Here is a 682,892-nt window from a genome sequence, read left to right as displayed (position 1 = left end):
TTTTTTTTTTTCAAGCGGAAGAGGGCATACGAGTGCCTGAGGTGTCTGGGGGGGTCGGAGATGGGTATAAGAGACGGGGGGTAAGGGGTGGGGGTGTCACAGGCGATGCGTTGCGGCCCGTCTCCGGCCAGACCAGCGACACGGTTTCGGCGAGGTCGCCGACATAGTCGTAGGAATAGCCGAACAGCACCGGGTCCATGCGCTCGGAAACGAGCTGGCGCAGCATCGCCGGCTTGACCGAGGCGATGTCGAGTTCGCCGGTGAGGGCGGCGAGTGCAAGGCCACGATCGGGGTCTTCGACCGCGCGGAAGTAGTCGGTGATGAGTTTCAGCTTGCCATTGCGCGATGGCGTCAGCACCAGGCGGTCGAGGAGTTCGGCGAAGCGGTTCATGGGGCGATGGCTCCCCGCGAAGGGCGAGTTTCGTCCCACCCCCCTCTGGCCTGCCGGCCATCTCCCCCGCAAGGGGGGAGATTGGCAGCTCCGCTGTTGGCGCTCGTCTTGCGCCGGTGGTGATTGGCGAAGGCGGTGATGAAGGCCGATCTCCCCCCTTGCGGGGGAGATGTCCGGCAGGACAGAGGGGGGTGCTGTCCCGCAATGTTTCCTATCTTGCCATGGGCAGGCCAGAGGGGGAGTGAAAGGATCGCGAGGCTGCTCATCCTCAATCCCCCTCATCCTCATAGCCGACGAGATGCAGCGGCCGCGCGGAAATCCCGTTGAGCTCGCACCAGCGCACCAGAGCTTCCTCGCGGCCATGGGTGACCCAGACCTCGCCGGCGCCGGTGTCCCTGATCGTGGCGGTCAGCTCGTCCCAGTCGGAATGGTCGGAGATGATGAGCGGCAGCTCGACGCCGCCCTGCCTGGCGCGCTGGCGGATGCGCATCCAGCCAGAGGCGAAGGAGGTGAGCGGATCGGGGAAGCGGCGCGCCCAACGGTCGGCGAAGCTCGATGAGGGCGCAACGATGATGGCGCCGGCGAAGTCGCGCTTGTCGCCATCCTCGACGGTCGCCGGCTGGAGGTTGCCAAGCTTGATGCCCTGGCTCTCGTAATATTCGCTCAGCCGCGCGATGGCGCCATGGATGTAGATCGGCCGGTCGTAACCCTGGTCGCGCAGCAGCCGCATGACGCGCTGGGCCTTGCCGAGCGCATAGGCGCCGACGAGATGGGCGCGCTCGGGAAACTGCTGCGCCGACTTCAGCAGCTTGCCGATCTCGTCCGCGGCATCGGGGTGGCGGAAGACCGGCAGGGCGAAGGTGGCCTCTGATATGAACACGTCGCAGGGCACGACTTCGAAGGCGGCGCAGGTCGGGTCGGTTGCGCGCTTGTAGTCGCCCGAGGCGACGATGCGCATGCCGTTGTGCTCGACCAAAATCTGGGCCGAGCCGAGCACATGGCCGGCGGGGTGGAAGGAGACGGTGACGTCGCCGAGCCTGATCCTGTCGCCCAGGGCCATCGCCTGGGTGGCGCCGGCGAAATCCGGCCCGCAGCGGATCGCCATGATGTCGAGCGTCTCGCGCGTCGCCAGCACCTTGGCGTGGCCGGGCCGGGCATGGTCGGAATGGCCGTGCGTGATCAGCGCGCGCTCGACCGGCCGCACCGGGTCGATGTAGAAATCGCCGGGAGGGCAATAAAGCCCCTCGGGGCGGGGGTGAAGCAGGTCGCTGGCGCGCATCTTTGCAAGATAGGCATTTGTCGCTTGCGTGGAAGGCCGCTTTGGCAGTAATGCGCGCCACTCTCCTCATTGTGGACACCGCGCTTGACGCCGCTGCAGCTCTCTTCCAACGACCTGCTTGCCGACCGGCGGGCGGACTATGCCGAAATGCTGTTTGCTTCGGGCGAGCATGCGGCCGCGGCCGAACTGATGCTCGGCGCGCTCGAGCTGGCGCCGAACTGGGCCATGGGCTGGTTCCGCGCCGGCGAAATGCACGAGGCCGCGGGCCAGGCGCAAGCCGCCGCCGCAGCCTGGCGCATGTCGCTGAAACTCGAGCCGGCCGATCGGCCAGGGGCGGCGCTCAAGCTGCAGCTGATCGGTGCGGCGCCCGCCGCCGACAGCCCGCCCAGCGCCTTTGTCGAGATGCTGTTCGACCAGTATGCGGAAAAGTTCGATCATGCGCTGGTCGAGACGCTGCACTACCGCGTGCCGGAGTTGCTGACGGCAGCCATCGCTGCGACCGGGCGCAACGCGTTTGCGCATGCGGTCGATCTCGGCTGCGGCACCGGGCTGATGGGCGTCAAGCTCAGGCCGGTGGCCAGGCTGCTCGACGGCTACGACATCTCGGCCGAGATGCTGAGCAAGGCGCGCGACAAGGGCGTTTACGACAGCCTGGTGAAGGCTGACTTGCAGGAGCTGGAATTTGCCGGCGAAGCGGCGGACCTCGTCACCGCCGCCGACGTGTTCATGTATCTCGGTGCGCTCGACAGGGTGTTTGCAAGCGTCATGAAGATCTTGGCGCCGGGCGGATTGTTTGCCTTTTCGGTCGAGCGTCTTGCCGGCGAGGGTGTCTTCGAGCTGCAGGACTCGCGCCGCTATGCCCATTCCGAAGCCTATGTGCATGGGCTGATCGCCGCTGCCGGCCTGAGGCTCGTTTCGCTGGAGCGCGCCGTCATCCGCCAGGACCGCCGCGAGCCGGTCGAGGGCCTGATCGTGGTGACGGAGCGCAGAGCCTAACGCTGCCGGCTGCTGCTTGGGCTGCCGAGCATGCCGCGCGAGCGCAACGGCTTTTCCGCTGGCTTGGCGGTGGGGGTTACTTGCTGCTGCAACGCTTCCAGCTGGGCCTGGAGGTCGCGGACGAGCCTTTCCAGCTCGGCGATGCGGGATTCGTGGGAAGAGGTGTCGGGCATGGGCGGCTCTCAGTTTGGGCTGCCCATCTGATACGGCGGTCCTTGGGATGCAAGTCTGTTAACTCGCGCTCCGTCGCGCCCCCCTCTGGCCTGCCGGCCATCTCCCCCACTAGGGGGGAGATCACGCCTTCATTGGCGCCGCAGCCAATCGCCGACATAGCTGCTTGCGCCTTGCAACCCTTCAGGGTGGGCGCTGCCGGCGACGTGACTAATCTCCCTCCTTGTGGGGGAGATGGCCGGCAGGCCAGAGGGGGGTGCGAAGGATCGCGACCTCGACATTCTGCCAAGGGCGCTGCCAACGGCACGTCTTGATCCCTTTTTGTTCCAGAATTCACTTGGCGTAACCTGATCCCCGCGCTAGGCATGGGGCGTGACGAGCCAAGCGCGACTGGAGCCGAATTCGACTGCCGCGATGCTGCCGGAGCCATTCGTGCGATGGTTCGCCGAGCGCGGCTGGTCGCCGCGTGCCCACCAGCTCGATCTGCTGGCGACAGCCCAGCAGGGAAACTCGGTGCTGCTGATTGCGCCGACGGGTGCCGGCAAGACGCTGGCCGGGTTCCTGCCGGCGCTGACCGATCTCGCCATGCGGCCGAAGAAGCGTCCAGGCGAGGCGCAGCGCGGCGTGCACACGCTCTACATCTCGCCGCTCAAGGCGCTGGCGGTCGACATCGAGCGCAACCTTGGCAAGCCGGTCGCCGAGATCGGCCTGCCGATCACGATGGAAACGCGCACCGGCGACACGCCGCAGCACAAGCGCGCGCGCCAGAAGCTGTCGCCGCCCGAAATCCTTTTGACGACGCCCGAGCAGCTTGCGCTGCTGATCGCATCGCCCGACGCCGAGCGCTTCTTCTCCGACCTGCGCTACATCGTGCTCGACGAGCTGCATTCGCTGGTGACCTCCAAGCGCGGGCACCTCCTGTCGCTTGGACTGGCGCGCCTCAGGAAGTTCGTGCCCGGCCTCCAGGCGATCGGCCTGTCGGCGACGGTGGCCGAGCCGGATGAGCTCAGGCGCTGGCTGGTGAGGCAGGGCACTTCACCCTCCCCCTTGTGGAGAGGGTCGACGCACAGCGTCGGGGTGGGAGCAGAGGTGGAGAGCAGTTCACTCCCACCCCGCCCTTCGGGCGACCCTCCCCACAAGGGGGAGGGTAATGCCAGCATGGCCGAACTGATCACCGTGTCGGGCGGGGCCAAGCCGGAGATCACGATCCTCGATTCCGAGGAGCGCGTGCCGTGGTCGGGTCATTCGGCGCGCTACGCCATTCCGGACGTCTACGAAGCGATCCGCAAGCACCGTACGACGCTGTTGTTCGTCAACACGCGCAGCCAAGCGGAGCTTTTGTTCCAGGAGCTGTGGCGCGTCAACGACGACAACCTGCCGATAGCGTTGCACCATGGCTCGCTCGATGTCGGCCAGCGCCGCAAGGTCGAAAAGGCGATGGCCGACAACGTGCTGCGCGCCGTCGTCGCCACCTCGACGCTCGACCTCGGCATCGACTGGGGCGACGTCGACCTCGTCGTCCATGTCGGGGCGCCGAAGGGCGCGAGCCGGCTGGCCCAGCGCATCGGCCGCGCCAACCACCGCATGGACGAGCCGAGCAAGGCGATCCTGGTGCCGGCCAACCGCTTCGAGGTGCTGGAGTGCCGGGCGGCACTGGAGGCCAACTATCTCGGCGCTCAGGACACCCCGCCGCTGCTCGAAGGCGCGCTCGACGTTTTGGCCCAGCATGTGCTGGGCTGCGCGTGCGGCGCGCCTTTCCGTGCCGACGAGCTGTTCGACGAGGTGAGGGGGGCGGCACCCTATGCCGGGCTCGACCGTGACACCTTCGACCGCGTCGTCGATTTCGTCGCCACCGGTGGTTATGCGCTGCGCAGCTACGAGCGCTACGCCCGCATTCGCCTGACCAAGGACGGCACCTGGCGGGTGTCGAATCCGCGCATCGCCCAGCAGTATCGGCTCAATGTCGGCACCATCATCGAGTCGCCGATGCTGAATGTCCGCTACACCCGCGCCAAGGGCAAGTCGGGCGCCGGCAGCGCGCAGTCGCTCGCCCTGCGCGGCGGGCCGGTGCTCGGCAAGATCGAGGAGTATTTCGTCGAGACGCTGTCGATCGGCGACATGTTCATCTTCGCCGGCAAGGTGCTGCGCTTCGAGGGCATCCGCGAAAACGAGTGCTACGTCTCGACGGGCGGCGGCGGCAATGTGTTGGTGCCGTCCTATGCCGGCGGCAAGTTTCCGCTGTCGACCTATCTCGCCGACCAGGTGCGCGGCATGCTGGCCGATCCCGCGCGCTGGAAGGCGTTGCCCGAGCAGGTCTCGGACTGGCTGCGCATGCAGCAGATGAAGTCGATCCTGCCCAAGCGCGAGGATTTGCTGATCGAGACCTTTCCGCGCGGCGAGCGCCACTACATGGTGGCCTATCCGTTCGAGGGCCGGCTGGCGCACCAGACGCTCGGCATGCTTTTGACCAGGCGGCTGGAGCGGGCCGGCGCGCGACCGCTCGGCTTCGTCGCCACCGATTATTCGCTGGCCATCTGGGCGCTCGGCGATCTTGGCCAAATGTTCAAGGCGAAAAAACCCTCGCTCGCCGAGCTGTTCGACGAGGACATGCTGGGCGACGACCTCGAGGCCTGGCTCGCCGACAGCTGGCTGCTCAAGCGCACCTTCCGCAACTGCGCCGTCATATCGGGCCTGATCGAGAAACGCTTTCCCGGCCAGGAAAAGAACGGGCGCCAGGTGACGGTTTCGGCCGACCTCATTTACGACGTCTTGCGCAGCCATGAGCCCGACCACATCCTGCTCAAGGCGACACGCGCGGATGCGGCATCCGGCCTGCTCGATGTCAGGAGGCTGGCCGAGATGCTCTCGCGCATCCACGGGCGAATCGTTCATAAGATGCTCGACCAGATTTCGCCGCTGGCCGTGCCGGTCATGCTTGAAATCGGCCGGGAGCCGGTCAATGGCGAGGCCAACGACACGCTGCTGCTCGAAGCGGCGGACCTGATCGAAGAAGCGATGGGAAGCGCATGAACATAGCCGCGCGCGAACTGACCAGGGCCGGTTGCGAGACGATTGTCCTATCGGGCATGCGCGCCGTCTGCGACTGGCGCGGCGTGGTGCATTTCCCCGACCTCGACCTGCTTGTCGTTTCCGACCTGCATCTGGAGAAGGGCTCGTCGCATGCCCGCCGCGGCCGGCTGATCCCGCCCTACGATACGGCGGCGACGCTTTTGCGGCTGGCCTCGGTCGTGGATGATTATGCGCCGAAGACCATCATCAGCCTCGGTGACAGCTTCCATGACGGCGAGGGTGCGGCGCGCCTGCCGGAGCCGTTCCGCGACAGCCTGATCGGGATGATGAAGGGGCGTGACTGGTTCTGGGTCGCAGGCAACCACGATCCGGACGCGCCCGACGACCTGCCCGGCGAAACCGTGCAGGAACTCGCCGTCGGCGGGCTGGTGTTCCGCCACGAGCCGTCGAAGGGCCATGCCGAGGGCGAGGTCGCCGGCCACCTGCATCCATGCGCGCGCATCGTCCAGCGCAGCCGCTCGGTGCGCCGGCGCTGCTTCGCCAGCGATGGCCTGCGGCTGGTGATGCCCGCCTTCGGCGCCTTCACCGGTTCGCTCAACGTGCTCGACCGCGCCTACAAGGGCATGTTCCGCAACGGTGCGCCGACGGCGTATATGATCGGGACTGGCCGCGTTTATCCGATTGCGGGGTCGCTGCTGCGGCCGGGCTGATCTCAGGTGCCTGCACCGCCTTCGTGTCGTCTATGTCACGGCATGGATTCCCGACACTCTCCGCTCGTTTCACTCGCTCACGAGGTCGGGAATGACGGATGATAAAAGCGCGCCGGCCAACCTTCGACGTTTCCTCAGCATATCGCTTCTGCCAATCGCCAGCGTTGGAGATTTGCCAGGCGACCCCGGCAGTCCGTCATTCTCGACCTCGTGAGCGAGTGAAACGAGCGGAGAGTGTCGGGAATCCATGCCGTGACAGAGACAACATCGTGGAAGCCGGTCGAAGTAGTGGCCGCCGCAACGGCGAGCCACCAAACGCGGCTGAGGACGTCGCCCGGCGCCTCAGTCCCTCCTGAACACGATCCTTCCGAGCCATCCTGTGAGCATGGCAAGGCCGATGGCGAAGAGGCCGTAGCCGAAGCCGTGGTCAGTAGCGAAGCGGTAGATTGTCTGCTCGAAGCCGGACTTGACGATGGCGAGCTGGGCCGAGGTTTCCTTGATGAAGATGCCGTTGCGAAACAGGAAGGCGCGCGCCTTGTGGGTGCCGACCGGCACGTTGGGGGCGAGGTGCAGCGTTGCGCGAAACAGGCTCTGCGACAAGAACTGCACGCCGCCGATGTTGTCGGAGTAGAGCCCGGTCGCCTGCTTGCGGTCACGCAGCGCGTCGGTGAACTCCTGGATGGTCAGCGGGCTGTCGCGCTTGTCTTCGGGCTCCATGTAGATGTTGTTGGCGCCAAGCGACAGCTGGCGGTAGTTGTTGGGATCGGTGATGTCCTGGGGCTGGCGCGTCGTCGCCACCGAATAGGACACCGGCACGTTGACGAAGGTTTCGGACTGGGTGTTGATCCACATGCCGAGCACGCGGCTCTTGCGGCGCACCACCACCGGCCGGGCCGGGCCCTCGAGCACGACATAGACGTCGTAGCGGCCCTGGCGGTTGATCAGCGGGTCGGCGTTTTCGAGCGCACCGAAGATGGTGAGGTCGGCGCCGGCGAAGTCGGCCGTGATGGCGACGCGGTCGGTGGACAGCCCGATCTGGATGCTTTCGGGATGCGCAGCCTCCTGGGCATGCGCCGGCAGTGCGGCCGTCAACACCAGTGCTGCCAGCAGTGCCGCCGCCCGCATCACAACAGCCCGCTCGCAACTGTCAGCGAATAGAGGTTCTGCGGCTTGACGAACAGGTCGAAGCCTAGGCGCAGCGCGACGGCGAGAACCAGCAGCGCCAGCAGCGCGCGCAGCTGTTCGCCGCGCAGCTTCTGGCCGGCCTTGGCGCCGTATTGCGCGCCGGCGACGCCGCCGACCATCAGCACCAGCGCCAGGATGATGTCGACCGTCTGGTTGGTCGAGGAGTGCACCAGTGTGGTGAAGGCCGAGACGACGACGATCTGGAACAGCGAGGTGCCGACGACGACGTTGGTCGGCACCTTGAGCAGGTAGATCAGTGCCGGCACCATGATGAAGCCGCCGCCGACGCCCATGATGGCGGACAAGAAGCCGATGCCGGCGCCGATGCCGAGCACCGGAATGACCGAGACGAACAGCTTAGAGGTGCGGAAGCGCATCTTGAACGGCAGGCGGTGGATCCAGTTGTGCTGGCCCGACTTCTTCAACGCCGGCGGCACCCCGCCCTTGGTCAGGCGCAGCGCATTGACGCTTTCGATCAGCATCAGCCCGCCGACGGTGCCCAAAAACACGACGTAGAGCAGCGAGATGAACAGGTCGAGCTGGCCGAGCGCGCGCAGCAGCGCAAAGACGAAGCCGCCGGCGGCGGAACCGGCGATACCGCCGATCAGCAGCACCGTGCCGAGCTTGAAGTCGAGCGTGCCGCGCTTGAGATGGGCGAGCGCGCCGGAGAAGGACGAGGCGATGACCTGGTTGGCGCCGGTGGCGACAGCGATGGCAGGGGGGATGTTGTAGAAGATCAGAAGCGGCGTGATCAGGAAGCCGCCGCCGACCCCGAACATGCCCGACAGGAAGCCGACCGCCGCGCCCATCGCAAGGAGCACGAACACATTGACCGACATCTCAGCAATCGGGAGATAAATGCCCACCCGTCAGACTCTGCAAATCGAATTGTTGCCGACGCCCATCCCTGGGAGCTTGTTGGCTACCGGGTACTTGCGCCGACATTGCGGCGAAGTCAAACTTCGCCGGACACAAAACGAAAAATAACTCAATCAGTTAACCCGCCGGTAAAGGCGGGCCACTGAATACCAGCGATGGCCGATTATTTGCGTGCCAGCAGGGCCTCGACGAGCGGCTCGTCGACAGTGCCAGTGGGCGCCAGCGCATTGTCCTTCTGGAACGCCATGATCGCGTCCTTGGTCTTCTGGCCCATCATGCCGTCGGGCTTGCCGGCCTCGTAGCCGTTCTTGTTGAGGATCGCCTGGATGTTCTGCACCGCCCGCTTCATGTCGATGTTGGCGGCGGGCGCATCCGCCCAGGCCGCAGGCACGTCGACCGAATTGGCGGCCGGGTCGAGCGGCTTGGGCTGCCAGAGTGCGGTCGTCTCCTCGGCGCGCTTGAGCTGGTCGGGCTTGAGCGCCTTGGCGATCTCGTCGCGCTTGGCGGCGGCATCCTTGTCGCCCTGCTTGGCGACGATGGCGAACCACTTGTAGGATTCTTCGAGGTTCTGCTTCATCCCGACGCCCTTGGCGGCGAGGATGCCGAGATTGAACTGGCTGTCCTTGACGCCGAGTTCGGCGGCGGAAGTGAACCAGCGGTTGGCGGAGTCGTTGTCGACGGTGCCGTCCGCACCCATGGCGAGCAGCACCGCCAGATTGTGCATCGCGCTGGCGTTGCCCTGCGCGGCGGCGAGCTGGTACCAGGTCTTGGCCTTGATCGCATCGCGTTCGACGCCGGTGCCCTTCTCGTACATGTTGCCGATGCGGTACTGCGCCGGCGCGAAGCCGAGCTCGGCAGCCTTTTCGTACCACTGGGACGCGGCCTTCATGTCGGCATTGGCGCCGCGGGCCTCGGCATAACGCGAACCCATCTCATACAGCGCCTTGGCGTCGCCGGCATTGGCTGCCTGGCGCAGCGCTTCCGGACCGACAGCTTCGGGCATGAAGGCGGCCGGGGTGACGGACGGCTTGATGGTCTCGGTCGTGACTGGCTGGGCCGGGATCGACTGGGTGCTGGTCTGGTCGAGGACTGCGCCGGCGGGTATCTGGTCCATCGACGTGTCGGCCATCTGCTCCGGCTCGGCGAGCGGGACGCTGGCAACCTCCGGCTTGTCGACATTGCGAACCGGAAGTGCGGCGAGTTCGGCGGGCTTTGCTGGCGCTGTCGCGGCTGCCTTGACCGGCTGCGACACGGCAGGCGCTGCGGTGACGCTCGCCGTTTGGACAGGGTCGTTGAGGAATGCCTTGCCGAGCTGCATGCCGGCAAGCGCCAGCATGACAGCGCCGACCGCCATCAGCACCGACTTGCGGCGCGACTTGATGAGGTCGCCGATGCGCAGCGCGCGCACCGGGCCCTTGAGGTCGGAACTGCGCTTGGCCGCATCGGCCTCGGCGGCGGCGGCTTGGGCGGCGCGCCGGGCAGCGGCGATGAAGTCGGACTTCGAGGCGTCAGGCTCGTTGGCGCGCACCGTCTCGCCGCGCTCGTCGCGGACGCGGCGCATGATGGCGTTGAGGTCGGGTGCGCCCGAACCGGGTTCCAGCGGACGGTTGGCGATCTTGGGGTCGAGCGGCGCATCGAGCATCACGCCCTGCGCCGGCGTCTCGACGACAGGCTCGGCAGTTTCCGCGGCAACGGGCTGCGGCTTGGCCTTCTTGCTGGTGAAGGCGCGGGCGAGGCCGCTGAACATCGAGGTCCTGGCCGGCTTCGGCTCTTTCTTTTCGGCACGGACACCGTCGAGGGCGGCAACTGCCGCGGCGGCTTCGGCGGCGGCCTGGGCCGGGCTGCGGGTCGGGCGCTCATCGTCGCCCGGGCGATCGCTGGCGCGGCGGCCGAAGGTCTGCGGGGCCTCGGGCAGCGGCGCCGGTGCTTCCGAATCCAGCGCCGGCGTTTCGCTGAGCGAAAGCTTCGGTGGCGGCGACAGCATGGTCGTCGACAACAGCTCGGCAACCGAAGCAGGCGGTGCTTCCACAGGCGCAGGCCCTTCGTTGGTTTCGATCGAGCCAAGCCGGTCAACGATCTTCAGCAGCGTGTCGTGGATCGCCTCGAAGGTCTTGCCGTTGCGTTCGTCGGAGCGGCGGGTCAGCGCTTCCAGCGCCTTCAGGTCCTGCGCAAGGCCGGTGACGGCTGCGGTCTCGGTGGTCGAGCCCGAGAAGGAACGCACAGCATTCTCGGCGGCCTGGCGGGCGGCCTCGACAAGCGCGTGATGGTTGCCGGCAATCGAGCGCTCGACCTCTTCGAGGCGCGGGCGGATGTCTTCGAATTCGGGCAGTGGCGAGCCGGGGCGTGCCAGGTGGTTGGTCAGTTCGCTGACCTGGGCTTCAAGGCCGCGGATCAGCTCGGGGTCGATGCTCGACACCTGCGCCGCCGACATTTCGAGGCGGCCGGAGATGTCTTCGAGGCGGGCTTCGAGACCCCGCATCGCGAGTTCGGTCGATGGGTCGGGGCGATTGGTTTCGAGACGCTGGGCGAAGGCGGTGAAGCGCGCGTCGATGGCTTCCATGATGCCCGAATGGTCGGCCGCGGGCTGCACCGACTGGCGGTCGAGGCGCTCGCCCAGGTCTTCGAGGCGGCGTTCGAGATCGCGGAACAGCACATTGCCATGTTCGAAGGCATCGCCCTGGCGGCGCTCGAACACGTCGGCCAGCGCGTCGAAGCGCTGTTCGATGCCCTGGAATATGAGGCCGGCATCCGGTGCTTGTGGCGTGCGTTCGATCTTGTCGGCGATCAGCGAGATCTGGCGCGTCAGGCGCTCGACGGCCTGCTCGGGGATGTCGCTGCGCTGTGCGATGTCGTCGACGCGCTCGGACAGCACATTGAGGCGGTCGATGATCTCGGCGGTCGGCTGCTCTGAGGTGATCTCTTCGATCTGGTGGGCGAGGGCTGCGATGCGCACCTCGATCCGCTCGAACGGCTCGGGATTGAAGTGCGGCGTTTGCGCCGCGACAGTCGAGGCCACGATGGCGCGCGAGATTTCGTCCAGGCGCTCGTCGATGAGGCTGAACATCTCGTCGCCATGGCTGTCGCGCTGGCGCACGAACTGGTCGACGGCGCCGGCAAGGGTGCGGACCTTGTCTTCGATGGAGCGCAGCGACAGCGATTCGGGCAGGTTGTTGACGGCGTCGTTGATCTGTTCGAGGCGGCCGGCAAGGGCGGCAAGCGCCGGATCTTCGGGGCGCTGGCGGACGTCGGCCGACATGCGGTCGGCAAACTCGACCCAGCGGCGGTCGAAATCGTCCCAGCGGCGATCGACCGACAGCACGGTCTCTTCGCGCGCCAGCTCGCCAAGAGAGCGGCGGACCTGTTCGAGTTCGAGGCGCAGCGTGTTGACGCTTCTGTCGTCGCTGCGTTCGGCGAGTGAGTGGATCGCTCCCGACAGGCGCTCCAGCTCAAGTCCGAGCTCGACGGCCTGGGAGCCTGCGGCGCCCGACTGGCTGGCGCGGTCGATGTCCTTGCGCAGCAGGTCGAATTCGCGCTGCAGCCCGGTGCTCATCTGGTGGCGCATCTCCTCGCGCAGCGCGCGCAGTTCGCCGGCGATCTTGCCGACGGCGGCGACGCCGTCCTCCTGGCCGCGGGCGCGGTCGATATCGCGGGCGATCGTCTGGTAGGGGCGTTCGTATGGGGCGGTGCGGCCATATTCGCCGCGCGGCGTGTAGCCGGCCGGCGGCGCCTGGCGCGGCGGCGGCGTGCGATAGGATTCAGCACTTTCCTCGCGGGCGCGTTCGAGCCGCGCCTCGAGATTTTCCAGGGAACGGTTGAGCTGGTCGAGCGACGCGTGCGGGCGGCGCTGCCTGCCATCGTTAAGGCTGTCGAGATAGGACCGCTTGCTGTTCATCGAAACGCCCGTTGGCCAGAGTGCTGGTGTCGGAACCAGAAGTCTAAATCCTTGCCGGAAACGGAGACTGCGAGAGGACCACGGAACTGGGCTTCCGGGGCTTTTCGCCGCCCTCCGAAACCGTGAACAATTCGATACATGATGACCACGGGGGAACCGACACGCGTACATTTCCCTCAACGTGGTAAACAAGCTCTTAACCAAACTTAAGAAAGTGCGACGTTGTGTAACCGGATGTGCGGTCAAATCCGGCAGATTTCCCTTGCGTAGGGTAGGCGGTATCGTTATAGCATTTACGTAAACGTAAGACGTGTACAGATCGCCGTCTTTGGAAGCATTTACATAGAAACCACGATCGGAAGCCCCGCCCCCTGCGGCTTCCATCAGAGCACCTGGCCGGCCCCGCCGCCTTTGCTCGCAATTGGGGATAGCAGAGTAGATGATGAAGCTTGTATCGGTCGCCGATGTTGCGGCCAATGAAAACAATCTCTCCGGCGAGGACTATGTCCGCATCGGTGAAATGGCAAAGAAGTATGGCGTCACCTTGCGGACGCTGCGTTTCTACGAAGACAAGGGGTTGCTCAACCCCAAGCGTGAGGGTGCGACGCGCCTTTACACCCGCCGCGACCGCGCGCGGCTGAAGCTGATCCTGCTCGGCAGGAAGGTCGGTTTCTCGCTGCGCGACGTCAAGCAGATGATCGACCTCTACGATCCGACCGGCACCAACGCCAAGCAGCTGCGCCTGACGCTCGACAAGTCGGACAAGCAGCTCGGCCGCCTGCAGAAGCAGCGCCAGCTGCTCGACGAGGCGATCGGCGAGCTGAACAACCACATGACCGTCGTTCGCCAGCTGCTGGCCGAGCGCACCGCCGTGCAGGCAAGCGCCGCCAGCTGATATCAAGCACCGTTGCTTCCCAAAACGACCCGGCGCGGGAGACTGCGTCGGGTCGTTTTGCGTTTGGGCCTGCCGTGGAGGCCTGATTTCAAGCCGACGACCGGCTGGCCCAGCAACAATTTCATCGAAAAATCGGCTTCCGCAAAAATTGACGTTTACGCAAACGTCAATTTTTGCTAATCGCGGTTCGACAAGCGGTTCCCCGTCGCATACCGTCTGGCCGGAACCGGCTCACATTTGCTGGAGGAAGAGCAATGCCGACATTTCGCGCGCCGGTCCAAGATACCCTTTTTGTGCTGAATGACGTGCTCGGCTACGAGCGCTACAGCAACCTTGCTGGTTTCTCCGACGCCAGCCCCGACGTGCTGGAAGCGATCCTCGCCGAGGGCGCCAAGCTCGCCGAAAACGTCATGCATCCGCTCAACCGCGTCGGCGACATGGAAGGCTGCGTCCGCAACGACGACGGCTCCGTCACCACGCCCAAGGGCTTCAAGGAAGCCTTCGACCAGTATCGCGAGGGCGGCTGGATGGGTCTTGCCGTGCCGGTCGAGCATGGTGGCCAGGGCCTGCCCTACACCGTGCACTCCGCGGTCGGTGAGTATATGTCTGCGGCCAATATGGCGCTGATGATGTATCCCGGCCTGACCCAGGGCGCGATGGCCGCGATTCTCGTTCACGGCTCGGATGAGCAGAAGGCGACCTGGCTGCCGAAGATGGTCGAGGGCGCCTGGACCGGCACCATGAACCTGACCGAGCCGCATTGCGGCACCGACCTCGGCCTGCTGCGCTCCAAGGCCGTGCCGAATGGCGACGGTTCCTACAGGATTTCTGGCCAGAAGATCTTCATCTCGGCCGGCGAACACGACATGTCTGATAACATCATCCACCTGGTGCTGGCCCGCATCGAGGGCGCGCCGGAAGGTGTCAAGGGCATCTCGCTGTTCATCGTGCCGAAGTTCAAGCTCGACGCATCGGGCAACCCCGGCGCGCGCAACGCGGTGTCGTGCGGCTCGATCGAAGAGAAGATGGGCATCCACGGCAACTCGACCTGCGTCATGAACTATGACGAGGCCGAGGGTTTCCTGATCGGTGAGGCCAATGGCGGCCTGAAGGCGATGTTCACGATGATGAACGAAGCACGCCTCGGCGTCGGCCTGCAGGGTCTCGCCGTTTCCGAGATCGCCTACCAGAACGCCGTCGCCTACGCCAAGGACCGCATCCAGGGCCGCTCGCTGACCGGCCCGAAGGCGCCCGACAAGAAGGCCGACCCGATCATCGTCCACCCCGACATCCGCCGCAAGCTGATGACCATGAAGGCGTTTAACGAGGCCGGCCGCGCGCTGGTTTTGTGGACCGCGATCAACTCCGACGTCGCACACCGCTCCGAGGACGGCGCCGAGCGCCAGGCGGCCGACGACCACATGGGCCTGATGACGCCCGTCGTGAAGGGCGTGCTCACCGACAAGGGCTTCGAGCATGCTGTGATGGCGCAGCAGGTGTTCGGCGGTCATGGCTACATTGAAGAGCATGGCATGAGCCAGTTCGTGCGCGATGCCCGCATCGCCATGATCTATGAAGGCGCCAATGGCGTGCAGGCGCTCGACCTCGTTGGCCGCAAGCTCGGCCTCAATGGCGGCCGTGCCGTGCAGGCCTTCTTCAAGGAAGTCGGCGAGTTCTGCGAGGCCAATCGCGGCGACGAGCAGATGGCGCCCTACACCAAGGCGCTGAAGAAGGGCCTCAACGACCTGCAGGCCGCGACCATGTGGCTGGTGCAGAACGGCATGGCCAATCCGGACAATGCCGGAGCGGCTTCGACCGACTACATGCATCTCTTCGGCCTCGTGGCCCTCGGCTACATGTGGGGCCGGATGGCCAAGACGGCGCAGGACAAGCTGGCCACCGGCGCCAACGGTTCGGCCGATTTCTACGAGACCAAGCTGGTGACAGGCCGCTACTTCATGGAGCGCGTCATGCCCGAGACCTCGGCGCATCTGGCGCGGCTCTCGACCGGTTCGGCGACGATGATGGCGCTGGCCGCGGAGGCGTTCTGATCGAAGACTGAGGTAACCCTCCCCCTTGAGGGGAGGGTGGCCCGTAGGGCCGGGTGGGGTCATCGCGGCCGTGCGCTAACGCCGGGCCGGGCGACATAAGGTGGGAGGATTGGTGCAGTGCCCAGAACCCGCGTCAGCTTCGAAATGCGCCAGAAGGCGCGGTCGTTGCGCAACCATGCGACCAAGGCGGAAAATCTGCTCTGGTACGAATTGCGTGACTTGAAGGCTGGTGGGTTCAAGTTCCGACGGCAGGCCCCCATCGGTCCCTATATCGTCGATTTCGTCTGCCCGCTGGTGCAGCTTGTTGTGGAAGTTGATGGAGATACCCATGAGACCGACAGCGGCAAGCGGCACGATGCAAATCGAGACGCGTACCTGAAGTCTCTCGGATATGTCGTGCTGAGGATCGACGAGCCGGATGTGATGCACAGCGCCTGGCACGTCGCGCAATTTGTAAGGGAGAGGGCAGAGAGCATGTTAGGGGACCCCACCCGGCCGCTGCGCGGCCACCCTCCCCTCAAGGGGGAGGGAGGAACCGCGCCATGACGACAATTCCTGCTGAAATTCTCGGACTGCCCAAGCCCGCCTGGGCGGCGGACGACGTGGCGATGCTCTACGACATGGCGCATCGCTTCATGTCGGAGGAAATCCTGCCGCACTACGACGCGTTCGAAAAGAACGAGATGGTCGACCGAGCGAGCTGGGAGAAGGCGGGCGCCGCCGGCCTGCTCTGCGCGTCGATGCCTGAGGAATATGGCGGCTCGGACGGCACCTTCGCCCATGAGAGCGCGATCATCGAGGCGATCGGCCATGTCGGCGTCGACGGCTTCGGCATTGCCCTGCACAACTCGATCGTCGCGCCCTACATCCTTCATTACGGCTCGGAAGAGCAGAAGAAGAAGTGGCTGCCCAAGATGGCGACCGGCGAGCTGATCGGCGCCATCGCCATGACCGAACCGGGTGCCGGCTCCGACCTGCAAGGCGTCAAGACGCGCGCCGAAAAGGATGGCAACCATTACCGTATCAACGGTTCGAAGACCTTCATCACCAATGGCCAGCACGCCAACCTGATCATCGTCGTGACCAAGACCGACCCGTCCAAGGGCGCCAAGGGCACGTCGCTGATCGTTGTCGAGACCGACGAGGTCGATGGCTTCGAGCGCGGCCGCAACCTCGACAAGATCGGGCTGAAGGCCAACGACACGTCCGAGCTGTTTTTCAACGATGTGCGCGTGCCGACTTCCAACCTGCTCGGGCAGGAGGAGGGGCAGGGTTTCGTCCAGCTGATGCAGCAGCTGCCGCAGGAGCGGCTGCAGATCGGCACCGGCGCGATCGCCATGATCGAGCGCGCGCTCGCCGAGACCATCGACTACGTCAAGGACCGCAAGGCCTTCGGCAAGGCGATCCTCGATTTCCAGAACACCCAGTTCAAGCTGGCCGAGCTCAAGACCGAGGCGACGATCGGGCGCGTCTTCTACAACGACTGCGTCGCCCGTCACATTTCCGGTGGGCTCGATCCGGTAACTGCTTCGATGGCCAAGTATTGGCTGTCGGACCTGCAGTGCAAGATCGTCGACGAATGCCTGCAATTGTTCGGCGGCTATGGTTATATGAATGAATACCCGATCGCCCGCATGTATCGCGACGCTCGCGTGCAGCGCATCTATGGCGGCACCAACGAGATCATGAAATTGCTGATCGCCCGCTCGCTCTGAGCCGCCGATCCGAAAACGAGGAGCAGAAAAATGGCTGACGCTTTTGTCTATGACGCCGTGCGCACGCCGCGCGGCAAGGGCAAGAAGGACGGATCGCTGCACGAAGTGCCGGCGGTGCGCCTTGGCGCCAAGGTGCTGGAAGCGCTGCGCGACCGCAACGGTCTCGACACCGCCCAGGTCGACGACATCATCTTCGGCTGTGTCGACCCGGTCGGCGAAGCGGGCTCGGTGATCCCGCGCTCGGCCGCCTTCGAGGCCGGCTACGACAACAAGGCGCCGGGCATGCAGATCTCGCGCTTCTGCGCGTCCGGTCTCGACGCCATCAATTTCGGCGCCGCCAAGATCGCCCAGGGTGCCGACGAGATCGTCATCGCCGGCGGCGTGGAATCGATGTCGCGCGTCGGCATGGGCATGTCGGGCGGCGCCTGGTTCATGGATCCTTCGGTCGGCATCCCGGCCTGGTTCATGCCGCAGGGTGTTTCCGCCGACCTGATCGCCACCAAGTATGGCTTCTCGCGCGACGACGTCGACGGCTACGCGGTCGAGAGCCAGAAGCGCGCCGCCAAGGCGTGGGAGAAGGGCTACTTCAAGAAGTCGGTGGTGCCGGTCAAGGACCAGAACGGCCTGACCATCCTCGACCATGACGAGCACATGCGCCCGACAACCGACATGCAGTCGCTCGGCCAGCTCAACCCGTCCTTCGTCATGCCCGGCGAGATGGGCGGCTTCGACGCGATCGCGGTGCAGCGCTATCCCGAACTCGAAGAGATCAACCACGTCCACCATGCCGGCAACTCGTCGGGCATCGTCGACGGTGCCGCCGCCGTGCTGCTCGGCTCCAAGAAGGCCGGCAAGACGATGGGACTCAAGCCGCGCGCCCGCATCCGCGCCTTCTCCAACATCGGCTCCGAGCCGGCGATGATGCTGACCGGCCCGGTCGACGTCACCGAGAAGCTGCTCAAGCGCGCCAAGATGAAGATCTCCGACATCGACCTGTTCGAGCTCAACGAGGCCTTCGCCTCGGTGGTGCTGCGCTACATGCAGGCCTTCGAGATCCCGCACGACAAGATCAACGTCAATGGCGGCGCGATTGCCATGGGCCACCCGCTGGGTGCCACCGGCGCGATGATCCTCGGCACCGTGCTCGACGAGCTCGAGCGCCGCGACCTGAACACCGCGCTCGTGACGCTGTGCATCGGCGCCGGCATGGGCACCGCAACGATCATCGAACGCGTTTGATTTCGGCCGGAAGGAGACAGACATGACCTACACAAACTTCACGGTCGAAACCGATGCCGATGGCATCGCGCTCGTCACCTGGAACATGCCCGACCGCTCGATGAACGTCTTCACCGAAGAGGTGATGAACGAACTCGACAAGATCATCGACCAGGTTGTGGCGGATGCCGGCATCAAGGGCGCTGTCATCACCTCGGGCAAGGAGACATTCTCCGGCGGCGCCGACCTGACGATGCTGCAGAAGATGCTCAAGGTCTTCGCCAAGGAGAAGGCGAAGGATCCCGAGAAGGCGGCCAAGCTTTTGTTCGACAATGCCGGCCGCATGGGCGGCCTGTGGCGCAAGCTCGAGACCTCTGGCAAGCCATGGGTCTCGGCGATCAACGGCACCTGCATGGGTGGCGCATTTGAATTGTCGCTTGCCTGCCACGGCCGCGTCGCGGCTGACTCCGACAAGGTCAAGATGGCCCTGCCGGAAGTCAAGGTCGGCATCTTCCCGGGCGCCGGCGGCACCCAGCGCGTGCCCAGGCTGACCGACACGCAGCAGGCGCTGCAGATGCTGACGTCGGGCCAGACGCTGTCGCCGCAGAAGGCCAAGAGCATGGGCCTGATCCACGAGATCGCCGAGCCCAAGAAGCTGGTCGAAGCCGCCAAGGCGATGATCAAGAACGGCCTGAAGCCGGTCCAGCCCTGGGACGAGAAGGGCTTCAAGCTGCCCGGCGGTCCGGTCTATTCGGCAGCGGGCGCAAATCTCTGGCCGCCGGCAATCGCCATCCTGCGCCGCGAGACCTATGGCAATTATCCGGCCGCGACCGCGATCCTGAAGTCGGTCTACGAGGGCCTGCTGGTGCCGTTCGACACCGGCCTGCGTATCGAGCAGCGCTACTTCACCGAGATCATGCAGACCAGGGAAGCGGCGGCGATGATCCGCTCGCTGTTCGTGTCGCTGCAAGAGCTGAACAAGGGCGCGCGCCGTCCCGAGGGCATCGCCGATACCAAGTTCAAGAAGATCGGCATCATCGGTGCCGGCTTCATGGGCGCGGGCATTGCCTATGTCACGGCCAAGGCCGGCATCCCGGTGGTGCTGGTCGACCGCGACCAGGAATCTGCCGACAAGGGCAAGGCGCATTCCGACAGCCTGATCTCGGAGCAGGTCAAGAAGGGCCGCGCCAAGGCCGAGGATCGCGACAGGCTGTTGTCGCTGATCACGCCGAGCGCCGACTATGCCGACCTCGCCGGCTGCGACCTCGTGGTCGAGGCGGTGTTCGAGGATTCGGAAGTCAAGAAGGTCACGACCGAGAAGGCGGAGGCCGTGATCAAGTCGTCGGCGGTGTTTGCCTCGAACACCTCGACGATCCCGATCACCTCGCTCGCCAAGAACTCGGCCCGCCCGAAGAACTTCATCGGCATCCACTTCTTCTCGCCGGTCGACAAGATGATGCTGGTCGAGATCATCATGGGCAAGAAGACGGGCGACAAGGCGCTGGCGGTGGCGATGGACTTCGTCCGCACCATCAAGAAGACGCCGATCGTCGTCAACGACACGCGCGGCTTCTACGTCAACCGCTGCGTGCTGCGCTACATGTCGGAAGCCTTCAAGATGTTGATCGAAGGCGTGCCGGCGGCAATGATCGAGAACGCCGCCAAGGCTGCCGGCATGCCGGTCGGCCCGCTGGCGCTGACCGACGAGACGGCTGTCGACCTCGCCCAGAAGATCATGAAGCAGACCATCAGGGATCTCGGCGACAAGGCCGTCGACCCGCGCCAGATGGCGCTGATCAACACCATGGTCGACACCCATGGTCGCCTCGGCCGCAAGAACACCAAGGGCTTCTATGACTACCCGGCCAAGCCGGCGAAGAAGAAGCTGTGGCCGGGCCTGAAGGACCTCTATCCGCAGCTTGCTCCGGAAAAGGTCGACGTCGAGGAGCTCAAGCAGCGCCTGCTGTCGGTCATTGCACTTGAAGCGGCGCGGGTGATGGAAGAGGGCATCGTCACCGACCCGCGCGAGGCGGATGTCGGCTCGATCCTGGCCTTCGGCTTCGCGCCCTATACCGGCGGTGCGCTGTCCTACATCGACGGCATCGGCGCCAAGAAGTTCGTCAAGATCGCCAAGGAGCTGCAGAAGAAATACGGCGCGGAGTTCAAGGCACCCAAGCTGCTGCTCGACATGGCCGAGAAGGGCGAGACCTTCTACCAGCGCTTCGATCCTTACGCGAAGGCAGAGGAAAAGAAGGCGGCCTGACGCAGCATGTACGTCTGGGCAAGACTGGCACGCATGGCCGCGACGAAATCTCGTCGCGGCCCTTACCGTTTTGGCGATGAAGGCCGGCTGTCGTTCCGCTGCCTGCCGACCGACATCGACTTCAACATGCACCTCAACAATGCGCGCTACATGATGCTGGCCGATGTCGGCCGCATCGACATCTTCATGCGCTCGGGCCTGATCGAGCTTGCCCGCAAACGTGGCTGGGCGCCGATGCTGGGCGGGTTGCAGACTGTGTTCGTGCGCGAGATCAGGCTGTGGAAGCGCTTCGAGGTGGTTTCCTCTATCGAGACCTGGAGCGGCTCCGAAGTGATCGGCAAGCATCGCTTCGTGCTCGAAAATGGCGAGACGGCGGCCCTGATCATGACCAGCGCCGGCGTCTACGACCGGGCCAACCGCCGCTTCGTGCAGATCGACGATCTGGTGCGCGAACTCGGCGCCGACATCACCCCGCGTGGTGCCAGCGAGGAGGAGAACATCTTCATCGCCTCGCACAAGGGCCTGCGCATGCTGGCGAAGTCGAAGGACTGATGCCGCTTCTGGCGAGAATTAGGAAGTGCTAAAATAAAGAGACCTGAACGACTGTGCATTGGGAGGAGTGTTCGCCATGCGCATGATGCTGAAGGTTTCAATCCCCACCGAAGATGGCAACCGGGCGATAAAGGACGGTTCGCTGCCCAGGGCTATCGAACGCGCGATGGCCGACCTCAAGCCGGAGGCGGCCTATTTCACCGCCGAAGGTGGGCGGCGCACCGCATTCATCTTCGTCGACGTGGCCCATTCGTCCGACATGCCGATGGTCGCCGAACGCTTCTTCTTTGGCTTCAACGCCAATGTCGACATGATCCCCGTCATGAATGCCGAGGATTTGAGGAAGGGCCTGCCGGCGGCGATGGCCGCGCTGGCGGGCTGATTTTTTCATCAGCTTGCACGTTCATTACTGCGTGGCGCACCGGCGTCGGCGTGATGTCCGTCCGCATTGGCGGTGGACAATGGCGACAGTCGTGGTTAAATGCCGAAAGGTATTTTTTCCTGTCCGAAGGGGAGCGCCATGCTCTCGCATGACCGTGTCTGGGCCGCGATCGACGCTCTCGCCGAGCGCTATTCGCTTTCGGCATCGGGCCTCGCCAAGAAGGCCGGGCTCGACTCGACGGCGTTCAACAAATCCAAGCGCCAGTCTGTCGACGGGCGGCCGCGCTGGCCCTCGACGGAATCGCTTGCCAAGATCATCGAGGCCACCAACTCTTCGCTCGAGGAGTTCCTGGGGTTTGTCGAACCGGTAAGGACACCCAGCAAAGCCAAGGTGCGGGAACGGGCAGCCGGGGTGCCGTTGCTCGGTTTCGCGCAGGCAGGCGCGGGCGGCTTCTTTGACGATGCCGGCTTTCCTGCCGGGCAGGGCTGGGACCTGATCGAGCTTCCGGCGCGGGCCACCGAGAGCTCCTATGCGCTCGAGGTGCAGGGCGACTCGATGCTGCCGCTCTACCGCAACGGCGACGTTCTGATCGTCGAGCCCGGCGCCATAGTACGCAAGGGCGACCGCGTGGTCGTCAAGACGATCTCGGGCGAGGTGATGGCCAAGGTGCTGGAGCGCCAGACGCAAGCCATCATCGAGCTGGTGTCACTCAACCCCGAGCATCCGATCAGGCGTTTCCAGCCCCATGAAGTCGAATGGGTGGCGCGCATCGTCTGGGCGAGCCAGTAAGGTGCGTCCGGCAGCCATAGCCGTCGCCGCCGCCGGGTTCGGCATCGCGGCCTTGCTCGTCACCATGGGCGGGCAGAGGCTCGCTGCGATCGAAGCGCCAGCCATCGATGTCATCGATGAGAACGACATCCCGGAAGTGCCGCCGCCCGAGGAAGGCAGCACGTCGTCGGTCGAGCCGGAGACGCCAGATGCCGAGGCGGCTTCGCGTCCGGTCGCGCCCGAGGAAATCGTGCCGCTGCCGCTCGAGCAAGGCGATCTCGTGCGCGAGGCGCCGCGACCGCCGTTGAGCGAACTCAGCCTCGCGCTGCCGCCCAAGCCCAAGATGCCCGACGACTGGGACGGCACCACGCTGTTCCAGCCCGTGGCATCGGCCGCCGGGCTGATCGAGGCCAAGGGTTTCAGCGTCGCGATATCGGGCGTGACCCCGGTGGATGCGGGTGAAAGCTGCACTTACGAGGGCAAGGAATGGAACTGCGGCACGCGCGCCCGGACGGCGTTCCGCGCCTTCCTGCGTTCCCGGGCCGTGGTCTGCGACGTGCCGCCAGATGCCGAGCGCGGCGTCATCGCCGCCCGCTGCCGCATCGGCAAGCAGGATATCGGCGAATGGCTGGCCGCCAATGGCTGGGCAAAGGCCGAAGCCGGCGGCCCCTATGCCGAGGCGGGCCGGAAGGCCGAGGCCGACAAGAAAGGCATCTATGGGCCGGTGCCCACGCGCATCGAAATGACGCTTACGCCGAGCAGCACCAGCCTGCCCGCGGTCGAGCCGCCGCCATCCGAGCCGGCGGTTGAAGCGCCGGCGCAATAGCTCAGGCGCACTCGGGCAGCCGCTCCAAATAAATGTCGAATTCGTCGCGATGGGTTTCGACAAAGCCATGGCGTTCGTAGAAGCGCTTGGCGTCGCTGTCGCGCAGCACGTCGACGCGGACCGCTTTGGCTGACGCATCGGCCTCGCTCATCAGGCACAGCAACACGGCGCTGCCGACACCTTGGCCCTGCACTTCCGGCACGAGATAGAAATGCTCGAGCAGGAGCGAGCCGTCATGCGGGCCCAAGGCAACGCAGCCGATCAGCTGTCCGGCCGGGTTGAGGACCAAGCGCGTATGTTGAGGGCGGAACGTGTTGCGAAAGCGGGTGCGCGCCCGCTCGGGATCGAAGCGGCCAATGCGCTCCAGGCCTGGCCGCATCGCAAGCAGCCTGATCTCGAACAGGCGCTCGAAATCAGCTTCCTGGGCCGGCGCGAAGCAGAAAGCCGCGGTCGCGCCGGCAAATGTCACCTCAGGCCGCAAGCTTGCCTTCGAGCGCCTTGGTGATCAGCGCCCGGGTTTCGGCGATGCCGTAGAGTGCGGCGAACGAACCGAAGCGCGGACCGCGTTCCTGGCCGATCAGTACCTGGTAGATCATCTGGAAGAAGGCGCCCGAGACGCCGGGGCCGCCTTCGGGGCTCTTCTTGGTATGATCCTGGTAGCGCTCGATCTGGCGCGCGACGTTGAGCGAGGCGTTCTGGATCGCTTCGCCATCGGCGCCTGCCGGCAGGGCGCCGAGCGTCTTTTCGAGTGTCGCCAGCGCTTCGCGTTCGACCTCGTCGGCAGCGCGAAACGTCTTGGTCGGCTTCACGAAGTCGTCGAAGTAGCGGACGGCATAGCCGGTCAGCTTGTCGAGCTCGGGATGCGTCTCGGGCGTCACGCCCGGCGCGTGGCGCGAGATGAAGCCCCACAGCACCGCCTTGTCATGCGCGTTGGAGGCGCTGACGAGGTTGAGCAGCATCGAGAACGGCACCGGCATGTCGACGACGGGCGGGTTGCCGTCATGCATGTGCCAGACCGGGTTGCCCAGCCGCTCTTTCCATTCCTGGCGCGGATAGGCGGAGAGGAAGGTGTAGTACTCGTCCACGGCGCGCGGGATGACGTCGAAATAGAGCTTCTTGGCCTGACGCGGGCGCTGGAACATGTAGAGGCCAAGGCTCTCTGTCGGCGCATAGGTCAGCCATTCGTCGATGGTGAGGCCGTTGCCTTTCGACTTGGAGATCTTCTGGCCGTTCTCGTCGAGGAACAGTTCGTAGACGAAATGCTCCGGCGCATGGCCGCCCAGGATGTTGCAGATGCGGTCGTAGATGACCGCATTGGTCTGGTGGTCCTTGCCGAACATTTCGAAATCGACGCCGAGCGCTGCCCAGCGCATGCCGAAATCCGGCTTCCACTGCAGCTTGACCCTGCCGCCGGTGACCTCAAGCGTGGTTTCGGTGCCCTCGTCGTCGAAGGTGATGGTGCCGGCCTTGGCGTCGACATGCTTCATCGGCACGTAGAGCACGCGGCCGCTCTTCGGCGAGATCGGCAGGAACGGGCTGTAGGTCGCCTGGCGCTCCTCGCCCAGCGTCGGCAGCATCACCGCCATGATCTGGTCGTAGCGCTCGGCGGCGCGCAGCAGCATCGCGTCGAACTTGCCTGCCTTGTAGTACTCGGTGGCGCTGGCGAAATCGTAGTCGAAGCCGAAGGTATCGAGGAAGCGGCAGAGCATCGCGTTGTTGTGGTCGCCGAAGCTGGCATAGTCGCCGCCGAAGGGATTGGGCACTGCCGTCAGCGGCTTGTGCAAGTGCGGCTCGAGGAAGGCGCGATCCGGCACGTTGTCGGGGATCTTGCGCATGCCGTCCATGTCGTCGGAGAAGCACAGCAGCCTCGTCTTGACCTTGTCTTCGGTCAGCACGCGGAAGGCGTGGCGCACCATGGTGGTGCGCGCCACTTCGCCGAAGGTGCCGATATGCGGCAGGCCGGACGGGCCGTAGCCGGTCTCGAACAGGACGGTGTCGGGATATTCCTTGCCTTTGTAGCGCTCGACAATCTTTTTGGCCTCCTCGAACGGCCAGGCTTTGCTTTCAGCCGCTGCCGCGAGGAGTTCGGGGTTGAGATCGATGATGTTTGATCTCGTCATGTCGAGAGCCCTTTTCGTTGGACGGAACTTCCGCCGAAGAGGGCATGCTCTATGCGCGCAGGTCGCGGGCGTCAACGATTCCGGCCATTTTTCGTTGCAGTGGCGGGGCAGCGTTCCTAAGTTCGGGCGGCATTCAACGCTTTGGAGAACTCCATGCCCTTGCCGACCGCCCACGAGGCGCTGATCTACCTGATGGTCATCACATCAGCTTCCGACCGCGACATGACCGATGTCGAGCTGGCGCGGATCGGCGAGGTGGTCAAGACGTGGCCGATCTTCATGGATTTCGATGACAAGCGTCTGATCGCGGTCGCGCAGGACTGCCAGTTGCTGCTACATGCCGACAACGGCCTTGACGATATCCTCGATACGGCAAGACGGGTGATCCCCGAGCGCCTGCACGAGACGGCCTATGCGGCCGCCTTCGAGGTGGCGTCCGTCGATCTGGAGATGCGGATGGAGGAGGTGCGCGTGCTGCAGCTTCTGCGCAAGCATCTGAGCGTCGATGCGCTGACCATTGCGGCGATCGAACGCGCAACCAAGGCGCGGCACCGCACGCTGACGTGAGGGTGGTCGGCTTCGATCAGAAGAAGCTGACCGGGAAGTAGCGGAGATAGAGCTCGGCGAAGGTACCCTTGGCCGAGATTTCGTGCAGCGCGTAGTCGAAGGCAGCGGCAAGGGCAGCATTGTCCGGCTTGGTCGCGATCGCAAGCCCGGTGCCAAGATATTCAGGTGCAAGGTAGGGTCCACCGGCGAAGCGGCAGCAGCCGGCGGCGTCGGTGCCGCTCAGCCAGAACGACAAGCGCATGCCGTCGCCGAAGACGGCATCGAGCTTGCCGTCCTTGAGGTCGGCGTTGAGCCAGTCCGGCTTGGCGTAGGTCACGACCTTCAGATCGCCGAAATAGTCGCGCAGCACCCGCTCATGCGCCGAGCCGGCAAGGACGCCGACGCGCTTGTCGCGGAGCTTGTCGACGAGCGGTTCGGTGACGGCTTGCGCCTTCTTCATGATGAAGCGCGCCGGGAACTGGAGATAGGGCCGCGAGAAGGCGTACTTTTCGCGTGTTTCGGCCGTCGCCGGCACGCCCGCGATGAGCGCCTCGCCTTCGCCCGCGTTCAGCGCGCCGCCGAGTTCGTCCCATGGCAGGGCCTGGATCTGGCACTGCTCGGCGATGCCCAGTTCGGCGCAGATGGCGCGGGCGAGGTCGACATGGAAGCCCGACAGCCGGCCGGACTTGTCGATGAAATTGAACGGCGGGAAATCGGTCGTCGTCAGGAAGCGCAGGCGCGGCAGCGTCGACAGGTCCGGCTTGGGCAGCCGTTCCTTGCTGTCCCACAGCACCGGCACCTGCGGTTCGGCCGATCGGGCCGGGCCGGGCAGTGCTGCGAGCGACATGACGATCGCAAGCATCAGCGGTGCGGGGTTCATGGCTGCTCCGGGCCTCGGTTGCCGCGCAGCCGGCATGGACGCGCGTTATGGTGATGTCAGGCAGAAGCTTTAACGTCGTCATTGCGCTTAGGCAAAGCGATTGTGCAGCAACACACGACAAGGGACGCAACCCCCACAGCAGAAACAACAATTTACATTAATTAGTCGGCGTCTCACCCATTCGGGGCATGGCCTCAAAGGGGCTAATATGCATAATCGCGCTCGGGGAATTGCAGCATGGGGGTGTTGCAATGGAACTGGACCGGTCGCCTTGGGGAGGACGCGCCTATGCGTGCGGGCTGCTTGATGCAGCTGGCGTGGCTTGGTTCGATTACTGTCGTAGTATCCAAATTTACGGCTCGCAGGCCGTGGGTGCGTGATGGTTGCGGTTGACTCCAGTCACGCGACCATCCGCCCCATTTTTTCTGCGCCGGAGCTGCGCCCTGCACAGCCCTTCCTCGAAGAAGCCAGTGAGAATGGGCTGGCCGCAACTGATCTGTTGACGGACTTCCCGGCAATTCACCGGGTGCTGGATGAACTCGGAGTGTCGAACCCTGATCGCGCCGTGTTAGCTGCGGAGGCGTTTTTCCAGGGAACCACCTTCCAGACGGAACTCTTGGCATCAGGAAAGGTGGCGGAAACCGCCTATTTTGCCGCGATGGCGCGAGGGGTTGGTCTCGATTACATCGCCGTGATCGAGCCGGAGCATTTGCTGATCGATGACGAGGCCTGTCTGGAGCAGCTTGACGCCAACCATCGTGTCATGTTTGCGGAAATCAGGGACGGATGGTGCCGCCTTGCCAAGGTCGTGGCGCCGCACGAGGGCGGCTGGAAGGCGCTGGCGCATAGCTTGCGAAGCAGGCCGGAGATGCGCGCCGGCGTCAAGGTGACGGCTCCGTCGGTGTTGCGCTCAGCTCTGCTGGCACGCTCGCGTCAGATCCTGACGCGGCGAGCGCGAGATCATCTCGCCGATACCAGATCGGATTGTTCGGCTCGGGATATCATTTGGCCATGGCAGGCATTTTCTCTGGGTGTTCTGAGTGGATTTCTGCCGGTCGCGCTGATCACCATACCGCTGCTCATCCTGACTGCTATGCATCTGTTGCTCGTCAGCTTCTTCATCGCCTGTTCTGCCTTGCGCGCGATTGCAGCGGCAGCATTGCCCAAGGCAAGGCGGGTGAAGATCTCGCTGCCGATGTCATCGGAATTGCCGGTTTATACGGTCCTCGTCGCGCTCTACGACGAAGCCGAAGTCGTGCCGCAGTTGCTCGTCGCATTGGGCCGGCTGCAGTGGCCGCGTAGCAAGCTTGAAATCAAGCTTGTCTGTGAACAGGACGATGCCAGCACGATCGCTGCCATCGCCGCCCACAACTTGCGCCCCTATGTCGAGCTCATTTTGGTGCCGCCGTCATTGCCAAGGACCAAACCCAAGGCGCTCGCCTATGCCTTGCCGCTGACTCGCGGTGAACTGGTCGTGCTTTACGACGCCGAAGACCGACCCGACCCCATGCAACTGGCTGAAGCATGGCAGCGCTTCCATCGGTCCGGCAACGACCTTGCCTGCCTCCAGGCGCCGCTGGAGATTGCCAACCGCCGCACGAGCCTGATCGCCAATATGTTCGGTTTCGAATACGCGGCCCTCTTCCGTGGCCTTTTGCCATGGCTCGCCAACAACCGAATCTTGCTGCCTCTGGGTGGCACATCCAATCATTTCCGCCGCGATGTGCTGGAGGCGACGGGAGGATGGGATCCGTTCAACGTTACCGAGGATGCAGACATCGGATTGCGGCTGGCACGCAGCGGCTACCGTTGCGAGACGCTGACCTTGCCAACGCGGGAAGACGCACCGGAGACCATGCGGGAATGGCACAACCAGCGTGTCCGCTGGCTCAAGGGCTGGATGGTGACATGGCTGGTGCACATGCGCCATCCGCGCGCGCTGGCTCGGCAGCTGGGGCCGGTTTCGTTTATCGTAACGCAGATATTGTTTGTGGGGATGGTGTTTTCCTCATTGATGCATCTGGTTCTGGCGATGACATTGATCGCCCTGTCGGTGCAGATCGCCCTAGATCAGCCATGGGGCATCTGGCAGACGCGGCTTGTCGCGCTCGACATTGCAAGCGTGATCCTTGGGTATTTCTGCTTCCTGTTTCTGGGCTGGCTGGTGCTTGAACCCAAGGAGCGACGTGGCTTCTGGAAGCTGTGCCTGTTCACGCCAGTGTATTGGACAATGCTGTCCTTTGCGGCATGGCGCGCTGTGATTGAGCTGGTGCGGCGTCCGCACCACTGGGCGAAGACGCCGCATCGCAAGGCGCGGAGCGCTTAGCGCATCGGCCCGAAAATCGGAATCGATTTTCGGAAACGACGATGCACAGATATAAAGAGTTAGAGTCCATACGGACGCACGCCGCCCTAGTCCTTCAGGAATTTCAGGCCCTCGGCGATGATCTTGCCATCGGGCCTGCCGACAGCGTCAAGATCGCGCCCGTCATAGGCTAGCGCCCGCAGGATATGGCGGATGACCGCGATGCGGCTGCGTCGCTTGTCGTTGGCCTGGACGACGATCCACGGCGCGTGCGGGGTGTGGGTCTTTTCGACCATCAGGTTGAGCGCCTTGGTGTAGTCGTCCCATTTGCTGATGCCGGCGATGTCCATCGGCGAGAACTTCCAGCTTTTGAGCAGGCTGTGGCGCCGGTCATGGAAGCGCTTTAGCTGCATCTCCTGGCTGATGTCGAGCCAGAACTTGAAGAAGTGGATGCCCTCGTTGACGACCATCTTCTCGAAGTTCGGGGTTTCGTCGAGGAACTGGCGGTGCTGCTCGGGCGTGCAAAAGCCCATGACAGGCTCGACGCCGGCGCGGTTGTACCAGGAGCGGTCGAAGGTGACGAACTCGCCCGAGGTCGGGAACTGCGCGACATAGCGCTGGAAATACCATTGGCCGCGCTCGGTTTCGGTCGGCTTGGTCAGCGCAACGTTGCGCGCCGTACGCGGGTTCATGTATTCGCGCACCGCAGCGATGGTGCCGCCCTTGCCGGCGGCGTCGCGGCCCTCGAACAGGACAAGCACGCGCTTGCCGGCGGCCTGCAACCAGGCCTGCAGCTTGACCAGCTCGATCTGCAGCTGTTCGATCGTCTGTCCGTATTCCTTCTGCGGCAGCTTGTCGTCATAGGGATAGTTGCCCGACGTCAGCGCCTTCTTGTCGACCCAGTCAGGCAGGATGGGGTCGTTGATGTCGAAGCTGCGCTCGTCCTTGCCGATCTTGATCTCGACCGGGCCGGCGACGGGCGGCGCATCGACCTTAACCGCGGCGCTGGCGGCGTTGTCCTTCTTGCTTTCCTTGTCTTTTTTCATGACCTCGGCACCTTTCCAGCTCGGCAAGTCATGCTATTGGGTGGCATGGGAGCGGTCCAGAGGCTTCTTGCAGGCGCATCGGAAACGTTCGTATGGCAGAGACCACCACGCAGACGAAGGCCAGGCGCACGGCGCGGATCGGGGTCGGCCGGCTTTACCAGAACCGATGGATGCTGGCTGCGGCTATCCTTGCTGTCCTTGCCGTTCGCTTCTTCGGCGGCGTCTCCATGCCCTTCACGGTTGCGACGATCGCAGCACTGGTGCTCTTTGCGCTTGTTGCGCCGCGCACGCCGGCAGCCCGACGATTGGCCGAGGCCAGCGCGGTCGACCGCTTGCCGCTCGACCGGCTGTCGGGCGAAAAGCTGGCGGCGGCCGTTGCCGATCCGCTCATCATCTTCGACCGCGACGGCACGGTGGTGCATGCCAACGCCGCAGCGGAAACCGCCTTCGGCGCGATCAGGCCCGAATTGCCGCTGCTGCTGAAGTTCCGTGCCCCCGAGATGCAGGCGCTGATCGAGGCTGTACTGGCGGGCGAGGGCAACGGGCAGGCGACCGACTATGTCGAGCGCGTTCCGTTCGAGCGTGTCTACCGTGTCACCGCATCAGCGGTCGGGCGTGGCACCGGGCTGTTCGTGCTGGCGTTCAAGGACCAGAGCGAGGCGCGCCGCATCGACCGCATGCGTGCCGACTTCATCGCCAATGCCAGCCATGAATTGCGCACGCCGCTGGCCTCCATCGCCGGTTTTGTCGAGACGCTGCGTGGTCCCGCACGCAACGACCCAAATGCGCGCGACCAGTTCCTGCAGATCATGCAGAACCAGACCGGACGCATGGCCCGCCTGATTGACGATCTCCTGTCGCTGTCGCGGCTGGAGATGAAGCCCTATCTCAAGCCCGGCGTCCGCGTCGACCTGCGCCAGACCGTGGAAGCCGTCATTGCCTCGCTTGGCCCGCTGGCCGGCGAGACCGGCGTGGTTGTCGAGCGTGACTTCGGCGACGGGCCGTTCGAAGTTCACGGCGACCGCGACGAGCTGTTCCAGGTGTTCCAGAACCTGCTCGAAAATGCCTGCAAGTACGGCCAGTCAGGTGGACGCGTGCAGGTGACGATGCGGCGGACGAGCGAAGGTGGCGAGCCGGAGATTGAAGTGACGGTCCGCGATTTCGGCCCGGGCATTCCGGAAGAGCATATCCCGCGCGTCACCGAGCGGTTCTATCGCGTCGATGTCGAAACCAGCCGCGCCCAGAAGGGTACGGGCCTTGGCCTGTCGATCGTCAAGCATATACTGACGCGGCACGGCGCAAGGCTGTCGATCCGCTCGAAGCTGGGCGAGGGCGCCGCCTTCACCGTGCATTTCCCTGTCCCCTAACGGCAAGCAAGCTCGCCTGGTGCAGGCCGCATCGACCGCTTGATACGAGCGGGCGGTTGCCGCAATGCGCCTTGATAATTCGTGTTGACTCTAATTAGAAGAATTTCTAATTAATGTTGTTGACACAATCAGCGGCAGCCAGATGGGCATCAACGCGGTCTTCGAGGCACTTTCACATCCGGTCCGGCGCAAGATCCTGGCGCTGCTCAAGAATGGGCCGCTGAGTGCCGGCGAGCTCGCCGGGCATTTCGACCTGACCAAGCCAACGCTGTCGGTGCATTTCAACAAGCTCAGGGAAGCCGAGCTGGTCGCTGTCGAACGGCGCGGCACGAGCCTGATCTACCACCTCAACACATCGATCCTCGAAGAGGCCCTCGCCGGGCTTCTCAGCCTGAAGGACCCGGAAACATGAACCAGGCCTTGTTTTCGCGCATCAACCTTGCGCTTGCGGCGGCACTCGTTGTGGTCACTCTTGCCGGCTACCTGCTGGTGCCGGCTGGGATGCCGTTGCCGATCCATTGGGGGCCGAGCGGCGAGGCCGACGCATTCTGGCCGCGCAACACAGCATTACTGCTGGCGCCGGTGGCGGTTGTCGTGCTGTCGGCGCTGCTCGCCGTCATCGGCAACCGCGCCGGGCCGGAGCAGATGGCGTCGAGCAAGCATGCCTTTGCGACGGTCATACCCGTCATGACCGGGCTGATGCTGGCGATCCAGAGCTCGATCGTGCTGATCGGCCTCGGCTACCCCGACCAGATGGTGCGCGTCATCACGCTTTGCCTCGGCGTCATGCTGATACTGCTGGGCAATGTCATGCCAAAGACGCAGCCCAATGCCATCGCCGGGGTGCGCCTGCCATGGATCATGAACGATCCCGCCCTGTGGCGGGCGACGCAGCGGCTGACCGGCTTGCTGTTCGTTGCCGGCGGCATGATGCTGGTTATCTGCGCCATGCTGGTGCGGCAACCGACCTGGCTGATCGTCGCACTGCTGGCAGCGTTCCTGGTGCCATTGGTTGTCGGCAGCGTCTACAGCTACCGACTGGCCCATCGCATGCGGTGATCGCGCCGAAGCCGGCAAAATTGTATCATCGCGGCCCTGCAGACGCGGATTTCGCTAAATGCCCCCACGGTTTCTTTTTTCCGTCATGCGGCTAGCGTAAAGCGCTAGATTCAGGATCACGATTCCCGGACGGGAAGCGACGAAAGAAAATTCGGCCATGCAGTCACAACACATAGTCAGTGCCTACGACGACGAGCTGAAGTTCCTGGCGCGGAAGATCGCCGCGATGGGCGGCCAGGCCGAGCGCATGGTCGACCAGGCGATCGCCGCCCTGGTCAATGCCGATCCGGCACTTGGCCAGAGAGTGATCCAGGACGACGTCGTGCTCGACGAGGCCCAGCGCGAGATCGACGACAAGGCGATCCTGATCATCGCCCGGCGCCAGCCGATGGCGACCGACCTGCGCGAGATCATCGGCGCGATCCGCATTTCGGCCGATCTCGAACGTGTCGGCGACCTCGGCAAGAACATTGCCAAGCGCGTCTCGGCGGTGGCCGAGGGCCGGCAGCCCAACAGCCTGTTCCGCGGCCTGGAGGCGCTGGCGGAGCTTGCGCTGACGCAGCTCAAGGAAGTTCTCGATGTCTATGCCTCGCGCTCGGTCGAGCGCATCGGCTTCGTGCGCGATCGCGACGAGCAGATCGACGCCATGTACACCTCGCTCTTCCGCGAGCTGTTGACCTACATGATGGAAGATCCGCGCAACATCACGCCGTGCACGCACCTGCTGTTCGTGGCCAAGAACATCGAGCGCATCGGCGACCACGCCACCAACATCGCCGAGACGATCTACTACATCGTGACCGGCGAGCAGATGCCACCCGAGCGTCCCAAGGAAGACAAGAGCCACCGCGTCACGCTGGAAAGCGGGGGAAAGCCCGGCTGAGTCGCGCGCCAGCAGGCTCTTCTGTGACGGGTGGTGAAGGTTTAGAATAGTCTCCGATTGGCGGGCCTCGCAGGGGTGCAGCATGACCGAACTTGCCAGGAAGTTCGACAAGGACCCCGAGCTGGAAGGCGGCGTCGTCGCGTCTAGCGTCTATTTCGGCGGACGCCGCATTGCCGATATCCCCATCGAGGAAGCCGGAATCTGGGCGACCAAGGAAGGCCACGTCGTGTGGATCGGCCTGTTGGAGCCGGATCGAGAGCTGCTGCTCAGGGTGCAGCGGCAGTTCAATCTGCATGACCTCGCCATTGAAGACGCCGAGCATCCCCATCAGCGCCCCAAGATCGAGCAATATGGCGATGCCCTGTTCATCGTCGCGCGCACGGCGCAACTGGTGCAGGGCCGGGTCAATTTCGGCGAGACGCATATGTTCGTCGGCAAGGGCTACATCGTCAGCGTCCGCCATGGTGTCTCGACGTCCTACGCGGCCGTCCGCCAGCATTGGGAATCCTGTCCCTCGGCGCTGGCCAAGGGCGAGGACTTCATCCTCTACGCGATCCTGGATTTCATCGTCGATAACTACATGCCGGTGCTCGAGCAGATCGAAGAAGAGGTCGACCTCATCGAGGACGGCGTGCTGGCGCGGCCGATGACGGCAAAGGATATCGAGCGGCTCTACATGCTGCGCCGTGATCTGCTGCGCCTGCGCAATGCCGCCGGCCCGCTTGTCGAGGTCTGCCGCCGCCTGACCAGTGCCGACCTGCCGCAACTGCGCCCGGCGATGCACCCGCTGTTTCGCGATGTCACCGACCACATCCGCACGGTGCTGGAAAAGGTCGACAATCTGCGCGAGGTGCTGGCCTTCGCCTTCGAGGCAAGCCTTCTGGTCGGGCAGAGCCAGGAAACCGCGATCGCCAAGAAGCTGGCCTCATGGGCGGCGATCCTGGCGGTGCCGACCGCACTTGCCGGCATTTACGGCATGAACTTCAACGACATGCCGGAGCTGCATTTCGAATACGGCTATCCCACAGTCCTTGTCGCCATCGTGACGATCTGCTCGATCTTGTACTGGCGCTTCAGGAAGAACGGGTGGCTGTGAAAAGAGCGAATAGCGAATAGCGAGTAGCGAAAGAAAAAGCCCCGGAACGCTTGACGATCCGAGGCTCTTCAAAATTGTACTATTCGCTATTCGCTATTCGCTATTCGCTATTCGCTATTCGCTATTCGCTCAGCGCGAGCGGCGACGCTCCGAGGCCGGCTGGAAGGCGATCTTCGAGTGGTAGCCGCAGTAAGGGCCGCTCTCGCCGGCTTCGTTGCCGCAGAAGCTGAACTCTTCGCTCAGCGGATCGCCGTTCGGCCACTTGCAGGTACGCTCGCTGAGCTGGACAAGCTGCAGGCGGCGCGAGATCGGCACCACGACATTTTCGACCGGGCGAATGTAATGGCGGGCAACCGGCTCGACCTCGAACTGCGCCTGCAGCGCCGTGGCGCCGATGCTGGCGGTCACGGTACGCGTCGCGGTCACGGTGCGCTGCACCGATTTGGTCGCGGTCGTTGCTTGCGTCGTCTTCTTTTGGCGTGCCGGAGCAGCCGTTGCGCGGCCGCGGCTCGACAGCTTCAGGCGGTGAACCTTGCCGATGACGGCATTGCGGCTCACACCGCCCAATTGCGCCGCGATCTGGCTCGCGCTCAGACCTTCCGACCACAATTTCCTGAGAAGTTCGACCCGCTCGTCAGTCCAGTTCATGAGACAGTGCTCCTGATTTAACGCGCAGAATTCGGAATCCTTTTCCGTCCCGGCAAGCCGGGTGGACACCACATCTATTCGGTGAATATGTCCGCCGCACGAAATCTAGTTATTTCTCAATTACAATTACCGATGCGCCGAGTCCGTGACAAGAGTCGCGGAGGCTTTGCGATTCGGTTTTTGCGGTTTTCCCCAACTTGCCGATGTAACGTGGCTACATGGCAACGGGTGGCTTGGATTGCATCGCCCTAAGCGACGTTTTCGTTGACTTCATGGCAGAAAAACCTGATATAGCCGCAGGCCGCCCCTCTGAGGCGGCTTTTTGATTTTTTCCGGTTTCGGAGAGACATATAATGAGCGGATCGGCGCTTTTCGAGACGTTTGCTCGTGCACCTCTGGCTTTCGAGCGAGGCGAGGGCTCCTGGCTGATCACCGAGGGCGGTGAGCGATATCTCGATTTCGCTGGTGGCATCGCGGTGAATTCGTTGGGCCACAGCCATCCGCATCTGGTCGAGGCGCTGACCGAGCAGGCCGCAAAGCTGTGGCATGTCTCCAACCTGTACCAGATCCCCGGCCAGAGCCGGCTGGGCGAGCGCCTGGCCGAAAACTCCTTCGCCGATCGCGTCTTCTTCACCAATTCGGGTGCCGAGGCGCTTGAGTGCGCGATCAAGACCGCGCGCCGCTACCAGTATGTCAACGGCCACCCCGAGCGCTACCGCGTCGTTACCTTCGAGGGCGCCTTCCACGGCCGCACGCTGGCGACAATCGCCGCCGGCGGCCAGGCCAAGTACCTCGAGGGCTTCGGCCCGAAGGTCGAAGGCTTCGACCAGGTTGCCTTCGACGACATCGATGCGGCAGAAAAGCTGATCGGCCCCGAGACCGCGGCGATCCTGCTCGAGCCGGTGCAGGGCGAGGGCGGCATCCGTCCGTTCCCGACGCAGTCGCTGAAGCGCCTGCGCCAGCTGTGCGACAAGCACGGCCTGCTGCTGATTTTCGACGAGGTCCAGTGCGGCATCGGCCGGACCGGCAAGCTGTTTGCCCATGAATGGGCCGGCGTCAATCCCGACCTGATGGCGATCGCCAAGGGTATCGGCGGCGGTTTCCCGATGGGTGCCTGCCTTGCCACCGAAGAGGCTGCGAGTGCGATGACCGCCGGCGTCCACGGCACGACCTTTGGCGGCAATCCGCTCGCCATGGCAGTCGGCAATGCCGTGCTCGACGTCGTGCTCGAGGAGGGCTTCCTCGACGAGGTCAGCCGCAAGGCGCTGCTGATCAAGCAGGGCCTCGCCGCCATCGCCGACGAATTCCCCGATGTGATCGAGGACATCCGCGGCTCCGGCCTGATGCTCGGTCTCAAATGCACCATGCCCAACACCAAGGTGAACATGGCGCTGCGTGACCACAAGCTGCTTGCGGTGCCGGCTGGTGATAATGTGATCCGCCTGCTGCCGCCGCTGACGACCAGCGACGCGGACATCCAAGAGGCGCTAGCGCGCATTCGCGCCGGAGCTGCCAGCCTCTCCAAGGCCGCCGCCAGCGGCGGCTGAACCCAAGGAAGTTACATGACCAGCGGGATTCGCCATTTCACCGACCTCTCGGCACTTTCCGGGAGTGACCTTCGCGGGATTCTCGACGACGCCGCGGTGCGCAAGGCGCGCCTGAAGGCCGGCGAGCGATCGAAGCCGCTGGAAGGCAAGGTGCTGGCGATGATCTTCGACAAGCCGTCGACGCGCACGCGCATCTCGTTCGACGTTGGCATGCGCCAGCTCGGCGGCGAGACCATCATGCTGACCGGCACCGAGATGCAGCTTGGCCGCTCCGAGTCGATCGCCGACACCGCCAAGGTGCTGTCGCGCTACGTCGATGCGATCATGATCCGCACCACAGCCCATGACCGGCTGATCGAGCTGACCGAAAACGCGACAATCCCCGTCATCAACGGCCTGACCGACGACACCCACCCGTGCCAGCTGATGGCCGATATCCTGACGTTCGAGGAACATCGCGGGCCGGTGCGCGGCAAGACCTTTGCCTGGACCGGCGACGGCAACAACGTGCTGCACTCGCTGCTCGAGGCCTCGGCCCGCTTCAGCTTCAACGTCAACATCGCCGTGCCCGAAGGCAGCGAGCCGGAAGAGAAGTACATCGACTGGTCGCGCGCCAATGGCGGCAAGGTGATGATCACCCGTTCGGCCGAGGATGCGGTGCGCAATGTCGACGCCATCGTCACCGACTGCTGGGTGTCGATGGGCCAGGAGCATCGTGCCCGCGGCCACAATGTGTTCCTGCCCTATCAGGTCAATGCCGACCTGATGAAGCACGCCAAGCCCGACGCGCTGTTCATGCACTGCCTGCCGGCCCATCGCGGCGAGGAAGTGACCGACGACGTCATCGACGGCCCGAACTCGGTGGTCTTCGACGAGGCGGAAAACCGGCTGCATGCGCAGAAGGCCGTGCTCGCCTGGTGCCTGGGCGCTTGAATGCCTGATCTGCCGCCCCTATCTGGTGCGGGATCAAGTCAATCTATTGGCGTTAGCGCCTCGTTCTGCGACCATCGGCAGGCCCGAGGGTCGCGGAACCAATCATACAGGATGAGTTCCAGTGGCTGAGACCGAACGCAAGCTCGGCGAATTTGGGTTCGCCGGCGACGACCATGTTGTTCCATTCGCGGTGGAGCCGCTCGACGTGCGCGGGCGCACAGTCCAGCTCGGCCCGCTGCTCGACCAGATTCTTGAACGGCACGACTATCCGGAACCGGTGGCCAGGCTTCTGGCCGAGGCCTGCGTGGTCACCGTGCTGCTCGGAACATCGTTGAAATTCGAAGGCAAGTTCATTTTCCAGACCCGCACCGACGGGCCCGTGGACATGCTGGTCGCCGACTTCACCACGCCGCATTCGCTGCGTGCCTACGCACGATACGATGCCGACCGGGTCGATGCGGCGATCGCGGCAGGCATGACTTCACCCGAAGATCTGCTGGGCAGCGGTGTTCTTGCGCTGACCATCGACCAGGGCGAGCACACCCAGCGCTACCAGGGCATCGTCGAGCTGAACGGCATCACGCTGGAAGAGGCGGCGCGCGCCTATTTCCGTCAGTCGGAGCAGATCCCGACCGATGTGCGCCTTTCGGTGGCAAAGCTGGTCCTGCCGGCCGAAGGCGGCCCGCGCGAGCATTGGCGCGCCGGTGGCCTTCTGGCGCAGTTCCTGCCTGACTCGCCCGAACGCCGGCGCGTGGCCGACATCCATGGCGGCGACGGCGACGAGCGCGACGTGGCGGTCCACCCGGACGACAATTCCTGGCAGGAGCTTCTGGCGCTGGTTGGAACCATCGAGCCGACCGAACTGATCGACCCGACCGTCGGCACCGAGAGGCTGCTCTACCGCCTGTTCCACGAGCATGGCGCGGTCGTCTATGAAGGCGTGCGCGTCGTCGATGAATGCTCGTGCTCGAGCCAGAAGATCAAGGGCATCCTGCAAGGTTTCACGGCTGAAGAGATCACCAACAGCGTCGAGGACGGCGTCATCCGGGTCGCTTGCGAGTTCTGCTCGAAGTCCTACGAGTTTGATCCCGCCGAGTTCGCGCCGGTCCAGTAGCTCGACCCTGCGGTTGAAGCTGGCCGAAAGCCGGTGCCGACTTTTCGTGACCCTGCTCTAGTTCAGCCTGTGCCAGGCGTCGGGCAGGTCGAGCGAGAAGGCGGGAATGGCGATGTCGAACATCTCGCCCGCCTCGTTGCGCATGGTATAGCGCCCGACCATGATGCCTGACGGCGTCGAGAGCGGGCAACCGGACGCATATTGATAGCTGTCACCGGGATTGAGTTCGGGCTGGTCGCCGACCACGCCCGGGCCGCGGACTTCCTCGACCCGGCCCGAGGCATCGGTGATGTGCCAGTAGCGCGACAACAGCTGGACGAATTCATCCGAGTTGTTTTCGATGGTGACGCGGTAGCCCCAGACATAGCGGTTTTCCGACGGCTCCGACTGGTCCACCAGGTAGAAGGGCTCGACCTCGACCGCGATGTTGCGGGTGATTGCGCGATACATATGCTGCGCTCCTTGGCCTGCACATTGACAGAGTCCGCCGCACGAGGCGGCGGGTCAACTGCTCTTAGACAAAATCACGCCGATTGTGATGACTGTGCGGTGGATTTCACCTTGCCGACGCATCGGAGGGCGGCGCTCCGGCTTGTGGAGCGCCGTCCTCTTTCGGTGCGTTTAGCGAGCCGCCTTCAGCGCATCGCCGATGTCGTTGAGCAGGTCGTCGGCGTCTTCGAGGCCGACCGACAGGCGCAGCGTGCCGTCGTCGATGCCGAGTTCGGCACGGGCCTCGTCGCTGAGGTTCTTGTGCGTCGTCGTCGCCGGATGGGTGATCAGGCTCTTCGAGTCGCCGAGATTGTTCGAGATCAGGATGATGTTGAGCGCATTTTCGAAGGCGAAAGCCGCCTTCTTGCCGCCCTTGACGTCGAAGCAGATCAGCGTCGAGCCGCCCGACATCTGCTTCTTGACGATGTCGGCCTGAGGATGGTCGGCCCGGCCCGGATAGATCAGGCGCGACACCTCGGGACTTTCGGCCAGGAAGTCGGCGATCTTGCCGGCGGTCTCGGTCTGCTGGCGCACGCGCAACGGCAGGGTTTCGAGGCCCTTGAGCAGCGTCCAGGCGTTGAACGGCGACAGGCTCGGGCCGGTGTGGCGGAAATAGTCGTGCAGGTTCTCGTCGATCCACTTCTTGTCCGACAGGATCACGCCGCCAAGGCAGCGGCCCTGGCCGTCAATGTGCTTGGTGGCCGAGTAGACGACGATATGGGCGCCGAGTTCGAGCGGCTTCTGCTGCATCGGCGTGGCAAAGACGTTGTCGACGACCAGACGCGCGCCGATCGAATTGGCAAGCGCCGCGACGGCAGCGATGTCGACGACTTCGAGCGTCGGGTTGGTCGGGCTTTCCAGGAAAAACAGCTTGGTGTTGGGCTGGACCGCCTTTTCCCAGTTCTCGATCAGCGTGCCGTCGACCAGCGTCGCCTCGATGCCGTATTTCGGCGCCAGCGTCTCGACGACCCAGCGGCAGGAGCCGAACAAAGCGCGGGCGGCAACGATATGGTCGCCGGCCTTGAGACCGCACAGGATCGCGGCCGTGACCGCAGCCATGCCGGAAGCAGTGGCACGCGCGTCTTCAGCGCCTTCGAGCGCGCACATGCGCTTTTCGAACATGTCGACGGTAGGATTGGCGTAGCGCGAATAGATGAAACCCGGGCTCTCGCCCTTGAAGCGGGCCTCGGCACTTTCGGCGCTGTCATAGACATAGCCCTGGGTGAGGAAAATCGATTCCGAGGTTTCGCCGAAGCCGGAGCGGAGGGTGCCGCCATGGACGAGGGTGGTCTGGGGTTTCCAGTTACGCTGCTTTTCAGAGCTCATAGCCAAATCCAAATACAAAAAAACCGGCCGCGAAAAGTCGCAACCGGTCCACAACGCGGCCCTTTAGCGACTTGTTTAACGTGGCTGCAAGCCGACCGGCCAAATCACCACGGGATAAATGTCCTTTAGACCCGCAGCCTGCTTGCGTCAATTGCGCGGACGACTAAACGTTTTGGGCCACGCACAAGACCCCGAAAACGGTCGGGATCCAGCCGCCTCGGCTCGCCATTCGGGCTCTTGGCGCTGTAGAGGAGTGAGGCAATTGCGGCAGTCGGGCATTCTTCCGGATCAGGATATCGCGGCCCTGTTCGCATCTGGCGCGCTCAAGGCGCCGCCGCTCGATGTCGACCAGATCCAGCCGGCGAGCCTGGATCTCAGGCTGGGCGCGACCGCATTCCGCACCCGCGCCAGCTTCCTGCCGGGACCCAATTCGCTGGTGTCGGAAAAGCTCGACCGGCTCAAGCTGCACGAGATCGACCTGACAAACGGCGCGGTGCTGGAAACGGGCTGTGTCTACATCGTGCCGCTGTTGGAGAGCCTTGCGCTGCCGGCCGAGATTTCGGCCTCGGCCAACCCGAAGAGCTCGACCGGCCGCCTCGATATCTTCACCCGCGTGATGACCGACCGCGGCCAGGAGTTCGACAAGATCCCGGCCGGCTACAACGGCCCGCTCTATCTCGAAGTCAGCCCGCGCACCTTTCCGATCGTCGCGCGCAAGGGGTCGCGCCTGTCGCAGATCCGCTTCCGCAAGGGCAATGCGCTGCTGTCGGAGACGGAGCTCAACGCGCTGCATGTGTCCGACCGTCTGGTCGCCATTGATCCGCCCAATATCTCGGGCGGCGGCATCGCGTTGTCCATCGACCTGGCTGGCGAAGTGGGCAGCATCGTCGGCTATCGCGGCAAGCACCACACGGGCCTCGTCGACGTCGACAAGCGCGCGGCCCAGAAGGTCGTCGATTTCTGGGAGCCGATCTACAATCACGGCGCCGAGGAACTGGTGCTCGACCCGGACGAATTCTACATCCTTGTGTCGCGCGAGGCTGTGCACGTGCCGCCGCTCTACGCCGCCGAGATGACGCCGTTCGACCCGCTGGTCGGCGAATTCCGTGTCCACTATGCCGGCTTCTTCGATCCCGGCTTCGGCCACTCCAGTGCTGGTGGCACCGGCAGCCGCGCCGTACTCGAAGTGCGCAGCCACGAAGTGCCCTTCATCCTGGAGCACGGCCAGGTCGTCGGCCGCCTTGTCTACGAGCGCATGCTGGCGCGCCCGAAGGCGCTCTACGGCACCGATCTCGGCTCCAACTACCAGGCCCAGGGGCTAAAGCTCTCCAAGCATTTCCGCATGGACTGACCCTACGTCACGGTGCGCCAACCTTAGTCTGCTTGTCCATTTCAAGCCGCTGTGCTTGGCTGGAGCCAGGACGCTCGGATAAGGGCGCCTGGCAAATGGAGAGGATCATGCAGATTTCGTGGAAGTTCGCTTGCGCTGCGTCGCTCGCAGCGCTGTTGTCGGCTGCCGGCGGCGCCTGGGCGCAGGACGCGGCAAAGCTCAAGATCGCCACCGAAGGCGCCTACCCGCCCTTCAACAGCCTGACCGCCGACGGCAAGCTCATCGGCTTCGACGTCGATATCGCCAACGCGCTGTGCACGCAGATGAAGGTCGAGTGCGAGATCGCCGCCCAGGATTGGGACGGCATCATTCCGGCCCTGCAGGGCAAGAAATTCGACGCCGTCGTTGCCTCGATGACCATCACCGAGGAGCGCAAGAAGCAGGTGCTGTTCACCGACAAATACTACACCACGCCGCTGGCGCTGATCGCGGCAAAGACCTCCGAGTTGACCTCGCCGGAGCCCGACGCGCTGAAGGGCAAGACGGTGGGCGCCCAGGCATCGACCACGCAGAGCATCTATGCCGAGGACCACTACGCCAAGGCCGGCGCCGAGGTGAAGCTCTACCCGACGCAGGACGAGGCCGTGGCTGACCTCACCAACGGCCGGCTCGATGCGGTCGTCGCCGACAAGTTCGTGCTCGTCGACTGGATGAAGACCACCGGGCAGGATTGCTGCAAGATGATCGGCGATCTCAAAGGCACCGAGTCCGAGACCGGCATCGCCGTGAACCTGGAAAACGCAGCCTTGCGCGACAAGCTCAACGCGGCCATCGACGCCATCGTCAAGGACGGCACCTACGCCAAGATCAACGCCAAGTATTTCGACTTCGATATCTACGGCGCTGATTGAGGATTAAGACTGACAACCGGGCCGGGCGCGTCTTGCGGCCGGCCTTTCGTTTCAGGGGCAGTCGTTCGCTGCCGGGCTGACGTCGTGGCCCCCGAACAAAGAAGCGTCGCCTCAGGTGATCTCAGTTGTGCAAGGTCGTTTGAGGGGGGATTGGAGCGGGTAGCGGGAATCGAACCCGCGCGTTCAGCTTGGGAAGCTGACAGGCTACCATTACATCATACCCGCGCGGGCACTTGGTTAGCATCAGCGTTGCTGAACGGCAATCGGGAAACATGGTGTCTTGCTCTGCTATCCGCTGCACCTCCGGGATGGGCGCACTGAAACTGACATGAACATTGCATGCGGACCGGGGGAGAAGACGTGGGTTGGAAACTGAAATCGCTGTTGTTGCGATCGTTGCGGTATCGATTGGAGAAAGTGCGGAGCAGTCAACTGGCCGCCGTTGCCGATTTTCTTAAGCTGGTTCATCCTGTCTCGACGGATCGGCCACTCATTCGCATTGGCGGCAACGGTGATGGAGGTTATTTGATTCCGGATGACCTTGAGGGCGTGAAGTATTGTTTTTCACCCGGTGTTTCAACGACTGCCTCCTTCGAGGAACATTTGATTACCAAGGGCATCAAATGCTTCTTGGCTGACTATTCGGTTGTCGATGCGCCAATCGAGAGCGAAGCGATTGCCTTCACCAAGAAGTTTATTGGCCCAGAAAGCAACGACGTCTTCATGACGCTGAAGGAGTGGGTAGAGTCCAGCGTTGGTTCCGACGATGGTGATCTGGTCTTGCAGATGGACATCGAAGGTGCGGAATATGAGAGCCTTATTGTAGCCGATGAATCATTGCTTGCGAGGTTCAGAATAATTGTTGTCGAATTTCATCGGCTTGATGCGTTGTTTAATACGATGGGGTTCAAGGCAATCAATGGCGTGTTTCAAAAAATACTTAAGAATTTTGATGTCGTCCATATTCATCCGAACAATGGATCGAAAGTACTGACATGTGGCGGAATCGATGTCCCTCCCGCAATGGAGTTTACCTTTCTGCGAAAGGACAGGATTGGCGTGAGGCGTCCAGCTACAACATTTCCCAACCAGCTGGACCGGACGAATGTGCCCGATATGCCCGATTTCCCCCTTCCCAGATGCTGGTATGAAAGAGGAGATGGCGGCCGACGGGCTGCTGGCTATTGCGTTTCCGCATCATCGAGCGTGCTCGCCGTAGCCAGGACAGCGCCATCTCGCCATAGGCACGCGGTTTGAGCTTGCCGCCGAAGCCGGCACGCAGGATCTTGCGGGCCTGGCTGCCGGAATAGCGGGCGAGGATTTCGCGGCAGAAGACGCGCGAGCGAAACTCGGCCGCGAGTTTTGGCGCGTTGGCCAGGAAGATCTCGAACACTCTTGGGTCGCAATAGAACCGGCGCAGCCGCTTGGGCGTTTCGCGGGTGATGAGGTCCAGCACCGACCAGAAGCCGCCATCGAGAATCCAGACATATCTGCCTGCGTTGGCCAGGAGAAAATCGATGTCGGTCAGCGTCGCTTCCTGGGCGAGCCGATAGTATTCCGGTGTTCCGGACCGCAGCGAGGGCGAGCTTTCATGGTTCGAGAAGGCGTTTTCGCCATGCAGCCTGTAGCCAGACAGGACGATGTCGATGAGCGCGCTGCCGCCAAATCCATGGCACATGAAGTTGAAGTAGCCGTCCGCCGAGCGCATGTACCTGGCTTCGCCACCGCGCCGGACAAGCCGCAGGTGAGATGCTCGGTACATGTTTGCCGTGCCGGGGTTCCAATGCCAGCCGCTTGCCGACTTCGGGACGAGTGCGGTTCGCGCGGAGAGCTGCTGGAAGTCCTCATGCGAGACGGTCGGCAGGCGCAGGACGGAGTCTTGGGCGTGCAGATTTCGCGTCTGGCCCTGGCTGCCGGCGACGCTGCCGCTGGCCAGGATGTTTCCGCGCGCGTCCGTCTCCGCGACGCTCGAGGACGTGAAGGCAACGCTCTGCGGCAGCGCCAGATGAGCCTGGACATGCATCGAGGCGTAATTATCGAACAGGACGTCGTCGGCGTCGACGAAGGTGACGAACCCGCCCTTGATCCTGTCCAGTGACCAGAAGGCAGCGCCGAGCTGGCCCAGGTTTTCCGGCAGGTTTGCGACCGTGAACCGGCTGTCGCCAGCGACATGCCTGGCGATCACCTCGGCGCTGTCGTCGGTCGAGCCGTTGTTGATGACCAGGCATTCGAAATGCGGATAGTCCTGCCTTTTGATGGAGTCGATCGTGACGCCGACGTAGCGGGCATAATTCCAGTTGATGACGACGAAGCTGACCAGCGGCGGCTTGATCGAGCCGCCCGAAAACTCGGCGATGCTGCGCCCGCCGATGGTGAGATCGGACGCCGCCGCGTGTTGGGATGGCCTCCACGACTTCCGGATGATGACCTGATAGTCTTGGTGCAGGATCTCGTACTCTCCTGATCTGGCCTGGAGAAAGGCGTCGATGCCGGCCTTGGGCCGCTCGGGGGCGGGTTTGGTGGGCTGCCACAGGTAGTCGTCGAGGATCATGACCCCGCCTGTTGCGAGCAGATCCCAGCTTTGCTGGGCGTCGGTGAAGGCCGAGGCGGCGTGATGGTCGCCGTCGACATAGACGATGTCGAAGCGGCGCGATGCGCGCTGCAGTTCCGACAGCGCCTCGATCGAGAAGGCCTTCAGCTTTTCGAGCCGATGGGCGAAGGGCAGCGTGTTGGCGTCGAAACGCGCCTCCACTTCGGCCATTTTGGTGTGGTGGCGCGAGCCGGCCGTCCTGTGTTCGACGCTGCCTTCGAAAGTGTCGATGCAGGTGAGATGGCAGTTCGGCAGGAACTGCAGGAAAAACAGGGCCGAGCGGCCTTCGAACGAGCCGACTTCCAGAACCCGCAAAGGCTCGTGCGCGCGCTCGCGCAGCAGCTGTTCCCAGACGGGAATGTGATGGGATGTCCAGTCCCGGCTGAAAGCCTTGCCGTCGAAATAGTTCATTCAAACGCGCCTATTGGCCTGGAAATGGTGAGCTTGTAGAAGCATGCGGGACATTGCATGAACCTGCCGACCAGACAACGTCTATAGCGAAAGCAGAGGCCGACGTGCATCCACATAAGCGGGTACTGGTAACAGGCGGCGCCGGTTTTCTTGGCTCGCATCTCTGCGAGCGGCTTCTGGAGGCAGGAGCGCACGTCTTGTGCGTCGACAATTTCTATACGGGCGCGCGCGCCAACGTCGCTCACCTTGCCGAACATCCTCGCTTCGAGCTGATCGATCACGACGTCTGCCAGCCGTTGCATGTCGAGGTTGACGAAATCTACAACCTCGCCTGTCCGGCATCGCCGGTCCACTACCAGCGCGATCCGGTCCAGACCACCAAGACGAGCGTGCTCGGCGCCATCAACATGCTTGGCCTCGCCAAGCGCCTTGGTGCCAGGATACTTCAGGCGTCGACGTCGGAAGTCTATGGCGACCCTGCCATCCACCCCCAGGACGAGACCTACTGGGGCAATGTCAATCCGATCGGCCCGCGCTCGTGTTACGACGAAGGCAAGCGCTGCGCCGAAACGCTGTTCTTCGACTACCGGCGCCAGCACGATCTCGAGATCAAGGTCGCCAGGATCTTCAACACTTACGGGCCGAGGATGCAGCCCGACGACGGGCGTGTCGTCTCCAACTTCATCATGCAGGCGCTGCGCGGAGACAGCATCTCGATCTTTGGCGATGGCACGCAGACGCGGTCGTTTTGTTACGTCGACGATCTTGTCGACGGCCTGATCAGGCTGATGGCCTCGCCCAAGGAATTCACCGGGCCGGTCAACCTCGGCAATCCCGAGGAATTCTCGATGATCGAGCTGGCGAGCGCGGTGGTGAAGGAAACGGGCAGCAGTTCGCGACTGGAGTTTTTTCCCCTGCCCGAGGACGACCCGAGGCAGCGACGGCCCGACATCGCCTTGGCCGGCACCTTGGGCTGGCGGCCGCGAACTGCGTTGACCGAAGGCTTGCAACGCACGGTGGTCTATTTCCGGGATCAACTGCGACATGAAAGCCTGCGTGCCCGGCAGGCGCCAGCTCCTGTTTCGTGACCGGAAAGGCGTCTTCCAACGCGTGAGCGCCTGTATGGTGCGGCTCCACACCTTGATGCTGGCGCGGTTATCACGATATCCCTGTCAGGCTAGAATCGCAGGAGATCGAATTTGTCCGGATTGGCGCGTTTTCTCGGAGACACCCCGCTCAGGGTGTTCATCAAGCTCCTGGTCATCTCCTTCCTCGTCGGCATCGTGATGAGCGCCTTCGGCTGGTCGCCCTTCGACGTGCTCTATGGCATTCGCGATTTCTTCGTCGACATCTGGCGCATGGGCTTCCGCGCCATCGACCGCTTCCTCGGCTATTTCCTGCTTGGAGCCGCGATCGTCGTGCCCGCCTTCATCATCCTCAGGCTGTTCAGCTACCGCAAATAGCTATCGTCTCAGGCGAAGGTTGAAGCTGTTTCGAACAGAACCGCGTGGCGCGCGGCAAGCGCTATGACGTCGGTCGAATAGCCGCCGCCGATCACGCCGCACAGCGGCACCCTGGCGTTGCGGAAATGCTCGATGACAAGGTGTTCGCGCCGGCGCAAACCGGCGTCGCTGAGCGCGAGACGGCCGAGCCGATCCTCGCGATGAGGGTCGACGCCGGCGTTGTAGAACGCGATGTCCCAGCCTCCACGGTGTGACAGCCGCGCCAGAGCGTCGGCCAGCACGTCCAGATAGGCCTCGTCACCGGTGCCGTCGGGCAGGCCGATGTCGAGACTGGATGCGACCTTGCGCACCGGATAGTTCTTGTCGGCGTGCATCGAAAAGGTGAAGACCGACGGATTGCCGGCAAGGATTTCGGCGGTGCCGTCGCCTTGATGCACGTCGAGATCGACGACCAGGATCTTCCCGACCTGCCTGTCTGCGAGCAGCGCCAGGGCTGCCACCGCAACATCGTTGAAGGTACAGAATCCGGCACCTTGCGCGCGCCTGGCATGGTGGCTGCCGCCGGCGGCATTGCAGGCGATGCCATGTTCGAGAGCCAGATGCGCGGCGAGCAGGGTGCCGCCGGCCGCCAACTGGGCGCGGCGCGACACGCGTTCGCCGACCGGAAAGCCGATCTCGCGCTCGATGCGGGGCGGCACGGTGCAGGTCAGCACCTGATCGACATAGGTCGCGTCATGGGCCAGACGCAGGTGCTGGGGCGCGATGACTTCGGGCCGGTTGAGCCCGGCGGTGAGGTCAAGCGCCTCCAGCCGCTCCATCAGGTGGCTGTACTTGCTCATCGGGAAGCGATGATCCGCGGCAAAGCCGGCGTCGTAGTCGGGATGGCTGACGATCTGAAGCGGCATGGAGGAGTGCTGAACCAGGAGAACGAAATCGATTGGAGCCGCAACTTAAATGGTTGCGGGCGTTGGGGAAACCGGGGCATGTGCCCAAACGGGATTCGGCAACAGGGAGGACTTTCGTTGGAATACGCATCGCCAAAGGGCCGCGTGACGCCTTTTTCCGTCACCAACCGCTCGGTGCTGGCGATTGCCGTGCCAATGACCCTGGCCTACCTGACCACACCTTTCATCGGCCTTGTAGGCACCGGCGTCGTCGGACAGTTCGGCGATGCTGCCCTGCTTGGCGGCCTTGCGGCGGGCGCGGTTGCCTTCGACGTCGTCTTCACCAGTTTCAATTTCCTGCGCGCCGGCACGACCGCGCTGGTGGCACAGGCCTTCGGCCGCGGCGATTCGGCGGAAGAGCAGGCGATCTTCTGGCGCGCCGTGGTGATCGCGCTGATCGCCGGCATCGTGCTGGCGCTGACGGCACCGCTGACTTCTCTCGCCGGGCAATGGTTCATGTCGGCCGAGCCCCGCGTCAGCGAGACGCTCGACCACTATGTGCGCATCCGCATGCTGGGCGCACCCTTCGCGCTGATCAACTACGCGATCCTGGGCTACATATTGGGGCGGGGCGAGGGCGGCTTCGCGCTGTTTCTGCAAGCGACGCTGAACGGCGTCAACATCGTGCTTTCGGTCATGCTTGGCCTGCATTTCGGCTGGGGTGTCGAAGGTGTCGCCTGGGCGGCGGTTGCCGGTGAGGCGGCTGGCATGGTCATCGGATTTGCCGTGCTGTTGCGGCGTTTTGGCCGCGAGCCGAAGCTGGCGCGCGGACGTGTCTTCGATGGGGCGGCGTTCAAACGCCTGTTCGTGCTCAACCGCGACATCATGATCAGGTCGCTGTCGTTGCTCGTCGCCTTCGCCCTGTTCACGCGACAGGGCGCACAGTTCGGCACGGTGACGCTGGCTGCCAATGCGGTACTGATGAACTTCTTCATCGCCGCAGGCTTCTTCCTCGACGGCTTCGCGGCCGCCGCCGAGCAGCTTGCCGGCCGTGCCGTGGGCGCGCGCTATGAGCCGGCCTTCCGCAAGGCTGTCTACCTCTGCTCGATCTGGGGCTTTGCGCTGGCCGGCAGCATGACGGCGGCACTTCTGATCTTCGGGGCCGACCTGATCGCGCTGATCTCGACCGCCGAAGACGTGCGTGCGGCGGCAATCGCTTTCCTGCCCTGGGCGGCGTTCACGGCGCTGAGCGGCGTGCTCGCCTTCCAGATGGACGGCATCTTCATCGGTGCCGCATGGTCGCGCGACATGCGCAACATGATGGTGGTTTCGCTGCTGGCGTTCATCGCGGCACTGCTGGTGCTGCCTTCGCATTTCGGCAATGCCGGGCTATGGGCCGCACTTCACCTGCTGCTGATCGTACGCGGCGTGTGCCTGCTGGCGATCCTCAAGCCACGGGTCCGGGCGACGTTTCAGAGCGGTGCCGCCGCCCACTGATCGAGCTTGCTGTCGCGCAGTTCGGAGATGCTCTTGAGCCCCTCGCGTGCCGCGAACTCGGACATGCCGCGCACGATGCGTGCCGGCAGCGACGGGCCGGCATAGACCATTCCGGTATAGAGCTGGACGAGGTCGGCGCCGGCGCGGATCTTTTCGAGCGCGGTCTCGGTCGAATCGACGCCGCCGACGCCGATGATGGCGCGTTGCGGGCCGAGCAGCTTGCGCATGCGCGCGAGCACGGCGGTCGAACGTGCAAACAGCGGCTTGCCCGACAGGCCGCCGGTTTCGCCGGTATGGGCCGGACTGCGCAGCGTTGGACGGGCGATGGTGGTGTTGGAGACGATGACGCCGTCAATGCCCTTTTCGGTGACCTCGGCGGCGATGTCTTCCAACTCGGCCTCGTGCAGGTCGGGCGCGATCTTGAGGAAGATCGGAACCTGATGACCGGCTTCGGCACGGGCGATCATGACGCTGGCCAGCAACTCGGCGAGCTGCTCGCGGGCCTGCATGTTGCGCAGGCCCGGCGTGTTGGGCGAGGAGATGTTGACGGTCAGATACGAGGCATGGCGGGCGAAGCGCTTCACGCCTTTGACGTAGTCGCCGATGCGGTTGGTGCTGTCTTTGTTGGCGCCGATGTTGACACCGACGATGCCGGGCCGTCCGGCACGGGCAATGAGCCGCTTCTCGCAGGCATCGTGGCCTTCATTGTTGAAGCCGAGCCGGTTGATGACGGCGTCGTCCTCGACGAGGCGGAAGATGCGCGGCCTGGGATTGCCGGCCTGCGCCAGCGGCGTCACCGTGCCGACCTCGGCGAAGCCGAAGCCGAGGCCGAGCAATGCGTCGGGCACCTCGCCATTCTTGTCGTAGCCGGCGGCCATGCCAAGCGGATTGGGAACGTCGAGCCCGGCGATCTTCAGCCGCAGGCGGGCATCGCGCGGGGCGCGGCCGCCGACCGGCAGGCCGCAGCGCAGCGCCTTGATCGACATGCCATGCGCGGTCTCGGCATCGAAGCTGAACAGCAGATGCCGGCCAAGACGGTCGAATGCGCTCATGCTTCAAGCTCCGGAAAATCGTGCGCGCCATCGGCCTTGAGCGGCAGGGGGCGAACCCATTTGGCGGCGCTCGGCTCAAGTGGCGCATAAAGATGCGGAAACAGTGCGCCGCCGCGCGAGACTTCGTACTTCAGCGCCGGACCGAGGCGCCCAGCGTCGATGGCGACGAGCAAGAGGTCGCGCTGTCCGGCGAAGTGCTTGGCTGCGGTTTCGACGACTTGTTCGGCGGTCGAGAAATGGATGAAGCCGTCGGCGAGATCGATGGGGGCACCAGTAAAGGTACCGCTGCGTTCGGCGTCGCGCCACATCGCCTCGGGGCAGATCTTGTAGATGGTCTTCGTCATATGCGCGCTATAGGCTGAAAGCATGATGCGGGGAAGGGTGGCATTCATTGCCCCACCGCAATTTGGGCCTATTGCGGCGCGACAATGTCCACCGTCCGCCAATGGAGACAGCCATGCGCCGTGCCTTTCTGATGTTCGTTCCGCTGCTTGCCGGCTTGAGCGCCGGACCGACTCTGGCCGCCGAAACCCAACGCTACCAGATGGAAAAGACCGACAAGGGTTATGTCCGCATGGACACGCAGACAGGCGAGATGTCGATCTGCGAGGAGCGCGACAGCCAGCTGGTGTGCAAGCTCGCTGCGGACGAGCGTTCGGCACTGCAGGACGAGATCGGACGTCTTCAGGGCGAGGTCAAGGCGATCGAGGACCGGGTCGTGAAGCTCGAGAACTCGTTGACCCAGAAGCTGGAATCGACATTGCCGACCGAGGAAGAGTTCCAGAAGAGCATGGGCTACATGGAGCGCTTCTTCCGCAGCTTCATGGGCATCGTCAAGGACATGGAAAAGGAAGAGCAGGCACCGCAGACTGCACCCGCTCCGAACAAGACCTGAGTGCAATTTGTGTCCAGGCAGCCCGAAAGTTGAGCATGAATGGCCAACTCACGGGCCGATTTGACTTTAGCTGCTTGAAAACCCGGCGCCGCGCCGCATAATCGCGCCCGACGGTCCAAGGCGCACAGAACGGTCGGGACCTCGGGAGGGATATTTGCCAGCAGGCCACAAGTTCGTCATCGCGGACGATCATCCGCTTTTCCGCGGTGCGCTCAAGCAAGCCATCGCCGGGCTCGCCGATGTGTCGAGCGTGCTGGAAGCCGGCGATTTCGAGAGCGTCAAGGCGATCGTTGCCGCCAACGAGGACATCGACATCGTCCTGCTCGACCTTGCCATGCCCGGCGCATCAGGGCTTTCCGGCTTGATCTCGCTGCGTGGCATCCATGCGACGGTGCCGGTCGTCATCGTCTCAGCCCATGACGACCCCGAAACGATCCGCCGCGCGCTCGAGCTCGGCGCCTCGGGCTTCATCTCGAAATCGGCCAGCATGGACAACATCCGCAGCGCCATCGAAGCGGTGCTGTCGGGCGAGATCTCGGCCCCCGGCGACATCGATCTCGGCGTCGAACGCGACCCTGAGATCTCGGACCTGATCAAGCGGCTGCAGTCGCTGACGCCGCAGCAGACGCGCGTGCTCGGCATGCTGGCGGAAGGCCTGCTCAACAAGCAGATCGCCTACGAACTCGGCGTGTCGGAAGCGACGATCAAGGCGCATGTCTCGGCCATCCTGCAGAAGCTCGGCGTCGACAGCCGCACCCAAGCAGTCATCCTGCTATCGAAGATCGGCGGCGAGCCGCGTCCGGCAGCGTAACGTCACTCGGCAGCGTGCGCCATGCGCCGCATCCGGTTCATCATCGAACGCAGCACGGCCGGCTTGAGCGGCTTGTTGAGCACGGCGACCTCGATCTGGTCGGCGGCCGCGCGGACCTCGTTGGAACGGTCGGCGGTGATCAGCACCGCCGGTATCGCTACGCCATAGGCGCGGCGCATGGTTCGGATGACGTCGAGGCCGTTTTCGCCGTCGAGGTGATAGTCGGCCAGGATGATTTCGGGCGCTGATCCCACGGCGTTGTCGGCCTCGAAGGCTTCCGTACCGGAATAGGTCGTGACCACGCAACCCCAGCCTTCGAGCAGAAGCCGCATGCCCTCGAGGATGCGCGGATCGTTATCGATGCAGATAACGGTCAAACCGCTGAGCGCGGCCGCGGCCTGGATGCGTGGCCGGGTGGTGGTTGCGGCGGGCAGTTCCTCGGCGGTGGTGACGGGCAGGATCACCGAAAAGCGCGTGCCCTGGCCCTTGTGCGACTCGATCTGGATTTCAAGCTTCAAAACCCGCGCGATGCGGTCGACGATCGACAGGCCGAGACCGAGGCCTTGTGCCTCGCGCATGCCGTCGTCCAGGCGGGTGAATTCGTGGAACACGGTGCCTAGTTTGTCGGCGGCGATGCCGATGCCACTGTCGATCACCTGGATCTCGACAAGTTCGCCGCGGCGCCTGACGCCAACCAGAATACGGCCGGTGCGGGTGTATTTGATCGCGTTGGAAACCAGGTTCTGGATCAGGCGTCGCAGCAGGTTGCGATCGGTGTTGACGGCAAGCGTCGACGGCACGATCACCAGCTCGAGGTCCTTGGCACGCGCCATGGGCAGGAAGTCGGTGCCGATCTGGCGCAGCAGCCCGTCGAGGCGGAACACGGTTTCGGCCGGCTTCATCGCACCCGCATCGAGCCGGGAAATGTCGAGCACGGCGCCCAGGATGGTTTCGACCGATTCCAGCGAGGATTCGATGTTGCGCGCCGCCTGTCCGGCATTGCCCTTGCCTGCCTTTTCGATCAGCGACGAGCAGTAGAGCCGGGCGGCATTGAGCGGCTGCAGGATGTCGTGGCCGGCTGCGGCGAGGAAGCGCGTCTTGCCGAGATTTGCTTCCTCGGCGAGCATCTGTGCCTGGGCCAGTTCCTCGTTGACGCGGGTCAACTCTGCAGTGCGGCTCTTGACGCGCTGTTCCAGTGACTCGTTGGCCCGCTTGAGCGCCAGATCGGCGGCGACGCGCGCCGAAATGTCGGTATAGGTCGCAACGATGCCGCCGTCGGGCATCGGGTTCGATTGCATTTCGATGATCCGACCACTGGTCTTGAGCTCGATCTGCCAGGGGCCGCCGAAACTTGTCAGCCGGTTGAGCGTGCTCAGCCGTGAAGTCTGCTGGATGTCGCCGCGCGCCACGAGATAAGCGAGGATGCGGTCGATCGAGACGCCGACCTGACCCATGTCGTCGGGCAGGTCGAACAACGAGCGATACTGGCGGTTCCAGCAGATCAGCCGGAAATCCTGGTCGAAGACGGTGATGCCCTGTTCCATCTGGTCGAGCGCGATCTGCAAGAGGTCGCGGTTGTGCTGCAGCGCTTCGGTGGCGTCGTCGAGCAGGCGGAACGTGTCTTTCGAGGAGTTGTCGCCGCGCTTGAACAGCAAGGAGAGGATCAGCCGCGCCGACGATGAGCCGACGGCACTCGCCATCAGCTGTTCGGAGAAGCGGATGACGTCCATACCGGCGGGGTCGTTGCCGTTGAGCTTGCTGCCGCTCTCGTTTTGGAAGGTCTCGAACGAACGCTCGGTGCGCTCAACGCCGAGATAGCGGGCGATGGTGTCCTTGAGGTCGTTCACGGTGATGGTGGTGCGGAAGCGGCGCAGCGATGGCATCGGGCTCGAGTCGCGCGGCACGAAGATCGAGGCCTGGATGCGTTCGAGCGGCACCGATGCGCGCGACAGCGAGCCGAAGACGAAGAACAGCGTGTTGATGGCGAGGCTCCACAACACGCCGTGATTGAGCGGCTCGGCTGATGTGCCGAACAGCGCCTGCGGCCTGAGTGCTTCAATACCGAATAGCCCGTCGGTCAGGATCGCCGTATCGGGTGCGGCAAGCGTTGGCAGCATCAGCGTGTAGCTCCACACGGCGATGCCGGCGGCCATGCCAAGCGCTGCACCCCTGGCATTGGCGCGGCGCCAGATCAGCCCGCCGATGAAGGACGGCGCGAACTGCGCGATCGCGGCAAACGACATCAGGCCGATCGAGGCCAGCCGCGTGTTCGTGGTGCTCTCGCGATAATAGAGAAAGGCAACGAACAGGATGATGAAGATCGAGGCGCGGCGGATGTTGAGGATGATCGCCGACCAGTCCTCGGTGTCGCCGGATTTGAACGTGATCAGGCGGCGCACGAAGATCGGGATGACGAGGTCGTTGGAGATCATGATCGACAGCGCGACGCTGGCAACGATGACCATGGCTGTCGCCGCCGACAGGCCGCCGATGAAGGCGATCATGGCGAGCAGGTCCTGGCCCTTGAACAGCGGCAGCGACAGCACGTAGAGATCGCTGGTGGTCGCGGTGCCGACGGTGGAGAGCCCGGCGAAGGCTATCGGCAGCACGAACAGGTTGATCGCCACAAGATAGGCCGGGAAGACCCAGGTCGCGGTGCGCAATTCGCTCTCGCTGCGGTTCTCGACGATCATGACGTAGAACTGGCGCGGCAGCATGATGATGGCGAAGCCGCTGATGATGGTCACCACCAGCCAGGTGCCGAGCGAGGTGCTGTAACCCATGGCGTCGCCGACCTGCTCGGTGGCGGCGAAGCTCCGCAGCATGTCGCCGGGGCCGTCGAACAGGGCGAAGGTGACGAACAGGCCGACGGCGAGGAAAGCGACGAGCTTGACGATCGACTCGACCGCGACCGCCAGAACCAAGCCGTTCTGATGCTCGGTGGCGTCGGCATGGCGGGTACCGAACAAGGTCGCAAACAGCGCCAGCAGCAGTGCCACGATCAGCGAGATGTCGCTGACGAAAGGATCGAAGGACGGCGGCGAGCCGGTGTAGTGCTCGACCATCAGGCTGACCGAGCCGGAGATCGCCTTGAGCTGCAGCGCGATGTAGGGGATGGCGCCGACGGTGGCGATCAGCGTTGCGATCGAGGCGACGGCGAAGCTCTTGCCATAACGCGCGCCGAGGAAGTCGGCGATCGAGGTGATCTTCTCGGCCTTTGCCAGCTTGATGATGCGGCTGAGCAGGGGAAAGCCGAACATGAACACCAGCACCGGGCCGATATAGATGGCGAGGTACTCGAGGCCGCGCTCGGAGGCGAGCCCGACCGAGCCGAAGAAGGTCCACGACGTACAATAGATGGCGAGGCTGAGCGCATAGATGAACGGGCGAGGCCGGCCAGGCCCCTGGTTCGCGGCCCTGCGGTCGCCGATGCTCGCGATGGCGAACAGCAGCGTGACATAGGCAATGGCGATGAGGACGACGGCCAGCCCCTGCACTCTAAACTCTCACTCCCGCGAAAACGTTTGCCTGTGCACTGAGGCAATCACAGCTGCGACGGCAAGTCTATTATCCTTGTCGCCTATGCGCCTATGCGCCTGTGTGAGGCGCAGGCGCTTGCCTGGCGCATGCCAACATTGACGGGTTTTGCAACCGGCGGTTTTTGCTATGGTGCCAACGCTCGGCGACGGATGGTGGGGAACGATTCGCCTTTCTGCAAATCGTACAAGGAGGGTTTATGCTCAGGGAATTCCAGGAATTCATTGCCAAGGGCAATGTGATGGACCTCGCGGTCGGTGTCATCATCGGCGGTGCCTTCGGCCTGATCGTCTCGTCGCTGGTCGGCGACATCATCATGCCAGTCGTTGGCGCGATCTTTGGCGGCTTCGATTTCTCGAATTACTTCCTGCCGCTGTCATCTTCGGTCACGGCGGTTTCGCTTGAAGAAGCCAAGAAACAAGGTGCTGTGTTCGCCTATGGCAACTTCTTTACCGTGGTCATCAACTTCTTGATCCTCGCCTGGATCATCTTCCTGATGGTCAAGGGTGTGAACACCATGCGCAGGCGTCTGGAGAAGCAGAAGGCCGCCGAGCCGGCTGGTCCTCCGCCCGCCGACGTTGCGCTGCTGACCGAAATTCGCGACCTGCTCGCCAAGAAATAACCGGCAAGCGCTGGCATCGCGAAAACCCCCGGCTGGCTGGACCGCCGGGGGTTTTTTCGTTGGCGCCGGCGAGCTAGGACTAGGCTCAAGCAACTCTCAGCCTGGGATGACCATGAGCCTTATCGACGCCGTTCGCATTGAGGCCCGCAGCGCTCCGATGAGCGGCATCGAGGCGGTGGCCAATTACGGGCGCGACCGCGCAGGCCTCATCCCGCTGTGGTCGGGCGAGGGCGACATGCCGACGCCGGCCTTCATCAGCGACGCGGCGGCGCGCGGACTTGCCAATGGCGAGACCTTCTACACCTGGCAGGCCGGCATTCCCGAATTGCGCCAGGCGATCGCGCGCTATCACCAGCGCCATTTCGGCAAGAGCTTCGGCGCCAACGAATTCATCGTCACCGTTGGTGGCATGCAAGCGATCACCATGGCCTTGCAGGTGACGGCAGGGGCCGGCGACGAAGCCGTCTATCTGACGCCCGCCTGGCCGAATTTCGCCGGTGCGGCAGGCATAGCCGGCGTCAAGCCGGTGCCGGTCCTGCTCGACATGACCGACAATGGCTGGATCTGCGACGTCGAAAAGATCGCTGCCGCGATCACGCCGCGCACCAGGGCGATCTTCGTCAACACGCCGTCCAACCCGACTGGCTGGACCGCCGATCGCGAGACGCTGCAGGCGATCCTCGACCTCGCGCGCAGGAACGATCTCTGGATCATCGCCGACGAGATCTATGCGCTGTTCCACTATGGCGGCAGCCGGGCCGCGTCGTTCATGGACATCATGGTTGCAGAGGACAAGATCCTGTTCGTCAACACCTTCTCCAAGAACTGGGCGATGACCGGCTGGCGCATCGGCTGGCTGAAGACGCACCCGTCGCTGAGCCGCACTTTCGAGAACCTGGTCCAGTATTCGAGCTCCGGCGTGGCGCAGTTCATGCAGCGTGGCGGCATTGCCGCGCTCGACGAGGGCGACGCTTTCATCGCCGAGCAGGTCGAGCGTGCCCACAAGGCACGTGACATCGTCTGCAAAATCCTCGGCGAGACCGGCAAGGTGCGTTTCAGCGTGCCGCCTGGAGCCTTTTACCTGTTCTTCGCCGTCGATGGGATGAAGAACTCCGAAGCGGCGGCCTTCGACATCATCGACAAGGTTGCCGTCGGCGTCGCACCCGGCACAGCTTTTTCAGCCGGTGGCGAAGGCTTCCTGCGCCTGTGCTTCCACCGCCGCCTCGACCAGATCGAGGAGGCGTCGCATCGGCTGGCGAAGTGGATCAACGCGCGGTAGGCGGATAGGTCGCTGACGAAGCGGCGGTGAAGGATTGCCAAGAAGTGCGTCCTTCGAGGCTCGCCCGCCGACTTTTACTCTAGCTTTACAATCTTTTACTCTAGCTTTGCAATGCTGTAGCGGGCCCGCACCTCAGGATGAGGAGCGTTGGCGCCACCGCTCCTCATCCTGAGGTGCGAGCCCGTAAAACAGCTAGAAGATTAGCGCTAATGCCCGCGGGCGAGCCTCGAAGGACGCACCAAAGGGCCTGCCGCTCAGCCGCCCGACTGCGGCACCAGCAGCGAAACGATGCGTTCGCTCTTGGGAACTTCCGTGTGGCCCTCGGTGCGATAGGGAATGCCCAGCGCATTCCAGGTCTCGACCAGCGCTTCCTTGAGTTCGGCCACCAGGGCATTGCTGTGGAACGGCGTCGGCGTGATGCGCAGGCGTTCGGTGCCGCGCGGCACGGTCGGGTAGTTGATCGGCTGGATGTAGATCCCGTGCACGCCGAGCAGGCGGTCGCTGGCCATCTTGCACAACTCGGGGTCACCAACCAGGATCGGCACGATATGCGTTGCCGACTCCATCACCGGCAGACCGGCATCCGCCAGCACCTGTTTGGTGTGCGTCACCTGGCACTGCTGGGCGTCGCGCTCGGCCTGCGAATTCTTCAGGTGCCGGATCGACGCGGTGGTCGCGGCGGCGATCGCCGGCGGCAGAGCCGTGGTGAAGATGAAGCCCGGCGCATAGGAACGGACGGCGTCGACCACCGAACGGGTGCCGGTGATGTAGCCACCGAGCGTGCCGAATGCCTTGGCGAGCGTGCCTTCGATGATGTCGATGCGATGGGCGAGGCCCTCGCGTTCAGTGATGCCGCCGCCACGCGGGCCGTACATGCCGACGGCATGGACCTCGTCGATATAGGTCATGGCGTTGTATTTTTCGGCGAGGTCGGCGATCTCGGCGATCGGTGCGATGTCGCCGTCCATCGAGTAGACGCTTTCGAATACGATCAGCTTGGCGCGCTCGCGGCCGGCTGCCTGCAGCAGGCTTTCGAGGTGGCCGACGTCGTTGTGGCGGAACACCTTCTTTTCGGCGCCGGAGCGGCGCACGCCCTCGATCATCGAAGCGTGGTTGAGTTCGTCGGAGAGGATCAGGCAGTTCGGCAGAAGCTTGGCGATGGTCGAGATCGCAGCCTCGTTGGAGACGAAGCCGGAGGTGAAGACCAGGCCGGCTTCCTTGCCGTGCAGGTCGGCGAGTTCATGCTCGAGCTCGACCAGCGGATGGTTGTTGCCGGAAATGTTGCGCGTGCCGCCTGCGCCGGTGCCCATGTTGCCGGCGGCCTTCTGCATCGCCGCCACCACGTCGGGGTGCTGGCCCATGCCGAGATAGTCGTTCGAGCACCAGACGGTGATTTCTTCGGCCTTGCCGTTGGAGCGCCAGATAGCGCGCGGGAACTTGCCGACGATGCGCTCGAGATCGGCAAAAACGCGATAACGGCGCTCGGCGTGAATCTGGTCGATCGCTTCTTCGAAAAACCGCTGGTAGTTCATCTGGACGTCCCAATTTTTCAACCGTGAGCATAATCAACGGCCGGTTCGGCGTCCATCGACCGTTTTTGGTCATAATGCCACGCCCTCGACGTCCCAAACGACCACGGATCGCCGAAAAGTCCCTTGATGTGGATCAAATCACGCTGCGACCGAAAGGCCAACGTGATCATCCCGCGAAAGTCCTGTCTCGCATTCGCCGGTATTGTCAGGCTACACAGGGCCCGACGAAATTCGATGCGGAGTGTAGTTATGGCGGTATTGGTGACGGGCGGTGCCGGTTACATCGGCAGCCACATGGTCTGGGAACTGCTCGACGCGGGCGAGAAGGTCGTCGTGCTCGACCGGCTGTCGACCGGCTTCGACTGGGCTGTTGCGCCCGAGGCCGTGCTGGTCAGGGGCGACGTCGCCGACAAGGAGCTCGTCGGAAAACTGATCCGCGAGCACGGCATCGACGCGATCATCCACTTCGCCGGCTCCATCGTGGTGCCGGAATCTGTTTCCGATCCGCTTGGCTATTACGAAAACAATACCTGCAAGACCCGCAGCCTGATCGAGACGGCGGTTGGCTGTGGCGTCAAGCATTTCATCTTCTCCTCGACCGCGGCCGTCTATGGCGCGGCTGGCATGGAGCCGGTGGTCGAGGACGCGCGGCTTGCGCCGGAATCGCCCTACGGCCTGTCCAAGCTGATGAGCGAATGGATGTTGCGCGATGCCGCCGCAGCGCACCCGCTGACCTACACCGCGCTGCGCTATTTCAATGTCGCCGGTGCCGATCCCAAGGGCCGCACCGGCCAGTCGACCAAGGGTGCTACGCACCTGATCAAGGTCGCCTGCGAAACCGCGCTCGGCAAGCGTGGCTCGATGCAGGTCTTCGGCGAGGACTATGCGACGCCTGACGGCACCTGCGTGCGCGACTACATCCACGTTTCCGATCTTGTCGCCGCGCATCGCCTGGCGCTCGCCCGCCTGCGCGCCGGTGGTGGCAACCTTGTCGCCAATTGCGGTTACGGACACGGCTATTCGGTGCTCGAAGTCATCGACAGCGTGCGCCGCGTCCATGGCGCCGATTTCACCGTCCAGATGACCACTCGCCGGCCGGGCGACGCGGCGTCCGTCGTTGCCAATTCGGACCTGGCACGCGGCGAACTCGGCTGGGCGCCGAGGCATGACGATCTCGACGGGATCGTCGGTGACGCGCTCAACTGGGAACGGCTGCTCAGCCGGAAGAACTCTTCCGTTATATAAGCTACAGGTGGTGGATATCCGTCACCCTGTCTCGATAATTGCAACGCCAGGCGTTATGGGTGGCAAAGGGGCCTGACCCCGCACGGTGAAAGGTTCCCGCCAGAGCCTGGTGCATCGGCCGATCTTCGGCATCGCCCGATGCGCAAGAAAGAGTTGGAGCGTCCTTTCCGCGTGCCGGGGCACTGCGCGACGCTCCATGGGGTGGCAGCATGAAGATACTGGTTCTGGGCGCGGGTGTGGTCGGAACGGCGGCAGCCTATTACCTGGCGCGCGACGGCCATGAGGTCACCGTGGTCGAACGCCATCCGGCCGCCGCACGCGGCACGAGCTATTCCAATGCCGGACTGGTTTCGCCGGGCGATGCCACCGCATGGGCCTCGCCGGCGGCGCTGAAGACCTTCATCCGCTCGCTCTACACGTCAGATCTCGGCATCAAGGTCAGGCTCCGGTTAGACCCCTATTTCTACGCCTGGAGCCTGCGCTTCCTGCGCCAGTGCACGACAGCGCGGCTTCGCGCCAACAGCGAGGTCAAGCTCAGGCTCGCGCTCTATTCGCGCCAGTGCATCAACGAGATCTCTGACGAGACCGGCATCGGCTATGACGACCGGCGCAAGGGTATCCTCTACTTCTTCCGCACGCAGAAAAGCCTCGACGAAGGCAGCGAGAACTATCGCTTCCTCGCCAGGCATGGCCTGCCGATCGAAATCGTCGACCGCAATCGCATGGTCGAGCTGGAGCCCGGCCTGGCAGCCGCCAAGGATGGCATTGCCGGCGGCGTCTATTCGCCTCTCGACCAGACCGGCGATTCCCGCATGTTCGTCGAAAAGCTCGCCGCCCACGCCAGCGAGCGCCTGGGCGTGAAATTCATGTTCGACACAACCGTCGAGGGGCTGGTCGTCGAGGGCGACCGCGTCAGCGGGGCGAAGACACAGGCCGGCGTGCTAAGCGCCGATGCCGTGGTCATCGCCATGGGGCCGGAAAGCGGACTGCTCGGCCGTCGCCACGGCATCGACCTGCCGGTCTACCCGGTCAAGGGCTATACCGCGACGGTGCAGCTTGACGATCCCGACAAGGGGCCGACGATGGGTGGCGCCGACGAAGACAATCTGATCGCCTATTCCAGGCTTGGCGATCGCTTGCGCCTGGCCGCGACCGCCGAGTTCGCCGGTTTCGACCGCAGCTACAAGCCCAGCGATTTCGTCCGCCTGTTCAAGGCAGGCCAGGAGCTGTTCCCCGGCGCCTTCAATCCGCGCAAGGCCGAAGTCTGGGCCGGCCTGAGGCCAATGATGCCAGGCTCGGTGCCGGTCATCGGCCCGGCCCGCTACAAGGGGCTTTATCTCGACACCGGCCATGGCCATGTCGGCTGGACCATGGCCTGCGGCTCCGGCAAGTTCCTTGCCGACCTGGTCGCTGGGCGCAAACCCGACATCGATCCACAGGGGCTGGTCTACGGGGGCTGAGGCATGTCTGGACCGCAAGTCGCCATCGATCTCGGGCGCATCGAGCGCAATGCGCGGGCCGTCGTCGACCGCGCAGCACTTTCCGGCATCAAGGTGTTCGGCGTCACCAAGGGCAGCTGCGGCCTGCCGCAGGTGGCGCGCGCCATGCTGCGCGGTGGCGTTGCGGGGCTTGCCGAGTCGCGTTTCGAAAACATCCGCCGGCTGCGCGAAAGCGGCATCGGCTGTCCGATCATGCTGCTGCGCAGCCCGCCGCTCTCGCGTGTCGAGGAGGTGGTACGCACGGTCGACATCAGCCTGCAGTCCGAACTTGAAATCATCCGTGAGCTATCGCGCATCGCCCAGCGCGTCGGCCGCGTCCACGACATCATGCTGATGGTCGACCTCGGCGACCTGCGCGAAGGCATCTGGCCGAACGACCTGTTGCCGACGGTCGAGCGCGTGCTCGAGTTGCCTGGCGTGCGCATTGCCGGGCTCGGCACCAATTTGACCTGCTTCGGCGCCATCATGCCGACGGAAGAGAATCTCAACCAGCTCGTCGCTTACGCCTACAAGGTCGAGCGCCTTGCCGGCATCAGCCTCGACTGGGTGTCGGGCGGCAATTCATCGTCGCTGCCGCTGCTTTTGGAAAACAAGCTGCCCGCCGGCATCAACAATCTGCGCATCGGCGAGGCGATCCTGCAGGGCGGTTACGAGACGTTCAGGGAGGAGCCCTGGAAGGAGCTGGAGTTCAACGCCTTCAGGCTGACCGGCGACCTGATCGAGGTCAAGGTCAAGCCGTCGCTGCCGATCGGCGAATCCGGCTACGACGCCTTCGGCAACCAGCCGGTGTTCATCGACGAGGGCGACCGGCTGCGCGGCATTGCCAATATCGGCCGCGAGGACACGATGATCGAGGGGCTGGTGCCGATCAATCCCGGCGTGCGCGTGCTGGGCGCGTCGAGCGACCATCTCGTGCTCGACATCACCGATGCCGAACCGCCGCTCGTCGTCGGCGACCGCGTCAGCTTCCACATGAACTATGGCGCGCTGCTGACGGCGATGACCTCGGAGTATGTCGAAAAGGCGCCGATGCACGACATCGCCGATTTCACCGGCCGGCGCATGGTCTCGATCGTCGCCGACGGGACTGCCGGCCCGCTGCTGGCAAAACAATCGGTCGGCACGCGGCTCGAACAGATGCAGTTCGATGTCGTCGAGATTGCCGATGCCGAGCATCCGCCCGCCGGCCTTCTCAGGCTGCATGCAGGCGCCGGCAGGCACACGGCGTCGACAGCGCTGGCTGCAGCTGCCGAGGCAACGCACTCCTTCGGCGTCATCTGGATAGATTCCATCGCGGCGCTGATGCCCGAAAGCGAGGATGGAGTTGAAGCGCCGGAACGCTCGGTCCTGGCGCGCGCTCTTGGCCTCGATCACAAGCCCGGCGCGCTGCAGCCGCAGCTTTCGCCCGAAAACGTCGTGCTCGTCGGCCTGCGCGAAGCCGATCCGGCCGAGGTTCGCATCCTCAAGGATTCCCGCGTCACCGCCTTCACCATGGCCGAGATCGACGGTTCGGGCACGCGTGAGGTGATGCGCGAGGCGATCCGCATCGCCTCCGCCGGCACTGTCGGTTTCCATGTCAGCTACTCGCCCTCGGCCACCGAGATGCCCGGCTGGGCTGGCGGTTCCGGTGGCATGACGGTGCGCGAGACACACCAGGCGATGGAGGCGATAGCCCTGTCGGGTGGCATGCTGTCGATGGATATCTCGGGGTTGCGCGCGGACACCGAGCCGCGCATTGCCGCCGAAACCGTCAACTTCGTCATGTCCGCCTTCGGCAAGCGGATCCTTTAACCGGTTTCGAAATCGCCCGGCTGCGGCGGGGCGATGGGGGTGAACAGCGTCCGATCCGGCTTGATGTCGATCAGCGGCGTGCCGTCGAGGCAATCCATGCCTCGAACTGTGAGGAAGCTGCCCTCGACGCCGACCAGTTCGACGATCTGGGTGCCGATCGGGTTGGGGCGCACCGGCGAACGCAGCGAAAATGTGCCGCGGGCAGTGACGTCATTGGCCGGGCTCTGGCGCACCAGGTCGCGCCGGGACAGATGCAGCCAGTAGAGCACTTCAAGGCGCGCGAACTGCCCGATGCCTTCGAGTGCTGCTACCCATGGCTCGAAGATCTCGATGTGGCAGATAGGGCCGTCGGCGCGGCCCTGGCGCGGGGTCAGCAGGCGCGAGTCCCAGGGCGTCCGGATGCGGCCGATGAAATAGACTTCGGCGTCGTACCGGGGTGGCAGCGCGACGGCGCTTTCGCCGTCGCGGATTTCGTTCTCGCGGACCACGCTCAGTCGACCGCGACCATGACGTCCGAGGCCTTGATGACCGCGTAGGCGTCCTTGCCAACGGCGAGCTTGAGGTCGTCGACAGCTTCGTTGGTGATGGCAGCGGTGACAATGGCGCCGCCAATGTCGATGCGGACATGCGAGGTGGTCGCACCCTTGGTCACTTCGACGATCCTGCCTTTGATCTGGTTGCGGGCGCTGATCTTCACGGTGCGTTCCTTGCGTTGAGGGTTGGGGTGCAGACGTGGCGTCCGGCCTGTTCGAGATAGGCCACTACAACTCCGACGCCATAGAGAGCTTGCAGCGATTGCGGTGTCAGCACGTCGGCGGGCTTTCCGATGGCGACGAGCGTGCCCGCCCGCATCAACGCGACGCGGGTTGCGCAGGCAAACGCATGGCTGGGATCGTGGGTGGAAATGACCACCGCCATGCCTGAGGCGGCGAAGCTCGAGATGCGGCTCAGCACGTGGGCCTGGTTGCCGAAGTCAAGGCTGGCAGTCGGCTCGTCCATGACGATCAACTCGGGCTCCTGGGCGAGCGCGCGGGCGATCAGCGTCATCTGCTTTTCGCCGCCGCTGATGTCGGTGAAGGGGCGGGCGGCGAGATGGCCGATGCCGAGCGCCGCCAGCGCCTCCTGCGTTATCGCCCTGTCGGCCATGGTTGGCGAGGCGAAGGTATCGATGCGGCTGGCGCGGCCCATCAAGACGACGTCGAACACCGAGAACGGGAAGTAGGCGCCGGTCGCCTGCGGCACATAGGCTATGTGCCGTGCGAACTGCGCGCGAGAGAAGGTCGAAATGTCCTTGCCGTTGAGTTCCAGATGCCCGCCCTGACGCGGCAAAAGGCCAAGCAGGGTCTTGAACAGCGTGGTCTTGCCGCAGCCATTGGGACCGAGCAGGCACAGCACCTCGCCGCGATCGACAGAGAGCGTGACGCTCTGGCCGACTTTGACGCGGCCATAGCCGAATGCGAGTTCGGTTGCCTGAAGCATCATTGCCAGCCTCGCCGGGTCGTCAGAAGCAGATAGAGGAAGAACGGCGCGCCGATGGCGGCCGTGAGAATGCCCAAGGGAACCTCGATCGCAGCGATGCTGCGCGCCAGCGTGTCGACGCCGACCATGTAGGCGGCACCGATGAGCATCGAAGCCGGCAGCAGGCGCGAGAAATCCGGCCCGACGAACATGCGCGCGACATGCGGCACCAAAAGGCCGATCCAGCCGACGACGCCCGAGATCGAGACAGCAGCGGCGGTCATCAGGGTTGCGGCAGCGACGATGACGATGCGGATCCAGCGGGTTTCTACGCCGAGAGCGCGTGCCTCCTCGTCGTCCAGCGTCATGAGGTTCATGCGCCAGCGCAGCAGCGCCATCGGCAACAGAGCGATAATGACGGCAGGCAGGATGGACAGGAGGTCGGTGCGGTTGATGCTCGCGAGGCTGCCGAGCAGCCAGAAGGTGATGGCCGGCAGCTGGTTGTAGGGATCGGCGAGCACCTTGAGCAGCGACACGCACGCGCCGAGCAGCGCGCCGATGGCGACGCCCGCCAGCACCAATACGAGGATAGGGTCGCGCTCGCGCACGATCGAGCCGATGGCATAGACAAGCGCCACCGCCGCCAGTCCGCCGGCGAAGGCGAGGCCCTGGATGGCGAGCACCGATAGCGACAGGAAGATGCCGATCACCGCGCCGAAGCTGGCCCCGGCGGAAACGCCTAGGATGTCGGGTGAAACCAGCGGATTGCGGAACAGGCCCTGGTAGACCGCGCCCGCCGCCGCAAGCGAGGCGCCGACGAGGATGCCGGCGCCGACGCGCGGCAGGCGCACGTTCCAGATCACTGTCTCGATCGTCGGCGCAACGCCGCTGGCGGAGCCTGTGATCTTGGCCAAAACGACGGCGAGGATGTCGCCCGGCGTCACCGGATACTTGCCGGTCAGGATCGCCATGAGGATGATGGCGACGAGCAGCGCCGCCAGCGCGCCGATTGCGATCGGCCCGGCGCGCTGGGCTTTCTGGTGCTGCTGCAAGTGCTCGGCTTCCGCTCGAAGCTCAGGGCTTCGAGCCGGTATCGGCAAGCAGCTTGCCGAGTTGCTCGTCGGTGAGATCGACATGATAAAACAGCTTGTAGAAGTCGCGGGTCTCGGCCTTCAGGTCGATTTGGGCCTTGCCCGGGTAGAGTGCCGAAGTGAGCCAGGAAATGCCGATGGCGCGGTTGACGCCGGGAGGCGCGTCGAACCAGCCGAAGGGCAGGGCCGGCGCGCGGAACACGCGGCCGTCCTTGACCGCCTTGATGCCGGCCCATGACGGATCCGACAGCACCGATTTCTGGAATTTCGGGCTGAGCGTCAGGATGACGTCGGGGTTCCACGACAGGATCTGTTCCAGCGAGACATTGGCGAGCGAGCCCTTGCCGGCCGCTTCCGCGACATTGGTTGCGCCGACGGCGCCGAGCACTTCCATGTTGATCGAGTCGGCGAGGCCGGTTTCGAGCCCCTCGGGGCCGCGGCCGTAATAGACGCGCGGGCGCTGGTCGGCCGGCACCTCGGCCACGACCTTGTCGAGCCGCTGCATCGCCGCCTCGGTGTAGGCAGCAAGCTTCTCGGCCTGCTCCTTTTCGCCGAGCAGTTCGCCGATCTCGCGCAGCGACTTCGGCGTGTTGGCGAAGGTGCCGTCGATGAGCACGTAGGGGATGCCGGTCTGTTCCTGCACCTTGTCGGCGAGCGAGGCGTAGGTCGGGTTGACTGTGCCGACATCGAGGATGATGTCGGGCTTCATCGCCAGCACGGCTTCCATGTTGGCGGTGTCGCCCTTGCCGGTGAGGCGGCCATGGACGGGCAGGTCGCGATAAGTTGCCGCGATGAAGGCCTTTTCGTCGTCCTTGAACTCGCGCACCCAGCCGACCATGCGCTCGGGCGCGACGGAATAGAGGAGCACCGAGGCGGGCGGGCCCGCGGCCATGACGCGGGTGATTTTTTCGGGCAGCGCCACCTTGCGGCCAGCAGCGTCGGTGAAGATGCGCTCCTCGGCCGATGCGAGCGAAGCGCAGCCAATGAGGGCTGTCGCGGCAGCCAGGAATGAAATCAGCAGGTTACGGCGTCTCATGCGATCGATCTCGGGTTGAACAATGGGTTTGGATATATACATGCCAATATAGCGAGCGGCGCATTGTTATGTTTGACTGAATATAACGGTCAAGCGCTTTGTGCGGCTGTGCCAGTCAATATCCAGGCCTTTGCCTTGACCCATTGGCGCCGGTCGGAAAGGCTGGGGCCAAGATTCAGTCGAGCCCAAAAGTTCAGCGAGCCAAGGAGAGAGTTCCATGTACACCCATATCCTCGTCGCCACGGATGGTTCGGAACTGGCGCAGAAGGGGCTCGACCATGGCTTGAGCCTGGCCAAGGGCCTGGGCGCCAAGGTGACGGTGCTGAACGTCTCGGAGCCGGCGCCGATCTTCGCATCGGCCGGCATGTATGGCCCGGTCGCGACCGCCGAGGACATCGTGTCCTACCAGAAGGCCGGCGAGGAGTACGGCGCCAAGGTGCTGAACGCCGCCAAGGCCCAGGCCGATAAGCTGGGCGTCAATGCCGATGCTGTCCATGTCGAGGAAATGTGGGCGGCCGAGGCGATCAACCAGGTCGCCAATGACCGCGGTTGCGACCTGATTGTCATGGCCTCGCATGGCCGCCGCGGGCTTGGGCGACTGATCCTCGGCAGCCAGACCGTCGAGGTTTTGACCAACAGCAAGGTGCCGGTGCTGGTCGTGCGCTGAACATCCCGACCGGAAATGAAAGGCCTCCCGGGCAACGTCCGGGAGGCTTTTTCTTTTGGATGGCGCGGCTCAGATGATCTTACCGCGTGCCGGCACCGGCCACAGCTCCGGCGCCTTGTCCTCGCCGTAGACATGGACGCCATCGACCATGTTGGTGACGACGCAGGCATGGTTGGGCACGATGCGGATGCGTTGGCCGACCTTGAGGTTGATGTCGCCGTCGCAACGCAGGCGGCCATGCTCTTCCGACAACTGGTCGATGGTGATGTCGGGTCGACCGAGCACATGGCCATGGCCGACAAGGCCGAGCAGGTCGGAAGTCAGCGTCTTCGAGCCGGCGTCGATGATGGCGCGGTTGGGCGCGGACACGGAAACGACGGTGGCGAGCACTGTCAGCGCGCAGTCTTCCCACGCAGCTACGCCGCGGGTGACCAGCGAACGGTCGTTGTAGACATAGGTTCCGGGTCGGAACTCGGTTGCGATTGGCGCCAGATGCGCCTTCATCATGTCAGGTGAGCCGCCCGAGGTGATAGCAGGCACCGCGATGCCCCTGGCTTCGATCAGCGCCTTGGCCTCGGTCATGAATGCCTGAACGCTGTCAGCGCCTCCAACTGGCGGATAGGTCATCAGCCCGGCGAAATGCAGGCCAGGTGCGGCGGCGATGCGGGCGGCGAGTTCGGCTGCCTCCTGCGGCGTGCCAACACCGCAGCGGTCGGCGCCGGTGTTGCATTCGACGAAGACATCGAGCGTGACGCCGGCCGAGGCGAAGGCGGCCGCAAGACCGTCGATCACTGTCGGACTGTCGGCAACGACGGCGAGCTTGACCTTGCGGGCAAGGGCCACGAGTGCGGCGAGCTTGTCGTCGCCCAGGATGTTGTAGGTGATCAGCACATCATTCAGCCGGCCGCTGCCGGCGACCATGGCTTCCGCTTCCGAGACCTTCTGGCAGGTGATGCCGACCGCGCCAGCGTCGAGCTGCAGCTCGGCGATTGCCGGCAGTTTGTGCGTCTTGATGTGCGGACGGACCTTCAGCCCGTGGCTGTCGGCATAGGCCTGGAAGCGCGCGATGTTCCGCTTCGCCACATCGATGTCCACCAGCACGGCGGGTGTCTGGATCTCGTCGAACATGCCTATGCCTCCAAGTTGAAGCGTCGGCCCTTGCCTCCGAAGCGCTTGACAAATAATGCCGCGTGCACTTTGATACGTCAATCCGTTATTCAGGACATATGTCTGCAATAATGGACATTCGAAAAGATGTCTTTCCAGGGAGGAACGGTGAGATGAAGGCGTATCTGTCAGCGGCCGTGGCCGCACTCGCGCTGATGAGCGTTATGCCTGCCAGCGCGCAGGAAAAACAAAGCAGGCTCGATGAGGTTCTGGCTCGTGGGCATCTTGTGCTCGGCACCGGCAGCACCAATGCGCCGTGGCACTTCAAGAGCGCGGACGACAAGCTGCAGGGCTTCGACGTCGACATGGGCCGCATCGTCGCCAAGGCGCTGTTCGGCGATCCGGACAAGATCGAATACGTCAACCAGTCGTCGGATGCCCGCATACCGAACATCACCACCGACAAGGTCGACCTGACCTGCCAGTTCATGACGGTGACAGGCGAGCGCGCCCAGCAGATCGCCTTCACGATTCCCTACTATCGCGAGGGTGTCGGCCTGATGCTCAAGGGCGACAGCAAACATGCCGACTACGCGGCGCTCAAGGCTGCCGGCTCGGGCGTCACCATCTCTGTACTGCAGAACGTCTATGCCGAGGCGATGGTGCATGCCGCCCTGCCAGAGGCCAAGGTCGACCAGTATGAATCCGTCGACCTGATCTACCAGGCGCTTGAGTCGGGTCGCGCCGATGCGGTCGCCACCGACCAGTCGTCGCTGGCCTGGTACATGAAGCAGAACCCCGACCGCTACAGGGACGCCGGCTATGGCTGGAACCCGCAGACCTATGCCTGCGGCGTCAAGCGCGGCGACCAGGACTGGCTGAACTTCGTCAACACCGCGCTGCATGAGGCGATGACCGGCGTTGAGTTCGACTTCTACGCCAATTCCTACAAGACCTGGTTCGGCAAGGAGCTCGCTCCGCCGCAGATCGGCTTCCCGGTCGAGTACAAGTAAGCTCGCCAACGATGGCGCGGCCCCTGGCACATGCGGCCGCGCCAATTCTTTTGACCGGAACCTGACGGCACCATGGGTTACACGCTCAATTTCTCGGCGGTCTGGCGCAGCTTCGACCAGCTGCTCTGGGGCCTGGCACTCAGCCTGGGCCTTGCCTTCGTGGCGATCGCCATCGGCTGCGTGCTCGGGCTGGTCACAGCCTTCGGCCTGCTGTCGAAGCAAGGCGCGCTGCGCCATCCCGCGCGCATCTACGTCACCATCATCCGCAACACGCCGATATTGGTGCTGGTGCTGTTCACCTTCTTTGCACTGCCTCAGCTCGGCATCAGGCTTGGCAAGATCGAAAGCTTCGTTTCGACCCTGGCGATCTATTCCGGTGCCTATCTCGCCGAGGTGTTTCGTGGTGGCCTGCTTGCCGTGCCGAACGGCCTGAAGGAAGCTGGTCTCGCCATCGGCCTGACGCAGTCGCAGATCCGCAATTCGATCGTCATGCCGCTGATGCTGCGCAACGTGCTGCCGTCGCTGTCGAGCACGCTGATTTCGCTGTTCAAGGACACCTCGCTGGCGGCAGCCATCGCCGTGCCCGAACTGACCTTCGAGGCGCGCAAGATCAATGTCGAGAGCTTCCGTGTCATCGAGACATGGATTGTCGCCAGCTGTCTTTATGTCGCCACCTGCTCGGTGCTCGCAGCCCTGCTGCGCCAGCTCGAGCGGCGCATGTCCATCCCGAGGTGATCGACATGGAACTCGTGACATTCTTCGAAACGTTGTGGCTCGCCCGCATCCCGATCATCAAGGGCATCGGCGTCACCGTCTCCATCTCGGTCCTGGCGATCCTCGTCGGCACCATTTTGGGCATCGGCGTCGGGCTCGCTCTCACCTATGGCAACAGGCCGCTGCGCTGGCTGGTGCGCGGCTACACCGACTTCATCCGCGGCACCCCCGTGCTGGTGCTGGTTCTGGCGAGCTATTACGTGCTCGGCACCGTCGGCATCGACCTCGGCCCGTTCCAGGCCGGCGTTCTGGCGCTTGCGGTGTTCTGCTCGTCGCATGTCGGCGAGATCGTGCGCGGCGCGCTGCAGTCGATCCCCAAGGGCCAGACCGAGGCGGCCAAGGCGATCGGCCTGACCTTCCCGCAGACCTTTGCCTATGTGCTCGGACCGCAGGCGCTGCGCCAGGTGCTGCCTGCATGGGTCAACACGGCTGCCGAGATGGTCAAGGCTTCGACGCTGCTGTCGATCATCGGCGTCGCCGAGCTGCTGCTGAGGACGCAGGAGCTGATCTCGCGCACCTTCATGAGCCTCGAATTCTATTTCTTCGCGGGCTTCCTTTATTTCGTCATCAACTACGGCATCGAGCGTTTCGGCCGCTACGTTGAGCGCAAAACCTCGATCCCGTCGTGAGGCCGCAACAATGACCGGCAACCTTCTCGAAATCCGCGACCTGCACAAGCGCTACGGCGAAGTCGAAGTGCTCAAGGGCGTCGACTGCACGATGGCCCAGGGCGATGTCATCTCGATCATCGGCTCGTCGGGCTCCGGCAAGACGACGATGCTTCGCTGCATCAACATGCTGGAGGAATTCCAGGGCGGCTCGATCCGCATCGACGGCGAAGAGATCGGCTATGACACCGCAGGCGGCACGCGTCGCCGCAAGAAGGAAAAGGAAATCGCCCGCCAGCGCGCGATGACCGGCATGGCCTTCCAGCAGTTCAACCTGTTTCCGCACATGAGCGCGGCCGAAAACGTCATGCTCGGCCTGGTCAAGGTCAAGAAGATGGCCCGCGACGAAGCGCGCATCGTCGCCGAGAAATGGCTCGACCGCGTTGGCCTTGCCGAGCGCCGGGACCGCTTCCCGAGCCAGCTCTCCGGCGGCCAGCAGCAGCGCGTGGCGATTGCGCGCGCCATCGCCATGAACCCCAAGCTGATGTTGTTCGACGAGGTGACGTCGGCGCTTGACCCCGAATTGGTCAACGAGGTGCTGCAGGTCATCAAGGACCTCGCCCGCGACGGCATGAGCATGCTTCTGGTCACCCACGAGATGCGCTTTGCCTACGAAGTGTCGTCGCGCGTCATCTTCATGAACCAGGGCCGCATCGGTGAAGAGGGCAACCCGCGCGAGATGTTCCTGAAGCCGCAGACCGAGCGGCTCGCCGAGTTTCTCAAGACCTCAACCTTCAACTAGCATTCGGAGAATAGACATGACGATCAAGCGCTACGGCACCGGCCAGACCGGAGCGGGCAAGCAGGCATTGCCTTTCGCTCGTGCCGTCGAGGCCAATGGCTGGCTCTACGTTTCCGGCCAGGTCGCCATGGAGAACGGCGAGATCGTCGGCGGCGGCATCATCGCCGAGACGCGCAAGACGATGCAAAACGTCATCGCCATTCTCGAGGAGGCCGGCTATGGGCTGGAGCACATCGTGCGCGTCGGCGTCTGGCTCGACGACCCCAGGGATTTCTGGTCGTTCAATGGCGTCTATGCCGAGTATTTCGGGGATCACCCACCGGCCCGCGCTTGCGTGCAGTCGAGTATGATGGTCGATTGCAAAGTCGAAATCGACTGCGTCGCCTACAAGGCGCCGTGACGGCATAGGATCTTACTTCGGCATTTCGCCGAGGAGGCGGCGCATGGACGACGTAGCTGACGACATGATCAACAAGCGGGCGCGCGGTCTCGATCGCGCCTTCGAGATCTTGAACTTCCTGCGCCTCAAGCGTCAGCCGCTGCGCCCCAACGAGATCGCGCAAGGCATCGGCGCGCCACGTTCCTCGGTCTATGAACTGGTCAACCTGCTGATGCGGCAGGGCATCCTTGAGTATCGCGGCGATGATGGCCGCGTTTTCCTCGGCCGCAAGCTCTATTTCCTCGGCGTCGCCTATTCCGAGCAGTTCGACCTGATGCGCGAGTGCGACAAGCTTTTGACGCATATTGCCGAAGAGACGCGCGAGACGGCACAGATGTGCCTGCTCGAAGGCAACAAATACACCGTTGCCCAGATGAAGGAGGGGCTGCGCCCATTCCGCATTTCGTCGAATGTCGGCGATCCCGTCTCCATCGCCTGGACGGCTTCGGGCCGCCTGCTGGTCGCCCATATGAGCGACCAGGAAATCCTCGACTTCATCCCGAAGGAGGATTTCCAGCTGCCCAATGGCCAGTGGCTCGATCCGGCACAATTCATCGCTGAAGTGCGCGAGGCATCACGGGTGGGCTACTACACTTTCAACAGCGCCGTCGAGACCTTCACCCACTGCTTCGCCGTGCCTGTCTACCAGGCCGACAACATCTGCATCGCAACGCTCTGCCTTGTGGCGCCGCGCGAGGACGGCCTCAAGAACCACGCCAGCTATCTCAAGACGCTGCTCGCCGCTGCCGCCGACCTGTCGAGCCGACTCGGCCACACGGCAGAGGACGAGCGCGCCGGCATCCGGGCCGCCGGCCAGCGCTGACGGTCAAGCTCGCGGACAACCACAAAAATCAGGATTGGCCGTACGGGCATGGCGGGACGCGTTCTTTCAATCGGCGAGTGCATGGTAGAACTCAGGCAGGCCGAGGGCGGGTTGCTCAGGCAGGGCTTCGCCGGCGACAGCTTCAATACGGCCTACTACGTCAGGGCCTTCCTGCCCGCGGCACGACCGGTCGACTATTTCACCGCCGTCGGCACCGACACGATCTCAGATGAAATGCTGGCCTTCATCGAAGGCACTGAAGTTGGCACCGGCTTCATACGCCGCGTGCCGGGCCGCAGCCCCGGCCTCTATATGATCCACCTCAAGGACGGCGAGCGCAGCTTCTCCTACTGGCGCTCGGCCTCCGCCGCGCGGCTTTTGGCCGACGATCCCTCAGCATTGCGCGCCGCCATCGACGCCTCGGAGGTGATCTTCTTCTCCGGCATCACGCTGGCGATCCTCGCACCCGAGGCGGTCGCAACGCTTTTGGGCGAACTCGGCCGTGCCAAGGCGGCCGGCAAGCTCGTGGCCTTCGATCCCAACATCCGGCCGCGATTGTGGGACGATGCCGAAACCATGCGGCGCACGATCACGTCAGGTGCTGCCGCCTCATCCCTCGTCATGCCGAGCTTCGAGGATGAGGCGACGCATTTCGGCGATGTCTCGGTCGACGCGACGATCGCGCGCTATCGCGCTGCGGGCGCAAACAGGCTGGTCGTCAAGAACGGCGCGGAAGGCATCACGCTGAGCTTCGATGGCGAGCAGTCCTTCGCTGCCGCGGCGGCGGCGACAAGGATTGTGGACACGACGGGCGCGGGCGACAGTTTCAACGGCGCCTTCCTCGCGAATTACCTCCAGACTGGCGACCACCGCGCGGCGGCAGGCTTCGCCGCCAACGTGGCGGCCGCCGTCATCGGCCATCACGGTGCGCTTGTCGGCCGGGCAGAGATCGGGGCACCGGGCGCGACCGCGCAGCCCGGCTGAATGCGCTTGTGCGTCAGGTCGCCTTGAGGGCGCCAGTCCTCAATGTGGATGCACCATCTTGGTCGGCTCCTCCAGCAGGGTGAATGGGTAACCGTCGCATTTCACATCGGGGTTTGTCGGGCTGAACATGCCGTTTGGATTGTCCTTGAACAGCCAGGCGTGCAGGTCGTAGTGGACGAATTCCTTGGGGATCAAGGGTTCGTGGCCTTCCATAGGGCCCTGGAAAGGCTGGCCGAGCACTGTTGGCCGTTCTTTCACGGCGTCCATTGGAACCAGCCACTCGACCGCGACGAGGGTGAGCTTGCCGTCCGGTCCAGGTTCATAGACAAGCACGTTTGGCTTGCTGGGGTCGGGCGGCCCCTTCACTGTCAGATTGACGAAGTGCACGCCCATCGCGCCCTTCGGATACTCCATCCGTCCTTCGATCTTTTCGCCGCTGTAGTGGACGCAGCCGACCGTCGAAAGATAGAGGTCGCGGATAGCTACATACGGATCCTTGTATTTTTCCAGGGCCTGACGCGCGGCGTCGAGTTCGGCTTTGCTGGGTTCTTCAGCGCGGGCGGGATTGATGGTTGGGCACGCGTTGCAGACGAGAGCCAGGGCGACGATGGCGCCACTGGCGAAACTGGCAGACCTCATGGCCGTTCCTCCGCTGATGCATCGTGCGATTGCACGAGCCTGGAGTCTCGCGCGCTCCGGTGCCGCTGTAAATCAATCGAATGGGGGGAGGGGGCTAATCAAATCAGCGCGCCGCTTCTGTCCAGCTGATCGTGCCTCGGAGTGGTGATAAGGCTTTGCTGCGGAATGGTTTTCCGTGGCAACCTGCCTTTTCGGTATGCATTTTGCCTACAGTTTGACCGGCAGGCCCTTGAATCTTTTGTAAAGAAATTTTACCATGGGTGAACTGATGGATTGTGAGTTTTTGCAACGAAGGATAGCTGCGTGAAAGAAGACCGTTTGTCAGCCGTTTTGACTGCCGACGGCAAGAGGGCTTCAGCCGCCATAGCGGCGAAAGCGCAGCCATCGCCGCTCCACCAGGACCCGCATGCCGTCCGCGACACGCCTGAAAAGGTGCTGGAGGTGGCGCTCGGCCACGAGGTCCGCGCCTTCCGCAAGAAGCTCGGCATCACCGTCGCCGATCTCGCCGCGATGACAAACATTTCGCTCGGCATGTTGTCCAAGATAGAAAACGGTATCACCTCGCCGTCGCTGACCACGCTGCAGGCGCTGTCGCGGGCGCTGGGCGTACCTCTGACGGCATTCTTCCGGCGCTTCGAGGAAGAGCGCAACGCCGTCTTCGTCAAGTCGGGCGAAGGCGTCGACGTCGAGCGCCGCGGCACCCGCGCCGGCCACCAATACAACCTGCTCGGCCATATCGGCTCGAATACCGCGGGCGTCGTTGTCGAACCCTATCTGATCACGCTGTCGGAAGATTCGGACGTGTTTCCGATGTTCCAGCACGAGGGCATGGAGTTCCTCTACATGCTGGAAGGCGAGGTCGTTTACCGCCACGGCAGCAATCTCTATCGCATGACGCCAGGCGACAGCCTGTTCTTCGATGCCGATGCGCCGCACGGCCCGGAAGAGCTGACCACCTTGCCGATCAAATACCTGTCGATCATCTCCTATCCGCAAGGATCGAGCGGCGACTAGCTGCCGGCACAATGAACCGTACAATGAAAAAAGGAGGCGAAATTCGCCTCCTTTTTTGTGGACGGGGCCTTGGAGTTCTTCCGAAAACCAAGGCCGTCATTTGAGGTGCTAGTCCGGGCTGAAACCGGGGGAGGTCGGTGCGCCGTCATCGTACTTCGACAGCCACTCGACGGTGGTCTGGCGATAGCGGGTCAGGCCCTTGTATTCGGCGAGTTCGACCGGCAGGTCGCGCAGCACGCGATGGAAGCGGCGGGCCCATTTCGGCACCGTCACCAATTCGTCCATCTTGAGCAGGTAGCAGCGGATCGGGAAGACCAGCGCATTGGAGCGCGGCAGGCGCCAGAAGCTCTGCAGCTCGACGCGCAGATGCACCTTCTCGCCGACATTCTCGGGCGTCACCGTCAGCCGGTCGCTACCCCATTTGTGGAAGTTTTCCGGGCTGGTATCGAGCCGCGGATTGATCGTCATGGTCCAGTTCAGGCGCCGCGCCGGCTTGCCCTGCTGGATGTTGGTCAGGAACTTCAGGGCGCGGGTGAAGACGCCCATTTCATGGGCCAGCGGCACCGGAGCATGCCATTCGAAGAAGTTCATGCCGATGTCGAAATCGAGCGACCAGTCGGCCTGGGTGGTGATCATGCCGGCATCCATCCACAGGTTGTTGTCGCGCTGGTCGAGGATGGCGAAGTCGCCCTGGCTCTGGCGGGTGATGTACTCCATCGGCCCGTAGGGCAGGGTGGAGACGTCGCCAAAGGTGAAGGTGTCGTCGATGCCGAGCGGCCGGTTGATCCAGTGCCAGCGGTCGCCCTCGCGTGTCAGGCTGAAATGCTCGGGATAGCTCGCGGCCTTCTCGGTCATCAGGAGTTCGAGCAGGTCCCAGCCGGCCAGCGTCATATGCGGCAGCGACTGGCAGCGCAGCGGATCCTCCGCCAGCACCATGGCGCGGTCCTGCATTTCGGAAACATAGTGCTCGTCGACGTCGACCAGATGCTCGAAAACGCTGTTCTTCGGTCCGGGCACATGCGGCTCGATGTTGACCGAGTACATGTAGGCGTCTTCGTGATAGGGGAAGGGAAACCGCCTGATGTTCTCAGGACTGTTCCTGAAGGTAAAATCGTCGCGGAACGTTTCTTTCCTGAAATTAATTCCCATCAATTCCTCCCTCTTCCAGAGCGTCGAACGCGCTCCGGGATGTTCTACCGTTCCAGGACCAGCGAGCGGCCCTCGAAGCGCGAAACGCATGGCATGATCTTCTTGCCCGAGCAGTGCTCCTCATCGCTCAGCCAGTGGTCGTTGTGCTTGAACGTGCCGTCATAGGAAATGACGTTGGTCTCGCACTGGCCGCAGACGCCGCCGCGGCAGAGATAGGGCGGATCGACGCCGGCAGCCTCGATCGCCTCGAGCAGGCTCTGCTGTTCGCCGACCCGGATCTCCAGGCCGCTGACTGCCAGCTTGACGTCGAACGGCGTGCCCGGCTGCGGCGCTGCGAAATGTTCGTAGTGTACCGAGTCGTCCGGCCAGCCATGGGCGCCAGCGGTGTCGCGCACCCATTTGATCATGCCGGCGGGGCCGCAGACATAGATGTGCGTGCCCAGCGGCTGCGTGGCGAGCAGGCGCTCGAGCGGGATGCGCTCGTTGTGCTCGTCGTAATAGAGGTTGACCCTGTTGCCGTAGCGTTCGCGCAGCACCTCTGTGTAGCTGCCGAGAGCCTCGGAGCGGCAGGTGTAGTGCAGCTCGAAATTGCCGCCATACGAAGCCAGCTGCGCCGTCTGGGCGAGAAACGGCGTGATGCCGATGCCGCCGGCGATCATCAGGTGCTTCCTGGCGCGCAGGTCGAGCGAAAACAGGTTCACCGGATAGCTGATGACCATTTCCATGCCGCGCTTGACGCGATTGTGCATGAACAGCGAACCACCGCGGCCGACATCGTCGCGGCGCACCGAGATGGTGTAATCACGCGTGCTGAGCGGCGAACTCATCAGCGAATAGGGGTTGAGCCTGGTGATATCTCCATCGCGCATTTCGACCACGACATGAGCACCGCCGGAAAAGGTCGGCAGGTTGCCGCCGTCGGTGCGCTCGAAATGGAACCGCTTGACCAGTTCATTGACCGCGACCACCTCGGTCACGGTGACGTTCAGCTTGTTTGTTCCCGCGCTCACCGGAAAATCTCCTCTGTCTGAGGGATCTCGGTCGGATCCTCGGCATTGATGCAGACGCCCTGGAAGGCGGCATGGCGCTTGGAATAGTGGTCGCGCACCAAAAGAAGCAGGCCGCAATGCGAGCAGGTCGCGGGCTGGGTGGTGACGTTTTCGGTAATGCCCTTGCAGTGCACGCACTGGATGCGGCGCGCCCACGAGCCGCGATGCTCGGTCTGGATCGAAGCAGGGTCGATGCCGGCTTCGATCGCCGCCTGCATCATCTGGCCGATCAGGCCTTCGGTGCCGGCAAGATACATGCGCAGGCCCATATGGGCGTTGGCCAGTGTCCAATTCAGCCGCGGCAAGGCCGCCGCGACCGACGGGCCCTCATAATACTGGGCCGGCTTCAACGCCTTCAGCGATGCCTGAAAGCTGTCTCCGGTCCGGCCCGGGATGAACATGATATGTGCATGGGCGAAGAAGTCCTCGGGAGCCTTCTTCGCCAGGTCCAGGATTGCGGACGCCCCTTCGGCGTCCGCAATCAGAAGGTGGCTCTTGCCGGCCTGCGGTGACAATGTTCCGTAGACCGGGCGACTGAGGATCGTCTTCACCGGTGCACTGTCCAAGGTCTCAGCCCTTTGCCGTCCGCTTCAGCTTCTTCGGGTCGTCGAACGGCAGCGACTGCGCCGTTGCCTTGACCGTACCGCTGGCGTTGCGGATTTCCAGCGGCGTTCCGACGATGGCGCAATCGACGTCGAGACGGGCGATGCCCATCGATTTCTTGACCAGCGGCGAATACATCGCACAGGTCACGACACCGACCTTCTTGCCGTCGCGCCAGATCTCGGCACCTTCGTCAGCTGCCTTGTCGCTGTCGAGCAGCACGCCGAAGATCTTGAAGCGTTCCTTGCCCTTGAGGCGATAGTGCTCTTCGGCGCCGCGGAATCCGGTCTTGCCGGGGCTGACGGTGAAGTCGAGACCGAGTTCCCACAACGTATCGCCAGGGCCTTCGTTCGCAAACGGGTACTTCTGCGAGTTGTCGTACGGGTAAAACAGAAGGTAGCTCTCGACGCGCAGCATGTCGAGCGTGGTGAAGCGCGTCGGGATGATGCCCATCGACTTGCCTTCGGCAACGATGGTGTCCCAGATCGTGCCGGCGTCCTGGCCGCGGCAGAAGATTTCGTAGCCGCGTTCGCCGGTATAGCCGGTGCGCGAGATCATCACCGGGAAGCCGAACAGCTGCGTCTGCATGTGGTGGAAGTAGTTGAGGTCGCGGATGCCGGGCACATGCTTGGCGAGATAGTCGACGGCGAGCGGACCCTGCAGCGACAGGTCGTGCAGATTGTCGTCGAAACGGACCGAGACGTCACGGCCGATCGAGGCGCGGGTCAGTTCCTCATGGCCCGAGCCGGCACCGTGAACGACCATCCAGGAGTTCGGACCCATGCGGTAGATGACGCAGTCGTCGGTGAACTTGCCGGCGTCGTTGAGCATGCAGGCATAGACCGACTTGCCGGGGTAGATCTTCTCGACGTTGCGGGTGGTGCACAGATCAATGACATGCGAGGCATGCGCGCCGGTGATATGGACCTTCTTGAGGCCCGAAACGTCCATCAGGCCGGCCTTGGTGCGGATCGCCAGATACTCCTCGTCGGCGTCCTTATCGTAAGACCAGGCCGTGCCCATGCCGCTCCAGTCTTCCAGTTTGGAACCAAGCGCGCGGTGGCGGTCGGCCAACGTCGAAAAACGCCATGAAGCTGTCATTTCCGGTACTCCTCCATATTGTTTCCCGCCCTTGGCCTTGCCGTGAGGCGGATATTGTTGGGATCATTTGAACCCAAAATTGCCTCTAGGGCAATATCCAAGTGCAAGAATTTTTACTGATAGGCAACTTTCTCTCGATTGCCGGCGCGGTGAAACTGGCTGGCCATGCCTTGGGCGATAGCCTGGCGACCGGCAAAAAAAAGCCTGGCACGTGAAGTGCCAGGCCTTGAAAGGGCGCTCCGGGCCTGGGGGACAGGAGGGGTGGATTGGAGCGCCTTGGGAGAGAGGTTTATCCTCAGAACAGGCCTTCGATCTGGCCCTGTTCGTTGAGGAAGATCTTTTCCGACGAGGGTGCCCTTGGCAGGCCGGGCATGGTCATGATCTCACCGCAGATGGCGACGATGAAGCCGGCACCGGCCGACAGTCTGACCTCGCGCACCGACACGACATGGTCAGTGGGCGCGCCGCGCAGGTTGGGGTCGGTCGAGAACGAATATTGCGTCTTGGCCATGCACACCGGCAGGTGGCCGTAGCCGGCGGCTTCCCAGGCATGCAACTGGTCGCGCACCGACTTGTCGGCGATCGCCTCCGAGCCGCGGTAGATGCGCTTGACGATGGTGTCGATCTTGTCGAACAGCTTCATCTCGTCGGGATAGAGCGGCGAGAACTGCGAGGCGCCGCTCTCGGCGAGCTGCACCACCTTGTGGGCGAGCTCCTCGATGCCGGCCGAACCCTTGGCCCAGTGCTTGCACAGGATCGCTTCGGCGCCCATGCCGGCGACATAGTCCTTCATCGCCGCGATCTCGGCGTCGGTGTCGGAGACGAAGTGGTTCATCGCCACAACCACCGGCACGCCGAACTGCTTGACGTTTTCGATGTGGCGGCCAAGGTTGGCGCAGCCCTTCTTCACCGCATCGACGTTTTCCTTGCCGAGCTCTTCCTTCTTGACGCCGCCATTCATCTTCATGGCGCGGACGGTGGCGACGAGGACCGCGGCGGCAGGCTTCAAGCCAGCCTTGCGGCACTTGATGTCGAAGAACTTCTCCGCACCCAGGTCAGCGCCGAAGCCGGCTTCGGTGACGACATAGTCGGCGAGCTTGAGGGCGGTGGTGGTGGCGATCACCGAGTTGCAGCCATGCGCGATGTTGGCGAACGGGCCGCCATGGACAAAGGCCGGGTTGTTTTCCAGCGTCTGCACCAAATTGGGCTGGACCGCATCCTTGAGCAGCACGGCCATGGCGCCGTCGGCCTTGAGGTCGCGGGCATAGACGGCTGATTTGTCGCGGCGATAGGCAACGATGATGTCGCCGAGGCGCTTTTCGAGGTCCTTGAGGTCGGTCGCCAGGCACAGGATCGCCATGACTTCCGAGGCCACCGTGATGTCGAAGCCGGCTTCACGCGGAAAACCGTTGGCGACGCCGCCGAGCGAGCAGTTGATCTCGCGCAGGGCGCGGTCGTTCATGTCCATCACCCGGCGCCAGACGACGCGGCGGGTGTCGATGCCGAGCTCGTTGCCCCAGTAGATGTGGTTGTCGATCAGCGCCGACAACAGGTTGTGCGCGGTGGTGATGGCGTGGAAGTCGCCGGTGAAGTGGAGGTTCATGTCCTCCATAGGCACGACCTGGGCATATCCGCCGCCGGCCGCACCGCCCTTGACGCCGAAATTGGGTCCAAGCGAGGCTTCGCGGATGCACACGATCGCCTTCTTGCCGATGCGGTTCAAACCGTCACCGAGGCCGACGGTGGTCGTGGTCTTGCCTTCGCCGGCGGGCGTCGGGTTGATCGCGGTGACCAGGATCAGCTTGCCGTCCTTGTTCTTGCGCGCATTGGCGATGAACTCGGCCGAGATCTTCGCCTTGTCGTGGCCATAAGGCAAAAGATGCTCGCTCGGAATGCCGATCTTGGCACCGACCTCCTGGATCGGCTTCTTCTTCGCAGCGCGCGCTATCTCGATGTCGGTCTTGAATTCGGCCATGACTCTCTTCCCTTGAGTTTGGTTCGATTTCCCGGAGCCCTAGGCTGCCAGATTAAAAACGAGGTGCTGATTGACCTGCCGCACGGCAGGCCGAGACGACCGTATTGGCCATCAGAAGTGCAATCGTCATCGGTCCGACGCCACCCGGCACGGGCGTGATGGCGCCAGCCTGTTCAACAGCGCTGTCGTAGTCGACGTCGCCGACGAGCTTCGACTTGCCGTTGGCGCCGGCGTCGAGACGGTTGATGCCGACGTCGATGACGGTGGCGCCCGGCTTGACCCAGTCGCCCTTGATCATTTCCGGGCGGCCGACGGCAGCGACAAGAATGTCGGCGCTGCGGCAGAGCGCCGGCAGGTCCTTGGTGCGGCTGTGGGCGATGGTGACGGTTGCGTTGGCATTGAGCAGCAGATTGGCCATCGGCTTGCCGACGATATTGGATCGCCCGACGACAACCGCGTTGAGGCCCGACAGGTCTCGGCCAAGCGTGCGCTCGATCAAAAGCATCGAGCCGGCCGGGGTGCAGGGTACGAAGGCGGTGTCGAGTTCGCCGGTGCCGAGCTTGCCGACATTGGTGAAATGGAAGCCATCGACGTCCTTGTCGGCCGAGATCGTCTGAATGATCTTGCCGGCGTCGATATGGCCGGGCAGGGGCAACTGGACGAGGATGCCGTGGATCTTGGGGTCGGCGTTGAGCTTCTGCACCAGCGCGACCAGATCGGCTTCCGAGGTATCGGCTGACAGCGCGTGCTCGACCGAATGGAAGCCGCACTCCTTGGCCTTCTTGCCCTTGGAAGCGACATAGACCTGGCTTGCCGGGTCGTGGCCAACGATGACCACCGCGATGCCGGGAACGACGCCGGTCTCGGCGATCAGCTTTTCGGCCGCGATCCGGACCTTTGTCACCACATCGGCGGCAACTGCCTTGCCATCGATTACCATCGTCATGCTATGCCATTCCTCCCAGGCGTGCGCGTGCGAGCCTATGGCATGAGCCATCGGTTCCAGCCCCGGATACACCATCCGGACAGCTTTTTGCGCTGAATTTTCCCGTCTGAATCTATAGCAGCGGACGGGGTGGAAAGTCAACCTAAATGCAAGAATCTTTCATGGAAAGAAATATTGGCCCAGCACATTTTCCTCAGTGAATTTGTGCGGCCGCTTGTTCCGGCGCGAAAGGAAAAAGGCCGGCTCGCGCCGGCCTCGACCATGGAGGCGATCATTGTCGGTCAGATGACGAAGAACCAGTTGGCGAGGATCACCACAGTTGGAAACCGACAGCACGAAGAAGAAGCTGGTGGCATCCGCCGCGGCGATTGCGAGCAGGAACACGTTGAAGATCAGGTCAGTCCACATGGCGCGCGTCGGCGCGCCGTGGCCGTTGACGTGGCACTCATTTGGTCCCTCCCGGAATATGTCGAAAAAAATCCCGCGCCGTCACTGGACGGCGCGGGATTGGTTGTCGTGTTCAGCGTGTCAGAGCACGAAGAACCAGTTGGAAATCAGCACGACCGCGAGACCGGCGATGAGGGTCAGGTAGGGCAGGATGCCTGCCTTCTTCACGCGCAGATCGCTCTGCTGCATGCCGAGATCCTCGAGCATGTGCTCGGGGAACTTGCCGCCGTCCTGGACGTAATGGCGGTAGCAGAACACCGGAATGATCAGGGCCGCAGTGAACAGTCCGGCCCACAGGGCCATCGGGTTCCACACCTTGGCGCCGGCGCCCATGAAGATGGCGTTGACGTAGGCAAACAGGGCGCCGACCGTGATCAGCCAGGTCGGAGCGCGCCACGGCCGCTTGATGTGGCCGTTGTCCATGCGATGGATCCAGCCGGAGTTCAGGTTGAGGAAGTTGAAGATGATGTAGCCGCAGTTCGACACGGCGAGGATGAAGAAGAAGCTCGTCGCATCCGTCGAGGCGATGGCCAGGACGAACAGGTTGGCGATGAGGTCCGTCCACATGGCGCGGGTCGGTGCGCCGTGGTCGTTGACGTGGCTGAGGTACTTGGGCAGCCAGCCGTCGACCGAACCCTGGTAGAGCGTGCGCGAGGAACCGGCCATTGCCGTCATGATGGCGAGCAACAAGGCGAGGATCATCAGCATGACAAGCAGGCTCTTCACCAGCCCGCCACCGCCGACCATGCCGGCGAGCGCATCGGCAACACCGGAACCGTCGACGATCGGGGTTGCCAGCATGCCGTTGAGGCCCAGAACACCCTGGAAGGTGAAGGGAACGATCATGAACAGCAGCATGCACAGCAGGCCGGAGTAGAAGATGGCCTTGAAGGTGTCGGTAGCCGGGTTCTTGAACTCGCGGGTGTAGCAGACGGCGGTTTCAAAGCCGTAGGTCGACCACGCCGCGATGAACATGCCGCCCAGGATCAGCGTCCAGCCGGCGACGTTCCAGGCGCCTGGTTCCGGCGCATAGGCGGCTGCCAGTGGCACGAAGGGCGAGTAATTGTCCCAGTTGATCTGGCCGGTGATGATCGGAACGATGCCGACGATCAAGAGCGGCACGATGACCAGCAGGCCGACGACCTTTTGAACGCTTGCCGTGCCAAGGATGCCGCGATGCTGGATGGCGAAGGTGATCAGCATCAAGACGGCGCCGATCCAGAAGGTGGCGTTGAGCGAGAAGCCGACCGGACCCAGCGAGTGGCTGTACAGCGTCCAGGTACGGATGCCAGGGGTGGCGGCTGCAGTCACCGCGGCGACAGCGTCGGCAGCAGTCGTGCCGACATTGGCTGCCAGATACTGCAACACCTCAGGCGAGGTTTCGGTGAAGCCCGGGATCGGTGCCAGCGCGTTGAGGATGTACGCGGCGGCAATCGAACAGCCGAGCGACAGCACCGGCGACCAGGCGAACCAGTTGCACCACACCGACAGCGGCGCGACGAACTTGGAATAGCGCAGCCATGCGGTGGCGCCATAGACCGAGGCGCCGCCCGACTTGTTCGGGAACAGGCCGGCGATCTCGGCATAGGTGAAGGACTGGATGAAGCCCATCAGCATGGAGGCGATCCAGATCGCGAAGGCGATGTTGCCGGCAGTGCCGGCGATGCCGCCGATGGAGAACAAGACAAGAGGCGGCACACCGCTGGCAACCCAGAAGGCGCCTCGCCAGTCGATTGTCCTGTGAAGTTGGCCGGCGGTATCCGCCGGACTGATGTCCGTAACAGCGCTCATTGGTTCAGTTCCCCATTGATTGAGAATGCCCGTCGTCCAGACCCGGCTTTTCCGGTTTTCATGGTACGGCGGCAGTTTCCGCTTAGGCTTCTTTTTTTCCTCAAAGTGAAGTTTGTCCGAATTCGATGCGCCGTCAAGTTATTTTGTCGCAGCACTAGACCAATTTTCACCACTGGTACCCTCGGTCGGAAAATTGGGCACGCGAAGATCCCTCTCTGGACAGAGGCGACCTACCCGAATGGGTGGGAAGGCAGGCTTTTCTGCTGTTTGCCGGCTGGGCGGTCAGTTCGACAGCAAAAATGCCGCATCCACTGGAATGAAAAAATCATTCATGATATGAATTGCGTTCAAGAGGTCGATCTCGGTCTATACCGGAGGAGGATCGGCCTGGCGCAGGAGACGTCGGCAAGAGGTGCGTGAACGAACATAGGCGGGAGGAATATGAACGCCGAGTGGAAGGGTCAGCGCCATGGCATCGGGATTGAGGTGATGCCGGTGGCGAAGGATAACAGGTTCAGGGTTCTGATCGCCGAGCGCAACCCGCTGGTGATCGCAGCCCTTGGCGATATGCTCTCACGCGACAGCCGTTTCGAATTGGCCGAAAGCGTGCCGACCGGCAAAGCCTTTATCGAGGCGGCTTCAGCGGTGGATCCCCAGTTTGACATCGCGGTGCTGGGCTGGCGGCTGTCCGACATGGACTCCGGCGAGGTACTGGCCGAGATGCAGCGGCGCGGCCTGCATGCCCGTGTGGTGATCTTCTCCAACGACCACGACATCTCGATCCTCAAGCAGTGCGTGCGCCTTGGCGTGCAAGGCTTCTGCTACCAGTTCGACGATCCGGCAATCCTGTTCGACACGCTTGTCGCAGTCGGCCACGGCCGGATCTGCATTCCCTACATGGATGTGTCCAAGATCAACGACACGCCGCTGTCGCGGCTGACCGCGCGCGAGCGCGAGCTCCTGTCGGTGCTGGCCGATGGCTGGACCAATCTGCAGATCGCCGCGCGCACCGGAATCTCGGAGAACACGGTCAAGTACCACCTCAAGAATCTCTACGACAAGCTGGACGTACGCAACCGGGCGATGGCGGTGGCGCTCTATGCCAGCGAGAAGAACCGCGGGCCAAGCCTGAACTGGCAATAGCGGCTTTTGGGCCGGCCACTTCATGACTGGCATCGCGCCGTCGCTCGCTGGCGGCTTGCCCGTCTTGCGGGCTTACCGGCACGAACCGAGCGCATAGCTCTGCCATGCCTGGCTGGACCCGGCCATCGCCGTCTCGCTACGCCCTTTCGACAAGTCCAGGACTTACCTTTCCCCACTTCGCGGAGGCGAAGAACCAAGTCCTGTGAGGTCCTGATACTTGGTCAGGTGGTGACCTCCGAAGGTGCAGCCTGGGAGATTCCTGGACCTCAGTAGCTATGCGGTGCGGGGGCAATCAAAGCTTGAGCTTGCCCTCGACGGGTTCGCATCGAAAGGTGAGGAGCACGCTCGTTGCAGCCTTGCTGTTCGTCGCCTTGCAGCCGAATTCCCACGGCAGAAAATGCCGTCCCGGTCGGGGCGGCATTTTCACACCAGGAAAGTCGGACGGTCCGCGCGGACCGCGGTTTACTCCGCCGCTTCGGCCGTGCTGAGGTAGGAATCAAGGGAGTCGTCGAGCGCATCCTTCCACGGCGTATGATGCGCCGGCGCCATCGTGCCTGTGATGACCGAGCGGTAGGAGTGGTTGCGGAACTCCATGATGCCCTTCTTCTTGTGTTCCTTCCACTCGAAGAAGGCCGCGTTGGCGCCATCGACGTCAAAGCTAGGATAGTCGGTCTCGGCGATCAGTTCCTTGACGTATTCGCCCTGGTACTCGATCGCGTCGTGGGAGTCCTTGCCGGCATCCTCGCGGGCAACCCGGTCCTGGACGTCGGCGAGCATCGCCTGCTTGGTATCGGGCAGCTTGATGCGGTCGAGGATGACGTCGCGCGTCCACCATGCCTGCGCGTCGAACATGTTGAAGGTGAACCACTGGTCCTGCATGCCGAGATAAAACAGCGCCGGATTGTGGACATAGGCGACGCCCTTGTAGAGGTCGGCGGTGGCCAGCCGGTTGGCCGTCCTGAGCCGCAGGTCGTCGGGCAGGAACGGGAAGTGGTGCTTGTAGCCGGTGCACAGGATGATCGCGTCGATGCGCTTAGTCGAACCGTCCTTGAAGGTCGCGGTGTTGATCTCGACCTTCTCCAGCAGCGGCCGCTCTTCCCAGTTGTCGGGCCATTTGAAGCCCATCGGTGCGGTGCGGTAGCAGTTGGTGATCGACTTGGCGCCGTACTTCCAGCATTGCGAGCCGATGTCCTCGGCTGAGTAGCTGGTGCCGACGATCAAAATGTCCTTGCCAGCGAACTCGCGAGCATCGCGGAAGTCGTGGGCGTGCAGGATGCGGCCGTTGAAGCGGTCGAAGCCGGGGAACTCAGGCACGTTTGGGGTCGAGAAGTGACCCGAGGCGACGATGACGTTGTCGAATTCCTCGGAATAGCAGTGATCCTTGGGCAGGTCCTGGACGGTGACGGTGAACTTCCTGGTGTCCTTGTTCCAGGTCACCATGCGCACTGCGGTCTCGAAGCGGATCCACTTGCGCACGCCGGCCTTGTTCACGCGGCCTTCGATATAGTCGAACAGCACCGCGCGCGGCGGATAGGAGGCGATCTGCTTGCCGAAATGCTCCTCGAAGGAATAGTCGGCGAACTCCAGGCCCTCCTTGGGGCCGTTGGACCAGAGATAGCGGTACATCGAACCATGTACCGGCTCGCCATACTGGTCGAGGCCGGTGCGCCAGGTGTAGTTCCAAAGGCCGCCCCAGTTGGCCTGCTTTTCGAAGCAGACAATCTCCGGGATGTCCGCGCCCTTTTCCGCGGCCGACTGGAATGCCCTCAACTGCGCCAGACCCGACGGTCCGGCACCGATCACGGCGACACGCTTGGCTGTCATGGTTTCCTCCTTTTGGTATAGACCAAATTTCGTTATTGGTTCCTCTGGTTCAGTTATGTTGCCTGCCATTATACCAATTTGTCAACGGCGTGTTTCCTGTGAGGAAGGAAAATTTCGCACCACGAGGATGAAGCGTTCTGTTTTTGGTGGTATTCACGGACATGACGAACTCCAGCTTTGCCCATCGACTCGCGGTTTCCAGTGTCCTGCCCCGGCTGTCCGTTGGCATGCCGGACGCCGTCAATATTGGATTCCTGGCCCCCCTCAGTGGTCAAGTGGAATCCTGGGGCCTGCCCGGATTGCATGGCTGCCGGATCTGGGAGGACTGGCTGAACAGGACCGGCGGCTTGCTGATCAACGGGCGCCGCTATCCGATCAGGATCGTGGAGTTCGATTGCGGCTACGATGCCGGGCGGGCCGCGGAGGGCGCGCGCCTTCTGATAGAACGGCATGACGTCAAGCTGCTGATGACGCTGGGCGGCGATACGCTGGCTGAGATCAGGGACTATCTGAGCCAGCGCAAGGTCCTGACCTCGACGCTGCTGCCGAGCGACCTGTCGCCGGATACGCCATACCTGATCGCGCCCAGTGAACTGCATCCGATCTTCAATGTGACGGGGGTTGAGTGGCTGGCGCAAGCACGGCCGGAACTGCGGACCGTGGCCATCTGCAGCCAGACCGATGCGCTTGGTCTTCCCTCGCTTGCGACCTATCGCGCGGCCTTCAAGGCGGCCAAGCTGAGCGTCGCCAAGGAGATCCAGTACGATCCCGACACGACCGATGCTGCCGCAATCGTAGAGGCGATGCTGGATTCGAACCCTGACATCCTGTGCTGGTGCACCAGCTACACGCCGATGGTCCATGCGATGACCGAGTATGCCCATGCGCAGGGCTTCAAGGGGCAGATCATTTCCTGCACGCTGGATTACTACGACCAGCTTGTCGCCCGGACGTCAGTCGAATTCATGGAAGGCTTCGTCTTCCAGTTTCCCGATTTCGACGATGAGAAGCTGAACGACAAGACCTTCTTCTTCAACCAGCCGAAGGGCTTCTTCGACGAGTACAATTCCCGCTTCCCTGGCACCTGGACCGCGGTGAGCTGGGAATATGTCGCCATCCTCGATATCTGGCATGCGGCCGTCGAGAAATCGAACAGCGTCAACCCCGCATCCGTGCTGGCGGCAATGAAGCAGCTTGGTCATGTCACCCACGCCTTCGGCCCGGCCCATTGGTGGGGCGAGAGCATGTTCGGGATCGACAACGCGCTGGTCGGAGACTGGCCGGTGGTGACGCTGAAAAACGGCAAGGCGAAGATTGCCGCCTTCGGCTCGATTCCGCGCTGGCTCAAACGCCATGGCGGTCTGCTCAAGCAGGAGATGTCGGACCTCGGGCAGCTTTGGGATCAGCGCTTGCGGGCGAGCGGCAATGGTACCGCCCTGCAGGCACGAACGCCGGAATCAATCCTGCAGAAGTAGCTTCTGCTCCTCGACAAGGTGCAGCTTGATGAACTCGACGGCCCGCTCGACGTCGCGAGAGGCAATCGCGTTGAACAGCGCGTTGTAGCGCTGCTGGTATTCGAGGATTCGCTTCGGCGACAGATGCCGGCGCAGCTGCGTAGTGCGGAAGCTCACCCGGCAGGCCTCGATCGCCAGATTGTAGCAGGATGCCAAAAGCGGGTTGTGCGTGCCCTCGGCGATCTTGCGGTAGATGTCCTCTTCGCATTTGACGAAGGCGGCAACGTCGGTATGCACGCTTTCGATCTTCGACATCAGCTGTTCCAGGTCCCAGACCTCGCGCGGGGTCATGTTGATGACCGCGAGGCGAACCATTTCGGGTTCGAGGATGCCGCGCACGACAAGGTGGTCCAGCGGGCTGGTTTCCAGTGCAACCGAGCTCTCCGCCCTTTCAGTCACTTCTTCCGAGCGGTAGGTGACGAAACTGCCGCTGCCGGGACGCCGCTTGATGACCTTGCGGTCTTCCAGCACATCCAGCGCCTCGCGCACGGTGTTGCGGGCGACTCCCATCTCCGAGGCCAGCGCCCGTTCCGAAGGAAGGCGTGTGTCGAGCGGATATTCCTCGGACTGTATCTTGGCAAACAGCCGGTCGAGCACGGTCTGCACCGTCGCTCCTACCGAATAGGATGCGATGATTTGCGATGTGAGTTGGCCGGTTTCAACCTTCATTGCGCGACCTTGCATGTCAGTCCTGCCTCGTGGCCACGGCACCGGACGAATCCTAGCGCAGTGCGGTCCAAGTTTGAAATATTTATCGAATCTGGTCCAGTACACGGTCGAACGGGCCGGGACAATCGCGCGGCGGGCAGCGGACAGATGGTCCCTGACAGCGTCGGGAGGCTGTCTGCCGGGCGATCACCTCGCCTCATTTTCCGGCAACGAGACGAAACGATGTCTTGCAGCGGCGGCAAAAGTGAGTATTCTTGAGACTGAAATAACTTTACACACAGGCAAATTTTAGACGAGGTGGCGATGACGATTTCAGTCTATCCCGAAATTGCGGCCGGCCCCCCGCGTCCGAGCCTGATCCTGCAGCCTGGGCTGCTTGTGCCTGGGATGGAGCGTTACCACGTGCCGGGCCGCGGTGCGGTGCTTGTTGACGTCGAGGCTGGTGACACGGTGAGCGTGCGCAATCTGGAGGGCGGCCAGCCATGCGAGCTGGTGGCCTTCGACGCGCAGGGACGGGCCGATCCGGGTATTCTGGGCACGCGTTCGAACAGCGATGCGTCGGGGCTGAAGGCGCTGCTGGTCGACTGTGACGACAGCTTGCAGGCGTTCCGCCGTGGGCTCGAGCGGCGCAAGCTCATGCTCGGCCGGGTCGAGGCGGTGCGCTTCTTCGATGGTTCGACGCCCGCCGGCACCGAGGAGAGTTTTGTCGTTGCCCGGGCCGGTTCTTTGGTCATTGCCGCGCCCGGTGCGCCGATGGCGATCGACAGCCATGACACGGCGACACCCCTGGTGGTGATGGTCAAGCGGGCGACGGTGCGTACTGCCCCTGTCGGTTTCGACCTGCCAGATCCGCTCGCCGATCCGGTGCTCGATCTCAGGGTCAGGTCGAAGACGGCGGAGAGCTATTTCGTCAAGGCCGGCGACTACATCCAGATCATCGACGTCGACGGCCGCCAGTGCACCGACTTCCAGTGCTTTTCGGCGCGCAAGCTCGACAAGGGCCGCGACCTCGCCCTCGACGTTACCGCCACTCGCTCGCTGATGGGCCATGCCTATCCGATGCCCGGCCTGCATGCGAAGTATTTCGACCAGGATTTCGAACCACTTGTCGAGGTCGTGCAGGACACCTGCGGCCGCCACGATGCCTTTGCGCTCGCCTGCTACGCCAAATATTACGACGACATCGGTTATCCCGGCCACATCAACTGCTCGGAGAATTTCAACGGCGCGCTCACCCCTCATGGCGTCAATGCCCGTGCCGGCTGGATGGCGGTCAACTTCTTCTTCAACACCGGCATCGATGCCCATGGCGTGATGTTCTCCGACGAACCCTGGTCGCGGCCGGGCGACTATGTGCTGCTGCGCGCCCTGACCGACATCGTCTGTGTGTCCTCGGCCTGTCCTGACGACACCACGCCAGCCAATGGCTGGAACCTCACCGACATCCACGTCCGGACCTATTCCGGCAACAACACATTCCAGCGCGCGATCGCCCGACGCACGACCCCGGAGGCTGAAGCCAAGATGACCCGCGAGACCGCCTTCCACCAAAGCTTTGCCAAGCACACCCGCAACTTCATCGAATACAAGGGCTTCTGGCTGCCGCAGGAATTCGCGAGGGAAGGCGCCATCGAGGAATATTGGGCCTGCCGCACAAAGGCGGTGGTGATGGACCTGTCCGCGCTGCGCAAGTTCGAGGTCACCGGCCCGGATTCGGAAGCCCTGCTGCAGTACACGCTGACCCGCGACGTCAAGAAGCTCGGCATCGGCCAGGTCGTCTATACCGCCATGTGCTACGAGCATGGCGGCATGATCGACGACGGCACCTTGCTCAGGCTGGGCAAGGACAATTTCCGCTGGATCTGCGGCGACGACTATTCCGGCGTCTGGCTGCGCGAGCAGGCGGAGAAACTCGGCCTCAAGGTGCTGGTGCGCTCCTCGACCGACCAGATGCACAACATCGCCGTCCAGGGCCCCAACAGCCGCGATATCCTCAAAGAGATCGTCTGGACACCGCCGCACCAGCCGGCGCTGTCGGAGCTCGAATGGTTCCGCTTCACCATCGGCCGCATCGGCGATGCGACGGGTGTGCCGATCGTCGTGTCACGCACCGGCTACACCGGCGAACTCGGCTACGAGGTCTGGTGCCATCCGCGCGATGCCGAAAAGGTCTTCAACGCGGTGTGGGAGGCCGGCCAGCCGCATGGGCTCAAGCCGATGGGCTTTGCCGCACTCGACATGGTGCGCATCGAGGCCGGGCTGATCTTTGCCAATTACGAGTTCTCCGACCAGACCGACCCGTTCGAGGCCGGCATCGGCTTCACCGTGCCGCTGAAGACCAAGACCGACGACTTCATCGGCCGCGAGGCGCTGATCCGGCGCAAGGACAACCCGATCCACAAGCTTGTCGGCCTCGACATCGACTCAAACGTCGCCGTCGGCCATGGCGACTGCGTCCATATCGGCCGCGCCCAGATCGGCATCATAACCTCGTCGATGCGTTCGCCGGTGCTGGGCAAAAACATCGCGCTCGCCCGTGTCGACGCACACCACGCCAATGTCGGCACCGAAGTCGAGATCGGCAAGCTCGACGGCCAGCAAAAGCGCCTGCCGGCCAGGATCGTGCCTTTCGCCCACTATGATCCGAAGAAGGAAAAGCCCAGGTCGTAAGCCCCGCCGTCGCCGCAACAACACCCGACAACGCAAAAGCCCCGCAACAGCGGGGCTTTTTGTTGGAGGACCAAGCGAATTAGCCTATTCACATACATAGAGTGAGTGGAGGGGGGAGCGGCGCCGTGGACATATTTGCGTGGTCGCCTGTTCTGATGACGCTCCCGTTCATCGTTGTGGGGCTCATCGCCTTCTTCCTTGGTACGGCGTTCCTGGCGATCTTCGCCAAGCAGGCGGCTGATAACCCGCTGACAATGCCTGTCGCAGCCTTCGTCGGCACCATCACCACGGCCTGGGCCCTGTCGCTCGGCTTCACCGCCGCCGACGTCTGGTCGGTCAATTCCCGCGCCAGCCAGGTGGCGAGCGAGGAGCGATCCTCGATGATGCGGCTTGCCGGCATGGCAAAGCCCGAGGCTCTCGCCTCCGCCGAGCTGATGGCGGGCCTCAAGGCCTACAAGGATGCGGTCGTCTCAGCAGAATGGCGCAACGCCAACCGGTCGCCCGAACAGTCGGTCGAGCAGGCGCTGCAGAGCATCCGCCTTGCCCTGATCGACCTGGCGAAGGCGGGGCATCCCGATCCGGTCATCGGCCAGATGGTGCAGGATTTCGACGAATTGCAGGATGCCCGCAACTCGCGCCTGGCCATCGGCACGAGCTCGGTCAACCAGCTCAAATGGTATCTGGTGCTGTTCCTGACGATGCTGTCGGCGATCGTCGTTGGCGCGGTCCACGCCGACAGGCCGCATGCGGGCAGGAAGGCGATCCTGATCTTTGCCGTTACCGCGGGCGTCAGCCTGTGGATCCTGGCCCTGCATGCCAACCCTTATGTCGGCGTCGCACAGGTGACTTTGGGCGAGGTCCGTCTCTAGCCGGGCCGCCTTAGGCCATCACCGCTTGCCGCGCACCGGCTCCGACGTCAGGCTGGCATAGGCAAGGGCGGCGGCGAAAAAGCCGAAGGCGGAAAGCACGGCGGCAACGACAATGATGGTTTCGGTCGGCATGTCATTTCTCCAATCTGGACATGCCCTGATATGATCCCTCTTGCTTGGACGGCGCCTTGATCTGGATCAACGGCGCGGACCGGCGGCCTGCGGCTAAGCGACGTGGCTCGTGTCCGTCCGTTGCGGCCCGGCGCTGTGGGTCGCCAGCCACGCCTCGGCCTGGCTGCCTGGCATCGGAAAGGCGATGCCATAGCCCTGCACGGCGGGGCAGCCGAGTTCATGCAGCCACGATAGCTCCACGTCGGTTTCGGCGCCTTCGGCGACGATCGAGATGCCCAGGCCGCGCGCCAGCTCGATGATCGCCTTGACGATCTTGGAGTTGGCCGGGTTCTTGTCGATGTCGCGGACGAAGCGGCGGTCGATCTTCAGCCTGTCGACCTCGTTGGCGCTGATATGCGCCAGCGATGCGTAGCCGGTGCCGAAATCGTCCAGCTCGAGGCGGATGCCGGCCTTGCGCAGGCGCTTCAAAGTCAGCCCGATGCCGGAGTTCTCGTCGTCGAGCATCACCGACTCGACGATTTCGAGCGCCACCAGCCGCGTCGGCAGTCCTTCCGCCTTGAGCAGGTCGAGCAGGCGGCCGGCGAAATCCGCCTCGCGCAGCTCCTGCGCCGAGACGTTGAGCGAGAGCCGGCCGAAATCGATGCCGGCGCGATGCCATTCGGCACCTGTCCGGATCGCCTTGGCAAAGACGATGCGGCCGATTGCCGGCATCAGCCCGGCCTTTTCCGCCACCGGCAGGAACTCGCCCGGAGCCACGTTCCGGCCCGAGATTTCCCATCGCACCAGCGCCTCGACGCCGATGACCTTGCCCCCCTGCAGTGAAACCTGGGGCTGGTAGTGCACGGCGAAGGCCTCGCTCGCGACGGCGTTGCGCAGCTCGCGCTCGAGATTGGCCTTCTCCTCGAACTTGTCGCGCAGCGTCGTTGCGAACAGCTGGTAGCCGCCACGGCCTTCGGCCTTGGCGAGGTAGAGCGCCAGGTCGGCGTTGACGATCAGGTCGGCGACAGTGCCATTGCCGTCGCGAAACAGCGCTATGCCGGCGCTGGCGCTCGGTTTCAGCGAGGTTCCGGCAAATTCCAGCGGCTGCTTGAGCCCGTTGACGATGCGCTCCGTCACTTCGATGGCGTCGGCTTCGGAACCGACATCGTTGAGGATGATGGTGAACTCGTCGCCGCCGAGGCGCACGCAGACGTCCGAATCGCGGACATTGGTCACCAGCCGCATCGCCGTCTCGATCAGCACGGCGTCGCCCGCGGCATGGCCGAGCGTGTCGTTGATCGTCTTGAAGTGGTCGAGGTCGAGATGGATGACAGCCATCATCTCGCCCTTGCGCTTGGCGGTGGCAAGGGCGGTTTCCATGTAATCGTTGAGGAAGGCCCTGTTGTAGAGGCCGGTCAGCGCGTCGTGGTTGGCGGCGAAATTCATCTGGTCGCGCGCCTTGAGCAACTCGCTGGTGCAGGACACCACCCGGCGCACCAGCGGCCTGAAGATCAGGATGGCCTCGGCCAAGAGCAAAAGCAGAGTGAGCACGAAGACGGTCAGGTGGATCTTTTCGACCGCAGCGCCTTTCTCGGCTGCTTCCGACGAGAACAGCCGGGTCAGCGTCTCGTATTCGCGCCGGACCTTTTCGGCGACATAGAGCCTGAGTGCGCTGAAATGGGCCGCCGCGTCGTCGGGCATCGGCGCCGACACCGAGTCTGGAAGCATGTCGAGGAACGAGTTGACCGTGTGCGCGAGAATCCGCGTCGAGGCGTCGATCTGGCCCGGTGCCTCGTCGAACAGCTTCTGCGCGTCCTCGGACAAGGCCATCTGGTGCAGCGGCGACCGCGCGTCGGGCGACCCCTCGCGCAGCAGCTTCTCGTTGGCGAGGAAGGTCGTCAGTGCCGCCGTCAGATTCTGGCGCGCCTGCGTGCGCAGCCACTGGGCGTCGGCGGTATAGGCCTCGGTCGCGGTCAGCAGGATCCGTTGCGACAGCAATTGCTGGCGGGAGCCGAGTTCGATCAGCGCCGTCTTCTGGATATTGGCCGAAATGACCGAACTGAGCAGGAAGAAGCTGGCGGTGGCCAAAGAGCCGATCAGGATCAGCGCCGCGACGTAGGACGCCTTGGTGTTGCGCATCAGTCCGTGCGCGAGTTTCCGGTGCTCCGAACCGGGCTCGGCCCAGCCGCGCTGCGACGTCTCCATCCCGCTTCCTCCTCAAGAAGTTCCCCCGGGACGTGAAATTGCCGTCGAATGATGAATTCGATGTAAATCTGCAAAGCTCGAAGATGTAATTCCACAAGATATCGGTAGATTTTCGCTCAAATACAGAAGTAGACGGAGGAAATGTACAAAGCGAAACAATTGTTCTTGGGAAGAGCTGCTCGGCCCTGGCGTGGCGCCCGGCGGCCGAAGGTCAATGCGGATCGCCTGACTGCCGCGTCTCGCCGAGTTCTTGCGGCAAGGCTTGGTGGGCTTCTTACGATAAGGATTGGACGACACGAGTTCGTGTGTCGCTGGCAAACTGACGATCAAATCGTGGAGGAAGGGAAGTGGTGCCCAGACGCGGATTCGAACCACGGACACGCGGATTTTCAATCCGACCGTATATGTTGATATCATTAATAAAAATAGCGATATGTCACGGACATGTCGCGCGCGGCCCTGTCAGCCTGCTAAAAAAGGCAATTCTTTTACGAACTCTATGGCTGCCGTAACTGCCAATGAGAAGCCGCCAAAGAAGAGCGGTCCCGAGTACATTGTCCGGGCAATCTCCATAGTTATACGGTCCCTCGTAAGCTCAATATTGAAGAGCAGGAAACCGAGGAGCGACATTGACATGCCGAAAAGAAAAAAGGCGAGACTGTACATCATGACGTCCTCCTTCAGCTGAGCAGCGCGCGTTCCGCAGCGGCCATTTCGTCGGCATCATCGCCCCTCGGGAACAGGTGTCCGTAGACGTCCATCGTCATGACGATCGATGAGTGACCGAGCCGTTCCTGGACGACCTTGGCCGGAAGGCCCAGGCCTCCGTCCTGTGGCCGGTTGATGCACCATGACGCATAGAAATGCCGCAGCGCATGCATGCCGGTGTACTTCGCGGCGAGAACAGGCTTGCCGTTCTCGTCAACTTCATCGGTTTCCGCGGTTACGCCGGCGACTATCTGGACCGGGATCAGTCCCCGGTTGATGATGTTCCCCAAGCTTTCGACATTGCCCGAGCCATTGGCAAAGATCAGATGTGATGGCCTGGCATCTTCCCTGATCACATTGCCATCGTCGTCGCGGCCAGTGATCGGCCTGCTGTAGGCGAGCTTCCATTCCTTCAGAGCGTTGACCACCATCGGGGGGATAGGAACTGTTCGCTCCCCGGCTTCCGACTTCGGCCTGCCGATATCGTTGAACCTGTCCGCCCGCTGTCGGACGTGGATCTCGCGTTTTTCCAGATCGACATCGAGCCAGCGCAGTCCCCGCAGCTCCGATGCTCTGAGACCGGCAAAGATTGCTGTCAGCAGCAACGGACGCCAGCGGCCCTCCAGCGCGCCCACGATGGCCTTGACCTCGCCTCTGGTCGGAATGTGCGTCCCAACCTTTAGGCGACCCTTCTGGCGCCTTTCCTGGCGTCTGTCTTTGCCTTTCTGTCGAGCGCGGCTCTTCTCCCTGACCGCGTTGCGAACTACCAGCCCTCGCTCCTGCGCGTCGGCTAGGAGCGAGCCGAGGCTGACCAGCACCTTGCGCACCATTGCCGGCGAGCGTCCCGTTTCACGGAGCTTGTCCTCAAAGTCCCGCACGGTGGGCACTGAGAGCTTCGACAGAAGCGTGTCGCCAATCAGTGGCGCGATATGCAGATCAAGGTGCTGCCGGTACTGGTTGGTGGTCGTGCGCTCCAACCCAGCGCCCTCGGCGCTGGCTATCCAAAACTCACCGGCCTGCTTCACTGTGGCGCTGGCGCTGTCGGCGACGTGGGTTCCTTCGCGCACCTCGACCTTTGCCGTGGCCGCGAACGTGTCGGCTTCCTTTTTCTTGGCGAAGGTCTTCAGCCGACGAGTGCCCTTGGTGTCGACGTAATCGACCACCCACGCGGTCTTCTCGTCGCCCTTAGCATTCGTCCAGGTGCGCTTGCGGATGGACATCAGAAGGGAATCTCGTCGTCTAAGTCGCGCGATTTGTTGGGCTTTGGTGGCTCGGGTTTCTCAACGATAGGCCACTCGGGGGCCTTAAGCTTCGCGTCGCTCAGCGCCTTTTGCATCGCGTGACCGGCTGCAAAATAGTCTTTTGATTTCTGGTCCTCATGCATTTGGATGAACTCGTCTATCCGAGGCCATAGTACGTCGACGTAGTGGTTCAGGAATGCTCTCCGCTTTGAGTTTGCGAAGAAAAAAGGCCAGTGTTCTTTGCAAAAAGAGAGTTTCCGATCCTCTTCGTAGGTCGGGAAGAACTCGGTGCGAGAGGAAAGGGAGAGCGCGCGCACCCCTTCGCTCACATCCCAAAAATCGTGCCACGTGAGGGCGTCGTTTGGACCAAACGACGAGAGATCTGGCACCGTTTCCTGGCTAGCCGCAGTTAGAATTGCGCGTTCGACGACGGTGGTGATGGACTGGCCTTTGAGCCGAGACACGTATTCGAGAACGAACCGCGTCTTCAGGTCGAGGCGGATTGTCAGCGTCTCTGACTTGGTGGTTTTCGTTTGGCTGCGCGCCATTGAGATGCTTTCCAAAGTTTTCCCCAGTCCATACACGCACTGCAATCAAAGTGCAAATAGGGCTTGAATAGGGACTTTGAATGTGTAATCTGGCTGCACTACATTTGCAGTGCGAAAGGGTGCCATGCAATGACGGTGACTACAGAACGCAACAGCAACATAGAGCTTGTCTGGGGCGCGACAGCAATAGCCGAGCTGATCGGCCGATCAGCTCGGGCAACGTTCCACATGCTTGAGAAGGGCGAATTGCCGGCGAAGAAAGTGGGCGGCCGCTGGGTTGCAGAGCGCGGGGCCCTGCTGCGCTTCTTCCTGGAAGCGGCCGCATGAAAAAAGGAGTTAGCAAATACAGAAGTGAGGGGATGAGCGGCCAGTCGCCAAACAGAACCGCCCATCTCCCTTCGATCCCAGAAAATTTGTTTTCCCCAAATTCTAAAAGGACCGCGATGGATTCCATAGCAAGGGATGCCGCCGCCCGCCAAATCAATTCTGGCAAGGGCAAGTTTCAACTCACGGTCTTGGTTCACCCTGGTGATCCTGCGCATGAGCGCCGCGCGGTCGTGCCAGGCCGCGTCGGCTGGGCGCTCAATGAGTTGGTAAAGGCTGGACAAAGGGGCTGCAGCGCCTCTGACTTCTCGGCTGGTCTGAGGCTCGCCCATTTTGTTTATTTGCTTCGTCACGAGCATCAGCTTTTGATTGAGACCGAGCACGAAGCCCATGGCGGGCAATTCCCAGGCTCGCATGCCGTCTATCGTTTGCGGACGCCGGTTCACATTCTCGACGACGCGAGGCAAGCCGCCGCATGAGCAAATCATCGATGCCGATTGCGTCGATGAGGAAGAACCTACGAGGCGATGAAATACGCGTCTCGTTGGATTTCTTTGCTGGCGCCTATGTGTTCAACACGCGTGTCTTCTTCGAAACCACTGACGGGGCGATGCGACCCGGCAAGGATGGTTTCGCTATCAAACTCGATAAGCTCGAAGAATATGCTGCAGCCGTCACCACCGCGCTTATGACGGCCAAGTCAAAGGGGCTGCTTAAATGACAGCTCCTTCGATACCGCTGCACCAAGTGACGTCACATGACGTAACGCGTGACGTTACGGTGGCGGCCAATTGGCTGGCCACCGAAAAGTTTCCGCCGCACCCGATAATTCCAGATCTCCGACAGCGGTTCGGCCTGACATTACTAGAGGCTGTCGCTGCTGTCCGTGAGGCGACCTTGATCAAGGGGAGGGCAATCTGATGGCCCGTCCCCTCGATGCCTGTATTAGCCCCGCCGCCGCTGCGCGGCATAAGAAGCACCGCACCGGCAAGGTCAAGCTAGGCAAGTGCATCCTATCCTCGCGAGCCGACGCCGAGACGAAGCAGCCGTTCAGTGTCAACGTGCTACGCCTTCGCGAGATCGAGCAACTGATTGTGGCGCGGCACGGCCAGTTCGTCCCTGAGACGGACGATGCCGACCTTTTCATCAAAGCCGCTGCATATGCGCTAAACGCGCATTGCCGGCGCCGTGGCCTGGACTTCGAAGTTGCCCTTCGCGGTTGGTGTAACCGCTGGTGTCCGTGGGTGTTGTCGCAGGCGGCAACTTTGCTCCGGCCGATCCTCCATGCGCTTCGCAGCCGGCGACTAGACTTGGGAGCCGACGAGGTTGCCGGCCTGCTGAATGTCACCCTCTGGGAGCGCAACGCGCAGGAGTTCCGCTCAATTGGTGCCTGCGATGTGCCGACGGAAATTCGCAAAGGCATCGCCCGAAACGTTAAGCGCGACAGGGATCGCGAACGTCAGGTGAATAAGCGCCGCGCTGCTGGGGTCCAGCCGCGAAAACAATGGGAGGCGGCCAATTCGCTCTCTAAAACTCGCCCATGGGAGGCAGAGGGGATTTCTCGCGCCCAATGGTATCGGCGGCACAATGCGACAGGTCCGTCGCGACTAGGTATTATTAAATCTAGCGGCGACACACTTGTCTCATCCCCGCTTGGCGCACCGTTTCAGATCAAGGCCCCTTCGGGGGTGGTCGCCTCTTTCAAAAGCCCCAGCGCAAACGATGACGAGCCGTTGCACGCCGTTGAGGAAGTATCTCGCCGCATGGGAGTTGCTAGCTAATGGAACAGAACACGAGCAAAAACGGAACAGTCGTGCCGTTCCCGCTGTGTCGGCAGGAACTTCTGGTGCGCGAAACGGTCTACGTACTGATGCGCCGCCACGGCGCCGCCGCTGACCGGTTCTGGAACACCACAATCCGGCGCCTCACAGGGCAGTTGCAGGTGTGCGGGGTGCGCGACAGCGACGAGATTAGTGACCAGATCGAGGCGTTTTCTCTCACCGTTTTCGACAGGGTGAGAAAGGAGGCTGCAGCCGCAGCCGATCAGCACGTAGGAGGTGCAGCATGACCGACTTGGCTCACTATCCGGTATTCGAGACGCAGCCGAGTGATGAGTATCTTGAGCGGTGGCGCCAGCACATCGCCACGACGGGTTGCCCCGAAACATTTGAAAACGTGTCGACCAGCCGGCCGACGCAGCACGACAACATCGTCCTGTTGTCCGAGGAAATCACTGTGCCGGTCATGCTCCGGCCCGGAGGCGAACGGGTGCCCTGTTCGTTCTGCGCGCCAGGGTCGCCAAAATTCATTCGCGGGCGCATGGCCTATTTCCCGGATGAGGGAACGGCTCGCTTCGTAGGGCATCAATGCGCGGCCACGCATTACGGTGAGAATTTTCGCCATGCCGAAAGGTTGTTCCGCCGGCAGCAGGCATGCCGTGATTACTTCGATACTTGGCTAGAAATCGGCGCACGGCGCGATGCGCTGACTCAGTTTGTCGCCCGTATGTCAAAAATAGCCGCGGACTTGCAGTTCGCTCGTGATCAGCTTGACGAGCAGGCAAAAGGGTACAGCCAGTTTCTGCATAGGGAACTTGCACAGACAAATGGGGAGCTTTTCGTTGATGCTGACTTGGGCATGAAGGATCGGCTCGGAAATGCCGTCATCCAACGGAAAGCAATCGGACGGGCGCACGGGCTGAAATTCCTGGCCGAGGGGTACGATGTGAAGCGCGACGTTTGCCAACTGCAATCGGCGTTGGCTGATGCTGCGCACCCCCTGCCGGGTTGGTCACCGACCACGCCTGAACACCCCGCAACAGAGGAGATCCTTAAACGCGGTCGAATGGTCGAGAGAGCGATGCGCAGCATGCTGGCGACGTTGGCTAGCATTGAGGACGGGCAGAAGTTCTTTGCCCGGAAAAATCTCCAGACGCTGCACCGCTGGGGGAATAGGCCCAATACGCCATTCGCTAGGTTCGAAATCAGCGTCGACGGTCGCCAAGTCCTCTTTCGTAGCGAGTCCTTTGCCGGCCCACATTACGCAAATGTGGTCGTACCTGAGGGCGCGCATACGCCACTGCCGCCGGCAAACGACCCCGATGTGGTTTTCATCGAAAGGAAGGTTGCTTGACGAAGAGCAAGAAAGTCCTCCCATCGGTGCGGGTAGATGGCGGCAAGCGCATCAACCTTGCTGAGGCTCGCCGACGCCGGAAGAGACGTTCCGAAACAGCCGTCGGCGGCCCTGTGGAAGACACTAGGGTTAGCGAGGCTTGGGAGCGGGCCGAACAACGCGAGCGCGTTGCGCATGAGACAGCGCCACACCGAAGACGGGTCGCCAAGCTCAAGGATGCGGACGGCGGCAAGGACGGCGCCAGGCTGACGAAAGTCAAAGTCAAGATTTCGGCGGATCGTACTGAGCGCCAGTTTTTTCGCTGCCGGCCAGGATCATTCGAATGGCGATATGGGCGGAACAAGCAAGACGCCCTTTTCCATGCCGGTTCCCACCTCGCAAGTCTGTGGGAGCGGGCCGGGATGACAATCGCCAGCTCGGCGAACTTCCTGCGCGGGACTAGGTCGGGCTACGCCAACGGCATCGGGGACGGGCGGGTTGCTGCGCTCGACAAGCTCACCGGGTTTCGAGACGAACTTGGTTCCGCCGCCTCGGCGCAACTCATCGACTATTGTGTCTCGGGGCAGACTGCGGCCGATATTGCGCAAAAGTATAGCGTCCAAGAGCGCGAAATGGCGATTATCTTGCAGCATCACCTGCGATTGTGCGCAAGATACTTCGATTTTATGTGATTTCATGCGGCAGTGTTGCGTTGACACATGTAACGAAACCCCCTATGGTGTCCCTAGTTTGCAGAGATGCATCCAGAACCCGCCCCACCAGGCGGGTTTTCTGTTTTCAAGGCAGGGGCTAGCATTGCTACAGCAATGGCATCGCAATGCATTGGCAATGCCAGAGCATAGGTAAACGTCTGAATTCAGACGGTTTTAGTCGTCACGCCGTTCCTTGGTCGACAAGAAGATGGGGCGGCGCGCCTAGGATGCGGCTCGCGTCATCATCCAGAAATGGACCTGCGGAACCATGAGGCCTGTGCTGGCGAGGTATGAGCCAATTTCGAACCGGCGGTGCCCTTCGACGAGAACATAGGTGGATGGCAGCCGATAGCGCTTGTGAACGTGCCCATCTCGGTTGTCGAGGATGACAGGCGGGACCGGCCAAGTGCCGTTTTCGATCATGTATTCCGCCAGGTCGTTGCCGTACACGGCCCGGTGCCTTTCCGCCAAATAGCCACCTTGGTCGATCACGTCTTCTGGCCTGTCAGCGAAGTTGTTCCAACTGGTCCTGATGGACCGCAGATCGTTCGTAGCCCATTCAACTCGGGTGAACCGATAATCAGCCGACGCTAGCCAATCGTAATTCGAGTGTCGCCAATGCCTGTGCAGCCAGTCCCGAGCGACTTCGGCAGGCACGTGCGGAAATGCATCCCGAACGCGAGGCCACCACTCTTCAAAAGGCGTGACAACCCCGCCCGTCTCATCGAACTCGGGTGACAGATGATCGGGGTAGTTGTCCACTCGTTACCTCAGGCGGCATGAAGCGTCGGTATGTTGCTCACGTCGACCTCGCGCTCGACATGCCAAGCGTCATAGGCCGCCTGCATCCTGAGCCAAACAGCCGCCCCATCGCCAAACATCTTGCCCAGTCGGGCAGCGACAGCAGGGGAAACCGGCTTCTTCTCGCGAATAATGTCATACAGCTGCTGGCGCGAGATTCCGAGCAGTTCCGCGATTTCCACCTTGGTCTTTCCAGTTGCCGGGATGATGTCGTCAAGCAGCGCGCCTGGGTGGGTCGGGCAGCGCTCAATCGGACGCTTCGGCTCGTGCACGATCATAAGATAACCTTCTCCAGTCTTCCGCGCGCTCAGTGGTATTGCTCGAAATCGACGCGAGCGGCGTCTGTGCCGTCGAATTCGAATGTGATGCACCATGGCCCGTTCACATGAACGGTGTAGCGCGTCGGGTTGAGGCCTTTCAGTGAATGGAAGTCAAAACCCGGCAGGTTCATGTCTTCCGGCTTTTCGGCAACGTCCAGACGGTCAAGCCGGACAATGATGCGCTTCTGCATCTTGGCGTCAATCTTGGCCGACTTCCCGGTTTGGAAGAGCTCCGCCAGCGCCTTGTTTTTGAACGACTTGATCATGGGTGTATGTAAGCCAATTGCTTACACTGAGTCAAGGGGACGTAAGCAAAAAACTTACACTAAGCGCATTCCGCCCTTGGGGGGAGGCCATCACGGGGCCTCAGCCGGCAGTAGGAGACGTCGGCGGGGAGTGACATAAGCCCAAACAGCGCTGTCATCGTCTCCCGGTATCGCTCCGGTGTCTTTTGTTCGCCCCCATCGAGCAGGCGTGTCATTTCGTGTGTTCGCCGTTTGAAACCGTGGAGCAATCGATCACCCCACTTCTGGATGCTCTCGGCAGAAAGTTTCGTCTTGGGTCCGCTATGTCTCCTGGCGCAGTGATGCCTAAGAAACTCTAAGCCCCACCATGTCCACGCCTCCCACGCTCGTTCAGGGTCCAATTGCCCGCCCAGATACTTCTTGGCTTCTGATCCATAGCCGGTCTGTCTGGGCTCCTCGGATAGGAACCGATCAGCAGCCAATCCCAACTGTAGGAACTCTTCCAAAAAGACAGTGTGTTGGACGACATTCACTGCTTTGCGAATGGCTTCGTCGATCATAGGAAATCTGGGCGCATGTCTGTCGTCGATAGACAGAGCATAAATCAAAGGGAAACCGCGAGCCCCCAACGCCAGATGTAGCAACTCGTGCACCGCCGCCTCCTTAATGCGAGGCCCGTTACACAAATCAATCACGGCAGATTTGAACTGCAGCGTAGGGCCGTCGATGTTGACGGCAAACCGACTTTGACCGTCTCCAGTTTCTCGAATGGTCACTGTCAGACCTGAACCGTAGAAGTCCACCACCTCAGCCAGTAAAGCCTCGTGCGATTCAGTGCCGGCTAGCACGCGTTCCAATAATGCAAGACTCAAAGCCTTCTCCCCTTCAGAAATAGCAATCATCCCATTGCTCTAGCGACATGTCGAGAAATCTGCACTCGCGACCGCTCAAACCGGCGAGAGGATCAACATATGCCAGCACCATCAGGTAACCAGTTTTGGAAGGTACGCAGCTCCCATGGCCGCGATCCAATCTTCGCCACCCCGAACCAGCTTTGGGAGGCGTGCGCCGAGTATTTCGAATGGGTAGAGTTGAACCCGCTCTATGAGGCGCGTCCCTTCGCCTATCAGGGCGACGTCAAGGTCGAGAAGATTGCCAAGATGCGGGCCATGACCATTTCGGGGCTTTGCATCTTCCTCGATATCGCTCGGGTGACATGGGCTGAGTACGCAAAGCGAGAAGGCTTTTCTTACATCGCATCGCAGGTGGAAGAGATCATTCGGACCCAGAAGTTCGAAGGGGCGGCGGCCGACCTGCTGAACCCGAACATCATCGCGCGTGAACTCGGCCTGGCCGACAAATCGGAACTGACCGGCAAAGACGGTGCGCCTTTGGTGCCCATCCTGAATGTCACAGTCAGCGGCGCTTGACCTTGTCCTGCATGCCAAGCAGGGCGTTGCATTCAATACCGAGGCAACTGAAACCTTCTTCGGTGGCGCGGCGGGGGGCGGCAAGAGCCACCTGATACGCTCGGCGGCAATCACCTGGTGCTCGGAGATCCCCGGCCTTCAGGTCTATCTGTTCCGCCGCATTCGTGACGATCTGGTCAAGAACCACGTTGAGGGACCGCAGGGCTTTCGCGCCATGCTCGCCGGCTGGGTCGCCTGTGGCTTCGTCACCATCGTTGAGGACGAAATCAGGTTCTGGAACGGCAGCAAGATCTACCTCTGCCACTGCAAGGACGAGAAGGACCGTTTCAAGTACCAGGGCGCCGAAATCCACGTCCTGCTGATCGACGAGCTGACGCACTTCACGGACAAGATCTACCGCTTCCTGCGCAATCGCGTTCGCATGGTCGGCATCCAGGTGCCGGAGAAGTACAAGGGCCGGTTCCCGCGCATCCTGTGCAGCGGCAATCCGGGCGGCATTGGCCACCAGTTCGTCAAGAGCACCTTCATCGACGGCGCGGTCGAATACAGGATCTACAAGACGCCGCCGTCTGAGGGCGGCATGCTTCGCCAGTACATCCCGGCCAAGCTCGAAGACAACCCGGCCATGAACGACAACGATCCCGGCTATGAGGATCGACTTCACGGCCTCGGGTCCGAAAGCCTTGTCCGCGCGATGCGCTATGGCGACTGGGACATTGTGGAAGGAGCCTATTTCGACAATTTCCGGCGCGACCGGCATGTCATCAAGCCCTTCGCGATACCGGCGCACTGGATTCGGTTCAGGGCTGGCGACTGGGGCAGTGCAAAGCCTTTCGCCTTCGGCTGGTTCGCTGTTGCATCGGACGACACCATCGTCGGCCCCGGCGTGGTGATCCCGCGCGGCGCGCTGGTGATGTACCGCGAATGGTATGGGGTGAAGACAAACGCTCAGGGCAAGTTCATTCCTGACGTAGGCCTGAAGCTCCATGCCGAAGCTGTCGGTGCCGGTGTCAGGCTTCGCGACTTCAACGACGTCATCTCCTACGGCGTGCTCGACCCGGCAGCCTTTAGCCAGGATGGCGGCCCGTCACTCGCCGAGCGCATCGCCAAGGGTGAGAATGGCGAAGGGGCGACATTCAAGCGGGCGGACAACAAGCGAACGCCTGGCCGTGGCGCCATGGGTGGCTGGGACCAGCTCCGCAGCCGCCTGACAGGGGATGAGGATAGCAGGCCGCTGCTGTTCTTCTTCAGCACCTGCACCCACACCATACGAACGCTGCCGGCATTGCAGCACGACGAGACCAACCCGGAAGACCTCGACACCTCACAGGAAGACCACGCGGCCGACATGGTCCGCTACGCCTGCATGTCCCGCCCATGGGTCAGCAAGATAGTAACGCAGAGCGCACCGCCGAAGCCGGGCCAGGTGCAATTGCCGATGCCGCCTGAGACCTCGTCCGGTGGAAGGATCAAGATATGACTGACGACGAGATCGACGACACTGCCGGCGAGGAAGTCGAGCTTGCCCGCAAGCCGAAGTCGTCCAAGGCCTGGCTTGCGCTCATCACCAGCCACGACAAGGCCGGTTTCTCCGACTATCAGGAACGCTGCACCAACATCGAAAAGCAGTATGCAAACCTCGCGCGCCTCGCCAGCATCTCGCGCGACCGCCAGTTCCAGATATTCTGGGCCAACATCGAGGTTCTGAAGCCCTCGATGTATGCCCGCCCGCCCGTTCCGGTGGTGGCGCCCAGGTTCAACGACAATCGGCCTATCCCGCGCGCTGCTTCCGAATTGCTTGAGCGATCGACAGCGGTGGGTTTCGACCGTGAAGACATCGACAGCGTCATGCGCCAGGTGCGCGATGACCTTGCTGTCAATGCGCGCGGCAGCATCTGGGTCAGGTATGAGGCCAAGAGCAAGGAAAACGGCCTCACCGAGCGTACCTGCATCGAGCACAAGAACCGCCGCGACTTTGCCCATGATCCCGCTCGGGAATGGAAGGAAGTCGGCTGGGTGGCTGGCCGTGCCTGGATGACCAAGAAGGAGATGCGCCAGCGTTTCCTCAAGACGTCGGGCAATGCCTATGCGAATGCCGAGTTCGCCAAGCGCAAGGACGACGACAAGAACAGCGGCGGCAAGTTCAAGGCCGGTGTCTGGGAGATTTGGTCCAAGACCGAAAACAAGGTTGTGTGGGTCGCGCCGGGCGTCGACGTCGTGCTCGACGAGGGGGAGCCGCACCTATCGCTCGAAAACTTCTTCCCGTGCCCGCGTCCCGCCTTTGGCACGTTGGAGCCCAACAGCCTCATTCCGGTGCCGGACTTCCTTTTCTACAAGGACCAGATCGAGGAGGTGAACGAACTCACCAACCGCGTGTCTGCACTGACGCAGGCGCTGAAGGTGCGTGGCTTCTACCCATCCGGTGCCGGCGAGCTGAGTGATGCGATCGAGGCCGCCGTAAAGTCCACCGACGACCGTAAGGTCCTGATCCCGGTCAGCAACTGGGCGGTAATTGGAAATGGCTCGGCGAAGGACACGATTGTCTGGCTGCCGCTCGATATGGTGGTCGCCACCATCACCCAGCTCATCGGCCTGCGAAAGCAGCTGATCGACGACATCTATCAGATCAGCGGTTTATCCGATGTCATGCGCGGCGCGACCAACCCCAACGAGACATTGGGCGCCCAGACACTGAAGTCGCAATACGGTTCGGTTCGTATTCGCGACCGGCAGAGTGAACTGGTGCGGATTGCTCGCGACACGGCGCGGATCGTGGCCGAGATCCAGGCCGAGAATTTCCAGAGCAAGACGCTGCTGGAAATGTCGCAGATGGAATTCGAGACCGACGCGAACATCATGAAGTCGGTCAAGGCGCTTGAGAGCCAGGCTCAGGAGATTGTCAGGACCGTTCAGGCCGCAAAGCAGGATCCTCGTCTTCAGGAGATGGCGCAGGCCAATCCCGAGCAGGCACAGGCGGCATTTCAGCAGGCGCAGCAGCAGGTCGAGCAGATCGCTCAGCAGGTGCAGGAGCTGGAAGATACCATCACCATCGACAAGGTGATGAAGTTCCTTCGCGATGAGCGCATTCGGCCGTTCTCGCTCGATATCGAGACCGACAGTACCATTCAGCCGGACGAGGATGCAGCTAAGCAGCGAACCTCTGAGTTCCTGACCGCTCTTGGCGGAGCACTCGCCCAGCTGTCGCCTATGGTGCAGTCAAAGCCGGAAACGGCGCCCTTCGCGGGTGAAATCCTGAAGTTCGCCATCGCGCCGTTCCGCCCTGGTCGCCAGATGCAATCGGCCATCGACGAGTTCGTCGAGAAGATGAAGGCGTCAGCGGGGCAGCCAAAGCCTGACCCGATGGCGGCCCAGGCAGAAGCCGATGCAAAGGCCAATTCCGATCGCGCAGCAGTTGAGCAGGCCAAGGCTCAGGCCGCTGTGGCCAAGTCCGAAGCCGATATAGCCCGCATCAATGCCGATGCGGCGCTGAAGCAGCGAGAGGCCGACATTCGTATCCGCGAGATTGAGGCTCGCGCGGCTGCCGATGCTCAGAAACACGAGCAGGAAATGCAGAAGGGCGTGCTCGAAATCGAGCGCCTGCGCCTCCAGGTCGCCCAGCAGGCTCAGAAGAACATGGCCAGCGCGCCACTGACGATGGAAGGTCAAGCCGCATGACGTCCTATCAATGGATCGACCTTGAAGACGGTCGCTCGGTCTACCGTAAGGTGGAGACATACCAGCCGAAACGCTCGCATCTGGCTTGCCCGATGGTTGCAACCGACAGCATGGAGCCGGTGCAGAGCATGCTCGACGGCAAGACATACGACAGCAAGTCGGCGCTGCGCAGCACCTACCGTGCGGCCGGAATGGTCGAGGTTGGCAACGACCCGGCACGCCTTCGCCCGCGCAAGCGTCCAAGGCCCGACCGCAAGGCGATCAAGGACACCGTCCAGAAGGCCAAAGCCCGGTTTGACCGCGGCGAGCGCGTCCGTCCGAACTAACCCCTTTCCTCCGCAACCTCTCAGACAGGTGAAATGATGACCGACGTATTGAACGGAGGCGCTTCGGCGCCCGCCGAGACGACCGCTATTGCCACCGAACCGCAGACCCAGCCGAACACGCCCCAGGCTGAACAGCAACTGCCGGAACCCAGTGCGTCAAGCTCGGGGAAGGATGGCAAAGAGGGCCAGGAGCCGAAAAAGGCACCGACCGCTCGCGAAGCACTGAAGCGCGCCGCCGAAAAGGTCGCCAAGGCCGAGGCCAACCGCCCTCAGGAAGGGGCGCACAAGGAAGATGCTGCCCGCGCAACGCCCGATAAGCCGGCACCGGACGCGAAGCCTGCAAAGGCTGATCCTGCCGCGCAAAAGCCTGCCGATGCGCAGCAGCAGTCGAAATCGGACGCGCCGGCCCGCTTCTCCGCCGATGCAAAGGCCGCGTGGGAAACCGCGCCAGAGCCGATCAAGGCCGAAGTGCATCGCGCCATTCGCGAGCTTGAGCAGGGTCACGAGAAGTATCGTGCCGATGCTGAGGCATTCGGCCAGATCAAGGACTTCGACGACCTCGCCAAGAAGAACGGGACGACCATTCGCGATGCGATGACGCGTTACACCGGTCTTGAGAAGACCCTGCTGACCAATCCCATGGAAGGCATCGCGGCAGTTTGCGAGTATGCCGGCGTGTCCCTTCGCGAGCTTGCCGCGGCCGTCATGGGACAGGCACCCGATCAGGTCCAGACGCAGAACGACGCGATCATCAGGGCGCTCAAGCAGGAAATCGCCGGCCTGAAAGACCAGATCGGCGGCGTCACCTCGTCGCTGCAGAAACAGCACCGCACTGGCATCGAGACGGCGGTCGACCAGTTCGCCAGCAAGAACCCACGCTTTGAAGAGCTTGCCGACGACATCGCGTTCTTCATTGAAAGCGGAAAAACCAAAGATTTGGCCGAGGCATACAAGATGGCGGAACGGCTCAACCCCGCCCCATCTGCCCCGGCTCCAGCCGCTCCAGCGGCACTTGCAGCAGACCTTGAGGCTCAGACCCGGAAAGGTTCGAAATCCGTCTCTGGCGCACCCACGCTCGGCTCAGACCCGACCACGCGGAAGCGCTCCACCTCAATCAGGGAATCTCTCGCCCGCGCTGTTGCGCAGGCCGGATAACCCGCGTCCATAGGAGGGCTGAATGCCCCTCACTTCCGTTGAAAAGAACCAGGAGATTCTGTCTCTGGCGCTGGAGGATCGTTCCGAAGGCTACCAGGACCTGGTCTCCAACTCCTCCGCGACCCTCTACCTGATCAAGGATCGGGGGCACATGAAGGAGTATTCCGGCCCGAAGATCCGCGAACGCCTGCTCTACAACAAGACGGGCTCGGCGGTCTGGTATAACGGCTTCGACTTCCTGAACCCGGTTCCAACCGAGCTGTTCAGCGATGCCGAGTACACGCCCAAGATGGTCGCCGTGGCCGTCACCCTTCCGAATGAGGACATCCTCAACAACGAAGGCGAAAACCAGCTGATGGACATCCTGGAGTCCCACATCGAAGCGGCTGAAACTGAGCTGGTCGATGAGGCTGACATCTCGCTCCATGGCAACGGTACGCGCTTCGGCGGCAAGGAACTGGGCGGCCTTCAGCTGGCGGTCCCGACAGTCGTCAACTCCGGCGTCTATGCCGGCATCGACCGTGGCACCCAGCCAGCCTGGCGCACGTCGGTGTTCGATGCGCACACTGCATTCCCGGCTATCGGAACGCAGGTCACATCGACCACCATCCGCCCGATGCTCAACTCGATCATGACCCAGCGGTCGCGCGGCAAGAAGGCTGCCAACCTGCTGCTCATGTCGCCTGAGCATTATGCGGCCTACGACGCGGCGACTGTCGCCATTCAGCGCATCAACGACGAAACCAAGCTCGGCAAGCTCGGTTTCTCGGCCCTGAAATACTACGGCGCCGGCCGCGTTGCCGACATCGTGCAGGAAGGTGGCATCGGCTCCAACATGCCGGCGAACACGACCTATGGTCTGGACCTCGACAGCCTTTGGCTCCGCTACCACCCGGAACGAAACTTCAACAAGATCGGCAAGGCGCTCACGCCGATCAACCAGGACGCCATTGTCCAGTACATTGGCTTCATGGGCGAGCTGACGATGACCAATCCGCTGTTCCAGTGGAAGCTCATCGATTCCAACCCGGCCGCGTAAGGAGAAACGGCGATGGCTACTCGTTTCACCACTCCCTCGCTTCCCGGCCTCGGCCTCAACCGTATCGCACTGTCGACCGATCCCGCCGTCAAGCAGACGCTGGGCACGGTTTTCACTGCGGACGACGGGCACGATTACATTCTTGCCAAGGCATCGGCAGGAATTGCATCGGCGGCCGTTTGCATCCTCACCGAACCAGCCATGACCATGGCCACCGGTGCAGGTGCCTGGACTGCTCCAACCATCGTAGGCGGCGTGCCCTCCGGCGCGACTGCCTGGTTCAAGAAGACAGCGATCTAACCCAGATCGCAGAGCGAACAGCGGGGCCTTCGGGCCCCGTTTTTCGTTGCACCCTCTCAGACAGGAATCCGAAAATGAACCCCACCAGCAATCAGACCACTGTTGTGTTCCGCATCCATACGATGCCGGACACCACCGCCAGCCAGAAGGCAGGCCGACCGATCTTCTCCGACATGGAAGTTTGCGACATCGCGTTCGCAGGCAACACCAAGACGAGGGCAACGTTCCCAGCCCACGAGGCCGAGCCCAACGCCACCCGCGAAAGCGTCAAGGACGGCGGCGGCGTGGTGACGTACGCCATGCTCTACAATGACCAATACCGGGCGTTCAAAGCAGGTGTTGCCCAGCCGACGAGCGGAACGCCGCTGGCGGAAGCCCCATTCCTTGCCGAGGCCAAGCGCCGCGAACTCAAGGCGCTCAACATCCACACGGTCGAAGCGCTGGCTGGGCTAGACGGCAATCCGCTCAAACAGCTCGGCATGGGCGGACGCGAACTGAAGAACCAGGCGCAGGCTTATCTGGACGCAGCTGCCGGCTCGGCAGACGTTACGTCGCTTGCTGCTGAAAACACCGCGCTTCGCCAGCAGATGGACGACATGCGGGCGCAGATGGCCGACCTCATCGCCTACAACAAGGGCGCGTCGGGTGGTGTTGCTGGCCATACGCCGGTCGAACCGAAGGTTCCAGATCCGGAACTCGAGCCGGAGATAGAGGAAGCGTCGACCGACTTTGAGCAGTGGGACGACGACAGGCTCAAGGACTACATCGCCCAACACACCGGCTCACGTCCGCGCGGCAATCCCAGCCACAACACGCTGGTCGCCGCAGCTGCCGAACTCGCGAACGGCTAAGCAGCCATGAGCATCTTGAGCGTCATAAAGCAGGTCTGCCCGGTAATCGGGCTGACCGTGCCGGATGCGGTGTTCGCGTCGACCGAACGCGAGCACATCGAATTGCAGGCGCTCGCCAATGAGATGGCGCAGCGCATTGCCTTCGACACACGCGACTGGACCCGCCTCAAGGTGCTCGCAACGATTACCGGTGACGGCACCGCCACCGGCTTCGACTTGCCGTCCGACTACAAGCGGATGTTGAAGAAGGCGCGTGTGTGGCCGTCGGCCACCCCTTACGCCCCTTTCTCGCACGTGCCCGACTCGGACGACTGGCTCGCGATGACGGTCCAGAACTATCAGAGCATCACAGGTGCCTGGACGCTGATCGGCGATCAGATCCACATCAAGCCGGTGATGGCCAATCTGGCGACGGCATCGTTTTTCTACCTGTCCAACAAGGTTGTGAAGGACAAGGACGGCGTTCCGAAGGTCGAGTTTTCCGCCGACGATGACGTCTTCCGCCTCGATGAGCGTGTACTGAAGCTCGGCATGATCTGGCAGTGGAAGGCCAACAAGGGCCAGGCCTATGCCGAGGACATGGTCAACTACGAGGACGCGCTTGCCGTTTCCAGTGGCGGAGACAAGGGTTCGAATATCCTCGCCGTGGGCCAGTCCCGCCGTTCGGTCAACGCCGATTGCGCCTTTCCCGGGACGATAACGCCATGAGGCGCGCATTCCGACGCGTGCCTGTCGCCGCCCCGGCGCAACAGCATCACCGCACCAACACCTTCCCCGCGCCGATCCGCGGCAAGATATCGAATGAAAACCTTGCGGCGTCTCAGCCCCAGGGCGCCAAGGTGCTTGAAAACTGGTTTCCGACCAGCACGGGCATCAGGCTGCGCGGCGGTGCCAGGAAAAAGGCGACCATCGGGACTGGCCCGGTCGTCAGCATGATCACCTATGACAGCTCAAGTGGTCGCTTCATGTTTGCGGCCGATGCCACGAGCATTTACAACGTCACGAGCCCGGCTGACCCGAATGTGGCTCCGGCTCCAGTCGTGTCTGGCCAGACCAGCGGCTATTACAGCTATATCCAGTTCGCGACAGCTGCAGGGGACTTCCTCTCGGCAGTCAACGGCACGGACTCGATGCGCCAGTTCAATGGCAGTGTCTGGTCGACAGTGGCCAGCCTTGGGCCGATTGCCACCAACAAGCTGTCGCAGGTGTGGGCCTATCGCAATCGCCAGATGTTCGTTCAGAAGGACAGTCTGGTCGCGTGGTTCCTGCCCGTAAATCAGATCACTGGCACGGCTCAGGATTTTTCGCTTGCTGGCGTGTTCCAGAAAGGCGGATCGCTCAAGTTCGGCGCGACATGGTCTCTGGATGCGGGCGACGGCGTCGACGACAAGTGCGTTCTCGTGTCCGATCAGGGTGAGGTCGCAGTCTATGAGGGTTCGGATCCCGGCAACGCCAATGATTGGCGCCTGGTGGGCCGGTATGACATCTCGCGCCCCATGGGCAGGCGCGCCTTTATGCAAGCCGGCGGTGATCTGCTGATTGCCATGGAAGACGGCATTGTCCCGATCAGCCAGGCGATTGCCAAAGACCGCGTCGCGCTTTCCCTGAGCAGCGTCAGCCGCAACATCGAGCCGGATTGGCGACGCGAAGTTGCCCGCCGCGCGATCCTGCCGTGGGAAATCGTCAAATGGCCCCTGATGAACATGGGCATCGTCTCGCTGCCGACCGACGTTGGCCAGGACAGGCTCAGCTTCGTCGTAAATCTCGAAACCGGGGCCTGGGCCGATTACACCGGATGGGATACGCGCTGCCTGGCCATTCATGACGACTGGGCCTATTTCGGCACGTCTGACGGCAAGGTCATGCAGTGCGAGGTCGGCGGCAATGACGACGGCGAGCCGTACGTCTGCACCTATGTCGGCCTTTTCGACCATCTGAGGGTGCCGGCGGCTTCGAAGATAGTCCACATGGGCAGGACGGTGTTTCTCGCGGCCCGGGCCTTCATCGCCAAGCTGTCGATGTCGACCGACTATCAGGTTTCGCTACCGTCGGCGCCGTCTTCCATCCCTGACGATACTCTGTTCGACGAGTGGGACAGCGGCCTCTGGGACGTCATGAAATGGGATGCGGGATCCGACAAGCGCATCGCGACCCGTTGGGGCTCTGTCGGCCGTTCCGGCTTTGTGGTTGCGCCTCAGGTGCAGGTGACATGCGGCATTACCCCGACACCCGATGCGGAGTTGGTCGCAATCGACATCACCTATGAAGTCGGTGCCGTCGTCGTCTGACATGCGCTTGCTATTCGGCTGCAACGAGCAGGTGGCGCGGTTCGTCGCTAGCCTCATACCTGGCTGTGAAAGTGGCTTCGGCAACTGCAAGGCAATCGGCGTCGTCGACGAGGAAACGGACGAACTGGTCGCCGGCATGGTGTTCCATGATTGGCAACCGCGCCCCGGCCTCATCCAGATATCGAGTGCATCGGTCACGTCGCGTTGGCTCACCGCCGAGGTGCGCCACAAGATGTTTTCGTACCCGTTCGACGAGATCGGTTGCCAGATGGTCGTGCTTCAGGTCTCGGCGGCCAACGAGCGCATGGTGCGCATAGCGAAAGCCTTCGGCTTCACCCCGCATTTCATCGCGCGCATGCGCGGCCGCAACGAGGACGGCTACGTCTTCACGCTCACCGACGACGCCTGGCGGAACAGCAAGTTCACGAGGAAATACCATGGGTAAACCCAAAGCGCCGACGCCTCCTGATCCGAAGGAAACTTCGGCGGCTTCGACCGGCACCAACATCTCGACCGCCATTGCGAATTCGTGGCTGAACAATGCCAATCAGGTCACCCCTGATGGCACCATCACCTATTCGAAGACCGGCGAAGAAAAGATCACCGATCCCTATACGGGCAAGACGTACACGATCCCGAAAACGACTGTCACAACGCAGCTTTCAGCCGCGCAGCAGGCAATCAAGGACCAGACAGACAAAGCCCAATTGAACCTTGGCACGCTCGCCAATAATCAGTCGTCGTTCCTCAACGACTATATGGCCAAGCCCTTTGATGGGTCCAATGAAGCCGTTGAATCCCGCCTGTTGGATCTCGGGCGCAAGCGGCTCGATCCGCTCATTGCCCAGCAGCAGGACCAGCTTGCAACGCGGCTTGCCAATCAAGGGATCATGCCCGGATCGGCGGCCTATGACCGGGCAATGGCGCAGCAGGGGCAGACGGCCAATGACGCCTACAATCAGCTGCTGCTGACCGGTCGCGGCCAGGCCTTTTCCGAAGCTCAGGCGGTCCGCAATCAGCCGATCAACGAGATTACGGCTCTTCTTTCGGGATCGCAGGTCTCTGCACCGAAGGCTCAGGGCTACACCGGCAGCACGATCCCGACGACCGACAATGCCGGGCTGATCAACGAGAACTACAATCAGAAAATGAACGCCTATAACCAGCAGGCAGCCCAGAGCGGCAGCCTGCTAGGCGGGTTGTTTGGCGGCATCGGCAAGCTTCTCACGCTGTCGGATAAACGCGCCAAGACCGACATTGAGAAGGTCGGTAAGACCGACGACGGCCAGCCCATCTATGCCTATCGCTACAAGGCCGGCGGTCCCATGCAGCTTGGCCTGATGGCGCAGGACGTCGAGGAGAAACACCCCGACGCGGTGTTCGACATGCCGAGCGGCTTCAAGGCCGTGGATTACCGCAAAGCGCTGTCGCTGGGAGCATAACGAATGGCTCTGTCCTTCATCTTCGACGCCTCCAAAGAGACGCCGGCCAGTCTCGCAAAGAAGCGGGCCGTGGCGGATGCGCTCGCCAGCCGCAATCAGGTTCCGCGCAATGTCGGCGAAGGCATCAGCGCCTTGGCCGATGGCGTCGTTGCCGCGGTACTCGGAAGCCGTGCCGATGCCGGTGAAAAGGCTGGCCGTGACCATGCTGCCACGACTATGGCGCAGACGCTGGGCGCCGGCGCCTTTCCCGATGCTCCGCCTTCCAAGCCCAGCGCGTCCACGTCGTCTGCGCCGATTGATTACAAGGGTGATGAACTCGCCTGGGCGGATGCCCAGCCGTATCAGAAGGCGCTGCTGAACACGATTGCAGGCCCGGAAAGCGGCGGCCGCTACGACATCATCTATGGCGGGGGGAGGTTCGACGACTTCTCCAAGCATCCGGGTCAGGCAGTTCGGATCCAGACCGGGCCGAATGCCGGCCGCACCTCGTCGGCTGCCGGCAAATACCAGTTTCTCGGTTCGACGTGGGAAGATCAGGCCGGCAAGCTTGGGCTTACAGATTTCTCGCCTGCCAATCAGGACAAGGCGGCGTGGAACCTCGCTGCCGAGACCTACAAAGCCAAGACTGGCCAGGACTTGGACGGCGTTCTGCAGTCTGGTGATCCGACAGCACTGGCAAAGGTGGGCCAGGTGCTCAACCCGATCTGGACGAGTTTGCCAGGCGGTATCGAGCAGGGCACGAACACCGACAGGTTTGTCGCTACCTATCAGCGCGCGCTCAATGCAGGCGCTTCGCCGACCCAGGCGAAGCAGGTGGCTCAGGTAGAGCAAGCGCAGCCCGTTCAGGTCGCATCGCTCGATCCGTCGGCAGGGGTCACACGGGCCACCGCACGGCCGATGCCTGAGGAATATGCGAACATTGGCCTTTCGCAGGACGCCTGGTCCCGTATGAACGAGCCGACGGGCAGCGCGCCCTCAGCTGCCACGGCATCTCCTGCGCAGCCGCCGGGAGAGGTTCGCAAAGGGCCTGACGGCCAGACCTACCAGTATGCGGAAACCACAGGAATGGCCGGCGCGTCCGGCTCGCAAGGCTGGATCAGGGTGAATGCGCCTCAAACGGCTCAGCCCGTTGCAGCGGCAACCACGCCGGCCGCTCAGCGTGTGCTCAGCGCCATGATGAGCCAGGAACCAATGGGCGGCGCGCCTGCTGCTATTTCTGGCGCTGCATCGCGGGTGACAGGGGCACTGGAAAAGGTCGCGCCCGGCAACCAGCAGGCCGCAGGCAGCCCGGGCACGCAGCGCGTGGCCCAAGCTCTCGGTGGCGGTGCTGAAGCCTATCGCGGCACTGCGATCGATAGCGACATGCCCGGCCATGAACCGCTTCAGCCCGGCGAGGCTGGTCCGTCCATTCAGCAGCTGATGCAGGCCGCGTCCGATCCGTGGTTGAACGAACAGCAGCGTGCGCTGGTGAACACCATGCTTGAGCAGAAAATGCAGTCTGCCGATCCGATCCGCCGGCTTCAGATCCAGAAGCTGCAGAAGGAATTGGGCACGCCGCAAAAGCAGTGGCAGAAGCTCGACGACAACACCTTGTTCGATCCGGCGACGGGCGAAACCAAAAGCATCGGCAAGACCGGCACAGATGCATTCCGGTTTCAGGGCAATTCTGTTGAGGCTCAGTCCCTCAATGGCCTGATGGACAGTGGCGCGCTGACGCCCGAGCAGGCTCAGCAACTCGGCGCTGGCAAAACAGTGACCGGCCCGAACGGCGAAACCATCTTCATGACGCCTCAGGGTGTCTTCGGACAGGCTACGCCCGGCGGCCCTGCCATGCCGATTACGCCGCAAGCTGCCCCAGCCCCGTCGAGCCCGGCAGTGCCAACCCCGGGCCCGGCACCTGCACCGTCGATTCCACCCGCACCTGCTCAGTCGCAGCGTCCGGGGATGATCCCGATCACCGACCCGAAACCTGTTCGGGCGACCGAGGCCCAGCGCAATCGCTCGTCTAACGTCGACCAGGCGTTCAGTACGATCACCAACGAACTCGACCGTTACGAAAAGCTGGTCGGGGAGACCGGCATCGAGGCGAAGCCGGGACAGAGCAAGGACAACCTCAACACCGTGCGCCAAGGCATCATGCTCCAGATGAAGGAGCTGTTTAATCTCGGCGTGCTGAACGGGCCCGATCTCTCGCTCATGGAGCGCATGATCTATGACCCAGTGGTCGACCCCTTGAAGGAAGGCGGGATTGCCAACCTGCCGGATCAGATCTGGACAGGCATCACGGGCGGGGCAGGCGAGCGAGCGAAGAACAGCGTCGCCGAGTTGAAGCGCATGCTCACCAACATCAAGGAGTCGGTTGGCAAGTCCGTTGATCAGCCCGGAGCGCCAGCGCCAACCGATACCGGCGGCTGGAAAGACATGGGCAACGGCGTCAAAATCAGGGTGAAACAGTAATGCCCGTTTTCGAGATCCAAGGGCCTGACGGCACGACCTATGAGATTGACGCACCTGATGAGCAGTCGGCATTGGGCGCAATCGGTCAGATGGTGCAGCAGCCTGCCGCTCGGCCAGGTGGCCAACCACTTCACCCGGAATTCGACCCGGCCAACGTGCCGGGTGGCGTTCCCGGCTACAACTCGAGCACTGGCCTCGTCGAAGGCGATGATGCTCTGAGCATGGTCAGGACGGCGTCGGGCGGCGTGCTTGAGGGCATTCCGGTCGCTGGCCCTTTGATCCGAGGTGGCATGGATCGCGCGGCTGCGGCGACGTTGGCGCCATTCTCCGAAAAGGATTACGGCGAAATCCTCCAGATCATCCAGGCCGGGACAGAGGCTGAAAAGTCGATGAACCCCAAGCTGGACACGGCTGCACAGGTCACAGGCGCGGTCGCGGGCACTATCCCGATGATTGCTGCCGCACCAAGCGCTTTCGGTATCGGGCAGGCAACGCGCCTGGGCCAAATCTCTGGAGCGGCACGAGGGGGCGCAGTTCTTGGCGGGTCTGACAGTTTCGTGCGTTCTGGAGGCGATCCAGCCGAAACGACGAGTGGAGCGCTCTGGGGCGCAGGAACGGCAGGGGTTGGCACATATGTCGCCCCTTGGGTCGGCAAGGGCGTCAAGAAGGTCGCCGATGCCCTCCTGATCGGTCGCCTCGCCAAGGCAACTGGCGTCGACAAACAGGCGTTTAATCTCCTGGCCAAAGGCATGGAGCGTGACGGGCTCGACGCGGCGACTGTAAATGCCCGTCTTCAGGAACTGGGCCCCGACGGCATGGTTCTGGATCTGGGGCCGAACCTCAAATACCAGGCCGCCGCACTCGCTGCCATGCCGGGCGAAGGCCAGCAGGTCGTTCGTGGCGCAATCGGCGCCCGCGATGCCGCTGCAAATCGCCGGATCATCGACGAGGTCAATTCCCAGCTTGGGCCGGCTCCGGTCCCGCGCAGGGTGTCGGCTGACATCGAGGTCAATCAGGGGCACTTGTCGCCGCGGTACCGTGAGGTGTTCCAGAACGCTTCGCCGGTCGATACGCGGCCAATCGCGCAATATCTGGATCGGGAAATTCAGACCCTACGGGGCGAGGCGCAGCGTGGTCTGTCGACCGTTCGACGGATGCTCAATCGCGTCGGCACGGAAGAACTTGAAACCAACCCCGTGACACTGCTGGAGACGCGTAAAGCCATCGACGGCATGCTTGAGACGGTCCAGGAGACGAACGCCCGCAACGCCCTGACCACTGCCCGCCAGGCGGTTGACGATCAGCTTCGCGCATCGGTGCCGGGCATCAAGGAAGTCGATGCTCAGTATGCCGAACTGGCCCGTCAGAATACGGCAGTTCAGCGCGGGCAGACGGTTCTTGCCAATGGCCGCGAAGCACCTCGGCCCGTTGAGTTGGCTGACGAATTCAGGCAAGGCGCGCTGCCCCAGGGCGAGCAGATCGGTCCCTCGGCGGTTCCGGTGCGGCTTCGTGAGGGCGCTCGCGCCGAGATCGAGCGCATCATCGGCACCAACGCCAACGACCGCGTAGCGCTTCAGCGGCTTATCAAGGGTGAAGGCGACTGGAACCGCGACCGTCTCGCCACACTGTTCGGCGACGACCGGGCAGAAAGGATCATTCGGCTGCTCGACAATGAACGGGCCTTCGCTGACACCTCCAGCATTGTCACTCGTAACAGCGAGAGCCTGGCACGACGTGAGGCGATCAACGACCTAACGGGCCAAACTGGCGGCGACTTTGGCGTGGTCGACAGCTTCAAGGCTGGCGGCGTCGGTGGTGCAACGCGGGCAACCGCCATCAAGGGTGTTGAGAAGGTCGTCGAGGCCTTGCAGGGCGTGAAGACCGAAGCAGCGCGCAAGCAGATGGCCGAAGCGTTGACGAGCAACAATGCTGAGGTGGTCGATGCTCTGCTGAAGGCGGCGAAAGGCTCGAACCTTGATCCGTCACAGATCGATCGAGTTTCGCGGGCCTTGCTGCTCACGTCGGTTGGCGGCGTTGGCCGTTGATCGGTCTTCACGGACGGCGAGATAGACAAGCAAGGCCGTAAAACCCGCGCCAAAGGCGGCCCCGTAGATAAAGTCGTCGCTCATCGCGTCGAGAAACTTATCGAACCCAATGCCGAACGCCACCATCACCGCAATGGTGACTGCAGCTGCGATCAACTGAACTGTGGTCCGGTAGCTCATGCGCCGGAAAGTAAACCCAGCCTGCCGTTTCGACAATAGGCCGCCCCCGAGGCGGCATTTCCCAGATGGAGACTGCCGATGCCCCGTAACGGCTCAGGTGTGATGTCGTGGCCGCCAAATACGAATGGCGTGCCGAACACGACAGTATCGAGCACCCGCTACAATGCATTCCTGGCCGACCTTCTGGCCGACCTGAATGCAGCGCGTCCGGTCACCGCTGGCGGCACCGGCGGCAGTACTGCCGTTTCTGGCAATGACAACCTCAACACGACGGGCGCCGACATGGCGTCGGCCGCGACGCTCAACCTGGCCAACGCTACTGGTGTCGTCGTCAACGTCACGGGCACGACGCCAATCACCGCGCTCGGCACGGTCAGTTCGGGCGCTTTGCGTACCCTGATCTTCGCCGGTGCGCTGACGCTCACCCACAACGCCACCAGCCTCATTCTGCCGGGCGCGGCCAACATCACTACGGCGGCAAACGACACAGCCACCTTCCGTTCAAAGGGAGCCGGGAATTGGATATGCGTCGACTACAAAAAGGCGAACGGACAGTCGGTCGTCTATCCGGCGGCAGCTTCGACCACAGTTGCCGGGTTGGTCGAACTTGCCACCGACGCTGAAGCGCAAGCCAAGGCTGATGCTACCCGCGGCCTCACGCCTTCAAATCTCGCTGCCCTTGGGGCCTCGGAAACCTTCGCCGGTCTTGTTGAGCTAGCCACAGCAGCCGAGGTGGCAGCAGGAACAGACACCGCCCGCGCGCCGTCCGTGTCGACGATGAAGAGCCATCAGGGGGTGGCAAAGGCTTGGGCGAACTTTAACGCTGCAGGTACGCTAGCCGTCCGCGACAGTTACAATATCACCTCGATTACTGATAATGGGACGGGGGATTTCACGCTCAACTTTACTGCGGCCCTAGGCAATGCAACCTACTCTGTCGTTGGTTCCGGTCGCCAGGACGCCGGCGGTGGCGCCTATAACCTTGGATTGCTGGCGCCGATCACGCTCACGACTACGACGGCGAACATTCGGACCCGTGCCGTCAACAATACCGCGCTCGATTGCGACGTATTCTGCGTCGCTGTGTTTGGAGACTAAAATGAAAAGGATCATTCACCCGCTAGGCAACGGTGTGGCCGTGATAATTCCATTCGAGCAGAGTGGGATTCCAGTCGAAGAGATAGCACGCAAGGACGTCCCTGCTGGTGTGCCCTATCGTATCGTCACGACAGCCGACATCCCGGAGGACCGAACGCAACGTGATCTCTGGACCGCCGATTTCAGCCAGCCTGATGGACATGGCATCGGCGCGGCAGCCTGGCGTGCAGAGCAGGAGGCAATTCTGGCTGCTGCTCACGCCGAAGAGATCGAGGAAGGTACATGACTGTCATCACTATTCGACCCGCTCCGCCAACACCTGTTCCGGAAGTCGTCTCTTCTCGGCAGTTCAAGATGCAATTGGAGATCGACGGACTAACTGCACGCGTTGAAGCATGGGTTTCCAGCCAGCCCAAGCTTGTTCAGATCGCCTATGTTGAGAGCAAGGCATTCAATCGAGATGACCCGATGTTGCGATCGGGCTTTGCTGCGCTCGGCTACTCGTCGACACGCGTGGATGCATTCTTCACCGCCGCATCTAAGCTTTGACGCCGAAAATAGGACCAGATATGGCGTAGCAAATGAAGCGCCACGACTTGGTCATCCTTACCGGAAAACAGCGCCCGCTATTGAACGACCTGTGGTTACAGGTTCGAGAGCGCCTGCGCGGCCAAGAGCGGCAGTATGGCGGACACCCTGGCGTAACTCGCAGTCTTGTCGAAGGATTGAAACAGTTGGCCGGCATCGACTGGCTGTACGCACGACGCTTTGGCAAGTTGCGGGCAAAGACTGTTCATGCCGTCGCAGACGCCCGGGCTGTTCGGACGGGCATTGCGGCGAAGCGCGGCGGCCTGTGCGATCGGTTGATCGTCGGCCCGAATATTGTTGTCCGAGCCTTCGAAGAAGACGCTGTCTTGGCCTCTCCTGAGATCGACATGGTGTTGGTTCCAAGCAGATGGGTCCAAGATGCCTACGAAGCTGACGAGCCCCGCCTGATCGGCAAAATTGCGATCTGGCCGGCTGGCGTGGACGCAAACCGGTGGGCACCATCGGGAGGCAAACGCAGCAAGATCCTGATCTATGAGAAGCGACAGCCCGAAGCAGCTGCCGAGGCGGTCGAAGTGATCCGATCGGCAGGATTAGAGCCCGTCACGATGCGCTACGGAAATTACCAGCCCGAGGAGTTCAAGCGGGCTTTGGACGAGGCGGTTGCCTGTGTCGTTGTTGGCCAGAGCGAGAGCCAGGGCCTAGCACTGGCCGAAGCTTGGTCGATGGATGTTCCGACATTCGTTCGGCGATATGACTTCATCCCGGAAATGGCCGTCGCTTGCAGCGCGGCTCCATATCTAACCTCGTCTACCGGCGCCTTCTGGTCGAGCGACGATGAACTTCGGCAATTGTTGGCATCCGATATGGACGGCTACGCCCCGCGTGAGTGGGTTTTGGCGAACAACACGGATCGTCATGCGGCCGAAGCGTTGCTGCGCATAGCACTCCCAGCCTAATCGTCCATTTTCAACCGTCTTCGAATTTCGTCTGGTTATTGGGCCACTGAACGCCGCTGCCGTTCACAGGCCGCCTCAAGCTTGCGGAGATCATCGAGGGCGTTGAGGCGATTGAAGGCTGGGCCGTCGCCCAGCTCGGCGAGGACGATGGCTAGAATATCGAGAGTGAAGTTCAACCGGTCGATCAGTTGGGAAATCTCGTCGGTGGCATCAAACTTGGCGGTGGCGCGCAGAACCAGGCGTCGGATACGCGAAGTCGGGAACGGAGAGCCGGCACTCTCTATGAGATGAGCGATATCCGCGAATTGATCGTTCCACATAACCCCAGCCAAGCCCACGCCGCCGGATACGCCGGATACTAGCGCCGGACGCTTTGTAACGCACTCCCAAGCGAATTGATCCATTTCCGATCTGCGCTCCTGGCGGCTTTCGCTCGCCTTCTGAAACTCCACACATCTGAGGAATCCCAATGGACCGTAGCAAGTTCTACGCGGCCTTGCGCGCGCGCTCATCTGGCGTGTTCGGAACGTCGCTTTCACAAAGCCAGGTCGACGGCACCGAACGCGTGCTCGACGAGGCACAGCGCCGCGGAACGCCCCTTCGCCATCTCGCTTACATCCTTGCCACCGACTATCACGAGACGGCGCACACCATGCAGCCCGTCCGCGAAATGGGCGGCGAGAAGTACCTCCGCTCCAAGCGCTACTACCCTTGGGTGGGCGAGGGGCTGGTGCAAGTCACCTGGGAAGAGAACCACCGGAAGTTCGGCGCAACGACCCCGGGCCAAATGATGACATGGCCGATTGCCTTGCGGGCGATCTTCGATGGCATGACCAAGGGCATGTTCACCGGCAAGAAGTTGGACGACTACATCAAGGGCGACCGCTGCGACTACGTCGGCGCCCGCCGCATCGTCAACGGCACTGACCGAGACGACGATCTGGCCAGGTATGCCGAGACCTTCGAAGCCGCTCTCCGTGCCGCCAACTACCTCGGTGTAGCGCCGCAGCCTCGTCCGACGATCCCCGAACCGAAGCCGGCTCCCTCAATACCTGCGCCAGCGCCTACCAAACCCGCGCCACCGCCGCATCCCACCGAACCCGCCAAGGGCTTGGCCTTCTTCCTGCAACTCATCCCTAAGGCGATTGCCGCCTGGTTCTCGAAAGGACACTGACCATGGGACCGTTCATTCGCATCGCTCTCCGCTATGGCGTGGGCGGCATCATTGGCTATCAGCTGGCGGATCAGCTTGCCGGCGATCCTGATGTTGTTGCCGTCGCTACAGTCGTGGCAACGGCGGCGGTCGGCTTTGTGACCGAGGGCTTCTACATGCTGGCCCGCAATCTGGGATGGCGGACATGACCGCGCTGCTCCTCTCCTTCCTCACCAACCCGACCATGTTGGCGATCATGGGGGGCGTGGTCGCGGCGCTCGTCGCCTACATCAAGGGCGGCATCGATGCAGCGAGCAAGGAACGCGCCAAGCGTGAGGCTGAGGAAGCCAAGGCCAGGGACATCGCCGACGACGTGCAATCCGATGTCGGCGCCATGTCGGCCGATCAGGTGCGCGCCGAACTCGCCAAGAGGACACGGCCATGAAGCGCCGGCTGCTCGACCTCGTTACGCGGATCCTGCTGCTGATCGTCGTCCTGACCGGTGCAGCCGCCTGCACGACACCGCGCGGGAGCATCTGCCTTGGTCCTGATGCCCGCTATCGGCAAGAGGTCTATGACGCCATGAATGCCGAGGAAGCAGCCCGGCACCTCACCATTCTGAAGACACGCGAGGAACTGTGCGGGAGGAAGCCATGAGCGACCAAAAGCACTTCGGTATGGATATCGACATGAAGATGAGCCTGGGCAACATGATCGTCATCGGCACGTTGCTGGCGTCAATCATCTTCGGCTGGGCGAACTTTCGATCTGATATCGAGGCCAACAGATTGGCCACTGCGGCGAATACGACCCGCATCGAGCGCTTGGAGATCCAGAGTGGCGAGATGAAGGACCGCCTGACACGGATGGAGGTCACGCTGCAGAACGTGTCCATGCAGATCGATCGTGCGGTGAGGCTGCTGGAAAAGAGCGGCAACCCAACTGCCCCATAGGAACGGGTAGAATCATGATACCGTAACGGACGTTTAAACACTCCCATCCCTCGCCCCGTTGCCGAAAGGTGGCGGGGCTTTTTTACTTTTGGAAGCGCCTGTGACAATGAGCGGTGAGCTAATCGTCACGCCGGTTAGCCGATCCATTCGGCCCATGGCGACCACTTCTCCAGCCATATGAGAAGCAGGACTATGGCCATAGCCATGGGCCAACCCATGTAGGCTAAATAGATCGCTGCGTGATCGGTCGACGCTTCACTTCCCTCCCGCACGGCACGCACGGCAATTTCATAGGCGCGAACACTCGCGTCTGGGCCATCGCCGATACGCAAGCCGGCAATGAACTTCTTGCCGTGCGTCTCTTCGTCGACAAGCATGGCGCGCAGTGCAAGTTGATGGATTTGATCCTTGGTCAACAGTGTAGGCATAGCATCAATCCAAAGCGCTGCTCGTTCGAGCGCGCCGCCAATGATGCTCAAACGGATGCTTCTGGTTTGCAAGCACCGGATTGCGCTGTTTGTAACGGCTGCGTTAGAACGCGGCTATCGAGCCATTCTCAGCCTGCCCGATTGCGGTGGCTGGGCTATAGGTCGAGGATTCTTTCGAAAAAGCCGACATACTTGAGCTTCAGTGCGCTGAGCTGCTTGGCTGCTTCATCTGCGGAGATTTCACCACTGGCATGGCTTCGGCGAATTTTCTCCGCGTCAAGTCTCAGTGCATTGAGGCGCTGGGATGTCCTCATGGCTCGTGTTTCCCGGCCTTTTGTCAATTGGGCAGTAGCACTCATTGCATGGCCCTCTAAATCAGCTCGTTGATATGACTGAACACAGGCTCACAAGTAACCATTATCACATTCGATCTGTTCCCGTAAAATGCATACGGTCGAGCACAATCGATGGAAACGAAGCCCCTAATGGCCCCCGCTGTGCCGCTGCTTTGTACTGGCACGATCAAGATGGAACGATAGCCGACCTTCTGTTGTGTGGGGCTTACCAAGGCAGGCTTACCAAACCATTTTAGATCCTGGACGACACGAGGTGCAGGTCCGCTCCCACAGGCGTGAAAACCTAGGAGTGAGCGCCCATCAAATTCCCGGTTTGTTGGGCGGTTATTCCCTGGGTTGCGATGGCGCACCTTCATTCTGGTGGTGCTGTTGCCCGAGAAAAGCACCAAGGATACGGACAAGTCTCCTTTTTTGGACTTTGTGACTGTCCTTGCGTAGTTTTCGATAATTCCCAGGCAAGCTCGAATTGCATCATCCTTGTCACTCGATTTTGCAATTCGGCTTTTCAGGCTCGACAGGAGATCACCGACGCGGATGATCATTTCACTTTGGACGTCGTTATCGTCCGATGATTTTGCTTTGGATAGCTTGTCTAAAACGCCCACTAATGAATGGGCTAAAAAAAACCCGCCGCCGGCGACAATTGCTGTCCATCCCGGGATTGAGCCATAAAAATAGGCTAGCCCCGGAGCCGAAGAAGCAAGTGCGGTTCTGGACAACCAATGTGTCAGGCCGACTAGACGAAACTCGCGTGGCAGTTTGTTATGGTAAAGGCCGAGCGCATTCCGGCCGAAGCGCTGCCAAACGTTGAAGTCTTCGGAAAGCCAAAGGTCGACGCGATGCTCAAACGGTGATTTCGACAAGTCGCTCTCTTCCCCCGAAGAGCACAGCCAAGGACTCAGAAGTGTCGGATCAATGTGATTCGATGAATCAGCCCCCGCCGACAGAACCAGAAAGCGAAACTTCTGTCGAATCCTGAATGACGAAGGGAAGCTGAGCCCGATGTCATCGATAGCCGAACCCGCATCTAAGCGTTCCCATCCACTTCATCGTCTTCGTCGAGCATCGGCACCGGCAGATAGCCGCCGTGCTCCAGCCATTTTCGGATCATGATCCGCAACAGGTTCCGATTGGCTGCGTCTTCGAGCTCGTCGGCGAAGTCGATGCGGTTGGTCATTTGCGCTAACCTAGCATACAAATGGCGTCCAATATCTTCGACATGAGCTTGTCGCGTGCCTGTCGTTGCAGCGTGTCCCTCGGCTCGGACGCCAGCAATTCGTCGATCGACAATCGCTTGTAGGGTGGACGTCCAGTTCCGACGTAGACATGCCGTTTGTCCATATTGAAGACCAGCTTCCACCTTGTCGTCTCATCTTCGGCCAGGATGCTCGAGATAGGCTTCATGTTCGACACTCCTTTCGCAAACAAAGACTGCCGAATGCCGATGGGCTTCGCTATCACAAGATTTGACTATTGACGTTCCTTCGCAACCCTGCCGCATCTCCCGCAGGCCTTTCGTGGAACGACATTCAGTCCCGAGGCGTTCTTGTGATGGAGCGCAGGGCAACGACCCGAACCGTCAGGCGTTCTAGCAGCGAGGCCTGTCGAGGTCGCCCTCCGGCAGGCCTTTGCTTTCAATCCATAAGCAGCACTAAGTCCGGATACAATTTCTTGAGATTTGGCAGCGCCCTTTCCTGCCAGGCGATATTGCTATTGCCCCGAACCACCAATCGAACCTCAGGGTGATTCCGGGCCTCAATCACCAACTTTGCCAGAATATTCCTGCCCTGTGAGTTGAGGAATTCAAGGTCGAACAAACGCACCGTGATAGCTGGTGGCCTGGAATTCAGGAGGTCCCGTACGAGTGCGGTAATCTCCGGAGCCGCCTTGTTTTCCAGACGCATGACCCCACTGAAATATAAATCGGTTCCCTCGACCCAAACACTGTATTCGTCGGCCTTGATATCCATAGAAGCTACCTTCAATGTATCAGATCACCTTAAACCTGCGCCCCACCATATTGGTTGCCGACCCCACAATAGATTGCTCAATTCTACGGAATTTAACTTAATTCGTCCGTTCCGTTTGCTCGGCGCGATACCTTGAGGTTTGTCGCCTCGGATCCGGGGAACTTACTTTATGGTAGGGGATTGTCTTGGCGGAGCGCGTGCCCCATCAGCCGCGCTCCAAGCAGCGGACCTGTCGTTTCCAGCCGGTAGCGGCAGGTCTCCACCCACTGTTCAAAGCCTTTGCGAACCGAAGAACGGCGAGTACGTTCATGTGGCGGAGCGACTCACACCCCTCCATCGCTCCGAGACTGAGGCCTGTCGGACCCCCCTCCGGCAGGCCTTTGGATTAAGTGTGGATAAAGTGCGGAACCAAACCGCCTGTTTTGAGTTCTGAGAATGCACAGCACGTAGCCGTTCGTCCTTACGGCTATGATCCCGCATTTCGAAGGCCTGCCTGCGCATATGCGCGGCGGGCCTTTTTTTATTGCGGCGACAGCACCTCTGTCACAGTCGAGTGCCAAGGATGCGGAGGTTTTCGCGACGCATTTTGAGGGCGCGCACTTCGACCCGATTAAGGATCGCGAAAAGGGGAAGGTCTGCGGCGCCTGGCTACGAACCGACGAGTGGAAGCCGACTGAGCGATGCGGGCCGTTGGAGTTGCCGCGGTTCTTCCGAGAATACGAGCGGTAGCTAGCCGCACCGTTCACCCCGTGTCGGGCGGTTAAACAAACCTCGGAAAACGGCGCCCACTCGTACCGATCAATTACGTGAGATATTCCAAGTGAATGAGCGGATAAGGCTTGCCTTGCCCGTCCAGTGGCGAACGGCCTGTGCGCCTGAATCCCATTTTTTCATAGAAGCCAACTGCTTGAGCGTTCTGTTCATTGACGTCGGTTGTCATTTTGGGATGAAGCGCAAGGCCGTGGCGCACGAGCGCGGCACCAACACCAGTTCCGCGACAAGCTGGATCGACGAACAATGCCTCCATGTGTCCGTTGTCAATGAGCATGAAGGCCAGCGGGTAATCATTAGCATCTACGGCAAGCCAGAGCGGTGCTTGGGGCAGAAAGCCGCACACCGTCTCGTCAATGGCAAGGCGATCCTGTGGCGACAGAAAATCATGCGTAGCGTCAACCGCGCCGCGCCAAATTTCGACTGCGCGCTCACCATCGCTGGGGCGGGAAGATCTAATCGTAATCATTGTCGTCTCGTGTTTCATTTCAATCTAGTCAAGCGGGGCGCGTCCTATTTGGTATCTATCAAGATAGCAAAGCGGGCCTTTGTCGGAAGGCTTCTCGCCTGGCTGCGTGTTTATGGAGTCTATTGGTCGAGGGTATCACCCACACCAAGGACGCTTGACCTTCGGCCGCCAGATGATTGCGTGTCCCTCTGCGAGCAAGACGTTTTCTGCCAGGCGCACGTCGGCGACACTTATGCGTACCAACGGGCGCCGATCTGAGGTCTTGTCACGATTGCCTGTGTCCTCGATCCGTAAGCTCGGGTCTCGCTTGTGCTCGACAATCCACCGGTCGTTGTGACGGTGGACCGGCCGACCGCAGAGGCAGCACGGCGCGGCGTTGTGGCCGGTGCAGTTCTACGAGAAGATGTGCTGCCGGCGCTTGTCGGTCATTCGTTGACGCGGTGTGTTCGCGGTCATGCCTTTAGGCGCACTCCAGGCCCACCATGGATTGTTTCGCCTGCTGCCTCAAACAAGACACCCGCCGTCTCCAGAGCTGTCTTGATGGCGTCTAGATTGTTAAGGACCGGGGTAGACCGCCCTGCCTCGAAGTTTCGAACAGTTGAGAGGCCAACGCGCGCCCGCGTTGCCAGCTCATCCTGTGAGAGGTTCACCAGAGCACGCCCTGCTCGACACTGATCTGAAGTTATCATAGATACCCCTGCAATGATTTTCATCGTGTATAACGAAAAGCGTTTGACATGACTAGGGGCAACGTATTACGTTCTGGTTAACGAAAAACGTTAAACAGGAGAAAGCCCAATGTCCAAAGCTGTATGTGTCACATCGCTGCCGGAAGTCGTTCCGCAGGTCGACCAGACGCCATCGTCAATTATCGAACTGATCGAAGCGCACCGCGCCGCTGTTACCGCCGATGAAGCAATGTTTGATGGTGATGGGGAGTGCCTTGACGACGCAGGGGCCGAAGCCACGCAGCGCGCAGAGCAGAAAGCCTTCCTTGCCTTGGCCCTGGCTCATTGCCGTACTACGTCCGACGTGACAGCCAAGGTGGCCTATTTCGTGAATGGCACCGTCGGTAACCGTTCTAGCCTGATCGACTACCTTGCTGTCTACGGCGAAGGGAATGACGACCTGTTTGCAGGGCTTCTGGCTTCGCTTGTGGCCGAAGAAGCATTGGCGCCCACTCACCTATAATTTCGGAAACTGCTTTGGCCGCTCGCGATTAGCGGCGGCCATGACCCACAACAATCTGGAGATTTATCATGCCGAACAATTGTGTTCCGGCCGCTGCCGAAGGCTTGCCCGAAATTAACCGCCGCCGCCTTTTGCTCGGGCTTGCCTCTGCTTCCACTGCTGCCGCAGTCGGAGCGATGCCAGCGCCGGCCAAGGCTGCTGGGATGGCGGAGAACCCGCGATTGCTCGAACTGGCATCCGAACTTCCTGCGCTGATTGCCGCATACAACGATGCGCGGCAGGCTCAGGATGCTGTCGAGGCGAAGTGGAACGCCGTCTGGCCGTGGGCTCCTGATGAACTGACTGTTCCGGGGACCGGATTGCCGTGGAGCGATACTCGCCAGCCCGGCGAGGCCGAAGGTCGGATAATGGGGGGATATCTCTGGCGCAAAGGCGACGAGTTCCCCCGGCGCATCGTCGTGACGACACGGAACCTGGACTGGGACATCGGCCACGCTAAGCGGCATCTACGCGCACTCACCAACGGTAAGCAGAAGAAGAGCGGCGGCAAAGCCCTGGCGGCATGGCGTGATGAACTCGTACGGCTGCAGCAACTGCACTGCACTGCCGAAACATACGAAAAAGAGTGCGAGCGGCTCAAGGAGCCAGCCCGAGCCGAACACAAGACGAAATGGACGGTTACCCATAAACTACGCGACGAGTTGGAAGATCACATCGCGGCCATCATGAACGAGCCGGATGCGACCATGGAAGGCCTGCTTATCAAGGCTGAGGCGCTGGCGGCGTGGGACAAAAGCGGCAAGGACATGGACAAGCTTGCCATCCGTCACGGCAGGGAATGGCATGGGCAGATTGCCGCGTCTATCCTGCGCCACGCCCAGGGAGGCGCCGCATGACCCGGTTCATCCCGCACGGCGACATGACCGCCGACCAGATCATGCGGTGCAGCTACGAGGCGTCAGCGATCCTGCGCCTTTGTGAAGCTGCTGCTTGGGCGATCCAGAACGGCGAGACCCCGGTCGACCTAGCTGACGCAATCGGTGCTGGAACGAGGGTTGCACGTGATCTGCTTGGCGTTTTGCACGACGCCCTCGAAAGCCATGAAGGCCTGAAAGGCGGTGGAGCATGAGGGCGCGGCACAACCAAGACCTACGCATCCGTCGGAGGATTGAGGCGGCGATTGAACAGTTGATTGCCCTGCTGGACTCCTTCGACCCTGACCCGGATCTCGAACCGTACCTGGCCGGCACGGGTGGCAGCCACAAGCCGCTCGACGACAGAGAGGCCGACGATAGTGATCTGGAGCCCTATCCAGCATGGACGGTAGGAGAGGCCGCACACGGCGACTATTCGACCGAAGGCATGGCCGACTTGGAGGAGCAGCACGACCGCGAGCATGACGAGTGTGACGGCGAAACGGATCAATGGTCAATTGACTGCGATGTGCCGCAATTCGGGCAGCAATGGCACGGCCACGTCATGCCAGGGGAGCATTCGACATGCTGCTAACGCGCCTCCATCTAGCCAGCATCATTTTGCGGGTTGCCGGCCGAATAGCTGAATGGCTCATGCCAGAGATTCGCGTTGTCGCGAGACGTTGCCAGAGGCCAACTGGACCCATTTGCGGTAGAGTTCGCTTGGGACATCCACCAGAGACGGGGGCAGTTACATGAGCAACGAACAAGAGCTTCATCAGTTGCTAGCTCACTGGCAGGCGGCGAATCAAATAGCGCTTCGGACGCTTGTTAAGCTCCTCGTCAAAAATGGCGCTCTTAACCCTGGCCAGTTCGAAGGCACCCTGGAAGAGACAATACGCCTAGCAGGAGAGGGCGCTGGCCGCGCTGATTATCAGATGTTGGCATCGCTCGTGAAAATGATCGACCTAGAATAGCTAGCTTGTTGCGTTCATGTCGCGTGGACCCGCCGTCGCCTCTCGGAAACCCTTGGAAATCAAGGGAACCTGCTTGCAACATGCCGCAACATGGTGAGGCCTAAAAGGGAAGAACCAGTTGGCCTCAAGTATCTGATCTTATTTAGGAAAGTGATGGTGCCCAGACGCGGATTCGAACCACGGACACGCGGATTTTCAATCCGCTGCTCTACCAACTGAGCTATCTGGGCCTAGTTCCAGGATCGGGCCAAAGCCTTGATCCGGACGCTTCGAGCGGTGCGCTGCACCCTTGAAAGCGGGTGGGTTATAACACGAGATTTGCCGCTGTCCAGCGCCTGCGACGTCTTTTTCCAGAAAGAAATCACAGGCCGTTGCGTAAGCTGAAACAGCGCCTCAGCTTCGTTCGCCGGGTTCGCTGCTGCTGGTTGGATCCTCGTCTTCGTCGTCGCGGACGGGAATGGCATAGGAGCCCGAAAGCCAGCGGTTGAGATCGACTGCCTTGCAACGCGGCGAGCAGAACGGGTAGCTGTCGCGGGCCGAGGGCTTGCCGCATTCGGGGCAGGCGATCTTGGCGCGCAAGGGGGTAACGACGGCTTCGGGCTTGTCGGTCATATGCGTGCACCGGCCTGCCAGTTGAGCTGGACCTGATAACCTTCGCCCGAAAGCAGCGATGTCGTCTCGTAGAGCGGCAGCCCCACCACATTGGTGTAGGAGCCGACGAGCTTGACGACGAAGGTGCCGGCGAGGCCCTGGATGCCATAGCCGCCGGCCTTGCCGCGCCATTCGCCCGAGCCGAGGTAGTTTTCCATGTCCTGCTTCGACAGGCGCTTGAAGCGGACGCGTGTTTCAACCAGCCGCTGCCGCAGCTTGCCTGCGGGCGTCATCAGCGCGAGGCCGGTATAGACGCGGTGCGAGCGGCCCGAAAGCAGCTGCAGGCAATGCAGCGCCTCGTCGGAGGTCTCCGCCTTGGGCAGGATGCGGCGTCCGACGGCCACCACCGTATCGGCGGCGAGGATGAAGCCGGAAGCAGGTTCTGCCTCCTTGGAAAGCACGTCGTGCGCCTTCTGGGCCTTGGTCACCGACAGGCGCTTGGCCAGCGAGCGCGGATGTTCGGCGCGCATCGGGCGTTCGTCGACATCCGCCGGGAACAGCCGGTCCGGCTCGATGCCGGCCTGCTGCAACAGCTCGACACGGCGGGGCGACCCCGAGGCAAGCACAAGCTTTTGCAGATCGCTCAATCCATGATCCTGTAGGCTGAGACCGGCCGACGTGCTGACAGCTGGCGGCTTACTTGAAGCGGTAGGTGATACGGCCCTTGGTCAGGTCGTAGGGCGTCATTTCGACGAGTACCTTGTCGCCGGTGAGGACGCGGATGCGATTCTTGCGCATGCGGCCGGCGGTGTGGGCGATGATTTCGTGTTCGTTTTCGAGCTTGACCCGGAACATCGCATTCGGCAACAATTCCGTAACAACGCCCGGGAACTCGAGGACTTCTTCCTTCGGCATTCGGTACCTTTGGTTTGGATGACTTTCCGGCGACCCGGCCGGAATTTTCGCGGAACCTATATGATATTCCACGCTTTGTGAACACGCTTAATCGGCGTCGTTTCCTTGTGCCTCGACGGCAAATCGTTTGGCCATTCTGTGCTTCAGCCGTTCGCGTACGTCGCGGTAGGCATGCATGATCTGATCGCGCGTTCCGGTGATCGCGGTCGGATCGGGCGTCGGCCAATATTCGACGTCGACGGCCATCGAGCGGGTGAATTCGAGCGCCGCGTGATGCGCTTCGGGCGCAAGCGTGACGATCAGGTCGAAATAGTCGTCCTCGAGATCATCGATGGTGCGGGGCTGGTGCTCGTTGAGCCCCATGCCTTCCTCGGCAAGCACGGCGTCGACGAACGGGTCGCGGTCGCCGGCGCGCACGCCCGCCGAAGTCACGAACACCGAAGCCGGCAGTTGATGGCGGGCAATCGCCTCGGCCATTGGCGAGCGGACGGAGTTCATTCGGCACATGAACAAGATGGAGCGCGGAGAGGTGCCGTTTGCCGCCATACGTCATCCGCGCCAGTGAAGCACGCAGATCAGCGTGAAAAGGCGCCGCGCGGTGTCGAAGTCGATCTCGATCTTGCCCGAGAGGCGGTCGAGCAGGGTCTGCGAACCTTCATTGTGCAGGCCGCGCCTGCCCATGTCGATCGCCTCGATCTGGCTTGGCGTCGAAGAGCGGATCGCCTCGTAGTAGCTTTCGCAGATCATGAAGTAGTCCTTCACGATGCGGCGGAACGGCGTCAGCGACAGGATGTGGGTGACGACCGCCTCGCCATGCTCGCGCGAGATGGCGAAGACCAGCCTGGCGTCGACCAGCGACAGCTTGAGCCGGTAGGGCCCATGGCCGTCGTCATTGATCGGATGAAAGCTGTTTTCCTCGATTAGGTCGAAGATCGCCACCGCCCGTTCATGCTCGACGTCGGGCGTCGAACGGCCGATCGATTCGTCGAGTTCGACGTCGACCAGGCGGGAGCGTGCGTGGCCTTTGTCGGACATCGCCGCCTACATGTTCAATCTGATGGCGACCGAGCGCGCATGCGCATCGAGACCTTCGGCCTTGGCCAGTGCGATGGCCGCGGGCGCCAGCGCCCTGAGCTGATCGGGGCCGAGCTTGAGGATCGAACTGCGCTTGACGAAGTCGAGCACCGTCAGGCCTGAGGAAAAGCGCGCCGAACGTGCCGTCGGCAGCACGTGGTTGGAGCCGCCGACATAGTCGCCGATGACTTCGGGCGTATGCTTGCCGACGAAGATCGCTCCGGCGTTGCGTACCTTCGACAGCATGGCTTCCGGATCGGCGACGGCGAGCTCGAGATGCTCTGCGGCGATGCGGTTGACCAACGGCATGGCCGCATCGAAGTCGTCGACCAGGATGACGGCGCCAAAGTCGCGCCAGCTGGCTGCGGCTGTCTCGGCGCGCGGCAGCAGCTTGATCTGGCGTTCGACGGCCTCTTCCACCGATTTGCCGAAAGCGGCGTCGTTGGTGAGCAGGATCGATTGCGCCGACACGTCATGCTCGGCCTGGGCAAGCAGGTCGGCGGCGAGCCAGTCGGGGTCGTTGTCGGCGTCGGCGACAACGAGCACTTCCGAAGGGCCAGCAATCATGTCGATGCCGACGGTGCCGAACACCTGGCGCTTGGCGGCCGCGACATAGGCGTTGCCGGGGCCGACGATTTTTGCGACGGGGCGGATGGTTTCGGTGCCATAGGCAAGGGCAGCGACAGCCTGGGCGCCGCCGACGCGGTAGATTTCAGACACGCCGGCAAGATCGGCCGCGACCAGCACCAAAGGATTGATGATGCCGCCGGTCGCGGGCACGACGATGACGATGCGCTCGACGCCGGCAACCTGGGCCGGCACGGCATTCATCAGCACCGAGCTTGGGTAGCTCGCCGTGCCGCCGGGGACGTAAAGACCGACGGCTTCGACAGCGGTCCAGCGCGAGCCGAGCTCGACGCCGATCGGGTCGATGTAGCGGTCGTCCTTGGGCATCTGGCGGGCATGGTGCGAGCGGATACGGTCACGCGCGAAACGCAGCGCCTCGATCGTCTCCGGATCGGCGTCCTTGTAGGCCTGGTCGATGTCGGCGCGGCTCACCGCGATGCCGAGCTTGCTGAGGTCGGCACGGTCGAATTTCTGGGTGTAGTCGACAAGTGCTGCGTCGCCGCGGCTGCGAACGTCGTCGATGATGGCGCGCACCGTCGCGTCGACGTCGGGCGAAATCTCGCGCTTGGTGGTCAGGAAGGCGGCGAAGCGCTTCTCGAAGTCTGCGTCTGATTGGCGAAGCGTGATGGCCATTGTCTAGAAATGCTCAGGTATTGTGGATGGGGCGGGAAGAGGCCTGCCAGGCAGCGCCGGTGTCGGTCAGCCGGGCCTCGATGACCTCGACATCGAGGCGGATGGCGGCGTCGCCGGAAAACAACAGCTCGATCGTGCCGGTCGGGCCTTCTTCCTGCGCGAAGCCGATCGCCAGAAGCTCCAGCACGTCGTCGGTCTTGGCGCGCGAAATGCCATGCAACTGGGCCGACAGCACACGATCAAAATGCAGGATCGACCTGCGCCGCTCGTATTTCGGCCGGAAGAAACCCTTCTTGGTTTCCCAGGCGAAGCGGTTCATCGCCAGCGCAAAACGCTTCGCCGGCGCATCAAAAGCGAGGTCGCCGACCTTGACCACCGCATCCTGCACATGCGCCGAAACGATCTCCAGGTCTTCTTCGTCGAGGGCGACTAGTTTGAGCAGGTTCATGTCCGGTCGGCTGCCTGTGCGGAAAGGTGATGCTTCCGGCTTTGTTAGGCGGTCTTGGTGCTAAAGGGAAGGCAGTAAGGGAGTAGGGCACTGGGGCAGTAGCGAAACCGACATACTGCCTTACTGCCCTATCCCCTTATTCTCCTAACTCAGCCGCTGATGCGCTCGATCACCGCGCCGCAGCGCGACAGCTTCTCTTCCAGGCGCTCGAAGCCGCGGTCGAGATGGTAGACGCGGTTGACCACCGTCTCGCCTTCGGCGGCGAGGCCGGCGATGACCAGCGACACCGAGGCGCGCAGGTCGGTCGCCATCACGGGCGCGCCCTTGAGCTTGGAAACGCCCTCGACGATCGCCGTCTGGCCCGACAGCGTGATGTGGGCGCCCAGCCGCGCGAGCTCCTGCACATGCATGAAGCGGTTTTCGAAGATCGTCTCGGTGATCTTCGACTTGCCCTTCGACATCGTCATCAGGCCCATGAACTGCGCCTGCAGGTCGGTGGGGAAGCCGGGGAAGGGCTCGGTGACGACATCGACCGGGGTGATGCCCGAGCCATTGCGCAGCACGCGGATGCCGGAATTGGTCTGGATGATCTCGGCGCCGGTCTGCGACAGCACGTCGAGCGCGCCCTGCAGCAGGTCGGCGCGCGCGCCTTCGAGCAGCACGTCGCCGCCGGTCATGGCGACAGCCATGGCGTAGGTGCCGGTCTCGATACGGTCGGGGATGACGCGGTGGCGCGCGCCCGACAGCGAATCGACGCCTTCGATGGTGATTGTCGAGGTGCCCTGGCCGGTAATCCTTGCGCCCATGGCGTTGAGGCATTCGGCGAGGTTGACGACCTCGGGTTCGCGGGCGGCGTTTTCCAGCACCGTCTCGCCGCGGGCAAGCGTTGCCGCCATCATCAGCACATGGGTGGCGCCGACCGAGATCTTGGGGAAGGTGTAGCGGTTGCCGGTGAGGCGGTTCTTGGCGGAGGCCAGGATGTAGCCGTTCTCGACCTCGATCTTGGCGCCCAGCGCCTGCAGGCCATCGATGAACAGGTCGACCGGCCGCGTGCCGATGGCGCAGCCGCCGGGCAGCGACACCTTGGCCTCGCCCATGCGGGCAAGCAGCGGGCCGATGACCCAGAAGCTGGCGCGCATCTTGGAGACGAGCTCGTAAGGAGCCGTGGTGTCGACGATGTTGCGCGCGGTAAACGAGATGGTGCGCGAATAGCCTTCGCCCTGGCGCTCGCGGCGGCCGGAGACGGAATAGTCGACGCCGTGATTGCCGAGAATGCGGATCAGCTGCTCGACGTCGGCCAGGTGCGGCACGTTTTCGAGCGTCAGCGTATCGTCGGTGAGCAGCGAGGCGATCATCAGGGGAAGGGCAGCGTTCTTCGCGCCCGAGATCGGGATGGTTCCGGTCAGCTCGTTGCCGCCGACAATTCTGATGCGATCCATTGGCCGTCGTTTCTCCGGGCGATCCCGGTTCTGGCGAGAAATTTTCTTGCCGCCCGTCTAGACCATCGCGCTTTCCGGTTCAAGAAAGGGCGGTTTTTGGGTCATTGGCGCCAAGCGCCCGCCGTTGCCGGTCAGGCTTTCTCGGGTTTCTCCGTCTCACCCTCTGATGCCGCCAGGCCTTCCGGCCTGGTATCTGCCTCGCCGGTGCGCCGCGAGCGCGCCTGCGCCTTGCGTTTCATCAGGTTGGCGCGCAGCTCGGCCGCGAGCCGCGCCTGACGCTGATCGGCACCGCTTGAGGGCGTTTTCTTAGTCGACGACATGTGGTGGTCCCCGCTTGTCGATCGTTCATAGCGGCTTGGCAACTGATATGGCCAGTATTGTGGCGTAAGCGGGCCTGTGGAAAATGATACACGATTTGAGGCAACTGATAACTTGCGCTCCCGGGAATCATGTGGCACAAGCCGCCCCGTTCACGGTTGCTGCCGTAGCTCAGTGGTAGAGCACTCCCTTGGTAAGGGAGAGGTCGAGAGTTCAATCCTCTCTGGCAGCACCATTCCATCTTATTGATGGGAAACAACATTCTGGTTTTGTTGGCTTTTTCGCCGCCCTGTTGGTACACAGAGGTGGTACACATGAGCTTGCGCATGCCCGGTCCTTGGAAACATCCCGATACGGGCATCTACTACCTTCGGCAGCGTCGACCGAAGGAATTTGCATCCACCCAGATTGAAGAACCTGTTGCGATTCCTGTCGCGGAGACGATTCGGTTCGTCAAAGTTGGTGCGATGGTGAAGGTGAGTCTTGCGACCAAGAATCGCGAGGAGGCGAAAGCCCGATACCGAGAGGCTGACGCTGCGTTGCAAGAGTTTTGGCAGCGATATAGGGCGTCGCCTCAACCTCTGACACAAAAGCAAATTCAGGCTTTGGCGGGTCTCCTTTATTACCAGCTCGTCGGCATGATGGACAGTGAGCCCGGGGAGGAGGGTATCTGGACCGCCGCCCTCAGGCTCAATCAAGGCAAGATGGAGCGAGGCGAGTTGGACGGGTGGTTCGGGCCATCAGTTGATGAGCTGTTCGCTAGGGAGGGCGTTCGCACCGACCCGCTTAGCCGCACCCGTGTTGTTCACGCGGCCTTCGGTGCTATCCAGCGGGCAGCTGAGGTGAATCAGAGGAAGGCTCAGGGGGACTATACACCGGACGAAGGTGCCAAGCGTTTCCCCGTTTGGGAGTCTTCAGGCGAGGTAGCCGCTCGGACAACAGCGTCGGCCTCTGCCGGTAAATTCGACCTGTTCGTTCTGCTGGATCATAAGTTCGATACTCAGTCCCTCGATGAGACTACACGGAAGGCCTATCGCGGTCGTCTCAAGAAGTTCGTCGAGTTGATCGGTCACAGTGATGCCCGTCGGGTGACCAAGGACGATGTCCGTCGATGGCGCGATAAGCTGATTGCGGAGGGACGTCCCCCTAAGACAATCAACGACAATTATCAGGCTGCGCTAAGCTCTGTTCTAAGCCACGCTGTGGATGAGTTCAGCTTGGCGGACAACGTAGCCAAAGGTGTTCGCGACAAGCGTAGCGGCCCTGAGCCGAGAGGGCCCAAGGGCTACGATGCCGACCAAGCGAAGACAATCCTTGCTGCGACCTTCAAGGGGACTGCCAAGGCAATCTCCGCGCCGCACCGACGCGCCATCTTCTGGGTGCCGTGGATGCTCGCTTATACCGGATTGAGGGTCACCGAAGTCACGCAGCTTCGCGGCGTTGATGTGAGGGCTGAAGGTGATACGCCCTTCCTGTTCATCACGCCCGCAGCTGGATCGACCAAGAGCAAGAAGGCGTGGACTATGGCAGTTCATCCCCATCTGGTCGAACTGGGTCTCATCGACATGTTCAAGGCGATTGGTGACGGCCCGGCCTTCTATGTGCCCTATCCGGCGGAAGCCGACTTGTCGGCGAATGCCGCATCAATGCGGGCTCGGGCTCAGGAGGCCGGGAACCGCGTAGCCGAGTGGATAACGGACGAATTGGGAATACCTGCGCCGCTCGACCGCCCTAACCGCGCGTGGCGTCATCTCTTCACGTCCCTGTCGCGCGTACACGGCCTGGACACGCAGGCTCGCAACTACATGATGGGTAGCAACCCTAAGGACGCGCGTGAAGGCTATGGTGAATGGCCAGCAGCCACCCTGCTGCGTGAGATTAAGAAGCTGCCCCGGTTTGAGGTTGAGGAGGGCATCTACCGCCCCTCGACGGAACGGGTCGAGCCCCAGCCAATTCGGGGAAGGTCAGCCAAGAGGAAGGTCCCGAAGCGTCACCGGGGGCGTTAAACGGCTTGTCCTAGACTCAACGTTACCGGAGAATTCGAAGGGACTTGCGCTTAATCTGGTCCAGTTGGGGGAGTGCCTATCTTACTCTTTCCTGCCGAAAGGCTTTACCTCCTGCTCTTTGTCGGCTTCGATCACTGTGTACGTAACGCCGCTTTTGGATACAGGGGCAGCACCGGCAAGTTCCTCATAGAGATAAGTCGCGAACATCGAACCGGCTCCCAGTACTGCCCACAGAGGCACTCCGACGCCCATGCCGAGCGCTGCGATCCCGGCGCTCTGTCCGCCAAATATCGCTGCTCCCATTGCGGCCCCGCCGAGTCCGAGGCGCTGAGCTGTGGTCCTGTTGTCCCATCCGAGGCTCTTTGCTCGGTGCAGGGCACTATTGAGCAGGGGGCCCACTACCTTTCCTTGCATTGTCGCGGCAACGGCTTGCGCGGCCTTCGTACGCGACGGCAAGCCCGACTTCCGGATTTCAAGTAGTTTCAACGCCCAATCCCGGAGCGCGTCGGTTTGCTCGGGAGTTGCACACTTCACAATCTGGATGGCGATCCGCCGCTCTCGGTCTGTCTTCTCGTTCATAAGCGCTCTGTTCCAAATTGGGCGTGAAAGGAGCCCTCGGCGACGAATGCCTGAAGGCCGGCGATTTCAAATGTGCTGGAAAACTTGATTAGGCTGGTGACCATCCAAGGGATGAGCCGTGGTAACATTTATCCCTATAATTTCACCGCGATTTCCCTGCGCTGCGTAGCCTTGAAACCGATAGAGGTCTCTGTGTGCTAAGATAACTCCGCCGAGATTGAAAATCGGAACAAGCACGCCACGACCGTTTTCTAGCCGTGCATACCATTCGCCGTCTACCTGCAGAGCAGTTCCGATAAGCCCGTCCGCCATAAGCCGGTGGTGTTGTTGCTCGTCCAACATCATCAGTTGCGTGGCCTGGGCCGCTTGTTCAAAAGCTTCTCTGGGCGGGGGCGATAGACGTTCGACTAGTTGCGCCGCAATTTCTGAAGTAATATTGAAAGTAGGATTGCCATGGATCACAAGGTTAATCTGTTGAGCGCGACCCTTTGCAACGGGGTTTGCTATGCTGGCAACTAGTTTTTGATCGGCTTTGGTGCCGATTGGCATTCCAAAGATGCCGAGGGCGGATTGAGCAACGTCGACGATGTGGCTCGCAAATGGTGCAAGATATATCCCCGCTTCCAATAGCTTGTGGGCGCTGCCGATTGCATCAAGGACAATCTCAATACTGCCATGCCTCACGTCCCGGACACCGAGTACACCGTGAAGTTGCCCCCCCGCTCTCGCGGCGCACAAATCGGGCAAATGCTTTGTCTAGGCCCTGCAGCATCGCAGCGATATCAGCGGCAGGAACTGCGCCTGAATGCTCAATAACAATCTTGAAGTCTTCTGGTTTATCTATCCAATTTGCCATATCGCCCCGTCCCCAAATCTTCCTGAGGTTTGATCTATCAGAAACATCCTGACGTAGCACCTGGACAGGTATGCCTTTTGCAAAATCGGATCAGACGCGGGTTCAAGTGTCCTTGAGGGAGGCTGTTCCTATCCCTTGACCCGCCATAAGGTCCGCATGATCGGAGCCCTGCCGCCCTTGCGAGCGGGCGATAGGCCATGATGCATGGAGCCTGTCCCAGTCCACTTCGAAGGGTAGCCCCTTGGCGGGCCGAAAGTCTCATCCCGGCCCGGCCATAGGCTTCCGCACCGCACTTGCATTCGACACGTAACAGCATGCCGTGGCGAGCGGCTTGCCCTATGGTCCGCATGATCTGGGTTACAAAATAGGAACATATGCCTTGCGGGGTCAACTCGGATCGTGGCATTCTGAGGTGATGGAGGGCCTTCGGATGACCGACCCAAAGACGCCTGAAGACGAGCTTGAGGCCAGCGTTGATGCAGCCATAGTGGCCTGTGACGATGATTTGCGGGCGACCATAAGGGTGCTCATGGTGGCCAATGCCTACTTGGAAGACGAGCTTGCTCTAGCGATCCCTGCGGTAAGCTATGGTTACAGCAAGGGGTGGCATGCGAGGAGGCGGGTGTTGTAGCTTGGTGTGGGGTCATCTGAGGGGGCGGCGTTGTTTGCAAGTATCGACTTTAGATTTGGCTCGCACCCGGCTGGAGAAGCACTTAGTGTTCCGCTCCGTCCTTCGGTGACGATCTTTGTAGGCCCAAACAATTCCGGCAAAAGCCAAACGCTCCGCGAAATCAGCCGGTACTGTGTCGAGGGGCAGTTAAACGGCTCTCGAATTGTTGAAGCCCTGCCGTTCAACCCTTTGAGTGTGGACGACGCAGCGGCATATATTGAGCAGGTCCGTTCACCTTTGCGGATGAACGAGACAGTGCCTGCCGAGCATTTTCCTGCCAATCTGCCCAATGGTCGCACTCATCTAAACGAGGCAAGCCTATCGCACGTCTTGCGGACGCCTCACGATAACTCCGGGGCCTTTGCTCGATGGTACGCAGGCCAACATTTGCTCAATCTAGACGGGCAGGCGAGGACTTCGCTGGTCAATTCTCAGTCGCGCGGCGACCTGAAGGACCCCACGACACCGTTTGCTCGCCTTTTTACCAACGATGACAAACGAGGAAGGCTGCGAACGCTAATTCATGAGGCCACGGGCCTGTATCTTGTAATTGACCCAACTGTCGGGGCTGAGTTGCAGATTAGATATGCGCAGTCTCAGCCCACAAATGAGCGCTCGCTCGATCAAGAGAATGTCGAGTTCATGAGCAATGCGTTGGGCGTCGATGAAGTCAGTGACGGGGTCAAGGCGTATTCGGGGATACTTCTCCAGCTTCATGTTGGAAATCCGAAAGCAATTATCATTGACGAACCTGAGGCATTTCTACACCCAACTCTCGCGCAAACGCTTGGTGTAGAAATATCAAGAGGAGCCGTTACGGAGGGCAAATATATATTTGTGTCAACGCACAGTGCGAAATTCTTGATGGGAGCAATCTCATCGGGATCCGATGTAAATATTGTTAGATTGACATACTACGCAGGTGTTGGAACGGCAAGATTGCTAGATAGCGGAAGTATGAGGTCATTAATGAATGATCCGATGCTGCGATCTGCAGGCGTCATGGAGGGGCTGTTTTACGACTATGTTATAGTGGGCGAGGCTGATGCTGACCGCGCTTTCTACAGTGAGATCAATCAGCGGCTGGTAGATGAGCGGGACCCCCGGGGGATAAGAGGAGCCCTATTTTTAAATGCTAATGGCAAAGACACTGTCCCCCGAATTGTAGAGCCGCTTCGCAAGCTGGGTATTCCAGCCATTGGTGTCGTGGATTTGGATGTCCTGAAGGAGGGCGGCGCTTCCTGGACCCGCCAATTGGCTGCAGTCGGTATTCCGGCAGGAGAACGGGACGCATACGGAACACGTCGCGCTGCAGTGCTACGCTCATTGAATGCAGCAGCGAAAACGAACTTCAAAATCGAGGGTGGCCTAAATCTACTAGACGGCGAGGAAAGAGAGACTGCGCTCAATCTTTTGCGAGACCTTGCTGGCTACGGGCTGCTTATCGTCCCGTCTGGCGAGATTGAGAGTTGGCTGGCCGCGCTAGATGTCGCTCGTTCAAAGAACGGGTGGCTTAAGAGCATATTCGTGCGGATGGGCAGTGATCCCTCTTTGGCCGATTATGTGCGGCCTTCTGCCGGTGATGTCTGGGACTTTGTAGGGGAAATGAAGCGATGGTTGGCGAATGCCGGGCGGCGCGGCATCCCTTTGTGAAACAGAGAGTTCACGGGCATTTCGCTGGCCGCTGGCCGAAGGTGGCCTGATGGGCCCTCTTAGCGGTGCTTAAGGGTGCCCCTACGCTTTGCATCTTGGTAGTTCAGTAGATCGACCAGTTCGTCCGCGTCCTGAGCGTCAAGCCGGATGGCGTGCCCCCCGTTGACCTCAGCCGCCCACCCAGTGAACACGTCGAACACTGTCCAGGTCCCGTCGAGTTCCTTCCGAAGGTCGTACCTCTGGTTGGCCATCAGGTCAGCTTAAGGCGACGGGGAATGTTTTGGTACAAATTTCCGAGCGCCCGGATCAGATAAGCGGCAGCGCGTGAGGCCCCCGTACCCCCTCGGTTTCCCCACAATCATCCCTCGGACTTTGTAGAAGGCATCGCTTCACCCGGCGACAGCGTCACCAGCAGCGTTGAGCGAGTGGCTGCTGGTTGCCTCCATGATTGCAAGCACGGTGCCGGGCGGTCGATTCGCCGGGTGTGCGTCTCTGCCAATAGGGCAAGGGCCTGTGTCGGGGTGATGAGGCGGGCCGGAAGCTGCCATAAAACATGACACTAGGGTTGACTTATATATTTTGGCAGGATAGCCCTTTGGCATAGACCCTAATGGCAGGACGGACCGACCCATGAAGTACGGATACGCTCGCACCTCGACATCGGACCAGACGGCTGGATTGGCTGCTCAAGTCGCCACGTTGGAAGCGGCGGGGTGCGAGGAGATCGTTCAGGAACATGCCTCAGCTGTCGGGGAGCGGGAAGCGTTCGACATCCTCATGCTGCACAAGCTGCGCCGGGGTGACACGCTCGTCGTGACTAAGATGGACCGTCTGGCCCGTAGCATCGGCAAACTGCTAACCATCGTCGAGACACTTGAGGCGAAAGGTGTGGCGCTCACGATCCTCGACTTCAACAAGGGCGAGAGCGTCAACACCGGGACCCCATCCGGCAAGCTGATGCTGACCATGTTCGGGGCCTTCGCTGAATTCGAGCGGTCCAACATGCTGGAGCGGCAACGGGTCGGCATCGACAAGGCGAAGGGCGAGGGGAAGTACACCGGCAGGAAACCGACAGCGATGAACCAGCGGGAGAGGATCGTGGCCATGGATGCTGAGGGGATGACCCGCACCGCGATTGCTGAGAAGCTCGGGATCAGCGAGCGCAGCGTCTACCGAGCCTTGGGGAGCACCTGACGGGCTCTGTGGAGCCGAATAGGATGCACAGTGGCACTACGAAGCCGAACTGGGACAACAGTGGAACTACGAAGGCGAATAGGGTCCACACTGGCACTGTGAAGGCGAGACTGTAGCTTCGACCAATAGGGACACCACTGGCACTACGAAGCGCAAATCAACGACCCTCGGCAGGAATAGGTACTGCACTAGCATCTATCCTTCCGAATTGGGGCCCCACTAGCTCTCTCCTTCCGTTGCCCCCTTATCCCAGCCCCTGAATGGGACCATAAATGTGCGAGCCGCTTGTCTGCTCGTCGGCCTCTTTCGCGGCGACACCCAAGACCCCCGAAACACGCTCCCCACCACCACTATCACCGACCCCAAAGGCGAACCGCAAGGTCTGCCTGCGGGGCCATTTTGTCGAAGCGACAGGCGCACATTGCGGCCCTCTCACAGCCAATGGAGAAGAATGGAATACACGACAGAAGTTCTCGACCGCGCCGCCGGCGACCTCATGACCGCTTCGCTTGGAAACTATGTGACTGTGACCGAGTACGGAGCGACCAAGGGCGTCGGACCACGCCAGACCAGAGCAATCTTGTCTCACCTCGGGCTCCTCCACGAGGAACTTGAAGCGTCCAAATCAGGTCGATCTAGGGTTGCCCGTCGACGGATCACGTTGGATGCCGTCAAGGCCGGACTTGGGAAGCGGCTCTATCCAGGGAAGCCCGGTAGCTATCCGTTTGATGTCCTATCCCCTGAGGGGCAGGCTTGGGTCGACCAGCGTTGGGATGAGGCGGCCAAATCGATCAAGGCCAAGATCGTCGCCAACCCGATGTCGATGCAGGCGAAGGCCGACCTGGACAGGTTTAAGGCCTCACGTGGGTCTGAGGTGTCCACCCAGATGGAAGTTTGCTTTCTGTGCGACCATTTCCCCGACCTTCCTCAGGTCGACATCTGCCGGATCACCGGAGCGTCTCCCCGAATGGTTTCGCTCTACGTCAACACCCGAGCCGACCAGATCAGGGCATGGAAGGCTTGGAGGGCAAAGCCATTGCCTATGACGAATGCATCGGCTTTCGGCCAGACCTCATCAACACCCTAGAGTGCCCCTGACAGGAGAAGCCCGTCGACGGTCTTCCTTCGTGGTCTTCAACCCTAAGAGGCCCCCTCGGGCCAACAACAGGTTCGCCTTTCGGCTTTCACCATGATCGTCATCCGACTGGATACTTACATAACACAAGGAGTTACATCGCTGAAAATGACACTTGATGAGAAGGCCCTCGCCACAATCCGAGCGCACGGCTACGAGCCACATGATGCCCTTGCCGAGGATGTCGTGAGGGCGGTCCTAGCGCCATACCTTGACCAGAACCCGGACGGTAGCTCCATCATCGAACACCGGCATACATACAAATGGGAGGGGATGGTGAGCGAGACGGGCCTCTGCGTCCTCCGCCCGACCGCCTACCAGATCATGCAGAACGCCACCGACCCGAAGACCTTAACCGACCGCGACGTCGTGTTCCTTGTCATGACCTGCGACTACGGCGAGATGTACACCAAAGCCGATTGGGATGGCATGGTCGCCCAGCAGATTGAACGATCCCAGAAGGGACGCCGCAGGGCATGACTGACGACCGACTAACTGACTGGGCGCTCATCCTTCACGAGCGGCAATCCCCCCAGGACGACCCAAACCACCACGACGATGAAAGCGACAGTGTTGTCGACTGTGATGGCAGCAAGGCCAAGCAGCGTCAGCACAAGACGGCGCTTAGGTCGGGGCAGGGCGACCGCACCGACTGGAAGCAGCACCTCTATGGCTTGCCGGGGCAGCGCCTGATCCCAGACGCCCTACTCTCCATTCGAACGAAACAGGCCCGCACTGCATCCCTCAAGGCGGCAGCGCTGCGACGAACCAAACGTCGCGATGACAGCGGCATACCTATCCACTACAGCCGGTTAGCATGGAGGCGTTTGCCACAAGCTAAGCGGGATCAGTTCAACCAAAGCCGGAAGGCCTTGGCGTGGATCGGTCCGCGCTGGGACGTAGACCGCGACTTCAGCTGGTATCACACGGGCGATGATGGCGGTGAACATCTCGACCAACTATTCCGCTTCGGGGCGGCTCAGGCCCAGCCCAAGCAGTCGTTTCAGGACCACTGCAAGCAGGCCCACGGACAGCGGCCCGCCGGCTGGTACGTCACGAAATGAAGTCGACCTGAGCGTCCGTTAAGAACCACCACAACACCCGGCGTGGAGGGCGTGGGGCGCATGTAGGCCCACCGTGGGTATCAATCCTGCGGAAATCCTCGGCGCGTCTCCTGCATCAGAATACCGGGTGCCCCATCACCATCACCTCGAAAGGGCCAATGATACGATCATACACTGCCGTCTCCACTATCGGAGGCGAGGAAGTCAGCATGACCACAAAGCGGATTGACCCCGTGCCGCCGCTTTGCCGTACCCTCATCACCCGGGGAGCCAATCCTCAGGCGCTGGCAACGGTCACGCGCGATGGAATGCCCATCTGGCGAAAGGATCGCCCTCTAGCTTCGTGGGCCGGGATCGACATCACCGAGGAAGATCGGGCCGGGCTACGGACACGGCTGCACCGGCAAGGATTATGCCTTTCTGATTGAAAATCGAGCCGGAGGAGGCAAATGATGCAGGCATTTGACGGGGAGGAGGACGCCGTGGAATTGAACAATGCCCAGACAGGCCCTATTGGCGAAGGTGAGTTTGTAAGCCTCAACATCCGTGCAGTTATTCCGTGGGAGATGCGATTGGCTTGTAGCAGCCACGACGTCAGGAAGACCCTGCAGCTCAAGACAATCCAAAATTACGGAAGTATTTATGGTGGCAAGCGAGATCTTCGTCTCGGTCTTAATACGCAGGTGCGCGTATTCCTAAATCGCATTTACCCAAGATCAGACTACCGACGAGAGCACGAGCTATCAAGCGGATGGAATAAAGATGGTTTCTCTTTTGAGATAATCCTGAACGAGTACGATGACGCGGTATTTGGTGAGCTTCGGTCAGCACCGGGAAAAGTCGTTGAGATCGACATTTCCACACAAGGCTGGAAAGCAAATGTGCTGGGCACCAAATCTCTGTACGTCGAGGGGTACGTCATGAACTTTGCTGATCCTGAACCGGAGCCCAAACCGGAGCCCAAGCCGAAGCGTAGGTGGCCCTTTAGTTAGACACTTATGGGACTGCGAACCCTTAATGTCTCAATTCAGGCCCCCGGCTAGTAACCGGGGGTCTGTTCTTTTGGCCAGACGCAATCGTCTCCGAAATGGGGCTGCGACACCTGAAGTGGTTGCACGTTGACATCGGGCACAAGCGCTACACGATCCGAACTGGAGAGGTTGAGCGTATCACAGAGGAGGATCGGCAAGCGTGGTATCGCGCCCGCTAGCAGGGCGAAGTTGCTTGGCGGCAGGCCCTTGAACGGAAGACACTTGGCTGGTACACCGGCATAAATGGGCTTTGGGAAAAAGCCAATGAAAACAGAATGTTGAGAAGTCGCCAGCCGAGTTCAATCCTCTCTGGCAGCACCATTCTCCTCCAAGAAAAACTTCGGACTTACGTGTGCGCAAGCGTTTGCGCGCCGCAGCCCTTACGACCGCAGCGCACTTAAGATCGCAGGTTTGAGTCGGGCTACGCCTTGGTCAGCGGCGATCTTGCCAGTGCTCTCAGGCTCGACAGCCGGCAAAACCTGCTGCCGATATCCCAGAACGCGCGCTTGCTCTGTTCGCGCCGGTTGGTGCTGTCGACCTGCGGCGCCAGCGGCGCTGGCAGCCGAAAGCCGAACGGTTCGGCCGCCACCCCGCCACGTTCGGTCCAGTAGCCGTCGAGGTCGGCCTGCATCAGCTTCCTTCGCTTGCGGCGGCGCTGGTTGATGACATGGGTGGCGTTGGACACCGCCAAAATATCAGGGGCGGACACCAGCCCGTGCAGGGCGAGCAGCATGGCGTCCTTGGGGCGCAGGCCACCGAGGCAGCGCGTGGCTGATATGACAGAGCGCTTCGCCTCCGGCCCTTTCGGCCCTTGCATGCCGCCGACCGCCAGGCTTGGCGTGCCGTCTTCGAGACGGACAAAGACGAAGCTGGCCGTCCACAATGTGTAGTCGTCGCTCGCCCGCGACAGCTTGATGGCGAAGACGCCTTCGTGGCGGCAGCCGCAGTCGTCGGCCAGCAGCATCTGCATGTTGTAGGTTTCGTGGCGGCCACTGACGGTGCCCATGTCGAGGCGTTCGCCGCGCCAAAGGGTTGCGAGATCGTCTTGCCGCAGCAGTTCCGCCGCGATCCGGAAGTGCTCGGTCATCAGTTCGAGGCGAGCGGGGCTCGGGATTCCCGTGATGAAAAAGACGTCCAGCGACTTGCGCAGCAGGTCGTCATGCGGCCGCCCGAGCGCTTGGCTTCGGCCAAAATCTTCAATGAAACTGATCCAGCCGAATGTGCTGACCGGGCGGCAGGCGAATCGCAGGCAGAACACCGCCGAGCGCTTGAGCGAGATGCGAGCGCCGAGGCTGAGCATCTGGAGGAAAACCGATTGACGCCTTGCTGCGCGCACCGGCGATGACTGGATGGGCAGCGCGCCGCGCTGGTCCAGTTCCGGTTTCCATTCATGTCGCACGGGGGCGCTCCTTCAGACTGATTCTGCCGGTTCCGTGAAATCCCGGAGCCGGCGGAGCGATCTAAAGAGCGCGTCGCATTGCGCCTGCATTGCATGATCGGTACGCAGCGGCGCGGAGTCGAATTACTTTCGCCGCGCCGCTGAAAACTGGCGATTTGTGGATGATCCGGCGGATTTGCGGGAGAAACCGCTACGAATTGCTGTCCGCATACGGCTCCGCGCGTCGAGGCTACAGCTGTGATTCGATCGGCAGGTAGCTGATGATCTTGGCCAATAGCCTCCGCCGCAGGCTGGCCTGCGGTTCGTGCTTGAGCTCGCGCGGACCATTGGCGGCGCTGTCGGTCCAGGTCAGTCTGCCGCCATGCAACGAAAGCCTGAAGGCGCTGCGCGGCGAGGTCTGCGCCGAGATCACTGCCTCGACCTCGCTCGCCAGTTCCGCCTGCCTGAACAGGACGCCCATCTCGGTGTTGAGCGCGGCCGAGCGCGGGTCGAAGTTGAACGAGCCGACGAAGCCGGCCTCACCGTCGGCGATGAACGCCTTGGTGTGCAGGCTCGCACCCTTCGAGCCGAACAGCGACATGTCGGTGCGATCCTCGTCCGGCTTCAATTCGTAGATGTCGATGCCATTTTCGAGCAGCGGCTTGCGGTAGCGGACATAGGCGCCGTGGACCGCGGCGACGTCGGTGGCGGCCAGCGAGTTGGTCAGCACCGTCACCTCTACCCCGCTCCTGGCCAGCGCCGTCAGCTCGCGGGTGCCGTTCTCGCCGGGAATGAAGTAGGGCGAGACAATGCGCAGTTCCCGCTTGGCCGAAGTGAGGATCGGCCTGATCGCTTTCATCAGCCAGGTGTCCTGGCCGGCACCCGATGCCTTTTCCGGCGGGTCGGAGGCGACGGTCGCCTCGCTGGTCCAGCGCAGCTTGCCCATGCCGGAAGACGACCATTCCCGGCTCTCCTCGGCGACGCGGTGAATATAGGGTTCCGCCAGGCCTGTCGTTGCCGTGCGTTCGAGGCGCGTGCGCAGCGCCGGCAGGTCGCCCCTGGCCATGCCGGTGACATGGCGGATCGGCAGCACCGCCTCGCTGTTCCAGAAGCGGTCGAAGATGGCTTCGGTCTGGCCGACCACGGGGCCGACGAGCAAAAGGTCCATGTCGCGGAAGTTGGCGTCCTCCGAGGCGTCGAAATAGGCGTCGCCGACGTTGCGCCCGCCGACGATGGCCAGGCGGCCATCGGCGACCCACGCCTTGTTGTGCATGCGCCGTGTGGTGCGCACCGCGCGCAGCACCAGCTCCAGGCCGCGTTGCAGGCCGAAGGCGCGCGCCCAGCTCGGATTGAACAGGCGCACTTCGATGTTGGGATGACTGTCGAGGGCGAGGTAGTTGGGGTCGTAGCCCTTGGCGTTGATGTCGTCGAGGATCAGCCGCACGCGCACGCCACGGTCGGCGGCGGCAAGGATCTCGCGGGCGAGCAGGCTGCCGGTCAGGTCGTCCTTCCAGTAGTAGTATTGCAGGTCGAGGCTGCGCTGTGCGTGGCGCGCGGTGTAGGCGCGGATGGCGAAGGCGTGCAGGTTGGATGAAAGCAGCGCCAGCCCGCTGTGGTCGAGATGATTGGCCAGGAGCGGGGCCACCAGCCGGTCGAACTGGGTTTCGCCTTCCGCGGTCGGCAACGCGCTGGAGGGCATCCCCTGCGCCCGCTTGGCGAAGCGGCCATAGGCATAGACCGCCAGCAGCGAGGCGATGACCAGAATCCCGACGATCGCGACGGCGATTGCGATGAGTTTCATGCGGCGGGCGGCCAGTCGACTTTGGAGGGAACCATATCCCCACGGTAGCATTTCGGTGGAAGGCTATCGTGACGCATGTGGTAAACCTCGAATAGCTCGACCATATAGGTTACTGTTGGCGAAACGCCTGTCGCAACTGAACACGAATTTCCCAGAGATTCCAGACGAGTGATGGCTAGCAGACCAGGCTTTGAGATTCCCGCGGAAGCAGGTGCCGCACACCGGTCGTCGACGTTGGAGCAGCGCGACATGTCGTCGATCGCAGCAGCCGGCGCACACAGCGAAATCGTCGTCGCCTCCTACAACGTCCACAAATGCGTTGGCCTCGACCGCCGTTTCGATCCGCAGCGCACGATGCAGGTCATCTCCGAGATCGGCGCGGACGTCATCGCGCTGCAGGAAGCCGACCAGCGCTTTGGCGATCGGGCAGGGCTGCTCGACCTCGAAGCGGTCGAGCGCGAGACCGGGCTCGTTCCGGTGCCGCTTGCCGGCCGGCGCAAGAGCCATGGCTGGCACGGCAATGTCGTGCTGTTTCGTAAAGGTTCGGTCACCTCGGCACGGCAGATCGTGCTGCCGGGGGCGGAGCCACGCGGCGCCGTGGTTGTCGATCTCGAGCTCGAAGCCGGGCCGCTCCGGATCATCGCCGCGCATTTCGGCCTGCTGCGCCATTCCCGCAAGCTGCAGGCCGGCACACTTTTGACCGCCGCCGAGCTGCACAGCGACAAGCCGACGGTTCTTGTCGGCGACCTCAACGAGTGGCGGCTGGGCAAGCGCTCGTCGCTGCGCAGCCTGGAACCGGCCTTCGGGCCGATGCATGCCATCGTTCCGAGTTTCCCCTCGCGGTTTCCGGTGCTGGCGCTAGACCGCGTCATGGCGAGGCCGCACAGCCTGCTCACCGAACTCGAGGCACATGACACGGCCCTGGCACGCATCGCTTCCGATCACCTGCCGATCAGGGCGGTCATTCGGTTGAACGCCAAGAGCAACGGTCTCGCCGAAGCCGCCTGATCATTGCGCCACGAAGAAATCGCTGATCCGTGCTGCCGGTCTCCGCGTGCGCCGAGCGATCGTTGCGTGGCAGCGAAAAGCCTCGCAGTCGGCCGTCCCTGATAACAGCGCAGGTACAGGCGGGCAAGACCTGCCATCGACGCCGATAATGCGTGGTCCGGACCCGCGCTGCATAATGTAAAACAGATACCCGCAACGCGAAGTTTCGACTTTACGGACGAAAAGCCATGGCCAAATTCCTCCCACTGTCGCAAGCGGTCGCCGACAATCTCAACGATGGCGACACCGTGGCCTTCGAAGGGTTCACGCATCTCATTCCCACTGCCGCCGCGCATGAGGCGATCCGCCAGGGCTTCAAGGACCTGACGCTGGTGCGCATGACGCCGGACCTGATCTACGACCAGATGATCGGCATGGGCATGGCGAAGAAGGCGATCTTCTCCTACGCCGGCAATCCGGGCGTCGGCCTGCTGCGCCGCCTGCGCGATGCGGTCGAGAACGGCTTTCCGCACGCGCTGGAGATCGAGGAACACAGCCACGCCGCCATGGCCAATGCCTATGAGGCGGGCGCGGCGGGACTGCCTTGCGCTATCTTTCGCGGTTATCGCGGCGCAGAACTCGCCAGGGTCAACCCGAACATCAGGTCGGTGACCTGCCCGTTCACCGGCGAGGTGCTGGCTGCCGTTCCCTCAGTTCGTCCCGATGTCACCTTCATCCATGCCCAGAAGGCCAACAGGAAGGGCGACGTGCTGGTCGAAGGCATCATCGGCATCCAGAAGGAAGCAGCCCTTGCCGCCAGGCGCGCCGTGGTCACGGTCGAGGAGGTGGTCGACAATTTCGACGACCTGCACCCCAACCTGACCGTGCTGCCGAACTGGTCGGTGACCGCGATTTCCGTGGTGCCGGGCGGAGCGCACCCGTCCTACGCGCATGGCTATTACGCCAGGGACAATGCGTCTTATCTCGAATGGGACGAGATCGCTGCCGACCGCGACCGCTTCCGCGAATGGATGCAGGAAAATGTCATCGAAAAGAGCGCCGACGATTTTGCGGCCCGCGTCGAACACCTGAGGAACGTCGCATGAGCGAGCTTGGCTTCACCCCCGATGAGATGATGACGATTGCCGCCTCGCGCGCCTTGAAGGGCGACGATGTCTGCTTCGTCGGCATCGGCGCGCCTTCGGCCGCCTGCAACGTGGCGCGGCTGACGCATGCGCCCGAGATCACGCTGATCTATGAATCGGGCACCATCGGCACGGCGCCCGACGTGCTGCCGCTTTCGATTGGCGACGGCGAACTGTGCGACACCGCCGTCACCACCGTCTCGGTGCCGGAGATGTTCCGCTACTGGCTGCAGGGCGGGCGCATCTCGATCGGCTTTCTCGGTGCTGCCCAGCTCGACAAGTTCGGCAACATCAACACCACAGTCATCGGCGACTATGCTCACCCCAAGACCCGCCTGCCGGGTGGCGGCGGCGCTCCGGAGATCGCGACGTCGTCCAGGGAAATCTACATCACCATGGCGCAGTCCAAGCGCGGCATGGTCGACAAGATCGACTTCTACACCTCTTTCGGCCATGGCGACGGCGGTGACCATCGCCAGCGCCTCGGCATCGATACCAAGGGCCCGACGCTGTTGGTCACCGACCTGGCGATCTGGAAGCCGGATCCTGACACCAAGGAATTCACCGTCGTTTCGCTGCATCCGGGTGTCACCCGCGACGTGGTCCAGGAGAGCTGCGGCTGGACCGTCAAGTTCGCCGACACGCTCGAGGAAACACCCGAGCCGACCGAACTGGAACTGAAGACGCTGCGTGACCTCAAGGCGCGCACCGATGCCGCCCACAAGGGCGAGGCCGTTGGCGCAAAGAGAGGATCGAAGGATGGCTGAGGCCTGTATCTGCGACTACATCCGCACGCCGATCGGCCGCTTCGGCGGTTCGTTGTCATCGGTCCGCGCCGACCTTTTGGCTTTGCTCAGCCAATCAGGCTGTACAGGAAGCGCAGGCTGATCAGCAGCAGGAAGATGCCGAAGGCGACCTCCAGCTTCCGCTTCGACAGGGCATGGGCGAGCCTTGCTCCGAGCGGCGCGGTCATCACGCTGGTCGGCACGAACAGGATCAGCCCGACGAGCGAGACATAGCCCAGCGACAGCGGAAACTGCAGCGCTGCGACATCCGGGTACTCGGCGGCGCGCGGCCAGCCGGCATAGATGTAGCCCAGCGCGCCCGGGATCGAGATCAGCACGCCGAGGCCGGAGGAGGTGGCCACCGCCTGGTGGATCGGCCGGCCATAGAAGGTCATGAACAGGTTGGAGAGCTGGCCGCCGCCAATGCCCATCAGGCTCGACAGCACGCCGATGATCCAGCCATAGACGTTCATGACGAGCTTGCCCGGCATGTCGAGGCCGAGCCGCCACGAATCCTTGCCGAACAGAAGCCGGATCGCCGAAATGCCGGCTACGACCACGAACACCGCCTTGAACAGGTCGGCGGGCGCATAACGGGCAATCACGCTGCCCATGGCGACGCCTATGATGACCGGGATCGCCCACTGCTTCAGGATCGCCATGTCGACCGCGCCCTTTGCGCGGTGCGCATTGAACGAGCGGATCGAGGTCGGGATGATGATGGCAAGCGAGGTGCCGACGCATAAAGGCATGCGTACTTCTTCCGGCACGCCGACGGCCTGGAACAACTCGTACAGCACCGGAACGATGACGGTGCCGCCGCCGACGCCGAAGACACCGGCGAGCAGGCCGGTGATGGCGCCGGCGCCGAGAAGGGCTACGGCGAGCCAGATGATTTCAAACGTCGATATGTCGGCCATGTCGGGAAAACTCTTGGCGATAAGGATGCGGGGCTAGTTGCAGGCACGCAACGCGCCTATCGAACCTCCCCCAAGGTTAGCGGCGCCACATATGGCACGAAGCGTTGGATCAGTCTCCCTCCGAATGCCATGCCAGATTGAGGCGGGATTGGCCCTCAAAACTTCGCAAACAGTTTTGCTGAAAACCACCTGGATGGGTAGTTGCCTGCCCAGTGTTGTATCCGTATGAATATAACGAATCCGCGGCCCGCGATGGGCTGGACTAGATGGTGGAGGGAATTTTGATGTTCACGCGTAGGAGTTTTGGGGTGCGGCTTGCCGCGATGGCTGGTGGTCTTGCGGCGGTTCTCGCGCTCGGCCTGCCGGCTGCACGCGCCGATGGCGACGTCGTGGTGTTTGCCGCCGCCAGCCTCAAGAACGCGCTCGATGCCGTCGACACGGCCTGGAAGGCCGAGGGCGGCAAGTCCGCTACCGCCTCCTACGCCGCGAGTTCGGCACTGGCCAAGCAGATCGAAGGGGGTGCGCCTGCTGACGTGTTTATCTCCGCCGACCTCGACTGGATGAAGTATCTCGCCGACAAGAAGCTCATCAAGGATGGCTCCGAGGTGAAGCTGCTGGGCAACCGCATCGTGCTGGTGGCGCCGAAGGATTCGGCGGCCAAGGCCGATATCGCGGCGAATTTCGACCTTGCCGGACTGCTCGGCGAAGGCCGCCTCGCCATGGGCGATGTCAAGGCCGTGCCCGCCGGCAAGTATGGCAAGGCAGCGCTCGAGAAGCTCGGCGTCTGGGGTTCGGTCGAAGGCAAGATCGCGCAGGCTGAAAACGTGCGCGCCGCGCTCAAGCTGGTCTCGACCGGCGAGGCCCCGCTCGGCATCGTCTACCAGACCGACGCCACCGCCGAGCCGGGCGTCAAGATCGTCGGCCTTTTCCCGGAAGACTCGCATCCTCCCATCGTCTATCCGGTTGGCGTGACGGCGGGCTCGAAGAACGCAGACGCAGAAGCGTATGTGAAATATCTTCAGTCCGCCAAGGCCAAGGAGCTTTTCGAGGCCCAGGGTTTCACCGTGCTGGCGCCGGTCCAATAGCGACTGGTTTACCCCTGTCGGCTAGGCTCTGTTTTTGGGAATCATCGTCCCATCCCGTATCGCGGGGTGGGACGGACTTTTGAGGGAATACGAGCGGGGAATGCTGGACCTCACTCCTGACGAATGGAATGCGGTCCGCCTGTCGATCAAGGTCGGGCTGTGGGCAATGGCCGCCAGCCTGCCATTCGGCATTGCCATCGCCCTGCTGCTGGCGCGCGGAAAATTCTGGGGCAAGTCACTGCTCAATGGCGTCGTCCATTTGCCGCTCGTCCTCCCTCCTGTCGTCACCGGCTATCTGCTGTTGCTGAGCTTCGGCCGGCGCGGGCCGATCGGCTCGTTTCTCGACGAATATTTCGGCATCGTCTTTTCCTTCCGCTGGACCGGTGCCGCCCTTGCCTGCGCGATCATGGGTTTTCCCTTGATGGTGCGGGCCATCCGCCTGTCCATCGAAGCCGTCGACCGGCGCCTCGAATCGGCAGCCGGCACGCTCGGCGCCAGCCCGCTCTGGGTGTTTCTGACGGTGACGCTGCCGCTGATCCTGCCCGGCGTCGTTGCCGGCATGATCCTGTCGTTTGCCAAGGCGATGGGCGAGTTCGGTGCCACCATCACCTTCGTTTCCAATATTCCGGGCGAGACGCAGACCCTGCCGTCGGCGATCTACACCTTCACGCAAGTCCCCGGCGGCGATGCGGGGGCCATGCGGCTGACCTTGATCTCGATCGCCATTTCGATGATCGCGCTCGTCGTCTCTGAAATCTTCGCCCGCCGCATCGGCCAACGCCTGGATGCCGGATAATGCTGCTCGTCGATATCCATCATCGCCTTGGCGCTTTGAACCTCGAAGCCAGCTTCGAGAGCGCCGGCCGCCTGACCGCTTTGTTCGGGCCGTCGGGGTCGGGCAAGACCTCGCTCATCAACATCATCGCCGGGCTGATACGCCCGGACAACGGACGCATCGCCGTCGACGGGCGGACGCTGGTCGACACCGCATCGCGCAGCTTCGTGCCCGCCCACAAACGCCGCGTCGGCTTTGTCTTCCAGGATGCGAGGCTGTTTCCGCATCTCAGCGTGCGTTCGAACCTGCTCTACGGCCGCTGGTTCACGCCGCAGGCGGAGCGTTATGCCGAGTTCGAGCGGGTCGTCGAGATGCTCGGCATCGGCCATCTGCTGGCGCGGCGACCGAACCTGCTTTCGGGCGGCGAAAAACAACGTGTCGCCATCGGCCGGGCGCTGCTTGCCAGTCCGAGACTGCTTTTGATGGATGAGCCGCTGGCCTCGCTCGACGACGCGCGCAAGTCTGAAATCATGCCCTATCTCGAGCGCCTGCGCGACGAGACGAAGATTCCGATCGTTTATGTCAGCCATTCCATCGCGGAGGTGGCGCGGCTTGCCACCGACATCGTGGTGATGGCCGAAGGCAAGGTCGCCGCGTCGGGGCCGACGATCGAGATCATGCAGCGCCTCGACCTGTTGCCTCCGGAAGAGGTGGGCGAGGGTGGCGCAGTGCTCGACATGACGGTCCTGCACCATGACGAAAACTTCGGCATGACGGTGCTCGGTACTGCGGCAGGCGAAATGCGCGTGCCCCGCATCGCAAGGCCCGAGGGTGCCGCGGTGCGCGTCCGCATCCGCGCCCGCGACGTGATGATCGCGACCGAACGGCCGAAGGGGCTCAGCGCGCTCAACATCCTGCCGGGGCGTATCGCCGAGATCAGCCAGGTCGACGGCACCCAGGTCGACCTCAAGCTCGACTGCCATGGCGACCTGCTGGTGTCGCGCATCACCCGCCAGTCCTTCGAGACGTTGCATCTTGCCGTCGGGCGCGAGGTGTTCGCCGTCATCAAGACCGTTGCTTTCGACCGCGCCAATCTTTCTCCGGGGGGCGCCGCTTGTGCTAACCAGCGACTGACTGGAGCGAGCCGATGCCATCTCTGACGTTGCGATTGTATCTCGACCCCAAGGGCCGTCTCGGTCCGGGCAAGGTCGAACTGCTCGAGCAGATCGCCGCCACCGGCTCGATCTCGGCGGCGGCGCGCGCCATGGAGATGTCCTACAAGCGCGCCTGGGATCTGGTCGAAGAGATGAAGGACATGTTCGGCAAGCCGTTGGTGACAGCCAAGACGGGTGGCAAGCACGGCGGCGGTGCTGAGCTTACGCCAGTTGGTGAAGATGTCGTGCGCCGGTTCCGCGACATGGAGCGCGCGGTCCACGAGGCGGCAGCGCCTTACGTCAAGGCGCTGCAGGCTGAAGCCGACGCCAAATAGCTATTTGCCGAGTTCGATCGAGCGCAGCCGGGCCGCTTCGACGGCTTCGGTGAGCAGGATCTTCAGGCGGTCGTCACCCATCAGCACACCGAGCGCTGCCGCAGTCGTGCCGTTCGGGCTTGTCACCTGGCGGCGTAGGACGGCTGGGTCTTCGCGGCTTTCGGCGGCCAGGCTCGCTGCGCCATAGACCGTCTGCATGGCAAGAAGGGCCGCCGTCTTCGGCGGCAAGCCGGCGTTCTCGGCCGCTGCCGTCAGGCACTCGATGAAATGGAAGATGTAGGCCGGTCCTGAACCGGAGACCGCCGTCACCGCATCCATCAATCCTTCGTCGGCGATGGTGGCGACTTCGCCGCTTGCCGACAGGAGATCGCCGACCGTCTCCTTGGCCGCCTCCGTGACATACTCGTTGGAATAGAGCACCATCATGCCCTTGCCGATGGCCGCCGGCGTATTGGGCATGCAGCGCGCGATGGGCGTGTGGCTGCCGAGGATGTCGGCAAAGGTCGCGACGGGCGTGCCCGCCGCGACGGAGACGAAGGTCGCCTTGCCGTTTCCGAAGCGGCGATAGCCTGATGTGACCTCACGGATGACCTGCGGCTTGACCGCGATGACCACGATCCCGGGATCCGCATCGGCGGGAATGCCACCGACTTCCGAAGCGACACGGCTGCCGAGATCGGCCGCGCGGGCGCGAAGCTCCGCATTGGGTTCGACCACGAACGTTTCCTCAGGCGCGAGCTTGCCCGAGTTGAGCCAGCCCGTGAGCATAGCGTAGCCCATGTTGCCGCAGCCGGCGAGGATCAGTCTGATGGTCATGCAAAGCCCTCCGAATACAACTGACATAGACCGTCTTGGAGCCATGCGGAAGGGTGCAACGCCACTTCAGCGTGTGTGGTCCAGCACCTTGCTGAAGGCATTGGTGAAGGTGACGCCGCCATGCGGGCCGGCCTCGGCGAGGACCACGTCCATGAAGGCATCGGTGACGCGGACAAGCGCGAAGCCACCCATGAAGGCCGCCTTTGGCTTGAACAGGTCGAGCCCGTCGCGCTTGTAGACCATCGCGGTTTCGTGCTGGTGGCCATGGAAGACGCCAATCACGTTGTGGCCGGCGATGGCCTCGAGCAGCGCACGCCGGTCGTCATCGCTCCACCAATGCGGGTTGCCGCTGCCGGTATCGTCGAAGGTGTGGGCATCCGCATCCCACCGCTCGGTCGAAAACGGGTCCCATCCATAGTGCTGGAACAAGATCACCGGTCGACCGTCGCCTGCGTTGTCATCCAGGTCTCGCTTCAGCCAGTCGAGCGCGCTGACAGCCCCCTTGGATATGTCGCCGGCGAAGCGATGCGTCTGCACCAGGTGCAGCCCGCCCCAATGCCAGGAGTAGCAGTCGGACAGCGCGTCGTAGTTGGTCGCCGGCACCGGCGGCTTGAAGAACACGCTCGGGCGGTGGTTGATCTCGACATAGTCGCGCATCTCGCGCCGGTACAAGTCGACATGCGGCACAGGGCCGTCCTGGTCGAGATCGTGGTTGCCGAGCCCGACATAGACAGGCACATGCACACGGTCCGGCCCGGTGCCCTCCTGGTAGCGCTGGCTGAACTGCAGGAGTTGCGTGCCTTCATGCGGCTGCGTCACCTGGCCGCCACCATCGTCGGTCATGTCGCCGCCGACGACCAGACCAAGCGGACGGTCGATCCTTTGGCCAGCGCTTGCCAGTCCACTCGTCACGCCGCCGATCTCGCGCGGCCATGCGAATTCACCGACCTCGTTCAGCGCCGCGATATGCCGGCGCAGGTTCTGGTCGGTCTTGCCCTCGGCCTGGCAATTCGGGCTCAGACCGCTCGCCATGCGGCAGGTGTGGATGTCGGCGGCAAACAGGAACGTGGCGTCGGTTCTCGGACGATGGGCGCTGCGAGCAGCGGGAGCCGCAAGCAACGAGGCGATGCCGAGGCCCAGCGTCTGGGCGAGCATCCGGCGTCGTGTAACCAAGGTGGCCATGGCGTGAGCATGGCTTGGCCGCCAGGGCGGATCAAGCGTGTTTTGTCAGCCGGTGCTCTTGTGGATGACCATCCGCGAAACCATCCTCAGCCCAAGAATGCCGAAGACGAAGAACATCCAGACCGGATCGATGCGGCGAAAGAAGAAGCTTTCGAGGAACGCGTTGAGCGCGGTGAAAAGCACCACCATCATGAAGAAATCGCCGAGGAAGACGTTCTCCTTGTAGAGCGGGATGCGCATGTAGTCGCGCAGCGGTGCGATCAGGAAAACATAGACGGCGACGGCAAGCGCGGGCAGGCCCATGGTCACCGCTATGTCGATGTAGCCGTTGTGGCCGTGCACGATGAAGCGGATATCCCAGCCCTGGTCGAAGGCATGGCCGATGCCGGTCACCAGCGGTGTGCCCCAGAAGCTTTCATAGCCATATCCGAACCACGGTTTCCGGGCGATCATCTCGCCGGCGAAAGCCCAGACGGTCGTGCGACCTGTGTAGGTGAGTTCGGGGAAATGGTATGCGGCCAGTTGTTTCAGCGGCTCGATGAAGACGATGCCCAGCGTGGCCAATGCCGTGCCGATGACAGCCAGCGCAAACAGTGTCGGTGTGCCGAGCCGCATGCCGACCAAACCGGGCAGCAGCACGAGCATGATTGACAGCGGCACCAGCCCGGCCGTCGTCTTCGAGCCGGTGTGGATCATGAAGAACATGGACATCGCCAAGAGGATGTAGCCAGACCAGCGCCAGTGCCGGCGGATCAGATAGATGCCGGCGAAGCTGAAGCAGGCCATGACGGGGGCAGCGATGTTCTTGTGGCTGAACGCGCCGCGCCACAGGCCGGAATGCTCGGGCTCGAAGCCATCGGCGCCGTGGATCGCCACGCTGGGATACAGGATGACGCCGGCGTAACTCAGCCCGACGACGAAGAAGCCGGCAACCACCAGCACCGTCGAGAAGGAATCGCCATCACGCGGCAATGCGAGCACGGTTGCCATGGCGATGATGCCGATGAGCGTGAAACTTGCAGCCCGGAACGCTGCGCCAGGATCGGCCGCTTCACCGACGGAGATCAGGAAGAAGCACAACAGCACGGCCCAGGGCAGCCCGGCAATGGCGCGAAGCCGGCCCGGATTGGCCATGGTCGCCAGCGAAAAGATGGCGAACGCGCCAAGCGAGCCGAAGCCCAGTTGGTTGACGATGTCGCCGCCCTCTATGGCGCCGGCGCCGGCCGGCTGGAACGGCCTGAACGACACGATGACGATGGTCAACACCATCGCTGCCATCGCGGTGGCGATGCCCGATGCGGTGAACGCCGCGGTCAGCGGCGCCGTGTCAGTTCTTCTCAGGCTGGCGATATTGCTCATTGGCATAACCAAACTCGGCCATCACACGGCCAAGTGCCACATGGATCGGGTACACGGCGACCGACGGCGAGCCTGTCTCGACAAGACGCTTCAGCGCGCGCAACGGCGAGGCGCCAAGCAGCGCCAGGCTTTTCAGGAAGACGCGTGTGTTGGCAAACGGCGTGCCGGCATATTTCTTCTTGGCGACCAGCGTCGAGATGACGCCGTTGCGCAGGCCGCGCGCGCGGATCCAGTCGGTCTCGGTGCGCCGCGCCGGAACAGTCTCGAACAGTTTTGCTTCCGCGCACCAGCCGAGCTTGAAGCCCTTCTGTGCCGAGCGGCTGAGGAAATCCGAATCGCCGCCGCCCATGAAATTGAAGCGCAGGTCGAGGAAAGGCGGGCCCATCGCCAGAAGAACGTCGCGGCTGACCAGCAGGTTTCCCGAGGAGTACAGCGCGCCAACCGGACCGGTTACGGAGTAGGGTGGGGCAAAGACCGGATGAGTCGCCCAGACCTGGTGAGCGGGGTCGGCGAAAACAGGCACCTGGGGCCCGCCGACGATATCGACGCCGAGGCGTTCGGCAGCCAGGCACATGGTTTCCAGCCACAAGGGATCGGCCAGTTCGTCGTCGTCGATGACCAGGAGCCGGGTGAAGTTCGGGAAGCGCAGCAGGGCGGTGTGCCAGCCGGCATTGTAGGCGCTGCAGTTGCCGCGTTCATGCGCGACGATGACCAGCCCCGTCATCTCCCCACTTTCAAACAGCGGCAAGGCGGCGCGTTTGCCCTCGTTGCCCTCGTCGTCATTCTCCATGACGATGACGGCGAACTTGCGCGCGGTCTTTTGCCTGGCGAGCGAATCGAGCGTTGCCAGCAATTGCTTGGGCCGGCGAAAGGTTGGCAGGGTGACCACCACCTCGACGTCGTCCACCGTCAGTGCGGGCGAGGTGCCGGCAACGGTCACGGACTTGAGCGGAGGTAGAGCATTCATGAAAAGCCGCCGGTTATCGATGCCTCTCGCTATCATGGGCGCGATAACGGTCAGTTAAACAACCGATGAGCGAACTGCGGTTTGTCGGGCAGGTTCCACAAGCGGCTGAAATTGCTTAATGAAGACTTCACCGCGCTTTGTTAGGGCATAGGCAGGAACTTGTTGTGATGCATCTGCTGTTTGCCACATCCATCGTGCCTGACGGAGCACTGTCTTCGGGCTACGAGATCGCCAACCAGGCGATCATCGATGCGCTGCGCCGGGCCGGCGTTCGCGTGACCGTGCTTGGCTTCGGTTGGCCCGGCAAGCCGCCGTCCGATCCCGAAAACACCATCCTGCTCGGCTCGCTCGACGTGCGCACCGATGCGGCACCCTTGCCGCGCAAGCTTGCCTGGCTGGCGAGCGCGGTCGCGTCCGGGCTGACATTCGCCTCGGCCAAACTGCGTATCGTGTCGGATGAAACGGTGCGCCAGGCAATCGCGGCGGCGGGTCCGTTCGACGGCTACATCCTCAATTCGGTACAGATGGCCGCTGCGTTCGAAGGCATCTTTCAGGACCGCCCCTCGATCTTCGTCGCGCATAACGTCGAGTTCCGCTCGGCAGCCGAGAACTCGCGCGCCGCAAATGGCGCCTTTCAGCGCCTGCTGTTTCGCCGCGAGGCAAGACTGCTCGAAGGCATCGAAAAGCGCTTGTGCCGCAATGCACGTTTCGTCTTCACGCTCGCAGAAGAGGATCGCGCCGAGTTGGGCGTTGCCTCCGATAAGCGTTCTGTGGCGCTGCCGCTCGTCACCCGCTCGCAGCCCCCAAATGTACAGGGAAAGCGCGTTATCGACTGCGACGCGGCGCTGATCGGTACCTGGACCTGGGAGCCGAATCGCATCGGCCTCGACTGGTTCCTTGGCAAGGTCGTGCCGCATCTGCGCCGTGACTTCCGCATCCATATTGCGGGTAGCGTGCCGGCTGGCGTGTCCTCGCCCCATCCCGGCGTCAAATTTGTCGGCCGCGTGCCCGATGCCCAGGCCTTCGTGCGAAGTGCCGCCGTCATCCCGCTCGTCAGCACATCGGGTAGCGGTGTCCAGCTCAAGACCATCGAGACGTTCGAACTGGGCCTGCCGTCGGTGGCAACCGCGCATTCGCTGCGCGGCATTGCCTACAAGCCAGCCAATTGCACCATGACCGACGATCCCGTAGCCTTTGCCGAGGCGCTTGAACGAACCGTCGATCAGAAGATCGCTGACGTCGACGGTTCGGATTTTCATCGCCGGCAGATCGGCGCTCTCGACGTGGCGGTGGCGCTCGGCCTCGCCAAGCTTGGTGCAGGCGCACACGAGGTGGCGGCGTGAGCATGACGATTCCAAAAGTGGCCGCACCCTACCGCAGCATTCTCGGCATCCGGGTTGCCAGCTTGCGGCGCGACGAGGCGATCTCGCTGCTGTCGCAGATGATCAGGAAAAGGACCTTCACCAAGGTCAGCTTCCTCAATGCCCACAACGCCAACGTCGCTTGTTCCGACAAGGATTTTGCCGCGGTACTGAACGATTTCCTGGTCCTGGCCGACGGCATCGGCGTCGATATCGCCGCGCGCTGGCTTTATGGCGCGCCCTTTCCAGACAACCTCAACGGCACCGATTTCGTGCCCGACCTGCTGAAAGCGAGCGACAAGCCGCTGACCGTTGCGCTGCTCGGCGCCAAGCGCGCCAATGCCGAGCGGGCAGCCGCGCGCCTGAGCCAGATTGCTCCGCAGCACAAGATCGTCGTGGTTCACGACGGGTTCTTCACGGCCCAGGAAGAGCCCGGGATCGTCGCCGCCATCGGCAGCCTGCGCCCCGACATCCTGCTCGTCGCCATGGGCGTGCCGCGCCAGGAAATGTGGATCGCGCGGCACATGCGCCCGGAGCATTGCACGTTGCCGATCGCCGTCGGCGCGCTGCTTGATTTTCTCAGCGGCTCGCTGCCGCGCGCGCCAGCGTGGATGCGCCGGCTTCGCCTCGAATGGCTGTTCCGCCTGCTTATCGAGCCGGGCCGGCTGTGGCGGCGCTATGTCGTCGGCAACCCGCTGTTTCTGTTTCGCGTGCTGCGCCAGAAGCTCGGTGGGCCAGGCGGGGGAGAGCGCACTTGAACGCCAAGGCCATGTCTTCGGCCCCCGATGCGGCACTGATCACGGCGAGCTACGCCGCCGATTTCGAGCGCTGCCGCCTGCTGTGCGAGACCGTCGACCGCCATGTCACCGGCGCCTCGCATCACTATCTGCTGGTCGAGCACCGCGACGTGGCACTGTTTCGGCAGCTCGAAGGCAAGCGCCGCACGGTCATCGACGAGCGCGACCTGTTGCCGTCCTGGCTGCGCGACATCCCCGACCCGACGAGCCTGTTCAAGCGCCGCATCTGGCTGAGCTTCAAGGCCCCGCCACTGCGCGGCTGGCACGTGCAGCAATTGCGGCGCATGGCCATCGCCGAGCGCGTCGAGCAGGAAACGCTGGTCTATGTCGATTCCGACGTGGCTTTCCTCAGGCCTTTCGATTGCGCGCGGTTCTGGCGGGACGGCGAGCTGCGCCTGTTCCGGCGTGATGGCGCCTTGCTGAAAACAGGCCACGACAAGCATCGCATCTGGTCCGCCAACGCCGCCGCCGTGCTCGGCATTGCGGCTCCCGAAATTTCGCCGCACGACTATATCTCGACGCTGATTGCCTGGCGCCGGTCGTCGGTGCGCGACATGCTCGCCCGCATCGAACAGGTGAGCGGACGGCATTGGGTCGAGGCGGTGTGCGCGCGGCGCAAGTTTTCCGAATGCATGATCTATGGCCGCTTCGTCGACGAGGTCGCCGGTGGTGCCGGACACTATATCGGTTCGGAAGAGTTCTGCCGCGTCCACTGGACCGGCACGCCGCTCACCGACGCGCAGTTCGAGGCCTTCGTCGCTGCCATGTCGCCCGAGCAGGTGGCGATCGGCATGCAGTCGTTCATCGGCACCGATCTTGGCCGTATCCGCAGGCTTGTCGTCGCCTGAGGCCTAGATTGCCCTGGCCGGTCGCCGCAGCGCCGTATAGGTCACGGCTGCCGAGGCCAGGTAGAGCAACGCGAACAGGCCGTTCAGCAACCACACCAGCGTCTCGGTGTCGGCCACCCGCAGCAGCAGCATCGACAGCAGTGCCGCCTTCAGTGCCGCAAGCATGGCCAGGTTGCCGGCGCGGATCAGCGTCTGGCCGCGCGCGAACAGCAGCTCTGCATGATATTCGACGAGATTTCGCAAGGCCGGCACGAACAAGGCGAGCCCGACCAGGGGAGCGGCCTCGGAAACGTTGCGGCCGAGGAAGTTGGGATAGAAATACAGCACCACGGCGAGGAACAGCAATGCCGAGGTGGAGACGATCAGAATCCCGGCCTCGATGCCGACCTTGACCTTCAGCCTGGCCAGCATCTGCGGCGTGCGCATCATGCGCTGGACCAGCATCATCGAGAAGGTGCGGATCGGGATGGCTGTGAGGTCGACCAACCGCATGACGATGGCATAGATGCCGGCGAGATGCGGCCCGCCGATGGCCAGAACCAGCAGCTTGTCGAACTCCATCTGCAGGTAGAACAGCACCTCCGCGCCGGCGACGTAGATCGAGTCCGACAGCCGCCGCCAGTACAGTTCAGGCGTCAGCCTGAGCCGTTGGCGCGGGTAGAAGACGCCGAAGGCCAGGGTCAGGGAAACGAGGTTCAAGGCAATGTAGAACCCGGCCCAGGCTTCCACCGTATGGCTTGGCCAGAAGATGAACAGCGCGGCGGCGGCGGCCTTGATCGCAGAGGTCAGGATCGCCAGAACCGCCGCGCGGCCGAAGCGGCCGAGGCCATTGTTGACGATCATCGCCACTTCGACCGGCCGCCACAACAGCGCCTCGGCGAAGATGACCGTGGCGAAGACCGCGGCGGGCATCGCAGTCGAAAAGAACAGGAACCAGGTCAGCGCGGAGGCGGCGACGAGCACCGGAAGCGACAGCGCGGCAAGCATCAGGAAGCCTGCGGTGTAGCTGCCGATCAGCCGTGGCCGGATCGTCGCCGTGCGGTAAAGCGCAGAGATGAAACCGAAGGCCAGCGTTCGCGACAGCATGACGCCCGCGGCGGAAGCGGTGGCGAACAGGCCGAAGTCGGCAATCGAGAGCGTATTTGCCAGCGCGATGAAATAGATCAGCGAAAAGACCAGCCGCCCCATCGAGCCGCTGATCGCCGAGAAGTAGTCGCGCAGGATCGCCTGCCGCTGCACGACGAAACTGCCGATCCGGTGGCGCAACGGCGTGCGCGGTATGTCGTTCGCCTTGGTCATGATCCAGTTGAACGATAAAACTCAAAGCTTAATGTGCCGTTCTGCGACGGACCTCTATATACTGCCGCAAGGCAGGAATTAACGTTTTGTTACCCATGTCTGTTTAGCGTGGATTAACGACCGGACAGGTGATCCGGCCTAGACTTTTGGAAGTTGCCCGAACCATGGCCGAATCTGGAAACAGCGAGGACTGGAGGCGCAAGCGTTCGTTGCTTGCGCTGGACCGGGACGATGCCCTTCCGAAACCGCGAGGCTCGTCGCTGCTGTCGATGTCAACGGAAGACGACGACCAGACGGATCTCCAGGACCCCGCGACGCGCCATCGCATGGCGCGCTTCAGGCGCGAGGCCGAACGCGCCGCGCGCGAGCAACTGGCCGAAAAACCATCCGGGCCAGAGGCGCAACCGGTTGACGAAATGCCGGCAGACGCTGCGCCAGATGTCCACGCGGCGCGGGCTTCGTCTTCGCTGATCGGCAACTGGCGCGACAGAACGCGCGGCTCATCCGCCCCGGCGGAGCCGGTTGCAGCCATGGCCCAGCCCGTGGCCGCGGCTACGCCGCCGGCTCGGTACGCGGCGCCTGCTGCGGCGTCCGACGAACCTGATGATCACGATGATGTCCGCTGGCGGCCGCTGATCGACCCGATGGCGGTCATTGGCGGTATCACCCGTTCGAAACTCCTGATCACCTCGACGACGCTCGCCGGCGCGCTTCTTGGCGTCGCTCTCGCCCTGTCGACACCCAAGAAGTACGAAGCGTGGACCGAGATGATCGTCGATCCGCGCAATCTCAGGCTTTCCGACAAGGAGCTGACTGTTGGCGATCTGCCTTCGGACGCGACGCTGGCGGTGGTCGAAACCCAGGTGCGTGTGCTGACCTCCGGCTCGGTTCTGGTCAAGGTCGTCGACAAGCTCAACTTGGCCGAAGATCCGGAATTCAACGGCAAGGCCGGTGGCGGATTCAGCATCGGCGGGTTCGTTCGCTCGCTGATCTCCGCCAACAACAACGCCACGAGCGATGACCCCGGGCGGCGCCACTCGCTGGCAGCGGAACACCTTTATGAGGCGTTGACCATCCAAAGGGACGTCAACACCTTTGTCATCTCGATCGGGGCGAAAACGCAAGATCCTGAAAAATCTGCGCTCATTGCCAACACGATGACCCAGGTCTTCATGCAGACCTTCGGCGAGTTGCAGGCCGGCACGGCCGGACGCGCAACCGATGAACTCACTGGCCGCCTCGATGAATTGCGCAAGTCGGTTGAAACCGCTGAACGCAAGGTCGAGACCTTCAAGGCCGAGAACGAGCTTATCAACCCGCAAGGGCGGCTGATCACCGACGATGAAATCCAGCGCGTCAACGACCAGTTGACGGCCGCGCGCGCCCGCACGCTCGAGCTCAATGCACGCGCAGCATCGACCCGCGATCTCGGCGTCGATTCGGTGCTGGCCGGCGCCTTGCCTGAAGCGATCGGCTCGTCGGCGATCACCGAACTCCGCGCTCAGTATGCGGCCCTCACCCAGGAAGCGGACAAGGCCGCCATCAGGCTTGGCCCGCGCCATCCGGAGCGTCTCGCCGTCGAGGCCCAGCTCAGCGGGGCACGCGAACGGATCGCAAACGAACTGCGCCGGGTTGCGGGTTCCATCCAGGTCGAACTCAAGCGCGCCGTGCAGACAGAGCAGGAGCTTGCAGCTCGCCTTGCCCAGCTCAAGGTTCGCCAGGCCGATGTGGGCGGTGAAATGGTGACGCTGCGCGAACTCGAGCGCGACGTCACCGCCAAGCGCGCCGTCTACGAAGGCTTCCTGCTCAGGGCTCGCGAGACTGGCGAGCAGAAGGACATCAATTCGGGTAATGTGACCATCATATCGCCGGCATCGCCACCGCTGCAGTCGACGGGCCCGTCGCGGGCGATGATTGCGCTGGGCGGCATGCTGCTCGGTTTTGCCTCGGGCGTCGGCATCGGCGCCTTGCGCGGGGCGCTGCAGAGCCTGCGCAACACTGCCAGGCGCCGCAGTCGCGCGAAGCCCGATGCGCGCCGCGGACAGGCAACCGCTAACAACCAGCCGGACAATCGCGGTGAGTCGCCTGCTCCAAGGGGCGACACGGTCCCGGTGATGCCGTCGGCGGCAAGCCCTGCCGCCGCGAATCCAGTCATGGATGCCCAGCAGCCGCCGCAGTCGTGGCAGCCGCAGCCCATGCAGCAGCAACCACGATACCAGGTGCCGCAAGGCGGTTTCGCACCATCCTATGCGCCGCAGCCGCAACCCGGCTATTCCGAGCCGCCGCAGCAACCGGACCATGCCGCGCCTTACCCGAATCGCCCGGCCTATCGGCAGCGACCGCCGGACTATTATTCGCCGCCGGCACAGGCGCCTAAGGCCGACTCGCCCGTGCCGCAGAGCCAGATCGACGAGATCAGCGAAAGCCTGCGCGAGGTTCGCAAGGAGTTGAACCAGCTCAGGGAGCGGCGCTCACGCCGCTACTTCTGAAATTCTTCCAGGCGGTTTCGAGTTTACGGCACCGGACGCCGCAATGGCGAGGTTGCGGGTCGAAAATTTGATGACAATGCCGCCCGAAGCATGCCGCAGACGGAGTAAGCCATGGCTGAGATCATTGACGGAAAGAGTGTAGCAGCCGAGGTCGTCGAGGGCGTCAAGAAATCGGCGGCCAAGCTTGCCGAGCATGGCGTGACGCCGGGACTGGCCGTGGTCATCGTTGGCGAAGATCCTGCGAGCCAGGTCTATGTTGCCAGCAAGTCGCGCACCGCCAAGGAATGCGGCTTCCATTCGGTCCAGCACACGCTTGCCGCTGATACCCCCGAGGCCGATCTCGTCGCGCTGGTCGAAGCGCTCAATGCCGACCGCGCGATCCACGGCATTCTCGTCCAGCTGCCGCTGCCCGGCCATATCGATGCGGGCAAGATCATCCAGACGATCGCGCCCGACAAGGATGTCGACGGCTTCCACTTCATCAATGTCGGCAAGCTCGCCACCGGCGAACTCGACACGGCGCTGGTACCATGCACGCCGTTTGGCTCGATGCTCCTGATCGAGCGCAAGCACGGCAAGGACCTTTCCGGTCTCAACGCCGTCGTGGTTGGCCGTTCCAACATCGTCGGCAAGCCGATGGCCAATCTGCTGCTCGCCGCCAACGCCACCGTCACCATTGCCCACAGCCGCACCAAGGATCTGCCGGCGCTGTGCCGGACCGCCGACATTCTTGTGGCAGCGGTCGGGCGGCCGGAAATGGTGAAGGGCGACTGGGTCAAGCCAGGTGCGACCGTCATCGACGTCGGTATCAATCGCATTTCGGCACCCGAAAAAGGCGAGGGCAAGTCCAGGCTGGTCGGCGATGTCGAGTTCGCCTCGGCCGCGCAAAACGCCGGTGCCATCACGCCAGTTCCCGGCGGCGTCGGGCCAATGACCATCGCCATGCTGATGGCCAACACGCTGGTGTCGGCCTATCGCCACGCCGGCCTCGAACAGCCAGGCTTTTGAATGACCGCGGCGTTGTTGAAACCGGCGCCGCTTCCTTGCTCAAATCGGCCCGTTCTGTAGATTTGGTCGCGATGTCAGAGCCCCACCCCGAAGGCCGCCAGTTCGCTTTCCTGCTGGTCGACAAGTTCTCGATGTTCTCGCTGGTTGCCGCTATCGACACCTGTCGGTCGGCCAACCGCCTGCTCGGTCGCGACGTCTATGGCTGGACGACGGTATCGGCAGACGGCGAGGCGGTGATCGCCTCCAATGGGCTGCCGCTCAAGGTTGACTATTCGGTCGCCGACGTGCCTGCGGTCGACATCATGTTCGTCTGCGTCGGCGTCGCCACCGAATTTCCCGGCAAGAGCAAGGTGCTCGGCGCGCTCCGCTCCTGGGGGCGGCGCGGCGCTGCCTTGGGCGCGCTTTCGGTCGGCTCCCAGCTGTTGGCCGAAGCCGGTCAGCTCGACGGCTATCGCTGCACCATCCACTGGGAAAACCGCGCCGGCTTCATGGAGAAGTTTCCGGATATCGAGTGCACGAACAACGTCTTTGAGATCGACCGCAAGCGCTACACCTGTGCCGGCGTCACCACCTCGATCGACCTGATGCTCGAAATCATCAAGCGCGACTTCGGCGCGAACCTCGCCAACGAGGTCGCCAACCAGTTCCAGCACGAGCGCATTCGGTCGGCCGGCGACCGTCAGCGCGTCGGTCCCGAACGTGATCTCACCGGCAAGTCCGACAAGCTGAAGCGCATCGTCGAGCTGATGGCCGACCATCTCGACGAGCCGCTGTCGGCGGTACAGCTCGCCAAGACCGCCGGGCTGTCCGTCCGGCAGGTCGAGCGTCTGTTCCTGCGCCATCTCACAGTCACGCCCGGCCGCTACTACATGCGGCTGAGGCTTGAGCGGGCGCGGGAATTGTTGCGCCAGACCAACATGCCGATCCTCGACGTGGCGATTGCCACCGGCTTCACTTCGCATTCCTATTTCGCGCAGAGCTACCGGCTGCAATTCGGCCGGCCGCCGAGCGAGGAACGCCGCACCACCTATTGATCGGTCCCAGGGTTGTCAGCCCAATGGCCCTTGTTTAGCTTCGCTGCACTCAAACTGAATCGGCGAGGGGCAGCATGAAGGCGTTTACACGAGGTATCCTGGCGTCTGTCCTCATGCTGTCGGGACTGGCAACCGCAAATGCCGCCGACCGAACCATCATCGTGCTTGATGCCTCCGGATCGATGTGGGGCCAGATCGACGGCAAGCCCAAGCTTGAGATCGCCCGCGAGGCGCTGCGCTCGGTGCTGACCACCATCCCCGCCGATACCGAGCTTGGGCTGATGGCCTATGGCCACCGCGAAAAGGGCAGCTGCTCCGACATCGAGCTGATCGTGCCGCCTGCGTCCGGCTCGGCCAGCGCCATTACAGCTGCCGCCGACAGCATGAAGTTCCTTGGCAAGACGCCGTTGTCCGCCGCCGTCAAGCAGGCCGCCGAGGACCTCAAATACACCGAGGAAAAGGCAACCGTCATTCTCATCACCGACGGGCTCGAGACCTGCAATGCCGATCCTTGCGCGCTCGGCAAGGAGCTCGATCAGTCGGGCGTCGATTTCACTGCCCATGTCGTTGGCTTCGGGCTTACCGCGGAAGAGGGCAGGCAGGTCGCGTGCCTGGCCGAAAACACCGGCGGCAAATACACCCAGGCGACCGACGCCAAGGGCCTGGAAGATGCCCTGGTGCAGACGGTTGCCGCGCCAGCGCCAGCGCCGGCCCCCGAACCGGCGCGTGCGCCGGAACCGGCCAAGCCGGAGTTCAACTTCATCCCCGAGCTGACGCTGGCCGAAGGCGGAGCGCCGCTGAAGGACGCCGGCAATGCCTGGGAAATCTACAAGGCCAATGCCGACGGCGCCAAGGGCGAACGCCTCACCACCGAATACAACAACTACAAGGGATCGCTTGAAGCTGGCACCTACGTCATCCGCGCGACGCTCGGCGAAGCTGCTGTCGAACAGCCGCTGAACGTCGAGCCAGGCCAGGCCTACAAGCCGCTTTTCGTCCTTAATGCCGGCACGCTGATCGTCAGGCCGCGACCGAGCGAAGGCGCGGACATCGTCGATGGTGCCGCTGTCGTCCTCGACTTCCCCGGTGGCGACCATCGTGCGACCTACTACGGCCAGGCCAAGGTGGTGTTGCCCGCCGGCGAAACCAAGCTGAAGGTTACCATCGGCCAAGGCGAGGCCAATGAGACAATCCAGCTTGCTGCTGGCCAGACCATCGAAAAGGACGTCATCGTCGGTGTCGGTCATGCGGTGGTCAACGCGCTATACGCGGCAGGCGGCGAAAAGGTCGATGCGTCCGGGCTCGACGTGAGGGTCTTCAAGGCCAAGAAGAAGATCGACGGCAGCCGCGAACAGATGACCCACGCCTTCGGACCCGATTCCAAATTCGACCTTCCAGCCGGCGACTACGTCGCTGTCGTCAAGATGGACCAGGCCGAGGCCGAGCAACCCTTCAATGTCAGGGTCGGCGAGCGTGGCAACGTGACTGCGATCCTCGACGCCGGCGTTTTGGCCATTAGCGCACCGGGCGCAAAGACGATCAGGGTGTTTGCCGCCAAGAAGGATATCCAGGGCAACCGCAAGGAATTCGGTTACGAATACAAGGATACCCACCAGACGACCTTGCCGGCTGGCGATTATGTCGTGGAGGCCGATCGTGAGGCCAATGGCGGCAAGAAGGAAGGCACTGCGACCGTCCACGCCGGCGAGCGCAGTGAATTGACAATCCAGTAGGGTTGCAACCTGCGGAAGGCGCGGCTATTTAAGGCACGCAACTCGAACAACGAAGGAGGGCTGCGTGTACACGTTTTTTCGTCACCACCGTCAGCGCGGCCCTGTCCACGCCCTGCAAATGCGTTTGCAGGGCTGACCTCGGACGACGCGCCTGCCGCATTGATCCGGAAATCGTTCTGATTTCTGGAAAGTAAGATGCGAGACCAATTCCCGCGTATCTCTCCCGGTCTGCCCTTGGTGGTGATGCGGCGTCGAGCCTTGTGCTCGTCCGCATCTGGATAACTCACCGGACCTGGTTCCCCAAAAGCATCGCGTTAGATCGGATGCGGGCGACGGTCCGGCCAGACCAGAGAACTGATATGGCTTTGATCAATCTGAGGTCGCTCGGCGTAACGCTCGGTGCTCCGCTCTTTTCCAATCTCAACCTTTCCATCGAACCGGGCGACCGGCTCGGCATCGTCGCCGCCAATGGCCGCGGCAAGTCCACGCTGCTGCGCTCGATAACAGGCGCCTTCGAGCCGACGGCGGGCGACATCACGCGGGCACGCGGCCTGCGGGTCGGTCATGTCGAGCAGGACGTGCCGGCAAGCCTTGTCGACATGGCCTTCCATGATGCGGTGCTCGGCGCGCTTCCGGCGGACCAGGCCGAAAGCGAGAGCTGGCGTGTCGACATCGTGCTCGACGAGCTCGATGTGCCTGAGGAGATGCGCCAGCGTCCATTGTCGAAGCTGAGCGGTGGTTGGCAGCGGCTGGCGATGCTCGCCCGTGTCTGGGTGACCGAACCCGACATGCTTTTGCTGGACGAGCCGACCAATCACCTCGACCTCGCGCGCATAGCCCAGCTCGAAAACTGGCTGAACGCGCTGCCGCGCGACGTGCCCGTGGTGATCTGCAGCCACGACCGCGCCTTCCTCGATGCGGTCACCAATCGCACGCTTTTCCTCAGGCCGGAGAACTCGCAGGTGTTTTCGCTGCCCTATTCCAGGGCACGGGAAGCGCTCGACGAGATCGACGCCTCGGAGGCGCGCCGCTTCGAAAAGGACATGAAGACGGCGCAGCAATTGCGCCGTCAGGCGGCCAAGCTCAACAATATCGGCATCAACTCCGGCAGCGACCTGCTAGTGGTGAAGACCAAGCAGCTGAAGGAGCGGGCCGAGCGGCTGGAGGATGCGGCGCGGCCGGCCCATCAGGAACGTTCCGCCGGGGCCATCAGGCTTGCCAATCGCGGCACCCACGCCAAGGTGCTGGTCACCTTCGACGACGCGCCTGTCACCACGCCCGACGGCACGCTGTTGTTCAAGACTGGCAAGCTGTGGCTTCGCCAGGGCGATCGCGTCGTCCTGCTGGGTCGCAACGGCACCGGCAAGACGCGGCTGGTCAATATGGTCAGGCAGGCCATCGGCGCGCCGGAAAATGCGAAGGACGTGGTCAAGGCGACGCCGTCGCTGGTGTTGGGCTATGGCGACCAGGGCCTGTCCGATCTCAAGGACAGTGACGCGCCGCTGTCGATGCTGGCGCGCAGATTCGAGCTTGGCGAGCAGCGCGCGCGTACCTTGCTTGCCGGCGCAGGCCTGACTGTCGAGATGCAGGCCAACCCGATCGGCCGCTTGTCCGGCGGCCAGAAGGCGCGGCTCGGCATGCTGGTGCTGCGGCTGACCAACCCGAACTTCTACCTGCTCGACGAGCCGACCAACCACCTCGACATCGACGGGCAGGAGGCGCTGGAGGACGAATTGCTGAAGCACGAGGCGAGCTGCCTGCTCGTCTCGCACGACCGCAGCTTCGTCCGCGCCACAGCCAACCGCTTCTGGCTGATCGACAAGAAACGGCTGGTCGAAGTGGAGAGCCCGGAGGGCTTCTTTGCCGACGTGGCGAAGAACGGCGCTTAGCCTCGCGATAAAAGACCTGCCGGGGCTTCGGCTTCGGCAGGCCTGTTCGCCGTGCTATCGTCTGCATGACGAGCAATCCAGGAGATCATCATGCGCTTGAGTCTCACCGCGATCATCCTTGCTGCCGCGACCAGTGCCGCAATGGCCTCGACCGTGACGCTGGAGCTGCCGGGCGACGCAAAGGTCGAGCGCAACGCGGTCGACTACAAGTGCGGCGACCAGGCTGTGAAGGCCGAGTACGTCAACACCGGCGACAATTCGCTCGTCGTGCTCACGCTCGGCGATCAGACGGTCGTGGCCGTCACTGTTCTGAGCGCCAGCGGCGCCAAATATGCCGGCCAGAACTATGTCTGGTGGACCAAGGGCGACAACGCCGATCTCTACGACCTGACCAAGGGCGAGGACGCGCCGGCAGTGTTGTCATGCGAGGCGGGGAAGTAGCGAGGGTCAGGCCAGAAGTTCTGCCTCGAGGCCGATCCTCTTGACCAGGCTTGCCGCCTTCTTGTCGAAAGTCAGGAACGTCGATCCGCCTGACTGCGCGCCCTCGAAGGCGATGACGCCATCTGCAAAATCGCCGCCGGCGAGCAACACCACGATGCCGGCATCCGCGGCTGGCCGGTTGGTTTCGACGATGCTGGAGGCAAGGAGCTGTCGAAGCGAGGCGGCCACATTTGCGGCCGGGCGTTTGTAGCTCTGCCTCAGAACCCAAACCAGCTCGCAAAGCGTGGTCAGTGGAACGACGATGCTGTCGGCGTTCTCCAGAGCCCGCAGGGCGGTCGCGGTCTGGATTTCATCATCCATGACAGCTATTCGCACAAGCACATTGGTATCGGGCGTGATTTTCACCTCTTGCCGGCCCAGCCGTCACGGATGGCCTGGTTGATCTCCTCTAGTGAGCGAGCTCGCTCCCCCGGCTGGTGCAGGCTGCCGATGAAGCCCTTGAGTGCGTCCTTTGGCCTGACTGCGCTCAGGCTTGCCTTGCCGTCGGGCAAGACATCGACGGCAATCTTGTCTCCGGGCTTGACCCCCAGATGCTGCAACACTTCCTTGCGGAGCGTGACTTGGCCCTTGGCTGTAACGGTCAGGATGGTCATGGCGCACCTCTGCCCGAAAAGTAAGGCAGAACTGCCTTACTTTCAAGTCGAAGTCACGCCGTGCCGAACGCGCTCGCGCCGTGGTCGGCGCGGCCGGCCATCTGGCGGAAGCCGGCGAACAGCTCGCGGCCCATGCCATACTCGTTGCCAGACAGGTCGCAGACCGGTTCCGGGCGCAGCGCCAGATCGCCAGCAGGAACCAGAACCTCGAGCGTGCCGGCCTCGGCGTCGAGCCTGACGATGTCGCCGTCATGGACGCGGCCGATCGGCCCGCCTTCGAGCGCTTCCGGCGTGACGTGGATCGCCGCCGGCACCTTGCCCGAGGCGCCCGACATGCGGCCGTCGGTGACCAGCGCCACCTTGTGGCCGCGGTCCTGCAGGATGCCGAGTACGGTGGTCAGCTTGTGCAGTTCCGGCATGCCGTTGGCTTTCGGACCCTGGAAGCGGATTACGGCGACGAAGTCGCGATCGAGCAAGCCCGCCTTGAAGGCCTCGTTGAGGCCTTGCTGGCTGTCGAAAACCAGCGCCGGTGCCTCGATGATGCGCCGCTCGGGCTTCACCGCCGAGGTCTTGATGATGGCGTGGCCGAGATTGCCGCCGAGCACCTTGAGGCCGCCGCTTGGCTGGAACGCCTTGGTAGCAGGTGCCAGCACCTTTTCGTCACCGCTTAGCTTGGGCGCTGCCTCGCGCACCACCGAGCCGTCGGCACCAAGCTTGGCTTCGACGGCGTAGGGGCGCAGGCCTTCGCCCCACACAGTCTGCACATCTTCGTGCAGCAGGCCGACGTCGAGCAGTTCCCGGATCAGGAAGCCCATGCCGCCCGCCGCCTGGAAATGGTTCACGTCCGAAAGCCCGTTCGGGTAAACCCGCGCGAGAAGCGGAACTGCATCCGAAAGGTCCGAAATATCCTGCCAGGTCAGGCGGATGCCTGCGGCCGCCGCCATGGCGATCAGGTGGATGGTGTGGTTGGTCGAGCCGCCGGTGGCATGCAGGCCGACAACGCCGTTGACCACCGAGCGCTCGTCGATCATGCGCCCGGCGGGGATGTATTCGTTGCCGAGTGCCGTGATCGCCAATGCGCGCTTGGCGGCCTCGCGGGTCAGCGCATCGCGCAGCGGCGTGCCTGGATTGACGAAGGATGCGCCCGGCGTGTGCAGGCCCATGATCTCCATCAGCATCTGGTTGGAGTTGGCGGTGCCATAGAAGGTGCAGGTGCCCGGGCCGTGATAGGATTTGGACTCGGCTTCCAGCAACTCGGCGCGGCCGACCTTGCCCTCGGCATAGAGCTGGCGGATCTTGGCCTTCTCGTCGTTGGGCAGGCCCGACGTCATGGGGCCGGCGGGCACAAAGATCGCCGGCAGGTGGCCAAAGGACAGCGCCGCGATAACCAGCCCCGGCACGATCTTGTCACAGACGCCGAGATAGACCGCCGCGTCGAACATGTTGTGGCTGAGGCCGATCGCGGCCGACATGGCGATGACGTCGCGCGAAAACAGCGACAGTTCCATGCCCGGCTGGCCCTGGGTGACGCCATCGCACATCGCGGGCACACCACCCGCGACTTGGGCGATGCCGCCGGCCTCGCGCGCCGCATCCTTGATCAGCTGCGGATAAGTCTCGAACGGCTGATGCGCCGAGAGCATGTCGTTGTAGGAGGTGATGATGCCGATGTTGGCGACCTTGTCGCCGCCGAGCGCCACCTTCTCCGAAGGACTGCACACGGCGAAGCCATGCGCGAGGTTGCCGCAGGAGAGTACGCCTCGGTTCGCGGTCTTGCCGGCAGCGTCGGCAACGCGGCCGAGATAGATTTCGCGACTGACCTTCGAGCGCTCGCGGATGCGCTCGGTAATGGCTTGGATATCGTTCCTGCCTGTCATGGCCTTGGTCCTTTCAACTCGGTGCCCGAACCGGGAGGAGTTTCGGGCTGGGCATGATCCTTGGCGGGGTCATGCCCTCTTCAACGCGCCAGGCGCCTGGCATGAGCCGGGCGCGGCGCAAGCACCCACCTCAGGGCGCCCAGTAAATCTCGGCGGCGCGTGGCGCCTTCTCCAGCACCGTGCGGACCGGCAACGCCTTGTCCGCGGCCAATGCTGCCTCGATGACGTTGCGCTTCTCTGCACCCTCGATGTGGACGACGAGAAGGCCGGCGCTGACAAGCGCGGGCAGCGTTAGTGTCAGCCGCGGCTCGCCGGCGGTTTCCGCATGCACTGGCATGACGATCCGTGTCGAAGTCAGGTCAAGCAGGGCGTCTAGGTCCTGCGCGTCGGGGAAGAACGAAGCCGTGTGGCCGTCACCGCCCATGCCGAGGATCGTCGCATCAAGCGGCCAGGGCAGGGCACGGGTTTCCGCATCCGCAAGATCGGCACCCTTTTCGACCGTCGCTGCCTCATGGAACAGCGGTGCGAAACGGGCGGCTGCGGCGTTGTTCTGCAGCAGGTTGGCCTTGGCCAGCGAAGCGTTGGAGCGCGGCGAGTTCTCTGGCACGAAACGCTCGTCGACGAGCGTTACCGTGACCTTGCTCCAGTCGAGCTCTGCGCGCGACAGCGCTACGAAGAACCGGCCGGGAGTCGAGCCACCCGAAACGGCCAGGAACGCTTCGCTGCGCCGCGAGATCGCGGCCCGCAGCGTATCGGCCACAGCGTTTGCCAGCGAAGCCGCCAGCTCGTCCCGCGTCGCAAACTCGTTCCAGTGGGGCACAATGCCAGCCATGGCGCTCAATTGCTCTCGTGCCAGGTGCGGCCGTCGCGTTCGATCAGGGCGATCGAGGCGGAGGGGCCCCAGGTGCCGGCGGTGTAGCCCTGGGCTTCCTGGCGGCTGCCTTCCCAGGCGTGCTGGATCGGGTCGATCCACTTCCATGCCGCCTCGACCTCGTCGCGGCGCATGAACAGCGTCTGGTTGCCGCGCACGACATCCATGATCAGACGTTCATAGGCATCGGGCGCGCGTCCGTCGAAGGACTGGGCAAAGCTCATGTCGAGCGGGATCTGGCGCAGGCGCATGCCGCCCGGACCCGGATCCTTGATCATGATGAACTGCTTGACGCCTTCGTCGGGCTGCAGGCGGATCACCAGCTGGTTGTTGAAGATCGGCCCGGCGCTCTCGCCGAAGATCGAATGCGGGATCGGCTTGAATTCGATGACGATTTCGGAGACGCGCGAAGCGAGCCGCTTGCCGGTGCGCAGGTAGAACGGCACGCCGGCCCAGCGCCAGTTGGCGATCTCGGCCTTGATGGCGACGAAGGTCTCGGTGGTGCTTTCGGTGCCGAGTTCTTCAATGTAGCCTTTGACCGGCCCGCCAGCGGAGGCTCCCGCGCGATACTGGCCGCGCACGGTATGCTTTGGCGCCTCGTTGCCGTTGACGCGCTTCAGTGCATTCAGGACCTTCAGCTTTTCGTCGCGCACGGCGTTCGCCTCCATCGAGGCGGGCGCCTCCATGGCAACGAGGCAAAGCAGCTGCAGCATGTGGTTCTGCACCATGTCGCGCAGCGCACCCGCCTTGTCGTAATAGGTGACGCGATCCTCGAGGCCGACGGTCTCGGCGACGGTGATCTGCACGTGGTCGATATTGGCCGAGTTCCACAACGGCTCGTAGAGCGCGTTGGCGAAGCGCAGCGCCATCAGGTTCTGCACTGTCTCCTTGCCGAGATAGTGGTCGATGCGGAAGATCTGGTGCTCGCCGAAATCGTCGCCGATGATGTCGTTCAGCGCCCTGGCCGACTCCAGATCGCGGCCGATCGGTTTCTCGACGACGATGCGCGAATCCGGGGTGACAAGCTTGTGGGCCTTGAGATGGTCCGAGATGTCGCCGAACAGGCTGGGTGCGACCGCGAGATAGAAGACGCGGATGCGCTTGCTGTCGCCAACCGACTTCTTGAGCTCGGCAAAGCCGTCGCCTGACTTGGCGTCGACGGTGATGTAGCTCAGCCGGTCGAGGAAGGTCGTGAGCTCCTTTTCCTCGATGTACTCTGGCTTGACGTGGTCCGAGATCGCCTTCTTGGCGAAGGCGCGGAATTCCTTGTCGTCCATCTTGGTGCGCGACGCCCCGATGATGCGCGTCGGTTCGGAAAACTGGTGGTCGCGCTGGCGGTGATAGAGCGCCGGCAGCAGCTTGCGCTCCGACAGGTCGCCGGTGCCCCCGAAAATGATGAAGTCGAATGGATCGACGGGGATGATCTGGCTGGTCATGTTCTATCCGTTTTTCAAGACGGTCGCGATGTCGCCGACCGATATATGCTAATCGATTTAAAAGCACTAGCCCCAAAGCCAGCGCCACGGTGTCACACGCGAAGATTTGATAGTGGTCCAGACGAAGCCGTGGCGCCAGCGGCTTGTCGGTGGTTTTCATGCAGGCAAGGCGCTGGCCCGGCCTAGAGATGCCGACGCGCATCCCTTGGCCGTCCCTGGCCACGAGATCAGGCTCGGTTCGGGCTCTACCTGATCGGCTCCAGCAAGGCGTCGATGGTGTCCTCGCGGTCAGCAAGTGCTGGGCCAGCCGACAAGCTCTCCGGGCCACCAGCCACGACGGCCGGAGGTGCGGGGCAAACCGGCGGGATGGGGACCGTGCCGTCGTTGAACGGCGCTTCGCGCGCGGTGACCGTCGCACACATGCGCTCGATGCCGGCCTGCAGTTGCAGGGAGTAGTCGAGTGGCCGCGCAAGCACCGCCGTTTGCGTGCCGAAATAGCGCGACTCGCCGTCGAATACGCCGCCGGCGAACACGTCGCGGAAATACTCCAGCAGTCGGCGTTGATAGTCGATCGGAGTTGCCGGTTGCCGCGGCAGGTTGCCGAAATCGTCGCTGCGCGGGTACTGCGCCGAGCCGTGGCATGACATGCACGAACTGATCTGGTTGTCGGCCGGACCGTTGAGACGGCCGCCCCAGCCGAGTTCCTTGCGCGCGTTCCAGCCGTAGATCTTGCCCTCGAGTGTTTCGTTGAGCACGTTCTGGCGCAATTGGCCCGGCGGCGGCACGAAGCGGTCGTTGCCCCAGCTTAGCCCGACCGGCACCAGCTTTTTCCACGGATCGGTGCCGGGTTCGCTACCCTGGTAGACGAAGGTGCCAAACACCCATCCGGTTTGCAGCGAGCGCGGATCGCGCACCGCGATGTCGATCTGGTAGAGACGCAGCTTGCCGATGCGGTTGGGCGCCCTGCCGATATCGCCTTCCCATTCGGGTGCGCCTGCGACGTAGGGGATGTCGGCCGCGGTGGCGGTGGTGAACAGCAGCTTGAACGATGTGGTGCCGACAGGAAAATAGATATCGTCGATCTTGGGGCTGCACGGATCGCTCCACACCTTGGCGAAGGTCGTGGCGCCGAGCGCATTGTAGAAACCGACCGCCCAGGTGTCGAAGGACTTGGTCACACCCTCCGCAAGCTGCTCCGGATCGGTTGCCCGTTCCTTGGTCAGGCCGTGCAGGAACTCGCGTCCCGAATTGCCCGGATGCATCCACAGTGCATGATACCAGTTGCGCGTGTTGTTGTTGGCGACATTGAAGTCGACGGCGATATTGCCTTCGAGCGAATAGTCGAGCACTGCCTGGATGTAGGCGCGCCAGTCCTGGGTGAAGTCGATCGACAGGAAGGCTGGAAGCGGTTCGCTGGTGCTGGCGGGAAAGTCGAAGCGGCCCTTGAAGCCTTGTGCCTCGGAGAAACCCGGCGGTATCCCGCGCTTCTGGTTGTAGCTCGGCACGACGCAGGCGGCATGCGCTGCTTGCTGGAAGCTGACGATCAGACCTGCGCTTATTGAAAGCAATGCAAATAAGAAACGAAGTTTCATGTTTGCGTCCCCCACCCAGAGGCAGGCATTTACTTTAGAATTATTTCAAGAGTGCCGCAAGCCGGGCGCCAGCCAGCCAGCGCTTGTCTGTTGCTGACCGATGCGTTTTCCGTTTCGATAAGGGGCTGGTGACGGGGTTCGATTCGAAGGGACGTAACGTGGCGGACAGGCTGAAGGACAAGGTCGCGATCATCACCGGCGGTGCCGCCGGTTTCGGCGAGGGCATGGCCAGGCGTTTTGCCGAGGAGGGCGCCAAGATCGTCGTTGCCGACCTGAATGCCAGGGAAGCCGATCGGGTCGCGGCCGAGATCGGCAACGGTGCGATCGCTGTTACCACCGACGTCTCGCAACGCTCCGAATTCGACGAGCTTGTCTATGCCGCCAAGAGCGCCTTCGGCCGCATCGACATCATGGTCAACAATGCCGGCTACACCCACCGCAACGGCGATCTTGTCGATGTCGAGGAAGACGTCTTCGACCTGATCACCGCCGTCAACATGAAGGCGATCTACCATGCCGCCCGCTGCGTCGTGCCGATCATGGAGCGCCAGGGCGGCGGTTCGATCCTGACCACCGCCTCGACAGCCGGCCTCAGGCCGCGCCCGGGGCTGACCTGGTACAACGCCTCCAAGGGCTGGGCGATCACCGCCACCAAGTCGATGGCGGTCGAGCTCGCGCCCAAGAACATCCGCGTCAATTGCCTCTGCCCGGTAGCCGGCGAAACCGGCATGCTGGAAAAGTTCATGGGCAAGGACACGCCCGAAATCCGCGAGAAGTTCAAAGCCTCGATCCCGCTCGGCCGTTTCTCGACGCCGCTCGACATCGCCAATGCGGCCCTGTTCCTCGTCTCCGACGAGGCCTCGCTGATCACCGGCGTGGCCATGGAAGTCGACGGCGGGCGCTGCATTTGAGCGTTTCTGCCGCGAGGTAACCGCGCTTTCGACCTGAAATTGTGGTCGCAAAGCTTGACCGCTGCTGCCTGAACCCTATTCCAATGGCTCAAAACCAATGGGAAACGCCATGCACAGGGTTGCGATCAGCGGTACCGGCATCTTCACGCCGGAGGAAGTCATCACCAACGCCGAACTGGTGGCCTCCTACAACGAATATGCCCACCGCCAGAACAAGCTGCACGCCGACGCCATCGAGGCCGGCGAGCGCGAGCCGATGGCGATGTCGTCGGAAGAGTTCATCGTCAAGGCGTCCGGCATCGAGCGCCGCCACGTCGTCTCCAAGTTCGGCATCCTTGATCCTGGCATCATGCATCCTGTGCTGCCCGAGCGCACTGAGGACGAGCTGTCGCTGATGGCCGAGATTTCGGTCAAGGCAGCCGATAAGGCGATGAAGGAGGCTGGGCTGACCGCTGCCGACATCGATGCCGTCATCTGCGCCGCCTCCAACCACGAGCGCGCTTATCCGGCCATTGCCATCGAGGTGCAGCAGGCGCTCGGCATCAAGGGCTTCGCCTTCGACATGAACGTTGCCTGTTCCTCGGCGACCTTCGGCATCCAGCTTGCGTCGGACATGATCCGCACCGGCTCGGCCCGGGCGATCCTCATGGTCAATCCGGAGATCACCTCCGGCCACCAGGAATGGCGCGACCGCGATTGCCACTTCATCTTCGGCGATGTCTGCACGGCGGTCGTTTTGCAACGCGCCGACGAAGTACAGTCGGACAATGCCTACGAGGTGCTGGCCACCCGCTGCCTGACCGAGTTCTCCAACAACATCCGCAACAACAACGGTTTCCTGCGCCGTACCCGCGAAGGCCATATGGCCGACCGCCGCGACATGCAGTTCCACCAGGAGGGCCGCAAGGTCTTCAAGCAGGTGGTGCCGATGGTGGCCGAGCTGATGCTCGGCCACCTCGCCGAACAGGGCATCGAGCCTGCTGATCTGTCGCGACTGTGGCTGCACCAGGCCAACAAGGGCATGAACGACCTGATCGGCTCGAGAGTGCTGGGCCGCGAGCCGAGCCGCGAAGAGCAGCCCAATGTGCTGCAGGACTACGCCAACACCTCGTCGGCCGGTTCGATCATCGCGTTTTCGAAATTCTCCGACGACCTGCCAGCGGGCAGCCTCGGCGTCATCTGCTCCTTCGGCGCCGGCTATTCCGCCGGCTCCGTGATCGTCAGGAAGCTCTAGGCCTCGCTGCGAAGCCGCTCGACCACCCGGTCGGCCATGCGTTCGCAACGCCAGCCGTTGAACGGGAAAAACTCGGCAAAGCCGCTCGACAGGCGTTTTTCGATGGCTGTTCGCATCAGCCGGCGCCCCTGAACGGCCACGTCTTGCCTGTCTCGGGCTTCGTGCTGCGCAACGCGCCGCGTCTCGCCTTTGAGCCCTGCAATGTAGATGCAATCTTGGCGGCGTAGCTGCCCGGGTACATCATTCACAACCTGGGATCAGACATGTCTCTCAGCACTGCACGCCGCGCTGTCGGCACACTCGCTGTCGCCGCCGCCATCTTCCTGGCCGGCTGCCAGTCGGACGTCATGAAGGGCTACATCGGCCAGCCGCTCGAGTCGGTCATCATCGACTACGGCCCGCCGACGTCGGTGATCGAACTCGGCCGCGGTCAGCGCGCCTATCAGTGGAGCAAGATATCGACGAATGCCGTCGCCGGCTCGACCAGCGGCGAGTATCGCGACACCAGGCGCGGCACGCGTTATGAGGAGTACACGACACCCGGCTATGTCGAGGAGCAGGAGTGCTTCTATACATTCTACGCCACCAGGTCCGAGGGTCGCTGGTACATCACCAACTTCCGCAAGCCTAAGCTCGAATGCGAGTAACCGCTTGAGGCCGTGCCGGTGGAGGCCAGGCCGCCGCCGTTTCGGCCACGACGGCCAGGACTGACTGAGGGAATACGTGCATGCGCATTTTGCTGCTCGAGGACGAGCCGGAGATGGCCTCGGTGCTGAAGTCGGCGCTGGCACGTCGAAACGTCATCGTCGATCACGTCGCCACGCTCGCTGATGCCGAGGCGGCGGCCGAGTTCGGGCCTTACGATGCCATTGTGCTCGATCGCCGCGTGCCGGATGGCGAAGGTCTCGACCTGATCCCGAAGCTGCGGGCGCTGCGTGTCGACGCGCCGGTCCTGATGCTCACCGCGCTCAGCGGCCTCAATGATCGTGTCGCCGGCCTCGATGCCGGCGCCGACGACTATCTGGTCAAGCCGTTTGCCGTTGAAGAACTGATGGCGCGTCTGCGCGCGCTGCACCGCCGCCCTGTCGCGCTACGCTCCGAGCAGACGGTGATCGGCCGTCTCACCTATGATTTCCACCATCGCGAGGCGAGCGTCGGCGACAAGCCGTTGGAGCTTTTGCGGCGCGAGCAACTGGCACTGGAAGCACTGCTCCGCCGGCCCGGCCGCACGGTCCTGCGCGCCACGCTTGAAGAGTCGGTCTACGCCATGGATGACGAGATCGGCTCCAACGCGCTCGATTCACATGTCTCGCGCCTGCGCCGCAAGCTCGACGATGTCGCTGCCGGTGTCGAGATCAGGGCGATCCGCAATCTCGGCTATCTGCTGCGCGCCGTGGCATGAAGAAGCTGCGTCCGACTTCGCTGCAATGGCAGCTCGTGCGCAGGCTCATGCTGCTTCAGGGCGCGACCCTGTTCGCCTTCGTCGGCCTTATCTGGCTGGTGCTGTTCCTGCTCGAACCGCGGTTGCTCAGCGACAACGAAACCGCCGTGGAGGCTGTGGCCGGGGCTGTAAGCCGGGACGCCAACGGTACGCTCGTCTTGCGCGACACGAAGGAGATGCTTGAGGCGCGGCAGAACTATCCCAATCTTTGGCTGGTCGTTCGCGACGAGGCGGGCAAGACCTTGCGGTTGGGAAACATACCGGACGCCTATGCCGCGGAAGAGCTCAAGATCCCGTGGCGGGTCGAGTATGCATTCCTGCGTTTCCCGGTCTATGACGTTCGGCCGGATTCAATCCTGGCCAATAGGCAAACCGCCGCCGGCGCGGTCCAGATCCTCACCTCGACAATCCTGTCGCGCACCGAAACAAACGGCGTCGACGTTACGTTCCAGCTGAGTCTCGACGGAACCCGCAGCGCCGACGGACAGATCGAGTGGATGAAGGTCGGTCCGACCGTCGCGCTGATCATCGTGGCGTTTCTGGCTCCTTTCTTTATCGTCATGGGCGTGACGACCCTCGTCGTCACGCCAACAGTGGTCCGCCGCGCGCTTGCCGGCCTTGTCGCGACCGCCAGGCATGCCGGCCGCATCGACATCGACAATCGTGGCGTCCAGTTGCCGACTGCCAACGTGCCGACCGAGATCGAGCCAATGGTGCAGGCGTTCAACAATGCCTTGTCGAGGCTCGGCCAGGGCTACGACCAGCGCAACCGGTTCCTGACCGACGCGGCGCACGAGCTGCGTACGCCGATCGCCATCCTGCGCACCCGCGCCGAACTTTTGCGCGAGGACCCCGAAAGCGCGCGCCTGCTGAAGGACATCGAGCGCCTGTCGCACCTGGCGCAACAACTTCTCGATCGCCAGGTACTCGACCAGTCGGCTGGCGCCCGTGAGGTTGTCGATCTCGTCGAGTTTGCGCGGCATCTCGCTGCCGATTTCGCACCACTGGTGCTGTCTGCCGGTTACGACTTTTCCTTCGAGCCGGCGGCTTCGAGCGTGCTGGTCAACATCCAGCCGTCGCAGATCCAGCAGGCAGTCACCAATCTTCTGCGCAACGCCATCGACCATGGCGGCGGTGAGGGCATCATTTCGGTGGTGGTCGATGCCAAAGGCGGGCTGGAAATACACGACGAAGGTCCGGGCATTCCCGACGACGAACACGAACGCGTCTTCCAGCCGTTTTATCGCTTGCGCCCGCGCAACAGCGGCGCCGGCCTCGGGCTCAACCTTGCCCGCGAGATCGCAAGGCTGCATGGCGGCGGCGTTGAAATCCTGGTTGGCCCCTGGCACGGCGCCCGCATCAGGCTGCAACTGCCGCTGTGGCAAGGGCAGGCGGCGTTGGTCGGCGGGAAATCCGATCTCGCCAGGCGGGGCAGCTGAGCACGCCCAAGAGCTGCCCATGGCGGCGACAAGGGGCTCACGTTTTGGGCTTCGCCTTGACCTCGGCGGTCGGCGCGTCGGGCGTACCGGCCGGGGAGGCGGCGGCCGGTTTGTCTTGCGCCTCCGGCGCCTGTAGGCCGCCCCTGCTGAGATTGACCGAAATGCCGAACAGCCGCCATTGCCGCTCGACAGGCGCAAACAGCAGTTCGAAATCGACCTGCAGCGGCAGCGACGGGAAGTAACCTGCCATGTGCAACATGCCGTTGGGCTCGATCTGCGGCATCAGCGTCAGCTGCGGCTCGAGAACGGCAACCGCGCCGAGGTCGAATTCCTGTTGGCGATGGCTGGCGAAAATCTCGCTGAGCCTCGCTGCATTGTTGGCCTGGAAGCCGGGCGAGCCGAGATCGCGCAGCACGGTGTAGTTGCCGGTCTTGTTGGCCTGGTCGAGCGCGAGGATCGCGCCGCGCGTCAGGATCAGCACGCCGTTCCTGTCGATGTCGGCGGGCTTTGCCGCCTGCGGCTTGTCGGCTTTCGACTTCGCGGTTTGCGCCAGAGCTGTGGTCGTAGCGACCCCCGGCACGCCGGCTGCCAAGAGTGCCAGCGCGACGAAAACCACTTTTGATATTGTCGCTCGGGATTTCCACTGATCACGCATGTCCGGTCATGTCTGCGAGGAAAGGCGGGTGCCCCGCCGCAATTGCCTTGGGGCACCCGAAGATGGCGCTCATCGCAAGGGCACGCCTGGCCTTGCTTTGAGGCGCCGGGCCAGAACCGAATGCTCTAGAACTCCCCCATCATGCCGAACCGCGCCGCATGGCTGTCGCCGCCGCCATAGGAATAGCCAAGGCTGATTGCGACCGGGTTGTCGAAGTCGAGCCGATGACTGAGCGAACCGCCGAACGCCGTCTCGCCCTTGAAATGGCCGACATTCGCCGCCCAGCTGGTGCGGCCCGGCGCCGACGGCATCGCCGCACTCGACATGGCAATCGCCGCCGCAATGCCCTGCCGCGCCTCGGTGCGTGTGGCGCCGATATCGCTGCGCAGGCCCTCGACGCTTGCCGTCGTCGCCAGCGTCGAGACGTCGAAGGCCGACACGGCGAGATTGCCGCCGGTGTCGGAGGTGACGAAATGGATCGGACCGGTCTGAGCGGCGAGGCTGGCGGAGGAGGCGAGGCCGGTTAGCGTGTAGGTACTCTGGCTTGTCCCGAGCGTCATCTGGTAGGCGCGCGACGTCGACGCGCCTACACCGATAGCCACCGAAGAATCGTGGTTCGCCGTAGTGGACTGACCGAGAGCGAGCGCTCCGTTGGCATTGGCCGTTGAGCCGTCTCCAATGGCAACCGCTGAGTTTGCCGGGTTCGTGCCGCCGCCCGCGACTGCACCTACGCCCATGGCGATGTTATAGGTCCCTCCCGATTCTCCAGCTTTCGACCCCTCGCCGATGGCGATTGAGGAGTTACTATCTGCTTCCGCCGAAGCTCCAATCGCCACAGAATATTCGCCATTGGCTTTACTGAAATTACCAATGGCGCTGGCAAATGCAGCTGCGCTAGACAACGACCCAACGGCGACGCTTCCGAGTCCTAAGCCAGAGCTTGAGACTCCAATTGCCGTTCCCTGATGTCCCGCTTCAGCGCCCGCGCCGACTGCTGTTCCGTTGCCGCCGGCGGAGGCGGATGCTCCTAAGGCAGCCGCATAGCCCCCACTTGTGTTGGCACCCGGTCCGCACGCAAAGCTCTCGACTCCCACGGCCGTCGCTGTCCCACTACTCATCGTGCACGTTGCCTGCGCGGCGGCTTCTCCCGCCAGCGCAAGCAACGTGGCAACGATGGCTCCCCCCGCCATTCCCTTGTCTGTCCGCATGCCGCACCCTCTTTTCGCGGGCGCCGGTTTCCTCGTGCGGGCGTCCGTCATGCCATGAGGATTCCGGTCGAGGCGATGCAAGTCCATCCGGCAGATGCCGGATGCCTGCGCATTTTTTCTGGATGGATCGGCGGGGTTAGTGGTCGCGCTTCAGGGAAGCTGCGCTCTGCAGCAGGGCGACGAGCTGGCTCTGCTTGTGCGTGCCGGTCTTGCGGAAGATCGCTTCGAGCTGCGAGCGCGCGGTGCTGAACTGGTTGCCGTGGCTGATGGCTGCTTCGCGCAGCGAGTGTCCTGCGGCAAGTGCCGCTGCAAGCCGCGACTCTGCCGGTGTCAGGTCGAACAGTCCGTGCAGGATCTGCGGCGCCGGCACCATTGTACTTGCGCTTGGCATTGTCGCGGTAATCAGCAACTCGGCCTGGGAAAAGATGTCCAGCGCTGCTCGGCGCAGCCGCAGCACGTGTACGATACAGGCGGGGTGTCGCTCGCTGGCGGCGACGGGCAGCGACATCACGGCCGGCGCGCCGGTCATGGACAATTTCAGTGCGTCGGCAAACAGAGGCTGGGCGGCGGCGTCAGCGAGCGCCAGCCCGCCATGCGCCAGCGGCGCGAACAGGTCCGGCATGGCTTCCAGCAGGCTGTTCACGGCCAAGGTCCTGCCACCATGGTTCAACACCGCCGCCGGCAGGCCCATGGCTTGCAGCGTCGCCGCCGTGCCCTGGGCGCGCTCCAGCCGCAGCCTGGCGGCGATCAGCCCGGAGCGCGCGAGATGTGGACGCAGGGCCTCCCATCGCGCCATGGTCTCGTTGCTGTGCGGACCATCTTCCAGGTACCTCTCGAAAGTGAAGACAACGAGTTCGCTGGTCGGCAGCGGAATGATCGTGCCTGCCTGCCAGCCGACCCCGAGCGACAGCATCCGGCGGGTCGCTACATCAGCAGCCTGCATCGCTTGCGGAAAGTAGTTGTCGGCATGGACGAAGCCGGAGATCGGGTTGGCATGGAAATGGCGGATGCGTTCGCTTTTCCGCCACAGGTCGGTCGTGGCGAACTCCTCGAACATGTCGCGGGTCAAATCGGTTGCAAGCGCGCCTATCGGCCGCTCGCCGTCGAACACCAGTATACCTGCCGAGGCCGATCCGGCGCCGGCCGCCAGAGTTTCGAGCAATGCAAGCCACTTTTCCGGGACGAAGGCCGCTTCGTAGATGCGATCGACCAGTTCGTCCGCCATGGCGCTATATCCTGTCCCTCAGCGCGAACCAGTTGAGGGCGAGGAACAGAAGCGGGGTGCGGAAGCGCCGTCCGCCGGGGAAGGGCGGGATCTTCAGCTCCTCGATCAGCTTGAGGCGGTCGCGGTTGCCGGCCACCGTCTCGGCATAAAGCTTGCCGAAGAAGTTCGACAGCATCACGCCATGGCCGGAATAGCCGCCCATCGAGATGACGTTAGGCATCACTTCGCGCACGAACGGCTTGCGCGGCACGGTGATGCCGACATAGCCACCCCAACCATGGGTGATATCGACATCCTTGAGCGCCGGGTAGATCTCGGTGATCTGCCTGCGGATGTGGATATGGATGTCCTTGGGGTCGTTGACGCCGTAGATCTCGCGCCCGCCGAACAGCAGCCGTCCATCCCGCGACTTGCGGAAGTAGCGCACGACGAAGCGGGAATCGTCGACCGACTCTCCACCGGGGATGACGGGCGAATCCGCGCCCAGAGGCACCGTGGCACCGATGAACGAGCCGATCGGCATGATGTGGGCGGCGCTCACCGGCTCCAGCGTGCCGCCATAGGCATTGACGGCGATCAGGCATTTCTGTGCGGTGATGGTGCCGCGCGGCGTCGTCACCCGCACCTTGCCACCCTGGGACGTGATGCCGGTCGATTGCGTGTTCTCGAAGATGTGGGCGCCAGCGGCCGCCGCCACGCGCGCGGTGCCGATCACCAGCTTGAGCGGATGGATGTGGCCGGTGCCGATATCGCGCGTGCCGCCATGGTAGTGCGTCGAGCCCAGCCGCTCGGCGGTCTCCTGCGCGTCCATGAAGCTGACATGCGGATAGTTGAAGCGGCTCGCCATGATCTCGGCATGCGCCTTGTAGTCGTCGACATAGCGCGGCTTGTGCGCCACCGACATCTGGCCGGGCATGTAGTCGATGTCGATGCCGTTGGCGGCCGAGAACTCGAGCAGATGCGCCTTGGCTTCCTCGGCCAGGTCAAACAGCGCCTTGGCCCGAGTGAAGCCAAGCTCGCCCTCGAGTTCCTCGGCCCAGGCACGCTGGCCGGTGCCGAGCTGGCCGCCATTGCGCCCCGAGGCGCCGTCGCCGAAGCGATGCGCCTCGATCAAAACGACATTGGTACCGGCCTTGGCGAGATGCGTCGCCGCCGACAGCCCGGTGAAGCCGCCACCGATGATCACGACGTCGGCCTGCCTGTCGCCGTCGAGGGCAGGGTACTCAGGCCTTGGGCCGGCGGTATCTTCGTACCAGGAAAGGCCGGGAGAGATGGGAGAGTGGTAGGGCATGATACGGAGAGGGCTCCGGCAATTTTCGAGCGGATGGAGGCGAATGGTGAGTAGTGAGTAGTGAGTAGTGAGTAGTGAGTAGTGAAAAGCGCGAGGCCTTCTCTATTCGCTACTCACTATTCCCTATTCGCCCGTTCAAACGTTGAGCAACAAATACTCCCGCTCCCAGGGGCTGATGACCTCCATGAAAGTCTCGAACTCCGCCCGCTTGATCGCTGCATAGGTCGTCGCAAACGACTTTCCCAAAAGCGTCGTCAGCTCTTCGTCGCCCTCAAACAGGTCGACAGCTTCGAGCAGGCCGCGCGGCAGGTCGATTTCGTCCTCGTTGGCTGTGGTGAGGACGGGCGCTTCCGCCGGCAACTTGTTCCTAAGGCCGATCAGTCCGCAGGCAAGCGATGCCGCAAGCGCCAGATAGGGGTTGGCATCCGACGAAGGGATGCGGTTTTCGACGCGGCGACCGCCGGGATCGGAACGCGGCACACGGAAGGCGGTGGTGCGGTTGTCGTAGCCCCACTTGTTGTTGACCGGCGCCGAGGCCGCCTGCGTCAGCCGGCGGTACGAATTCACATAAGGCGCAAACATCACCAGCGCGTTCGGCACATGCTTTTGCATGCCGCCGATGAAGTGGAAGAAGGCGTCGGTCTCCGAGCCGTCGTCGGCCGCAAAAATGTTGTGGCCGGTCTTCTTGTCGATGATCGACTGGTGGATGTGCATTGCCGAACCTGGCTGGCCCTGGATCGGTTTGGCCATGAAGGTGGCATAGATGTCGTGCTTCAGCGCCGCCTCGCGAATGGTGCGCTTGAACAAGAACACCTGGTCGGCGAGTTCGATCGGGTCGCCATGGCGCAGATTGATCTCAAGCTGACCGGCACCTTCCTCGTGGATAAGCGTGTCGATCTCCAGGCCCTGCGCCTCGGAGAAGTGGTAAATGTCGTCGATGAGTTCGTCGAACTCATTGACGCCTGCGATGGAATAGCCGGCGCCGCCGCCGATGGGGCGGCCCGAGCGGCCGACCGGCGGAGTCAGCGGATAATCCGGGTCGGGGTTCTTGCGCACCAGGTAGAATTCGATCTCCGGTGCCACGACCGGCTTCAGGCCGAGCTTGTCATAGGCGGCAACCACGCGCTTCAGCACGTTGCGCGGCGTGAACTCGACGGCACGGCCGTCCTGGTGGACGAGGTCGCAGATCACCTGAGCGGTCGGATCGTCCTCCCATGGCACGACAGTCAGCGTCGAGAGATCGGGCAGCAGCTTGAGGTCGCCGTCATCCTCCGGATAGGAGAAGCCGTTGCCGTCTTCGGGGTAGCCGCCGGAGATCGTCATCATGAACGGTGCGGACGGCAGCGCCAGCGCGGTGTTGGAGGTGAACTTGCTCGACGGCATCATCTTGCCGCGGGCGACGCCAGCCTGGTCGGGCGTGATGCACTCTATGTCTTCGATGCCCCGCCATTCCAGCCAGTCGGCGGTTTCCTTCCAGTTCTTCACCCCACGCTTGTTCTTCACGAATGCAGGCGTGCGGGCGCGAGCCCCCCGAATGGTCGGACGGACTTCCTTCTTGGCAGGCGGCATCATTCACCAGATTGTCGTTGCAGATTGTCGAGTATAGCCGTGCCCCTTGAAGGAAGAAAAGGGGGGCTGACGAGCGATTCTGATTGCTTGCGGCCTTTAAATGGCTGGTTTTGGGCCAATTTCTGAACTAGACGAGCGCAATGACCTCCATTTCGACCCGCCTTTCCACCATCGGATTCGATGCCGACGACACGCTTTGGCAGAACGAACAGTTTTTCCGCATCACCGAAAAACACTTCGCCGAACTGCTTGCCGAACATGGCGAGCAGGAGCAGCTGATGGCGCGCCTGCTCGAGGCCGAAAAGCGCAACCTCGGCACCTATGGGTTCGGCATCAAGGGCTTCACCCTGTCGATGATCGAGACTGCGATCGAGGTGACGGAAGGCCGGGTTCCCGCTTCGGTGATCGAAAAGATCCTCGCCGCTGGTCGCGAAATGCTGAGCCATCCGATCGAGACCCTGCCGCATGTTCACGACACGCTCGAAGCGCTGGCCGGGCGCTATCGCCTGGTGCTGATCACCAAGGGCGACCTGTTCGACCAGGAGCGCAAGCTGGCGCAATCGGGCCTCGGCGATTTCTTCAACGCCGTCGAGATCGTCAGCGACAAGTCGCGGCCGACCTACGAGCGCATCTTCGCCCGCCATGGCGACGGGCCGGACCGTGCGATGATGATCGGCAATTCGCTCAAGTCCGATGTCGTGCCGGCGATCGAGGCTGGCAGCTGGGGCGTCTACATTCCCCACGACCTGACCTGGGCCTACGAGCATGTCGACGAACCAACCGCGGCCGAGCGTTTCCGCAAGCTCCATCATCTCGGCGAACTGCCGGAGCTGCTGAAAAGCCTCGGCTGAGAGTCAGCAGCGGCCTAGCAGCTTTTCGACGACGGGTTGCAGCCGCTCCGGCGTGATCGGCTTGGCGACAACGATGTCGACGGCACTCGACAGCGACAGGCTTTCTGGCGTGCCAGGGCGGTTGGACAGCAGGATCACCGACGGCAGGTTGCTGCCTGAGGCAAGCCTGAGCGACAGGATCGACTGCATCAGCCCGTCGCAATCCTTGTTGTCGCTGCCGCCGTCGAGGATGATCGTGCCTGGCGCCATGGTGCGCAGCATCACCATCGCGGTATCGGGCGCCTCCGAGATCGTCTTCAGCCCGGAGCGTTCGACGATCTTGGCAACGACGACCCGGTTGATCGGAGAACGGCCAACGACAAGCACCTTGGTGAGGTCCGCGACACGGCGATCGGGAGTGCGCGCACTCCCGTCCGGGCTGCCGCCCGAATCTGGGTCATTCCATTTCATTGGCTTAGCCGACAGCTGAGGGGCGTCTGTTCAATACGTGGTTGCGTTCGGTCCCTTACGTTCGCGTCAACTTCGGGAAGTGTCAAGTAATACGCTGGAAACGGCATTCGACTTTAGTCGTAGGCGATAGAAATTCGACAGATTGACTGTAGTCCAGTGAGAAATACCGCCAAAAAACAAACCCCGCCCGCAGCAGGAGCTGCGGACGGGGTCCGTGGGGGCAGAGGGAATGCTTGTCAGCCGTGCGGCTGCTGGGTCACGATGACAGGGATGAGCAGATCGCCCCAGTTGCCATCTCCGCCGTGGTGACGGGCCGAGCGGACCAGTTCCACCGACACGCCGGCCTCGACTGCCTTCATGACCGACTGGTTGAGACGGTGCAGGTCGTTGGCGACGATACGGATCACGGCCTGCTGGTCGGCGCTCATGGTCGTCGCCTGTTCTTCGGCTCGTTCCTTGACGCGGGTGCGCGGTGCCATTGTGGTTCTCCTCGGGTGTTGCCTTGCCCTTGCGGGGCGTTTCCTCTGGCGGTGTCCGGAGGCTCATGCCTCCGGATTTGTCGTTTGCGCCGGGCCTATTCGGCGGCCGGGCGGAACTGCTCGTGCTCGGTCGATTCGTGCATCGCGGTCGTCGACGACTTGCCGCCGGTGATCGCCATCGACACGGCGTCGAAGTAGCCGGTGCCGACCTCGCGCTGGTGCTTGGTCGCGGTGTAGCCGTTGACCTCGGCGGCGAATTCCGCCTCCTGCAGCTCCGAATAGGCCGCCATCTGGCGATCCTTGTAGCCGCGGGCCAGCTCGAACATGCCGAAGTTGAGCTGGTGGAAACCAGCCAGCGTGATGAACTGGAACTTGTAGCCCATCGCGCCCAGCTCGCGCTGGAACTTGGCGATCGTCGCGTCGTCGAGGTTCTTCTTCCAGTTGAACGACGGCGAGCAGTTGTAGGCCAGCTTCTTGCCCGGATGCGCCTTGTGCACGGCCTCGGCGAACTTCTTCGCCTGCGCGAGGTCCGGCTTGCCGGTTTCCATCCAGATCAGGTCGCAGAACGGTGCGTAGGCGATGGCGCGGGCAATGCAGGGGTCGATGCCGTTGCGCACCTGGTAGAAGCCTTCCACGGTCCGGCCGGCGTCGTAGTCGACGAAGGGCTGGTCACGCTCGTCGATGTCGGACGTCAAGAGCTTGGCGGCTTCCGCGTCGGTACGGGCGACGATCAGCGTCGAGGTGCCCATCACGTCGGCGGCGAGACGCGCCGCGTTCAGGTTGCGGATGTGCGCCGCGGTCGGGATCAGCACCTTGCCGCCGAGATGGCCGCACTTCTTTTCCGAAGCGAGCTGGTCTTCGAAGTGGACGCCGGCAGCACCCGCCTCGATGAAAGCCTTCATGATCTCGAAGGCGTTGAGCGGGCCACCGAAGCCGGCTTCGGCGTCAGCCACGATCGGCGCGAACCAGGTGTCGACCGACAGGCCCTTGCCTTCCGAGGTTTCGATCTGGTCGGCGCGCTGCAGCGTGCGGTTGATGCGCTTGACCAGCTCGGGCGCGGCGTTCGCCGGGTAGAGCGACTGGTCGGGATACATAGCCGATGCGGTGTTGGCGTCAGCCGCGACCTGCCAGCCCGAGAGATAGATCGCCTTGAGGCCGGCGCGGACCTGCTGCATCGCCTGGTTGCCGGACATGGCGCCGAGCGCGTTGACGAAGTTCTCCTCGTGGATGAGCTTCCACAAGCGGTTGGCGCCCATTTCGGCCAAAGTCTGCTTGATCTGGACGGAGCCGCGCAGCCGCTTCACGTCCTCCGGCGAGTAGGGGCGCTCGATGCCGTCGAAACGGCCTTCCGGGGCTGAAGGGACGAGGTTGTAAAAATCAGTCATTGTCGACTCCGTCTGGTCACTTGGGGCTGGGGGCGGCCACCGCGTCTTGGGTTGTTGCGGCGATTTCGATGTGACTTGTTTGACATTGCGGCGCCGAAGCAGCCAGAAAAATCAACAATTTGCAGCTGATATTGGGGAAAACCTGTATTGTGTTTGACAAGGGGTCGCTGTAAATTTGTAAAGAATGTAAAAGGCTGGGTAGGGGGAAACTCCTACTTTCGTTGTAAAAATGGTGTAAAAACCAATGGCCGAGCAGAAAATCTTCGCCGGACCGCGCATCAGGCGCATCCGCAACCAGAAGGGCCTCACCCAGACGGCGATGGCCGAGGGGCTGGGCATTTCGCCGTCCTATCTCAACCTGATCGAGCGCAACCAGCGCCCGCTCACGGTGCAGCTCATCCTCAAGCTGGCCTCGGTCTACAAGGTTGATCCGGACGAGTTGCAGGGCGAGGCGAGGGGCTCGATCGCGGCATTGCGCGAGGTCTTCGCCGATCCGCTGCTGTCGGGCGAACTGCCCGGCGACCAGGAACTTGTCGAGATCGCCGAGGCGGCACCCAATGCGGCGGCTGCGGTGATCAAGCTGTTCCGCGCCTATCGCGAGCAGGCCGAGCGCCTGTCCGACCTGACCGAGCTGCTGGCCCGCGAGGGGCACACCACCGCCTTGTCGGGCGCGCGGCTGCCGATCGACGAGGTGCATGAGGTGTTCGAGCGCCGGCCCAACCATTTCACCTCGCTGGAAGAAGAAGCCGAGGCGTTCACCACATTGCTCGATCCCGGTGATGACCTGTTTGGCGCGCTGAAGGCGTGGCTCAGGCGTGAGCATGGCATCGTCGTCAAGGTGCTGCCGGTCGCCACCATGCCCAACTGGCGCCGCCGCTATGACAGGCATTCGCAACGACTGTTCCTGTCCGAACGCCTGTCGCCGTTCGACCAGCTGCGCGAGGTGGCGATGGAAGCGAGCCTGATTCGCATGCAGGTCGCAGTCGCCGCCGAGCTCCAGGCGCTGAAGCTTGCATCAGACGAGGCAAGGCGGCTCGCCCGTTTCGAGCTTGGCCGTTACGCCGCGCACGCGCTGATGATGCCTTATCAGGTGTTCCACTCGGCCGCCCAGCGTGCCCGCTACGATGTCGACGTGCTGCGCTCGCGCTTCGGCGTATCCTTCGAGCAGGCGGCCAACCGGCTGACGATGCTGCAGCGCTCCGGCGCTTCGGCGGTGCCGTTCTTCATGCTCGAGGTTGACAATGCCGGCAACCGCTTCCGTAAAGCGGGTGCGCAAGGTTTTCCTCAAAGCCGCTTTGGCGGCGGCTGCCCGAAACTTCCGGTGCATGCGGCCTTCACTCAGCCCGGCCAGATCTTTGTCGAGGCGGTCGAGATGCCCGATGGCGCCGAGTTCCTGTGCGTTGCCCGCACGCTCGAAGGACCGCAAGGCGCATTCAGCGAGCGGCCCCGGCGCACCGCGATCCTGCTCGGCTGCGACATCGCCTTCCGCGACGAGATCGTCTATGGCGCGGCCCTTCCGGCACTTGCCATCGGTGCCAAGCCAGGCACCGTGACGGCGACGCCGGTCGGCCCTGCTTGCCGTCTATGCGAGCGGTCTGGTTGCCTGTCGCGCGCCGAGCCGCCGATCACCCGCCCGCTTGGGCTCGACGAGATGGTGACGGGCCTGTCGGCATTCGATTTCCAGTAGCGGCTGGTCAGGCGCTCAGCTTTGCGTCGCCGTCGTCTTGCCAGGTGCCGGAAAGCGCGAGCGCATGCGCCGTGGAAGAGTCCACCGGCCGGCCGTAGAGGAAGCCCTGTGCTTCGTCGCAGCGCCGGTCCTTGAGGAAAGCCGCCTGGAAATCGGTCTCGACGCCTTCGGCCAGCACCGGGATCGACAGCTTGTGGCCGAGTTCGATGACGGTTTCGATGACACTTGTTGCCTGAGCCTGCCGGCCGAGCGCGTTGAGGAAGCTGCGGTCGACCTTGATCTTGTCGAAGGGGAAGGAAAACAGCGTCGACAACGACGAGTAGCCGGTGCCGAAATCGTCCATGGCGACGCGAACCCCGAGCGCCTTGATCTTGCGCAGCACGAGCAGTGCCTGGCCCGGATTGTCGATCAGCATCGTTTCGGTGATCTCGATCTCGAGCCGCGTCGGGGCCAGTCCCGTCTCATCCAGGATTTCGGTCAGCCGCTCGGCAAAGTTCGGCCGCATAAGCTGCACCGGCGAGACGTTGACCGCAACGCCGGTGGGCGCCGGCCACTGCGTCGCCTCGTGGCAGGCCTGCATCAACACCCAGTCGCCGATCTCGACGATGATACCGGTCTGTTCGGCAACGGGAATGAATTCGGCCGGCGAGACGTCGCCAAGCTGCGGACTGGACCAGCGCAGCAACGCCTCGAAGCCGAGCAACTCGCGCTTCTTCATCGATATCTGCGGCTGGTAAACCAGCCGCAGCGCGCCGTCGGCGATGGCGCTGCGCAGGCCGATGGCGATCTGGCCGCGGCGTCGGCCGTCCTCGTCGGCGTCGGCGTCATACCAGCACCAGCTGCCGTCCTGCAGTTTCTTGGAGCGGTACATGGCAAGGTCTGCGCGTGTCGTCAGCTCATCGACACTGTCGCCATCCTTTGGGTAGACCGAAATGCCGATGCTGGCACTGGTCGAAAAGCGCCCCTTGCCGAGCTCGTTGGGGCGCGAGAAGGCATCGCTGATGCGGGCTGCGAATTCCTCGACCTCGTTTTCGCGGGTGAACGGCTTCACCGCTATGAATTCGTCACCACCGATGCGGGCAAAGAACTCGCCCTCGATCAACGCTGTTCGCACGCGTGCGGTCGTCTGGCTGAGCACGGCATCGCCGGCCGCATGGCCGTAGACGTCGTTGATCTCCTTGAAGCGGTTGAGGTCGATGGCAATGAGCGCCAGCGAGGTGCCGCCGGCCTGCTTCAGCCGCATCGGCAATTCATCGCGAACGGCGGCGCGATTGGGCAGGCCGGTCAGCGGGTCGTGCATGGCGAGATGCCGGTAATGCGCGACGGCGTCCTGCTGGCCTTGCTCCTCGGCAAGATGGGTAACGGCGCCGAGCACCACCACAAGCACAGTCACCGCGATAACCAGCATCGCCAGAACGCTGTCGGACATGAGCTGGCCGGGAACAATCACGCGCGGATCGGGCGTGATCTGTATCGCGCCCATGGCGGTGAAGTGCATCATGCCGATGCCCAGGATAAGGGCGGCCATGCCGGCATATTGGCTGTAGCGGGTGGTCCCGCGCGCCACGCGGTTGGTGGCAAGCATTCCAAGGGCCGTACCGGCCATGATGGAAAGGCAACGAAGGCCGGATCGTAGGAAACCGTGCCGGCGACGACGAAACCGCGCATGCCGGTGAAATGCATTAGCGCGATGCCGGCGCCGATGATGGCTCCGCCTGTCTCGATCATCCAGCCGCGTTCGCGGCTGGCGGCGATGAAGAAACCGGCCATCGACGTGGCGATCGCAAAGGCCAGCGACAGCACGGTGAAGTTAGGCTCGAAACCGTGTTCGACATTGGGAATGAAGCCCAGCATCGCCAGGAAATGCGTCGTCCAGATCGTCATGCCGCCGGCGACGCCAGCCATGAAAATGAACGCCGCGTGTTTGGCGCGCCGGACATTGCGGGCGCGGGCGAACAATCGCATCGAAACGACGCAGCCGAGGGCGCAGATGGTCAACGCTGCGGCGACAAAGCGGTAATCATGTTCGGTGACGAGGCAGTTGAGTACGGTCAGCATGATCGGTTCCTTGCGCGTCGGCCGAAAATTGGGACCGTTTTCGGAATGTCGACGCGCAGTTTCAAGAATTTGACCGCCCTTATCGGGAGCAAACCTTGCCGATCCGTTTCTCACCTCGGGGCAGAGCGCGGGGGTTGATGTGCCAGGTAATTGAACGCCGTGCGCGCCGCCCCCATGTGCTGCTCTGCTTTGGGCAATGGCCAAGTATTTGGAGAGGCGGAATGAGTAGTTCTAATGTAGGGCGCAAGTGGGGGCGGTGGTGGAAGCGCGTAGCGTATGTCATGGCGGCGTTTCTGATTGTCGTCGTGATGCCGCTTGCCTTCATTATGTATCCGGTTTTCAAGCCATATCCGGATGCAAGCCCAGCAACCGGAGATTCATTGGCTGAAAAGAACGCGCAGGATTTGGCCCATCTTCGCAACATGCAGCTGATCGAACGAAGCTTTAAGCCTCAAACAAGCTTAGCATTTGGTCAATCACTGGACGAACTTACCGCCAAGGCCTCGGAACTCGATCGGCCCGCACTGGCGATGGCGGCGGCGAAGGCGGTCGCCCTTGCCCAAAACGGTCACACCAATGTTCTCGGCCTTGCCGGCGGACAAGGCTTCAATTCCGTCCCATTGCGCCTCGGCTGGTTTGCCGACGGCCTTTTCGTTGTCCGCGCCACCACAGAACATCGCGATCTTCTGGGCGCCCAGGTTTTGACGGCCAATGACCTGACGCCCGATGAGCTGGTCGCAGCGTTGCGCCCATATGTCGGTGGCACTGACCAGTACGCGCGCGAGCTCTCGCCGAATTTCATGATTTCGCCCGAACTGCTCCACGCGGCCAGGCTGGCGGCCAAGCCGGATGAAAGCGAGTTTCGCTTTCGCAAGGCCGACGGCTCCGAGATCGAGCGCACGCTTGCCGTATTGCCAGGCAAAGGCGAGCCTGTGACGCGGACCGTCTGGCCAAAGCGGGATCTAAGCCCGATTGCGCCAGACAAGAGCGGCGCCGGATGGGTCCATGTCCTGGATGGTGTCGATACGCCGCGCTACCTCGCGCGCCCCGGTCAGAATTCCTGGCACGCCTATCTGGAAGCCGACGAGATCCTCTACGTGCAACTCAACCGGTTGCGCGATCAGGAGCCGGTTCTGATCTCCGACTATCTCACGGGCCTGCTTGCCGAGGCCGGCAAGCGAAAGGTCAAGCATGCCGTCGTGGATCTCAGGTTCAGTCCGGGCGGCAACTATATGCTTGCCACCGATTTTTCGCGCCTGTTGCCGAAGGTTGTGCCGGACGGCCGGATATTCATTCTGACCAGCGGCAATACGTTTTCGGCGGCGATCAGCATCGCGTCGCGGCTGAAATATTACGCCGGCGAGCGTGCCGTGCTGGTCGGCGAGGAAATGGGGGACGCCGGCCAGATGTGGGGCGAGGGCGGCACGACGATCATGCCCAACTCCAGGATCGCGTTCCGCTACACCACCGCCTACCACGACTGGGAAAACGGCTGCCGGCTGTCGCAGCTGACCACCTGTTTTCTGCCTAACTACTTCTACGGCACCGCCGCGGGCTCCCTGCAGCCCACGGTTCCAGTCGCCCAGACTTTCGCCAGCTACGCCGCCGGCGAAGATGCCGTCATGTCGGAAGTGCTGAGATTGGCGAAACAGGGCGAGTAGGGGCGAGGAGCCCTGCATGCTTCAAAGCCCCGTCTCATTTTCCCGGCGGGTGCTTGCGCGGAGGACTGCCACTACGCCGCCAACGACCGCGATGCTGCCGACGACAAGCCCGGTGTAGAGGTAGGTGTTGGCAAAGCCGAATGCCGCGATCATCGGCTGGCTGACGAAGGGCGAGATGAAGTGGCCAGCGAAAATGCTGGCCGTCATGCCGCCGGCAACGCGTCCGCGCATGTCGGGCGCGGCGGCCGCCATCGCAGCTGCTGCGATGTTGGGCATGATCATGCCGAGGCCCAGGCCGACCACGGCACCGGCCAGCAGGACCGTGGCCAGCGAGCTCGCCAACCCCAGCAGGATGTAGCCTGTCGCCATCAGGCCGAAGGCGAGCCCGAACACGCCGATCACGCCAAGCCTGGCGCGCAGGGGCGCGTACGCCAAGGCGGCGGCCGCTCCGATTAGGTTGCCCAGCCCGATGGCGAGGCCCGCCAGTGTCGGCGAACCGATGCCCATGGCGTTGAGATGGAACGGCAGCTGGGTGGGCAGCAGGTAGAATGCGACGCTGTTGAACACGGCCGCGATGTAAACGGCAAAGACTGCGAGCCACGCTGTGCGGGCTGAGACCTGCGAGGCCACGCTCAATGTCGACATGCGACCACGCACCGGCTCGTCGATGAACGCAACGACCGCCGGGATCAAAAGCAGTGATAGACCGTAGACGGCAAAGGGCGCGCGCCAGTGCAATTCGGCGAGCATGCCGCCGCCGGTCAGGAAGATCAGTCCACCGAAGCCGACGAATGCCGACTGATAACCCATGAAGCGGTCGCGCGCGGGACCGCTGAAATAGTCGCCGACAAGCGCTGTCGCCGTCGTCATGACGCCGGCAACGGCAATGCCGAGCAGCGCGCGTCCGATGAGAAGCCCGGGCAGGCTGTCTGCCAGAAGTCCCGACATGCCGCCCAGCCCATAGAGCAGGGCTGCGGCGATCAACAGCGGCCGGCGGCCTAAGCGGTCGGCAAGCTCGCCGGCGAACGGCGCGCAAATGACGATGGACAGCGCCGGCAACGTCAGTACGAGCCTCGTCAGGATCTCGACATTGGGACTGCCGGCGAAATGGCTTTCGATCGCCGGCAGCGACGGCGAGATGGTCGCGCCCGCCATGATCGTCAGTGTGCTGATCAGGAGCAGTGTCGTGTTGCGGCCGGCATGCCGGCCGGGCGCGGCCAACACCTCTGCGGCCTGAACCTGTTGCAGCGCGCTCATGCCGCCGCCTCAAGGTAAGGCGTGTTGGCGCGTGCCTCACGCAAGTTGATCGCCCACCATTGCAGCCGGGCGAGCAGCGCCGACATTGCCTTGCGCGAGTCTCGCGGGTCCATCAGCGTGCCATTGCGGTCGAACTTGCTCCAGGCGCTGGCAAAACTGACAGTGTCGCGGATCGCCACGACGTGCAGTTCTGCAAAGACCAGGCGCAACTGCTCGATGGCCCGCAGCCCACCCGAAATGCCGCCATATGAGACGAATGCCAGGGGCTTGGCCTGCCACTGGATGCTGTGGGCGTCGATCAGCGCCTTGAGGTCGGCGGTGTAGCCGTGATTGTACTCGGGCGTCACCACAAGGAAGGCATCGGCGTCGCCAAGGCGGCGGGCGACGTCGGCGCGGTTCCTGCCGAGGTCGCGCGGATCGACAAGCTCGATGGCGAACTGCTGGTGTCCCGTAACCTCGGCAGCGACCCAGTTGACGACGGTATCGCAGAAACGGCCTTCGCGGGCGCTGCCATAGATGATGGCGAGTTTGATTTTCTGGGGCATTTTCGGATGGCTCCACTTGGTTTTCACGTTGGAGCTGTGTCTGTAAAACCTCAACTAACATTGAGGTCAAGCGAAAATCGCGCCGCTGTCGGATCGTCTTCGTCGCTGACCGAACGCTGCAGACAAGATTGCCACAACCATCGCCATGGGCTGGACCACGCCGCGCTTGGCCCGATGCGGTAGCGAATTGGACCGCTGCAAGTCGTTTTGAGCATATCCAGTCGGCAAAAGGTCATCGATACTGAGACCATGACAGACCCAGCAGTCTCGCTATCCAACGTCGTTGCCCCGCAGGTTTCGCGGCGCGACGAGCGTTTGGGCATAGCGCTGGTGTTCCTGTCGGCGCTGATGTGGAGCCTTGGTGGCGCCATCGGGCGCTTCATCGAGATCGACGACATCTGGACGGTGGTGTTCTGGCGCTCGTTCTGGGCCGCCGCCTTCCTTCTGGGCTTCATGGTCTGGCGCGATGGCTTGCGCGGAACGCTGCGGCTGTTCCGCGGCATGGGGCTGCCAGGGCTGCTGGTGGCGATCTGCTTTGCCACGGCCTCGACGTCGTTCGTCATTGCGCTTGCCTACACCACCGTCGCCAATGTGCTGCTGATGCAGGCCGGCGTGCCTCTGCTTGCGGCGCTGTTTGCCTGGGTGCTGTTTCGCGAGCGGGTGGCGCTGTCGACATGGGTGGCGATCGTGGCGGTGATCCTGGGCGTGGCGATCATGGTTTCCGAGTCGCTGACCGGCCAGGTTTCGCCGATCGGCGACGGTCTCGCCTTGCTGATCGCGGTGGTCTTTTCGATCGCCACCGTCATCACCCGCCGGTTTTCCCATGTACGCATGACGCCAGCCACCTGCCTTGGCACCATGATTGCCGCGGCTTTCGCCGCCTCCCAGGCCTCGGCCTTTGCCGTTTCGCCGCGCGAAATGGGGTTCCTGTTTGCATTCGGCGTCGTCAACCTCGGGCTTGGCCTTGCCTTCTTTGCCACCGGGGCACGGTTGATCCCGGCTGCCGTTGCTGCCCTGATCGGCACGTTCGAGCCTATGCTGGGGCCGATCTGGGTGTGGCTGGTGCATTCCGAAGTGCCGTCGGTCCGCACCATCGCCGGAGGTGCTGTCATTTTCGCAGCTTTGCTTGTGCATTTGGCACTCGAATTCAGGCGCCAGGCACAACCGCAAAGACCGGGCGTCACCGGCATGCCGATGCCGGATTGAGCAATTGATTGTTTACCATTGACAATACTACCGTCCGGCGGGCAGGCTGAACCTGAGGGTAACAACAATACAGGCGTATCTTGCCAGGTTCCACTGCCGGGGCTTCGGTGTCCGCAGATGTAAATCGCCGTACCGTTTGCGCCGAGCCGCGAGCCGGCGGGAGCGCGCCACCTTCATCACTCGATTTTTGTACAGGACCAGGATGTGCCGGGACGGGCGCGTCCGCAAAAGGAGACTGCCATGAACCGTAGAGCGCTTTGGCTGACCGCCGCGTCAGCCCTAATCGCCGTCATTACGATCCCCGCCGGCGCCCAGGAGCGGGTCGTCAACGTCTACAACTGGTCCGACTACATCGATTCGACCATCATCGAGGACTTCACCAAGGAGACCGGCATCAAGGTCGTCTATGACGTCTATGATTCCAACGAGATCCTCGAAACCAAGCTGCTCGCCGGCGGCAGCGGCTACGACGTCGTCGTGCCGACGGCCAGCCCCTTCCTGGCGCGCCAGATCCAGGCCGGCGTCTACCAGAAGCTCGACAAGTCCAAGCTGCCCAACCTGGCAAACGTCTGGGACGTGGTGAGCTCGCGTACCGCCGCCTACGATCCGGGCAATGAATACTCGGTCAATTACATGTGGGGCACCGTCGGCATCGGCTACAATCAAAAGAAGATCAAGGAAGCCCTTGGCATCGACAAGATCGACAGCTGGGACGTGGTCTTCAAGCCGGAACAGCTGGCCAAGCTTGCCGACTGCGGCGTCTATCTGCTGGATTCGCCGACCGACATCTTCCCGACCACGATGAACTATCTCGGGCTCAAGCCGCAGTCGACCGAGCTGGGCGACCTGTCCAAGGCTGAAGAGACATTGCTCGCGGTGCGGCCGTCGATCCGCAAATTCCACTCGTCGGAATACATCAACGCGCTCGCCAATGGCGACATCTGCCTGGCCGTCGGCTGGTCGGGCGACATCTTCCAGGCGCGCGACCGTGCCGCCGAGGCGGACCAGGGCGTCGTCGTCGACTACGTCATCCCCAAGGAAGGTGCCGAGATGTGGTTCGACCAGATGGCGATCCCGGCCGATGCCCAGCACGTCGCCGAGGCGCACGAGTTCATCAACTACATGATGAAGCCGGAAGTGACGGCCAAGGCCTCCAACTACATCTTCTACGCCAACGGCAACAAGGCGTCGCAGCAGTTCATCGACAAGGAGATTTCGGGCGATCCGGCGATCTACCCGGATGAAGCAACGCTCGCCAAGCTCTTCACCGTGCCGCCCTATGATCCCAAGACCCAGCGCGTCGTCACCCGCAGTTGGACCAAGATCGTCACGGGACAGTAACTTCAGGCATACGGACCCGGCGCCATCGGCGCCGGGTTTTGCATAAGGGCAGGTGGGAGTGGGACATGAAATCGCTCGGCAATATCCGCAGGGAGTTTGCGCCCTGGAACAAGCCAGACGCCAAGCCCTACATTCAATTCAAGAATGTCACCAAGAGATTCGGTGACTTCACCGCCGTCAACAATCTGTCGCTGTCGATCTACGAGCGCGAATTCTTCGCGCTGCTCGGCGCCTCGGGTTGCGGAAAGTCGACGCTGCTGCGCATGCTCGCCGGCTTCGAGGAGCCGACCTCCGGCCAGATCCTGCTCGACGGCCAGGACCTGCGCGGCATCCCTCCCTACCGGCGGCCGGTCAACATGATGTTCCAGTCCTATGCGCTGTTCCCGCATATGACGGTCGAGCAGAACATCGCGTTCGGCCTCAAGCAGGACGGCATGCCGAAGGCCGAGATCGAACAGCGCGTCACTGACATGCTCAAGCTGGTCAAGCTTGGCCAGTTCGCCAAGCGCAAGCCGCACCAGCTGTCGGGTGGCCAGCGCCAGCGCGTCGCGCTCGCCCGCGCGGTCGCCAAGCGGCCCAAGGTGCTGCTGCTCGACGAGCCGCTCGGCGCGCTCGACAAGAAGCTGCGTGAGGAAACCCAGTTCGAACTGATGGACCTGCAGCAGACGCTGGGCCTGACCTTTGTCGTCGTCACCCACGACCAGGAAGAGGCCATGACCATGGCTGACCGCATCGCCATTCTCGACAAGGGCGAGGTGATGCAGGTGGCGACGCCGGCCGAGGTCTATGAGGCGCCAGGCTCGCGCTTCGTCGCCGACTTCGTCGGCAACATCAACATGTTCGAAGGCAAGGTCGCCGACCGTGACAGTTCGGGGGCCACCATCACCAGCGCCAATGGCGTGACCATCCGCACCGCCAACGCGGGCGACGCCGCAGCCGGCAGCGAGGTCGCCTTCGCCATCCGGCCCGAGAAGATCAAGGTCTCGTCGAAAAAGCCGGAAAACGGCGACAATGTCATGGAAGGTGAAATCTACGACATCGCCTATCTCGGCGACATGACCATCTTCCACGTCCAGCTCGGCAACGGCCAGGTGGTCAAGGCGAGCTCGCTCAACGCGACCCGCGCCACCGAAGATCCGCTGAGCTGGGACGACAAGGCATGGATCTCCTTCCGGAACGACGCTGGCGTCGTTCTGACGCGATAGGTGGGGAGATGAAACACCCGCTCTCAGCCATCACCAACCGCCTCGTCATCCTCGTTCCCTACCTCTGGCTGCTGTTCTTCTTCCTCATTCCGTTCTTCATCGTCTTCAAGATCTCGCTGTCGACGACGGCGATCGCCATGCCGCCCTACACGCCGACACTTGGCCTTGCCGACGGCTTTTCCGGGCTGCTGTCGCAGATCGGCGAGTTCAGCTTCGACAACTACCTCTGGCTGACGCAGGACGCGCTCTACTTCAACGCCTATGTCTCGAGCGTGATCATTGCGGGGATCTCGACGTTTCTCGCGCTGCTTGTCGGCTACCCCATCGCCTACGGCATGGCGCGAGCGCCGGCGACGATCCGGCCGACGCTGTTGATGCTGGTGATCCTGCCGTTCTGGACCAGCTTCCTGATCCGCGTCTACGCCTGGATCGGCATCCTCAAGCCCGAGGGCCTGCTCAACCAGCTGCTGCTTGCCACCGGCGTCATCGACCAACCGCTGGTGATCCTCAACACGCACTCGGCGATCTTCATCGGTATCGTCTACTCCTACCTGCCATTCATGATCCTGCCGTTGTACTCGGCCCTGGAGAAGATGGACTATTCGCTGATCGAGGCGGCGCAGGATCTCGGCTGCCCGCCAGCCTCCGCGTTCTGGAAGATCACCTTCCCGCTGTCGCTGCCCGGCGTCATCGCCGGCTGCCTTCTGGTGTTCATCCCCGCTGTCGGCGAATTCGTCATTCCCGACCTGCTCGGCGGCTCGCAGACGCTGATGATCGGCAAGACGCTGTGGAACGAGTTCTTCGCCAACCGCGACTGGCCGGTCTCTTCGGCGGTGGCCGTCATCCTGCTTCTGCTGCTCGTCGTGCCGATCATGTTCTTCCAACAGGCGCAGGCACGCGCCCAGGAACAGGGGCGCTGAGATGAATTCGAGCTGGAGCCGCTTCAACATCACGGCCATCGTCCTGGGCTTTGCGTTCCTCTACCTGCCCATCGTGCTGCTGGTCATCTTCTCGTTCAACGAATCGAAGCTCGTCACCGTCTGGGGCGGCTTCTCGACCAAATGGTACGTTTCGCTGTTCCACAACCAGGGCCTGATGGACGCCGCCTGGGTGACGATCCGCGTCGGCCTGATCTCGGCGACGATGGCGACCGTGCTCGGCACGCTCGCGGCGCTGGCGCTCACCCGCTACACCCGGTTCCGGGGCAGGGTGCTGTTTTCAGGCATGGTGTTCGCACCGCTGGTCATGCCGGAGGTCATCACCGGCCTGTCGTTGCTTTTGCTGTTCGTCGCCGTCGGGCTCGACCGCGGCTTCTTCACGTTGACGCTCGCCCACATCACCTTCTCGATGTGCTTCGTCGCCGTCGTGGTGCAGTCCCGTCTGGTCACCTTCGATCGTTCGCTCGAGGAAGCGGCCATGGATCTCGGTGCTCCACCGGTGAAGACCTTCTTCCAGATCACGCTGCCGGTCATCCTGCCGGCGATCATTTCCGGCTGGATGCTGGCCTTCACGCTGTCCATCGACGACCTGGTGATTTCGAGCTTCACCTCGGGGCCGGGTGCAACCACCCTGCCAATGAAGATCTACAGCCAGGTACGCCTCGGCGTCACACCCGAGATCAACGCCGCCTGTACGATCCTGATCGCCATCGTCGCTTGCGGTGTCATCGCCGCGTCGCTGGTCAACAAACGCCGCGAGGTCCAGCGTCTGCGCGACGAACAGGCGGCGCAGCGGGGGTGAGTTCGCGTCGCCAGCAACGGCGGCGATCAGTCGTGCCGAGCGCAAGGAAAGGGTCCTGGAGCGGCCGAAAAGGCCAGAGTTTCCAAGGATATGCCACTGGATAAGCAAAAGTCGCCATGATAGCGTCGTGGCGATAGTTTCAAGGAGTAGGGTTGATGACGCGTTTTCTAGCTACAGCTGCAGCTTTGTCTTTCGTCGCATTGGCCGCTACGGCCTGTAACACCCCGCAGGAACGCGCCGTTGGCGGCGGTGCTGTTGGTGCCGTGGGTGGTGCCCTAGTCGGCCAGGCCATCGGCGGCAACACCGGCGCCACGGTCGCGGGCGCTGTCATCGGCGGCCTTGCCGGCGCGATGATCGGCGCAGGCACCGCACCTGGCGAATGCCGCTACCACCAGTATGACAACCGTGGCCGGCCGATGTACGACCGCTATGGCAAGCCGGTGACCTACCTGGCGCCTTGCCAGTAAGCATCTTCGCCTTCGCGGACAAGTTTGGTCCCTTTGGGATAGCAAAACGGCGCGCTTCAGATGAAGCGCGCCGTTTTTCGTTTCGACGCATTGCCGACCCTGGCCACCGTTCCGTTAGCCCAGGTAGTCCAATGGCTTTAGCTTCGCCGCCGGCCTGTAAGCCTCCGCCGGCTCATGTGATCGCCTGCCAGAGGAAATCCGCGACCTTCCAGCGACCGAGATGTCAGCCGCAGAACGCGCGGACGATTTTGCCGGTGGTGGGGTCGGTTTCGACAGTGACGCGTTCCTGGCGGAAATCCATCGTCGCGGGGTCGCCCGGCTTGTGCTGGCGAACGATGGTCGCACCGGTGAGGCGCTTCACCTCGTCGTCGGCGATCCGGTCCTTGCCAGCTAATGATTCTGCCGCGGCACGATCGCAGGTCCCTGATGCCGGCTGTCCCACCGCAGGCTCGTTCTGGCATCCGGCGAGGACGATCATCGTCGCGGCAACGCCGGTAGCAACGCGCAGGTCGATCATGGGCAGGGTCCTTTGATTCGCAATTTCAGCAGACGATCAGGCCGGAATGCGGCTGCACTATGCGCAAGGCTGCGCTGCCTGTCATCGATGCTGGAAGCTGTCATTGGGAGAGTAAATGGTACGGTTGGGTGGGCTCGAACCACCGACCTCCGGATCCACAATCCGGCGCTCTAACCAACTGAGCTACAACCGCGTACCTGTTGGTGCGGCGTCAATACGGACTCTTCGGACGCATTTCAAGAGCTTTGCGCATATTCCACTGCGGCGATTTGCACTGCCTGTGGGAAGTCCTTGATATCCGGCGTTTCGGCGCCGCAAAAAAAGAAAAAGGCCGGCGGGAGGAGCCGGCCTTTTCCTTATTGTAGCCAGCGGGAGGAGGTGCTGGCCGCTTCGCCCGACAGGCAGAGGGAGGAGGAACCGCCCGCCGGGTATCCATGAGGTCGCCTTAGGCGGCCTTGAGGTCTTTCAGCGCCTTTTCGAAAGCGGTCTTGACCGGCTTCGAAACGTCTTCGGCGGCCTTCGAGGCAACGGCCTGGAATTCCTTGGCCTGCTCGACGGTCTGCTCGACGCGGCCGCGCAGATAAGAGGTCTGCAGCTCGACGATTTCCGACAGCGTCTTGGCGCCGGCGAGGGCTTCGAGATGCGAGAAACCGGCCTCGGCATTGGTGCGGAGCGCGGCAATCGCCTTGAGCGACAGCTCGTTGGTCACGCTGCGGGCGGTCTCGTAGCTGGTCTCGATGGTCTTCTGGGCTTCTTCGGCACCGGTCTTGAGCTTGGTGTAAGCTTCCTTGGACTGCTCGACGCCCTTTTCGGCGAAGACGCGGAACTGGTCGGTGGCCTTGGAAACGTCGAAGCTCGGCATTTCAATGTTGTCTGCGAATTCTGCGGTCTTGGTCTTGGACATTGTCTCACCCTGTGGACTGGACGGGGTGTTGTCACCCGTCTCGTTTATTCGCATGTCTCATATAGGGTATTCCATTGTGCATTGCAATATCTATGTTGCAGTGCACCATTTTCAGGCTGGCGCGGGTTAACCACGTGACGAGAATAATCTCGCTGTATGACACCTGTTTGCTAGACCTTGGCGATGACGGCTTTTATTAACAAAGCGTTAATTGTGAGAATGCGCGCCTTGCGGGACATGTGAATGCCGTCAGCAGCCTATTCCTTTATCGACGTCGCGGTCGTCGATCGTGTCAGGCAGCGTTTCGCTGCCGGCGACGCTATCGTTGTCCTGTCGGTCGATCTCGAGGACGTGCTTTGGGCCAATGGCCCAGGCGCTGCCGTGCTCGGTTATGACGACATCGATGCGGTGATCGGCGCGCCATCGCGCCTGGGGCCGATTGCCCGCCGCCAGATATCAGCGACGTCAGGGTTTCCCGAAATCGGCCGCGACCGCTCGATCATGGTGCGCGTGGCATCGGGCCTGACGAGCAGCGCTGTTGCGTTTGTCGCCAGCTCGGTCCGGCTGCCCGACGGCGCGGCCGCCATCATGCTGGCCGTGCCTGCCAGCTCACGCGGGGCGAAAGACATCGCCGCGAACGCCATCAGCGGTTTCACCGAGCAGGGGCATTTCCTCGCTTTCCTCGACGCCCATGGCGAGGTCGAGGCCGCAACCAATGGCTTTGCCAAGCTCGGCATCGCGCCCTCGACGCTGGCCGGGCTGGTCTCCGCGGTCGGCCGCGAGCGTGACCGCATCATCAAGCGGGCGATCCCCGCGACCGGCGGTTATCTGCCGGCCGGGGTGGCGCGTCTGACCGACGAACCGGCGCGGCACCTGCTTGTCGTCGTCGATGAACGCCTCGATGCGATGGAAGACGCCGCAGCCGGCGAGGACCTGCCTGCGGCCAGCGCCTTGCGCGCCGATGCTTTGCCTGGCGAGCCGAAAGGCAGCCAGGTGCCGGCGCCAACAACAGCGCTGCCGCAGGACCATGCCGACCACGACCACTGGTATTTCAGCCCCGAGGAACGCGAAAGCCAGGCCGGTGCCACCGTTCGGGCCATGGCCGAAAAGGCGACTGCGGCGCAGGTCGAAGCCGAAATCATCGAAACGGACGTCATCGAAGCGGCTGTCGTCGACGAGCCGGTTTCCCGGCCGGAGCCGGCCGATGAATCGGCTGACGTTTCGCAGCCCCTGGACGAGCCTGTCGTCGCGGTTGAGTCGCCGGTGGCCGCTCATCCCGCGCCGTCGCAGCCGGCGCCACCCAGGTCCGCACCGGACCGTTCGGCGGCACCGGTCCGCTTTGTCTGGCGCACCGACGCCGAAGGCCGCTTCAGCGCCATATCGCCGGAGTTCGCAGCCGTTGTCGGCGACCATGCGGCGGATGTCGTCGGCCGCCGCTTCCAGGATGTCTCGACCACGTTCGAACTCGACCCCTCGGGCGAGATCGCAGGCCTTCTGCAGCGCCGCGACACCTGGTCCGGCCGTTCGGTGCTCTGGCCGGTTGCTGGCACCGACAGGCGCATCCCGGTCGACCTCGCCGCATTGCCGGTCTATGGCCGCGACCGCAGTTTCGAGGGGTTTCGCGGCTTTGGCGTTGCACGTCCGGGCGAGGCGGTCATCGACCACGAGCGCATCGGACTGGCGCTGGTTCCCAATGGCAAGCATCCGGAATACGGTGAGCCGCAAGCCAACACGGACGAAGAGCCGTCCACTGCTGAACCCGTAGTCGTTGAACCGGCCGCAGCTGCGATTGCAGCAGTCGAGCCTGCCGCCACGGCGCCCGAAGCCGGCAAGGCGGAAGTGAGCCAGGTGGAGGCCGAGGTCGCGGAGCCTCGTCCTGTCGAGCCCAGCCGTGCTTCCGATCCAAAGATTGCTCACGATCCTTTCGCGGGCGAAGTGCCGGCGCTGGAGATCGATCGCACGCATGATCGGCGCTTCTCCGACAAGGTGATCCGCCTGGCCGAGCATCGGCCGACAGCGCCGGAGGAACCTGCCAACGGCAAAGGCCTTTCCAGCACCGAGCGCAGCGCTTTCCGCGAGATCGGCGAAAAGCTCAAGCGGGCACACGAGATCGTCGCTGCAAGGCAGCAAGCCGCGGCTGTCGAGGCCGGCGAGACCCTGGAAGCGGCGAAGTCCGCAGCGCCCGCACCGGAAAACAACGGCGAGGTGGCTTCGGCCGAGATCGCAGCTTATGCGGAAGCCGCAGCGGCGGAAACAGCCGAGCCGGTTGCCGCCGAAGTCCCTGAGCATGCCGTCGCGGAGCCGGAGACGCATGGGGCGGCGGCTGCCACGGAACCGGCTGCCATTGACGTGGCCCTGCCGACGCCCGTCGAGCAGCCTGCCGTCGAGAGCGCCGAGATCGTATCGTTTTCGTCAGTGCGGCCGGTCGAGCCCATCGTCGAGCAAGTCGAGATCGAACGCGACCAGCCCGAAAAGCCGCCGCTGCGTGCCGAAGACGTCATTCCGTCCTTCGCCGGCGGACGCGACACGCCTGTCGATGCACCTATTCTCGAGCAGCTGCCGGTGCCGGTGCTGATCCATGCCGGCGACGTGCTGCATTACGCCAATGCCGAGTTCCTCGACCTGACCGGCTACGGCTCGGTCGATGAGCTGGCGCAGGCCGGCGGTCTCGATGCGCTGTTTGCCGAAAGCTACGGCGACGAGCCGGGCTCGGACCACGATCTCAGGCTGAAGACGCGCGACGGCGAGGAATTTCCGATCGAAGCCGTGCTTCGGTCGGTGCCGTGGCAGGAGGGCAAGGCGCTCATGCTGGTCGTCCGCCGCATCAGCGCCGATGACGAGGTGGAAGTCGCCGTCGAGCAGGTGGCCGAACTCGAAGAGCGTCTCGCCGAGATGCGCACGATCATCGACACCGCCACCGACGGCGTGGTGCTTATCGATCGAGACGGCGCCATCCGTTCCATCAGCCGTCCAGCCGAGGCCCTGTTCGGCTTCGACAGCGACGATGTCACTGGCAAGCCGTTCTATTCGCTGTTCGCCATCGAGAGCCAGCGCGCCGCGCGCGATTATCTCGTCGGGCTTTCCGAACATGGCGTGGCAAGCGTGCTCAATGATGGCCGCGAGGTCATCGGCCGCGAGTCGCAGGGTCGCTTCATTCCGCTGTTCATGACCATCGGCCGCCTGCCCAACGACAGCGGCTTCTGCGCCGTGGTCCGCGACATCACCCAGTGGAAGCGCGCCGAGGAAGAACTGACCCAGGCGCGCGCCGTAGCCGAGCGGTCGTCGTCTCAAAAGAGCGATTTCCTCGCCCGCATCAGCCACGAGATCCGCACGCCGCTCAACGCCATCATCGGTTTTTCCGAGCTGATGGTCGACGAGAAGTTCGGCCCGGTCGCCAATGACCGCTACCGCGACTATCTCCGCGACATCAACCGCTCCGGCAATCACGTGCTGTCGCTGGTCAACGACCTGCTCGATATCTCCAAGATCGAGGCCGGACAGCAGGAGATGGATTACGAGGCGGTGTCGCTCAACGACACGCTGGCCGAGACTGTCGCGATGATGCAGCCTCAGGCCAATCGTGAACGGGTGATCATCCGCTCGAGCTTCGCTTCGCGCCTGCCCGAGATCGTCGCCGACCGGCGCAGCATCCGCCAGATCGCGCTCAACGTCCTGTCAAATGCCGTGCGTTACACCCAGGCCGGCGGTCAGGTCATCGTCTCAACCGCCTACGAGGCGTCGGGAGATATCGTCATGCGGGTGCGCGATACCGGCATCGGCATGAGCCAGGCCGAGATCGAGCAGGCGCTGAAGCCGTTCAAGCAGATCAATTCGTTGAAGCGCGCGCGCGGCGACGGCACTGGCCTTGGGCTGCCACTGACGAAGGCCATGGTCGAGGCCAATCGGGCCCGTTTTGCCATCGCATCGACGCCCGGCGAGGGCACGCTCGTCGAGGTGACTTTCCCCTCGACGCGGGTTCTTGCCGAGTAGTCGCTTGTTAGCGAGGTGCGACATTTTCGCACATTTTCGTGAACGAGCCATGCGATTGTTAGAATTTGTCGAACAAGCCATTGAATCCGGTACGAAATGCTCCAGTTTAGAATTTTTCTAAACTATTGATATGACTGGCCTTTAAACTTGACCGCAAGAGTCACGATGACCATAGGGGAGACGGTCTCGAAATCGAGGCTGCCATTTGTTCCTCAAGGGACTTTGCCCCCTTTGGCCAGGAGAGAAAAATGAAGATGAAAAACGCCAGGTCGGCCATTGCAGGCGGTGCGCTTGCGATTGCGGCTCTCTTCACCACGTCGGCGCTCGCCGATGGCGTCGTGAACATCTACACCTATCGCCAGCCCGATCTGATCAAGCCTGTCCTCGATGCCTTTACGGCCGAGACCGGCATCAAGACCGAGGTGCTGTTCCTCGACAAGGGTCTTGAGGAACGCGTTCTTGCCGAGGGCCAGAATTCGCCCGCAGACGTCATCATGACGGTCGACATCGCTCGCCTGACCTCCGCCCAGTCCAAGGGCGTCACCCAGCCGCTGGTCGACGAGGAAGTCAACAAGCTGCTGCCGGCCGAGTACCGCGACCCGGAAGGCAACTGGTTCGGCGTCACCAAGCGCGCCCGCGTGATCTATGCCTCGAAGGATCGGGTCAAGGACACCGCCATCACCTATGCCGACCTCGCCGATCCCAAGTGGAAGGGCAAGATCTGCATGCGTTCGGGCCAGCACGACTACAATCTCGCGCTGTTCTCGGCTGCGATCGCCCATTGGGGCCCGGAAAAGACCGAAGAGTGGATGAAGGGCCTCAAGGCCAATCTCGCCAAGAAGCCTGACGGCGGCGACCGTCCGCAGGCTGGCGCGATTGCTGCCGGCGAGTGCGACATCGCCATCGGCAACACCTACTATGTCGGCCTGATGCGGAACAATGAGAAGGATCCGAAGGAAAAGGAATGGGGCAACGCCATCAACGTGCTCTTCCCGACCTTCGAGAACGGCCTGACCCACGTCAACATTTCGGGTGCCGCGCTCGCCAAGAACGCGCCAAACCGTGACAACGCCGTCAAGCTGATCCGCTTCCTGGCCAGCCACAAGGCCCAGCAGGTCTACGCCGAGAAGAACTATGAATACCCGGTCGAGCCGGGCCTCGAGCCGTCCGAGACGGTCAAGGCATTCGGCGAGCTGAAGGCAGACACGCTGCCGCTGGTCGACATCGCCAAGGGCCGCAAGGCCGCGTCCGAGATGGTCGACCGCGTCGGTCTCGACGACGGCCCGAGCAGCTGATAGTCGGGTACATGAACTGAGGAAGAGCCGGGCCGGGCGATCGGTCCGGCTTTTCTGCATTGGCGCATAGGCCCGAACATCGGGCTCTATTTTCGGTAAGCACGATGCGCAGGCACAAACTAAGGGGAAGCGCCTTGCCGACGACAGGCGGAGCAGGTTCGGGGATTGCAGACGTGGCGTCAGCCGCGAACGCCAGAACCTTGCCGGTCAAGCGCCTGCGCCACCCGCTTATCGGCACGCTGGCGCTTGCCGTCGGCGTCATCGTCATCCTGCCGGTGCTGTCGCTTGCATTCGTCGCCCTTTCCGGCACCGGCGAGGACTGGCCGCATCTGATCGCCAATGTGCTGCCGGGCGCCGTCAGCACGACACTGGCACTGCTGGCCATGGTCGCGGCACTGACCTCGATTGCTGGCGTCGCCTGCGCCTGGGCGGTCGTTGCCTATGATTTCCCGCTCCGCCGCATCCTGTCCTGGGCGCTGGTGCTGCCGCTGGCGGTGCCGCCCTATCTCGCGGCCTACGCTTTCGGCGAATTCTTCCATTACCAGGGACCGGTCCAGAGCCTGGTGCGGGAGATTTTCGGCTTCCAGACGATTCGCGACTACTGGTTTCCCGACATTCGCTCGACCTGGGGGACGGCCTTCGTGCTCGCCTCCGTGCTCTACCCCTACGTCTATCTCACCACCCGCATCGTCTTCCTGATGCAGGGCCGCAACATCGCCGACGTCGCTCGCACGCTCGGCGCATCGCCGGCGCGCGTGTTCTGGCGGGTACTCCTGCCCGTGGCGCGGCCTGCCATCGTCGCTGGTGTCGCCCTGGTGCTGATGGAGACGATCAACGACATCGGTGCCGCCGAGTATTTCGGCGTCCGCACGCTGACCGTCGCCGTCTACACCACCTGGCTCAATCGCGGCAGCCTCGAAGGTGGTGCGCAGATCGCGCTGTTGATGCTCGTGCTTGTGCTTGTGCTGCTCCTCGCCGAACAGTGGGCGCGCCGGCGCCAGCGCTTCCATGCCGGCCGTGGCACCCATCTCAAGGTTCACCCGCCACGCGTCGCACTCAAGGGCTGGAGGCGCATCGCCCTGCCGGCCGCCGTGTCGCTGCCGATCCTCAGCGGCTTCGGCGTGCCGATCACCATCTTCGGTCAATATGCCTCGCGCCGGCTCGAGCAGTTCGTTTCACCCGATGTAGCGAGGGCATTCCTCAACAGCCTGATGACGGCGTCGCTGACGGCTACCTTCACCGTCGTCATCGCGCTGTTCCTGCTCAATGCCCAGCGCCTGTCGAAAGGCCGCGCCATGGCCGCCACCGTGCGGCTTGCCTCGGTCGGCTACGCGCTTCCTGGCGGTATCCTCGGGCTGGGCCTGCTGTTCGTTTTGGCACGCTTCGACAATTCGCTCGATGCCTTCGCGCGCGCCTGGCTCGGCTTTTCGACGGGGCTTCTGCTCACCGGCTCTGCCGCGGCGGTCATCATCGCCTGCACCATTCGCTTCGTCGCCCTGGCCGAGGGTGCCGTCCGCTCCGGCATGGAGAAGCTGCCGGGCAGCCTCGACGAAGCCGCGCGCAGTCTCGGCAAGACGCCGGCGCAAAGCGCGACCAGTGTGCTGCTGCCATTGCTCAAGCCGGCGATCCTGACGGCCGCGGTCCTCGTCTTCGTCGATACCGTCAAGGAACTGTCGGCGACCATCCTGCTCAGGCCGTTCGGCTTCAGCACGCTCGCCACCCATGTCTACGAAAACGCCTCGCGCGGCGTGCCGGAGGAGGGCGCCGTTGCGGCAATCGTCATCATCATCACCGCCATGGTGCCGGTGGTGCTGCTTTCCGGCGCGCTGGTGCGCGACGCCGAGGCGTCGCTCTAAGTTCTCTTTAGATGAAGCTAAAGAAAAAGGCGCCGCTGTGGCGCCTTTGAGGTAGATGCTGTTTCAACGGGGACTTGAGCTGAACTGGCTATCCTCGAAAGTGAGGAACGGGATTTCTCCCTCAAGTTAGGCATGACTATCAGGGTCGAACCTTAACAGCTCCTTACCCAGGTGATGAAAAGTTTACGAAAGTGTACCACTCCTGAAGTCTAGGTAAATTTGGTGGTCACCTTTCGTTAAGCATGCCGCCGTGTCTCAGCTCCTGAGCTGCGCGATGTCGCTGAAGAGCTCGAGTGCTTCGGGGTTGGCGAGGGCTTCCTTGTTCTTGACCGCGCGGCCATGGACGATATCGCGCACGGCAAGCTCGGTGATCTTGCCGGACTTGGTGCGCGGGATATCCGTCACGGCAACGATCTTGGCCGGCACGTGACGCGGGCTGGCGCCGATGCGGATCTTGGTGCGGATGCGCTTTTCGAGCTCTTCGTCGAGGGCAATGCCCGGCGCGAGGCGGACGAACAGCACGACACGCACGTCGTCGTCCCAGTCCTGGCCGATGCAGATCGCTTCGGCGATCTCCGGCATCTGCTCGACCTGGTTGTAGATCTCGGCGGTGCCGATGCGCACGCCACCGGGATTCAGCGTCGCATCCGAGCGGCCATGGATGATCATGCCGCCATGGCCGGTCCATTCGGCGAAGTCGCCGTGGCACCAGATATTGTCGAAGCGCTCGAAATAGGCGGCGTGGTACTTTTTCCCGTCGGCATCGTTCCAGAAGCCGAGCGGCATCGCCGGGAACGCCTTGGTACAGACGAGCTCGCCCTTCTCTTCGCGCACCGGCTTGCCGTCATCGTTCCAGACATCGACGGCGAGGCCGAGGCCGGCACCCTGGATCTCGCCGGTCCACACAGGCTCGGTCGGCACCCCGAGCACGAAGCATGACACGATATCGGTGCCGCCCGAGATCGAGGCGAGGTGGACGTTGGCCTTGATGCCGTCATAGACGAAGGCAAAACCTTCCGGTGACAGCGGCGAGCCGGTCGACGAGATGGTGCGCACCGACGACAAATCGTGGCTGTCGATGGGCCTGAGGCCCGCCTTGCGGACGGAATCGATGAATTTCGCCGAGGTGCCGAAATAGGTCATCTTCTCGGCATCGGCGAAATCGAACAGCACGTTGCCGTCGGGATGGAACGGCGAGCCGTCATAAAGCAGCAGCGTCGCCTCCGAGGCCAGGCCAGAGACCAGCCAGTTCCACATCATCCAGCCGCAGGTGGTGAAGTAGAAGAAACGGTCGCCCGGCACCAGGGAGCCATGCAGGCGCTGCTCCTTGAGATGCTGGATCAGCGTGCCACCGGCGGAATGGACGATGCATTTGGGAATGCCGGTCGTACCCGACGAGAACAGGATGTAGAGCGGATGGTCGAAGGGCAGGGCCTCGAACGTCACTGGCCTTGCCGCGAATGGCGCAAGCGCATCGTCGAGCGCCTCGGCCTTGGCAATGCCAGAGGCCACATCCTTCGCCGTGCCGAGATAGTCGACGACAAGCACCTTGGCGGCACTCGTCAGCTTCTCCGCCACCGTTGCGATCTTGGCCGCGACGTCGATGCGCTTGCCGGCATACCAGTAGCCGTCGGGAGCGATGAACAGTTTCGGCTCGATCTGGCCGAAGCGGTCGAGCACGCCCTGTTCGCCGAAGTCGGGCGAGCATGACGACCACACAGCCCCGATCGAGGCCGTCGCCAGCATCGCCGCCACCGTCTCGGGCATGTTCGGCATCATCGCAGCGATCCGGTCGCCTTTGCGTACGCCCAGCGACACGAACAGCTGCTGCAGCCGTGATACCAGCGCCGAAAGTTCGTCCCAGCTGAGCCGGCGCTCGACCTTGTCTTCGCCACGGAAGACGATCGCCTCGGCACTGCCTGAACCGCGCAAGAGGTTCTGGGCGAAGTTCAGCCTGGCATCGGGGAAGAACTTCGCCCCCGGCATCTTGTCACCGTCGGCAAGCCCGCGGCCGCCCTTTTGGCCGATCACGCCGCAGAAGTCCCACACAAGGTCCCAGAACGCCTCGCGCTCGCCAATCGACCAGCCGTGCAGTTCGGCATAGCTTGCGAACGACCGCCCGGCACGCTCGCCTGCCGCAGCCATGAACGCCGTGAGGGGCGCTTGCGCCACCTGCGTTGGCGAAGGTGTCCACAGCGGCTTTTCGACAGTCATTTGCATCTCTCCCAGAACGCGCATGGTTATGCATGTCGCACTGCAGCAGATCAAGGAAATGTCGATTAGCGCCATTGCGCTGTGCGCAAACGTCATCGCATGGCCACAAAGACTTGAAATGCCGCGTTACTCGGTTACACCCGTTAGCCACAACGGCGCAGCACGGGCGGCACAAGGGCAACATGCCATCACCACTGTTCAGGCGCAGCATCTGGGCGATCATAGGGCTCATCGTCCTGGTCGCCGCTACGGTTGCCGCGGTGCCGTTCATTGCTTCTACCCAGATCGTCAAGGATCGCATCGCCTTCGAGATGAGCGCGTGGAGCGGCTTCCGCGTATCGATCGAGGGCACACCCGATATCGAGATCTGGCCGGTTTTCCGCGCCACCCTCACCGACGTGACGCTGACCGATTGGGATGACGAGCAGGGCTCGCCTGTTATCGAGGCCGAACGTGTCGAGATCGAGCTGTCCGCGCTTTCAGCACTCAGCGGCAACGTCGATTTCTCCGATGCGCATTTCATCCGGCCGACACTGCGCTTGAAGCGCCTTGCCGATGGCGGGGTGGAGCTGCCGCATTCGAGCGGCGGGCGCCTCAGCCGGGCCATCGAGCGCGCCCGTGCCACCGTGGCGTCGAACCCTGTGGAGCCCGACCTCAGCGCGCTGCCCGCCGACGAGTTCGGCGCAGTCGAATTCATCGACGGTCGGGTCGTCGCGGTTTCCGACGAAGGTGAGGACGAGCTTCTGAGCGATCTCACCGGCAAGGCCAGCCTGCCGGCACTGAACAAGGCCGGAAAGCTGACCGCCACCGGTGTCTGGCACGGCGAGCAGGTGGCGCTTGAATTGTCGTCGCCAAGCCCGCTGATGCTGTTTGCCGGCGGCACGGCGCCGATCGTCGCTTCGTTGAAATCGGCGCCGCTCGAAGCCTCGTTCGACGGCACCATCGACATGGGTCCCGATGCGCATGTCGACGGCCAAGCCAAGGTCGTGTCGCCTTCCTTCCGTCGAATGCTGGAATGGTCCAGGCCGGGCATCCTGCCGGGCAGCCCCGTCGGCTCGATTTCGCTCGCCTCCAAGGTCACCGGCAACCTGTCGCGCCTGAAGATCGAAAACGCGCAGGTCACGCTCGACGGCAATCCCGGCATGGGCATTCTCGACCTGTCGCTGGATGGCGCCGTGCCGTCGATTTCGGGCACGCTCGCCTTCGATACGCTCGACCTGATGACGTTTGCGTCGTCCTTCGCCTCGATAGCACCGACGACCAACGCCGGGGCTGCCGATATCGACACCAGCTTTTCCGACCGTATCAACCTCGATCTCAGGCTGTCTGCGACGAAGGCGACGGCCGGTTCCATCGCGCTCGCCGAGGTCGCCGCCACGGCGCAGGTCAAGGGCGGTCTGGCGGCATTTGATATTTCCGACGCCGAGGCCTTCGGCGGCAACGTCCAGGCCAGCATCCGCTTTGACCGCAAGCCGGGCGGCAACCAGGCGGAGATGCGGCTCCTGGCGTCTGATATCGACGGCGGCGCTTTCGGCACGGCGGCAGGCATGAGCCACATCGTGCCGATCGGCCGTGGTACGGTATCGGTGATCCTCCAGGGCCCGGGCTCGAACTGGAACACGCTGCTTGAGAATGCCAACGGTTCCGTGGCCGCCACATTTGGCGTCGGCGCCATTGCCGGGCTCGACCTGCAGGCATTCATGAAGCGCGCCGCTGAGCGCGGCTTTTTCTCCCTCGACGAGGTTTCGGGCGGCACGCTGCCGGTCGACGGCGTCGAACTCAAGGCGACGATCTCCAACGGCGTCGCCAAGATCGACAAGGCCGAGGCGCGTACGCCGACAAGCCGCATCTGGCTGACCGGCATCGTGCCTTATGTCGGGCGCGGGCTTGCCCTGTCGGGAGCGATCGAAGCCAGGGAGGTCACGGCATCCACGTCGACGACGACATCCCCTGTTACACCGGCAGTGCCGCCGACGGCGTTCTTCGTCGGAGGCTCGTGGAGCGCACCGTTCATTTCACCACTGGTGGCACCCGTGATCTCGTCGCCCACGGGCGACTGAACCTCAACTGATTTAGAACAGGCTGCCCTGATTGCCAGGTTCCTTGGCCTTGGCTGCGGGCCTGGCCACCGGCTTCGGCTTTGCCTCGCCACTTGCGGCGATTGCATTTGTCGTGCCGTCGGCGAATTCGATCGACAGCGCAGCACCCATGGCCACTTCAGCGGCTCGCTTGAGCACCGCTCCGTCGGCATCGCGCACAAGCGCAAAACCGCGCGCCAGAACGGCCTTGTGCGACAGCGTCGCCATCAGCCGGTCAGCTTGCGACAGGCGCGTCCTTGCACGCTCGAGCCTGCGGCCGACGGCCAGTGTGCCGCGACGCTCCAGTCCGGCAAGCTGCTGGCCATAGGCTTCCTGTCGCCGGACCAGCGGCTCCGGCGACAACCGGCCTTTGGTTCGATCGAAGCGGATCCGTTTCTCGCGCACCATGGCCCGCAGGGCGGCGTCGGCGCGCAACATGTCGCGGTCGAGGTGCCGCCGCGTCTCGCCGATCCGCCGCGCCAGCGTCGCCGGCGACAGCCGCACGGCGGACAGCCTGGCGCGCTTGCGCTCGGTGGCGACGGTCAGTGCCCGCCCGAGCCGGCTCGTTGCTTCGTCAAAGCGCCGGCGCGGCAGCGCCAGCAACTGGTCGGGCGTGGGCAGGGCGCGCGCTGCTGCCCGCACCGCCTGGCTGCGCCGGTCGATCATGCGTGAAACGGCACCACGCAGCCGCGCGCCAAGATTGGCGAGCACGGCTTCGAGCTCGGCTTTGACAGGCACGGCGAGCTCGGCAGCGCCCGTTGGCGTCGGCGCGCGCCTGTCGGCGGCAAGGTCGATCAGCGTCCAGTCGGTTTCGTGGCCGACAGCCGAGATGACAGGGATGTGGGATGCCGCGACGGCGCGGATCAGCACTTCGTCGTTGAAGCCCCAGAGGTCCTCGAGGCTGCCGCCGCCGCGCGCCACGATAAGAAGGTCGGGGCGGCGAATGGGGCCGAGTTCCGGCAATTCGTTGAAACCATTGACGGCCGCGGCCACCTCCGCGCCAGACGTCTCGCCCTGAACGCGAACCGGCCAGACCAGCACATGCAGCGGGAAACGGTCCTTGATGCGGTGGATGATGTCGCGGATGACGGCACCCGTCGGCGAGGTCACCACGCCAATCACCAGCGGCATGAACGGCAGCAGCTGCTTGCGGCTGTCGTCGAAAAGGCCTTCGGCGGCCAGCTTGCGCTTGCGCTCCTCGAGCAATGCCATCAACGCACCGGCGCCCGCGGGCTCCAGGCTGTCGATGACGATCTGGTACTTCGACGACCCGGGATACGTGGTCAGCTTGCCGGTGGCGATGACCTCCATCCCTTCTTCGGGACGGAATTTCAGCCGGCTCATCGTGCCTTTCCACACCACGGCTTCGATGCGGGCGCGGTCATCCTTGAGCGAGAAATAGGCATGGCCGGACGAATGCGGACCGCGATAGCCCGAGATTTCGCCGCGCACCCGCACATTGCCGAATACGTCCTCGACGGTACGCTTTAGCGCGCCGGAGATTTCGCTGACGGTGTATTCGGCAGCGTTGGTGCGTGATTCGGTGGCAAGTTCGTTCATGGCGCGATTGAGGGCCGCGCGACCCTCCTCGTCAAGCTTTGCCGGTCAGTCGCGGCCTACCATCCCGGCATGATGTGGTTCGGCTTGAGCCGCCGTCCGCGTGCGGTGGCAAGGGCTGCGAAATCGAACGTCCCGGTCTCGTCGGTCAGCGGCACCGAGATGTTGTCCAGGCTCTCTGAGATATGCCGCGCCAGCGCGTCGACGATCTCCGGCCGGCTGGAATGGCCGCGCAATATGCCGATCTTGCAATCGGGCAAGGCGCCGAAGCCGTCGGCTTCGCCAAGCACGCGCATGCCCGGCCGAAGCGCGCATTCGGGCAGCACCGAAACGGCGAGCCCGGCCAGAACGGCGGCGGTGATGACGTTGGCCGACCAACTGGTGAACAGCACGCGGTATTCGCGGCCGCTGGCGTCGAGCAGTTCGGTCGCCATCTGCCGCCACTGGCAGGTCGGGCGGCCGAAGGCCATCGGCAAGATGGATTCCTCATGTACCATGTGGCTCGCCGACGACACCCACAGCAGCGGTTCGTTACGCACGATCTCGCTCGGCCGGGTGTCCTCGCACTGGGTCACCAGCGCAATGTCGAGATTGCCGCGACGGATCTGGTCGGCGAGATTGACGGTGGGCTCGCACAACACCGACAGCTCGACGCGCGGGTTGGAGCGCGAGAACCGCGCCATGATTTCGGGCAGGAAGCGGTCGGCGTAGTCGTCCGGCACGCCGATGCGGACGGTGCCCTCCAACGCTTTGTCGTCGAAGGCGGCCAGTGTCTCGCGGTTGAGGTGCAGCAGGCGCCTTGCGTAGGTCAGAAGACGCTCGCCTTCCTCGGTCAGCTTGTTCATGCGACCCTCCTTTTCGAAGAGAGCCTTGCCGATGCGGTCCTCGAGACGGCGCATCTGCATCGACACCGCTGACTGCGTGCGGTGCACCTCGTCGGCGGCGCGGGTGAAGCTGCCGGTGTCGACGATGGAGATGAAGGTGTGGAGCTGGTCAAGATCGAGCGGAGCGGCCATCGACGTTTCCATCATGAACATTGATGGTAAAGATTAGAAACATTCGTTGGATTAATCAATACGCCGATGGCAATCTCGCATTGTCCACATGAAGCATGTGAATCGGAACCGGTGCGGCGGCAAGGAGCGTCGACCGGACGGGACCCGTTTGTCCCGAATGGAGGTAGATATGACCACGCTCGACCATTGCACTGAGACGACGCGTTCCGCGGCTCGGCCGGTGAATGCGATGCGTATTGTCAATTATACCACCGATCTCTTCCGCGCCTGGAAAAACCGTCGCGCCTTTTACCGCCTCGGCGAGATGACGGACACCGAACTCGCCGATGTCGGGCTGACGCGCGGCGATCTGCATGTCGCTGTCGATCTGCCGTTTGCCAGCGATCCGACAGCGCGTTTGCGTTCGATCAGGCAGTCGCGCAGCGACAACATCGAGGTTTTGGCCCGACGCGTCGCGTAACCGAATCTGCTTTTGCAGGCTCCCCACTCCCAGCCGGTCCCCGCCGGCCTCGCCTGCACGTTGCCCGGTCCTCCCAAGGACCGGGCTTTTTCGTATCCGGGAGATGCTCATTCGGATCCTATGCTGTCGCGGCGAGGATGAGCCCGCCAACGACTGCAAAGTTGATGATGAATGCCGACCGCAACCCTTGTCTCTCCGCACCTGAGTAACGCCAGAAGTTGAGCGCCATCAGTGTTGCTGCGATGGTGAACAGGATCAGGGCGATTGCCGCGTAAGGGCGCATGACGCCGATCGCCAGGCACAAGCCGGCGACGATTTCGATGATCGAGCCTGCGCCGAGCAGAAGTGCCGCTGCGGGCAACCCCTTTTCGGTCAAAAGGCCAGAAACCGAGCGGAAATTCCAAAAGTGTTCGGCACCTGCCCAGACGAACACGCCGCCCAGCAAGATGAACCCGAGGCTTTCGGCCATCGTTGCCATCTCAATTCGCCGACCACACCGCCAGTTCGTAGCCGTCGGGATCTTCGAAGTGGAAACGCCGACCGCCTGGAAATTCGAACACCGGCTTGACGATCTTGGCGCCAGCGGCCTCAAGGCGGCTTTGTGTTGCTGCGAGATCGTCGGCATAGAGGATCACCAGCGGTCCACCGGTCTTGATCGGGCCGCCCGTCGTAAGTCCCCCTGTCAGGCGGCCGTCGGTGAATTCGCAATAGGTCGGACCATAGTCGGTGAAGCTCCAGCCGAAGGCCTTGCCGTAGAATTCACGCGACCGCGCGATATCGCTGACGTTGAATTCGATGTTGTCGATCCGGCGATCGTTTCCGCTCGTACCCATGGCAAATCTCCTGCGTTTCGTGGGATTGCCGCCAATACCGAGTGCGGCGGCGGAAATCTTGAACGAAACGGCCATTCAGCCATTGATCTGGCGCACGAAGCTTCCGGCGGTCATGCCGCACAATGTCTGGATCTCGCGGCCGAGATGCGCTTGGTCGGCATATCCGGCCGCGTAAGCCAGGCCGGCCAAGCGCTGCTCGCCCTGCGAGCGCAACAGGGAAACAAAATTCTGGAAACGCAGGATCCGGTCCAGCGTCTTCGGTCCATATCCGAAATAGTCATGGCTGCGCCGCCTCAGCGTGCGCTCGCTGATTTCAAGGCGACCCACCAGTGACGAAATCCTGCCCCCTACGTCATCCGCCCCTGATGCCATCGCCGCAAAGATCTCGCTGGCGTCTCGCGCCGGGCGCTCCAGTTCCGGAAGCCGCTTGAGGAGCTGTTGCTGCAGCACGGCCGCCTGTCGTTCGATGGTTTTCGCCTCGCCGATCCGTTCACACAGTTCGCCGGCAACGGTCGGATCCCAGAGGTCGGCGAGATCAATCGACTGGCCGACGATCGCGCTCATTGGCGCGCGGAGCCAGCGGAGTGCTGCACCCGGCAGGAAGCGCATGCCCAGCACAGTCGTTCCGCCACGCAACACGGGACTGGCGGCAACGATGTCAGGCCCGACGACCACCAGCCGCTCGTCCTTCCACAACAGGTCGACGCAGCCGTCCGGCACCACCGCGACCGGCCCAACGTGATCCCCGGGGATGGCGTTGGTCCACACGCATTGGAAGTGCGCATCGAGGCCGCGTATCGGTGCGCACTCGTCGTAGCGCCCGAGGCGGTTGGCGAGGACAGGCACCGTCGATTTGTTCACGCTGCCGCTTCCTGAAGCCTCAGGCGAGGTTCGCATCGGCGATCAATCCTGGTCGCAGGTCAGCGATACCTGTCCATGCCCTTGCTGAACTGGTCGAAGATCGACTCGACGCCCTTCTGGTAGTCATCACGCTGCTGGCGGCCGGTCTCGAACATCTTGCCGAAAAGGTCGTCATAGGGGTTCTTCGGGCGGCCGCTCGGGTTGGCCTGTTCCTGCGGCCGCTGCCGAGCCTGCGGCTCAGGCGCGGCGGTCTGGCCACCGCCAAGCATCTCTTCGAAGATCTTGCCGAGCGGGTTGTCGCCATAAGGGCTCTGCTGCGGCGCCTGCTGGCGCGGCGATGGTTGCGGCTGTGCCTGGCCGCCGCCAAACATGTCCTTCAGCACCTTGCCGAATGGGTTGTCGAAGGGATCGGGCGCCTGGGTTTGCTGCGGCGCCTGCCGGGGCTGCTGCCCGCCGCCCATCATGCCGCCACCCTGCCGCATCATCTGCTCGATGATCTCGCCGAGCGGGTTGTTGCCGCCGCCCATGCCGCTCGCTGCCTGCATCTGCCCCGTCGACTGCTTGAACAGCCCGCCCATGATCATCGAGGCGATCACCGGCAGCATCTGCTTGAGCACGTCCTGGCCGATGCCGGTGGCCTGCGCCGCCTGGCCAGCCACTGCCCGAGACAGGTCCTTCGAGCCGAACAGGTGGCCGAGGATGCCGTTGCCCTCGTCGACGCCCTGGGGCGAGAAGGCGCGGCTGGCATCCTCGAAATATTTGGCGTGCTGGCCGCTCGCCATGGCCTGGAGGAACGAACCGACGCCATAGGGATCGGAGGCGTTGCGCTTCAGCCCCTGGCTGAACGCCGGCATCAGCGCTTCGATCGCCGATTGCGTCTGCTGCTGGCTCAGCCCGAACTGGCGCGACAGCGCTTCCATGCCGTTGCCGTTCTGGGCATTGGCCAGCATCTCGAACAGTGGCAGCATTTCTTCCTCCTCAGGATATTCAGCTGAGGAGGAGCGTAGTGCCTTTTCGCAGGTGGTTGAAGGGGCTTTCGGAGCCCCTAGTATGCGTATTCCAGGAACGCCGGTTCGATCGAACCGCCCCAGCGCGTGTTGTAGGCGTTGAGCATTTCCTCGGCACTTGTCGTGCCGCGCGCAATGACCTCGTCGAGCGTGTTGAGGAAGCCGGCCTCGTCGAACCCTTCGCGGTTCTTGCGGCCGCGGTTGACAAGTCCCTGGCGCGACAAGGTCAGCACTTCGCGGCCGATGTCACGCAGCGTGGTGTTGCGGAACGGTGCGGCAATGCCTTGCTCGGGCACCGCGTCGCGCATCGCCAGAACTTCCGCGTAGGTCCAGTTCCGGGTGAATTCTTCGGCGGCGTCGAGTGTTGCCGGATCGTAGAGCAGGCCGACCCAGAAGGCTGGCAGCGCGCAGATGCGCCGCCACGGCCCACCGTCGGCGCCGCGCATTTCGAGGAAGCGCTTGAGCCGCACATCGGGGAACAGCGTCGACAGGTGGTTGGCCCAGTCGCCCATCGTCGGCATGCCGTCGGTGATCTCGTTGCGCGCCGCACCCGCCATGAACTGGCGGAAGGTCATGTGCGTCATGTCGTGGTAGCGGTCGTCGCGAATGACGAAATACATCGGCACGTCGAGTGCCCATTCGGCGTAGTCGGCAAAGCCGAATTCCGGCGAGAAGCAGAATTCGAGCAGGCCCGAGCGCTGGTTGTCGGTGTCGCGCCAGATGTCGCCGCGCCAGCTCTGCATGCCGTTCGGCTTGCCGTCGGTGAAGGGCGAGTTGGCGAAGAGTGCTGTCGAAAGCGGCTGCAGCTTGAGCGACACCTGCATCTTGCGGCGCATGTCGGCTTCGCTCTCGAAGTCGAGATTCACCTGGATGGTGCAGGTCCGGTACATCATGTCGAGGCCCTTGGTGCCGACCTTGGGCATGTAGGCGGTCATGATGTCGTAGCGCGATTTCGGCATGCGCGGTGTTTCGGCCAGCGTCCATTTCGGGCTGCCGCCGAGGCCGAGGAAACGGATGCCGAGCGGCTCGGCGATTTCGCGCACTTGCGCCAGATGGGCGTTGCCCTCGCGGCAGGTCTGGTGGATGGATTCCACCGGCGCGCCGGAAAGCTCGAACTGGCCGCCCGGTTCCAGCGAAATCGCGCCCTGGCCGGTCGGCTCGACGAGGCCGATGATGCGCCCGGCATCGATGATCGGGTCCCAGCCAAGCGTCTTCTGCATGCCTTCGAGCAGTGCGCGGATGCCGCGATCACCGCCATAAGGAACCGGCGCGTTGCCATCGACATAGAATGGGAATTTTTCGTGCTCGGTGCCTATTCGCCATTTGTCGCGCGGTTTGTTGCCGGCGGCGAGATAACCGACGAGTTCGTCCATCCCTTCGATAGGCCGGAAATCAGTGGTGTCGCGCGCCATATATGCTTCTCCTGAAGGCGGAAGGACCGCGGGCGCTTGATGGACGATTGAGCGCTCGCCGATCAAGCGAAAAATCCTGAGCCTTCGTCAACAGGAATTGATCGATTCGGATGCCGATATTGAAATGTTGATGCTTGGAATTGTCCCGTTGTGGACTGCGCATTTCATTTAGGGCGCGGTTTCGGGTTTGGAAAACGCCATCGCCGCCTCGACCAGAACTGCCGCCGCCTCGCCTGCGGTTTCCATGTAGGAGGCATCGCGGTTGAGCAGGACGACGGCAAACGAACCGTCGAGCAGCAGGATCACCTGCCGCGCCAGTACCTTGGAGGAGTGGATTCCCTCCGCCTCGAAACTCGCCGCCAGCCACGCCTCGACGCGCTTCTTGTGGGCGATGCCAAGCTTGACCGCCGGATGGCCGGGCATGTTGGCAAGCTCCGCGGCGGTGCGCAGGAAGCCACAACCTTTCCATCTGGGATGGCGCGCGGATCTTGCCAGGTTGTGGAAGATGCTCCGAACCTTGTCGGCCAAAGTTCCCTCTGCGTCGGCGAACCAGCGCTGGAACAGCTTAAGGTTGGGCTGGTCGCGGGCTTCGAGATAAGCGGCGACCAGATCGTCCTTGCTGGCAAAGTGATAATACAGCGTCCGCTTGGTAAGCCCCGCCTGCTCGGCCACCGCATCGACGCTGACGGCGCGAATGCCTTCGCTGTAAAACAGCTTGGACGCAGCCACAACAATCCGCTCACGCGTTGGAATCTCTGTCGATTTCATCACTCATGTATACTGACTAGTGAGTGTAATGGAAAGGCAATGTTCGCTACAGCGACAGGCATCCGCAACAATGCGAGGACGTGCCGATGTCCATTGCCGTTTCAGTTGTCGAACTCAGGCCGATCGAACTGGCCTGCCACGATGGCGTGACACTGCGCGGCCATATCTGGCCCCATGTGCGTGGCGACAAGTCCGGCACTGTCATCGTCAACCCTGCCACCGGCGTGCTCGCACGCTTTTACCACCGCTATGCCACCTTCCTTGCCGGGCGCGGCTTCGACGTCATCACCTATGATTATCGCGGCATCGGCGCTTCGCGTCTGGCGAGCTTGCGCCACTGCGGCCATCGCTGGCGCGACTGGGGCGAGCGCGATTTCGAAGCAGTGTTGCGTCTCGCGAAGCGCCTTGATCCGGCCGCGCCACTGATGGTCGTCGGCCACAGCATTGGCGGTTTCCTGCCCGGCCTGGCCGAATCCGCCCCCGCCATCGCCCGTATGCTCACCGTCGGCGCCCAATACGCCTTCTGGCGCGACTATGCCGCCGACCGGCGCCTGCGGCTGTTCCTGAAATGGCATGTCGCCATGCCGGTACTTACCGCTTTGCTCGGCTATTTCCCCGGCAAGCGGCTCGGCTGGCTCGAGGATCTGCCCGCCGGCGTCGCCAACGAGTGGAGTTTCAGAAGCGCGCGCATGGAGCTGAGCCACCCCGAGGCCGAACGCGAAAACGTCCTTCGCCGCCTTGCCTCCGTTTCGGCGCCCATCCTCGCAGTCGGTGTCGGCGACGACGAGATTGGCACGCCGCAGGCCATTACACGGGCACTGGGCTATTACTCCGGCGCCACTACCACCCAGGTGCTGCTGTCGCCTTCTGATTTCGACAAGCGGGAGATCGGCCATTTCGGCCTGTTCCATGACCGCCACACGTCGGACTTCTGGCTCGACACGCTGCTGTGGCTGCGTGACGGCATCAATCCGTGGCCGGGCAAGGTGCTTGGCTGACTACCAGTCGCCGATGGTCGCCTGGATGACGGCGAGTGCCGCCACTGCTGCTGTATCGGCACGCAGGATGCGCGATCCAAGCGGAATGGCGGTGACGAAGGGCAGGGCGCGCAGCATGCGGCGTTCCTCGTCCGAGAAGCCGCCTTCCGGCCCGACCAAGAGCGCGAGCTTGCGCTCCTTGATGCCCTGCAGTGCTGCCATCGGGTTGTTGGTCGAGGCGTCCTCGTCGCAGAAGATCAGCCGCCGCTCCTTGTCCCAGCCGGCGAGCAGCTGCTCCAGTTTCACTGCGTCGCGCACCTCGGGAATGGCCAGGATGCCGCATTGCTCGGCGGCTTCCACGGCATTTGCGCGCAGCCGGTCGATGCCGGGCTTCATCTGCGTGTGCTGGGTGATGACGGGCACCAGCGTGCCCGCGCCCATCTCGACGGCTTTTTGCACGAGGTAGTCGAGCCGGCCCACCTTGAGCGGCGCAAAGCAATAGACGAGGTCGGGATGTACGGGCTGCGGCCGCTGCAATTCCAAAACCTCGAGCCGAACCGCCTTTTTGGTCCTGCCCGAGATGCGAGCGGACCATTCGCCGTCGCGGCCATTGAACAGCAGCACTTCCGCGCCTTCGCCGAGGCGAAGCACATGGGCGAGGTAGTGGCTCTGCTGCGGATCGGCGTCGAAAGCCGCACCGGAGGAGAGGTCATCGGGCACGAACAGCCGTTGCATCTTGTAGTTTGCGCGCATGGCCGAGCAATGCGGCAGCCCGCGGCGGCGGTCAAGGGGCACTCTTGCGGTCTCTTTTCAGCCATGAATGTTCATGTTATGTTCATTCTTTGCCGGGGGGCGGATATGGCGATATTGCGCGTCATCATTGCGTGCTTCTTGTTGGCAGGCTGCGGTGCGCAGCTCGCTGCCGCCTACGGCATTCCCATCGTGCGGGCAGGGCAGAAGGAGCAGGTTTCCAGGAACATTTCGGTTGAACACGATCCGCATACGGGCTTGATCAAGGTCTCGGGGCCGCCGATTTTTCACGACCGACACTTGTTTGGAAACACCTACCTGATCCGCAGCTGGATCGATCCGAAAGGGCGGCCCGTAAACGACGACTTCCAGATCCTTGTCACTGGCCGATACCCGAAGCGCGTGTATCTCAAGCAGGCCTATGCTGATGGCGAAGAGGTCAGCACAACGGCAATCGATCGCGAGCGCGTCAGCTGTGCTGACTTCTGCATCATCAAGGAGGTCGTCGGCATCAACCTCTCCGAGCAGGAGATGGCGCACCGCGCCGAAACAGGCATGTCGTTCAAGGTCGTCGGACGGCGCGCGTCGCTGGTCATGACCATCCCGCCGGCCTATTTCGCGGCAGTCCTTGATGCGCACCGAAAGGTCCGGATGGGAAATTGACCCGGCGAGCCATGCGTGCGGCTCACGTCAAATTCAGGAGAGATATTCGAAAATGGATATCCAATTGAGATTGTCACTTGTATTTTTAAATTGGATATGAAAATCATGCTCTATGATGAATAAGGTAAGGAGGATGCTGTGAAGTCAAAGACGTTGGAGGCACTGCTCGCAACAGAGAGCGGGTTTCATTCAGATATGGTCACGCGCTTTCAGAAACTCAGAGAATCGAGTCTGCTATCGCGCGCGCGCGGTCGAAATGCCGAATTTCTAAATGTTGACGAAGTCGTTTCCGGCATTTTTTCAATGGTTTCTGGCAAGCCGGGTTTTGCCGCCATGACTGCCATCGGATTGCGCAAGTTAAAGCCTGTGGGTTTGCCTGAGGATGCGTTCGCGCAAGCGCCGACCCTTGCTGCTGCGATCGGCGCAGCGCTCCAGGAGCCAATCTTGTTGGCAACTGTGAAAGAGATTCGTCTTGGGGACCGTGATCCCACGAAAGGCATGATGACAGCGGCGGTGGTCTATTCAGACGGGAAAAACGAGTGCGTCTCGCTATATGTTCCCGAGACTGCGCTATCCCTCTTCGCAAAGGGCAAAGAGAAGGAATTCGACCGACTTTCTTTAGGTCTATCTGTCACGCAAGAAACAATCCTTGCGCCGCGATTGTTGGAAAAGATCGCGCGGGGGATGACGAGAGCACGTGAATTGGCAGCTTTGGAAGGCAAGTTGCAGTTGAGCGTTAGCTAGCTTTAAATGGTTCGCTCGGATGCCATTCCGGCGCATAACCCTGGCGCAGCACCGCAAGGGTCGTCGCCGGAGTGACGATGCACATGTCGGTGTCGGCAAGCTCGTTGAACTCGATCGCCGCATCGTAGCCGCCAAAGCTCCAGCGCAGCGCCTTGCCGCCGCGCACGGCGTAGTCTGACGCCCCGTCCGAAAACATCGCCCCGTCGGGCAACAGGTGCAGCCCGTGCCGGTCCAGTTCGACTGGCTCACCACCTGAAGCCAACCGCTCCCGGTGCAGGCGGCCGTCCATCTTGCCGACCTTTGGATCCTCCGACCCGAAGGCATTGGCATAAGCAGCGCTGAAGGCCTTTGCCCGCTGGCGCCTGCAGTAGAAACAGGGCCGGTGCCCGGCGGCGAGCGCCGTCACCTCGTCGAGAAAGAACAGCTCGGTCCAGCCAGTCAGGCCACCCGGGCGGTTGCGCCCCATCGGCACCCGACGGACCTCCTTGAAACGCAGCGCGCAGGTGATCCAGGCCTTGGTCGCCCAGCGCTTCTTCAACAATGATTTCGTCTCGGGATCGTGGATGATGCCGCGATTGCCGGTGAACATGCCGCGCTCGGGTGTCGCATGGATTTCGCCGAAAGGGTCGACCCGGTTCTGCAGTGGCATAGCCGATCCTTCTTGGCTGCGTGGCGAGCCGCATGATAGGGCTCGCCGCAACTTTGTCACCGTCCGCCGGAAAGGCCGAGATGCGCGTCCTCGTTGTCCAGAACTATGAAGGCACCGGCCTCGGCCAGGTCGGCGAGGCCCTTGCCGAGGTCGAGGCGGCGATCGACCAGTGCAACGCCCATCTCGGCGACGCCTTGCCTGCAAATGCCGACGGGCATGACGCGATGATCATGCTTGGCGGTGGCCAGAATGCCCGCGACGATGCCCATTCGCCCTACTTTCCCGCACTGCTCGAACTGGCGCGCGACTTTGTCGAAAAAGACAAGGCGGTGCTCGGCATCTGCCTTGGCGGCCAGCTCCTGGCACGCGCCTTCGGCGGCCACAACCGCATCGGCGGATCGACGGAGTTCGGCTGGCACGGCATCACCTTGACCGACGAGGCCCAGGACGATCTTGTCTTCAGCGATCTGCCCCAGCGCTTCCCGATCTTCCAGTGGCACGACGACACGTTCACCTTGCCCGAGGATGCGGTGCGGCTTGCCGGCAGTTCGGTCACCGGCAACCAGGCTTTCCGTATCGGCCGCGCCGGTTACGGCATCCAGTTCCATTTCGAGGCCGACCGGCCGCTGGTGCGCCAATGGAGCGAGACTTTTGCCGAGACCATCGCCAGGCGCCATCCTGATTGGCCCGAGCGGCACGAAGTCGAAGCCGCCCGTGACGGCCCCGATGCCGATGCGGCTGGCCTGGCGCTGGCACGCGCCTGGGTCGCCGCCATCTGACGGTGGCAGCGCCCATTCAGTGACATTTTTGGCACGTCGAAAATAATCCGCTGTGCATAGTCATCTGCCGGCTGGATTGTGCCGGAAAGCCTTTCTAAAGACAGCCTTGCGCTAGCTGGCGATGGTATCGCGAATGAACCATCTCTGAGTGCAGTGCGACACAAGCCCGATACAGAACCACCCTAGAAGCACGGCCGTGATGCCGCGCGACCGCGGTGCGGCTTAAACTTTTCGGAAACTTATTCGTAACTCCGTTCGTGCAGGATGCAGGAAGCTCAACCTGAGATGACTCCCTTGAAAGCAGCGCTTCTGTCCTTCGCCATGCTGTCGGCAATCGTGCTCGGCGGCTTCGGGATTTATGCCGCGGATGCCGCGGCCGACCATCATGCGGTCGACGGCTACGGCGTCACCGCAGCCGCCCGCTAATTCCAGGCATTCTTACCGACATCAGCCGTTTTTCCGCGCCGTCGACGGCGAGCGCGGTCAATACACCTGAATGGAAGACGCCGGTGTCGACATTGACACGGTTGGCCAGCACCTCGGGCTCCGCCTGCGGTGTGTGGCCGTGCACGACGACCTTCGGGTGCAGCCTGGGGTAGCGCAGGAATTCGTTGCGGATCCAGATCAGATCCTCCGGATCCTGCCGCTCAAGCGCAATGCCCGGGCGGATGCCGGCGTGGCAGAAGAAGAAATCGCCGAACGACGCCGAGCGGGGCAGGGCGCGCAGGAAGCGCAGGTGGCTGTCCGGCGCGGCCGCCGCCAGCTCGCGATGGCTGCGTCTCAGGCTGTCGGCATCGCCCATCCTCAGATCGACACCGTAGGAAAGTGCAGTCTCGCGCCCGCCATGCCGCGCAAACAGGCCGTCGGGGTCGGGGGACGCCAGGAAATCGAGAAAGCCGATGTCGTGGTTGCCGGCGAGCACGATGTTGCGTGGATCGCGCGCCACGGCAGCCATCAGGAACGTGATCACCCCCGCACTGTCCGGGCCTCTGTCGACGAGGTCGCCGAGGTGGACGATGCGCCAGTCCGCCGGCTTGTCGCGGGCAATTTCTTCGGCAATGCGCGCATGCATGTCGCGCAGAAGGTCGAGATGGCCGTGAATGTCGCCGATGGCATAGATACGGACGCCGTCGGGACCCCGGGCGTCGAGATAGTGCATTCCAGTCACGGCTTCCGGCCCGTTTCAGTGCTGTCCGTGCGCTGCCTGAGCCTGAGGCGCGAGATGCGCTGCCAATCGCCGCTGCGTTCCGCCTCGGCCATGGCACGCTCCAGATAGGTGATGTGGTCCATCGCCGCCTTGCGCGCGGCGGCTGGGTCCCCCGCCACGACCGCGCGATGGATGGCCTTGTGCTGCTCGAGCAGCACGTCGCGCGTGCCGCTGACGGTGAACACCACGAGCCGGTTGGTAAACACCCCGTCCGACAGCAGCCTGTAGCAGGAGCGCAACGTGTGCAGCAGGATGATGTTGTGGGCGCATTCGCCGACCGCATGATGGAACTCGACGTCGATCGCGGCTTCTTCCACGGGGTCGGCGCGGGCATGCGCCGCCTCCATCCGCGCCACGATGCCGTCGAGCAAGGAGAGGTCTTCCGCCGTCGCCCGCTGCGCTGCATATTCCGCGGCCAGCCCCTCGATCTCGCGGCGGTATTCGAGATAGTCGGCCGCCGCCTTGCGGTGGTTGACGATCAGCTCCATCACCGGCTTGGAAAACACCTCGCCGATCACGTCGGCGACATGGGTGCCGCCGCCATGGCGCGTCACCATCAGCCCGCGCGCTTCCAACGTCTTCAGCGCATTGCGCAGGATCGGTCGCGACACGTCGAACTGCTTGGCCATCTCGCGCTCGCCGGGCAGCCTGTCGCCGGCGCGCAGCACGCCTTCGAGGATCAGGCTCTCGATCTGCTGCACCACCTCATCCGCGGTGCGCGAATGCTCGATCCTGGAAAAAATGTCGCTCAAGGGTGCTGTCCGGAACCTCTGTCCTGGCCACAAGGATAGGTGCGCGGCCCCCGACTGGTCAAATTATTTATCCAGTCCGGCAGTATCCGCGACTGCCGTTTGTGAGGCACACTATCAGCCCCCGCTAAAGTTGGCGTTTGCCTGTTGCGGCAAACTTACCTAGAGGCAGGAAGGTCTGGCATCGAGGGACCCTTACGTGACAGCCGAGCCGTCCTCATTGGAATTCCTGCCGCGTTCGACCGGCAGCGTCATGGGCTTTCCGGCCCATGAGGGGCGTCCCGGCGCGCTTGGCGAGGTGCATTCGCGGCCGCATCCGCTTGTCGACAGCCCGCGCGTGCTGGTCCAGCTTTCCTTCATGACCGAGGGCGGATCGGCCGTCGACCAGGCCGTGCTCTCCGAACTTTCACGCCGCCTCGGCATCGCCGCGCCTGATCGCCAGGCCCGCCATCACGCCATGAAGTGGGGGCAAGGCTCGCTGAGCTGGGAGCGCCACACCGAGTTTTCGACCTATCTGTGGGAAGGTCCGCTCAGCGAAAGCAGCCGTTCGCAGGAGGCTTCGCCCTTTGGCAACGGCTTCAGCCCGCCCGGCACTGTCATTTCGGGGATCCGGCTCGAAATCCGCAAGTGGACGCCGGCAAACGAGAAGCTGATCGCCGGCTTCGACCCGACCAGCCTGTGCTATTCGATCGTCGAAAATGGCGCTGCCGCCATCGTCACCGACTTCCGCCAGGATGGCGATGGGCTGACGCGTATCCTCGTGCTTGACCGTGGCCTGACGCCGGCACGGACCGGGGCGCTGTCGCAGCGGCTGATCGACATCGAGACCTATCGCACGCTGGCGATGCTAGGCCTGCCGATGGCGCTGTCGCTATCCAGCCGCGTCCGTCGCATCGAGGACCGGCTCGCCCAGGCGACGCGCGAGATGAAGGCGACGGAGACCCGCGACAGCCAGGCGCTGCTTGCCGATCTCACCGAGCTTGCAGCCGAACTTGAGGCCGACGCGGCCTCCAGCCTCTACCGCTTCGGCGCCAGCAAGGCTTATGACGGCATCGTCCGCGAACGCCTCGAAGCGCTCGAAGAGGAGGTTGTCGCCGGCTACGACACCTGGGCCGGTTTCCTCAAGCGCCGCGTCGCGCCCGCCATGCGCACCTGTCGTTCGGTCGAGGAGCGCCAGGCCAACCTGTCGCGTAAACTTACCCGCGCCACCACGCTGCTCCGCACCTGGGTCGACGTCGAGGTCGAAAAGCAGAACCGCGACCTGCTGGCCTCGATGAACAACCGGGCCCGGCTGCAGCTGCGCCTGCAGCAGACTGTCGAGGGCCTGTCGGTTGCTGCCGTGTCCTACTATGTCGTCGGCCTGATCGGCTATGTCGCCAAGGGCGCCTCGACGGTGGACCATTTCTTCGCGCCCGAAGTCGTCACCGCCGCCTCGGTGCCGCTGGCGATCCTGCTTGTCTGGTGGGGCGTGCGCCGTGTACGGCGTGCCCACGAAGAGCCGAAGGCCATGGCGGGCGAATAGCCGGCGCACCTTCCAGCTTCTGGAAAGCAGCGGCAGATTGACGCTGCCGAAGCCGTGCGCCCGGCCGCGGCGGACATCGACCTTCGTTCGGTTTGCATGCGTTGGCACCAACTGGTAAAAGCTTTTTACCAGTTGTCGACCGAAGGTGACCGATGTCCGGCATATCGATGCCCAAGCCCGATGCGGCAACGCTTGCCCGCCGCGCCGAGATCGTCGCCGACATGCGCATCATCGTGCCAGGCGAGGGCGTGGTCGACGCGGTCAACGAGATGCGTGCCTTCGAAAGCGACGGCCTCACCGCCTACCGGCAATTGCCGCTTGTCGTGGTGCTGCCCGAAACGGTCGCCCAGGTTTCGCGCCTGCTCAAATACTGCAACGACCGCAACATCCGCGTCGTGCCGCGCGGTTCTGGCACCTCGCTCTCCGGCGGCGCGCTGCCGCTTGAGGACGCCGTGCTGGTCGTCATGAGCCGCTTCAACCGCATCATCGAGATCGACTACCCCAACCGCACCGTCACCGCCCAGCCTGGCGTCACCAATCTCGGCATCACCCATGCGGTCGAGCAGGACGGCTTCTATTACGCGCCCGATCCCTCGTCGCAGATCGCCTGTTCGATCGGCGGCAATGTCGCCGAGAACTCCGGCGGCGTGCACTGCCTGAAATACGGGCTGACGGCCAACAACGTGCTCGGCATCGAAATGGTGCTGATGAATGGTGAGGTCGTCCGCCTCGGCGGCAAGCATCTCGACGCCGAGGGCTACGACCTGCTCGGCGCCATGACCGGCTCGGAAGGGCTGCTTGGCGTCGTCACCGAGGTTACCGTGCGCATCCTCAAGAAGCCGGAGACGGCGCGCGCGCTGCTGATCGGCTTTCCCACAAGCGAGCAGGGCGGCCAGTGCGTTGCCGACATCATCGGCGCCGGCATCATTCCCGGCGGCATGGAGATGATGGACCGCCCGGCGATCCATGCCGCCGAGGACTTCGTCCATGCCGGCTACCCCCTGGAGTGCGAGGCGCTGCTGATCGTCGAGCTCGATGGTCCCGCCGTCGAGGTCGACCACCTGATCGGCTTGGTCGAGGCGATCGCCAACCGCAACGGCGCCACCACCTGCCGCACCTCGCAGTCCGAGCAGGAGCGGCTGACCTTCTGGGCCGGGCGCAAGGCCGCATTCCCCGCCGTCGGCCGCATCTCGCCCGACTATTACTGCATGGACGGCACCATCCCGCGCAAGGAACTGCCGCGCGTGCTCGCCGGCATGCGCGAACTGTCGGAGCAGTACGGTCTCGGCGTGGCCAACGTCTTCCACGCCGGCGACGGCAATCTGCACCCACTGATTCTCTACGATGCCAACAAGCCGGGCGAGCTCGAAAAGGCCGAGGCCTTCGGCGCCGACATCCTGCGCCTTTGCGTCAAGGTCGGGGGCGTCTTGACCGGCGAGCACGGCGTCGGCGTCGAAAAGCGCGACCTGATGCCCGAGATGTTCAACGAGATCGATCTCGACCAGCAGATGCGGGTAAAATGTGCCTTCGATCCAAACCACCTGCTCAACCCCGGCAAGGTGTTCCCGCAGCTGCGCCGCTGCGCCGAACTCGGCCGCATGCACGTCCACCGCGGCCAGATGGCCTTCCCCGACATCCCGAGGTTCTGATGCTTTTGAAGCAGGCGACCCTCGACGGTATCAAACGTGGCGACATCACGCTCGCCTTCCGCCGTTGGCAGCGGCCGACGGTCAAGGCGGGCACCGGGCTGCGCACGGCCATCGGTGTCGTCCGCATCGGCGCGGTGGAGGTGGCCGATGAAGCCGCGCTCTCCGACGCAGATGCCCGCGCCGCCGGTTACGATAGCCTTGGCGCGCTGACCGCCGACCTGCGCGACGGCGACGGTCGCACCCTCTATCGCATTTCGTTCGATGGCATCGAGGCCGATAACAGGCTGGCGCTGCGCGAGGCGGCCAATCTCAGCGATGCCGATTGGCACGCGCTCGCCGCCCGCTTCGCCAAATGGGACAGCACAGTGCCCGGCTACTTTCCCTCGATCCTGCGCCTGATCGGCCAGAACCCCGAGCTATCGGCCGCAACCCTCGCTGACCGCCTCGGAGTCGAAAAGCTCAAGTTCAAGCAAGACGTGCGCAAGCTCAAGGAACTCGGCCTGACCGAAAGCCTCGACGTCGGCTACCGCCTGTCGCCCCGCGGCGCTGCTGCCCTCGAAAAGCTCAGGGAGCACAGGTTGTGATGGGGGCGGTCCCTTCTCCAGCATGGCTTCCTCGCCCCTTTGGGGAGAGGTGCCCAGCGCAGCGAGGCGGAGAGGGGCGATGACGCACGCAACCCGTCGTCGTCCTGACGAGACCAACCGCCGGGCCCGTGCCCTCAGGCATGGCGACAACATGGCCGAAGCGTTGCTCTGGGACGAACTCAAGGCCAAGCGTCTGGGCGGCCACAAATTTGTTCGCCAGATGCCACTGGGCCCGTATTTCGCCGATTTTGCCTGTAGACAGACCAAGCTGGTCGTCGAGCTGGACGGCTCGCAGCACGTGGGTAGCGACCACGATCGCCAGCGCGACGAGTTCATGCGAGGGCAGGGCTATTCGGTCTTGCGCTTCTCCAGCGCAGATGCGGTGAAGGCTAGGGTGAGCGTCTGTTCAACGATCCTTGCAGCCCTTGCCGGACAGCTGAACGAGGACGTTGCGGTTGCGGACCTCAGGTTTGTCCTTGCGCGACCGGAAGAGGGAGAAGTTCTATGATCGGACCCCTCTCCGCCTCGCTGCGCTCAGCACCTCTCCCCAAAGGGGCGAGGAAGTCCGGTCCTGTGATGCTGCGCCGGCCTTCAAGGCCTGAAATCATCTCAAACTCGCCGTTCTTGCAAAGCTCGGGCACCTCGCCCCTTTGGGGAGAGGTGCCGAGTGCAGCGAAGCGGAGAGGGGCGACAGCAAAATCATGACCACCTTCACCCCCACCACCTCCGCCGATGTCCTTGCCGCTGTCCAGTGGGCGCTGGCCGAGGAGGCGCCGCTTGAGATCGTCGGCCACGGCTCCAAGCGTGGCATCGGTCGGCCACAGCAGGCCGAGCACACGCTCGACCTGTCGAAACTCACGGGCGTTACGCTCTACGAACCGGCCGAGCTCGTGCTGTCGGCCAAGTCAGGCACGTCGCTGGCAGAGCTTGAAAACCTGCTCGCCGAGAACGGCCAGCGCTTCGATTTCGAGCCGATGGACTATGGTCCGCTGCTCGGCGAAGCGCCCGGGCGTGGCACCATCGGTGGCGCACTCGCCGCCAATCTCGCCGGTCCGCGCCGGCTCAAGGCCGGTGCCGCGCGAGACCACATCCTCGGCATCCAGGCCGTGTCGGGGCGTGGCGAGGCCTTCAAGTCGGGCGGGCGCGTCGTCAAGAATGTCACCGGCTACGACCTGTCCAAGGTCATGGCCGGCTCCTGGGGCACGCTGGCGGTAACGACCGACGTCACCTTCAAGGTGCTGCCGGCGGCTGAAACCGAAACCACGCTCATCATTCGCGGCCTGCTCGACGACAACGCAACTGCCGCCATGTCGATCGCCATGGGCTCCAGCGCCGAGGTGTCTTCCGCCGCCCATCTGCCCGAGCGCATGGCCGGCCGCGTGCTCGACGGCAAGCTCGGCGGCGATCCGGCCACCCTGCTGCGTGTCGAAGGCTTCGGCCCATCGGTCGCCTACCGTCTCGGCCATATCAGGCAATTGCTCGGCAATGCCGGCCCCATCGAGGAGGTCACCGAGGAAGCGTCGCGCACGCTGTGGCGCGATGTCCGCGATGTCAGGCCTTTTGCCGACAGCAGTGACAAGCCGGTCTGGCGCATTTCGATGCCACCGGCCAACGCCCACCACATGGTGTTGGCGCTGCGCATGCAGGCGGCCGCCGATGCATTCTACGACTGGCAGGGCGGCCTGGTCTGGCTGCGCATGGAAGGCGAGCCGGAAGCCGAGTTGCTGCGTGCCTTGATCCGCAAGTTCGGCGGCGGCCATGCCACGCTGGTCCGCGCCGCGCCCGCCTGGCGGGCCTCCGTGCCTGTCTTCGAGCCGCAGCCGGCAGCACTGGCAGCCCTTTCGGCGCGCCTCAAGGCGGAATTCGACCCGAGGAACATCCTCAATCCCGGCCGGATGGTGCATTCCCCCGACTCTGTTACCTTGGCGGGTGCAGCAGAGGGAGCCACGTCATGAGCGAAACACCGCCGAATTTCACGCCGCGCCAGACCGACCGCTGGCTCGATCCGGGCCCAACCAACGCCCAGGTGATCTATATCCTGTATCTCGCCGGCCTGGTCATCGGCATCAGCGGCATCGTCGGCATCATCCTGGCCTACATCAACCGCGGCAAGGCGGGCGGTTTCGTCGAGAGCCACTACACCTGGCTCATCCGCACCTTCTGGATCGGCCTGCTCTACGCGCTGGTGTCCTTGGTGCTGATGATGGTGTTCATCGGCTTCATCCTGATGTTTGCCGTCGCCGTCTGGTTCATCGTCCGCTGCATCTTGGGCCTGCAGGCGCTGGGACGCGGCGAGCCGATCAAGAACCCCGAGAGCTGGCTGATCTAGCTGCCAAAGAGAGTGCCATAACGCCGTGCAGACCAATTTCACCACCGCCCAGCTCGCCGATCCGCATGTCGCGGAATCGGAGAAGATCCTGCGCAAATGCGTGCATTGCGGCTTCTGCACGGCGACATGCCCGACCTACGTGACGCTCGGCAACGAGCTGGATTCGCCGCGCGGACGGATCTACCTGATCAAGGACATGCTGGAAAAAGGCCGCCCGGCGGACAAGGAGATCGTCACCCACATCGATCGCTGCCTGTCCTGCCTCGCCTGCATGACCACATGCCCGTCGGGCGTGAACTACATGCACCTTGTCGACCATGCCCGCGCCCATATCGAAAAGACCTACAAGCGTCCGCTGATGAACAGGCTGACGCGCGGCGTGCTGGCAGCGGTGCTGCCATATCCCGCCCGGTTCCGCGCGGCGCTGAAGCTGGCCCGCCTTAGCCGGCCTTTCACCAATGCCTTTGATGCCGTGCCTGCGCTGAAGCCGTTTGCAGCGATGCTCAGGCTGGCGCCCGCAACTGTCCCTGCTGCATCGGCAATGGCTTCGCCTGGCACCCATGCGGCGAAGGGCAAGAAAAATGGCCGCGTCGCCATCGTCACTGGCTGCGCCCAGCCGGTGCTCGAACCCGGCATCAACGAAGCGACGGTGTCGCTGCTCAACCGGCTCGGCATCGAGGTCGTGGTACCCAAGGGCGAGGGCTGCTGCGGCGCGCTGGTCCATCACATGGGGCGCGAGGAAGCAGCCCTTGATCAGGCCAGGCAGAATGTCGACGCCTGGACGCGCGAGATCGAGCAGGGCGGGCTCGACGCCATCGTCATCACGGCGTCGGGCTGCGGCACCACGATCAAGAATTACGGCTTCATGCTGCGGCTCGATCCGGCCTACGCCGAAAAGGCGGCGCGCGTTTCGGCGCTGGCCAAGGACGTCACCGAGTATCTTGTTACGCTTGACCTGCCCGAACCCCAGCACAAGCCCGGCCTGACGGTCGCCTATCACTCGGCGTGCTCGATGCAGCATGGCCAGAAGATCACCCGCCAGCCCAAGGAACTGCTCGCCCGCGCCGGCTTTGTCGTCAAGGAACCGCGCGAAGGGCACCTGTGCTGCGGCTCGGCGGGCACCTACAACATCATGCAGCCGCAGATTTCGGCCCGCCTGCGCGACCGCAAGGTCAAGAACATCGAGGCCACAGGTGCCGCGCTCGTCGCCACCGGCAATATCGGCTGCATCACCCAGATCGCCTCGGCGGCGAACATTCCGGTGGTCCATACGGTCAAGCTGCTCGACTGGGCCTATGGCGGCGAAAAGCCGGCCGGGCTGCCTGCGGCGTTGTTGGCAGCCGAGTGAGCGCCGTCCCGCCCACCGCATAGTAAATCGAAGCTATTACCTCCGAGGTCATTGAAGCTGCGCGCGGCTCTGGCATTTTCCACCTCATGCGGTCGGCGCCTTGCCGGACGAATGCAGAGGAAACTGGAAATGAGCGTCACCTACGTCATCGGCTTCACCGTCCGCCCGGAACAGCGCACGCGCTTTCTCAAGCTGCTCGACGGCGTGCTCGACGCGATGCGTCATGAGCCGATGTTCGTCAGCGCGACGCTGAACAGCGATCCCAGCGATGCCAACCACTTTCTCCTGCCGGAGACATGGGCCGATCACCAGGACGTGCTCGACGTGCAGCTCAAGCGGCCCTATCGCGAGGAATGGCACGCCGCGCTCGAAGAGCTGCTGGCCGCCCCGCGCGACATCTCGATGTGGCAGCCGATACGCAGCGACTACAACCAGAGTTGACCGCCGCCTGTACCGTTCGGGATTGAACAAGGCGGGCGGAACATGCGAAGGCTTCGTGCGTTGCAGCAAATCGAAGAACGCAGTGGAAGCCCTCTATGTCGACATTCACCCGCCGCAGGTTGCTGGCCCTGGCCGCAACTGGCGCAGCATCGGCCGTCCTGTCCGCATGCTCGACGACGCGCAGCGAACGGGTGGCCTATGAACCGGCTTTCCCCGTCGCACCGCCGCCGCCGACAATGCGCAACGACCCGTCATTCGCCGACCCGCAGATGATGTACGCGCCGGTCAACGACAATGGCTATGACATTCCGGGCGTGCCGTTCAAGAAGATCGATCCGCAATATTACCGCCAGGTCGTGACCGATCCGACCGGCGAGGCGCCGGGCACGGTGGTCATCGATACGGCAGGCCATTTTCTCTACGTCGTCGCCGACAATGGCGAGGCGATCCGTTACGGCGTCGGCCTCGGCCGGGCTGGCTTCGAATGGGCCGGCCGCGGCGTCATCGAATGGAAGCAGACCTGGCCGCGCTGGTTCCCGCCGAACGAGATGATCGACCGCCAGCCCGAGCTGGAAAAGTACCGCGCCCGCCAGATCCCCGGCAAGAACGAGTGGGAAGGCGGCATGCAGCCCGGCGTGCAGAACCCGCTCGGCGCGCGTGCGCTCTACATCTTTCAGGACGGCAAGGACACGCTCTACCGGCTGCACGGTTCGCCCGAATGGGCCTCGATCGGCAAGTCGGTCTCGTCAGGTTGCGTCCGCCTGATCAACCAGGACGTCATCGACCTCTACGAGCGCGTGCCTGACGGTTCGCCGATTGTCGTTACCAACGGCCTGCAGATGGTCGCCACTCCGGCGATGCCGCAGGTTCAGGACGGCACCTGGAGGCTCTAGCCTGGATCCGCCGGCGCGAGCCGGCGCAAAGCCCTATTCCGCCGCCAGCGTTGCTTCGGCTGTTCCGAATGTCGCGCGATAGACCGCGCGCTGGCGGTTGAGCGCCACCATCGTGTTGCGCAGCAGGATCGCCACCGTCACAGGGCCAACGCCGCCCGGCACCGGCGTGATCCATGACGCCACTTCCTTGACGCTTTCGGTGTCGACATCGCCAACGATGCGGCTCGAACCGTCCGGCAACGTTTCCGCATTGATGCCGATGTCGATGACCGCGGCACCTGGCTTGACCATGTCGGCCTTGATCAGCCGCGGCTTGCCGACGGCGACGAACAGCGCGTCCGCGCGGCGCGCATGCGCCGCCAGCGAGCGCGTCATGTGGTGGCACACAGTCACCGTTGCGCCTTCGCTCATCAAAAGGAATGCGATCGGCTTGCCGACGATCTCGGAGTGCCCGACAACGACGACCTCAAGGCCCTTGAGTTCGAGCCCGGTGGCCTTGAGCAATTCAACCGAGGCCGCCGCAGTACAGGGCGCGAGGTCGAGCTCGTTGTAGACGATGTTGCCGATCGAGGCCGGGTGCATGCCCTCGACATCCTTCAGCGGATGCACCGCCGCCTGGATCGCCTTGATCGGGATATGCGCCGGCACCGGCCGCTGGATGATGATGCCGGTGATGCGCGGGTCGGCATTCATGCCGTGGATGGCGGCTTCCAGTTCGCCAGCCGTCAGCTCAGCCGGAAAACGCCGCTCTTCGAAGTCGATGCCGGCAAGCTCGGCCTTGGCGCGCTGGTTGCGGACGTAGACGTCCACCGCGGCGACGTCGCCGACGGTGATCGAAACGAGCTTGGGGCGAAATCCTTCATCGGTCGCCTGCTGGGCGGCGGCGCGGACTTCGGCGATGATGCGGGCGGCCACGGGGCCGCCTTTGAGATAGCGGTTGTCGTCGAGCGGCGGCATTTGTCTTCCTTCGGCGGTCATCGGCTTGGGATAACCCCGGGATACTTCGGCCCGTCTGGGATGAAAAGGGTCGATCCGATCAAATTTCATCCATGTTAAACAAATTTTCCTGAAAAGCCAATCCGAGGCAGGTTTCTGGACCTCTCTTTCGGAATGCGAAAAGGGCAGCACGGTCTTCCGCCGTGCTGCCCTTTTGCTTGGGAGCCTGGTCTTGCGACCGGCTCCGCCCCCGTATCAGGTGTTATCTGACCACGACGTTGGTTCCGACGGCGACCCGTTCGTAAAGGTCCATGACATCTTCGTTGCGCATGCGAATGCAGCCCGAGGACACAGCCCCGCCAATGGTCCAGGGCTGGTTGGTGCCGTGGATGCGGTACAGCGTCGAGCCGAGATAAAGGGCGCGCGCGCCGAGCGGATTTTCCGGGCCACCGGTCATCATCGCCGGTAGCACGCGGCCCTTGGCGCGTTCGCGCGCGATCATCTCCGCCGGCGGGCGCCATTCCGGCCATTCGCGCTTCGATGTCACCTTGTGCGTTCCCGACCATTCGAAGCCCGGCTTGCCGGTGCCGACGCCGTAGCGCCGCGCCTGGCCGTCAGCCTGCACGAGGTAGAGGAAGTTCTCGCTGGTATCGATGATGATCGTGCCTGCCTTTTCGCCACCGTCATAGGCAACCGTCTGCGGCAGGTAGATCGGGTTGATCTGTGGCTTGACCGAGCGCTTCTCCGGCGCGCGCAGGGCCGCTGTCTGCACCCCGTCGGGCCGCGTCTTCTGGCGCTGGGCGGTGCGAGGCGCGCTACGTGGCGCCGTTGGTCTGACTTGTGCCTGGGCTGGTTGCTGGCGTCGCTGCTGCCTGGGCATCACTTGGCCGGGGTTGCGGCCAAGCTGCAGCACCCACGGAGCGGAAAGGTCAGGGCTCACAACGACAGGCGGCCGCTCGGCATAGCGGTCATAGGCGAAAGCCGGTGCGGCCAGCTCGGCCAGCATGGCAATGGATGCCAGAAGGATCAGAGGTTTTCTCATGGACGCACTCTCAACTCGATCGTCACCGCGGGTCAGGCAACTGCCATTCCCCGGTTCGGGGTCATGTTGTCCGCGCGTTCCCACCGAAACGTGAATCGGGTTGCTTAAAATGCGAGATTGTCAGGAAAGCTTTTGGTGTGGTTACCGCCCGGTTCAGGAGTCTGGTAAAGCACGGGTAAATCAGCGCCTTCAGGCGGTTAACGGACGGATTTGTGATGGAAGAGAAAAAGACGGGCCTGATGCTGGGGGCGGATGGGGCGACGCGCTGCTTCTGGCCGGGCGCGCTGCCGGACTATCTGCACTACCACGACAACGAGTGGGGCAGGCCGGTCGCCAATGACATCAGGCTGTTCGAAAAGATCTGCCTCGAAGGTTTTCAATCCGGCCTGTCGTGGCTGACGATCCTGCGCAAGCGCGACAACTTCCGCGAGGCATTTTCAGGCTTCGATTTCGACAAGGTTGCCGAGTATGGCGATGCCGACATCGAACGCCTGCTCGGCAATCCCGGCATCGTCCGCCATCGCGGCAAGATCGTCTCGACCATCAACAACGCCAAGCGCGCCCGCGAACTGGCAAACGAGGCCGGTTCGCTCGCGGCGTGGTTCTGGAAGTTCGAGCCCGGCGCCGACGAGCGGCCTGAGGTAGTCGATTATCCGACATTGATCGCCAACCCGACGACACCAACCTCGACACGCATCTCCAAGGAGCTGAAGAAGCGTGGCTGGAGCTTCGTCGGCCCGACCACCGTCTATGCCTTCATGCAGGCGATGGGCATGGTCAACGATCATATCGAAGGCTGCATGTGCCGCGGCAAGATCGAAGCGGAGAGGAAGGCATTCAAGCGGCCGGGGTGAGGGCGATACCTCCACCCCTAACCCCCTCCCCACAAGGGGAGGGGAATCTGGCAGGAGCCGCCACCTGCCCCGGGGCAACAGTCTCAAATTATGGGTGCACGGGGCGCAGAAATGTCCCCTTCCCCCTTGTGGGGAGGGGTTAGGGGTGGGGGTATCCTGAGGCGTGGCGACGCAAGGACCTACCGCTCATACCTTCCCTTGTACCCGCTACCAGCGATGTTCCACACCAGGCTCCGGCCCGAGACCGTCAGCACCAGTCCGCCGAAGCTGCGGTCGTCGGGCGTATGGCGCCGCGAGGCAGCACTTCGCCCGGCAGGGATGACCTCGACGGTCGAGCCGCGCTTGACCCAGCAGCCCTTGCCGTACTGGTCGTTGGCGCCATAGGCGAGCATGAACTCGAAGCTGCCGTTCGGCCTGAGCAGCAACTCGGAGCCGACTTCCATGACGCCATTGAGATAGTAGTGTCCTGCGAGCTTGGGATCGCCGGGCGAGCAGGCCTGCGCCGTGGCAAGTCCGGCCGCGAGCGACAGCGCGCCGAGGGCTGCGGTTGAAGCGATCCGTGGCATGGCAGTGCCTTTCGGGACCGGGTGAGGGTCCTATGCGGAAAACATCAGGCCGGCTGCGATGGCACCGACGGCGGCGAGCGCCGGATAGAGCACCAGCGCCACCGTCAGCAGCGTATCCCCGAACGACGCCGTCCGCCTCGGGGCGGCATCTTCCCGCCGCGCCTGAGGTGCCTGGGCTGCGGTCTCGTCGAGTTCTGCTGCGATGGTCTGCATGGTGTTCGTCCTGGCATTCAATGCTGCGCCTTGTCGTTGCCAGCTGTATCGGCACGATGTCGGTCAAATTGTGGAAATGTTTCGGCTTCCTCGCAGTGAGCCAAACGCTTGCCGCTCCATCCCATTTCGGTTACGACACGCCGCGCCGTGATCGCGGCCAAAATTTCTGGAAAACAGCGGAATTCTCGCCATGGCCGACAAATCGGAAAAGATGAAAGCGCGGCTGCCGCGCGGCTTCGTCGACCGCAGCGCGGACGACATCCGGATCGTCGAGAAGATGATGGCGAAGATCCGCGAGGTCTACGAACTCTACGGCTTCGAGCCGGTCGAGCAGCCGCTGATCGAATACACCGACGCGCTTGGCAAATTCCTGCCCGACCAGGACCGGCCCAATGAAGGCGTCTTCTCCTTCCAGGATGATGACGAGCAGTGGCTGTCGCTGCGCTACGACCTGACCGCGCCGATGGCGCGCTTCGTTGCCGAAAACTACGAGAAGCTGCCCAAGCCTTATCGCAGCTACCGCTCCGGCTGGGTGTTCCGCAACGAAAAGCCCGGCCCCGGCCGCTTCCGCCAGTTCATGCAGTTCGATGCCGACACCGTCGGCACGCCCGGCGTCGCGGCCGATGCCGAAATGACCATGATGATGGCCGACGTGATGGAAGCGCTCGGCATCAAGCGCGGCGACTATGTCATTCGCGTCAACAACCGCAAGGTCCTCGACGGCGTGCTCGAGGCCATCGGCCTCGGCGATGACGAGAACGTCAACCGCCGGCTCACCGTGCTGCGCGCCATCGACAAACTCGACAAATTTGGCCCAGAAGGCGTGCGCCTTTTGCTCGGCAAGGGCCGCTGGGATGGGGGCAAGGAAGGCGAGGGCGACTTCACCAAGGGGGCCGGGCTTGACGCCGCGGCCATCGACACGGTGATTGCGTTTACCGAAGCCGGCGCGGCCAATTCAGACAAGACAGCCGAGAACCTCAAGGTGATCGTTGCGGGCAACGTCAGGGGCACCGAAGGTGTCGAGGAACTGGCCCAGATCGGCTCGCTCGTTGCGGCGGCTGGTTACGATGACGGTCGCATCAAGATCGACCCGTCGGTCGTCCGCGGCCTCGAATACTACACCGGCCCGGTCTACGAGGCCGAACTGCTCGCGGAAATTCCAAATGACGACGGCCAGGTTGTGCGTTTCGGCTCGGTCGGCGGTGGCGGACGCTACGACGGCCTCGTCTCGCGCTTCCGTGGCGAGCCGGTGCCGGCCACCGGCTTCTCCATCGGCGTGTCGCGCCTGATGACGGCGCTCAAGAACCTCGGCAAGCTCGACACCTCTGACGTGGTTGCCCCCGTGGTCGTGCTGGTCATGGACAAGGACACCGAAAGCCTCGGCCGTTACCAGAAGATGGTTGCCGATCTGCGGGCGGCAAAAATCCGCGCCGAAATGTATCTCGGCGGAGCAGGCATGAAGGCGCAGATCAAATATGCCGACCGCCGCGGCTCTGGCGTCGTCATCATCCAGGGTGGCGACGAACGTGCCAAGGGCGAAATCCAGATCAAGGACCTGATCGAAGGCGCGCGCATGTCGGCTGGCATCACCGACAACGCCGAGTGGCGCGCCGCGCGTCCGGCCCAGATCACCGTGCCGGAAGCCGACCTTGTTGCCGAGGTGAAGAAGATCCTTGCCGCCCAAAAGGAAGAACGCAGCCGTGGCTAGCGGATGCATGCAGCTGTTTGCGCTGCCCCTCATCCCCCTGCCGGGACCTTCTCCCCGTAGAACGGGGAGAAGGGGATTGGCCGCAACATTGGCGCCCCCCTCGCCCCGTTTACGGGGAGAGGGTAAGGGTGAGGGGCAGCGCCTCGCTTGCGTTGAGGACTGTAGGCCATGAACGCGCGTTATCCGGCGATTGCATCCGACATCCTGAAGCTCTTCGCCGCGCGCGGTGCCGACGCTGTCGATGTGCCGGTGCTGCAGCCGGCCGACCCGTTCCTCGACATGGCCGGCGAGGATTTGCGCCGCCGCATCTTCCTGACTGAAAGCGAGACCGGCGCTTCGCTTTGCCTGCGCCCGGAATTCACCATTCCGGTCTGCCTCGACCACATCCACACCCAGTCCGGCACGCCGCGCCGCTATTCCTATCTCGGCGAGGTCTTCCGCCAGCGCCGCGAGGGTGGCAACGAGTTCTTCCAGGCCGGCGTTGAGGATCTCGGCGATACCAACACGGCCGCCGCCGACGCGCGCTCGGTGGCCGATGCCCATGCGCTCCTGTCGCTGTGCTTGCCTGGCCAGGACCTCACCGTCACGCTCGGCGACCAGGCGATCTTCGAAGCGGTGCTGGCAGCGCTTGGGCTGCCGCGCGGCTGGCGCATGCGCCTTGCCCGCGCTTTCGGCTCGGCCGAGCTTCTGGCCGCCGCGCTCGGCGATCTCGCAGCCCCCACCCGCACTTCTGCGTTGACCGAACCAGTTGCGTCATTGGTTGCGGATGGTGATCGCGATGCCCTGGCAGCGCACATTGCCATTGGCATGGAGCAGGCGGGCCTGTCGCCATCAGCCGGCCGCACGCCCAATGACATCGCCCGCCGACTGATCGAAAAGGCAGAATTGCGCAGTGTGCGCCTGTCGAGCGACGCCTTTGAGGCGCTCGAGCGTTTCCTTGCCATCGACGTCGTGCTCGACAAGGCACCGGCTGCGCTGAAGGAGTTCGCCACCGGCGCCGGGCTCACGCTCGGTGCTGCCCTCGACAATTTCGCCGCCCGCGCCAAGGCCATATCGGGTCATGGGCTTACAGCCGGTTCCGTCCGCTACGATGCCGCTTTCGGCCGCCCGCTCGACTATTACACCGGCCTGGTCTTCGAGATATTCGGTCCCGATGCCGAGCGCCCGTTGGCCGGTGGCGGCCGCTACGACCGCCTGCTGACCTTGCTCGGCGCCGGCAAGCCTATTCCAGGTGTCGGCTTCTCCGTCTGGCTCGACCGCATCGAAGCCCTGAGGGAGGTCGACTGATGGCGATATCGATCGCGCTCCCTTCCAAGGGACGGCTCAAGGAGCAGGCGCTCGACGTGCTGGCCAGGGCCGGCTTTGCCGTCACGCTGCCCGATGACGACCGCCGCTACCGCGCCAGCATCGAGGGCAGGGCGGATATCGAGATCGCTTTCCTGTCGGCCTCGGAGATTTCAGGCGAGATCGGCCAGGGCAATGTCGACCTCGGCATCACCGGCGAAGACCTGATCCGCGAAAACCTCGCCGACTGGGAGCGCAAGGCCGCGATCACAGCCCGCCTCGGCTTCGGCCATGCCGATGTCGTCGTGGCCGTGCCCGACATCTGGCTCGACGTCGACACCATGGCCGATCTCGACGACGTCGCCGCCGATTTCCGCCAGCGCCATGGCCGCCGCTTGCGCATCGCCACCAAATACTGGCGCCTGACGCAGCAGTTCTTCTCCCAGATGCATGGCATCCAGGTCTACCGCATCGTCGAAAGCCTCGGCGCTACCGAAGGCGCGCCTGCTGCAGGGTCCGCTGATGTCATCGTCGACATCACCTCGACCGGCTCGACACTGCGCGCCAACCACCTGAAGATCCTGTCCGACGGCGTCATCCTGCGCTCGCAGGCTTGCCTCGTGCAGTCGCTGAAAGTTCGCGATGCGGCCGACGAGGCGACGCTCGCCGAGTTCAATGCCGCAATAGCGGCTGCAGTCCACGGATAATCCGCGCAAGCTCCAGGCATTCATTGTGCCGGGGGCTGTTGCGGCGCCAGGCCAGGCAGATGCGCCGCTCCGGCACCGGTTCGGCGAACGGCACGACCTTCAGGTCGCGCTGGTCATGGGTTGGACCCGCGGCCATCTCCGGTATCAGCGTCACCCCCAGCCCATGCGCCACCATCTGCAACAGCGTGGTCAGGCTGGTTGCGCCATAATTGGCCATCGCCACCGGCTTGACGCTGCCGCATACGGCCAGCGCCTGTTCGCGCAGGCAATGGCCTTCCTCCAGCAGCATCAGCCGTTCCAGTGCCGGGCTTTCGGGCGGCACCGGCGGCGAGATGAAATCGGGATCGTTGGCCGGCACCGCCAGATAGAAGCGGTCGGCGAACAACTCCTCTGACGTCAGGCCGGGGTAGTCGAGCGGCAGGGCGGCGACGAAGGCATCGATGCGTCCGTTGATCGCGTCTTCGACAAGCACACCGGTGATCGCCTCGCGCAGCTCCAGCCTGAGCATGGGATATTCGCGCTTCAGCGCCGGCAGGACGTGCGGCAAAAGGTAAGGCGCCACCGTCGGGATGATGCCGAGCCGCAGGCGTCCCTCCATCGCCAGCCTGCCACGGCGGGCCATCGTCTCGACCTCGTGGATTTCAGCCAGGATGCTTTCGATGCGCGGCAGTATTGCCTGTGCATCCTCGGTCAGCCGCACGGCTTTGCCGCCACGCTCGAACAGCGCGCAGCCCAGCCTTTGCTCCATCTCCGCGATCTGGGCCGAAAGCGCTGGCTGGCTCACGCCGGCGAACTCGGCGGCGCGGCCGAAATGCAGCGTCTGGGCCAGTGCCGCGAAATATTCCATCTGTCGGATTGTAAGGCGTATCATAACCGTAGGCTATCAAAGTTCTTAGAAAAGGCAATTTGGCTTTATCGTAACTGCGTCCTACACTGGAATTATTCCAATCAATTTGGTATACAGTATTCTATCTTTTGCCTAAAACGGTCTAGCCAGTTCTGTCCACGAGGGAGGCGCAAGCCATGACAAAGCCGACGATCATCACGAGCCTTGGTGCGCTGGTGCCAGACCCCAACAACACGATTGCGGCCACCGCGCGCGGCATGGCCCTGGCATAGCGGCGCCGTCAAAAGCTGGCCGACAGGCCGCAAGCACAACCACAGAAAGACGTTCGGAGAGATCACGATGGATACCAAGACCGAGACGAGCGCCGGCAAATGCCCGGTCGCGCACAAGCCCACCGGTACCGGCAATCGCGACTGGTGGCCAAACCAGCTGGACCTCAGCGTCCTGCACCAGCATTCCAGCCTGTCCGACCCGATGGGCGAGGCGTTTGACTACGCCAAGGAATTCGACAGCCTCGATCTCGATGCGGTGATCGCCGACCTCAAGGCGCTGATGACGGATTCGCAGGACTGGTGGCCGGCCGACTTCGGCCACTACGGCCCGCTCTTCATCCGCATGGCCTGGCACAGCGCCGGCACCTACCGCATCGGCGACGGCCGTGGCGGCGCAGGTGCGGGCCAGCAGCGTTTCGCCCCGCTCAACAGCTGGCCTGACAACGTCAACCTCGACAAGGCTCGCCGCCTGCTGTGGCCGATCAAGCAGAAATATGGCCGCAGGATCTCCTGGGCCGACCTGATGATCCTGACCGGCAACGTCGCGCTTGAAACGATGGGCTTCAAGACCTTCGGCTTCGCCGGCGGCCGCGCCGACGTGTGGGAGCCCGAGCAGGACATCTACTGGGGCAAGGAAGGCAAGTGGCTGGCCGACGAGCGCTACAGCGGCGACCGCGAGCTCGAAGGTCCGCTGGCCGCCGTCCAGATGGGCCTGATCTACGTCAATCCAGAGGGCCCGAATGGCAATCCGGATCCGCTCGCCGCGGCACGCGACATCCGCGACACCTTCGCCCGCATGGCGATGGATGACGAGGAAACCGTGGCGCTGATCGCCGGCGGCCACACTTTCGGCAAGACCCATGGGGCCGGCGACGCGGCGAATGTCGGCGCAGAGCCTGAAGCTGCCGACATCGAGCAGCAGGGCCTCGGCTGGCACAACAGCTTCGGCACCGGCAAGGGCGGCGACACAATCGGTTCCGGCCTTGAAGTGACCTGGACCACGACGCCGACCAAGTGGGGCAACAACTTCTTCTGGAACCTGTTCGGCTATGAATGGGAGCTGACCAAGAGCCCGGCTGGCGCGCACCAGTGGGCGCCGAAGCACAACATGGGTGCCGGCACGGTGCCGGATGCGCATGACGCTTCCAAGCGCCACGCACCCGCGATGCTGACCACCGATCTCGCGCTGCGTTTCGACCCGGCCTACGAGAAGATCTCGCGCCGCTTCTTCGAGAACCCGGACCAGTTTGCCGACGCCTTCGCCCGCGCCTGGTTCAAGCTGACCCACCGCGACATGGGCCCGCTTGCCCGCTATCGCGGCCCGCTGGTGCCGAAGGAGGAACTGATCTGGCAGGACCCGATCCCCGCGGTCGATCATGTCTTGATCGAGGAGCAGGACGTTGCTGCCTTGAAGGCCAAGATCCTCGGCTCGGGCCTGACCGTGTCGCAGCTGGTCTCGACCGCCTGGGCTTCGGCCTCGACGTTCCGCGGTTCCGACATGCGCGGTGGCGCTAATGGCGCGCGCATCCGTCTTGCCCCGCAGAAGGACTGGGCCGTCAACCAGCCGGCACAATTGGCCTCGGTGCTGGAGAAGCTCGAAGCGATCCAGAACGAGTTCAACGCTTCGCAGTCCGGCAACAAGAAAGTCTCGCTCGCCGACCTGATCGTTCTCGGCGGCGCTGCCGCGATCGAGAAGGCTGCCAGGGATGCCGGCAATGACGTGAAGGTGCCTTTCGTTCCAGGCCGCATGGATGCCTCGCAGGAGCAGACCGATGTCGACTCCTTCGCCCCGCTCGAGCCGACTGCCGACGGCTTCCGCAACTATGTCGGCGGCAGGCAGCGTCTGAGCGCCGAGGAAAACCTCGTCGACCGTGCGCAGCTTTTGAAGCTGACGGCACCGGAACTGACGGTGCTGGTCGGCGGCTTGCGCGTGCTCGGCGCCAATGCTGGTGACTCCAGCCATGGCGTCTTCACCACGCGCCCCGAAACCCTGACCAACGACTTCTTCGTCAACCTGCTCGACATGGGCACCGAGTGGAAGGCAACGTCAGAGGCCAAGGACGTGTTCGAAGGCCGTGATCGCAAGGGCGGCGAGGTCAAGTGGTATGCCACCCGCGTCGACCTTCTGTTCGGCTCGCATTCGCAGCTGCGCGCGCTGGCCGAAGTCTACGGCTCCTCGGACGCTGGTGCGAAGTTCGCCAGGGACTTCGTAGCGGCGTGGAACAAGGTGATGAACGGCGACCGCTTCGACATTGTCGAGACGTTGCAGGCGGCCGAATAATCCTCGGCGGCAATGAACCTCGGACAGGCGCGGAGCGATCCGCGCCTGTTTCGTTTTGTACGGCACCCGTTTGGAGGAAGTTTTTGCCTCGCCAGCATGGCGAGCGGCTTGTGCATTTCGTCATCGCTGTTTAGCTAGGCCTGATACGGGTCAACCGAAGACGGATCACCGAACATGCGACTAGGCGGAAGATTGGCTGCGGCCATTGAAGTTCTCGACGATATCGAGAGGCGGCATCGGCCCGCCGCGGATGCACTGAAGGATTGGGGCCTGTCCCACCGTTTTGCCGGCGCCGGCGATCGCGCCGCGATCGGCAACATCGTTTATGACGCGCTGCGCCGGAAGCGTTCCGCCGGCTGGCTGCTCGGCGACGAAACCTCTCGCGCGCTCGGCTTCGGCGCGCTGCTGCTCGAATGGGATCAGTCGGCCGAGGCGCTGAACCAGACGCTCGATGGCGACAAGTTCGCGCCCGAGCCGCTCAGCCCGGCCGAACTCAAGGCCATCGCCGAACGCAAGCTTGCCGATGCGCCGGACGCCGTTCGCGCCGACAGCCCCGACTGGTGCGCGCCACTGCTCGAACGCGCCTTTGGCGCCGATTGGGTGGCAGAGGGCGCTGCCCTTGCCGCCCGCCCGCCGCTCGACATCCGCGTCAACACGTTGAAGGCCGACCGCGCCCGCGTCATCGGCGAGCTCGAAGGCACCCAGGCAGCGCCAATGGCACTTGCCCCGCATGGCGTGCGCATCCCACCGATCGACGGCAGCGGCCGCCACCCTAATGTCCAGGCCGAGCCGGCTTTCCAGAAGGGCTGGTTCGAGATCCAGGATGAGGGCTCGCAGCTCGCCGCCGAACTCGCTGGCGCGACCCCGGGCATGCAGGTGCTGGACTTCTGCGCCGGCGCTGGCGGCAAGACCCTGGCGCTGTCGGCGATGATGGAAAATCGCGGCCAGATATTCGCCCATGATTCGGAAAAGTCGCGGCTCGCGCCGATGTTCGATCGCTTGCGCCGCTCTGATAATCGCAATGTCCAGGTCGTCACCAAACCATCGGAGCTGTCCGGCCTCACCGGCCATATGGATCTGGTGCTGATCGATGCGCCCTGCACCGGCAGTGGTACCTGGCGGCGCCGGCCTGACGCAAAATGGCGTCTCACCCAGCGCCAGCTCGATGTCCGCAAGGCCGAGCAATCGGCAATCCTCGACGCGGCCAGCACCTATGTGAAACCGGGCGGCCTTGTCGTCTACATCACCTGTTCGGTCTTCGACGAAGAAAACGCCGACCAGGTCAATGCCTTCCTCGACCGCGACAAGCGTTTCTCGGCAGTCGATCATGCCGCGCGCTGGGCACAGCATTTCCCCGGCCGCGGCGACGCGGTTCGCTTTGGCGCCCAGGGCCTGTCGCTGACACCCGCGAGAAGCGGTACCGACGGCTTTTATTTCGCCGCCATGCGCCGCGCCTGATCAGTTCTTGGCACATTTCGTTTTGCCTTATGGCGAAGCGAAATGTGCAACCAGTTCGATGCTCTAGCGTTCTGCGCCTCGGGTGCGCAGTGCTGGAGGTCGAATGAACAGATACATTGCCTTGCTTGGTTTCATCGTCGTCGTGCTCGGCGGCGGCTTGCTCATCGGCTATCTCACGCTGCCGGGCGAATGGTATGCCGGGCTCGCCAAACCATTCTTCAATCCGCCCAACTGGATTTTTGGTCCTGTCTGGTCGGTGCTTTATCTTCTGATTGCGGTCGCAGGCTGGCGCGTCTGGCTGCGCGATCCCCATGGCGTTGCCATGCGGATATGGATTGCCCAGCTTGTGCTCAATTTCCTGTGGTCGCCGACCTTCTTCGGGCTGCAACAGATGGGCCTTGGCCTGCTGGTCATCCTGGCATTGCTTGTCGCCATCCTCGGCTTCATGGCGACGGCCGCGAAAGTGGACCGTCTCGCTGGCTGGCTGTTTGCGCCTTATGCCGCCTGGGTCGCCTTCGCCACCTTGCTCAACGCTTCGCTGTGGTGGCTCAACTGAATTCGCTTTTGCACTGCAGCATTTCCGATTGCCAGCTTTTGCCGGCTTTGCGATAAGCGGAGCCAAGAGGACATCTGATATGGCAGCCAAGATCGTACCCGCGGCCGACTATGACGAGCGCGTCAGGTCGTCCTTCGCACGGCAGAGCGCGATGCGCACCATCGGCGCCGAGCTGACGCTGGTCACGCCCGGCATCGTCGAGATCGAGATGCCTTATTCCGGTGAGCTGACCCAGCAGCATGGCTTCCTGCATGCCGGCGTCATTTCGACGGCGCTCGATTCGGCCTGCGGTTATGCCGCCTTTTCGCTCATGCCCGAAAATTCCAGCGTGCTGACCATCGAGTTCAAGGTCAATCTGCTGGCGCCCGGCAAGGGCGAGCGCTTCCTGTTCCGCGGCTCGGTCACCAAGCCAGGTCGCACCATCGTCGTTGCCGACGGCCAGGCCTATGCCATCGCTGCCGACGGCGAGGCCAAGCTGATCGCCACCATGACCGGCACGATGATGGCGATTGCCGGCCGCGACGGCATCGAGGGCTGAGATCATGCCGGTCACCCAGTTCGCCGGCCGCAACGTGCTGTTCGTCATGGCGGTCGATGCCGAATACGGCCCGCATTTGCAAAAGCTGTTCGTGCCGCTGATGACCGGCGTCGGCCCTGTCGAGGCCGGCATCAGGGTCGGCGCCGAACTGGCGCAGCTTGCCGCCGCAAACGCCTTGCCCGACCTCGTCGTCTGTCTCGGCTCGGCCGGCAGCCGTCGGCTCGAACAGACGGAGGTCTACCAGGCCATCTCGGTCTGCTATCGCGACATGGATGCCTCCGCGCTCGGCTTCGAGAAGGGCACAACGCCATTCCTCGACCTGCCGGCGACCGTGCCGCTGCCCCTGCGCATTGCCGGGGTGAGGGAAGCCAGCCTGTCGACCGGCGGCACCATCATTTCAGGTGTTGCCTACGATGCCATCCCGGAAGGCATGGTCGACATGGAGACCTTTGCCGTGCTGCGCGCCTGCCAGATGTTTTCCGTTCCGCTCATCGGCCTGCGCGGCATCTCCGACGGTGCCGCCGACATTCATCACGTCGACGACTGGACCGAATACCTCCATGTCGTCGACGAGAAGCTGGCCCATGCAGTGAACCTTCTGGGTCGCGCGATCCAGGGCGGCGAAATCAAGCTCTAGTTCGCCGCGCGCGGCAGACCCTTGGCATTGCCGAACAGGATGCCGAGCAGCTTCACCTTCACATCGCGATCCAAGTTGATATAGGTCACGGCTCCCGCTTCGTGGTCGAGCGCCCAGCGGCCGGTCACGCCATTGTCCCAGTCGACGACATAACCGCCATCGGCGAGCTTCCACACACCTTTCCTGCTTTCGCCGTCTTCGAGCAGCATGTGCGCCACCTCGCCGGTCTCGAAATAGACGTAGGCTTCCTTGCCATTGCGATCGAGCACATGCGTCGTACCGGGGACCAGCACCGACAGGGCCGATTGGTCGAGATTTGCCATTGTCGTCTCCATTGGGTATCAAGATAGTCAAGTCACTTGACGTTATGCGTGAATGGAAAAATGGTCAAGCAGCTTGACGAAAAAACTGAAGCCGCGCTGCCCGACCATGTCGGCTGGCGCCTGTGGCAGGCAAGCCGCGCCTGGCAGGCCGAATTCGCCGAGGCAATGCGTGCCGCCGGTCACGGCTGGTTCAGCGAAAGCCGTGCCGGCCTGCTCGGCCACGTCCCACGCCGCGGCATCCGCCAGGCGGCATTGATCGAGCGTGCCGGCATCTCCAAGCAGGCGGTGCAACAGCTGCTCGATGGGCTCGAGGCCGAAGGCGTCATCGCGCGCTTGCCCGACCCTGAGGACAAGCGCGGCAAGCTTGTGCACTACACGGCGCGCGGCGTCGCGGCACTTGGTGACGGCGACCGCATCAAGCTCGATATCGAGCGAGGCTACCGCGAACGGCTGGGGCAGGGACCGTTCGAGGCCCTGATGGCGGCCTTGCGCCGCCTTGCCGAGCCGCAGGCCAAGTGACTGGGCAGCGCGGCTGGCACCGCATTGCATCCCGCACTTGTCACCCATGCAATCGAGCCCATTGCACAGAACTGATTCTTTCATTAAACGCCCGCCATGAAGAACGCTGAACATCCCGACACCGTCCTCATCATCGACTTCGGCAGCCAGGTGACGCAGTTGATTGCGCGTCGCGTCCGCGAAGCCGGCGTCTATTCCGAGATCGTGCCCTTCCAGTTGGCGGCAGACGCCTTCAAGCGGATCAACCCGAAAGCGGTAATCCTCTCCGGCAGCCCGCATTCGACAGTCGACATCGGCAGCCCGCGCGCCCCTGACGCTGTCTTCGAAGCCGGCATCCCGGTGCTCGGCATCTGCTATGGCGAGCAGACGATGTGCGCCCAGCTCGGCGGCAAGGTCGAGGCCGGCCACCACCGCGAATTCGGCCGCGCCTATCTTGAGATCGAAGACGACAGCGCGCTGTTCGACGGCGTCTGGGCCAAGGGCACCCGCCATCAGGTGTGGATGAGCCATGGCGACCGCGTCACCGCCATTCCCGCAGGCTTCCGCGTCATCGGCACCTCCAACGGCGCGCCTTTCGCTGCCATTGCCGACGAGGCCCGCAAGTTCTACGCGGTGCAGTTCCACCCTGAGGTGGTGCACACGCCTGACGGCGCCAAGCTTTTGCGCAACTTCGTCCACAAGATCGCCGGCATCGACAGTGACTGGACCATGCGCGCCTATCGCGAGCACGCGGTCGAGGCGATCCGCAAGCAGGTCGGCGACAAGAAGGTCATCTGCGCGCTTTCGGGCGGTGTCGATTCTTCGGTCGCGGCCCTGCTCATCCACGAGGCCGTCGGCGACCAGCTCACCTGCATCCTCGTCGACCATGGCCTGATGCGCAAGAACGAGGCGGCCGACGTCGTCGCCATGTTCCGCGAGCACTACAATTTGCCGCTGATCCTCGTCGACGCCGCCGATCGCTTCATCGACGCGCTCGAGGGCGAGGCCGATCCGGAAACCAAGCGCAAGACCATCGGCCGCCTGTTCATCGAGGTGTTCGAGGAAGAGGCCAAGAAGCTCGGTGGCGCCGATTTCCTCGCCCAGGGCACGCTTTATCCCGACGTCATCGAAAGCGTGTCCTTCACCGGCGGTCCCTCGGTCACGATCAAGTCGCACCACAATGTCGGCGGCCTGCCCGACCGCATGAACATGAAGCTTGTCGAGCCGCTGCGCGAGCTGTTCAAGGACGAGGTCCGCGTGCTTGGCAAGGAACTCGGCCTGCCCGACAGCTTCATCGGCCGCCATCCGTTCCCCGGACCGGGTCTTGCGATCCGCTGCCCCGGCGGCATCACCCGCGAAAAGCTCGATATCCTGCGCCAGGCCGACGCCATTTATCTCGACGAGATCCGCAAGGCCGGCCTCTACGATGCCATCTGGCAGGCCTTCGCCGTACTGCTGCCGGTGCAGACCGTTGGCGTCATGGGCGACGGCCGTACCTACGAATTCGTCTGCGCCCTGCGTGCCGTAACCTCGGTCGACGGCATGACCGCCGACTTCTACCACTACGACATGAACTTCCTCGGCCAGGCCGCCACCCGCATCATCAACGAAGTCCGCGGCATCAACCGCGTCGTCTACGACGTGACGAGCAAGCCGCCCGGCACGATCGAGTGGGAGTGACGGATACAAACGGCGGCAATCGCGTAATTTCGGCGGCGAACTCCGCTGTGGCACAATGTCATTGCGTAGCTCTTTCCACTGAGCTGGCGTTCTCCATCTATGCCTTGCCAGTCCGATCTGCGCCCATTTTCGAGATGATGTAAAGTCGCTTAAGGGGCGGGAGTGCCCTGGCGTAGAGTAGCTTGCACAAAGGCGGGTCTGCTTTGCGCCTTGAAAGAGACATTGCCGGTGAGCACGACGAAGATCGCGGTGCGATATTTCAGGACATTGGCCTAGCTCCTCCCAAGCAGACTTTGCCTTCAACGGCCGGATTCAAAGTACCATCAGTGCATTCTACCCGCCATTTGGGTACATTACTTCCAACCCTACCTCAGTGAGTGCCCGGCTCATTTCGGGCTTGGCGGCGCAACCGTCACGACTCAAACTTATGCTGGATCCCTTGAGCGTCCGCTCTTGTATGCAATTTCGAGGCCGCAATGAGCCTTCCGGTTGGGAGTCTGCCAGAGAATGACTTCAAAGCCTTCTACGCGTCCGGCGCAATCACCGGCTGTGTAGGGTCGCGACTTGCGCCGTAGGATAGGCACTGCAATTCTCGCCGGGCTGCGCCAGTCGCGCGGCGACAAGCCGATGCACAACATTGCCGAAGTCATGCGCCATTGAGCGTTCCCAAGTGCTCTGCAACCATGGCCGGGATTTGCTCAACTGCAAAGGCGCGAAAGGCGGCAGCGACGGGGGAGGGGGGAATGTCGCGCCGTTCGACCAGTCCGACCTGTCTGCTCGCCGCGGCGTCGGCAAGTTCAAGCACCGCCACCCCGTCGTGGGCTCCATGCATGGTCAGCGACGGCAGGATGGTGAGGCCGAGCCCGGCTTTCACCAATGCCACCAGCGAGGTGACGTTGTAGACGGTGATGAGCGACTGTGCGGAGAGCCGCTTGTGCTCCTCCGCCTCGATCCTGTCTGACGCGCCGTTGCGGATCAACGTCGCGCCGCTCAGGTCACTCCATTCGACAGGACGTTCGAGGCGGCAGAGTTCGTGGTCATCCCTGCAAAGCAGCTTGAACCGGTCACTGAAGAGCGGCGTGAACTCCACCCCACCGCCGGCGCGGCTCTCGCCAGCAATGCCGATGTCGGCGACGCCGCTTTCCACCATGCGCCGCACCTGTGCGCTGTCGATGTCGAACAGCTCGACCTGGACTTGCGGCCGGGTTTCGAGGAACCGCTGCAGGATCGGCGGCAGCACGTTCGTCGCAACCGAGGGCACCGAGGCGATCGACAGGCTGCCGATGCGGCTGTGCGCGAAGGCCCGCATGATGCTGACCGACTTGTCGAAGCTCCGGATCTGCTCGCGACCGAGGTCGAGCATCAAATTGCCTAGGGCGGTCAGGCTGTTTTTGCGGTCTGTCTGGAAAAGCGGCCCGCCGATCTCGTCTTCCAGTTGCTTCAAAGTCATCGAAACGGCCGAAGCCGTGCGACCTACCGCATCGGCCGCGTCCTTGATGTTGCCGCTCTCGGCTACCGTGACGAAGACGCGCAATGCTTCAAGTTTGATCATGTCACCAACTTCAATTCTTCTGAAATTGATAACAGAAATATCTGCTTGATTGAAGTGGCTTGGTGGCGGATTTTCCATGTGAGCAATGGAGACCGACATGGCAGAACACTACGCCAACCTGATCGGCGGCCGGTGGAGGCTGGGCGAACGCTTGCACGAAAACCGCAACCCGTCCGATGTCACCGATCTGATCGGTCTTTATGCGCAGGCCGGCGCGGGCGATGTCGACGAGGCAGTCGCAGCTGGCCGCGCGGCGATGCCGGCCTGGCGGGCGACAGGGCTCGAACAACGCCAGGGGTTCCTCAACAGGATCGGCATGGAGCTGATGGAGCGCTCGGCCGAGCTCGGCGAACTGCTGTCGCGTGAGGAGGGTAAGCCGCTCGCCGAAGGGCGCGGCGAGGTGTTCCGCGCCGGACAGTTCTTCACCTATTACGCGGCCGAAGTGCTGCGCCAACTCGGCGAGAATGCCGATTCGGTGCGGCCCGGCATCGAGATCGACATGCGCCGCGAGCCGATGGGGCTGGTGGCCGTCGTCTCGCCCTGGAACTTCCCGATTGCCACCGCCAGTTGGAAGATCGCCCCAGCTCTCGCCTATGGCAACGCTGTCATCTGGAAGCCGGCCAACGAGACTCCGGCCTCGGCTTGGGCGCTTGCGGACATCATTCATCGCGCCGGGCTGCCGGACGGCACGTTCCAGCTGTTGATGGGGCCGGGCGCGGTCGTGGGCAATGGACTTGCCGGCCACCGCGGCGTCGATGCCATTACCTTCACGGGGTCATACGATGTCGGGCGCCAGGTAGCGGTCGCTGCGGCCGCGAACCTGACAAAGTTCCAGTTGGAACTCGGCTCCAAGAACGCCCTGCTGGTGATGGATGACGCCGACTTCGATTTGGCCGTGGCGGCTGCCATTGGCGGTGGCTACTCCGGCACCGGTCAGAAATGCACCTCCTCTTCGCGCCTTGTCATGCACGAGAAGATCCACGACGCCTTCGTGGAGAAGCTTACCGCAGCGGTTGGCGGATTGAAGGTTGGCCATGCGCTGGCGGACGGCACGCAGATCGGCCCTGTTGTCAGCGAGCGCCAGCTCGCCGCAAACCTCGCTTGGATGGATCGCGCCCGTGCCGCTGGCGCCGAGGTGGCGGTCGGCGGCGAGCGATTGCAGCTTGCTCATGACGGCTTCTACATGGCGCCGGCGCTTTTGACCCGCACCACCAATGCGATGGACTTCAACCGCGAAGAAATGTTCGCACCTATCGCCGCTGTGCTGAAGGTTGGGTCCTATGAAGAGGGGCTCGCCGTCGTCAATCACACACGCTTCGGATTGGTCGCAGGCATCTTCACCAGCTCGCTCGCCCGTGCCACCCATTTTAGGCGACATGCCGAAACGGGCTGCGTCACCGTAAATCTGCCGACAGCGGGAACCGACTATCACGTGCCGTTTGGTGGGCGGAAGGATTCGAGTTTCGGCTCACGCGAGCAGGGCCAGGCGGCGGCCGAATTCTACACCCAGATCAAGACAGCCTATATTCGAGCGGGGGAGCCGGAGTAAGGTCATGGACGCGAAAATCGCCAGCCCTGTCGTCGACTGCCTGCAATATGCAAATTGGAGCCCGAGCGTCTTCGCCGAGATGCGGGCCGGCGGCGTACATGCCGTACATGCCACCATCGCCTATCATGAGAATTTCCGCGAAACGGTGGCGAACATCATCGCCTGGAACCGCCATTTCGAGCGCAATTCCAATCTCATCTTCCCCGGCCGCTCCGGCAGCGACATTGAGCGGGCGATGCGCGAGGGACGCACGGCCATCTTCTTTGGTCTGCAGAACCCGTCGCCGATCGAGGATGACATTGGCTTGATCGAGGTCTGCCACGCCCTCGGCGTGCGTTTCATGCAGCTCAGCTACAACAACCAGTCATTGCTCGCCACCGGCTGCTACGAGGATGAAGATCCCGGCATCACCCGCTTCGGCCGCCAGGCGATCGCCGAGATGAACCGTGTCGGCATGGTCGTAGACATGAGCCATTCCGCTGAGCGCTCCACGCTGCAGGCAATAGAACTCTCGGCGCGGCCGATCGCCATCACCCATGCCAATCCGCACTGGTGGCATCCGGCGCTGCGCAACAAGTCCGACACCGTGCTGAAGGCGCTGACGCGTTCGGGTGGCATGCTTGGCTTGTCGCTTTACCCTCACCATGTGAAGGACGGATCGAACTGCACGCTGGAGAGCTTCTGCACCATGGTCGCGGAAACCGCCTCGCGCTACGGCGTCAAGCATGTCGGCATCGGCAGCGATCTCTGCCAGGATCAGCCGGATTCGGTGGTTACCTGGATGCGCAACGGCCGCTGGTCGAAGGTGATAGACTACGGTGAAGGCACGGCGTCGGCTGCGGGCTTTCCCCGGCAGCCAGACTGGTTCGCCAGCAACGCGGACCTCGGCAACCTGCGCGGCGGCCTGCAGAAGGCCGGCTTCTCCGAGGAGGAGGTGGGCGACATCATGGGGGGCAACTGGCTGCGATTCTACAACGCATCCTTCGGGCCGATGTCATGACGGACACGCCACTCGACCTCGAGGCAGGACCGGCGCTGGCGCTTCGTTCGCCTGAAGTCGTCATGCGCCTGCGACGGATGGGGGCCTCGTTTCCGACGCGGCTCAGCTTCCTGCGCAGCCTGATCCGGCGTCTCGCCGCTGGCGGTGCGACAGTGCACCGCCAGGTCTGGCGTATGGACGACCAAGGCTTCGGCGACGCGGTCTACACGCTCAAGCTGGGTGGGTACGACTACAGTCTCGTTGCCTTCTCCTGCCCGCTTCCCGATGAGCAGCGCTCCGACCGCGTCATCGCGGAGGCCTGGGACACGAGCTATGTGCTTTATGACGGCATTCCTGACAACGCCGAGATAGAACGGCTGCGGGAAAATGCACCGCGGCAAGAGGCGGGGCGTTTTGGCCCACGTGACCTGGTCCTGAGCCGTGCCAACAAGTCCATGCGCTTCTTTGAACATGTTGCCTACAATCTGGCGCATGGGCGACAGCCCGAACGAGATCGCCTCGGCGAGGTCGGCTACCTGCTGCGCACTACCGCCGTCTACGGCAACGGCAAGTTTGGCATTGCTGATCGTTTCGTTCTGGCGGAACGCGAGGGGCTGGGCGGTCCCTTCCAGGCCGAGATGCTGACGGTCTGGCTGATCCGCGAGTTCTCCCACGATCTCGTCGAGCACGTCGCCCGATGCCGCGCGCCAGAAACCTTCGTGCCGCTTGCGCCGGAGTTGCGTCGCCACATTGGGGTCGGCAATTCCACGGGTCTCGGCATGGCGCCGTTTCTGGCAAATCATCCTCAGCTGCTGAACAACTGGGTTCTCGCACGAGAGATCGCGCTGGCGCGGGTGCGGTCCAAACAACATCTCAATGCAGCGTCGCTGGACCGGCTGGCCGAGCTCTGGCGGCAGGCCGGCATGCATCTCGACCAGTGGTCGGTCGAAGACGATGCCTTGATGGCACGCATCCTGGGCCTGCGTGGCGAATGGGCTGAAGCCCAAGCCTGGATCGCCCCTGCAAGGCTGCGGGCCATATCGTGTCCCGTCGAGTCACTGCTCGATCGTTCGCGATTCATGTCCGTGGACTTTCAGGAGTTGCTTGCAGCACTTGTCATAGAAATGGCGGGAGCTGAAAACGACGATCTTGTGGACACCATGGCGGCGGTGCGGGAAGCGACATTCCAGCCAGGCATGAGGCTTGCCGCACTTCGCGGGCTCCTGCGTGACCACTATGGCTGGGCCCTGGCCGTCGCGTTCGACAGGCCGGCGGAGACTGCTCAGTTCTGGTATGTTTCGCAAGAAAAGCTGGAGCCACGACTTGGCCGTCGTGCCTCCGAGCCCGGCGCGGATCTCGAACTCCCGCTCGATATCGCCCGACAGATGCAACGCCTTGCCGCCGACCTTGCGGACGAGCCGGAAACGAAGACCGTCGCTACGTTTCTCGCCCGTTTCCCCCAGCATCGTCATGCGGTCCGCCGCATGCAGATAGCTGCCAACGCTCCCTATTCGGAGATCCACGACAACCTGCTCTCGGACCGCTGCCTGCCTATCAACCTGCTGCGCTGCAAGCTTGCCTTCTTTGGCGCATCGAAGTTCGACCCGCGGTCGGACCGATGGACGCGCATCACGCTCTTCCAGGGCGCACCGACCGCGGGCGAAATCGCTGCCGGCGAAACCAACGATTGCTGGCTCCCGGTGCTGCGATGATGACGATCCTGCTTTCCTACAACGAAGTGCAGACGCTCGCCCGCAAGGCTGCCAGCGGAGCGGGACTGCCTCACGGCATCGCGGAAGACATAGGCCATGCTGCCGTCTGGCTGTCGGCGCGTGATGTCGATGCGATCGGGGTCGTTGTCGCAGCCCTTGCCGACCACTGGCCGGCAATTCTCGCCGGCCAAGCGGCCATAGATAGGCTGTGTTGTGGCGAGACGAAGGAGGTCGCCCTCGAGGAGCGGGATTGCCGCCTGCTGCTAATAGGCCTGGCGGGTGCGGCGGCGATGAACGCGGGATTGGGCCTCGCGGTGCGGCATGAAAATGGCGATGTGGTGCCGCTCACGCGCGCGAGCGAAGTCGCTGATCGGGTACCGTCAATCGTGGCCCTACGCCTAATGCCTAATGCTAGTGGTGACGTGTCCGCGTGCTTCGGCGCGCGGCGGCCGGCGGCAACCGATGCGGAGGCCTACGCAGCAGTACTTTGCCTGGCGGCGAAGACTTATGTGCCCGCCTCCGAATTGTCGCGCGCCCAGGGCGCCGGCGCCGGTACCACCGACAACGATTGAGGATTGTTCATGACCGAGGGGACAATGACGCTCGCCGCGGTCGAGCAGCTGTGCCTGCGCGCCCTTATCTCGGCAGGTGCCTGCGAGGACAATGCAGCCGCGGTAGCCCGCTCGACGATGCTGGCGGAGCGGGACGGCATCCGCAGCCATGGCCTACTCTACGTGCCGATCTATGCGGAGCATGTCCGTTGCGGCAAAGTCGATGGCAAGGCGCGCCCCATGGTGTCGCAGCCGCGCCCTGGTGCCGTGGTCGTCGATGCGGCGACTGGTTTCGCCCATCCTGCGATCGATGCCGGATGGGATCGATTCATTGCCGCCGCACGGCTCAACGGCATCGCTGCGATGACGGTGTTCAATTCCTATAATTGCGGCGTGCTCGGTCATCACGCCGAGCGCATCGCCGAGGCTGGACTGCTCGGGCTCTGCACCACTCATGCACCGGCTTCCATAGCGCCACCGGGCGGCCGCTCACCGGTCATTGGCACCAATCCGTTCGCGCTCGGCGTTCCAGATGGTGCAGGCGGTGTTGCGCTTGTGCTCGACCAGTCGGCGAGCGTGGTCGCGAAATCGGAGGTCCTGCTGCGCTCGCGGGAGGGAAGGCCAATCGAGCCCGGCTGGGCGATTGACGAGCAAGGCGCGGACACGCTCGATCCCGCCGCGGCGCTGAAAGGCTCGATGCTTCCGGCCGGCGGCCACAAGGGCTTCGGCGTAGGGTTCCTGGTGGAAATTCTCGCATCGTGTCTTGCGGGCGCCGTCCTCAGCAAGGATGCGAGCCCGTTTTCCGGAACGTCGGGCGGGCCGCCGAGAACCGGACAGTGTTTCGTCGCCTTCGACCCTTCAGCCTTTTCGACAGGCTTTTCGCATCAGGTCGCAAGTCTCGTGGACGCCATCGTCCGGCAAGGCGACGTGCGCCTTCCTGGTAGTGGCCGGCAGGCCGCGCGCCGCCGCACGGAACGGGAGGGCGTGCGGGTCGATGCCGATCTTGTGGGTCGCATCGAGGCACTCTGTCGCTAAAGTTTTTCTGAAATCCAGATCAGTTATTTCGGTTTGATAAAAGTGGCTGCTTTCTACATCGTATCCCTCGAGGCCATTACAACGACAACAAAGGGAACTGCGATGAAGCTCAAGACATCCATTCTTGCGGGAGTTTGCCTTGCCTGCATGGTTCTCGGCAGCAATGCCGCTAAGGCCACCGAATGCGGGACGAAGGATCCGATCACGATCGCCGAAATGACCTGGCTGTCCGCCGGCACGCTCGCCTATGTCACCAAGGAAATTCTTGCCGAAGGCTATGGCTGCAACGTCGAGATCGTGCCCGGCGACACGGTGCCAACCGCTTCGTCCATGCTGGCTAAGGGAGAGCCTGACATCGCACCCGAGCTCTGGGTCTCGACCGTCAAGTCGACCTGGGACCAGATGCTGGCGAAAGGAACGGTCTACAAGGCCGGCGACATCTTCGCCAGCGGCGGCCAGGAGGGCTGGTGGATCCCTGATTACATTGCCGAGGCTCATCCGGAAATCCGTTCCGTAAGTGATCTCAAGGACAACTGGCAGGTGTTTGAGGATGCGTCGAACCCCGGCAAGGGCCGGTTCTATGCTTGCCCGCCCGGCTGGGGCTGCGAGATCATCACCAACAACCTGGTCAAGGCGCTTGGCCTGGAAGCGACCTATGAGGTCTATCCGACCGGCTCGGGCGCCAACCTCAAGGCGATGATAGCCAGGCAGGTCTCGCGCAAGAAGCCGTTCATCGGCTGGTACTGGGGTCCGACCGAGGTGATCGGTAAATACAAGCTCAAGGTGCTCGAAATGCCGGCCTATGACCAGGCGAAGTTCACCTGCCTCACCGACGCCAAGTGCGAGAAGCCGGAACTGACGGGCTGGGCCGTCGGCGAAGTTGCGGTCGCGGCCACCACCAGCCTCAAGGACAAGGCACCTGCCGTCGCCGAGTTCCTGTCGAAGATGCAGGTGCCCAACATCGAGATCAGCGAGGTGCTGGCCTGGGGCGACGACAACAAGGCCTCGCCCGAAGAGGTCGCCACCTATTTCTTCAAGAACTACGAACCGATCTGGACGAAATGGGTCCCGGCCGATGTCGCCAGCAAGGTGAAAGCTGCGCTCTGATCGCAGCCTGGCGGTCGCGCATCTTCCCCCAGACGCGGCCGCCTTTTCGCATACGAATGCCTGACGCGCTTTTGCGCGGAACGTCGGCAACCGGCCGCCACTGCGAGAGCGGCGAGTAGCAGGTCGCCAACCTTGAAAGGGTCATGCCGTGGCAGACAATTTTCCCGAGCTCATCGACACGCGCGGGCTCCGCTTCGCGATCGACGACGGCTTCAGCTGGGTCGTGGCCAACTATGGCGACACACTCGAACGGTTGCTGGGGCCGCTGCTCAAGCTTCTCGGCGCCATGGAGGCGTTCCTGCAATGGCTGCCCTGGTATGTCACGATCGCCGGCATCGCCCTGTTGACCTACTCGGCCTCACGAAACCTGAGGATGACCGGCAGCGCGGTCGTCATGCTGTTCTTCATCGGCGCCGTGGGCTTGTGGAACGATGCCATGGCCACGGTCGCGCTGATGCTCGCAGCGACCGTAGTAGCTGTTGTGGTTGGCATACCGCTCGGCATCCTGATGGCGCGTTCCGACCGGTTGCGATCGATTGCTTTGCCGTTGCTCAACATCATGCAGACGCTGCCAATCTTCGTCTATCTCATTCCCTTCGTCATGCTGTTCGGACCCGGCAAGATCCCGGCCATCCTCGCCACCGTGTTCTTTGCCATCCCGCCAGTCATCCGACTGACCGATCTCGGCATACGCCAGGTCGACGGCGAGGTGGTCGAGGCGATTGTCGCCTTTGGCGCGACACCAAGCCAGAAACTGGTGAAGGTCCAGATCCCGCTCGCCCTGCCGACCATCATGGCCGGCATCAACCAGACGACGATGATGGCGCTGTCGATGGTGGTCATCGCTTCGATGATCGGCGCGGGCGGGCTCGGCTACCAGGTGTTGCAGGGCATCCAGCGGCTGGAGGTGAGCCGGGGCCTTGTTGCCGGCATCGCCATCGTCTTCCTTGCCGTCATCTTCGACCGCATCGCCCAGTCCTATGGCCGGCGTGCCCAGAAACACCTTGAGCACGGGGAGTAGGACCGTGACGGTTTCGGATGTGAAAATTCAGGTCGACAAGGTCTACAAGATCTTCGGCAGCAGGCCGGACGATGCAATGGCTGCACTCCACGCCGGCGCCGGAAAGGCGGAGGTCCTGCAGAAGACCGGCTGCATCGTCGGGCTCAAGGGTATCGATTTCTCGATTCGGCGCGGCGAGACCTTCGTCATCATGGGGCTTTCGGGCTCGGGAAAATCGACGCTGATCCGCCATTTCAACCGGCTGATCGAGCCGACCGCAGGCCGCATCCTCGTCGACGGCCGCAACATAATGGACATGAATGCCAAGGAGTTGCTGGCATTTCGCCGTAGCGGCATTTCCATGGTGTTCCAGCGTTTCGGTCTGCTGCCGCATCAAACGGTGCTGGAGAACACGATCTGCGGGCCGATCCTGCAGGGTGTGGATCGGTGCGAGGCGATGAAACGTGGCATGGAGCAGCTCGAACTCGTCGGGCTCAAGGGGTTCGAGAACCGCTTTCCCCGCCAGCTCTCTGGCGGCATGCAGCAGCGTGTCGGCCTGGCCCGGGCGCTTGCGACGCAGGCGGACGTGCTCTTGATGGACGAGGCCTTCAGCGCGCTCGACCCGCTGATTAAGAGCGACATGCAGGAACAGCTGAAGGAGATTCAGGCACGACTGAAGAAGACCATCATCTTCATTACGCACGATCTCGACGAGGCGCTGCATCTCGGTGATCGCATCGCCATCCTGAAGGACGGCGAGTTGCGTCAGGTCGGTACTGGCGAGGAAATCCTGTTCCGCCCATCGGACGACTATGTCGAGCGTTTTGTCCGCAAGGTCGATCTGTCGCGCGCGCTCTGTGCCAACGACGCCTTTGCCAAGGTTCCTGTCCTGACGCAAGCTGAAGCCGCGGGGGGGCAGACAGCGGCACTCTTGCTCCAACATCCGGCGGTGATCGTCGCGCATGGCACGGAGATGCGCGTGCTTACCTCTTGCGAGCCGCACAGCACAAAGCGGGTTGCGTATATCGATGCAGCCGCCACTCTTGGCCAAAGCTTCCCGCTCCTGGCGGGCGAGAAGACCGTGGTCGTGATGGACAACGGGGCTCCCGCCGGGATCCTCACGCGCGAAATGGCGTTCAAGGCGCTTTCCCGGTCGACGCACGCAGCCTGACGCACAAGTCGCTGCTGCGTGAACCGGGGAGCTGGTCTCCGTTGACCGCTCAACGCCTCTCAATTACCGCAGGTACGCGTCGCATTCAGGGCGGATTGTCGGCATGCATCTCCTTGATTAAGTCGATGGTGCGCGTCGTCATCGATGATGGGGAGTGACAAATTGTGACGCCGAAGCAGGCCATTGCATGCAGGGTCGTGTATGTCGGCTTTGCGCCTATCTCGGATCGTTTACTTCCGTTCCCTGGAGCAGACGTCAATGTTGATGCGAGGTGACCAAGCGGTCGATTGGCGGCTCCCGGATACCGCTGCTGCCAATATTACCTCATGAAATCGTCGACGATCATGTCTGCAACCTTCACGAAGCGCGTTGCGGCTCCGCCGGGCCCGGCGCTGCGCCAGTTCGTCCGCGCGCCCTCGACCAATAGTGTCAACGCATCAACCAGAAGTTCGGCATCGGCGGCGCCGGCGGCACGGCAGAGCTCGACCAGTCGCTCCCGGTAAAGGCCGCGAAGGTCCTCGATGAACTGCCGCGCGGGATGGTCGCTCTCCATCAATTGCGCGGCGGCATCGAGAAGCTCGCAATTGCAATGTTCGACGGTGACGAATTCACCGGCGCGGCGGACCCAGTCGCTCAGTTGCGCCCTGGGATCACCGGGATTGGCGGCCTTGATACCCTCCCAGAAGGCTTCAGCTTCGCTTGCTGCCTCCTGCAGGCAGACAAACACCAGGTCGTCCTTCGAGCCGAAGTGGCGGTAGAGCGTCATCTTGTTGCTGCTTGCGGCCTCGGCGATCGCATCGACACCAATGCCCTTGATGCCATGCTTTCTGAACAGGTCGCGCGCAGCGTCGATGATCCGTTCTCGTGGTGGACATCTGACAGCAGCTGTCATCAACGTTTCCTCGCTTCCAATCTTGTCGCTGGAACGCCCTTGACAATGTTACCGATCCGTAACATTTATCCTGTTACTAGATAGTAACATCCACCATCGCAAGTCAATATCGGGTTGTTCAAGAGCAGCGCACGGTTCCGTGCGCCGCAACGGTTTTTCGTTGCCGTCTCCAAGGCAGCCATCGACCATCACGAGCCGCCTCGGAGAGAACCATCATGGTCAACTTCTTCATCCTGCGGCCGATCTTCGCTTCGGCGATCGCAATCATCATGGTGCTGGCCGGCGCCATCTCCTACTTCCTTCTGCCCGTCGCGCAGTTTCCCGACATCACCCCGCCGCAGATCGTCGTCGCCGCCAACTATCCCGGCGCCAGCGCGCAGGTCGTGGCCGATACGGTGACGACGCCGCTGGAGCAACAGCTGAACGGCGTGCCGGGCATGCTCTACATGTCCTCGACCAGCTCGAATGACGGGTCGGCGCGCATCATCATCTCGTTCCAGGTCGGCTACGACGTCGACATCGCCGCCATGGACGTCCAGAACCGCGTCTCGCAGGCGGCGCCTTCCCTGCCCGCCCTGGTCAACCAGACCGGCGTCACCGTCATCAAGCAGAACCCCAACTTCAACGTGCTGGTCAATCTCAGCTCGCCTGACAAGTCGGTCGATTTCACCACGCTGTCGAACTACGCCTATCTGCAGATCCTCGACCCGATCAAGCGACTGCCCGGCGTCGGCGACGTCCAGTTCTTCGGCGAGCGCCGCTATTCCATGCGCGTCTGGCTCGACCCCGACAAGATGGCGAGCCTCGGCGTCACCGCCGTCGATGTCCAAAACGTCATCCAGGAGCAGAACATCCAGGTCGCCGCCGGCAAGATCGGCCAGTCGCCGGCTCCATCAGGAACGCCGTTCGAGATGCAGGTGAGTGCCGTCGGTCGGCTGAGCGACCCGCAGCAGTTCGGCGAGATCATCCTGCGCGTCGATCCTGAAACCCACGCCGCAATCCATCTGCGCGACGTGGCGCGCATCGAACTCGGCGCTTTGTCCTATTCGTCGTCCTTCAGCCTTGACGGCGAAGACAGCGTCGTGCTCGCCGTTCTTCAGGCCCCGGGCTCCAACGCCCTAGACCTGCAGAGCAGCGTCAAGGCCAAGATGGACGAGCTGTCGAGCCGCTTCCCGTCGGGCATGTCCTACAACATGTTCTACGATACGACACGCTTCGTCTCCGCCGCGATGGACGACGTGGTCAAGACGCTCATCGAAGCGCTCCTGCTCGTCGTCTTTGTCGTCTTCATCTTCCTTCAGAGCTGGCGCGCCACCATCATCCCGATCATCGCCATTCCGGTGTCGTTGATCGCCACTTTGACGGTGATGTATCTGCTCGGCTTCTCGCTCAACATGCTGTCGCTGCTTGGCATGGTGCTGGCCATCGGCCTGGTCGTCGACGACGCGATCGTCGTCGTCGAAAACGTCGAACGCCAGCTCGAAGACGGCCATCCGCCGCTCGAGGCGACGAAAATCGCCATGAAGGAAGTCACCGGCCCGATCATCGCAACGACTGGCGTGTTGCTCGCCGTCTTCGTGCCTGTGGCTTTCATACCTGGCGTCGCCGGCCAGCTTTACAACCAGTTCGCGCTGACGGTTGCGATCTCGTTTGCCATCTCGGCCTTCAACTCGCTGACGCTCAGCCCGGCGCTGAGTGCTGTGTTCCTGCGCCATCGCGGCGCGCCGAAATTCATCCTGTTCCGCTGGTTCAATGCCGGCTTCAACTGGATGTCGAACGCCTATGCCGGCAGCATCCGCAGCTTCGTGCGCTGGCGCTGGGCGTTCATCGGCCTGTTCGGGCTCGCGCTTGCCGCAACCTACGCCTTGTCCCAGCGCATTCCCTCCACCTTCCTGCCTGTCGAAGACCAGGGCTACTTCTTCGTCGTGCTGCAATTGCCCGACGGTGCCTCGGTGGAACGCACGGCAGCAGTGGCGAAGACGTCGGAGGAAATTCTCCGCGAGCTGCCCGGCGTCGAATCCGTCGGCTCCGTCGTCGGCTTTTCCTTCCTCACCTTCGCCAACCAGTCCAATGCCGGCGTCCAGTTCGCGGTGCTCAAGCCCTGGGACGAGCGCGGCCCCGGCGAAAGTGCGACCGAGCTCAAGAACATCGCCCAGGGCAAGCTGATCCAGATTCCCGAAGCGCTGGTTCTCGCCTTTGACCCGCCCTCCATCCAGGGTCTGGGTGCTACCGGCGGCTTCGAGTTTCAGGTCGAGGACCTGACCGGCCGTGGTGCCGCAGCACTCGATGAGGCGACGCAGGCCCTGCTCGCTGAAGCCCGTAAGCAGCCGGAGTTGAACCCGTTCACGCTGTTCACTACCTTCAGCACCTCGACCCCGCAATATTCCTACGACCTCGATCGCAACAAGGCGAAGCTGCTCGGCCTGAACCTGCCTGACATCTTCTCGACGCTGCAGATCTATCTGGGCTCGCTCTATGTCAACGACTTCAACCTGTTCGGCCGCACCTTCCGCGTCACCCTTCAGGCCGAACAGCAGGCGCGCGCCGCGGCCACCGACATTTCACGGCTCTATGTCCGCAGCAATACAGGCGACATGGTGCCGCTCAGCACGCTGGGCGCGCTGAAGGCGGTTTCGGGACCGGAAACGGTCACCCACTACAACAATTATCCCTCGGCCCTCATCAATGGTGCGGCAGCCGAAGGCTTCAGTTCGAGCCAGGCGGTCGCCGCCATGGAGCGTGTCGCGGCAACCGCCTTGCCCAGGGACTTCTCCTTCGAATGGACTGGCATAACCTATCAGGAGATCCGCGCCGGCTCGATCGCCAACCTCGTCTTCGGCCTCGCCATCGTCTTCTGCTTCCTGGTCCTGGCCATGCAGTATGAAAGCTGGTCGATGCCCTTCGTCGTGCTGCTCGCCGTGCCGCTCGCTTTGCTCGGCGCTCTACTTGCGATCTGGGTGCGGGGCCTGCAGATCGACGTCTATTCGCAGATCGGTTTTGTCATGCTGATCGGCCTCGCCGCCAAGAATGCGATCCTGATCGTCGAGTTTGCAAAGCGCCGGCGCGAAGAAGGCGTCGAGATCGTCGCTGCCGCCGTCGAAGCCGCGCGCCTCAGACTGCGCCCGATCCTGATGACGGCCTTCGCCTTCATCCTGGGTGTCGTGCCGCTGATGCTGGCGTCAGGTGCCGGCGCCGCAAGCAGGCAGTCGATCGGCACCACCGTCTTTGGCGGCATGTTGATCGCAACCGTGCTGACGCTTGCTTTCGTTCCGATCTTCTACGTCGTGCTTGAAACCTGGCGTGAACGTTTCGCGCGCCGCCCGTTGCCCACCCAGCTGGTCGAGCCGGCCGAATAATCAGGAGTATTACGATGCGCATTTTTAAACTCGGTCTGAACGGCAGCCTTCTCGCTTTGGCTGTGGCGGGCGGCTACCTGCTTGCTGGCTGGGACGTCGGCAGCACGACTGCGGGTGCCGCACCATCGGCTGCGGCGCCCCAGGCCATGCCGGTGCCGGTGGTCGGCGTGGTCAAGAAGACGATTCCCATCTATCTCGAATATGCCGCGCGCACCGAAGCCATCCGCAATGTGACGCTGCGCGCCAAGGCGTCGGGCTATCTGCAGGAACAGCCGGTATCAGACGGCGCCGACGTCAAGACAGGCGACCTGCTCTACAGGATCGAGGCCTCGGACTATCAGGCCGCACTCGATCAGGCCAAGGCGCAGATTACGCGTGACCAGGCGTCGCTCGAATACCTCAACTCCAGTCTCAACCGCGGCAACAAGCTCGCCGACAACGGCTATCTCGCCAAGGACGGGTTCGACCAGCGCCGGAGTGCGGTGCGACAGGCGGAAGCGGCGCTCGCCATATCACGTGCGGCCTTGCGGACGGCCGAGATCAATCTGAAAAACACCGAGATTCGTGCCCCCTTCGACGGTCGCCTCGGACGCAACCAGGCGCCGGAAGGCACGCTGGTCACCAGCGCCGCCGGCACGCCGCTCAACAATCTCGTGCAGCTCTCGCCGGTCTACATCACCTTCAACCCCGGTGAGACCGAACTGGCCGAGATCCAGAAGGCCTTTGCCAGCGGCACGGTGGAGACCGAGGTCATCATCCCCGGCAGCGACAGCAAGCCGCGTCAGGGCAAGCTGACTTTCATCGACAATGCCGTGGAGCGCAACACCGGCACCATCGCCGCCCGCGCGACGATCGAGAACAGCGACTTCTCGCTGCTGCCAGGCCAATATGTCCGCATCCGCCTGCATATCAGGGAATTGCCCAACGCGCTGATGGTGCCGCAGACGGCACTCGGCTCCAGCCAGTTCGGCAAGTATGTCTATGTCGTCGGCAAGGATAATCTGGTCGAACAGCGCGTGGTCGCCCTGGGCCCCACCGATGGCGATCTGGTGACGCTGACAAACGGCATCAAGGAAGGCGACAAGATCATCTCCGGCAACCTCCAGAAGATATTCCCGGGGGCAGCAGTTCAACCGCTCGATGCTGGCGGCGGTTGATCATCCCGCATTTTGCTCGACCAATGCGGAGGAGATGCGGCAACAACACGGACGGACGGCTTCGCGCCCTCTGCTAGAGGCGATGGGCCGTTGGGCGGTATAGGATCTCGTTGACGGCCATCTCGTCCGGCTGGCTGATGGAGAACGGCATACTACTGGCGAAGTTCGATGTGGGAATGGCCGCTGCTGCTGGTTTGAATGCGGCTCGCGCTTCGCCGTTACGCGCATCACATGAAGAGAAACGTTGGAGTGAATGCCGGTGATTAGAGCGCGCTACACATTTAACCGACGCAAGCGTTCAAATCAGCACGAAGTCGTTGTAGCTAACATTGGAAGGGCCATTGGCGAGCGTTCCGAAGTGGATTTGGGCTTGGGGGCCGGAACCTGCCGTCATGCCGTTAGCGCTGTTGTAGAGGATGTGGTCATCTGTATCGTGCGCCTCGCTCCTTTGTAGAAGTATGCGGGTTTCAGGAGCTCGGAGCCACTCATGCCCCTTGAAGATTGAGTTCTCCAACCAGATCGTGTCACTGGCATGGTTGAAATCGGCGATCCTGTCTCTGTTTGCCACAAGCGCGCTGTCGAGAATGAAATAATCGTTGCCGGATCCGCCCGTCAGCAAGTCACTCCCCGTGCCGCCATAAAGCCGGTCGTTGCCGGCTTCGCCTGTAAGACTGTCGTTTCCGGCGCCACGATAGAGCCTATCATAACCCGCCCGGCCGGTGAGCTGGTCGTTGCCAGCCCCCCATCCACAATATTGGCGCCTGTGCTACCGATGAACCTGTCGCACCCTCCATCGCCGCGAAGGTTCTCGATACTGATCAAATCGTCTTCGACGAAGGCCGAACTTGGAGACCATGTCACACGGCTTCGAGCTGTTCCTGCAGGTATGCCGATACGAAGGCTGAGTCTTGGCCCCGTCGCCGACCAAAGCATCACTCATTCAACCTTTTCCTCACCGGCATGACCACATCCAGCGAGGAAGAAGTCGACAGCTTCGGAGACGTAGCGGTCGGCTTTCGCTTTCACCAGCGTAGCGCCGGGACCTGCCAGCGCGCGCAGCCGCGACGGTGACGAGACGAGCTCGATGAACATCACCGCCGCCATGCGCGGCGACGGCATGAGCGGAAAGCGCCCAGTGGCGCGCAGCGCTGCCATCACGTCGACGACCGATCCGGCCAGGCGGTCGTAAAGCTCGGTGGACATACGCGCGAGCTCGGGCATCTGCTGGCCCTCGGCGAAGATCAGCCGGTAGACGCGCACCATGTGCGGCGTCTCGTGCAAGGCGATGAGCCCTTTCGCGAGGTTGAGCAACAGCTCGCGCGGTCCCTTGCCGCGCGGTTCGACCGGCGCATACGGCACGCCGGCATCGAGCATGCGGCGCACGGCGGCCTCGAAAATCTCGTCCTTGTTGGCGTAGCGCGCATAGAGCGTCTTGCGCGTGATACCGGCCGCCCTGGCGATCGAGTCGATGGTCGCGCGCTGATAACCATGCTCCAGAAAAGTCGCCTCCGCTGCGTCGAGGAGCCGCTCCTCCAGCGCCGCCGTGCCCTCCGCCGACAGTCGGCCCGGTCCTCTTGTCTTTGATTTCGCAGGCATTCTCGCGTTTCGCCTTCCACGCATCCAGTCCGCTCGAACATAGCCATTCGAAAAAAAGATACAAGATTGGATATTTTCTTCTTGAATAAAGATACACGTGTGGATATTTGGTCGCTCATCGAACGGGAGAACCCGACGTTCGAACATCGGCCGAACCTGACGCGCGAAAAAGCACGGCCGGACATTGCGCAGAATTTCAACCGAGAACAGCGCCGCCAATCGGAACGATTTGGCGTGAGAGGAGAGAGTCATGCCTAAGGGCCAGTATCGTTTCGACGAAGACGACATCGTCCAGGGCTGCGTCGACGTCACGTTCAGCAACCTGATCGAGAACACGATTGGCGGATTCGTGAAGCCCGGCTTCGAGCCGGTGCGCGCGGCTTTCGCTGCCAATTTGAACAGCGGTTCCGATATCGGCGCCTCGACCGCGGTATTCGTCGACGGCGAATGCGTCGTCGATCTGTGGGGCGGTCATTTCGACCTCACCTACACGCGTCCCTTTGGGCGGGACACGCTGGTGAACGGCTTCTCGTCCACCAAGACGATGTCGGCGCTCTGCGCGCTTCTGCTCGCCGATCGCAGCGAGATCGATCTCGATGATCGCGTCACCAAGTACTGGCCGTCGTTCGGCGAGAGCGGCAAGGGCGAGGTGAAGGTCCGCGAGATCGTCGGGCACACCTCCGGCATGGCCGGCTGGACGGCGCCGATGACGTTGAAGGACATCTACGACATCGAGAAGTCCACCGCGATGCTGGCCGAACAGGCGCCGTGGTGGAAGCCTGGAACGGGCGCCGGCTACCACGGCTTCACCATGAGCCATTTGATCGGCGAGGTGGTGCGCAGCGTGACCGGTCTGGGGCTCGGCGAATTCTTCGCGAAGGAAATTGCCGGACCGACGGGTGCCGATTATTTCATCGGCACGCCGGAGGAATGCGACTCCAGAGTCTCGACGCTCATTCAGGGATACCCAATCGCGCCGGACGGCAACGCCTTCTACAAGCGCTGTCTCTTGAACCCGGTCGCGCGCCCGCAGGACAGCGCGTCGATCGCCTGGCGCAGGCCCGCGATGGGCGCTCTGAACGGTCACGGCTCCGCACACGGCATCGCCGCCGCGCAGTCCATGCTGGCCAGCGGCGGCATCGCCGGCAAGCGGCTGATGTCGGACGCTGGCCGCATGCGGGTGCTCGAGCAGCAGGTGAAGGGCACCGACCTTGTCCTCGGCCTGCCGATCGACTGGGGCGTGGGCTATGCGCTCAACTCGCCGGTGACGCCCGGCTGGACCGGCGGTCCGTCGACTATCGGCCGCAGCGTGGGGCACTGGGGCGGCGGCGGCGGGTCGCTGTCCTATGTCGACCTCGACGCGCGCATGTCGTTCGGCTTCGCACCCAACCGTTGGACCTCCGGACCGCACGAGCAGGACCGCTCGATGACGATCCTCAAGGCGGTCTACCAGTCGCTCACCCAGGCCGGGAAGCGCTAACGCGCTTCCCGGGTCCTCAAAGAGGAAGGCCGAGAAATGCCCGTCGCCCATGAAAGACGGAACCGGCTGATGCTGGCGATCATCGCAATCGGTGTCGTGCACATCGGCGAGCAGCTGATGTTCGGCATCGACGAGTTTCACAAACTGCGCGCGGCCTTCGACGGCTGGTACGCGCTGTTTCCGGACGAGCGGGTTGACGAGGCGCACATGCTGCTGATCACGCTGATTGGCACGATCGTGTCGCTTGGCTTCTACGCGATGATGCGCGGCGGCACGCCGGCGCTGGTCGTGATCAGCGCCTTCGGCGGCATCGGACTGAAGGAAGTCTATCACTGGATCGAGGCGATCCAGGCCGGAGCCTACACATCCGGCCTGGCCACCAGCTTCGCCTATGTCTGGGCGGGCTGGCAGATCAAGCAGGAGGTCAGCCACGAGTTGAAGCTTCGGCGCAAGCAGCGAAAGCTCGCCGCAAAGGCAGTGGCGGCCTGACCGGGAAAATCCACGCGACATCAACACACGCAACACTGGAGAACTACAATGACACACATGCACATCGTCCAGCCGGCATCGAGCAGACCCCTCACACCTGCCATCTTCAAGGCGAGCGCCGCGTTCGTCTTCGCACTCGGCTTCCTGATCCATGTCGGCCGCATGCTCTACGGTCTGGAAGACTGGACGCGCGACATCTTCACGCCGCCGGTCGACATCGCCTTCGGCCTGATCATCATCGTGCCGGCAGTGTCGGGCGTGCTCGCTTGGCGGCATTATTCGGGCGAGCTGGCCGGCCGGATCGTCTACGGCTTCGCGCTGCTGCTCTGCCTCGTCAGCGTGCCGCTGCATTTGAGCACATTCTTCACCTGGAGCACGGAATACCTGAACACATTTCCGTTCTGGTACAGTGCGGTGGAGGTGCCAATGTTCGCGGCGCTTGCTTATGCAATGATGCGATTGCGCTTCGGATAGAGCCTGCTTTCGCTGCACCGCCGTTCTACCGGCAGCCGATAGTCGGAGTCGCCCAAGGCGCCTCCGACATTTCACGCCTATCTGGTTCGCGGGAAGAGGGCGAAACTCAAATACATTGACGACAAAACGACAGCCATATGCGGCAGGATGACCAGGTGCGCGGTTTCAGGCGCCACGAAGATCATGATCGGAGCATTTGAGCTCGTGTGCATGATCGCCGGTGGTAGAATTGAATTGCCGCCGCGTTCGAACAGGAAAGCCAGCGGCCAAACAAGCAAGATGGCCAGAACGACCGACGCCGTCCCTGCAATCGGGCCAATAGTTGCCAACAGATAGGAATGTTGAAGGCCGAAGATGATCGCGCCGATTGTCGCTGCTGCTGCGAATGAGTGAATTCGACGCAGATGTCCAAATACGAAGGCTCGGTGGATCACTTCCTCCGCAATTCCGTTGACCAGAATGATCCCTGCTAGAACTGCGAACCACCCGTTGTTCACGGCGATTGATGCACTCGTAGCCAAACTGTAAGCCGGAAGAAAAAGCCACATGGGAAGACTGCACAAAAGCGCGACCACTGAGGCGTTGCGCTGCGGTATTGTCAGTCCCATGGCGGAGATGACGCGCGGCAGGTCTGGTCCGAAGAGAAGCCGCTCAACAAAAGCAATACCTCCAACAGCAATCATCCCGAGGAGGATCTGCCGCTCCAGCAACGAAAGTTCGGTTGGCGTGAAGAATGCCGCGGCGACAAGCACTGCGATGATCGGGACTGACCCGATAAGCACCTTGCTCAAGGTTGAAACGCTGCGCTGCATCGATCAAGATTGGCTCATCGCTGCAGTTCCGAACGCGGCCGCTATCAGCACGATTCCTACCACCCGATTGGTCCAGTGCCCACCAGATGCCAGGAGGCCGCGAGCTCGTGCGGCAGCAAGTGCCCACATTGAGTCGATCGCGATTTCGATTGCGAGGAATGTCGCCGAGAGGATCACAAGCTGGGTCGCCGCAGGATAGCCTGGTGACATGAAGACGGGAAAGAAGGCAGCATAGAACATGAGAACCTTGGGATTTGTGAACTGGACCGCGAACGCTTCAAAATACAACCTGCGACTCGATTTGCTTGCCACCGCGCTGCTCACTGAAAAGGGTGTCCTCGCAGCCAGCGCAGCCAATCCAAGATAAAGAAGGTATGAAGCGCCAAGCCATTTCAACCAAAATGCTGCTTCTCCTAAGCCAGCCAGTGCGACACCCAAGCCAAGGCAGACTGCGGTCAAATGCAGCAGCATGCCCGACGCCGCACCAGCCACCGTGGTCAGCCCAGCGCGTGGCCCGAATGCGGTGCTGTTGCTGACAATCAGCGCCACCATTGGCCCAGGCATGAGGATAAGCAGAGCTGAGGCAAGCGCGAACGACAGAAAAAGGTCGATTGGCATAAGTGGACTCCAGCGGCTACATTCAGGCAGGATTGACTGCAGGCTTCGCCGGCCTCCAGAGTGCCCTGCTTTCGCGCACGACTTCGATCAGCATCAATATGCCGGTCGCGGAATATGGGATGCAGGTAATCAGCCCAGAATCGTAACCGCCGTCTAGGATGGCCTGGATCACATGGTGGCCCTCATTGGCGCCGAGCAGGCCGAACAATCCCAGCGCGATCAGCCTCTGCCAGCCGCCAGCCAGCATGGCATAGCTCATCCATGTGAAGAGCGTCACCACGATCGTGATCAGGATTACCGTCGCGCGGTCGGGTCCGATCCCGGCCAGCGCGGCGTAATAGTCGGCGATCGGCCCCTTGAAGAGGTCGAGCTCCTCAACCCCGAAGATGAGCTGCTCGCCCATGTGCACCAGGCCGATCACCATCAGCAAGAACAGTAGTCGTGTCGTATTCATCGTAGTTCTCCATTCGCAGAGGAGCGCGCCAGCCCGCACAGCCATGCCAGGCGGATGAACGCTGCTCGTTGAGTGAACGCGTTGCGTTTCAGTGTGCGGTGTGTGCGATCAGCGCCCTTGCAAAGACGTCCCAGTAGCGGGAGTCCAGCGAGAGAACGTGACCCATGCCTTCCACGACGACCAGTTTCGCGCCGGGGATTTCAGCCGCCATTGCCTTGGCGTGATCCAACGGCAGGATGTAATCGTGAGTGCCATGCATGATCAGCGTGGGCACGCGAATGTCCTTCAGCCGATCGCGCCAATACGACATCGCCACTGCGATCCCGTGGTTCGTGCGGTGAGACAGGATGTTGCGCGCCTCTCGCACGAGCACGTGTGCGTTGTCGCGGCTGAGATCGGCAGCGAATGTATCGCCGGGGCCGGTCAACACCATGTCTTCGTGCACCCAGGCCTCGACCGCCTGCGCCTCGTCGGTCCAATCGACGCCGGCATTATAGGTCAACAGCTGCACGATCCGCGGTGACGGCGCCGCGAATGCTCCGCTGTCCTTGCCGCTGCCGCTGGCAGCCGATCCGATGGAACTGCCATCGGGCGTGGTGCCAAACAGGAACGCCGAACGGATACGCTTGGGGTGATGGATCGCAACGTTCTGCGTGATCATCCCGCCCATCGACCAGCCGGCGATGTGCGCGCGATCGATGCCATAGGCATCTAGCACGCCGACTGCGTCATCGGCCATATCGCGGACCGTGTAGCCCGGCGCGCCGGGTGGGAAGGTCGTGGAAGGCCCGGTATCGCGATTGTCAAAGCGGATGACGAAACGTCCGGCGTCTGCCAGGCGAGTACAGAATTCCTCCGGCCACCGCTTCATCGATGCCGTGGCGCCTGTGATCAAGAGCAATGCTGGATCGCTTGGATTGCCGAAGGCCTGCGCACGTAGCTCCACGCCGTTGGTGCGCACCATGCGCTCTTCATGCACTGGAACTGTCTCGATCTTTGCTGCGGCAAGCATGGATAGCCATCCTCTTGTTGACGCGCTGAGGCGTCGCGGTCTGTACGGAGGTTTAATATCCGCGCTGTATCTTTTCGTCAAGAGCAATTATACACCTTGTATATTTAAATCTGCGTCGCTAGGTTTCACCAAACGCAAGCGAGGAAAAATGACGAAAAAATCGACGACGAAGCCACGCGGCCCGGGACGCATGTCCGCTGAACAGACATCCGAGCTGGACTCGCGCTTCCTTGACGTGGCCGAGACGTTGTTCGTCGAGCAGGGTTATGCGCGCATCACAATGGACGAGATCGCGCGCAGCGCCGGCGCGACCCGTCGCACGCTCTACGCGCGTTACGCCAACAAGGCCGAGGTGCTGACCGCGGTCGTCAATCGCCTGCTCGATACGGCCATGGCGCCGCACCACGAGGAAACGCCAACCAAACCGAGAAGCCGGGAACCACGTTCGCAGCTGTTGCAGATCGCTCGGGAACTGGCTTTTATCTCCGCCGATGCGCGCGCCGCGGGCATCAACCGCCTGATCTTCGCCGAGGCCATGCAGACGCCGGACCTCGCGCGGCAGTTTCTCGATTTGCATGCGCGCGCGACCGACGACGTGAAGGCAAATCTGGAATCGCTGTATGATGAAGGCGCCCTGCCGCGACTGCCCAACAGCCGGCTGGCGGCGGTCATCTTCATCGAGATGGCTGCCTCGATGCCCCGCTTGCGGGCGCTCTTGGGCGCCCCTCTCACCCGCAAGGAAACCAACGATCTCACCGCGACCGCCGTGGACATCTTTCTCCACGGCTGCGGCAAGTCTTAGCTCACAGGAGGATTATCATGGTTCAGTCTGCAAACATGCCCTACGCGACGCGGCTGTCGCGACGCAATCTCCTGACTATGTCCGCAAGCGCCGCGCGGCCTTCGCGGCGACCCGGCGCGTTCATGCGGAAGCGAACCGCCCAGTCGTGTCGACACGACAAGGCGATGTGAGCGGCGTCAACGCGAATGGCTTCGCCGCCATTCGCGGCATCCCCTATGCCGAGCCGCCCGTCGGAAAGCTGCGCTTCAAACCGCCCGTACCGCGAGCCCGCTGGGACGGCCCTGCGCGACGCCAGCCGGTATGGCCTCAGCCATCTGCAGATGCCGATCGGGCTGACGCTGGACGTCGGTCCCAAAGGCGATGACTGCCTCAACCTGAACGTCTGGACGCCGGAGCTCGGCGACGCCCGTCTTCCGGTTCTCGTGTGGATCCACGGCGGCGCACTCATGTTCGGCTCGGGGTCCGAGGCTGGATATGACGGCGCCACGTTCGCGCGTGACGGCGTCCTCACTGTCACGATCAACTATCGCCTCGCCAGCGCGGGCTTCATGCATGTGGGAGAACGTGCTGGGACCGGCGCGTTCGGCCTTCTCGACCAGATTGCGGCCTTGCGGTGGGTGCAGGAGAACATCACGGCGTTCGGAGGCGATCCGGACAAGATTACAATCGCCGGCCAGTCAGCCGGGAGCAATAGCGTTGCGGCGCTGCTTGCCGCCCCGGCAGCGCGAGGACTGTTCCGGCGCGCCATTCTGCAGAGCGGCATCGCTCCTTGCCAGGTTCGCGCCGAGACTGCGGCCGTGATCGGCGCGGAGATCCTTCAGCGTCTCGGTGTCCGTCGCGAAGAAGATTTCGAGAACATCGGCACCGCTGAGTTGTTCGCAGCGCAGAGAGCCGTTGATTCCGAGACGCTTCCTCTTCTTGCATCAAAGGGCGTCACACCGGACTTTGTGACGACGGTCTTCGCCCACACCCTGCATCTCGTTCACGGCACCGATACGCTGCCCGCTCCCACGATTCCGGCGATAGCCGGCGGAAGCGCACGCGATATCGACCTTTTGTTTGGAACCAATGCGGATGAGTACGGCTTTTTCGTCAGCCTGCTGCCCTCCATGGGCGATCAGGCGACTGCTGCACGCTCTGCGCTGGCCGCGCTAGCGCTTGGCGAGGGCGGCGCGCCGGCCGTTGAGTTGTATCGCCAGAACCGTCCGCAAGCTGCGGAACTCGACGTCACGAACGCATTCATGACGGACATGCTGTTCCGCGTGCCGATGATCGGCGTTGCGGAGGCTGCGCTGAAGCACAATACCAACGTCTACATGTACCGCTATGATTACGGCCCGCCCTCGGCGCCCGCAACCCATTGCAGCGAGCTGCCGTTCATGTGGGACACACTTGAAAACCGATCCTTCTGGGACGGCGTCGTGCGGCTCGACAACCCGCCACAGGCATTGGCAGACACCATGCACGGCGCTTGGGCCAGCTTCATCAAGGGCGGCATCCCGACAAATTCAGGTCTGCCGGACTGGCCCCGGTACGATACGCAGCGCCGAGCTACGATGATCTTCGATACCGCTACGCAACTCATCGGGGATCCGGCCGGTGACGAGCGTCGCGCTTGGCCGAGCGCGGACTACATGTGGTGAGACCAGCGCATCACCAACGAAACGCTGCCGCGATTCCCCCCGGGACATATGCTAGGCGCAAGACGCTACGTGCATGTTCAACGCCGTTCACCCGCTTCAATTGGAGCCAACGCTTTTGCGATGCGTGACAGCTGATGCGTGAGCGATGCCGTCCACCCAAAGTGATCGACCGTGGACGTTGGCCTAAGAAACGGAAAACATTGCGTAGATTCCGCTAACCACGAGCACTGCCCCTAGCCGTGTCTCCTACGGAGGACGTCGCGAGATCCGCCAGATTTTGGAAGCATTTCAGCGTTCAGCTGCCGCTTTAGCGTCATAACCGCGCCAGCAAACTTTACCCGACGAGCCAAAGCCAGGACGGCAGCTTATGTCGGAGCGTTTCCCAAGACCGGACGGTCAGGTGTCGGCCCCGAAGCGGCGAGTGCCCTGCACCGTTTCTCCTTCGGCCAATCGCGGCCGAGGAGAACTCACATGGGCCATTCTCAATTCGATGATGCCAGCCGTGAGCGAGCAGCTTGGAATGCAGGAAAGAAGGTAGGAACTAAGCGTCCGCTTACACAGAAACAGATCTGGGCTGTTCGCTTCTTCCTCGATCGCGAGAGACGCATTCGGGACCGCGCGCTGTTCGATCTGGCAATCGACAGCAAGCTGCGCGGCTGCGACTTGGTCAAGATCAGGATCCGCGATCTGGTTGCGGGGGCAGAAATCCGGACCCGTGCGATTGTCGTTCAGCAAAAGACGGGCCGGCCGGTCCAGTTCGAGATCACCAGCGACGTAAGAGCCAGCCTTCTGGCTTGGCTTGAAAGGCGCGGAGGATCGGTCGACGACTATGGATTCCCGAGCCGGATCAATCGCGCCCGCGACATGAGCACGAGGCAGTCCGCCCGCCTGGTTGACGAATGGGTCGCAGCGATTGGGCTGCGACCAGAGGAGTATGGCACCCACTCGCTTCGTCGCACGAAGGCGTCGCTGATCTACAAGGCGACAGGAAATCTCCGCGCCATACAGATCCTGCTTGGCCACTCCAAGATCGAGAACACTGTCCGATATCTCGGCGTCGATGTGGATGCGCTGCTCTTGGCCGAGCGAACTGAAATCTGACATCGAAGCGGTCATCCGCGATGCAATTAGGGGCCGAAATCGGACCGGCGGTTTCTGGAGATTGTATTCAAGAAAGCAGAACAAGCGCAAGTTTCTGGCCGAACAAGCAGCTAAAGCGCCTTCATTCGCACCTGACGCGGACTCTTCCCATATTTACGGGTAAAGCGATGACTGAAGTAGCCGGGATCGTTGAAACCGTTCGCGAATGCTATGTCCTGTATCGTCTGGCTGCGCTGATTTAGGTGTTGGAGCGCGCGGTAGCAGCGATCGAGACGCTCGTTTTCGATCCATTTATGAAGTGACGTTCCTGTGGCGCTGAAAAGCTTGTGCAGGTAGCGAACAGAAATACCCGCCTTTGCCGCAACGACAGAAACCGAAAGCTCCGGATCCGAGAGGTTGACTAGCACGATGCTGCGAATGCGGCGGATGAGATGATCGTGGGATTGCGTGAGGTAATTGCCGCGCGATGAACCGTCATTGGGCTCGGAATCGGCTATGAGGTCGAGAATGGCGGCGGCCAGCGAGTATCCGGCCTGCGGGCCGACACCTGCGGGATCGGCAGCGAGCGAGCCAAGTATCTGGGAGGCTAGGCCGCTGGCACCGCTTTCCCCACGGAATACATGTCCGCACAGCCTGTCGGTACTCAGCCCCCGGTGGACGAACTCGTTGCGCGGAAACCGGACGACGATCCGCCGAACTGGACCATCGAACTCGACAGAATAGGGCAGAGTGGCGTCAACGATGGTGAAGTCCCCGGGCGTCAGCCGGACATCGCGGCCTATGTGGCGGGTTACACCGCTCCCGTCTATCTGCAATGCCAGCAGATAATCCTTGCCATTGTCCCGCCCGATATTGGCAAGGCTTCGTTCGATCACGACGGATTCGCAGTCGACGAACGAACAGTCGAGGAAACCAACCCGGCTCTTTCGAATCTTGGCGTGGTAGGCGTCGGTTTCGGACCGATGCGCCGACAAATCAGCGATCTGGCAGATTGCCTGCTGGAAACTCGTAAATCGGGCGGTCGGATCGACCGCATCGGTGGATAAGACAGTAATCATCGGCACCAACAACCCTGGATACGTTACCGCAGCGATTGGTCTCTCACAAGCCCGCAACGCTACCCATGGGAGTGCACAAACGCAGCATTTGTCGTGCACGATTGCACCACGACATTTGTCCGCGCCGACGCTTTACTAAGGCCAAGCAGTGGTGATCACAACCACGCATTGGGGAATAACGGGATGAACGGTACTTCACGGAAAATGACAGGAGTCGCGCTGATTGCGTTCGCATTGGCCGCGACCACCGCCTTGCCGGCCTCGGCCGTAGATCAGGGCGCCATCGATTTCGCCAGGAAGGTGGTCGATCAGGCCACCAACACGGTGATGTCGCGTGACCCGCTCGGTGCGGGCTCGTCGCGCTGGACCGGCGCCGAGACATCACCGAAACCCGTGAAGGACGCGACGATCGCGGTTGTTCCATGTCCTCTCGCACTCTCGGTCTGCCAGACCGCTCTTGCCGACGCCACAGCCGCCGCCGAAGCCATAGGGTGGAAAGTCATCCCAATAGATTCGAAAGGCGATCCCGCCGTCACTCAAAAAGCCGTCGAGGCGGCAATCAACCGCGATGTGAGTTGCGTGCTTACCATCGGCTCACCTTCGCGAGATATCCGCGCCCAGATCCAGCGCGGGAAGGAAAAGGGGATTGCCTTCGTGACGGGCTTCGCCGACGACCCGAGGGAGTTTGGCGGCGACATCGGCTTCGGCATTGATCAGACCGCAGCGGGCAAGCTTCTTGCGGCTTATGTGGTTGCCAATGGTGGCGGCAATGTCGTCATGTTTACCGCCTCCGCCTTTCCGCAACTGGGGGAGCGTCTCCAGGGGTTCAAGGATTATCTCGCAGAACATGGCGGCGACGTCGCCAAGGTCGTGGAAGACGTGGAGTTCAATGTAGGCGCGGGCGCTTCCGACCTGATCACCAAGACACAGGCGCTGCTGACCAAGCATCCAAAGGATAGCATCCGGTGGGTGCTGGGGCCGTATGACGAAGCGCTCGTTCCGGTGCTCGCAACCGCGCGGCAACGTGACCGGACCGAGATCAAGGCGTTGGGCTTCGACGGCGAACCTGTCGCGCTGGACTCCATCGTTTCCGGCGGCGGTCAGGTCGCGACGATCAGCTGGGGCCTGGAATGGGTGGCCTGGGCCGGCATCGACGAATGCAATCGCGCCATCAACAAGGCCGAGGTCGGCGTGAACAAGGACTTCCCGCTTCAACTGACCATCCAGTCGAATGCCACGCCGGGCAAGCGGTACGATCCGGGCTTCGATTTCAAGGCGAAGTTCCGTGAGATCTGGGCGGCGGCGGAGTAGCCTGCGGAACAGACGCGTCAGGGCCGTCGCGGCGGACATGCAGTCCGCCGCCGGCTTCATTCGCTCGCGGAGCAAGCATCGATATGTCCCTTCTCCAGTTCTCCAACATCTCGAAGACCTTCGGTGAGACCCGTGCACTGAAGGGAGTGGATTTCGATGTGCGCGAGGGCGAAATCCACGCGCTGGTCGGTGAGAATGGCGCGGGGAAATCGACTCTCATCCGGATACTCGCGGGAGATTTCCCACCTGATACGGGTTCTATGATGCTGGCCGGAACTCCGCTGCGGCTCCTGCATCCCAGCGATGCGCTGGCTGCAGGGATCGGCTTTGTCCATCAGCGACCGCCCTTCATTGCCGATCTTTCAATTACCGAGAACTTTCTCCTCGGCCTTCCATATCAACATCGTCGGGCCGGCCTGATCGACTGGAAAGCCCAGCATCGCGAGTGTGAGGCAAGCCTGGCGTCGCTGGGACTGTCCGTCGATCCGCGGACGCCTCTCGCCTCGCTGAGCGCGCATCAACGCCAGATGGTGGCATTGGGAAGGGCGTTGCTCCGCAAGCCCAGACTCCTGGTGCTCGACGAGATCACGGCGTCCCTGTCCGAACCGGAGGTCCGCACCCTCCTTGACACCATCCGCAAGCTGAGGAAGCGGGGCGTCAGCGTCATCTATGTCAGCCATCGCCTTGAAGAGGTCTTCCGGATCGCCGATCGCGTGACCGTGTTGCGCGACGGTCGGCGCATATCGACCACGCGGCTTGACGAGATGACCGAGGCCGGACTGGTGCGCGACATCGTCGGCTCCGACATGCAGGACCTGTTTGCGCGCGAAGACGGACCGGTCGGCCAGAAACGGGAAACGCTGGTTTCAGTTCAGGGGCTCAGCGACAACAGACTTACCGACATAAGCTTTGACATTGCCAAGGGCGAGATCGTCGGGATAGCCGGCCTTGGAGGCTCGGGCCGGTCGCGCATACTGCGGATGATTGCGGGCGCATCGCCGCGAACTGCCGGCGATGTCCTTGTTGAAGGCAGGCCTGCCGCAATCGGCTCGGTGCGGGAGGCGTTGCAGGAGGGCATCGCCCTCGTGACGGAAGAGCGCAGCCATGACGGTTTCGTCGAAACGCTGCCTATCTGGCAGAACGTATCGCTGCCTTGGGGAAGCCGTTTTAAAACAAAGGGCTTTTTGAACCTTCGCGTCGAGCAGCGCAAAACCGAGGAAGCGACGCGACGGTTCTCTGTACGGATGCCCTCGATAAACGCCTCGATGCTGGCCCTATCCGGCGGAAACCAACAAAAGGTGATCTTCGCGCGCTGGGTGCTGGGTCCGGTTCGCCTGCTCCTGCTCGACGAGCCGACGCATGGCGTCGATATCGGCTCGAAGACCCAGATCTATGGCGCCATTCGCGAGCTTGCCCATGAAGGGCGCGGCATTCTGGTGGTGTCTTCCGAACTGGAGGAACTGCAAGCCCTGTGCGATCGAGTCCTTCTGCTGAAGGGCGGGACGATCATCGACGAACTAAGGGGCGCCGATATTTCCAAGGATGCGATGCTGCATCGCCTCCTGTCTTCCTCTGACAGCACAAAGGTCGCCGTATGACGATTCAAGAAATCACCGACACACCGCCCAACACATCGGCGCGCTCGTCATGGATTGGCAGTTTTGACACCGCATCCGCGGCACCCGTAATTTTCCTCGTGCTGCTGATCGTCGGCTTTTCGATCGCCGAACCTGCCTATTTTCCCACGCGCGAAAATTTCGTGACGATCCTCAACGACGGAGCGCTGCTCGCCCTCCTCGCGTGCGGCCTGACGTTGGTCCTGGTCGTCGGCGAATTCGATCTTTCCATCGCTGCGACCGCATCCTTGGCGGGCGCGCTTGCAACTGTCCTGATCACGCAGCTCGGATGGCCGGTCCCGACAGCGTTCCTTGTGGTTCTCGCCAGCGCGCTGATCATTGGAGCCTTCAACGGCGTCCTCGTAACGGTGCTCGAAATCCCGGCCCTGGTTGCGACAATCGGCACGGCAAGCCTGCTTGACGGCGCGACCCTCTGGGTGACCGGTAATTCGGTTATTTTCATGGGCTTCACCGACGCTTTCATATGGTACGGTTCCTGGCGCATCGCCGGGTTGCAGGCGCCCTTCTTCTATCTCCTGGCTTTGGCGATACTGATCGCCATAGCGCTGCGCTATACGGTGACAGGGCGTCATCTGTACGCGACAGGCGGCAATCGGGCGGCCAGCCGTATGGCCGGAATTCGGGTCAACCGAAACGTACTTCTCGCCTTCGTTGCCTGCGCCGTCCTGGCGAGCATCACCGGCTTCATGTACACCGCCAGGCAGGGTTCGCTTACCCCTTTGTTCGGCACGTCGATGATGCTCCCGGCCTATGCCGCGGCATTCCTTGGGTACGTGACCCTTGCCAACCGGCGCTTCCACATCCTCGGCACGGTAATCGGCGTTTACATCATCGGGACCGGAACGCTCGGCCTGCTTCTGATCGGCGCTCCGGCCTATTCGCAGCAACTGTTCGCGGGAGCCGTGCTTATCGCTGCGACCGGTGGCTCACGCGTCCGCCACCTGCTGCGCAAGTGAAGTCTGTCATGCCTGGTCTCGCTACAATCGAAACGAGTTTCGTCGGGTCATCGCCCCGGATAGCGGTGGAGAGCGTCGGCAAGGGAGAGCTCGTCGTCTTCATGCACGGCATCGGCGGCAACCGGCGGAACTGGCGTGACAATCTGCCGGTTTTCGGAGAGCATTTCCGCGCCGTCGCCTGGGACGCCAGGGGTTATGGCGACAGCGACGACTACGAAGCGGCGTTGCGGTTCAGGGATTTCGCCGACGACCTGGCCAGAGTCCTCGATCATTTTGGCGAGGAGCGCGCGCATATCATCGGGCTGTCGATGGGGGGGCGCATCGCTATGGATTTCGCTCATTCCTACCCTCACAGGCTTAGTACGATTACCTTGTGCGCGACCAACACTGGTTTTTCCCGCTTCACGCCGGAGGCCCGAGCGGAATTCATCCGGTCCCGCAAAGAACCGCTGATGAGTGGCAAGGAACCAGCCGACATCGCCGAACCCGTAGCGCGATCGCTGATGGGCCCGAAGGCGTCCGAGGCGGCGTTGGCGCAACTCGTAGACAGCATGTCGAGACTGCACAAGCACAGCTACATAAAGAGCATCGAGGCGCTGGTGAATCTCGACACTCATGCGGGCCTCGACCACATTACCGTGCCCGTCCATGTGATGTGCGGGGCGGACGATCCGCTCACCCCGCTCTCCATGTCCAAGGAGATCGCGCAGCTCATTGCGCATGCGACGCTGACCGTGGTGCCGGATGCCGGCCATCTTCTCAACATCGAGAATCCGGTAGAATTCAACAATGCCGCGCTGAACTTCCTGCTTCGCCACAAGCAGACATAAAGGTCGGCCAGATCCACGCCAGAGAGCCAGGGGAAAAACGATGCCAGAACAAACAGCGAAATTCGGTGGGGAGACCGGAATCGACCCGAAGATCGCCGCCCGGATATCCGACGGAAAAGCCTGGGAACCGCTTCCCGACGACATCTTCGTCATAGATGGGGTAGCGCATACCTACAATCATACGCCCGACAACCTAATACCCGGCTCATATGCCCCCATGATGACGCAGATGTTGTGGGGGATCCACGAGTTCTACACGCCGCGCGACACGCCCAAATGGCTTGTCCCGCAACAGCATCGGATCATGCAGGACGCCGATCTGATCGGCCATTCGCTCTTCGGCGAGAGCCAGGTCGATGCCTGCGTCTATCACCACCTGCCGATCTTCAACCTGTTCAAGGATGGCGGCGGTCCGCTCTACGTCGGCAAGGAGATGCGCGAGCGGTGGCCCGGACGCGTCCTCATCTATGGCGGTATCAGCCCCTATCACGACAACGTGCTGGATGAGATCGACCGCTTCCTGGACGAGGAGAAAGTGTCGGCCTTCAAATTCTACCCGCTTGATCTCGTGGGCGGCACGGTGCGCGGCACCAGGATGGACGACGAGAAACTGATGTTTCCGCTTTACGAGCGGATGCTCAAGCGCGGCATCAAGACCGTTGCCATGCACAAGGCAATCCCGTTCGGTAACGTCGGCCACGAGTATTTCATGGTCGATGATGTCAACGATGCCGCGACCAGTTTCCCGGAGATGAACTTCGAAATCTTCCACGGTGGCTTTGCCTTCCTCGAGGATACCGTGCTGAAGGCGACCTACAATTCCAACGTGACGATCAACCTTGAGGGCACAAGCGCCCTGATCTTCTACGCCCCGGAACGGCTAGCCCACATACTGGGTTCTCTGGTTCAGGCGGGCGCTGCGGATCGCATCGTTTGGGGAACCGGCGTGCCGGTCATCCATCCCCAGCCGTTCTTGGAGGCTTTCTGGAATTTCCAGATTCCGCTCAGCATGCAGGAAGGTTATGCCTATCCAGCGCTGACTCCCGAGATCAAGCGCATGATGCTTGGAGGGACACAGGCGCGTATCCTCAACCTCGACGTGGAAAACCTAAAGCGGGTTGCCGCAACCGACGAGTTTGCGAAACGCGACCGGCTCGCCGAACCGTGGACAAGCGGCAGGGGGACGGAATGATGGATATGCGTAGCGCGGTCGAGGACGCCCTGGATCAGATCATCGATCCCTGCAGCGCCGGGATCGGCAAGCCGGTCGGGCTTGTCAGGATGGGGCTGATCAAGGAACTCGATCTTGCGATGGAGGGCGACGCTGTAGCAGTAAGATTGCAGCTGCGCGTGACGTCGCCCTGCTGCATGATGGGCCCCAGCTTCACGGCGCAAGCCAAGGAGAAGCTCATGAGCCTGCCCGGCATCTGTTCGGTCGAGGTGACCATCTCCCCGGAGATCGACTGGACGCCGGGCCACATGGCCCCGTCCTATCGCGCCACCCTCAGCGGTCCGCGGATTGGCTACCCGGAGGCATAGCAAGGTCTTGCCCGATCGGATCGTCCTGGGCCAGCGCGCATGGCTGCGACGATGAGCCCTCGTAACCCATGTCCTGCTCCGCTGGCTGACGCGGACGACATTTGCAGGCTCGACGCACGGCAACTGGCCTCGGCTTACGGGTCGGGATCGTTGTCGCCCGTCGAAGTGATCCATGCCGTGTTGAAGCGGGCAGACGTGGTGGATGCGCGCTTCAATGCTTTCACCAGGATCGATGTCGAAGGGGCATTGCAGGCAGCCCGACTCTCCGAGCAACGCTAGAGAAGGAAGGCTCCGCTGTCCGCAGTGGACGGCGTGCCGCACGACGGTCAAAGATATCCTCTGGGTCGAAGGCTGGCCGGTCAGCTATGAAAGCTACGCCGTAGAAGATCGTGAATGCATCGCAGACGCGCCGGCCGTTGGACAGCTTCGAAGGAGCGGCGTAATCTTCGTTGGCCAGACCACTTACCCGGAATTCGGGTGGGAAGCCGTCACCGACAGCCCACGCCGGGGCATAACGCGCAATCCCTGGGACGCCACGAAAACGCCCGGCGGTTCCTCGGGCGGGGCGGCGGTAGCCGCCGGTCGCTGAAGGCCCCAGCGCTCAATGGCAGCTATCTCAACCTCGACGCCGGAAACCAGACTGGCTGGAAACGGCCCCATGGCAGTCGTTCCATGATCCATGTCTGAAGCGCTCCCGGCTTGATGTCATGGATAAGCGCACAAACGATTTCGCATTCGACATCATGCGTCGTCAGCGCCTTCGTGAACTCCGCGAGCATCCGATCGGTTCGACATGAGGATCCTCCTGTTAGGGGTATACCCAACGTAGCGAGGAACGTCGGGGGTAGCCTCTCGATCCTTCCTTCAGGTGAAATGCGCGAACACTTGGCTTTGAAGGAACGGAGGCGGTTCGAGCTAGGTGGTTTGTCGTCGTGATGCGTGGACCATCGCGCCCGTGCCGACGCGATGGTCCTCCGTTTCAGATTGACCGGTCGTCGGTCCGTCTAACCGGGCGGCTCTTGCGCCGATGGACGTCGGGCCCCGGCGCGATCTTCGCGCGACCCTCGATATAAGCCTGGCGGCGCTGCTCCAGCCATGCTTCGACCTCTTCTAGGTCCCACACGACGCATCGCGGCGTGAGATTGAAGCGGCGAGGGAATTCGCCTCGCTTCTCCATCTCGTAAATGGTGCTGTCGGCGAGCGGCACGATGAGCCGCAATTCGTGCCGCCTGATCGTTCGCGGCAGGCCCGTTAGGACGGTTGCGGGACCCGAATATCCAACTGGATCTTTGTCACCGTCATCATGATAGGGCATCATCAGGACGCGTACGCGGCTTGGCTTCTTACTCATGTCTTCCTCCTGTGGTTGGAGGGTGTTTGATAAACCTCGAATTCGCCTGTTCGCGAGGGCGTGGAGATGCTGATGAAGGGGCGCTGGCGGTACTTTTGAAAGCATTCGCGCTCCCTCTGTCAGATATGGACGTGCACCTAGACGGCCGATAGTAGTCGATAGATGGGCTGCAGGGGCGAGGGGAAACTCTCCAACGAAATCAAGAGCGTAGCTATTTGACGGCCCGTAGGTCGATAGTATCTGGGCTCAAAAAAAATTTCCTGAGTAAATTCAACGTGTTAGCAGAGTCACGAACAATCGAGTGGGAGTGAGGGTGCAAACGGCGGCGACAGCGGAGTTTCGGTGGTGAATTCCGCCGTCGTGCAAGGTCATTGCATAGCTCATTCCGCTGCGTTGGTGTTCTCCATCTCTGCCTGGCGAGTTCGATCTGCCCCCATAGCAAACATCATCGCAAGATCGTAGAACATCTCTCCAAGGGAGATGCCGATGCAGCTATCCAGACGCTCGTCACAACCTTGAAAGAGGTCCAGCGCAGCCTCGACTTTGAATACGGCTCCGAGAAAAATGGCGAACTACGATTGTCTTCCAGATGATGGAGCGAAACTCGTAAGGGCGTGGTTGCAGAGGCAAAGTTTGCCTGAGGCTGAGCGCGCCGGCAGGTCAGGGACTTTGCCGGCGCGGTGTCGGTGCGAATTGCCTTGGAGTTTCACGCTGTGGACAATGAAGCGAAGTTGTCGCGTATGTAGCCTGCGGTGCGTAGCGCCAGCGCTGAGATGGTCGGTGTCGGGTTCACTGTTCCGCCAGTCGTCAGGACACTTCCGTCTACGATGAAGAGATTAGGGACCTCCCAACTTTGGGCCCAACCATTGACCACTGAGTTTTCCGGGTTCTTGCCCATCCGGCACGTGCCCAACATGTGCCAGGCGGGCGTTCGATATACGCCAGCCTGGTCACGGTAGTCCTGGAGGCGGTACTCGACGGCGCCGCATGCTTGCGCAAGATCCTTCAGCCGATCAAGCATGTAGTTCATCATGCGCTTGTCGTTCTCGCCCGGCACATACTGTACCTTTGCCCCAGGCATTCCGTCTGAATCTGTTCGGGTGGTGTCAAGCGTCACGCGGTTTTCCGGGTTGGGAAGGTCATCCCCGATGGCAAAGACGCCGATCGAATGGCCGAAGTGTTTCTCGAACCACTGATGGTGGTGGGTACCCCAGGGTGCGCGGGCCGAGGAGAACCATCCCGCCGCCAACTCGCCTGCTGATGGGGTCGAGGTGACACAGTTGAGATTGAAGCCATTTACGAAACCGCGTGATATGTCGGTTTCCGCAAACTCGCGGGAGATGAGCGAGGCGGCAAAGCCAACATGGCCGTCGATGGGGCCGTTGACCCACATTTCGGAAGCAACAAGCGTGTGGTGCAGCAGGTTGCGGCCGACCTGGTCATTGCCGTTGGCCAGGTTTTCCGAGGCGAGCAGAAGCCGCGGCGTTCCCACGCCGTTTGCTGCGACGACGACGATTCGTGCCTTCTGAAACAGGACCTGGCCGGTCTTGCGATCGACATAATGTACGCCGGTGGCGCGGCCATCGGCTCCTTTCTCAATCTTGAGAACGCGGGCCTGGGTTCGCAAGTCGCACCCGGCGCGGATAGCCTTGGGCCAGATCGATGTCGCAAACTCATTCATCGAGCCGCGAGGACAGCCGTTGCATACGCCGCAGTTGTTGCAGCCAGGGCGGCCGTCATAGTCTTCAGAGATGACGGATGCCTCCACGGGCCACCAGTGCCAGTCGAGCTCGTCAAAACCTGCCGAGAGCCGCCGCGCGACGGCAGACACAGGCAATGGCCGCGTCGGGCAGCGCTCGCGTGGCGGCATCGCCCGGTCTCCTGACAGTCCCGAGACGCCTATGATCTTGTCGGCAAGTTCATAGAAGGGGGATATGTCTTCATAGGTGATGGGCCAGTCGGGCTGCAGTCCGTGCTCGGTCCCCTTTCGGAAGTCCGACGGACGATACCGGGGCCATAGACCACCATAAACATTGGTGGATCCTCCCACGGCATTCCACATCAGGATCTGTGACGAGTCGGAATTGACGGGATAATCATCGGCATGTTCGCGCTTGTTGACATCAGGGTTCCAGCCGGTACGCCTTTGCCAGGACCAGTCCGCGAGGCGATGCGGCCGGTCGGCAGCATTCACCCACGATCCTTGCTCGAGGCACACCACATCCAGTCCTGCCTGTGCGAGCACCAGCGCTGCCAGAGACCCGGTAGCCCCGGCACCGACAATCAAGATGTCACAAACTTGCTGTCTGCTCATCGCTCCAGCCCCCATTTGGTTGTCTTCACTGCGTCGAGATCAAGCGACGACAGGTCGAGCGGTGCTACCTCTTCGGTTCGCAAGTAGGATCCACGACCGTGACGCGGCGTATCGCGTTCAAGGTCAAAGACAGGCATGGCATAACCGACTTCATGGGAGGATGCGTGGTAGGGGCGTCCGCTGGCCCGGATCGCCTCGATAACGGCTGGCATCTCGTAGTATGCGAGCACTGCCGCGGTGTAGATCTGTTCGAACAAAGCCGGCTGCGTATCGGAAAATCTTTGCACAATCGCCGCACGATTGGCTGTTCCGGGCAAACCGTCCGAACTGCGATCGAGAGACGTGGATAGCTGCTCAAGGATGCGCGATGGCTGCCCGCTAAACAAGCGCAGCATGACCACGCCGTGCACCCCGACATCCGAGGCTGCCGGCCATCGCGTGTCGCCCGGAATAAGTTCATCAACCAAGTGCTTGAGCATGTTTTCCTCGGCATAGGGGTGAAGTAGATACGGTCGCTTCAAGATGGAGGATGCGTTGCCGTCCCGAGGTGCAAGAGGCACCCGCGACCGGCAGGCGAAGGCGCTTACATGATCAGTTGCGCCGCCTTTTCGGCGATCATGACCGCTGCTGCATGCGTGTTGCCGGAGATGATTGTCGGCATGATCGAGCAATCGGCGATGCGCAGCCCCTCAATGCCGTGTACGCGCAATTGCGGGTCGACCACTGCCATGTCGTCATTGCCCATTCGAGCCGTACCGACAGGATGAAAGATCGTCGTGGCAATGTCGCCTGCGGCATGCGCGAGCTCCTCGGGCGCCTGTATGTGCACGCCCGGCTTGAATTCCTGGGGGAGGAATTGCGCCATGCGTTTGGTTTCCATCAGTCTGCGGGCGATGGTTATTGATGCGACGGCGACTTCACGGTCGCCTTCGGTGGACAGGTAGTTGGGCGCGATTTGCGGATGATCGCCGGGCCGGGCGGAGACGATGCGCACGTGACCGCGCGATTCCGGCCTGAGATTGCACACCGATACGGTGACTGCCGGGAAGCTGTGCAGCGGCTGGCCGAAGGATTCCAAGGAGAGCGGCTGGACATGGAATTCGATGTTGGGCGTGTCGAAGCGCGCATCGGATTTCATGAAGATGCCGAGCTGGCTCGGCGCCATCGACATCGGCCCCGAGCGCTTCAGGGCATATTCGAGCGCGATCAGGGCTTTGCCCGTGAGGCTGGCCTGGCGCTCGTTCAGCGTGTCCGCTCCCGAAACCTTGAATGCGGTCCTGATCTGCAGATGGTCCTGCAGGTTTTCACCTACGCCGGGCAGGTTGTGTATGACCTCGATGCCGTGATGCCGCAGAAGCTCCTGCGGTCCGACGCCCGACAATTGCAGCAGCTGTGGCGTGCCGATCGCTCCCGCGGAGAGGATGAGTTCGCCCTCCACCTTCACATGCGCGGGCTTGCCGCCGAGACTGAGGTCCAGTCCCGTAACCCTGCGGCCGGAAAACATCATGCGTTCGGCTTGCGCATGGGTGAGTATCGTAAGGTTCCTGCGATGCCGCACCGGCTTGATGAAGGCGCGAACGGCATTGAAACGGAAACCGGATTTCTGGTTCACCTCGAAATAGGAAGAGCCGAAATTACTGCCGTTGTTGAAATCGTTGACCTTCGGCACGCCGAGTTCTTCGGCAGCCTCGCGCACCGCGTCGAGGATCGGCCAGCTCAGGCGCTGGCGCTCCACCCTGAGTTCGCCGCCCCGTCCGTGGAACTGGTCGGAAAGGCTATGATGGTCCTCCGACTTCCTGAACAGCGGCAGCACGTCGTCCCAGCCCCAGCCCGGATTGCCGAGCTGGCGCCAGTGGTCGTAGTCGGCGGCCTGGCCGCGCATGTAGATCATGCCGTTGATGGACGAGCAGCCGCCCATCACCCTGCCGCGTGGATAGGCGAGGGAGCGGCCGTTCAGGCCTGGCTCCTTCGCTGTCCGGTAGCCCCAGTCCGTACGTGGATTGCCCATGCAGTAGAGATAGCCGACCGGGATGTGGATCCAGTGATAGTTGTCCGAACCGCCTGCTTCCAGAAGCAGCACGCGCTTGCCCGGGTCCGCGCTCAGCCGGTTTGCAAGCGTGCAACCGGCCGAACCAGCCCCGACGATGACATAGTCATAGCTGCCGATGTCAGTACGCATGGTCATCCGATGAACGCTCTTAGACGACATGTTCCGCGGCAACGCCCCGGAGATCCATCTCGTATTCGAGATCCACGACGGGCGGATTGTTGTAGTGCCAGGTCAGGCCGGCACGCGCCGCACCGCGCTTGACGATTTCGTCGGCCAGGAACGGGTAGAGGTTGTGCACGGTGTAGACTTGGACCGCCGTCGCGTTCTCCCAGCCGAAGCCCAGCGTCGCGGCACGACGCTCCATTTCCTCCAGCACGAACTTGGCCTTGGTGCGCAGGCCGTGGGCTGAGAGATCGCCACGGCTGACGATGTGGTCGCGATAGGCGGCATGGCCTTCGGGCACCTCGGCGGATCCGGAAATGACAAAGGAAGGCGCGGTCTCTGCGGTCGGCAAGGTAAACGAGAACGCATAGATCGACGGCACTGGCGGTGGTGCGATCTGCGGACAGACATTGCTGCGCGCCACGGGATTGTGGCCCGTCTCAAGCAGGCCCCACGCCTTCAGCGTCTTGGTGTAGCTGCTGTTGAAGGCAACGAAACCCTCTTCGGTAAAGGGTGCCGGGGAGCGCAGTTCGCATGCGGCAAATGCCGTGAGAGGACGGTCCGCGGCCGTGATGATCTTCTCGATCTCGGCAAAACCTTCTGCAAATGGCAATGGCTGGGCAAACCGCACGCGTTCCAGGCGAAAGCCCGGCAAGGCCGCCACGCCGCCCGAATATTGCGACACACCCTTGATGAACCGGTAGCCGCCAGACGTAAAATCAATCACTTCGCCCATAGTGTCTCTCCTGAAAAATGAAAATGCCAGATGGGCCTGTCGCCATCGGGATAAACAAACGCGCCCCTCGCCAAGTGCCGGCTGAGCCGACAAGGCAGGCACAGCCGTGTTGCACGCATTGCCGCTAGGCGCTTGGCATGGTTTCCCGCGCAATATGGTTGCGCAGCAGGCCGACACCTTCGATGTCGACTTCGACAAGATCGCCCTCCTTCATGAAGAGGGGCGGTACGCGCGCGAACCCCACACCGCCGGGCGTGCCCGTTACGATGACGTCGCCGGGGGAGAGCGGGGTGATGCGCGAGACGTAGGCAATCAGTTCAGCCACGGAGTGGATCATCTGGCTGGTGCGCGCCATCTGGACGGCTTCGCCGTTCAGCCGGCAACTGATAGCAAGGTCCTGCGGGTCCGGAATCTCGTCTGATGTGACCAGGAACGGCCCGAATGCGCCGGTGGCCGGGAAATTCTTGCCCGGCAAGAACTGCGACGTGTGGACCTGCCAGTCACGAACCGAGCCGTCATTGTAGCAAGAGTAGCCGGCGACATGATCCAATGCGGCATCCGCAAGGATGTTGCGGCCGCTTCTGCCGATGATGACGGCGAGCTCCGCCTCGAAGTCGAACTGGGTGGACACCGATGGCATCAACATCGGCTCGCCATGCGCGCATTGGGAGTCGGCGAAGCGGGCAAACAAGGTCGGATGCTGTGTCGGCGCATGGCGGGTCTCGACCATGTGGTCGTGGTAGTTCAGCCCGACGCAGATGATCTTTCCCGGGTTGGGAATCGGCGCCTGCAACACGATGTCGGCAAGCGGCAGCTCGGGGCTGCGGCCCATGGCCTGCGTGCAGCGCTCAAGGAAGTCATCAGTGGCCAACAGACTGGCCAGCGTTGGAAAGCTGTCGCCAAGGACGCTGCTGATGGCGATGACGCGGTCGTCCGCCACCACGCCATATCCGGCTCGGCCGTTATGGAGATAACTACAAAGTCGCATCGTTCCTCACTGCGATTGGCTGGAGTTCGGTCCGGGGACCGGGCGGCCGGCGTGATGCCGGCGCGCGTTTGATTGTCGGTGTGGCGGGCCGGGTGGACGCTCCAGCCCGGCCTGTTCCTCAGCTGATGTCGAACGTGATCGTCTTGACGTCGGTGACTTCGCGCAGCGTGTGCTTGCCGCCGAGGCGGCCCAGGCCACTGGCCTTGCCGGAGGCGCCGCCAAACGGCAGGTGAAGTTCCCAGTAGCAGCTCGCACTGTTGATGTTGACGAGGCCGGCTCGCAGCTTTTCACCGAATGAAAAGGCGCGGCTCAAGTCGCGCGTGAACACACTGGCGGCGAGTCCGTGCGATGAAGCATTAGCGGTATCGAGCAGGTCGGCGTCATCGGCACAAATCACCAGGGGCGCCACGGGACCGAAGGTCTCGGAAGTGTTGAGCAGCGCCTTGCGGTCGACGCGTCCCATGACCGTGGGGTGGTACAACAGACCCGCCCCCTTCTTTCCGCCGGTGAGAAGGTTTGCCCCGCGGGCCAAGCCGTCCGCCACATGTTGTTCGACCTTGGCGACCACCTGGGGGTTGTTCAGCGGCCCCATCGTCGTCTCCGCGAGCAGCGGATCGCCAAGGCGGATCGTCTCTGCGATGCCTGCGATGCGGGCGGCGAGGGCGTCGTGGTTCTTTTCGGTGACGAGGATTCGGCCGGTGGCGGCGCAGACCTGTCCGGCATTGAAGAAGCAGCCAAAGGCGGCAGCCTGCGCCGCACGATCGAGATCCGCGTCATCGAGCACGATGACTGGTCCGTTGCCGCCGAGTTCCAGCAGCATCGGCTTGCCGGCTCCACGCTTTGCGATGGCGCTTCCGGTCTGCGGACTGCCGGTGAAACCGATCCCATGCGTGCCGGGGTTGGAGACGATCTCGTCGCCGACAACCGCGCCCGGGCCGAGGACAAGGTTTACCGCTCCATCGGGAAGGCCAGCTTCGGCGATGCATTCCATCAGCTTGACGGCACAAAGCGATGTCGTCGGCGCAGGCACCCAAACCACCGCATTGCCTGCGGCTAGACAGGGCGCGAGGTACTCGACCGGAATGTTGATCGGGAAATTCCAAGGCGTCACGATCGCGTAGACGCCGCGTGCCTGGCGGAAGCTTATGGCCCTTTTGCCTGGCGTCTCGACCGGGATGAACTCGCCTTCGAGCCATTTGATCAGTTCACCGGCTTCCCGGAATCCGGTGGCGGCTGCATCGATCTCGCCATAGGCTTCCGACGCCAGTGGCTTGCCTTGTTCGCGGGCAAGGGTAAGGGCGAGCTCGCCTCGGCGCTTCTCGATGACATCGGCGACGCGATTGCAGAGACGTGCTCGATCCCATGCCGACATCTTCGACAATGCATTGTGACCGGCTTCAGCCGCCTTGATCGCATCCTGCGCGTCGGGGCGGTCGCCCTCGGCAAGCACTGCCAGGAGTTTGCCGTCATAGGGCGACCGCGCTTCAAACGTCTGACCGCTGTGCGAGGGCGTCCACTTGCCCGCTATGAAATGCTGCGCCTGAACTACGCTGTGTTCCATCGTCGTTGTTCCGCTTGGATTCTTACTGGGATTGCATGGGATGGCTGCCGCCCGCGGGGTCGATCTGGCGACCCTTCACGATGAGGCGATCGCACGCCAGCCTTGTCGAAACGTCGAGGCCTTCGCCGGCCGCGTCCCTGAAGGTCCAGGGTTCGACCCGCCATTTCAGTACGGCAACATTGGCTTCGTCGCCGACGGCGATGCGGCCTAGGTCGGGACGGCCGATCACCTTCGCCGGATTGGCGCTGCCGGCGGCAAGGGCCGTCGTCTGGTCCACGCCGAGCGCAATCATCTTGTTGATCGTCGTCAGAAGGTCGTAGGCAGGACCGTTGACCGAAAGAGAATGGATGTCCGAACTGATCAGGTCGGGCACGAAGCCTTCGGCCAGCATCTCGCGGCAGACACGGAAGGAAAATCCGCCCATGCCATGGCCGATGTCGAAGTGTACGCCGCTCTCGCGAGCCCGCCATACCGCCTCGCGGACGCGGCCATTTTCGGTCGCGGCATTCGGATCCGGCCGGCAGCAATGGGTGATGATGTCGCCTGGACGCAGGCGTTGCAGGACTTCCTCGATCGAGGGAGGGTCAAGGTCGACGTGGCACATCACTGGCAGCTTGAGCCGCTCGGCCACCTCAAGTGCCACCTCGAGAGCGGCGCCGCCGTTTTCGCCGGAAGCCTTGCGGCCGGCACGCACCTTGATGCCGACGATTTGCTCCGGATAGGCCTGCGCGGCCTCGATGCAGCTTTCGGCGTCGACGAGGCGCATGTCGCAGCATTCACCGACCATCACGCGCTTGGAGAAGCCGAAGATTCCCGGAAACGAGATGTTGAGGAAGGCAAAGGCGTGGAAGGGCAGGGGTTCGAAGATGAAGGTTTTCAGGCCTTCGAAGTTTCCTGCTCCGGCCGAACCGGCGTCAACGAAGGTTCCGGTCGCGGATCGATGCGCAACCAGTTCGGGCCGCACGCCCAGCGAGGTGGCGCCCCAGTAGATATGCGTGTGGATGTCGGTCAGCGCCGGCAGGACGATTGCGCCTCGCGCATCGACGACGATATCGTCCGGGCGCGACAGGCCAGTGCCGATGGCGGCAATGCGACCGTCAACAATGGCGACGTCGGCAATTGCGCCCGTTGTGTCGCCGAAGGCCAAGACGTGGCCGCCCTGTAGAATTGTCCGTCGTGCCATTGGCGAGTTCGTCTCCGGTAGGGCCCCTTGCGGCACCTTTAGGTGGCCTCGGGCCGTTCAAATGGGTCAGTGATCTGTCATCAAAAAAGCACATACTGACTGGTCAGTCAATATTGACAACGACACCATTTTCATTCCAGATGGCTGCGTCATTCGACATCTGCAGCACCATTTGGGAGGTACTCATGGGCAAGAAGTTTTTGGCCGCGTTGATTGTTGGTACGGCCACCGCAGCAGCGTTGCTGCACTCCGGTAGCGCTTGGGCCAAGGAAACAGTTCGGGTCAGAGTCGCGGAATACAGCACGAAAACGGGCCCGTTTTTCCAGGGGCTGGCGGAAAAGTTCAATGCAGCCAATCCTGACATCGAGGTCAAGATCGAGCATCTGCCCTGGCCGGAGATGCAGCAGCAGCTGGTGAGCGACATTTCAGCCGGTACTGCGCCCGATATCTCGCATATGGCGACGCGCTGGATGGCGGGATTTGCCAAGGATGGCGCGCTTGCCCCGATCGAAGGCCTGATGTCGCCCGGCTTTGCCGACACCTTCGTGCCGACCTATCTCGACCTTCAGAAGCAGGGCGACCATACCTGGGGACTGCCGATTGCGGCATCGGTACGGGGGCTGTTCTACAACAAGAAGCTGCTCGAGCAGGCGGGGATCGCAAAGCCGCCGGCAACCTGGGACGAAGCGTTCGAGGCGGCGAAGAAGATCGATGCGCTGGGCGATGGAGTCTATGGCATTGGCGTTCAGGGCCGGGATCTGGATACCGAAGGTTATTGGTTCTACAGCCTCTGGACCCATGGCGGCGCCATCCTGGGGCCGGACGGCAAGAGCGGCTTCGCCTCGCCTGAGGCCGTGACGGCGACCAACAACTATCTGCGCATGATCAAGGCGAATGTCACTCAGCCGGGCGTCACCGGTTCGAGCCGCGAGGACCTGCAGAATCTCTTCGCCGCCGGAAAGATGGGCATGGTCCTGTCGGGTCCCTGGTTCAATGCGCAGCTCGCCGAACAGGGCAAGGATGTCGAGTACGGCATCAGCCGCATTCCGGTCGCCACGACCGAGGCGACCTATGGCGTCACCGACACCATCGCGGTCCTTGAATCCTCGAAGGTGAAGCCACAGGCGATGAAGTTCCTGGAGTTCATCTTCAACAAGGAAAACAGGCTTGAATTCGGCAAGCTCGAAGGCTTCGTGCCCGTCCTGAAGGCGGAATCGACCGAGCCCTTCTTCACCGAGAACCCGAAGATGTCGGTGTTTCTGGAAATGGGATCGATGGCAAAGTTCGCGCCGCTGTTCCCGCGTTGGGAAGAGATGGCGGATGGCCTCAAGACCGAACTGTCCAGGATTTACTCGGGTGAGGTTTCGGCCGAGGAGGGCCTGAAGCAGGCCGCCGCGAAGATGGACGCGATTCTTGCCGAAGAAGAATAAGTCCTGAAATCGTCGCCTGCGAGCGATCCCATTCTACTCAGGTGGCGTGACGACCACGCCACCGCTCTTCCTCAAAGGTAAAGCGCGTATGCCGGGAATTGAGAAGACCGCTCCCAGACGGGCCGCAAGCGCTGGCCGGTCGAGCAAACTCGGGCTGCCGGGGCCGGCCTTCGCGCTGATCCTGATTGCGCCTTGTCTGCTGCTTTCGGTCGCCGTGATCGGCTATCCGATATTCGACGTGATCCGCATGTCGCTCTTTGACGTGAGCCGTACTGGTGTTGTCCGCGAGTTTGCTGGCCTTGCCAACTTTGCCAAGGCGTTCGCCGACCCGGTTTTTCTCCAGGCCGCGCGCCAGACGGTGATCTGGACCGTCTGCGTGGTCGGCGGAACCCTGCTGGTTTCGGTGCCGATTGCCTTGATCCTCAATGAGGATTTCTACGGCCGGACAATCGCCCGGACGATCGTGCTGCTGCCGTGGGCCATCTCGCTGGCGATGACGGCGGTGGTCTGGCGCTATGTGGTGAATGGTGACTTCGGCACGCTCAACATGACGCTGGCCGCACTTGGCCTGCCGTTCGAGAATTATCCGTGGCTGGCGGACGCCAGGATGGCGTTCCTCATCGAGATACTGATCGGAATTCTGGTGTCGGTGCCGTTTACGGTGACCATTCTTCTCGGTGGGCTGACGTCCATCCCGGAGTCCCTGTACGAGGCCTCCGCCATCGACGGAGCCGCGTCGACCAAGAGCTTCTACTACATCACGCTGCCGTTGCTGTGGCCGTTCATGCAGATCGCGCTCGTCCTCAATGTCATCTATGTTTTCAATTCTTTCCCGATCATCTGGATCATGACCAATGGCGGTCCCGCCAACCGGACCGACATTCTGATCACCTACGTCTACAAACAGGCTTTTGCGTTCGGCAAGCTGGGCAACGCAGCAGCTGGCTCGATGGTCATGTTTGCAATCCTTCTGGTCTTTGCCCTCGTCTATCTGTTTCTGACCAAGTCGCAGGGAGCGCGCAACGATGACTAAGGCGAAGAAAAGTCTCGTGTGCTGGGCGCTTCTGTCGCCCTTCCTCCTGGTCGTTCTGTTTCCCTATGCAACGATGCTGTCGACGTCGTTGAAGCAGAAGGATGAGATATTCACCTTCAATCGGACCTGGTTGCCGCGCGAACTCTATCTCGGCAATTTTGCCGAACTCCTGTTCGAAAAGGGTTTTGGACGGGCATTGGCAAATTCGCTTGCGATCAGCATCGGGGCGACAGTTCTGTCACTTGCCGTTGCCATACCTGCCGCCTATGCGCTCACCCGGATGAGGGTGCCTGCCAAAGGCGCGCTGACCAACTACCTGCTTATCACCCAGATGATCTCGCCGATCGTCCTGATCGTCGGCCTGTTTCGAATGTTTGCCTATTTCGGCCTGGTCAACAGCCTGCTGTCGGTCATCATCGCGCACAGCGCCTTCTTCATGGCCTTTGCCGTTTGGATGCTGCAGAGCTATTTCGCGACCATTCCAAAGGATCTCGAGGAGGCGGCATGGATCGACGGCGCCGGCCGGTTCAGCGCCTTCGTCCGGGTCTTCCTGCCGTTGTGCCTTCCCGGCATCGTCGTCACGGCAATCTTCACCTTCGTCAATTCCTGGAACGAGTACGCAATGTCGCTGACGCTGCTGCGTCAAGTCAGCCAGCAGACCGCGCCGGTTCAGATCGCATTCCTGACAGGCACTCTCTACCAAATTGAATGGCATCTCATCATGGCCGCGACGTTGCTTGCGTCGGTGCCTGTCGCAATCGTCTTTGCATCCATCCAGCGCTACCTCATCGGGGGAATGGCGCTTGGTGGGGTCAAGTAGGAGGAGCTGAATGGCTTCGATCAATCTCAGCAATATTCGCAAGCAATATGGTTCGGTCACGATCATAGACGACGTCAGTATCGCAATCGAGGATCGCGAATTCGTCGTTCTGGTCGGCCCGTCGGGATGCGGCAAGTCCACGCTCTTGCGGATGATCGCTGGACTGGAGTCCATCTCGGCAGGCACCATAGCCATCGACGGTGAGGTCGTTAACGACATCGGACCGCAGAGGCGTGATCTCGCGATGGTGTTTCAGACCTATGCGCTTTACCCGCATATGACGACCGCGCAGAATATCGGCTTTCCCCTGAAGCTACGCGGCGCCAGCCAGGACGAAATTGGACGTTCTGTCGCCGAAGTTGCCAACACGCTGCATCTCGATGCGCTTCTTGATCGGCAGCCGCGTGCCCTTTCGGGAGGACAGCGCCAGCGCGTCGCGATGGGCAGGGCGATGGTGCGAGAGCCCAGGGCTTTCCTTTTCGACGAACCGCTGAGCAATCTCGACGCGAAACTCAGGCACCACATGCGCATCGAGCTCCGCCAGTTGCACAAGTCGTTGGGCGCCACGTCGATCTATGTCACGCACGACCAGATCGAGGCGATGACCATGGCCGATCGCATTGTGGTGATGAACCGGGGCAAGGTCGAGCAGGTGGGCACGCCACTCGAGCTTTTCGACAAGCCGGCAAATGTTTTCGTCGCCGGGTTTCTTGGCTCTCCGACGATCAATCTGGGCAACGCAACATTGGGGGCCGGAGACGGATCAGCCACGCTAGAATTCCATGCCGGTTCAGGTCCGATCGACCTTGCCAACGTACCACCGTCGGCCCACAAGGAGGTTGTGGCAGGGGTGCGGCCGCAACACCTGGAAGTTGTTTCGCCAGAGGGCGCCAAACTCACCGGTACGGTAGACCTCGTCGAGCATACCGGGTGCGAAACGAATGTTATCCTTTCAGTAGGTTCCGAAAAATGGACGGTCCAGTCCCGGGCCCGCCAGCATCTCACACAAGGAGAGAACGTCGGGCTCGTCTTCGACCCGACCAACCTCCATCTCTTCGCAGCTGACACGAAGGAGCGTATCCGGTGGTAGCAAAAGGCAAGCGCGACTCCGAAAGCGAAGCACAGCCGGCTGGCAAAAAGCGCGACCCCGAGCGCACAAGGCTCGTGATCATCGAGGCAGCTCGCGAGGAATTCGCCGAGAACGGCTACGATGGTGCCCGCACGGATCGGATCGCCACCCGCACGGGCATGAGCAAGGGTGTTCTCTACCACTACTTCAGTTCGAAGGATGATCTGTTCGTAGCCGTCCTGGAGGATATCTACCAGGAGCTTCGCTCGCAGAACGAGGCCCTGGTTCTGGCTGAGTTCGAGCCGGAAGCTGGCATCCGCGAGCTCATCGCGCACACCTACCAGTACTTCGTCGATCATCCGGAATTCATCGTGCTGGTGAACTCCGAAAATCTGATGAAGGCCCAGCACCTTGAGCGATCGGAGAGCATCCGCAGCATGTTCACGCCGCTATCGCGGCGCCTGAGCGAGCTGATTAGCCGCGGTCAGGAGCAGGGCATTTTCCGGTCGAATGTCGATGTCGTCGAACTTTATGTCTCGATCGTCGGCCTGGGCTATTTCTTCCTGGCCAATCGCTGGACGCTCGGCGTGGTCTTCAATCGCGATCTGCTCGGGAAGGGTGCGGAAGAGGTGCGTCTCCAGCATATGACCGAAATGGTTCTCGACTATCTGCGCAACGTCAAATCCCTGGACGGAAAAGAATGAACGCTACGCCGCTGATGCTGCCACAAGCCGGGCCCCTGCGCTGGCGCAACGTCGTCGACACGCCCGCGGTGCTGATCGACCTTGATGTCGTCGAACGAAACATCAGGCGCTGCCAGGAGCAGTGTGACAAGCTCGGCGTTACAGTCCGGCCCCACATCAAGACGCACAAATTGCCGCTACTGGCCCACGCCCAACTGGCGGCGGGGGCGGTTGGCATAACGGCGCAGAAGATCGGCGAAGCCGAGGTGATGGCCGATGCCGGAATCGATGACATCCTGATTACCTACAACATTGTCGGCGAGCGCAAGCTTGGGCGGCTCAGGCGTCTTGCGGACAGGTGCCGCCTGTCGGTGGTTGCCGACAGCGCTTCGGTTATCGAGGGGTTGGCCCGCGCATTCGCCAATGCCAGGAGCGAAATCGGCGTCCTGGTGGAATGCGACACCGGCATGCAGCGGTGCGGTGTGTTGACACCGGAAGAGGCGCTCAAGCTCGCCCGCTTGATCTCGGACACTCCGGGGCTGCGCTTCGCCGGCGTGATGACCTATCCCGCGCCCGGACAGGGCAACGCGGCCTCCGAATGGCTAGACGATGCCGCGCGCCTCATTCGCGAGGCCGGCATCGAGACCCAGACCGTATCCGGCGGCGGGACCCCCGATCTCTACGCAATGAAACGACACGCAAGCCTGACCGAATACAGGCCGGGCAGCTACATCTACAATGATCGCTCGCTCGTCGCCGCCGGCGCATGCGGCGTCGAGGATTGCGCGCTGACGGTGCTGACCACCGTCATCAGTTCGCCCGCGCGCGGCCGCACGATCGTCGATGCCGGCACAAAGGTGCTGACGTCCGACCTTTTCGGCATGAGCGGCTACGGCATGGTACTGGAGCGTGCCGATTGCTCGGTCATTTCTCTCAACGAGGAGCATGGAAGGATCGAGTACGCCAGCGAACAGGCGCCTGTGGTCGGCGAACTTCTGCGCATTGTTCCCAACCACGCCTGCGTGGTCAGCAACATGGTCGATTCCGTGCATCTCGTCAGGGGCGAGTATTATGTCCGGGCGGAGCCGGTGGCAGCGCGCGGCCAGATCACTTGAATTCCTTGAACGTGATGTCGGTCTGGGTTCTGGCTGAGCCGGCCATTGCGCCAACTAGACTAGAGAGCAGCTTGGCGCGTCCGGCATGAGGTCTCCACCCCACTTCAGAAATTCCTACAGACGTGCAGCTCCTGTGTGGAAGGCAGTTGTCCAACTGTTCGGTCCAGGCTGAGTACAGCATTCAGCAGTGTCTGCGCTCCTGCCTGGCACTGCTCCTTGGTCGACGACTCCGCCTCATTGTGGCTGAGGCCGTTGAGGCAGGGGATGAAGATCATCGATGTCGGTGCGACACGGGCGATGTAGGCGGAGTCGTGGCCGGCGCCCGAATGCAGCCTCAGGCTGCTGTAGCCCGCAGCGGCCGCGCCCGCGGCAACGGCGTCGATACACCTGCTGTCGAACTTGACGGCCGGGCTTCGCCAGATCTCGGTCAGGCTGCAGGTGAGACGTCCGTCGAAACGGGCGCGGATCTCCTGCCGGAACGTTGCTTCCATGGCATCAAGCTTGTCGTACTCGGGGTGGCGCAGGTCGACGGTCATGCTGATCTGGCCGGGAACGACGTTGCGGGAATTCGGATGGACCGCGAGGCAGCCGACGGTGCCGACCGCTGATGCATGCGACTTGGCGATGCGCTCGACAAGAAGCACGAGGTTGATCGAGTCCATTTCACGCTCCTGACCATCTAGTTGGCGGCGGCTTTGGATGGCCGACGACACTTGGTGGCCAGTCGTTCCAGGCGTTCGCCCTGGCCCGTTGCGCCTCTCGCCACGGTTGCTTATCTCTGCTCGGCCATGTCCGACCAAGATACCGAACGCTTGCCATCCGAACCGTCGCCCGCGAAGGGCGACGTCCGCACGGCCTACAAGACCGACATCGTCGTCATCGGTGCTGGCCAGGCGGGGCTTTCCACTGCCTACAATCTTAGTAAGCTCGGCCTCCAGCCCGGCCGCAACTTCGTCATCCTCGACAAGTCGCCCGAGGCCGGCGGCGCCTGGCAATATCGCTGGCCGTCGCTGACGCTGTCGACCGTCAACCGCATCCACGACCTGCCCGGCATGCAGTTCGCCGACGTCGTCGAGGAGGGCGCGACCGAGGTCCGGGCGTCGGTTGCCGTGCCGAAATACTTCGCCGCCTATGAGCGCAAATTCGACTTGCCGGTCTACCGTCCAGTGACGGTCAAGGTCGTCTGTGACCGTGGCGCGCGGCTGCGCGTCGAAACCGACCGCGAGACCTTTTCGGCGCGTGGCATCGTCAATGCCACCGGCACCTGGGAAACGCCGGTCATCCCAACCTATCCTGGCGCCGAGCGGTTCGAGGGGCGGCAGCTCCACACCCGCGACTACCGCAACGCCGAGGAATTCGCCGGCCAGCATGTCGTCATCGTCGGCGGCGGCATTTCGGCGCTGCAGCTGCTCGATGAGATCTCGCGCGTCGCTTCCACGACCTGGGTCACGCGCCGCGAGCCGCAGTTCCGCGACGGTCCGTTCACGCAGGAGGACGGGCGCGCCGGTGTCGCGATCGTCGAGGACAGGGTGCGGCGAGGGCTGGTACCGGGCTCGGTCGTGTCGGTCACCGGCATCCCGTGGACGCCGGCGCTCAAGGCCGCCCGTGAACGGGGCGTGCTCAACCGCCTGCCGATGTTCAGCGAGATCACCGAGCACGGCGTCCGCTGGCCCAATGGCACCGAGCAGCGCGCCGACGTCATCTTGTGGAACACCGGCTTCCGCAGTTCGCTCGACCACCTGGCGCCGCTGCAGATCCGCGAGGAGGGCGGCGGCATCACCATGTCCGGCCGCCTGGCGACACAGGTTTCAAGGGATCCGCGCATCCATCTTGTCGGCTACGGCCCGTCGGCCTCGACCATCGGCGCCAACAGGGCCGGCGGGGCCGCCGCGCGCGAACTGGCGGCATATCTCGGGCTCGCCTGAGCAGCGAAGACAGCCAGCCTGGCCCGCGCAACCACCCCGCCGATGTCTTGACGGGCCGCGCCGGCGCACCGGACGAAATCATCCCGCGCTGGCGAAGACATGGCCAACCGCAAAGGCATCGAAGCAACGACGTGCGCATAGAAATCCGTAGATCCATGTACCGAGCGGGACCATCGAAATTCCGAACGCCAGTGCCCGAATGGAAAGATCGGTCCCTGTCGCAGGGGCATCCGCAATCGCCGCCGCGCTGAACAGCGTGCGCGTCGGCGTCATGAACCAATAGAAGAACATTGCCGCGGTGAGCAGCCCGGATGTGACGAGGCAACCCGTCGCCATCAGTCAACTGAGACGTCGAATCCGCAATTCGAGGCCCCTCGTGGCGGTCATGTCGATCATCGTTTGTGATTGGGCCATGTCTGGACGACTTCTCTCTTTCCTTTGCCTGAATCAAACTATGGTCCCAAAAAATTATCGTTTGACAATAATTTTTTATTATCGATCAATGTGACGGCCAACATAGGAGTTCCTGCATGTCTCGTCGCCTCGCCAAACTGGCTATCAGTCTTGTCACCTGCGTCGTCGCCATTCCCGCTGCATCGCCATCAACGGCCACGCCATCCACCTCCCGTGGCCTCATCTCAGTCGCTCAGGTGATGCAGATGCTGGAGAAGGCTCCGACCGATCGGACGGCGCAGCAAGTTCTTGCCGCCTACCTTGCCGGCGTAGGCGAGGCCGCCGGTGCGGTTGTCAGCATGGGCAACGCGACCTGTCGGACATCGTTACGCGTGAACGCAGGGAGTGTCCGTCAGGCCCTCAAGGCCGCTGCTGCGGGTCAAGACACAGCGGAAACGCCGGCAACACCCTTGATCGTCAAGGACATGCTCGATCGCGCCGGATGCAAACGTCAATGAGCCCCGTCTATCTACCCTCGCTCTCCGAACGTCATTTCCGTCGGATCGAAACCACGCGCAGACCTTGCAAATTCATCCTTGCCGTTTTTGGGGTGGCGAGCCTCGCAGCGTTTGGCATCCCCGCTCATGCGGCGGACTATCAGCCAGTTCACTGCGCTGTTCACGCTGCCTATGTGGGGTCGCCGCTGCATGCCCCCGTTGACATCACGGCGACCCCGCCCGTTCCGAATAAAGAGCTGCCGGCGGAAACCACGCGTCGCCTCGACGTCACCTACGAGCGTATCCAAGCCTTTACAGCCGCGTCAGCGATTACGGCCGCGGTCGCCATACCTGGGAAGGGTCTATGGCAACAGACCAGCGCTCCAACAGATGCACCACGGCTGTTTTGGGCCAGCGCTGGAAAGACCTTCACTGCGGTCGTCATCCTGCAACTCGCTGAGGAGGGGAAACTATCCCTTGATGACCCGGTTTCACTTTGGGTGCCGGACGTACCGAATGGCGATGTTGCGACAGTCCGTGATTTGCTCGCCCACACCAGCGGGCTATTCAGTGCCAATGAGGATCTGAAAGCGCATGCTGATCCGCGCTATCGCGATCCGGCGGCGAACCTTGCGATTGCGCGCAGGCATGGGGCTATGTTCTGCCCAGGGGGACGCTGGCGCTATTCGAACACGGGCTACGACCTTCTTGGCGAAATTGTCCGGAAGGTCGATCACCGATCGATCGATGCAGCGATCACCACGCGGATCATTGCGCCGCTTGGGCTCACCTCGATGCGGGCGCTTGTTCCAGGTGGCGGAGCCGTTGGTGTCGCGCCACTGACGGCGGTACATGAAAAGCCTATTGACCCAAGCTGGGCTGGCGCGGCTGGTCCTATCGTGAGTGACGCGGCCGACATGACCCGCTTCTGGGCCGCTTTGCTCGGCGGACGCCTGTTGTCAGACGGCACGGTCCGGGCGATGGCCAGGAAGCTCTACCCTATGTTCGATCCAGGCACCTATTATGGCTTGGGGATCATGGTCTTCGACGTGACCGATGATTCCCGGTCGATACGCTGGATCGGGCACGCCGGCGGCACCCCTGGCGCCAGCGCAGTTGTTGCCTATTCGCCTTCAGACAACGCCATCGTCGCGGTCGCTCTTACCGGAGATGGTGCGTCCGTCCCTGCCGCCAACCTGCTCCTGAAAGCGCTTGGGCCGCCAAAGTGAGTCAGCTATCGACTGAACGACGCACGTGCCATTTCCGCAATCCCCTCTGTCGTCTCAACTGCCACGACACCGCGCTGCCGAGGCCAAGCAGCGACAAGGCGGCGAGCACGACGGCCATGCTGCCGTGGCGATCGTCGAGGACAGGGTGAGGCGGGGCCTCGTCCGGGCTCGGTCGTCTCTGTCACCGGCATCCGTGGACGCCGGCGCTCAAGGCGGCCCGTGACCGCGGCGTGCTGAACCGCCTGCCGATGTTCAGCGAGATCACCGAGGAGGGCGTGCGCTGGGCTCCGGCCAGCTGTCGTCCTTGCCGCTGGCCGAATATGGCTGGATCGTCGTCGCCGCAGCCGTTGAAGAACTGGTTTTCAGGGGCGTCATCCAGACCCGGCTGGCCGAGCGTTGGGGCCCCGCTTTGGCCATCGGCGTCACCTCAGTTGCATTCCTGGTCATCCATTTCCCCGGGTGGGTGCTGTTGGCCGCCATGCCCGACGCAACGACGATGGCCTCGGTCTTTCTCATCGGCCTGGTCTGCGGCTGGCTACGCCATCGGACCGGAAGCCTGTGGCCAGCCATAGCAGCCCACGCCGCGAACAATTTCGGCGCGTTGCTCTAACCCGCGGACAGTCTCGTCGCTGCCCACAGGCCACATCCATTTGTCTTTTGTCTGTTGACCTCAATAGCGCTTGAGGTTCTACAGACCGTGTCGGCACGAAAAATGGAAAGGCCGACATGGACTTCGATCTTGAACAGCCGGCGCCCCTGGCCGGCAACGCGGCGGCTGCCGTCGCGCCGAAACCCGCCGGCTGGGGCGACCTCTTCAGCGGCAGGCACGGCATCTACACCTTTGCGCTCGCCGGCGGCGTCACCCTGCACGCCGTCAACATGTACATCGCAACGACGGCCATGCCGTCGGTCATCGCCGACATTGGCGGGCTCGATTTCTACGCCTGGGCAACGACCCTGTTCGTCGTCGCCTCGATCCTCGGCTCGGCGCTGACGGCAAAGCTGCTAAACGGCAGCGGGCCACGCGGCGCCTATGTACTCGCCACGTCGATCTTCGCCCTGGGCACGCTGACCTGCGCGCTCGCCCCCAGCATACCGGTCATGCTCGTCGGCCGCGCCATCCAGGGGCTCGGTGGCGGCTTCCTGTTCGCGCTCGCCTACGCCCTGATCCGCATCGTCCTGCCGGAGCATCTGTGGGCACGGGCCATCGGCCTCACCTCGGCCATGTTCGGTATCGCCACGCTGATCGGCCCCGCCATCGGCGGCATCTTTGCCGAATATGGTGCATGGCGGCTCGGCTTCTCCTCGCTGCTGCCGTTCTGCCTTGCCTTCGCCATCGTCGCCTACGTCACCCTACCCAGGAAGAGCCGGGACACCAATGAACGCGTCGCCGTGCCGTTCCTGCAGCTCGTCATGCTCACCGTTGCCGTGCTCGCCGTGTCCGCCGGCAGCCTGTCGGCGCAGTTGGCATGGAACCTCGCCGGGCTCGGCGCCGGCCTTGCCCTCATCGTGCTGATCTCCGGCGTCGATGCACGGGCCAGCGCACGCCTGCTGCCGCGCGGCGCGTTCAATGTCTCGACGCCGCTGGGCGCGCTCTACCTCACCGTCGCGCTGTTGATGCTGGCGATACAGCCGGAGATCTTCGTGCCCTACCTGCTGCAGAACCTTCATGGCCAGTCGCCGCTCTGGTCCGGCTACATCGCGGCCGTCATGTCGCTCGGCTGGAGCATTGCGTCGTTCATGAGTTCACGCTGGCAGGCGCATGCCGACCGCCTGATGGTGCTTGGTCCACTGCTCGTGCTGGCCGGCCTCGTGCTGTTTGCGCTGTTCATGCCTGTCAACGGCGCCGGCGACTGGTCGCTGCTCCTGCCGATCGGCTTTGGCCTGCTGCTCGTCGGCTTCGGCGTCGGCGTTACCTGGCCGGGGCTCGTCACCCGCATCTTCCAGTGTGCCCCGCCCACCGAGCAGGATCTCGCCGCCGGCGGCATGACGACGGTGCAGCTGTTCTTCATGGCCCTCGGCACCGCCTGCGCCGGCATGGTGGCCAACTTCGCGGGCATCGTGGAGCCCGGCGGCGTTGAGGGCGCCGCCAACGCCGCCGTCTGGCTCGGCACCATCTTTGCGCTGGCGCCCGCGCTCTGCGTGCTCGTCGCACTGCGCGTAGTACGCCTCACCGGACAGCGGGGCTGACACGCCGAAATCCAGCGGAGCGGTTCTCGACGGTGCCGCCTTCGATATCTTGCGTCGGTCAGGCCTGGTCGATCAGCACCTGTTCCAGCCCGGATTCGGGTGCCGAGCAGATGCACAGGATCGTCGCCTCGCCGGTGCCGACCGAGACGTAGGCGTGGCCCATGGTCGAATCGATATAGACGCCTTCGCCGGCCGCGAGCCGCGTCGGCGCGTAATGATCGGTGTGGATTTCGATCTCGCCGTCGACCACATAGGCGAACTCCTCGCCGACATGGCGGACGAGCGGGCCGAATTCCTCAAGTGTGCGTGCATGGATCTTGGCGATGATCGGCACCATGCGCTTGTTGATCAGATCGGTGCACAGGTAGCTGTAGTCGTAGTTCCGCGTCGCCAACTGCAGCGTGTTGGCGCCTGAAACGACCGAGCGCCGCGTCCGCTCGACACCCTTTGCCGGCTCGAAGTTGAGCAGCTCCGTGACGGGGATATCCAGCCCGGTGCAGATCTGCAGGATCTTGTCATAGGTCAGCGACATCAGGTCGTTCTCGACCTTGGACAGCGTCGACAGCGCGAGCCCCGTACGCTCGCTGACCTCCTGCAACTTCAGCCCATGGCGCTGGCGCACGGCGCGCAAGCATTCACTCAGTCGCGGTTTTTGGGTCACGATCTCTCCGGTCTTGGCGCGCTGAGCTTATTTTTGTTTTCTAAAATGGCAAGGATTTAGCGTTTACGCAAACGACTTGACGTATGCAAAAAGAAATCTTACCGATTGCATCACAAAAAAGCGGGAACGGCAAAAACTTTGATTTTCGCAGGGTCATTCCTGCGTTGCAGGACGCTGCGAGCGGACTGCCAGGACTGCGGGAGGGCAGGACCATGCGTTGCGAAAACCACCTCGACGGCACGGCATCGGCGCCAGGCGAGATGCGTTGCGGCAACGTTTTTCCACGCACATCCGGCGTAGCGCCGCGCGCTGCCGGCAATCCGACAACTGGAAGGGAGTGACCGGCATGACCAAGGCACCGGCCGATTTTGCCGCGCGCATCGATGCGCTGTTTCAGGATTTCACCGGCCCCGACAGCCCGGGCGCCGTCGTCGCGGTCACCGAGAACGGGCGCGAGATCTTCGCCAACACCTACGGTCTCGCCAACATCAACAATTCAGTGCCGATGGGCCGCAAGACCATCATCCGCATCGGCTCGCAGACCAAGCAGTTCACCGTCCTGCTGATCCTGATGCTGGAAGCCGAAGGCAAGCTCAACCTGTCGGACGAGGTGCAGAAGCACCTGCCATATGTGCCCCGTCTCGAACAGCCGGTCACGCTCGAGCACCTGGCGTCCAACACCTCGGGCTTCCGCGACCATCTTGAAGCCATGATCTTCGCTGGCCTGTCGATCTTCACGCCGTCCGACCGGCAGACCGGCCGCGATGTCATCGCCCGCCAGGATGCGCTGAACTTCAAGCCCGGCAGCGCCATGACCTACTGCAACGCCGGCTTCTTCATGCTGTCGGAGATCATCGAGCAGATCGAGGGCGCGACCTTCAACGAGGTGCTGCGCAAGCGCATCACCGGCCCGCTCGGCATGGACGACACCTCGCTGCTGATCCGCGACGGATCGGCGATGAAGCGGCTCGCCGCGCACTACACCAAGCGCGAGGAAGGCTGGGCCAATCTCAACTGGGGCCTCGATCTCGGCGGCGAGGGCGGCATGATCTCGACCCTCGACGACATGATCGTCTGGCAGCAGAACCTATTCGCCCCCAAGGTCGGCACGGCGGAAATGTATGAGCGCATGGGCACGCCTTGCGTCTTCGACAACGGCGCCACCGGCTTCTACGGCCTAGGCCTCGTGACAGACGTCTATCGCGGCCGCCGCGCTGTCGGCCACGGCGGCACGGTCGCCGGCGGCAAGTCGGAATCCACTCGCTTCGTCGATGACGGCTTCGGTGTCGTCATCATCGCCAACAACGACCAGGTCGCCTCCTTCGCACTCGGCCGACGCATCGCCGACATCTATTTCGGCGACAAGGCCCCTGCACCGATCGCGCTCGCTCCCGGCCGTTACCGCCAGGAGGGCGGTCCCGACGTCTTCGAGATCGTCGCCAGGGACGGCGTTGCGACCTTCCTCAACGCAGGCGGGGTCGGCGGCTTCGACTTCGGCCATGCCGGCGGTGCCAAGCCCGAGCGCGCCATCACCGACCTGGTGCTGAGCCCACGTGCCGACGGCAAGGTCGAGGGTGTCTTCTGCGGCACGCCGCGCATCTACGCGCCGCTTCAGGCCGATGCCGCTGCCGCGCGCCCGCTGGCGGGGCGCTACGTCAACAAGGCACAGGACCTCGAGGTCGAGGTCACGGGCGACGCGTCGAAAGGCGAGTTCCGCCTGCGCTCCGGGCTTGGTGCGATGAGCGCCCCCATCGTCGCGGCCGATGCCGACCTGTGGTTCCTGCTCCAGCCCGGCACCGACATGCGCCCCGGCCTGCCGTGGAACGCCACGCTGGCGGTGACCGCCGACGGCTTCGAGATGAACTCCGACCGCATCAAGAAACTGGCCTTCAAGCGAGCCTGATCAACCAACTTACGGCGAGGTCCAAAATGTCTCTTCGAAATCTCTCCCCCAAGGAATTCGACGCGCTGACACGCGATTATTTCAAGCAGGCGACGCTATCGCGGCGCGGCTTTTTGGGCGGTGCGGCAGCTCTTGCTGCGGCCGCCAGCCTGGGCACGCCCGGCAAGGCACTTGCCCAACAGACCGCCGGCACGCTGCGTGTCGGCCGTTCGGAAGAACCCGATACGCTCGACCCGCACAAGACCACCTTGTCGGTGTCCTCGACCACGATGGACATGATCTACGAGCCGCTGGCGCGCGCCGGCTACGACGGCGAGGTCCTGCCGGGTTTCGCCGAGAGCTGGGCTTTCAGCAACGAAAACAAGACCCTGACCTTCAAGCTCAAGCCGGGCGTCAAGTTCCATGACGGCACGCCCTGCGATGCCGAGGCTGTCGCCTGGACTGTCGCGCGTCATCTTGCACCCGAAGCCGCATCGCCCAGCGCCTTTTTCCTCGGCCCGTTGGAGCGCGCCGAAGCCGTCGACCCGCTGACCGTCGCCTATCACTTCAAGGAGCCTTTCGTCGCCGTCTGGGTCGGCCTGACGCTTGGCTATTCCGCGCCGATCTCGCGCGCCGCCGTCGAAGCCGCGGGCGACCAGTTCGGCCGCAAGCCGGTCGGTGCCGGTCCGTTCAAGTTCGTCTCATGGTCCACCGACCGCGGCATGCGGCTGGAGCGCAACGATGACTACGCACCCATTGCCGCGCTGGCACGCATCGATGCGGTCGAACTGTTCCATTACCCCGAGGATTCGACCCGCATCGCCGCCTTCGAAACCGGTGAGATCAATGCCATGTACGGGGGTGCTTCGGTGCCGCTGGACAGCGTGCGCCGGCTGCGCGGCAACCCCGATGCCATCATGATCGAGCGCCCGGCCCAGATGATGCGCGCGCTGGTGTTCAACCAGAAGCGCCCACCTTTCGACAATCCGAAGGTGCGCCAGGCCTTCGCGCACGCCATCGACCAGAAGCGGCTGATCGCCTTTGCACTCGACGGTTTCGCCGTGGCCGCGACGTCGCCGATCGCAAGTTCGATCTCAGGCTATTCGCCCAAGACGGTCGAGCTATCCTACGGCTACGATCCGGAGAAGGCCAAGGCGCTGCTCGCCGAGGCTGGCGTCGCTCAGGGCCTCAAGGTCAAGCTCGTCGCCAACGACACGCCGGTCATCCGCCGCACCGCCGAGGTGGTCCAGGCGCAGCTGCGCGAGATCGGCGTCGAAATCACCATCGAAACCCTGCCCATCGCGCAATGGGCCGCGATCACCGCCCAGGGCGGGCAGGACATGGTCATCTCGACCTATTCCTATACCGACGCCGACATCGTCTATCCTGTACTGCACACCAAAGGCGCGCTGAACCGGGCCTTCCACGAGAACACCGAACTCGACGGCATGATCGCCGAGCAGCGCGTGACCTCCGACCCGGCGGCACGGCAGGTGATCCTCGACAAGATCCAGGCCAAGGTCGTCACCGAGGCCTACTGGAAGCCGCTGTTCGAGCCGCTCAACTTCGCCGTCGTCGCCAAGGATGTCGTTGACGCCCGCATGAATCCCGGCGGCGAGTTGCGCGTCGACAAGCTCGGCATGGCCTCGTGACCCGCGCCGATTGATGCTGAGGTTGTTGGTATCGAGGCTGCTCTATGCGGCCGTCATTCTCCTCGGGGTCATCCTTGTGGTGGCCTCGCTGGTCAAGCTCGTGCCGGGCGATCCGGTCGACGTGATTGCCGCCGGCAATCCCGGCATGAGCGTCCAGGACATGGACACGCTGCGCGAAAAGATGGGGCTGACGCGCTCCGTGCCCGAGCAGTTCGTCGCCTATCTCGGCCAGGCCGTGCAGGGCGACCTCGGCACCTCGATCCGCCAGGGCGTTCCGGTCACCAGCCTGATCGCCGATCGTCTGCCGGCGACCGGCGAGCTCGCCTTCTGGACGCTGCTGCTGGCCTTCGTCATTGCCATCCCGCTTGGCATCGTCACCGCGCTCAAGCGTGACAGCTGGATCGACTATGCCGGCACCTTCGTCGCCGTGCTTGGCGTGTCGATGCCGGGCTTCCTGCTTGCCGTGCTGATGATCCTGTGGTTTTCGATCGAACTGCGCTGGCTGCCCGCCTCCGGCTATCGTGGCTCGGCTCTGGCGAGCATTGGGCGCGCCGTGGTCGAACGCGACGTCTCCATCTTCTGGAATGCCTTCCGCTACTTCATCCTGCCGTCGATCTCGCTTGCCTTCGTGCTGGTGGCGGTCAATGCGCGGCTGATCCGCTCCGCCATGCTCGAAGTGCTGCAGCAGGACTACATCACCTTCGCCACCGCCAAGGGCGTGCCGCGCCTCACCATCATCCTGCGCCATGCCTTGCGCAACGCGCTGCTGCCGATCGTCACCCTGGCTGGCCTGCAGATGGGCGCGCTGCTCTCGGGCACCGTCGTCATCGAAACGGTGTTCGCCTGGCCCGGCATCGGCCGGCTCGCCGTCGATTCGATCCAGGTCCGCGATTATCCGATCATCCAGGCGGTGGTGCTGGTGTCGGCGGCGCTGTTCATCTCGCTCAACCTGGTCGTCGACATCCTGTACCGCTTCATCGACCCGAGGGTGCGCAATGACTGACGCCGTGATCGTCCCCGCCGCTGCAAAGGCCGGCACGGAACGCCGCTTCCTCGGTGCGCTGAGCCGCAGCGCCAAGGGCATCTCAGGCCTGTTTCTGATCGCCATCGTCGTGCTCTGCGCCATCTTCGCGACAAGCCTTGCCCCGCATGATCATGCCCAGCAGGTCATCGAGTGGCGCTATGCCCCCACTGTCTGGCAGGATGGCGGCACCACCACCAACCTGCTCGGCGGCGACAACATGGGTCGCGATATCCTCAGCCGGACCATCATGGGCGCGCAGGTCTCGATCCAGGTGGCGTTGATCGTGGTGTCGATCGCACTCGTCGTCGGCTCGACGCTCGGTGCGCTCGCCGGCTATTTCGGCGGCTTTGTCGACACCATCATCATGCGCATCGTCGACTTCCAGCTCGCCTTTCCGTTCCTGTTGCTGGCGCTGATCTTCATGGCGGTCCTGGGTGCCGGCTTCGCCACGCTGGTCATGGCGCTGGCCTTTGCGCTGTGGATCAATTTCGCCCGCATCGTGCGCAGCGAAACCATGCGCATCCGCACCCTTGATTATGTCGACGCAGCGATCACCATGGGCGTGTCGCAGATGCGCATCATCTTCACGCACGTGCTGCCCAACGTACTGCCGGCGGTGCTGGTTGTCGCCACCCTCGACATCGCCCTGGTCATCATCTCCGAGGCCGCTTTGTCTTTCCTCGGCCTCGGCGTGCAGCCGCCGACGGCATCGTGGGGCGTGATGATCTCGGAAGGCCGGGACTTCCTCCACGACCAGCCATGGATCGTCATCGCGCCCGGCATCGCCGTCCTGATCTCTTCGGTCGGCATCAATTTGTTCGGCGATTTCCTGCGCGACTATTTCGATCCACGGCTGGAGAGGATGTGATCATGACAGCCTCTGCCTTGTTGTCGGTTCGCGACCTGACCGTCGACTACCCCAGCCGCCACGGCCCGGTCCGCGCCGTCAACGGCGTCAGCTTTTCCGTCGCACCGGGTTCGGTGCTTGGCGTTGTCGGTGAAAGCGGCTCGGGCAAGTCTTCGATCGGCTATGCGCTGATGCGGCTGACCGATGCCTCGCACGCCACCCTGGGTGGCGCGGTCACTTTCGAAGGCCGCGACCTGCTTGCCTTGTCTGGCCGCGACTGGCGCAAGCTGCGCGGCAACCGGATCGCCATGGTGTTCCAGGATGCAATGGCGACGCTGAACCCGGTCATGCGTGTTGGCGACCAGATCGGCGAGGTGTTCCGTTTCCATCGCCCCGACATGTCGCGCCGCGCGATCCGCTCAGCCAGCCTCGACCTGCTCGAACGCGTCGGCATCCAGGAAGCTTCGCGCCGCATCGATGCCTACCCGCATCAATTGTCGGGTGGCATGCGCCAGCGCGTGGTTATCGCCGCCGCGATCGCGCTCAAGCCGGCTCTGCTGATCGCCGACGAGCCGACCACGGCACTAGATGTCACCGTGCAGGCGCAGATCCTGCGGCTGATGCAGGAACTGAGCCGCGAGCAGGGCACGGCGATGATCCTGATCAGCCACGATCTCGATGTCGTCAGCGATGTCTGCGAGGATGTCGTGGTGATGAAGGACGGCGTCATCGTCGAGGCCGGTCATGTCGATGATGTGCTGAGCCGTCCCAGGCATGCCTACACGCTTCAATTGCTCAACGCGCGGCCGAGCTTCGGCGCCGGTCACATGCAAAGTGAGGTGAGCCATGGCTGATGAGGCGCTGCTCGAGGTGCGCGGGCTGGTCCGCCATTTCACCCTGTCGGGCCGGCTGTTTGAGAAGTCGCGCCAGCTGACGGCGGTCAACGATGTCAGCTTCTCCATCAAGCGCGGGGAGGCTTTCGGGCTTGTCGGTGAAAGCGGTTCGGGCAAGTCGACAATCGGCCGCATCATCGCCCGGCTGACCGAGCCGAGCGCCGGATCGGTCAGCTTCGACGGCGAGGATTGGCTCGCTTTGCGCGGCAGGGCGCTGCGCGACAAGCGCCGCGACGTCCAGATGGTGTTCCAGAGCCCTTATGCCTCCCTCGATCCGCGCTGGCGGGTGCGCGACATCCTGGCCGAGCCGCTCAAATCCTACACCGACCTCAAGGGTTCGAACCTGACGGCGCGCGCGGCCGAGCTGATGGAGCAGGTCGGCCTCAATCCGGACTGGCTCGACCGTTTCCCGCATCAGTTCTCCGGCGGCCAGCGCCAGCGCATCGCTATCGCCCGCGCATTGGCCTCCGGGCCGAAGCTTTTGATCGCCGACGAGCCGGTCTCGGCACTCGACGTTTCCAGCCAGGCGCAGGTGCTGCAACTGCTGCGCAAGATCTGCACCGAGCAGGGCCTGGCGATGCTGTTCATCTCGCACGACCTGTCGGTTGTCGATCACCTTTGCCAGCGCGTTGGCGTGTTGAACCGTGGCGTGCTGGAGGAGGTTGGCCCGACGTCAGAGATTTTCCGCACCCCAAAGTCCGACTACACCCGCCGGCTGATCGATGCCGTTCCTGGCAAGAAGCGCCGCGCTGCCGAAAGGGTCGTCCATGCATGACATCTTGATCAAAGGTGGGCGCGTCGTCGACCCCGAGACCGGCCGCGACGAGATTACCGACATCGCCATATCGGGCGACAAGATTGCTGCCATCGGTGCCGGTCTTGGCCCGGCACACAAGGTGGTCGACGCCGAGGGGCTGATCGTGGCACCCGGTTTCATCGACTTGCACGCCCATGGTCAGTCCGTGCCTGCTGATCGCATGCAGGCCTTCGATGGCGTGACCACCGCGCTCGAACTGGAAGTCGGCGCCTTGCCGGTCGGCGGCTGGTATGGGGCGCAGGCCAACACCGCGCGCCTGCTCAACTACGGCACAGCTTCCGCCTGGGTCTTCGCCCGCAAGGCGGTGATGATCGGGCTGGAACTTAAGTCAGGCGAAGCGCCGATCACGGTCATGGGGCGCGGCTTCGACGACCCGCGCTGGTCGACCGATGCCGCCACCGAAGCACAGGCAAACGAGATCGTTGCGCTCACCCGCAAGGGCATCGAGGAAGGGGCGCTTGGCATCGGTATCCCCGCCGGCTACGCGCCCGGCGCCGGCGCCAAGGAAATGAGCCTGATCTGCGATCTGGCCGCCGAGACCGACACGCCGACCTATACCCACATCGCGCAGATGTCGAACATCGACCCCAAGAGCTCGATCGAGGCTTATGTCACGCTGATCGGCCTCGCCGGCGCCACCGGCGCGCATATGCACATCTGCCATCTCAACTCGACAAGCCTGCAGGACGTCGAGCGCGCGGCGGCGATCATCGCCAGGGCGCAGGCGCAAGGGCTCAGGATAACCACCGAGGCCTATCCCTATGGCACCGGCTCGACGGTCGTCAGCGCCGGCTTCTTCGTCGATCCGGCATTTTCCGCCCGCACCGGCACCGGCTACGACGCGATCGAGCTTGTCACCACGCACCGCCGCCTCGACGGTATCGACGACCTCAAGCAGGTCCGCCAGGCCGATCCCTCGGCTCTTGTGCTCTGGCACTTCCTCGACACCGAGGACAATCCGCGCCACCGCGCGCTGCTCGATGTCTCGGTGATGTATCCGGGAGGCGCCATCGCCTCCGATGCGATGCCGTGGAGCCAGCCGGACGGCACGCCGTATGAGGGCAACGAATGGCCGCTCGGACCCGACAAGACCGCGCACCCCCGATCCTCTGGTACCTTCACCCGCTTCCTGCGCCAGTGGGTGCGCGAGCGCGATGCGATCCCGCTCGTCGAGGCGATCGCCAAGTGCACGCTCATTCCAGCCCGGATCGTCGAGAGCTGCGCGCCGCTGTTTCAGCGCAAGGGCCGGCTGCAGCCAGGCTGCGATGCCGACATCGTGGCCTTCGATCTCGCAACGATCGCCGACCGCGCTACCTTCGCCGAGATGAACCTGCCGGCCGAAGGCATGCGCCACGTGCTGGTCAACGGCCAGGTGGTGATTTCGGACGGCGTCCTCGACCGCGCCGCAGCCCCCGGGCGCCCCATCAGGCGAGGTGACGCGTGAGCGTTCCTGTCCTCGTCGTCACCGGCTTTCTGGGCGCCGGCAAGACGACGTTCATCAACCAGCTTCTGCAACGGTCCGAAGGCCGGCGCATCAGCGCCATCGTCAACGACTTTGGCGCCATCAATATCGATGCGGAGCTGATCGCCGACGCGGCCGACACTGTCGTCGGACTGAAGAACGGCTGCATCTGCTGCTCGCTGCAGGGCGACCTGCTGCGGACGCTCAAGCTCGTGCTCTCCCAGCCCGCCAAGCCCGACCACATCGTCATCGAAGCATCAGGGGTCGCCGACCCGCGCGGCATCACCGAAACGCTGATGGACCCGATCCTGTGGCACGACATCCGCCTCGATGCGGTTGTCGCCGTCGTCGATGCCGACGAGGTCGCGGCCAATCCCGGTCGCCTGCGCGACGAGTTGTGGCGCGCCCAGGTCGAGGCGGCCGACTTCATAGCGCTGTCCAAGACCGGACTGAGCGAAAGCTCGGGCGAGGCCCTGCGAGCCGAGCTTGTCTGGCTCAACAAGACGCTTGTCTTCGAGACCGACGGCGATGCCATGCCGATCGAGGCACTGCTTGTCGCAGATCGGCCGCCGGCCCAGACCGGCCAGGCGAAGGTCGGCGCTTCGCGCTTCACCTCGATCGAATGGCAATCGGCGGCCCCGGTTTCGCTCGACCGCTTCCAGGCCGCCATCGACCGGCTCGCGCCCAAGCTCATCCGCGCCAAGGGCATCGTCAATTTCATCGAGCGGCCCGGACAGAGCTTCCTGCTGCAGATGGTCGGTCGGCGTGCCACCTTGCAGCCGTTTCCGAAGTTCGAGCCCGATTGCCGCCTGGTCCTGATCGGCGAGGCGGCTGTCATCGACACCGAGACGGCGCATGCCCGGCTCTCCGAAATCTTCACCTCATAACCCGCAAGCGGAGTCGTCCCATCATGCGTGTGTTCAGTGCCGTCCTTGCGACCGAGACCAATACATTCTCGCCCATCCCCACCGGCCTGACCGCCTTCGTCAGTGGCGGCGACTATTATCCCGCCGGCGAGCATCCCGATCACATGACGCTTTATGGCGGTCAGCTGTGGGCGGCGCGCGAGCGTGGCCGCCGCGAGGGCTGGACCCTGTTCGAAGGCCTCAGCGCCTCGGCCGAACCGGGCGGAACCACCACCCGCCATGCCTATGAGACGCTGCGCGACCAGCTGCTCGGCGACCTGCGCGCCGTCCTGCCCGTCGACATGGTGCTGATGTCGCTGCACGGCGCCATGGTCGCCGACGGCTATGACGATTGCGAAGGCGATATCCTCGCCCGCATCCGCGAGATCGTTGGCCCCGACACTGTCGTTGGCTGCGAGCTCGACCCGCATTGCCACATGACTTCAGAGATGATCGACAATGTCGACATCCTTTTGACCTACAAGGAATACCCCCACACCGACGTCTATGAATGCGGCGTGCAGCTCGTCGATCTCTGCCACCGCATCGCCACGGGCGAGATCAAGCCGAAGGCAGCGCTTGTCGACACCGGCATGGTCACCTTCATCCGCACCACCACCGAACCCGGCCTGTCGATCATCGCCGGCATCCGTGCCATGGAGCAGAAGGACAAGGTGCTGTCGGTATCGATCGCGCAAGGTTTTCCCTGGGCCGACGTGCCCGAAATGGGAACGCGCGTGGTGGTCTACACCGACGACAACCAGGATCTGGCACAGTCGCTGGCGCAGCGGCTGGCCAATGATCTCTACGCCATGCGCGCCGAGATCGTGCCGCCCATGCCCGGCGTCGACGAGGCGCTTGACCAGGCACTTGCCGTGCCGGCAGGTACGGTTGTCATCGCCGACACGGCTGACAATGCCGGCGGCGGTGCCGCCAGCGACTCGACCTTCTTCCTCGCCCGCATGATCGAGCGCGGCATCAGCGACGCCGTCATCGGTCCGCTGTGGGACCCGATCGCCGTGCGCCTTGTCTTCGAGGCCGGCGAGGGCGCCGTGCTGCCGCTGCGCGTCGGCGGCAAGGTCGGCCCGCGCTCCGGCAATCCGGTCGACGTCACCTGCCGGGTCGTGGCACTCAAGCGCGGCCTGGTGATGACCGGCCTCGGCGGTGTTCCCTCGCCGATGGGCGATTGCGCCTTGGTCGACTGCGGCGGCGTCCAGGTGCTGCTGGCCTCTGAGAGGTCGCAGGCGATCGACACCGACCTCTTCACCGGCATCGGCTGCGACCTCGGCGAGAAAAGAATCGTGGTGGTGAAGTCGACCCAGCACTTCCGCGCGTCCTATGAGAAGGTCGCCACGGAGGTCATCTATGCCGCGACGGAGGGCACAGTCACCTCCAACCTCGCCAGCCTCCCCTACACCAGGATCAAGCTGCCGAAATGGCCGGTGACCGCTTAGGCCCGGCACGCTGGCGAGAACATCGGATAGGCCCGGCGCCCCGGCCGGGACCTAGGATATGCGCGACGCATCGGCTCGGACATAGGCACCGACCTTACTATGCCGCCGACCTTGTCGGGCCGTCTTAGGTCGTGCGCTTCTAGGCCCGCAGCAGCTTCTCGTAGCGCTTGACCAGCCGGTCCCGTTTCAGCTTTGACAGCCGCTGGATCCAGAACATGCCGTCGAGCTGGTCGATCTCGTGCTGATGGCAGACGGCGAGCAGGCCCTCCGCCTCCTCGGTGCGTTCAGTGCCGTCGATATCCTGATAGGTGATACGCACCCGCGCGTGCCGCCTGATCTCGTCGGTGACGCCCGGCATCGACACGCTGCCTTCGGTATGCAGGATCGTCTCCTCAGATGCCCAGAGTATCCGCGGATTGACGTAGGTTCGCGCACTGCCCGGGCCTTCGAGCTGAAGCACCACCACCCGCCTGCCGATGCCGATATGCGGCGCAGTGATGCCGATGCCGGGCGCCGCGCGCATCGTGTCGAGCAGGTCCGCCGCGAGGTCGCGCAGGCCTTGGTCAAAGACGGTGACAGGCTCGGCGACGATACGCAGGCGAGGGTCTGGAAATCTCACGAGTGCTCGGATCGCCATGTCTGCCCTCTGCCTCGGCCTGTCGTTGATGTCGCATATAGCGAAAGTGGTCACCCTTCCAGCGCGGAGCGGTGGCCACCCGTGCTGGCGCCCGCCGCTTACTCCCGCCGCTCGATGTCCCGGCGCAGCACGATCAGCGTCGTCAGGTCCTGCACGCTCGGGTGCGTGGCGATGATGTCGCGCAGCGTGTTGAGGCGGTCGATCGACGGCACTTCGACCTCGACCATCAGGTCGAGCTGGCCGGTCACCGATGACACCCGCCGCACCTCCGAGTAACGCGCCAGCTGGTCGAGCACCCCCATCGACGGCGTCGACACCAGCGTCACCATCAGGAAGGCCGAAACCAGGTTCGAATCCATCTGGCCGATATCGGCGCGATAGCCGCGGATGACGCCGCTCTTTTCCAGCGCAGCGACCCGTTCGCTGGTGGCGCTTCGCGACAGCCCGATGCGGCCGGCCAGCGTCTTCAGCGGGATGCGGGCCTCCTTCGAAAGAATGCCCAGAATGTCCCTGTCCTTGGCGTCGAGTTCCTTCATCGCCGGGTTCCGATCGGTGCCGTTAAAGTGCCGGTCCATGCAGTCATAGTGCCGGTGCAACCGACGCTTTGCCGGATGCCCGATTTTTCGGCCCGTGCCAAGCTCCAATCACAGCAATTCCGGATAGCACATGACCGACGTGACCCACCCCGCGCCCGCATTCTCCTTTGGCGAAGCCGCCGACCTGGCTTCGGGCCGGTTCGGCGTCGGCGGCCGCGTCACAGCCCTCGACAGCGAACGCGACCAGAACTTCAAGCTTTCGGCCGACGATGGCGCGCAGTGGATCCTCAAGATCGTCAATGCCAGCGAGCCTGCCAGCGAAAGCGAATTCCAGGTCGCCTTGCTCGATCACCTCGCGCGCTCAGGCGTCGCCGCACCCCGCCTGAAGCTGTCCGCCGACGGCGCGGCGCTGGCGGAAGCCACCGGTGCCACAGGCGAGCGCCACGCGCTGCGGCTTGTGTCATGGCTGCCCGGCCTGCCTCTGGCCGAGGCGGCGCGGACCGCGGCACTTCTCGAAAACCTTGGCCGCGCCCTTGGCCGGCTCGACGGCGCGCTGCAGGGCTTCATCCATCCCGGCGCCTTGCGTTCGTTCGACTGGGACATCCGCCAGGCCGGTGCCGCGCGCCAGCGCCTGCACCATGTCCCCGATGTCGCGGATCGCGCCCTTCTGCGCGGCCTGCTCGATCATTTCGATGCGGAGGTCGCCCCTCGTCTGGCCGGCTTGCGCGCCCAGGTCATCCACAACGACGCCAATGACTGGAACGTCCTTGTCGACGAGGACAACCACGAGCGCATCGCCGGCATCATCGATTTCGGCGACGCGCTCTATTCGCCCCTGATCGCCGAAGTGGCTGTCGCCTGCGCCTATTCGATACTCGACGTCGAGGACCCGATCGGTGCCGCCGCCACCTTGGCCGCTGGCTTCCACGCCGAGTACCCGCTGCGCGAAGAAGAACTCGACGTCCTGTTTGACCTCATCGCCATGCGCCTGGTTATCTCGGTCACGCTTTCGGCGCAGCGCAAGGAAAAGACCGGCGACAATCCCTATCTCGCCATATCGGAGGCGCCGGCCTGGCGGCTGCTGCGCCGGCTCAGTGCGATGAACCGCCGTTTCGCCACCGCCATCCTGCGCCACGCCTGCGGTTTCGACGCCGTATCAGGAGCCAGCGCCATCGCCAGTTGGATTGGCGCCAACCGCAAGAGCCTCGCGCCGATCCTCGATCGCCATCCGGCGACGCTGGTCAAGGCGCTGGTGCCCTATGGCGACCCGGCCCATCCGATGACCGTCACTTCGGCTGGCCAGCAGCCCGACAAGGCCACCGCCTGGTGGGATGCCTGGTGCACCGAGCACGGCATCGAGCTCGGCATTGGCCCATGGGGCGAGGCACGCACGGTATACACCTCCGATATCTTCTGGTCGCGTTTCGTCGAAGGCGCTCGCCGGGTGCATCACCTCGGTCTCGACCTGTTCATGCCTGCAGGCACAAGGGTTTTCACCCCGCTCGCCGCCACCGTCAAAAGCGTCGAGATCGAGGAGGACCCGCTGGGCTATGGCTGCCTGATCGCGCTTGAACACACGCCCAAGGGCTGCCCGCCCTTCGTCACGCTCTGGGGCCACATGGCACACGAGGCGATGGCGCGCCTGCAGCCGGGACAGAAGCTCGAAGCCGGTGCGCTCGTCGGTGAAATGGGCGTACCCGCCGAAAACGGCGGCTGGGCGCCGCACCTGCATTTCCAGATCTCGGCGGACCCCGAACTTGCCGCCCGCGACATCCTCGGCGTCGGCGAGGCGCGTTATCTCGATGTCTGGCGCGAGCTGTTCCAGGATGCGGCCACACTTGCCGGCATCCCGCCCGAAACCTTCGTCCAGACCGGCCGCACGCGTCCCGAAATCGTTGCCGCGCGGAAAAACTCGCTGCTGCCCAACCTGTCGATCTCCTATTCCGAGCCGATCAAGTTCGTCCGCGGCGAGGGCGCCTGGCTGATCGACGATCGTGGCCGCGCCTATCTCGACTGCTTCAACAATGTCTGCCACCTCGGCCACGCCCACCCCGACGTCGTCGAGGCCATCGCTCGCCAGGCGGCGAAACTCAACACCAACACGCGCTACCTGCACGACGCCATCGTCACCTATGCCGAGCGGCTGACGGCAACCTTGCCCGATGGGCTGTCGGTCGCCTCCTTCGCCTGTTCGGGCAGCGAGGCCAATTCGCTCGCGCTGCGCATGTCGCGCACCTTGACCGGCAGCAACGACGCGCTGGTGCTCGACTGGGCCTATCACGGCACCACACAGGAGCTGATCGACCTCAGCCCCTACAAATACAAGCGCAAGGGCGGCAAGGGCCGTCCGGCCCATGTCTTCGAGGCGACCATCCCGGACAGCTATCGCGCGCCGGCTGAATGGCCGGTCGAGGAGCATGCCAGGCGCTTCGCCGAAAGCATCGCCGAGCAGATCGAGACGATGCGCAAACAGGGCCGCGCGCCGGCCTTCTTCATCGCCGAATCCATCCCCAGCGTCGCCGGCCAGGTCTTCCTGCCTGAGGGTTACCTGAAAGAAGTCTACGCCATAGTCCGCGCCGCCGGCGGCTTCTGCATCGCCGACGAGGTCCAGGTCGGCTTCGGCCGTGTCGGCAGCCACTGGTGGGCCTTCGAGACGCAAGGCGTTACCCCCGACATCGTCACCATGGGCAAGCCCATCGGCAATGGCCACCCCATGTCGGCACTGGTCACCACGCGCGAGATCGCCGACCGCTTCAACAACGGCATGGAGTATTTCAACACCTTCGCTGGCAACCCGGTGTCGTGCGCGGCCGGCCTCGCCGTGCTCGACGTCATCGAGCGCGACCGGCTGCGCGACAACGCCGCCAAGATCGGCGCCTACCTCGTCGCCCGCTTCAGGGAGATGCAGGCGCGCTACGATGTCATCGGTGACGTCAGGGGGCAGGGCCTGTTTCTCGGCATCGAACTGGTCACCGACCGTAAGACCAAGCAGCCGGCCACGGCATTCGCCCGCAAGGTCAATGACGGAGCCAGGGCGCGCGGCGTTTTGATCGGCACCGAGGGCCCACACGACAACGTGCTCAAGATGCGTCCGCCGATGATCTTCAGCCGTGCCGATGCCGACCATCTGGTTGGCGTGCTTGAGGAGACCTTCGCCGCGGTATCAGCCGAAGGCGCGTAGCAGCAGAACCGCGCGGGCACATCGCGCGGAGGGAATTAACGACAGGGGAATTCACCAACTTCCGGCGTTCATGCGCCGGCGGCAGAAAGAGGCTTTGCCTCGAAACACCAGGGAGGAAGACATGAGGAAAATCTGTGCCACCGCACTTCTGCTCGGATCGGCAGCCATCGCCATGCCTGCGGCAGCCGACACGCTCGACATCGTCAAGCAGCGCGACAAGGTCACTTGCGGCGTCAGCCAGGGTGTCGCTGGCTTCTCGGCGCCCGACGACGCCGGCAAATGGTCCGGCTTCGACATCGACTTCTGCCGCGCGGTCGCGGCCGCCGTGCTCGGTGATCCGGACAAGGTCAGCTACGTGCCCTTGTCCACCAAGGAGCGCTTCACCGCGCTGCAGTCCGGCGGCGTCGACGTGCTGTCGCGCCAGACCACCTGGACGCTGTCGCGCGATTCCAGCCTCGGCATCCGCTTCGTCGGCACCGCCTATTATGACGGCCAGGGCTTCATGGTGCGCAAGGAACTCGGCGTCGACAGCGCCCTCAAGCTCGACGGCGCCACCGTCTGCACCGAACAGGGCACCACCACCGAGCAGAACGTCGCGGACTACTTCTCCGCCCACAAGATGAAGTACGAGCCGGTGGTCATCGATTCCGCCGACGGCATCATCAAGGCCTTCGACGGCGGCCGCTGCGACGTCTACACCACCGATGCCTCGGCACTTTACGCGCAGCGCCTCAAGCTCACCGATCCGGCCGCCTATGTCGTCCTGCCCGAGATCATCTCCAAGGAGCCTCTCGGGCCCGCCGTCCGCCAGGGCGAGGACAAGTGGTTCAACATCGTCCGCTGGACGCTGTTCGCGCTGCTCGAGGCCGAGGAGCTCGGCATCACCAAGGACAACGCCGAAGCCGGCCTGACCTCGGAAAATCCGGCGATCAAGCGCTTCCTGGGTGCTGAGGGCGATAGCGGCCAGCAGCTCGGCCTCGACCCGCGCTGGAGCTACAACATCATCTCCAAGGTCGGCAATTTCGGCGAGATGTTCGAGCGCAACCTCGGCCAGTCGAGCGACCTCAAGATCGACCGTGGCATCAACGCGCTGTGGAACGCCGGCGGCCTGATGTACGCCCCGCCGGTGCGCTGACCTCTAATGTCGGGGCCGCGCGTTAGCGTGGCCCCACTTCCCCAAGGGGCTTTCTAGTCGCGCTTCGGCGCGGCCCCGGCTATGCTGCACCGCAAGATTCCCGACTTGTCCTGTCGGGCAGCATAAGGTGGGTTGATGAGCATTGCCGATCGCGTCCGCGTCAAGGATGTCAAAGTCCTCTCCGATGACTGGTACCTGCTGAAGAAGACGGTGTTCGAATACCGCCGCAACGATGGCGAGTGGCAGGTCCAGAGCCGCGAGACCTACGATCGCGGCAACGGCGCCACCATCCTGCTCTACGATCCTACGCGCCGAACTGTTGTTCTCGTGAAGCAGTTTCGCTACCCGGCTTTCGTCAGCGGCTACGACGATTTTCTCATCGAAACGCCGGCCGGCCTGCTCGACAATGCCAGCCCCGAAGAACGCATCCGGGCCGAGACCGAGGAGGAAACCGGCTTTCGCGTTCGCGACGTGCGCCGCGTCTTTGAGGCGTTCATGAGCCCCGGTGCCGTCACCGAGCGGATCTATTTCTTCGTCGGCCGCTACGAACCTTCCGACCGCATCTCCGATGGCGGTGGCCATGAAGGCGAGGGCGAGGACATCGAGGTGCTCGAAGTCGGCATCGACGAGGCTCTGGCCATGGTCGCCGACGGCCGCATCTGCGACGCCAAGACCATCATGCTGCTGCAATACGCGGCTCTGCACCTGTTCCGCTGAGCGGAGAGGTCGGGCGTCGGGGCTGGGGGCGCTCGTCTTGGCGGCGGCTCCTGTACACATGCCGGTGCGACTCAGGCCTCCCAGTTCGCCCCGAGAATTATCGAGGCTCGCTTTGGAAGCCGTACGCTCATCCGCACCGATGGCCCGTCCCAGACAGCTGTCGAGAAGGAAAGTTCAAGCCATTCCCGCCTTAAGCGCGCGGGCGCTGCCCCCGCGATAGCGAATTCGCTCGGCCTGTACTGTCGGTGTTGCACGAACAGGATCGCAAGCTTATTGTGTTCTTGTTCTGTTCTATATCCGAGAGAAGTGCATGTCGGAACAGCTGCGGTTCAACTTTGGAACGACTTCGCTTGGCACGCGGCCGCCCGTACGAAAGCGATCGCCGCCAGGAAAGCCTGACATGCTGATGTTTCGCTTGTATCCGGGACAGGACGTACCAATCGCGGCGGTAGTGGATCGTACCCGCCGCGCCTACGGTCTGACGGCAAAGCCTTGTGATGCGGACCAGCGGCATGTCTCGCTGCTGTCGATCGGCAGCGATGAGGGAGTGACCCGCCAACTGATCGAGGATGCGGCCGCGGCGGCGGCGCAGGTCAGGTCGCCGGCCTTCGACCTCGCATTCGACCGTATCGTCAGTTTCCGCAACGGCCGGCCGAAACCGTTGGTGCTGCTATGCGGCGAAGGTGCCAACAGGGTGGTAGAACTGGTGAGCGGGATCGCCGAGGCCTTGAATGGTTTCGGCTTCGGAATTCACCTTCGTGCTGGCTTCGTGCCTCATTGCACCGTTCTCCGTGACGATAGGCTTGTCCCCGAAGTCAGCCTCAACCGGCCGATCCTTTCCCGCATGCGGGAATTCCATCTGGAGCACAGCACAAACGGCGGTCGTCTGCGCTTGCGGATCGGCCGCTGGCCGCTGCTTGCCTAGCTTGCCGGCAGCGGCTGGCGGGCGTTGCGCCAGAAATCCTGCGGTTCCTCCAGCAGGTGCGTCAGCCCGACGCGCTCGAAGGCCAGCGCTGCCTGTTCGGCGGCATCTGCGAGGATGTTGTCGGCGTCAAGATGGTCGGTCTTGCGGCCGCGCATCAGCACCTTGCCGTTGACGATGACGGTGTCGACATCGGCGGCGTTGGCGAAATGGGCGATGCGCGTCACCGGCATGACCGGCGGGTAGAGATGTGGCTTGCGCATGTCGACGAGCACGATGTCGGCCTTCTTGCCAACTTCCAGCGAGCCGAGCTCGCGTTCCAGGCCCATTGCTCGCGCGGCGTCGATGGTCGCCATCTCCAGCGTCTTGCCGGGCGGCAGATAGGCCGGGTCGCGGAAATGGCGGCGGTGGTAGTGCATGCACTGCGCCATGTGGCGGAACATGTCGTAGCCGCGGTCGGGCGCCGCCGCGTCCGAGCCAAGGCAGACATTGATGCCGGCCTCGATCAGCTCCGGCACCGGGCATCGGCCATAGACCGACATGATGGCGCTCGGATTGTGGATGATCGACGCGCCCGTCTCCTTGAGCGCTGCGAAATCATCCTCGGTGAGGTCGACGCTGTGACCCAGCAGGGCGAACTCACCGAGGACACCAAGATCGCGCGCCAGCGCGATCGAACCGTCGCGATGGCCGTCCTGGGTGAACAGCACATCCTTGCGACGGCGCAGATCCATCACCGCTTCGCCCATTTCGACGACCTGCCGGCGGGCATCGGGATCGGCCACCTGGGCGGCGTAGTAGACGGGCATGACGAGGCACACGCCGGTACCGCGGCCAAGCACGTCGTTCCACCGATCGATCAGGATTTCGCTGACCTCGAGCTGGCGCTCGAACGTGACCGTCACATCATTGGACTGTCCGGTCTCCGAAAAATGGCGATAGCTGCGCGGGAAGGGCGGCCGGCCCGGACCCACCGTCATGAAGGTGCGCAGGCCGGCTTCGGCCGTCGCCCCGCTATGCGCGTCGCCAAAGGCCGGATCGTCGGTGCGGTAGATGTCGGCGCCGCCGCCAAGCAGCGTCATGCCAGTGGTGATGCCGCCGCGCAGCCGCTCGAGCTGGGTCATGCGCGCTTCGGCGCGCCAGAATGCCGGCGTCGAGCCGCGCGCATAGATCTCCTCGCAGGCGTCGAACCAGGTGTCGAGGCCGGCACCGGCATTGCGCACCAGCCCGTGGCCTGCATGCGAATGGCTGTCGATCAGCCCGGGCATCGCCACCATGCCGTTACAGTCGATGATTTCCCTGGCATCGGCCGGCTCGGCGTCGCCTTCGCTGCCGATGGCGCTGATGCGGTCGCCGGTGACGGCAATCCAGGCGCGCTCGATCACCCGGCGTTCCGCATCGACGGTCACCGCGGTCACGTTGCGCACGAGGATGTCTGGCGGCGTCATGGCTTATGCTTTCCCGTCGGTGGGCTTCAGGTCATGTTCCTGCAAGGAACTAGAGCCCGAGAATGTCTTCCAGGTCGCGCGCGACCACGCGGTCGCTTTCGAGGTCGAGCTGGTTTTCGATATGGGCGAGGTGATGGTGCATGACGGCGAGCGCCTTCTTGGCGTCGCGCGCGGTGATGCTCTGCATGATCGCCGCATGTTCGTCGGGGCCGCAGCTCTGGATTTCCTTCTGCTGGTACATCGCCATGATCAGCGATGTCCGCGAGACCAGGTCGCGCAGCAGCGAGGCGAGGATCTGCGACCGCGCCAGTTCGGCGATCAGCATGTGGAATGCGCCTGACAGGCGGATGGCGCCGGCGTCGTCGCCGCTCTGGTGCGCCTTGCGCTCCTGGTCGACATGCTCACCCAGCTTGGCGATGCCGTCGGCGTCGATCGTCGCGCACAGCCGCTCGACAAGCCGTTCCTCGATGGTGCGGCGGGCGAAGAACACGTCGCGCGCTTCCTCGATCGACGGCTTGGATACGAAGGCACCGCGGTTTGGAACCAGTGTGATCAGCCCGTCGCGAGCCAAATTCTGCAGAACCTGGCGAATGCGCGCCCGGCTGGCGGAAAATATCTCGGAGAGCTGCTCTTCCTTGAGCCGCGTGCCCGGGCCAACCTGGCGCTCCGCGATGGCATTCCAGATCTTTTCGTAGATCTCCTGATCGGTGGCGTGCCGCTTCCCGGCCTCAGCGTCCATCCAACCCTCCTCCCAAGTGGGCCCAAACTGCTGCCCGCACCCTATTGAATCTCAAATCGGGCACAAGTCAACAAATTTGTCGACAAAGATTGTAGACAATAATTGGACGCGATGTCAGCAATGAACGCATCGAGCCTAGGAGGCCCTGCCGATGGAAGGCGCAGGCCCAAGGTTCTCAGGCGGGAGGCGTTGCAGGAAGCGCCTTCAACCACCCGTCCGCTGAGTTCGCGGCCGTCTCGGCCGATGGCTCCGCATTGGTGTCGATGCTGACCACCACCGTACGAATGGAGCCGGTGCGGCTGGCGCCTGCCCGGTACCGCGGCGTCGGCCTGCTCCGGCTTTGCGTCTCGTCGCGCGGCGCGTCTGGATCTGCTGGTTGCTGCATCGCGGCCACTTAGTCCTCGGCGGCCTCGCCGATGTTTCGGCTCAGAATGGCGAGCACGCGCGTCGCGCTCTCGATGTCGGCGTCGTCGACGCCGGCCAGCACCTGGCCGCGCAGTTCGGCGACATAGGCGATCATGCTGTCGGCCTCGCGCCTGGCAATCGGCGTCAGGAAAATCCGCTTGGCGCGGCGATCGTCGTCGGTGGTGCAGCGAACCACCAACCCCTTCTTCTCCAGCCCGTCGATAAGGCCGACAAGCGACGGCTGCTCGATATGCATCTGCTCGGCCAGTTCGGCCTGCGTCTTGCCCTCGCATTCGGCGATCTGCATCATCAGCCGGGCGCGTGCCAGCGTCAGCCCGCGCTTCTTCACCCGGGCGTCGAACATCGTCCTGAGCTTGCGGTTGACCTTCAAGAGCTCGTCGAAAAATGCGCTCTTCAGTTCATCGGCGCTCATTTTGCTCCCCTATCTGTTAGTATAGATATCATTAGGTACCTATGTAATTTATGCCAAGGCCTTCCGCAAGGGCCGGCGTCTAGTCCCTTCGGACGAGGCCGATGCTGACCTGACGAGACGTAATGGCCGTTTCGCCGAGGAGCTGCCGGGGCAGAGGAGGAGTGACGCGATGGTCTTGCGCAATCTGGCCAAGCTCGACCTCAACCTCCTCCACGTCTTCGAGGCAGTCTACGCCGAGGCAAGCATCACACGCGCCGCCGAAACGCTCAACGTCACCCAGCCAGCGGTTTCGAACAGCCTTGCGCGCTTGCGCGACATCTTCGGCGACCAATTGTTTGTCCGGGCCCGGCAAGGGGTGGCGCCGACGCCGCTGGCCGAAACCCTGATCGGCCCGGTCAGGGAGGCGCTGACGGCGCTTGATCGCACCCTTGCGCGGCACGAGCGCTTCGACCCGGTCGTCTCTGAGCGCGTCGTCTGCTTCAGCATGAGCGACTACGCCGAAGCCGTCGTGCTGGCGCCGTTCGTCGGCGTGCTCAACCGTCTCGGCTCGACGCTGAGCGTCCGCAATCACTTCATGTCGGAGCGCAGCCTGTTTTCCGGGCTGGCGTCGGGCGAGATCGATTTCGCCGTCGAGTCGCATCCGCTCGCCGAGCCGGGTTTCGGGCAGCGCCTGTTGTTCAGCGACGAATTCGTCTGCGTCATGCGCAAGGACCATCCGGCCTTGACCGGGCCGCTGACCATCGAGCGCTATCTGGCGCTGAAGCACCTCCACATCTCCAACCGTCCACGGGTCGCAAACCTCGTCGACGGTGCCTTGGCGCGTCTCAGGCACAAGCGCCAGGTGACGGTTCATGTCGAACACTGCCTCGCCGCCGGGGCGATCCTGTCAAGCAGCGACCTGTGTCTCACCATCCCCACGTCCTTTGTCCGCCATTTCCTGGGTGCTGGCGCGTTCATCGCCGTGCCACGCCCGTTCCGCATGCCGCCGCTGCAGACCTGGCTTTACTGGCACCCCTCGTCGGAGGGCAGCCCTGCTCATGACTGGGTCCGTAACGTGCTTGACGATTGCTTCCCGCTGCCCGTGGCCGGTCAGGATCATTTCGGCTGATGTCGCTCATTCGCAATGGCAATTTGCCCAGCCTGACATCGCCGGCCTACAACAATGTCCAACACCACAGATCGAACAAATGTCGCTGGGGCGCGGTCGCGAGGCCGCCGCCGGGAGGATAGCGCATGCGTGTTGCCGAGCGGGTAGAGGATGTCGTCGAGCGTGGCCTGTGCACCGGCTGCGGCGCCTGCGCGAGCCTGCTGGGCAACGATGTGCTCGGCATGGACCTTTCCCCGCAAGGCTTCATGCGGCCCCGCCGGCTGCGCCCGCTCAACAATGCCGAACAAAGTGCTGTCATGCAGGTCTGCACCGGAAGGCGGCAACCTGGCCCCGTGCCCGATGCGGCCGCTCCGCACCGCATCTTCGGGCCCATCCTGCATCTGGCCAAGGGCCACGCGACGGACCGGGAGATCCGTTTCAAGAGCGCCACCGGCGGCGTGCTGACGGCGCTCGCGGTCTATCTCGTCGAAAGCGGCGAGGTCGACGGCATCCTTCAGGTCGGTGTCTCCGCCAACAATCCGCTGGAGAACGAAGTCCGCTTCAACACTACCCGTGACGAGATCGTGGCTTGTGCCGGCTCACGCTACGGGCCGACAGCGCCGCTCAGGGACATAAGTGCCGCGCTCGACAGCGGCAGACGCTTCGCCTTCATCGGCAAGCCCTGCGATGTCGCGACGCTGCGCAACCTCGCGCGTGTCGATCCGCGCGTCGAATTGCAGATCCCCTACATGCTGGCGATGTTCTGCGGCGGCAATCCGAGCATCGCCGCCACCTACAACATCGTGCGCCGTTTCGGCGAAGATCACCGCGATGTCGCGGAGTTCCGCTATCGCGGCCATGGCTGGCCCGGTCCCACCTATCTCCGCACCCGGCAGGGCAAGGAGCACAGCCAGACCTACGACGAGACCTGGTTCTCCAACCTCACCTACGAGCTGATGTTCCGCTGCAAGATCTGCGCCGACGGTACAGGCGAGCATGCCGATGTCGTCGCCGGCGACTGCTGGGTCATGGACAGTGGCAAGCCGAGCCATCGCGAGGCCGGCGACGGCTGGAACATGCACATCGCCCGCACCGATCGCGGCAGGCAGTTGGTCGAGGACGCGGTCGTGGCCGGCTATCTCCACGAGGAGCCGTTCACGGTCGCCGAGCTTGAGGCCATGCACGACGACCACGGCACCAAGAAGCGGTCCGTCCTGTGGCGGCTTGCTGGCCTGGTACTGACGGCCCAGCCGTTTCCCGACCATGGCGCGCTGCGGGTCGTGCAGGCCGGCCTTGCCGCCAGCTGGCGCGAACGCTGGACGGCCCTCCGCGGCACGCTCGCCCGCTCGCTCAAGCGCCGCAACCGCGAGAGCCCTGTTACCTCGGGCACCTTCGCCCCGGACACCACGACAAGCTGAAAACAACAATCCAAGGAGGAAACCATGTCTGTCGATCATCTCCGCGCCACGCTCTCCGGCTCAGGACCCGCCCTGTTTTTCCCCGATCCCGAGGTTCCGGCGATCTTCAACTTCGACCAGGGCCTTGCCGCGCCCGAGACCTTCCCGACCGAGGATCTGGTCCGTCTCGCCCGCAAGGCGCTCGACGAGCACGGCGCCAAGGTGCTCGACTATTTCGATCCTGCAACCGGCTATGAGGAGCTGGTGTTCGGCTTCAAGGGCCTGCGCAAGGAGATCGCCGACCGCATCGAGCGCACCCAGGGCAAGCAGCTCGGCACCTCAGGTGTCATCCTGACCTCCGGCTCGGTGCAGGGCATCGCGCTCGCCGCCAACGGCTACGTCAACCCGGGCGACGTCGTCGTTGCCGAGGCCGCGTCCTTCCCCTATGCGCTGCGCTTCATGCAGATGGCCGGCGGCGACCTGCGCACGGTGCCGGTCGACGATCACGGCATGGACATCGACGCGCTCGAAACCCTGCTCAACAAGGTCAAGGCCGAGGGCAAGAAGGTCAAGGTCGTCTACACAATCCCGACCTTCCAGACGCCGACCTGCACCGAAATGTCGGTGCCGCGCCGCCACCAGCTCTTGAAGCTTGCCAGGGAACACGACTTCCTCATCATCGAGGACAATGTCTATGGCGACCTGCGCTTCGCCGGCGAGGAACTGCCGACGCTGCTCAGCCTCGACACCGGCGACCGCGTCATCCAGTGCGGCAGCTTCTCCAAGATCGTCGCACCCGCGCTTCGTCTCGGCTGGATCGCCGGCCCGGCTGCCGCCATCGAACCCATCGCCGCCGTGCGCCAGGACCTCGGTGTCGGTCAGTGGCATGCGCGCGTCATGACCTCGTTCATCGCCGACGGCCTGCTCGAGGATCACATCGCCGAGGTCAACAAGGTCTACAAGAGCAAGGCCGAGACGGCGGCGCGCGCCGTGCGCGACTATTGCGGCAACTACGTCACCTTCCGCATGCCGCAGGGCTCGTTCTATCTCTGGCTCGAGATCGACGAACGCGTCGACTGGCAGCGCGCGGCCGAAATGTCTGCCAAGGAGGGCATCTTCTTCCGCCCCGGTGAGCGCTTCATGGGCGAGACCGACGGCCGCCAGTTCCTGCGCCTCGCCTACAGCCACGTCAGCGAAGACATCATCGAACGCGGCATCAAGAAGCTCGGCGAAATCCTCAGCGCCTGCGCCCGGGTTCCTGCATGACCCAGGCTTCCGGCATGACGCATTCGGTTCGCACGATCGCGGGGGGATTTGTCTATCCCGAATGCCCCCGCTGGCGCGACGGGCAACTGTGGTTCGCCGACCAGCACGACGGCCTCGTCCATGTGCTGGGTGGCGCCGGCACGCGCCGCGACAGCTTCGCCGTTCCGGGCGGCCCATCCGGCATGGGCTGGTTGCCCGATGGCGACCTGCTGGTCGTGTCGATGAACGACCGCAAGCTGTTTAGGCGGAGCCGCGACGGCAAGCTCGTGCTCCACGCCGATCTCGCCGGCGTCCACCCGTTCCACTCCAACGACATGGTCGTGGACGGCGAGGGCCGCGCCTATGTCGGCAATATCGGCTTCGACTTCTACGCCGGCCAGCCGCCGGCGCCGACGGTGCTGGCGATGGTCACGCCGGATGGCGAGGTCAGCATCGCCGCAGACGGCCTGATGTGCCCCAATGGCACTGTCATCTCGCCCGATGGCCGCACGTTGATCATTGCCGAATCGATGGCGGCGCGTCTTACGGCCTTCGACATCGGCGCGGATGGCCACCTCTCCAACCGCCGGCTGTTCGCGGCCGTCGACGGCCATGTGCCCGACGGCATCTGCCTCGATGCCGAAGGTCATGTTTGGGCGGCCTCGCCCTACGAGAAGACGGTGCTGCGCATCGGCCCGGCGGGTGAGATCGTCGATCGGGTCGTCATCCCTGATGCCAGCCCCTATGCCTGCATGCTCGGCGGAGCCGACGGCCGCGACCTGTTCATCTGTGTTGCCCCGCACCACGATCCTGAAGTCACCACCAAACTGAGGGGAGGGCGGATCGACGTGATCATAGCCCCCGCACCGGGAGCCGGACAGCCATGAGCGAAGCCTGCAACGTCGAACGCTTCAACCCGCCAGGCATGGCCTTTCCCGGCATGAGCCAGGCCGTCGGCTGCGGCGACTTCGTGCTCGTCTCGGGGCAGGTGGCGCTCAAGGACCGGCAGATCGTCTGCCCGGGCGATCCCGCCGGGCAGGCCGAGCAGGTGTTCCGCAACATCGAGGCGGTGCTGGCCGAGGCAGGTCTGACGCTCGGCCATGTCGTGTCGCTGCGCTGCTTCCTGACCAGCCCGGATGCCTACCAGGCCTATGCCTCGGTCAAGACCCGCATCTTCGCCGCCAACCCGCCGGCCGCCAGCGCCATGGTCGTGACAGCCCTCGTCATGCCCGAGATCCTGGTCGAGGTCGAGGCGGTCGCCTGGCGCCACGCGCTTGCCAAAACGGGCGCGGTGTAGAACCTAGCCGCTACCTGAAACTGGCCGAGTCGGGTCCGCCCGGCCGGCCGCGCTTGCGGAGGCCCGGTCTTGTCCATCACCATGTACGGCATCAAGAACTGCGACACGATCAAGAAGGCCCGGACTTGGCTTGAAGGCCACGGCGTTGACTACGACTTCCACGACTACAAGGCCGCTGGCATCGACCGCAAAAGCCTGGAGAGCTGGGTCAAGGAATTCGGCTGGGAAACCGTGCTCAACCGCGCCGGCACCACCTTCAAGAAGCTGCCCGACGCGGACAAGCAAGACCTCGACGCCGACAAGGCCATCGCTTTGATGCTCGCCCAGCCCTCGATGATCAAGCGTCCGATGCTCGACCTTGGCAGCCGCCGCGTCGTCGGCTTCAAGCCGGAGGCCTACGAGGCGGCATTTCCGGGCTGACAATGCCCGGGCTGACAATGCCCGGGCCGACCAACTGACAGACTAGCTGGCGCGCGTGCCGAACCGCGCCATTGTCGTCGCTACCTCCTCGCGCAGCCATGTCGAAAAATCGCGCACCTTGCGGCCCGGTCGCTCCAGCTTCGAACTGACCATGTAGTAGCCGAGCCCGCTGGCCACCGTGATGCCGAACGGCGCCACCAGCCGCCCGTCGGCCAGCGCGTCCGCAGACAACAGCTGCCACGCCAGCGCCACGCCCTGTCCGGCCACCGCCGCGTCGATGCCGAGGATCGGGTCGGTGAAGGAAGGCCCCGCCGGCTGCACCGGAAACGGCTTTTGCAAGCCGGCCGCTTCGAACCAGCGCTCCCAGCTGATCATCGTGCTCTCGTCGGCGATGACGGGCAGACGCGCCAAATCGGCCGGCTGCTTCAGCTGCGCGGCAAGTGCTGGCGCGCAGACCGGAAACACCTCCTGCGCCAGCAGCAGCTCGGCGCGCACGCCTGGCCATGTGCCGTCGCCCATGCGGATCGCCAGGTCGACGTCGGAGTGGTCGAGATCGACGAGCCCGGTCGAGGCGTCGATCCTCAGCTTGATCTCGGGATGGCGCTGGTTGAAGCGACTGAGCCGTTGCACCAAAAAGCGCGAGGCGAAGGCGGGCGCCACCGACACCACCAGAACGTTCGAGTTTGTCTCGTCGGCCAGCGCCATCGCGCGCGCCAGTTCCTGGAAGCCGGTCGTCAGCCGCGCGCAGAACTCCGCCCCGAAGGCGGTCAGCGCCAGCCCCGCGCCGGTGCGCTGGAAGATGGCGCGGCCCAGCTGCGCTTCTGTCCGGCTGATCTGCTGGCTCACCGCGCTGGCCGAGACGCCCAGCTCCTCTGCCGCCTTGACCAGCGAGCCGCAGCGCGCCACGCTCTCCACCGCGCGGAAGCCGTTGAGATGCACGCGATTGAGCGCATCACTTGAGATTTTCTAAACTCCGTCCGCGACATTCTTGATTGTAGAGTGAGTGTTTGTAGCGAAAATAGTGCGAAAGGATCAATGCTTCAGGAGAAGTCAGATGAAGATTTTCTCAAGCCTTTCCAATCTGCTTCAGGGCCAGCGCGACAGCCGCGGCATCGACACCGAGCGTTTTCTCACCTGGCTGCGCGATCCGCTCTCCCACCCTGATATCGAGCGCATGGATGCACGCGAGCTCGGCGACCTGCCGCTAGGCAGTGGCTTTGCACGAGCCCTGCCGGTGCCCGGCGAGTGCCGTGCCTAGAGCAGCAACACGGCCTGGCCGAGCACGCCAATAGCCGCCGCCGCCAGCGTCACCACGCTGAGCCCGAAGCCCGTCGCGCGCTGCCATTGCGCCGCCTGCTCATGGGTGAAGTGCCAGGCGTGAACCGCGCGGCCGAAGGTGAAAGCCGCGCCCAGCACGTGGATCGCGATCGCAGGCGCCCCAAGCGCCGCGCCAAACCCCAGCAGCACTAGCATCACTGGAATGTTTTCGATCGCGTTGGCATGGCCGCGCATCGTCCGGCCGAGACGCGCTACGCCGCCGTCGCCGATCAGCACCATGTGCTTGCGCCTGACCCGCGCTGTCGCCAGCGTCAGCCACACAAGGATCAGGGCGTTGAGCGCGGCATAAAGTGATGCTGCCGCATATGCTGGCTGGTCCATGTCGTCCCCGAACTGCGCAAATGACCAAACTGTAATATTCCGGTGCGGAAAATCGCCACGATCCGGCACGCATTGCCATAACCGGCCGCCGCAGGGGATTCCCTTGTGCCACGAAGTGTGACTTCATGCGGCCAACTGGCAATGCCCCGTCTCCGAAAGGAACCCGGAACCGTGTTCATATCCTTCTTCCCGCAGCCGAAGCTGTTCTTCACCTCGGCGGTTCTCTGGACCCTTGCTGCCGTACTGTTCTGGTTCTTCGGGGGCGAACAATTGGGGGCCGTCTTCGGCATGCCTCCGGCGCCAGCCGGTATTCCGCCGATACTCGGAATCCGGATATTCTTGTCAGCCCCGTTCCTTTGGTTCTACATCTATTTTGGGTTTTTGGTTGCGGTCTTCTACGCGTTTTGGGCTTGGTATTCGCCGCATCCCTGGCAGCGTTGGTCGATCCTGGGATCGTCGGCAATCCTTTTTTCCACTTACACCTCTGTTCAGCTCTATGTTGCGCTCAACACATGGCGTGGACCTTTTTACGATCTTTTCCAGAAGGCGATATCGACCGCCGGGTCAGTAACGCCAGGCGAGCTTTACGACCTCTTCTGGGTCTTTGCCGGAATCGCCTTCTTCTCGGTTTCCCTGTTCGTGGTTACTCGCTTCTTCGTCAGTCACTACATCTTCCGGTGGCGTACCGCGATGAACGACTACTACATGGCCAATTGGCCGAAGCTGCGCCATATCGAGGGAGCTTCCCAGCGTGTTCAGGAAGACACGATGCGCTTCTCGACGACGCTTGAGGGCTTAGGTGTTGCCTTCGTCGATTCTGCAATGACGCTGATTGCCTTCTTGCCACTGCTGGCCCAGCTATCCACGCATGTCACTGCGCTGCCTATCGTTGGCCAGATACCTTACTCGCTTGTCTTCGCCGCGATCTTCTGGTCGCTCTTTGGCACCATCTTGCTGATGGTCTTCGGCATCAAGCTACCGGGTCTCGAATTCAAGAACCAGCGCGTTGAGGCTGCCTATCGAAAGGAACTGGTCTATGGCGAAGATCATGAAGACCGCGCCCAGCCGCCTACCGTGGCTGAACTGTTTGCGAACGTCCGGCGTAACTATTTCAACCTCTATTTTCATTACGCTTATTTCAATGTCATTCGCTCTGGTTACCTTCAGGCGGATGCTGTCTTTTCAAGTCTCATTCTCATTCCTACCATCGCTGCGGGTAAGATAACGCTTGGAATCTGGCAGCAGATATCGACGGCCTTTAGCCAGGTCAGCTCTTCATTCCAGTACCTTGTCAGCGCCTGGCCGACGATTGTTGAGCTAATCTCGATCTACAAGCGCCTGCGCGCCTTCGAAGCTACACTATCGGGCGAGGCGCTACCCGATATCGACCGGCGTTATCTCGAACGCGAAAAGGGCGGCCTGAAGCCGGAAGATCAGCCGGTAGCGTGATTGCGAGATGCAACGCTGACGACGCCCTCCCCCTTGTGGGGAGGGGTATGGGGGGTACTGCAGGCGGATATGCCGCCGCATCTTGCATAAGGTCCTCGCCAACCGAAAGCTGGCAAGTACCCCCACCCTCTATCCCTCCCCACAAGGGGGAGGGGGCGTCAGCGTCCCGCCTTGGAAGGTTCAATCGCAGCTCACCCGCCGGTCTGCACCGGTGCCGCCTCGTTGCGCAGCCCCACATAGTCGGCATAGCTGATGCATTCGACATCCGCCTTCACGCACACCTCGCCGGCAAAGCGCTCCAGCGCCCGCCAGTAGGCGCCGTCGTTCATCAGCGTGAAGTGGAAGCCGATCTGCAGCGGAACGCGTCCGCCCGCATACTGCGTGTCGAAGGCCTTCCGGAACGCGCCATAGGCGCGGTTTTCGTATTTCGCCGCCTCTTCGGGCTTGTCGACGCCGCCGGAGTGGCGGACGAACAGATTGTAGTCCATCGCGATGATCTGCCGCTCGGAGGGCCCTTCGGGGATCAGCGGCAGGGCAAAATCCATCATCGTGCCGTCGAGCCTGGGTTCTTCCGGCCCGCGCGACACGCCGCTGGCATTGTACGCAAAACCCTTGTCGCGCAGCGCGGCCGTCAGCCCCTTGCTGTCCGAGAGATAGGGCGCGCGAAAACCCTTCACCGACGCCGCTATCCTCGCCCAGCCATCCGGCTCCGGCGAAATGCCGTTGATCTTGTAGGCGTCGCGCATGATCGTCGAAAACGCGTCGAACTCCTTGGTCCACTCGGCCTTGCTCCACTTGCCGCCATCGAAATGGCCGCAGGCGTGGCTGGCGATGTCGTGGCCGTCGGCCGCGGCTAGGTTGATCTGCCCGAGCCGGTCGACAACCTCCTTTTTTGTCATGGCAAAGCCGACATTCGACTTGCCGGCCGATTTTCCGGGCGCGTGATATGCACCGCGCGTTTCGCGCGAAAGCAGGAACACACAAGAGAGAAAGTAGGTGAACCGCGCGCCCGTACGCGCCGCAAGCTCGCGGCTGCGCTGCCACTGCGCGAGGTCATGCGCGCCGTCGAACGAGATCAGCACGATCTGCGGCTTCTTGACGTCCTCGACCTTGGGGGCAGGGCCGGCCATCGCCGGCACGGCAGCCAGCGACGCGGATACAAGGATACTCAGCAACGCTTTGGACATGTAGAACTTCGATGCAATTTCGTGGGCTTGGCGACACCTGCCGGTTAAGGCCGAAATGTGGCACGGATGCGTTCCGCCGCCTATGCGTCCATTTGGGCTAGTAAGAAAAGCGTTTCCACGGTCGTGGGGGCTTTTGCGTCTTTTTTGCTGTCGGGCCTTCACACGCTCACGTCATCGCCTCATTCGCACCCCCTCTGCCCTGCCGGGCATCTCCCCCACAAGAGGGGAGATCAGGCCGGCATCGGCGCCTCGCCCAATAGCCAACGTCGCAGGATTCACAGGATTTATCCAACGCTGCAGGATGGGCGCCGCCGGCGAAGAGACTAATCTCCCTCCTTGTGGGGGAGATGCCCGGCAGGGCAGAGGGGGGTGCGAAGGATCACGACAGTGAAGGTTGGCTTCGTAGGGCACTTCCAAAGCCCGCCACATCCTTGCCACCATCTGTCACCAACCCACGTGGATAGCCGCTCCTGCTTTTCCACGCCCTGAAAACCTGCCGTACACTTCCCGCATCGCCCTTACGGGACCTGGTGCGCACCGGGGATCAGGGAGGGCGGCGGTGACCTCCCGCCACTGCTACGGTAGCCGTGGCTCCGAGGGCCCGACGACGGGTCGGCGTGGTGAGGTGCGGGCGCAGCCCGCCTCGAACCATGCGGAGAAGCCGCGGCGATTGTCCATGGAATGTACATGGAGCGGCGCTGTGACCGGCCAACCTCGGGACAGACACCGAGCGGGGCGCGAGTTCGCGCCACATAAATTACTATCGGAAGGCTAGGCCTCGCGCCCCGCTTCCCGAACTTCTTCTAACAATGGCCAGACCGGCAACGGGGCGTGGCGGTGAACAAGTGCGTTCCTTCTCCCCGTCACTATACGGGGAGAAGGTGCCGGCAGGCGGATGAGGGGCAGCGCGAACCGATGCGAGTATGGCTCTGCCCCTCACCCGGTCCTCCGGACCACCCTCTCCCCGCAAACGGGGCGGGGAGCACCTCTCCCACCGAATTTCCGCCTCGCCCCCTTCCATGACGGCAAAATTCCGCTAAAACGCAGGCTCAAACGGCCCCCGAGGGGCAGAGGTGATTGGATAGTATGTCGGACGACAGTTTCTTTCGTGAGGTGAACGAGGAAATTCGCCATGAACGGGCGAAGGCCCTGTGGGACAGCTATGGCCCCGTAGCCATCGTCATCGCCGTGCTGATCGTCATCGGTACCGGCCTGTTCGTCGCCTGGGAATACTGGGTCGAAAACAAGGCCAACAGTTCCGGCGACCAGTTCTCGCAGGCGCTGACGCTTGCCAACTCCGGCAAGGCCGACGAAGCTCTTGCCGCGTTCGATGCGCTGGAGAAGGACGGCTACGGCGCCTATCCGCTGCTCGCCCGCATGCGCGCCGCCACCGTCCAGGCCGACAAGGGTGACTTCAAGGCCGCCATCGCCGGCTTCGACGAAGTGGCCGCCGACAGCTCGATCCCCAATGTCATTCGCGACGTCGCCCGCCTGCGCGCGGCACTGCTTCTTGTCGACAATGGCACTTACGCCGATGTGTCGGGTCGGGTCGAAGCGCTGACCAACGACACCAACCCGCTGCGCCATTCGGCTCGCGAGGCGCTCGGCCTTGCCGCCTGGAAGGACGGCAAGCTCGCGGACGCGCTCAAGCTGTTCGAGCAGATTTCCTCCGACGAAGGCGCTCCGCGCAATGCGCGTCAGCGCTCCAACCTCCTGGCCGAACTGATCCGCGGTTCCGGCAACGCGACGTGATGCGGGCCCGATGGCTTTCAAGATCGCGATAATCGGCCGGCCCAACGTCGGCAAATCCACCCTTTTCAACCGCCTGGTTGGAAAGAAGATCGCCCTTGTCGACGACACGCCCGGCGTGACGCGCGACCGCCGTGTTCACGCGGCGAAACTCTACGATCTCGTCTTCGACGTCATCGACACGGCTGGCTTCGAGGACGCGGCTGCTGCGACCTTGCAGGGCCGCATGCGGGCGCAGACCGAGATCGCCATCAAGGAAGCTGATCTCATCTTCTTCATGGTCGACGCCAAGGCCGGCCTGACTCCCGACGACCGTACCTTCGTCGAGATCGTTCGCCGCTCCGGCAAGCCGGTGGTGCTCGTCGCCAACAAGTCCGAGGCACGCGGTGCCTCGAGCGGCGCGCTCGAGGCCTGGGAACTCGGTATCGGCGAGCCGGTGCAGATCTCGGCCGAACACGGCCAGGGCATGCCCGACCTGCGCGACGCCGTTGTCGAAGCGCTCGGCAAGGAAGTCGTCTTCGCCGACGACGAGGACGAGGACGACGACATTGCCGAAAGCGACGTGCTGATTGGCGAGGACATCGCCGATCCCGACGCCGAGGATGTCCATGCCTATGACGAGACCAAGCCGCTCAGGATCGCCGTGGTTGGCCGCCCCAATGCCGGCAAGTCGACGCTGATCAATGCGCTGATCGGCGAAGAGCGTCTGCTCACCGGGCCTGAGGCCGGTATTACCCGCGATTCGATTTCGGTCGACTGGGACTGGCATGGCCGCAGCATCAAGATGTTCGACACCGCCGGCATGCGCCGCAAGGCTCGCGTCCAGGAGAAGCTTGAAAAGCTGTCGGTGCAGGACGGCCTGCGTGCCATCCGTTTCGCCGAGATCGTCGTCATCGTGCTCGACGCGACGATCCCGTTTGAAAAGCAGGATTTGCAGATCGCCGATCTGATCATCCGCGAGGGCAGGGCGCCGGTCATCGCCTTCAATAAGTGGGACCTCATCGACAACCCGCAGGAAGCGCTTGCCGAACTGCGCGAGAAGACCGAGCGGCTGTTGCCGCAGGCGCGCGGCATGCAGGCGGTGCCGATGTCGGCCGAGACCGGTCGCGGGCTCGACAAGCTGATGGACGCGGTGATGAAGACCCACCGGGTCTGGAACAGCCGAGTGTCGACCGGCAAGCTCAACCGCTGGCTTGAGGGCATCCTTGCCCATCATCCGCCGCCCGCCGTCGCTGGTCGCCGGCTCAAGATCAAGTACATCACCCAGGCCAAGACACGGCCTCCGGGTTTCGTCTTGTCGTGCTCGCGTCCCGATGCGATGCCGCAGTCCTATGTGCGCTATCTCGTCAACAACCTGCGCGAGTCCTTCGACATGCCTGGTGTGCCGATCCGCATGGCGCTGCGCACCTCCGACAATCCTTTCGCCGGACGCGCCAAGAAGAAACGCTGAGAAGTTCAGAGGGCTCGCATTCATGCGGGCCCTTTTTCACATTGCCGCAACATTGCGACCGTTAACGCTCCATCAAGGTTAATGCATCATTTTCCTCTCCAGTAGGGTGTGTTGCGTCCTGGAGAGTTTCCGTGCATCGACGAGTTGTGAAGCGGCGGTTTGCTGCTGCCCGCGCGGGCAGACGTTCGTTCCTGGCGCCGGCCGTCATTGGGCTCGGAATCTGGCTCGGCTTTCCCACCGTCGCCGCCTACCAGGACATGTCCAGCCTCGTCTCCGGCCTTGAAGCGCCAAGCGCGCGCTGGAGCTCTTACGTCGAAAAGTCGGCCGCGGGCTCGGTCCATGCCGCCGAAATGCCCTTCGTCGATGGCATCATCACCGGCCCGATCTCCGGCTCGGGCGTCAAGATAGCAGGCGTCGGCACGGTCTCGTTCCGCGGCAAGAAGTTCGGCTCGTCCGACCTGCCGGATGAGGACCGCATCGTCCGCGTCGACAAGAAGGGCCGCATCGTCAACGTCTCGCGGGTCAATCCGCCGAAGAACTTCACTGCCGGCTCGGTATTCGAACGCACCAGTTCACTGCTGCGTCCCGCACTCGACAGCGGCCTCAAGCTGACTTTCGCCAAGCCCGACATCAAGGGCAAGGAAGTCGAGATCGCTGCCGCGTTCCACGTCAAAGAGCCGAAGCGTCCGGCAGCCGGCGTGCCGGCGATGCTGGCGTCCCTGGTCAACAACGACAAGGCCGACATCCTGGCCACCGCCTATGCGCCGGCCGAGCCGGACTACGCCAAGGCATCGCCCTTCGAAGCGCTGTTGCGCAGCGACGACCAGGCCGACGGGCGCTTTGTCCCGCCGATGGGCATGGGCGACCACTGGTGGCTGGCCAACCCGCTGCCGGCGAGCGTATTCTCGAAGGCCGAGCAAACCTGCCTCGCCAACGGCGTCTATTTCGAAGCGCGTGGCGAATCGCTGCGCGGCCAGGCAGCCGTCGCCCAGGTCATCCTCAACCGCGTGCGCAACCCGGCCTATCCCGGCTCCATCTGCGGCGTCGTCTACCAGAACGACGGCTGGTTCAACCGCTGCCAGTTCTCGTTCGCCTGCGACGGCATCAAGGATCGCGTTGCCAGCGCCTCGCATTACAAGACCGCGCAGGACGTCGCCATGGCGGTTACCGCCGGCAAGATCTTCATCCCCGAAGTCGGGTCGTCGACCCACTATTACGCCAACTACGTCAATCCGGGCTGGGCGCGCGGCATGAAGAAGATGACCAAGATCGGCCTGCACATCTTCTACCGCACCTATGGCGGCGGCTGGAGCTGATCGCATCCGGGCAGGGCTCGTGGAGTCGGCCAGCCGCCAGATTGCGCGCGGATTCGGCAGGCGATCACGGACCGGAGCCACGGGCAGGATGTCGCACTTCGGCAACTAGCTGATTTTCTTACATAAAATACTTGGCTAGATGGGCCTCCCCGTGGCTTGACGGGCAGGGGCCCTCTAACTATGTTGCCGGCGACTTTGAAGCGGACGAACGGATACGCTCGGACCGGGTGGGAGTTTGCAATGGCCAAGCCTTCGGGCCCAGGCGGAACTGGAAACACCCGGCCTGAAAATCGAGCCGAAAACGAACACCGCGACGACGAACTCGAGCGCCGTCGGCAACAGCTTGAAGCAACGCTTGCGACAAGACGCCAGACTGCCCGCGAGGGGGAAAAGAGTGCAGGGTCGAATGGCGTGGCCGGCTACGGTCAGGCACTCAAGCTGTCCAGCGAGTTCATCGCCGGGATCGCGGTTGGTGTCGGACTGGGTTGGATCATCGATCGGATGGCAGGCACGTCGCCTTGGGGCTTGATCGTGTTTCTGCTGCTCGGCTTCGGTGCCGGCGTGCTCAATGTCCTGCGCTCGGCAGGAATGGTTACTGATGCCGGCATCCGGCCGCCCGATAAGCGGCCTGACGAACCGGAAAAGAAATAGCAGCGTCGCAAGGCGCAATTTAGGCGAAGGGGGGCCAGCGTGGCCAACGATCCAATTCATCAGTTTCAGATCTCGAAATTGATTCCGATCGAGATCGGCGGCCTCGACTTCTCCTTCACCAATTCGTCCGCCTTCATGGTTGCGACCGTGATCGTCGCCAGCGCCTTCCTGTTCCTGACGACGTCGAGCCGCGGCCTTGTGCCGAGCCGCCTGCAGTCGGTTTCGGAGATGTCTTACGAGTTCGTCGCCTCGATGCTACGAGACGCGGCGGGCTCCCAGGGAATGCGCTTCTTCCCGCTGGTGTTTTCGCTGTTCATGTTCGTGCTCGTCGCCAACCTGATCGGCCTGTTCCCTTACTTCTTCACCGTCACCAGCCATCTGATCGTCACCTTCGCGCTGGCGCTGCTGGTCATCGGCACGGTCATCGTCTACGGCTTCATGAAGCATGGCTTCGGGTTCCTGAAGCTCTTCGTTCCGCATGGCGTGCCTGGCATCCTGGTGCCGCTGGTCGTGCTGATCGAAGTGATTTCGTTCCTGTCGCGTCCGATCAGCCTGTCGGTTCGTCTGTTCGCCAACATGCTGGCCGGCCACATCACGCTCAAGGTTTTTGCTGGTTTCGTCACCTCGCTCAGCGCATTCGGCGCCGTCGGCGTGGTTGGCTCGATCCTGCCGCTGTTCATGACGGTAGCGATCACCGGCCTGGAAGTCCTGGTCGCGTTCCTGCAGGCCTACGTGTTTGCGGTGCTGACCTGCATGTACCTCAACGACGCCCTGCACCCGGGCCACTAAGAATTCGTCGGCGGCTTGCCGCCGTCCTGGATACCGTAACTAAATTTCGATCCACAAGGAGTTGGACAATGGAAGTTGAAGCAGCAAAGGCAATCGGCGCAGGCATCGCTTGTCTCGGCATGGGCGGCGCAGGCATCGGCCTGGGCACCATTTTCGGTAACTACCTGTCGGGCGCCCTGCGCAACCCGTCGGCAGCTGACGGCCAGTTCGGCCGCCTGATTTTCGGCTTCGCCGTTACCGAAGCTCTGGGCATCTTCTCGCTCCTCGTCGCTCTGCTGCTGCTCTTCGCATAAGAGCCGCGCAAGCGAATTGACCGGCCGCGTGTCGCGGCCGGTGGGATGACAGGGGATAGAGATGTTTGTCACGCCGGGTTACGCCGAGGAAGTCGCACCTGCGGCCGGGGAAGCTCACACTACCGACGCTACGACTGCGCACACGGAAACGGGTGCGGAGCATGGCGGTGGTGGCCTGTTTCCACCTTTCGATACGTCGAACTATCCGTCGCAGCTGTTGTGGCTCGCGATCACTTTCGGCCTGTTTTATCTCTTCCTGAAAAACGTCGTGCTGCCGCGTGTCGGCGGCATCCTTGAGGTGCGCCGCGATCGTATCGCCGGGGACCTCGACCAGGCTGCCCGGATGAAGTCCGAGGCGGATGCGGCGGTTGCCGCATACGAGCAGGAGCTTGCCGAGGCGAAAGCCAGGGCAAACGCCATCGGCCAGAAAGCAAGCGACGAGGCCAAGGCGGAAGCCGCAGCCAAGCGCAAGGAAGTCGAAGCCGGACTCGACCAGAAGCTCACCGCGGCAGAAGCCCGCATCGCTACCATCAAGGCCAACGCCATGAAGGAAGTGGGAACCATCGCCGAGGACACCGCTGCGGCGATCGTCCAGGCACTGGGTACCGGCAAGGTCGACAAGGCTGACATCGCCGCCGCCGTCAAGGCAGCAGGCAAGTAGGAGAGGGGCCATGGACGCAACATTCTGGGCCACAATCGCTCTCGTCATTTTCGTAGGCGTCGTCCTGTACCTGAAGGTGCCGGGCATGCTCTCGAAGTCGCTTGACGAACGCGCCGAACGCATCCGCGCCGAACTCGAAGACGCACGCAAGCTTCGTGAAGAAGCCCAGCAGCTGCTCGCCGAGTATCAGCGCAAGCGTAAGGAAGCGGAGAAGGAAGCCGCCGACATTGTCGAGGTGGCCAAGCGTGAAGCTGGACTTCTCGCCGAAGAAGCTCACAAGAAGACCGAAGAGTACGTTGCTCGCCGGACTGCTCTTGCCGAGCTGAAGATCGGCCAGGCGGAACGCGACGCAGTCAACGAAGTTCGCGCCAACGCCGTCGACCTCGCGGTCGAAGCGGCTCGCCAGATCTTCGCTGGCCAGGCTGACGCCAAGACCAACGCCGACCTGTTCAAGGGCTCGGTCCAGGAACTGAAGGCCAAGCTCAACTAAGTCGGGCAGCCAAGCAGATCTGAAAAAGCCGCTGGAACTTCCGGCGGCTTTTTTGTTTTCAGGACGGCCAACGTCGATTGTCTTTCGTCTGGCAGGAGCCGCTCCGGCACGGCTTGCACCTTGCTGCAGCCGCTGCTAGCAGGCTCATATGACCCAGATCGTCGAAATCGGTAAATCCCGCGTGCTCAGCTTCAGCCAGAGTGGTTCGGTGCTACGCACGCCTGCCGACGCCAATGACTTCATCAGCGAGGCATGGTCGAACGAAGCGGATTTTCTCGCCATCCCTGTGGAGAGGCTCGGTCCGGATTTTCTCAAGTTGAGCACCGGCGTCGCCGGCGAGGTGTTTCAGAAGTTCGTGAATTATGGCCTCGGCTGCGCCATCGTCGGCGACGTCACGCAGGCGCTTGACGGCAGCGGTGCGCTTCGCGATTTCGTGCGCGAAACGAACAAGGGCAAGTCGATCTGGTTCGTACCGGACTTCGACGAACTTCAGCACCGGTTCGAAAAGCAGGCGACGCTGCAGAGTTAGCCCCGCCGTTTCTGTCGCGGCTAGTCCCGGAACGGTGCGAAGGAAATGCGGTGCAGGCGAAGCGATGCGCCATGCTCGACGATCGCCGCCCGGTGGCGGGCGGTCGCATAGCCCATATGGACTTCGAAGCCGTAGCGATTGTCGTTCGAGCCGCAGGCCGACATCATGCGGTCGCGCGTCACCTTGGCAACGATCGAGGCGGCGGCGATGGACTGCGAGCGCTGGTCGCCCTTGACCAGGGCGCGGCAGGTGCAGCTAAGACCAGGCGGCACGTCGCGGCCGTCGGCAAGGGCCGATTTGGCGGTCATCGGCAGGCCCGCCAGCGCGCGGCGCATCGCTTCCAGGCTCGCCTTGCGGATATCGCTGCGATCGATGCTGTCGGCCGAGACGGATGCTACGGCAACGCCCAGAGCCTTGGACAGCACCTCATCGAACAGCGCCTCGCGCTGGGCGGCGGTGAGTCGCTTGGAATCGTCGAGACCCGCGGGAATGTTGCCGGGGTCCAGCACGACGGCGGCAGCGACGACCGGGCCGGCGAGCGGCCCGCGCCCGGCTTCGTCGAGCCCCGCGCAGGGCCACAAGCCACCTGATATCGCCTTCGTTTCGAAGGCGAAGTCGGGCTTGTCGATGAATTCGAAGAGGGGCGGAGAATCGGAACGCGGGCGAGCCATAGTGCGGCGATGCTCGCATCGGCCCCGATTCTCCGCAAGTCCTTCCCGACCGATTAGGGCGGCGGTTCGGGAAGGCACCGTCAGCTGGCCACGGGGAGAGGCCGGACGGGATCTCTTGCAACGGGCGGACAAGGTTGTCCGCCCAAAATGTTCAAAGCAGCGTCAGCTGCAACTGGTCCTTGGGGCCGGCTTCGAACAGGTCGGTCCTGAGCGGCGTGCGCACCGAATTGAGGCCGAGGCGCTGGGCTGCGATCTCGAAGCGACGGCCGATCTGCCAGGCATAGGGACCCTTGCCCTTCATGCGCTTGCCCCACTCCGAATCGTAGTCCTTGCCGTCGCGCATCGAGCGGATCAGCGACAGCACGTGGCGGTAGCTGTCGGGATAATGGCGCAGCAGCCAGTCCTTGAAGATCGGGCTGACCTCCAGCGGCAGGCGCAGGATGACGTAGCCGGCGCTGGTTGCACCTGCGGCCTTCGCCGAGTCGAGGATGCGCTCGATCTCCTGGTCAGTGAGGCCGGGGATGATCGGCGCCACCATCACCGAGACAGGAATGCCGGCATCGGAGAGCTGCCTGATCGCCTCGAGGCGCTTGGTGGGCGTAGCTGCCCGTGGCTCCATCGTCCGCGCCAGCATGCGGTCGAGCGTCGTCACCGACAGCGCCACCTTGGCCAGGCCCTTCTCGGCCATGCGGCTGAGGATATCGATGTCGCGCGTGACCATCGCCGACTTGGTGACGATGCCGACGGGATGATTGCGTGCTTCGAGCACCTCAAGCACCTCGCGCATGATGCGCCAGTGCTTTTCGATCGGCTGGTAGGGGTCGGTGTTGGTGCCGATGGCGATCGTGCGCGGCTGGTAGCCATCCTTAGACAACTCGCGGTCGAGCAGGCGGGCGGCGTCGGGCTTGGCGAACAGCTTGGATTCGAAGTCGAGCCCGGCCGACAGGCCCATATAGCTGTGGGTGGGGCGGGCGAAACAGTAGACGCAGCCATGCTCGCAGCCGCGATAGGGATTGATCGAACGGTCGAAGGAAATGTCGGGCGACTCGTTGCGGGTGATGATGGTGCGCGGCTTTTCGACCTGAACCTCGGTCTTGAACGGCGGCAGCTCCTCTATGGTGCTCCAGCCGTCGTCGAAGACGTGGCGGCTGACCGGCTCGTAGCGCCCTGACGGGTTGACGCCGGCGCCACGGCCGCGCCGGCGCTCATGATTGATGCGCAGGCCGCTTTCCTCGATCATGGCGTTGGCCATTCCGGCCCCGCCACCCTTGAAAGCGGCAATATCGGCCCGTGCGATGGGTTCCATTTCGCTATCTCCCGAAGGGAAAAAGGCCGCCCGTCGATTCGTTCGGCATGAAACTATTCCTATTTTGGAAATGAGAACAAAGCAAGAACTTTGTTGTTCCGGCGGCGAGGCTGGCGCTTCGGCCGGCTTTCCGATATGCGGCTAGATATGCTGAGCGTTCTGATCGAGACCAGGGACGACGAGGAGGGGCTGGCGCGCACGCTGGCCTCGCTGGTCGGCGGCGCCGTCGAGGGCGTGGTGCGCGAGGTGATCGTCTGCGACCTCGGTTCGGCCGACCAGACCCACTATGTCGCCGAACATGCCGGCTGCGCCTATCTCGCCAAGGGTGGCATCCAGGCGGGCATCGCGCAGGCGAAGAGCGACTGGCTGCTGCTGCTCGAACCGGGAGCGCGGCTGGCCGAGGGCTGGACCGAGGATGCGGTGCGTCACATGAGCCGGCTGGCGATGGCGGCGCGCTTCACCCGTTCGCGGGCGAGCAACCGGCCGTTCTGGGAGCGCGTGACATCAAGGCCGCGCGCGCTGGAGCAGGGGCTGGTCATCACCAGGAAGCAGGCAGCGGTTCTGGGCCGCAACGGTGCGAACGCCGAAGGCATTGCGCGCGGGCTCGCCATGAAGACGCTCGACGCCGAAATCGTCGTCGCGCAGCGATAAAGCTAGACTGGCTTCGGCCCGCCGCGCCTCAGATGCTCGTCGAGGCGAGGCATGATCTCCACGAAATTGCACGGCATGTGGCGGTAGTCGAGCTGCGCCTTGAGGATGCCGTCCCAGGCGTCGCGGCAGGCACCGGGCGAGCCCGGCAGCACGAAGACGAAGGTGGCGTTGAGCACGCCGCCGGTGGCGCGCGACTGGATCGTCGACGTGCCGATCTTGTCATAGGAGATGCGGTGGAACACCGCCGAGAAGCCGTCCATGCGCTTTTCGAAGATCGGCTCCAGCGCATCCGGCGTGACGTCGCGGCCGGTGAAGCCGGTGCCGCCGGTGGTGATGATCACGTCGATTTCGGCGTCGAGCGACCAGGCGGTGACGCGGTCGCGGATATTGTCCTTGTCGTCGGTGACGATGTCGCGCGCCTTCAGTACGTGGCCGGCTTCGGTGATGCGGTCGGCCAGCGTCTGGCCGGACTTGTCGTCGGCCAGCGTGCGGCTGTCGGAGACGGTGAGCACCGCGATGCGGACAGGGACGAAGGGGCGGGGCTCGCTTGCCATTGTCTTGGGCTCCTAGGTCCGCGTCATGGTGGCGGCACTGAACCAGCCGGGGTGCTCGGCCGAGATTGCCGCGGCAGCGCGCGCAGCCGCAGCAGCGCTGCCGAAGATGCCGAAGCAGGTGGCGCCCGAACCGGACATGCGGGCAAAGGATGCACCCGAGCGGCGAAGGGCGGCCTGCACGGCGGCGATCGACGGCTCAAGCGACATCGCCGCAGGCTCGAGGTCGTTGCGGCTCGTCGCCAGCCAGTCGAGCACGGTGTCCGCGCTGTCGAGCGGCGCAAGCACGGGATTGTCACGCGAGGCCAGTGCCCGGAATACCCTTGGCGTCTCGACGGCAACGCCAGGGTTGACCAGCACCATCGGCAAGGCAGGGAAATGCCTGACCGGATCGAGCTCCTCGCCGATGCCGCGGGCAATGAGCGGGTGGCCGGCCAGGCACATCGGCAGGTCGGCGCCGAGCGGCAGGGCCAGTCTTGCCAGCGCCGTCTTGTCGCAAGCGATGCGCCACAGGCGCGCCAGGGCCCGCAGCGTGGCCGCGGCATCGCTCGAGCCGCCGCCGATGCCCGAGGCGATCGGCAGGTTCTTTTCGAGCGCGATCGCAACAGGCTGGACCGCGTTTTCGGGGAAGGCGGCGCGCAGCGCGTCGCGGGCCTTGAGCACCAGATTGGCGCCGTCGCGCGGCACGTCTCCGGCGAACGGACCGTCGACGACGAAGCTGTCCTGCGCCGCCGCCGCAACGGTGATGCGGTCGCCGAGCTCGGCGAAGACGACGAGGCTTTCAAGCAGGTGATAGCCGTCGGCGCGACGCCCGGTGACGTGCAGCGCCAGGTTGATCTTGGCCGGGGCGAGTTCGGCGAGCGGAACGCTGTTGAAGGTCACGGGCTGGATGTCAGTCTTTCTCAAGCCGGTATTCGCCGGTCTCCGGGTCCTTGACCAGCGTTCCATTGGCACCGGTCTGGCGCTGCTTTTCGTTGCGGCGCACCTTGGCCGTCACCCGCTCGGCTTCCTTGATGAAGGAGCGGTAGCCGATATAGCCGACCACGCCGACAAGCGCGAAAAAGATGAGCTGCGGCATTTCATTCTCCTCCCTTCGGTGCCGTTTCCGGCCAGCCGAGGCTATCCCCGATGATAATCCGCCGTTTCGGCTTTTTCAAAGGCCGAACCGGCTCCACAATGCGCGTTCTTCCGCCGCATCCACCAGGCCCGAGGCGGCTGCGCCGACGATCTCGGGCGTGAAGCCCAGCGCCGACGAACCGAGGCCGAGGCGGCGGCCGAACAGGCCGCGAGGTGCCGTGATCAGCTTGAGTTCGGCCTTCGCGCCGTAGCGGTCCTTGAGCACGGTGCGCATGTCGCCGAGTGAATCGATGAGCCCGAGTTCGAGGCCCTTCTTGCCCGACCAGAACAGGCCGGTGAACAGGTCGGGGTCGTCCTTGAGCTTGCCGCGGCGGCGCTCCTTGACCATGTCGATGAAGGTCTCGTGCACTTCGAGCTGCAGCTTCTTCAGCCGCTCGATGTCTTCCGGCTTCTCCGGCTGGAACGGGTCGAGCGTCGCCTTGTTTTCGCCGGCGGTGTAGACGCGGCGCTCGACGCCGATCTTCTTGATCAGGTCGGTGAAGCCGAACGATGCCGACACCACGCCGATCGAACCGACGATCGAGGACGGGTCGGCGATGATCTCGTCGCCGGCGATCGCGATCATGTAGCCGCCGGAGGCAGCGACGTCCTCGACGAAGACCAGCACCTTCTTGTTCTTCTCGGCGGCAAGGTCGCGAATGCGCTTGTAGATCAGCCGCGACTGCACTGGCGAGCCGCCAGGCGAATTGATCGAGATGGCAACGACCGGCGCGCTGGAGATCGAGAACGCCTTTTCGATCACCCCGGCGGTGGTTGCCAGCGAAAGGGTCGGCCGAAACTGGCCGCCGCCCGACATGATCGCGCCTTGCAGCCTGATGACGGGGATGACGACTTCGCCACCACGCATGGATTTCGGCAGCAAGCGGCGGAACGGGTTCTTCACTTGGTCTCTCCGGTCTCTGGTCATGCGGGATGTATGCATTCCTGCGACAACCGCAATGCTCAAGCGTTGTTCAATCGCCGAAAAGCGATGCGCGGCCGTTGCTTATGTCGTCTGCGCGTTGCGAGAAGCTGTCGCCGGCATCGCGCAGCACCAGCGGCGGGCAGAGCGTCAACGGTGCCCGCGAGGCGCGTACGGCCCGCACGATGACGCGGATCGCGGCGGCGCCGGCGCGCGGGTGCACCGGCACGATCTCGGCCTTGCCGAAGCGGCCGTCGAGCGCCGAGAGGATCGCGGCGAGCTGCTCCGGCCGGGCGATGATGGCCAGGCCACCACGCGGCTTGACCACGGCAGCGGCACTCCTGAGCCAGCTTTCGAACAGCCCGTCCTCCATGACATGCGCCTGCCGCTTCAGCGCGTCCGGTGTCGGCCGGTGATGCGCCGGATTGAAGGGCGGGTTCATGATGACGAAGTCGAGCGAGGCGTCTGTGAGGCCGGCCTCGGTGCGCGCCTTGCCCGAAAGGCCGACATCGGCGACGAGCACGGCGGCGCGATCACGCAGCGATGTATTGCCGGGATGGGCAAGCGTGGCCTCGGCGAAGCGGGCCATCTCCGTGGTGAGCTCGACCAGTTGCACCTTGGCCTGCCTGCAGCGCGCAGCGACGGCAAGGCCCGCGGCACCGGCACCGGCGCCGAAATCGGCGAGCCGGCCGGCAAACGAGCCCGGCACGGCGGCGGCGAGCATCAGCGCGTCCATGCCGGCACGGTGACCTGTGTCCCTGGGCTGGACCAGCCAGAACTCGCCGCGATGGAACGCATCGACCGTATGCGGTGGTAGCTCCGTATCTGCGGCTGATGTGGGCTCGTCTGTCACTTCTGGCGGATTTCGTGCTCGATGCCGGCATCGGTCAGCAACTGCCGCGCTTCGTCGGCGTCGTCCTCGTCGATCATGATGCGGCGCGGCAGGATGCCGATCGAACCGTCGAGCACGCTCATGTTCTGGTCGGCGATGAAGCAGCCGATGCCGGAGTCGCGCAGCAGCGATTCCACGAAGGAGATGATGACGGCGTCATTGGTGCGGATGAGTTCGATCATCCGGGGAAATTCGCAGTTTGGCGCCGCGAAGTAAACGCCACGTGTTGCACCGCGCCAATTCGCCACTTGCGGGCACGGTGCATGGCGCCTTAGAATCGCCTAAGAGCTACGCGCGCGACCACGCGCCTGTGTAATTTGGGAGTGTTGGCCTTGGGTGTCGTTCTCAACATCGAGAAGGGAAAGCGGGACGCCGCGTCGATCAAGGACATGATCGACCTGACCGCAGCCGACATGGCAAGGGTCAACGAGCTGATCCTGTCGAAGGCCGGCTCCGATGTCGAGATGATCCCGGAGGTCGCCAACCACCTCATCTCTTCCGGCGGCAAGCGCCTGCGGCCGATGCTGACTTTGGCTGCCGCCCAGATGTTCGGCTACTCCGGCGAACATCACGTCAGGCTCGCCACGTCGGTCGAGTTCATGCACACGGCAACGTTGCTGCATGACGATGTCGTCGACGAAAGCGACCTGCGCCGTGGCAAGAAGACGGCGCGCACCATCTGGGGCAACCAGGCGAGCGTGCTCGTCGGCGATTTCCTGCTTGGCCAGGCGTTCCGCATGATGGTCGAGGTCGGTTCGCTGGAAGCGCTCGACATCCTATCGTCGGCTGCCTCGATCATCGCCGAGGGCGAGGTGATGCAGCTTGCCGCCGCCAAGAACCTCGAAACCACCGAGGACGAGCATTTCGCCGTCATCAAGGCAAAGACGGCGGCACTTTTTTCGGCTGCTGCCGAAGTCGGCCCGGTCATTGCAGGTGCCTCGAAGAACGACAAGGCCGCCCTGCGCTCCTACGGCATGAATCTCGGCCTTGCCTTCCAGCTCATCGACGATGCGCTCGACTATGGCGGCTCGAGCAAGGACCTCGGCAAGAATGTCGGCGACGACTTCCGCGAGGGCAAGGTCACCCTGCCGGTGATCCTGAGCTATCGTCGTGGCACGTCAGCCGAACGCGCCTTCTGGAAGAGCGCGATCGAGGACGGCGCGACGGATGATGCGGCACTCGAAAAGGCCGTCGGCCTGATGGTGCGCCATGGCGCCATCGCCGACACGATCGGCCGTGCCAGCCATTTCGGCGAGATCGCCCGCGACGCACTGGCACCGCTCGAACAGACGCCACAGAAGGCGGCACTGCTCGACGTCATCGATTTCTGCATCAGCCGCGTCGTTTGAGGGCTGAATTCGCCACGCGGCCGGGCCTGTCTTGTGAATTCCGTGAGCCGGTTGTCGGATTGTGAAGCCGGTGCGGATTGAAGCGCGACCCCAAAAAGGCCATGCTTGGCATCGACAAGCGGTTGCGACCCGGCACACGGTGTCATGATGACCGTACGACCTTGGTAGGAAGGATTTTCATGCGGCAGCGACGCGCGATCTGGCTGATGGGCCTGGCGGCTCTGGCGGGCTTCACCGCCCTGACCCAGCCCGGATATGCCAAACAGATCACCGAACCGGTCGAGATCAGTTCGTTTTCCGGCGCCTATCTGGCGGCACGCACCGCCGAAGCCGACGATGACCTGGATAGCGCCATCGCCTACTACAAGCGCGCCTTGGCCTTCGATCCCGAAGACGCAGCCCTGCAGCAGAGCCTGATGCTGGCGCTCATCGCGCAAGGCCGTTTCGACGAGTCGCTGCCGTATGCCCAGATGCTGAAGACGGTTCCCGACGTCGAGCGCTTCTCGCGGCTGGCGCTGGCCGTCGATACCTTCCGCAAGAAGGATTATGAAGGCGCGGAGAAATGGCTCAAGCTTGCTCTTGAGTCCGACCTCGACCGCCTGATCACCGGCGTCATGACTGCCTGGGCCCAACAGGGCGAAGGCCGTGGCAATGATGGGTTGCAGTTCCTCGACAAGCTCGAAGGACCCGAATGGTACGAACTGTTCAAGACCTATCACAGCGCTATGATCGCCGAGACCGCCGGCCTGAAGGACAAGGCCGGCGAAATCTATCGCGCCACCATCGATAACCTCGGCGCCGGCAGCGCGGCACCCGAGACCTGGATGCGCGCAGCCGAAGCCTATGCCGGCTTCCTGGCACGTTCGGGCAAGAAGACCGAGGCGCTGGCCATTCTCGACCGGGCCGACGAGTTCGCTCCCGGCAAATTGCCGATCGCATCCCTACGCGACAAGATCACCAAGGGCGAGAAGGTTCCGCCGCTGGTGGCCAACCCGCAGGACGGCGCGGCTGAAGTCCTGCTCAACCTGTCGACCGCGCTCAACCGGGGCGGCGGCGAGCCGTTCGTCAGGCTCTACCTGCAATATGCCCTGGCGCTGAAGCCGGAGAGCGACGAGCTTCTGGTGCAGCTTGCCGCGATTGCCGAGCAGCAGCAGAACGGCGAAGAGGCGATCGAGCTTTACCGCCGCGTGCCTGCTGCCTCGCCGCTCAAGCGCCTGTCGGAACTGCAGCTCGGCCTCAACCTTGCCGACCTCAAGCGCCACGACGAGGCGATCAAGCATCTCAAGGCGCTTGTCGACGCCAATCCAGACGACATGCGTGGTTATCTCGCGCTCGGCGGGGTCTATGCCGCGACCGACAATTACCGTGCCGCTGCCGATATCTACGACAAGGCTGTCGGCGTGCTGAAGACGCCAACCAACGCCAACTGGAACGTCTTTTACCAGCGCGGCATCGCCTATGAGCGGCTGAAGGAATGGCCCAAGGCCGAGCCGAACTTCCGCGAGGCGCTGAAGCTGTTCCCCAACCAGCCTCAGGTGCTGAACTATCTCGGCTACTCCTGGGTCGACATGGACATGAATCTCGAGGAAGGCCTCGGGATGATCAAGCAGGCTGCCGACCTGCGCCCGAGCGACGGCTACATCATCGATTCGCTCGGCTGGGCCTACTATCGCCTTGGCAAGTTCGACGATGCGGTCCGCGAGCTTGAGCGCGCGGTGTCGCTGAAGCCGGATGATGCGGTGCTGAACGACCATCTCGGCGACGCCTACTGGCGTGTCGGGCGCAAGCTCGAGGCGACCTTCCAGTGGAGCCATGCGCGCGACATGAAGCCGGAGCCGAAGATCCTGGCCGATGTCGAGCAGAAGCTCGCCAAGGGCCTGCCGGAACTGCCGGAAAAGCCGACCGCGCTCGAAGCGCCTGCCAAGCCGATCTCGGTCCAGCCGGCGGCTCCCGCGCCGGACAGCCAGAAGAAGAGTGAACTGGAGACGCCGGCGGTGGAACCCGCCGCTGAGGTGATCCCCGCCGCCTACAAGGTGCAGCGTGGACAGTCGCTTTGGTCGATCGCCAATGACGTGCTCGGCAATGGCGACCGCTACCGCGAGATCCTCGATCTCAATCCGCAGCTGCGTGGCGATCCCGCGCGGCTGGCGCCGGGCCAGGAACTTCAGCTGCCGGGCAAGTGAGCTTGTTGCGCGGCGGTCGTCTTTGCACCGCAGCTTGACCCTAACAATCGGGCGGAATAGGACGGGGCCTTCTCTGGCCCCGTTTTCTTGCGGGGCGCGCCAATGATCGAGCTTCGCCCGTGACCGACCAGATGCCCGCCCACATGCACCCCAGCCGCTCATTCCAGGGGCTGATCCTGACGCTGCACAATTACTGGGCCGCGCATGGTTGCGTCATCCTGCAGCCCTACGACATGGAAGTGGGTGCGGGTACCTTTCACCCGGCAACGACATTGCGTGCCCTTGGCCCCAAGCGCTGGAACGCTGCCTATGTGCAGCCTTCGCGTCGCCCCAAGGATGGCCGCTACGGCGAAAACCCGAACCGGCTGCAGCATTATTACCAGTATCAGGTGATCCTGAAGCCGAACCCGTCGAATCTCCAGGAGCTCTATCTCGGCTCGCTCAAGGCGATCGGCATCGATCCGCTGGTCCATGACATCCGCTTCGTCGAGGACGATTGGGAGAGCCCGACGCTGGGCGCATGGGGCCTTGGCTGGGAGTGCTGGTGCGACGGCATGGAAGTGTCGCAGTTCACCTATTTCCAGCAGGTCTGCGGCATCGAATGCGCGCCTGTTGCCGGCGAGCTGACCTACGGTCTCGAACGCCTGGCGATGTATGTGCAGGGCGTCGACAACGTCTACGACCTCAACTTCAACGGCCTCGAAGGCGACGACAAGGTCACCTATGGCGATGTCTTCCTGCAGGCCGAGCAGGAATATTCGCGGCACAATTTCGAGCACGCCAACACGGCTATGCTGCTGAAGCATTTCGAGGATGCCGAAGCCGAGTGCAAGGCGCTGCTCGACGCCGGCGCGCCGGCCGAGGGTGGCAATCTTACCCAGCACAAGATGGTGTTCCCGGCCTACGACCAGTGCATCAAGGCGAGCCACGTCTTCAATCTGCTCGATGCACGCGGCGTGATCTCCGTCACCGAACGCCAGAGCTACATCCTGCGCGTCCGCAACCTGTCCAAGGCCTGCGGCGAGGCGTTTCTGCTGACGGAAGCTGGTGGCTTGGCAGCTTGAGCTATTTACCTACCCCTCGATGGGGGAGGTCGCCGCGAAGCGGCAATCATGCGGCAGCGAGTTCCAACCCTTCCGGCAGGCGGGGTTGTAGCGTTTCGCCGTTGATCGTCTGCAGCGCCTTGCGTACGCCCGGCATCCTGAATTCGGCCGGTGCCGCCACATGCATGGCGAGCAGGGCGCTGAGGCTGAGGATCTGGAGCAGGGCGGAGGCGGTTTTCATCTTCGTGGAGCCAATAGGTGTCTGTCTGAGCGTGGGTCGCTCCAGCGCGGCATCCGGTTCATGGAAATCGTCATCCCAAGGACGATTGCGCAGGCCGCGGCCCGACAGGCGGATGGATTTTTGCCGATCGCGTTCGGGAAGGTGACAGCGGGCAGCTGAGTTGCTATGCCGCGCGGACCATTTCCGCGTGAGCCCGTCCGATGCCCGATCTGCTTTTAGAGTTGCGTTCCGAAGAAATCCCCGCGCGCATGCAGCGCAAGGCGGCGGGCGACCTCAAGAAGATGCTGACCGACGGTCTTGTCGAGGCGGGTCTCACCTATGAGGCGGCGCGCGAATACTGGACGCCGCGCCGGCTGACACTCGACATCAGGGGGCTGACGGCCCGCTCCAAGGACATCCACGAGGACCGCAAGGGCCCGAGCACCAAGGCGCCGGAAGCGGCGATCCAGGGCTTCCTGCGCAGCGCCGGCCTGAACTCGATTTCCGAGGCGCATGTCCATAGCGATCCCAAAAAGGGCGATTTCTACGTTGCCCATATCTCCAAGCCCGGCCGTTCGGCGGAAGAAATCATCGCCGAGCTGGTGCCGGCCATCGTCAAGAGCTTCCCCTGGCCCAAGTCGATGCGCTGGGGCCCGGCCTCGGCCAAGCCGGGCAGTCTGCGTTGGGTGCGGCCGCTGCAGTCGATCGTCTGCACCTTCGGCCCCGAGACCGAGGAGCCCGTGGTCGTCGACTTCGAGGTCGATGGCATCCGCTCCGGCAACGTCACCTACGGCCACCGCTTCCATGCGCCCGACGCGATCAAGGTCAGGCGCTTCGAAGATTATGCCGCAAAGCTCGAGACGGCGAAGGTTGTCATCGATGCCGAGCGCCGCAAGGAGATGATCTCCGCCGACGCGCGCAATCTCGCCTTCGCCAACGGGCTCGACCTTGTCGAGGACGAGGGGCTGCTGGAAGAGGTTTCGGGCCTCGTCGAATGGCCGGTCGTCCTGATGGGCACGTTTGAAGATGCCTTCCTGCAGATCCCCGCCGAAGTCATTCGGCTGACGATCCGTGCCAACCAGAAGTGTTTCGTCACGCGGCCGCAGGGCAGCGAGGATGCGTTGTCCAACCACTTCATCCTGACCTCGAACATCGAGGCCAAGGACGGCGGCAAGGAGATCGCGCATGGCAACGGCAAGGTCGTGCGCGCGCGCCTGTCGGACGCGCTCTACTTCTGGAACACCGACCAGGGCGACCTGCCAGACCTCGACACGCTGAAGCGGTCGGCTGAAGCCTTCGGCCTCGACCTCAACAAGCCGCTCGACCAGCGCATGGCCCGCCTCGACCATCTCGGCGTGACCTTCCACGCCAAGCTCGGAACGCAAGGGCAGCGCGTCCAGCGCATCCGCGGGCTGGCCCGCGAGATCGCGCCGCTGGTCGGCGCCGAGCCGAAGCTGGCCGACCGCGCGGCGGTGCTGGCCAAGGCCGACCTGCAGACCGAAGTCGTCGGCGAGTTCCCCGAACTGCAAGGCGCGATGGGCCGCAAATATGCGCTGCTGCAGGGCGAGAGCCCGTCGGTCGCAGCCGCAATCGAAGAACACTACAAGCCGCAGGGGCCGTCCGACCGCGTGCCGGCCGATCCGGTTTCGGTGTCGGTGGCGCTCGCCGACAAGCTCGACACGCTTGTCGGCTTCTGGACCATCGACGAAAAGCCGACGGGTTCGAAGGATCCGTATGCGCTGCGTCGCGCCGCACTCGGCATCGTCAGGATCATCCTGTCGGCGCGCGGCCGGCTGCCGCTGCAGACGCTGTTCGACGCGGCGCTGCGGCAGCTTGAGGAAGCCTCTGTCCAGCGCAAGCTTGCTGCTTTCGAGGCGTCGCAGGCAGCGATCGACAGCGGCGATGTCGACGGCGAACAGGATGTCGACAATGCGCTCGCTGCCTACGAGGCGGAGCTACGCAAGGAAACGATCGACCGTGCCGCCCCGCTCAAGGCCGATCTGATCGCCTTCTTCCATGACCGCCTCAAGGTCTATCTGCGCGAACTTGGCGCCCGCCACGACCTGATCGACGCTGTCATCACGCCCGAGGCCGATGACCTGCTGACCATCACCCGCCGGGTCGAAGCGCTCGGCAAGTTCCTCGACACCGAGGACGGCAAGAACCTGCTCGCCGGCACCAAGCGCGCGGCGAACATTCTGGCCGCCGAGGAGAAGAAGGGGACTGCGGTTGCGGCAGCCGTCGACCCGGCCCTGTTCCGCGAGGAAGCCGAAAAAGCGCTGTTCGCGTCGGTGAATCAGGCTGTCAGCGAAGCCGGCCAAGCGATTCGCAATGAAGACTTTTCGGCCGCCATGCGCGCGCTTAGCGTGTTGCGTGAACCGGTTGATTCATTCTTTGAGAAAGTTCTCGTCAATGATGAGGACGTCGCCGTGCGCGCCAATCGGCTGGCGCTGCTCGCCCGCATCCGCGCGGCGACCGATCAGGTCGCCGACTTCTCCAAGATTGCGGGATAATGCAGGGGCGGCGCAAAGCCGCCCGACGCTTTCGTCAGTCGAGCAGGCGAACCTTGACGCTCTGGCGGTAGACCTGGACCTCGATCAGCGGCTCGCCGTGTAGGATCGCGCTGCGGGTCGAATTGCTCATCGCGCCTGGCTTGTTCAGCAACTGCTCGAAGCGGGCGCGCTTGGCGTTGGTGGTGAACCAGTCGTCGATGTCGTCTTCCTCGTCGGTCTGGATGTGCTTGTGCACATTGGCGCGATCCTGCCGCACGACCTGGGCCGCGCTGTCGAGCACATAGCCGTCGCTGGCCTGGTGGTCCTTTTCCGAGATACGCGCCACATAGGTGCCGAGGAGCTGATCGGCTTGTGCAGGGCCCATGCCCATGGCGAGCGCGGCGACAAGCGCTGCCGCGATAGTGCGAATTGTTTTCATGGATCAAGCCCTTGCCCAGATTTGCCGATGTGTTGCCGTGACGGTGCACAACGGCGGCGTGACGGTCAAGCCAGGCTATTCGGTTTCGACAGGTGCGCTTGCCGGGTCGACCGCGGCCCCGTCGGGCGTGACAGGCAAGGGCGCCTGATCGCCGGCCGCAGCTTGCTGGGCGGGGGCAGCTTCCGCCGGGGTGGGGGCGATGGCTGCTGGCTCCGGCGACACGCTTCCGACCTCGCCACCGCGGATGACCATCAATTCGGGTCCCATCTCGTGGTTGGTGCTTGCGGGCTTGGTTTCGATCGCCGCCACTTTGCCGGTGTCGACCGAGGGCGCTCCGAGCGCGATGATCGACCTGGTGACCGATTTCGGGGCGTCGACACTGACCGATGACGGGCTGCCCGCAGTGCCTTCGACAATGACGATCGAGGACGCGTGCACCGAACCGGACACGGCGATGCCGGCAACTAGAAACGCAGCAAACAGGCGCATTTGACCCTCGGAGTTGAATCAACCTTGAAGCGCAATGTATCTGAAGGGCGGTTGCAACCGGCTTGCGAAGATGCAGCGCATTTTAGGCAATGCTGGATTCTTGCGGGCAGCACACTTGTCGCGTCGTGCCGAGCGGGTTAGGGACCGGGCATGCAAAAGGAAGCTTAGACGTGGCGGAACTGATCGCAGCCGACAAGGCGATGGACGCGGCACTGGCGCTGCTCGGCGCCGGCGAGGTCGTGGCCATTCCGACGGAGACCGTCTATGGCTTGGCCGGCGACGCCACCAATGGCGAGGCCGTCGCTCGCATCTTCGAGGCCAAGGGCCGCCCGCGCTTCAACCCGCTGATCGCCCATGTCGCCGACATGGCCATGGCCGAGCGCATCGGCGTATTCGATCCGCTGTCGCGAACGCTTGCCGAAAAATTCTGGCCCGGCCCTTTGACGCTGGTTGTACCGCTGCGTGCCGGTTCGGGCATTCATCCACTGGTGACGGCCGGGCTCGACACGATTGCATTGCGCATGCCCAAGGGTTTTGGCGGCACCTTGATCGCCAGGCTTGGGCGGCCGCTGGCAGCACCAAGCGCCAACAGCTCGGGCAAGATCAGCTCGACAAGTGGTGAGGCGGTGGCCAGCGATCTTGGCGCGCGTATTCCGCTCGTCGTCGACGGCGGCGCAACGCCGGTCGGGCTAGAATCGACGATCGTCAAGGTCGAGGATGGCCGTGTAAGGCTGCTACGCCCAGGCGGTGTTCCGGCAGGCGAAATCGAAGCCGTGACTGGCGCGCCGCTGCTGCGCGGCATGACTGCCGGCATTGAAGCGCCTGGCATGCTCGCCTCGCATTATGCCCCCGGTGCCCAGATGCGCCTGAATGCGGAAAGCGTCGGGACGGGAGAGGCACTGCTCGGTTTCGGTCCGAGCCGCACCGAAGGCTGGCAGCAGGCGCACGCCTTTCTCAATCTGTCCGAGGCAGGCGACCTGCGCGAGGCCGCGACAAATCTCTTCGCTCATCTCCAGGCGCTCGACCGCAGTGGCGCCAAGCTGATCGCCGTCGAGCCGATACCGTTCGACGAGCTCGGCGAAGCCATCAACGACAGGCTGGCGCGCGCCGCTGCCCCTCGTGACAATCCTCACGTCTGAATTTAGCTTCCGTCACATGACCCAGAATCTCCCCGGTCTCGATCCCGCGCTTGCCGAGCGCTTTGCTGCCATTGTCGGCGAGCGTTACGCGGTTCGCTCGGAAGCCGACATCGAACCTTACGTGCACGAACCGCGCGGCCTGTTCACCGGTGCAACCTCGCTGGTGCTGCGCCCGGGGAGCGTCGAGGAGGTGAGCGCGATCATGAAGCTCGCCACCGAGACCCGTACGCCGATTGTGCCGCAAGGCGGCAACACCGGCCTCGTTGGCGGCCAGGTGCCTGACCGCTCGGGTGGCCAGATCGTGCTGTCGCTGTCGCGGCTCAACCGTATCCGCGAGATCGATCCGGTTTCCAACACGGTCATCGCCGAAGCTGGCGTCGTGCTCGACGTGTTGCACAAGGCAGCCGACGAGGTCGACCGGCTCTATCCCTTGTCGCTGGCGTCGCAAGGTTCCTGCCAGGTCGGCGGCAACCTGTCGTCCAATGCCGGTGGCACCGGCGTGGTTGCCTATGGCAATGCGCGCGAACTGTGCCTTGGCGTCGAGGTGGTGCTGCCGACCGGCGAGGTGCTCGACGACCTGCGCAAGCTGAAGAAGGACAACACCGGCTACGACCTGAAGAACCTGTTCGTCGGCGCCGAAGGTACGCTGGGCGTCATCACGGCGGCGGTGCTGAAGCTCTATCCAAGGCCCAAGGGCCGTGAAGTCGCCTGGGTCGGGCTGTCTTCGCCCGAGGCAGCACTGGCGCTGTTTGATCGCGCCCAGGATCTTGCCGGCAGCGCGCTGACGGCGTTCGAGCTGATCGGCCACCTGCCGATGGAATTTGCCATGCGTCACATTCCCGATGCCCGGCCGCCGCTGGAAGGCGACTGGCCCTGGCAGGTGCTGATGGAAATCTCGTCGGGCCGCTCGGCCGAGGACGCGCGCACGCTGATCGAGGATGTTCTTTCGGCTGGCTTGGAGGCGGGGCAGGTTGGCGATGCGGCGATTGCCGCAAGCGTCGCCCATGCCAACGAGTTCTGGCGCCTGCGCGAGATGCTGCCGGAAACGCAGAAGGTGGAAGGCGCGTCGATCAAGCACGACATCTCTGTGCCGATCGCCAGCATCCCTGCATTCATCGCCCAAGGCGCTGCCGCCGTGGCGAGCGTCTGCCCGGAGGCGCGCGTGGTCTGCTTCGGCCACATGGGCGACGGCAATCTGCACTACAATGTCTCGCAGCCTGTCGGCGTGGCGAGCGACGCTTTCCTCGCGCTCTACCGCGACATGAACAAGGCGGTGCATGACGTCGTGCGCAGCATGAACGGCTCGATCTCGGCCGAGCATGGCATCGGCCAGCTCAAGCGCGATGAACTTATCGCCACTGCCCCGCCCATCGCCATCGATCTGATGCGCCGGGTGAAGAGCGCTTTCGATCCTGCCGGTATCATGAACCCCGGCAAGACGATTTGAACGTCTCTGGTTGTATTCCGATAACCATCGCCGAGATCAGCAAAATTTAACCCAATTTCTTAAGCGGGGCGGTAAGGTCACCCCGCTAGTGTCCTTCCTAACGAGACCGGAAAAACTGGTCCGGAGAGACCGGAAACCGGCTCTCAGGAGATAACAGGAAGGCACAACATGAACACCGGACTGAAGCCAGTCTGGGCGGGACGCAACATGCGCCTCGACCCGTTCCGCTTGCCGCAGATGGTCAGCTACGCGACGCGTGACGACCTTGGCGACGTCACCTTCACCATAGATCACCGCGGCGCGGTGATCCGCCGCCTGCTGGCGCTCAGCGGGCTGCCGGCGACGATTGCGCTGCCGGCGCGCGCTTTCCGCGGCGTTGCCGCTCGCGCGATGGAAGACGAGGATCTCAACGTCACCGTGACGCTGGAATTGCTGCACAACGATCCGATGCTGTCGGTGCCGCTGCTGGTTGCCGACGATCTCGACGACGTTGCCGCCGACTGGCGCGCCTGGGCCGACTATTACAGCCTGCCGATGTTGCTGATCGAGGCGGACGGCGTTGCCCGCACGCTAGATGAGTCGCTGGGTGCGGCGATCAAGACCCTGCCGGCGCAGGACCGGCGCAAGGGCCGGGTGTCACGGATGCGCAGGCCGCGTTTCCTGGCCCGCCGCAAGTCGGGCACGCTCGGTGTCCGCCTCGTCATCGACGGCGAGGAGATCATCGCCCGGGCGTGACTAGATCAGCGGCTTCAGCGCCACCCAGGCGCCGCCGCAGATCAGGCCGATGAAGATGATCCAGCCGACCTGGCCGTTCGACCTGAACAGCCTGAGGCACTGGTCGGGGTTGTCGATGTCCAGCGTGGCGATCTGGCGCGCCATGTGCGCGCCGGCGGCGACAAGGCCGGCGAGTGCCGGCATCGGCACCTGAGCCATGGCAAAGGCCGTCGCAAACAGCATCAGCGCCCCGGCATAAAGCCCGACAAGCCATGACTTGGTGTTTTCGCCGAAGAAACGGGCTGTCGACTTCACGCCGACAAGTGCGTCGTCTTCCTTGTCCTGATGCGCGTAGATCGTGTCGTAGCCGATCACCCACATGATCGAACCGAAATAGAGCAGCACGGCCGGGCCGTCGATGTCGCCGAACTCGGCCGCCCAGCCCATCAGCGCGCCCCAGGAAAAGGCCAGGCCAAGCACGAATTGCGGCCAGTTGGTGATGCGCTTCATGAACGGGTAGATCGCAACGATCGCCAGCGACGAGATGCCGAGCAGAACGGCGAAGCTGTTGAACTGCAACAGCACCACCAGCCCGACAAGCGCCTGAAGCACGAGGAACACCCACGCCTGGCGGCGGCTGACCTGGCCGGAGGGCAGGGGGCGCGAGCGCGTGCGCTCGACCTGGGCGTCGATGCCCTCGTCGACGATGTCGTTGTAGGTGCAGCCGGCCCCACGCATGGCGACGGCGCCGATCAGGAAAAGTGCCAGGAACCAGGGCGAGGGCAGCAGCGACAAGAGGCTGTCGCCGGGTCGGGAATAGGCGCTTGCCGCCATCGCCGCCGACCACCAGCACGGCCAGAGCAGGAGTATCCAGCCGATCGGCCGGTCCCAGCGCGCGAGCTGTGCATATGGCCAAAGGCTGCGCGGCAAGGCGCGATAGACCCAGTGACCGGATGGCGCGTCGGCGACCCGGCCCTGGCCGGCTTTCGATTGGATGGTTTCCATGTCATGGGAGTGCCAGCGGCGTGGGCAGGCGTCAAGCGGACGATTTGTCCGTGATTGGCTGTGCTGCAGCTTGACCTCAACCGCCTCGGCCACTAGCGGGTGCATCACGTCCAGCATCAGCAAGAGGTCAAGCGCATGAACATCCTGCTCATCGGCTCCGGCGGCCGCGAACATGCGCTGGCCTGGAAGCTTGCGGCGTCACCGATGTTGACCAGGCTTTATGCCGCGCCAGGCAATCCAGGCATCGCCAAGGAAGCCGAACTGGTGGCGCTCGACATTGCCGACCATGCCGCGGTCGCAGCCTTCTGCAAGGACAAGGGCATCGATCTTGTCGTTGTCGGGCCCGAGGGGCCGCTGGTTGTCGGTATCGGCGACGACCTCCGCGCGGCTGGTATTCGGGTCTTCGGCCCTTCCGGCAAGGCTGCCCAGCTCGAGGGTTCGAAAGGCTTCACCAAGGATCTCTGCGCCCGCTACGACATTCCGACCGCTGCCTATGGCCGTTTCGACGATGCGGCTTCTGCCCGATCCTATATCGAGAAGATGGGCGCGCCGATCGTCATCAAGGCTGATGGCCTCGCCGCCGGCAAGGGCGTGACGGTGGCGATGACGCTTGATGAGGCGCTGGAAGCAGTAGACGGCTGCTTCGATGTCGCATTCGGCGGTGCCGGTGCTTCGGTCGTGGTGGAAGAATTCATGACCGGCGAGGAGGCGAGCTTCTTTTGCCTCTGCGATGGCAAGACGGCATTGCCCTTCGGCACGGCGCAGGATCACAAGCGCGTCGGCGATGGCGATGTCGGGCCGAACACCGGCGGCATGGGCGCCTATTCGCCAGCACCGGTGATGACGCCCGAACTGATCGAACAGACGATGCGCGAGATCATAGAGCCGACGATGCGCGGCATGGCCGAGATGGGCGCGCCGTTCTCGGGCGTGCTGTTTGCCGGCCTGATGCTGACCGACCAGGGCCCGAAGCTGATCGAATACAACACCCGCTTCGGCGACCCCGAATGCCAGGTGCTGATGATGCGGCTCAAGGAAGACCTTCTCGTGCTCCTCAATGCCGCCGCCGATGGCCAGTTGGCGCATGTCTCGGCGCGCTGGCGCGACGAGGCGGCGCTGACGGTGGTGATGGCGGCCAAGGGCTATCCGGGCACGCCGGAAAAGGGCTCGGTCATCTCGGGCATCGACGAGGCGGAAGCTGCCGGCGCCCAGGTCTTCCACGCCGGCACAGCCGTCAAGGACGGCAAGATCGTCGCCAATGGCGGCCGCGTGCTGAACGTCACCGCGACAGGACGCACTGTCAGCGAAGCGCAGCAGAAAGCCTATGCGGCTGTCGACAAGCTCGATTGGCCGGAAGGCTTTTGCCGCCGCGACATCGGCTGGCGCGCTGTCGAGCGCGAAAAGGCCTAGCGCTCGGCGCGGTCGCTCTCGGTCGAGGCGGTGGCGACCGGATCGAGCCTTGCCGCGTTCTGGCTGGCCACGCGCATCAGTTCGTCGTGCCTGAGTGCCACGAATTCCGCCATGCCGTTGAAATAGCGGCTGGGTGCCGGCCTGATCGCAGGCAGCGCGCCGAGCACGGCCTTGCTCCAGCTTGAGCGCAGCGTCTCGGCAAGAAGGTCGAGCCGCACCGGATAGGCGACCGAGGCATAGGTGATGCGGCTTTCACCCTTCAGGCCGTCATCCCTGGCGATCGGCACCGGCACGTTGAGCATGAAGTCGTCGGTTGTTTCGATCAGCTGGCCGAATGGCCAGACCTTGCGCAACCCGTCCGCGTCCATCGGCGCGACATTGACGTCGATGTCGTTGGGGGTACCGGCGACGCGGTAGGGGCAGCGGCGTTCGCCGCAATTGGCCTGGGCGGAGAACTGCCACAGCGAATAGCCTTGCCAGTTGCCCTTCGGGAAGTGGATGCCGATCTCGGGCTTGTAGCGCGCATACCACAATGGCAGCCGCGACAGCAGCCGGTAGCGGTAGCGGTTGTCGGCGATGTACCTGGAGGTCGTGCCGTTGGTGTAGAGGATCGGGTAGCGGCCGGTGCGCAGGAAGATATGGCGCACGAACAGTTCGGCGTCCTCCAGCGACATCCATTTCGTCGGATCGTTCTCCTCGATGTCGATCGCCATCAGGTCGTCAGGGCCGGGCTCGGCGAAATCAAGGAAGTTCTCGGCCTGCTCGATCGGATTGCCGGGTCGCGCGAGGTGGTAGGCGCCCCATTTCAGGCCGAGTGCCTTGGCGACGACCTTGCGGGTGTGAAACAGCTCGCGGGCGACCGCATGGCGTTTCCAAAGTGCCTTGCACAGCCTGTAGGCCGTTTCTTCGCCGGAACAGGAGTAGGGCGGTGGCAGCCCGTCGGAGGCCTTGTTGATGAAGCCGACGATACGCTTGTCGCCTGACAGCTTCTGCCAATCGATGGAGTTGTATTCGTAGGCGTCGATGACGAGCGCTCGGTCGGCCTTCTTCCATGGCTCGGAGAAGTCGGAGGCCAAGGCCGGCGCGGGCAGGTGAAATGCCCAAGCGGCGGTCAGCGCTGCGAGCGCGAGGTGGTGAAATCTAGACGCCAGTCCCCTCAAAAGGCGATCCTCGGTGATCGATATTCGATCGTGGACCGCCATGGTTAAGGAAATGCTGATGCGTCTCCACCGCCCTCAGGTTGAAAGCGAGCGCTTTTGCCGCCGATGGAGGCATTAATCGAACGGATCGGGCGCGGGTTCGGTCGGAAGCGTGCCGTCGGCCTCGCGCTTGCGGTAGTGGGCAAGCGAACATTTCGGCGAACACAGGATGCCGCGATCGGTCCAGTAGGCGGCGCCATCCTCGATCTTGCCGCCGTGATACCAGAAGCCTTCGGAACGGTAGGGCAGGCCGCATACGATGCAGCTGAAGGCGTCGGGACGGGCAAGCATCTTGTCCTCGTTGATTTCGTTGTTCTACCAAGCCGGGGCTTGGGTGCAAAGGGTCGCCAAAAAGTTGACGTTTACGTAAAAAGTCACTTCCCCTTGGCTCGGGAAGGCGGCTAGTGTGCGTGCCAGGCGGTGGTGAGGCCGCAACAGCAGATCGTCTGGTCAGCAGGAGGAAGCGTCATGTACCGCGCCCCGGTGGAAGAAATTGCCTTTGCGTTGAAGCATGTCGCGGGCCTCAGGGCGGCACTCGACGCCGGCACCTTCGGCGACCTCGGCGAGGATCTCGTCGACGCCATTCTGGGCGAAGCCGGCCGCTTCGCCAGTGAAGAGGTGGCGCCGCTCTACAAGGTCGGCGACCAGACCGGCGCCACGCTCCGCGATGCGGCCGTCACCATGCCGCCCGGCTGGAAGGAACTTTACAAGCATTGGGCCGAAGGCGGCTGGAACAGCCTGAACGGCCCCGAGGAATATGGCGGGCAGGGCCTGCCGACGATGATGGGCGTGGCGACGCTGGAAATGTGGAACTCGGCCTCGATGGCCTTCGGCATCGGCCCGACGCTGTCGATGGGCGCTGTCGAGGCGCTGGAAAAGCACGCTTCGGAAGATCTGAAGTCGGCCTATCTCGCCAAGCTCGTCTCCGGCGAGTGGATGGGCACCATGAACCTGACCGAACCGCAGGCCGGCTCGGATCTGGCGGCGTTGCGCAGCCGCGCCGAGAGGTCAGGCGACGGCACCTACCGCATCTTCGGCCAGAAGATATTCATCACCTATGGCGAGCACGACCTTACTGACAACATCGTGCATCTGGTGCTGGCGCGCTTGCCCGATGCGCCCGCCGGCACGCGCGGCATATCGCTGTTTTTGGTGCCGAAGTTCCTGCTCAATGAGGACGGCACGCCGGGCGCGCGCAACGACGTGTTCTGCTCGGGTATCGAGGAAAAGCTAGGCATCCACGCCTCGCCGACCTGCACGATGATCTATGGCGATGGCTTCACCAAGGGCCGTGAGCCCGGCGCCATTGGCTGGCTGATCGGCGAGGAGAACCGCGGGCTCGCCTGCATGTTCACGATGATGAACAATGCGCGCCTGCTGGTCGGCATCCAGGGCGTTGCGGTTGCCGAAACCGCGTTCCAGAAGGCACTCGCCTATGCCAATGATCGCCGCCAGGGCAAGGCGGCTTCTTACAAGGGCGAGGGCATGGCGCCGATCGTCCATCACCCCGACGTCCAGCGCAACCTGCTGACGATGAAGGCGCTGACCCAGGCGGCACGGGCCATCGCCTATTCTTGCGCCCACGCCATCGACATGGCGCGCGTGTCGACCGGTGCGGACAAGACCCATTGGCAGGACCGTGCCAATCTGCTGACACCTCTGGCCAAGGCATTCTCCACCGATGTCGGCGTCGATGTCGCCTCGCTTGGCGTGCAGATCCATGGCGGCATGGGGTTCATCGAAGAGACGGGTGCGGCAGCCCTTCTGCGCGATGCCCGTATCGCCCCGATCTATGAGGGCACCAACGGCATCCAGGCCATCGACCTCGTCACCCGCAAGCTGCCGCTCGGCAATGGCGAGCATGTCTTCGGCTACATCGGCGAGCTCGCTGGCGTAGCCATCGCTGTCGCTGCGATGAACAGCGAGGCGTATGGGCGCACGGCGCTCATTCTCGAACAGGCGCTCGACGATCTTCAAGACGTCACGCGACATCTCCAGATGCAGCTTAGCGACGGCCGAACGGACGATGCACTGGCTGGGGCCACGCCGTATCTCAGGCTGTTCTCGCTGGTCGCTGGTGGCGCCTACCTGGCGCGCGCGGCTCTTGCCGATGGCGACGCAGGACGCATCGCGCTTTGCCGGTTCTTCGCCGAGAACCTGCTCGGCGAGACGGCGGCACTAAAGGACCGCATCACCGGTGGCGCTGCGAGCCTCGCCGCTGCCGCCACGGCGCTGATTTTGGCGTGACATCTGGGACGAGGAACTGACGTGACCGACCACATTCTCATCGAGCGGCAGGGCGCCGTGCAGATCATCCGGATGAACCGTCCGGACAAGAAGAACGCCATCACCCGTGCCATGTACGCCGAAATGGCGGCAGCACTGGTCGCCGGCGACAAGGACACAGCAGTGCGATGCCATGTCTTTCTTGGCGTGCCCGGCGCTTTTTCGTCCGGCAACGACCTCGCCGACTTCATGGCGATCGCCACGGGCGGCGAGGGTGGCGGTGAGGTATGGGATTTCCTGCTCGCGTTGGCCAGGACCGAAAAGCCCGTGGTCTCGGGCGTCGACGGCATCGCGGTGGGTATTGGAACGACGATCAACCTGCATTGCGACCTGACCTTCGCCACGCCGCGCACGGTCTTCCGCACGCCCTTCGTCGATCTCGGGCTGGTGCCCGAGGCAGGCTCCAGCCTGATTGCGCCGCAGGTGCTCGGCCTGCAGGGCGCCTTTGCCTTGCTCGGCCTGGGCGAGAGTTTTCCGGCGGAGCGGGCGCTGGCTGCAGGGCTGATCTACAAGGTCGTCGCGGAAGACGAGCTGGAGGCGGCAGCACTCGCTGCCGCCAGCGAGATCGCGGCCAAGCCGCCGGAAGCGCTGAAGATCGCGCGCGACCTGATGCGCGGCGACCGAACCGCGCTCGTCGAACGCATCAAGGAAGAGGGCGCGCATTTCCGTGCCCGGCTCAAGTCGGATGAAGCGCGAGCGGCACTCGTTGCCTTCATGTCGCGCAAGAAGGGCTAAGGCTTACCCTCCCCTTGTGGGGAGGGTCGGCGAACGAGCATTGCGAAGCAAGGCGAGCGAGACGGGGCGGGGGTGTCCTCATCGTCACCCCCACCCCGCTCCGCTTCGCGGCGCGACCCTCTCCACAAGGGGGAGGGTAAGAACTCACGGATAAAGCCGATCCTTGTCCCAGCCGCCATCGGCAGCGCGGGTGAAGACGACGCGGTCGTGCAGGCGGAAGGGGCGGTCGTGCCAGAACTCGATCTGGCTCGGCACGATGCGGAAGCCCGACCAGTGTGGCGGGCGCGGGATTTCGCCGATGACATGGCGGGCGGTATATTCGGCAACGGCCTTTTCCAGCGCGAAGCGGCTTTCCAGCGGGCGCGACTGCTTGGATGCCCAGGCGCCAATTCGACTGCCACGCGGGCGCGAGGCGAAATATTCGTCGGCTTCGGCATCGGTGACGATCTCGACCGGGCCGCGCACGCGGACCTGGCGGCGCAGCGATTTCCAGTGGAAACACATCGCCGCTTTCATCGTTGCGAGGATTTCGCGGCCCTTGGCGCTTTCGAAATTGGTGTAGAAGACGAAGCCATGTTCGTCGAATCCCTTGAGCAGCACCATGCGTACGTCAGGCAGTCCGTCGGTATCGACGGTCGCCAGCGCCAGTGCGGTCGGATCGTTCGGCTCGCTGGCCGTGGCGTCCTTCAGCCACGAGGCAAAGAGCTGGAAAGGCTCAGCAGCCTCCGTGAAGTCACTGCTTGTTAACTCTGTGTCCGTCATAGCTTTTACTCGACCTGCCATTTACGACCGGGAGAATGCCTATTGTCGCGCTTCGCGCAAGCCTTTGAGGGCCATTGCCTCCCACAAATCGGGTCCCGATCCCTCAAGCTGGTGCTGCTGCTTAGCCTGACGACGATCAGCGCCTGCGGTGCCGGCGGCTTCAGCCTCGAGAAGGCCGAGGTCGACCGAAGCCTGGTGACCAGCAAGGTTCCTGACGATGTCAACAGGACCAGCGATGCGAATCGCCTGTCGGACGAGACGACGATCCGCAATGCTGTTTCGTCCGCCGATGTTGCCGAGTTGAAAGGCCAGGCGATTCCCTGGGCCAATGCCGAGACCGGTTCGCGCGGCGCGATCACCGCCCTTGTCGAGAGCAATGAACGTGGCGTGTTATGCCGCGAATTTGCCGTTTCACGCGAAAGCTTCGACGGGGTAAGCCTGTTCAAGGGCGAGGTCTGCGCGGCTGGTTCCGGAGCCTGGCAGATGCTGTCGTTCCAGCCGGCCTGACGGGTTGCGGCTTTCCGCCTCTGGAATTTCTTCCTAGCCAGGCGCATATAGGGATGGACCAACCCTTTTCTCTGTTGTGGAATGAAGCATGCGCGACCCCTATGAGGTGCTGGGCGTTGCCAAGAACGCCTCGGCCAAGGACATCAAGGCGGCTTACCGCAAGCTCGCCAAGAAGCACCATCCGGACCAGAACCCGGACGATCCGAAGGCGAAGGAACGCTTTGCCGCCGCCAACCAGGCCTACGAGATTCTTGGCGACGAGAAGAAGAAGGTGGCTTTCGACCACGGCGAAATCGACGCCGAGGGCAAGGCGCGTTTCCAAGGCTTCGAAGGTGCCGCCGGGGGCGACCCATTTGGCGGCTTCCGCCGCCAGCAGACTGGTCCTGGCAACTCACGCTTCGAATTCCGCTCCGGCGGCCCGGGCGGCGGGTCCTTCGATGCCGGCGATATCTTCAGCCAGATTTTTGGTGATTCCTTTGGCCAGCGTGGCCCCGGTGCTGCTGCCGGCGCAGGCATGGGCGGTGGCCCGGGCGCACAGCGCGCTCAACCGGGCGCCGACGTCAATGTCACGCTCGACGTGACCATCGAGGAAGCGGCGACCGCGCCAAAGGTGACAGCGATGTTCCCCGATGGCCGCAAGATGGCGGTGAAACTGCCTGAGTATGTCGAGGACGGCCAGACGATAAGGCTCAAGGGCCAGGGCGAGGCGGGTCTTGGCGGGGCGGGCGACGCGCTGGTCAAGATCAGGTTCCGCCGCCATCCGCGCTACCGGCTGGAGGGCAGGGACCTGCATGTCGACCTGCCTGTGAGCCTCAAGGAGGCAGTGCTCGGCGCCAAGGCGGCAGTGGAGACTCCTACCGGCCGGCTGGCGGTGAAGGTTCCCGAGTGGTCGAGTTCGGACAAGGTCCTGCGCCTCAAGGGACGCGGCCTGCCCGAAAAGGCAGGCGGTCATGGCGACCTGTACGTCCATGTCCGCGTCATGCTGCCCGAAGGCGGCGATGCGGCGCTTGAGGAGTTGCTGCGCAAGTCCGAGAGCTGAAAGCGGGCCGGCGCGATGTGCCGGCCTTGATGTGTCGGCGTATCAACGCTTGAAGGCGCAGATTGCCTATGCGATAGGCTCTCCGAAACAATTCATGCATTGGAGTGCGCTCTTATGGCGGGTGGACAGGGCCTGATGGCCGGCAAGCGCGGCCTTATTCTCGGCGTCGCCAACAACAGATCGATTGCCTGGGGCATTGCCAAGGCATGTGCCGACCAGGGCGCGGAGCTCGCCTTCACCTATCAGGGCGATGCGCTGAAGAAGCGTGTCGAGCCGCTGGCCGCCGAAATCGGTGCTTTCGTCTGCGGGCACTGCGACGTCACCGACATGACGACAATCGATGCATGCTTCGCCAAGCTGGAAGAGAAGTGGGGCAAGCTCGACTTCGTCGTCCACGCCATCGGCTTCTCCGACAAGGACGAGCTGACCGGCCGCTACGTCGACACCAGCCATGGCAACTTCCTGCGCACCATGGACATTTCGGTCTATTCGTTCACGGCGGTCGCCCAGCGCGCCGAGAAGCTGATGACCGACGGCGGCTCGATGCTGACCATGACCTACTACGGGGCTGAAAAGGTCATGCCGAACTACAACGTCATGGGCGTTGCCAAGGCGGCACTGGAAGCCAGCGTGAAGTACCTCGCCGTCGACCTCGGCCCGAAGAACATCCGCGTCAACGCGATCTCGGCTGGTCCGATCAAGACGCTCGCCGCATCCGGCATCGACGACTTCCGCTACATCCTGAAGTGGAACGAATACAACGCGCCGCTGCGCCGCACCGTTTCGATCGAGGAGGTCGGCGATTCCGCGCTCTACTTCCTGTCGCATCTGTCGCGCGGCGTCACCGGCGAAGTGCATCACGTCGATTCCGGCTACCATGTCGTCGGCATGAAGGCCGTCGATGCGCCGGACATCGCCGCCGTCAAGGACTGACCCCTCCCGCGCAGCTTGGCCATGACCCCGCTCATCTATTTCGTGCGCCATGGCCAGACGCCATGGAACGCCGAGCAGCGCCTGCAGGGGCAGGCCGACATCGACATCGATGCGGTGGGGCGCGAACAGGCCGACCGCAACGGTCGCCGGCTAGCTGGGCTCGTTGTTGATCCGGATGTTTTCGACTTCGTGGCGAGCCCGATGCGGCGCACCCGCGAGACGATGGAACGCTTGCGCGTGGCGATGGGGCTCGATCCCATGGCCTATCGGACCGATCCGCGCCTTGTCGAAGTGAACTTCGGCGACTGGCAGGGTTTTACCTACGCCGAGCTCGAGATGCACGAACCCGGTGCTGGCGACACGCGGCTGAAGGACAAGTGGGAGTTCGTGCCGCCGGGCGAAGGCGCGGAGAGCTACGAGATGCTCACCTGCCGCATCCGGCCCTGGCTCGTCGAGGTGACCCGGCCGACGGTCTGCGTTACCCATGGTGGCGTCTTGCGCGCCATCTCGAGGCTTGTCGAAGACCTGCCCAAAAACAAAGCCGCGGCCCTGGAGATACCCCAAGACCGCGTGCTGAGAGTGGAAAACGGCCGCCTCGACTGGCTCTAGTGGCCGGGGATTTTCGTTTTACTGCGGCAGTTCCATGTCGGTGATCAGGTTCTCGCCTTCGACCACGTCGTAGGCCAGCAGGATTTCCATGCCCGGCTTGATGTTGTCGACATCGAATTCGCCCGGCAGCTTGTATGACTTGCCGTTGGAGAGCGTGATGGTTGCCTTGTCCTTGTCGACGGACTTGACCTGACCTTCGGCCTCGGCGGCCAGCGCAGCGCCTGACATCATGAGCACGGCGGCAACGGCGCCAATAAGGGTACGCATTGTCGTCCTCTTTTTTCTGCGCCCCGCAAGGGCGAGGCAAAAATGTTTAACGAGCGGTTGGAAGGAAGCAGAAACCAACCGAATGTGTCAAAACTAAATCGGCTCCGATCACGGTTTGACCACTGCTAAAACGGCAAATTGAGCGCACGGCGTCCGATTGAAAGCTGCAAAGGCCCCGATGATCCTGGATCGGCGAACGATCCTGTCCGAAAAGGAATTTTACTTTTCGAGGTCATGCGCTAGAACGCGCCCATACCCCGGAAAGGGCTCTTCGCATGTCGCACAACACCTTCGGCCATCTGTTTCGCGTCACCACCTGGGGTGAGAGCCATGGGCCGGCGCTTGGCTGCGTTGTCGACGGTTGCCCGCCCGGTATCCGCTTCACGCTGAAAGACATCCAGGACGAGCTCGACAAGCGCAAGCCGGGCCAGTCGCGCTTCGTCACCCAGCGCCGCGAGCCCGACGAGGTCAAGGTGCTTTCGGGCGTCATCACGGACGAGGACGGTGAGACCCTGATTTCGACTGGTACACCGATCTCGATGATGATTGAGAATGTCGACCAGCGCTCCAAGGATTATGGCGAGATCGCGCGGCAATATCGCCCGGGCCATGCTGACTACGCCTATGACGTCAAATACGGGCTGCGCGACCATCGCGGCGGCGGCCGTTCGTCGGCGCGCGAGACGGCGTCGCGTGTCGCTGCCGGCGCCATTGCCCGCAAGATCGTCCCGGGACTGGTGGTGCGTGGCGCGCTGGTGTCGATGGGCGTGAAGTCGATCGACCGCGCCAACTGGGACTGGGACTTCATCGGCAGCGCCGAAAATCCGTTCTTCACGCCTGATGCCGGTTCGGTCCAGGTCTTTGCCGATTATCTCGACGGCATCCGCAAGTCGGGCTCGTCGGTCGGCGCCGTGATCGAGATCGTAGCCGAGGGCGTGCCGGCAGGCCTTGGCGCGCCGATCTATGCCAAGCTCGACCAGGACATCGCCTCCAACCTGATGTCGATCAACGCCGTCAAGGGCGTCGAGATCGGCAACGGCTTCGAGGCCGCGCGCATATCGGGCGAAGAGAATGCCGACGAGATGCGCATGGGCAATGACGGTCAGCCAATATTCCTGTCCAACAATGCCGGCGGCATATTGGGCGGCATCTCGACCGGACAGGACGTGATTGCCCGTTTTGCCGTCAAGCCGACTTCCTCCATCCTGACGCCGCGCAAGTCGATCGACAAGGACGGCAAGGACGTCGATGTGATGACCAAGGGCCGCCACGATCCGTGCGTCGGCATCCGTGCGGTTCCTATCGGCGAGGCGATGGTTGCCTGCGCGATCGCCGACCATTATCTCCGCCATCGCGGACAGACGGGAAGATGAGCGAATAGCGAGTAGCGAATAGTGCCGTTTCCCTCTATTCGCTAGTCTCTATTCCCTATTCGCCAAAACGAGCCAAGCGAGTACGCCATGCCCTACGATCAGAAGAAAGTTGTCGAAGCGCTGCGCGCCTTCGAGCGCGGCGAGATCGTGGTCGTCATGGACGATGACGGGCGCGAGAACGAGGGCGACCTGATCGTTGCCGCGGTCCACTGCACGGCCGAGAAGATGGCCTTCATCGTGCGGCATACTTCGGGCATCGTCTGCACGCCGATGCTGAAGGAAGACGCCAGGCGGCTCAACCTTGCGCCAATGGTCGCCGACAATGATTCCGCCCACACCACCGCCTTTACCGTCAGCGTCGACTTCAAGCACGGCACCTCGACCGGCATCTCGGCCGACGACCGCACGCTGACAGTGCGCAATCTCGCCAATCCCAATGTCGGCGGCTCGGATTTCGTTCGCCCCGGCCACATTTTCCCGCTGATCGCCCGCGAGGGCGGCGTTCTGATGCGCTCGGGCCATACCGAAGCCGCTGTCGACCTGTGCAAGCTTGCCGGCCTGCCGCCGGTCGGCGTGATTTCGGAGCTGGTGAACGACGACGGCACCGTCATGCGCGGCCCGCAGGTTGCGGCCTTCGCCGAGAAGAATAGCCTTCTGCAGGTTTCGGTCGCCGATCTCATCGCCTATCGCCAGCGCCAGGAAACGCTGATCCAGCGCATCGATAGCTTCGACATCGAAACCCCGGCCGGCAAGGCGAAGGCCATCACCTACACGTTGCCCTGGGATGTCATGCATCACCTCGCCATCGTCTTCGGCGACATCCGCGACGGTGAGGAAGTGCCAGTACGTCTGCACACCGAGGACGTTGTGACCGACGTGTTTGGTACCAGCAACCGCCTCGACGACATCATGAAGACCTTCGGCGAGGGCAAGCGCGGCGTCATCGTCTATCTCCGCGAGGGCTCGGTCGGCGTGTCCAATCTCGGCCGCAACCGCCCGATAGCGGAGCGCGAGGATCACGAAGAAGCGCGCCGCCGCGAGGACGAATGGCGCCAGATCGGCCTCGGCGCGCAGATACTCAAGGATCTTGGCATCTCGTCGATCAACCTGATTGCCTCGCGCGAGCGCCACTATGTCGGCCTAGAGGGCTTCGGCATCCGCATCGCCAAGACCGAAATCCGCTGATTTCGGCTCCGAACAACGGGGGTGATTGACCCGCCTCCGGGGTGATTGACATACGCTGGCTGCGGCGCATCCTCCTGTCCATCTCTTAGGGGGGAGTCGGGTATGTGGGATTTCAGCATAGGCCAGAGCCTGGCGATCATGGCACGCACCTGGCCGTTCATCGTGCTGCGCATGGTCGTCTATTTCGGCATCACGCTCGCCTACATCGTGGCGATGGGCGCGGGCGCCGGCGTCGGCTACGGCGTCGGTCATATCGCAACGGACCCTGACGGCCCGGTTTCGTTCGCGCTATGGGGCGGCATCGCCGGCTTCGGCGTGGTGTCGGTCGCGGTCTACTGGATCCGCGAATACATTCTCTACATCGTCAAGGCCGGGCACATTGCCGTCATGGTCCACCTGATCGACGGGCGCGAGATTCCAGGCGGCCAGAACCAGATTTCCTACGCGCGCGAAATCGTCACCGAACGCTTCACCGAGGCGAGCTTGCTCTTCATCCTCGATCAGCTGGTGAAGGGCGTGATCCGGACGATCACTGGGCTGATCGGCGGCATTGCCGCCTTCCTGCCGATCCCCGGCCTCGACGGCCTGGTGCGGTTCCTCAACACCATCGTCCGCATGTCGCTGACCTATGTCGACGAGATCATCCTCGGCTACAACATCCGCATCGGCAGCACCTCGCCATGGCAGAGCGCGCGGCAGGGCGTCGTGCTCTACGCCCAGAACGGCAAGACCATGGTCAAGAACGCGGTCTGGCTGTCCTTGGTTGTCTGGGTCGTGTCGCTGTTCATCTTCCTGTTCATGCTCGCGCCGGCCGGGGCCATTCTCTACTTCATGCCGGGTGAGCTGGGCGGCTGGGCTTTCGTTCTGGCGATCGTCTTTGCCTGGGCGTTCAAATCGGCACTGATCGAACCCTTTGCCGTCGCCTCGCTGATGCAGGTCTATTTCAAGGTCATCGAAGGCCAGGTGCCCAATCCGGAATGGGATCGGAAGCTGGAAGAGGCGTCGTCGAAGTTTCGCGAGCTCAAGGAAAAGGCCTTCGGTTCGGGCGAGGCGTCGCGCTGGGACGGGTCTGCCAGGAACGTCTGAACGCAATCGGCACGGCCCGCTTTCGCGTGCCGTGCCTTGATCGCTCTATTCGGATCGTTCTACTCGGCAGGAGCCGGAACGAGGCTCGATGTCGAACGCCGGAAGGTGCCTTGTCCGACAAGGGTGACCAACAAGGCGAGGAAGCCGGCGAGCATCGAGACGAAGAAGCCGCTGGTCGGGCCGAAGTTGTCGATGAACCAGCCCGATGCCGAAGACCCCACAGCCATGCCGATGCCGATGCCGGTGATCGCCCAGGTCATGCCCTCGGTGAGCTTGGACGACGGAACGATCTTTTCCACCAGCGCCATCGAGATGATGATTGTCGGCGAGACGGCGACGCCGGCGACGAACAGCACCACCGCCAGCGTCGGGATGCTGCCTACGATCATCAGCGGGAAGGTGGTGAGTGCCGCCAAGGCGATCGCCAGGAGCAACTGGCGCGGCAAGGCAAGCTTGAGCTTCAGTGCGCCGAAGGCAAGGCCGGCGATGAGCGAGCCGGCGGCATAGGCCGACAGTGCAAAGCCTGCCGAGGCCTTGTTGCCCTGGGCTTCGGCGAAGGCAACCGCGGTTACCTCCGCGGTGCCGAAGATGGCGCCGATGGCGATCAGCGTCAGCACCAGGATCTGCATCGAGCCGAGCCAGATGACCGACTTGCCGCCTGATTTGTCCTGGGCGTGGACCGGCGGCTCCGTCGACTTCTGCGCCGCGAAGAGGAAATTGCCGACGGCAAGAAGCGTCGTGGCGACAAGCGGGCCTGCTTCTGGAAACAGGCCGACGCTGAGGCCGATGGCAACGATCGGACCGGTCATGAAGATGACCTCGTCGACGACGGATTCGAAGGCAAAGGCGGTGTGCAGCTTCGGCGAGCCGCGATAGATCTCGGTCCAGCGTGCGCGCACGAAAGCGCTCATGCTCGGCATGGTGCCGCCGAGGACGGCAAACATGAACAGGGCCCAGTTTGGCGCGCCGTAGCGGGTTGCGAGCATCAGGCTGCTCAGCGCCGCAACGGCGACGATGGTGCCGGGAATGAGGATGCGGCGCTGGCCGTAGCGGTCGACTAGGCGCGACACCTGAGGGGCGATCAGCGCGTTGGAAAACGCAAATGTCGCCGCTACCGCGCCCGCAAGCCAATACTCGCCGTGGGTTTCCGACAGCATCGTGACGATGCCGAGCGTGATCATCGCGAGCGGCAGCCGCGCGATGAAGCCGGTGGCGGAGAACGCCTTGGCGCCGGGCGCCTTGAAGATTTCGTTGTACGGATTACGCATTGGATTCACCGGGAGGGGAGATATCTGAAATTTCATATATAGTCGAGCCGCCTGAAGAGGCGGCTCGTTGGCACAGACGGGAGAGGTTTTGACTGGTGTGTGTTGCCTCACTCCGCCGCTTGTGGTGCTGCTTGCGGCAACTCGACTTCGTCCTCGCCGGCAAGTGCTTTCTGACCGAGAAGGACGACCAGGAAGGAGATCGCGCCTGCGGCCACCGACACCCAGAAACCGTTCTGTGCGCCGAAATTGTCGACCACCCAGCCTGCCACGAAGGCACCTAGCGCCATGCCGATGCCGATACCGGTCATCACCCAGGTGATGCCTTCGGTCAGCATCGCTTCCGGCACCCGCCGCTCGATCAGGCCGAAGGCCATGATGAAGGTGGGAGAGATCGCAACGCCGCTGACGAAAATGGCGAGCGCAAGAAGCGGCACCGTGTCGGCGACCAGCAAGGGCAACGTGGTCAGCGCAACGATGGCGATCGAGATGGCGAGCAGGCGCTGCTTCGGTGCCTTGAGGTTCAACGCTCCGACGATCAGGCCGACGACAAGCGAACCGGCGGCATAGACGCCGATGACGAGGCTGGCGGCGGTCGGCTGGCCGAGCTCCTTGGTGATCGCGACGGCGCTTATCTCGGCGGTGGCGAAGATCGCACCGACGAAGATGAGCGCCAACGTTATGATCTGAACGGGTCGCAACATGATCGCCGAGCCACCGCTTGCAAGTTCCGGCGTCCTGACCTTGGGTTCGCTGGACCGCTGCAGGATGAAGGCAATCATGCCAAGGGCAAGGAACAGCGTGCTGGCCAGCATTCCCGCTTCCGGAAAAAAGGCTACACTCAGGCCGACGGAAATCGAGGCGCCGGCAACATAGACCAATTCGTCGGCGACCGATTCAAAGGCGAAGGCAGTGTTGAGTTCTGGTCGGTCGCGGAAGATTTCGGTCCAGCGCGCCCGGACCATGGCTGGCACGCTTGGCATGGCCGCCGCCAGGAAAGCCGAGACGAACAGCGTCCAGGCCGGCCAGTCGTAGCGGGTTGCGATGAGCAATATGACAAAGGCGATGACGGAGATGATCGTGGCGGGGACAGCCACGGCAGCCTGGCCGAACCGATCGATCCTGCGAGATATCTGCGGGGCGGCAAAGGCATTGGTCAAGGCGAAGGTGGCCGAGACTGCGCCGGCCAGCCAATATTCACCGTGCGTCTGCGACAGCATCGCAACGATACCGATAGGGGCCATGGCGATTGGCAAGCGGGCGATGAAGGCTGCTGCTGCGAAGCCCTTGGCTCCGGGGACTCTGAAGATTTCACCATACGGATTGTGCATCGAAGCACTCCTGGAAACTTGAGGATGCGCCACTTACATACGTGGCGTATGTCATTGAGGTAATTGCATACGAGGCGTATGTCAATTACCATGGACGCCATGGTGAGAAAAATATACGCGCCGTATGTGAGTTGCGGTGTGGCAAGGAAAAGCGATGAAGCCGGCACACAAACCCCGGAGTGAGATGATTGCCGAAACGCGCGCCAAGCTCATCGCGGCCGCGCGCCGGGCATTTGCGACGACGGGGTACGCGAACGCGTCGATGGACGATTTCACCGCCGAGGCCGGGTTGACGCGCGGCGCGCTGTATCACCATTTTGGCGACAAGAAGGGGCTGTTCGAGGCTGTGCTCGCCCAGATCGACCAGGAGATGTTGGCGCGCCTCAATGAGATCTCGGCCAAGGCAGAGACGCGTTGGCAAGGCTTTCTCGACGAGAACATCGCTTACATTGAAATGGCGCTCGAGTCGGAAATCCAGCGCATCGTCCTGCGCGATGGTCCGGCGGTGCTCGGCGATCCGGCGCAATGGCCCAACGCCAACGCCTGTATTTCAGCCATCACCGCGAACCTCGTCGCGTTGAAGGTCGAGGGCGTTGTCCGCGACATCGATCCGGAAGCCATGGCGCGGCTGATCAGCGGCGCCTCGCTCTATGCTGCCCAATGGATCGCCAATTCCGACGACCCCGGCGCAACGTCTATAAAGGCGGTGAAGGCGTTTCGCGCGCTGATGGAAGGCCTGCTTGTGGCACGCAAGCCCGCCAGCTGACCTTTACCGGGTGCTGCGGTCCTCGGCTCTATGCCGAACCAGTCATTGGCTTCGTTCATGACCAGGCTGCCGTTTTCCCCAGGGCTTTGACAGCTATGCGTGGTCTGGCCGGCCATTGCTGATAAGGTGCGGCGATGACCACGCGGCTCTACACGCATCCGATCTACCTCGAACACCTGACGACGCCTGGGCATCCAGAGCGGCCCGACAGGCTGCGCGCCATCGAACGCGCGCTCGACGACGAGGCCTTCGAAATGCTCGATCGCGCCGAAGCGCCGATGGGTGACGAGCGCACGATTCTCTATGCGCACCCCGAGAGTTTTGTTGAAAGCGTTCGCCGGCAGGTGCCAGAGGCAGGGCTGGCCAGGATTGATGGCGACACCACGCTGAGCCCGAAAAGCTGGCAGGCGGCACTCACTGCCATCGGTGCCGCCAATGCCGCCGTCGACGATGTCTTCGCCGGCAAGGCCGATAATGTCTTCGTCGCCTCGCGCCCGCCCGGGCATCATGCCGAAAAGACGACGGCGATGGGCTTTTGCCTGTTCAACAATGCGGCGATCGCAGCACGTCACGCCCAGCGAACGCACGGCGCCGAGCGGGTGGCGATCGTCGACTGGGACGTCCACCACGGCAATGGCACCCAGGACATCTTCTGGGACGACCCGTCGGTGCTCTACTGCTCGACGCACCAGATGCCGCTGTTTCCCGGCACGGGTGCGAAAAGCGAAACGGGTGTCGGCAACATCGTCAACGCGCCGCTTGCGCCGGATACCGGCAGCGACCATTTCCGCGAGGCGTTCCGCTCGCGCGTGCTGCCGGCGCTCGACAGCTTCGCTCCTGACCTGATCATCATTTCGGCCGGCTTCGACGCGCATCACCGCGACCCGTTGGCCGAGATCAACCTGACCGAAGCCGATTTCGACTGGGCGACCGGGCAATTGATGGACAGTGCCGCGCGGCATTCGTCAAACCGCCTCGTCAGCCTGCTCGAAGGCGGCTATGACCTCCACGGGCTGGCCTTTTCCGTGGCCGCCCACGTTTCTCGCCTGATGAAAGGATGAACCATGGCCGCTGAGCCCAATGACGAAATCAAGGCGATGAGCTTCGAGCAGGCGCTGGCCGCACTGGAGAAGATCGTCGACGATCTCGAACGCGGCGACGTGCCGCTCGACCAGTCGATCAAGATCTATGAGCGTGGCGAGGCGCTGAAGGCGCATTGCGACCGCCTGTTGAAGGCGGCCGAAGACAAGGTCGAAAAGATCCGGCTGTCGCGTGACGGCAAGCCGATGGGTACGGAACCGCTCGACGGCGAGTGATCGATGTGGGAGTCAGTCCGCGGCGGGATAGCTGTCGCGGGCTGCAAAATCGCTGGGCCGCGCCGCGTAGAAACGTTCCGGCGGCGTCCAGCGATCCGGTATCTGGGTTTCGCCCCAGCGGGCGAGTTCCTGCACGACAGGGATGAGCGCTGCACCCTTGGTGGTCAGCGCGTAGGCGCCACGGATCGAGCCCTGGCGTGGCTGGGACTGCCGGATGAGGCCGGCATCCTCAAGCCGGCGCAGCCTTTCGGCCAAAATGTTGGTCGAGATTTTCTCCGGCGTCGACAGCAAATCCGAATAGCTCGTCGCCCCCACCACCATCGAACGAATGATGACGAGCGACCACTTGTCGCCGATGATGTCGAGTGCCGAGGCGATGGGGCAGCCGGAGCGGAACTGGGTCATGGCGGCAATGTGGATTTTTAACTTGCAAAATGCAAGTAAGAAATGATTAGCTGACTGGGCAAGGTTCAGTTGGGAGAACAAAGCCATGCTGCCGATCACATCGACGATTGCCGCGCTCGCGGCTGTGGCCCTGGTCGCCTTGAGTATTGCTGTGAGCCTGCGACGCAAGAAGGTCGGGGTTAAGATGGGTTACAGCGAGGATGTCGTCCTGATGCGGCGGATACGCGCCCAGGGCAACTTCATCGAATATGTGCCGCTCGTCCTCATTCTTCTCGGACTGGCGGAATACCGCCAGGCACCGGTGGCGATGCTGTGGACAATCGCCGGTCTGCTCATTGCCGGTCGGAGCCTTCATTTCGCCGGGATCATGACGGGCAGGACGCCGTTGAGCGCCCCTGGCATGGTCGGCACCTACGGCGCCTTGCTCGTCGGCGCCGGCACCTTGGTCTTTGGATGATGCCCAGGCATCCTGGCGGCCGAACGGCTTGACCTCGCCGCACGTTGCGCCCAGTTATGGGATGGTGAAAACCCGTGGAGCAGGCGATGTGCCGCAACATCAAGACATTGTTCAACTTCGATCCGCCGGCGACGCATGACGAGATCCGCGACGCAGCACTTCAGTTCGTCCGCAAGCTGAGCGGATCGACAAAACCCTCCAAGAAAAACGAAGAAGCGTTCAACCGCGCGGTGGACAGTATCGCCGAAGCGGCGCACGAATTGCTGCATTCGATGGAAACGCACCAGCACCCGCGCAACCGCGAGGAAGAGGCCGTCAAGGCGAAGGCACGCTCGGCGCTGAGATTTGCCTGAGCGCGGACGACTGCGTTCCAATCACTCCAGGATGCAACCATGAGCTTCTTTCCAGCCGAAGATCCGACGCCAGGCGATGCCTTTTCCTGCGACCAGCTGGAGTTGATGGTCATCCCCAACGCCAAGGACATCGACGGCTTCCAGGTGCGCCGGGCATTGCCGACGGCGAAACGCCGGCTTGTCGGGCCGTTCATCTTCTTCGACCGGATGGGCCCGGCGATCCTGCGTGCCGGCCATGCGCTCGACGTGCGTCCGCACCCGCATATAGGCCTTGCGACGGTCACCTACCTGTTCGACGGCAAGATACGACACCGGGATTCGCTCGGCACCGAGATGGTCATCGCGCCCGGCGACGTGAACCTGATGACGGCGGGCCGGGGCATCGTGCATTCCGAGCGCACGCCTGAAGAGCTGCGCGGCGCGCCGATGTCGGTGTCCGGGCTGCAGACCTGGCTGGCGCTGCCCGATGGCAAGGAAGAGGTGGCGCCGCTGTTTGAGAATACGGCCAGCGCCGATCTGCCCGAATTTGCCGCCGACGGTGTCAGCGGTCGCCTCATCATCGGCGATTTCAAGGGCTTGCGTTCGCCGGTGCGAGCGGCTTCGGATACGCTCTACGCCGACATTTCGCTCGCGCCCGGCGCCAGGATCAAGATTCCGGCCGATGCCGAAGAGCGCGCCATCTACACGCTTGGCGGCGAAATCGACATCCTTGGCGATCGCTTCCCGATAGAGCGGCTTCTGGTGTTCAAGCCCGGCGACGAGATCGTCGTGTCGTCTGAAGCCGGCGCGCATTTCATGCTGTTTGGTGGCGCCTCGCTTGGATCGAAGCGCTACATCTGGTGGAACTTCGTTTCGTCTTCCAAGGAGCGCATCGAGCAGGCCAAAAACGAATGGAAGACCGGCCGCTTCGAGATCGTTCCTGGCGACGAGGAGGAGTTCATCCCGCTGCCCGAGGGCTGAGGCGCGGCACCTCCACGCATTTACTTTCAAAGCCCGTGGCCGTATCTGCCGAAGTTCAACTGGTGCGGATTGATGAACGCGAAACCCCAAACGCCATTGCTCGACAAGGTCAGCCTGCCGGCCGACCTCCGCGCGCTGGACGAAGCCCAGCTGCCGCAGCTCGCCAGCGAATTGCGCGCCGAACTGATCGACGTGGTGTCGCAGACCGGCGGCCATCTTGGCGCGGGCCTCGGCGTCGTCGAGCTGACGGTGGCGTTGCATTACGTCTTCGACACGCCAGACGACCGCATTATCTGGGATGTCGGCCACCAGGCCTACCCGCACAAGATCCTGACCGGCCGCCGCGACCGCATGCGCACGCTGCGCCAGGAGGGTGGTCTCTCGGGCTTCACCAAGCGCGGCGAGAGCGAATACGACCCGTTCGGCACCGCGCATTCGTCGACGTCGATCTCCGCCGGTCTCGGCATGGCGGTTGCACGCGATCTCCAGGGCGGCAAGAACCATGTCATCTCGGTCATCGGTGACGGCGCGATGTCGGCCGGCATGGCCTACGAGGCGATGAACAATGCCGGCGCTCTCGATGCGCGGCTGATCGTCATCCTCAACGACAACGACATGTCGATCGCCCCGCCGGCGGGCGCGATGAGCGCCTATCTGGCGCGCCTCGCCTCGGGCCGCACCTATGCCGGCGTGCGCGAACTCGGCAAGAAGCTGACCTCCTATCTCGGCCGCCGCGTCGACCGGGCGATCACCCGCGCCGTCGAGCATGCGCGCGGCTTTGTGACAGGTGGCACGCTGTTCGAGGAGATGGGCTTCTTCCACATCGGCCCAATCGACGGACACAATCTCGAGCATTTGATTCCGGTGCTGAAGAATGTCCGCGATAACGGCACCGGGCCGGTGCTGATCCATGTGGTCACCCAGAAGGGCAAGGGTTACGCGCCCGCCGAAGCCGCCGCCGACAAGTATCACGGCGTCAACAAGTTCGACGTTATCACCGGCGCGCAGGCCAAGGCTCCGGCCAATGCGCCGGCCTACACCAGGGTCTTCGCCGAGAGCCTGATCCAGGAAGCGCGCGAGGACGACAGGATCATCGCCGTTACCGCCGCGATGCCTTCGGGCACCGGCCTCGACCTGTTCGGCCAGGCATTTCCGTCGCGAACCTTCGATGTGGCGATTGCCGAGCAGCATGCTGTGACTTTCGCGGCGGGCCTCGCGACCGAGGGCTTCAAGCCGTTCGTGGCGATCTACTCGACCTTTCTGCAGCGCGCCTACGACCAGGTCGTGCACGACGTGGCGATCCAGAAGCTGCCAGTGCGCTTCCCCATCGACCGCGCCGGCTTCGTCGGCGCCGACGGGCCGACCCATTGCGGCGCCTTCGACACCGCCTATCTCGCCTCGCTGCCGGACTTCGTCGTCATGGCCGCCGCCGACGAGGCCGAATTGCGCCACATGGTGCGTACGGCCGCCGAGTTCGACGAGGGCCCGATCTCCTTCCGCTATCCCCGGGGCAATGGCGTTGGTGTCGACATGCCCGAGCGCGGGCAGGTGCTGGAGATCGGCAAGGGCCGGATCGTCAAGGAAGGCACCAAGGTGGCGCTGTTGTCGTTCGGCACCCGCCTCAAGGATTGCCTGCTCGCCGCCGAGGAACTCGGTGCTGCGGGCCTGTCGACCACTGTCGCCGACGCGCGCTTCGCCAAGCCGCTCGACGCGGACCTGATCCGCCGCCTGGCCCGCTCGCACGAGGTGCTGGTCATGGTCGAGGAAGGTTCGGTCGGTGGCTTCTCCAGCCAGGTGCTCGACTTCCTCGCCCGCAACGGCCTGCTCGACAACGGCCTCAAGGTGCGCCCGCTGACGTTGCCCGACAGCTTCGTCGACCATGCCAATCCCGACAAGATGTACATCGACGCCGGCCTCGATTCGAGCGGCATCGTGCGCACCGTCTTCGCAGCGCTCGGCAAGCCGGCCCAAGCCGCCCGCGCCTGAGCCTTTGAGTGAGCGCTTGCCTTGCAGGCGCGCATTCGCCATTGAAAGCCATGGAAATATCAAGGCAAGCCCGCGCATCGGCCCGAAAATCAAAATCGATTTTCGGAAAGCACGATGCGCAGATTCAAGAAGCTGGAGCGCCTTTGCGCGTCCAACCGGACGCGCAGCGCTCTGGGACCAGCCTGCGGCTCGACGAATTGCTCGTCAGCCGCGGTTTCTTTGCCAGCCGCTCGCGGGCTCGCGACGCTGTGGCGCGTGGTGCCGTGACCGTTGACGGCCAACCGGCGAAGAAGCCCGGGCAAACCGTTGCGGCCAGCGTCGCGATCGCTGTCGACGATCCGGCGCAGGCTTACGTATCGCGCGCAGCCCTCAAGCTGATTGCGGGCCTCGACCATTTCGGCTTCGATCCTGCTGGCAGCCACGCGCTCGACATCGGCGCGTCGACTGGCGGCTTCACGCAGGTTCTGCTTGAACGTGGCGCGGCGCATGTCGTGGCGATCGATGTCGGCCACGGCCAGCTGGTCGGCAGGTTGCGGGCCGACCCGCGCGTGACTTGCCTGGAAGGGCTCAACGCCCGCAACCTGACATCAGACGATCTTGGCGGACGGACGCCAGATTTCCTGGTCTCGGATGTCAGCTTCATCTCGCTGCGCCTGGCCTTGCCCAATGCACTCGATCTGGCAGCGCCGGGCACCAAGGGCGTCTTTCTGGTCAAGCCGCAGTTCGAAGCCGGCCGCGAGGCGATCGGCAAGGGCGGCCTGCTCAAGAATTCTGAAGACGGCCCGCGCATGGCTGAAGAACTGCGCCTTTGGCTCGACTCCGTTCCGGGCTGGCGCGCGCTCGGCATCTGTCCGTCGCCGCTCGAAGGCGGCGACGGCAACCTAGAATATCTGCTCGGTGGAGTGAAAGACCAATGACGACTCGTTTCGAGATTGCGCGGCTGGGCGCGCATGGCGACGGCGTCGTCGATGCCAATGGCGGGCATATCTTCATTCCGTTCGCGCTGCCCGGCGAAACGGTGACCGCCGCGCGCGAAAAGGACCGCGCCCAGCTGATTTCGGTGATCGAGTCTTCGCCGCAGCGTGTCGAGCCGACCTGCCGCCACTTCACCGAATGCGGCGGCTGCGCCATCCAGCATCTTGAGGACCTGGCCTATCGCGACTGGAAGCGCGGGCTGGTGGCCCTTGCGCTGAAGGCAAGGGGCATCGATTTCCCGGTTGGCGAACTGATTGCTTGCCCGCCGCACAGCCGGCGCCGGGCGGCTTTTACCGCGCGCAACACCGAGACCGGGCTGCATCTCGGTTACAACAAGGCGTTTTCACACACACTCGTCGACATCGAGGAATGCCCGGTGCTGCTGCCATCGATCGTCGAGGCGGCCGGCACCTTGAGGCATCTCGCCGGTATCATCGCGAACACCTCGAAGCCGTTCAGGTTCCTGGTCACGGCGACCGAGTCTGGCTTTGATATCGCCGCCGCCGATTGCGGCAAGCCTACCGAGGCGATCCGCCGCGCGGCGACCGATTTCGTCATCAAGTCGAAGATTGCCAGGCTTTCCATCGACGGCGAGATCATCGTCGAACCGGTCAAGCCGATGCTGACCTTTGGCGCAGCGACGGTGACGCCACCGCCGGGCGCTTTCGTCCAGGCCGTGGCCGAGGCCGAACTGGCGATGGCAACGCTTGTTGCCGGTCACCTGCGCAAGGCCAAGAAGGTGGCGGACCTCTATTCGGGCAGCGGTACCTTCTCGCTGCGGCTGGCTGGCAATTCAGAGGTCCACGCGGTGGAGGGCGATGGCCAGGCACTTGCCGCGCTTGACCGTGGCTTCCGTTTCGCCAATGGCCTGAAGCGCGTCACCGTCGAGCGCCGCGACCTCGACCGGCGCCCGCTGACCTTCAAGGAACTGAACGCTTTCGACGGCATCGCCTTCGACCCGCCGCGTGCCGGCGCCGAGGACCAGTGCAAGCAGATCGCCCGCTCTGACGTACCCTACGTTGCGGCCGTGTCGTGCAATCCCGCGACGCTGGCGCGTGACCTGCGCATCCTCATCGACGGCGGCTACACGTTGAAGGCCGTGACGCCGATCGACCAGTTTCTCTGGTCGCATCATGTCGAGGCGGTAGCCCTGCTGGAGAAACCAAAGAAGCGGCGGTGAAGGCGCTGCTATCTGGCGGACCGAGACAGTCAGGCGTCTATCGGCCAGCCAGAAGATGCTCGACGAACTCGGGAACGATTTCTGTCGCGCGGCCGTGGATGGCCTGCTCGAAGAGATCGTAGCCTTCCGACGGTTCCAGATTGAGTTCGATCGTGCGGGCGCCGGCATGGCGCGCCTGCTCGACGAAGCCGGCAGCGGGATAGACATTGCCGCTGGTGCCGATGGAGACGAAGAGGTCGCAATGTGCCAGCGCCTCGTCGATCTCCTCCATCAGGTAGGGCATCTCGCCGAACCAGACCACGTCAGGCCGTAGCTGGCCGATCTCCTGGCACGACGGGCAGCGCGAGGTCCGCGACATAGCACTGTGCCAGGGACGCCTTGCGCCGCAATGGGCGCACAGGGCCTTGGTCAGTTCGCCATGCATGTGGATCAGCCGCTGCGAGCCGGCTCGCTCGTGCAGGTCGTCGATATTCTGGGTGACGAGCAGGAACTTGCCTTGGAAGGTGCGTTCGAGCCTGGCCAGTGCCACATGCGCGGCATTCGGCACGACCTCGGCAAGTCCGCTCCGGCGCTGGTTGTAGAATTCATGAACCAGCTCCGGGTTACTGGCGAAGCCTTCTGGCGTCGCCACGTCGCGGTAGTCGACCTTCGACCAGATGCCGTCCTTGTCGCGAAAGGTATCGACGCCTGATTCGGCCGAGATGCCGGCGCCGGTGAGCACGACGATCGAGGTGGGGCGGTAAATCGACATTCGATCGTCGGTGCCTGCGAAACCTAGACTCTGGTGCCACCGACCGTCATCTGGTTCATCCTGAGATGCGGCTGGCCGACGCCCACTGGTACACCCTGGCCAGCCTTGCCGCACATGCCGATGCCATTGTCGAGCTTCATGTCGTTGCCGACCATGGTGACGCGATGCATGGCGTCCGGGCCGTTGCCGATCAGCATCGCGCCCTTGATCGGCTGGGTCACCTTGCCGTCCTCGATCATGTAGGCCTCGGTGCAGCCGAAGACGAACTTGCCCGAGGTAATGTCGACCTGTCCGCCGCCAAAGGAGACGGCATAGATGCCGTTCTTGACCGAGGCGATGATCTCGGCCGGATCCATGTCGCCTGCCGTCATGTAGGTGTTGGTCATGCGCGGCATTGGCTGGTGTGCGTAGGATTCGCGGCGACCGTTGCCGGTGGCCTTCATGCCCATCAGGCGCGCGTTCTGGCGGTCCTGCATGTAGCCGACAAGCTTGCCGTCCTCGATCAGCACGTTGCGGGCACTGGGCGTGCCTTCGTCGTCGACGGTGAGCGAGCCGCGGCGCTCGGCGATGGTGCCGTCGTCAACGACGGTGACGCCCTTGGCTGCGACCTGCTGGCCCAGCAAGCCAGCGAAGGCCGACGTCTTCTTGCGGTTGAAGTCGCCTTCGAGGCCGTGGCCGACGGCTTCATGCAACATCACACCCGGCCAGCCGGACGACAGCACGATGTCGAAGGTGCCGGCAGGGGCGGGGATGGCTTCGAGATTGACCAGCGCCTGGCGCAATGCCTCGCTGGCGGCATTCTTCCAGCTGTCGTCGGTCAGGAATTCGTCAAAGCTCTTGCGTCCGCCGGCACCGTAGGAGCCGCTTTCCTGGCGGTCGCCGTCACCGACGATCACCGAAACGTTCATGCGCACCAGCGGGCGGATGTCGCGCACGACCTGACCGTCGCCGCGCAGGATCTCGACATGCTGCCACGACGCGGAGAGCGATGCCGTTACCTGACGGACGCGCGGGTCCTTGTCGCGCAGCCACGAGTCGATTTCCTGCAGAAGCTTGGCCTTCGCCTCGAACGAGGGCGAGGAAATCGGGTTTTCCTCGCCATAGAGGTGAGTGTTGGTGCGAGCGGGTGCGGCGGCGAGTGTACCGGAATAGCCGCCCTTCACCGCGGAGACGGCATCTGAGGCGCGCAGCAGCGCCTGTTCGGACAGGTCGCTCGAATGCGCATAGCCGGTTGCCTCACCGGCAACGGAGCGCAGGCCAAAGCCCTGGTCGGTGTTGAAACTGGCCGTCTTCAGCCGGCCATTGTCGAACATCAGCGCTTCGCCCTCGCTATATTCGAGGAACAATTCACCATCATCGGCGCCTTCGATCGTCTCGGCGACAATCTTGCGCACGCGCTCTTCTGATATGTCGAACTGGCTGAGAAGGCTGGTCATGGCGCGTCGCCTCATGTGCAAGGTGAGTGTGTTCACCCCGATGTAGGCGACGCGGAGGCTCCGGACAATGTCTCCGGCGCCAAAGGATTACGGTAGCGCGGCGAAACCTTCGCCGAAGCCGTTGAGGTCGACCGGGATGCCGATGCCTTCCTCAGGCGTCTGGAAGACGATGAAGGTCGCCGACTTGCCAGTCTTCAGCGTGTCGAGCAGCGTCTTGTCTAGGATCACCTCGGCATAGCAGCCGTCCTGGAAGCAGCGCACGAAATAGGCGCGGCCGATGTCCTTCTGGTCGACGTTCAGGCCAAGGCCGTTGGGCAACAGCACGCCGAGCGGCGCCAGCACGCGCAGGATCTCGGCCTTGTTGTCGGCGGTGCGCAGGATGACCACCGAAAGGCCCATCTCCGGGCGGTCCTCGGCGATGACGTTCTGCATCATCACGCATTGTTCGTTGGTGGCGCCTGCCGGCGTGTCGCAGATGATCGACCACGCGCCATGAGTGGACTTGACCGTGCCGCTCTGCTGCGCGCCGGCTTGCATGGGTACCACGCAGGCAGCGGCGACCAGCATCTTCGCCACGGTTTTGAAAAGCCCAGACTTCATAACGGCTCCATTGCGAATCACGACTATCAGGTCGTGCAGGCAGCAAGTAAATAACAAGACAGCGCTCTCGCCATCCTGCAATCTCAGGTTTTCCAGACATTCGAGGCCAATTTGGCCCGAATTGCGACGCCTTTTCGAGGCATGGCAGCACAAAGCGGGTGAATGCCCCGCACGCCTGCGCGTTCTTCAACTAACGCCAAACGCGTCTCGGCGCCAGCCTCCGTGCCTGCGCGCAAAAATGCCGCACGGGTTAGGCCTCTGCTTCCTTGCGGTTATAAAGAGAGTATGGTTTGAACCTCCGAACGTCTCTGGGATTCCCGTCCCGGAGCGGCACGATGTCCTTGCGGCCAAGCCCGCACGGAAATGGGAGATACAGAGGGCGATGAGAAAGATCTTTGCTAGCGCCGTCGCGGCGACTGCTTCCCTTGCCAGCGTCGCGGCCTATGCGGCACAGCCGACGCCTTGGCAAACCACTTTCCAGCCGGCCGCGACCGGCATCATGGAACAGATCACCTGGTTCGAGCACTACACGCTGTGGTTCATCGTCCCGATCACGCTCTTCGTGCTGTTCCTGCTGGCCTATTGCATCTGGCGGTTCCGCGCGAGCGCCAATCCGGTGCCTTCGCGCACCAGCCACAACACGCTCATCGAGGTCGTCTGGACAGTTGGTCCGGTCGTCATCCTGCTGTTCCTGGCCATTCCGTCCTTCCAGCTCCTCACCGCGCAGTACTCGCCGCCGGAAGAGGCCAAGCTGACGATCAAGGCGACCGCCAACCAGTGGAACTGGGACTACGAGTACCAGAATGCCGAGCCGCTTTCGTTCAACTCGGCCATGCTGGCCGAAGGCGATCGTGCCGCCGCCGGCAAGGAAGACAAGGGAGCCTATCCGCGTCTTCTCGCCGTCGACAACGAGGTTGTCGTTTCGGTCGGCACGCTGGTTCGCGTGCTCGTCACCGCCAGCGACGTCATCCATGCCTTCGCCATGCCGGCCTTCGGCGTAAAGACCGATGCCGTGCCAGGCCGTATCAACGAGATCTGGTTCAAGGCGGACAAGGAAGGCCTCTACTATGGCCAGTGCTCCGAGCTTTGCGGCAAGGACCACGCCTACATGCCGATCGCAATCCGCGTCGTTACTGACGCACAGTACAATACGTGGCTGGCTGCCGCGAAGTCCGACCTGCCGGGTGCCAACAAGGCACTGATGGCCGAGACGGATGGTGCGGCCAAGGTCGCGGCCGCTGGCAACTGAGCCACGGTAGAATAGGGATCAGGGAACGGAGCGGAACATGGCAGGCGCTGCAGCTCACGACCATCACGACCACAAGCCGAAGGGCTGGGTTCGGTGGGTGTACTCGACCAACCACAAAGACATTGGAACGCTCTACCTGATCTTCGCGATCATGGCAGGCTGCGTCGGCGGCTTCCTGTCCGTCATGATGCGCTGGGAACTCGCTGAGCCGGGTATCCAGATTTTCCACGGCCTGGCCTCGATGGTCTATGGCGTTGAAGGCGATGCCGCGGTCGACGCCGGCAAGAGCATGTTCAACGCGTTCACCACGGCGCACGGCCTGGTCATGATCTTCTTCATGGTCATGCCCGCGCTGATCGGCGGCTTCGCCAACTGGATGGTGCCGATCATGATCGGTGCGCCTGACATGGCGTTTCCGCGCATGAACAACATCTCGTTCTGGCTGCTTCCGCCGGCCTTCATCCTGCTCGTCATCTCGGCCTTCATGCCGAGCGCGCCCGGTGCGCATGGTGTGGGTGGCGGCTGGACGATCTATCCGCCGCTGTCGACCTCGGGTCAGCCCGGGCCTGCGATGGATCTTGCGATCCTGTCGCTGCACATCGCCGGCGCCTCGTCGATCCTCGGTGCGATCAACTTCATCACCACCATCTTCAACATGCGCGCTCCGGGCATGACGCTGCACAAGATGCCGCTGTTTGCCTGGTCGGTGCTGATCACCGCCTTCCTGCTGCTGCTTTCGCTGCCGGTTCTGGCAGGCGGCATCACCATGCTCCTGACCGACCGTAACTTCGGCACGACCTTCTTTGCGCCTGAAGGCGGCGGTGACCCGATCCTGTTCCAGCACCTGTTCTGGTTCTTCGGTCACCCGGAAGTGTACATCCTGATCCTGCCGGGCTTCGGCATCGTCAGCCACATCGTGTCGACCTTCTCGCGCAAGCCGATCTTCGGCTACCTCGGCATGGCCTACGCCATGGTCGCCATCGGTGCCGTCGGTTTCGTCGTGTGGGCTCACCACATGTACACCACCGGCCTGTCGCTCGACACGCAGCGCTACTTCGTGTTCGCGACGATGGTCATCGCGGTTCCGACGGGTGTGAAGATCTTTTCGTGGATCGCCACCATGTGGGGCGGTTCGATTACCATGAAGACGCCGATGCTGTGGGCGATCGGCTTCATCTTCCTGTTCACCGTCGGTGGCGTCACCGGCGTGCAGCTGGCCAACGCCGGTCTCGACCGTTCGCTGCACGACACCTACTATGTCGTCGCGCACTTCCACTACGTGCTGTCGCTGGGTGCCGTGTTCGCGATCTTCGCGGCCTGGTACTACTGGTTCCCGAAGATGACCGGCTACATGTACTCGGCGGCGATCGCCAACACCCACTTCTGGGTGACGTTCGTCGGCGTGAACCTGGTCTTCTTCCCGCAGCACTTCCTCGGCCTCGCCGGCATGCCGCGCCGCTACATCGATTATCCCGATGCATTCGCCGGCTGGAACATGGTCTCGTCCTACGGCTCCTACATCTCCGCCGTTGGCGTGCTGATCTTCCTGTTCGGTGTCTTCGAAGCCTTCTCCAAGAAGCGCGTCGCCGGTGCCAACCCCTGGGGCGATGGTGCGACCACGCTCGAGTGGCAGCTGCCTTCGCCGCCGCCCTTCCACCAGTGGGAACAGCTGCCGAAGATCAAGTAAGGCACTGACTGAACAACGAAGCCGCCGGTACGACCGGCGGTTTCGGCCAAACGGAACGACTGGACGTAAGTACGCATGGCCCTTGTCCACAACCGGTTTGAAGAACAAACCATCCGCATGTCGGAAGCGACGGCGGGCGATTTCTTCGCCCTGCTGAAGCCGCGCGTCATGTCGCTGGTCGTCTTCACGGCCTTTGTCGGCATGGTTGCCGCGCCTGTCAGCATCAACCCGTTCCTCGCCGTCGTTGCGATCCTTGCGATCGCCATCGGCGCCGGCGCTTCGGGCGCGCTCAACATGTGGTACGACGCCGATATCGACGCGGTCATGACGCGCACGGTCAACCGGCCTGTGCCATCGGGCAAGGTGACCCCGCATGAGGCGCTGACCTTCGGCCTGGTGCTGTCGGTTCTTTCGGTGATGACGCTCGGCGTCCTCGTCAACTGGCTGTCCGCGGCGCTGCTCGCCTTCACCATCTTCTTTTATGCTGTCATCTATACGATGTGGCTCAAGCGCTGGACGCCGCAGAACATCGTCATCGGTGGCGCGGCAGGTGCGCTGCCGCCGATGATCGGCTGGGCTGCCGTCACCGGCTCCGTCAGCTTGGAGAGCGTCGTGCTCTTCCTCATCACCTTCCTGTGGACGCCGCCGCACTTCTGGGCACTCGCGCTGTTCAAGTCGGAGGACTATGCCCGTGCCGGTATCCCGATGATGCCGAACGTCGCGGGTGAAGCGTCCACCCGTCGCCAGATTTTTGCCTATTCGCTGTTACTCGCGCCGGTTGGCGTGGCACCCTGGCTGCTCGGCTACACGACCATCGGCTACGGCGTGGTTTCGCTCGCGCTCGGCATTGGCTTCGTCTGGTACGCCTGGAAGGTGTTGCGCATGCCCGACAGCGACCGGGTCATGAAGCCGGCCAAGGCGCTCTTCGGCTATTCGCTGCTTTATCTGTTCGTGATCTTCGCGGCTTATCTGGCCGACAGCGTCATCGAGCGTGTGTTTGCGCTTGGAGGTGCATGATGTCGAACGATGATCTGGTGACGCTCACCGACAAGCAGAAGAAGGCTCGCCGCAGCCGCAACGTGGCCATTGGCCTGGCACTGGCAGCGCTCGTCATCATCTTCTACCTCGCCACGATCGCGAAGTTCGGCCCGGCCATACTGGATCGGTCGCTATGAGCAACCAAACGCAGACCGTCGATCCGAAGAAGCAGAGCTCCAACCGGATGGTTGCGGGCATGTGCGTGGCCTTCGTTGGCGGCATGGTCGGCATGGCCTACGCTGCGGTGCCGCTCTATGCCATGTTCTGCCAGATCACCGGCTATGGCGGCACGACGCAGCGCGTCGAGCAGTATTCCGACAAGATCCTCGATCGCGAGATCACGGTCCGCTTCGACGCCAATGTGTCTGGCGGCCTGCCATGGGACTTCCAGCCCGTGGCGCGCGACGTTCAGATCAAGATCGGCGAGACGAAGCAAATCCACTACACGGCGACGAATACCTTCGATACGCCTACCCAGGGTCGTGCAACTTTCAACGTCACACCTGAGATAGCCGGCGCATACTTCAACAAGGTCGAATGCTTCTGCTTCACCGATACCACGCTGAAGCCGGGCGAAACGCTCGACATGCCGGTGGTGTTCTTCGTTGATCCGGAAATCGTCAACTTGCCTGAAATGAAGGACGTCAAGACGATCACCTTGTCCTATACCTTCTTCCCCATTGCGGGGGAAAAGCCTGTAGCTGTCGCGCCCAAGGTTGACGGCGAAGCGAATAATGTTAATTCCGACGAAAAAGCCGGGGGCTGATATGGCAGACGCGCACGCGAAACCACAACACGACTATCACATCATCGATCCCAGCCCGTGGCCGTTCCTCGCCTCGCTGGGCGCGCTCATCATGGCATTCGGCGGCGTCGCCTGGATGCAGCATCTCAAGGGCGGCAGCTTCCCGATCTTCGGCTACAACATGGCCGGCGCCAATTACTGGATATTCCTGATCGGCCTGCTGATCGTGCTCTACACGATGTACGGCTGGTGGTCGGACACGATCAAGGAAGGCAACGAGGGCCATCATACCCGCGTCGTCTCGCTGCACTTGCGCTACGGCATGATCATGTTCATCGCCTCCGAAGTGATGTTCTTCGTTGCCTGGTTCTGGGCGTTCTTCGACGCTGCCCTGTTCCCGAACGAAGTGCACCAGGTGATGCGCGCCGAGTACACCGGCGGCGTCTGGCCTCCGAAGGGCATTGAGATCCTCGATCCTTTCCACCTGCCGCTCTACAACACCATCATCCTGCTGCTTTCGGGCACCGCGGTGACCTGGGCGCACCATGCGCTGCTGCACAACGACCGCAAGGGCCTGGTCAACGGCCTCGCGCTGACTGTCGGCCTCGGCATCCTGTTCTCGTTCGTACAGGCCTACGAGTACATCCACGCTCCGTTCGCCTTCAAGGACTCGATCTACGGCGCGACGTTCTTCATGGCGACCGGCTTCCACGGCTTCCATGTCATCGTCGGCACGATCTTCCTGCTGGTGTGCCTGTTCCGCGCCATGGCCGGCAGCTTCACCCCCAAGCAGCATTTCGGCTTCGAGGCGGCCGCTTGGTACTGGCACTTCGTCGACGTGGTGTGGCTGTTCCTGTTCGCCGCGATCTACATCTGGGGTTCGGTTGGCGGCACCATCGCCCACGGCCACTGATCTCTCCGGTTTCTGATGCAAGGCGGTCGCGGCAACGCGGCCGCCTTCTCTTTTTTGGCGCTTTCTTGCGGCAAGCCTCCGCCATGCAGACCAGTCGCTTCGTTGTTCCCGCTATCGCGATTCTCGCTTCCGTCGGCGGTGCATGCGCTGACCCCGTCGACCTCGTGCGGGTAGACAAATCGGAGCGGCGCATGGAACTGCTGTCTGGCGACAAGGTGGTTCGCAGCTACGCCATGGCGCTTGGCGCCAACCCTGTCGGCCACAAGGGCAGGGAAGGCGACGAGCGCACGCCCGAAGGGCGCTATGTGCTCGATTGGCGCAATCCAGGCAGTGGCTACTATCGGTCGATCCACATCTCCTATCCCAACGCCGACGATGTCGCTGCGGCAAAGAGGGCAGGTGTCGTGGCAGGCGGAATGATTATGATCCACGGCCAACCGAACGGGTATGGTTGGTGGTCCTGGCTGATGCAGATGTTCGACTGGACGAATGGCTGCATCGCCGTTACCGACGAAGACATGGCGGAGATCTGGCATATGGTCGAAGACGGCACTCCCATCGAGATAAATCCATGAGAGAAGACCAGGCGATCTGGCCGCCGGTCGAACCGATCGCGGCCGGGCTCAAGGGGCGCTGTCCGCGTTGCGGCGAAGGCAAGCTGTTTTCCGGCCTTCTGTCCGTAGGCAAAGAGTGCGGCGTCTGCAGGCTCGACTACTCGTTTGCGGACGCTGGCGACGGGCCGGCGGTGTTCGTCATCCTGATCATCGGCTTCGTGGTGGTCGGGCTTGCGCTGTGGCTCGAGGTCAACTTTGGACCACCGCTGTGGCTGCATCTGCTGTTGTGGATTCCGCTGACCGTGGTTCTCAGCCTCGGCTCCCTACGCCTCATCAAGGGCGTTCTGATAACGCTGCAGTACCGCAACAAGGCAGCCGAAGGCCGTTTGGACAAGGGCGAATGATCCAGGAAAAGACCATGACGGCCCCGGCGCGCCGTTCCGGGCAGGTGCTGATGCTCGTGCTTGGCACGATTGCATTCGCGCTTTTGATTGCGCTCGGCAGCTGGCAGGTCCAGCGCCTCTATTGGAAAGAGGAGCTGATCGCACAGATCGCCGAACGTACGCAGTCCCAGCCGCTGCCGTTGTCCGAAATGGAAGTGAAGTACCGCGCCACCGGCGACGTCGATTATTGGCCGGTGAAGCTTTCGGGCACCTTCGCGCATGAAGGCGAGCGGCATTTCTTCGCCACATGGGAAGGCCAGTCGGGCTTCTATGTCTACACGCCGCTGAAGCTGGACGACGGCCGTTTCGCGCTGGTGAACCGCGGCTTTGTTCCCTACGATTTCAAGGATGCGGCCAAGCGGCCGGTCGGGCAGGTGACGGGGCCGGTGAGCATAACCGGGTTGGCGCGCAATCCGCTCGCCGGCAAGCCCGGCTCGCTGGTGCCCGACAACGACCCGGTCAAGAACGTCTTTTACTGGAAGGACCGCGATGTGATGGCTGCGACAGCAGGCCTGGCGTCCGGCGCCGTCGTGCTTCCATTCTTCGTCGACGCCGACAAGACGGCAAACCCGGGTGGCTTGCCCGTCGGCGGCGTCACCATGGTCGATATGCCCAATAACCACCTGCAATATGCTGTCACATGGTATGGCCTTGCGGCTGCACTTTTGGGTGTCATGGGCTTCTGGCTGTTGCGCCGTCCCGAAGGCAAATGAGGCCTGTGCATGATCTCGAAAATCGGAATCAATTTTCGAGATCATGTACAACTTCAAAGTGCTACAGCGTCTTTTGCGCGCCCAAGAGCGCGCGCTGCGCTGTAGTCTCCCTTGACAGCAAGGGGGCGCAGACATCATTTCGGCACTGAATGAAGAACCGGATTAAATGCTCCAGACGCTGACCAAACCGCCCCTGACGATCAGGCTCTGCCAGCCGCGCGGCTTTTGCGCAGGTGTCGACCGCGCGATCCAGATCGTCGTTCTGGCGCTAAAGAAATACGGCGCGCCGGTCTACGTCCGCCACGAGATCGTGCACAATCGCTACGTCGTAGAAGGGCTGCAGAACCTTGGTGCGGTCTTCATCGAAGAGCTGAGCGAGATCCCGCTCGAACACCAGGATGCGCCGGTGGTGTTTTCCGCCCATGGCGTGCCGAAGTCGGTGCCGGCGGATGCCGTGGCACGCAATCTCTTTTACCTCGACGCGACCTGCCCGCTGGTCTCCAAGGTGCACAAACAGGCCATGCGCCACCAGCGCAAGGGCCGTCACGTGCTGCTGATCGGTCATGCCGGCCACCCCGAGGTGATCGGGACCATGGGCCAGTTGGACGACGGTGCCGTCACGCTGATCGAGACCGAGGCCGACGTAAGGAATTTCACGCCAGCCGATCCGGAGGCGCTCGGCTTCGTCACCCAGACGACGCTCTCGGTGGAGGACACTGCGGGCATCCTGAAGGCTCTGCAGGAGAAGTTCCCGGCATTGCAGGCGCCAGCCGCCGAATCGATCTGTTATGCCACCACAAACCGCCAGGACGCGGTGAAGGAGACGGCCCCAGGTTCCGACCTCTACCTGGTCGTCGGTGCGCCCAACTCGTCCAATTCGCGACGCCTCGTGGAAGTTGCCGAACGGGCAGGGGCCAAGATGTCGCTGCTGGTTCAGCGCGCGTCGGAGATCCCGTGGAACGACATCGGCGGCATCGCTACGTTGGGATTGTCGGCGGGTGCCTCGGCACCGGAGATCATCGTCGACGAGATCATCAACGCCTTCCGCGAGCGCTTCGAGGTGAACGTGGAACTCGCCATCACGGCGACCGAGACGGAGGACTTTCCGGTGATGCGGGTATTGCGCGACGTCGAGCTGACGCCAGCCGACATGGCCTTCGTCAACGGAAACGCCTGATGGCTGTCTATACCGATGTCGGCGAGGGCGAGCTCGAAGCGTTCCTGCGCAATTATCCGGTCGGCGAGCTTCTGTCCTACAAGGGCATTGCCGAGGGCACCGAGAACACCAACTTCCTGCTGCACACCACGACAGGGTCGTACATCCTGACGCTGTATGAGAAGCGGGTCGAGAAGTCGGACCTGCCGTTCTTCCTCGGCCTGATGCAGCATCTCGCCCACAAGGGCCTGTCCTGCCCGCTGCCGGTCGACGGCAAGGACGGCAATGTCATCGGCACGCTTGCCGGCCGACCCGCCGTCATCATCACCTTCCTCGAAGGCATGTGGCTGCGCCGACCCCAGGTGGTGCATTGCCGCGAGGTCGGCAGGGCGCTTGCGGAACTGCACATCGCCGGCCAGGATTTCGCGATGACGCGGCCCAATTCGCTTGCCATCGACGGCTGGCGCAAGCTGTGGGACGCCGCGCACCCGCGCGCCGACGAGGTCGAGCCCGGCCTCGCACGGGAGGTCGACGCCGATTTTGCCGAGTTCGAGAAGAGCTGGCCGAAGGGCCTGCCATCCGGCGTCATCCACGCCGACCTGTTCCCCGACAATGTGTTTTTCCTCGGCGACAAGCTGTCGGGCCTGATCGACTTCTACTTCGCCTGCAATGACGCCTATGCCTACGACCTCGCCACCTGCCTCAACGCCTGGTGTTTCGAGAAGGACTTTTCCTTCAACCTGACCAAGGGCACGGCACTGCTCGACGGCTATCAGAGCGTCCGCCCGCTGAGCGAGGACGAGAAGGCAGCGTTGCCGATCTTGGCGCGTGGTTCGGCGCTGCGCTTCATGCTGACGCGGCTCTATGACTGGCTGACGGTGCCGGATGGCGGGCTGGTCATGAAGCGCGATCCGTCCGAATACATCCGCCGCATGCGCTTCCACCGGACGATCAAGTCCGCCCAGGAATACGGACTGAAATGAAGCAAGTTGAAATTTTCACCGATGGCGCCTGCTCGGGCAATCCGGGTCCGGGTGGCTGGGGCGCGCTCATGCGCTACAAGGCCAAGGTCAAGGAGCTGTCGGGCGGCGAGGCGGAGACCACCAACAACCGTATGGAGTTGCTGGCTGCCATATCTGCCCTGAACTCCCTCAAGGAGCCGTGCGAGATCGACCTGCACACCGACAGCAAATACGTCATGGACGGGATCTCGAAATGGATCCACGGCTGGAAGAAGAACGGCTGGAAGACCGCCGACAAGAAGCCTGTCAAGAACGGTGAGCTGTGGCAGGCGCTTGACGAGGCCAACAAGCGTCACAAGGTGACGTGGCACTGGGTCAAGGGCCATGCCGGCCATGCCGAGAACGAGCGCGCCGACGAGCTGGCGCGCGAGGGCATGGCGCCCTTCAAGGGCGGGCGCAAGGCATCAGCCTAGGCCATTGCCCGTCGAAAGAGTGGCGCGCCGCCGGAAGGCCGCGCGCCCTTGTAAGTCTCAGAGCTGTTCGAGAATGCGGGCCGCGCCCGAATCGACGGCCTGGCCCGGCGCGCCTTCAAGGTTGAGCTGGGCGACCTTGCCGTCTTCGACGATCATCGAATAACGCTTCGAGCGCAGGCCCATGCCGGCGGCCGACAGGTCGGTGTCGAGGCCGATGGCGCGGGCGAAATCGCCGCTACCGTCGGCGAGGAACTGTACCTTGCCTTCACCGCCGCTGAACCGGGCCCAGGCGCCCATGACGTGGACGTCGTTGACCGAGACAACCGCGATGGTGTCGACGCCGCGCGCGATGATGGCGTCATGGTTCTCGACATAGCCAGGCAGGTGGTTGTTGCTGCAGGTCGGCGTGAAGGCGCCTGGTACGGCAAACAGCACGACCTTCTTGCCAGCAAAGATCTCATCGGAGCTGACGCTCTTGGCGCCATCGGCGGTCATCGTCTTGAACGTGGCCGCGGGCAGCTTGTCGCCGATCGAAATGGTCATGAATTTCCTCGTAAGCATAGTGTTCGAGTTGAAACCGGAAGAACGCGCAATCACCTAGCGCAGATGTCGTCCGCGTCCAATGGCCAGCTGGATATAGGAAGCTGGATAGCTCTTGCTCAGGGATAGGGCAAATATCCTTCGACCGCTCCAGCCGCGCTGATCAGCGTGTAGGGCAGGCCTTTGCCGGAGGGCTTTGTGTCAGGGCGTTCGAGCATCTTGACGGTGAACACTGCCTTGCCGCCCTCGATGTGCCGCTCAGGCGTGCCGAGGACGTAGCCGTCCACTCCGGCGACGAAGACGTCCAAAGCGTCAGCGGGGCCGGGTGCCGTCGCCACGATCGAAACGTGCTCGCCTTCGGCCGGCCCCAGCGTGGCGCCGAAATCCTGTTGCGCTGCGCCGGGAAGTGCGGCCAGGGCCGTCTTCACCAGGATGGCATCGCCGGAATTGTCGGGATCGGCGGCAGGGTCGACCTCCAGCTTGGCCTGCACTGGCACGCAGATCGTCTCGCAGACGCCGAGGAACACGTCAGCGGTGATCGTCGCCGGCTCGCCTGGGGCTGCGACTGTGAAGCTGACAGGCAGGCGCACGGAATGGTCGTAGCCGGCCCATTTGGCATAACCGTCGTCATGACGGCGGGGGGCAGGGTAGGAGAAATCGGCGCCGGACACGTTGCGGCTTGCCGAGACGTCGATCTGCGGGGGCACGCCGGAATTGCCAGGATCGCGCCAGTAGGTCTTCCAGCCGCGCTTGAGCTCGATGTCGAGCACGCCCTGCAGCTTGCCGGAAGCATCAGGCGCCCCTGACGTCACGAGGCGGAAACGGCCGCCTTCGGCCTCGAACCAGGCTGACGAGGAAGCGCGGGCAGGGGCAACGGCGAGGAGCGCAGCGCCGAGGCAGATCGCGGAAGGGAACGCAATTTTCATGGCGGTGATTTGATAGCCTCCCGCAGCGTCCGCAACAGGGGGCGCCAACACATCGCATCATTTTTGCGTGACGTTGCCTGTCAAAAGATGAACGCGCCGCGCTGTGCGCCATCTTTCAAGACGGCAGGAAACGCGATACCTTCAAGCCATGGACCTCTTACGCCAGAAAAAAGGCGCATCGCAGCGCGGTTTTCTCGACGATCAGTTCCTCATCGCCATGCCGGGGATGAAGGACGACAGGTTCTCGCGCGCCGTCATCTACATCTGCGCCCATAGCGACGAAGGCGCCATGGGCCTGATCATCAATCAGGTCCAGCCGCTGCTGTTTCCCGATCTGTTGGTGCAACTCGGCATCCTGGACGAGCAGGAGGCGATCCGGCTGCCGATGAAGGCCAAGGACTTCATCGTCCGCAATGGCGGACCGGTCGATCGCAGCCGCGGCTTCGTGCTGCACAGCGACGACTACAAGGTCGAATCCTCGCTGCCTGTCTCCGAGGAGATCTGCCTGACCGCGACCGTTGACATCCTGCGCGCCATTTCCGCCGGGCGCGGGCCGCGCCATGCGCTGATGGCACTGGGCTATTCCGGCTGGGGTGCGGGTCAGCTCGAAAGCGAGATCGCGGAGAATGGCTGGCTGACCTGTCCGGCGACGTCGGAGCTTTTGTTCGACACCGATATCGAACGCAAATACGACCGTATCCTGGCCACGCTCGGCATCGACCTTGCACGGCTCAGCAGCGCTGCCGGTCACGCCTGAGCAAGCGGATACTGCTCTTTCAGCATCTTGAGCGCCTGATCGCCGGGAACCGGCGCGCCGAACATGAAGCTCTGGACATACTCGCAGCCCATCTGCCGCAGTTCGAGCGCGTCGCTCTCATCGGAGATGCCTTCGGCGACCACCGATAGCCCGAGCTCATGCGCCATGTTGACCATCGACTTGAGCAAAACCGCGCGCTTGGGCGAGGTGTCGTCGACGAAGCTCTTGTCGATCTTGATGGTGTCGAAAGGGAAGCGGGTCAGATAGGCGAGCGACGAGTAGCCGGTGCCGAAATCATCGAGCGACAGGCCGATGCCGAGCTGCTTGAGCTTGGTCAGCACGTGGTTGGTCTGCTCGGGATTGTCCATGACCAGAGACTCGGTCAGCTCCAGGCGGAAGCAGCGTGGCTTGAGATTGGCACGGGCGATGACCGAGCGGACGTCGCTGACGAGATCGCGGCGAATGAGCTGGCGGCTCGACAGGTTGACCGACACCGACAGCGGCGCATCGCTGATCTGCTTTTGCCATTCGGCGAGGTCTTCGGCGGCGCGCTGCATGGCGAAAAGGCCGAGCTGGACGATCAGGCCGCAGCCTTCGGCAACCGGTATGAAGTCGCCCGGCGGGATCATGCCGCGGCGCGGGTGATCCCATCTGAGCAGCGCCTCGAAGCCGGCGACGCTGCCGTCTTCCAGCCGCACGATCGGCTGGTAGGCCAGGGTGAATTCCTTGCGCTCGATGGCGCGGCGCAGGTCGGATTCGAGCTGCAGGCGGTCGGTGCCGACGGTCCTGAAGGCAGGACGGAAGGGTTCGATGCGGTCGCCGCCAAAACGCTTTGCCTGATGCATGGCCAGTTCGGCGTCCTTGACCATGTCTTCTGCCGTGGCCTGGGCGGTCGTCCAGGTGATCAGGCCCACCGAGGCGGTCAGCACGATCTCGCGCTTGGCAAAGGTGATCGGCGCCTTGATCGCCTGCTTGATGGCATCGGCCACCGCTGCGATACGAGATGGATCCTGTTCCGACAGCAGCATCAGGGCGAACTGGTCGCCGGCAAAGCGCGACAGCGAATCCTTGGGCTTGAGCAGGCGGTGCAGGCGGCGCGCGATGGTCAAAAGGATGGTGTCGCCGGCCGAAATGCCGAGGCCGTCATTGACCAGCTTGAAGCGGTCGATATCGATGACGAACACCGACGGACGCACCTTCTCTTCGGTGCGGGCAATCGAAATGATCGCCTCCAGCCGGTTCATGAACAGCTCGCGGTTGGGCAAGCCGGTCAGATTGTCGTGCACGGCATCGTGCAGCAGCCGCTCTTCCGATTTCTTCTGCTCGGTGACGTCGACCATCGTGCCAACGCAGCGGATCACTTCGCCATCCGAGCCGATCACCGGCCGCGCCTTGAGCGAGAACCAGTGATAATGGCCGTCGGCGCCGCGCAGGCGGAAGCTCTGCGAGACACGGCCACGGCGGTGCTCCAGCACCACGTCGAGCGTGGTGCGGAAGGTGTCGCGATCGTCGGAATGCAGCACCGGCAGCCAGTTGCGGGCGGCACCGCCAAGGCTGTTGGGCGCGAGGCCGAGCTGGATCGAGACGTCGGGGCGGGTGACGACGCGGTCGCGCAGCACGTCCCAGTCCCAGACGATGTCGCCAGAACCTGAGATCGCCAGCGCCTGCCGCTCCATGTCGCTGAACAGGCCCTGATGGGCACCGCCGCCAGCAAAGGCGTGCTGCATGACGGTAAAGCCGATCAGCAGGATGATCAGGATCAGGCCGCCACCGAGTGCCGGCTGGACGATGTCGTTGTCGAGGATGCCTGTGATCGCCATCCACGAGCCGCTGAGCCAGATCAGCACCATCGCCCAACTGGGCACCAGCATGATGGCGCGGTCGTAGCCGCGGATGCTGAGATAGACGATCAGCCCGAGGCCGGTGAGCGCAGTTGCGGCGAACGAGATGCGCGCGATGCCCGCGGCAACAGCCGGGTCGATGATGGCGACGCCGGCGATGAGCAGCAGGCCGATGACCCAGACGAAGGCGCCGTAGCTGAAATGGCCATGCCATCGGTTGAGATTGAGATAGGCAAACAGGAACACCACGAAGGTGCCGGCGAGCGCCACCTCCGTGCCCGCTCGCCATATCTGCTCGTTGCCGGGTGAGACCTCGATGACCTTGTTGAGGAAGCCGAAGTCGACGCAGATATAGGCAAGCACCGCCCAGGCAAGCGCTGCCGTCGCCGGGAACATCGACGTTCCCTTGACCACGAACAGGATGGTCAAAAATAGCGCCAAGAGGCCGGCGATACCGATGACGATGCCGCGGAACAGCGTGTAGGAGTTGACCGTGTCCTTGTAGGCTTCGGGTTCCCACAGATAGACCTGCGGCAGCTTGGGCGAGGCGAGCTCGGCGATGAAGGTCACCACCGAGTTCGGGTTGAGGGTGATCAGGAACACGTCGGCGTCGGGGCTGGCCTGGCGGTCGAGCGCGAAGCCCTCGCTCGGCGTGATGGCGGCGATGCGGCTCGAGCCGAGGTCGGGCCAGAACAGGCCGGAACCGACGAGCCGGAAATGCGGCGCGACGATCAGTCGGTCGATGACCTGGTCGGTGGTGTTGGCAAGCGCGAAGACGGCCCAGTCGCCGGTGGAGCGGCGCTTGTCATTGGCCTCGACCTCGATGCGGCGAACGATGCCGTCGAGGCCCGGCGCCGTCGAAACCTGGAAGTTCTCGCCCTGATTCCGGTAGATCTCGACGGCGCCGGTGAGGTTGAGCGCGACGTCATCACGGGAAATCTTGATCGGTTCCACGGCCAGGGCCTGCGACACCGCGCAGACGCTCGCGACAATGGAAACGATGAGCGCAAACAACGGCGCCAGCAGGAAATGCTTCGACAAGTTCAGGCCTTCATGGTGACAGCTTGCGGGTCGTCCGCAATCAGTGCGTAGAGGTAGTGGTCATGCCATTCGCCGTTGATCCTGAGGTAGGATCGCAAAAGTCCTTCGCGCCGGAATCCGGCTTTTTCAAGCACGCGTACGGAGCGTGCATTGTCGGGGATACAGGCAGCCTCGATCCGGTGCAACCGAAGCGTATCGAAGGCATGCCGCACGACCAGCTTGAGGGCATCGACCATCAGGCCCTGGCCGGCGTAGCGTTCGCCAATCCAGTAGCCGATATGCCCGGTCTGGGCGACACCATAACGTATGTTGCCGAGCGTGATGCCGCCGACGAGCTTGCCGGTCGAGTTCTGGTAGATGAAGAAGGCGAGCGCCGTGCCCTGGATGAATTCATCCTGGTAGCGCGCGAGGCGAATACGCCAAGCCGAGCGGTCCAGCTCGTCGGGCGCCCAACGCGGCTCCCAGGGCTCGAGGAACGAGCGGCTTTCCGCGCGCAGGGCAACCCATTCGTGGTAGTCGCGCCAGTTCGGCAGGCGCAGGTTCACGCGTTCGCCTTTTAGTGCCGGGGTATCGCGGCGAAAAAGCGAGAGCGAAAACATGCGTGCAAATGCTGCTTATACGGCGAGCTTGCGGGCGGTGGCCTGTGCGCCCGGCAGCGAGTCCAGGATTGATTCGTAAGGCGCGAGCGTGCCGACGGGGCCGACCGCGGTAATGGTCGGGCGGGTCGAGAACAGGCGCGACGACAAGTCGGTCAGTCGATCGACAGTGAGCGCGCCGAGCCGTTCCATCAGCTCTTCCTTGGCAATCGGGCGGCCGAACAGCAGGAGCTGGCGGGCGATCTGCGAGGCGCGGCTGGAGCAGCTCTCTGCCGACATGATCAGGCCGGCGCGATATTGCGCACGGGCACGGTCCAGCTCTTCGAGCAAGATGCTTTCGCCGGTTCGCTGCAGTTCGTTGATGATCACAGGGATCAGCTCGGCGATGTCGCTCTGGCCGGTGGCGGCATGGATGCCGAAGATGCCGGTATCGGAAAAGCCCCAATGGAAGGCATAGACCGAGTAGCAGAGGCCGCGCTTCTCGCGCACTTCCTGGAACAGGCGCGACGACATTCCGCCGCCGAGGATCATTGACAGGACCTGCGAGGCGTAGAAGTCGCGCACATGATAGGCGCGGCCTTCGAAGCCGAGCACGATCTGCGCGTCCATCAGGTCGCGGTCCTCGCGGAAGTCGCCGCCGACATACTGGGCGTATTGCGGAATTGCGCTCTCGGCCTTCGGGCGGAAATTGCCAAGACGCTTTTCGACCTGGCGCACGAACTCGTCGTGCTTCACGTCGCCGGCAGCCACCACCACCATCCGCTCGGCGCCATACTGGCGCGTCATGAAGTCGTGCAGCTGTGCCGAGGTGAAGGATTGCACCGTCTCGGGCGTGCCGAGAATCGAGCGGCCGATGGTCTGGTGGCGGAACGCCGTTTCAGTGAAGCGGTCGAAAACGATGTCGTCGGGTGTGTCGTGCGCGGCGCCGATTTCCTGCAGGATGACGTGCTGCTCGCGCTCGAGCTCGTTCGGATCGAATTCTGAATCCTGAAGAATGTCGGACAGAATGTCGACGGCAAGCGGAATGTCGTCGGACAGCACGCGGGCGTAGAAGGACGTCGTCTCGACCGATGTCGCGGCGTTGATCTCGCCCCCGACATTTTCGATCTGCGAGGCGATCTGGAAGGCAGTCCGGTTCTTGGTGCCCTTGAAGGCCATGTGCTCAAGCAGGTGGGCCATGCCATGCTCGTCGTCGCGCTCGTTGCGCGCGCCTGACTTGACCCATGTGCCGAGAGCGACTGTCTCTACGCTTGGAAGTGTTTCAGTGGCCACTGTCAGGCCGTTCGACAGACGGCTTACCTCAACACCCATATTACGCGTACTCCCTAATCCGCCACTCGTGTGCGGCGGCTAATGTAATCTTCCACCATTTTTATCTCTGATGGAAGTACCGTGAACTTTTCCTTACGTTCCATCAGCCCCGACAGCCATTTTGGCAAAGCGGGCTCGATACCGCTGGCGGCAAGCACCGCGGCGGGGAACTTTGCCGGATGAGCTGTGGCAAGCACCACCATTGGCACGTCGCTTTTGGGCAGGCTGGACGCGACATGCACGGCAGTCGCGGTGTGGGGATCGAGCAGATAGCCGCTTTTCTCGAGCGTTGAGCGAATGGTCGCCGCGGTTTCAGCCATGTCGGCACGACCGGCACCGAATTCGCCGCGGATGCTGGCCAGCGACTGCGCTTCGATGGTGAAGGCGCCGGACTGCTTCAAACTGGCCATATAGCGGCGCACCACCGCCGAATCGCGGTTGGAGGCCTCAAACAGCAGGCGCTCGAAGTTGGACGACACCTGGATGTCCATCGATGGCGAGGTGGTGGCGACCACGCCGGTCTGGCGGTGTTCGCCACTCTTCAGCGTGCGGTCGAGGATGTCGTTGTCGTTGGTGGCGATGACAAGCTGGTCGATCGGCAGCCCCATCTTCTTGGCGGCATAGCCAGCGAAGATGTCGCCGAAATTGCCGGTGGGCACGGTGAAGGAAACCGGCCGGTCAGGTGCGCCGAGCGAGATGGCGGAGGAGAAGTAGTAGACGATCTGGGCCATGATGCGGGCCCAGTTGATCGAGTTCACGCCTGACAGCTGGACGCGATCGCGGAAGCCATGGTCGTTGAACATGTCCTTGACCAGGCCCTGGCAGTCGTCGAAATTTCCTTCGATCGACAGCGCATGCACATTGGCTGCATCAGACGTCGTCATCTGGCGTTGCTGCACCGGCGAGACGCGGCCATGCGGGAACAGGATGAAGATGTCGGTGCGCTCGCGTCCGGCAAAGGCGTCGATGGCTGCACCACCCGTGTCGCCCGAGGTGGCCCCGACGATGGTCGCGCGCTGGCCGCGTTCGGCAAGCACATGGTCCATCAGCCGCGCCAGCAACTGCATGGCGACGTCCTTGAAGGCGAGCGTCGGGCCATGGAAAAGTTCGAGCACGAACGTGTTGGCGCCGGTCTGGACCAGCGGGCACACTGCCTCGTGGCGGAAGGTGCCGTAGGCTTCGCGCACCAGACGTTCGAAAACGTCCTGCTTGATTTCATCACCGAGGAACGGGGTCAGCAATTTGATCGCAAGGTCCGGATAGCTCAGTCCGCGCATGGCGCGGATTTCGGCGGGGCTGAAGGTCGGCCACTGCGCCGGGAGGTAGAGGCCACCGTCGCGTGCCAGGCCGGCAAGCACAGCGTCAGAAAATCCGAGCGTGGGCGCTTCCCCACGGGTGCTCACATAGTGCATATCTATCCAATCCAAGGCTATGCGACCTGCTGCCTATCGGCAGGACGGGAAAACTGCGCTCCGTCAGTCGCATTTTTGCCGCGCGGTTGATATAGAACGACTGCTTTGCGAGAGGGAAGTGCAGTTCATGGTGTTTCGTTTGATCGACGGCCGTTTTCTGACGGCTTTGGCGACCGCCGGCTTTATGCTCGCCGTCACAGGCTGCCAATCTGGCGGCAGCAGCAGCTTTTTGAGCCCCACGCCGAAGGATCCCAAGGTGATCGCGGCTGAAGAGGGCAAGATTCTGGCCAGCGAACTGCTTGCCTATTGCCCGAATGTCACGCTGCGCGACGGCACGGCCTTCTTCAACAGCTATGCCAAGGGCGGCCAGGATGATCCGGCCAAGCTCGTTCATCAGTCGGCGATCACCGACGTCACCCGCAGCTGCACGCGCGCTGACGGCACCATGACCATCAAGGTCGGCGTCGCTGGCAAGGTTGTGGTTGGTCCCGCCGGCGGTGCCGGTGCGATCACCATGCCGATCCGGGTCGCGGTGACCCGCGGCGAAGAGGTGCTTTACTCCGAGTTGCACAAGAACGCCGTCCAGGTGACTGACCCGTCGACGGCAACCCAGTGGGTGTTCACCGTACCGAACATCAACATCCCCAACCCGACGGCGCGCGACATCGTGATCTATGTCGGCTACGACGAAGGTCCGGCCAAGAAGCCTGCGAAGCAGTAACGCTAGAGCTTCGACGGTTAGCTGTCCTTGTGGCGCTGGTAGTAGCGCGCGACGCGCATGCGGTTGCCGCAGCGCGCCGCCGCGCACCAGCGCCGGCGGCTGCTCGCCGGCAAAAACAGCATGGTGCAGTCTTCGGCTTCGCACTTGCGGATGGTCCTGACGCCTGGGTCGGTGAGCACTTGTGCCACCGCTTCGGCCAGTTGCGCGGCGAGATCGGCGATGACCGAGCCCGTACGCCTGGGCTCGGCCGCCATTGACGATCCGGTCCATCGAAGCTCGAGATGAACCGGCGCTGCCGAAAGCGTCTGGTTGAGCTCACGCAGGCTGGCGCCTGACGGCGCCTTGCCATGCCTGACATGATCGACAAGCAGGCTCGCGCATTCGCGTACCGAGCGAATGACCGCGAGGTCGGCTTGCGACAGCCTTGCCAGAGTGTCGCCGCCAAATTCTCCCAGCCGTTCGCCCTGCAGCACCACCCATGCCCGCAACCCGTCAGGCGTCGCCAGATGGTCGATGCTCTCGGCCCCGCTGCGCGCCCGCGTATTGATCAGGTCCAGCCCCAGCAGCTCGCCGGAGAGTGGGGTGATATCGGCGTTCATTCTAACTCCTAAAATGGCAATTGACACGTTAGTCATTCTGATGAACGTTGCTAATGCATAATTCTACTTCAAAGGCATGTGAAATGACAATCCTGGCTTTTCCTCGCGTCGCTCATCGTTATCTCGACGTCGATGGCGTGCGAATCTTCTACCGAGAGTCGATCCCGGCCGAGGCTGGCCCGGAGGCGCCCGTCCTGCTGTTGCTGCACGGTTTTCCCTCGGCTTCGCATCAGTTCCGCCGCCTGATCGACGCCATTGGTAACCACTACCGGGTCGTCGCACCGGACTATCCGGGATTTGGCCATAGCGAGGTGCCGTTGCCGGCAAGCGCGGGCGGAACCTTTGCCTACACGTTCGACCAACTCGCCGACACGATGGAAGGGTTTGTCAAAGGGTTGGGGCTGGACCGCTTCGTCGCCTATCTCTTCGATTTCGGCGCGCCTGTCGGTTTTCGCCTGGCGACTCGGCATCCCGAGTGGTTCGCTGGCCTGATCGTCCAGAACGGCAATGCCTATGAAGAGGGCCTGTCGGAAGGTGCGCGCGACTTCATTGCGCTTAGGCCCGAGCAGCCGGATGCAGAGCAGACGATACGCGACCTGCTGACGCTTTCGGGCACGCGCTTCCAGTATGAAACCGGTATCGGAAAGCCGGAGCTATTGGCACCGGACGGCTGGACGCTCGACCAGCATTTCCTCGACCAGCCCGGCCGCAAGCAGCCGCAGGTCGACCTGGCATTCGACTATCACAGCAACGTCACGCGGTACGGTGAATGGCAGGCCTGGCTGCAGCAGCATCGGCCACGGACGCTGATCATATGGGGCAAGGACGATCCGTTCTTTCCGGAACCGGGTGCCCACGCCTATCTCCGCGATGTGCCCGAAGCAGAGCTGCATCTGTTTGAGACCGGGCACTTCGCGCTTGAGGAGAAATTGCCCGAAATGGTGCCGCTGATCGCCGATTTTGTCGATCGGACGTGGCCTATGCCCGGCTAACCCGGGACGTTGCAGGAATGCGCGTCAGGCGTGCTCCGACCACATGCTGAGTGCCTGGAGCACGCCGCCAAGGTCGACCCAGCGGCGAATCACCGTCTCGGCGCCAGCCTCGGTCAGCATGTCGGCATGGCCAGGATAGCTGTGGGCGCCGCCGGTGAAGCCGATGACACGCATGCCGGCTGAGACGGCACCTGCGATGCCGTGAACCGAATCCTCGATGACGAAGGTCCTGGCCGGGTCGGCACCGTAGGTGCTTGCGGCGTGCAAGAAGACGTCGGGCGATGGCTTCGGCTTCTTGCTCGGCGTTTCCAGCGCCGAAAAGATCCGGCCCTTGAACAGCGGCAGGATGCGGGTGCGATCGAGCATCATCTCGATGCGCTCACTGGTCGAATTGGAGCAGATGCAGCGCGGCGCGGTGACGGCTGCGACGGCCTCATGCACGCCGTCGATGGCGCGCACGTCCGTCTTCAGCTTGCGGTCGACAAGTTCCTCGGCATGGCTGATCAGCGAGGCCTGGAAGGGGATGGCCGCCTTCTCCTCGATCTTCAGCATGATGTCCTTGAAGGTCAGCCCGGCATAGCTCTCGGCGATTTCTTCAGCTGATATCTCGAAGCCGGCTGATGTCAGCAGCTCCGCTTCGACGCGGGCGGCGATGATTTCTGAATCGACGAGCACGCCGTCGCAATCGAATATCACTAGGTCTGGCTGGGTCATGACGGTCCGGGAAACTGGTGCGGCGCCGGGGCGCGGACGGAAAAGTTCAAGGCGCGGCGATTACACCATTCCGGCCCGATCCGCAAATTAGAACGCCCGCTTCATCAATTGTTTACGCTGATCGGTAACCATAACGGCGAGTAAACAGTAACGCGTCATCCCGGGTATCAGAATGTCAGCAGTGCGTCCTCTCGACCAGCTTTCCCGCACGCCCAAGCCGTCCGAATGGCTCGACACCATCATCAAGGGCGACTGCGTCGCGGCACTCGATAGGCTGCCGGCCAATTCGGTCGACATCATTTTCGCCGACCCACCCTACAACCTGCAGCTCGACGGCGACCTGCACCGTCCGGACCAGTCGAAGGTCGACGCGGTCGACGATCACTGGGACCAGTTCGAAAGCTTCGCCGCCTACGACGCCTTTACCCGCGCCTGGCTGCTTGCCGCCCGCCGAGTGTTGAAGCCCAACGGCACGATCTGGGTCATCGGCTCCTATCACAACATCTTCCGCGTCGGCGCGACGATGCAGGACCTCGGCTTCTGGATCCTCAACGATGTTGTCTGGCGCAAGACCAACCCGATGCCGAACTTCCGCGGCCGCCGTTTCCAGAACGCCCATGAGACGATGATCTGGGCTTCGCGCGACCAGAAGGGCAAGAACTACACCTTCAACTACGATGCGCTGAAGGCCTCCAACGACGATGTCCAGATGCGCTCGGACTGGCTGTTCCCGATCTGCACCGGCGGCGAACGCCTGAAGGACGATGACGGCAACAAGCTGCATCCGACGCAGAAGCCGGAAGCGCTGCTGGCGCGCATCATGATGGCCTCGACCAAGCCCGGTGACGTGGTCCTCGATCCGTTCTTCGGCTCGGGCACGACGGGTGCGGTTGCCAAGCGTCTCGGCCGCCACTTCGTCGGCATCGAGCGCGAGCAGGCATATATCGACGCCGCCAATGAGCGGATCGCTTCTGTGCGTCCGCTGGACGGCCCGTCGCTCACCGTCTTGACCGGAAAGCGCGCCGAGCCGCGTGTCGCTTTCGGAAGCCTGCTCGACATGGGCCTGCTGGCGCCCGGCGCGACGCTTTACGACGCCAAGAAGCGTTGGGCGGCAAAGGTTCGCGCCGACGGCACGCTGGCGATCGGCGACACCGCCGGTTCGATCCACCGCGTCGGCGCCTCGGTCCAGGGGTTAGACGCCTGCAACGGCTGGACTTTCTGGCACTACGAGCGCGCCGGCGGCCTGACCCAGATCGACGAACTGCGCCGCATCGTGCGTGTCGGCATGGAAAAGGCGGGAGCCTGAAGATTCACGCGCGCCGGTCTGTCCGGCGCGCGGGCGCAGGCATCATTGGTAGTCGGTTCTGGACCTTCAGAGGCCGCGCCGCCCCTGCCATAGAAATCGAATTCCGGCAGCCAACCTAGCCAGCCCGGATTCGTCGATCGGCCGGTTTCCAGTCACCGTCCGATCCCGAGACGCTCGAGGTCCGCCTCGAGCGTTTTCGCATTTGTGAACAGCACCGCCTGCCAGCCGGCGTCGATGGCGGCATTCACGTTCTTCTGGCTGTCGTCGATGAACAGCGAAGCCTTCGGGTCGAGCCCGAAGGTCTCGACATGCAGTTCGTAGATGCGCCGGTCGGGCTTGATCAGCCCGACATCGCCCGAAACCGTCACGCCACGCGGCTTTTCGAGGAACGGGAAGCGCCCGCGCGCCTCGCGGAACGTGTCGGAGGCCCAGTTGGTCAGCATGGTCACGTCGTGGCCGGCGGCGACCAGACCTTCCATGAGCGCGACGCTGTCTTCGTAGTGGTGCGGCACCATGTCGTGCCAGTGCTGGCGGAAGGCGCGGATGCTCTTTTCGTGCTCGGGGAAGTCGGCGATCAGCAGTGCTTCGGCCTCTTCCCAGCTGCGGCCGCGATCCTGCTCGATGTTCCACTCGCTGGTGCAGACATTGTCGAAGAACCAGCGGCGCTCGACCGGGTCGGGGATGATGCGGCTGAACGGGATATCCGGGTCGTAATGGATCAGCACCTTGCCGATGTCGTAGACGATGTGGCGGATTTCGCTCATGGTTTCGCTATTGTCCTCGTTTCGTTGCGCCCGGTATGGCAGCTTCGATGACTTTTTTCATGACGCTTGGCAAGGCTTCGCCGGCGAGGTCCGCGGGGAGCGACCAGAAGTGGCCGTCGGGCGCCTGATCCGAGGTCGCTTCGGCTCGGAAGACGTCGAGATCGAGGGCAAAATGGGTGAAGACGTGAGCGATCGAACCCGCGCGTTGCCAGTTCGCGGCAAAGGGCGCGCTGTCGGCGCCGGTGGCGCCATCGACGCGTGACGTCCAATCTGTTGTCGGCACCTCGGTCATGCCGCCAAGCAAGCCTTTGCCCGGGCGCTTGCGCAAAAGCACGGCGCCATCGCTCCTGACAGCCACGAACGCAGCACCCCGCCGCTGGGGCCGCTCGGCCTTGGCCGGCTTGACCGGGTAAAATTCGGGATCGCCAGAGACGACAGCGCTGCAGTCCGAACGCAACGGGCACAGCATGCAGCGCGGGCGCCGCGGCGTGCAGATGGTGGCGCCGAGGTCCATCATCGCCTGGGCGAAATCGCCTGGCCGCGCGGCAGCCAGCATGCGCTCGACATGGGCGCGGATTTCCACCTTGGCCTGCGGCAGGGGAGTCGCGATGGAAAACAGCCGCGTGACCACGCGTTCGACATTGCCGTCGACGACCGCAGCTGGACGGTTGAAGGCGATAGAGGCGATTGCCGCGGCGGTGTAGGGTCCAACGCCGGGCAAGGTGCGCAGGCCGTCTTCGCTGTCGGGAAAGCGTCCGCCGGGCAGGGCGGCCACCGTCTCGGCACAGACCTTGAGGTTGCGGGCGCGGGAATAGTAGCCGAGCCCGGCCCAGGCCTTCATGACGTCTTCGGTCTCGGCGGCGGCCAAGGCGCCGACATCAGGCCACTTCTCGAGAAACGCGCGGAAATAGGGCTTCACCGCCTCGACGGTGGTCTGTTGAAGCATGATTTCGGACAACCAGACACGGTAAGGGTCGGGGCGAATGCCGCGTTTCAGGTCGCCTGGCGGTGTGCGCCACGGCAATTCGCGATGGTGAGCATCGTACCATTCGAGCAGCAGTGTCGCGATCCTGCCGTCCACATCGGTGGCGCGCTTGCGGCTGTCGGTTGGGGATGTCATTGATGAACTGGACTGCCTTCGGCGTTGCGTGTCGACAGGGGTATTTCTGGAGAACGACATGGCAGGGAAAAGATGGACGGGCAATCCCGTTGCGGTCAGCGATCTGGCAAACGCCATTCTCGATCCCGTCCTGCGCAAGCGCACCGGCATCTCCGTCGGGCTTGTCCAGTCATGGGAAGAAATCGTCGGTCCCCGCCTTGCCCACAATACCCGCCCGGAGAAGATCCAGTGGCCGCGCCGCATGCATGAGGACGACCCGTTCGAGCCGGCGGTGCTGATCGTCGCCTGCTCGGGACCGGCAGCGCTCCATCTCCAGCACGAGACCGGCGAGATCATCGGCCGGGTCAATTCCTATCTCGGCTTCAACGCCGTCGGCCGCATTCGCATCGTGCAGAAGCCGGTGTCTTCGGCTGCCGCCAAGGCTCGTCCGCGCCTGCGCAAGCTCACCGAAGCCGAGCAGGGCAAGCTTACGGGAGCAGTAAGGTTCATCGAGGATGAGGGACTGAAAGCATCGCTCGAAAAGCTGGGCGCGAGCATTCTGGGCAGCCGAAAGTAGAAAATGCCGGCTTTCTCGCGCTTTCGTGATTGAAAGTGCGGCAAATTGCGATTGGTTTGGGGACAGCCATGCCTTAATTCGCGCCAACTATCGCTTTCACGTAACCGCACATTGCAAAATCCAACCATCGTCAGGTGATTCGTATGCTTCGTTCGATTTCTCGCAGGACCGCACTTACCGGGCTGGCCGCCGTTTCGGCAGCCGCGCTGCTTTCTGCCTGCAGCGACTCCGGCGAGCAGGCCAACGCTGCGACGCCCAAGCCTGCCGAGCCGGCAACGCCTGCCGCAACTCCGGCTGCTCCGGCAACGCCTGCCCAGGCGGTGAAGGTGCCCGAGGCACAAGGCACTGTGGACATGGCGAAGCTGCTCGAAGCCGGTAGCCTGCCTGACATGATCATCGGCAAGGCCGATGCGCCCGTCACCATCGTCGAATACGCCTCGATGACCTGCCCGCACTGCGCGCATTTCCATGAGACGACGCTGCCGGCGCTGAAGACCAAGTACATCGACACCGGCAAGGCTCGCCTGATCTACCGCGAGTTCCCCTTCGACCCGCTGGCCGAGGCAGGCTTCATGCTTGCGCGCTGCTCGAAGGATAACTACTTCCCGATGGTCGACGTGCTGTTCAAGCAGCAGCAGAACTGGGCCGGTTCGCAGAACCCCAAGGACGCGCTGCTGCAGATATCCAAGCTCGCCGGCTTCACACAGGAGTCTTTCGAGGCCTGCTTGACTGACCAGAAGCTTCTGGACGATATCAGGGCTGTGCGCGCCCGCGGCGAGAACGATTTCAAGGTCGACTCGACGCCGACCTTCTTCATCAACGGGAAAGTCTACAAGGGGGCAATGACGATTGAAGAAATGTCGGCGGTTATCGACGGCATGCTCTGATAGGTTCATGGCGCCGAGGCAACACGGCTTCGGTGCACCCTTCCGTGCGGATTGGCGCGAATGAAGTTTTCGCGCCTCCGCCTTCTCGGTTTCAAATCCTTTGTCGAACCCGGCGAGTTCGTGATCGAACGCGGCCTCACCGGAATCGTCGGGCCGAACGGCTGCGGCAAATCCAATCTGGTCGAAGCGTTGCGCTGGGTGATGGGCGAAAGCTCATACAAGAACATGCGCGCTTCGGGCATGGACGACGTCATCTTCTCCGGTTCCGGCACGCGCCCGGCGCGCAACACCGCCGAAGTGACACTGTTCCTCGACAACACCGACCGCACGGCGCCCGCCTCCTTCAACGACGCCGACGAATTGCAGGTGTCGCGCCGCATCGAGCGCGAGGCGGGCTCCGTCTATCGCATCAATGGCAAGGAAGCCCGCGCCAAGGACGTGCAGCTGCTGTTCGCTGACCAGTCGACAGGCGCGCGCTCGCCGTCGATGGTGGGGCAGGGCCGCATCGGCGAACTGATCCAGGCAAAACCGCAGGCACGCCGTGCACTGCTCGAAGAAGCCGCCGGCATATCAGGCCTGCATACTCGTCGGCACGAAGCCGAGCTGCGCCTGCGCGCCGCGGAACAGAATCTCGAACGCCTCGACGACGTCGTCGGCGAACTCGAAAGCCAGATCGAAAGCCTGAAGCGCCAGGCGCGCCAGGCGTCGCGCTTCAAGAACCTGTCGGCCGATATCCGCAAGGCGGAAGCCACGCTGCTGCATCTGCGCTGGACGCTGGCCAAAGTGCAGGAAGGCGAGGCGCAGTCGGCGCTGGCAACGGCAACAGCACTCGTCGGCGACCGCGCAGCTGCCCAGATGGCGGCCGCCAGGGATCAGGCCATCGGCGCCCACAAATTGCCCGAGATGCGCGATGCCGCAGCTGCCGCGGCCGCGACCTTCCAGCGCCTGTCCATCGCCCGCTCGCAGCTCGAGGAAGAAGCCGGCCGCATCAATTCGCGCCAGAGCGAACTCGACCGGCGCTTGCAGCAGCTCGATGCCGACATCGCGCGCGAACAGCGCATGATCGGCGACAACGCCGCGATCCTGTCGCGTCTCGATGCCGAGGAAAAGGCGCTCAACGACGAAAACGCCGGCGCGACCGATCGCGAGACGCATACGCGAGCGGCCTTCGAGGAGGCGATGGCGACGCTGGCGCTGACCGAGGCAGAGCTTGGCCGGGTGACGGCTGAGCGCGCCGAAGCTGCGGCCGGCCGCACCCAGGCAGAGCGTGCAATGCGTGACGCCGCCGAGCGCCGCGACCGTTTTGCCCGCCAGCTAAGCGAGCTCGACCGCGAGGCGGGCGAGATTGCGGCGCGCATTTCGGCACTCGCCGACCCGGCCGAAAAGCAGATGCTTGCCGAAGCGGCACAGGAAGCGCTGGAAGAAGCCGAATTCGCGGCAACCGAGGCCGAGCGCGCCGTCACCGAAGCCCGGCAAGCCGAGGCTTCGTCGCGAACGCCGTTGCAGGAAGCCAAGGCCGAGCTGGCGCGGATCGAGACAGAGGCGCGAACACTGGCCAAGATCATCAATGCGGCGTCAGGTGACCTTTTCCCTGCCGTGCTGGAGCAGATCGGCGTCGAACGTGGGTTCGAGACAGCACTCGGTGCTGCCCTTGGCGACGATCTCGAAGCAGCGCTCGATCGCGCCGCACCGGTGCATTGGGGTGATGCCAAGGTGGCGCCGAGCGATCCGAAGCTGCCGGAAGGTGCACGCAGCCTTGCCGAAGTCGTCCGCGCGCCACATCAGCTGGCACGCCGCCTCGCACAGATCGGCGTCATCGATTCCGCCGACGCGACAAGGCTGCAGCCGCTGCTGGCGCCCGGCCAAAGGCTGGTCAGCAAGCAAGGTGGGCTGTGGCGCTGGGACGGGCTGACGGCAAGCGCCGATGCACCGACCGCCGCCGCGCAACGCCTTGCCCAGAAGAACCGGCTTGCCGAACTCGATGCCGAGGCAGTCCAGGCCACGCTTGTGGTGCGCTCTGCCGAGGAAGCTTTGGCGCGCGCCGAAAATGCCCTGCGCGAAAGCACCGAGGCTGAGCGCCAGGCGCGGCAGGCATGGCGCGACGCCCAGCATCAGGTCGGCGCCGCCCGCGATGCCCTGGCTCAGGCCGAAAAGGCTGCCGGCGAGCTGACCAGCCGCCGCGCTGCCTTGGACGAGGCACGTGCTCGCGTTGCCGACACGCATGAGGAGGCGCAGGCCGGTTTCGTAGAAGCCGAGGACATGCTTGGCTCGGCGCCCGATCTCGCCGATCTCCAGGCACGACTGGAACAGCTTTCCGGCGCGGTCGCGCGCGATCGTTCGGCGGTCGCTGATGCCCGTGCCGTGCATGACGGCCTCAACCGCGAAGCCGAGGCGAGGGTGCGTCGCCTGACGGCAATTGCCGCCGAACGCCAGAGCTGGGTACTGCGTGCTGAAAGTGCCGCCGAGCAGGTCGAAGCGCTGGCCGAGCGGCGCGAGGAAGCCGCTGCCGAGCGCGAGGTGCTGGCCGAAGCGCCCGACGAACTCGACGCCCGCCGCCGGGCGCTGATGTCGCAGTTGGCCCAGGCCGAGGCGCTGCGCAAGGAAGCGTCCGACCGGCTTCAGGACGCCGAGAACAAGCAGGCCGTGCTCGACAAGGCCGCAACCGCCGCCATCCAGGGATTGGCCGAAGCGCGCGAGGCCCGCGCGCGCGCAGAGGAGCGGCTGACTGCCGCCGACGAGCGCCGTCGCGAGGTCGAGGCGCGCATCCAGGAAGTGCTGGCGACGCCGCCGCATCTGGTCATTCGCCATACCGGCCTCGAGGTTGATAGCCCGATGCCGGATCCTGTCGAGATCGAACGAACGCTGGAGCGCCTCAAGATCGAGCGTGAGCGGCTGGGCGCCGTCAACCTGCGCGCCGAAGAAGAGCAGAAGGAATTGTCGGACCGCCTGGAAGCAATCGTCTCCGAGCGCGAGGACATCATCGAAGCGATCCGCAAGCTGCGCCAGGGCATTCAGGGGCTGAACCGTGAGGGTCGCGAGCGCCTGCTGGCAGCCTTTGACCTGGTCAATGGTCACTTCAAGCGGCTGTTCACCCATCTGTTTGGTGGCGGCACCGCCGAGCTTCAACTGATCGAGTCGGAAGACCCGCTCGAAGCCGGTCTCGAAATCCTGGCCCGTCCGCCTGGCAAGAAGCCGCAGACAATGACGCTGCTGTCCGGCGGCGAGCAAGCTTTGACGGCGATGGCGCTGATCTTTGCAGTGTTCCTAACCAATCCAGCGCCGATCTGCGTGCTCGACGAGGTCGATGCGCCGCTCGACGACCACAATGTCGAGCGCTTCTGCAACCTGATGGACGAGATGGCCGCGTCGACCGAGACGCGTTTCGTCGTCATCACCCACAACCCGATCACCATGGCGCGGATGAATCGGCTGTTCGGCGTGACCATGGCCGAGCAGGGCGTGAGCCAGCTGGTATCAGTCGATCTCCAGGTCGCTGAATCCCTGCGCGAAGCGAGCTGATCTTGGACGGCGCTATTTGAGCTTGAGGCTGTAGTGCTTGCGGTGGCGCCGGTAGTTGATCTGGCGCAGCGCGGTCTGACCGAGCGCCTTGACCGATACGGTCCAATGCCGCTTCATTTTGACCTCGTTGCGGTCGGCTTCGATCAGGCTGCCGCCGAGTTCGGCGCTGACGTCGGTCACGAGGTTGGGCTTGACCGACAGCACCCGCAATTTGAGCTCCCAGAAAAACTTTATGTCTTCGTCGATTTGACGGTAGACGGTGGCTCGGCTCAGGAAGCTCTCCGCGCCACGCCGGGTGATGAGATAACCGACCATGCCGGCGGTGGGGCTGCCATGCGAAACGATGGCGATGTCGGCCACCCCAACCGATTCCACGACCGGTCGATCCTGGAAGTCGAACAGCTTGAGAATGTCCCATTCGACAGGCGCTTGCTGCAGCGCCGCGACGCGCGCGGCGAAGGCTGCCGGCTCCAGCAGGCGGAAATCGTCCTCGAGGATGAGAGCCACTGGCTCGTCAGTATCCAGGAACGCGCGCATTGCCTTGCGATGGCTGGCATAGGCAGCCACTTCCGCCGGTGCCAACGGTCGCTTCGACCGCTTGCGGTTCTGCCTGGGGTCGTAAAGGCCAATAGTTTCAGCGCATTGTGGAGTAAGGCCCTCGACGAATACGAAGGGCCACGAAAGCGCGGAAAGCTGTGCGTGCGCCGATTTGCGACGGGGCCCAGCTTCGGCATCGACTGTCACGATGAACGTGACCGGTAACGACGAAGTCATGTAGTGGCTCGCTTATATGCGTGTACCGCTAAACTACGCGCAACCATTGGGCAACATGGCCACGCGTTCGAACGCACTGATATTTTGTGCGGTGGTTGAATCTCATAAACTCGGCGCAACGTACAGTAGGAAAATGGGGCATATCGCAAAAGCCGCGCCCGACGGACAGGCCCGGGCCTAAGAGGTGGCAGCCTCGGCGAGCAGGTAGGTAAGCGCCATGTTGCGCTCGTCATCATGCAATATGTCCATGTCGAAGAGCTTCATGCTGCGCAGGCCCTCTATCACCAGGAACGCCACCATCAGCTTGGCGGTATCTGTTGTTTCCGACTTCAGCCGGTCGAGCAGCTGACGCTTGAAGTCCCTGACAGGATTGAGAAAATCGGGGTCTTCAGCAAGCGCGGCAAGAACGCCGGCCGCTGACGGCTGCTTCTGTTCGCACTCCCGCGCCGACAGTTCAATGTAGGCGGTCAGACTATTTTTGGTAGTGTCGCCGCGCTTTGCCGCCTCCGCCTCGAGCGCATCCTCGAAGCTCTTGAGATAGTCCTGCACCAGCGCCTGCAACAGCTTGGCCTTGGTCGGGAAATTGTACAGCAGACCGCCTTTCGATACGCCGGCACGCTGGGCCACCGCGTCAAGCGACAGGTTGCCCGGGCCGACAATGTCTGCCAGCTCGCTGGCTGCGGTGAGGATTTTTTCGCGAGAGCTTGGTCTGTGGCCCGACATTGTGGTGCCTCCTTGGGATCACATTATCGTGGATTGACAATACCGTCCAGACGGTACAGTAAGCCCGCCGCTCTTGGGTTTTTCAAGAAACAGGTTCACTGTGCATCGCGGCCTCCCGGATGCCGATTCCTTACCGATTGGGGATCTCCTTTGATTAAGCGTCTCATCATCGCTCTCGTATTGCTTGTGCTTGTTTGCGGCGGCATCGTCGGATTCAACATGTTCCGCGACAATGCGATCCAGCAATTTTTTGCTAACATGCCGGTCGCGTCGGTGACCGTGGCGACCGCCAAGGTCGACCCGGCTCCGTGGACGCCGGGCATCGAAACGATTGGCACGGTCAACGCCTCGAAGGGCGTCGACCTGACCGTCGAGCAGGCCGGTATCATCAAGGATATCAATTTCGCGGCAAACCAGCGCGTCAAGCAAGGCGACGTGCTGATCCAGCTCGACGATACGGTCCAGCAGGCGGATCTGGCTGCATCCAAGACCCAGGCGGCACTCGACCAGCAGTCGCTCGACCGCGCCATCGAGCTGCAGCGCCGCGGCGTCGGTTCTGAGGTCGCCCTCGACGCGGCCCGCGCAACGGCATCGACGTCGGCTTCGCAGGTGCAGAAGCTCCAGGCGGTTCTCGACCAGAAGCAACTGCGCGCGCCTTTCTCCGGCACCATCGGCATTCCCAAGGTCGATGACGGGCAGTATCTCGCCCCAGGCACCATCGTTGCCACGCTGCAGGATCTCGACACCATGCGGGCCGATTTTTCGGTTCCTGAGCAGCAGCTTGGCCTGCTGAAGATGGGTCAGCCGGTGACCTTTGGCGTGACCGCCGAAGAGATGCCGTTCAAGGGCGCAGTTGTCGGCATCGATCCGAAGGTCGACCCGCAGAGCCGCCTGGTTTCGGTTCGCGCCGAGATCACCAATCCGGAAGGCAAGCTGAGCCCCGGCCAGTTCGTGCGCGTGCGCGTCGAATTGCCCAGGGAAGACGGCGTGCTGGCAGTGCCGCAGACGGCGCTGACCACCAGCCTCTATGGCGATTATGTCTATGTGGTGCGCCCGGCCGAGGCCAAGCCAGAAGCTGCAGGTGCAACTGCAGCCGCTCCGGCCGAGGCATCGGCCGCACCTGCGCAGCCGAAGGCCGAACCGGCACTTGTCGTCAACCAGGTCTTCGTCAAGGTCGGCCGCCGGTCGGAAGGCCGTGTCGAGATCATCGAAGGAGTCAAGGCCGGAGACGAACTGGTGATCGCTGGCCAGAACAGGCTGACCAACGGCGCCTCCGTCAAGGTCGACAACACGGTCTCGCCAATTACCTCCGCTGACGCCAAGGCGGCCACAAAATGAATTTCTCGGACATCTTCATCCGCCGCCCCGTCCTTTCGACGGTGGTCGCCTTCATGATCCTGCTTCTGGGCTTCCAGGGGCTGTTCAACCTGTCGGTCCGGCAATACCCCGAAGTCGAGGAGACGGTCATCACCATCTCCACCGTCTATCCCGGTGCCAGCGCCGACCTGATCCAGGGCTTCATCACCGCGCCGATCGCCGCTGCGGTGGCGACAACTGAAAACATCGACTACGTGACGTCGCAGAGCCGGCCGTCGTCGAGCACCGTGACCGTGCAGATGGAACTCGGGTCGAACCCCGATACCGCGCTGACCGAGGTCATGTCCAAGGTCCAGCAGGTGCGCGGCCAGTTGCCGAGCGATGCCAAGGATCCGACGATCGTCAAGGGCACGGGCATGCAGTTCGCCATCATGTATCTGGCGATGCAGAACCCGAACATGAGCTCGGAAGAGCTGACCGAATATATCGAGCGCGTCATCCGTCCACGCATGTCGACGATCGAGGGCGTTGCCGAGGTCCAGGTGCTGGGCGCGGCCAACTATTCGATGCGTGTCTGGGTCGACCCGGTGAAGCTTGCCGCACGCGGCCTCACCGCCGCCGAAGTGCTGCAGGCGATCAATGCGTCCAACTTCCTGTCGGCGCCGGGCAAGACCAAGAACGAGTATGTCGCTTACTCGATCACCATGAAGTCGACGCTGCAGACGCCGGAAGCCTTTGGTGAACTGCCGCTCAAGTCTGAAAACGGCAACGTTGTCAGGCTGCGCGATATCGCGCATGTCGAGCTGGCTGCCGAAAGCACCGACACCGTCGTCAACTTCAACGGCGAGCCGGGGACCTTCATCGGCATCTTCCCGACGCCATCGGCGAACCCCCTCAACACGGCGGCGGCAGTCATCGAGGAATTGCCGGCGATCAGCGCCAGCCTGCCCCAAGGCATGACCATCACGATGGTCTACGACTCGACCGAAACCATCAGCGCGTCGATCGACGAGGTGTTCAAGACTATCGCCGAAGCGGTGGCGATCGTCGTCGTCGTCATCCTGCTGTTCCTGGGCTCGTTCCGGTCGGTGCTGATGCCGGTCGTGACAATCCCGCTGTCGCTCATTGGCGTCTGTTTCATCCTGTTGATGATGGGCTATTCGATCAACCTGCTGTCGCTGCTGGCCATGGTGCTGGCGATCGGCCTGGTCGTCGACGATGCCATCGTGGTGGTGGAGAACATCCATCGCCACATGGAGGACGGCATGTCGCCGATGCAGGCGGCATTCAAGGGCATGCGTGAGATCTTCGGGCCGGTGGTCGCCATGACCATCACGCTCGCGGCCGTGTTCGCCCCGCTGATGTTCACCGGCGGCCTTACCGGGTCGTTGTTCCGCGAGTTCGCGGTTACGCTTGCAGGTGCGGTCATCCTCTCCGGCTTCATCGCCGTGACGATCACGCCGATGATGTCGGCGCGCATGCTCAAGGCCGGCAACCACAGCCGCTTCGCGCAGGCCGTCGACCGTACCTTCGAGCGCATCGCCAACCGCTATGAGCGGCTGGTGGCAGGCTCGCTGAAGTATCGGCCGGTGACGTTGCTGATCGTCATCGCCCTTGTCTCCGTGACAGGCTTCATGTTCCTCAAGACGTCGAACGAACTGGCGCCCGAAGAGGATTCCGGTGCGTTGTTCGCGCTGGTGACGGCGCCGCGCTACGCGACGACTGAATACACCAGCATGTATACCGACCAGATCCGCGACCTGACCAAGGATCTGCCGGAGCTCAAGACCAGCTTCTCGATCGTCGGCATGGGCGGCGGCACCAATTCGGGCTTCTCCGTCTGGGTGCTCAAGGACTGGGCCGATCGCACGCGGTCGCAAAAGGAGATCCAGGCCGACATCCAGGCGCGCCTGTCCAAGGTCAGCGGCGTGGAGGCTCTTGTCTTTGCACCGCCGTCCCTGCCGGGTGCCGGTGGTGGCCTGCCGATCTCGATGGTGATCCAGTCGACTGGCGATCCGAGCCAGGTCTTCGAGGTGGCCGAGCAGATCAAGCAAAAGGCGCAAGCCTCCGGACGCTTCATCGTCGTGCAGAACTCGCTGTCCTTCGATGCGCCGCAGGTAACGGTGACCATCGACCGCGATCGCGCCGCAGCCCTCAACCTGTCGGTGCGCGATATCGGCACGACACTGAGCCTGCTTGTCGGCGGGGGTTCGATTGCCGAGTTCGATCGCGATTCGAACAGCTACGACATCATCATGCAGGTGCCGGAAGAGTACCGGAACAACCCGGAGAAGCTCGGCGAGTTCTTCGTCCGCAGCGTCAACGGCCAGATGGTGCCATTGTCGGCTGTGGTGACGATCAAGACCAACTCGTCGCCGGCCTCGATCGATCAGTTCAACCAGCTCAATTCGGCGACGATCGCGGCACTGCCCGTGCCAGGCGTCACCACCGGCGACGGCCTGAAAGTGATCGAGGACATTGCCCGGCCATTGCTGCCGGCCGGCTTCTTCGTCGACTATTCCGGCCAGTCGCGCCTGGAGGCCGAGCAGGGCAGTACCATCCTGATCGCCTTTGGCCTGGCTGTCGTGGTGATCTATCTGGTGCTGGCGGCACAGTTCGAAAGCTTCCGCGACCCGTTCATCATCATGATGTCGGTGCCGCTGTCGATCTTCGGTGCCATCGTGCCGCTCAATCTCGGCCTGGGTACGCTCAACATCTACACCCAGGTCGGGCTGATCACACTGATAGGACTGATCACCAAGCACGGCATTCTGCTGGTCGAGTTCGCCAACCAGCAGCGCGAGGAGCATGGGCTGTCACGCAGCGAGGCGATCATCGCTTCGGCCAAGGTTCGCCTGCGGCCGATCCTGATGACGACCGCGGCGATGGCGCTGGGCGTGGTGCCGCTGATCATCGCCTCGGGCGCGGGCGCTGCGGCACGCTACTCGATGGGCCTCGTCATCTTCTGCGGCGTGCTCGTCGGCACGGTGTTCACGCTGTTCGTGGTGCCGATGTTCTACACCTTCATCTCGCGCAAGGATCTGGCCGCTCACGTCGAAGAGCCTGACGCCGCGCAGATGGCGGAGCCAGCCCATCACTGAGGTGATGATGTGAAATGAAAAGGTCCCGGAGAAATCCGGGGCCTTTTGCTTTCGGCAGGCCCTCCACGGCAAGGCGCCGCATTTTTGCGTTGCACAAAGACAGCCGTCGCGCAAAGAAGAAGAGCATGAAGACCGCCGCGCTCCGGGTACTCGTCATCGACGAAAACCGCATCCGCGCCTCGATCATCGAGGCGGGGCTGCGCGAGGCCGGGCATGAGGACGTCACGCTGGTCCACGACGTGGCGGGCATCGGACAGCGCATCGCCGAGACCAATCCCGACGTCATCGTCATCGATCTCGAAAACCCCAACCGCGACATGCTGGAAAACATGTTCCAGCTTTCACGTGCGGTGAAGCGGCCGATCGCCATGTTCGTCGACCGCTCCGACAGCGCCTCGATCGAGGCGGCGGTCGATGCCGGTGTCTCGGCCTATGTCGTCGACGGGCTGAAGCGCGAGCGGGTCAAGCCGATCCTCGACATGGCCGTCAGCCGATTCAACGCATTTTCGCGGCTGGCGCGCGAACTGGAGGAGGCGCGCAGCGAGCTTGAGGACCGCAAGGTGATCGACCGCGCCAAGGGCATCCTGATGAAGTCGCGCGGCATCTCCGAGGCCGAGGCCTATGCGCTGATGCGCAAGGCGGCGATGAACCAGAACCGCAAGCTGTCGGAGATCGCGCAGAGCCTCGTGACGGCCGCCGGGCTTTTGGGAGACGATGCATGAGCGATGCCCGCTTTGAGATTTCAGCCGGTTTCCTGCCGCTGCTCGACAGCGCGCTTCTGGTTGCGGCCAGGGAGAAGGGGTTTGCTGCGGCCGAAGGCATCGATCTCACCCTGGTCCGCGAGACCTCTTGGGCCAACATCCGTGACCGGCTCGCCGTCGGGCATTTCCAAGTGGCGCATATGCTTGCGCCGATGCCCATCGCCTGCAATCTCGGCCTGACCCCGCTGGCGGCGACCACCGTCGTGCCGATGGCGCTCGGCCTCGGCGGCAATGCGGTCACGGTGTCGAATGCGCTGTGGCATGACATGGCCGCCCATGGCGCGAGCGGCGATCTTTCGCCGCGCGCCGCCGGCGACGCGCTCAGGGCCGTGGTGGCCGAACGCACCCGCTCTGGTGCCGCGCCTCTGCGCCTCGGCGTCGTTCATCCCCATTCGGGGCACAACTACGAGCTTCGCTACTGGCTTGCCGCCTGTGGTATCGACCCGGATGGCGACGTCGAGATCGTGATCCTGCCGCCGCCGCTGATGGCGGATGCGCTGGGCTCGCGCGCGCTCGACGGCTTCTGTGCCGGCGAGCCCTGGAACACCGCCGCCGTTTTGCTCGGCCATGGCCGCGTCGCCACGGTGAAGGCCAAGATCTGGCGTTCCAGCCCGGAGAAGGTGCTGGGCGCCGACGCGCGCTGGTGCGACGCCAATGCCGAAGCGCTCTCGGCGTTGCTTCGTGCCATCCACCATGCGGCGCAGTGGTGCGCGGAGCCAGCCAACCGTGCCGAGCTCGCCGGCATCATGGCAGCACCTGCCTATGTCGGGCGCCCGGCGGAATGGATGCTGCCGGCATTGTCAGGTCATCTAGTTACAGCGGCGGACAGTGTCGTCGATGTCGAGGACTTCTTCGTGCCGCAGGCAAAGGCGGCGACATTCCCGTGGAAGAGCCATGCTTTGTGGTTCTACAGCCAGATGGTGCGCTGGGGCCAGGTGGAGCACTCCGCCGCCAATGCGGCGATCGCCCGCGAGACCTACCGGCCCGACCTCTACCGTACCGCGCTCAAGCCGCTGGGGGCGGCATTGCCCGGTGCCAACGCCAAGGTCGAAGGCGCATTGCCGGCGCCGACGCCGGTTGGATCGGCCGGTGCCAGCCTGGTGCTCGGGCCGGACGGATTCTTTGATGGTGGCCTGTTCGATCCCGACGATCTCGACGGCTACATCGCCGCCCAGCGGAATCTGGCGGGCTGATCAGTCGTCAATTTTGTGCACTGCACATAAAATAGGCATCGCTGTCGCCAGATGATCATCTGTTGATCGCTGGCAGATCGCGATCGAAAACAGCCCATCTTGCATAAGCATCTGAAAATAAAAGCAAACGCCGCGACCGGCCAAACTGGCATGGTTTGTGCGTTGCAATAGGCGAGGCCGAAAGGCCAGACATATCGGCGTCCAATGACGGGCGCCCTAGGCGAAGCTGCCGACCAGACGACCGCGATCCCGGATGTACGGACGCGCGACCCTGGCCGGCAGCTTTTTTGTTTTCGCGATCCAGAAAAGCGCGGCGCCTCCCAAGCCGCACAACGGAGCCGACAATGACTGCAACCCTCCAAGCCGCGCCCAGCCAGGACAATGCTCCGGTCAGGGCGCTTGCCATCTCCACCCTCGCTTTCACCGTCTGCTTTGCCGTGTGGACGATCTTTTCCATCATCGGCGTACGCATCAAGCAGGAGCTCGGCCTGTCAGAAACCCAGTTCGGGCTGCTGATCGGCACCCCGATCCTGACCGGCTCGCTGGTGCGCATCGTTCTCGGCGTCTGGACCGACCGTTTCGGCGGGCGCCTCGTCTACACCGCAACCATGCTGGCGGCGGCCATCGCCACCTTCCTGCTCGCCTTTGCCCAGACCTACGCGCAGATGCTGATCGCCGCCCTCGGCGTCGGCCTCGCCGGCGGCTCCTTCGCCGTCGGTGTCGCCTATGTCTCGCGCTTCTTCCCGGCGGGAAAGCAGGGCACAGCCCTTGGCATCTTCGGCGTCGGCAATGTCGGTGCTGCCGTCACCAAGTTCCTGGCACCCTTCGTCATGCTTGCCGGAGGCTGGCAGGACGTGGCGCTGATCTGGGCCGCTTGCCTCGGCTTCATGGCCTTGGTCTTCTGGTTCGGCAGCGAAGACGATCCCGTCATCCGCCAGCGCCGCATCCACGGCGGTCAGCCAAAGAGCTTCTGGGCCGAGTTTGCACCGCTCAGGAATGTCCAGGTGTGGCGCTTCGGCCTCTATTACTTCTTCTCGTTCGGCGCGTTCGTGGCCCTTGCGCTGTGGCTGCCGCGCTACTTGATCGGCGTCTACGGCTTCGACATCGTCACCGCGGGCATGATCGGCGCAGCCTATTCGATCCCGGCCAGCATCTTCCGCGCCTATGGCGGCATCCTGTCCGACCGGGTCGGCGCGCGCACGGTGATGTACTGGACCTTCGGTGTCTCGGCGATCGCCACGCTGATCCTGTCGCTCCCCACCGCCGACTATGTCGTGCACGGCATCAGCGGTCCGATGTCCTTCCACTTCGAGGTTGGGCCGATCGCCTTCATGGTCGTTGCTTTCGTGCTCGGCTTCTTCATGAGCCTGGGCAAGGCCGCCGTCTACAAGCACATCCCGGCCTACTATCCCGAGAATGTCGGCGCTGTCGGCGGCCTCGTCGGCATGATCGGCGGCCTTGGCGGCTTCATCCTGCCCATCGCCTTTGGCGCGCTCAACGACCTGACGGGCCTTTGGTCGAGCTGCTTCATGCTGCTGTTCGCCCTCGTCGTCGCTTCGCTGGTCTGGATGCACCTGTCGATCCGCAAGATGTCGCGCGAAAGCGCAGGCGAGCCGCTGACTTTCGCCACCCAGTGAAACGGACGGGGACCGATCCTATGACCGAGAGACTTGTCATCATCGGCAACGGCATGGCCCCGGGGCGCATGCTGGAGCACCTGCTGGAGGCCGCACCCGACCGCTACCAGGTCACCATCTTCAACGCCGAACCGCGCGTGAACTACGACCGCATCATGCTGTCGCCGGTCCTCTCGGGCGAGAAGGCCTTCGAGGAGATCGTGATCCACGGCGACGGCTGGTACATCAAGCACGGCATTACGCTGTACAAGGGCCACAAGATCGTCGCCATCGACCGCGCGGCGAAGACCATCACCTCTGATCGGGGCGTGACCGAGCCTTACGACAAGCTGGTCATTGCCACCGGCTCGGTGCCCTTCATCATTCCGGTGCCGGGCAAGGATTTGCCCGGCGTGCTGACCTACCGCGACCTCGATGATGTCAACGCCATGCTGCTCGCGGCGCAGTCACGCGCCAAGGCGGTGGTGATCGGCGGCGGCCTGCTCGGCCTGGAGGCCGCGGCGGGCCTGAAGGAGCAGGGCATGGATGTGACGGTGCTGCACGTCATGCCGACGCTGATGGAGCGCCAGCTCGACCCCGCCGCCGGCTATCTGCTCCAGCGGGCGGTCGAAGCCCGTGGCATCAAGGTCATGACCAAGGCCAACACCAAGGCCATCGTCGGCAACGGAAGGGTCGAGGGCTTGGAACTCGCCGACGGCACCATCATCCCGGCGACGCTCGTGGTGATGGCGGTCGGCATTCGGCCCAATACGGCGATCGCCAAGGATGCCGGCATCGACACCAATCGCGGCATCGTCGTCGATCACGGCATGCGCACCTCCGATCCTGACATCTTGGCGCTCGGCGAATGTGCCGAAGTCGGCGGCCAAGTCTATGGCCTCGTCGCGCCGCTCTACGAGATGGCGCGCGTTGCAGCCAGCCGTCTCGCCGGCGACGAGGGGGCCGGCTTCGTCCACTCCGACACGCCGACCAAACTCAAGGTCACCGGCATCGACCTCTATTCGCTCGGCGACTTCGCCGATGGCGAAGATCGCGAGGAGATCGTGCTGCGCGATGCCGCAGCCGGCATCTACAAGCGCCTGGTGCTCAAGGACAACCGCGTCATCGGCACGGTGCTCTACGGCGAGACGGGTGACGGCGCCTGGTTCAACGACCTCAAGAAGAAGCAGACCGACATCTCGGAGATGCGCGACACGCTGATCTTCGGCCAGGCCTACCAGGGAGGATCGCCGCTGGACCCTATGGCGGCCGTTGCGGCACTTGCGGATGATGCGGAAATCTGCGGCTGCAACGGCGTCTGCAAGGGTAAGATCACCGGCGCCATCACTCAGAAGGGGCTGACCTCGCTCGACGACGTGCGGGCGCATACCAAGGCGTCCGCCTCCTGCGGCTCCTGCACAGGGCTTGTCGAGCAGCTGATGTCGCTGACCCTCGGCGACAGCTACAACCCCACCGCCGTGCAGCCGATGTGCAAGTGCACCGACCTCGGCCACGACGACGTGCGCCGGCTGATCAAGGCCAAGGGGCTGAAGACCATCCCCGAGGTGATGCAGGAGCTTCAGTGGAAGACCTCCTGCGGTTGCGCCAAGTGCCGGCCCGCGCTTAACTATTACCTCGTCTGCGACTGGCCCGACGAATACGCCGACGACTACCAGTCGCGCTTCATCAACGAGCGTGTCCACGCCAACATCCAGAAGGACGGCACCTATTCGGTGGTGCCGCGGATGTGGGGCGGGGTGACCAATGCGAACGAACTGCGCGCCATCGCCGATGTCGTCGACAAGTTCGAGATCCCCTTGGTCAAGGTCACAGGCGGCCAGCGCATCGACATGCTGGGCATCAGGAAGGAAGACCTGCCGGCTGTCTGGTCCGATCTCGGCAAGGCGGGTTTCGTCTCGGGCCATGCCTATGCCAAGGGGCTGCGAACGGTGAAGACCTGTGTCGGTTCGGACTGGTGTCGGTTCGGCACGCAGGACTCAACCGGGCTCGGCATCCGCATCGAGAAGTTCATGTGGGGCTCGTGGACGCCGGCCAAACTCAAGATGGCGGTGTCGGGCTGCCCGCGCAATTGCGCCGAGGCGACATGCAAGGATGTCGGCGTGATCTGCGTCGACAGCGGCTTCGAGATCCACTTTGCCGGTGCTGCCGGCCTCGACATCAAGGGCACCGAGGTGCTCGGACTGGTGAAGCGCGAGGACGAGGCGCTCGAGGTCATCGTCGCGCTGACGCAGATGTATCGCGAGCAGGGCCGCTATCTCGAACGCATTTACAAATGGGCCAAGCGCGTCGGCGTGGCCGAGATCAGGCGCCAGATCCTCGACGATGTTCCCCGCCGTGGGGAATTCTACGAGCGTTTCGTCTTCTCCCAGAAGTTTGCCCAGGTCGATCCGTGGTCGGAGCGCGTCTCCGGCAAGGACAAGCATGAGTTCCGTCCGCTTGCGACGGTCACTATCGCTGCGGAGTGAACGGCATGAACTGGTTTCACATTGGCACTCTCGACGAAATTCCCCTGCGCGGCGCGCGCTGCGTCAACACCCCGCAAGGCAAGATCGGCGTGTTCCGCACGGCCGACGACAAGGTGTTCGCCATTGAAGATCATTGCCCGCATCGCGGCGGCCCGTTGAGTCAGGGCATCGTTCACGGCGCAGCCGTGACGTGCCCGCTGCACAACTGGGTGTTTTCGCTGGAAACGGGCAAGGCGCAGGGTGCCGACGAAGGCGCGGTCAGGACGATAGCTGTAAGGGTCGAGGGCGGCCGGATTTCGCTTGCGTTGGAAATGATCGCAGTGGCCGCCGAATGAATGCGATGGACACGATGCCGGCAGCCGAAGTGAGGACGACCTGCCCCTATTGCGGCGTGGGTTGCGGCGTGCTGGCACGCGTTGCCACGGACGGATCGGTCACCGTCCGTGGCAACCCGGACCATCCCGCCAATCGTGGCAGGCTTTGCTCGAAGGGAACCGCGCTAGGCGAGACGACAGGCCTCGACGGGCGGGTACTGGCTCCCGAGATCGGCGGCCGCGAGGCGGGTTGGGACGAGGCGCTCGGGCTGGTGGCGCAGCGCTTTTCCGAGACGATCGCCCGACATGGTCCGGATTCGGTTGCCTTCTACGTCTCGGGGCAACTGCTCACCGAGGACTATTACGTCGCCAACAAGCTGATGAAGGGCTTTATCGGTTCGGCCAACATCGACACCAATTCGCGGCTCTGCATGGCCTCATCGGTAGCCGGTCACAAGCGGGCCTTTGGCGAAGACATCGTGCCGGGCGTCTACGAGGATTTCGAGCTGGCCGAGCTCGTTGTGCTCGTGGGCTCCAACACCGCCTGGTGCCACCCTATCCTCTATCAGAGGCTGCTTTCCGCGCGGCAGGAACGCGGCACGCGCATCGTCGTCATTGATCCGCGGCGCACGGCGACCGCCGATGAGTGCGACCTGCATCTGGCGATCGATCCCGGCACCGATGTTCTGCTATTCAACGGGCTTCTGGCGCATCTTGGGCGCAGCGGCTTGCTCGATCGGGACTACATCGCCGAGGCGACCTCAGGTTTCCCCGAGGCACTTTCAGTCGCCATGGCCGATGCGCCTTCACCTGAGGCCGTGGCCGCCGGCTGCGGGCTGGCGCCAGCGGAGGTACGGCTGTTTTTCGAGCTCTTCGCGGCCAAGGAACGGTCCATCACCGTCTACAGCCAGGGCGTCAACCAGTCGACACACGGCACCGACAAGGTCAACGCCATCATCAACTGCCATCTCGCCACCGGGCGTATCGGCCGGCCCGGCATGGGGCCGTTCTCGGTGACGGGCCAGCCCAATGCCATGGGCGGCCGTGAGGTCGGTGGACTTGCAAACCAGCTGGCGGCCCACATGAATTTCGATGACCAGGCCGCAATCGACCGCGTCGGCCGGTTCTGGAGAGCTCCTGACATCGCCCGCGCGCCCGGCTTGCAGGCCGTCGACATGTTCCGCGCCGCGGGCGACGGCCGCATCAAGGCGCTCTGGGTCATGGGAACGAACCCTGCCGTCAGCATGCCCGACGCGACGCGCGTGCGCGCAGCACTCAAGGCCTGCGACTTCGTTGTCGTCTCAGATGTCGTCAGAACCGACACGACGCGATTTGCCCACGTGTTCCTGCCGGCTGCCACCTGGGGCGAGAAGGACGGCACGGTCACCAACTCGGAACGGCTGATCTCGCGCCAGCGGTCGTTCCTGCCAATTCCGGGCGAAGCAAGGCCTGACTGGCGCATCGTTTGCGATGTGGCCCGGCTAATGGGCTTCGGCGCGGCCTTCGACTATGCCGGGCCGGATGTGATCTTCCGCGAGCATGCCGCGCTCTCTGGTTTCGAGAACTATGGCGAGCGGCTGTTCGACATTCGCGGCCTCGCCGGTTTGGAGAAGTCGGAATACGAAAGTTTCGCGCCGAGTCACTGGCCTGCGGCGGGCAAGGGAAGCGATGCAACCCGCCTACTCGGCGGGCGGAGATTTCCGACACCGGACGGCCGCGCGCGCTTCGTTGCCGTGCGCCAGGAAGGCGTCGCCCATCCCACCGATGCGCAGCGCCCTATCGGGCTCAACTCAGGACGCCTGCGCGACCAGTGGCACACGATGACCCGCACCGGGCGGGTGCCACGCCTGATGGCCAATGCGCCGGAGCCGGCGGTCGAGATCAATGCGCTGGATGCAGCCCGCAGCGGTTGCGCCGATGGCGATCTTGTCCGGCTGGACAGCCCCCATGGCTTCGCTCGCGCCAGGGTGAAGATCAGCGATGCCCAGAAGCCGGGCCAGGCCTTCCTGCCGATGCACTGGAGCGGCCATTACGCCGCGAACGCCGGAGCGGGGCCGCTTGCCAGCCCGCTATGCGATGCCTTTTCGGGGCAGCCGGAACTCAAGCACGTGCCCATCCGGATCCACAGGGAAGAGATTGCCTGGGCCGGCGTACTGGTGACCAAGCGCGACCTGCGACCGACGGGCTTTGTGCATTGGAGCAGGCGAGCCGTCGATGGCGGCTGGGTCTACGATCTCTGCGGCACCGAAACCCCTGACCAGGGCATCCTGCTCACGCGCCGGTTCCTGGACGCCTTTCGCCGCGAAACGCTTGTCGAATACACCGACAGGCGCGGCCTCAACTACCGCTCGGCAGCCCTAGGCGACGACGGTACGCTGGCCGAGGCGTTGCTCGTAGCGCCGCCCGGCCAATTGCCGCCGCGCGACTGGCTGGTGCAACTCTTGGGATCGCGCCAGCCGCTGTCTCCCGCTGACCGGATGGCGCTGTTGTCAGGGCGCTCGCCGGTTCCGCTACCGTCGATCGGCCGTGTGGTCTGCGCCTGCTTCAATGTCGGCGTCAACCAGATTGCCGATGCAATCTCGAGTGGCAGTTCAAGCGTCGACGAGATCGGCAAGGTGCTGAAAGCCGGAACCAACTGCGGCTCCTGCCGCGCCGAGATCAGGACGATGATCGAAACATCGCGTCTGGTGGCGGCAGGGTGAAGCATGGGTCGCAAGCTGTTGTTGCTGACCAAAGTCCGGTTGCAACTCCCTACCTTCTCAAAACCTAAGAGTGACGCGGCCCGGACATGCCGGCTCCGTGCGGCTCGCCGAGCCTATCTTACCTTGAGCGCTGCGACCGCCGCTTCGCTTCGGTGGATGTGGTCGTTGGCGTCGGTCTGGCGCTGCACGAGCAGGATGAACAGCAGGTCGGTGAGTGCCAGCTGCGCATCGCGGGCGGTGATCGACGACGAGCGGACGTTGTCTTCGTCGCTGACAGAGTGAAGCACGACATCGGCGATGGCGCTCAAGGGATTGTCCCTGAGCGAAGAGACGACCACGACCGATGCGCCACGCTGCTTGGCGAGTTCGGCAATGCGAACCGTTTCTATGCTCGTGCCGGAAAGCGACAGTGCCAGCATCACGTCCCGGGAGCCGAGCGAGGCTGCACTCGCCAGCTGAACATGGCTGTCGCTGTCGTGCAGAACGTTGCGGCCAAGTTTCATCAGCTTGATGGCGAAGTCTCGCGCCACCAGCGAAGAGGCGCTGACGCCGGCAAGGTGGATGCGTTCGGCCCGGTCGAGCAGGTCCAGGACCTGCGTCACTGTCTGCTCGCTGTTTACAGACATTGTCTGCTGCATCGCTGCGAGCTTGCCTGCCACCAGCTTCTGCTGCACGGCGACATAACCGTCGGCGCGGTCGATGCTGCCGTGGACCATGCCAGGCGGGGCTTGCCATTGCTGGGCCTTGGCTTCGCTGACCGCGAGTTTCAGCTGCTGGTAGCTCGGATAGCCCAGTTTCTGCGCGAACTTCACCACGCTGGACTGGCTGCGGCCCGTTTGTTCGCCAAGGGCCACCGACGACAGTCTCAGCATCTCTTCAGGATTATCGACGATGAACTGGCCGATCTGCCGGTCGGCGGGTGCCATGGTGTCGAGCGTCGCGAGGATTTTCGTTAGAACCGACATCACGCTCCTCGAGCTTTCTCATCCAGAAATGAGCGGAATAGAATATTCCACAATAGGTTGACAGAGAAGAATAATCCGATCAACTCTCTTGTCAGTTCGGCCGTTTCGACCGGCTGCTGGACGGATTCTTTGATATGGACAAGTTGCGAATTGTCGGCGGGCAGAGGCTGCAAGGGGCAGTCGCCATCTCCGGAGCCAAGAACGCTGCATTGCCGCAAATCGCAGCGTCGCTGCTGAGCCCAGAACCGCTCCAGTTGACCAACCTGCCAGCGGTGAGCGATGTCGAAAACATGCTCGGCGTCATCGCCCAGCACGGCGCACGGGTCAGCCGGCAGGGCAGCGTCGTCATCATCGATGCCAGCGCCGCCTCTTCCCGCGAAACCAGCTACGACACCGTTCGCAAGATGCGCGCCACGGTGCTGGTGCTTGGGCCGCTGCTCGCCCGTTTCGGCAAGGCCCGGGTGTCGCTGCCCGGCGGCTGCGCGATCGGCGCGCGGCCTGTCGACATGCACATCAAGGCGCTGGGACAGTTGGGCGCCGACATTGGCATCCAGGGTGGTTCGATCGTTGCTTCCGCACCTAACGGATTGACGGGCACGCGCATCGTGCTCGGCTCGCCCTCGGTGGGCGCGACCGAGACGGCGATGATGGCGGCCACCACGGCAAAGGGCGAGACCGAGATCGTCAACGCCGCGCGCGAGCCCGAGGTGATGGATCTCGCCGCCTGCCTCAGCGCCATGGGTGTAAGCATCGAAGGCGCGGGCACGCACCGCATTCTCGTCCAGGGTGGAACCTCCTGGCGCGCGGCCGCCCACCACACGATTCCCGACCGCATCGAGGCGGGAACCTATGCCATTGCCGCGGCGATAACTGGCGGCCAGCTCGAACTCACCAATGCGCGGCTCGAACACATGGCGTCCGTCGTCCAGGTGCTGGAAGCGGCGGGAGTCAGCGTGTGGCCCGGCGATCGCGGCCTGATCGTCTCACGCGATGGCCCGTTGACGCCTGTCGACCTCACGACGGAACCTTACCCGGGTTTTCCGACCGATCTGCAGGCGCAGTTCATGGCGCTGATGTGCTGCGCGCAAGGCGCATCGCTGTTGCGCGAGACGGTGTTCGAGAACCGCTTCATGCATGTGCCGGAACTTGTCCGCCTCGGCGCCAACATCACCTTGCAGGGCACCACCGCGCTGGTGCGTGGCGGCATGCCGCTGCGCGGGGCACAGGTGATGGCCACTGACCTGCGCGCCTCGGTGTCGCTGGTGCTCGCAGCACTGGTCGCCGAGGGCGAGAGCATCGTCAACCGCGTCTACCATCTCGACCGGGGCTATGAGAGCCTCGACCGCAAGCTGCGCATGTGCGGCGCGACCATCGAGCGGCTGCCGGGATGACCGACGCAGTTCGACCTCATTTCTATCTCGGCGTCGATGGCGGCGGCACCGGCTGCCGTGCCCGGATTGTCGACGAGGCCGGCAACGTGCTCGGCCAGGGGCTTTCAGGGCCGGCGACGACAAGGCTCGGCATCGACGTTGCCTGGGCGTCGATGGCCCGCGCCTTTGGTGCGGCCGTCGAGGAGGCCGGCTTTGGCACTGCCGAACTGGCGCGGACCTTCGCCGGGATCGGCCTTGCCGGTATCGGCCGCAAGGGTGCCCTGGAAGCACTGAAGGCGCTCGAGCATCCTTTTGCCGCGATCGATTTCACCAGCGACGGCATGGGGGCCTGCCTTGGCGCCCATTCGGGCAGGGACGGCGCGATCGTCATCGCCGGCACCGGGTCGATTGGCTTGGGTTTCGTCGACGGGCGAGACCTCAGGGTCGGTGGCTACGGCTTTCCGATTTCGGATGAAGGCAGCGGCGCCGACCTGGGGTTGAAGGCGGTGCAACTCGCACTCCGCGCCCATGACGGCCGGCAGGACCGCTCCGCACTTCTGACTGAAGTCATGCAGCGTTTCCACGACGATCCGATGGAGGCGGTGGCCTGGATGGACCGGGCGACTGCGACCGACTACGCGGCATTGGCGCCAACCGTCATGCGCCACGCCGACCAGGGCGACGCGGCCGGCCGGCGCATCGTGCAGGCTGCTGCCGAGCAGATCGATACCATTGTGCGCACGCTGTTCGACAAGGGCGTGCCCCGCGTAACCCTTCTCGGTGGCCTGGCGAGCCCGCTGGAACCCTGGCTTGCGCCCGATGTTCGCCGCCGTCTCAAGCCGGCCGACGGCGATGCTGTTTCCGGCGCGATCATCCTTGCCAGGCGGCTCGACCGGGCTATCTCGATGGAATAATCCATTCCAAATATTGTTGACATGAGGAATATTACATTCTAAAAAGTTAATGAAAGCCTCGAGGGATCCGGCTCGATGAGGCTCATGCAATGACGAGAACCGGGCAGGTGGCGAGCGTGTCAGAACAAGCCTTGATTTCGGAACTGGAGCGGTTGGTTTCCGAGGAGCGGAACCCGCGCACCATGGATATCGACCTGCTGCCGACGGTCGAGGTCCTGAGAAAAATCAACGACGAAGACAAGCTTGTCGCGCATGCGGTCGAGAAGGTCATCCCCGAGATCGCCGCTGCCGTCGACCGTATTACCTGGGCCTTCCGGGAAGGCGGGCGGCTGATCTACATGGGCGCCGGAACCAGCGGCCGGATTGGCGTGCTCGATGCTTCCGAATGCCCGCCGACATTCCGCGTGCCGCCGACAATGGTGGTCGGTCTCATCGCCGGCGGCTACAGCGCCCTGTTGAAGGCTACGGAAGGCGCGGAAGACAGCCAGGCCAAGGGCGCCGAGGCACTGGCCGAAATCAACCTGACTTCGAAAGATGTCGTGGTCGGCATCGCCGCGAGCGGCCGCACGCCCTATGTCATCGGCGGCCTCAACCACGCCAGGAATGTCGGAGCGACCGCGGTCGCCCTGTCATGCAATCCCCAGTCGGCTATCGCCGCTATCGCCGACATCGCGATTTCGCCTGTCGTCGGCCCCGAGGCACTGACGGGGTCGACACGCATGAAGTCGGGCACGGCCGAGAAGCTCGTGCTCAACATGCTGACCACTGCCAGCATGATCGGCATCGGCAAGACCTACGAAAACCTGATGGTCGACCTGAAGGCCTCGAACAAGAAGCTCGTGGCAAGGGCTGCGCGCATCGTCATGCAGGCGACCGAGTGCACGCTGGAAGATGCGCAGGCAGCACTGGTCCAGACCGAAAATGACGTGAAGCTGGCGATCCTCATCGTAATGACGGGGATGAGCCTCGCTGAGGCGCAATTTGCGCTGGAAGGGGCGAGCGGCTTCTTGCGAAAAGCAATCCAGGACGCGAGGCCCGCGTCGATGTGATGCCGGGCGGCCACGATGCCGTGCTGGGAGATGAGATAACGGGAGGATGATATGACAAGCAGATTCAAATATTTCCTTGGGTTGACGACAGCCGCGATGATTGGTCTGTCCGCCATTAGCCAGGCAGGCGCGGCAACGCTGCGCATGGCCTGGGCACAGGATGCGACCGGTCTCGACCCGCACAAGCAGACGGCGTTCTCGTCGCTGCGCCTGCTCGAACTGATCTATGAGCCATTGGTGCGCCTCGACGCTGACCTGAAGATCATTCCCGGCGTTGCGACCAGTTGGGAATTCTCCGACGACGGCAAGCAGCTCACCTTCAAGCTCGACCCGAAGGCCAAGTTCCAGAACGGCGCCGCCGTCACCTCCGCCGACGTGAAGGCATCGTTCGAGCGCATCCTCGACGAGAAGACGGGTGCGGCCAACCGCGCCAACTACCTGTCCATCGAGAGCATCGAAGCGCCCGATGCAGGCACCGTCGTGTTCAAGCTGAAGCAGCCCGACGCTCCGATCCTGACCGCCATGACCGACACCAATTCGTCGATCGTGCCGGCAACTGAAATTGCCGCCGGTACCATCGGCACCAAGGCGATCGGTTCGGGTCCTTTCAAGCTGGAAAAGTGGGACCCGAATTCCAAGGAAGTGCTTGTCGCCAACAAGGAATGGGCCGGCGGCCCGACCGGCGTGGACGGCATTGAAATCAGTGTTCTTCCAGACGAGACCGCGATCCTCGCCGCTATGCGCACCGGGCAGGTCGACTTCGCGCTGCTCAACGATCCATTGATCGCGACGCTCGTGCCCAACGAGCCCAAGCTCCAGCTCAACCGCGCGCCACTGTTGGCCTACCATGTGCTGCAGCTCAACCCGGCGCGCAAGCCGATGAACGAACTCGCCGTGCGCCAGGCGATTTCCTGCGCCGTCGACCGGCAGGCCGTGCTCGACACCGCCTCGCTCGGCGAAGGACGGGTGACCGGGCCGCTGACGATGCCGTTCTTCGCCTCCGATCCGAACTCGCTGTTCTGCTACAAGCAGGATGTCGAGAAGGCAAAGAAACTGATGGCCGATGCCGGCTTTGCCGACGGCTTCACCGCAACGGTGATCGCTGCCACCGGCGAGCCCCCGACAGCGGCGGCCGAAGCTCAGGTGCTGCAGTCGCAGCTGGCCGAGATCGGCGTCAAGCTCGACATCAAGATGATGGAGCTCAATGTCTATGTCGACACCTGGCTCAAGGGCGACTTCGACATGGCGGTGGCGCTGAATGGCGGACGCCCCGATCCCTACACCATGTACAACCGCTACTGGACCAAGAACGGCAACCTGCAGAAGGTTTCCAACTTCGCGGATGACAGCCTCGATGCGCTGCTGCTGCAGGGCCGCGCCGAGACCGATCCGGAGAAGCGCAAGGCGATCTTCGCCGACTTCGACAAGCAGCTTGCCGAAAAGGCGCCGTGGATCTGGCTCTACACCGGCTTTGGTTACACCGCCCAGCAGAAGAACGTGCAGGGCTTCGTTCCGATGCCGACGGGCTCCCTGGTCAGCCTTGGCAAGGTGACTATCCAGTAGCAATGAGAGTTTGGGCGGCGGGCACTCTCCCTGCCGCCGCTCGAAGGCGGTCGCCGTTGAGCCGATGGCGACCGCCAGCGCTGCGAAAGCAGCGCTTTGGCCCACCATTTCAGAACCGATGCACCCGACCTGAGGCGCATGCCATGAATTATGTGATACGTCGCCTCAAGGCCTTCCCGTTAGTCCTGATCGGGGTTTCGGTTGTCGTCTTCGTCGCCATACGGCTGGTGCCGGGCGATTCCATCACCGCGATGCTGGGGACCGAAGCCGGCCTGCTGACGCCGCAGCAGCGCGACTCCCTGGCCATCTATTTCGGCATCGACCAGCCATGGCCCATCCAGTACTGGCGCTGGTTCACCGGTCTGTTCAGCGGCGATCTCGGCATATCGGTAACTTATGGCAAGCCGGTGTTGACTGTCATTCTGGAGCGCTTCCCGCTGACGCTGGAACTGGCCCTGCTGTCGATGCTTATCGCGCTGTCGATCGGCGTGCCCGCTGGGGTTTTTGCCGCCACGCGCAATGAGCGTCCAGCCGACCTCGGCGTGCGCATTGCTGCGATGATCGGCCAGTCGACGCCAAGCTTCGTCGTCGGCCTGATCCTGATCTACATTCTCTCCGCCGGCTTCGGAGTGCTGCCGACGATGGGCATCTTTACGCCGTTCTGGCAGGACCCGCTGGAGAACCTCAGCCAGATGATCCTGCCCGCGGTCACGCTCGGCTGCGCCTTCGCCGCTTCGGTCACGCGCGTCTCGCGCTCGGCAATGCTCGACGTGCTGAGCGACGACTATGTGCGCACCGCGCGCAGCAAGGGCGCGTCCGAGCGCAGCGTGATCTGGCGCCATGCCTTGCCCAATGCGCTCGTGCCAGTCGTAACCTTGAGCGGCATCGAGTTCGGCTACCTGCTTGGCGGCGCGGTCATCGTCGAGCAGATCTATGCCTTGCCCGGGCTTGGCCGCATGGTGCTGGAGGCGATCCTCCAGCGAGACTATGCCCTGGTGCAGGGCGCGGTGCTGTTCATCGCCCTCAACTTCATGATCGTCAATCTGCTCGTCGACCTCGCCTACGCCGCGCTCGACCCCCGTATTCGCCTGGAGGGCCGTTGATGCGTGTCGTGAAGGCCATCTTTTCGCATCCGAGCGGTCGCATCGGCGGCGCCATCGTGCTGCTTTATCTGGTTGTCGCCTTGCTTGGTGCGGTTGGGCTGACGCCGCATGATCCGTTGATGCAGTATCGCATCGACCGCCTGCAGGCGCCGTCGTCGTCTTATCTGATGGGCACGGACCTGTTTGGCCGCGACGTCATGAGCCGTCTGATGAAAGGCGTCGGCCAGTCGTTCACGGTCGCCTTCTTTTCCGTGGCATTCGCGACGCTTGCCGGGACAGTGCTTGGCCTCACTGCCGCCTGGTATGGCAAGCGCTGGGACACGGTGATGATGCGGTTGATGGACGTGCTGCTCGCATTCCCGGCAATTCTTCTGGCGCTGCTGATCGTGACGATCGTCGGCCCAGGCACATGGACCAGCGTCGCTGCGATCAGCATCGTCTACACGCCGATCTTCACCCGGGTCGTGCGTGGTCCGGCCCTGTCGCTCAAGGAGCGCGAGTTCGTCGACGCTGCCCGTACCTTCGGCTCCAGCCGCTCCTATATCCTGACCCGCCACCTTCTGCTCAATCTGGTGGCGCCGCTCACCGTGCAGGTGACATTGGCGCTCGCCTGGGCGCTGCTGACCGAGGCAGGGTTGAGCTTCCTTGGCCTCGGCACCCAGCCGCCGGCCTCATCGCTTGGGCTGATGCTGAGCGACGCCCGCAACCTGATGGAGCAGGCGCCGTGGCTGCTGGCATTCCCGGCTGTCGCCATCATGCTCTCGATCCTGGGCTTCAATCTGCTCGGTGATGCGCTGCGCGACATCCTCGACCCCAAGACGAGAAGGGCGTGAGATGAAGCCGATCCTTTCCATTCGCGATTTGCACGTCAGTTTCGGCCAGGCTGCCGCCGAAAAGGAGGTGGTGCACGGTGTGAGCTTCGACCTCGGCGTCGGCGAGGTGCTTGCGATCGTCGGCGAGAGCGGCTCGGGCAAGTCCGTGACCGCGCTCTCCAGCAATCGCCTGATCGACTATGCCGGCGGGCGCATCACCAGCGGCAAGATCGAACTGCTGCGCGCCGACGGCAGCGTCCTTGACGTCACCAGCGCCGGCAAGCAGGAGCTGACAGGCATTCGCGGCGCCGAGATCGGCGTGATCTTCCAGGAACCGATGACGTCGCTCAATCCGGTGCTGACCATCGGCGCGCAGATCGAGGAATCGTTCCGCCTGCATCGCGGCCTGACCGGCAAGCAGGCGCAGGCCGCAGCCAGGGATGCACTCGAGCGGGTGCGCATTCCAGATGCCGAACGCCGGCTCAAGGCAACCCCCAACCAGCTTTCCGGCGGCATGCTGCAGCGCGTGATGATCGCCATGGCGCTGGCCTGCAATCCGCGCCTGCTTATCGCCGACGAGCCGACAACCGCGCTCGACGTCACCGTGCAGGCGCAGATCATGGCGCTGCTGGCGGAGCTCAAGCGCGAGACCGGCATGTCGATGATCTTCATCAGCCATGACATCGGCCTCGTTGCGGGCATCGCCGACCGGGTGATGGTGATGCAGGATGGCAGGGTGGTCGAGCAGGGCGAACTGAGCCAGATCCTCGACAAGCCGCAACACCCCTACACACAGCATCTGCTGCACGCGGTGCCGCATTTCTCCAGCGGTACAGCCGCGAGAACGGACGGAGCACGGACAACCGCGCCGCTGCCCAAGCCGACGCTCGAGGTCGACGACCTCGTCGTGCGCTATCCGCTGAAGGGCGGCTGGTTCAGCAAGCCGGTTGGCGCGGTGCACGCCGTCGACGGCGTCGCCTTCGACCTGATGCCGGGCGAAACGCTGGCGATCGTCGGCGAAAGCGGTTCGGGCAAGTCGACCACCGCGCGCGCCGTGCTCGGGCTGGTGTCGCCGACGCGTGGCGCATTCTCCGTCGAAGCGCAGGCTGCACGCCCCGGCCAGAGCCGGCTGCCGGTGCAGATGGTGTTCCAGAACCCCTATGCCTCGCTCAACCCGCGCCTCAACGTCGAACAGCTCCTTGCCGAGCCGGTGATCGCCACCGGGCAGCCGATTGACGCCGCCGTTCGCGCCCGGATGGCCGCGCTGCTCAAGCGCGTTGGCCTGCCCGAGGACAGCCTGGCGCGCTATCCGCACCAGTTCTCCGGCGGCCAGAGGCAGCGCCTGTGCATTGCGCGCGCGCTGATGCTCAACCCGTCGGTCGTGGTGCTCGACGAGGCGGTCTCGGCGCTCGACGTTTCGGTCCAGGCGCGGGTGCTCGAACTGCTGGTCGACCTGCAGCACGAATACGGTCTCGCCTACCTGTTCATCTCGCACGACATGGCCGTCGTCGAGCGTATCGCGCACCGCGTCGCGGTGATGTATGCCGGACAGATCGTCGAGATCGGCGATGCGAAATCGGTGCTGTCGGACCCGCAGCATCCCTATACCAGGAAACTGATCGCCGCCGTGCCTACCATCGACCGTCGCAACCAGCATTTCGAACTCGACACCCGCCAGGTGCCGTCGCTGGTACGCTCGGTCGGGTTCGAACCGCCGGCCGCGAAATGGCTTCAACATGGGGCTGACCATAAGGTGCGGGCCGAAGCCTGAGGACAGGACCGAAGATGGCCACCAGCGATTTAGCCCGGCTTCACGAACGTGCCTTCGCACCGCTAACGCAGGCCGTGGAGGCCGGTCGCATTCCGGGAGGCGTATTTGCTATCGTCGACAGGAGCGGCAACAGGATCAGCCGGTCTATCGGCCACGCGCAGCGCGTGCCGTCCGAGCGCCCCATGCGCGAAGATACCTGGTTCGACCTGGCGTCGCTGACCAAGGTGATCTTTACCACTCCGCGCATCCTGGCCATGGCCGAGGCCGGCACCATCGACCTCGACGCACCTTTGACGACAGCGCTGCCGGACCTGCGCCAGTACGACGCCAATGCCTGGGAACGGCAGGTCACCTTCCGACAGTGCCTTGGTCACCAGACGCCGTTTCCGGCGGTCGAGCCGATCTATACCTATGGCCGCGATCCAGACCTGCTGCGGACGTTCATCCTGCAGCGCGAATGGCGAAAGCTGAGCGAGCCAGTATATTCCGACATCAATTTCATTCTGCTTGGTCTCGCCATGGAGCGCTTGTCGGGCAAGACGATCCGCGACATGGATGCCGGGCCGGGCTTTGCCTTTGCGGCCGATCCCCAGCAGTCGGCAGCGACGGAAGATTGCACTTGGCGCCACCGCGTCCTGTCGGGTGAGGTGCATGACGACAATTGCTCGGCGCTAGAGGGCGCCGGCCATGCCGGGCTGTTCGGCACCGCGGCTTCAGTGCTGGACTTCGCGCAGGGCATGCTCGACGGCAGCGCTGCATCGGCTGAAGCGATCGCGTTGATGCGCGTGCCGCTGTCGGACAAGCGCACCCATGGCTGGGAGCATCCTTATGCCGGCTGGTCCGGTGGCGATCGCTGCAGCCCCGGAACGATCGGCCACACCGGTTTCACCGGCACCGGCCTGTGGATCGATTTCGATGCCGGCCGTGCCTGGACTCTGCTTACCAACCGCATTCACCCGACCCGCCATTTCGACAGCGGGATCGTCGATCTTCGCCGACAGGTCGGCGACATCATCAACGGAGCTTGAAACATGAAACCCATCTGGTCGGTCGGGTTGATGACCGGAACCGTTCTCGACGGCAACATCGATGTCGCGCTGCTCAAGACTGACGGCGAACGCATCGAGGCGTTCGGGCCCTATGCGCTGGTGCCGTATGACGCGCCAATCCGCCCGATGCTGGAACAGGCGCAGGCGGAAGCCAGGGTCTGGAATTTCGAGGGGCCGGAGCCTGCGATCTTCGCCAAGGCGGAAGAGGCGCTGACGCGGGCGCAATCGGCCGCCGTCAGGCAGGTCGTCGAGGGTGCCGGCATGACGATGGCCGACATCGGCGTCGTCGGTTTCCATGGCCAGACGGTGCTGCATCGTGGCCCGCAAAAGGGCGGCTTGCGTGGCGAGACCCGACAGCTCGGCGACGGCGCGTTGATGCACGCCATTCTAGGCACCAAGGTTGTCTATGACTTCCGTACCTCCGACATCCGCGCCGGCGGGCAGGGCGCGCCGCTGGCGGCTGCCTATCACGCCGCCTTGCTCGGCACGGCCGGGGCGAGCGGCGACAGCGCCATCCTCAATCTCGGCGGCGTCGGCAACGTGACCTGGTGGGACGGAAAGTCCGATGTCGTCGCGTTCGACACCGGACCGGCCAATGCGCCGCTCAATGATTTCGTCAGGGCGAGGGGATTGGGCGAGATGGACAGGGGCGGCGCGCTGGCTGCCGCCGGAACTGTCGACGAGGCGCGGCTCGTGCGCCTGCTCGAACATCCCTATCTCTCTGCGGCCTATCCCAAGTCGCTCGACCGTTTCGACTTTACGGCATCGATGGCCGACGGGATGACCAACGAGGATGGCGCAGCAACGCTGACTGCCTTCAGCGCGTCCTGCGTCGGCAAGGCGCTCGATCTTCTGCCGCAGCGGCCGAAGAAGCTGTTTGTTTCAGGCGGCGGCCGCCACAACCCGACCTTCATGGCGATGTTGCGCCAGCGGGCAGCCGTCGACGCGGTTTCGGCGGACACGATTGGCTGGCGCGGCGATGCCGTGGAAGCCGAGTGCTTCGCTTTCCTCGCCGCGCGTGTCCTGCGTGGCATGCCGATCAGCTTCCCGAGCACGACAGGCGTGCCACAGCCGATGAGCGGGGGCCGCATCGCCGGTTGACCACCGCATAGGCCGGCACGTTCGGTAGTCCTCGCGCCAGGTCGCGAGGACTACAAGGCCTTCGACAGGAATGTCCGCGTGCGGCCCTTGGGAAAATCGGGCAGTTTGCCGAATGCTTCGTAGCCCTGGCGCTGGTAGACTTTCAGCGCGATGGGGCTGAAGGTGTCGATATAGGCGCCATGGCAGCCGCGCTTGACGGCTTCGTCCTCGGCCGCCTGCAACATACGCGCCGCCATGTTCTGGCCGCGCAGGCTCTCGTCCACCCAAAGCCATTGTATGTAGAGCCATCCCCAGGCGGTGTAGCCGGAAATGCCAGCAAGGAGGTCGTTGCTCTCATTACGCACGGCAACGATCAGCGCCTGCTTTCCGGCCGGTCCGACATCATCGGTATTGAAGGCGCTCAGGCGCTCGCCGATGACCGCGAGCTCATCGGAGGACGGTTCATCGAGGATGGTGATTGAGTGATTCATCGCGGGGATCCAGTGTCGGATCCTTCTAGCAGGAATATGCTGCGGCGAAGCGCGCATTGGCCCGCGATAAAGACAAAAAATCCTGTGCGCCAGGCAGCGAGACGCCCGACCCGTGGGCCGGGCGTCGGCCGATCACATCTTACTGTTTTTGGGCATAGGTCGGCTGTCCGTCGTCGCCCTTCTTCCATTCGTAGATGACATAGTCCGGACGCGTGATGTCGCCCTTGGCGTCGTAGCCGATGTCGCCGATCGCCGTCGGCCATGGGCCGCTTGCCTTCATCGTGTCGGCGACCTTCTGGGCGTCGTCCGCCGAACCCGCTTTCGCAATGGCGGCGGCAACGATCTGAACAGCGGCATAGGAGTACAATGTGTAGGCTTCCGGCTCGAAGCCCTTGGCCCGGAAGTTCTCGACCAGATCCTTCGCCGCCGGGTTCTTGCGCGGGTCGGGCGAGAATGTGTTCAAGGTGCCAATCACGGCGTCGCCGGCGATCGAAGCGAGTTCATTTGACACCATGCCGTCGCTCGAGAAGAGAATGGCCTTCAGGCCCTGGTCGGCTGACTGCCGCATGATCAAGCCGGCCTCGGTGTGCAGGCCGCCGAAGTAGATAAGCGTAATGCCGGCCTCCTTCAGCTTGCCGATGAGGGCAGAGAAATCCTTGTCACCGATGTTGATGCCTTCGTACAGCACCTCGTTGATGCCATTGCCGTTCAGCACCTTTTTCGCAACGTCGACCAGCCCCTGGCCATAGGGGCTCTTGTCGTGGATGATGGCGATCTTGGTATCCTTGAAGTTCGCGGCAATGTAGTCGCCGGCGACCTGGCCTTGCTGGTCGTCCCGGCCGCAGGTGCGGAAGGTGTTCCACAGGCCGCGCTCGGTATATTGCGGATTGGTCGATGCAGGCGAGATCTCAAGGACGCCATTCTCGGCATAGACCTCGGATGCCGGGATCGATACGCCCGAGTTGAAGTGGCCGACGACATATTTGACGCCGTCAGCCACGAACTTGTTGGCGACCGAAATGCCTTGCTTCGGATCGGAAACGTCGTCCCCGACCTGGATCCTGATCTTCTGGCCAAGCACGCCGCCGGCCGCATTGATATCCGCGGCCGCCTGCTCGGCGCCTTTCTGGAACTGCGCGCCGAAGGCGGCGTTCGGGCCAGTGATCGGCCCGGCGACGCCGATCAGTATGTCGGCCCAGGCACTACCGCTGAACAAGCCCAGAGCGGCCAAGGCTATCGAATGCAAGAGCAGCTTCTTCATGAATTGGACTCCCATTAGCATGTGGGCTTTGGTTGTTGCTTCGTGCGTGCCCACCGGTCGCACCAAGTTTGGAGTTCCGCCTCTGCCGATGTCGGCGACACCGCATGTTCAGACTGCCTGGATGGCCCGGTATGCTCCGATCATCTCGGCCCCCGGTCGAAGGTGGCATCGCTCACGCCGCGCTGCCGCAGGCTGCTGCGGGCGACCTTCTCCGTAGGTGTTCTGGGAAGCGGCGCGTCGGTGATCTCGATGTAGCGCGGCACCATGTGGCGGGGCGCGAGAGCCACAAAGTGATCGATCAAATCGGTGGGCTCCAGCGCCGAACCGGGCCTGCGTTGCGCTACGACCATGATGTCTTCTTCCGTCAGCTCCGAGGGAACCCCGAAGGCTGCGCTTTCCAAGATGTCGGGGTGCTTCTCGGCGACAGTCTCCACCTCATAGGCGGAGATGTTCTCGCCGCGCCGCCGGATTGCCTCGTTGAGGCGATGCTTGAAATAGAGCCAGCCGTCTTCGTCGATGAAGCCGGCATCGCCGGAATGGTACCAGAGGTTTCTCAGCGTCTGGATGGTCTTTGCGTCGGCGCGGTAGTAGCCGGAGAACATGCTCCAGCTCTTTTTCGGCCGCGACACGATCTCGCCGACGCTTCCGGGCGGCAGAGGCCTGTCGGATTCGTTGACGATCGCCACTTCCCAGTCCGGATGCGGCCGGCCGCAGGAACCCGGTCGGGTTTCGCCGATAGTGTCCAGCGCCACGAAGCTGGTTTCAGTCTGTCCGTATCCCGTCACCAGCCGCATGCCGAAGCGGCGTTCGAATGCCTCCCTGTCGGGTACCATCGGAATGCACTGGCATATCCTGACGGAGTTGCTGTGGTCGTTCTCCGAGGGCGCAGCGCGCATGAGGATGACCGCCATGGCGCCGAGCAGATTTGTCGCGGTTGCGCCGCTGGCGCGCATCTGGTCCCAGAACCTTGACGCGCTGAAGCTCTCGACCAGCGTCGTTTTCGTGCCGTAGATCAAGGGCAGAAGAACACCGAACATCTGGGCGTCGGTGTGAAACAGCGGCAAGGCCGAGAAATAGCTGTCGTTGGCGGTGTAGCCCAGGTTGGAGGCCATCGCTGCCGCCCAGGAATAGCAGTGATGGTGGGACATCAGGGCGCCCTTGGCGGGACCTGTGGTGCCCGAGGTGTACAGGATCGCCATCGGATCGGAGTAGTGGACGTCGACAAGGTCGAAGCCCAGCTGCGGCGCCACGCATTCGTCGAAGCTGACGATGCGGCCGATCCTGATGCCCGCCGCCCGGGCTTCGGCCGGGTCCGTTCCGACTAGGATCAGGGTCCGCAGGCTGGGCAAATCGTCCTGAACTCTAGCGATTTCGGCCAGCGCATTGGCGTCGGCGACGAGCACTTCCGCCCCGCAATTGTTCAGGTTGTGGCAGAGCAGGTCGCCCTTCAGGCCGGGGTTGGTGGGTACCTCGATCGCCCCCAGACCGGATGTCGCGAACCAGAGCGCGACGAGCTCGAAGCAGTTGGGCAGCAGCATTGCAACGCGATCCGACCGGTTCACGCCCAACTGGCGCAGGCCGCGAGCCAGCTGGTTCGATACGAGCAGCATGTCCTCGAAGCTCGCGCTGCGCCCGCAGACGTCGATGAACGGCTTGCCGCCGAAGCGCTCGGCCTGCCGCAGCAGGATCCGCGGCAGCACCCGGTTCTCCAGATCGTCGTCGTTTTTGCCCGGAATGTAGGCGGGAGATGAGACGCGAAGTGTCATGGCGCGTTCAGAACCTTTTTGCCCGGGCCTGTGCCTCGGCGGACAGGAAGCCGCTGACGGTGGCTCTGGTCTCGAGCGCCATGGCGGCAGCGAGCGAGGAGTGGAAGCCTTCGTTGATGGCGTGCTTGATGTCGGCCACAGCGCCTTCGGGGCGTGCGGCAATCGCGAGTGCCAGCTTCCTTGCTTCGTCGAGCAGGGAGGCCTCGGGGAAGAGCTTCCATGCGATGCCGAACTCGACCGCCTTGGCAGCGTCGTGGCGTTCGCCGAGGATCATCAGTTCCTTGGCGACCTGCGGCCCGACCTGCTTGGTCAAAAGCGCGGTCACGCCGCCCGTGACGAAGAGGCCATAGCCGACCTCGGGGAAGAACCATCTGGTGTTGTCGGCAAACAGCCTGAAATCGCAGTTGACGACCCATTCGAGCGCGCCGCCGACGCACCAGCCATGCACGGCGGCAATGACGATCTTGCGCGACTGCATGATCTGCAGGGTGATCTCCTGGATGGACTCGACCCAGGCCTGCGTCGCCGCTTCCGAGGCGGTCTGTGCGTCGAGATCCCTAAGGTCGTCGCCGGAGCAGAAGGCGCGGCCTTCGCCATGCAGGATGATGACGCGGGTGGCCGCCCTCGCTTCGGCCGCCGCCAGCGCCTTTGAGAGTTCGTTGACGAGGTCGCCATTCATGGCGTTGAGCCGTTCCGGCCTGTTCAGCCTGATCCAGCTGATGGCGCCGTCGTCTGTCGAAATGACTGCTGATGTCATGATGGCTTCCTTATACGATCATCGGTTCGGCGTAGGAGCCCCAGACTTCTCTCAGCGCGCTGCAGATCTCGCCGAGCGTCGCTCGTGCCTTGACCAGCTCTATCGTCTTTGGCAGCAGGTTGATGTCGTCGGAGCGGGCCTGCGCGGCGAGCTCGGCCAGCAACTGCGTCACCAGCCCGTTATCCCTGCTAGCCCGCACCGCGTTCAGGCGGTCGATCTGCAACTGGGTGCACTGGTCGTCATAGGGATGGATGTGGACTTCGGCCGAGCCGCTGGTCTCGTCGACATAGCGGTTGACGCCGACCGAGACCTTCTCGCCGCTATCGATCTTCTTGAAGGTGGCGTATGCGGAGTCGGCCAGCTTCTGCTGGAACCAGCCTTCCTCGACGAGCTTGATGGCGCCGCCGCGCTCCTTCACCTCGTCCAGTACCTTCCATATCTCGTTTTCCATGTCCCGGGTCAGGCGCTCGACGAAGTAGGAACCGCCAAGAGGATCGATCACCGACGTCACGTTGATTTCGTCGCGGATGATCTGCTGGGTGCGGATCGCCAGCTTCATCGCCTCTTCGGTCGGAATGGCGAAGGCCTCGTCGAGGCCGTTGGTGTGCATGCTCTGGCAGCCGCCGAGTACAGCCCCGAGCGCCTGGATGGCCGTGCGCATCAGGTTGTTGTGATGTTCCACCTTGGTCAGGCTCATCGCTGCCGTCTGCACATGCACGCGCAGGCGCATCGATTCCGGCTTCCTGGCGTGGAACTGCTCGGACATGATCTTGGCGTAGACGCGCCGGGCTGCCCTGAACTTGCAGATTTGTTCGAAGAAATCCTGGTGGCTGATGAAGAAGAACGACAGCCTTGGCGCGAAATCGTCGATGTCCATGCCGGCGGCGATGACCTCCTCGCAATAGGCGATGGTGAAGGCCATGATGAACGCGATCTCCTGAAGCGCGTTGCCGCCGACGTCGGAGAGGTGGTAGCCGCTGAGACTGATCGGATTGAGCTTCGGCGTCGTCTTGGCGCTGTGCATGATCAGGTCGCGCAGCAGCCTGACGGCGGGCCGCACCGGGTAGATCCACTCCTTCTGGGCGACATATTCCTTCAGCGGATCGGCCTGCAGCGTGCCGGTCAGCTTGTGCAGGTCGTAGCCGCGCTTTTCGGCGACCGCGACGAACATCGCATAGATCACCCAGGCCGACGGGTTGATGGTCAGGGAGACCGAGATATTCTCAAGGTCTATGCCGTCGAACAGGCGGTCGACGTCGTCGACGGTATCGATCGCCACGCCGACGCGACCGACTTCGCCGAAAGCCATCGGATCGTCGGAATCCAGGCCGAGCAACGTCGGCAGGTCGAAGTCCGTCGACAGCCCGGTCTGGCCGGTCTGAATCATGTATTTGTAGCGCTGGTTGGTGGCTTCGGGATTGCCGAAACCGGCGACCTGCCGGATGGTCCAAGGACGCCCGCGGTACATCGTCGGATAGGCACCCCGGGTGAAAGGGAACGCGCCCGGAAATCCCAGATCGCTGGCCGGGATGCCCGCGACGTCGGCTGCCGTGTAGATGCGCTTCAACGGAATGCCGCATTCCGTTTCGTAGACCGGCTTCTCCTCGGGCCTGCTTTGCAACGCGGACGCGAGTTCGTTTTCTTCCCACTCGGCCTGCTTTTCCCTGATGTCCTCGATCGCCTCGGTTGAGAACAGGTTCATGCCAGCACCTCATTGTCCCAGCCCAGCAGCAGGCAGGCGGCCACGGACGGATCCATGGTCCGGCTCACAACGGCCTGAACATGGGTGTCGAGTTCCGCGACGTCGCGTTTGAACTTGTCCTGAAGCAGCTGCCTGGCGGTGCCGAATATCCTTGTCCGGCCAATGCTGCGCTCACGGTCGTGCAACTCGCCACTGTCCCTGAGATGGTCCCAATGCCGGCAGATGGCGTCCTTCAGCTCGCTGACCCGTTCGCCCGAAACCGAACTGACCGGGAGAACCGGCGTTTGCCAGTCCGAGCCTGGCCTGCCTGGTCCGAGGGTCATCATGCCGCGAAGCGCTGCGACCGTTGCCGGTGCGTCGGACCTGTCGCACTTGCTGACGGCGTGGATGTCGGCGATTTCGAGGATGCCGGCCTTGATCGCCTGGATGTCATCGCCAAGCCCGGGCGCGGACAGCACCACGATGGTGTGGGCGGCGGTCACGACTTCCACTTCGTCCTGCCCGACGCCAACCGTCTCGATGATGATCGGCGAGTATCCCGCCGCATCGAGAACATCGACCGCCTGCAGCGTAGCACGGGCCAGGCCGCCGAGATGTCCGCGTGTCGCCATGCTGCGGACGAAGGCCTGGCAGGACTGGGCTGCGTCGCTCATTCGCACCCGGTCGCCGAGGATCGCGCCTCCGGAAAACGGGCTGCTCGGATCGACGGCAACCACACCGACCTTGTGGCCGTCGGAGGCGAAGGCCTTGATGAGGGCGGCGACGAGCGTCGACTTGCCTGCACCGGGCACGCCGGTGATGCCGACGACATGCGCCTTTCCGGTGTGCCTGTAGATTTCCGCCAAGGCTTCCGATGCTTCGGCATAGCCGGATTCGGCCCGGGAGATCATCCGGGCAACGGCCAGGACGCTGCCTGAAAGCACGTCGGGAACCAACTCGGCCGAGGGCACATAGGCTGCTCGCCTGGCCGGCCTGGAGGGAGCGAACGCAGTCATATGCGGCCACGTTCCGCAATCAGGTTCCTGATCGTCGTGACGATCAGGTCGCTCCTTGCTTCCTGTGGGACGATGGCGTCGACGCCGCTGTCCGACAGGGCGGCATAGTCGTGCTCGGGAATGACGCCGCCGGCGACGACGAAAATGTGCTCGGCCTTCTTTTCCCGAAGACAACGTCCCAGTTCCTGGAACAACGGCAGGTGCGAGCCCGACAGCAGGCTGACCCCGATGACGTCGACGTCTTCCTGGACCGCTGCACTGACGACGTCGTTCGGAGACTTGTAGAGCCCGGTGTAGACGACTTCCATGCCGGCATCGCGCAGGATGCGGGCCACGACCTTGGCTCCCCTGTCATGGCCGTCGAGGCCGAGCTTGGCGACAAGCACCCGGATAGGCGAATTCACGTCAATCCTGGCCCTGGCGCCGTCGCCCTGGCTGTTGCTGCTGCTATCGGTCATTTGGTTGAGTGCCTTTCACTCTGCAGCAATGCTGGAACCGCCCGCGTTCCCGGTCAGCCCGGCTGCGATCGAGTCCGAGATGATGCTCAGGCCGAGATCGAGTTCGGCCTCTGAAATCGTCAGAGGCGGGGCGATACGGAACACGCCGCCCATGCCGGGAAGCTTGACGATGTTCATGCTCAGGCCGCGACGGAACGCCTCCGCAGCGATCCTGGCGCCAAGCTCATGGTCGGGATCCTTGTCCTTGCCGTTCTTGACGATCTCGACCCCGAGCATGAGGCCGCGGCCGCGCACATCGCCGACGCACCCGTATCGTTGCTTGAGCAGCGACAGGCCCTCGAAAAGCCTGGTGCCCAGATCCCTGGCACGTTCGACGAGCTGTTCGTCCTCCACCACGTCGAGCACCGCCAGGCCCACTGCCGCTGGCAACGGGTCCGACACATGGGTGGTGTAGAACAGGAAACCCTTGGCGTGAGCCGCCTCTTCGATTTTCGCGGTCGTCATGACCGCCGAGAGCGGCAGGCCGGCGCCGATGGTCTTGGACAGTGTCAGGATGTCAGGGGTGACGCCGTCGCGCTGGAAAGCAAACATGGTCCCGGTCCGGCCGATGCCGGTCTGCGCCTCGTCGACGATGAGCAGCATGCCGCGTTCGTGGCATTTCTGCTTGAGCGCGGCGAGATAGCCTTGAGGCAGTTCCAGCATGCCGCCGCTGGACAGGATCGGTTCCGCGATGAAGGCCGCCAGGCTTCCCGTCGACTGGCTGTCCACGAGGTTGAACGCGTCGTCCAGCTCGGTACGCCAGTCCAAGGTGCCATCGGCATGCTTGAAGCGCGGACGGAAGCTGTTCGGTGCGGGTATGGCAAGCGATCCCACGGATGCGGGCCCATATCCCTTGCGGCCGGCGCTGTAGGTCGCCGAAGCTGCGGCACCTGTCATGCCATGCCAGCTCTTGGAGAAGGCGACGATTTCGTGCTTGCCGGTGACCAGCTTGGCCATGCGGATCGCTGCTTCATTTGATTCAGCGCCGGTTGACAGCAGCAGGGACCGGTCGAGGCCGGGTGCCAGTGCCGCAAGGCGCTCAGCAAGCTGGACGACCGGGCGGGACAGCATGCCGCTGAAGAGATGCGCGACCTGTTCGACCTGGCGGCTGACGGTCGACACGATCCTGGGATGGGCATGGCCGAGCAGGGCGCTCATCTGGCCGGAGGTGAAGTCGAGGATCGGCCTGTCGTCGGCGTCATAGACGAAAGAGCCGGCGGCGCGCTCGATGATCGCCGGCTCGAAGGTGCCGCCATATCGAATGAGATGGCTGTTCGCCGCAGCCCAAAAATCACGATCCAGGTTTTTCGACATTTCGCAGCCCTCAATGGTCAGCAAAACGATAGGGGCTGGCCGGGATGCAGTAAAATTGATAATGCTTTGATCCAGATATCAGGAAAATTGATATGCAGACGTCGCTGGATCTAAGGCTGATGGCCACGTTCGTTCGGGCCGCCCAACTGGGGACGCTGAGCGCGACCGCCGTGCAGGTGGGCCGGACGCAATCGGCTGTGACCATGCAGATACAGCGGCTCGAGGACGTGCTCGGCCAGAGCCTGTTTCATCGCAGCGGCAGCGGGGTCAGCCTGACCGCGAGCGGGGCGCGATTCCTGGCTTATGCCGAGCGCATCCTCAAGCTGCACGACGAGGCTGTGTCGGCGCTCTCGGACAAGGGCTTGCACGGTTCGATCATATTCGGCAGCCCCGAAGACTATCTGATCGCCTTCTTTCCCACGATCCTGAAAACCTTCGGCAGCCTTTATCCCGATGTCGAGATCAAGGTCGTCTCGGCGCCGACCGTCGAGCTTCGCGGCCTGCTGAATTCGCGGCAAGTCGACCTGGCGCTGGTCTCGACTCCCAATGCGACCGATTCCGCCGATGTCGTGCGGCCGGAACCGCTGGTCTGGGTAGGCAGCAAGCCGACGCTTGAACTGCACGATTTCGGCGAGACAATTCCGATGGCATTGCCGGCCTCAAATGCGATGGACCACAGGGCCGCCTGCGACGCCATGGCTCGTGCGGGGCTGCGCTACAAGATTTCATATGCGAGCAACAGCCTTGCTGGACTGATCGCCGTCGCGCGGTCCGGGATGGCGATCAGCGTCATGACCAAGGAAGCGGTCCCGTCCGACCTCTACATCCTCAATGCGCCACTGCCGCAGCTGTCGACCCTTGGCATCCTGATCGCATACGCCGATGCCGAACGGTCGCCCGCGGTCGAGGCATTTGCCGAGCATGTCCGACGGGTTCTGCCGACTCTTTGAAAGATCGTTCTGTATGTGTCTCGGCGGGGGCGACCGTGATAGCCCATGGCGCCGGCCAGCAAGAACTTGAGTTGAGATGGCTACGAGCGACCTGCGGGTATTTGGCTGGGGCGCCAGGATTCGAACCTGGGAATGTCGGTACCAAAAACCGATGCCTTACCACTTGGCGACGCCCCAACAAGCCGCAGGCTGCAATTATCAAGCCGCAGGCGAGTCAATCGACAGCCTTATATGCAGCGCGCGGCAAAAGCACAATCGCGCCGTTGCCGCTTTCCTCATCATCTTGGGGCATGTCGCATCGGATCCGAGTTACCAAACGCGCGGGCTGATAGCGCTGAACCTCTGCAACTCGGCGCCGATTTGAAGGCGGAGGCTTGAGACGATCATTCGCCCCAGACGGCGAGTTCGTTTCCAGCCGGATCGACGAAGTGGAAGCGTCGCCCGCCCGGGAAAGAGAAGATCGGCTTGACGATGGTGCCGCCGGCTTCCTGGACCGCGGCAAGGCTGTCTTCCAATGCTTCGGAGTAGAGAATCGGCAGCGGCTTGGCCGGCACTTCTGCCTGGAAACCGCCGTCGAGCCCTTCCGCGAAGGCGGAATAATCAGGACCATAGTCGGTGAAGGTCCAGCCGAAGGCCGCACTGTAGAAGGACTTCACTTGGTCGAGCGTGCCGCCGACAGCGGCCAATTCGATATAGTCGAGCTTGCCAGTCTTGCGCATGGTCGTCTCCAAAATTTGTTCTTGGTATGTTCTATACGACGCGACTGGTGGCTGCAAGGGTGTCGGGGCACCACTTCATTAATCGATTGTAGGGCATGCCGTGGCGGAACTGTGCCTTGCCTTTCGCAGCGCAGCATCCTATCGCTCGGCCCAGAAGCGGGCGGAGGCCACCGTCTCGTTCCACACTCAGTCGGCGAGGAGAAGGCATGACCAAGTGGGTCTACAGGTTTGGCGACGGTGCAGCTGAGGGGCGCGCGAGCGACCGCGACCTGCTCGGTGGCAAGGGGGCGAATCTCGCCGAGATGTGCAGCCTCGGCCTGCCGGTACCGCCCGGTTTCACCATCACAACCGCGGCCTGCAACTGGTTTTATGCCAATGGCCGGAGCTATCCCGAGACACTTGAAGCCGATGTCCGCTCGGCCCTCGACCATATCGGTGCGATCACCGGCCGCCGCTTCGGCGATCCCGAAAACCTGCTGTTGGTCTCGGTGCGCTCGGGCGCCCGGGCCTCGATGCCGGGCATGATGGACACCGTGCTCAATCTCGGCCTCAACGACGTCACCGTCGAGGCGCTGGCGGTGGATGCGGGCGATGCGCGCTTTGCCTATGACAGCTATCGCCGCTTCATCACCATGTATTCCGACGTGGTGCTCGGCCTCGACCACGAAGTCTTCGAGGAACTGCTCGAGGAGGAAAAGGCGCGCCTCGGCTACGAACTCGACACCGAGTTCACCGCGCCGCAGTGGCAGGATGTCATCAAGCTCTACAAGGCCAAGGTCGAGGAAGAGCTTGGCCGCGCCTTCCCGCAGGATCCGCACGAGCAGCTGTGGGGCGCCATCGGTGCCGTGTTCCAGAGCTGGATGAACCATCGCGCCATCACCTATCGCCGCCTCCACGACATTCCTGAAAGCTGGGGCACTGCGGTCAATATCCAGGCCATGGTGTTCGGTAACATGGGCGAGACCTCGGCGACGGGCGTCGCCTTCACGCGCAACCCGTCGACCGGCGAAAAGATGCTCTATGGCGAGTTCCTGGTGAACGCGCAGGGTGAAGACGTGGTGGCCGGCATTCGCACGCCGCAGAATATCACCGAAGGCGCGCGCATCGCCGCCGGCTCCGACAAGCCCTCGCTGCAGAAGCTGATGCCTGAGGCGTTCAACACGTTCGTTGCGATCTCCAATCGCCTCGAAAAGCACTACCGCGACATGCAGGATCTTGAATTCACCATCGAGCGCGGCAAGCTGTGGATGCTGCAGACCCGTTCGGGCAAGCGGACCGCCAAGGCAGCCCTCAAGATCGCCGCCGAGATGGCGGGCGAAGGACTGATCACCACTGACGAGGCGATCTGCCGGATCGACCCTTCGGCGCTCGACCAGTTGCTACACCCGACCATCGATCCGAAGGCGCAGCGCGAGGTCATCGCTGTTGGCCTGCCGGCGTCGCCGGGTGCCGCCACCGGCGAGATCGTGTTCTCCTCCGACGAGGCCGAGGAGCTGAAGTCGGCCGGGCGCAAGGTCATCCTGGTGCGCATCGAGACCAGTCCCGAAGACATCCACGGCATGCATGCCTCCGAAGGCATCCTGACGACGCGCGGCGGCATGACCAGCCACGCGGCGGTGGTTGCCCGCGGCATGGGCAAGCCATGCGTTTCGGGCGCGGGCTCGCTGCGCGTCGACTATCGCGCAGGCACGCTGATCACCATGGGCCACACCTTCCGCAAGGGCGACATCATCACCATCGACGGCTCCAACGGCCAGGTGCTGAAGGGCTCGGTGCCGATGCTGCAGCCGGAACTATCAGGCGATTTTGCCGCGATCATGGAATGGGCCGATGTGGCGCGCCGCATGAAGGTGCGCACCAATGCCGAGACGCCGGCGGATGCGCGCATGGCGCGTTCCTTCGGTGCTGAAGGCATCGGCCTGTGCCGCACTGAACATATGTTCTTCGACGGTGATCGCATCGTTGCCATGCGCGAGATGATCATCGCGGATACCGAAAAGGACAGGCGCGTAGCCCTTGCCAAGCTGTTGCCGATGCAGCGTTCGGACTTCATCGAGCTGTTCGAGATCATGGCCGGCCTGCCGGTGACGATCCGTCTGCTCGATCCGCCACTGCACGAGTTCCTGCCCAAGACCGAGGAAGAGATTGCCGAAGTCGCGGCTGCGATGAATGTGTCGGCCGACAAGCTCCGGCAGCGCACGGAAGCGTTGCACGAGTTCAACCCGATGCTCGGCCATCGTGGCTGCCGTCTCGCCGTTTCTTATCCAGAGATCGCCGAGATGCAGGCGCGCGCCATCTTCGAGGCTGCGGTCGAGGCTGGCAAGAAGACCGGCAGTCCTGTCGTACCCGAGATCATGGTGCCGCTGGTTGGCTTGATGAAGGAACTCGACTTCGTCAAGGCGCGCATCGATGCCGTCGCCCAGAGCGTGATGCAGGAGCAAGACACCAAGATCGACTATCTGACCGGTACGATGATTGAGCTGCCACGCGCCGCGATCCGGGCTCATGTCATCGCCGAGGCGGCCGAATTCTTCTCGTTCGGCACCAACGACCTGACCCAGACGACCTTCGGCATCTCGCGCGACGATGCGGCGTCGTTCCTGGAAACCTACCGCCAGAAGGGCATCATCGAGCAGGACCCGTTCGTTTCGCTCGACATCGACGGTGTCGGCGAACTGGTACGCATGGCGGCCGAAAAGGGCCGGGCGACGCGGCCCGAGATCAAGCTCGGCATCTGCGGCGAACATGGCGGCGACCCGGCATCGATCCACTTCTGCGAAAGCGTCGGGCTCGACTATGTGTCCTGCTCGCCATTCCGTGTGCCGATCGCACGGCTGGCGGCAGCGCAGGCCGCGGTGAAGGCGAAGCAGTAGGACGAAGGGTTACAAGTAGCTGGATCGGTTATGCCCATTTCGCAGTTTGGGTATAACCGACCGTATCAGATGATTTCGCCAAACAGGCGGCCGATTCCCGGCCGCTGCTTTAACGATGCGTTGATGGCTTCGCGCCACTTCGTGCCGTTAGCCAGTGCGGTTTCATAAGCGATTGCCAGTTCCTGAGGGCGGTCTTCAACCAGGACCTGGATCAGCGTCTCGGCTTGAGCCAGGTCTTTTGCAACTTTGGCCAAGCCCGGTCCGGTTCTCCTTTGGGCGACAATCAGCTTGTGCACGGCATAGCGTTCAGGTTTCGGTATCTGAACCAGCACTCCACTCCGATATAGCGCCACAGCAGGTATCGGCTCTGCGATCAGGAAATTCAGGAACGGAAGCGTCTGTGCGTATACGTTCAGCGGCTCAAGCCTGACGATTTCGCTTTTGCTCTGCATGCGAGGAGCAAGGAAGTCGACTATCGCTCCGCCGCCTTTCATCCGCCATCGCGTGGACCTCCCTTTCGGGTCAAGTCCTGGTGCTGGTTCCAATGATAGGGATTTGAACGTTTCGGCCAGCGATGGATCGACCTGATCATCGATGGCCAATTTGAGGTTCTCGAACGCGGCAACATCGACATCCTGCGTCACAGCGAGTGTGCCAGAAAAGGCAAATCCCAGTTCGGCGCTATAAAGCCGGAATGCGTGTGTTCCAACCAGCGTTCCACCCAGCCGAAACACGCCAACTCTCGCCATGGCATTTAGGATGCTCCCTGTCTGGCGATCGACAGTGGGTAAGCCAGCTGCACGAAGTTGCGCTACCAGGAGCGCGCAATTCCGTTCGAAGCTCTTGTTGTCGTCAATGTCTTCCCTGATCAACGCTATGCGCTGGCGAAGGTCTTCACTATCTGGGCCAATGTAACGGTCGACGGGTTTTTCGCCAATTTTTTGCCGAGCGTACCAGTATTTGCCTTGCGGAAGCTCCTTGAGGAAGGGCGTGCCGCCGACTGCCGTCACATCGTGCATGCGATGCGCTTCCAGAAGGTCTTGATAGGAGGTGTGAGTCGAAAGTGGGAAACGCATGGTGATACCCTACGGTAATATTTCGCGTAGGGTACAAAAAATACCCTACGCAGGCAACTTGCGTAGGGTATTGCCTGGCAGCCGCCTCAGCCAAATAGGCGCCACGGCCATCATCGCGCCAAGATTCGGGCGCCAGTGGCCGCGGTCTCAGACTGCAATTCCCGGAAATTCGCATGCGCATACTCGGCAGGTTTTTGATTGGCGTCGGTCTCGCGGCGCTGGTGAGTTCTTCAGCATCGGCTGCACTTCTCGAACCCCAATTGCACCTCAGACCCTCCACCGAAGCGACCCCACGCGTGGCCGTGACGCTCGACGCATGCGGCGGCAAGACCGACGCACGCATCCTCTCGGCACTCGTCGACAACAAGATACCGGCGACCATCTTCGTTACCGGCAAATGGCTGAAGCGCAACGCAGAGGCGCTCGCGGTCATGAGAGCGCATCCGGACCTGTTCGAACTGGAAAATCACGGTGCCGAGCATGTCCCCGCGGTCGACACGCCGCGCAGAATCTACGGGCTGAAAAGCGCGGGCAGTACCGAGGCGGTGCAGGCCGAGGTCGTGGCCGGAGCGTTGGCGTTGACCGATCGCGGCGAGCCGGCGCCGAAATGGTTTCGCGGCGCCACCGCGCAATACAGTAAGTCGTCGATAGCGTTGATCCGCAGCCTTGGCTTCAGGATTGCCGGCTATTCGATCAATGGCGACGGCGGCTCGCTGCTCGGTGCGCGTGAGACCGAACGCCGCGTCTCCGCGGCCAAGGATGGTGACGTCATCATCGCCCACATCAACCAGCCCACCCACGCCGCAGGCGGCGGGCTCGTCAAAGGCTTGCTGGCGCTCAAGGCAAAGGGCTACGCCTTCGTGCGGCTGGACGATGTCGAGGATGACGGCACCGACGACACGACGAACTGACGCCGTCGCGTCGTGAATTCAGGCCGCGGCGCGGAAGGCCTCGACCACGCCGACATAGGCTTCGGCGAGTTTGGCCAAGGGGCTGTTGCTGCGGCTGGCCGATTCGACCTTCAGCTTGCCACCGGTCACGGGCAGTGAGAGCAGCAGGAACTGGCGCCTGGCGCCGTCACCAATAGATGCCGCGGCAACGTGCCTGTCCTCGCCGGCTTCATCGAGACGCATCTTGAAAAGCAGGATGCCTCCGACAGCCTCGAGCGCATCATCGACCATGTGGGCGAACTCGGACTCCGAGACGCTACCCGGAGCTATGGAGGGCGCCGCAATGGTCGCGGCCCCTGCGTCCTCGGTGGCCAGGTCTTCGGGGGCAAGCCCCAGGGGGGTGGCAACGTCCGCCGATGGTGTTTCCGTTTCGGCTGGAGTCTCGGTCGCGACCACGACCGCAGCAGCTTCCGTTTCCGGAAGCACGGCAGTTTCGTCGGACAGCTCTTGGGCGGAAAGCTCAATATCGGCGGTTGCTTGCAAAACCGGCTCGGATGCAGCCTCGACAACGGCTTCACCGACGTCAGAAACCTCAAGAGCGCCGTCGCCAGCCTTTTCGACTGTGATCGGATCTTGCTCAAGCGTTTCAGCGACGCTGTCCAACTGAGCCTCTGGCTCTTGCGACGACGCTTCATGCTGCGGCAGGGCTTCGTCCTCCGCGCGGGGATGCGTATCCATGTGATCCCTCACAATATCTTACCAATCCCGCCAGCCGGTAACAAAGGTTAACCGGGACCGTGGCCGCAATATGGCCGCTGGCGTTTTGCCGGCTTGGCTTACCTTTGGTCAGGCTGGACAATCCTCGTATTGCGCCCAAAATGGCTGGATACGATCTGGGAGGATCCACATGCTCGGACTGATGCAGGAGTGGCCGCTGCTATGCCACAAGATCATTGACCATGCAGCCCGGCAGCACCCGCATCGGGAGATCGTGTCGCGGTCGATCGAGGGGCCCATTGTCCGCACCAACTATGTCGAGCTGCGCACGCGGTCGCTGCAGGTAGCGCAGCGACTAGAGCGCGACGGCTACAAGTTCGGCGACCGGATCGCCACGCTGGCATGGAACTCGGCGCGGCACATGGAGGCCTGGTACGGCATCATGGGCATCGGCGCTGTCTACCATACGCTCAACCCGCGCCTGTTCCCTGAACAACTCGTCTGGATCATGAACCACGCGCAGGACCAGGCCCTGTTCGTAGACCTGACATTTTTGCCGCTGGTCGAGAAGATCGCGCCGCAAGTGCCCACGCTCAAACGCATCATCGTTTTGGCCGATGCCGCGCATTTGCCGCCGACAGCACTGCCGAATGTCGTCGCCTATGAGGAGTGGCTGGCGGAGGCCGACGGCGACTTTGCCTGGAAGTCGCTCGACGAACATGCGGCGGCCGGTATGTGCTACACCTCGGGCACGACGGGCGACCCCAAGGGCGTCGTCTACAGCCACCGCTCCAACGTGCTGCATGCGATGATCGCGGTAATGCCCGACGCCATGGGCATCTCAGTGCGCGATGTCGTCCTGCCTGTCGTGCCGATGTTCCACGCCAATGCCTGGGGGCTTGCGCAAAGCGTGCCGATGGTGGGCGCCAAGCTCGTCATGCCAGGCGGCAAGATGGACGGGGCTTCGATCTACGAGTTGCTTGATAGCGAACGCGTCACCTTCACCGCCGCCGTTCCGACCGTCTGGCTGATGCTGCTGCAGCACCTGGAGGAAACCGGCAAGAAGCTGCCGTATCTTAACAAGGTCGTGATCGGTGGATCAGCTTGTCCGCGGATGGTAACGGAGAAGTTCGAGCGCAACTATGGTGTCGAGGTCATTCACGCCTGGGGCATGACGGAGATGTCGCCTCTCGGCACCTTGTGCACGATCAAGCCGGAATACGATGACCTCGAAGGCAACGACCGGCTGAACATCCAGCAGAAGCAGGGTTATACGCCGTTCGGCGTCGAGATGAAGATCACCGATGACGACAACAAGGAACTGCCCTGGGATGGCAAGACCTTTGGCCGCCTCAAGGTGCGCGGCCCGGCGGTCTCGGGTTCGTATTTCGGCGGCGCCAGCGCCGAGCAGTTCGATACCGATGAGTGGTTCGACACCGGCGATGTCGCCCATATCGACGAACATGGCTACATGCAGATCACCGACCGTTCCAAGGACGTGATCAAGTCGGGCGGCGAGTGGATTTCCTCGATCGAGCTCGAAAACCTGGCGGTCGGACATCCCGATGTCCAGGAGGCTGCGGTGATCGGGGTCAAGCACTCGCGCTGGGAAGAGCGTCCGCTGATGGTGATCGTGCGCAAGCAGGGCAGGGAGCCGGAAAAATCCGAAATTCTGGCCTTCCTCAACGGCAAGGTCGCCAAGTGGTGGATGCCCGACGATGTCGCTTTCGTCGACGAAATCCCCCACACCGCGACCGGGAAAATCCTGAAGACGGCGCTGCGCGAGAAATTCAGGGATTACCGGCTGCCGACGGACACTGCCGCGTAAGCAAGTTCATGTGCGGGAAGGGGGCACAAGGCGCCTTTCCGCTTCAACCGGCGCAGGAAACCCTCTAGTTTGGCCTGGCAGCGACTTCCGCCGTGGGGACGGCGTGCTGCCATGTCTGCTGGGTGGGTAACGGGGTTTCATGGCTGAGTTCCAAACGAGATATCATGAACTGCGCACCACGCGTTCGGCAGGGCTGTCGCGAGGCATGGCATCGTTTTCGGCGGTTCTGCTGATCACCGCGGTTCTCGGCCATCGCCGTGGCCTGGTCGACACCACGGCCTTTTTCTGGGTGCTCGGCATTGTCGCGCTGCTCGCCGCTTTCGCGTTGCTGCTGTCCGGCTTTGCCTTTTCGCGGCTGTGGAAATTCGGCGATCGGGGCGGGCACGACCTGGCCTTCGGTGCCCTGCTGGGGTTGGCGGTGCTCGCGCCGTTCGGCTTCGTCGCCTATCAGATCGCCACCTTGCCCATGCTCCGCGACATCTCGACCGATGCCGACGATCCGCCGGCGCTGACGGCGGCGGTGTCGCTGCGAACGCCAGCGATGAACAGTCTTGAGTTGCCATCGGCAGGCGAACGCACCTTGCAGGCCCAGGCCTATCCGCTGGTTGCAAGCAGGCGCTATGACCTGTCGCTTGACCAGGTGCTGCAAAGTGTTTCGACCGTGCTCGGCCGTCAGGGTTGGGAGATTGTGGTGCCGCCGCCGGCCGCCGACAAGGCTGCGGGCGAAGTCGACATCGAAGCGGTGGCGCGGACCTTCATCCTCGCTTTGCCTTCAGATGTGGCCATCCGACTAGTGGATGACGGCGATTCGACGTTCGTCGACATGCGCTCGGCCTCGCGCTACGGCCGGCACGACCTTGGCGAAAACGCGGAACGCATCACAGGCTTCTTGGCCGAACTCGACCAGGAAATCGCTAACCAAGCCGGAACCGCCACGACGGCGACGCCGGAGCAGTAGCTTTATTTCACCAGCGAATAGACGCTGTCGATCGCCGGGGCCTCGTTGCTGACAGCCTGACCGCGTCCGACAAGATCCTCGAGGTGAGCGAGCACTGAAAGCCCGGCGGCGCCGTAGAGGCTGGGATCGGTGTTGCGATAGATCGCGCGCACGATATCGGGAATCGAACTGTCGCCTGCAGCAAGGCGTTCAAGGATCGCGGCTTCGCGCATCTTGCGGTGCTCTTTCAGCCCGCGCACGAATGTCTGTGGCGCCGCGACCGGGCCGCCATGGCCGGGCAGATAGGTGCTGTCGTCGCGCTCGATGAGCTTGTCGAGCGATGCCATGTAATCCGACATCGCGCCATCTGGCGGCGCGACGATCGAGGTCGACCAGGCCATGACGTGGTCGGCGGAAAACAGGATGCCGCTGCCTTCAAGCGCGAAAGCGGCGTGATTCGCCGCATGACCAGGGGTCAGCACCGTGCGCATGCGCCAGTCATCGCCATCGACGATCTGACCGTCGGCGACAGTGAGGTCAGGAGCGAAGTCGGTGTCGCTGCTGGCATCGAGTGGCGCGACTTCGCCGATGCGCAGCGGCCGTGCCGAGCGGTGCGGCCCTTCGGCGACCGTTACGGCGCCGGTCAGCTCTTTCAGCCGTGCCGCCAGCGGCGAGTGGTCCCGATGGGTGTGGCTGACGAAAATATGGCTGACGGGCCGGCCGGCAATGGCGCGAACCAGCGCTTCGAGATGCGCGTCGTCGTTTGGTCCTGGGTCAAGAACCGCCAGTGTGTCCGTGCCGATGATGTAGCTGTTGGTGCCGTGGAAGGTGAAGGCGCTTGGATTGTTGGCGGTGATCCGCACAACGCCATCGGCGACGGGAACAGCTTGGCCGTAGGCGGGATCGAAGCGTGTGTCGAAATCGAGAGACATGGCCAGCCGATATCTGTGAGTTCGAGGTGCCGTTGGCAAATTCGTTTGCCGCTTAGCATGGAAGACAATATAGGGAAAACCATGTTTGGCGTGCCTTGGCGCGCATACCACAAGGGGATTTACATGGCCGCTGCCTCCAGTTCCACCGCGCTCATCTCTGCGGCATTGCCTGAAAAGGGCGCCATGCGTCTGGCGACCCAGCTTCTGCTAGCAGTTGCAGGCTCGCTGCTCCTTATCGCCTCGGCCAAGACCAAGGTCGTGCTCGGACCGGTCGACCTGTCGCTGCAGACGCTGGCCGTGCTCGGCATCGGCGCGGCCTATGGCCTGCGCCTCGGCGTGGCGACGCTGCTGCTCTACATGGCGCAGGGCGCCATGGGCTATCCGGTGTTCCAGAGCACGCCTGAAAAGGGCCTCGGCATTGCCTACATGCTCGGCTCGACCGGCGGCTATCTGCTGGGCTTCGTTGCCATGGCGGCTATTGTCGGCTGGGCCGTTGACCGCGGCTGGGGCCGCAGCATCGTCAAGATGCTTGGCGCGATGCTCGTCGCGGAATTCTTCATGATGGCGCTCGGTTTCTCTTGGCTCTCGCTGCTGATCGGCGCGGAGAAGTCGTGGCAGTTCGGCGTCGTGCCGTTCATCGTGCCGGACCTGATCAAGGTGGCGCTGGCGGCCGCGGCTGTTCCGGCCATCTGGGCGCTGCTGCCCAAGAAGGGCTGATCCGCTCGCAACCGACCTCTGGTTTTAGCAACGCCCCGGCCTTAGAAAGGCCGGGGCGTTTTGCATTTGAAGAGCATTGAATTCATGACCGTTCTCGTCACCGGCACGGCCGGCTTCATCGGTTTCCATGTCGCCCGGCGCCTGCTGGCCGATGGTTATGAGGTCGTCGGCTTCGACAGCGTGACCGACTACTATGACACGTCGTTGAAGCGGGCGCGGCTGGAGATACTCGCCGAACATGGCGATTTCCGCTTCATCCAGGCCGATCTGGCCGATGCGGGGGCGGTGAAATCCGCGTTCGAATGCCGGCCGGAGATCGTGATCAACCTCGCGGCACAGGCCGGCGTGCGTTATTCGCTCGACAATCCGCAAGCCTACATCGATGCCAACGTCACCGGCTTCCTCAATATCCTCGAGAACTGCCGCGCAACGAACCCAAAGCACCTGATCTATGCCTCGTCGAGTTCGGTCTATGGCGGCAACAAGAAGCAGCCCTATTCGCCGCGCGATGGCGTCGACCATCCCGTCAGCCTGTATGCCGCGACCAAGAAGGCCAATGAGCTGATGGCGCATACCTACAGCCATCTGTTTGGCGTGCCGGCAACGGGCCTGCGCTTCTTCACTGTCTACGGGCCATGGGGCCGGCCTGACATGGCCTATTACAAATTCACCCGCGCGATCTTCGCCGGTGAGACCATCGACGTTTACAATAAAGGCGATATGTACCGCGACTTCACCTATGTCGACGACATCGTCGAAGGCATCGTGCGCCTGATCGATCTGCCGCCCAACGCCGACCCGGACTATGACATCGCTGCCGGCGGTGCGTCGGGCAGCTGGGCGCCGCATCGAGTCATGAACATCGGCAACCGCCGCAAGGAGCATCTGATGGAGATGATCCGCATTCTCGAGCGCGCGACGGGCCGCGAGGCGGTGAAGAACTTCATGCCGCTGCAGCCGGGCGACGTGCTCAGCACCTGGGCCGATGTCAGCGACCTCGAAGCATTGATCGGCGAGCTTCCGCACACGCCGATCGAGGAGGGGCTCGTCCGCTTCGTTGACTGGTACGGCAGGTACTACCGCGTCCAGTAGAGGGCGGGCCGCCAGTCAGACGTACTGGCCTCCGGTGGCGGCAGAACCGCTGGTTCCGCCAGGCAGGTAGCTCGCTCCGCCACCATTCGTGTCGATGACTGAGTTGGTCGTGACGCTGTAGCGGGTGCCAGTTGCGGTACCCGAGAAGGTGTTGCCGTTTATCTGCAGCAGTGATCCGGAGAAGATCCCCGCGAACCAGTTTGAGAAGGCCGGTGTGCCGGTGATGGTGATCGTCCGCCCGATGTTCGAGATGACCGCGCCGAGCGTCGCGTAGATATGCGCCACCGCTCCACCTGAAATGCTGTAGTTGCCGTAAGACTTCAGGATTCCACCAAACCCGACCTGCAGGTGCACGGACGAGGTTCCGCTGAATGCACCAAACTCGATGTTCGACCATTCGACGGCCGAGTTTTCACAATAGACCCCGGCGATGAAGTTACCTGTATTGGTGAGTTTCATGCCGGCGACTCGCCAGCGTCCGGTGACGTTGATTGCGGAGAAGTTGAATCCGGTCGTCAGAGACGAAGTCACATTGGACGGGGTGATCAAATCCCCCTGGATGGTGATTGGTCCTGTCCCAACGTAACTTTTGAACAAGACGGCGTCAGCATATGTACCGGCGCCAACCTGTATTGTCGCGTGGTAGATCGAGAGGTCGAGGGCAGCGACGGTGTCGACAGCCTTTTGGATGGTCAGGAAGGCCCCGCCAGCATTGTTGACAAGGCCGGTGTTGCTGTTGGAGCCATCGGTGCGAACGTAGTACGTCCGGTTGGCAGTGAGCAGTTCGCGGACATGCCGCCTGGCCACTGCCTGGTTCTGGTCGGTCAGCGTCAGGCCTGCCGGCAGCAACACGCGCCCATCGGTGCGACTGATTTTCAGCGCCTCAGTCCAGGCAGAGCCATCTGGTGAAACCTTGACGTGCCAGTCGTCATCACCGGCGAGGCCGAATTCGGCGCGGCCCGAATAACCTGTCTGATACAGCAGCGAGGCATTGTCGCCGGCGGCCGCCTTGTTGATCTTGACCTGCTGGCCGGCACCCTGATTGTCGAACAGCACAGCCTGGCTTTTCACGGCAAGCCTGTTGGTCGCATCCGCGGTCGTGTTCACGCCGACCATGCTGGCCGGATTGATGCCGAGTGCGACCGCATCGAGCCAGCTTGTGCCATCAAAGGCGAAGATGCGCTGTTCGTCGGCGACCCAGGCGAGCCAACCCTTGACCGGTATGTGGAAGGCCCAGACGCCGTCCTGCCAGGCAGCGACCTGGCCACTCTTTCCAGTCCAGCCGCCCGTGGCCGCGGCAGCTACAATGTAGCGGTCCCCCTCAACTGGGAGTGGCGGCGGGGCTGCCAGATGCCGGTCGAGCACCGAAAGCTGCACGACGACGTCGAGCGCCAGCAGCGCCTCGTTGTGGGTGACGTGCTTTTGCGCTTGCGAAGGCATGATGAAGGGCATTTTCAGGTTGGTCGTTTGTTCCAAGGCGGGCTCCTGTCGTTGGCATCCCGCAATGATACGGCCCTTCGAAAGGGCGTGGAAAAACAGCTCTGTCTATCCACGCTTCGAGCCGACAGGAATCATTGTCTTGCGAGGTCGCGACATAACTATCTGTCCGTGGACAAATTTGGCGCCAGGAGCCGCCGCCTGACTGCGCCATGGAATTGCATTCCAGAAGATGCGGAACGCGGGCAAAAACTGACTGTGCAGACAGTGCATTTTGGTCGTGGGCTGCTTGCGACGCAGCTAATTTGTGCGACACTGCAACCAATCGGTCGTTTCGGCACAAAAACCGCGGCCAAGGAACGATTTCCGAAGGCTTTTCAATGCTTGCCAGACTGACTCACCTGGACCGTCTCGAGGCGGAGGCGATCCACATTTTCCGTGAGGTCGCTGCCACTTTCACCAAGCCTGTGATGCTCTATTCCGTGGGAAAGGATTCCTCGGTCCTGCTGCATCTGGCGATGAAGGCCTTCTATCCCGCCAAGCCACCATTCCCGTTCCTTCATGTCGACACCACGTGGAAGTTCCGTGAAATGATCGAGTTCCGCGATGCGATGGCGCGCGAACTCGGCTTCGACCTGCTGGTCCATGTCAATCCGGATGGTGTCCGCGACAATATCAATCCGTTCGATCACGGCTCGAACACGCATACCCACGTGATGAAGACTGTTGGGCTGCGTCAGGCGCTCGACAAATACGGCTTCGATGCGGCCTTTGGCGGCGCCCGCCGCGATGAGGAGAAGTCGCGCGCCAAGGAGCGCATCTTCTCCTTCCGCAACGCCCAGCATGCCTGGGATCCGAAGAACCAGCGCCCGGAAATGTGGAAGATATTCAACACCCGCGTCGCTGCAGGTGAATCGATCCGCGTCTTTCCGCTGTCCAATTGGACTGAGCTCGATATCTGGCAGTACATCCTGCAGGAAAATATCCCGATCGTGCCGCTGTATTTCGCCAAGCTTCGCCCGGTGGTCGAGCGCGACGGCATGCTGATCCTTCGCGACGACGACCGCATGAAGCTGCAACCGGGCGAGGTGGTGGAAAACAAGCTGGTGCGCTTCCGCACGCTGGGTTGCTACCCGTTGACCGGCGCGATCGAATCCGACGCCGACAGTCTCGAAGGCATCGTCAGCGAGATGCTGACGGCACGCACGTCGGAGCGGCAGGGACGCCTCATCGACCGCGACGAAGCCGGTTCGATGGAAAAGAAGAAGCGCGAAGGATATTTCTGAGAATGCGCCACGCCATGGCCACCAAGGTCGAGACTGCTGAAAGCGTCCGCGAGTATCTCGCTGGCCAGGAGCAGAAATCGCTCCTGCGCTTCCTGACCTGCGGTTCGGTAGATGACGGCAAGTCGACGCTGATCGGCCGGCTTTTGTCCGACACCAAGCAGATATTCGAGGACCAGCTCGCAGCACTGGAGCGCGACTCGCGCAAGCACGGCACAACTGGCGAGGACGTCGATTTCGCGCTTCTGGTCGACGGTCTGGAGGCCGAGCGCGAGCAGGGCATCACCATCGACGTCGCCTACCGCTTCTTTGCCACGCCGAAGCGCAAGTTCATCGTCGCCGATACGCCCGGCCATGAGCAATACACGCGTAACATGGCAACCGGCGCCTCGACTGCCGATCTTGCCATTGTTCTGGTCGACGCGCGCCAGGGCGTGCTGCGCCAGACGCGCCGGCATTCGATCATCGCCTCGCTGCTCGGCATCAGGAACATCGTCGTTGCGATCAACAAGATTGACTTGGTCGGCTTCGATGAGGGCGTTTTTGAACGCATCACGGCTGAATATGCGGCCTTTGCCGAGAGCCTCGGTTTCAAGTCGATAGTGCCGATTCCGATGTCCGCGCGCTTCGGCGACAATGTAACGCGGCGCTCGGACAAGATGGGCTGGTACTCCGGCCCCACGCTCATCGAGCATCTTGAAACGGTCGTGGTCGAAGAAGAGGCGGTCGAGCGCCCGTTCCGCTTCCCGGTGCAATATGTGAACCGTCCCAATCTGGACTTCCGTGGCTTTGCCGGCACCATCGCTTCGGGTTCGATTTCGCAGGGCGACGAGATCGTCGTCGCAAAATCGGGCAAACCTTCCACGGTCAAGCGCATCGTCGCTCATGGCGGTGACCTGCGCACGGCAGTCGCGGGCCAGGCGGTTACGCTTGTTCTCGACGACGAAGTCGAGATTTCGCGCGGCAACATACTGGTGGCGCCGAATGCCCGTCCGCATGTCGCCGACCAGTTCGCCGCCAACGTCGTCTGGTTCGACGAAGCGGCGCTGCTGCCCGGCCGCTCCTATATCCTGCGCACTGAGACGGACCAGGCGAGCGCGACGGTCACGGAGCTCCAGTACCGTGTCAACGTCAACGATTTCGCCCGCGAAGCGGCGAAGGCGCTGGAGATGAACGAAGTCGGTGTTTGCAACATCTCGACCCAGTCGCCCGTGGCTTTCGACAATTTCGCCGACAATCGCACAACCGGCGCCTTCATTCTGATCGACCGCATCACCAACGCCACTGTCGGCGCCGGCATGATCCTGAATCCGCTGCGCCGGGCCGGGAACATCCACTGGCAGTCGCTCGACGTGACCCGAAAGGCGCGCGCTGAACACAAGAACCAGCGTCCCTCGGTGCTGTGGTTTACCGGCCTGTCCGGTTCGGGCAAGTCGACGGTTGCCAATCTGCTCGAGAAGAAGCTGCACGCTGCCGGCCGCCACACCTATGTCCTCGATGGTGACAACGTCCGCCACGGCCTCAACCGCGATCTCGGCTTTACCGACGAAGACCGCGTCGAGAACATCCGCCGCGTTGCTGAAGTAGCCAAGCTGATGGCCGATGCCGGCCTGATCGTCATCGTTTCCTTCATCTCGCCTTTCCGTGCGGAGCGTCGTATGGCGCGCGAACTGATGGGGCAGGGCGAATTCGTCGAGGTGTTTGTCGACACGCCGTTCGAAGAGTGCGCTAGGCGAGATACCAAGGGGCTTTATGCTCGTGCGCTGGCTGGCGCGATCAAGAATTTCACTGGCGTCGATTCACCCTATGAAACGCCCGAGAATCCTGAGATTCATCTCCAGACCCTCGGCAAGACCCCTGAAGAGATGGTCGAGACGGTCGAGCACTGGCTGAATGAGCGAGACATTGCAGAGCATCAAAACGACGACGGTGGCGGCATCTGACGAAGCCATACTCGCGCTGTTCGAGCGCCTGGCGGTCGAAGCCGGGCAGGCGATCATGGAAGTCTACAATTCCGAGATCACGGTGACGGACAAGGCAGACGCCTCGCCCGTCACGCAAGCCGACAGGGCTGCCGAGAAGATCATCCTCGAAGGATTGCGGGCAGCCTTTCCAGCAGTGCCTTGCGTTGCCGAGGAAGAGACATCGGAGGGTGTCGTTGCTCCTGACCTCGGTCGGGCGTTCTTCGTGATCGACCCGCTCGATGGTACTAAGGAATTCGTCAAGCGGCGCACCGACTTCACCGTCAATATCGCGCTGGTCCGTGACGGAGCCCCTGAAATTGGCGTCGTCTACGCGCCGTGCACTGGCCGCTTCTTTGCAGGCAGGCCGGGAAAGGCGGAAGCGTATGAGATCACCGAAGGCAAGGCTTCCGTGCGCCGCCAGATCCATGTGCGCGAAGGGCGCGAGCCGCTGACTATCGTCGCCAGCCGCTCGCACCTGACGCCGGAGACGGAAGCCTTCATCAAGCGGGTTCATGCCGCCGAGATCGTCTCGGTCGGATCGTCGCTGAAGTTCTGCTTGCTGGCCGCGGGCGAGGCCGACATCTATCCGCGCTTCGGCAGGACGATGGAGTGGGATACGGCTGCGGGCGATGCAGTGTTGCGCGCCGCGGGTGGCAGCACGCATACGCTTGACGGTGCGTCGCTGGTCTATGGCAAGCGCAACCAAGCCAGCGATGCGGATTTCGCCAATCCGCATTTCGTGTCGAGCGGCCGGATCATCGACCCGGCCTTCATGTTCTGACCTGAGAGCCGCGCTTACTCGGCCGCTATCTTGGCTGAGTTGGAGCCGACATAGTTGCGGATCGTCGAAATGATCCGGTCCTGGTCGGCTTCACTAAGATAGGGATGCATCGGCAGGCACAGGATGGTGCCCGGCACCGCATCCGACACCGGCAGGCCGCCCGTCACGCGCGGATAGTCGCGATAAGCGACCTGCACATGCAGCGGCTTCACGTAGTAGATGACCGACGGAATGCCCTCTGCCTGCAGATGTGCCTTCAGCCCGTCGCGGTCGACGGTCTCGATGGCATATTGCGCCCAGGCCGAACGGCCGCCGGAGGGAGCGCGAGAGGCTTTGACCACATCGCCGAGGCCATCGGCATAACGCTTGGCCACCGCCGCGCGCGCCTCCATCTCGTCTTCCAGGATGGCGAGCTTCTCGATCAGGATCGCCGCCTGCAGCGTGTCGAGGCGCGAATTCAGGCCGACATGGATGTTGTCGTACTGGGTCTCGCCCTTGCCGTGGAAGGCAAAGGAGCGCAGCTTCGCGGCGAACTCGTCGTCGTTGGTGAACATCGCACCGCCGTCGCCATAGCAGCCGAGCGGTTTGGCCGGGTAGAAGCTGGTGGCGGCGACATGGCCGTAGGCGCCGCACATCTTGCCATCCTGCGAGCCGCCGATCGACTGGGCGGCGTCCTCGATGACGAGCAGGTTCTCGCGCTTGGCGATGGCGTCGATGGCCGCGTAGTCTGCCGCGATGCCGAACAGGTCGACCGGGATGATCGCCTTCGGCTTCAGACGGCCTTCGGCCTTGATCATGGCGATCGCGGCTTCGAGGCTCTCGATGGAGATGTTGTAGGTGTCCGGCTCGATATCGACGAACACCGGCTCGGCCTTGGCAAGCGCCACCACCTCGGCGGTCGCAGCGAAAGTGAAGCTCGGCACGAACACGGCATCGCCCGGGCCGATGCCCGAGGCCAGCAGCGGCAGCAGAAGCGCGTCGGTGCCGTTGGCGCAGGCGATGACATGCTTGACGCCGACATACTTGGCGAGCTGGTTCTCGAATTCGGTGACTTCCGGACCGAGGATGTAGCGTCCCTCGTCGACAACCTTGTCGATAGCCGCCTTCAGACGGTCGCGGATTCGTTCGCGCTGCGCGCCGAGATCGATGAACTGCATTCTGGCCCCAAAACCCAATCGTTTCTTCGCGCCGCTGATAGCAGAGTTGCCGAGGGCGAAAAAGCCGAGCACCCTGCGGCATGCAAGGCGCGCCTGCGGTTCTTGTTACTTTCGGTTGCAGTGTTTTTGCGCCGAAAACGGCGGAAAACAGGGTTTTCTCGGCCGGCGCGGCTAAGCCGGCTTGGCGATGCGAAACATAAAGTGATCGATGAAACCGCCGGAAAACGTCCGTTTCAAGCCAGTTCGCGCCGCCAGGGCGGGTTTGCGCCGGCTCGCGACACGGTCACGGCCGCAGCGCGTGCACCGAGCGAAAGCGCGGTTTCGATGGCTGATTCCGAGAGCTGGGAGATCGCACCCTTGGTCAGGGCATTCTGTTCGTGCAGCGAGGCAAGGACACCGGCGTTGAAAGTATCGCCGGCGCCGACTGTGTCGACCACGGCCACCCGTTCTGGCGCTACCGACACGGAGTGCTTGGTGCTGTAGGCGGTGGCGCCCTTGCTGCCCTTGGTGACGATGACCAGCTTCGGGCCCTTCCGCAGCCAGGTGGCTGCAATCTCTTCATGGCTGCCGGTCTCGCCGAACCAGGCGAGGTCCTCGTCCGAAAGCTTGACGATGTCGGCCATGGCAAGCATTCGGCGCATCCGTTCGAGATGCGCCTGCTTGTCCTGGATGAAGCCCGGACGGATGTTGGGATCGAGCATCGTTACCCGGTTCTCGTGCTCACGCCGCATCAGTGCTTCGTAAGCCGAGCCGCACGGCTCCGGGATCAGGCTGATAGCACCGAAAAGCATCGCGTCGATGTCGTCGCCGAGCACCGGAAGATCGGCCTCGACCAGCATGCGTCCGGCGGTGTTCTCGTCGTAAAATGTGTATGTCGCATGGCCATCGTCGAGGCGCACGAACGCGAGCGTTGTGGGCCGCGCGGAGACATCGGCGTAACGCGAGCCGACATTGCTCGCGGCCAGAACCTCACGGATCTGCTGCCCGAAAAGGTCGGACGACAGCCCGGAGAAAAACTCGACCGGCACGCCGAGGCGGCCCAATGCGATGGCAGAGTTGAAGATCGCCCCGCCGGCGTAGGGTGCGAAGGCCGGCTCGCCGGCCTGGCTTTGCCGTGGCAGCATGTCGATGAGCGCTTCGCCGCAGCACAGGATCATGGCTTGCCGGTTCCCTTTGGATAGATGACGCCCTTGCGGACGATGACGTTGGCGTAAAGCCTTGGCTCGCTGGTGGCAATGATGGTGTGGGCCGCCTTGACGCGGCTGTAGAAGTCGTCGCCGGCGAGCGGAACGACCGCGAAGCCGGGCGCGCGATGCACGCAGACCGCTTCAATCTCCCCATGCACCGGATCGGTCAAGGCGGGGTCGCCCTTGACCGAGGATCGGAAAATCGCCTGCGGCACAAAATCGTCGACCGGCAGCACCTGAAGCACGGCGTCGAGAACAGGTATGAGGTCGAGACCGTCAGCACGGACGACACGGCGGCCATGTTCAAGGGCAGGGTAGTTGCCGTCGACGATTGCCAGTTCGTCGCCATGGCCCATCGCGCGCAGCGTGAACAGGAGCTCCGGTCCGAGCAGGGGAGGGATGCCGATGAGCATGTTCACGCCCCTCGCGACGGTGCGATCGAGCCGATAAGGAAACGTTCGGACAGTGGCAGGCTGGCGCCTCCGAGGGCACGGGCATGAATTCCCACTGTTCCTTCGCGCACGGAAGGGATGCGCAGGCCTTCAATGTCGATCGTGCCGATCGATGTCTGTACCGTGCGGACAATTCGCGCGCGGATCGCCGGCGGCATCCAGCCGTCGATGACAGCGCATTCGAAATCGATGACGGATGCGGATGCTACGATGGCGTAGGCCAGGGCGTCGGATGCACTTGCGATCCAGGCGTCGAGATCCGAGCCGAGGTCGCCCCATTCTTCCGGCGAGGTCCAGAGATAGCCAGCTTCGATGCCTTTGGCGTTCAGCGATTTTTCGAGCACCGCAATCGATGCGACATCGATCAGCTGGGTTGGCCTTCCGCCAGGGCCGGGCACCGGCATCGAGCCGAGCGCGCCGGCATTTCCGGTAGGGCCGCTGTAAAGCCTGCCGTTCAGCACGACGCCGCCGCCGGCAAAGGCGCCGATGTAGAAATAGACGAAGTCGCGCAAGCCGCCGATGTCGCCGAACACCAGCTCGGCACCGCAGGCCGAAGTGGCGTCGTTCTGCACGTAGACAGGGAAGGGAAACAGCGCTTGTAAGTCGCTGCGGATGTCGTGGTTGCGCCACTCCTCCATCACCTCGAGCGGCGCGCCTGCGGTATCGACCCAGTTCCACAGTTCGAATGGCATGGCGACGCCGAGCCCGGCGATGCGCTTGTCCTGCTCTCGCGTCAGGCTGGCGCGCATCTGGGCAATGCCTGATTTGACGAACTCGATGGTGTCGCGCGGGGTGGGGTAGCCATATGAATTCTGCAGCATTGCGCGGGTCTTGCCGAGAAAGTCGATGAGCACCAGTTCGGCACTGCGCCGGCCGATCTTGAGGCCGATGAAGAACGCGCCCTCGGGATTGAGCGCCATCGGGATGGAAGGCTGACCGATCTTGCCGCGTATGGGCTCTTGTCGCAGCAGCAGGCCTTCGACCTCCAGCTCCCGCATGATGACGGAGACGGTCTGCGCTGAAAGGCCGGTCATGCGTGCGATGTCGGATTTCGCCAGCGCACCGCTCTGCCGCACCAGCGACAGCACCAGCCGTTCGTTGTGATCGCGCATGCCGCTCTGGTTGGTGCCGCGCAGTTGCGGGCTTTCCCCAATCTCTGGCGTGCCGTGCCTCGAACTCCCGGCCTCCACCGGCTTCCTCCCGTCGTCTCAGCGGTTTTCTCTGAATCCGCAATTTTCTTTTGGGACAGAATGCGGGTCGACCGCAATTCTGTCAATAATAAATAAGAGTGATTTAATTATTGACTCGCGTTGCCGATTGGTGTTTCGTCAGGGCCGGATACTCGACTGGGAAGAGTGCACGAGCATCCGGAGCGGCACCGCTGGTGCGGGTCGCATGGTTTGGTTTTGGGAGGAGTACCCGATGAAATTTTCAGTTCTGAAGACGACTGTCTTTGGTGCGGCTGTTGCCGCGCTTGCAAGCATTGCTGCACCTGCATCTGCCGCTGATGTCGGCGCGTGCCTGATCACGAAGACCGACACCAATCCCTTCTTCGTCAAGATGAAGGAAGGTGCGACCGCCAAGGCGACCGAACTCGGCGTCACTCTGAAGAGCTACGCCGGCAAGATCGACGGCGACAGCGAAAGCCAGGTCGCGGCGATCGAGACCTGCATCGCCGACGGCGCCAAGGGCATCCTGATCACCGCTTCCGACACCAAGGGCATCGTGCCTGCGATCAAGAAGGCGCGCGACGCGGGTATCCTTGTCATTGCGCTCGACACCCCGCTCGAGCCCGCCGATGCGGCTGATGCCACCTTCGCCACCGACAACCTGCTTGCCGGCAAGCTGATCGGCCAGTGGGCCGCAGCCACCCTTGGCGACAAGGCCAAGGACGCCAAGGTTGCCTTCCTCGACCTGACCCCGTCGCAGCCGACGGTCGACGTGCTGCGCGACCAGGGCTTCATGATGGGCTTCGGCATCGACGTGAAGGACGCCAACAAGATCGGCGACGAGGACGATGCGCGCATCGTCGGCCATGACGTCACCAACGGCAATGAAGAGGGTGGCCGCAAGGCGATGGAAAACCTTCTCCAGAAGGATCCCGGCATCACCGTCGTGCATACCATCAACGAGCCTGCCGCTGCCGGTGCCTATGAGGCGCTCAAGGCCGTCGGCATGGAGAAGAACGTGCTGATCGTCTCCGTCGACGGCGGCTGCCCGGGCGTCAAGAACGTCCAGGACGGTGTCATCGGAGCGACCTCGCAGCAATATCCGCTGATGATGGCGGCGCTCGGCATCGAGGCGATCAAGAAGTTCGCCGACTCCGGCGAGAAGCCCAAGCCGACCGAAGGAAAGGACTTCTTCGACACCGGCGTTTCGCTGGTGACCGACAAGCCGGCCGCCGGCGTTGAATCGATCGACGTCAAGACCGGCCTTGAGAAGTGCTGGGGTTGATCTGACCGCCTGACGGCGTGACACTCTCTTGCAGACGAAGGGCGGCCCCTTGGTCGCCCTTCCTACAAGGGGGATGTGAAATCCCTGATGGGAGGAAACCGACATGACTGACGCTTCGGCAGATGCCAGGCGGCCGCAGGAGTTCGAGAAGGTTCTCTCGGCCAGCGACACGTCCGTGGCAAGCTTCGACACGCATACGCGGTCGCCGATCGAAAAGATCCAGCATTTCCTGCATTCCAATCCGGCAGCGGTGCCGCTGATCGTGCTGGTTGCCTCGATCGCGCTTTTCGGCGTGATCATCGGCGGCAAGTTCTTCTCCGCCTTCTCGATGACGCTGATCCTGCAGCAGGTGGCGATCACCGGCATCATCGGCGCCGCGCAGACGCTGGTCATCCTGACCGCCGGCATCGACCTGTCCGTCGGCGCAATCATGGTGCTGTCGTCGGTAGTGATGGGGCAGTTCACCTTCCGCTACGGCCTGCCGCCGTCGCTGGCGATCCTGTGCGGGTTCGCCGTCGGCGCTCTCTGCGGTTGGCTGAATGGTGTGCTCGTCTCCTACATGAAGCTGCCGCCGTTCATCGTCACGCTCGGCACCTGGCAGATCGTGCTGGCGACGAACTTCCTCTATTCGGCAAACGAGACGATCCGTTCCCAGGACATCGAGGCGCAGGCACCGATCCTCAAGTTCTTCGGCGAGAACTTCCGGCTCGGCAATGCCGTGTTTACCTATGGCGTCGTCGCCATGGTGCTGCTGGTGGCGGTCCTCTGGTACATCTTGAACCACACCGCCTGGGGCCGGCACGTCTATGCCATCGGCGATGATCCCGAGGCTGCCCAGCTTTCCGGCGTGCGCGTCAACAGGGTTCTTATCTCTGTCTACGTGATCTCCGGGCTGATCTGCGCCCTCGGTGGCTGGATGCTCATTGGCCGCATCGGCTCGGTTTCGCCGACTGCGGGCCAGTTCGCCAACATCGAATCCATCACCGCGGTGGTGATCGGCGGCATCTCGCTGTTCGGCGGGCGTGGCTCGATCCTCGGCATGCTGTTCGGCGCGCTGATCGTCGGCGTCTTCCAACTCGGCCTTCGGCTCATCGGCACCGACCCGCAGTGGACCTATCTGCTGATCGGCACCCTCATCATCATCGCGGTCGCAATCGACCAGTGGATCAGAAAGGTTGCAGGCTGATGGCTATCGAACCTCTTCTCACCGCACGCGGGCTGGTCAAGCGCTATGGCCGCGTCACCGCCCTGGATCAGGCCGATTTCGATCTCTACCCCGGCGAAATCCTTGCCGTGATCGGCGACAACGGCGCCGGCAAATCGTCGCTCATCAAGGCGATCTCGGGAGCCATCACTCCCGACGAAGGCGAGATCCGTCTCGAAGGCAAGGTGGTCAACTTCAAGGCGCCGATGGAGGCCCGCGATGCTGGCATTGAAACGGTCTACCAAAACCTCGCGCTGTCGCCAGCGCTGTCGATCGCCGACAACATGTTCCTCGGCCGGGAGATCCGGAAGCCCGGCATCATGGGCAACTGGTTCCGCATGCTCGACCGGGGCGCTATGGAAAAGCGGGCCCGCGAAAAGCTGACCGAACTCGGCCTGATGACCATCCAGAACATCAGCCAGGCCGTCGAAACACTTTCCGGCGGCCAGCGCCAGGGCGTGGCGGTGGCGCGTGCCGCGGCCTTCGGCTCCAAGGTCGTGATCATGGACGAGCCGACGGCGGCACTTGGCGTCAAGGAATCGCGGCGCGTGCTCGAACTGATCCTCGACGTGAAGCGCCGTGGCCTGCCGATCGTGCTCATTTCGCACAACATGCCGCATGTCTTCGAGGTCGCCGACCGCATCCATATCCATCGTCTCGGCCGCAGGCTGACGGTCATCGATCCGAAGGAATACACGATGTCGGATGCGGTGGCGTTCATGACCGGAGCCAAGGTGCCACCAGAGGCGGCGCTTGCCGCTGCCTGACCGGCCGGCCACAACCTCAGGTCTCCGCGTCGCGAGATATTGACGCGGAGATTTAAATCGATTGAGATCGCATTCGGAATGGCTAACATGAGTGTGGGAGGACAGGTGTCGGCTAGGGAGGCAAGTCAACAGTGGCCGAACAACATGCGAGAGGCGACATGACCCGCGCAGTGACCCCGAAAGTCCCCCAACCGCACCTTGGCGACACGAGCCCCGAGGCATTGGCTGCCGAAATCCTGAGCGCGCTGAAGTACCGGCTCGGCAAGGACGCGACAGTTGCCACTGACTACGACTGGCTGACTGCGTCGATCAAGGTCGTGCGCGACCGCATCGTCGACGAGTGGATTTCCTCGACCAAGGAGGCCTACGACCAGAGCGCCAAGCGGGTTTATTACCTCTCGCTGGAGTTCTTGATCGGCCGCCTGATGCGCGACGCCTTCTCCAACCTCGGCCTGATGGACGCAATGCGCGAGGCACTTGCCTCGCTCGGCGTCGAGTTCGATGTCATCGCCAAGCTCGAGCCCGATGCTGCGCTCGGCAATGGCGGCCTTGGTCGGCTCGCTGCCTGCTTCATGGAAAGCATGGCGACCGTCGACATTCCGGCCCATGGTTATGGCATTCGTTACGCCAACGGCATGTTCCGCCAGGAAATCCATGACGGCTGGCAGGTCGAACTGCCCGAGACATGGCTCGAACATGGCAACCCTTGGGAGTTCGAGCGCCGCGAGCGGGCTTTCGAGGTCGGCTTCGGCGGTTCGGTCGAATCCATAACGGCGCCGGATGGCCGGCTCGAACGGCATGTCTGGAAACCCACCGATCGCGTCCTGGCGGTCGCTTACGACACCCCGGTGGTTGGCTGGCGCGGTGCGCGTGTCAACACGCTGCGCCTGTGGTCGGGCATGCCGCTCGACCCGATCCTGCTCGACAAGTTCAACGCCGGCGACCACATCGGTGCGCTTGCCGAGAGCAACAAGGCCGACGCGCTGTCACGCGTGCTTTATCCCGCGGACTCGCACAAGGCCGGCCAGGAACTGCGGCTGCGTCAGGAATACTTCTTCTCGACCGCTTCGCTGCAGGACATTCTGCAGCGGCACATCAGCAAGTATGGTGACCTGCTGTCCTTGCCCGACAAGGCGGCGATCCATCTCAACGACACCCATCCCGCCGTCGCCGTACCTGAATTGATGCGCCTGCTGATGGACGTCCATGGCATGGACTTCGACACGTCCTGGGACATCACCAAGCGGACCTTTGCCTACACCAACCACACGCTTTTGCCCGAAGCGCTCGAAAGCTGGCCGGTGCCGCTGTTCGAGCGTCTGTTACCGCGCCACATGCAGATCGTCTACGCAATCAACGCCGAGGTTCTGCTTGAAGCGCGTGCGACGGGGCGCTTCAGCGGCGAGCAGATCAGCCGCATCTCGCTGATCCAGGAAAACGGCGAGCGCCGTGTCCGCATGGGCAATCTTGCCTTCGCCGGTTCGCATAGCGTCAACGGCGTGTCGGCGCTGCATACCGAGCTGATGAAGGAAACGGTGTTCGCCGACCTGCACAGCCTCTATCCCGAACGCATCAACAACAAGACCAACGGCATCACGCCGCGGCGCTGGCTGATCCAGTGCAATCCTGGCTTGACCGGCCTGGCGCGCGAAGCGATCGGCGACCGGTTCCTCGACGACATCGAGGCGATCCGCGAGCTCGACGGCTTTGCAGGCGATGCCGCGTTTCGCGACAAGTTTGCTGCCGTCAAGCGCGCCAACAAGGTGCGGCTGTCGAACCTCGTGGCGGAGCGGCTGGGCATCAAGGTCGATCCGTCGGCGCTGTTCGATATCCAGATCAAGCGCATCCACGAATACAAGCGTCAGCTTCTGAACATCATCGAGGCCGTTGCGCTGTACGACCAGATCCGCTCGCATCCGGAACGCGAATGGATGCCACGGGTGAAGTTCTTCGGCGGTAAGGCGGCACCGAGCTACCACAACGCCAAGCTGATCATCAAACTGGCCAACGACGTTGCCCGGGTGATCAACAGCGACCCCTCCGTGCGCGGGCTGCTGAAGGTCGTGTTCGTTCCCAACTATAATGTCAGCGCCGCCGAAATCCTGATGCCGGCAGCCGACCTGTCGGAGCAAATCTCGACGGCGGGCATGGAAGCTTCGGGCACCGGCAACATGAAGTTCGCGCTTAACGGTGCGCTCACCATCGGCACGCTCGACGGCGCAAATGTCGAGCTCAAGGAACATGTCGGCGACGACAACATCTTCATCTTCGGCCTGACCACCAAGGAGGTCGCCGAGCGCCGCAACAGTGGCTACCAGCCGGCGGCGGTGATCGACGGTTCGCCCGAACTCAAGCAGGCGGTCGCTGCGATTTCATCCGGCGTCTTTTCGCCCTGCGATCCGGCGCGTTATCGCGAGCTGATGGACGGGCTCTACCAGCACGACTGGTTCATGGTCGCAGCCGATTTCGATTCTTATGCCGCTGCCCAGCGCCAGGTCGACAATGTCTGGCGCGACAGCCCGGACTGGTACGCGCGTGCCATTCGCAATGTCGCGCGCGTCGGCTGGTTCTCTTCCGACCGCACCATTCGACAATACGCCAAAGAAATCTGGAACGTGCCGGCCTGATGTGATTGCATGAACTGACCTCGCCGAAGAAACCCTGGGAGGGGACACCGAAACATGCTGAAGCCCGGCGCGGCCGTCGAAACGAAACCGGAGCTCGACAGAGCCACGGATGGCGATATCGAGGCGATCGTGAACGGCACCCATGGCGATCCGTTCGCGGTGCTGGGGCTCCAGCAGTCTGGCAGGGGTTTTCTTGCGCGTTGCTTCGTGCCGCATGCCGAAACGGTGACTGCTCACACGCTCGAGGGCAAGGTCTGCGGCGAGCTTGTGCGCCGCAACGATACCAGTTTCTTCGAAGGCAAGCTCACCATCCGCAAGCGCCAGCCGCTGCGCTACCATGCCCGCAATTCAGGCGGCGACTGGTGGCTCACCGACCCTTACAGCTTCGGCCCGGTGCTTGGGCCGATGGATGACTATTTCATCTCGGAGGGCTCGCATCTCCGGCTGTTCGACAAGATGGGCGCGCATCTGATTTCGCACGAAGGCGTCGATGGCGTTCACTTCGCGGTCTGGGCTCCCAACGCGCATCGCGTCTCGGTGGTTGGCGATTTCAACGACTGGGACGGCCGCCGCCATCCGATGCGGTTACGCCAGGATACCGGCATCTGGGAAATCTTTATCCCCGACATCGGACCGGGCCGCCCCTACAAGTTTGAACTGATCGGTGCCCGGGGCGTGCGGCTGCCGCTCAAGGCGGACCCCTATGCCATCCGCTCGGAGTTCAGGCCGGCGACCGCGTCGGTGACGGACATGCCGCCTGCGCATGAATGGGGCGATGACAAGCATCGCGCTCACTGGCGAGCGGCCGACCATCGGCGTGAGCCGATCAGCATCTATGAGGTGCATGCCGGCTCGTGGCAGCGCCGCGACGACGGCACGTTCCTGTCGTGGGACGAAATGGCCGATCGGCTGATCCCTTATGCTGTCGAGACAGGCTTTACCCATATCGAGTTCATGCCGATCTCCGAGCACCCCTATGACCCGTCCTGGGGTTACCAGACGACGGGGCTCTATGCGCCGTCCGCCCGGTTCGGCGAACCCGAGGGCTTTGCCCGTTTCGTCGACGGCGCCCATCGCGCCGGTATCAGCGTGATCCTCGACTGGGTGCCGGCGCATTTTCCTGTCGACGAGCATGGGCTGGCGCATTTCGACGGAACGGCGCTCTACGAGCATGCCGACCCGCGCCAGGGCTTCCATCCCGACTGGAATACCGCGATCTACAATTTTGGTAGGCGCGAGGTGGTATCGTTCCTCGTCAACAACGCGCTGTTCTGGGCAGAGAAGTACCATGTCGACGGGTTACGCGTGGATGCCGTGGCGTCGATGCTCTACCTCGACTACTCGCGCAAGGAAGGCGAGTGGATCCCCAACGAGTTCGGTGGCCGCGAAAACCTGGAATCGGTTCGCTTCCTGCAGAAGATGAATGCCGCCGTCTATGGCGCCCATCCCGGCGTCATGACGATCGCGGAAGAGTCGACTTCATGGCCCAAAGTGTCGCAGCCGGTGCATGAGGGCGGGCTTGGTTTCGGCTTCAAATGGAACATGGGCTTCATGCACGACACGCTGGAGTACTTGTCCAAGGAGCCGGTGCACCGCAAGCATCACCACAACGAAATCACCTTCGGGCTGCTTTACGCCTTCAGCGAGAATTTCGTCCTGCCGCTGTCCCATGACGAGGTCGTGCATGGCAAAGGCACGCTGCTGACCAAGATGGCGGGCGACGACTGGCAGAAGTTCGCGACGCTGCGCGCCTACTACGCCTTCATGTGGGGCTATCCCGGCAAGAAGCTCCTGTTCATGGGCCAGGAATTTGCCCAGCGCGCGGAATGGAGCGAGGCAAGAGCGCTCGACTGGAACCTGCTCGACTTCGCCCCGCATCGCGGTGTCTGGCAGCTGGTGCGCGATCTCAACTATCTCTATCGCTCTCGCCCGGCGCTGCACGCCCGCGACTGCGAACCGGAAGGCTTTGAGTGGCTGATCGCCGATGATGCTGCGAATTCGGTCTTTGCCTGGCTACGCAAGGCGCCTGGCGGCGCGCCGATCGCCGTCATCTCCAGCTTCACGCCGGTGCCGCGCGACAATTATCGCGTGCCGCTGCCAAAGGCCGGCACATGGCGGGAAATCTTCAACTCCGACGCGCTCGAATATGGCGGGTCGGGCAAGGGTAACAGCGGCGTGGTCACCGCACGGCCGACGGATGGAGGAGGAGCAGCAGCGACGCTGCTTCTGCCGCCGCTGGCGACGATCATGCTGGAATTTGTGGCGGACTGAGCAGGGAGGGTGCCATGGAAATCAAGAGAAACCAGCCGCTGGCGCGCGATGCAATGGCCTATGTGCTGGCGGGCGGGCGCGGCAGCCGGCTCAAGGAACTGACCGACCGGCGCGCCAAGCCGGCGGTCTATTTCGGCGGCAAGACGCGCATCATCGATTTTGCGCTATCCAACGCGCTGAACTCGGGCATCCGCCGCCTCGGCGTCGCCACCCAGTACAAGGCGCACTCGCTGATCCGCCATCTGCAGCGCGGCTGGAACTTCCTCAGGCCGGAGCGAAACGAGAGTTTCGACATCCTGCCGGCGAGCCAGCGCGTCTCGGAGACGCAGTGGTATGAAGGCACCGCCGACGCTGTCTACCAGAACATCGACATCATCGAGGCCTACGGCCCCGAATACATGGTCATCCTGGCTGGCGACCACATCTACAAGATGGACTACGAGCTGATGCTGCGCCAGCACGTCGACGCCGGTGCCGACGTCACCGTCGGCTGCCTCGAGGTGCCGCGCATGGAAGCGGTCGGTTTCGGCGTGATGCATGTCGACAAGAAGGACAACATCATTTCCTTCATCGAAAAGCCGGCAGATCCGCCAGGCATTCCCGACAAGCCCGATTTTGCGCTCGCCTCGATGGGTATCTATGTCTTCAAGACCAAGTTCTTGATGGAACAGCTGCGCCGTGACGCCGCCGAGCCGGATTCGAGCCGCGACTTCGGCAAGGACATCATTCCCTACATCGTCCAGCACGGCAAAGCCGTTGCCCACCGCTTCGCCAAATCCTGCGTTCGCGCCAGCACGGAAGGCGAAGCCTACTGGCGCGACGTTGGTACCGTCGACGCCTATTGGGAAGCTAACATCGACCTGACCGATATCACGCCCGAACTCGACCTCTATGACCGCGACTGGCCGATCTGGACCTATTCCGAGCTGACGCCGCCGGCGAAATTTGTCCACGACGAGGACGGCCGTCGCGGTTCGGCTGTTTCCTCCCTCGTTTCAGGCGACTGCATCGTCTCGGGTGCCTCGCTCAAGCGCAGCCTGATCTTCACCGGCGCACGCATCAATTCCTACTCGACGCTCGAGGATGTGGTGATGCTGCCGGCATGCCACGTCGGTCGCAACGCGCAGCTCAAGAGAGTTGTCATCGACCATGGTGTGCAGATACCCGAGGGACTGGTCGTCGGTGAGGATCCGGTGCTGGACGCCAAGCGTTTCCGCGTCTCGGAGAAAGGCATCTGCCTGATCACCCAGGACATGATCAACAGGCTGGAGTTGTAACTGGTGCAGGTGCTTTCGGTCACGCCCGAGATTTTCCCGCTGATCAAGACCGGCGGGCTTGCCGACGTGACCGGCGCTCTGCCGGAGGCACTGAACGGGCTCGGCGTCAGGACGCGCAGCCTGGTGCCGGGTTATCCTGTCGTGATGGGCGCGCTGAAGAAAAAGAAAGCGCTTCATCAATACGCGGTCCTGCAGGGCGGCAAGGCTGCGCTCCATGCCGCCGAGATCGGCGGCCTCGACATGCTGGTGCTCGACGCGCCGCATCTGTTCGACCGGCCGGGCGGTCCCTATGGCGACGCCACGGGTGCTGACTGGCAGGACAACTGGCGGCGCTTTGCGGCGTTGGGTAGAGTCGGTGCCGATATCGCCGCCGGGGCGCTCAAGGACTACAAGCCCGACATAGTCCATGCGCATGATTGGCAATCGGCAATGACGCTCGCCTACATGCGCTACGGCGAGGCGGCGAATGTCCCGTCGGTGATGACCGTCCACAATCTGGCATTCCAGGGCCAGTTTGCTTCCAGCATCTTTGCCGGGCTGGGACTGCCGCAGCAGGCGATGGCGCTTGATGGCATCGAGTATTACGGCGGCGTCGGTTTTCTCAAGGCCGGGCTGCAAGCCGCATGGGCGATCACCACGGTGAGCCCGACCTATGCCCAGGAGATCAGGTCGCCGGCCTTCGGCATGGGACTCGACGGGCTGATCAACCTGCGCGCAGGCGAACTGCACGGCATCGTCAACGGCATCGACGACGATATCTGGAACCCCGAGACCGACAAGCATCTCGCCGCGACCTACACGGCAAAGAACCTGAAGGGCCGCAAAGCCAACAAGCGGGCTATCGAAGAGCGCATGACGCTCGATCGCGACGACGGCCCGATCTATTGCGTGGTCAGCCGCCTGACCTGGCAAAAGGGCATCGACATCCTGGCGTCGATCATCGATCCGGTTGTCGCCTCCGGCGCACGTCTGGCGATCCTGGGATCGGGCGATGCCGGACTGGAAGGTGCGCTGCTGGCCGCGGCGAACCGCCATCGCGGCCGCGTTGGCGTCGTCATCGGTTATGACGAGGGGCTGTCGCACCTGCTGCAGGGCGGCGCCGACGGCATTTTGATCCCGTCGCGGTTTGAGCCCTGCGGACTGACCCAGCTCTATGGGCTGCGTTATGGCTGCGTGCCAATCGTTGCCCGCACCGGCGGACTTGCTGATACGGTCATCGACGCCAACGAGGCAGCGGTCGCGGCCGGTGTCGCTACCGGCTTCCAGTTCACGCCGGAAGATGCCGGCGCGTTCCACCATGCCATCCTTCGCGCCAACGCGCTCTATGCCGATCCGGCCGGCTGGACCTCGCTGCAGCGGCAGGGCATGAAATCGGATGTCTCCTGGGATCGAAGCGCCCAGAAATATGCCGCACTTTACCGCATGCTTCTCTCAAAAAGGGATGCCTGAATGATTCGTACCGTCTCCACCACGCCTTATGACGACCAGAAGCCGGGCACTTCAGGCCTGCGCAAGAAGGTGCCGGTCTTCCAGCAGCCGAACTATGCCGAGAACTTCATCCAGTCGGTGTTCGATTCGCTTGAAGGCTTCGCCGGCAAGACGCTGGTGGTCGGCGGCGATGGCCGCTTCTACAATCGCGAGGTGATCCAGAAGGTCATCGCCATGGCGGTGGCAAACGGTTTCGGCCGCGTCGTGGTCGGGCAGGGTGGCATCCTGTCGACCCCGGCGGCATCAAACCTGATTCGCAAGCGCAAGGCCTTCGGCGGGCTTATCCTGTCGGCCAGCCACAATCCCGGTGGTCCGCATGAGGATTTCGGCATCAAGTACAATGCCGAAAACGGCGGTCCCGCTCCGGAGAAGATGACCGACGCGATCTACGCCCGCAGCAAGACGATCTCAAGCTACAAGATCGCCGATGTCGGTCAGGTCGATCTCGACCGCACCGGCACGTTCGAAGTCGGCGGGATCAAGGTGGAGATCGTCGATCCCGTGGCCGATTACGCCGCCTTAATGGAAACGCTGTTCGATTTTGATGCGCTACGCGCGCTGTTCAAGTCGGGCTTCCGCATGCGCTTCGACGCCATGCACGCGGTGACCGGGCCTTATGCCAAGGAAATCCTGGAGCGCCGGCTCGGTGCTGCAGAAGGAACGGCGCGCAATTTCGTGCCGCTCGAGGATTTCGGCGGCCACCATCCGGACCCGAACCTGGTCCATGCCAAGCATCTCTATGACGAGATGATGGGACCGAACGCCCCGGACTTTGGTGCTGCTTCCGACGGTGACGGCGACCGCAACCTGGTCATCGGCCGCGGCATCTTCATCACGCCGTCGGATTCGCTGGCGATGCTGGCGGCCAACGCCCATCTCGCGCCGGGCTACAAGTCAGGGCTCAAGGGCATTGCGCGTTCGATGCCGACGAGCGGTGCGGCCGATCGTGTCGCCGAGAAACTGGGCATCAGCATCTACGAGACGCCGACCGGCTGGAAGTTCTTCGGCAACCTGCTCGACGCGGGCATGGCGACGATCTGCGGCGAGGAAAGCGCCGGCACCGGTTCCGACCATGTCCGTGAGAAGGATGGGTTGTGGGCCGTGCTGCTGTGGCTCAACATTCTTGCCGTGCGCGGCGAGAGCGCCAAGGACATCGTTGCCAAGCATTGGGCGACCTACGGCCAGAACTACTATTCGCGCCACGATTACGAAGAGGTCGAAACCGACAAGGCCAATGCGCTGGTCGATGAGCTGCGCGGCAAGCTGGCGTCCCTGCCGGGAACCAGCGTGCAGGGTATGAAGATCGTGAGTGCCGACGACTTCGCCTACAACGACCCGGTCGATGGCTCGGTGAGCAAGAACCAGGGCATCCGCGTGCTGTTCGAGGGTGGCTCGCGCGTTGTCTTCCGCCTTTCGGGCACTGGGACCTCAGGCGCGACGCTGCGCGTCTATATCGAACGCTACGAACCCGATCCGTCACGGCACGGACAGGACACGCAGGCAGCGCTTGCCGATCTGATCCTGGCCGCCGACGACATTGCCGGCATCCGGAGCCATACCGGCCGCGACAGGCCGAGCGTCATCACCTGATGCCAATGGGCGCAGCGGCTGAATATCGGCCGCGGTTCGGCGCGACCGTTACCGAGAGCGGCATCCGCTTTGCCGCCTGGTCCGGTGCCGCTGAACGCATGTGGGTGTCGATCTTCGGCGCGGACAGCAGGGCCGAAACAGATCGGCTGGAGCTTCAGCGCGAGAGCGAGGGGGTTTTCGCGCTGTCGGTTCCGGGGCTTGGCGAGGGTACCCGCTACGGCTTCCGCGCCGATGGGCGATGGGCGCCGAACGAGGGCCTCTGGTTTGATCCAGACAAGCTGCTGGTAGATCCATATGCCGCCAGCATCGACCGTGCCTATCGGTACGATGGCCGGTTGGCTGCGCCACGCGGGCAGGGCCGCGATACGGCCCAACTGATGCCGAAAGCGGTGGCGACCACGCTTCAGGTCGTGCCACCCGCGGCGCCGATTTTCCGACCAAGCGGGCTGATCTACGAAGTTCCGGTGCGGGCCTTTTCGATGGCGCATCCGGGCGTTCCAAAGAAGCTTCGCGGCACGCTCAGGGCTCTGGCCGAACCCGCTGTCATCGAACATCTGTTGAAGCTCGGGGTGTCGGCGGTCGAGTTGATGCCGGTGACGGCGACCATGGATGAGCGCCATTTGCCGCGCCTGGGTCTCACCAATGCCTGGGGCTACAATCCGGTGACCTTCATGGCGCTCGACCCGCGCCTGGCGCCTGGTGGCATGGCCGACCTGCGCGAAACGACGGCTGCGCTGCATGCCGCCGGCATTGGCGTCATCCTCGATCTGGTTTTCAATCACACCGCCGAAAGTGATGAACTCGGACCGACCCTGTCGCTGCGCGGTCTCGACAATCGAGCCTATTATCGCGAGGCCATCGCGGACCCCGGTCGATATGCCAACGACACCGGAACCGGCAACACGCTCGCCTGTGATCACCCCGTGGCGGGAAAACTGATCCTCGATAGCCTCAGGCACTTCGTCGTTCACGGCGGCGTTGATGGTTTCCGCTTTGATTTAGCTCCGGTGCTGGGACGGGTTGGAGGGGAGTTCACCGCCGATGCGCCGCTGCTTCAGGCGATGAGGGCCGATGCGATCATAAGCGACCGGATACTCATCGCAGAGCCATGGGACATCGGCCACAATGGCTATCGGCTGGGTGGCTTTCCCCAGAAATTCCTGGAGTGGAACGACCGCTATCGCGACGACGTCAGGCGGTTTTGGCGCGGCGATCGCGGCATGGTTGGTGCCCTGGCGACACGCCTTGCTGGGTCGTCGGACACCTTTGGTAGCGGCACGCAAACGCGAACCGTGAACTTCGTTGCCGCGCATGACGGCATGACGCTGGCCGACATCGTCCGCTACGAGCGCAAGCACAACGAGGCCAATGGCGAGCACAACCACGACGGCCACAACGAGAATTTTTCCTGGAACAACGGCGTCGAGGGCGAGAGCGGCGATCGTGAAATCGCCGCCGAGCGCGATCGCGACATACGTGCCTTGCTGGCAACGCTGTTTGCTTCGCGCGGCGCCATCATGCTGACAGCGGGCGACGAGTTTGGCCGGACCCAGCGCGGCAACAACAATGCCTACGCCCAGGACAACGAACTGACCTGGCTCGACTGGGCCCACCGCGACGTCGCGCTGGAGGACTTTGTGGCAGCCCTTGGCAGGCTGAGGCGAGAGGTGCCTGCGCTGGCGCAACTGGATTTCCTTCGAGGCGCGACCGTGGATGGCTCGCAGGTGCTCGACGTCGAATGGCTGACCGAGGCTGGTCGCCCGATGGGCGACGCCAACTGGCATGAACCCGACCGCCACCGGCTGGCGATGCTGCTTGGAAACGGCGACGTCGCCGGTGGCCGGCTCGCTGTCATGATCAATGGCACTCGGCGCGAAACGAATTTCGCCCTGCCGGCGCGCAAGGCCTTCGATTGGCTTTCGGCGATGAGCGAACCTAAGCCGAGCGGCGGGCGCTTCGTCGTGCCGGCGCGCAGTGTTGCATTTGCGATCGAACGGCCTGCGGCCGACAGCCAGGGAGATCAGCCATGACCCAGCAAGCCAGGCCTGGCGCCGACTGGTGGCGCGGGTGCGTCATCTATCAGGTCTATCCCCGCTCGTTCCAGGACAGCACCGGCGACGGCAGCGGTGACCTTGCCGGCATTACCAGGCGTTTACCGCACATCGCTTCGCTGGGTGTCGATGCCGTCTGGCTGTCGCCCTTCTTCAAGTCGCCAATGGCCGACATGGGCTACGACGTGTCAGATTATTGCGCTGTCGATCCGATGTTTGGCACGATGGGAGACTTTGACAGCATGATATCAGAGGCCCATCGGCTCGGGCTGAAGATCATCATCGACCAGGTGCTGTCGCATTCCTCCGACAAACATCCATGGTTTGTCGAAAGCCGGGCCAGCCGCGATAATCCCAAGGCCGACTGGTATGTCTGGGCGCAGCCAAAGCCTGACGGCACGGCTCCGAACAACTGGCTGTCGATCTTCGGCGGTCCGGGCTGGGAATGGGATTCGACGCGCAAGCAGTATTACCAGCACAACTTCCTCGCCTCGCAGCCTGACCTCAATTTCCACAATCCGGAAGTGCAGGACGCACTGCTGGAAACGGTGCGTTTCTGGCTCGATCGCGGCGTCGACGGCTTCAGGCTCGATACGGTGAATTTCTACGTCCACGACAAGTGGCTGCGCGACAACCCGCCTCTGCCGAAGAGCATTGCGGGCAAGAACGAGGAACCTAACCCTTACGAGTACCAGGACCACCTGTTCGACAAGACGCGGCCGGAAAACATCGCCTTCCTCGAGCGTTTTCGCGCGCTGCTCGACGAATATGGCAATCGCAGTTCCGTGGGCGAGGTCGGAGACGGCGAGCGATCGCTGCAGACAGTGGCGGCATACACGTCGGGCGGCGACAAGCTGCACATGTGCTACACGTTCGACCTGCTCGGCCCGAAATTCTCTGCCGCTCATGTCCACAAGTGCATTGCCGATTTCGAAGCGGCGGTGACGGACGGATGGGTCTGCTGGGCTTTTTCCAACCACGACGTGATCCGCCACGTCACACGCTGGACGAGGCTTGGCGGCGATCCGGAGGCCGTGGCGAAGTTCTCGGTTGCATTGCTTGCTTGCCTGCGCGGCTCGATCTGCATCTACCAGGGTGAGGAGCTTGGCTTGGAAGAGGCCGAACTCGCTTTCGAAGACCTGCGCGATCCCTATGGCATCCGCTTCTGGCCAGGCTTCAAGGGTCGCGACGGGTGTCGCACGCCAATGGTCTGGGAGGCGCAGGCCGAACAGGGCGGCTTTTCGGACGGCAAGCCGTGGTTGCCGATTCCGGCCGCCCATCGTGCCCTGGCCGTCGACCGCCAGCAGCACGATGCGGAATCAGTTCTGTGTCGTTACAGGGCAGTGCTTGAGGCCCGCAGGATGCTTCCGGTACTTATCCACGGCTCGATTTCCCTGCTGGATACAGAGGGCGACGTGCTCGCTTTCGTGCGTGAGGTGGGGGACGAACGGCTGCTGTGCGTCTTCAACTTTTCCGAGAAAAATGCCTCATGGCCGGTTCCGGCAAGGCTTGGCGGCGTGAGCCCGCTACAGTTTCCCGGAGCGTTAGGTGAAGTCGAAAAAGACCGTATCACCTTGGCCCCGCTCGATTACTTTATCGGGCGCTTTGTTTGAACTCGCTCAAGTTGACTTTAGGTGAGCACGAGTCGTGTTGAAAATAAAAATTGTCGTGTCTAGTGTCAGCCACCGCTGGCGGTAGGGAGCCGCCGGCTCGCTCAACGAAACCGGAAAAATCCGGCATTCGGGCGCTAACCAGGCGAGGCCGTGTTTACGGGGAACACGCCTATTTGGGAGAAGGAAAACATGCTGAAGAACATGCTGAAAGCGACAGTGTTCGCTACGACGCTTGCGCTGTCTACTGGAGCGTTGTCCGTTCCGGCTTTTGCGGAGGTCGTCTTTAATCGCGGCAATTCGGCCGATCCGGAATCGCTTGATCCGCACAAGACATCGACCGTCTACGAAGCTCACATCCTGCGTGACCTGTTCGAGGGTCTTGTGATGCAGGACAAGGATGCCGAAATCATTCCCGGTGCAGCCGAGAGCTGGACCGTTTCGGATGACGGCACTGTCTACACCTTCAAGCTTCGCCAGGGCGCTACCTGGTCGGACGGCAGCCCGGTTACCGCCGAAGACTTCGTCTACTCCTTCCGTCGCCTTGAGGATCCGGCCACCGGCGCCGAATATGCCTCGATGCTTTATGTCGTGAAGAACGGCGAAGAAGTGAACACCGGCAAGGCCAAGCCCGAGGAACTCGGCGTCAAGGCCATCGATGCCAACACCTTCGAAGTGACCCTCAAGGCACCGACCCCGTACTTCCTTGAAATGCTGACGCACCAGTCGACCTACCCGGTGAACAAGGCAGCGATCGACAAGCTCGGCGCTGACTGGATCAAGGCGGGCAACCTGGTTTCAAACGGCGCGTTCACGCTCGCAGAATTCGTCCCGAACGATCACATCAAGCTCGTCAAGAACCCCAAGTTCCATGACGCCGCCAATGTGAAGCTCGACGCCGTCAACTACTTCCCCACGGAAGACCGCTCGACCGCCATCAAGCGCTTCGAGGCCGGCGAACTCGACTCCAACGACGATATCCCGACCGAGCAGATGGCTGACCTGAAAGCCAAGTTCGGCGATCAGCTGCGTATCGGCGCCTATCTGGGCACCTACTACTACGCGATCAAGACGGACAAGGCCCCGTGGGACAATGTCGAGCTGCGCAATGCAGTGTCGATGGCAATCGATCGCGACTTCCTGGCCGAGAAGGTCTGGCAGAACTCGATGATCCCCGGTTACTCGATGGTCCCGCCCGGTATCGAGGGCTACACTTCGGCACTGGCGACCTTCGCCGACAAGTCGCAGATCGACCGCGAGGATGAAGCCAAGAAGGTCCTTGAGAAGCTCGGCTACGGTCCTGACAAGCCGCTGAAGATGGAGATCCGCTACAACACGTCGGAGAACCACAAGAATACGGCGGTCGCGATCCAGGAACAGCTCAAGCCGCTCGGCATTGAGGTGACCCTGCTCAACACCGACACCAAGACCCACTACGGTCATCTAGAGCAGAAGGGTGACTTTGACGTCGCTCGTGCTGGCTGGATCGCGGACTACAAGGATCCGGAAAGCTTCCTCGGCATCTCACGCAAGGCCTCGGGCAACAACTACTCGAACTACGATAGCCCGAAGTTTGAAGAGGCGATGAACAAGGCAGCTGCCGCTGGTGGCAAGCCGGAAGAACGCCTGAAGGAAATGGCTGCCGCGGAACGCATCCTGATCGATGACGTCGGCCAGATCCCGCTGCTCTACTACAGCTACAAGAACCTCGTTTCGCCCAAGATCAAGGGCTTCGACGAGAACGTCATGGACGTTCATCCTTCGCGCTTCGTCAGCAAGGACTAGTCCCGGCTCTTCCGTCGCCCCCTGAAAACGGGGGCGACGGTCCCGGCTAACCTGCGAAGGCGTGGTAGCTATGTTTCTTTATGTATTCCGGCGGCTTCTGACCGCCATACCGACGATGTTCGTCATCGTCACGCTGGCCTTTTTCCTGATCCGCGTCGCCCCAGGCGGCCCATTCAATCAGGAGCGTGGTCTCAGTCCCGAGATCAAGGCCAACCTCGAAGCGCAATTCGGTCTTAACGATCCGATCTGGCTTCAATACGTCAACTATCTCAATAACCTGCTGCACGGTAACTTCGGGCCCAGCTACAACCTGCCCGACTTCACCGTCACCGAGCTGTTCGCCAACGGCCTGCCGATCTCTGTTCAGCTTGGCCTGTCGGCGCTTGTTCTGGCGCTTGCCGTCGGAACGGTACTTGGCATCGTTGCGGCCCTCAACCAGAACAAGCTTGGCGATTATTCGGTGATCGCGCTTGCCACCGCGGGCAGCACGATCCCGACCTTCGTCATCGCCCCTGTCATCCAGCTGCTTTTTGGCCTGACCTGGAAGCTGCTGCCGATAGGTGGCTGGGGAGACGGCGCATGGATCAACAAGATCGGTCCGATCCTGACGCTTTCATTGCCGCAGATCGCCATCGTGGCGCGGCTGATGCGCGGGTCGATGATCGAGTCGCTGCGCTCCAACCATATCCGCACGGCGCGGGCCCTGGGCCTGTCCGACTGGTCGGTGGTGGTCAAGCATGCGCTGAGAGGCGCTGTCCTGCCCATCGTGTCGTACTCGGGTCCTGCTGCCGCCGCTCTGCTCACCGGTTCGATCATCGTCGAGACCATTTTCGCCATTCCCGGCATCGGTCGGTACTTCGTCGATGCGGCTTTGAACCGTGACTACACGCTGGTGATGGGCACTGTGGTGGTGATCGCGATGTTTACGATCGCCTTCAACCTGATCGTCGATATTCTCTATGCCTTCTTCGATCCGAGGGTGCGCTATGACTGACACAGCCATTACCGCGCCTGTCGTCGGGCGATCGCTTTGGGGCGATGCCTGGGCACGCCTCAAGGCCAACAAGGCTGCCATGTTCAGCCTGTTTTACCTGATTGCGATGGCGACCGTCTGTATCATCGGGCCGTTCTTCGTGCCGCATCAATACACGACGATCTATGCCGACTACGTCAGGACACCGCCAAGTCTCTCGGCCTATCCAAAGCCGGAGATGATCGAAACCGCCATGACCGACGCTGTCAAACGGATGCGTGTCGACGTCAAGGAATGGCGCCAGGAAGGCGAACGGGTGTTCATCACCGTGACGTCGGCCAAACCGCTGGACGAACGCAACATCCGCTATCTCGACCGTTCCGATACGTTTGACAACGGCAAGCTTGAGAGCACATCCGCCGACGGGCTGACGGCTGTCATGAGTGCCACGATCAAGCAGAAGTACTTCCTCTTTGGTACGGACAATACCGGCCGCGACCTGCTGTCCCGAACGCTGATGGCTGGCCGCATCTCGCTGGCGATCGGCCTTCTGGCCGGCATTGTCGCCGTGGTCATTGGTGTCGTCTACGGCGCCACTGCTGGCTTCATGGGGGGCAAGACCGACGAGGTGATGATGCGCATCGTCGACGTGCTCTATTCACTTCCCTTCATCTTCTTCGTCATCATGCTGGTCGTGTTCTTCGGGCGAAACTTCGTGCTGATGTTCTTAGCTGTGGGAGCGGTGCTGTGGCTCGACATGGCGCGCATCGTGCGTGGCCAGGCATTGTCGATCCGTCGGCAGGAGTATGTGCAGGCGGCGGAAGCACTCGGCGTCAGGTCGCGTGGCATCGTGCAGCGCCACGTCATCCCTAACCTGCTGGGGCCGGTGGTCATCTATATGACCTTGCTGGTGCCGCAGGTCATCATCCTGGAGAGCTTCCTTTCTTTCCTGGGGCTCGGCGTGCAGGAGCCGATGACGAGCTGGGGTGTGCTCATTTCCGTCGGAGCCAAGAACATCGGCACGGCCAACTGGCTGCTGTTGTTCCCGGCCTTCTTCCTGGTCTCGACGCTGTTCGCGCTGAATTTCATCGGCGACGGCCTGCGTGACGCTCTCGATCCGAAGGACAGGTGAGATGGCTGGAGAAACAATCCTTTCGGTCAAGGACCTGCGCGTTCGCTTCCGCACGCTCGACGGCGTTGTGGAAGCCGTGAAGGGCATCAACCTTCACGTCGACGCCGGCGAGACGGTAGCCGTGGTTGGCGAGTCCGGCTCCGGCAAGAGCCAGACGATGATGGCGGCGATGAGCCTGCTGGCCTCCAACGGCGAGGCAACAGGCGTTGTCGACTATCGTGGCAAGAACCTGCTGACACTCGGCAAATCGGAGCTCAACAAGGTCCGCGGCCGCAAGATCAGCATGATCTTCCAGGAGCCGATGACGTCGCTCGACCCGCTCTACACCATCGGCAACCAGCTGATGGAACCGATCCGCAAGCATCGTGGGTTGAGTGGTGCGGAGGCGCGCGCCGAAGCGCTCAGGCTGCTCGAACTGGTCAAGATTCCCGACCCCGAGCGCCGCCTGAAGTCATATCCGCACGAAATGTCGGGTGGCCAGCGTCAGCGCGTGATGATCGCCATGGCCCTTGCCAACGATCCCGACATCCTGATTGCCGATGAGCCCACGACAGCGCTCGATGTGACGATCCAGGCGCAGATCCTGATGCTGCTTGCCGAACTGCAGCGCAAGCTCGGCATGGCGATTGTCTTCATCACCCATGACCTCGGCATCGTGCGGCGCTTTGCCGACCGTGTCTATGTCATGCGCTACGGCGAGGTCGTCGAGGAGGGCAAGGCCGACGAACTGTTCGCCAATCCACAGCACGACTACACCAAGATGCTGTTGGCAGCCGAGCCGACCGGTCGCAAGTCAGCACCTGCCGACACCGCGCCGATCCTGCTGGAAGGGCGCAATGTCGAGGTCGAGTTCAAGATCGGTGGCGGCTTCCTTTCTGGTCCGCCAATGCTGCTGCGTGCGGTCGACCGCATTTCGGTGACGCTCAAGCAATGCCAGACGATCGGCATCGTTGGCGAGTCCGGATCGGGCAAGTCGACGCTGGGCCGTGCCTTGCTCAGGCTTCTGCCTAGCCAGGGCATGATCCGCTTCGGCGACAAGGATCTGTCAAAGGCCGACCGCGCCGAAATGCGTCCGCTGCGCCGGGAGCTTCAGCTGGTCTTCCAGGATCCGTTCGGTTCGCTGTCGCCGCGCATGACGGTGGGCCAGATCATCACGGAGGGCCTGCTCGTGCACGAGCCTTCGCTGTCGTCCAAGGAACGCGACAAGCGTGCGGTGGAAGCACTGCTCGAAGTTGGCCTCTCGCCTGATACGCGCAACCGCTATCCGCACGAGTTCTCCGGCGGCCAGCGCCAGCGTATCGCGATCGCGCGTGCGATGATCCTCAAGCCCAAGGTCGTCGTGCTTGATGAGCCGACCTCGGCGCTCGACCGGTCGGTGCAAAAGCAGATCGTCGAGCTGTTGCGCAAGCTGCAGGCTGACCACGATCTTTCCTACCTGTTCATCAGCCACGATCTGGCAGTAGTGCGCGCCATGTCGGACTACATCATCGTGATGAAGCAGGGAAAGATCGTCGAGGAGGGGCCGACCGAAGAGATTTTCGGTGCCCCGCGCGAAGCCTATACCAAGACCTTGATGGCGGCAGCTATCGACGAGACGAAGTTCCGCCTGTCTGCATGACGGTGTCTACCTCGGCTACAGCTTGCTGAAATAATGAACTCGCCCGGAGATCGACTTCTCCGGGCGAGTTCGCTTTCAGAGGACGAGAACCGAACGGCCGCAGTTTACGCCGTGGACCCGGACATCGGCTTCGCCGACCTTCACGCCCACAAGCGAAAGAACGTTGTACAGCAGGTCGTCGATGGGCGCCGTGACCCCAGACAGCAGCCCAACGATGGCGGATTTGACCGCTGCGTCGGTTGGCACGAACAGCCCCAGGCCGAGGCCCAACACCTTGAGCTCGATGTCGAGCGTCAGTCCACTCAGCAATGAGGCGGTCAGGGACTGCGTCAGGTTGCGGGTCGACACCGACTTGATTTTGCGGGTGTCAATGTCGCTCTTGTTGAAAGTGAGGGTCGTCGGCGTCATGTTGCCGATCCGGACATTGGCGGCACCCTTCACGTCAACAGTGAGGACGTTAAGGCCGACCGGGTTGAGCTTCACGAGCTGTGCGGGCTGTACCACCGGTCGCTTGGTGAAGACCTTGAGTTCAGCCGGGTTGATATCGCCAAGCCAGATTTCCGCGACCCCAGGCTGGGCAGCAACCGTCACGATCGCGCTTGCCGGCTTGCCTGTGGGGCAGGAGACGCTTTTGAGCTGGGCTTCGGCATATGCCAGTTCGACATAGAGCGGCACGCGGACCGATCCACCCAGCACGCTGTCGACCAGCCCGCCGGAGCCGCCGACAGTGACGACGAGTTGTAGCCTGGTCTGCGCTGTGCGCACGATCTTGCCCGGCTCACCTACCGCAAACCAGCTATACCCCTGTGGCGGTTCGCCGATGGCGACGTTCAGCTTGACGCTAACGAGCCCAGGCACACCGGCGCCAAGGTCGACAGCGACCTGGTTCTTGCCGTTGGCGATCGCGGCCGCGGCTCCCAACAGCTCCATGATGCCGACATTGGCGTCCAGTCCCGCGGCCCCACGGCCAGTCGAGAGTTTGCCGATTGCTCCGAGATCAATGTAGTTCGCCAGTGGCACCTTGAGTGAGCCTGGAATATGGGCTCCCAAAAGCTTGGCGAGGGCGATGTCGGCATCCCTGTCTTTCGTCACCGTGGCGAGGGCCGACAATATCTGCCCGACAGTTGCCTCAGCCTGCAGAACCTCGCTGTAAGTGCCAGCCGTCAGGTTCAGTTCGGTCTTCAGGGCGTCGATGAACTGTAGCGCGTTGACGTCGACGCCGAGCAGCGCATTGTAGTCCATCACGTTGAGCGAAAGGGTCGTGCCCAACAAACCGCCGAGCACACTGTTGAGCAGGCCACCATTGAGGCTGGCAAGCCTGGAGCCGACGGAGAATGCAGCTTCGGCAGGTGCCGTGGCGACTGCGGTCGTGACGATCTTCCGATCGCCCATCAGCGCGTTGGCAAAATAGGTCGTGCCGTCCTTCGAATAGGTGACACGCACGGCGTTGGGCGGCGTCGCGCCGACGACAAAGCGCGTGGAGGCTGCGACTGTTGGGTCGGCCGCATAGCGCCCCTTTTCGACAAGTACCCGCTGGTAGCCGGCAGTCATCGATTGGGCGTTGGCATCGCCCACCAGGACAACATTCTTCTGTCGATTGTTGGTGAACACCTTCAATACGGCGGCATCGGCCTTGGCGATGTTGGCGGCGGCATAGATCGCGGCGAGGTCCGTGACCGATTGCGCCTCGCGGCGCTCGACATAAAGCGAACCTTCGTCGACCGCCAGGGCCGCCGCGGCCAGGCCGATCGGCAATGACAGGGCAAACATGGTTGCCATGTTGCCTTTTCGCGAGCCGCGGAACTCAGCCAGTCTGCGGAGAATTGTTGTTAACATTCAGATGCCCCCCACCCGAATTGTCGAACTGCGTTTAATCGTCTGTTCCGGCATCGGCAGCATCGGAAGCAGATTCCAGATTGGAAGCTGGCGAGCGTCGTAGCTCAACGAAACAACGAACTGTTCGCTGTCATTGACATTGTCTTTGACGTCGACTGTCAGTTTTGACTTGTCGATGAGAACGTAGCCGTCAGCGTTGAGATCGATGTATCTCTGAGCGAGCGTCTTGCGCTCAGTCTCGTTGAGCCCGCCGATGGCGGTTCGGGCTGCGTCGGCTGCCATCTGCTGGACGGAATGCAGGGCGCCAAAGTAAATGCCGTAAGCAATCATCCCAAAGACGAGAAGGATGAAGACCGGTGCGACAATTGCAAATTCTATTGCCGACGTGCCGGATTTTGAGTGAAGGAAGCGGCCGGTATCAGGTGGGCGCACACGGAGCAGTAGGCTTCTAACCCATCTGCCTAGGAAGCCGATCCGTTCTGTAAATGACTCGGACCCGTCTGCAGCCAGTTTGTGGCGGTGGCGCGATGCGCGCCAAACTCCTGGGTTCTTGCTCGCCGCAAGGGCCGAAAGTCCGTGGAAATATTGTTTGCATGCAAAGTATTTATGCTCAATCATATGCCACCTGTTTGGCGTCTGCCAAGATCTTTTGTCCCTCTGGTCAGAGATGAACAAGATCAACGTCAGAGTGACCTCAGAAGATTATCGATTTGCTAATATGCTGCTTCGATGTGGCGAATGACCAAGAAAGGCTCAATTCGCGTGCTAAAATCAGCTTAAAATGTTCAGCGATATGTATGAGATTTGTCGTTTATTGTTAGAATTCGACTGTAGTGAAAAGTTGTATGTTTAGGGAGACAAGAACAACGCAACTCTCGATTGTCGCCAGGCGTGCTTGTAACGCTCATGGCAAGACGTTGCTTGAGATGAACGCCGACGTCTGACTGGCTGCCGCGCAGCTCGCGCAAAGGTCGGCACCTATCGCTAAGCCTAAAGAATTGAGATTTCGGGATTTTTCTGGTCGGAGTGGCAGGATTCGAACCTGCGACCCCATCGTCCCGAACGATGTGCGCTACCAGGCTGCGCTACACTCCGTGACCAGTGGGCGGGCTTATAGCCGCCGCTTCTGGTTCCTGCAAGCGCCAAAGGTTCGACTGGCGCAATTTTTCGCAAGTGAGTAATCTTATTGCGCTTTTAAGCCTTTATGCTGCCGTGGCGGGAGGGGACAGTGCCCCGATCTTGCGGTATTCGATGCCGAAATAGAATCTATGCGCAGCCATGGCGCAGGAGTGCAGTCGTGAATTTCAAGCCGGTCGCCCAAGCATCTCCCAATACGTTCGAATTCGAGACGCGCGCACTGGTCAAGCCGACCGGTTTTCGCGAATACGATGCGCGCTGGTGGTTTGGTCATCCAAGCTCGACCAAGGAGCCGGAACTCAATCTGATCGGTGTCCAGGCGCTCGGCATGGGCATCGGTACGTTGATCCGGCGTCTAGGCGCTGGACCCGACATCGTTGTCGGCCACGATTTCCGTTCCTACTCGATGTCGATCAAGCTGGCGCTGGTGTCGGGTCTTCTGGCGGCTGGCGCGCGCGTCAAGGATATCGGGCTTGCGCTGTCGCCGATGGCCTACTTTGCCCAGTTCGCGCTCGACACACCGTCGGTCGCCATGGTGACGGCCTCGCATAATGAAAATGGCTGGACCGGCGTGAAGATGGGCGCACAGCGGCCGCTGACCTTCGGGCCTGACGAGATGTCGGCGCTCAAGGAGATCGTGCTCGATGGCGACTTCGAGCTGATCGGCGGCGGCACCTACGAATTCGTGCCGGATTTCCGCAAGACCTATATCGATGACCTTGTTGCCGGCAAGCGTATCACCCGCAAGCTGAAGGTGGTCGCCGCCTGTGGCAACGGCACAGCGGGTGCCTTTGCTCCCGAAGCGCTTGAGCGCATCGGCTGTGAGGTCATCCCGCTCGATGTCGAGCTCGACCATACCTTCCCACGCTACAATCCGAACCCGGAGGACATGAAGATGCTGCATGCCATCCGCGACAAGGTGCTGGAAACCGGCGCGGATGTTGGCCTTGGCTTCGACGGCGACGGCGACCGCTGCGGGGTGGTCGACAATGAGGGTAACGAGATCTTTGCCGACAAGGTCGGCGTCATGCTCGCGCGCGACATCTCGGCGCTCTATCCCAACTCAACCTTCGTCGTAGACGTGAAGTCCACCGGCCTGTTCAACACCGACAAGGTGTTGGCCGACAATGGCGCCAAGACGGATTACTGGAAGACCGGGCACTCCTATCTCAAGCGCCGCGTCGCCGAACTCGGCGCCATCGCCGGATTCGAAAAGTCAGGGCATTTTTTCTTCAACCCGCCGATCGGTCGCGGTTACGACGATGGCATCGTCACGGCAATCGCCGTGTGCCAGATGCTCGACCGCAGCCCTAGCAAGTCGATGGCCGACCTCTACCGCGATCTGCCGCTGACCTATGGCACGCCGACCATGTCGCCGCATTGCGACGACGAGCTGAAATATGGCGTCGTCGACAAGGTCGTCGCCGATTTCGAGACGATGAAGCGCAACGGCGAGACTTTCGCCGGCCAGAAGATCGTCGACCTGGTGACCGTCAATGGCGTACGCGTCGTTGCCGAGGATGGAACCTGGGGGTTGGTACGGGCATCGTCCAACAAGCCGGAACTGGTCGTGGTGGTCGAAAGCCCGGTATCTTCGGAGCGCCGCCGAGAGATGTTCGAAGGCGTCGATGCGGTTTTGCGGCGCAATCCGTCTGTCGGCGCCTACAACCAGACCTTTTGAGGGAGCGGGCATGGCCGGCAGGATCGTCAGTTTTGTCATGAGCGGCGGCGTGGGGTCGCGGCTGTGGCCGCTGTCGCGCGAAGACAACCCCAAGCAGTTCCATGACCTGTCGGGCGACGGCTCGATGCTGGTCAAGACGCTGAAGCGGCTTGCCGCGCGCGACGACGGCGAGACCCCGATCTATCTGATCGCCTCTGAGCGCCATGCGGCGCGCGTTCGCGCCGATCTGGCGGCGATCGATCTTGCCGGCGGCGGCGCGATTTTCGAGCCGACGGGCCGCAATACGGCCGCAGCCGTGGCAATCGCCGCGTTGCAGACGATCAAGACCTATGGCGACGGTGTCGTGCTGGTGGTGCCTTCGGACCACGAGATTTCAACGCAACGACAGTTCTGGGATACTGTCGAGCGCGGCGTGCCTGCGGCCAATGCCGGACGCCTTGTCGTGTTCGGCATCAAGCCGGCGACGCCTGAGACCGGCTACGGCTACATCGAAGTTGGTGGCGAAAGCGGCGACGTGGCCGACGTCACCCGTTTTGTCGAAAAGCCGGACCTGGCGACCGCCGAAGCGTACCTCGCGGCAGGCAATTTCTTCTGGAACGCCGGCATCTTTCTGTTCAAGGCGAGCGCAATGCGCGATGCCTTCCTCAAGCATCAGCCTGAGATCTGGCAGAAAGCGGAAACGGCATTCAAGGCCGCGACCAGCGATCTCTCGGGCGTCTACATGCCACTGGAGGCATATCAGGATATTCCGTCCAACTCGATCGATTACGCCATCATGGAACGCACCAGCGGCATTGCCATGGTACCGGCGAGCTTCCGCTGGAACGACCTTGGTTCCTGGCAGTCGCTGCTCGACGTCAGCCCCTCCGACAAGAACGGCAATGTCATTGTCGGCGACGTTGTCGCCATCGACTGCGAGAACTCCTATCTGCGCGGCGAGGGGCGGCTGCTTTCGGCCATCGGTCTCAAGGATGTAGCCATCGTCTCGACCTCCGACGCGACTTTTGTTGCGCCGGTCAGCCACAGCCAGAACGTCAAGAGGATCGTCGAGCAGCTCGAAAAAAGCGGTCGCCTCGAGACCAAATTCACGCCGGCGCATGGTCGCGTGATCGCCAACGGCGCCTGGCGCCGACGCGTGCAGCATTGGCTGATGGAAGAGACGCTGCCGCTGTGGTCAACTGTCGGCGTCGACGAGCAGTTTGGCGGCTTCTACGAGGCACTGGGCTTCGATGCAAGGCCGCTGGCCAAGCCGAAACGCATGCGCACCATGGCGCGCCAAGTCTATGCTTTCGCGGTGGCCAAGCAACGTGGCTGGGACGGCAATGCCGACCAACTGATCGACCACGGTATTCGTTTCATGGCCGACAAGGGGCGTACCGACCGCGGCGGCTGGGTGCGTACGCTCAACCCGGACGGCAGTGTCCTGGATCCGATCGAGGACGCCTACGACCACGCTTGCGTGCTGCTGGCACTGGCCCATGCCCATCGTTCGGGCAACGCCGAGGCGCTGGGGCTGGCCACCGAAACTTTTGCCTTCCTCGACAAGCACCTCGAGGACGAGCGCATGACCGGCTTCATGGAAAGCCCGGATGGCGAAGGCGTGCGCCGCTCGAACCCGCATATGCACCTGCTCGAGGCGTTCCTCGCCTGGCATGCTGTGACAGGCGACCGCGCCTATCTGCGCCGGGCCGCCCGCATCATCGATCTGTTCCGCAGCCACTTCTTCGAGGTCGACAGCTGGACGCTGGGCGAATTCTTCGATCGCGACTGGCATCCCGCCGCCGGCGAAAAAGGCCAGTGGACCGAGCCCGGCCATCACTTCGAGTGGGCTTCCTTGCTGGTCGACTTCGCCGACAAGAGCGGCCAGAAGGATCTGGTTGCCTTCGGGCGCAAGCTCTATGCCTCGGCGGTGGCGAACGGCCTCAACCGTGCGACGGGGCTCGCCTACGGGGCGGTGTCGAGGCAGGGCCTGCCGCTCGACAATATTTCACGCAGCTGGCCGCAGACAGAAGCAATCAAGGCGGCCGTGGCGCTCGACGGCACCGGTGGTCCTGACCTCAAGCCGGAGATCGAAGCGCGTGTCGGCCGCCTGTTCCGCTGGCACATCGACCCGGCGCCGCAGGGCCTGTGGATCGACCAGATCGACGAGCGCGGCCGCTCGCTGGCCAAGGAAGTGCCGGCCAGCATCTTCTACCACCTGGTGACGGCACTGACGCAGTATCTCGACAAGACCGAGGACGTCGCGCACTAACTTCGAACCAACAAAAAAGCCGGCCAATTGGCCGGCTTTTGCTTTCCAGACGATGCCGATCAGTACGGGCTCGCGACGTCGCCGGTCTCGACATAGACCGTCTTGAGCTGCGAGTAGTGCGAAAGGGCGGCAAGCGAGTTCTCGCGGCCAATGCCCGACTGCCCGGCGCCGCCGAAAGGGATTTCGACAGGCGTCAGATTGTAGGCGTTGATCCAGCAGGTTCCAGCCTTGAGTTCACCGATGACGCGGTGGCCGCGCATGATGTCCTTGGTGAAGACGCCGGCGGCGAGGCCGAACTCGGTGTCGTTGGCGCGCGCGATCACCTCGTCCTCGCTGTCGAAGGACAGCACGCTCATGACGGGGCCGAAGATCTCCTCGCGGGCGATGCGCATGTTGTCAGTGACGCCAGTGAACACGGTCGGCTCGACGAAGTTGCCACCCTCGAAACCTTGCAGCGACGGCGTGCCGCCACCGCAGCGGAGCTCGGCGCCCTCGCGTTGGCCGACGGCGATATAGTCAAGAACCTTGTCGTGCTGGGCCTTGCTGACCAGCGGGCCCATTTGCGTTTCAGGGTCGAGCGGGTCGCCGATGCGGATCGACTTGGTACGTTCGACCAGACGCTCTACGAAGCGGTCGTGCAGGCCCTTCTGGACAAACACGCGGGTGCCGTTGGAGCAGACCTGCCCGGTCGAGTAGAAATTGCCGAGCATGGCACCACCGACTGCGTTTTCGAGGTCGGCGTCGTCGAAGACGATGATCGGCGACTTGCCGCCGAGTTCCATCGTCGCGTGCTTCATGTGCGAGCCGGCGAGCGCCAGCACCTTCTTGCCAGTCGGCACCGAGCCGGTGAGCGAGATCTTGTCGACGACCGGATGCGAGGCAAGGGCAGCGCCGACGTCGCCATAACCCTGGACGACGTTGAACAGCCCGTCGGGCAGGCCGGCTTCGGTATACACTTCGGCCAGCGCCAGCGCCGATAGCGGCGTATTTTCGGAGGGTTTGAACACCATGGCGTTGCCCATGGCGAGCGCGGGGGCCGACTTCCAGCCGGCGATCTGGATGGGATAGTTCCAGGCGCCGATGCCGACGCAGACGCCGAGCGCCTCACGCCTGGTGTAAGCGAAGGGGCCGCCGAGATCGACATAGTCGCCGTTGAAGGCAGCGATCGCGCCGGCGAAGAATTCGAGGCAGTCGGCGGCGGAGGCCGCGTCGGCGACCAGCGTTTCCTGGATCGCCTTGCCGGTGTCCAGCGTCTCCAGTCGCGACAGTTCCTCATTGCGGGCGCGCAGGATGTCTGAGGCGCGGCGGAGAATGCGGCCGCGCTCGACCGGCTTCAGCCGCGCCCAGGCCGGCTGGGCTTCGCGTGCGGCCTCGACGGCCAGCTCGACGATGTTGGCCGTGGCCGAGTGCAGTGAGGCGATCGCTTCGCCGGTTGCCGGATAGATGACCGGGATCGATGCCCCACGCTCGTCGTCGATGTAGCGGCCGTTGACATAATGCGAGGCTTTGGGCTGGGCGCGCATGCGTTTGCTCCAGTTGTATTTTCGATGATCCGGGCGATTTGGCCGGATGATGCTCTATCTGTCGGAGACCTGCCAGCGCGGATTGATCCACGGCTCCTGGTTCGACGGTGCAAGCGGCGTCCGGCCGAGGATGTGGTCGGCGGCCTTTTCGCCGGTCATGATCGATGGACCGTTGAGGTTGCCGTTGGTCACGCGCGGGAAGATCGAGGAGTCGGCGACGCGCAGGCCTTCGACACCGATCACTCGGCACTCCGGATCGACAACACTTGTCGGGTCGTCGGCGCGGCCCATGCGGCAGGTCCCGCAGGGATGGTAGGCGCTCTCCGAATGTTCGCGGATGAAGGCGTCGAGTTGGTCGTCAGTCTGAACCTGGGAGCCAGGAGAAATCTCTTGGCCGCGGAACGGATCGAAGGCCTGTTGCGCGAAAATCTCGCGGGTGAGGCGGATGCAGTGGCGGAAGTCCTCCCAGTCGTCGGGATGGGACATGTAGTTGAAGCGGATCTCAGGCTTGGCCCAGGGATCGCTCGACCGCAGGGTGATCGCACCGCGCGATTTCGACCGCATCGGTCCGACATGGGCCTGGAAACCGTGCGACTTGGCGGCTGCCTTGCCGTCGTAGCGTACGGCTGCCGGCAGGAAATGGAACTGGATGTCGGGATAGTCGACGCCGGCTTTGGAGCGCACGAATGCCGCCGCTTCGAAATGGTTGGTGGCGCCGAGGCCGGTCTTGAAGAACAGCCACTCGGCGCCTATCAGCGCCTTGGAGAACGGGTTGAAGACCGAGTGCAGGGTGATCGGCTGGGTCGCCTCCTGCTGGATGTAGAGTTCCATGTGGTCCTGGAGATTCTGGCCGACGCCGCGCCGGTCGGCCACGACTGATATGCCATGCTTCTTCAGGTGCTCGGCGGGTCCGATGCCCGAGAGCATCAGCAGTTTCGGCGAATTGATCGAGGACGCAGCGATGATCACCTCACGTCGTGCCTTAACGACCTGAATCTTCTTGCGAGCTTCGATCTCGACACCGATCGCGCGTTGATTCTCGATCACCACGCGCCGCGCGAAGCCATTGACGACACGGACATTTCCGCGCTTGAGAGCTGGGCGCAGATAGGCGTTGGCTACCGACCAGCGCCGGCCGCCATGGATAGTCTGCTCCATGGCGCCAAAACCTTCCTGCTTGGAGCCATTGTAGTCGTCGGTCAGTTCGAACCCAGCTTGCCGGCCGGCGTCGACGAAGGCCTGGTAGAGCGGATTCTTGCGCGGGCCGCGCTGGACGTTGAGCGGACCCGAAGTGCCGCGCCAGCCATCCTCACCGCCGTTCGAATGCTCCATGCGCTTGAAGTAGGGCAGCACGTCGGCATAGCCCCAGCCGTTGGCGCCCTGTTCGGCCCAGTGGTCGAAGTCGTGGGCGTGGCCCCTGACATAGACCATGCCGTTGATCGAGGACGAGCCGCCGAGCACTTTTCCGCGCGGGGTGGCCAGCACGCGGCCACCGAGATGCGGCTCGGGCTCGCTGGCATAGCCCCAGTCGTAGCGGCTCATGTTGAGCGGGATCGACAGCGCCGACGGCATCTGGATCAGCGGGCCGAAATCGGTGCCGCCATACTCGATGACGATGACGGAGTGCTTGCCGTCCTCCGAAAGGCGGTAGGCCATGGCCGAGCCGGCGGAGCCGGAGCCAACGATTACAAAATCTGCTTCAAGCATTGTTCACGTGAACCATGAAATCGGCGAGCGAGACGTTGCCGCCGGTTGCGACGACGAGCACGGTCTTGCCTGCCACGTCGACCTTTCCTCCCAGAAGGGCTGCTAGTGACGATGCGCCGGATGGTTCGAGCACCAGCTTCAGGCGCTCGAAGGCGACGGTCATCGCGCGGCGGACGGCTGCGTCGTCGACGGTCAGCGCGCGAACATTGGTTGTCGTGACGGCAGCGAAAGGGGCCTCGCCTGGGCGGCGCGCCATGAGACCGTCGCAGATCGACTTCTCCGCCAGCGGCACGGCAGAGACCGCGCCCTTGGCAAGCGAGGCGCCCAGGCCGTTGAAACCTTCAGGCTCCACGGCGAAGACCTGCGTCGACGGCGAGAGATGATGGAAAGCCAGCGATACGCCGCCGATGAGCCCTCCGCCACCGACGGGGCAGAGCACGATGTCGGCTACCACACCCTTGGCCGCCAGCTGGTCGAGCGCTTCTAGACCGGCGCCGGCCTGGCCAGCGACGATCTCGGGATCGTCGAATGGGTGCAGCAGGACGAGCCCTTCGGTCTCGGAGATTTCGCGTGCCTTGGCGGCGGCGACCTCTTCGCGGGCGCGGTCGCCATGGTCGGTCAGGACCACGCGCGCGCCATAGGCCTTGGTCGCCTCGCGCTTGGCTGCGGGCGTATCCATGGGCATGACGATGGTGACGGGAACGCCGAGCGATTGGCCGGCCGCGGCAAGCCCTTGCGCGAAGTTGCCGGAGGAGAAGGCGACCACGCCGCGCTTCGCTTCGTCAGGCGTGAGCTGCTTCAGCCGCCAGTAGGCGCCACGCGCCTTGAATGAGCCCGACCACTGCAGCGACTCGGCCTTGACGAAGACGCGTGCCGCGCCGGTCTCGCTGGCGAGTACCGCGGATTCGAGCAGCGGCGTGAGCTGTGTCGCTTGCGACGTCTCTGCATAGGCCTGGCGCAGTCTGTCCAGGCTCGGAACGGTCGTGCTCATTATTCGCCTCTCGGGAAACGTTTGCTCTCTTCGAGCACATTGAGGTCCATGTGGTTGCGCATGTAGCGCTCGGACGCCTTTTGCAGCGGCTGGAAATCCCACGGGTAATAGGCGCCGTTGCGCAGGGCAGGGTAGATTACCCAACGGCGCGCCTGGCTCTCGCGCACTGCGGCGTCGAAGGCTGCCATGTCCCAGCGGGCATGGACCCTGGCCATGAAGCCGGCCACGAGGTCGGCGTTAGCAGGGTCCGCGGCGAGGTTGCGGAGCTCCTGAGGATCCGATTCCAGGTCAAACAGTTGCGGCGGGTCGATCTCGCAGTGGGCGAACTTGAAACGGCCGTCGCGGATGGCGACCAGCGGTGCGTAGGAGCCTTCGGCGGCGTATTCCATGAGCACCGGGGCAGTGCGCTGTTCGCCGTTGATCAGCGGGACGAGCGACTGCCCGTCGGTCCACGGCATGATGGCCGCAAGGTCGATGCCGGCGAGATCGCACAGCGTCGGAAGGACATCGAGATTGGAGGTCGGGGCTTCGATCAAACCGGCGGGCAATCCCTTGCCGGCGACCATCAGCGGGACGCGCGCCGAACCCTCGTAGAAGCACATCTTGAACCACAGGCCGCGCTCGCCGAGCATGTCGCCGTGGTCTGAGCAGAACAGTATCACGGTGTCGTCGAGCATGCGCGTGCGCTCGAGTACCGAGAGCAGTTCGCCGACCTTGTCGTCGATGTAGGAGATGTTGGCGAAGTAGCCGCGACGCGAGCGGCGCACTTGTTCCGGCGTGATGTCGAAGCTCGCGTAGTCGCTGGCGAGGTAGAGACGCTGCGAGTGCGGGTCCTGCTTGTCCTCAGAGATGAAGCCGACCTCGGGATCAAGCGCTGGGCAGTCCTCGTAGAGGTCCCAATACTGGCGTCGCGCGACATAGGGGTCGTGCGGATGGGTGAAGGAGACGGTGAGGCACCAGGGACGACGTTCGGCCTGATCGGAAACGCGGGCAAAGTCGTAGAGCTTCTGGGTCGCGAGGAAGGCGACCTCGTCGTCATACTCCATCTGGTTGCTGATCTCGGCAGTGCCCGCGCCGGTGACCGAGCCGAGATTGTGGTACCACCAGTCGATGCGTTCGCCGGGCTTGCGATAGTCCGGTGTCCAGCCGAAATCGGCCGGGTAGATGTCAGTCGTCAGCCTCTCCTCGAAGCCATGCATCTGGTCGGGGCCGACGAAGTGCATCTTGCCCGACAGTACGGTGTGGTAGCCGGCGGCGCGCAGGTGATGCGCAAAGGTCGGAACCGACGACGTGAACTCGGCGGCGTTGTCGTAGACCCCGGTGCGCGACGGCAATTGCCCGCTCATGAAAGCGGCGCGGCCCGGAGCGCAGAGAGGTGAGGCGGTGTAATTGTTCTTGAAGCGCGCCGAGCGCGTTGCCAGTGCCTTGAGATGCGGGGCGTGCAGGAAGTCGGCGGGACCGTCCGGGAAGAACGTTCCGGCCAGCTGGTCGACCATGACGATGAGGATGTTGGGTCTAAATGACGTCATGCGGCCTTCGCCTGCGTGAGTTTGATTTCAAGATAATCTTCGATGAGCGCTGCAGCCGTGGCCGCATCCGGTATGCCGTCCTTGAGTGCCCGGCGAATGTAGAGACCATCGATCAGTGCGGCTGTGGTTTCCGCTACGCGTTCCGCCTCCGGGCGCGATAGCAGTGCCGAGAGTCCGCTCATCAGATTGGAATGCAGGCGACTGGCGTAGACCCGCAACAGGCGGCGCAGGGTCGGGGACTTCTGGGCTTCGACGTAGAAAGCAAGCCATGCCGCGATCGTCTCGGCGCGAAACTGCTTGTCGGAGAAGTTGACGGCGATTACGGCCGAAACGCGAGCGCGTGGGGTGGTGCTGGCGGTCAGTGCTGCACGGCAGTCGGCGTTCAGTTCGGTCAGCAGATACCGCATGGTTGCCTGGAGCAGGTCGTCTTTGGCGCCGAAGTAATGATGGGCAAGCGCCGACGACACGCCGGCACGGCCCGCGATCTCCGACATGGTCACATCAAGGCTGCCGCGCTCGCCGATCGCCGAGATCGTCGCGTCAATCAGTGCCTTGCGGCGCAGTGGCTCCATTCCGACCTTGGGCATTCAAACAACCTCCAGGGCTCAGCCTATTTTTAATTGACGCATCAATCAATAAAAACTCCGCCGCGTAATACTCCATTTCCGACGTTGAACGACATTGAAACTGTCCGAGATTTGTTCAATATTGAACTGAATAGAGCCGTTGGATTCACCCCTGAAATGGCGCAACATGCGCCCTGCGATTGGAGGCAGTGATGACCGCATGCATCGTTGGCTGGGCGCATTCGCGCTTCGGCAAGCTTGAAGGCGAAACGCTGGAAAGCCTGATCACCAAGGTTGCCAGCGAGGCGCTCGAGCATGCCGGCATAGGAGCCGACGAGGTCGATGAGATCGTGCTCGGCCATTTCAATGCCGGCTTCTCCGCCCAGGATTTCACCGCGAGCCTGGTCTTGCAGGCCGACGACCGCCTGCGCTTCAAGCCGGCGACGCGCGTCGAAAACGCCTGCGCCACGGGTTCGGCTGCGGTGCGGCAGGGCATCCGGGCGGTGAATGCCGGATCTCGGATCGTGCTGGTGGTCGGCGCCGAACAGATGACGACGACACCTGGGCCCGAAATCGGCAAGAACCTGCTCAAGGCATCGTATTTGCCGGAGGACGGCGACACCCCGGCAGGATTCGCTGGCGTCTTCGGCAAGATCGCCCAGGCTTACTTCCAGCGCTATGGCGACCAGTCGGACGCGCTGGCGATGATCGCAGCGAAGAACCACAAGAACGGCGTCGACAACCCTTATGCCCAGATGCGCAAGGATTTCGGCTTCGACTTCTGCCGCAAGGAGAGCGAGAAGAACCCGTTTGTCGCCGGGCCATTGAAGCGCACCGACTGTTCGCTGGTTTCGGATGGCGCTGCAGCGCTTGTGCTGACCGACAGCACGACGGCATTGCGCATGCGCCGCGCCGTTGCCTTCCGTGCCAACGAGCACGTGCAGGATTTCCTGCCGATGTCGAAGCGCGACATCCTGCAGTTCGAAGGCTGCGAGATAGCCTGGAACCAGGCTCTGAAATCGGCAGGCGTTTCCCTCGACGATCTGTCTTTCGTAGAAACGCATGACTGTTTCACCATTGCCGAGCTGATCGAATATGAGGCGATGGGGCTCGCGCCGCGCGGCGAGGGTGCCCGGATCGCCATGGAAGGCATCACCGCCAAGGACGGCCGCCTGCCGGTCAATCCCTCCGGCGGTCTCAAGTCGAAGGGACACCCCATCGGCGCTACAGGCGTTTCGATGCACGTGCTGACCGCAATGCAGCTGACCGGCGAGGCTGGCGGCATCCAGGTCAAGGACGCCAAGCTCGGTGGCATCTTCAACATGGGTGGTGCGGCGGTCGCCAACTACGTGTCGATCCTGGATCGCATCAGATGAGGCATTCGGCCGTCGTCATCGGCGGTGCGTCGGGCATCGGCCTTGCCGTGGCCGAGCGCCTGATATCAGATGGCTGGCCGGTGGCGATGATCGACGGCGATGCGGCGGCACTTGCCGCCGCTGCAGACGCCATCGACAATGACGATGTCGTTTTCATCGAAGCTGATCCAACCGACGAGGACAATGTCGCCGAAGCTTTCGACCAGGTGGTGGACAGCCTCGGCCTCGTTGGCGGATTGGTGGCCGTGGCTGGTTTTGACCGCCATGCAAGTGCCGAAGACACCAGCGCTGAAATGTTGCGCGAAGCACTGGACGTAAATCTCGTCGGCCCCTTCATTGCCGCCAAGGCCGCGCTTGAGCGGATGGGTGCCTCCTTATCCATCGTCAATGTTGGTTCGGTCGCAGGCCTGCGCGCTCATCGTGGCAAGCTCGCCGTTGCCGCCTCACAGGCCGGACTGAAGTTGATGGCCGAGGTACTGGCTCTGGAGGCCGGAAATCGCGGCGTTCGTGTCAACGCCATTGCTGCCGGGCCGACAGAGACCGAGGCAGCTGGCAATGGTGGCGGGGTCGCAGCTCGCCTGATGCCGCAAGGACGTTATGCCGAGCCCGAGGAGATAGCTGCCGCCGTTGCCTTCCTGCTTTCCCCGGAGGCAAGCTATGTCAACGGTCATACACTTGCAGTGGATGGCGGATTCCTTGCCGCCGCGCTATCGGGTGACAGGGCATGATGCTGCACTGCTAGCGTGGCAGGTGGCATGCCCGTGAAAGTCGTCCGCAAGCGCATGAAGGCTCGTTAAACAATGACAAATCCGGTTCTTGTCGAGGTGCTGCGTGGCGACCTCGTTGAAAGCGTGCATCGTGGCGCGGTGGCCGTCGTTGATGGCGATGGCAAGCAGGTCTGGGCTACAGGTGACACACAGCAGCCGGTGTTCCCGCGCTCGGCAGTCAAGGCAATCCAGGCGCTGCCCTTTGTCGAAAGCGGTACGGCCGACGCGTATGGCTTCGGTGAACGCGAATTGGCGCTGGCCTGCTCCTCGCATTCCGGCGAGGTCGCTCATGCCGAACTCGCCAATGCCATGCTCGCCAGGGCTGGACTTGAGGTTGACGCCCTCGAATGTGGCGCGCACTGGCCGTCTAACCACGCTGCCACCATTGCGCTGGCACGCGGCGGGGCGTCGCCAAGCGCGCTGCACAACAATTGCTCGGGCAAGCATTCCGCTTTCGTGTGCACCTGCCGCCATCTCGACATTGCGCATCAGGGCTATGTCAGGCCTGGGCATCGCTTCCAGGAGATGGTTCGGGAAACTATGGAAGCCGTCACCGGGGCCGCGCACAACGAGGCCAATCGCGGCACGGACGGCTGTTCGATCCCGACTTTTGCCGTGCCGCTGCAAAACCTTGCCCTTGGGTTCGCGCGAATGGTCACCGGCAACGGTCTCGGCACGGAAAGGGCAAGGGCAGCGCGCCGGCTGATGTCAGCCTGCATGGCCGAACCTTTTCTGGTCGCGGGAACCGACAGGGCCGATACGGAGTTGATGCAGACTGCACCCGGACGGATCTTCGTCAAGGTTGGCGCCGAAGGCGTGTTTTGCGCGGCCGTACCCGAACTCGGGGTCGGAATCGCGTTGAAATGCGACGACGGCGCGGGCAGGGCGGCCGAGGTTATGATCGCGGCGGTCCTCGCCAGGCTTTTGGCACGTGATGAAGCGCTGGCGGGTAGCATGATCAAGGCTGCCAATCCGGTGCTTAAAAACTGGAACGGCATCGAAGTTGCGTCGCTTCGGCCCACCGCTGCATTCGGCTGAGGGCGCAATGAGCGGGTCAGCCTGGCTGGCTTGTTATCCATGCAGCGAACACCTAGGTTCGATTGATGAGCAGAGCTTTTACCCGCGAAGACGATAGCGAGAACGTAATCGCCGACATTGGCGAGCGACCTGTAAGCGCGTCGCGAAACCTGGTGACAGAGCAGGGGCTGGTTCATATCGAGACCCAGCTTGCAAGCCTGCGCGAAGATTTGGCGAAGGCCGAGGCCGACGCAGATCGCGAGCGCATTGCGACTGTGTCGCGCGATCTGCGCTATTGGCAGTCCCGCCGCGAAACCGCCGAGGTTTCCATTCCCGAGCCCGACAGCACGGTTGTCCGCTTTGGCATGAAGGTCGTCGTCGAGGACGACAATGGCAAGCACAACGTCTGGCAGATTGTCGGCGAGGACGAAGCTGACGCCGCCAAGGGCCGCATCTCCCACTCCTCGCCGATGGCGATAGCGCTGTTTGGCAAGTCCGTTGGCGACCTGGCCTCGGTCAACGGCCATGAATGGGAGATCATTGAACTCGGCAGCTAGCTTTCGACCGCAATCGTGTGATCGCGGAAGAAGGCGGTCGCACCGGCTTCATCGATTTCGCCGGCTGCAACGCCCATGACGAACAAATAGAGCGCTCCATCGTCAGCAGTCAGCTCATAGCCATTCACCGCCAGGAACGTGCCTGCGGCGACGATGGCGGTTCGCTTGTTGCCGTCAACGAACGCATGATTGCGCGCGATTCCGAACAGGTAGGCGGCCGCCAATTCTATGATGGTCGGATGGCCATAGGCGGCCTTGTTCTCTGCGCGGGCAAGCGCCGATTCCAGGGCGTTTTCGTCGCGAAGCCCTTGCGCACCACCATGCCGCCGGAGCTGTTCCGCATGCATAGCCTCAACGACGCGCCGGTTCAGAAACTGCGGGCTCATTCGGCAAGCTTCTGAAGCGCCACCTTGTACTTGTCCATGAACTTGTTTGCAGCTTCCATCTGCCGCTCGAATGCGTCGTCCGTAGGCTTAAGAGTGAGGCCATCATTGGATTCGACAATCTCAAGCGTGTCTCCGGCTTTGAGATTGTGCCGTTCCAACACTTCCTTCGGCAGGATCACGCCTTCCGAGTTTCCGATCTTGCGAACCGTTACGTTCATGGCAATGTCTCCATGTTATAACTCATGTATAACATGCGTGCTCGCCGGAACCAAGCCATTGTCGCTTGCGTGGACGGCCACTATACCTTGCAGGTGGCCGCAGCTGCGGTCGGAAAATAGCATTGCCGGAGACAACGCCCATGGCGCAGGACGACAGCATTTTCATTGGTGCCAGCCGCAAGCCGGACGATAGCTATCAACGACCCGAAGAGTTGCTGTTGAAATACGGCAATCGCCACGGCCTGGTTACTGGCGCGACCGGCACCGGCAAGACGGTGACGCTGCAAATCCTTGCCGAAGGCTTCTCGAATGCCGGCGTTCCGGTGTTCTGCGCCGACATCAAGGGTGACCTGTCGGGCATCGCCATGATGGGCGAGGCCAAGGATTTTCTCACCGCGCGCGCCCAGGCGATCAAGCTCGATCCATATGAGTTCCAGGAGTTTCCTGTGATCTTCTGGGACCTGTTCGGCGAACAGGGGCATCCGATCCGCGCGACGGTCTCGGAGATGGGGCCGCTGCTGCTTTCGCGGCTGATGAACCTCACCGACGCGCAGGAAGGCGTGCTCAATATCGCCTTCCGCATTGCCGACGAAGAGGGGCTTCTGCTTCTCGACATGAAGGATTTGCAGTCATTGCTGGCCAACATCGCCGATCGTGCCGAGGAAATCGGCGCGCGCTACGGTAATGTCACGAGGCCGTCGGTCGGCGCGATCCAGCGTTCGCTGCTGGTGCTCGAACAGCAGGGCGGCAATCATTTCTTCGGCGAGCCGGCACTGAAGATCGCCGACATCATGCGCACGACGCGCGACGGCCGCGGCGCGATCAACGTGCTCGCCGCCGACAAACTGATGATGAACCCGCGGCTCTACGCGACCTTCCTGCTGTGGTTGCTGTCGGAGCTGTTCGAGGTGCTGCCGGAAATCGGCGACCCCGACAAGCCGAAGCTGGTGTTCTTCTTCGACGAGGCCCACTTGCTGTTCGACGAGGCGCCGAAGATCGTCGTCGACCGTGTCGAGCAGGTCGTGCGCCTGATCCGTTCGAAGGGCGTCGGCGTCTACTTCGTCACCCAGAACCCGCTCGACGTCCCCGAAACCGTGTTGGCCCAGCTTGGCAACCGCGTACAGCATGCGTTGCGTGCCTACACGCCGCGTGAGCAAAAGGCGGTGAAGACGGCGGCGGATACCTTCCGTCCGAATCCGGATTTCGATTGCGCCAAGGCGATCACCCAGCTCGGCACCGGCGAGGCACTGGTGTCGACGCTCGAGGCTAAGGGTGTGCCATCGATGGTTCAGCGGACATTGATCCGGCCGCCGGCATCGCGGCTTGGACCGATCACGCCGCAGGAGCGACAGAAGCTAATCAATGAGAGCCCGGTCGCCGGTCAGTACGACGAGACTGTCGACCGCGAATCGGCCTTTGAAATGCTGCAGAAGAAGGCGCTCGACGCGCAAAAGGCCCAGCAGGAAGCTCAGCAGGCGAACACGGGCGGCGGCGGTGGCTGGACCATTCCGGGCTTTGGCAATGACGCGCCGCCGGCTTCGGGCGGCCGCAACACCGGCAATGCGCCGAGGCCGAGGACATCCAACCGGCAGACGGTGACCGAAGCGGCACTGAAGTCGGTCGTGCGCTCCGTTGGCTCGTCGGTCGGCCGTGCGCTGGTGCGTGGAATTCTCGGAAGCTTGAAGAAGGGCTTCTGACCCGACAGTCTTCCGGCCAAAGCAAAACGGCGCGTCGATGACGCGCCGTTTTTTGTTGGCGATTAAGCCTGAGGTCAGGCCATGCCGAGGCCGCTTGTAACCAGGATCGGCGTCTTGGAAGGCACGCGGTCGTAAAGATCCATGATGTCCTGGTTCATCAGGCGCACGCAGCCCGACGACACCGACTTGCCGATCGTCCACCATTCCGGTGAACCGTGGACGCGGTAGAGCGTGTCTTCGTTATTCTGGAAGATGTAGAGCGCACGCGCACCGAGCGGGTTGTTCAGGCCAGGCGCCATGCCGCCGTTGCGGACGCTGTACTTCTCGAGCTTCGGGTCGCGGCCGATCATGTCGTCCGGCGGCGTCCACTTCGGCCACTTGCGCTTCCATTGGATGACGGCGCGGCCAGACCAGGCAAATCCGGCGCGGCCCAAGCCGACGCCATAGCGGATCGCCTCGCCGTTCTCGCGGACCAGGTAGAGGAAGTGTGTCGAGGTGTCGACGACGAGCGTGCCTGGACGTTCGCCGGTTGGATCGGCAACGACCTGGCGAAGGAACTGGGGCTTCACCTTCTTGATCGGAATGCCGGGAACCTCATAGCCTTCGTCGCTGACGGGGCCATACATGCTGACATAGTCGCCGAAAGCCGGGTCGATGGTTGGCGTCGGCGGGACGATCTGTGGTGCTTCAACGAACTGGCCGCCTCCGCTGACGGTCGAGCAGGCTGAAAGAGCTGCTGTGGCAGCGCTTGCGGCCGCCAGGTTGAGAAAGCCGCGCCTGCTGAGGGGGCGGGATGAATCAATGAATGTGGGCATGGCTGCGATCTAGGATTCCAGTTCGAAAGAAATGGTGAATTCAAGGGAAGCGGTCGGCGTCCCCTTAACGCTCACGGAGATAGGCGGGTCAAAATCTGACCTGAGGGTGGACAAAGCATGGCAACGATGTGACGCGCCAATCACTGTTGCGTTATGGCAACATAGCTGACCTATGGTGAGCTAACCAATTGTAACTAAACCTTCCAGCGACGGCAGGATCAGGGATGGCGGGAAGTCGCGATATTCGTCCGGCTGGTCGGCGCGGTTGATCCAGACGGTGCGGCAGCCGAACTTGGCGGCCCCTGCTATGTCCCATCGATTGGACGACTGGAACGATATTGCCTCAGGATAGAGGCGCCAGCTGCTGGCCACCAGATCATACACCGACTGGTCCGTCTTGAAGCGGCGGACGCTGTCGACGGAGAAAACTTCATCCAAAATGAGGTCGAGCCCGGCCGAACGCACCGCAGCTTCCAGCATCGCCGGCGAGCCGTTGGACAGGATGGCAAGGCGCGCGCCGCTGTCTTTCAGATTGCGCAAGACAGCGGGAACCTCAGGATAGCAGTCGAGTTGCCAATAAGCGTCGAGCAGCTTGCTGCGCATCGTCGGGTCGACAGAGGGCACTTTGCTGAAGGCGAAGTCGAGCGCCTGCTCGGTGAGTTGCCAGAAATCGAGATAGGCGCCCATCAAAGTGCGGACCCAGGAATATTCGAGCTGCTTGGCCCGCCAGATCTCGGACAGGAGCTGGCCATCCGGGCCGATGTCGACGGCGTGGCGGCGAACGGCGGCGTGCACGTCGAACAACGTGCCATAGGCATCGAATATGTAGGCGGCGTGGCGCATGCTTGTGGTTTTCCAACGGCTTGGCAGCGAGCGCAAGCACAACTATCCGCTGGCTCCAATATTTCAGCTTGCTGCTGGTTGACGGGACCTGCCAAAGGCTTTTCGATGCCAGCGATCAACAGGATGCGACGGGAAACGAAATCATGATGCTCGCGGCGGCTGCACAATCCACGACCTGGACCTTTGTCGACGGCGACTGGCATGAGGGAAACGTCGCAATCATCGGCCCGCGCAGCCACGCCATGTGGCTTGGTTCCAGCGTGTTCGACGGCGGCCGCTGGTTCGAGGGCGTGGCGCCGGACCTTGAAGCCCATTCGCGGAGGGTCAATTCCTCGGCCATCGCATTGGGCCTGAAACCGACGATGAGCCCCGAACAGATCGTCGGGCTGACCTGGGACGGGCTGAAGAAGTTCGACGGCAAGACGGCGGTCTATATCAGGCCGATGTATTGGGCCGAGCATGGCGGCTATATGGGGGTTCCGGCCGACCCTGCATCGACGCGGTTCTGCCTGTGCCTCTACGAATCACCAATGCTGCCACCGACAGGATTTTCGATCGGCCTGTCGCCATTTCGCCGCCCGAGCATGGAAACCATGCCGACCAACGCCAAGGCAGGCTGCCTCTATCCAAATAATGGCCGGGCTATTCTCGACGCCAAGATGCGCGGGTTCGACAATGCGCTGGTGCTCGACATGCTGGGCAATGTCGCCGAGACCGGTTCTTCCAACATCTTCCTCGTCAAGAACGGCCAGGTGTTCACGCCGGCACCGAATGGAACTTTCCTTTCCGGAATCACCCGCAGCCGCACGATGTCGTTGCTTGCCGACCGTGGCTATACCGTCATCGAGAAGACGCTATCGGTGCGCGAATTCCTCGAAGCGGACGAAATCTTCTCCACCGGCAACTACTCCAAGGTCGTTCCGGTGACACGCATCGAAGATCGAAATCTGCAGCCGGGACCGGTAGCAAAAAAATCGCGCGAGCTATATTGGGAGTGGGCTCACTCTACCGGCAAGGCCTGAGTGCAGCGAAGAAAAAACACTGCCTCTCATCTGTTTCCACGATGATGACGACCTATCTGTAGACGGCATAGTCATGCCGCGAAATTGCCAGCAAGGGAGTATGATCCATGGCTTTTGAATTGCCCGAATTGCCCTACGACTACGAGGCGCTGCAGCCCTTCATGTCGAAGGAAACGCTCGAGTATCACCACGACAAGCATCACAAGGCCTATGTCGACAACGGCAACAAGCTGGCTGCGGAAGCAGGCATGGACAAGCTGTCGCTTGAAGAGGTGGTGAAGCAGTCGTTCGGCAAGAATGCCGGCCTGTTCAACAATGCCGCGCAGCACTACAACCACGTCCACTTCTGGAAATGGATGAAGAAGGGCGGCGGCGGCAACAAGCTGCCTGGCGCACTGCAGAAGGCGATCGATGCCGATCTCGGCGGCTACGACAAGTTCAAGGCGGACCTGATTGCTGCCGGCACGACCCAGTTCGGTTCGGGCTGGGCCTGGCTGTCGGTCAAGGACGGCAAGCTCGCCATCTCCAAGACCCCGAACGGCGAGAACCCGCTTGTTCACGGCGCGACCCCGATCCTCGGCGTCGACGTCTGGGAGCATTCCTATTACATCGACTATCGCAACGCCCGCCCGAAATACCTCGAGGCGTTCGTCGACAGCCTGATCAACTGGGACTACGTGCTCGAGCTTTACGAAAAGGCCTGAACCTAATCTCGGTCCATATGTTGCGAACGAAAACCCCGGCTCTGCCGGGGTTTTTTGCATTTGGGTGGCAATGTTTGAAAAAGACTAACAGTCACGCAAGCGTGAAGAGAATTTCCGGACGAATTCGGCCAGTTTCGCCGTTGGCCCTAGGCAGCATTTGCAACCCAGAGAGGACCTGATGAAGAAAATTGTGTTTGCCATTGCAGCGCTAGCGCTCGCTACCACCGCGGCATTCGCCGATGTGATCGCTGACCGACAGGCGGTGATGAAGGAGAATGCAAAGCAAGTCGGCACACTTGTGAAGATGGTGAAGGGCGAAGCTCCGTTTGATGCGGCGGCTGTGGTCGCGGCCCTGACTGCTCTCAATGACAACGTCCAGAAGATCGATGTGGCAGCCTCGTTCCCCGCCGGGAGCGACCAGGGCGACACCACCGCTTCGCCCAAGATCTGGGAAGACCTGGCCGGGTTCCAGGCTGAAGTCGACAAGTTCAAGGCCGTCACGGCAGCCGCGGTCGCAAGTCCCGCCGCGGACGTCGATGCACTGAAGGCGCAGGTGGGCACGATCGGCCAGACCTGCGGCACCTGCCACGAGGCTTTCCGCGTGAAGAAGGGCTGACCGCTAGCGGATGGCTGTTTTCAGCAAAATCGCAGTTGCGGCTCTGGCGCTTGGCGGCGCCGGGGCCGCAATTCTCTGGTGGCTGACGGTACCAGAAAAGCTGGGGCCAGAGGCGCTCGCGGCATTGGGAACCGGTGACGCAACCCGCGGGCAGCGCATCTTCGATGCCGGCGGCTGCGCCTCGTGCCATGCCAAACCGAAATCCGAAGGCGACGTGCGCTTGCAGTTGGTGGGCGGCGTCGAGCTCAAGACGCCATTTGGCACCTTTGTGGCACCGAACATTTCTTCCGACCCCGATGACGGCATCGGCGACTGGTCGCTCGAAGACTTCGCCAATGCAATGCTGAAAGGCGTTTCGCGCGACGGGCAGCACCTGTACCCGGCATTTCCCTATGCCTCCTACGCCCGCATGAAGCCTGCTGATGTTGCCGACCTCTACGCATTCATGAAAACGCTTCCAGCCGTGCAGGGCAGGGCGCCCAACCACGACCTTGCGTTCCCCTTCAACATCCGGCGCGGGCTGGGGCTGTGGAAGCAGCTATATCTCGGCAATGAGCCCGTGGTGGCGTTTGCCGAGGGCACGCCAGAGACCGTGCTCCACGGCCGCGATCTTGTTGAAGGTGCGGGCCATTGCGGCGAATGCCATACGCCGCGGAGCCTTGCCGGCGGCACCGAGAAGGGCCAGTGGCTGGCCGGCGCCAAGGCTGCGGAAGGCGATGGCGTCGTGCCAAACATCACGCCAGAAGGCAAAGACATCAGCGGCTGGTCCGAAGGCGACATCGCCGGCTATCTCGAAACCGGCTTTACGCCGGAATTCGATTCGGTGGGCGGGACAATGGTCGAGGTTCAGAAGAACATGGCCAGGCTGACCGCAGCGGACCGGGAGGCGATCGCCGCTTATCTTAAGGCGATCCCGCCGCATCCCAACGGCTACCCGGCGCAACAGCCGAAGCCGGCTGGTTAAGCGTACCGGCGGCCACAGGCCCGCCGGTCTCCCATCTCAATGACTAGGCACGCCCGGCGACCTTCAATGCGAAAGCATAGTTGAAGGCAACTTCCTCGAGTCGCGAGAAACGGCCGGAGGCGCCGGCATGGCCCGAATCCATGTTGATCTTGAACAGCACAGGACTGTTGCCCGACTTGCGCTCGCGCAGCCGCGCCGCCCATTTGGCCGGCTCCCAATAGGTGACGCGCGGATCGGTGAGGCCGGCGACCGCCAGGATCGGCGGATAGTCGACAGCGGCGACATTGTCGTAGGGTGAGTAGGCGGCGATGGTCTTGTAGTCCGCTTCCGAGTCGATCGGATTGCCCCATTCAGGCCATTCCGGCGGCGTCAGCGGCAAGGTGTCGTCGAGCATGGTGGTCAGCACGTCAACGAAGGGCACCTCGGCGATGATGCCGGCGAAGGCCTCGGGCGCCATGTTAGCCACTGCCCCCATCAGCATGCCGCCGGCCGAACCGCCTTGCGCGACGATGCGCTCGTGCGACGTATAGCGCTCGGCAACGAGATGGTGCGCGCAGGCGATGAAGTCGGTGAAGGTGTTGACCTTGGTCGCGCGCTTGCCGTCGTCGTACCAGGCGTAGCCCTTGTCCTTGCCGCCACGGATGTGGGCAACGGCATAAACGAAGCCGCGATCGACGAGCGACAGGCAGTTGGTGTTGAACGAGGCGGGAATGGTCATGCCATAGGAACCGTAGCCATAGAGCAGGCAAGGTGCCGTACCATCTAGTGGGGTGTCGCGATGATGGATGAGCGAGATCGGCACCAGTTCGCCGTCCGGCGCCGGAGCCATCAGCCGGCGGGTCACATAGTCCTCGATGTTGTGGCCGGAGGGCACTTCCTGAGTCTTGAGCAAGGTCCGCTCGCGTGTCCGCATGTTGTAGTCGAACAGCTGCGACGGGGTGGTCATCGACGAATAGGAAAAGCGCATGGTGTCGGTGTCGTATTCGTAAGAACCCGACAGCCCAAGCGAGAACGCCTCCTCGGGGAACGAGATGAGGTGCTCGGCGCCCGTCGCGCGCTCATGGACGACGATCCGGGGCAGGCCTTCCTTGCGTTCGAGGCGGACCATGAAGTCCTTGAAGCCGACTACCGACAGGATGAGGCGGCCCGGTTCATGAGCGACGAGCTCCTTCCAGTTCGCGCGCACCGGATCGCTGACGGGTGCCGTCATGATCTTGAAATCCTTGGCGCCGTCGACGTTGGTCAGCACGAAGAAGATGTCGCCGCCTTCTTCGAGATCGTATTGCAGGCCGATCTCGCGTGCCGCCACCAGCTTGGGGGCTGCCAGTGGATCGGTGGCGGGGAACAGGCGGTACTCGGAGGTCTCATGATCGCTGATCGAGATCATGATCCATTCGTTGGAGCGCGTGCCACCGACATTCATGAAGAAGCCGGGGTCGGTTTCCTCGTAGATCAGCCGGTCGGACGCGGCGTCGCTGCCGAGCGCATGGTAGAGGACCTTTGACGGCCGGTGATTGGGGTCAAGGCGGGTGTAGAAGAAGCCGGCATTGGCCGCGTCCCATGTGCCCGAACCGCCAGTGTCGCCGACGACGTCGGTCAGGTCGGTGCCATCAGACAACTGGCGGACGCGCAGCGTATAGAACTCCGAACCCTTGTCGTCGAAGCCCCAGATCAGGCTGCTATGGTCGGAAGAGTGGTCGAGCCCGCCAAGCCTGAAATAGGCATGGCCTTCGGCTTCCTTGTCGCCGTCAAGGATGATCTCCTCCGCGCCGCCTTCGCTGGGGATACGGAAGTAACGCGGCTGCTCGCCACCCTTCTTGAACGACGAGCCATAGGCGAAGGGACCATCCTTCATCGGCACCGAGGAATCGTCCTCCTTGATGCGGCCCTTCATTTCAGCAAACAACGCCTTCCTGAGATCGGCGGTGTCGGCCATCAGTTCGGCCTGGTAGGCGTTTTCCGCCTCGAGATGGCTGCGGATCGCAGGATCAAGCACGCTTGGGTCGCGGAACACCTCCTGCCAGTTGTCGGCGCGCAGCCATGCGTATTCGTCGACACGAGTAATGCCGTGGCGTGTGTCGGAGACGGGGCGGCGCTCGGTCGAGGGCGCGGCGACATCGGCGAAAATGGCAGGTCTGGTCATCAGGTCTCGCATGGGATGAATCTTGAATGGCGAATGAACACGCCGATCAGGGCGGGTTCAAGGGGTGAGTTGCATTGTTTCGTCAACGTTCCAATTGACCGGTCCTGCCGGAAGGAGATGAACATGCTAACGAAAGTAACCGCGGCACTTGTCGTCGCCTCGACTGTTGGGCTGCTGGCCGGCCAATCCCATGCGGCGGCGTTCGCCGCCTGGCAGGTGAACGATGTTCCGTTTGGCGATACGCTGAACATCCGCAAATATCCTTCCAACGGTTCGCAGAAACAGGCTGCCTATCCCAATGGCATGGTGCTGCAGATGACCGGCAAGTGCACCGGCGGTATCGATCTGCTGAACATTTCGCATCTGCCCGATTGGAAGCAGGAGCAGCAGGTTCGCTATCGCTGGTGCCAAGTCTGGCATGACCCTGCCCAGAACGGACATTTTGTGACCGGCTGGGTCTACGGCAAGTACATCACGCCGTATTGACAGCATATTGACCACACTCAGCTCCCCGAGGACGACCCAGTCCGACACTTGTCGTTGACAAGGTCCGTTCAGGGTTGCCCCCACGTGGCAGGGAGTCTATGCCCTAGCTGTAATAACGTGAGACGTTAAGAGGGCCTGCACGCTGACCTTCCTTATCCTCATGCTGCCATTTGTCGGCGCGCTTTTCGCTCCGCTCCTGACCCGCGTGATGAAACACAATGCCGGCTGGGTGCTTGCTGCGGTTCCATTGCTTGTGTTCGTGCATTTCGCCGGAATGCTCGGGATTGTGGGCTCCGGTGCTACTGTTTCAGCTGGCTTTGACTGGGCGCCAAGCCTTGGTCTGCGCTTTTCCTGGTATCTCGACGGCCTGTCCCTGACCTTTGCGCTGCTGATCTCGGGTATCGGTATTCTGATCGTCATCTATTCCGGCGGCTATCTCAAAGGGCACCCGCATCAGGGACGGTTTTTCTCGTTCATCCTGCTGTTCATGGGCGCGATGCTGGGGCTGGTGGTCTCGGATTCCTTCCTGATGCTGTTCGTCTATTGGGAACTGACGTCGATAACGTCGTTCCTGCTGATCGGTTTCGATCATGGCCGGGAGGCCTCGCGGCGTGCGGCGTTGCAGGCGCTGCTGGTGACCGGCCTGGGGGGGCTTTCGCTGCTCGGCGGCCTGCTGGTGATATCGCAGGCAACCGGTGTGAACGAGCTTTCATCCCTGCTCGCCGCCGGCGATGCCTTGCGTAACAGCCCGCTTTATCTCGTTGCCCTCATACTGGTCCTGGGTGGCGCTTTCACCAAATCGGCGCAGTTTCCCTTCCATTTCTGGCTGCCTAACGCCATGGAGGCGCCGACACCGGTTTCGGCCTACCTGCACTCGGCGACCATGGTGAAGGCAGGCGTCTATCTGGTGATGCGGCTCAATCCTGCCATGGGGGACACAGCAGCCTGGGAAACGATCCTGCCGATGTTCGGCGGCGTCACGCTGGCCGTCGGCACGCTGCTGGCTGTCAGGCAGACCGATCTCAAGCTGATGCTTGCCTACACCACCGTCGCCTCGCTTGGGCTCCTGGTGATGCTGACCGGCTTCGGTTCCGACAAGGCGATCGAAGCGGCGGCGCTCTATCTGATTGCGCACTCGATGTTCAAGGGCGCGCTGTTCATGGTCGCCGGCCTGATTGACCATGAGACGGGCACGCGCGACATCACCGGGTTGCGCGGCCTGCGCAAAGCCATGCCGGTCACCTTCGTCGCAGCAATGCTTGCGGCACTTTCTATGGGCGGGTTGCCGTTGTTCTTCGGCTTCCTTGCCAAGGAAGAGATTTACGCCGCGCTTGGTGCGCCCGAAGGCTGGCAGGCCGCGTTGCTGGTCGTTGCCATCTGTGGCAATGCGCTGATGTTTGCCATCGGCTTTGCCGTTGCGCTTCGACCTTTCGTGGGCGCTGCCGCAAAGGCGCCAAAGGCGGCACATGAAGGGCCGATGTCGCTGTGGCTGGGGCCGGTCGTGCTCGGGGCCTCGGGGCTTGCCGCTGCACTCGTCTCGCCTATCATTCACCGTTTCTTCTCGTCGCCTACGGCCAGTGCCGTCGCTGGAAGCCCGGTCGATGTCACCATCTCGACAATTCCCCACCTAGGCGTGCCGCTGCTGCTTTCCGGCCTTACGGTTGCGCTGGGTGTCGCCGCCTATCTCGGGCTGGACAGGCTGCGCGGGGCGATGGTGGGTGTCCTTAAGACGATAGGCTGGGGGCCGGACCAGGGCTTTGACCAGGCGCTGCGCGGACTGTTGCGCCTTGCGACTGGCTTGACCCGTGTCATCCACAATGGCCGTCTCGACATCTATATGACCGTCACCTTCATCGCGGTGGCGGCGGCCCTGTTGTTGCCGATGATGCTGTTTGACGAACTGCCTTCCATTCCAAGCATCCCGGAGTTCCGCTTCTATGAATGGGGTGTGTTGGCCATAGCGGTGATCGGTGTCGCGGCGGTGGTCCACGCGCGCAGCCGTCTCACGGCTATCGTTTCGCTCGGCATCCAGGGCTTTGCGGTCGCCTTGCTCTACATGCTGTTTGGCGCGCCTGACCTGTCGTTCACCCAGTTCATGGTCGAGACGCTGTCGGTGGTGATCCTGGCTTTGGTGATGACGCGGCTCAGACTTGCGCCGACCGATCACCGGCCGTTCGGGCAGAAGCTGGTGGACATGGCGATTGCCGGAGCATGCGGCGCTGGCTTTGCCTTGCTGCTGCTGAAAGTGACGCAACTGCCGTTCGACGACCGGCTGTCGCAGTTCTTCAACACCTACTCCAAGACGATCGCCCATGGCCGTAACGTCGTGAACGTCATTATCGTCGACTTTCGCGGCCTCGACACGCTAGGCGAGATCGCCGTGGTGATGGTCACGGGGCTGGCGATACTGGCATTGGTACGCATCCGATCGAAGAAGGTGGAAGTGCGCGCGACAGTGGCAGAGGAGGCGTAGCATGCAGACGCTGATCTTCAGGACCGCGACCCCCTTTCTTACCTGCCTGATGCTGATGTTTTCGGTCTTCGTGCTGTTGCGCGGCCACAACGAGCCAGGCGGTGGGTTCACCGGCGGGTTGATCGCGGCTTCGGCCTTCGCAATCCATGGCATTGCGTTTGGCGTGCCGGCCGTCAGGCGCGCGCTCTATTTCCATCCCATGGCGATTGCCGGGTTTGGACTGTTTGCATCCGCTGTTGCCGGGTTACCGTCACTGCTGTTTGGAATGCCATTCCTGACCGGTTTGTGGAGCGCGCCAAGCCTCTTTGGCATGAGCGTCGACCTGTCAACGGTCATGGTCTTCGACATTGGCGTCTATCTCGTTGTGGTCGGGTCGTTCACCTCGATCGCGCTCGCCCTAGAAGACCGGGAGCACGATTGATGGAAGCCGTCTTCGCAATCCTTGTCGGCCTGTTCTTCGCTGCCAGCATTTACCTGATGCTGTCGCGGCACATCATCCGCATCCTGCTCGGCGTCGTTTTGTTCGGCAACGCCGTCAATCTGCTGATCTTCACCAATGGCCGGATCATGCGCGAGGTGCCGCCGATCATCGCCGAAGGTCTCGACGTGCCGGCAGGTGCCGTGGCCAACCCATTGCCACAGGCGCTGATCCTGACAGCCATCGTCATCTCGTTTTCGTTCTTCGCTTTCCTGCTGGTGCTTGCCTATCGCGCCTACCAGGAGATCGGCACCGACGACACCGACGGCATGCGAGTTGCCGAACCGGCCGACGACGGCCTGCCGCCGATGGGGTACTGAGCGAATGGCTGTGCAAGGCGAGGTCGTCGACAGGACCGCAGCGATGATTGCCGGGCCGATTGCGGCGGCCGACTGGCTTGTCATAGCCCCGGTGTTGCTGCCGATCGTTGCGGGTGCTGTGCTGCTGATGATCCGGCACAACGTTCGCTGGCATGCGTTGCTGGCGCTTGTTGTACTGGCGGCCATGGCTGGCACGAATGGCCTGTTGCTGCGGATGGTGCTGGACAAGGGCCCGGTCTCGATGACCATGGGCAGTTGGCTGCCGCCGTTCGGCATCTCCTTCACCGTCGATGCGCTGGGCGCCGCTTTCTCGCTGACGGCATCCATAGTGGCGCTCGTCTGCTGCGCCTATTCGGTGCGCGACGTCGATGCGACCGGCCGACGCTACGGCTTTTATCCATTCCTGATGTTGATGATGGCAGGCGTCAGCGGCGCCTTCCTGACCGGCGACATGTTCAACCTCTATGTCTGGTTCGAAGTGTTCCTGATCTCGTCCTTCGGCTTGCTCATCCTGGGATCGGAAAAGGCGCAGATTGACGGCGCCACCAAGTATGCAATCCTCAACCTGGTCGGCACGACGCTGTTCCTGATCGCCACCGGCTATCTCTACGGAACCTTCGGCACGCTGAACATGGCGGACCTTGCCACCAAGGCAGGGCAGATCGGCGAGGCCGCCCCGCTGATGACGCTGGCCACGCTCTATCTGCTCGCCTTCAGCATGAAGGCGGCGGCCTTTCCGCTCAATTTTTGGCTACCGGCCTCGTACCACACGCCGCCTGTCATCACCGGCGCGCTGTTTGGCGGCCTTTTGACCAAGGTTGGCATCTACGCGCTGCTGCGTACGCTGGTGATGATCTTCGCCGCCGAGCGGCTGGTACTGGCTGGCGTCATTGGCTGGGTGGCGGTTGCAACGATGCTGATCGGCGCGCTTGGCGCCTTGGCACAATCCGACATCCGCAGGATCGCCGGGTTCCTCGTCATTTCGGGCGTCGGCATCATGCTTGCCGGCATCGCGCTCGGCAGCAGCGGTGGGCTGTCAGGGGCAATATTCTACGCGCTGCATTCGATGCTTGCATTGTCCGCGCTCTACTTGCTCGGCGGTCTGATGCGCCAGCGTGGCGGAAGCTTTTCACTGCACAGGCTGTCTGGGCTTTATGGCGCAAGCCCAATTCTTGCCGGCCTGGCCTTCATCGTCTCGCTGGCAGTGGCCGGCCTGCCGCCCGGCTCGGGGCTTTGGCCCAAGGTGATGCTGGTGCGGGCTGCGCTCGATGTCGGCGCATGGCAGATCGCGGCAGCCATCCTGCTGAGTGGCTTCCTGGCGACCATCGCGCTCGGCCGTGTGTTCATCCTGGCTTTCTGGCGCGTCGAGGTATCAGGTGACCAGACGACGACCGCAGGCGCGCTGTCGGCGCTGGGTTGTACAGCCCTTGTGGTTCTTGTCTTGGCGATGCTTGCGATGGGGATTGCACCAGAGCCATTCATTCGAATCGCGACGACCGCCGCCAGCGGGTTGCTCGACGCATCGGCCTATGTACATGCAGTCTTTCCGGCGGGAATTGGATCATGATCCCGTTTCGCAACGAACTGATACTGGCCCTGGTCTGGGTCGCCATCTCGGGAAGCTACTCGGTCCCCAATCTGGCCTTTGGATTTGCGATCGGCTGGGTCGTCTTGTTCCTGGTGCGCGAGCAGCTTCAAGCCACCAAGGCTGTCATTCGCCCCGTAGCGTTGCTTTTGCTCATAGCATTGTTCATCAAGGAACTTGTTCTCTCAGCCTTCAAGGTCGCGAAGCTGGTGCTATCGCCACGCATGGACATCAAGCCGGGTATCTTTGCCTATCCTTTGAAGGTTGATCGGGATTTCGAGATCACATTGCTCGCCAATCTGATCACTCTGACGCCTGGTACATTGTCGGTCGACGTCTCCGATGACCGTCGCACCCTGTTCGTCCACGGAATGGATTGCTCAGATATTGAACAGGCGCGCCGCGACATCAGCCAAGGGTTCGAGCGCAGAATACTGGAGGCATTCAGATGATGTCTGGAACTGCTTTCCTCAACATCTGCACGATCTTCGCGCTCGGTGTGCTCACCATCTCGTTTCTGCTGGTGGTGGTGCGCGTACTGAAGGGGCCGTCATTGCCGGACCGGATACTGGCGCTCGACATGCTTGTTGCCGTTGCTATCGGCTTTATTGCCGTGCTCGGGGTGCGTTCCGGCTTCACATTATATGTCGATGTCGCCATTGCGCTCGGTCTTGTTGGCTTCCTGGCTACCGTTGCATTTGCACGTTTTGTGATGAGCGGCGGTGTCGATGGCAACAAAGAAGAGGCCGAGAAGGAGAGGCCATGATCGACGGTATCGGCGACTATCTGGCCGGAGTTCTCATTGTGATCGGCGCGTTGTTTGCACTGACCGCGTCTATTGGGTTGTTGCGCCTTCCTGACGTCTATACGCGCATGCACGCTGCCTCGAAGGCTGGCACTTTGGGATCTTGTCTGATGTTGATTGCGCTTGCTGTGCATATCGGCGAATTCGCCACAACATTACGCGCGCTGGCGGGAGTCGTCTTCTTTCTGTTGACCGCGCCAATCTCTGCTCATTTGCTTGCCAAAGCGGCTTATTCGGCGGGTTATCGCATGTGGCAAGGCTCTGTGAGCGACGATTTGGCTGAAACGGCGACAGCATCAAAGAAGAACGGCCCGTTTGCTGCTGATCGTTGACAATGACCCCATGGGACAACTTTCAGCGTTGTCCAACTTGATCTCACTCGATAACGATAGCGTATCAAAAAGGTTCATTTGTTAGAGGTGTGTTGAAATCATTGTTATTGTAGTTCACAAAGAATAGTGAATTGACTTGTTCTGTCGACAGGCTCATTAAAGTGATGGAGTGCGAGTCGCAAAGGCAATTTGCGATACAAGAACGCACCGCATCCCGGTCGCAACATCGGGCAAAAAAACATCCAGTCACATTGGGGCCTAAGCATATGGATACTTCCGAAACGCCTGCAACCAACAACGACACGCTGATCGAGTTGACCGCCGATGTGGTGGCCGCCTATGTCAGCAACAATCCAGTTCCGGTGGGAGAACTTCCGGGCCTGATCGCAGATGTCCACGCAGCCCTAGGCCGCGTTGGCAACGTTGCCGAGACGCCGCCTGCCGACAAGCAGAAGCCGGCAGTCAATCCCAAGCGCTCGGTGCATGACGACTACATCATCTGCCTTGAAGATGGTAAGAAGTTCAAATCTCTGAAGCGTCACTTGATGACGCACTACAACATGACGCCGGACCAGTATCGCGAGAAGTGGGGCCTGGACGCCAGCTATCCGATGGTGGCGCCCAACTACGCGGCTGCGCGCTCGCAGCTCGCCAAGAAGATGGGCCTGGGCCGCAAGCGCAAGGCCAAGTAACGCCCGTCGATAGATATTCAGCGAGCGGCGCCTTCGGGCGCCGCATTGCGTTTTGGCCTGATACGGCGCGGCCGCAGCGACAGCCTTCCCGGCTGGCCGGGAAACACGCCCTTCAGCCGGTCGCGCACCTGCTTGAGCGCGATGTGGCGATTGAGGTCGTAGCTCCAGTGGCGATTGACGCCTCTGAGCCGCTCTCGTTCAATTGCCCGCTCGAGGCGCTTCAGCAGGGCCAATGTCGGTGCCGGCCCTCCCGACAATGCACTCGAAAGCTCGATCCCGCAGCAGAGCTGCAACGCTGCTCTTTGCCTGGCATCGGTGAACTCGGTCAGCTTTTCTCTTCTGAACGCTGCAATTTCCCCTGAAAAATCCCGCATCGCGATCCTGCCTGCTGTGTCTCTGATCGGGCAATGATGCGGGCGGTTTTCAGGGTGGGGAAAAACCGCACCGAGATTTCCGTGCGGAAAAATAAAAGATCAAATGATTTCAGTGTGTTGAAATTACTGTCGTTGCCGGAGCGTTCATTTTTTGTTCACACCCAGCGGCGCCATGGGTATAAGAACTTATTCCTATTTTTGAAAAGGAACGAGTTTGGTGGGATCCACGTCGGCAATACTGGTGAAACGGCAAAACGAGGCGCGCGAAGCTGCTGCCAAGGATGAACGTTCGTCATTTGAGCTGCTTGCCGAAATGCGGCGCGACGAGGTTGTGGAGCGCTGCGACGCGATGATCGATTTGATGGCGGCACTGTTTGGCGTGCCAAGCAAGGAGCTTCGCCGGCTTGGCCGAACCAGCAACGACATCAGCCGCCTCAGGCAGATTGCCATGTATGTTGCCCATGTCGTTCTTCGCTTTTCCATGAGCGACGTCGGCCGCGGTTTCGGGCGCGACCGCACGACGGTGCTTTATGCCTGCCATACGGTGGAGGACCTGCGCGATGACGCCGACTTCGACCGGATCGTCGCCCTTGCCGAGCGCGTGGCGATTGCGGCGTTTCGCGACAGGCTGGAGCGTTGAGATGAGCAACGATGTGGTCGACGAAAAGCTACGCAAGCGCGTGTTCAGGCTGTTGGCAAAGGGGCCCGCCCAATGCGAACCGGCTGCCGACGGTGGCAAGATCTTGCTCGAAAACGACAAGGGCGAGCGGATTGGCGTCGATGCGGCTTCTCTAGCGGCTCTTGCCCGCGAAGGTCTGGTCAGCCGCGATTTGCGGACTGTGCGGCTGTCACCGGAAGGGCAGGCGGCCGCGCGGCGTGAGGCGAGCACGACCGAAGCATTCCAGCGGCAGCACCGCGAACTGGACACTGTCATCATCGACACTGCGTCAGGGCAGCATGCCGCGCTGATCAATCTGGCGGAATCGCCGCTCAGCCAACTCGTGCGACGCAAGACCAAGGCAGGTGACCCGTTTCTGAGCCATGATGAGTTCGTCGCCGGTGAACGGCTACGCTCCGACTACACGCGTGGCCAGATCATGCCACGCATGGGCGCAAACTGGGTGGCGAGCGTGTCGTCGGGAAAGCGTGGCGCCGGCGGCGGGCTGGTCGACCTGACCGATGCTGCGATCGCCGCACGGCAACGCGTGGACATGGCGATCGATGCGGTCGGGCCGGAGCTGTCGGGCGTGCTGATCGACGTCTGCTGTTTCCTCAAGGGGCTGGAACTGGTCGAGGCCGAGCGCGGCTGGCCGGTCCGGTCGGCGAAGGTCATGCTCAAGTCGGCACTTGGCGTGCTGGCACGCCACTACAATCCTGGCGTTGGCGTTCGCCGTGACCGCAAGGTGCTGCATTGGGGGGCTGAGGACTATCGTCCCAGATTGGGCTGACCTGAAGTTAGGCGATCTGGTGGAGCGCCGCCTCGGCGTCGCGCTTGATGCGCTTGACCATCGAACGCAGGCCGTTTGCGCGTTGCGGCGACAGATGCTCGTTGAGGCCAAGCTCCTTCAGGGTAGCTTCGGCGTCGATCGCCATGATCTCGCTGGCACGATGGCCTGAGAACAGCGCAAGCATGATGGCAACGAGCCCGCGCACGATATGGGCGTCGGAATAGCCCTCGAATCGGATGGCCGGGTCGGCGCCTTCGCCAAGATGGGTCACCAGCCAGACCTGGCTGACGCAGCCTTGCACCTTGTTGGTGTCACTCTGGGCACTTTCAGGAAAGGTTGGAAGCGCTTCACCGAGCTCGATGACATAGCGATAGCGGTCCTCCCATTCTTCGAGGAATGAGAAGTCGTCGCGGATTGTGTCTATCGAGGCCGTCATGATGCCTTCGATATAGTCGCAGCGCTGCTGCCCGTCACGAAAAAAGAAAGGCACCGCAGGCGCCAGAGGCGGGCGACCTGCGGTGGGGCCTGGCGCATTGGGCTTGGAGCCGTCGTGGCTGACCCGATGCGCTGAACCAAAAGGGGGGGCGACCTGTCGCGCCTAGGCGCGGACTTCAGGATTGCCCGGTATCGGGAATCAGCTGGCCGGAGCCACGGGCCTTGGGGTCGGCACTGCCGCAGTTGAGGGCACGGTCGGCACGGCTGCAGCTTCGGGTACGGTCGGCACGACGGCAGCCTCCGGCACGCTGCCGGTCTGCGTCGCCGTATCGGGCTCGCCGAACTGCTGGTCTAGCGCCTGATAGGCGATGCGGGCGCTTTCGCGAGCCCTGACACCGATGGTCTGCATCGCGGCCTTGCCTGTTTCGCAAACGTCCGGCTTGCGCTCGCAGATGCCTGCGAGGTCGCCAACGGCTTCGCGTGCGGCAAAAATGGCCTGCAACGGGCTCACGCTGTTCTCGCCATTGGGGCCGGTGCCGAGCGGCAGAAGGAGAAGGACGAGCGAGAACCAGAATGCGATCCTGACGAGAAAGCCCATGGTGTGCCTCTTGTGGTCTGGCGGGCCGTCTTTGCGGCCTCACCTCGTGTTGAGCCGACAATGACATGAAGGAACAAAGGAGCGATTGCTGCAAATGGTGGCATTTTGCGAAGGCTTTTCACCAAAGTTTAACGGACTGGCCCGGCCTGTAGGCTTGTTCGTATAAGCAATGTCTCATGAGACTCGTAAGCAATTGATTTAAATTGCAAAACTGCAGGAAACGGGCTTCAGGCAGATTCGGAAGCGCCAAGTCCGCAAATAACCCCCTGTTTACCATGGCGATAACTGTTCTCGATTGTCGGCGCCGTGATCCCGATATTCGCCGTGTAGACGGGTTTGGGTCGACCAGCTTTATCCCTTCATTAAAGGCTCGATGCGAGTTTGGGACAACTACAGAAGAGCCGCAAAGCGGGCCACGGAAGAGTGCGTAGCATTGAGTTTTGTCATGACCAGATACGGTGAGTTTTCCGGCGCGATGGCCGGCGGCTGCGACCGGCTGGTCCATCCGTCGGCCGATGGCACCGAGCGCGCGCGCCAGAGGCGCCTGGTCGGCTTGCTACTGGCGGCGCCCTTTCTGGTTGCTGGCGCGGGTGTGTTCCTGGTGTCGGCCAATCTCGGCGCGGCCTCGACCTTTGCCGTCATTTTCGCTGCCTTCAGTCTGAGCTGGCTCGCCGCTTTGCTGATTGCTGCCACCGGTAAGACCGGACAGATCGGCGCGACGTCACTTGTCGTGACAACGGCGGCGATCGCTGCGATCGTTGCCGCCGCGGGCGGACTGACGTCGCCGGCGACATTGCTGGTCGCGGCACTTCCACTGGAGGCGCTGTGGGTCTGGCGGACACGCAAGGCGGTTAAGCTTGGAGCAATCGCGGCCGTCGTCGCTTTGCTGTCGCAAGGTCTTCTCGGATCTATGCCTTTTGTCGAAGGTGCAGCGGTATCGGCATGGCATTGGCTTCTGCCGGTTGCCTGGCTTGCCACTTTCGCTGCACGTGCCATCGCATTCCTTGATCGCCGTGTCGAACGGCAAGAGGCGCCGGCCGACATGCTGGAAAAGGTCCTCAAGGCGGTTGTGCTGCGCGTTGCTCACAATGGCGACGTGACCGACGTGTCCGATCAGGCCCGCACCATGCTGCGGCTGCAGCCGGAACTCCTGCTGGGGACAGCTCTTTTCGACCGCATCCACGTTGCGGATCGTGTTGGTTATCTCTGCGCACTCGCAGATATGCGCGACGGTGCTCAACTGCGCGAGGTTGAACTGCGCTTGCGCCTGCCCAAGCAGAATGAAAGCGATGCCGGCGACAACTTCCGACCATTTGTACTCGAGCTGATGAAGGCGGAAGGTCAGGCGCTCGTTGCGGTCGTCCGCGCCAACGATACGGTCGCCGATCTGCGTGACCAATTGGCCACGGCAGCCGACGCGGTCAAAAGTGCCGAGCTTGCCAAGAGCAATTTCCTGGCCGCCGTCAGCCACGAGCTGCGGACGCCGTTGAATGCGATCATCGGCTTCTCCGACATGCTGATGCACGAGATGTTCGGGGGCTTCAAGGAGCCGCGCCAGAAGGAATATGTCGGCATTGTCCGCGATTCCGGCCAGCACCTGCTCGATGTGGTGAACTCGATCCTCGACGTGACCAAGATCGAGTCCGGCTGCTATGCGATCACCCCGGAGCCGTTCAAGTTCCGCGATGCGGTCGACATGTGCGCCTCGATGCTGGCGCTGCAGGTGCAGGCAAAGGCTCTTGACCTCGTGGTCGAAGTGGCGGCCGGCACGGGTGAGGTCAAGGCCGACAGGCGCGCCGTGCAGCAGATATTGATCAACCTCGTCTCCAATGCGGTGAAGTTCACACCCGATGGCGGCAGGGTCGAGATTGGCGCCAAGCGTCTGGGGTCGCGCCTGCACTTCTGGGTATCCGACACGGGAATCGGCATTGCCCAGGATGATCTCTCGCGGCTGGGCACGCCGTTCACGCAGATCCAGAACGACTATACCCGCCGCTTCGAAGGCACGGGCCTCGGGCTTTCGCTGGTCAAGGGACTGGTTGCCTTGCACGACGGCGCGATGTCGATCGAGAGCGCTCCGGGCGAAGGAACGACTGTCACCATCAGCCTGCCTATCGAGGGACCGGCCTTCCGGCCCGAGCCTGCGAAGGGCGAGCTGATGAGGCTTCCGGCCGGCAGGAACAAGGAGATGCGCAGTGGCCCGCTCCGCAAAGCAAGCTAAACGGCAGGTCATTGAGGAGCGTAGCCCGCTACAGGACGGTGTCCTGGCTCTGGGTGGGCTGATTGCACGCAATCCGGTGCTGGTTGGCGGGTCTACGGCGTTCATGGTGGCGCTGTTTTATGTCTCGGCGAATGCGCTGTGGTATCAGCCCTACGCGCACAAAGGCGCATTCTTCTCGACCCGCGAGGCGGTCGAGTTTCCCGACATGAACCAAAATGCGCCCGAGACGACGATCAAGATCGTCCGTCCGCAGGAGGCCGCAGAGGTCATCAGGCCGCAAGGCGATCCCCGGATCGAACGGGTGCAAGGCATACTGAAGGACCTTGCCTTTTACGACGGCACGGTTGACGGACTGAACGGGCCGGCAACGCGTGGTGCCATCCAGGCCTACCAGAAGAAAGTCGGCATGGCTGCGACTGGCGAAGTTGACACGCAGCTGCTTGAGCAGCTGGGCGCGGCCGACACCACTGCCGGAATAGCGCCACGACCGACGCCACGCGAACAGGCGATACCTGCGGCGGCGCCGAAGGCGACACCGGCTCCAACGCCGGCACGTGCCGAACCTGCATCCGACGCGAACATCAGCGCGCGGATCATGAAGATCCAGGCCGGGCTGAAAGCCTTCGGTAATGATGGCATCGACATCGACGGCGTTCCCGGCGCAAGGACCAGGGCGGCAATTCGCGAGTTCCAGGCCCTGTTCGGCCTGCCGGAAACAGGCGAGCCGGATCCGGGTGTCTACGTCAAGATGCGTGAGATAGGCCTGACCAACTGATAAGGGCAGCCTCGGGCCGGATTGGCCTGTGCGCATACACGCCAAGCCGCTATAGAAGCCTCGTCGAAACTGCGATCGGGCCCGGTCTTATGCGTCTAACCACTGATTTTTGGGTGTCGGCCCTGCTGCGTCGCGTCTTTGGCGAGGGCGGCTTTGGAGCGATCCTCAACCGTGGGGCCCTGGAGGCCGGCGCGGTTTTCATCCTCACCCGCGATCGTTTCGGCCGCTCGAACCTCTACGGGCCAGCACCGCAGACCAGCTATGACATGGCTCGACCGGGAGAACGCCAGTTCAGCCTGCTTGAAAGCGACGATGACGGCACCGCCATCGACAAGCGGCTCGAACGGGAACGGCGTTTTGATCCTGATATCTGGGTGGTCGAGATCGAGCCCGGCAAGACCGAGATCAAGGATCTGGTTTCGCTTACGACGCCTTGAGCTGGTCGCCTTTCGGCGCGGAAGACCTGACTCTCGGCTGCAGTCGCTCGGCATTGCTGCGGATACGCGCGCCTACCGACGCGGCCTTCCAGTCGCGAACGCGATCAAGTGCCACGTCGCGATGCAGAGCGCGGTAGCGCTCCAGGAAAAGCCTGACGGATTCCGCATGGGCGAATTGACCAGGCAGGATGGTGGCGGCGAGCAGGAACGCCTGCTCTTCGGCGAGGTCGAGAGCCTTGAGCGCATCGATAAGCGAGGAATAACCTGACTTTTCGGTGATCGAACGAGCGGCAAGAAGATCGATTTCCAGCGCGTCGGCAAGTGCGGTCTGGAAGAATGTGTCATTGCCCGTCAGCGCTGTCGCCTTGAGCCTGTCATAGGCTGGCGCGCGGGCCTCGTCCGGCACGGCCTCGCGGGGTGCGCCCGGCGTCATCATCGAGCGCAGCTTGCGGCGGACATTTTCGGCGAGCTGGCCGGGAACGGGATCATTGGACACTTCGGATGCCGCGACCGCTCCGGTCGCTCGCAATGCACCTGCCACTGGCTCGTCCTGCTTGGCGCCTTCGGGATAAACCAGGCGCGGGCGCTCAAGCACCCGGATCAGGTCTGCAATAGTCTGGTGGAGGTTTGGGCGGCGGGCGATGGCACGGGCATGCGGCAGGCCGTGGCGGCCGATCAACGCGATGAGCGTGACGTCGGACAGGATCGGCGAACGGACAAGCAGTGGCGCTGCAATGTCGACGGGTTCGTCGCAGAGTTTGCGAACCAGACCGAACGGAGCGTATTCGCTTTCGGAAAGTGCCGCGGCGACGAACCTGCGGGCTTCGACCGACACTTTGTCGAACAGCGGCAGGGTGAGGTCTTCGAGCTGGGCGATTTCGCGGCGCGAAGGCCGGGGCAGGGCGCAGAAGGCTGAGACCGCTGCCCGGAACAGCCGTTCTGGCTTTCCGGTTTCGCGTCCGATGGCAATTTGCCTGAAGTCCGATGCTGACACGAACGGGTACGCCTGACAAAAACTCGACACTGCCCTGGATCGTCCGACGCCGACGCGTCGTGACTTCCTAAGGTGAATATAAACTTAGCGAGGATTTGTTAGCGCACTGTTAACTCTCGCGTTAAGGAATCCATTTGTTACCAATCAGTTACGAGGATTTTTTATCAAACCTCAGCAGATCGGGCTCGTCGTGGTCGCAGGCATTGGCAATGCTGCTGCTTTCACGTGCCTCTAACGGCGGTCGGATATCAAGAGGGTGCCAAAGACGCAGTTGGGAAGCCAAGAGTTGAATCAAATCTTTGGCAGTAACGGACTGTTAACCTCTCTGCTGGCCTTATCGAGGCGGAGGCGTTGCGTGCTTACTCCGGTCGAACCGAGAGGGAAATCGCGAACCATGGGCAGCGTTGTGTCTTTCATGCCGCGTCGTGCGGCCATCCGCCGGTCTCCCCGGACAGCGGAAACTTCGGCATCCATCATCATCTTCCCGGGCGTGCGCTACGAGCGAACCAAAGGCTCGGCGTCGAGTGCTGGCGAATTGCGAAACGATGCGCCCCGCCGCAACGATCCGCTGCCGCGTCACTAACGGCGACAGACCGGGTTGATTGCCAATCTGGGCGTTGCACGCCTGATTTGATGTGAGCTTTACTGGATGTCGCAGTTGATGCCGCCGAGGAAGCGGGCGACGGTCGGCTTCCAGCTGTCGTCGGGAACGAAGACGCGAACGACGACGATGCCTTCATCGATGGGCGTTTCAACGAAAATCGATTTCTCGAATTCGGCCGGCAGTTCCTTGCGCAGGTCGATCATCTGCGCCGGCGTGAGCACGACGAAATCAAGGTTGCCGTCGGTCGCGGTGCGGTCGTTGAAGCTGTAGATGTTCTGCCCGCTACGGTCATAGACCGAGGCCGACCAGTAGGGAACCTTGCCGGCATTGTCGATGCGCACGACGCCCTCGTTGAGATCGAAGCGGCAGGCGGCTTCATAGAAGGAAGGATCGAGTGCCTTCACCACCGGAGCGCCGCCGATCTCCTGGTCGAGGCGGACAACCTTGTTGGGACCGGCGACCATGGCCAGACGCGACCAGGCATCGCGCTCGGAGAAACTGGGTACCAGAAGCAGGATGACGATGTGGGCGATGCCTGCGCCGATCAGGCCGATCGCCAGGGCATGAAAAAGCCTACGCATTGCACTGGACCCTGACGATGCGCGGCATTTCGATGCCGGACAGGCCGGTGCTGCTGGCAATGGGCGTGTCGTAGAAGGTCAACACCAGGTTCATCGCGCCAACGCCGCCGACGGCGAGCCAGTTGCCGGGTTCTGGCCGTGTGCCCACCGACACGCTGATCGAGTTGTCGGGCTGGCGCAGCACCTCAAGCGAATGCAGCGTCGCATCGCGGCGGATGCCAGACTTGAGCGCTATGTGTCCCCTGTCGGTCGCATAAAGCGTCCAGAACCTGGCAACCGGCAGCGAACCCTCGATGCGGTAGCTGCACTCGCTTTTCAAGGTGACGCCAGTGGAGTCGCGATCGGCGACAAAGCTGAGGCCCTCGGCGCGGCCGAGCGCCAGGACGCCGTCGCGCGCGACACGCGCCTTCGAGTAGGGATCGGCTTCCGGGGTGCCGATATCGGGAAAGGCGGTCCATGGGCCGACTGACACGGCACCAATGCCCTCCTGCGAATTCAGCACCATGCCGACGCTGGCAGCACCGCCGCCGACAGCGACAGCGAGGGCGAGAACGATCAGGATCGATTGTTTCAGCATGAGCCGCCGTAGAATGGAGTTGGCGGAGGAATATCCTGCCCTTTGACAGGAAGGCAAGCCGGCAGAGGCTGCAACCGGTGGGTGAATACGTGCTGGCCTGATTTTTGCGATATCACAGCGCAGACAGCGTCTCGGGTTCCGGCGGTGCTGCGATCGCAGGCGCCTTGTGGAAGACGTCGGCGATTTCGCGCAGTGCACGCGTGGTCGTGCTGGAAAGGACCGGCGGACGATCGGATGTGTCCACCGCCTGCTGCGGCCCGTTCTTGGCTGCTTCCTCGGCCTTGGCGATGGCGGCCGGATCGACGTAGGGATCCCTGATGCCGGGGATCGGCTTCAGGTCGATGTTTTGGTGCGCGTAGGCCATGAAGCGTTGCCACACCATGGCCGGAAGCGAGCCGCCAGTCATGTTGTTGGTAGTCGAGAAGTCGTCGTTACCGAGCCATACAGCGGCAGTGTAGTTGCCCGTATAACCGATGTACCACGCGTCGCGGTAGGACTGCGTGGTTCCTGTCTTGCCAGCAGAGCGGATGCTGGGAAGAGCGGCCTTGCGCGCCGTTCCGACCTCGGGGATCTGCACCATGATCGAGTTCATCGAAGCGACAGCCTGCTCGGACAGCACGCGGTGCGGCGGCGGTGCATCCTTGCTGTAGTCGTAGATGAGCTGGCCGGAATGGGTGACGAGCTGGGTGATGCCGTGGCGGGTGCCAACGATGCCGTCCTGCGCCAGCACGCTGTAGCCGGTCGCCTGATCCATGACCGTCAGGCCTGAAGTGCCGAGCACCATCGTCTTGTGCGAGCTGACGGGAGATTCGACGCCCATCGCTTCGGCCATCGCCTTGATCGGCGGGATCGACAGGTGGTCCTTGGCAAGGCGCACGGGTACGGTGTTGATCGACTTGATCAGCGCCGTCGAAAGCGTCATTCGGCCCGAATAGCCGCGGGTATAGTTCTTTGGCGACCAGGCACCCCAACTGATCGGCCCATCCGAGATGACCGATTCAGGCTTGAAGCCGTTTTCCATAGCCGTTGCATAGACATACGGCTTGAACGACGAGCCGGTCTGGCGCTGGGCTCTCGTGGCGCGGTTGAATTGGCTGGCACCATAGTCGCGGCCGCCGACAATGGCGCGAACCGCTCCATTCGTCTCGATGACGACCACCGCGCCTTCGGTGACGTGATATTCCTTTCCGAACTGGCGCAGGTGGAATTCGACCGACTCTTCAGCGGCCTTCTGGATGTTCATGTCGATTGTGGTGCGGGCGACAAGCGAGTGGATGCCGGACTTCGCCGCGATCTTCTTGACCTCGTCAAAGGCCCAGTCGAGGAAGTAGTCGGGGCTCTTGCGGTCGCCGCGGTCAACGATGTCGGCGGGATGCAGCCGCGCCGACAGCACCTGACCTTCGGTCATGAAACCCGCCTGCACAAGATTGCTGAGCACGATGTTGGCGCGGGCGCGCGCGGCGGGAAGGTTGATGTGGGGCGCATATTTGGTCGGAGCCTTGAACAGGCCGGCGAGCATCGCCGCTTCGGCTAGGTTGAGGTCCTTGACCTGCTTGCCGAAGTAGAAGTCGGCTGCCGCGGCGATGCCGAACGTGCCACCGCCCATGTAGGCGCGGTCGAGGTAGAGCTGCAGGATCTCTTTCTTCGACAGGTTCGATTCGAGCCAGATGGACAGGAACGCTTCCTTGACCTTGCGCTCGACCGTGCGTTCGTTGGTGAGAAACAGGTTCTTGGCCAGCTGCTGGGTGAGGCTCGAACCGCCCTGGACAACGGAGTTGGCGCGGACGTTTTCCGACATGGCGCGTATCAGGCCAAGAAAATCGATGCCGTAGTGTTCGAAGAAGCGCCGGTCTTCGGTCGCCAGCACGGCCTTGATGACGTGGTCCGGCATCTCGTCCACCGGAACCGAGTCGCGCTGGATGATGCCGCGCTGGCCGATCTCGTTGCCGTAGCGGTCAAGGAAGGTGACGGCGAAGTCGTCCTGGTTGCGCCAGTTGCCGGTGGTTTCCTGGAATGCCGGCATGGCGAGCGCCAGCATCACCACCGAGCCGCCGGCAGCCATGGTGAAGGATTCGCTCAGGACCTCGATGACGCCGCGACGCCAGCCTTTGACGCGGAAGCGGCGGAAGAAGATTGTCGCGCTTTCCCAGAACTGCTGCGCCCTGAAGCGGAGTTCATACAAAGAGGAGTCGAGCCAGGCATCAAGCGCCAGCAGGCCGGCCGCGATGCGGCCTCTCTTCTTGCGTGGTGCGATGGGATTTTCCATTCGAGACGAGCCCGGCGCGTGACTGCAGCTTATACCAAAACACTTTTGCAGGCGAATTCAGGGCACGCGTCCCTCGGCCCATGTCCGACTTGTCACCGATTTTTGTTGCCGCGACAAGAGCAAGTTGGACACACCGTTGGATTAGAAAAAAGACGCTGACATAGGAATATATTCTTGACGGCGTGACGGTGCTTTGATAGTATCTGGCTATCGTCGAAGAAGTGTAGCCAACGGCGCGGCACTGACAGGCAAATCCCTGAAATCATGAATATGGAGGTTTCGTTGGTCGCGAAAGCGAACGAGCGAAGGCAGGCAGTGCGCGCGCTTTTTGAAGGCGGCGCTGTCGATGTCGGGCTTTTGTCGGTGGCGAGCGGCTATGCCGTGGCTTCGATTGAAAGACGCATCCTGCGGGAAGGGTGGGTTTCTTCGGTAGGCGAGGACATCGACGACCGGTTGGCACGGCTGGCAGATTCCCTGGTCGGGCAGGTCGAAACGCTGCGCCTCGAAAACGAAGGCGGTTTCGACAAGGGCCAGGTCGACATGGTCGGCTCGATCGTCAGGACGGTCGAAAAGATCAGCGAACTGATGCGAGGGGGCGACCGCGCGAAAGTGAGCCAGACGAACCGAGATGCAGAAATGGCAGACGTGCTTGCAAGGATCGACCGACGCATCATCGAGCTTGCTCAAGACTATGCTCGGGTGCTGGGCGCAGGAGAAGCTGACAGAGCGTGAACGGCGCCTTGTCGCGCTGGAGTGGTTTCAATTCGCGCGCATCGCGCAATACCCGCTTGGACAGAAGCCAGCGACGTGGCTCGTGGTCGGCGGACGTGGCGCTGGCAAGACCAGGCTCGGGGCTGAATGGGTCAACAGCATGGTGCGCGGGTTTTCTCCCTTCGCGACCAGGCGACATTCACCCATAGCCCTGGTCGGCGAGACTTTGGCCGATGTCCGCGAGGTGATGATCGAGGGACCGTCCGGAATCGCTACGATTTCGCGCCACGACCGGCCACGTTTCGAACCCAGTCGCAAGAGGCTGGTCTGGGACAGCGGCGCCGTGGCGCAGATTTTTTCCTCCGAAGATCCAGACAGCCTGCGCGGGCCGCAGTTTCAGCCGGCTTGGTGCGATGAGCTTGGCTGCCCGGCCGTCGACAAGGGGCCGAACCAGCCCAACATGTTTCCGGATGCCAAATCGACCGAGGATGCGACACCTTGTTTCTCGAACGGGGGGCGGTCGGACATTGCCCCGCGGCGTCTGCTGGAGGCGCATGCCTTGCACTGGGATCCTGCCGCCGCCGGCTTCCAGGAGACGGGCAATCCGATCTCGCCGATCTATGGCGGGCGTATGGTGGACGTCGCGCGCAGCTATGTCTGGGCATGGGACGCACGGCCTTATCCTGCCTTTCCGCTGCAGTCGAAAGTCTGGTCGGATAGCGCAGGCTGGCATAGAGGCCATTGGCTGAACGGTCGTCTCAATGCACCGTCCCTGTCTGATCTCATCAATGAGATACTTGCGGATCACGGTTTGCCGGCAGCGGATGTGGCAGGCGTCGAAGACACCGTGAGCGGCTACGTAATCGCCGACCCCAGCTCGGCGCGGGCCGCACTCGAACCGCTGATCGACCTGTTTGGCCTCTCTGCATGCCAGGTGCCGGGTGGGCTCGTTTTCCAGCAGGCGGCGGCATCGCAAGAGGCGGCTGTCGAACTGATCGAGCTGGCATTCGACGGCGAAAGCGCCGTCGTCGAAACCGTTCGCACGCCCGATCATGACTTGCCGGCAGAGGCGCTGGTCAGCTTTGGCGATCCTGCCAATGACTATCAGTCAGCGTCGGCCAGGAGCACGCGAGTTGCTGCCAGCAACAGCCGACAGCATACGATTTCGTTTCCGGGCATGCTGGAGCCGGGGCAGGCAAGCGCGCTCGCCGAAGACTGGATCAGGCGAACCTGGCAGGAGCGGGAGCAACTGAGCTTTGCCCTCGCCGAGCCGCGGGCTGACATCGTGCCGGGCAGTTTGGTCAAGGTACCGGCCTCGGGCAGCAGTGCCGAATTCCTGGTCACCGGAATTGAACAAGGCCTGGTGCGCAAAGTCACCGCGAGGCAGATCGCGCGGGCCGCGCCAGCGCCCTGGCGTTCTTCAAATCCCGGTGTAGAGCCGTCGACATCGATTGTCGTTGGCCAGCCACATGCGGTGTTCCTCGATCTGCCGATGATGGGAGCAGGTTCATCTCAGGACCAGTTCCGCATTGCGGTCAGACATGTGCCCTGGCGAAGCCAGGCGCTGTTTGCTTCACCTGAGGATACCGGATTCATGCTGCGAGGGTCTGTCGGCCGCCGCGCGGACATGGGCAGGCTGACCGCTGCGCTCCTACCCGGCGTACAAGGCAGGCTCGACCAGACAACTGCCTTGATTGCCGAGCTCTATGAGGGTGATCTGGCAAACGTCAGCCGCTTGCAGCTTCTCAATGGCGCCAATTATGTCGCTGTTCGTTCTGCAGCCGGCGCGTGGGAGGTACTGCAGTTCGAGGTGGCGGAGGAAACGGCACCTGGCGTTTGGCGTCTGCGCAATTTGCTGCGCGGCCAATTTGGAACCGGAGACGCGACTGCTGCGGGCGCCGCCATTGGTGCTGATGTGGTCGTGCTCGACTCAGCGGTCGTTCCCGCCGGATTGTTGGCTGGCGAAGCGGGGCTTGTGCTTAACTGGCGTGTCGGCCCGCTGGGCGGCGATTTCTCAAGTGCGAGCTTTTCGGCGCATCAGGAGACTGGCGGCAAACGAGCATTGACGCCGCTCGCTCCCGTGCATCTCAGGGGCAAGCGCACCGCAGGTGGCGATCTTTCGCTGTCATGGATCCGGCGTGGGCGCGTCGACGCCGACAGTTGGCAATCGAGCGACATCCCGCTTGGCGAGGAGCGCGAAGAATATCGCGTAGACGTGGCAGTCGTCGGCGGCGCCGTCGTACGGTCGACAACGGTTTCGATGCCGGCCTGGACCTATGCGGCTTCCGACATCGCAGCCGACTTCGGCACCCCGCCGGCGGAAGTCGGGATCACCGTTCGCCAGCTCAGTGTTGCCTCGGGCTGGGGGCTGCCGGCGGCGCAGCGTCTCGCACTGATTTGAGGGCAGGCAACTCTTTCGCGCAAAAAGGATCTGAACATGTTGAACCTGAAACCCTGGTATCTCTCGCGCACGATCTGGGCTTCCGTGGTGACCACGCTGCTGGGGGTGGCCGGACTTGCCGGCTTGCCTGTGGACGGCGTCGACAATTCGGCGTTGACCGATACCTTCCTGCAGGCGATCACTGCGCTTTCAGGGCTGATTGCGATCTTCGGTCGGGTATCGGCCAGGCAGCGGATCGGCAAGAATTAGCGCTTGGCATCAAGGGCGTTTGCATGAATTCATCGTTCATTCCACGTTCAGCACTGCTGTATTAGAAATCAGGGTATGAAAACGCTTCGCTCCATATTCCGGCCTGCCGTGACCGCGCTTTGCGCGGCTGGCCTGTTTGCCACTTCGGCGGCAGCGGCGCCCACGCGCTCTGCGGAAGGTGGCGAGATCCTCGTGGCTGCTGCGGATTGCTACTCGATTGGCCAACAGGTGGCCGATCAGCACGGCGGCACATTGGCGCGGGCGTCCGAATCCAATCAGGGTGGACAGTCGGTCTGCGTGATCGTGGTGCTGGTGCCTGCAAAGGATGGCGAGCGTCCGCGTCGCGTCGAGGTTGTCGTGCCGGCCAACTAACCTGGATTTCCCGCAGAGCCGAAATCACCTATATCTCCGTCATCTTTCCATTGGTCGCAAACCGCATGCGCATACTCGTCGTCGAAGATGACAAGGATCTGAACCGCCAGATTTCCGAGGCGTTGACCGACGCCGGCTATGTCGTCGACAAGGCTTTTGATGGCGAGGAAGGCCATTTTCTCGGCGATACAGAGCCTTATGACGCCATAGTGCTCGACATCGGCCTGCCGCAGATGGACGGCATCAGCGTCGTCGAGCGCTGGCGTCGCGAAGGCCGCAAGATGCCGGTTCTCATGTTGACGGCGCGCGACCGCTGGAGCGACAAGGTTGCCGGCATTGATGCCGGCGCCGACGATTACGTGACCAAGCCGTTCCATATCGAGGAAGTGCTGGCGCGTGTGAGAGCGCTGATCCGCCGCGCTGCCGGTCACGCATCGTCTGAACTGTCTTGCGGCCCACTCAGGCTCGACACCAAGGCCTCCAAGGCAGACGTCAACGGCGTTCCGCTGAAACTCACCTCGCATGAATTCCGCCTGCTGGCCTATCTCATGCATCACATGGGCGAGGTAGTCTCCCGCACCGAGCTGGTCGAGCATCTTTACGACCAGGATTTCGACAGGGATTCCAACACTATTGAGGTGTTTGTCGGTCGTCTTCGCAAGAAGATGGGAATCGACATGATCGAAACCGTCCGCGGTATGGGTTACCGCATGCGCGAGCCGGAGGCGTAAGGCGGAAAAGCTGGACAAACGACTGGGGCGCTGGAAGCGTTACGCCCTTGGGCTCGGGCCGCGTTCGCTCGCGTTTCGCGTCATCACGTTTTCGACCCTGTGGGCGATCCTTGCCTTTGCCTTGATCTTCACCGTCATCAGCTCGCTCTACCGCCAGACCAGCGAGCGCGGCTTCGACAGCCTGTTGTCGGCGCATCTGTTCAACCTGATTGGCTCTGTCGGTGTCTCGGATGGCGGTACACTGACCGGTGGCCCTGATCTTGGCGACCTGCGCTTCTCCGAGCCTGAATCCGGCTGGTATTGGTCTGTCGAACCGGTTTCGAAGGGTCTTGTCGGGCAACTCAGATCGTCGTCGATGACCGAGCCGGTCGCATCGCCTGATGTCACCGATGTGCCGTTCAACGACGAGTTCCAGCGCCACTACCGGATTGGTGGCATCGTTGGCGAGGAACTCGAAGTGTTCGAAACCGAGTTCGTGCTCGATTCGCAAAACCGCATTGCGCGTTTCCGGGTCATGGGTAACCGCACGGAACTCGAAGACGAGATCCGCGGCTTCGAATGGCGCCTGTTTACCTACCTCTCACTGTTTGGCCTGGGCATGATCGCGATCAACGCGATAGCGATCCTGCTCGGCCTGCAGCCGCTGGCGCGGGTGCGCAACGCGCTGGCCATGGTGCGCGAAGGCACAGCGCAACGCCTGACCGGGCGCTTCCCTGCCGAGATCCAGCCGCTCGCCAACGAAACCAATGCGCTGATCGAAAACAACCGCCGTATCGTCGAGCGGTCGCGAACCCAGGTCGGCAATCTGGCGCATTCGCTGAAAACGCCATTGGCGGTGATGTTGAACGAAGGAAGAGCGCTGGGTGGGCCCAAGGGGCAGCTCATTGCCGATCATGCGGCGGCGATGCAGAAGCAGATAGACCATTATCTGCAGCGCGCGCGTGTGGCGGCCCAACGCGAGAGCGTCGTCTATCGCACGCCGGTCGCGCCGCTTCTGCAGCGCATGGTGCGGGTGATGGAAAAGCTGTCTCGCGGCGCAACGTTCTCGCTAAGCCTGCCGGCAAACGAGGTGGTATTTGCCGGCGAGCGCGAAGATCTCGAAGAGGTTGTCGGCAACTTGCTCGAAAACGCGATGAAATGGGCGCACAGTGCCGTGAAGGTTTCTGTCGAAACGGCGCCGCCAGTGGCCGAGGAGCCACCACGGTTTTCGATCCTGATCGAAGATGACGGGCCGGGAATTCCGGAGGACAAGGCACGCGAGGCACTGCAGCGCGGCAAGCGCCTCGACGAAACCAAGCCGGGTACTGGCCTGGGACTAGCTATCGTCGCCGATCTGGTAAAGGAGTATGGCGGCACGCTTCGACTGGAACGCTCGACGATGGGTGGATTGAAGGCCGTCGTCGAGTTGCGGGGCGTGCAATAGCAACGGCTGGAGAAATGGCTGGCCGAATCGGCCCCATTTCGGCCAAAGATGCAATCTAACGCGGCGCCAAGCCCTTGTAAGCGGACGCAAATTCGGGACCGGTGATGAGCAAGAGACTTCAGGTGGCACTGGTTGCGGGACTGCTAGCCGGCTCAGGCTGCACGACCACCGGTCTGGGCAGCGGCGGCGGCGTTGTGCCATCGCTTGGTGGCGGCGGCGACGGCGCCTCGAGCGGCAAGGTTGCGACGCGCATCATCAATGCAATGGATGGCGGTCTGATCGGCGGTTCGATCGGGGGCGGCTTGAACGATGGCGACCGGCGCAAGGCGCTGGAAGCCGAATATCATGCGCTCGAATACGGTCAAGGCGGACAGGCCGTCGCGTGGAAGGGCGAAAGCCGTTCCGGCGAAGTCGTTGCGGCGCAGCCGTATCGGGTCGGTTCGCAGGACTGCCGCCAGTATTCGCAGACCGTCTTCACCACGGGAACACCGCTGGTCGCGCGCGGCACGGCCTGCCGCAATGCAGATGGAAGCTGGACGCCGCTGACGTAGATACTCACGCGTTGTTGCTTTGGCAAAGACGCCTGAACCGTCAATAAGCCGCAGCACGGAGATGTTGGCAGCTAGGTGGCTGCTGGCTATTTAGGTGACATGCTGTTCTGGGTCATAGCCGCCGTTCTGACGCTTGGTGCGAGCCTTGCGGTCCTGTTGCCGCTCACGCGACGAGCCGAGGGCGAAGCTGACGCCAGTCACGACCTCGAAGTCTATCGCGATCAGCTTGGCGAAGTCGACAGGGACGCGGCACGCGGACTGATTGCGCCATCCGACGCCGAACAGGCGCGCGCCGAGATCGCGCGCCGCATTATCAAGCTAGATGCCGAGAGTGCGCGGGCGCCCAAGAGCACATCCCAGCTTGCGCCGCGCCAAGTCGGCGTCATTGCCGTGCTTGCGGTTCCGCTGCTGAGCTGGAGCATCTACACCGCGATTGGCTCGCCCGAGGTTCCTTCACAACCGTTGAGTGCGCGGCTGTCGCAAAAGCCGGCGGATAGCTCTGTCGACGAACTGATTGCCCGTGCCGAGGCGCATCTCGTCGCCAACCCTTCGGATGGTCGCGGCTGGGACGTGCTCGCGCCCGTCTATCTCAGGATGGGCCGCTCCGACGACGCGGTCACGGCCTATCGCAATGCAGTTCGCATCCTGGGCTCGACCGCCACGCGTCAGGCCGGTCTCGGCGAGGCCATCGCCGGTTCGTCGGGCGGCATTGTTACATCGGATGCGCGCTTGGCCTTCGAGGCCGCGCTGAAGCTTGAGCCCGCTGATCCCAAGGCCCGCTACTTCCTGGCGCTGGCGCTCGCTCAAGAAGGCAAGGTTGCCGATGCAGCCACTGCCTGGCGCCAGCTGTCCGAGAGCCTGCCGGCCGACTCGCCGTGGCGTGCGGCAACGGACCAGGCAATAGCCCAGGCCGAGGTTCGAACCGCCCCGGCCAATGAGGCCGCCGGCGTGGCTGGACCGGAGCAGGCCGATATCGATGCCGCCGCTTCCATGTCTTCAGGCGACCGCACGGCGATGATCGAGGGCATGGTGGCGACGCTCGACGAGAAGTTGCGGCAGAACCCGCGCGATCCGGAAGGCTGGCTGCGGCTGGTGCGTTCGTATCAGGTGCTCGGCAAGACCGATCTGGCGCAGGACGCGCTTGGCCGTGCCTATGCCGCATTGGGCCGCGACAGCGAGGACGGGCGCAAGCTGACGGAACTGGCCAGCACGCTTGGCCTGAAGGTCACGGAGTAGACGATGACGCGCAAGCAAAAACGGCTTTCGGTAATAGCTGGCGCGCTGGTGTTCCTCGGTGCCGCAACAGCGCTGACCTTCTATGCGCTCGGCCAGAAGGCGTCATATTTCTACATGCCTGGCGACCTGCAGGCGGCAACCTTGCAGCCGGGCCAGCGCATCCGCCTCGGTGGCCTTGTCGAGAATGGCAGCATCGTGCGCGGGCAGGGCACCCAGGTCGAGTTCGGCGTGACCGATTCCGAGAAGACGGTGAAAGTGCGCTACACCGGCATCCTGCCCGACCTGTTTCGCGAAGGCCAAGGCGTGATAACAGAGGGCAGCTTCGGCACGGACGGTGAGTTCGTCGCTGACAGCGTGCTGGCAAAGCACGACGAGAACTACATGCCCAAGGAAGTCGCCGACAGCCTGAAGGCAAAGGGCGTATGGCAGGAAACCACCCAATGAATGGCGGGCAGCGCTGATGGTTGAGACCGGTCACTTCGCGCTCGTCCTGGCGCTAGTCCTGTCGCTGGTCCAGTCGCTCGTGCCGCTCTACGGTGCGCACAAGGGCGACGCCAGGCTGATGGCAGTTGGCGGGCCGGTGACCGTGACCGGCTTTGCCATGATCGCGCTGTCCTTCGCCGCGCTGACCGTTGCCTATGTCCAGTCGGACTTCTCGGTCACCAATGTCTGGGAAAATTCCCACTCGCTGCAGCCGCTGATCTACAAATTCACCGGGACATGGGGAAACCACGAGGGCTCGATGCTCTTGTGGGTATTGATCCTCAGCTTCTTCGGCGCCCTGGTCGCGGCCTTCGGCGGCAATCTGCCTGCCACGCTGCGTGCCAATGTGCTTGCCGTCCAGGGCTGGATCGGCACGGCCTTTCTGCTTTTCATCCTGATTACCTCGAACCCGTTTGCCCGCCTGGTGCCGGCACCGATCGAAGGCAAGGATCTTAATCCGATCCTCCAGGACATCGGCCTCGCCGTTCATCCGCCGCTGCTCTATCTCGGCTATGTCGGCTTTTCGGTCTGCTTCTCCTTTGCGGTGGCGGCCCTGATCGAGGGGCGCATCGATGCGGCCTGGGCGCGCTGGGTGCGGCCATGGACGCTGGCCGCCTGGGTGTTCCTCACCGGTGGCATCGCCATGGGCTCCTATTGGGCCTACTACGAGCTTGGCTGGGGCGGGTTCTGGTTCTGGGACCCCGTCGAAAACGCTTCGTTCATGCCCTGGCTTTCAGGCACCGCGCTGCTCCATTCGGCGATCGTCATGGAAAAGCGTTCGGCGCTGAAGATCTGGACGCTGCTGCTCGCCATCCTGACGTTCTCATTGTCCTTGCTCGGCACATTCCTTGTGCGTTCGGGCGTGCTGACTTCGGTCCACTCCTTCGCCAGCGACCCGAGTCGCGGCGTGTTCATCCTGTGCATCCTGACGCTTTTCATCGGCGGTTCGCTGGCGCTGTTTGCGCTGCGGGCATCGTCGCTGACCGCAGGCGGTATCTTCCACCCGATTTCGCGCGAAGGCGCGCTGGTGCTCAACAACCTGTTTCTGACCACCGCGACGGCGACAGTGCTCATCGGCACGCTCTATCCGCTGGTGGTCGAAGCCATGTTCGGTGACAAGATTTCCGTCGGCGAGCCCTTCTTCAACCTGACCTTCGGCCCGTTGATGATACCGCTGCTCGTGGTCGTGCCGTTCGGGCCGCTGCTAGCCTGGAAGCGGGGCGACGTGTTTGCAGTTGCCCAGCGGCTGATGTTCGCCTTTGGCGCAGCCCTTCTGGCCGTTCTGGTGACCTTCCTGTTCATCGATGGCGCCTCGGTGTTCGCGGCCCTCGGGGCAGGCCTCTCGGCCTGGCTCGTGCTTGGCGCGCTCACCGACCTCGCGTTGAAGGCCGGCATTGGCAACGTCGCGCTTGACATGGCGCTGCGCCGCTTCCTTGGCTTGCCGCGCTCGGTGTTTGGCACGGCAATCGCCCATTTGGGGCTGGGACTGACCTTACTCGGCATCGTCGGGACCTTGTCATTCGAAAAGGAAGCGATCCTGGTCATGAAGCCAGGGCAAGTGCTGGAAATCTCCGGCCACAGCCTTCGCTTCGACGGGCTCACGCCCGTGCGCGGGCCGAATTTCACCGAGGACCGGGGACACTTCTCTTTGCTGGGCGCCAACGGGCAACCGAGCGACGTGATCATGTCGTCCAAGCGTTTCTATCCGGTGCGCCAGATGCCGACGACGGAAGCCGGCATCAAGACGATGTGGTTGAGCCAGCTCTATATCTCGCTCGGCGATGAAACCGGTGATGGCTCGGTGGTCGTGCGTGTCTGGTGGAAGCCGCTGGTCACCCTGATCTGGGGCGGCGCGTTGGTGATGATGGTCGGCGGCTTCGTCTCGCTGATGGACCGCCGCCTGCGGGTTGGCGCGCCGGCGCGGCGCAAATCGGCGCAAGCAAAGACAAGTCCGGTCGCGTCATGAACACGAAACTGTTGGCAATTGCGGGCTTTGTCGCTGCGTCTCTATTCGCGGGAGCCGCCCTGGCGGTGAAGCCGAGTGAAATGCTCGCGGATCCGAAACTTGAAGCCCGTGCGCGCCTTCTATCGGAAGAGCTGCGCTGCATGGTCTGCCAGAACCAGTCCATCGATGAGTCCGATGCCGAACTGGCTGGCGATCTGCGCGTGCTGTTGCGCGAACGGCTGGTCGCTGGCGATAGCGACGAGCAGGTGATGGATTACATCGTTTCGCGCTACGGCGAGTTCGTGCTGCTCAAGCCGCAGTTCAACCTGCGCAACGCCCTTTTGTGGGGCACGCCGGTGTTGCTGCTGCTCGGTGGTGGTGCCTTCGTTTTCCTGTCGGCCCGCTCGCGCCGCAGGCAGGAGCCTGCCGCCTTGAGCAAGGACGAGCAGGAGGCGCTTGAGGCGATCCTGCGAAAGGACGCCTGAACAGTACCAACATTACGAAAGTTTCATGCACCGGAAATGGTGGCGTAATGTGAGCCTCTCTATCTCTTGATCCAACGGATGCGAATCCAAGGCATCCTGTTCAAGAGGATCAGAGACAATGAGCACCAACCCCCTTTCGCGTTCGCGCAAGCGTCTCCTGACTGCCGCCGCATCTGTCGCCCTTGCGGGTGCAATCGGTCTCGGTGCCATCACCAGCGGAACCGCCCCCGTCTATGCCGAGGCTGTGCGCGTTGAGGCGCCTCAGGCCACCGGTTTTGCCGATGTCGTCGCCCAGGTCTCGCCGGCGGTCGTCAGCGTGCAGGTCAAGGCCTCCATCGCGCCGGCCTCCGACCGTGGCGACTCGCCGTTCTCGGACCAGCAGGGTTTCGACAATCTCCCCGACAATCATCCGCTGAAGCGTTTCTTCCGTCAGTTTGGCGAAGACGGCAACCGCGACCAGAATCGTGGTCCGCGCTACAACCGTCGCGACGGCAACCAGAAGCCGCGTCCGGTTGCCCAGGGCTCGGGCTTCTTCATCTCTGAAGACGGCTATCTCGTCACCAACAACCATGTCGTTGCCGACGGCAGTGCCTATACGGTCGTCACCGGCGATGGCAAGGAATATGACGCTAAGCTGATCGGTACCGACCCGCGCACCGATCTCGCCGTGCTGAAGGTCGATACCGACACCAAGTTCACCTATGTCGGCTTTGCCGACGACGCCAAGGTTCGTGTCGGCGACTGGGTCGTTGCCGTCGGCAACCCGTTCGGCCTCGGCGGCACCGTTACCGCAGGCATCGTCTCGGCGCGCGGCCGCGACATCGGCGCTGGCCCTTACGACGACTTCCTGCAGATCGACGCGGCGGTGAACCGCGGCAATTCGGGCGGTCCTGCCTTCAACCTCAACGGCGAAGTGGTCGGCATCAACACCGCTATCTTCTCGCCGTCTGGCGGCAATGTCGGCATCGCCTTTGCCATCCCCGCCTCGACCGCCAAGCAGGTGGTTCAGGATCTGATGAAGAGCGGCAGTGTCCAACGTGGTTGGCTCGGTGTGGAAATCCAGCCGGTCACCACGGACATAGCTGAGTCTCTCGGCCTGAAGAGCGAGAAGGGAGCTCTCGTTGCGAGCGCCCAGGACACCGGCCCGGCCAAGAAGGCGGGCATCGCTGCCGGCGACATCATCACCCAGGTCAACGGCCAGGACGTCGCCTCGCCGAAGGAGCTTTCGCGCCTCATCGCCGGTATCACTCCCGGAAAGTCGGTCGACATCACCGTCTGGCGCAATGGCAAGGCCGAAACCATCAAGGTTGGCCTCGGCGAAATCCCCGGTGCGGACAAGCAGGCTTCGGCAGCTCAACCCGCATCGCCCAGCGAGCCGAGTTCGCTGGCTGACCTTGGCCTTACGGTCACCCAGTCCGAGGACGGCAAGGGTCTCGTCGTCACCGACGTCGATCCTTCTAGCGACGCCGCCGATCGTGGCGTCCAGGCAGGCGACGTCATCACCACGGTGAACGCGGTCGAGGTCAAGTCCGCGGCCGACGTCACCAAGGCGCTCGACCAGGCGGAGAAGGCAGGCCGCAAGGCTGTTCTCTTCCAGATCAGCCGCGATGACGCCAACCGGTTCGTCGCCCTGCCGCTCAATCAGGGCTGACCGTTTACTCCCGCCGGGCGGCTTCATCACCCCCAGCCGCACGGTGGGAGCTTACGGCGCCGGATAGTTTGTCAGTATTCGATTCCGGCACCGGTGGCAGCGGGCTCCCATCGCCCGCTGCCACTTCCACGTTGGGAGGAAACGACATGTCGCCTCTGACATCCCACAAAATCGCGTATAACGACGGCATGAAGATTCTTGTCATCGAAGATGACCGCGAGGCCGCCGACTACATGCAGAAGGCATTCGCGGAAGCCGGTCATACCGCCCATGTCGCGGGTGACGGCGATTCAGGTTTCGCGCTTGCCGATGCTGCCGAATACGATGTCCTCGTCGTCGATCGCATGCTGCCGAGGCGCGATGGTCTCTCGGTGATCGCCGGCCTGCGTTCGCGTGGCAATACAACACCCGTCCTGATCTTGTCGGCACTCGGCGAGGTCGATGACCGTGTGACCGGCCTGCGCGCCGGCGGCGACGACTATCTCACCAAGCCTTATGCTTTCTCCGAATTGCTCGCGCGTGTCGAAGTTCTCAACCGGCGCGCACCGGCCCGCGAATCCGAGACGCTTTACCGGGTTGGCGATCTCGAGATCGACCGGCTGTCGCACACGGTGCGCCGCGCCTCCCAGGAGATCATCCTGCAGCCGCGTGAATATCGCCTGCTCGAATATCTGATGCGCCACGCCGGCCAGGTGGTGACGCGTACCATGCTGCTCGAGAATGTCTGGGATTATCATTTCGATCCCCAGACCAATGTCATCGACGTCCATATCTCGCGTTTGCGCGGCAAGATCGAGAAGGGCTTCGAAAAGCCGATCCTGCACACCATTCGTGGCGCCGGCTACATGCTCAAGGCGGGCTGATGGCATTCAGGCTGCCGGCCATCATGAAGACCACCGCGGCGCGCCTGTCGGCGCTCTATTTGCTGCTTTTTGCGCTCTGTGCCGTCCTGCTTGTCTTTTACATGACGTCGCTGTCGGCGCGCATGCTGCTGGCGCAGACACAGGAAACCATCAACGAGGAAGTACAGGGCCTTGCCCGCGCCTATCAGCGCGGCGGCATACCCGTTCTGGTGCGCGTTGTCGAACAACGCTCGCGCCAGCCCGGCGCCAATCTCTATCTGCTCGCCGATCCCAATGGCCAGATCCTGTCTGGCAACGTCGAAAGCATCCAGCCCGGCGTGCTGCAGCGCGAAGGCTGGACGGAGCTGCCGTTTTCCTACGAGCGTTACGGTGAAGCCGCGGGCAGGCGTCAACCGTCGGCCGCCGCTGCGGCACCCGAAACCGAAACGCTTACCGAGGTTGGGCACAACGCAATAGCTGTTGTCCTGCGCCTGCCCAACCAGATGATCCTCATGGTCGGCCGCGACCTTGGCGAGCCGGAGCGGTTCCGCAGTGTCATCCAGCGGTCGTTGATGCTGGCGCTTGGCATGATGGGCTTTGGCGGCCTGCTGATCTGGTACTTCGTCGGCCGCCGCGCCTTGAAGCACATCGACAGCGTTTCGGTTGCCAGCCGGCGCATCATGGCCGGCGACTTGAGCGGCCGCCTGCCGGTAACTGGCGCGGGCGACGAGTTCGACAGGCTTTCGGAAAACCTCAACACCATGCTCGCCCGCATCGCTCATCTCAATGATGGGCTGAAGCAGGTGTCCGACAACATCGCCCATGATCTCAAGACGCCGCTGACGCGTCTGCGCAACAGGGCCGAGGCCGCGCTCTCCGGCAAGAAGACCGGCGCCGACTACCGCGAGGCGCTGGAAGGCACCATTGCCGAGTCCGATCAGCTCATCCGCACCTTCAATGCGATCCTGATGATCTCGCGGCTCGAGGCGGGTTATTCCGCCGAGTCGCTCGACAAGGTCGATCTCGCTGCCGTCGTTCACGACGTCGTCGAGCTTTACGAACCCGTTGCCGAGGAGCTTGGCGTAGGCTTCGAGGCGACCGTCGCCGGTCCGGTCGTCGTCAACGGCAATCGCGAACTGATTGCCCAGGCGCTTTCGAACGTCATCGACAACGCCATCAAATATTCCGCCGGTTCGGTCGAAAAGCCTCATGTCGGCGTCACCTTGAACCGCGACGGCGACGAGATTCGGCTGCAGGTCGCCGACAATGGCCTCGGCATTCCCGACGAGGGCGATCGGGCGCGCGCCACCGAGCGTTTTGTCCGGCTCGAAAAGAGCCGTTCGCAGCCGGGTTCCGGCCTCGGCCTCAGCCTCGCCAAGGCCGTGATGACGTATCACAATGGCCGACTTGATCTTTTGCCTGGCAATCCCGGATTATCGGTCCTGATGGGGTTCCCCGGATCGAAGGACGATTAGATGAAAACTGTGGCTGCCAGGAAGAACGCGACCGAGTGGCAGCTGGAGCCTACGGCCAATGTCTCGCCGCTCGATCCGGAGCGTGCGCGGCGCGAACTTGACGAGCTTGCCGTCGTTGCCAGGGAGGAGGGGCTCGATCGCCTCGCCGCATTCCTCAAGGCCAAGGGGCCGGCGCAGGATTTCCTTGCCGCGGTTTTCGATCTCTCGGAATTCATGCGCCACAGCGCCCGGCGCCAGCCGGAAATGCTCGACAAGCTGTTCGACCAGACCATCGAGGAGCGGCTTCAGGCGATTGGCGAAGCCATTGCCGGCGCCCCGCGCGAGGATGGCGTCGTCGAAAACACCCTGATGATGCGGTTGCGACGGCTGAAGGCCGAGGCACACTTTCTCATCGCGCTTGCCGATCTCTCCGGCGAGGCCAGCGCATCTGACAGCGTGCGCCGGCTGAGCGACCTGGCCGACTTGTGCACCAGTGCTGCGGTGAATTTCCTGCTCAGGGACGCACACGACCAGGGCAAGCTCAAGCTGCCCGATCCCGAAAACCCGACAGTCGGTTCCGGCTGGATTTTGCTCGGCATGGGCAAGCTCGGCGCGCATGAGCTGAATTTTTCTTCCGACATCGACCTCGTGGTGTTCTTCGATCCGGAAGCGCCGGCAATCATCGATCCGTTGGAATCCACCGAACTGTTCGCTCGGCTCACCCGGCGCCTTGTCCGCATCATGCAGGACCGCACCGAACACGGATATGTCTTCCGCACTGACCTGCGCCTGCGTCCCGATCCCGGCTCGACGCCGCTGGCCATTCCGATCCTTGCAGCGCTCCACTACTATGAAAGCCGCGGCCAGAACTGGGAACGCGCGGCGATGATCAAGGCGCGCCCGGTGGCGGGCGACATCGCCGCCGGCGAGGCCTTCCTGAAAGAGCTCCAGCCCTATGTCTGGCGCAAGTACATGGACTACGCGGCGATCGCCGACGTCCACTCGATCAAGCGCCAGATCCACGCCCACAAGGGCCACGGCGAAGTCGCGGTTAAGGGCCACAACGTCAAGCTCGGCCGCGGCGGCATCCGCGAGATCGAGTTCTTCGTCCAGACCCAGCAGCTGATCGCCGGCGGCAGGTTTCCCGAATTGCGTGGCCGGGCAACCGTGCCGATGCTGACCCAGCTCGCCCTGCGTGGCTGGATCACCGGCGAGGCACGCGACGCACTTGAGCGGCAATACTGGTTCCTGCGCAGCGTCGAGCATGCCATCCAGATGGTTGCCGACGAGCAGACCCATACCTTGCCGGAGGACGACGAGGGTGTCGCGCGCATCGCCCACATGCTCGGCTTTGCCGACGCGGACGCGTTCGCCAAGGTATTCCGCGCCTCGTTGCAGGAGGTCGAGCGCCACTATGCGGCGCTCTTCGAGGCCGCGCCCGAGCTGTCCTCCGGCGTCGGAAACCTGGTCTTCACCGGCGACGTCGATGATCCCGACACACTGCACACGCTGCGCCAGCTCGGTTTCCAGCGCCCCTCCGACATATGCCGGGTCATCCGCAGCTGGCACTTCGGCCGCTACCGCGCCACACAGTCGGCCGAGGCACGCGAACGCCTGACCGAATTGACGCCGGCGCTGCTTGAGGCGTTCGGCAAGACTCGCCGTGCCGACGAGGCGCTTATGCGCTTCGACGAGTTCCTCGCCGGCTTGCCTGCGGGGATACAGCTGTTTTCGCTGCTCCAGTCCAATCCGGCGCTGCTCAAGCTTTTGGCGACGATCATGGGGGCGGCGCCACGCCTTGCCGGCATCATCACCCGCAGGCCACATGTCTTCGACGGGCTGCTCGACCCCGCCTTGCTGTCCGAACTGCCGGACCGCGCCTACCTTGCCGCCCGTCTTGCGGCCTTCCTTGAAAGCACCCGGCTCTACGAGGAGGTGCTCGACCGGCTGCGCATCTTCGCCGCCGAACAGAAATTCCTCATCGGCGTACGCCTGCTGGCTGGCGCGATCGATCCGGCGCGCGCCGGCAAGGCCTTTTCCGACCTGGCCGACCTGACGGTGGCCGCGGCACTCGAAGCCGTCGAAACTGAATTCGCGCGGCGTCATGGCAGGATCGCCGGCGGTCGCGTCGCGATCCTCGGCATGGGCAAGCTCGGCAGCCGCGAACTGACCGCCGGCTCCGATGTCGACCTGATCCTACTCTACGACCACGATGAAAACGCCGAGGAGTCCGACGGCGACAAGCCGATGGCGCCGTCGCATTATTTCTCGCGCATGACCCAGCGCCTGATCGCCGCGGTCTCGGCACCCACAGCCGAAGGCGTGCTTTACGAACTCGATCTCAGGCTGCGCCCGTCGGGCAACAAGGGGCCGGTTGCGACCCATATCGATTCGTTCCGCAAGTATCAGCGCGGAGAAGCGTGGACATGGGAGCACATGGCGCTGACCCGTGCCCGCCCGATCGCTGGCGATGCCTCGCTCTGCACCGAGGTCGAGGCCGAGGTCGCAGCGATCATTAACTTGCCGCGTGAGGCCGCCAAGGTTGCCACAGAGGCGCGCGACATGCGCCAGATGATCGAGGACGAAAAGCCGCCGCACGATCTGTGGGACATCAAGCTGGTTCCAGGCGGGCTCATCGACCTTGAGTTCATCGCCCAGGTGGCGGTGCTGACCGGCAGGATCGAAGGGCAGGGGCATGCGACAGGCACCGCCGACACGCTGCACCGTCTGGCGCCTGAACTCGCCGATGCGCAGGTGCGCCAGGATCTGGTCGACGCCTACATGCTCTATTCGGCCATCACACAAATGACGAGGCTGTGTCTCACCGGTGCGTTCGAGCGGAACGATGTTCCGCCGGGTCTGTCGGATTTGCTGCTCGCGGCAACCGATCTTCCCGATTTCGCCGTTCTTGAGGCCCATCTCAAGGAGACGTCGCAAAAGGTCAGGGTCCACTTTGACCATTTGCTTCGTGCGAAGCGCAAGTGAGGCGGTGGGACGCCGCATCTGAGCTTCGATCAGCATCGGGGGTGTCGATGCAACAGGAGAAACCCCATGAGCAAGTCAACCAGGATCGCCATCGCCTTTCTCGCCCTCGCCGGCACGGCCGGCACCTCCGCCTTCGCGGCGAACCAGCAGGGACCGCGCGGCCAGAACATGAAGCCGCAGATGCGCTTCGAGCGGGCCGACGCCGACAAGAGCGGTGACGTCACTTTCGAGGAGTTCGCCGCCGCCATGAACACGCGGCTGGTCGATGCCGACGAAAACTCCGACGGCAAGATCACCGTCGCCGAGGTGGCGGACCAGATCCAGCGCATGCGTGCCGAGCGCATGGCCGAACGTCTGATCAAGCGTTTCGACACCAATGGCGATGGTGAACTGACCAAGGCCGAGATCGAGTCGCGGCAGAAGAAGCTCTTCGCGCTGCTCGACCGCAACGACGACGGCAAGATCGTCCAGGACGAGATGCCTGCTCGCCACTGGCGCGGCGGCAACGGCAAGCGCTAGCGCCGACACGACGCCTACAAACCTCCCGGAGATTGCCTCTCCGGGAGGTTTTGTTTTGTCCGGACACTGCTTCGCGCAACCTTGCCGCAATCAAGCCGGCCTTTGCTCGCCTCCGACAAAGGAGTGCTGCCATGGGTTGGATCGTTGCCATTCTCTCGCTGTTCATTTCCACTGCCGCTTTGGCCCAAGCGGCGTTGCCGCCCACGCCGCCGGGCAGGGTGCTCGCCGAATTGCTGGAAGCGCTCAACACGGGCGACCCGGCCAAGGCCGAGGCATTCGACCGCACTTACCGGCCCAGGGATCCGATCGCCGGAATGGGGCCCCTGCGCGAGCAGACCGGCGGCTTTGAGCTGGTCAAGGTGGAGCAGAGCGATGCCACCACCCTTGTCGCCATCCTCAGGGAAAAAGCCGGCGATCGTTTCGCGCGGCTGGAGCTCGGCTTGAGTGCCGATGCCGAACCTAAGCTTAGCCGCTTCAAGCTCGATCCGGTCATGCCCCCCGCCGGCCTTGGCGCCAAGCGGCTGCCCCTGGCTGATGCGGTCGCAGCCTTGGTGAAGCATCAGGATGAGGCAGCGGCAGCCGACAGCTTCTCCGGTGCGTTGCTGATCGCCAAGGACGGCAAGGTCGTACTGGAGAAGGCATGGGGACTAGCCGACCGGGAGCGCAAGCTGCCCGTGACTGTCGACACCAAATTCCGCATAGGCTCGATGAACAAGATGTTCACGGCGGTGGCGGTGCTGCAGCTTGTCGAAGCCGGAAAGCTTGGGCTGGATGAGCCCATCGGTACATATCTGTCCAGCTACCCCAGCAAGGACATCGCCAAAAAGGTGACAGTGCGCAACTTGCTCACCCACACCGGCGGCACCGGCGACATCTTCGGTTCCGAGTTCGACAAGAACCGGCTCAACCTGCGCACGATCGACGACTACATCGCGCTCTATGGCAAGCGCGCGCCGCTGTTCGCGCCGGGCGCCGGGCAGCGTTACTCGAACTACGGCTTCATCCTACTCGGTGCGCTGATCGAGAAGGCCAGCGGGATGAGCTACGAGGATTATGTCAGGAAGAACGTGTTCGCGCCGGCCGGCATGATGTCGACAGGCTCGCTGCCTGAAACCGAGCCGGTACCGGGGCGTTCCATCGGCTACCTCAACCAGGGCGGCAAGCTTGTGCCCAACACCGACACCCTGCCGTGGCGTGGCACCTCCGCCGGCGGTGGCTACTCGACTGTTGGTGATCTCTGGCGTTTCGCTGAGGCGCTCCAAGCCGGCAAGCTCGTTTCCAAGGCGATGCTCGATCTGGCGACCAGCACGCAGTTCCCGATGTTCGGCTTTGGTTTTGCCGTTGTCGGCGAGGGCAACTGGAAAGGCTTTGGCCACAATGGCGGCGCGCCCGGCATGAGCGGCGACCTGCATATCTTCCCCAGGCTGGGCTACGTGCTGGTTTCGCTTTCCAACCTCGATCCGCCGGCGAGCACGCGGCCGCTGGAGTTCATCGAGGCCCGGCTGCCGGAAGCGCCTTGATGCTCAGGCGGCCTTGGCCAGCCGCTCGACCTTCTTCACCGGGATGCGCACCGACACGATCGTGCCGACGCCTTCGGTCGACCTGATCTTCAGCGCGCCGCCGTGCAGTTCGGCCAGCGAGCGCGAGATGGCGAGGCCGAGGCCCGAGCCCGCGTGGTTCTTGGAGAACTGGTTCTGCACCTGCTCGAACGGCCGGCCGAGCTTGCCCAGCGCATGTTTGGGAATGCCGCAGCCATTGTCTTCGATGCTGAGCGTGAGCGCGCCCGAGGCATTGCGCGCCCGCACCGAAATGCGCCCGCCTTCGCCGGTGAATTTCACCGCGTTGGACAGAAGGTTGATGACGATCTGCTTGACCGCGCGCCGGTCGGCGAACAGCGTCATGGAATCGGCGATCTGCGTCTCGACGGTGATCGACTTCTGCGCTGCCTGCAGCGAAACCACCCTGACGGTTTCGCGGATCAGTGGGCAGAGGTCGATCTCCTCGCGGTCCATGGAGAACTGGCCGGCCTCGATCTTCGACATGTCGAGGATGTCGTTGATGACACCCAGCAGGTACTTGCCGCTGGAGTTGATGTCGCGGGCATATTCCTCGTAGCGCGGCGAGCCCATCGGGCCGAACAGGCGCCCTTCCATCAGCTCCGAAAAGCCGATGACCGCGTTGAGCGGAGTGCGGAGCTCGTGCGACATGTTGGCGAGGAATTCCGACTTGGCGCGGTTGGCGGCCTCTGCGCGCTCGGTTTCCCGCATGTATTTACGGTTGAGTTCGACAAGCTCGTCCGAGCGTTCCTCTTCCGAGCGGCGGGCCAGGCTGAGGTCGTGGATCGTCGCCATCAGCCGGCGCTCGCTCTCCATCAGCTTGTCCTGGTGCTGCTTGATCTGGGTGATATCGGAACCGACCGACACCATGCCGCCATCGCGCGTGGTGAGTTCGTTGACCTGCAGCCAGCGTCCGTCGGCGAGCTGGCGTTCGTAGGTTGCGCCGGCACGCGGGCCGTTTGCGCTGGCAAGCCGACGCTCGGAAGCGAAGGCGACCATGCGCTCCTCGATGTCCTCGCGTGCGGTCCCCGGCAGCACGTCGCGGTCGTTCAGCCCGTTGTCGTGCTGGTACTTCGAATTGCACATCACCAGGCGCCCGTTGGCATCCCACAGCACGAAGGATTCGGTGATGTTTTCGATCGCCGCCCTGAGCCGCTGGTCGGCCGCCTCCGAGCGTAAGGCGAGGTGGCGCTGCTCGGTGATGTCGACGGCAATGCCGGTCATCTGGATTTCGGGAGCCTCCCGATCGACAACCTGGGCGCGGGCCCGCATCCAGACCCAGCGGCCGTCGGCATGGCGCATGCGGAACACGCGGTCGATATGATCGACCTCGCGCATGATCACCTGGTTGGCCAGGTCGAACAGGTCGCCGTCTTCGGGGTGGATGATGCGCGCGACCTCGCCAAACGACAGCATCGCCTCGCAGGCCTCGTAGCCGAGCAACTCGTACATCGAGCGCGACCAGTACATCTTGCCGCGCACCATGTCCCAGTCCCAGAGCCCGCATTTGCCGCGCACGAGCGCCAGGTCGATGCGTTCATGCGCCTGCAAGTAAATGCTGTCGGCGGCCTGGGCGCGCGCCGCCTGGCTGAAATAGGCGTAGAGGATGATGATCAGCATGCCGGCGGTCAGGACGAACAGCGCGACGTTGAGCGATACGGTCTTGCGCCATTCGGCGAACACGGCGTCCTGTGGCACCATGGCCGCGGCCGCGGCGCGCTTGTCGTCGGCGATGCTGACGGCTGCCAGCCAGTCCTGACCGCCGATGCGAACGTCCATCACACCGGCACGGTCGCCGAACATGAACAGCGGCTGCCCGCCCGAGACCAGGGCGTCGAGCGACTGGCCCTGCCAGCCTGTCGATTGCGGGCTGACTGCGACGATGCGGAAATTCTGGTCGGTCAGCGCGATGACGTGGCTGCGGCTGAGCGTGCCTTGCTGGCTGGTGCGTTCGAGCAGGTCCTGGCTCGCGGCGGCCAGCGGCCTCTCGGTGGTCGCGCCTACCATCAGCGAGTTGACCAGTTCGCTGGCGGAGAGCGCCAGGATCGCCTTGGCGTTGCGCTCGACGTCGTCGCGCATTGCCAGCAAGTTCAGCACGCGCGTGCCGGCCACGATGATCAGGAAGACGACGATCAGCGTGGGGATCGAACGGCGGAGCAGGGGTTCAGCCGCCAGCAGCCGACGATATGCGGGTTCGGCGATGAGACGTGCATTGCCTGAAAGGCCAGCGCTCCGCGCCTGCCTGCGACGGCCAAATGCAATCTCATCGGGCGCGCCCCACGCGTCCGCCTTGGCCATAAATGGCTCCCCAAATCCCGTTTCCTGGTAGGTCGATCCGGCATACGCCGAACATCCGAATCGTCACTAAAGAATCAAAGCTGATTCGCCTTGTCCAGTGGGGCGGGCGAAAAAGATTAAAGTTCGGCTAAAAAGCAGCTGAATCGGGTGTGGCGTTTTGCGCGGGCCAGACAGCGGCCTCCAGATTTTGAAAGCCGCCGCACTATCCCGGGAAAGCGGAATCTCAGCTCGGGCCGGCCTGACTGAAATTCCCCGCGCTCCGGATCAGGCCAGCGTGCGCTCGATGATGTCGCGCAGGTCGGCCGAAAGGCCCTCCTTGGCTTGCATCGACAGCAATGCATCGCGTGCCTTGGCCTGGCGCTTTGGTTCGAGGGACCGCCATGACCTGAGCGCGGTGGCCAGGCGCGCGGCAACCTGCGGGTTCCGCTTTTCCACCGTCAGCACCATCTCGGTGAACAAGGCATAACCGGCACCGTCGGCGCGGTGGAAGCCGGTCTGGTTGGCGCTCGCGAAGCCGCCGATCAGCGAACGCACCCTGTTGGGATTGGCGATCGAGAAGGCTGGATGCTCGGTCAGCGCGCGCACCGCATCGACAGTCGCCGCGCCTGGGGCTGTCGCCTGGATCATGAACCACTTGTCCATGACCAGCGGGTCGCCGCGGTAGCGCTTGTCGAATTCGGCCAGCGCGTCCTTGGCTTCCGCTGTGCCGGCATGGCGATGCGCAAGCACGGCAAGGGCTGCTGCACGGTCGGTCATGTTGGTCGCGGAGCCGAAATGGGCGGCCGCGCGCTTGTTACCGTCCGGAAGGATTGCCAGATAGTCCAGCAGCGTGTTGCGCAAGGCGCGGCGACCCGCACTGGCGGCATCGGGCGAGAAGGAGCCCGACATGCGCAAATCCTCGTAAAGCTGCGAAAAGACTCCGCTATTGCCATTGGCGATTTCCCGCGCCAGCGCCTCGCGCCCGGCAAAGACCGCGTCCGGGTCGATGTTCTTGCCGATCTCGCGGGCAATGTCGGCTTCGCCGGGCAGGGCGAGCGCCAGCGCCCGGAACGCATGCTCAAGCGAACCGTCGCCGGCAATGCGCCCGGCAAGTCCGGTCAGGTCGGCGCTGAATGCCGGCTGCTTGCCGCCGAGGATGCTCTTGAACGCCGCGATGGTCGCATCGGTCAGGAGCGTATTGAACGCCTGCCAGCGCGAGAATGCGTCGCCCTCATGCGAGGCGAGGAAAATCTGGTCTTCCGGCCGCTGCTCGATGCTGAGCGTGATCGGCGCCGAGAAACCACGGTTGAGCGACAAGACTGGCCGCTCGGTCACACCCTCGAAGGTCACGACATGCTTGCGCTTGCGGACGTGGATGACGCCATCCTCGACGGTCGCGCCTTCGACGCTTGAGAACGCCATGTCCTTGCCGTCGGCGCCGACAAGGCCGAAGGCGAGCGGAATGTGCATCAGGCGCTTGCGGCTTTCCGACGGTGTCGGCGGTACCGATTGCTCAAGCTCGATGGTGAATTTGGCCGTCGCGGTGTTGTGCGTGGTCGTCACGCTCAGATTGGGCGTGCCGGCCTGATGATACCAGAGCGCGAACTGCGACAGGTCGCGGTCCGAAACCTCCTCGAACACCTTGAGGAAATCCTCGATCGTGGCCGCATCGCCGTCATGGCGCTCGAAATAGAGATCCATGCCCCGGCGGAATGTCTCGGCGCCCAGTATGGTGCGGATCATCCGCACCACTTCCGAGCCCTTCTCGTAGACCGTCGGCGTGTAGAAATTGTTGATCTCGCGGTAGCGCCGGGGGCGGACGGGATGAGCCAGCGGCCCCTGGTCCTCGGGGAACTGGTGCGCGCGCAACGTGCGCACCTCGGCGATGCGCTTGACCGGCCGCGAACGCTGGTCGGCGGAGAATTCGTGATCGCGGAAAACCGTCAGCCCTTCCTTCAGGCAGAGCTGGAACCAGTCGCGGCAAGTGATTCTGTTGCCAGTCCAATTGTGGAAGTACTCATGCGCGATGATCGCCTCGATATTGGCGAAATCGGCATCGGTCGCGGTCTCCTCGTCGGCAAGCACGTACTTGTCGTTGAAGATGTTGAGGCCCTTGTTCTCCATCGCGCCCATGTTGAAATCGGAAACGGCGACGATGTTGAAGACGTCGAGGTCGTATTCGCAGCCGAACACCTCTTCGTCCCATTTCATCGAGCGGCGCAGCGAATCCATGGCGTAGCCGGCCTGGTTCTCCTTGCCGTGCTCGACATAGATGCCGAGCTCGACCGATTTGCCCGAGGCGGTGACGAAACGGTCCTTGATGCAGCCGAGGTCGCCGGCGACGAGCGCAAACAGATAGGACGGCTTGGGGAAGGGGTCGTGCCAAACGGCGAAATGCCAGCCCTCTTCGAGGTCGCCGGCCTCGACTGGATTGCCGTTCGAGAGAAGCAAAGGCGCTTCCGAACGCAGTGCCTCGATGCGGACCGTGTAAACCGACAGGATGTCGGGCCGGTCGAGGAAATAGGTGATGCGGCGGAAGCCCTCCGCCTCGCATTGCGTGCAATAGACCTTGCTCGAGCGATAAAGTCCCATCAGCGCAGCGTTTGCCGATGGCGCGAGCTCGGTTTCGATCAGAAGCTTGAAGCGGCCGGACGCGGGTGGATTGTAGATGACCAGCCGGTCGGGCGTTGCGTCGAAGTCGGCCGCGTCGAGCGCTTCGCCATCGATCTCGATGCGGCGCAGTGTCAAGCCGTCGCCGTCGAGTTCGAGCTGCACCGGTTTTTCGACGCCGGGGCGCCGCTCGATCGTCAGCCGCGCCACCACCAATGTGCTCTCATCGCCAAGCCGGAAATCGAGTTCGGTCTCAGGGATCAGGTAGTCGCTGGGCCGGTAGTCTTCGAGACGAAACACCTGTCCAGTGTCAGTGCGCATGTGGTGGCCTTCCTGTCGACTGCAAACGCTTGGTGCGCGCTGGTAGAATAAATATGCGGCCGCTGCTCTTTACACGAAACGCCCCCTCGGCAAAACTGTTCGCGACCGCACATTCGCTGCGCTCCCCACCAATCCTCACGAGGCAGATATGACAATCGTCACGCCGAAATTCGGAATGGGCGCGTCCGTGTTGCGCGTCGAGGACGGTGCTTTCATCACCGGCATGGGCCGCTATACCGATGACATCGCACCGGCGTCCCAGCTCCACGGCTATGTCTTGCGCTCGCCTGTCGCCAAGGCCAGCTTCACCGTCGGCTCCCTTGATGACGCCCGCGCGGCACCTGGCGTGCGGCTGGTGCTGACCGGCGCTGATGTTGCCCATCTCGGCGCACTCAAATCGACAGTCATGCAAAAGCAGCCCGACGGCACCCGTGCGCCGACCCGCGATATCCCGATCCTATGCCGGGACCGGGTCCATTATGTCGGCGATGCGGTTGCATTCGTTGTCGCCGACAGCCGCGCGCTCGCCCAGGACGCCGCCGAACTGATCGAGGTCGACTATGACGGCGAGGACGCCGCCGCCAACACCGCGACCGCGCTTGACGACGAGGCGCCGCTGGTCTGGCCCGAACTCGGCACCAATCGCGCCTTCACCTACCATCTCGGCGACAAGGCCAGGACCGACAGCGCCTTTGCCAGGGCCGATCACGTCACCAGCGTCGAGTTCATCAACAACCGCCTGATCTGCAACTACATGGAGCCGCGCTCGGCGATCGGCGAATGGCGTGACGACGAAGACCGCTTCGTACTCACCACCGGCTCGCAAGGCGTTCATTCGATGCGCACCGTGCTGACCGGCCAGGTCTTCGGCATCGGCGCCGACAAGCTGCGTGTCGTCACCCCGGATGTCGGTGGCGGGTTCGGCACCAAGGCCTTTGTCTATCGCGAGCATGCGCTGGTGCTGGAAGCCGCCAAGCGGCTTGGCCGGCCGGTCAAATGGGCCAGCGACCGCACCGAGCATTTCCTTACCGATGCGCAAGGACGCGACAATGTCGTCAAGGCCGAGATGGCCATGGACAAGGACGGCCGCTTCCTCGGCCTGCGCGTCGAACTGCTCTCCAATCTCGGCGCCTATATCTCGCAATATGGTCCTGTTATCGCCCATATCGGCGCCAGCATGTCGACCGGCGTCTACGATATCCAGGCGCTCGACGTGACGATCCTGGGTGTCTACACCAACACCTGTCCTGTCGATGCCTACCGTGGGGCAGGGCGTCCGGAAGCAGCCCTCCTGGTCGAGAAGCTCGCCGATGCCTGCGCCCGCGATCTGGGCCTGTCGGTCGACGAAATCCGCCGCCGCAACTTCATCCGGCCCGAGCAGTTCCCGTACCGCACGCAGACCGGCAGGCTCTACGACGTCGGCGAGTTCCAGGCGCACATGGATCTGTCGATGGCGCGTGCCGGCTGGGCCAGCTTCGCTAATCGGCTTGCGGATGCGAAGGAACAGGGCAAGATTCGCGGCATCGGCATGGCAACCTACATCGAGGCCTGCGCCTTTGCCGGCTCCGAGCCGGCGCGGGTCGAGCTCAATGCCGACGGCACCGTTTCGGTGTTCATCGGCACCCAGTCCAACGGCCAGGGCCATGCCACTGCTTACGCCCAGTTCGTCTCGGAAAAACTCAATCTCGACGTCGAAAAGATCAGCGTTCACCAGGGCGATACCGACCAGCTTGCCAAGGGCGGCGGCACCGGCGGTTCGCGCTCCATTCCGCTCGGAGGCGTCTCTGCCTCCCGCGCCGGCGCGGCACTCGCCGACAAGCTGAAGAAGATCGCGGCCGACGAACTGGAGGCCGCTGCCGCCGATATCGAACTCGGCAATGGCGAGGCGCGCATCGTCGGCACCGACCGCGCCATGGCTTTCGCCGATCTCCATGCAGCGGCGAAAAATCCCGATGATCTCAAGGCGATGGGTGAATTTGTTCAGGACGAAGCGACCTATCCCAACGGCACCCATATCTGCGAAGTCGAGATCGATCCTGAGACCGGCACGACAGAGGTGATCGCCTACACCATCGTCGACGATTTCGGCGTCACGGTGAATCCAATCCTGCTCGCCGGCCAGGTTCATGGCGGCGTCGTCCAGGGCATCGGCCAGGCATTACAGGAGGCGGCGGTCTACAGCGAGGACGGCCAACTCCTGACGGCCAGCTTCATGGACTACGCCATGCCGCGCGCCGACAGCGTACCGTCCTTTCATTTCGAGACGCGCAACGTGCCTTCGACCACCAATGCCATGGGCATGAAGGGCGCGGGCGAGGCCGGCACCATCGGCGCCACGCCGGCGGCACTCAACGCGGTGACCGATGCGCTTTATCGCGCCTACGGCATCACCCACATTGAAATGCCCGCGACGCCGTTGCGCATCTGGGCAGCGATAGAGGCGGCACGGCAGCAGTGAAGCAAAACGTGGTTCAGGCGGCTTCGTCGCCGCTTACAGGTATCGCGCTCAAGGTCATATCAGTTGCGATCTTCGTCGGCATGTCGACCAGTATCAAGCTGGCCGGCCAGGTGCCAGCCGGCCAGATCGTGTTCTACCGGTCCTTCTTTGCCATCTTTCCGATCCTCGTCTTCCTTGCTTTCCGCGGCGAGTTGCGCACGGCGGTCGTTACCACGCGACCGTTCGGGCACATCATGCGCGGGCTTGCCGGGGTGACGGCCATGGGCTTCGGCTTCTTCGCGCTGACGCAGCTGCCGCTGCCGGAGGCGATCACGCTGAACTATGCCCAGCCGCTGCTTGTCGTAGTCTTCAGCGCCATCTTCCTCGGCGAGAATGTCCGCTCCTACAGGTGGACGGCGGTTGCCGTAGGTCTCCTGGGCGTGCTCATCGTTTCGTGGCCAAACCTCACTTTGTTCACTTCGGGCGCGGGCATGAGCGACAAGGCGGCGATGGGCGTGGTGGCGGCCCTTGCCGGTGCCGCACTTTCGGCCGTCGCCATGCTCCTGGTGCGCAAACTCGTCCATACGGAACGCACCGCGACGATCGTGCTGTGGTTCTCGCTGACCGCCAGCGTCATGTCCTTGCTGAGCATCCCGTTCGGCTGGCAGTCGCTGACCTGGGAGCAAACGGCGCTGCTCGTCACCGGCGGCTTCTGCGGCGGCATTGCCCAGCTGTTCATGACCGAGGCCTATCGCCACGCCGAGGCCTCGACCGTCGCGCCCTTCGAATATACCTCCTTGCTTCTCGGCATCGCCGTCGGCTATCTCGTCTTCGGTGATCTGCCGACGATCCATACGCTCGTTGGTGGCGCCATTGTCATCGGCGCCGGCATCTTCATCATCTGGCGCGAACAGCGCCTTGGCCTGGAAATCCAGGCCGCCAAGAAGGCCTCGTCGCCGCAATAGGCGGTGATGTCTGTAAATCTGGAGCCTGCCCGCTCCTCGGAATGATCTGAGGCGACCGGTTTTCGGTCGAAGGGCGACGCATGGCTGACAATGAATTTTCCGACCCGATCGATGTCGTGATGCCGTGGGTTGACGGCAACGACCCTGCCCATCGCGCCAGTCTGCTGCGCCACTGGCCGAAGCTGCCCTGGAACAGGCCCGCGCCTTACCGCTTTCGCGAGAACGGCGAGCTGCGTTATGCGCTGCGGTCGATCCACCTCCACCTGCCATGGGTCAGGACCATCCATCTCGTCACCAACGGCCAGGTGCCGTCATGGCTCGATCTCGACCACCCGGGGATCCGTCTCGTCACACACGCGGATTTCTTCGCCGATCCGTCCAGCCTGCCGGTTTTCAGTTCCAGCGCCATCGAAGCCAACCTCCACCGCATAGGCATGGCAGGTGTTGCCGACCGCTTCCTGCTTTTCAACGACGATTTCTTCGTCGGCCAGCTGATACCGCGCGAAGAATTCATATCGCCCGATGGCAGGCCCCGGCTTCACGTCATGTCGGCAAGGCTGCCCCGGTTTCGGCTGCAAGCCGACCGCTACAGGCATACGCTGGCCTTCAACAATCTGCTGCTTTGCCTGGCGTTCCGCCGTAGGCGATGGTCCTACCCGCCGCATATCCCGCTGTTGCTGGAGCTGGACAAGCTGGCCTGGCTGAACGCCCGGTTCGGTTTCTGGCTGCGCCGCACCTCGCGGCATCGTTTTCGCCAGCGAACGGATGCGCTGGCACGGGTGCTTTACCTCAATGCCGTTCCCGAGCGCGACCGCGGCCTACCTGAAGGCGCTCTTCAGGTGAAACTGGCCGGCGAGCATGTCATCGCCGTCAGGGACGACGACGCATTCAGCCGGTCGCTGGCAAGCCTGGTCGGGCAGCCGCCTGCTTTCTTCTGCCTCAACGACGAGATCGACGATGAGGCGCGCGCCGCGGTCAGGGCCTTGGAGATGCAGGCGGCCCTTGCGGCGATCTTTCCAGACCCGTCGCCTTTCGAAAAGGATCGTCGCAGCATCCCGCGGCCTCCGGGTCTATTGAACGGCTAGGCACCTGAGCCGTGCTGCCGTCTCTTCATCGGCGGGGAAGAGATCGTGCTGATGAACGACAGCACCGCATCGCCGACGCGCAGCCGCAGCGGATGCGCGATCGCCAGCGGGTCGGCCTGCATCGGGCGTCCGGCGCGCGGCCCGTCGGGATAGCTCAGCAACTCCTGCTCCAATGTCTTGAGGAATGGGTCGCCGGCGGTGTCGTTCTGGTGCTTCAGCCGCTCGATCAGATGCGAGCGCCATTCGTGCAGATTGACGATGCGCGGCGCCACGCCCTTCGGGTGCAGGCTGAGCCTGAGCACATTGACCGGTGGCTCCAGCAGCGAGGCATCCACACCGGCAAGCATGGGCCCGAGCGCCGCATTGCCCTCGATCAGGTTCCAGTGCCGGTCGACGGCGATCGCGGGGTAGGGCTCGTGCCCCTTGAGCACCATGCGCACGGCGTCCATGGCTGGTGCGAGCGAAGGGTGATCGAGCGGCTTTTCGCTGAAGCTCGGTGCATATCCGGCGGCCAGCAGAAGCTGGTTGCGCTGGCGCAGCGGAATCTCGAGCTGTTCGGCGAGATGAAGCACCATGTCGCGCGAGGGCGCCGAGCGCCCGCTCTCCATGAAGCTCAGGTGCCGCTGCGAGATTTCGGCTTCCATGGCGAGGTCGAGCTGGCTCATGCGCCGCCTGGTGCGCCATTCGCGGATGAGTTCGCCTACGGTGTTTTGTGTCGTTGTCATGCCGTTAGACTAGCAGGCAAAATTCTGATTGCTATTACCTCAAGCGTAATCGCTTTGGCCCTGGGCTGGTGAGATGTTCGATTTCAGGAAGGCGTTCGCAGACAGCCTCCAGCAACCGAACCAGGAGCTTCAGTCATGTCCATTGCCGTCACGCCCTTCCTCCGCAATGTCCTTCACGCCGATGCGCTCATCAGCGGTGCTGCCGGCCTGCTGATGATGCTTGGCGCGCCTCTGCTTTCGCCGCTCCTCGAATTGCCTGCCGAACTGCTGTTCTGGGCTGGTCTGGCGCTGGTGCCCTTCGTCGCCATGCTGGTCGTCATCGCCCGGCGGCCTACCGTGTCGAAGCTTGTGATGGTCGACATCATCGCCATCAACGCTTTGTGGGTAATCGGCAGCTTCGCCTTGCTCTTTTCGGGTACCATCCAGCCGAACCTGCTCGGCATCGCCTTCGTCGCGGCTCAGGCGCTGACGGTGGCGGTGTTCGCGGAGTTGCAGTTCGTCGGTATCCGCCGCGCTGCGCCGGCTGCGGCCTGAGGACCGCCGCCTTCAGTGGCTGCCCAGTTCCCGCAGCTTCGCCTTGACCTCCAGGAAATCCCGCCACGCAAGTTTCTTGTGGGCGGGATTTCTCAACAGATAAGCCGGGTGCAGCGTCGGCATGACAGGGATGACCGTGCCGTCCGCCGTGACATGGCTCTTCCAGCTGCCGCGTAGCCTGAGAATTCCCTCCTGCGAACCGACGAGCAGCTTGGCCGACGGGCCGCCGAGCGTTACCAGCACCTTGGGCTTGGCAAGCGCGATCTGGCGCTCGACGAACGGCCGGCAGATTTCCGTTTCATGCGGTGTCGGCGTGCGGTTGCCAGGTGGGCGCCACGGAATGACATTGGCAATGTAGGCCGACTTCCGGTCGAGCCCGATGGCCGCAAGGATGAGGTCGAGCAACTGTCCCGAGCGGCCGACAAACGGCAGACCCTCCAGGTCCTCGTCACGGCCGGGCGCTTCGCCCACCAGCATCAGGTCGGCTTCGGGATTACCGTCGGCAAACACCATGCTCTTGGCCGTGGCCTTGAGGTTGCAGCCGTCGAAATCCGCCATGATCTGCTTGAGTTCGTCGAGCGACGCGGCCTTGGAAGCAAGCTCGCGCGCTGCCGCTGCCTGCGCCTCGTCGGGCACGGCGGCAATGGCCGCGGGACGTGGAGGCGGTGGAGCAGGTCTGTCCGCACCGAGACGCGGTGCCTCGCGCTCTCCAGCCTGTACCGGCTGCTGCGCTGGTGCTGCCTGGCGTTGGGCGCTTTCGGCAAACCGGTCGATCGGATCGTCGACAAGCGCATCGTCGACGCCCGCCGCAGCATAGAAGGCGAGCAGATCGCGCAGATCCGGACGTTCGTTTCCCGAAATTGAGGCCATGCCCCAGTTTCGGCGTTACGCCGGCGATTTGCAAGTTCAGGAGGAGGGAATGCGCGGGTCCTGCACCAGATAAAAGCGCCAGCGGGGCGTGTAGTCGGTGACCAGGAAGCTGAAGCCGGCGACGGCAAGCGGGTCGACCTTGCCATCTATGAAGCGCAGCCGGTCATAGGGCTCGAAGTCGCGACTGTACTGCTCGAAGCTGTCGGAGGAGATGTTGACGTTGTCGGTGCGGCGCTGGTCGAAGGACAGCCCATCGCCGAATACGCTGGCCTGGCCCTCTTGCTCCTGCAGTTCGAATTCGAACTCGACCCAGGCCTGGCCGCTGTTGTTCAGCGCCTCGATGCGCATGAACATGACGCCGTTGGCATAAAATCCCGAGCTGTCGAAGGGGCGGATCGGCCGGATCGTGCGAATGGTCAGCGTCACCGGCGTCGCCGATTCCAGCTCTTCCTTGACCACGAACGGGTCTTCCCTCGTGCCTGTTCCCGAAACGCTTATGATCTTGAAGCCGCCGAGTTCGTCGGAAAACGAGTACGCCCCGGCATTCCAGACCTTTTGATCGGGCCCGGTCTCCTGCGAGCGACCTTCGCTGACAAGACATGTCGCAATAAGAAGGGCAGCCCCAGCCAGGATGTGGCGTTTGGGGTGAAAGCGCTCCAGTCCGGTCCTGCAGGGCACGTGTTGGCGCATATAGAATCAATGGACGAAAAGGCTGTTGAACAACACCTGTTTTGTGACAGTACGGGCCGTAACGCACAGCCGAAAGGTGAAATCTTTTGACCTTTACGTTAACGTAAGATAATTCATCGTCTGGAGAAGCATCATTAGACCAAACAGCCGATGTGCGGATTGGTCGGTTTGACGTTTGCCAACGATGCGCTATGCAGCGCCTAGCTACAGATTGCCCTTGGGACAGGGCCAGCCAACGCGGAGGGATTGATGAGCGATATCGAACGCGAGAGCATGGAATTCGACGTTGTCATCGTCGGCGCCGGCCCGGCGGGCCTGGCAGCGGCGATCCGGCTCAAGCAGGTCAATCCTGAACTCTCGGTCGTCGTGCTCGAAAAGGGCGGCGAGGTCGGCGCCCACATCCTTTCGGGCGCGGTCGTCGATCCGATCGGCATCGACCGCCTGCTGCCTGACTGGCGCGATGATGCCGAGCATCCGTTCAAGACCCCCGTCACCGACGATCACTTCCTGATCCTCGGCCCGGCGGGCTCCGTCAAGCTGCCCAATTTCGCCATGCCGCCGCTGATGAGCAACCACGGCAACTACATCGTCTCGCTCGGCAATGTCTGCCGCTGGCTGGCTGGCAAGGCCGAAGCGCTCGGCGTCGAGATCTATCCCGGCTTTGCCGCCTCGGGCCTGCTCTACAATGACCAGGGTGCCGTCGCCGGCGTGGTCACCGGCGACATGGGCGTCGAGCGCGACGGCAGCCACGGCGCAGGCTTTGCGCCCGGCATGGCGCTGATGGGCAAATATGTGCTGATCGGCGAGGGCGCGCGCGGTTCGCTCGCCAAGCAGCTGATCGCCAAATACGATCTCGGCGCCGGCAAGGAGCCGCAGAAATTCGGCATCGGCCTCAAGGAACTGTGGCAGGTCGCCCCCGAGCATCACAAGCCGGGCCTGGTCCAGCATTCGTTCGGCTGGCCGCTCGATTTCAAGACCGGCGGCGGTTCGTTCCTCTACCACCTCGAAGACAACATGGTGGCCGTCGGCTTCGTCGTCCACCTCAACTACAAGAACCCCTATCTCGCGCCGTTCGAGGAGTTCCAGCGCTTCAAGACGCATCCGGCGATCCGCCACACCTTCGACGGTGCCAAGCGCCTGTCTTACGGCGCGCGTGCGATCACCGAGGGCGGTTACCAGTCGGTGCCGAAGCTCAGCTTCCCCGGTGGCGTTTTGATGGGCTGCTCGGCCGGCCTGGTCAACGTGCCGCGCATCAAGGGTTCGCACAACGCCGTGCTGTCGGGCATGCTCGCCGCCGAGCACGTGGCCGAAGCCATCGCTGCCGGCCGCGCCAATGACGAACTCGCCTCCTACGAAGCCGCCTGGCGCTCGACTGATATCGGCAAGGACCTCAAGAAGGTCCGCAACGTCAAGCCGCTGTGGTCGCGCTTCGGCACCATTCTGGGCGTCGGCCTCGGCGGGCTCGACATGTGGCTCAATACGCTGTTTGGCGTCTCGCCTTTCGGCACGCTCAAGCACGGCAAGACCGACGCGCAGTCGCTCGAGCCTGCATCGAAGCACAAGAGGATCGACTATCCCAAGCCCGACGGCGTCTTGACCTTCGATCGCCTGTCGTCGGTGTTCCTGTCCAACACCAACCACGAGGAGGACCAGCCGGTCCACCTCCAGGTCAAGGACATGGACCTGCAGAAGCGTTCGGAATACGAAATCTTCGCCGGCCCCTCGAGCCGCTACTGCCCGGCCGGCGTCTATGAGTGGGTCGACGCCGACGGCAATTCGATCGCCAACGATCCTGGCCACGCCGACGCGAAGTTCGTGATCAACGCGCAGAACTGCGTCCACTGCAAGACCTGCGACATCAAGGATCCCAACCAGAACATCAACTGGGTGCCGCCGCAGGGTGGCGAAGGTCCGGTCTATCCCAATATGTGATCGGGCCGATTGGCCCCTACGCCAACAATCGATACGGCCCGAAATCTCCCGATTTTCGGGCCGTTTCTTTAGCTGCGCGGTGCGGAGGCGCTTTCGGTCGACACCGTTTCGGTCGCGCTGTCTTCAGGATGCGTTGCTGAATCCCGGAATGAGAACTCGACCAGTAGCGGCCGATGGTCCGAGCCGGCGTCCTCGCCCATCGTCACCGAGTGTACCAGGACGTCGCCCTTGGCCATGACGTGGTCGATGGTGAGCCCCGCGAAGCGCATGAAGTCGGGCAGCATGAAGGTCAGCCAGGTGCGGCCGGCGGCCGGCATCGGTGTCAGCCCGCCGATGCTGGCGACGCGGGCCACGGCCGCGCTCCACGGTGTGGCGTTGAAGTCGCCGCCGAGAATGGCGTTCTGGCCAAGGGCCGCGAGATTGCCGCTCAGCTCGCCAATCTGCCGCGATTGCTCGAACGGCCAGGGCCAGCCCAGATGGATGGAAACGATGTCGCTTGCGCGGCCGCCGAAGTCGACCTTGGCGACGGCAAGCGCGCCTTCGCCGAAGCATTGCGGCTCGCTGCCTTCGGCAAATGGCCGCCGCGACAGGATCGCCACGCCGAATATGCCGTTCGGATAGGGGCACATCATGCGGTAGGGGTAGCGCGCGAACAGCGGTTTGAGCTTGCCTTCCCACATCGCCGACACCTCCTGGAAGGTGATGACGTCGGGCTGCCAGCGCCCGACCAGCGACAGCACCTTCTCAGGCTCGGTATTCTTGAAGCGCAGGTTCATCTGCAGCATCTTGTAGACCGGCCGGCCTTCGGCGCGCGGCTGGAACGCGGCATGCACCGGGCCGAGCCCGGGCAAGGGCAGCGAACTGGAGGTGGTGGACAGAGCCGCCGCACCAAATGCCAGCGCGGCAGCGGCCTGCCAGCGCAGTGACGTCAGCAGCAGCGGCAACGCCGCCAGCATCATCAGCACCGCCAGATGCACCCTGAAATGCGCTAACGAGTCGAGCGCGGGATGCCAGGCGCCGAAGAACCCGGCAACCAGCGGCACCGACAAAAGCATCATCGCCAGGAAGCAGGCGATCCTGCCAAATCTGTAAAACGTCGTCATTCGAGCTTCATGTAGCAACAAATGCGGCCCATTGATGATCGATTATGGGCCGCTTGCGCCTTGCTGGAAAGCTCTGTTGGCGCAGCCGTGCAACATGGCTTCGTCCCTGACCGGCGGTTGAAATGCCGGGCGACTCGTGAGACCGATGGCTCGGAACCGGCATGCTGCGCGCTCGTGATGCGCAGCCGCATTGGCCTCGCGGAGAACTAAATGAAATCAATCGCCCATCGCTGGCTGCGGGCATGTGCGGCGCTGATCGCCATGACCCCGGTTGCCGCGCACGCCGACGGACAGGTCGTCGAGCAGGTCAAGACCTACGCTGTTTCCGGAACCTCGGCCCCCGAGCTCTACGCGTCGATCGGCGAACGCGGTCCAAAGGCCGGGATCGGCCGCGCCATCGCGCTCACGAACTTCAAGCTCACCTGGCAGCGTAATTACGTGCCGCAGGGCGATGCCTGCACACTGGTCTCGGCCAAGCCCAAGCTCATCATCACCTACACCTTGCCCAAGCCGGCCGCACGCTTGCCGGACGGACTCAAGCAGCGCTGGGATGTCTTTTACGAGGGCGTCCGCCGCCACGAGCTGGTGCATGGCCAGATGATCAAGGACATGGTCGCAACCATCGAGCGAACCACGATCGGCCTCTCGGTTGCAGGCGATCCGAACTGCAAGAAGATCAGGCAGGAGATGATCAAGCCGCTTTCGGAAGCGTCCCTGGCGCAACGTCAGCAAAGCAGCGACTTCGACCGCGTCGAGCTCAACGACGGCGGCAACGTCCATCGGCTGATCCTGGCCTTCGTCAACGGGCAATAGCTGGCGCCCGCAAGCGCTGGGGTCCAACCTGACGCAAGGGGATTTTAACCACAGGTTGTGGTTGTGCTGGAAGTTAACCTCGCTTTTGCGGCCAAATGGCACCGTTGCCATGACGCGAGGTGCAACCATGACCGGCAGGTACACCAACAACATCCAGGCAGCGATCCTTTATGAGGGCGGCGACGAGATCCATCCGTCGATGCATCTCAATGCGTTTCGCATGGCGATGCTCAACAATCAGCTGCCACTCAACGTCGTCCAGGAGGACCGCAACTTCGTCCTGATGGCGGGCCCCGGCGAATTCCGGATCCTGGTTACCTATTTTGCGCGCCCGGCCGATGTGGCGGTGTTCGCTCCGACCCTTGGATCCGCCGTGACGACGCTTTTGATGCCGGACGCCAGGGAGCGCGTGCGCCGGCACACCGCCCATGTCCTTGTCGAGGTTCACCATGGGGTCATGGGAGGCGTAACCGACAAGCCCGAGATTGCAGGGTTCTTCAACCAGATCGGCATGCAACGCCCCGGTGCGACGCTTCGCGAATTCAACATGCGGGTCGAAATCCTAGGTGAGGTCTGCCGCCATCTGCTCAAGGTGCAACCCGCCAGCGTCATCCACTGGACCCAGAGCAATATGCTCATCGCCGGCGAGCAGTTCACGGCGTTCTTGAACCAGCCGCAGCCAAGCATGCTGACCGTTCATCCCAAGCTTTTCGCCGGCGAGCCGGTGCCGGGTTTCAGCGAGACGCCGGCCGGCGTGCTGACCCTGGGCGGTGCCGACTACATCGGCCGCGAAATCTATGTCGCTCCCGCGCCCATTCCGTGGGTCGATCTCTACGAGGCAGCGCTGGCTTTCATGCGTGTTGCGCTTGTGCCCAACGGCTACATCGTCCCCGACGATGAGACGTTCGGGCCCGAAAACGGCGACTATTCCTATCGCGTCAGGCATCTGGCCGCCGAGCAGCATCCAATCGGGATGCGCGAGCCCAGCTACGCGCTGAACCTGCGCTTCTCCCGGCAGCACAGCTACACCACGATGGAACACGAGACCCGCACCCTTGTTCCTGGCGGTATGCGAAGCGTCGCCGCCTCGGTCGAACCAGACAGGGACAAGCGGCGCGAACTGATCGCCGATTGGGAGCAGAAGGAGCGTACGGCAAAGGCCGTGGGCAACAGCCTTCAACTCTACCGCAAGGGCGAGGGCGGGCCGGACGATCCTTCGCCGGGATCGCCGCCGCGCTTTGGCGGCGGCTTTGTCAGGCGCACCGTCGTTTTCGGCCGCAAGCACTAGCCTGAGGCCGGCCGGTTCGTCCGCAGCTTACTGGAACGCGGTCTCGGCGAAGCTGCGCAGCTTGCGCGAATGCAGCCGTTCATTGGGCATTTCGGCCAGCTTCTCCATGGCGCGGATGCCGATGGTCAGATGCTGCGCCACCTGCCGCTTGTAGAACTCGGTCGCCATTCCGGGCAGCTTGAGTTCGCCATGTAGCGGCTTGTCGGAAACGCACAGCAGCGTGCCGTAGGGCACGCGGAAGCGGAAGCCGTTGGCGGCGATCGTCGCCGATTCCATGTCGAGTGCGATGGCGCGTGACTGCGACAGCCGCTGCACCGGGCCGCGCTGGTCGCGCAGTTCCCAGTTGCGGTTGTCGATGGTCGCAACGGTGCCTGTCCGCATGATGCGCTTGAGGTCGTAGCCGGACAGCCCCGTCACCTCGGCGACCGCCTCCTGGAGTGCCACCTGGACCTCGGCCAGCGGCGGGATCGGGATCCACACCGGCAAGTCGTCGTCGAGCACGTGGTCCTCGCGGACATAGGCATGTGCCAGCACATAGTCGCCCAGCGCCTGGGTGTTGCGTAGGCCGGCGCAGTGGCCAAGCATCAGCCAGGCATGCGGCCTGAGCACGGCGACGTGGTCGGTGATGGTCTTGGCGTTGGAAGGGCCGACACCTATGTTGATCATGGTGATGCCGGCATGGCCAGGTTTCTTCAGGTGGTAGGCCGGCATCTGTGGCAGCCGCGCCGCGGCTGTGCCTTCGGAAGGTGCCGTGTCGCCTGCCTTGGTCACCAAGCCGCCCGGCTCGACGAATTCCGTATAGCCGCCGCCACCCTTGGCCATCAGGTCGCGGGCCAGCACGACGAACTCGTCGATGTAGAACTGGTAGTTGGTGAACAGCACGAAGTTCTGGAAGTGTTGCGGCGTCGTCGCCGTGTAATGCGACAGCCGGTGCAGCGAATAGTCGATACGCTGGGCGGTGAATGGCGCCAGCGGCCTGGACTCGCCCGGCATGATCTCAAACGTGCCGTTTGCGATATGGTCGTCGGTGCCGTCGAGATCGGGCACGTCGAACAGGTCGCGGATCGGCCGCTGAATGCGGTCGGCGGCAGCACCGTCGACATGGGTGCCCTCGAGGAAGGCGAAATGCAGCGGGATCGGCGTCGTCGATTCCGACACAGTCACCGGGCCGCCGTGATTGCGCATGATCAGGCGCAATTGTTCGGTGAGGTAGCTCTGGAACAGGTCCGGCCGGGTGATCGTCGTCGAGAAATGTCCCGGCGTCGGCATATGGCCGTAGGCCTGGCGGGAGTCGACCTGTGAATAGGACGTCGTGGTGACCCCGATTTCGGGATAGAAGGCGCGGAACCGCACATTGGTGTCGGCCCCGGCTGCGAGCGAAGCGAAGGCCTCGCGCAGGAAGGCAGTGTTGCGCTCGTAAAGCGCCTGCAAGGCAGCAACCGCCTCGGCAGCATCAGTAAAGCTCTGCCGTGGAAACGGCAGCGGTGAAGAGATCGATTCGATAGGTTGAGGATAGATTCGCTTTTCCATGACCTATTATAGAGATCAATCATGACGGCTGCGAGGGGGGCTCGCTGCGCGATCAGCAAATCCCTCAGCTGCGCTGCAGGCTGACCAGGAGCACGAAGCCGACGCCGCTCTTGCGGGCGGCAGGAGCTTCGATCGTCGAGCCGTTGTCGGCGCGCAGCTGCGGAACGGCCAGCACCGGGGCGGCGAGAACCATCAGGATCAGCGCGGCGCGCGGCAGGAGCCGGAGCGTCTTGATGATCTGGGTTGCGGTGCGGGTCATTGGCGTTGCTTCTCTTGGGTTTGCGTTGTTTCGTTACTTCGTCAGTGGCGGTTTGCAGGTCATTCCGTTTTCGATGGTGCAAGGCACGAGGCTGTCGATCTCCCAGGACCGCGCCGGGCGGCTGGTTTCTGCCACCAGCGTCGCGAACATGATCCCGAACAAGGCACTCAGCAGACAGACGATGGTGAACCGGCGAGCGAGCATTGGTGTCTTCCCCTTCAATGGAGCGGACTATGCCAGGCTGCGACTGAACGGGTTCTGAGACCTCCGTTCATCTTCGGTTCAAATTTATTGACGGGCCTTAATGTGTCTTCAGGGTTGTGTTTCGCCCCGCTACGCATATCTCCAGAGCATCGTTCACCAACGGAGACTGCGGAATGATCAGCCAGACATTGCCGATCGAACTCTATTACTGGCCCACGCCCAACGGCTGGAAGATCTCGATCATGCTGGAGGAACTTGGTGTTCCCTACACGGTCAAATACATCAACATCGGCAAGGGTGAGCAGTTCGAGCCGTCATTCCTCAAGATTGCGCCCAACAACCGCATGCCAGCCATTGTCGACCCTGAAGGGCCGACCGCCGACGGCAAGTGGGGTGGCGAGCCGATCTCGATCTTTGAATCCGGCGCCATCCTGCAGTATCTCGGCCGCAAGTTCGGCAAGCTTTATCCGGCCGACGAGCGCGGCCGCGCCGAGGTCGATCAGTGGCTGTTCTGGCAGGTTGGTGGCCTCGGCCCGATGGCCGGCCAGGCCCATCACTTCCGGCAGTACGCGCCGGAAAAGATCGCCTATGGCATCGACCGCTACACCAACGAGGTCAATCGCCTCTATGGCGTGATGAACAAGCGCCTCGCCGATCGTGAGTTCCTGGCCGGCGACTATTCGATCGCCGACATCGCCTCGCTCGGCTGGGTCAAGCCCTACAAGAACCAAGGCCAGGAAATCGACGACTTCCCGCATCTCAAGCGCTGGTTCGATACGCTTCTGGCCCGTCCGGCTGTCGTTCGCGGCCTGACGATCGGCGAAGACCATCGCCGCAATCTCGCCGACGACAAGGAAGCCCAGAAGGTGCTGTTCGGGCAGCGTGCGAGGGCGTGAAGGAGTGAATAGCGAGTAGCGAATGGGGGAGGCCGCGCTCAGCGTGCCTTCTCCCAATCCCTACTCACTCTTCGCTATTCCCTATTCGCTCGCTTTTACAGCTTCTTCCAGTTCTGCGTCTTGCAGATCAGGCCGCCGAGCACGCAGCCGCTCATCTTGAGCGTCGAACCGGCCACCGAAGCCTTGCCGGTATAGGTCTTGTCGTTGGCCGGGTCGGTGATCTTGCCGGCATAGGTGCCGCCATTGGCGTTGAACGTGCCGATCTTCTTGCCGGCGTGCTTGCCGTCCTTCAGCGTGATGCAGAAGCTGCCGCCGCAGGGCGCGATGGCAGCGGTCGACCCGGCTTCCGTCTTCCAGTTGCCTTCGATCGGATCGGCATAGGCCGCACCGGCCATCATCATGGTGGCCGCGATGGCCAGGCTCATCTTGCGAAGCATTGAAGTCCTCCCGGTTGAAATGTTGCTCACAGGCACTCTCCCTGCCTGACGTTTACGCAAACGTAAGCGTAATGCAGCTCTCGGCAAAACGAAAGTGGTGCCGCAGCGGAAGTTGCAAGCCTTTTTGAGAGCCCCAAAAGGCGCCACCGGCGCGGCAAAGTTCATCGATGGCGGCGGATCAATGCTTCGCGTGGTTATCAAAGACTTATCCGCGCAGCGGCAAATTTTCATCGCATTTTCTTCAAATTCCAGCCGGCGCAAGGACTCCTATCCTTAATGAATTCCGAGGTTTACCCTTTGTTTTAGGTTTGTTTTCTTCGAGTTAAGCACGCCATTTAACGGCGGATTCAAAGCTCCACGGCATCCTCAAAAGCATCGAAAGGGCAGCTCCGGGACACCAGCGAGCCGGCTCTCAGGAGACAGGCAGGGGATAAGAAAATGGCACGTTTCGAAATCTTTGAGGCTGGCTTCGGCGCGATGGGAACCACCGCTCAGGCCGACATTCTTCTCGAATTGGGCATGATGTATGCGACCGGCCGCGATTGCGAAGTCGACGTCGTTGCCGCCCACAAGTGGTTCAACATCGCCGCGATCAAGGGTTCGGCCCGCGCCGCGGCACTACGCTCCGAGCTCTCCGGCTCGATGTCCAAGCTCGACATCGTCAAGGCGCTGCGCGAAGCGCGCGAATGGATGACGATGCACTAACATCGCGTCGGCGCGAAAATCGCGTTCGATTTTCGGAAAGCACGATGCGCAGCAAACAAGTCTGCTTCCGGGGGGAAGATTGAGGTCGCCGGCATGGCGGCTTCCAACAAAAGCAACGCGACGGTTTGAAGGACAGGCCAGGCGCGCCAGGGACATGACCTCCAGCATGTTCCCATGAACTGGACAGACCGAGTTAGACAGGGCAGGCGAATGTCCGACGGGCCGAAGATGCTCGCGGCGCTCTCCACGACAAAAGCCGTGACCGATCACCATAAGATCGGCGCGGCTTTTTCGTTGTTGCTAAAATATGCTAGATTCCGTTGGCAAATTCAGCAAATGGGGGGTGGCATGCGCAGGTCTTTGCTTCGCAGTTCAACTACGCTGATACTCTTGCTTGCAGCCGATATGTCCTGGGCCCAGGATTACTATGGCAAGTTCATCGATCTTCCTATCGCATTGGAAAATCGGACCGATGCGTCGCCCAAGCCGTTCAGGATCACCAAGGCGCTCAATTTCAACGATCCGAATGGTCTAGTCTGGAGCGTGCCGGCAGGAAGCTACACCGATGGCGCCACCATTCCCTGGCTGTTCGAGCTGATCGTCGGCGACAACTATGATGGACCCTACTTCCCGGCGTCGATCGTCCATGACTACTTTTGTTGCGTGCAGACGCGGACCGCACACGATACGCACCGCAATTTCTACTATGCGATGCTGGCCAATGACACGCCATCCTGGCAGGCGTGGCTCATGTATTCGGCCGTAAGGCTCGGCGGTCCCGATTGGACGCTGACACAGCAGTCCCTAGCAAACGACGGCACCAACTGCTTCGATGAAATAGGCCCCATCATCTCACCGCTGGGCAGTTCGGGAGCAAGTCCGGCCGCGGCGCCGACGTCGGAGATGTCTTCCCGGCCGCGCAAGTTCGACATCTTCATCAAGTCCGCGGCACTGGCACAGGATCAGCGCGACAACTTCCTGGTCAGCAAGCTGATGGCGATCGCCAAGACCCTGCAGGATACGGATGGCAAGGTTCTTGATCTGACGGCGACCGGCGAAATCCCTGCGACGTTCGAAGGTGTCGAGCAGCTCAAGGCCGTGGTCGACGGGGCGACGACTTTCGCTGGCTACAGCCCCACGGAAGGTCGCACCAATTTCACCGATTTCGGTTTGCTGGTGCCGATCGAGGGTAACTCGCAGCAGGTCGTGGCCAGCGTCAAGGCACACGGTGGTCTGGTCAAGATGGGGGGTGGATGGAGCGCTGTCGAACTCAGCAATCTCGGCATTACCCAGGAGAAACTACCAACGATGTTGCCGGATACCTACCTGGTAGAGGCGGCGCAGACCAACGGCCTCAAGGGCACGGGCATCGAGTGGGCAGCGACCAGGTCGGTCGCCGAGCGGAGTCAGTGGAACAAGATCATTGAAGCGGACCGAAGCTATCAGAATTGGCTGACCTCGCCGAACGTGCTCAGGCCGCAGGGTGGCTGACACTCGCCATACTCGGCGTCAGGTGATTGGTCCGCCACCAACAGGCACAACATCCTGGCGCTGATGCGCCTAGACAATTCGCAGCGCCGGTGAAAGGTTTCCGGCGCGTTGCACGTAGGACGCGAATCCGGCATGCCAAGCGTGCTCAAGGGGAGGAATTACATGCACTTGAAAAGTTCTATCGGCGCATTGCTTGCGCTGTCGCTCAGCGCCAGCGCTGCCTACGCGCAGGACATCGGCATTGCCGTAGCCGGCCCGATGACCGGTCAGCTCGCCAATATCGGCGACCAGTTCAAGCAAGGTGCCGAGGCCGCCGTCAAGGCGATCAATGAAAAGGGTGGCGTCTTGGGCCGCCAGCTCAAGCTGTCGGTCGAAGACGATGTCTGCGATCCCAAGCAGGCGGTTTCGGTCGCCAACCGCATCGTTGCAAACGGCATCAAGTTCATCGACGGCCATGCCTGCTCGGGCTCGAGCATTCCGGCATCAGCCGTCTATGCCGAGAGCGGCGTTTTGATGATGTCGCCGGCCTCCTCGAACCCGATCCTGACCGACGATGCCGCCAAGAAGGGCTGGCCGACGATCATGCGTCTTTACACGCGTGATGACGCCCAGGGTGCCTTCATCGGCCCGTGGATCGCCGAGAAGTACAAGGGCAAGAACGTTGTCGTGCTGCACGACAAGAGCGCCTACGGCCAGGGCGTGGCCGACGCCGTCAAGGCGACGATGAATGCCGGCGGGTTGACCGAAATTCTCTACGAAGGCATCAATGCCGGTGAAAAGGATTATTCAGCACTTGTCACCAAGCTCAAGGAACTGAAGGCGGACGTCGTCTATTTCGGCGGCTACCACCCTGAAGCCGGCCTCATCCTGCGCCAGTCGGCGGAACAGAACTTCAAGTACCAGCTCATCATGCCAGACTCGATCGCCTCGCCTGAATTCTGGCAGATCGCCGGTCCGGCCGGCGAAGGAACGATGTTCGTGTTCCCTTCCGATCCGCAGGCCAAGCCCGAGGCCAAGGAAGCGGTCGAGAAGATCAAGGCCGGCGGTTTCGTGCCGGAAGGCTTCACGCTGTTCTCCTACGCCACCATCCAGGCTTTCGCGCAAGGCATTGAGCGCGCCGGCACGGATGACCCAATGAAGGTCGCCGAGGCGCTCAAGGACGGCAAGCCGATCAGCACGGTCGTCGGCGACGTCGTCTTCGACGAGAAGGGCGATCTCAAGAACGCCAGCTACGACATCAACCAGTGGCATGACGGCAAGTACGCGCCGATCAAGCAGTAAGCATCAAAGACGCTTTCAATGGCCGGGCATGTCCCGGCCATTGTCGTTTTCACGAGCTTGGCGCAAAATGACATTTTCGCACGCGGACGCCAAAATCAGGCCGTTCTGGCCGGCGCAAGCCGTGTGCGTCGCATTCAGGAGGAACCGACCATGAGCCTTCGCATCAACGACACCGCCCCGGATTTCAAAGCCGACACGACGGAAGGCCCGATCAACTTCCATGACTGGATCGGCGACGGTTATGCGGTCCTGTTTTCGCACCCCAAGGATTTCACCCCGGTCTGCACCACGGAACTCGGCTACATGGCCGGAATGAAAGCCGATTTTGCCAAGCGCAACGCCAAGATGATCGGAATTTCGGTCGATCCGGTCGAAAACCACCACAAATGGAAGGCCGACATCGAGAAGCTGTCCGGCAACAAGGTCGATTATCCGATGATCGGCGACCCGACGCTTGCGGTCGCCAAGCTCTACGACATGCTGCCGGCCAGCGCCGGCGATAGCTCGGAAGGCCGCACGCCCGCCGACAATGCAACAGTGCGTTCGGTGTTCGTCATCGGCCCCGACAAGAAGGTCAAGCTGACGCTGACCTACCCGATGTCGACTGGCCGTAACTTCGACGAGATCCTGCGCGCGCTGGATTCGATCCAGCTGACCGCCAAGTATCAGGTGGCAACGCCGGTGCAGTGGAAGCAGGGCGACGACGTCATCGTCACCGCCGCCGTGTCGGACGAAGACGCGATCAAGCGCTTCGGTTCCTTCGAGCGCGTGCTGCCTTATCTCCGCAAGACCAAGCAGCCGACCGCGAACTGATCGGTCGAAAACACATTCAGAAAAGCCGTGCCATTGGCGCGGCTTTTTTGTTTCAGCTCATGCCGACATAGCGGCCAGGGCGATGGTTGATGGCGATGATCAGGTTGAGGACCACAGCGCCGAGCACCGACAGCGCGACCTTGTCGAGTTCGATGTAAAACAGCGACACGACCAAGATGGTGAGATCGACAGCCAGCTGGAAATAGCCGGCGCGGATGCCGTAATTGTCCTGCAGGTACAGCGCCAGGATGTTGAAACCGCCAAGGCCGGCGCGATGGCGAAACAGCACCAGCAGCCCCATGCCCATCAGTCCGCCCCCGGCAATCGCCGCGTAAAACGGGTTCAGATGCTCGATGCCGATCCAGTCGGGCATTAGTTGCGACAGGACCGAAATCAGTGCCACCGCGGCGAAAGTTCGGAGCGCGAACGGCCAGCCCAGACGCTTCACGGCGAGGTAGTAGAAGGGCAGGTTGATGACGAAGAAGATGACGCCGAAGCCGTAGCCGGTGGCATATTGGACAAGCAGCGCCAGTCCCGCCGAACTGCCGGTGATCAGCCCGGCACTGGTGTAGAGGACCAGTCCGAGCGCCACCAGCATCGTCCCGGTGAGCAGGGCCAGTATGTCCTCATACTGGCGATGCGGTAGGGCATCACTGTTGCTGATGTTGGTCACTGCGCTCGCCTATGATGTTTGCTGCATTGCAGCAATACGACGCCAGCCCGAAAATCGATACAGATTTTCGGGCTGGTCTGTCATGCGCAAATCGCAATGGTCGTGCGTCAGTCCTCGAAGCGTACGAGCACCGTTCCGTCGGTGACCTGCGAACCCTCGGTCGCGATCTCGCTGATCACGCCGTCATGGGTGGCGGTGATGGTGTGCTCCATCTTCATTGCCTCGAGCACCAGCAGCGGCTGGCCTTTGGTCACCTTGTCGCCCTTGGCGGCGCGCACCAGCTTGACCAGCCCCGGCATCGGCGCGCGCATGCTCGACGTGCCTTCGCCTATCTCGGCAGCCCGTGCGAATGGATCGCTGATGGTGAAGTCGAAGGAGCGGCCGTTCTCGAACACCGTGACATGCCCCGGCCACGCCGCGACGGTTGCGCCAGCGTTCGCAGCCCCGGCAGCAAGCACGAAGGCCTCTCCGCCGTCCGGCCGAACGTCGAAGCGGCCGTCCGGCCGTGCGGTGATGTGGGCAACGATATCGACGCCGCCAAACGACAAAGTCGCCCGCCGCGCCAGAGGGTTGAAATGCGCGTAGCCGGTGAGACCGGACCACGGATCGTCTGACGCTTCCGATGCGGTCGCTCCCGTGGCCGCCAGCGCCGCGAGCGCAATGGCCCGGCTGCCTGGCGCAGCCATCGTCGTCAGCTCGTCCTGCTTGCGCCCGATCAGGCCGGTGTCGACATCGCCCGAAGCGAAGTCAGCGTCGCGGGCAAGGGCCGCAAGGAAGGCTGCATTGGTCGTCGATCCCGCCACTTCGGTGCGTGAGACGGCATCAGCCAGCGCCTCGAGCGCTGAAGCGCGGTCCGGGCCGTGCGTCACCACCTTTGCAATCATCGGATCGTAGAAAGGTGAAATCGCATCGCCCTGGCGCACGCCGGTTTCGATGCGGATCTCAGTTCCCGGAGCGGCTTCGGCCGGGAAGCTGAGATGGTGCAGCGTGCCGATCGCCGGCAGGAAGCCCTTGGCCGGATCTTCGGCGTAGAGCCGCGCTTCGAAAGCGTGGCCGTCGAGGCCGATGCCGTCCTGCGCCAGCGGCAATTCCTCGCCGGCGGCCACCCGCAACTGCCACTCGACCAGGTCGATGCCGGTCACCATCTCGGTCACCGGGTGCTCGACCTGAAGCCGCGTGTTCATCTCCATGAACCAGAAGCGGTCGGGCTTCAGCCCATCCGAGGCGTCGACGATGAATTCGATCGTGCCTGCGCCCGAATAGCCGATCGCCTTGGCGGCCTTCACCGCTGCCTCGGTCATCGCCGCGCGCAGCTCGGCCGTCATGCCGGGGGCAGGGGCTTCCTCGATCACCTTCTGGTGGCGGCGCTGGGCCGAGCAGTCACGCTCGAACAGATGCACGGCGTTGCCGAAATTGTCGCCGAACACCTGGACCTCGATGTGGCGCGGCTTGTCGACATACTTCTCGACCAGCACGCGGTCGTCGCCGAAGGCCGCCTTGGCCTCGCGCCGCGCGCCAGACAGCGCATCGGCGAAATCGTCGGGATGGTCGACGCGGCGCATGCCCTTGCCGCCGCCGCCGGCCCGCGCCTTGATCAGCACGGGGTAGCCGATCTCGCGCGCCTTGGTGGCGAGTATGACGATTTCCTGCGCTTCGCCGTGATAGCCGGGAACAACCGGCACGCCGGCCTTTTCCATCAGCCTCTTGGCCGCGTCCTTGAGGCCCATGGCGCGGATCGAATCCGCCGACGGCCCGATGAAGACGAGGCCCGCCTGCGTCACCTGGTCGACGAAGCCGGGGTTCTCGGAGAGGAAGCCGTATCCGGGATGGATGGCTTGAGCGCCCGTCGCCTTGGCCGCCGCGATGATGACGTCGCCGCGCAGGTAGCTCTCGGCCACCGGCGAGCCACCGATATGCACGGCTTCGTCGGCCATGGATACATGCAGCGCACGCGCGTCTGCGTCCGAGTAAACCGCAACCGTCTTCACGCCCATCTTGCGGGCGGTGTGGATGACGCGGCATGCGATCTCGCCGCGATTGGCGATGAGGATTTTCGAAAACATGGCTTGATCCCCCATCACATCCTGAACACGCCGAACTTCGTGTCGGCGACCGGCGCGTTGAGCGCGGCAGACAGGCTGAGCGCCAGCACCTCGCGCGTCTTCGCCGGGTCGATGATGCCGTCGTCCCAGAGGCGCGCCGACGAATAGAGCGGGTGTCCCTCGCGTTCGTATTTTTCGAGGATGGGCGCGCGGAATTCGGCTTCCTCCTCCTTCGACCAGCTGCCGCCCTTGCGCTCGATGCCCTCGCGCTTGACCATGGCGAGCACGGTCGCGGCCTGCTCGCCGCCCATCACCGAGATGCGGGCGTTCGGCCACATCCACAGGAAACGCGGCGAGTAGGCGCGGCCGCACATGCCGTAATTGCCGGCGCCGAACGATCCGCCGATGATGATTGTCACTTTCGGCACCTGCGCGGTTGCCACCGCCGTCACCAGCTTGGCGCCGTCCTTGGCGATGCCGCCGGCTTCGTATTTCGCTCCCACCATGAAGCCGGTGATATTCTGCAAAAACACCAGCGGGATCTTCCTCTGGCAGCACAGCTCGATGAAATGCGCGCCCTTCAACGCGCTCTCGGAAAACAGCACGCCATTGTTGGCGATGATGCCGACCGGCATGCCGTGGATATGGGCGAAGCCGGTCACCAGCGTCGTGCCATAGTTCTGCTTGAACTCGTCGAACTCGGAGCCATCGACGGTGCGAGCGATCACCTCGCGCACGTCATAGGGCTGGCGCAGGTCGGCGGGGATGACGCCATAGACCTCTTCCGGCGCATGAACAGGCGGAATCGATTTCTTCAGGACCAACCCGATGTCCTTCTTCCGATTCAGGTTTTTGACGATGCGCCTGACGATCGCCAGCGCATGTTCGTCGTCCACCGCATAGTGGTCGGCCACACCCGAGACGCGCGTATGCAGGTCGGCACCGCCGAGTTCTTCGGCACTCACATCCTCGCCAGTTGCGGCCTTCACCAGTGGCGGGCCGGCGAGGAAGATGGTCGCCTGGTTGCGCACCATGACGGTCTCGTCCGACATCGCCGGCACATAGGCACCGCCCGCCGTGCACGAACCCATGACGCAGGCGATCTGCGGAATGCCCGCCGCCGACATGTTGGCCTGGTTGAAGAAGATGCGGCCGAAATGGTCGCGGTCGGGAAACACCTCGTCCTGGTTGGGCAGGTTCGCGCCGCCGGAATCGACGAGGTAGATGCAAGGCAGATTGTTCTGCAGCGCGATCTCCTGCGCCCGCAGGTGCTTCTTCACCGTCAGCGGATAATAGGTCCCGCCCTTCACGGTGGCGTCGTTGACCACGACCATCACCTCGGTGCCCTCGACCCGGCCGACGCCGGCGATCACGCCGGCCGATGCGATGTCGCCGCCATAGAGCCCCCAGGCGGCGAACTGGCCGACCTCGAGGAAGGGCGAGCCTGCGTCGAGCAGCTGCGCCAGCCTCTCCCTTGGCAGGAGCTTGCCGCGCGAGGCATGCCGCTTGCGCGCCTCCTCCGAACCTCCGCGCTCCACCGTTGTCGCCTTTTCGCTGATGTCAGCCACCAGCGTTCGCAGGCGCGCGGCATTGGCCTTGAAGCTTTCGGAAGAGGGGGAGAGCTGGGAATGAAGCGTCGGCATTTTTCCTCTTGGAGTGATGCCCATGCGCAGTCGCGCCCAAGGCGCGAAGCAGTCATGGTGGGTGGCGAATCTAACGCACTAGCCTCGTAATTTCCGCGAAGTCCAGACGTCGGTGTCTTGCTGTCGAGCCATCTCCGCTCTGCATCGCTTCTCAGCGTATGACCTCAATCTTGCAGCCGACATCGAGGTCGGCCCATTTCCTGTCGGCGGTTACAGCCGTTCGTTCCGTCAGTATCGCCAGCGCCAGGCAGGCCCGATCGCCCAGCGACAGGCCCTTGTGGCGCGTCGATGCGCGCAGGTGCCCCGCGACCAGCGCCAGGTGTTGGTCGAACGACACCACGTCAAGACGAAGGTTTTCGTATTGCTCCCGCACGTCACCTTCGTCGTAGCCCTTGTCGATCAACTTCGAAATGACCTCGGTGACGTTGACCGCGCAGATCACGCTCTTGTCGACCAGCTCATGCACGCGGTCGGCTCCGGGCTCGTGCAGCATGGCGGCCAGCACAGCCGAAGCGTCGAGCACGATCACTCTTCACCCCACATCGCGCGGCGCTCGGCGAGGAACTCGTCGACGACGCTCTCGCCCGGCTTCTTGTACTTGGCCATCTCCTCCTGGACCCGGGTGAGGGCCATCCGGTGCGAGATCAGCCTGAGTTCTCCGTTCTCGACGTGGGCGACGAGGTCGTCGCCGGGCTTGATGCCCATTTCCTCGCGCATGGCAGCGGGGATGACGACACGGCCGCCATCGCCCACGTGCAGGCGCTCGAACTTCGGCGGCTTGCGCAGCAACTCGTCCCTGATCCTGGAGCTGTATGGCTTCTGTGGCTCCTCGGCGAAGCCCTTCGGTGTCTCTGGCTCAGTCATGGCATGAACCTCGATCTGTGGCAGAAAGAGCGATTGTGCCATGAATGGCAATTTGCGGCAAATTGCAGCCAGAGGCGCTGCGAAAACCTCTGATTGTCTTGGCTTGCTAACGTTGCGGAATGCGTGTATTTGCCCGCTCCCGATTGGCCGAGCCGCTGGCTCGTTCGCGGGTTCCGCAACCTGTCCTCTAGGAGACGACCGATGAGACGCATCGATATGCGCCTGGCATTCCGTCTCCCTTCGGCAAAAGGCTGAGGCCGCCGAAGGGCGGCACTTTCACACCTTGAATTCACCGAAGTTGCAGGGGAGCGCGCCGCCGTCGAGGCCGCGCGGTTGTCATCATGTATGTGCGTTTCGTTACGCCACTCATCCACCCGAACAGCGGGGTGGAGGCCGGCTTCTTCCGGGCGTCCTGGTATCTCTACAGGACCGGCTGTCCGGACTGGATCCATGCCGAACTGGGCGAGCAGTTCGACTGGTTCAATGAGCATTTGCCGATACCCGGCAGGATCGGTCGCCACTTCAAGCGGCGTAACTCGATCTGGGGCATCTGCTGGTTCGACCCGGACACTGCCGAGGCCATCAGCCGTGCGCGCTACTGCGCCTGGCTGATTAGCGAGGGCGGCCTGCCGGTGCGGACAATCAAGACCGCCGGTCAGCGCGAGGTCATCTGGCGCGACGCCCATCAGATCGTGTCGAAGCCGACCGCCGATCTGCCAAGGGCATTCCAGTGACCGGGCGGGAGGCGTCATGCGCCTTCCGCCATGATCTCGCGGCCGATCAGCCAGCGCCTGATCTCGCTGGTGCCGGCGCCGATCTCGTAGAGCTTGGCGTCGCGCAGCAGCCGGCCGGTGGGATAGTCGTTGATGTAGCCGTTGCCGCCGAGCAATTGCAGCGCATCGAGCGCCATCTGCGTTGCCTTCTCCGCCGCAAACAGAACGCAGCCGGCGGCGTCCTTGCGCGTCGTCTGGCCGCGGTCGCAGGCAGCCGCCACGGCATAGACATAGGCGCGCGCGGCGTTCATCGTCGAATACATGTCGGCGAGCTTGCCCTGCACCAGTTGGAATTCGCCGATCGGCTGGCCAAACTGCTTGCGGTCGTGCACGTAAGGCACCGCCACGTCCATGCACGCCGCCATGATGCCGATCGGCCCGCCGGCCAGCACCACGCGCTCGTAGTCGAGGCCCGACATCAGCACTTCGACGCCGCGGCCTTCCTCATGCAGCACGTTCTCGAACGGCACCTCGACATTCTCGAACACCAACTCGCCGGTGTTGGAGCCGCGCATGCCGAGCTTGTCGAGCTTCTGCGCCACCGAAAAACCCTTCATCGTCTTTTCGATGATGAAGGCGGTGATGCCGCGCGATTTGCGGTCTGGATCGGTCTTGCCATAGACCACCAGCGTGTCAGCGTCGGGGCCGTTGGTGATCCACATCTTGGAGCCGTTGAGCACATAGACGTCGTTGCGCTTTTCGGCCCTGAGGCGCAGCGACACGACGTCGGAGCCCGAGCCGCTTTCCGACATGGCGAGTGCGCCGACATTTTCGCCCGAGCACAGCCTAGGCAGGTATTTCGCCTTCTGCTCAGCCGTGCCCCAGCGCTTGATCTGGTTGACGCACAGGTTCGAATGCGCGCCATAGGACAGGCCGACAGAGGCCGAGGCGCGGGAGATTTCCTCGACGGCGACGACATGGGCGACATAGCCCATTTCCGAGCCGCCATACTCGCCTTCGGCGGTGATGCCGAGCAGACCGAGCGCCCCGAGTTCCTGCCACAGATGCGCGGGGAACTCGTTTGAGCGGTCGATGTCGGCCGCGATCGGCGCGATACGCTCCTGGGCGAAGCGCCGGACCATCTCGCGCAGGCTGTCTATGTCCTCACCGAGCCCGAAGTTCAGCGTCTTGTCGTACATGGCGGTCCTCCGCATTGGTCTTGGCGCCGGTCAGGCGCATCGTCATGGCAAGGTAGGTCGCGGTCACTTCGTCGACCGACAGTCTCTCATCGGGACGAAACCAGACGATGACGCCCGTGATCATCTGGATGATCGCCATCGCCGTCAGCCCGGTGTCGTCGACTTCCAGCAGGCCGGCGTCCGCGCCGTCACGCAGGATGGTCCTGAGCTCCTTTTCGTAGGCCGTGCGGAGCTTGAGGATGCTGGTCAGATTATCGCGCGAAAGGCTGCGCAACTCCATGTTGGAGACATGGGTGGCGTGGCGGCGTTCGACGTGGAAACGGATGTGGTTGGCGACAAAGCTGGTCAGCCGCGCCACCGGATCGTCATTGGCGGGGCGGGCGTTTTCCCAGGTGGTGGCCAGCTCTTCCATGTGCTCGCGCATCAGCGAGTGGAGCAGGTCTTCCTTGTTCGGAAAATAGCGGTACAGCGCAGCAGCCTGGACACCGACTTCCGCCGCCAACTGGCGCATCGTCACGGCCTCATAGCCATGACGCGCGATCAGCTGCACGGCCGCGTCGCGTATCGCCGCTTCCGTCCTGCCTCCGTCCGAACCAGCAGTTCGCGCCATTCAGCCATTCCTCCTGAATGGCCAAATTAATAAAACGAACGTTTAATTAATTCAAGTGGCGTCCGTGAACTCGTTGTGGACTGGGCCTGATGCGGCTCAGTCGCTGCGGAAGGCGCGGCTGGCCTGGTCGGTCAGCGGCTTGAACAGATAGGAAAGCACCGTACGGTCCGTGGTCTTGAGAAACACTTCCGCCGGCATGCCGGGCTTGAGCTCCGGCTTGCCCGCCTGTTCCAGGCTCTTGGCCGATAGCACGATGCGCACGCCATAGTAGGCGACGCCGGCCTTCGGATCCTCGATCATGTCGGGTGAAATGCGGTCGACAGTGCCTTCCACTTCGGGCGTGGTCTGCTGGTTGAACGCCGAGAGCCTCAGCGTCGCCGGCTGGCCGATGCTGACTTGGTCGATGTCCTGGGGCGCAATTCTGGCCTCCACCACCAGCGCGTCCGCTGTCGGCACGATCTGCATGATCGCTTCGCCAGGGGTGACGACGCCGCCGACGGTATGAATGGCAAGCTGGTGGACGCGGCCGGCTTGCGGCGCTCGGATGTCGATCTGCTTCAGCGACTGATCCGCGGCGACCTGTCGTTCCCTGAGCTCGCCTGCCTTGGCGTCGATCTCGCGCAGTTCGCTCGCCACCTGGCTGCGCATGTCCTGGTCGATCTGGATGATCGCCAGTTCAGTCTCGCTGATCCGGCCACGTGTTTGGGCCGCTGCTGCAGTCAGCTGTCCGACCTCGCCGTCGAGCTGCGCCTGCGCGCGCTGGCGGTCCGCCAGTCGGGAGAGGGGCACCAGCTTCTTCTTCCATAGCTCCTGCATGCCCTCGAGCTCGACCTTGATGAGGGCGATCTCCTGGTGCTTGCTCTTCTGCTGGGCCTCGATGCCGGAGATTTCCTCGCTGAACTGGGCGATGCGCTCGCGCAGCTGCGATACCTGTCCATCGCGTGCCTGCCGCCTGAGCGAAAACACCTTGTTTTCGCCTTCGATCAGCTGGCCGATTTCTGGATCGGACGCGCGTGCCGTCAATTCCGCGGGGTAGACGACCGTGTCGGCACCGTCGCGTTCGGCCGTCAGGCGTGCCTGTCGCGCAAAAAGCTCGTCCAGGCCATTGTCGACGATGGCGAGATTGGCCTTGGCGACGGTGTCGTCCAGCCTGACCAGCACTTCTCCCGCCGAAACGACGCTGCCATTGTGCACGTTCAATGCGCCGACCACGCCGCCCTGAGGGTGCTGGACTGCCTTGACGTTCGAATCGACAACCAGATGCCCTGCCGCGACCACGGCACCCGACAGGCTGCTTGTCCCAGCCCACAGGCCGAGCCCGCCGACCAATGCCAGCGCGGCAATGCCGCCCAGCCGTATGTTTCGCCTGATGGCATGGCGCAGCTTCAGCTGTTGCGGCGATGCGCCTTCGATCGGCGCGGCGCCCTTGTCGAGCAGCGCAAGCGCCTGTCTCTTCACGGAAGTCGCAAGATCCCGCGCTGTCTTCAGCCGGTCTGCCGCGGAATGGGTCGTCACTAGTGTCATCGTCAGCCCGCCGTTCCCACCGCATGCAGCGGCACTGGCACTGGTTGCAGCGCCTGCCGCGCAATGTCGCTCTTCAGGCCAAAGGCCTGCTGCCTGCCGCCGCCGAGGACCAGCAGATGGTCCAGTGCCGCGAGCGCGCTTGGCCGGTGCGCCACCACGATGACGATGCCGCCACGCGCCTTGATGCGTTCGATGGCCTGGGTCAGCGCCTGGTCGCCGGCTGCGTCGAGGTTGGAATTGGGTTCGTCGAGAACGACGAGGAACGGGTCGCGGTAGAGCGCACGCGCCAGCGCCACGCGCTGACGCTGCCCGGCCGAAAGGGCAGCGCCGCTTTCGCCGATCTCGGTCTGGTAGCCTTCGGGCAGGCGCAGGATCATGTCATGCACGCCGGCTGCTTTCGCCGCTGCGATGATCGTCTCGGATGGCGCTTCGTCCTCGAAGCGCGAGATGTTCTGGCCGACGGTTCCGGCGAACAGCTCGACATCCTGCGGCAGGTAGCCGATGTGGCGACCGAGCGACTGCGCCGGCCATTGCTCGAGCGCTGCGCCGTCAAGCCTGATCTTGCCCCGTGTCAGCGGCCACACCCCTACGAGTGCGCGCGCCAGCGAGGATTTGCCCGAGCCGCTCGGCCCGATCACGCCCATTCCGGATCCGGCCTTGAGCGACAGTTCGACGTCCTGCACCACCAGCCGCCGGCCACCAGGCGCGACGACACTGACACCTTGCACCGCCAGCTCGGCGGTAGGCGCCGGAAGCTCCATGCCGCCGTTCTCAGCGGGCATGGCGGCGAACAGATCGTCCAGGCGGCGCCAGCTCTGGCGGGCATTGAGGAAGCCCTTCCAATGGGCAATGGCAAGTTCGATCGGCGCCAGCGCGCGTGAAGTCAGGATCGAGCTGGCAATGATGATTCCAGGCGTCGCCTGCTGGTAGATGACAAGGTAGGCGCCGAGCGCCAGTACCATCGACTGCAGCATCATGCGCAGGATGCGCGACAAGGCGCCAAAACCACTGGTCAGGTCGCTGGCGCGCTCCTGCGCCTCGCGAAAATCGCTGTTGGCCTTGTTCCAGCGCGTCGCTAGCCGGTCGCTCATGCCCATCGCGGCCAGCACCTCGGCATTGCGCGCGCTCGACTGCGCGATGGCGCTTCTTCTCGTGCTGAAGCCCGACATCGCCTTGGTCGGCCCGCGCACCAGGCGGTCGGTCAGAACCGTCAGCGCAACAAGCAATACCGCGCCGATGAGGGCCGCGAAGCCGATCCAGGGGTGAAAGAGAAAACAGATGCCGACATAAAGCGGCATCCATGGCAGGTCGAACAGCGCGGCCGGTCCTGCGCCCGAGAGGAAGCCGCTGACCTGGTCGAGGTCGCGCAGCGCCTGCAGTCCTTCGCCGCGGTCGCGTGTGCGCAGCGGCAGGCGGGTTATGCAATTGAAAACGCGATTGCTGATGGTTTCGTCGATGCCGGCGCCGATCCGCGTCAGCACGCGGGCCCGTACCGTTTCGAGCACGCCCTGGAAGGCGTAGAGCACCGCCACCAGGATGATCAGCGCCACAAGCGTTGGCACGCTGCGGCTCGGCAGCACGCGGTCATAGACCTGCAGCATGAACAGCGAGCCGGACAGCATCAGCACGTTGATCAGGCCGCTGAAGCCGGCAACGGCGACGAAGGCGCCCTTGAACGAATGCAGCGCCTTGAAAAGCTCTGACGTGCGGTTCAGGTCAGTGGACGGTTGAGTCAGGGTCATTCCCCTCGATGGCGGTCAATTGATTGACTGCAATGCGGCGGGCCTCGTCGAAACGGGCCCGCCTTTTTTGGTGTCGCAAGAAATCAGGCGACGACGTCGGCGTTCTGATGGCCCGAATGTGCTGCCATCTGTGACAGTATCTTGGCGACCGCTAGCTGGGCAGCGTCGCCCGCATCGGCAACGACGTGGCCATCCGTGGGCAGGTGCGCCTGCAATGCCGCGACAACGTGGTCGATGGCCTGCTGTACGTGGCCGCCGTCGACGATGTCGTTGACATGGTCGGCATTCACATGAGCCGCCACCTTCGAGCTGAAGTTGAAGTGGTCGCCGTCGAGCGTCACCGACTTCTTGGCAGCGCTGTCGGCGGAGCCGGCAACTTCATGGGCGCCGCGTGTGCCCTGGTCCTGGCCGACATGGTCCATCTTCTTGAAGAAGTCGGCGAGCCAGCCATTCGCGGTGCGGCCGCCAGCGCTATCGCCGCCAGTGGTGTTGCCGGTATCGCTGTTGTCGGCGACGTCGACAGTTTTTGTCGGTGTCGTCGGTGCGGCCGCGCCTGTGTCTTCGGCAGAGGCCGTGGCCGCAAGCGTGCCAGACTTCATCACCGGGTCGACCAGATCCTTCTTGACGTTCTTCGTGCCGATCGTCGCGGTCTGCGTCGATGTCGCGATGTTGGCGCCCGAGAAGGTGACCGTGTAGGTGCCTGGCTTCAGCACTAGGTCGTAGCCGCCGGCGGCGGACGTCGTGGTCTTGAATGTCTGGCCTGCCGAGTTCTTGGCGGTCACCGTGACAGCGCCTAGTCCTTCGCCCGGATCGTAGAAACGGTCGCCATCCTTGTCGTCGAAGGCGACGCCGGTCAGGAACAGGTCGGAACCCGTCTTGGCGAAATCTTCGGTGACGAAGGCGGATGAACGGCCCTTGTAGTCGCCAACTTCGAAGCCAAGCCCGACTTCGCGGAAGTTCGGGTTGAGGATGTTGGCCCGGTGACCCGAGGAATTCATCAGGTTGGTGTGAAGCAGCTTCACTTCGTCGACATAGCCTGTCGGCGCGCGGGTGGTCGCCCAGGCGATGTTCTCGCCAGTCGCCCAGGAGCCGCTGAGCGTGTAGCCAGCCGCCTTCATGCGCGTCGTCGGCGAGGTACCGCCGGAACCTGTGTGTGAAAAGACATCCGCCGAAAGCATCCACTTGTCGTGGTTTTCGGCGGCTTCGCTCAGGTCATTGTCGAATGCGAGAGGCTGGGCGCCTGCTTTGGCGCGCTCCGCATTGATGAGCTCAAGCAGATACTGCTCGTTGGCACTATGTTGCGGCATAGGGTATCCCCGATTTGGTTCTTGATTGGTGTTGAACCCCCTGTGTCCCCGTCCGCCCGACATCCGGCCTAGGCAGGAACTGTGTTGATGATGCGGCGTCGAAATGAATAAATTAGGATATACGCATATATCCTCGCGCAGGCATACGCTGCGGCGATTCCACTGCCTACCGACGGTTGAAAATGCCTGTTGCGCTCAGGCGCCGCGGGCGGCAGAGATCGCCTTCGGCAACTCTTCGGTGAAGATGTCGAGCTCGTGGTCGAGACCGACGCTCACCCGGATGCAGCGGTCGAGCACCGGCGCCATCGGCTTGCGGATGAAGACATCACGCTCGAGCATGTTGCGCATCACCGCAAGCGCAAACGCCGCGTCGCCACCGCAGTCGATGGTGACGAAGTTTGTCGCCGACGGCAGCGGCTTCAGCCCGTTGTCACTGGCGATCTTGGCGATTCGCCTGCGTCCGGCATCCACCTTGGCAACGACCTCGGCGAGATAAGCCTGATCGGCAAGCGCTTCCTCGCCCGCGATCTGCGCCATCCGGCTGACGCCGTAGTGGTTGCGCACCTTCTCGAAACTCGCGATCACCTCGGCGTCGCCAAATGTATAGCCGCAACGGATGCCGGCAAGCCCATAGGCCTTGGAGAAGGTGCGCATGCGCACGACATTGGGCCTGGAAATGTCGACCGGCGGCAGTGCCGAAGCCGGTGCGGTCTCACCATAGGCTTCGTCGAGCACCAGCATCGTCGTTTCCGGCAGCGCTTCGACGAAGCGCAGGATCTCGTCTGCTTCCCACCAGCTGCCCATCGGATTGTCGGGGTTGGACAGATAGACGATCGGCGCGTTCTCGCGCTTCACCGCGTCGAGCAGGCCCTGAAGGTCTTCCTTGTCGTTGCGGAACGGCACCGGCACCAGCCGGGCACCGACACTGGCGACATGGAAATTGAAGGTCGGATAGGCGCCGAGTGAGGTCACGACAGGCGTGCCTTCAGTCGCATACATGCGAACGACAAGGTTCAGCAGGCCATCGATGCCTTCGCCGACCACCACATTGCCGACGTCGAGCCCGAGGTGACGCGCCAATGCGACCTTGAGATCGTAGTTGTCCGGATCGCAGTACTTCCACATCTCGGCAGCTGCCTCGGCCATCCGTGCGATCACCCGTGGCGAAGGTCCGAAACCGCTCTCATTGGCGCCGATGCGGGCGCGAAACGGCGCGCCGCGATCGCGCTCCTGTGCCTCCGGGCCGACAAACGGCACGGTGACCGGCAGGGCGTTGATGACGGGGGTGAGGGCAGGGCGGTTGGTCATGGCAGCATACTCAATGGCGTCATCCGTCCCGAACCGGACACGGAAATCTCTAGTGCATGACCCCGAATCGAAATCGATTTTCGGAAAGGATCATGCACCGTTTCAAAGTGCTACAGCGTCCTTTGCGCGTCCAATTGGACGCGCGGCGCTGTAGGAATTCGCCTATACGACAAAAGAGGGCACGCTTGCATGCGGTTTGTCGCAGCAGGCTGGTGCTACCAACGCCACCGGGACGAAGCCCCGACGGCTTTCAGTTGATTCCGGCCTGGGTGCTTGCGGCCCGCGTTCAATGGTTCACGTCGCCTGATGTCAGTGCCGTTCCAGCACCACCACGCAGCGGTCGAGATCGTTGGTGGCGAGATGCGCATAGCGCATCGTCATCGACAGCGTCTGGTGTCCGAGCCACATCTGCACGCGCCGGATGTCGATGCCACCCTGGACCAGGCGTGAAGCGCAGGTGTGGCGCAGAATGTGCGGCACGACCTGATCATCGGCGCCGAGGCCGACTTCCGCCTTGGCTTCGTTCCAGATCGCCCGGAATTGCGGCTGCGTCAGCATGGCGAACGGTCCTTTCGGACGCGGGGCGCGATCAGCCGGCCACTTGACCGTTTCTCTGGCCCGTCCTGTCAGCGGAATCGTTCGGCTGCGTCCGGATTTGGTGATCCAGAAGCTGACACGGGTGTCTTGGATGTCGTTCCAGATCAGCCCGATCGCCTCGCCGAGGCGGCATCCGGTGTCGACCAGGAATACCGACAAGCGATAGGAATCTTCACTCTTGGCCTTGATGGCAGCAAAAAGCCGGTCCTCTTCCTCGAGTTCGAGAAAACGGATTCGCCCCGCCCGCTCCTTCTGGCGGCGGAACTCGGGCAGGCTGTGAACATCTCCCATCTTATAGGCCTTGCGCAGCAGTTTGCTCAAAGCGGCCATCTTTCGATTGATGGTCGCGTTGCTGTTACCGCGTTGGCGCAGGGAGCCTATCAGGCCGTCGAGTGTCTCCTGGGAGAATGCGCTGAAGCGTTCGCCTAGTAGAATCTCGTCGATCTCACCAATAAAGGAGCTGACATTGTATTTGTGCTTACCGTCGTCCCATAAAATGTCTTTGTAAGATATAAAAAGGTCTATGACCCTAAATGACTTTACTTCTTTAATGGTATTGAAGCTGTAAGTTACCTTGCAATCAGTCATCAGGGCGGCTGAGTGGTGGCCGCTCAAAATATCGTCCTTTGAAGTTGCTTTCTTCATAACACCTCAGCAACCCCCGGCGCGGAAGATACAGCCGTGGTTTGCGGAGGCAAGGGATAACGTAAACAGGATAGCGAGATCGCGCCTTGATGCGGACGGCAATGTTGTCCTCGGCTCGCTTTCGCTCGTTTTTACAGCGCCGTGCTCTCCCTTGCTGGTTCAATTCCCAGCGTCTTGCGCTGGTAGAAAAACGGCCCGGACCTCTTGCGAAGCCCGGGCCACCTTATTGCTTACGACGTCAGTCGATTAGAACGATGCGTCGAGGCGGAGGAAGCCGTTGAACGAGCCATCAGCGCCTGCAGCTTCGAAGGTCTCGCCATCGTCGTAGTTGAGAGCGAGCTTGGCCGTGAGGTTCTCGACGATCGTGTAGTCGATAACCGCACCAACCGTCCAATCGTTGAAGCCGATTTCGGTTGTGGTGTTGGCCAGGAAGTTACCAGCGTGGCTGTCAGCGAAGTACTGGCCGCCGAAGCCGACAGTCAGCTTGTCGTTAACGGCGTACTTCAGGTAGCCGCCTACCGACCACTCGTAGCCGGCATAGAAGTTAGACAGGCCGAACCAGGTAGCGCCCGACTCGTAAGCTGCGAGCAGCTCGAGCGTCAGAGCGTCGGTCGCCTTGACCTTGGCGATAGCCTTGAGGGCGAACTCCGAGAAGCGATCATCGTAGCCGGCGAACAGGTCAACCGAACCCCAGCCCTGAGCGATCGAGACCTTGCCGGTGATGAGCGGCACGTAGTCGAAGTTGTTGTCTTCTTCTTCCAGGCCGACCGAAACCGCGATGCCGTTGCCGGCGTCGAAGGTGTAGCGGATCTGCTGAATGAAGTCGCCGCCGCCGGCATCGAACTCACCCGACAGGTCGCCGTCGAACAGGGTGTCGTTACGACCGACCATCAGGCCGCCGAGTTCGAAGTAAGCATAGCGAACCGAGAAGGTGCTTGAGTCAGCCGCGTAGCCAATGGGCTGCAGAGCGGTGTTGTAGAGGGTCTCGCCGCCGTTGTTCGAGCCCTGGAACTCGATATAGCGCTTGAACGTGCCGTATTCGGTTTCCGAACGGGCATCGAACTTCAGGCGGAACAGGGCGGTTTTGCGCCAGCCATCATCGGCTTCGCTATCCCAGTCGATCTGGTAACGAACGAGGCCGCCGATCTTGAGGCAGGTCTCGGTGCCGGGGATGTAGTAGAAGCCCGCGCCGTAAACGTCGCAGATGCGGACGTATTCCATTGGTTCCGGCTCAGCGACGACGACAGCGTCGGCCGCACGAGCGCCGGAGACTGCGAGCAGAGCCGCAGCGGAGCCGAGAAGAAGGCTCTTAATGTTCATTTTCTGACCTCCAGTCAGAATCGCGACTGAAGAACGAGAAATGGGTCCGCAAAGCCGCAATGAACGGCACGTACAGCCCGTCGGCGATGCCTCAAGCGATTGAAATGGTTGGAGGTTCAGCGGTTTTTGAAAGGAGGTGGCGTTGGGCTGGCGGAGAGGATGGGATTCGAACCCACGAGAAGCTTTTGACCTCTACTCCCTTAGCAGGGGAGCGCCTTCGACCACTCGGCCACCTCTCCGTTGCGCCGCTGGATAAAGAAAAGGAGCGGCACAATCAACAAGTCATTCCACATATGGGCGGGAAAAAGCATCGCCTGGTGATCTCGATGAACGAATCGTCCGCCCAACTGGGCTCCCGGGGAATCGGATCACCCACGATTCTGCGGCACGAGAACTCAAGCGCGGGCCGCACCAGGCGCAAAAGCTGCGCTCGAACGGCGCCATTTCTTAATGACTTCTTTATGGGGGGTATCAAATCGTGTCATTTGTGCAACATGGCCCGGCGATAGAGCGTCTGGACGGCCTCGCCGATTGTGTTGGTTGTTGAACCGCAGCGGCGCATGGGTAATGTCGGGGTCGAAGAGGGAGCGCGGTGCGCATCTTTTTCAAACGGGGATGGGGCAGGGAACGCTGTCCTTCAGCAAAAAATACCCAGACCCTCTTTTGAAACTTTTGACTGGAGGTCAGAAAATGAACATTAAGAGCCTTCTTCTCGGCTCCGCTGCGGCTCTGCTCGCAGTCTCCGGCGCTCGTGCGGCCGACGCTGTCGTCGTCGCTGAGCCGGAACCAATGGAATACGTCCGCATCTGCGACGTTTACGGCGCGGGCTTCTACTACATCCCCGGCACCGAGACCTGCCTGCAGATCGGCGGCCTCGTTCGTTACCAGATCAACTTCGATGAAGATGATGAAGGCTTCCGCAAGCAGTCGCTCGCTCGCGTTCATCTCGATGCGCGCTCGGAGACCGAATACGGCACGTTCCGCCGCTATATCCAGCTTCAGGCCGATATCAACAACGCCGAAGCTGGTTATGGTGAAGGCTACGACGAAGCTGGACGTGGCAATGCATTCCTGCGTCAGGCCTATTTCGAACTCGGCGGTCTGCTGGTCGGCTTCACCGACACTCTCTGGGATGGCGACATCTCCGGTGAGTTCGATGCCGCTGGTGGCACTCGCGTGAACCAGATCCGTTACACCTTCGACGCCGGCAACGGCATCTCGGTGTCGGTTGGCCTGGAAGAAGAGTCGAACGATTTCGACTACGTTCCGCTCCTGGTCGGTAAGGTTTCGATCGCCCAGGGTTGGGGCTCGGTCGATATCTTCGCAGGCTATGACGACTTCTACAGCGAGTTTGCTCTGAAGGGTATTGCCAAGATCAAGGCTACCGATGCGCTCACCGTCGAGCTCATCGCAACATACGAGTCTGGCTCGACCTACTTCAGCAACGGCGACCCGTATCTTGGTTCCGAATGGTCGCTCGGCGGTTACCTGAAGTACCAGGTCAACGACAAGCTGACGGTTGGTGCTGGTGGTCAGTACTTTGCTGACCTGACGGCCAACAACGTCAAGAGCAGCATCGATGCTTACGCAATCGGCGCCGTCATTGACTACAAGGTCGTCGAGAACCTGAGCGCTAAGCTGGCTCTGAATTACGAGGACAGCAACCTCCCGGCGGATGACGGCAATTTCTCCGGCTTCCTGCGTCTCGACGCTTCGTTCTAATCGGCTCACCAGCTGATTTAGGAAAACCCGGCGGGCAACCGCCGGGTTTTTTGTTTGATGAAATGTTAGCAGCATTGGTCTGAGCGCCAGGTGACGTGGCGCAGCGCAGCTCATGTTGCCGAGTGTCGGCAATTTTGACCTGCGTTTTGTTGCCGGTCTGCTGCCGATAGTTGGGCTGCGACGGTTCTAATCAGTCCGGCGTGCCGATCAGGCCGACACAGGAAAACCCGTTGCAGTGCCTGCTTCGCGCAGAAAATCGGCGATTCTGTCGGGCAGATCCCCCGTCTCCAGAAACGGCGCGTGGCCTTGTCCTTCGACGGTGATCGCTTCGAAGCGCGGGTGGTGCCGGCGCATTTCTTCGAGAGTCGCAGCCGAAAGCAGGCGCGAGTTGGCGCCGCGGATGGCGAGCATGGGCGCTGAGGCGAGGGCCTCGAACTGCGGCCACAGGTCAGGCAGGGGCTTGGTCAAGTCCATCGCCAGCACAGTGCTGAGCAAGGCCGGGTCGTAGTCGGCGACGGGCGTGCCGGCCTCGTCGCGATAGATGGCGTGGACGAAACGCTGCCAGTCGGCATCCGAAAGTGCCGGAAACGCCTCGCCATGGACGGTCTTTTGAATCCGCACAGCCTCGGTGAAGCCCGCCGGGCGAGGGGCGTTTTCCAGATATGAGCGAATGTGCGCAAGGCCTGTAGGCTCGATCACCGGGCCGATGTCGTTGAGCACGGCTGCCCTGATCAGGGCAGGGCGCATCATGGCCAGCACATGGATGATCAGCCCGCCACGCGACGTGCCGATGAAGGTGGCCTGGGCGATGCCGAGCGCGTCCAATCCTGCGATGATGTCGGCCGCTTCCGTGCCGACATTATAGTTCTGCCAGTTCGGGTCGTAGGCCGACCGCCCGCGGCCGCGGTAGTCGAAGCATATGATCCGGCGGGGCTTTTCGGCATCTTTGGCGAGGTGGAGCGCCAGCTCGTGAAAGTCCCTGGCATTGCGCGTCAGTCCAGGCAGGCAAACTACCGGGCAGCTGCCGGGATTTGCGGTCGCGTCTTGGCTCGACTCGGCGCCATAGATTCGCGCATGCAGCTTCAGGCCGTCCTGCGACGTATAGAAGAAGTCCAAAAAGCTGCCGTCTTTGACCATCGCCCAGCTTCTCCCGCACCCACAACGCGCCTGCCATATCGGCCCGACTAGCTATCCGAGGTGGTTGCGGAAGGTCAATCGAAGCGGGTCGTGCGCGGCTACGGATGGCGCTCCGCCGATAGCGATTACCGGCCGTTCACCAGGTCGCCGTTGATGTCGTAGCTGCCCGACAGGCGCATCTTGTAGACTTGATAGTTCTCCATCACGCGCTGGACGTAGCTGCGCGTTTCCGCATAGGGGATGCGCTCGATCCAGTCGACGACCGTGTCGACGTCCTTGCCGCGCGGGTCGCCGTATCTGGCGATCCACTGGTCGGCGCGTCGGGGGCCGGCATTATAGCCGGCGAAGGTCAGAACGTAGGAGCCGTTGAATCGGCCGAGCTGCTCGCCGAGGAAACTCGCGCCCAAGGTGGCGTTGTAGCCGGCATCCGAGGTCAGGCGCTCCTGCGAAAAGGCCATGCCTGCCTTTTTCGCGAGATCCTTGGCCGTTCCGGGCATCAGCTGCAGCAGGCCGCGCGCGCCGGCGCTCGAAACCGCCGAGACCTTGAACTCGCTTTCCTGCCGCGCGATCGCGTAGGCCAGCGCCTTGCCCGAGCCTGAAATATTGGCCGAGCCGGGAATCACCCCGATCGGATGCGACAGGGCGCCGACGTCGAGCCCGCGCTGGGCGGCAATCTTGCCGACGCGCAATGCCAGATAGTGGTTGTCCTGCTTCTCGGCCATGACGGCGAGAAGCGCGAGTTCGCCCGGGCTGTTCAGCTGCGAGGCAAGGTCGCGGTAAAGCATCTCGGCGTAGCCGGCGTAACCAGCACCCTCGAGCCGGGTGATCGCGCTGACGGCTTCGCGCTGGGCAAATGCCTGGCGGTCGGCCGCCGTCGGCGCGGGATAGACGACATTGAGCGTCTTGCGGCCGATTCGTTCGGCGGCAAGTTGGCCGTAGAAGCTCGTGCCGTAAGTGGCGGCGCGGGCGAAATAGTCCTTCGCATTGCCGGGACCGCCTGATTCGGCTGTGCGGCCGAGCCAGTAATAGGCGCGCGACAACGAGATCGGGCTGCCGGCAATCTTGGCGATACGCTCGAAATGGCCTGATGCAAGCTTGGCGTCGTTGAGGCCGCGCAGCGCATACCAGCCGGCGTGGAATTCGGCATCGGCGGCGTTGGTCGCGTTTTCGGCCGAATGCGCGGCGGCAATCCGGTAGGCGGTCTTGGCGTCGCCCTTGTCGAGCAACTCGCGCGACAGGACACGGCGTTCCACCCACCAGGTATCGGGGTCGATCAGGCTGGCGCGGTCCTTCGGCGCCTTGAGCATGACGGCGGCAGCGTCGGTGAACTTCTCCTGTTTGCGCAACAGCCGTGCCTTGGCAAAGACGTAACCGGCCGAGCGCTGGCCTGCGGGCACCGCATCCAGCAGCGCTGCGGCCTTCTTGTCGCCCTTGATGACGGCAGTCCAGGCGTCGGCAAGCGGCTTTGCCCCAGCGAGTTCGGCGACGCGGGCGGCGGAATTCACCCGGTCGGCATAGAGCATTCGTTCCATGCGGATGCGATGGTCGACGGCGGGGATCAGGCTGCCGAAATCCTTGAGGATCGCTATCTCGTACTTGGCGTCGAGCTTCTCGTTGCGCCAGTAGGGCAGCAGCACGGCAAGTGCTGCCTTGGCGTTGCCGAGCTCGTTCTGGGCGCGGGCGAGCAGCAGAGCACCTTCGATGGTTTGCGGCTCGCTGCCGGCGAAGGCCGCAACCACGATATGCGGACCTGGCGCTTCGCGCGCCATGGCGCGCTCGCTGTTGCGGCGAAGCGTGGCAAGGCCCGGCCAGCCGGGCAGGGCTTGTGCTGCTGCCGCGATGTCGGCGCTCGGCACCTTGTCGCCGCCATTGATGGCGATCGCCCACATCAGGATGTGACGGTCGAGTGCTGTCGCGGGCAGGGCGTCGCGCACCGCGCGTGCCTGTGCCAGATCGCCGCTCGACAGGGCGTCGAGCCCGCTCTTGAGCTGGTCGATAGTGCCGAAGGCCGCGCGGGCCGCATCCGCCTTGCCGATCGAGGCAAACGGGATGGCCGACGTCGCCTGCGGGTCGAGCGCGGAACTGCCGGCGGGGACGGGCGCCAGGGCAATGAAGGCGCTCAAAAGCGAGATATGATGCGGCCTGGCAGCCGGAATGATCTTGGTCATTCCCTATCCTTGCAGCTTACAATCAGGAGCGGTCTTTCGAGCCTAGGTTCATCTGGTGAAGAGCGGGTTAATGAAAGGTTAGCGCGGTCGTTCGATTCGGCCCGATATAGGGTGCAGTCGCACTTGCCGCAAATTGGTGTCGAGACTATGGTGCGCGGCCCCGCTTTCGGCTAGAAAGCCGGCGACATCAAAAAGACCGCGAAACCGTAGGGTTCCTGGAGTTGGACGACATGCTGAGAGGCTCACTTACCGCGCTCGTGACACCATTCGAAAAGAATGGCCGTCTCGACGAGAAAGCCTTTCGCGAACTCGTCGAATGGCAGATCGCCGAGGGCACCACGGGCCTCGTTCCGGTCGGAACCACGGGCGAGTCGCCGACGCTTTCCCATGACGAGCATCGTCATGTCGTGAAGATGTGCGTCGAGGTGGCGCGCGGCCGCGTGCCCGTCATTGCGGGTGCCGGGTCGAACAACACCGAAGAGGCCGTCGGCCTGGTCAAGTTTGCCGAGAGCGTCGGCGCCGATGCCGTGCTCGTCGTCACGCCCTATTACAACAAGCCGACCCAGCGCGGCCTCTATGCGCATTTCGCCGCTGTTGCCCAGGCAACGACGCTGCCGGTCATCATCTACAACATCCCGCCGCGCTCGATCATCGACATGATGCCGGAGACGATGGGCCGGCTGGCCCACGACTTCAAGAACATCGCCGGCGTCAAGGATGCGACCGGCAAGGTCGAGCGCGTCTCCGAGCAGCGCATCACCTGCGGCACGGATTTCATCCAGCTGTCGGGCGAGGACGCTTCGGCGCTCGGTTTCAACGCCCATGGCGGCGTCGGTGCCATCTCGGTGACGTCGAATGTCGCGCCCCGTCTGTGCGCCGAATTCCAGATCGCCAGCCTGTCGGGCGACAAGGTCAAGGCGCTCGAACTGCAGGACCGCCTGATGCCGCTGCACAAGGCGATCTTCATCGAACCGGGTGCCTCGGGCGCGAAATACGCGCTGTCGCGCCTCGGCCGGATCGAGAACGTGCTGCGTTCGCCGCTGGTCACGATCGAGCAGTCGACCGCCGAGAAGATCGATGCGGCGATGAAGTTTGCCGGCCTTATCAACTGAGTGCCCAAGGGTTGCGGAATTGCCGCTTCGCAGCCATGTAAGCGCTCTAGGAATTGTGCCTCCTTCGAGGCTCGCCCGCCGGGCTCGCACCTTGCGATTCGGGAAATCAGCGACCGCAGCTGAAATCTGATGCGCCTCTTGCGCAAGGTTTTGGATGTGCGGCGCTTCCCGTTGAGGTGCGGCCTGATCGGCAAGCCGTAAAGGACGCACCAAACAAGTAGCGACGTCATGAGCCAGGGCAAGAAATCCGACCCCAACAACAAGATCGCCGCGGAAAACCGCAAGGCGCGCTTCAACTATGAGGTGCTCGACACGCTCGAGGCCGGCATGGTGCTGAGCGGCACCGAGGTCAAGTCGCTGCGCCTTGGCCAGGCCAACATCCAGGATTCCTATGCCTCTTTCGAGGGCGGGGAGTTGTGGCTGATCAACTCCTACGTGCCGGAATACCTGCAGGCCAACCGCTTCAACCACGAGACGCGCCGCCGTCGTAAATTGCTGGTCAACAAGCGCGAGATGGCCAAGCTCGCCCAGAGCATCGAGCGCGAGGGCATGACGCTGGTGCCGCTCAAGATCTATTTCAACGATCGCGGCATGGCCAAGATGCTGCTCGCCGTCGGCCGCGGCAAGAAGCTGCACGACAAGCGCGAGACCGAAAAGCAGCGCGACTGGAACCGCGAAAAGGGCCGCTTGCTCAAGGAGCGCGGGTAGGGGACGAAATTTCCCTCGCCCCGTTTACGAGGAGAGGGTGGCCGAAGGGCCGGGTGAGGGGCAGCGCCACCTCTTCGTCAGTTTGCGCCGCCCCTCATCCGGCTGCCGCCACCTTCTCCCCGTAAACGGGGCGAAGGGACCAAGCTTATTCACCGCCACGCTCGCTTTCGCGCCTGGCCATTGTCAAAGAGCACTCCCGGTTTGGGGGAGCAGTCGGGAAGCGGGGCGCGAGGCCGAGCCTTCCGATTGATAGTATGTGGCGCGAACTCGCGCCCCGCCCGGTGTCTGTCCCGAGGTTGGCCGGTCACAGCGCCGCTCCATGTACATTCCATGGACAATCGCCGCGGCTTCTCCGCATCTTCCCGCCGCGCTTGCCTTGTGAGGCTTGCACCTCACCACGCCGACCTGTCGTCGGGCCCTCGGAGCCACGGCTACCGTAGCAGTGGCGGGAGGTCACCGCCGCCCTCCCTGATACCCGGTGCGCACCAGGTCCCGTAAGGGCGATGTGGGAATTGTACGGCAGGTTTTCTGGGCGTGGAGAAATGGGGGCGGCTATCCACGGCGGTTGGTGACAGAGTTGCTGACAATGGAGCTTCGAGGGCGGGTGCCCCACGAAGCAAATCTCCGGTGTCGTGATCCTTCGCACCCCCCCCTCTGGCCTGCCGGCCATCTCCCCCACAAGGAGGGGAGATTAGTCACGTCCAAGGCGCCGCCCATTTTGTGAGCTAGCAAGCTTAAAGCCTTGCTAGCTGGCGATTGGCCGGGGTGTTGATGACAGCCTGATCTCCCCCTTGCGGGGGGTGAGATGCGGTCCGCGAAGCACACGAAAAGCCAATTGCTTGGCTTTTCGAGCTTCGAACGCCGGCAGGGCAGAGGGGGGCGGGAAGGAGTGAGACCGGTGAAAGTTAGGAGCCCGCAGGCATCAACAAAATCACCGATCCGTGGAAATATTGTCCCGCACTCCGGGCAGCGACGACAGTCACGAGGTGATCCCCAAACCAGCGAAGCGAAGCCCAGCGCCGTCTTGTGTTCTCGCTGGTCCGCAAGCAAATTTCGGTTAACCAACGGGCCGAACCCGGCCAATCCGCCGTCGAAATACGCCATATGCCGTATGCCCAAATCAGCGGTTTGCGTCCATTTCTCTGGACAGATCACGACGTGGCGCAGCGTGGTTCGGCGCCGCGGGCGGTGCCTGAGCGCCGCGAGGCCGGATGGCCGGAAGGAACAGGTTGATGAAGACGATCATGATCGCGGCGGCGGTGTCGCTGATGCTGGCGCCGGCGGCGTTCGCCGCAGCGCCTACGGCTACGCCGGCTGGCTCGAAGGCGGTTGCCACCAGCCAGGCTACAAAGGACGGAGCCGTTCTGCTGGCTGCCGGCCCCAGCCGTACCGGGACCATATCCATTCCACGCGGCAAGGGCTTCATGCCGGGCAAGGGCTTTGCCGGTTGAGGCTGTCCCAGAGGGAGCATCAAGTCATATTGATTGGCCGGCTCGTGCTTTAGCCACGTCGCGCTTACCTCCGGCCGGATGATGGCCTGACCAAAATCTTGCGGCTGGCGCCGTAGCCAGCCGTTCCATTTGCTAGTGCCCCTTGCCTGGTTGTCGCCCCACAGCGCAACCGGGCTTTTTCACTGGCGGCAAGCCGGGGCAAGGCACGTTTTCCGTAAACCATCGGCTAACCAAGTCGTCGCAATCCAGGCCTGGCCGGCGTCGAAATACGGCATCTGCCGTATGCCAAAGTCCCGAGTTTGCTTCCATTTCTCCGTGCAGACCGCGTTTTGGCGCAGGCGTGGTCCGGCACCAAGCGGGGGCGGTGCCATTTGCGTCACGCGACGGCCGGATGGCCAATGAAGGAGGTGAACCAATGAAGACGATCATGATAGCGGCAATGGCAGGGCTGATGCTGTCGCCGGCGGCATTCGCCGCAGCACCAATGGCGCCAAAGACCGTGTCCAAGCCTGCGCTGAGCAGCCAGACGACACAGGGCGGGGCGATCCTGCTGGTCAAGGGAAACAACAAGCCCACCAGCGGTGGTGCTGCTCCAAGTAGCAAAACGGGAAAGAGTTCGTTTTTCGACGCCCGCTGAGATTTGGGTGGGGTTCTAATCCTGAGTTGAGCATGATCCTTGCCCAAGGCCGCTTTCGATCGGCCGCAGGCAGAATTGCGGTTCGGGATGGTGCTCAGCGACCTCGCGGCTGATGCTTCGCCGCGATAAGCCAGCCGTTCCATTTGCTAGTGCCCCTTGCCTGGTTGTCGCCCCACAGCGCAACCGGGCCTTTTTATGGGAAACGTAACGGCGACGAGGCGGGCTGTGCGGCCGGGAACTATTTCTGCAGGAAATCCGCTACGTCACGGAAAACATTGACGAACATTTCTTCCGTCAGCACGCCGGTATTGGTGTTGTAGCGCGAGCAGTGGTAGCTTGAAAACACCGCGATGTTGCCGACGTCGCAACGCGCGCCGTGCTTGAAGGGCACCGCCGCGACACGCGCGCCGAGCGCCCGCACCGTCGACTGATGGCCGATAGAACCAAGCGTCAGGATGGCTTTCAGATTGGGAAAGCGCGCGATGGTCGGCACCAGGAAGGTGCGGCAGGTGTTGATCTCCGCACCCACCGGCTTGTTGTCGGGTGGCACGCAGCGCACGGCGTTGGTGATCGCCGTGCCGATCAGTTCGAGGCTGTCGTCGGGCCGCGCCTCGAACTCGCCGCGCGCCATGCCGAAGCGCTTGAGCGTCGAATACAGCAGTTCGCCGGCATAGTCGCCGGTGAACGGACGCCCGGTGCGGTTGGCTCCACGCACCCCGGGCGCCAGTCCGACGATAAGGAAACGCACGGCGTCTTCGCCTTCGGGAGGAAGGAAGGAGCGGACGGGCGCGTTGTACCAGCCCGGCTCGCGGGCGCGCCAGCTGGCGATGAAATCGTGCAGGCGCGGGCAAAGCGGGCAATCCCGGTCGGGATCGACCGCCGGGGCGGGCTGGAGACCGGGCATCAAATGTCGTCGGCTGGAGGTTCGACCGGGTCGACCTTGCGGACCGGGCGTTCGGAGGGCTCGCGGCCAATCTCGGCCTTCAACGTCATCAGGTCGATGAAATGATCGGCCTGGCGGCGCAGGTCGTCCGAGATCATCGGCGGCTGCGAGGCCATCGTCGAAATCACCGAAACCTTGCGGCCGCGGCGCTGCAGCGCTTCGACCAGGGTGCGGAAATCGCCGTCGCCGGAGAAGATGACGTAATGGTCGACGACGTCGGCGAGCTCGAGCGCATCGACTGTCAGCTCGATGTCCATGTTGCCCTTGATCTTGCGCCGGCCGGTGGCGTCGGTGAATTCCTTGGCCGGCTTGGTGACGACCTTGAAGCCGTTATAGTCGAGCCAGTCGATCAGCGGGCGGATCGAGGAGTATTCCTGGTCCTCGACAAGTGCGGTGTAATAATAGGCGCGCAGCAGATAGCCACGCTTCTGGAAGCTGGAAAGCAGTTTGCGGTAGTCGATGTCGAAGCCCAGCGCGCGGGAGGTCGCGTAGAGATTAGCTCCGTCGATAAAAAGTGCGATTTTCTCGCGAGGATCAAACATAGGAAAATTTCCTTGTTGAAATAGGCTGACGCCAAATACGCTGAACCGAGCGCTCGTTCCCCAAATCAATGACTTACCCCAGTGCGGCAAATATCGCTCGCAATGAGTCATTCCAAGGGGGGACAGGGGCGGAGCGGTAAAATAATCGTTTGTGGACGGCTGTCCGGATTCCGACGCTTCGGTGGCAAAGCAGGCTTGATGCTTGAATTGCGTGGCCGTTCAGGTTATGGCACGCGTCAGCTTTCCGTCAAATCCATGCATGAAAGGGGCACTTCATGGCCCGCGTAACCGTTGAAGACTGCATTGACAAGGTCGACAACCGCTTTGAGCTGGTGCTCCTTGCCGGCCACCGTGCCCGCCAGATCTCGCAGGGCGCCCAGATCACCCTGCCGCGCGACAACGACAAGAACCCGGTCGTTGCGCTGCGCGAGATCGCCGACGAGATGCTTTCGCCGGACGATCTCAAGGAAGACCTGATCCACTCGCTGCAGAAGCATGTCGAAGTCGACGAGCCGGAGCCGGAAGCTCCCGAGCCCGCGGACCAGACCACCGCTTCCGCCGTCGACAGCGACGAAGCCGAAGAAAACATCAACTTCGACCGCATGTCGGAAGAAGACCTGCTCGCCGGCATCGAGAGCCTGGTGGCGCCCGAAAAGAGCGACGACTACTGAGGCCTGTTGAGAATTCTACCCTGCCGGCCACCTGACGCGGCTTTCTCCGCTTCCGGTGCTGACGGACCGAAAGTCCGCTCCGCGCCGGTTCTCGAAAGCCACGCCATCTGACTCGGCAGGGCGAATTCTCAAAAAGGTCTCGCGTCGCGTCAAAACGCGCGCCAAACCGGCTTATCGGCACTTCCGCGCCGCCACATCAGTGTTTATCTATGACATGCGTCGCAAGCCCTTGCGGCGCATGATTCATTTCGAGTTCCGGGAAGCCGCCCATGATGCGTCAGTATGAGCTTGTCGAGCGCGTCCAGCGCTACAAGCCTGACGTCAACGAGGCGCTGCTCAACAAAGCCTATGTCTATGCCATGCAGAAACATGGCCACCAGAAGCGCGCCTCGGGCGATCCGTATTTTTCGCATCCGCTCGAAGTGGCGGCGATCCTCACCGACATGCATCTCGACGAGGCGACGATCGCAGTCGCGCTGCTGCACGACACCATCGAGGACACCAGTGCAACGCGCGCCGAGATCGACGAGCTGTTTGGCCCCGACATCGGCCGCCTCGTCGAAGGCCTGACGAAGCTCAAGAAGCTGGACCTCGTCTCCAAGAAGGCCGAGCAGGCGGAGAATCTGCGCAAGCTTCTGCTGGCGATCTCCGAGGACGTGCGGGTGCTTCTGGTCAAGCTCGCCGACCGTTTGCACAACATGCGCACGCTGCACCATGTGCCCGAGGGCAAGCGCCTGCGCATCGCCGAGGAGACGATGGACATCTATGCGCCGCTGGCCGGCCGCATGGGCATGCAGGGCATGCGCGAGGAGCTCGAAGAGCTCGCGTTCCGCTACATCAATCCCGAGGCCTACCGAACCGTCACCGAGCGGCTGGCCGAGATGTCGGAGCGCTCGAAGGGCGTGCTTGCCGACATCGAAAAGGCGCTGTCGGCTCAGTTCGAGAAATATGCGATCAAGGCCGACGTGAAGAGCCGGCAGAAGAAGCCGTGGTCGGTGTTCCGCAAGATGGAGACCAAGGCGCTGTCGTTCGAACAGCTGTCCGACATCTTTGGTTTTCGCGTCGTCGTCGATAGCGTCGAGGATTGCTATCGCGCGCTCGGTTCGATCCACACGACATGGTCGATGGTGCCGGGGCGCTTCAAGGACTACATCTCGACGCCGAAGCAGAACGACTACCGCTCGATCCACACCACGATCGTCGGTCCGTCGCGCCAGCGCATCGAGCTGCAGATACGCACCCGCGAGATGAACAAGATCGCCGAATACGGCGTCGCCGCGCATTCGATCTACAAGGACAACGCCGGCAAGACCAATGGTGCCGGCCACACCATTTCAAAGGAAACCAATGCCTATGGCTGGCTGAGGCGGACGATCGAGCAGCTCGCTGACGGCGACAATCCCGAGGATTTCCTCGAAAACACCAAGCTCGAGCTGTTCCAGGACCAGGTCTTCTGCTTCACGCCCAAGGGCATGCTGATCGCGCTGCCCAGGGGCGCGACGCCAATCGATTTCGCCTATGCGGTGCACACCGATGTCGGCGACACCTGCGTCGGCGCCAAGGTCAATGGCCGGGTGATGCCGCTGATGACCGAGCTCAAGAACGGCGACGAGGTCGAGATCATCCGCTCCAAGGCGCAAGTGCCGCCGGCGGCGTGGGAATCGATCGTCGTCACCGGCAAGGCGCGCTCGGCGATCCGTCGGGCGACCAAGAACGCCATCCGCAAGCAGTATTCGGGACTCGGTGCCCGCATCCTCGAACGCGCCTTCGAGCGCGCCGGCAAGAAATACTCCAAGGACAGCCTGAAGCCGGTGCTGCACCGGCTGGCGCGCAAGGACATCGAGGACGTGCTGGCCTCGGTCGGGCGCGGCGAGCTGTCGTCCAACGACGTCGTCCGCGCCGTTTTCCCCGACTACAAGGAAGAGCGCGTCACGCCCGCCGCGGCCAAGCCGCGCGAAGAAGGCTGGTCGAAGATCCGCAACGCCGCCGGCATGCTGTTCCAGATTCCGGGACGCTCCTCGACCCCGCCGCGCAAGGAACAGCGGGCACAAGGCAATGCCGTGCCGATTCGCGGCGTCAGCGGCGACCTGCCGGTGCGTTTCGCACCCGAAGGCGCGGTGCCGGGCGACCGCATCGTCGGCATCATGCAGCCGGGCTCGGGCATCACCATCTATCCGATCCAGTCGCCATCGCTGATGGCTTTCGACGACCAGCCGGAGCGCTGGATCGACGTGCGCTGGGATCTCGACGAGGGCTCGAAGGAGCGCTTTCCGGCACGGCTTTCGGTGACCGCGATCAACGCGCCGGGCTCGCTCGCCGACATCGCCCAGGTGGTGGCGGCCAACGACGCCAACATCCACACGCTGTCGATGATCCGCACCGCGCCCGACTTCACCGAAATGCTGCTCGATCTCGAAGTCTGGGATCTGAAGCACCTGAACCGGCTGATCTCCCAGCTCAAGGACAACACCAGCGTCAGCGATGCCCGCCGCGTCAACGGGTGAGGCGAGGGCGCTGGAACGACGACAGGAAAGACGATGATGCATACAAGCGAAGTTCTGGACATTTTCCGCTCGGCGGGTGCGGTGCTCGAAGGCCATTTCATCCTGACGTCGGGCTTGCGCAGCCCGGTGTTCCTGCAGAAGGCGCGCGTGTTCATGCATGCCGACAAGACCGAGGCGCTGTGCAAGGCGCTGGCCGACAAGATCCGCGCCGAGGTGAAGGGTGACATCGACTATGTCGTCGGGCCCGCGATCGGCGGGTTGATCCCGGCTTATGAGACGTCGAGGCACTTGAAGGTGCCGGCGATCTGGGTCGAGCGCGAGCAGGGCACGTTCCGGCTTCGGCGCTTCGAGATCGAAAAGGGTGCCCGCGTCGTCATCGTCGAGGATATCGTCACCACCGGCCTGTCGATCCGCGAGACCATCGAATGCCTGCGCGCGCTCGGCGCCGAGGTCGTGGCCGCTGCCTGCATCATCGATCGTTCGGCCGGCAAGACCGACGTTGGCGTGCCTTTGATCGCGCTCGCGGAATATGAAGTGCCGGCCTATCCGGCCGACCAGCTGCCGCCGGAACTGGCGGCGATCCCGGCGGTCAAGCCGGGCAGCCGGAACATCTGAGGCCCGAATGATCCTCGGCATCGGCAGCGACCTGATCGACATAAGGCGGATCGAAAAATCGATCGCCCGCCACGGCGAGCGCTTCATCCAGCGCATCTTCACCGAGGTCGAGCAGCAGCGCGCCGAAGGCCGTCGTGGCCGCATCGCGTCTTATGCCAAACGCTTCGCTGCCAAGGAGGCCTGTTCCAAGGCGCTCGGCTGCGGCATTGCCGAAGGCGTGTTCTGGCGCGACATGGGCGTGGTCAACCTGCCGGGCGGCAGGCCGACGATGGAACTGACGGGTGGTGCTGCGCGCCGCATCGCAGAGATGCTGCCCGCCGGCCATCGCGCGGTCGTTCATCTCACCATCACCGACGATTTTCCGCTCGCACAAGCCTTTGTGATCATCGAGGCGGTGCCCGTCGAACAACCGCCACTATCTTAGGGTTTTGGCGGCGGCTGAGACATTGCCCCGGCGGCGGCGAGCCCTTATACCCATCGCGACCTACAATCGAGGACGACATGAGCGTGGCTGAAAAACAGAAGAAGTCCGGCGGGCTCGGCGAGACCGTGAGCGTCATCGTCCAGGCGCTGCTGCTCGCTTTGGTGATCCGGACGCTGCTGTTCCAGCCGTTCTCGATTCCGTCGGGCTCGATGCGGCCGACGCTGCTCGAGGGCGACTACCTGTTCGTCACCAAATGGGCCTATGGCTATTCGCGCTATTCGCTGCCACTGTCGCCCAACCTGTTTTCTGGCCGCGTCTTCGGCTCGGATCCCGAGCGCGGCGACGTCGTCGTCTTCAAGTTCCCGCCCAATCCGTCGCTCGACTACATCAAGCGCGTAGTTGGCCTGCCCGGCGACCGCATCCAGATGAAGGACGGCCAGCTCTACATCAACGGCACCGCCGTGGCGCGCGAGAAGGTCGGCCAGATCGACAACCCCGACATCACCGAGGTCAATCGCCCGGTCGACGTCTATCGCGAGACCCTGCCGAACGGCGTTTCCTACGACACGCTGGACCTGACGCCGGATTCGATCGGCGACAACACGCGTGAGTTCGTCGTGCCCGAAGGCCACTTCTTCATGATGGGCGACAACCGCGACAACTCGACCGACAGCCGCTTCAACGTCGGCTTCGTGCCGGGCGAAAACCTCGTTGGCCGCGCCAACATCATCTTCTTCTCGATCGCCAACGGCGCAAGCCCGCTGGAAATCTGGAAGTGGCCGACCGAGATGCGCGGCTCGCGCCTGTTCAACTTCGTCCGATAGGCATGGCAGGCAAACGGCTCACCGCCACGGAACTCGCCGACGCGCTGCAACTCCGCACCGGCCACATTTTCCGCGACCATCAGCGCCTGCAACGGGCGCTGACGCACGGCAGCGCGCGCAGCGCGAATGCCGGCGTCGACTATGAGCGTTTCGAGTTCCTGGGCGACCGGGTGCTCGGGCTTGCCGTCGCCGACATGCTGTTGGCCGATTTTCCGGAGGCGCCCGAGGGCGAGCTTTCTGTCCGTCTCAACGCGCTGGTCAATGCCGAGGCTTTGGCCCAGATCGCCGACGAGATCGGTCTTGCCGAGCTGATCCGCGCCGGCTCTGAAGTGCGCAATCTCGCCGACCGCAAGCGCGTCAACCTGCGCGCCGATGCGCTCGAATCGCTGATCGCCGTGATTTATCTCGACGGCGGGCTGGATGCGGCGAAGCGCTTCATCCATAAATACTGGAAGCCGCGCGCTGAGGCCGCGGGAGCGGCGCGCCGCGACCCCAAGACCGAATTGCAGGAATGGGCGCACCAGGCGACCACAACAGTGCCTGCCTACCAGATCGAAAGCCGTACCGGCCCGGATCACGACCCCGTCTTTTCGGTGAGCGTGCGGGTCGGCAAATTTTTGCCTGCTACCGGCACCGGTCGCTCCAAGCGAGAGGCCGAGCAGAACGCAGCCTCCGCCCTTTTGGTGCGTGAGGGCGTATGGAAGAATGAGGAGACCGCATCGTGACCGATGCCCCTGAGACCGCAACGCCTGCGACGGGTGCCACCCGTTCGGGCTTCGTCGCGCTGATCGGCGCGCCGAATGCCGGCAAGTCGACGCTGGTCAACAAGCTTGTCGGCGCCAAGGTGTCGATCGTTACCCACAAGGTGCAGACGACGCGCGCCATCGTGCGCGGCATCGCCACCCACGACAACGCCCAGATCGTTTTCATCGACACGCCCGGCATCTTCAAGCCCAAGCGCCGTCTCGACACGGCGATGGTGACCACCGCATGGGGCGGCGCCAAGGATGCCGACCTGATCCTGGTGCTGATCGATGCCGAGCGCGGCATCAAGGGCGATGCGGCAGCCATCCTCGAACGGCTCAAGGACGTGCGCCAGCCCAAGGTGCTGATCCTCAACAAGGTCGACCGCGTCAATCCCGAAAAGCTGCTGAATCTGACCTCGACCGCAAACGAGGCTGTCGATTTCGAAAGCACCTTCATGGTTTCGGCGCTGACCGGCTCGGGCTGCAAGGACCTGCTCGACTTCCTCGCCAAGCGCCTGCCCGAAGGTCCGTGGTATTATCCCGAAGACCAGATCTCCGACCTGCCGATGCGCCAGCTGGCAGCCGAGATCACCCGCGAAAAGCTGTATCTCAGGCTGCACCAGGAGCTGCCTTACTCGTCGCATATCGAGACCGAGAAGTGGGAAGAGCTGCCCAACGGTTCGGTGCGCATCCAGCAGGTCATCTATGTCGAGCGCGACAGCCAGAAGAAGATCGTGCTCGGCCACAAGGGCGAGACCATCCGCGCCATCGGCCAGGCTTCGCGCATGGAAATAGCAGGTATTTTGGAACAGAAAGTGCATTTGTTCCTGTTCGTGAAGGTGCGCGAGAACTGGGGCGACGACCCCGAACGCTACCGCGAAATGGGGCTGGATTTCCCGCATTAGGGGGCGTGGTCGCGGCGCGCGGGGACGCGATCAGTCCAGTCTTGCGATCTTGTGGGATACATAGCCAGCCAGGGCACTTAACGGAATGGCGGCCCCGGATACTACGGCCATGAGCATCACCCCAAGAGCCAAAAGCGGATGTTCTCCGGCTATCAGGAGACCTAAGGCCAAAATGGCGGCAAAGGCTAACGCCATGCCTGTCCATATCGCGGCCGAAACGGCGCCGATGGTCGAACCGCGGGATCCAAGGGCTTGGATTTTCCGATGCCTCCCAATGGAATAGGCGCAAAAATTGATCGGTGCGAACAGCAGTGGCCAAGCCATGATGCCCCACATTCCAAGCCCATCGAACGCGCGTAGGGCCAAGTAAAAACCTATCGTCAATAGAGTAAATGTCGCGCAAGAGACCAGAACTGGCCTCAAGGAGCGAGCTTGCTCTGTTGTTTGCATGGACAGGCTCATTCGGATCAAAACCTCGCAGGCTTTTCCGCGCAAGACAGTCTAACGATCAAATTCGTATTGGAGCAAGGAGCGCGGGTTGGACTGGTTACCGATCTGGAACTATTTCCCGTCGATCTTGCAATCCTTTTTTCGAACCGGAGCGCGGTGGTGCGATCACACGCATGTCCGCCCAGTCACTCCGCCCGATCGCCGCGCGCATACCGGCCCGGCGATTGCCCGACATGGCGGCTGAAGGCGGTGCTGAAGGTGCTTGCCGAGCCGTAGCCGACCCGCCGCGCAACCTCGTCGAGCGCGATCTCCTTGCCGCCGAGCAGGTTTTTCGCCAGCGCCATGCGCCAGGCGAGCAGATATTCCATCGGCCTGAGCCCGACGGTGCGGGTGAAGCGGTCGAAGAAGGCTGACCGGGACAAGCCGGCCTTGCCGGCGAGCTCGGCCACCGTCCACGACCGCTGCGGGTCGCCGTGCATCTGCCGTATCGCCCCTGATACCCGGGCATCGGCCAGCCCGCGCAGGAAACCCGGCGGCGAGCCTTTTGTCCGGCTTGCCCGGAGCGCCTCGATCAGCAGGATCTCGACGAGGCGGGCGAGCACCAGATCGCGGCCGGCATTGTGCTGGCTCGCTTCCTCGCCGACGAGGCGCACAAGCGTCGAAAGCCGCTCGACGCCGCTGATATGGACCATGGCGGGCAGCAGCGACACGAGCAGTGCTGCATCGGGCGAGCCGAAGACGAAGTAGCCGCCGAGCAGGCGGACATCGGCCGGGCCATCCTGCCGGCCGTGGCGCACCTCCTCCGTGGGCGCCGGCGTCGTCCTGGGGTCGACGCGCCTCGGCGTCACCGGCTCGAAGCCGGACATGGTGAAGGCAGGCGTCGCCGGCAACAGGACGAAGTCGCCCTGTTCGAGCGTGACCGGCGCCTCGCCGTCGACGGCGAGGCGGCAGCTGCCTTCGAGCACGGCGCAGAAACCGGGCTGGCCGAACTCGGAGTAGCGGACACCCCATGCGCCAGCGCCGCTGATCCCCTTCGCGAATACGGTTCGCGGCTGGAGCAGTTCGATGACCTGGGCGAGGGGGTCGGTCATATCAGGACTATTGCCAACAAATAGCGGACTGGAGGTTGATGATAGTCCGGATTTTGGACGGTATTTTCGTGGCGTCAACATCAATCAGGAAAAAGTCCATGAAAACCGTACTGATCACCGGCTGCTCGTCAGGTTATGGCCTGGAGACCGCCCGCCACTTCCATTCCCGGGGCTGGAACGTCGTCGCCACCATGCGCAATCCGCGCCAGGACATCCTGCCGCGCTCGGAGCGGATGCGTATTTTGCCGCTCGACGTGACCGACGAGGAGAGCATTGCCGCGGCACTCGACGCCAGCGGCCAGATCGACGTGCTGGTCAACAATGCCGGCATCGGCCTTGTCGGCGCTTTCGAGGCCATGCCGATGGCCCATGTGCGCAAGCTGTTTGAGACCAACACCTTCGGGGTGATGGCGATGACCCAGGCGGTGATCCCGCAGTTCCGTGCGCGGCGCTCGGGCGTGGTGGTCAACGTCACCTCCAGCGTGACACTCGCCCCGATGCCGCTTGCCGCCGCCTACACCGCAAGCAAGATGGCGATCGAAGGTTTCACCGGGTCGCTGGCGCATGAACTCGGCGCGTTCGATGTCAGGGTGAAGCTTGTCGAGCCCGGCTATGCGCCAAGCACGCGTTTTGCCCACAACACCGAACTGCGCGTCGAAGATCTCATTCCCGAGGCCTATGCCGCGTTCGCGGGGCCGATCTTTGCCGGGTTCGCGACACCTGCGATGGTGACGACAGAAACCGACGTTGCCGAAGCCGTGTGGCAAGCGGCGAATGATGGTTCAGGGCAGCTCCGTTTTCCCGCAGGGCCGGATGCGGTGGCCCTGGCGCGCGCAAGCTGAACGCGGCCGTCTAGACCAGATCGTAGCGCAGCACGTGGTTGGGGTAGGACTGGTCGCCGATCTGGAACCGGGTTTCGCCAGTCTTGGAAAAACCCTTCCTCAGGTAGAATTCGGTCGCGCGCTCATTTTCGGCATTGACCGCGAGCCAGACGTCGGGCCGTCCGGTGGACGCGCAAAATTGCAAACCTGCTTCCAATAGCCTGCCACCGGCACCGCCGCCCTGATGCCGAGGCTGGACATACAAAGTCGAAATTTCGAGGTCGGAGCATGCCGGAACGGGTGCCGGCGAGCCCAATGAGAGATGGATAAATCCGTCGATGCCAGCGGCGTTCTGTGAAACCAAGATTGTCTGGTTTGTGAGCGACAAGATTTCTTCGAAACGAGCGGCGGTGAACTGCTTCAAGGCATAGTCGGCGAAGAACGCGTTGACGCCATTGCGAATGTAAGTGTTCAGCCACACTTCCAAGCCTACCGCAGCCAAGCTGGAAGCATCCGTCAAGTTTGCGGGTCTGATCACATCTCGATCCATTCTGTCCAGTGAGCCAAGATGCGAATAGAGGATGGCCTGCTGTTTGGGAAGGCACGGCCGGTAGTTGCAGCGATGCCGGGAAAGAGCTGAAGACCTTCAAGCATATGGAATCGCGCAATCGGAACATTTCGAAGGAACAAGAAAGCATGTGAAACGTTGTTTAGGGTCGGAGTGCAATGAACAGGCAATCCACCGTTCGGTGATACAAACGGCGGATGTCCAAGAGCACTCGCTGGAGACTCACATGGACACCACCACTCTTCTCATTATACTTATTATCCTCGTCCTGGTTGGCGGCGGATGGTTCGGTCGCGGTCGCTGGTATTGAGTAACGTCTCAAAACCGAGCTTGGCGGCAATATTTCTGTTTTAGCGCGATCATTCGGCATGTCCGCTATGGGAAGTCATAGCCTCTTGCCCGCATCTGTAAGAACTTTGCACGGCTTGTAAACGTCGCTTGCTGCGGCCTGCCGCCAACTGAACAAGGCTGAGGCATGGCTGAACCAGTGATCAAATCCGAGGGCCAAAAGGTCGCCGAAGCTGAAGTCGAGAGCTTTCGGAGGGATCTTGGGCCGTTTGTCGTTGCGGCTGAAACGACGCGCATGGCGATGGTGTTCACCGACGCGAAAGAGCTCGGCAACCCGATCATTTTCGCCAATGACGCCTTTCTCGAGCTAAGCGGATATGCCCGGGAGGAGTTGCTCGGCCAAAGCTTCAACTTCCTGATGGCGCGCGGCACTGATCTCGATTCTTTGGCGCGTATCGAAGCCGCTTTTGCGGGCGACGTCACTGGCGGCTCGGAAATCTGCTACCGCCGCAAGAATGGCAGCGAGTTCTGGTCGGCAATCCTCATCAGCCCGGTCAGGGACGAGCGCGGCGATGTCGTGCAGCATTTTGCCTCCCTCGTCGACCTCACCGATCACAAGCAGGAGCAGGCCCAGTCGCGGATGCTCATCGACGAGCTGAACCACCGGGTAAAGAATACGCTTGCCACGGTGCAGTCGATTGTCTGGCAGGCACTGCGAAATACCTCCGATCCCGAAGTGATCAGGGACTCCATCGAGTCGCGCCTGTTCGCGCTGTCCCGGTCGCATGACCTTTTGACCCGCGAAAATTGGGAAGGTGCGGGGCTGCTCGATCTGATCAAGGCGGCATTGGAGCCGTTCGGGATTGCAAACGGACGCTCGGAACATTTTGTCATCACGGGCAGCAACATCCGCGTCTCGCCCAAAGTCACCCTCGCACTTGGCATCGCCTTCCACGAACTTGCGACCAATGCAGTGAAATACGGCGCGTTCTCCAACAACATTGGGTCAGTGCTGATTTCATGGACGATCGAGCCGTCGCCCGAGGGCGATCGGCTTGTACTGCGCTGGCAGGAGAAGGACGGCCCGCCTGCGATTGCGCCGTCCCGGAAAGGGTTTGGCTCGCGGGTCCTGGAGCGCGGCCTGGCACATGAGCTGGAGGGGGCGGTTGATCTCGACTATCGGACGGACGGCGTCGTCTGCACGATCAGTTTTCCCGCACCGATCGGCGCCGGCGATGGATAAACCGCTTTTTGGCAGGCGCATCCTCGTCGTCGAGGATGAAATGCTCGTTCTCATCATGGTCGATGACATGCTGGCCGACCTCGGATGCGAGTCGGTGACTGCTGCCGCCACGGTCAAGCAGGCGCTCGCACTCATTGAAGCGCACGATTTCGATGCTGCCATGCTGGATATGAACCTGAACGGCGACAAGACCTATTTCGTGGCCGACGCGCTCGCTGCGCGTGGCGTGCCTTTCGTTTTCTCGACGGGCTACAGCGGCCACGACATGAGGGATGGCTACCGCGATCGCCCGTTTCTGAAGAAGCCGTTCATGGACAAGCAACTGGCCGAGATATTTGCCCGCCTGCTGTCCGGCTGACTGGCAGGAAATGCCAAGCCTAATTGCCCGCTCTCAAAACGAGCCGGCGCCTAGCTGCGCACTGGACAGCCAGCATGCCCAGCCCTTGGCCACTCCCTATCAAAAACAGACTACCGTTGCCGTGTGGACTTTGTTCGTCCGATCGTCGGTCTCGGAGAGCGGCTTGCGCTCGCGTTCGTCGCTGACTTCAACAGCTTGCGAAAGCTCGGGCACTCCAGATGCGACGGCGCGGGGCAGTCGGCGACGTGGCGGATGACGTCGCGCAGCATCCTGAGCTCGATGATCTGCCGTTCCAGCTCCTTGGCCCTGTCATGCAACTGGTCACGCGGGATGTCGGGCCGGTCGTCGCGGCCGAACATGCCCGCGATTTCGGGCAGGGAGAAGCCGGCTGCCTTGCCCATGCCGATGAGCGACAGTTTCAACAGCACGTCGTGGTCGAACTGCCGCCGCAGGCCGTGGCGCGCAACCGAGCAGATCAGGCCGATCTCCTCGTAATAGCGCAGCGTCGATGGCGGCACACCCGTGCGTTCGACGACCTCGCCAATATCCAGAAAATGCATGCTTGACCTCAAGTTGGCTTGAAGTCGTACGCTCTGCCGAAACGTCGATTTCAGCAAGAGGAAAATTCATGCAGAGCATTCAAAATACGATAGAAAGGCCGGTCTGGCTGGACGGGCGCGCGGTCGCCTTGCTGCTGGCCGCGTCGCTGACCACCATGGCCAACGCGACGATCAGCCCGGCGCTGCCCGGGCTCGAGCGGCTGTTCGCAAGTGATCCGAACGCCGCGATGTTGACCCGCATGCTGGTGCCGGCTCCTTCGCTCAGCGTCGCCTTGTTCGCACCTTTCGCCGGGATCGCGGCCGACCGGTTCGGACGCCGCCTGCTGCTGCTCGTCGGCGTCATCCTGTTTGCAGTCGCCGGATGCGCCGGGCTCGTCCTTCCCGATCTTCCCACGATCTTCGCAAGCCGCCTCGTCCTCGGTGTCGCGGTGGCGCTCATCATGACGGCGCAGACCGCCCTTGTCGGCGACTATTTCACCGGCGACCGGCGCAGCGCGCTGACCGGGCTGCAGATATCGGCGCGGAATTTTGGCGGCCTGGTGTTCATCTCGCTCGCCGGATGGGTGGCGGCGATCTCGCCGCGCTGGCCATTCGCCATCTACGGGCTCGCCCTAGTCTTCCTGCCGCTGATGTGGATGGTCATCGTCGATCCGCCCAAGCGTTCGCAGGCCCCGGGCGCCAAGGCGGCGGACGAGGCCGAAGAGCATCCGTCCTGGGTGCTGCTGCTGTCGTTGCTGGTGCTGCTGCAGGGGGGCACCAACATGATCTTCTTCGTCATGCCGACGCAGATGTCGTTCTTCCTCGAAGCCAAGGGCTATGACGCCGCCATGATGACCGGCGCGATCCTCGGCACTTTGATGCTCGCGGGAGGCAGCTTCGCGCTGCTCTATCCCAAGGTGCAACGCGCCACGGGCTATGCCGGCATCTTCCTGCTCGGCTATGCCGCGATGGCACTCGGCTTCCTGCTGCTGGTCTTCGCCGGGACGACACCCATCCTGTTTGCGGCAGCCGCGGCGATCGGCACGGGTTATGCGCTGGTTTCGCCGAGCTTCGTTGCCCTGACGCTCAACCTTGCGCCGCTGCGGCACCGGGGTGTGAGCGGCGGCATCCTGACCGCGTCCATCTTCATCGGCCAATTCGTCTCGCCGCTGCTCGTCACGCCGTTGATTGCCGGCCATGGCTATGAAGCGCTGTTCAGCGGCATCGCGCTGCTTCTCGCAGCGATGGCAATCGCGGCTGGAGCAGCAGGCGGCGCAGCAAGGGCGCGCATGCGATCCGGTGGGCGCTGAGGGCTGTCCTTGAACCAGCCGGGCAAAAGCGGCGAGCGGCGGGGCCGCCGCCGCGCCATCATCGCGGGGTTCTGGCAACCATGGCGAGGATGGTTTCGAACAGCTCGTCCTTGGCCTGCTCGGGCGTGAGGTCGCCGTTCGCGGCGGCGAAGGACAGCGCTTCTGCCGCCCCGAGCATCGCCCATAGTCCCGACGACGCGACGGTGCCGGCCGGTGTGAACGGGGCAAGCAGGGTCCGGCACTTCTCCATGAAGATCGCTTCGTAGTCGCGCTTGACCTTGGCCAGTTCGGGCGAGCCGGCAAGGGCCGCGATGACGCCTGGTATCTCGCGACCCTGTTCGAGCACGCAGTCGACATAGGACGAGGCGATGACCATGGCCCTGCTCGGCAGGGTCGGTTCGCTCGCCTGGAAGGCGGCGTCCATCAGCGCGGTCTGATGCGTATCGAACTCCTGGTACAGCGCCGCGAGCAAGGCAGGCCGTGTGGCGAAATGGTCGTAGACGACCGGCTTTGCCACCTTCGCCTGCTCGGCAAGCCGGGGCAGCGTCAGCGCCTCGGTGCCTTCGTCGCGGATAATGCGCCAGGCGACGTCGACGAGCTGCCGGCGCCGGTCTTCGCGCAGCAGGCGGCGGCGCGGCGACGGCACGGGCTGTTCCAGCGTTTCAGTGCTTGACGGCATAATATACCAAAAGTATATACTGTTAGTAGGTTACAAAAAGTATATAAGCTGTGACCGTTGCCCGCAACCACGAAACAGGAGTTTTCGACATGCACGCGCTTATCGTCGTCGCCCATCCAGATCCGAAGTCGCTCAGCCACGGCGTCGCCGCGCAACTCGCCGAAGGGGTAACGCTGGCCGGCCACACATTCGAGATCGCTGACATCGCTAGGGAAGGCTTCGATCCGCGCTACACCGCAACCGATCTCGCCGTCCATCGCCGGGAAGTGGCACCGGCTGCCGACGTTGCCGCCGAGCAGGCGCGGATCGACGGCGCCGACACGCTCGTGCTGGTCTATCCCGTCTACTGGTGGTCGATGCCGGCCCTGCTCAAGGGGTGGATCGACCGCGTCTTCGCCAATGGCTGGGCTTATGACGAAGGTGCTGGCATCAAGCCGGTGAAGCGGCTGCGCCACCTCAAGGTGCATCTCGTCGCCATTGGCGGTGCCACCACGCGCACCTATGCGCGGCATGGCTATTTCGGCGCGATGAAGACGCAGATCGACCACGGCATCTTCGACTATGTCGGCGCACCCGTCGCGACCTCGGAGCTGCTGCTCGATACGGAAACGCAGGGGCCGGCCGAGCATCTCGAAGCGGCGCATGCCATTGGCCGCAATCTGTTCGAAGCAACCAGGCACAGCCAGAACGAGGCGGCGTGAAAGGGTAGCTACATCACCTGCAGGCCGAGATTGCGCAACAGGTCGGTTGCCTGGCTTTTCGAGATCACCGCGCCCTTGAGGATCGAGGCCTCGTTGAGCTTCAGCGGGCCGAGGTCGCAGCCGCGCAGGTCGGCACCCTCGAAGCGGCAGGAACGCAGGCTGGCGCCGCGCAGGCTGCAGCCGTCGAAGATCGCCTCGCGGAAATCGCAGCCTCTCAATTCGGCATCGCTGAAATCGAGATGGCTCAGCGGTTTGCGCCGGAACGAGATGGCGGGCAGGAAGGCGCTGACCAGCCGGCATTGCTGGAAGTCGGCGCCGATCAGCGTGCAATCGGCAAAATTCGCGCCCGTCAGCTTGCTTTGGCTGAATTTCGAAGCATTGAGCCGCGACCGGGTCCAGTCGGTGTTGGAGAGATCGCAATTGTGAAACCTGATATCGACGCCGTCGATCGACCCAAGCCTGGCGCTCGCCATGCGGCAACTGACCCAGCTTGTGTCGGTCAGGGTCGAAGCCGAAAGATCGGCGCCCGCCAGGTTGCAGTCGGTGAATTCGCAGGCGCTGAGGTCGAGCCGCGCCAGGTCGCTTCCGGCCAGTTGCAGGCCTTTGAATGAGCGCTGCCCCTCGGCGAACCGGTCGGCGAGGGAGGTGGTGTGCTGGTCGGCTGGCATGGTTTTCGAAGGCGTTGTCGAGGGGATTGGCAGGGATGGCGGGCTGGTCAGCTTCTTTGCAGGGCGACGTGGACGCCAAGGCCGACGAGAACCGCGCCGCCGGCACGCTGCATCAGCCGCTGGGCGCGGCGCGAGCGCCTGAGCCGGCCGATCATCGCGCCCGCCAGCATGACGCCGACGACGTCGGCCGTGGTGAACATCGCATTGACCACCGTGCCCAGGATGAAGAACTGCAGCCAGACCGGGAATGCAGCCGAAGCGTCGATGAACTGCGGCAGGAAAGCCATGAAGAAGATCGCCGTCTTGGGGTTGAGGACCTCGACGGCGATGCTTTCGACAAAGGCGCGCCGGGCGGATTTGGGCTCGATTGCAGGCAGGTCGCCGTCGCCCTGCGCCTTGGAGCGAAACAGCGAGATGCCGAGCCAGACGAGATAGGCGGCACCCGCAAGCTTGACGACCGTGTAGGCAATCGGCACCGCGTGGAACAGGACCGACAGGCCGGCGGCCGCGGCAACGACATGGACGTAGCCGCCAAGATGGATGCCGAGTGCCGCCATCAGTCCCGACCAGCGCCCGCGCGCCAGTGTCTGGGCTGCGGCGTAAAGCATGGCCGGGCCCGGCATGAAGGCGAAGATCGCGGTGGTGGCGACAAAGGCGATCAACAGTTCGGCTGACGGCATGGCAGGCTCCCGCCGCGTCGGGGAGAGCGCGGCCACTGCCGGCAAGATCGCACAGGCTTTGGCCTCTCTGGTAGCCGAAACCGCCGGGCAAGTCCGGGCGATGCTTGGTCCAGCAATCACGAAGCGCTGTTATGCCGCACATTCGCCGACTTTTGCTGCGTATCGGCTTGCTTCACGAAGTCGTGAGATTTGCGGGCCTACATTTACCGCGCTCACGCTCGTCCAGACGAGACCGAGTATTCATCATGTCAATTTTTTCGCTGACGATCACCGATTTTTGGCGGGCGCAGTTTTTGAACGGCGACATCCTCCATAGTGACGACATTTTTACTTTGGCCGCCGACCCTGACCTCGGTGAGGACTGCCGGGTCATGCTGCTGGAGACGGTCGATGGCCGGACCATGGCGGTGCTGACGCCAGAACTGGCACTCAAGGCCGGCCTGCGCAAACGGCAGGGCCTGTCCGTCGCGGCCTTTCGCTATGCCCTTGATGAGACGGGTGTTGTGCTGCACGGCGCCGATCGCGTGTTTCATTTTGCCGAAGCCGAAAAGAAGCGGCTTGCGCTGGAAGAACCGGACGCGGGCCCGAGACGGTTGAGCCGCGAGGACGAGGCGCTGTTCTCAGGCTTCCAGGCACAGGCGTCGGAGCAGGACCTGGACGGTGCGTCCGTCGAACTCGACCACTGGCTGGTGTTCGGTTCGTTCGAGCAGGACCGCCTTGTCTGTGCCGGGAGCATGTATCCCTGGATGGACGGGCGGGTCGCCGATCTCGGTGTTCTGACGCTTGCGCCTTTCAGGGGCAAGGGGCACGCCCGCAAGGTTGTGCGGTCGATCTGCAAGCATGCCTGGGATCTCGGATACGAGCCGCAATACCGGTGCCAGCTCGACAACGAGGCGTCGATTTCGCTCGCCAAGGCAGCGGGCCTGGAGCTGTTCGGCACGTGGGAAGTGGTTTCGCCCGACTCAGCCGTCTGAGGCGCGATCATCCGGGCGGCGACCGACCGTCGCCCGGACCGGGCTATCGCAGGCGGACGAGCCCGGCCTGCATTGGCTCGAAGCCGCAGGCATTTAGATGGAAGCTGCGCAGATGCGATCCGACAGCGCCAGCCGAAAAAGCCTTGCGGCGGCAGCGGACATTTCGCGATACCTCGCCGCAGAAAGCGGATGGACGGTCAAGGCGATCTATGCCGGATCGGTGCTGCACCAGCCAGCGCTGGTCTGCGACCGGCTTTGATGCAGCGTGGAGCAAATCAGTCGGCAAACGCCAGCCGGTATTCGTCAGCCTGTTCCCCCGGCGTGGTTCAACCATGCCAGCCCTCGGCGGCGAGCACCTGCTGGATGACTGACACGAGCGTGTCGCGCGCCTCGCGCCTGGTGGCGAAGCCGGCGACGGCGATGCCCCGGGCGGGCGCGTAATAGGCAGCGGTGCCCCAGAAGCCGAGATGCGAATAGAGTTCCGCGCCGCCAACGGTTTCGACTGATATGCCGAGGCGATAGTTGGCCGCACCTTCATGCCTGCCTTGGGAGAGCATTTCACGGAGCGTGTCGGGGCTGTCGAACACCCGGCCTTCGAACAGCGCGGCAAACAAGGTAGCCAGGTCGCGTACGACATCACCAGCCCGCCGCCGCCATGGAGGTCCATGGAGGCGCTGATTCCGGTGGCATCGACGTCGCCGAAGAACTGGCGCGCCCGCGGTTCGGCTAGCGCCGGTTCGGGTTCGGCGATCTCCCACCAGCTCGTTGCAAGCCCAAGCCGCTCGAACGCCATCTCGCGCCGGACAGTCGTGGCAAGCGTCGTGCCCGAGATGCGCTCGACGATGTCGCCGAGCAGGATGTAGCCGGTGTCGGAATAGCTATGGCGCGTGCCCGGCTCGCTGAGCGGCGCCGAGAATTTGGCACCCATGCGGACCTGCTCCTCGCGCGTCCAGAAACGCTGCGGCTCGCGCAAGACGGTGGCAAAGAACTCGGGGTCGTCGGTATGGTCGACCAGCCCGCCGCTATGGTTCAGCAGATGGCGAACGGTGATCCTGTCAGTGCGATAGCCGGCGGCGGCGAGCAACTCGTTGAACAGCGGGTCGACCAGCGGCGCGATCGGGCCGTCGAGGTCGACCAGCCCGCGTTCCCAAAGGCGCAGAACGGTAGCGGCAACGAAGGTCTTGGTGTTGCTGGCGACACGCAGCGGCGTGTCGACCGACATGGGCCGGCCAGCTTTTTCGTCGGCCATGCCGGCGGCCGCGCCCCAGGGCCGCCCCAGGCCCTTGCCCGTGGCAAAGAGTGCCAGCGGGATCTGCAGTTTTTGGACAAGTTCGGCACGCTCTTCCCGGTTCATTCCATTCCTCACGCTGCAGTGCGCCCGCGTCACGATTCGCTGGCAATCACTCTGGCGATGGCGCGCTGCCGAGGGATAGCGCCAGTTTGCGCAGCAGTTTGGCCAGTTGCGCCTGCTCGTCCCAGGTCAGGCTTTCCAGCATCAGCGTCTCGACCGCCATGTCGGCCTCGAAGGCTTCGCGGGCACGGGTAAGGCCTTCCTCGGTCAGTTCGACCGGCAGGCTGCGGCCGTCGCCGTCGGAGGCGACCTGCCTGACCAGCCCTGCCTTTACCAGCTTGACGATACGGTTGGTGACGCCGCCGGACGAGATCATCATCGAGCGGTAGAGCTCGGTCGGGCGCAGCCGGTAGGGCGGACCGGAGCGCAGCAGCGTGAACACTACGTCCGCTTCGCCGGTGTCGAGCCCAAAGGAGGCGAAGATCGCCTCGATCTTGGGCCGCGCGGCGAGCGTGATCCAACGGGCGCGACCGAGGATCGCCATGCCACGCGTGTCGAGATGGGGCAGTTCGCTCGCCCACTGCGCCCGCCTGATATCGATGCCGTCCTGCAGGCCGTCGCCGGCCAACTCCCCATTATTTTCGTCGAGATGTCTTGACACTAAGATATTTCCGTCATTTATCTTAGCGCTAAGATATCTCGGGGTTGACCATGACGCAACAGGAAGTTCTCCGTCTGCCGGTGTCGTATGTGGCGCGCTCGCCGCTGGTGCTTCTTGCCCTGTGCGGCCTGGTCTTCGCCACCCGCATCATGATCTCGAAGGCCGCGCTGAACGCCGGCATGCAGCCGTTCCAGCTGGCGCTTGTCGCCAATGTCGGCGCGGGGCTGATCCTTTTGCCGCTGCTGGCGGCTTCGGGGCAGGGCATTCCGCGTCAGCGGCGGCATCTTGTGCTCTATCTGGTGCTCGGCATCATAAGCTTCACCATCCCGACGGTGCTCGGCTACTACATCGTCGACCGCGTCGGGCCGGCCTACACCTCGACCGTCTATTCGCTGTCGCCGCTGCTGACGATGAGCTTCGCCGCCGGGCTCGGCATCGAGCGCATGTATCTCAGGCGCTTCGCCGGCATCCTGATCGGCCTTGCCGGCATGGCAGCACTGGTGCAGCAGCAGCTTGCCGAGATCGATTTCTCGCAGACCGTCTGGGTGCTGCTCGGCATCATCGTTCCGGCCTGTGCTGCGGCCGGCAACATCATCCGTACGGCCTACTGGCCCAAGGGCTCGTCGGCGCTCGCCTTTTCCTGCGGCATCCTGCTGAGCTCGAGCCTGATGGTGGCGCTGGTGGCGCCGTTCTTCGAGGCGCCATCGAGCTGGATCTTTGTCGACCGCGACGTGCTGTTCTGGATCGGCTGCATGGTTGTCACCTCGGCCTCATCCTACCTGCTCAACTTCCGCCTGCAGGAGATCGGCGGGCCGGTGTTCTTCAGCCAGCTTGGCTACTGGGGCACGGGTTTCGGCGTGGTGCTTGCGGCACTTCTGTTCGACGACGTGCTGACCGTGCTGTCGGTCGTGGGCCTCGCAGCGATCATCGCCGGCGGCGTGCTCGCCAACCGGCGGCGCGGCTGACCAACTCAACCATCATCAAAGAGGAGAACACGATGTCCTTCCAGGCCTATCTCGACACCATCAAGACCAAGACCGGCAAGGGACCGGAGGAATTGACGGCACTCGCCGACGGCAAGGGATTTTCCGAAAGCGGCAAGCTGAAGCCTGGGGTCAAGGCCGGACAGATCGTCGAATGGCTGCGCGACGAATTCGGTCTCGGCCACGGCCATTCGATGGCGGTCTATGCGCTGTTGAGCGGCAAGAAGCAGGTCGGCGACAAGTAGGTCGCGGGCCGGCCTCGCGGCCTTGAAACCGTTTACGGCTCCGCCATCTAATGTCTGGAGCGCGCAAGATTTCGAACGAGGAAGCGCCATGCGGCAAGCCGGTTGGCTACGGACAGTTCCTAAGGCCGGTCCGCTTCGCCACACGCGTGCAAATTTCGGATAGCGCCAGTTTCAAAGCGTCTTCCTCGTCCATCAGACGAAGGAGCTACGATATGGCGAAGGTTGTTTGCGTCCTTTACGACGACCCGGTGGATGGCTACCCCAAGCGATATGCACGGGACGGCCTGCCGAAACTCGAGCGCTATCCGGGTGGCCAGACTTTGCCCACGCCGGATGCAATCGATTTCGAGCCGGGCGTGCTGCTCGGCAGTGTGTCCGGCGAACTCGGCTTGCGCAAGTTCGTCGAGGGTGCAGGGCACAGCCTGGTCGTAACCTCCGACAAGGACGGTCCCGGCAGCATGTTCGAACGCGAACTCGTCGATGCCGAGATCGTCATTTCGCAACCGTTCTGGCCGGCCTATCTGACCGAAAAGCGGATCGCCAAGGCCGGCCGGCTGAGGCTCGCTATCACCGCCGGCATCGGCTCAGACCATGTCGACCTGCAGGCGGCGATCGAGCGCGGCATCACTGTCGCCGAGGTCACCTACTGCAACTCTATCAGCGTCTCCGAGCATGTGGTGATGATGATCCTGGGGCTCGTGCGCAACTACATCCCTTCCTATCAATGGGTCGTGGACGGGGGCTGGAACATCGCCGATTGCGTCGCGCGGTCCTATGACGTGGAGGGCATGCAGATCGGAACGGTGGGCGCCGGCCGGATCGGCGCAGCCGTGCTTCGCAGGCTCAAGCCGTTCGACGTCAAGCTGCATTACACCGACCGCCACCGCCTGCCCGAGATTGTCGAGAAGGAGCTTGGCCTGACCTTCCACGAGACGGCAGCCGACATGGTGCCGGTCTGCGACGTCGTCACCATCAACGCACCCCTGCACCCCGAGACAGAAAACCTGTTCGATGCTGCAATGATCGCGAAGATGAAGCGCGGTGCCTATCTGGTAAACACAGCGCGCGGCAAGATATGCAATCGCGACGCCGTCGCCCGCGCGCTCGAAAGCGGGCAACTCGCAGGCTATGCCGGCGACGTCTGGTTTCCTCAGCCGGCGCCCAAGGACCATCCGTGGCGATCGATGCCGCATCATGGCATGACGCCGCATGTTTCAGGATCGTCGCTGTCGGCGCAGGCGCGCTACGCCGCCGGCACTCGCGAAATCCTCGAATGCTGGTTCGCTGGCCGGCCCATCCGCGAGGAATATCTGATCGTCGATGGCGGCAAGCTCGCCGGCGCCGGTGCGCATTCCTACAGCGCGGGCGATGCCACACGCGGATCGGAGGAGGCGGCCCGGTTCAAGAGGTGACGTGGGCAGGAATGACCGCGGCGACGAAGCCGCGCAGGCCGGCGGCGACGAAATCTTCGACCCGGCCCTGCGGGTCGAAGCCCCACCACAACAGCGAGCCTTGCCATTGCGAGGCCATCAAAAGGCCGATGCCTTGGGGTGCGCCTGTGAAACGTTCTTCGAGGGCGGCGGACAGCGCCGCTTTCCATGCGGCACCCCGTGCCCTGAGCGCCGGGTCGCGCAAATCCTCGCGCAGCACCAGCAAGCCTTCGGCATAGGTTTCGATGCCGCCATAATCCGACAGGCCGACGAGCAACGCGATCGCACCCTCGGGCGTTTTCGGCGTCGAGGCTGCAAGTGCCGCGGTCTTGGCGTCGAGCCCGTCCCAGGCGTGGAGCAGCGTCGCTTGCTTGAGCGCGGCCTTGGTCTTGAAGCGCTGCACCAGTGTTGCCGGCGAGAGGCCGCAGGCGCGGCCGAGGCTTTCGAAGGTGAGCGCATCGGGACCGCGCTCGTGCAGGAGCCGGGAGGCGACGACGAGCACCTCTTCGTCTGACAGGGTCTTGCGGCGGGGCATCTTGACCTTTATTTATAAACGAATATTTGTTTATATATCGCTTCGAAGCCGATTTCCAGCCTCCGACTGAAACAATCTCGGGAGAGATCGATGACACTGCAAGGAAAAGTAGCGCTCGTCGCCGGCGGCAGCCGCGGCGCGGGCAGGGGCATTGCCATGGAACTGGGCGCGGCCGGCGCCACCGTCTACGTGACCGGGCGGACGACGCGCGACCGGCAGTCCGAATACGAGCGGCCGGAGACGATCGAGGAAACTGCCGAGGCCATCGACGCGCTCGGCGGCAAGGGCATCGCCGTGCGTGTCGATCACCTGGTTTCGGACGAGGTGCGCGACCTCGTTGCCCGCATCAGAAAGGAGCAGGGCCGGCTCGACATCCTGGTCAACGACATCGGGGGCGGCGAGAAGCTGTTCGAGTGGAACAAGCCGGTGTGGGACCACAATCTCGACAATGGCCTGAGGATGCTCAGGCTTTCCATCGACACGCATCTGATTACCGCTCATCACGCGCTGCCGCTGATGATCGAGAAGCCGGGCGGCCTGCTGGTCGAGGTCACCGACGGCACGGCCGAATACAATGCGGTGAACTACCGCCTGTCGCCGTTCTACGACCTGTGCAAGTCGGCGGTGCTGCGCATGGCCTGGGCACATGCCAAGGATCTGGCGCCGCATGCCGCGACCTCGGTGGCGATCACGCCGGGCTGGCTGCGCTCGGAGATGATGCTGGAGCATTTCGGCGTCACCGAAGCCAACTGGCGCGACGCAACCAAGAACATCCCGCATTTCGCCATTTCCGAGACGCCGCGCTTTGTCGGTCGCGCGGTGGCGGCGCTTGCCGCCGACCCTGATGTCGCGCGGTGGAACGGCCAGTCGCTATCGAGCGGCGGACTGGCGCAGGTCTATGGCTTCACCGACCTCGACGGCTCGCGGCCGAATGCCTGGCCCTATGTGGTCGAGGTGCAAGATGCCGGCAAGCCGGCCGATACGACAGGCTATCGCTGAGCGCCTGACATACGGGCCAGACGCGAGGCGGGGCGCCGGCATGGGTGAAAGTTGGCATCGAAGACTGTTTGAGGTGCCAGCGCGAACTTGACCACATGCTCCCCTGGGGGATAGCATGTAGGTATGACAGAGCACGTTCACGTCCATGCCTCCCATCCCGATACGATCAAGCGGCTGAAGCGGGCCGAGGGCCATCTTCGCGGCATCATCGCCATGATCGAGGCAGGCAGGCCCTGTCTCGATGTCGCCCAACAGCTTCATGCGGTGGAAAAGGCCGTCGGCCAGGCCAAGCGCACGCTGATCCAGGATCATCTCGACCATTGCCTGGAGGACGCGGTCGGCGCCTTGCCGCGCGATCAGCGACGGTCGATCGACGAGTTCAAGGAAATCACCAAGTACCTTTGAACACGCCGGTCGCTGGCCATGCCGCGCCTGCGCCCGTTTCCGCTCCAAAAATGCCTGATACCGCCAGAGCCTGACCAATGCTTCATATCCTGTCCAATCGCACCTACCGCCATTTGTTTGCGGCGCAGCTGATCGCGCTGATCGGCACCGGCCTTGCCACGGTGGCGCTCGGGCTTTTGGCCTACGAACTGGCGGGGCCGGATGCGGGCGTCGTGCTCGGTACGGCGCTGGCGATCAAGATGATCGCCTTCGTCGCCGTCGCACCCGTGGCGGCGGCCTTCGCCGAACGGCTGCCCAGGCGCACGATGCTGGTCTGCCTCGACCTCGTGCGCGCGGCGGTGGTGCTGCTTCTGCCTTTCGTCACCGAGGTGTGGCAGGTCTATGTGCTGATCTTCGTGCTGCAATCAGCATCGGCCGGCTTCACCCCGGCGTTCCAGGCGACGATTCCCGACGTGCTGCCCGACGAGAAGGACTACACCCGCGCGCTGTCGCTGACCCGGCTTGCCTACGACCTCGAAAGCCTGGTCAGCCCGGTGCTTGCGGCGGCACTTTTGACTGTCATCAGCTTCCACAGCCTGTTTGCCGGCACCGTCATCGGCTTCCTGGCGTCCGCCGCCCTGGTGGTCTCGGTGACACTGCCGAGCCCGAAACTGTCGGCGCCGCGTGGCATCTATGAGCGGACGACAAGAGGATTGCGCATCTACCTTGCGACGCCGCGGCTGCAGGGCCTGCTGGCGGTCAGCATGGCGGTCGCGGCTTCCGGCGCGATGGTGATCGTCAACACCGTCGTCATCGTGCAGGGCGAGTACGGCCTGACGCAGAAGGCGACGGCGATGGCGCTGGCCGCCTATGGCGCGGGCTCGATGGTGGCGGCGCTGATGCTGCCGAAAATCCTCGACCGGATTCCGGACCGTTCGATCATGTTGGCGGGCATTGCGCTGCTGGCTGCTGGGCTTCTGTGCGGCACGCTGGTGCAGGGCTTCGATTCGCTGTTGCCGCTGTGGTTTGTCCTTGGTCTCGGCTATTCGATCGCCCAGACGCCGGCGGGACGGCTGCTCAGGCGCTCGTCGCGGGCCGAAGACAGGCCGTCGCTGTTTGCCGCCCAGTTCGCGCTGTCGCATGCCTGCTGGCTGGTCACCTATCCGCTGGCCGGCTGGCTCGGCGTGACTGTCGGTCTTTCGCAGGCCTTCGTCATCATGGCGGCGATCGCGGCCGCGGCGCTGGCGGCGGCATTCGCGATGTGGCCGGCGACGGATCCCGATGTCGTCGACCATCACCACGACGATCTTGCCGAGGACGATCCGCACTGGTTGGAGGGCGGGCATCGCCTGGGGCACCGGCATGCGCATGGCTTCGTCATCGACACGCTGCACCAGCAATGGCCGCGCCACGGCTGACGCGCCAAGCGCTCGTGCCGCAGTGACTTTGCGGCGGCATTGTGGCATGGCGCTGACATGAAGAGCATGCGGCTCCTATTGCGGGACAGGCTGTCGGCTGGCGCCATCGCCGGCATGATCGGCTTCATGCTGCTTTTCCAGGCGCTGCTTGCGGGCGCCGCATCGGGCGCCATGGCCGCCTCCGTCGCCGACCCACTCGGCGTCATCTGCACCATGGAAGGCATGGGCCCCGCAGGCGGCGACAAGCAGCCCGCCCGTAGCCCCGCCGAATGCCCCTGTGGCACGCTCTGCCAGTTGGCCGTGGCGACCACGCCCGGCCTGCCGGGCGAACAGCTTGCCTTCATTCTCGACCGCCCGGAAGCGCATGGCATTGTCATCGCCGAACAGGCAGAGCCCGTTCGCCAAGGCCTGCGCGGGCTGATCGCCGAGGCAAGGGCACCACCAACGATCTCCATCTGACGTCGAACCGATCAGGGCCGTTCACGCGGCCCGACATTTCACGCTTTTGGAGACAAAAATGTCTGAAATCACCCTCGGACGGGAGAGCAGCGCCGTGGCTGCGCGCTCCGCGTCCAACCTTTGCCGCGCCGTCTGGCGCTGGCACTTCTATGCCGGGCTGATGGTTCTGCCCTTCATGATTACGCTGGCCGTTACCGGCGCGCTCTACCTTTTCAAGGACGAGATCGACGGCGCCATCTATTCCAACCTCAAGCGCGTCGCCGTCGAGCAGACCAGGGTGGCGCCCGAAGCCATGGTGGACGCAGCGCTGTCCAACTATCCCGGCACGGCGGTGAAATACACCGGCCCGGCAACGCCGGAGAACTCGGCCGAGATCACCGTCACCACCGAAGATTTCGGCAAGCTCGCCGTCTATGTGAACCCCTACAGCGGGGCTGTGCTGGGCGCCTTGCCCGATCGGGGCACGATCATGTGGACCATCCGCTACCTGCACAGCCTGAAATACTTTGGCGATACCGCTCGGCTGCTGATCGAACTGGCCGGCGGTTGGTCGATCCTTCTCGTCGGCACCGGCATCTATCTGTGGTGGCCGCGCGGCAAGAAGGGTGGGGTCGTCAGCGTGCGCGGCAAGCCGAAAAGCCGCATGTTCTGGCGCGACCTGCATGCGGTGACCGGCCTGTTCGTCGGCTTCTTCATCGTCTTCCTGGCGATCACCGGCATGCCCTGGTCGGGCGTCTGGGGCGAGAAGGTCAACGAATGGGCCAATGGCAGCAATTTTGGCTACCCCTCCGGCGTGCGCGTCGACGTGCCGATGTCGGGCGAGCATCTCGACCATGTCGCCAAGACGTCCTGGTCGCTGGAGCAGGCCAAGCTGCCGGAATCCTCTGGCGTTGCCGGCACGCCGATCGGGTTGGACAAGGCAGTCGAGACCTTCGACAGGCTTGGCCTGCATCGTGGCTATGCGGTCGCGATCCCGCGCAAGCCGGAAGGCGTCTACACCGGTTCGGTCTATCCCGACGACGCCAGCCAGCAGCGGGTGATCCATCTCGACCAGTACAGCGGCAAGCCGCTGATCGACATGGGTTTCGCCGACTACGGTTTGGGCGGCAAATGGATGGAATGGGGCATCTCTGTCCATATGGGCCAGGAGTTCGGGCTGGCCAACCAGCTTGTGCTGCTGGCAGCGTGCCTGGGCATCGTGCTGCTTGCCGTATCGGCCGGGGTGATGTGGTGGAAGCGCCGTCCGGCCGGTTCGCTCGGCGTGCCGCCGCTGCCCGCTGACACGAGAGTGTTCCGGGGCCTGATCTCCATCCTCGCCATTGGCGGCATCGCCTTTCCGCTCGTCGGCATGTCGCTCGTTGTCATGCTCGCCCTCGACTGGCTGGCAACGCGGGTCTTCAGGCCCGCGCTCGCCTGAGCCGGCAAGGCCGCCGTGGCAACGCGGCGGCCAACTTCATTGCGGGGTACGGCCATCGTCTTGGCGCTGCCGGTCAAGGTCGCTATTATCGGCGGCGGGGCTGGCGCGGAGGTCCGCGCCGCAGCCTGGAACGGCGAGGGGACAGGCCATGTTCAAGATCGCGCTGACCGCATTTCTCACGCTTGCCATCGTTCCGCCCGTGATGGCGACATCGGGAGCGGGCTGCCTGGTGGTGGTCAATGTTGCCAGGAATGATGCGCTCAACATGCGGGCACGGCCCTCGGCCAATGCCCGCATCGTCGACGTGCTGCCGCCGCAGATGCACGGCATCATCCATCTCGACGCCGCCTGCCGGCCGGCAAGTGCGCCATGGGCGAGCCGCTGGTGCCCGGTGACGCATTACAATGGCGACCGCACCACCAAGGGCTGGGTCAAGGCGCGTTTCGTCCGCGACAGCGACTGCCCGTAACGGATCAGCTGAGGGCTGGATGACTGGACCAACCGGCTTTGCTTGACCCACGGCCTGTCATGGGGCACTGACGCCCTCCCGAAAAAGCCCTCAATCGACAGACTGGCAAGACAATGACCACCGGCAAGCATGGCGGCCATGCAGGCATCGCTTTCGCACTCATCGTGACCAGCACCGTGCTCGGCATAGCCGGCACCGACCTCGTGCTGCCGGCCGTGCCGAGCCTGCCCGAGGTGCTGGGCGGCACCTATGCGCGGGCGCAGTTCGTGCTGGCGGCGTTCGTGACCGGAGCCGCACTCGGGCTGCTCATCTTCGGCTCGCTCGGCGCGCGCTTCGACCAACGCCGCCTGCTGATTGGCTCGCTTGTCGCCTATGGCCTCGTCTCGGCGCTGGCCGGTCTCAGCACCTCGCTCGAAATGCTGATTGTGCTGCGCTTCCTGCAGGGTGCGGCGGGGGCCGCGGCGGCGGTATTCGCGCCGGGCATGATCCGCGCGCTCTATGGCGACGAGCGCGCCATCGGCAAGCTCGGGCTCTTGGGCAGCATCGAGTCGCTGACGCCGGCGCTGGCACCCGTCGCCGGCGTCTGGCTGCTCTCCGTCGCCGGGTGGAACGCGTCGTTCGAGGTCATCGCCGCACTCGCACTGGTGCTCGCGGCAGCGGTGGCAGCACTTGGGCGACACCTGCCGCGCGTGGTCAGCGGACGCCGCAGCGGTGGCTATGCGCATCTGCTGCGCGACGCGGTGTTCCTGCGTTATGCGGTGAGCCATGCGTTCACGCTCGGCGCGTTGCTGGTGATCGTGTTCGCCGCGCCGACGGTGTTCGTCGCGGCACTCGGCGCCGGGCTCAAGGACTTCATCGTCATGCAGCTCACCGGCATCGCGACCTTCATCGTCGCCGCCAACTGGACCGGCCGCCTGACGGCGCGGTACGGTGCCGAGCGCATGATCTGGTTCGGCACCGCATTGTCGGCGCTCGGGGGCCTTTCGATGCTGGGCTACGCGCTGGCCGGCGGGGCGAACACGCTGGTGGTAACGGCGCTGTTCGTGCCGTTCAACTTTGGCCTCGGCTTTCGTGGTCCGCCAGGCTTCCACCGTGCGGTTGTGGCCTCGCATGGCGACGACGCGCGCGGCGCAGCCCTTGTGGTGGTCGCCATCCTGGGTACGACGGCAGCCGGCACGGCTGTTGTCGCGCCGTTCATCACGCTCGGCTTGTTGCCGCTGGCCGCTGTGGCCGCGGCTTTGGTCCTCGGCGCGCTGCTGTTGCTGGCCTTGATACCGCCATTGGCGGAGAGGTGAGCGGCTGCACGGATGGTTCCGGGCACCCGGTGGGCGCAGCCATAGTTCTTGATTTCGCCGTCTAACCGGCTGATGGTCCGGCCATGGAATGGCGCGACGAAGGAATCATCCTCGGCACCCGAAAGCATGGCGAAACAAGCGCCGTGCTCGAGGTGATGACGCGTGCCCATGGCCGCCATCTGGGGCTGGTGCGCGGCGGCCGCTCGCGCAAGCAGCAGCCGGTGCTGCAGGCGGGAAACCGCGTCGAGCTGACGTGGCGCGCGCGGCTCGACGAACATCTGGGTACCTTCCAGGCCGAGCCGATCGAGCTCAATGCTGCAAGGCTGATCGACAGCGCGATTGCAGTCTATGCGCTGCAGACGCTGGCAGCACATCTCAGGCTTTTGCCGGAGCGCGATCCGCATGCAGCACTTTACGAGACGCTGGCGATCCTGATCGAGCATCTGAGCGAGGCGGACGCCGTCGGTGAACTGGTGGTGCGTTTCGAGCTGCTGGTATTGGACGAACTCGGCTTCGGTCTCGATCTCTCCGAATGCGCCGCCACCGGCGCGCTCGAGGAGCTGACCTATGTGTCGCCGAAATCGGGGCGCGCGGTGTCGCGCGCGGCTGGCGAGCCATGGCGCGACAAGCTCTTGCCGCTGCCGCTGTTCCTGCAGCGCGGGGCGCGGCAGGGCGCCGACCTCAAGGCCATCGAAGATGCCTTCCGCCTGTCGAGTTTCTTCTTTGCCCGCCACGTCTATGAGCCGCGCGGCATCGAGGTGCCGGACGCGCGCAGCGGGCTGTTGATGGCGCTGCGGAAATTCTACGCTGCCCAAGCCATCTCCCCTCGGGCGCTTTCCCATGGAGACACTGCCGCATGAGCGAAGTCGAACTGTTTCCCGGCCTCGTCTCTCCGCTTGGCCTGGGCACGATCCCGCATGAGGATGTGCATCTTTATTCCGGCGCCGAACTGCTGCAGCGCGTGGTCGACGGGCTTTATCCCGCGCCACCGATCGCAGCAGTGATGAATTTCGGCCTGACCGAAGTGGAAGCGGGACGTGCGGTGTTTCGCGGCGTGCCGAGCGAACGCCATCTCAATCCGCTAGGCACTGTGCATGGCGGCTGGGCAGCGACCTTGCTCGATTCGGCGCTGGGCTGCGCCGTGCACAGCACGCTGGAGAAGGGTGAAGCCTACACCACCGTCGAGTTCAAGGTGAACCTGACCCGGCCGATCACGCCGAGGACAGGTGAAGTGGTCTGCGAAGGCAAGGTGATCCACAAGGGGCGCACGCTCGCCGTGTCGGAAGCGACGCTGAAGGACAAGGACGGCAAGTTGCTCGCCTTCGGCACCGAAACATGTTCGATCTTTCCCGTCGCCAATCTGGCGGCGCGGTGAGCCGGCCAATCTGAGGGGGAACGGCCATGCTTGAGAGCCTGTTGGGCGTCATCGCCATCGTTGCGCTGATCGTCATCGTGTCGAAGCAGCAGAGTCGGCTCGGCCTGCTCGAGCGCGAGCTTGGCGCGCTGCGCAGCCTCGTGCTGTCGGGTGCGGTGCCTGCGCCGGCTGCCAAGGCGGCAGAGGTCAAGGCAGAGACCGTCAGCGAGGCGGCCTTGCCAGAGGCGCTGGCCGCAGAGATGGCCGACCAGCCCGTTGCAGCGGAACCTGCCCCGGCAACGGAGGCTGCGACAGCGGAAGAGCTGCCCGTGGCGGCGAATGTCGCGGCAGATGCAGTTGCGTCCGGACCGTGGAGCGGCACGCCTGCCGCAGCCGAGCCGGCACAGGCTGCGGCGCGCGCAACGCCCGACATCGAGACCGCGCTCGGCACACGCTGGGCGGTTTGGGTCGGCGGGCTGGCGCTGGCCTTCGGTGCCGTGTTCCTGATCCGCTATTCCATCGAATCCGGCATCTTCGGCCCAGGCTTGCGGCTCAGCATGGCGGCCCTGCTCGGGCTGGTGCTTGTCGGCGGTGGCGAATTCATCCGCCGCACCGGCTATCGCGTGCCGATCCAGAACGGCTCCAACGCCTACATCCCGGCGATCCTGACGGCGGCGGGCGCGTTCACCCTGTTCGGCACCATCTACGCCGCTCATGGCATCTACGGCTTCATCGGCGCTGGCCCGGCCTTCTTGCTTCTGGGCATCGTCGGCGTCGCGACGATTGCCGCGGCCCTGGCCCATGGCCAGGCGCTGGCAGGGCTCGGGCTGCTCGGCTCTATGGTGACGCCGGTGCTGGTTGCATCCACCGCACCCAACTACTGGGCCCTGTTCGGCTACCTCGCCATCGTGCTGGTGGCGACGGCTGCCGTCGCTCGCACCCGCAGGTGGTCGCTGCTGATGGGGGCTGCCTTCATCGGCACCGGCCTGTGGACACTACTCTATCTCGCCGACGCGCCGCTGGCGAGTTTTGCGGTGGTGCTGTTCATCTCCGCTGTCACGCTGGCGGCATTGGCGCTGCTGTGGCTTGGACGCGACGACGAGCCGACCTCGCTCGACTGGCCGTCGATGGTGCCGGCCTTCTTCGTCGCCATGACATCAGTGGTGCTGTTCATCCATCCGACCTATGCGGTACTTGGTGGCCCTCTGCGCGGGACGATCCTGCTGATCGGCATGCTGGCGGTGGCGCTTTACCGTCCGGCGGCTGTGTCGCTGCTGTTTGCCGCCGGCCTCGCCGCGGTGCTTGTCTATCTGCGCAATGCGCTGGGCGGCACCTTTGACCTCGACCTGCCGATCGGTGCGCTGACTGTCGAAGGCCTGCCGATCGAAGTTGCCGGCTCGACGCTGACCCGCATCGGCTGGCTGCTCGGACTGGTGTTTGCCGGTACGGGCTTCTGGAGCGCCCGGCGACAGGTGACGGCGGCGCCCTGGCGTGCCGCGGCCTGGGCCGGATGGGGCGTGGCGGTGCCGCTCGTGGTGCTGTTTTCGCTCTGGATCGCCTATGGCAACCCTGACCGCGATCTTCTCCGCGCGCTCATCGCAGTTGTTCTTGTTACCACCTTCGTGGCCGGCGGCGAATGGATCGCCCGCGGCGAACAGCCGCCGCTGACCGGCGGACCTGCCGTGTCCTTCGCCTTTGGCGGGGCAGGGGTGGCGCTGCTGCTTGCCCTGCACATGGGCTTCGGTTCGGGCTGGACCACGGTGCTGCTGGGTGCCGCGGCTGCGCTGCCGGCGCTGGCGACGCGGCAACGCAGCTATCCGGTACTCGGCTGGCTGAGCGTCGCGGCGGCCGTTGCCGTGCTGGTCCGGATAGGGTTCGATCCGACCATCGTCGGCGCCGACGTGCTCGGCAAGACGCCGGTGTTCAACTGGATCCTGCCCGGTTACGGCATCCCGGCGCTCGCCTTCGGTTTTGCCGCCTGGCAACTGGCGCGCACCACCAATGGGCGGCCGCGGCTGGTCATGGAGGCGGTGGCAGCGCTGTTTTCGCTGCTGACGCTGGCGATGCTGGTGCGCCATGCGATGAATGGCGGCGTCATCACCTCCGACGTGCCGACGCTGGCCGAACAGGCGATCTACACGCTGATAGCGCTCGGTGGCGGCGCCATGCTGGTGGCGCTCGACATGCGTTCGCCAAGCCCTGTGCTGCGCTACGGTTCGCTCGCCATCGGCGTGGTGTCGGTGCTGTCGATCGTCGGCCAGCACTTCCTCGTGCTCAACCCGCTGTTCACCAACGAAAGCACCGGCGGCATTCCCTTCTTCAACCTGCTGTTCCTCGCCTATCTGCTGCCGGCGGTGGCAGCCGCCGGCCTCGCGTTCTACGCCCGGGGCAAGCGGCCGCAATGGTATTCGGCGATGCTGGCGCTGGTCGCCGCACTACTGGCCTTCGCCTATGCGACGCTGTCGGTCCGGCGGCTGTTCCAGGGCGAGCATATCGGCCTGTGGGCCGGGCTCGGGCAGGTCGAGACCTACACCTATTCGGCACTTTGGCTGGCCATGGGCGTCGGCCTGCTGGTTGCCGGCGTGGCGCTGAAGTCGCAGGTCCTGCGCATCGCCTCGGCGGCGCTGATCTCGGTCGCCGTGGCCAAGGTCTTCCTGTTCGACATGTCCGAACTGGAAGGCGTGCTGCGGGCTCTGTCCTTCATCGGCCTGGGCGGCGTGCTGATCGGCATCGGCCTGTTCTACCAGCGTCTGCTGACGCGGGCGGCTAGGTAGCCAACAGGCAAACGCCGCAAGCCGGCTGCCAAGCCACAGGCTTCAGCCGGCTGGCGCTTTCTGCTTTGCCGCCGGCTTGCTGCGGGATGAAGCCTGGCGCCTGACCATGCGTTTCGGCGCCTTGAGGGGAACGGCAGGCGCGTCCGACAGCGCACCCGTCGCGGCTGATGTCATGTCGTATGCGACAAAGTCGGCGTTCAACTCGGCGGCGAGCTTTTCGGCATCGCGGCCTGGCGTCTCGTCGGCCCAAAGCACGATCCCGACGCGCAGGTTCTTTCCGGCCCGCTTGAGCCGGCGCACGACGTAGCGTCCATGGTTCAGCGAGTCGGAATTGAGGAAGCCGACGATCGCGGTCTGGAACGTGCCTAGCGGCAGGTTGCGGATGTTGGCCGGGTCGACATCGGTGTGGCTCGCCGTCGACGCCGAGGCGCCCTGAACCGTCAGGACCTGGGCGAGCATGGCGGCGGCCGCGTTGTCGAGATCGCCGCGCCCGCCTATGCAAAGTACCGATTTTCCCGCTCCATCCGGCAGTTCGTCGTCCTCAGGGCTTTCGTCCGGCTCGGTATCGTCCGTAGCGACGTCGTCGCCTTCCTCCGCCTCTTCATTGGCGATCTCGTTCAGGTTGGCGACCAGTGTCGCAGCACTTGCCGCAACGCGCCTGCGCTGCTCGTCGGTCAGCGCACCGCGGGCGCGGTCGCGTTCGCCGAGCAGCAATGCCGGAATGGCCACGCTGCCGTAGAAGTCGACAAGGTACTCGGTCTCGAGCATCTCCTCGGCGTGGTCTGTCGCTTCCTCGGGGTCGCCGGCCAGCAGGCGCTGATAGAGGCGTTGCTTGGGATCGAGGACCGGTTCGTTGCCGAACAGAACCTCGAGGAATGCAAATTGCGGAACGTGCTTTCCCAGCACGACGAGGCAAACGGTCAGCGGCGTGGACAGCACGAGCCCCACCGGCCCCCACAGCCAGGTCCAGAAGATCGCGGCGACAATGATGGCCAGTGGTGAAAGGCCCGTCCTTGAGCCGTAGAGCCATGGCTCGATGACGTTGTTGATGATGAGTTCCATCACGATGAACAGTGCTGCCGCCCACAGGACGAGCGACCAGCCAGGCGCCACCGCCAGGGCCAGGAAAAGCGGCAGGATCATCGCGATCGCCGGGCCGATATAGGGCACGAAGCGCAGCATGATCGCCAGCAGGCCCCACAGGACCGCGTTCGGTATGCCCAGCAACCAGAGACCCATGCCGATCGGGACGCCATAGGCAACGTTCACGACCAGTTGCATCAGCAGATATTGCCCGACCCTGCGGCCGGCATCCTGAAGCGCTTCGGTCGTTCGGTGGAGGTCGCCATAACCGACAAGCCGAATGAACCGGTCGCGCAGGTCTTCGCGCTCCAGCAGCATGAAGATGACGACGACAATGACCAGGCCGGCGGTGGCGAGCGGGCCGATCAGCGGCAGGATCAGGTTCTTCAGGGTTTCGATCGGCCGCTGGGGTGTGAAGATCTCGACCAGCAGCGGGTCCGGCCGCGACGGTTGCGATGGCCCGACTGTCGCGGCTTCGGGCTTGTCGATCTCTTGTCCGACACGCTCGATGACCCCGCTCAGCCTGTCGATGATGCCGTTGCCGCCGCCGGTCTCCTTGAGCGAGCGCACCTTCTCGAGGATGTTGGACTGATAGGTCGGGAGGTTCTGGGCAACTTCGCCGATCTGCGACGCCACGACGAAGCTGAACATGGCGACCATGCCAAAGGCGGCCAAGACGCTGGCGATGACCGACACCAGCCTGGGCACGCCGAGCCGGCGCAGCCAGCTGACGATTGGTGCCAGCGCGAAGGTGAGCAGTATCGCGATCGCCAGCGGCAGCAGCACGTCGCGGGCGAAATAGAGGATGGCGACCATGGCCGCCGTGGCGGCAAAGGTCGGCAATGCGGTCTTTGCAGCCGGCTGCAATGAAATCTGGCCTGCCAAGCCCTGGTCTTTCCTGATCTCGACCACCTGAAGCCTCCTGGCCCGCACTGCTGTCTGACAATTTCAGCCCGGCACCGTCACATGTTCTACTCGCAGAGCGCAACAGGGCGGCAGACGCCGTCAGGAACCATGGTCGTCGCAGAACATCAGCCTTGGCAATGGGCCTGTGGTTGCATGGCCGCAGGGCGCCATGCGTGGCGTGGCGGCACTGCCCGTTTCCTGGGGCGCTCGCGATCGGCCGACGCAAGGAAGGCTTAATGAAGGTTACCGAAAGATTACCGCTAAATAATTGATTTTATTATATTCAATGCAATGTTGCTGCAATGCAGAAGGCTCAGTTTACGCTCGCAACCAATGATATGGTGCACGGGACTTGGCCGGCGGGTTCTCCCCCCGTTGCCGCCGCGTCGAGGCCCCGTCAACGGGCTGCGAGGCTTTTGCTTCGCAGCCCCACGCAAATGTCGGAGCAAGAACTAACATGTCCACGCGAAATCTGTTTTTCGTCGTATTCGCTGGCCTCGCGCCTTTCGCCATGCCTGCAATGGCCGCCGATATCGCCCAGAACTATGAGGCGCCGCAGGATTTTTCCAATCAGGCCTATGACTGGTCGGGCACCTATGCCGGTGTCCATGTCGGCTCGGCCTCCTCGGGTTTCCCGAACCCGTTCGCCGACAAGAGCGGCTGGCAGCTCGGCGGCCAGGTCGGCACCAACTTCCAGTCCGGCTCGATGGTCTACGGCGCCGAGCTCGAAGGCAGCTACTCCAAGGGTTCCAAGTACAATCTCGGCGGTGGCGCCGAACTGCAGCGCACCTGGAACGGTGCGGCCAAGGTGCGCGCCGGCGTAGCCCTCGACCGCACGCTGGTTTACGGCACGGCCGGCTACTCGATGGCCAAGTTCAAGGGCAAGGGTAACGTCATTTCCGACGACAAGTGGGAAGGCGGCTACCTCGTCGGCGGCGGTATCGAACAGGCATTCGATGGCGGCCTCAGGGCGCGCGTCGAGTACAACTACGTCAACTATGGCGACGTGAACGCGGTGGTCAAGGGCGGCGGCCGCCGCAGCGAGGACCTCGCCAGCCACAGCGTCAAGCTCGGTGTGAATTACGGCTTCTAAGCAAAGACTCCCGAAGACCGTCGCTGGTCCTCGGGATGGATCATACGCCAGTTGAAGGCGCTGCCGCGTCCCTTGCCCCTCCAGGGGGGACGCTTGGCGCCGACAACGGTGTCCCATCGCATCGATGACAGGCCCCTCCCAATCGGCCTGTCTTCGATGATCGGGCTTGCTGCCCGGAAAGGAGGCATGATGTTTCTTGCAAAGACGCTGGCCTGTGCTGTGGCCGCCAGCCTGCTTGCCAGCCTTCCGGTGAATGCCGGCAGCCCAAGCTTCACGTCAGGCGCGCAGGTGCAACTCGTCGGCGACTACTATTACGACGACGATGACGACGACATCGACTGCTCATGGCCGCGCGACCGATACGAACGGCGGCAATGCGACAGATGGCACGACAGGAATGACCGTCACGAACGCCGCAAGCGTGACAAGGACGTCGAAGCCGCGATCGGCCTCGGCATCCTCGGCCTCGCGGTCGGTGCCATCGTTGCCGGGTCGGTCGCCGAGCAGAACGCCAAGGAGCGTCAGCGCAACCAGTGGGGCGGCCCTTGCCACCGGCGCTACGGTTACGACCGACGCAGCAACACCTTCATCGGCGAAGGCGGCCGCCGCGTCTATTGCCGCTAATCACTCCGCCGGAGCAAGCACAGCGGGGCGCACGACCGGGCGTTCCTTGATCGGCCAGTGGACGGCGGCGGCAAACAGGCCAAGGATCACGCCGAGCCACCAGACCGGGTCGTAGGACCCGAAATGGTCGTAGAGGTAGCCACCGAGCCAGACGCCGAGGAACGAGCCGATCTGGTGCGAGAAGAAGACGATGCCGCCGAGCATGCCGAGGTGGCGGGTGCCGAACATGATGGCGACAAGGCCGTTTGTCGGCGGCACCGTCGACAGCCACAGCAGGCCCATGATGATGGCGAAGACGACGACGGTTGTCGGTGTCTGCGGCACCAGCAGGAACACCGTCACCAGCACCGATCGGGCGATATAGATCCAGGCGAGGAAGTGCGGCTTGGAATATTTCTGGCCGATGATGCCAGAGGCGAGAGAGCCGATGACGTTGAAGAAGCCGATCAGTGCCAGCGCGATGACGGCGTAGCGCGCATCGATGCCGATGTCCCTGATATAGGCCGGGAAGTGGGCGGTGATGAAGGCGACCTGGAAGCCGCAGACGAAGAAGCCGGAGGTCAGCAGCAGGTAGCTCTTGTGGCCAAAAGCCTCCGACAGCGCCTGGCCGAGCGTCTGGTCGATCTCGGTTTGCGAGACCTTGCCCGAGCGCGAATTGCCGACAAGCGGGATCGCCAGCACCGGGATGACCAGCATGGCGATCGACATGTAGACCAGCGTGTCGGACCAGCCATAGGCGTCGATCAGGCCCTGGCTGATCGGCGCGAAGATGAACATGCCGGCCGAACCGGCGGCGGTGCCGATGCCGAACACCATGGAGCGGTTCTGCGGGTTGGTGTTGCGGGCAAAAGCTGCCAAAACGATGCTGAACGAGCCGGCGGCAACGCCAAGGCCGACAAGCACGCCGCCGCTCAGATGCAGGATGGTGGCGCTGTCGGCATGGGCCATCAGGTACAGGCCAAGCGAATAGAGCACGGCGCCGAGCGTCAGCACACGCCAGCTGCCGAACTTGTCGGCGATGGCGCCGAAGATCGGCTGGCCAAGGCCCCAGCACAGGTTCTGGATCGCCATGGCGAGGCCGAAGGTGGTGCGGTCCCAGCCCCTGTCGGCGAGCATCGGCAACTGGAAGAAGCCCATCGCCGAGCGCGGGCCGAAGGTCATGGCTGCAATCAGACAGCCGCAGATGATGATGAGCCAGGGGATCTTTGCGCCCGACCTGGTGTTTACCGCCGCTGCCGTCATCGTCGCATCTCCCGTGGAGCGCCATATCTAGCCGATCCCGGCCGATGTTCAAAATCAATTGAACTAGGGAAATGGTTCAAGAAATCTGATGTGTCGGGAATAGAACGCGCCTGGCAATCGTTAGTTGTGCGCTTGGGCAAAAGGTCCCCAAGGCCAGGCTTGCGCCGCGCTGACAAGGCGCGTTCAATCGGCGTGCAAAGAGGACGACTTGCGATCCGCGGTCATGGACGAAAAAAAGGCAGCGATACTTCAGGAAATCCCCCGGCTGCGCCGCTATGCGCGCGCGCTTCTGCGCGACCGTGATTCCGCGGACGATCTCGTCCAGGACAGTCTCGAGCGCGCGCTGGTGCGCATGGACAACTGGCGAACCGGAGAAAGCCCCAGGAGGTGGCTGTTTACGATCATGCACCATCTATTCATCGACCAGATGCGCAAGGTGAGCCGGCGCGGCGAGGCATCGATCCTGCCGCTCGACGCGTCCGAGGCGCTGGCGACCCCTGCGACGCAGGCCGAGAGTGTCGCCTCGCGCGAGATCGTCGACGCATTGCAGCAGATCAGCCCCGACCGGCGCGCCGCGCTGGTGATGGTTGCGATCGAAGGATTTTCATATGCCGAGGCCGCAACGATGCTGGGCGTGCCGGCGGGTACGCTGATGTCGCGCATCGCGCGTGGACGGGAAGAACTGCGCGGGCTGCTTGACGACCAGGCACGCCGGCGGGCGATAAGGATCGTCGAAAAATGAACGCGCGCAGCTTCACCGACCGTGACATCCACCTGGCTCTCGACGGCGAGCTGCCCGAGGACGAGCGCGCCGCCTACCAGATGTGGCTGGAAGCCAATCCCGACATGAAGGCCAAGAGCCTGCGCTATGCCGCTGATAACGCCGCGCTGCGCAACCTGTTTGTCGGTGTGCTCGAAGAGCCGGTGCCGTCGCGGCTGGAGGCTGCGGTCAACGGTGACGGACCCAAGCGCAAGGAGGCTGCGCAGTGGTGGCGCATGGCGGCGGCAGCGACGCTGCTGATTGCCGGCGGGCTCGCTGGGTATCTTGCCGGGGCCAACGGCATTGGCTTTGGCTCCGATGACGACGACCGCATGGCCGAGCTGGCGATTGCCGCGCATCAGACATTCGCCGCCGACAAGAACCGGCCTGTCGAGGTCGATGGCAGCGACCAGGCCTATCTGACCGGTTGGTTGTCCAAGCGCACAGGCCTGACGCTGGTGGCGCCGGACCTGACCAAGAATGGCTTTGAGCTTCTGGGCGGACGGCTGGTGCCGGCGAACGGCACCACGGCGGCGTTGATGCTTTACGCCGACGCCGAGGGTAACCGGATTTCGGTCTATGTCACCACCGAAGGAACCGAGCGCTCCAAGGGCACCTACACGCTCGCCAGCGGTGGCCCCGAGGCCGTCTACTGGCAAGACAAGGGTTATGGCTGCGCCATCGTCGGCACGTTGCCGCCAGAGCAGATGGGCGTGGTCGCCAAGGACGCCTACAAGCAGCTGCTGGCTGGGGCTGGGTTGACCTGAGCTTGGTGCCATTGTCGCTGCGTCCTTCGAGGCTCGCCTTTCAGGCGAGCACCTCAGGATGAGGCGTCTTGGCGCCTGTATCTGAGACCCGTGATGATTGGGGTTGAAGGTCGCCGACAGCCCTCATCCTGAGGTGCGAGCCCGCTCGGTTGGTTCAGGTGATGCGCGGCGTCAACGGGGCGAGCCTCGAAGGACGCACTGACATTTTGGCGCCAAATCACCACGAGATTCATATGCCCGAGCCGTGCCCGGCCATGTCACAATAAGGCCCGAATCGAGGCGTGACTGCGCAGTGAAAACGCAGGCGCGCCAGCGCTTCGCAAGGACATTCCTTCAGGGCTTCTCCTGCCCAGACGAGGTTCTCAAGACCAGATGGCTGCCGACATTCGTACGGCCCGCGCTGAAGATGTCGATGCGCTTGTCGCCATCGAGAACGCCGTCTTTGAAGGCGACAGAATCTCGCGCCGCTCTTTCCGCCAGCTGATCGACCACGAAACCGCGCAAGCGCTCGTCGCCGACAGCGCCGGCCGCCTGGCCGGTTATGCGATGGTGCTGTTTCGCAAGGGTAGCGGCGTGGCGCGGCTCTATTCCTTCGCCATCGCGCCCGATTTCGGCGGCAAGGGCATCGGCCGCAGCCTGCTCGATGAGGCCGAACACGTCGCCTACGAGCATGGCCGCATGATGCTGAGGCTCGAGGTGCGCGAGGACAATGCGCGCGCCATCAGCCTCTACGAGCAGAACGGCTACCGCAGGATCGGCCACGAGCCTGATTACTACGAAGACGGCATGACGGCACTGCGCTACGAAAAGACGCTGCGTGGCGACGTTCCGGTGGCGACCAAAGTGCCGTTCTACGCCCAGACCTGCGACTTCACCTGCGGCCCGTGCTGCCTGATGATGGCGATGGCCAATTTCGACCGCAAGTTCGTGCCGGACCCGGTGATGGAGGTCAGGCTGTGGCGCGAGGCGACGACGATCTTCATGATGTCGGGACCGGGCGGTTGCGAGCCGTTCGGGCTGGCGGTGGCCGGGCATGAGGCGGGGCTTGGCGCGGAGATCTTCGTGTCCGCCGAGGGCGCTCTGTTTCTCCAGTCCGTCCGCACTGCCGAAAAGCGCCGGGTGATGGAGCTGGCGCAGGCCGATTTCCGCGCGCGTGCCGAAAAATACGCGATCCCGGTGACTTATCGCCCGTTCACGCTCGATGACATCAGGGGCAAGCTGGCCGAGGGCAAGCTGGTGCTGGTGCTGATCTCGGGCTTCCTGATGTTCGGCAAGAAGGTGCCGCACTGGGTGCTGGCCATTGGCGACGATGGCGGCCACATCCTGATCCACGACCCGTGGATCGAGGACGAACAGCGCGAGACGGCATCTGATGCCGCCAACATACCCGTTCCCTACGACATCTTCATGCGCATGGCGCAGTTCGGCCGCGACGGCCTGCGCGCCGCAATCACTCTCGGAAAGCCTTCGAAACGATGACCTGGGTCATTCTTACCGGCCGGCAAAGCGACCTCGACCAGACCGCGACGCCGCACAAGATCATCACCAATCGCGACTATCTCGCGCACCCGGCGCTGTTTCGCGGCCAGCGGCCGAAGATCATCAACCTGTCCAACCGCTATGCCTATCAGAGCCGGGGCTACTACGCTTCGCTGCTTGCCGGCTCGCGCGGCCACAAGGTGATCCCGACCGTCGAGACGATGATCGACCTGTCGGAACGCAAACTCTACGAAAACGCGCTGCCGGAACTGGAGCTGGCGCTCAACAAGTGCCGCAAGGACCTGGGGGGCAGCTTCCCGGCGAAGGTGACGATCTTCTTCGGCGTCGGGCCGTCCAAGGCCTGGGACCGTTTCACCCGGCTGTTGTTCGACTGGTTCCGCGCGCCGGCGCTGGAAGTGGCGATCAAGGACGGCGAATGGGCTTCGATCCACAAGATCGGTTTTGCCACGCTTGGACGGCTGGACGATGCCGACAAGAAGCGCTTCGTTGCGGCGCTTGAAGCCTATACCAGCCGCGAATGGCGCGACACCAAGGCGCGCACGCCCTCGCGCTATACCTTCGCCACGCTGATCGACCCCAACGAGCAACTGCCGCCGTCGGAAATCTCATCGCTGCGCTACTGGGCCCGCATCGCCGAGAAGATGGGCGTCGAGGTCGAGCCGATCACCAAGAGGGACCTGGCCAAGCTCGCCAACTACGACGCGTTGTTGATCCGCGAGACGACGTCGATCTCCAACCACACCTACCGCTTCGCCCGCCGCGCCCAGCAGGAGGGCATGCCGGTCATCGACGACCCGCTGTCGATGATCCGCTGCACCAACAAGGTCTATCTCAACGAGCTGATGGCCTACAACAACGTGCCGGTGCCACCGACCGTCATGATCGCCGGAGTGTCGGACCTGCAGGTGGCTGCTGACACGCTCGGCTTTCCGCTGGTGCTGAAGATCCCGGACTCGTCGTTCTCGCGCGGCGTCAAGAAGGCGTCGAACTTCGATGAGCTGAAGGCGCTGGCGACCGCCTGGCTCGAGGATTCGGATCTGCTGATCGCCCAGAAGTTCATGCCGACGCAGTATGACTGGCGCGTCGGCGTGCTTGGCGGACAGCCGCTGTTTGCCATCCACTATCTTATGGCCAAGAAGCACTGGCAGATCGTCAATCACGACCGCGCCGGCAAGCCCGACGAGGGCGGCATCAAGACCTTCACGCTGAAGCATGCGCCGGCACATGTCATCGACACCGCCGTGCGTGCCGCACGCTGCATCGGCGACGGGCTCTACGGTGTCGACCTCAAGGAAACCAAGGATGGCGTCTTCGTCATCGAGGTCAACGACAACCCCAACCTCGACCACGGCGTCGAGGATTCCGGCGAGAAGGACGAGGTCTGGGTGCGCCTGACCCAATGGTTCCTCGACCGGCTGGAGCGCAACGGCAAGTAGCCGCGAAAATCATTATACCCAATGGTTGACTATTTGAGTTTGTGGCTCTAAATTCAACCTTATGGTTGAAGATTCAGAACATCTTGACGCAGTCTTTCACGCGCTTTCCGATCCGACCCGAAGGGCCATGCTCACCGGTCTGGCCAAGGGGCCGCGCAATGTCGGCGACCTGGCGGCTCCGTTCGACATGTCGCTGGCCGCTGCCTCCAAGCACATCAAGGTGCTCGAGAAGGCCGGGCTCGTGCGCCGCAGCGTGCAGGGGCGCACCCATGTCTGCAGCCTCGACGCCATGCCGATGCATGCCGGCGTCGAGTGGATGCGCCATTACGAAAAGTTCTGGAGCCAGCAGCTCGACGCACTCGAAGCCCTGCTCGTGGCCGAGGATAAGGCCGCGGCGAAGGAGCCGTCCGAAACCGGCAGTGAAGCGAAGAAGAAAGGGAGCAAGTCATGACTATCCATACTTCTTACGGTGTCGTCACCGAACCGGGAACGGTGCGCATCGAGCGGCTGCTGCCTGGCCCGGCCGAACGGATCTGGAGCTATCTCACCGACTCCGACAAGCGCAGCCAGTGGCTCGCCGGCGGGCCGATGGAGCTGAGAGCAGGCGGGCAGGTCGAGAACGTCTTCCGCAATTCCGAACTGACCCGCAACGACGATCCGCCGCCGGCGCATCTGGCAGCCTTGGCCGAGCATAAGGTGCCTGGCGAGATCATCGCCTGCGAGCCGCCGTATCTGCTCGCCTACAGCTGGGGCGGAGCGGCGGAGACGGGCGAACGTTCCGAGGTGCGCTTCGAACTCGAGCCGCGCAACGACAAGGTGTTGCTGACGGTCACCCATCGCCGGCTCACCGACCCTGGCGCGATGCTCAACGTCGCCGCTGGCTGGCATACCCATCTCGGCATATTGGCCGCCAGGCTCGAGGGACGCGAGCCCGACGGCTTCTGGCGCACCCACACCAGGCTGGTAAGCGAATACGCCGAGCGTTTCGGCAGTCCGCAGGCCGCTTCAAGGGCTGGAGAGTGACATGTTGCTCAAGAACCGCATTGCGGTGGTCCATGGCGGTGGTGGCGCGATAGGTGGCGCCGCTGCAAAGGCGTTCGCTCGCGATGGCGCCCGTGTCTTCCTTGCCGGGCGCTCGCGCCCCCGGATGGAGGCTGTCGCGGCCGACATTCGCGCCAATGGCGGCTTCGCGGAGATCGCTGTCGTCGATGCGCTCAACGAGGAGGCGGTCGAGCGCCATGCCGGTTCGGTGGCGACGAAGAGCGGTGGCATCGACATCGCGCTGAACGCCGTCGGCGTCGCCCATGTGCAGGGAACGCCGCTGGCGGAGCTTTCGCTTGCCGATTTCGAAACGCCTGTGGCCGCCTATACCAGGACCAACTTCCTGACCGCCAGGGCGGTGGCGCGGCACATGCGCGGCAAGGGCGTGATCCTGACGCTGTCGACGCCCGGCGCGCGCATGTCGGGCGTAGGATTTCTCGGCAACGGCGTTGCAAGTGCCGCCGTGGAGGCATTGTCGCGCATCCTTGCCGGCGAACTCGGGCGGAGTGGCATCAGGGTGATCTGCTTGCGCCCCGACGCCATACCTGAATCCGTGCAGGTGTCGCATGTGCGCGCCGCCTTTGAAGGGTTTGCCAGCCGGGCTGGCATCTCGGTCGACGACATGCTCGCTGCCCGCGCCGCCAGCGGGCCGTTGCTCGGGCGCTTCCCGACGCTGGCCGAGATCGGCGACTTCGCAGCCTTTGCCGCCTCGGATCGGGCCGGTGCGATGACCGGTGCGATCGCCAATCTGAGCTGCGGCACGCTGGTCGACTGACCGCTGCCTTGCCAATTCCCGTGTCCCCTGATCTTCTCGGATGGAGAGCGGGGGCACGGACAACATGCTTTTCTTTGTCATCGAGGATTTTCGCGGACGCGACCCGAAGGCGATCTATCGCCGCTTCCGCGACAAGGGACGGCTGGCGCCCGAGGGTTTCCTCGTCCATCACAGCTGGATCGCGGCAGACATGAGCCGCTGCTTCATGCTGGTGGAGGCCGATGACGTGACGCTGCTGCAGCGCTGGGTCGTCGAGTGGGCCGATCTCGTCGTTTTCGAGATCGTGCCGGTGGCATCGAGCAAGGACACCGCCGCAGGGCTCGCGCCCCATCTCTGAGCCGCGTGTGCTCGCGCGCCGTATCAATCGAGACTTGCAAATGCCGCTTGCAAATGACTGGGCGGCTTGTTTTCCTGCCGATGCATTGGAGGCATGCATGCGGCAGATTCTCTTGTTTACAGTTGGCGCACTCGTCGTTGCGTCGCTGAGCTCTGCCTCGGCCGCCGAACGCCGCTGCGGCTGGTATGCAAGCCCGACGCCGGGCAATCTCTGGCTCATCGACAAGGATGCGACCTGGACGATCACCTCGCAGGGCGAGGCTGACGGGCCTGATGCGGCGGGCGCCGACAAGGCACCCGACTTCAACCCCAGGCAGTTCGTCGAAACCAATGTACCGGGGGCCGGATATGGCTATGGCTGTGCCTGCATGACCGTCGAGACCGACGCCAAAAACCAGCGCATCAAAAGGGTCTTCGCCGGTGACATCCTGCCGCTGAACAAGTGCAGGGCCGACAAGTCGTTGCCGCCGCCACCGGATTGAGCCCCGGGGTTTCGGGAATGACGGCCAGTCAACCCGCGCATGGGCCCGACTGAACGGGATGCCGCGAGGCTATCGATGATTGAACGTTAGAGGACACAAGCATGGCATTGAGCGGGGCAAGCAACGACTACCAGCGCAAGCGGCAGCAGGGCGAGAGCGCCAGGGTCGAGTTCGTCGAGCTGTTTTTCGACCTCGTCTTTGTCTTTGCGGTGACGCAGCTGTCGCATTTCCTGCTCAAGCACCTGTCGGTGGCAGGCGCGCTCGAGGGACTGCTGATGCTGGTCGCCGTCTGGTGGGTGTGGAACTACACCGCCTGGGTGACCAACTGGCTCGACCCGCGCAAGGCGCCGGTGCGCGGCATGTTGTTTGCCCTGATGCTGGCCGGCCTGATGCTGTCGACCTCGATCCCCGAGGCCTTCGAGGGGCGTGGCCTGCAATTCGCGCTCGCTTATGTCGCCATGCAGGTTGGGCGCACCCTGTTCGTGATCTGGGCGCTCAAGAACCATAACCGCGACAACTACCTCAACTTCGTCCGCATCGGCCTGTGGCTGGCATTGTCGGGCATTTTCTGGATCGCCGGCGGACTGGCCGAGCCCGAGAACCGTTTCGCGCTGTGGGCGGTGGCACTGCTGATCGAGCTGGTGTCGCCGGCGCTCGGCTTCTGGACGCCCTGGCACGGCGCCTCGTCGACCACGGGCTGGGACGTCGAGGGCGGCCACATGGCCGAGCGCTCGGCGCTGTTCATCATCATCGCGCTCGGCGAATCGATCCTGGTCTCGGGCGTGACCTTTGCCGAGCTCGAACTGAACTGGGTCAATCTGGCGGCATTCCTGACGACGTTCTTCGCCTCGGTGGCAATGTGGCTGGTTTACTTCAACGTCGGGCAGGAACTCGCCCACCACAAGATCGCGGAAGCCGCCGACACTGGGCAGATCGCCCGTATCGCCTACACCTATATCCCGGTCATACTGGTCGCCGGCATCATCGTGGTGGCGGTTTCGGACGAGCTGGTGCTCGCCCATCCGCTCGGCCATGCCGAGCCGGCGCTGATCTGGACGGCGATCGGCGGCTCGGCGCTCTATCTGGCCGGCAACCTGCTGTTCAAGTTCTATGTCGTCGGCCGCGCGCCGCTGTCGCATATCATCGGACTTGGACTGCTTGCCGCGCTGGTGCCTTTCGCCAGCCATATGTCGCCGCTGCTGATCGGGGCGGCGACGACCTTCGTGATGGTGCTGGTGACGATCCTCGAACTGCGCGGCCAGCCGGCCAAGCGGGCGCATTAGGGGCTGGACGAAGAACCGGGGCGGCCAGGCTTCTGGATCGGGACACTGCCTCGTGTAGTATCCCCGGAGGTTTCGCTCCGGGACGTTACGACATGATCCTCATCGGCCAGTATGACAGCCCCTTCGTCCGCCGCGTCGGCATAGCACTTCGGCTCTATGGCCTGCCCTTCAGGCACGAGCCCTGGTCGGCGTTCGGCGACGCTGACAAGATCCGCGCCTACAACCCGCTGACGCGGGTGCCGACGCTGGTGCTCGACAATGGCGAGGTTCTGCTCGACAGCCACATGATGCTCGATTACCTCGACAGCCTGGCGCCGGCGGGCCAGGCGATGTTCCCAAGGGACGAGCCGGCGCGGCACCAGGCGCTCAAGATCACGACGCTGGCCACCGGCGTCGGCGAAAAGGCGGTCAGCCTGTTTTACGAAAAGCGGCTGCATGCGCAGGTGTCGGAGGTCTGGGTCGAGCGCTGCCGCACGCAGATCGCCTCGGTGCTCGCGGTGCTGGAAACAGAGCGTGCCAAACGGGGCGGGGCCTGGTTCGGCGACCGCATCGGCCATGCCGACATCGCCGTGGCCGCCGTGTTGCGCTTCATCAACGACGCGCATCAGGGCCTGCTTGATATGGCTGAATTCCCCTCACTCGCAGCGGACGCCGCACGACTGGAGGCTATGCCGGTGTTCCAGGAGATCAGCCAGGAGTTTATCCCGCCGGCATGAGGGTTGCTACCGGAGCGTGATCCGGCCCGAAAACCGGCATCGACTTCCAGGATCATGCCCGGCCGGTGCGCAGCTTTTCGATCGCAGCAAAGCGCTTGAGGAAGGCGTCCTGCACGCGCTTTGCCGGTTGCGGTGCAAGGTCGAGCCCGTCGGCGGTGATGCCGCGCGGGCGGCCGAAGAATTCGGTCGCCTCAGCAACAGAAAAGCCGGCAAGCAATGTCGCCTCGAAATAGGCCGATATCTGGTCGGCGCGCTTGATGTCCTTCTTCAGGCCCTGGCCGATCTCAGCCGGCAGGCCGAAGCGCAAATGGATAGCGTGCTGCAGACGCTCCTCGCAGGTTTTGTAGCCGCCGCCGACGACCGACTTGAACGGCGAGATCATGTCGCCGATGACGTATTCGGGCGCATCGTGCAGCAGCGCTGCCAGCAGCGCCTCCGGCGATGCGGCCGGCACAATCCGGCGGAATATCTGCTCGACCAGAAGCGAATGCTGCGCCACCGAAAAGGCGTGGTCGCCGGAGGTCTGGCCGTTCCAGCGCGCGACACGGGCGAGGCCGTGGGCGATGTCGGAGATTTCGACGTCGAGCGGCGAGGGATCGAGCAGGTCGAGGCGGCGGCCCGACAGCATGCGCTGCCAGGCGCGGGGCGGGGCGCCGGGACGGTCGGCCATGGCTCAGGCGTCTTCCGCGCTGGCGGCTTCGGGATAGGTGAAGCTGGCCCAGGATGGGATTTCAAGCGACACTGCGACATCGCCGGCGGTGATCTCGCTGCCGGCGTCGAGAGCCGCCTTGACGCGGTCGATACGGGCGATGGCGAGGCCATGTGACCCGGAGGCTGAACCGAGCGCGCCCAAGACCTTGCCGTCGGCCCTGAGCTCGGTGCCGGCGGCGGGGAGGTCCGCGGCGGCGGTGACCAGAAGCACGCGGCGGCGGGCGGTGCCGCGATGCTGCATGCGCGACACCACTTCCTGGCCGATGAAGCAGCCTTTCTTGAAACCGACTCCGCCCATCTGGTCGAGCAGCACGTCATGCGGGAAGGCGTCCGCCAGGGCGTAGTCAGGGCCGCTTTCGGCGACAGCATTGGCGATGCGGAAGGCATGCCAGTCGGCTTCGCCTGCGGTGGCCGCGGGTGCTACGCCATAGTGGCGGAACACCGGCGACGGAAAGCGGCTGTCGCGGACGGTCGTTGTTGAATCAGTTTGCGAAGCGGCTGAATCAGATTGCCACGAAACAGAGACAAGCACCTGATCCTGCTTGGAAATATCTGCCTTGGCGCGCAGCCGGTAGAGCATCAGGCGGCGGACGAAATCGTCCGCTATGTCGGCCCGGCATTCGAGCCTCAATGCGTTCTCGCCGCTGCGCGAGACCAGGAAATCGAACATGATCTTGCCTTGCGGGGCGAGCAGCGCGCCGGGTCTGGCCTCGTTCTGGCCAAGTGCATCCAGGTCGAGCGTCAGGATGTTTTGCAGGAAATGCTCGGCATCGGGGCCGGAAACATCTGTTATGGCGCGGTCTGCGAGGATGGCTGTCGGCATGGACCTGATCTTGCATTTCTGAGAGCCATTACGTAAGCCGCAGGCAATTCCCAGACAAGGGCACGCGCGATGGCAATCACCTTCGATCTCATCCTCAAGGGCGGCACTGTCGTCAATCAAGACGGCACCGGTGTCCGCGATGTCGGTGTGACCAACGGACGGATCGCCGCGATCGGCGATCTGGGCAGCGCCTCCGCCGGCGAGACCATCGATTGCCGCGGCCTGCACATCCTGCCCGGCGTGGTCGACTCCCAGGTGCATTTCCGCGAGCCCGGCCTCGAGCACAAGGAAGACCTGGAGTCGGGATCGCGCGCGGCAGTGCTTGGCGGCGTCACCGCTGTCTTCGAGATGCCCAACACCAATCCGCTGACGACGAGCGAGGCGGCCCTTGCCGACAAGGTCAGCCGTGCCACCGCGCGCATGCATTGCGACTTCGCCTTCTGGGTCGGCGGCACGCGCGAGAATGCCGGCGACGTCGCCGAACTGGAGCGCCTGCCGGGCGCTGCCGGCATCAAGGTGTTCATGGGCTCGTCGACCGGCGACCTTCTGGTCGAAGACGACGAGGGCGTCGCCTCGATCCTGCGCAACACCCGCCGCCGCGCCGCCTTCCACTCGGAAGACGAGTTCCGCCTGCGCGAACGCCTCGGCTATCGTGTCGAAAACGACCCGGCGTCGCACCCGATCTGGCGCGACGAGATCGCCGCCCTGCAATGCACCGAGCGGCTGGTGCGCATCGCCCGGGAAACGCGCGCGCGCATCCATGTGCTGCACATCTCGACGGCGGAAGAAATCGCCTTCCTCGAACATCACAAGGATGTCGCGACCTGCGAGGCGACGCCGCACCATTTGACTATGAGCTCGGACGATTACGCCCGTCTCGGCACGCTTTTGCAGATGAACCCGCCAGTGCGGGCTGCCCGCCACCGCGACGGCATCTGGCATGGCATCAGCCAGGGCGTCGTCGACGTGCTCGGCTCCGACCATGCGCCGCACACGCTCGAGGAAAAAGCCAAGGCCTATCCGGCCACGCCCTCCGGCATGACCGGCGTGCAGACGCTGGTGCCGATCATGCTCGACCATGTGAACTCGGGACGGCTGACGCTGGAGCGTTTCGTCGATCTCGCCAGCCACGGCCCGAACCGCATTTTCGGCATGGCGCGCAAGGGCCGCATCGCTGCAGGCTACGACGCCGACTTCACCGTCGTCGACATGAAGCGCAAGGAAACCATCACCAACGCCCAGGCAGGCTCCAAGGCCGGCTGGACGCCCTATGACGGCAAGCAGGTCACCGGCTGGCCGGTCGGCACCATCGTGCGCGGCATCCGCGTGATGTGGCAGGACGAGATCACCACGCCGTCGCAGGGTAGGGCGGTGGAGTTTTCGGAAGCGGTGGTGCGGTAGATTTCTACCTCCCCCTTGTGGGGAGGTCGGACCGAAGGTCCGGGTGGGGGTATGACGTCGCGTCGCCCCCACCCCGACGCTACGCGTCGACCCTCCCCACAAAGGGGAGGGTAAGGAAAGAGCGTCAATCTCCCGCGACGAAGAAGGCCCAGCGGCCTTCGGGCGTGATGCCGAGGCGGTAGAAGACGTAGGCGCCGTACTGCTTCATGTCTTCGTAGTCGCCGGCGGTGACGATCTTGAACAGTTCGACCTTCTGGCGCGGGTCGAGCTTGTCGAGCGGGATGCCGAAGAAGTAGGGCCAGACATAGAGGTCCTCGTCGGTACCTTCGCCGAGGTGGACGTAGCCGGCGTTCAGGACCTCTTCCATGATGGCGAGGATTTCCTGGCCTTCGCCGTCGCCGGACAAGCCCTTGATGAAGGCGATCGGATCGCCCTCGATGTCGCCGAAGGACAATTGTGGCATCGATTCGCCCTGGCCGACCAGTGGCCGCAGCTTTTCGATGTCGCCGGTCTTGGCGGCCTCGACGAGCAGGGTGCGCATGCGCGCCACCGGCTCGGGCAGGCGGGAGAGATCGTAGACGATTTCGGGAAGCGGGCCGTCCGGATCGAGATTGGGTGCAGCGGGCCCCGTGGCGCCGCCCGGTTCCGTGGGCGTGGCATCCTGCGGCTCGGCCGGCTGCTCGTCCGCCGGTTCTTCGGTGTCTGCAGGCGAGGTGGTCGCCGGCGTCTGGATCGGGTCGGGCATCGGCACCGACTTTTCAGGCGTCGCGTTCTCTTCGGTGGCCGGCTTCGGCGGCATGACCGGCGCCGGGATTTCCTCACGCTTGATTTCGGAGAGCGCGAACGCCGTCGAGGCGTAGAGCGGCAGGACGAGCGAGGCGGCAAGACCGAGAACGGCAAGTCGCAATGCGCCGCGGGGCGCAGTTTCAGTCTTTGGCCGCATCAGATCCCTGGCTCCGGTATTCCCAAGCGCATGCCCCCTCTCGGGCCGACGCTGCAACGCTTTCAATCCGTCTAACCCCGCCCGGAAACCTGTTCCGGTGGCGCGTGGTTACACCGCTAATGTGCCAGCATGATGCCGAAACCGTGTCGGCTAGTCAAAGAAGTGGGGTAGCGCTCAATGCCGCAGGCGCACGGGCTCGAAGTCGCCGGCTTCCACCCTGGCGCGCATGCGGTCGAGCATGGCAAGCGCCGCGCGTTCGCCATTGGCGGCGACGATCTCGGCAAAAGCGGTGGCAAGGGCTGCTTCGGCAATGATTTCCGGCTCGATGCCGGCGGACAGGCCTTCGGCCCACGCCTCATTGTGGCTCTCGACGGCGGTCAGGCGCTTTTCTTCCCGAACCAGGGCGTCGATGTCGCTTACGCTTTGTTCCATTGCGGTCTTTCACCCTGCCCAGTGAACCGATGATTCGGATCAACTTGAGCTATCCCTTTAATGTCCCGTTAAGACACCTAGCACAATCGCCCGTCCGTGTACGGCAGGCAATGCCGGGAAAGTAAATAGCCTGTTAATTACCGAAGCGAGAGGCGATATCCCGGCTGAGCGCCTCGCCTTCCTTCATGTAGCGGCTGATCGCTTCGGTCGCCGAAGGCGTGCAGGCGGTGTAGGTGCCATCGAAGGAGCGGTAGCCACGGTTGAAGCTGGCGATGAACCGGGCGCGTCGTTCCGCCGACGGATTTTCAGCCTGGAGCAGCTTTTCCATCTCGCCGCGCCATTGCGTGCCCTTTTCGCCGCACAAATTACGCAGGAAATGCAGCGATCCCAGAACTTCGGCCAGGCGCATCAATCCCGGCTCGAATGGCGCTTCGACGGCGCGCGCGGGTGCTGCGAACGCAACGGTCGCGGCAAGCGTGATAGTCATGATGTAGGTCGAAGCGCGCATCATAAGCGTTTGTGGCGAAACAATTTGTCGCCTGCAAGGCCGCAGCGTGGCTATCCCAAGCCTATGCAGGTAGCGCGACCTGTCCGCCGAGCAGTTCGAGCACGATTTCGAGCGTCGAATCGGTCAACGGCAGGCGCTCGATCTCGGCGAGGTCGAAATAGGCGGCCTCGTCGGCATCGTCGGCGGCGACCGGTTCGCCCTGGAGGTGACGGGCGCCAAACACCGTGAGCAGGTAGACCGAAGCACCCTCGGCACGGCTGTCGATGAGCAATTCGCGCAATGGCACCAGCGCGCCGACGGCGACGCCCGTTTCCTCCATCAACTCGCGGCGGGCCGCATCCTCGAGCGTTTCGCCAGCTTCGACCCGTCCGCCTGGGAAAGCGTAGAGGCCTTTCGACGGCGCGCGGCCACGGCGAACGAGCATGATCGAGCGGCCGCGCAGGACGGCGACCGAGACGGCGGGAACAATGGTTGCTTGGATCATCAATCTTTTTGCCCGGGGGACGCGTTCCATTGTGGAACAGCCGACCATATCCGCTTTAGCGGTTGCGGCGGGTGCGATCCATCGCCACTTTCAGGCGATGAACTGGAACTTGACCTGATGTGCGGACGCATAGCGGTGCTGGCATCGCCCGACGAGACGTCCGCCTTCCTGGGCGTTGGCGATCTCGAAAGCTTTCCGCCGCGCTACAATGTAGCGCCGACCCAGCCGATCCTGGTGGTGATGTCGGGGCCGCAGCGCCCGCCGGGCTCGAATTTGCCCGACCGCATGGCGCTTTTGGCGCGCTGGGGCCTGATCCCGGCTTGGAACAAGAACCCGGCCGACATGCCGCTTTTGTTCAACGCGCGTTCCGAATCGGCGATCGAAAAGGCTTCGTTCAAGACCGCCATGCGCCAC

The 682,892-nt window shown here is 63.1% G+C and carries 660 protein-coding genes, 8 tRNA genes, 2 pseudogenes and 1 riboswitch (1 of these 671 cut by a window edge); of the genes and pseudogenes, 408 read left to right on the top strand and 262 right to left on the bottom strand.

What is annotated here, in order from left to right; genetic code table 11:
- Window positions 1-103: 103 nt before the first annotated feature.
- Together J1C56_RS09585 and J1C56_RS09580 are read right to left on the bottom strand one after the other, a co-directional pair.
- Window positions 104-391: pseudogene (locus J1C56_RS09585) on the bottom strand (cisplatin damage response ATP-dependent DNA ligase); the annotation flags it as partial.
- Between the two features lie 268 nt (window positions 392-659).
- On the bottom strand, window positions 660-1,670 hold the full coding sequence (locus J1C56_RS09580) for a ligase-associated DNA damage response exonuclease (RefSeq protein ID WP_214388229.1): 1,011 nt from the start codon (window positions 1,668-1,670) through the stop codon (window positions 660-662).
- An 84-nt stretch (window positions 1,671-1,754) separates the two neighbouring features.
- Between J1C56_RS09580 and J1C56_RS09575 the strand changes: the two genes are divergently transcribed.
- Window positions 1,755-2,666, top strand: coding sequence for a methyltransferase domain-containing protein (locus J1C56_RS09575; protein ID WP_214388227.1), 912 nt, complete (start codon window positions 1,755-1,757; stop codon window positions 2,664-2,666).
- Here J1C56_RS09575 and J1C56_RS09570 read toward each other — a convergent pair.
- Window positions 2,663-2,839 carry a hypothetical protein gene (locus tag J1C56_RS09570; protein WP_214388225.1) on the bottom strand — a complete coding sequence of 59 codons (177 nt, stop codon included), beginning with the start codon at window positions 2,837-2,839 and terminating at the stop codon, window positions 2,663-2,665. The genes J1C56_RS09575 and J1C56_RS09570 overlap by 4 nt on opposite strands.
- Window positions 2,840-3,251: 412 nt before the next feature.
- Between J1C56_RS09570 and J1C56_RS09565 the strand changes: the two genes are divergently transcribed.
- On the top strand, window positions 3,252-5,867 hold the full coding sequence (locus J1C56_RS09565) for a ligase-associated DNA damage response DEXH box helicase (RefSeq protein ID WP_214388345.1): 2,616 nt from the start codon (window positions 3,252-3,254) through the stop codon (window positions 5,865-5,867).
- Window positions 5,864-6,577 (top strand): ligase-associated DNA damage response endonuclease PdeM, encoded by a 714-nt coding sequence (gene pdeM / locus J1C56_RS09560; protein ID WP_214388223.1) that lies wholly within the window; start codon window positions 5,864-5,866, stop codon window positions 6,575-6,577. Before J1C56_RS09565 ends, pdeM begins: the two co-directional genes overlap by 4 nt.
- Before the next feature lie 342 nt (window positions 6,578-6,919).
- Here pdeM and J1C56_RS09555 read toward each other — a convergent pair whose 3' ends face one another.
- The 3 genes from J1C56_RS09555 to J1C56_RS09545 form a co-directional block, all read right to left on the bottom strand.
- A complete protein-coding gene (locus J1C56_RS09555; RefSeq protein WP_214388221.1) occupies window positions 6,920-7,702 on the bottom strand; it encodes a TIGR02186 family protein in 783 nt (260 codons plus the stop codon).
- Window positions 7,702-8,628, bottom strand: a complete 927-nt coding sequence (locus J1C56_RS09550; RefSeq protein ID WP_214388219.1) for a sulfite exporter TauE/SafE family protein — start codon at window positions 8,626-8,628, stop codon at window positions 7,702-7,704. Before J1C56_RS09550 ends, J1C56_RS09555 begins: the two co-directional genes overlap by 1 nt.
- 176 nt (window positions 8,629-8,804) lie before the next feature.
- Window positions 8,805-12,533, bottom strand: a complete 3,729-nt coding sequence (locus tag J1C56_RS09545; protein ID WP_214388217.1) for an SEL1-like repeat protein — start codon at window positions 12,531-12,533, stop codon at window positions 8,805-8,807.
- A gap of 442 nt (window positions 12,534-12,975) precedes the next feature.
- Between J1C56_RS09545 and J1C56_RS09540 the strand changes: the two genes are divergently transcribed.
- The 10 genes from J1C56_RS09540 to J1C56_RS09495 all read left to right on the top strand — a co-directional run bounded on the left by J1C56_RS09540 (window position 12,976) and on the right by J1C56_RS09495 (window position 23,203).
- Window positions 12,976-13,428: a MerR family transcriptional regulator gene (locus J1C56_RS09540; RefSeq protein ID WP_214388343.1), complete on the top strand. Its 453-nt coding sequence runs from the start codon at window positions 12,976-12,978 to the stop codon at window positions 13,426-13,428.
- A gap of 254 nt (window positions 13,429-13,682) precedes the next feature.
- Window positions 13,683-15,479 (top strand): acyl-CoA dehydrogenase, encoded by a 1,797-nt coding sequence (locus J1C56_RS09535; protein WP_214388215.1) that lies wholly within the window; start codon window positions 13,683-13,685, stop codon window positions 15,477-15,479.
- 117 nt (window positions 15,480-15,596) lie between these two features.
- Window positions 15,597-16,025, top strand: coding sequence for an endonuclease domain-containing protein (locus J1C56_RS09530; RefSeq protein ID WP_214388213.1), 429 nt, complete (start codon window positions 15,597-15,599; stop codon window positions 16,023-16,025).
- A complete protein-coding gene (locus J1C56_RS09525; protein WP_214388211.1) occupies window positions 16,022-17,194 on the top strand; it encodes an acyl-CoA dehydrogenase family protein in 1,173 nt (390 codons plus the stop codon). Before J1C56_RS09530 ends, J1C56_RS09525 begins: the two co-directional genes overlap by 4 nt.
- A gap of 30 nt (window positions 17,195-17,224) precedes the next feature.
- On the top strand, window positions 17,225-18,433 hold the full coding sequence (locus J1C56_RS09520) for an acetyl-CoA C-acetyltransferase (RefSeq protein ID WP_214388209.1): 1,209 nt from the start codon (window positions 17,225-17,227) through the stop codon (window positions 18,431-18,433).
- Between the two features lie 22 nt (window positions 18,434-18,455).
- Entirely contained in the window at window positions 18,456-20,675 is a 2,220-nt protein-coding gene (locus J1C56_RS09515) for a 3-hydroxyacyl-CoA dehydrogenase NAD-binding domain-containing protein (protein ID WP_214388207.1), read from the top strand.
- 6 nt (window positions 20,676-20,681) lie between these two features.
- Window positions 20,682-21,227: a thioesterase family protein gene (locus J1C56_RS09510; protein WP_214388205.1), complete on the top strand. Its 546-nt coding sequence runs from the start codon at window positions 20,682-20,684 to the stop codon at window positions 21,225-21,227.
- A gap of 76 nt (window positions 21,228-21,303) precedes the next feature.
- Window positions 21,304-21,609, top strand: a complete 306-nt coding sequence (locus tag J1C56_RS09505) for a hypothetical protein (RefSeq protein WP_214388203.1) — start codon at window positions 21,304-21,306, stop codon at window positions 21,607-21,609.
- Between the two features lie 138 nt (window positions 21,610-21,747).
- Complete coding sequence (locus J1C56_RS09500; RefSeq protein ID WP_214388201.1) at window positions 21,748-22,398, top strand: S24 family peptidase; 651 nt, start codon at window positions 21,748-21,750, stop codon at window positions 22,396-22,398.
- 1 nt (window position 22,399) lies between these two features.
- Window positions 22,400-23,203, top strand: a complete 804-nt coding sequence (locus J1C56_RS09495; protein ID WP_214388199.1) for a thermonuclease family protein — start codon at window positions 22,400-22,402, stop codon at window positions 23,201-23,203.
- Between the two features lies 1 nt (window position 23,204).
- Here the strand turns inward: J1C56_RS09495 and J1C56_RS09490 are convergent, their stop codons facing one another.
- Both J1C56_RS09490 and J1C56_RS09485 read right to left on the bottom strand, forming a co-directional pair.
- Window positions 23,205-23,684, bottom strand: coding sequence for a GNAT family N-acetyltransferase (locus tag J1C56_RS09490; RefSeq protein ID WP_246591232.1), 480 nt, complete (start codon window positions 23,682-23,684; stop codon window positions 23,205-23,207).
- Window positions 23,674-25,323, bottom strand: a complete 1,650-nt coding sequence (locus tag J1C56_RS09485; protein WP_214388197.1) for a lysine--tRNA ligase — start codon at window positions 25,321-25,323, stop codon at window positions 23,674-23,676. Before J1C56_RS09485 ends, J1C56_RS09490 begins: the two co-directional genes overlap by 11 nt.
- Window positions 25,324-25,476: 153 nt before the next feature.
- Between J1C56_RS09485 and J1C56_RS09480 the strand changes: the two genes are divergently transcribed.
- Window positions 25,477-25,890: a tellurite resistance TerB family protein gene (locus tag J1C56_RS09480; RefSeq protein WP_214388195.1), complete on the top strand. Its 414-nt coding sequence runs from the start codon at window positions 25,477-25,479 to the stop codon at window positions 25,888-25,890.
- Between the two features lie 16 nt (window positions 25,891-25,906).
- Here J1C56_RS09480 and J1C56_RS09475 read toward each other — a convergent pair whose 3' ends face one another.
- The gene (locus tag J1C56_RS09475; protein WP_246591231.1) at window positions 25,907-26,749 is read right to left on the bottom strand and encodes a transporter substrate-binding domain-containing protein; all 843 of its coding nucleotides are present in this window, start codon (window positions 26,747-26,749) and stop codon (window positions 25,907-25,909) included.
- Window positions 26,750-27,128: 379 nt separating this feature from the next.
- On the opposite strand from J1C56_RS09475, the gene J1C56_RS09470 reads away from it, so the two are divergent.
- Entirely contained in the window at window positions 27,129-29,075 is a 1,947-nt protein-coding gene (locus J1C56_RS09470; RefSeq protein ID WP_214388193.1) for a glycosyltransferase family 2 protein, read from the top strand.
- Window positions 29,076-29,161: 86 nt separating this feature from the next.
- Here the strand turns inward: J1C56_RS09470 and ppk2 are convergent, their stop codons facing one another.
- Complete coding sequence (ppk2, locus tag J1C56_RS09465; RefSeq protein ID WP_214388191.1) at window positions 29,162-30,100, bottom strand: polyphosphate kinase 2; 939 nt, start codon at window positions 30,098-30,100, stop codon at window positions 29,162-29,164.
- Between the two features lie 92 nt (window positions 30,101-30,192).
- Between ppk2 and J1C56_RS09460 the strand changes: the two genes are divergently transcribed.
- The 5 genes from J1C56_RS09460 to J1C56_RS09440 all read left to right on the top strand — a co-directional run bounded on the left by J1C56_RS09460 (window position 30,193) and on the right by J1C56_RS09440 (window position 34,505).
- Complete coding sequence (locus tag J1C56_RS09460) at window positions 30,193-31,467, top strand: ATP-binding protein (RefSeq protein ID WP_214388189.1); 1,275 nt, start codon at window positions 30,193-30,195, stop codon at window positions 31,465-31,467.
- A gap of 142 nt (window positions 31,468-31,609) precedes the next feature.
- Window positions 31,610-31,879: an autorepressor SdpR family transcription factor gene (locus J1C56_RS09455; protein ID WP_214388187.1), complete on the top strand. Its 270-nt coding sequence runs from the start codon at window positions 31,610-31,612 to the stop codon at window positions 31,877-31,879.
- The gene (locus J1C56_RS09450) at window positions 31,876-32,526 is read left to right on the top strand and encodes an SdpI family protein (protein ID WP_214388185.1); all 651 of its coding nucleotides are present in this window, start codon (window positions 31,876-31,878) and stop codon (window positions 32,524-32,526) included. Before J1C56_RS09455 ends, J1C56_RS09450 begins: the two co-directional genes overlap by 4 nt.
- A 157-nt stretch (window positions 32,527-32,683) precedes the next feature.
- Window positions 32,684-33,409 carry a phosphate signaling complex protein PhoU gene (gene phoU / locus J1C56_RS09445; protein WP_214388183.1) on the top strand — a complete coding sequence of 242 codons (726 nt, stop codon included), beginning with the start codon at window positions 32,684-32,686 and terminating at the stop codon, window positions 33,407-33,409.
- A gap of 82 nt (window positions 33,410-33,491) precedes the next feature.
- Window positions 33,492-34,505, top strand: coding sequence for a magnesium and cobalt transport protein CorA (locus tag J1C56_RS09440; RefSeq protein WP_214388181.1), 1,014 nt, complete (start codon window positions 33,492-33,494; stop codon window positions 34,503-34,505).
- A gap of 129 nt (window positions 34,506-34,634) precedes the next feature.
- Here J1C56_RS09440 and J1C56_RS09435 read toward each other — a convergent pair whose 3' ends face one another.
- A complete protein-coding gene (locus J1C56_RS09435; RefSeq protein WP_214388179.1) occupies window positions 34,635-35,153 on the bottom strand; it encodes a GcrA family cell cycle regulator in 519 nt (172 codons plus the stop codon).
- 353 nt (window positions 35,154-35,506) lie between these two features.
- Between J1C56_RS09435 and J1C56_RS09430 the strand changes: the two genes are divergently transcribed.
- From J1C56_RS09430 to J1C56_RS09420, 3 genes are all read left to right on the top strand, one after another.
- Complete coding sequence (locus J1C56_RS09430; RefSeq protein ID WP_214388178.1) at window positions 35,507-36,700, top strand: aspartate aminotransferase family protein; 1,194 nt, start codon at window positions 35,507-35,509, stop codon at window positions 36,698-36,700.
- A gap of 15 nt (window positions 36,701-36,715) precedes the next feature.
- The gene (argF, locus tag J1C56_RS09425) at window positions 36,716-37,633 is read left to right on the top strand and encodes an ornithine carbamoyltransferase (protein WP_214388176.1); all 918 of its coding nucleotides are present in this window, start codon (window positions 36,716-36,718) and stop codon (window positions 37,631-37,633) included.
- Window positions 37,634-37,754: 121 nt separating this feature from the next.
- Window positions 37,755-38,747, top strand: coding sequence for an Hsp33 family molecular chaperone (locus tag J1C56_RS09420; RefSeq protein WP_214388174.1), 993 nt, complete (start codon window positions 37,755-37,757; stop codon window positions 38,745-38,747).
- 57 nt (window positions 38,748-38,804) lie between these two features.
- On the opposite strand, the gene apaG is transcribed toward J1C56_RS09420, so the two are convergent.
- Both apaG and J1C56_RS09410 read right to left on the bottom strand, forming a co-directional pair.
- Complete coding sequence (apaG, locus tag J1C56_RS09415; RefSeq protein ID WP_214388172.1) at window positions 38,805-39,197, bottom strand: Co2+/Mg2+ efflux protein ApaG; 393 nt, start codon at window positions 39,195-39,197, stop codon at window positions 38,805-38,807.
- A gap of 171 nt (window positions 39,198-39,368) precedes the next feature.
- Window positions 39,369-40,562, bottom strand: coding sequence for an O-succinylhomoserine sulfhydrylase (locus J1C56_RS09410; RefSeq protein WP_214388170.1), 1,194 nt, complete (start codon window positions 40,560-40,562; stop codon window positions 39,369-39,371).
- 43 nt (window positions 40,563-40,605) lie between these two features.
- Window positions 40,606-40,683, bottom strand: a riboswitch (SAM riboswitch).
- A 141-nt stretch (window positions 40,684-40,824) separates the two neighbouring features.
- On the opposite strand from J1C56_RS09410, the gene J1C56_RS09405 reads away from it, so the two are divergent.
- A complete protein-coding gene (locus tag J1C56_RS09405; RefSeq protein WP_214388168.1) occupies window positions 40,825-41,913 on the top strand; it encodes a 2'-deoxycytidine 5'-triphosphate deaminase in 1,089 nt (362 codons plus the stop codon).
- Window positions 41,914-42,020: 107 nt separating this feature from the next.
- A complete protein-coding gene (locus tag J1C56_RS09400; RefSeq protein WP_214388166.1) occupies window positions 42,021-42,803 on the top strand; it encodes an ABC transporter substrate-binding protein in 783 nt (260 codons plus the stop codon).
- 151 nt (window positions 42,804-42,954) lie between these two features.
- On the opposite strand, the gene J1C56_RS09395 is transcribed toward J1C56_RS09400, so the two are convergent.
- Window positions 42,955-43,028 (bottom strand) — tRNA-Gly (locus J1C56_RS09395).
- An 847-nt stretch (window positions 43,029-43,875) separates the two neighbouring features.
- Window positions 43,876-45,804 carry a glycosyltransferase gene (locus tag J1C56_RS09390; RefSeq protein ID WP_214388164.1) on the bottom strand — a complete coding sequence of 643 codons (1,929 nt, stop codon included), beginning with the start codon at window positions 45,802-45,804 and terminating at the stop codon, window positions 43,876-43,878.
- A gap of 104 nt (window positions 45,805-45,908) precedes the next feature.
- On the opposite strand from J1C56_RS09390, the gene J1C56_RS09385 reads away from it, so the two are divergent.
- Together J1C56_RS09385 and J1C56_RS09380 are read left to right on the top strand one after the other, a co-directional pair.
- On the top strand, window positions 45,909-46,892 hold the full coding sequence (locus tag J1C56_RS09385) for a UDP-glucuronic acid decarboxylase family protein (protein WP_214388162.1): 984 nt from the start codon (window positions 45,909-45,911) through the stop codon (window positions 46,890-46,892).
- 111 nt (window positions 46,893-47,003) lie between these two features.
- Entirely contained in the window at window positions 47,004-47,267 is a 264-nt protein-coding gene (locus J1C56_RS09380) for a DUF6460 domain-containing protein (RefSeq protein ID WP_214388160.1), read from the top strand.
- An 8-nt stretch (window positions 47,268-47,275) separates the two neighbouring features.
- Here the strand turns inward: J1C56_RS09380 and J1C56_RS09375 are convergent, their stop codons facing one another.
- The gene (locus J1C56_RS09375) at window positions 47,276-48,172 is read right to left on the bottom strand and encodes a histone deacetylase family protein (RefSeq protein ID WP_214388158.1); all 897 of its coding nucleotides are present in this window, start codon (window positions 48,170-48,172) and stop codon (window positions 47,276-47,278) included.
- 78 nt (window positions 48,173-48,250) lie between these two features.
- Here J1C56_RS09375 and J1C56_RS09370 point away from each other — a divergent pair, with 78 nt between their 5' ends.
- Window positions 48,251-49,648, top strand: a complete 1,398-nt coding sequence (locus tag J1C56_RS09370; RefSeq protein WP_420797373.1) for an MATE family efflux transporter — start codon at window positions 48,251-48,253, stop codon at window positions 49,646-49,648.
- On the opposite strand, the gene J1C56_RS09365 is transcribed toward J1C56_RS09370, so the two are convergent.
- Window positions 49,624-50,700 (bottom strand): quinone-dependent dihydroorotate dehydrogenase, encoded by a 1,077-nt coding sequence (locus tag J1C56_RS09365; RefSeq protein WP_214388154.1) that lies wholly within the window; start codon window positions 50,698-50,700, stop codon window positions 49,624-49,626. The two genes, J1C56_RS09370 and J1C56_RS09365, sit on opposite strands and share 25 nt — an antisense overlap.
- Window positions 50,697-51,044, bottom strand: a complete 348-nt coding sequence (locus tag J1C56_RS09360) for a DUF952 domain-containing protein (RefSeq protein WP_214388337.1) — start codon at window positions 51,042-51,044, stop codon at window positions 50,697-50,699. Before J1C56_RS09360 ends, J1C56_RS09365 begins: the two co-directional genes overlap by 4 nt.
- A gap of 113 nt (window positions 51,045-51,157) precedes the next feature.
- Here J1C56_RS09360 and J1C56_RS09355 point away from each other — a divergent pair, with 113 nt between their 5' ends.
- Together J1C56_RS09355 and J1C56_RS09350 are read left to right on the top strand one after the other, a co-directional pair.
- The gene (locus tag J1C56_RS09355; protein WP_420797372.1) at window positions 51,158-51,595 is read left to right on the top strand and encodes a hypothetical protein; all 438 of its coding nucleotides are present in this window, start codon (window positions 51,158-51,160) and stop codon (window positions 51,593-51,595) included.
- A gap of 154 nt (window positions 51,596-51,749) precedes the next feature.
- Window positions 51,750-52,406, top strand: coding sequence for a response regulator transcription factor (locus J1C56_RS09350; RefSeq protein WP_214388150.1), 657 nt, complete (start codon window positions 51,750-51,752; stop codon window positions 52,404-52,406).
- 2 nt (window positions 52,407-52,408) lie between these two features.
- On the opposite strand, the gene J1C56_RS09345 is transcribed toward J1C56_RS09350, so the two are convergent.
- Window positions 52,409-55,903 carry a PAS domain-containing hybrid sensor histidine kinase/response regulator gene (locus J1C56_RS09345; protein WP_214388148.1) on the bottom strand — a complete coding sequence of 1,165 codons (3,495 nt, stop codon included), beginning with the start codon at window positions 55,901-55,903 and terminating at the stop codon, window positions 52,409-52,411.
- 239 nt (window positions 55,904-56,142) lie between these two features.
- Here J1C56_RS09345 and mscL point away from each other — a divergent pair, with 239 nt between their 5' ends.
- Together mscL and J1C56_RS09335 are read left to right on the top strand one after the other, a co-directional pair.
- Window positions 56,143-56,565, top strand: coding sequence for a large conductance mechanosensitive channel protein MscL (gene mscL, locus J1C56_RS09340; RefSeq protein WP_184771840.1), 423 nt, complete (start codon window positions 56,143-56,145; stop codon window positions 56,563-56,565).
- 112 nt (window positions 56,566-56,677) lie between these two features.
- Window positions 56,678-57,844 carry a pyridoxal phosphate-dependent aminotransferase gene (locus tag J1C56_RS09335; protein WP_214388146.1) on the top strand — a complete coding sequence of 389 codons (1,167 nt, stop codon included), beginning with the start codon at window positions 56,678-56,680 and terminating at the stop codon, window positions 57,842-57,844.
- Between the two features lie 254 nt (window positions 57,845-58,098).
- On the opposite strand, the gene hemA is transcribed toward J1C56_RS09335, so the two are convergent.
- The gene (hemA, locus tag J1C56_RS09330; RefSeq protein ID WP_214388144.1) at window positions 58,099-59,376 is read right to left on the bottom strand and encodes a 5-aminolevulinate synthase; all 1,278 of its coding nucleotides are present in this window, start codon (window positions 59,374-59,376) and stop codon (window positions 58,099-58,101) included.
- 249 nt (window positions 59,377-59,625) lie between these two features.
- Between hemA and galE the strand changes: the two genes are divergently transcribed.
- From galE to J1C56_RS09315, 3 genes are all read left to right on the top strand, one after another.
- Window positions 59,626-60,621, top strand: coding sequence for a UDP-glucose 4-epimerase GalE (gene galE / locus J1C56_RS09325; RefSeq protein WP_214388335.1), 996 nt, complete (start codon window positions 59,626-59,628; stop codon window positions 60,619-60,621).
- 209 nt (window positions 60,622-60,830) lie between these two features.
- Window positions 60,831-62,081: a D-amino acid dehydrogenase gene (locus J1C56_RS09320; RefSeq protein WP_214388142.1), complete on the top strand. Its 1,251-nt coding sequence runs from the start codon at window positions 60,831-60,833 to the stop codon at window positions 62,079-62,081.
- 3 nt (window positions 62,082-62,084) lie between these two features.
- Window positions 62,085-63,911: an alanine racemase gene (locus J1C56_RS09315; protein ID WP_214388140.1), complete on the top strand. Its 1,827-nt coding sequence runs from the start codon at window positions 62,085-62,087 to the stop codon at window positions 63,909-63,911.
- Here J1C56_RS09315 and tsaA read toward each other — a convergent pair.
- The 5 genes from tsaA to J1C56_RS09290 are packed head-to-tail and all read right to left on the bottom strand — an operon-like array spanning window position 63,908 to window position 67,496.
- Window positions 63,908-64,399: a tRNA (N6-threonylcarbamoyladenosine(37)-N6)-methyltransferase TrmO gene (gene tsaA, locus J1C56_RS09310; RefSeq protein WP_214388138.1), complete on the bottom strand. Its 492-nt coding sequence runs from the start codon at window positions 64,397-64,399 to the stop codon at window positions 63,908-63,910. The genes J1C56_RS09315 and tsaA overlap by 4 nt on opposite strands.
- Window positions 64,400-64,401: 2 nt before the next feature.
- Complete coding sequence (locus J1C56_RS09305; protein WP_214388136.1) at window positions 64,402-64,608, bottom strand: TOBE domain-containing protein; 207 nt, start codon at window positions 64,606-64,608, stop codon at window positions 64,402-64,404.
- A complete protein-coding gene (locus tag J1C56_RS09300; protein ID WP_214388134.1) occupies window positions 64,605-65,393 on the bottom strand; it encodes an ABC transporter ATP-binding protein in 789 nt (262 codons plus the stop codon). Before J1C56_RS09300 ends, J1C56_RS09305 begins: the two co-directional genes overlap by 4 nt.
- Window positions 65,390-66,421 carry a FecCD family ABC transporter permease gene (locus J1C56_RS09295; RefSeq protein ID WP_214388132.1) on the bottom strand — a complete coding sequence of 344 codons (1,032 nt, stop codon included), beginning with the start codon at window positions 66,419-66,421 and terminating at the stop codon, window positions 65,390-65,392. Before J1C56_RS09295 ends, J1C56_RS09300 begins: the two co-directional genes overlap by 4 nt.
- 22 nt (window positions 66,422-66,443) lie before the next feature.
- Window positions 66,444-67,496: an iron ABC transporter substrate-binding protein gene (locus J1C56_RS09290; protein WP_246591230.1), complete on the bottom strand. Its 1,053-nt coding sequence runs from the start codon at window positions 67,494-67,496 to the stop codon at window positions 66,444-66,446.
- 217 nt (window positions 67,497-67,713) lie between these two features.
- On the opposite strand from J1C56_RS09290, the gene J1C56_RS09285 reads away from it, so the two are divergent.
- On the top strand, window positions 67,714-68,163 hold the full coding sequence (locus J1C56_RS09285; protein WP_214388128.1) for a universal stress protein: 450 nt from the start codon (window positions 67,714-67,716) through the stop codon (window positions 68,161-68,163).
- 69 nt (window positions 68,164-68,232) lie between these two features.
- Here the strand turns inward: J1C56_RS09285 and J1C56_RS09280 are convergent, their stop codons facing one another.
- On the bottom strand, window positions 68,233-69,291 hold the full coding sequence (locus tag J1C56_RS09280) for a D-TA family PLP-dependent enzyme (RefSeq protein ID WP_214388126.1): 1,059 nt from the start codon (window positions 69,289-69,291) through the stop codon (window positions 68,233-68,235).
- 152 nt (window positions 69,292-69,443) lie between these two features.
- On the opposite strand from J1C56_RS09280, the gene J1C56_RS09275 reads away from it, so the two are divergent.
- The 7 genes from J1C56_RS09275 to J1C56_RS09245 all read left to right on the top strand — a co-directional run bounded on the left by J1C56_RS09275 (window position 69,444) and on the right by J1C56_RS09245 (window position 74,713).
- Entirely contained in the window at window positions 69,444-70,283 is an 840-nt protein-coding gene (locus tag J1C56_RS09275) for a transporter substrate-binding domain-containing protein (RefSeq protein WP_214388124.1), read from the top strand.
- A 72-nt stretch (window positions 70,284-70,355) separates the two neighbouring features.
- Window positions 70,356-71,018 carry an amino acid ABC transporter permease gene (locus tag J1C56_RS09270; protein ID WP_214388122.1) on the top strand — a complete coding sequence of 221 codons (663 nt, stop codon included), beginning with the start codon at window positions 70,356-70,358 and terminating at the stop codon, window positions 71,016-71,018.
- Between the two features lie 5 nt (window positions 71,019-71,023).
- Complete coding sequence (locus tag J1C56_RS09265; protein ID WP_214388120.1) at window positions 71,024-71,686, top strand: amino acid ABC transporter permease; 663 nt, start codon at window positions 71,024-71,026, stop codon at window positions 71,684-71,686.
- 10 nt (window positions 71,687-71,696) lie between these two features.
- A complete protein-coding gene (locus J1C56_RS09260) occupies window positions 71,697-72,467 on the top strand; it encodes an amino acid ABC transporter ATP-binding protein (RefSeq protein WP_214388118.1) in 771 nt (256 codons plus the stop codon).
- 16 nt (window positions 72,468-72,483) lie between these two features.
- Window positions 72,484-72,867: a RidA family protein gene (locus tag J1C56_RS09255; protein WP_214388116.1), complete on the top strand. Its 384-nt coding sequence runs from the start codon at window positions 72,484-72,486 to the stop codon at window positions 72,865-72,867.
- 43 nt (window positions 72,868-72,910) lie between these two features.
- Window positions 72,911-73,729: an IclR family transcriptional regulator gene (locus J1C56_RS09250; protein WP_214388114.1), complete on the top strand. Its 819-nt coding sequence runs from the start codon at window positions 72,911-72,913 to the stop codon at window positions 73,727-73,729.
- A gap of 48 nt (window positions 73,730-73,777) precedes the next feature.
- Complete coding sequence (locus J1C56_RS09245; RefSeq protein WP_214388111.1) at window positions 73,778-74,713, top strand: sugar kinase; 936 nt, start codon at window positions 73,778-73,780, stop codon at window positions 74,711-74,713.
- A gap of 39 nt (window positions 74,714-74,752) precedes the next feature.
- Here the strand turns inward: J1C56_RS09245 and J1C56_RS09240 are convergent, their stop codons facing one another.
- Complete coding sequence (locus J1C56_RS09240; RefSeq protein WP_214388109.1) at window positions 74,753-75,352, bottom strand: hypothetical protein; 600 nt, start codon at window positions 75,350-75,352, stop codon at window positions 74,753-74,755.
- Between the two features lie 330 nt (window positions 75,353-75,682).
- Between J1C56_RS09240 and J1C56_RS09235 the strand changes: the two genes are divergently transcribed.
- Entirely contained in the window at window positions 75,683-76,366 is a 684-nt protein-coding gene (locus J1C56_RS09235; RefSeq protein ID WP_214388333.1) for a helix-turn-helix domain-containing protein, read from the top strand.
- Between the two features lie 108 nt (window positions 76,367-76,474).
- On the opposite strand, the gene J1C56_RS09230 is transcribed toward J1C56_RS09235, so the two are convergent.
- From J1C56_RS09230 to J1C56_RS09195, 8 genes are all read right to left on the bottom strand, one after another.
- A complete protein-coding gene (locus J1C56_RS09230; RefSeq protein WP_214388107.1) occupies window positions 76,475-77,515 on the bottom strand; it encodes a heme-dependent oxidative N-demethylase family protein in 1,041 nt (346 codons plus the stop codon).
- Window positions 77,516-77,559: 44 nt separating this feature from the next.
- Complete coding sequence (locus J1C56_RS09225) at window positions 77,560-78,525, bottom strand: PDR/VanB family oxidoreductase (protein ID WP_214388105.1); 966 nt, start codon at window positions 78,523-78,525, stop codon at window positions 77,560-77,562.
- Window positions 78,522-79,115 (bottom strand): dimethylamine monooxygenase subunit DmmA family protein, encoded by a 594-nt coding sequence (locus J1C56_RS09220; RefSeq protein WP_338001421.1) that lies wholly within the window; start codon window positions 79,113-79,115, stop codon window positions 78,522-78,524. Before J1C56_RS09220 ends, J1C56_RS09225 begins: the two co-directional genes overlap by 4 nt.
- Before the next feature lie 19 nt (window positions 79,116-79,134).
- On the bottom strand, window positions 79,135-80,268 hold the full coding sequence (locus J1C56_RS09215) for an aminomethyl transferase family protein (RefSeq protein WP_214388101.1): 1,134 nt from the start codon (window positions 80,266-80,268) through the stop codon (window positions 79,135-79,137).
- Window positions 80,269-80,563: 295 nt separating this feature from the next.
- The gene (locus tag J1C56_RS09210) at window positions 80,564-82,243 is read right to left on the bottom strand and encodes a formate--tetrahydrofolate ligase (protein ID WP_214388099.1); all 1,680 of its coding nucleotides are present in this window, start codon (window positions 82,241-82,243) and stop codon (window positions 80,564-80,566) included.
- Window positions 82,244-82,295: 52 nt separating this feature from the next.
- The gene (locus tag J1C56_RS09205) at window positions 82,296-83,189 is read right to left on the bottom strand and encodes a bifunctional methylenetetrahydrofolate dehydrogenase/methenyltetrahydrofolate cyclohydrolase (RefSeq protein WP_214388097.1); all 894 of its coding nucleotides are present in this window, start codon (window positions 83,187-83,189) and stop codon (window positions 82,296-82,298) included.
- A 159-nt stretch (window positions 83,190-83,348) separates the two neighbouring features.
- On the bottom strand, window positions 83,349-83,597 hold the full coding sequence (locus J1C56_RS32840; RefSeq protein WP_246591229.1) for a hypothetical protein: 249 nt from the start codon (window positions 83,595-83,597) through the stop codon (window positions 83,349-83,351).
- A 120-nt stretch (window positions 83,598-83,717) separates the two neighbouring features.
- Window positions 83,718-85,427, bottom strand: a complete 1,710-nt coding sequence (locus J1C56_RS09195) for a trimethylamine N-oxide permease (RefSeq protein WP_214388095.1) — start codon at window positions 85,425-85,427, stop codon at window positions 83,718-83,720.
- A 489-nt stretch (window positions 85,428-85,916) separates the two neighbouring features.
- Here J1C56_RS09195 and J1C56_RS09190 point away from each other — a divergent pair, with 489 nt between their 5' ends.
- On the top strand, window positions 85,917-86,570 hold the full coding sequence (locus tag J1C56_RS09190; RefSeq protein WP_214388331.1) for a response regulator transcription factor: 654 nt from the start codon (window positions 85,917-85,919) through the stop codon (window positions 86,568-86,570).
- 462 nt (window positions 86,571-87,032) lie between these two features.
- Here J1C56_RS09190 and J1C56_RS09185 read toward each other — a convergent pair whose 3' ends face one another.
- A complete protein-coding gene (locus J1C56_RS09185) occupies window positions 87,033-88,394 on the bottom strand; it encodes an NAD(P)-binding domain-containing protein (protein ID WP_214388093.1) in 1,362 nt (453 codons plus the stop codon).
- A gap of 161 nt (window positions 88,395-88,555) precedes the next feature.
- Here J1C56_RS09185 and J1C56_RS09180 point away from each other — a divergent pair, with 161 nt between their 5' ends.
- Window positions 88,556-89,869, top strand: a complete 1,314-nt coding sequence (locus J1C56_RS09180; RefSeq protein WP_420797371.1) for an ABC transporter substrate-binding protein — start codon at window positions 88,556-88,558, stop codon at window positions 89,867-89,869.
- Here the strand turns inward: J1C56_RS09180 and J1C56_RS09175 are convergent.
- Window positions 89,852-90,577 carry a FadR/GntR family transcriptional regulator gene (locus J1C56_RS09175; RefSeq protein WP_214388091.1) on the bottom strand — a complete coding sequence of 242 codons (726 nt, stop codon included), beginning with the start codon at window positions 90,575-90,577 and terminating at the stop codon, window positions 89,852-89,854. The genes J1C56_RS09180 and J1C56_RS09175 overlap by 18 nt on opposite strands.
- Before the next feature lie 303 nt (window positions 90,578-90,880).
- Here J1C56_RS09175 and J1C56_RS09170 point away from each other — a divergent pair, with 303 nt between their 5' ends.
- Both J1C56_RS09170 and J1C56_RS09165 read left to right on the top strand, forming a co-directional pair.
- Entirely contained in the window at window positions 90,881-93,247 is a 2,367-nt protein-coding gene (locus J1C56_RS09170) for a trimethylamine N-oxide demethylase (protein ID WP_214388089.1), read from the top strand.
- Window positions 93,248-93,372: 125 nt separating this feature from the next.
- On the top strand, window positions 93,373-94,116 hold the full coding sequence (locus J1C56_RS09165; RefSeq protein ID WP_338001420.1) for a bestrophin-like domain: 744 nt from the start codon (window positions 93,373-93,375) through the stop codon (window positions 94,114-94,116).
- Between the two features lie 225 nt (window positions 94,117-94,341).
- On the opposite strand, the gene J1C56_RS09160 is transcribed toward J1C56_RS09165, so the two are convergent.
- The 5 genes from J1C56_RS09160 to J1C56_RS09140 form a co-directional block, all read right to left on the bottom strand.
- Window positions 94,342-96,432, bottom strand: a complete 2,091-nt coding sequence (locus J1C56_RS09160; RefSeq protein ID WP_214388087.1) for a putative bifunctional diguanylate cyclase/phosphodiesterase — start codon at window positions 96,430-96,432, stop codon at window positions 94,342-94,344.
- A 348-nt stretch (window positions 96,433-96,780) separates the two neighbouring features.
- A tRNA-Ser gene (locus J1C56_RS09155) sits at window positions 96,781-96,936 on the bottom strand.
- Complete coding sequence (locus J1C56_RS09150) at window positions 96,895-97,101, bottom strand: hypothetical protein (RefSeq protein WP_214388085.1); 207 nt, start codon at window positions 97,099-97,101, stop codon at window positions 96,895-96,897. The genes J1C56_RS09155 and J1C56_RS09150 overlap by 42 nt, the downstream gene beginning before the upstream one ends.
- A gap of 11 nt (window positions 97,102-97,112) precedes the next feature.
- The gene (locus J1C56_RS09145) at window positions 97,113-98,360 is read right to left on the bottom strand and encodes a tyrosine-type recombinase/integrase (RefSeq protein WP_214388083.1); all 1,248 of its coding nucleotides are present in this window, start codon (window positions 98,358-98,360) and stop codon (window positions 97,113-97,115) included.
- Entirely contained in the window at window positions 98,360-98,929 is a 570-nt protein-coding gene (locus J1C56_RS09140; protein WP_214388081.1) for a hypothetical protein, read from the bottom strand. Before J1C56_RS09140 ends, J1C56_RS09145 begins: the two co-directional genes overlap by 1 nt.
- 129 nt (window positions 98,930-99,058) lie before the next feature.
- On the opposite strand from J1C56_RS09140, the gene J1C56_RS09135 reads away from it, so the two are divergent.
- The 7 genes from J1C56_RS09135 to J1C56_RS09105 all read left to right on the top strand — a co-directional run bounded on the left by J1C56_RS09135 (window position 99,059) and on the right by J1C56_RS09105 (window position 103,056).
- Entirely contained in the window at window positions 99,059-99,256 is a 198-nt protein-coding gene (locus tag J1C56_RS09135; protein ID WP_214388079.1) for a DNA-binding protein, read from the top strand.
- A complete protein-coding gene (locus J1C56_RS09130) occupies window positions 99,253-99,732 on the top strand; it encodes a winged helix domain-containing protein (protein ID WP_214388077.1) in 480 nt (159 codons plus the stop codon). Before J1C56_RS09135 ends, J1C56_RS09130 begins: the two co-directional genes overlap by 4 nt.
- A complete protein-coding gene (locus J1C56_RS09125) occupies window positions 99,729-99,974 on the top strand; it encodes a PC4/YdbC family ssDNA-binding protein (RefSeq protein WP_214388075.1) in 246 nt (81 codons plus the stop codon). The genes J1C56_RS09130 and J1C56_RS09125 overlap by 4 nt, the downstream gene beginning before the upstream one ends.
- Before the next feature lie 199 nt (window positions 99,975-100,173).
- Entirely contained in the window at window positions 100,174-101,034 is an 861-nt protein-coding gene (locus tag J1C56_RS09120) for a hypothetical protein (protein ID WP_214388073.1), read from the top strand.
- Window positions 101,034-101,321 carry a DUF6074 family protein gene (locus J1C56_RS09115; RefSeq protein ID WP_214388071.1) on the top strand — a complete coding sequence of 96 codons (288 nt, stop codon included), beginning with the start codon at window positions 101,034-101,036 and terminating at the stop codon, window positions 101,319-101,321. The genes J1C56_RS09120 and J1C56_RS09115 overlap by 1 nt, the downstream gene beginning before the upstream one ends.
- Entirely contained in the window at window positions 101,318-102,385 is a 1,068-nt protein-coding gene (locus J1C56_RS09110) for a hypothetical protein (RefSeq protein ID WP_214388069.1), read from the top strand. The genes J1C56_RS09115 and J1C56_RS09110 overlap by 4 nt, the downstream gene beginning before the upstream one ends.
- Complete coding sequence (locus J1C56_RS09105) at window positions 102,382-103,056, top strand: hypothetical protein (protein WP_214388067.1); 675 nt, start codon at window positions 102,382-102,384, stop codon at window positions 103,054-103,056. Before J1C56_RS09110 ends, J1C56_RS09105 begins: the two co-directional genes overlap by 4 nt.
- Window positions 103,057-103,299: 243 nt before the next feature.
- Here the strand turns inward: J1C56_RS09105 and J1C56_RS09100 are convergent, their stop codons facing one another.
- From J1C56_RS09100 to J1C56_RS09085, 4 genes are read right to left on the bottom strand one after another with little or no spacing between them, the layout of a single operon-like run.
- Window positions 103,300-103,839, bottom strand: coding sequence for a hypothetical protein (locus J1C56_RS09100; RefSeq protein WP_214388065.1), 540 nt, complete (start codon window positions 103,837-103,839; stop codon window positions 103,300-103,302).
- An 8-nt stretch (window positions 103,840-103,847) separates the two neighbouring features.
- On the bottom strand, window positions 103,848-104,156 hold the full coding sequence (locus J1C56_RS09095; RefSeq protein WP_214388063.1) for a HigA family addiction module antitoxin: 309 nt from the start codon (window positions 104,154-104,156) through the stop codon (window positions 103,848-103,850).
- Window positions 104,157-104,185: 29 nt separating this feature from the next.
- The gene (locus J1C56_RS09090; RefSeq protein WP_214388061.1) at window positions 104,186-104,464 is read right to left on the bottom strand and encodes a type II toxin-antitoxin system RelE/ParE family toxin; all 279 of its coding nucleotides are present in this window, start codon (window positions 104,462-104,464) and stop codon (window positions 104,186-104,188) included.
- 59 nt (window positions 104,465-104,523) lie between these two features.
- On the bottom strand, window positions 104,524-105,345 hold the full coding sequence (locus J1C56_RS09085) for a hypothetical protein (RefSeq protein WP_214388059.1): 822 nt from the start codon (window positions 105,343-105,345) through the stop codon (window positions 104,524-104,526).
- Window positions 105,346-105,414: 69 nt separating this feature from the next.
- Between J1C56_RS09085 and J1C56_RS09080 the strand changes: the two genes are divergently transcribed.
- The 14 genes from J1C56_RS09080 to J1C56_RS09015 all read left to right on the top strand — a co-directional run bounded on the left by J1C56_RS09080 (window position 105,415) and on the right by J1C56_RS09015 (window position 121,451).
- Entirely contained in the window at window positions 105,415-105,873 is a 459-nt protein-coding gene (locus J1C56_RS09080; protein ID WP_214388057.1) for a DNA-packaging protein, read from the top strand.
- A complete protein-coding gene (locus J1C56_RS09075) occupies window positions 105,851-107,353 on the top strand; it encodes a terminase large subunit domain-containing protein (protein WP_214388056.1) in 1,503 nt (500 codons plus the stop codon). Before J1C56_RS09080 ends, J1C56_RS09075 begins: the two co-directional genes overlap by 23 nt.
- Entirely contained in the window at window positions 107,350-109,548 is a 2,199-nt protein-coding gene (locus J1C56_RS09070; protein ID WP_214388055.1) for a hypothetical protein, read from the top strand. Before J1C56_RS09075 ends, J1C56_RS09070 begins: the two co-directional genes overlap by 4 nt.
- Window positions 109,545-109,874: a hypothetical protein gene (locus J1C56_RS09065; RefSeq protein WP_214388053.1), complete on the top strand. Its 330-nt coding sequence runs from the start codon at window positions 109,545-109,547 to the stop codon at window positions 109,872-109,874. Before J1C56_RS09070 ends, J1C56_RS09065 begins: the two co-directional genes overlap by 4 nt.
- Before the next feature lie 36 nt (window positions 109,875-109,910).
- Window positions 109,911-111,029 (top strand): hypothetical protein, encoded by a 1,119-nt coding sequence (locus tag J1C56_RS09060; protein ID WP_214388051.1) that lies wholly within the window; start codon window positions 109,911-109,913, stop codon window positions 111,027-111,029.
- A 22-nt stretch (window positions 111,030-111,051) separates the two neighbouring features.
- Window positions 111,052-112,068: a phage major capsid protein gene (locus J1C56_RS09055; RefSeq protein ID WP_214388049.1), complete on the top strand. Its 1,017-nt coding sequence runs from the start codon at window positions 111,052-111,054 to the stop codon at window positions 112,066-112,068.
- A 12-nt stretch (window positions 112,069-112,080) separates the two neighbouring features.
- Window positions 112,081-112,368 carry a hypothetical protein gene (locus J1C56_RS09050; RefSeq protein ID WP_214388047.1) on the top strand — a complete coding sequence of 96 codons (288 nt, stop codon included), beginning with the start codon at window positions 112,081-112,083 and terminating at the stop codon, window positions 112,366-112,368.
- A gap of 74 nt (window positions 112,369-112,442) precedes the next feature.
- A complete protein-coding gene (locus tag J1C56_RS09045) occupies window positions 112,443-113,219 on the top strand; it encodes a hypothetical protein (protein WP_214388045.1) in 777 nt (258 codons plus the stop codon).
- A 6-nt stretch (window positions 113,220-113,225) separates the two neighbouring features.
- A complete protein-coding gene (locus tag J1C56_RS09040; protein ID WP_214388043.1) occupies window positions 113,226-113,927 on the top strand; it encodes a phage adaptor protein in 702 nt (233 codons plus the stop codon).
- Window positions 113,924-115,507 (top strand): hypothetical protein, encoded by a 1,584-nt coding sequence (locus J1C56_RS09035; protein ID WP_214388041.1) that lies wholly within the window; start codon window positions 113,924-113,926, stop codon window positions 115,505-115,507. The genes J1C56_RS09040 and J1C56_RS09035 overlap by 4 nt, the downstream gene beginning before the upstream one ends.
- Before the next feature lies 1 nt (window position 115,508).
- Window positions 115,509-115,952 carry a GNAT family N-acetyltransferase gene (locus J1C56_RS09030; RefSeq protein ID WP_214388039.1) on the top strand — a complete coding sequence of 148 codons (444 nt, stop codon included), beginning with the start codon at window positions 115,509-115,511 and terminating at the stop codon, window positions 115,950-115,952.
- The gene (locus J1C56_RS09025) at window positions 115,945-116,949 is read left to right on the top strand and encodes a tail fiber domain-containing protein (RefSeq protein ID WP_214388037.1); all 1,005 of its coding nucleotides are present in this window, start codon (window positions 115,945-115,947) and stop codon (window positions 116,947-116,949) included. The genes J1C56_RS09030 and J1C56_RS09025 overlap by 8 nt, the downstream gene beginning before the upstream one ends.
- A 3-nt stretch (window positions 116,950-116,952) precedes the next feature.
- Window positions 116,953-119,406: a glycoside hydrolase family 24 protein gene (locus J1C56_RS09020; protein WP_214388035.1), complete on the top strand. Its 2,454-nt coding sequence runs from the start codon at window positions 116,953-116,955 to the stop codon at window positions 119,404-119,406.
- Window positions 119,406-121,451, top strand: coding sequence for a hypothetical protein (locus tag J1C56_RS09015; protein ID WP_214388033.1), 2,046 nt, complete (start codon window positions 119,406-119,408; stop codon window positions 121,449-121,451). The genes J1C56_RS09020 and J1C56_RS09015 overlap by 1 nt, the downstream gene beginning before the upstream one ends.
- On the opposite strand, the gene J1C56_RS09010 is transcribed toward J1C56_RS09015, so the two are convergent.
- Window positions 121,389-121,631, bottom strand: coding sequence for a hypothetical protein (locus J1C56_RS09010; protein ID WP_214388031.1), 243 nt, complete (start codon window positions 121,629-121,631; stop codon window positions 121,389-121,391). The two genes, J1C56_RS09015 and J1C56_RS09010, sit on opposite strands and share 63 nt — an antisense overlap.
- 78 nt (window positions 121,632-121,709) lie before the next feature.
- Here J1C56_RS09010 and J1C56_RS09005 point away from each other — a divergent pair, with 78 nt between their 5' ends.
- From J1C56_RS09005 to J1C56_RS08990, 4 genes are read left to right on the top strand one after another with little or no spacing between them, the layout of a single operon-like run.
- Window positions 121,710-122,729 (top strand): hypothetical protein, encoded by a 1,020-nt coding sequence (locus J1C56_RS09005; RefSeq protein WP_214388029.1) that lies wholly within the window; start codon window positions 121,710-121,712, stop codon window positions 122,727-122,729.
- Between the two features lies 1 nt (window position 122,730).
- Window positions 122,731-123,015, top strand: a complete 285-nt coding sequence (locus J1C56_RS09000) for a hypothetical protein (protein WP_214388027.1) — start codon at window positions 122,731-122,733, stop codon at window positions 123,013-123,015.
- Window positions 123,012-123,278 (top strand): hypothetical protein, encoded by a 267-nt coding sequence (locus tag J1C56_RS08995; protein ID WP_214388025.1) that lies wholly within the window; start codon window positions 123,012-123,014, stop codon window positions 123,276-123,278. Before J1C56_RS09000 ends, J1C56_RS08995 begins: the two co-directional genes overlap by 4 nt.
- 32 nt (window positions 123,279-123,310) lie before the next feature.
- Window positions 123,311-124,234, top strand: coding sequence for a glycosyltransferase family protein (locus J1C56_RS08990; protein ID WP_214388023.1), 924 nt, complete (start codon window positions 123,311-123,313; stop codon window positions 124,232-124,234).
- Window positions 124,235-124,269: 35 nt separating this feature from the next.
- On the opposite strand, the gene J1C56_RS08985 is transcribed toward J1C56_RS08990, so the two are convergent.
- Window positions 124,270-124,638: a hypothetical protein gene (locus J1C56_RS08985; RefSeq protein ID WP_214388021.1), complete on the bottom strand. Its 369-nt coding sequence runs from the start codon at window positions 124,636-124,638 to the stop codon at window positions 124,270-124,272.
- A gap of 65 nt (window positions 124,639-124,703) precedes the next feature.
- Here J1C56_RS08985 and J1C56_RS08980 point away from each other — a divergent pair, with 65 nt between their 5' ends.
- Genes J1C56_RS08980 through J1C56_RS08960 form a run of 5 tightly spaced genes read left to right on the top strand, consistent with a single transcriptional unit; the run spans window position 124,704 to window position 126,340 of the window.
- Window positions 124,704-125,408, top strand: a complete 705-nt coding sequence (locus J1C56_RS08980) for a hypothetical protein (RefSeq protein ID WP_214388019.1) — start codon at window positions 124,704-124,706, stop codon at window positions 125,406-125,408.
- Window positions 125,409-125,410: 2 nt separating this feature from the next.
- Window positions 125,411-125,596, top strand: coding sequence for a hypothetical protein (locus J1C56_RS08975; protein WP_214388017.1), 186 nt, complete (start codon window positions 125,411-125,413; stop codon window positions 125,594-125,596).
- Entirely contained in the window at window positions 125,593-125,832 is a 240-nt protein-coding gene (locus J1C56_RS08970) for a hypothetical protein (RefSeq protein WP_214388016.1), read from the top strand. The genes J1C56_RS08975 and J1C56_RS08970 overlap by 4 nt, the downstream gene beginning before the upstream one ends.
- Entirely contained in the window at window positions 125,829-126,044 is a 216-nt protein-coding gene (locus J1C56_RS08965) for a hypothetical protein (protein ID WP_214388014.1), read from the top strand. The genes J1C56_RS08970 and J1C56_RS08965 overlap by 4 nt, the downstream gene beginning before the upstream one ends.
- Window positions 126,041-126,340: a hypothetical protein gene (locus J1C56_RS08960; protein WP_214388012.1), complete on the top strand. Its 300-nt coding sequence runs from the start codon at window positions 126,041-126,043 to the stop codon at window positions 126,338-126,340. Before J1C56_RS08965 ends, J1C56_RS08960 begins: the two co-directional genes overlap by 4 nt.
- A 134-nt stretch (window positions 126,341-126,474) precedes the next feature.
- Here the strand turns inward: J1C56_RS08960 and J1C56_RS08955 are convergent, their stop codons facing one another.
- From J1C56_RS08955 to J1C56_RS08920, 8 genes are all read right to left on the bottom strand, one after another.
- The gene (locus tag J1C56_RS08955) at window positions 126,475-126,819 is read right to left on the bottom strand and encodes a hypothetical protein (protein WP_214388010.1); all 345 of its coding nucleotides are present in this window, start codon (window positions 126,817-126,819) and stop codon (window positions 126,475-126,477) included.
- 104 nt (window positions 126,820-126,923) lie between these two features.
- A complete protein-coding gene (locus J1C56_RS08950) occupies window positions 126,924-127,082 on the bottom strand; it encodes a hypothetical protein (RefSeq protein ID WP_214388008.1) in 159 nt (52 codons plus the stop codon).
- A gap of 56 nt (window positions 127,083-127,138) precedes the next feature.
- A complete protein-coding gene (locus tag J1C56_RS08945; protein WP_214388006.1) occupies window positions 127,139-127,987 on the bottom strand; it encodes a hypothetical protein in 849 nt (282 codons plus the stop codon).
- Window positions 127,988-128,151: 164 nt separating this feature from the next.
- Window positions 128,152-128,301: a hypothetical protein gene (locus tag J1C56_RS08940; protein WP_214388004.1), complete on the bottom strand. Its 150-nt coding sequence runs from the start codon at window positions 128,299-128,301 to the stop codon at window positions 128,152-128,154.
- Window positions 128,302-128,306: 5 nt separating this feature from the next.
- Entirely contained in the window at window positions 128,307-128,528 is a 222-nt protein-coding gene (locus J1C56_RS08935) for a hypothetical protein (RefSeq protein ID WP_214388002.1), read from the bottom strand.
- Window positions 128,529-128,758: 230 nt separating this feature from the next.
- Window positions 128,759-129,094: a slr1659 superfamily regulator gene (locus tag J1C56_RS08930; protein ID WP_214388001.1), complete on the bottom strand. Its 336-nt coding sequence runs from the start codon at window positions 129,092-129,094 to the stop codon at window positions 128,759-128,761.
- A gap of 802 nt (window positions 129,095-129,896) precedes the next feature.
- Window positions 129,897-130,334 carry an acetyltransferase gene (locus J1C56_RS08925; RefSeq protein ID WP_214387998.1) on the bottom strand — a complete coding sequence of 146 codons (438 nt, stop codon included), beginning with the start codon at window positions 130,332-130,334 and terminating at the stop codon, window positions 129,897-129,899.
- Window positions 130,335-130,786: 452 nt separating this feature from the next.
- Complete coding sequence (locus J1C56_RS08920; RefSeq protein WP_214388325.1) at window positions 130,787-131,023, bottom strand: helix-turn-helix domain-containing protein; 237 nt, start codon at window positions 131,021-131,023, stop codon at window positions 130,787-130,789.
- 109 nt (window positions 131,024-131,132) lie between these two features.
- Between J1C56_RS08920 and J1C56_RS08915 the strand changes: the two genes are divergently transcribed.
- The 5 genes from J1C56_RS08915 to J1C56_RS08895 all read left to right on the top strand — a co-directional run bounded on the left by J1C56_RS08915 (window position 131,133) and on the right by J1C56_RS08895 (window position 133,416).
- A complete protein-coding gene (locus J1C56_RS08915; RefSeq protein ID WP_214387996.1) occupies window positions 131,133-131,525 on the top strand; it encodes a hypothetical protein in 393 nt (130 codons plus the stop codon).
- 68 nt (window positions 131,526-131,593) lie between these two features.
- A complete protein-coding gene (locus J1C56_RS08910) occupies window positions 131,594-132,421 on the top strand; it encodes a hypothetical protein (protein ID WP_214387994.1) in 828 nt (275 codons plus the stop codon).
- Window positions 132,418-132,654, top strand: coding sequence for a hypothetical protein (locus tag J1C56_RS08905; RefSeq protein WP_214387992.1), 237 nt, complete (start codon window positions 132,418-132,420; stop codon window positions 132,652-132,654). Before J1C56_RS08910 ends, J1C56_RS08905 begins: the two co-directional genes overlap by 4 nt.
- On the top strand, window positions 132,651-133,034 hold the full coding sequence (locus tag J1C56_RS08900) for a hypothetical protein (RefSeq protein ID WP_214387990.1): 384 nt from the start codon (window positions 132,651-132,653) through the stop codon (window positions 133,032-133,034). The genes J1C56_RS08905 and J1C56_RS08900 overlap by 4 nt, the downstream gene beginning before the upstream one ends.
- Window positions 133,035-133,194: 160 nt before the next feature.
- Window positions 133,195-133,416 carry a hypothetical protein gene (locus J1C56_RS08895; protein ID WP_214387988.1) on the top strand — a complete coding sequence of 74 codons (222 nt, stop codon included), beginning with the start codon at window positions 133,195-133,197 and terminating at the stop codon, window positions 133,414-133,416.
- Window positions 133,417-133,570: 154 nt separating this feature from the next.
- On the opposite strand, the gene J1C56_RS08890 is transcribed toward J1C56_RS08895, so the two are convergent.
- The 10 genes from J1C56_RS08890 to J1C56_RS08845 form a co-directional block, all read right to left on the bottom strand.
- A tRNA-Phe gene (locus J1C56_RS08890) sits at window positions 133,571-133,646 on the bottom strand.
- A gap of 163 nt (window positions 133,647-133,809) precedes the next feature.
- Complete coding sequence (gene yacG / locus J1C56_RS08885; RefSeq protein ID WP_214387986.1) at window positions 133,810-134,028, bottom strand: DNA gyrase inhibitor YacG; 219 nt, start codon at window positions 134,026-134,028, stop codon at window positions 133,810-133,812.
- Window positions 134,025-134,654 carry a Maf-like protein gene (locus J1C56_RS08880; RefSeq protein ID WP_214387984.1) on the bottom strand — a complete coding sequence of 210 codons (630 nt, stop codon included), beginning with the start codon at window positions 134,652-134,654 and terminating at the stop codon, window positions 134,025-134,027. Before J1C56_RS08880 ends, yacG begins: the two co-directional genes overlap by 4 nt.
- A 49-nt stretch (window positions 134,655-134,703) precedes the next feature.
- Window positions 134,704-134,922 carry a translation initiation factor IF-1 gene (infA, locus tag J1C56_RS08875; protein WP_006200926.1) on the bottom strand — a complete coding sequence of 73 codons (219 nt, stop codon included), beginning with the start codon at window positions 134,920-134,922 and terminating at the stop codon, window positions 134,704-134,706.
- Window positions 134,923-135,009: 87 nt separating this feature from the next.
- Window positions 135,010-135,468, bottom strand: coding sequence for an arsenate-mycothiol transferase ArsC (locus J1C56_RS08870; protein ID WP_214387982.1), 459 nt, complete (start codon window positions 135,466-135,468; stop codon window positions 135,010-135,012).
- 3 nt (window positions 135,469-135,471) lie between these two features.
- Entirely contained in the window at window positions 135,472-135,957 is a 486-nt protein-coding gene (locus J1C56_RS08865; protein WP_067965312.1) for a UPF0262 family protein, read from the bottom strand.
- 6 nt (window positions 135,958-135,963) lie between these two features.
- The gene (gene hisD, locus J1C56_RS08860; protein WP_214387980.1) at window positions 135,964-137,256 is read right to left on the bottom strand and encodes a histidinol dehydrogenase; all 1,293 of its coding nucleotides are present in this window, start codon (window positions 137,254-137,256) and stop codon (window positions 135,964-135,966) included.
- A gap of 13 nt (window positions 137,257-137,269) precedes the next feature.
- On the bottom strand, window positions 137,270-137,704 hold the full coding sequence (locus J1C56_RS08855; RefSeq protein WP_214387978.1) for a DUF2948 family protein: 435 nt from the start codon (window positions 137,702-137,704) through the stop codon (window positions 137,270-137,272).
- A 149-nt stretch (window positions 137,705-137,853) separates the two neighbouring features.
- Window positions 137,854-139,143 (bottom strand): UDP-N-acetylglucosamine 1-carboxyvinyltransferase, encoded by a 1,290-nt coding sequence (gene murA / locus J1C56_RS08850; RefSeq protein WP_192568851.1) that lies wholly within the window; start codon window positions 139,141-139,143, stop codon window positions 137,854-137,856.
- A gap of 131 nt (window positions 139,144-139,274) precedes the next feature.
- Complete coding sequence (locus J1C56_RS08845) at window positions 139,275-139,463, bottom strand: hypothetical protein (RefSeq protein ID WP_214387976.1); 189 nt, start codon at window positions 139,461-139,463, stop codon at window positions 139,275-139,277.
- A gap of 158 nt (window positions 139,464-139,621) precedes the next feature.
- On the opposite strand from J1C56_RS08845, the gene J1C56_RS08840 reads away from it, so the two are divergent.
- Window positions 139,622-139,696 (top strand) — tRNA-Thr (locus J1C56_RS08840).
- A 79-nt stretch (window positions 139,697-139,775) separates the two neighbouring features.
- Window positions 139,776-141,467 carry a DUF6538 domain-containing protein gene (locus J1C56_RS08835; RefSeq protein WP_214387974.1) on the top strand — a complete coding sequence of 564 codons (1,692 nt, stop codon included), beginning with the start codon at window positions 139,776-139,778 and terminating at the stop codon, window positions 141,465-141,467.
- A gap of 81 nt (window positions 141,468-141,548) precedes the next feature.
- Here J1C56_RS08835 and J1C56_RS08830 read toward each other — a convergent pair whose 3' ends face one another.
- Window positions 141,549-142,046, bottom strand: a complete 498-nt coding sequence (locus tag J1C56_RS08830; RefSeq protein ID WP_214387972.1) for a hypothetical protein — start codon at window positions 142,044-142,046, stop codon at window positions 141,549-141,551.
- Window positions 142,047-142,112: 66 nt separating this feature from the next.
- Window positions 142,113-142,730: a hypothetical protein gene (locus J1C56_RS08825; RefSeq protein ID WP_214387970.1), complete on the bottom strand. Its 618-nt coding sequence runs from the start codon at window positions 142,728-142,730 to the stop codon at window positions 142,113-142,115.
- Window positions 142,731-143,332: 602 nt separating this feature from the next.
- Between J1C56_RS08825 and J1C56_RS08820 the strand changes: the two genes are divergently transcribed.
- The 7 genes from J1C56_RS08820 to J1C56_RS08790 all read left to right on the top strand — a co-directional run bounded on the left by J1C56_RS08820 (window position 143,333) and on the right by J1C56_RS08790 (window position 149,610).
- Entirely contained in the window at window positions 143,333-143,533 is a 201-nt protein-coding gene (locus J1C56_RS08820; protein WP_246591227.1) for a hypothetical protein, read from the top strand.
- 30 nt (window positions 143,534-143,563) lie between these two features.
- Window positions 143,564-145,225 carry an ATP-dependent nuclease gene (locus tag J1C56_RS08815; RefSeq protein ID WP_214387968.1) on the top strand — a complete coding sequence of 554 codons (1,662 nt, stop codon included), beginning with the start codon at window positions 143,564-143,566 and terminating at the stop codon, window positions 145,223-145,225.
- 630 nt (window positions 145,226-145,855) lie between these two features.
- Window positions 145,856-146,419 (top strand): recombinase family protein, encoded by a 564-nt coding sequence (locus J1C56_RS08810; protein WP_214387966.1) that lies wholly within the window; start codon window positions 145,856-145,858, stop codon window positions 146,417-146,419.
- 451 nt (window positions 146,420-146,870) lie between these two features.
- Window positions 146,871-147,506: a hypothetical protein gene (locus J1C56_RS08805; protein ID WP_214387964.1), complete on the top strand. Its 636-nt coding sequence runs from the start codon at window positions 146,871-146,873 to the stop codon at window positions 147,504-147,506.
- A 102-nt stretch (window positions 147,507-147,608) separates the two neighbouring features.
- Window positions 147,609-148,034: a hypothetical protein gene (locus J1C56_RS08800; RefSeq protein WP_214387962.1), complete on the top strand. Its 426-nt coding sequence runs from the start codon at window positions 147,609-147,611 to the stop codon at window positions 148,032-148,034.
- Entirely contained in the window at window positions 148,031-148,618 is a 588-nt protein-coding gene (locus tag J1C56_RS08795) for a hypothetical protein (RefSeq protein WP_214387960.1), read from the top strand. Before J1C56_RS08800 ends, J1C56_RS08795 begins: the two co-directional genes overlap by 4 nt.
- Window positions 148,619-149,067: 449 nt before the next feature.
- Complete coding sequence (locus J1C56_RS08790; RefSeq protein WP_214387958.1) at window positions 149,068-149,610, top strand: hypothetical protein; 543 nt, start codon at window positions 149,068-149,070, stop codon at window positions 149,608-149,610.
- A gap of 460 nt (window positions 149,611-150,070) precedes the next feature.
- Here the strand turns inward: J1C56_RS08790 and J1C56_RS08785 are convergent, their stop codons facing one another.
- Window positions 150,071-151,048: a DUF535 family protein gene (locus J1C56_RS08785; protein ID WP_214387955.1), complete on the bottom strand. Its 978-nt coding sequence runs from the start codon at window positions 151,046-151,048 to the stop codon at window positions 150,071-150,073.
- Window positions 151,049-151,277: 229 nt separating this feature from the next.
- Window positions 151,278-152,828, bottom strand: coding sequence for a phospholipase D family protein (locus J1C56_RS08780; RefSeq protein ID WP_214387953.1), 1,551 nt, complete (start codon window positions 152,826-152,828; stop codon window positions 151,278-151,280).
- Between the two features lie 249 nt (window positions 152,829-153,077).
- Here J1C56_RS08780 and J1C56_RS08775 point away from each other — a divergent pair, with 249 nt between their 5' ends.
- From J1C56_RS08775 to J1C56_RS08765, 3 genes are all read left to right on the top strand, one after another.
- Complete coding sequence (locus tag J1C56_RS08775) at window positions 153,078-153,836, top strand: endonuclease/exonuclease/phosphatase family protein (RefSeq protein WP_214387951.1); 759 nt, start codon at window positions 153,078-153,080, stop codon at window positions 153,834-153,836.
- Between the two features lie 227 nt (window positions 153,837-154,063).
- Complete coding sequence (locus J1C56_RS08770) at window positions 154,064-154,921, top strand: CoA transferase subunit A (RefSeq protein WP_214387949.1); 858 nt, start codon at window positions 154,064-154,066, stop codon at window positions 154,919-154,921.
- Window positions 154,918-155,727 (top strand): CoA-transferase subunit beta, encoded by an 810-nt coding sequence (locus J1C56_RS08765; RefSeq protein ID WP_214387947.1) that lies wholly within the window; start codon window positions 154,918-154,920, stop codon window positions 155,725-155,727. Before J1C56_RS08770 ends, J1C56_RS08765 begins: the two co-directional genes overlap by 4 nt.
- A gap of 86 nt (window positions 155,728-155,813) precedes the next feature.
- On the opposite strand, the gene J1C56_RS08760 is transcribed toward J1C56_RS08765, so the two are convergent.
- The gene (locus J1C56_RS08760; protein ID WP_214387945.1) at window positions 155,814-156,665 is read right to left on the bottom strand and encodes a sulfite exporter TauE/SafE family protein; all 852 of its coding nucleotides are present in this window, start codon (window positions 156,663-156,665) and stop codon (window positions 155,814-155,816) included.
- Between the two features lie 284 nt (window positions 156,666-156,949).
- On the opposite strand from J1C56_RS08760, the gene modA reads away from it, so the two are divergent.
- The 4 genes from modA (at window position 156,950) to J1C56_RS08740 (ending at window position 160,014) form a co-directional block, all read left to right on the top strand.
- Window positions 156,950-157,750: a molybdate ABC transporter substrate-binding protein gene (gene modA, locus J1C56_RS08755; RefSeq protein WP_214387944.1), complete on the top strand. Its 801-nt coding sequence runs from the start codon at window positions 156,950-156,952 to the stop codon at window positions 157,748-157,750.
- 100 nt (window positions 157,751-157,850) lie between these two features.
- Window positions 157,851-158,546 carry a molybdate ABC transporter permease subunit gene (gene modB, locus J1C56_RS08750; protein WP_214387943.1) on the top strand — a complete coding sequence of 232 codons (696 nt, stop codon included), beginning with the start codon at window positions 157,851-157,853 and terminating at the stop codon, window positions 158,544-158,546.
- Window positions 158,543-159,685, top strand: a complete 1,143-nt coding sequence (gene modC, locus J1C56_RS08745; RefSeq protein ID WP_214388321.1) for a molybdenum ABC transporter ATP-binding protein — start codon at window positions 158,543-158,545, stop codon at window positions 159,683-159,685. The genes modB and modC overlap by 4 nt, the downstream gene beginning before the upstream one ends.
- Complete coding sequence (locus J1C56_RS08740) at window positions 159,673-160,014, top strand: winged helix-turn-helix domain-containing protein (protein ID WP_214387941.1); 342 nt, start codon at window positions 159,673-159,675, stop codon at window positions 160,012-160,014. Before modC ends, J1C56_RS08740 begins: the two co-directional genes overlap by 13 nt.
- On the opposite strand, the gene proC is transcribed toward J1C56_RS08740, so the two are convergent.
- From proC to J1C56_RS08720, 4 genes are all read right to left on the bottom strand, one after another.
- Entirely contained in the window at window positions 160,015-160,830 is an 816-nt protein-coding gene (gene proC / locus J1C56_RS08735; RefSeq protein ID WP_214387939.1) for a pyrroline-5-carboxylate reductase, read from the bottom strand.
- 66 nt (window positions 160,831-160,896) lie between these two features.
- Window positions 160,897-162,012 carry a metallophosphoesterase gene (locus J1C56_RS08730; protein WP_214387937.1) on the bottom strand — a complete coding sequence of 372 codons (1,116 nt, stop codon included), beginning with the start codon at window positions 162,010-162,012 and terminating at the stop codon, window positions 160,897-160,899.
- Window positions 162,013-162,057: 45 nt separating this feature from the next.
- On the bottom strand, window positions 162,058-163,371 hold the full coding sequence (locus J1C56_RS08725; protein WP_214387935.1) for an O-antigen ligase family protein: 1,314 nt from the start codon (window positions 163,369-163,371) through the stop codon (window positions 162,058-162,060).
- Window positions 163,340-164,338: a glycosyltransferase family 2 protein gene (locus J1C56_RS08720; protein WP_214387933.1), complete on the bottom strand. Its 999-nt coding sequence runs from the start codon at window positions 164,336-164,338 to the stop codon at window positions 163,340-163,342. The genes J1C56_RS08725 and J1C56_RS08720 overlap by 32 nt, the downstream gene beginning before the upstream one ends.
- A gap of 167 nt (window positions 164,339-164,505) precedes the next feature.
- Here J1C56_RS08720 and J1C56_RS08715 point away from each other — a divergent pair, with 167 nt between their 5' ends.
- Genes J1C56_RS08715 through J1C56_RS08705 form a run of 3 tightly spaced genes read left to right on the top strand, consistent with a single transcriptional unit; the run spans window position 164,506 to window position 167,344 of the window.
- Window positions 164,506-165,681 (top strand): glycosyltransferase, encoded by a 1,176-nt coding sequence (locus J1C56_RS08715; protein WP_214387931.1) that lies wholly within the window; start codon window positions 164,506-164,508, stop codon window positions 165,679-165,681.
- Window positions 165,682-165,683: 2 nt separating this feature from the next.
- Window positions 165,684-166,457 carry a WecB/TagA/CpsF family glycosyltransferase gene (locus J1C56_RS08710; RefSeq protein ID WP_214387929.1) on the top strand — a complete coding sequence of 258 codons (774 nt, stop codon included), beginning with the start codon at window positions 165,684-165,686 and terminating at the stop codon, window positions 166,455-166,457.
- Between the two features lie 11 nt (window positions 166,458-166,468).
- Window positions 166,469-167,344 (top strand): DUF6492 family protein, encoded by an 876-nt coding sequence (locus J1C56_RS08705; protein WP_214388319.1) that lies wholly within the window; start codon window positions 166,469-166,471, stop codon window positions 167,342-167,344.
- Between the two features lie 3 nt (window positions 167,345-167,347).
- Here J1C56_RS08705 and J1C56_RS08700 read toward each other — a convergent pair whose 3' ends face one another.
- Window positions 167,348-168,643 carry a lipopolysaccharide biosynthesis protein gene (locus J1C56_RS08700; protein ID WP_214387927.1) on the bottom strand — a complete coding sequence of 432 codons (1,296 nt, stop codon included), beginning with the start codon at window positions 168,641-168,643 and terminating at the stop codon, window positions 167,348-167,350.
- A gap of 164 nt (window positions 168,644-168,807) precedes the next feature.
- Between J1C56_RS08700 and J1C56_RS08695 the strand changes: the two genes are divergently transcribed.
- The 6 genes from J1C56_RS08695 to J1C56_RS08670 all read left to right on the top strand — a co-directional run bounded on the left by J1C56_RS08695 (window position 168,808) and on the right by J1C56_RS08670 (window position 177,237).
- Entirely contained in the window at window positions 168,808-171,132 is a 2,325-nt protein-coding gene (locus J1C56_RS08695) for a GNVR domain-containing protein (RefSeq protein ID WP_214387925.1), read from the top strand.
- 111 nt (window positions 171,133-171,243) lie between these two features.
- Window positions 171,244-172,140: a bifunctional methylenetetrahydrofolate dehydrogenase/methenyltetrahydrofolate cyclohydrolase FolD gene (folD, locus tag J1C56_RS08690; protein ID WP_214387923.1), complete on the top strand. Its 897-nt coding sequence runs from the start codon at window positions 171,244-171,246 to the stop codon at window positions 172,138-172,140.
- Between the two features lie 71 nt (window positions 172,141-172,211).
- Entirely contained in the window at window positions 172,212-173,174 is a 963-nt protein-coding gene (locus J1C56_RS08685; RefSeq protein ID WP_214387921.1) for a GlxA family transcriptional regulator, read from the top strand.
- 74 nt (window positions 173,175-173,248) lie between these two features.
- Window positions 173,249-174,907, top strand: a complete 1,659-nt coding sequence (locus tag J1C56_RS08680) for a vWA domain-containing protein (protein WP_214387919.1) — start codon at window positions 173,249-173,251, stop codon at window positions 174,905-174,907.
- Window positions 174,908-175,266: 359 nt separating this feature from the next.
- Window positions 175,267-176,796 carry an ABC-F family ATP-binding cassette domain-containing protein gene (locus tag J1C56_RS08675; protein WP_214387917.1) on the top strand — a complete coding sequence of 510 codons (1,530 nt, stop codon included), beginning with the start codon at window positions 175,267-175,269 and terminating at the stop codon, window positions 176,794-176,796.
- A 90-nt stretch (window positions 176,797-176,886) separates the two neighbouring features.
- Window positions 176,887-177,237 carry an MliC family protein gene (locus J1C56_RS08670; protein WP_214387915.1) on the top strand — a complete coding sequence of 117 codons (351 nt, stop codon included), beginning with the start codon at window positions 176,887-176,889 and terminating at the stop codon, window positions 177,235-177,237.
- A gap of 6 nt (window positions 177,238-177,243) precedes the next feature.
- On the opposite strand, the gene J1C56_RS08665 is transcribed toward J1C56_RS08670, so the two are convergent.
- The 6 genes from J1C56_RS08665 to J1C56_RS08640 form a co-directional block, all read right to left on the bottom strand.
- On the bottom strand, window positions 177,244-177,618 hold the full coding sequence (locus J1C56_RS08665) for a type II toxin-antitoxin system VapC family toxin (RefSeq protein ID WP_476561155.1): 375 nt from the start codon (window positions 177,616-177,618) through the stop codon (window positions 177,244-177,246).
- A gap of 20 nt (window positions 177,619-177,638) precedes the next feature.
- Entirely contained in the window at window positions 177,639-177,890 is a 252-nt protein-coding gene (locus tag J1C56_RS08660) for an AbrB/MazE/SpoVT family DNA-binding domain-containing protein (RefSeq protein ID WP_214387910.1), read from the bottom strand.
- A gap of 53 nt (window positions 177,891-177,943) precedes the next feature.
- Window positions 177,944-179,767: a phosphogluconate dehydratase gene (gene edd / locus J1C56_RS08655; protein ID WP_214387908.1), complete on the bottom strand. Its 1,824-nt coding sequence runs from the start codon at window positions 179,765-179,767 to the stop codon at window positions 177,944-177,946.
- A gap of 130 nt (window positions 179,768-179,897) precedes the next feature.
- Window positions 179,898-180,599, bottom strand: a complete 702-nt coding sequence (gene pgl / locus J1C56_RS08650) for a 6-phosphogluconolactonase (protein WP_214387906.1) — start codon at window positions 180,597-180,599, stop codon at window positions 179,898-179,900.
- 5 nt (window positions 180,600-180,604) lie between these two features.
- Window positions 180,605-182,074, bottom strand: coding sequence for a glucose-6-phosphate dehydrogenase (zwf, locus tag J1C56_RS08645; protein WP_214387904.1), 1,470 nt, complete (start codon window positions 182,072-182,074; stop codon window positions 180,605-180,607).
- A gap of 245 nt (window positions 182,075-182,319) precedes the next feature.
- The gene (locus J1C56_RS08640; protein WP_214387902.1) at window positions 182,320-183,666 is read right to left on the bottom strand and encodes a hypothetical protein; all 1,347 of its coding nucleotides are present in this window, start codon (window positions 183,664-183,666) and stop codon (window positions 182,320-182,322) included.
- Between the two features lie 158 nt (window positions 183,667-183,824).
- On the opposite strand from J1C56_RS08640, the gene J1C56_RS08635 reads away from it, so the two are divergent.
- The 5 genes from J1C56_RS08635 to J1C56_RS08610 all read left to right on the top strand — a co-directional run bounded on the left by J1C56_RS08635 (window position 183,825) and on the right by J1C56_RS08610 (window position 188,691).
- On the top strand, window positions 183,825-184,577 hold the full coding sequence (locus J1C56_RS08635; RefSeq protein ID WP_214387900.1) for an SDR family oxidoreductase: 753 nt from the start codon (window positions 183,825-183,827) through the stop codon (window positions 184,575-184,577).
- Window positions 184,578-184,686: 109 nt separating this feature from the next.
- On the top strand, window positions 184,687-185,811 hold the full coding sequence (locus J1C56_RS08630; protein WP_214387898.1) for a beta-ketoacyl-ACP synthase III: 1,125 nt from the start codon (window positions 184,687-184,689) through the stop codon (window positions 185,809-185,811).
- 263 nt (window positions 185,812-186,074) lie between these two features.
- The gene (locus J1C56_RS08620; RefSeq protein WP_214387896.1) at window positions 186,075-186,458 is read left to right on the top strand and encodes a hypothetical protein; all 384 of its coding nucleotides are present in this window, start codon (window positions 186,075-186,077) and stop codon (window positions 186,456-186,458) included.
- Between the two features lie 80 nt (window positions 186,459-186,538).
- Window positions 186,539-187,213, top strand: coding sequence for a response regulator (locus J1C56_RS08615; RefSeq protein ID WP_184771398.1), 675 nt, complete (start codon window positions 186,539-186,541; stop codon window positions 187,211-187,213).
- Complete coding sequence (locus J1C56_RS08610; RefSeq protein ID WP_214387894.1) at window positions 187,210-188,691, top strand: sensor histidine kinase; 1,482 nt, start codon at window positions 187,210-187,212, stop codon at window positions 188,689-188,691. The genes J1C56_RS08615 and J1C56_RS08610 overlap by 4 nt, the downstream gene beginning before the upstream one ends.
- Before the next feature lie 37 nt (window positions 188,692-188,728).
- On the opposite strand, the gene J1C56_RS32830 is transcribed toward J1C56_RS08610, so the two are convergent.
- From J1C56_RS32830 to J1C56_RS08585, 5 genes are all read right to left on the bottom strand, one after another.
- The gene (locus tag J1C56_RS32830; RefSeq protein ID WP_338001419.1) at window positions 188,729-189,307 is read right to left on the bottom strand and encodes a hypothetical protein; all 579 of its coding nucleotides are present in this window, start codon (window positions 189,305-189,307) and stop codon (window positions 188,729-188,731) included.
- A 164-nt stretch (window positions 189,308-189,471) separates the two neighbouring features.
- Complete coding sequence (locus J1C56_RS33610) at window positions 189,472-190,464, bottom strand: hypothetical protein (protein ID WP_420797376.1); 993 nt, start codon at window positions 190,462-190,464, stop codon at window positions 189,472-189,474.
- Between the two features lie 226 nt (window positions 190,465-190,690).
- Window positions 190,691-191,779 (bottom strand): helix-turn-helix transcriptional regulator, encoded by a 1,089-nt coding sequence (locus tag J1C56_RS08595; protein ID WP_214387890.1) that lies wholly within the window; start codon window positions 191,777-191,779, stop codon window positions 190,691-190,693.
- 4 nt (window positions 191,780-191,783) lie between these two features.
- Window positions 191,784-193,070: an NAD(P)/FAD-dependent oxidoreductase gene (locus J1C56_RS08590; RefSeq protein ID WP_214387888.1), complete on the bottom strand. Its 1,287-nt coding sequence runs from the start codon at window positions 193,068-193,070 to the stop codon at window positions 191,784-191,786.
- 135 nt (window positions 193,071-193,205) lie between these two features.
- Window positions 193,206-194,639, bottom strand: coding sequence for a glutamine synthetase family protein (locus J1C56_RS08585; RefSeq protein ID WP_420797375.1), 1,434 nt, complete (start codon window positions 194,637-194,639; stop codon window positions 193,206-193,208).
- Window positions 194,640-194,788: 149 nt separating this feature from the next.
- Between J1C56_RS08585 and J1C56_RS08580 the strand changes: the two genes are divergently transcribed.
- Window positions 194,789-195,490 carry an HAD family hydrolase gene (locus J1C56_RS08580; protein ID WP_214388317.1) on the top strand — a complete coding sequence of 234 codons (702 nt, stop codon included), beginning with the start codon at window positions 194,789-194,791 and terminating at the stop codon, window positions 195,488-195,490.
- Window positions 195,491-195,493: 3 nt separating this feature from the next.
- Here J1C56_RS08580 and J1C56_RS08575 read toward each other — a convergent pair whose 3' ends face one another.
- The 3 genes from J1C56_RS08575 to aceA all read right to left on the bottom strand — a co-directional run bounded on the left by J1C56_RS08575 (window position 195,494) and on the right by aceA (window position 197,804).
- Entirely contained in the window at window positions 195,494-195,940 is a 447-nt protein-coding gene (locus J1C56_RS08575; protein ID WP_214387884.1) for an ANTAR domain-containing protein, read from the bottom strand.
- Between the two features lie 236 nt (window positions 195,941-196,176).
- Window positions 196,177-196,419 carry an SMc00767 family acetate metabolism repressor gene (locus J1C56_RS08570; protein WP_067965227.1) on the bottom strand — a complete coding sequence of 81 codons (243 nt, stop codon included), beginning with the start codon at window positions 196,417-196,419 and terminating at the stop codon, window positions 196,177-196,179.
- 95 nt (window positions 196,420-196,514) lie between these two features.
- Entirely contained in the window at window positions 196,515-197,804 is a 1,290-nt protein-coding gene (gene aceA / locus J1C56_RS08565) for an isocitrate lyase (protein WP_109577619.1), read from the bottom strand.
- A 244-nt stretch (window positions 197,805-198,048) separates the two neighbouring features.
- Here aceA and J1C56_RS08560 point away from each other — a divergent pair, with 244 nt between their 5' ends.
- Window positions 198,049-199,491, top strand: coding sequence for a helix-turn-helix domain-containing protein (locus J1C56_RS08560; protein ID WP_214387882.1), 1,443 nt, complete (start codon window positions 198,049-198,051; stop codon window positions 199,489-199,491).
- Window positions 199,492-199,498: 7 nt separating this feature from the next.
- Here J1C56_RS08560 and J1C56_RS08555 read toward each other — a convergent pair whose 3' ends face one another.
- Together J1C56_RS08555 and J1C56_RS08550 are read right to left on the bottom strand one after the other, a co-directional pair.
- Window positions 199,499-201,076 carry a putative bifunctional diguanylate cyclase/phosphodiesterase gene (locus tag J1C56_RS08555; protein ID WP_214387880.1) on the bottom strand — a complete coding sequence of 526 codons (1,578 nt, stop codon included), beginning with the start codon at window positions 201,074-201,076 and terminating at the stop codon, window positions 199,499-199,501.
- The gene (locus J1C56_RS08550) at window positions 200,989-201,549 is read right to left on the bottom strand and encodes an MHYT domain-containing protein (protein ID WP_214387878.1); all 561 of its coding nucleotides are present in this window, start codon (window positions 201,547-201,549) and stop codon (window positions 200,989-200,991) included. The genes J1C56_RS08555 and J1C56_RS08550 overlap by 88 nt, the downstream gene beginning before the upstream one ends.
- 95 nt (window positions 201,550-201,644) lie before the next feature.
- Here J1C56_RS08550 and J1C56_RS08545 point away from each other — a divergent pair, with 95 nt between their 5' ends.
- The gene (locus tag J1C56_RS08545; RefSeq protein ID WP_214387876.1) at window positions 201,645-203,210 is read left to right on the top strand and encodes a S41 family peptidase; all 1,566 of its coding nucleotides are present in this window, start codon (window positions 201,645-201,647) and stop codon (window positions 203,208-203,210) included.
- 21 nt (window positions 203,211-203,231) lie between these two features.
- On the opposite strand, the gene J1C56_RS08540 is transcribed toward J1C56_RS08545, so the two are convergent.
- Both J1C56_RS08540 and J1C56_RS08535 read right to left on the bottom strand, forming a co-directional pair.
- On the bottom strand, window positions 203,232-204,467 hold the full coding sequence (locus J1C56_RS08540) for an MFS transporter (protein WP_214387874.1): 1,236 nt from the start codon (window positions 204,465-204,467) through the stop codon (window positions 203,232-203,234).
- The gene (locus J1C56_RS08535; protein WP_214387872.1) at window positions 204,464-205,012 is read right to left on the bottom strand and encodes an NADPH-dependent FMN reductase; all 549 of its coding nucleotides are present in this window, start codon (window positions 205,010-205,012) and stop codon (window positions 204,464-204,466) included. Before J1C56_RS08535 ends, J1C56_RS08540 begins: the two co-directional genes overlap by 4 nt.
- A gap of 249 nt (window positions 205,013-205,261) precedes the next feature.
- Here J1C56_RS08535 and J1C56_RS08530 point away from each other — a divergent pair, with 249 nt between their 5' ends.
- The 6 genes from J1C56_RS08530 (at window position 205,262) to J1C56_RS08505 (ending at window position 210,971) form a co-directional block, all read left to right on the top strand.
- Window positions 205,262-206,218 carry a DMT family transporter gene (locus tag J1C56_RS08530; RefSeq protein WP_214387870.1) on the top strand — a complete coding sequence of 319 codons (957 nt, stop codon included), beginning with the start codon at window positions 205,262-205,264 and terminating at the stop codon, window positions 206,216-206,218.
- A gap of 240 nt (window positions 206,219-206,458) precedes the next feature.
- Window positions 206,459-207,559 carry a polyamine ABC transporter substrate-binding protein gene (locus J1C56_RS08525; RefSeq protein WP_214387868.1) on the top strand — a complete coding sequence of 367 codons (1,101 nt, stop codon included), beginning with the start codon at window positions 206,459-206,461 and terminating at the stop codon, window positions 207,557-207,559.
- Window positions 207,560-207,624: 65 nt separating this feature from the next.
- Window positions 207,625-208,764, top strand: coding sequence for an ABC transporter ATP-binding protein (locus J1C56_RS08520; protein WP_214387866.1), 1,140 nt, complete (start codon window positions 207,625-207,627; stop codon window positions 208,762-208,764).
- Between the two features lie 8 nt (window positions 208,765-208,772).
- A complete protein-coding gene (locus tag J1C56_RS08515) occupies window positions 208,773-209,684 on the top strand; it encodes an ABC transporter permease subunit (protein WP_214387864.1) in 912 nt (303 codons plus the stop codon).
- A gap of 1 nt (window position 209,685) precedes the next feature.
- Window positions 209,686-210,504: an ABC transporter permease gene (locus J1C56_RS08510; RefSeq protein WP_214387862.1), complete on the top strand. Its 819-nt coding sequence runs from the start codon at window positions 209,686-209,688 to the stop codon at window positions 210,502-210,504.
- 155 nt (window positions 210,505-210,659) lie between these two features.
- Window positions 210,660-210,971 carry a hypothetical protein gene (locus J1C56_RS08505; protein WP_067965203.1) on the top strand — a complete coding sequence of 104 codons (312 nt, stop codon included), beginning with the start codon at window positions 210,660-210,662 and terminating at the stop codon, window positions 210,969-210,971.
- 223 nt (window positions 210,972-211,194) lie between these two features.
- On the opposite strand, the gene J1C56_RS08500 is transcribed toward J1C56_RS08505, so the two are convergent.
- From J1C56_RS08500 to J1C56_RS08490, 3 genes are all read right to left on the bottom strand, one after another.
- Entirely contained in the window at window positions 211,195-211,488 is a 294-nt protein-coding gene (locus tag J1C56_RS08500; RefSeq protein WP_214387861.1) for an I78 family peptidase inhibitor, read from the bottom strand.
- A gap of 116 nt (window positions 211,489-211,604) precedes the next feature.
- Window positions 211,605-211,681: transfer RNA gene (locus J1C56_RS08495), tRNA-His, on the bottom strand.
- Window positions 211,682-211,933: 252 nt separating this feature from the next.
- Window positions 211,934-212,392 carry a phasin gene (locus J1C56_RS08490; protein ID WP_214387860.1) on the bottom strand — a complete coding sequence of 153 codons (459 nt, stop codon included), beginning with the start codon at window positions 212,390-212,392 and terminating at the stop codon, window positions 211,934-211,936.
- A 243-nt stretch (window positions 212,393-212,635) separates the two neighbouring features.
- Here J1C56_RS08490 and J1C56_RS08485 point away from each other — a divergent pair, with 243 nt between their 5' ends.
- The 3 genes from J1C56_RS08485 (at window position 212,636) to J1C56_RS08475 (ending at window position 219,533) form a co-directional block, all read left to right on the top strand.
- Window positions 212,636-216,382, top strand: a complete 3,747-nt coding sequence (locus J1C56_RS08485) for a PAS domain S-box protein (protein WP_214387859.1) — start codon at window positions 212,636-212,638, stop codon at window positions 216,380-216,382.
- Window positions 216,383-216,630: 248 nt separating this feature from the next.
- Window positions 216,631-217,677, top strand: coding sequence for a Fe(3+) ABC transporter substrate-binding protein (locus J1C56_RS08480; protein WP_420797370.1), 1,047 nt, complete (start codon window positions 216,631-216,633; stop codon window positions 217,675-217,677).
- Window positions 217,678-217,781: 104 nt separating this feature from the next.
- Entirely contained in the window at window positions 217,782-219,533 is a 1,752-nt protein-coding gene (locus J1C56_RS08475) for an ABC transporter permease (protein WP_246591219.1), read from the top strand.
- A gap of 255 nt (window positions 219,534-219,788) precedes the next feature.
- On the opposite strand, the gene J1C56_RS08470 is transcribed toward J1C56_RS08475, so the two are convergent.
- The gene (locus J1C56_RS08470) at window positions 219,789-221,747 is read right to left on the bottom strand and encodes an acetoacetate--CoA ligase (RefSeq protein ID WP_214387856.1); all 1,959 of its coding nucleotides are present in this window, start codon (window positions 221,745-221,747) and stop codon (window positions 219,789-219,791) included.
- A 182-nt stretch (window positions 221,748-221,929) separates the two neighbouring features.
- Between J1C56_RS08470 and J1C56_RS08465 the strand changes: the two genes are divergently transcribed.
- On the top strand, window positions 221,930-223,807 hold the full coding sequence (locus tag J1C56_RS08465; RefSeq protein WP_214387854.1) for an AsmA family protein: 1,878 nt from the start codon (window positions 221,930-221,932) through the stop codon (window positions 223,805-223,807).
- A 12-nt stretch (window positions 223,808-223,819) separates the two neighbouring features.
- Here the strand turns inward: J1C56_RS08465 and xseA are convergent, their stop codons facing one another.
- Together xseA and J1C56_RS08455 are read right to left on the bottom strand one after the other, a co-directional pair.
- On the bottom strand, window positions 223,820-225,385 hold the full coding sequence (gene xseA, locus J1C56_RS08460; protein WP_214387852.1) for an exodeoxyribonuclease VII large subunit: 1,566 nt from the start codon (window positions 225,383-225,385) through the stop codon (window positions 223,820-223,822).
- A gap of 56 nt (window positions 225,386-225,441) precedes the next feature.
- Window positions 225,442-226,398 (bottom strand): LysR substrate-binding domain-containing protein, encoded by a 957-nt coding sequence (locus tag J1C56_RS08455; protein ID WP_214387850.1) that lies wholly within the window; start codon window positions 226,396-226,398, stop codon window positions 225,442-225,444.
- Between the two features lie 169 nt (window positions 226,399-226,567).
- Here J1C56_RS08455 and J1C56_RS08450 point away from each other — a divergent pair, with 169 nt between their 5' ends.
- The gene (locus J1C56_RS08450; RefSeq protein ID WP_214387848.1) at window positions 226,568-226,858 is read left to right on the top strand and encodes a YjiS-like domain-containing protein; all 291 of its coding nucleotides are present in this window, start codon (window positions 226,568-226,570) and stop codon (window positions 226,856-226,858) included.
- 118 nt (window positions 226,859-226,976) lie between these two features.
- Here J1C56_RS08450 and J1C56_RS08445 read toward each other — a convergent pair whose 3' ends face one another.
- The 6 genes from J1C56_RS08445 to J1C56_RS08420 form a co-directional block, all read right to left on the bottom strand.
- Window positions 226,977-227,336 carry a DoxX family protein gene (locus J1C56_RS08445; protein WP_214387847.1) on the bottom strand — a complete coding sequence of 120 codons (360 nt, stop codon included), beginning with the start codon at window positions 227,334-227,336 and terminating at the stop codon, window positions 226,977-226,979.
- A 1-nt stretch (window position 227,337) separates the two neighbouring features.
- Window positions 227,338-227,691 carry a VOC family protein gene (locus J1C56_RS08440; RefSeq protein WP_214387846.1) on the bottom strand — a complete coding sequence of 118 codons (354 nt, stop codon included), beginning with the start codon at window positions 227,689-227,691 and terminating at the stop codon, window positions 227,338-227,340.
- Between the two features lie 75 nt (window positions 227,692-227,766).
- A complete protein-coding gene (locus J1C56_RS33430; RefSeq protein ID WP_338001416.1) occupies window positions 227,767-228,552 on the bottom strand; it encodes a DUF6597 domain-containing transcriptional factor in 786 nt (261 codons plus the stop codon).
- Between the two features lie 59 nt (window positions 228,553-228,611).
- On the bottom strand, window positions 228,612-229,520 hold the full coding sequence (locus J1C56_RS08430; protein WP_214387842.1) for a DUF937 domain-containing protein: 909 nt from the start codon (window positions 229,518-229,520) through the stop codon (window positions 228,612-228,614).
- A 77-nt stretch (window positions 229,521-229,597) separates the two neighbouring features.
- Window positions 229,598-230,971 carry a glutamate--cysteine ligase gene (locus J1C56_RS08425; RefSeq protein WP_214387840.1) on the bottom strand — a complete coding sequence of 458 codons (1,374 nt, stop codon included), beginning with the start codon at window positions 230,969-230,971 and terminating at the stop codon, window positions 229,598-229,600.
- Window positions 230,972-231,139: 168 nt separating this feature from the next.
- On the bottom strand, window positions 231,140-231,739 hold the full coding sequence (locus J1C56_RS08420; RefSeq protein WP_214388313.1) for a TetR/AcrR family transcriptional regulator: 600 nt from the start codon (window positions 231,737-231,739) through the stop codon (window positions 231,140-231,142).
- Window positions 231,740-231,825: 86 nt separating this feature from the next.
- Here J1C56_RS08420 and J1C56_RS08415 point away from each other — a divergent pair, with 86 nt between their 5' ends.
- Window positions 231,826-232,737, top strand: a complete 912-nt coding sequence (locus J1C56_RS08415; RefSeq protein ID WP_214387838.1) for an alpha/beta hydrolase family protein — start codon at window positions 231,826-231,828, stop codon at window positions 232,735-232,737.
- Here J1C56_RS08415 and J1C56_RS08410 read toward each other — a convergent pair whose 3' ends face one another.
- The gene (locus J1C56_RS08410) at window positions 232,738-233,469 is read right to left on the bottom strand and encodes a 16S rRNA (uracil(1498)-N(3))-methyltransferase (RefSeq protein ID WP_214387836.1); all 732 of its coding nucleotides are present in this window, start codon (window positions 233,467-233,469) and stop codon (window positions 232,738-232,740) included.
- A gap of 9 nt (window positions 233,470-233,478) precedes the next feature.
- Here J1C56_RS08410 and J1C56_RS08405 point away from each other — a divergent pair, with 9 nt between their 5' ends.
- Both J1C56_RS08405 and J1C56_RS08400 read left to right on the top strand, forming a co-directional pair.
- A complete protein-coding gene (locus tag J1C56_RS08405) occupies window positions 233,479-234,129 on the top strand; it encodes a hypothetical protein (protein ID WP_214387834.1) in 651 nt (216 codons plus the stop codon).
- Between the two features lie 138 nt (window positions 234,130-234,267).
- On the top strand, window positions 234,268-234,873 hold the full coding sequence (locus J1C56_RS08400; RefSeq protein WP_214387832.1) for a hypothetical protein: 606 nt from the start codon (window positions 234,268-234,270) through the stop codon (window positions 234,871-234,873).
- Here J1C56_RS08400 and J1C56_RS08395 read toward each other — a convergent pair.
- Window positions 234,866-235,522 carry a hypothetical protein gene (locus J1C56_RS08395; protein WP_214387830.1) on the bottom strand — a complete coding sequence of 219 codons (657 nt, stop codon included), beginning with the start codon at window positions 235,520-235,522 and terminating at the stop codon, window positions 234,866-234,868. The genes J1C56_RS08400 and J1C56_RS08395 overlap by 8 nt on opposite strands.
- 80 nt (window positions 235,523-235,602) lie before the next feature.
- Between J1C56_RS08395 and J1C56_RS08390 the strand changes: the two genes are divergently transcribed.
- Window positions 235,603-236,301 (top strand): type 1 glutamine amidotransferase, encoded by a 699-nt coding sequence (locus J1C56_RS08390; protein WP_214387828.1) that lies wholly within the window; start codon window positions 235,603-235,605, stop codon window positions 236,299-236,301.
- A gap of 285 nt (window positions 236,302-236,586) precedes the next feature.
- Entirely contained in the window at window positions 236,587-236,727 is a 141-nt protein-coding gene (locus tag J1C56_RS08385; protein WP_165915765.1) for a hypothetical protein, read from the top strand.
- Here J1C56_RS08385 and J1C56_RS08380 read toward each other — a convergent pair.
- Together J1C56_RS08380 and J1C56_RS08375 are read right to left on the bottom strand one after the other, a co-directional pair.
- On the bottom strand, window positions 236,708-237,460 hold the full coding sequence (locus J1C56_RS08380) for a metallophosphoesterase family protein (RefSeq protein ID WP_214387826.1): 753 nt from the start codon (window positions 237,458-237,460) through the stop codon (window positions 236,708-236,710). The genes J1C56_RS08385 and J1C56_RS08380 overlap by 20 nt on opposite strands.
- Window positions 237,461-237,465: 5 nt before the next feature.
- The gene (locus J1C56_RS08375) at window positions 237,466-238,260 is read right to left on the bottom strand and encodes an FCD domain-containing protein (protein ID WP_214387824.1); all 795 of its coding nucleotides are present in this window, start codon (window positions 238,258-238,260) and stop codon (window positions 237,466-237,468) included.
- Window positions 238,261-238,510: 250 nt separating this feature from the next.
- Between J1C56_RS08375 and J1C56_RS08370 the strand changes: the two genes are divergently transcribed.
- The 9 genes from J1C56_RS08370 (at window position 238,511) to J1C56_RS08330 (ending at window position 247,023) form a co-directional block, all read left to right on the top strand.
- The gene (locus J1C56_RS08370) at window positions 238,511-239,779 is read left to right on the top strand and encodes a DUF3422 family protein (RefSeq protein ID WP_246591276.1); all 1,269 of its coding nucleotides are present in this window, start codon (window positions 238,511-238,513) and stop codon (window positions 239,777-239,779) included.
- Window positions 239,780-239,931: 152 nt separating this feature from the next.
- Entirely contained in the window at window positions 239,932-241,428 is a 1,497-nt protein-coding gene (locus J1C56_RS08365) for an FAD-linked oxidase C-terminal domain-containing protein (RefSeq protein ID WP_214387820.1), read from the top strand.
- Window positions 241,428-242,012 (top strand): ASCH domain-containing protein, encoded by a 585-nt coding sequence (locus J1C56_RS08360; RefSeq protein ID WP_214387818.1) that lies wholly within the window; start codon window positions 241,428-241,430, stop codon window positions 242,010-242,012. Before J1C56_RS08365 ends, J1C56_RS08360 begins: the two co-directional genes overlap by 1 nt.
- Window positions 242,013-242,091: 79 nt before the next feature.
- Window positions 242,092-242,520, top strand: a complete 429-nt coding sequence (locus J1C56_RS08355) for an endonuclease domain-containing protein (RefSeq protein ID WP_214387816.1) — start codon at window positions 242,092-242,094, stop codon at window positions 242,518-242,520.
- A gap of 193 nt (window positions 242,521-242,713) precedes the next feature.
- Window positions 242,714-243,967, top strand: coding sequence for a glycolate oxidase subunit GlcE (gene glcE, locus J1C56_RS08350; protein WP_214387814.1), 1,254 nt, complete (start codon window positions 242,714-242,716; stop codon window positions 243,965-243,967).
- Window positions 243,964-244,341, top strand: coding sequence for a DUF4870 family protein (locus J1C56_RS08345; protein ID WP_214387812.1), 378 nt, complete (start codon window positions 243,964-243,966; stop codon window positions 244,339-244,341). The genes glcE and J1C56_RS08345 overlap by 4 nt, the downstream gene beginning before the upstream one ends.
- A 25-nt stretch (window positions 244,342-244,366) precedes the next feature.
- Window positions 244,367-245,689 carry a glycolate oxidase subunit GlcF gene (glcF, locus tag J1C56_RS08340; protein ID WP_214387810.1) on the top strand — a complete coding sequence of 441 codons (1,323 nt, stop codon included), beginning with the start codon at window positions 244,367-244,369 and terminating at the stop codon, window positions 245,687-245,689.
- A 129-nt stretch (window positions 245,690-245,818) separates the two neighbouring features.
- Entirely contained in the window at window positions 245,819-246,130 is a 312-nt protein-coding gene (locus tag J1C56_RS08335; RefSeq protein ID WP_214387808.1) for a putative quinol monooxygenase, read from the top strand.
- A gap of 95 nt (window positions 246,131-246,225) precedes the next feature.
- On the top strand, window positions 246,226-247,023 hold the full coding sequence (locus tag J1C56_RS08330) for a L,D-transpeptidase (RefSeq protein WP_214387806.1): 798 nt from the start codon (window positions 246,226-246,228) through the stop codon (window positions 247,021-247,023).
- Window positions 247,024-247,056: 33 nt separating this feature from the next.
- Here the strand turns inward: J1C56_RS08330 and J1C56_RS08325 are convergent, their stop codons facing one another.
- Window positions 247,057-247,980, bottom strand: coding sequence for a bifunctional 5,10-methylenetetrahydrofolate dehydrogenase/5,10-methenyltetrahydrofolate cyclohydrolase (locus tag J1C56_RS08325; RefSeq protein ID WP_214387804.1), 924 nt, complete (start codon window positions 247,978-247,980; stop codon window positions 247,057-247,059).
- Between the two features lie 241 nt (window positions 247,981-248,221).
- Window positions 248,222-249,001 carry a L,D-transpeptidase gene (locus J1C56_RS08320; RefSeq protein ID WP_214387802.1) on the bottom strand — a complete coding sequence of 260 codons (780 nt, stop codon included), beginning with the start codon at window positions 248,999-249,001 and terminating at the stop codon, window positions 248,222-248,224.
- A gap of 215 nt (window positions 249,002-249,216) precedes the next feature.
- On the opposite strand from J1C56_RS08320, the gene J1C56_RS08315 reads away from it, so the two are divergent.
- Window positions 249,217-249,855 carry a DNA-3-methyladenine glycosylase I gene (locus J1C56_RS08315; protein WP_214387800.1) on the top strand — a complete coding sequence of 213 codons (639 nt, stop codon included), beginning with the start codon at window positions 249,217-249,219 and terminating at the stop codon, window positions 249,853-249,855.
- Window positions 249,856-250,034: 179 nt separating this feature from the next.
- Here J1C56_RS08315 and J1C56_RS08310 read toward each other — a convergent pair whose 3' ends face one another.
- Window positions 250,035-250,421 (bottom strand): hypothetical protein, encoded by a 387-nt coding sequence (locus J1C56_RS08310; RefSeq protein WP_214387798.1) that lies wholly within the window; start codon window positions 250,419-250,421, stop codon window positions 250,035-250,037.
- A gap of 30 nt (window positions 250,422-250,451) precedes the next feature.
- The gene (locus J1C56_RS08305) at window positions 250,452-250,634 is read right to left on the bottom strand and encodes a hypothetical protein (RefSeq protein WP_214387796.1); all 183 of its coding nucleotides are present in this window, start codon (window positions 250,632-250,634) and stop codon (window positions 250,452-250,454) included.
- Window positions 250,635-250,824: 190 nt separating this feature from the next.
- Between J1C56_RS08305 and hisS the strand changes: the two genes are divergently transcribed.
- The 3 genes from hisS (at window position 250,825) to hisG (ending at window position 254,333) form a co-directional block, all read left to right on the top strand.
- The gene (gene hisS, locus J1C56_RS08300) at window positions 250,825-252,342 is read left to right on the top strand and encodes a histidine--tRNA ligase (protein ID WP_214387794.1); all 1,518 of its coding nucleotides are present in this window, start codon (window positions 250,825-250,827) and stop codon (window positions 252,340-252,342) included.
- A 168-nt stretch (window positions 252,343-252,510) separates the two neighbouring features.
- Window positions 252,511-253,629: an ATP phosphoribosyltransferase regulatory subunit gene (locus J1C56_RS08295; protein ID WP_214387792.1), complete on the top strand. Its 1,119-nt coding sequence runs from the start codon at window positions 252,511-252,513 to the stop codon at window positions 253,627-253,629.
- Complete coding sequence (gene hisG, locus J1C56_RS08290; RefSeq protein WP_214387790.1) at window positions 253,629-254,333, top strand: ATP phosphoribosyltransferase; 705 nt, start codon at window positions 253,629-253,631, stop codon at window positions 254,331-254,333. Before J1C56_RS08295 ends, hisG begins: the two co-directional genes overlap by 1 nt.
- On the opposite strand, the gene J1C56_RS08285 is transcribed toward hisG, so the two are convergent.
- On the bottom strand, window positions 254,299-255,204 hold the full coding sequence (locus tag J1C56_RS08285) for a hydrogen peroxide-inducible genes activator (RefSeq protein WP_214387788.1): 906 nt from the start codon (window positions 255,202-255,204) through the stop codon (window positions 254,299-254,301). The two genes, hisG and J1C56_RS08285, sit on opposite strands and share 35 nt — an antisense overlap.
- 315 nt (window positions 255,205-255,519) lie before the next feature.
- Here J1C56_RS08285 and katG point away from each other — a divergent pair, with 315 nt between their 5' ends.
- The 5 genes from katG (at window position 255,520) to J1C56_RS08260 (ending at window position 260,922) form a co-directional block, all read left to right on the top strand.
- Entirely contained in the window at window positions 255,520-257,733 is a 2,214-nt protein-coding gene (katG, locus tag J1C56_RS08280; RefSeq protein ID WP_214387786.1) for a catalase/peroxidase HPI, read from the top strand.
- Between the two features lie 174 nt (window positions 257,734-257,907).
- Window positions 257,908-259,191 (top strand): RsmB/NOP family class I SAM-dependent RNA methyltransferase, encoded by a 1,284-nt coding sequence (locus tag J1C56_RS08275; RefSeq protein WP_214387784.1) that lies wholly within the window; start codon window positions 257,908-257,910, stop codon window positions 259,189-259,191.
- Window positions 259,192-259,294: 103 nt separating this feature from the next.
- Window positions 259,295-259,747, top strand: coding sequence for a TspO/MBR family protein (locus J1C56_RS08270; RefSeq protein ID WP_214387782.1), 453 nt, complete (start codon window positions 259,295-259,297; stop codon window positions 259,745-259,747).
- Between the two features lie 79 nt (window positions 259,748-259,826).
- A complete protein-coding gene (locus J1C56_RS08265; protein WP_115733201.1) occupies window positions 259,827-260,285 on the top strand; it encodes a PaaI family thioesterase in 459 nt (152 codons plus the stop codon).
- A 4-nt stretch (window positions 260,286-260,289) separates the two neighbouring features.
- Window positions 260,290-260,922, top strand: coding sequence for a 5'-methylthioadenosine/S-adenosylhomocysteine nucleosidase (locus J1C56_RS08260; protein ID WP_214387780.1), 633 nt, complete (start codon window positions 260,290-260,292; stop codon window positions 260,920-260,922).
- On the opposite strand, the gene J1C56_RS08255 is transcribed toward J1C56_RS08260, so the two are convergent.
- Window positions 260,919-261,245, bottom strand: a complete 327-nt coding sequence (locus tag J1C56_RS08255) for a hypothetical protein (protein WP_214387778.1) — start codon at window positions 261,243-261,245, stop codon at window positions 260,919-260,921. The genes J1C56_RS08260 and J1C56_RS08255 overlap by 4 nt on opposite strands.
- A 60-nt stretch (window positions 261,246-261,305) precedes the next feature.
- Between J1C56_RS08255 and J1C56_RS08250 the strand changes: the two genes are divergently transcribed.
- Both J1C56_RS08250 and guaA read left to right on the top strand, forming a co-directional pair.
- On the top strand, window positions 261,306-261,764 hold the full coding sequence (locus J1C56_RS08250; RefSeq protein ID WP_214387776.1) for a MarR family winged helix-turn-helix transcriptional regulator: 459 nt from the start codon (window positions 261,306-261,308) through the stop codon (window positions 261,762-261,764).
- 96 nt (window positions 261,765-261,860) lie between these two features.
- Window positions 261,861-263,423: a glutamine-hydrolyzing GMP synthase gene (guaA, locus tag J1C56_RS08245; RefSeq protein WP_214387774.1), complete on the top strand. Its 1,563-nt coding sequence runs from the start codon at window positions 261,861-261,863 to the stop codon at window positions 263,421-263,423.
- A 646-nt stretch (window positions 263,424-264,069) separates the two neighbouring features.
- On the opposite strand, the gene J1C56_RS08240 is transcribed toward guaA, so the two are convergent.
- The gene (locus tag J1C56_RS08240; RefSeq protein WP_214387772.1) at window positions 264,070-265,074 is read right to left on the bottom strand and encodes a LysR family transcriptional regulator; all 1,005 of its coding nucleotides are present in this window, start codon (window positions 265,072-265,074) and stop codon (window positions 264,070-264,072) included.
- Here J1C56_RS08240 and J1C56_RS08235 point away from each other — a divergent pair.
- From J1C56_RS08235 to J1C56_RS08200, 8 genes are all read left to right on the top strand, one after another.
- Entirely contained in the window at window positions 265,073-266,524 is a 1,452-nt protein-coding gene (locus J1C56_RS08235) for an aldehyde dehydrogenase family protein (RefSeq protein ID WP_214387770.1), read from the top strand. The genes J1C56_RS08240 and J1C56_RS08235 overlap by 2 nt on opposite strands.
- A gap of 4 nt (window positions 266,525-266,528) precedes the next feature.
- Window positions 266,529-267,524: a membrane dipeptidase gene (locus J1C56_RS08230; protein ID WP_214387768.1), complete on the top strand. Its 996-nt coding sequence runs from the start codon at window positions 266,529-266,531 to the stop codon at window positions 267,522-267,524.
- 173 nt (window positions 267,525-267,697) lie between these two features.
- On the top strand, window positions 267,698-269,215 hold the full coding sequence (locus J1C56_RS08225; protein ID WP_214387766.1) for a hypothetical protein: 1,518 nt from the start codon (window positions 267,698-267,700) through the stop codon (window positions 269,213-269,215).
- Entirely contained in the window at window positions 269,212-269,787 is a 576-nt protein-coding gene (locus J1C56_RS08220; RefSeq protein ID WP_214387765.1) for a DUF3726 domain-containing protein, read from the top strand. The genes J1C56_RS08225 and J1C56_RS08220 overlap by 4 nt, the downstream gene beginning before the upstream one ends.
- A gap of 9 nt (window positions 269,788-269,796) precedes the next feature.
- The gene (locus J1C56_RS08215; RefSeq protein ID WP_214387764.1) at window positions 269,797-270,801 is read left to right on the top strand and encodes an Ldh family oxidoreductase; all 1,005 of its coding nucleotides are present in this window, start codon (window positions 269,797-269,799) and stop codon (window positions 270,799-270,801) included.
- Window positions 270,802-270,903: 102 nt separating this feature from the next.
- Window positions 270,904-271,908, top strand: a complete 1,005-nt coding sequence (locus J1C56_RS08210) for a glycine betaine ABC transporter substrate-binding protein (RefSeq protein ID WP_214387763.1) — start codon at window positions 270,904-270,906, stop codon at window positions 271,906-271,908.
- Between the two features lie 148 nt (window positions 271,909-272,056).
- A complete protein-coding gene (locus J1C56_RS08205; RefSeq protein WP_214387762.1) occupies window positions 272,057-272,929 on the top strand; it encodes an ABC transporter permease in 873 nt (290 codons plus the stop codon).
- A 4-nt stretch (window positions 272,930-272,933) separates the two neighbouring features.
- Window positions 272,934-274,079, top strand: a complete 1,146-nt coding sequence (locus J1C56_RS08200; protein ID WP_338001415.1) for a quaternary amine ABC transporter ATP-binding protein — start codon at window positions 272,934-272,936, stop codon at window positions 274,077-274,079.
- A gap of 319 nt (window positions 274,080-274,398) precedes the next feature.
- Here the strand turns inward: J1C56_RS08200 and J1C56_RS08195 are convergent, their stop codons facing one another.
- Window positions 274,399-274,971, bottom strand: coding sequence for a TetR/AcrR family transcriptional regulator (locus J1C56_RS08195; RefSeq protein ID WP_214387760.1), 573 nt, complete (start codon window positions 274,969-274,971; stop codon window positions 274,399-274,401).
- 215 nt (window positions 274,972-275,186) lie between these two features.
- Between J1C56_RS08195 and J1C56_RS08190 the strand changes: the two genes are divergently transcribed.
- Both J1C56_RS08190 and J1C56_RS08185 read left to right on the top strand, forming a co-directional pair.
- On the top strand, window positions 275,187-278,327 hold the full coding sequence (locus tag J1C56_RS08190; RefSeq protein ID WP_214387759.1) for an efflux RND transporter permease subunit: 3,141 nt from the start codon (window positions 275,187-275,189) through the stop codon (window positions 278,325-278,327).
- Window positions 278,328-278,341: 14 nt separating this feature from the next.
- Window positions 278,342-279,484 carry an efflux RND transporter periplasmic adaptor subunit gene (locus J1C56_RS08185; RefSeq protein ID WP_214387758.1) on the top strand — a complete coding sequence of 381 codons (1,143 nt, stop codon included), beginning with the start codon at window positions 278,342-278,344 and terminating at the stop codon, window positions 279,482-279,484.
- A 298-nt stretch (window positions 279,485-279,782) separates the two neighbouring features.
- Here J1C56_RS08185 and J1C56_RS08180 read toward each other — a convergent pair.
- A pseudogene (locus tag J1C56_RS08180) lies at window positions 279,783-280,217 on the bottom strand (hypothetical protein); the annotation flags it as partial.
- 203 nt (window positions 280,218-280,420) lie between these two features.
- Window positions 280,421-281,332: a TetR/AcrR family transcriptional regulator gene (locus J1C56_RS08175; RefSeq protein ID WP_214387757.1), complete on the bottom strand. Its 912-nt coding sequence runs from the start codon at window positions 281,330-281,332 to the stop codon at window positions 280,421-280,423.
- Between J1C56_RS08175 and J1C56_RS08170 the strand changes: the two genes are divergently transcribed.
- From J1C56_RS08170 to J1C56_RS08160, 3 genes are read left to right on the top strand one after another with little or no spacing between them, the layout of a single operon-like run.
- Window positions 281,331-282,560: a serine hydrolase domain-containing protein gene (locus J1C56_RS08170; RefSeq protein WP_214387755.1), complete on the top strand. Its 1,230-nt coding sequence runs from the start codon at window positions 281,331-281,333 to the stop codon at window positions 282,558-282,560. The two genes, J1C56_RS08175 and J1C56_RS08170, sit on opposite strands and share 2 nt — an antisense overlap.
- Window positions 282,561-282,596: 36 nt before the next feature.
- Entirely contained in the window at window positions 282,597-283,049 is a 453-nt protein-coding gene (locus J1C56_RS08165; protein ID WP_214387753.1) for a hypothetical protein, read from the top strand.
- Between the two features lie 48 nt (window positions 283,050-283,097).
- Window positions 283,098-283,523: a hypothetical protein gene (locus J1C56_RS08160; RefSeq protein WP_214387750.1), complete on the top strand. Its 426-nt coding sequence runs from the start codon at window positions 283,098-283,100 to the stop codon at window positions 283,521-283,523.
- A gap of 77 nt (window positions 283,524-283,600) precedes the next feature.
- Here the strand turns inward: J1C56_RS08160 and J1C56_RS08155 are convergent, their stop codons facing one another.
- The 4 genes from J1C56_RS08155 to J1C56_RS08140 all read right to left on the bottom strand — a co-directional run bounded on the left by J1C56_RS08155 (window position 283,601) and on the right by J1C56_RS08140 (window position 286,419).
- Window positions 283,601-284,335 (bottom strand): CPBP family intramembrane glutamic endopeptidase, encoded by a 735-nt coding sequence (locus J1C56_RS08155; protein ID WP_214387748.1) that lies wholly within the window; start codon window positions 284,333-284,335, stop codon window positions 283,601-283,603.
- Window positions 284,336-284,338: 3 nt separating this feature from the next.
- On the bottom strand, window positions 284,339-284,953 hold the full coding sequence (locus J1C56_RS08150) for a LysE family translocator (protein ID WP_214387746.1): 615 nt from the start codon (window positions 284,951-284,953) through the stop codon (window positions 284,339-284,341).
- 22 nt (window positions 284,954-284,975) lie between these two features.
- Window positions 284,976-285,407 carry an HXXEE domain-containing protein gene (locus J1C56_RS08145; protein ID WP_214387744.1) on the bottom strand — a complete coding sequence of 144 codons (432 nt, stop codon included), beginning with the start codon at window positions 285,405-285,407 and terminating at the stop codon, window positions 284,976-284,978.
- 88 nt (window positions 285,408-285,495) lie between these two features.
- Window positions 285,496-286,419, bottom strand: a complete 924-nt coding sequence (locus J1C56_RS08140) for an alpha/beta fold hydrolase (RefSeq protein ID WP_214387742.1) — start codon at window positions 286,417-286,419, stop codon at window positions 285,496-285,498.
- A gap of 148 nt (window positions 286,420-286,567) precedes the next feature.
- On the opposite strand from J1C56_RS08140, the gene J1C56_RS08135 reads away from it, so the two are divergent.
- The 4 genes from J1C56_RS08135 to J1C56_RS08120 all read left to right on the top strand — a co-directional run bounded on the left by J1C56_RS08135 (window position 286,568) and on the right by J1C56_RS08120 (window position 289,965).
- Window positions 286,568-287,221 (top strand): TetR/AcrR family transcriptional regulator, encoded by a 654-nt coding sequence (locus J1C56_RS08135; protein ID WP_214387740.1) that lies wholly within the window; start codon window positions 286,568-286,570, stop codon window positions 287,219-287,221.
- Between the two features lie 145 nt (window positions 287,222-287,366).
- Window positions 287,367-287,585, top strand: coding sequence for a carboxylesterase family protein (locus tag J1C56_RS33605; RefSeq protein ID WP_420797369.1), 219 nt, complete (start codon window positions 287,367-287,369; stop codon window positions 287,583-287,585).
- Window positions 287,542-288,864 carry a carboxylesterase/lipase family protein gene (locus J1C56_RS08125; protein WP_214387736.1) on the top strand — a complete coding sequence of 441 codons (1,323 nt, stop codon included), beginning with the start codon at window positions 287,542-287,544 and terminating at the stop codon, window positions 288,862-288,864. Before J1C56_RS33605 ends, J1C56_RS08125 begins: the two co-directional genes overlap by 44 nt.
- A 471-nt stretch (window positions 288,865-289,335) precedes the next feature.
- On the top strand, window positions 289,336-289,965 hold the full coding sequence (locus tag J1C56_RS08120; protein ID WP_214387734.1) for a tyrosine-type recombinase/integrase: 630 nt from the start codon (window positions 289,336-289,338) through the stop codon (window positions 289,963-289,965).
- A 110-nt stretch (window positions 289,966-290,075) separates the two neighbouring features.
- On the opposite strand, the gene J1C56_RS08115 is transcribed toward J1C56_RS08120, so the two are convergent.
- Window positions 290,076-291,023 carry an AraC-like ligand-binding domain-containing protein gene (locus tag J1C56_RS08115; protein WP_246591273.1) on the bottom strand — a complete coding sequence of 316 codons (948 nt, stop codon included), beginning with the start codon at window positions 291,021-291,023 and terminating at the stop codon, window positions 290,076-290,078.
- Window positions 291,024-291,206: 183 nt separating this feature from the next.
- Between J1C56_RS08115 and J1C56_RS08110 the strand changes: the two genes are divergently transcribed.
- From J1C56_RS08110 to J1C56_RS33600, 8 genes are all read left to right on the top strand, one after another.
- Entirely contained in the window at window positions 291,207-292,334 is a 1,128-nt protein-coding gene (locus J1C56_RS08110; RefSeq protein WP_214387730.1) for a sugar ABC transporter substrate-binding protein, read from the top strand.
- Window positions 292,335-292,417: 83 nt separating this feature from the next.
- Entirely contained in the window at window positions 292,418-293,932 is a 1,515-nt protein-coding gene (locus J1C56_RS08105) for a sugar ABC transporter ATP-binding protein (RefSeq protein WP_214387728.1), read from the top strand.
- Window positions 293,929-294,927 carry an ABC transporter permease gene (locus J1C56_RS08100; RefSeq protein ID WP_214387726.1) on the top strand — a complete coding sequence of 333 codons (999 nt, stop codon included), beginning with the start codon at window positions 293,929-293,931 and terminating at the stop codon, window positions 294,925-294,927. The genes J1C56_RS08105 and J1C56_RS08100 overlap by 4 nt, the downstream gene beginning before the upstream one ends.
- Window positions 294,928-294,935: 8 nt before the next feature.
- Window positions 294,936-295,757: an alpha/beta fold hydrolase gene (locus J1C56_RS08095; protein ID WP_214387724.1), complete on the top strand. Its 822-nt coding sequence runs from the start codon at window positions 294,936-294,938 to the stop codon at window positions 295,755-295,757.
- A gap of 40 nt (window positions 295,758-295,797) precedes the next feature.
- Entirely contained in the window at window positions 295,798-296,949 is a 1,152-nt protein-coding gene (locus tag J1C56_RS08090; protein ID WP_214387722.1) for an amidohydrolase family protein, read from the top strand.
- Window positions 296,946-297,296 carry a metal-sulfur cluster assembly factor gene (locus J1C56_RS08085; protein WP_192314351.1) on the top strand — a complete coding sequence of 117 codons (351 nt, stop codon included), beginning with the start codon at window positions 296,946-296,948 and terminating at the stop codon, window positions 297,294-297,296. Before J1C56_RS08090 ends, J1C56_RS08085 begins: the two co-directional genes overlap by 4 nt.
- Window positions 297,297-297,335: 39 nt before the next feature.
- The gene (locus J1C56_RS08080; protein WP_214388351.1) at window positions 297,336-297,575 is read left to right on the top strand and encodes a hypothetical protein; all 240 of its coding nucleotides are present in this window, start codon (window positions 297,336-297,338) and stop codon (window positions 297,573-297,575) included.
- On the top strand, window positions 297,499-297,885 hold the full coding sequence (locus J1C56_RS33600; RefSeq protein WP_420797368.1) for an amidase family protein: 387 nt from the start codon (window positions 297,499-297,501) through the stop codon (window positions 297,883-297,885). Before J1C56_RS08080 ends, J1C56_RS33600 begins: the two co-directional genes overlap by 77 nt.
- A 390-nt stretch (window positions 297,886-298,275) precedes the next feature.
- Here the strand turns inward: J1C56_RS33600 and J1C56_RS08070 are convergent, their stop codons facing one another.
- The 8 genes from J1C56_RS08070 to J1C56_RS08035 form a co-directional block, all read right to left on the bottom strand.
- Window positions 298,276-298,647 (bottom strand): helix-turn-helix transcriptional regulator, encoded by a 372-nt coding sequence (locus tag J1C56_RS08070; RefSeq protein ID WP_246591216.1) that lies wholly within the window; start codon window positions 298,645-298,647, stop codon window positions 298,276-298,278.
- Between the two features lie 706 nt (window positions 298,648-299,353).
- Complete coding sequence (locus J1C56_RS08065; protein ID WP_214387718.1) at window positions 299,354-300,961, bottom strand: GMC family oxidoreductase; 1,608 nt, start codon at window positions 300,959-300,961, stop codon at window positions 299,354-299,356.
- Window positions 300,958-301,440 (bottom strand): hypothetical protein, encoded by a 483-nt coding sequence (locus tag J1C56_RS08060; RefSeq protein WP_214387716.1) that lies wholly within the window; start codon window positions 301,438-301,440, stop codon window positions 300,958-300,960. Before J1C56_RS08060 ends, J1C56_RS08065 begins: the two co-directional genes overlap by 4 nt.
- A 104-nt stretch (window positions 301,441-301,544) precedes the next feature.
- On the bottom strand, window positions 301,545-303,146 hold the full coding sequence (locus J1C56_RS08055) for a GMC family oxidoreductase (RefSeq protein WP_214387714.1): 1,602 nt from the start codon (window positions 303,144-303,146) through the stop codon (window positions 301,545-301,547).
- Between the two features lie 13 nt (window positions 303,147-303,159).
- The gene (cnbZ, locus tag J1C56_RS08050) at window positions 303,160-303,909 is read right to left on the bottom strand and encodes a 2-amino-5-chloromuconate deaminase CnbZ (protein WP_214387712.1); all 750 of its coding nucleotides are present in this window, start codon (window positions 303,907-303,909) and stop codon (window positions 303,160-303,162) included.
- A 124-nt stretch (window positions 303,910-304,033) separates the two neighbouring features.
- The gene (locus J1C56_RS08045; RefSeq protein ID WP_214387711.1) at window positions 304,034-304,897 is read right to left on the bottom strand and encodes a fumarylacetoacetate hydrolase family protein; all 864 of its coding nucleotides are present in this window, start codon (window positions 304,895-304,897) and stop codon (window positions 304,034-304,036) included.
- Between the two features lie 118 nt (window positions 304,898-305,015).
- Window positions 305,016-306,458 (bottom strand): aldehyde dehydrogenase family protein, encoded by a 1,443-nt coding sequence (locus J1C56_RS08040; protein ID WP_214387709.1) that lies wholly within the window; start codon window positions 306,456-306,458, stop codon window positions 305,016-305,018.
- Between the two features lie 22 nt (window positions 306,459-306,480).
- Complete coding sequence (locus J1C56_RS08035) at window positions 306,481-307,641, bottom strand: amidohydrolase family protein (RefSeq protein ID WP_214387707.1); 1,161 nt, start codon at window positions 307,639-307,641, stop codon at window positions 306,481-306,483.
- A gap of 185 nt (window positions 307,642-307,826) precedes the next feature.
- On the opposite strand from J1C56_RS08035, the gene J1C56_RS08030 reads away from it, so the two are divergent.
- The 6 genes from J1C56_RS08030 (at window position 307,827) to J1C56_RS08005 (ending at window position 313,791) form a co-directional block, all read left to right on the top strand.
- A complete protein-coding gene (locus J1C56_RS08030; protein WP_214387705.1) occupies window positions 307,827-309,071 on the top strand; it encodes an ABC transporter substrate-binding protein in 1,245 nt (414 codons plus the stop codon).
- A gap of 46 nt (window positions 309,072-309,117) precedes the next feature.
- Window positions 309,118-310,104, top strand: a complete 987-nt coding sequence (locus J1C56_RS08025; RefSeq protein WP_338001414.1) for a carbohydrate ABC transporter permease — start codon at window positions 309,118-309,120, stop codon at window positions 310,102-310,104.
- Window positions 310,097-310,924 (top strand): carbohydrate ABC transporter permease, encoded by an 828-nt coding sequence (locus J1C56_RS08020; protein WP_214387703.1) that lies wholly within the window; start codon window positions 310,097-310,099, stop codon window positions 310,922-310,924. The genes J1C56_RS08025 and J1C56_RS08020 overlap by 8 nt, the downstream gene beginning before the upstream one ends.
- 10 nt (window positions 310,925-310,934) lie before the next feature.
- Window positions 310,935-312,014, top strand: a complete 1,080-nt coding sequence (locus tag J1C56_RS08015; RefSeq protein WP_214387701.1) for an ABC transporter ATP-binding protein — start codon at window positions 310,935-310,937, stop codon at window positions 312,012-312,014.
- A gap of 74 nt (window positions 312,015-312,088) precedes the next feature.
- Window positions 312,089-312,697 (top strand): TetR/AcrR family transcriptional regulator, encoded by a 609-nt coding sequence (locus J1C56_RS08010; RefSeq protein ID WP_280223964.1) that lies wholly within the window; start codon window positions 312,089-312,091, stop codon window positions 312,695-312,697.
- Entirely contained in the window at window positions 312,694-313,791 is a 1,098-nt protein-coding gene (locus J1C56_RS08005; RefSeq protein ID WP_246591215.1) for a D-TA family PLP-dependent enzyme, read from the top strand. Before J1C56_RS08010 ends, J1C56_RS08005 begins: the two co-directional genes overlap by 4 nt.
- Before the next feature lie 104 nt (window positions 313,792-313,895).
- Here the strand turns inward: J1C56_RS08005 and J1C56_RS08000 are convergent, their stop codons facing one another.
- Window positions 313,896-314,504: a M20/M25/M40 family metallo-hydrolase gene (locus J1C56_RS08000; protein ID WP_338001413.1), complete on the bottom strand. Its 609-nt coding sequence runs from the start codon at window positions 314,502-314,504 to the stop codon at window positions 313,896-313,898.
- Window positions 314,505-314,579: 75 nt separating this feature from the next.
- On the opposite strand from J1C56_RS08000, the gene J1C56_RS07995 reads away from it, so the two are divergent.
- Complete coding sequence (locus tag J1C56_RS07995; protein ID WP_214387697.1) at window positions 314,580-315,716, top strand: NAD(P)-binding domain-containing protein; 1,137 nt, start codon at window positions 314,580-314,582, stop codon at window positions 315,714-315,716.
- Window positions 315,717-315,794: 78 nt separating this feature from the next.
- Here J1C56_RS07995 and J1C56_RS07990 read toward each other — a convergent pair whose 3' ends face one another.
- Window positions 315,795-316,052 carry a hypothetical protein gene (locus tag J1C56_RS07990; RefSeq protein ID WP_214387695.1) on the bottom strand — a complete coding sequence of 86 codons (258 nt, stop codon included), beginning with the start codon at window positions 316,050-316,052 and terminating at the stop codon, window positions 315,795-315,797.
- 194 nt (window positions 316,053-316,246) lie between these two features.
- Here J1C56_RS07990 and J1C56_RS07985 point away from each other — a divergent pair, with 194 nt between their 5' ends.
- The 4 genes from J1C56_RS07985 (at window position 316,247) to J1C56_RS07970 (ending at window position 320,025) form a co-directional block, all read left to right on the top strand.
- Window positions 316,247-316,627 (top strand): chlorophyllide reductase, encoded by a 381-nt coding sequence (locus J1C56_RS07985; RefSeq protein WP_214387693.1) that lies wholly within the window; start codon window positions 316,247-316,249, stop codon window positions 316,625-316,627.
- Entirely contained in the window at window positions 316,624-317,835 is a 1,212-nt protein-coding gene (locus J1C56_RS07980) for a serine hydrolase domain-containing protein (RefSeq protein WP_214387691.1), read from the top strand. The genes J1C56_RS07985 and J1C56_RS07980 overlap by 4 nt, the downstream gene beginning before the upstream one ends.
- Before the next feature lie 304 nt (window positions 317,836-318,139).
- Entirely contained in the window at window positions 318,140-318,445 is a 306-nt protein-coding gene (locus tag J1C56_RS07975; RefSeq protein ID WP_214387689.1) for a CPBP family intramembrane glutamic endopeptidase, read from the top strand.
- A 116-nt stretch (window positions 318,446-318,561) separates the two neighbouring features.
- Complete coding sequence (locus tag J1C56_RS07970; protein ID WP_214387687.1) at window positions 318,562-320,025, top strand: MFS transporter; 1,464 nt, start codon at window positions 318,562-318,564, stop codon at window positions 320,023-320,025.
- Window positions 320,026-320,083: 58 nt separating this feature from the next.
- Here the strand turns inward: J1C56_RS07970 and J1C56_RS07965 are convergent, their stop codons facing one another.
- Window positions 320,084-320,686, bottom strand: coding sequence for a helix-turn-helix domain-containing protein (locus J1C56_RS07965; RefSeq protein ID WP_214387685.1), 603 nt, complete (start codon window positions 320,684-320,686; stop codon window positions 320,084-320,086).
- Window positions 320,687-321,032: 346 nt separating this feature from the next.
- Between J1C56_RS07965 and J1C56_RS07960 the strand changes: the two genes are divergently transcribed.
- Genes J1C56_RS07960 through J1C56_RS07925 form a run of 9 tightly spaced genes read left to right on the top strand, consistent with a single transcriptional unit; the run spans window position 321,033 to window position 331,622 of the window.
- Window positions 321,033-322,589 carry a serine hydrolase domain-containing protein gene (locus J1C56_RS07960; protein ID WP_214387683.1) on the top strand — a complete coding sequence of 519 codons (1,557 nt, stop codon included), beginning with the start codon at window positions 321,033-321,035 and terminating at the stop codon, window positions 322,587-322,589.
- Between the two features lie 26 nt (window positions 322,590-322,615).
- Window positions 322,616-324,220 carry an ABC transporter substrate-binding protein gene (locus J1C56_RS07955; protein ID WP_214387681.1) on the top strand — a complete coding sequence of 535 codons (1,605 nt, stop codon included), beginning with the start codon at window positions 322,616-322,618 and terminating at the stop codon, window positions 324,218-324,220.
- A 13-nt stretch (window positions 324,221-324,233) separates the two neighbouring features.
- On the top strand, window positions 324,234-325,223 hold the full coding sequence (locus J1C56_RS07950) for an ABC transporter permease (RefSeq protein ID WP_214387679.1): 990 nt from the start codon (window positions 324,234-324,236) through the stop codon (window positions 325,221-325,223).
- Window positions 325,216-326,112 carry an ABC transporter permease gene (locus tag J1C56_RS07945; RefSeq protein WP_214387677.1) on the top strand — a complete coding sequence of 299 codons (897 nt, stop codon included), beginning with the start codon at window positions 325,216-325,218 and terminating at the stop codon, window positions 326,110-326,112. The genes J1C56_RS07950 and J1C56_RS07945 overlap by 8 nt, the downstream gene beginning before the upstream one ends.
- Before the next feature lie 2 nt (window positions 326,113-326,114).
- Window positions 326,115-326,945: an ABC transporter ATP-binding protein gene (locus J1C56_RS32810; protein ID WP_246591213.1), complete on the top strand. Its 831-nt coding sequence runs from the start codon at window positions 326,115-326,117 to the stop codon at window positions 326,943-326,945.
- Entirely contained in the window at window positions 326,938-327,759 is an 822-nt protein-coding gene (locus J1C56_RS32805; RefSeq protein ID WP_246591212.1) for an ATP-binding cassette domain-containing protein, read from the top strand. Before J1C56_RS32810 ends, J1C56_RS32805 begins: the two co-directional genes overlap by 8 nt.
- Entirely contained in the window at window positions 327,752-329,245 is a 1,494-nt protein-coding gene (locus J1C56_RS07935) for an amidohydrolase family protein (RefSeq protein ID WP_246591211.1), read from the top strand. The genes J1C56_RS32805 and J1C56_RS07935 overlap by 8 nt, the downstream gene beginning before the upstream one ends.
- Window positions 329,242-330,150, top strand: coding sequence for a CobW family GTP-binding protein (locus tag J1C56_RS33425; RefSeq protein ID WP_214387673.1), 909 nt, complete (start codon window positions 329,242-329,244; stop codon window positions 330,148-330,150). Before J1C56_RS07935 ends, J1C56_RS33425 begins: the two co-directional genes overlap by 4 nt.
- Window positions 330,151-330,173: 23 nt before the next feature.
- Window positions 330,174-331,622 carry a M81 family metallopeptidase gene (locus J1C56_RS07925; protein ID WP_214387671.1) on the top strand — a complete coding sequence of 483 codons (1,449 nt, stop codon included), beginning with the start codon at window positions 330,174-330,176 and terminating at the stop codon, window positions 331,620-331,622.
- Between the two features lie 139 nt (window positions 331,623-331,761).
- Here J1C56_RS07925 and J1C56_RS07920 read toward each other — a convergent pair whose 3' ends face one another.
- Together J1C56_RS07920 and J1C56_RS07915 are read right to left on the bottom strand one after the other, a co-directional pair.
- Complete coding sequence (locus J1C56_RS07920) at window positions 331,762-332,259, bottom strand: peptide deformylase (protein ID WP_214387669.1); 498 nt, start codon at window positions 332,257-332,259, stop codon at window positions 331,762-331,764.
- 98 nt (window positions 332,260-332,357) lie between these two features.
- The gene (locus J1C56_RS07915; protein ID WP_067964726.1) at window positions 332,358-332,795 is read right to left on the bottom strand and encodes an Lrp/AsnC family transcriptional regulator; all 438 of its coding nucleotides are present in this window, start codon (window positions 332,793-332,795) and stop codon (window positions 332,358-332,360) included.
- A gap of 130 nt (window positions 332,796-332,925) precedes the next feature.
- Between J1C56_RS07915 and J1C56_RS07910 the strand changes: the two genes are divergently transcribed.
- The 4 genes from J1C56_RS07910 (at window position 332,926) to J1C56_RS07895 (ending at window position 338,753) form a co-directional block, all read left to right on the top strand.
- Window positions 332,926-335,976, top strand: coding sequence for an aminotransferase class III-fold pyridoxal phosphate-dependent enzyme (locus J1C56_RS07910; protein WP_214387667.1), 3,051 nt, complete (start codon window positions 332,926-332,928; stop codon window positions 335,974-335,976).
- 121 nt (window positions 335,977-336,097) lie between these two features.
- Entirely contained in the window at window positions 336,098-337,111 is a 1,014-nt protein-coding gene (locus J1C56_RS07905) for an amino acid ABC transporter substrate-binding protein (protein WP_214387665.1), read from the top strand.
- Window positions 337,112-337,246: 135 nt separating this feature from the next.
- Complete coding sequence (locus J1C56_RS07900) at window positions 337,247-337,828, top strand: NUDIX domain-containing protein (RefSeq protein WP_214387663.1); 582 nt, start codon at window positions 337,247-337,249, stop codon at window positions 337,826-337,828.
- A gap of 400 nt (window positions 337,829-338,228) precedes the next feature.
- On the top strand, window positions 338,229-338,753 hold the full coding sequence (locus J1C56_RS07895) for a 2'-5' RNA ligase family protein (RefSeq protein WP_214387661.1): 525 nt from the start codon (window positions 338,229-338,231) through the stop codon (window positions 338,751-338,753).
- On the opposite strand, the gene J1C56_RS07890 is transcribed toward J1C56_RS07895, so the two are convergent.
- The 3 genes from J1C56_RS07890 to J1C56_RS07880 form a co-directional block, all read right to left on the bottom strand.
- Window positions 338,750-340,198: an amidohydrolase family protein gene (locus tag J1C56_RS07890; protein ID WP_214387659.1), complete on the bottom strand. Its 1,449-nt coding sequence runs from the start codon at window positions 340,196-340,198 to the stop codon at window positions 338,750-338,752. The two genes, J1C56_RS07895 and J1C56_RS07890, sit on opposite strands and share 4 nt — an antisense overlap.
- Before the next feature lie 49 nt (window positions 340,199-340,247).
- Window positions 340,248-340,937, bottom strand: a complete 690-nt coding sequence (locus J1C56_RS07885) for a GntR family transcriptional regulator (RefSeq protein ID WP_214387657.1) — start codon at window positions 340,935-340,937, stop codon at window positions 340,248-340,250.
- A 394-nt stretch (window positions 340,938-341,331) separates the two neighbouring features.
- Window positions 341,332-341,775, bottom strand: coding sequence for a MarR family winged helix-turn-helix transcriptional regulator (locus J1C56_RS07880; RefSeq protein WP_214387655.1), 444 nt, complete (start codon window positions 341,773-341,775; stop codon window positions 341,332-341,334).
- A gap of 169 nt (window positions 341,776-341,944) precedes the next feature.
- Between J1C56_RS07880 and J1C56_RS07875 the strand changes: the two genes are divergently transcribed.
- From J1C56_RS07875 to J1C56_RS07850, 6 genes are all read left to right on the top strand, one after another.
- On the top strand, window positions 341,945-342,883 hold the full coding sequence (locus tag J1C56_RS07875) for a LysR family transcriptional regulator (RefSeq protein ID WP_214387653.1): 939 nt from the start codon (window positions 341,945-341,947) through the stop codon (window positions 342,881-342,883).
- Between the two features lie 125 nt (window positions 342,884-343,008).
- Window positions 343,009-344,280, top strand: a complete 1,272-nt coding sequence (locus J1C56_RS07870) for a Coenzyme F420 hydrogenase/dehydrogenase, beta subunit C-terminal domain (protein ID WP_214387650.1) — start codon at window positions 343,009-343,011, stop codon at window positions 344,278-344,280.
- Between the two features lie 24 nt (window positions 344,281-344,304).
- Window positions 344,305-345,525: an aminotransferase-like domain-containing protein gene (locus J1C56_RS07865; protein ID WP_214387648.1), complete on the top strand. Its 1,221-nt coding sequence runs from the start codon at window positions 344,305-344,307 to the stop codon at window positions 345,523-345,525.
- Window positions 345,522-346,391, top strand: coding sequence for an SMP-30/gluconolactonase/LRE family protein (locus J1C56_RS07860; protein ID WP_214387646.1), 870 nt, complete (start codon window positions 345,522-345,524; stop codon window positions 346,389-346,391). The genes J1C56_RS07865 and J1C56_RS07860 overlap by 4 nt, the downstream gene beginning before the upstream one ends.
- On the top strand, window positions 346,388-346,801 hold the full coding sequence (locus J1C56_RS07855; protein WP_214387645.1) for a RidA family protein: 414 nt from the start codon (window positions 346,388-346,390) through the stop codon (window positions 346,799-346,801). The genes J1C56_RS07860 and J1C56_RS07855 overlap by 4 nt, the downstream gene beginning before the upstream one ends.
- A 69-nt stretch (window positions 346,802-346,870) precedes the next feature.
- Window positions 346,871-347,221, top strand: a complete 351-nt coding sequence (locus J1C56_RS07850; RefSeq protein ID WP_214387643.1) for an ArsC family reductase — start codon at window positions 346,871-346,873, stop codon at window positions 347,219-347,221.
- A gap of 42 nt (window positions 347,222-347,263) precedes the next feature.
- On the opposite strand, the gene J1C56_RS07845 is transcribed toward J1C56_RS07850, so the two are convergent.
- A complete protein-coding gene (locus J1C56_RS07845) occupies window positions 347,264-348,160 on the bottom strand; it encodes a LysR substrate-binding domain-containing protein (RefSeq protein WP_214387641.1) in 897 nt (298 codons plus the stop codon).
- Window positions 348,161-348,275: 115 nt separating this feature from the next.
- Between J1C56_RS07845 and J1C56_RS07840 the strand changes: the two genes are divergently transcribed.
- Window positions 348,276-348,479, top strand: a complete 204-nt coding sequence (locus J1C56_RS07840; protein ID WP_214387639.1) for a hypothetical protein — start codon at window positions 348,276-348,278, stop codon at window positions 348,477-348,479.
- On the opposite strand, the gene J1C56_RS07835 is transcribed toward J1C56_RS07840, so the two are convergent.
- A complete protein-coding gene (locus tag J1C56_RS07835) occupies window positions 348,476-348,880 on the bottom strand; it encodes an MAPEG family protein (protein ID WP_214387637.1) in 405 nt (134 codons plus the stop codon). The genes J1C56_RS07840 and J1C56_RS07835 overlap by 4 nt on opposite strands.
- Before the next feature lie 171 nt (window positions 348,881-349,051).
- Between J1C56_RS07835 and sbmA the strand changes: the two genes are divergently transcribed.
- Entirely contained in the window at window positions 349,052-350,329 is a 1,278-nt protein-coding gene (sbmA, locus tag J1C56_RS07830) for a peptide antibiotic transporter SbmA (RefSeq protein ID WP_214387635.1), read from the top strand.
- 191 nt (window positions 350,330-350,520) lie between these two features.
- On the opposite strand, the gene J1C56_RS07825 is transcribed toward sbmA, so the two are convergent.
- Complete coding sequence (locus J1C56_RS07825; RefSeq protein ID WP_214387633.1) at window positions 350,521-351,516, bottom strand: polysaccharide deacetylase family protein; 996 nt, start codon at window positions 351,514-351,516, stop codon at window positions 350,521-350,523.
- Between the two features lie 1,086 nt (window positions 351,517-352,602).
- On the opposite strand from J1C56_RS07825, the gene J1C56_RS07820 reads away from it, so the two are divergent.
- From J1C56_RS07820 to J1C56_RS07780, 9 genes are all read left to right on the top strand, one after another.
- A complete protein-coding gene (locus J1C56_RS07820) occupies window positions 352,603-353,268 on the top strand; it encodes a tetratricopeptide repeat protein (protein WP_214387631.1) in 666 nt (221 codons plus the stop codon).
- Window positions 353,269-353,278: 10 nt separating this feature from the next.
- Entirely contained in the window at window positions 353,279-354,715 is a 1,437-nt protein-coding gene (gene der / locus J1C56_RS07815) for a ribosome biogenesis GTPase Der (protein WP_214387629.1), read from the top strand.
- Between the two features lie 131 nt (window positions 354,716-354,846).
- Entirely contained in the window at window positions 354,847-356,031 is a 1,185-nt protein-coding gene (locus tag J1C56_RS07810; protein ID WP_214387627.1) for a cell wall hydrolase, read from the top strand.
- Between the two features lie 240 nt (window positions 356,032-356,271).
- A complete protein-coding gene (locus J1C56_RS07805; protein ID WP_214387625.1) occupies window positions 356,272-356,682 on the top strand; it encodes an AtpZ/AtpI family protein in 411 nt (136 codons plus the stop codon).
- Window positions 356,683-356,721: 39 nt separating this feature from the next.
- Entirely contained in the window at window positions 356,722-357,471 is a 750-nt protein-coding gene (locus J1C56_RS07800) for a F0F1 ATP synthase subunit A (RefSeq protein ID WP_184769472.1), read from the top strand.
- A gap of 68 nt (window positions 357,472-357,539) precedes the next feature.
- Window positions 357,540-357,764, top strand: a complete 225-nt coding sequence (locus J1C56_RS07795) for a F0F1 ATP synthase subunit C (RefSeq protein ID WP_182575428.1) — start codon at window positions 357,540-357,542, stop codon at window positions 357,762-357,764.
- Window positions 357,765-357,825: 61 nt separating this feature from the next.
- Window positions 357,826-358,425 carry a F0F1 ATP synthase subunit B gene (locus J1C56_RS07790; protein WP_214387623.1) on the top strand — a complete coding sequence of 200 codons (600 nt, stop codon included), beginning with the start codon at window positions 357,826-357,828 and terminating at the stop codon, window positions 358,423-358,425.
- Window positions 358,426-358,435: 10 nt separating this feature from the next.
- Window positions 358,436-358,915, top strand: coding sequence for a F0F1 ATP synthase subunit B (locus J1C56_RS07785; RefSeq protein ID WP_214387621.1), 480 nt, complete (start codon window positions 358,436-358,438; stop codon window positions 358,913-358,915).
- Window positions 358,916-359,063: 148 nt separating this feature from the next.
- Window positions 359,064-359,444 carry a DUF4180 domain-containing protein gene (locus tag J1C56_RS07780; protein WP_214387619.1) on the top strand — a complete coding sequence of 127 codons (381 nt, stop codon included), beginning with the start codon at window positions 359,064-359,066 and terminating at the stop codon, window positions 359,442-359,444.
- A gap of 20 nt (window positions 359,445-359,464) precedes the next feature.
- Here J1C56_RS07780 and J1C56_RS07775 read toward each other — a convergent pair whose 3' ends face one another.
- On the bottom strand, window positions 359,465-360,115 hold the full coding sequence (locus J1C56_RS07775) for a ribonuclease HII (RefSeq protein ID WP_214387617.1): 651 nt from the start codon (window positions 360,113-360,115) through the stop codon (window positions 359,465-359,467).
- Window positions 360,116-360,266: 151 nt separating this feature from the next.
- Window positions 360,267-361,421: a PA0069 family radical SAM protein gene (locus J1C56_RS07770; RefSeq protein ID WP_067964664.1), complete on the bottom strand. Its 1,155-nt coding sequence runs from the start codon at window positions 361,419-361,421 to the stop codon at window positions 360,267-360,269.
- Window positions 361,422-361,568: 147 nt separating this feature from the next.
- On the opposite strand from J1C56_RS07770, the gene J1C56_RS07765 reads away from it, so the two are divergent.
- The gene (locus tag J1C56_RS07765) at window positions 361,569-362,072 is read left to right on the top strand and encodes a glycosyltransferase family protein (RefSeq protein ID WP_214387615.1); all 504 of its coding nucleotides are present in this window, start codon (window positions 361,569-361,571) and stop codon (window positions 362,070-362,072) included.
- A gap of 2 nt (window positions 362,073-362,074) precedes the next feature.
- On the opposite strand, the gene moaB is transcribed toward J1C56_RS07765, so the two are convergent.
- The 6 genes from moaB to J1C56_RS07735 form a co-directional block, all read right to left on the bottom strand.
- Window positions 362,075-362,626, bottom strand: coding sequence for a molybdenum cofactor biosynthesis protein B (moaB, locus tag J1C56_RS07760; RefSeq protein WP_214387613.1), 552 nt, complete (start codon window positions 362,624-362,626; stop codon window positions 362,075-362,077).
- 12 nt (window positions 362,627-362,638) lie between these two features.
- Window positions 362,639-363,529: a 4-(cytidine 5'-diphospho)-2-C-methyl-D-erythritol kinase gene (locus J1C56_RS07755; protein WP_246591210.1), complete on the bottom strand. Its 891-nt coding sequence runs from the start codon at window positions 363,527-363,529 to the stop codon at window positions 362,639-362,641.
- On the bottom strand, window positions 363,516-363,701 hold the full coding sequence (locus J1C56_RS07750; RefSeq protein ID WP_115733139.1) for a hypothetical protein: 186 nt from the start codon (window positions 363,699-363,701) through the stop codon (window positions 363,516-363,518). The genes J1C56_RS07755 and J1C56_RS07750 overlap by 14 nt, the downstream gene beginning before the upstream one ends.
- Before the next feature lie 75 nt (window positions 363,702-363,776).
- Window positions 363,777-364,667: a S49 family peptidase gene (locus J1C56_RS07745; RefSeq protein ID WP_214387609.1), complete on the bottom strand. Its 891-nt coding sequence runs from the start codon at window positions 364,665-364,667 to the stop codon at window positions 363,777-363,779.
- A 46-nt stretch (window positions 364,668-364,713) separates the two neighbouring features.
- On the bottom strand, window positions 364,714-365,514 hold the full coding sequence (locus J1C56_RS07740; protein WP_214387607.1) for a tRNA1(Val) (adenine(37)-N6)-methyltransferase: 801 nt from the start codon (window positions 365,512-365,514) through the stop codon (window positions 364,714-364,716).
- A complete protein-coding gene (locus tag J1C56_RS07735; protein WP_214387606.1) occupies window positions 365,511-365,735 on the bottom strand; it encodes a putative signal transducing protein in 225 nt (74 codons plus the stop codon). Before J1C56_RS07735 ends, J1C56_RS07740 begins: the two co-directional genes overlap by 4 nt.
- Before the next feature lie 150 nt (window positions 365,736-365,885).
- Here J1C56_RS07735 and J1C56_RS07730 point away from each other — a divergent pair, with 150 nt between their 5' ends.
- The 3 genes from J1C56_RS07730 to J1C56_RS07720 all read left to right on the top strand — a co-directional run bounded on the left by J1C56_RS07730 (window position 365,886) and on the right by J1C56_RS07720 (window position 370,149).
- A complete protein-coding gene (locus J1C56_RS07730) occupies window positions 365,886-366,902 on the top strand; it encodes a polyprenyl synthetase family protein (protein WP_214387605.1) in 1,017 nt (338 codons plus the stop codon).
- Window positions 366,903-367,081: 179 nt separating this feature from the next.
- Window positions 367,082-369,085: a tetratricopeptide repeat protein gene (locus J1C56_RS07725; RefSeq protein ID WP_214387603.1), complete on the top strand. Its 2,004-nt coding sequence runs from the start codon at window positions 367,082-367,084 to the stop codon at window positions 369,083-369,085.
- A 119-nt stretch (window positions 369,086-369,204) separates the two neighbouring features.
- On the top strand, window positions 369,205-370,149 hold the full coding sequence (locus J1C56_RS07720) for a glycine--tRNA ligase subunit alpha (protein ID WP_214387601.1): 945 nt from the start codon (window positions 369,205-369,207) through the stop codon (window positions 370,147-370,149).
- A gap of 46 nt (window positions 370,150-370,195) precedes the next feature.
- On the opposite strand, the gene J1C56_RS07715 is transcribed toward J1C56_RS07720, so the two are convergent.
- The gene (locus J1C56_RS07715) at window positions 370,196-370,369 is read right to left on the bottom strand and encodes a hypothetical protein (RefSeq protein WP_214387599.1); all 174 of its coding nucleotides are present in this window, start codon (window positions 370,367-370,369) and stop codon (window positions 370,196-370,198) included.
- Between the two features lie 200 nt (window positions 370,370-370,569).
- On the opposite strand from J1C56_RS07715, the gene glyS reads away from it, so the two are divergent.
- Complete coding sequence (gene glyS, locus J1C56_RS07710) at window positions 370,570-372,861, top strand: glycine--tRNA ligase subunit beta (RefSeq protein WP_214387598.1); 2,292 nt, start codon at window positions 370,570-370,572, stop codon at window positions 372,859-372,861.
- Between the two features lie 34 nt (window positions 372,862-372,895).
- Here the strand turns inward: glyS and J1C56_RS07705 are convergent, their stop codons facing one another.
- Both J1C56_RS07705 and J1C56_RS07700 read right to left on the bottom strand, forming a co-directional pair.
- Window positions 372,896-373,279: a hypothetical protein gene (locus J1C56_RS07705; RefSeq protein WP_214387596.1), complete on the bottom strand. Its 384-nt coding sequence runs from the start codon at window positions 373,277-373,279 to the stop codon at window positions 372,896-372,898.
- 75 nt (window positions 373,280-373,354) lie between these two features.
- Window positions 373,355-373,768, bottom strand: coding sequence for a hypothetical protein (locus tag J1C56_RS07700; RefSeq protein WP_214387594.1), 414 nt, complete (start codon window positions 373,766-373,768; stop codon window positions 373,355-373,357).
- Between the two features lie 200 nt (window positions 373,769-373,968).
- Between J1C56_RS07700 and J1C56_RS07695 the strand changes: the two genes are divergently transcribed.
- The 3 genes from J1C56_RS07695 (at window position 373,969) to J1C56_RS07685 (ending at window position 377,089) form a co-directional block, all read left to right on the top strand.
- Window positions 373,969-374,907, top strand: coding sequence for an L-threonylcarbamoyladenylate synthase (locus J1C56_RS07695; RefSeq protein ID WP_214388305.1), 939 nt, complete (start codon window positions 373,969-373,971; stop codon window positions 374,905-374,907).
- Between the two features lie 16 nt (window positions 374,908-374,923).
- Window positions 374,924-376,354: an FAD-binding oxidoreductase gene (locus J1C56_RS07690; RefSeq protein WP_214387592.1), complete on the top strand. Its 1,431-nt coding sequence runs from the start codon at window positions 374,924-374,926 to the stop codon at window positions 376,352-376,354.
- 168 nt (window positions 376,355-376,522) lie between these two features.
- Entirely contained in the window at window positions 376,523-377,089 is a 567-nt protein-coding gene (locus tag J1C56_RS07685) for a DUF6101 family protein (protein WP_214387590.1), read from the top strand.
- Here J1C56_RS07685 and ubiA read toward each other — a convergent pair whose 3' ends face one another.
- Window positions 377,090-378,073: a 4-hydroxybenzoate octaprenyltransferase gene (gene ubiA / locus J1C56_RS07680; RefSeq protein ID WP_214387588.1), complete on the bottom strand. Its 984-nt coding sequence runs from the start codon at window positions 378,071-378,073 to the stop codon at window positions 377,090-377,092.
- Window positions 378,074-378,208: 135 nt separating this feature from the next.
- On the opposite strand from ubiA, the gene purD reads away from it, so the two are divergent.
- Window positions 378,209-379,483 (top strand): phosphoribosylamine--glycine ligase, encoded by a 1,275-nt coding sequence (gene purD / locus J1C56_RS07675; RefSeq protein ID WP_214387585.1) that lies wholly within the window; start codon window positions 378,209-378,211, stop codon window positions 379,481-379,483.
- Here purD and J1C56_RS07670 read toward each other — a convergent pair.
- Together J1C56_RS07670 and J1C56_RS07665 are read right to left on the bottom strand one after the other, a co-directional pair.
- Window positions 379,480-380,685: a glycoside hydrolase family 25 protein gene (locus J1C56_RS07670; protein ID WP_214387583.1), complete on the bottom strand. Its 1,206-nt coding sequence runs from the start codon at window positions 380,683-380,685 to the stop codon at window positions 379,480-379,482. The two genes, purD and J1C56_RS07670, sit on opposite strands and share 4 nt — an antisense overlap.
- Window positions 380,686-380,757: 72 nt before the next feature.
- Window positions 380,758-380,973: a hypothetical protein gene (locus tag J1C56_RS07665; RefSeq protein WP_214387581.1), complete on the bottom strand. Its 216-nt coding sequence runs from the start codon at window positions 380,971-380,973 to the stop codon at window positions 380,758-380,760.
- Between the two features lie 177 nt (window positions 380,974-381,150).
- Here J1C56_RS07665 and J1C56_RS07660 point away from each other — a divergent pair, with 177 nt between their 5' ends.
- Both J1C56_RS07660 and J1C56_RS07655 read left to right on the top strand, forming a co-directional pair.
- The gene (locus J1C56_RS07660) at window positions 381,151-382,929 is read left to right on the top strand and encodes an acyl-CoA dehydrogenase family protein (RefSeq protein ID WP_214387579.1); all 1,779 of its coding nucleotides are present in this window, start codon (window positions 381,151-381,153) and stop codon (window positions 382,927-382,929) included.
- Window positions 382,930-382,950: 21 nt separating this feature from the next.
- The gene (locus J1C56_RS07655) at window positions 382,951-383,703 is read left to right on the top strand and encodes a crotonase/enoyl-CoA hydratase family protein (protein ID WP_214387576.1); all 753 of its coding nucleotides are present in this window, start codon (window positions 382,951-382,953) and stop codon (window positions 383,701-383,703) included.
- Between the two features lie 144 nt (window positions 383,704-383,847).
- Here the strand turns inward: J1C56_RS07655 and pdxH are convergent, their stop codons facing one another.
- Window positions 383,848-384,465 carry a pyridoxamine 5'-phosphate oxidase gene (pdxH, locus tag J1C56_RS07650; RefSeq protein WP_214387574.1) on the bottom strand — a complete coding sequence of 206 codons (618 nt, stop codon included), beginning with the start codon at window positions 384,463-384,465 and terminating at the stop codon, window positions 383,848-383,850.
- Window positions 384,466-384,507: 42 nt separating this feature from the next.
- Between pdxH and J1C56_RS07645 the strand changes: the two genes are divergently transcribed.
- From J1C56_RS07645 to J1C56_RS07630, 4 genes are all read left to right on the top strand, one after another.
- Window positions 384,508-384,972, top strand: coding sequence for an RT0821/Lpp0805 family surface protein (locus tag J1C56_RS07645; protein WP_246591209.1), 465 nt, complete (start codon window positions 384,508-384,510; stop codon window positions 384,970-384,972).
- An 88-nt stretch (window positions 384,973-385,060) separates the two neighbouring features.
- The gene (locus J1C56_RS07640) at window positions 385,061-386,011 is read left to right on the top strand and encodes a DnaJ C-terminal domain-containing protein (protein ID WP_214387572.1); all 951 of its coding nucleotides are present in this window, start codon (window positions 385,061-385,063) and stop codon (window positions 386,009-386,011) included.
- A gap of 114 nt (window positions 386,012-386,125) precedes the next feature.
- Complete coding sequence (fabI, locus tag J1C56_RS07635) at window positions 386,126-386,944, top strand: enoyl-ACP reductase FabI (RefSeq protein WP_214387570.1); 819 nt, start codon at window positions 386,126-386,128, stop codon at window positions 386,942-386,944.
- A gap of 21 nt (window positions 386,945-386,965) precedes the next feature.
- Window positions 386,966-387,553, top strand: a complete 588-nt coding sequence (locus tag J1C56_RS07630) for a histidine phosphatase family protein (RefSeq protein WP_214387568.1) — start codon at window positions 386,966-386,968, stop codon at window positions 387,551-387,553.
- A gap of 18 nt (window positions 387,554-387,571) precedes the next feature.
- Here J1C56_RS07630 and J1C56_RS07625 read toward each other — a convergent pair whose 3' ends face one another.
- On the bottom strand, window positions 387,572-387,820 hold the full coding sequence (locus tag J1C56_RS07625; protein ID WP_214387566.1) for a DUF1344 domain-containing protein: 249 nt from the start codon (window positions 387,818-387,820) through the stop codon (window positions 387,572-387,574).
- Between the two features lie 275 nt (window positions 387,821-388,095).
- On the opposite strand from J1C56_RS07625, the gene aroC reads away from it, so the two are divergent.
- From aroC to J1C56_RS07610, 3 genes are all read left to right on the top strand, one after another.
- Entirely contained in the window at window positions 388,096-389,193 is a 1,098-nt protein-coding gene (aroC, locus tag J1C56_RS07620; protein WP_214387563.1) for a chorismate synthase, read from the top strand.
- Window positions 389,194-389,280: 87 nt separating this feature from the next.
- A complete protein-coding gene (gene ribB, locus J1C56_RS07615; protein ID WP_214387561.1) occupies window positions 389,281-390,378 on the top strand; it encodes a 3,4-dihydroxy-2-butanone-4-phosphate synthase in 1,098 nt (365 codons plus the stop codon).
- 102 nt (window positions 390,379-390,480) lie between these two features.
- On the top strand, window positions 390,481-391,464 hold the full coding sequence (locus tag J1C56_RS07610; RefSeq protein ID WP_214387559.1) for a hypothetical protein: 984 nt from the start codon (window positions 390,481-390,483) through the stop codon (window positions 391,462-391,464).
- 59 nt (window positions 391,465-391,523) lie between these two features.
- Here J1C56_RS07610 and J1C56_RS07605 read toward each other — a convergent pair whose 3' ends face one another.
- Together J1C56_RS07605 and J1C56_RS07600 are read right to left on the bottom strand one after the other, a co-directional pair.
- On the bottom strand, window positions 391,524-392,732 hold the full coding sequence (locus J1C56_RS07605) for an MFS transporter (protein ID WP_214387557.1): 1,209 nt from the start codon (window positions 392,730-392,732) through the stop codon (window positions 391,524-391,526).
- 107 nt (window positions 392,733-392,839) lie between these two features.
- Window positions 392,840-394,060 (bottom strand): MFS transporter, encoded by a 1,221-nt coding sequence (locus tag J1C56_RS07600; RefSeq protein ID WP_214387556.1) that lies wholly within the window; start codon window positions 394,058-394,060, stop codon window positions 392,840-392,842.
- A 154-nt stretch (window positions 394,061-394,214) separates the two neighbouring features.
- Between J1C56_RS07600 and J1C56_RS07595 the strand changes: the two genes are divergently transcribed.
- From J1C56_RS07595 to J1C56_RS07585, 3 genes are all read left to right on the top strand, one after another.
- The gene (locus J1C56_RS07595; protein WP_246591208.1) at window positions 394,215-394,826 is read left to right on the top strand and encodes a TetR/AcrR family transcriptional regulator; all 612 of its coding nucleotides are present in this window, start codon (window positions 394,215-394,217) and stop codon (window positions 394,824-394,826) included.
- Between the two features lie 134 nt (window positions 394,827-394,960).
- Window positions 394,961-395,887, top strand: coding sequence for a histone deacetylase family protein (locus J1C56_RS07590; RefSeq protein ID WP_214387554.1), 927 nt, complete (start codon window positions 394,961-394,963; stop codon window positions 395,885-395,887).
- A 3-nt stretch (window positions 395,888-395,890) separates the two neighbouring features.
- Complete coding sequence (locus J1C56_RS07585) at window positions 395,891-396,142, top strand: exodeoxyribonuclease VII small subunit (RefSeq protein WP_184769434.1); 252 nt, start codon at window positions 395,891-395,893, stop codon at window positions 396,140-396,142.
- Window positions 396,143-396,154: 12 nt separating this feature from the next.
- Here J1C56_RS07585 and J1C56_RS07580 read toward each other — a convergent pair whose 3' ends face one another.
- On the bottom strand, window positions 396,155-396,547 hold the full coding sequence (locus J1C56_RS07580) for a winged helix-turn-helix transcriptional regulator (protein ID WP_214387552.1): 393 nt from the start codon (window positions 396,545-396,547) through the stop codon (window positions 396,155-396,157).
- Between the two features lie 85 nt (window positions 396,548-396,632).
- On the opposite strand from J1C56_RS07580, the gene J1C56_RS07575 reads away from it, so the two are divergent.
- The 6 genes from J1C56_RS07575 (at window position 396,633) to J1C56_RS07550 (ending at window position 402,458) form a co-directional block, all read left to right on the top strand.
- Complete coding sequence (locus tag J1C56_RS07575; protein WP_214387550.1) at window positions 396,633-397,004, top strand: MAPEG family protein; 372 nt, start codon at window positions 396,633-396,635, stop codon at window positions 397,002-397,004.
- An 86-nt stretch (window positions 397,005-397,090) separates the two neighbouring features.
- Entirely contained in the window at window positions 397,091-397,357 is a 267-nt protein-coding gene (locus J1C56_RS07570; RefSeq protein ID WP_214387548.1) for a DUF2277 domain-containing protein, read from the top strand.
- Window positions 397,358-397,396: 39 nt separating this feature from the next.
- Window positions 397,397-398,317, top strand: coding sequence for a pirin family protein (locus tag J1C56_RS07565; protein WP_214387546.1), 921 nt, complete (start codon window positions 397,397-397,399; stop codon window positions 398,315-398,317).
- 72 nt (window positions 398,318-398,389) lie between these two features.
- Entirely contained in the window at window positions 398,390-400,303 is a 1,914-nt protein-coding gene (gene dxs, locus J1C56_RS07560) for a 1-deoxy-D-xylulose-5-phosphate synthase (RefSeq protein ID WP_214387544.1), read from the top strand.
- A gap of 143 nt (window positions 400,304-400,446) precedes the next feature.
- Window positions 400,447-401,220, top strand: coding sequence for a TlyA family RNA methyltransferase (locus tag J1C56_RS07555; RefSeq protein WP_246591207.1), 774 nt, complete (start codon window positions 400,447-400,449; stop codon window positions 401,218-401,220).
- Window positions 401,217-402,458 (top strand): class I SAM-dependent RNA methyltransferase, encoded by a 1,242-nt coding sequence (locus J1C56_RS07550; RefSeq protein ID WP_214387542.1) that lies wholly within the window; start codon window positions 401,217-401,219, stop codon window positions 402,456-402,458. The genes J1C56_RS07555 and J1C56_RS07550 overlap by 4 nt, the downstream gene beginning before the upstream one ends.
- Window positions 402,459-402,495: 37 nt before the next feature.
- Here the strand turns inward: J1C56_RS07550 and J1C56_RS07545 are convergent, their stop codons facing one another.
- The 3 genes from J1C56_RS07545 to J1C56_RS07535 form a co-directional block, all read right to left on the bottom strand.
- Window positions 402,496-403,209, bottom strand: a complete 714-nt coding sequence (locus J1C56_RS07545) for an NAD-dependent deacylase (protein WP_214387540.1) — start codon at window positions 403,207-403,209, stop codon at window positions 402,496-402,498.
- 23 nt (window positions 403,210-403,232) lie between these two features.
- Window positions 403,233-404,645 (bottom strand): metalloprotease TldD, encoded by a 1,413-nt coding sequence (gene tldD / locus J1C56_RS07540; RefSeq protein WP_214387538.1) that lies wholly within the window; start codon window positions 404,643-404,645, stop codon window positions 403,233-403,235.
- An 87-nt stretch (window positions 404,646-404,732) separates the two neighbouring features.
- Window positions 404,733-405,212, bottom strand: coding sequence for an invasion associated locus B family protein (locus J1C56_RS07535; RefSeq protein WP_245432147.1), 480 nt, complete (start codon window positions 405,210-405,212; stop codon window positions 404,733-404,735).
- 415 nt (window positions 405,213-405,627) lie between these two features.
- Here J1C56_RS07535 and coxB point away from each other — a divergent pair, with 415 nt between their 5' ends.
- The 12 genes from coxB (at window position 405,628) to rnhA (ending at window position 415,178) form a co-directional block, all read left to right on the top strand.
- On the top strand, window positions 405,628-406,494 hold the full coding sequence (gene coxB / locus J1C56_RS07530; RefSeq protein ID WP_214387536.1) for a cytochrome c oxidase subunit II: 867 nt from the start codon (window positions 405,628-405,630) through the stop codon (window positions 406,492-406,494).
- A 37-nt stretch (window positions 406,495-406,531) separates the two neighbouring features.
- Window positions 406,532-408,181, top strand: coding sequence for a cytochrome c oxidase subunit I (ctaD, locus tag J1C56_RS07525; RefSeq protein ID WP_214387534.1), 1,650 nt, complete (start codon window positions 406,532-406,534; stop codon window positions 408,179-408,181).
- Window positions 408,182-408,256: 75 nt separating this feature from the next.
- Window positions 408,257-409,198 carry a heme o synthase gene (locus J1C56_RS07520; RefSeq protein ID WP_214387532.1) on the top strand — a complete coding sequence of 314 codons (942 nt, stop codon included), beginning with the start codon at window positions 408,257-408,259 and terminating at the stop codon, window positions 409,196-409,198.
- The gene (locus J1C56_RS07515) at window positions 409,198-409,356 is read left to right on the top strand and encodes a hypothetical protein (protein WP_214387530.1); all 159 of its coding nucleotides are present in this window, start codon (window positions 409,198-409,200) and stop codon (window positions 409,354-409,356) included. Before J1C56_RS07520 ends, J1C56_RS07515 begins: the two co-directional genes overlap by 1 nt.
- On the top strand, window positions 409,353-409,985 hold the full coding sequence (locus tag J1C56_RS07510) for a cytochrome c oxidase assembly protein (protein WP_214387528.1): 633 nt from the start codon (window positions 409,353-409,355) through the stop codon (window positions 409,983-409,985). Before J1C56_RS07515 ends, J1C56_RS07510 begins: the two co-directional genes overlap by 4 nt.
- 1 nt (window position 409,986) lies before the next feature.
- The gene (locus J1C56_RS07505; protein ID WP_214387526.1) at window positions 409,987-410,877 is read left to right on the top strand and encodes a cytochrome c oxidase subunit 3; all 891 of its coding nucleotides are present in this window, start codon (window positions 409,987-409,989) and stop codon (window positions 410,875-410,877) included.
- 83 nt (window positions 410,878-410,960) lie between these two features.
- Entirely contained in the window at window positions 410,961-411,452 is a 492-nt protein-coding gene (locus tag J1C56_RS07500; protein ID WP_214387524.1) for a L,D-transpeptidase family protein, read from the top strand.
- Entirely contained in the window at window positions 411,449-411,835 is a 387-nt protein-coding gene (locus J1C56_RS07495) for a DUF983 domain-containing protein (protein ID WP_214387522.1), read from the top strand. Before J1C56_RS07500 ends, J1C56_RS07495 begins: the two co-directional genes overlap by 4 nt.
- Window positions 411,832-412,587 carry an SURF1 family protein gene (locus tag J1C56_RS07490; protein ID WP_214387520.1) on the top strand — a complete coding sequence of 252 codons (756 nt, stop codon included), beginning with the start codon at window positions 411,832-411,834 and terminating at the stop codon, window positions 412,585-412,587. The genes J1C56_RS07495 and J1C56_RS07490 overlap by 4 nt, the downstream gene beginning before the upstream one ends.
- Before the next feature lie 166 nt (window positions 412,588-412,753).
- Window positions 412,754-413,764 carry a 4-hydroxy-3-methylbut-2-enyl diphosphate reductase gene (ispH, locus tag J1C56_RS07485; protein ID WP_214387518.1) on the top strand — a complete coding sequence of 337 codons (1,011 nt, stop codon included), beginning with the start codon at window positions 412,754-412,756 and terminating at the stop codon, window positions 413,762-413,764.
- Window positions 413,764-414,726 carry a homoserine kinase gene (locus tag J1C56_RS07480; RefSeq protein ID WP_214387516.1) on the top strand — a complete coding sequence of 321 codons (963 nt, stop codon included), beginning with the start codon at window positions 413,764-413,766 and terminating at the stop codon, window positions 414,724-414,726. The genes ispH and J1C56_RS07480 overlap by 1 nt, the downstream gene beginning before the upstream one ends.
- On the top strand, window positions 414,723-415,178 hold the full coding sequence (gene rnhA / locus J1C56_RS07475; protein ID WP_214387513.1) for a ribonuclease HI: 456 nt from the start codon (window positions 414,723-414,725) through the stop codon (window positions 415,176-415,178). Before J1C56_RS07480 ends, rnhA begins: the two co-directional genes overlap by 4 nt.
- Window positions 415,179-415,235: 57 nt before the next feature.
- On the opposite strand, the gene J1C56_RS07470 is transcribed toward rnhA, so the two are convergent.
- Both J1C56_RS07470 and J1C56_RS07465 read right to left on the bottom strand, forming a co-directional pair.
- Window positions 415,236-415,721, bottom strand: a complete 486-nt coding sequence (locus J1C56_RS07470) for a peroxiredoxin (protein WP_214387511.1) — start codon at window positions 415,719-415,721, stop codon at window positions 415,236-415,238.
- A 116-nt stretch (window positions 415,722-415,837) separates the two neighbouring features.
- The gene (locus tag J1C56_RS07465; RefSeq protein WP_214387509.1) at window positions 415,838-416,644 is read right to left on the bottom strand and encodes a protein-disulfide reductase DsbD domain-containing protein; all 807 of its coding nucleotides are present in this window, start codon (window positions 416,642-416,644) and stop codon (window positions 415,838-415,840) included.
- Window positions 416,645-416,792: 148 nt separating this feature from the next.
- On the opposite strand from J1C56_RS07465, the gene J1C56_RS07460 reads away from it, so the two are divergent.
- Complete coding sequence (locus tag J1C56_RS07460; RefSeq protein ID WP_214387507.1) at window positions 416,793-417,401, top strand: YqgE/AlgH family protein; 609 nt, start codon at window positions 416,793-416,795, stop codon at window positions 417,399-417,401.
- Here J1C56_RS07460 and J1C56_RS07455 read toward each other — a convergent pair.
- The 4 genes from J1C56_RS07455 to thrC are packed head-to-tail and all read right to left on the bottom strand — an operon-like array spanning window position 417,392 to window position 423,602.
- Window positions 417,392-420,283 carry an EAL domain-containing protein gene (locus J1C56_RS07455; protein ID WP_214387505.1) on the bottom strand — a complete coding sequence of 964 codons (2,892 nt, stop codon included), beginning with the start codon at window positions 420,281-420,283 and terminating at the stop codon, window positions 417,392-417,394. The genes J1C56_RS07460 and J1C56_RS07455 overlap by 10 nt on opposite strands.
- A 2-nt stretch (window positions 420,284-420,285) precedes the next feature.
- Window positions 420,286-420,882 (bottom strand): GNAT family N-acetyltransferase, encoded by a 597-nt coding sequence (locus tag J1C56_RS07450; RefSeq protein ID WP_214387503.1) that lies wholly within the window; start codon window positions 420,880-420,882, stop codon window positions 420,286-420,288.
- Window positions 420,883-420,897: 15 nt separating this feature from the next.
- Window positions 420,898-422,190: a M16 family metallopeptidase gene (locus J1C56_RS07445; RefSeq protein ID WP_214387501.1), complete on the bottom strand. Its 1,293-nt coding sequence runs from the start codon at window positions 422,188-422,190 to the stop codon at window positions 420,898-420,900.
- A 14-nt stretch (window positions 422,191-422,204) separates the two neighbouring features.
- A complete protein-coding gene (gene thrC / locus J1C56_RS07440) occupies window positions 422,205-423,602 on the bottom strand; it encodes a threonine synthase (protein ID WP_214387499.1) in 1,398 nt (465 codons plus the stop codon).
- Window positions 423,603-423,729: 127 nt separating this feature from the next.
- On the opposite strand from thrC, the gene J1C56_RS07435 reads away from it, so the two are divergent.
- Entirely contained in the window at window positions 423,730-424,323 is a 594-nt protein-coding gene (locus J1C56_RS07435) for a hypothetical protein (protein ID WP_214387497.1), read from the top strand.
- A gap of 17 nt (window positions 424,324-424,340) precedes the next feature.
- Here J1C56_RS07435 and J1C56_RS07430 read toward each other — a convergent pair whose 3' ends face one another.
- Entirely contained in the window at window positions 424,341-424,922 is a 582-nt protein-coding gene (locus tag J1C56_RS07430) for a CGNR zinc finger domain-containing protein (RefSeq protein WP_214387495.1), read from the bottom strand.
- Window positions 424,923-425,005: 83 nt separating this feature from the next.
- Between J1C56_RS07430 and J1C56_RS07425 the strand changes: the two genes are divergently transcribed.
- On the top strand, window positions 425,006-425,914 hold the full coding sequence (locus tag J1C56_RS07425) for an alpha/beta fold hydrolase (protein WP_214387493.1): 909 nt from the start codon (window positions 425,006-425,008) through the stop codon (window positions 425,912-425,914).
- A gap of 24 nt (window positions 425,915-425,938) precedes the next feature.
- Here J1C56_RS07425 and J1C56_RS07420 read toward each other — a convergent pair whose 3' ends face one another.
- Entirely contained in the window at window positions 425,939-426,628 is a 690-nt protein-coding gene (locus J1C56_RS07420) for an HAD family hydrolase (protein ID WP_214387491.1), read from the bottom strand.
- 172 nt (window positions 426,629-426,800) lie between these two features.
- Here J1C56_RS07420 and J1C56_RS07415 point away from each other — a divergent pair, with 172 nt between their 5' ends.
- Complete coding sequence (locus J1C56_RS07415) at window positions 426,801-427,934, top strand: site-specific DNA-methyltransferase (protein ID WP_214387489.1); 1,134 nt, start codon at window positions 426,801-426,803, stop codon at window positions 427,932-427,934.
- 152 nt (window positions 427,935-428,086) lie between these two features.
- Here J1C56_RS07415 and J1C56_RS07410 read toward each other — a convergent pair whose 3' ends face one another.
- Window positions 428,087-428,698 (bottom strand): HAD family hydrolase, encoded by a 612-nt coding sequence (locus J1C56_RS07410; protein ID WP_214387487.1) that lies wholly within the window; start codon window positions 428,696-428,698, stop codon window positions 428,087-428,089.
- Between the two features lie 7 nt (window positions 428,699-428,705).
- On the bottom strand, window positions 428,706-429,818 hold the full coding sequence (gene mutY / locus J1C56_RS07405) for an A/G-specific adenine glycosylase (protein WP_214387485.1): 1,113 nt from the start codon (window positions 429,816-429,818) through the stop codon (window positions 428,706-428,708).
- Window positions 429,819-429,876: 58 nt separating this feature from the next.
- Between mutY and J1C56_RS07400 the strand changes: the two genes are divergently transcribed.
- From J1C56_RS07400 to smc, 3 genes are all read left to right on the top strand, one after another.
- The gene (locus J1C56_RS07400) at window positions 429,877-430,374 is read left to right on the top strand and encodes a DUF721 domain-containing protein (RefSeq protein ID WP_214387483.1); all 498 of its coding nucleotides are present in this window, start codon (window positions 429,877-429,879) and stop codon (window positions 430,372-430,374) included.
- Between the two features lie 143 nt (window positions 430,375-430,517).
- A complete protein-coding gene (locus tag J1C56_RS07395; protein ID WP_214387481.1) occupies window positions 430,518-431,261 on the top strand; it encodes a DsbA family protein in 744 nt (247 codons plus the stop codon).
- Window positions 431,262-431,321: 60 nt separating this feature from the next.
- Window positions 431,322-434,780 carry a chromosome segregation protein SMC gene (smc, locus tag J1C56_RS07390; protein WP_214387478.1) on the top strand — a complete coding sequence of 1,153 codons (3,459 nt, stop codon included), beginning with the start codon at window positions 431,322-431,324 and terminating at the stop codon, window positions 434,778-434,780.
- A 12-nt stretch (window positions 434,781-434,792) separates the two neighbouring features.
- Here the strand turns inward: smc and J1C56_RS07385 are convergent, their stop codons facing one another.
- Together J1C56_RS07385 and J1C56_RS07380 are read right to left on the bottom strand one after the other, a co-directional pair.
- Window positions 434,793-435,554, bottom strand: coding sequence for a glycosyltransferase family 25 protein (locus J1C56_RS07385; RefSeq protein WP_214387477.1), 762 nt, complete (start codon window positions 435,552-435,554; stop codon window positions 434,793-434,795).
- A 177-nt stretch (window positions 435,555-435,731) separates the two neighbouring features.
- Window positions 435,732-436,277, bottom strand: coding sequence for a TetR/AcrR family transcriptional regulator (locus J1C56_RS07380; protein ID WP_214387475.1), 546 nt, complete (start codon window positions 436,275-436,277; stop codon window positions 435,732-435,734).
- Window positions 436,278-436,427: 150 nt separating this feature from the next.
- On the opposite strand from J1C56_RS07380, the gene J1C56_RS07375 reads away from it, so the two are divergent.
- The 8 genes from J1C56_RS07375 (at window position 436,428) to J1C56_RS07340 (ending at window position 449,767) form a co-directional block, all read left to right on the top strand.
- Window positions 436,428-437,615: an efflux RND transporter periplasmic adaptor subunit gene (locus J1C56_RS07375; RefSeq protein ID WP_214387473.1), complete on the top strand. Its 1,188-nt coding sequence runs from the start codon at window positions 436,428-436,430 to the stop codon at window positions 437,613-437,615.
- Complete coding sequence (locus J1C56_RS07370; protein ID WP_214387471.1) at window positions 437,612-440,695, top strand: efflux RND transporter permease subunit; 3,084 nt, start codon at window positions 437,612-437,614, stop codon at window positions 440,693-440,695. Before J1C56_RS07375 ends, J1C56_RS07370 begins: the two co-directional genes overlap by 4 nt.
- 125 nt (window positions 440,696-440,820) lie before the next feature.
- The gene (locus J1C56_RS07365; protein ID WP_214387469.1) at window positions 440,821-441,417 is read left to right on the top strand and encodes an ANTAR domain-containing response regulator; all 597 of its coding nucleotides are present in this window, start codon (window positions 440,821-440,823) and stop codon (window positions 441,415-441,417) included.
- Window positions 441,414-442,649: a CmpA/NrtA family ABC transporter substrate-binding protein gene (locus J1C56_RS07360; protein ID WP_214387467.1), complete on the top strand. Its 1,236-nt coding sequence runs from the start codon at window positions 441,414-441,416 to the stop codon at window positions 442,647-442,649. The genes J1C56_RS07365 and J1C56_RS07360 overlap by 4 nt, the downstream gene beginning before the upstream one ends.
- 344 nt (window positions 442,650-442,993) lie before the next feature.
- Window positions 442,994-444,286 carry an MFS transporter gene (locus J1C56_RS07355; protein WP_214387466.1) on the top strand — a complete coding sequence of 431 codons (1,293 nt, stop codon included), beginning with the start codon at window positions 442,994-442,996 and terminating at the stop codon, window positions 444,284-444,286.
- 20 nt (window positions 444,287-444,306) lie between these two features.
- On the top strand, window positions 444,307-446,751 hold the full coding sequence (gene nirB / locus J1C56_RS07350; protein WP_214387464.1) for a nitrite reductase large subunit NirB: 2,445 nt from the start codon (window positions 444,307-444,309) through the stop codon (window positions 446,749-446,751).
- 5 nt (window positions 446,752-446,756) lie between these two features.
- Complete coding sequence (gene nirD / locus J1C56_RS07345) at window positions 446,757-447,086, top strand: nitrite reductase small subunit NirD (protein WP_214387463.1); 330 nt, start codon at window positions 446,757-446,759, stop codon at window positions 447,084-447,086.
- A 5-nt stretch (window positions 447,087-447,091) separates the two neighbouring features.
- Entirely contained in the window at window positions 447,092-449,767 is a 2,676-nt protein-coding gene (locus J1C56_RS07340) for a nitrate reductase (RefSeq protein WP_246591206.1), read from the top strand.
- A gap of 113 nt (window positions 449,768-449,880) precedes the next feature.
- Here the strand turns inward: J1C56_RS07340 and J1C56_RS07335 are convergent, their stop codons facing one another.
- Window positions 449,881-450,732: a MurR/RpiR family transcriptional regulator gene (locus tag J1C56_RS07335; RefSeq protein ID WP_214387461.1), complete on the bottom strand. Its 852-nt coding sequence runs from the start codon at window positions 450,730-450,732 to the stop codon at window positions 449,881-449,883.
- Window positions 450,733-450,866: 134 nt separating this feature from the next.
- Here J1C56_RS07335 and murA (J1C56_RS07330) point away from each other — a divergent pair, with 134 nt between their 5' ends.
- The 9 genes from murA (J1C56_RS07330) (at window position 450,867) to J1C56_RS07290 (ending at window position 461,464) form a co-directional block, all read left to right on the top strand.
- Entirely contained in the window at window positions 450,867-452,123 is a 1,257-nt protein-coding gene (gene murA / locus J1C56_RS07330) for a UDP-N-acetylglucosamine 1-carboxyvinyltransferase (protein ID WP_214387459.1), read from the top strand.
- Window positions 452,120-453,016 (top strand): glucosamine kinase nucleotide-binding domain-containing protein, encoded by an 897-nt coding sequence (locus J1C56_RS07325; RefSeq protein ID WP_214387457.1) that lies wholly within the window; start codon window positions 452,120-452,122, stop codon window positions 453,014-453,016. Before murA (J1C56_RS07330) ends, J1C56_RS07325 begins: the two co-directional genes overlap by 4 nt.
- A 116-nt stretch (window positions 453,017-453,132) precedes the next feature.
- Complete coding sequence (gene murQ, locus J1C56_RS07320; protein WP_214387455.1) at window positions 453,133-454,065, top strand: N-acetylmuramic acid 6-phosphate etherase; 933 nt, start codon at window positions 453,133-453,135, stop codon at window positions 454,063-454,065.
- Between the two features lie 51 nt (window positions 454,066-454,116).
- Window positions 454,117-455,628 (top strand): ABC transporter substrate-binding protein, encoded by a 1,512-nt coding sequence (locus tag J1C56_RS07315; RefSeq protein WP_214387453.1) that lies wholly within the window; start codon window positions 454,117-454,119, stop codon window positions 455,626-455,628.
- Between the two features lie 143 nt (window positions 455,629-455,771).
- Entirely contained in the window at window positions 455,772-456,731 is a 960-nt protein-coding gene (locus J1C56_RS07310) for an ABC transporter permease (protein WP_214387451.1), read from the top strand.
- Complete coding sequence (locus J1C56_RS07305; RefSeq protein WP_214387449.1) at window positions 456,731-457,564, top strand: ABC transporter permease; 834 nt, start codon at window positions 456,731-456,733, stop codon at window positions 457,562-457,564. Before J1C56_RS07310 ends, J1C56_RS07305 begins: the two co-directional genes overlap by 1 nt.
- A 1-nt stretch (window position 457,565) precedes the next feature.
- Window positions 457,566-459,314, top strand: coding sequence for an ABC transporter ATP-binding protein (locus J1C56_RS07300; protein ID WP_214387447.1), 1,749 nt, complete (start codon window positions 457,566-457,568; stop codon window positions 459,312-459,314).
- Window positions 459,315-459,328: 14 nt separating this feature from the next.
- Window positions 459,329-460,342, top strand: a complete 1,014-nt coding sequence (locus J1C56_RS07295; RefSeq protein WP_214387445.1) for a serine hydrolase domain-containing protein — start codon at window positions 459,329-459,331, stop codon at window positions 460,340-460,342.
- Window positions 460,343-460,345: 3 nt separating this feature from the next.
- On the top strand, window positions 460,346-461,464 hold the full coding sequence (locus J1C56_RS07290; protein WP_214387443.1) for an anhydro-N-acetylmuramic acid kinase: 1,119 nt from the start codon (window positions 460,346-460,348) through the stop codon (window positions 461,462-461,464).
- A gap of 50 nt (window positions 461,465-461,514) precedes the next feature.
- Here J1C56_RS07290 and J1C56_RS07285 read toward each other — a convergent pair whose 3' ends face one another.
- The 8 genes from J1C56_RS07285 to J1C56_RS07250 all read right to left on the bottom strand — a co-directional run bounded on the left by J1C56_RS07285 (window position 461,515) and on the right by J1C56_RS07250 (window position 470,226).
- The gene (locus tag J1C56_RS07285) at window positions 461,515-461,934 is read right to left on the bottom strand and encodes a GNAT family N-acetyltransferase (protein WP_214387441.1); all 420 of its coding nucleotides are present in this window, start codon (window positions 461,932-461,934) and stop codon (window positions 461,515-461,517) included.
- Window positions 461,935-462,073: 139 nt separating this feature from the next.
- Window positions 462,074-463,195: a branched-chain amino acid ABC transporter substrate-binding protein gene (locus J1C56_RS07280; RefSeq protein ID WP_214387439.1), complete on the bottom strand. Its 1,122-nt coding sequence runs from the start codon at window positions 463,193-463,195 to the stop codon at window positions 462,074-462,076.
- 140 nt (window positions 463,196-463,335) lie between these two features.
- Window positions 463,336-464,961, bottom strand: coding sequence for an AMP-binding protein (locus J1C56_RS07275; RefSeq protein WP_214387437.1), 1,626 nt, complete (start codon window positions 464,959-464,961; stop codon window positions 463,336-463,338).
- Window positions 464,962-464,968: 7 nt separating this feature from the next.
- Window positions 464,969-465,718, bottom strand: coding sequence for an enoyl-CoA hydratase/isomerase family protein (locus tag J1C56_RS07270; RefSeq protein WP_214387435.1), 750 nt, complete (start codon window positions 465,716-465,718; stop codon window positions 464,969-464,971).
- A 10-nt stretch (window positions 465,719-465,728) separates the two neighbouring features.
- The gene (locus tag J1C56_RS07265) at window positions 465,729-467,420 is read right to left on the bottom strand and encodes a methylmalonyl-CoA mutase family protein (RefSeq protein ID WP_214387433.1); all 1,692 of its coding nucleotides are present in this window, start codon (window positions 467,418-467,420) and stop codon (window positions 465,729-465,731) included.
- Window positions 467,417-468,415, bottom strand: a complete 999-nt coding sequence (gene meaB, locus J1C56_RS07260) for a methylmalonyl Co-A mutase-associated GTPase MeaB (protein WP_214387431.1) — start codon at window positions 468,413-468,415, stop codon at window positions 467,417-467,419. The genes J1C56_RS07265 and meaB overlap by 4 nt, the downstream gene beginning before the upstream one ends.
- Complete coding sequence (locus J1C56_RS07255) at window positions 468,412-468,873, bottom strand: cobalamin B12-binding domain-containing protein (protein ID WP_214387429.1); 462 nt, start codon at window positions 468,871-468,873, stop codon at window positions 468,412-468,414. Before J1C56_RS07255 ends, meaB begins: the two co-directional genes overlap by 4 nt.
- Before the next feature lie 15 nt (window positions 468,874-468,888).
- Window positions 468,889-470,226, bottom strand: a complete 1,338-nt coding sequence (locus J1C56_RS07250; protein WP_214387428.1) for an aspartate aminotransferase family protein — start codon at window positions 470,224-470,226, stop codon at window positions 468,889-468,891.
- A 92-nt stretch (window positions 470,227-470,318) separates the two neighbouring features.
- On the opposite strand from J1C56_RS07250, the gene J1C56_RS07245 reads away from it, so the two are divergent.
- Window positions 470,319-471,176: a LysR family transcriptional regulator gene (locus J1C56_RS07245; protein ID WP_214387427.1), complete on the top strand. Its 858-nt coding sequence runs from the start codon at window positions 470,319-470,321 to the stop codon at window positions 471,174-471,176.
- Between the two features lie 102 nt (window positions 471,177-471,278).
- Here the strand turns inward: J1C56_RS07245 and J1C56_RS07240 are convergent.
- Both J1C56_RS07240 and J1C56_RS07235 read right to left on the bottom strand, forming a co-directional pair.
- Window positions 471,279-471,353 (bottom strand) — tRNA-Gln (locus tag J1C56_RS07240).
- A gap of 206 nt (window positions 471,354-471,559) precedes the next feature.
- The gene (locus tag J1C56_RS07235) at window positions 471,560-471,895 is read right to left on the bottom strand and encodes a VOC family protein (protein WP_214387426.1); all 336 of its coding nucleotides are present in this window, start codon (window positions 471,893-471,895) and stop codon (window positions 471,560-471,562) included.
- Window positions 471,896-472,101: 206 nt separating this feature from the next.
- On the opposite strand from J1C56_RS07235, the gene ppdK reads away from it, so the two are divergent.
- Entirely contained in the window at window positions 472,102-474,768 is a 2,667-nt protein-coding gene (gene ppdK / locus J1C56_RS07230) for a pyruvate, phosphate dikinase (RefSeq protein WP_214387424.1), read from the top strand.
- A 65-nt stretch (window positions 474,769-474,833) separates the two neighbouring features.
- Here the strand turns inward: ppdK and J1C56_RS07225 are convergent, their stop codons facing one another.
- Window positions 474,834-475,844: a nucleotidyltransferase family protein gene (locus tag J1C56_RS07225; RefSeq protein WP_214387422.1), complete on the bottom strand. Its 1,011-nt coding sequence runs from the start codon at window positions 475,842-475,844 to the stop codon at window positions 474,834-474,836.
- A gap of 173 nt (window positions 475,845-476,017) precedes the next feature.
- Between J1C56_RS07225 and J1C56_RS07220 the strand changes: the two genes are divergently transcribed.
- Window positions 476,018-476,755 carry a polysaccharide deacetylase family protein gene (locus J1C56_RS07220; RefSeq protein WP_214387420.1) on the top strand — a complete coding sequence of 246 codons (738 nt, stop codon included), beginning with the start codon at window positions 476,018-476,020 and terminating at the stop codon, window positions 476,753-476,755.
- Between the two features lie 18 nt (window positions 476,756-476,773).
- Here J1C56_RS07220 and J1C56_RS32800 read toward each other — a convergent pair whose 3' ends face one another.
- On the bottom strand, window positions 476,774-477,472 hold the full coding sequence (locus J1C56_RS32800) for a hypothetical protein (protein WP_246591205.1): 699 nt from the start codon (window positions 477,470-477,472) through the stop codon (window positions 476,774-476,776).
- 169 nt (window positions 477,473-477,641) lie between these two features.
- Between J1C56_RS32800 and J1C56_RS07210 the strand changes: the two genes are divergently transcribed.
- Both J1C56_RS07210 and J1C56_RS07205 read left to right on the top strand, forming a co-directional pair.
- On the top strand, window positions 477,642-479,279 hold the full coding sequence (locus tag J1C56_RS07210) for a fatty-acid--CoA ligase (protein ID WP_214387418.1): 1,638 nt from the start codon (window positions 477,642-477,644) through the stop codon (window positions 479,277-479,279).
- Window positions 479,280-479,418: 139 nt separating this feature from the next.
- The gene (locus J1C56_RS07205) at window positions 479,419-480,237 is read left to right on the top strand and encodes a DUF1499 domain-containing protein (RefSeq protein ID WP_246591204.1); all 819 of its coding nucleotides are present in this window, start codon (window positions 479,419-479,421) and stop codon (window positions 480,235-480,237) included.
- A gap of 2 nt (window positions 480,238-480,239) precedes the next feature.
- On the opposite strand, the gene J1C56_RS07200 is transcribed toward J1C56_RS07205, so the two are convergent.
- Window positions 480,240-481,148: an MBL fold metallo-hydrolase gene (locus tag J1C56_RS07200; RefSeq protein ID WP_214387416.1), complete on the bottom strand. Its 909-nt coding sequence runs from the start codon at window positions 481,146-481,148 to the stop codon at window positions 480,240-480,242.
- Between the two features lie 123 nt (window positions 481,149-481,271).
- Here J1C56_RS07200 and J1C56_RS07195 point away from each other — a divergent pair, with 123 nt between their 5' ends.
- Complete coding sequence (locus J1C56_RS07195; protein WP_214387414.1) at window positions 481,272-481,865, top strand: biotin transporter BioY; 594 nt, start codon at window positions 481,272-481,274, stop codon at window positions 481,863-481,865.
- Between the two features lie 84 nt (window positions 481,866-481,949).
- The gene (locus J1C56_RS07190) at window positions 481,950-482,957 is read left to right on the top strand and encodes an NAD-dependent epimerase (RefSeq protein WP_246591203.1); all 1,008 of its coding nucleotides are present in this window, start codon (window positions 481,950-481,952) and stop codon (window positions 482,955-482,957) included.
- A gap of 15 nt (window positions 482,958-482,972) precedes the next feature.
- Here the strand turns inward: J1C56_RS07190 and J1C56_RS07185 are convergent, their stop codons facing one another.
- On the bottom strand, window positions 482,973-484,322 hold the full coding sequence (locus tag J1C56_RS07185; protein ID WP_338001411.1) for a DUF2793 domain-containing protein: 1,350 nt from the start codon (window positions 484,320-484,322) through the stop codon (window positions 482,973-482,975).
- Here J1C56_RS07185 and J1C56_RS07180 point away from each other — a divergent pair.
- Genes J1C56_RS07180 through cysQ form a run of 4 tightly spaced genes read left to right on the top strand, consistent with a single transcriptional unit; the run spans window position 484,308 to window position 488,422 of the window.
- The gene (locus J1C56_RS07180; protein WP_214388347.1) at window positions 484,308-484,790 is read left to right on the top strand and encodes a hypothetical protein; all 483 of its coding nucleotides are present in this window, start codon (window positions 484,308-484,310) and stop codon (window positions 484,788-484,790) included. The genes J1C56_RS07185 and J1C56_RS07180 overlap by 15 nt on opposite strands.
- Complete coding sequence (cysD, locus tag J1C56_RS07175) at window positions 484,775-485,680, top strand: sulfate adenylyltransferase subunit CysD (protein ID WP_214387412.1); 906 nt, start codon at window positions 484,775-484,777, stop codon at window positions 485,678-485,680. Before J1C56_RS07180 ends, cysD begins: the two co-directional genes overlap by 16 nt.
- A 2-nt stretch (window positions 485,681-485,682) precedes the next feature.
- Window positions 485,683-487,620 carry a sulfate adenylyltransferase subunit CysN gene (gene cysN, locus J1C56_RS07170; RefSeq protein WP_214387410.1) on the top strand — a complete coding sequence of 646 codons (1,938 nt, stop codon included), beginning with the start codon at window positions 485,683-485,685 and terminating at the stop codon, window positions 487,618-487,620.
- Window positions 487,571-488,422 carry a 3'(2'),5'-bisphosphate nucleotidase CysQ gene (cysQ, locus tag J1C56_RS07165; RefSeq protein ID WP_214387408.1) on the top strand — a complete coding sequence of 284 codons (852 nt, stop codon included), beginning with the start codon at window positions 487,571-487,573 and terminating at the stop codon, window positions 488,420-488,422. Before cysN ends, cysQ begins: the two co-directional genes overlap by 50 nt.
- Window positions 488,423-488,436: 14 nt before the next feature.
- Here the strand turns inward: cysQ and J1C56_RS07160 are convergent, their stop codons facing one another.
- The 4 genes from J1C56_RS07160 to J1C56_RS07145 all read right to left on the bottom strand — a co-directional run bounded on the left by J1C56_RS07160 (window position 488,437) and on the right by J1C56_RS07145 (window position 492,408).
- Complete coding sequence (locus J1C56_RS07160; protein ID WP_214387406.1) at window positions 488,437-489,579, bottom strand: DegT/DnrJ/EryC1/StrS family aminotransferase; 1,143 nt, start codon at window positions 489,577-489,579, stop codon at window positions 488,437-488,439.
- Window positions 489,580-489,812: 233 nt separating this feature from the next.
- On the bottom strand, window positions 489,813-490,736 hold the full coding sequence (locus tag J1C56_RS07155; RefSeq protein WP_214387404.1) for a carbohydrate kinase family protein: 924 nt from the start codon (window positions 490,734-490,736) through the stop codon (window positions 489,813-489,815).
- Window positions 490,733-491,179, bottom strand: coding sequence for an RbsD/FucU family protein (locus J1C56_RS07150; protein ID WP_214387402.1), 447 nt, complete (start codon window positions 491,177-491,179; stop codon window positions 490,733-490,735). Before J1C56_RS07150 ends, J1C56_RS07155 begins: the two co-directional genes overlap by 4 nt.
- A 2-nt stretch (window positions 491,180-491,181) precedes the next feature.
- Entirely contained in the window at window positions 491,182-492,408 is a 1,227-nt protein-coding gene (locus tag J1C56_RS07145; RefSeq protein WP_214387400.1) for an ROK family transcriptional regulator, read from the bottom strand.
- A gap of 232 nt (window positions 492,409-492,640) precedes the next feature.
- On the opposite strand from J1C56_RS07145, the gene J1C56_RS07140 reads away from it, so the two are divergent.
- The 14 genes from J1C56_RS07140 to J1C56_RS07075 all read left to right on the top strand — a co-directional run bounded on the left by J1C56_RS07140 (window position 492,641) and on the right by J1C56_RS07075 (window position 514,065).
- Window positions 492,641-493,672 (top strand): sugar ABC transporter substrate-binding protein, encoded by a 1,032-nt coding sequence (locus J1C56_RS07140; RefSeq protein ID WP_214387398.1) that lies wholly within the window; start codon window positions 492,641-492,643, stop codon window positions 493,670-493,672.
- 103 nt (window positions 493,673-493,775) lie between these two features.
- Window positions 493,776-494,858, top strand: coding sequence for an ABC transporter permease (locus J1C56_RS07135; RefSeq protein ID WP_214387396.1), 1,083 nt, complete (start codon window positions 493,776-493,778; stop codon window positions 494,856-494,858).
- Entirely contained in the window at window positions 494,858-495,643 is a 786-nt protein-coding gene (locus J1C56_RS07130) for an ATP-binding cassette domain-containing protein (protein ID WP_214387394.1), read from the top strand. Before J1C56_RS07135 ends, J1C56_RS07130 begins: the two co-directional genes overlap by 1 nt.
- A 158-nt stretch (window positions 495,644-495,801) precedes the next feature.
- On the top strand, window positions 495,802-498,270 hold the full coding sequence (locus J1C56_RS07125; protein ID WP_214387392.1) for a glycogen/starch/alpha-glucan phosphorylase: 2,469 nt from the start codon (window positions 495,802-495,804) through the stop codon (window positions 498,268-498,270).
- 54 nt (window positions 498,271-498,324) lie between these two features.
- Complete coding sequence (glgB, locus tag J1C56_RS07120; RefSeq protein ID WP_214387390.1) at window positions 498,325-500,541, top strand: 1,4-alpha-glucan branching protein GlgB; 2,217 nt, start codon at window positions 498,325-498,327, stop codon at window positions 500,539-500,541.
- A gap of 14 nt (window positions 500,542-500,555) precedes the next feature.
- Entirely contained in the window at window positions 500,556-501,818 is a 1,263-nt protein-coding gene (glgC, locus tag J1C56_RS07115) for a glucose-1-phosphate adenylyltransferase (RefSeq protein ID WP_214387388.1), read from the top strand.
- A 3-nt stretch (window positions 501,819-501,821) separates the two neighbouring features.
- Complete coding sequence (gene glgA / locus J1C56_RS07110; protein ID WP_214387386.1) at window positions 501,822-503,267, top strand: glycogen synthase GlgA; 1,446 nt, start codon at window positions 501,822-501,824, stop codon at window positions 503,265-503,267.
- On the top strand, window positions 503,268-504,896 hold the full coding sequence (locus J1C56_RS07105; RefSeq protein ID WP_214387384.1) for an alpha-D-glucose phosphate-specific phosphoglucomutase: 1,629 nt from the start codon (window positions 503,268-503,270) through the stop codon (window positions 504,894-504,896).
- Window positions 504,896-506,926, top strand: coding sequence for a glycogen debranching protein GlgX (gene glgX / locus J1C56_RS07100; RefSeq protein WP_214387382.1), 2,031 nt, complete (start codon window positions 504,896-504,898; stop codon window positions 506,924-506,926). Before J1C56_RS07105 ends, glgX begins: the two co-directional genes overlap by 1 nt.
- The gene (gene bglA / locus J1C56_RS07095) at window positions 506,923-508,560 is read left to right on the top strand and encodes a beta-galactosidase BglA (protein WP_214387380.1); all 1,638 of its coding nucleotides are present in this window, start codon (window positions 506,923-506,925) and stop codon (window positions 508,558-508,560) included. The genes glgX and bglA overlap by 4 nt, the downstream gene beginning before the upstream one ends.
- Window positions 508,561-508,749: 189 nt before the next feature.
- Window positions 508,750-510,342 (top strand): peptide ABC transporter substrate-binding protein, encoded by a 1,593-nt coding sequence (locus tag J1C56_RS07090; protein WP_214387378.1) that lies wholly within the window; start codon window positions 508,750-508,752, stop codon window positions 510,340-510,342.
- Between the two features lie 70 nt (window positions 510,343-510,412).
- The gene (locus J1C56_RS07085; protein WP_214387376.1) at window positions 510,413-511,336 is read left to right on the top strand and encodes an ABC transporter permease subunit; all 924 of its coding nucleotides are present in this window, start codon (window positions 510,413-510,415) and stop codon (window positions 511,334-511,336) included.
- Window positions 511,329-512,447 carry an ABC transporter permease gene (locus J1C56_RS07080; RefSeq protein ID WP_214387374.1) on the top strand — a complete coding sequence of 373 codons (1,119 nt, stop codon included), beginning with the start codon at window positions 511,329-511,331 and terminating at the stop codon, window positions 512,445-512,447. Before J1C56_RS07085 ends, J1C56_RS07080 begins: the two co-directional genes overlap by 8 nt.
- A gap of 1 nt (window position 512,448) precedes the next feature.
- Window positions 512,449-514,065 (top strand): ABC transporter ATP-binding protein, encoded by a 1,617-nt coding sequence (locus tag J1C56_RS07075; protein ID WP_214387372.1) that lies wholly within the window; start codon window positions 512,449-512,451, stop codon window positions 514,063-514,065.
- 75 nt (window positions 514,066-514,140) lie between these two features.
- Here J1C56_RS07075 and J1C56_RS07070 read toward each other — a convergent pair whose 3' ends face one another.
- From J1C56_RS07070 to J1C56_RS07060, 3 genes are all read right to left on the bottom strand, one after another.
- Window positions 514,141-515,844 carry a pilus assembly protein TadG-related protein gene (locus tag J1C56_RS07070; RefSeq protein WP_246591202.1) on the bottom strand — a complete coding sequence of 568 codons (1,704 nt, stop codon included), beginning with the start codon at window positions 515,842-515,844 and terminating at the stop codon, window positions 514,141-514,143.
- Between the two features lie 57 nt (window positions 515,845-515,901).
- Window positions 515,902-516,519 carry a TadE/TadG family type IV pilus assembly protein gene (locus J1C56_RS07065; RefSeq protein ID WP_214387367.1) on the bottom strand — a complete coding sequence of 206 codons (618 nt, stop codon included), beginning with the start codon at window positions 516,517-516,519 and terminating at the stop codon, window positions 515,902-515,904.
- Window positions 516,520-516,919: 400 nt separating this feature from the next.
- A tRNA-Pro gene (locus J1C56_RS07060) sits at window positions 516,920-516,996 on the bottom strand.
- 202 nt (window positions 516,997-517,198) lie between these two features.
- On the opposite strand from J1C56_RS07060, the gene J1C56_RS07055 reads away from it, so the two are divergent.
- Both J1C56_RS07055 and J1C56_RS07050 read left to right on the top strand, forming a co-directional pair.
- Window positions 517,199-518,719 carry a phosphomannomutase/phosphoglucomutase gene (locus J1C56_RS07055; RefSeq protein ID WP_214387365.1) on the top strand — a complete coding sequence of 507 codons (1,521 nt, stop codon included), beginning with the start codon at window positions 517,199-517,201 and terminating at the stop codon, window positions 518,717-518,719.
- Window positions 518,720-518,729: 10 nt separating this feature from the next.
- The gene (locus J1C56_RS07050) at window positions 518,730-520,970 is read left to right on the top strand and encodes a mannose-1-phosphate guanylyltransferase/mannose-6-phosphate isomerase (protein WP_214387363.1); all 2,241 of its coding nucleotides are present in this window, start codon (window positions 518,730-518,732) and stop codon (window positions 520,968-520,970) included.
- A 59-nt stretch (window positions 520,971-521,029) separates the two neighbouring features.
- On the opposite strand, the gene betB is transcribed toward J1C56_RS07050, so the two are convergent.
- The 5 genes from betB to betI are packed head-to-tail and all read right to left on the bottom strand — an operon-like array spanning window position 521,030 to window position 527,307.
- Window positions 521,030-522,493, bottom strand: a complete 1,464-nt coding sequence (betB, locus tag J1C56_RS07045; RefSeq protein ID WP_214387361.1) for a betaine-aldehyde dehydrogenase — start codon at window positions 522,491-522,493, stop codon at window positions 521,030-521,032.
- A 54-nt stretch (window positions 522,494-522,547) separates the two neighbouring features.
- Window positions 522,548-524,200, bottom strand: coding sequence for a choline dehydrogenase (gene betA / locus J1C56_RS07040; RefSeq protein ID WP_214387359.1), 1,653 nt, complete (start codon window positions 524,198-524,200; stop codon window positions 522,548-522,550).
- Window positions 524,193-525,191, bottom strand: a complete 999-nt coding sequence (locus tag J1C56_RS07035) for a threonine/serine dehydratase family protein (protein WP_214387357.1) — start codon at window positions 525,189-525,191, stop codon at window positions 524,193-524,195. The genes betA and J1C56_RS07035 overlap by 8 nt, the downstream gene beginning before the upstream one ends.
- Complete coding sequence (gene betC / locus J1C56_RS07030; RefSeq protein WP_214387355.1) at window positions 525,191-526,720, bottom strand: choline-sulfatase; 1,530 nt, start codon at window positions 526,718-526,720, stop codon at window positions 525,191-525,193. Before betC ends, J1C56_RS07035 begins: the two co-directional genes overlap by 1 nt.
- The gene (gene betI / locus J1C56_RS07025; protein WP_214387353.1) at window positions 526,717-527,307 is read right to left on the bottom strand and encodes a transcriptional regulator BetI; all 591 of its coding nucleotides are present in this window, start codon (window positions 527,305-527,307) and stop codon (window positions 526,717-526,719) included. The genes betC and betI overlap by 4 nt, the downstream gene beginning before the upstream one ends.
- Before the next feature lie 191 nt (window positions 527,308-527,498).
- Here betI and J1C56_RS07020 point away from each other — a divergent pair, with 191 nt between their 5' ends.
- The 4 genes from J1C56_RS07020 (at window position 527,499) to J1C56_RS07005 (ending at window position 531,003) form a co-directional block, all read left to right on the top strand.
- The gene (locus J1C56_RS07020; protein WP_214387351.1) at window positions 527,499-528,662 is read left to right on the top strand and encodes an acetyl-CoA acetyltransferase; all 1,164 of its coding nucleotides are present in this window, start codon (window positions 527,499-527,501) and stop codon (window positions 528,660-528,662) included.
- Window positions 528,659-529,390 (top strand): SDR family NAD(P)-dependent oxidoreductase, encoded by a 732-nt coding sequence (locus J1C56_RS07015; RefSeq protein ID WP_214387349.1) that lies wholly within the window; start codon window positions 528,659-528,661, stop codon window positions 529,388-529,390. The genes J1C56_RS07020 and J1C56_RS07015 overlap by 4 nt, the downstream gene beginning before the upstream one ends.
- 72 nt (window positions 529,391-529,462) lie before the next feature.
- Window positions 529,463-530,467, top strand: coding sequence for an asparaginase (locus J1C56_RS07010; protein ID WP_214387347.1), 1,005 nt, complete (start codon window positions 529,463-529,465; stop codon window positions 530,465-530,467).
- Window positions 530,468-530,532: 65 nt separating this feature from the next.
- Window positions 530,533-531,003 (top strand): GreA/GreB family elongation factor, encoded by a 471-nt coding sequence (locus J1C56_RS07005; protein WP_214387345.1) that lies wholly within the window; start codon window positions 530,533-530,535, stop codon window positions 531,001-531,003.
- On the opposite strand, the gene J1C56_RS07000 is transcribed toward J1C56_RS07005, so the two are convergent.
- Together J1C56_RS07000 and J1C56_RS06995 are read right to left on the bottom strand one after the other, a co-directional pair.
- Window positions 531,000-531,389, bottom strand: coding sequence for a type II toxin-antitoxin system death-on-curing family toxin (locus J1C56_RS07000; protein ID WP_214387343.1), 390 nt, complete (start codon window positions 531,387-531,389; stop codon window positions 531,000-531,002). The two genes, J1C56_RS07005 and J1C56_RS07000, sit on opposite strands and share 4 nt — an antisense overlap.
- Window positions 531,386-531,607 carry an AbrB/MazE/SpoVT family DNA-binding domain-containing protein gene (locus tag J1C56_RS06995; protein ID WP_214387341.1) on the bottom strand — a complete coding sequence of 74 codons (222 nt, stop codon included), beginning with the start codon at window positions 531,605-531,607 and terminating at the stop codon, window positions 531,386-531,388. Before J1C56_RS06995 ends, J1C56_RS07000 begins: the two co-directional genes overlap by 4 nt.
- Before the next feature lie 140 nt (window positions 531,608-531,747).
- Here J1C56_RS06995 and J1C56_RS06990 point away from each other — a divergent pair, with 140 nt between their 5' ends.
- Complete coding sequence (locus tag J1C56_RS06990) at window positions 531,748-533,304, top strand: helicase HerA-like C-terminal domain-containing protein (RefSeq protein ID WP_214387339.1); 1,557 nt, start codon at window positions 531,748-531,750, stop codon at window positions 533,302-533,304.
- Between the two features lie 74 nt (window positions 533,305-533,378).
- On the opposite strand, the gene J1C56_RS06985 is transcribed toward J1C56_RS06990, so the two are convergent.
- Together J1C56_RS06985 and J1C56_RS06980 are read right to left on the bottom strand one after the other, a co-directional pair.
- The gene (locus tag J1C56_RS06985) at window positions 533,379-534,119 is read right to left on the bottom strand and encodes a L,D-transpeptidase (RefSeq protein ID WP_214387337.1); all 741 of its coding nucleotides are present in this window, start codon (window positions 534,117-534,119) and stop codon (window positions 533,379-533,381) included.
- Window positions 534,120-534,299: 180 nt separating this feature from the next.
- A complete protein-coding gene (locus J1C56_RS06980) occupies window positions 534,300-534,962 on the bottom strand; it encodes a haloacid dehalogenase type II (protein WP_214387335.1) in 663 nt (220 codons plus the stop codon).
- A gap of 143 nt (window positions 534,963-535,105) precedes the next feature.
- Here J1C56_RS06980 and J1C56_RS06975 point away from each other — a divergent pair, with 143 nt between their 5' ends.
- The 4 genes from J1C56_RS06975 to J1C56_RS06960 all read left to right on the top strand — a co-directional run bounded on the left by J1C56_RS06975 (window position 535,106) and on the right by J1C56_RS06960 (window position 538,268).
- Complete coding sequence (locus tag J1C56_RS06975) at window positions 535,106-535,984, top strand: branched-chain amino acid aminotransferase (protein ID WP_214387333.1); 879 nt, start codon at window positions 535,106-535,108, stop codon at window positions 535,982-535,984.
- A 107-nt stretch (window positions 535,985-536,091) separates the two neighbouring features.
- Window positions 536,092-536,688 carry a superoxide dismutase gene (locus tag J1C56_RS06970; RefSeq protein WP_214387331.1) on the top strand — a complete coding sequence of 199 codons (597 nt, stop codon included), beginning with the start codon at window positions 536,092-536,094 and terminating at the stop codon, window positions 536,686-536,688.
- Between the two features lie 178 nt (window positions 536,689-536,866).
- Entirely contained in the window at window positions 536,867-537,304 is a 438-nt protein-coding gene (locus J1C56_RS06965; RefSeq protein WP_214387329.1) for a c-type cytochrome, read from the top strand.
- A gap of 10 nt (window positions 537,305-537,314) precedes the next feature.
- A complete protein-coding gene (locus J1C56_RS06960) occupies window positions 537,315-538,268 on the top strand; it encodes a cytochrome c (protein ID WP_214387327.1) in 954 nt (317 codons plus the stop codon).
- 43 nt (window positions 538,269-538,311) lie between these two features.
- On the opposite strand, the gene J1C56_RS06955 is transcribed toward J1C56_RS06960, so the two are convergent.
- Complete coding sequence (locus J1C56_RS06955; protein ID WP_214387325.1) at window positions 538,312-540,411, bottom strand: S9 family peptidase; 2,100 nt, start codon at window positions 540,409-540,411, stop codon at window positions 538,312-538,314.
- 33 nt (window positions 540,412-540,444) lie between these two features.
- On the opposite strand from J1C56_RS06955, the gene J1C56_RS06950 reads away from it, so the two are divergent.
- From J1C56_RS06950 to J1C56_RS06910, 9 genes are all read left to right on the top strand, one after another.
- Window positions 540,445-540,897, top strand: coding sequence for an SH3 domain-containing protein (locus J1C56_RS06950; RefSeq protein WP_420797367.1), 453 nt, complete (start codon window positions 540,445-540,447; stop codon window positions 540,895-540,897).
- A gap of 154 nt (window positions 540,898-541,051) precedes the next feature.
- On the top strand, window positions 541,052-543,370 hold the full coding sequence (locus J1C56_RS06945; RefSeq protein WP_338001423.1) for a putative monovalent cation/H+ antiporter subunit A: 2,319 nt from the start codon (window positions 541,052-541,054) through the stop codon (window positions 543,368-543,370).
- A 1-nt stretch (window position 543,371) separates the two neighbouring features.
- Entirely contained in the window at window positions 543,372-543,791 is a 420-nt protein-coding gene (locus J1C56_RS06940) for a Na+/H+ antiporter subunit B (RefSeq protein ID WP_214387323.1), read from the top strand.
- Window positions 543,791-544,168, top strand: a complete 378-nt coding sequence (locus J1C56_RS06935; protein ID WP_214387321.1) for a Na+/H+ antiporter subunit C — start codon at window positions 543,791-543,793, stop codon at window positions 544,166-544,168. Before J1C56_RS06940 ends, J1C56_RS06935 begins: the two co-directional genes overlap by 1 nt.
- A gap of 4 nt (window positions 544,169-544,172) precedes the next feature.
- A complete protein-coding gene (locus J1C56_RS06930) occupies window positions 544,173-545,735 on the top strand; it encodes a Na+/H+ antiporter subunit D (protein WP_214387319.1) in 1,563 nt (520 codons plus the stop codon).
- Window positions 545,732-546,205: a Na+/H+ antiporter subunit E gene (locus J1C56_RS06925; protein ID WP_214387317.1), complete on the top strand. Its 474-nt coding sequence runs from the start codon at window positions 545,732-545,734 to the stop codon at window positions 546,203-546,205. The genes J1C56_RS06930 and J1C56_RS06925 overlap by 4 nt, the downstream gene beginning before the upstream one ends.
- Window positions 546,205-546,519 (top strand): cation:proton antiporter, encoded by a 315-nt coding sequence (locus tag J1C56_RS06920; RefSeq protein ID WP_420797374.1) that lies wholly within the window; start codon window positions 546,205-546,207, stop codon window positions 546,517-546,519. The genes J1C56_RS06925 and J1C56_RS06920 overlap by 1 nt, the downstream gene beginning before the upstream one ends.
- Window positions 546,516-546,890 (top strand): monovalent cation/H(+) antiporter subunit G, encoded by a 375-nt coding sequence (gene mnhG / locus J1C56_RS06915; protein ID WP_214387313.1) that lies wholly within the window; start codon window positions 546,516-546,518, stop codon window positions 546,888-546,890. Before J1C56_RS06920 ends, mnhG begins: the two co-directional genes overlap by 4 nt.
- 266 nt (window positions 546,891-547,156) lie before the next feature.
- On the top strand, window positions 547,157-547,582 hold the full coding sequence (locus J1C56_RS06910) for a Ros/MucR family transcriptional regulator (protein WP_214387312.1): 426 nt from the start codon (window positions 547,157-547,159) through the stop codon (window positions 547,580-547,582).
- 17 nt (window positions 547,583-547,599) lie between these two features.
- Here the strand turns inward: J1C56_RS06910 and J1C56_RS06905 are convergent, their stop codons facing one another.
- Window positions 547,600-547,956 (bottom strand): cytoplasmic protein, encoded by a 357-nt coding sequence (locus J1C56_RS06905; RefSeq protein ID WP_246591201.1) that lies wholly within the window; start codon window positions 547,954-547,956, stop codon window positions 547,600-547,602.
- A 241-nt stretch (window positions 547,957-548,197) separates the two neighbouring features.
- Between J1C56_RS06905 and J1C56_RS06900 the strand changes: the two genes are divergently transcribed.
- Window positions 548,198-548,596, top strand: coding sequence for a helix-turn-helix domain-containing protein (locus J1C56_RS06900; protein WP_280223803.1), 399 nt, complete (start codon window positions 548,198-548,200; stop codon window positions 548,594-548,596).
- A 1-nt stretch (window position 548,597) separates the two neighbouring features.
- The gene (locus tag J1C56_RS06895) at window positions 548,598-549,404 is read left to right on the top strand and encodes a DUF6456 domain-containing protein (protein WP_214387310.1); all 807 of its coding nucleotides are present in this window, start codon (window positions 548,598-548,600) and stop codon (window positions 549,402-549,404) included.
- A gap of 7 nt (window positions 549,405-549,411) precedes the next feature.
- Here the strand turns inward: J1C56_RS06895 and J1C56_RS06890 are convergent, their stop codons facing one another.
- Both J1C56_RS06890 and J1C56_RS06885 read right to left on the bottom strand, forming a co-directional pair.
- A complete protein-coding gene (locus tag J1C56_RS06890; RefSeq protein ID WP_214388285.1) occupies window positions 549,412-549,840 on the bottom strand; it encodes a SufE family protein in 429 nt (142 codons plus the stop codon).
- A gap of 198 nt (window positions 549,841-550,038) precedes the next feature.
- Window positions 550,039-550,437: a DUF5330 domain-containing protein gene (locus tag J1C56_RS06885; RefSeq protein WP_214387308.1), complete on the bottom strand. Its 399-nt coding sequence runs from the start codon at window positions 550,435-550,437 to the stop codon at window positions 550,039-550,041.
- A gap of 445 nt (window positions 550,438-550,882) precedes the next feature.
- On the opposite strand from J1C56_RS06885, the gene J1C56_RS06880 reads away from it, so the two are divergent.
- The 3 genes from J1C56_RS06880 to J1C56_RS06870 all read left to right on the top strand — a co-directional run bounded on the left by J1C56_RS06880 (window position 550,883) and on the right by J1C56_RS06870 (window position 553,870).
- Window positions 550,883-552,658 carry a sensor histidine kinase gene (locus J1C56_RS06880; protein ID WP_246591200.1) on the top strand — a complete coding sequence of 592 codons (1,776 nt, stop codon included), beginning with the start codon at window positions 550,883-550,885 and terminating at the stop codon, window positions 552,656-552,658.
- Window positions 552,633-553,433, top strand: a complete 801-nt coding sequence (locus tag J1C56_RS06875; protein ID WP_214387306.1) for a peptidoglycan-binding domain-containing protein — start codon at window positions 552,633-552,635, stop codon at window positions 553,431-553,433. The genes J1C56_RS06880 and J1C56_RS06875 overlap by 26 nt, the downstream gene beginning before the upstream one ends.
- An 89-nt stretch (window positions 553,434-553,522) precedes the next feature.
- Window positions 553,523-553,870, top strand: coding sequence for a DUF1491 family protein (locus J1C56_RS06870; RefSeq protein WP_214387304.1), 348 nt, complete (start codon window positions 553,523-553,525; stop codon window positions 553,868-553,870).
- Here the strand turns inward: J1C56_RS06870 and J1C56_RS06865 are convergent.
- From J1C56_RS06865 to J1C56_RS06850, 4 genes are all read right to left on the bottom strand, one after another.
- The gene (locus J1C56_RS06865; protein WP_214387302.1) at window positions 553,857-554,864 is read right to left on the bottom strand and encodes a DUF2336 domain-containing protein; all 1,008 of its coding nucleotides are present in this window, start codon (window positions 554,862-554,864) and stop codon (window positions 553,857-553,859) included. The two genes, J1C56_RS06870 and J1C56_RS06865, sit on opposite strands and share 14 nt — an antisense overlap.
- A gap of 642 nt (window positions 554,865-555,506) precedes the next feature.
- Window positions 555,507-556,049, bottom strand: a complete 543-nt coding sequence (locus J1C56_RS06860) for a DUF1254 domain-containing protein (RefSeq protein ID WP_214387300.1) — start codon at window positions 556,047-556,049, stop codon at window positions 555,507-555,509.
- The gene (locus J1C56_RS06855; RefSeq protein WP_214387298.1) at window positions 556,042-556,626 is read right to left on the bottom strand and encodes a DUF1214 domain-containing protein; all 585 of its coding nucleotides are present in this window, start codon (window positions 556,624-556,626) and stop codon (window positions 556,042-556,044) included. Before J1C56_RS06855 ends, J1C56_RS06860 begins: the two co-directional genes overlap by 8 nt.
- Before the next feature lie 112 nt (window positions 556,627-556,738).
- Window positions 556,739-558,892 (bottom strand): transglycosylase domain-containing protein, encoded by a 2,154-nt coding sequence (locus J1C56_RS06850; RefSeq protein ID WP_214387296.1) that lies wholly within the window; start codon window positions 558,890-558,892, stop codon window positions 556,739-556,741.
- A gap of 264 nt (window positions 558,893-559,156) precedes the next feature.
- Between J1C56_RS06850 and J1C56_RS06845 the strand changes: the two genes are divergently transcribed.
- The 17 genes from J1C56_RS06845 (at window position 559,157) to J1C56_RS06765 (ending at window position 578,450) form a co-directional block, all read left to right on the top strand.
- A complete protein-coding gene (locus tag J1C56_RS06845; RefSeq protein ID WP_214387294.1) occupies window positions 559,157-559,624 on the top strand; it encodes a hypothetical protein in 468 nt (155 codons plus the stop codon).
- Window positions 559,572-562,004, top strand: coding sequence for a phage tail protein (locus J1C56_RS06840; protein ID WP_246591199.1), 2,433 nt, complete (start codon window positions 559,572-559,574; stop codon window positions 562,002-562,004). The genes J1C56_RS06845 and J1C56_RS06840 overlap by 53 nt, the downstream gene beginning before the upstream one ends.
- A gap of 36 nt (window positions 562,005-562,040) precedes the next feature.
- Window positions 562,041-562,253, top strand: a complete 213-nt coding sequence (locus J1C56_RS06835; protein WP_214387280.1) for a hypothetical protein — start codon at window positions 562,041-562,043, stop codon at window positions 562,251-562,253.
- A gap of 75 nt (window positions 562,254-562,328) precedes the next feature.
- Window positions 562,329-562,625 carry a hypothetical protein gene (locus J1C56_RS06830; RefSeq protein WP_214387278.1) on the top strand — a complete coding sequence of 99 codons (297 nt, stop codon included), beginning with the start codon at window positions 562,329-562,331 and terminating at the stop codon, window positions 562,623-562,625.
- 65 nt (window positions 562,626-562,690) lie between these two features.
- Window positions 562,691-563,356 carry a response regulator transcription factor gene (locus J1C56_RS06825; RefSeq protein ID WP_067964332.1) on the top strand — a complete coding sequence of 222 codons (666 nt, stop codon included), beginning with the start codon at window positions 562,691-562,693 and terminating at the stop codon, window positions 563,354-563,356.
- Window positions 563,357-563,378: 22 nt separating this feature from the next.
- On the top strand, window positions 563,379-564,779 hold the full coding sequence (locus tag J1C56_RS06820) for an ATP-binding protein (RefSeq protein ID WP_214388280.1): 1,401 nt from the start codon (window positions 563,379-563,381) through the stop codon (window positions 564,777-564,779).
- A 104-nt stretch (window positions 564,780-564,883) separates the two neighbouring features.
- Entirely contained in the window at window positions 564,884-565,330 is a 447-nt protein-coding gene (locus J1C56_RS06815) for a hypothetical protein (protein WP_214387276.1), read from the top strand.
- Window positions 565,331-565,429: 99 nt separating this feature from the next.
- Entirely contained in the window at window positions 565,430-566,566 is a 1,137-nt protein-coding gene (ccmI, locus tag J1C56_RS06810; protein WP_214388278.1) for a c-type cytochrome biogenesis protein CcmI, read from the top strand.
- A gap of 3 nt (window positions 566,567-566,569) precedes the next feature.
- On the top strand, window positions 566,570-567,010 hold the full coding sequence (gene ccmE / locus J1C56_RS06805) for a cytochrome c maturation protein CcmE (RefSeq protein ID WP_214387274.1): 441 nt from the start codon (window positions 566,570-566,572) through the stop codon (window positions 567,008-567,010).
- A 16-nt stretch (window positions 567,011-567,026) separates the two neighbouring features.
- Complete coding sequence (locus J1C56_RS06800; RefSeq protein WP_214387272.1) at window positions 567,027-569,015, top strand: heme lyase CcmF/NrfE family subunit; 1,989 nt, start codon at window positions 567,027-567,029, stop codon at window positions 569,013-569,015.
- The gene (locus tag J1C56_RS06795) at window positions 569,012-569,479 is read left to right on the top strand and encodes a cytochrome c-type biogenesis protein (RefSeq protein ID WP_214387270.1); all 468 of its coding nucleotides are present in this window, start codon (window positions 569,012-569,014) and stop codon (window positions 569,477-569,479) included. The genes J1C56_RS06800 and J1C56_RS06795 overlap by 4 nt, the downstream gene beginning before the upstream one ends.
- A gap of 118 nt (window positions 569,480-569,597) precedes the next feature.
- Window positions 569,598-571,130: a Do family serine endopeptidase gene (locus J1C56_RS06790; protein ID WP_214387267.1), complete on the top strand. Its 1,533-nt coding sequence runs from the start codon at window positions 569,598-569,600 to the stop codon at window positions 571,128-571,130.
- Window positions 571,131-571,318: 188 nt separating this feature from the next.
- Window positions 571,319-571,993 (top strand): response regulator transcription factor, encoded by a 675-nt coding sequence (locus J1C56_RS06785; protein ID WP_214388276.1) that lies wholly within the window; start codon window positions 571,319-571,321, stop codon window positions 571,991-571,993.
- Window positions 571,993-573,447 (top strand): sensor histidine kinase, encoded by a 1,455-nt coding sequence (locus tag J1C56_RS06780; RefSeq protein ID WP_214387265.1) that lies wholly within the window; start codon window positions 571,993-571,995, stop codon window positions 573,445-573,447. Before J1C56_RS06785 ends, J1C56_RS06780 begins: the two co-directional genes overlap by 1 nt.
- Window positions 573,448-576,411 carry a bifunctional [glutamine synthetase] adenylyltransferase/[glutamine synthetase]-adenylyl-L-tyrosine phosphorylase gene (locus J1C56_RS06775; protein WP_214387263.1) on the top strand — a complete coding sequence of 988 codons (2,964 nt, stop codon included), beginning with the start codon at window positions 573,448-573,450 and terminating at the stop codon, window positions 576,409-576,411. It begins immediately after the preceding gene.
- Window positions 576,412-576,477: 66 nt separating this feature from the next.
- Window positions 576,478-576,930 (top strand): EF-hand domain-containing protein, encoded by a 453-nt coding sequence (locus J1C56_RS06770; RefSeq protein ID WP_214387261.1) that lies wholly within the window; start codon window positions 576,478-576,480, stop codon window positions 576,928-576,930.
- A 131-nt stretch (window positions 576,931-577,061) separates the two neighbouring features.
- The gene (locus J1C56_RS06765; RefSeq protein ID WP_214387259.1) at window positions 577,062-578,450 is read left to right on the top strand and encodes a serine hydrolase domain-containing protein; all 1,389 of its coding nucleotides are present in this window, start codon (window positions 577,062-577,064) and stop codon (window positions 578,448-578,450) included.
- Between the two features lie 3 nt (window positions 578,451-578,453).
- On the opposite strand, the gene J1C56_RS06760 is transcribed toward J1C56_RS06765, so the two are convergent.
- Both J1C56_RS06760 and pepN read right to left on the bottom strand, forming a co-directional pair.
- Complete coding sequence (locus tag J1C56_RS06760) at window positions 578,454-580,784, bottom strand: PAS domain-containing sensor histidine kinase (protein ID WP_214387257.1); 2,331 nt, start codon at window positions 580,782-580,784, stop codon at window positions 578,454-578,456.
- Between the two features lie 264 nt (window positions 580,785-581,048).
- Complete coding sequence (pepN, locus tag J1C56_RS06755) at window positions 581,049-583,694, bottom strand: aminopeptidase N (protein WP_214387255.1); 2,646 nt, start codon at window positions 583,692-583,694, stop codon at window positions 581,049-581,051.
- A 148-nt stretch (window positions 583,695-583,842) separates the two neighbouring features.
- Between pepN and J1C56_RS06750 the strand changes: the two genes are divergently transcribed.
- From J1C56_RS06750 to J1C56_RS06740, 3 genes are all read left to right on the top strand, one after another.
- Complete coding sequence (locus tag J1C56_RS06750; RefSeq protein ID WP_214387253.1) at window positions 583,843-586,152, top strand: xanthine dehydrogenase family protein molybdopterin-binding subunit; 2,310 nt, start codon at window positions 583,843-583,845, stop codon at window positions 586,150-586,152.
- Window positions 586,149-587,096 carry a DMT family transporter gene (locus J1C56_RS06745; RefSeq protein WP_338001410.1) on the top strand — a complete coding sequence of 316 codons (948 nt, stop codon included), beginning with the start codon at window positions 586,149-586,151 and terminating at the stop codon, window positions 587,094-587,096. The genes J1C56_RS06750 and J1C56_RS06745 overlap by 4 nt, the downstream gene beginning before the upstream one ends.
- Window positions 587,097-587,176: 80 nt before the next feature.
- Complete coding sequence (locus tag J1C56_RS06740) at window positions 587,177-588,181, top strand: Stealth CR1 domain-containing protein (protein ID WP_214387251.1); 1,005 nt, start codon at window positions 587,177-587,179, stop codon at window positions 588,179-588,181.
- On the opposite strand, the gene J1C56_RS06735 is transcribed toward J1C56_RS06740, so the two are convergent.
- Window positions 588,178-588,906 (bottom strand): helix-turn-helix domain-containing protein, encoded by a 729-nt coding sequence (locus tag J1C56_RS06735; protein WP_214387249.1) that lies wholly within the window; start codon window positions 588,904-588,906, stop codon window positions 588,178-588,180. The genes J1C56_RS06740 and J1C56_RS06735 overlap by 4 nt on opposite strands.
- A gap of 135 nt (window positions 588,907-589,041) precedes the next feature.
- Between J1C56_RS06735 and J1C56_RS06730 the strand changes: the two genes are divergently transcribed.
- Window positions 589,042-589,440 (top strand): hypothetical protein, encoded by a 399-nt coding sequence (locus J1C56_RS06730; RefSeq protein ID WP_214387247.1) that lies wholly within the window; start codon window positions 589,042-589,044, stop codon window positions 589,438-589,440.
- 12 nt (window positions 589,441-589,452) lie between these two features.
- Here the strand turns inward: J1C56_RS06730 and J1C56_RS06725 are convergent, their stop codons facing one another.
- On the bottom strand, window positions 589,453-590,310 hold the full coding sequence (locus J1C56_RS06725; protein ID WP_214387245.1) for a uracil-DNA glycosylase: 858 nt from the start codon (window positions 590,308-590,310) through the stop codon (window positions 589,453-589,455).
- A 36-nt stretch (window positions 590,311-590,346) separates the two neighbouring features.
- Window positions 590,347-590,988: a hypothetical protein gene (locus J1C56_RS06720; protein ID WP_338001409.1), complete on the bottom strand. Its 642-nt coding sequence runs from the start codon at window positions 590,986-590,988 to the stop codon at window positions 590,347-590,349.
- A 261-nt stretch (window positions 590,989-591,249) separates the two neighbouring features.
- Here J1C56_RS06720 and J1C56_RS06715 point away from each other — a divergent pair, with 261 nt between their 5' ends.
- Window positions 591,250-592,932: an electron transfer flavoprotein-ubiquinone oxidoreductase gene (locus tag J1C56_RS06715; protein ID WP_214387244.1), complete on the top strand. Its 1,683-nt coding sequence runs from the start codon at window positions 591,250-591,252 to the stop codon at window positions 592,930-592,932.
- Between the two features lie 68 nt (window positions 592,933-593,000).
- Here the strand turns inward: J1C56_RS06715 and J1C56_RS06710 are convergent, their stop codons facing one another.
- A complete protein-coding gene (locus J1C56_RS06710; RefSeq protein ID WP_246591197.1) occupies window positions 593,001-594,035 on the bottom strand; it encodes an endonuclease/exonuclease/phosphatase family protein in 1,035 nt (344 codons plus the stop codon).
- Window positions 594,036-594,245: 210 nt separating this feature from the next.
- Between J1C56_RS06710 and J1C56_RS06705 the strand changes: the two genes are divergently transcribed.
- The gene (locus J1C56_RS06705; protein ID WP_214387242.1) at window positions 594,246-594,848 is read left to right on the top strand and encodes a DUF922 domain-containing Zn-dependent protease; all 603 of its coding nucleotides are present in this window, start codon (window positions 594,246-594,248) and stop codon (window positions 594,846-594,848) included.
- Between the two features lie 127 nt (window positions 594,849-594,975).
- Window positions 594,976-596,136, top strand: a complete 1,161-nt coding sequence (locus J1C56_RS06700) for a hypothetical protein (protein WP_214387240.1) — start codon at window positions 594,976-594,978, stop codon at window positions 596,134-596,136.
- Between the two features lie 27 nt (window positions 596,137-596,163).
- Here the strand turns inward: J1C56_RS06700 and J1C56_RS06695 are convergent, their stop codons facing one another.
- Window positions 596,164-597,666 carry an AMP nucleosidase gene (locus tag J1C56_RS06695; RefSeq protein WP_214387238.1) on the bottom strand — a complete coding sequence of 501 codons (1,503 nt, stop codon included), beginning with the start codon at window positions 597,664-597,666 and terminating at the stop codon, window positions 596,164-596,166.
- A gap of 64 nt (window positions 597,667-597,730) precedes the next feature.
- On the bottom strand, window positions 597,731-597,925 hold the full coding sequence (locus tag J1C56_RS06690) for a hypothetical protein (protein ID WP_214387236.1): 195 nt from the start codon (window positions 597,923-597,925) through the stop codon (window positions 597,731-597,733).
- Between J1C56_RS06690 and J1C56_RS06685 the strand changes: the two genes are divergently transcribed.
- Both J1C56_RS06685 and J1C56_RS06680 read left to right on the top strand, forming a co-directional pair.
- Complete coding sequence (locus J1C56_RS06685) at window positions 597,900-598,187, top strand: hypothetical protein (protein ID WP_214387234.1); 288 nt, start codon at window positions 597,900-597,902, stop codon at window positions 598,185-598,187. The two genes, J1C56_RS06690 and J1C56_RS06685, sit on opposite strands and share 26 nt — an antisense overlap.
- A gap of 115 nt (window positions 598,188-598,302) precedes the next feature.
- Complete coding sequence (locus J1C56_RS06680; RefSeq protein ID WP_214387232.1) at window positions 598,303-599,025, top strand: glutathione S-transferase family protein; 723 nt, start codon at window positions 598,303-598,305, stop codon at window positions 599,023-599,025.
- Between the two features lie 95 nt (window positions 599,026-599,120).
- On the opposite strand, the gene J1C56_RS06675 is transcribed toward J1C56_RS06680, so the two are convergent.
- Window positions 599,121-599,462, bottom strand: coding sequence for a DUF2147 domain-containing protein (locus tag J1C56_RS06675; protein ID WP_214387230.1), 342 nt, complete (start codon window positions 599,460-599,462; stop codon window positions 599,121-599,123).
- Between the two features lie 438 nt (window positions 599,463-599,900).
- Between J1C56_RS06675 and J1C56_RS06670 the strand changes: the two genes are divergently transcribed.
- The 4 genes from J1C56_RS06670 (at window position 599,901) to J1C56_RS06655 (ending at window position 603,752) form a co-directional block, all read left to right on the top strand.
- Window positions 599,901-600,167 carry an SEL1-like repeat protein gene (locus tag J1C56_RS06670; RefSeq protein WP_214387228.1) on the top strand — a complete coding sequence of 89 codons (267 nt, stop codon included), beginning with the start codon at window positions 599,901-599,903 and terminating at the stop codon, window positions 600,165-600,167.
- A 210-nt stretch (window positions 600,168-600,377) separates the two neighbouring features.
- Window positions 600,378-601,658 (top strand): DUF1353 domain-containing protein, encoded by a 1,281-nt coding sequence (locus J1C56_RS06665; RefSeq protein WP_214387226.1) that lies wholly within the window; start codon window positions 600,378-600,380, stop codon window positions 601,656-601,658.
- 162 nt (window positions 601,659-601,820) lie between these two features.
- A complete protein-coding gene (locus tag J1C56_RS06660) occupies window positions 601,821-602,939 on the top strand; it encodes a branched-chain amino acid ABC transporter substrate-binding protein (protein WP_214387224.1) in 1,119 nt (372 codons plus the stop codon).
- Window positions 602,940-603,089: 150 nt separating this feature from the next.
- Window positions 603,090-603,752, top strand: coding sequence for a peroxiredoxin (locus tag J1C56_RS06655; RefSeq protein ID WP_214387222.1), 663 nt, complete (start codon window positions 603,090-603,092; stop codon window positions 603,750-603,752).
- 52 nt (window positions 603,753-603,804) lie between these two features.
- Here the strand turns inward: J1C56_RS06655 and J1C56_RS06650 are convergent, their stop codons facing one another.
- From J1C56_RS06650 to J1C56_RS06630, 5 genes are all read right to left on the bottom strand, one after another.
- Entirely contained in the window at window positions 603,805-604,425 is a 621-nt protein-coding gene (locus J1C56_RS06650) for a YitT family protein (RefSeq protein ID WP_214387220.1), read from the bottom strand.
- A gap of 107 nt (window positions 604,426-604,532) precedes the next feature.
- A complete protein-coding gene (locus tag J1C56_RS06645) occupies window positions 604,533-606,488 on the bottom strand; it encodes an acetyl/propionyl/methylcrotonyl-CoA carboxylase subunit alpha (RefSeq protein ID WP_214387218.1) in 1,956 nt (651 codons plus the stop codon).
- Between the two features lie 14 nt (window positions 606,489-606,502).
- Window positions 606,503-608,110 (bottom strand): carboxyl transferase domain-containing protein, encoded by a 1,608-nt coding sequence (locus J1C56_RS06640; protein ID WP_214387216.1) that lies wholly within the window; start codon window positions 608,108-608,110, stop codon window positions 606,503-606,505.
- Window positions 608,111-608,261: 151 nt separating this feature from the next.
- Window positions 608,262-608,639 (bottom strand): type II toxin-antitoxin system VapC family toxin, encoded by a 378-nt coding sequence (locus J1C56_RS06635; RefSeq protein WP_338001408.1) that lies wholly within the window; start codon window positions 608,637-608,639, stop codon window positions 608,262-608,264.
- Entirely contained in the window at window positions 608,636-608,974 is a 339-nt protein-coding gene (locus J1C56_RS06630; protein ID WP_214387214.1) for an AbrB/MazE/SpoVT family DNA-binding domain-containing protein, read from the bottom strand. The genes J1C56_RS06635 and J1C56_RS06630 overlap by 4 nt, the downstream gene beginning before the upstream one ends.
- Window positions 608,975-609,315: 341 nt before the next feature.
- Here J1C56_RS06630 and J1C56_RS06625 point away from each other — a divergent pair, with 341 nt between their 5' ends.
- A complete protein-coding gene (locus J1C56_RS06625) occupies window positions 609,316-609,708 on the top strand; it encodes a hypothetical protein (protein ID WP_214387213.1) in 393 nt (130 codons plus the stop codon).
- 14 nt (window positions 609,709-609,722) lie between these two features.
- Here the strand turns inward: J1C56_RS06625 and J1C56_RS06620 are convergent, their stop codons facing one another.
- From J1C56_RS06620 to J1C56_RS06580, 9 genes are all read right to left on the bottom strand, one after another.
- Window positions 609,723-610,886 carry an isovaleryl-CoA dehydrogenase gene (locus J1C56_RS06620; protein ID WP_214387212.1) on the bottom strand — a complete coding sequence of 388 codons (1,164 nt, stop codon included), beginning with the start codon at window positions 610,884-610,886 and terminating at the stop codon, window positions 609,723-609,725.
- Entirely contained in the window at window positions 610,852-611,496 is a 645-nt protein-coding gene (locus J1C56_RS06615) for a TetR/AcrR family transcriptional regulator (protein WP_214387210.1), read from the bottom strand. Before J1C56_RS06615 ends, J1C56_RS06620 begins: the two co-directional genes overlap by 35 nt.
- A gap of 96 nt (window positions 611,497-611,592) precedes the next feature.
- Entirely contained in the window at window positions 611,593-612,954 is a 1,362-nt protein-coding gene (locus J1C56_RS06610; RefSeq protein WP_338001407.1) for an HlyD family type I secretion periplasmic adaptor subunit, read from the bottom strand.
- A 68-nt stretch (window positions 612,955-613,022) separates the two neighbouring features.
- On the bottom strand, window positions 613,023-614,762 hold the full coding sequence (locus J1C56_RS06605; protein ID WP_214387206.1) for a type I secretion system permease/ATPase: 1,740 nt from the start codon (window positions 614,760-614,762) through the stop codon (window positions 613,023-613,025).
- Between the two features lie 83 nt (window positions 614,763-614,845).
- The gene (locus J1C56_RS06600; RefSeq protein WP_214387204.1) at window positions 614,846-616,069 is read right to left on the bottom strand and encodes a CAP domain-containing protein; all 1,224 of its coding nucleotides are present in this window, start codon (window positions 616,067-616,069) and stop codon (window positions 614,846-614,848) included.
- A gap of 195 nt (window positions 616,070-616,264) precedes the next feature.
- A complete protein-coding gene (locus J1C56_RS06595) occupies window positions 616,265-617,377 on the bottom strand; it encodes a pyridoxal phosphate-dependent aminotransferase (RefSeq protein ID WP_214387202.1) in 1,113 nt (370 codons plus the stop codon).
- A 309-nt stretch (window positions 617,378-617,686) separates the two neighbouring features.
- The gene (locus J1C56_RS06590; protein ID WP_246591251.1) at window positions 617,687-618,562 is read right to left on the bottom strand and encodes a tyrosine-type recombinase/integrase; all 876 of its coding nucleotides are present in this window, start codon (window positions 618,560-618,562) and stop codon (window positions 617,687-617,689) included.
- A gap of 303 nt (window positions 618,563-618,865) precedes the next feature.
- Complete coding sequence (locus tag J1C56_RS06585; RefSeq protein ID WP_214387200.1) at window positions 618,866-619,939, bottom strand: porin; 1,074 nt, start codon at window positions 619,937-619,939, stop codon at window positions 618,866-618,868.
- A gap of 148 nt (window positions 619,940-620,087) precedes the next feature.
- Window positions 620,088-620,178, bottom strand: a tRNA-Ser gene (locus J1C56_RS06580).
- Between the two features lie 451 nt (window positions 620,179-620,629).
- Here J1C56_RS06580 and J1C56_RS06575 point away from each other — a divergent pair.
- A complete protein-coding gene (locus J1C56_RS06575; protein ID WP_214388264.1) occupies window positions 620,630-621,661 on the top strand; it encodes a porin in 1,032 nt (343 codons plus the stop codon).
- Between the two features lie 207 nt (window positions 621,662-621,868).
- Here J1C56_RS06575 and J1C56_RS06570 read toward each other — a convergent pair whose 3' ends face one another.
- On the bottom strand, window positions 621,869-622,798 hold the full coding sequence (locus tag J1C56_RS06570; protein WP_214387198.1) for an alpha/beta fold hydrolase: 930 nt from the start codon (window positions 622,796-622,798) through the stop codon (window positions 621,869-621,871).
- Between the two features lie 125 nt (window positions 622,799-622,923).
- The gene (locus J1C56_RS06565; RefSeq protein ID WP_214387196.1) at window positions 622,924-624,966 is read right to left on the bottom strand and encodes a lytic transglycosylase domain-containing protein; all 2,043 of its coding nucleotides are present in this window, start codon (window positions 624,964-624,966) and stop codon (window positions 622,924-622,926) included.
- A 230-nt stretch (window positions 624,967-625,196) separates the two neighbouring features.
- Here J1C56_RS06565 and dapA point away from each other — a divergent pair, with 230 nt between their 5' ends.
- From dapA to J1C56_RS06545, 4 genes are all read left to right on the top strand, one after another.
- The gene (gene dapA, locus J1C56_RS06560) at window positions 625,197-626,078 is read left to right on the top strand and encodes a 4-hydroxy-tetrahydrodipicolinate synthase (protein WP_214387194.1); all 882 of its coding nucleotides are present in this window, start codon (window positions 625,197-625,199) and stop codon (window positions 626,076-626,078) included.
- A gap of 228 nt (window positions 626,079-626,306) precedes the next feature.
- The gene (smpB, locus tag J1C56_RS06555; RefSeq protein WP_214387192.1) at window positions 626,307-626,786 is read left to right on the top strand and encodes an SsrA-binding protein SmpB; all 480 of its coding nucleotides are present in this window, start codon (window positions 626,307-626,309) and stop codon (window positions 626,784-626,786) included.
- Between the two features lie 1,232 nt (window positions 626,787-628,018).
- Complete coding sequence (locus tag J1C56_RS06550; RefSeq protein WP_214387190.1) at window positions 628,019-628,237, top strand: hypothetical protein; 219 nt, start codon at window positions 628,019-628,021, stop codon at window positions 628,235-628,237.
- A 415-nt stretch (window positions 628,238-628,652) separates the two neighbouring features.
- Window positions 628,653-628,874: a hypothetical protein gene (locus J1C56_RS06545; RefSeq protein ID WP_214387188.1), complete on the top strand. Its 222-nt coding sequence runs from the start codon at window positions 628,653-628,655 to the stop codon at window positions 628,872-628,874.
- A gap of 238 nt (window positions 628,875-629,112) precedes the next feature.
- Here J1C56_RS06545 and J1C56_RS06540 read toward each other — a convergent pair whose 3' ends face one another.
- Both J1C56_RS06540 and J1C56_RS06535 read right to left on the bottom strand, forming a co-directional pair.
- On the bottom strand, window positions 629,113-629,778 hold the full coding sequence (locus J1C56_RS06540) for a uracil-DNA glycosylase (protein ID WP_214387186.1): 666 nt from the start codon (window positions 629,776-629,778) through the stop codon (window positions 629,113-629,115).
- Window positions 629,778-630,359, bottom strand: coding sequence for a LabA-like NYN domain-containing protein (locus J1C56_RS06535; RefSeq protein WP_214387184.1), 582 nt, complete (start codon window positions 630,357-630,359; stop codon window positions 629,778-629,780). Before J1C56_RS06535 ends, J1C56_RS06540 begins: the two co-directional genes overlap by 1 nt.
- Before the next feature lie 275 nt (window positions 630,360-630,634).
- Between J1C56_RS06535 and rpoZ the strand changes: the two genes are divergently transcribed.
- The 7 genes from rpoZ (at window position 630,635) to era (ending at window position 637,048) form a co-directional block, all read left to right on the top strand.
- Window positions 630,635-631,030: a DNA-directed RNA polymerase subunit omega gene (rpoZ, locus tag J1C56_RS06530; RefSeq protein WP_214387182.1), complete on the top strand. Its 396-nt coding sequence runs from the start codon at window positions 630,635-630,637 to the stop codon at window positions 631,028-631,030.
- A 269-nt stretch (window positions 631,031-631,299) separates the two neighbouring features.
- Window positions 631,300-633,534 (top strand): RelA/SpoT family protein, encoded by a 2,235-nt coding sequence (locus J1C56_RS06525; RefSeq protein ID WP_214387180.1) that lies wholly within the window; start codon window positions 631,300-631,302, stop codon window positions 633,532-633,534.
- A 36-nt stretch (window positions 633,535-633,570) separates the two neighbouring features.
- Window positions 633,571-634,149, top strand: coding sequence for an orotate phosphoribosyltransferase (pyrE, locus tag J1C56_RS06520; RefSeq protein WP_214388262.1), 579 nt, complete (start codon window positions 633,571-633,573; stop codon window positions 634,147-634,149).
- A gap of 7 nt (window positions 634,150-634,156) precedes the next feature.
- Entirely contained in the window at window positions 634,157-634,573 is a 417-nt protein-coding gene (gene acpS, locus J1C56_RS06515) for a holo-ACP synthase (RefSeq protein ID WP_214387178.1), read from the top strand.
- A gap of 77 nt (window positions 634,574-634,650) precedes the next feature.
- On the top strand, window positions 634,651-635,397 hold the full coding sequence (gene lepB / locus J1C56_RS06510) for a signal peptidase I (protein WP_214387177.1): 747 nt from the start codon (window positions 634,651-634,653) through the stop codon (window positions 635,395-635,397).
- A gap of 2 nt (window positions 635,398-635,399) precedes the next feature.
- On the top strand, window positions 635,400-636,122 hold the full coding sequence (gene rnc, locus J1C56_RS06505) for a ribonuclease III (protein ID WP_214387175.1): 723 nt from the start codon (window positions 635,400-635,402) through the stop codon (window positions 636,120-636,122).
- Window positions 636,119-637,048, top strand: a complete 930-nt coding sequence (gene era, locus J1C56_RS06500; protein ID WP_214387173.1) for a GTPase Era — start codon at window positions 636,119-636,121, stop codon at window positions 637,046-637,048. The genes rnc and era overlap by 4 nt, the downstream gene beginning before the upstream one ends.
- Window positions 637,049-637,078: 30 nt before the next feature.
- Here the strand turns inward: era and J1C56_RS06495 are convergent, their stop codons facing one another.
- Together J1C56_RS06495 and J1C56_RS06490 are read right to left on the bottom strand one after the other, a co-directional pair.
- Window positions 637,079-637,510, bottom strand: coding sequence for a hypothetical protein (locus J1C56_RS06495; protein ID WP_214387171.1), 432 nt, complete (start codon window positions 637,508-637,510; stop codon window positions 637,079-637,081).
- Window positions 637,511-637,683: 173 nt separating this feature from the next.
- Complete coding sequence (locus tag J1C56_RS06490; RefSeq protein ID WP_214387169.1) at window positions 637,684-638,589, bottom strand: AraC family transcriptional regulator; 906 nt, start codon at window positions 638,587-638,589, stop codon at window positions 637,684-637,686.
- A 98-nt stretch (window positions 638,590-638,687) separates the two neighbouring features.
- Here J1C56_RS06490 and J1C56_RS06485 point away from each other — a divergent pair, with 98 nt between their 5' ends.
- Window positions 638,688-639,431 carry an SDR family oxidoreductase gene (locus J1C56_RS06485; protein WP_214387167.1) on the top strand — a complete coding sequence of 248 codons (744 nt, stop codon included), beginning with the start codon at window positions 638,688-638,690 and terminating at the stop codon, window positions 639,429-639,431.
- A gap of 10 nt (window positions 639,432-639,441) precedes the next feature.
- Here J1C56_RS06485 and J1C56_RS06480 read toward each other — a convergent pair whose 3' ends face one another.
- On the bottom strand, window positions 639,442-639,912 hold the full coding sequence (locus J1C56_RS06480; RefSeq protein ID WP_246591195.1) for a GNAT family N-acetyltransferase: 471 nt from the start codon (window positions 639,910-639,912) through the stop codon (window positions 639,442-639,444).
- Window positions 639,913-640,453: 541 nt separating this feature from the next.
- On the opposite strand from J1C56_RS06480, the gene J1C56_RS06475 reads away from it, so the two are divergent.
- Together J1C56_RS06475 and J1C56_RS06470 are read left to right on the top strand one after the other, a co-directional pair.
- Window positions 640,454-641,509: an HWE histidine kinase domain-containing protein gene (locus tag J1C56_RS06475; RefSeq protein ID WP_214387163.1), complete on the top strand. Its 1,056-nt coding sequence runs from the start codon at window positions 640,454-640,456 to the stop codon at window positions 641,507-641,509.
- Window positions 641,502-641,867: a response regulator gene (locus J1C56_RS06470; protein WP_214387161.1), complete on the top strand. Its 366-nt coding sequence runs from the start codon at window positions 641,502-641,504 to the stop codon at window positions 641,865-641,867. The genes J1C56_RS06475 and J1C56_RS06470 overlap by 8 nt, the downstream gene beginning before the upstream one ends.
- 110 nt (window positions 641,868-641,977) lie before the next feature.
- On the opposite strand, the gene J1C56_RS06465 is transcribed toward J1C56_RS06470, so the two are convergent.
- Window positions 641,978-642,427 carry a helix-turn-helix domain-containing protein gene (locus J1C56_RS06465; RefSeq protein WP_214388260.1) on the bottom strand — a complete coding sequence of 150 codons (450 nt, stop codon included), beginning with the start codon at window positions 642,425-642,427 and terminating at the stop codon, window positions 641,978-641,980.
- A gap of 68 nt (window positions 642,428-642,495) precedes the next feature.
- Between J1C56_RS06465 and J1C56_RS06460 the strand changes: the two genes are divergently transcribed.
- Window positions 642,496-643,716, top strand: coding sequence for an MFS transporter (locus tag J1C56_RS06460; RefSeq protein WP_214387159.1), 1,221 nt, complete (start codon window positions 642,496-642,498; stop codon window positions 643,714-643,716).
- 58 nt (window positions 643,717-643,774) lie between these two features.
- On the opposite strand, the gene J1C56_RS06455 is transcribed toward J1C56_RS06460, so the two are convergent.
- Complete coding sequence (locus J1C56_RS06455) at window positions 643,775-644,395, bottom strand: TetR/AcrR family transcriptional regulator (protein WP_214387157.1); 621 nt, start codon at window positions 644,393-644,395, stop codon at window positions 643,775-643,777.
- Between the two features lie 89 nt (window positions 644,396-644,484).
- On the opposite strand from J1C56_RS06455, the gene J1C56_RS06450 reads away from it, so the two are divergent.
- On the top strand, window positions 644,485-645,096 hold the full coding sequence (locus J1C56_RS06450) for an NAD(P)H-dependent oxidoreductase (protein ID WP_214387155.1): 612 nt from the start codon (window positions 644,485-644,487) through the stop codon (window positions 645,094-645,096).
- 8 nt (window positions 645,097-645,104) lie between these two features.
- Here J1C56_RS06450 and J1C56_RS06445 read toward each other — a convergent pair whose 3' ends face one another.
- Window positions 645,105-645,764 carry a pentapeptide repeat-containing protein gene (locus J1C56_RS06445; protein ID WP_214387153.1) on the bottom strand — a complete coding sequence of 220 codons (660 nt, stop codon included), beginning with the start codon at window positions 645,762-645,764 and terminating at the stop codon, window positions 645,105-645,107.
- Between the two features lie 47 nt (window positions 645,765-645,811).
- Window positions 645,812-646,444 carry a LysE family translocator gene (locus J1C56_RS06440; RefSeq protein ID WP_214387151.1) on the bottom strand — a complete coding sequence of 211 codons (633 nt, stop codon included), beginning with the start codon at window positions 646,442-646,444 and terminating at the stop codon, window positions 645,812-645,814.
- Window positions 646,445-646,575: 131 nt separating this feature from the next.
- Between J1C56_RS06440 and J1C56_RS06435 the strand changes: the two genes are divergently transcribed.
- Window positions 646,576-647,418, top strand: coding sequence for a GNAT family N-acetyltransferase (locus tag J1C56_RS06435; RefSeq protein ID WP_214387149.1), 843 nt, complete (start codon window positions 646,576-646,578; stop codon window positions 647,416-647,418).
- Window positions 647,419-647,461: 43 nt separating this feature from the next.
- Here the strand turns inward: J1C56_RS06435 and J1C56_RS06430 are convergent, their stop codons facing one another.
- Complete coding sequence (locus J1C56_RS06430) at window positions 647,462-648,772, bottom strand: serine hydrolase domain-containing protein (protein WP_214387147.1); 1,311 nt, start codon at window positions 648,770-648,772, stop codon at window positions 647,462-647,464.
- A gap of 46 nt (window positions 648,773-648,818) precedes the next feature.
- Window positions 648,819-649,370 carry a MarR family winged helix-turn-helix transcriptional regulator gene (locus J1C56_RS06425; RefSeq protein ID WP_214387145.1) on the bottom strand — a complete coding sequence of 184 codons (552 nt, stop codon included), beginning with the start codon at window positions 649,368-649,370 and terminating at the stop codon, window positions 648,819-648,821.
- A gap of 50 nt (window positions 649,371-649,420) precedes the next feature.
- Here J1C56_RS06425 and J1C56_RS06420 point away from each other — a divergent pair, with 50 nt between their 5' ends.
- From J1C56_RS06420 to J1C56_RS06410, 3 genes are all read left to right on the top strand, one after another.
- Window positions 649,421-650,335, top strand: a complete 915-nt coding sequence (locus J1C56_RS06420) for a DMT family transporter (protein ID WP_214387143.1) — start codon at window positions 649,421-649,423, stop codon at window positions 650,333-650,335.
- A 32-nt stretch (window positions 650,336-650,367) separates the two neighbouring features.
- A complete protein-coding gene (locus J1C56_RS06415) occupies window positions 650,368-650,598 on the top strand; it encodes a DUF4287 domain-containing protein (RefSeq protein WP_214387141.1) in 231 nt (76 codons plus the stop codon).
- A gap of 212 nt (window positions 650,599-650,810) precedes the next feature.
- Entirely contained in the window at window positions 650,811-652,010 is a 1,200-nt protein-coding gene (locus tag J1C56_RS06410) for an NAD-dependent formate dehydrogenase (protein WP_214387139.1), read from the top strand.
- Here J1C56_RS06410 and J1C56_RS06405 read toward each other — a convergent pair.
- Window positions 652,000-652,563 (bottom strand): TetR/AcrR family transcriptional regulator, encoded by a 564-nt coding sequence (locus J1C56_RS06405; protein ID WP_214387137.1) that lies wholly within the window; start codon window positions 652,561-652,563, stop codon window positions 652,000-652,002. The two genes, J1C56_RS06410 and J1C56_RS06405, sit on opposite strands and share 11 nt — an antisense overlap.
- A 90-nt stretch (window positions 652,564-652,653) precedes the next feature.
- Here J1C56_RS06405 and J1C56_RS06400 point away from each other — a divergent pair, with 90 nt between their 5' ends.
- The 10 genes from J1C56_RS06400 to J1C56_RS06355 all read left to right on the top strand — a co-directional run bounded on the left by J1C56_RS06400 (window position 652,654) and on the right by J1C56_RS06355 (window position 663,132).
- Entirely contained in the window at window positions 652,654-653,562 is a 909-nt protein-coding gene (locus tag J1C56_RS06400; RefSeq protein WP_214387135.1) for an SDR family oxidoreductase, read from the top strand.
- A gap of 123 nt (window positions 653,563-653,685) precedes the next feature.
- Entirely contained in the window at window positions 653,686-653,967 is a 282-nt protein-coding gene (locus J1C56_RS06395; protein ID WP_214387133.1) for a metal-sensing transcriptional repressor, read from the top strand.
- Window positions 653,968-654,044: 77 nt separating this feature from the next.
- On the top strand, window positions 654,045-655,364 hold the full coding sequence (locus J1C56_RS06390) for an MFS transporter (RefSeq protein ID WP_214387131.1): 1,320 nt from the start codon (window positions 654,045-654,047) through the stop codon (window positions 655,362-655,364).
- A 57-nt stretch (window positions 655,365-655,421) separates the two neighbouring features.
- A complete protein-coding gene (locus tag J1C56_RS06385) occupies window positions 655,422-655,823 on the top strand; it encodes a DUF2946 family protein (RefSeq protein ID WP_214387129.1) in 402 nt (133 codons plus the stop codon).
- Window positions 655,824-655,881: 58 nt separating this feature from the next.
- On the top strand, window positions 655,882-657,240 hold the full coding sequence (locus J1C56_RS06380; RefSeq protein WP_214387127.1) for a PepSY-associated TM helix domain-containing protein: 1,359 nt from the start codon (window positions 655,882-655,884) through the stop codon (window positions 657,238-657,240).
- A gap of 148 nt (window positions 657,241-657,388) precedes the next feature.
- Window positions 657,389-657,709 carry an SH3 domain-containing protein gene (locus tag J1C56_RS06375; protein ID WP_214387125.1) on the top strand — a complete coding sequence of 107 codons (321 nt, stop codon included), beginning with the start codon at window positions 657,389-657,391 and terminating at the stop codon, window positions 657,707-657,709.
- A 113-nt stretch (window positions 657,710-657,822) separates the two neighbouring features.
- The gene (locus J1C56_RS06370; protein ID WP_214387123.1) at window positions 657,823-659,004 is read left to right on the top strand and encodes an MFS transporter; all 1,182 of its coding nucleotides are present in this window, start codon (window positions 657,823-657,825) and stop codon (window positions 659,002-659,004) included.
- A gap of 83 nt (window positions 659,005-659,087) precedes the next feature.
- On the top strand, window positions 659,088-659,864 hold the full coding sequence (recO, locus tag J1C56_RS06365) for a DNA repair protein RecO (protein WP_214387121.1): 777 nt from the start codon (window positions 659,088-659,090) through the stop codon (window positions 659,862-659,864).
- A complete protein-coding gene (locus J1C56_RS06360; protein WP_214387119.1) occupies window positions 659,861-660,379 on the top strand; it encodes a PaaI family thioesterase in 519 nt (172 codons plus the stop codon). Before recO ends, J1C56_RS06360 begins: the two co-directional genes overlap by 4 nt.
- Window positions 660,380-660,405: 26 nt before the next feature.
- A complete protein-coding gene (locus J1C56_RS06355; protein WP_214387117.1) occupies window positions 660,406-663,132 on the top strand; it encodes a DUF2339 domain-containing protein in 2,727 nt (908 codons plus the stop codon).
- 42 nt (window positions 663,133-663,174) lie between these two features.
- On the opposite strand, the gene J1C56_RS06350 is transcribed toward J1C56_RS06355, so the two are convergent.
- Window positions 663,175-665,127, bottom strand: a complete 1,953-nt coding sequence (locus tag J1C56_RS06350; protein ID WP_420797366.1) for an AI-2E family transporter — start codon at window positions 665,125-665,127, stop codon at window positions 663,175-663,177.
- Window positions 665,128-665,578: 451 nt separating this feature from the next.
- Between J1C56_RS06350 and J1C56_RS06345 the strand changes: the two genes are divergently transcribed.
- Together J1C56_RS06345 and J1C56_RS06340 are read left to right on the top strand one after the other, a co-directional pair.
- Window positions 665,579-666,214, top strand: a complete 636-nt coding sequence (locus tag J1C56_RS06345) for an outer membrane protein (RefSeq protein ID WP_214387114.1) — start codon at window positions 665,579-665,581, stop codon at window positions 666,212-666,214.
- Window positions 666,215-666,400: 186 nt separating this feature from the next.
- Window positions 666,401-666,838: a hypothetical protein gene (locus J1C56_RS06340; protein WP_214387112.1), complete on the top strand. Its 438-nt coding sequence runs from the start codon at window positions 666,401-666,403 to the stop codon at window positions 666,836-666,838.
- Here the strand turns inward: J1C56_RS06340 and J1C56_RS06335 are convergent, their stop codons facing one another.
- The gene (locus J1C56_RS06335) at window positions 666,839-668,080 is read right to left on the bottom strand and encodes an MFS transporter (protein WP_214387110.1); all 1,242 of its coding nucleotides are present in this window, start codon (window positions 668,078-668,080) and stop codon (window positions 666,839-666,841) included.
- 223 nt (window positions 668,081-668,303) lie between these two features.
- Between J1C56_RS06335 and J1C56_RS06330 the strand changes: the two genes are divergently transcribed.
- The 11 genes from J1C56_RS06330 to J1C56_RS06280 all read left to right on the top strand — a co-directional run bounded on the left by J1C56_RS06330 (window position 668,304) and on the right by J1C56_RS06280 (window position 677,176).
- On the top strand, window positions 668,304-668,822 hold the full coding sequence (locus J1C56_RS06330) for a sigma-70 family RNA polymerase sigma factor (RefSeq protein ID WP_214387109.1): 519 nt from the start codon (window positions 668,304-668,306) through the stop codon (window positions 668,820-668,822).
- Entirely contained in the window at window positions 668,819-669,607 is a 789-nt protein-coding gene (locus J1C56_RS06325) for an anti-sigma factor family protein (protein WP_214387107.1), read from the top strand. Before J1C56_RS06330 ends, J1C56_RS06325 begins: the two co-directional genes overlap by 4 nt.
- Window positions 669,608-669,979: 372 nt before the next feature.
- Window positions 669,980-671,086, top strand: a complete 1,107-nt coding sequence (locus tag J1C56_RS06320) for a peptidase C39 family protein (RefSeq protein WP_214387105.1) — start codon at window positions 669,980-669,982, stop codon at window positions 671,084-671,086.
- Entirely contained in the window at window positions 671,083-672,543 is a 1,461-nt protein-coding gene (locus J1C56_RS06315) for a RimK family protein (RefSeq protein WP_214387104.1), read from the top strand. Before J1C56_RS06320 ends, J1C56_RS06315 begins: the two co-directional genes overlap by 4 nt.
- A 61-nt stretch (window positions 672,544-672,604) precedes the next feature.
- Complete coding sequence (locus tag J1C56_RS06310) at window positions 672,605-672,994, top strand: ArsR/SmtB family transcription factor (protein ID WP_214387102.1); 390 nt, start codon at window positions 672,605-672,607, stop codon at window positions 672,992-672,994.
- Window positions 672,991-673,566, top strand: a complete 576-nt coding sequence (locus J1C56_RS06305) for an SRPBCC family protein (RefSeq protein ID WP_214387100.1) — start codon at window positions 672,991-672,993, stop codon at window positions 673,564-673,566. The genes J1C56_RS06310 and J1C56_RS06305 overlap by 4 nt, the downstream gene beginning before the upstream one ends.
- 1 nt (window position 673,567) lies before the next feature.
- The gene (locus tag J1C56_RS06300) at window positions 673,568-674,359 is read left to right on the top strand and encodes an SDR family NAD(P)-dependent oxidoreductase (protein WP_214387099.1); all 792 of its coding nucleotides are present in this window, start codon (window positions 673,568-673,570) and stop codon (window positions 674,357-674,359) included.
- Window positions 674,360-674,423: 64 nt separating this feature from the next.
- The gene (locus J1C56_RS06295) at window positions 674,424-674,696 is read left to right on the top strand and encodes a DUF3303 domain-containing protein (RefSeq protein WP_214387098.1); all 273 of its coding nucleotides are present in this window, start codon (window positions 674,424-674,426) and stop codon (window positions 674,694-674,696) included.
- A gap of 97 nt (window positions 674,697-674,793) precedes the next feature.
- The gene (locus J1C56_RS06290; RefSeq protein ID WP_214387096.1) at window positions 674,794-675,177 is read left to right on the top strand and encodes a DUF4087 domain-containing protein; all 384 of its coding nucleotides are present in this window, start codon (window positions 674,794-674,796) and stop codon (window positions 675,175-675,177) included.
- Between the two features lie 101 nt (window positions 675,178-675,278).
- On the top strand, window positions 675,279-676,460 hold the full coding sequence (locus J1C56_RS06285) for a low temperature requirement protein A (RefSeq protein WP_214387093.1): 1,182 nt from the start codon (window positions 675,279-675,281) through the stop codon (window positions 676,458-676,460).
- Window positions 676,461-676,552: 92 nt separating this feature from the next.
- Window positions 676,553-677,176: a glutathione S-transferase family protein gene (locus J1C56_RS06280; RefSeq protein ID WP_214387091.1), complete on the top strand. Its 624-nt coding sequence runs from the start codon at window positions 676,553-676,555 to the stop codon at window positions 677,174-677,176.
- Window positions 677,177-677,228: 52 nt separating this feature from the next.
- Here the strand turns inward: J1C56_RS06280 and J1C56_RS06275 are convergent, their stop codons facing one another.
- Together J1C56_RS06275 and ygfZ are read right to left on the bottom strand one after the other, a co-directional pair.
- Window positions 677,229-677,846 (bottom strand): HD family hydrolase, encoded by a 618-nt coding sequence (locus J1C56_RS06275; RefSeq protein ID WP_214387090.1) that lies wholly within the window; start codon window positions 677,844-677,846, stop codon window positions 677,229-677,231.
- Between the two features lie 3 nt (window positions 677,847-677,849).
- Window positions 677,850-678,710 (bottom strand): CAF17-like 4Fe-4S cluster assembly/insertion protein YgfZ, encoded by an 861-nt coding sequence (gene ygfZ, locus J1C56_RS06270; RefSeq protein WP_214387088.1) that lies wholly within the window; start codon window positions 678,708-678,710, stop codon window positions 677,850-677,852.
- Between the two features lie 69 nt (window positions 678,711-678,779).
- Between ygfZ and J1C56_RS06265 the strand changes: the two genes are divergently transcribed.
- Complete coding sequence (locus tag J1C56_RS06265; protein WP_214387086.1) at window positions 678,780-680,111, top strand: dihydroorotase; 1,332 nt, start codon at window positions 678,780-678,782, stop codon at window positions 680,109-680,111.
- Between the two features lie 124 nt (window positions 680,112-680,235).
- Here J1C56_RS06265 and J1C56_RS06260 read toward each other — a convergent pair whose 3' ends face one another.
- The 4 genes from J1C56_RS06260 to J1C56_RS06245 all read right to left on the bottom strand — a co-directional run bounded on the left by J1C56_RS06260 (window position 680,236) and on the right by J1C56_RS06245 (window position 682,478).
- The gene (locus J1C56_RS06260) at window positions 680,236-681,054 is read right to left on the bottom strand and encodes a hypothetical protein (protein WP_214387084.1); all 819 of its coding nucleotides are present in this window, start codon (window positions 681,052-681,054) and stop codon (window positions 680,236-680,238) included.
- A 174-nt stretch (window positions 681,055-681,228) separates the two neighbouring features.
- Entirely contained in the window at window positions 681,229-681,486 is a 258-nt protein-coding gene (locus J1C56_RS06255; RefSeq protein ID WP_214387082.1) for a hypothetical protein, read from the bottom strand.
- Window positions 681,487-681,619: 133 nt separating this feature from the next.
- The gene (locus tag J1C56_RS06250; RefSeq protein WP_246591193.1) at window positions 681,620-681,973 is read right to left on the bottom strand and encodes a TIGR02301 family protein; all 354 of its coding nucleotides are present in this window, start codon (window positions 681,971-681,973) and stop codon (window positions 681,620-681,622) included.
- 82 nt (window positions 681,974-682,055) lie between these two features.
- Window positions 682,056-682,478 (bottom strand): NUDIX hydrolase, encoded by a 423-nt coding sequence (locus J1C56_RS06245; RefSeq protein WP_214387080.1) that lies wholly within the window; start codon window positions 682,476-682,478, stop codon window positions 682,056-682,058.
- 117 nt (window positions 682,479-682,595) lie between these two features.
- Between J1C56_RS06245 and J1C56_RS06240 the strand changes: the two genes are divergently transcribed.
- Window positions 682,596-682,892, top strand: partial view of an SOS response-associated peptidase gene (locus J1C56_RS06240; RefSeq protein WP_214387078.1) — the 5' end (the start) only. 474 nt of this gene lie beyond the right edge of the window; the window shows 297 of its 771 coding nt (coding positions 1-297); its start codon is at window positions 682,596-682,598; the stop codon falls past the right edge of the window.

This window comes from Aminobacter anthyllidis (assembly GCF_018555685.1).
Classification (GTDB): Bacteria; Pseudomonadota; Alphaproteobacteria; order Rhizobiales; family Rhizobiaceae; genus Aminobacter; species Aminobacter anthyllidis.
Note: the sequence above shows the minus strand (reverse complement) of the source record. Positions and strands in the feature narration are given on the sequence as shown.

Excerpts from the sequence above, each read along its gene's own strand:
- rpoZ (WP_214387182.1), top strand. The coding sequence starts at position 630,635 with ATGGCCCGCGTAACCGTTGAAGACTGCATTGACAAGGTCGACAACCGC.
- folD (WP_214387923.1), top strand. The coding sequence starts at position 171,244 with ATGGCTGAGATCATTGACGGAAAGAGTGTAGCAGCCGAGGTCGTCGAG.
- J1C56_RS08975 (WP_214388017.1), top strand. The coding sequence starts at position 125,411 with ATGGGACCGTTCATTCGCATCGCTCTCCGCTATGGCGTGGGCGGCATC.
- J1C56_RS07265 (WP_214387433.1), bottom strand. The coding sequence starts at position 467,420 with ATGAACCTGTTCTCAACCGAGGCGATCGAGGACATCAGGGAAAAGCAG.
- J1C56_RS06495 (WP_214387171.1), bottom strand. The coding sequence starts at position 637,510 with ATGAGCCTGTCCATGCAAACAACAGAGCAAGCTCGCTCCTTGAGGCCA.
- J1C56_RS08135 (WP_214387740.1), top strand. The coding sequence starts at position 286,568 with ATGACGAAAAAATCGACGACGAAGCCACGCGGCCCGGGACGCATGTCC.
- J1C56_RS07210 (WP_214387418.1), top strand. The coding sequence starts at position 477,642 with ATGCTCGGACTGATGCAGGAGTGGCCGCTGCTATGCCACAAGATCATT.
- J1C56_RS06600 (WP_214387204.1), bottom strand. The coding sequence starts at position 616,069 with ATGCCGCAACATAGTGCCAACGAGCAGTATCTGCTTGAGCTCATCAAT.
- J1C56_RS07980 (WP_214387691.1), top strand. The coding sequence starts at position 316,624 with ATGAGCCCCGTCTATCTACCCTCGCTCTCCGAACGTCATTTCCGTCGG.
- J1C56_RS07310 (WP_214387451.1), top strand. The coding sequence starts at position 455,772 with ATGAATTATGTGATACGTCGCCTCAAGGCCTTCCCGTTAGTCCTGATC.
- J1C56_RS07630 (WP_214387568.1), top strand. The coding sequence starts at position 386,966 with ATGACCCCGCTCATCTATTTCGTGCGCCATGGCCAGACGCCATGGAAC.
- J1C56_RS07150 (WP_214387402.1), bottom strand. The coding sequence starts at position 491,179 with ATGCTCATCGGCATCCCTCCCCTGCTCGGACCGGAGCTCCTGTTCACG.
- J1C56_RS09180 (WP_420797371.1), top strand. The coding sequence starts at position 88,556 with ATGACGAACTCCAGCTTTGCCCATCGACTCGCGGTTTCCAGTGTCCTG.
- J1C56_RS09080 (WP_214388057.1), top strand. The coding sequence starts at position 105,415 with ATGCCAGCACCATCAGGTAACCAGTTTTGGAAGGTACGCAGCTCCCAT.
- J1C56_RS06310 (WP_214387102.1), top strand. The coding sequence starts at position 672,605 with ATGGTTGAAGATTCAGAACATCTTGACGCAGTCTTTCACGCGCTTTCC.
- J1C56_RS06570 (WP_214387198.1), bottom strand. The coding sequence starts at position 622,798 with ATGGTCAAAGACGGCAGCTTTTTGGACTTCTTCTATACGTCGCAGGAC.
- J1C56_RS06605 (WP_214387206.1), bottom strand. The coding sequence starts at position 614,762 with ATGACCCTGACTCAACCGTCCACTGACCTGAACCGCACGTCAGAGCTT.
- J1C56_RS08385 (WP_165915765.1), top strand. The coding sequence starts at position 236,587 with ATGACTCCCTTGAAAGCAGCGCTTCTGTCCTTCGCCATGCTGTCGGCA.
- J1C56_RS08335 (WP_214387808.1), top strand. The coding sequence starts at position 245,819 with ATGAGCGTCACCTACGTCATCGGCTTCACCGTCCGCCCGGAACAGCGC.
- J1C56_RS07080 (WP_214387374.1), top strand. The coding sequence starts at position 511,329 with ATGACTGACACAGCCATTACCGCGCCTGTCGTCGGGCGATCGCTTTGG.
- J1C56_RS06320 (WP_214387105.1), top strand. The coding sequence starts at position 669,980 with ATGGCTGCCGACATTCGTACGGCCCGCGCTGAAGATGTCGATGCGCTT.
- J1C56_RS08035 (WP_214387707.1), bottom strand. The coding sequence starts at position 307,641 with ATGGCACGACGGACAATTCTACAGGGCGGCCACGTCTTGGCCTTCGGC.
- J1C56_RS08525 (WP_214387868.1), top strand. The coding sequence starts at position 206,459 with ATGAACCGTAGAGCGCTTTGGCTGACCGCCGCGTCAGCCCTAATCGCC.
- J1C56_RS08370 (WP_246591276.1), top strand. The coding sequence starts at position 238,511 with ATGGGCTTTCCGGCCCATGAGGGGCGTCCCGGCGCGCTTGGCGAGGTG.
- J1C56_RS09470 (WP_214388193.1), top strand. The coding sequence starts at position 27,129 with ATGGTTGCGGTTGACTCCAGTCACGCGACCATCCGCCCCATTTTTTCT.
- J1C56_RS06765 (WP_214387259.1), top strand. The coding sequence starts at position 577,062 with ATGGGTTGGATCGTTGCCATTCTCTCGCTGTTCATTTCCACTGCCGCT.
- J1C56_RS07685 (WP_214387590.1), top strand. The coding sequence starts at position 376,523 with ATGAACACCGGACTGAAGCCAGTCTGGGCGGGACGCAACATGCGCCTC.
- J1C56_RS07020 (WP_214387351.1), top strand. The coding sequence starts at position 527,499 with ATGACCGCATGCATCGTTGGCTGGGCGCATTCGCGCTTCGGCAAGCTT.
- betC (WP_214387355.1), bottom strand. The coding sequence starts at position 526,720 with ATGACGTCATTTAGACCCAACATCCTCATCGTCATGGTCGACCAGCTG.
- smc (WP_214387478.1), top strand. The coding sequence starts at position 431,322 with ATGAAGTTTTCGCGCCTCCGCCTTCTCGGTTTCAAATCCTTTGTCGAA.
- J1C56_RS07420 (WP_214387491.1), bottom strand. The coding sequence starts at position 426,628 with ATGACCCAGCCAGACCTAGTGATATTCGATTGCGACGGCGTGCTCGTC.
- J1C56_RS07140 (WP_214387398.1), top strand. The coding sequence starts at position 492,641 with ATGAAATTTTCAGTTCTGAAGACGACTGTCTTTGGTGCGGCTGTTGCC.
- J1C56_RS08560 (WP_214387882.1), top strand. The coding sequence starts at position 198,049 with ATGGCCGAGCAGAAAATCTTCGCCGGACCGCGCATCAGGCGCATCCGC.
- J1C56_RS07355 (WP_214387466.1), top strand. The coding sequence starts at position 442,994 with ATGACTGCAACCCTCCAAGCCGCGCCCAGCCAGGACAATGCTCCGGTC.
- meaB (WP_214387431.1), bottom strand. The coding sequence starts at position 468,415 with ATGACTGCGTTCGCTCCCTCCAGGCCGGCCAGGCGAGCAGCCTATGTG.
- J1C56_RS09215 (WP_214388101.1), bottom strand. The coding sequence starts at position 80,268 with ATGACAGCTTCATGGCGTTTTTCGACGTTGGCCGACCGCCACCGCGCG.
- J1C56_RS06410 (WP_214387139.1), top strand. The coding sequence starts at position 650,811 with ATGGCGAAGGTTGTTTGCGTCCTTTACGACGACCCGGTGGATGGCTAC.
- J1C56_RS08030 (WP_214387705.1), top strand. The coding sequence starts at position 307,827 with ATGGGCAAGAAGTTTTTGGCCGCGTTGATTGTTGGTACGGCCACCGCA.
- J1C56_RS09540 (WP_214388343.1), top strand. The coding sequence starts at position 12,976 with ATGAAGCTTGTATCGGTCGCCGATGTTGCGGCCAATGAAAACAATCTC.
- J1C56_RS08925 (WP_214387998.1), bottom strand. The coding sequence starts at position 130,334 with ATGATTACGATTAGATCTTCCCGCCCCAGCGATGGTGAGCGCGCAGTC.
- fabI (WP_214387570.1), top strand. The coding sequence starts at position 386,126 with ATGGCGGGTGGACAGGGCCTGATGGCCGGCAAGCGCGGCCTTATTCTC.
- J1C56_RS08165 (WP_214387753.1), top strand. The coding sequence starts at position 282,597 with ATGCCCGTCGCCCATGAAAGACGGAACCGGCTGATGCTGGCGATCATC.
- J1C56_RS07670 (WP_214387583.1), bottom strand. The coding sequence starts at position 380,685 with ATGGCGGTCCACGATCGAATATCGATCACCGAGGATCGCCTTTTGAGG.
- J1C56_RS07085 (WP_214387376.1), top strand. The coding sequence starts at position 510,413 with ATGTTTCTTTATGTATTCCGGCGGCTTCTGACCGCCATACCGACGATG.
- J1C56_RS07590 (WP_214387554.1), top strand. The coding sequence starts at position 394,961 with ATGACCACGCGGCTCTACACGCATCCGATCTACCTCGAACACCTGACG.
- J1C56_RS08685 (WP_214387921.1), top strand. The coding sequence starts at position 172,212 with ATGTCAGAGCCCCACCCCGAAGGCCGCCAGTTCGCTTTCCTGCTGGTC.
- J1C56_RS07855 (WP_214387645.1), top strand. The coding sequence starts at position 346,388 with ATGAGCGAAGCCTGCAACGTCGAACGCTTCAACCCGCCAGGCATGGCC.
- J1C56_RS06830 (WP_214387278.1), top strand. The coding sequence starts at position 562,329 with ATGAAAACGCTTCGCTCCATATTCCGGCCTGCCGTGACCGCGCTTTGC.
- J1C56_RS06370 (WP_214387123.1), top strand. The coding sequence starts at position 657,823 with ATGACCACCGGCAAGCATGGCGGCCATGCAGGCATCGCTTTCGCACTC.
- J1C56_RS08510 (WP_214387862.1), top strand. The coding sequence starts at position 209,686 with ATGAATTCGAGCTGGAGCCGCTTCAACATCACGGCCATCGTCCTGGGC.
- J1C56_RS08920 (WP_214388325.1), bottom strand. The coding sequence starts at position 131,023 with ATGATAACTTCAGATCAGTGTCGAGCAGGGCGTGCTCTGGTGAACCTC.
- J1C56_RS08810 (WP_214387966.1), top strand. The coding sequence starts at position 145,856 with ATGAAGTACGGATACGCTCGCACCTCGACATCGGACCAGACGGCTGGA.
- J1C56_RS08820 (WP_246591227.1), top strand. The coding sequence starts at position 143,333 with ATGACCGACCCAAAGACGCCTGAAGACGAGCTTGAGGCCAGCGTTGAT.
- J1C56_RS07290 (WP_214387443.1), top strand. The coding sequence starts at position 460,346 with ATGAAACCCATCTGGTCGGTCGGGTTGATGACCGGAACCGTTCTCGAC.
- coxB (WP_214387536.1), top strand. The coding sequence starts at position 405,628 with ATGAGAAAGATCTTTGCTAGCGCCGTCGCGGCGACTGCTTCCCTTGCC.
- J1C56_RS08365 (WP_214387820.1), top strand. The coding sequence starts at position 239,932 with ATGTCCGGCATATCGATGCCCAAGCCCGATGCGGCAACGCTTGCCCGC.
- J1C56_RS06630 (WP_214387214.1), bottom strand. The coding sequence starts at position 608,974 with ATGACTGAGCCAGAGACACCGAAGGGCTTCGCCGAGGAGCCACAGAAG.
- J1C56_RS06375 (WP_214387125.1), top strand. The coding sequence starts at position 657,389 with ATGTTCAAGATCGCGCTGACCGCATTTCTCACGCTTGCCATCGTTCCG.
- J1C56_RS06655 (WP_214387222.1), top strand. The coding sequence starts at position 603,090 with ATGAGCCTTCGCATCAACGACACCGCCCCGGATTTCAAAGCCGACACG.
- J1C56_RS07005 (WP_214387345.1), top strand. The coding sequence starts at position 530,533 with ATGAGCAGAGCTTTTACCCGCGAAGACGATAGCGAGAACGTAATCGCC.
- J1C56_RS06990 (WP_214387339.1), top strand. The coding sequence starts at position 531,748 with ATGGCGCAGGACGACAGCATTTTCATTGGTGCCAGCCGCAAGCCGGAC.
- J1C56_RS07035 (WP_214387357.1), bottom strand. The coding sequence starts at position 525,191 with ATGAGCACGACCGTTCCGAGCCTGGACAGACTGCGCCAGGCCTATGCA.
- J1C56_RS09255 (WP_214388116.1), top strand. The coding sequence starts at position 72,484 with ATGACGATCAAGCGCTACGGCACCGGCCAGACCGGAGCGGGCAAGCAG.
- moaB (WP_214387613.1), bottom strand. The coding sequence starts at position 362,626 with ATGGCAAGCGAGCCCCGCCCCTTCGTCCCTGTCCGCATCGCGGTGCTC.
- J1C56_RS09205 (WP_214388097.1), bottom strand. The coding sequence starts at position 83,189 with ATGACGATGGTAATCGATGGCAAGGCAGTTGCCGCCGATGTGGTGACA.
- rnhA (WP_214387513.1), top strand. The coding sequence starts at position 414,723 with ATGAAGCAAGTTGAAATTTTCACCGATGGCGCCTGCTCGGGCAATCCG.
- J1C56_RS09545 (WP_214388217.1), bottom strand. The coding sequence starts at position 12,533 with ATGAACAGCAAGCGGTCCTATCTCGACAGCCTTAACGATGGCAGGCAG.
- J1C56_RS06440 (WP_214387151.1), bottom strand. The coding sequence starts at position 646,444 with ATGCCGTCAGCCGAACTGTTGATCGCCTTTGTCGCCACCACCGCGATC.
- J1C56_RS06670 (WP_214387228.1), top strand. The coding sequence starts at position 599,901 with ATGGCACGTTTCGAAATCTTTGAGGCTGGCTTCGGCGCGATGGGAACC.
- J1C56_RS09010 (WP_214388031.1), bottom strand. The coding sequence starts at position 121,631 with ATGAGCTACCGGACCACAGTTCAGTTGATCGCAGCTGCAGTCACCATT.
- J1C56_RS07835 (WP_214387637.1), bottom strand. The coding sequence starts at position 348,880 with ATGGACCAGCCAGCATATGCGGCAGCATCACTTTATGCCGCGCTCAAC.
- J1C56_RS06725 (WP_214387245.1), bottom strand. The coding sequence starts at position 590,310 with ATGGCCTCAATTTCGGGAAACGAACGTCCGGATCTGCGCGATCTGCTC.
- recO (WP_214387121.1), top strand. The coding sequence starts at position 659,088 with ATGGAATGGCGCGACGAAGGAATCATCCTCGGCACCCGAAAGCATGGC.
- J1C56_RS07820 (WP_214387631.1), top strand. The coding sequence starts at position 352,603 with ATGTCGGACGACAGTTTCTTTCGTGAGGTGAACGAGGAAATTCGCCAT.
- tldD (WP_214387538.1), bottom strand. The coding sequence starts at position 404,645 with ATGACCAGCCTTCTCAGCCAGTTCGACATATCAGAAGAGCGCGTGCGC.
- J1C56_RS06825 (WP_067964332.1), top strand. The coding sequence starts at position 562,691 with ATGCGCATACTCGTCGTCGAAGATGACAAGGATCTGAACCGCCAGATT.
- J1C56_RS06905 (WP_246591201.1), bottom strand. The coding sequence starts at position 547,956 with ATGCGGGATTTTTCAGGGGAAATTGCAGCGTTCAGAAGAGAAAAGCTG.
- J1C56_RS07750 (WP_115733139.1), bottom strand. The coding sequence starts at position 363,701 with ATGCCGCAGCTCATCTTTTTCGCGCTTGTCGGCGTGGTCGGCTATATC.
- J1C56_RS06850 (WP_214387296.1), bottom strand. The coding sequence starts at position 558,892 with ATGGAAAATCCCATCGCACCACGCAAGAAGAGAGGCCGCATCGCGGCC.
- J1C56_RS08870 (WP_214387982.1), bottom strand. The coding sequence starts at position 135,468 with ATGGCGGCAAACGGCACCTCTCCGCGCTCCATCTTGTTCATGTGCCGA.
- galE (WP_214388335.1), top strand. The coding sequence starts at position 59,626 with ATGGCGGTATTGGTGACGGGCGGTGCCGGTTACATCGGCAGCCACATG.
- J1C56_RS09250 (WP_214388114.1), top strand. The coding sequence starts at position 72,911 with ATGGACGACGTAGCTGACGACATGATCAACAAGCGGGCGCGCGGTCTC.
- J1C56_RS09210 (WP_214388099.1), bottom strand. The coding sequence starts at position 82,243 with ATGGCCGAATTCAAGACCGACATCGAGATAGCGCGCGCTGCGAAGAAG.
- hisD (WP_214387980.1), bottom strand. The coding sequence starts at position 137,256 with ATGGCCATCACGCTTCGCCAATCAGACGCAGACTTCGAGAAGCGCTTC.
- J1C56_RS33600 (WP_420797368.1), top strand. The coding sequence starts at position 297,499 with ATGCGCGCTTCAATGCTTTCACCAGGATCGATGTCGAAGGGGCATTGC.
- J1C56_RS07905 (WP_214387665.1), top strand. The coding sequence starts at position 336,098 with ATGAGGAAAATCTGTGCCACCGCACTTCTGCTCGGATCGGCAGCCATC.
- J1C56_RS09060 (WP_214388051.1), top strand. The coding sequence starts at position 109,911 with ATGACCGACGTATTGAACGGAGGCGCTTCGGCGCCCGCCGAGACGACC.
- J1C56_RS08905 (WP_214387992.1), top strand. The coding sequence starts at position 132,418 with ATGACCCGGTTCATCCCGCACGGCGACATGACCGCCGACCAGATCATG.
- J1C56_RS09135 (WP_214388079.1), top strand. The coding sequence starts at position 99,059 with ATGACGGTGACTACAGAACGCAACAGCAACATAGAGCTTGTCTGGGGC.
- J1C56_RS09020 (WP_214388035.1), top strand. The coding sequence starts at position 116,953 with ATGGCTCTGTCCTTCATCTTCGACGCCTCCAAAGAGACGCCGGCCAGT.
- J1C56_RS06780 (WP_214387265.1), top strand. The coding sequence starts at position 571,993 with ATGGCATTCAGGCTGCCGGCCATCATGAAGACCACCGCGGCGCGCCTG.
- J1C56_RS08700 (WP_214387927.1), bottom strand. The coding sequence starts at position 168,643 with ATGACCAAGGCGAACGACATACCGCGCACGCCGTTGCGCCACCGGATC.
- argF (WP_214388176.1), top strand. The coding sequence starts at position 36,716 with ATGACCAGCGGGATTCGCCATTTCACCGACCTCTCGGCACTTTCCGGG.
- purD (WP_214387585.1), top strand. The coding sequence starts at position 378,209 with ATGAACATCCTGCTCATCGGCTCCGGCGGCCGCGAACATGCGCTGGCC.
- J1C56_RS32810 (WP_246591213.1), top strand. The coding sequence starts at position 326,115 with ATGACAGCCTCTGCCTTGTTGTCGGTTCGCGACCTGACCGTCGACTAC.
- J1C56_RS06415 (WP_214387141.1), top strand. The coding sequence starts at position 650,368 with ATGTCCTTCCAGGCCTATCTCGACACCATCAAGACCAAGACCGGCAAG.
- J1C56_RS09115 (WP_214388071.1), top strand. The coding sequence starts at position 101,034 with ATGGAACAGAACACGAGCAAAAACGGAACAGTCGTGCCGTTCCCGCTG.
- J1C56_RS06525 (WP_214387180.1), top strand. The coding sequence starts at position 631,300 with ATGATGCGTCAGTATGAGCTTGTCGAGCGCGTCCAGCGCTACAAGCCT.
- J1C56_RS09410 (WP_214388170.1), bottom strand. The coding sequence starts at position 40,562 with ATGAGCTCTGAAAAGCAGCGTAACTGGAAACCCCAGACCACCCTCGTC.
- J1C56_RS33610 (WP_420797376.1), bottom strand. The coding sequence starts at position 190,464 with ATGAGTAGTGGGACAGCGACGGCCGTGGGAGTCGAGAGCTTTGCGTGC.
- bglA (WP_214387380.1), top strand. The coding sequence starts at position 506,923 with ATGACCCAGCAAGCCAGGCCTGGCGCCGACTGGTGGCGCGGGTGCGTC.
- J1C56_RS07300 (WP_214387447.1), top strand. The coding sequence starts at position 457,566 with ATGAAGCCGATCCTTTCCATTCGCGATTTGCACGTCAGTTTCGGCCAG.
- J1C56_RS08090 (WP_214387722.1), top strand. The coding sequence starts at position 295,798 with ATGCCAGAACAAACAGCGAAATTCGGTGGGGAGACCGGAATCGACCCG.
- J1C56_RS08440 (WP_214387846.1), bottom strand. The coding sequence starts at position 227,691 with ATGGGTACGAGCGGAAACGATCGCCGGATCGACAACATCGAATTCAAC.
- J1C56_RS09050 (WP_214388047.1), top strand. The coding sequence starts at position 112,081 with ATGGCTACTCGTTTCACCACTCCCTCGCTTCCCGGCCTCGGCCTCAAC.
- J1C56_RS09480 (WP_214388195.1), top strand. The coding sequence starts at position 25,477 with ATGCCCTTGCCGACCGCCCACGAGGCGCTGATCTACCTGATGGTCATC.
- J1C56_RS06710 (WP_246591197.1), bottom strand. The coding sequence starts at position 594,035 with ATGACGACGTTTTACAGATTTGGCAGGATCGCCTGCTTCCTGGCGATG.
- glgB (WP_214387390.1), top strand. The coding sequence starts at position 498,325 with ATGCTGAAGCCCGGCGCGGCCGTCGAAACGAAACCGGAGCTCGACAGA.
- J1C56_RS07880 (WP_214387655.1), bottom strand. The coding sequence starts at position 341,775 with ATGAGCGCCGATGAACTGAAGAGCGCATTTTTCGACGAGCTCTTGAAG.
- J1C56_RS06255 (WP_214387082.1), bottom strand. The coding sequence starts at position 681,486 with ATGGAACAAAGCGTAAGCGACATCGACGCCCTGGTTCGGGAAGAAAAG.
- J1C56_RS08670 (WP_214387915.1), top strand. The coding sequence starts at position 176,887 with ATGCGCTTGAGTCTCACCGCGATCATCCTTGCTGCCGCGACCAGTGCC.
- J1C56_RS09025 (WP_214388037.1), top strand. The coding sequence starts at position 115,945 with ATGGGTAAACCCAAAGCGCCGACGCCTCCTGATCCGAAGGAAACTTCG.
- J1C56_RS08185 (WP_214387758.1), top strand. The coding sequence starts at position 278,342 with ATGCGCATTTTTAAACTCGGTCTGAACGGCAGCCTTCTCGCTTTGGCT.
- J1C56_RS08995 (WP_214388025.1), top strand. The coding sequence starts at position 123,012 with ATGACTGTCATCACTATTCGACCCGCTCCGCCAACACCTGTTCCGGAA.
- J1C56_RS07695 (WP_214388305.1), top strand. The coding sequence starts at position 373,969 with ATGGACGCGGCACTGGCGCTGCTCGGCGCCGGCGAGGTCGTGGCCATT.
- J1C56_RS06390 (WP_214387131.1), top strand. The coding sequence starts at position 654,045 with ATGCTTCATATCCTGTCCAATCGCACCTACCGCCATTTGTTTGCGGCG.
- J1C56_RS08085 (WP_192314351.1), top strand. The coding sequence starts at position 296,946 with ATGATGGATATGCGTAGCGCGGTCGAGGACGCCCTGGATCAGATCATC.
- J1C56_RS09045 (WP_214388045.1), top strand. The coding sequence starts at position 112,443 with ATGAACCCCACCAGCAATCAGACCACTGTTGTGTTCCGCATCCATACG.
- J1C56_RS09360 (WP_214388337.1), bottom strand. The coding sequence starts at position 51,044 with ATGACGAAGACCATCTACAAGATCTGCCCCGAGGCGATGTGGCGCGAC.
- J1C56_RS09175 (WP_214388091.1), bottom strand. The coding sequence starts at position 90,577 with ATGAAGGTTGAAACCGGCCAACTCACATCGCAAATCATCGCATCCTAT.
- J1C56_RS08240 (WP_214387772.1), bottom strand. The coding sequence starts at position 265,074 with ATGTCGGTCTCCATTGCTCACATGGAAAATCCGCCACCAAGCCACTTC.
- J1C56_RS09355 (WP_420797372.1), top strand. The coding sequence starts at position 51,158 with ATGCGCCGTGCCTTTCTGATGTTCGTTCCGCTGCTTGCCGGCTTGAGC.
- J1C56_RS08325 (WP_214387804.1), bottom strand. The coding sequence starts at position 247,980 with ATGCCGCCGCTCGACGACAACCGCTATCTCAAAGGCGGCCCCGTGGCC.
- J1C56_RS07605 (WP_214387557.1), bottom strand. The coding sequence starts at position 392,732 with ATGCGTAATCCGTACAACGAAATCTTCAAGGCGCCCGGCGCCAAGGCG.
- dapA (WP_214387194.1), top strand. The coding sequence starts at position 625,197 with ATGCTGAGAGGCTCACTTACCGCGCTCGTGACACCATTCGAAAAGAAT.
- J1C56_RS07010 (WP_214387347.1), top strand. The coding sequence starts at position 529,463 with ATGACAAATCCGGTTCTTGTCGAGGTGCTGCGTGGCGACCTCGTTGAA.
- J1C56_RS08490 (WP_214387860.1), bottom strand. The coding sequence starts at position 212,392 with ATGTCCAAGACCAAGACCGCAGAATTCGCAGACAACATTGAAATGCCG.
- J1C56_RS07920 (WP_214387669.1), bottom strand. The coding sequence starts at position 332,259 with ATGGCGATCCGAGCACTCGTGAGATTTCCAGACCCTCGCCTGCGTATC.
- J1C56_RS08845 (WP_214387976.1), bottom strand. The coding sequence starts at position 139,463 with ATGTCGTCGACTAAGAAAACGCCCTCAAGCGGTGCCGATCAGCGTCAG.
- J1C56_RS07890 (WP_214387659.1), bottom strand. The coding sequence starts at position 340,198 with ATGACGCCGCCAGACATCCTCGTGCGCAACGTGACCGCGGTGACCGTC.
- J1C56_RS06855 (WP_214387298.1), bottom strand. The coding sequence starts at position 556,626 with ATGCTGAAACAATCGATCCTGATCGTTCTCGCCCTCGCTGTCGCTGTC.
- ctaD (WP_214387534.1), top strand. The coding sequence starts at position 406,532 with ATGGCAGGCGCTGCAGCTCACGACCATCACGACCACAAGCCGAAGGGC.
- J1C56_RS08675 (WP_214387917.1), top strand. The coding sequence starts at position 175,267 with ATGGCTTTGATCAATCTGAGGTCGCTCGGCGTAACGCTCGGTGCTCCG.
- J1C56_RS06465 (WP_214388260.1), bottom strand. The coding sequence starts at position 642,427 with ATGCATTTTCTGGATATTGGCGAGGTCGTCGAACGCACGGGTGTGCCG.
- J1C56_RS06300 (WP_214387099.1), top strand. The coding sequence starts at position 673,568 with ATGTTGCTCAAGAACCGCATTGCGGTGGTCCATGGCGGTGGTGGCGCG.
- ppk2 (WP_214388191.1), bottom strand. The coding sequence starts at position 30,100 with ATGAAAAAAGACAAGGAAAGCAAGAAGGACAACGCCGCCAGCGCCGCG.
- J1C56_RS06475 (WP_214387163.1), top strand. The coding sequence starts at position 640,454 with ATGGCTGAACCAGTGATCAAATCCGAGGGCCAAAAGGTCGCCGAAGCT.
- J1C56_RS06245 (WP_214387080.1), bottom strand. The coding sequence starts at position 682,478 with ATGATCCAAGCAACCATTGTTCCCGCCGTCTCGGTCGCCGTCCTGCGC.
- J1C56_RS06305 (WP_214387100.1), top strand. The coding sequence starts at position 672,991 with ATGACTATCCATACTTCTTACGGTGTCGTCACCGAACCGGGAACGGTG.
- J1C56_RS09485 (WP_214388197.1), bottom strand. The coding sequence starts at position 25,323 with ATGACGAGATCAAACATCATCGATCTCAACCCCGAACTCCTCGCGGCA.
- J1C56_RS09455 (WP_214388187.1), top strand. The coding sequence starts at position 31,610 with ATGGGCATCAACGCGGTCTTCGAGGCACTTTCACATCCGGTCCGGCGC.
- J1C56_RS07465 (WP_214387509.1), bottom strand. The coding sequence starts at position 416,644 with ATGAAAATTGCGTTCCCTTCCGCGATCTGCCTCGGCGCTGCGCTCCTC.
- J1C56_RS09450 (WP_214388185.1), top strand. The coding sequence starts at position 31,876 with ATGAACCAGGCCTTGTTTTCGCGCATCAACCTTGCGCTTGCGGCGGCA.
- J1C56_RS08465 (WP_214387854.1), top strand. The coding sequence starts at position 221,930 with ATGCCATCACCACTGTTCAGGCGCAGCATCTGGGCGATCATAGGGCTC.
- J1C56_RS06700 (WP_214387240.1), top strand. The coding sequence starts at position 594,976 with ATGACCGGCAGGTACACCAACAACATCCAGGCAGCGATCCTTTATGAG.
- J1C56_RS07460 (WP_214387507.1), top strand. The coding sequence starts at position 416,793 with ATGGACCTCTTACGCCAGAAAAAAGGCGCATCGCAGCGCGGTTTTCTC.
- J1C56_RS07425 (WP_214387493.1), top strand. The coding sequence starts at position 425,006 with ATGACAATCCTGGCTTTTCCTCGCGTCGCTCATCGTTATCTCGACGTC.
- J1C56_RS07400 (WP_214387483.1), top strand. The coding sequence starts at position 429,877 with ATGGCAGGGAAAAGATGGACGGGCAATCCCGTTGCGGTCAGCGATCTG.
- J1C56_RS07885 (WP_214387657.1), bottom strand. The coding sequence starts at position 340,937 with ATGGACGCTGAGGCCGGGAAGCGGCACGCCACCGATCAGGAGATCTAC.
- J1C56_RS07610 (WP_214387559.1), top strand. The coding sequence starts at position 390,481 with ATGTGGGATTTCAGCATAGGCCAGAGCCTGGCGATCATGGCACGCACC.
- J1C56_RS06675 (WP_214387230.1), bottom strand. The coding sequence starts at position 599,462 with ATGCTTCGCAAGATGAGCCTGGCCATCGCGGCCACCATGATGATGGCC.
- J1C56_RS06770 (WP_214387261.1), top strand. The coding sequence starts at position 576,478 with ATGAGCAAGTCAACCAGGATCGCCATCGCCTTTCTCGCCCTCGCCGGC.
- J1C56_RS08980 (WP_214388019.1), top strand. The coding sequence starts at position 124,704 with ATGGACCGTAGCAAGTTCTACGCGGCCTTGCGCGCGCGCTCATCTGGC.
- J1C56_RS06275 (WP_214387090.1), bottom strand. The coding sequence starts at position 677,846 with ATGGCCGACCGTCCCGGCGCCCCGCCCCGCGCCTGGCAGCGCATGCTG.
- J1C56_RS09130 (WP_214388077.1), top strand. The coding sequence starts at position 99,253 with ATGAAAAAAGGAGTTAGCAAATACAGAAGTGAGGGGATGAGCGGCCAG.
- J1C56_RS32840 (WP_246591229.1), bottom strand. The coding sequence starts at position 83,597 with ATGTGGACTGACCTGATCTTCAACGTGTTCCTGCTCGCAATCGCCGCG.
- J1C56_RS06795 (WP_214387270.1), top strand. The coding sequence starts at position 569,012 with ATGAACACGAAACTGTTGGCAATTGCGGGCTTTGTCGCTGCGTCTCTA.
- murA (WP_192568851.1), bottom strand. The coding sequence starts at position 139,143 with ATGGATCGCATCAGAATTGTCGGCGGCAACGAGCTGACCGGAACCATC.
- J1C56_RS06615 (WP_214387210.1), bottom strand. The coding sequence starts at position 611,496 with ATGGCGCGAACTGCTGGTTCGGACGGAGGCAGGACGGAAGCGGCGATA.
- proC (WP_214387939.1), bottom strand. The coding sequence starts at position 160,830 with ATGACCATCAGACTGATCCTCGCCGGCTGCGGCAACATGGGCTACGCT.
- J1C56_RS07690 (WP_214387592.1), top strand. The coding sequence starts at position 374,924 with ATGACCCAGAATCTCCCCGGTCTCGATCCCGCGCTTGCCGAGCGCTTT.
- J1C56_RS06715 (WP_214387244.1), top strand. The coding sequence starts at position 591,250 with ATGAGCGATATCGAACGCGAGAGCATGGAATTCGACGTTGTCATCGTC.
- J1C56_RS08220 (WP_214387765.1), top strand. The coding sequence starts at position 269,212 with ATGATGACGATCCTGCTTTCCTACAACGAAGTGCAGACGCTCGCCCGC.
- glgC (WP_214387388.1), top strand. The coding sequence starts at position 500,556 with ATGGAAATCAAGAGAAACCAGCCGCTGGCGCGCGATGCAATGGCCTAT.
- J1C56_RS07360 (WP_214387467.1), top strand. The coding sequence starts at position 441,414 with ATGAGCGATGCCCGCTTTGAGATTTCAGCCGGTTTCCTGCCGCTGCTC.
- zwf (WP_214387904.1), bottom strand. The coding sequence starts at position 182,074 with ATGACCAGCCAGATCATCCCCGTCGATCCATTCGACTTCATCATTTTC.
- J1C56_RS08395 (WP_214387830.1), bottom strand. The coding sequence starts at position 235,522 with ATGCCACTGCAGAACCGGGTCGACCCTTTCGGCGAAATCCATGCGACA.
- J1C56_RS06980 (WP_214387335.1), bottom strand. The coding sequence starts at position 534,962 with ATGCGCCACGCCGCCTACATATTCGATGCCTATGGCACGTTGTTCGAC.
- J1C56_RS08775 (WP_214387951.1), top strand. The coding sequence starts at position 153,078 with ATGTCGTCGATCGCAGCAGCCGGCGCACACAGCGAAATCGTCGTCGCC.
- J1C56_RS08125 (WP_214387736.1), top strand. The coding sequence starts at position 287,542 with ATGCCGATCGGGCTGACGCTGGACGTCGGTCCCAAAGGCGATGACTGC.
- J1C56_RS08475 (WP_246591219.1), top strand. The coding sequence starts at position 217,782 with ATGCGCAGGCACAAACTAAGGGGAAGCGCCTTGCCGACGACAGGCGGA.
- J1C56_RS07180 (WP_214388347.1), top strand. The coding sequence starts at position 484,308 with ATGCCGGTCGAGCACCGAAAGCTGCACGACGACGTCGAGCGCCAGCAG.
- J1C56_RS06680 (WP_214387232.1), top strand. The coding sequence starts at position 598,303 with ATGATCAGCCAGACATTGCCGATCGAACTCTATTACTGGCCCACGCCC.
- J1C56_RS06435 (WP_214387149.1), top strand. The coding sequence starts at position 646,576 with ATGCCGCACATTCGCCGACTTTTGCTGCGTATCGGCTTGCTTCACGAA.
- J1C56_RS08195 (WP_214387760.1), bottom strand. The coding sequence starts at position 274,971 with ATGACAGCTGCTGTCAGATGTCCACCACGAGAACGGATCATCGACGCT.
- J1C56_RS08555 (WP_214387880.1), bottom strand. The coding sequence starts at position 201,076 with ATGCTTGCCACCAACCGCGTGGCGCGCGGGACCACCCGCTACAGCCAA.
- J1C56_RS07780 (WP_214387619.1), top strand. The coding sequence starts at position 359,064 with ATGACCCAGATCGTCGAAATCGGTAAATCCCGCGTGCTCAGCTTCAGC.
- J1C56_RS07970 (WP_214387687.1), top strand. The coding sequence starts at position 318,562 with ATGGACTTCGATCTTGAACAGCCGGCGCCCCTGGCCGGCAACGCGGCG.
- J1C56_RS08965 (WP_214388014.1), top strand. The coding sequence starts at position 125,829 with ATGAAGCGCCGGCTGCTCGACCTCGTTACGCGGATCCTGCTGCTGATC.
- J1C56_RS06845 (WP_214387294.1), top strand. The coding sequence starts at position 559,157 with ATGAATATGGAGGTTTCGTTGGTCGCGAAAGCGAACGAGCGAAGGCAG.
- J1C56_RS06400 (WP_214387135.1), top strand. The coding sequence starts at position 652,654 with ATGACACTGCAAGGAAAAGTAGCGCTCGTCGCCGGCGGCAGCCGCGGC.
- J1C56_RS08780 (WP_214387953.1), bottom strand. The coding sequence starts at position 152,828 with ATGAAACTCATCGCAATCGCCGTCGCGATCGTCGGGATTCTGGTCATC.
- J1C56_RS32800 (WP_246591205.1), bottom strand. The coding sequence starts at position 477,472 with ATGGATACGCATCCCCGCGCGGAGGACGAAGCCCTGCCGCAGCATGAA.
- J1C56_RS08865 (WP_067965312.1), bottom strand. The coding sequence starts at position 135,957 with ATGTCCGACAAAGGCCACGCACGCTCCCGCCTGGTCGACGTCGAACTC.
- J1C56_RS07190 (WP_246591203.1), top strand. The coding sequence starts at position 481,950 with ATGACCGTTCTCGTCACCGGCACGGCCGGCTTCATCGGTTTCCATGTC.
- J1C56_RS06535 (WP_214387184.1), bottom strand. The coding sequence starts at position 630,359 with ATGTTTGATCCTCGCGAGAAAATCGCACTTTTTATCGACGGAGCTAAT.
- J1C56_RS07595 (WP_246591208.1), top strand. The coding sequence starts at position 394,215 with ATGAAGCCGGCACACAAACCCCGGAGTGAGATGATTGCCGAAACGCGC.
- J1C56_RS09125 (WP_214388075.1), top strand. The coding sequence starts at position 99,729 with ATGAGCAAATCATCGATGCCGATTGCGTCGATGAGGAAGAACCTACGA.
- J1C56_RS07435 (WP_214387497.1), top strand. The coding sequence starts at position 423,730 with ATGGTGTTTCGTTTGATCGACGGCCGTTTTCTGACGGCTTTGGCGACC.
- J1C56_RS06460 (WP_214387159.1), top strand. The coding sequence starts at position 642,496 with ATGCAGAGCATTCAAAATACGATAGAAAGGCCGGTCTGGCTGGACGGG.
- J1C56_RS09240 (WP_214388109.1), bottom strand. The coding sequence starts at position 75,352 with ATGAGGTCTGCCAGTTTCGCCAGTGGCGCCATCGTCGCCCTGGCTCTC.
- J1C56_RS07745 (WP_214387609.1), bottom strand. The coding sequence starts at position 364,667 with ATGACCAGAGACCGGAGAGACCAAGTGAAGAACCCGTTCCGCCGCTTG.
- J1C56_RS07500 (WP_214387524.1), top strand. The coding sequence starts at position 410,961 with ATGCAGACCAGTCGCTTCGTTGTTCCCGCTATCGCGATTCTCGCTTCC.
- J1C56_RS08270 (WP_214387782.1), top strand. The coding sequence starts at position 259,295 with ATGAACAGATACATTGCCTTGCTTGGTTTCATCGTCGTCGTGCTCGGC.
- J1C56_RS09085 (WP_214388059.1), bottom strand. The coding sequence starts at position 105,345 with ATGATTGCTATTTCTGAAGGGGAGAAGGCTTTGAGTCTTGCATTATTG.
- J1C56_RS08430 (WP_214387842.1), bottom strand. The coding sequence starts at position 229,520 with ATGCTGCCACTGTTCGAGATGCTGGCCAATGCCCAGAACGGCAACGGC.
- J1C56_RS06890 (WP_214388285.1), bottom strand. The coding sequence starts at position 549,840 with ATGACGGCCTCGATAGACACAATCCGCGACGACTTCTCATTCCTCGAA.
- J1C56_RS09555 (WP_214388221.1), bottom strand. The coding sequence starts at position 7,702 with ATGCGGGCGGCGGCACTGCTGGCAGCACTGGTGTTGACGGCCGCACTG.
- J1C56_RS08710 (WP_214387929.1), top strand. The coding sequence starts at position 165,684 with ATGACGATTCCAAAAGTGGCCGCACCCTACCGCAGCATTCTCGGCATC.
- mutY (WP_214387485.1), bottom strand. The coding sequence starts at position 429,818 with ATGACATCCCCAACCGACAGCCGCAAGCGCGCCACCGATGTGGACGGC.
- glcE (WP_214387814.1), top strand. The coding sequence starts at position 242,714 with ATGACCACCTTCACCCCCACCACCTCCGCCGATGTCCTTGCCGCTGTC.
- J1C56_RS08505 (WP_067965203.1), top strand. The coding sequence starts at position 210,660 with ATGACGCGTTTTCTAGCTACAGCTGCAGCTTTGTCTTTCGTCGCATTG.
- J1C56_RS06740 (WP_214387251.1), top strand. The coding sequence starts at position 587,177 with ATGGCTGACAATGAATTTTCCGACCCGATCGATGTCGTGATGCCGTGG.
- J1C56_RS08855 (WP_214387978.1), bottom strand. The coding sequence starts at position 137,704 with ATGAACCTGCTCAAACTAGTCGCCCTCGACGAAGAAGACCTGGAGATC.
- J1C56_RS09185 (WP_214388093.1), bottom strand. The coding sequence starts at position 88,394 with ATGACAGCCAAGCGTGTCGCCGTGATCGGTGCCGGACCGTCGGGTCTG.
- hisG (WP_214387790.1), top strand. The coding sequence starts at position 253,629 with ATGGCGATATCGATCGCGCTCCCTTCCAAGGGACGGCTCAAGGAGCAG.
- J1C56_RS07865 (WP_214387648.1), top strand. The coding sequence starts at position 344,305 with ATGTCTGTCGATCATCTCCGCGCCACGCTCTCCGGCTCAGGACCCGCC.
- J1C56_RS08215 (WP_214387764.1), top strand. The coding sequence starts at position 269,797 with ATGACCGAGGGGACAATGACGCTCGCCGCGGTCGAGCAGCTGTGCCTG.
- J1C56_RS06355 (WP_214387117.1), top strand. The coding sequence starts at position 660,406 with ATGCTTGAGAGCCTGTTGGGCGTCATCGCCATCGTTGCGCTGATCGTC.
- J1C56_RS07575 (WP_214387550.1), top strand. The coding sequence starts at position 396,633 with ATGCTGCCGATCACATCGACGATTGCCGCGCTCGCGGCTGTGGCCCTG.
- J1C56_RS07325 (WP_214387457.1), top strand. The coding sequence starts at position 452,120 with ATGACCGACGCAGTTCGACCTCATTTCTATCTCGGCGTCGATGGCGGC.
- J1C56_RS09090 (WP_214388061.1), bottom strand. The coding sequence starts at position 104,464 with ATGATCAAGTCGTTCAAAAACAAGGCGCTGGCGGAGCTCTTCCAAACC.
- J1C56_RS08970 (WP_214388016.1), top strand. The coding sequence starts at position 125,593 with ATGACCGCGCTGCTCCTCTCCTTCCTCACCAACCCGACCATGTTGGCG.
- J1C56_RS08480 (WP_420797370.1), top strand. The coding sequence starts at position 216,631 with ATGAAGATGAAAAACGCCAGGTCGGCCATTGCAGGCGGTGCGCTTGCG.
- ygfZ (WP_214387088.1), bottom strand. The coding sequence starts at position 678,710 with ATGCCGACAGCCATCCTCGCAGACCGCGCCATAACAGATGTTTCCGGC.
- phoU (WP_214388183.1), top strand. The coding sequence starts at position 32,684 with ATGCAGTCACAACACATAGTCAGTGCCTACGACGACGAGCTGAAGTTC.
- cnbZ (WP_214387712.1), bottom strand. The coding sequence starts at position 303,909 with ATGGGCGAAGTGATTGATTTTACGTCTGGCGGCTACCGGTTCATCAAG.
- J1C56_RS09260 (WP_214388118.1), top strand. The coding sequence starts at position 71,697 with ATGACCGGCAACCTTCTCGAAATCCGCGACCTGCACAAGCGCTACGGC.
- J1C56_RS08260 (WP_214387780.1), top strand. The coding sequence starts at position 260,290 with ATGCCGGTCACCCAGTTCGCCGGCCGCAACGTGCTGTTCGTCATGGCG.
- J1C56_RS09565 (WP_214388345.1), top strand. The coding sequence starts at position 3,252 with ATGCTGCCGGAGCCATTCGTGCGATGGTTCGCCGAGCGCGGCTGGTCG.
- J1C56_RS09285 (WP_214388128.1), top strand. The coding sequence starts at position 67,714 with ATGTACACCCATATCCTCGTCGCCACGGATGGTTCGGAACTGGCGCAG.
- J1C56_RS06705 (WP_214387242.1), top strand. The coding sequence starts at position 594,246 with ATGAAATCAATCGCCCATCGCTGGCTGCGGGCATGTGCGGCGCTGATC.
- J1C56_RS09315 (WP_214388140.1), top strand. The coding sequence starts at position 62,085 with ATGTCTGGACCGCAAGTCGCCATCGATCTCGGGCGCATCGAGCGCAAT.
- J1C56_RS09515 (WP_214388207.1), top strand. The coding sequence starts at position 18,456 with ATGACCTACACAAACTTCACGGTCGAAACCGATGCCGATGGCATCGCG.
- J1C56_RS06790 (WP_214387267.1), top strand. The coding sequence starts at position 569,598 with ATGAGCACCAACCCCCTTTCGCGTTCGCGCAAGCGTCTCCTGACTGCC.
- J1C56_RS07490 (WP_214387520.1), top strand. The coding sequence starts at position 411,832 with ATGATCCAGGAAAAGACCATGACGGCCCCGGCGCGCCGTTCCGGGCAG.
- J1C56_RS09390 (WP_214388164.1), bottom strand. The coding sequence starts at position 45,804 with ATGAACTATTTCGACGGCAAGGCTTTCAGCCGGGACTGGACATCCCAT.
- J1C56_RS09230 (WP_214388107.1), bottom strand. The coding sequence starts at position 77,515 with ATGGGAATTAATTTCAGGAAAGAAACGTTCCGCGACGATTTTACCTTC.
- J1C56_RS08485 (WP_214387859.1), top strand. The coding sequence starts at position 212,636 with ATGCCGTCAGCAGCCTATTCCTTTATCGACGTCGCGGTCGTCGATCGT.
- J1C56_RS06470 (WP_214387161.1), top strand. The coding sequence starts at position 641,502 with ATGGATAAACCGCTTTTTGGCAGGCGCATCCTCGTCGTCGAGGATGAA.
- J1C56_RS07665 (WP_214387581.1), bottom strand. The coding sequence starts at position 380,973 with ATGCTTGCCCGTCCCGACGCCTTCAGCTGCATCGTATGCGGCCTGCCC.
- J1C56_RS07955 (WP_214387681.1), top strand. The coding sequence starts at position 322,616 with ATGTCTCTTCGAAATCTCTCCCCCAAGGAATTCGACGCGCTGACACGC.
- J1C56_RS07125 (WP_214387392.1), top strand. The coding sequence starts at position 495,802 with ATGACCCGCGCAGTGACCCCGAAAGTCCCCCAACCGCACCTTGGCGAC.
- J1C56_RS06575 (WP_214388264.1), top strand. The coding sequence starts at position 620,630 with ATGAACATTAAGAGCCTTCTTCTCGGCTCCGCTGCGGCTCTGCTCGCA.
- J1C56_RS07410 (WP_214387487.1), bottom strand. The coding sequence starts at position 428,698 with ATGAGCGAAATCCGCCACATCGTCTACGACATCGGCAAGGTGCTGATC.
- J1C56_RS09040 (WP_214388043.1), top strand. The coding sequence starts at position 113,226 with ATGAGCATCTTGAGCGTCATAAAGCAGGTCTGCCCGGTAATCGGGCTG.
- J1C56_RS08305 (WP_214387796.1), bottom strand. The coding sequence starts at position 250,634 with ATGCAGACCATCGCAGCAGAACTCGACGAGACCGCAGCCCAGGCACCT.
- J1C56_RS06995 (WP_214387341.1), bottom strand. The coding sequence starts at position 531,607 with ATGAACGTAACGGTTCGCAAGATCGGAAACTCGGAAGGCGTGATCCTG.
- J1C56_RS09065 (WP_214388053.1), top strand. The coding sequence starts at position 109,545 with ATGACGTCCTATCAATGGATCGACCTTGAAGACGGTCGCTCGGTCTAC.
- J1C56_RS09170 (WP_214388089.1), top strand. The coding sequence starts at position 90,881 with ATGACGATTTCAGTCTATCCCGAAATTGCGGCCGGCCCCCCGCGTCCG.
- J1C56_RS08230 (WP_214387768.1), top strand. The coding sequence starts at position 266,529 with ATGGACGCGAAAATCGCCAGCCCTGTCGTCGACTGCCTGCAATATGCA.
- J1C56_RS06800 (WP_214387272.1), top strand. The coding sequence starts at position 567,027 with ATGGTTGAGACCGGTCACTTCGCGCTCGTCCTGGCGCTAGTCCTGTCG.
- J1C56_RS09275 (WP_214388124.1), top strand. The coding sequence starts at position 69,444 with ATGAAGGCGTATCTGTCAGCGGCCGTGGCCGCACTCGCGCTGATGAGC.
- J1C56_RS08950 (WP_214388008.1), bottom strand. The coding sequence starts at position 127,082 with ATGAGGACATCCCAGCGCCTCAATGCACTGAGACTTGACGCGGAGAAA.
- J1C56_RS08680 (WP_214387919.1), top strand. The coding sequence starts at position 173,249 with ATGAAGGCGTTTACACGAGGTATCCTGGCGTCTGTCCTCATGCTGTCG.
- J1C56_RS09195 (WP_214388095.1), bottom strand. The coding sequence starts at position 85,427 with ATGAGCGCTGTTACGGACATCAGTCCGGCGGATACCGCCGGCCAACTT.
- J1C56_RS07735 (WP_214387606.1), bottom strand. The coding sequence starts at position 365,735 with ATGATCGAACTCATCCGCACCAATGACGCCGTCATCATCTCCTTCGTG.
- J1C56_RS06760 (WP_214387257.1), bottom strand. The coding sequence starts at position 580,784 with ATGGCCAAGGCGGACGCGTGGGGCGCGCCCGATGAGATTGCATTTGGC.
- J1C56_RS08410 (WP_214387836.1), bottom strand. The coding sequence starts at position 233,469 with ATGCGCGCAAACTACAAGATGCAACGGCTGTTCGTGCCCGATGACCTC.
- J1C56_RS07550 (WP_214387542.1), top strand. The coding sequence starts at position 401,217 with ATGACGACTCGTTTCGAGATTGCGCGGCTGGGCGCGCATGGCGACGGC.
- J1C56_RS06545 (WP_214387188.1), top strand. The coding sequence starts at position 628,653 with ATGAAGACGATCATGATAGCGGCAATGGCAGGGCTGATGCTGTCGCCG.
- J1C56_RS08175 (WP_214387757.1), bottom strand. The coding sequence starts at position 281,332 with ATGACTCTCTCCTCTCACGCCAAATCGTTCCGATTGGCGGCGCTGTTC.
- J1C56_RS07790 (WP_214387623.1), top strand. The coding sequence starts at position 357,826 with ATGTTTGTCACGCCGGGTTACGCCGAGGAAGTCGCACCTGCGGCCGGG.
- pgl (WP_214387906.1), bottom strand. The coding sequence starts at position 180,599 with ATGGCTGGCATTGTGCCCCACTGGAACGAGTTTGCGACGCGGGACGAG.
- J1C56_RS08835 (WP_214387974.1), top strand. The coding sequence starts at position 139,776 with ATGAGCTTGCGCATGCCCGGTCCTTGGAAACATCCCGATACGGGCATC.
- J1C56_RS08620 (WP_214387896.1), top strand. The coding sequence starts at position 186,075 with ATGTCTCTCAGCACTGCACGCCGCGCTGTCGGCACACTCGCTGTCGCC.
- J1C56_RS07395 (WP_214387481.1), top strand. The coding sequence starts at position 430,518 with ATGCTTCGTTCGATTTCTCGCAGGACCGCACTTACCGGGCTGGCCGCC.
- J1C56_RS07305 (WP_214387449.1), top strand. The coding sequence starts at position 456,731 with ATGCGTGTCGTGAAGGCCATCTTTTCGCATCCGAGCGGTCGCATCGGC.
- J1C56_RS07385 (WP_214387477.1), bottom strand. The coding sequence starts at position 435,554 with ATGACTTCGTCGTTACCGGTCACGTTCATCGTGACAGTCGATGCCGAA.
- J1C56_RS08095 (WP_214387724.1), top strand. The coding sequence starts at position 294,936 with ATGCCTGGTCTCGCTACAATCGAAACGAGTTTCGTCGGGTCATCGCCC.
- J1C56_RS08960 (WP_214388012.1), top strand. The coding sequence starts at position 126,041 with ATGAGCGACCAAAAGCACTTCGGTATGGATATCGACATGAAGATGAGC.
- J1C56_RS06380 (WP_214387127.1), top strand. The coding sequence starts at position 655,882 with ATGTCTGAAATCACCCTCGGACGGGAGAGCAGCGCCGTGGCTGCGCGC.
- J1C56_RS06595 (WP_214387202.1), bottom strand. The coding sequence starts at position 617,377 with ATGACCAACCGCCCTGCCCTCACCCCCGTCATCAACGCCCTGCCGGTC.
- J1C56_RS08900 (WP_214387990.1), top strand. The coding sequence starts at position 132,651 with ATGAGGGCGCGGCACAACCAAGACCTACGCATCCGTCGGAGGATTGAG.
- J1C56_RS07925 (WP_214387671.1), top strand. The coding sequence starts at position 330,174 with ATGCGTGTGTTCAGTGCCGTCCTTGCGACCGAGACCAATACATTCTCG.
- J1C56_RS07995 (WP_214387697.1), top strand. The coding sequence starts at position 314,580 with ATGTCCGACCAAGATACCGAACGCTTGCCATCCGAACCGTCGCCCGCG.
- J1C56_RS09525 (WP_214388211.1), top strand. The coding sequence starts at position 16,022 with ATGACGACAATTCCTGCTGAAATTCTCGGACTGCCCAAGCCCGCCTGG.
- J1C56_RS09075 (WP_214388056.1), top strand. The coding sequence starts at position 105,851 with ATGTCACAGTCAGCGGCGCTTGACCTTGTCCTGCATGCCAAGCAGGGC.
- J1C56_RS08360 (WP_214387818.1), top strand. The coding sequence starts at position 241,428 with ATGCTTTTGAAGCAGGCGACCCTCGACGGTATCAAACGTGGCGACATC.
- J1C56_RS06340 (WP_214387112.1), top strand. The coding sequence starts at position 666,401 with ATGATGTTTCTTGCAAAGACGCTGGCCTGTGCTGTGGCCGCCAGCCTG.
- J1C56_RS09570 (WP_214388225.1), bottom strand. The coding sequence starts at position 2,839 with ATGCCCGACACCTCTTCCCACGAATCCCGCATCGCCGAGCTGGAAAGG.
- J1C56_RS32805 (WP_246591212.1), top strand. The coding sequence starts at position 326,938 with ATGGCTGATGAGGCGCTGCTCGAGGTGCGCGGGCTGGTCCGCCATTTC.
- dxs (WP_214387544.1), top strand. The coding sequence starts at position 398,390 with ATGAACGCGAAACCCCAAACGCCATTGCTCGACAAGGTCAGCCTGCCG.
- J1C56_RS08530 (WP_214387870.1), top strand. The coding sequence starts at position 205,262 with ATGACAGACCCAGCAGTCTCGCTATCCAACGTCGTTGCCCCGCAGGTT.
- J1C56_RS07075 (WP_214387372.1), top strand. The coding sequence starts at position 512,449 with ATGGCTGGAGAAACAATCCTTTCGGTCAAGGACCTGCGCGTTCGCTTC.
- J1C56_RS08790 (WP_214387958.1), top strand. The coding sequence starts at position 149,068 with ATGATGCAGGCATTTGACGGGGAGGAGGACGCCGTGGAATTGAACAAT.
- J1C56_RS08425 (WP_214387840.1), bottom strand. The coding sequence starts at position 230,971 with ATGGCGCGCGACACCACTGATTTCCGGCCTATCGAAGGGATGGACGAA.
- J1C56_RS08415 (WP_214387838.1), top strand. The coding sequence starts at position 231,826 with ATGTCCATTGCCGTTTCAGTTGTCGAACTCAGGCCGATCGAACTGGCC.
- pyrE (WP_214388262.1), top strand. The coding sequence starts at position 633,571 with ATGCATACAAGCGAAGTTCTGGACATTTTCCGCTCGGCGGGTGCGGTG.
- J1C56_RS07155 (WP_214387404.1), bottom strand. The coding sequence starts at position 490,736 with ATGATCCTGTGCTGCGGCGAAGCGCTCATCGACATGCTGCCACGGCAA.
- J1C56_RS07000 (WP_214387343.1), bottom strand. The coding sequence starts at position 531,389 with ATGAGCCCGCAGTTTCTGAACCGGCGCGTCGTTGAGGCTATGCATGCG.
- J1C56_RS07765 (WP_214387615.1), top strand. The coding sequence starts at position 361,569 with ATGCTGAGCGTTCTGATCGAGACCAGGGACGACGAGGAGGGGCTGGCG.
- J1C56_RS08225 (WP_214387766.1), top strand. The coding sequence starts at position 267,698 with ATGGACGACCAAGGCTTCGGCGACGCGGTCTACACGCTCAAGCTGGGT.
- ppdK (WP_214387424.1), top strand. The coding sequence starts at position 472,102 with ATGACCAAGTGGGTCTACAGGTTTGGCGACGGTGCAGCTGAGGGGCGC.
- J1C56_RS06785 (WP_214388276.1), top strand. The coding sequence starts at position 571,319 with ATGAAGATTCTTGTCATCGAAGATGACCGCGAGGCCGCCGACTACATG.
- J1C56_RS06735 (WP_214387249.1), bottom strand. The coding sequence starts at position 588,906 with ATGACAACGACACAAAACACCGTAGGCGAACTCATCCGCGAATGGCGC.
- J1C56_RS06950 (WP_420797367.1), top strand. The coding sequence starts at position 540,445 with ATGAACACGCCGATCAGGGCGGGTTCAAGGGGTGAGTTGCATTGTTTC.
- J1C56_RS07015 (WP_214387349.1), top strand. The coding sequence starts at position 528,659 with ATGAGGCATTCGGCCGTCGTCATCGGCGGTGCGTCGGGCATCGGCCTT.
- J1C56_RS07250 (WP_214387428.1), bottom strand. The coding sequence starts at position 470,226 with ATGTCGAAAAACCTGGATCGTGATTTTTGGGCTGCGGCGAACAGCCAT.
- J1C56_RS07365 (WP_214387469.1), top strand. The coding sequence starts at position 440,821 with ATGAAGACCGCCGCGCTCCGGGTACTCGTCATCGACGAAAACCGCATC.
- J1C56_RS06690 (WP_214387236.1), bottom strand. The coding sequence starts at position 597,925 with ATGACCCGCACCGCAACCCAGATCATCAAGACGCTCCGGCTCCTGCCG.
- J1C56_RS06265 (WP_214387086.1), top strand. The coding sequence starts at position 678,780 with ATGGCAATCACCTTCGATCTCATCCTCAAGGGCGGCACTGTCGTCAAT.
- J1C56_RS06935 (WP_214387321.1), top strand. The coding sequence starts at position 543,791 with ATGGAAGCCGTCTTCGCAATCCTTGTCGGCCTGTTCTTCGCTGCCAGC.
- J1C56_RS08070 (WP_246591216.1), bottom strand. The coding sequence starts at position 298,647 with ATGAGTAAGAAGCCAAGCCGCGTACGCGTCCTGATGATGCCCTATCAT.
- J1C56_RS09475 (WP_246591231.1), bottom strand. The coding sequence starts at position 26,749 with ATGAACCCCGCACCGCTGATGCTTGCGATCGTCATGTCGCTCGCAGCA.
- katG (WP_214387786.1), top strand. The coding sequence starts at position 255,520 with ATGGATACCAAGACCGAGACGAGCGCCGGCAAATGCCCGGTCGCGCAC.
- smpB (WP_214387192.1), top strand. The coding sequence starts at position 626,307 with ATGAGCCAGGGCAAGAAATCCGACCCCAACAACAAGATCGCCGCGGAA.
- J1C56_RS09120 (WP_214388073.1), top strand. The coding sequence starts at position 100,174 with ATGGCCCGTCCCCTCGATGCCTGTATTAGCCCCGCCGCCGCTGCGCGG.
- J1C56_RS07565 (WP_214387546.1), top strand. The coding sequence starts at position 397,397 with ATGAGCTTCTTTCCAGCCGAAGATCCGACGCCAGGCGATGCCTTTTCC.
- J1C56_RS06860 (WP_214387300.1), bottom strand. The coding sequence starts at position 556,049 with ATGCGTAGGCTTTTTCATGCCCTGGCGATCGGCCTGATCGGCGCAGGC.
- J1C56_RS06695 (WP_214387238.1), bottom strand. The coding sequence starts at position 597,666 with ATGGAAAAGCGAATCTATCCTCAACCTATCGAATCGATCTCTTCACCG.
- J1C56_RS06640 (WP_214387216.1), bottom strand. The coding sequence starts at position 608,110 with ATGCCGACGCTTCATTCCCAGCTCTCCCCCTCTTCCGAAAGCTTCAAG.
- J1C56_RS06960 (WP_214387327.1), top strand. The coding sequence starts at position 537,315 with ATGGCTGTTTTCAGCAAAATCGCAGTTGCGGCTCTGGCGCTTGGCGGC.
- J1C56_RS07225 (WP_214387422.1), bottom strand. The coding sequence starts at position 475,844 with ATGCGTTTCCCACTTTCGACTCACACCTCCTATCAAGACCTTCTGGAA.
- cysN (WP_214387410.1), top strand. The coding sequence starts at position 485,683 with ATGCGCCACGCCATGGCCACCAAGGTCGAGACTGCTGAAAGCGTCCGC.
- J1C56_RS08985 (WP_214388021.1), bottom strand. The coding sequence starts at position 124,638 with ATGGATCAATTCGCTTGGGAGTGCGTTACAAAGCGTCCGGCGCTAGTA.
- J1C56_RS06895 (WP_214387310.1), top strand. The coding sequence starts at position 548,598 with ATGAGCAACGATGTGGTCGACGAAAAGCTACGCAAGCGCGTGTTCAGG.
- J1C56_RS09370 (WP_420797373.1), top strand. The coding sequence starts at position 48,251 with ATGTGCCCAAACGGGATTCGGCAACAGGGAGGACTTTCGTTGGAATAC.
- J1C56_RS07245 (WP_214387427.1), top strand. The coding sequence starts at position 470,319 with ATGCAGACGTCGCTGGATCTAAGGCTGATGGCCACGTTCGTTCGGGCC.
- hisS (WP_214387794.1), top strand. The coding sequence starts at position 250,825 with ATGGCCGACAAATCGGAAAAGATGAAAGCGCGGCTGCCGCGCGGCTTC.
- J1C56_RS08275 (WP_214387784.1), top strand. The coding sequence starts at position 257,908 with ATGCGACTAGGCGGAAGATTGGCTGCGGCCATTGAAGTTCTCGACGAT.
- J1C56_RS06280 (WP_214387091.1), top strand. The coding sequence starts at position 676,553 with ATGATCCTCATCGGCCAGTATGACAGCCCCTTCGTCCGCCGCGTCGGC.
- J1C56_RS08450 (WP_214387848.1), top strand. The coding sequence starts at position 226,568 with ATGACCACGCTCGACCATTGCACTGAGACGACGCGTTCCGCGGCTCGG.
- J1C56_RS08390 (WP_214387828.1), top strand. The coding sequence starts at position 235,603 with ATGCGCGTCCTCGTTGTCCAGAACTATGAAGGCACCGGCCTCGGCCAG.
- J1C56_RS07285 (WP_214387441.1), bottom strand. The coding sequence starts at position 461,934 with ATGAATCACTCAATCACCATCCTCGATGAACCGTCCTCCGATGAGCTC.
- J1C56_RS09535 (WP_214388215.1), top strand. The coding sequence starts at position 13,683 with ATGCCGACATTTCGCGCGCCGGTCCAAGATACCCTTTTTGTGCTGAAT.
- J1C56_RS07875 (WP_214387653.1), top strand. The coding sequence starts at position 341,945 with ATGGTCTTGCGCAATCTGGCCAAGCTCGACCTCAACCTCCTCCACGTC.
- J1C56_RS08585 (WP_420797375.1), bottom strand. The coding sequence starts at position 194,639 with ATGCCGCCTGCCAAGAAGGAAGTCCGTCCGACCATTCGGGGGGCTCGC.
- J1C56_RS08570 (WP_067965227.1), bottom strand. The coding sequence starts at position 196,419 with ATGGCACCGCGCACCCGCGTCAAGGAACGAGCCGAAGAACAGGCGACG.
- J1C56_RS09365 (WP_214388154.1), bottom strand. The coding sequence starts at position 50,700 with ATGAGCGCATTCGACCGTCTTGGCCGGCATCTGCTGTTCAGCTTCGAT.
- J1C56_RS06985 (WP_214387337.1), bottom strand. The coding sequence starts at position 534,119 with ATGCCCACATTCATTGATTCATCCCGCCCCCTCAGCAGGCGCGGCTTT.
- glyS (WP_214387598.1), top strand. The coding sequence starts at position 370,570 with ATGCCCGATCTGCTTTTAGAGTTGCGTTCCGAAGAAATCCCCGCGCGC.
- J1C56_RS08535 (WP_214387872.1), bottom strand. The coding sequence starts at position 205,012 with ATGCCCCAGAAAATCAAACTCGCCATCATCTATGGCAGCGCCCGCGAA.
- J1C56_RS07900 (WP_214387663.1), top strand. The coding sequence starts at position 337,247 with ATGAGCATTGCCGATCGCGTCCGCGTCAAGGATGTCAAAGTCCTCTCC.
- J1C56_RS08615 (WP_184771398.1), top strand. The coding sequence starts at position 186,539 with ATGCGCATTTTGCTGCTCGAGGACGAGCCGGAGATGGCCTCGGTGCTG.
- J1C56_RS09095 (WP_214388063.1), bottom strand. The coding sequence starts at position 104,156 with ATGATCGTGCACGAGCCGAAGCGTCCGATTGAGCGCTGCCCGACCCAC.
- J1C56_RS08500 (WP_214387861.1), bottom strand. The coding sequence starts at position 211,488 with ATGATCGACCTGCGCGTTGCTACCGGCGTTGCCGCGACGATGATCGTC.
- J1C56_RS08015 (WP_214387701.1), top strand. The coding sequence starts at position 310,935 with ATGGCTTCGATCAATCTCAGCAATATTCGCAAGCAATATGGTTCGGTC.
- glgX (WP_214387382.1), top strand. The coding sequence starts at position 504,896 with ATGCCAATGGGCGCAGCGGCTGAATATCGGCCGCGGTTCGGCGCGACC.
- thrC (WP_214387499.1), bottom strand. The coding sequence starts at position 423,602 with ATGCACTATGTGAGCACCCGTGGGGAAGCGCCCACGCTCGGATTTTCT.
- J1C56_RS07640 (WP_214387572.1), top strand. The coding sequence starts at position 385,061 with ATGCGCGACCCCTATGAGGTGCTGGGCGTTGCCAAGAACGCCTCGGCC.
- J1C56_RS08765 (WP_214387947.1), top strand. The coding sequence starts at position 154,918 with ATGAGCGAGCTTGGCTTCACCCCCGATGAGATGATGACGATTGCCGCC.
- J1C56_RS07825 (WP_214387633.1), bottom strand. The coding sequence starts at position 351,516 with ATGTCCAAAGCGTTGCTGAGTATCCTTGTATCCGCGTCGCTGGCTGCC.
- J1C56_RS06620 (WP_214387212.1), bottom strand. The coding sequence starts at position 610,886 with ATGTACGACAAGACGCTGAACTTCGGGCTCGGTGAGGACATAGACAGC.
- J1C56_RS08055 (WP_214387714.1), bottom strand. The coding sequence starts at position 303,146 with ATGACCATGCGTACTGACATCGGCAGCTATGACTATGTCATCGTCGGG.
- J1C56_RS09005 (WP_214388029.1), top strand. The coding sequence starts at position 121,710 with ATGCCCCGTAACGGCTCAGGTGTGATGTCGTGGCCGCCAAATACGAAT.
- J1C56_RS06335 (WP_214387110.1), bottom strand. The coding sequence starts at position 668,080 with ATGACGGCAGCGGCGGTAAACACCAGGTCGGGCGCAAAGATCCCCTGG.
- J1C56_RS08295 (WP_214387792.1), top strand. The coding sequence starts at position 252,511 with ATGAACGCGCGTTATCCGGCGATTGCATCCGACATCCTGAAGCTCTTC.
- J1C56_RS08420 (WP_214388313.1), bottom strand. The coding sequence starts at position 231,739 with ATGAAATCGACAGAGATTCCAACGCGTGAGCGGATTGTTGTGGCTGCG.
- J1C56_RS09270 (WP_214388122.1), top strand. The coding sequence starts at position 70,356 with ATGGGTTACACGCTCAATTTCTCGGCGGTCTGGCGCAGCTTCGACCAG.
- J1C56_RS06880 (WP_246591200.1), top strand. The coding sequence starts at position 550,883 with ATGACCAGATACGGTGAGTTTTCCGGCGCGATGGCCGGCGGCTGCGAC.
- pdxH (WP_214387574.1), bottom strand. The coding sequence starts at position 384,465 with ATGACGGACACAGAGTTAACAAGCAGTGACTTCACGGAGGCTGCTGAG.
- J1C56_RS06455 (WP_214387157.1), bottom strand. The coding sequence starts at position 644,395 with ATGCCGTCAAGCACTGAAACGCTGGAACAGCCCGTGCCGTCGCCGCGC.
- nirB (WP_214387464.1), top strand. The coding sequence starts at position 444,307 with ATGACCGAGAGACTTGTCATCATCGGCAACGGCATGGCCCCGGGGCGC.
- J1C56_RS06965 (WP_214387329.1), top strand. The coding sequence starts at position 536,867 with ATGAAGAAAATTGTGTTTGCCATTGCAGCGCTAGCGCTCGCTACCACC.
- J1C56_RS07985 (WP_214387693.1), top strand. The coding sequence starts at position 316,247 with ATGTCTCGTCGCCTCGCCAAACTGGCTATCAGTCTTGTCACCTGCGTC.
- J1C56_RS06775 (WP_214387263.1), top strand. The coding sequence starts at position 573,448 with ATGAAAACTGTGGCTGCCAGGAAGAACGCGACCGAGTGGCAGCTGGAG.
- J1C56_RS07255 (WP_214387429.1), bottom strand. The coding sequence starts at position 468,873 with ATGACCGATAGCAGCAGCAACAGCCAGGGCGACGGCGCCAGGGCCAGG.
- J1C56_RS06290 (WP_214387096.1), top strand. The coding sequence starts at position 674,794 with ATGCGGCAGATTCTCTTGTTTACAGTTGGCGCACTCGTCGTTGCGTCG.
- J1C56_RS09015 (WP_214388033.1), top strand. The coding sequence starts at position 119,406 with ATGCCCGTTTTCGAGATCCAAGGGCCTGACGGCACGACCTATGAGATT.
- J1C56_RS09430 (WP_214388178.1), top strand. The coding sequence starts at position 35,507 with ATGAGCGGATCGGCGCTTTTCGAGACGTTTGCTCGTGCACCTCTGGCT.
- J1C56_RS08610 (WP_214387894.1), top strand. The coding sequence starts at position 187,210 with ATGAAGAAGCTGCGTCCGACTTCGCTGCAATGGCAGCTCGTGCGCAGG.
- J1C56_RS07380 (WP_214387475.1), bottom strand. The coding sequence starts at position 436,277 with ATGTCGGGCCACAGACCAAGCTCTCGCGAAAAAATCCTCACCGCAGCC.
- J1C56_RS06385 (WP_214387129.1), top strand. The coding sequence starts at position 655,422 with ATGAAGAGCATGCGGCTCCTATTGCGGGACAGGCTGTCGGCTGGCGCC.
- J1C56_RS06360 (WP_214387119.1), top strand. The coding sequence starts at position 659,861 with ATGAGCGAAGTCGAACTGTTTCCCGGCCTCGTCTCTCCGCTTGGCCTG.
- J1C56_RS08145 (WP_214387744.1), bottom strand. The coding sequence starts at position 285,407 with ATGAATACGACACGACTACTGTTCTTGCTGATGGTGATCGGCCTGGTG.
- J1C56_RS08100 (WP_214387726.1), top strand. The coding sequence starts at position 293,929 with ATGACGATTCAAGAAATCACCGACACACCGCCCAACACATCGGCGCGC.
- aroC (WP_214387563.1), top strand. The coding sequence starts at position 388,096 with ATGTCGCACAACACCTTCGGCCATCTGTTTCGCGTCACCACCTGGGGT.
- J1C56_RS09580 (WP_214388229.1), bottom strand. The coding sequence starts at position 1,670 with ATGCGCGCCAGCGACCTGCTTCACCCCCGCCCCGAGGGGCTTTATTGC.
- J1C56_RS07065 (WP_214387367.1), bottom strand. The coding sequence starts at position 516,519 with ATGATTGAGCATAAATACTTTGCATGCAAACAATATTTCCACGGACTT.
- J1C56_RS08040 (WP_214387709.1), bottom strand. The coding sequence starts at position 306,458 with ATGGAACACAGCGTAGTTCAGGCGCAGCATTTCATAGCGGGCAAGTGG.
- J1C56_RS08795 (WP_214387960.1), top strand. The coding sequence starts at position 148,031 with ATGACTGACGACCGACTAACTGACTGGGCGCTCATCCTTCACGAGCGG.
- J1C56_RS09265 (WP_214388120.1), top strand. The coding sequence starts at position 71,024 with ATGGAACTCGTGACATTCTTCGAAACGTTGTGGCTCGCCCGCATCCCG.
- ccmI (WP_214388278.1), top strand. The coding sequence starts at position 565,430 with ATGCTGTTCTGGGTCATAGCCGCCGTTCTGACGCTTGGTGCGAGCCTT.
- J1C56_RS08715 (WP_214387931.1), top strand. The coding sequence starts at position 164,506 with ATGCATCTGCTGTTTGCCACATCCATCGTGCCTGACGGAGCACTGTCT.
- J1C56_RS07715 (WP_214387599.1), bottom strand. The coding sequence starts at position 370,369 with ATGAAAACCGCCTCCGCCCTGCTCCAGATCCTCAGCCTCAGCGCCCTG.
- acpS (WP_214387178.1), top strand. The coding sequence starts at position 634,157 with ATGATCCTCGGCATCGGCAGCGACCTGATCGACATAAGGCGGATCGAA.
- apaG (WP_214388172.1), bottom strand. The coding sequence starts at position 39,197 with ATGTATCGCGCAATCACCCGCAACATCGCGGTCGAGGTCGAGCCCTTC.
- J1C56_RS07775 (WP_214387617.1), bottom strand. The coding sequence starts at position 360,115 with ATGGCTCGCCCGCGTTCCGATTCTCCGCCCCTCTTCGAATTCATCGAC.
- J1C56_RS08190 (WP_214387759.1), top strand. The coding sequence starts at position 275,187 with ATGGTCAACTTCTTCATCCTGCGGCCGATCTTCGCTTCGGCGATCGCA.
- J1C56_RS09375 (WP_214388158.1), bottom strand. The coding sequence starts at position 48,172 with ATGCCGCTTCAGATCGTCAGCCATCCCGACTACGACGCCGGCTTTGCC.
- J1C56_RS06445 (WP_214387153.1), bottom strand. The coding sequence starts at position 645,764 with ATGCCAGCCGACCAGCACACCACCTCCCTCGCCGACCGGTTCGCCGAG.
- J1C56_RS08320 (WP_214387802.1), bottom strand. The coding sequence starts at position 249,001 with ATGAGAAAACCTCTGATCCTTCTGGCATCCATTGCCATGCTGGCCGAG.
- J1C56_RS07915 (WP_067964726.1), bottom strand. The coding sequence starts at position 332,795 with ATGAAGGAACTCGACGCCAAGGACAGGGACATTCTGGGCATTCTTTCG.
- J1C56_RS08315 (WP_214387800.1), top strand. The coding sequence starts at position 249,217 with ATGGAAGAGAAAAAGACGGGCCTGATGCTGGGGGCGGATGGGGCGACG.
- J1C56_RS09160 (WP_214388087.1), bottom strand. The coding sequence starts at position 96,432 with ATGGAGACGTCGCAGCGCGGCTGGGCCGAGCCCGGTTCGGAGCACCGG.
- guaA (WP_214387774.1), top strand. The coding sequence starts at position 261,861 with ATGAAGAACGCTGAACATCCCGACACCGTCCTCATCATCGACTTCGGC.
- J1C56_RS06685 (WP_214387234.1), top strand. The coding sequence starts at position 597,900 with ATGATCTGGGTTGCGGTGCGGGTCATTGGCGTTGCTTCTCTTGGGTTT.
- lepB (WP_214387177.1), top strand. The coding sequence starts at position 634,651 with ATGAGCGTGGCTGAAAAACAGAAGAAGTCCGGCGGGCTCGGCGAGACC.
- mscL (WP_184771840.1), top strand. The coding sequence starts at position 56,143 with ATGCTCAGGGAATTCCAGGAATTCATTGCCAAGGGCAATGTGATGGAC.
- J1C56_RS07315 (WP_214387453.1), top strand. The coding sequence starts at position 454,117 with ATGACAAGCAGATTCAAATATTTCCTTGGGTTGACGACAGCCGCGATG.
- J1C56_RS08550 (WP_214387878.1), bottom strand. The coding sequence starts at position 201,549 with ATGCTGACCGTACTCAACTGCCTCGTCACCGAACATGATTACCGCTTT.
- J1C56_RS08405 (WP_214387834.1), top strand. The coding sequence starts at position 233,479 with ATGCGGCAGCCCGCGGCGGCGGTCAAGGGGCACTCTTGCGGTCTCTTT.
- J1C56_RS08575 (WP_214387884.1), bottom strand. The coding sequence starts at position 195,940 with ATGAAATGGAATGACCCAGATTCGGGCGGCAGCCCGGACGGGAGTGCG.
- cysQ (WP_214387408.1), top strand. The coding sequence starts at position 487,571 with ATGAGCGAGACATTGCAGAGCATCAAAACGACGACGGTGGCGGCATCT.
- J1C56_RS08470 (WP_214387856.1), bottom strand. The coding sequence starts at position 221,747 with ATGACTGTCGAAAAGCCGCTGTGGACACCTTCGCCAACGCAGGTGGCG.
- J1C56_RS06920 (WP_420797374.1), top strand. The coding sequence starts at position 546,205 with ATGTCTGGAACTGCTTTCCTCAACATCTGCACGATCTTCGCGCTCGGT.
- J1C56_RS07510 (WP_214387528.1), top strand. The coding sequence starts at position 409,353 with ATGAGCAACCAAACGCAGACCGTCGATCCGAAGAAGCAGAGCTCCAAC.
- J1C56_RS06450 (WP_214387155.1), top strand. The coding sequence starts at position 644,485 with ATGCACGCGCTTATCGTCGTCGCCCATCCAGATCCGAAGTCGCTCAGC.
- betI (WP_214387353.1), bottom strand. The coding sequence starts at position 527,307 with ATGCCCAAGGTCGGAATGGAGCCACTGCGCCGCAAGGCACTGATTGAC.
- murA (WP_214387459.1), top strand. The coding sequence starts at position 450,867 with ATGGACAAGTTGCGAATTGTCGGCGGGCAGAGGCTGCAAGGGGCAGTC.
- J1C56_RS08695 (WP_214387925.1), top strand. The coding sequence starts at position 168,808 with ATGGCCGAATCTGGAAACAGCGAGGACTGGAGGCGCAAGCGTTCGTTG.
- J1C56_RS08640 (WP_214387902.1), bottom strand. The coding sequence starts at position 183,666 with ATGAAACTTCGTTTCTTATTTGCATTGCTTTCAATAAGCGCAGGTCTG.
- J1C56_RS06660 (WP_214387224.1), top strand. The coding sequence starts at position 601,821 with ATGCACTTGAAAAGTTCTATCGGCGCATTGCTTGCGCTGTCGCTCAGC.
- J1C56_RS08770 (WP_214387949.1), top strand. The coding sequence starts at position 154,064 with ATGGCCAAATTCCTCCCACTGTCGCAAGCGGTCGCCGACAATCTCAAC.
- J1C56_RS06260 (WP_214387084.1), bottom strand. The coding sequence starts at position 681,054 with ATGCGGCCAAAGACTGAAACTGCGCCCCGCGGCGCATTGCGACTTGCC.
- J1C56_RS09335 (WP_214388146.1), top strand. The coding sequence starts at position 56,678 with ATGAGCCTTATCGACGCCGTTCGCATTGAGGCCCGCAGCGCTCCGATG.
- J1C56_RS08895 (WP_214387988.1), top strand. The coding sequence starts at position 133,195 with ATGAGCAACGAACAAGAGCTTCATCAGTTGCTAGCTCACTGGCAGGCG.
- J1C56_RS07585 (WP_184769434.1), top strand. The coding sequence starts at position 395,891 with ATGGCCGCTGAGCCCAATGACGAAATCAAGGCGATGAGCTTCGAGCAG.
- J1C56_RS06330 (WP_214387109.1), top strand. The coding sequence starts at position 668,304 with ATGGACGAAAAAAAGGCAGCGATACTTCAGGAAATCCCCCGGCTGCGC.
- J1C56_RS09145 (WP_214388083.1), bottom strand. The coding sequence starts at position 98,360 with ATGTCCATCCGCAAGCGCACCTGGACGAATGCTAAGGGCGACGAGAAG.
- J1C56_RS06420 (WP_214387143.1), top strand. The coding sequence starts at position 649,421 with ATGACGCAACAGGAAGTTCTCCGTCTGCCGGTGTCGTATGTGGCGCGC.
- J1C56_RS08265 (WP_115733201.1), top strand. The coding sequence starts at position 259,827 with ATGGCAGCCAAGATCGTACCCGCGGCCGACTATGACGAGCGCGTCAGG.
- J1C56_RS09520 (WP_214388209.1), top strand. The coding sequence starts at position 17,225 with ATGGCTGACGCTTTTGTCTATGACGCCGTGCGCACGCCGCGCGGCAAG.
- J1C56_RS07070 (WP_246591202.1), bottom strand. The coding sequence starts at position 515,844 with ATGGCAACCATGTTTGCCCTGTCATTGCCGATCGGCCTGGCCGCGGCG.
- J1C56_RS06430 (WP_214387147.1), bottom strand. The coding sequence starts at position 648,772 with ATGAACCGGGAAGAGCGTGCCGAACTTGTCCAAAAACTGCAGATCCCG.
- J1C56_RS09280 (WP_214388126.1), bottom strand. The coding sequence starts at position 69,291 with ATGTTCGACGAGATCCAGACACCCGCCGTGCTGGTGGACATCGATGTG.
- J1C56_RS09245 (WP_214388111.1), top strand. The coding sequence starts at position 73,778 with ATGGCGGGACGCGTTCTTTCAATCGGCGAGTGCATGGTAGAACTCAGG.
- J1C56_RS07450 (WP_214387503.1), bottom strand. The coding sequence starts at position 420,882 with ATGTTTTCGCTCTCGCTTTTTCGCCGCGATACCCCGGCACTAAAAGGC.
- J1C56_RS07545 (WP_214387540.1), bottom strand. The coding sequence starts at position 403,209 with ATGTCGATTTACCGCCCCACCTCGATCGTCGTGCTCACCGGCGCCGGC.
- J1C56_RS06585 (WP_214387200.1), bottom strand. The coding sequence starts at position 619,939 with ATGAACATTAAGAGCCTTCTTCTCGGCTCCGCTGCGGCTCTGCTCGCA.
- J1C56_RS07990 (WP_214387695.1), bottom strand. The coding sequence starts at position 316,052 with ATGGCGACGGGTTGCCTCGTCACATCCGGGCTGCTCACCGCGGCAATG.
- J1C56_RS07700 (WP_214387594.1), bottom strand. The coding sequence starts at position 373,768 with ATGCGCCTGTTTGCTGCGTTTCTAGTTGCCGGCATCGCCGTGTCCGGT.
- J1C56_RS07795 (WP_182575428.1), top strand. The coding sequence starts at position 357,540 with ATGGAAGTTGAAGCAGCAAAGGCAATCGGCGCAGGCATCGCTTGTCTC.
- J1C56_RS09460 (WP_214388189.1), top strand. The coding sequence starts at position 30,193 with ATGGCAGAGACCACCACGCAGACGAAGGCCAGGCGCACGGCGCGGATC.
- J1C56_RS08990 (WP_214388023.1), top strand. The coding sequence starts at position 123,311 with ATGAAGCGCCACGACTTGGTCATCCTTACCGGAAAACAGCGCCCGCTA.
- J1C56_RS08345 (WP_214387812.1), top strand. The coding sequence starts at position 243,964 with ATGAGCGAAACACCGCCGAATTTCACGCCGCGCCAGACCGACCGCTGG.
- J1C56_RS08930 (WP_214388001.1), bottom strand. The coding sequence starts at position 129,094 with ATGGATATCAAGGCCGACGAATACAGTGTTTGGGTCGAGGGAACCGAT.
- J1C56_RS07515 (WP_214387530.1), top strand. The coding sequence starts at position 409,198 with ATGTCGAACGATGATCTGGTGACGCTCACCGACAAGCAGAAGAAGGCT.
- aceA (WP_109577619.1), bottom strand. The coding sequence starts at position 197,804 with ATGACTGATTTTTACAACCTCGTCCCTTCAGCCCCGGAAGGCCGTTTC.
- J1C56_RS07495 (WP_214387522.1), top strand. The coding sequence starts at position 411,449 with ATGAGAGAAGACCAGGCGATCTGGCCGCCGGTCGAACCGATCGCGGCC.
- J1C56_RS08445 (WP_214387847.1), bottom strand. The coding sequence starts at position 227,336 with ATGGCAACGATGGCCGAAAGCCTCGGGTTCATCTTGCTGGGCGGCGTG.
- J1C56_RS06405 (WP_214387137.1), bottom strand. The coding sequence starts at position 652,563 with ATGCCCCGCCGCAAGACCCTGTCAGACGAAGAGGTGCTCGTCGTCGCC.
- J1C56_RS07415 (WP_214387489.1), top strand. The coding sequence starts at position 426,801 with ATGTCAGCAGTGCGTCCTCTCGACCAGCTTTCCCGCACGCCCAAGCCG.
- J1C56_RS09030 (WP_214388039.1), top strand. The coding sequence starts at position 115,509 with ATGCGCTTGCTATTCGGCTGCAACGAGCAGGTGGCGCGGTTCGTCGCT.
- J1C56_RS08830 (WP_214387972.1), bottom strand. The coding sequence starts at position 142,046 with ATGAACGAGAAGACAGACCGAGAGCGGCGGATCGCCATCCAGATTGTG.
- J1C56_RS08065 (WP_214387718.1), bottom strand. The coding sequence starts at position 300,961 with ATGAGCAGACAGCAAGTTTGTGACATCTTGATTGTCGGTGCCGGGGCT.
- J1C56_RS08520 (WP_214387866.1), top strand. The coding sequence starts at position 207,625 with ATGAAATCGCTCGGCAATATCCGCAGGGAGTTTGCGCCCTGGAACAAG.
- J1C56_RS07950 (WP_214387679.1), top strand. The coding sequence starts at position 324,234 with ATGCTGAGGTTGTTGGTATCGAGGCTGCTCTATGCGGCCGTCATTCTC.
- J1C56_RS06815 (WP_214387276.1), top strand. The coding sequence starts at position 564,884 with ATGAGCAAGAGACTTCAGGTGGCACTGGTTGCGGGACTGCTAGCCGGC.
- cysD (WP_214387412.1), top strand. The coding sequence starts at position 484,775 with ATGCTTGCCAGACTGACTCACCTGGACCGTCTCGAGGCGGAGGCGATC.
- J1C56_RS09435 (WP_214388179.1), bottom strand. The coding sequence starts at position 35,153 with ATGAACTGGACTGACGAGCGGGTCGAACTTCTCAGGAAATTGTGGTCG.
- J1C56_RS08045 (WP_214387711.1), bottom strand. The coding sequence starts at position 304,897 with ATGCGACTTTGTAGTTATCTCCATAACGGCCGAGCCGGATATGGCGTG.
- J1C56_RS06395 (WP_214387133.1), top strand. The coding sequence starts at position 653,686 with ATGACAGAGCACGTTCACGTCCATGCCTCCCATCCCGATACGATCAAG.
- J1C56_RS08235 (WP_214387770.1), top strand. The coding sequence starts at position 265,073 with ATGGCAGAACACTACGCCAACCTGATCGGCGGCCGGTGGAGGCTGGGC.
- J1C56_RS07570 (WP_214387548.1), top strand. The coding sequence starts at position 397,091 with ATGTGCCGCAACATCAAGACATTGTTCAACTTCGATCCGCCGGCGACG.
- pdeM (WP_214388223.1), top strand. The coding sequence starts at position 5,864 with ATGAACATAGCCGCGCGCGAACTGACCAGGGCCGGTTGCGAGACGATT.
- J1C56_RS08155 (WP_214387748.1), bottom strand. The coding sequence starts at position 284,335 with ATGCAGCGCAGCGTTTCAACCTTGAGCAAGGTGCTTATCGGGTCAGTC.
- J1C56_RS08760 (WP_214387945.1), bottom strand. The coding sequence starts at position 156,665 with ATGGCCGACATATCGACGTTTGAAATCATCTGGCTCGCCGTAGCCCTT.
- der (WP_214387629.1), top strand. The coding sequence starts at position 353,279 with ATGGCTTTCAAGATCGCGATAATCGGCCGGCCCAACGTCGGCAAATCC.
- J1C56_RS09290 (WP_246591230.1), bottom strand. The coding sequence starts at position 67,496 with ATGAGACGCCGTAACCTGCTGATTTCATTCCTGGCTGCCGCGACAGCC.
- J1C56_RS08140 (WP_214387742.1), bottom strand. The coding sequence starts at position 286,419 with ATGCTTGCCGCAGCAAAGATCGAGACAGTTCCAGTGCATGAAGAGCGC.
- J1C56_RS09000 (WP_214388027.1), top strand. The coding sequence starts at position 122,731 with ATGAAAAGGATCATTCACCCGCTAGGCAACGGTGTGGCCGTGATAATT.
- J1C56_RS07195 (WP_214387414.1), top strand. The coding sequence starts at position 481,272 with ATGGCCGCTGCCTCCAGTTCCACCGCGCTCATCTCTGCGGCATTGCCT.
- J1C56_RS06550 (WP_214387190.1), top strand. The coding sequence starts at position 628,019 with ATGAAGACGATCATGATCGCGGCGGCGGTGTCGCTGATGCTGGCGCCG.
- J1C56_RS06325 (WP_214387107.1), top strand. The coding sequence starts at position 668,819 with ATGAACGCGCGCAGCTTCACCGACCGTGACATCCACCTGGCTCTCGAC.
- J1C56_RS07505 (WP_214387526.1), top strand. The coding sequence starts at position 409,987 with ATGGCAGACGCGCACGCGAAACCACAACACGACTATCACATCATCGAT.
- J1C56_RS07295 (WP_214387445.1), top strand. The coding sequence starts at position 459,329 with ATGGCCACCAGCGATTTAGCCCGGCTTCACGAACGTGCCTTCGCACCG.
- J1C56_RS06750 (WP_214387253.1), top strand. The coding sequence starts at position 583,843 with ATGACAATCGTCACGCCGAAATTCGGAATGGGCGCGTCCGTGTTGCGC.
- J1C56_RS07580 (WP_214387552.1), bottom strand. The coding sequence starts at position 396,547 with ATGACCCAGTTCCGCTCCGGCTGCCCCATCGCCTCGGCACTCGACATC.
- J1C56_RS09505 (WP_214388203.1), top strand. The coding sequence starts at position 21,304 with ATGCGCATGATGCTGAAGGTTTCAATCCCCACCGAAGATGGCAACCGG.
- ispH (WP_214387518.1), top strand. The coding sequence starts at position 412,754 with ATGCTCCAGACGCTGACCAAACCGCCCCTGACGATCAGGCTCTGCCAG.
- J1C56_RS06975 (WP_214387333.1), top strand. The coding sequence starts at position 535,106 with ATGATGCTCGCGGCGGCTGCACAATCCACGACCTGGACCTTTGTCGAC.
- J1C56_RS06345 (WP_214387114.1), top strand. The coding sequence starts at position 665,579 with ATGTCCACGCGAAATCTGTTTTTCGTCGTATTCGCTGGCCTCGCGCCT.
- J1C56_RS06315 (WP_214387104.1), top strand. The coding sequence starts at position 671,083 with ATGACCTGGGTCATTCTTACCGGCCGGCAAAGCGACCTCGACCAGACC.
- J1C56_RS08080 (WP_214388351.1), top strand. The coding sequence starts at position 297,336 with ATGGCTGCGACGATGAGCCCTCGTAACCCATGTCCTGCTCCGCTGGCT.
- J1C56_RS07625 (WP_214387566.1), bottom strand. The coding sequence starts at position 387,820 with ATGCGTACCCTTATTGGCGCCGTTGCCGCCGTGCTCATGATGTCAGGC.
- J1C56_RS06625 (WP_214387213.1), top strand. The coding sequence starts at position 609,316 with ATGTATGTGCGTTTCGTTACGCCACTCATCCACCCGAACAGCGGGGTG.
- J1C56_RS08020 (WP_214387703.1), top strand. The coding sequence starts at position 310,097 with ATGACTAAGGCGAAGAAAAGTCTCGTGTGCTGGGCGCTTCTGTCGCCC.
- J1C56_RS07535 (WP_245432147.1), bottom strand. The coding sequence starts at position 405,212 with ATGCTGGTCGCCGCTGCCTGCGTGGTACCCATGCAAGCCGGCGCGCAG.
- xseA (WP_214387852.1), bottom strand. The coding sequence starts at position 225,385 with ATGAACGAACTTGCCACCGAATCACGCACCAACGCTGCCGAATACACC.
- J1C56_RS06285 (WP_214387093.1), top strand. The coding sequence starts at position 675,279 with ATGGCATTGAGCGGGGCAAGCAACGACTACCAGCGCAAGCGGCAGCAG.
- J1C56_RS06295 (WP_214387098.1), top strand. The coding sequence starts at position 674,424 with ATGCTTTTCTTTGTCATCGAGGATTTTCGCGGACGCGACCCGAAGGCG.
- J1C56_RS07275 (WP_214387437.1), bottom strand. The coding sequence starts at position 464,961 with ATGACACTTCGCGTCTCATCTCCCGCCTACATTCCGGGCAAAAACGAC.
- J1C56_RS07280 (WP_214387439.1), bottom strand. The coding sequence starts at position 463,195 with ATGAAGAAGCTGCTCTTGCATTCGATAGCCTTGGCCGCTCTGGGCTTG.
- J1C56_RS07960 (WP_214387683.1), top strand. The coding sequence starts at position 321,033 with ATGACCAAGGCACCGGCCGATTTTGCCGCGCGCATCGATGCGCTGTTT.
- J1C56_RS08915 (WP_214387996.1), top strand. The coding sequence starts at position 131,133 with ATGTCCAAAGCTGTATGTGTCACATCGCTGCCGGAAGTCGTTCCGCAG.
- J1C56_RS08730 (WP_214387937.1), bottom strand. The coding sequence starts at position 162,012 with ATGGCCACCTTGGTTACACGACGCCGGATGCTCGCCCAGACGCTGGGC.
- modA (WP_214387944.1), top strand. The coding sequence starts at position 156,950 with ATGTTCACGCGTAGGAGTTTTGGGGTGCGGCTTGCCGCGATGGCTGGT.
- J1C56_RS07105 (WP_214387384.1), top strand. The coding sequence starts at position 503,268 with ATGATTCGTACCGTCTCCACCACGCCTTATGACGACCAGAAGCCGGGC.
- J1C56_RS09320 (WP_214388142.1), top strand. The coding sequence starts at position 60,831 with ATGAAGATACTGGTTCTGGGCGCGGGTGTGGTCGGAACGGCGGCAGCC.
- J1C56_RS08515 (WP_214387864.1), top strand. The coding sequence starts at position 208,773 with ATGAAACACCCGCTCTCAGCCATCACCAACCGCCTCGTCATCCTCGTT.
- J1C56_RS07785 (WP_214387621.1), top strand. The coding sequence starts at position 358,436 with ATGGACGCAACATTCTGGGCCACAATCGCTCTCGTCATTTTCGTAGGC.
- J1C56_RS06970 (WP_214387331.1), top strand. The coding sequence starts at position 536,092 with ATGGCTTTTGAATTGCCCGAATTGCCCTACGACTACGAGGCGCTGCAG.
- J1C56_RS06835 (WP_214387280.1), top strand. The coding sequence starts at position 562,041 with ATGTTGAACCTGAAACCCTGGTATCTCTCGCGCACGATCTGGGCTTCC.
- edd (WP_214387908.1), bottom strand. The coding sequence starts at position 179,767 with ATGACAGGCAGGAACGATATCCAAGCCATTACCGAGCGCATCCGCGAG.
- J1C56_RS08720 (WP_214387933.1), bottom strand. The coding sequence starts at position 164,338 with ATGAATGCTCTACCTCCGCTCAAGTCCGTGACCGTTGCCGGCACCTCG.
- J1C56_RS06485 (WP_214387167.1), top strand. The coding sequence starts at position 638,688 with ATGAAAACCGTACTGATCACCGGCTGCTCGTCAGGTTATGGCCTGGAG.
- J1C56_RS07235 (WP_214387426.1), bottom strand. The coding sequence starts at position 471,895 with ATGCGCAAGACTGGCAAGCTCGACTATATCGAATTGGCCGCTGTCGGC.
- J1C56_RS09500 (WP_214388201.1), top strand. The coding sequence starts at position 21,748 with ATGCTCTCGCATGACCGTGTCTGGGCCGCGATCGACGCTCTCGCCGAG.
- ccmE (WP_214387274.1), top strand. The coding sequence starts at position 566,570 with ATGACGCGCAAGCAAAAACGGCTTTCGGTAATAGCTGGCGCGCTGGTG.
- betB (WP_214387361.1), bottom strand. The coding sequence starts at position 522,493 with ATGCGCGCCCAGCCCAAAGCCTCGCATTATGTCAACGGCCGCTACATC.
- J1C56_RS09400 (WP_214388166.1), top strand. The coding sequence starts at position 42,021 with ATGCAGATTTCGTGGAAGTTCGCTTGCGCTGCGTCGCTCGCAGCGCTG.
- J1C56_RS07770 (WP_067964664.1), bottom strand. The coding sequence starts at position 361,421 with ATGGAACCCATCGCACGGGCCGATATTGCCGCTTTCAAGGGTGGCGGG.
- J1C56_RS07600 (WP_214387556.1), bottom strand. The coding sequence starts at position 394,060 with ATGCACAATCCGTATGGTGAAATCTTCAGAGTCCCCGGAGCCAAGGGC.
- J1C56_RS08115 (WP_246591273.1), bottom strand. The coding sequence starts at position 291,023 with ATGATTACTGTCTTATCCACCGATGCGGTCGATCCGACCGCCCGATTT.
- J1C56_RS07220 (WP_214387420.1), top strand. The coding sequence starts at position 476,018 with ATGCGCATACTCGGCAGGTTTTTGATTGGCGTCGGTCTCGCGGCGCTG.
- J1C56_RS08800 (WP_214387962.1), top strand. The coding sequence starts at position 147,609 with ATGATCGTCATCCGACTGGATACTTACATAACACAAGGAGTTACATCG.
- J1C56_RS07135 (WP_214387396.1), top strand. The coding sequence starts at position 493,776 with ATGACTGACGCTTCGGCAGATGCCAGGCGGCCGCAGGAGTTCGAGAAG.
- J1C56_RS08170 (WP_214387755.1), top strand. The coding sequence starts at position 281,331 with ATGCCTAAGGGCCAGTATCGTTTCGACGAAGACGACATCGTCCAGGGC.
- J1C56_RS07860 (WP_214387646.1), top strand. The coding sequence starts at position 345,522 with ATGACCCAGGCTTCCGGCATGACGCATTCGGTTCGCACGATCGCGGGG.
- J1C56_RS08740 (WP_214387941.1), top strand. The coding sequence starts at position 159,673 with ATGCCATCTCTGACGTTGCGATTGTATCTCGACCCCAAGGGCCGTCTC.
- J1C56_RS08330 (WP_214387806.1), top strand. The coding sequence starts at position 246,226 with ATGTCGACATTCACCCGCCGCAGGTTGCTGGCCCTGGCCGCAACTGGC.
- J1C56_RS07200 (WP_214387416.1), bottom strand. The coding sequence starts at position 481,148 with ATGTCTCTCGATTTCGACACACGCTTCGATCCCGCCTACGGCCAAGCT.
- J1C56_RS06885 (WP_214387308.1), bottom strand. The coding sequence starts at position 550,437 with ATGGGCTTTCTCGTCAGGATCGCATTCTGGTTCTCGCTCGTCCTTCTC.
- J1C56_RS07445 (WP_214387501.1), bottom strand. The coding sequence starts at position 422,190 with ATGGGTGTTGAGGTAAGCCGTCTGTCGAACGGCCTGACAGTGGCCACT.
- J1C56_RS07160 (WP_214387406.1), bottom strand. The coding sequence starts at position 489,579 with ATGCAGTTCATCGATCTCGGCGCGCAGCGCGAACGAATCCGCGACCGT.
- ribB (WP_214387561.1), top strand. The coding sequence starts at position 389,281 with ATGCCCTACGATCAGAAGAAAGTTGTCGAAGCGCTGCGCGCCTTCGAG.
- J1C56_RS07340 (WP_246591206.1), top strand. The coding sequence starts at position 447,092 with ATGGACACGATGCCGGCAGCCGAAGTGAGGACGACCTGCCCCTATTGC.
- J1C56_RS06930 (WP_214387319.1), top strand. The coding sequence starts at position 544,173 with ATGGCTGTGCAAGGCGAGGTCGTCGACAGGACCGCAGCGATGATTGCC.
- J1C56_RS08590 (WP_214387888.1), bottom strand. The coding sequence starts at position 193,070 with ATGCCCTACCACTCTCCCATCTCTCCCGGCCTTTCCTGGTACGAAGAT.
- J1C56_RS06870 (WP_214387304.1), top strand. The coding sequence starts at position 553,523 with ATGCGTCTAACCACTGATTTTTGGGTGTCGGCCCTGCTGCGTCGCGTC.
- betA (WP_214387359.1), bottom strand. The coding sequence starts at position 524,200 with ATGCTTGAAGCAGATTTTGTAATCGTTGGCTCCGGCTCCGCCGGCTCG.
- J1C56_RS09140 (WP_214388081.1), bottom strand. The coding sequence starts at position 98,929 with ATGGCGCGCAGCCAAACGAAAACCACCAAGTCAGAGACGCTGACAATC.
- pepN (WP_214387255.1), bottom strand. The coding sequence starts at position 583,694 with ATGCGCACTGACACTGGACAGGTGTTTCGTCTCGAAGACTACCGGCCC.
- J1C56_RS06250 (WP_246591193.1), bottom strand. The coding sequence starts at position 681,973 with ATGACTATCACGCTTGCCGCGACCGTTGCGTTCGCAGCACCCGCGCGC.
- J1C56_RS07470 (WP_214387511.1), bottom strand. The coding sequence starts at position 415,721 with ATGACCATTTCGATCGGCGACAAGCTGCCCGCGGCCACGTTCAAGACG.
- J1C56_RS08380 (WP_214387826.1), bottom strand. The coding sequence starts at position 237,460 with ATGCACTATCTCGACGCCCGGGGTCCCGACGGCGTCCGTATCTATGCC.
- rnc (WP_214387175.1), top strand. The coding sequence starts at position 635,400 with ATGGCAGGCAAACGGCTCACCGCCACGGAACTCGCCGACGCGCTGCAA.
- yacG (WP_214387986.1), bottom strand. The coding sequence starts at position 134,028 with ATGACCGACAAGCCCGAAGCCGTCGTTACCCCCTTGCGCGCCAAGATC.
- J1C56_RS08725 (WP_214387935.1), bottom strand. The coding sequence starts at position 163,371 with ATGAGCAATATCGCCAGCCTGAGAAGAACTGACACGGCGCCGCTGACC.
- J1C56_RS08630 (WP_214387898.1), top strand. The coding sequence starts at position 184,687 with ATGCACAGGGTTGCGATCAGCGGTACCGGCATCTTCACGCCGGAGGAA.
- J1C56_RS08210 (WP_214387763.1), top strand. The coding sequence starts at position 270,904 with ATGAAGCTCAAGACATCCATTCTTGCGGGAGTTTGCCTTGCCTGCATG.
- J1C56_RS08250 (WP_214387776.1), top strand. The coding sequence starts at position 261,306 with ATGGTCAAGCAGCTTGACGAAAAAACTGAAGCCGCGCTGCCCGACCAT.
- J1C56_RS07270 (WP_214387435.1), bottom strand. The coding sequence starts at position 465,718 with ATGACATCAGCAGTCATTTCGACAGACGACGGCGCCATCAGCTGGATC.
- J1C56_RS09300 (WP_214388134.1), bottom strand. The coding sequence starts at position 65,393 with ATGATGCTTCAGGCAACCGAACTCGCATTCGGCTATGGCCGCGTCAAA.
- J1C56_RS08940 (WP_214388004.1), bottom strand. The coding sequence starts at position 128,301 with ATGACCAACCGCATCGACTTCGCCGACGAGCTCGAAGACGCAGCCAAT.
- J1C56_RS08105 (WP_214387728.1), top strand. The coding sequence starts at position 292,418 with ATGTCCCTTCTCCAGTTCTCCAACATCTCGAAGACCTTCGGTGAGACC.
- J1C56_RS09055 (WP_214388049.1), top strand. The coding sequence starts at position 111,052 with ATGCCCCTCACTTCCGTTGAAAAGAACCAGGAGATTCTGTCTCTGGCG.
- J1C56_RS09150 (WP_214388085.1), bottom strand. The coding sequence starts at position 97,101 with ATGATGTACAGTCTCGCCTTTTTTCTTTTCGGCATGTCAATGTCGCTC.
- hemA (WP_214388144.1), bottom strand. The coding sequence starts at position 59,376 with ATGAACTACCAGCGGTTTTTCGAAGAAGCGATCGACCAGATTCACGCC.
- J1C56_RS07050 (WP_214387363.1), top strand. The coding sequence starts at position 518,730 with ATGGCCGGCAGGATCGTCAGTTTTGTCATGAGCGGCGGCGTGGGGTCG.
- J1C56_RS08060 (WP_214387716.1), bottom strand. The coding sequence starts at position 301,440 with ATGCTCAAGCACTTGGTTGATGAACTTATTCCGGGCGACACGCGATGG.
- J1C56_RS08285 (WP_214387788.1), bottom strand. The coding sequence starts at position 255,204 with ATGATACGCCTTACAATCCGACAGATGGAATATTTCGCGGCACTGGCC.
- mnhG (WP_214387313.1), top strand. The coding sequence starts at position 546,516 with ATGATCGACGGTATCGGCGACTATCTGGCCGGAGTTCTCATTGTGATC.
- J1C56_RS06590 (WP_246591251.1), bottom strand. The coding sequence starts at position 618,562 with ATGACTGATTGCAAGGTAACTTACAGCTTCAATACCATTAAAGAAGTA.
- ubiA (WP_214387588.1), bottom strand. The coding sequence starts at position 378,073 with ATGGAAACCATCCAATCGAAAGCCGGCCAGGGCCGGGTCGCCGACGCG.
- nirD (WP_214387463.1), top strand. The coding sequence starts at position 446,757 with ATGAACTGGTTTCACATTGGCACTCTCGACGAAATTCCCCTGCGCGGC.
- J1C56_RS06490 (WP_214387169.1), bottom strand. The coding sequence starts at position 638,589 with ATGACCGACCCCCTCGCCCAGGTCATCGAACTGCTCCAGCCGCGAACC.
- J1C56_RS08110 (WP_214387730.1), top strand. The coding sequence starts at position 291,207 with ATGAACGGTACTTCACGGAAAATGACAGGAGTCGCGCTGATTGCGTTC.
- J1C56_RS09510 (WP_214388205.1), top strand. The coding sequence starts at position 20,682 with ATGTACGTCTGGGCAAGACTGGCACGCATGGCCGCGACGAAATCTCGT.
- J1C56_RS08120 (WP_214387734.1), top strand. The coding sequence starts at position 289,336 with ATGGGCCATTCTCAATTCGATGATGCCAGCCGTGAGCGAGCAGCTTGG.
- J1C56_RS07335 (WP_214387461.1), bottom strand. The coding sequence starts at position 450,732 with ATGTCGGTTCTAACGAAAATCCTCGCGACGCTCGACACCATGGCACCC.
- J1C56_RS06955 (WP_214387325.1), bottom strand. The coding sequence starts at position 540,411 with ATGACCAGACCTGCCATTTTCGCCGATGTCGCCGCGCCCTCGACCGAG.
- J1C56_RS06940 (WP_214387323.1), top strand. The coding sequence starts at position 543,372 with ATGCAGACGCTGATCTTCAGGACCGCGACCCCCTTTCTTACCTGCCTG.
- J1C56_RS06665 (WP_214387226.1), top strand. The coding sequence starts at position 600,378 with ATGTCCGACGGGCCGAAGATGCTCGCGGCGCTCTCCACGACAAAAGCC.
- J1C56_RS08005 (WP_246591215.1), top strand. The coding sequence starts at position 312,694 with ATGAACGCTACGCCGCTGATGCTGCCACAAGCCGGGCCCCTGCGCTGG.
- J1C56_RS08705 (WP_214388319.1), top strand. The coding sequence starts at position 166,469 with ATGTCTTCGGCCCCCGATGCGGCACTGATCACGGCGAGCTACGCCGCC.
- J1C56_RS07910 (WP_214387667.1), top strand. The coding sequence starts at position 332,926 with ATGACCGACGTGACCCACCCCGCGCCCGCATTCTCCTTTGGCGAAGCC.
- J1C56_RS07840 (WP_214387639.1), top strand. The coding sequence starts at position 348,276 with ATGAAGATTTTCTCAAGCCTTTCCAATCTGCTTCAGGGCCAGCGCGAC.
- J1C56_RS06730 (WP_214387247.1), top strand. The coding sequence starts at position 589,042 with ATGTCCATTGCCGTCACGCCCTTCCTCCGCAATGTCCTTCACGCCGAT.
- J1C56_RS07725 (WP_214387603.1), top strand. The coding sequence starts at position 367,082 with ATGCGGCAGCGACGCGCGATCTGGCTGATGGGCCTGGCGGCTCTGGCG.
- infA (WP_006200926.1), bottom strand. The coding sequence starts at position 134,922 with ATGCCGAAGGAAGAAGTCCTCGAGTTCCCGGGCGTTGTTACGGAATTG.
- J1C56_RS07870 (WP_214387650.1), top strand. The coding sequence starts at position 343,009 with ATGCGTGTTGCCGAGCGGGTAGAGGATGTCGTCGAGCGTGGCCTGTGC.
- J1C56_RS07805 (WP_214387625.1), top strand. The coding sequence starts at position 356,272 with ATGGCCAAGCCTTCGGGCCCAGGCGGAACTGGAAACACCCGGCCTGAA.
- J1C56_RS06540 (WP_214387186.1), bottom strand. The coding sequence starts at position 629,778 with ATGCCCGGTCTCCAGCCCGCCCCGGCGGTCGATCCCGACCGGGATTGC.
- J1C56_RS08910 (WP_214387994.1), top strand. The coding sequence starts at position 131,594 with ATGCCGAACAATTGTGTTCCGGCCGCTGCCGAAGGCTTGCCCGAAATT.
- J1C56_RS08310 (WP_214387798.1), bottom strand. The coding sequence starts at position 250,421 with ATGCCACGGATCGCTTCAACCGCAGCCCTCGGCGCGCTGTCGCTCGCG.
- J1C56_RS07370 (WP_214387471.1), top strand. The coding sequence starts at position 437,612 with ATGAATTTCTCGGACATCTTCATCCGCCGCCCCGTCCTTTCGACGGTG.
- J1C56_RS09035 (WP_214388041.1), top strand. The coding sequence starts at position 113,924 with ATGAGGCGCGCATTCCGACGCGTGCCTGTCGCCGCCCCGGCGCAACAG.
- J1C56_RS08355 (WP_214387816.1), top strand. The coding sequence starts at position 242,092 with ATGACGCACGCAACCCGTCGTCGTCCTGACGAGACCAACCGCCGGGCC.
- J1C56_RS07130 (WP_214387394.1), top strand. The coding sequence starts at position 494,858 with ATGGCTATCGAACCTCTTCTCACCGCACGCGGGCTGGTCAAGCGCTAT.
- J1C56_RS07205 (WP_246591204.1), top strand. The coding sequence starts at position 479,419 with ATGGCTGAGTTCCAAACGAGATATCATGAACTGCGCACCACGCGTTCG.
- J1C56_RS08805 (WP_214387964.1), top strand. The coding sequence starts at position 146,871 with ATGGAATACACGACAGAAGTTCTCGACCGCGCCGCCGGCGACCTCATG.
- J1C56_RS08160 (WP_214387750.1), top strand. The coding sequence starts at position 283,098 with ATGACACACATGCACATCGTCCAGCCGGCATCGAGCAGACCCCTCACA.
- J1C56_RS07945 (WP_214387677.1), top strand. The coding sequence starts at position 325,216 with ATGACTGACGCCGTGATCGTCCCCGCCGCTGCAAAGGCCGGCACGGAA.
- J1C56_RS07660 (WP_214387579.1), top strand. The coding sequence starts at position 381,151 with ATGTACCGCGCCCCGGTGGAAGAAATTGCCTTTGCGTTGAAGCATGTC.
- J1C56_RS09070 (WP_214388055.1), top strand. The coding sequence starts at position 107,350 with ATGACTGACGACGAGATCGACGACACTGCCGGCGAGGAAGTCGAGCTT.
- J1C56_RS07480 (WP_214387516.1), top strand. The coding sequence starts at position 413,764 with ATGGCTGTCTATACCGATGTCGGCGAGGGCGAGCTCGAAGCGTTCCTG.
- J1C56_RS08660 (WP_214387910.1), bottom strand. The coding sequence starts at position 177,890 with ATGACCATCCTGACCGTTACAGCCAAGGGCCAAGTCACGCTCCGCAAG.
- J1C56_RS07090 (WP_214387378.1), top strand. The coding sequence starts at position 508,750 with ATGCTGAAGAACATGCTGAAAGCGACAGTGTTCGCTACGACGCTTGCG.
- J1C56_RS07895 (WP_214387661.1), top strand. The coding sequence starts at position 338,229 with ATGCTGATGTTTCGCTTGTATCCGGGACAGGACGTACCAATCGCGGCG.
- modB (WP_214387943.1), top strand. The coding sequence starts at position 157,851 with ATGCTGGACCTCACTCCTGACGAATGGAATGCGGTCCGCCTGTCGATC.
- J1C56_RS09190 (WP_214388331.1), top strand. The coding sequence starts at position 85,917 with ATGCCGGTGGCGAAGGATAACAGGTTCAGGGTTCTGATCGCCGAGCGC.
- J1C56_RS09440 (WP_214388181.1), top strand. The coding sequence starts at position 33,492 with ATGACCGAACTTGCCAGGAAGTTCGACAAGGACCCCGAGCTGGAAGGC.
- J1C56_RS08150 (WP_214387746.1), bottom strand. The coding sequence starts at position 284,953 with ATGCCAATCGACCTTTTTCTGTCGTTCGCGCTTGCCTCAGCTCTGCTT.
- J1C56_RS08255 (WP_214387778.1), bottom strand. The coding sequence starts at position 261,245 with ATGGCAAATCTCGACCAATCGGCCCTGTCGGTGCTGGTCCCCGGTACG.
- J1C56_RS09110 (WP_214388069.1), top strand. The coding sequence starts at position 101,318 with ATGACCGACTTGGCTCACTATCCGGTATTCGAGACGCAGCCGAGTGAT.
- J1C56_RS08595 (WP_214387890.1), bottom strand. The coding sequence starts at position 191,779 with ATGGCGGACGAACTGGTCGATCGCATCTACGAAGCGGCCTTCGTCCCG.
- J1C56_RS08455 (WP_214387850.1), bottom strand. The coding sequence starts at position 226,398 with ATGGCCGCTCCGCTCGATCTTGACCAGCTCCACACCTTCATCTCCATC.
- J1C56_RS06910 (WP_214387312.1), top strand. The coding sequence starts at position 547,157 with ATGGATACTTCCGAAACGCCTGCAACCAACAACGACACGCTGATCGAG.
- J1C56_RS07935 (WP_246591211.1), top strand. The coding sequence starts at position 327,752 with ATGCATGACATCTTGATCAAAGGTGGGCGCGTCGTCGACCCCGAGACC.
- J1C56_RS06565 (WP_214387196.1), bottom strand. The coding sequence starts at position 624,966 with ATGACCAAGATCATTCCGGCTGCCAGGCCGCATCATATCTCGCTTTTG.
- J1C56_RS08935 (WP_214388002.1), bottom strand. The coding sequence starts at position 128,528 with ATGAAGCCTATCTCGAGCATCCTGGCCGAAGATGAGACGACAAGGTGG.
- J1C56_RS07520 (WP_214387532.1), top strand. The coding sequence starts at position 408,257 with ATGGCCCTTGTCCACAACCGGTTTGAAGAACAAACCATCCGCATGTCG.
- J1C56_RS07705 (WP_214387596.1), bottom strand. The coding sequence starts at position 373,279 with ATGAAAACAATTCGCACTATCGCGGCAGCGCTTGTCGCCGCGCTCGCC.
- J1C56_RS06925 (WP_214387317.1), top strand. The coding sequence starts at position 545,732 with ATGATCCCGTTTCGCAACGAACTGATACTGGCCCTGGTCTGGGTCGCC.
- J1C56_RS08540 (WP_214387874.1), bottom strand. The coding sequence starts at position 204,467 with ATGAGCGCGCTGCAACAGGTTCAGGCCGCAGAGGTGTTGGCCGCGCCC.
- J1C56_RS07430 (WP_214387495.1), bottom strand. The coding sequence starts at position 424,922 with ATGAACGCCGATATCACCCCACTCTCCGGCGAGCTGCTGGGGCTGGAC.
- J1C56_RS06645 (WP_214387218.1), bottom strand. The coding sequence starts at position 606,488 with ATGTTTTCGAAAATCCTCATCGCCAATCGCGGCGAGATCGCATGCCGC.